Consider the following 916,433-nt stretch of genomic DNA (forward strand, 5'->3'; position numbering starts at 1 on the left):
GCAGAGCGGGACGGTGAATCGTGGCAGACCCTGCCCAGTGCTCCCCGCGTGTGCAGGGGTGATCTGAGCGATGTTCTACTGGGTGGTCAAGGCGATCCTGGGGCCGGTCCTGGCCGTACTGTGGCAGCCGCGCGCCGAGGGCGTGGAGAACGTGCCGCGCCGCGGTCCGGCGATCATGGTCAGCAACCACCTGTCCTTCTCCGACCACTTCTTCGGTCCGCTGCCGCTGCCGCGCAAGATCACCTTCCTGGCCAAGGCCGAGTACTTCACCGGCACGGGCGTCAAGGGGCTGCTGAGCCGGGCGTTCTTCACCGGCGTGGGGCAGATCCCCATCGACCGCTCGGGCGGCAAGGCCAGCGAGGCGGCGCTGCGCACGGGCCTGAGGGTGCTCAAGCGCGGCGACCTCCTGGGCATCTACCCCGAGGGCACCCGCTCCCCCGACGGCAAGCTCTACCGCGGCCGGACGGGTGTGGCGCGGCTGGCGCTGGAGGCCAAGGCCCCGGTGGTGCCGATGGCGATGATCAACCTGGAGAAGATCATGCCCCCCGGCCGCACGGTGCCCAAGCTGGGTGTGCGCCCCAAGGTCAAGTTCGGCAAGCCGCTGGACTTCTCGCGCTACCACGGCATGGAGAAGGACCCGCGCGTGCTGCGGGCCATCACCGACGAGATCATGTACGCGCTGATGGAGCTGTCCGGCCAGGAGTACGTGGACCGCTACGCGCAGTCGGTCAAGGCCGAACTGGAGGCGGAGGCCAAGGAGGCCAAGCGCGAGCAGCACGCCAGCGACAAGGACCGCAGACGGACCGAGCGCGAGCGGCGCAAGGGGGAGCGGCGGTCCCGCCGCGAGGAGAAGCGGGAGGCGCGCGGGAAGAGGAAGGGCGGGGACGCGGACTCCGCGGACCCGACCGCCGCCCAGGAGTAGCCCGCGCGGCGGCCCCACACGCGGACGGCCCCCGCGACCCCGCGGCGGGGGTCGCGGGGGCCGTCCGCTCTCCGGTGGCCGGGTCAGTGCCGGGCGAGGTCGCCGGCGCCGACGATGCCCGCCTCTCCGCCGAGTTCGGCCAGGCGCACATCGGCCATGCGGCGTCCGGGGCGGCCCGGGACGTTGCGCGCGAAGGCGGCGCGGACCGGGTCCAGCAGGATGGACCCGGCGTCGGAGACTCCGCCGCCCAGGACGAAGCACTCGGGGTCGAGGATGGCGGCCAGGTCGGCCAGGCCGTGCCCGGCCCACTCCCCCACCTTGGCGAAGCACTCCAGGGCGGCCCTGTCCCCCTCCAGCGCCGCCTGGGTGATGACGTGGCCCTCCACCTGGTCGATGACGCCGTCGGCGAGCTTGAGCATGCGCTCGGCGGCCACGGGGTCGGTCAGCGCCAGGTCCTGGGCCTCGGCGACCAGGGCGCGGCCGCTGGCGTACTGCTCCCAGCAGCCGTGGTTGCCGCAGGCGCAGCGGCGGCCGTGCGGGACCATCCGGTAGTGCCCGACCTCCGCGGCCACGCCGTAGCGGCCGCGGTGCAGCGCGCCGTCGATGACCAGGCCGCCGCCGATGCCGGTGCCCAGGGTGATGCACACGATGTGGTCGCTGCCGCGCCCGGCGCCGAACCTGGCCTCGGCCCAGGCCGCGGCGTTGGCGTCGTTCTCGATGACCACGGGCATCCCGACGCGCTCCTGGACGTGGTCGCGGAGGGGCTCGTCGCGCAGGCCGAGGTTGACGGCGACCTGGACGGTGGCGCGGTCCTCGTCCACGAACCCCGCCACACCCACCCCGACGGCCCGGACGGCGTCGGCCTCCTGGCGGCCGCACAGCTCCCCGACGGCCCTGGCCACGACGTCGGCCAGGGCCTGCGGGTCGTTGGAGGGGGTGGGGTACTTGACCTTGTCGAGGATCTGCCCTTCGGGGTCGACGACCCCGGCGGCGACCTTGGTCCCGCCGATGTCTACGCCGATGGTCAGCATGGGGGCAGCTCCTTCGTACTTACGCCCGAACTCTGACATAAGTCTCAAGGTTCATGGCAAAGTGTTTTCAGATGATGTATGCCATCTGATTAAACCAGGCATGAGGCGACCCCCGACACCCCCGGAGTCGAACCGTGATCTCCTCCCGTTCACCCCGCGGTGACCTGGCGTTCCTCGCCTTCCGTCCCGCCTTCGCCACCCTGCGTCCGGCCCTGCGGACCGCGCTCCGCGGCGCCGTCGGCGCGGGTCTGCTCCAGGGAGCGCTCGACCACGTCCCAGGTGCGGCCAAGGGCGCCGACGGCGGCCAGTCCGGCGCGGCCGAGGTGCCCGACGACCTCGGGGCCGGACGTGCGCACGATGTCGAGGAGCTCCTCCAGCGGGGGGCGCCGGTCGCCCGTCTCCAGGCGGATGGCCTCCTCCCACACGTCTCCCTTGCTCGGGGGCGGCGAGGTCACGGCGCCGACCCCGCGCTTGACCCCGGCCGTCAGCAGCCTGCGCTGGAGGGTGGTCACCAGCTTCAGCGCGTCGTCGATGAGGTCGGGGTCCTCGCCCCTGCCCGCACCCGGACCGCCGTTGCGACCGGTGTTCTCCGTCATGTCAGCTTCCTCCTTCGCGCCGCGTTCTGCTTCAAGGTAACCGGACGTCCGGGCGCCGGGGAGGTTTCTCAGGGCAGGTTCAGGGGCGAATCAGGGACGCGGGCGCCGCTACGGGGAGTGAGGCCGAGGGGAAAGCGCAATGACCGCGAAAAAGCACAAAGGACCCAAGATTCACATACAGCGCATAGTTCTCACGACGTGCGCAAACACTACGCCGGGCGTATAGTCTCGCGTGCGTACGAGGGAAAGATCCACATTCTTCCCCCGCCCGGGCACCACCGCGTCCGCCGCGCCGGGCACGACCCAGGGTCACCGTTGGATACCGAACGACAACGTGTTCTACTCATGAGTAGGGTGGTGTTGTTACGGTCATCACGTCCCGTACTACCCGAACCCGTACACGTCCAGGAGCACCACGTGCGCGAATACAGCTCTCCCGCGAAGGCTGAGATCTCCGACGACGCGCGACTGACCGACACGCTCTACGCGCGCGCGGCCAGCGAGCCCAACGCCGTCACCGCCCGTCGCCAGGAGTCCGGCCAGTGGCACGACGTCACCGTGGCGGAGCTGCACGCCGACATCGCCGCGTACGCCAAGGCCCTGATCGACGCGGGCATCGAGCACGGCGACCGCGTCGCCCTGATGTCGCGCACCCGCTACGAGTGGACGGTCGTCGACTACGCCATCTGGTCCGTCGGCGGCGTGACCGTCCCGATCTACGAGACCTCCTCCGCCGAGCAGATCGAGTGGATCCTCACCGACTCCGGCGCCAAGGCCGCCTTCGTGGAGAACGACGCCCACGCCGAGCGCGTCGAGTCGGTCCGCGCCCGCACCCCCGAGCTCGGCCCCGTCTGGCGGTTCGACGACCCCGGGTACGCCGAGCTGCGCTCCGCTGGCTCGGAGGTGAGCGACGAGGCGCTGGAGAAGCGCCGCACGGCGGTCAAGGCCGACGATCTCGCCACCCTCATCTACACCTCGGGCACCACCGGCCGCCCCAAGGGCTGCGAGCTCACCCACCGCAACTTCCTCTTCATCTCCCACAACGCGTTGGAGGGCCCGGCCCGCCAGGTCCTGCGCAGCAAGGAGAACCCCTCCACGCTGCTGTTCCTGCCGCTGGCCCACGTCTTCGCCCGCTTCGTGCAGGTCATGGTGATCGAGGCCAAAGCCACCCTGGGCCACTTCCCCTCCACCGGCCCCGAGCTGATCGAGCAGTTCTCGGCGTTCCGGCCCACCTTCCTGCTCGCGGTCCCCCGCGTGTTCGAGAAGGTCTACACCAAGGCCGAGCAGAAGGCCGCGGCCGAGGGCAAGGGCAAGATCTTCAACGCCGCCGCCGACACCGCCGTCGCCTACAGCAAGGCCCTGGCCACCGGCCGGATCCCCCTGAGCCTCAAGCTCAAGCACACGCTGTTCAGCAAGCTGGTCTACGGCAAGCTCCTGGCGGCCCTGGGCGGCAACGCCGAGTACGCCGTCTCCGGCGGATCCGCGCTGGGCGCGCGTCTGGGCCATTTCTTCCGCGGCATCGGCTTCACCATCATCGAGGGCTACGGCCTCACCGAGACCACCGCCCCCACCTCGGTGAACAGCCCCGAGTTCAACAAGATCGGCACCGTGGGCCAGCCGCTGCCCGGCACCACCATCAAAATCGCCGAGGACGGCGAGATCCTGCTCAAGGGCGACCACATCATGGTCGGCTACTGGAAGAACGAGAAGGCCACCAAGGAGGCCTTCACCGAGGACGGCTTCTACCGCACCGGCGACCTCGGCACGCTGGACGACGACGGCTTCCTGAGCGTCACCGGACGCAAGAAGGAGATCATCGTGACCGCGGGCGGCAAGAACGTCGCCCCGGCCGTCCTGGAGGACCGCATCCGCGCCAACGCCCTGGTCAGCCAGTGCATGGTGGTCGGCGACAACCGCAAGTTCATCGCCGCGCTGATCACGATCGACCCCGAGTCGTTCGTCCAGTGGCGCGAGGCCAACGGCAAGAGCGGCGAGATCGCCGACCTGACCGGGGACCCGGACCTGAACGCCGCCATCCAGGAGGCCGTGGACAACGCCAACGACGCGGTGTCCAAGGCCGAGGGGATCAAGAAGTTCAAGATCCTGCCCAGCGACTTCACCGAGGAGAGCGGCCAGATGACCGCCTCCCTGAAGGTCAAGCGCCACGTGGTCAGCAAGCAGTGGAGCAAGGAGATCGACGACATCTACGCCGGCTGAGCCCTCCGCGGCCCACACCGGACGCACGGGAGCCGGCCGCCCCCGGAAGAGGGGGCGGCCGGCTTCCGCCGTGTGCGGGACCCTGCTCCGCGAACACGACGGACCCGGCCGCGCCGCGGCCGGGTCCCTCACCCACACGCGGGTGCGCTAGTGGTGGGCCGCCTCCTTCTCCGCCTCGGTGGAGGAGTGGTGCGGGTGGTGGCCGTTGTGCGCCTCCACCCCCTCCAAGGAGACGTCGTCCTTGGTGTACCAACGCGCCAGGGCCTTGCGGAGCCTGCCGCTGCCCTTGCGGGCCTCGGGGTTCTCCACACCCCTGCCGTTCACGTCCGCACCGTCTGCCAGCGCCGTCGAGGTGATGACCGGCTTGCTCTCCAAAACATGCACCGTCTCCGGGGAGCTGTGCTTGTGCACCTCCACGAACTCACCGCTGGGCAGCTGCTGGATGGTGCCGCTCTCGTAGCCGTGCTCCAGGGTCTCCCGGTCACGGCGCTGCAGCCCCAGACAGATGCGCTTGGCGACGAAGAACCCCACCACCGGGCCGACGAGGACCAGCACACGGAAGATGTACGTGGTCGTGTACAGGCTGATCGAGAAGGTCTCCGAGATGATGTCGTTGGATCCGGACATCCACAGCACACCGTAGAAGATGATCCCGGCGACACCCATACCGGTGCGCACCGGCGCGTTGCGCGGACGGTCGGCGACGTTGTGCGCGCGCTTGTCGCCGGTGATCCACTGCTCGATGAACGGCCACACGCCCAGGGCGCCGAACAGCAGGCCCATGATCCCCAGACCGGGGACGAGGACGCCGATGATGAACGGGTAGCCCCCGATGGAGAAGTCGAACCAGTTCGGGAAGATGCGCAGCGCGCCCTCCATGAAGCCCAGGTACCAGTCCGGCTGGAGCCCGGAGGTGATGGACGTCGGGCTGAAGGGCCCGAACAGGTGGATCGGGTTGATCTGCACGAACGCGCCCAGGAGCGTGATCACGGCGAACGTGAAGAAGAAGAACCCGCCCGCCTTGATCGCGAAGGCCGGGAACATGGGCGTTCCGACCACGGTCTTGTCCGTGCGCCCGACCCCCGGGTACTGGGTGTGCTTCTGGTGCCACAGGATCATGAAGTGCGCGACGATCAGACCCAGCAGCACCGCCGGCAGCGCCAGCACGTGCAGCATGTACAGCCGGGAGATGATGTCCTCGCCGGGGAACTCCCCGCCGAAGAGGAACATCGACAGGTAGGAACCCACCAGGGGGATCGCCAGGATGACACCCTGGAGGACCCTCACGCCCATGCCCGAGGGCAGGTCGTCGGGCAGCGAGTAGCCGAAGAGGCCCTCGATGAGGGCGATGGCGAAGATGGCGACGCCGATCAGCCAGTTGATCTCGCGCGGCTTGCGGAACGCGCCGGTGAAGAACACCCGGAGCATGTGCGCGGTCAACGCCGCGACGAAGATCAGCGCGGCCCAGTGGTGGATCTGGCGGACCAGGAGCCCGCCGCGCACCTCGAAGGTGATGTGGAGCGTGGAGGCGTAGGCCTCCGACATCATGACGCCCTGGAGGCGCTCGTAGGAGCCGTCGTAGACGATCTCGGTCATGCTCGGCTTGAACCAGAGCGTGAGGAAGACGCCTGTGAGCAGCAGGATGATGAACGAGTACAGCGCGATCTCGCCCAGCATGAACGACCAGTGGTTCGGGAAGACCTTGCGCAGGTTCTTCTCGCCGGTCTTGGCCAGGTGGAAGCGGTCGTCGATGAAGTTGCCGACGCCGCGAAGCGCCTTGGGTGCTTGCGTGGTCTTACTCATCGGCTAGTCCCTCGCGTATTCCCAGAACGTGGGGCCCGTGGGTTCGTCGAAGTCGCCGGTCGCGATGAGGTAGCCCTCGTCGTCAACGCCGATCGGCAGCTGCGGCAGCGGCCGGTGCGCCGGACCGAACACGACCTCCGCGGCGTTGGACGCGTCGAACGTCGACTGGTGGCACGGGCACAGGATGCGGTGTGTCGTGCGTTCGTACAGGGCCGCGGGGCAGCCCACGTGGGTGCAGATCTTGGAGTAGGCGACGATGCCGTTGTGCGTCCAGTTCAGACGCGTCTGGCCGCCGGTTCCCTCGATCTCCTCGGTCATCCGCTCCTGCCAGTCCTCCTCGGGGATCTTGATCAGGATGATGACGGTCTTGGCCTGGTCGGTCAGTGAGAGGTGGTGGTGCTCGTCATCGGCGGCGGGCAGGGCCGAGACCATCGCGTTGGGGTCGTTCTCGAAGTCCTCGGGCCGGAGGGGGCGGCCGCTCCCTTCCACGACGATGCGGCGGCCGTGCTCCCACATCGTCTTCTTCATCAGGTCACCCGGAACCGGGCCGGTGTCGCGCAGCAGCACGATCGGTGCCAGCCCCAGCGGCAGCATCGCCAGGATGAGCGTGCGGCGCATCAGCGGACGCTTGGTGAAACCGCTCTCGTCGGCGCCCCGCATGAAGAAGGCGCTGAAGGAGCCCTTCTCCTTCTCGTCCGAGGGCAGCTCGTCGTAGGGAGAGGCCACCTCGTAGTGCGGCATCACCTGACGCGCCCACACCGTCATACCCGCACCGATGCCGAACATGGCCAGCGTCAGCGTGCCGCCCAGCAGCATGTTCGAGTACTGGGCGATCTGCGGGTCGGCGATCCGGCTCGGACCGAAGAGGAAGTAGGCGACCAGGAAGCCGATCCCGCCCAGGAAGGCGATCACGAACCACACCGAGGCGAGCTTCTCGCCCCGACGCTGCATCTCCTCCGGCCGCGCGTGCGTCTCGGAGGCCTTGTACGGACCGGTGTGCTCGTCCGCGGCGGCACCGGAGGCGTCGGAGACCAGCGGATTCCCGGCCTTGGGGGTGCCGACGACGCGCTCGGGCTCGGTCCCGCCGACCGTGGGGGCCGCGGCCGGGCGCTCGGAGTGCGTCCCGTTCGTCTTCGGGGTGACGACCACGCGTTCGGGCGTGATCTCTCCCCCGCTGCTGTCGTTGCTGTTGTTCTCAGTCATGAGCTCGCTGCTTCGCGGTGATCCAGATCGCGCAGGCAATGATCAGAGCGAGCCCGACGACCCAGGCGATGAGTCCTTCGGCGACCTGGCCGATGCGATTGAGGTGGAAGACGCCTCCGGCGTTGGGTTCGGCCTGGAGAGTCTTGATATAGGAGATCAACTCCTGCTTCTCCTCCGGCTCGATCACCGTGTCACTGAACATCGGCATCGCACCCGGACCACTGACCATCGCCTCATAGATCTGACGCGCGGACGCGTCATGAATCTCCGGAGCCCAACGACCATCCGTAAGAGCACCACCCCCACCAGACCAACCATGGCAATGCGCACAGTTGGTCAGGTACAGACGCATACCCATGTCAGTGTCGTCAGCGCCCTGGACGTAAGCCTCGTACTCGGCCTCGAACTCCTCAAGCGCGGCCTCATAAGAAGCCTCGTCCTCGAACTCCCCACGCTCGGGCGCCTCACCCGGAACGTCATAAGGAACATCAGGACCACCAGTCCTGATCTGCGCGTTGTAGTACGCGATCAGGTCCTGCAGATCCTCCTCCGACATCGCCATCGGCTTGCGCGGCATCTGCGCGTCGGGGTTCATCGACGGCATACGCCCCGTGCTGACCTGAAAATCGATGGCCGCCGCACCCGAGTCACGGATGTCAGGACCCCGGGTGTACTCCCCGTCCTCACCGTAGGTGCCACTGCCGTCGTAGTTGTGACAGGTCGCGCACGTCTGGTTGAAGATGTCCTCGCCGTTGGCCACATCGACCTCATCGGCCGAAGGAGGAGCCTCAGCGGCCAGAGTCTGCGCCTGGGCCTGGTCCGCGGTGGGCGCCAGAGCGGCGTACCCCACCCCGAACAGGGCTAGCGCGAGGATGACGACGACATACCCCGCCAGGGGATGCCGCCGCCGCGCGGTAATCCATTTCACGGTTTCCCCGTTTCGGGTTACTGGATGAAGTAGATGGTGAAGAACAAAGCGATCCAGACCACATCGACGAAGTGCCAGTAGTAGGACACGACGATCGCGCTGGTCGCCTGCTGGTGGGTGAAGCGCTTCGCGGCGTACGTACGTCCCAACATGATGAGGAACGCGATCAGCCCACCGATGACGTGGAGTCCGTGGAAGCCCGTGGTCAGGTAGAACATCGACCCGTAAGCGCTCGACTGAAGAGTCAGGCCCCCGTGGAAGATGAGCTCGTAGTACTCGTAGGCCTGCCCAAGGACGAAGAACAGGCCCATGAAGAACGTGATGAAGAACCACATACGCAGCTTCTTGACGTCACCGCGCTCGGCGGCCCAAACGCCGGCCTGCGCGGTGAAGCTCGAAGCCACCAGGACCACGGTGATCGCCGACGCCCACGGCACGTTCAGGTGGGTGTCGGGCCACTGCCCCAGGTCGGGGTTTCCGTTGGTCACCGATCGGATCGTGAAGTACATCGCGAACAGCGCAGCGAAGAACATGAGCTCGTTGGCCAACCAAACGATGGTGCCAACGCTCACCAGGTCAGGACGCTTTGCCGCACCATGTGCTGGTGTCGGTGCTGATTTTGGGTTCGCGGTTGCTGTCGCCACGCCAGCATTATTACGGCATCTCAGCAAGACCCGAATCCGCCCCCCTGTTATCGCCCCCTCCGAGACGCCGCAGGAGGGCTGGACCGCCTACGCACACGGGCTTCCAGGCTCCGCGAGCCATGGAGAGAAACGGAAATTCGACACCTTCTAGGCATGAACAGCACGCCCACTAAACACGCGTCACGGGCGTCCCAAAATTCACATAATTGTGCGTGCCAAAGGGACTCCGCACACGAGAAAAAGAACGTCGCGGCTGGTCATCCCGCTCATGCCCCGGGCCCGTCCGGTATCGGGGAGCAGGCCCGGCGGACCCCCGGCACACGGGCGGGAGGGCTTCATGTCACACGGGCCGCGAGGAGCCCCGCGACGGGTCCGGTGTCGCCCGCATGTCGCCCGACAACACGACGGACCCGGTCGCGGTGCGACCGGGTCCGTCGAGGAGGTGGGGTGAGGGGCCCTAGTGGTGGGCCGCCTCCTTCTCCGCCTCGGTGGAGGAGTGGTGCGGGTGGTGGCCGTTGTGCGCCTCCACCCCCTCCAGGGACACGTCGTCCTTGGTGTACCAACGCGCCAGGGCCTTGCGGAGCCTGCCGCTGCCCTTGCGGGCCTCGGGGTTCTCCACACCCCTGCCGTCCGCGTCGGAGTCGTCCTTCAGTGCCGTCGAGGTGATGACCGGCTTGCTCTCCAAAACATGCACCGTCTCCGGGGAGCTGTGCTTGTGCACCTCCACGAACTCACCGCTGGGCAGCTGCTGGATGGTGCCGCTCTCGTAGCCGTGCTCCAGGGTCTCCCGGTCGCGGCGCTGCAGCCCCAGGCAGATGCGCTTGGTGATGAAGAAGGCCGCGATCGGACCCACGATGACCAGCACACGGAAGATGTACGTGGTCATGTACAGGCTGATCGAGAAGGTCTCCGAGATGATGTCGTTGGACCCCGCCAGCCAGAGCAGGCCGTAGAAGGTGATGCCCATGACGCCCACGCCGGTGCGCACCGGTGCGTTGCGCGGACGGTCGGCGACGTTGCGCGCGCGCTTGTCGCCGGTGATCCACTGCTCGATGAACGGCCATGCGGCCAGTCCGCCGAAGATCAGGCCCGGGATGACCAGGCCCGGCACCAGCACACCGGTCGGGATCGCGTAACCGAAGGGCGCGATGTCGAACCAGTTCGGGAAGATGCGCAGCGACCCCTCCATGAAGCCCATGTACCAGTCGGGCTGGAGCCCGGAGGTGATGGACGTCGGGGTGAAGGGCCCGAACAGGTGGATCGGGTTGATCTGCACGAACGCGCTCAGCAGGGCGATCACCGCGAACGTGAAGAAGAAGAACCCGCCCGCCTTGACCGCGAAGGCCGGGAACATGGGTGTTCCGACCACGGTCTTGTCCGTGCGCCCGGTACCGGGGTACTGGGTGTGCTTCTGGTGCCACAGGATCATGAAGTGCGCGACGATCAGACCCAGAAGCAGGGCCGGGATCGCGAGCACGTGCAGCATGTACAGCCTCGTGATGATGTCCTCGCCGGGGAACTCCCCGCCGAAGAGGAACATCGACACGTACGGGCCGATGAGCGGCAGCGCCATCATCACGCCCTGGAGGATGCGCACGCCCATGCCCGAGGGCAGGTCGTCGGGCAGCGAGTAGCCGAAGAGGCCCTCCAGCATCGCCAGGACGAAGATCGCGACGCCGATCAGCCAGTTGATCTCGCGCGGCTTGCGGAACGCACCGGTGAAGAACACCCGGAGCATGTGCACGACGAGCGAGGCCACGAAGATCAGCGCGGCCCAGTGGTGGATCTGGCGGACCAGGAGCCCGCCGCGCACCTCGAAGGTGATGTGGAGCGTGGAGGCGTAGGCCTCCGACATGGGAACGCCCTGGAGGCGTTCGTAGGAGCCGTCGTAGATGACCTCCAGCATGCTCGGCTTGAACCAGAGCGTGAGGAAGACACCTGTGAGCAGCAGGATGATGAACGAGTAGAGCGCGATCTCGCCCAGCATGAACGACCAGTGGTTCGGGAAGACCTTGCGCAGGTTCTTCTCGCCGGTCTTGGCCAGGTGGAAGCGGTCGTCGATGAAGTTGCCGACGCCGCGAAGCGCCTTGGGTGCTTGCGTGGTCTTACTCATCGGCTAGTCCTTCGCGTAATCCCAGAACGTCGGACCGGGCGGCGCGACGAAGTCGCCGGTCGCGATGAGGTAGCCCTCGTCGTCGACACCGATCGGCAGCTGCGGCAGCGGCCGGTGCGCCGGACCGAACACGACCTCGGCCGCGTTCGACGCGTCGAACGTCGACTGGTGGCACGGGCACAGGATGCGGTGCGTCGTGCGTTCGTACAGGGCCGCGGGGCAGCCCACGTGGGTGCAGATCTTGGAGTAGGCGACGATGCCGTTGTGCGTCCAGTTCAGACGCGTCTGACCGTCGGCGCCCTCGACCTCCTCGGTCATCCGCTCCTGCCAGTCCTCCTCGGGGACCTTGATCAGGAGGATGACGGACTTGGCCTGGTCGTTGAGGCTGATCCCGTGCGGGTAGTGGTCGTCGTCGATCGCGGGCAGGGCCGAGATCATCCCGTTGGGGTCGTTCTCGAAGTCCTCCGCGCGAATGGCGCGGTGGGTGCCCTCGACGTACATCCGGCGGCCGTCGCGCCACGGCGTGGTCTTGAGCTTGTCGCCGGGCAGCGGGCCGGTGTCGCGCAGCAGCACGATCGGTGCCAGCCCCAGCGGCAGCATCGCCAGGATGAGCGTGCGGCGCATCAGCGGACGCTTGGTGAAACCGCTCTCGTCGGCGCCCCGCATGAAGAAGGCGCTGAAGGAGCCCTTCTCCTTCTCGTCCGAGGGCAGCTCGTCGTAGGGAGAGGCCACCTCGTAGTGCGGCATCACCTGACGCGCCCACACCGTCATACCCGCACCGATGCCGAACATGGCCAGCGTCAGCGTGCCGCCCAGCAGCATGTTCGAGTACTGGGCGATCTGCGGGTCGGCGATCCGGCTCGGACCGAAGAGGAAGTAGGCGACCAGGAAGCCGATCCCGCCCAGGAAGGCGATCACGAACCACACCGAGGCGAGCTTCTCGCCCCGACGCTGCATCTCCTCCGGCCGCGCGTGCGTCTCGGAGGCCTTGTACGGTCCTTCGTGGACCCCCTCCGAAGTCGTGGAAGTGCCGGAGACCACGGGGTCTCCGGCCTTGGGGGTGCCGACCACGCGTTCGGGCGTGGCCTCTCCCCCGCTGCTGTCGTTGCTGTTGTTCTCAGTCATGAGCTCGCTGCTTCGCGGTGATCCAGATCGCGCAGGCAATGATCAGAGCGAGGCCGACGACCCAGCTGATCAAACCCTCGGCGACCTGGCCGACACGGTCCAGATCGAAAATGCCACCGGCGTTGGGTTCGGCCTGGAGAGTCTTGATATAGGAGATCAACTCCTGCTTCTCCTCCGGCTCGATCACCGTGTCACTGAACATCGGCATCGCACCCGGACCACTGACCATCGCCTCATAGATCTGACGCGCGGACGCGTCATGAATCTCCGGAGCCCAACGACCATCCGTAAGAGCACCACCCCCACCAGACCAACCATGGCAATGCGCACAGTTGGTCAGGTACAGACGCATACCCATGTCAGTGTCGTCAGCGCCCTGGACGTAAGCCTCGTACTCGGCCTCGAACTCCTCAAGCGCGGCCTCATAAGAAGCCTCGTCCTCGAACTCCCCACGCTCGGGCGCCTCACCCGGAACGTCATAAGGAACATCAGGACCACCAGTCCTGATCTGCGCGTTGTAGTACGCGATCAGGTCCTGCAGATCCTCCTCCGACATCGCCATCGGCTTGCGCGGCATCTGCGCGTCGGGGTTCATCGACGGCATACGCCCCGTGCTGACCTGAAAATCGATGGCCGCCGCACCCGAGTCACGGATGTCAGGACCCCGGGTGTACTCCCCGTCCTCACCGTAGGTGCCACTGCCGTCGTAGTTGTGACAGGTCGCGCACGTCTGGTTGAAGATGTCCTCGCCGTTGGCCACATCGACCTCATCGGCCGAAGGAGGAGCCTCAGCGGCCAGAGTCTGCGCCTGGGCCTGGTCCGCGGTGGGCGCCAGAGCGGCGTACCCCACCCCGAACAGGGCTAGCGCGAGGATGACGACGACATACCCCGCCAGGGGATGCCGCCGCCGCGCGGTAATCCATTTCACGGTTTCCCCGTTTCGGGTTACTGGATGAAGTAGATGGTGAAGAACAAAGCGATCCAGACCACATCGACGAAGTGCCAGTAGTAGGACACGACGATCGCGCTGGTCGCCTGCTGGTGGGTGAAGCGCTTCGCGGCGTACGTACGTCCCAACATGATGAGGAACGCGATCAGCCCACCGATGACGTGGAGTCCGTGGAAGCCCGTGGTCAGGTAGAACATCGACCCGTAAGCGCTCGACTGAAGAGTCAGGCCCCCGTGGAAGATGAGCTCGTAGTACTCGTAGGCCTGCCCAAGGACGAAGAACAGGCCCATGAAGAACGTGATGAAGAACCACATACGCAGCTTCTTGACGTCACCGCGCTCGGCGGCCCAAACGCCGGCCTGCGCGGTGAAGCTCGAAGCCACCAGGACCACGGTGATCGCCGACGCCCACGGCACGTTCAGGTGGGTGTCGGGCCACTGCCCCAGGTCGGGGTTTCCGTTGGTCACCGATCGGATCGTGAAGTACATCGCGAACAGCGCAGCGAAGAACATGAGCTCGTTGGCCAACCAAACGATGGTGCCAACGCTCACCAGGTCAGGACGCTTTGCCGCACCATGTGCTGGTGTCGGTGCTGATTTTGGGTTCGCGGTTGCTGTCGCCACGCCAGCATTATTACGGCATCTCGGAGAGGGCCGTACCCGACTCTCCGTAACAGGGCGGGTCAGGCCCGGTACGGGGCACTCTGGGGCCCCGGACGGCCAGCTGGCACCGGTTGATCGTGACTCGGACGTTACTGTATCGGCTTTGCCCCTCCAGCCACACCAGTAACATACCCAGAGTGACCGAAATTCGGGATCCCCTGCGGCTAGGGCGATCCAGCACCCCTGAGGTGTCGGCCCGGCCTACGACAGGTTACGGCCAGACATCAAGAAAATCACCTTTTGATAACAGGGCTTGGGGGTGGGGTTAGCCCGTGCTCTGAATGTGGTGGCCCAGGTCTCAGTACCCGGCACGCCCCCGGCCCCTCTTCTGTGCAGCGGGGCCCCGAGGCAATACAGTCAGAGGGCATACAGCCAACGAACGCCCCGGCCGCACCCCCACGGCGACGGCCGCGGACAGAAGCGATGGGACGGTTGCGCGATGGTGGTCAGCGGTACGGACACGGGTGCCAGGATGCGCGTGCTGGTCTACAGCGACGACGCCGACACCCGCGAGCAGGTGCGGCTGGCGGTCGGCCGGCGCCCCTCTGCCGACGTTCCCCTCGTGGAGTTCGTCGAGTGCGCGACCGCGCCCATGGTCCTGCGCAAGCTGGAGGACACCGACCCCGCCGCACGCGTGGACGTGGCGATCTTCGACGGCGAGGCCTCCCCCGTCGGCGGGATGGGCCTGTGCCGCCAGGTCAAGGACGAGATCTACCGCTGCCCGCCGGTCCTGCTGCTGGTGGGACGGCGCGACGACGGCTGGCTGGCCACCTGGTCCCAGGCCGAGCAGGTCGTCAGCCACCCGATCGACCCCGTCGCGCTCGCCGAAGCCCTGGCCGAGCTCATGCGCCAGCGGGTCGCGGCGGCCCTGAACGGGTGACACGCGTGCGAGACGGTCTCGGAACGGGCCACCGCGGCGACGCGGAGCCGCGCCGCCGCCGCGCGGTGGGCGCGGCCCTGCACCACGGCGCCGACATCGGGCGATGGCGCGCCCACGCCGCGCCCCTTCCTCCCAGCGCCTGAGGGCGGCCCGCCCGCGCGCCGCGCCCCCGGCCCCTTCCGTGCCCGTTCCTTCACCGTGGAGCAACCCAGATGAACGTCCCCGCAGCCAACCCTCCCGCCGGATCCGGAGCCGCGAACTCCGACGAGCCGTCCGCCGTGACCGAGCGGACCTGGTCCAACCTCATCACCGCCCTGCTGGGCGGACGGACCCTGAGCGCCGACGACACCGCGTGGGCGATGAACGAGATCATGTCCGAGGCCGCGACCGACGCCCAGATCGCCGGGTTCGCCATCGCGCTGCGCGCCAAGGGCGAGAGCGTGTCGGAGGTGACCGGCCTGGCCCGGGGCATGCTCGACAACGCCGTGCGCATCCACGTCCCCGGGCCGACCCTGGACATCGTCGGCACCGGCGGCGACCGCGCGCACACCGTGAACGTGTCCACGATGGCGGCGATCGTGGCCTCGGCCGCGGGCGCCCGCGTGGTCAAGCACGGCAACCGGGCGGCGTCCTCCTCCTGCGGCACCGCCGACGTGCTGGAGCGCCTGGGCGTGGTCCTGGACCTGCCGCCGGAGCTGACCGTGCGGGTGGCCGAGGAGGCGGGCATCGCCTTCTGCTTCGCCCCGGTCTTCCACCCCTCGTTCCGCTTCACAGCCAAGCCCCGCCGCGAACTGGCGGTGCCGACGGTGTTCAACTTCCTGGGCCCGCTGACCAACCCGGCCCAGCCCACCACCTCGGCCATCGGGGTGTTCGACGAGCGCATGTGCGAGGTGATCGCCGGGGTGTTCGCTCGCCGCGGCTCCTCGGCGCTGGTGTTCCGGGGCGACGACGGGCTGGACGAGCTGACCACCACGACCACCTCCACCGTGTGGGTGGTGGGTGACGGCGCTGCCCGGCGCGAGACGCTCGACCCCGCCGACCTGGGCATCGCCCGCTCACGGCCCGAGGACCTGCGCGGCGGCGACGTCGGGTTCAACGCCCAGGCCGTGCGCGACCTCCTGGCCGGCCGCACCGGCCCGGTGCGCGACGCCGTGCTGCTCAACGCGGGCGCCGCCCTGGCCGCCGTGGACGGCATCCGGGGCCCCCTGCTGGAGTCGGTGCGCGCCGGGTACGAGCGGGCCGCCGCGGCGGTGGACAGCGGCGCCGCCGAGCGCGCGCTGGAGCGCTGGGTGGAGACCAGCCAGCAGTACGCCAAGTCGCTGTGAACACGCTCCGGGGGCGCGGCGGCGGGGCGACCCGTCGCCGCGCCCGCGGCGTTCCGCCCGCCCGCCGGGGCCGGTGGTCCGCCCGTGGCGGGGCTCAGGACTCGAAGCGGGCCACGAAACGGCGCTGCCAGGGGGTCTCCACCGCACGCGGCGAGTAGTGCGCGCGGACGTAGGCGACCGCCTCGCGCGCGGGGACCCCGTCCAGCACCGCCAGGCACGCCAGCGCCGTGCCGGTGCGCCCCCGGCCGCCACCGCAGGCGACCTCGACGCGTTCGGACCCGGCGCGCTCCCACGCCTCGCGCAGGGCCGCGCGCACGGCCCCGGGGTCGGAGGGCAGCCCGAAGTCCCGCCACCGCAGCCAGCGCCCCTCCCAGGGCACGGGCGCCGGTTCGCGGCCCAGCAGGTACAGCCCGAGGTCGGGCGCGGGCCCGGACGGCAGCGGGCTCCTCAGGCCCCGGCCGCGCACCAGCCTGCCCGAGGGCAGCGCGAGCACCCTCGGCTCCTCCGCATTCCAGGTAGCGGCCACGACCGGCTACCAGCCCAGGGCGAAGGCCGACTCCAGGTCGTGCCTGGAGTAGGCCTGGAAGGAGATGTGGGTGTCGGAGGAGAGCACGCCGGGCACCTTGTTCACCCGGCCGGGGATCACCTCGGCCAGGTCCTCGTGCCTGCGCACCCGCACCATGGCGATGAGGTCGACGCCGCCGGTGACCGAGTAGACCTCGCTCACCCCGTCGATCTCCGCGATCGCCCCGGCGACCTCGGGGATGCGGTGGACGTCGGCCTTGATCATGACGATCGCGGTGATCACTGTGCCTCCAGGGCGGTTCCTCGGAAAATGTCGGGACGGGCGCGACGACCGCGCCGGGGCGCACCGGGGCGTGCGCCTAGTAGACGTCGGACAGCCGCGTCCCGGAGCGCCATCGCAGCCGGTAGACCACCAGTCCCACGACCACCCCCGCGACGAACCCGTACACGTGCGCCGCGTAGGCGACGCCGCCTCCGGCGCCGGGGGCGCTCGATGTGGTGACGTAGAGAAGATACTGAAGAGCGAAGTAGCTGCCCACCACGGCCCACCCGGGCAGGCGCATCGGGATCACCCCGAACACCAGCGTGGTCACCCGGCTGCGGAACTGCACGACCAGGTAGGCGCCCAGTACGCCCGAGATGGCCCCGGACGCGCCCACCATGGGCATGGCGGCGTCGACGTCGGTCAGCGCGAAGCCGTAGGCGGCGGCGACCCCGGTGGCCAGGTACAGCCCCGTGAAGCGCAGCTTGCCGATCCGGTCCTCGACCACGGGCCCGAACACGAACAGGTACACCAGGTTGCCGATCAGGTGCCCGGGCCCGCTGTGCAGGAACATCGAGCTGAACACCGAGAACCACACCGGCTTGCCGTCGAGCTGCCCGCACTCGGGGACCGCGTGCGGGACCAGGTCGGTCCGGCCCGTGATCTCGGCGGGCACCGCCCCCCAGTACATGAAGTAGTCCTGGATCGCGCAGAAGCGCTCGAACATGTCCGCCGGGTACCACACCGCGGTCAGCGCCTGCGGTGAGACCAGGTAGACGAGGACGTTGACCGCGACCAGCGTGTACGAGACGACGGGGACGCGGCGGACGGGGTAGTCGTCATTGAGCGGAAGCGCGGCCATGGGCCCAGTGTGTCATCCCGGTGTGCGCCTCGGCGCTGCGCAACGGGCATGTCCACTCCCCGTCGATCTCGACCAGCCGGGTGGCGGGGTCGGCGAGCCAGTCCAGGACCAGCTCGGTCTCCCCCGGGAGCGCGCCGGGGCTGGGCCCGTGCCCGGCGGGCACGTACTCGGCGGTGGCCACGAGGGAGGCCAGGAACGCGGCGGGGTCGGTGCCCGGGCGCAGCACGGCGCTGGCGGCCAGGCGGCCGTGGCGGACCACGCAGGTCTCCCAGCCAGCGGCGGTGCGGCGGGAGGCGACCAGGTGCGCGACCGCGGCGATGGCCGACAGGCGCTGGGCCCGTCTGGCTCCGCGCAGGAACGCGGTGAGGCGGTCGCGCAGGTGCGCGGCCTCCTCGTAGCGCAGGTCGGCGGCGAGTTCGCCGATGCGCGCGGTGTGCGCGTCCACCACGGCGGCGGGGTCCCCGGTCATCGCCACGCGCGCCGCCTCGGCGTGCACCGCGTACTCGGCCACGCTCTCGCTGCCGTCGCAGGGCGCGCCGCAGCGGCCCAGCTGGGCCACCACGCACGGACCCGTCCACCGCGCTCCCGAGGTGACCACCTCCGGGGCGACGCGGGCCCCTCCACCGTCTCCCCCGACGGCCGCCTTCGGGGGCCGGAAGGTGTGCGCGCACTGGCGCAGCGGGAAGACGTGGAGCAGCGCCTCCCTGGCGCGCTCGGCCTCGCGGGGCGAGGAGTAGGGCCCGATGTGGGCCGCGCCCTCGCCGTCGGCCGTGCGCACCACGGACAGGCGCGGGAAGGCGTCGGCGGTGAGCCGGACCCAGGAGGCCCGCTCGGGGTTGCGCGAACGCCGGTTGTAGGGCGGTTTGCGTTCGGCGATGATGCGCAGCTCGCGGACGGAGGCCTCCAGCTCGCTGGAGCACACGATGGGGGTCACACCCGCCACCAGGCCCGCCATCTCGCGGATGCGCTGGCGGCTCTCGGCCGCGGTGAAGTAGGTGCGCACCCGGCGGCGCAGGTTCTTGCTCTTGCCGACGTAGAGGCTCTCCCCGCGGGCGTCGGTGAACACGTACACGCCCGGCTCCTCCGGCAGGCCCTCGGCCAGGTGGCGCCTGCTGCGCTGGGCCTTGGTGGGCGGCTTGGTGACCGCGCGCAGCTCCTCCACGCTGGACACCCCCATGGGGCGCAGGCGCTCCACGAGCCCGTGCAGGACACCGACGGTGGCGCGGGCGTCCTCCAGGGCGCGGTGGTTGGGCGCGACCGGGACCCCGAAGTAGACCGCCAGCGTGGCCAGCCGGTGGTTGCGCGTCTCGCCGCGCGCGAGCACGGCGCGGGCCAGGCGCAGCGTGTCCACGACCGGGTAGCCGGGCCAGTCCGTGCCGTGGCGTTCGCACGCGGCCTTGAGGAAGCCGGTGTCGAAGGGCGCGTTGTGGGCCACCAGCACGGTGTCGGGTTCGGCGTCCAGGAAGGCCAGCAGCCGGGGCAGGACCTCCTCCATCGGCGGGGCCGAGGCCACCATCGACTGGGTGATCCCCGTCAGGAGGGTGATGTTGGCCGGTATGGGGGTACCTGGATCCACCAGGGTGGCGAACTCGCCGACGACCTCGCCGCCGCGCACCCTGACCGCGCCGACCTCCGTGATCCGGGAGCCGCTGGCGCTGGTGCCGGTGGTCTCCAGGTCCAGCACCACGAAGGACGCCGCGGCCAACGGCGTACCGAGGTCGCTGATGCTGGTCTGCACGCCGGCGGGCGCCGAGGACTGTCGAACCACCCGGTCAGGGTAGTCGGCGGCGGGGACAACCCGTCGGAATACGGTCTGACCTGCCCGACATGCAAAGATGTGGGTCATCGGGGCGGCGGCCGGGCCGCCGCCCCGCCAGAGCACCAGACGAGGGAGGAACCGTGGGGATCGCGATGCCGGGTGACAGTGAGCGGTGGCGGTGCACCGGATGCGGCAATCTCACACGGTTCGACGTGACCCGGACCGTGCGCTCCCAGGACTACGTCCACCTGGACCTGGCCGGTGAGGGCGGGGTCGAGGAGCGCACCGTGCTCTCCGAGACCATCGAGCGGGTGCGGTGCCGCTGGTGCGGCGCCACCGACAGCGTCGAGATCATCGCCCGCCCCGACGCCGACCGGCCGGTCCCCGGCTCCTCGGCGGAGAGCCCGACGGGTCGGGCATGAGCGCCCGCCCCGGTGCGGGCGGCGACTCCGACGGCGGCGACCCGCTCGACGGTGGCGACCACCCGGCGCGGGACCGCGGCCACGGCGTCGGCGATGACGGCGGCGACAGCGGCGGTGACGGCAACGGCGGTGACGGCGGCGAACGGCTGGCCCGGCCGCTGCCCGAGCAGGTGCGCGCCCGGGTCGTCGAGTACGGCTCGGACGTGCTCGGCGGCATGCGCGCGAGCGACCTGCCCCCGCTGCTGCGCAGGGTCGCCAGGTTCGAGCCGCGCCGCCGGGCCCGGCTCGCCGGACCGCAGATCGCCGCCCAGCTGGAGAACGACGAGGCCTTCCGCGGCATGGTCGCGGCCCGCGTGGACCAGGTGTGGCCCGAGCTGGCCGAGGGCCTGCGCTCGGGCGTGGTGCCCCCCGCGGCCGACCCCGTGGCCGTGGCCGCCTCCGCCTACCTGCTGCGGCCCCCGGGATGGCCCGGCATCGTCGAGGACGTCCACCGGGAGCTGGAGCGCCAGACCAGCGCCAAGGAGGCGGACCAGGCCGCGGAGGCCCTGGACGCCGCCCGCCGCCAACTGGACGAGACCCGGCACGGCCACCAGGAGGAGCTGGAGCGGCTGCGGTCCCAGATCAAGTCCCAGCGCACCGAGATCGCCGAGCTGCGCCGCAAGGTGCACACCGAGCGCCAGCGGGCCAAGGAGGCCACCGAGCGGGCCTCGCGCGCGCTGACCGAGACGGCCGGACGCGAGTCGGAGTCGGCCGCGCGGGTCGGCGCGCTGGAGTCGCAGAACCGGCGGCTGAGATCGAGGCTGGCCGCCGCCGAGGCCCAGCTGGACAACGCCCGGCGGGCGGTGCGCGCCGGGCGCAACGCCGACGAGGCGCGGCTGCGCGTGCTGCTGGACGTGCTGGTGGAGGCCTCCCACGGCCTGCGCCGCGAACTGGCACTGCCCACCGCCCTGGACAGCCCCGCCGACCTGGTGGCCGAGACCGAGCAGCAGCGGCGGGTGTCGCTGGGCGGTCTGCCCGACGACGACCCCGGCCTGCTGGAGCACCTGCTCACCGCGCCCCGAGTGCACCTGCTGGTGGACGGCTACAACGTCACCAAGACCGGCTACGGGACCCTCCCCCTGGCCGACCAGCGCACCCGGCTGATGAACTCCCTGGAGGGGCTGGCCAGCCGGACCAAGGCCGAGATCACGTGCGTGTTCGACGGCGCGGACGTGGACACCCCGCCGGTGATGGCGGCGCCGCGCCGGGTGCGGCTGCTGTTCAGCGCGCCCGGGGAGACCGCGGACGAGCTGATCGTGCGGCTGGTGCGCGCCGAACCCCCCGGGCGGCCGATCGCGGTGGTCACCTCCGACCGCGAGATCGTGACGGCGGTGCGCCGCGCCGGGGCGCGCGCGGTGCCCTCGACGATCTTCCTTCGCCGCCTGGAGTCGCACGGCTGACGGGGCCGGGCGCCCGCCGCACGGGCGGGCGCGGCCCCGCCCCGGCGCCGCGGGGACACACCGACCCCAGGCGTTACCTCTTCGTTACCCCGCTCGGTCCGCGGCTCCCTCCCAGGAACGACGCGCGTGCCGCGGACCACGGCACGCGCTGTGAACACCGGCACGTACGGGGTCCCGTGGTTGAGCTGTGCAGAACGGTCCGCTAGGTTCTTCCCGGAACGTGAGTGCTCCACCGGACAGCAAGGCCGCGACTGAGCCCGCCGGTCGGGACCCGCACACTCACCCGCGCCCGCGCCCCGCGCGGGCCCCGTCACTGTTCTCCCCGCACCCCTATGCGGACTTGCCCGACCCCAAGGAGCGTGGACCGCCATGAAGAACCCCGGTGGACGACGTACGGCTCGCCGATTCGCCGCCACGACCGGAATCAGCGCGGTCGTCGCGGGCACCATGCTCGTCCCCGGCACCGCCTACGCGGAGCCGACCCAGGACGAGGTCGAAGACAAGATCGAGGAGCTGCGCGAGGAGGTCTCCACCGCGGTCGAGGAGTACAACCAGGCCAAGGAGGACCACGACGTCGCCGAGACCCTCTACGAGGACCTCGACGAGCAGGTCGGCGACGAGGAGGAGCGCTACGAGGAGCTGCGCGGCAAGGTGCAGGAGCTCGCCAGCGCCACCTACCAGTCCGGCGACCTGGACTCCATGACCAACATCCTCTCCTCCGACGGCCCCGAGAGCCTGCTGGAGCAGAACGCCGACCTCAACTACCTGTCGGAGGCCCAGAAGGCCCAGCTCGACGAGTTCGGCGCCTCCCACGAGCGGCTGTTCGCCCTCAAGGACGAGGCCGAGGAGGCCCTGGACGAGGCCGGGACCGCGCTGGAGGAGGCCGAGGAGGCCAAGACCGGCGTCGAGGAGAAGCTGGAGGAGCAGGAGACGCTCCTGGCCCAGTTCCCCGACTCCGACCCGGCCGCCGAGGGCGCCGACAGCAGCGGCGGACAGTCCTACACCGGCTCCGCCTCGGGCAGCGCGGGCGCGGCCCTGGACTTCGCCTACGCCCAGATCGGCAAGCCCTACGTGTGGGGCGGCACCGGCCCCAACGGCTACGACTGCTCCGGCCTGGTCCAGGCCGCCTGGCGCGCGGGCGGCGTCGACCTGCCCCGCACCACCTACGCCCAGGCCGAGGTGGGCAACCGCATCTACGACATGAACGCCCTCCAGCCCGGCGACATCATGTTCTTCTTCGGCGGCCTGAGCCACGACGGGCTCTACGCCGGAAACGGCCAGATGGTGCACGCGCCCAGCAGCGGCAGCAACATCGAGGTCGTCGGCCTGGCCGCCTACTGGGGCGGCCAGTTCCAGTTCGCCGTCCGCCCGTAGAGGGGACCGAAGCACGAAGGGCCGTCACCCGCCGGGTGGCGGCCCGCCGCCGTTTAACGGACAGCAACCCGGTTTTCGGACAGGCAGCACCAACCGGTGGAACATCACGAAAAGGTTGAGAGCGACCCGGCGGATGCACTAGTGTTCATCGCCGAGCGCGGTTGCCACCTCATTCACCGCCCCCTGGCGGTGACGGCCGCGCCCCGGTCGGGCCGACCCCACCCCGCGGGTCACGGCCCCGCACCCTCCCGGCCCCGCCCGGAAGGCCCCCAGCCCCCGCCCGGCGCATCCCTCGACCCTTCCCCACGGCATGGGACAAGGGGAGAAAGGTCTACCACGTGTTGGCATCCCGTCACGTCCGCAGGCGCCGCACCGCGGTCTTGTCCTCCCTGACCGCCGCGGCCCTTCTGCTACCCGCCGCGGTGGCCCACGCCGATCCGACCGCCGAGGAGGTCCGCGAGGAGATCGAGACCCTCGAAGAGGAGTACATCGAGCTCAACGCGGCCTACAACGAGGCCAAGGAGACGCACGAGGCCGCCCAGGAGGAGCTGGAGGGCATCCTGGAGGAGGTTGAGGCCGCCGAGGAGAAGGTCGCCGAACTCGGCTTGGGCGCCCGGCAGCTCGCCAGCTCCACCTACACCGGCGTCGACTTCACCTCCTTCCACCAACTGCTCAGCTCCACCGGCCCCGAGGACGCCCTGACCCACCAGGCCGACCTGGACTACCTGTCGGCCCAGAACGACGGCAACCTGGAGCAGTACGTCACCGAGCTGGAGAACCTGGAGGCCCTGGAGGCCGAGGCCAGCGCCACCGAGGAGGAGGCCGCCGAGGCCCTCAAGGAGGCCGAGGAGGCCACCGAGGCGGCCGAGGAGGCCATCGACGAGCAGGAGGGACTCCTCTCGGAGCTGACCGCGGAGGAGCAGGCCGCTGCCACCCAGAACGTCGGCCAGACCGGCGGCGGGGGCAGCGGCGGAAGCGGCGGCGGAGGAGGAGGCGGCGGCAGCTACACCGGCCCCGCCTCGGGCAACGCCAGGACCGCCCTGGACTTCGCCTACGCCCAGATCGGCAAGCCCTACGGCTGGGGCGCCACCGGCCCCGGCTCCTACGACTGCTCCGGCCTGACCCAGGCCGCCTGGGCCTCCGCCGGAGTCAGCCTGCCCCGCACCACCTACCAGCAGGTCAACGCGGGCCAGCGGGTCTCCTGGGAGAACAAGCAGCCCGGCGACCTGCTGTTCTTCTACCCCGGCGGCAGCGGCCCCGAGCACGTGGGCCTGTACGCGGGCGACAACGTCATGGTGCACGCCTCCACCTCGGCCCGCCCCATCGGCACGGTCACCCTGAACGACTACTACCGCGCCAACTTCGTCACCGCCGTCCGCCCCTGACCGGCGCCCGGCCCCGGTGCCCCGCGACGCACGCCGTCGCGGGGCACCGCCGTCTTCCGGACCCGCCCCGCGCCGCGGCCCGGCCCGCGTGGAACGCCCCCCGCCGACCCCGCCGCGCCTAGACTCGCCCCTGTGCCGCGAACTCTGATCATCACCAACGACTTCCCGCCCAAGCCCGGCGGCATCGAGGCCTTCGTCCACGAGATGGCCCTGCGCCGCCCCCGCGGATCGGTCGTGGTCTACTGCTCCTCCCCCGCCCGGGCCGACGCCGCCGCCGACCCGCACTTCGACCTGCGCCAGCCCTTCCCCGTCGTGCGCGACGCCGCCCGCGTCCTGCTGCCCACGCCGCGCGTGGCACGGCGGGCACGCGCCATCGCCGACCTGGAGGGCTGCGACACGGTGCTCTACGGCGCCGCCGCCCCGCTGGGACTGCTCGCCGCCGGGCTGGGCGAGGGCACCCCCGTCAAACGCCAGGTGGCCATCAGCCACGGCCACGAGACCTGGTGGGCCACGATGCCCGGATCCCGCGAGGCGCTGCGCCGCATCGGCGACACCACCGACACCGTCACCTACCTGGGCGAGTACACCCGCCGCCACCTGGCCCGCGCCCTGTCCCCCGACGCGGCCGCCCGCATGCGCCAACTGACGCCCGGCGTGGACACCGGGGTCTTCCGGCCCGGCGTCGGCGGCGAGGAGGTCCGCGCCCGCCTGGGCCTGGGCGACCGCCCCGTGGTGCTGTGCGTGTCCCGGCTCGTGCCACGCAAGGGCCAGGACACCCTGATCCGCGCCTGGCCCCGCGTCCTGGCCGAGGTGCCCGACGCGGTCCTGCTCGTCGTCGGCGACGGCCCCCACCGCCGGAGCCTGCTCTCGGCCGCGCGCGGAACGCCGTCAGTGGTCTTCACCGGCTCGGTCCCCCACCGCGACCTGCCGCCCTACTACGACGCCGCCGACGTGTTCGCCATGCCCTGCCGCAGCCGTAGGGGCGGCCTGGAGGCCGAGGGCCTGGGCATCGTCTACCTGGAGGCCTCGGCCTGCGGCCTGCCGGTGGTCGCGGGGAACTCCGGGGGCGCACCCGCCACGGTCCGGGACGGCGAGACCGGCCTGGTCGTGGACGGCTCACTGCCCGGCCCCTCCGCGCGCGCCCTCATCGCCCTGCTGAAGGACCCCGGGCGCGCCGCCCAGATGGGCGCACGCGGCCGCGCGTGGGTGAGCCGCTCCTGGACCTGGGAGCACACCGCCGGGCGCCTGGACGCCCTCCTGGAGGGCTCCCCGGACCTGCCCGCCTAGAGCCCCTCGCCGTGCACGGAGCCGGGGGTGCCCGAACCGTCGGTCACCTGAGGCTCGCCGGTCGCGCTCTGGTCCAGCCACTCGTCCCAGGACCGCTGCCAGAAACCCCAGCCGTTGTCCCACTCCAGCTCCCGGTCGGTCCCGGTGGTCTCCAGGACGTCGCCCATCAGGGAGTTCTCGTAGAACCAGCGGGCGTCCTCCACCGACATGTTCGTGCAGCCGTTGGAGGTGTCGGCCGACCCGATCCTGTCGTTCCAGGGGGCGGCGTGGGCGAACTCGCCGCTGTTGGAGGTGCGCACCGCCCAGTCCACGTCGAGCTTGTAGTAGTCGGGCGAGTCCTCGGGGATGCCCAGGGTGGCCGCGTCCATGACCAGGGACTCGTACTTCTCCATGGTCAGGTGCGTCCCCGAGGTGGTGGTGTTGAGGCGCTTGGAGGCCTCGCCGTTGCTCACGGGGATGGTGCGCGCGGGTTCGCCGTCGATCTCCACCAGCATCTCGTGGTCGGGCACGTGCATGGTCGAGACCATCTCGCGGCCGACCTCGAACTCCAGACGGTGGTTCTCGATCCCGTAGACGCCCTCGGAGGCCTCCACCCCCGCCAGGCGCAGGTCCACGCTCACCTGCTGGTAGGGCTCCCAGTACTCGCGGGGGCGGAACACCGCGGTCTTGTCGCCGACCCAGTTCCAGGCGCCCTCCACCCCCTGCTCGGAGGTCACCTCCATGGAGTTCTCCACCTGGGCCTTGTTGGTCACCGGCAGGTCGAAGTTGACGATGACCGGCATGCCCACGCCGACGGTGTCGCCGGAGGTGGGGAAGTTGGAGGCCAGTTCCAGGCGCCGCCCGGGCACGGCCTCCTCGGTGGAGAACTCCACGACCGCCTCGGAGGTCTCCCCGGCGTCGTCCTCGGCGGTGGCGCGGACGGTGACCGCGGAGCCCGGAGCCAGGTTCCAGTCGCTCACCCACCGGGTGCCGTCCTCGCTCAGGGCGCCGGTGAACTCCCACTGCTCGGCGTCCCCGGCCGCCCCGGCGTCCTCACCCTCCTCCGCGGCGGGGGACTGCTCGACGCGGACGTCGGTGAGCGAGCCCTCCTCCGCCGACACCCGTACCGGGGTGTCGGGGGCGACGGAGGAGGCCCCCTCCTCGGGGGTGACGCTGATCCGCGGCCCGGTCTCGGCCTCCTCGCTGGGAGCCGCAGCCGGCTCCTGCTGGGCGGGGCCGGTGCAGGCCGTCGCGGCGAGCGCGACCGCGGCGGCGGCCGCCGCCAGAGCGCGGGGTGCGCGAACTCGTCCCTTCACGACAAGGACCTCCAGCCTCCGTTGCGACGGGACCTCGGCGCGCGGGGCGCACCCGTGTCCGCGGTGCCCTGTCAGGTCAAGTGCAGGAAAACCTTACCCCGGTGGGAAGTCATGACACTGAGCACCCGGACGGGAGTGCGCGAGGCCATGACTCCGACACCGGGGTCGGAGTGTGAGAAGCCATGACACTGAGCACCCGGACGGGAGTGCGCGAGGCCATGACTCCGACACCGGGGTCGGAGTGTGAGAAGCCATGACACTGAGCACCCGGACGGGAGCACGCGAGGCCATGACACGAACACGCGGGGGGTTGCCGACGGCCACCCCACACGCGGTCAGGGCCGTGACAGGAAAGACGGCCGGACGCGTCCCGGGGACGCGTCCGGCCGTCGGGTGGGGGGCCGTCGCGCGGTGCGGCGGCCCGACCCCCTAGTGCTGGAACTCGTTGCGGTAGTACTCGAAGATCCAACCGATGGCGGTCAGGATGATGGCGAAGGCGCCGATGAACACCATCCACCAGCCGATCGCCACGCCCACCGCGGTGAACGCCACGGCCAGCGCCACCCACAGCGGCCAGGAGCTGTGCGGGCTGAAGAAGCCGTACTCGCCGGAGTTCTCGGAGATCTCCCCGTCCAGCCGCTCCTCCGCGGGGAGCCCGTGGAAGTGCTCGCTGCGGCGGGCCGCCTGCCAGAGCCAGAAGCCGATCATCCAACCGAAGCCGATGGAGACCACCAGGGCGGTGGTGCCCGTCCACTCGATCGTGCCGGTGTCCTGCCAGGACCAGTACACGTACAGGGCGGCGGCCAGACCGAAGAAGGTCGAGACGCCCATGAACAGATAGGCCTGCGTCTTCATTGCGCCCTACTCCTTCGTGGCGCCCACCGGGACGGCGCCCGGGGCCGCGGCGTGCGGGTGGTTCAGGTCGAACGCGGGACGCTCGGAGCGGATCCGCGGCAGCGACGTGAAGTTGTGCCGCGGCGGCGGGCAGGACGTGGCCCACTCCAGCGAGCAGCCGTAGCCCCACGGGTCGTCCACGGTGACCAGCGGCGCCTTCTTCGAGGTGATGTACATGTTCCAGAAGAAGATCAGCGTCGAGGCCGCCAGCACGAACGAGGACACCGAGGAGATCTGGTTCAGCTCGGTGAAGCCGTCACCGGGCAGGTAGTCGGCGTAGCGGCGCGGGAAACCCGCCGCGCCCAGCCAGTGCTGCACCAGGAACGTGCCGTGGAAGCCCAGGAACAGCAGCCAGAAGTGGAACTTGCCCAGCTTCTCGTTGAGCATCTTGCCGGTGAACTTGGGCCACCAGAAGTAGAAGCCCGCGAACATCGCGAACACCACGGTGCCGAACACCACGTAGTGGAAGTGGGCCACCACGAAGTAGGAGTCGGTGACGTGGAAGTCGATCGGCGGGGAGGCCAGCAGCACACCGGTCAGACCGCCGAACAGGAAGGTCACCAGGAAGCCGATGACGAAGAGCATCGGCGTCTCGAAGGTGATCTGGCCCCGCCACATCGTGCCGATCCAGTTGAAGAACTTCACGCCGGTCGGGACCGCGATGAGGAAGCTCATGAACGAGAAGAACGGCAGCAGGACCGCGCCGGTCGGGAACATGTGGTGCGCCCACACGGTGACCGACAGGCCGGTGATGGCGATGGTCGCCGCGACCAGGCTCTTGTAGCCGAAGATCGGCTTGCGGCTGAACACCGGGATGATCTCGGTCACGATGCCGAAGAACGGCAGCGCGATGATGTACACCTCGGGGTGGCCGAAGAACCAGAACAGGTGCTGCCACAGGATGGCGCCGCCGTGCTCGGCGTTGAACACCTGCGTGCCGACCATGCGGTCCGCGCCCAGCGCGATCAGGGCGGCGGTCAGGACCGGGAACGCGATGAGCACCAGCACGCTGGTGAGCAGGGTGTTCCAGGTGAAGATCGGCATGCGGAACATCGTCATACCGGGCGCGCGCATGCACAGGCCGGTGGTGATGAAGTTGACCGCGCCCAGGATGGTGCCCAGACCCGACACCACCAGGCCCAGGATCCACAGGTCACCGCCCAGACCCGGCGAGCGCACCGCGTCCGACAGCGGCGTGTAGGCGAACCAGCCGAAGCTGGCCGCGCCGCCCGGGGTTAGGAACCCGCTGATGGCGATGAGGCTGCCGAACAGGAACAGGTAGTAGCTGAACAGGTTCATCCTCGGGAACGCCACGTCGGGCGAACCGATCTGCAACGGCATGATCACGTTCGAGAACCCGACGAACAGCGGCGTCGCGAACATCAGCAGCATGATCGTGCCGTGCATGGTGAACAGCTGGTTGAACTGCTCGTTGGACATGGCCTGCATGCCCGGGAAGAACAGCTCGACGCGCATGAGCACCGCGAGCAGACCACCGAAGAGGAAGAACACGAAGGAGGTGATCAGGTACATGTACCCGATGACCTTGTGGTCGGTGGACGTCATCCATTTGACGATCATCGACCCCTTGCGCGACGGTGCCTGACCGCCCGCGAGAGTGGGGCTTGACGTGGTGGTGCTCATGACTGCTCATTCTCCTCGGCGTCGGACGCGCCGGAACCGGTGTCCTGCCCGTCGGCCTCGGAGCCGCCGCTGCCGGTGCCCTCCTCGTCGGTGCCGGAGCCCTCGGCGCCCGCGCCCTCGGCACCGGAGCCCTCACCGGAGGCCGGCTGGTCGCCGGTGTCGGCGGCCTCGAGCTCGGCCTCCTCGGCGGCCTGCTGCTGCTCGGCCGCCCAGGCGTCGTACTCGTCCTGGGGCAGGACCTGGACGTTGAAGAGCATGCGGGCGTGGTCCACACCGCACAGCTCGGCGCAGCGGCCCACGTACTCGCCCGCGGTGCCCTCGTTGATGTCGGCCTGGAAGGCGTTGTCCCGACCGGGGATGACGTCCATCTTGAAACCGAACTCGGGGATCCAGAACGAGTGGATGACGTCCGGCGAGTGCAGGTCGAAGTGGACGGTCGCGCCCTCGGGCAGCACCAGGGTCGTCTGGGTGGAGGGGTCGGCGGTGCCGTCCGGGTTGGGGATACCCGTCTCGGCGAAGAGCACCTCCCCGCCGTTCTCCTTCTTGTCGTCGAGGTAGTTGAACTGCCAGGCCCATTGGAAGGCCACGACCTCGATGTTGACGTCCGCCGGCTCGTCGGTGTCGAGCAGGATCGCCTGGTCCCGGGCGGTGAAGAAGAACAGCACCGAGATGATGACGATCGGCAGCACGGTGTAGAGCGCTTCGATGGGCATGTTGTACCGCACCTGCGGCGGCAACTGCTCAGAGCGCTTGCGGTGGAAGATGACCGACCAGACGATCAGCCCCCACACGAGAATGCCGACCGCGAAAGCCGCCACCCAGGAGCCCTGCCAGAGCGAGAGAACACGCTCGGCCTGGTTGGTGATCGGCTCCGGCATGCCCAAACGAGTGAGATCGTTCGACGCGCAGCCGGTCGCGGCCAGCCCCAGCACGGCGAGCGCGGCGCCGCGTGGTGCCCATCGGCGCAGGTTGCGGCGCCGATTCTCTTGGCGGGTCGGACTCACGGATTGCCTTCCCAGCGGTGTAGCCCGTGGAACCTCCACGGGCGGCCTAAGTATCCAAAGCTTTTCAGGGGGAAACATTATCGCGAACCGCCCAGCGGCCAGTTCAGGGGCTTACCTGGTCAGCGTGTTGCCGACCCCCCTGGGCGGAGCTGGCGGCGGTACGTGGAGCCGGGCCCGTTCGCCCGCGGAGGATACCCTCCCGGCTGGCTACGGAGCGCGGCCCGGCGTTCCCCCGGGCCCTCTTCCCGATCGCGCCCCTTCCGCCTCTCGGGGGCGGCGTGGACGTTTCACGAGGAGAGAACAAGGTGAGCGTATCGCTGGATTTACGACGCCCTTAACCGGGTTCGCCTTAGGAACGCGACCAGGTCAGGATGGTCACCACCAGACGACGACACACGGGGGTCTTCCGTGCCCGAGTACCCGCCCCGGCCTCCCCTGGTCACGGTGGAGGCGGTGGGCCGCAAGTGCCCGATCCCGATCATCATGCTCGCCGCCAGGCTGCACGAGGTGCCCATAGGCGCGGTCATCGCGGTCACCGCGGACGACCCCGCCGCCAGCGCGGACATCCCCGCCTGGTGCCGGATGAAGATGCACGAGTTCGTCGCCGAGCGGCCCCTGGCGCGGGGCAGCGCCTTCCACATCCGGCGCATGTACTGACCCGGCCCCGGCGGCCGTCCCGCACCCGGGGGCGGGGCGGGGACCACGGCTGGGCGGGGAGTTAAGAGGAGGACCGAAACCCCGTGCCACGCGGCTCGGGGTTTTCGGTTCCGGTGCGATAACGATTCGCGCCCCGCCGAATCCTGGGCGTGGCGCGTTCCACACCACCCCGGACACGGAGAGGCCGCGCGGACCGGGTCCGCGCGGCCTGACCTGCCCCGCATCGGCCGCCCCTCGGGGAGGAGGCGGCCGCGCACACGCCGAGGCGGGTGACTAGCGGGCGTAGAACTCCACGACCAGCTGCTCGTCGAAGGGCACCGGGATCTGCTCGCGCTTGGGGCGGTCGACGACCGCGACGCGCAGGTCCTTGTGGCTCACGGCGAGGAATCCGGCGATCTTGTCGTCGGCGTGGACGCCCTCGGCGGCCTCGACGAACGGCACCATGTTGCGGGACTTCTCCCGAACACTGATGATCTGACCGGGCTTGACCTGGTACGACGGGATGTCGACCTTCTTGCCGTCCACGGTGATGTGACCGTGGTTGACGAACTGACGCGCGGCGTAGATCGAGGCGGCCAGACCGGCGCGCAGCACGACCGTGGCCAGACGCAGCTCCAGCTCGGCGAGCATCTCCTCACCGGTGCGCCCCGTGCGCTTCTTCGCGCTCTCGTAGACGCGCAGCATCTGCTTCTCGGTCAGGTCGTAGTACCAGCGCACCTTCTGCTTCTCCGCCTGGCGGACCGCGTAGTCGCTGCTGTTGCGGCGGACGCGGCGGCCGTGCTCGCCGGGCGGGTAGGGACGCTTCTCGAAGTAGCTGACCGCCTTACGGGTCAGCGGGGTGCCGGCGCGCCGGGACAACCGCACCTTCGGTCCGGTGTAGCGCATGCAATGTCCTTTCCGGATGAATCCGGGGAATCCCAGGTAAGGCTGGCCTAGATCTGGGAGGCGCTCAACGCGCCCGAGCCCGCGCGGGCGCGCCGGAGCACGCACAGCGGGACAGGTTCCCCAACCGTCGCGGCGACCCGGCGCGGACGGCTTGGGCTGGGTAACCGGCACGCGTTTCAGCGCACCGGCGGGCACGGGGCTCCCCGTGCGGGACACCGGCTCCCAGGGAGCGGCGGCCGTGCGGGGCGCGGCCCGGTCCGACAGGCGGACACGGGTCGTGCGGGTCGCGACTACCCACTCTACGGGCTCGCGGACACCACCCCGACCCGTCGACTACACGAAGGGCGCGACCTCGGCCGAGGCCTCCGCGCCGTAGGACTCCTCCAGACGCGCCAGGAGCGAAGCCCCCGTCAGGGTGTACTCCTGCGGCCCGTCGGCCTCCAGGCAGTGCACCGCGGTCGCGTTGCCCACCTGGGCGGCCCGCTCCAGCGACAGCCCCCACGAGTGCGCGGCCAGGAAACCCGCGCGGAACGCGTCCCCCATGCCCGTGGGGTCGACCAGCTCCCCCACCGCCGCGGCCGGCACGTGCACGCTCGGCTCCCCCACACGGTCGATACGCGCACCCTTGGCGCCCAACGTGGTGATCCGGGTGCCCACCCGCTCCAGGACGTCGGCGTCGGACCAGCCCGTCTTCTGCTCGGCCAGCGCCTTCTCGTACTCGTTCGTGAACAGGAAGGCCGCACCCTCGATCAGACCCCGCACCTCGGGCCCCTCCATCCGCGCCAGCTGCTGGGAGGGGTCGGCGGCGAAGGCGATGCCGCGGGCACGGCACTCCTCGCTGTGACGCACCATCGCGGCCGGGTCGTCCGCCCCGATCAGCACCAGGTCCAGCCCTCCCAGACGGTCCGCGATCGGCTGGAGCTCGATGTTGCGCGCCTCGGCCATGGCCCCGGCGTAGAAGGACGCGATCTGGTTCTGGTCCCGGTCCGTGGTGCAGATGAACCGGGCGGTGTGACGCAGCTCGGAGATGTAGACCGCGGAGGTGTCCACGCCGTGGCGGTCCAGCCAGGCGCGGTAGTCCTCGAAGTCGGCCCCGGCCGCACCCACCAGCACCGGGTTGAGGCCGAACCCGCCCATCCCGAAGCAGATGTTGGCCGCGACACCGCCGCGCCGCACGTCCAGCTCGTCGATCAGGAAGGACAGCGACAACTGCTGGATCTGGTCGGGGATGATCTGTTCCGCGAAGCGACCCTCGAAGGACATCAGATGGTCGGTGGCGATGGATCCGGCAACCGCGATACGCACGGGACGAAGGCTCCTTGGTCGGGAGGTGTCGGTCTGCTGACCGGACGGGGCTGCGGGCATGGCAGAGGACGTGCCCGGTTCGGACTGCCCCAGGTTAGTGCAGCGCGCCCGCGGACCAACTGACAACCGCCCCCAACCGCCCCACCCCGCACACCGAAAACCCCGCACACGACGAAGGGGGAGGGCGGCACAAGCCGCCCTCCCCCCGAAGAACCGCGTCCCCGGCCGACCCGGACCCCGGGGTCCGGCCCGCCCGACGACCGCACCCGGGACGCCTCACGCCCCGGGACGCGTCCACCGCAGCACCCCGGACCCACCGGCCCGAAAGCCCCCGGCGGGACGGCACCCCCTAGTTGAAGGAGTCACCGCAGGCGCAGGAACCGGTGGCGTTGGGGTTGTCGATGGTGAAACCCTGCTTCTCGATGGTGTCGACGAAGTCGATCGTGGCACCGATCAGGTAGGGGGAGCTCATCCGGTCGGTGACCACCTCCACACCGCCGAAGTCGCTGACCACGTCGCCGTCGAGCTCGCGCTCGTCGAAGTAGAGCTGGTAACGCAGCCCCGAGCAACCACCGGGCTGAACGGCCACGCGAAGACGCAGGTCGTCCCGCCCCTCCTGCTCAAGGAGCGCCCTGACCTTGCTGGACGCCTCGTCGGTGAGGATGATGCCCTCGGTGGTCTCGCTCTGAACCGTCATGCTGGAAAGCTCCTCTGGAAAGGGGTAGCGGCTGGCCGGCGACCCCCTTGGTCGCGTCTGGACCGGCCCGCCGCGGCGGGTCCCGTCCTCTTCAACGGTTCTCAACGCCCGACACCGGTACCGCATTCCTCATTCCTCGCGCACCGGCGGACACGGGCGTCACAGCGCCGCTGTGTTCTCCCCGCCCCCGACCCGCACTGCGGACGGGGCCGCGGACGGGCACGGACGTGCCCGTCCTCCCAGGGTAATTTGTCCCGACCCGGGACGCCATCTCCCGCCCGGACCTGTGCACGAAGCCACCCGCCGCACCCCGCGCAGCGCAAAAGGGGCGGAGCCCGCCACAGGCCCCGCCCCTCCCCTCCGGCGACTCAGCCCTTGGCCAGCGTCCCCAGGTACAGCTCGATCACGTTCGGATCGTTCAACAGGTCCGCACCCGTACCGGTGTAGGCGTTGCGCCCCTGGTCCAGCACGTAACCGCGGTCACAGATCTGCAAGCAGCGACGCGCGTTCTGCTCCACCATGATCACCGACACACCAGTCCGGTTGACCTCCTTGACCCGCTGGAAGACCTCCTCCTGGTAGATCGGCGACAGACCCGCGGTCGGCTCGTCCAACAACAGCACCGACGGCTCCATCATCAGCGCACGCCCCATGGCCACCATCTGGCGCTCACCACCCGACAACGACCCCGCCTTGGCCTTGCGCCGGTCCCCCAGCAGCGGGAACAGCTCCGCCACCGCCGCGAACCGCTTCGTGAACGACCGCGGCCGCAGGAACGCCCCCATCTGGAGGTTCTCCTCGATGGTCAGCGACGGGAACACGTTCTGCGTCTGCGGAACGTAACCCACCCCCCGCTCCACCAGACCGTGCGCCGGCAGACCGGCGATGTCGGCCCCCCGCAGCGTCAGAGCGCCCTCACGCACCGGGATCAACCCGAACACCGTCTTGATCAGCGTGGACTTACCCGCCCCGTTCGGGCCGATGATCGCCACGACCTCGCCCTCGGACAACGTCAGAGTGCACCCGTTGAGGATGTTCACCCCCGGCACGTACCCCGCCACCAGCTCACTGGCCAACAGCAGGTAGTCCTCCGGACCGCCCACCGGCGCCGCCTCACCGGCCTGCTCCAACACCTCCTCACGGTGCTCCTGCACCGCGGCGGCCTCCTCGGCCTCCACCGGAACCCCGTCCGAAACCTTCGCCGCCTTCTCCGGACTCGGCTTCGCGCTCTCAGTCATCACCACTCCCCGGGGCCTCGGCCGTCTCCTCCTGGGCACCCAGGTAGGCGTCGATCACCTGCTGGTTGGACCGGATGTCCGAAGGACGGCCCTCCGCGATCACCTGCCCCTGCGCGAGCACCACGATCCAGTCGCTGATCCCCATGATCACGTCCATGTCGTGCTCCACGAAGAGCACCGTCTTGCCCTCGTCGCGCAACGACGTGATGTGCCCCAGCAACGACTGCACCAGCGCCGGGTTCACCCCCGCCATCGGCTCGTCCAGCATGATCATGGCCGGATCGGTCATCAGCGAACGCGCCATCTCCAACAGCTTGCGCTGACCGCCCGAGAGCGAACCCGCCATGTCCCCGCGCTTGTCGATGAGCTTGAAACGCTCCAACAGATCCAGCGCGCGACGCGTGTTCTCCTTCTCCTGCCCCTGCCACACCGGACGCAGGAACGCACCCGCCATCCGCTCACCGAACTGACCCGGCGCACCCAGCAGCATGTTGTCCAACACCGTCATCCGGGTCAGCGCCTTGGTCAACTGGAAGGTCCGCACCATCCCCGCACGCGCCACCTGATGGCCGCGCCTGCCGTTGATCGGCCTGCCCTGGAAGGTCCAACGCCCCCCGTCCACCCGGTCGAAACCGGTCAACAGGTTGAACAGCGTCGACTTACCCGCACCGTTCGGACCGATCAACGCCGTGATCGTCCCCCGCTGCACCTCCAGGTGACCCACGTCCACCGCGGTCAGACCGCCGAAGGAACGGCGCACACCATCCGCCACCAGGATCGGGTCCGACTTCGCCGAACCCGGCACCGGCTCCGCACCGGCCACGCGGTCGACCCCGACCCCGGACCCGACACCGCCGCCCACCTTGTCACTTGACATTGATCAGCATCTCCTTGCGGTCGCCGATGAGACCCTGCGGCCGGAAGACGATCAGCAACACCAGCAGCAGACCCACGAAGGCCAACTGGATCGCACCGTAGTCCGGACCGTCCAGGAACGGCAGCCACCCCATCGAGCCGAAACCCTGGAGCACACCGTCGGTGAAGTTCATCAGGAACCAGAACGCCATCGCGCCCAGCACCGGACCGAACACCCGACCGGCACCGCCCAACAGCAGGATCACCCACAGGAAGAACGTCACCTGCGGCTTGAACTGGTCCGGCTGGATCGACGCCTGGTACACGGCCAGCATGCACCCCGCCAGGGCACCCACCAGACCGCCCAGCACCAGCGCCTGCATCTTGTACGCGAACACGTTCTTGCCCAGGCTGCGGACCGCGTCCTCGTCCTCCCGGATGCCCTTGATGACACGCCCCCACGGACTGTGCATCAGCATCCACGTCAACCCGGCCGTCAACAGCACCAGGCCCCACGTCACCACCAGAACCCACAGGTGGTTGCCGTTGTAGGACAACGCCCCGAAACCGTAACGCTCACCCCCGTCGAACGGGTTGATCGCACGGAAGTCCGACGCCAGGTTCTGCAACCCGTACACACCACCGGTCAACGGCTCGGCGAAACCCGCCCGGTACACCAGACGGATCACCTCCGCCGCCGCGATCGTGGTGATCGACAGGTAGTCCGCCCGCAACCGCAGCGTCGGAATACCCAGCAACAGGGCCATCACGAACGCGCACAGCAGACCGACACCGAAACCCACCACCAACGGCAGGTCGAACACCGCCACACTGATACCCACGCCGTAGGCGCCCACCAGCATGAAACCCACCTGGCCGAAGTTCAACAGCCCGGTGTAACCGAAGTGGAGGTTGAGGCCGACCGCCGCGAGCGCGTAGATCGCCGCGATCGGACCGAGCGCCGACCGGGTGGACTCAGCGAGGATCGAAAGGATATCCATCGTCTTCTCTCCTAGCCGACCCGCTCACGCCGACCGAGCAGACCCTGGGGCCTGAACAGCAGCATGAGGATCATCAGCGCCAGAGCCCATGCCTGCATGAGCTGGGACGGGAACCACAGGGTGGACAACATCGCCACCAGGCCGACCGCCAGGCCGCCGACCATCGCACCGTAAGCCGTGCCGAGACCGCCCAGGATCACCGCGGCGAACATCATCAGCAGCAGACGGAAGCCCATCTCGTACTCGACCACCTGGTTGAGCCCGTAGAGCACACCGCCCAGAGCGGCCAGACCGCCACCGAGCCCCCACACGTACAGCGTGACCCGGTCCACGTCGATACCCGACGACTCCGCCAGGTCCCGGTTGTCCGACACCGCGCGCATCGCCTTGCCGATCCGGGTGAACTGCAACAGACAGGCCACCCCCACCAGCACCACGATCGCCACCGCCATGACCACCAGGTCGCGCGGCGGCATCGACACCGGCCCCAGACGCACCATCTCCTGGAGCTGGAAACCCGCGTAACGCTCCCGGCCCGCCCCGAAGAGCACCAGGATCACGTGCCGCACCACCAGCGCCAGACCGATCGAGACGATGAACATCTGGATCATCGCCACGTTGCGGTGCCGCAGCGGACGCCAGATGTAGCGCTCCATCGACCCGCCCAGCACCGCGCCCATCAGGACCGCGACCACCGCCGCCAACCACAGCGGCACACTCCAGCCGACCGCGTCCCCCATCACACCGAGAACCGTCGCCAACGCGATACCCGCGAAGATCGACAGCCACTGCGCGACGACCAGCGCCGTCCGCGACAACCTGGTCTCCAGGAAGGCGCCGATCAGCACCGCCGCGCCCAGACCCAGGAAGAGCGCCAACAGCGCGTTGCCCATACCCGCGGCACCCGTGCTGAAGAGCAGCGCGATCATCGCACCGAAGGTCACCAGGTCACCGTGGGCGAAGTTGATCAGCTTCGTCGTGCCGAAGATCAACGAGAGCCCGATCGCGGACACCGCGATCACCAGGCCGAACAGCAGACCCGCCGCGGTGAGCTGGAGCACCCGGTCCCCGAAGGAGCCACCGGTGTCGGTGTTGGGCGCCAACGACTCCTCGTCGGCCGCCTCCCCGCCGGAGGAGTCCTCCGTCTCCTCCTGCGAGGGCGAGGCCGACTCCTCCTCGGCCGCGCCCGCCGCCTCCAGGGCGACGATCAGCGGCCGCCGGTCGTCCGCCTCGACCTCCACCTCGGTCTCGCCGTCGACGAAGAGGGCCTCGATCACCGCGAACTCCCCGGGGACGGACTCCTGGTCCACCACCACGCGGTAGGTGCCCGGTTCGGGCAGGCCCACTTCCCACATTCCTTCAGAGTCGGTCTCCGCCGCCCCGACCTCGTCCTCGCCGTCGTAGACCGTGATCACGATGCCTTCGACACCCTGATCCCGGTTCTCCGGATGGAGGATCTGACCGTGCAGCGCTTCACCGCCCTGTTCGTCTGCCGTCGCCGCTGGCCCCGGGATCACCAGGATGGCGGTGATCAGGGCGAGCAACACGGTCACAAGACGTGTGCGCACGCGCGCTCCTTGCGCATCTGAGGGTGGCGGTGGCGAATGCGCGCACGCGCCACCGCTGTCCTTTGCTGTTCGGTGCGGTGAGTTTAGCCCGATTTAGGCAAGTTGTTCAGATGCGCTAATGCCACGTGACCCAACCGTCATCCCATCGTGTGCAAACGAGACCAAACCGGTACACCTGGCGCATTGACCCTGAACATCTGTCTCGTTTCCGCCGCGTTAAGCGCCTGAACTGCATAGTTTTTCCACACCCGGCGTACCGGAGTGATCACGAGGAGCCGGGAGGAGAAGGCGCGGGCGGAGACGACGAAGGGGGCCACACCCGGTTCGGGTGCGGCCCCCTTCGTTCAGACCAGTTCAGTCCGGCTGGCGCGGACGCGTAAGCGCCGCTTACCGGCGGCGGCTCACTGCTTGCCGCCGAGGGTCTCCACGACCGTCTCGGCGACCCTGCGCATGGTCAGCCGCCGGTCCATCGAGTTCTTCTGGATCCAGCGGAACGCCTCAGGCTCGCTCATCCCGTGGCGGCTCTGGAGCAGACCCTTGGCCTGTTCGACCAGCTTGCGGGTCTCCAACCGCTCCTGGAGGCTGGAGACCTCCGACTCCAGCGCGGACAGCTCCGCGTAGCGCGAGGTGGCCATCTCGATGGCGGGCACGAGGTCGGCCTTGTTGAACGGCTTGACCAGGTAGGCCATGGCCCCGGCCTCGCGCGCCCGCTCGACCAGCTCCCGCTGGGAGAAGGCGGTCAGGATCACCACCGGGGCGATGCGCTCGGCGGCGATGCGCTCGGCGGCCGAGAGGCCGTCGAGCACGGGCATCTTGATGTCGGTGATCACCAGGTCGGGCTTGAGCTCCTGGGCAAGGCGGATCACGGTCTCACCGTCACCGGCCTCGCCCACGACGGCGTAGCCGTCCTCCTCAAGCATCTCCTTGAGGTCCAGGCGGATCAGGGCCTCGTCTTCCGCGATCACCACACGGCTCTGCGTCCTCGTCACGTACACGAGGTTACCGAGATCAGCTAGGATGCTGGACGTCGGGACGGGCATGCGCGTCAATCGTGATACCACTGTTGACGGAGCACACCGGCCGGACAGGCAGACGCACACCAGCCAGGATGTCCATTTCGCCCCACAAAAAGCCCTGATATCCCAATGGCAGAGGAAATGGTCTCAAACACCATCAAGTGTGGGTTCGAATCCCACTCAGGGCACAACACTCCAGAGTCGCCCCATCCGGGCGGCTCTTTTCATTTCGGGCATATCAACCCACCGTAGTCAAGCAATCGACGGATTGTCACAGGCATGGGCAAGCATGTATGTCATGTACGCATCGCACGTCCGCCGTTCGGCGGTATCCCTACTGGACTCCGGGATCTCCTACAACGAGGTCAGCCGACGCCTGGGCATCAACCGGGCAACCCTCCGCGCCTGGTCGCGTGACCGTTCCCTGATCGACAAGTACCGGGACAACGGTGACTGCCCCCGCTGCGAACCGCTCCCCCGCCCGCCGAAGGCAGCCGACGCCTACAGCTACCTCCTGGGCCTGTACCTCGGTGATGGTGCCATCAGCCTGACGGGGGACGGCAGCCGGGGCGTGTGGCGACTGAGGATCTCCTGCGGCGACTCCTGGCCGGGTCTCATCCAGGAGTGTGAGAACACCATGGCGCAGGTGCTCCCCGGGCACGCGGTGGGCCGGATCGGCTGCGTCGGATGCACCGAGGTCTACAGCGACTGGAAGCACTGGCCCTGGCTGTTTCCGCAGCACGGGCCGGGAAAGAAGCACGAACGGCCCATCGTCCTGAAGGCCTGGCAGCAGGAGATCGTCGACGCTCATCCCGAACCGTTCGTCCGAGGCCTGATCCATTCCGACGGGTGCCGCATCACCAACAGGGTCCGCAGGCGGACCGGTGAGGAATGGAAGTACTACGAGTACCCCCGCTACCAGTTCATCAACGTCTCCGAGGACATCACCGGCCTGCTCACCGACGCACTCGACCGCCTCGGAATTCCGTGGAAGCGCCACACCAGTCCACGTCCGCCGAGGCGCGACAAGATCGTCGTCTCGGTGTCGCGGAAGGAGGCCGTGGCGCGCATGGACGCCTTCATCGGGCCCAAGTACTGAGGGACCGGACAGACGGGCCAGAACCTGCGTAACTACCCAGCCGGTACCGCCCTAAATAGGCCCTTTGTCACTTTATGCCGGGGCAACACGGCGGAACCGGTCACATCACGGCCACAACCTGAGTACAACCCGTGAGTTCGGTCGCCTCCGCGGGCGCGCGTCCTTGATCCTGGAGTTCCAGAAGCGATTTCTCAGGAGAGGAGCAGCGGGTGCTGACCGCGGTGGCCGGGATCGTCGGCGCACTGGTTATCGGCGCCTGGATGGTGGTGGCGTGGGGTTCCCAGCGCCGCCAGCCGTGGCTGCTGACCCCCGTCGCGCTGCTCATCGTCCTTCTCGTGGCCGTCGGCCAGCCGGGCTGGGCGTTCGTGCCCGTCGTGGCGCTGGTCGCCGGTTCCTTCGCGGAGCTGGTGGTGGGCTCGCGCGAGTCCCCCACCCTGCGCACCAAGGACCCCGACGCGCCGTTGAGCACCGAGCGCTGGGCGGCGGCCGTGGCCGCGCCGTTCCGGGTGGCGTTGGCCGAGCCCTGGGACGTGGTGGCCCGGCCGTCGCTGCGCCGTCCCTACCAGCGGATGCTGGAGCGCCAGTGGGGGGTGACCGACCGCGAGTCGCTGCTGGAGGCGGTGGACGCCCTGTTGGAGGAGCTGCGTACGGGTCCGAAGCTGGATCTGGTGGTGGATCTGAGCGCGGGGGTGGCCAGGTCGCGTCTGCCGCGTGAGCGGGGCGGGCAGGTGACGGGTGCGCACGTGCGGCTGAGTGAGGAGCAGGTGGCGCGGTTGCGCGCGGTCACGGGGGTGGCCGAGGCGGACGAGACGGTGCTCATCGGTGCCTACCAGTGGTGGAAGTCGGTGCACGTGATCCGGCTGGTGTGCGGGGGCGCGTCGTTGGACTGGTTGAGTCCGGTGGAGACGCAGACGCTGTTGCGGCGGGTGGCCTCGGATCTTCAGCGGCGGTACGCGTCGTGGCAGCAGTTGTCGATGGCCTTCCACGCGGGTTATCTGTTGTGGCCGGAGAAGGGTGTGGAGGGCGACCACGGCGGTACGGACCGGGTGTGGGCGGCGTTGGGTCTGCTGACGGAGGACGAGCGCAGCCCGTGGAACCTGTTGCCGTGGGACATGCCGTTGGAGCGTGTGCTGCCGGAGGGGGGCGCCGGGCCGGAGTCGCGGGGGGACGTGCGCGGGGAGTCGGCGGCCTGAGGTGGTGCGGCGGGGCCGCACCTGGTCCTGACCCGGTGGGCGGCGCGGCTCATACGCCGTGTCCTCCGGGCCGGACCTGATGCGGCACGTCGGGGGCGCCCGGTGCGGGGCGCCCGGGTACTCCTACTGCGCCGCGAGGGCGACGGCGTCGCCGAGGCGGTGGACGCGCAGGAAGTTGGTGGAACCGGTGGTTCCGGGCGGGCTGCCGGCGACGATGACGATCTTGTCGCCCTTGTGGTAGTCGCCGAGCTGGAGGAGTTCGGCCTCCACCTGGCGGACCATGTCGTCGGTGTTGTCGACCCAGGGCACGATGTGGCTCTCGACTCCCCAGGTGAGGGAGAGCACTCCGCGGGTGCTCTCCTCGGTGGTGAAGGCCATCAGCGGGATGGGTGAGCGGTAACGGGCCAGGCGTCGGGCGGTCTCGCCGGACATGGTGAAGGCGACCAGGGCTTTGGCTCCGACGGTGGCGCCGATCTCGGCGGCGGCGCGGGCGATGGCTCCGCCGGTGGTCTCGGGTACCCGGTTGAGGATGTGCGAGGCGCGCAGGGACTCCTGCTCGGCGGCGCTGACGATGCGGGCCATGGTCTCGACGGTCTCGACGGGGTACTTGCCGACGCTGGTCTCTCCGGAGAGCATGACGGCGTCGGCGCCGTCGAGGACGGCGTTGGCGACGTCGGAGGCCTCGGCGCGGGTGGGCCGGGGTGATCCGATCATGGATTCGAGCATCTGGGTGGCGACGATGACCGGTTTGGCCTTGTCGCGGCAGCGTTCGACGGCGCGTTTTTGCACCATGGGGACGTTTTCGAGGGGGAGTTCGACGCCGAGGTCGCCGCGGGCGACCATGACTCCGTCGAAGACCTCGATGATGTCCTGGAGCCGTTCGACGGCCTGGGGCTTCTCGACCTTGGCGATGAGGGGGACGGTGACGCCCTCCTCGTCCATGATGCGGTGGCACTCCTCGGCGTCTGCGGGGCTGCGGACGAAGGAGAGGGCGACCATGTCGACGCCCTGGCGCAGGGCCCAGCGCAGGTCGGCCTCGTCCTTTTCGGTGAGTGCGGGGACGCTGACGGCGACGCCGGGGAGGTTGAGTCCCTTGTGGTTGGAGACGGTGCCGGCGACGACGACGCGGGTGTGGACGTCGGTGCTGGTGGTCTTGGTGCACTCCAGCGCGATGCGGCCGTCGTCGATGAGGACGCGGTCGCCGGGGCGTACGTCGGCGGGGAGTCCCTTGTAGGTGGTGGAGACGCGGTGGGCGTCTCCGGGGACGTCGTCGGTGGTGATGGTGAATTCGTCGCCGACGTTGAGGTCGACGGGGCCGTCGGCGAAGGTGCCGACGCGGATCTTGGGCCCTTGGAGGTCGGCGAGGACGCCGACGGCTCGTTGTGCGGCCTCAGCGGCGCCTCGCAGGTTGGCGAGGTTGGCGCTGTGGTCGTCGTGGGTTCCGTGGCTGAGGTTGAGTCGGGCGACGTCCAGTCCGGCTTCGACGAGCTTGCGGAGGACTTCCGGGCTCGAGGTGGCGGGACCGAGGGTCGCGACGATTTTTGCTCGACGTGTCACGCATAACACTCTAGAGCGTCTGGAGGATGGAGTGGTCTAAACCAGGTTGCGAATGGACGTATGTGGGGCTGCGGGAAGTCGAACGGCGAGCACCCTGGGTGAGGTTTGGTGGCGTTGGGTGGTGGGGTGTCTTCGCTGGTGTGGGGGGCACGGCCTCGGCGGGGCCCGGTGTCTGCGGGGCTCGGTGTCTGCGGAGGTCTGGTCTTGGCCGGGGCTGGTGGGCGGGGTCGGGGGTGTCAGCTGTCGCGGCGGCGGGGTGGGATGTAGCACTGGAGGCGGCCGTAGGCGCACAGGATGCGCAGGCGTTGGACGGTGCGCATGCCTTCGCGTTCGAGGGTGGCGGCGGTGTCCCAGTGCTGCCAGGTGGCGTCCCAGCCGCCGTCGGGTCGTTGGGTCTGTTCGAAGAAGTCGAGGTTGCGTCGGATCTCGGTGTCGGTGAACAGGGGTCGGGCGATGTGGTCGGGGTGGGTGGCGATGTCGAGTGCGGTGTGGGCGTGTCGGTTCGGGTTGGGTTTGGGGTGGGTGTCGATGACGGCGCGGATCATGGGGTGGAGTCGGCTGGTGGTGCGCAGGGCGCGGTCGCGGTCGGGGACGTGCTGGAGGAAGGTGCAGATGCCGATGGCCTGGTGGGGGTCGGTCCAGTGCAGGGCGTTGATGTGTTTCCAGCAGTAGGCGGTGGCGTTGTCGCGCCAGGTGTGGCTGATGTTGTGTTTGTGGAGGTATCCGGCGAGGAGTGCGGTGAGTCCGAGGTCGCTGGTGGAGTCGTGGTGCTGTTGCCACCAGGGGGCGGCTTCGGTGTGGCGGACGTCGGGTCGTACGCAGGGCAGGCCGCCGTCGGGGTTGGTGACGGTGGTGAGGTAGCGGCAGATGCCGGTGCCGAGGCTGGTGGGGATGGGGCCGAGGTCGTCGAGGTAGCGCAGGGCGATCTCGGTGGCGGCGGGTTGGCTGGTGTGTCCGCGCAGGTCGGGGTCGAGTCCGTTGCCGTAGCCGCCGTCGAGGTTGCGGTAGGCGGAGAGTGCGGAGCGGACGGGTTCGGTGGGTCCGTTCTGGAAGAGGTGGGCGAAGCGGAGCCGGTCGATGAGCCGGGCGTTTCGCATGGTGAAGTGTTCTGCGGCGCGAAGGGAGTCCCAGGTCACAACGGTCATGTCTTCGACGGTACGTCCGTGTGCGGGGCGGGGAAATGGTTGGCGGGCCAATCCATTCGCGATCTTTACGCGCGGTTCGGGGTGGTGTTGCGTGTGCGTCTTCGGGTGCGGATGAGGAGTCCTGCCCAGGAGGCGAGGACGGTGAGGGCGACGGCGAGCCGTGCGGTGAGCAGGTGTTCGGCGGGGTAGACGATGCCGGTGAGGTAGTGGTCGATGAAGCCTTCGGGGGGCAGTCCCTGTTGTCCGGCGCTTAGGCGGGCCCAGTTCTCGACGTGGGTGAGGGGGCAGGGCCAGCCGATGAGGGTGATGGCGAGTCCGTAGAGGGTGCAGCCGAGGTGGATCCACAGGGTGCGGGGCCACTTCCAGGCGAGGAACCCGCCGAGGGCGAGGTAGGCGAGGAAGGCCAGGTGCGTGACCATGGCGGTGTCGGCGATGAGCCGGTAGGTCATCGTCTGGCCTCCCGGGCGCGTGGTGGGTGCTCCTGGTTTCCAGTATCGGCGCCGTCTCCCGGCGGGGCCAGGGGGTGTCGGGGGCTGTGGATGGTGCGGGTGGAAACCCGGATGGCTCTTCACCTGGCGGTGGACACGGCGACGCGCCGGGTGCGGAGGGTGTACTCCGCGCCCGGCGCGTGTGTGTGCCTGGTTGTGGCTAGACGAGCGGTCGCGCGGTCGGCGGGATGGTGACCGGCAGGGTGCTGTCGTCGGTGAGGTAGCGGTCCACTCCGGCGGCGGCGGAGCGGCCCTCGGCGATGGCCCAGACGATGAGTGACTGGCCGCGGCCCATGTCGCCGGCGCAGTAGACGCCGTCGACGGTGGTGCGGTAGTCGGTGTCGCGGACGACGTTGCCGCGTCCGTCGAGTTCGACGCCGAGCTGGTCGAGCAGGCCCTCCTTCTGGGGACCGACGAAGCCCATGGCGAGGGTGACGAGTTCGGCGGGGATCTCTCGTTCGGTACCCTCGACGGGTTCGAAGCCCTTGTCGGTGCGCTTGACCTCGACGAGCTTGAGGGCGCGGACGCGGCCGTTGTCGTCGCCGAGGAACTCGACGGTGTTGACGGCGTAGATCCGCTTGCCGCCCTCCTCGTGGGCGCTGGTGACCTTGTAGAGCATGGGCATGGTCGGCCAGGGCTGGTTGTCGGGCCGCGTGGTGGGCGGCTTGGGCATGATCTCCAGCTGGGTGACCGATGCGGCGCCCTGGCGGTGGGCGGTGCCGACGCAGTCGGCGCCGGTGTCGCCGCCGCCGATGACGACGACGTGCTTGCCTTGGGCGCTGATGGCGGGCGTGTCGTAGTCGCCCTCCTGGACCCGGTTGGCCAGGGGCAGGTACTCCATGGCCTGGTGGATGCCGTCGAGTTCGCGGCCCTTGGCGGGCAGGTCGCGCCAGGCGGTGGCGCCGCCGCTGATGACGACGGCGTCGTGGTCGGCGCGCAGTTGGTCGGCGGTGATGTCGGTGCCGACGTCGACTCCGGCGCGGAAGGTGGTGCCTTCGGCGCTCATCTGGGCGAGGCGGCGGTCGATGTGCCGCTTCTCCATCTTGAACTCGGGGATGCCGTAGCGCAGGAGGCCGCCGATGCGGTCGGCGCGTTCGTAGACGGTGACGTCGTGTCCGGCGCGGGTGAGCTGCTGGGCGGCGGCGAGTCCGGCGGGGCCGGAGCCGACGACGGCGACCTTCTTGCCGGTGCGGGTGGTGGGGGGCAGGGGCTTGACCCAGCCCTCCTCCCACGCGCGGTCGATGATGGAGACCTCGACGTTCTTGATGGTGACGGCGGGTTGGTTGATGCCGAGCACGCACGCGGATTCGCACGGTGCGGGGCAGAGTCTGCCGGTGAACTCGGGGAAGTTGTTGGTGGCGTGCAGGCGTTCGATCGCCTCGGCCCAGTCGTGGGTGTGGACGAGGTTGTTCCACTCGGGGATGAGGTTGCCGAGCGGGCAGCCGTTGTGGCAGAAGGGGATGCCGCAGTCCATGCAGCGCGAGGCCTGCTTGGTGACGGTTCCCCGGTCGAAGTCCTCGTAGACCTCGCGCCAGTCCTGGATGCGCACGTCGACGGGTCGGTGCTTGGGGAGCTCTCGCTCGGTGGTCTTCAGGAAGCCCTTGGGGTCGGCCATGTGCCTTCCTCCTCTCGTGTCAGGACTGTGCGGAGGCCATGACGGCCTCGTTGACGTCGCGGCCCTCGCGTTCGGCCTCGGCCTGGGCGAGCAGGACGCGCTTGTAGTCGCGCGGCATGATCTTGGCGATGCGGTCGATCTCGCCGTCGGTGAGGATGCGGTCGGCGACGGCCGATCCGGTCTCGGCGCGGTGGCGGGTGAGGACGTCGGTGAGGAACGCGCGGTCCTCGTCGGTGAGGGCCTCGATCTCGACCATCTCGGTGTTGACGCGTTCGTGGTCCAGGTCCAGGACGTAGGCGATGCCTCCGGACATGCCGGCGGCGAAGTTGCGTCCGGTGCGGCCCAGGACGACGGCGCGGCCGCCGGTCATGTACTCGCAGCCGTGGTCGCCGATGCCCTCGACGACGGCGAGTGCGCCGGAGTTGCGGACGCAGAAGCGTTCGCCGACGACGCCGCGCAGGAGGATCTCTCCGGAGGTGGCGCCGTAGCCGATGACGTTTCCGGCGATGATGTGGTCCTCGGCGACGAGCTGGGAGGCGTTGTCGGGGCGGACGATGACGCGTCCGCCGGACAGGCCCTTGCCGACGTAGTCGTTGGCGTCGCCGGACAGGCGCAGGGTGACGCCCCTGGGTACGAAGGCGCCGAAGGACTGGCCCGCGGATCCGGTGAAGGAGACGTCGATGGTGTCGTCGGGGAGGCCGTCGGCGCCGTGGCGCTTGGTGACCTCGTGTCCGAGCATGGTGCCGACGGTGCGGTTGACGTTGCGTACGGGCAGTTCGAGGCGTACGGGCTGGCCGAAGTCCAGGGCGCCCTCGCTGAGCTGGATGAGGGTGTTGTCCAGGGCCTTCTCCAGGCCGTGGTCCTGGAGGCGCTGTCGGACGCGGTGGTCGCCGGCGCGGGGTTCGACCTCGTGCAGGATGGGCGACAGGTCCAGGCCCTGGGCCTTCCAGTGGGTGACGGCGTCGGCGGTGTCGAGCAGGTCGATGGAGCCGATGGCCTCGTCCAGGCTGCGGAAGCCGAGCTGGGCGAGGTACTCGCGGACCTCCTGGGCGATGAACTCGAAGAAGTTGACGACGTACTCGGCCTTGCCGGAGAAGCGCTCGCGCAGGAGCGGGTTCTGGGTGGCGACGCCGACGGGGCAGGTGTCCAGGTGGCACACGCGCATCATGACGCAGCCGGAGACGACGAGGGGTGCGGTGGCGAAGCCGTACTCCTCGGCGCCGAGCAAGGCGGCGATGACGACGTCGCGGCCGGTCTTCATCTGGCCGTCGGCCTGGACGACGATGCGGTCGCGCAGGCCGTTGAGCAGCAGGGTCTGCTGGGTTTCGGCGAGGCCGAGTTCCCAGGGGGTGCCCGCGTGCTTGAGGGAGGTCAGCGGCGAGGCGCCGGTGCCTCCGTCGTGGCCGGAGATGAGGACGACGTCGGCGTGTGCCTTGGACACGCCGGCGGCGACGGTGCCCACGCCCGCTTCGGAGACCAGTTTGACGTGGACCCGGGCGGAGGGGTTGGCGTTCTTGAGGTCGTGGATGAGCTGGGCGAGGTCCTCGATGGAGTAGATGTCGTGGTGGGGCGGCGGGGAGATGAGTCCGACGCCGGGGGTGGAGTGGCGGGTCTGGGCGACCCACGGGTAGACCTTGTGGCCGGGCAGTTGGCCGCCTTCGCCGGGCTTGGCGCCCTGGGCCATCTTGATCTGGATGTCGTCAGCGTTGGTGAGGTAGTGCGAGGTGACGCCGAAGCGGCCGGAGGCGACCTGCTTGATGGAGCTGCGCCGCAGGTCCCCGTTGGCGTCGGGGGTGAAGCGGTCGGGGTCCTCGCCGCCCTCGCCGGTGTTGGACTTGCCGCCGAGGCGGTTCATCGCGATGGCGAGGGTCTGGTGGGCTTCTGCGGAGATGGAGCCGTAGGACATGGCTCCGGTGGAGAAGCGCTTGACGATCTCCGAGACGGGTTCGACCTCGTCGACGGGCACGGGTTCGCGCACGCCGTCCTTGAAGCGCAGGAGACCGCGCAGGGTCATGAGCTTCTGGGACTGGTCGTCGATCTGGGAGGTGTACTCCTTGAAGATCTCGTACCGGCGGGTGCGGGTGGAGTGCTGGAGCTTGAAGACGGTCTCGGGGCTGAACAGGTGCGGTTCGCCCTCGCGGCGCCACTGGTACTCGCCGCCGACCTCCAGGCGCCGGTGGGCGCTGGGGTTGGGGGTGTGGGCGCTGCGGTGGCGGATGGCGACCTCCTCGGCGAGGACGTCGAAGCCGACGCCGCCCAGGCGGGAGGTGGTGCCGGTGAAGCAGCGGTCGATGACCTCGGCGCCCAGGCCCAGGGCCTCGAAGATCTGGGCTCCGGTGTAGGAGCTGACCGTGGACACGCCGATCTTGGACATGATCTTCAGGACGCCCTTGCCGAACGCCTTGACGGTGTTGCGGACGGCCTGGTCGGCGTCGACGCCGCCGAGGCGTCCGCGTTCGACGAGGTCGCGGACGGTGGCCAGCGCCAGGTAGGGGCTGACCGCGGAGGCGCCGTAGCCGATGAGCAGGGCGACGTGGTGGCATTCGCGCACGTCGGCGGCCTCGATGAGGAGGCCGACCTCGGTGCGGGTCTTCTCGCGGACGAGGTGGTGGTGGACCGAGCCGGTGAGCAGCAGCGACGGGATGGGCGCGCGGTCGGTGTCGGCGCCGCGGTCGCTGAGTACGAGGATGTGGGCGCCGTCGGCGATGGCGGCGGAGACCTCGGTGTTGATCTGCTCCAGGCGTGCGGAGAGCGCGTCGCCGCCGCCTTCGACGGGGTAGGTGCCGTCGACGGTGAAGGTCCTCAGGGCCGGGTTGTCCTGTCCGGCGGCGACGATGGCGGCCAGTTCGGCCTGGTCGACGACCGGGGTGGGCAGGACGAGGCGCTGGGTCTGGCCGGGTGCGGCGTCGAGGATGTTGTGCTCGGCGCCCAGGAGGGTGGCCAGGCTGGTGACCATCTCCTCGCGGATGGCGTCCAGGGGCGGGTTGGTGACCTGGGCGAAGTTCTGCGAGAAGTAGTCGAAGAGCTGGCGGGAGCGTTCGGAGAGCGCGGCCACCGGGGTGTCGGTGCCCATGGAGCCGATGGGTTCGGCGCCGGTGCGGGCCATGGGGGTGAGGATGACGCGCAGTTCCTCCTCGGTGTAGCCGAAGACCTGCTGGGCGCGCTGGAGTTCGGTGACCGGGGCGGGCTGGGCGTCGGGCAGGTCGGCCAGGCGCAGGACGCCGGTGTCGATCCATTCCTGGTAGGGGTGCTGGGCGGCGAGTTCGGCCTTGATCTCCTCGTCCTCGACGATGCGCCCCTGGGCGGTGTCGACGACGAAGATGCGGCCGGGCTGGAGGCGTCCCTTGCGCACGACGGTGGCGGGGTCGATGTCCAGGACGCCGGCCTCGCTGGCGAGGACGACGAGGCCGTCCTCGGTGACCCAGTAGCGTCCGGGGCGCAGGCCGTTGCGGTCCAGGACGGCGCCGACGACGGTGCCGTCGGTGAAGGACACCGAGGCGGGGCCGTCCCAGGGCTCCATGAGGGTGGAGTGGTACTCGTAGAAGGCCCGGACTGCCGGGTCCATCTCGGTGTGGTTCTCCCAGGGCTCGGGGATCATCATGAGCACCGCGTGCGGCAGGGAGCGTCCGCCCAGGTGGAGCAGTTCCAGGGCGTCGTCGAAGGACGCGGTGTCGGAGTCGTCGGGGTCGACGATGGGGAAGATCCGGTCGAGTTCGCCGGGGATGAGGTCGCTGGCGAGCTTGGCCTCGCGCGCCCGCATCATGTTGCGGTTGCCCTTGACGGTGTTGATCTCGCCGTTGTGCGCGACGTAGCGGAACGGGTGGGCGAGCGGCCAGGACGGGAAGGTGTTGGTGGAGAAGCGGGAGTGGACCAGGGCCAGGCCGGAGGCGTAGCGCCGGTCGGACAGGTCGGGGAAGAACGGCTCCAGCTGCGGGGTGGTGAGCATGCCCTTGTAGGCGATGGTGCGCGGGGACAGGCTCGGGAAGTAGACGTCGCTCTCGTGCTCGGCGCGCTTGCGCACGCAGTAGGCGTGGCGCTCCAGCTCGATGCCGGTGAGGCCCTCGGTGGCGGTGCCGGGGGTGCCCGTGATGAAGAGCTGCCCGAAGTAGGGCATGGCCTGGCGGGCGGCGGGGCCGCTGTACTGGGGTTCGAAGGGCAGTTCGCGCCAGCCGAGCAGGGTCAGGCCCTCTTCTGCGACGATGGTGTTGATGCGTTCGACGGCGGCTGCGCGCTCGGCCGCGTCGGCGGGCAGGAACCCGATGCCGGTGGCGTAGGCGCCTGCGTCGGGCAGGGCGAAGTCGCAGACCTCGGTGTAGAGCTCGTGCGGGATCTGGGTGAGGATGCCCGCGCCGTCTCCGTCGTCGGGGTCGGCGCCGGAGGCTCCGCGGTGGTCGAGGTTGCGGAGTACGGTGAGCGCCTTCTCGACGATGTCGTGGCTACGACGTCCAGTGAGGTCGGCGACGAAGCCCACACCGCAGGCGTCGTGCTCGAAAGCGGGGTCGTACAGGCCCTGGGAAGTGGTCTCGGGGTTCGTTCGGACGGACGAACGCCGCACCTGGCCAGCAGGCATCTACCCTCCTGTCGTCTTGCGTCGGCTTCGTGAAAAGCGCATCCGGGACGACGTTGGCCCTGCTGCGTGCGGATGGAGTTGTGTCGCCGCGTGGTGCGGCGGTGACCGTCGTGTGGGCGCCGTGGCCGCCTCCGTGGTGCGGCCACGTCCTCGTGGTCGCCGGTGGCGGGTGGGGTCGCCCGTGACGGGCAGGTTCCCTTATACATGCTGGTCCAGCCGCGACGTTAATCGCAGGTCTAGACCATGTGGCGCCGCGGTGCGCCGGTGGCCCCTGGCCGCGCCCGGGTGTGTGCGGGCTCGGGCACGGTCCGGGAGAGGTTCCCGGTGCGGGCTGGCCTAGCGGGTTTTTCCACGAGGGAACCCCGCTAAACCTCCCAAAGAGGCCGAAACACCAACCTCGGAGGTCGGGAACGTCACTTCGGGCATGCGGGCGCAACACGCCGCACGCCCACATTACCCCGGTGTTAACCGCGTCCCCAAGGGGTCGGGGGGCGGGTCCGCGAGTGATATCCCCCTCACCGGTCGGCGCCGCTGACCTGGGTGGCGGCGGGCCGCGCGACGCCCCGGCGCGCGTGGGACGATCGGTGCATGCACGCGACTCCTCCGGGCCCGGACGGCCCCCCTTCCGCTGCCCCCGGGCGGATCACGGGTGCGGACGGCGACTCCGCCCGCGCCGACCGCTCCCTTGACGGCCCGCCGCCCCTCCCCGAGCCCGCCGCGGAGCTGCTGCGCGGCCACAGCGTGGACGCGCCCCGGCTGCGCCGCGTGCTGGCGCTGCTCTCGGACGGGCGCGAGTGGGAGGCGAACGCGCTGGTGCGCGCCAGCGGCGTCGCGTACGCGCTGGTGTCCTCGCTGGTGGCGGCCCTGACGGAGGCCGGTGAGCTGGCGCCCGGGGACGGGCGGGGCCGGGTGCGCCTGGTGCGGCCCGAGCGCTACGCGGGCGCGGCCGGGGAGGAGCCCGCCGACCCGGTGGCCCACCTGCTCCCCCGCTACTCCCGGGCGCTGGCGGAGCTGGCGCGGGCCGTGGAGGAGGGGCCCGCCTCGGACCTGGACCTGGACCACGTCGCCGCGACGGCCGAGACTGCGCTGCGCCGGGCGCTGCTGCTGTCCACCAGGTTCGACCTGCGCGACCGCACGCTCCTGTGCGTGGGCGACCACGACCTGACCTCGGTGGCGCTGACCCTGGTCTGCCCGGGCGCCCGCGCGCAGGTCGTGGACATCGACGAGCGCGTCCTGGCCCACATCGACGCCCTGGCGGCCGATCTGGGGCTGGCGGTGCGCACGCACGCCGCGGACCTGCGCCTGGGGCTGCCGCCCGCGGTGCGCGGCGGCGCGGACGTGGTGTTCACCGATCCCCCCTACACGCCCGACGGGGTGGAGCTGTTCGTGCGGCGCGGTGTGGAGGGGATGGCCGATCCCCGCCGGGGCCGGGTGCTGGTGGCCTACGGTGCCAGCGAGACCACGCCGCGGCTGGCCGCGGCCACGCAGGCGCGGCTGGTGCGGATGGACCTGCTGCTGGAGGCGGTGTGGCCGGACTTCAACCGCTACCACGGGGCCGAGTCGATCGGTGCGGCCTCCGACCTGTACGTGCTGCGGCCGCTGGCGCGCGCGCTGCCCGCTCCGTCGGGCGAGGTGGCGCGCGTGTACAGCCAGGGTGTGAACGCCAAGGAGGCCCGGGGCGGTCTGGACGCCGACCGGGCCCGCGCCGTGCTGGACCGGGTGGCCGGGGAGGCCGGTGGCGCCGGGGAGGCCGCCGCTGACCGCGCGCCGACTCTGGTGGGCGCGTGGCCGGGCGAGGTCGCCGGGTCGGGGCGGGTGCGCCTGTCCACGTGGCTGGAGGCGCCCGGGCAGGGCGGCGGCCGCGCGGTGGTCAATCTCACGGGCGGGTGGGACCGCTGGGCGGCGCGCGCGGCCCTGGCCGCCGCCGGGGACACCGTGTACGTGCTGGTGCCGTCCTCGGCGGCGTGCGTGCGCGACGAGGCGGGGCAGCGGGGGCTGCGCGCCCTGGTGGAGCCGCGTTTCGGGGTGCGGTTCCTGCGCGGGTTCGGCGCGGACGGCCTGACGGCGGTGCGGCTGACCCGGCGCCCGGACGCGGACTCGGCGGTGGAGCGGCTGCTGGTGTACGTGCAGGAGAGGGCGCACGGCACGCTCACCGCGACCCTGCGGGCGGGGCTGGTGGAGGTGTCGGCGCGGCTGGCGAAGCCGGTCAACAAGCGCACGGCGCGCCACGCGGTGGCCGCGGCGCCGGAGTGGGTGTCCGGGCACACCCTGCTGGACCTGCCCGAGCACCGGTTCGGTGAGCTGCGCGGGGTGGCGGCCGACCTCCTGGAACGGGTCCAGGCGCCCCCGTCCTGATCCGGTGTCCGGAAAGGCCCTCCCACCCGCCTTCTTCGCCGTGATCTCGTACCTGTAGCGAGTCTCGACCGTCCAGCCTCGTTATAGGTACAAGATCACCGCAGGTCAGGACCCTTGCCTCACACCAGTAACGGTTCCGGCCAGCCGACGGGCTGCTGCGTGCCCGTCCCGGAGACAGCGAAGGGGCCTGCGGCGGTGCCGCGGGCCCCTTCGTGTGTGCGGGGGGATCAGCCGGTGCCGGTGGTTCCGGGCAGCTCCGTGCCCGTGCCCTCGTTGCCGGTCACACCCTCACCTTCGACGCCGGTGCCGTCGGTGCCCGTTCCGTCGGTGCCCAGGCCCTCGGTGCCCGTGCCCTCCGTGCCGGTTCCCTCGGTCCCGGTGCCGTCGGTGCCCTCCGTCGTCCCCTCGGTCCCGCCGCCGGTGGTGCCCTCCTGCTGCACCATGCGCCGGTAGAGCGGGTCGCGGAAGTTGGCCAGCGCCACGAGCGGCCCGGACAGGCTGACCCTGTCCTCCACCGACTCCGAGTCGGTGGGCTGCACCCACACCAGGACCAGGTAGTGGCCGCTGACGACGGCGTCGCTGGCGCTGTAGCCGCTGCCCAGGCGGTCGAAGGGCTCGGCGCCGGACGGCGAGAGCACGAAGCCGGGGTCCTGGGCGCCCTCCCCCTCGGGTTCGGCGAGGGCCGCGGCGACCGCGCGGCTGCCCTCGACGTCGGCGAGGTTGAACACGGCCACGACGCCGAAGTAGGTGTCGGACACGTAGGTGGCGCGCCCGGCCTGGGTGCAGTCGGCCTCGGCCAGGGCGGTCTTGGCGGGTTCGCCCCACACGGCGGCGGCGCAGTCCTCGGCCAGGACCGATTCGCCCAGGGTGAAGTCGATGCTCTGGCTGGAGATCTCGGAGTTGCGGTCCCCGAACAGCTCGTTCTCGTTGAGGGGGCGGCTGTCGGCCTCGCGGGTGGCGAGCACCTCGTTCATGCTGCCGGCGTCGACGACCCGGTACGCGGCGGGGCGGGTCTGGGGGGCGGCCTGCCCCTCGCCGCCCTCCCCCGCGTTGAGGTACAGGAACACGCCGAGGGCGATCAGCGCCACGACCAGCACTCCGGCCACGATGGCGATGAGGGGGCCCAGGCGCCTGGACTCCTTCTTCCTGCGCCCCCCGGCCCGTCGGCGCCCGCCCTCCCGGGAGGAGCGCCCCTCGGGCTCGGTGTCGGGCTCGCTGGTCTTCCTCCGGCGCCCCGCGGGTCCGGACGCCGACGGTTCAGAAGGGGACACCCAATGGACCTTTCCTCGGATGCGGTCCGGCCCGCGCGTACGCGGGCCGGACCGGTGTGTTCGGGGGTGTGTGAGGCCGGGAGTCCTCTCCGCGCCTCGTGTGACCTCGGGTCGGTCTGTCGCAGATCCTATCGGGGCCTCCGACAGGCCGGGACAGACTACTCCTCGGCCTGCTCCGCCGCCTGGTCCACGGCCACGACCTCCTCGTAGACGTAGCGCGCCGCGTTCATGGAGGCCACGCTCAGCGTCGCCATGTCGGTGTTGTCCCCGGGCGGGGAGCCGTCGGTGTCGGCCACCCAGAACACGGCCAGGTAGTGGCCCATGACCTGGGTCGTGGCCTGGCTGTAACCGTCCCGGAGGCCGGGGACCTCGTCGCCGGTCTGCGTGAGCAGGAACCCGGCGCCGCTCTCGGCGTTGGTCGGGTCCAGCTCGCGCTCGACCTCGGCCGCGGCGTCGGCGTTGGCCAGGTCGAACAGGGTGAACTGGGCCACGTGCTGCTCGTCGCCGTCGGTGTACACGCCGGAGGCGGCCTGGACGCAGTTGGCGTCGATCAGGCTCTGGCCGAGTTCCTCGCCCCACACCAGGGAGGTGCAGGAGTCGGTGATCGAGCCTTGGCGCAGTTCCAGGTTCACGTCGTCCAGACCGATCTCGCGGACCGGGTCGAAGACGCTCTCCTCGGTCATCGGTTCGGTGCCCTCGGGGCGCTCGTTGATGGCGCCGAAGACGTCCTCGCGGTTGGGCTCGGACAGGTACAGCTCCGGGGTGAGGGTGCTGTGCCCCTCGGGCGGGGCCACGACCGTGTCGTCCCCGCCCGCGACGGCGCCGCCGTTCCCGGCGAAGAGCTGGTAGGACAGCAGGCCGAGGAGGGCGACCAGCGCGAGGCTGAACGCTCCGAGCAGGAGGCCGAGCACGGCGGTGCCGCGCTTGCGCTTGCTCTGCTCGGCGAGGGTGTACACGATCTGGTTGGGGCGGTCGCCCAGGACCGAGACCCTCTTGATGGCGGCGGCGGAGAAGGCCGAGACCTTGTTCACCCCCGTGGCTCCGGCCCGCCTGCCTCCGGCGGCCCGGTTGCCCGGGGCCCTGCGGCGGGAGGAGCCGCGGGCCCCGCGCCCCTTCCTGCGGCGCGAGGCGCGGCCGCCGGTCTCCTCGGCGCCGTCCGCCTCGGCGCCGTCGGCGCCCTCTTCCTCGTCGTAGGCGTCCTCGTCGTAGGACGCGTCGTCATAGGGTCCGTCGTCGTAGCCGTCGTCGGCGGGGCGGGTGTGGCCGTACTCCGCGGAGAAGTCCTCCTCGGGGTCGTACGCCTCCTCGTCCCGGTCCAGGATCTGGTCGTCGGCGCGGTCCTCGGTGCGGGCGCTTTGGGCGCGGCGGCCTCTGCGGCCGTACCCGGACTCAGCTCTGCTCACGGTCTTTCTCAATCGTCAACCCGTGGTCTGCTCGAAAGGTACAGGGGCCCAGATGCGTGTCCGGACACGGCCGGTCCACGTGGCTTCCCTGTGTCTACTCGGGCTTCGTCCCGGGTTCGGTTCCCGTGTCCCCGGCGTCCCTGTCGGTCGAGCCCTCGCTACTAGATCGTTCAGGGCTCGGGTGGTATTCCGTCCCCGCCTCCCGTGAGCTGGAGCTTTGCGAACCGACACGCGATTCCTCGCTGTCCAGGGCGCTGTAGACGGTGCTGTCGTCGCGCGTCTCACCGTCGGTTGTGGGCCCGAACACCTGGGTTCCGGCGTCGTGGCCGTGGGGGACGACGGCGCTGGAGAAGGAGTCGATGCGCCGTCCGGCCCACACGAAGTAGGCCAGGGCCGCGAGGAGGACCAGGAGGGAGGTCCAGTTGTTCAGGCGCAGGCCCAGGAAGTCGTTGGCCGGGTCCACGCGCAGGTTCTCGATCCAGAAGCGGCCCGCGCAGTAGCCCGCGACGTAGAGGGCGAACAGGCGCCCGCCCTGGAGGGAGCGCTCGTAGCGCCGTCCCGCCCAGGCCAGCAGGACGGCCAGGCCCAGGCACCACAGGGACTCGTAGAGGAAGGTGGGGTGGTAGGTGCTCACGCCCAGTTCCATGCCCGGGCGCAGGGCGCCGTTGGGGTAGGGGGTGATCTCCACGGCCCAGGGCAGGTCGGTGGGCCTGCCGAACAGCTCCTGGTTGAAGTAGTTGCCCCAGCGGCCCAGCGCCTGGGCCAGGGGGAGGGTGGGGGCGATGGCGAAGGAGAGCTTGGACATGGACAGGCCGCGCCTGCGGGCGACCAGCCACACGCCCAGGGCGCCCATGGGGATGGCTCCCCAGATGCCGAGTCCGCCCTCCCAGATGTACAGGGCGCGGATGGGCTCGCGGCCCTCGGCGAAGTACAGTTGCGCGTCGCTGATGACGTGGTAGAGGCGTCCGCCGATCAGGCCCAGGATCACGGCCCACACGGCCATGTCCATGATGGTGCCCTTCTCACCGCCCATGGCGGCCCAGCGCCGCTCGCTCCACAGCACCGCGACGATGACTCCGGCGAGGATGCACAGGGCGTAGAAGTGGATCTGCAGCGGCCCGATGGGGATGGAGTTGACCTGCGGGCTGGGGAAGGCCGCGAGGGCCCGGCCGAACTCGACCGCGCCCTCCGTGGCTGTCGACGACAATGTCACTGGTCTGCTCTCGGGTTCGCCCCGCGTGCGGGGGTGTCTTCGGGGATGGCTACTCCGCGCCACCCCCGTCGCCTGTGGGTTGGGTGTCGACCTCGCCGGGCTCCGCTGAGGCGATGGCCTCGTTGAGGCCCCGGGCGGTCATGGCGGTGTCGTTGTCGAGCAACTCACCGTTGATGTAGACGGAGGGCGTTCCGCGGAAGGCGTTGTCTCCGCTGTAGCGAGTGTAGGCGTTCCCGGTGGCTTCGATGATCTGGCCCGTGTACGTCCCCTCCAGGAAGGAGGGGTCGTGGCCGTGCTCGGCGCCCCAGGCGAGCAGGTCGGAGAGCACCATGGTGGCGAGGGTCTCCTCGCCGATCTGCGCCGCGGCGTCCTCGGTCAGGGCGGGCAGGAACTCCTCGGTGAACCGGGAGACCACGGCGGCCTCGTCGTCCACCCGCTGGTCGAACCGCTCCTGCTGCTCCGGGGTGGGGTCGGTCTCGGCGAACCACTCCTTGAGCTGGTCGACGGTGAAGCCCTCGGTGCGCTCGGTGGGCTGGTTCTCGAAGAGGATGTCGTTGTAGCGCACGAACCGGTCGTGTTCGGCGGCGGCGCGGGCGGCGGCCCCGGCGCGCAGCGAGTTGCTGCTCAGGGGCACCGGCTGCTGGGCGAAGATGCTGACCGGCCGGTAGTGGACGATGGCCTCGCCCTGTGCGGCGTTCTCCTTGAGGACGCCGCCGTTGAGGAGTTCGAACTGACGGCAGGCGGGGCACTGGTAGTCGGCGTAGACCTCGACGACGGGGGCCGAGGCGCCCTCCTGGGCCATGACGACGCTGCCGTCCTGCTGGAGGGTGGTCGGCGCCAGGGCCCCCTCGTACTCGCCGCTTTGGCGGTCGGCGTTGAGGGCGGCGTAGCCGATGCCGACGATGAGCAGCACCACCGCGGCGGCGGCGCCCACCACGATGAGGGTCCTGTTGCGCTTGGCTTTGCGCTTGTCCCTCTCCCTCTGCTCCTTGAGTTTCTCGCGGGAGCGCCTGCGCGCTTCACTGCCCATGTCTTCCCCTGTTCCTCACTGCTGGATACGGTCGGCCGTCCGGGGTCACCGGAAGAGGCCGAGGGCGCGGTCGACGGCGAAGGGCGAACGCGGCCAGACCGCGACGAAGGCGCCCATCGCCGCGAAGGCGATGTCGCGGGCGATGGAGAGCCCGTAGGTGGTCTCCTCCGGGTCGACCTGGCCGCCGCCGCCGAAGCAGCCGCAGTCGATGCTCAGGCCCCGGGCCATGGCGGAGAGGATCCCGGCTATGAAGACGACCATGAGCAGCGCGCTGACGGCGCCGACGTAGCGGGTGGCGAGCCCGACCAGGAGCAGGGCGGCCAGGGCGAGTTCGAACAGGGGGAGGGTGTAGCCGATGAACAGCGCGACCTCGGCGGGGAAGAGGTCGTAGGCCTCGACCGCCTGGACGGACAGGGCCGGGGGGAACTTGGAGACGGCGGCGAAGACCAGGACGGCGGCCAGTCCGACGCGGCAGGCGAGGCTGAGCCAGGGCTGGACGGCCTCCCAGCGCGATCCGGGCGCGGGTCGGGTGGCGGGTGTCTGGTCGGTGGTGTCCATCACTGCGGCCTCCGGGGAGTGAGCGGGCGGGTCATCGGATGTGCGGGGCGGGTGCCCCCGTCTGCGGGCGGGAGCGGGAGCCCCTGCCTCCTTCCGTTCGGTGCGGCCGTGGCCGTGGCGCCCGCCGGAGCGGACGCGGGTCCTTCCATGGAGTCGTCGCCGGGCCGTGCAAGGTTCCCGGGATGCGGGGATGTGGCCACCGCCACCGCGCGCCGCCGCCCGTCCCGTGCGCGTCCGGGGCGGACACGGCCCGAAGGGGCGGTCGCGCGTCGGAGGAGGGAGACCCCGCGACCACACTGCGTGGGCGAGCCGTCGCCCTTCGCATCGGGTCAGATCCTACTGCTTGTGTTGAGTGCGTGACGCTGTGTCCGGGATTTCGGGCGCAGCGAGCGGCCTCCCCCGGGGCGGAGGGCGCCCCTCTTCCTTCATGAGTACCTCGTCAGAGGGGTGGCGGGAGGCTCTCCGGGGACTCTCTCACCCGATTCTCACCGGCTTGACCGTCGCCTTACCCTGCGCGGCGGTGCGGGGCCCGCGGCACGACGAGGGCGGGGGCCGTCCCGTGGACGGCCCCCGCCGGTGTTCACGTGTCCCGCCGACCGCGGGCCCCCGGGCTCAGGCGCGGCCCGAGCGCACGCCCTCCGCCAGTTCCTGGGCGAAGGAGCGGACCGCGACGATCCCGGTCTCCAGGTCCGGCGCGTCCAGGACGCGCTGGCAGAACCCGGCGCCGACGATCACGCCGTCGGCGTAGGCGGCCACCTCGGCGGCCTGGGCGCCGGTGGAGATGCCCAGGCCCACGCAGACGGGCAGGCCGGAGTCGCGGGTCGCCTCGCGGGTGCGCCGCACCAGCGCGGCGGCGGTGTCGGCGACCTGGGTGCGGGTGCCGGTCACGCCCATGAGCGAGGCGGCGTACACGAAGCCGGTGCACTCGCGCGTGGTCAGGGCCAGGCGCCGGTCGGTGGAGGAGGGCGCGACCAGGAACACCCGGTCCAGGCCGCAGGAGTCGGAGGCGGCCACCCACTCCTCGGACTCCTCGGGGATGAGGTCGGGGGTGATCACCCCGGCCCCGCCCGCCTTGGCCAGGTTCGCGGCGAAGCGCTCGGCCCCGTAGCGCTCGATGGGGTTCCAGTAGGACATCACCACGGCGGCGGCGCCGGTGGCGGCGGTGGCCTCCACCACGCGGAACACGTCGTCGGTGGTGGTGCCCGCGGCCAGGGCGCGGTCGGCGGCCCGCTGGATGGTGGGGCCGTCCATCATGGGGTCGGAGTAGGGCAGGCCGACCTCGACGACGTCGCATCCCCCCTCGACCATGGCCTGGATGACCCGGACGGAGGACTCCACGTCGGGGAACCCGGCGGGCAGGTAGCCGATCAGGGCGGCGCGTCCGGCCTCACGGGCCTCGGCGAGCTTGGTCTGCAGTGCGGTGGCGCTCACGCCTGTCCCTCCTGGTCGACGAGGCCGAAGTAGGCGGCCGCGGTGTCAACGTCCTTGTCGCCGCGCCCGGAGAGGTTCACCAGGATGACGGCGTCCGGGCCGAGGCGCTCGCCGAGCTTGCGGGCGCCGGCCAGGGCGTGCGCGCTCTCGATGGCGGGGATGATGCCCTCTGTGCGGCACAGCAGCCGGAAGGCCTCCATGGCCTCGGCGTCGGTGACCGGCTCGTAGGTGGCGCGGCCGGTGTCGGCGAGGTAGGCGTGCTCGGGGCCCACCGCCGGGTAGTCGAGCCCGGCGGAGATGGAGTGGCTGGGCAGGGTCTGGCCGTACTCGTCCTGGAGCACGAAGGTGCGCGCCCCGTGGAAGACGCCGGGGCTGCCCGCGGTGATGGAGGCGGCGGTGCGGGACGTCTGCGCCCCCTCTCCCCCGGCCTCGAAGCCGTACAGGGCGACCTCCTCGTCGGGGATGAAGGCCGCGAAGACGGCCATGGCGTTGGAGCCGCCGCCCACGCACGCGGCGACCGCGTCGGGGAGCCTGCCGACGCGCTCCAGGACCTGTTCGCGGGCCTCTTGGCCGACGACGAAGTGCAGGTCGCGCACGAGCTTGGGGAAGGGGTGCGGTCCGGCGACGGTGCCGAACAGGTAGTGGGTGCGGTCGACGTTGGCCACCCAGTCGCGGAAGGCCTCGTTGATGGCGTCCTTGAGGGTGCGGCTGCCGATGGTGACGGGGACGACCTCGGCGCCGAGCATGCGCATGCGGGCGACGTTGAGCGCCTGGCGGCGGGTGTCCTCCTCACCCATGTAGATCACGCACTCCAGGCCGAGCAGGGCGCAGGCGGTGGCGGTGGCCACGCCGTGCTGTCCGGCCCCGGTCTCGGCGATGACGCGGGTCTTGCCCATGCGCCTGGTGAGCAGGGCCTGGCCGAGGACGTTGTTGATCTTGTGCGATCCGGTGTGGTTGAGGTCCTCGCGTTTGAGCAGGATCCGCGCGCCGCCGCAGTGCTCGGAGAAGTTGCGGGCCTCGCTCAGGGCGCTGGGGCGCCCGGTGTAGTCCTTGAGCAGTTCGGCGAGTTCGGCCTGGTACTGGGGGTCCTGCTTGGCCTTCTCCCACTCCGCGGCCACCTCGTCGAGGGCGGCGATGAGGGCTTCGGGCGCGAAGCGGCCGCCGAAGCGGCCGTAGTGCCCGAGCTGGTCGGGCAGGGGTTGGTCGTGGCTCATTGCACGCTCTCCTGGGAAGGGCCGAGCGCGGGGCTCCCCCGGCCTCGCGCCGCGGGGTCCGCGCGCCGACCGGCTGTGCGCCGCCCGGCTCCGGCGGCGCGTTCTGACTGTGGTCAACGCGGCGGCGGGAACCCGCGGCTCACTGGCGCGGGTTCCCTAGAGCCATCGCCATCCGCGGACGGGGCGCGTCGCCGCCGCGTCCGCCGATGCCTGCGTCAACCCTCTCACGGTCTGTGCCCCTAGTTCCGGTCCCGCAGGGCGGGGTGGGCCCCGGCGGTGACCAGGTCGGCGACGGCCTCGCGCGGGTTGCGGCCGCGGACGAGGCTCTCGCCGACGAGGACGGCTCCGGCTCCGACTCCGGCGTAGGCCAGCAGGTCGTGCGGGCCGCGGACACCGGACTCGGCGATCTTGACGACGTCGGAGGGGATGAGGGGGGCGAGCCGGGAGAAGGTGTCCCGGTCCACCTCCAGGGTCTTGAGGTTGCGGGCGTTGACGCCGACGACGGTGGCCCCGGCGTCGAGTGCGCGCGCGACCTCCTCCTCGTCGTGGACCTCCACCAGCGGCATCAGGCCCAGCGAGCGGGCCCGCTCCACCAGGGAGACCAGGGCCTCCTGGGGCAGGGCCGCGACGATGAGCAGCACGGCGGAGGCGCCGAAGACGCGGGCCTCCCACAGCTGGTAGGAGCTGACCACGAAGTCCTTGCGCAGCAGCGGGGTGTCGACCGCCTTGTGGACGGCCTGGAGGTCGGCGAGGCTGCCGCTGAAGCGGCGCTGCTCGGTGAGGACGCTGATCAGGGCGGCGCCGCCGGCCTCGTAGTCGCGGGCCAGGGCCGCGGGGTCGGTGATGGCCGCGAGGGGGCCCTTGGAGGGGCTGGCCCGCTTGACCTCGGCGATGACGTGCACGCCCGGGCGGCGCAGGGCGGCTTCGGCGTCCTTCGGGGTGGGCACCGACCCGGCCTGGGCCTTGAGGCGGTCAAGGGGCAGGTCCTCCTGCCGCTGCGCCAGGTCAGCGCGTACTCCGTCGAGGATCTCGTCGAGCACGCTCACCAGTTACTGCTCCCTCGTGAAAGTGGGCCGACACGGCGGTTGGCCCGGGGTTCGGGCTCCTCGCGCGGCGGGATCGGACACCGCCGCACCGTGTTGCTGGTCATCGTATCCACCCGTGGGCGCCACGGGGCCGCCGACCCCGACGTGACACTCCGTGGAGGGGCTCGTGGGGGCCGGGAACGCTCCGCCCGGGCGTACCGGGGCGGAGCGCCGGGGGCGCGCTAGGCGTTCGCGGCGACCATGCCGAACATGACCACGAAGAACAGGATGTACAGCACGAGGATGACGGCGCAGACGATGAAGCTGACCAGGCCGATGATGCCCAGGATCTTGGCGGTGTCGGAGGCGGACTGGGCTCCGGCGTAATCGCCCATCTCCCACTTGCTGTTGACCTGGAGGGCGAAGATCAGGCCGATGATGCCGATGACGGTGCAGCTGAGGATGCCGAGGATGTTGTACATCAGGTAGTTCTTGGGCGGTCCGCCGGGGGGCGGGCCGCCGTAACCGCCGGGAGGGCCGTAACCACCGGTGTGGGGAGGGCCGTAGCTCATGTGATGGCACCTTTTCAGAGCGTCGTTGTCGTGTGCGGCGGCGCGTAGCCGCGTTCGCCGGGTAGGACTGCGGCGGGGCCGTCCTGGTTCTGCTACCAGCCGGGGAAGAGCGGTGTCCCGGGGGCGAGGAAGGAGAACCAGGGGAGGTTGCGCAGGACCCAGTGCGCCGTGATGACGATGAGCATGCCCCACAGGAACCAGCCCGGTGTCAGTTTGGGGTACCTCTTGGGCGGCCGTATGGAGTGGAGGAGCCAACGCCCGTAGGTCCAGGCGACGTAGGGCAGCAGCAGCCACAGCAGGGGGTTCATGCTGATGGAGGCCAGGATCTCACCGTGGGTGAGCAGGGCGATAGCCCGCATGCTGCCGCAGCCCGGACAGAAAGTGCCCGTGATCAACAACCAGGGGCAGGTGGGGTAGTTACCGGGCTCGTTGGGATCCACGAAGTGCAGGAGGGTGGCTCCGGCCAGACCGAGCACGCCCAGTCCGGCGGGCCACACGACCGGGTGCAGCGACGCGGCCCACCGCCTGAGCCGCTCCCTCAGGGAACGCGGCTCGGCCGGAGCCCGGGGGAGCTGGCTCTGGGACGGCTCTTCGTGCTGTGGGTACACGTGACCAGCTTAGAGGTTCGGAGGCAGACAGAAAGGGCGCCCCCGAGCGCTGAGGCGCTCGGGGGCGAACGAAGCGTGGTGGGAGCCTGAGCCCCGCGCCCGCTAGTAGGTGGTGTACGTCGGAGCGGTGGCAGCGGCGCCCACGACGAAGAACAGAACGACGTAGAAGGCGATGAGGAGCGCCCACAGGATGCCACCGCAGATGAAGGCGATCTTGGTCCACTTCTTCGCCTGCTTCTGAGCCTCCATGGCCCCCGCGTGGTCACCGCGGTTCCACAGGTCGTTGACCTTGGTGGAATTGACGATGCCGGGGATGGCGAAGGGCCAGCAGCAGAAGATGGCGACGATGGCCCAGACCAGGCCGTTGTCCGGCGGAGGACCGCTGGGGGCGCCGTAGCCGCCGGAGGGCGGGCCGTAGCCGCCGCCGGGGGGCGGGCCGGGGTTGCCGGGGGGAGGGGGACCGTAACTCATGCTCGGTACAACTTTCCGGAAGAGGACAAGGGATTTGCGCGGCGCATGCGGGAACACTCCGGCCCAACACGGGGCAGGGTTGGGTCACCGGATCGCATACACCGCGGGCAGAAAGGAATGATGCCAGATCGGTGAGACACCCACCGAACCGAACCAACGCGGCAGTCGTGGCCGGTGGGCCGAATCTACCCGCCCCGTGGGACCTTCGTCCATATTTCCGTTATTCACTCGTTGTGAGCTGCGGCTTCCCCGGTGCTCCGTGCCCGTCAGGCCTTGGTCGCGTCGGGGTCCAGGGCGGGACCGGGCTGTGCGACGGCGGGCTCGGGCTGGGCGGCGGCGGACTTGCGGCCGGCCTCCCACTCCTCGCGCGTGGGCGGAACGGGGCGGGGCTCCTTGCGGCCGTAGCCGGCCTTCTTCATGACACCGGCGATCGCGGCGAGCACGACGCTGGCGACGAGGGCGACGGCGGTCCACAGCAGCAGGTCGCCGCCGAGGAAGACGATGACGAAGGCCGCCACGGACCACGCCACGATCCAGGACACGGTGAGGAACCAGGCGGACAGGGTGTTGCCGTGGTCGTCGTGGTGCTCGTCGGCCATCAGGTGTTCTCCTTAGGTTCGGCTGGGCGTGCTGCCCGCGGTGCGTGTGCGGCGCCGTCGGAGTCCGCGGGCGTGGCGCCCGGGGACTCGGCGTCGAGTGTGGGGTCGTCACCGGCGTCCAGCGACCTCCACAGGTCGGAGGGCGTCTCGGACCGGGTCGCGCGCGGTGCGGCGTCCCGATCGTACCGGGTTCCCATACCAGGCCAGGCAGGGGCTCGCAGTACCGCGACCAGCCCCGCCGCGACCAGGAGGACCGCCCCGGCCACGGCCATGGCGGGCCCCAGGGCCAGCAGGCGGGGGTCGGCGGCCACCTGCGCGGCCCCGGCGGTGTCGGTGGTGCTGTCGGCCATCGCGTCCAGGAGCGCGCCGGGTCGGGTGGCGCCCCAGACGGCGTTGAGGGCGGCCGCTCCGCCCAGGGCGATGAGGAGGCCGACCGCCCGGCGCCCCCAGCCCCGGGTGGCGTACAGGCCCGCGATCCCGGCCAGCCCGGCCCAGCCGAAGCCGCCGAGGGCGCCGGTGAGGTCGGTCCCGGTGAGCTCCACGGAGACGGGGGCGACCGGGCCCGGCGCGGTGAGTTCGCCGGTCGCCCACTGGCGTCCGGCGGCGGCGAGGAGGAGTCCGGCTCCGGCGGCCAGGGCGAGCATGGCCAGGCCGTACTCCCGGCGCGTGCGGGACGAGGAGGCCGAACTCACAGGAGTCTCCCGGCGTCGAAGCAGGTGTGGTCGCCGGTGTGGCAGGCGGCGCCCTCCTGGTCGACGCGGACCAGGAGGGTGTCCCCGTCACAGTCGAGTGCGACCGACACCACACGCTGGGTGTGTCCGGAGGTGGCGCCCTTGACCCAGTACTCGCCCCGGCTGCGCGACCAGTAGGTGGCGGAGCCGGTGGTGAGGGTGCGGTGCAGGGCCTCGTCGTCCATCCAGGCGAGCATGAGGACCTCCCCGGTGTCGTGCTGCTGCACGACGGCGGGGACGAGGCCGTCCGGGTTCCGCTTGAGTCGGGCGGCGATGTCCGGGGCGAGGCTGGTGACGCTCATGCACTCCAGGTTATGGCCGCCGCCGGAGCGTCCCGCACCGGGTGTCCCCTGGCGCCGGGGGCGCGGGTCGGGGCGGTGCGGGGCTGCTCAGGGCGGGTGGGCGGGGGGCACGGGGGCGGTGGGCGCCGGGAGGCGGGGGTCGCGGATGTCCTAGAGTTCGTGCGTCGTCCCTCGCCCTGCCTTCGTACCCTGGGGGTTTCGTGACCGCCGAGTCCCTGTCCCGCGACCTAGCGGGCAAACCCGAGGCGCTGATCCGGCTCGCCGAGCGCTTCCCGCGGTGGGATCCCTACGCCGCGCTGCCCGCACTGCTCGACGACGAGCCCGCCGCGGTGCGGTTCCTGGGCCTGGGGGCGGCGCGGCACGCGTGCGAGGTGGCGGCGGCGCGGCTGCGCCGGGCGGGGATCGCCGCGAGCGCGGACTTCTCCTCGTCGGCGGAGGAGCCGCCCGCGGGTCCCGAGACGCTCGTGGTCGCGGTGAGCCTGGGCGGTGGGCAGCGCGAGCTGTACACGGTTCTGGACCGCTACGTGGCGCGGTCGCCGGTGATCGTGCTGGCCCCGTCGGTGGACTCGGTGGTGGGGCGGCAGGCGGATCTGGTGGTGCCGCTGCACGCGGGCGAGGAGGCGAGCGGTGTGGGCTGTCGCGCCTACCAGCACGCGCTGGCCCTGCTCCTGCTGCTGGGGCACCGGCTGGGCGCGCCCGTGACGGGCGGCAGCCGGTCCCTGCCGGGGCTGCTGCGCCGCGCGGCGAACGCGACGGCGTCGCTGCTGGAGAGCGCGCCGGGGTGGGTGCCCGAGGTGGCCCGGATCCTGGAGTCGCCGCACGGTGTGCACATGGTGGCCCCGGCCGAGCGTATGGCGTCGGCCTGGCAGGGGGTGCGGGTGCTGCGCCAGGGGCCGGTGCGGGTGGCGCACGCGTGTGAGACCGGGGAGTGGTCGCACACCGACCGCCACCTGGCGGCGGTGACGGACTACCGGGCGCTGCTGTTCGCGGGTTCGGCCTACGACGAGCGCTTCGCCCAGCACCTGGGGCAGTTGAGGGGGGCGTTCGTGGCGGTGGGCCCCACCCCCGGCCAGGAGCGGATGCCGGAGGCGGAGCTGACCGTGCGCTACCCGGGTGACACCGACCAGGACGTGAGCCTGCTGGTGGAGCCGCTGGTGGCGGAACTGCTGGCGGCGCACTGGTGGCGCGGCCGGTAGCGCCCGCGGGCCGGCGGGCGGGCCGTGCCGACCGGTGACGCTCTCGGCGGTCGGCGGCGGGCGTCCACAGGCCCGGTCTGGGCGTTGCCCCGGTTCGGGCGGTCCGGGGAGAATGGATCCGGGGGGCTACCCCCCGCCGTCGGGGCGGACGCGGCGCCCCCGGTTCAACCGTAGCCCGGCGGCCGTGCGGGCGCACCCCCTCCCGCCGGCCTGTGGACGGCCGCGGTCAGGCCGAGGAGCGCACCCAGGAGGCGTACAGGTCGGCGTACACGCCGGGCCTGTCCACCAGCTCGGTGTGCGAGCCGCTCTGCACGATGCGCCCGTCGTCGAAGACCAGGACCCGGTCGGCGGCCTCTGCGGTGGAGAGCCGGTGCGCGATGGCCACGGAGGTGCGCCCGCGCGTGAGCCGGTCCAGGGCGCGCTGGATGCGCACCTCGGTGTGCGGGTCCACCGCCGAGGTGGCCTCGTCCAGCACCAGCAGGTCGGGGTCGGCGACGTAGGCGCGCACCAGGGCGACGAGCTGCCGCTCCCCCGCCGAGAGCGACTCCCCGCGCTGGCCCACGGGGGTGTCGAGTCCGTGGGCGAGGCTGTCGAGCCACTCGGCCAGCCCCAGTTCGGTGATGGCGGCCTCCAGTTCGGCGTCGGTGCTCTCGGGGCGGGCGAAGCGGATGTTGTCGCCCAGGGAGCTGTCGAAGAGGAAGCCCTCCTGCGGGACCATCACCACGCGGCTGCGCAGGGAGGAGAAGGCCACCTCCCGCAGGTCGACGCCGTCGAGCCGGACGGTGCCCCGGGCGGGGTCCATGAGGCGGGTGAGCAGTTTGACGAAGGTGGTCTTGCCCGAGCCGGTCTCGCCCACCACGGCCACGCGGGTGCCGGGGGTGATCTCGACGTCGACGTCGTCGAGGACGACGGGGCCCTCGGGGTAGGAGTAGGTCACCCCGTCGAAGGAGACCCGGACCGGTCCGCGCGGCAGCACCCGGCCCGCCTCGCCGGGGTCGGCGATGTCGGGGACGGTGTCGAGCACGCCCAGGACGCGGCGCCAGCCCGCGATGGCGTTCTGGGCCTCGTTGAAGATCTCGGTGGCCATCATCATCGGCTGGATGAACAGGGTCATCAGGAACAGGAAGGCGATGAGCTGCCCGGCGGTCAGGCCGCCGTCCAGGCCGAGCCAGACGCCGATGAGGACGACGGCGGTGTTGCCCAGGGCCGCGATGATCTCGGCGAAGGGCGAGACCGCCATGGACAGCCGCTGGGCGCGGACCTGGGAGCGGCGCGTGGTCAGGACGGTGGTGTCGATGCGTTCGGCGGTGCGCGCCTCGGTGCCGTGGGCGCGGATGACGGAGGCGCCCATGACGGTCTCGCCGATGACGCCGAGCATGTCGCCGGTGTTCTCGCGGACCTTGAGGTAGGCCTTGGAGAGCAGTTTCTGGAGCCAGCGCACGCCGAACAGCAGCGGCAGGAAGCAGATCCACACCACGAGGGTGAGCTGCCAGGAGTAGACCGCCATCAGGACGGTGGCGACCAGGAGCTGGCCGCTGCTGACCAGCAGGAGCAGGCCGCCCCACTGCATGAAGGTGCTGATCTGGTCGACGTCGCTGGTGACGCGTGAGACCAGCGCGCCCTTGCGCTCGCTGTTCTGGGTGAGCACGGACAGGTCGTGCACGTGCCGGAAGGCCTTGCGGCGCAGTGTGGCCAGGCCGGACTCGGTGGCCCGGTACAGGCGCACGTTCATCAGGTAGGAGCAGATCATGGTGACCACGAGCAGGGCGGCGCAGACGGCCACCATGCGGGTGACGAAGCCCAGGTCGGGCCCGTCCGCCCCGGTCAGCCCGTTGTCGATGATCTGCTGGACGGCGACGGGCACGATGACCTTGCCCGCGGTGGCCACGACAGCGAAGGCCAGGGTGAGCCACAGGCCGCGGGCGAACTCCGGGGAGAGTCGCAGGCCGCGCTTGAGCGTGTCCATCGCCCCCTCGGAGGAGCGGTGCAGTGACACGGCGGGGTCGTCGGGGGCGCGGCCGGGCAGCTCCTGCCCCTCCCGCTCTCGCTGTTCGTCGCGGGTGGGCGCGCTCATCGGGTGGCCTCCTCGGCGGCGTCGTCACGGGTGGGGCGGGCGGGTTCGAGGGGGCCGGGTTCCTCGGGCAGCGGGGCGCTCTCGGCCTGCCCCTCGGCGGAGGCGCGCTCGTAGGCGGTGACCAGCCTGGTGTAGCCGGGCGAGGTGTCGAGCAGTTCCTCGTGGGTGCCGCGGGCCAGCACGCGTCCGCGCTCCATGTAGACGACCTCGTCGGCGAGTTCGATGGTGGCGCGGCGGTAGGCGACCACGACCACGGTGGCGGCGTCGTCGCGTTCGCGCAGGCCCGCCAGGATCTGCGCCTCGATCTGGGGGTCCACGGCGGAGGTGGCGTCGTCCATGATGAGCAGCCTCGGGCGGCGCACGATCGCGCGGGCCAGGGCCAGGCGCTGGCGCTGACCTCCGGAGAGGGTGGTGCCCTTCTCGCCGAGCCGGGCGTCGAGTCCGCCCTCCAGTTCGCGGACGAAGCCGTCGGCGCGGGCCAGGCGCAGGGCGGCCCAGACCTGGTCGTCGTCGGCGTCGGTGCCCAGGGTGATGTTGTCGCGGACGCTGTCCTCGAACACGAAGGTGCCCTGGGGCACCAGGGCGGCGTGCCGGGGGATCTGGTCGCGGGCGAGGTCGCGCACGTCGACGCCGTCGAGGGTGACGGCGCCCGTGTCGGCGTCGACCAGGCGCATGAGGACGGTGGTGAGCGTGGACTTGCCCGACCCGGTGGGGCCGACCAGTGCGACGGTGCGCCCGGGGGCGATGTCCAGGTCCACGCCGTTGAGGACGGTGGTGCGCGGCGCGGTGTCGGCGCCGCCGTCCATCAGGTCGCGCGCGCCGCCCCGCGCGTCGTAGGAGTCGGCGTAGGAGAAGGTGACGCCGCGGGCGCTCAGGGCGATGCCGGTGGGGGTGTCCTCCAGGGTGCGGGTGCCGTACTCCATGGCGCCGCCGGAGTTGAGCACGGACTGGACGCGGTCCCAGCCCACGACGCTGCGGGGCAGGTCGCCCAGGATCCATCCGAAGGAGCGGATGGGCAGGGCCAGGAGGGTGAACAGGAAGGCGATCTGGACCAGGTCGCCGGCGTCGATGGCACCGGTGGACAGCCGCCACATGCCCAGGAGCAGGACGGCGAGCACGCCGAAGTTGGGCAGGGCCTCCATGACCGGGTCGAACATCGAGCGCATCCGGCCGACCTGGATGAGCGCGTCGCGCAGGCGGTGGGCGGCGGAGGTGAAGCGCTCGGTCTCGGTGTCCTCGCGGCCCAGGGTCTTGACGACGAGGGCGCCGTCGAAGGACTCGTGGGCGACGCCGCTGACCTCGGCGCGCAGTGCCTGGGCGCGCGAGGCCATGGGTGAGACGCGCCGTTGGAAGACGACGTTGGCCGCGGCCAGGACCGGGAAGACGACGAAGGCGACCAGGGCCAGGACCGGGTCGGTGGTGATCATGGCGATGGCCGCGATGACCAGCATGAACACGCTGCCGACGGCCATGGGCAGCGGGGCGAGCGGCTGCCAGGCGGCCTCGACGTCGGCGTTGGCGTTGGACAGCAGCTGTCCGGTGGGGTGGCGGTGGTGCCAGGACAGGGGCAGTTCGAGGTACTTGCGGGCGACGGCGCGGCGGTAGCGGGCCTGCATGCGGAACTGCATGAGCGCGGCGAGCATGCGGCGCATGGCGATGCCGGTGGCCTTGCCCAGTCCCACGCCCATGAGGAGCGCGGCGGCGCCGACGAGGGCGGCGGTCGTGGTGCTGCCCTGTTCGAAGGCGGGGAGGATGGTGGCGTCGGTGAGGTGGCCCAGGACCGAGGCGGAGCCGACGTTGACGGCGGCGTGCAGCATGGCGCCGATGACGGCGGCGAGGAAGACCCACGGTTCGGCGCGGGCGGCCACCCACAGCACCCGCATGCCGCGGGTGAAGACCCCGGTGTGCTCGGCGGCGTCGGTTCCCCGGCGTGTTCCCGGTCCGTCGGCGGCTCCGGGCGGTGCCGTTCCCTCCTCGTTCTCCGGTTCCCCGGTGCTCGTACCCCGCGCCATACGCCCCCCGTTCTCCTCCGTGGCCGGGCAGGCCCGGCACAGCCCGACACGCGCGCGGCGTCCCCCGGGCATGCCGGCGGGCGTGGACGTGCGCGTGTCGTGTCAACCTATCCAGCGGCACCGACAAGGTTCCACCGGATTGTTTCAGCGCGCGGCGCGACGGGGCTATTCCGTCCGGTTCGGGGCGTGGTGGGGATGTTCGGGGCGGGGGCTGGGTGCGGGGCGGCGCCCGGGCCCCGAGAGGGTGGGCCCGGGCGCCGCAGGGAGGGGCGCGTCCCGGTCACTGTCGCCGGGGCCGCGCGGGGCCGGTCAGCGGGCGTAGTCCTGGTAGCTGATCACGGCGTGGAAGGAGACGGGTCCGAAGATCCCGTCGACGCCGATGCCGAAGTGCTCCTGGGCGGCGCGGACGGCCCGCTCGGTGTTGGGTCCGTAGACGCCGTCGGCGGTCAGCTCGGCACCGAACTTGGTGTTGAGCTCACGCTGGATCATGGTGACGACCGGGCCGGTGTCGCCGCGGCGGAACTGGTGCTGGCCGAAGACCAGCTCCTGGAAGTGCTCCCAGGTGTCGGGGTTGAGGTCGCCGTCGTTGTGCAGGCCGAAGGCCTCCTGGTAGGTGACCAGGGTGTCCTGGAGGTCCTGGTCGAACTCCAGGTTCAGCTCGCCGGGGTTGATCTCTCCCGAGGAGAGCAGCATCTTGGCGGCGTAGACGTCGATGCTGGAGTCGCCGAGGGTGTACTCGGGCCAGACCTGGGACTCGATGGCGGCGAGGACCTCGGGGGAGGTCTGGTCGAGGTCGTCCGCCAGGGCGGCGGGCGCGGTGGCGAGGGCGGTCGTCGCGGCGAGGGCGGCGGCCGCGAGGAGGGAGGCGGCCCGCCCGGTGGTGGTGGACATGGAGAGGTTCCTTTCCCCTGTGGTCCCTGTGGTCGGTGCTGCGCGGTGGTTCGGTGTTGCACACTGTTCGATGTGTGAGACCCGCATCACGTTCACAAAATGCATGCCAATACCACCAAAAGGACACAGTTCTCTGTCCGTGTCCTGTTTTCTCAGCACATGCGACAACCGATTCGACGGTGTGCGCGTGTACCGGACCACGGGACGCGACCGGTGTTCCGGCCGGAGGCGGGGCCGAGGAACACGGGGGCCGGACGTGCAGGGGTCCGGACACGCGGAGGGCCTCCGCGCGCTCGTGCGCGCGGAGGCCCTGTGCCCGGAACCGGTCGGGGCGGGCCCGCCCCGCTCAGCGGACGGGGTGGCCCGCCTCGCGCAGGCTCTTCTTGACGTCGGCGATGGTGAACTGCCCGAAGTGGAAGACCGTCGCGGCCAGCACGGCGTCCGCGCCCGCCGCCACGGCCGGGGCGAAGTGCTCCACCGCGCCCGCGCCGCCGGAGGCGATCAGCGGCACCTCCACCCGGGAGCGCACCGCCCGGATCAGCTCCAGGTCGAAGCCCGACCGGGTGCCGTCGGCGTCCATCGAGTTGAGCAGGATCTCCCCCGCCCCCAGCTCGGCGGCGCGCTCGCACCACTCCAGGGCGTCGACCCCGGCACTGCGGCGTCCGCCGTGCGTGGTGACCTCGAACCCGCTCGGCGTCGGCCGCCCGTCCCCGCGCACCCGGCGCACGTCGGCGGAGAGCACCAGCACCTGGCGGCCGAAGCGCTCGGCGATCTCCCCGATGAGTTCGGGGCGGGCGATGGCGGCGGTGTTGACGCCCACCTTGTCCGCGCCCGCGCGCAGCAGCCGGTCCACGTCGTCTGGGGTGCGCACCCCGCCGCCCACGGTCAGCGGGATGAACACCTGGTCGGCGGTGCGGCGCACCACGTCGTAGGTGGTCTCGCGGTCACCGCTGGAGGCGGTGACGTCGAGGAAGGTGAGCTCGTCGGCGCCGTCCGCGTCGTAGGTGCCGGCCAGCTCGACCGGATCGCCCGCGTCGCGCAGGTTCTCGAAGTTGACGCCCTTGACCACCCGCCCGGCGTCCACGTCCAGGCAGGGGATGACGCGCACCGACACGCTCACGGGCGCACGCTCCCGGCCTCGCGCACCGTGGCCAGGGCGTCCTCCAAGGTGAAGGCGCCCTCGTACAGCGCGGTGCCCATGATGGCGCCCTCCACGCCCAGCGGCACCAGCGTGGCGATCGCCCGCAGGTCCTCCAGGCTGGAGACGCCGCCGCTGGCCACCACCGGCTTGTCGGTGCGCTCGCACACGGTGCGCAGCAGGTCCAGGTTGGGGCCCTTGAGGGTACCGTCCTTCTGGACGTCGGTGACGACGTAGCGGGCGCAGCCCTCCGACTCCAGGCGCTCCAGGGTCTGCATGAGGTCGCCGCCGTCGCGGGTCCAGCCGCGCGCGGCCAAGGTGGTGCCGCGCACGTCCAGGCCGATCGCGATCTGGTCGCCGTGCTCGGCGATGATCCTGGCGCACCACTCGGGGTTCTCCAGGGCGGCGGTGCCGATGTTGACCCGCCTGCACCCGGTGGACAGGGCGGCGGCCAGCGACTCGTCGTCGCGGATGCCGCCGGACATCTCGACCTTGACGTCGAGGCGGCCCACGATGTCGCGCAGCAGGTCGCGGTTGTGGCCGCGGCCGAACGCGGCGTCCAGGTCCACCAGGTGGATCCACTCGGCACCGGCGGACTGCCAGGCCATGGCCGCCTCGAAGGGGTCGCCGTACTGCCCGCCGGAGCCCGCCTTGCCCTGGACGAGCTGGACGGCCTGGCCGCCCGCCACGTCCACGGCGGGCAGCAGTTCGAGTACGGGGGTGGTGGTCTCGCCGGTCATGGACTCATCTCGTTCTCGTCGGTCGGAAGGTCTTGGGGAGCGGTGGCGGGCCGGGCGCGCGGCCCCGGCGGACACCGGTCAGAGGGTGTCCACCCAGTTGGCCAGGATGCGGGCGCCCGCGTCGCCGGACTTCTCCGGGTGGAACTGGGTGGCCCACAGGGGTCCGTTCTCGACGGCGGCCACGAACGGCTCGCCGTGCTCGGCCCAGGTCACCCCGGGCGCGGGGATGCGCTCGTTGGTGGGCGTGAACTCCCACTCGCGCACGGCGTAGGAGTGCACGAAGTAGAAGCGGTCCTCGGGCCCGATCCCGGCGAAGAGCCGGGTGTCCTCGGGCGGGCGGACGGTGTTCCAGCCCATGTGCGGAACGACGGGCGCGCGCAGGCGGTCCACCGTGCCGGGCCACTCGCCGCAGCCCTCGGTGACCTCCTCCCCCGCCCCGGTGTCGGAGCCGGCGCGCTCCACCCCCCGGTCGAAGAGGACCTGCATGCCCACGCAGATGCCCAGGACCGGGCGCCCCCCGGCCACGCGCCTGCCGATGATCCGGTCGCCGCCCGCGGCCCGCAGGCTGGACATGCACGCGCTGAACGCGCCCACGCCCGGGACGACGAGGCCGTCCGCGTCGAGGGCGGCGTGCGGGTCGGAGGTGACGGTGACGTCGGCTCCGGTGCGCTCCATCGCGCGCTGCGCCGAGCGCAGGTTGCCGGAGCCGTAGTCGAAGACGACCACTCGTGACGGCATGGTGCTGCCCTTCCCCTTCAGAAGTAGTCCAGGCGCAGTACGCCGGAGGCCAGCGCGAGCGCCGTGCATCCGGCCAGGACGACTGCGAGGGGCCGGTTGACCCTCCACAGGGCGTACGCGCCCCCGGCGAGGAAGCCCCCGAGCACGATGAGGGCGATCCCCCACAGGTATCCGTCCATCTACAGGGCGCCCTTGGTGGACGGGATGCCGCTGACGCGCGGGTCGTCCTCGGTGGCCGCGCGCAGGGCGCGGGCCAGCGCCTTGAACTGGCACTCGACGATGTGGTGGGCGTTGCGGCCGTAGGGCACGCGCACGTGCAGGGCGACGCGGGCCTGGGCCACGAACGACTCCAGGATGTGGCGGGTCATGGTGGTGTCGTAGTCGCGGCCGATCAGCGGGGCCATGCCCTCGGGCTCGCTGTGCACCAGGTAGGGGCGGCCGGAGACGTCGACGGTGACCTCGGCCAGGGCCTCGTCCAGGGGCACCTTGGCGTCGGCGAAGCGGCGGATGCCCCGCTTGTCGCCCAGGGCCTCGCGGAAGGCCGCGCCCAGGGCCAGGGCGGTGTCCTCCATGGTGTGGTGGGAGTCGATGTGCAGGTCGCCCTCGGTGCGCACGGTCAGGTCGAACAGGCCGTGCTTGGCGAGCTGGTCGAGCATGTGGTCGAAGAAGCCGACGCCGGTGGAGACGTCGGCGACGCCGGTGCCGTCCAGGTCGATCTCGACCAGGACCTTGGTTTCCTTGGTGGTGCGCTCGACGCGTCCGGTGCGGCTCATGGTGGTGGGACTTCCTCGCTCGGTGCGGTGGGTGCGTGGCCCGGCCGGGTCGGGCCGGGCGGCGGTCTCGGGGTCGGCGGGCAGGGCTCAGCGTCCGGTGGCGCGGAGCAGGGCCCGGCGGAAGGCGGCCATCTCCTGCGGGGTTCCGACGCTGACGCGCAGCCACCCGGGCGGGCCGGTCTCGCGGATGAGGACCTGCTGGTCGAGCATGTCCTGCCAGACGCGGGTGCGGTCCTCGAACTCGCCGAACAGGACGAAGTTGGCGTCGGACTCGGCGACGGAGAAGCCCTGCCCGCGCAGCCAGGCGACCAGGGAGTCGCGTTCGGCGCGCAGGTCGGCGACGGCGGCGAGGAGTTCGTCGGCGTGGTCGAGCGCGGTGAGCGCGACCGTCTGGGTGACGGCGGACAGGTGGTAGGGCAGGCGGACCAACTGGAGGGCGTCGACCACGGCCGGGTGGGCGGCCAGGTAGCCCACGCGCGCGCCGGCCAGGGCGAAGGCCTTGGACATGGTGCGCGAGACGATGAGCCTGGGGTGGTCGGGCAGCAGGCTCAGCGCGCTGGGCGTGCCCTCGCGGCGGAACTCGGCGTAGGCCTCGTCCACGACCACGACGCCGGGGGCCGCCGCCAGGACGCGCTCAGTGTCGGCCAAGTCCAGGGCGGTGCCGGTGGGGTTGTTGGGCGAGGTGAGGAAGACGACGCTGGGCTGGTGCTCGGCGATGGCGGCCAGGGCGGCGTCCACGTCGACGCGGAAGTCGGCTCCGCGCGGCACGGACACCCAGGCGGTGCCGGTGCCCCGGGAGATGATCGGGTGCATGGAGTAGGACGGCTCGAAGCCCATGGCGGCCCGGCCGGGGCCGCCGAAGGCCTGGAGGATCTGCTGGAGGACCTCGTTGGAGCCGTTGGCCGCCCACACCTGGTCGGCGGTCAGGCCGTGGCCGAGGTAGGCGGCCAGGCCCTCGCGCAGGCGGACCGCGTCCCGGTCGGGGTAGCGGTTGAGGCCCAGGGCGGTGTCGGCGACCGCCTCGGCCAGCGCCTTGGCCAGGCGCGCCGAGGGCGGGTGCGGGTTCTCGTTGGTGTTGAGCACCACGGGTACGTCCAGCTGCGGCGCGCCGTAGGGCGAGCGGCCGCGCAGGTCGTCGCGCAGGGGCAGGTCGTTCAGGGTGAAGCTCACGGTTGCACGCTCATGGTCGGTCGGAGGCGGACGGGGCGTGCGGGTCGCGGCCGGTGCGGCCGCGGGGCCCGCGCGCCCGGGTTCCCGCCGGGCGGGTGGCCTTCGGGTTCAGGCCTGTTCCGTGCGCGCGGCGACGGCCTCGCCGTGCGCGGGCAGGTCCTCGGCGTTGGCCAGGGCGATGACGTGGTGGGCGACGTCGGTCAGCGCCTCGCGGTCGTACTCGACCACGTGCACGCCGCGCAGGAAGGTCTGCACGCTCAGGCCGCCGCTGTGGCAGGCGCAGCCGCCGGTGGGCAGCACGTGGTTGGACCCGGCGGCGTAGTCGCCCAGGGAGACCGGCGAGAAGTCGCCGACGAAGATCGCGCCCGCGTTGCGCACGCGCGCGGCCCACGCGGCGGCGTCGGCGGTCATGACCTCCAGGTGCTCGGCGGCGTAGGCGTTGACGACGGCGAGGCCGTGGTCGAGGTCGTCGACCAGGACGATGCCGGACTGCGGGCCGGACAGGGCCTCGCGGACGCGGTCGCCGTGCTTGGTGGCGGCCACGCGTACGGCGAGGCGGTCGGTGACCGCCTCGGCGAGCGCCTCGTCCGGGGTGACCAGGACGGAGGCGGCGACGACGTCGTGCTCGGCCTGGCTGACCAGGTCGGCGGCGACGTAGTCGGGGTCGGCGGTGGCGTCGGCGAGGATCGCGATCTCGGTGGGACCGGCCTCGGCGTCGATGCCGATGACGCCCTTGAGCAGGCGCTTGGCCGCGGCCACCCAGATGTTGCCGGGGCCGGTGACCATGTCGGCGCGCTCGCAGGGGCCCGCGCCGTAGGCGAACATGGCCACGGCCTGGGCGCCGCCGACGGCGTAGACCTCGTCGACGCCGAGCAGGGCGCAGGCGGCGAGGATGGTCGGGTGGGGCAGTCCGCCGAAGGCGCTCTGGGGCGGTGAGGTGACCGCCAGGGAGCGGACCCCCGCCTCCTGGGCGGGGACGACGTTCATGACGACGCTGGAGGGGTAGACGGCACGGCCGCCCGGCACGTAGAGGCCGACGCGGTCGACGGGGATCCACTTCTCGGTGACGGTGCCCCCGGGCACGACGCGGGTGGTGTGGTCGGTGCGGCGCTGGTCGCGGTGGACCGCGCGGGCGCGGCGGATGGACTCCTCCAGCGCGGCGCGCACGGCGGGGTCGAGGCCGTCCAGGGCGGCCTCGATCGCGTCCTTGGGCACGCGGATGTCGGTCAGTCTGACGCCGTCGAAGCGCTCGGTGAGTTCGACCAGGGCCTCGACACCGCGATGGCGCACGTCCTCGCACAGGGGGCGTACGCGCTCGGCGGCGGCCGCCACGTCCAGTTCCGCGCGCGGAAGGGCCTGACGCGGGTCGCCTTGGGTGCCTCGGAGGTCGATTCGACTGATCACGGTCCCAGTCTAGGGGGAAGTGCCCATTCGGTGGGCGGCGCCGTCCGGATGATGGACGCCACACGCGCGCCACCGGCGGGTACGCGTCGGCGCGGGAGGGGCCGGCGGGGTGGAACGCGTTGCGCCCGAATAAGTGCGCCCTAAGTTTGGGACACCTAACCTTATTAAGCTTCAGAAAGGCTTGCCTAAGAAATTCGAGTCACATCGATAAATGTCGCGAAATGCTTTTCCATGCGTTATCGTGTGCTCATGACTTCGAACAAGAGCAGCGATATCGGCCTTTCCAAGTTCCACCGGCTCCTCGTCGACCAGGTTCGGCACGAGTTCACGGCCTCGCACCAGTACGTGGCCATCGCCGCCTGGTTCGACGACCACGACCTGCCCCAGCTGGCGCGGGTCTTCTACGAGCAGTCCCTGGAGGAGCGCGACCACGCGATGATGATCGTGCGGTTCCTCCTGGACACCGACGTCCCGTTCTCCCTTCCGGGCGTGGACGAGATCGAGACCGATTTCGCCGTGCCCCGGGACCTGGTCGCCCTGGCCCTTCGCCAGGAGCGCGAGGTGACCGACCAGTTCCAGCGCCTGGCCAAGGTCGCCCGGGACGAGGACGACTACACCGGCGAGCAGTTCCTCCAGTGGTTCATCCAGGAGCAGACCGAGGAGGTCGCCAAGATGTCGACCCTCCTCAACGTGGTGGACCGCGCCAACGGCAACCTGTTCCACGTGGAGGACTTCGTCGCCCGGGACATGCCCAGCGAGGACAGCGGCAGCCAGGACGCGCCCGGCACCGCTGGCCCGTCGGTCTCCTGACCCCGCGCCCCGGACCCCCGGACGCCCTCGGGCCGCGGGGGCCGGGACCGGCCGGGGACGCGCCGCCGGTTTCGGCGCCCGCGTTCCCGGCATGAGGGGCATACTGGAACCATGCCCTTGGCCCTGCCGATCTTCCCGTTGAACACCGTGCTGTTCCCCGGTATGACCGTTCCCCTGCACGTCTTCGAGCGGCGCTACCGCCGCCTGGTCGCGGAACTGCTCGGGCCCACCTTCGCCCAGGGGGACGAGATCGGGCGCGGCCGGGGCCCGCTCCGGTTCGGCGTGGTGTGGATCGAACTGGGCCAGGAGGTGGCCTCCGAGTCCGGCCAGGGCGCCGGCGGCGCCGACACCGGGACCCCCACCACCGGAGGGCCGGGCACCTCGCTGCCCCGGATCAGCGCGACCGGGTGCACCGCCCTGGTCCGCGACGTGCGCACCTACGAGGACGGCCGCTACGACCTGGTCGTCGAAGGCGGCGCGCGGTTCTCCATCACCGACCTGTCGCAGGTGGACGCCTCCTCCCCCGAGGAGTACTCGACCGCGTCGGTGGCCTTCCTGCCCGAGCCGACCGGCCCGGACGTGGAGGAGCACGCCGAGCGGGTGCGCGACCTGTTCGGGACCTACTCCCAACGCCTGGCCTCGATCGGGATGTCGCCGGACGCCTCCCCCGAACTGCCCAAGGACCCCATCGCACTGTCCTACGCGGTGGCCGCGGCCGCGGTCCTGGACCAGGCGGAGAAGCAGCGGATGCTGGAGGCCGAGGACGCCGCGACCCGGCTGGCCGTGACCGCCCGGTTCCTGCGCCGGGAGAACCGCATCGTGGCCGCTCCCACACTGCCCAACCTTCCCGCGGGCCCCTTCCTCAACAACGGCGTGTCCTTCAACTAGGGGACCGCGCGGCGCGTTCGCCGGTCCCTTTCCGGGCCGAAGGTCCCGATACCGGTGCCCAGTGGAGGAAACACCGGGTTTCCCCGCATGCCTGCGCGCGGCCCGCCCCGTGTTGGCCTAGCCTGCTGTGCGAACCGGTGCGGCGTGCCCGGGGCCCGACCCGGGCTGTTGCGACGCACGCGCCAGCGCGTTCGCGCGCGGAGAAGGAACCAGGTACTCAATGAGCGCAAAAGCCACACCAGCGACCGTGGCCGCCGGACGGACCAAGACCACGTACACGCTGCACCCCTACGAGGTGGACGGCTCCTCGGACGGGCACTCCTACGGCACCGACGCGGCCGACGCGCTCGGCGTCCCCCACGAGCACGTCTTCAAGACGCTGATCGCCGAGGTGGACGGACAGCTCACCGTCGGGGTGGTGCCCGTCAGCACCACGCTCGACCTCAAGGCGCTGGCCGCCGCGGTCGGCGGCAAGAGGGCCGCCATGGCCGACGCGGCACTGGCGGAGAAGGCCACCGGCTACGTGCGCGGCGGGATCAGCCCCCTGGGCCAGCGCAAGCGCCTGCGCACCGTGATCGACGCGTCGGTGACCGGACTGCCCACGGTCTACGTCTCGGCCGGGCGGCGGGGTCTGCAGATGGAGCTCAAGCCCCGTGACCTGATCACGCTCACCGAGGCGGTCACCGCGCCGATCGGCGCCTCCTGACCCCCGACGGGGACCGTTTCCGAGGACGTGCACGGGCTGTTGCCGGGTCACCTACCCAGGGGTAGTTTCGTGACATGAGTAACATTTCATCCCCCTTTTCCTCTGTTCCCGGTATGTTCCTCTCCCGCGTCGCCGAGTCCCCCGACTCCGAGGCGTTCAGCTACCCCCTTCACGGCGCTTCCGGCGCCTCCGAGAAGTGGGAGACCCTCACCTGGTCCCAGACCCGCGACCGGGTGCGCGACATCGCGCTGGGCCTGCACGACCTGGGCGTGACCCCCCAGGCCCGGTGCGCGATCGTCTCCAGCACGCGCGTGGAGTGGATCCTCGCCGACCTGGCCGTGCTGTGCGCGGGCGGCGCCTCCACCACCGTCTACCCCTCCTCCACCCCGCCCGACTGCGCCTACATCGTCTCGGACTCGGGCAGCATGGTGGCCTTCGCCGAGAACGACGAGCAGGTCGCCAAGCTGGTCGACCAGCGCGCGCGGATGCCGGGGCTGTCGCGGGTGATCGCCTTCGAGGGCGCGGCCGGGGGCGACGACGACTGGGTGATGTCCCTGGAGGAGCTGGCCGCACGGGGCTCCGGACTCCACGCACAGGACCCCGACCTGTTCGAGGCCCTGGTCGCGGCGGTCGCACCCGACCACCTGGCCACGCTGATCTACACCTCCGGCACCACGGGCAGACCCAAGGGCGTGCGCCTGGACCACGCGAACTGGCTCTACGAGTCCCAGGCCATGGCGGACCTGGACACCGAACTGCGCGCGCGGGGCTGGGACCTGATGGGCCCCGACGACGTCCAGTACCTGTGGTTGCCGCTGTCGCACGTGTTCGGCAAGCTCATGCAGGTCAGCCAGCTGCGGATCGGCTTCCGGACCGCCGTGGACGGCCGCCCCGAGCGGATCGTGGACAACCTGGCCGTCGTGCGGCCCACCTTCATGGCCGCCGCCCCGCGCATCTTCGAGAAGGTGTACAACCGCGTGGTCATGCAGGCCAAGGAGGGCGGCGCGGCCGGGTACCGGATCTTCCGGTGGGCCGCGGGGGTGGGCGACCGGGTCGCCCGGCTCAGGGAGGAGGGCCGCGAGCCCGCCGGCCTGCTCGCCGCGCAGTACCGGGTCGCCGACAGGCTCGTGTTCGCCGGGCTGCGGGCGCGCTTCGGGGAGCGGCTGAAGTTCTTCATCTCCGGCAGCGCTCCGCTGTCCCCCGAGATCGGCCGGTTCTTCTACGGCGCCGGGATCGTCATCCTGGAGGGTTACGGGCTCACCGAGACCAGCGCCGGGACGTTCGTCAACCGGCCCGGCGACGTGCGGTTCGGCACGGTCGGGCTGCCCATGCCCGGCACCGAGGTGCGCATCGCCGAGGACGGCGAGGTCCTCATCCGGGGCGGCGGTGTGATGCGCGGTTACCACAACCTCTCCGGCGCCACGGAGGAGGTGCTCACTCCGGAGGGCTGGTTCGCCACCGGAGACATCGGCGCCCTGGAGAACGGCCGCCTGCGCATCACCGACCGCAAGAAGGAGCTGATCAAGACCTCCGGCGGCAAGTACGTGGCGCCCCAGATCATCGAGAGCCGCTTCAAGGCGCTGTGTCCCTACGTCAGCAACCTGGTCGTGCACGGCGACCGGCGCCCCTACTGCGTGGCGCTGGTGGCCCTGGACCCCGAGTCGATCGACGCGTGGGCGCAGGAGCACGGGCTGGGCCACCTCGACTACACGGGCCTGACGCAGGAGCCCAGGGTCCGGGAGATGGTGCAGGAGGCCGTGGACGAGCTCAACCGGGGCCTGCCCCGGCACGAGACCGTGAAGAGGTTCGCGATCCTGCCGAGCGACCTGACGGTCGAGGAGGGCGAGATGACGCCCAGTCTGAAGATGCGGCGGCGGGTGGTGGAGGACAGGTACCGCGACCTGCTCGACGGCATGTACGAGGAGACCGTCCGCCGGTTCTGAGGACGGGAGCGGAGGCCGGGAGCGGGGGTCAGCCGCGGGGGTCCTCCGGCCCCGCCTGGTCGTGCTCGGCCGGGATCGGCTCGCCGGGGGTCGGGTGGGCCGCCGGGCCCGCGTCCGGGCCGGGGCCGACCTGAGCCCCGGAGTCGGCCTGCGCCCCGGGGCCGACCGGTGCCGCGGACTCAGCGTGCGTTTCCTCTTCCGGATCCCGCCGTACGAGCTCCTGCCGGGGCACGCCGGGCAGGTCGCGGCGCACGAAGCTGATCGCGTCGAGCAACCCGTACTGGAGGACGAACACCAGGGGCCAGATCAGCAGGAAGGCGGTCGCGTCGAGCTGGAGCCCGGTCTGCACGGCGGCGCCGGGCTCGGCCGCCTCGACGGCGGCGTGCGCCGGACCGTCTAGGGCCACACCGACGCGCCAGGTGAGCACGGCCCCGCCCAGCGAGCCGAGGAAGCCCGCGACCAGGCAGACCATGCGCAGGTCCTGGAAGCGGCGGCGCGACAGCGGGAACTGGGCCATGTAGGCGGTGTAGCCCGCGACCAGTCCGGTGAGGGCGGTGATGAGGGCGAACCAGCCCTCACCCGCGAACACGTCCTCGGTGGTCCCGGTGAAGACCTCGCCCCCGCCCAGCGCGGTGCCCTCCGCGCGCGGTGCCAGGCCCCACCACAGCGGCCCCAGGACCGCGCCCAGCAGGAGCAGGGCTCCCAGGACGCACGCCCCCACGACCAGTCGGCGTGTCGGCGCCGACGTCTCCCCCCGGTTGCGGTCCGCCATCTCCCCCACTCTCCCGCGCCCCGTCCCGGCCTGCGGAAAACCAGTGGATACGGGGCATAGCCGGAACGGAGAATACCGGCATGAGCGACAAGAACAGCCCTCTCGCCGTCCCCGGTCTCCAGCGTGTCGAGCCGCCCAAGGCCGCCGACGAGCGCACCATGCTCACCAGTTGGCTGGACTGGCACCGCGCCACGGTCCACGCCAAGTGCGCCGGGCTGTCCCCCGAACACGCCGCCGCCACTCCCCTGCCGACGTCCCCGCTGATGAGTGTGGGCGCCGTCGTCTCCCATCTGCGCTGGGTGGAGCACGCCTGGTTCGAGGTGATCCTGCTGGGACTGCCCGACGAGGGCTACGCCACACCGGAGGACCCCGACGCCGAGTGGCGCCGGGGCGGAGAGGTCCCCCTGGACCGGCTCCTGGAGGAGTACGAGGCCCAGTGCGCCCGCTCCCGGGAGATCACCGCCCGGCTGGAACTGGGTTCGGGCTCGCGGCGCGCGCACAGCGGTGAGGGGCACACCACGCTGCGGTGGGTGCTGGTGCACATGGTCGAGGAGACCGCCCGCCACAACGGCCACCTGGACGTCCTGCGCGAGCTCGCCGACGGGACGACGGGCGAGTAGTCCGCGTGTCGGGTGCGGGCCGCGCGTCCGGTAGGACGGCGGTGTCGGGCGACGGGGGTGCCGACCGGCAGGGGCACTGACCCCGAGGGGGCGCTGACGCAGCGGGGGCCCGGGGACGTGTTCGCGTCCCCTGGCCCCCTGTCCCGTCACCGGTCGGTGCCCGGTGCCTCAGTCCTCGTCATCCCCCGGGGCGGAGGCGCTGTCGACCGCCTCCTCCTCGGCGAGGATGAGGTAGAGGCCCCGCCGGGTCTCGGCCAGGAGCCGTTTGGCCCGCTCCAGCTGGTCGGCGCTGCCCGCCTGGGCGACCTGCGCCGCGGCCGCGGTGAGCTGGTGGGCCAGGGCCGCGACCTCCTCGTACCGGGACCGGCTGTCGGCGTAGGCGTCGGCGACCGCCTCCCAGGGCGGGGTGAGGTCGGCGCCGTGCTCCTCCAGGTGGGCGATGCCCTCCTCGGTGAGCCGGTAGGGGCGCCGCCGCCCCTCACCCTCCTGCTGGACGACCAGCCCCTCGTCCTCCAGCTGCTGGAGCATGGGGTAGACCGAGCCCGGACTGGGCCGCCACATGCCGCCGCTGCGCTCGCGGCCCTCGCGGATGATCTCGTAGCCGCTGCGCGGCTCCTCCGCGAGCAGCAGCAGGATGCCGGTGCGCACGTCGCCCCGCTTGGCGCGGTGTCCGCCCCGGCGTCGGCCGCCGGGGCCGCCTCCCGGGCCGAACCCCCCGCCCGGTCCGAAACCGCCGGGACCGAAGCCGCCGAAGGGGTGGTCGTGACCGAAGGGCCCTCCTGCCCAGGGCGGCCGTCCCGGCCCCGTCGGGGGCTCGGGGGGCGGAGGCGGGCCGGGCGGGCCGAACGCGAACCGTCCACCGCCGCGCCGGGGGCCGCCGTGGCCGGGGTGTTCGGGGTGTCCGTGTCGTTCCTCCTCGGGCTGACGGACCCAGGGAAGGCGCGAACGGCGCGGTCCGCGCGCCTCCCAGGACCAGGGGCCGGGCAGTGCCATGGCGCTCATGGTGTTCTCCTTGAGGTTGTGCGATACAGAGCGACTGTCATGCTCTGTTCTGATAGCTCAAAGATATATCGCTAACTTCGTCCTGGCAAGAGCGGGCACGAAAAAGGTCCCCGCACGCCCGGGGGCGTGCGGGGACCGTGGGGTCCGGGGACGGTGGTCAGTAGTCGACCGCGAAGGCCCCCAGCAGGCTCTTGACCTCACCGTTGAACTCCGGGGAGATCCGCACCGAGTAGCGGTCCACCGCGTAGACCCGCGACCGGACCGGGTTGTCCACCCGGATCCGCACGGGGGTGTCCCCCTTGTGCGTAGCCAGCACTTGGCGCAGGTCGCCGACCAGCTCGGGGGTCAGGCGGTCCTCCGCGACCGTCAGCAGCACCGGGGGCTCCCCCTCGGTGACGTGCGAGATGTCCAGGATCGACATCTCGGAGGCGAACATCGACCACGTGCCGTCGCGGTCGTTGAGCCTGCCCTTGACGGTGACCGCGGTGTCCTCCAGCAGGGCCTGCACGTACAGCGGATAGGTCTTGGGGAAGAACAGCACCTCCATCGAGGCGTCCAGGTCCTCGACCGTGGCGATCGCCCACTGGTTGCCCGCCTTGTTGGTGCGCTTGTCCACCTTGGAGATCAGGCCGGAGATGCGCACCTCACCGCGTTCGCGGGCCAGCTCGCCCGCAACGATCTGGGCGATGGAGGTGTCGCGCGAGCGGGCCAGCACCCGCTCGGCCCCGGCCAGCGGGTGGCTGGAGACGTACAGGCCCAGCATCTCCCGCTCGAAGGCCAGCTTGGTCTTGCGGTCCCACTCCTCCTCGCCCCAGTTGATGTTGAGGCCGATGGGGGTGGAGTCGCCGTCGTCGCCGCCGCCGAACAGGTCGAACTGGCCGTGCGCCTCCTGCTTCTTGGAGCTGATCATGCCGTCCACCGCCGTCTCGTGGTGGCGGTACAGCTCGCGGCGGGGCTGGCCGAGCGAGTCGAAGCCGCCCGCCTTGACCAGCGACTCGATGACGCGCTTGTTGCAGGCCGCCAGCTCGATCTTGGACAGGAAGTCGGTGAAGGAGCTGAACTTGCCCTTCTCCGTACGGGTCTTGACGACCGAGTGGACGACGTTGGCGCCGACGTTGCGGACCGCGCCCATGCCGAAGCGGATGTCCTTGCCCACCGGGGTGAAGCGCAGACCCGACTCGTTGACGTCGGGGGGCAGCACCTTGATGCCCTGGGTCCGGCACTCGGCCAGGTAGACCGCCATCTTGTCCTTGTCGTCGCTGACCGAGGTCAGCAGCGCGGCCATGTAGGCGGCGGGGTGGTTGGCCTTGAGGTAGGCGGTCCAGTAGGAGACCAGGGCGTACCCGGCGGCGTGCGACTTGTTGAACGCGTACCCGGCGAAGGGCAGCATGACGTCCCACAGGGCCTGCGTGGCCTCCTTGGAGAAGCCGCGGGCCTCGGCCCCGGGGAAGAACTTGGCCTCCTCCTCCTCCAGGGCCTCCTTCTTCTTCTTGCCCATCGCGCGGCGCATCAGGTCGGCGCCGCCGAGGGTGTACCCGGCCAGCTGCTGCGCGATGGCCATGATCTGCTCCTGGTAGACGAGCAGGTGGAAGGTCTCCCCCAGGATCGGCTCCAGAGCGTCCTTGAGCTCCGGGTGGATCGGGGTGACCTCCTGGCGGCCGTTCGAGCGGTCGGCGTAGTCGTTGTGCGCGTTCGCCGCCATCGGACCGGGCCGGTACAGCGACAGCACGGCCGCGATGTCGCCGAACTTCTTGGGCTCCATGCGCTTGAGCAGGTTGCGCATCGCGCCGCCGTCCAGCTGGAACACGCCCAGGGTGTCGCCGCGCGAGAGGAGCTGGTAGGTCTTCCTGTCGTCCAGGGGGAGCTTGCCGAGGTCGATGTCGATCCCCTCGGCCTCCTTGATGGACTTGACCGCATCGTCCATGATCGTGAGGTTGCGCAGGCCCAGGAAGTCCATCTTGAGCAGGCCCATGTCCTCGCACTGAGGGTAGGGAAAGCCCGTGATGATGGCGCCGTCGGTGTCGCGCTTGTGCAGCGGGATGACGTCGAGCAGGGGTTCCTTGGACAGGATGACGCCCGCGGCGTGCACGCCCGTGCCGCGGGTCAGGCCCTCGATACCGCGCGCGGTCTCCATCACCTTGGCGACCTGCGCGTCGTTGTCGACGAGGCTGCGCAGCTCGGTGGTCTCACCGTAGCGCTCGTGCTCGGTGTTGGTCACCGCCTCCAGCGGGATCTCCTTGCCGCCGACCGCGGCGGGGAAGGCCTTGGTGATCTGGTCGCCCACCGAGTAGGGCATGCCCAGGATGCGCGTGGAGTCCTTGACCGCGGCCTTGGCCTTGATGGTGCCGAAGGTCAGGATCTGCGCGACGCGCTCGGCGCCGTACAGGCGGGTGACGTACTCGATCATCTCCCCGCGCCGACGCTCGTCGAAGTCCAGGTCGACATCGGGCATGGTGACGCGCTCGGGGTTGAGGAACCGCTCGAACAGCAGCCCGTGCTCCAGCGGGTCCAGGTCGGTGATGCCCAGGACGTAGGCGATCATCGACCCCGCCGCCGAACCGCGCCCCGGGCCCAGCGCGATGCCGTTCTTGCGCGCGTACTGGCAGATGTCGGCGACCACGAGGAAGTAGGCGGGGAAGCCCATCTCGTTGATGATGCCGAGCTCGAAGTCGACCCGCTGCCGGATCTCGCCGTTGATCCCGTCCGGGTAGCGGGTGGGCAGGAGCCGATCGACCTCCTTGGCCAGCCAGGAGGCCTGGGTCTCCCCCTCGGGCACGGGGAAGACCGGCATCAGGTCACGGTGGGCGAACACAGCGTCGTAGGCGCCCGGGTCGACGCGTTCGGCCACCAGCAGGGTGTTCCTGCACCCCTGCTCCCACTCCTCGAAGTTGAGGATGCCGCGCATCTCCTCCGCGGTCTTGAGGTAGTAGCCCGACCCGTTGAACCGGAAGCGGGTGGGGTCGTCCAGGTTCTTGCCCACGCCCACCGCCAGCAGGGCGTCGTGCGCCGAGGCCTGGGACTCGTACACGTAGTGGGAGTCGTTGGTCACCAGCGGCGGGATGTCCAGCTCGCGGCCGACCCTGAGCAGGCCGTCGCGGACCTCCTTCTCGATGGGCACGCCGTGGTCCATCAGCTCCAGGAAGACGTTCTCCTTGCCGAAGATGTCCTGGAGCCCGGCCGCGTAGGCGACGGCCTCCTTCTCCTGGCCCAGCCGCAGCCGCGTCTGCACGCCGCCCGAGGGGCAGCCGGTGGAGACGATGATGCCCTCGCTGTACTCCGACATCAGCTCCAGGTCCATGCGGGGCTTCATGTAGTAGCCCTCCATGGACGCCAGCGAGGACATCCGGAACAGGTTGCGCAGGCCCTTCTCGTTCTGCGCCAGCATGGTCATGTGCAGGTATCGGCCGCCGCCGGAGATGTCCTTGCCGCCCTCTGCCGAGGCGTCGTCGGAGCCGCTGGACCGCCCCCAGAAGACCCGCTTCTTGTGGAAGCGCGACTCGGGTGCGACGTAGGCCTCGATGCCGATGATCGGCGTGACACCGGTGCCCTTGGACTGCTGGTAGAACTCGTAGGCCCCGAACATGTTGCCGTGGTCGGTCATCGCGACCGCGGGCATGCCCAGCCGCGCCGCCTCCTTGAAGAGGGGCTTGAGTTTGGCGGCCCCGTCGAGCATCGAGTACTCGGTGTGGACGTGCAGATGGGCGAAGGAGTCGGCCATGGCTCGGGTGCCCCCAGGAGGGTCGGTGGACAGGTGGTGACTCCTGAGCCTACGACTTTCCCGCGACACTCGCAGACCCCTGTGGACAACGTGTCCGATCCGCCGTCCTGACCCATCGACGCGGGATGGGCGTGGGCTGAGGAGCAGGTGCGGAACGGGTGTGGACAGGTCTGGAATCCACCGGTTGGTATATCTCTCGGCCCGTGGTCCCCGGTTTTCCACAGGCAGCGGTTGGGGGTGTCCCGGGGTTGGGGCGGAGTGGTTTGCTGGAAATAGGGGGGATCCCACCCAGTAGGTGTTTTGGCATGCCCTGGAACGCTCTTCGTTCAATAACGGTAATGGATCAAGGGGCAGGGAGGGGCCGCCATCAGGTCTCTCCCCTACGCTATTCCTGTCGGGGGTTTCTGGCGGCAACGAAAGCGCGCCAGCTGCCGCGAAAGGGTACGGGCAGCGGGAAACGGCGGGCGCCGGGTGGGAGCGTGGGCGACCGACGAAAAGCGGCACCAAAGGCGGGAGCGGCTACCGGAGGGCGACCAACGCCCGGGGTGTGGGGGTGGTCGGGCTCTGCTGCGTCAGCACCAACAGCCAGCAGGCCCTCCGGTCTCGGGCAACGATCCTGACCCCTGCGGTCGGGGGGCGACATCGCCGAGGTCAAGGCGGCATTCTGAGCGCACCTTTTCGGACACCTTTTAACCCGACCCCATTGCGACCCATGAGACAAAACATCCTCCATAAAGAAAGTCGGCAATTGATGCTGTGAATAGTGGAGAAAGGGCGATCGGCGGCCTATAATAAGAAGTATGGAGACGATGACCGCAGCGCCCGAGACGGCCCCCGGGGAATGTTCCCCGGCCGTGGCCGCGCTGGCCGGTGCGCGCGAGATCATCGACCACGCGTTGAACACCGACGTGCCGCCCGGAGCGGACGAGAGCGCCGCTGAGGAGATCGCGGCGCTGTGGGCCCAACTGGACCAGATCCGGTACCAGGCGTTGGCGCGGATGGCGCGCCTGTACGCGCGGGGTGCGGTGGCCCGCTACAGCGGCTACTCCACGTTGGACAAGTGGTTGGTGCACCACGGCAAACTGCCCACCTCCCAGGCCAAGGACTTGGCGCGGCTGGCCCAGCACGTGCACGAGGAGACTCTGCCCGCCACGGTGGAAGCGGTGGAGACGGGCGTGGTGGGGTTGGGTGAGGCGGTGGTGATCGCCAAAGTCACCGACAAAGCCGTCCAGACCCGCGACGCCGAGCATTTCCCCGATCAGGCGCAGTACCGGCAGGGCTTCGAAGCGGCTCTGGTGGCGGCCAAGCAGGAGCGGCCTGCGTTGTCGGTCAACCAGCTTCAGTCGGTGGCCCGCCAGGTCGCGCACCGTTTGGACCCCCACCGCCTGGACCGCGACCACGAGGCCGCTCACGCCTCGCGTGGCCTGGTCGTGCATGACACGTTCCAGGGCAGCTACCAGCTCCAGGCGTGGGGCGGCAGTGGGGATGCGTTGATCGTGCGCGCGGCCATCGACACCTTCACCACCCCACCCTCGGACGAGGACACCCGGTCGCGGTCGCAGCGGGAGCATGACGCGCTCATCGCGGCGCTGCGCTTTGCCACCACCCACACCGGATGCGCCAACGCCCCCGCTCCACTGGCGCAGATCCGCATCGTGGTGCCGGTGCAGACCTACCTGGACACCCAGGGCCAGGAAGTTCCGGCGCTGGACGAGCGCGGACGGGTGGTACCGGTCGGTCTGGTGCACGAGTTGGCCGCCGACTCTGAGGTGGTGCGGATGCTCACCGCCCCGCCCACCGGGCAGGTCCTGGATGTGGGCCACAGCCGCCGCCTGGCCTCAGCCCGCCAGCGCACCGCCGCCTTCCACGGGCACACCACCTGCGCCCACCCGCAAGGGTGCGAAGTTCCGGTGGCCCTCTGCCAGGCCGATCATGTGCAGTCGTTCTCTCGGGGCGGGCGCACGGTGGTGGCGAACCTGCAACCGCTGTGTGGGCCGCATAACCGGGCCAAGTACCAACGCGAACTGCGCACACACCAACAGCAGGGGCATGGATGGGGACGAGACCATCCGCCCGACAGAATTCTGGTGCCACCGCCCCGGGAGTGACCCCCGGTCGGGCCGGTCCCCGGCATGCCCGCGCCCGCCAGGCGGCCCGGGCCCTGCCGCCAGCCGTCGTCGCTGCCATCGTCGCCCACCCCCGCCACGGGGGCCGGTAGCGCTGCCCAAGCCGGAGGGCCCGCTCGCCTTTGGTGTCAACGCAGCAGAGGCCAACCCTCTCCCAACACCGGGCGTTGGTCGCCCTCCCGAGCCACTACGCGGCAGCTGGTGACGCTGCCCCGGCCACCATCAACGGGCGGGGCGTTGAGTGGCGCCCCCAGACACCCGCTGCCTTTGGTGCCGACGCAGCAGAGCTGAGCCACCCGGCTTCAGCCAGCGTTGGTCGCGGCCTGCGCCACTTCGCGGCAGCAGGCGCCGCCACCTCCGGCCACCATCAGCGGGTGGGGCGTTGAACGGAGCCCCCAACCGCCCGCCGCCTTCGCTGCCCACGCAGCAAAACCCCACCACCCACCAACATCAAGCGCTCGTCGCCCTCCCACACCACTACGCGGCAGCAGGCGCCGCCACCTCCGGCCACCGCCAGAGGGCTGAGCGTCGAAAAGCGACAGGAACATCCCACCCGCCCTTCCGCTCCGCCCCCTCAGAGGACGCCCGACTGCTCAGTCCTCGCCAAGCCACAGGTCGGGGCCGAACACCTCGTAGCGGATGCGACGGGCGGGCACCCCGGCGGCGAGCAGCCGGCCGCGCACATCGCGCATGAACGGCAGCGGCCCGCACAGGTAGACCTCAGCGCCCTCGGGCAGGTCCAACCCGTCCAGGTCCATCAGCCCCCGGACGGTGCCCCAGTCGCCCCCAGCGCCATCACCCTCCGCGCCGTCGCCCCCGTCCACACCGTTCTCATACCAGGTCCGAGCGCTCGCACCGGGCAGCGCCCCGACCAGGGCGGCGGTCTCCTCACGGTGGGCGTGCTCCCCCGGGCTGCGGTCGGCGTGCAGGACCAGGGCCCTGCGGTCGCTGCCCTGCCCGACGAGCCGGTTCAGCATGGCCACCATCGGCGTGCAGCCGATCCCGGCCGAGACCAGCACGAGTGGGCAGTCGCCCTCGGACAGGGTCACGTCGCCCGCGGGGGTGGAGACCATGAGGACGTCGCCCGGGGCGACGGTGTCGTGCAGCAGGGTGGAGACCTCCCCCGCCGGATCGGCCCCGACGGCGCGCAGGCGCTTGACGGTGATGCGGCGGCTCCCGCCGTCCCCGCCGGTCAGGGAGTACTGACGGGCCTGGCGGACGCCGTCGGGCATACGCGTGCGGACGCTGACGTACTGGCCCGGCAGGAAGGCGGGGAGCGGGTCGCCGTCCTCGGGTTCGAGGGTGAGGGAGGCGGCGTCGGGGGTCTCCTGGCGGCGCCGCGTGACCCGCCAGGGGCGCCACACACCGCGCCCGGTGTGCCCCCGCTCGGCGTACAGGCGGGCCTCCAGGGCGATGAGGGCTCCGGCCATGAGCCAGTAGACCTCGTCCCAGGCCCTGACTACGGCGGGGGTGGCCGCGTCCCCGAGGGTGGAGGCGATGGCGTCGAAGAGGTACTTGTGCACGATGACGTACTGGTCCTCGGTGACCCCGAGGGAGACGTGCTTGTGGGCGATGCGGGAGAGAAGGGCGTCGGGGCGCTCGTCCGGGTGCTCCAGGAGGAGGGTGGCGAAGGCGGCGATCGACCCGGCCAGGGCCCTGCGCTGTTCGCCCGAGGCCTGGTTGCCCCGGTTGAACAGGCCGTCGAGGAGTTCGGGGCGCTCGCCGAGCATCGTGTCGTAGAAGCGGGCGGTGATGGTGTCCAGGGCTCCGGCCACGGCGGGGACCGTGGCCCGGACGGTGGCGGCTGACTCGGTGGAGAGCATGCGACCTCACTTCGGAGAGGGTGTCTCGGAGCGAAAACTGGTATCTGAAATGCATATTAAATCCGCCCTCACGATCCCCTCCTCCGGGGTCGTTCCCGCGCGGAGAGGCCAGGTGGGGACGGCCACGGGCGGACCGCGGCCGGAGCACGACCGGAGCGCCGCCTCGGGCCCTACGGGCGCAGCAGGGTCAGCGCGTCGCGCGTGGGCGGGGACACCAGTGACTCCACGGTGACGCCGTCGAGCGAGGTGTAGAACGCCTCGTGCGCCTCGCGCAGGGCGCCGCGCAGGCGGCAGGCGGCACGCAGGGGGCAGGGCGGGTCGTCCTCGCATCCCGCGAGTTCCCCCGCCCCCTCCAGCTCGCGCACGATCGACCCGACCGAGGCCCGCCGCCCGCTCTCGGTCAGGAGCAGCCCGCCGTTGCGGCCGCGCCGCGCCTCCACCAGTCCCATGTCGGACAGCCGCGCCACGGCCTTGGCCATGTGCGTGTAGGGCACGGAGAGCATCGCGGCGACGGCCCTGGTGGTGAGGAGTTCGCCCTCGTCCGCGACCGCGAGCCGCATGACCAGGCGCAGGGAGACGTCGGTGAAGGCGGTCAGGCGCATGTGTTCAACGTAGGGGACCGGCCCCGGTCACCGCTCCCCCCGGCCGGGGACGGACCCGGTCCCCGCGGAGGAACCGCCTTCGTCCCCGGCCTCCACCGGCCGGTGGCGCCCGGTCTCGCGCGGCATCCAGATCAGGATCACGACCAGCCCGACCACCCCGAAGCACAGCGACACCGTCGCCGCCGTGTGCAGCCCCGTCATGAACGCCTCCTTGGCGGGCTCCACCAGGACCCTCCCCTGTTCCCCCAGGCTCCGGGCCAGCGCCAGGGTGCCCTCGATCGACTCCCCCGCCGACCGCAGCCGCTGGTCCGTCACACCCGTCGAGCCCTCGTCTGCGACCTCCTCCAGAGTGGGTGTGATCCCCGCCCGGTACCGGAAGGAGATGACCGCGCCCAGGATCGCGACGCCCATCGCCGTGGCCACCTGCCGGACCGTGTTCTGCACGGCGGAGGCGGCTCCGGCCCTGCCGGGCGGCACCGACGACATGATCGCGTCGGTGGCGGGGGTCAGGACCACGGCCATCGCACCGGCCTGGAGGAAGAAGAACCCGACGATCAGCGGCAGCGGCGTGTCCGGTTCGAGCCGGGTGAAGAAGAGGAAGCTGGAGCACACGCCCAGCACGCCGACCGCGGCGACCACGCGCGGCCCGGCCCAGCGCACGAGCGTCGGGCTGAGCGGCGCCATGATCATCTGCCCCAGCGCGGCGGGCAGCACCAGCAGGCCCGCGACGAACGGGGAGAACTCGCGGACGCTCTGCCAGTAGAAGCTCAGGAAGAAGATGATCCCGGACATGCTGAAGAACAGCACCATGATGGTGGCCACGGAGACGCTGAACCGCGGGTCGCGGAAGAAGCGCACGTCCAGGGAGGGGTTGGGCGCGCGCGACTCGTGCACCAGGAAGAGCACCAGCACCGCCACACCGCCGATGAGCGCGCCGTACACGTCCCAGTCCGTCAGGGAGGCCCGTTCGCCCGCGGTGATGATGCCGTAGATGAGCAGCACCAGGCCGGGGACGGACAGCAGCACCCCCAGCACGTCCAGCCTGCCGGGGTCGGCGTCGCGCGACTCGGGGATCAGGAAGAACACCAGTGCCAGGCCCAGCGCCACGAAGGGCACGTTGACGAGGAAGATCGACCCCCACCAGAAGTTCTCCAGCAGCAGCCCGCCCGCCGAGGGGCCGATGGCCATCGCCAGTCCGACCGCGCCCGCCCAGATCCCGATGGCGCGTGCGCGCTGTTCGGGCGGGAAGACGTTCGCGATGATCGACAGGGTCTGCGGCGTCACCATGGAGGCGCCGAACCCCATGACCGCGCGGGCCAGGATGAGCTGTTCGGGGGTCTGGGAGTAGGCCGACAGCGCCGAGGCCGCGCCGAACACCGTCAGCCCCACCACGATCATGCGGCGGCGCCCCCACCGGTCGCCGAGCACGCCGAAGGTGAACAGCAGGCCCGCGAAGACCAGGGTGTAGGAGTTGATCGCCCAGGCCAGCTGCGACTGGCTGGCGCCCAGCCCCTGCTCGGGGTCGGACAGCACACGCAGCGCCACGTTGAGGATCGTGTTGTCGGCCACGATCACCAGCAGGCAGATGATCAGGACCGCCAGCCCGCCCCACCTGCGCCGGTACGCCGTCTGCGCGTCCACCAACCCACCTCCACCGCCGGGTCCCGCCGAAACTCACGCCGATCGGACCGTACCCGCGAACCGCGCCGACCACCTGCTCCGGGGCGCCGCGAACGGTGTGTCGGCCGTGTTCGGGCCGGTTCCGGCGGAAAGGCGTCGGCCGCCTCCGGAGCGGTTCCGGCGGGGGCGCTGGCCGCTCCCCAATCAAGGGCACCAGCGCTCCCGTCGGGAAACATCCGACCGTCGGACCGGGTTGTATCCGGTGCGGAGAGGCGCGGAACGGGCATGCGATGATGCTTGCGTGCGGTGGCCGCGCCCGGTCGTCCGCGTACGCCGGTTCCCGCCTCCTCCCGCACCCGCCCGGTCCCCCGCGGACCGCCCGCGGCCCCCTCGGCCGCCCAGCGCACGAGCGCGACAACACCATTCGTCCACATGTCCGGAGACACCCGCGAGGTGCTTCGAGACAACGGAGGGATAACGCATGAGCACCACAGGAAAGCCCCTCGCCCCGACCGGGGCGCCGACAGGAAACGCCCTGTACGGCGGGGTCACCAGCCGACGCGTCACCATCCGCGACCTGGCCGCCGCCAAGGGGCGCGGCGAGCGCTGGCCGATGCTGACCGCATACGACGCGCTCACCGCGCGGGTCTTCGACGAGGCCGGGATCCCGGTCCTGCTGGTCGGCGACTCGGCGGCCAACGTCGTCTACGGCTACGACACCACCGTCCCGGTGACGGTGGACGAACTCCTCCCGCTGACCGCGGCGGTGTCCCGCTCCACCCGGCGGGCGCTCGTCGTGGCGGACCTGCCGTTCGGCTCCTACCAAGCCTCTCCCCAGCAGGCGCTGGAGGCGGCCTCGCGGTTCATGAAGGAGGGCGGGGCCCAGGCGGTGAAGCTGGAGGGCGGCCACGCGGTGGCGCCCCAGGTGGAGCTGCTGGTCTCGGCGGGTGTGCCGGTGATGGCGCACGTGGGCCTGACCCCCCAGTCGGTGAACACCCTGGGCGGCTACCGGGTGCAGGGCCGCGGGGAGGCCGCGGCCGGACTGCTCAAGGACGCCAAGGAGCTGGAGCGCGCGGGCGCGTTCGCGGTCGTGCTGGAGTGCGTGCCCGCCGAGCTGGCCGCGCAGGTGACCGAGCAGCTGTCCGTCCCGACCGTGGGCATCGGCGCCGGTCCGTCCACGGACGCCCAGGTGCTGGTGTGGCAGGACATGGCCGGGCTGAGCCCGAAGGTGGCCAAGTTCGTCAAGACCTACGCCAACCTGCACGAGACGCTGCGCGAGGCGGCCTCGGCCTACGCCGACGAGGTCGTCAACGGGGCGTTCCCCGAGGAGCGCCACTCCTACGCCGGCTGAGGGGCGGGGTGAGCCCTCCCCTCTCCGCACACCGGTGAGCACCGCCGGTCGGGTCCGCCCCGGCCGGCGGTGCGGCGCCGGGGGTGCCGCGGTCCGTGAGCCGGGCGACAGACCGAACCGGACTCGGGAGCGAACCGTACTCGGGAGTAGAGTCGCACCGTACCCAGCGCCGACGGGCCGGGGGTCCGGCCCTCCCGGGAGGACAGATGCGCGTCTCGATGCCGCTCCAGTACGCGGGCGACCCCAAGGCCTCCGTCGACCAGGTGGTCGAACTGGAGAAGGCCGGGCTCGACACCGTGTGGGTCGCCGAGGCCTACGGGTTCGACAGCCCCACCCTGATGGGCTACATCGCCGCCCGCACCGAGACCGTGGCGATCGGCTCGGCGATCCTGCCGCTGTACACGCGCACCCCCGCGCTCATCGCGATGACCGCCGCCGGGCTGGACGACCTGTCCGGCGGTCGGGCCGTCCTCGGCCTGGGCGCCAGCGGCCCGCAGGTCGTCGAGGGCTTCCACGGCGTCCCCTACGTCAAGCCGCTCGCCCGCACCCGCGAGACCATCGAGATCTGCCGCAAGGTCTGGGCGCGCGAGGACCGCCTCACCCACGACGGCACCGTCTTCCAGCTGCCGCTGCCCCCGGAGAGGGGGACCGGTCTCGGCAGGCCGCTCAAGATCATCAACCACCCCGTGCGCCCGCGGATCCCCGTCTACGTGGCCTCCCTGGGCGTGAAGAACGTGGCGCTGACCGCCGAGATCGCCGACGGCTGGCTCCCGCACCTGTTCATCCCCGAGAAGGCCGACAGGGTGTGGGGCGAGGCGCTGGCCGAGGGGAGGGCCAGGCGCGACCCGTCCCTGGGCGAACTGGAGGTCTCCGCGGGCGGCCTGCTCGCCATCGGCGAGGGCGAGGACACCAAAAGGCTGCTGGACCTCGTGCGGCCGATGATCGCCCTGTACGTCGGCGGCATGGGCGCCAAGGGGAAGAACTTCTACAACACGGTGGCCCGCCGCTACGGCTACGAAGAAGCCGCTGAAAAGGTCCAGGACCTGTACCTGGCGGGGAGGAGGGACGAGGCCGCGGCCGCCGTGCCCGAGGAGTTCGTGGAGCTGACCAACATGGTCGGCCCGGAGTCCTACGTGCGCGAGCGCGTGGAGGCCTTCCGCGCCGCCGGGGTGACCCAGCTCAACGTGACCCCCGTGGGCGAGGACCCGGCCGCCCTGGTCGGCAAGGTCAAGGAGTGGGTGTCCTGACCCCCGGCCGGGCGCCCGGCGGCTGATCGCGCCCGGCGGAGCGGCGCCGGACCCCGCGGCGGGGACCGGCGCCGTACGCGTGCGCGGGCGGGGCCCCGGGGCGGCCCGGACGCGGTCGCTGCGACGCGCCCGTCCGGGGCCGCGCTCCTTCGGGGCCACGGGCTCCGGGGCTACAGCCCGGTGATGCGGATGCCCGCGTGGGTCCTGTAACGGCGGTTCACCGCGATGAGGTTGGCGGTCAGGGCCTCGACCTGGTGGGCGTTGCGCAGGCGGCCGCCGAAGACGCCGCGCACCCCCGGGATCCGCTCGGCCAGGGCGCGCACCACGTCGGTGGCCTCGCGGTCCTCGCCCAGCACCAGCACGTCGAGGTCCACCTCCTCGACCTCGGGGTCCAGCAGCACCACGGCGGACACGTGGTGGAAGGCGGCCGTGACACGGCTGTCGGGCAGCACCTCGGCGGCCTGCTGGGCGGCGCTGCCCTCGGCGACGTCGAGGGCGAAGGGGCCCTTCTTGTCGAAGCCGAGGGGGTTGACGCAGTCCACGACGATCTTGCCCGCCAGCGGAGCGGCCAGCCGCTCCAGCAGCTCGCGGTGGCCGTCCCAGGGCACGGCGACGATGACGACGTCGCCCGCGGCGGCGGCCGCGGCGTTGTCCAGGCCGCGCACGTCGATCGGGGCGGCCTCGGCCTCCACCAGTTCCCGGGCGGCCTTCTCGGCACGCTCGGCGCTGCGCGAGCCGAGGTGGACGGTGTGCCCGGCCAGGGCGAGGCGGCGGGCCAGGCCCCGGCCCTGGTCCCCGGTCCCGCCCAGGACGGCGACGGACAGCCCGGCGATGTCCGCGCCCGCGGGTGTGCTCTGTTCAGTCATGCGCCGATCCTGTCAGAGGCGTCGACCGGAGGCGCCCCCGGCACGGCGCGGCGGCCCGGAGCGCGCGTGGGGGCGGATCACCGGTCCTCCTCGTCGGCCTCGTCCCAGGCCTCGTTGCGCCGGGCGGCGATGGCCAGCGCGCTGGCGGCTGTGGCCTCGTCCGGGTAGGGGCCCAGGCGCTCCTTGTTGGGGCATCCGGGGCCGTGCTCCACCCGGTTGTGCCTGAGGCAGTACCACCACTTGTCGTCCAGCTGAGTGTCCTCGCTCACCGTGACTCGCTTTCTACGGGACGCCGCCCCGACGGGAACGTGCTTCTGTGGGCACCTACCCAGGCCCGGGCTTCCCCTACACCCGCGGGGGGAGGGACGTCGTCCAGGACCGCGTGGCCGACCCACGAACTACAATCAGTGTCCATGACTACTCCGCTGGTTCCTGGGCGAATCTCGCCACAACGTTCGGTTCCCTCCCACATCGTCCGCCCGGAGTACGTCGGACGGAAGCACCCCGTGGAGGGGGTTCTGGGCGACGTGCAGACCCCCGAGACAATCGAGCGGATGCGCGTGGTGGGACGGCTGGCGGCCCAGGCCCTGGAGGAGGTCGGCCGCAACGTCCGGCCCGGGGTGACCACCGACGAGCTGGACCGGATCGGCCACGAGTTCCTGATGGACCACGGGGCCTACCCCAGTCCGCTGGGCTACAAGGGCTACCCCAAGTCGCTGTGCTCCTCGCTCAACGAGGTGATCTGCCACGGCATCCCCGACGACACCGTGGTCTCCGACGGCGACATCGTCAACATCGACATCACCGCCTACCGGGACGGCGTGCACGGCGACACCAACGCCACCTTCCTGGCCGGGAACGTCTCGGAGGAGCACCGGCTGCTGGTCGAGCGCACCCGCGAGGCCATGATGCGCGGGATCAAGGCGTGCCGACCGGGCCGCCAGATCAACGTGATCGGGCGGGTCATCGAGTCCTACGCCAAGCGCTTCGGCTACGGCGTGGTCCGCGACTTCACCGGGCACGGCGTGGGGCCGGAGTTCCACTCGGGTCTGGTGGTGCCGCACTACGACGACCCGCGCGCGGACACCGTCATGGAGCCGGGGATGACCTTCACGATCGAGCCGATGATCACGCTCGGCGGCGTGGAGTACGACATGTGGGACGACGGCTGGACGGCCGTGACGGCCGACCGCAGGTGGACGGCCCAGTTCGAGCACACCCTGGTCATCACCGAGTCCGGTGCGGAGATCCTCACCCTGCCCTGACCGCCGTCCCGGTCCCCGCCCGTGTGCCCCGGACGGGGACCGGGGCGTCCGAACGTGGCCACGGGAGGGGGCCGGGGCGTAGGGTCGTGCGGGTGAAGATCCTCATCTCCGCCGACATGGAGGGCGCCACGGGCGTCACCTGGCCCGCCGACGTCGAGCCCGGCACCGAGCAGTGGCAGCGCTGCCGCGCCATGTTCACCAGCGACGTCAACGCCGCCGTCGAGGGCCTGCTGGAGGGCGGCGCCACCGAGGTGCTGGTCAACGAGGCGCACGCGACCATGCGCAACCTCCTGCTGGAGGAGCTCAACACCGACGCCACGATGATCACCGGGCGGCACAAGGAGCTGTCCATGGTCGAGGGCGTGCAGTCCGGCGACTGCGACGGCGTGGTGTTCCTCGGCTACCACTGCGGCGCCGGTGACGAGGGCGTGCTCGCGCACACCTATCTGCCCAACGCGGTGACCGGCGTGTGGCTGGACGGCGAGCCCGCCAGCGAGGGCCGTCTCAACGCCGCGGTGGTCGCCGAGTACGGCACCCCGGTCATCCTGGTCACGGGGGACGACCGCGCCTGCGAGGACGCCGCGACCTACGCCCCGTTCGCGCGGACGGTCGCGGTCAAGGAGCACGTCAGCCGGTACGCCGCCCGCTGCCGTCCCCCGGCCGCGACCGCGCGGGACATCCGGGCCGGGGCGCGCGCCGCCATGACGCTGGCCGGGCGCCTGGACCCGGTCGCGCCCGGGCCCCGGACCGTGGAGGTGGAGGTGGACTCCGCGCAGCTGGCCCAGGCCGCCGCCGTCGTCCCCGGCGTCACGCGCACGGGGGTGCGGCGCGTCCGCTACGTCTCCCCGGACGCCTACGAGATGATCCGCTGCTTCAAGGCGGTCACCACGCTGATCTCCAACGCCATGGAGGAGCGCTACGGCTGAGGCCGGGGCGGGGGCCGCGGGGACCGCCGTCCGCGAATGCCGGAGCGGGGCGGACGGGGCTGGTAGAACTGTGCCGGGGAGCACCACTTCGTCACCACTGGCCACTAAGGTCCTCCCCCGTTACTGACACCTCAGCGAGAGCGAGGCGCGCTCGTGGGCCACATCGCCACTTCCTTCCCAGAGAGAACCGACGGCTTCCCGGAAGGGGCCGACGGCCTCGCGGCGGCCTGGGAGGACGCCGTCCACCTGGCCCGGGGACTCGTCCGCCGCGACTCCACCAACCACGGGGGAGGTCAGGGCGACGAGCGCGAGGCCGCCGAGTACGTCGCCGAGGCCCTGGGCGACGCCGGGCTGGACCCCCTGCTGCTGGAGTCGGCGCCCCGGCGGGCGAACGTGGTCGTGCGCGTTCCCGGCACCGACCCCTCGGCCCCGGCGCTGCTGGTGCACGGCCACCTGGACGTGGTGCCCGCCGACGCGGACGACTGGACGCTGCCCCCCTTCGCCGGTGAGGTGGCCGACTGCCCCGTCACCGGCGTGCCCGCGCTGTGGGGGCGCGGCGCGGTGGACATGAAGAACACCATCGCCACGGTCACCGCCGTGGTGCGCCACTGGGCGCGCCACGGGCTGCGGCCCCGGCGCGACATCGTGCTGGCCTTCGTCGCCGACGAGGAGGACAGCGCCGCCTACGGCGCCGACTACCTGGTCCGCGAGCACGCCGAGCTGTTCGAGGGCTGTACCGCCGCGATCGGTGAGGGCGGCGGGGAGACCATCCACGCCCGCACGGCCTCCGGGGAGCCGGTGCGCCTGTACCCGGTGGGCGCGGCCGAGCGCGGCAGCGCCTGGCTGAGCCTGCGCGCCCAGGGCACGGCCGGGCACGGTTCCCGGCCGCCGGGCGACAACGCGATCGGCGCCCTGGCCGCGGCCTTGGCCCGGATCGACGGTTACGAGTGGCCGCTGCACCTGACCCCCGTCACACGGGCGGCGATCGACGCGATCGCCGCGGCCCTGGAGGTGGAGCGCTTCCCCGGCGACACGGCGACCGCGGAGGCGGTGGACGCCCTGGTCGCCGGTCTGGGGACGGCAGCGCCGCTGATCGGCCCGACCACGCGCAACAGCGCGACGCCCACGATGTTCTCGGCCGGGTACAAGGTGAACGTGGTGCCCGGGGAGGCCACGGCGGGTGTGGACGGCCGGGTGCTGCCCGGCGCGGAGGAGCAGTTCGCCGCGGTCATGGAGGAGCTCACCGGCGACCGGGTGACCTGGGAGTACGCGCACGGTTCGCCGCCGGTGTCCGCGCCCGTGGACTCCCCCGCGTTCGCGGAGCTGCGCGAGGCCCTGCTGCTGCACGACCCCGGGGCCCACGTGGTGCCGGTGTGCCTGTCGGGGGGTACCGACGCCAAGGTGTTCTCCCGGCTGGGCATCGACTGCTACGGCTTCTCGCCCCTGGCCCAGCCCGAGGGCCTGGACTACTCGGGCCTGCTGCACGGCGTGGACGAGCGGGTGCCGCTGGAGGGGCTGCGCTTCGGGGTGCGCGCGCTGGACACGTTCCTGCGCGCCTGAACGGCGAAACCCCTGGTGGGCTGGGAGGCTGGGGCCGGGGAGGGCCGGACCCCGCAGGACGCGGCCTCGAAGGGCCCGGTCGCGGAGTGTCCGAGCAGCAGTGGTGGGGAGAGGCGTCGCGTCCGGTGGCGCGCGAGCGAGGGGGAGGGCCCGGGGTGGGAGAGGCGATGACCGAGGTGGCGGAGGCGGCGGTGCGGGTCGCGGACGCGCGGGGTGTGCGCGCGCTGGTCCGGCCGCCGCGCCTGCGGGAGGGCGACCGGGTGCGTCTGGTCGCCCCGTGCAGCCCGGTCCCCGCGGAGCGGCTGGAGGCCGCGGTGGGGACGCTGCGCGGCTGGGGGCTGGAGGTGGAGCTGGCCCCACACGTGCGCGAACGCCACCCGCGGCTGCCCTACCTGGCCGGGGCGGACGCCACGCGGGCCGCCGACCTCCAGGAGGCCTGGTGCGACCCGGACGTGGACGCGGTGCTGTGCGTGCGCGGCGGCGACGGGGCGCACCGGACGGTGGACCTGCTGGACTTCGACGCGATGCGCCGGGCCGAGCCCAAGGCGCTGGTCGGGTTCAGTGACATCACGGCGCTGCACGAGGCGTTCGCGGTGGAGCTGGGCGTGGCCACGGTGCACGGGCCCGTGGTCGGCACGGGGTACTTCGTGGGTGATCCGGTGGCCCAGGAGGAGTTGCGCGCCACCCTGTTCGAGCCCGAGCGGCGGACCGTGCTGACCTCGCCGGGCGCGCACGCGCTGGTGCCGGGGCGGGCCGAGGGGGTGACGTTCGGCGGGAACCTGAGCCTGCTCAACGACGGTCTGGCCACGCCGCACAGCCGCCTGTCGGCCTCGGGCGGCATCCTGCTGCTGGAGGACGTCGGCGAGGACGTGGCCCGGCTCGACCGGATGCTCACGCACCTGCTGCGCACGGGGTGGGCGGACGGGCTGGCCGGGGTGGCCCTGGGCTCGTGGACGGACTGCCCGCCGGGGCCGGAGGTGGTCGCCGAGCTGATGCGCGACCGGCTGGAGCCGCTGGGGGTGCCGGTGCTGTGGGGGCTGGAGTTCGGGCACTGCGCGGCCCAGCTCACGGTCCCGCTGGGGGTGCCCGCCCTGCTCGACGCGGACGGGGGCCGTCTGGAGCTGGCCGTCCCGGGACTGGTCTAGGCTCCCTTTCCCTGCCGCGGGGCGGGGGTCCTGCCCCGCCCCGTCCTGGCACCGACGACTTCCGGAGGCGGGGACGTCCGGCCTGGCCGTGCAGCACTCCGGGTCCGGTCAGACAACCATGACCCGGCAGTGTCCCTCGACCGCTTTCGCCAAGCGAACGTCAGCGGTCACCAGAGGGCAGTCGAACAGCTGCGCGGCAGCCGCGTAGGCGGAGTCGTAGCCGCTGACATGGCCGCGCATCTCCCACATGACGGGGAACAGCTGTCGTACACCGATCAGCTCGACCTCCAGACCCTCTCTCAGTTCGGAGAGGGCGCTGCGACCCCTGCTGTCGGTGATCTTTCCTCCCAGGCACAGGCCCCGCACCGCTGAGAACACCTCCATCGGCATGTGCTCGGGGGCAGCCCAGGAGTCCTTCTCCGTGAGTACCTCGCGGGCCCGAGCACCGGCGCTCCCGTCGGATACCAGAGCGTTGACGAGCACACTCGCGTCGATGATGACCACTAACCGCCGTCCAGTCCTTCGTAGATCCCGTAGCGCTCCATGCGCTCCTCACGCCCGGCCCGGATGATGTCTGCCACCGAGCCCTCCTCGCCCTCGCCGAGACCGTCGTCACGGCCCGCGAAACCCCTCAGGACCTCGGCGTTGCGCGACCGCCGCACCTCAGCTCTGAGCAGGTCGAGCAGGAAGCCCTGCAACGACTGCCCCCTCTCCTTGGCACGGCGCACGAGGACGTCTCTCTCCGCGTCGTCGATTCCCCTGATCTGCAAAGCAACCATGCATGCATTTTACATGCAGGCGGAGAGGGCAGCCAGCCCCCGGAGAGGAACACCGAGTTCTCCCGGGCGTGGGCAACGGCGTACTCGCGTCGGACCCCGGGCCCTCCGCGGCCGTCCGTGCACGGGACGGCATCGCCGGTATTGATATACCGATCGGGCGTCGTGGCGTTAGACTCCTCGTATGGTGCGTGAACCGCTGACCGCAGACCAGATCGAGCGCGGGCGTCTCCTGGGCGCCCTGCTCCGCCGGGCCCGCGCGGAGCGCACGATGGTCGACGTCGCGCGCGAGGCCCGGATCTCGGTCGAGACCCTGCGCAAGATCGAGGGCGGGCGCATCCCCACCCCCACGTTCTTCACGGTCGCGGCGATCGCCGCCGCGCTCGGCCTGTCCCTGGACGAACTCCTGCGCCGGGTGGACGCCGACGCGACCGCCGCCGGGGACCCCGCGACCGCCTCCCTGGCCGTCTGACTTCCCGCCCGCCCCTAACGTTGGTCGTGTACCCGCGGGTACGGTTCCGTGCGCGGTCCGCCCCTCCCGGCGGCGGGCACGGACCGGGCCGCGTCAGCCAGGACCACAGGGGGAGCACATGAACGAACAGGCGCTGAGAGTGGACGAGGCCGAACTGCGCGGCCTCCTCGACGGCCGCTGGGCCCACGTGCGCGAACACATGCGCGACGCCCTGCGGGGAGACCTGTACGCCCCCGTGCACGGACTGTCCGTGGAGGAGCACCGCGCCCGCACGCTCTCCCAGATCAAGGCCCTGGCCAAGACCGATCTGCCCGCCTACGGCTTCCCCGCCTCGGTGGGCGGCCGCGACGACGTCGGCGCGTCCGTGGTCGGCTTCGAGATGCTGGTCAACGACCTGTCGCTCATGGTGAAGATGGGCGTGCAGTGGGGGCTGTTCGGCGGGGCGATCAGCGCCTTGGGCAACGAGGCCCACCACGCCGAGTACCTGCCCGGCGCGATGTCGATGGAGCTGCCCGGCTGCTTCGCGATGACCGAGACCGGCCACGGCTCGGACGTGCAGGGCCTGCGCACCACGGCCGTCTACGACCCCGGCACCGAGGAGTTCGTGGTCCACACCCCCGACGAGGCGGCGCGCAAGGACTACATCGGCAACGCGGCCCGCGACGGCCGCCTGGCGGTGGTGTTCGCACAGCTGAGCACCGGCGGCGAGGAGCACGGCGTGCACGCCCTGGTGGTCCCGATCCGGGACGGGCGGGGCAGGCCGATGCCGGGCGTGCGCATCGGCGACTGCGGACCCAAGGCCGGGCTCAACGGCGTGGACAACGGACGGCTGGAGTTCGACCACGTCCGTGTGCCGCGCACCAACCTGCTCAACCGGTACGGGGACGTGGCCGCCGACGGCACCTACTCCAGCCCCATCGAGAGCAAGGGCCGACGCTTCTTCACCATGCTCGGAACGCTGGTCCGGGGCCGGATCAGCGTGGCGGGCGGCGCGGGGAGCGCGGCCAAGGCCGCGCTGACCATCGCGGTGCGCTACGGCGACACCCGCCGCCAGTTCACCCGGCCCGATGGCGAGGGGCGGCCCGAGCGGGAGGTGCGCGTCCTGGACTACCTGGCGCACCAGCGCAAGCTGCTGCCCGCCCTGGCGCGCACCTACGCGCTGCACTTCGCGCAGGAGGAGCTGGTCACCCGGCTGCACGAGCTGTCCCGCTCCCCCGAGCGCGACGAGCACGCCCAGCGCGAACTGGAGTCGCGGGCTGCCGGGCTCAAGGCGGTGGCCACCTGGCACGCCAGCCAGACCATCCAGACCTGCCGCGAGGCGTGCGGCGGCGCCGGATACCTGTCCGAGAACCGGATTCCGCAGCTCAAGGCCGACTCCGACATCTTCACCACGTTCGAGGGCGACAACACGGTCCTGCTCCAGCAGCTCACCAAGGGCCTGCTGACCAACTTCAAGGACTCCTTCGGCGACCTGGACCAGCTGGGGCTGGCCCGGTTCATGGCGGGCAAGGTCTTCGAGACGGTCATCGAGCGCACCGCAGCGATCCCGCTGATCGAACGGCTCGTCGCGGCCGCCCCGGGGCGCGGTGAGGAGGCCAGCCTGTACAACCGGGGCTGGCAGCTGGAGCTGCTGGAGGACCGCGAGAAGCACGTCATCGAGGGCCTGGCCGCGCGGCTGCGCAGGTCCGGCAGGAACGGCGAGGACGCCTTCGACGTGTTCAACCGCGCCCAGGACCACGTGCTCACCGCGGGCCGCGCGCACATGGACCGGGTGGTGCTGGAGGCGTTCGTGGCGGGCATCGACCGCTGCGGGGACACCGCGACCGCCAAGCTGCTCAACCGGCTGTGCGACCTGTACGTGATGTCGGTGGTCGAGGAGGAGCGCGCCTGGTTCCTGGAGCACGAGCGGCTCTCCACCTCGCGGGCCAAGGCGGTCACCCAGGCGGTCAACGACCTGTGCCGGGGCCTGCGCCCCTACGCCGTGCAGTTGGTGAACGCGTTCGGCCTGCGCGACGAGTGGCTGGCCGCGCCGATCGCGCTGGGCGGCGAGCACGCCCGCCAGGGCGACCCGGCTCCCGGGCGCGGCTGAGCCCCCGCCCCTTCCCCGTGCCGCCCCTCCACCGTGCCGAGGCCCGTCAGGGCACGGGGAAGGGGCGGCGCGGGGCGCGGGGATAGGCTGGTCGGAGTCGAAGGGCGCGGGCCGCCGAAGGGTGCGGACGCGCTGGTGGGATGAGGGGTGTGGATGTCGGCCATCCGGCTGCTGGTCCTGGGGGCGGTCCGCCTGCGCGGGCGGGCGCACGGCTACCAGGTGCGGGCCGACCTGGAGTCCTGGGGCGCGCACCAGTGGTCCAACGCCAAGCCGGGGTCGATCTACCACGCGCTCAAGCAGATGGCCCGGCAGGGTCTGCTGCACGCCCACGAGACCGCGCCCTCCACCGCCGGGGGACCGCCCCGGACCGAGTACGAGATCACCGGAGAGGGCGACCGGGAGTACTTCGCCCTGCTGCGCCGGGCCGTGTCCTCGTACGACGCGCACACGGACGTGCTCTCGGCCGGTCTGGGCTTCATCGTGGACCTGCCCCGGCGGGAGGCGGTCGACCTGCTCAGGCGGCGGGTAGAGGGCCTGGAGGAGTGGCGCGGGGGCGTGGTCGCCCACTACGCCCCGGAGGAGGGCCCCGGTCAGGCGGGCCACATCGGCGAGATCATGGACATGTGGGTGCACTCCGCGGAGTCGGACGCGGCGTGGACGCGCTCGCTGATCCGGCGCATCGAGGGCGGCGCCTACTCCTTCGCCGGTGAGGGGGGCGACCCCTACGAGGGCGTCCTCACCGGCGAGGAGGCGGAGGCGTTCCCCTCCGGCTGAGGGGCCCTCAGTCCCCGTCCGCCTCCGGGGTTCGCGCGCCGAGCCAGTGCCGCAGCGCGGAGGCGTTGCGCAGCTCCCCCTCGACCCCGCCCAGCTCGTCGCCGGTGAGGGGGATCGCGCCCAGCAGCTCCCGCCACTCCTCGATGCCCTCCTCCTCGCCGAGGGCGACCGCGAGTCCGACGAGCATGGCCAGCGCCAGCGCCCGCTCCACGGCGGGCGCCCGGTCCCCGTGCCGTTTCAGCCCGGAGCGGATCCGCCGGAAGGCGGCGAGGTCGTCGGCCTTGAAGTCGCGCAGGATCCGCGCGCCGTCCAGGACGCGGGCGAGCCCGTTGAGGTCCTTGGCGCCGCCGTACTCCAGCCTCTCGGGCTCCCCGCGCTGGATGAAGACGACCGAGTTCCCCGAGGGGTCCATGAGCGTGAAGCGGCTGGCGCCCGGCCGGTGGCGCGTGATGCGCGGCAGCCCCTTCGCCAGGACCCTGCCGTAGGCCCGGCGCATGGCCTGGGTGAGCGCGGCGTGGTAGGGCGCGACCGCGTCGACCATGACCAGGCAGCCGCCGCTGTTCTCCAGTGCGGGGTCCAGGCCCTTCGGGGCGCGGCCGTAGTGCAGGTCGAAACCGCTCCAGCGGAAGGCCAGGTAGAGGTAGGGCCTGGTCTGCTCGTAGGCGGCCTCGAAGCCGAGGGCCCGGTAGAACTCCAGGGTCTCCTCGGCCGAGACGCACGGCAGCAGCGGAACGGTCGTCTCGTTGGCCCGCACGGCGGTCGCCTCCGACCGGCGCCGCCCCGCGTCGCCCTCCGTACCGCCGTCCGCCCGCGCGGTGTCCGTTCCGGCCACGCGCACCTCCTATTAGTCAAGTTTGATTACTTTGCGAGGGCAGCCCTGCCGTAGCCCACTGGTCAAACTTGATTACGGGTTGAAGCGCCGGGCCCGACGCCGCGCGCGGCCGCCCCCGGGGCCCGCCGGCGGGCCGCGAACCGACCCCGCCGCGGGCCTTTCCTCGGCAGAGCGACCCACCTAACATGAGAGACATTCATGTTAGGCAGGTCACACGTGCGCCCACCCCCCGCGCAGTACTCCTCCCCCTCCCCCGACCCGCGAACGCCCGCCGCGCTCGCCGAGCCCACCAGGCCCGTGCGCCGCCTGTGGGTGGCCGGGATCAGCCTGGCCAACCTCGGCATGTGGATGGCCTTCTTCGGTCCGCTCCAGGTCCTGCTGCCCGAACAGGTCGGCCTGCTCGCGCCCGACGCCAAGGAGACCGCCCTGGCCTGGGTGACCGGGGCGGGTGCGGCCTGTTCCACCCTGGGCACCCCGCTGGCCGGGGCCCTGTCCGACCGGACCACCGGCCGGTTCGGACGCCGACGCCCCTGGATCCTGGCCGGTGCGCTCCTGGGCGGCCTGGGCCTGGTGGTGCTCGGTCGGCAGGACGGCGTCCTCGGTGTGCTGGTGGGTTGGTCCTTCGTCCAGGCCGCGCTGTCCTGCCTGAACGCGACCCTGCTCGCGGCCGTGCCCGACCACGTGCCGGTCCGCCAGCGCGGCGTGGTCTCGGGGTGGATCGGCGTACCGCAGTCGGCGGGCGTGGTGGTGGCTGTGCTGCTGGTGACCGTTGTGGTCACGGGGATCGCCCCCGGCTACGCCCTCCTCGGCGCGCTGACCGTCCTGTGCGTCCTGCCGTTCGCGCTGCTGGCCCCCGACCCGCCGCTGCCCCGGGAGGCGCGCCCCTCCTGGAGCGGGTTCGCGCGCGGGCTGTGGGTGTCCCCGCGCCGCCACCCCGACTTCGGCTGGGCGTGGCTGACCCGTTTCCTCATGCAGACGGGCAACGCCATGTTCACCCTCTACCTCCTCTACTTCCTCACCGACGCGGTGGGCTACGAGGAACTGTTCCCCGGCTCCTCGGCCGCGGACGGGCTGCTGGTGCTGATCGCCGTCTACACGGCGGCGGTCGTGGCCACGACCGTGCTGGCCGGTCTGGTCTCGGACCGCATCGGCCGCCGCCGGGGGATGGTGTGCCTGTCCGGGGTGGTCTCGGCCGTGCCCGCGTTCCTGGTCGCCGCGTTTCCGACGTGGCCGATGAGCCTGGTGTGCGCGGTGGTCCTGGGGGTCGGCTTCGGGATCTACCTGTCCGTGGACAACGCCCTGGTCACCGAGGTCCTGCCGAGCGCCGGCGGGCGGGCCAAGGACCTGGGGATCGTCAACATCGCCAGCGCCGGACCGCAGGTTATCGCCCCGGCCCTGGCCGGTCCGATCGTGGTCCACCTGGGCGGCTACCCGGTCCTGTACACCGTGTGCGGGCTGCTCAGCCTGCTCGGCGGGGTGCTGGTGTGGCGGATCAGGGGTGTGGCATGAGTCCCCGCCGGTTCGGCGCGTCCCGCCCGCCCCTGCGGTCTATGAGCACCCTCCGGTCTCACCTGTCCCGTCCATCCCTGTCCTCCCGGAACTTCCCGGCGCCCCGGCCGCGCGCCGAGACGCCGCGGCGGCGGGAGGCGTCCTCGCGCGTACTGCGTCGCTCATCCACTGCGCACGGCACACCAGCTCCTAGGCCGCCCACCAGTACCAACCGCCCCCGCACATAACGCACGGCGCACCGTGCTCAGGCGACACATCAACCCCGTCCCAACCACGACACACCGCGGCCGCACGTCCGTCCCGACCTCTCGTCAGAACCAGCGAAAGGCAGGTACCGTCCATGTCGTCACCGTTCCTGTGGGGAGTGGCCTCCTCCGCCTTCCAGATCGAGGGCGCCCTCGACGCGGACGGGCGCGGCCCGTCGGTGTGGGACGTCTTCGCCACGCGCCCGGGCGCGGTCCGCGACGGGCACAGCCCCGCCCTGGCCTGCGACCACTACCACCGGTGGGCCGAGGATGTGGACCTGCTCGACCGGCTCGGGGTGAACGCCTACCGGTTCTCGCTCGCCTGGCCCCGGGTCGTGCCGACCGGGCGCGGCGCGGTGAACGGGGCCGGTCTGGACTTCTACGACCGCCTGGTGGACGCCCTGCTGGCCCGGGGGATCACCCCCGTGCCGACGCTGTTCCACTGGGACCTGCCCCAGGCGCTGGAGGAGGCGGGCGGCTGGAGCGAACGCGACACGGCGCACGCGTTCGCCGAGTACGCAGCGGCGGCGGCCGATCGCCTCGGCGACCGGGTGGAGCGGTGGATCACCCTGAACGAGCCCCTGGTGCACACCACCTACGGGCACGCGCTCGGCGTCCACGCCCCGGGGCGGACCCTGGCGGTACCCGAGGTGATGCGGGTGGCCCACCACATGCTGCTCGCGCACGGGCTGGCCGCCGGGGAGCTGCGCTCGCGCGGACTGGAGGCGCTGCTCACCAACAACTACTCCCCCGTCCGCCCCGCCACCGGCTCCGAGGCGGACACCGCCGCCGCGCACGCCTACGACACCCTGCACAACCGGCTGTTCACCGACCCCGTGCTGACCGGCGCCTACCCGGACCTGTCGGCCTTCGGCGTCGCGGAGGTCCCCGGTGTGCGCGAGGGCGACCTGAAGGCCGTCGCGGGCAGCGCGGACGGCCTCGGGGTCAACTACTACAACCCCACCGTGGCCACCGCGCCCGACGAGGGGTCGGGGCTGCCGTTCGGGTTCGGCGAGGTCGCCGGGGCGCCGGTGACGGCGTTCGGGTGGCCGGTGGTGCCCGAAGGGCTGGGCCGGATGATCGACCTGCTGCGCGAGCGCCACGGCGAGGCGCTGCCGCCGCTGTACGTCACCGAGAACGGCTGCTCCTACGAGGACCGGGGCTCCCCCGGCGGGCGGATCGCCGACCCCGAGCGGATCGCCTACCTGGAGGGGCACGTGGCCGCCGTGGAGGCCGCGCGGGAGCGGGGCGCGGACGTGCGCGGGTACTTCGTGTGGACGCTCACCGACAACTTCGAGTGGGCCGAGGGCTACCACCAGCGCTTCGGGCTGGTGCACGTGGACCACGCCACCCAGGAGCGCACCCCCAAGGACTCCTTCGCCTGGTACCGGGACCTCGTCGCCGCCAGGACCGCGTCAGCCGGTGCGTGAGGCAGGGCCGCGGCGCGCCCGTCCCGCCGCACGGCGGCGCCCCGGCGAGCGCACGCGTGAGCCGGGGCGCGGCCGGGGTCAGTCCGCGACGGCGTCCAGGGTGCCGCTGTCGTGGCGTTCGGGGGCCTCCTCGCCGCGCTGGCGGGCGGGCTCCCACCACCACCAGTGCGACTCGGGCACCCAGGAGGGGACCTCCTCGTCGTTGACCGGCCGCGCCCGGCCCGCCACCGCGGTGAGGGCCTCGTCGATGCGCGGGAGGGCCTCCAGGTCGCCCGGGCGCAGGAAGGCCTCCCAGGGCACGAACTCCTCGCCGAGCAGCTCCAGCATGGACCGCCGCCAGCAGGCGGGGCGGTAGGCCTCGTGCTCGCCGTTCTCGGCCGCGGTCTGGGTGCGGACCACGTACAGGCCGAGCCGGTCGGGGTTGCTGCCGCCCACCAGCAGCTCGGCCAGGGTGGCGCTGAACTCCTGGCCGCCGGGGGACCTGCGCTGCGCGGGCGTGGTCGCCCGGTACAGGGCGAAGAGGGCGGCGAAGGCGTTGTCCATCAGGGCGTCGCGGTCCCTGCGGCGCGAGGCGCTCTCGGCGAAGGCGTCCAACGCCCGCCTGGCCAGGTCCGGAAGGTCCCTGCCCGCATCCGCGCTCACCTTCACACCGCCTTGTCCGGTCCGGGGATGACGTTCGTCGCGGGCCCGTGGTCCCGCCGCTTCGATGATAAGCACGCTCCGTGCCGCCGAGGTAGCCGCTTCACGGTGCCGGGGTCCGCAGTTGCCCCTCCAGGGTGCGCGCCCACTGGCGCACGATCCGGCGCCGCCGGGGCCCGTCGTCGGTGAGCAGGTTGGCCAGTCCCAGGCCGCGTGCCAGGTCGAGGGTGGCCTGGACGGTCTCGCGGACCCCGGGGACCGACTCGTCCACGCCCAGCAGCTCCACGGCGGCCCGGTGGATCTCCCGGCCCATCCGCTCCTCCATGGGGATGATCCGCTCGCGCAGGACGGGGTCGCTGGCGGCGGCCGACCACAGTTGGAGGGCGGCGCGGAAGTCCGTTCCGGTGAAGGCGTCCACGACCATCTGCACGACCGCCTCGGTGCGGCCGCCGCCCTCCGGGACGGCGGCCGCGCCGCGCCGCAGCTCCGCGCCGCGGCTGTCGAGCATGTGCCGGAGCACGGCCAGGAACAGGTCCTCGCGGGTGGGGAAGTGGTGCTGGGCGGCGCCGCGCGACACCCCGGCCCGCCGCGCGACCGCGCCCACGGTGGCACCGGACGCGCCCTCCTCGGCCAGGCAGGCCACGGCGGCCTCCAGCAGGCGGGCGCGGGTGGCCCGGCTGCGTTCCTGGCGCGGCTCGCGGTCGGCCCCGGTGTCCACGTCGCTGCCTCCCCCGTCCCCGCGTTCCCGCGGCGGCCCGTGTCCGCGCGCCGACCGCTCAGTACGACCTGGGCAGTCCGAGGGACTGCTGTGCCACGTAGTTGAGCACCATCTCCCGGCTCACCGGCGCGATGCGCGCCAGGCGGGCGGCGGCGATCGCCGACCCCAGCCCGTACTCGCTGGCCAGGCCGTTGCCGCCCAGGGTCTGCACGGCCTGGTCGACCGCGCGCACGCACGCCTCCGCGGCGGCGTACTTGGCCATGTTGGCCGCCTCCCCCGCCCCCGCGTCGTCGCCGGAATCGTAGCGGAGCGCCGCGTGCTGGGTCATCAGGCGGGCCTGCTCCAGCTCGATCTTGACCTGGGCCAGCGGGTGGGCCAGCCCCTGGTGGGCGCCGATGGGCGTGTCGCGCCAGACGGTGCGCTCCCTGGCGTAGGCCACCGCCTTGTCCAGGGCGTGGCGGGCGCTGCCCGCGGCCAGGGACGCGGCCATGATCCGCTCGGGGTTGAGTCCGGCGAAGAGCTGGAGGAGCCCGGCCCCGGGATCGCCGACCAGGGCGTCGGCGGGCAGGCGCACGTCGTCCAGGAACAGCTGGTACTGGTGGTCGGGACTGACCAGGTCCATCTCGATCCGGCGGGCCTCGAACCCCGGGGCGTCGGTGGGCACCGCGAACAGCGCGGCGGACAGGCGCCCGGTGTCCTCGTCCTGGACGCGTCCGACGACCATGACGGCGTCGGCCACGTCCACGCCCGAGATGAGGGTCTTGCGGCCGTTGAGCACCCAGCCCCCGCTGTCGCGCCGGGCGGTGGTGGTGATGCGGTGGGAGTTGGACCCGGCGTCGGGCTCGGTGATGGCGAAGGCCATGATGGTCTGGCCCGTGGCCAGGCCGGGCAGCCAGCGCCCGCGCTGCTCGGGTGTGCCGAAGCGGGACAGGACGGTGCCGCAGATGGCCGGGGAGACCACCATCATCAGGGTGGGGCACCCGGCCGCGCTGAGCTCCTCCAGGACGGCGGCCAGGTCGCCGATGCCGCCGCCCCCGCCGCCGTACTCCTCGGGGATGTTGACGCCGAGGTAGCCGAGTCCTCCCGCCTCGCGCCACAGTTCGGTGAGGTAGGCGCCCTCCTTGGCGCGGGCCCGGTAGTACTCGGACCCGTACCCCGCGGCGAACGCGGACACGGCGGCGCGCAGGTCGACGCGTTCGGCGGGTTCGTTGAAGGTCATGGCACCGGTCACGGCGTGGCCCCTTCGTAGTCGAGGACGGCGAGGGGCGCCCCGGCGGGCACCCTCTGCCCCGCCGCGACCGGGATCTCCCGGACGGCACCGGCGGCGGGGGCGGTGACGCGGTGCTCCGTCTTCATGGCTTCCATGCGCAGCAGGGTCTGTCCGGGCTCGACCCGTTCGCCCACGGCGACCTCCACGGCGGTGACCGTGCCGGGCATGGGCGCGGGCAGGGCGCCGGGGTCGACCGCGGCCTCGGGTTCGGGCAGGGGATCGACGGGGGTGAGGGTGACCGACCCCAGGGGTGAGTCGACGTGGACGTCGCGGCCCGCGGCGGGGCGGTGGACGTCGAAGGCGCGGCGCAGGCCGTCCGCTTCCAGGACCACCCGGTCGGGCGCGGCCGAGAGCACGCGGACCCCGGCCTGTTCGGGCAGGTAGGACCCTCTCAGGGTGCGGTAGGCGGTGGTGGTCCGCCTCGCCTCGTCGCCGTCGACGTCGTGCCGGCGGACGAAGGGCTGGGAGGGCAGGGCTCGCCAGTTGGCGGGCACCCCGGCGGGGGCGGGGGCGACGACGCGGGCGGCCTCGGCGGCGGACAGGGACGCGGCCAGCGCGGCGAGGCGTTCGGCGGCGGGGTCGGCCAGGGGCTGGACGAGGGCGCTGAGGCGGTCGCCGTCCAGGTAGCCGGTGTGCAGTCCCTCGGGGCGGGCCTCGGCCCCGGCGAACGCGGGGTGGCGCAGCGCCCGCACGAGCAGGTCGCGGTTGGTGCCCACCCCGTGCACGCGCGCGGCGGCCAGGGCCGCGGCCAGGCGGCGCAGCGCGTCGCGGCGGTCGCGCCCGTGGGCGACCACCTTGGCGAGCAGGGGGTCGAAGTCGGCGCCGACGGTGTCGCCGGGTTCGACCCCGCTGTCCAGGCGCACCCCGAAGGCGGGCGGCGCGGCGAAGCGGGTGTCGGCGGAGACCTCGAAGGCGTGCAGGACGCCGGTGCGGGGCCGCCAGCCCTCGCGGGGGTCCTCGGCGTACAGGCGGGCCTCGACGGCGTGGCCGCGCGGCGCGGGCGGGCCGTCTCCGGGCAGGGCCTCTCCCTCGGCGACGCGGATCTGCCACTCGACCAGGTCCAGGCCGGTGACGCACTCGGTGACGGGGTGTTCGACCTGGAGCCGGGTGTTCATCTCCAGGAAGACCGGTTCGCCGAAGCCCTCCTCCCCCACGGGGACGAGGAACTCGGCCGTCCCCGCGCCGGTGTAGCCGATGGCGCGGGCCAGACGGCGGGCGGCCCCGTGCAGGCGTTCGCGCAGGTCGTCGGGCAGGCCGGGGGCGGGCGTCTCCTCGATGACCTTCTGGTGGCGGCGCTGGACGGAGCAGTCGCGCTCGCCAAGGGCCCACACGGTGCCGTGGGTGTCGGCCAGGACCTGCACCTCGACGTGGCGGCCGTGGGGGACGTAGGGCTCGCAGAACACCGCCGGGTCGCCGAAGGCCGAGGCCGCCTCGGCGCGGGCGGCAGCGGCCTCGGCGGGCAGGTCGGCCAGGTCGCGGACCACGCGCATACCGCGTCCGCCGCCGCCGGAGACGGCCTTGACCAGCACGGGCAGGTGTTCGGGGCGCACCTGTCCGGGGTCCAGGGCGTCGGCGACGGGCACCCCGGCGTCCCGGGCGATGCGTTTGGCGCGGGTCTTGGCGCCCATGCTCTCGACGGCCTCGGCCGGGGGGCCGATCCAGGTCAGTCCGGCGCCGGTGACGGCGCGGGCCAGGGCGGGGTTCTCGGACAGGAAGCCGTAGCCGGGGTGGACGGCGTCGGCTCCGCAGGCGCGGGCGGCGGCCACCACGGCGTCGGGGTCGAGGTAGGCGTCCACGGGGCCGCACCCCTCGGTCAGGGGCAGGCGCACGGCGGTGTCGGCCTCGGCCACGTGCGCGGCGCCCTCCTCGCCGGGGGCGTGCACGGCGACGGTGGCGATGCCCAGCGAGCGGCAGGTGCGCAGGATCCGGCGGGCGATCTCGCCCCGGTTGGCGACCAGGAGGCGGGTGACGGGGCGCGGCGGCGCGGGCCGACCGGGGACCGTGGCGCCCGACTCGGCGGAACCACCGGGGGGCGCGGCGGAGGGCGTGTGGTTCACGGTCTCCTCACATTCGGAAAACGCCGAAGCGGTCGGTGCCCCGGACCGGGGCGTTGTGGGCGTAGGACAGGCACAGGCCCAGGACGGTGCGGGTGTCGCGGGGGTCGATGACGCCGTCGTCGTAGACCCGCCCGGACAGGAACAGGGGCAGCGACTCGGCCTCGATCTGTCGCTCCACCATCTCCCGCAGGGCGGCGTCCTGGTCCTCGTCGTAGGGCTGCCCCTTCCCGGCCGCGGACTGGCGGGCGACGATGGACAGCACCTCGGCGAGCTGGCGGGGGCCCATGACGGCGGAGCGGGCGCTGGGCCAGGCGAACAGGAAGCGCGGGTCGTAGGCCCGCCCGCACATCCCGTAGTGGCCCGCGCCGTAGGAGGCGCCCACGAGCACCGAGAAGTGGGGGACGGCGCTGTTGGAGACGGCGTTGATCATCATCGAGCCGTGCTTGATGATGCCGCCCTGCTCGTACTCGCGGCCGACCATGTAGCCGGTGGTGTTGTGCAGGAACACCAGCGGCGTGTGCGAGCGGTTGGCGAGCTGGATGAACTGGGCGGCCTTCTGGGCCTCGGCGCTGAAGAGCACGCCGTGGTCGTTGGCGAGCACGCCCACGGGGTAGCCGTGCAGGTCGGCCCAGCCGGTGACCAGGCCGCCGCCGTAGGAGGGCTTGAACTCGTCGAACACCGAGCCGTCCACGAGGCGGGCGATGATCTCGCGCGGGTCCACGGGCACGCGCAGGTCGGGCGGCATGATCCCGAGCAGGTCCTCGGCCGGGTACAGGGGTTCGGGCGCCGACGGGCGCGGGGCGGGCCCCGCCTTCCGGTGGCCCAGGCGGGCCACGATGCGCCGTCCGAGACGGATCGCGTCGCGCTCGTCCTCGGCCAGGTGGTCGGCCAGGCCGGAGACCTCGGCGTGCATGCGGGCCCCGCCCAGCGACTCGTCGTCGCTCTCCTCGCCCGTGGCCGCCCGCACCAGCGGCGGCCCGCCCAGGAACACCTTGGAGCGCTCGCGCACCATGACCACGTGGTCGCTCATGCCGGGGACGTAGGCGCCTCCGGCGGTGGAGTTGCCGAAGACCAGCGCGACGGTGGGGACTCCGGCGGCGGACAGGCGGGTCAGGTCGCGGAAGGCCCGGCCGCCCGGGATGAAGATCTCCTTCTGGGTGGGCAGGTCGGCCCCGCCGGACTCCACCAGGCTGATCAGCGGCATCCGGTTGCGTTCGGCGATCTCGGCGGCCCGGGCGGTCTTCCTCAGGGTCCACGGGTTGCTGGAGCCGCCGCGCACGGTGGGGTCGTTGGCCACCAGCACGCACTCCACGCCGGAGACCGCGCCCACGCCGGTGACGAGGCTGGCGCCGACGTGGAAGTCGCTGCCCCAGGCGGCGAGCGGCGACAGTTCCAGGAAGGGGCTGCCCTCGTCCAGCAGGAGTTCGATCCTCTCGCGGGCCAGCAGGCCGCCCCGGGCGCGGTGGCGCTCCACGTAGCGCTGCCCGCCCCCGGCCAGGGCCCTGGCGTGCTCGGCGTCGATCTCGGCGAGCTTGGCCAGCATCGCCTCGCGGGCCTCGGCGAAGGCGGGCGAGGCGGTGTCGAGCCCGGTCCTGAGCACGCTCACGGTCGGCCCACCTCCGTCGGCACGGCCTCGGGGGCGGGGCCGTTCCCGGTTTCGGGCACGCTCACGACCGCTCCACCTCCGCCAACACGACCTCGGGAACGGGGACGCGGCGGGCGCGCAACCACTCGCCCAGCCCCTTGGCCTGGGGGTCCACGCCCTCGCGGCGCGCGGTGCCGGGGGCGAGCAGGCCCTCGATCCAGAAGTTGGCGGCGCTCAGGTTGGGCAGCAGGTGCCGGGTGACGCGCAGTCCGGCGGTCTCGGGCAGGAGTTCGCGCAGCAGGTCGGCGGTCAGGGTGGTGGCCAGCCACCGCCACGCCGTCTCGCCGCGCACCCACACGCCCAGGTTGGCGTCGGCGCCCTTGTCGCCGCTGCGCGCGCCCAGTACCAGGCCGAGCGGGACCGGGCGCGCGGGGCCCCGGGGCAGGGGTTCGGGCAGCGGGGGCTCGGCGACCTCGGCCAGGGCCCGGGTGCGGGTCGCGGGCGCGACGGGCACCCGCGCGCCGTCGGGCAGGATCGCGGTGTGGGCGACCTCGGAGGCGGGCACGAGCACGTGTGTGGCGGCGACCCCGTCGGGGCGGGCGTCGCTCGGCGGCGCGGTGAGGTGGAACCCGGCGTAGCTGCCCAGGGCCAGTTCCACGGCGGCCGCGCCGAAGGAGCGGCCCACGACCGCGGGGTCGTGGTCGCGGGCCACCACGCGCAGGCGGGCGGTGGCCGCGTCCTGGGTGTCGCCGTGGGGGTCCTGGGCGGGCACGAGGGTGAAGCGCAGGTCGTCGGGCGCGCGGTCGGCGAGGGCGGCGCGCATCTGGCGTTCGGCCCGGGCGGCCTTGGCCTCGGCGTCCAGGCCGGTGACCAGGAACTCGAGCTCGTTGCGAAAGCCCGTGAGGCTGGTCAGGCCGACCTTCAGGTCGGGGGGCGGCTCCTCGCCGCGGGTTCCGCTGAGCAGGACGCGGTCGGGCCCCTGCCCGGTGAGGCGCACGGTGTCCAGGCGGGCGGTGACGTCGGGGCCGGGGTAGCGGGCGCCGGCGACCTCGTAGACGAGTTGGGCGGTGACGGTTCCGGTGGTGACGGCGCCGCCGCTGCCGGGGTGCTTGGTGATGACGGCGCTGCCGTCGGCGTGGATCTCGGCGAGGGGGAAGCCGGGCCGGTCCAGGTCGCGGCCCTCGCGCAGGAGTTCGGCGGCCAGGGCGTAGTTGCCGCCGGTGGCCTGGGTGCCGCACTCGATGACGTGCCCGGCGACGGTGGCCCCGGCCAGGGCGTCCAGGTCCCCGGGGGTCCAGCCGAAGTGGGCGGCAGCCGGGCCAACGGCCAGGGAGGCGTCGGTGACGCGGCCGGTGACGACGATGTCGGCACCCGCCTCCAGGCAGGCTGCGATGCCGAAGGCGCCCAGGTAGGCGTTGGCGGTCAGGGGGGAGCCCAGGTCGAGTTCCTCGGCGCGGTCGATGAGGTCGTCGCCGGTGACGCAGGCGATGCGGGGTTCGAGGCCGAGCCCGTCGGCGAGTTCGGTGAGCCGGTCGGCGAGGCCGCGCGGGTTGAGGCCGCCCGCGTTGGTGACCACCCTGGTGCCGCGTTCCATGACCAGCGCCAGGGTCTCGCGCATCTGGCCCAGGAAGGTCCGGGCGTAGCCGCGGCCGGGGTCGCCGAGCTGGTCGCGGCCGAGGATGGCCATGGTGAGCTCGGCCAGGTAGTCGCCGGTGAGGACGTCCACGCGCCCCTCGGTGAGCATCTCGTGGACGGCGGCGAAGCGGTCCCCGTAGAAACCGGAGGCGTTCGCGACCAGCAGCGGGGGCGCCGGGGTGGCAGCAGCGGTCATGGACACGAGGGTGACACCGGCCACACGGAAAAACAAGCAGGTGTGCTTGTTTTTCCGGACGGGCGGTCGGGCCCGAGCGGACACGGTGGGCGGGCGCGGTATGGCCGGAACCGGCCACGGGGGCGTGCGTTACTCCCCCTCGGAGCGGGGGGAGGCGCGCGGTAGTTTGGCGCCGTGAACACCTCGCGAGAAGACACCAACCCCGCCGACGACGCCGCGTCCCCCGAGACGACGGCGGAGGCAGCGGAGACGACGGAGGCGGCGCCGACAGCGCGGACGTCGGCGGAGGAGGCCCCGGAGGCCGGAACCGCCGGGAGCACCGGGGCCGCCGGTACCGCCGGGCCGCCCGAGGAGGCCGGGGCGCGGGGGACGCGTCAGGAGAGCGACGCCAGCGGCGCCTTCATCGCGGGCGCGCCGACCCGATCCCCCAGCGGCCTGTTCGCCGCCGAGACCTTCAGCGTCATCGCCCTGATGCTGTTCGTCCTCACCGCGTTGAACACCCGGCTCTTCGAGCTCTTCGGCTTCTTCTTCGTGGGCCGGGTCCCCACCGACACCAGCGCCGGGGAGGCGAGCGCGCTCGCGGCCGAGGTGATGGTCGCGGGCGGGCTGAGCGCGCTGACCGTGCTCGCCGGGGCCCTGTCGCTGCTGCGGGGAGGGGCGGCCACGCGGGCGTGGAGCCGCTGGGGCGCCGCCGCGGCCGTGATCGTGGGCACGCTGCTGGTCGTGGTCTCGGTGCTGACCTTCGCCACGCTGCCGTCCGGGTCCTGAACAGGGGTTTTGTAGAAACTCCCTTGGTACTTCGGCGGGTAGGTTGACCGCGTGAGTACATCAGCGGAAGGCAACGACCCGACCGATCCCACCCGGGGGCCCGCACGGGACCCCGGCCGCGAGCCGGAGCCCGGGGCAGACCCGGCCGCCGGGACCGGGGTTCCCGCGCATGAGCCCGCCATGGTGGAGGAGCCCCTGCTGGAGCCGGACTCCGGGGTGGCCGCCCCGGGGCGCACCGACCGGCCCAGCGGCCCTCTGGGCGCGGAGACCTTCGCCCTGACCGCGCTGTTCCTGCTCGCCGTGACGGTGCTTTCGAGCCAGCTGGTCCAGCTCTTCACCACGGTGGTGCTCATCGGCGACCAGCCGGTGCCCGTGGACCAGGTGTCGCAGTTCTCCGTGCAACTGCTCATCGGCGGCGGCCTGGCCGCGCTGACGGCGATTCTGGCGGGGCTCGCACTGGCCCTGGCGAGTTTCAGGACCCGGCCCTGGGCGCGGTGGCTGGCCACCGCCGTGCTGATCGTGAGCCTGCTGCTGGTGCTGCTGGCGGTCGTGGCCTACGTCATGATGCCCGCGGGCAGCGCGCCCCAGCCCATGCCGATGCCGAACTGACCCGCGCGGGGCCGGGGAGCCCCGCCCGGCTGTGGGGCGGTGACCGGAGGTCCGGTCGCCGCCCCACAGCCGTGGTCCAGGGTCAGGCGATCCGGTCGATCAGCAGCGGCCGGGCCTCGTACCCCGCCCCGCCCTCCGGTTCGACGTCGAAGGCCCCCTCCAGCGCCTCGGCCGCGCGCTCGAACCGCTCCGCCTCGTCGGCGTGCAGCGTGAACAGCGGCTCCCCCGCCACGACGCTCTCCCCCGGCTTGGCGTGCAGGGTCACCCCCGCCCCGAAGGACACCGAGTCCTCCTTGCGCGCCCGGCCCGCGCCCAGCCGCCACGCGGCCAGCCCCACCTGGTAGGCGTCCAGCCGGGTCACCGTCCCCGATGTCGGAGCGAGCACCACCCGGCGCTCGGCGGCCACCGGCAGCGGCGCGTCCGGGTCCCCGCCCTGCGCCCGGACCAACCTCTTCCACGACTCCAGCGCGCTGCCGTCCCGCAGCGCCTCGGCCGGGTCCTTGACCCCGCCCTCACCGGGGACGAGCCCGGCCGCGGCCAGCATCTCCCTGGCCAGCGCCACGGTCAGCTCCACCACGTCCGCCGGCCCGCCGCCGGACAGCACCTCCACGGACTCGGCCACCTCCAGGGCGTTGCCCACCTGCCTGCCCAGCGGAACCGCCATGTCGGTGAGCAGGGCGACCGTGCGCACCCCGTGGTCGTTGCCGATGCCGACCATCGTGCGGGCCAGCTCGCGCGCGGAGTCGGCGTCCTTCATGAACGCCCCCGACCCCACCTTGACGTCCAATACCAGCGCGCCGGTTCCCTCGGCGAGCTTCTTGCTCATGATGGACGCGGCGATCAGCGGGATCGACTCGACCGTGCCGGTCACGTCGCGCAGCGCGTAGAGCTTGCGGTCGGCCGGAGCCAGCCCGGACCCGGCCGCGCAGATCACCCCGCCCGTGGAGTCCAGCACCTCCCGCATCTCGCCGGTGGACAGCGAGGCCCGCCACCCGGGGATCGACTCCAGCTTGTCCAGGGTCCCGCCGGTGTGCCCGAGCCCGCGCCCCGACAGCTGCGGCACGGCCGCCCCGCAGGCCGCGACGGTGGGCGTGAGCGGCAGGGTGATCTTGTCGCCCACCCCGCCCGTGGAGTGCTTGTCGGTGGTGGGCCGCGCCAGGTCGGAGAAGTCCAGGCGCTCGCCCGAGGCCAGCATCGCCTCGGTCCAGCGGCTCACCTCGGCCCGGTTCATCCCGCGCAGGAAGATCGCCATGGCCAGCGCCGACATCTGCTCCTCGGCCACCTCGCCGCGGGTGTAGGCGTCGACCACCCAGTCGATCTGGCCGGGGGTCAGCTCTCCCCCGTCGCGCTTGGCCCGGATGATCTCGATGACGTCCATGTCGTCTCCTCTCGACTGGCGGAAGAAAAAGGGCCTCCCCGGACGCCGCCGAGCGGCGGCGTCCGGGGAGGCGGAACTAGCGCGAAAGCACGGTCACGCGAGGCTGTGCGGACCGAATGCCTGCGGCAGCACCCGGTCCATGGTCCAGACTCCCTCGGGGGTGTCCACGAGCAGCTGAGGCCCGCCGTGTTCGAACAGGAGCTGACGGCAGCGCCCGCACGGCATGAGCAGCTCGCCCCGCCCGTCCACGCAGCTGAAGGCCGTCAGACGGCCCCCGCCGGAGGCGTGCAGGGCGCTGACCAGGCCGCACTCGGCGCACAGGGCCAGCCCGTAGGAGGCGTTCTCCACGTTGCAGCCGCTGACGACGCGGCCGTCGTCGACCAGCGCCGCCGCGCCCACCGGGTAGCGGGAGTAGGGCGCGTAGGCGCGGCCCATGGCCTCGCGGGCGGCGGCCCGCAGGGCCTCCCAGTCCACGCTCGACGGGTCCAGTGGTGCGTCGGTCATGACCGGCTCGCCCTCCACTGCTTGCCGACACCGGCCGGTGGCCGGAGCCGTTGCGAGGCCAGCGAGAGCACCAGCAGGGTGGCGATGTGCGGGCTGTAGGTGGCCAGCTCGCGCGGCAGCGAGTCGGTGGAGAAGTACCACGCGAACAGCAGCACCGCCGTGAGCGCGCCGAAGGCGGCCAGGCCCTTGCGGTCCCGGCGCACCTGCCACACGGCCACGCCCACCAGCGCCACGGCCAGGAGCAGAAGCAGGGCGTGCACCGCCGCGCCGCCGCCGCGCACCTGGAGGGCGTCGGTGTAGCCGAACAGGCCCGCGCCCATGGCCAGGCCGCCCGGACGCCAGTTGCCGAAGATCATCGCGGCCAGGCCGATGTAGCCGCGCCCGCCGGTCTGGCCCTCCTGGTAGATCTGCGAGGCGACCACGGACAGGAACACGCCGCCCATGCCCGCCAGGCCGCCGGAGACGATCACCGCGACGTACTTGAGGCTGTACACCGGCACGCCCAGGGACTCGGCGGCGTCGGGGTTCTCGCCCACCGAGCGCAGCCGCAGGCCGAACGTGGTCCGCCACAGCACCAGGTAGGTCAGCGGGATCATCAGGATCGCGACGACCGTCAGCGCGGGCATGTTCGTGGTCGCGCCGAGCACCAGCGAGGCCAGGTCGCTGACCAGGAAGACCCCGCTGTCGGCGACCGGCCTGAGCACCTGCGCCACGAGGGGCAGGTCCCACACCGGGAACGAGGGCGTCGGGGGCGACTGGGCCGCGCCCGCGCCCTGCACGTCGGAGTAGACCAGGATCGACAGGTAGCGCATCGCGCCGAGCATGAGGATGTTGATCGCCACGCCGGAGACGATGTGGTCCACCGCGAAGGTCACCGTGGCCACGGCGTGCAGGAGCCCGCCCGCCATACCGGCGAGCACGCCCGCCAGCAGCCCGATCCACGGGTTGCCCGTGGACCAGGCGAAGTAGGCGCCGAACCAGGTGCCCAGGATCATCATGCCTTCGAGGCCGATGTTGATGATGCCCGCGCGTTCGGCCCACAGACCGCCCAGCGCGGCCAGCCCGATGGGCACCGCGAAGGTGATGGTGGTGCTGATGGTGCCCGCGTCGGTGAGCATGTCGTGCCCGGTGATGACCCGCAGGCCCGCCAGGGACACCAGCACCGCGCCGAACAGGGTGAAGAAGCGCCAGCGCGCCCACCCCCGGGGCCGGGCGGCGGGCTTGGCCACCGGCTCCATCACGTTGATCTCCTGGCTCACTTGGCCTCCCCTCCGCGCCTGTCCTCGGATCCGGGTGCGGTGCCCTCGGCGGTGGACCCGTCCGCGGGGGCCGGGGACGCCTCGTCCGCCGACACCTTCACCGTCTCCGGTGCGGGCGACTCGGCGGTGGTGCCGAGCTGCCTGCCGATCTGCTGCTGCTGGTAGCGGCGGCCCCAGCGGTGCACCACCTCGTAGACCACGACCACGGTGAGAACGATGGTGGCCTGGGAGATGACCGCGATCTCCTGCGGGATGCCGTCGAAGGGCAGGATGCCCGACGCCTGGTTCAGGAAGGCCCAGAACAGGGCGGCGAAGACGATGCCCACGGGGTGGTTGCGGCCCAGCAGGGCGATGGCGATGCCGATGAAGCCGATGCCGGTCGGGAAGTCCAGGGCGTAGTAGTGCGAGCTGCCCAGCAGCTGGGGCAGGCCCACCAGACCGGCGACCATGCCCGAGAAGAGCATGGACAGGAACACCATCTTCTTGACGTTGACGCCGCTGGCCTCGGCCGCCGTCTGCGACTGGCCGGTGGCCCGCAGCTCGAAGCCGAAACGGGTGCGGTTGAGCATCACCCAGTAGCCGATGCCGACGGCCACGGCCAGGAACACGAACCCGAAGATCCGCTCGTCCGAGCCGAGGAAGCCCGCCGGGATGCCGGGCACCCAGGAGGACTCGGGCATCGGCGGGGTGCCGATGTTGTTGGTGCTGATCTCCACCGCGAGGCGGTCGGTGCTGAGCAGGTAGGCGGTGACGCCGGTGGCGATGGAGTTGAGCATGATCGTGGAGATCACCTCGGACACGCCGCGGGTCACCTTGAGGTACCCGGCGATGCCCGCCCACACGCCGCCCACGGCCACGGCCGTGATGACGATGACGATCTGGCTGAGCACCGGCGGCAGCACGAGGTAGCCGCCCACGGCGGCCGACAGCAGCGCGGCGAGCCGGTACTGGCCGTCCACGCCGATGTTGAACAGCTTCATCTTGAAGCCGATCGCCACCGCGACCGCGGCCAGGTAGTACGTGGTGCCGTCGTTGATGACGCGCACTAGGCTGTCGGGCCGGGTGCCGTACTCCAGCATCCGCTCGAACGTGGCCAGCGGCGGGATGCCGCTGAAGAACAGCACGGCCGCGGTGACCGCGGTCGCGATGACCCCGGCGGCCAGGACCGCGGCGAAGGACAGCGCCAGCATGGCCGACAACCGGTGGAACAGCAGGAAGGCCGCGGCGGAGCCGACCAGCGCGCCCAGCGCTGCGGCCACCGGCTCGATCAGGGACAGGTCCAGGAACCACGCGGCCAGCAGACCGGCGGCCACCGACAGCACGAGGGCGGTGGGCACCACCAGCGTGTTGTGCAGGGCGGTGCCCTCCTCGCGGGCGCCGTCCGCGCCCGCACGGCGCTCGCGCGGCACCATGGGCCCGGACCAGGCCACGAAGGCGAAGGCCACGACCACGCCGATGATCAGCGCCGCCCACCACAGCAGCGCCGTGTCCAGGGCGACGGTCAGTGCCACGCCCAGGGCGATCGCGACACCCGCGGCCGCGGGTGCGGGCAGGGTCATCGCGGGACGGGGGATCCTACTCATGCGCCGCCCTCGCTTCCGTGTCGGTCGGCACCGCTGTCGCCTTCCGTGCTCTGGTCGGCCCGGTGCAGTCCGGCGCCGGTCATGGCCGAGCCCAGCTGTTCGGGTGTGACGGTGGTCGGGTCGGCCTGCGCGACCAGTCGGCCGCGCAGGATGACGTGGAGGGTGTCGGACATGCCGATCAGCTCGTCCAGGTCGGCGGAGACCAGCAGCACGGCCAGGCCCGCGGCCCGGGCGTCGCGCAGCTGTTCCCAGATGGCCGCCTGGGCGCCCACGTCCACGCCCCGGGTGGGGTGGGCGGCGACCAGGAAGCGCGGGGAGCCGCTCATCTCCCGGCCGATGATGAACTTCTGCTGGTTGCCGCCGGACAGGGCGTCGGCGATGACGTCGATGCCCGGGGTGCGCACGTCGTACTCGGCGACGATGCGCTCGGAGTCGGCGCGCGCGCCGGTCCTGTTGATCCAGGGGCCGCGGACGCTGGGCTCCTTGGTCTGGTGGCCCAGGATGCGGTTCTCCCACAGGGGGGACTCCAGCAGCACGCCGTGCCGGTGGCGGTCCTCGGGGATGTAGCCCACGCCCGCCTCGCGGATCCTGAGGGTGGACCAGCCGGTGATGTCCTGCTCCTCCAGGCGGATGCGCCCGGCGGCCAGCGGGCGCATGCCCATGATGGCCTCGATCAGCTCGGACTGGCCGTTGCCCTCGACACCGGCGATGCCGACGATCTCGCCCCGGCGGATGTCGGCGCTCACCCCGTCCACGACGGCGCGGCCGTCGGCGGAGTGCACGGTGACCCCGTCCAGGGACAGCACGACGTGGTCGGTGACGGTGGACTCGCGCAGTTCGGGCACGGGCAGCTCGCCGCCGACCATGAGCGTGGCCAGGTCCCGGGCGGTGGTGGTGCCCGGGTCCGCGGTGGCCACGGTGGTGCCGCGGCGGATCACGGTGATCTCGTCGGCGACGGAGAGCACCTCGTCCAGCTTGTGGGAGATGAAGATGACGGTCAGGCCCTCGCGCTTGAGCTCGCGCAGGTTGTCGAAGAGCTCGTCGACCTCCTGCGGGACCAGGACGGCGGTGGGCTCGTCGAGGATGATGGTCCGCGCGCCGCGGTAGAGGACCTTGAGGATCTCCACGCGCTGGCGGTCGCCCACGCCCAGTTCCTCCATGAGGCGGTCGGGGTCGACCCCCAGGCCGTACTGGGCGGACAGCTCGCGGATGCGCGCGCGGGCGCGGTTGCCGATGCCGTGGCGGCGCTCGGCGCCCAGGACCACGTTCTCCAGCACGGTGAGGTTGTCGGCGAGCATGAAGTGCTGGTGCACCATGCCGATGCCGTTGCGGATGGCGTCGGAGGGCGAGCCGAAGCGCACCTCGCGGCCCTGGACGTAGATGTGTCCCTCGTCCGGCCGGTGCATGCCGTACAGGGTCTTCATCAGCGTGGACTTGCCCGCACCGTTCTCGCCGACGATGGCGTGCACGGTACCGGGAGCCACGGTGATGTCGATGTCGTGGTTGGCCACGACGCCGGGAAAACGCTTGGTGATCCCGCGCAGCTCAACGGCGGGGGGCGCCAGTGCCCCCTCGCCCGATGGCGTGCTGCTCATCAGTCTCCTCGTGGAATGTGCGGTGTGGCGCCGCGGAACCGGCCGGGTCGCGGCCGCTGCCGGACGCCCCGCCGCCGAACGGCAACCGGGGCGGCACCGACCGGGGATCTACCCCGGTCGCTGCCGCCCGTGGATGCTGGCCGCCGCGGGCGACCCCGCGACGACGTGTGTTCCTGGACCGGGCTCTGGCGCCCGAACACGGACCGAAGCGAAGCGGAGGTCCAGGGGAACACGGTCTACGGCTCGGTCGGGACCTCGATCTCGCCGTCGATGATCTGCTGCTTGATCTCGTCCAGCTGCTCCTGGATCGGGCTGATCGCCTCCTCGTTGGAGGTGGTGTAGTCCACGCCGCCGTCGGCGAGTTCGAAGCGCTGGACGCCGCCCTCGACCTCTCCCTCGGTGGCGGCGGAGATCAGCTCGAACACGGCCACGTCCACCTGCTTGATGGCGGAGGTGAGCACGTGCGGCTTCTGGTCCTCTGCGGCGTTCTCGTACTGGTCGCTGTCGACGCCGATGAAGGTGAAGTCGTTGGCCACGGCCGACTCCAGGATGCCGTTGCCCGACGCGCCGGCGGCGTGGTAGATCACGTCCGCGCCGCGGTCGTACTGGGCCTGCGCGGTCTCACGGCCCTTGGCGGGGTCGCTGAAGCCGCTGAAGTCCGGCGGCTGGCTCAGGTAGTCGACCTCGACGGTGATGTCCTCGTTGACGTGCGCCACGCCCGCGGCGTAACCGGCCTCGAACTTGCGGATCAGCGGGGTCTCGACGCCGCCGACGAAGCCGACGTGGTCCTCCTCGGTGGTCAGCGCCGCGGCGGCGCCGGCCAGGAAGGAGGCCTGCTCCTCGGCGAAGACCAGGCTGGTGACGTTGTCGACGTCGGCGATCTCGGAGTCCACGATGGCGAAGTGGACGTCCGGGTACTCCGGCGCGACCGCGCGCACGGCGCCGTCGTAGGCGAACCCGACGGCGATGACGACGTCGTAGCCCTCCTCGGCCATGGTGGCCAGGCGGTCCTCCTTGGCGGACTCGGCCTCGCCGTCGCTGGGCTCGAAGTCGTTGGTCTCCACGCCGAGTTCCTCGGCGGCCCGCTCCAGTCCCCGGTAGGCCGAGTCGTTGAAGGAGCGGTCGCCGCGACCGCCGACGTCGTAGGCCAGGCCGACCTGGAGCTCGGAGGCGGACTCCTCGCCGCCGCCCTCGCCGCCGCCCTCTTCGGCCGCGCTGTCACACGCGGTGAGGGCGAGCACACCGGCTGCCGCGACCGCGGCGAACCTGACTGTGTTGCTGCGCTTCACTTCTCACTCCTCTTACGCCCTCTCGGCGGCCAGCATTCGCTCGCGACCGACCTGAGTTCTGCAGCCGGACGATATCCGGTGGCCGAAAGTACATCTAACCAACGGGCGGAGTTGTTATGAAGGCGAGAGCGTAGCGACACGGGTCCTTACCCGAAAGTCGACAAGCGCGCACCCGAAGCGGTCCGGTGTGTTTCGGGATTGTGTTGCGCGGGGGCTGTTCCCCGCCCCGACACGGCATTACCACGCATGGCTGCGCCTCCTTCACCGGTTGTCACACCGGCACGTCGGAGGGGGCCGGTCTAGACCGGACTAACCGCGTCGGACGGCGGGGGCGGCGGGGCCGCGCACGGCGTCAGTCGGCCAGGAAGTCCAGCACGGCCTGCCGGAAGCGGCGGGAGGAGACGGCGTTGACGTGGTCGCGCCCGGGGACCTCCACGTGCGTGCCGCCGCAGCGCTCGGCCAGGGCCGCGGCGCCCTCGGCGAGCGGATCCCCGGCGCCCGAGACCAGCAGCACCGGAAGTCCGCTGAGCGGGGGCTCGGCGTCGAAGGGGCGCGAGGCCTGGCCGCGCGCGCAGGCGGCCAGCGCGGCGGGGTCGTTGGAGGGCAGGGCGGCCACCGTGCGGTAGACGCGGTCGAAGGGCGTGTCCCCGGAACCGGGGTCGGACAGGTCCGTTCCGGCGAAGGCGTTTTTCGGTCCGAAACCACCGAGAACGACCCGCCTGACGCGTTCGGGGGCGGTCAGCACGAGTTCCCAGGCCAGGCGCGAACCCATGGAGTAACCGACCACGTCGACCTTGTCCACCGCCAACTCGTCGAGCACGGAGAGGAGGTCTGCGACGAAGTGTCCGGGCAGGTAGAAAGCGCTGTCGGTCGGTTTGTCGCTGTTTCCGTGACCGCGCAGATCCGGCCCGATCACCCGTAGCCCGGCCGACTCCAGGGCCTGCGTCCACCCGGCGGCCCGCCAATTCATGCCGAAGTCGGTGCCGAAACCGTGCAGGAGAAGTACGGGGACCCCGTCCTCCCGGCCCTGCGGACGCAAATCCGCATAACGCATTGTCACGCCGCCGGTGAGATTCGCGGACATGAAACCACCCACCATGTTTTCGAAAAGAAAAGGGAAAAACGCGGGTCCCGGTCGGATTTTCCTCCGAATGGGGTGCGCCGGGGGGGCGCCCCCGTTCGTGTCTTCCTCCGAACGGGACCCGCGGTCGGCCGCCGTCAGTCCGTCGGGGGCTTGAGCCGCACCCGGCGGGCGGGCCGGGCCTGTTCCTCGGGGACGCGGCCCACGATGCCCGCCCGGGGCGCGTCGCCGGAGGCCTGGACCGCGAAGGTCACCAGGGGCGCGCCGACCGGGACCACCTGGTCCTCCTCTGCGTGCAGCTCGACGATCCGGCCCGCCTGGGGCGAGGGGATGACCACCGCGGACTTGGTGGTCTCCACCTCCACCAGGGGGGCGTTGCGCTCGATCTCCTCGCCCACGGCGACCTGCCACTCCAGGACGGTCGCCTCGACCAGCCCCTCGCCCAGGTCGGGGAGGGAGAAGGTGATGTTGTCTTCTGCCATGGTCGCTCTAGTACTCCAGGGTCCGTTGCACCGCGAGCAGGACGCGGTCGATGGTCGGCAGGTACTGCGGCTCCAGGGGACCCGCGGGGTAGGGCACGTCGAACCCGGTGACGCGCTGGACGGGGGCGGACAGGTCGCGGAAGCAGTGCTCGGTGACCAGGGCGGCCACCTCCGCGCCGAGCCCGGCGGTCAGCGGCGCCTCGTGCACGACCACGGCCCGCTTGGTGCGCGCGACCGAGGCGGCCATCCCGGCGGCGTCCAGGGGCTTGAGCCAGCGCAGGTCCAGCACCTCCAGTTCCACGCCGTCCTCGGCGGCCAGCTCGGCCACCTGGACGCAGCGGTGCACCATGGCCCCCCAGGCGATGAGGGTGGCGTGCCTGCCCGGGCGCACGACGCGGCTGGCGCCGATGGGCTCGCTGGGCTCGCGCAGTCGCACGGGCCTGCGGTCCCAGTAGCGGGCCTTGGGCTCCATGTAGACGACGGGGTCGTCGGAGCGCACCGCCTGGAGCAGGAGGCTGTAGGCGTCGGCGGGGTCCGAGGGCGCGGCGACCTTGAGGCCGGGGGTGTGCGCGAAGAGCGCCTCCAGGCTCTCGCCGTGGTGCTCGGGCGCCTGGATGCCGCCGAAGGAGGGCAGGCGCAGGGTGATCGGCATGGGGGTCGCACCGCGGGTGCGGTAGTTCATGCGCGCCACCTGGTTGACGATCTGGTCGATCGCGGGATAGGCGAAACCGTCGAACTGGAGCTCGGGGACGGGCCGCCAGCCGTTCATGGCCAGGCCGACCGCCATGCCCATGATGGCGGACTCGGCCAGCGGGGTGTCGAAGACACGCGTGTCCCCGAACTCCCTCTGGAGCCCGTCGGTGACGCGGAAGACCCCGCCCAGGGCGCCCACGTCCTCGCCGAAGACCAGCACGTCGGGGTCCTCTGCGAGCAGGCCGCGCAGGGCGCGGTTGATGGCCTGCTGCATGGACAGCTCGACCTCGGGGGCCTCGGCGGCGGTGTCGGCGCGTTCGATCAGCTCGGTCACAGCTCGACCTCTTCCTGCCAGGTGCGGCGCTGCCGGGTCAGCTCCTCGGTGGTCTCCCGGAAGACGTGGGTGAACAGCTCCGATCCGTCCGGTTCGGGCGCGGTGGCCACCCCGTCGCGGATGCGCTCGGCCTCCCGGCGGGCCTCGGCGTCGACGCGGGCGAGTCCGCCCTCGTCGGCGTGCCCGGCGGCGAGCAGAGCCGCGCGCAGCAGGGTGAGGGGGTCGCGCTCGCGCCAGCGCCGGGCCTCGGCGTCGTCGCGGTAGCGGCCGGGGTCGTCGGAGGTGGAGTGGGGCTCCACGCGGTAGGTGAGCGCCTCGATGAGGGTGGGGCCCTCGCCGCGGCGGGCCCGGGCGACGGCCTCGGCGGTGGCCTCGTGGACCGCGCCCGCGTCGTTGCCGTCCACCAGCACGCCGGGCATGCCGTAGCCCTCGGCGCGCGCGCTGACCGAGCCGCCCGCGACCTGGCGGTGGTTGGGCACCGACAGCGCCCACTGGTTGTTCTGGCAGAAGAAGACGACGGGGGCGCCGAAGACCCCGGCGAAGTTCATGGCCTCGTGGACGTCGCCCTCGGAGCTGGCGCCGTCGCCGAAGTAGGCCAGGGCCACGCCGTCGTCGCCGCGCAGCCGCTCGCCCACGGCCCAGCCGACCGCGTGCGGGACGGGGCCGCCGACCACGGCGTTGACTGCGCCGAACCGCGAGGCCGCGACGTCGTAGAGGCCGCCGTGCCACAGGGCGCGGTGGGTGGCCATGTAGCCGACCATCTCCACCCCGTAGGCCAGGGCGGAGGCCATCTCCCGGTAGGTGGGGAAGACGAAGTCGCGCGCGGGGTCCAGGGCCGAGGCGCTGGCGACCTGGGCGGCCTCCTGGCCGCGCACGGACACGTAGGCGGGGAAGACGCCCTGGCGCTGGAGGGCGATGGCCTCGGTGTCCAGGTCGCGGGCGGTCCTCATGTGGCGGTAGAGGGCACGGGTGAGGTCGGGCGGCAGGTGGCCCACGGTGATGGCGCCCCGGTCCGCCGGCTCGCGGGGTGAGGGGTCCGGACGCACGGCGCCTGCGTCGGGAGCGGCGGCCCCGCGCGGGTCCTGGGGCGAGGGCGGGCGGCTGGCGGGCATGTCGAGCGGCTCCCAACGTGGCCCTGTCCCGCGCGGTGGCGCGGTCCGGGCTCCGGGCGGTGTCTGTCCTGTACGCAGATTCTCCGCAAGACTCGACACTTTCGCTAGATATCCGTCGCTAGTTGATACATACGGGAACGAAATTCGCCATATCGCCCCCTATCGTCCAGCGCGAACCCCGTTCCACCCGGGAAAACGACACACGGGCCTATACACCTCACGAACGCCGTCGGATCCCGGGAGGGCGCGAGCCGCGACCGAGAGCGCACGCGGGGTCGCGGTGAGGGGGTCCACGGTCACGGAACAGCCGCGATCGGCCGCGGCGGGCGCACTTCCCGGCGCCGAGCGCATACGTTCGAGGCACCGGTCATCCGGTCAACGAAACCCCCCGATTTCCCGACACTTGGACCCCACGGAACGCCGCGACAAGAAGTTCTGTCGTGTTCCGGGCCGCGCGGTGTAGGCGCCGCCGGTCCGGGAAACCACCCCATCCACCGACCGCGTCGACCACGAGTACAGTCGGACTCCCGACGCGCCTCCCCCCGCCCGTCGGACCCCGCGCCAGGGTCCCCGCTCCCGTCCTCCTCCGGCGCCGCCCCCGCGGCGGCCGGAGGGGGTGCCCGAACGCCGCGCATCTCGCCGACTGAGATTCCGATAGACGGAAACAACGTTTACCTGGTAACTCGTTAGCCCCGGTCAACGACGACAGTGAGGGGCTTCGTCCTGAAACAAGAGCACACGAGGAGCACGCACATGGCCATGGGCGACCAGCGGAGGAACGGCCGGCGGCCGGACACGACCGACCAGACGATCCTGAGCGCGCTCGCCAAGGACGCGCGGACCGGGATCACCGAGATCGCCGCACTGGCCAACGTGTCCCGCGCGACGGCCTACAACCGCATCAAGCGGCTCACCGACGAGGGCGTCATCCGCGGCTACTCCGTGGTGACCGACCACTCCAAGATGGGGCTCGGCGTCACCGCGCTCGTCCTCATCTCGGGCAGCCAGCCGGACTGGCGCGCCAACCGGGAGATCCTGTCCTCCTACCCGGAGATCGAGTACTGCTGGTACGTCGTGGGCTCGGCGGACATCGTCCTCCTCGTCCGCGTGGCCAACACCAACCAGTTGCGCGACCTGATCCTCACCCGGTTGCAGTCGCTTCCCGGTGTGACGTCCACCCAGACGCTCACCGTGATCGACGAGGTCGTGCACCGGCCGGTCGTGGAACCCGCCGACGGCGACTGAACGGCGCCCTCAACCCCCGACAGCCACGGTGACCGAGGCCATCAGCTCGGCGAGCAGGTCCGAGCCCAGTGCGCGGGTGGCCGCCACGTCACCGTCCACATCCAGCACCACCTCGACGTAGGCCTTCAGCTTGGGTTCGGTCCCCGAGGGCCTGAGCGTCACACGTCCCCTGCCCTCCAACCGGAAGCGCAGGGCGTCCGTCGGCGGCAGACCCGCGTGTCCGGCGGCGAAGTCGTCCACCCCCACCACCCGCAGGGGACCGAACGCGGCGGGCGGTTCGGCGCGCAACCGCCGCATCGCCGCGGAGATGACCGACAGGTCCTCCACCCGCACCGACAGCTGGTCGCCCAGGTGCAGGCCGTACCGGCGCGCCTGGTCGTCGAGCAGGTCGAGCAGGGTCGCCCCCCGCCGCTTGGCGCGTGCGGCGAGCGCCGCCGCCACCAGGGCCGCGCTGATCCCGTCCTTGTCCGCGACGGGGCGGCCGCCGTCGGCGCCCACGCAGTAGCCCAGCGCCTCCTCGAACGCGAAGACCCGCCGCTGCCCGGGACCGCCCGCGCGCGCCAGCCACTTGAAGCCGGTGAGGGTCTCCTCGTAGTGCACGCCCCGGTCGCGGGCGATCTTGCCGAGCAGGCTGGAGGAGACGATCGAGGCGGCCACCACCCGGTCGGACCCGCTGGTGTGGTCGAGCACGTACTCGGCCAGGAGCCCGCCCACCTCGTTGCCGGTGAGCAGACCGTGTCCGGGGACCGCGAGCGCGAGCCGGTCGGCGTCGGGGTCGTTGGCGATGACCAGGTCGGAGCGGTCGGCGGCGCCGGTGGCCAGCGCCATGTCCATGGCGCCGGGCTCCTCCGGGTTGGGGAAGTCCACGGTCGGGAAGTCGGGGTCGGGCTCGAACTGGGCGGCGACCACGGACGGACGGGGGAACCCGGCCCGCTCCATCGCCGCCAGCAGCACCCGGCCGCCCACCCCGTGCATGGCGGTGTAGGTGGTGGCCAGGTCGCGGTCCCCGCCCGGGACCAGCGCGGTGACCGCGTCCAGGTAGCGCTCCACCGCCTCCTCCCCCAGCACCGTCCACCCCTCGCCCAGGGGCAGTTCGTCGACCGGGCCCACCGCGTCGATGGCGGCGGAGATCTCGGCGTCGGCCGGGGAGACGATCTGGGTTCCCGCGTCGGCGGCGCCGCCCGCCTTGGCCGCCCCCGCGTAGACCTTGTAGCCGTTGTCCCGGGGCGGGTTGTGGCTGGCGGTGACCATGATCCCGGCGTCGGCGCCCAGGTCGCGGACGGCGAAGGCCAGGACGGGGGTGGGCAGCGGTCCGGGCATGAGGGACACGCGGTGCCCGGCGCCGGTGAGGACGGCGGCGCTGTCGCGGGCGAAGTCCGACGAGCGGTGCCGGGCGTCGTGGCCGATGACCACGTGCCCGGGGCTCTGGCCGAGCCAGGCGGCGATCCCCGCGGCGGCCCGCATGACCACCACCCGGTTCATCCGGTTGGGGCCCGCGCCGAGGGCGCCGCGCAGCCCGGCGGTGCCGAACTCCAGGCGGGCCCCGAAGCGGGAGTCCAGGTCGGCCAGCGCGTCGGCCTCGCCCCGGCCGGCGCGCTCCACCAGTCCCGCCAGCTCCGCGCGCGTGTAGGGGTCGGGGTCCTGGGCGATCCACTGCCTGGCCCGGGCGAGGTCGGTCATGGGGTTCCCCTCAGAGCTTGGCGGTGATGTCGGCGAGCAGGCGGCCGACCGTTCCGGCGGCGTCGCGGCCGGTGGCCAGCACGTCCTCGTGGTCGAGGTTGGCCCCCGTGAGCCCGGCCGCGACGTTGGTGACCAGGGACAGGCCCAGCACGCGGGCGCCCGCGGCGCGGGCGGCGATCGCCTCCAGCACGGTGGACATGCCGACCAGGTCGGCGCCCATGGCGCTGAGCATGCGGATCTCGGCGGGCGTCTCGAAGTGCGGGCCGGGCATGGCCGCGTACACGCCCTCGGGCAGGGAGGGGTCCACCGAGCGGGCAAGCTCGCGCAGGGCGGGGGTGTAGGTCTCGGTGAGGTCGACGAAGGTCGCACCGGTCAGCGGGGACCGCGCGGTCATGTTGAGGTGGTCGGCGATGAGCACCGGGGTCCCCACCGCGTAGGCGGGGTTGATGCCGCCCGCGGCGTTGGTCAGCACGACCGTGCTGGCCCCGGCCGCCACGGCGGTGCGCACGCCGTGCACGACGGCGTCGGTTCCGTGGCCCTCGTACAGGTGGGTGCGGCCCAGGAAGGCGAGCAGGGAGCGGTCGCCCGCCCTGATGCTGCGCACGGTGCCGCTGTGGCCCTCCACCGCCGGGGGCACGAAGCCGGGCAGGTCGGTGGTGGGCAGCTCCTGGCCGGAGTCGCCGAGCAGGTCGACCGCGGAGGCCCACCCCGATCCCATGACCAGGGCGACGTCGTAGGCGTCCACGCCGGTGCGCGAGCGCAGTTCGGCTGCGGCCTCCTCGGCGGCTGCCTGGGGTGTGCGAGTCACAGCGGGTCTCTCCGTTCGTTGGCGCCCGGCAAGGGTGCGCGGACGCGGTGCCGTACGCGTGATCCTGCTACCCGCGGCGCGTCCGGGCGGCCCGGACGCGCCGCGGGTACGGGATCGTCGCCGGCGGAACCCCTGTGTCGCACCGGCGGCGGCCTCGGTACCCCTAGATCCCCACGGGGTGCCAGACCGTCTTGGTCTCCAGGAAGGGCTTCAGGCGCGCGGTGCCGGGATCGGGGTCGAGCCAGGCGTCCTCGCCGCCGTCGGAGCCGGGTCCGGGGCGCAGCACCCGGGTGAGGGTGTCGGCGGCGGCCCTCTCGAACTCGGCGGCCAGGTCCCCGGCGCCGGTCAGGTCCAGGGCGTTGACGTCGGCGTGCGAGGCCAGGTGGGGCCCCAGTTCCGGCACGCGTCCGGTGAGCAGGTTGACCACGCCGCCCGGCAGGTCGGAGGTGGCCAGCACCTCGGCCAGGTCGATCGCGGCCAGCGGCGCGTCCCCGGAGGCAACCACGACGGCGGTGTTGCCGGTGGCGATCACGGGGGCGACCACGGAGGTCAGGCCGAGCAGCGGCGCGTTCTGGGGGGCGAACACCGCGACCACGCCGGTGGGCTCGGGCGCGGAGTGGTTGTAGTAGGGCCCCGAGACGGGGTTGGCGCCGCCCAGGACCTGGGCGACCTTGTCGGTCCAGCCCGCGTAGTACACCCACCGGTCCACGGCGGCGTCGACCACGCGTTCGGCGTCGGCGCGGGAGAGCCCCTGCGCGGCCGCGGCCCGGGCGGCGAACTGGTCGCGGCGTCCCTCCAGCATCTCCGCGACCCGGTACAGGATCTGGCCGCGGTTGTAGGCGGTGCGGCCCGACCAGCCGCCGAAGGCCTTGCGCGCGGCGGCCACGGCGTCGCGGGCGTCCTTGCGGGAGGCGAGCGGGGCGTTGGCCAGGTGCTGGCCGCTGGCGGAGGTCACGGGGTAGCTCCTGCCCGATTCGGAGCGGGGGAAGGCCCCGCCCAGGTAGAGCTTGTAGGTCTTGCGGACCGCCAGCCGGGCGGGCGCGGCGGCGTCGGCCGCGCCCCGTGCGGCCTCGGCGGCCCCGGCCGCGCTCTTGGCGGTCTTCCGGTTCTCGCGCCGCTCAGCCAAGGTAGGCCTCCAATCCGTGCCGCCCGCCCTCGCGGCCGTATCCCGACTCCTTGTAGCCGCCGAAGGGGCTGGTCGGGTCGAACTTGTTGAACGTGTTGGACCAGATCACCCCGGCGCGCAGGCGCTCGGCGGTCCAGAGCATGCGCGAGCCCTTCTCGGTCCACACCCCGGCGGAGAGGCCGTAGGGGGTGTTGTTGGCCTTGGCCACGGCCTCCTCGGGGGTGCGGAAGGTCAGCACCGAGAGCACGGGGCCGAAGATCTCCTCGCGGGCCACGCGGTGGGACTGGCTGACGCCGGTCAGGACGGTGGGCGCGAACCAGTAGCCGCTCGCGGGCAGCTCGCAGGCGGGCGACCAGCGCTCGACGCCCTCCTCCTCGCCGGTGCCGGTGAGTTCGCGGATGCGCTCCAGCTGCGCGGCGGAGTTGATCGCGCCGATGTCGGTGTTCTTGTCCAGCGGGTCGCCCAGGCGCAGCTTGGCGACGCGCTCCTTGAGCCGGGGCAGCAGTTCCCCGGCGATCGACTCCTGGACCAGCAGCCGTGAACCGGCGCAGCACACGTGGCCCTGGTTGAAGAAGATCCCCGAGACGACGCCCTCGACCGCCTGGTCCAGGGCCGCGTCGTCGTAGACGATGTTCGCGCCCTTGCCGCCCAGTTCCAGGGTGAGGCGCTTGCCGGTGCCCGCGACCGAGCGGGCGATCTGGCGGCCGACCGCGGTGGAGCCGGTGAAGGCCACCTTGTCGGCGCCCGGGTGCTCCACGAGGGCGCGGCCGGTCTCGCCCGCGCCGGTGAGGATGTTGACCACGCCCGGGGGCAGGTCGGCCTCCTGGCAGATCTCGGCGAAGGCCAGCGCGGTGAGCGGGGTGGTCTCGGCGGGCTTGAGCACCACGGTGTTGCCGGTGGCCAGCGCCGGGGCGACCTTCCACGCGAGCATGAGCAGCGGGAAGTTCCACGGGATGACCTGGGCGGCCACGCCCAGCGGGCGCGGGTCGGGGCCCAGCCCGGCGTGGGCGAGCTTGTCGGCCCACCCGGCGTGGTAGAAGAAGTGCGCGGCGACCAGGGGCAGGTCGACGTCGCGCGTCTCCTTGATGGGCTTGCCGTTGTCCATCGACTCCAGCACGGCCAGTTCGCGCGAGCGCTCCTGGATGATGCGGGCGATGCGGAACAGGTACTTGCCGCGCTCGGCGCCGGGCATCGGCCCCCAGACGGTGTCGAAGGCGCGGCGGGCGGCGGCGACGGCCCGGTCCACGTCGGCGGGTCCGGCGACGGCGACCCGGGCGAGCTCGGTCTCGTCGGCGGGGTTGAGGGTGGTGAGGTACTCGCCGCCCTCGGCCGGGGTGAAGGCGCCGTCGACGAACAGCTCGTAGTTCTCGCGCAGGGTGACGACGGAGCGGGACTCCGGTGCGGGCGCGTACTCGAAGATCACGGCTCTCAGTCCAGCGTGTAGTAGTCGGGGCCCGGGTAGGTGCCGGTGGACAGCCTGGTGCGCTGCATGAGCAGGTCGTTGAGGAGGCTGGAGGCGCCGATCCGGAACAGGTCGGGGGTCAGCCAGTCGGGACCGGCGACCTCGTTGACCAGGACCAGGTTGCGGATGGCGTCCTTGGTGGTGCGGATGCCGCCCGCGGGCTTGACGCCCACGCGCCTGCCGGTGGCGGCGTGGTGGTCGCGGACCGCCTCCAGCATGACGAGGGTGACCGGCAGGGTGGCGGCCGGGGACACCTTGCCGGTGGAGGTCTTGACGAAGTCGCCCCCGGCCCGGATGGCCAGGTGGGAGGCGCGGCGCACGTTGTCGTAGGTGGCCAGCTCGCCGGTCTCCAGGATGACCTTGAGGTGGGCGGCGCCGCAGGCCTCCTTGACCGCGGCGATCTCCTCGAAGACCTTGAGGTAGTCGCCGGACAGGAAGGCGCCGCGGTCGATGACCATGTCGATCTCGGCGGCGCCGTCGGCGACCGCGCGGCGGGTGTCGGCGAGCTTGACCTCCATGGGCGCCCGGCCGGAGGGGAAGGCGGTGGCCACCGAGGCCACGCCGACCCCGGTGCCGCGCAGCGCCTCGACGGCGGTGGCGACCATGTCGGGGTAGACGCACACGGCGCCCACGCGGGGCACGGTGGTGTCGGCGGGGTCGGGGTGGGCGGCCTTGGCGCACAGGGCCCGGACCTTGCCGGGGGTGTCGGCGCCCTCCAGGGTGGTCAGGTCCACCATGGAGATGGCCAGGTCGATGGCCCGGGCCTTGGCGGTGGTCTTGACCGACCGGGTGGACAGGTCCTGGGCGCGGGCTCGCGCGCCGACCTCGTCCACGCCCGGGAGGCCGTGCAGGAACGCGCGGAGTTCGCGGTTGGTCGCCGCCTCGGGCGCGAATGGGGTGTGGGGCACGGGCACCTACAGCTCGTCGGGTTGCTGGCCTGCCCGTCCGCTGTGGCCAGCGGAAACGGGGCTCGCGGCGCGGCGCGCGGGGAGGTCTTCCCGCGAGGCCGGGCCGTCAGGCAGTCACCCTAACGCCGGGTGGGGCCGCCGTCAGCACCCGTCCGGATCGAGCCGCCCAAGGTTGGAGGAGCCTCCAAGGCATGCCCTGGGTTTTCGTCGTCCTTTCCTCCAATACGGCATGGAGAACCCCCAGAAAAGGGCATCCGTACTGTTCTGTCACCTTTGGGAAGAACACGCGCGGTCTAGACCGGACCACTCCCTTTTCGCACCTGGGCGAGATGCGAGACTGGCCCGAATCCTCCCCCCGACCCGCACCGCCGGACCCGGGAGCCGGAGGAGCGGACCCCGAGGCGACGGGAGCGGTGATGTCGGCCGGAGAGCGGAACGGGCCACGCGCGGGCGGGGCGGAGCCGGTGCGCCTGGTGCGGCTGGACCGGGCCACACCGGAGACGGACCTGTTGCGGCGGGCCGTGCTGCGCCACCGCCTGCCGCCCGGCCAGCGCGGACACGTGCTGCTGCCGGTGACCACCCTGCCCGCCGCCGACGCCGACCCGGCGCGCACGCCCTTCGCCGTCGTCGGTCCGGGAGCCGTCACCGACGCCGCCGGGGCGCGGGCGGCCTGCGCGGGCTTCGGCGTGCTGGACCGGGCCGTGCACGCGCGCGACCTGGTACCCGACCCGGCGCGGGCGGTGCTGCTGCGCGCCTTCTACGTCACCACCGCCTGGCAGAACCGGGGCGTGGGGCGGGCCGTGTGCTCCCCGCCGCTGCTGGACCGGTTGGCCGCGCAGGTGGCGCCGCGGGCGGCCGAACTGGTGCTGTGCGTGGACGAGGCCAACCACGCGGCGGCCCGCGTCTACGCGCGCGCCGGGTTCGTCTTCACCGGCCGCCGCTTCGTGGACACGGCGGGGGGACCGCAGCTGGTGATGGTCCGCCCGGTGCAGCGGGACTGAGCGGAGCCGGGGGTCCGGCGCGTTCCGGTCCGGGGAAAGGGCTCGTCTAGGCTGGGCGCATGGCGGAGTTCCGGATCAGCAGCGACGACGAGCGGGTCGACCTGCGCAGGATGGCGGTGGCGCTGGCCGAGTCCCAGGGGTGGGCGCGCGAGGAGGTCAGCGTCTGGGACAACCGCCGCGGCGAGGTGATCGTGACGGTGGACGACTCCCTGCTGCGCAAACCGGAGGCCGACCCCCTGCACCGCACCCGGCACACCCCCCGCGACGTGCACGACGCCTGTGAGACGCTGCGCCGTGAGGAGGCGTCCCTGCGCCGTGTGGACTTTCGCGTGCTGCGCGACGAGACCGCGCGCTTCTTCTCCGCCGGGTGGACCGTCGCCGACGCGCTGCACGCGCTGGGGCACCGCCCCGACGGCGTGCCGTGGCCGAGCGGCCCCGACTACCAGGGCACCGACTGGCTGCACGCCCGCCTGAAGGCGTGGCGCACCCCCGACGGCGACATCCGGCCCTCCAAGTCGCAGGAGGACGCCCAACTGCGGGTGATCAGCCGGGCGGGCCTGCCCATGGACATCGGCCTGCCCGAGGACGCCGAGGTCGCGCAGCGCCCCGTGGCCAGTCAGGCGGTCGCGCGGTCGGCGGCCGACGACGCTCGCAGGCTCATGCGCCAGAACGCGCGGACCACCACCGACTCCCTGGCCCACCGCGACCGCACCTCGGCCAGGATCACGCGGGGGGACCGTCGCTAGGACGGTGGGGAGGGCCTCCGTCGGCGGCGGGTCTTCGCTCCTCCACCAGGGCGACCATGCCGTCTGCGGCCTCCCCGAGGAGGAGTTCGGCCGGTCCCCTGCCCGCCGTCAGCCGCCACAGGGTGGCGAAGACCAGTGCCCCCAGGACGAAGCCCTCCAGCAGCCACGGCCGGTGCCAGCCGATCCCGCCGGAGGCGGCGATGACCATCGCCAGGGCCAGGATGTGCCCGGTGTAGACGGTCAGCGGCATCCGGCCGACCGAGGTCAGCGGGTACATGAGGGCCCGGAAGCGGTCGCACAGGAACATGCACACCACCAGCAGCACGAGTCCCTGGCCGACCGCCTCGGCGATCTCGAAGGTGGTGCCGGTGTGGGGCGTGCCGACCGCCAGCCACCACCAGGAGTCGGTGGGCACCTGCCCCGAGAGCGACTGCGTCTCCTCGACCACCGCGGCGCGCACCAGGGCCGCCGTCGCCTCGTCGGTGACCTCGCCCGGGGGCAGGCCGGTCAGGGCGGGGCCGCTGGCCTCCACCAGGCGGTCCATGCCGCCCGTCGGGTTGAGCAGGACCCAGGAGCCGAGGTGTCCGAACAGCAGCAGGACGGCGCCGGAGGCCAGCAGGCGCAGCCGCACCGCGGTGGCGGCCAGGTCCAGCCGCCCCAGCGCCATCCCCGCGGTCACGAAGGCCATGAAGGTGATCGCCGGGTAGTAGCCGGTCAGGAAGAACTCGCTGAGCGAGGACAGCGACGACGTGCGCGGCGAGGGCGGGAAGATATTGTCGCGCAGCAGGAACGACAGCGGTGGGCCGAGCACGGCCAGGGCGCCCGCCACCGTCCACAGCGCGCCCGAGCGCAGTTTGAGCAGGGGCAGGGCCAGCACGAAGAAGCCCGCGTAGTAGGTCAGGATGATGGCGACCGGGACCCCCATGAGGTCCAGCACCAGGCCCAGCACGCCGATGAGCGCCGCGCGGGTGAGGATGCGCACGACGGCCCCGCGCAGGCGGTCGCCGCCGACCGGGTCGGTGCGCCCGGTCATCATGGCCAGGGAGGTCCCCGCCAGGAGGGCGAAGAGCGCCGAGGAGTTGCCGCGCACGACACCGTGCAGGTCCCAGGCGTAGCCCTCGGGCGACAGCAGCCCCATGGACTCCACGCCGAGGTGGACGACGAACATCCCGAACACCGCGAGGGCGCGTGCGGCGTCGATGCCGTCGATCCGGCCCCGGCCCGAGGACGGGCCCGCGGGGGCGGCGGAGGTCTCGCCGGACTGGTTCTGTGTCACGCCCGTCAGGCTATGCCGTCGCCCGCGCGGCGACAACGGGCCGGGGCACGTGGCCGGTGGCGGCCACGTGCCCCGGCGCGGCCGCCGTCAGCCCGCGCTCTCCCGCTCCCCGGCCAGGGTGCTGAAGAAGTCGAGCGCCTCGGGGTTGGCCAGCGAGTCGCGGCTGGCGACCCGCTCGGGCCGCTCCCCCATGAGGATGCGCTTGACCGGCACCTCCAGGACCTTGCCCGACAGGGTCCGGGGCACCGCGCCGATGACGCGGACGCGGTCGGGCACGTGGCGGGGCGAGCAGTCGGTGCGGATGCGGCGGGCGATCTCCCGGGGCAGGTCGCCCTCCAGGTCGGCGCCCTCCCGCAGCACGGTGAACAGCTCGATCCGGGAGGAGCCGTCGGCCTGGGGCACGTCCACGACCAGCGCGTCGACGACCTCGTCCAGGGCCAGGACCGCGCGGTAGATCTCGCTGGTGCCCATGCGCACGCCGCCGCGGTTGATGGTGGAGTCGGAGCGGCCGTAGATGACCGCGGTGCCGCGGTCGGTGATCGCGATCCAGTCGCCATGCCGCCAGACGCCCGGGTAGACGGAGAAGTAGCTGTCGCGCAGCCGCTCGCCGCTGTCGTCGCCCCACAGGAACAGCGGCATGGACGGGGCGGGCTCGGTGACGACCAGTTCGCCGACCTCGTTGACCAGCTCCCTGCCCTCGGGGTCCCAGGAGGCCACGGCCATGCCCAGGGCCCGGGACTGGATCTCGCCCTCGTGGACGGGCAGGGTCGGGGTGCCGCCGACCAGGCAGCTGCACACGTCGGTGCCGCCGGAGGTGGAGAACAGCCACAGGTCCTCGCCGAACTCCTCATAGACCCAGGAGAAGGCCTCGGGGCTGAGCGGCGATCCGGTGGAGCCGATGGCCCTGAGCGCGGACAGGTCTCGGCCCCGGCGGGGGTGGACGCCCTCCTTCATGCAGGAGGAGAGGAACCCTGCGCTGGTGCCGAAGACGGTGACCCCGGCCTCGGCGGCCAGGTCCCACAGGGCGTCCAGGTCGGGGGCCGCGGGGCTGCCGTCGTACAGGACGATGGAGGCCTTCGTCAGCAGCACGCTGACCAGGAAGTTCCACATCATCCAGCCGGTGGTGGTGAACCAGAAGACCCGGTCGTGCTCCCGGGCGTCCAGGTGCAGGTGGAGGTTCTTGAGCTGTTCGAGCAGGATGCCGCCGTGCCCGTGGACGATGGCCTTGGGCAGGCCGGTGGTGCCCGAGGAGTAGAGCACCCACAGGGGGTGGTCGAAGGGGACGGAGGCGAACTCCAGCTCGGCCCCGGCCCCGGACTCCTCCAGTCGGCCCCAGGGCAGGGTGCCGTCGAGGGACTCCCCGGGGTGGAGGTAGTCGAGCAGGACGGTGTGCTCGACGGTGGGCAGGGCCGCGCGCAGCTCCTCCACGACGGGGCGGCGGTCGAAGTCCCTGCCCCCGTAGCGGTAGCCGTCCACGGCGAGCAGGACCTTGGGCTCGATCTGGGCGAAGCGGTCGATGACGCTGCGCACGCCGAAGTCCGGGGAGCAGGAGGACCACACCGCGCCCAGGGAGGCCGCGGCGTAGAAGGCGGCGACGGTCTCGGGCAGGTTGGGCAGGTAGGCCACGACGCGGTCGCCGGGGCCCACCCCCAGTCCGCGCAGTCCGGCGGCGATGGCGGCGGTGCGGCGGCGCAGGTCGCCCCAGGTCCACTCGCCGAGGCCGCGCAGTTCGGTGGCGTGGCGGATGGCCACGCGGTCGTCGTCGCGGCCCTCGAAGAGGTGCCGGGCGTAGTTGAGGGTGGCACCGGGGAACCACTCGGCCCCGGGCATGGCGCGCTCGCCCAGGACCCGCTCGTAGGGGGTGTCGGAGCGCACGCCGTAGTACTCCCAGACCGACTCCCAGAAGCCGTCGACGTCGGTGACCGACCAGCGCCACAGGGAGTCGTAGTCGAAGGACGCGGCGGAGGCGTCGCCGAAGGCCCGGACCCCCTTCTCGCGCTCGGCCCATCGGGCGAACGCGACGATGTTGGAGGACGCGGCCCTCTCCCCGTCGGGCTTCCAGAGCACCCGGGGCACGCTGTTCTCCGTCATTGGCCCGCCTTCCCATTCGCACTGTGTTCCGCACGGCGTGTTGCCGGCCGTGTGTTGCTGTGAGACCCATCTAACAACACCACATGTCGGCGGCCACGGCCCGGCCCCCGGGGTGACGGGGGCCGGGGGGCGCGTCGAGTGCGCAGGTCACCGGTGGGAGGGGACCTGTGTGCGGGACCCGCCGCCGGGCGGGCGCGCGGGCGTGGGCGGTACCCGTTGACAGGGGCCGGAGGCGGGTGGGAGAGCCGGTGACCGGATCTTTGCCGCGCCTTCCGGGGCGCGGGCGGCGGCCCCGGACCGGGCGGTCGCCTCAGTCGCCGCGCAGCGCGGCCACCGCGGCCGCCGGGGAGTCGACCACCGGGGAGCCGGTGGCCTCCAGGCGGGCGCGGGACATCAGGCCGCTGGTGACGAGGATGGAGCGGGCCCCGGCCTCGCGGGCGGCGCGGGCGTCGTCGTCGATGTCGCCGATCAGCACGACCCGGGCCGGGTCGATGCCCTGGTGTTCGAGGTGGCGCACCAGGTGCTCGGCCTTGGAGTCGTCCTCGGTCTGGAACCGGCGGCCGTCCACCCGGGTGAAGTGCCCGGTCAGCCCGCGCTCCTCGATCAGGGGCACCAGGTGCTCGTGGGAGGCCATGGACAGCAGGGACTGGGTGCCGCCGCCGCGGGTCCACTCCCGCAGGACGTCGGGGACGCCCGCGGTGAGTTCACAGGAGGACAGCAGCTCCTGGTAGCTGCTGTCGTAGTGCCTCTCGGCCCGCTCCCACTCGCCCTCCTCGAAGGCCCGGCCGAGGAGCTCCTCGTAGCAGGGGATGAGGGGACGGCGGAAGACGGAGCGCCAGTGGTCCAGCTCCACGGGGTCGCGGCCGAACAGCTCGCACACGGCGTTCACCGCGGCGAGGTTGGCGTGGTTGTCGTTGAGGAGGGTGCCGTTCCAGTCCCAGACGATGTGGGTGCTGTCGTGTCGGTCGAAAGTCGTCTCAGCCATTGACCGCACTTTACGGGCACCGGCCCCGGTCGGGGAATGCGTCGTGCGCCACCCCGGCCCGGCTCCCACGCCCGACGGGGAGCCTCACCCGGGACGGGTCTCCCCCGCCGGGCCACCGCCCTCCGCGCCGGTGGGCTCGCCCGTGTCCGTCCCCTGCGGGCCGGCGCCCCGCGCCTCGCGGCGTTCCCGGCGCAGCCGCCGCCCGCGCCGGACCGCCCACACGCCCGCCGCCACCATGAGCGGGAACACGACGAGGACGAGGACGGGCACCAGGAGGGCCAGCAGCGAGGTGACGAAGCTGACGACGTCCTCCAGGAAGGAGGCCACCGGGGCCGCGCACCCCAGGGACACGGAGTTGGCCACCGGCCGGGCCAGGGACTTGACCGCGTGGAAGGCCAGGGAGACGACCACGCCCGCGACCACCGCCCACCAGGAGACCCCGTCCCCGCCCGCGGCGGCGCCGGAGGCGGCCCCGGTGATCTCGCCGAACTCCACCGCGGAGGCCCCCGCCCCGAAGGTGATGCCGCCGGAGGTGGGCCGCACCACGGTCTGGAGGGCGTCGTTGAAGCTGTCGACCGCGGGGATCTTGTCCGCCGCGAACTCCACGACCAGCAGCACGGTGAGGACCACGAGGGTGGCGGGGTGCTCGATCCACTGCCAGGACTCCCCCAGCGGGACCAGGTCGGTGAAGCGTGCGAGCAGTCCGACGAGGAGGAGGGGGATGTAGGCGTTGAGCCCGGCCGCGGAGGCCAGGCCCAACCCGGTCAGTGTGGTGAGCATGCGCTTCCTTCTGTGCTCCCGGGGTGGGGCGCCGTGCGGTCGTGCGGTCATCGCCCGGCGCCGCTGTACCCGTGTTGACGCTCGCGGAGCACGCGGGGTTCTCGGTCCGGCCCCCTACTGCCGGTAGTTCTCGACCTCGGAGACGGGGCGCGGCTCGGCCTCGTCGGGGTCCTGGTCGAACTCGCTGCGGGCCCTGCGCTGGCGGAGCAGGTCCCAGCACTGGTCGAGCGCCTCCTCGACCTGCTTGATGCGGGCGCGCTCCTGCGGGTCCAGCCCTCCGGCGGTGGAGCGGAGCGCGTGCTCCTCGTCGATCAGTCCGCGGATGGTGGCCATGATGTCGTTCTCGGCGCTGTCAGTCATACCGCCATGGTCGGTTCGGGGCGGGGCCGCGGGCAAGGCTCCCCACCCCCGCGTTGCCCAGAGCGGACCGGACGTTTACGCGCGGTGACGGCCCCCGCGCACGGCACGCGGGCGTCCGCGTGCGCGGCGACCGGTCCCCGTTCGTCTGGGAAACTCCTACTACGGCCGCGTTGGCGGTGAGACGCGCGTCCACGGGGGGCGCACCGGCGGAATGCGTTCCCGGCCCCCGCCGTTGGATACCACGAGGGGGTATGGTAATGGCATCTGAGCAGGAACGACACGGAAGCGGGAGCATGGCTGCGACCCACGGTTACAGTAACGACAAGCAGAGCCACATCAACCGGCTGCGCCGTATCGAGGGCCAGATCCGCGGGCTGCAGCGGATGGTCGAGGACGACCAGTACTGCATCGACATCCTGACCCAGACGTCGGCGGCCAACAAGGCGCTGCGGTCCTTCGCGCTGTCCATGCTCGACGAGCACCTCAAGCACTGCGTGTCCAACGCGGTGGCCAACGGCGGCGAGGAGGCGGACGCGAAGGTGCGCGAGGCCTCCGAGGCGATCGCCCGCCTGGTCCGTTCCTGACCCCGCCGCTCCCGCCCCCGCGCCCGGCCTGCCGCGGCGGGGCGTCGCGGCAGGCCGGCGGGGCACGGCGGTCCGGACCCGGCGGAGTCCGGACGGCCCCCGGTCAGTGCACGCCGTAGCGCGCGTGCAGGTTCTCCAGCAGGCGCGCGCCCTCCCGGCGGGAGGCCTCCGCGTCCAGGTAGTCGACCGACTCGTTGGCCACGAACGAGGACGGGCGCCCGCCGTCGGCGAACCCCAGGCGCGAGGTGTCGCCGCCGGTGGCCTTGCGGATCCCCCAGTTGGCCAGGATGCGCGCCCGCGCGGTCGCCGAGGGCACCGCCATCAGGTGGTACCCGCGGGTGACGCCCAGCGCGGGCAGTCCGCTCAGCTCCATCTGCATGACGCGCGCCAGCGCGTCGTTGCCGCTCAGGTCCACGACCAGCCCCATGTCCCGGTGCCGGAACTCCTTCATCGGGCGCCCCAGGACCGACGAGACCACGTTCTCGGCGACAGTGGCCGCCTGGCGCGTGGCGTACTGGGCGGTCGGCGGGCAGTAGTCGCTGTCCTCGTGCGAGAGGTTGGGCACCGCCGCGGCGTCGCCGACGGCGAAGACGTCGTCGAGTCCGGGGACCCGCAGGTCGGCGCCGACCTCCAGGCGCCCCTTCTGGGTGGGCTTGTCCAGGGTCGACATGAGCGGGCTGGGCGAGACGCCCGCCGTCCAGATGAGGGTGCGGCAGGGCAGGGCGCGGCCGTCGGTGAGCACCACCTTGTCGTCGGTCACCTCGCGCACGCTCACCTTGAGCTTGACCTCGACGCCGATGGAGCGCAGCAGGTCGAGCGCCTTGCGGCCGAGGCGGTCGCCGAGCTCGGGCAGCACCTTGGGCGCGATGTCCACCAGGTGCCAGCGGATCACCGAGCGCAGGTCCGGGTAGCGCTTGGCCGCCTCCTGGCACAGGCGCATGAGCGAGGCCGCGGTCTCGACGCCGGTGTAGCCGCCGCCGACGACGACGAAGCGGCAGCGCTCCTCGCGCTCGGCCGGGTCGCGGCTGTCGTTGGCCAGCTCCAGCTGGGCCAGGACGTGGTCGCGCAGGAGCACCGCCTCGGCCAGCGTCTTGGCGCCGTAGGCGTGCTCGGCCAGACCGGGGATGTCGAAGGCGCGGGTGACCCCGCCGGGCGCCAGGACCAGGCGGTCGTAGCGGACCGGGGCGAGTTCGCCGGTGGGGCGCCGTACGACGACCACGCGGTCCCCCGGGTCCACGCCGACGGCGTGTCCGGGGACGAACCGGGTCTGCCGGGTCAGCCGGTGCACCGACATGGCGACCGACTGCGGTGTGAGCAGCCCGGAGGCCACCTGCGGCAGCAGGGGGCTGTAGAGCATGTAGTCGTGCGGCGCGACGAGGGCGATGTCCGCCGCGCCCGCCGGGATGCGGCGTTCGAGGTGGCGCAGGGTGTGGAGACCACCGAAGCCCGCGCCGACCACCACGATACGAGGCCGAGACATAGACAGCGCTCCTTCTGACGTGTCGTGGGGCGGGACGGCTGAGTGCGTCCGTTGGGCCGTTGGACGCAGCACTACCCACAAGACCGCGGCCAATGTATGGCCGGGTCGGCGGATCCCGGAGCCGCCACCCGTGACCTGCCGGGGACTTTGCCCGCCGTTGGCGGCCCCTGTGGAGGACGGGGCGGCCCCCGGACCGGCCCGAAACACCCGTGCGGGGGAGTTCGTGATTTCCGTGACTTTCTGTAACAAGATAATCACGGCAGGCACTGACGCTCGACACGAAGGGAGTCGTGAACGCGTATGCGTACGTTCACCAGGATCACCGCCGCGGCGGTACTGGCCGCCGGACTGACCGTCGCCGGTACGGGGGCCGCCGTGGCCGCCACCGCGGACCAGGACGACTCGCGTCCCGGGGGAGTGCTCGGTTTCCTCTTCGACGGGGTCTTCGGGGAGAACACCGACCCGCCGGTCGTCGGGGAGGACGAGGACCCGGAGACCCCCGCCGAGGAGGCCCCTGAGGCTCCGGCCGAGGAGGCCCCCGCCCAGGAGGCCCCCACGGCTCCGGCGGAGCAGGGCACGGACACGGGCGGCGCCACGGGCGGCGTGTAGGACGCGGGCGTGGTGCCGGGGCGGGCCGCGGGCCCGCCCCGGCCCCCTGTCAGGGCCCGAGCCGGATCCGGACGACCCCGGTGCCGCCCAGGTCCAGCCACACGCTGTCGGGTGTGCGCACCAGCCGCAGGACCAGGGTCCGGCACCGCGGGCAGCTCGCCACCAGACCGGGTCCGTCCGTCGTCACGTACAGCTCGGCGAAGGTCCCGCACGCCCCGCACACCGAGCAGCGGCGCTCGGCCGAGGTCAGGTCCACCGACATGATCTCCGACAGCGGTCCGGCCAGCGCGTTGGCGTCCAGGTGCTCCGGTTCCCTCATCCGCCACCTCCACCCGAGCCGAAACGCTCGGTACGCACCCGCCGGGGGTCGTGCCCCAGCGCGACCAGGGCGTCGGCCACCGTCTCCACGAAGCCGGTGGGCCCGCACACGAAGCACACCGGCGCGAACTCGGCGGGGAGGCCGTGCGTGTCGAGTTCGGCCGCGCCCAACCGCCCCGGTCCCCGGAGCGCGCCCTCGGGCGCGCGGCGCGTGTAGGCCAGGAACACGTCGACCCCTCCGTCGCCCGGCCGGTGCGCGCCCAGCTCCCCCCGGTAGTACCGGTCCTCGGGGGTGCGCAGCGAGTACAGCACCCGGAACAGGGCCCGGCCGCCCGTCCGGCGCCGCTCGCGCACCATCGCCATCAGCGGGACCACGCCCGAGCCGCCGCCCACCAGGACCGCCGGGTCGGGCGACGCGGCGTCCCACACGAACCAGCCGCCCAGCGGGCCGCGGACCTCCACACGGTCGCCCGGCGCGAACACGTCCACCAGGTAGGGGGAGACCTCCCCGCCCGCCACCCGCTGCACGGTCAGCTCGACGCGCCCGCCGTCCGCGGCCGAGGCGATCGAGTAGCCGCGCTGGGCGGTGTAGCCGTCCTCGGCGGTCAGGCGCACGTCCACGTGCTGGCCCGGCCGGTGCCCGGGCCACCCCGGCACCTCCAGGACCAGGGTCCTGGCGCTCGCGGTCTCCCACCGGTCGGCCACCAGTTCGGCGGGCCGCCAGGCCGCCATCAGTCGCCCTGGTAGCGCTGTTCGCGCCACGGATCGCCGTAGTCGTGGTACCCGGCCTGCTCCCAGAACCCGGGCTCGTCCCCGTCGAGCAGCCGCAGCCCGCGCACCCACTTGGCCGACTTCCAGAAGTACAGGTGCGGGACCAGCAGCCGGGCGGGTCCGCCGTGTTCGGGGGCCAGCGGTTCCCCGCCGAAGCTGTGCACCACCCAGGCCCGGCCGTCGGTGAGGTCCTGGAGCGGCAGGTTGGCGGTGTAGCCGCCGTGGCTGACCGCCAGGGCGTACTCGGCCGCGGTCTCCACGTCCTCCAGGAGGATGTCCACGCTCACGCCCGCCCAGTCGGTGTCCAGCTTGGACCAGCGGGTGACGCAGTGGATGTCCACGCGGGGCCGCTCCTGGGGCAGGTCCAGGAACTCGTCCCACGTCCAGGAGTGCGTGCCGCCCGCCTCGTCGGCGATCGCGAAGGTCCATTCGGCCGTGTCCACGTGCGGTGTGGGACCGGCCGACAGGACGGGGAAGTCGTGGGTCTCGTACTGCCCCGGGGGCACACGCGAGGGGTCGCCTCCCCTACGCCCCTGGAAACCCCTGCTCACCACGTTCATGGCGCTCCTCCTCTCCGGTGCCTGGCGCCCTGTCTACCCGGCGGCGGGTCAGCGCAGGGCATGACCGGCGCCAAATCCCGGGATGGGCCGTCAGGGGCACGGCGGGCGGGGGCGCCCGGTACCGGAGGAGCACGCGGGTACGGGGGGACGGCGGCCGGAACCGGCTCGGGGCGAACGCTCAGTCGGGCTCGGCGGCGGGGACGGTCAGGGCGGCCCGGCCCATCTCCAGCAGCAGCCCCGCCATGTGCCGCCGCGACAGCTCGCCCCGGCTGTGCGGGGTGGAGTTGAGCAGCCCGAACACGGCGTGCACGGCGGCGCGCAGGACGGTGGCCGAGGCGTCGGGGCGCAGCTCGCCCAGCACCCCCACCCACTGCTCGACGTAGCCGCGCTGGAGGCGGCGCACCCGGCGCCGGTCGGCGTCGGTGAGGTTGCCCAGCTCCCGGTCGTGCACCGTGATCAGGTCGGGCTCGTCCAGGGCGAAGGCGATGTGCCCGCGCAGCAGGGCCTCCAGCGCCTCCTCGGCGCCCGACGCCCGCACCACCAGCTCGCCGCCCCGGAGCGCCAGGCGTTCGCTGACGTCCACCAGCACCGCGCCGAGCAGCTCCTGCTTGCCGCGGAAGTGGCGGTACAGGGCGGGCCCGGTCGTGCCGACGGCGCGGCCGAGGTCGTCGATGGACACCCCCCGGTAGCCGCGCTCGGCGAAGAGCCGCGCCGCCGCGCCCAGGAGCGCCGCGCGCCGCTCGCCCGCGGGTCTGGCCCCCATCCGGTCTCCTCCCCTCCCCCGGTGTCGCGCCGGGCCCTGGACACCCATGTTAGTAGTCACTAACATCCCAGATGTTAGTGAGCATTAACACCCCTCCACGAGAGGACACCATGAGCAGGGCACCTGTGCTCGGCACGGCGGTGGACACCGCCGGGCCCGCGTTCGCCGCCAACGACGCGGCGAACCGCGCCCTCGCCCTGGAGCTGCGCGAGCGGATCGCCACCGCGGCCCTGGGCGGCCCGGAGAGGACCCGGACACGGCACGTCGAGCGGGGCAAACTCCTGCCGCGCGACCGCGTGGACCTCCTCCTGGACCCCGGCTCCCCCTTCCTGGAGATCGCCCCCCTGGCCGCGTACGGGCTCTACGGCGCGGACGGACAGGACGCCCCCGGTGCCGGGATGATCGCGGGCGTGGGCCGGGTCATGGGCCGCCCGACGGTCGTGGTCGCCAACGACGCCACGGTCAAGGGCGGCAGCTACTACCCCATGACCGTCAAGAAGCACCTGCGCGCCCAGGAGGTGGCGCTGCACAACCGGCTTCCGTGCGTCTACCTCGCCGACTCCGGGGGCGCGTTCCTGCCCATGCAGGACGACGTCTTCCCCGACCGCGAGCACTTCGGCCGGATCTTCTACAACCAGGCCACCATGTCGCGGATGGGCATCCCGCAGATCGCCGCGGTGCTGGGCTCGTGCACGGCGGGCGGCGCCTACGTCCCGGCGATGAGCGACGAGGCGGTCATCGTGCGCGAGCAGGGCACGATCTTCCTGGGCGGCCCGCCGCTGGTCAAGGCGGCCACCGGCGAGGTCGTCACCGCCGAGGAGCTGGGCGGCGGCGACCTGCACTCGCGGGTGTCGGGGGTCACCGACCACCTGGCCGACGACGACGCGCACGCCCTCACCCTCGTCCGGCGCATCGCCGACACCCTCGGCCCGCCCGAACCGCCCGCGTGGGAGGTGCGCGAGCCCCGTCCCCCGGCGCTGGACCCCGGCGAGCTGTACGGGGTGGTGCCCGCCGACACGCGCACCCCCTACGACGTGCGCGAGGTCATCGGCCGGATCGTGGACGGCAGCGAGTTCACCGAGTTCAAGGCCGAGTACGGCACGACCCTGGTCACCGGGTTCGCGCACCTGCACGGCCACCCGGTCGGGATCGTCGCCAACAACGGCATCCTGTTCGCCGAGTCCGCCCTCAAGGGCGCCCACTTCATCGAGCTGTGCGACCGGCGCGGCGTGCCGCTGGTCTTCCTCCAGAACATCTCCGGGTTCATGGTCGGGCGGGACTACGAGGCGGGCGGCATCGCCAAGCACGGGGCGAAGATGGTCACCGCCGTGGCCTGCGCCCGCGTCCCCAAGTTCACCGTGGTCGTGGGCGGCTCCTTCGGCGCGGGCAACTACAGCATGTGCGGTCGGGCCTACTCGCCCCGGTTCCTGTGGATGTGGCCCAACGCGCGCATCTCGGTGATGGGCGGCGAGCAGGCCGCCTCGGTGCTCTCCACCGTCCGCCGCGACCAGATGGCCGCGCGCGGGCAGGAGTGGTCCGCCGAGGACGAGGAGGCCTTCAAGGCGCCCGTGCGCGACCAGTACGAGGAGCAGGGCGGTCCCTACTACTCCACCGCGCGGCTGTGGGACGACGGCGTCATCGACCCCGCCGACACCCGCGACGTGCTCGCCATGGCCCTGTCCGCCGCCCGCCACGCCCCGCTGGAGCCGGTGGGCTACGGCGTCTTCCGGATGTGAGGAACCCTTGACCACAACGCCACGCACGAAACCGGGCGTCCGCGGGCCCGCGCGCATCATGGTCGCCAACCGGGGCGAGATCGCGCTGCGCGTCATGCGCACCCTGCGCCGCATGGGCATCAGCCCGGCCACCGTGTACACCGACGCCGACGCGAACGCCCCGCACGCCCTCGCCGCCGACCTGGCGCTGCGGGTGGAGCACTACCTGGACGCCGAGGCGATCGTCGCCCTGGCCCTGGACTGCGGCGCCACCGGCGTGCACCCCGGCTACGGCTTCCTGTCCGAGAACGCCGGCTTCGCGCGCGCCTGCACCGACGCCGGGCTGGTCTTCATCGGCCCCCCGGCACCCGCGATCGAGGCCATGGGCGACAAGATCCGCGCGAAGGACACCGTGGCCGCCGCGGGCGTGCCCGTCCTGGGCGGGTTCACCGAGAGGCCCGGGCGGCCCCTGGGCGACGACGAACTCCTGCGCGCGGCCGAGGAGACCGGCTACCCGCTGCTCATCAAGCCCTCCGCCGGGGGCGGCGGCAAGGGCATGCGGTCCGTGCACTCCCCCGACGACCTGGTGGCCGGTGCGGCGGCCGCCCGGCGCGAGGCGCTGGCCTCCTTCGGCGACTCCACCCTGCTGGTGGAGCGGCTGGTGGAGCGGCCCCGCCACATCGAGGTGCAGGTCATGGCCGACTCCCACGGCAACGTCCTGCACCTGGGCGAGCGCGAGTGCAGTCTCCAGCGCCGCCACCAGAAGGTGGTGGAGGAGGCGCCCTCCCCCCTGCTCACCGACGCCCAGCGCGCCACCATGGGCGGGGCCGCCGTGGCCGCCGCCCGCTCGTGCGGGTACGTGGGCGCGGGCACGGTGGAGTTCATCGCCGAGGCGGGGCCGGGCGGCGACCTGTCGTTCTCGTTCCTGGAGATGAACACCCGCCTCCAGGTCGAGCACCCGGTCACCGAGGAGGTCGTCGCGGTGCGCGGCGAGCGCGGCGTGGACCTGGTCGAACTCCAGGTGCGGGTGGCCTACGGGGAGGCGCTGCCCTTCGCCCAGTCCGACGTGTCCTGGGTCGGGCACGCCGTGGAGTCGCGGATCTACGCCGAGGACGCCGACCGCGGGTTCCTGCCCACCGGCGGGCCGATCCTGTCCCTCGCTGAACCCCGGGGGCACGAGGTCCGGGTGGACTCGGGCATCGCCGAGGGCGGGCGGATCACCTCGGACTTCGACCCGATGCTCGCCAAGGTGATCACCTGGGGCGCGGACCGCGCCGAGGCCCTGAACCGGATGGACTCCGCGCTGGGCTCCTACCAGCTGCTGGGCTGCGTGACCAACACCGCCTACCTGCGCCGTCTGCTGCGCCACCCGCGTGTGGTCGCCGGGGACCTGAGCACCGACCTCATCGCCTCCGACCCGCCCGCACCGGCTCCCGAGCGGACCCTCGACGAGGTGTACGCGGCCGCGGCCCTGGACCACCAGCTCGACCTGGAGACGGAGCCGGACGCCGACCGCTTCGCCGTGCCGGACGGCTGGCGGATGGGCGGCCCCGCCTGGACCCCGTGGCGGCTGCGGCTCTCCGGGCGCGAGGCCGTCGCGGTCCGGGTGCGCCGTGACGGGGAGCCGGGGCGCTACCTGGTGAGCGTGGCGGAGGGGGAACCCGTCGCGTTCGGGGCCCGGCGCTCCGCCGACGGCACCCGGCTCACCGTCACCGACGGCCGCGCCACCCGCACCTACGCGCGCGCCGACGATCCCGGCACCGCGCACCGCTGGCTGGGCTCGGGCGGCGCCGCCTGGAGCCTGCACGAGGAGCCCGTCGCGGCCGCGCTGCGCGAGGACGACGCCGCCGCCGACGGGACCGTGCGCAGCCCCATGCCCGGCACGGTGCTCTCCGTCGCCGTGCGGGTGGGGCAGGCGGTGAGCGCGGGGACCCCGCTCGCCGTCGTGGAGGCCATGAAGATGGAGCACTCCGTCACCTCTCCCGTCGACGGGACCGTCGCGGCCGTGGCGGTGCGCCCCGGCGCGTCCGTGCCCATGGACGCCGTCCTGGTCACCGTCGAACCCGTCCCGAACGCGTCCGCCGACACCCCGTCGGACGCGCCCTCCCCCGCCACCAGCGAGGAGTCGCACGCATGAACCGTCACCAGCTCTCGACCGAGCACGCCGACCTGCGGGCCGCCGTGGAGGAGTTCGCCCGAGACGAGGTCGCCCCGGTCATCGGCGACTACTACGAGCGGGAGGCCTTCCCGTACGAGATCGTCGCCAAGATGGGCCGGATGGGCCTGTTCGGGCTGCCCTTCCCCGAGGAGCACGGGGGCATGGGCGGCGACTACTTCGCCCTGTGCCTGGCCCTGGAGGAGCTGGCCCGGGTGGACTCCTCGGTGGCGATCACCCTGGAGGCCGGGGTGTCGCTGGGCGCGATGCCGATCTTCCGGTTCGGCACCGAGGACCAGAGGAAGGCGTACCTGCCGCGGCTGACCTCGGGCAAGGCGCTGGGCGCGTTCGGGCTGACCGAGCCCGACGGCGGGTCCGACGCGGGCGCCACCAGGACCACGGCCCGCCTGGAGGACGGCCAGTGGGTGATCAACGGGACCAAGTCCTTCATCACCAACTCGGGCACCGACATCACCGCGCTGGTGACCGTCACGGCCGTGACCGGGCGCCGGGAGGACGGGCGGCCGGAGATCTCCTCGATCCTGGTGCCCGCGGGCACACCGGGCTTCTCCGTGGGCCAGAAGTACTCCAAGGTGGGGTGGAACGCCTCCGACACCAACGAGCTGGTCTTCGAGGACTGCCGGGTGCCCGAGGCGAACCTGGTCGGCGAGCGCGGGCGCGGGTACGCCCAGTTCCTGCGGATCCTGGACGAGGGCCGCATCGCCATCGCGGCGCTGTCGGTGGGCCTGGCGCAGGGCTGCGTGGACGAGAGCGTGCGCTACGCCCACGAGCGGCACGCCTTCGGCAACGCGATCGGCAGCTACCAGGCGATCCAGTTCAAGATCGCGGAGATGGAGGCGCGTGCGCACACCGCGCGGCTGGCCTACTACGACGCGGCCTCGCGCATGCTGGCGGGCGAGCCCTTCAAGAAGGAGGCGGCGGTCGCCAAGCTGGTGGCCTCCAACGCGGCCATGGACAACGCGCGGGACGCCACGCAGGTGTTCGGCGGGTACGGGTTCATGAACGACTACCCCGTGGGCCGCTTCTACCGGGACGCCAAGATCCTGGAGGTGGGCGAGGGCACCAGCGAGGTGCAGAAGATGCTCATCGCCCGCGAGCTGGGCCTGCCCGCCTAGGACCCCCGTCCGCGGACCCGGGCGTGTGCGCTCTCACGCCCGGGTCCGGTCGGCGGCGTACGGGCCTGGCTCGGCCCGGGCCGGGTGCTGGAACGCCGAGGACCCGGGCGGAGCGCCGCGTCGGCGGTTGACGTGCGAGGAGCGGTTGCGGCACGGGCGGAGCGAACGGTGGCCGGTTCCGGACAGCCCTCACCCTCCGTGTCCGCCGCATGACCGCGCACCGTCGGGGCCGCGGGGGCGGGAAGGGCCGTGTGGCAGGCGAAGGAGGGTCCCCGAGCCGCGCGGAGGAAGGCGTTCGCGCAGGTGGTGACCGGGCGGGGACGCGCGGTGACGGTGACGTCGCGCCCGTTCCGGGTAGACCGTGGGCGGACACCGCGAGGCCGCGGCCCCCCAGCGTCACCGCGGAACAACAACAAGGGGTGACAAGCACCCGAAATCAACACAGAATGGACCCGTACGGCCAGCGCGGGTCCCCGACTTTCCCGACCCGACCCGCTCAGGATGGGCTCTTCGCGGCCCACGGCCACCTCACATCCCCCAGCCGGAGGAGACATGGAAGGCGCCCTGTCTGTGATCGCGCTGGTCGCCGTCGTCATGTCGGCCGGCACGATCGCGGTCGCCGCGCACTTCCGCAAGGAACGCTCCACCGAGCTGCGCGGATGGGCGCGTGAACGCGGGTGGGCCTACACCGAACAGCTCCCCAGTCCGCTGGGGGACGCCGTGCTCCCCCGGGCCGCCCTCGGGCCGCACCCGCGCGCACAGCACGTGCTCACCGGCCGCCGGGGCCAGCACCTGGTCGTCGCCTTCGAGCAGACCCACACCGCGGGCAGGGGCGCGGAGCGGGTCCGCCGCGTCCACCGCGTGGTGGCCGTGCGCACCCCCGGACCCAACGCCGAACTACAGATACTGCGCAGGCGCGACCCGGACGCCTCCGACGACGACTTCGCCGGTGCCTTCCACGCGACGGGCAACGACCCCGCGTTCACCGGGACCGTGCTCGACAACGTGGTCACCAAGTGGCTGCTGACCGATCCCAGGTCCCGGTCCCTTCCCGTACGCTTCAGCGGGGACTACGTCCTCACGTGGGCGGCCATGCGGCTGGATCCCGACCGGGCCGTGACCGCCGCCGACTACCTGATCGCCCTCGTGGAGCGGGTCCCCGCCGAGGCCTGGAAACGGCGCGCCCCCGGCCGCTGAGCGGCCTTACGCGCAGGTCCGGGCATCCGGCCCCGCTCCGTGAGGCGGATAAAATTCGCCTTGCCCCCGTAGCAACAAGGAGTACCGCCCTCATGAGTGACCCCAACGCGACGCACCGCATCTCGCGCGCGGACCTGTTCCGCGACGACGAGGAGGAGACCAACGCCCCGGACCCCAACGCGACCGCACGCATCTCCCGTGCGGACCTGTTCCGCGACGAGGAGGAGTCCCAGGCGCCCGGCGAGCGGCGCTGACCCGAGACGGCGGAGCGCCCACCCGGTCACCCCGGATGGGCGCTCCTCTCGTGTGCGGTTCGGGCGCCCACGGGGTTCCCGTTCTTCGGACGCCCGAACCAGGAAGACACCGCGCCGCAGGCGGTCGTTGAGGGCGGTAGCCCGTCCCGACGCGCAGCGTCCCCGAAGAACGCTGTCTAGCGGCGCTCGCGGACGGCGGCGACGATCTCGGCCACCGCCTCGTCCAGCGGCACCCCGTTGTTCTGCGAACCGTCCCGGTAGCGGAAGGACACCGCGTTCTTGCTGACGTCCTCGTCACCGGCCAGCAGCATGAAGGGCACCTTCTGCTTCTGGGCGTTGCGGATCTTCTTCTGCATGCGGTCGTCGCTGGCGTCCACCTCGACGCGGATGCCCTCCGCGCGCAGTCTGGCGGCGAGCTCGCGCAGGTAGGGCACGTGCTCGTCGGCGATGGGGATGCCGACCGCCTGCACCGGCGCCAGCCAGGCCGGGAACGCGCCCGCGTAGTGCTCCAGCAGGACGGCGAAGAAGCGCTCGATGGAGCCGAACAGGGCGCGGTGGATCATCACCGGGCGCTGGCGCGAGCCGTCGGCCGCGGTGTACTCCAGGTCGAACAGCTCGGGCAGGTTGAAGTCCAGCTGGATGGTGGACATCTGCCAGGTGCGGCCGATGGCGTCCTTGGCCTGCACCGAGATCTTGGGGCCGTAGAAGGCGGCGCCGCCCGGGTCCATGACCAGTTCCAGGCCCTGCTTCTGCGCGGCCTCGCGCAGGGTCTCGGTGGCCTCCTCCCAGACCTCGTCGCCGCCGACGTACTTCTCCGGGTCCTTGGTGGACAGCTCCAGGTAGAAGTCGTCCAGGCCGTAGTCGCGCAGCAGTTCGAGCACGAAGGTCAGCAACGAGTCGAGCTCGTCCGCCATCTGCTCCTTGGTGCAGTAGATGTGCGCGTCGTCCTGGGTGAAGCCGCGGGCGCGGGTCAGGCCGTGCACCACGCCCGACTTCTCGTACCGGTACACGGTGCCGAACTCGAACAGGCGCAGCGGCAGCTCACGGTAGGAGCGCCCGCGCGCGTCGAAGATCAGATTGTGCATCGGGCAGTTCATCGGCTTGAGGTAGTAGTCCTGGCCGCCGTCGAGCTGCATGGGGGGGTACATCCCGTCCGCGTACCAGCTCAGGTGCTGGGACTTCTCGAACAGGGTGCTCTTGGTGGCGTGCGGGGTGTAGACGAACTCGTACCCGCTCTCCTCGTGCCGCCGCCGCGAGTAGTCCTCCATGACCCGGCGGACGGTGCCGCCCTTGGGGTGGAAGACCGCCAGACCCGAGCCGATCTCGTCCGGGATGGAGAACAGGTCCAGCTCGGAGCCGAGCTTGCGGTGGTCGCGCTTCTCGGCCTCCTCCAGGAAGGTCAGGTGGTCCTTGAGGGCCTCCTTGCTCTCCCAGGCGGTGCCGTAGACGCGCTGCAACTGCGGGTTGGTCTCCTTGCCGCGCCAGTAGGCGGCGGCGGTGCGCATGAGCTTGAATGCCGGGATGACGCGGGTGGTGGGCAGGTGCGGACCGCGGCACAGGTCCTTCCAGCACAGCTCGCCGGTGCGCGGGTGGACGTTGTCGTAGATGGTGAGCTCACCGGCTCCCACCTCCACACCGGCGCCCTCGGCGGCCTCGGTGGCGCCGCCCTTGAGCCCGATCAGCTCCAGCTTGTAGGGCTCGGTGGCCAGTTCGGCGCGGGCCTCCTCGTCCGAGACGACCCGGCGGTCGAAGCGCTGCCCCTGCTTGACGATCTGCTGCATCTTCTTCTCGATGCTCTTCAGGTCGGCGGGGGTGAAGGGCTCTGCGACGTCGAAGTCGTAGTAGAAGCCGTTCTCCACGGGCGGGCCGATGCCCAGCTTGGCCTCGGGGAAGAGCTCCTGGACGGCCTGGGCCAGCACGTGCGCGGTGGAGTGGCGCAGGATCGCCCGCCCCTCCTCGGAGTCGATGGCGATCGGCTCGACGGTGTCGCCCTCGCGCAGTTCCCGGGCGAGGTCGCGCGGCTCGCCGTTGACCAGCGCGGCGATGACGGTCCTGCCGTCGGCCTCCAGAGCCTGGCCCGCCGTAGTGTTCGCCGCCACCGCACGCGGGGTTCCGGCGAGGGTGATGTGCAGCTCAGGCGCGGCGGACACGGTGACTCCTAGGAAGACGTGGATGATGTCGAACGCGGACCGGCCGCTGTGCGCGGCCGGGCGTGTACTCCTTCCCGATGCTAGCGGCTTCGGGGCGGGGCCGCCCCGGTTGTCCACAGGCCGCGCGACCGCGCTGGCGACGCGGAGGACGTGGTGGGACGGTGGGATTCAGGCGCCGCGGACCCGGGGTCCGACCGGGGATTCGGTCAGGGATTCGGACTCTTCGGGGCGTACCCGCGTGAACCGCACACAGGAGGGGCAGGGAACCAGACAGGGACTGATCTGTCATGGAACGTCACCTTTCGTGGGACTGTCCACACCCTTACGAAAGGCCATTGATCCCGTTGTCAGGATCGGTGAGAATCAACAGATGCCCTGGCCATCGCCCCCAGTCGACCCGAATGCATCCACTCGCTTCGACCGAATACTGTGAGCGCATGTCACCGAGCCCCACCAATGACCCGCCGGCCCCGGAGACATCCCCCACCCGCCGCACCCGCGCGCGCAGGTGGCGGCGGATGCGCGCGCGGCTGCGTCTCTTCCGCAGGCGCATGCACACGCACCCCGCGCTGCGCCTGCCCTGGAGCGTGCTCGTGGGGACCGTCGGCGTGGTCGTGATCCTGGCCGGGCTGGTCATGATGGTCGTCCCGGGTCCGGGCCTGGCTTCGGTCATCCTGGGGCTGGTCATCCTCAGCACCGAGTTCCGGTGGGCGCAGAAGGTGGTGCGGCCCGCCCAGGTGTGGTTCCACCGCGCCGAGCGGTACGGGATGCGCCTGAAGGAGGAGTTCTTCCGGCGCCTGCGCGCGCGCAGGGCGGTGCGGCGCGGACGCCCCCTGCCGGACACCCCGTCCGACTAGCCCCCTGAAACCGGCCGGGCCCCTGTCGACGGCCCCGGTGGGCGGTGACGGCGCGCGGGCGCCGGACGCGGGGGGTTCGACCCCAGCCGACCGCGCCGGAGCACCCGCGTGGACGAGGCGGGCCCCGCGCGGGAGGGACGAGGCCCGGCGCGAACGGGACGGCGCCCCGCACAGACGAAAACGGTCCCACCGGGGGTAGCTACCCCCGAGTGGGACCGTCTCAGAGCCGTGTGGGCGATACTGGACTCGAACCAGTGACCTCGTCGGTGTGAACGACGCGCTCTAGCCAACTGAGCTAATCGCCCTGAGCTTCCTGCCTGCCCGCCCTGTCGGCCGGACAAGTAAGACTCTAGCGCACGTTCGGGGGTGCTCGACGCACACGGGAGCCCCCGGCGGACGCCGTTCCACGTGACGGAGGTCACATTAACCTTTCGAGGGACTCGCGGGAGTGTCCGCACCCACCCCCGATCCCCGCAGTGATAAGGAGTTCCCGCCCCCGTGGACCCGTCGAACACCACCCCTTCATTACCTCCGCGTGACGTGGGACACCCGACATTGGGAAATCTTTGGTTTGTCCTGGTCATTACAGTGACGAAGGATCGTGGCGCCGCACCGCGGCACGCCGGGCCCGCCGCACGGGCGGCGAGACCTCCGGTCCCACCCACCAAGAAAGCCTCCGTACTCACGTCATGTTCCGCGGGAAGCCGCGTTGGAGCCCGTGAGACGGCAACCGACCCGCGCCGCAACAGCAAGGCCGGACGAGAAAAGGTTTGGCGAACATGAACAGTAGCGACACCACTGCCACCGCCGAGCTGGGCCTGCGGCTCGTGGTCCCCGAACGCACGGCGGTCCCCCTGGTCGCGCGCCTGGACTACAGCGCGGACGACCCCTACGCCATACGGGTGGCCTTCCACACCGGCGAGGACAACCCCGTCGAGTGGATCTTCGCCCGCGAGCTCCTGACCGTCGGCATCGTGCGGCCGGTCGGCGAGGGCGACGTCCGCGTGTGGCCCTCCAAGGACGACAACGGCGACCGCAGTGTGAGCATCGCGCTCTCCTCCCCCTTCGGTCAGGCCGAGTTCGACACCCAGGTCTCTCCCCTGGCCGAGTTCCTCCACCGGACCTACGAGATCGTTCCGGCGGGCCAGGAGGGCCAGTTCGTGAACCTCGACGAGGAGATCCAGCAGCACCTGCACTCCTGATCCGCGGGCCCCGGGCCCTTCGCGGAGCACTCCCGACGGCTGAGGGGGCGGCGCACCACGCGCCGCCCCCTCAGCCGTGTCCGCCCCCGGCTACCGGGATCAGGGGTCGATGTCGGCCGCGGAGCGCTCCGCGAACACCGACGCGGCCTTGGCGGTGACCGGTCCGGGCTCGGCCGACACCGCGCGGCCGTCCACGTGCAGGATCGGCTGCACGTCGCGCCCGGTGGAGGTCAGGAAGGCCTCGGTGACCTCGGGGAGGCGCTCCATGGGCACGTCCTCCTCCTCGCCCCCGAACCACTCCAGGACGAGTTCGCGGGTGATCCCCGCCAGCGGGCCCGCCGACAGCGGCGGGGTGACCAGCCTGCCGTCGAGCACCACGAAGATGTTGCTGCCGGTGCCCTCGCACAGGTTGCCGCTCACGTTGCGGAAGAGCGCCTCACTGGCGCCGCGCTGCTTGGCGTAGGCCAGGGCGCGCACGTTGTCGGCGTAGGAGGTGGTCTTGAGCCCGGCCAGGGCCCCGAACTCGTTGCGCGGCCAGGGGACCGTCGCCACGTCGGCGTGCGGAGCGATCCCGGGGAAGGGCCCCAGTGCCACGATGGCGGTCTGCTCGCCCGGGGCGCGGTCCGACCCCAGCGGCCCGGCTCCGTCGGTGACCGTGATGCGCACACGGGCGTCGGACAGCTCCGGGTTGGCCGCCACCGCGCGGGCGACGCCGTCGGCGATCAGCTCCAGGTCGGGTCCGGCCATGCCCAGCCCCTCCGCGGAGCGGGCCAGCCGCCTGAGGTGGCGGGTGAGGGCGAAGGGGCGGCCGCCGCGGGCCCGCACCGTCTCGAAGACCCCGTCACCCACCGTGATCCCGTGGTCGACCACGGGAATGCGCGCCTCGCTCTCGTCGACGACGGTGCCGCGACCGTACCCGGCACCCGCGATCCACACCTTCATCTGCCACCCCCACGTTCTCAAGAGCCCAGGTAGGGCCGGTGTCTGCACGATCCTCCCACCTCGTCGGCGTGTCACGACCCGCTCCTTCCGTAACCTCCGTACGGCGGGTTGGCAAGTCCCCTGACCGGCACCGGCCGATGGTCTAGTACCCATGCCCGTTTTGCGGAGGTATCGCGACTGGTCACACGGCTCGACGGTCTGGGCGGCCCACCCGGAATCCACCGTGGCGGCCGGACAGATAAGTTACGAATGACTATCATCTGGGCAACGCTTATGCGGGACCGGTGGCAGCCGAGTTCGGAGCTTTCCCCCAAGGCACCCCGGCGGCGGCCCGCAGTGCGCGTGTCCCACGTCACGCACGACCACTGACAGAGCAAAGAGAGACATGACCCCACCGAGTACCGCCCGCGGAGAGCTCAGCTGGTTGCTGGACGATCTCCTCACGCGTGCCTCCGGTACGCAGCACGCCATCGTCCTGTCCACCGACGGGCTCCTCATGGCCACCTCCAGCGGACTGGACCGTCCCGCCGCCGAGCACCTGTCCGCGATCGCCTCGGGGCTGCACAGCCTCGCGGGCGGGGCGAGCAAGCAGTTCGCCGCGGGCGGCATCCGCCAGAGCATCATCGAGATGGACCGCGCCTTCCTCTTCGTCGCCGCGGCCGGAGAGGGCGCCTGCATGGCGCTGATGTCGGACTCCGACAGCGACGTGGGCCTGATCGCCTACGAGATGAACAAGGTGATCGAGAGGGTCGGCCAGTACCTCTCGGCGCCTCCCCGACCCGACATGCCCTCCTCCCCGGCCCACGTGGAGAAGTAGCTCCCGCCGCCTCGGCGGGTCGGCGGGACCTGCCACGGCGGGGCACGGGTGCGCCCGGTGCGCCCGGCCGATTTCGCGCTTGGCCGGGAATCCGCTAGAGTTCTTAACGCAGCGAGGGGCGCTGACGGGGACGAACCCCGGAAGCCGGACTCGCCGCGCGGACGTGGCTCAGCTGGTAGAGCATCACCTTGCCAAGGTGAGGGTCGCGGGTTCGAATCCCGTCGTCCGCTCGAACGGAAGCGTTCCGCGCCCCCAGGGTCGCGGAGCGGTTCCGGCTCCGGAGTCCGCTCCGGGGCGCACGCGGACGTGGCTCAGCTGGTAGAGCATCACCTTGCCAAGGTGAGGGTCGCGGGTTCGAATCCCGTCGTCCGCTCGGAGAGGCCCGCATGGGTGTCACTCGACAGCCCCCCATCGCGTTCCGGCGGAGTGGCCGAGTGGTTGAGGCAAGGGACTGCAAATCCCTGCACACGGGTTCGATTCCCGTCTCCGCCTCGCATCAAGCTTCACACCTCATCCCCCGATGAGGGCGGTTAGCTCAGTTGGTTAGAGCGCTACCTTGACACGGTAGAGGTCACAGGTTCGAATCCTGTATCGCCCACTTCACTCCGGAGCGGCCCCGCTCGCGCGTAACCGCGCTCGCCGGGCCGCTTCGTCGTTTCTCCTGGGGGACGACCCCCAGACCCCCGACCTCCCCTCGGGCCAGAGCGCGTGCTCTGGCCCGAGGCGTTTTCCGGGGGCGCGACCGGGACACCGGCTTGGTTACACGCGCGCACGGAGGGTAGACGAACACCACCCCGACCCCCAGGAGGCCACCGTGTTCGCCACCATCGCCGCCGTCCTGTTCGGACTCGCCCTGCTGCTGGAACTGCTCGGCGAGAACATCCAGGACCTGGTCACCACCACGACCCTCACCCTCGCCGGGCTGCTGTTCCTCGCACTGCACGCGGGGGGCTACGGCTCGGGCTGGAAGCGCGGGCGCCGCTAGGGCCGCGGACCCGCCGAGACCGCGCGACCGGCGGCCGACGTCCGCCCCGGCGCAGGGGCTACCTCAGCGAGGTCACGGTCCTGCGGACGGGACGGCGGGGCTGCCCGTCCGAGAAGAACTCCGGTGACGCGGCCCGGATCCGCCCGACGTCCTCGAACACCGCCCGCAGGTGGGAGCGCAGCGCCTCCACCGCGGTCCCGGTGTCCCCGGCCTCGATGGCGTCCACGACCAGCGTGTGCTGTTCCACCAGCTCCCCGATCGGGCGCGTGTCGATCAGGCTCAGCCGCCGGGCCCGGTCCAGGTGGGCCTTGGCCGCGTTCACCGTCCGCCAGGCGCTCTCGTTGCCCGCCAGCGCCAGCAGCGAGCGGTGGAACTCCTCGTCGAGCTCGAAGAAGCGGTCGTGGTCGGCGCCGCCGCCCGCCTCCCGCTGCGCGCCGAGCAGGACGCGCAGGTCGCCGACGTGGTCGGCAGAGAAGGGGGGCCGGGCCTGGGCGAGGGAGGTGCACTCCACCGCCTCCCGGATGAACTGCGCCTGCCGGACGCGCTCGGGGTCCACGAGTGAGACGAACGTGCCGACCTGGGGGTAGACCTCCACCAGCCCCTCCTCGCGCAGCAGGATGAGGCTCTCGCGCACGGGCGTCCGGCTCACGGCGAGCTCGGTGGCGAGTTCGTTCTCCGACAGCGGCGTGCCCGGCTTGAGCTCCAGGGTGATGATCGCGCGGCGGATGGTGTCCAGGGTGCGGTCCCGCGCGGACAGCAGGGGTCCCCCGGACCGGGTCTGGTCGGCCATGAGGCGAGTCTACCGGCATTGACGCCACTGGTATGGCAGTGCTTGTATGTCAGTTGCCATCATGTTCACGTACGGTTTCCCCGATACTTCTTCGCAGGTGGAAGCCCTTCACAAAGGACCGGCCGATGACCGAACAGGCACCCCCCGCGCCAGCCGGACAGGGGGAGCGCAGCACCCGGGACCTCACCAAGGCCTCCGTGTCCGGGTGGCTGGGGACCGCCATGGAGTTCATGGACTTCCAGCTCTACTCCCTGGCCGCCGCCCTGGTGTTCAACCAGATCTTCTTCCCCGACCTCAACCCCGCGGTCGGCCTGATCGCGGCGATGGGCACCTACGGCGTCGGATACGTCGCCCGGCTCGTCGGGGCGGTCTACTTCGGCCGCATGGGCGACCGCCTCGGTCCCAAGAAGGTCCTGTTCATCACCGTCGCCCTGATGGGCGTCTCCACCACCCTGATCGGCGCCCTGCCCACCTACCAGCAGGTGGGCCTGCTCGCCCCGATCCTGCTCGTGGGACTGCGGCTGATCCAGGGCTTCGGCGCGGGCGCCGAGATCGCGGGCGCCACCGTGATGCTGGCCGAGTACGCCCCGGCGAGACGACGCGGGTTCATCGCCTCCCTGGTGTGCCTGGGCACCAACTCCGGCACCCTGGGCGCCTCCGCGATCTGGGCAGTGCTGGTGTTCGCGCTCTCCGAGGATCAGCTCCTGACCTGGGGCTGGCGCCTCCCCTTCCTGGCGAGCTTCCTCCTGCTGCTCCTGGCGCTGTGGATTCGCTTCTCCGTCAAGGAGAGCCCGGTCTTCGAGCAGCGCGAGGACATCGTCGACGGCGTGGCGATGTCCCGGAGCGAACTGGCCGCGGCCGCGGTCGAGGAGGACAGGAGCGGTCTGGAGACCGCCCTGCGCCAGCGCAAGGGCCGCGCGTTCCTGCTCGCCCTCGGCCTGCGCTTCGGCCAGGCGGGCAACTCCGGCATCGTCCAGACCTTCCTGGTCGGCTACCTCAGCGCCAACCTGATGCTCAACGACGCGGTCGGCACGTCCGCGATCGTCTACGGCTCCCTGCTCGGCTTCGTCACCGTCCCCCTGGTCGGCGTGCTCGGCGACCGCTTCGGACGCCGCCCCGTCTACCTCTTCCTGACCGTGGCGAGCATGCTGTTCGCCGTGCCCATGATGCTGATGATCGAGACCGGCGACACCGTGCTCGTGACCGTCGCGATGGTCGTCGGGCTCAACCTGTCGGTCCTGGGCCTGTTCTCCGTGGAGAGCGTCACCATGGCCGAGCTGTTCGGGGCGCGCACCCGGTTCACCCAGCTGGCCCTGGCCAAGGAGATCGGCGGCGTCCTGGCCACCGCGATCGGCCCGGTGCTGGCCGCCACGCTCACCGCCGCGACCGGCTCCTGGTGGCCGCTGTCGGCGATGATCATCACCTACTCCCTGATCACCCTCGTCTCCGCCTACCTGTCCCCCGAGGTGCGCGGACGCGACCTGGTCCGACTGGAGGACGCCGTATGAGGGCCGTGACCGTCCACGGAGCCGGAGACCTGCGCGTCGACGAGCTCCCCGACCCCGTCCCCGGCGAGGGGGAGGTCGTCGTCGCCGTGGAGTGGGGCGGCGTCTGCGGGTCCGACCTGGCCTACTGGCGCCACGGCCGCTCGGGCACCGCCGTGCTGCGCGACCCCCTCGTGCTCGGCCACGAGATCGCCGGACGCGTCGCCCGGGTGGGCCCCGGCGTGACCGGCGTCGAGGAGGGGCTGCCCGTCACCGTGCACCCGGCCGAGCTGGTCGGCGACGGGCGCATGCCGGAGCGGCTGGCCGGGCGCACCAACCTCTACCCGAGGGTGCGCTACTTCGGGTCGGCCGCGTTCTCCCCGCACACCGACGGCGGTTTCTGCGACCTCAAGAAGGTCGCGGCCCGGCAGCTGCGGCCCCTGCCCGAGGGGGTCGACACCCGCAGCGGGGCGCTGGCCGAACCGCTCGCCGTGGCCTGCCACGCCGTCAACCGCGCGTCGGGCGCCGTGGGGGGCGTCGCGGGCCGGGACGTGTTCGTCAACGGCGCGGGGCCGATCGGCTCGCTCGTCGTCGCCGCGCTCCGGCACGCGGGGGCGGCCCGGATCACCGTCGCCGACCTCGGGCGGGCCCCGCTGGAGGTGGCCCGGGCCATGGGCGCAGACGACACGCGCGACCTCTCGCGCGGGGACGCGCTGCCCGAGGACGCCGAGCTGGTCTTCGAGGCCTCCGGCGCCCCGGCCGCCCTCGGCGGGGTCCTGCGCGCGACCGCGCGCGGCGGAACCCTCGTCCAGGTGGGCAACCTGCCCGGAACGCAGGCCCCGGCGGCGCTGGGCGAGCTCGTCACCAGGGAGGTCACCTGGATCGGCTCCTACCGCTTCGTCGAGGAGATCGACGACGCCCTGGCCGCGATGGCCGCGGGCCTGGACGTCACCCCGCTCATGACCCACTCCTTCCCCGTCGGGGAGGCGCACGAGGCGATGCGGACGGCGGCCGATCCCGCCTCCGGTAGCAGCAAGGTCATGCTGCGCTTCGCCTGAGCCGCGCCGCGGGCGCCCGCGCTCCCCACCCGGGAGCGGGCGCCTCCCCCTCCATCCCAGAAAGGGCATTCCGTGAAGATCACCGACGCGCGTGTCGTCGTGTCCTCACCCGGCCGCAACTACGTCACCCTGGTGGTCGAGACCGAGGACGGCGTCACCGGCATCGGCGACGCCACGCTCAACGGCCGCGAACTCGCGGTCGCCTCCTACCTGCGCGACCACGTGTGCCCGCTGCTCGTCGGACGCGACGCGCGGCGGATCGAGGACACCTGGCAGTACCTGTACAAGGGCGCCTACTGGCGCCGCGGCCCGGTGACGATGACCGCGATCGCCGCCGTGGACGTGGCGCTGTGGGACATCAAGGGCAAGGCCGCGGGCATGCCCCTCTACCAGCTCCTTGGCGGGGCCTCGCGCGAGGGCGTCCTGGTCTACGGGCACGCCAGCGGCACGTCACTGGACGGGCTCTCCGAGGACTTCCAGCGCCACCTGGACCTGGGCTACCGGGCGATCCGGGTCCAGGCCGCGGTCCCCGGACTGGACAAGACCTACGGGATCGCCCCGGCGGACGGCCGGGTGTACGAGCCCGCCAGCGGCAACCGGCCCCAGGAGGACACCTGGGACACCCCGGCCTACCTGGACTTCGCGCCGACCATGATCGCCCACGTCCGCGAGCAGTTCGGCTACGGCGTGCACCTGCTGCACGACGTGCACCACCGGCTCACCCCGATCGAGGCGGGCCGCCTGGGCGCGGCGCTCGAACCGTACCGGCTGTTCTGGATGGAGGACCCGACCCCGGCCGAGGACCAGTCCGCGTTCCGTATCCTGCGCCAGCACACCACCACCCCCGTGGCGGTGGGCGAGGTGTTCAACTCGATCTGGGACTGCCAGCAGCTCATCACCGAGCGGCTCATCGACTACGTCCGCGCCTCGGTGTCGCACACCGGCGGCATCACCCACCTGCGCCGCGTGTTCTCGCTCGCGGAGCTGTACGGGGTGCGCTCGGGCTCGCACGGCGCCGGCGACCTGTCGCCGGTCGCCATGGCCGCGGCGCTCCACCTCGACCTGGCCATCCCCAACTTCGGCATCCAGGAGCACATGGGCCACACCGGCCCCTACGCGGAGGTCTTCCGCACCTCCTACTCCTTCTCGGACGGGTACATGCACCCCGGCGACGCACCGGGCCTGGGCGTGGAGTTCGACGAGGAGGCCGCGGCCCGCCACCCCTACGAACCCAGGTACCTGCCGGTCAACCGGCGGCTCGACGGAACGGTGCACGACTGGTGAGCACGCACGGACTGACGGATGAGAGCGGGCCGCTGGACGTCGTCGTCCTGGGCGAGGTCCTGCTGGAGGTGGCCACCGACGTCCCCGTCGCGCACGGGGTCCCGGCCAGGCTCGGCGTCTCGGGCGACGCCCTGAACGTCGCCGCGGCGGCGTCCCGGGCCGGGGCCAGGGTCGGCCTGGCCGCCGTCCTGACCGACGACGAGCTCGGGCGGGCGGTCGCCGACCGCGTCGCCGAACTGGGCGTGTCCACCGGCATGCTGCGTTTCCGTCCCGGGCAGCAGGGCGTGTACCTGGTGCACAGCGACCCCGAGGGCGAGCGCGCCTTCTCCTACGCGCGCGCCGGGAGCGTGGGCTCGACCCTGTCCCCGGAGGACCTGGACGAGGAGGCGGTCGGCGCGGCGGGAGCGGTGGTGGCGGGCGGCATCGCCTGCGCGGTCTCCGACAGCGCGCGCCGGGCGGTCCTGGCCGCGGCGCGCCTGGCCCGCAGGTTCGTGTTCGACCCCAACCACCGGCCGCGGCTGGCCTCGCGGGAGGAGGGCGCCGCGACCCTCGCGGAGCTGGCCCGGCACGCCCACCTGGTGACCCCCTCCCACCCCGGCGAGACCTCCGCCCTGCTGGACAGCGCCACCCCGGCCGAGGCGGCCCGCCGCCTCCTGGAGGCGGGCGCCCGCAACGTCGCGGTGACCTGCGGGTCGCGCGGCGTCCACCTGGCCACGCCGCGGGAGGAGTCCTGGATCGACGCGGTCCCCGCCCCCCGGGTCCTGGACCAGACCGGCGCGGGGGACGTGTTCGTGGGTACCCTGACCGCGCGCCTGACCCTGGGCGATCCCCTCGCGGAGGCCGCGCGCCTGGCGGCCGCCGCGGCCAGTCTGAGCGTGGGCGGGCGCGGCGGAACCGGTTTCCTGCCGACCCTGGAACAGACCCGCGCGCACGCGCGGGGCGAGAAGGAGGCGACGCGATGACCCGGCTGGACCTGGCGGCGCTGCGGGCCGCGGGGCGCACCACCGCCCTGGACCGCGGCGACCTGCGCACCGGGGTGGTCCACCTCGGGATCGGCGCGTTCTACCGCGCCCACGGCGCGGTCCTGACCGAGGAGGCCATGCTCGCCGCGGGCGAGACCGGATGGGGCATCAGCGCGGTGACCGGGCGCTCGGCCCGGGTGTGGGAGCAGCTGGCCCCGCAGGACGGCCTGTTCACGGTCACCGAACGCGGTGAGGGCGCCCGCCCCGTGCGGGTGGTCTCCTCCGTCCGCGAGACCCTGTCCGGCCCGGCCGACCCGTGGGCGGTGGCGGAGCGCATCGCCCACCCCGACACCCGGGTCGTCACCCTCACGGTCACGGAGAAGGGGTACCTGGCGCACCCGGTCACGGGGCGCCTGGACACCGGCGACCCCCGGGTGCGCGCCGACCTGGACGGCGGCCCGCCGCTCACGCCGGTGGGGCAGATCGCGCGCGGCCTCCAGCTGCGCCAGCTCCGGGACTCCGGTCCGGTGACCGTGCTGTCCTGCGACAACCTGCCCGACAACGGTGAGCTGACGGCCGCGCTGGTCGCCGACTTCGCCGACGCCCTGCCGGGCGCGGAGGGCGAGCGGCTGCGGTCCTGGGTCCAGGAGCACGCGGCCTTCCCGAACACGATGGTGGACCGGATCGTCCCGGCCACCACGGCGGCGGACCTGGACGCGGTCGAGGCGGAGCTGGGCCTGCGCGACGAGGCGGCCGTGGTCGCCGAACCCTTCCACCAGTGGGTGATCCAGGACCGCTTCGCCGGTCCGCGCCCGCGGTGGGAGGCGGCCGGGGCCACGATCACCGACGACGTGCGGCCCTGGGAGGCGGCCAAGCTGCGCGTGCTCAACGCCAGCCACTCCCTGCTCGCCTATCTCGGCCTGTCCGTGGGGCACACGACGATCGCCGCGTGCGCCGCCGACGACGCGGTGGCGACGGCGGCCCGCCGCCTCGTCCACGAGGAGGTCCTGCCCTCGCTCACCCTGCCCGAGGGCTTGGACGGCGGGGCCTACGCCGCGTCGGTGCTGCGCCGGTTCGCCAACCCCGCGCTGGGCCACACCACCGCCAAGGTCGGGGCCGACGGCTCCCAGAAGCTCGGCCCCCGCGTCGTGCCCACGGTCCGGGACGTGCTGGCCGGGGGCGGTGAGCCGCGGTGGAGCGCCCTGGTGGTGGCGGCGTGGATGCACCACGTCGCCACGGCCGGTCCGGGACTGGAGGACCCGCTGGCCGACTCCCTGCGCGCGCTGCTGCCCGGGAGCGGCGGGGCGCGGGAGGTGGTCGCCGCGCTGCTGCGCTCGGAGGTCTTCCCCGGGGACCTGGCGTCCCATCCGGTGTTCACCGAGCTGCTGGTCCACTGGTACGGGGTCGTGTCCGCCGGGGGCGGCGCGCTGGCGGCCGAGGTCGCTTCGTGAGCGCGGGCGACAGGGGCGACGTACGCGGCACGGACGACGGGAGCGGTGTGAACGACGGGAGGAGCGGCCGGAGCGAGGGGGGCGGCGGAGGCGGCGGCATCGGGGCCGTACTGGCCCTGTCGCCGGTCGTGCCCGTGGTGACGGTGGACTCCCCCGGACGCGCGGTCCCCCTGGCGGAGGCGCTGCTGGCGGGCGGTGTGGGCGTCGTGGAGGTCACCCTGCGCACGCCCGGCGCCCTGGAGGCGGTCCGGGCGATCGCGGAGGACGTGCCGGACATGGTGGTGGGCGCGGGGACCGTGCTCACCCCCCGCCAGGCCGACGAGGCCGCGGAGGCCGGGGCGCGCTTCCTGGTCACGCCCGGCACCACGGCCCGGATGCTGCGCCATCTGGTCGCGATCGGGGTTCCGGCCCTGCCGGGGGTGGCCACCGTCAGCGAGGTGCTGGCCGCCCGCGAGGCGGGGATGCTCGCGCAGAAGCTCTTCCCCGCGTCGGTTCCGGGAACCCCGTTCCTGCGCTCGGTGGCGGGCCCGGTCCCCGACGTGGTGTTCTGCCCCACGGGCGGGATCACGGCCGCCACGGCCGCCGACTACCTGGCCCTGGACAACGTGGCGTGCGTCGGGGGGAGCTGGCTGACCCCCGGGGACGCGGTCCGGACGGGGGGCTGGGCGCGGATCACCGGGTTGGCCGCTGCGGCGGTGCGCCTGGGCGCGGGCGCTGGCGGGGACGGCCGCCCCGGCTCCGCGCCGCCGCGCGTCGGCCCGGGCCCTACGGGCGCGTGACCGGGGCCCGCTGAGGTCCCGGCTCGCCGGTGCGTGCGCCCTGGGGGCGCCTGCGGACGCGCCCCCAGGGCTTGAACACCGACAGGGCCATGGCCGCGGCGACCGCGGTGGTGGAGACCAGGGGCGGGAACAGGAGCTGGGCGCCGACCGCGAAGGGCGCCTCCTCGGCGAGGGCGGTGCGGGCCCGGGCCGCCAGCGCGGTGACCTCGGGTGAGAGCAGCAGGACCACGAGGGTCAGCAGCACGACGTTGGCCGCCAGTTTGAGCAGGACCCACCAGTACCGGACCAGTCCGTACCTGGTCCCCCAGCCCAGGACGATCCCGGACAGCAGGGTGAGGGCGCCGACCGCGACCAGCGGCCACGTCGCGAAGGCCGCGAGGGCGACCGCGGCGGAGGCGTCGTCGCCGCCGAGCAGCGCGGTGACGACGAGGAGGCCCAGGGCGAGGTCGAGCCCGAGCCAGCTTCCGGCCGCGGCGATGTGGGTCAGCAGGACGGTCTTGCGGGTGCGGGCGCCGAGGCGCCGCCGGCGGGTCGTCACGGTGTCCATGCGGCCAGTGTCCGAGCGCGGGCCGGAGACGGCGTACAGCCGAGGACGTATTCCGGTGTACGCGGATTCCGGTGTACCCGGACGCGCGGCCCGTGAGAAGGGTCGCAGTGGGCGCCGGCGCTTTGACCGCCACGGAGGCAACAGTGTTTACTCGACAGGGGTAAACGCCTGTTCACCCCCATGCGCCACCTGGAGGCACGATGCCGTCCGCCCCGCGCCTGCCCTCCTGGGCGACCACGGGAATCCTCACCCTCTGCGGCCTGATCGTCTCGTTGCAGCAGACCCTCGTCATCCCCCTGCTGCCGGACCTCCCCCAGATCCTCGGCGTGTCCGCCGACGACGCGTCCTGGCTGGTCACCGCCACGCTGCTCACCGGAGCCGTGGCCACGCCGATCGTCTCCCGCATGGCCGACATGTACGGCAAGCGCAGGATGCTGCTCGTCTCCCTCACGGTCATGACGGCGGGCTCGCTCATCGCGGCCCTGGGCGGCAGCTTCGTGCCGATGCTGGTCGGGCGTGCCATGCAGGGGTTCGGCGCAGCCCTGATCCCGGTGGGCATGAGCATCATGCGCGACGAGCTGCCCAGGGAGAAGCTCGCTGGGGGCATCGCCCTGATGAGCGCCACCCTGGGCATCGGCTCCGCTCTGGGGCTGCCGCTGTCCGGCGTGCTCTACAGCGCGTTCGGCTGGACCTCCCTGTTCTGGTCGACGGCGGCCGTGGGCGCCGTGCTCCTCGTGCTCATCCGCCTGCTGGTCGAGGAGTCCCCCCAGCGTTTCCCCGGCCGCTTCGACATCACGGGCGCGCTCGTGCTCTCGATCGTCCTCGTGGGCTTCCTGCTCGCGCTGTCCAAGGGCGCGTCGTGGGGCTGGACCAGCGGCCAGACCCTGGGCCTGACCGCGTTCTCCGCCGTCGCCCTCCTGGTGTGGGTCCCCCTCCAGCTGCGCACGCGCGAGCCCATGGTGAACCTGCGCACGGCCTTTCGCCGCCCGGTCCTGCTCACCAACGTGTCCTCGTACTTCGTCGGGTTCGCGATGTTCCTCAACAGCCTGGTCACCACGCAGGAGCTCCAGGTGCCCGTGGAGACCGGGTACGGGCTGGCCCTGCCCGTGGCCGTCGCCGGGCTGGCGATGGTGCCGAGCGGTCTGATGATGCTGGTGTTCTCACCCGTCGCCAGCCGCATGCTCAACCGGTGGGGCGGGAAGCCGACCCTGGTGACCGGCGGGGCGATCATGGGCCTGACCTACCTGTGGCGGGTGTTCAACGCCGACACCGTGCTGGAGGTGATGGCGGGGACGATGTTCGTCAGCATCGGCACCGCCATCGCGTTCGCCGCCATGCCCTCCCTGGTCATGGCCTCCGCGCCACGGAGCGAGACCGCGTCGGCGAACGGGCTCAACGCCCTGGTCCGGTCGCTGGGCACCTCCAGCGGCAGCGCGGTGGTCGCGCTGGTCTTCGCCTCGCTGACCGTGGACGTGGGCGGCGTGGTGTTCCCCTCCGCCCAGGCCATGGACCTGTCCCACTGGCTCGGCGCGGCGGCGTGCCTGGTCAGTGTGCTCGTGGGCGCCTTCGTCCCGGGACGCGCCCCCTCCGTCGCGGACACGGCCGAACCCCGTACGCTGCCCACCGGAGCGGGCGAGGGGCCCGCGCGCGACCAGCGGGAGGTGGAAGCGTGACCGGGACCGACAGCCGCGGCGCCGTCGTCGCCGCGGCGCGGCGGCTCTTCTTCGAGCACGGATACAAGGGGGTGACCGTCCGCGACATCGCCGCCGCCGCGGGGGTCTCCCCCGCCCTGGTGATCAAGCACCACGGCAGCAAGGCCGAACTCTTCAACGAGGTGGGGCCGCACGACCTCCCCCTGGCCGAGCTGGACCTGCCCCGCTCCGCCATCGGCCGCGCCCTGGTGCGCAAGGTCCTCGCCCGCCGCGAGCACGGTGCGCCGGAGGGCTGGCTGGCCACCACCGCCCACGTGCGCGAGTCCCCCGACCCCGACCGCTCCCGCGCGGAGGTGCGCGCGAAACTCCTGGACAGCGTGGGCGCCCTGCTCGGGGACACCACCCCCGGACGCCGCTACGCCAGCGCCGTCTCCTGCCAGATGCTCGGTCTCGCCGAGGGCGTCCGCGTCCTGGGCATGTTCCCGGAGGAGGAGACCTCCCGGGAGGAACTGCTGGACCTGTACGCGCCCCTGATCCAGCAGCAGGTCGACGCCTGCGCGCGGGCCCGCGCCGACCGGCCGGGCGAGCCGTGACCCCGCCGGAACCGCAGTCTGGTAAGCCGGACGGTGTGAATAGCGCGAGAGGGACCGAAAGACGGAGCGAGGACGGGCGGAGGCCCTCGGCGAGGGAGAGGATCGCCCAGTGGGTGTGGCCGCTGTCGGCCGTGGTGGTCGTGGTCGTGGGCATGGTCCTCGGCTACGCGTTCTTCAGCTGAGCCGGGCGCGGCGCCGTGGACCCGGGCGGCCTCAGGCTCCGCCCGGGGAGGTGGCCGGCAGGCGGGTTGCCACCCACTGGTCGTCGGAGTCGCGGCGCATCTCCAGGGGCCCGTGGTCCTCGCCGGGGTAGACGAGGGCGACCGTGGCGATGGGGACCTCCCCCTCCAGGTCGGTGTCCATGGTGACCTCGCCGACCTCGATGCCCTCACCGCCCCGGAGCGACTCGGCGTAGAGCGGGAAGGCCGCCGGGCAGCCCTCGGCCCCGTGCTCGTCGGCCACCACCGTGCGCGCGGCCTCGTCCATCAGCGCGCAGCCCGCCTCTCCGTCGGCGGCCATGAGGGAGGCGAGGAAGCCCTGCGCGGCGCGCCGCACGTGGGTCTCGGCGTCCGGGTCCACCGGCTCCACCGCGGCGGCGCTCTCCTCGGCCTGCTCCGCGGTCTCCTCCGGGGCCTCCTCGCCGGAGCAGGCGGTGGCGGCGAGGAGCAGGGCCAGTAGCGGAGCGGAGAGCGGAAGTCTTCTCATGGCGGGCGCCTTTCGAGGGGGCGGGGGCGTCGCACCATTGTTACCGTATCGGCCCGCCGCGTGACCAGCGGTGTCCGAGCGGCCGGGATTGGCCCGGGTCGTCCGGACGGAAGGGCTCCCACCCATCACCAGAAGCCCGACCCGCAGCGAACACAGGGGTTGTCCGCGGGGGCGGGGCTCCCACCCATCACCAGAAGCCCGACCCGCAGCGAACACAGGGGTTGTCGGCGGGGGCGGGCTCTGGTGATATGGGAACGCGGTCCCCTCCCGACGGAACCGCTCCGGACTTTCTGGCGCACAGAGCACGCGCGGGCGTGCCACGGGCGGCTCCGCCGTGCGTCCGCGCCGGAGGTGACATGACCTACCCCCTGCGGGAGAGCCGTCCGACGGACCCGTTCACCCGTATCCCCCCGAAGCTGGGCGCCCGGCTGCGCCCGCTGGTGCCGTCGCTGGCGGAGGAGGCCCTGGAGGGCATCCGGCGCCGGGCGGAGTTCCACGCCGCGCCCCTGGAGCCCGCCGACTCCGAGGGCCTGCGGCGAACGGTGGAAGCCGGTCTGCGCGCCTTCCTGGACCGGGTGGAGGGCGGCGGGCGCTCCCCCGGACACGTGGACGCGCTGGCCGCCGAGTTCCGGGCCTTCGGCGCGGACGAGGCCCGGCACGGGCGCACCCTGGAGTGCCTGCACACGGGGATGCGCACGGCGGCGGCCGTGGCGTGGCGGCGGCTGGCCGACGCGGACGCGCTCACCCGGGACCACATGGCGGTGCTGGGAGAGGCGATCTTCGCGTTCCAGGAGGAGGTCTCGACCGCCGCGGCCGAGGGCCACGCGCGGGTGCGCGGCGCCGGGGTGGAGGCGCTGCGCAGGCGCCGGGCGCGGTTGTTGGAGGTGCTGCTGGCCGGGACGGGAGCACGGCGGGAGGCGGAGGCGGTGCCCGCGCTGGCCCGGGCCGCCCGGTGGCGGCTACCCGAGCGGGTGGCGGTGGCGCTGCTGTACCGGGGCACGGACGGCGTGACGGCGGTCCCGAGCGGCACGAGCGGCCCGGCCCCGGCGGCCCGGGCGGCCGTGGTCGGCTCGTCGGCGGACGCGCTGTCAGCCTCAGCGGAGGCGTTCTCGCACCTCACCGCACTGCCGTCGGACGTGCTCGTGGGCCTGGACCGCGTGGAGCCGTGCGCGGTGGTGCCCGACCCCGAGGGGCCGGGGCGGCTGCGGTCGGTGGAACGCTCGCTGCGCGGGTCCTGCGCGGTGCTGGGCCCGAGCGTGCCCCTGGACCGGGCTCCGCTGTCGCTGGCCCGGGCACGGGACCTGGCGGAACTCGTGCGCACGGGCGTGGTGCCGGGCGAGGGCGTGGTGCGCTGGGACGACCACCTGCCCGCGCTGCTGCTCTCGCGCGACCCCGGTCTGATCGCGGAGATGACGCGGTCCCGGCTCGCCCCGCTGGCGCCGCTGCGTCCGCCGCAGCGGGAGCGGATGGCCGACACCCTGCTGGCCTGGCTGGAGTCGGGGCTCAACGCCAACGAGGCCGCCGAGCGGCTGCGCATCCACCCCCAGACCGTGCGCTACCGGCTGCGCCGGTTGGAGGAGCTGTTCGGCGAACGGTTGCGCGAGCCCGGAGAGCGCTTCGAACTGGAACTGGTCCTGCGGGCCCGCCGTCTGCTCGGCCCCCTGGAGGAGGGGCCGGTGTGGCCGGACGGCGGGTGACGGGCGTCTCCGCGCCGCGGGGTCACTGCCAGACAGCTGTGTCCGGGTCGATCCCGTGGGTGCGGGCGCACTCGTCGACACTCTGCCGGAACCAGGAGGCCAGCCCGAACCGGATCCCGTCGTAGTGGGCGGAGAAACCGGGGTCGGACTCGAACATCCTCCCCAGACACACCTGCATCTGCCGCGTGAGCGGGAAGAAGTCGGAGAACACCTCGCGGTGGCGTTCGACGAGCGCGTCCGCTTCCGGGCTGCCCGGGACGACACCCCGGTCGAGGGCGTCGCCCAGATCGCGCTGCAACGCGGACATCGCCGAGGAGAGCGACCGCCACTGCTCCCGCGTGCGGGAGGCGGACCGCTCGGCGAACTGCGCCCACTGCTCGGAATCCCCCCACACGGTGCGGGCCCTCCGGGACCGGTGAGCGTCCCAGTCCGCCCCGAAGACCTCCGACTGCGCTTCGTCGTCGAGGAGGATCCCCCGCTCGTGAGCCCCGGTCAGCCGTTCCAGGCGCTCGTCGAGCCGTCGCAGGTCCTCGATGCGCTCGGCGAGCCGGGCGCGCTGCTCACGCAGGGTGGCGCCGATCTCCGCCGTCCGGTCGTCGAGGACCCCACGCACCGCGTCCAGCCCGAGGCCGGCCTCCCTGTACGCGACGATTCGACGCAGCCGTTGCAGGTCCGCGTCGGTGTACTGGCGATAGCCGGCGGTGGTGCGCGCGGACGGCGACGCCAAGCCGATCTCGTCCCAGTGGTGAAGCGTGCGGACGGTCACCCCCACCAGTCCGGCGGCCGCGCCCACCGTGACACCGCCACGGATGTCACGCTCGTGTTCGACCATGGACACCATTGTGGCCCTCCTCCTCCGGTTCCGGGGCGACGATTCCGACCGCGGCGAGATCGCGCGCCTCCTGGCTGTCGGAATCGAACTCCTGCGCCGCGGTGAAGACGACCCGAACGCCCTCGGGAGTGGTCACCTCGACGTCGCGGGTACGCCACGGGGTGTCCCGCGGCCCGACCACACTGCCCGGCACGAGGTCCGAACACGCCTCGACGAGCGGATCGACCTCGCTCAGCACGCACAGGAAGCTCACGCTCATCGCCGGTGCTTCGGGCCGTTCGGCACCGGCCGCCGCAGGAACGAGCAGGACGTCCTGGAAGGCCCACCGGCGCAGGTGGACCACCTGCCCCGGGATGCCGAACAGTTCGACGAAGCCGAACCCCCGCACCCAGAAGTCCGTCGACACCGCCAGGTCAGGCGTCGGAACCGTCACGAACACCGGCATCGCGTAGATACCGCGGAACACCTCTGGCGCTACCGCCCCCGGTCCGCGCTCGGACACGGGTCCCGTCTCGAACGCGCTGAAGAAATCGCTCATGCGGTCCACCGTCCCGCCTCACGCGGCGTGAGGGTCAAGCCCGATCCGTGGACTCGACGGCATCGGGCCGCGCCGCCGTCGTCGGCCGAGCCGCTGACGTCCGCGACGCCGGCCCCGCCCGGACACAGCGGGTGACGGGCGCGCGGAACCCCGGGTACCGCCCGAGGGGGCGGCCCGGCGGTCGTCCACAGGCGGGAGATCGGCCTTCCTCGACCGTTCCGCCGAGGACTAGCGTGGTAAGCGGGGGTCCCCAGGGCCCTCCCGCTTCGCGCTGCCCGCGCCCCGCCCCTCAGTCCCGCGGCGCCAGCGCCCGCACCACCGCGGCCGGGTCCGCGTTCGGCGGGCCGATCGGCGCGACGACCGGGGTCGTCACCCCGTTGTCGGCGTAGGCCCGGATCCGCTCGCGGCAGTACTCGGCGGGGCCGTGCACGATGAGTTCGTCCACCACCGAGTCGGGGATCGCGGCCAGCGCGCCCCTGCGGTCCCCCTCGTCCCACGCCTTCCACATCGGGGTGAGCTCCTCGCGGCCCAGCCACTCGTGGAACGCCCGGTAGACGGGGACGTTGAGGTAAGCCGAGATCGCCCAGCGGCCGATCCCCCGGGCGGTGTCCGGGTCGGCGTCGGGGACGGCGAAGATCCGCGCGACCACCTCCTTGTCCTCGCCGTACCGGCGCACATAGGGCACCACCGTGCGCACGTCCTCCGGCGAGAGCCAGTTGACGACGGCTCCGTCGCCCTCGCGTCCGGCGAGGCGGAGCATGCCCGGCCGCAGCGCCGCCACCAGCAGCGGGGGCGCCTGCTCGGGTACCGCGCCGAGCGTGAAGCCGTTGACGCTGAAGGTGTCGTAGTCCTCCTTGACCTTCGCGCCGGTGAGCGCGGCGCGGAGGAAGCGCACGGTGTCGCGCACCTTCTTGTACGGCTCCTCGAAGGGGATGGAGTTCCACCGCTCCACGATCACGTTGGAGGAGGTGCCGACGCCCAGGGCGAAGCGGCCCGGCGCGGCGGCGGCCAGGGCGGCGGCGCTCATCGCCAGGGTGGCCGGGCCGCGCGTGTAGGCGGGCACGATCGCGGTGCCCAGGCGCAGCCGGGGCGCCCACACACTGGCCAGGGCGAGGGGGGTGAAGGCGTCGGTGCCGTTGGCCTCGGCCGACCAGACGTCGGTGTAGCCCAGGTCCGGCAGCCGCTCGACGAGGTTCCGCTGCTCGGAGAGCGGGACCCCCTCCAGCGGGATGGTGATGCCCCAGCGAGTGGTCATGGCGACTCCCTGTCGGTGTGGAACCGAATCCGGTTCTCGTTCCGTGCTGGCAGCACCGTACCGCCCGGTCGGTCTGTTGTCTCTGGGCGCCTCCCCCTTCGCCGTCGGCAGCCGCGCACCGCATCCCCGGGGCTCGGCGGACCACGCCCCTCCCACCCGGCGCACCGCACCGCTCCGGACCGGCGCACCGCCGCCGCCCTCCCGACACGGCGTGCCGCCCCCGGGACGCGCGTGCCCCCTGGGGCGTATGTTCGTAGGGCCCGGGCCGGAGCCCCGCCGACGGCGGGCGCCCCAGGCCGGGCCGTACGAGCGCATCCCAGACGAACGAAGGAGGCCCCTTCGTGGCCACGCCACCCTCCCCCTACGACTTCCTGCCCCAGGTCGCGTCGTTCACCGTCACCAGCAACGACGTCGCCGACGGACGGACCCTGCCCCAGGCCCAGGTCAGCGGGATCATGGGCGCCGGAGGCGGGGACGTCTCGCCGCACCTGTCCTGGAGCGGCTTCCCCGAGGGGACGCGCAGCTTCGCCGTCACCTGCTTCGACCCGGACGCCCCCACCGCCAGCGGCTTCTGGCACTGGTCGGTGGCCAACATCCCGGCCGACGTCACCGAGCTGACCGCGGGCGCGGGGGACGGCTCCGGCCTCCCCGAGGCGGCCGTCACCCTGCGCAACGACGCGGGCGGACACCGCTACGTCGGCGCGGCACCGCCCGCCGGGCACGGCCCGCACCGGTACTTCTTCGTGGTGCACGCGGTGGACGTGCCCCGCCTGGAGGTGGACGAGTCGGCCAGCCCGGCCTTCCTCGGCTTCAACCTGTTCTCGCACGCGCTGGGCCGCGGGATGATCACCCCCGTCTACGAGGTGGAGTAGCGCGGGCGGCGCGGGGCCCGGCCCGGGACCGGGTCCGGCAGTCGCGCGACGCGTCGGGGGCGGGCCGTGTGCGTCCGTGCCGCACCGCCCGCCCTCGGCCCTCCCCCGGGGCCGGGGGACACACGCGCAGTGGGTCCTTTCGGTTGTCCTGACAACCGGATTCGGCCACTTCCGGGCCATCGGGCATCCCGAGGTCTAGGCTCTGTAACCATCCCCCCAGTCCGCCGTCCACGTCGGAAAGGGTTCGACCGGTGCCACAGCAGCCTGCGAGCAAACCAACCGTCGTGGTCACGACAGCGGGGTCGGCGCCCACACCCGGGACCATCCTCCACCTGCGCGAACAGGGTTTCCGCGTGGTGGCGACCGACGTGGACCCCGCCGCGCCGGGCCTGTACCTGGCCGACCGCGGGTACCTGGTGCCGCCGGGCGACAGCGAGGCCTTCCTGCCCAGGATGCGGACACTGTGCGCGGACGAGGGCGCCGTCGCGGTCATCCCCCTGGTCGACGAGGAACTCGTCAGGGTGGGCGAGCTCGCCAAGGACGGCGTGGAGGTGCTGCTGCCCCGGCTGGACTTCGTCACCACCTGCCTGGACAAGTACGTGCTGATGCGCGAGCTGGAGGAGGCCGGGATCGGCGTGCCGCGCACCTGGTTGGCCTCGGAGTGGCCGAGCGGCGCCGCGGACTCCGCGCCCGGCGGCCTCATCGTCAAACCGCGCTGCGGACGCGGGAGCCGCGGGGTGGTGGTCATCGACTCGGTCCGCGACATGGCGCGGGTGGTGTCCGAGGGCGGCTACGCGGCGGACGAGCTGATCGTCCAGGAGTTGGTCGGCGGCCCCGAGTACACGGTGTCCGTGGTGGTGTGGCGGGACGGCGCGGTCCAGGCCGTGGTGCCCAAGGAGGTCGTCCTCAAGCAGGGCGTGACCAGGTACGCGGTGACCCGGCGCCACCGCGAGGTCGCCCGCGCCTGCCGGGCGGTCCAGTCCGCGCTGCGTGCCGACGGCCCCTTCAACGTGCAGCTGTGCCTGGACGCGGACGGCAGGCCGAGGATCTTCGAGATCAACCCGCGCTTCTCCTCCACGGCCTCGCTCACCGCGGCGGCCGGGGTGGACGAGATCACGGGGCTGCTGCGGCAGGCCGTCGCGGACGGGCCCCGCATGGAGGACCACTGGCGCGAGGGGGTGGCGATGGTGCGGCGGTGGACGGACGAGTTCGTCAGCGAGGCGGAGTTCACCTCCCACGGCATCTCCCCCGCCCCCGCGGTCGGCGCGGAGCTGCCCAGGCAGCTGTCCGCGGGCGGCACGGGGCCGGTCCCGGTCGTTCCGGTGCGTGTGCGTTGACCGGCCCTGAGACAGGGACCGCCGGGGCGCACCCTCTGGTCGAGGCGATGGCGTCGGCGGTCGTGGAGGTCGGCGGCCTGTTGCGGGCGTGGCGCTCCGACGCGGACGCGCGCAGCGGGGTGTGGGAGGGCAGCCAGTTCAAGGCCCGGGCCGACGCCATGGCGCACCGGGCCCTGTCCGAGCGGCTCACCGCGATCGACGGCCGGATCCCGGTGGTCAGCGAGGAGGACCCCGAGTCGCTGCGCGGCGAGCGGCCGCACCGGTACTGGCTGATCGACCCCGTCGACGGGACCGCCAGCTACGTCCACGGGTTCCCCGGGTACGTGACGCAGGTCGCGCTGGTGAAGGGGGGGCGGCCGGAGGCGGCCGCCGTGTTCGCCCCCGAGACCGCGACCCTCTACACGGCGGTGCGCGGCCGGGGCGCGTGCCGGGGCGGGCGCCTCCTGCCGTCCCCGCGGCCCGCGCCGCAGGGACGGGGCGTGCTCACCGACAACACCCCGCGGCCGGAGGGGATCGCCCGCCGGGTCGGCGACCGCTTCGGCTACGGCGGGTACCTGGAGAGCGGCAGCATCTCGCTGAAGCTGTGCCTGGTCGCCGAGGGTTCCGCGCACCTGTTCGTCAAGGACGTGCCGGTGCGCGACTGGGACGTGGCGGCGCCAGCCCTGGTCCTGGAGGAGGTGGGCGGCCTGGTCACCCGGCTGGACGGAAGCCCGTTCGACTACCGGGGGCCCTACGAGCACACCGGGCTGGTGGGCGCCGCCGACCCCGCGGTGTGCCGGGCCGTCTCGGGCTGGCTGGGCTCCTGAGAACGCGCCCCGGAAGCCGTCCCGGGGCCGCGGGCCGAGGGCGCCGACTCACTTTCCGTGTATCCCTTTTCCACACCGGGTGCGGCGCGTATCGTGTGGTCACCAACTCGCGTCTTGGGGGTGGGAAGTGGAGGACGAAGGCCTGCCGCTGCACCGGATGCGCGCCTCGGACACCGAACGCGACCTCACGGTGGACCGCCTCACCACCGCGTTCGTCGAGGGCCGTCTGGACCACGAGGAGTACGACCGCAGGGTCGGTCTGGCGCTGGGCGCGGTGCTGCTCGGCGAACTGCGCCCGCTGACCGAGGACCTGCCGGTGTCCACGTCCGCGGTGCGCGGGGTCCCGGGCGCGCGGCACGGCGCCGATCCGCTGTCGGCCCCCCTCTCCGGGGCGGCCCGCGCCGATCCGGGGTCCGGGCGCGACCCCCGGGACGGCCGCGAACCCCCCGGCGCGGACGACCTGCCACTCATAGGCGCCCCCTGGCGCGAGTGGGGCGACGAGTGGCGCTGGTGGACGGGTGTGGCGGTGATCCTGACGAGCGTGTGGGGCGTGGTCAGCCTGATGGGCGGCGAGCTCGTGCCCTACTGGCCGCTGGTGCCGCTGGGCATCTGGGCCGCGGTCCTGCTCGCCTCCGCCATCTGGCCCAGCGAGGGGGAGCCGCCCTGACGCGGCGCCCTCCCCCTCCCCTCGCGTGTGCGGCCGACGCCTCGGGCGCGGCGGGAGGGGGTCAGCCCGCGGCGTGCAGCCAGCGCACCGGGGCGCCGTCGCCCGCGTAGCGGAAGGGTTCCAGTTCCTCGTCCCAGGCGCGGCCGGTGAGGCGTTCGATCTCGGCGGCCAGTTCGGTGCCGTCGGCCGCGGCCCGCTCCACGGCCAGGCGCAGTCGGCCCTCGGGCACGAGGACCTCGCCCGCCGCGCTGGTGAGGGCGGTGAACATGCCGAGGGACGGCGTGTAGCTGTAGCGCACGCCGTCGCAGCCGGGCGACCCCTCCTCGGTCACCTCGAACCGCAGGCGCTGCCACGTGTTCAGCGCCGAGGCGACCGAGCCCGCGGTGCCCGGCTTCCCCTGCCAGTTGAGCTCGGCGCGGTGGTTGCCGGGTGCCGCCGGTTGGGCGACCCAGTCGAGTTTCACGGGTACTCCAACGACGCCCGCGACCGCCCACTCGACGTGTGGGCACAGCGCCGCTGGCGCGGAGTGGACGTACAAGACGCCACGTGCGGACACCGAACCTCCTGATACGAACGAGTGCGCTTCCCCGACGCCCTCGTACCACGAGAAGGTTGCATACCCGCCTGAATGCTTTTGCCCCATTGTGCCCCAAGGGCACCTTGAGAACCAGCGCTCACTTTGCTTTTTCCAGCGTTCTCCCCACCTCCGGAAGCCCCAAAAGCTAGCGTGAGCCCCGGCGAGCAGGAGTCCGATCATAGTGGGGGCGGGTGTGCCAGACCAGTCGCACGAGGACATCCATGACACCCAGGCACCTCCTCAAACCGTACTTTCGACCTTTTCCGGGGAGGAAGCACCCCCACTCTTGCCGGTTCCGGCCACAACCGGCGGTGATACAGCCGGGCCCAATCCGGACCGGGACCCCGGCGGAACCGACGCCGCCCCCAGCGACGCCGAGCTCGTACGCGGCGCCTGCCGGGGCGAGCACAGGGCGTGGGAGGCCATCGTGGACAGGCACCTGCCGGTCGTGAACGCGATCGCGCGCTCCTACCGGCTGTCCGCACCGGACCGGGAGGACGCGGTGCAGACGGTGTGGCTCACCCTCAACCAGCAGCTGCCCCGCCTGCACTCCCCCGAGCGGCTCCGCGGCTGGCTGCGCAGGGTCGCCCACGACGCCTGCGGCCGACAGCGCCGCCACAGCGCCCGGGACCATCCGGTCGACCCCCAGAGCCTCACCCGGCGGGACGCCCTCTCGCAGGACGCGGGGCCGGAGGCGCAGTACCTGCGCAAGGAGGAGCACGAGGAGCTGCACCGCGCGATCCGGCGGCTCACCGATCCCGGAGAGCGGCGGGCCGCCCTGCGCTACCTCGACGGGGCCGCGGGGCTGCCCGTGCCCCCGGCCCCGTGCGACCCGGGGACCCCCGACGGCCGGGTCCACCCCCGGACCGCCGCGAACCAGCGCCGCCGTATGCTCCGCAGACTCCGCCGCCTCCTGGAGGAACCCACTTGAGCGACCACGACGATCCGGCACTGGCCCTGGCGGGGCGCGCCGCCGCGCTGGCCGCCTTCGACCGCAGCGACGACGGCGCCGACGTGGCGGCCCTGACCGGGGAGAGGTCTCCGGCGGGCGAGGTGCTGCGCTCGGCGGAGGGGGAGGCGGAAGGCGCGCTGGTCACCTCCCTTCGCTTCGAGCACGGCGACCTCACCCTGGACGTGCGGGTCCACGCGCACGGTCGGCTGCGCTCGCTGTCGGGGCTGGCCAGCGGGGAGTACGACCACGCGCTCCTGCGCGTGCGCCGCCCGGGTTCCGGGTCGGAGCTGCGGATCGGCGAGGACGGCGGGTTCGCGCTGTCCGGCCTGGCCCGCGGACCGATCAGCCTGGCGCTGCTCAGAGCGGGACGCCCGGCGGTGGTGACCGGGTGGTTCACCGTCTGACCGCCCGGCCAGCGGGCCGCCGGGCCACCGGCCGGTGATCCCATCCGTCACAGAAACGGGGAAGGCCGAACCCTGGTTGCAGGCAGACACGAACCGGCTCCTGATGATGACCCTTCGACCGGCTTCGTCCGGGTTCGCGTGAGCCGAGTTGCGCACAGGCGGACTCGACCCCTCCCGTGCGCCCTCCCCGCGCTGCTATCACTGTGTGCGGCCCGCCCCCTCGGTGAAAGGCACCGGACGTGTCCCTGCGCGCCCAGCCCTCCCCCCTCTCCCCCGAGTCCCCCCTCTCCGCCGCCTGCCCGGACCACCACGCGCTGCGGTCCGGCAGATCCCTGCTCGCCCGCGTGAGCCACGGGATCCGGCTGGCGCAGGGCGGCATGTTCGAGCAGACCGCGGCCCTGCTGGACGAGGCCCACCGGCGCCTGCGCGGCCACCCGGTGGCCGAGTCCGCGACGGTGATGCCCGGCGTCCTGCTCAACCTGGGCCTGGCGCAGACGCTGTGCGGCCGCTTCCCGCAGGCCGAGGAACACCTGCGCGAGGCCCGGTCCCTGGCACAGGAGCGCCGACTGCCGCTGATGGGCCTGGTCATCGAGCAGAACCTGGGCTGCCTCAGCCTCTACCGGGGCGACGCCCCCGCGGCCATCGCCGCCTTCCACGGCCTGACCGACCGGCTGCCCTCCCAACGCCGTGAGGCGCTGCACGTGGACCTGGCCGAGGCACTGCTCGCCGAGGGCCTGGTGGAGGAGGCGGCGAGGGCGCTCGCGGACGGCCCCTGGGCCGGGAGTTCGTCGGCCAACGCCCTGCTGGTGGAGGCCAAGCTGCGGCTGCTGCGGGGCGACCACCGCCACACGGCCGAGCTCACCCGCCGGGTGCGGCACTCCTTCGGCACGGGCTCGCTGTGGTACCGGCTGGCCACCCGCCTGGAGCGGATGGCGCTGCGCGAGGGCCGGACGGCCTCCCCCGTGGCCCGGGCCAGGAACGCCCTGGCCGTCCGCGCTCCCCTGGCGGCGCCGCGGCCGTCGGGGAGGGGCGCCGCCCACCTGGCCCTGGACACCCTGGACGCGCACCCGCGCCTGGCGCCGGGCCCCTGGCTGGCGGGCGCGGTGAGCGATCCCCACGTCGTCCGCGCGGGCCTGGAGAGCGCCCTGCGCGCCGGGGAGGCGGCCACCGCCCTGGAGTGGGCGGAACTGGCCCGGACCCGGGCCGCGCCCCACGTCCCCGGCCCCGGCGTACGCACACCGGCGACGGCCTCGCTGGCCGACCGCTACCGTGCGGCGCTGGTTCGCGGTCGCGACCCGCACGCCCTGGTCCGGCGCCTGGAGTCGGCCCGCTGGCAGGCGCACCACGAGGCCGCGGGGGCGCGCAGCGCCCCCGTACCCTCGCCCGTGGCGGGTGCGCTGCTGGAGCGGCTGGGCGACCGGGCCTTCGTGCGGTACACGCGGGCGGACGGGGAGGCCGTCGCGCTCGTGGCCGCGGCCGGACGGGTCCACGCCCGCGTGCTGGGGCCGCTCCCGCGTGTGGCCCGCGCGATGGCCCGGTTCGTCCACCCGGTGGCGTTCGCGCAGGACGCGGGCGAGGCGCGGGAGGCGGCCGACGGCGCCGCCCGCGTCCTCCTCGAACCGCTGCTGGCTCTGGTCGGCGACCGCCCGCTGGTCGTCGCCGGAGACGCCTACCTCGGCGATCCCCCCTGGGGCATGCTCCCCGCGCTGCGGGGCCGTCCGCTGAACCTGGTGCCCGGCGCCGGGTTCTGGCTGGAGCGCACACGCCCCGGGGGCCCCGCGCCCCGCCCGCCGGAGCGGGTGCTGCTGGTGGCGGCGCCCGAACCGGACGGGGCGGCGCGCGAGGTCGCCGCGCTGGCCGGCGTGTACCCGGGGGCGCGCGTGCTCCATGCCGACCGGGCCCTGCACTCCGACGTCCTGGCCGCCCTCGGCCGGGCCGACCTGGTCCACCTGGCGGGGCACGGGCGCGTCCCCGGCCGCTCGCCCATGCTCGCCTCGGTCGGCCTGGGCGACGGGCCGCTGCTCGCCTGCGACCTGGCCGGGCTGCCCGAGGCCCCGGACACGGTGGTGCTGTCGACCTGTTGGAGCGGCCGGGGCTTCGCGGACCGCGCCGGGGCTCCGCTCGGGTTCACCGGCGCGCTGCTCGCGGCCGGGGTCCGCACGGTGGTGGCCAGCCCCGTCCCCGTCCGGGACGCGGGGACCGTCGGGGCCATGCGCCTGTTCCACCGCGCGCTCGCCGCGGGCGTCCCCGCGCCCGAGGCGGTGGCTGTCCACCTCGGGCGGGCGGGGTTCTGCTGCTTCGGCGCCTGAGTCCGCTACCAGCCGCGCTCGCGCCACTCCCCCAGGTGCGGACGCTCGGCGCCCAGGGTGGTGTCGCGTCCGTGCCCGGGGTAGACCCAGGTGTCGTCGGCCAGCACCCCGAACAGGCGCTCCTCCACGTCCGCGAACAGGACGCGGAAGTCGTCGTCGGACCAGGTGCGGCCGACGCCTCCCGGGAAGAGGGAGTCACCCGTGAACAGGTGGGTGTGGCCCTCGGGGTCGTCGTAGCGCAGGGCGATGGACCCGGGCGTGTGCCCGCGCAGGTGGATGACGGTGAGGTGGCACTCCCCGACCCGGACGCGCGACCCGTGCACGACGGACTCGTCCACGGAGACCGGGAGCTCGTCCCCGTCGTCGGGGTGGGCGACCGTGCGCGCCCCGGTCTGGCCCACGACCTCGGCCAGGGCCTGCCAGTGGTCCTGATGGCGGTGGGTGGTGACCACCCGGGCAAGGCCCTCCTCGCCGATCAGCTCCAGGATGCGGTCGGGCTCGGCCGCGGCGTCGATGAGGAGGGCCTCGCCGGTGCCCTGGCAGCGCAGCAGGTAGGCGTTGTTGTCCATCGGGCCGACGGCCAGTTTGGTGATGGTCAGGTGCGGTAGTCGTCGCAGGTCGGCGGGGCCGCCGACCCTGGTATCTCCGGAGTAGCTCACCCGACCATTGTGGCCCGCGTCCGGGAGCGGACGCACCAGGGTGGCACGGGCGCGCGGCCGCGGCGGCCCGGACGGGCCGCCGCGGCCGGGTTCACCTGGCCCAGCGGGGCGCGCGCTTGTCGAAGAAGGCGGCGCGGCCCTCGGCGGCGTCCTCCCCGGCGAAGAACTCGGCGGACAGCTCGCCCATCCGGGCGAAGGCCTCGGTGCGCCGGTCCGGGGCCGCCAGCGCGCCCGCTCCCAGTTCACCCAGGAGTTCCTTGGTGCGCGAGAGCGCGCGCGGCGCCGAGCCCCGCAGTCCCTGCAGGATCGCGTCCACGGCGTGCGGCATGTCGCGGTCGGGCACGGCCTGGGTGAGGAGTCCGGCCTTGGCGGCGGCGGAGGCGTCGAACAGCTCGCCGGTGAGGAAGTAGCGGCTGAGCTGGCGCGAGTGCATCCGCGCGGACACCGGGACGGAGATGATGGCGGGGACCACGCCGATGCGCACCTCGGTGAAGGCGAACGTGGCGCTCTTGGGCGCCAGGGCGATGTCGGCGGCGGCCACCAGTCCGATGCCCCCGGCGCGGGCGGCGCCGTTGAGCACGGCGACCACCGGTTTGGGGGCGCCCATGATCTGCTCGAAGATCTCGGGGAGTTCGGGCGCCGGTTCGACCGGGGCGCTCCGCAGGGCCGCGCCGACCTCCTTCAGGTCGGCTCCGGCGCAGAACACCGGGCCGGTGCCGGTGAGCACGATGGCGCGTACCTCGTCGTCGGCCACCGCCTCGGCCAGGGCCCCGGACAGCTGGGCGCGCAGCCGGGCGGACAGGGCGTTGCGGTTCCGGGGGGAGTCGAGGGTGACCGTGGCGATGGAGCGCTCGACGGCCAGGCGTACCAGGGGCGTGTCGTCCGAGGGGGTCGGGGACGGGTGCTGCGTCATCGCAGGCGGGCCTTTCTCAGGGTCCATACTCGCGGGTGCCGGAGAGGGGAACGCGCGCGTGTTGGTGTCGCGGCGCGCTTACGCGCCCGGCTCGTGGCCGACCGCGTCCGGCTCTGTGGCGTGGTGCACGAATCCGGTCCCACCCTAGACAACCGGGCCCCGAGGACACCATGTCCGTGTACACCCCGCTTGTTAAGTCCCCCTCACAGGTACCCGCGCGTGTGGCGTGACGGGACACCGCCCCGGTCCGTTCCCGCCTCGGGCCGACCTGCGTGCGGCACGGGTGCCGCGCGCCGGTCGGCCCGGCCGCTCCGGCGGTCGGGGCCTTGGCGCCCCGGTGGCCTCAGGGGCGGGTGGTCGCCTCGGACAGGGCGTCGGCGAAGTGCATCATGGCCGACACCGCACCGGCGCCGTCCGCGGCCTCGCTGACCCTCAGGGTGAGGGGCTCGGCGGTGATCGCGCCGGTGTACCCGTGGTCGAGTTCGCACTCCTCGTCGGCGCAGGCGGCCGGTTCGAGGTCGATGTGGGCGATCGCGCCCCAGTTCACGGACAGGTTGACGCTCAGCACCAGCTCGCTGGGCATGCTGCCCGGCGTGTACTGGGCGGGGTTGGGCACCACGCGGGTCAGGGCGACCGACTGGATGTTGCCCAACTGGATGCTGTCGGTGGTGGTGGAGGCGTGCGAGGTGCCGCCGGGCTCGGTGGGCGGGTGCTCGTCGGTGTGGCACACCACGAGGCGGGTCGCGGTCAGCAGCATCACGGTGATGTGCCGCCGCATCTCCATGGCCGGGTCGAAGGTCGCCTCGTGGTGCACGATGAACGCCTCGGCGCCCTCGCTCCCCAGGGCGGTGGCGACGGCGTCGATCACGAGCGCGGGGTAGTACCCGCTGCGTTCGATCTCCGTCCGCCAGTCCGTGGACACGGCGCGTGTTTTCCTCATACTCCTATCCTGCCCCTTTCCCGTGACACTTCGCGACCGGGACGTGAAACGGGATGCCCACCCCATGATCAGAACGTCACCCCGCGCAGTCGCCGGGGCCCTGCGTCGGGCCGCACGTCGGGGGCCTCGCGGAGCCAGACACGCGCGCCCAGGACGTGGGCGCCGGTGGCGTTGACCAGGACCGGGTCCAGGTCGATGTAGCCGATCTCGGGGAAGGCCTCCACCAGGCGCGAGACCCGGACGAGGAGTTCCTCCAGCGCCTCCACGTTGGGCTGCTCGGCGAGCGAGGTCGCACCGGCGGGCAGCCCGAACAGCAGCGGGGCGGCCCGCACGGCGTGGATGAGGTCGGCGGCGTCCATGTCGGTGAGCGGCGCCAGCCGGAACGCCCGGTCGTCGAGCAGTTCGGCGGTCACGTCCGCCAGCCCGAAGGAGACCACGGATCCGAAGGACTGGTTGTCGCCCGCCCGGACGACCGTGGGCACCCCTGGGGCCACCATGCGCTGGACGACCAGCGAGGCCTCGTCGCCGAAGCGGTCGTGCAGGGCCGCGAAGGCGCTGCGCACGTCGTCGGGGGTGCGCAGGTCGGCGCGGACGAACGTGCCGCCCGCGCGCAGGCGCAGGTCCGGTGAGTCGGCCTTGACCACCGCCGGGTAGCCCAGCTGGCCCGCGGCCACCACGGCCTCCTCCTCCGACGTCACCGGGATGTCGGGGTAGGCGGCGATGCCGTAGCAGGCCAGCAGGTCGCGGGCGTCCTCGCCGGAGATCGCCGTCTCCTCGTCGTAGCGGCGCTCGCCGCCGAACCAGGCGATCTCCTCCGCCGAGGGCGTGGCGTTCTTGAGCGCGCGGACGATGGTGGCGCGGGCCCTGGCCCCGTCGATGTCGGGCAGCTCGGGGTGGCGTCCGGGCTTGCGGTCGCGCCACTGGGCGTAGCGGGTGGCGTAGGCCAGGGCGCGCACGGCGTCCTCGGGCGAGGGGTAGGAGGGCACCGAGCCGCGCAGGGTCTGGCCCCGGTCGCCGACGCGGCGCAGCTCCTCGGGAATCCCCTGGCGGGCCAGGTAGGTGGTGACGACGGGCTTGGTCGAGTCCAGGGAGCGGGCCCGCAGCACGCGGGCGACGTCGTCGGAGATGGGGTGCAGGGCGGGGACGAACACCACCACGACCGAGTGCACGTCCTCGGCGGCCAGGGCCGTCTCCAAGGCGCGGTCGAAGTCCTCCGCGGTGGCCTGGGGACCGAGGTTGACCGGGTCGTGCGGCTTGAGCCCCTGACGGACGGCTGCGTCCTTGACCAGCAGTTCCAGGGAGTCGGAGTTGCCGATGATGCCCACGCGGGGCCCCTCGGGCAGGGGCTGGTAGGCGAACACCTGGGCGGCGTCGAACATCTGCGTGATGTCGTCCACGCGCACCACCCCGGCCTGCTGGAACAGCGAGGTGACCGCGTAGTCGGGCAGGGAGAGCCCGCCCGCGGCGTGGCCGGTGGGGGTGGTCCGCGCCGAGCCGCCGCTGCGCACCGCGACGACCGGCTTCTGCTTGGCCAGGCGCCGGGCCAGGCGGGTGAACTTGCGCGGGTTGCCCAGCGACTCCAGGTACTGGAGCACCACCTCCGTGGCCGGGTCCTCCTGCCAGTACTGCATGAGGTCGTTGCCGGACACGTCGGCGCGGTTGCCCGCCGAGACGAAGGTGGACAGGCCCATGCCGCGCTCGGCCACGCGCTGGAGGATGGCCCGGCCCAGGGCGCCGGACTGGGAGAAGAACCCGATCGTGCCCGAGGGCGGCAGGTCCGGGGACAGGGTGGCGTTGAGCGAGATCTCGGGGTCGGTGTTGGCGATGCCCAGGCAGTTGGGACCGACCACGCGCATCCCGGCCGCGCGGGCGGTGCGCACCAGTTCGTCCTGGCGGGCCCGGCCCTCGGGTCCGGTCTCGCCGAACCCGGAGCTGACCACGACCAGGCCGTGCACGCCCTTGTCGGCGCACTGTTCGACCACGTCGACGACCATGTCGGCGCGCACCGCGACGACGGCGAGGTCGACCTGGTCGGGGATGTCCAGGACCGAGGGGTAGGCGCGCACGCCCACGACCGCCTTGGCCTCGGGGTGGACCGGGTAGACCGGGCCCTGGAACTCCCCGCCCAGGAGGTTGCGCAGGGCGGTCTGGCCGATGGTGTGCGCGGTGCGGCTGGCGCCGATGACCGCGACCGAGTTCGGGAAGAGCAGGCGGGCGATGGAGCGCGACTCGGCGCGCTGCTCGCGGGCCCGCATGACCTCGGTGGAGTCGTCGGTGGGCTGGAGGTCCAGGGTGAGGCGGATGACGCCCTCGTCGAAGGTCTGCTGGGCGGTGTACCCGGCCTCGCGGAAGACGTTGATCATGCGCCGGTTCTCGGGAAGCACGTCGGCGATGAAGCGGCGCATGCCGCGTTCGCGCGCGGCCGCGCCGATGTGCTCCAGCATGACCGAGGCCAGGCCGCGGCCCTGGTGGGCGTCCTCCACCACGAAGGCGACCTCCGCCTCCTCCGGCGCCACCTTGTCGTAGCGCACCACGGAGACGAGGGAGTCGGAGATGGTGGCGACCAGGGCCACGCGGTCCTCGTAGTCGACGGTGGTGAAGCGTTTGACGTCGCGGTCGGAGAGCTTGGGGTAGGGCGCGAAGAACCGGTAGTAGATGGTCTCCGGGGAGAGGCGGGAGTGGAACTCGCGGAGCAGGTCGGCGTCTTCGGGGGTGATGGGGCGCAGGTGCGCGGTGCCTCCGTCGGTCAGGACGACGTCGGCTTCCCAGTGGTTCGGGTAGGACTGCACGACTGCGAGACTAGACGACAAACGGCCGAATCCGGGGAAAGTCCGTGCGGGCGGCGCGAAAACCCCGCTCGGGACCGCACACGGCGTCCCCCGCTCGCGGAGGCGCCGGTCGGGGCCCGGTGCCCCGTCCGCGGACCGGATCGGCCGCCCCGTGGGCGATGGCGGTTCCGCGGGGAATCGGAGGCGGTGTGGCCGGGGTGCTGTCACTTCGTTACACGCCGCTGACGGTTGACCTGTTAACGTCGTGCGAGCACGGATTCTGATAACCCTCGGTGGTGGCTGGCGAAATGACACGAGTGGTCGTGATCGGTGACCTGATGACCGACGCCGTCGCGCGCGCGTTCCACCCGTTGGCCCGCGGCAGCGACACTCCGGCGTCCGTGATCATGTACGGCGGCGGGTCGGGGGCGAACATCGCCTCGTGGCTGGCCGTGGAGGGCACCGACACCACGTTCGTCGGCCGCCGCGGCTCCGACATCACCGGGCGCACCCGTGAGATGGAACTCATGGGCTACGGCCTGGACTCGCGGATGGTGATGGACCCGGAGCGGCCCACCGGCACCTGCGTGGTGATGATCACGCACCGGGGCGACCGGACGATGCTGAGCGACCCGGGCGCCAACGCCCGCCTGCAGCCCGAGGACCTGCCCCGCGACGTGTTCGGCCCGGACGGGCACCTGCACGTGTCGGGCTACACCCTCATCAACGACGACTCCCGGCGCGCCGCCCGGGTGGCGCTGCGGATGGCCCGCGAGAGCGGGATGTCGATCTCGGTGGACGGCGGTTCGCACGCGCCGCTGGAGCGCGCGGGCGCGGAGAACTTCCTGGACTGGACGCAGGGCGCGCGCCTGCTGTTCGCCAACGTCGACCAGGCCCGGGTGCTGACCGGCCGGGACGAGCCCGAGGCCGCCGCCAAGGTGCTGACCGCGTGGTACCCCAACGTGGTGCTCAAGCTCGGCCAGCAGGGCGGCCTGTGGGCGTCCAAGACCCGCGACGACTGCGTGACGGCGCCGGCCGAGCCGGTGGAGCCGTCCCCGGGTTCGGTGGGCGCCGGTGACGCCTTCATCGCCGGGTTCCTGCCCGCGTGGCTGCTCGGCCGCCACCCCAAGGAGGCGCTGGGCCGGGCGCACCGCCTGGCGGCGCGCGCCCTGCACCAGCCGGGCGCCCGCCCGGACCTGGGCGAGGGCCAGCCGGTGCGCCGCGGCGCACCGCGCGGCCAGCGCATCCGCTGAGCACAGGCGGCCGGACCGAAGGGCCGAGCCCGGGCACCCGCCCCGCGCGGACCGGACCTCCCGCCGACAGCGGCCCGCCTCCTTGAGGGCCCCGCGGCGCGGGTGGTGGACGCACCCGCCCGCGGCGGGACGCCCCCGCGGGGCTTTCCGCCGGAGCCGCCGCTCACCCCCCTGCGGTGGCCAGGGTGAGGGGCAGCACCTGGGGCGCCCCGGCTCTGCGGAGCAGGGCGGCGCCCACGGTGAGGCTCCAGCCGGTGTCGGTGACGTCGTCGACCAGCAGCACCGGCCCGGGGGTGTGCTCCTGTAGCCGTGCCATCCGCTCGGTGAGCTCCTCTCCCGCCACGAGGGCGGAGTAGACCTGTTCCAGGCGCATGGCGCTGTTGTGCCTGCGCGGCCCGGTGCCCCGCTCGGTGCGGTACTCCAGCGCCCCCACGGGCGCCAGCCGTCCGAGCCGGGAGAGCCGCTCGGCCAGGTCGGTGATCATCCCGGGGCGGGTGAGCGAGGGCATCGCCACCACGCCGACGGGGCGCCGGTCCCAGTTCCAGTCGGCCAGGACGCGCACCACGCCCTGGAGCACGCGCTCGTCCACGGGCGCGTCGGGGGCGTCGGCGGCCAGGACGCGGCGCAGCTCGTTGCCCCAGCCGATGTCGGTGAGGCGGCCCAGGGCCCGGCCCTCCCCCGCCCGCAGCTCCTCGGCGATCTTTCCGGACAGGTCCACGCCCAGGGTGGCCATCCCGGTCGGCCACTGGCGCCGGGGCGCGATGGGCGTACCGGGCCGGTCCAGGTGCTCGGCCGCGGCCTCGCGCCGGGTGGAGTCGACGTCGGCGGGCCAGTACTCGCCCGTGCACACGTCGCAGCGTCCGCAGGGCGCGGCCTCGGGGTCGTCCAGCTGGCGGCGCAGGAACTCCATCCGGCAGGTGTCCAGGTCGAGGTAGTCGAGCATGGCGCGCTGCTCGCGCTCGCGGGCCCGGCTGACGGCGGCGTAGCGTTCGGCGTCGTAGTTCCACGGCTGGCCGGTGGTCTCCCAGCCTCCCCGCACCCGGCGCACGGCCCCGTCCACGTCCAGCACCTTGAGCATCTGCTCCAGGCGGGTGCGGCGCAGGTCCACGCGGGTCTCCAGGTGCGCGACGGACAGGGGTCCGCCCGCCTCGGCGAGCGCGTCCAGGGTCTGGCGCACGGTCTGCTCGGGCGGGAAGGACAGTCCGGCGAAGTACTCCCAGATGCGGGTGTCCTCGCGGCCGGGCAGCAGGACCGCCTCGGCCCGCCGCACGCCGCGTCCTGCGCGGCCGACCTGCTGGTAGTAGGAGATCGGGGACTGCGGGGCGCCCAGGTGGACGACGAAGCCCAGGTCGGGCTTGTCGAAGCCCATGCCCAGCGCGCTGGTGGCGACCAGCGCCTTGACCCGGTTGGCGAGCAGGTCGTCCTCGGCCTCGCGGCGCTCGTCGGGGTCGGTCTGGCCGGTGTAGGCGCGCACCTCCATGCCCTGTTGGGCGAGGAAGCGGGCGGTCTCCTGGGCGGCGCTGACGGTGAGCGCGTAGACGATGCCCGAGCCCTGGATCTTGGGCAGGTGCTCGGCCAGCCAGCTGAGCCGGGCGGTGGGGTCGGGCAGCCGGACGACGGCCAGGCGCAGGCTCTCGCGCTCCAGGGAGCCGCGCAGGACCAGGGTGTCCGCGCGCTCGCCGCCCGCCTGGAGCTGCTCGGCCACGTCGCGGGTGACGCGCTCGTTGGCGGTGGCGGTGGTGGCCAGCACCGGAACGCCCTCGGGCAGGTCGTGCAGCAGGGAGCGGATGCGCCGGTAGTCGGGGCGGAAGTCGTGCCCCCAGTCGGAGACGCAGTGGGCCTCGTCGATGACGACCAGGCCGGCGCCCGCGGCCAGCTCGGGCAGGACCCGGTCGCGGAACTCGGGGTTGTTGAGGCGTTCGGGGCTGACCAGCAGGACGTCGACCCGGCCCGCGGCCACGTCGGCGTAGGCGTTCTCCCAGTCGGTGGTGTTGGAGCTGTTGATGGTGCGCGCGTGGATGCCCGCGCGCTCGGCCGCGGCGATCTGGTTGCGCATCAGCGCCAGCAGCGGGGAAACGATGACGGTGGGGCCCGCCCCCTCGGCGCGCCGCAGGGCGGTGGCCACGAAGTACACCGCCGACTTGCCCCACCCGGTGCGCTGGACGACGAGGGCTCTGCGGTGCTCGGCGGCCAGGGCGTGGATGGCGGTCCACTGGTCCTCGCGCAGCCGGGCGGAGTCCCCGGCCAGGGCGCGCAGGTGGGCCTCGGCGCGCTCGCGCAGCGCGCCGTCGGACGCGGCGGTGGGAAGGGTGCTGTCAGGGGTGGGTGTGGCCATACGTCCCTTGGTACCAGAGCCGGGGGACGGTCGAGCGGTTGTCCACAGGCCCGGTTCCGCGTGACGGGGAACCGGACCGCGTTCCCGTCCCGCCCCGCTCGGGATCGGCCCGCCCCGGGGCGGGCGCGCGGCCGACCTGGGACGGGGTACCCCCCGTAACCCCCATGAGCACCGCCGGTAACAGAAAGGATACTTTCCACTTTCCTGGCATTGCGCTCTCCCGACCGGGACTGAACACTCATTTACCAAGGCTCAGGCCTGGGAGCGCTCCCGCCCGTAGAGGGCGGACGCTCTCCCGCGGAAGCGAGCGAAAGGCGCAGTATGCGGCACCCATGGAGTCGACCGTCCCCGCACCATCCCCCCAACGGACCGACGACAGCACGGCGCGCGCGGTCCCCGCGCATGGGCGTCCTGGCCGCGGCCACGGCCCTGGTCTGCGCCGCGGGCGTGGCCTCCGCCCCTCCGGCGGCCGTGGCCGCCGAGGTCCCCGTCGGATCCGGCGGCTACAGCGACACCCTCCCCGCCGGAGCCCCCGGGCCCTCCGACCTGAACGGCGCCCCGGTCGACCCCAAGGTGACCGACGACTTCGAGGGGCACGCCCCCACCAACGAGTGGTGGTCGTCGCTGATCTTCCAGCGCTACCCCGACAACCCCCACGGTGAGAACCTGTTCGCGCACCCCGCCAGCTTCCGCCCCCACGAGGGCGGGCTGGAAATGGGCTACCCGCGGGACCCCCGGCTCGTCGCCGACGGCCTCAAGTACGAGCACCCCCACACCGCCGACCTGTCCCTGGGGGTCCAGGGCCTGTCCTCCCCCGACACCCGGGTCGCCGACCACGGCGACTGGACCGTCACCGCGCACTGGGAGGGCTCCGGCCGGACCCTGCGCGTGACCATCGGCCAGGGCCTGCCCTTCGCCTACGCCGACACCGCCGGCGGCGACGCCCAGGTGGCCTTCTCCGGCACCCCCGAGGTCTGGCACCAGGAGGGCTCCGTGGTCGGCGCCAGCGTGGGCGGTCGGCACTACGCGCTGTTCGCCCCCTCCGACGCCCCCTGGACGCGCTCGGGCGACACCTTCACCGCCCCGACCGGCGCCGAGGGCCACTACTCCGTGGCGGTCCTGCCCTCGCCCGAGGACCTGGACACCTTCGCCCCCTACGCCCACTCCTTCGTCACCGGCTCCCGCGTGGAGTACGACTACGACGAGGCCGCCGCCACCCTGACCAGCACCTACCGGGTGGAGACCGAGGCGCGCGAGGGGAGCGGGGAGGGCACGCTCATGGCCCTCTACCCGCACCACTGGCGGGAGGCCTCCACCCCCGTCACCGACCTGTCCTACTCCTCCCCTCGGGGCGAGATGCGCGTGGCGGAGGGCGCGAGCTTCACCACCGAGCTGGCCGCGCAGGGCATCCTGCCGAGCCTGCCGACCGTGGACAGCGCCGACCACGACCGCATGCGCCAGCTCATCGACGAGGTCCTGGCCGAGCAGGAGCACTTCCCCGAGCCCGGCGACACCTACTGGGACGGCAAGGCGCTGGGCAGGCTGGCCCAGCTGGTGCCCATCGCCGACTCCATCGGCCACACCGAGGGCCGCGACGCGCTGCTGGACCTGGTCAGGAACCGCCTGGAGGACTGGTTCACGGCCGGAGGGACCCGCCAGTTCGCCTACGAGGCCGACTGGGGCACCATGCTCGGCTACCCGGACAGCTTCGGCGCCGCCACCGAGGTCAACGACCACGACTTCCACTACGGCTACTTCGTGTCCGCGGCGGCCGTCGTGGCCCGCTACGACAACGCCTGGGCCGCCGAGGACGCCTGGGGCGGCATGGTCCGCCTGCTGATCCGCGACGTGGCCGAGACCGACCCGAACAGCGACATGTTCCCGCGCCTGCGGTCCTTCTCGCCCTACGCGGGGCACGGATGGGCCTCCGGGCACGCGGGGTTCGCCGCCGGGAACAACCAGGAGTCCTCCTCCGAGGGCATGCACTTCGCCGCCGCCACCGCGCTGTTCGGCGCCCTGACCGGGGACGAGGAGCTGCGCGACCTGGGCGTGTACCTGCACACCACGCAGGCCTCGGCCATCACCCGCTACTGGCAGGACCACGGCGGCGACACCTTCCCCGAGGACTTCGAGCACGACGTCGTCGGCATGGTGTGGGGTGACGGCGGCGACTACCGCATCTGGTGGGACGGCGGCGACGAGGAGCACTACGGCATCAACTACCTGCCCATCACGGCGAGCTCGCTGTACCTGGGGCACGACCCCGAGCACGCCGGGGCGATGTACGAGTCGCTGGTGGACCGCCTGGGCCGCGAGCCGCAGATCTGGCGCGACATCCACTGGGAGCACCGCGCCCTCTCCGACGGCGACGACGCCCTGCGCATGTTCGAGGAGCAGTGGAACACCTACGAGCCCGAGGCGGGCGAGTCCAAGCCGCACACCTACCAGTGGGTCTCGACGCTCGCCGAGGTCGGCACCATGGACACCTCCGTCACCGCCGACACCGCGCACTACGCCGTCTTCACCGACGGCGGGGAGCGCACGCACGTCGCCTTCAACCCCTCCGGCTCCCCGCTGACGGTCACCTTCTCCGACGGCGTCGAACTGGAGGTGGAGCCCCGTTCGCTGGCCTCCACCACGGGCGAGGGCGGCGGCGGTGACCCGGGCGACCCCGGTGACCCGGGCGATCCGGGTGACCCGGGCGACCCCGGCGATCCGGGCGATCCCGGGGACCCGGGTGAGGGCAACGTCGGCGACGGCGGCCTGCACCTGACCCCCTCCGCTCTCTCCGGCGCCCCGCACGGCTCCGCCGGCGAGATCACCGTGGCCTCCGCCGGGGGACGCAACCAGGACGGCCTGCCGCCGGGCGACCGCGTGGTGCTGCGCGCCGACGACCTGACCGGCACCCACACCGGCGGCGCCACCGCGTTCTCGCTGCCCGTGGACTCGGGCAACGCGGTCGGCAACGCGGTCCAGGTCCGCGTGGTCTACGACCTGGACGGCGACGGCACCGACGACCGCACGGAGACCTACCGCTACTTCGCCACCAACGACCTGAACGGCTGGGAGGAGTACACGCAGGGCCAGGGCCCGGCGAGCGCCGACGGGTCCCTCGGCGACCTGGAGGGCGGCTCCGTCCGCGTCGAGCTGTGGAGCGCCCTGGGCGGCGCCTCCTCGCGGGTCCTGGTCGGTCCCGACGGCGGCGCCTCGCTCACGATCCCCTTCACCGACTGACGTCCGGTCCCCGGCGCCCGCGGGCGCCGGGGACGCCCTCCGCCCCGCCGCGGGACGCGCCAACCGAAACGGGCCGCGCCCGCGGCTCCGTTTCGGGCTTTCCGGGCACGATCGGGGCGTTGCGCGACCGTCCGGCACCCAAGCACAGAAACATCGCGGAACCCCCACCGCCACACAACCCGCACGTCGCAGCGGCACGCGCGACGCCGCGTCACGAGGCTCACACCCGTCCGGCGACGCGTCCTTGTACGTTTCAGTCTCTGGCACAGGCCAGAATTACGGACATGGCCCGTACTACTTCCCGTCCCCCCGAGGATCTCGCCGAGAAGATCATCGACATCGACGTCTCCGAGGAGATGCGCGGCAGCTTCCTGGAGTACGCCTACTCGGTGATCTACCAACGCGCGCTACCGGACGCGCGCGACGGTATGAAACCGGTGCAGCGGCGCATCCTCTACCAGATGAACGAGATGGGGCTGCGGCACGACCGCGGCCACGTCAAGTGCGCCCGCGTCGTCGGGGACGTGATGGGCCGCCTCCATCCCCACGGCGACAGCGCCATCTACGACGCGCTCGTGCGCCTGAGCCAGCCCTTCGCCATGCGCGTGCCCCTGGTGGACGGCCACGGCAACTTCGGCTCCCTGGGCGGCGACGACGCACCGGCCGCCATGCGCTACACCGAGGCGCGCCTGGACCGCGCCGCCGAGCAGCTGGTCGCCTCCATCGACGAGAACGTCGTCGACTTCCGGCCCAACTACGACGGCCAGGAGACCGAGCCCGAGGTCCTGCCCGCCGCCTTCCCGAACCTGCTCGTCAACGGCGCCTCCGGCATCGCGGTGGGCATGGCCACCAACATGGCCCCGCACAACCTGGGCGAGGTCGTCGCGGCCGCCCGCCACCTGATCGCCCACCCCGAGGCCACCCTGGAGGAGCTCACCGAGTTCGTCCCGGGCCCGGACCTGCCCACCGGCGGCACCATCGTCGGCCTGGACGGCATCCGCGACGCCTACCGCAGCGGCCGGGGCACGTTCAAGACCCGCGCCACCGTCTCCATCGAGAAGGTGTCCGCGCGCCGCACCGGCCTGGTGGTCACCGAGCTGCCCTACAGCGTGGGCCCGGAGAAGGTCATCAGCCGGATCAAGGAGCTGGTGCAGTCCAAGAAGCTCCAGGGCATCTCGGACCTGAAGGACCTGACCGACCGCACGCAGGGGCTGCGCCTGGTCATCGAGCTCAAGAACGGCTTCAACCCCGAGGCGGTCCTGGAGGAGCTGTACCGCCTCACGCCGATGGAGGAGTCCTTCGGCATCAACAACGTGGCCCTCGTGGACGGCCAGCCCCAGACGCTGGGGCTGCGCGAACTCCTCGAGGTCTACGTCAACCACCGCCTCGACGTGGTGCGCCGCCGCAGCGAGTTCCGCCGTGCCAAGCGCCAGGAGCGCCTGCACCTGGTGGACGGCCTGCTCGTGGCCCTGCTGGACATCGACCGGGTCATCTCCCTGATCCGCGAGGCCGAGGACACCGCCGCCGCCCGCGAGTCGCTCATGGGCGCCTACGACCTGTCGGAGGTCCAGGCCCGCTACATCCTGGAGACCCCGCTGCGGCGCCTGACCCGCTTCGACCGGATGGAGCTGGAGACCGAGCGGGACAAGCTCAACAAGGAGGTCGACGCCCTCACCGCGGTCCTGGAGTCGGACAAGAAGCTGCGCCGCCTGGTCTCCAAGGAGATGGGCGACGTCGCCAAGGAGTTCGCCACCCCGCGCCGCACGCAGCTGCGCGAGAGCGACGGTGTGGCCCGCAGCGCGGTGATCCCGTTGGAGATGGCCGACCAGCCCTGCCACGTGCTGATGGGCGTGGACGGCGCGATCGGCCGCAGCAAGGGACCCACGGTGCCGCGCGTGTACGAGGGCCTGCGCACCAGGCACGACGCGGTCCACGTGTCCGTCCCCACCACCTCGCGCTCCGCCGTCGGCCTGGTCACCGACCTGGGCCGGATGATCCGCGTGCCGGTGGTGGAGCTGCCGGAGCTGCCCGACGAGGGCGGGGATAGTCCGCCGCTGGCCTCGGGGCTGGACGTGTCCGAGTTCGTCCAGCTCGACGGGGACGAACGGGTGGTGTCGGTGGTGTCCATGGACGCCTCGGGCCCCGGCTTCGCCCTGGGCACGCGCGGCGGCGTGGTCAAGCGGGTCTCCCCTGACTACCCGCCCAACAAGGACGACTTCGAGGTCGTGGCGCTCAAGGACGACGACCGCGTCGTGGGCGTCACCCAGTTGTCCACGGGCGAGGAGGACCTGGCCTTCATCACCTCCGAGGCCCAGCTGCTGCGCTTCCCCGCGAGCACCGTGCGGCCCCAGGGGCGGCCCGCGGGCGGTGTGGCGGGCGTGCGCCTGTCGGAGGGGGCGCGGGTGCTGTGGTTCGGCGCCGTGCCCAGCCCGCAGGACTCGGTGGTGGTCACCGTCTCGGGCTCCTCCGGCGCTCTGGAGGGCAGCCAGGCCGGTTCGGCCAAGATCACGCCCTTCGAGGCCTACCCGGCCAAGGGCCGCGCAACCGGCGGCGTGCGCTGCCACCGTTACCTCAAGGGTGAGGACACCCTGCTCTTCGGATGGATCGGCCGCTCCCCCGCCCGCGCCGCGCGCGCGGACGGCAAGCCGGTCCGTCTGCCCGACCCGGTCGACCGTCGGGACGGGTCGGGTGACGCGCTGCCCCGAGCGATCGTTACTGTAGGTAGTGGACAGACCGACTCCGGGATCACCGTTCCCGGAGCGAAAGCCTGATTCGTCTCGGAAGAGCACCGCGCGCACCGGATCCGTCCGGTGCGCGCGGCGCGTCCGCGACCACGGGACAAGGGAGCGCCTCCACGTGAGCGACAACAGCGGTACCACCCCCTCCGGTGTCTTCGACGGCTTCCTAGCCGCCAACGAGGACTACGCCAAGTCCTTCTCCCTCGCTGGGCTCGAACCCCTCGCCGCACGCGGCCTGGGCCTGGTGACCTGCATGGACTCCAGGATCGAGCCTTTGGACATGCTCGGTTTGAAGCCCGGTGACGCCAAGATCCTGCGCAACGCCGGTGCTCGCGTGACCGACGACACCCTGCGCACCCTGGTGCTGGCGGTGTACCTGCTCGGTGTGGACAGGGTGCTGATCATGCCGCACACCCGCTGCAAGATGGCCTCCGTGGAGAGCGACGACGCCGTTCACGACTTCATCGAGGACCAGTACGGAGTGGACACGCGCAGCCTGGAGTTCCACACCGACAACGACCAGCTGGGCGCCCTGCGGCACGATCTGGAGCGCATCCGCCACCACCCGCTGCTGCCCGCGGACCTGCCGGTCGCGGGCGCGCTGTACGACGTGGACACCGGCCGGATCACCATGACGGACCTGTGACCGCTCCCGAGCGGAGGCGGTGACCGGGGTCGGCCACGTGTGCGCCGCACGTGCGCGGGGATCTCTTCAGTGGGACCGGAAGGCGCGGGAGGCCCCGGTGGGCTCCTGCCCGCTCCTCCGTCCCACACGCCCCACCAGGGAATGCGACCGGTACGCCGGCCGTTGTGATCCGGGACGGCCCCGCGCCGTCGGAAGGAGCACCGTGGAAGAGAACACCTACGACACCTTCAACCGCGCCCGCATGTTCATGGAACTGGGCGACCCCATCTACGCCGCCCGCACCCTCGAACCGATCGTCGACGACGAACCGGACAGCCGCTCCCTGCTGGAGCTGCTGGGCCGCGCCTACTTCCACTCCGCACAGCTCAACAAGGCCGAGCGGACCTTCCGCAGGATCATCGAGCTGGACCCGGTGGACAACTGGGCGCACATCGCCCTGGCGCGCACGCTGGAGCGCCAGAGCCGCCACGAGGAGGCGGCCACCTACCGGCGCATGCACGCGGTGATGTCCGGGGGCTCCCTGGACTGAGGGCCCCTCCCGGTCCGGCGCGCCCGCGTGCGCGCCGGGGCAGGGAACCCCCTCGGCTGGGCCGACCGGAGACACCCGCCTGAGCAGGAGCGGGGCCGGGCCCCTCGGGGCCGGCCCCTCCCGTGCCCGGGCTACGCTGCTGGGCATGGCATCCTCACCGACAGGTCCGCGGCCGGGCGACGACACCCCGTGGGTGGACCGGTGCGACGACAGCGCCCGCTCCTGGGCGGACGAGGCGGTGCGCAGGGTCGTCGCCGACGCCAACCGCTCGGCCGACACCCACCTGCACGTGTTCCCGCTCCCCCCGGAGTGGGGCATCGACCTGTACCTCAAGGACGAGTCCGTGCACCCCACGGGCAGCCTCAAGCACCGGCTGGCGCGCTCGCTGTTCCTGTACGGGCTGGCCAACGGGTGGATCCGGGAGGGCACCACCATCGTGGAGGCCAGTTCGGGCTCCACCGCGGTGTCGGAGGCCTACTTCGCCCAGCTGGTCGGCCTGGACTTCATCACGGTCATCCCGCGCAGGACCAGCCCGGAGAAGATCGCCCTGATCGAGCGCTACGGCGGCAGGTGCCACTTCGTGGACGCCCCGCCCGCGATGTACGCCGAGGCCGAGCGGCTGGCCGCCGAGACCGGCGGGCACTACATGGACCAGTTCACCTACGCCGAGCGGGCCACGGACTGGCGCGGCAACAACAACATCGCCGAGTCGATCTTCGAGCAGCTGGCCATGGAGCGCCACCCGTGCCCGGAGTGGATCGTGGTGGGCGCGGGCACCGGCGGCACCTCCGCCACCATCGGCCGCTACCTGCGCTACCGGCGCCTGGGCACCCGGCTGGCGGTGGTGGACCCGGAGAACTCGGCGTTCTTCCCCGGCTGGGTCACCGGCGCGTCCGACTACGCCACCGGGATGCCCTCCCGGATCGAGGGGATCGGCCGCCCCCGCATGGAGCCGAGCTTCGTGCCGTCGGTGATCGACCTGATGATGCCGGTGCCCGACGCCGCGAGCATCGCCGCGATGCGCCACCTGCACGACCGCACCGGGCTGTCCGCCGGAGGCTCCACGGGCACCAACCTGTGGGGGGTGTGGCACCTGGTGGCCAGGATGCTCCGGGAGGGGCGCAGGGGCAGCGTGGTCACGCTGATCTGCGACGGCGGCGAACGCTACCAGCACAGCTACTACAACGACGCCTGGGTGGCGGAGCGGGGCCTGGACCCGGCGCCCTACCGCGCGACCGTCGACCGGTTCCTCGCCGAGGGGGTCTGGGAACCTCCCCAGACCCCCTGAGGGGCCCGGTCAGGTGTCGATGCGGGCCACGTCCAGCTCCTGGGCGCCCTGCTGGATGAAGCGGCGGCGCGGGGCGACCTCATTGCCCATCAGCAGGTTGAACACGGAGGAGGCCTCCTCGGCCTGCTCCACCCGGATCCGGCGCAGGGTGCGGTAACGCGGGTCCATGGTGGTCTCGGCCAGCTGGTCGGCGTCCATCTCGCCCAAGCCCTTGTAGCGCTGCACCGGCTCCTTCCAGGAGATCTTGCGCTTCTCCAGGTCCAGCAGCGTGCGTGAGAGCTCGGCGTCGGAGTAGGTGTAGACGTAGCGGTCCTCGGGCTTGCTGCCGCGCTTGCGCCGGGTGTTGGTCAGCTCGATGCGGTGCAGCGGCGGCACGGCCGCGTACACCCGCCCGGCCTCCAACATGGGCCGCATGTAGCGGTAGATGAGCGTGAGCAGCAGGCAGCGGATGTGCGCGCCGTCCACGTCGGCGTCGGCCATGAGGATGATCCGGCCGTAGCGGGCCGCGTCGATGTCGAAGGTGCGTCCGGAACCGGCGCCGACCACCTGGAGGATGGCCGCGCACTCGGCGTTCTTGAGCATGTCGGTGACCGAGGACTTCTGCACGTTGAGGATCTTGCCCCGGATCGGCAGCAGCGCCTGGAACTCCGAGTCCCGGGCCAGCTTGGCGGTGCCCAGCGCCGAGTCCCCCTCGACGATGAACAGCTCGCTGTGCTCCAGGCCCTCGCTGCGGCAGTCCACCAGCTTGGCGGGCAGCGCCGAGTTCTCCAGGGCGGTCTTGCGCCGCTGGGTCTCGCGCTGCTGGCGCGCGGCCAGGCGGGCCTTGGCGGCGCCGACCACCTTCTCCAGGACGCTGCGCGCCCTGGCCTTCTCCACCTTCTTGGTGGAGGTCAGGAACTCGCGCAGCTCCTTGCCGACCACCTGGGAGACGATCCTGGTCGCCGCGGAGGTGCCGAGGATCTCCTTGGTCTGGCCCTCGAACTGGGGCTCGGGCAGGCGGACGGTGACGACCGCGGTGAGCCCCTCCTGGGTGTCGTCCTTGGTGACGGGGTCGTCGCTGTTCCTCAGCAGCTTGGTGGTGCGCAGCTGCTCGTTGATCACCCGTACCAGGGCCCGTTCGAAGCCGTTGATGTGGGTGCCGCCCTTGGGGGTGGCGATGACGTTGACGAAGGAGCGCACGGTGGTGTCGTAGCCCGTGCCCCAGCGCAGGGCGACGTCCACGTCCAGGCGGCGCTCGACGTCGGCGGGCACCATGTGCCCGGCGTCGTCCAGGACCGGGACGGTCTCGGTGAAGTTGCCGCTGCCCTGGATGCGCAGCACGTCGCTGACCGGCTCGTCGGGGGCCAGGAAGGTGCAGAACTCGCCGATGCCGCCGTCGAAGCGGAACTCCTCCTCGTGGGCGGGCTCACCCTCCACGCGCTCGTCGCGCACGGAGAGGGTCAGCCCCGGCACCAGGAAAGCGGTCTGGCGGGCCCGGTCCAGGAGCGCCTCGCGGGCGATGTCGGCGTCCTTGAGGAAGATCTGCATGTCCGGCCAGAACCGGATGCGGGTGCCGGTGATCTTCTGGGCCACCTTGCGGACCTGTTCCAGGCCCGAGACCGGCGTGAACTCGGCGTCGGGGCCGGAACCGGCGAAGCGGCCGGGGATGCCCCGGCGGAAGCTGATCGCGTGGGTGCGGCCCTGGCGGTCGACCTCGACGTCCACGCGCGACGACAGGGCGTTGACCACCGAGGCGCCGACGCCGTGCAGGCCGCCGGAGGCGGTGTAGGAGCCGGAGCCGAACTTGCCGCCCGCGTGGAGCTTGGTCATGACCAGTTCCACACCGGACAGGCCGGACTTGGGCTCGGCGTCCACGGGGATGCCGCGTCCGTCGTCGCTGACCGACACCGATCCGTCGGAGTGCAGCGTGACGTCGATCCGGGTGCAGAAGCCGCCCAGGGCCTCGTCCACGGAGTTGTCGATGATCTCCCACATGCAGTGGGTGAGGCCGCGGCTGTCGGTGGACCCGATGTACATGCCCGGCCGTTTGCGCACCGCCTCAAGACCTTCGAGGACCGACAGGTGTCGGGCGGAGTAATCCTCGGGGTCGTGGACGGCTGCGGTCAAGGCGGTCACTCGGACATCTCCTGCGTCTTCAGGGCCATCAGGGCGCTGTGCGGTGCGTGCCCTTTGTACCGCGCCGCACTGACGAATAGGGGGGCGGCGTGCCGGTCGCTTGCTACCGCCGGGACCCGGCGGGAGGACGGGGGCCTGCCCCGCGCGAGACTACCACCTCCGGTGGATGCGACCTGGATGCTCCCCTTTTCCTGGGATGCCGGGCCATGAGGCGGGTACAACAAGGACATGAGACGACATCCAGGCATCAACCAGGCAGATTCCGCTGTCGGCGTACACGGGACCGGGTTGGGAACGTCCTGGTCGGGTTAAATGTTGTCAGAGGTGACTAACGCCGAGTATTGAGGATGGCGAAGTGACTGGAACCCTTGCCCCCACCCAGCCGCTGACGGCTGCTGACCGTTGCGACCGCTGTGGTGCGCAGGCTTACGTCCGGGTGCTGCTGAACTCCGGCGGCGAGCTGCTGTTCTGCGCCCACCACATGCGCAAGCACGACGACTCTCTCCGCAAGATCGCCTCGGACATCCAGGACGAGACCGACAAGCTCAACGAGAGCAAGACGGACGAGCGTTAGCCACAGAGCACAACAGAACAGGCCTGAACACCGGCGGCGGCTCCTCTCAGGAGCCGCCGCCTTCGTGCGCGCCCTCCAGTACACGGCTGTGGTACCGCGACACCTCGGCGAAGCCCGCGCGCCCGTACAGCCCGAGCGCCGGGGCGTTGTCGGCGACCACGCACAGGTAGGCCCGCCGGGCGCCGCGGTCGTACCCCCAGCGCAGCAGGTCGGCCAGCAGCCCGGAGGCCACGCCGCGCCCGCGCGCCGCGGGGTCGGTGAACATGGCGCAGACCGCCACCGACCCCCCGTCCAGCACCGCCGCACCCCGGCCCAGGCCCCGCTCGGCCGTTCCGTAGGCGGCGTCGACCCGGCCGAGGATGCGCGCCGCCCCGGTGGTCGGCCACCCGGGCCCGGGCGAGGCCGCCACCGAGGACGTGCCCGGGGCGTCGGGGCGCGCGCCCAGGTCGCGGGCCAGGACCAGCGAGGGCTCCACCACCGCGTAGCCGTGGTCGGCCAACCGCCGGTCGACCTCCTCCTCGCCCGGCCACACCTGCACGCAGGGCCTCAGCCCGCGCCCGGTGTAGTAGGCGGTGACCTCGGCGACCCGCGCGTCCGGGTCCAGCACGAGCGCGCAGTTGGCCCGCTTGGTGATCCCCTCCGCGAAGCCGAACCGCCAGCCGCCGCGCTCCTCCACCTCGAACGGCGGCCAGTCCCGCGTCACCCGCCGCGCCCACTCGTGCACACCCGCTCCCCTCTCCCGGAGCCGACGATGCTATCCGGCGGGCCCGCGGGCGCCGCGGGCCCGCCCCAGGTACGGCTGCCCGGCGGGTGCGGGCCCCCGGTCGGCCGTCGTGGCAGCGTTCCCGACACGGCGCCCTCCCGGTGGCGAGGATGGCCGCATGGACTCCACCCCCCGACGAAGCCCTTTCACGTCCGCGTCCCTGAGGACGTCCCTGCTCCGCGACCTTCCGGGGCGGGCCGAAACCCCCGTGCCCGGCCCCTTTCCCGGCCGCTGGCCGACCGCCGTCTCGCTGGCGGCGGCTCCGCCGCTGCTCCTGGCCGGGGAGCTGCTCAAGGCGCCGCACCACTTCTTCTTCCCGGACCAGATCGCCGCGTACGCCGACGATCCCGTCCAGATAGCCTGGGGGTACGGGCTCTGGTTCGCCGGACTGCTGTTCCTGGTGCCCGCCTTCGCCGGGCTGGCGGCGTCGATCGCCGGGACCCGGCCCGCGCTGGGCACCGCCACGGGGACCGTGTGCCTGCTCGGCCTCATGGTGGCGGCCTTCTTCGAGGGAGCCAACTTCGCCTCCCTCCAGCTCGTCAGCTCCCACTCCCCGGAACTGGCCACCGCGTTCGTCGAGTTCCTCTACCCCCGGGTGCACGTGGTGTACGCACTGGTGTGGGCGCCCAACCTGGGCTGGGTGCTCCTGGCGGCGGGGCTGCTCGCCACCCGCTGCGTGGGCCCGGTCCGCTTCCTGTGCGTCCTGTCGATGGCGCTGCACGCCAACGGCGTCCTCAAGGGCTTCAGCGTCGCGGGCACCGTCCTGGACGTCCTGCTGTGCGTCGCCTTCGTCACCCTCGCCGTCCAGGTCCTCCGGCGCAGGGAACGGGCTCCGCACACGCCCTAGCATGGGCGGGGTATCCGACCACCGCCTCCACCCGGGAAGTTCCACCATGCTCATCCTGCTGCCGCCGTCCGAGGGCAAGGCCTCTTCCGGCGAGGGCCCCCGCCTGGACCTCGGGACGCTGACCCTTCCGGAACTGACCGGAGCCCGCGAGCGGGTCATGGCGGCGCTGGCGGACCTGTGCTCGGGGCCCGAGGAGACCGCGCTGGAGACCCTGGGGATCAGCGCCAGGCAGGCCGACGCGCTCAAGCGCAACCTGGACCTGACGACCGCGCCGACCCTGCGCGCGGCCGATCTGTACACGGGCGTGCTCTACGACCGGCTCGGCCTGCCCGACATCCCCGACGCCCGGGTCCTGATCTTCTCCGGACTGTGGGGCGCGGTCGGACCCGCCGACCGGCTGCCCCCGTACCGCCTGTCCATGGGCGTGAAACTGCCGCCCCTGGGCGGGCTGGGCGCCTACTGGCGCCGCGAGGCGGCCGCGCCCCTGGACGAGCTCACCGAAGGACGGCTCCTGGTCGACTGCCGCTCGTCCGCCTACGCCGCCGCCTACGCTCCGGGTAACGGCGTGGCCGTCAGGGTGCTGCGCGAGCGCACGGTGGACGGGGTCGCCAAGCGGACGGTGGTCAGCCACATGGCCAAGGCCACCCGGGGCGACATCGCCCGCTCCCTGCTGCTGGAGGGCGTGGACGCCGCCACCCCCGAGGAGCTGGTGTCGGCCCTGCGCGACCTCGGGCACACCGTGGAACTGCCCGAACGGCACGTGCTGAACGTCGTCGTCCGCGACTGAGGGGGACGCCGTGCACACGGAGAACGGGGAGCGGCCGCAGGCCACTCCCCGTCACATAACGACTCGATATCGCGGCTTTATGCCGCACCTACAGTACGTGCGGCACGATGGACACCGTCGGATCGGATGACACGGCACCTCGAACGACACGGTGCCTCGGATGACACAGTGCCCGGGAGACCCAAGGACGCTCCCGAGCACGACGGGCACCCCGGAGCACCAACGGGGGCTGCTCCGGCACACGCGGACGTCGCCACAACCGCGCGGAACTGGGGGTGCCGGTCCCGGGTCGGCACGCCCCGCCTTCGGGCAGGGGGCGCCGACCCGGGACCGGTCCGGTTCTCTTCAGCCGCCGGTCAGCGTGAAAGGGCCGCCGACCGGCCGACCACCCGGGTGAACCTAGTCCAGGTAGTCGCGGAGCACCTGCGAACGCGACGGGTGGCGGAGCTTCGACATCGTCTTGCTCTCGATCTGCCGGATGCGCTCACGGGTGACCCCGTAGACCTTGCCGATCTCGTCTAAAGTCTTCGGCTGGCCGTCGGTGAGACCGAAGCGCATGGACACCACGCCCGCCTCGCGCTCGGACAGCGTGTCCAGCACCGAGTGCAGCTGCTCCTGGAGCAGGGTGAAGCTGACCGCCTCGCCCGGCTGGATCGCCTCGGAGTCCTCGATGAGGTCGCCGAACTCGCTGTCGCCGTCCTCGCCCAGCGGGGTGTGCAGGGAGATCGGCTCGCGGCCGTACTTCTGCACCTCGACGACCTTCTCCGGGGTCATGTCGAGTTCCCTGGCCAGCTCCTCCGGGGTGGGCTCGCGGCCCAGGTCCTGGAGCATCTGGCGCTGGACGCGGGCCAGCTTGTTGATGACCTCGACCATGTGCACCGGGATGCGGATGGTGCGCGCCTGGTCGGCCATGGCCCGGGTGATCGCCTGGCGGATCCACCACGTGGCGTAGGTGGAGAACTTGAAGCCCTTGGTGTAGTCGAACTTCTCCACCGCGCGGATCAGACCGAGGTTGCCCTCCTGGATCAGGTCCAGGAAGAGCATGCCGCGGCCGGTGTAGCGCTTGGCGAGCGAGACCACGAGCCGGAGGTTGGCCTCCAGCAGGTGCTTCTTGGCGCGGCCGCCGTCCTCGGCGATCCACTCCAGCTCGTCGCGCAGCTCGACGGTGAGGAGCTCGGCCTCCTCCGCCAGCTTCTCCTCGGCGAACAGGCCGGCCTCGATCCGCTTGGCGAGTTCGACCTCCTGCTCGGCGTTGAGCAGCGGGACCTTGCCGATCTGCTTGAGGTAGTCCTTGACCGGGTCCGCCGTAGCGCCCGCGGCCACGACCTGCGCCGCGGGGGCGTCGTCATCGTCGTCGTAGAGGACGAAGGACTCGTCCTCGTTCGCGGGCTTGGTCGGGGCGCCCACGGCCTCGGGCTTGGCGGGCTTGAGGTCCTTGTCCGCCGGGTCCGGGGTGTCCTCGACCAGCTCCAGCTCGGCGCCGGTGTGCTCGAGGTCGTCCAGGCCGTCCTCGTCCTCGTCGAACTCGCCGTCCGCCGCGAGCCCGAGCTCCTTGGTCGCCGTCTTCTTGGCGGCGGCCTTGAGGCCGGTGGCCTTGGCGGCCGGGCCCTTGGCCGCGGTGGTCTTGGCGGCCTTGGTCGCGGGCTTCTTGGGCGCCGCCTTCTTGGCGGGCTTCTTGGCCGCGGGCTTCTTCTCCGCCTTGGCCTCGCCCCCGGCGTCCTCGGCGGAACCGACCACGGCGGTGACCGTCTCGTTCTGCTCCTGGGCCGCCGCCGCGCGCACGGGCTTGGCGGCCCTGCTCGTCGCGGTGGTCTTGGTGGACCTGGTCGAGGTGGACCGCGTGGCCGCCGTCTTGGTGGTCGCCGCCTTGCGCCGCGGCGCCTTGCGCCGGGAGGAGGCCGACTCGGGGACGAGTACGGTCACGCCCTCCTTGGCGAGGCTGCGGAGCACGGACTGCGCCTGCGACATCGGGATTTCGGCCTCTTCGAAGGCACGGCGCACGTCCTCGGGCTCAAGGAAGCCCTGGGACCGCCCACGCTCGATCAGCTGCTGAATGACGGGCTCTTGCAGTGACTCGGACTGCTTCGAGCGAGTCGAACTGGCAGATGACACAAACACCTCTCGAACGGACGTGTGGCGAGATTGTCGGACCCGGTGGTCCGCCTGGCCGGGACCGGGCACTGCGCCCTCTCCCACCTGCGGCCTGGGATCGTCCCCACTGGGGCGGGGAAGCCGTTGGTCTTTCAAGCGTATGCGCTCTCCAGGGTCGTCCCCGTCCAGCGTATGCGCTCCCGGAGGTCACCCCAGCAGAGGATCACCCCCGCATCGCGGGGCGGAACGGCTTCTTCACTGTAGGCAAGGCAATGGACTTGTTCGTACGGTCTGTCGTCGGTCTGCCGCCGGTTCACCGGCACGGCGCGGACCGGTGCGCACCGGTCCGCCACAGACCGGTGTCCACCGGTCCGCCTCGAACCGGCACTACCGCTCCGGCACGGAGTCGATCACCGGAAGCTGGACGGCGAGCAGCGTGACGTCGTCGTCCTGCTCATACCCATCGAGCATGCTCTCAACAAGGTACTCCAGCATCTGCTGTGGATCGCCCACCACCTCCGGAGGGGCCGAGGACGCCACGTGGACGAGCTCGTCGAGTCCGGAGTAGACGGACCGTTTGCGGTTCTCAACCAGTCCATCGGAGTACAGGGCGACGGTGTTACCGGGTTGGACGAAGAATTTGTGGTGGCCCCGCGGGGAGCTGACCCCGAGCGGCGTGTCGGGTTCGGTGTCGAGCAGTGACGGCCGCGCGCCGCCCGCCACGACCAGCGGCGGGAGGTGTCCCGCGTTGCTGAGGTCGAGCTGTCCGGTGACGGGGTCGAGCACGAAGTAGACCAGTGTGGTGACCTGGTCCATACCCTCCGTGGCCGAGAACATGCGGTCCAGGCCGGCCAGGACGTCGGCGGGCTCGGGCATGGAGAAGGCCAGGGCTCGCAGCGCGTTGCGGATGCGGCTCATCCCGGCCGCGGCCGGGATGCCCTTGCCCATGACGTCGCCGAGCACACCGGCGACGCGGCCGTCGGGCAGCGGGAAGGCGTCGTACCAGTCGCCGCCGACCTGCACGTTCTGCGACCCGGACCGGTAGTAGGCGGCCAGGCGCACGCCGCGCACCCCGGGCAGTTCCTCGGGCAGCAGGCTGCGCTGGAGCTCCTCGGCGGTGCTGTGCTCCTGCTCGTAGAGGGTCGCGCGGCCGATGGCCAGCGCGCACTGTCCGGCCAGGGCCTCCAGGAACACGCGCTCGTCGTCGGAGACCTCGCGCGGGGTGGAGAAGGCGAAGCGCAGCGCGCCGATGGGGCGCCCCGCGGTCATCATCGGCAGCGCGATCCAGGCCCGCTCGGGCGTGGACCCGACGAGCTCGTCGACCTCGGGCGCGCCGTCGAACAGCGCGCTCAGCTCGGCCGGGTTGGCGGCCAGGCGGGGCAGCCGGTCGGCCACCGCCAGGGCGGCGATGTCGGGGTGGTCGGCGGGGAAGGTGGAGCGGGGCAGCTGGTGGGCGTGCGCGGCGGCGATGGTGCGCAGCCGCAGGCGGTCGCGGTCCAGCAGGACGACGCAGGTGTGGTCGGCGCCCACCCCGGAGCGGCCGATCTCGGACATGGCGTTGACGACCTCGTCGGCGGTGAGCGCCTCGGCCAGGTCGGAGGTGGCCTTCTGGAGGCGGGCGGTGCGCATGGCCGCCTCGCTGAGCTGCTGGTTGAGGCGCTGGCGGAGTTCGTCGGCCTCGCGCTCGTTGGTGATGTCGGCGAGGGTTCCGATCCACTCGGCGGTCCGCGTCCCCTCCATGACCGGGTGGGCCCTGGCCCGGTAGTGGCCGTAGCCGCCCGAGCGGATGCGCACGCGGAACATGGCGTCGAAGGGGGTGACGTCCAGGACGGAGTCCTCCCACGCGCGCTCGACGCGGGGGCGGTCCTCGGGGTGGAGGGCGTCGAGCCAGCCCCGGCCCAGGTAGTGCTCCAGCTCCTGGCCGGTGACGGCCCGCCACTGGGGGCAGTCCTCGCGGATTTCGCCACCGGGCCCGGCGGCCCAGACGATCTGGTTGCCCGCCTGGAACAGGGCGCGCAGCCGCTGCTCGTCGCGGCGCAGGGCGGCGCCGTCGTCGGCGGGTTCGGCGCCCTCACCGGCGGGGACGGCGATGAGGGCGACGTACTCCTCGTCCGTGTCCGGTTCGGTGACGGGGAACCAGGTCAGGTCCCACCGCTCTCCGGCGGGGGCGCGGTGGCGTCCGCGGACGGCCTGCCCGCTCTCGCGCGCCCGGGCCAGGCCGGTCCGGTGGTCGGCGGCGGCGTCGCGGTCACCGCTCTCCTCCAGCAGGTCGCCGGGGTCGCGGCCCAGGCACTCGGCGGGTGCGCGCCCCAGGACGTCGGCGGCCAGGCGCTGGTTGATCGTGCCGAGGAGGTCGTCGGGGCCGAGCAGCGCGAACCCGATCGGGGAGTCGGTGAGGAGGGATCCGACCGCGTCGGGGAGTTCCGCCCCGCTGACCCGGGGTGGCGGAATGGACGTCTCGGCGCTCAACTGCTCGACACCTCCGGAACCGTCGATTCCCCAGCCGTGTTTCGTTGGGGGGTGCTGCCTGGGCCGCGCGGCCCCTGTCGACCGGCCGCCCCCGGCGTGAAAGCCGGAAGTCGCGCGGCGCCGAAGGTGATCGGGGGGCTCCGCGGCTCCCGGGAGTCACGCTCGATGACTCCTCTCGGCCGCTGTCACGGCTCAAGCATAAGACACAGCCGTCCACACGCAACGGCCGTCGTGGAGGGAGGCCGCCCGTGGACGTGGAAGGTAAACAATAGGCCACCCGAGGGTCGCGTCACAGCGGACGGAGACTTTCGGCGACGTGTTTTCCGCCTATTCCCGGCGATGGGAGTTCCCGGGAGGTTTGCGTTCTCCACTCGGGGCCAGGGGCGTTATCCGCCTGAAACACCCTTTTCGCCTTGCTGAACTGCGATGACGGTGGTGTTCGGGTAAACGATGCTTCCCGGAGGTTTTATCAACAGCGTGCCGGGAGAGGGGTTGACACTCCGTCCAGAACAAGTGAAATGGGTGGAGGTCACCGTCCAGGCCATCTCCAGCTAGGGGTGTGAGCGAGAATGCTCCAGACCTTCCCGGTCCAGGATCTCAGTCGGATCTCGGCACGGCTCCACGACGAGTTCAGTGCCCTGTCCCACCGATGTGTCGAACGCTGCGTCAGCGACACCTGGAACTGCGTCGAACACCTGGGCATCACGGTCACGCCGCACCTGGTCGAGCGGGTCGCCCGCGAGCACCTGGAGGCGATGGTGAACTCCGTGCCGCCCTCCCCGCCGGCCAGGAAGCAGGCGCGCAGATCAGCCGCGGGCCTGTTCGGCGGCCACAGGGGCATACCGAAACCGCGCTGAGCCCGACGGTCACCACCAGGGGCGCGGCCTCCCCCGACGGGAGCCGCGCCTTGGTCGCGCCCGGCGCCGCCGGTGTGCCGCCGTCGGTTCGCGGGAACGGAGGAGCGCACACCCGGGGCTGGCATACGCTCGGGTGGTGCCCTCCCCGATGCCTCCGTCCCCAGGTTCCGAACCGGTTCCCCGCGCCGTCTTCGACGAGATGCTGCGCGCCGCCAGAGCGCTGCTGGCCATGCGCCACCCGCTCGACGCCGAACTCGCCTTCAGCGAGCTGCTCGGCACGTGGTGGGGGGAGCGGGTCCCCGGAGTGGACGTGGAGAGGCTGCTCGGCGAGGGCCTGGTGGCGCACGCCACCGCCTCCGGCAAGCCCGCGGGGCTGGGCGTGCTCGCGGCGGTCACCGCCCTGGGCACCTCGTCCGAGCAGCGGGGCCTGGCCGAACAGGGGATGATCGCGCTCCGCGAGCGCGGCCTCCAGGTACCGGCGTGGGCCTCCCAGCTCGGCGCGGTCACACCGGTGGCCGTCTATGTCAGCACCGACCAGTTCGGTGACACCGAGGACTTCGTGTGCGTGTTCAGCCGCGACGGCGACCACCCCGGCCACCCGGGCTCGCTGCCGCCCGAGCACGCGCTGATCCTGGTCCTGGACCACAACGGCGGCGGCGTGCTGCGCGACGCCTGGGTGACCACCAAGGTCGAGCAGCTGCTGGAGAGCTGCCGGACCAGGGCCGAGACGGACGAGTTCGCGCGGTTCACGCAGGTGGAGCTGACCGAGGCGCGCGCCCTGCTGTCGCGGGCCCTGGAACGCACGGAGCAGGTGGTGGCGGGCGCGTCGGCCGACCGGGCCTCGGGGGCGCTCATGGAGCCGGTGGGGCTGAAGGTCTCCGACCTGACCGGGGGGTCGCTGGCCGCGCACTTCGCCCTGGCCAACGCGCGGGTGCGGTCCCTGCCCACGCCTCCCGAGGGGGTGGACCCCTTCCCGGCCCCGGTGTGGCGGCGCGACCGGCGCGCGGTGCTGGCCGCGCGCTTCCTGGCCTCGGACGAGGCCGCCGAACTCTCCGACTCCTACGCGGCGAGCCGCTGCGCCGACCACATCATCACGCACGGCTGCGACGTGGACGGCGGTCGGCCGATGCGCGTCAGCCCGCGCAAGGTGGAGTCCTTCCTGCTGCACTGGCTGCCCGGCCGGGTGGTGCTGCTGCCCGAGGAGCAGGAGGCCATGCCGCACGTGCTGGCGGCGTGGGTGCGCTGGGCGGGCGGACGCGGCGGGCTGCCGCGGGTGGCGGTGGGCGCGACGCTGGACGCGGTGTGGGAGTCCACCGCGGAGTTCACCCGCACCTACCGCGACCCGGCGCGCCCGCTGGGGCTGCGCCAGGAGGCGGTGCGGCGGCTGATGCCGGACGGCGACTTCTCGTCGCTGGCGCGTCGGATGTTCGCGTTCCCGCTGCTGGCCAGCGAGCTGGTGACGTGGGCGCCGGAGGAGTTCGACCCGGACACGGCCCGGGGCCGCAGGGCGTTGCTGCGCCTGGACCACTACGGCGAGTACGAGGCGGCCACGCCGCACAGCGGCCGCCACTCCAGCGGGCAGGACCGGTGGTACCGGCCGGTGACCGGCGACGACCCCGAGCGGGAGCGGGAGCTGGACCGGCACGAGCGCCTGGCCCGAAGGCTGTGGCACGGCAGGCCCGCGAACCTGTGGGCGGCGGCCCGCCGGATGCTGGACCGGGGTGTGGACCGGCCCGGCGTGCTGGCCGCCCTGGGCGAGGTGCTGGAGGCCGCCTCGGGCGAGAGCGACCTGCGCCGCCGCCTGGACGCGCTGTAGGCCGCGCGCCCCGGCACCGCGCCTACTCCAGCATGCGCTCGCGCAACTGTTCGACGGTGGCGTCGGAGAGCTTGAGGCCCTCGGTGACGTAGGCGTCGAAGGAGCCGTGGACCTCGTCCACGTGGGCGAAGGCGGTCTCCAGGTACTCGGCGCGCACCCGCGTCATGGGGACGACCTCCTCCCAGTCCAGGGCGCTGTGCCGGGCGAGCCTGCGCATCCACTCGTCGGTGTTGGCCTGGCGCTCGTTGCTGGCCAGGTAGTCGGCGACCACGGCCTCGCGGTCCACGCCCAGCAGGCCGAGCAGCAGGGCGGCGCCCCAGCCGGTGCGGTCCTTGCCCGCGCTGCAGTGGAAGACCAGGGACGCCGGGCCGCGGGCCACCCGCTCGACCAGCTCCCGGTACCCGGTGAGCGCCTCGGCGTCGGTCACGAGCTCGCGGTAGACGCCGTGCATGAAGCGCTCGGCGGCGCCGTCGGCGAACATGAGGCGGGCCTTCTCGGGGTCGGCCAGGGCCAGGGAGAAGTTGGCTCCGGCCGCCTCGGGGTCCTGCACGGCCACGACCGCGTACTCGGCGCCCTCGGGGACGACGTCGGGGAGGGTCTCGCGCTCGTGCGGGGTGCGCAGGTCGACGAGCTGGCGGATGCCCAGGCCGTTGTAGGCGGGCAGCTCGTCGGCGGCGATCGCGTGCAGGGCGTCGGAGCGGTACACGAGCCCGCGGCGGACCGTGCGGCCCGAGGCGGTGGGGTGCCCGCCGAGGTCGCGGAAGTTGGGGGCGCTGGAGAGGAGGAAACCGTCGTTCGTCACCTTGGTGACGATACCCATCCTCCCCGGCGCCCGGTCGGCCGACGTCCGCTCTTCCCCGGCCGGGGTCAGGCGCCCTCGCGCATGGCGGTGATCCGCTCCCCCGCCTCCTTGACGTCCTTGGCGGTGTCCACGCCGCGCCAGAAGCCGTTGATGCGGTAGGCGGTCAGACGCCCCTCCCCGGCCAGTTCGGGGAAGGTGGAGGACTCGTGGTCGCCCTTGGTCGGCAGCAGCGGGGTGACGCCCGGCTCGAACAGGTACACCCCGGCGTTGATCCACACCGGCAGCAGCGGGCTCTGGGTGAAGCCCTCGATCCGGTCCTGGTCGTCCACGTCCACGATGCCCCAGGTGGTGCGGAACTGGGCCAGGGCCAGGGTGGCCAGGCCGCCCCGCTCCCGGTGGCGGGCGGTCATCTCGTCCAGGGGGAACCAGGTGAGCACGTCGCCGTTGAGCGCGAAGTAGGGGGCCTCCGGGTCACGCAGGCCGGTGGAGGCGAAGCGCAGGGCTCCGCCGCGGCCGAGCGGCTCGTCCTCGACCAGGAGCGTGATCCGCGGACCGCCCTCGCGGGCCTCCAGGTGCTCGCGCAGGACCTCGGCCTTGTAGCCGCAGGAGACGACGACGTGTTCGACGCCGTGGCCGGTGAGCCACTCCAGCTGGTAGTCGATGATGGGCCGTCCGGCCACCTCCACCATCGCCTTGGGGCGGGTGTCGGTGTAGGGCCGCAGCCGGGTGGCCTGGCCCCCGGCGAGGATGAGCGCCTGGGTGACGGGGGACGCGGAGGGGGAAGTGGGTGCAGCGGTCATGGACCGGACACTAGCAGCACGCGTGTGCGCGGCCCCTCGGGTCTACTGCGTCGCCTCGGCGTAGGCCCTGCGGACGTCGGCGCTGGTCAGCACGGTGAGTTCGGCGGCGGTCGCGGCCTCGCCCAGCTCCTGGGACACGCGCAGGTCTCGGTGGGAGCACGCCTTCTCGAACAGGGAGCGGGCGAAGCGGCCGTTGCCGAGCTCGTCGATCCACCCGGCCTCGCACACGTGCGCGAAGATACTGCGCAGGTCCTCGCGCGCGGTGTCGTCGAAGGCGTCGCCGGTGCGGGCGGCCACGGCCTCGGCGATCTCGGTGAGCTCGTCGGCGCTGTAGGAGGGGAAGCGCACCCGCACGTTGAACCGCGAGGACAGCCCGGCGTTGGAGGCCAGGAACCGCTCCATCTCCGCCGGGTAGCCCGCGAGCACGACCACGAGCCGGGACCGGTCGTCCTCGGCCCGCTTGAGCAGGGTCTGGATGGCCTCGGAGCCGAAGGCGTCGCCGCCGCTGTAGCCGGGGTTGACCAGGGAGTAGGCCTCGTCCACGAACAGCACGCCGCCCAGCGCCCGGTCCACGAGCCGGTTGGTCTTGACCGCCGTGGCGCCCAGGTGCTCACCGACCAGGTCGGCGCGCTGGGCCTCGACCACGTCGGCGCGGCCGAGCAGGCCCAGCGCCGCGAAGACCCGGCCCAGCACCCGGGCGACGGTGGTCTTGCCGGTGCCGGGCGGACCGGAGAACACGAAGTGCCGCATGGGCGCCTGGTTGAGCAGCCCCTGCTCCTCGCGGAGCTTGGCCACCCGCAGCTGGGCCACGATGGAGCGGACCTGCTCCTTGACCGGCTCCAGGCCGATCATGGCGTCCAGTTCGGCCATCGCCTCGCCGATGCCGGGCGCCTCGCCGAAACCGGGCAGGCGCGAGGTCAGCTCCCGGTGGGCGGCCTCCACGTCCGAGGCGCGGACGGTGATGAGGTCCTCGGCCTCGGGTCGGGGCGCGGGCTCCGCGCCGTCCACCCCGGCGGTGACCACGCGCACGTCGCGGGCCTGGGCTGCCTTCTCAACCACCGAGCGGGCGAAGCGGCCGTTGCCGAGCTCGTCGACCACCTCGCGCTGGACGACCTGGTCGAACCTTCGCCGCAGCGCCTGGGCGGCTTCCCCGTCGAGGGTGTCACCGCGCTGGTGGACGAGGGACTCGGCGATGCGGAACAGCTCGTCGGCGGTGTAGCTGGGAAAGTTGATGCGGGTGGCGAAGCGCGAGGCCAGACCGGGGTTGGAGGCCAGGAAGGCGTCCATCTCCTTCTCGTACCCGGCCAGGACGACGACGAGCTGGTCGCGGTCGTCCTCGGCGCGCTTGAGCAGGGTCTGCACGGCCTCGTTGCCGAACCGGTCGGCCTGGCCGTCGCCCTCGTTGACCAGGGAGTAGGCCTCGTCCACGAACAGCACGCCGCCCAGCGCCCGGTCGATGAGCTCGTTGGTCCTGATGGCGGTCGCGCCCAGGTACTCCCCCACGAGGTCGGCGCGCTGGGCCTCGACCACGCGGGAGGTGGGCAGCAGCCCGAAGGAGTGGAAGATGGTGGCCAGGGTGCGGGCGACGCTGGTCTTGCCGGTGCCGGGCGGACCGGAGAAGACCAGGTGGCGCAGTGGCCGCTCGACGGGGAAGCCCGCGTCGGCGCGCAGGCGGGCCGCCTCGATGGAGGCGGCGATCCCGCGCACCTGCTGTTTGACCGGGTCGAGGCCGACCATGTCCTCCAGTTCGGCCAGGGCCTGGTCGACCGGGACGGGCTCGTCGTCGGCGTCGGCGGCAGGGACGCCTCGGGAGCCGCTGCCGGTGCGCGCGCGCAGTGTCCGGGTGCGGCCCTCGGCTCCGTCCCGGCCCCCGGGCGCGTTCGCGTGGCCCGTACCGCCGTTGCGGCGCGAGACGGGCATGGACTCGGCGGTCTGGCGCCGGTTGGCCTCGCTCTCCCGGTGGATCTGGCGCGAGGCCGACAGCCGCCACAGCAGACAGGCGCCCGCGGCGGCGTAGAGCAGGGCGATCCCCCAGGAGGCGGCGAAGGGCTCCACGACCAGTCCGACCAGGGCCAGGGAGAACCCGGCGATGAGCCCGGCGGTCAGCGAGAGCACGGTGGTGTGCCAGACGGGGAACTCGGGCGCCCGCCCGGCGGCCAGGACCACGAGCGGGGGCAGGGGCAGGACCAGCAGCGTGACGGGTTCGCCGGTGAGGGGGATCTGGAAGAGGGGGACGGCCACCGCGAGCCAGAGCACGCACACCATGACGGTGGCGAAGGCGTCCACGGAGCGCATGAGGGCGGCCAGGGCCATGAGCAGGACCAGGGCCCCGGTGACCGCGCCGAGGACGGAGGCTCCCGTGACGAACGCGACGACGGCGACCACGGTCAGCAGGACCAGCGCGGACACGAGCCGTCTGCCGAAGGGGATCCGGTGGTAGAGGGCGCGCACGCGGTCGAGTCCCGAGGCGCGTCCCGGCTCCGCGGCGGCGGTGGAGCGCATCTCACGCGTCATCCATGCACCTTCCTGCGTGGGGGTCCGTGGCGGTCGGCTCTCCTGACCGGCGGGGTCCGGGTCGGGGGCGGGGGGCGCCGGGGGGCCGACGTCCACAGCCACAGCCTTGCCCCAAGTGGGGCGGATGTCCAGTACGGGACCGCGTGTCGTGCCCCCCGGCGGGGGGCCGCCCGGGGGCCGCGGGTCCGGTGCTCACAGCAGGGGGAGCTGCCCGCCGGGAGCGGGGCGGACCCTGCGCAGGTGCTTCCACCGGGGCAGGTCGTCGAGGTAGGACCAGCTCATGCGGTGGTGCGGGGTGGGCCCGGACTCGGCCAGGGCGGCGCGGTGCACGGGCGAGGGGTATCCGGCGGCCCGCTCGAACCCGTAGCCGGGGTGGTCGGCGGCCAGCTCGGCCATGAGGGCGTCGCGGCAGACCTTGGCCAGGATCGCGGCGGCGGCGACGCTGACGCAGGCCAGGTCGCCCTTGACGCAGGTGCGCACCCTCCAGGGGCGGCCGATGAAGTCGTGCCTGCCGTCGAGGATGACGGCGTCGGGCCGCGGGGAGAGCGCGTCCAGGGCGCGGCGGGAGGCCCGGTGCAGCGCCTCGGTCATGCCGACCTCGTCGATCTCCTCGGGGGAGGACCAGCCGAAGGCGTGGTCGGCGACCCAGGGGCGCAGCTGGTCGGCGATCTCCCGGCGGCGTCTGGGGGTCAGGCGCTTGGAGTCGGTCAGGCCGGGGGGCGGGTCGCCCTCGCCGGGGACGGCGGCGCAGACAAGGAGCGGACCGGCCCAGGCGCCGCGGCCCACCTCGTCCACTCCGGCGACCACCCGCGCGCCGGAGGAGCGGAGTTCGTCCTCCAGCTCGTAGGTGGGTGCGGCGGGCGGCGGGGCGGGCGTGGATGTGGTCGGCACGGTCTCCACCCTAGGGCGTGCGGCGCGGACGCCGTGCGGGGCCCGGGTCGCGGACGGCCCCGCCGGATGGCCCCGATCCCGGACAGGACGGCCACGCAAGCGCCCTTTCGCGCGACTCGCCGGGCACCACGAGAGGTCAACAGCCGTGACTTTGTGTAGTTTCCGCTTGTCAGGACCGCCGTCCGCCCGGGAGGAATGGGCATGCAGCGCGCCAGGCCGTACCCGCGGCCACGGATCTCCCGGGGACGCCTCTACGACGTCGTCGCCGCCCTCGTCCGGGTGTGCGTCGGGTGGATGTTCACCGAGTACGGGCTCGCGCTGCGCGGCCGGGAGGCCGCGGTGGCCGAGCACCTCGACGCCGCCGGACTGGGCGTGCTGTCCCCGATCGCCGGGACGCTGCCCGCCCTGCTCGTCGCGCTCTCGATCGCCTTCGCCGTGGGCCTGCTCACATGGCTGACCGGCCCCCTGCTCGCCGTCGCGGCGGTGCTCGGCGCCCTCACGGCGGGCTCGCCCGACCTGGCGCCCATCTCCTCGTGGGGAACGACGTCGCTGGTCACGGCGGTGTGCGTACTGATGGCCGTGAGCGGCGGACGGTGGTCCTGGGACCACCTCGTCCTCTCACCGCGCGTCGGCGTGAGGCACCGGAAACACCGTCGTCAACCGCCCGCGACCCGAGGGAGGGACGGCGGCGTTTCCTCCCGCCTCCCCGAACACGCCCCGCCACTGCTCTATCCTGTGGAGCAGGCCGTGCTTCGGCGGCCGTATCGACTGTGACGCGGCCCCCTGCGGCGCCTTCTTCCCGTTCGCTCCGGGTCCGCGTCCCCATGACACGGATTCGGTGGAGGGAACGCCATGTCCGCCGCGGCTTCCGGCCCGACCCCCGACAGGTCCCTGGCCAAGCTGATCGAGATCGCTGAGAAGCCGACGCTCGGCCAGCGACTGATCAGCTGGGCCTCCCGTCCGCCCGGTCGGCTCTACATCCCCGCCTGCGGCGTGGTCGGCCTGGTCCTGCTCTTCGAGGACAGCGTCCCCGGCGGACACCTGCCCACGTTCGTCACCGCCCTGGTGGGCGGTCTGCTGCTCGCCGGGATGGGCGCGCTGCGCCTGGGCATCGCCCTGGCGGTGGCCCGCCCGATGATCCGCTACTACTGGCTGCGCTGGGTGTCCGCACCGGTGATCGCCGCCGCCGCGATCGGCCTGGCCGTGGCCGACGTCCCGCTCCAGAGCCGGATCAGCGCCTCCTCCGACCAGCTGCTCTCGCTGCGCGAGGACACCGACGGCCGCACCTCCATCCCGCTCAACGGCGAACGGGTGGGGCTGTACTCGCTGCGCAGCGTCTCGGCGTACGAGGGCGTCACCCACTACGCGGTGGAGGGTTCGGGGCTGTTCAGCCCCTCGGGCCTGGCGCACAGCGCCGAGCGCATCCCCGAGGGCGTCTTCGTCCCCGGGCAGGGCTCCAGGATCTACGAACACGTGTCGGGCGACTGGTACGTCTGGGTCAACCACTGACCGCGCCCGCGCACCCGTGACCCGCCCGCCGCGCCACCGCGCGGCGGGCGGCCGCGTTTTCACCCCGGCCTTGCCCGTCCTTGTCCCACTCCAACCCTGCTCTCACCCTCGCCGGGTACACAAGGAGACGCCCCCCGGGGGAGAGCCGCAGGCCCTCCCTCACCGGCAGCGCCGCCAAACCTGAGGAGAGGCCCCATGCGCGAGTTCGCGCTCACCCTTCACGTGCGCATCCACGACTCGATCACCGCGCTGCGCCGCGCCCACGCGCTCGGCGACGACGACCTGGCCAGCGCGCAGGCGGGCGAGGTCGAGGACCTGGTCGAGATCGCCGCACGGAACGGGATCGACATCGCCGGGGGCTACTCCTCCCTCTCCCCCGTCGCCTGATCCCGGACACGGAAGGGGCCCGCGACCACTCCCGGTCGCGGGCCCCCGTGCGCGACCCCGCGCCCCGCGGACCGGCCGCGGTGCTCGGGGCCGCCGGGTCAGCGGCGTCCCTGCCCGCCGTACCCCTCTCCGCGCTCGAACTGCTCGCGCATCGCGGCGCCCTGCTGGCGCTGGTACTCGTCGGCCATCTGCTGCTGGCGCTCGGCGGCCGCGGCGACCGCGCCCTGCGCGGAGTCCAGGACGTCCCTGGCCCCGCCCGAACCGCCCAGCGGCGCCCGCGCGCCCCGGCCGTCCATCACCTGGGGCAGCAGCTGCGCGGTCAGCAGCGTCGACAGCGCCGAACCGTCACCCGCGCCCGCCTCGGTCTGCACCACCACCGGGCGCGGGGCGCGCCCGGCCAGGGTGGCGCCCACGTCCAGGCGGCGGCGGGCCAGCTCGTACTCCAGCACCGCCCGGTTGTCCCGGTAGGCCGTGGCCAGGCGCTCCTGCGCCTTCGCCTCGTTCTCGGCGGCCACCAGGTCGGCGCGCCCGCGCGTCTCGATCTCGTAGCGCACCCGCTGCGCCTCGGTCTCCTGCTCCTCCAGCATCTGCGCCACGTCCTTGCGCGCCTTGTTGAGAGAGGCGTTGACCTCGACGATCTTGGCGTCACGGGTCTTCTTGGAACGTTCGATGTCCATCAGCAGGGTGTCGATCCGGCGCTTGCGCGTCAGCTCCCACTCCTGCTCGTAGGCCACCAGCTCCTTGGCCACCCGCTCCCGGGTGGACAGGTGCTGCTGGTACTGGCTGGGCAGCTGCACGTCGGGGATGTTGCAGCCGGTGATGCGCACACCGTACTTCTCCAGCTGCCCGTTGAGCAGGCGGCGCATGTCCTCGACGTTGGAACCGCGCAGGTCGTAGGCGGACTCGGTGTTGACCAGGCGGCTGCGCTGGCGGATGGCGTCCTGCACCGCGCTGGAGAGCACGAGGTCGAAGTTGCTCGCGCCGATGATCGTCACGAACCGGATCGGGTCGGTGATCTGGAACTTGAGGAAGAACTCGATCGACTTCAGCGGCACGTTCTCCCGCGTGGGGCAGGCCAGGACCGGCGCCGTGTAGGGGATCTCCGTGCGGGTGTCCACCACGAAGTCCACCCGCGACCACGGGTGCCACAGGTAGTGGCGGCCCGGACCGATCGGCTTCACGATCGCGCCGTACTTGGTGAGGATGCCGTGCGTGCCCTCCTCGATCTCGATGATCGAGCTGCGCCACCACCACAGACCCGCCACGACGATGCTGAGGACGCCGACGATCAGGGTCGGCACGGCCAGCACGACGTAGGCGATCCCGAGGACGAACCCGCCCGCCGAGGCGTTGATGGCCATCATCAGCGCGGAGCACAGGGCGAACAGGCCGAACCAGACCAGGACGGTCCACCGCAGGCCCCGGTTGTCGCGCGGTATGACCACGGGGACGATCGCGCCCTGGTCGCCGCCGCGCAGCAGACCGGCCAGGTCACCCCACGAGGCGAGGGACTCCTTGATGCTGGAGCCGCCGCCGGCGTTCACTGACACGCTCATCTACTGACCTCCCTCGTCGGGGCCGGAGCCCTGGGTGCCGCGCGACCACGGCGGCGGGGGCAGGTCCTCCGGGGACCGGCGGGGGGCTTCCGAGGGCGGCGGCGCGTCGACCGGCGGCCCTGCGGGGCCCTGCTCCCGCGGGGCCTCGTGCCGACTGTGCGGCTCCCGGGACCCCTGGGGCGCCTGGGGCGCCTCGGACATGCGCTCGTCGATGGCCTGCTCGGAGACGGACTGGCGGATCTCCTCCACCAGCTCCTCCCCCGGGTCCTCGCCCCGGCCCGGTTCGGGCCGGGGGCCGTCGGCGTCCCGCACCAGCGCGCTGATCTCCTGCTCGCGCTCGGCGATGCGGCCCCGGATGTCGCCGAGGCGGGAGCGGATGGCGTCCATGTCCTCCTGCGAGAACAGGGCGGTGTCGGCCTGGCCGATGATCTCCTGGGCGATGCGCAGGTAGTCGACGCTGGCGGCGTCGCCCGACCCGATCCGCAGGACCTGCGGCAGGCTGTCGGCGACCGCCTCCAGCTTGTCCAGGAGGGTCTCGCGGAAGCGGTAGTTGAGGATCTCGGGGGCGTCGGCGGCGCTCACCGCGCGAATGTCCAGGGCCTGGGCCTGCAACAGGGCCGCGTTGGCGTTGGCCTCGGACTGGGCCTCGACGAAGCGCTGGTGGGCCAGGGAGCGGGCCCGGTTGGTCTCGCGCTCCAGGGCCGTGTCCATCTGCGCCTGGTACTGGGCGATGTCGGCCTGGATCGCGGACAGGGTCTCGTTGAGGGTCGCCAGCTCCTTGTTCAGGTCACCCTCGTTCTGCTCCTTGCGCAGCTGGAGCTCGTACTCGAAGGTGTAGGCGTCCTTGGCGACGCGGACCATCTCCGGCGCCGCCAGGTCCATCCGGTACTCCTGGTTGGAGGGCTCGGCGTGGGTGATGTTGGCGCTGGTCAGCTCCACGATCCCGCTGAACTGGCGGTTGAGCTGCTCCACCAGGCTCTGGGTGTTGTCACCGACCATGTCGTAGATGGCCGAGGCCTGCTGCTCGTAGATGAGGCTGCGCGTGGTCTCGCTGATCGCGTTGTTGAGCTTCTCCTGGAAGCCGTTCACGCCGCCCAGCGTGTAGACGAAGTCGGTGGCGTTGACGATCCTGAACTGCACGAACAGGTCGATGGAGGCCTGCACGCCGCTCTTGGTGGGCGCGGAGCGGATCGGCGCGTTGAAGGGGTACTCGCGGGTGGTGTTGACGATGTAGGAGACGCGCTTCCAGGGGTTGAAGAGCGTGACCCGCCCGGCCTGGAAGACGTTCTCCATCTTGCCGAAGCGGGTGACGATCGCCTCGCAGCCCTCCGGCACCATCACCATGCCCTGGCGCCACCACATGAACGCGGCCACCGCGATGGTGATCAGCCAGTAGTGGACGCCGAAGACGGGGTTGGTCAGGGGGTTGCCACCGCTGAGCGCCTGCGGGACCAGGACGGTGACGGCGCCCAGCACGCCGAGGGCCACCAGCGCGATGGCCGGGAGCATCGTCACGAAGGTGCGTCCGCGGGGGATGACCATGGGGCAGATGACGTGGACCGGCCCGCCGTCGCCGCGCTCGTAGTAGCTGCGGTTGATCGCCTCGCCCGCGTTGTTGAGGGAGGTGCTCTTCTGTTCGATGCGGGTGCCGACGGAGTCACCCTGTTCACGGGCGGCGACGAAGTCCCGGGGGTCGAGGCCACCGCCCTCGGTGGCCTGTTGCAGCGCGTCGGACACCGCCTGGCGCGGATCGCCCCCCTGGGCGACGGCACCGGCCGCGCCGCGCACGGTCTGCGCGAACGACATAGGCATGGGCTCCTTGGTCGGAGGTCGGGAACTACCGGCTACGACGTCGCGTACCGCGGTCCGGTTCCAGGTGGGGACCTGTTCCGTGACCGGAGGGGCCGTAGCGGACAGCATCAACCCTGTCATGAGACGCGTCCGGAACCCAGGGCTGTAGACCGGAACGTGACGGGGGCACCCACCCGCGGGACCGGTCCGGGCGGGCCGGACCACACCGCCGCCGGACGGCCGATAACGTCGTCGGCACACGCAGCCACCGGCTCCGGCCGCCGCGAGAGGGGACACCGTCCATGCCCGCAGTACCCAGCTCCGTCCTGACCACCGCGGGCCTGATCGGCGGCTACACGGTGGCCCGCGCGACGGGCAACCGCCCGCTGGGCGGCGCCGTGCTGGCCGCGTTCGGCGCCGCGGCCTTCGAGATCTGGCGCCGCCGCTCGGGGGTGGGCACGGCGGTCGCGCTCACCGGCGTGTACGTCGGCGCGTTCGGGCTCTCCCACCCGCTGGCCAAGAAGGTCGGCGCCTGGCCCGCCGTGCTGGGGGTGACCGCCGTGACCGCCGCGGTCGCGGCCGCCTCCGGCGACCTCGACCGCGGCTGACACGGGACAGGGGATCCGGAGAGGGGTACGGCTCCGCCCCCTCCCCGGACCGCCCGTCCGACGCCGGTCAGCTGCAACCGCTGGTGGCGCCGCAGCCCTCGCAGGCGTAGCAGCTGCCCGACGGGCGCATCTTGGTGCCGCAGGTCACGCACAGCGGCGCGTCCGCCACGAAACCCTTGCCCTCCATCAGCTCCGCGGTCGAGTGCGCCCGGGTCGGCCGCTCCGCCGCCGTGTGCGGCTCCCGCGCGGGGGCGGCCGGGGCCTCCTCCGGAGCGTCCGCCCCGCGGGTGGCGGCGGACTGGGCGTAGGACTCCACCTGCGTGGCGACCTGCGCGGGGTCCTCACCCGCCACCTGCGCCTGGCGTTCGGCGGCCGACAGCACCCCCAGCGCGGCCCGCTCCTCGTAGGGCAGGTGGTCTAGGGCCAGGCGGCGGAAGATGTAGTCCACCACCGACTGGGCCATGCGAATGTCGGGATCGTCGGTCATGCCCGCCGGGTCGAACCGCATGTTCGTGAACTTCTCCACGTAGGTCTCCAGCGGGACCCCGTACTGCAGGGCGATGGAGATCGCGATGGAGAAGGCGTCCATCACCCCGGCCAGGGTGGACCCCTGCTTGCCGAGCTTCATGAACACCTCGCCCAGACCGTCGTCCGGGTAGGAGCCCGCGGTGATGTAGCCCTCGGCCCCGCCCACGGAGAACGACGTGGTCTCGCTCGGTCGCTTCTTGGGCAGGCGGCGGCGGACCGGACGGGGCGCCTCGGCGGCCTCCGCCTCCGGCTCGGCCTCCTCCTCCCGCGTCCCGCCGGTGGACAGCGGCTGGCCCACCTTGCAGTTGTCGCGGTAGACGGCGAGCGCCTTCAGGCCCATCCGCCAGCCCTCGAAGTAGATGTGCTCGAAGTCCTCGACCGAGGCCTCCTCCGGCACGTTCACCGTCTTGGAGATCGCGCCGGACAGGAACGGCTGCACCGCGGCCATCATCCGCACGTGGCCCATGGGCCGGATGTAGCGGCGCCCCATCGCGCAGTCGAACACCTCGTAGTGCTCGGTGCGCAGGCCGGGCGCGTCCACGACGTGTCCGTTCTCGGAGACGTACTCGATGACGGCCTCGACCTGCTCGTCCTGGTAGCCGAGGTTGCCCAGCGCGCGCGGGATGGCCTGGTTGACGATCTGCATGGAGCCGCCGCCGACCAGCTTCTTGAACTTGACCAGCGAGAAGTCCGGCTCGATGCCGGTGGTGTCGCAGTCGAGCATGAAACCTATGGTCCCAGTGGGCGCGAGAAGGCTCGCCTGGGCGTTGCGCCAGCCGTTGCGCTCGCCGATCCTGAGGCACTCGGCCCACTCGCGGGTGGCCGCGGCGTGGATCGGCTCCTCCAGGGTTCCGACGGTGCGCAGGTCGTCGTTGGCGGCGGCGTGCTTGCGCATGACCCGCTTGTGGGCCCGCTCGTTGCGCCGGTAGCCGTCGTAGGGGCCGACCACCCCGGCCAGCTCGGCGCTGCGCCGGTAGGCGGCGCCGGTCATCAGCGAGGTCACGGCGGCGGCGACGGCGCGCCCGCCCTCGGAGTCGTAGGCGTGGCCGGTCGCCATGAGCAGGGCGCCCAGGTTGGCGTAGCCGATGCCGAGCTGCCGGTAGGCGCGGGTGGTCTCGCCGATCTTCTCGGTGGGGAAGTCGGCGAAGGTGATGGAGACGTCCATCGCCGTGATGACCAGTTCGGTGAGCGCGGTGAAGCGCTCCACGTCGAAGGTGTCGTCCTCGCGCAGGAACTTCAGCAGGTTGATCGAGGCCAGGTTGCAGGACGAATCGTCCAAATGGAGGTATTCCGAGCACGGGTTACTTGCACTGATACGTCCGCTCTCGGGCGTGGTGTGCCAGTCCTGGATCGTGCCGTCGTACTGGATGCCCGGGTCCGCGCACTCCCAGGCGGCCCCGGCCATGCGCTGGAACAGCTCCTTGGCGTCCACCGTGGCGACGACCTCGCCGGTGGTGCGGGAGGTCAGGCCGAAGTCGGAGCCGCTCTCCACGGCGCGCATGAACGCGTCGGAGACCCGCACGGAGTTGTTGGCGTTCTGGTACTGGACGCTGAACATGTCGTCGCCGCCGAGGTCGACGTCGAACCCGGCGTCGCGCAGGGCACGGATCTTGTGCTCCTCGCGGGCCTTGGTCTCGACGAAGTCCTCGATGTCGGGGTGGTCCACGTCCAGTACGACCATCTTGGCGGCCCGGCGGGTGGCCCCGCCGGACTTGATGGTCCCGGCCGAGGCATCGGCGCCGCGCATGAAGGAGACGGGCCCGGAGGCGGTCCCGCCGGAGGAGAGCAGTTCCTTGCTGGAGCGGATTCGCGACAGGTTCACACCCGCGCCGGACCCGCCCTTGAAGATGATCCCCTCTTCCTTGTACCAGTCCAGGATCGACTCCATGGTGTCGTCCACGGACAGGATGAAGCAGTTGTGCACTCGGAGGCTGCCGGAGAGGTACTCACCGCTCTCCGTCTGGATGTCGTAGACGTCCATGGTGCCGAGGTTCTCGACGCGGGCGATTTCCAGGCACTTGGTCCGCCCGGCTGCGCGTCCGGGCCGCTCCAGGCTCCGCTCCAGCTTGAGATTCTTGCGCTCGTCCACGAAACCGATCTCGGTGTGGAACAGTTCTCGTTCACCCAGGGGCTGGATCCCGAGAGCCCAGATGTCGTGGCGGTCCTCCCTGGGCTCCGCCTTCCTGCGGACACGGGAGAAGATCCCGAAGCGGAGGAGCAGCCGCTGGACGCCCCGGATCAGCTTCTCGGAGATCATGTCCAGCCCGATGAGGGTCGAACGCTCCCTGTCGCTGACGTAACCCTCGCCCTGGAAGACACTGCGCAGGTAGCCGCGCACGACCGGCAGTGGAGCGGTGAACAGGAAGGCCGGAACCTCCATGTCCGTTCCCCTCGTACGCAGTCCCCAACGTTCCACGAAGTCGGCGAGGCCGTTCCCGTAGAGCCGGGTCCTGCGGCAGTCCAGGGTCTCGTCCTGGGTGCTGACGCGGGTCTCCTTGCGATGGATTCCGGGGAGCACGGTGTCCAGGGCGGAGGTGACCCATTCCAGCTCCGCCGGAGTGACCGTCATCGCCTCGATGGTCAGGGACCGGTTCGTCCCGTTGTACTGGCCCACGAACCCGTCGGACTGAAGCCATCCCGCGAGCGCTGCCTCCGCGATGTCCGCCGAACGGATCTCGGACTCGCCGAAGGCCTCCCGCCGGTGCCACTGCACTTTGTCACCGGGCTGGAGCTGCGCGGCGGGAAGGAAACGGCCCCGGTCGAGCTCCGTCCCCGTCGACCTCCACACCAGGTGGTCGGGGGTGACGTCGAGGGTGTAACCGGCCTTGGTGTGCAGGCGCAGGACATCCTTGATGCCGTTGGCCTTGGTCGCCACGACCCGGGTCAGACCATGGGCGTCGTAGACCTTGGTGCCGACCGCGTCCCTCTCGACGAGTTCACCGATGGGCACGAGCCCTGCCGGAGTACTGACCATCGCGTCGTAGGGCTGGCACGCGCTGACCTGCTGCGCGGAGGCGGTGCCGACGTTGAACCACACCGGGGAGTTGAAGCTGAACAGCTGGTGGGCGAGGGCGTGCTTGAGTTCGTGGTCGAAGACCTCGGCGTCCTCGGCTGAGGCGAAGTAGCCGTGTTCGCGGCCGGTCTCGGTGTAGACGCCGACGACGCGGTCGATGAGCTGCTTGAGGCTCCACTCGCGTTCGGGGGTGCCCACCGCGCCGCGGAAGTACTTGCTCGTGACGATCTGGGTGGCGTTCATCGACCAGGAGGAGGGGAACTCCACCCCGCGCTGCTCGAAGTTGACCGTACCGTCGCGCCAGTTGGTCATGACGACGTCGCGGCGCTCCCACTCCAGGGAGTCGTAGGGGTGCGTGCCCGGGGAGGTGAAGACGCGCCTCACCCTGATCCCCTTGCGGTTGCCCTTGCCCTTGCGTCCGGCCGGACCGTTGGCGGTTTCCGTCATCGCCGGGTCTCCCCTCACTCGTGGGCACGGTCACCGACCGTGCCCGGCGTCCTTGTCCCGGGAGTGGTGTGGTCCCGCGCGCGGTCGGCGTGCGGCCGCGAGGGGCGCTACCCCGTGGTGGCGCCGCTGCGGCCGCCGGTCTCGGCCTCGCGGTCCTGGCGCAGGCTGGCGATCTCGGCCTCGAAGTCGGAGAGGCTCTCGAAACCGCGGTAGACGCTGGCGAAGTGCAGGTAGGCGACCTCGTCCAGGTCGCGCATCGGTCCCAGGATGGCCAGGCCGATCTCGTGGGCCGGGACCTCGGCCAGGCCGCGGCCGCGGATCTCCTCCTCGACCTGCTGGCCGAGCTTGGCCAGGGCGTCCTCGGAGACGGGGCGCCCCTGGCAGGCCCGGCGCACCCCGGCGATGATCTTGGTCCTGCTGAAGGGCTCGGTGACCCCCGAGCGCTTGGCCACCATCAGCAGGACGGTCTCCTGGGTGGTGAACCTGCGCTCGCAGACGGGGCAGGACCGGCGGCGCCGGATGGCCGCGCCGTCGTCGGTGGACCTGCTGTCGATCACCCGGGTGTCCGGATGGCGGCAGAACGGACAGTGCACCCTGGTTCACCTGCTTCTCTCACCGAATGACAACGCCTAGGTACCACTAAACCACAACTTCTGGGCAACCACTCCTGTCGCAACACCAGATGTTGTGGTCGAACCTAGACTTCTTCCTGACCCCGCCGCAACCCCGGCACGGGCGTGTCACGAACACGGCCGAGGGACCGCGCGGCATCGCGGCCCGCGGCGGCGGGGTGGGGCGGGGAAGTCGGCGCGGGCGGACTGCTGCGGGGGCGGCCCGGCACCGCGCTCAAGGATAGCGCCGCCCACCGGAGCCGCCGCTCCCGGCGGCGGGCACCGGAATCCCGACGTCACGGGGATTTCGGTCGAGCCGACGCTCCGGGATAAGACCCCCGCGCCCGGCCGGAACCGCTGCCACGGACACGCGTTCGCGCATTCCGGGGACAACAGCGCGTGAACGCGTGTACACACGTAAGTGCAGGCCGGAAATTGACCGCGAATACGCGCGACGGCAATTGCCACCGGCCTCGAACGCTTGTTTGATATCACCGTGTGCAACGACTAAAGTTGACCTTGATTTCACACCGGTTTCGCCATCACGTGGACCCCCAGGTCGGCACGGTCGCGGACCGGGGGTGGCCAGTCACACAAGCAGGCCCTGACCGAACCGAATGCCGAGGAGGCCCGGCCGTGCCGGAGGAGAATCCCGGAACCGCAGATACCGCCACCGTTCTCGCACCAGCGGAGAACGCGGGCGGGTCCACGCCCGAAGCCCCCAAACTCACCGCGCGCCAGCAGAGCGTGCTGAACTGCATCCAGCGCTATGTCCGGGAGCGGGGTTTCCCCCCGTCGATAAGGGAAATCGGGGAAGCGGTCGGCCTGTCCAGCCCGTCCAGTGTGGCGCACCAGCTCAAGGTCCTCCAGCGCAAGGGTTACCTGCACCGAGACCAGAACCGGCCGCGCGCGGTGGAGCTGCGCACGCCCGGGCGCGCCTCGGGGCAGACCCTGGTGCCCGAGGACATCGACCTCTCGCGCGCCGCGGCCGTGCCGCTGGTCGGCCGGATCGCCGCCGGCGGTCCGATCCTGGCGGAGGAGTCGGTGGAGGACGTGCTCGCCCTGCCGCGCCAGCTGGTGGGTGAGGGACGCCTGTTCATGCTCACCGTGGTCGGCGACTCGATGACCGACGCCGCCATCACCGACGGCGACATGGTGGTGGTGCGCCAGCAGCAGGACGCCAACAACGGCGACATCGTGGCGGCGCTGCTCGACGAGGAGGCGACCGTCAAGGTGCTGCGCCGCGAGGAGGGCGGCCACGTGTGGCTGATGCCGCGCAACGAGGCCTACGAGCCGATCAACGGCGACGACGCCACCATCCTCGGCAAGGTGGTCGCGGTCATGCGCCGCGTCTGAGGTACCCGCGTACCCGCGTCTCCGGTCCCCCTCCCCTCGGAGGGACCGGGGACGCTTCCCCCTGTGGACGGCGCGGGGCCGACGGGCGCGGGCCGCTAGGCTGAGAGGGTGTTCACACGTGCCTCCTCCCCCGCCGTCCGCTGGCGCACCGCACTGGCCGGTGCGGCGAGCGCCGTCCTGTTGACCGCCGCCTGCGCCCCCGCCGACGACGGGGCCGCCGAGGCGCCGGGGGTCGGCGGCGTCGAGCGCGAGGTGGCCTTCGAGGGCGGCGGGTACGAGGTGTCCGGCGCGTTCCGGATGCCCCAGGACGTCTCCGGCACCGTTCCGGGCGCGCTCATCATCTCCGGCAGCGGTCCCACCGACCGCGACGGCAACAGCTCCGTGCGCCCCGACGCCGGCACCAACCAGAACCTGTCCCGGGTGCTCGCCGACGTCGGGGTGGCCTCGCTGCGCTACGACAAGTACGGCAGCGGTCCGGACTTCGAGACGCCGGGCCCCGGCGACGAGGTCGCGCCGGTGGACCCGGTGATCTTCGACGAGCAGGTCGCGGCGGCCTACGAGGAACTCGTCTCCCAGCCGGAGGTGGACCCCGAACGGGTGGTCGTCGTCGGGCACAGCGAGGGCGCCCTGTACGCGCTGCGCGCCCACGAGCTCATCGGGGCCGAGCACCCCTCCCCCGCGCTCGTGCTGGCCGCGCCTCCCGGTACGCGCTACCTCGACCTGATCGACCGCCAGCTCACCGAGCAGGCGCGCGCGGTCGAGGCCTCGGGCCAGGTGGATGAGGGGCAGGTGGTCCAGCTGCTCTCGGACTCCCGTGCCGGACGGGCCGCGATCAGGTCCGGGCGTGCACTCAGCGAGGTGGAGATGCCCAGCGGGGGCGTCATGGGCGTCTACACCCCAGTCAACGAGGACTTCCTGGCCTACATGGACGCCTTCGACCCCGTCGAGCTGGCGGAGGACCTGCCCGGGGGCACCCCGGTGCTGGTGCTGTGGGGGGAGCGGGACGCGCAGGTCTCCCGGCAGGACGTGGACCGGCTGATGACCGGTCTGGACGGAGCGCGACGGGTGGACGTCCCCGACACCGACCACATCTTCCGCCGCTACCGGGACGAGCCCGGGGCCACGGTCCTGGACGCCCAGCGCCCGTTCGCCGAGGAGGTCTCGCCAGCGCTGGAGGAGTTCCTGGGCGCGGCCTGGTAGCCGCGCCGGGGCCTCACTCGGGGATGGAGTCCGGCAGCGCCTCGGTCACGGACAGAGCGAACTCCTCGGCGCCCGCCACCATGCGCTCCCGGTCGCCCGGGTCCTGCGCGTCGTAGCTGGCCGCCACGGTGTAACAGGTCTCCAGGTACAGGTTGGACACCCGGGCGCCGACGCAGGCGACCGTGTACGGGTCCTCCTGGACCCAGGCGACCGCCTCCTCGCCGACGCCTTCCAGCTCCTGCGCGTCGTACTGGGAGGTGGTGGTGCGCAGGTTGTCGGCGGCCGTCGTTGCGCCGCCCGGGTCGGGGGCGGCCACGGCCACCAGCGTCGCGGTGGCCGGAACCTGTTCGCCGGGGCCGCCGGGGGTCGCCCACCGGCACTGCCAGCCGGAGCCGAACGCCTCCTGCGGGCCGCCGACAGGCTCCTCGACCTCCAGTTCGTGGGCGGGCACCAGCTCGTCCAGCGTCCCGGTCTCGGCGACGGAGCACTCGGGCGCCGCCCCGAAGGCGCTCGCCTCCGGGGTGTCGCGCGCCACGACGTACCAGATCGCCCCGGCGGCGAGCACGACCAGCACCAGTGCGGCGGCGACCACGGCGACGGTGGCGCAACCGCGGCTCTGCGGTTGGACGGAGGCCACCACCTCGGGTGCGGGCTGCTGGGGGTGGGGCTGTTGCCACGGGGTGCCGGGGGGCGGCGGGTACTGCCCCTGTGGGGGCTGGAGGGGGTGGTAGGTCTGCTGCTGCCCGTGGGGCTGCGATGCCTGGGACGGCGGAAGGGGCTGCTGTTGCCCGTCGTGCTGTGCCGGCTGAGGCGGCTGTGGTTCCCCGTGGGGCTGCGGTGCCTGGGGCGGCTGAGGCGGCTGCTGCTCTGCGCGCGACCGGGGAGGTTCCTGTGACCCCTGGGGCTGCGGCGCCTCATTCCCCTGCTGAGGCTGCTCCTCCTGCGGCTGGGGTGGCTCGTGTTCCCGCCGCTCCTGATGCTCCTGCGGTTGCTGCGGCTGAGGAGTTCGGGGGGACTGTTGGGCTTCCCGGGACTGCTCGGGCTCCCGCGGATCGGGCTGCTGGTCGTTCACAGGGCCTCTCCGAGCTGCACGGCGAACTCCACTGCCAGGTCCCGGGCCTCTCCGAAGTCGACCGGCTCGGTGCCGGAGGTCCCGGCGTAGGACACCCGCACCAGCAGGTTGTCGGTGGGGAAGGCCAGTTCGGCGGTACCAGGAGTCTGGCCGCGCCACACCCGGCCCTCCCCTGCGGGCAGTTCCACGGCCTCTCCGCGCACCGGCGTCAGGGCGGTGTAGGCCTCCCGCGCCCGCTGGGCGCCGGTGACCGCCTCCTCCCCCGTGGTGTCGGTGAAACGGGCGGACAGGTCCAGCCGGAGCACCCCCTGCGGCCCCTCGGTCAGACCGGCGGAGGACCACGAGCACGTGGTGCTGTCGCCGTCGGCCAGGGGCCCGTGCTCGGAGGACTCCAGTACCGCGCCGGGCACCAGGCCGGTGACGAGCGCGTCCGAGACCACCGCGCACCCGGGCGCCGCGGCGTGGACGTCGCCGCTCTCGGGAACGCCCGGGTCGTCCCCGGCCAGCCACAGCCCGCCGCCGATCGCCACCGCGGACAGCACCACCGTGCCCGCGCCGATCACGGCCACCCGCGCGAGAGGACCCACCCGGCCACCGCCTCCCTGTCGGTCACCGAGCCGACCGCACACGGGCGGCGGCCGCTGCGCGCGGCCGCCGCCCCTCGTGTGCCTGGTCAGCCGACGACGATGTTCACCAGCTTGGGCGCGCGCACGACCACCTTGCGGATCTGCTTGTCGCCGATGAAGCCCTGTGCCTTCTCGGAGGCCAGGGCCAGCCGCTCCAGCTCCGCCGGGTCGATGTCGGGCGCCACGGACAGCTTGTCACGGACCTTGCTCTGCACCTGCACCACGCAGGTCACGGACTCCTGCACCAGCAGGGCCGGGTCGACCTCGGGCCAGTTGCCGACGGCGACGCTGCCGCTGCGGCCGAGCTTCTCCCAGCCCTCCTCGGCCACGTAGGGCGCGAACAGGGACAGGCAGACGGCCACGGCCTCGGCGGCCTCGCGGACCGCCGGGTCGGCGGCGCCGGGACCGGAGTCGATGGCCTTGCGGGCGGCCGAGACCAGTTCCATGGTGCGGGCGATGGCCACGTTGAACCGGCGGGACTCGACCAGGGCGGTGATCTGGTCGACGGTGCGGTGCGTGGTCCGGCGCAGGTCGCTGTCGCCCTTGGCGGGGTCGGCTCCCGGCGCGCCGGCCGCGCCCGCCTCGCTCATCACCCGGTAGGCGCGGTTGAGGAACTTCTGCGCGGCGACGACGGAGACGTCGGCCCAGTCCACGTCCTCCTCGGGCGGGGAGGCGAAGAGCATGGTCAGCCGGACCGCGTCCACGCCGTAGGCGTCGATCTCCTTGCCCAGGTCCACGCCGTTGCCCAGGGACTTGGACATGGCACGGCCCTGGTTGATGACCTGGCCCTGGTTGGTCAGGCGGCGGAAGGGCTCGGTGAAGGACACCATGCCCATGTCGTGCAGGACCTTGGTGAAGAACCGGGCGTACATCAGGTGGAGCGTGGCGTGCTCCTTGCCGCCGATGTAGTGGTCCACCGGCCCCCACTTCTCCACCGCCTCGGTGTCGAAGGGGGCGGTGTCCAGGCGCGGCGAGCAGTAGCGCAGGAAGTACCAGGACGAGTCCACGAAGGTGTCCATGGTGTCGGTGTCGCGCTCGGCGGGGCCGCCGCAGGAGGGGCAGTCGACGTTGACCCACTCGGTGGCCGCGGCCAGGGGCGAGACGCCCTTGGGGGCCAGCTCGGCGCCCTTGAGTTCGGGCAGGGTGACGGGCAGCTGCTCGTCGGGGACGGGCACCTCGCCGCAGGAGGGGCAGTGGACGATCGGGATGGGGGTGCCCCAGTAGCGCTGGCGGGACAGCAGCCAGTCGCGCAGGCGGTAGTTGATCGTGCCCTGTCCGGTGCCGCGTTCGGCCAGGATCTCGATGATGCGCTCGATGGCCTCGGTCTTGGCCAGGCCGTCCAGCGGGCCGGAGTCGCGCAGGACGCCCTCCCCCGCGGTGGCCGTGCCCGTCTCGACGGGGTCGGGCTCGCCGGTCTCCACCACGACCCGGACCGGCAGGTCGAAGGCCAGGGCGAAGTCCAGGTCGCGCTGGTCGTGCGCGGGCACGGCCATGATGGCGCCGTGGCCGTAGTCGGCCAGGACGTAGTCGGCCGCCCACACGGGCATGCGCTCGCCGTTGACGGGGTTGATCGCGTAACGGCCCAGGAACACGCCGGTCTTGGGGCGCTCGGTGGCCTGGCGCTCGATGTCGGAGAGCTTGGCGACGTCGGAGCGGTAGGCGTCGAAGGCCTCGCGCTGTTCGGGCGCGCACAGCTCGTCGGCCAGGTCGGCGTCGGCGGCCACGACGAAGAAGGTCGCCCCGTAGAGGGTGTCGGGCCGGGTGGTGAAGACGGTGACCGGCTCGTCGCGGCCCTCGATGGCGAAGTGGACGTCGGCTCCGGTGGAGCGGCCGATCCAGTTGCGCTGCATGGCCAGGATCTCGTCCGGCCAGCGGCCTCCGTCGAGCTGGTCCATGTCGTCCAGCAGGCGCTGGGCGTAGTCGGTGATGCGGAAGTACCACTGGTTGAGGCTGCGCCGCACGACGTCGGCCCCGCAGCGCTCACACCTGCCCTGCACGACCTGCTCGTTGGCCAGCACGGTCTGGTCCTGGGGGCACCAGTTGACGTGGCCGTCCTTGCGGTAGGCCAGTCCGCGCTCGAAGAAGCGCGTGAACAGCCACTGGTTCCAGCGGTAGTACTCGGGGTCGCTGGTGTGCAGGCGGCGCGACCAGTCCACGCTGATGCCGTAGCGCCGGAACGAGGCCGCCTGGGTCTCGATGTTGGCGTAGGTCCACTCGGCGGGGTGGGAGTTGTTCTTGATGGCCGCGTTCTCGGCGGGCAGGCCGAAGGAGTCCCAGCCGACGGGGTGCAGGACGTTGTCGCCGCGCTGGAGGCGGTAGCGGCTGATGACGTCGCCGATGGCGTAGGCCTCCGCGTGGCCCATGTGCAGGTCGCCGGAGGGGTAGGCGAACATGTCGACGATGTAGGAGCGCGGGCGGGTGTCCCCGGGGTCCTCGTCGGCCTGGAACGGAAGCTCAGCGGCCCAGCGCGCCTGCCACTTGTCCTGGAGGGCCCGGGCGTCGTAGGTGTCGCCCGTCGTCTGGTCGCCGTCTACCGCTGTCATCGCCACGTGTTCCTTAGCCGGTTCGGGGTGTACAGCACTCAGGTTAGCGGTTGGCGGGTCGGGGCGCGGACGGGTTTCGCGCAGCCCCGCGCGGGTGCGCACGGGGGCGGCTGCCGGGGCGGCGGTCGGGGCACGGGGCCGGAGCGGTCCTCCTCCGCACCGTGCGGGCGGGCCCGGCGTCGCCGTGCTCCGCGCTCGCTCCCGGGGCCGCAGGGGACGGAGGGGAAGATCGGTGAGATTACGGACTCCGGCCCCCTCCACACCGACCAGCCGGTTTGTTACTCTTCCGTCAAAGTGGCGCAGAACACGCGACGCGGGTCACATCATCCCGAATCCTCGCGCGTTCACTGGACCCATCTGGCTGCGGGAGGCCCCCATGCTCAACCTGTCCGTGCTCCTGGAGGACGGCGCCCGATCGGCTCCGGAGAAGGAGTGCCTGGTCTTCGGCGACCTGCGCCTGAACTACGCGATCACCAACATGATCGCCAACCAGGTGGCCAACCTGCTGGTCGCGCGCGGGATCAGGCCGGGGGACCGGATCGCGCTGGCCAGCCCGAACGTGCCCTACTTCCCCTTCGTGTACTTCGGCGCCCTCAAGGCGGGCGCGGTGATCGTGCCGCTGAACGTGCTGCTGACCCCGCGCGAGATCGCCTACCACCTGGAGGACTCCGGGGCCAGGGCCCTCTTCGCCTTCACCGGCACGCCGGAACTCCCGCTGGGCGAGCGGGCCTTCGAGGCCTTCGGCCAGGTGGACTCCTGCGAGTTCTACGTGGACCTGCCCGCCTCCCCGGGCGCCACCGAGTCGACCATCGACGGAGCCGAGACCTTCTGGAAGGCGCTGGAGGGCCAGCCCGGCGAGTTCGAGACGGTGCAGGCCAGCTCCGACGACACCGCGGTCATCATCTACACCAGCGGCACCACCGGCAAGCCCAAGGGCGCGGAGCTGAGCCACCACAACCTGCTGCTGAACGCGGTCGGCTCCGCCCGGCTGGTCGAGGCCCACCCCGACGGCCGCGACGTCGCCCTCGTGGTCCTGCCGCTGTTCCACATCTTCGGCCAGACGGTCATGCTCAACGCGGCCCTGTACCGGCACGGCACGATGGTGCTCATGCCGCGCTTCGACGGCGCCGAGGCGCTCAGACTCATGGAGAAGGAGGGCGTCACGGCCTTCGCGGGCGTGCCCACCATGTACTGGGGGCTGCTGGGCGCCGTCCGGGCCGCCGATCCCGGCGCCTACGACCTGGAGAGGATCGCGGGCAACGTGGTGGACGCGGTCTCCGGCGGCGCCGCCCTGCCCGGTCAGCTGGCCGAGGACTTCACCAAGACCTTCGGCGTGGGCATCAAGGAGGGCTACGGCCTGTCCGAGACCTCCCCGGTGGTCTCGTTCAACGACCCCAAGGTCAAGGCCAAGACCGGCTCCATCGGGCTGCCGGTGTGGGGTGTGGAGATGAAGCTCATCGACCCCGAGTGGAACGAGGTGGAGGAGGAGGGCGAGATCGCGGTGCGCGGGCACTGCGTGATGAAGGGGTACCACAACCGCCCCGAGGTCAACGCGGAGGTGATCCGCGACGGCTGGTTCCGCACCGGGGACATCGCCCGCCGCGACGAGGAGGGCTTCTACTTCATCGTCGACCGCTCCAAGGACATGATCATCCGCGGCGGCTACAACGTCTACCCGCGCGAGGTCGAGGAGGTCCTGATGACCCACGAGGCGGTCAGCCTGGCCGCGGTCGTGGGTGTGCCCCACGACACCCACGGCGAGGAGGTCAAGGCGTTCGTGATCCCCAAGGAGGGCGCCGAGGTCACCGCCGAGGGGCTCGTCGCGTGGGCCAAGGAGAGCCTGGCCGGGTACAAGTACCCGCGCGAGGTGGAGTTCCGCACCGAGCTGCCGATGACCTCCACCGGCAAGATCCTCAAGCGCGAGCTGCGCGGCTGACATCCCGCGCGGTGGGGCCGGCCCTGTCTTCTCCGGGCCTCCGCTCCGCGTCGGCCCGCGGACCGGCCCCGCCCTCACCCCTTGACGGCTCCCTGGACGAGCCCGGAGACCAGGAAGCGCTGCACGAGGACGAAGAAGACCATGACCGGGATGGTGATGAGGGTGGAGGCGGCCATCACGTGCCCCCAGTCGTTGGCGTACTGGCCGAAGAACTGGCGCAGGCCGACCGCCACCGTGTAGTTCTCGCTCTGGGTCATGAAGGTCAGCGCCAGCACGAACTCGTTCCACGCCACGATGAACGAGAAGATGGCCGTGGCCACCAGGCCGGGCGCCACCAGCGGGAACAGCACCCGCCAGAACATCTGGCCCCAGGAGGCCCCGTCGATGTAGGCGGCCTCCTCCACCTCCACGGGCACGGCGGCCACGAAGCCGCGCATCATCCACACCGCCAGCGGCAGGGACAGCGCCACGTAGACCACGCCCAGGCCGAGCATGGTGTTGAGCAGCTGGAGGTCGCGCACCTGGAGGAAGAGCGGGATGACCAGCGCCTCCAGCGGCACCATCTGCACGATGAGGACCATCACCAGCACCGCGGTGCGGAACCGGAACCGGAAGCGGGCCACCGCCACGGCGGCCAGCAGCGACAGCACGCACGCTCCGACCACGGTGATGCAGGCGACCGTGAGCGAATTGAGCATGTACTGGCCGAACCTGGCCTCGGTGAGCACGTAGACGAAGTTGTCCAGGGACAGCCCCGTGGGCAGCAGCGCCCCGGCCCCCGAGGTGGCCCGGTCCGAGAACGCGCTGATGAGCATGAAGTAGACAGGGAAGAGCGTGAACAGCAGCAGGACGGCCACTCCGGCGGACTTGGCCAGGAACCGTCCGGTCCTGCGGACCTCGCCCCTGCGGCGGGCGTCGCGGACGCGGCCCTCCCAGTCGGTGTCGGCGGCGGATGCCTCTGTGCGCGTGACCACGGGCGTTCCTTCCTCAGCGGTGACCGGGCCGAATCCGGTTGTTCCGGGTTCGGACGGGGCCGTTAGACTCCTGCACTGTCCGGGGCGGGACGTCCTTCGCACCCCGGCGGAGGAGGAGTGATGGCCGTGTCGACAGGGTCGCCGGAGACGGTGGCGTAGCACCGTGCGCGATTTCCCCGGGCCCTCCCCCACCGAGGTCGTCATCAGCTGGATCCCCCACGACGCCCGCTTCCGCGACCGCGCGGTCCGGCACGCCCTGCGCGACCCCAGCGGACGGCTGCTGCACGCCTACGTCGAGAACCTGGTCAACCGCGACAACGACGACGGGCGCCCGCTGGGCGAGTACGACCTGCGGACCATGGGCGCGGTGCGCGAGGACCTGGACCGGCGCTCGCTGGCCTCGGTCGACTGGCGCCGGGTGCGCGACAAGCTCGTGGCGGGGGTCCACGACCCCGCCCGCTGAGCGGGCCGCGGGGGCCGCCGCGCTCATCGGAGCTCGTCCTCTCGGAAGAGCGCGCGCAGGTAGAACACGGTGATCACCAGCAGCAGCAGGGTGAGCAGCACGGCGATGGCCGAGCCCAGGCCGTAGTCGTTGTGGCCGAAGGAGCGCACGTAGGACCACACGCCCAGGTTGAGCACCTCCGAGCCGCCCACGTCGCCGCCGGGCATGAGGTAGATCTGCGCGAACACCTTGAAGTCCCAGATGGTGGAGAGCACGGTGACCACGGCGAACACCGGGCGCAGCACCGGGAAGGTGACGTGCCAGAAGCGCTTCCAGGCGCCCGCGCCGTCGATGCGGGCCGCCTCGTGCAGTTCGGCGGGGACCGTGAGCAGTCCGGCCAGGACCGTGACCGCCACGAACGGGAAGCCCCCGTGCACCACGTTGAGCGTGACGATGGCGTAGAAGAACAGCCGGTCGGCGAACCAGTTGTACCCGGAGGGCTCCACCAGGCCCAGGGAGGCCAGGGCCTGGGAGACGACGCCGCTGTCGACGTCGAAGATCCAGATCCACACGTAGGTTCCGCTGACCGCGGGCATGGCCCAGGCGACCATGATGCAGGAGACCACGATGATCCGGGGCACCGGGCGCAGCGTGGCCAGCAGCAGCGCCACCAGCGTGCCCACGACGATGGTGGTGACCACCGCGACCACGGCGAAGACCACCGTGTTGAGCAGGGCGACCCGCCACAGGTAGGGATCGGTGAGCAGGGCGGCGTAGTTGGCGAGCCCGATGAAGTCGGACTCGCCCGAGACGAGGTTGCGCAGCTGGTACTCGCGGAAGGACAGCCACACGATCCGGGCGAGCGGGAGCAACAGCAGCAGTCCGATGACCGTCAGCGCGGGGGCGAGCAGCACCCAGGGCAGGAGCGCCCTGCGGCCGCGGTGGCCCAGGAGCGGCGCCCGCCGCGGCCGGGGCCGTCGCGAGGACGGCTCGGCGGAGCGGGGGGCCTCGGGCCCCGGTTCGCTGCTGGCGGTGCCCAACCCGACCGGTGTTCGCACGTGTCTACCCCCCGTTGAGGATGCGCTCGATCTCGTCGGCCGCGCTCTCGGTGGCCTCCTCCACGGTGGCCTCGCCGTTGAGGATGTCCTGCTGCATGCCGACCAGGACCTTCTCGGCCTCGACCTGGGTCCAGGCGGGGGTGACGGGCACGCCCCGGCTGGCCTCGTTGAGCTGGACGGCGAAGGGCTCCAGGATGGGGTCGGCGGATTCGGAGAAGGTGTCGACCCGGTCGACCACGCCCGGGAAGAAGCCGGTCTCCTCCGACCAGCGCATGCCGAACTCCTCGCCGGTCAGGTGCTGGACGTACTGCCAGGCGGCCTCCTCCTGGCCGGTGCCCTCGAAGACCGACAGCAGCGAGCCGCCCGCGAAGGAGGGCATGTATCCGCCGTCCTGGCCGGGCAGGGTGAAGGAGCCCAGCCTGCCCTCCAGGTCGGGGTTGGCCTCCAGGATGGCCTTGGGGTTGGCGCTGCCGAGGATGGCCATGGCGGCCTCCTCCTCCGCGACGGCCTCCATGACGGCGATCTCGTTCCAGTTGACGGCGCCGGTGGTGGAGGTGCCGTCCTCCAGGGCCAGGTCGGTGAAGAACCCGATGCCGGCGCGGGCCTCCTCGCTGTCGATCTCCGAGACCCAGGTGCCGTCGGACTGCTCGACGGCGATCTCCCCGCCGCCGCCCCAGATCCACGGCATGACCGAGTACTGGGCGTCTCCGGGGACGGGGAAGGCGATCATGTCCTCCTCGGCCTCGGACAGGGCCAGGGCGGTCTCGCGCAGCTCCTCCCAGTTCTCGGGGACCTCCAGGCCGTGCTCCTCGAAGACGTCGGTGCGGTAGACGACGGAGCGGATGGAGGCGTACCAGGGGACGCCGTAGACACCCTCTTCCAACTGGCCCATCTCCATCAGGCCGGGGATGTACCGGGAGGTGTCCATGTCGTAGCCGGACAGGTCGTGCAGGGCTCCGGCGTCGGCGAAACCGGGGGTGAAGGTGTTGCCGAGCTCGGCGACGTCGGGCATGGTGCCGCCCGCGATGGCGGTGGAGATCTTGTTCTGGGCGTCCTGCCACGGCACGAACTCGACGTCCACCTCTATGCCGGTCTCCTCGGTGAACGCGGCGTTGGCCGCCTCGAAGAACCCCGTCTCGTCGGGGTTGGTGCCCTGCATGATCCAGACCAGGAGGCCGTCGGAGTCGGCGGCCCCGCCTCCTCCGCTCCCGCACGCCGTCGCGGCCAGGACCAGCGCCGCGACGGCGGCGGGGAGCGGAACGTACTTGTGGGTTCTTCTGCGGGCCATCGGCACGCCTCCCGTTCCTTTCGAGGGTCCCCTCAGGGTTGGTAGGAAACCTACGTAAAGAACCGCGTCGAGTGAAGTAAACCACTACCTTTTGTGTCTGAGCCGTTAGGAGGCTGGACATATCCGGAGTGTCGCGGCCGGTACGGCGTGTCGCACGAGTCCCTTTCGACCCGCTTGTCCCTCGGCTGTGCGTCCTTACTCGGACAGTCCGGTGACCTGGCGCAGGGTGGACAGGAGTTCGGCCCGCTTGTACACGGCCAGGCCGATGGCCGCGCCGAAGGCGGCGAGCATGTGCACGTAGACCATGGGGTCGCCCCGGGTGAAGCGCTCCGCGGCCTCCTCCTCGCCCACCGAGTGGGCCTCCCATGCGGTGGAGACGGCGAATTCCAGTTCGGGCGGGAGCATCTCGGCGACCATGCGGGCGACGGCCTCACGGGAGTCGGCGGGCTTCCAGACCACGCCGGTCTGCTGCACGCGGCGGCCGAGGAAGGCGGCGATGACCTTGAGCTCGGACGTGACGGCCTCGACGTCGTCGGCGGCGCGCGGGACGACCCCGTCGAGCTCCTGCCGGTTGCGGTCGGCGTAGGCCTCGATCAGGTCGATCGCGGTCCGCTTGACGTGGTCGGGCGCGTCGGGCGCGGGCGTGGTCCCGTCGGTGCTGCCGTCGGAGGATGAGGACACGTCGTGGTCCCTTCTGGTGGGTGTGCGGCCGGGGCGTGCCGGGCCGGGTCCCGCCGGTCGCGCGGCGGGGTGTGCGTCCGCCGGACACGCCCCGGGTCCATGATGCCGCGAAGCGGACCCGCACGGTCCCTGACAGGCCGAAGGTCCTCCCCCGGCGAACAAGGGGGAGGAGGGAGGGCCTTCGGCGCGCCCGTGCGGCGGTCCGCGGCGGCGGGTGGGGCGGCCGGTCAGAACCAGGGGCGCAGCGGCACGTGCGCCTCGGTGCCGTCCAGCTTGACGCCGAGGATCTGGTGCAGCTGCACTACGTCGCGTTCGAAGCCGAGCACGCACCCGGCCATGTAGAGACGCCAGACCCGGGCGGTGCCCGCACCGACCTCGGCGACGGCCTCGTCCCAGTTGCGGTCCAGGTTGGCGCCCCAGTGGCGCAGGGTCAGGGCGTAGTGCTCGCGCAGGTTCTCCTGGTGGCGGATCTCGAACCCGGCGTCGTTCATGGCGGTCTGAATCCGGCCGGGGCCCTCCAGCTCCCCGTCGGGGAAGACGTAGCGGTTGATGACGCCCCCGCGTTTCAGGGACGGCAGGTCGTTGCGCGGCCGGGTGATGCAGTGGTTGAGCAGACGCCCCCCGGGCACGAGCTTGTCGTTGAGCGAGGCGAAGTAGGAGGCCAGGTTGTCCGCCCCCACGTGCTCGGTCAGGCCGATGGAGCTGATCCGGTCGTAGCTGCCGTCGGGGACGTCGCGGTAGTCCATGTGGCGGACCTCGGCCAGCTCGGACAGCCCCTCCTGGGCGATCCTCTTGGCCGCCCAGTCGGCCTGTTCCTTGGACAGGGTGACACCGAGCGCGCGGACCCCGTGCTCGCGGGCGGCGTGCATGACCATGCCGCCCCAGCCGCAGCCCACGTCGAGCAGGCGCATGCCCGGCTCCAGGCCGAGCTTGCGCGAGACCAGTTCGTACTTGCGGAACTGGGCGCTCTCCAGGGCTCCGTCGAAGCGGCCGACCCGGTCCGGGGCCCCGTCCCCGTCGTCGAAGACGGCGCAGGTGTAGGTCATCGACGGCCCCAGGACCATCTCGTAGAAGGCGTTGGAGACGTCGTAGTGGTGGTGGATCACCTCGGCGTCGCGCTGCTTGGAGTGGCGCCAGCCCAGTCCGCTGAGGCGGCCCCGGCGCATCTCCTGCGGCGGCGGGGCGACCCGGTTGACGAACTTGACCCAGCCCACCGACCGCGCGATCGCGACCGCGTCGCGCACCGAGACCCCGAACCCGTCGGCGAAGACGAAGTCCGCCATGCGTCTGAGGGCGGTGTACATGTCCCCCTCCAGCTCCAGGTGACCGGAGACGTAGGCCCGGGCCAGGCCGACGGCGTTGGGGGACTGCGCCAGGTAGTTCACCGCGACCGGGGTCCGCACGTGCAGGGCCACGTCGCTGCCGGGGTCCCCCGCACCGCTGCCGTCGTAGGCGGTGAACCGGATGGGCGCGTCGGGTCCGACGACGCGTTCGAAGATCTCAGCGAGCCGCATTGCTCTGTCCTTCCCTCTAGCCGGACGCGGTGACGTCCCCTAGGGTCGCGTCCCGGTGGTCTCGTGCCGTCAGCGGTTGCGCACGCACTTGGCGTACAGGTCGAGCAGCCGCCCGTCGGGGTCGTAGGCCTCCTTGAGCCCGGCGTAGGCGGTGCCGTTGTACAGGCGCCAGAACTCCTCCTCGCCGTAGAAGGAGTCCGAGTACAGGGACTTGTGGCCGCCCAGTTCGGCGACCGTCTCCTCCACCAGGCGGTTGTGGTGGGCCCGGCGCTGTCCCGGCTTCATGTCGACCAGGCCCCAGAAGCCGAAGTTCACGTAGAGGCGGTCGTGGTCGAGCGGGTAGAGCGGCCACACGTGCTCGCCCTCGCCCTGCCCCGGGCGGCGGGGCTCGCGGAGCCGGAGGGGGCACATCCACACGGGGGTCATGCCGATCTCGGCGTGGTAGGTGTCGAGGAACTCGGCACCGCGTTCGACGCCCACCTCGATGTCCTGGATGAGGGGTTCCTTGGGCCGCCGCCCCCGGTAGTGGTTGAGGAGGCGGGAGAAGTCGGTGCGCCGGTCCCAGGCGACCAGTCTGCGGTAGACGTCGGAGCGCTTGAGGAAGCGCGGCCACAGGGGGCGCACCAGCGGGTGCTGGGTGCCGAAGGCCCGGGAGCACCAGAACCAGTCCGTGTCCCAGCGCCACAGGTAGTCGGCGATGGTGAGGTAGTCGCCGGGGCCGCTGCCCGCGTAGCGCTGGATGGACCGGTAGTAGACCTCCTGGCCGGTGTAGTCGCTGGTCCAGGGGGCCTCGTCGGTGAAGCGGGCCAGCGTCAGGTACAGCTCGTCGGGACCGAAGGCGACCCCGTCCACGAAGTCGACCGGCTGGCCCCCGTACTCGCGGTCGGCGCAGACCAGGGCGAGGGCGTCCATGGCCTCGGCGGCCTTGTAAAAGCGCACGTGGCGCAGGTGCACGTACGGCGAGACCGGTTCGAGTTCGACGCGCAGGCGCAGGCTGTAGCCCAGGGTCCCGTAGGAGTTGGGGAAGCCGTGGAAGAGGTCGCTGTACTCGTTGTCCCTGGTGGCGGTGACGACGTCGCCGCCTCCGGTGAGGATCTCCATCTCCCGGACGGCCTCGTGCGGCAGGCCGCTGCGGAAGGAGGAGGACTCGATGCCCATGCCGGTGACGGCACCGCCGATGGTGATGGTGCGCAGCTGGGGGACGACCGTCGGCATGAGGCCGTGCGGCAGGGTCGCCGCGACGAGGTCCTCGTAGGTGGTCATGCCGCCGACGTCGGCGACGCGCTCGACGGGGTCGACGGAGATGACTCCGGTGAAGGCGGACACGTCCAGGGCCGGGGCGCCGGTGGGCTCGCGGAACCGGAAGAGGTTGGAGGTGGGCTTGGCCAGGCGCACCGGCGCCCTCTGGGGCAGGGCCCGGTAGTCGCGGCGCAGCTTGTGGACCGCCGCTATGTGCTCGGCCAGCCCCGTCCGCACGGGGGTGGCGCTGCCCGTGACCTGCTGTTGAGAAGTCATCCCAGTTCCCGTTCCGGTGTCGGCGACACGCACTCGCGTGCCGGATCGGCCATGGCCGCCGGGCGGCTGGGACGGCCGATCCACTCAGTTCTACCTACCGGTAACGGCTTTGTGCCACCCCATTTGTTCCGTGTCTTCCCCCTACTCGTCCTGCCTGAGGTCACGCCCGGAACACGGCCGCCGCGGGCGGATCCGACGCCGCCGCGCGGTGTCCCGCCGGTGCGGTGCGGAGGTGGTCGTAGGATCGGGGTTCGTGCGTATCGCTCTCGTTGACTCCGGTATCGGCATGCTCTCGACCGCGGCGGCCCTGCGTGTGGCACGGCCGGACGCCGACCTGTTCCTGTCGATGGACCCGGACCACATGCCCTGGGGTCCGCGTACCCCGGACGAGATCGTCGCGCGCGCCCTGGCCGGGGCCCGGGCCGCGCAGGAGGCCGCCGGGGGCGCGGCGCTGGACGCGGTGGTGGTGCCGTGCAACACCGCGTCGGTGCACGGGCTGGCCGAGCTGCGCGCCGAGTTCGAGCCGGACGTCCCGGTGATCGGGACGGTGCCCGCGATCAAGCCCGCGGCGGCGGCCGGAGGGCCGATCGCGGTGTGGTCCACCGCCGCGACCACGCGCAGCGGCTACCAGCGCCAGCTCATCGAGACCTTCGCCCGCGGCGTGGAGGTGACCGCGGTGGCCTGCGCCGGGCTGGCCGAGGCGGTGGAGTCGGCCGACCCGAGGCTGATCGACGACGCGGTGGCCTACGCCGCCGGACTGACCCCCGGCGACGTGCACGGCGTGGTGCTCGGGTGCACGCACTACGACCTGGTGGGCGCGCGGATCTCCGCGGCCCTGGGCGGGCGGGCGGAGCTGTTCACCGCCGCCGGAGCGGTGGCCGCGCAGGCCCTGCGCCGGATCGGCGAGAGGCCCGTGGGCGCCGCCCCGGGCCGGGTGCGGGTGCTGGCCAGCGGTCGTCCCTCCCGGCTGCCCGCCGCCGCGCTGTCCTACCCCGCGGGGCGCTCACTGGCCTCCGGGGTGGGCGCGGCGACCGTGTGAGGATGCCCCTCCCGCTCCGGTCCGGCCCGCCCCTGGCGTCACACCGGCGACGGCCGCCCCCTGTGACCGCCCGTCAGGGGTGGGGCGCCAGGGTCCCCCGCCCGGGGGCGCCGGCCCGCACCGGACCGTCCAGCGCACCGGCGGCTAGGGTGCTCACGAGGGTGCGCACCCCGACGGTGTCGTTGTCGTGCAGGAGGGTCTCCAGCAGGGACAGCGCCGCGCGCTGGTCCCCCGGCTGCTCGCGCACGTGGCGCCACTGGGGCTCGGTCGCCGCGTCCGAGAGCATCAGGGTCCGGCCGACCTGGCCGAGCGCGGTCAGCAGCGGGGTGTCGTGCGGCATCCTCTCCAGGGCGGCGTTGACCTGTTCGGCCTGCTGCTCGGGGTCGACCTCCTCCGCGGGCTGCGCCCGCAGGAAGTCCAGCACCTCCTCGGCCGGGACCAGCGGCCGGACCGGGGGCATCGTCGCGATCATGGCGCGCACCTCGGCCAGGTCTCCCAGGACCTCCTCGGTGCTCCCCAGCTCCCCGATGAGCCGTTCCGCCCGCTGCGCGGAGCAGCTGGCCACCCAGCGGGCGCCGCGGACCGCGGCCAGGCGTGCGGCGGACAGGGCCAGCTCGGCGCCGCGGCGCGGCGCCCCCACCCGCTCGAAGTAGCGCGACCAGGTAGTCACCCGCACCCCCAGCCGCCAGTCGTTGCGCACAGCGCCCTGGCACACCAGGTTCTCCACCGCCTCCACCCACGCGGGCCGCAGACTCGGGTACGCCTCGGCCTCCTCAACGGTGGGCAGGGGGACGATGGCCTCCTGGGGCGGGCAGTGGCCCAGGCGGGCCAGCCAGGACAGCAGCCGGGCGCGCTCGAAGCGGATGCGCCGGTTCAGGGCCGCCCTGCGCGGATTGGTCTCGTCCAGGACCAGCTCCGCCTCCATGCGGTCCAGCACCTCCAGCGCCTGGGCGTGCTCGTCCTGGTGGCGCAGGGCCCTGACCAGGGTGAACACCCCCTCGGCGCCGAGCATGGCCGGGCCGGTGGCGGTGTGCTCGTAGCGCCGCAGCTCGTTCTCGGCCCGGTCGGCCAGGTCCTCGTCGATGAGCAGGTTGACCCGGGCGAGGGTGAAGGAGGGCCAGGCGGGGGTGCGCTCCCAACCGGCCAGGCGCCGGGTGGAGAGCAGTTCGCGGCGCTGTCCGGTGGTGCCGCGGGCGTCGATGTTGGCGTGGCAGCGCACCAGGGTCTCCAGCAGGGACACCGGCAGCGGCCCGTGGGCCAGGGGCTCGGGTTCGTCGTCGGCCGCCGCGCTCACCTGGGCGAGCGCGCGCCCGCCCTCGGCCAGGGCGCCCACGCGCACGGCCAGGGGCCAGTGCGCCAGGAAGAACAGGGTCGGCGGGCCGAAGACCCCCGGGACCGCGGCCTCGACCGCTCCCGCCTCGGCGACCAGTCGGCGCGCGGTGCGCAGCGCCGAACGGGCCACGGCCTCCACGCGCACCGGGTCCCCGGCCTCGCAGAGCACGGGCAGACCCGCGACCGCCTCGGCCAGCTCCGCCTGGCCGACCGCCCGGAGTCGTCGTGCGGTCTCCCCCGCCCACGTCCACATCGGCATGGTCTGCACCCCCTGTAAGCACCATGTGAGAACAGAACGTAGCAGCGCCGTGACAGGGCTGTCCGGAAAACGCGCAAAGCCGTGGAGCAGGGGGATACGCGTCCTGTCGGGGACGGCCCGGACCGCTAGACTCGGGGGCCGTGGTGCCCGGCGGGGGCCTTCGCGAGGTCCCGAGCATCCAGCCGCACCGGGCCGCACCGAGTTGCACCAAGGGGACATGAGCGCCGATGGGATGGCGAGACCGTTTCGGACTCCGCAAGGCCAACCGCAAGGGCAAGGCCCGTTTCGACCGGGATGCCGAGGATTCGGACATCAAGGCGCTGATCGAGTTCGCCAAGAGCAGGGTGGGCGTGGAGTTCTTCGTCGAACCGGAGACCTTCGCCACGCGGGCCACGGCGGTCGCGGTCGCGACGGACGGCGAGTGGATCCGCCGCCGGTGCGGTTCGCCGGACGTGATCCGCAAGGTGGCCCGGAACCTGGCGGCCCCGGCCTACGACGTGCAGATCGTCGGCTACCCGCAGCGGATGCGCGACTGGAGCGCACGCAACAAGCGCGGCCTGTCACTGGACGAGTGAGGGCGCGCGGGCGTACTGGGCGAGGGTAAGACTCGCCACACCGACACGCCGTTGGGGACGGTCCGAAACCCGCGACCGGGTCATTTTGGGCATTGATGACGAGTCCTTGCCGCGACTTCCTCGCAGAACGGGTTCCCTAACGGGCTTCATCCGTCGCATACTCGCCTCGGAGGGGGGACTCTGATGAAGCAGGATCTCACGGCCCTGTGCTGCGACTGCGGCACGATTCGCGAGGTGAGCGACTACCAGAGTGTGGGCGAGGCGCAGTCCGCCTACGGACTGGCCCGCTGCGTCGTCTGGCGCAAGTGCCGCACCTGCGGCTACCGCACCTACCACGCCTACATGCGCGCCGACGAGGACCGCGACGAGCTGGAGGACGCCCTGCGGCTGGACGGCGCCCTGGCGGCCGAGGCCCTCGACGAGGAGGTGGAGCAGCTGCGGCTGTGCGGGGTCGAGGTCGGGCACGCCCCCGTCCCGGCCATCTGGGACGGCCAGTCCGTGGGCATGGTGACCCAGCGGCTGACCGACCGCGCCTACTCGATCGTGCTGGACCCCGAGGCGTCCGTGGTCTCCCGGCTCAAGCTCATCGACATGATGTGGAACGAGCTCCTGGTGGGCGAGCACGACGACCGCTGGTTCATCCAGGAGGCGGAGGACGACGAGTCCCCCGCGTACGCGGTCCGGCTGTTCGGCTACCGCACGCGCGGCTGAGACCGGACCGCGCTCGCGCGACACGGCCCCGGAGCCCTACCCGGCGGCGGGTTCGGGCTGGCCCGCGAGGCGGCGCAGCGCCGACCTGGCCACCGCCGGATCGGTGGTCCCCCAGTAGGGCGGCAGGGAGGCGCGCAGGAAGCCGCCGTAACGGGCCTTGGCCAGGCGCGGGTCCAGGACGGCGATGACCCCCCGGTCCTCGGTGGAGCGCAGCAGGCGCCCGGTGCCCTGGGCGAGCAGCAGGGCGGCGTGGGTGGCGGCCACCGACAGGAAGCCGTTGCCCCCGTGCGCGGCGACCGCGCGCTGGCGCGCGGAGGCCAGCGGATCGTCGGGCCGCGGGAAGGGGATGCGGTCCACGATCACCAGGGACAGCGAGGGTCCGGGCACGTCCACGCCCTGCCACAGGGACAGGGTGCCGAACAGGCAGGACCGCTCCTCCTCGGCGAAGCGGCGCACCAGCTGCCCGGTGGAGTCCTCACCCTGGCACAGGATCGGCTGGTCCAGGCGTTCGCGGAGCTCCTCGGCGGCCTGCTGGGCGGCGCGCATGGAGGAGAACAGCCCCAGCGCGCGGCCGTCGGCGGCCTCGATGAGTCCGCTGATCTCGTCCAGGTAGGCGGGTGCGAGGCCGTCGCGGCCGGGCGGCGGCAGGTGGGTGGCCACGTAGAGGATGCCGCGGCGGGCGTGCTCGAAGGGGGAGCCGACGTCCAGCGCGCGCCAGCGGGGCTCCCCGGCCGCGCGGTGCGGCCCGTCCTCGTCGTCGGTGCCGTCCCCCTCCGGGGGTCCGTCCGGCTCGGGCCCGCGGCCCGCGGCGGCGCGTTCGGCGGCCTCCTGGACCACCTCGCGGCCCAGGCCCCACTGGTTGGCCAGCGAGGTGAAGGAGCCGCCCAGGGTGAGGGTGGCGGAGGTCAGCACCACGGTGCGGTCGCCGAAGAGCTTCTCGCGCAGCAGTCCGCCCACGCCGAGCGGGGCGACGTGGAGCGCGGGTTGGCGTCCGGGGGTCTTGGTCAGCCAGACGACCTCGGTGCGGTCGCGCAGGGCGGGTTCGAAGGACTCCAGGACGCGCACGGCGGTGTCGTGCACCTCGCCGAGCGCGGCCAGGGCCAGGCGGCGGTCGCTGGCGCCGTCCGGGTCCAGCTCCCCGGGTGAGGGGCCGATGGCGGTGACACAGGCCGAGGCGGCGTCGCGGGTGGCGGCGACCGCGTTGGCCAGGGCGTCGTCGATGTGGTCCAGGCGCCCGTCGGGCGACTCGGTGAACATCAGGGCGAGGCCGTCGGCGCACTCGGTGAGGCGTTCGCTGATCCCGGGTTCGACCAGGCGGGCGGCGCGCTTGGCCGCGGCGTTGACGGTGCGCTCGCCCAGGACGCCGGTGGCCACGGAGGTGGCGCGGTCGACGAGTTCGTGCGCCTCGTCGATCATGATCGTGTTGTGCTCGGGCAGGATGTGGTAGCCCTGCGACATGTCGATGGAGAGCATGGCGTGGTTGGTGACCACCACGTCCACGCCCTGGGTGGCCTCGCGGGCGAACTCGGCGAAGCACTCCTGGCCGAAGGGGCAGATCCGGGCGCCCATGCACTCGTTGGCGGCCACCGACACCTGGCGCCAGGCCAGGTCGCTGACGCCGGGGACGAGTTCGTCGCGGTCGCCGGTGACGGTGTCCTCGGCCCACTCGTGCAGGCGGGCCACCTGTCGGCCCAGCGAGGAGAGCTGGCGCGGGTCGAACAGCTCGGTGTCCTCGGCCTCCTCGCCGGCGGTCTGGAGCCGGTTGCGGCACAGGTAGTTGCGGCGGCCCTTGAGCACGGCGAACGTGGGCTCGCGGGACAGCATCGGCGCGAGGGCCCCGGCCAGGCGGGGCAGGTCGCGCTCGATGAGCTGGTTCTGCAGGGCGATGGTGGCGGTGGAGACCACCACGGTGCTCTCCTTGGCCATGGCGTGTCTGATCGCGGGCACCAGGTAGGCCAGGGACTTTCCGGTGCCGGTACCGGCCTGGACCACCAGGTGTTCGCGCTTGTCGACCGCCTCGGCCACGGCACCGGCCATGGTCGCCTGGCCCTCGCGGCGGCTGCCGCCCAGGGCGGCGACGGCCGCGTCGAGCAGGGTGGGGACGTCGGGGAGATCTGCCACGGATCGACAGTACCGGCCGCGGAGGACAGGGCGGGCGTTGTCCACAGGCGGGATCGGCCGGAGGCGCTCAGCCCATCGCGGCCAGCAGCTCGTCCAGTGCGTCCATGGACTGCTTCAGGCCGTACTCCATGCCGGACTCGACCATGCCGTCGCGGTCCTCGACGCTCTGGAACACGGTGGTCGACGTGTAGAGGGTGCGCCCGTCCCCCTCCTCCAGGGTGGTGGTCTCCAGGCACACGTGTCCGGGCATGCCCTCGAACTCGAAGGTCTGCACGAAGCGCTCGGGCGCGACGACGTCGTGGACCACGCCGTGGAAGGCGTACTCCCGGCCGTCGGGGGCGCGCTCGACGAACCTCCAGGAACCGCCCCGGCGCAGGTCCGCGCGGTCGATGACGGTCTCGTTCTCCTTGAGTCCCCACCAGCGGGCGAGGTGCTCGGCTTCGGTCATGGCCCTGAACACCACGTCGCGGGGCGCGTCGAAGCTGCGCGTGACGACGATGTCGTGCTGCCCGGGCTCGGCGATCACCGTGAGGTCGCTCATGACTGCTCTCCTGTGGTCTGTGTCTGCTGGATTCGGCGGATCTCCGCGTCGAGCCGGTCGAAGCGGTCCTCCCACTGGCGGTGGTAGCGCTCGATCCACCCGGTCGCCTCCTCCAGGGGGGCGGTCTCCAGTCGGCAGGGGCGCCACTGCGCGTCGCGGCCCCGGCTGACCAGGCCCGCCCGCTCCAGCACCTTCAGGTGCCGGGAGACCGCCTGGAGGCTGATGGGGAACGGTTCCGCCAGCTCGTTGACGGTGGCCTCACCCTCGGCGAGCCTCGCCAGCAGCGCCCGACGGGTCGGGTCGGCCAGTGCGGCGAACGTGAGACTCAACGGGTCGGTCGCCATCTGCGTATTCAACTTTCCTGTTAATCAACCGATGCGTTGATTATGACCCATGACACACCAACGAGCCAAGAGAGAAGAACCGCTTCGGCCCCGACCACAGGGGGCGCCCCAGGACTAAGCCCCGCGTCGGGGGAGAACGCCCCACCCACCCCGCCGAACACCACGACCCCGACCACAGGGGGCGTCTCGGGGCGAAGCCCCGCGTTATAAGGGGACTCCCGACCACCCCGCCGATCACAACGACCCCGACCACAGGGGGGTACCTCGGGGGGTTCGGGGGGTCTCCCCCCGGTAAACTCAAAGGGCGACCCGGCGAGCGCGTTCACGCGCGAGCAGGGTCGCCCTTCGTTCGTGGAGCTATGGGGATTCGAACCCCAGACCTCCTCCATGCCATGGAGGCGCGCTACCAACTGCGCCATAGCCCCGTGTGCTTTTCGGCAACGGTTCGAGTCTATCGGACGTGTGGGGGTGGGATGACCAGCCGCAGTGTCGGCCGGCCCACACACCCCCGCGCGCTCCGGGACGGCCGGGACGCCCGTCCAGGCCCCTCTTCAACCACCCCCGGGCGGGGCACATGAGAGGACATGAGCGACAGACCACGACAGAACCCGGTCGAAACCCTGGTCCGCTGGGAGGACCACGGCGCCGTGTGGCGGGTGGTGGGGCGGACCGCCTCCGAGGTGACGGTGGCCCTGTGCCGGTGCGACGGGGGCGAGGAGGTGGAGCGCCTGACCTCGGGCGATCCGGGCCTCCTCGCCTTCGTGGACGAACGGCTCAGTCCTCCTCCGCCAGCTTCCTGATCGCCTCCAGCCTGCGGTCCCAGACCCGCGCGACGCGCTGGAGATCGCGCCCCAGCTCGCTCAGGCGCGCCCCGACCGGGCGGTGCACCACCTCGCGGCCGCGCCGCTCGGACTCGACCAGGCCGACTCCGCGCAGGACCTCCAGGTGCTTGACGATGGCCTGGCGGCTGATCGGCAGTTCTTCGGCGAGTGCCGAGGCCGACGCGGGCGCGCGGCCCAGCCGGACCAGGATGCTCCAGCGCGTCTCGTCGCCCAGGGCCGCGAACGCGGTGGCCTCGCCGGTCACGGCTCCGCCGTCCGCGCCAGGTGTCCGACGAGGGCTGCGAGGCCTCCGGACCACCCCTCGGTCTCCGTGGCGACGTTGTCGGGGACGGTTCCCAGGCGCGCGGCGAGGGCGTCGAACCCGCTCTGGGTGACGGTGAGCAGCGAGCCCTTCCCGGACTCGCGGACGCGCCGTGTGACCAGGGTGCTGTCGTCCTCCCCCGGTTCGGTGTCGGGCTCGGCCGCGACGCGGTACGAGAAGAGGGTCGGTTCCTCGACGGCGACGACGCGTCCGCGGAAGGTGCCGTGCTCCTCCCAGCGCAGTTCCATCGCCGCTCCGGGCACGGCCTCGAAGTCGGCGCCGCCGAAGGCGTACCAGGCGGCGAAGTGCCGGGGTTCGGTGAGCACCGGCCAGAGCCCGGCGGGGGCGGCGTCCACGTGCACGGACCGCTCGACGGTCGCGGGGTCGAGGTAGGACCGCGCGGCCGCGAGCTCCAGTTCCCAGCCCGAGGTGGTCTCCTCCAGGAGTCTGCGCCGTTCGGCCTCGGAGTCGCTCAGCGTGGAGAAGCCGCTCTCCGCGACGCGCAGGGTCACCCCTCCCCCGTCGCGCTCCAGGATCCAGAACTCCACGAGCGTGGAACCCTCCCCCTCGCGGGCGAGCCAGCGGAAGGCGGCGTAGGAGTGGGGCCGGAGCTTCTCGGTGCGCACCCGGAAGGTTCCGTGGACGGGGTCGTGCACGACGTCCACGTCGCCGTCCCGTTCGGTCTCGTGGTCGATGATCGCGCCGTCGTTGATCATCCAGCCCGGTCGCGTCACCAGCTCCCAGACGCGTTCGGGCGGCGCCGCGATGTCCACCTGCCGTTCGACCCGGTCCAGCGTCTCGTCCATGGCTCTTCTCCGATCCCTTGATGTGCAACGCCATGGTTGCACCCAAGCCACCCGTGGTGCAACCTCATGGTTGCGCAAGGCCGCGCGCGGCCGGGTGCGGCGAGTTCACGCATGTGCGACGGTCACTGTCCCGAACGGGCCGAAACCCCAGCCCAGGGTGGTGGCCTCCACCCGCGACGCCCCGGCGGCGCGCAGGAGGCCATCGATGCGCTCCCGGGTCCGCAGCACGGAGCCGGTGACCGCGAGACTCGTCAGGGCGTGCTCGGCGGCATGGTCGTCGGCGGCGGCCTTGTCGGACGTGCGTTCGGCGAGCACCAGGGCGGGGCCCGCGGCGAACGCGGCGCGCAGCAGCGGGAGCGCCTCCTCGTCGGATCGGCCCTCCAGGGCGCCGACGAGGACGGCGCAGTCGTGTGCGGGCCAGGCGGGGTCGGCGTCGCCCGGCAGCTGCACGGTGCGCCCGCGCGCGAGGTGCGAGGCGACGAACGGGGCCGCGTCGCCGAAGACGGCGAGGGTGCGCGCGCCCGCGACCGGGGCGGTCCGCGCGAGCGGTTCGAGTACGTACTGGAGGTCGTCCGCGGCGCGGTCGTGGTGGACGCCGTCCAGCACTCCGTCGGCCGCCCGGCGCTCACGCCACGACGACGCGCCCAGGCGCGGCGAGGGACGGCCCGAGCGCAGCACGTCGAGGAGGTCGATCAACCCGAGCGCCTCGCGGTTGGCCGGGTTGTCGAGCGAGAGGCCCTCGACCGCCGACTCCTCCATGAGGACGCCGCCGCGGGCCGTGTTGCGGTAGCGGTCGCCGTCCCGCTCCACCAGTCCCAGCGCGGACATCGCGTCGAGCAGGGGCGCGAGCCGGGTCGGCTCCACGCCGGTCTCGCGGGCGATCCCGTCGCGGGTCGAGACGCCGTAGGCGATGAGCGGGCCGATGCCGAGCGTGACGGCGACGCGCGTGATGATCGGCGGCGCCAGCTCGGTCATCTCGTGCACCTCGTGGAGCAGCTCGGCGGGGGTCGTGCCGCCGGTGTCGGCGGGAACGAGGCGCTCGGCGTCGTCACGCGGCGCGCTGTCGTCCGTGCTCCTGGGCCTGCGCCAGTACCCGACGACCTCGACGTCCTCCTTCGGGAGCCCCAAGTCCCCGCGCAGGTAGCGGCGGATGGGGGCGATGGTCATCGCCTCGCCGCCGACCCAGGCGTAGACGCGCTGGTCCGGCACCGCCACGCGCCGCACCGCGTCGAACAGCCGCGTGCCCGTGCCCGCGGGGAGTCCGCCGCGCACGAGCCACTCGACGCTGACGTCCGCGGCGGTCGGGATGTCCTGGCGGTCGGCCTCGGTCGGGACCTCGACGATCACGTGCCCGCGCGTGCCCTCGGGGGCCTCCTCCAGCCAGCGGCCGATCGCCGGGAGCGCCGTCTCGTCTCCGGCCAGCAGGTGCCACTCGGCCTCGTCGTTGCGCAGGGCGCACGACTTGGGGCCCGCGAAGTGGATCCGGTCCCCCGGCCGCGCGCGGAACGCCCAGGCCGCGGCCAGGCCGTGGTCGTGGCGCACGACGTCGATGTCGAAGGTGTTCGCCTCCGGGTCGTACGAGCGCACCGTGTAGTCGCGGGTCAGGGCGAGCACCTCGGGGTTCCACGCGAACCGCTTCTCCTCCTGCGTGCCGACGTGCGGCAGCGGGCCGTCGGTCGGCGGGATGACCAGCTTCACGTGGTCGTCGAACCCGTCCGAGCGGAACGCGGGGCGTTCGAAGCCCCCGCCCATCCTCCCCGCGGTGAGATCGTCTCCCGTCAGAGTGATCCGGCGCATGTTCGGGGTGACGTCGACGACGCGGGCCACCTCCGCGCGGCGCAGCACGATGGGGTGGATCCGGAGGGGCCGTGAGGTGCGGGGCATGAGAACTCCTGAGGGAAGCCTTGGCACAAGCCAGGTGAGGCTAACCTAACCGCCGATGCCGCAGCGCAACCGCCCCCCGCAAGTGGATCGACGCCGGAACCGCAGACGGGACTCGGCCGCACCCAGCCGCAGGAGCCCGGAGGCGAAACCTCACGTCGCAAGGGAGTGCCCACCCACCCCACCGATCACCGCCACCCCGACCACAGGGGGGTACCTCGGGGGGTTCGGGGGGTCTCCCCCCGGTAAACGCAAAGGGCGACCCGGCGAGCGCGTTCACGCGCGAGCAGGGTCGCCCTTCGTTCGTGGAGCTATGGGGATTCGAACCCCAGACCTCCTCCATGCCATGGAGGCGCGCTACCAACTGCGCCATAGCCCCTTGTATGCCGGGCGGTTCCCCCGCTCGGCGATGGAATTACTGTACCGGAGGTTGGGAGTGGGTTGCGACCTCGGGGCTCTCGGGTGGACGTGCGGTGGCCGGTTTCCGCGCCGAATACCCTGGAGTGGTGCCCGAATCAAAGCTTGAGATCCAGATGCTCCACGACCGCCTGCTGGTGAAGTCGGTCCCGGACAGGACCGAGCGGCGCAGCAGCGCCGGCCTGGTCATCCCGGACACGGTGAAGCTGGCGACCAGGCTCGCGTGGGGAGAGGTCGTCGGCGCCGGGACCAGCGCCCGCCACGTCAAGACCGGGGACCGGGTGCTCTTCGATCCCGAGGAGCAGGGCGAGGTCGAGCTGAACGGCGAGCGTTACGTGATCCTGCGCGAGCGCGACGTGCACGCCGTGGCCAACGAGGCCCCCGAGCGCGGCACCGGCCTGTACCTGTAGCCCCCTCCCCCGGCGGGTTACCCGACTTCCTCGACGCGCCGCCCGGGGCGGACACCCGGCTTCGCGCGGCTCCGGGTCAGTCGGCCGCGCCGTCGCGGCCGGGGTTGGCGATGGCCTTGGTCAGCGAGTGCACGCACAGGTTGAGGGACTCGTAGGCGGGCGTGCGGCTGGCGCTCACGTAGGCCCAGGCCGCGTAGAGCCCTGCCCACAGGAGTTGCTGTGTCCACACCGGGGTGATCCTGGGGTCGATGCTGCCGTCGGCGTGGCCGCGCTCGACGAGGGCGAACAGGGCCCGGTCAGCCTCCCCGCACTCCTCCTCCAGCATCTCGTCCCAGGAGTCGTCGGCCCCGAAGGCCAGCATGACGACCTTCTGGAGCCCGAAGTACTCGGGCACCAGGCGCCGGAAGGCCTCCAGTCCGGTTCCCTCGGTGGTGCGCGCCCGCTCGGTGGCCTCGTTGATGAGCTCGTCGGCGTACTCGCCGAGGGCGCACACCAGGTCGGCGCGTTCGGCGAAGTAGCGCTGGAGCGTGCTGCGCGCCACGCCCGCGGTTCTGGCCACCTGGGACAGGGGCGCCGAGGAGTTCTCCCCGAGCACCTCCACCGCCGCTTCGAGGATCGCGCGCCGGGTCCGGGCGCGCGTCCTCGTCTCTTCGTCTGAGGGAGCGCTCTTCACCATGCCCTCATCCTAAGCTTGTCGGTAATTGGTTGACAATAATCGGTCGCCTATGACCTACTTTAAAACATGACTGATCCATCCAAAGTAGACACCGACTCGAAACCGGGTATGCCCGAACCCCGGTTCGCCCAGCTCCGGGTGCTGTGGTCGTTCGTGCGCCCGCACCGGAACAAGCTGGCGCTGGGCCTGGTGCTGGCCCTGTTCGGCTCGGCGCTCGAACTCGCCAACCCGATGGTGATCAAGCTGGTCCTGGACACCGTCTCCGGCGGGGGCGGCCTACTCGTGCCGATCGCCCTGCTGCTGGGCCTGTTCGTGCTGGGCACAGTGTCCGGCCTGTGGCACTGGATCCTCCTCGGCACCGTCGCCGAGAAGGTGGTGCTGGACGCGCGCACCTCGCTGGTGAGCCGCTACTTCCGCGCCGCGCTCATCCCGCTGTCGCGCCGCTCCTCCGGCGAGCTCGTCACCCGGGCGACCTCCGACACGGTCCTGCTGCGCGAGGCCGCCTCCAGCAGCGTCATCAGCCTCATCAACGGCGGTGTGCTGCTGGTGGGAACGCTGGTCATGATGGGCGTGCTGGACCTGTTCCTGCTCACGGTCACCTTCGTCGCGGTGCTCGTGGTCACCGTCCTGTTCCTGACGCTGATGCCCGCCCTGGCCAAGGCGCAGGAGAGGGCGCAGAACTCCCTGGGCCTGATGGGCGGCATGCTCGACGGCGCGCTGCGCGCGGTGCGCACGGTCAAGGTCAGCCGGGCCGAGGAGCGCCTGAGCGGCCAGATCCTCGAACACGCGCGGGAGTCCGCGCGGTACGGCGTGCGCTCGGTGCGGCGCGAGGCGGTCGCCTGGACGATCGCGTTCAGCGGGATCCAGCTCGCCATCATCTCCATCCTGGGCGTGGGCGCGCTGCGGGTGTCATCGGGCGCGATCGAGGTCTCCACCCTCATCGCCTTCCTGCTCTACGCGTTCACCCTTATGACCCCGGTCATGGAGCTGTCCCAGAGCGTCACCACCCTCCAGTCGGGCGTGGCCGCGGCCAGGCGCATCCGCGAGGTGGAGGCCATCCCGCTCGAACCCTCCTCCGAGGCGGCGGACGCGGACGCGCCGGTCCCCTCCCCGGACGGGGACCGCCCGGGCGCGCTGCTGGAACTGCGCGGGGTCACCGCCCGTTACGCGCCCGGCGCCGAGTCCGCGCTGGACGGCGTGGACCTGTCCGTCCCCCGGCGCGGGCACACCGCGATCGTGGGGCCCTCCGGCGCGGGCAAGACCACCGTGTTCTCGCTGCTGCTGCGCTTCCTCGAACCCGAGGAGGGGCAGCTGTTCCTGGACGGGACCCCCTACCGGGAGCTCACCCCCGGGCAGGTGCGCGGCCGCTTCGCCTACGTGGAGCAGGACACACCGGTCATCCCCGGCACCATCCGGGAGAACCTGCTGTTCAGCCGCCCCGACGCCACCGAGGACGAGGTGCGCCGGGTCCTGGGCCAGGTGCGGCTGGCCGACAAGATCGACGCCCTGGAGGAGGGGCTGGACACCCCGCTGGACGCCACGTCCTTCTCCGGCGGCCAGCGCCAGCGCATCGCCCTGGCCCGCGCCCTGCTGCGCTCGCCGGACATGCTGCTGCTGGACGAGGCCACCTCGCAGGTGGACGCGATCACCGAGGCCGCCATCACGGAGAGCGTGCGCGCCCACGCCGCGCGGGCGGCCGTGGTGACCATCGCGCACCGGCTGTCCACCGTGATCCACGCCGACACCATCGTGCTGATGGAGGACGGGCGGGTGCGGGCCAGGGGCACTCACCGGGAGCTGATGGACCGGGACGACCTGTACCGGGAGCTCGTCACGGCACTGCACATCGCCGAGACCGGGGCTGCCGAACCCGGCGGTGACCGGACCGAGGCGGACCAGGTGACGCCGGTCACGTGAGCGCACGGTAGCATCCGGCCAGAACCGGTGGCGCGAACGGTTCGACGGCCGCGGCCGCGGGGGCACACCTGCCCGCGGCCCGGTCCGTCCTCTTCTTCCGTCCCGTGCGCCGTGCCCCGCGGTGCCCGTACCCGGCGCCGCGGCGCCAGCGAGGGAACCATGACCGACTTCGCCCAGTACCAGGACGGCGTCTACGCCGATGCGACCAACGGCATCCTGCCCGGGCTGCCCTACCACCACGAGGACCTGCGCGACCTGGCCGAGAGGGCCATGGAGCCGGGTCCGTTCGGCTACGTGGAGGGCGGTGCGGGACGGGAGCGCACCGCCCGCGCCAACGTGGACGCGTTCGCCCGCTACGCGCTGCGCCCGCGCAGCCTGCGGCCGGGGGCCGAGGGGGCCGGGGGCCTGGGGGTCACCCTGTTCGGCAGGGAATACGCCACACCGCTGCTGACCGCGCCGATCGGTGTCCTGGAGCAGGTGCACGGGGAGGCGGAGCTCGCCGTGGCCGAGGGCGCCAACGCCGTGGGGGTGCCGATGGTGCTGTCCACGGCCGCCTCCACCCCGATGGAACGGGTCGCCGAGGCGGTCGACTCCTGGTGGTACCAGCTGTACTGGCCCGGCGACGACGCGCTGGCCGAGTCGTTCGTGCGGCGGGCGGAGGCCGCGGGGGCGGAGGCGGTCGTCGTCACCGCGGACACCAAGCGGTTGGGGTGGCGGCCCCGCGACCTGGCGCTGGGCCACCTGCCGTTCCTGCGCAGCCAGGGCACGGCGAACTACTTCAGCGACCCGGAGTTCCGTTCCCGGCTCAAGGCCGACCCGGAGCCGGGCGGGGTGTTCACCGAGGCGGTGTTCCACTTCCTGGGCGCGTTCGCCAGCAGGTCCCTGAGCACCGACAACATCGCCCGCATCCGCCGGTGGACGGACCTGCCGGTGCTGGTCAAGGGCGTCGTGCGCGGGGACGAGGCCGCCGACCTGGTGGCGGCGGGCGTGGACGGGATCGTGGTCAGCAACCACGGCGGCCGTCAGGTCGACAACGCCGTGGCGGCGCTGGACGCCCTGCCCGAGGTGGTGGACGCGGTCGGCGACCGCGCCACGGTGCTGTTCGACTCGGGTGTGCGCTCGGGCGCCGACGTGGCCGTGGCGATGGCGCTGGGGGCCGAGGCCGTGCTGCTGGGGCGGCCGTGGGTGTACGGGCTGGCCGTGGGCGGCGCCGCGGGCGTGGAGCACGTGCTGCGCGCGACGCTGGCGGAGCTGCAGATCACCGCCGAGCTGATGGGCAAGGACGCGGCGGACCTGGACGGGAGCGACGTCGTGCGCCGCTGACCCGTGTCCGGGCGGCCGCCCGGACACGGAGCCGGTCCCGGAGGCGCGGTGCGCTCCCGGGACCGGTCCGCTTCCTTCCGGTGGTGCTGTCAGCCCTTGACGGCTCCGGAGGTCAGGCCCGCCACGATCCTGCGTTGCAGGACCAGGGCGAAGATGATCAACGGGACCGACACCAGGACCGAAGCGGCCATGATCTGGCCGATCGGGTTCTCGTAGCCGACCCGCTGGAAGGTCGCCACGAAGACCGGGACCGTCTGCACGTTCAGGTCGTTCGGGGCGAAGGAGAAGGCCAGCAGGAACTCGTTGGTGGCGTACACGAAGGTCAGGATGGCCGCCGCTCCCACGCCCGGCGCCGCCAGCGGCGCCACCACGCGCAGGAAGGCCTGGAACGGGGTGGCCCCGTCCACCTTCGCCGACTCCTCGATCTCCTTGGGGATGCCCGCGAAGAACGTGGTGAGGATGAAGACGGCCAGCGGCAGGGTCAGCGCCACGTACGGGATGATCATGCCGGCGAAGGAGTTGAGCAGGTTGATCCCGGTCCACTCGTTGAGCTGCAGGTACATCTGGTAGAGCGGGTTGACCAGCGCCACCGGCGGGAACAGGGTCGCGACCAGGGTGGCGGCCAGGATCGCGAACTTGCCGGCCAGCGGCAGCCGGGCCAGGGCGTAGCCCGCCAGCGAGGCCACCGGGACGCAGATCAGCGTGGTCACCGTCGCCACGATCAGCGAGTTGCGCAGCGCGAACTGGAAGCCCTGGTCGAAGATCTCCCGGTAGTTGCTGAAGTCGAAGGGCCCCTGGAAGATGTTCGGGTCGGTGATCGCCGCCGATCCCGACCGCAGGCTGGTCATCCCCATCCACAGGAACGGGAACAGGCACCACAGCAGCACCACGGCCAGCCCGAGCAGCTTGAGGGTGTTGCCCACCGCCGGGTGGACGCGTCGGCGCGGCTTGTGCACCGACCCGCTCGGCCTCACCGTCTCGGCCGTCATCGCTTCTCCTTCCGCGGCGCCTCACCGATCATGTGGCGGCCCATCCGGCTGATGAAGGCCAGGCCGACGAGCATGACGATGACGAACGTGACCGTGGACAACGCGTTGGCGTAGCCCAGGTCCGGGTCCCGGACCAGGTAGCGCTGCGCGTAGACCGACAGGGTGGCCAGCGAGTTCGAGTAGCCGGTGAACACGTACGCGAAGTCGAACATGCGCAGGGCGTCCACGGTGCGGAACAGCAGGGCCACGACGATGGACGGGCGCAGCAGCGGCAGGGTGATGTTCCAGAAGCGCTGGAGCGCGTTGGCCCCGTCCACCCTGGCCGCCTCGTAGTAGTCCTTCGGGATGGTCTGGAGGCCCGCGAGCAGCAGCAGGGCCACGAACGGCGCGGTCTTCCACACGTCGGCGCTGATGATGCCGACCATCGACCAGAACGGGTCGCGCAGCCAGTTGATGTCCGTGCCGAGGACGGCGTTCACGAAGCCCGGGTTGGGGTCGAACATGAACCGCCACACCTGCGCGGCCACGGCGGTCGGGATGACCCACGGGATCAGGATGACCGCGCGGGTCAGGCCGCGGCCGAGGAAGGCCTGGTGCATGATCAGCGCGAAGGCCATGCCGACGAGGAACTCCAGCGACACCGACGCCACCGTGAACACCAGGGTGTTCCAGACGGCGTTGAAGAAGCCGGAGTCGGTCAGGACGCGGACGTAGTTGTCGACGCCGGTGAACTCCTGGCGGAACCCCCGGATCTCGTAGAGGCTCATCCCGATCGCGTAGAAGACAGGGAAGAGCGCGATCACGGCCATGAAGGCGAACGACGGGGCGAGGAAGATCCGCCCCATCGCACGCTCACCCAGGCCCCTGCTCACGCGGACTCTCTGGGTCGTCGCCATGCGGCCTACTCTTGTTCGAGCGCGTCGTTGGCCGCCTGGTCCACCGCCTCCAGGGCCGTGCCGGGCTCCTCCTGGCCCCGGAAGGCGGGGTGCAGGTTGTCCTGCACGGCCAGGGACAGCGAGTTGTAGCCGGGCACCGGCGGGCGGGCCTGGGCCTGGGCGAGGATGTCGCCGAGCATCTGGAAGTCGGGGTCGTCGGTGTTCTCGTAGGCGCTCGCCATGGTCGGCGGCAGGCTGTTCTGGAGCAGGATGTCCTGCGCCTCGGGGTCGGTGGCCGCCCACAGGACGAACTCGCGGGCCAGGTCCTTGCTGTCGCTCAGCGTGCTGACCGCGTTGTTGAGGCCGCCCAGCGCGCTGGTGGTGCCCTCACCGGTGAAGGTGGGCAGCGGGGCGACCGCGAAGTCGTCCGCGACCGCGCTCTCCTCGTCGCCCTCGCCCGCCAGGAGCGGGATGGCGTAGGGCCAGTTGCGCATGTAGACGGCCTCGCCCGCCTGGAACAGGGCGCGGGCGTCGTCCTCGACCATGGTGTCGAAGCCGTCGGCGTAGAACCCGCTCTCGTAGGCCTCGGTCATGAAGTCCAGGGCCGTGGTGGCGGCGTCGCCCTCCAGGAAGGTGCTCTGCTCCTGGGCGTCGTCGAACAGCTGGCCGCCCGCGGACCAGTACAGCTCCAGGAAGTTGACGACGAAGCCCTCGTACTGGTCGCCCTGGCCGACGTAGGCGGAGATGCCCTCCTCCTCGGCGGCGGCCGTGCCGGTCTCGTAGAGCTCCTCCCAGGTCGTGGGGGGTTCCTCGACGAGGTCGGTGCGGTAGTAGAGGAACGCGCCGTTGGAGGAGTAGGGCAGCGCGTACAGCTCCTGCTGCCACTGGGAGCTGTCGACGGCCCCCTCCAGGCTGACGCCCTCGACCTCGCCGCGCAGGTCCTCCAGGCTCTCGACGTAGCCGTACTCGGCGAACTCACCGGTCCAGATGACGTCCAGGCCCAGGACGTCGAACTCCCCCGCCTGGTTCTGGAGGTCCTGGAACATGGCCTGGCGCTGCTCGTCGGCGGTGGGGGCCAGGAAGAAGATGTCGACCTGCTGGTCGGGGTTGTTCTCGTTCCACAGGCGCGCGACCTCCTCGTGGATCGCGCGGTCGGCTCCGGTGACCGCCCAGACGAACGCCGGGTCCTCGGCCAGGCCCGCGGTCTCGCCGCCCTCCCCCGCGGTCTCCTCCCCGGGGGGTTCGCCGCACGCGGTGGCCAGGGTGAGGCTCAGTGCGGCGAGCCCGGCAGCGCACGCGCGCACCGTGTACCCCTTCTGGTGTGAATGCACTGGCATGGCTCTCTCCTTACCGCGCCGGAAGGGTGTCCGGGCGCGCGGCGTCGAGTGTGTGCTGGGTCATCCCCCCGTGTTCGTGCGCAAACGATGCCACCGACTGTGTGACCTAGTCAACAGTGGACGCGTTTCGATATACGTCATGCACGGAAAGGAAAGGCGTGCCGTCCGAATCTCCTCATGAAAACGTTGCCATCACTGGGGTCGCGCTCCTACCGTGGACGGTATGGCCAGCCAACCCGCGAGCATGCGGGACGTCGCCCAGCGAGCGGGTGTCTCCCTCTCGACGGTCTCCCGTGTGCTGCGCGGGGCCCCCGGGGTCGCCCCGGAGGTGCGCCGGCGCGTCCAGCGCGCCGCGGACGAGCTGGCCTACGTGGTCTCGCGCAACGCTTCGGGTCTGGTCACCGGCCGCACGGGGCGGGTCGCGGTGGTCGTGCCCTTCCTCCAGCCGTGGTTCTTCGGGACGGTCCTGGCGGGGGTCGGCGACGCGCTGCGCGAGGCGGACCTGGACATGCTCGTCTACCAGGTCGGCGAGACGCGGGCCCGGGAGGGCTGGACGCGGGCGCTGCCGCTGCGGCGCAACACCGACGCCGTGGTCACCGTGTCCATGGACCTGTCCGAGGAGGAGTGCCACCGGCTGGACGACGTGGGCGTGCCCGTGGTGCTGGTCGGGCAGAGGATGTCCGACCGGGCCGGCGTGTACATCGACGACCGGGCCGGTGCCGCGGGGGCCACCCGGCACCTGCTCAACCTGGGGCACACGCGCGTGGCCTACATCGCCTCGCGGTCCGAGACCTGGTCCAGCGCCAGCTCACGGCACCGGTTGCGGGGGTACGAGGCGGCCATGGCGGAGGCGGGGCTGCCGCCGCGGAGCGTGGCCAAGTCCACCGGGCACGCGGGCGGCGAGCTGGCCATGGGCGAACTGCTGTCGGACCACGACCCGCCCACGGCCGTGCTGGCCGAATTCGACGACCTCGCTCTGGGGGCGTACCGCACGCTGCGCCGCTCGGGCGTGCGCGTGCCGGAGTCGATCTCCCTCATGGGCTTCGACAACCACGACACCGCGGCGGTGATGGACCTGACCACCGTCGACCAGGCCCCCTACGACACCGGGCTGACCGCGGGTCGGCTCACCGTGGGCATCCTCAACGGGACGGCCGAGCGCCTCCAGGTGGAGATGCCCACCCAGCTCATCCTGAGGCAGTCCACCGCCGCGCCCCGGAGCACGCGCGGTCTGTTCTCCTGACCCGTTCGGAGGAACCAGCATGCAGCAGTGGTGGCGCGACGCGGTCCTGTACCAGGTCTACCCGCGCAGCTTCGCCGACGCCGACGGGGACGGGACCGGCGACATCGCGGGGATCACCGCGCGCCTGGGCCACCTCGCCGACCTGGGCGTGGACGGGATCTGGCTGTCGCCGTTCTACACCTCGCCCTGGGCGGACGGCGGGTACGACGTGGCCGACTTCCGGGACGTGGACCCGCGCCTGGGCACCCTGGAGGACTTCGACGCGATGGTGGCCGCCGCGCACGCACTGGGCCTGCGGGTGATGGTCGACATCGTGCCCAACCACACCTCCGAGGAGCACCCGTGGTTCCGGGAGGCGCTGGAGGCCGGTCCCGGGTCGCCCGAGCGGGAGCTGTACGTGTTCCGCGACGGGCGGGGCGCGGACGGCGGGCTGCCGCCGACCAACTGGCGGTCGACGTTCGGCGGCCCGGCGTGGACCCGCGCGGCGGACGGGCAGTGGTACCTGCACATGTTCGCGCCCGAGCAGCCGGACCTGAACTGGGACGACCCGCGGGTGCGCGAGGAGTTCCGCGCCGTCCTGCGGTTCTGGAGCGGGCGCGGGGTGGACGGGTTCCGGATCGACGTGGCGTACGCGCTGGTCAAGGACCTGCGGGAGCCGCTGCGCGACCTGGTGCTGGTGGAGGGCGGCCGGTTCGAGGACATCGCGGCCAACCCGGACCACCCGTTCCTGGACCGGCCCGAGGTGCACGAGGTGTACCGGGACTGGCGGCGGGTGCTGGCGGAGTTCGACCCGCCTCGGGCCACGGTGGGCGAGGTGTGGCTGCCCGGTGAACGGCGGGTGCTGTACACGCGCCCGGACGAGCTGGACCAGGCGTTCAACTTCGACTTCCTGAGGACCTCGTGGGACGCCGACGCCTACCGCGGCGTGATCGACTCCTCGATCGCCGACGCCGGGCAGGTCGGCACGGTGCCCACGTGGGTGATCGGCAACCACGACGTGGTGCGCCCGGTGTCGGTGCTGGGGCTGCCCCCGGGCACCGACCAGAAGGCGTGGCTGCTCTCCGACGGGCGCGACCCGGAGCCGGACCTGGAACTGGGCACGCGGCGGGCCCGGGCGCTGGCGCTCCTGGAGCTGTCGCTGCCGGGATCGGCGTACGTGTACCAGGGCGAGGAGCTGGGGCTGCCGGAGGTGGCGGACCTGCCCGCCCAGGCGTTGGAGGACCCGCGGTGGTCGCGCAGCGGGCACACCGACAAGGGGCGGGACGGGTGCCGGGTGCCGCTGCCGTGGACGCGCGAAGGAGCGTCGTACGGCTTCGGCGGGGACGCCCCGTGGCTGCCCCAGCCCGAAGGGTGGGGCCGCTGGTCGGTGGGGGCCCAGGCCGACGACCCCGGGTCCGTGCTCTCCCTGTACCGCCGGGCTCTGGCGCACCGCCGGGAGTTCTCCTCCGACGAGGCGCTGGCCTGGGACGACACGCTGAACCGGGGGCCGGTGCTGGCCTACTGGCGGGGTGAGGACGTGCTGGTGCTGGTCAACACGGGCGAGGAAGCGGTGGAGCTGCCGCCGGGCCGGGTGCTGGTGGCCAGCGCGGAGCTGGACGGACGGCTCCCGGGAAACGCGGCGGTGTGGCTGCGCCGCTGACCGGCACGGTCCCGGGGCGAGGCCCCACACCGCGGCCCCGACCGCAGGGCCCCGGAGGCACAGCCCCACGTCACAGGGAGACTCCCCACCCGCCCCACCGATCACCACAACCCCGACCACAGGGGGGGTACCCCGGGGGATTCGGGGGGGTCTCCCCCCGGAAAGCACGAAGGACGACCCGGCGAGGCGGCCGAAGGCCGCCGAGCAGGGTCGTCCCGAGTCCGTGGAGCTATGGGGATTCGAACCCCAGACCTCCTCCATGCCATGGAGGCGCGCTACCAACTGCGCCATAGCCCCTCAAGGGAGTCGATCGGACCTGTGGCGGTCCTGCCGACTCCCTGAACCATAGCGGAATCCGGCCCGAACGTCGAAACGGTTCAGGCGTCGTCGCTGAGCACGACCGGCTCGGGGAGGCTGGCCGCGTTGTGCTCCATCAGCCGCCACTGCCCCCGACGCTCCTGGAGCACCGACCAGCAGCAGTTGCTGATCGGTCCCAGGATCTCGCGCTGTTCGTCGGGGACCCCCAGCATCCGGGCGATCCCGACTCTGAGGGCGGCGCCGTGGCTGACCACGACGAGCAGCCCCCCGGTCGGGGTCTTGCCCAGTCCGCGTTCGACGGCGGCGCGCATCCGGTCGCCGACCTCGGCGATGAGCTCGCCGTCGGGGATGTCCATGCGCGCGTGTTCGACCGGCCAGCGCGCGGACAGCTCCGCCCCGGTCATCCCCTCCCACGAGCCGCCGAAGCGCTCGCGCAGCCCCTCGTCGAACTCCACGGGCACCCCGGAGGCCCGGGAGAGGTATCCGGCGGTGTCGGCGGCCCTGGTCAGGTCGGAGGCGACGATGACGTCGGGGTTCAACGAGGCGAGCAGTTCCCCCGCCCGCCTGGCCTGGGCGTGGCCGACCGGATCGAGTGCGATGTCGGTCTGCCCCTGGAAGCGGTTCTCCACGTTCCAGGACGTGCGTCCGTGCCGCCAGAACAGCACACGAGGGGTGTCGCTCACGTGGTGTGTCTCTCCGCTCGCAGTCGGGTGGGGGTCAGAACTCGTCCAGCGGCGTGCGCTGGGCGCCGCGCGCGCCCTCGGGCAGGTCGATCTCGGGGCAGTCCTTCCACAGCCGTTCGAGGCCGTAGTAGCCGCGCTCCTCCTCGTGCTGGATGTGCACGACGATGTCGGCGTAGTCCAGCAGGACCCAGCGGCCGTCGCGCTCGCCCTCGCGCCGGACCGGCTTGGCCCCGGACTGGAGGCGGAGCTGGTCCTCGACCTCGTCGACGATCGCGCGGACCTGCCGGTCGTTGGGGGCCGAACACAGGACGAAGGCCTCGGTGATGACCAGCTGCTCGCTGACGTCGTAGGCGATGATCTCCTGGGCGAGCTTGTCGGAGGCGGCTTCCGCCGCGACCCTGACCAGCTCCAGTGCCCTGTCGGTGGCTGTCACGTTGTGCTTGCTGCCTTTCAGCTCTCTAGGTAGAGCCCGGTCTTGTTGATGTAGCGGACGATGCCGTCGGGGACCAGGTACCAGATGGGTTCGCCCTTGCGGACGCGTTCCCGGCACTCGGTCGAGGAGATGGCCAGCGCGGGAACCTCCACCAGGGAGACCTTGCCCTCGGGCAGTCCGGTGTCACTGAGGTGGTGACCGGGCCGGTTACAGCCTACGAAATGCGCGAGCTCGAAGAGTTCGTCGACGTTGTGCCAGCTCAGGATGGCGCCCAGCGCGTCGGCCCCGGTGATGAAGTACAGCTCCACGTCGGGGCCGTACTTGGCGCGCATCTCGCGCAGCGTGTCGAGGGTGTAGGTGGGCCCCGAGCGGTCGATCTCGATGCGGTCCACCCGGAACTGGGGGTTCTCGGCGGTGGCGATGACCGTCATCAGGTAGCGGTCCTCGGAGGGCGTCACCTTGGCCAGGTCCTTCTGCCAGGGCTGGCCGGTGGGGACGAACACCACCTCGTCGAGCCCGAAGAGGTGGGCGACCTCACTGGCCGCCACGAGGTGGCCGTGGTGGATGGGGTCGAAGGTGCCGCCCATGATGCCGACCTTGGTCGGACCGGTTCCTCTCCGCGGCGCGGGGGAGTCCGCGTTGCGGGATGCGTCGGAAGCTGCGTGCGCCACTGTGCGCTCCGTTTCGCCGTGGACGTTGCCGTTGCCGGGATCGGCCAACCGAGATTAGCCGACGGAGGGCACCACCGCCGTCCCCTTCCTCCCTTTTGGTCCTGGCACTGGGACAACGAACGCCGCGCCGGGTTCCTTCCCCCGGGCGCGTCGGCGCCGCTCGGAAATCGCGTCATATCTCGAAGCTGGAAACCGTGGCCAAGCGCGATCACGGCGCATAGCATGCCGATATGGCCAACACACCAGACCGCGTCCGCGTCCGGCTCTCCGAGATCTCGCCCCGTGCCTACGAACACCCCGCCGACCGGGGCGCCCTGGTCGCGCTGCGCTCGCTGCGCGGGTTCGACGAGGTGTTCAAACGCCTGTCGGGGCTGTTCAACGAGCGCGCCCTGCGACTGATGTTCCTGTCCAGTGCCGTCCGGGTCGGGCCCACCCAGTTCCCCCACGTCTACGACTACGTGCGCGACGCCGCCTACGTCCTGGACATGGAAGAGGTCCCCGAGCTCTACATCCAGATGAACCCGAAGCCGAACGCCATGGCGATCGGCAGCAACCGCCCGTTCATCGTGATGACCACGGGCCTGTTCGACCTGCTGGACGCCGAGGAGCAGCGCTTCGTCATCGGCCACGAGGTCGGCCACATCCTCAGCGGCCACGCCGTCTACCGCACCATGCTGCTGGCCCTGATCCGACTGGCCACCCGCGTGGCGTGGGTGCCGCTGGGCTTCATCGGCATCCAGGCCATCGTGGCCGCGCTGGAGGAGTGGTACCGCAAGTCCGAGCTGTCCTGCGACCGCGCCGGGATCCTCGCCAGCCAGAACCCCGAGGCGGGCAAGCGGGCCCTGATGAAGCTGGCGGGCGGCTCCAAGCTCGTGGAGATGAACCCCGACGCCTTCCTCGAACAGGCCCGCGAGTACGAGTCCGGCGGCGACGCCCGCGACAGCCTCATCAAGCTGGTCAGCCTGGTCGGGCAGACGCACCCGTTCGCGGTGGTGCGCCTGGCCGAGCTGCACCGGTGGATCGAGGACGGTTCCTACCAGAGCATCGTCAACGGCGACTACCCGCGCCGCTCCACCGACCGCGACGCCCGGGTGGGCGAGGAGGCGCGCAAGGCCGCCGACTCCTACAAGCAGTCCTGGGAGCGCACGGGCGACCCGCTGCTGGGCACCCTGCGCGACGTCGCGGGCAGCGCGGCCAGCGCGGGCGGCAAGATCTTCGACACCGTCGCCGACCGGTGGCGCAACGGCTCCTCCCGTACCAACCAGGGCTCGGGGACCTCTTCCTGACCGGTCCTGTCCCGGGACGGCAGCGCCCGGGAACCAGGCACCGGTTCCCGACGCGCGCGGGAAACGGGTGCCCGGCCGCGAGGGGCGGCTCCCGGACGGGGGCCGCCCCTCGGGCGTGTCCGGCGGGTGCGCTCCGTCGGGTGCGGCTCCGCTGAGCCGGGGGCTCCTCCTCGCGGGACGCGGCCGCGCCCTCGGGCGCGGGCGGCTCAGCGCAGGTCGTCGAGGTAGGCCCGCGCCTCCCGCCAGGCGGGGTGGGCCGGGTCGATGACCGCGAAGTGGTCGGCGCCGACCGGCTCGCGGTGGTCCACCTCGTCCCCCGCGGCACGCGCGGCGGCCACGTAGGCGCGGCTGTGGTCGACCGGGACGCGCTGGTCGGCGTCCCCGTGCACGACGAGTTGGGGCACTCCCAGCGGCACGCGCAGCAGCGGCGAACTGGCGGCGTGGACCCCCGCGGAGGGGACGGGGCCCAGGAACGGCTCCACCGCTCCCTCGCCCAGCCCCTCCCGGGCGCAGCGCTCGGGGTCGGTGACGGGCGCGAGGGCGACCACGGCGCGCACGGGCGTGCGGGGGTGGAGTGCGTTGAGCAGCGCCAGGTGCCCGCCCGCCGAGTGGCCGACGGACACCGTGCGGGACAGGTCGTAGCGGTCGGGCTCGCGGGCCGCGGCCCCGGCGAGCACCGCCAGGGCGCGGTCGACGTCGTCGAGCGTCTGCGGCCAGCCGCCCCCGTCGTCGCCGGTGCGGCGGTACTCCACGTTCCACACCGCCCACCCGGCGGCGGCCAGGTCGCGGGCCAGCGGGTCCATGAGCCCGGCGTCGAGCCCGTCCCGCCACCAGCCGCCGTGCAGCAGGGCGGCGACGGGCGCGGGCGCGCCGCTCTCCGGTTCCCACAGGTGCGCGATCTGGCTGGGGCGTTCTCCGTAGGGAACGGTGGTGGGCACGCGTCGCTCCTCGTCCTCGGGCGGGCCTTTCGCGGACGGTAACAGCCCTCCCCCCGCCATCCCCACCGCGCGTCCCCACGGCGCGCCACGACGAGGCCGGGAACCCGGGCACACGGCAGCGCCGACGGCGGGGCCGTCGGCGCTGTCGGGCGTTCCGGGGTGACCGGGAGCGGGTCCTAGAAGGCGGGACCGGCGGCCATGGCCTCGTCGATGGTCGTGGAGCGGGCCTCCTCGACCTCCTCGGCCAGGTCGTCCTCGTGGGCCTCGAACTCCTCGACCACGGCGGCGGAGAAGCTGCGCAGGGCGATCTCCTCGGTGAGGATGTCGCCGCGGACGCGGTTGTTCTCACCGACCTGGGCGGTCGGGCTGTTGGCGGAGGTGGACAGGTCACCGCCGACGATGTTGTTGTCGACGTAGACGCCGCCGCTGACGCCGGTGACGCTCAGGTCGCCGTCGACGTAGTTGACGGAGGAGCAGAAGCCCTCCTGCTCGCCGGCGCCGACCGCGACCGGACCGGTGCCGCCGCTGTAGGTGGCCGCGCCGATCACCTCGCTGTCGCAGAGGATGCCGCCGCTGGCGGGGTTGTTGACGGTCAGGGCGCCGCGCACCACGGAGTCGTAGATGTCGGCGTACTCGACACCGTCGGCCTTGACGGCGCCGCTGATGCGCGAGCCGGAGACGTAGACGGCGCCGACCTCGGCGTTGATGCTGTGGACGGAGGAGTCCACCACGTAGGAGAAGCCGTCGGTGTTGCCGCCGTCGACCGGGACGGCGCGCAGGGCCGCACCCGTGGAGCTGTTCTCCAGGTAGGTGCCGTAGGAGCCGCGGTTGACCACGCGGTCGCCGACGGAGCTCTCCTGGGAGTCGAAGTAGGCGTCCTTCTGGACGGTCACCTTCCCCTCGATCTCGCCGCCGATGATGTGCAGGTTGGCACCCTGGCGGACGGTGACGTCGCCCTGGATGACCGTTCCGTCCAGGAAGCAGCTCTTGCCGGCGGGGACCGCGAGGTCCGTGGGCAGGGTGATGGCACCGCCGTGGCCCGAGCAGAGGGTGACCAGGTCAGCCTGGGCGGGGGAGGCCATCAGCGTGACACCACCGACGGCCAGGGCGGTCGTGGCGATGGCAGCGACCTTGCTCCGGAGCTTCATTCGGGGGATTCCTTTCGTTGTGACCGTGGGGAGGCGACGCTCCGAGCGATGCGGAAGCGCGCCGTGAGACACCACAGTGAAATTACCGACCAGCCGTCGCTTTGGGAATACGTGCTAGACGAAGATTCGCTTCTGTCCAGGTTTCCAGCGGGAAAACGCTCCAGATGCCAACGGCCCCTCGGGTCCCGAATGTCACTCTCGGTCGCACAACGAACACGCGCCTCCGACCGCACGTCACGGGCGGCCCCGTGGCGCGCGGTCCCTCGCGGTCCGGGGCCGCCCGCGCGAGGGCGGCCCCGGCGCGCGCGGCTACCTGAGGTGGCCGTCCCCGGTGACCACGTACTTGGTGGAGGTCATCTCGGTCAGCCCCATCGGGCCCCTGGCATGCAGCTTCTGGGTGGAGATACCGATCTCGGCGCCGAAGCCGAACTCGCCGCCGTCGGTGAACCTCGTGGAGGCGTTGACCATGACCGCGGCGGAGTCCACCCGCGAGACGAAGTACCGGGAGGCCTTCAGCGAGTCGGTGACGATGGCCTCGGTGTGCTGGGTGGAGTACCTGCGGATGTGGGCCAGAGCCTCGTCGATGGTGGGCACCACGCGCACGGCCAGGTCCATGGACAGGTACTCGGTGGCCCAGTCCTCCTCCGTGGCCTCGACCACCCGGGCCCCGGTCGGGCGGGCGGCGGCGGCCTCCAGCACCCGGGAGTCGCCGTGCACGGTCACGCCGCTCTCGCCGAGGGCCTCCAGCACGCGCGGCAGGAACTCCTCGGCCACGGCCTCGTGCACCAGCAGGGTCTCGGCGGAGTTGCACACCGAGCAGCGCTGCGCCTTGGCGTTGGTGGTGATGGCCACGGCCTTGTCGAGGTCGGCGTCGGCGTCCACGTAGACGTGGCACAGGCCCTCCCCGGTCTCGATGACCGGCACGGTGGAGTCGCGCACCACGGCCTGGATGAGGGAGCCCCCGCCGCGCGGGATGAGCACGTCCACCAGGCCGCGCGCCCGCATGAGCGCGGTGGAGGACTCGCGGGTGCGGCCGGGCACCATCTGGACGGCGTCCGCCGGGACCCCGGTGCCCTCCAGGGCGTCCCGCAGGACCCCGACGATGGCGGTGTTGGAGGAGTAGGCCGAGGAGGAGCCGCGCAGCAGGGCGGCGTTGCCGCTCTTGAGGCACAGGGCGGCGGCGTCCACGGTGACGTTGGGGCGGCCCTCGTAGATGATGCCGATGACACCGAGCGGCACCCGGATCTGGCGCAGGTCCAGGCCGTTGGGCAGCACGGACCCGCGCACGGACTCGCCCACCGGGTCGGGGAGCTCGACGATCTCGCGGACGGCCTCGGCGATGGCCTCGATCCGCTGCGGGGTGAGGGTGAGCCGGTCGACCATGGCCGGGCTGGTGCCGTCCTCGCGGGCCCGCGCCACGTCCTCGGCGTTGGCCGCGGTGATCTCGTCGGACCGCTTGACCAGGGCGTCGGCGATCGCCAGCAGTGCGGCGTCCTTGACCGCCCGGCTGAGCGGGGCGAGGTCGGCCGCCGCGTTCCTGGCCCGCCCGGCTACCGCGTGGACCTCGCGCTCGATGTCACTCATGGTGCTCTCTCTTGGTTGGGAGGCCATCCCGGCGTACCCGCCCTGCGGCGTCGAAGGGTCTCAGGGGCATGCGCCGGAGTGAATGCTTCCAGCGTATAGCGCCGCGCGGTCGGCGACGCGGTTGTCCACAAGCCGGATCCGGCACCGCGGGGGTCGGCGCGGACGCCGCACGCGGCACCGGGGAAACCGCACGCCCCCGCCGCTCAGTTCCACCCGTAACGGGCCCGCAGGACGTCGGCGACCATCCAGAACAGCTCCTCGTCCATGACGGCCGCCTCCCGGCGGATGTCGTCCTCGTCGAACTCGAAGAGCCGGTCCACCCGCACGTAGGAGTCGCGCTGCTCCCGGTCCCAGGGGCCCGAGCCCACGGGCAGCCAGTCCTGGCGCTCCCACGCCTCGGGGCGCTGGGAGGACAGCATCAGCCCGTGCAGCCGCCCGCCCCGGCGACCGACGACCAGCAGAGGGCGGTCCTTGCCCCGCCCCGGGTCCTCCTCGTAGGGGACCCACGTCCACACGATCTCGCCCGCGTCGGCGAGTCCGTCACGCTCGGGCGCGTAGACGAGCCTGGTGGCGCTGGCGGCGGTGGGGATCTCGCGGACCTCGCCCCGGTGGGGGTGGTCCTCGCTTCGGCGTGTCGTTCGTTCGCTCACGCCCGCATCCTAGGGCGTCCGCCCCGCCCGGGTGGCCTCACAGGTCCTGGACGGTGCCGATGATGCTCGCCCGCGCCCGGCTGCCCTCGGGCACCGGGACCAGCGGGTAGACGTGGAAGGCCCCCTCCTCCTCGTGCAGGTCCACCTCTCCCCCGGCCCGCGCGACGAGCGCGCGCAGGCGCCTGGTGTCGGGCAGGAACACGTCGCGGGTGCCGATGTAGAGGTCCATGGGCGGCAGGCCGGAGAGCACGCCGTTGACGGGGCTGAGCCGGGGCAGGGACAGGTCGTCGCCGCCCGCCCACACCTTGGCGGCCTCCTTGAGGCCGACCGGGCTGAGCCAGGGGTCCCGGCCCTCCACCTCGGCGATGTCGGGGTTGGACATGGTCAGGTCCGCCCACGGGGAGACCAGGATGAGCCGCGCGGGCTGGGGCAGGCCCTCCCCGGGCAGCGTCTGCGCGAGGGCCAGCGCCAGGCCCGCCCCGGCCGAGTCCCCGGCGAACACCGTGCGCTCCGGCACGACGTGCTCCAGCAGGTCGCGGTACACGGTGTGGAGGAAGCCGAACGCCTCGCGGTAGGTGTGCTGGGGCGCCAGCCCGTAGATGGGCACCTCCACCCGGCAGCCCACGTCCGCCATGCGCGAGATCAGCACCCAGTGCCAGGGGGAGATCTCGCTGATGTAGGAGCCCCCGTGCACGTACAGGACGGCCTTGTCGGGGTCCTCCTCCCGGTCCCGGGCGAGGACCGTGTAGCTCGCGAAGCCCCCGACCTCCCGCCGGGTGGTCTCGTGGCGCTTGGCGACCCAGTGCGGCGGCTCGGGGTCGTCCTTGGCCTCGTCGATGCGCTCGCGCGCGCCCTCGACGGTCTCCATGGGGCGCTTGCGCGCCACCCGGAACGCCACCGCGAGCATTCTCGCCACCAGGCTGGGCATGGGTGTCTTCACTCTCCTCGGGGGATGTCCCCGACATCGCCACACGGGTGTCGCGGCGGGACGGGACCGCGGCGGTCCGGGGGAACGCGTTCTAGAGCACGACCAGGTCGTCCCGGTGCACCAGCTCGCGCTCGTAGGAGGGGCCCATCTCGCGGGCCAGCCACCGTGTGGACCTGCCCATCAGGTCGGGCACCTCGGCGGCGTCGTAGTTGACCAGTCCGCGCGCGACGACGGCGCCGCCCTCGTCGCACAGGTCCACCGGGTCGCCCGCGTTGAAGTCGCCGGTCACCCTCACCACACCGGCCGGGAGCAGGGACGCCTTCTCCCGCACCACCGCCGTGACAGCGCCGGGGTCCAGGACCAGGCTGCCCCGACCCGCGGTGGCGTGCGCCAGCCACAGCTGGCGGGCCGAGGGGCGCCGTCCGCGCCCCGGGGCGAACAGGGTGCCCGCGGGCCCACCCTCCAGGGCCGTGCGGGCGTTCGCGGCGGAGGTCAGCAGGGTGTGCACGCCCGCCTCGGTGGCGATCCGCGCGGACGCCACCTTGGTGACCATCCCGCCGGTGCCCACGCCCCGCCCGCCCGCGCTGCCGATGTCGATGCCGTCCAGGTCCGCCGGACCGCGCACGAGGCTGACCACCGACGACCCCGGAGCGGAGGGGTTGCCGTCGTACAGGGCGTCCACGTCCGAGAGCAGCACCAGCGCGTCGGCGCGCATCAGGTGCGCCACCAGGGCCGCCAGGCGGTCGTTGTCGCCGAACCGCAGCTCGTGCGTGGCCACGGTGTCGTTCTCGTTGACGATGGGCAGGGCGCCGATGTCGAGCAGGCGGCGCAGCGTGCGCTGGGCGTTGCGGTGCTGCACCCGCCGCATCATGTCCTCGACCGTGAGCAGGACCTGCGCCGCGGTGAGGTCGTGCCCGGCCAGCTCGGCCGTGTACGCGGCCAGCAGGAGCCCCTGGCCCACGCTGGCGGCGGCCTGCTGGGAGGCCAGGTCGCGGGGCCTGCGGGCCATGCCGAGCGGGGTCATCCCGGCCGCGACCGCCCCGGAGGAGACCAGGATGACCTCCTGGCCCGCGGCCCGGCGGTCCGCCAGCACCCGGACCAGGTCGCGGATGCGGCAGGAGTCGATCCGGCCGTCGGGTGTGGTCAGGGAGGACGATCCCACCTTGACCACGACCCGGCGCGCGGCGGCCACCGCCGCGCGCCCGGAGGCCTCCAGGGAGTCGGTCTGTTCGAGTCCTGCGCTGTGCACCGTGTGGGGCTTTCCATCCAGTGGCGCGGCACCGGGCGCCGCGCTCGTGCCTGTCGGCCGGGCCGTCGGTCCCCGCGCGGGTCAGCCCAGCCGGGCGTCGGACCCGCGCGGGCCGGACGGGACGACCTCGGCGTCCGTGGAGGGGTCCCAGTCGAAGACCACGGAGTCCTCCTCGGTGCCGATGTGCACCTCGGCGCCCTCGGTGGCGCCCGCCTTGGCCAGCTGCTCCTCGATGCCGAGGCGGTTGAGCCGCTCGGCGAGGTAGCCGACGGCCTCGTCGTTGGAGAAGTCGGTCTGGCGCACCCAGCGGGCGGGCTTGTCTCCGCGCACCTGGAAGGCGTTGCCGCCCAGCGGCACCACCTGGAAGGGCGCGTCGCCGATGGCCTGGGGACGGATCACGACCCGGGTGGGCTCCGCGGGCGGCGCGGCCTCGCGGGCCGCGGCCACCTGCTCGCCCAGGGCGAAGGACAGTTCGCGCAGCCCCTCGCGGGAGGCCGCGGAGACCTCCAGGACGCGGTAGCCGCGCTCGACCAGCATCGGGGTGACCAGCTCGGCGAGTTCGCGGGCCTCGGGGACGTCCACCTTGTTCAGGGCGACCAGGCGCGGCCGGTCGGACAGGTCCACGCCGGTGCTGCGGCCGTAGGCGGACAGCTCCGCCTCCAGTGCCTCCAGGTCGCTGACCGGGTCGCGGCCCTGCTCGTAGGTGGCGCAGTCCAGCACGTGCAGGAGGGTGGAACAGCGCTCGATGTGGCGCAGGAACTCCAGGCCCAGCCCCTTGCCGTCGCTGGCCCCCGGGATGAGGCCGGGCACGTCGGCGATGACGTACTGGACGTTGCCCGCCTCCACCACGCCCAGGTTGGGCACCAGGGTGGTGAACGGGTAGTCGGCGATCTTGGGGCGGGCCGCGGACATGGCGGCGATCAGGGACGACTTGCCCGCGCTGGGGAAGCCCACCAGGCCGACGTCGGCGATGGTCTTCATCTCCAGGCGCACGTCGAAGCCCTGGCCCTCCTCGCCCTTGAGGGCGAAGCCGGGGGCCTTGCGCCGCTTGGTGGCCAGCGCGGCGTTGCCCAGGCCGCCGTGGCCGCCCTCGGCGAGCACCAGCCGGGTGCCGTGGCCGACCAGGTCGGCGACGACCTCGCCGTCCATACGGCTGACCACGGTGCCGTCGGGCACCTTGAGGACGAGGTCATCGCCCTTGGCCCCGGCGCGGTGGCCGCCCTGGCCGGGCGTGCCGTTACCGGCGGCGCGGTGCGGGCGGCGCTGGTAGTCCAGCAGGGTCGCGGTCTGGGTGTCGACCTCCAGGACGACGTCCCCGCCGTGGCCGCCGTTACCGCCGTCCGGACCGCCCAGCGGCTTGAACTTCTCACGGTGCACGGAGGCGCAGCCATGCCCGCCGTTCCCGGCCTTGACGTGCAAGACCGCCTCGTCGACGAAGTCAGGCATAGCTCTCCCCGTTACTCTCCGGCCCCCGAGCGGGGGCCTGGACACACACGCGTCATCCAGTGACAACGCGAGAGGCGGGCCAGTGTTCCCTGGCCCGCCCTGTACAACGTCCGCGCGTGTGCCTACTCGGCGACGGCGGGAACGATGTTGACGGCCTTGCGGCCGCGGAAGCTGGCGAACTTGACCTCGCCGGCGACCAGCGCGAACAGCGTGTCGTCGCCACCGCGGCCGACGTTGGCGCCGGGGTGGAACTTGGTGCCGCGCTGACGGATCAGGATCTCACCAGCCGAGACGCTCTGGCCGCCGAAGCGCTTGACGCCGAGGCGCTTGGCGTTCGAGTCGCGACCGTTACGGCTGGACGAAGCGCCCTTCTTGTGTGCCATTTCTTCCAGGCCTCCTACTTCGCCGCGATGCCGGTGACGCGCACCTGGGTGTGCTTCTGGCGGTGACCCTGGCGCTTCTTGTAACCGGTCTTGTTCTTGTACTTCAGGATGTTGATCTTGGGGCCCTTGGTCTCACCGAGGACCTCGGCGCTGACCGTGTAGCCGCTCAGCTTGTCGACGTCGCTGATGACGTTGTCACCGTCGACGACGAGGATGGGCTGCCATGTGATGGTGGCGCCGGTCTCGTCGGAGACCTTGTCGATGTTCAGGACGTCATCGACAGACACCTTCTCCTGTCGGCCGCCCGCTCGCACGATCGCGTACACCGGGTAACTCTCTTCCTGCTCGCTCAACGAATAATGCTCGGGACCATCCCCGAGACATGAGCCCGGGGTCCGGGTCCGACCGCACCTGTGCCCAGATCGGCCGGGAGGCCCATCCCCGTGTGGGCGGGGAGGTGCCTCGTTCCACGATCCACTGATCGCCTGTAGCGGGGCGCGGGGATCCGAGGGAAACAAACCCTGCGTGGAGAGCACTTCGGTGTCGGGGCGCGCGATTGTGGTGGCATAGCGCGCCGACGCACCGTCCCTCAGATTACCATCGGCCCGCCACGGGCCTGTACACGTGCCGTGGTCCGGACCGGGCTGGCGCCGGTCCGGACCACGGCGGGGCTACCGCCCCTGAATCAGCCCGCGTCCACGGCGGTCGGCGGGGTGGCCGCCGCCCTGGTGCGCCGGGTCCGGCGACGCTTGGGCCGCTCGGCGGCCTCGTCGTCACCGGTCTCGGCGGGCGTCTCGGCGGCGGTCGCGTCCGCCTCGGCGGGGACGCTCTCACCGCCCGCGGCCTCGGCCTCACCGGTGTCGGCCGCCGCGCGGGCGGTACGACGGGTGGTGCGCCGGGCGCGGGTCTTCTTGGCCGGGGCCTCCTCGGGTGCCTCCGCGGCCTGCTCGGGCTCAGCGGCCTCAGGGGCCTCCTCCGTGGCGGTGATCTCCTCCTGCTCCTCCGCCGCGGCCTCGGCCTTGCGGGAGCGGGAGGCCCGCTTACGGGTCTTCTTGGCGGTCTCCGGGGCCGGGGCCCCGGTCGCCTGCGGAGCCTCGGGGGCCTCCTCGGTCCGCGCCGCGTCCGCCCCGGCGGACCCGTCGGCGTCACCGCCCGCCTTCTCGGGCTTGTCGGAGGACGGCTTCTCGGCCTTCTCAGCGGCCTGGTCCGGCTCGCCCTTGCCCTTCTTCTTCTTGCGGCCGTTGCCGTTGCCGCCGCCCTTGCCCTCGACCGGGTCGCCAGCGACCACCAGGCCGCGGCCGTTGCAGTGCTCGCAGCTGTGCGAGAAGGCCTCCAGCAGGCCCTGGCCGACCCGCTTACGGGTCATCTGGACCAGGCCCAGCGAGGTCACCTCGGCCACCTGGTGCTTGGTGCGGTCGCGCGAGAGGCACTCCAGCATGCGCCGCAGCACCAGGTCGCGGTTGGACTCCAGGACCATATCGATGAAGTCGATGACGATGATGCCGCCGATGTCGCGCAACCGGAGCTGGCGGACGATCTCCTCGGCCGCCTCAAGGTTGTTCTTGGTGACCGTCTCCTCCAGGTTGCCGCCCTGCCCGGTGAACTTGCCGGTGTTGACGTCGACCACGGTCATGGCCTCGGTGCGGTCGATGACCAGCGAGCCGCCGCTGGGCAGCCAGACCTTGCGCTCCAGGGCCTTGTTGATCTGCTCGTCGACGCGGTAGGCGGCGAAGACGTCGCGGTCCTCGTTCCAGTGCGAGAGGCGCTCGGAGAGGTTGGGGGCCACGTAGTCCACGTACTCGTGGACGGTGGTCCAGGCCTCATCACCGGACACGACGAGGCTGGAGAAGTCCTCGTTGAACACGTCGCGCACGACCCGCACCGTCAGGTCGGGCTCGCTGTTGAGCAGTGAGGGGGCGTTGGCCGACTTGGACTTGCGCTTGATGGAGTCCCACTGCTTGGCGAGACGGGTGATGTCGCGCTCCAGCTCCTCCTCGCTGGCGCCCTCGGCGGCCGTGCGCACGATGACGCCCGCGCCGGAGGGCATGACCTTCTTGAGGATCTGCTTGAGGCGCGCGCGCTCCTTGTCGGGGAGCTTGCGGCTGATGCCGGTCATCGAGCCGCCGGGCACGTACACGAGGTAGCGGCCGGGCAGGCTGATCTGGCTGGTCAGGCGGGCGCCCTTGTGGCCGACGGGGTCCTTGGTGACCTGCACCAGGACCGACTGGCCGGACTTGAGCACCGACTCGATGCGCTTGGGCTGGCCGTCCAGGCCGAAGGAGTCCCAGTTGACCTCGCCCGCGTACAGGACGGCGTTGCGGCCCTTGCCGATGTCGACGAACGCGGCCTCCATCGAGGGCAGCACGTTCTGCACCCGGCCCAGGTACACGTTGCCCACGTAGGAGCGGTGCGTGGCCCGGTCGACGTAGTGCTCGACGAGGATGTCGTCCTCGAGGACGGCGATCTGGGTGCGGTCCTCGACGCGGCGCACCACCAGGTCCCGCTTGACCGACTCGCGCCGGGCCAGGAACTCCGACTCGGTGACAATGGGCGCGCGGCGGCGGCCCTGCTCACGGCCCTCGCGGCGGCGCTGCTTCTTGGCCTCCAGCCGGGTGGAGCCGCGGACCGCCTGGACCTCGTCCTCGATCGGCTTCTCCTGGCGGGGCTCGCGCACCCGGACCACGGTGTTGGGCGGGTCGTCCGAGATGGCCTCGGGGCCGTCCCCCCCGCCGGAGCGGCGGCGACGGCGGCGCCGGCGACGGCTGCTGCGGTCGTCGGACTCGGCGGCCTCGTCGGCCGCGCCGTCGTCCTCGCCCCGGTCCTTGTCGCCGCGCTGCTCCGCCTTGTCCTCTGCGGGCTCGGGGGCCTCGGCGGCCTCGTCCTCGTCCGCGCGGGAGCGGCCGCGCCCCCGGCCTCCGCGACGGCGGCGACGGCGGCTGGGGCGGTCGTCGTCCCCGTCGCCGGTCTCCTCCGCACCGGTGGCCTGGGCGGTCTCCTCCTCGGGCTCCTCGCGCGCGTCCTCGTCGGCCTCCGCCGGGGCGGTGCCGCGGGCGGGCACGGGGGCGGCGCTGGCCACCGGGGGCTGGAAGAGCATGGAGGGGGCCTGGAAGACGTTGCCGCCGCCCGCCTCCACGGTCTCCTCGTCCTTGTCCTTGTCCTTGTCCTTGGCGGGCTCGTCGGCTGCCCCGGAGGGCGCGGTCCCGGCGGTCTCCGAGGCCGCGGCGGAGCGGGCGCGCGAACGGCCGCGGCTCCTGGCCGCGGAGGGGGCGGTGTCCTCCGAGGCGGGGGCGGAGGCGCGCGAACGGCGCGGAGCCGCGTCCTCGTCGGCGGAGGCGCGGGCCCTGCGCGGGGCGGCGTCCTCGTCGGGACGGCCCGCGGCGCGCACGGTGCGCCTGCGCGAGGTGGTGGTCACCGAGGTCTTGACCGTGCCCCCCTCACCGGAACCGGCGAGGGAGGTGACGGGCGCGGAGGGGGGAGTGAAGACGTCGTCGGGTTCGGGGGGTGGTCCGGCGGCGCGGCGGACGCCCTTGGCGGGCGCGGGCGTGGTCACGCGCACCTCGCCGCCCCCCGCGGGGGGCGCCGCCGCCGTGTTGTCGGTTGTTTCAGTTGTACCCGCGGTGCCGTCGGCACCGTTGTTGGGCTCGTTGTCGAGCATCCGGGCGGTCTCCCGTCAGAGTCCTCGGGCGCGCCGCGACCTCTCGGTCGGCGGCGCGGCTCACGAGAACTGTCGTCGCTGTGTCAGCGCCGACGGCGCCGGGGCGCCGTCGGGGCAAAGTCCTGTGGTGTCGCCCATGTTCCCCGCTTCGGGGCCGCTCATCCGCGCGGTCCCGCCATGGGCGTTGACGGCCGTGGTGCGTCTTCGCGCCGCTCGTCCGCGTTGTCGTCCGCGGGTCCGGAGCTCGTGTGGGCTTCGGGCCGGTCCTGGGAGAGCGGGTCCGCGATCGCACCTGTCGTCTCGTCCAGCGGCCCCTGCGCCAGCCGGGTCATCATCGGAGATGACGGCGGCGCGAGGTCGGCCACGTGGCGAAGGCCGGTCAGCACGTCGTCCGGTCGAACAGCAGGTGTCGTGTGCCGTACGACCATCCGAAGTATGGCATATGTCGTGTGATGTTCCTCTGGGGCGCGCCCGAGGGAGTCAGCGCACACGTCGATGCGGACCACCGCCGGCCGCGTGTCGAAGCGGCGACGGCCCTTCTTCGTCATCCGCTCCACCTCGACGCTGTCGGCGGCCAGATAGGCGGCCACCGCCCTGGCGGCGTCGTCGGGGTCGACGCCCGCCATCTCCACGCGCCATTCGGAGGCCTGGAGCCGGTCGGCCAGCCCGGGATGTCGGGCCTCGACGACCTCGACGACGTCGATGCCCTGGGGCATGGCCGCGTCGATGTCGGCTCGGACCCTCTCGGGCGGACGGTGCTCGGCCAGAGTGAGTTCAAGGTACTCCGCCTCGCTGGCGACCCCTGTGGGGGCCGCGCCGGTGTAGGAGACCTTGGGGTGAGGCGAGAAGCCAGCGGAGAAAGCCACGGGTACGGAGGCCCTGCGCAGGGCGCGCTCCAGAGCCCGGGCGATGTCGCGGTGGCTGGCGAACCTCATGCGTCCGCGCTTGGCGTAGTGGACGCGAAGCCGTTGTCCGGGTTTGGCGGTGGAGGGTGAGGTGGTGCCCTCGGATGCGGGGGGCAGCTCAACTCCTTTCCTCATGCCCCCTGGTGCGGTCGGCGGGGCGACCTGAAGGGGCTGTTCCTCGTCCTGTTCAGCGTACGGTGCGCCGTGGTGCACATGCGCCAGCAGGACTACGCATACCGGTATCTCCCCCACTGACCTGCGGTCGAAAAGTCCCCGAGCGGTCGGAGCGGACACCGGAGCCGTGTTCACCACCAGAACGCGGGGTTCACCGAAAAAAATCCGAAGAAAATCTGGATCCGATGGCAACCCCCCGCGCAGCCCGCGAGTCCTATTACACGTACGGCCCGGCGCGAGCGGGGCGCCGGGCCGTACACCTTCCTCCCCCGGGCCGCTCCCCCTCAAGGGTCGAGAGAGCGCCCGGAGCGCGAAATCCTACTTCACGCCCTCCCGGGGCACATGAGCCGACCCCCGCCCCGGCACGGACGCCAGAACCCCTGACCCCACCGACGACCGGTGGGACCAGGGGTTCCTCCGTGTCCGGCGCCGCCCGGAAACCTCCCGGGCCAGCGCGGCACGCCGCCGTGGCCGCAGCCCTACGGCCGCGGGGCGGGGTCCGCCCCGCGACCGGCGCCCGGTCGGCTAGACCACGTTGAGCGGCAGCAGCGGGCGGCCCTCCGCCGGGGCGTTGATCTGGATCTCGGTGCCCATGCTCGGGCAGACACCGCAGTCGTAGCAGGGGTTCCAGCGGCAGTCGTCCACCTCCAGCGACTCCTCGCCGTACAGCGAGTCCTGCCAGTCCTGCCACAGCCACGACCGGTCCAGGCCCGCGTCCAGGTGGTCCCAGGGCAGGACCTCGTCCTCGTCGCGCTCGCGGGTGGTGAACCAGTCCACGTCCACCGGGAGGTCGGCCAGGGCGGCCTCGGCGGCCCCGGACCACCGGTCGTAGGAGAAGTGCTCGCTCCAGCCGTCGAACCGGCCCCCGGAGCGCCACACCTCCTCGACCACCCGGCCGACCCTGCGGTCCCCCCGGGAGAGCAGGCCCTCGATGATGGAGGGGCGGCCCTCGTGGTAGCGCAGACCGATCGACTTGCCGTACTTGCGGTCGCCCCGCAGCCTGTCGCGCAGCTTGCGCAGCCGGGCGTCGACGGCCTCGTGCGAGGTCTGCGCCGCCCACTGGAACGGGGTCTGCGGCTTGGGCACGAACCCGCCGATGGACACCGTGCAGCGGATGTCCTTGCGTCCGGTCACCTCACGACCGGTCCGGATCACCTCGGTGGCCAGGTCGGCGATGGCCAGGACGTCCTCGTCCTCCTCGGTGGGCAGGCCGCACATGAAGTACAGCTTCACCTGCCGCCACCCGGCCGCGTACGCGGCGGTGACGGTGCGGATGAGGTCCTCCTCGGTGACCATCTTGTTGATCACCCGGCGCATCCGCTCGCTGCCGCCCTCCGGCGCGAACGTCAGGCCGGAACGGCGCCCGTTGCGGGTCAGCTCGTTGGCCAGGTCGATGTTGAACGCGTCCACGCGGGTGGAGGGCAGGGACAGGCCGGTGTTGGTGCCCTCGTAGCGGTCGGCGAGCCCCTTGGCGATCTGCCCGATCTCGCTGTGGTCGGCGCTGGACAGCGACAGCAGCCCCACCTCCTGGAAGCCGGAGGCCTCGACGCCGTCCTGGACCATCTTCGTGACGGTCTCCTTGTTGCGCTCGCGCACCGGCCGGGTGATCATCCCCGCCTGGCAGAACCGGCAGCCGCGCGTGCAGCCGCGGAAGATCTCCACGCTGTAGCGCTCGTGCACGGACTCGGCGGTCGGCACGATCGGCTTCTTGGGGTAGGGCCACTGGTCCAGGTCCATCACGGTGTGCTTCTGCACCGTGCCGGGCACCCCGGGCCGGTTGGGCGTGTAGGAGGCGATCCGCCCGTCCTCGTGGTAGGCCACGTCGAAGAAGCGGGGCACGTACACGCCGCCGGTCGCGGCCAGGCGCAGCAGCAGGCCGTCGCGCCCGCCGGGCTCGCCCTCCTCCTTGAACTCGCGGATGATCTCGGTGATGGCGAGGGTGATCTCCTCGCCGTCGCCCAGGACCACCGCGTCCAGGAAGTCGGCGATCGGCTCGGGGTTGAAGGCCGAGTGCCCGCCCGCCAGCACGACCGGGTGGTCGGCGGTGCGGTCGGCCGCGCGCAGCGGGATGCCCGCCAGGTCCAGCGCGGTGAGCATGTTGGTGTAGCCCATCTCGCTGGCGAAGCTCAGCCCGAGCACGTCGAAGGCGGCCAGCGGCCGGTGCGAGTCCACGGTGAAGTGCGGCACGCCGTGCTCGCGCATGAGCTTCTCCAGGTCCGGCCACACCGCGTAGGCGCGCTCGGCCAGCACGCCCTCGCGCTCGTTGAGGACCTCGTACAGGATCTGGACGCCCTGGTTGGGCACTCCCACCTCGTAGGCGTCCGGGTACATCAGCGCCCAGCGCACCCGGGTCTCGTCCCATTCCTTGACCACGGAGTTGAGCTCGCCACCGACGTACTGGATGGGCTTGGCCACCTGCGTCAGCAGGGGTTCCAGCCGCGGGAAGAGGCTTTCGACGGACATGGTGTGGGCCTTCGTTCGGCGGACATCGTGTCGGGTGTGCGTGGACCCCCGCCGTCGCGGGGGCCGGCGCGGTGACGCGTGGAGCGCGCCCGCGCGGATGTTCCCAGGCTACCGGCGCCACGGGCTCCGGGCCGCTCCGTCCACAGGCCCGGTCGGGACCCGCCCCGGGCCTGTCCCCCGGCGCCGCGCCGCTCCCCCGCCGGGATCGGCCCTCCGCACGGCGGCAGGGCGGGCACCGGCGCCTGCGCCGTGCCCGCCCCGCCGGTGTCGTGCTCCGTGTCCCTAGGCGAAACCCCGGTCCCGGGAGTCGACGCCCAGCACCAGCCCCAGGGCGACCATGTTGGCCACGATCGCGGTGCCGCCGTAGGACATGAACGGCAGCGGCAGACCCGTCACCGGTACGACCCCCAGCCCCATCCCGATGTTGATGAAGGCCTGGAACCCGAACCAGGCGACCACGCCCACGCACAGCAGGCGCGGGTAGGGCTGCTCGCACCCCTGGGCGATGCGCAGGATCCGCCACAGGATCAGCGCGAACAGGCCGATGACCACCACCGACCCCACGAACCCCAGTTCCTCGCCCGCCACCGTGAAGATGAAGTCGGTGTGCTGCTCGGGCACGAACTGCCCGTGCGTCTGCTCGCCCTGGAACAGCCCGGTGCCGTTGAACCCGCCCGACCCCACCGCGATCAGCGCCTGGTTGGAGTTGTACCCCGCGCCCTGCGGGTCGGCGGTCGGGTCCATCAGGGTGGCGATGCGGTCCAGCTGGTAGGGCTCCAGCAGGTCGAACCACCACACGCACAGCGCGCCGACCACCCCGCACGCCAGCATGCCCGCCACCCACACGATCGGGGCGCCCGACAGCGTGAGCATGCCCAGGAAGATCGTGACGAGCACCAGAGTGGTGCCCAGGTCCGGCTGCGACATCACCAGTGCCAGCGGCACCGCCAGGACCACCAGGCAGAACACCACGTCCCGCGTCATCGGCCGGGCCTCGCCGTCGCGGGGCTCCCCCAGCAGCGTGGCCAGGACCAGGACCAGACCGACCTTGGACAGCTCACTGGGCTGGAACTGGAAGCCGCCGACCACGATCCAGCCGCGCGACCCGTTGATCACCTCGCCGAGCGGGGTGAGCACCAGGACCAGCGCGACCACCGTGACCAGGTAGACGATCGGAGCGTACGCGCGGATCGTGCGGTGGTCCACCGCGGCGACCAGAAGGCACAGCGCCCACGCCACCAGGAGGTGGAGCAGGTGGCGGACCAGGTGTTCGGTGGACTCCAGCGGGTCGCTGCCGTCGCCCGGGATGGTCGCCGACCACACCAGCAGCGTACCGATGGCGCACAGGACCGCCACCGACACGACCAGCGTCCAGTCCAGTCGGCGCGCCAGGCCCGCCGCGCTGCGTCCGATCTCGGCGCTCCGCGACCCGGGCGCCCCCATGTAGGTGCTCATGGCTACCGATCCAGCAGGTCGATGGAACCGTCGGGACGGACGTCGGGCAGCTGCTCGGGCGGCGCGCCGCCCGGGATCAGCGGCTCCGCGCCGCCGGACGCGTCTGCCTCGGTCTCGGCCCCCTGTGCCGGGGAGTCGAACCCGTAGATGCCGTCGTAGATGGCCCGCGCGATGGGCGCCGCCGTCGTACCGCCGGTACCGCCCTGGGAGACCAGGACGACGATGGCGAACTGCGGGTCGTCGGCGGGCGCGTAGGAGGCGAACCAGGAGGAGACCTGGCGCCCCTCCACGTCGGCGCTGCCGGTCTTGCCCGCGACGGACACCTGGTCCTGCGGGAACCCGGCGAAGGCGCCGCGGGCGGTGCCCTCCTTGGGGACCGCGGTGAGCGCGGTCTGGAGGTACTCCAGCGTCTCGTCGCTGACCGGGAGCTCGCCGCGCACGACCGGTTCGATCTCGCGCACCTCCGTCCCGTCTGCGGAGACCAGCGCCCTGCCGATGCGCGGCTCGTAGAGCTTGCCGCCGTTGGCGATGGCCGCGTAGGCGCTGGCGAGCTGGAGCGGGGTGACGAGGACGTCGCCCTGGCCGATGGCGAAGTTGACGGCCTCGTTGGCCCGCCACTGGAAGCCCTCCACACACTGCTCGTAGGCCAGCAGTTTGAGGTAGGCGGCGCGCGACGGGTCGGTCTCGGCGACGTCGGGGTAGCCGTGCTCGCCCCGGTGGCAGTTGTTCTCGCGGGTCTCCTGCCAGAAGGTGCGCTTCCACTCGCGGTCGGGGATGCGCCCGGAGGTCTCGTAGGGCAGGTCGATCCCGGTCGGTGAGCCGAAGCCGAAGCCCTTGGCCATCTCGGCCATCGCCTCGTCGGCCTCGCCGTCGGGGTAGAGCCCGCCGTCGTCCTTCCACATCTGGTAGCCGAAGTTGTAGAAGACGGTGTTGCAGGAGACCACGATGGCCTCGTGGAGGCTGATCGGCCCCTGGCCCTGGCCCTCGTAGTTCTCGTAGTTCTGCCCGGCCAGGTTCACCGAGCCCGGGCAGGCGTAGGTGCTGCGCAGCGAGTAGCCGTTCTCCGCCGCCGCCGCGAGCGAGGAGACCTTGAACGTGGAGCCCGGCGGGTAGGTGCCCTGCACGGCGCGGGAGAGCAGCGGCTCGCCCGCCTCCTCGCTGAGCATCTCGTCGAAGGTCTCCTGGTCGATGCCGCCGCGCCAGATCGCGGGGTCGTAGGTGGGCAGGCTCGCCATGGCCACCACGCCGCCGGTGCGCACGTCCAGGACGATGGCGGCGCCGGAGTCGGCCTTGTAGCGGGGCCGGGCGTTCTCCATCCCCTCGGCCAGCGCCTCCTCGGCGATCTTCTGCACGCCGAGGTCGACATGGGTGACCAGGTGCGTCCCCGGTTCGGGCGGCGTCTCGGAGATGACCTCCATGACCTCGCCGTGGTTGTTCACGCCCAGGACGCGCTTGCCCGCGGTGCCGCGCAGCTGGGCGTCGTAGACCGCCTCCACGCCGTCGCGGCCCACCATGTCGATGCCGGTGAACTGGGTACGCAGGTCCTCGCGGGCCTCCAGCTCCTCCTGGGTCACCGGTTGCAGGTAGCCCAGCATCTGGGAGCCGTGCTCGCCCTGCGGGTACTCGCGCACGGCGTGGGCCTGGGCGCTGATCCCGGGGAAGCGGTCGGCGCTCTCCATGATCTGGAGGGCGACGGACGGCTCCACGTCGTCGGCCAGGGTGACGGGCTGGTAGGGCGAGCCGGGCCAGCACGGGCGGCTCACCTCGGGCCCGCACAGGCGCATGCGCTTCTGGAGCTCCTCCAGCGGGACGTCGAGCACCTCGGACAGGTCGGTCAGGACCTTCTCCCCGCCGTCGTCCATGCCCGTGATCTCGTGGTAGTCGGCGGAGACCACCAGCTCGGTGCTGTTGTTGACCAGCGGGCGGCCGGTGGCGTCCAGGATCTGCCCCCGCGTGGCGGGGACGAGGAGCTGCTGGTGGTGGTTGGCCACCGCGAGCTCCCGGTAGTGGTCCCACATCGGGATCTGGAGGTACCACAGCCGTACGGCCAGGGCCGCGAAGAGCACCAGGACCAGGATCTGGGCGAGCAGCAGTCCGGCCCGGCCGAGCTTGCGGCCGGGCAGTTCGACGTCGTCGACGGGCGACATGTGCACGTTCACCACCCCCCCGTGGACACCGGGCCCCGGACTCCGGCGAGCTCGCTGTCGGAGAACGCCCCCCGCGCCCACAGCAGCGGAAGCGTGACCAGCGGCGAGACCAGGGTGGTCAGGGCGGCGCCGACGAGGGTGTTGACGGCCACGGCGGCCAGCGACATCCGCGGGTCGCCCATGAGCACGCCGACCAGCGCGTAGCCCAGGCCCACTCCCACTGCGGTGACGGCGGTGGCGGCCATCAGGGCCCACACCGAGGGCCTGCCGCCCAGGGCCCCGGCGGAGCCGGTGTTCCTGTGCAGCAGGGCCAGCAGGTAGGCGGCCACGCACAGCACCAGGGCGTAGCGGCCCAGCGCGTGCTCGGCGGGCGGCAGGACGTCCATGGCCAGTCCGGCGGCGAAACCGCACGCCGCGGCGGCGGCGGGGCTGGTGGTCAGGGCGACCGCGACGATCGCCGCGGCCACGAGGTCGGGCCCGGCCCCCCACTCGAACGGGAGCCGGTTGACCACGGTGGCCTGGGCGAGGACGGCGACGGCCACCAGGACCAGGGTCGCTGCGTTCCTCATGAGCGTTCCCCCTTGTCGGGTCGGGGCGGGAGCACGGAGTCGCGCGGGTCCTCCTCGGGACCCCCGACCACGACGCCCACCACGTCCAGGGACGAGAAGTCCACGGCCGGGGCGATACGGGCGAGGCGGCTGAGCGCGCCGGGCGCCACCTGCACCTCCTCGACGGTGCCGATCGGCACGCCGGGCACGAAGGGCGCGCCCTCGTGCGAGCCGAGCGTGACCAGCCGGTCCCCGGCCTCGACCGGCGCCTGGAGGTCGAACAGCTCCAGGGTCAGTTCGGCGTCGGGGCCGCCGGGGACCGTGCCGCCCCGGACCACGCCGATCTTGCGCGTGGCCTCCAGGCGTGCGCCGACGGCGGAGTTGACGTCGGTGGCGAGCATGACGGTGGCGGTGCTCGGACCGGCCTCGATCACCTTGCCCACCAGGCCGGAGCCGTTGACCACGGTCATGTCCGGGCGCACACCGGAGTCGGTTCCGGTGTCGATGGTGACCGTGTCGGCGTAGCCGCGCGCGGTGACGTGGGTGACGGACTGGGCGGGGACGATCTCGTAGCCGCCCAGACCGGCCAGCCCCAGCATCGCGTCGAGCTGCTCGGCGCGTGCCTTGTCGATGCGGGCGGCCCGCAGGTCGTCCTCCAGCTCGGCGTTGGCCTGCTCCAGCTCGGCGACGCGCTCGGATTCGGGGCCGCTGACCAGGCCCTCGTAGAGACCGGTCACGGGCCCGGTCGCCCAGGTGACGCCCGCGGCGGCGGGCGCGAAGACGAGTTCGCCGCCCGTGCGGGCCACGGAGGTGACGGGGTTGGCGCCGGGACGGGCGTCCAGGACGAGCAGGGCCACCGCCACGGCCACGAGCACGGCGAGGAGTACGCGGGATCTGCGTGAGTCGCGGAACATGGGTCACCTCCGCCGTTCGGGGACGAGTACCTGGTGGAGCCGTTCGTAGTTCTCTACGCAGGTGCCAGAGCCGACAGCGACGGAGTCCAGCGCGTTGTCGGCGACGTGGATGGGCATCCCGGTCTCGTGCAGGAGCCTCTCGTCGATCCCGCGGAGCAGCGCTCCGCCGCCGGTGACGGCGATGCCGCGGTCCATGATGTCGCCCGACAGCTCCGGGGGGCACTTGTCCAGGCTGGTGCGGACCGCGTCGACGATGGCGGTGACCGGCTCCTCGATCGCCTGGCGGACGTCGCTCTCGGACAGGACGATGGTCTTGGGCAGCCCGCTGACGAGGTCGCGCCCGCGCACCTCGGCGCGGATCTCCTCCGAGCCGGTCGGGTAGGCGGAGCCGATGGCCATCTTCAGCTCCTCGGCCGTGCGCTCCCCGATCATCAGCGAGAACTCCTTCTTGACGAAGGTCGCGATGGCCTGGTCGAGTTCGTCGCCGCCCACGCGGATGGACTGCGAGGTGACGATGCCGCCCATCGAGATCACGGCGACCTCGGTGGTGCCGCCGCCGATGTCCACGACCATGTTCCCGGTGGGCTCGTGGACGGGGAGCCCGGCGCCGATGGCGGCGGCCATGGGCTCCTCGATGATGTAGACCCTGCGCGCGCCGGCCTGGTAGCCCGCCTCCTTGACCGCGCGGTGCTCGACCGAGGTGATGCCGCTGGGCACCGCCACGATCAGGCGCGGCTTGGCGAAGTGGCGCCGACGGTGGATCTTCTGGATGAAGTAGCGCAGCATGCGCTCGGTGATCTCGAAGTCGGCGATGACACCGTCCTTGAGGGGACGGATGGCCGTGATGTTGGTCGGCGTGCGGCCGATCATCTGCTTGGCCTCGATGCCGACAGCGACGATCCGGCCCGTTGAGGTGTTGAGCGCGACCACCGACGGCTCGTTCAGAACGATGCCGCGTCCTCGCACGTACACGAGCGTGTTGGCGGTACCCAGGTCGACGGCCATGTCCCGGCCGAGAAAAGCAAGGTTGTTCGGCATGTAACGTCCTCAGAGGCGCCGTGTCGGACGTGGTTGCCCGGGGCGACCATACGTAGTCGTTCCGGCACGATAGGTGTTGAGTCCCCCGTATCGTAACGGTCAGCACTTAGTCCGTTACGCAAACACACCGAATTGTTGCCCCGTCGGCGGACGAACCGACCGAAGTCGCCCGTGGCCGCGGGTCCCACATGCCGAGGGACCCGCGGCCGTGCCGTCTTCCCTACAGGCCGGGGAAGAAGAGCTTGATCTCGCGCTCGGCGGAGTAGGTGGAGTCCGAGCCGTGCACGATGTTCTGCTGCACCTCCAGCGCGAAGTCGCCGCGGATGGTGCCGGGGGTGGCGGTCACCGGGTCGGTGGCGCCGGCCAGGGCGCGGAACGCCTCCACCGCGCGCTCGCCCTCGACCACCATGGCCACGAGGGGGCCGCCGGTGATGAACTCGACGAGCGAGCCGAAGAACGGGCGCTCGGCGTGCTCCTCGTAGTGCGTCTTGGCGGTCTCGGCGTCGAGCGTGCGCAGCTCCATGGCGACCAGCTTCAGGCCCTTGCGCTCGATGCGCGAGATGACCTCGCCGACGATGTTGCGGCGGACGCCGTCCGGCTTGATGAGAACGAGAGTGCGCTCCACGTGCGTGTCAACTCCTCACTGGGGCTCCGCGTGGCGCACGTGGGCACCCGCCCACGGCAGCGGCCGCACGCGGAGGAATCGGGTGATGGGTCACAGGTGCGGGGGCCGCAGGAGGAGGGTTCTCCCCGGGCCGCCCGCCCGGACCTGCGTCACACTATCGCGTTTGGCGCGTGGGCGCGGAGGCCTCGGCGTCCTCGCCCCGCCCGGCGGCCTCCGCCTCGGCGCGGGCCAGGTGGGCGGCCTTCATCTCGTCGGTGCGGCGGCCCATGATGACGCCGGTCACCCACAGGGAGACGAACACGACGGCGATCAGAACCGCCCCGGAGACCAGGAAGGAGGTGAACAGGAAGGCTGCCTGAAGCACCCAGGCCGCGTAGTGCGCCCAGCGGTGCTTCTGGAGTCCGGAGAGCACGAGGGCGGCGACGGCCATCCCTCCCCACAGGCTCCCGGCGAGGACCGGGTCCATCCCCTCCAGGGAGACGGCGACGGGGATGAAGAGGCCGATCACGATGACCTCGAACACCAGGATGACGGCGCAGACTACACGCACGGCGGGTTCCCTTCGTAGTAGACCTGGCCCGTCACTCCTGCGCACCGCGCAACAGGTGGACGGCGTCACCGGCGGTGACGACCGATCCGGTGACCAGTACACCGGTGCCGCCGAACTCCCCGCCTTCCTCGGCCAGGCCCACTGCCCGGTCGATGGCGTCGTCGAGTCGGGGCTCCACGTGCACGCGTTCCTCACCGAAGACGTGCTGGGCGACGTTGGACAGCCGCTCCGGTTCGAGGGAACGCGGGGAGGAGTTACGGGTGACGACGATCTCGTCGAGCAGTGGTTCGAGGGGTTCGAGGATCCCCTCGACGTCCTTGTCGGCCATGATCGCGACCACCCCGACCAGCCGGGAGAAGGTGAAGGCCTCCTCCACGGCCGCCGCGGTGGCGGTCATTCCGGCCGGGTTGTGCGCCGCGTCGGCGATGATGGTCGGGCTGGTGCGCACGACCTCCATGCGGCCCGGGGAGTCCACTCCCGCGAGGGCCTCGGCGACGATCGCGGGGTCCAGGCCCCCGGCGTCGTCGCCGGAGGAGGCGAACGCCTCGACCGCGGCCACGGCCACGGCGGCGTTCCCGGCCTGGTGCGCCCCGAACAGGGGCAGGAACAGGTTCTCGTAGCTGCCGGTGAGGCCCTTGAGGGCGATCTGCTGGCCGCCGACGGCGATCTCGCGGGAGGTGACGCCGAACTCCAGCCCCTCCCTGGCCACCCGGGCCCCGACCTCCGCGGCGTTGCGGACCAGGGCCTCGGCGGCGGGCAGCGGCTGCTGGGCCAGGACCGCCACGGAGTCGGGCTTGATGATGCCCGCCTTCTCCTCGGCGATGCCCTCCACCGTGTCGGGCAGGTACTCGGTGTGGTCGATCCCGATGGGGGTCACCACGGCGACGTCGCCGTCGATGACGTTGGTGGCGTCCCACCGGCCGCCCATGCCGACCTCGACGACGGCCACGTCCACGGGGGCGTCGGCGAAGACGGCGTAGGCCATCACCGTGAGGATCTCGAAGAACGACAGCGGTGCGTCGTTCATCGAGTCGGCCATCTCGATGTAGGGGCGGATGTCGTCGTAGGCCTCGACGAACCGCTCCTGGGATACGGGCTCCCCGTCGATGACGATGCGTTCGCGCACGGTGCGCAGGTGCGGGCTGGTGTAGCGGCCCACGCGAAGACCCCGCCCGCGCATGAGCGCGTCGATCATGCGGGCGGTGGAGGTCTTGCCGTTGGTACCGGTGACGTGGATGGCCCGGAAGTTGCGGTGCGGGTCGCCCAGGAGGTCCAGCAGAGTGCGGACCCGGTCCAGTCGAGGATCGATGTCGGACTCGGGCGCTCGGGAGAGGATCTCCGCGGTCACCTCGGCGTAGCGCTGCTCGGCGCTGGCTTCGCTCACGGTGTCTCGGTGTCTCGTGTGTTCGGGGTGTACACCCGCGCCAGTCTACGCGCCCCCACCTGGGCACGGTCCCCGGGTAAAGGAAGCGGCGGCCTGTGTCGCGCAGACCATACTGGTGCCATGCTCGAACTTGACCCCTTCTTCACCGAGTGGGCGCGGCGCCGCCCCGACCGCCCCCGCGACCGCACCGGAAGCCTGGAGCGTGCCACGGCGCTGATGCGCGTGCTCGGGCTGGACACGCGCCGCCCCCCGGTACTGGGGGTGGTGGGGTCCAAGGGCAAGGGGAGCACGGCGACGACGGCCGCGGCGGCGCTGTCCTCGGCCGGGCTGCGCACGGTCCTGGTCACCGGGCCGAGCTTCCGCTCCTACCGCGAGCGCGTACGGGTGGACGGGACCTCGGTGTCCGACGCCGAACTGGACGTGTTGGGCGCCCGGATCGACGCCGCCCGACGGGAACTGCCGACGGTGGAGGAGTTCGGCGGCCACCTGGCACCGAGCGGGCTGTTCCTCGTGGCGGGGCTGCTGCGCGCCGTCGAGGTGGGCGCCGACGTGTGCGTGCTGGAGGCCGGGATGGGCGGTCATCGCGACGAGCTGCGCCTGGTCGGCCCGGAGGTCGTCGCCCTGGGCAAGGTCTTCGCCGAGCACGTGGGCGTCCTCGGCGACACCGTGGCGCAGATCGCCCGGGAGAAGGCGCGGGTGGCCGGGGAGCGGACCCGCGCGCTGGTGCGCCTGCCGCAGACCGCGGAGGTGGCCGCTGCGGCCGACGCCGCCCTGGCCGAGGCCACCGGGGGCCGGGTGCGGGCCGAGGTGGTCGATCCGGACCTGCCGGGGGTGGAGCCGCCGCCCGGTCTGCGCCCGCCGGGGCTGTCCGCGGCCTCGGGGGTGCTGGGGACGGCTGCGGCGGCGCGGATGCTGGGCCACCTGGGCCGCCCGCCCCTGGACCCGGAGCGGCTGCACGCCGTGCTGGGCACCGTCCGGCTGCCGGGGAGGCTGTCCCGCCACGCCGTGCCCGCGGGGGCGGGAGGAGCGTCCGGCCGTGTCGGAGGGGCATCCGGCGGTGACCCGGTGGGGGGCGGCACCGCACCGGAGGCCGAGGTGGTCGTGGACTCGGCCATCGACCGCAACGGGGTCGCCGCCGCCCTGGCCCACGCCCGCGGGCTGTGGGGCGGGGTGGACCACGTGCTGCTGTGCCTGCCCGACCACAAGGACGTGTCGGGGGCGGTGGAGGTCCTGGGCGACCTGCCCGTGACCGCCGTGCGCCTGCCCGAGGCCCACCTGCGCTTCGAGCACGCCCTGCCGGAACACTGGGGCCGCATGGACGCCGCGGACCTGTCCCCCGCGGCCCTGCGCGCGCTCGGCGAACGCGTGCTGGCCCTGGGCACGGTTTACTTCACCGGCCGGGTCCTGGAGGCCGTGGACGCCCCCACCGACCGCCTCTTCGGCTGAGACCGCGAGGCCGCGTGGCCCCCGACCGCCCGACCCCGACCCCGACCCCGACCGCCCGCGTCGTCCACAGGTCGGAGGAGGTTCTGGCGGTGCCGGGCGCCGACGCGGAACACTCGGATACGGGGGGTCGGGGTTCCCCGGCGCCGGGGCGCGGCTCCCCCGGAATCGAGCCTACGCCGCCGGGTCCCGGCCCGGAAGCGCTCTCCCGCCGCTGTGGAGAACTCCCCGTGCTCCTGCCGCCGGTTCGTGTCCGGCGTCCGGGGGCCGACGCCCGACGCCCGGGGCCGGGGTCCGGGCACAAAGCGGGAGTCCATGGCACAGGAGCGGGCCATGCACAGGAGGCGGGGGCGGTGCCGCGGCACCGCCCCCGCCCGGGTCGCGGGCCCGGGAAGCCCGTCAGCCCCTACCCGCCGTCAGCGCCGTCCCGGCCGGTAGCTCTCCTGGCTCTGCGGGTTGAACTCCTCCATCCGCACCCGCTCGGCCGCGCGCACGCGCGGGTCGTCGATCCGCAGCACGTCCAGGCCGCGCTCGATGTCGGACGAGTACACGTAGCCGTTGTAGTAGTACGTCGACCAGGTGTCGTTGTCCTGTACGCCCTCCTCGACGCGGGAGTCCACGTCGAAGAAGCCGATCTCGCTCGGGGCGCCCGGGTCGTTGAAGTCGATCACCGAGACGCCGCCCTGGTACCAGGACTGCACGAAGTAGTCCTGGCCGGGCACCGGGATCAGCGAGCCGTTGTGCGCCACGCACACCTGGTCGCCCTGGTGGCGGTCGATCTTGAAGTAGCTGGCGAACTCCAGCTCCGGCGAGTCGCCGCCGCCCACCTCGTAGATCGCGTCGGCGCCGCGCCGGGGACCGACCTCCTCGGTGCAGGTCGGAGCGCCGCCACCGCCGAGCTCGTCGGTGAACAGCACGGTGCGGGCGTCGTTGGTGAAGGTCGCCGAGTGCCAGAACGCGAAGTTCTCGTCCTGGACCACCTCGGTGACGACCGGGTTCACCGGATCGGAGATGTCCATCAGCACGCCGTCGCCCATGCAGGCGCCCGCGGCGATGTCGCGCTCGGCGTAGACGGTGATGTCGTGGCAGCCCTGAGTGGGCAGCAGCAGCCCGTCCTGCTCGTGGTTGCCGCCCTCGGGGAACAGGACCGGCTCGTTGACGACCGCGGCCTCCTCGGGCGCGTCGTGCGGCACCTCGATGACGGAGATCTTGTCGTGCGGGGGCTGGCAGTTCGGGAAGGCCTCCGACGGCGAGTACGACGACACGTAGATCAGGTCGCTGTCGCCGGTCTTGCTCGGCACCAGGGTGTTGGTGTGCGAGCCGCAGTCGGTGCGCACCGCCGACACGTACTGCGGGTTGGCCTTGTCGGAGATGTCGAAGATCCGGATGCCCTCGAAACCGTCCGGATCGGTCACCGGGACGGAGGGGGCGCCGCACTCGGTGCCCGCCCTGGGGTAGTCCACCGAGAAGTAGAGCAGGTCGCCGCTGACCGACACGTCGCCCTGACCGCCCGGGCACAGGACCTCGGAGACGACCCGCGGCTCCTCCGGCTCGGAGATGTCGTAGACGACGAAGCCGTCGTAGTTGCCGCCGATGGCGTAGTCGCCGCTGAAGGCCAGGTCGGAGTTGACGTTGCGCACGGCCGAGGGCTTGGGCGTGTGGGCGACGTGGGTGATGTTGTCGCTGTGGATGTCTTCGGCGGGCGCCTCGTCCGCCTGGGCGGCGGCCGGGCCGAGGAGCCCGAGGAGCAGGGACGCGGCCGCGGCGGACGCGAGGGCCGCGGTGCGCCGCAGCGCCTTCCTGGCCCGTGGTGCTGCGGGAGGTGCGGGCATGGGTTCTCCTGTGTGCACTAGGGGGTGGGGGTGGACGCGCCGGGGCCGCGGCGTACACGGCCGCGGCCCCGGTCGTTCGTCACCCGGCCACGGGCCGGGCGGCGTTCGGGCGGGCGCCCCGGGTTCCCCTCGGGGCCCGGGGCGCCCGTGCGGTCAGCGGCCGTTGCCGCGGCCCGGCCGGTACTCGGGCTGGGACTGGGGGTTGAACTCGTCCATCCGCACCTGTTCGGCGACCCGGAACCGGGGGTCCTCCAGCTTCAGGACGTCGAGTCCGCGGGTGATGTCGGAGGAGTAGACGTAGCCGTTGTAGTAGTAGGCCGACCAGGAGCCGCCCAGGACGAGGTTGTCCTCGCTGATCGGGCCGCGGTCGAAGTGGCCGATCTCCCGGGGGTTGGCCGGGTCGTTGAAGTCGATCACCGAGACGCCGCCCTGGTACCAGGACTGCACGAAGTAGTCGCGTCCGGGGACGGGGATCAGCGAGCCGTTGTGCGCGACGCAGTTCTCGGTGTCGGCCTGGTGGCGGGGAAGTTTGTAGTAGCCCTCGAACTCCAGGTCGGGGGATTCCTGGCCGCCGCCGATGGCGTAGATGGCGTTGGCGCCGCGCTCGGAGCCGATCTCCTCGTTGCAGGTGGCGCCGCCGCCTCCGCCGAATTCGTCGGTGAACAGCACGGTCTGGCCGTTGTTGGTGAAGGTCGCCGAGTGCCAGAACGCGAAGTTGTCGTCCTGGACCACCTCGGTGACGACCGGCGCGGCCGGGTCGGAGATGTCCATCAGCACGCCGTCGCCCATGCAGGCGCCCGCGGCGATGTCGCGCTCGGCGTAGACGGTGATGTCGTGGCAGCCCGCGGTGCCGGTGTTGCCGCCGTCGGGGAAGAGCACCGGGGTGTCGATGACCTTGGCCTCGGACGGTTCGTCGACGGGGATCTCGATGACCGAGATCTTGTCGTGCGGCGGCTGGCAGTTCGGGAAGCGGTCCGAGGGCGAGTAGGAGGAGACGTACACGTACTCGTGCTCGCCGTCCTTGCCCGGCACCAGGGTGTTGGTGTGCGAGCCGCAGTCGGTGCGCACCGCCGACACGTACTGCGGGTTGGCCTTGTCGGAGATGTCGAAGATCCGGATGCCCTCGAAACCGTCCGGATCGGTGGTCGGCACCGAGGGGGCGCCGCACTCGGTGCCCGCCCTGGGGTAGTCCACCGAGAAGTAGAGCAGGTCGCCGCTGACCGACACGTCGCCCTGGCCGCCGGGGCACAGGACCTCGGAGACGACCTGCGGCTCCTCCGGCTCGGAGATGTCGTAGACGACGAAGCCGTTGTAGTTGCCGCCGATGGCGTAGTCGCCGCTGAAGGCCAGGTCGGAGTTGAAGTCACTCATGGCCTCGGTCTTCGGGACGTTGGTCACATGGGTGATGTTGGCACTGGTGTCGGCGTCACTGGCGAACTCGTCGTCCGCCGCTGCCGAGGCCGGGCCGAGGAGTCCGACCATGAGCACCGCCGCTCCGGCGAGGGAGACTCCGGTCAGTCCGCGTCTGGCGCGCCGGGAGGTGGGGGTCGGGGGGGATGACGCCATCCTGTGTACTCCTGATTCTGATTGGAGCGAAACAGGAAGAAGGTACACAGTTCAACATCTATATGTATAGGGGGAGACAAAAGAAACCTTGTTCTTAACACAGTGTCCAGCTGGCCCGATTCGACTACACAAGGCGCCTAACCCCGGGCGCCGCGGCCGACGGTTCAGCCGGAGGGGGTGGAGGGCTGCGACTGCGGGTTGAACTCCTCCATCCGCACCTCCTCGGCCCCCGCCAGGCGGGGGTCGGTGAGCCGGAGCACGTCGAGCCCGCGCCTGATGTCGGAGGAGTAGACGTACCCGTTGTAGTAGTAGGCCGACCACGAGCCCGCCGTCGTCAGGGCGTCGGGGTTCCAGGGGCCGCGGTCGAAGTGGCCGATCTCCTCGGGGGCGGTCGGGTCGTTGAGGTCGATGACCGAGACGCCGCCCTGGTACCAGGACTGCACGAAGTAGTCCTGGCCGGGCACCGGGATCAGCGAGCCATTGTGCGCCACACAGTTCTCAGTTTCGGTCTGATGACGAGGCAGTTTGTAGTAGCTCCGAAATTCGAGCTTCGGCTCCGCCCCGCTCTGGTCCAGCGAGTAGACCGCGTTGGCCCCCCGTTCGGGCCCCGTCCCGGCGTCACAGGTGGCCGCGTGTCCGCCGCCGAGTTCGTCGGTGAAGACCACGGTGCGGGCGTCGTTGGTGAAGGTCGCCGAGTGCCAGAACGCGAAGTTCTCGTCCTGGACCACCTCGGTGACGACCGGGTTCACCGGGTCGGAGATGTCGAGTAGCAGGCCGTCCCCCAGGCAGGCCGCGGCGGCCAGGTCCCGCTCGGGGTAGGCGGTGATGTCGTGGCAGCCGGTGGTGGTCCCGTGGCCGCCGTCCGGCAGCAGCACCGGCTCGCTGACCACCCGGGCCGAGGCCGGGTCCGCCAGCGGCACCTCGACGACGGAGATCCTGTCGTGCGGCGGCTGGCAGTTGGGGAAGTCCTCCGAGGGCGAGTAGGAGGAGACGTACACGTAGTCGCGCTCGCCGTCCTTGCCCGGCACCAGGGTGTTGGTGTGCGAGCCGCAGTCGGTGCGCACCGCCGACACGTACCGCGGGTTGGCCTTGTCGGAGATGTCGAAGATCCGGATGCCCTCGAAACCGTCCGGGTCTGTGGTCGGCACCGAGGCCGCGCCGCACTCGGTGCCCGCCCGGGGGTAGTCCACCGAGAGGTAGAGCAGGTCGCCGCTGACCGACACGTCGCCCTGGCTCCCGGGGCACACGACCGTGGACACCCGGCTCGGGTTCTCCGGGTCGGAGATGTCGTAGACGACGAAGCCGTCGTAGTTGCCGCCGATGGCGTAGTCGCCGCTGAAGGCCAGGTCGGAGTTGTAGGACGCGGCGCCGTCCAGCCCCTCCGGCCTGGGCAGGTTGGCCACGTGCACGACGCCCCCGCCGGTGCTCACCCCGTCGGCCCTCGCCCCGGGGACGGCCAAGAGGGCGGTGACCAGGAGGGGCGCCGTTCCGAGCGTCCCCCACCGCAGTCCGTTCGCGTGCCTTCGCGTCTCCGACACCACCGCACACCCCCCGGAAATACACAAAGCATCCAACTGGCTACTATGGGTTTTACTCCTCTACATTGGTAATAACCAGACGAAACGCCGAGAACGGACATAAAACACTTCAGAAGGCCAAAAGCATGCAGAAGTCCCCGGGTTGACAGGCGTCCCGGCTCCCCCGCCCGGCAGCGCGAAGTCGAACGGGATGGCACCGACCCGGGCCCGGGACTGGACAGAACACCCGTCGAGTGAGTAAGAAAGCCCGCAGGACGTTGCCCCAAGGCACAGTGCCCGCCGGTGCGGCGGCCCCGTCCGCACCCCACCCCATCGGAGGACACCTCGTGCGTCGCCTGGTACTCGCGGCCGGAACCGCTCTCGCCCTGCTCGGAGCCTCAGCCTGTACGGGTGGGGGGGAAGGGCAGGAGCAGGAGTCGGCCAACGTCATCGCCCCCGGCGCGCCCGGGGAGTCGTCCTCCCCCGCCACGGCCGACCAGATCGCCGCCCTCGCCGAGGAGCAGGGCCACAACGAGGCCGACGTCACCTACCTGGTGATGATGATCGAGCACCACTCGCAGGCCCTGGAGATGACCGACCTGGTGCCCGAGCGCCACGAGCGCGAGGACGTCGAGCTCATCGCGGACCGCATCGCCGACGCCCAGGGCCCGGAGATCACCGCCATGGAGAGCTGGCTGGAGGAGAACGTCTTCGGACCGGCCAGGGAGAACCCGGCGCACCAGAACTTCTGCGGGCTGGAGGGGGACGGCACCCATCACGACGAGAGCGGCGACGTGCCCACCTGCGAACTGGAGGTGGACCACGGCGACATGCCGGGCATGGCCACCGAGGAGGAGCTGGAGCAGCTGGCGGCGGCCGAGGGCGACGAGTTCGACCGCCTCTTCGTGGAGCTGATGACCGCCCACCACGAGGGCGCGGTCACCATGGCCGAGGAGGTGCTGGCCGAGGGCAGGGACCAGACGGTGATGCGCATGGCCAACGACGTGATCGCCGAGCAGAGGGCCGATATCGCGCGCATGGAGCAGGCGCTGGAGTAGGCCGGACGGTCCCCCGCGCGTCCGTCCCCGCGGGGGCGGATCGCGCCCCCGGACACACGCGAGGGGGCGCCCCGACCAGGGGCGCCCCCTCGCGTGTGTTGGACCCCGTCCCGCGGGCGGGCCGCCGGAGAGCGGGACGCGGGCCTCAGGAGGGTACCGCCGGACCCGTCGCGGACGCGGAGGACGCGGGCGCGGGGTCCGGGAGGACGCTGCTAGGCGGACTTCTCCTGGCGGGTCCGGCGCAGCTGGGCGCGCGGGACGATGGTGGGGTTGACGTTGTCGATCACGGTCTCCCGCGTAATGATCACCTGACCCACATCCTCACGACTGGGCACCTCATACATCACCGACAACAACACCTCCTCAATAATCGCCCGCAACCCACGCGCACCCGTACCCCGAATAATCCCCTGCTCAGCAATCGCGTTCAAAGCATCCGGCGTGAACTCCAACTCCACACCATCCAACTCGAACAACCGCTGATACTGCTTCACCAACGCATTCCGCGGCTCCGTCAAAATCCGGATCAACGCCTCACGATCCAGATCATGCACACTCGTGATCACCGGCAACCGACCCACGAACTCCGGAATCATCCCGAACTTCAACAGATCCTCCGGCATCACCTCACCGAACAACGCCGAACCACCCAGCTCACCCTTGGGACGCAACACCGCGTTGAACCCCATCCCCTGCTGACCCGTCCGCGACTCGATCAACTTCTCCAACCCCGCGAACGCACCACCACAGATGAACAACACATTCGTCGTATCGATCTGAATGAACTCCTGATGCGGATGCTTCCGCCCACCCTGCGGAGGCACACTCGCCGTCGTCCCCTCCAAGATCTTCAACAACGCCTGCTGCACCCCCTCACCCGACACATCCCGAGTGATCGAGGGATTCTCACTCTTACGCGCGACCTTGTCGACCTCGTCGATGTAGATGATCCCCGTCTCGGCCTTCTTCACGTCATAGTCAGCCGCCTGGATCAACTTGAGCAGGATGTTCTCCACATCCTCGCCCACATACCCCGCCTCCGTCAGCGCCGTCGCGTCCGCGATCGCGAACGGCACGTTCAGGATCCGCGCCAACGTCTGCGCCAACAACGTCTTGCCCGACCCCGTCGGCCCCAACAGCAAGATGTTGGACTTGGCGATCTCCACATCCTCCTCGCCCGGACGGTCCCCCTCCGAGCGCACCCGCTTGTAGTGGTTGTACACCGCCACCGACAACGCCTTCTTGGCCTGCTCCTGACCGATCACATACGAGTCCAGGAACTCGTAGATCTCCCGGGGCTTGGGCAGGGAGTCCCAGGTGAGCTCGGTGGCGTCGGCGAGTTCCTCTTCGATGATCTCGTTGCACAGATCAATGCACTCATCGCAGATGTACACGCCGGGGCCGGCGATGAGCTTCTTCACCTGCTTCTGGCTCTTGCCGCAGAACGAGCACTTCAACAGGTCCCCGCCGTCGCCGATGCGTGCCACCCAGCCACTCCTCAAAACTAAGGCCGCCCCGTCGGTGCCGCTCGCGCGGGAAACCGCCCGGAAGTCGAAAATCTTCCGTGACCGTCCACAGCGGTGGTCACGGACGAGGCGATCTGTGTGTCGCTCTCCGTCAGACTAAGCGAAAAACCGGACCGGCTTCACCACCGGGCTCCCCCAGGCGGGTCATGGGCCGGTCCGGCCTGCGCTTCACCTTCGCCCGGACGCCCTGCCCGGCGCCGCGTACGCGCGCCCGGTCAGGCCGTCCGGCTGTGCCGCGGCCCTGCGTTCAGGACTTCAGGGAGGCCTTGCGGTAGGGCAGCACGAAGTCGATGATGCCGTAGTCCTTGGCTTCCTCGGCGGTCAGGATCTTGTCCCGCTCGATGTCCTTGGAGACCTTCTCGACGGAGTGCCCGGTGTGGCGGGCCAGGGTGGTCTCCAGCTGCGTACGGATACGGGTGATCTCGTTCGCCTGGATCTCGATGTCGCTGGCCTGGCCGTGCATGCCCTCGGTCGCGGGCTGGTGGATCAGGATGCGGGCGTTGGGCAGCGCGCCGCGCTTGCCCGCCGTCCCGCCCGCGAGCAGGATCGCGGCGGCCGAGGCGGCCTGGCCGATGCACACCGTCTGGATGTCGGGGCGGACGAACTGCATCGTGTCGTAGATCGCCATGAGGGAGGTGAAGGAGCCGCCCGGCGAGTTGATGTACATCTGGATGTCCCGCTCGGAGTCGAGCTGCTCCAGGGTGATGAGCTGGGCCATCAGGTCGTTGGCCGACGTGTCGTCGATCTGGACGCCGACGAAGATGATCCGCTCCTCGAAGAGCTTGTTGTACGGATTCATCTCCTTGACGCCGTAGGACGTCCGCTCCACGTAGGACGGCAGGACGTAGCGACCCTGGGGGGCCATCGAGGCCGCGCCGCCGATGAGACTGGGGTTGAACTCGGTCATTTCACGCCTTCCACGCACTGCGCCGTTCCTGGGATGAGGTCCGACGGATCAACTCTGGGTTCGGCCCTGGGTCACGTCGAGGGTCCCTTCGAGGACCTCGTCGATGAAGCCGTACTCCTTGGACTCCTGGGCCGTGAACCAGCGGTCGCGGTCGGCGTCCTTCTCGATCTGCTCGACCGTCTGGCCCGTGTGCTCGGAGATCTTCTCGATGAACATCTTCTTCACGTAGAGCAGCTGGTCGGCCAGGATGCGGATGTCGGAGGCGGTGCCACCGATACCGCCCGACGGCTGGTGCATCATGACGCGGGTGTGCGGCAGCGCGTAGCGCTTGCCCGGCGCTCCGGCGCACAGGAGCATCTGGCCCATGGACGCGGCCATACCGATACCCACGGTGCGCACGTCGTTGGGGATGTACTGCATGACGTCGTAGATCGCCATGCCCGCGGTCACGGAACCGCCGGGCGAGTTGATGTACATGGTGATGTCGCGCTGGCGGTCCTCCGCGGACAGCAGCAGCAGCTCACCCACCAGGCGGTTGGCGATCTCGTCGTCGACCTGCTGGCCGAGGAAGACGATTCGCTGGCGCAACAGGCGCTGAGGCGTCTGCTCAAGCAAAGGGGAAATCTGGGTCTCCGACGTACGGGCGTCGAAACGCGGGGACTCTTCAAAGGTCGACGGCACTCTCGTCACCTGCTCCGGAATCGAAACGGTTGCGATACAGCGACACTAACGCCGCGCGGCACCGCGCTCGTCCGGTTCGCGCCCCTGTTCGCTTTGAGCGCAGGGTGGCACGGTCTCCGTACAGGGCGTTCTTCCACAGGCGAACACGACGCGGGCCCCGCCCGACCCGGAGGGTCGGACGGGGCCCGTACGCGCGGAGCCCGGGGCTACCGGGTGCCTACTTGGCCTCGTCAGCCTTGGCGTCGTCGGCCTTGGCCTCGTCGGCCGCGTCCGCGGCGTCGCTCTCGGCGTCGTCCTCGACGGCCTCCAGGGCCTCACCCGCGGCGACGGCGGCGGCCTTGGCGGCCTCCTCCTCGGCGTTCTCCTGCTCGACGACGTTGCCGTCCTCGTCGGTGATCCGGGCGCCGGCCAGGACCAGGTCCATGGCCTTGCCGCGGACGACCTCGGTGAAGGCGACGCGGATCTGGTTGGACTCGACCAGGTGCTGGGCCAGCTGGTCCGGGCTCACGCCCATGCGCTGGGCCTGCTCGAAGACGTACTGGCTGAGCTCGCCCTGGTCGGCGCTCAGGTCCTCCTGGATGGCCAGCTGGTCGAGGATGAACCCGGCCTTGACCGCGGAGCGGGCGCCGGTGGTCAGCTCCTCGTCGAACTCCTCCTCGGTCTTCTCCTGCGACTCGAGGTAGGCCTCCTTGGTGAGGCCGCTCTGCGCGAGCTGCTGCTCCAGGCTCTGGCGGCGGCGGGTGATCTCCTCCTCGACGACCGCCTCGGGCAGCGGGATGTCGACGGAGTCGATCAGCTGCTCCAGGGCCTTGTCGCGGGCGGCGGAGAGCTGCTGGAGGCGGCGGACCTCGCCCATGCGGTTGCGCACGTCCGCGCGCAGCTCGTCGATGGTGTCGAACTCCGAGGCCAGCTGGGCGAACTCGTCGTCCAGCTCGGGCAGCTCCTTGACCTTCACGCTGTGCACGGTGACGGTGACGTCCGCCTCCCGGCCCTCGTGCTCACCGCCGACGAGGGTGGTGGAGAAGGTGGCCTCGCCACCGGCCTCCATGCCGCGCAGGGTCTCGTCGAGGCCCTCCAGCATGGTGTTGGTGCCGACCTCGTAGGAGTAGCCGCTGACCGCGACGTCCTCGAGCTTCTCGCCGTCGACGGCGGCGGACAGGTCGATGGACAGGTGGTCGCCGTCCTCGACGGGGCGGTCCGCGCCCACCAGGGTGGAGAAGCGCTCGCGCAGGGTGCCGATCTGCTCGTCGACCTGCTCGTCGGTCACCTCGGCGCTGTCGACGGTGACCTCGATGCCCTTGTAGTTCTCGACCTCGAACTTGGGGCGGACGTCGACCTCGGCCGTGAAGGCGAGCTCGTCGTTGTCCTCCAGCTTGGTGACCTCCACGTCGGGCTGGCCGAGCGCGAAGAGCTCCTCCTTCTGGATGGCTTCGTTGTAGAGCTCCGGAACGGCGTGGTTGACCGCTTCGCTGATCACCGCGCCGCGGCCGACGTAACGGTCGATCAGCCGCGCCGGCGCCTTGCCGGGGCGGAAGCCCTTGATCCGGACCTGCTTGGCGAGCGACTTGTAGGTCACGTCGAAAGCGTGATCGAGCTCCTCGAAGGGCACCTCGATGGTCAGCTTGACCCGGGTGGGGCTCAGCTCCTCGACATCGGTCTTCACGGGGCGGTACTCCTAGGTTTGCCGGCTGGTGTCCGCGTCGGCCCGCAGGCGCACCACACACAACGGCGAAAGGCACGCGCGCACCCCCGGGGTCTTGACGACCGCATCCAGCTGGGGTGCCCTGCGACGGGCTGGGACTTACAGTTTCCTGCTGATCGCACCAAGTCTAGGGCAGATACACAGGGGGCCACGGCGCGCGGCCGGAGCCGCTGCCACGGTGGTTTCGTCGGGGTGGCGGGATTCGAACCCGCGGCCTCATGCTCCCAAAGCATGCGCGCTAACCAAGCTGCGCTACACCCCGTGTGCCGAACCAAGGATGGCACTCCTGAGAGGTGTGTGCGACCACGGCTCCGGAGACTGTAGTCTTGTCCCCGTCGGCTCCACGAGTCTAGAGGACGCTCGAAGTCTCCGGTGCCACGCGGGCGTAGTTCAATGGTAGAACACCAGCCTTCCAAGCTGGCCATGCGAGTTCGATTCTCGTCGCCCGCTCCGCTCGGGGCGAGCTGTGTGTCAAGGACACCGGCTCGCTTCGCCATTTCCCCCGGGGGACGACCTCTTACCCTCCCCACTCTCCCTCCTTCATGCGTGATTTCGGACGTTTTCGGCATTTCGACGGGCGACTTTTCCAGTGAGGTAGCTCACATTCGCGGACCGCTCCCCCGTTCCGAAACCGAACCGAGTTCGACCGTTGTGCCCCGGGAAGGAATACCCGTCCCGAACGGATACGTTGACCTTTCGGGTGAGCCCGCAGGCGCGATCGGATCCGGGCGCCCTCAGGCCTGCCGAACGGGTGGTTGAATGACGGACACGGAAGCGACGCGGGGACCCGGCACCGCGCTGAGCGCCCACTGGTTCGAGCGTCCCGACCCCCTGGTGCGACCGGCGGTCGTCACCGGGGCCTTCGACGTCCTGCACGTCGGGCACGTCCGCTTCCTCCGCTCCATCGCCGACCGGGGGCTGCCCCTGGTGGTGGGCGTGGAGTCCGACGCGCGCGTGCACGCCTGGAAGGGCCCGGGACGCCCTGTGAACCCCGCGGAGGAGCGCGCCGAGACCGTGGCCGCCCTGGCCTGCGTCACCGGCTCGTTCGTCATCGAGGGGCCGCCCGAGGTCGCCGACTGGGCCTCCTACGCCGAGGTGCTTCGCCCCCTGGCTCCCGCCGCCCTGGCCTACACTGCCGGGGACCGCTACACCCAGGCCAAGATCCGCGGCGCCGACGCCCTCGGCGCGCAGGCCTGGGAGCTGCCCTTCACCCCCGGCCGGTCCACCACCGCGGCCCTGGGACGCCTCGCCCACTCCCTCTAGCACCGGCGCGCACGCCCCCACCCGGCCCGCCGCGACGGTCGGCGGCCCCGCCCGCCCCGTCACGCGCGCGGGCCCTTCCCCGTCCACGCGCGACCTGGGAAGCGGCGCACGCGCACCGGTGTTGACGCTTGCGTGGCGAATAGGCAAGCAGAACGAGGCTGTTCATGACAATGATGTCCGGCAGGCCCTCCTACAGGGCCCTGGTCAACGACGGGAGCGCGAAGGGGCAGTCACTGCCCCCCGGAATCACCCGACGCATCATCTCCTACGCCCGCCCGCACTGGCGGGTGATCCTGTGCTTCCTGCTGGTGACGACGGTCGGCGCCGGGATCGTGGTCGCCAACCCGCTCCTGCTCAAGGCCATCATCGACCGCGGCATCCTGCCCGGGAACACCGCGCTGGTGGTGTGGCTGGCGCTCGCCGCGGCGGGTCTGGCGGTGCTGGAGAGCGGGCTGACCCTGCTCGGCAGGTGGCTGTCCTCCCGGATCGGCGAGGGGGTCATCTACCAGCTGCGCACGCAGGTGTTCACCCACGTGCAGCGGATGCCGGTCGCCTTCTTCACCCGTACGCAGACGGGATCGCTGATCAGCCGTCTGAACACGGACGTGGTGGGCGCGCAGCGGGCGATCACCTCCGTCCTGCAGTCGGTGGTGTCCAACCTGGTGAGCGCGACCGCGGTGATCGTGACGATGATCGCCCTGTCGTGGCAGGTGACACTGATCGCGCTGGCCCTGGTCCCGCTGTTCGTCGTCCCCGCCAAGGTGATCGGACGTCGGCTGGCGCACATCTCCCGCGACGCGATGGACACCAACGCGGACATGAGCTCGCTGATGACCGAGCGGTTCAACGTCGGCGGGGCGATGCTGGTCAAGCTGTACGGGCGCCCCGAGGAGGAGTCGGCGGGGTTCGCCCGGCGCGCGGGCCGGGTCCGCGACCTGGGCGTGCGCCAGGCGGTGTTCGGCTCGCTGCTGTTCAGCATGCTGGGCCTGATCACGGCGCTGGCCATGGCGATGGTCTACGGGGTCGGCGGCGTGCTGGCGATCGGCGGGGCCTTCGAGGTGGGCACGCTGGTGGCGCTGACCACCCTGCTCGCCCGCCTGTACGGGCCGGTGACGACGCTGTCCAACGTGCACGTGGAGATCATGACCGCGCTGGTCTCCTTCGACCGGGTCTTCGAGGTGCTGGACCTGGAGCCGGGCATCAAGGAGAGCCCCGACGCCCGGGACCTGCCCGGGGGGCGTCTGGGCGTGGAGTTCGACAACGTGTCGTTCCGCTACCCGGCGGCGAGGGAGTCGTCGGTGGCGTCGCTGGAGCTGGCTCCGCAGGCGTCGGTGGACGAGGACACGCAGGTGCTGAGCGGGGTGTCGTTCCGGGCGGAGCCGGGGACGATGGTGGCCCTGGTGGGGCCGTCCGGAGCGGGCAAGACGACGCTGACGCACCTGGTGTCGCGCCTGTACGACCCGACCGAGGGCCGGGTGCTCGTCGGCGGGCTGGACCTGCGCGGGGTGACCGGCGGCTCGCTGCGCGAGGCGGTCGGCGTGGTCACCCAGGACGCGCAGCTGTTCCACGACACCGTGGGGGCGAACCTGCGGTACGCGCGGCCGGAGGCGACCGACGCCGAGCTGGAGGAGGTGCTGCGGATGGCGCGGCTGGGCGCCCTCCTGGACCAGCTGCCCAACGGGTTGGACACGATGGTCGGCGACCGGGGGTACCGGCTCTCGGGCGGTGAGAAGCAGCGGCTGGCGATCGCGCGGCTGCTGCTGAAGGCGCCTTCCGTTGTGGTGCTGGACGAGGCGACGGCCCACCTGGACTCCGGGTCCGAGGCGGCCGTGCAGGAGGCTCTGTCCGTGGCGTTGGAGGGCAGGACCTCGCTCGTGATCGCGCACCGGCTGGCGACGGTGCGTGAGGCGGACCAGATCCTGGTGCTGGAGGACGGCCGGATCCTGGAGCGGGGCACGCACGACGAGCTGCTGGACCAGGGCGGGCTGTACACCGCGCTGTACCGGACCCAGTTCGCGCCGCAGGGCCGGTAAGCGCCCGTGCCGGGGACCGGCCCGGCGGGACGGTTTCCGGCGCGTCCGGTCGGCCGCCCGCCGGGAGCCTCTCCGGCGCCGGGGCGGGGCTACCGGGGCCCGGAGTCGGTCGCCGCCGGACTAGCCGCCCTTCTTGGACTTCCTGTCCTTGGCTTTCCCGGCCTTCTTCTCGTCCTTCTCGGACTTCTTGTCCTTCTTGTTCTTCTCGGACTTCTCGTCCTTCTTCTTCCCGCCGTCCTTGCCCGGGCGGGCGGCGCCCTCGCGCCTGTCCTTCCTGCGCTCCTTCTTGGCCGCCTTGGAGTGCTTGGGCTTCTTGCGCTTTTTCGGCTTCTTGGCGTCCTTCGAGGTCACGTGGTCGGCCAGGACGGCGGGCAGCGGGGCGATGCCGGGCCCGCCCTCGAAGATCCAGTCGTCGACGGCCTCGACCAGCTTGTCCTCGGTGACCTCCCCCAGCCACACCGGGCGGCCTCCGGCGGCCCGCCCCGCCGAGGACGGCTGGACGACCACCACGTTGGCCTGGAAGCAGATGCCCAGGCACTTGCTGGTGCGGACGGGAACGCTACGGCCGGAGTGGTCGTCGATGGCCCTGAGTCGGGCGAGCTGCGCCTTGTGGTCCACCCCGGGGACCTTCTTCTTGGTACCGCAGCAGCAGCCCCGGCACACCGTGAGCTGACAGGGACGTCCTTGGGCCGTGTCCACTCTTCTCCCTTCACGCTCCCGCCGAACCCCAGGAACCGTTAGGTTCGCCTTACCTCATCAGCCTAATCCTTGGCCGAAACCGCCTGACCAGCGGGTACGCCCCCGGGGCCGGTCGCTGTCGCACCCTGGTGTCCGGGCCCGGTGACCACCACGGGACGCCAGGTCTCGGGCAGCCCCGCGCCGCCGTCCCGGCCGTTCCACCCCGGCGCCCACACGAACGGCAGTCCGGCGGCGAACAGCGGGCCCGGGCGGTCCATGAGCTGCATCCGCACCTGGGGTTCGGTGCAGGCGCCGGAGTTCCCGCAGCGGGCCACCGTCTGACCCGCCCGGACGCGGTCGCCGCGGCGGACCGCCAACGATCCGCGCTCCAGGTGTCCCAGCAGTACGTAGGCGCCGCCCACGTCGATCACCAGGTGGTTGCCGAGCGGTCCGGCCGGACCGCGCAGCTCCCGCAGGGTGTTCTCCACGACCGAGCCGAACAGCCACGGCCAGGAGTTGCGGCTGCGGTGGTCGCGCCGACGCCCGTGGGCGGTCACCACCGTCCCGTCGGCGGGCGCGTGGACGGGCTGGCCGAAGGCCGGGAAGTCTCCCGGCGGGCGGCTGAGCGGCCGCCAGCCGATGTCGGGGCGGGCGCCCGCGCCGGGTTCGGCGACCAGGCCCAGCGCGTGGGTCTGCCCGTAGGCGTGGCTGCCCTGGCTCGGCACGCTGTCCACGGGGCTGGTGAGCGCCATCCACCTGCCCCGCACGGGCGGTTCCAGCACCCGGGGCTCGCACCGCACGGTGCCCAGCCGCAGGTAGACGGCCAGCGCGGCGGCGAGCAGGACGCCGCCCACCCACCAGGAGAGGCCGAGGTAACCGGCGAGGAGGGCGAGGGTGGCCGTCCACATCAGCGGCATGCGGACCCTGGCGAGCAGCAGCGGCCATCGGGGGACGGGACGGCCGGAGGGGGCCGGGGAACGGCGCGGGGCGGGTGAGGGCATCCCCCATTGTGGACGCCCCGCCCGCCCCGCGCGAAGACGGGCCGCGTTATCTCGGGTTCTCCCCGTCCCGGCGGATCTCCCCGTCCGGCCGGGTCCGCTCGTTCTCCCGAGCGCGTTTGCGCAGGTACTCCGTCGCGGCTCCGGCGCCCTTGTCGATCCTGTCGTCGTGGGCGCCGCCGGTGGCCTTCTTGGCGGCTCTGGCGGCCTTGCCGACCAGGCCCTGGGCGTGTTCGGCGTTGTCGTCGACGGCCTTCTTCAGCCGTTTGAACGCATCTCCGGTACCGGACATGTAATCCTCCCTCGATCCGTCCTGCCCTGTCGCGATACCCGGTTCCCGCCCCGTTCATGCCGGTGGGGCGTCCGGGGCGGGGTCGGATACCAGGTCACAGGCCCAGGACCACGGTTGCGATGGAGAAGTAGATGAGCAGTCCCGTGGCGTCCACGATGGTGGTCACCATCGGTGAGGACACCACCGCCGGGTCCACGCCCACCTTGCGGGCGAACAGCGGCATGGACGAGCCGATGACCGCCGCCCACGTGCACACCGCGATCACCGAGCACGCCACCACCACGGCGACGTCCACGCCCACCAGCAGGGAGCCGATGGCCAGGGCCAGCACGGCCAGGAGGAGTCCCAGCAGCAGGCCGACCCGGGCCTCCTTCCAGATCACCGAGGGCAGGTCGCGCACACGGACCTCGCCCACGGCCAGGGCGCGCACGATCGCGGTGGCCGACTGGGCTCCGACGTTGCCGCCCGTGCCGATGAGCATCGGCACGAACAGGGCCAGGGCGGTGACCGCCTCCAGTGCCGACTCGAAGGCCTGCATCACGTTGACCGTGAGCGTGGCCGCCACGATGAGCAGCATCAGCCACACCGAGCGCGCGCCGACCAGGCGCAGCACCCCGACGGAGACGTAGTGTTCGCCGACCGGGCTCGCGCCGGACTGGAGGGCCATGTCCTCGGAGTCGGCGGCCTCGATGACCTCCAGGGCGTCGTCGAAGGTCAGCAGACCCACGAAGCGCTCCTCGGAGTCCACCACCGCCAGGGCGACCAGGTTGGCCTCCTGCATCAGGCGGGCGGCGTCCTCGACCGGTTCCGCGGCGCGCACGCGCGGCGCGAACACGTCCACGATGTCCTTGATCAGCCGTTCGTCGTCGCTGACCACCAGGTCGCCCAGGGTCACCGTCCCGACCATGCGGCGGCCGTCGCTGACCACCGGCAGGGTGTAGATGGTCTCGGCGTCGGCCCCCCGCGCCCGCACGACCTCCAGGGCGCGGCCCACCGTGAGGTCGCGGTGCAGGATGACCGTCTCGGGGGTCATGTACCGGCCGACGGAGTCCTCGGGGTAGCCCAGCAGGGCGGCGGTCATCCTGCGTTCGGAGGGGCTGAGCCCGGCCAGGGCGCGGGTGGCGATCTTGGCGGGCGCCTCACCGATGAGACGGGCCCGGTCGTCCGGGTCCATCTCCTCGAGGATCTCGTGGAAGGCCGTGTCGCGCAGCCCGAGCAGGATGGACTGCTGCTGGCCGGGGTCGAGCTCCTCGAAGACCTCCAGCTCGCGGTCCTTGTCCAGGAGCCGGAAGGGGATGATCGCCTCGCTGCCGTCCATGCGGGAGAGTTCGTCGGCGATCTCGTAGGGCCTGTGTTCGGCCAACCAGAGCCGGATACCGGTCAGATCGTTGTTCTCGACCAGATCGATCAGTTCTTCAGCGCGCTCGCCTTCTGACATGCGAAGCACCCCCTCGCATTCTTCTGCGCCCGGTGGGAAGCACCACGGGCGGCACCGGATCCTGGGAAAAGCGGTGGGCCGGTGGTTCCACGGCCCCGCTCCGGTCCCGTTGTCACTGGTGTGGTGAACCGTGCGTCGGGTGGGTCTTCCGGGGGCGGAAAGGGCGGGCACGGTGATCCGGGGACGTGTACGGTCTGACCGCCGTACGCGGGACGGGGAGCACCCCGACCATACCCGTCGGGAGGGCCTGGGAGCACACTGGCCAACTCACCAGCACGCCAGGAACCGCCCGACGGGTGGGAGCGGGACGGCCCGGGAACACACCGGACACCCCACCAGCACGCCAGGAACCGCCCGACGGGTGGGAGCGGGACGGCCCGGGAACACACCGGACACCCCACCAGCGCGCCAGGAACCGCCCGACGGGTGGGAGCGGGACGGGCCGGGAGCACACTGGCCAACTCACCAGCACGCCAGGAACCGCCCGACGGGTGGGAGCGGGACGGGCCGGGAGCACACTGGCCAACTCACCAGCACGCCAGAAACCGCCCGACGGGTGGGAGCGGGACGGCCCGGGAACACACCGGACACCCCACCAGCACGCCAGAAACCGCCCGACGGCTCAGTCCCGCCAGAGGACGACCAGGGCGCAGTCGTCGTTCTTGTCCCTGCTGAGGGTGTCCACGATCTCGTCCGCCCCGGTGGCGAAACCGCGCGGGACGAGCTGCTCGGCCGCGCCGAGGAGGCGGTCGATCCCGGCGTCGAGGTCCTCGCCCGGGGTCTCGATGAGGCCGTCGGTGCAGAGCATGATGGCGTCGCCGGGCCGGAGCCTGCCCTCGACGGAGGCGTAGGTCATCTCGGGGATGACGCCGAGGACCACGCCCTTGGCCTCGGTGGTGCTCCACAGCCCGCCGCCGCTGTCGTAGTGCAGCGCGGGCGGGTGCCCGGCGGAGGCGATCTGGTACTCGCCGGTGTCCAGGTCCACGCTCAGGTGCACGGCGGTGACGAAGCCCTCGCCACCGCTGTTGCGCATGAGGTAGTCGTTGCAGTGGGCCAGGAAGTCGCGGGTGGGGACGGCCCCGATCAGTCCGCTGAAGGCGCCGGAGAGCAGCAGGGCACGGGTTCCGGCGTCCACGCCCTTGCCGGAGACGTCCACGACGGCCACGTCCAGCCGGTTCTCCCTGCGGATGGAGACGACGAAGTCGCCGCCGAAGGACGAGCCGCCCGCCTGGCGCAGGACGGCGGTGCGCCCCCAGCCCTCGGGCAGCCGGGGCAGCCTGCCCTGGCGGCGCAGGCGGTCGCGCAGGTCCAGCAGCATCATCTCGCCGCTGAGCCCCTGGACGCCGAGGCGCTCGCGCACCCCCGACAGCAGGTAGGACAGCACCGCCGTGACGCCGATGGTGACCAGCAGGCCGGGGCCCACCTGGCCGAAGTCGAGCATGAAGGCCACGAAGACCAGGACGGCGGCGACCACGGCCAGCAGGAAGGCCAGGCTCTTGCGCTTGAGGAGGAGGCCGCCCGCGAGGACGGTGAGGATGGTGGAACTGGGCGGGAACCAGCCGGTGGGACCCCACACGGCGCCGACGCCGATGCCGACGGCCAGGGCGACGAGGGTGATCAGGACGAGCCGGTAACGGAACAGCACCTTGCGCCGGAGCACCGCGACGAGCCGCTGCGCGGTGGAGCGCAGTAGCCGGGTGGTCTTGGCGGTCGGTGTGGGCTTCATGTGTCCCCTGCGTTGCACACCCGCTCACCAGCGGGGGTTCGGTTCTCGGACGGCACGGTCGGGATGGGCGCGGGGGCCGCGTCGCCGCCGGGGGCCGGCGTACGGGGCTGTGTGGGGCACGCCCTGGCCGTGGTGGTCGGAGGTGCCGACCGGAGGGCACCGCCGCGCCGCGGGCAGCGAGGCCCGCAACTGTGCACGAACTGTAGCGCGGGGGGTGTCGCCGTGGCACGTGCAACCAGCAGTGTTCTCCGCCCAAACCGAGGATTTGGGTTCAGCCGATAACCGAGCGTGTGGATTCGGGCATCGTTCCGGCGTCCGAAAACCGTTCCGTAAGCCGGGGTGTTCATCCCTCTCGGACGCTCCCCCGCGGTCGGGCTCCCGCCGCCGGTCGGGTCCGCGCCCCGTCGGCGCGGTCCGCTTCCAGGATCCCACGGCACAGCGGCGCGGACCAGGGGCTCTCGTCCCCGGCCCGCGCCGGAGGCCGCTCAGCGCGTACGGACGCCCCCGCGCGCGGCGAAGGGCACCCGAACAAGGGAAGTGCCGCGCGTGGCGTCCGTCGAGGGCGGTGTCCCGCCCCGTCGCGGAGCGCCCCCGGCGGGCGGTGGCGGGCGACGGGCGGGCCGGAGCGAAGCGGAGGTCCCGGGCGGGCACCGCTCAGGGGAGCTGGGGAAGCTCGCCGGTCTCCTCGTAGGCCGTCAGCATCGCGATGCGGCGGGTGTGCCGTTCCTCGCCGCTGTACGGGGTGGTGAGGAAGACCTCCACGAACCGGGTGGCCTCCTGCGCGGAGTGCATCCTGGCGCCGAGGCTGAGCACGTTCGCGTCGTTGTGCTCACGCGCCAGGCGGGCGGTGTCCTCGCTCCAGGCCAGGGCCGCGCGCACGCCCCTGACCTTGTTCGCGGCGATCTGCTCGCCGTTGCCGGAGCCGCCGATGACGACGCCCAAGGAACCCTTGTCGGAGGCGGCCCCCTCGGCCGCGCGCAGCACGAAGGGCGGGTAGTCGTCAGCGGCGTCGTAGGCGGCGGGCCCGGCGTCGACGACGTCGTGGCCCTGCTCCCTCAGCCAGGAGACGAGGTGTTCTTTGAGCTCGTAGCCCGCATGATCTGATCCAAGGTAAACACGCACGGGACCAGTCTGGCAGGTCACGGCGGTGACAAGCGCAGCGCCCCGCTCGCCGGGGCGAGGCGGGGCGCGGTGGTACTCGTGTCCCTCAGATGGAGCCGGAGGCCGCAGCGGCGACGCTCAGCCCGAGAACAGCGAAGAGGGCCATCGAGCCGATGGCGATCACGTTGTAGATGACGATCGCCTTGAGGTCCTTGCCGAGAGGACCTGCCTTGGAGACCGCGGGCTTCTTGCTCAACTTCCACCTCGTTAGGGTTCGACCAGGGATATCCCGTCGGAAATTTTTCCACACCGCACAACGTGGTTCTCACCGGGGCCGATTCCGCGCGAGGAGCCGCGGGGGCCGTGAGTCCGCGCACATCCGTCGGCGGGAGCGCGCCACCGGTCCGCGCGCCGGGCCCGCGGGGCCCGGCGCGCGTGCGGCGTCACAGCTGGACGGCCTTGACCTCGCAGAACTCCTCCAGGCCGTGGGCGCCCCACTCTCGCCCGTTGCCGGAGCGCTTGTAGCCGCCGAAGGGGGCCCGGGGGTTGAGGGCGCCGCCGTTGACCTCCACCTGTCCGGCCCGCAGGCGCCGGGCCACGGCCAGGCCGCGCTCGGGGTCGCCGGACCACACCGCCGCGTTGAGCCCGTACACGGTGTCGTTGGCGATGGCGACCGCCTCCTCCTCCGTGTCGTAGGGGATCAGGACCAGCACGGGGCCGAAGATCTCCTCTCGGGCGATGCGCATGTCGTTGCTGACGTCGGCGAAGACCGTGGGGCTGACGTAGTAGCCGTTCGGGCGGCCCTCGACCGGTTCGGGGCCGCCGGTGACCAGGCGGGCGCCCTCCTCCACTCCGAGCGCGAGGTAGGAGCGGACCCGCTCCAGCTGGTCGGCGGAGACCAGCGGGCCCATGCGGGTGGCCTCGTCCGCGGGGTCGCCGGGCGCGTACTTGGCCGCGGACTCGGCGGCCAGGGCGACGGCCTCCTCGTAGGAGTCGCGGTGCACCAGCATGCGGGTGAGCGCGTTGCAGCTCTGCCCGGTGTTGCGCATGACGTCGGCGACGCCGCGCTTGACCGCCTTGACCAGGTCGGCGTCGGGAAGGATGACGTTGGGCGATTTGCCGCCCAGCTCCAGGGCGACCTTCTTGACCGTCTCCGCGGCGACCTGGCTGACCCGGGTCCCGGCGCGCGTGGAGCCGGTGAAGGACACCATGTCCACGCGGGGGTGGGCGGCGATGGCCTCTCCGACGACCGGGCCGGTGCCCGACACCAGGTTGAACACGCCCGCGGGCAGGCCCGCCTCGTGGAACACCTCGGTGAGGGCGTAGGCGCTGAGCGGGGCGACCTCGCTGGGCTTGAGGACGACGGTGTTGCCCGCCAGGAGGGCGGGGACGACCTTGAGCACGATCTGGTGGAGCGGGTAGTTCCACGGGGTGATGGCGCCGACCACGCCGACGGGCTCGCGCACGATGAGCGAGTTGCCCACCCGCTCGCCGCCGAAGTAGCGCTCGCCGGTCTCCTCGACCAGGTCGATGTAGGTCCGGAACATGAGGGCGGGCAGGCCCGCCTGGACCCTGCGGGCGAACACCGCGGGAGCGCCCATGTCCCGGGTGAGCTCCGCGGCGATGTCGTCGACGCGGGCGTCGAACAGTTCCAGGGCCTTGGTCAGGTGGGTGACGCGCTGCCCGGGCGCGAGCGCGGACCAGGCGGGCAGGGCGGCCGCCGCCGCCGCGACCGCGGCGTCGACGTCCTCCGCGGCCCCGGCCGGAACGGTGTCGATGACCTGCTCGGTCGCCGGGTTGACCACGTCCAGTGCCTCGCTGGAGGCGGAGTCGCGCCAGGCGCCGTCGATGTAGAGGGATCGCATGGCCCCACTGTCGCAGAACGCGATTCGGGTTGGCCAGCCCGGGGCGCGGGGCCGGTGCTTTCCCCGATGCCGGGGGTTTCGCGCCGCCCCCGCGGAGGGCGGCGGACCGGTGTCCCGTCGGATCAGTCCCAGTGCGGGGGGCGCTCCGCGATGAGGCGCGCGGTGGAGTCGTCGTCGGAGTCGCCCCAGCCGGGGCCCCTCTCGTCTCCGGTGGTGTCGGGCAGGATGTCGAGGTCGTCGAGGAAGTCGACCCTGCGCTCATCGTCGGGTCCGGACACGGTCCCCCGCCCCCTTCGCGTTCGTGGCGGCGGGCCCCTGCCCGCCGCCGGTGTTCGCCTCCAGTGTGCACCCGTCCGGGCGCACCGCGGCCGTCCGCCCCGTCGGGCCGGGGGCGCGCGCCCCGGCCCGGCGGTCGCGGATCAGTCGAAGACGGGTTCCCGGGTGCGGGTCCGCTTGAGTTCGAAGAACCCGTCGGTCCCGGCGACCAGGAGCACGCCGTCCCAGAGCCTGCCGGCCGCCTCGCCGCGCGGGATCGGCGTGACGACCGGTCCGAAGAAGGCGGTGTCGGCGACCCGGACCACGGGGGTGCCCACGTCCTCGCCGACCAGCTTCATCGCCTCGGCGTGCGAGGCGCGCAGGGCCTCGTCGTGGTCGGTGGACGTGCCCGCCTCGGCCAGGTCCTCGGGCAGTCCGGCCTCGGCCAGCGCGGCGCGGATCGTGTCCGCGGTGCGCGGTTCGCCGCCGTTGTGGAAGCGGGTGCCCAGGGCCGTGTAGAGGCCGCCCAGGACCTCGGGGCCGAAGCGCTGTTCGGCGGCGACGCACACCCGCACCGCCTCCCAGGACCTGTCGATGCTCTCGCGGTAGTCCTCGGGCAGTTCGCGGCCCTCGTTGAGCACGCCCAGGCTCATCACGTGCCAGCGCACGCGGACCGGCCGGACCTTCTCCACCTCGACGAGCCAGCGCGAGGTGATCCAGGCCCACGGGCACGCGGGGTCGAACCACATGTCCGCCTGGACGGTCTCCTGCCCGTCGCCGGGGTCTGGGGTCTGCGTCATCGCTGCTCCTCGTATCGGGAAAAGGTGTGCACACTTCGGGTCGTAGGAGTGCAACCCCGGCTATCGGTTGCGCATTCCGTGCCCTCGCGTGGCAGGATCGGGGCGAGTGGAAGACGACCCCCGGCCCCGACGACGCTCCACCCCAGGCGGCGGACTCGCCGTGGTCGGCAACGATCCGGCCGGCGGGGACGGCGGCCGTGGAGGGAGCGTGGCGTGGCAGGGAACCTGACACGGGACGAGGCTCGTGAGCGGGCGCGGATTCTCAGCGTCGACTCCTACGCCGTGGAGCTGGACCTGACCACCGGTGCCGAGACCTTCAGGTCCACCACCGTGATCCGGTTCTCCAGCCCGGAGCCCGGGGCGCGGACGTTCGTCGAGCTGGCCGCCCCAGCGATCCGCACGGCGACGCTGAACGGGACCGAGCTGGACGCGGCCGAACTGTTCGACGGCGAGCGCCTCGCCCTTCCCGAGGTGGCCGCGGACAACGAGCTGACGGTCGTCGCCGACGCCGTGTACATGCGCACCGGAGAGGGCCTGCACCGGTTCGTGGACCCGGTCGACGACTCGGTGTACCTGTACACCCAGTTCGAGACGGCCGACGCACACCGCATGTTCGCGTGCTTCGACCAGCCCGACCTCAAGGCCACCTTCGAGCTGACGGTGTTCGCTCCCCCCTCGTGGGAGGTCGTGTCCAACAGCGCGCCCGACGTGGAGCGCGAGGCCGCGGGCGAGGAGCGGGTGCGCTGGCACTTCCCGGCCACGCCGGTGATGTCCACCTACATCACCGCGCTGATCGCGGGCCCGTACCACGTGGTGCGCGACGAGCACGACGGCATCCCGCTGGGCCTGTACTGCCGCGCCTCGCTGGCCGAGCACCTGGACTCCGACGCCCTGTTCGAGGTCACCAAGCAGGGCTTCGACTTCTTCCACGGCCTGTTCGACCTGCGCTACCCGTTCGGCAAGTACGACCAGCTGTTCGTGCCCGAGTTCAACGCGGGCGCCATGGAGAACGCGGGCGCGGTCACGTTCCTGGAGGACTACGTCTTCCGTTCGAGGGTCACCGACGCCCGCTACGAGCGCCGCGCCGAGACGATCCTGCACGAGATGGCGCACATGTGGTTCGGCGACCTGGTCACCATGCGCTGGTGGGACGACCTGTGGCTGAACGAGTCGTTCGCGACCTACGCCAGCGTGTACTGCCAGGCCAACGCCACCAAGTGGACCGACGCCTGGACGACGTTCGCGAACGTGGAGAAGAGCTGGGCGCTGCGCCAGGACCAGCTGCCCTCCACCCACCCGGTCGCCGCCGACATGGTCGACATCCAGGCGGTCGAGGTCAACTTCGACGGCATCACCTACGCCAAGGGCGCCTCGGTGCTCAAGCAGCTCGCGGCGTACGTGGGCGTGGACGCGTTCTTCGCGGGCGTGCGCGCCTACTTCAAGGAGAACGCGTTCGGCAACACCGAGCTGCGGGACCTGCTCAAGCACCTGGAGGCCGCCTCGGGCCGCGACCTGTCGGGCTGGTCGCGCGACTGGCTGGAGACCACGGGCGTCAACACGATGCGTCCGGAGTTCGAGGTGGACGCCGAGGGCCGCTTCACCTCGTTCACCGTGCTCCAGGAGGCACCGGCCGACCACCCCACGCTGCGCTCGCACCGGCTGGCGATCGGTCTGTACGACCGCACCGACGAGGGCGTCGTGCGCCGCGAGCGCGTGGAGCTGGACGTGCGCGGCGAGCGCACCGAGGTGCCGGAGCTGGTCGGCAGAGCCCGGCCGGACCTGGTGCTGATCAACGACGACGACCTGACCTTCACCAAGGTCCGCTTGGACGAGCGCTCCCTGCGCACCGTGGTGGAGGGCGTCGGCGAGATCCGCGAGTCCCTGCCCCGCGCGCTGGCCTTCGGCGCCGCCTGGGACATGACCCGCGACGGCGAGATGGCCGCCCGCGACTACGTCTCCCTGGTCATCTCCGGGATCAGCGGCGTGAACGACGTCATGGTCGCCCAGACCCTGCTGCGCCAGGCCAACTCGGCCCTGCACATGTACGCCGACCCGGCGTGGCGCCCGTTCGGCTTCGAGCAGCTCTCCGAGCGGCTGCGCGAGCTGCTGACCGCGGCCGAGCCGGGCGGCGACCTGCAGCTGGCCTACGCCAACGCGCTGGCCGCCTCGGCGGTGAGCGACGCCCACCTGTCCCTGGTCCGGGGCCTGCTGGACGGCGCGATCACCGTGGACGGGCTGGTCGTGGACACCGACCTGCGGTGGACGCTGCTGCGCCGCCTGGTCGCGACGGGCAAGGCCGGGGAGGCGGAGATCGCCGCCGAGCTGGAGCGCGACGCCACGGCGGCCGGGCAGCGCAACGCCGCCGGGGCCCGCGCCGCGATCCCCACCGCCGGGGCCAAGGCCGCGGCGTGGGAGCGGATCGTGGGCGAGGAGCTGGCCAACGCCGAGTTCCGCGCGGTCCTGCTGGGCTTCACCGAGCCGGGCCAGGCCGAGCTGTACCGGCCGTACGTGGAGAGGTACTTCGCGCAGCTGGGCCCGGCCTGGGAGAAGTGGACGGGCGAGTTCGCGCAGACCTTCGCCGAGGTGGTGTACCCGAGCGGCCTGGTGGAGGAGGCGACGCTGGAGCGCACGGACGCCTACATCGCCGGGTCCGACCCGGCCCCGGCGCTGCGCCGCCTGCTGGTCGAGGGCCGCGCGGGGGTGGAGCGGGCCCTGCGCGCCCGGGCCACCGACATCGCCGCGGGCGAGCGTCAGGAGTAGGACGCGGGGACCGCGTGCCCGCTCCGCCGTCGCAGGCGGGGCGGGCGCGCGTGCGCCGGGCCCCGCCGCGCGCCGTGGCCCCGGGCCGGCCCCGGGATTCGAGCACGGCACGGGGTCGGACGCGGGTCGGGCCCCTCGCGTCGCACCGGCGACGGTTCCGGCCGACTTGCTAGGGGGCGTGGTCCCGCCGGCCGACCGGCCCGAGGGTGCGGCGGATGCGCGCCACCATGCGCGGGTCGGCGAGCAGTTCGTCCACCAGGACCGGCTCGCCCTCGCCGCTGGTGAGCGGGATTCGCCAGTTCGGGTACTCGTCGCTGGTGCCGGGCTGGTTCTGCATGCGCCGCTCCCCCACCACGTCGGTGAGCGCGATTCCGATCATGCGGGCGGGGGTGGCCACCAGGTAGGCGTGCATGGCCGCCACCACGGCGGCCGGGTCGGCCACCGGGTCCACGTCGTCGTCGAGCAGGCCCAGGTCCACCAGGAGCTCGCGCCAGCGCTCCACGCGCGACTCGGCGTCGGCGCGCTCCTCCTCCACGGGGCGGCCGAGCAGGCCCAGCCGGTCGCGCAGCTCCACGTGCTCGGTGGACAGGAACGAAGCCACCGGCGGCAGGTCGTGGGTGGCCACCGTGGCCAGGCAGTCCGCGCGCCACTCCCCCGGCGGGCGCGGGCGGCCGTCGGCGTCCTGCTCGAACCACAGCACGGAGGTGCCCAGGACCCCGCGGTCGGCGAGGTGCTCGCGCACCCACGGCTCCACGGTGCCCAGGTCCTCCCCGACCACGACGGCGTCCGCCCGGTGGGCGGCCAGGGCGAGCGTGCCCACCATGCCCTCGTGGTCGAACCTGACGTAGGTGCCCTCGTCCGCGGAGGCGCCCTCGGGCACGCACCAGAGCCGGAACATGCCCATGACGTGGTCGATGCGGACCCCGCCCGCGTAGCGGAACGTCTGGGCCAGGATCTGGCGGAACGGTTCGTAGCCGCGCCCGGCCAGGCGCCGGGGGTGCCAGGGCGGCTGGCCCCAGTCCTGCCCCTGCCGGTTGAACTCGTCCGGGGGCGCCCCCACGTGCAGGCCGGGCACGAGCGCGTCCCCGTACATCCACGCGTCCGCGCCGCCCGCCTGCACCCCGATGGCCAGGTCGTGCACGATGCCGACGGCCATCCCGCCGGTCTCGGCGGTGGTCTGCGCCTGGGAGAGCTGCTCGTCGAGGATCCACTGGAGCCAGCGGTGGAACTCCACGGCGGGCCACCGGCGCAGGGCCTCCTCCCCGACGTCGCGGCCGTGGACCCCGCGCAGCCCCTGCGGCCAGGTCCGGTAGTCGGTGCCGTGCCGCTCGGCCAGGGCCGACCAGGTGGCGAACTCGACCAGCGGTCGGCCCTCGCGTTCGAGGTAGGCGCGCAGGGACGCCTCACGGCCGGGGGCGCGGGGAGCCTCGAAGAGCACCTCCAGGGCGGCGCGCTTGGCCCTCCACACGGAGTCGCGGTCGAGGAGGTCGGCGGTGCGGCCGCGTTCGCGCAGCGGCCGGGCCAGGCGCTGGATGCCCTCGCGCTGGGCGGGGTCGAGCCGGGCGTACTCGGGCACGTCCTCGATGCGGATGTAGAGGGGACTGGCGTAGCGGCGGCTGACCGGCAGGTAGGGCGAGGGCTCCACCGGGGGCAGCGGCTCGGTGGCGTGCACCGGGTTGATCAGGGCGAAGTCGGCGCCCAGGTCGCGCGCGCTCCAGTCAGCCAGCTCGGCGAGGTCGCGCAGGTCGCCGGTGCCCCAGGAGGCGCGGGAGCGCACGCTGTAGACCTGCGCCATGACGCCCCACAGGCGCGGGTGGTCCCTGAGCGCGCTGGGTTCGATGCGGTCGGGGGCCACGAGCAGGGGCGCGGTGTGCTCGGCGGCGCCGTCGGTGACGCGCAGGGTGTGCACGCCCAGCGGCAGTCCGGGGCCGAAGGGCAGCAGGGAGCCGCCGGAGGTCTCGACGACGCTGTGCGACCCCTCGGGGAGCACGAGGTCGGGCGCCTTGCCCTCGCGGACGACCACCGCGGGCGGCAGCGGGTCCGGCGCCGCCCCGGCGTCCGGGGCCGCCGGGTCCACGCCCAGGGCCGCCAGGACATGGCGGATGGTGTCGGGACTGACCGGGACCCTGCGCCCCCGCCAGTCCTCGTAGGTCGTCGCGACTCCGTGCTGCTCTGCCAACCGTGCCAGCTGAACGTCCCTCACAGAATCCGATCATGCCCTACCAGGGGCTCCGTACACCGGAGGCCGTTCCGGCGTGGGACCAGAACGTGTCCCGGGTGCGGGCCGATAACGGCTCCCCGCGCGGCGCTTCCGGACTGTCCAGCACGTACAAACGGATGCTCTGCACAGACCGTCAAATCGATCGCCCCGTGTCCTGGACATCTGCATAATCGGGATGTGCTCGCGAACTACCGACGGCTCTTCGCCGTCCCCCACGTCCTTCCCCTGCTGGCCTGGTCCCTGGCCGCGCGCTTCTACATGCCGGGGCTGATGATCGCGGTCACCTTCCTGGTGGAGGGGTGGACCGGCTCCTACACCCTGGCCGGGCTGGTCGCGGGCGCCTTCACCCTGGGCATCGCGCTGGTGGGACCGCTGCGCGGGCGGATGGCCGACCGGGGCGGGACCGACCGGCTGGTGCTGGTGTGCGGCGTGGTGTTCAGCGCGGGGCTGCTGGGCCTGGTCCTGCTGCCCGAGCGGCTGTGGTGGCTCTCACTACCGCTGGCGCTGGGCACCGGGCTGTTCGGCTCCCCGGCCAACCAGATCGTGCGGGCGCTGTGGCCGCGGCTGACGCGGGGCCCCGAACGGCAGGCGATCTACGCGGCCGAGGCGACCACGCAGGAGCTGCTCTTCGTCTTCTCCCCGATCATGACCGCGGGCGTGGTGGCCTTCGCCGGTGCCCGCTGGGCGCTGGTGCTGCTGTCGGTGGTGGCGCTGCTCGGCTCGGCCGGGTTCGCGCTCGGGCTGCGCCGGGCCGGGGTGACCGGTCCCGCGCCGACCGGGGAGGGAGCCGGTGAGGAGCCGCCCGGTCCGCGCCGGAGTCTGCTGCGCAGCCCGGCGCTGGTGGCGCTGTTCCTCATGTGCCTGCTGATGGTCAGCGGGATCATGGGCGTGGATCTGGTGATCGTGGCGTGGGCCAACGAGCTCGGCGCCCCGCAGTACGTGATGGTGCTGGCGTCGGTGTGGGCGCTGGGGTCGCTGGTGGGCGGGGCCATCGCGGGCGCGCTGCGCGGCCGTCCCCACCTGGTGCGCCGCTGCTTCGGCTCGGCTCTGGGCGTGGCGGTGCTGGTGCCGTTCGTGCCGCCGATCGCGCAGTTGCCGACTCCGCTGCTGGTCACACCGCTGCTGTTCCTGTCCGGTATGGCGCTGGCGCCGACCCTGGCCGCGGTCATGGGCCGTCTGGGCGACCTGGCCCCCGCGCGGCGGCGGGCCGAGGCCTTCGGGTGGATGTCCACAGCGCTGGGCGTGGGCGGGGCGGTGGCCGGTCCGCTGTCCGGCGGCCTGATCGACCTCATGGGTATCGCGGGCGGTGTGCTGGGCGCGGCGGTGCTGGTGCTGGTGTCGGCGCTGCTGAGCCTGTTCGTGCCCGAGCCGCCTCCCGAGGCCGCCGAGGAGGCGGACGGCCTCGACCCGGAGGAGGTCGGGGGGAGCGTGCTGGAGGCCCCGCCGGTGCACGGTGCCGCGGCGGGTGCCGAGGCCGCGTCCGACGATCCCCGCTGAGGCGCGGGCCGCCGGAAGCGCGTGCTCCGCGCTGGTCCCCCACCGGGGCCGCCGTCGGCGCCTGTGGCGGGGACCACCGGGTGGGCGGTCCCGGCCGTCGCAGCGGCGTCCGGTCAGCCGGTGCGCAGCGGCGGGACGCGGTGGGCCCAGGGGCGCGCGCGTTCGAGCTGCGCCGACAGCGACAACAGGGTTCCCTCGCCGCCCATGCGGCCGGTGAGCATGACGCCGATCGGCAGCCCCTCCGGCGACCAGTGCAGGGGGACGCTGACCGAGGGCTGTCCCGAGACGTTGTAGACCGAGGTGAACGGCGCGAACGCGGTCATCCGGCGGAACTCCTCCTCGGGTCCGTCGCCGGTGAAGTGCCCCAGCGGGACCGGAGGCGCGGCCAGCACGGGCGAGAGCACCGCGTCGAGGTGTCCGGTCGCGGCGACGAGGGAGCGGACGCCGCGCTGGAGGCGGGCGCAGGCGGCGATGTAGTCGGGCACGGGCGTGGCGCGGGCCCGCTCGCGCAGCCACTGGTTGAGGGGGCTCAGTTCGGCCTCGCGGGCGGGGTCGACCGGCGTGGCCGAGGCCATCGCCGCCCAGACCACCCCGAAGTCCGCCATGAAGGATCCGCCGAAGTGGGCGTCCCCGGGGGCGGGAACCTCCTCCACCTCGTGTCCCAGGTCGGTCAGGAGGCGGACGGCCTCCTCGTGGGCGGCCAGCACGTGGGGGTGCACGGGGATCCGGGCGGAGCCGGTGGTGGTGTGGCAGCCGATGCGCAGGCGCCCGGGTTCGCGGCCCGCGTGGTCGGCGAAGGTCTCGCCGGGCGGCAGGGGCGGGGCGGTGAAGTGGTCGCCCGGTCCGGAGAAGGCCATGGCGTCCAGCAGGAGGGCGGCGTCCCGGACGTCCCGGGTGAGGGGTCCGGCGGTGGACAGGCCGGCGAGGTCGGGCTTGAGGGGCGCGCCGGAGATCCGGCCGCGGGTGGGCTTGAGGCCGAAGAGCCCGCACGCGCTGGCGGGGATGCGGATCGAGCCGCCGCCGTCGCTGCCCTGGGCCACGGGGGCGAGTCCGGCGGCGACGGCCGCCGCGGCGCCTCCGCTGGAGCCGCCCGGGGACAGGTCGGTGTTCCAGGGGTTGCGGGAGGGCGGGGCGACGGCGTTCTCGGTGTAGCAGCTCGACCCGAACTCGGGGGTGTTGGTCTTTCCCGGCAGGACCGCGCCCGCGGCGCGCATCCGGGCGACCGTGCCGGAGTCGGTCGGGGCGACGGCGTCGCGGAAGACCGGTGACCCCTGGGTGAGGCGGACCCCGGCCACCGGGTCGAGGTCCTTGACGGGCACGGGGAGCCCGAGGAGCGGCGGCAGGGCCTCTGGCGTGTCGGCCATCACCCGGTTCTGCGCGTAACGGGCTTGTTCGAGCGCCTTTTCCGGGGTGACCGTAATGTACGCGCCGACGAGGTGGTCATACCTCTCGGTGCGGTCCAGGAAGTGCTCAGTGATCTCAGTAGGCGACAGCTCACGACTGCGGACCATCGCGAGGAGCCGATGGGCCGGAAGGTCATGGATCTGGGTCATGGCGAGTCAGGTTAGCGGGCACACCGCAGGGCACCACCGTGAGGAGGACTCGACTTCTCCAGAGAGACCGACCGAAGGGTAAGCATTCCCTGTCCCGAGGCGGCCGACACGCTTGGGCGCCGAGGAACGGGGTTAGAAAAGTGTGAGAAGTAATGCACTAGGACTCGGATATGGATCGAACTAACCTGTCCGACGTGAAATCGGCTACCAGAGTGAACGGCTCCACTCCATCGTCCGGGGGATCGGACCCCGAAAGGCCCGAATCCCTCTTTTTCCCCAACCAGAGAAAGAAGAAGGAGACCTCGGGCGGCAAGGCGGTCTACGGCGCCCTGCGCTCCAACCGCTCCGTCCGCAGGTGGATGGTACGCGGCGGCGGCGCCGCCGTGGTGGCCGTCCTGGTCGGCCTGCTCACCTCCGACTGGCGGACCGGCGTCACCTTCGGCGTCCTCACCCTGGCCGGGGTCATGGTGTACTCCTCCCGGCGCGAGTCGGAGATCCCGCGCTGGCGCAAGCCCTCGGCGGCCCAGCGCAAGACCGAAGCGCAGCTCAAGGTGATGAAGCAGGTCGGCTACCGCGTCCTGCACGCGCGCGCGGTGCCCGGCGGCAACGGCCAGATCGACCACTTCATCGTGGGTCGGCGGGGCGCGTTCGCCATCGACTCCGAGTCGTGGGACAAGCGGCTGCCGCTGCGCAACAAGCTGGAGAAGCTCTACCACGGGCGGTTCAGCAAGAACGAGCGCATCGACGAGGCCCTGGAGGAGGCCAAGCGGGCGCAGGACCTGATCAGCTCCGAACTGGGGCGCGAGATCAAGGTGCGCGCGTCGCTGGCCATCTACGGTCCCGGCATGCCCTGGGACAGCCACCGGCTGCGGGGCGTGGACATCATCACCGGCACCAAGGTCCGCAAGTGGCTGCGCAGCGGCCGGGACCGCCTGACCGAGAAGGAGATCGAGGAGATCTACCAGGCCGCGATGAAGGCCCTGCCGCCCAGGTACTGAGACGCCCCCACCCCCCTGACACCACCCCGGCCCGGGACGGACCACAGCGCCGTGGCACCCGGGCCCTTCCCGTGTCCAGGGGCTTTTCCGCGTCCCCACCACGGCCGCGGCCCGGCCCCCGACCGGCCGCCCCACCACCGGCGTCTCACGATCCGGATAGCCCGTCTTCCACTCCGAGACCAGAGCGGTGCGACGAAGGACTACCATCGAAGGGAAACACCCGTAACGATGGGAGCCCACCCCATGCCAGCCCTACGCTCACGCACCGTCACCCACGGCAGGAACATGGCCGGCGCGCGCGCCCTCATGCGCGCCACCGGTGTGGAGCGCGAGGACTTCGGCAAACCCATCGTGGCCGTGGCCAACAGCTTCACCGAGTTCGTCCCGGGCCACGTCCACCTGCGCGAGGTGGCCGAGGTCGTCGCGAACGCCGTCCGCGAGGCGGGCGGCGTCCCCCGCGAGTTCAACTCCATCGCCGTGGACGACGGCATCGCCATGGGCCACGGCGGCATGCTCTACTCCCTGCCCAGCCGCGAGCTGATCGCCGACTCGGTCGAGTACATGGTCAACGCGCACTGCGCCGACGCCCTGGTGTGCGTGTCCAACTGCGACAAGATCACCCCGGGCATGCTGCTGGCCGCGCTGCGCCTGAACATCCCCACGGTGTTCGTCTCCGGCGGCCCTATGGAGGCGGGCAAGGTCACGGTGGTCGACGGCACCGCCACCACCGTGCGCAAGCTGGACCTGATCAACCCCATGATCGCCGCCGCCGACGAGAGCGTCTCCCAGGCCGAGCTGGACGAGATGGAGGAGGCCGCCTGCCCGACCTGCGGCTCCTGCTCGGGCATGTTCACCGCCAACTCGATGAACTGCCTCACCGAGGCGATCGGCCTGGCCCTGCCCGGCAACGGCACCGTGCTGGCCACCCACACCGCCCGCCGCGCCCTGTACGAGGACGCCGGACGCCTGGTCGTGGAGGCAGCCAAGCGCTACTACGAGGACGACGACTCCTCCGTCCTGCCGCTGTCCATCGCCACCCCCGAGGCCTTCGGCAACGCCATGGCCCTGGACGTGGCCATGGGCGGCTCCACCAACACGATCCTGCACCTGCTGGCCGCGGCCACGGAGGCGGGCGTCGGCTTCGGCCTGCCGGAGATCGACGCGGTCTCGCGCCGGGTGCCGTGCCTGTGCAAGGTCGCGCCGAACACCGAGAAGTACCACATCGAGGACGTGCACCGGGCGGGCGGCATCCCCTCCATCCTGGGCGAGCTGGCCCGAGGCGGCCTGCTGGACACCTCCCTGCCCACGGTGCACGGCAAGACGGTCGGCGAGTTCATCGCCGAGTGGGACATCGTCTCCGACACCGTCTCGCCCGAGGCCGTGGAGCTGTTCCACGCCGCCCCCGGCGGCAAGCGCACCACGAAGGCCTACTCGCAGGACACCCGCTGGGACACCCTGGACACCGACCGGGAGAAGGGCTGCATCCGCTCCGTCGAGCACGCCTACACCAAGGACGGCGGCCTGGCGGTGCTGTTCGGCAACCTCGCCCCCGACGGCGCGATCGTCAAGACCGCGGGTGTGGAGGAGGAGCTGTGGACCTTCTCCGGACCGGCCAAGGTGTTCGAGTCCCAGGAGGACGCCGTGGACGGCATCCTCAACAAGCGGATCGAGCCCGGTGACGTGGTGGTCATCCGCTATGAGGGCCCCAAGGGCGGCCCGGGCATGCAGGAGATGCTGTACCCGACGAGCTTCCTCAAGGGCCGCGGCCTGGGCAAGGCCTGCGCCCTCATCACCGACGGCCGCTTCTCCGGCGGCACGTCGGGGCTGTCCATCGGCCACGCCTCCCCCGAGGCCGCCGCGGGCGGTGACATCGCGCTGGTGGAGGACGGCGACATCGTCAGCATCGACATCCCCAACCGGGGCATCGTGCTGGAGGTCTCCGCGGAGGAGCTCGACGCGCGCCGCGAGCGCCTGCTCAAGGAGCTGGGCCGCTTCAGGCCGCGCGACCGGCAGCGACCGGTGACCGCGGCGCTGCGCGCCTACGCGGCCATGGCGACCTCGGCCTCGACCGGCGCCGCGCGCGACGTGTCCCAGGTCGAGAGGTAGCGGACCCGGAGGTGGGGGCGGTGCGACCGCCCCCACCCTCAGGAGCAGCAGCCGCCCCCGCAGCACCCTCCACCGGAGGGCGCGGGGGCGGACGCGCGTCCGCCCACCGCCACGGTGGACAGCAGCCGGACCGTGTCGCCGTGCCCCTGGGGGCAGGTCGCCGGGTCGCCGGCCCGCGCCATCGGACGGGAGAGCTCGAAGGTGTCGCCGCACTCGCGGCAGCGGAAGTCGTATCTGGGCATGCGGTCAGGATACGGCTGGCCCCGGCTCACCCCGTGAAGGGGTTCAGGAGCCTCACTCCCCGGTCTGCGACGTCCTTGGTGTTACGGGTGACGAACGTCCACCCATGGTGCTTGGCGGTGGCCGCCATCAGACCGTCGACCACGGGAATCCGATCAGGAACGTTCATCGGAGCCCACTCGAGAACGACTCCCACGTCCACGGGAACGATCCTGTCGCCGTAGGCGCGGACGAGTAGGTGAAGCCAGTCGGACAACCGTTGCGCCTGGGCACGGTCGCCGCGGTGGTGCAGTGTGCGGACTCCCAGCCGGATCTCGCCCACCACGAGTGCACTGATGTACAGATCCGAGTCCTCGACCTCGTCCCACCACCTCAGAAACCCCGGGTCCGGCTCGCGTCGGCGCAACTCGGACAGGACGTTCGTGTCAAGGAGAAAGCTCAACGTTCGCCCCAGTCGATCTCGCGTCCGAGGTCCGGAACGCGGACCTCGTCGAGCACGTCCAGCGGAGGTACCGAGCCGAGAAGCTCCTTGAAACCTCCGGACTGCCCCTTCAGCCTGCGGTACTCCTCCATGTCCACCAGTACCGCGACCTCACGCCCGTGGCGCGTGATGATCTGGTCGCCCTCGCTCTCCACAGCACGAAGGACCTCGCTGGTGCGCTGCTTCAGTTCCTGTACCTGCCATCTCATGGCGATCACCTCCGGTCACAGTCTAGACTGTCTGGACAGAAAATGGAGAACGTTCGTCACCGTGGTGATGGGAAAGGCGCCGGGACACGCGACCGCCCCCCGGCGCGTGTGCCGGGGGGCGGTCGGGGTCGGGGGCGGCGCCGGGTGGGACGCGAGGTCCCGGCTCCGCCGGATCAGGCGGCCAGGTGGGCCATGTACGGCTCCCACTGGGGGTCGCCGTGGAGGTCACCGTTGATCAGGCGCCAGTGGGGCCCCTTGGGCACCTTGGGGGTCACGTGCAGCTCCCAGCCGAGTTCGTCCAGGAACTTGTCGGCCTTGCGGTGGTTGCACGGCTTGCACGCGGCGACCACGTTCTCCCACACGTGCGCGCCGCCGCGGCTGCGCGGGATGACGTGGTCGATGGTCTCGGCCTTCTTTCCGCAGTAGCCGCAGGTGTGCCTGTCGCGCCGCATGAGGGCGACCCTGGTGAGGGGCACTCTGCGGCTGTAGGGGACGCTGATGTAGCGTCGGAGCCGGATGACCGACGGCACGTCGTAGGAGCGTGTCGCCGAGTGCAGTATCGCGCCCGCGTCGTCCTGGTGGACGACCTCCGCCTTCTCCCTCAGGACGAGCAGGATCGCCCTGCGCAGAGGCAGTGTCGTCAGTGGTTCGAAGCTGGCGTTGAGCAGCAGCACGTGGCGGCGGGCGGTGCCTGTGCCACCCTCCCGGCTGCTTCGGGCGCTCATCGCGTCGCCCCAGCCGTCGTCTGTGACGGCCGTGTCTCCTCCCCGGCCAGCCGATCGGCCAGCCAGGAGACCTCCCTGTGCACCGATCCGAGGATCGATGGTTCCGTACGCCTTGCCACACGGACCTCCCGGTGGTCCCGCCGAGTTGCGTCCCGCATTCAGTTTGCGTGGTCGGACCGCTCCGGCGCCACCCCAATTTGCGCTGGGCCGCCCAGAAACCGCGTGTTCCCCCTTTTCCCGACTCCATTGTGCGCTGGCGGCGCTCCTTTTCACACTGGCGCCGCGCCGGGCACACCCGGGTGGATGGCGGTGGATAGGGTGCGAAGTATGCGTGAACTCCGCTACCCCCAGGCCGCACGGCTGGACATCATCGAGAACCTGCACGGCCACACGGTCGGTGACCCCTACCGGTGGTTGGAGGACGGCGATTCGGCGCAGACCAAGGAGTGGGCTGCCGCGGAGGACGCCCTGTACACCGAGGTCTCATCGCGGTTCACCACACGGGACTGGTTCGCCGACCGGGTGCGGTCCCTGCTGGGCGCCGGAAGCGTCGGTGCGCCCGTGTGGCGTGGCGACCGCCGCTTCTTCGTCCGTCGCGCCGCCGACCAGGAGCACGGCGTGCTCTACGTCCAGGACGGCGACGGCCCCGAGCGGGTGCTGGTGGACCCCGGAGCGCTCGACCCCCAGGGTCTGACCACGCTGGACGCCTGGAAACCCGACCACTCCGGCGCGCTCCTGGCCTACCAGCTCTCCGAGGGCGGCGACGAGGAGTCGGTGCTGCGCGTCGTGGACGTGGCCTCCGGCGACCTGGTGGACGGGCCCGTCGAGCGGGTCCGGTACAGCCCGATCGCCTGGCTGCCCGACTCCTCCGCCTACTACTACGTGCGCCGGCTCCCCCGGGACCAGGTGCCCGAGGGCGAGGAGAGCTACCACCGCCGCGTCTACCTGCACCGCCTGGGGACCCCCGCCGAACAGGACACCCTGGTCTTCGGTGAGGGCCGCGACAAGACCGAGTACTTCACCCCGGTCGTGAGCCGGGACGGGCGCTGGCTGGTGCTGCTCGCCAACCGCGGCACCTCGGCGGCCACCGACGCCTGGATCGCCGACCTGTCCGACGGGAACCTGGACGCGCCGCGTCTGGTCCCCTTCCAGGAGGGCGTGGACGCCTCCCTGTACCCGCACGTGGGCAGGGACGGGCGCCTGTACCTGTTCACCGACCGGGACGCCCCGCGCGGACGCCTGTGCGTGGCCGACCCCGCCGACCCCGGCTACGGGAACTGGACCACCCTGGTCCCGGAGGACCCCGAGGCGGTGCTGGAGGGGTACGCGGTCCTGGACGGCCCCGGGATGGAGCGGCACGAACTGCTGGTCCTGCGCAGCCGCCACGCCGTCAGCGAGATCACCCGGCACGACCTGGCCACCGGCGAGCCGCTGGGCGGGCTGGACATGCCCGGCCTGGGCACCGTGGCCGGGCTGGTCGAACGCCCCGAGGGCGGGCACGAGGCGTGGTTCGGCTACACCGACAACACCCACCCCTCGTCGGTGTACCGCTACGACGCGCTCTCGGGCGAGGTGTCGCCGTGGGCCGACGCCCCCGGTGACATCGACCTGCCCGACGTGCGGGTGGAGCAGGTCACCTACACCTCCCGCGACGGCACGGCCGTGCGCATGCTGGTGGTCTCGCCCCAGGCTCCCGCCGAAGGGCCGCGGCCGACCATCCTGTACGGCTACGGGGGCTTTCGCATCTCCCTCACGCCCGCCTACTCGGCGGTGGCGCTGGCCTGGGTGCGCGCGGGCGGCGTGTACGCCGTCGCCAACCTGCGCGGCGGTCTGGAGGAGGGCGAGGAGTGGCACCGGGCGGGGATGTTCGCGAACAAGCAGAACGTCTTCGACGACTGCGCGGCGGCGGCCGAGCACCTGGTCGCCACCGGGGTGACCGACCTCGGGCACCTGGCCGTCATGGGCGGCAGCAACGGCGGGCTGCTGGTGGGGGCCATGGTCACGCAGCGGCCGGACCTGTTCACCGCCGCGGTCTGCTCGGCCCCGCTGCTGGACATGGTCCGCTACGAGCGGTTCGGACTGGGCCAGCTGTGGAACGTGGAGTACGGCACCGCCGACGACCCCGAGCAGCTGGGGTGGCTGCTGGGCTACTCGCCCTACCACAACGTGCGCGAGGGCACCCGCTACCCGGCGACGCTGTTCACCGTGTTCGACAACGACACCCGCGTGGACCCGCTGCACGCGCGCAAGCTGTGCGCGATGATGCAGCACGCCACGGCGGCCGCGCCCGAGGAGCGGCCGATCCTGCTGCGCCGGGAGTCGGAGGTGGGCCACAGCTCGCGGTCGGTGAGCCGCAGCGTGGCGCTCAACTCCGAGCAGCTGGCCTTCCTCGCCCACCACCTGGGGCTCCGCGTGGGCTGAGACGCCCTCCCCGGTGTCCGCCCCGCGAGAGCAACAACACAGGGGCCGGGCACCGAGGGACGCCCGTTCCCCCGCCAGGCGTTGAGACAATCGGGAGGAACCGCTCCCCCGGGAGAACAGCGCGAGAGGATCCGGACGTGACACAGACCGAGAGCGGAGCCGCCGACACCCGGACGGCCGAGCCCCGCAGGCACGTGCACCTCGCGCAGGTCCGCTACGCCGACCTCGACCCGCAGCACCACGTCAACAACGTGCGGATGCTGACCTACCTGGAGGACGCCCGGGTGTCCTTCCTGCGCTACGGCGGCGCCGTCGAGGGCGACGAGGTCTTCGGCGCCATGGTGGTGGCCCGCCAGGAGGCGGACTACGTGGCCCCGCTGCTGCCCCGCTCCGAGCCGGTGCGCGTGGAGCTGTGGGTGACCGAGGTGCGCAACGCCAGCTTCACGCTGGCCTACGAGATCCGGGACGAGACCACGGTGTACCTGCGGGCCAGGACGGTGCTGGTCGGCTTCGACGTGCCCACGCAGCGCGCCCGGCGGCTCGACGAGGTCGAGCGCGCCTTCCTCGCCGACTACGCCTGAGCGCCGCGGGGACCGGGCGGCCCGGTCCCGGCGGCCGTGTCGCCCCGGGTCACTTGAGGGAGATGGTGACGGCCTCGCCGTCGTCCCCGTCGTCGCCCTTGGCCGACACCGAGACCCGGGTGGGGTTGGCGACCTCGGGGGCGGTGGTCTCCTCGGGCACGTTGACCATGCTGTGCGCGGCCATCACCATGTACTCCCAGAGCTGACGATCCAGGGCCTCGTGCAGCTCCAGGGAGTCCACCGCGGCACGCATGTGCGCGAGCCACAGGTCGCGCTCGGAGGTGCCGATGCGGAACGGCACGTGCCGCATGCGCAGCCGTGGGTGGCCCCGCTGCTCGTTGTAGGTGCGGGGGCCGCCCCAGTACTGGATGAGGAACAGGCGCAGGCGCTCCTCGGCTGGGCCGAGGTCCTCCTCGGGGTACATGGGCCGCAGCACGGGGTCGTCGGCCACCCCCTCGTAGAAGCGGCGGACCAGGCGGGTGAAGGTCTCCTCACCGCCCACGGCCTCGTAGAACGTCATCTGCACGGGCTTTTCGCCCGCGCTCTGCTGGGAATCGCGCGCGGAAGTCATCGCCACCAGGGTATGCGACCGCCCCGGCCCGGACGAGTCGTCCGGGCGGAGAGCACGGGGGCCCGCGGCCGGATCGGGGATCCGGCCGCGGGCCCTGGGAACCGCTCGGCGCGGGGCGCTCGGCCCCGGCCGGTCAGTCGCGGGTGAGCTTGCGGTGGGTGACCGCGTGTGGGCGCGCGGCGTCGGCGCCCAGGCGCTCCACCTTGTTCTTCTCGTAGGACTCGAAGTTGCCCTCGAACCAGTACCAGTTGGCGTCGCCCTCCCACGCCAGGATGTGCGTGGCGACACGGTCGAGGAACCAGCGGTCGTGGGAGGTGATCACGGCGCAGCCGGGGAAGTCCAGCAGCGCGTTCTCCAGCGAGCCGAGGGTCTCCACGTCCAGGTCGTTGGTGGGCTCGTCCAGGAGCAGGAGGTTGCCGCCCTGCTTGAGGGTGAGGGCCAGGTTCACGCGGTTGCGCTCACCGCCGGAGAGCACCCCGGACGGCTTCTGCTGGTCGGAGCCCTTGAAGCCGAACGCGGCGACGTAGGCGCGGCTGGGGATCTCGACCTTGCCGACCTCGATGAAGGTCTCGCCGTCGGAGATGGTCTCCCAGACGTTCTTGGTGTCGTCGATGCGGCCGCGGTACTGGTCGACGTAGGAGATCTCGACGGTCTCGCCGACGTTGATCCTGCCCTGGTCGGGGGTCTCCTCACCGACGATCATCTTGAACAGCGTCGTCTTGCCGACGCCGTTGGGGCCGATGACGCCGACGATGCCGTTGGGCGGCAGCGAGAAGCTCAGGTCCTCGATGAGCACGCGGTCGTCGAAGCCCTTGGTGAGGTTCTTGACCTCGACCACGGTGTTGCCCAGACGCGGGCCCGGCGGGATCTGGATCTCCTCGAAGTCCAGCTTGCGGGTCTTGTCGGCCTCGGCGGCCATCTCCTCGTAGCGCTGGAGGCGGGCCTTGCTCTTGGTCTGGCGGGCCTTGGCGTTGGAGCGGACCCACTCCAGCTCGTCCTTGAGCCGCTTGGCCTTCTTGGCGTCCTTTTGCCCCTCGACCTTCAGGCGGGCCTGCTTGGTCTCCAGGTAGACGCTGTAGTTGCCCTCGTAGGGGTAGAACTGGCCCCGGTCCAGCTCCAGGATCCACGTGGCGACGTGGTCCAGGAAGTACCTGTCGTGTGTGATCGCGATGATGGTGCCCGGATACTTGGCCAGGTGCTGCTCCAGCCAGTTCACGCTCTCGGCGTCCAGGTGGTTGGTGGGCTCGTCGAGCAGCAGCAGGTCGGGCTGCTCCAGGAGGAGCTTGCACAGGGCCACGCGGCGCTTCTCGCCACCGGAGAGCTGGGTGACGGAGGCGTCGCCGGGCGGGCAGCGCAGCGCGTCCATCGCCTGCTCCAGCTGGCTGTCCAGGTCCCAGGCGCCCCGGTGGTCGAGCTGCTCCTGGAGCTTGCCCATCTCCTCCAGCAGGTCGTCGGAGTAGTCCGTCGCCATCTGCTCGGCGATCTCGTTGAAGCGGGTCAGCATCGCCTTGGTCTCGGCGACGCCGTCCTCGACGTTCTCCAGGACGGTCTTGTCCGGGTCGAGGTGGGGTTCCTGCGCGAGCAGACCGACGGTGAAACCGGGCATGAGCCTCGCCTCGCCGTTGGACGGCTGCTCGATGCCGGCCATGATCTTCAGAAGCGTCGACTTACCCGCACCGTTGGGGCCCACGACGCCGATCTTGGCTCCGGGCAGGAACGACCCCGAAACGTTGTCCAGGACGACCTTGTCGCCGTGCGCCTTGCGCACGTTGTTCATGGTGTAGATGTACTCCGGCATGAGTCCAAGCCTAGGGTGTCGCGGCCAATGCCCCCGCCATGGTTCGGGCCCGCGGGAGCCGGTTCCGGGCGGCGGTCGCGGCCCGGACCCGCCCCGCGGAGGCCGCGCCCCTCACTCCCGCGGCCGCTTGCTCCTCGCCCGCAGCCAGCGGGGCGTGAACTCCCGCCAGCGCTCCACGGGCAGCCCCCAGGCCAGGGCCCGGCTCATCAGCACCGCCATGGAGTAGCCGGGGTCGGCGTCCAGGGCCACCTCCAGCGCCGCGGCGGCCAGGGGCTCGTCCCCGCGCTGCCAGGCCGCGACCGCCAGCAGGGAGGCGGGTGCCGCCCGCTGGTGCCGGGGCAGGTGGCGGGTGACCCGGGCCCACAGTTCCTGGTGGGCGGGGGCCGCCTCTGCGGTGATGCGCGCCCACGCCTCGTCGCGCACCCGGATCTCGCCGAGGTAGACCCCCAGCCAGGCCAGTTCCTCCTGGTCGGTGACGCCCCGGCCCTCCCGTTCGGCCCGCACCGCCGCGAGCACGGCGCTCAGGCCGCGGTCGGTGAGCGAGCCCCGCATCCCCTGCTCCAGGAGCCGCCGGGCGCGCGCCCGCACCTCTCCGGCGACCGCGTCCATCGCGGCGCGTTCGGGGCCGTGCACGGGCCGCAGCACCTCCCGCACCCGCTCGATCTCGGCCGTGACCTCCGAGAGCGGCTGGACCGGGACGATCCCGTGCAGGACCGCGCTGGCCGGGACGGTGGAGCTGTCCACGTTGACCACCGTCCCCTCCACCGGACAGCAGTCGGCCCTGGCACAGGTGTAGGACCAGTAGCGGCCGCCGGTGACCCGCAGGGCGTCGACGACGGCCAGGCCGCGGCTCCGGGCGGCGGACAGGATCCTGTCGACGTGGGGCGTGACCCGTTCGGGCGGCCCGTAGGCCACGACCACCAGGGAGGTGCAGCCCTCCGCGGCGGCCATGTCCACGGGGACGACCGCGCGCTCCAGCGGGTCGCCGGCGGCGGCCAGGCGGTCCAGGTCGCCGCAGAACGCCGAGTGCACGCCCTTGTCGCGCACGGCGAGGACCACGATCCCCGGATCGGGCGGCGTCCCCACCAGGTAGGGCAGGGTCGCGATGATGTCGGTCGGGTTGGTGAGGGTGAGGGCGGCGCCCGCCGCGGCGGCGGGGCCGGTCCGCCCCGGCCCGCCGGGGCTCCGGGGCGGGGGGACGGGAGCGCCGCCGCCCTGGGAGCGCCCGGGCGGGGTCGGACGGTCGGACTGGGCGGGACGGTCGGGGTCCGGTGCGGAGTCGAGGGGGCGCCTGGGGTCGGAGGGGCCGAGGGAGTGGTGCGGCTGGTCAGAGTGCATACCTTCACGGTGCGTGATCAGACGGTTCGGGCGCAACGTCCTTCTCGGCGTTGTGGACAACTCCGTCAGACCACGAAGCCGCAGGTCAGGGAAGTTCGGTGTGCTCGGTGGGGTCCGTGTGCTCCTTGTGACCGGAGATCTCCCCTCCCCGGGGCCCCGGGATCTTGCCGCCGCTCCCGGGGCGCCCGGCGGGCAGGCACACACGGTTGCGTCCGGTCTCCTTGGCCCGGTAGAGCGCGAGGTCGGCCGCGGTGAGCAGCTCCACCAGGTCGTTGCCGTGGTCGCCGATGACGGCCGCGCCGATCGAGATGGTGATGGACACCGGCACGTCGTCCACCGCGATCTCCATGCGCCCCACCTGCGAGCGCAGGCGCTCGGCGGCCCGCCAGGCCTCGGCGGTGTCGGAGCCCGGCAGCAGTACCACGAACTCCTCTCCGCCGAACCGGCCGAGCAGGTCGGACTGGCGCAGCTGCTGGGCGATGGTGGTGGCGACGCCCAGCAGCACCTGGTCTCCGAACAGGTGCCCGTGGTTGTCGTTGACCCTCTTGAAGTGGTCGATGTCGATGATCAGCACCGCCGCCCTGCCCCGCGCGGAGCGGGCCCTGGCGATCTCCACCGACGCCTCCTGCTCCCAGGTGGGGGCGTTGAGCAGGCCGGTCTTGGGATCGGTCCGCGCGGCCATCTGGAGTTGCTGGTACATCAGGCTGCGCTGGAGGAGCAGCACCGGGGGGACCGCGATGAACAGCAGGAACAGCGACAGGTGGGCGAGGATGGCGACGGTGACGCCGACACATAACTCGACGGCGTCCACGATGAGGGCCTCGCGGTCCCACATGGGCCGCAGGGTGTGCCCGGGGCCGCTGCTGATCCGCGCGGCAACCGCGACGAGCAGGTTGTTGAGGACGGTGAAACCCGTGCAGCACAGCACGGCGACGAGCACGCCGGGGCCCGTGGTCAGGTACTCGTGCGCGCCGGGGGTGCCGCCGAGCCCGTCGACGAGGCCGCCGCCCCAGATCGAGTGCCAGGTCACCGAGGCCAGGAACCCGGACAGGGCGATGGAGGCGGCGTTGAACACCCGCCGGTGGAGCAGCGCCCGGCGCGTGCGGTACTGGAGCATCAGGAAGACGGGCACCGGCAGGATCAGCGCGTACAGCGGCGGCAGCAGGAGGACCGCCGGGAACCACCAGGCCCCCAGGAAGTCCCGGTTGATCCCGGCCGGCGTGCCGAGGCGGCGGCCCGCCTCCACGCAGAGCACGGCGCCCGCCAGCAGCGCGACCAGGGTGACCGCGTCCATCACCGCGGGGGCGGTCAGCGCCACCGCGCCTCCGAACAGGAACAGCGTCGCGGACACGAGCAGCGCCATGTAGACGACCAGCCCGCGGGGCTGCTGGAGGATCGGCCAGCGCGGACGTTCGTCCTCGGGACGCCCGGCCGGCGCGATCGGCTTCTCAGAGATGCTCACCGTTGCGCCTCCCTCCTCACATCGCTCTCCACCGTCCGACTCCTACACCCGCCTCTGATGGGTCCACCGCCTCCCACGGTTCTCCCTTCGACGGGGTTGTTTCGCCGCGCGTTCCCTTACGGTGCCAGTCGGTTACGACAACGGGGCGTCGGGGCCCGACGACGGTGCGGCTCGCCAGTCCCGCGACACGCTCCACTTTACATTACGTTGGGTAATAACTTAATTGCTGATTGTGTGATCGCCGTGGGTAACGGGCTTGCGGCCGGGGCACCCGGTTTTCACGGGGTTGGGCTCAGCGGTGATCTAGGGCATCCTGCCGTAGGGACCCTCCACGGTAGCCACTGTGTGGCACGGCGTGTCGACCGCCTGACACCCCGAACACCCGGGCTCCCACGGCACTCACTACAAGGAGCACACATGTACAACGGCACTGTCTGGGTCTAGAACCCGTTACAGCTGAGTGAAGATCACCGGGGACGGGCGGCGCGGTGCCGCCCGTCCCCGGCCTCGGAAACGCGGTGGGGCTCCGGCCCGGGCGTCAGCGCCCGTCCGGCCCCGGGGTCAGTCCGCCGTACTGGCCACCTCGTAGGCCGCCCGGAACGCCCGGTACCTTGCCAGTTCGGCCTCCAGCGGCTCCACCACGCGCAGTCCGGTGATCTCCCGGACCCGGGCGGAGGCCGTGCGCTCCACGTCCTCGCGGCGCTGGACCGCGGCCACCTCGACCAGGTTGCCGCAGCCCACACCGGTCAGCCACCCCACCAGCAGGGCCGCGACCACCAGGACGCCGGAGTAGGCGGCGAACACCGGGTCGTCGAACACCGCCAGGCCGGTGATGCCGCCGCCCAGCCAGCTCGACAGGGTCACCACGGCCCAGGCCAGACCCAGGCCCGCGACCGCGAGCAGCGCGTACTGGGCCGCGCGGGCGACCTTCCACCACGACGGGCTCCGGTCGGGATCGCCGACCGCTCCGGCCACGGCCTGCCCCAGTTCGGCGGGCAGCTCGGGAACGGCGCCGCGGGCCACGGCGCGCATGCGGCGGCGCCACAGCGGGGGCATGCCCTCCGAGACGCTGTCGGCGGCCTCGCCCAGCGCGGTCTCCAGTTCGGCCTCGTGCGCGTCCACCGGGCCGCCCACACCGCTCCCGCTGTCACGGCGCAGGAAGTCCAACTGGACCGCGGCGAGCGGGTCCTTGCCCAGCCGCAGCGAGCGGCGGGCCACCGGCCAGCCGACCTGGCGTCTGCCGCGCCGGACGTCGTTGGTCTCGGTGACGTCGGCGACCGCCGCCACACCGGCCGCGTTGGCCAGCCCCTCCTGGACGCGGGCGCGCACCTGGTCCGGGACCGCCTCGGGCACCGCGCCCTCGCCGTGGAACTCGCCGAAGGGCTCGACCACCTGGTCCAGGTCGGCGGCCAGCCGGTCCACCAGCGCGCGCCGCTCGCCCACCGTCTCGGCGAGGAACTCGTGCAGGTCGCGGATGCCCTGGCCGGTGAGAGTGGACGTGGTGATCACGCGCGGGTGCACCCCCGACTCCGTCTCCAGCAGGCGGCGCAGGTCGGTGAGCAGTTCCTCCAGCTCGTCGGGCTCGACCTTGTCGACCTGGTTGAGGACGGCGACGGTGACCGCGCCGTGCCCGGCCATCTGGGCCAGGTAGCGGTGGTGCACCGCGGCGTCGGCGTACTTCTGGGGGTCGAGCACCCACACCAGCAGGTCGACCGAGCCGATGAGGCGGTCGGCCTCGGCGGTGTGCATGCTGCGGACCGAGTCGTGGTCGGGCAGGTCGAGCAGGACCAGGCCGGTCAGCTCGGAGCTGCCCGTGTCCAGGACGCTGGTGCGCGAGTGGCGGTAGCGGGTCGGGACGCCCAGCCAGCCCAGGAGGGCGTCGGCCCCCTCGTGGCCCCACACGCAGGCGTGCGCCTTGGAGGTAGTGGGCCTGGTGACGCCGGTCTGCGACAGCTGGAGCCCGCACAGGGCGTTGAACAGCGAGGACTTGCCGCTGCCGGTGCCGCCCGCCAGGGCGACCACGGTGTGGTCGCCCGACAGCCGCAGCCGTGCCCCGGCGTGGTCGAGCAGTTGGGTGGACCGGGCGACGAGTTCCTGCGGCAGGTCGTCGCGGCCCAGCTCGGTGAGGGTGGACAGCGCGTCCAGGCGCTCGATCAGCTCGGCCCGGGTGGTGGAGCGGGCGGAGTGCCAGGTGTCGTGGGTGGTGGGACGGTACTCCTCGTCCTCCTCCGCGTCGGCGGCGGTGTCGGCGCCCACGGCGCGGAAGGCCCCGGAGACCGCGGAGGGGCCGGGGACGCGGCGGGGCAGCGGTTCGGGCCCCTCCGCGGCGTCGGGTCCGGCCGGCGCGGGCTCCTCGGAGGCCTCGTGCCCGCCCTGGTCCGGGGAGGCCTCCCGGGCGCGGTGCGGCGCCCGGTCCTCGTCCCGGTCCCCCGGCTGCTGGCCCACGACCGGGAAGGCGCCGGTGGCGCGCCCGGCGATCCGGGTGTCGTCGGCCGCCTCGGCGAGGCTGCCGACCCATCCGGCGAGCCCGTCGGGGTCCTCGTGGCGGTCCTCGTCGGGGCGGCGGTCCCCCTCGCGCTCCGGGTCCGCGAGGGACCGCGCGTGGCGTCCAGAGCGCCGCTGCGCGGCGGGGGGCGGTGCCGGGTCCTCCGGCTCCGCGTCCGCGCCGCGGGGGGCGCCCTGGCCGCTCTGGACGCCCCGGTGCGGGGCTCCGGCGCCCGAGGGGTCGGGGTATGCCGCGATGCCGTCGTAGGCGGGGTCCTCGGAGCCCGCCTCGGACACGGCGTGGTCGGGGTGCTCGGGGACCGGCACGGTGTACCCGCGCCAGGGCCCGGACGCCGCGTCGCCACCGGGGCGCCCGTCGTCACCGGCGCCGGGCGCGCTCCGTCCGTTCTCGCGGTCCTCGCCCTCGGCGCGACCGTGCGCACCGGGCTCCCCGTACGCCTGCGCGGGGTTCCATTGAGTCGTCATCGTGCAATCTCAAGGTTGTACGTGGCCTGGTAGAGCTGGACGGCGGTGTCCTCGGACGGGATGGCGGCAGACGCCAGGGCGCTGTCGAAGGGCACGCGCTCGCTGTCGAGCAGTCCCTGGACGCGCTGGCGCAGGTCGTCCCGTGCCGCTGCGCCGATGCTGCGCAGTGACTGGGCGCCGAACAGCCCCTTGAGCAGGCGCTGCGGGGAAGGGCCGGAGGCCTCGGCCGCGTGGGCGCCGCCTCCGGAGCGGGACCGCTCGTAACCGAGCAGGTCGATGATCAGGACCAGGGCGACGACGTCGTGGTCGAAGGTGACGAACCGCGCCACGGAGCGCTTGGTGGCGCCGCTGGCGGTGGTCATCTCGACGACGCCGCGCTGCCACTCGGCGATCTCCTGGCGGATCTGCTGTGAGAGCAGGCCGGTGCCGGGCTGGTTGAGGGCCTTGGTGGCGAGGTCGCCGCCGCCGGGGACCTCGCGCCACCTGCGCTCGACCTCGTCGGAGGCGCGTTCACAGGAGGAGACCACCAGGGCCTCCAGGCCGTCGCGGACGGCGCGTTCCAGGGCGCCGACCCGCTGGCCGCGCTCGGCCTGTTCGGCGCGGCCGCCCCTGCGCGTGCGCCTGCCGCGCGGGCGCAGGCTCCTGGTGAGCTCTCCCCCGGCCGCGACCTCCTGCCAGCGGGCGAGCAGCGATCCGCGCAGCAGGGAGCCGTCGGCCAGGCTGGCGTCGACGCGGTCACGGGCGGCGGCGTAGGAGTCGTCGACGGCGGCGGTGAGGGTGCGCCCGGTCTCGATCTGCGTCTCCACCTGGCGGGCCAGTTCGGGCACCCGCGTCCGGAAGCTGTCGATGACGCCGATGAAGGTGCGCCGTGAGACGCGGTCGCGTTGCTCGGCCTCGCCCGCGACCTCCGCCAGGTAGTCGCGGATGTGGTCGGCGACGTTGGAGGTGAAGCGCTCGCCCCGGATCTGGTCGGTCTCGGGGATGGCGAACCGGGCGGCCGCGCCCAGCCCGTTGGCCTCCAGCATCGCGCCGAAGTGGTCCAGGAGCTGGCGCCTGCCCCTGCGCGGCACCCGGGAGAGCACGACGGCCAGGGAGGTGTCGCGGTCGCGGGCGACCTGGAGGAACTCCCACACGCGCGCGTCGGCGTAGCGGCTGCTGGTGGTGACGAACACCCACAGGTCGGCGGCGTCGAGGAACTTGGCCGCGAACTCGTGGTGCGCGGCGACGGCGGAGTCGACGTCGGGGGTGTCGAGCAGGGCCACGCCCGGGGGCATGGCCTCGGTGGCGGCGAGCACGAGCATGCCGTCCTTGCCCGGCATGGCCAGGCCCTGCTGGCGCACGCGCGGCAGGGAGGGGATGAAGGAGGCCTCGCTGAACCAGTCGACGTCGGCGGGGTTGCAGGCCAGGACGGGGCTGTTGGTGGTGGGGCGGCGCACGCCCGTGGTGGTGACCTGTTCGCCGACCAGGCTGTTGACCAGGGTGGACTTGCCCGCTCCGGTGGATCCGGCGACCGCGATCAGCAGCGGGATGTCGGGGCGGCGGACCCGGGGCAGGACGTAGTCGGAGAGCTGGGCGAGCACGTCCGCCTGGAGTGCGCGGCCCTCCTCGTCACTGGGCAGGCCCTCGGCGAACTCCAGGTCCCGGATGTGCTTGCGCAGTGCTTCCAGGACCTGTTCGAAGTGGTTCTCTTCGGGTTGGGGGGCGCGGTGCTTGGCCGGTCCGGCGGCGAGCGGCACGGTGGGCCCCCGTCGGGCGCCGACGGCCGCGCTGTCGGCCTCGCGCGCGGGTGCGGAGCCCTGGGCGGGCTGTTCGGAGGTGGCGGCCGGTCCGGTTCCGAACCGGTCCGGAGCGCCGGGACCGTTGGTCCCCGGTGCGGCCGACGGCCGGGTCATGATCGGTGTGCCCTCCTCATCGGTGCTGACGGTCCCCGCCGCGGAGCGACGTACGCCGCGGGCGGAGGTCTCACTGGAGATCGCGCCCGGTCGCCAGTCGACGGGTCTCGAACTGGTTTCCTGTGTGCAGTATGTCAAGATCCCGCGCTGTTTTGACCACTTCTCCGATGATCAGTACCGCGGGGGGCCGCACTCCGGCCGATCGGGCCGCGGCGGCGATGGTGGCCAGCGTACCCGTGACGGTCCGCTGACCCGGCAGCGTGGCCTCCTGTACCACCGCCGCGGGGGTGTCGGCGGATCTGCCGTGGGAGACGAGGGCCTCGGCGATCGCCTCGATCCGCTCCACCCCCATGAGGACGACGACGGTACCGCCCGCGCGGGCCAGTCCGGCCCAGTCGACCGTGGAGCGCTCGTCGCCGGGGGGAACGTGCGCGGAGACGATGTGCAGGTCCTGGGCCACGCCGCGGTGGGTGGCGGGGATGCCCGCGCTGGCCGGGGCGGCGAGCGCGCTGGTCACACCGGGCACGGCGATGACGGGGATCCCCGCTGCGGCGCAGGCGGCGGCCTCCTCGCCGCCGCGGCCGAAGAGGAAGGAGTCGCCGCCCTTGAGGCGCACCACGAACTTCCCGCGTCCGGCGCGGTCGACCAGGGTCGCGTTGATGTCCTCCTGCGTCATGGAGCGGCCGTAGGGGATCTTGGCGGCGTCGACGATCTCGACGTCGGCGGGCAGGCGGTCCAGGAGGGAGGTGGGGGCGAGCCGGTCGACCACCACCACGTCGGCCTGGGAGAGGAGCTGCTGTCCCCGCACCGTGATCAGGCCGGGGTCGCCGGGGCCGCCTCCCACGAGGGCGACGCCGCGCAGGCGCTCGCGTCCGCGGCGGGCGTCGAGGGTGCCGTCGGCGAGGCCGTCGACGACGGCGTCGCGCAGTCCGGCCGAGCGGCGGGGGTCCCCGGAGGCGACGACGCCCACGGTGACCCCGGCCGCGCTGCCGCTGGCGGGGGTCCAGGCGGAGGAGGCGTGGCGGTCGTCGGCGCGCACGCACCACACGCGGGCGTTCTCGGCCTCCTCGGCGACGGCGGCGTTGACCGCGGGGTCGTCGGTGGCGGCGTGCACGAGCCAGTGGGCGGGGGCGTCCGGACCCGCGACGTCGCCGGGGGCGTAGGGGCGCCGGTGCCAGGTGAGGCGTCCGGCCGAGGCGAGGTCCTCCAGGGCCGCCGAGGCCTCGGGGGAGACCAGGGTGACGCGGGCGCCCGCGTCGATGAGCACGGGGACGCGCCGCTGGGCGACCCTGCCCCCTCCGACGACGAGGACGTCGCGTCCCCGCATGCGCAAACCAAGGAGATAGGTCATGTGTCGCGCCCCTTCGGTCGTCCGTGCCGGTCCCCGGCGACGACGGCGGGGTGCTGGCGGAGGAGGACCGCCAGCCGCCGGCGATAGTTCGGCGATTGCTCCAAAAGTACCTTGTCAAAGAGGTATTACGCGGGTGTAAACGGGTGCCGCACCGGGGGTGTGAGCCCGCCCGCACCGGGGGTCGGTGCGAGCGGGGACGGTGGGCCGCTCCAGGTCAGGAGGCCGTGGAGACGCCCGCGTCGTCGAAGGTGGCGACGTCGCGCAGGACGCGCGCCGCGCTCTGGAGCAGCGGCAGCGCCAGCAGCGCTCCGGAGCCCTCGCCCAGGCGCATCTCCAGGTCGACCAGGGGGCGCAGGCCCAGGTGCTCCAGGGCCAGGCTGTGCCCGGGCTCGCTGGAGCGGTGCCCGGCGAAGCAGGCGCTGAGGGCGTCCGGGGAGATCGCGGCGGCGGCCAGGGCGGCCGATCCGGCGATGACCCCGTCCAGCAGCACCGGAACGCGCAGGGCGGCGCCGCCGAGCACGAACCCCGCCAGGGCGGCGTGCTCCAGGCCGCCCAGGGCGGCCAGGGTGCCGATGGGGTCGGCCGGGTCGACGGGGTTCGCGGCCAGGGCGCGGCGCACCACGTCGACCTTGTGGGCGTAGACGGCGTCGTCCACGCCGGTGCCCCTCCCGGTGGCGTGTGCGGGGTCGGCTCCGGTGAAGGCGCACACCAGGGCGGCGGCCGGGGTGGTGTTGGCGATGCCCATGTCGCCGGTGATCAGGCAGCGGTTGCCCGCGGAGACCAGGTCGCGGGCGACCTCGATGCCGCATTCCAGGGCCTGGAGGGCCTGCTCGCGGGTGAGCGCGGGCCCCTGGGTGAGATCGGCGGTGCCGTGCGCGACCTTGCGGGCCAGCAGGCCGGGGGCGCCGGGCAGGTCCGCGGCCACGCCGACGTCCACGACGGTGACCTCGGCACCGACCTGGGCGGCGAAGGCGTTGACGACGGCGCCGCCCTCCAGGAAGTTGTGCACCATCTGGGCAGTGACCTCCTGGGGCCAGTGGGTCACCCCCTGGGCGTGCACGCCGTGGTCGCCCGCGAACACGGCGACGGCGGCCGGGTCGGGGATCGGCGGCGGGCACTGTCCGAAGATCCCGGCCAGCTGGACCGAGACCTCCTCCAGGAAGCCGAGGGAGCCGAGCGGCTTGGTCATCCGGTCCTGACGGTCCCTGGCCTCCTCCATCGCGCGTGTGTCCAGGGCTCCGACGGCGGTGATGGTCTCCTCCAGCAGGCTCGTGGGGCTCTGGCCGGGCAGACCGCGGCGGCCGTAGCGGTCGTGGTGCACCGCCCAGGACAGGGGACGCTCCCCGGCCCAGCCGGAGAGGGTGAGCTCGGACTCGGCGGGGAACTCCTCCACGTAGCCGACGCACAGGTAGGCGGCCAGGTCCAGGTGGGCGGGGAGTTCGAGGGCGCGGGCGACGTCGCGCTCGTCGACGAAGGTGAGCCAGCCGACGCCCAGGCCCTCGGCGCGCGCGGCGATCCAGAGGTTCTCCACGGCGAGCGCCGCGGCGTGGTCGGCGCTCAGGGGGCGGGCGTGGCGGCCCCGGGCGTGGTGTCCTCCCCGTGCGGGGTCGACGGTGACGGCGATGTTCAGGGGCGCGTCGAGGACCGCCTCGGCCTTGAGCCCGGCGAAGGCGCGGGCGCGGACGCCCGGCGGCGCGTGGGCGTGGTCCTCGCGCTCGGCCGCGGCGAGGTCGCCCACACGGGCGCGCAGGCCGGGGTCCTGGATGACCAGGAAGTCCCATGGCTGGGAGTCGCCGACGCTGGGTGCCTGGTGGGCGGCCTCCAGGACGCGGGTGAGCACGTCGTGGGGCACGGGGTCGGGCCGAAAGCCCGTCCGGACGTCGCGGCGTTCGCGGATGGCCCGGTAGACGGCGGCGCGCTCGGCCTCGCCGTAGGCGTGGACGGAGCCGTCGCCGGCCCGCTCGGGGGCCGGGGCGGCGGGCGCGGCCACCGGCTCGGGAGCGAGCTGGACGGGAGGCCCGGTGGGCCTCGGCAGGGGCGCGGCTGGTTCGTGTGCGTGCATGCTCTGCTCCGGCTCGGTGGTCGCGGAGGGCTGGTCCGCGCGTCCGTGTTCTGTGGTCGGTGCTCCGGCCCCGCCGGACCCCGCCTCCTCCTGGTCGGCGGTGGTCCCGGTCGGGCGGACGGTCCGTGCGGGGTGCGCGGCCTGGTGTGCGGGTACCGCCGGTCCGATGGGAGCGGCCGGTCCGGGGGGCGCCCCGGTGTTCGGGGGCGCGGCGGGGTGCGCGGACGCCTGGGGGCGCGCGGACTCCTCGGTGGGCACGGGTTCGGCAGGGCGCGGGGGCACCGGCGGGTACGCGGGGGCGGCCGGGTGGGCGGACGCCGCGGGACGGGCGGGTACGCCCGGGCGGCCGGGCGTGGTCGGGCGGGCGGGTGCGGCGGTCCGCGCGGTGGTCGTGCCGTGCGCGGGTGCGGCCGGAGGCGCGGGCGCCTTTCCCAGCGGGCGCGCCGCCTTGGCGAGCACCGCCGACCTCGCGAGTTCCGCCGCGTCCGCGAGCGCCGTCGAGAGCTCCGGTTCGGCGGGGGGCCGCGGCTCGACGGGGGTCTCCTGCCCGGCCGGACCACCGGGTTCGGCCGGAGGTTCTGCCTCGGCGGAGGGCGCGGTCCGCTCGTGGCTCTCGGGGACCGGTCTCGGCCCGGATCCCGGGTCGGCCGCCTCGGTCGCGGTGGCGTGCTCGCCGGCGCGCGGGGGGATGACGTCGGGCCGGTGCGGCGATCCGGTCGGCGGCGCGTCCGCCGCGGGGGCGTCCGCCGAGCGCTCGGCCTCCGGGCGCGGGGCCGGGGGGATGTCCAGGGGAAGCGCGCCGTAGGGCGAGACCGGCGCGGAGGGGACCCGTGGCGCGGGGTCGGCCGGTGCGGGGGGCCGGGGCCGCTGCCGGAACGGGTTGGCCGGGCCCGAGGAACCGCGCGGGGGCCGGGCCCGGGCGCCGCGCCCGCTCTCGGGGAGCCCGTCGAACAGGCCGCCGAGGCGGGAACCGGCTCCCGAGGAGGACCCGCCGCCCTTCCAGCGGGGCGGCTCGGCTCCGCCGTCCTCGCCGCGCCGGGCGTCCTCGCGGTCGTCTCTGGTCATGATCGCTCCACGCAAGAGGTGTTGTGGCGGGCCCGTCTCCGCCTCGTCCGGCACAGACCGGTAAGCGTAGTCCGCCGCTTCCGCGCCGCCCGCACGGGTACCGCGGACTCGGGGCGGCCGGTACCGGTCCGGCCGCCGAAGGTCCCGAGTCATCACCAACTGTGCCAGAGACCGCGCGGGCGCGCGCTGGCTCCGCGAACAGGCCAGGCGCGAGAAACCCGGCCGGGGTCGGGAACCCCGCGGGCCCGGGTCGGTTCCGGGGGGCGGCCCCGGCCGCGGAGCCGCCTCACCGGGCGAGCAGTTCCCCCAGCGCCTGCGTCAGGACCCGGTGGACCGCGGGCTCACGGACAGCCACCCGGAACCACTCCGGTCCGAGGCCGGGAAAGGTGTCGCCGCGCCGCACGGCGACCCCCCGTTCCCGCAGGCGGGCCCGCAAGCGGTCCGCCTCCGGGTCCGCGACCAGCAGGAACGAGGCCCGCGCTCCCGGGACCACCCGCAGGCCCAGGTTCCGCAGGCCCTCGGCGAGGTCGTCGCGGTGCGCGGCCAGGGACGCCGCCCAGGCGTCGGCCTCGGCGAGGGCCTGCGGCCTGCAGCACGCCTCCACCGCGACCAGGGCGGGCGTGGACACCGACCACAGGGGCTGGGCCGCGGCGAGTTCGGCCACCAGACCGGGTTCGGCGAGCAGGTACCCGGCGCGCAGCCCGGCGAGGGACCAGGTCTTGGTGAGGCTGCGCACCACCACCAGGCCCGGCAGGTCTCCGCGCGAGGCCAGCGACTCCGGTTCGCCGGGAACGCAGTCGGCGAAGGCCTCGTCCACGACCAGCACGCGCCCGGGTCGGGCCAGCCCGGCCAGGACGGGCCCGGGGTGGAGCACGGAGGTCGGGTTGGTCGGGTTGCCCACCACGACCAGGTCGGCGTCCTCGGGGACCAGTCCGGGGTCGAGCGTGAAGTCCGGTTCCAGCAGCACCCGGTCCACGGCGTGCCCGGCGGCGCGCAGGGCGGCCTCGGGCTCGGTGAACTGGGGGTGCACGACGACCGCCCGCCGGGGGTTCAGGACCCGCGCCAGGAGGACGAAGGCCTCGGCCGCCCCGGCGGTGAGCAGGACCTCGCCCGTCCCCCGTCCGTGGCGCCGGGCGACCGCCTCCCGCGCCCGGGAGGGGTCGGGGTAGGCGCCCAGGCCGGTCAGCGAGTCGGCGAGGAGCCGCCCCAGCCAGGCGGGCGGTGTCCGGCCCCGCACGTTGACAGCCAGGTCGAGCAGTCCGCCGCCGACCTCGGCGTCACCGTGGTGGCGCAGGTCGTGTCCCGCGTCCATGTACTCCCCCACCCCGTGTGTTCCTTTCTTCACAGGAAAAACATCGCACCATACGCCATCACCAGCCCTTCCGGTGAACGGGGGGCGCCTTGGCCACACATTCGGACGTGCCGTTGGTGGCGCGGCTCACGGTCCTGTGCCAGGGTGTCCGGGTTCCCACCCCCGGGCCCTCCCCCGCCCGATCCGAGAGAACGGACACACGATGCGAAGGCGTACCCTCCTGGCCGGTGCCACCGCCGCCGCGGGACTGACCGCGCTGGGCACCGCGCTCCCCTCCGCCCGCCCCGCCCTGGCCGACACCGGCGGCGGCAGTGGCGGCGGCGACCGCACGGTCCCCCGCGTCCTGGCGGAGCCCTCCGCCTCACACGGACTCGTCCGCCCCGACCTGCGCTTCGACATGGTGGCCGTCACCGGCGACCCCGGGGAGACCGACGCGGCGGTCCGCTTCGAGACCGCCGACGGCCTGGGCTCGTGGAACCCGGTGCACCTGCACACCGGGGGCCGCGACGACCGGGACCCGGTCGCGGCCGCGCTGGTGCGCGCTCCCGAGGGCGCCACCGGTTACGAGGTGCGTTCGAGGGGGGAGAGCGCGGCCGTGAACCTGCACGACGGCGAGGTGCTGCGCTTCGGCGGCCCCGCACAGGCGTCGCTGTCCGCGGAGGCCTCCGGCGTGACGCGCGGCCGGACCAACGTCCCGTTCCGCACCCGCGCGGGCTGGGGCGCCGACGAGTCCTGGCGTTTCGACGACCTCGGCAACGACCTGTGGGCGGCGGAGTTCCACCCCGTGCAGGCGCTGACCGTGCACCACACCGCGATGCCGACCGGCGACGACCACGCGGCGGACGTGCGGGCGGTGTACTACCTGCACGCGGTGCAGCAGGCGTGGGGGGACATTGGCTACCACGTGCTCATCGACCCCGACGGGGTGGTCTACGAGGGCCGCCACTCGGGCGGGGACGGTGTGCCGGTCTTCTCCGGGGTCCCGCGGCCGGGGCGGGCCGAGTCGGTGACCGCCGGGCACGCCTACGGGTTCAACCAGGGCAACGTGGGCGTGTGCCTGCTCGGGGACTTCACCGACGAGCTGCCCACGCAGGCAGCGCAGGACTCCCTGGTCGACGTGCTGCGCGTGCTGTGCGCGGTGACCGGCGTGGACCCGGCCGGGCGGATCGAGTACGTCAACCCGGGCACGGGCGTGGTCACGCCGGGCGACGCGATCTCCCGGCACCGCGACTGGCTGGAGACCGAGTGCCCGGGCAACGCCTTCTCCGAGGTGTTCGACAGCGCGGTCCGCCAGCGCGTCATCGCGGGCCTGGCATAGGCGGACGGGGGCGCCCGCCGGAACCGCGGACCGCACGGGGTCCGCGGCCGCGCCGACGGGCGCCTCCTGGTCGGGGCGGTACCGCCCTGTCTCGGGCACCCGCGGAAGAATCCGGGTGCCGCGCTCGGGTCCGGCGCGTATCGTGAGCGCACTCCGACCCGAGGGGAGAGGCGTGACCACCACGCAAGACAGACCGATACTGCCGTCAGTGATCCTGGAGACCGAGCGCCTGCGGCTGCGCGCGTTCGTCGAGGGCGACGTCGACGACGTGCACGCGTCCTGCACCGACGCCGAACTCCAGCGCTGGCTCCCCCTCCCCCTGCCCGGGGTGCCCTACACCCGGGAGGAGGCCGAGCGGTGGTGCCGTGAGGTGGCCCCCGCCCTGCGCACCTGCGGCGAGGGACAGCAGTGGGCCATGGTCGAGAAGGAGACCAAACGGCTCGTGGGCTCGGTGGGCCTGGTGCGTGTCGTGTGGGCGGCCATGAACACCGAGGTCGGCTACTGGGTTTCACCGTGGGGACGCGGCCGCGGGTACGCGACGGAGGCCGCCGTGGCCGTCTCCCGCTGGGCGCTGGAACAGGGCTTCCGGCGGGTGGAGATCAAGGCCGCCACCGGCAACACCGGTTCGCGCCGGGTCGCGGAGCGGTCGGGGTTCAGCCTGGAGGGCGTCGAACGCAGCGCGATGCCGCTGCACGAGGGCCGCGCCGACCTGGCGGTGTACAGCCTGCTCCCCGGCGACCTGGACTGACGCGTGCGCCCCGTCCGCACCGGGCTTGCCGACCGCACCGGGCGGCGTCCCGCCCGCACGGGTCGTACCGGGCGGGCGGGGCCGTACGGACCGCGGTCGCGGAGCGGACGAGGACGCGCCGGGCGCGTCCTCACCCCCACACGCGGGAGAGCAGCCACCTTCCGGTGGCCGTGTCGTGGCGCAGTTCGTACACCCCCTGGGACTGGGCCGTGCCCGCCTCCACCCGCCAGTGCCTGCGCTCGGGCGCCTGGGACTCACGCGCCGGTGTCCAGTCCATGCGCAGCGTGACCCAGTGTTCGAGGATCCTGCGCACTCCGTACACCCTGCCGTTCCACACGAACCGGGCCGGGCGCCCCTCGTCCTCGACGACGGTCACCTCCGCCCCGTAGTAGCGTCCCACGACACTTCCCCTCAGCATCATCCGCCTCCTGTCAGTCCCGGCACACGCCACCGGGACACCCACCCGTGGGGAAGACGCGGCCAGGTGTTCGAACGTGTGTTCTAATCCTAGCGAAAACCGGTGCCTCCGGGGAACCGTTCGGGCGCGAGGGGCATCCCCACGACTGACACGGCGCGTCCGCGCCGCTCACGAACACCCCGCCCCGGGTCCGGGCCCGCGTCCGCGGGGACCGGGGGGCGAGTCAGTCCAGAGCGCGTCGGCGTGTCGGCATCTGTACGCTGTGAGCGCGAACTCCACGATTCATGAGGGACCCCCAACTGTGACGTCGAACGGGCAGCAGAGCGGCAAACCCCTGCGCGTGGGGGATCCGCGCGAACTCGACGGTTACCGCATCGTGAGCCGTCTCGGCCGGGGCGGCATGGGCACCGTCTACCTCGCCAGGGACGCCTCCGACCGGTCCGTCGCAGTCAAACTCATCCACCCCGACCTGGCCGACGACGAGTCCTTCCGGCTGCGCTTCGCGCGCGAGGTCGAGGCCGCGCGCCGCGTGGCCCGCTTCTCCACCGCGGGGGTGATCGACGCCCGGCTGGAGGGCGATCCCCTCTTCATCGTCTCGGAGTACGTCCCGGGCCCGAACCTGGACGAGGCGGTCCGCGCGGACGGCTCGATGGCGGGCGGCACCCTGGAGGGCCTGGCCATGGGCGTGGCCGCGGCGCTCACCGCCATCCACGGGTCCGGGGTCGTCCACCGCGACCTCAAACCGGCGAACGTGCTGCTCTCCACGGTCGGCCCGAAGGTCATCGACTTCGGCATCGCCCGCGCCCTGGACGAGGCCGCGGACGCGGTCACCCGCTCCAGCCAGCTCATGGGCACCCCCTCGTACATGGCCCCGGAGCTGATCCTGGGCGAGCGGGCCACCGCGGCCGCCGATATCTTCGCGTGGGGCTGCCTGGTGGCCTTCGCCGGAACCGGCACCGCCCCCTTCGACGCCGCCACGGTCCCCGCCGTCCTGCACAACATCTCCTCGGCGCCGCCGCGCCTGGACGGCCTGGACCCGGACATGTACGACCTGGTCAACGCCGCACTGGACAAGGACCCGGCCAACCGGCCCACCTCCAAGCAGCTCCTGGCCCGGCTCACCGGCCAGGAGGACCCGCAGGAGTCCGAGGTGGAGCGCACGATCAGCACCTCGTGGGCCCCGCCGAGCAGCTCCCCGGTCCCGGGGCGGCCGCCGCGGGACACCGGGGTCGGGGTGCGGGAGAGCGGGCCCGCGGCGCACCAGGCGCCGAGCGGACCCCAGCAGGCGGAGGGCCAGCCCCCGGACAGCGGACCGCAGCAGGGCGCCGCGCTCCCGGACGGCGGCCAGCCCCTCCAGGCGCAGGCCACGCAGTACAACCCGTACGCGCAGCCCACGCACGTCCAGCACCCGGTACAGCCGCCCCACCTGGAACAGCGGCACGGCAACCCGGGCCTCCAGCCCCCGGGCCCCCAGCAGGGCGCGGGGTACGGCGGCCACCCGCCCCAGGGCCAGCCTCAGGTCCACGGCCAGCAGGTTCCCGGCCACTACGCCCACTCCGGCGGCCAGGTCCCCCCGGCGCACCAGGCGCACGGCGGTCACCCGTCCCCGGCCCAGGGCCAACACGCCTTCAACGCCTACTCCGGTCCCGGCGGCCCCGGTGCTCCGGGCCCACCGGGCAGCCCCGCTGGACCGTCCGGCGGCGCACCGCGCAAGCGCAGGCGGCTGGTGGTGATCGGCGCGGCCGCGGGCGCGGTCGTCCTGGTGGCCGCCGTGGGCGCGGCGGTCCTGCTCAACGACGGCCCGGGGATCCCGGAGAACACCGTCTCCATCCACAATCCCGACTTCAGCTCCGACCCCGGCTGGGTCAGCAACACCTACGCGTACGAGGAGTCCGACGGCTACTGGGCCGAGCAGGAGGGCGTCGTGCTCACGGTGGAGCCCGACACCCAGCCCAGCCGCGGTGAGGTGGTGGAACTGGAGCAGGAGCAGGAACTGCCCGCCGACGTCCTGGTGAGCAGCGGCGTGTACGCGGTCACCGGCCCCGAGCAGTCCATGTTCGGCCTGCGCTGCTGGGACAACGACGGTGAGGACGGCCGCAGCCAGTACGAGGCCCTGCTGCGCCACGACGGCCAGGGCGCGTCGGTCCGCCGGATGAGCGAGACCGAGGGCGACAGCGTTCTCGCGGAGGCCACCGACGTGCCCGGCTACGTGCCCTACCCGGTCTACGACGAGTCGTCGCGCGAGGAGTACGGCATCGACGCCGGGAACCCCTTCGGCTTCGACCACGAGAACATCCCCACCAACACCGTCACGCTCTCCTGCCGCTTCGACGAGGCCGAGGACACCATGGAGCTGTCCATGTGGGTCAACGAGGAGCACGTCCTGACCACCGTGGACGACAACCCCCTCCCCCAGGACGCCGAGGAACCGCAGGACCGCCGCAGGGTCGGCATCGTGGCCCGGCAGGGGCCGAGCAACCAGCCGTTCTCGGCGTTCTTCACCGACTTCTCGCTGCACCGGATCCTGGAGGAGGGCCGGTCGGAGTGAGCGGGCCGCCGTGGCCGGTTCGGGCTCCGGGCTGACATGATGCCGGGAACCGACCCGGAAGGAGCAGTGGACCCATGCGTGCCATCGTGATCGAGGAGAACGGCGGACCCGAGGTACTGCGGCTGGCCGAGAGGGACGACCCGGCGCCCGGCCCCGGGGAGGTCCTGATCGACGTCGAGGCCCGCGGGGTCAACTTCATCGACATCTACCAGCGCAGCGGCCTGTACGACGTCCCGCTCCCCTACGTCCCGGGGATGGAGGGCGCGGGCGTGGTGGCCGCCGTCGGCGAGGGCGTCACCGACCTGTCCGCGGGGCAGCGGGTCGGCTGGGCGATGGCCCCCGGCGCGTACGCCGAACGGGCCGTGGTCAAGGCCTCGCTGGTCGTCCCCGTCCCGGACGCCGTCTCCGCCGAGCAGGCCGCCGCCCTGCTGCTCCAGGGCATGACCGCCCACTACCTGGTCCGCTCGGTGTACCCGGTGGCCGAGGGCGACACCGTGCTGGTGCACGCGGCCGCGGGCGGCACCGGTCTGCTGGTGACCCAGCTGGCCAAGGAGCGCGGCGCGCGCGTCATCGGCACCGTGTCCACCGAGGAGAAGGAGCGCATCGCGCGCGAGGCGGGCGCGGACGAGGTGGTGCGCTACGCCGAGACCCCCGTGGCCGAGGCGGTGCGCGACCTCACCGGCGGCGAGGGGGTGGCCGCGGTCTACGACGGCGTCGGCCGGGACACCTTCGACGCCAGCCTGGCCTCGCTGCGCCCGCGCGGTGTGCTGGCGCTGTTCGGTCAGTCCTCGGGAGAGGTGGCCCCGGTGGACCCGCAGCGGCTCAACTCCGCCGGTTCGGTGTACCTGACCAGGCCCTCGCTGGCCTACTTCGTGGCCGACCGCGAGGAGCTCCTGGGCCGGGCCGGCGACCTGTTCGCGCTGGTGGGCGACGGCCGCCTGGACGTGCGGATCGGCGGACGCTACCCGCTGGCCGACGCGGGGCGGGCCCAGAGCGACCTGGCCTCGCGCCGGACCACCGGCAAGCTCCTGCTGGTCTGAGCCGGACGGCCCCGGGCCGCACGCACGACGGGCGGGGGAAGGCGGCCCCTCTCCCCCGCCGCTCCGAACCGGCTCCGCGGCCGGTGGCCCCGCCGCCGGTGCGGCGCGACCGGCCGCGCGGACGGAACCTAGTCCTCCTCGCGCGGCCCGGGCGTCCGGGAGCCGCCGAGGGCCGACCCGGCCCGCCTCACGTCGTCGCGGGCGTCGGCCACCGCGCGTTCGGCGGCCTCGGCCGCGTCCACGGCCGCCTGCGCCGAGGAGGAACGGGTGGGGTCGGGCGCCGTGAGCTGCGCGGGTCCGCGGGGTTCGGTCTCCTCCTCGTCCTCCTGTTTCCGCGTGGAGGGCACCGTCGGGGCGTCGCCCGCGAAGGCGTGGCTGACGTTCTTGACGGCCTCGGTGAGCTCGCCGGGGATCACCCAGAAGGTGTTGCCGTCGCCCTCGGCCAGGGACGGCAGGGTCTCCAGGTACTTGTAGGCGAGCACCTTGGCGTCGGCGTTGTTGGCGTGCACCGCCTGGAACACGCGCTCGATCGCCTTGGCCTCGCCGTCGGCCCGCAGGATGGCCGCCTGCTGGTCGCCCTGGGCCTCCAGGATGGCCTGCTGGCGGGCGCCCTCCGCCTTGAGGATGCGCGACTGGCGCTCGCCCTCGGCGTGGAGGATGGCCGCGCGCTTGTCGCGGTCGGCCCGCATCTGCTTCTCCATCGCCTCCTTGATGGTGGGCGGCGGGTCGATGGCCTTGATCTCCACGCGGTTGACGCGGATGCCCCACTTGCCGGTGGTCTCGTCCAGGACCCCGCGCAGGCGGGTGTTGATCTCCTCGCGGGAGGTGAGCGTCTTCTCCAGGTCCATGGAGCCGATGACGTTGCGCAGCGTGGTGACGGTGAGCTGGTCGATGGCCTGGATGTAGTTGGCGACCTCGTAGGCCGCGGCCCTGGGGTCGGTGACCTGGTAGTACAGCACGGTGTCGATGTTGACGACCAGGTTGTCCTCGGTGATGACGGGCTGCGGGCGCGAGGTGAACACCTGCTCGCGCAGGTCGAACTTGGAGTTGACGCGGTCCACGCCCGGGATGAGGAAGTTCAGGCCCGGGTTCAGGGTGCGGATGTAGCGGCCGAAGCGCTCGATGTTGTACGCCCTGGCCTGCGGGACGATGCGGATCGCCGCCAGGGCGACAGCAACGACGACGACCGCGAGGATGATGAGGGCGATGGTGGGTTCCATGTGCTGGCACCTGGCCTAGGTCGGGAACGTGGCTGTGGCGGGGTTCAGGGCAGTGCCTCGCGCGGGTAGACAACGGCTGTGGCCCCGTCGATCTCCATGACGTCCACGCGCGTGCCCACCGGGATGACGAGGTCCTCGTCGATGCAGCGCGCGGACCACTCCTCCCCGGAGAGCTTGATCCTGCCCCGGTCGGCGCCGACCTCCTGCAGGACGACCGCGGAGCGTCCGACGAGCGCCTGGGCACCCGACCTGACGACGGGGCCGCCCCTGAGCTGGCGCCGCATGATCGGCCGCACGAGGTAGATTCCGGCGGCCGCGGTGGCGGTGAACCCGATGATCTGTGCGGCCACCGGAAGCCCGATGGCGCCGAGGAGGGCGGCGACCAGCGCCGCGACCGCCAGGAGGCCCAGTACGAACGTGAGTGTGAAGACCTCGACGACTCCCAGGCCCACGGCGAGGATGAGCCAGATCAACCAGGCGTCCATGTTCCTGCGGCCCTCCCGCTCATGTTCGGGTATTCCTTACGCTACCCACACGGACCCGGCGAAGCACGCGATCCGGCTCCAGTGTTCCCCTGCCGTGACACGCGGACGCGGCCCCCGCCGGCACCCGCTCGGGGCCACCGCGGGCCGCGTCCGCTCCGCCCGTCCTACCGTCCGCCGGAGAACTGGTAGACGAGCTGGTACGTGGGCCGGTTCTGCCACGCGATCGGCCACATGTTGATGCCGCCGACCGCCTGGTGGATCACCGTGTCCGCGCACAGCTGGTCGCCCGGGTCGCAGTGCTCGTCGCCGGGGTAGACCTCCGCCGCGGGGGTGTCCGCGGCCTGGGCCAGGGTGTCCAGCAGCACCGTACGGCAGGCGTCCGGGTCGCCGCCACCGCAGTGGGCCTCGCCCAGTCCGCCCTCCACCTCCTGTCCGAGCACCGTGCGCAGGTCCTTGTCCACGTAGGACCACCAGCCGTACTGGAACGCCGAGCCCCGGTGGGGCTGCGTCTGGTTGACGCTCCCGGGCTCGCCTCCCCCGATGGAGCCCGAGGGCGACTCGTCGGTCTGCACGGCCCTGGTGAGCTGGGTGTAGAGGTCCTCGCCCAGGCCAGGTTCGAACTGGGCCCGCACCAGCAGCGGCCACCAGGCGTCCAGCGTGCGAATGGCGTCGGCGTGGGAGTAGTGCCCGGCGTCGCGGAAGGGCTCACGGCGCAGGGATCCCGACTCGTGCCAGAGCCGCAGCTCCTCCACGACCGCGGCCAGTTCGGGGTCGTCCACGGCCTCGGTCCCGATCACCTCCAGCAGGAGCGGGAGGACCTCCTGGGCGCGCAGGTCGGCGACCCCGGCCTCCATCATCACCCGGGTCAGGCTGGCGGTGGTGAACTCGTGCCCGTCGGCGACCAGCGCGGAGACGCGGCCGTCGATGAGGTCGCCGCGGTGCACCGACCCGGTGGCCCAGCCGGAGGTGTAGCCCTGGGCGGGCTTGTTGTTCCAGTTGACGATGTAGTCGGGGTTGATCGCCTGCGGGTGGTCCTCCTGCGGGTGGTAGTCAACGCCGTTGGTGTCGGGGTCCCAGCCGGACCAGCCCGCGTCGGAGTAGGCGTCCACGGGCAGGTTGGGGTTGGTGCCCTCGGTCCGGACCGGGTTGGCCCCGGAGTTGACGAAGGCGATGTCCTCGTCGTCGACGTAGTGCCAGTTGAAGGCGTATCCGATGTCCTCGGCCGCGTCCGTGAAGGTCTGCGCCGAGGTGACCTCGCCGGGGTCGTTGAAGCGCTGGAAGCCGATGATGGAGTCGACCTCGCGCATGTAGGTGGAGCGCCGCGTCGTGAACGCGACGGGCTCGCCGTCCACGGTCGCGAAGGAGTGCACCAGGCCGAACTCCGAGCGCAGGGAGGTGAGCGTGTAGCCGCCCGACGGAGTGCCGTCGGCGATGGTGGGCGACCACTCGTTGGTGACGCTCAGCTCCTCGAAGGGCACGCAGTCCCCGGCGGTGTCCACGTAGGCGCGCGACCCGGTGGTGGGCGCGGACCCGTCGGTCTCGCACAGTTCGACGGCGAAGGTGTCGGTGACGTCCTGGCCCGCCGATGTGGCGCTCCAGGCGTAGTCGACGCCGCGCCCCATCTGGACGTAGAAGCTCACGCCCGCGAAGGACGCGCCGCGTGCGCTGATACCCGGCCCCTGGAGTTCCTGGAGCATGAGCAGTTGCGGGGAGAAGTAGCCGGTCTGGGGGCCCATCACGGCGACGGGGTTGCCGCTCGCGGTGTGCTCGCCCGAGACGAGCAGGGCGTTGGACATGCCGCGGGGGTCGGTGAAGCCCTCGGGCAGGACGCCGTCGTTGAACACGCCCTCCACCGCGGACAGGTCCCCGTCCTCGACCATCTGTTCCAGCTCGTCGCGCTGTTCCCGGGGCAGGTCCTCGACCGCGGGCGCCTCGGCGCCCTCCTCGGGCTCCTCCACCGTGCTCGCCGACGGGGCGGGCTGCTCGGCGGTCTCGCCGCTGAGCGCGGAACCGTGCTCGTCGTGGACGATGTCGTAGGGCTCCACGGAGCCGGGGTCGGGCACGGCCTCGCCGACCGGGTTCTCGGGGGTGCCGCTGTAGGGGAACTCGCCCTCGACGCTGACCACGGCCTCGGGGTCGTTCTCCGTCCGCCAGGCGCGGTAGAGCTCGGCGCCCTCCTCGGCCCCGTAGCGGTCCCGGAAGTTGGCGAGCACGACGGCCGCCTGGACCTCGCCGCCGCCACCGCCGCCGAAGATGCCGCCCACCATGGCGGCGATGCCGACGACGTCGGTGGGGGTGAAGGGCTCGATCTCCCCGGCGTTGGTGATGGCGTCCTTGTGCCCGGTCAGGACGTACTCGCCGGGGAAGTCGCGGTCGTCGTCGGCCTCCTCGATGTAGGCGTTGACGCCCTCCAGGTAGGCGTCGACGTCGGCGAGGGCCTGCGCACCGCGCTCTCCGCTGGCCGCGACCCGGTCGATCTGCGCCTGCTTGTCCTCCTCGGTGTAGGGGGCGCTGCGCCACAGGTCCTGTTCCAGCCCGCGATTGCCCTCGGCCCCTCCGGCGAAGGAGGTGAGTTCACCGCGTCCGACCCGGCGCAGCACGTCCATGAGGAAGAGGCGGTCCTCCGCCGCGGCGTACCCGGCGCCGAACATGGTGCCCTCACGGGTGGTGCCCTCGACGTGCGGGATGCCGTGGTCGGCGTCGCGGGTGATGGTGACGTCGTCGCGCGGCTGGTACCGGCGCCCCACGTCGTCGGCGTCGACCCCGAAACCGGCGTCGAGGAAGAAGTCGTCCAGGCCCTCCTCGGTGAGGCCGTCGTAGTGGTGGACGAGGTTGTCGTACATGTCCAGCTGGCTGGAGGAGTGCCGCGGCCGGGTGCCGAAGACCTGGTGGCCGAGGATCTCGACGAGCGTGGCGCTGCCGTTCTGGCCGGGGGGAAGGATGTCGTTGCATCCCCCGGGCGCGCAGTAGTCGGGTTCCGGTTCGGCGAGGGCCCTGGGGGCGGCGGGGAGGGCGGCGAGCGTGGCCGCGGCCACCATCAGGGCGGTACCCGAGGCGCCGGTGCGTAGCCGTCGTCTGAGCGAGGGGAACAAGAGCTGTCACCACCTGGGGGTGCGGGCGATGGGTGAGCGCATGCTACGCACGAGTAAGGAAATCGCGAAAGAGATTCATATTTGGGCGGGCCGGAGGAACCCCGTACCGGAAAACCGGCGGGTTTGGAGTGACCTGCGCCACAAGCAGCCCGAATTCCGGAGGGCGGTCGGGGCAGTGCCCGGCACGGGAGACGGGGCGTGGCCACATCCGGCCACGGTCCTCGGACGCACCCCCGCGGGGCCGCCGGTACGGCCGGACGGGTCGGCGCCGGTACCGGGGAAGTGGTTCTGTGCCTGCCCGCCTTTTGACACAATCGCGGCATGAGCGAGTACCCCAACTCCCGCCCGGGGGAACCGTGGTGGCACGAGCCCCACGGTGAGACCCCCGGCTGGGGCCTTCCCCCGCAGCAGCACGGCGGCGGGGCCCTGGAGCCCTACGGCTCCCCCACCGGGGGCTACCAGCCCGCCGTCCCCCCGCCCCAGCCCGAGGGGGACGTCCCCCTCGGCACCATCGGCGAGATCGCGTTCTCCCGGCACACCGTGATCACTCCCATCGGGCGCTTCCCGATCAGGGGAACGGTGTGGACGGTGAACGACATGAGCCGCACCGAACGGAACACACCCACCTGGGCGGTCATCGTGGCCGTCCTGGTCTTCTGGTGGACCTGTCTGCTCGGACTGCTCTTCCTCCTGGTCAAGGAGCAGAGGACCACCGGGCACGTGCAGGTCACCGTCCAGGGGCACGACAGGCACTACAGCACGACGATCATGGTGGCCCACCCTGGCATGGTGGGCCAGATCCACCAGCAGGTGAACTACGCGCGCAACCTGACCTGAGCCGGGCCCGCGCCCGGGGTGTTCACCGACGCCAGCCGGGCGCTACCGGGCCGCCGCCGCGGCCACGGCCAGGGCCCCGAGGTGGACGGCCCGGGCCAGGCGGACCGCACGGCGGATGTCGTCGACCCCGGCCCGGGGCCCGTCGCCCATCGCCGGGCGGCGCTCCTCGCGCCCCCCGTAGACGTTGGCGCCGCCCAGGGTCCGGCCGAGCGCGCCCGCGAACGCGGCCTCGCACTGCCCGGCGTTCGGGCTGGGGTGCCGGTCGCCGTCGCGCCGCCACACGCGCCACGCCCCGCGCACGTCACCGCCGACCACGGGCGCGGCCAGGACCGCCAGGACAGCGGTCAGCCGGGCCGGGCCCCACCCGGCGAGGTCGTCCAGCCGCGCCGAGGCGGACCCGAACCGTTCGTAGCGCTCATCGCGGTGGCCGACCATGGCGTCGAGGGTGTTGACGGCGCGGAAACCCGCCAGGCCCGCGACCCCGCCCAGGGCTCCCCAGACCAGGGGCCCGACCACGGCGTCGGAGGTGTTCTCGGCGACCGACTCGACCACGGCCCGGGCGACTCCCTCCTCGTCGAGCCGGGAGGGGTCCCTGCCGCACAGGTTCGGCAGGAGTTCCCGCGCCCGCGCGAGGTCGCCGTCCTCCAGGGCCCAAGCGATCTGCTCGGCCTCCCGGCACAGCATGCTGCCGCCGAGCACGGCCCACGTCGTCGCAGCAGTCGCCGCGCCGCCCCGCACCACGGAACCCGCGGCCACCACCGGAAGCACGGCCCCGGCCGCGAACAGGGCGCCGCGCGCCCGCGAGTCCCCGTAGACGCGCCGTTCCCACCATCCCGCGGCGCGCCCGTACAGGGCGACCGGATGCCCCCGACGCGGGTCGGGCACCGCCTTGTCGAGCAGGAAGCCCGCCACCAGTCCCAGAGATCGCACCCGACCACGTTAGCCGTGTCAAGGAAGTCCCTCGCAACTCCCAAACCACGGCAAACCATGTTTGTCTCTCTGGGTAATAACACATACACAAAGAGCAATAACTGACTGACCGTAAGGGGCCTCCGCATGCTGACCGCGCTGGCCGTGCTGATGGTCTCCGCAGGTCAGTGGTGGTGGTTCTGACTTCCCGTCCCACCTCGGGCATCGGGACTTCGCGAAACGCCCGGGGTACAGCACCGCACCGGGAGTTAATCACCGGTAACGTGGTGCGCGAGGCCCATAGCGACCGGTTTGGTGGAACGCGCGTGGTAACGAGAGGCAACTACGAATCACCGTAGTTGATGAGTCTTTGCCCGACTGTGGGCGACATCAGGCGAATACCCTAGAATGTCTGCCCGGGACGCCACCGGCACCACGGCACGGGTCCTCCCGACCGCAGGCCCGCCGACCGGCCCTCGCCCCGCCTTCGGCGCGCGACGCCTTCCCGCGACCACGTGTCACAGCGTGATCACGACCTGCCATGGCGGGCGACAATTGAATCGAGCACCCGTAGCTCAGTGGATAGAGCACCGGACTTCTAATCCGATGGTCGCAGGTTCGAATCCTGCCGGGTGCGCCACAAAACCCCAGTTCAGTCGGGGTGCGCAAGTCGAACAGGCGAGGCGCCGGGCCCGGATCGGGGCCTGAAATGCTCCTCGTGTGCTCCCCAGTGCAGGGTCCAGTACAGGTGGAGGCCCACCTCGCGGAGCACTTTGCCGTCCCGTGACCCTGGTGGCCCGCGCCGGGCACGCCCCCGTGCCAGCCCACCAGCGCCCCACAACCGTCCCGATGCCGCGGCGTGGTGTACCTCTCGGGCCTGGGGCACGCCCTGGTGCCCCAAGGCCGCATACGGCCGACCCAGCCGAAGCCCCTGCCCCCAGGTCCTCGCGCGCCGCGATCAGACGGCATGGACAAAACGCGAGGAGAACGAGAACGAGACAGCGTCGCCAACGCCGTGAACCGAGGTCTGAACCAGGTCCACCTGAACCTGGCACCACCGCGAACTCCAGTGCCTGCGCGCCAAGGTATTCAACGGTTCTCCGGAGAATCCTGCCCGGAAAACGGATCGGCCAATTCACAGATCGACCTGTTGCGTACCGTGAACGCATGAGCAATGGAATCCGATGGATCGGCGTACACAGCGATCAGAGGCCGAGCACCCGTATCCCCGGGATGCTCGGTGGTATTTCCCTCACCGCAGCCCGTGACATCGACACCGAGGACTTCCTCACCTGTCTCGGCGCAGAGCCCCTCCAGCTCGACGAAGGCTGTCTATACAAGGACTGGCGATCGGTGGCCCTTCCTGACGGGATGGATACCAGAAAAGTCAACTACGCCATGTACGGCACCTACGGTGACTGGGTGTACGTACTGGAGGATCGGGAAATGGCCACCTGGCACATGCACCGTCGCGGCGGCCCGCCGATGTCCGCGCTGGCCGGGGTGGAAACCGTCTGTGTGAGCTTGAACAGGCACGACCCGCCCCCCTACATCTCACACGTCACTCCCGAAGGCCACATCGTCAGTGTGGAGTACGGGGAGGACACGGGCTACGGATCAGCGTTCGATGCCGCGCTACAAGCGGCGGGTGCAGTCTTCCCATCCGTGTGGGACATGCCGGAGGACGAGCTGGAGCTGTACTGGGAGCAGAATATGGAAGGACTCCTGCCAGCGGTGTTCTCCGCAGTCGGAAACTACTGCGGACTGTCCATCGATCAGGTAGCAGTCGAAACCGGTGACCTTCCCGTCGCTGTTCTCTTCCCCCTGACTTGACCCACACAGACCAGGAGGGGCTCTCCTGATATTCGGCCTGTGGCGGTTAGGTGACGGTCATGGTGTAGATGCCGGGGTCAGCTGGTTTACCCCCGTCGACGGTGTAAGCGCAGTTGCCACTCATACGGGGGCCGTCTCGCGTACTCCTTGGCAGAGGCTGGATGCAAGCCCTGCGGTTAGGGCACACCCGTGGTGCTGTCGTCGGAACCTGCTTTCTACAGGCCGCCCAGCCGCCTGTTCATCGTGTCCAGTGTCGGCCAGGGAGGACCGCCGCGCAGCGCGCGCAGGAGCTCCTCCCCGAAACGCCTCCCGTTCGGGAACTCGTCGCCGCGGTCCCAGCGCCACGCCGCGACCATCGCGAGAACGAGCTGTCGGCACTCGTCCAGGAGCCCCTGGTCGATGTCCGGGTAGTGCTCGCAGACCTCCTCGGGCACATGGGCGAGGTCGAACTCGACGGGTCCGCGGCAGCACGTCTCCAGGTCGATGAACAACGGGCCGATCCGTGTGCTGAGCACGTTGCCCGGATGCGGTTCTCCGTGGAGCAGTTGCTCCGCGGCGCCGCGCTCCCCGATCGTCCGTCGCAGGCCCGCCAGCCTGCCGCCGAGGAAGGCGCGATCCGCGTCGGCCAAATCCGGTGAGCGGTCCGGGTCGGCCACGATGTCCTGCGCCTGCGTGATCCGGTCCGTGAACCGCGGGCTCGGCACGTCGACCCGGCGCATGCCGGCGTGCAGCAGTTCCAGCGCCTCGGCGCACTCGGCCGGTGGGACGCGGGGCGTTACGGGCTCGTAGTAGGTCCACAGCGTCACGGTGAAGCCGTCGCGCGTGTACACGCGCGGGTCCGCCCGGGGCTCCAGGGGGCACACCGGGGCCCCCGCCGCGACGAGCCGCTGAGCCAGCTCCACCTCGAACCGCGCGACCTCCTGGCCCACGGGGGCGACCCGGGCGAAGACGTCGCACGGGGTCAGCCGCAGCGCCAGCTTGTTCGAGTTGTGGAGCACGGTCGCGCCGCTGGCCGGCAGGCCGAGCGAGGCGGCGACCGAGGTCGCGGCCGCCGTCGCACGAGTAACGTCGGACATTTCCATGCTCAGATCCTGGCGTACCGGACGCCGGTGGTCTCCCCCTTTTCCTTTCCGGGCACGGGGGTGGCTCGGTCGCCCCGCGCGCCTGCGTACCTCCGCGTCACCCACGGTCACAGGCCATCACGCGCAGGGCCCGCGCGGCGGTTGGAGGGGTCGGGACCGGGTAGTGGCTGCCCCATGCTGCTGATGAGGCCACCGGGTGTTTACCCAGCTCAGGAGGACACCTCCTTGCTCCGTACCGTGCTGCGCCAGCACGGCCGGGTCGCCGGGCGCTCCGTCCTCGACGTCGGTTCGGGCACCGGGGCGCTGGGCATCGAGGCCTTCCGCGCCGGCGCGGCCAGCCTCACCTCGATCGACCTGTCGCGCCGCTCGGTGCTGGCGAGCTGGCTCAACAGCCGACTGCACGGGGTCCCGGCCAAGGTCCGGCGCGGCGACCTGTTCGCTCCCGTGGCCCCGCACCGCTTCGACCTCGTGCTCGCCAACCCGCCCTACATGCCCGCTCCCGGTCGGCGGCTGCCCCGCCACCGGATCGCCAGGTGCTGGGACGCGGGGCCGGACGGGCGGATCCTGTTGGACCGCATCTGCGCGGGGGCGTCCTCGGTGCTCAGCGAGGACGGCGCACTGCTGCTCGTGCAGTCCGAACTCGCCGACGAGCAGGCCACGTTGGAACAGCTCAGGAAGGCCGGGCTGGTGCCCGAGGTCCTCGCCAGGGCCCGCATCCCGTTCGGGCCGGTGCTGCGCGCGCGTGCCGCGGCGCTGCGCGCCCGAGGTCTGCTCGGCCCCGACCAGACGGAGGAGGAACTCGTGGTCATCGAGGCACGCCATGGCTGAGGACCGCCGCCGGATCGTCGTCACCGACGACGGCCCGGTCCTCGTCTACGGCCCGGTCGACGTGGAGACGCCCGACGGAACGCGCGTGCGCAGCGACCGGGCGGTCACCGCGCTGTGCGTGTGCGGCCGCAGCAGGCGCCGCCCGTTCTGCGACACCAGCCACCGCCGGCGTGTACGCGGCGACGGAGGGAAGGAGCACGGCCCATGACCATGACGACGCCGGAGGCGCCGACGCTGCCCGCCCCCCGCGGCCCGGTCTCCGAGGCGGTTCTGGAAGCGCTGCGCGGGAACCGGACCGGGCTCCCCCCGGTGGACGGCTCCCCGCCCTACGGTGAGGACCTCCAGCTCGCCCTCTACTGCTGCTACGAGCTCCACTACCGCGGGTTCGGGGGAGTCGACGCCGACCGCGAGTGGGACCCGGCGCTGCTGGCGTTGCGCGCCGGACTGGAGGGGGCCTTCCTCGGCGCGCTCAGGGACGAGGTGGCCCCCGGCACGGACGTCGAGAGCGAGATCGGCGCGCTCCTGGTCGAGCACGTCGACGCGTTCGGCGCCTCCCACCACCTGCGCCGCCACGGGCAGCTGTGGCAGCTGCGCGAGTACGTCGCCCTCCGCTCCCTCTACCACCTGAAGGAGGCCGACCCGCAGACCTTCGTCATCCCGCGCCTGCACGGCCCCGCCAAGGCGGCGCTCGTGACCGTGCAGCACGACGAGTACGGCGCGGGGGACCCCGAGCGGACGCACTCCACGCTCTTCGCCGACATGATGGCCGAACTGGGCCTGTGCGCGGACTACGGCGCCTACCTCGACTCCGCCCCCGCCGAGATGCTGGCCGAGGTCAACTTCATGTCGCTGTGCGGTCTGCACCGCGGGTTGCGCGGAGCGCTGATCGGACAGTTCGCCACCGTCGAGCTCACCTCCTCCCCCGGCTCGGACCGGCTGGTCAAGGCCATGCGGAGGCTGGACTGCGGTCCGGCCGCCATCCGGTTCTACGCCGAGCACGTCGAGGCCGACGCGGTGCACGAGCAGCTCCTGCGGCGCGAGGTGATCGCGCCGCTGCTGAGCACCGAACCCGAGCTGGCCTCCGACATCGTGTTCGGCGTCCGCGCCAGCACTCTCCTGGCCACCCGGCTGGAGGAGTACCTCCTGAGCCGGTGGAGCCGGGGCGAGTCGGGCTTGCGCGAAGCGACGGGACGGACGTGAGGAGACCATGAGAACACCTGGACCAGCGGTGCGGGCCCGTGTCCTTCCGCTCGCCGACAGGGGCGACGCGGTGCCGGACGACACCGTGGTGCGCGACTGCCTGCGGCAGTCACCGCCCCGGCTGCCGCCCTGGCTCGGCTACGACGCGGTCGGCTCCGCGCTGTTCGAGCGGATCACCGAGCTGCCCACCTACTATTTGACCCGCGTGGAACGCGACCTGTTGGAGCGCCACTCCGCGGAGATCGCCGAACTGCTCGCCTGCGGGCGCGTCGCCGAGCTGGGCAGCGGAAGCGCGAAGAAGACACGGCTGCTGCTGGAGAGCTGTCTGCGCCTGCGCGAGACCGCCTACCTGCCGATCGACGTCGACCGGGGCATGCTGGAGTCCAGCGGCGCCGAGTTGTGCGCGGAGCTGGACGGACTGGAGGTCACGGGCCTGTGGGGACGTTACGAAGCCGGTCTGGACTGGCTGCGCACCCACCCCGGTGAGCCGCTGGCGATCGTCTTCCTCGGCAGCAGCTTCGCCAACGCCACCCGCGGGGAACGCGACGCGCTGCTGGGCGAGATCGCCCGGACCCTGCGCCCGGGCGAGGCCTTCCTGGTCTCCGCCGACCTGGACAAGGGCCGCGAGGCCCTGGAGACCTGCTACAACGATCCCGCCGGGCACTCGGCCTTCGCCGACTTCCGGCTCAACTACCTCACCCGGTTGAACGACCTCTACGGCGCCGACTTCGTGCTCGAAGACTTCGTCCCGGAGGCGCGCTACGACGCGGACACCACCACCGTGGAGGGGCGTCTTCGCGCCCGGGCCGACCGGGCGGTGCCCGTACCGGGTCTGGGGCTGACCGTGCGGGTGCCGCGCGGGCGGTTCGTCAACGTCGGCTACTCGGTGAAGTTCGATGTTCAGGGGCTGACCGAGGAGGTGGGGGCGCACGGTTTCGGTCTGAGGGCCCGGTGGCTGGACCCCGACGCGCGGTACGGGCTGTTCCTCTTCCGCCGCGACGGGGGCTGAACGGGCGAGGCGAAGGGCCGCCACCCGTGCGGGGGGGGCGGCCCTCCTGTCGCGAAGGCGCGACTACCTCCGGCCGACGACCTCGAACTCGAGGACGTCGGTGAACTCGCGGCCGTAGGAGTCGGTCGCGGTCACCTCGGCGGTGTGCTCACCGGTGTGCAGGTTCCTGGGCAGGTCGAACCGCCACAGGTGCATCGTCCGGTTGGCCAGGCTGCCGCCGTGGACGAGCTGTTGCGCGACCGCGTACGGGTCGGAGTACTCGACGCCGACGTTGACGGCCTCGCCCTCCATCTGCTGGGTGCGGGTGGCCTCCCGGGCCGGTCCGCCGTCGATGCTGACCTCGACCGTCGAGCCGGTGGAGCCGAAGAAGAAGTTGGTCGTCAGCCAGCTTCCGTGGGCCAGGTCCCTGCGGTCGACCACCAGGGGCTCCTCCAGTTCGGGGGCCTCGCCCACCGGGTTGCCGTTCCACTCCTGGCGCTCCCCGACCCACTCGCGGTAGGTCGGGCTGTTGATGCCCAGCTGCGTCTGCACGTCGTCGGTCTCGCCGGTGACGGTGTAGCGCTCCTGGAACTCGCTGCCCTGGATGTCCAGCGTCACCACGCCGGGGCGTCCGCCGTCGCGGCCGATCGCGGTCGGGTAGCCCTCCTCGCCGATCGCGCCGGAGTACCAGTCGCCCGAGATCGCGCCCGCGGTGATGTGCGGGAAGGGCAGGCCCTCGACACCGAACAGGTCGTTCCAGCCCTTGGCGCCGTCACCGGTCTTGAGGTTCTCGATGCTGTGGCTGTGGCCGGACACCGCCACGGCGCTGCGGCCCTCCAGCAGCTCGTGCACGCGCCGGACCTGGTCGGTCTGGTGCACCGGGGAGGTGGAGTCGGCGTAGTTGAGCAGACCGATGTGGCTGGCGACGACGACGAGCTTGTCGGGGTCGACGTTGGCCAGGTCGCGTTCGAGCCAGGCGAGCTGGTCCTCGTCGAGGCGGCCGTTGTAGGACGGGTCGCCCTCCGGGTCGGCGCAGTGCGCCTCGATGCCCGCGGGGCTGTCCTCGGCCGCGACGCACGGGTACTCGACGGTGTTGAGCGCGATGATGTGCGTGTTGCCGACGTCGTAGGAGTAGTACTCCGGAGCCAGCTGCGCGCGGTAGGTGTCGAAGGAGTGCTCGGAGCCGGGGGCGTCGAAGTCGAGGTCGTGGTTGCCCGGCAGGAAGCGGGCCGGGCCGTTGGTCTCGGCGACCAGGTCCTTGATCTCGGGGTAGAGCGACAGGTCGTCGCCGACGACGTCGCCGACGAACAGCGTGCCGCAGCCGGCGTAGTCGTGGCGCGCGGCCAGGTCGGCGATGGCGCCGTCGCGCGCGTACTCGATCTCCTGCCGGTCGTAGGTCTGCAGGTCTCCGGCCATGATGCAGCTCTGCGCGTCGGTGGCGGTCAGCTCGCTCTCCACCAGCGGGAAGTTGACCTCGGACGGCAGGGGGCCGGTCGGCTCGATCCCGCCGTAGCGCAGTTCCGGCGACCCCTCGGGCAGGTGGTTGTAGTGGAACTGCGGGATGTTGTGCTCGTCCATCGGCACCTGATAGCCCGAGGGCTGCGTGATGGACACCGTCATGTTGTCGAACGCGGGCAGTTCGTAACGGCCCTCGCTGTCGGTCAGCACCACGTCGCGGCCGTTGGTGACCATGACGCCGGACAGGCCGGCCTCCTCGCCGTCGCTGGCGCTGTCCCGGTCGGCGTCGACGAACACCTGGCCGGTCAGCACCGCGTCGTCGGCGGCTCCGGCCGGGGTGCGGACCACCTCGATCTCACCGCGGTAGGCGGTGTCGTCGAAGTTCTCCGACGGCGCCGCCGCGGCCGGGGCGGACACCGCGGTCAGGGAACCGGCGATGACGGCGGCCATCGAGGCCGCCAGCGCCGCGCGAGAGTAACGGCGTGTCCGCGGAGCACTCGGCGTTTGCGCACGTCGTGAATGTGTCGTTGGCATGCAGTTGCCTCCGGTCTGCGGGGGAGGGGGAGCAAAACCGGCCAGGGGGACCGGCGGGAAGCAACCTTTCTAGATATGGCTGAACAAAGGCCCAGTTGTCGGCCAACAGTCGGCCACCAGGCGGTGACCACTGGCGCGGCGCACTGATTATTCTCAGCCAGTTCTATCCCCATACGTTGTGAATGGCTAGGGCCGTCCGGGCGTTCTCTCCGTTCCGTCCCGGACTGGCTCGGGTCCTGCTTTCGGGACGGCCGCGAGGTTCATCCGGCCTCCTGGCGCACTTGTCCCCGAGAAAGTTCCGGAGCCGGGAGCCAGGCGTCGCCGACAAATGTCCGCGCACGTCAGCTAATGTCTACGCACGTCGGCCCGGGAAGCAAGGCGCAACTCCGTACACGCCGAAAAACCTCCGCGGAGCGGTGTCGGACGGCGCCCCTCGGCCGCCCCGGACGACACGCCCCCTCCGGTGACGGGACCGGCGCAGTGCGGCGTACATCCAGGTGAACCGCGGGTATCCCGACGCGGGGTTCCGGCCCCGTCGACGGCTCCCCGCGCCTGCCCCGCCGCCCCTCGGCGGCCCCGTCGCCCGCGGCGACACCACGACCGGTGCCACCCTCGCGCGCCGCGACCCTTTCCTGTACCCTCTTCGTGGTCGCTTTTCGGATAAGCGGGAAGGTGCGAACGAAGATCAAGGCACTGGCTCCGATCAGTCTGGCTTCGTCTTTCCGGGGCCATTACCTCTGGCGGAGCGTGCCCGGGAACTCGCACTCCGACTCGGCCCGGCGACACTCCTGCAGTTCCTTCTCACCATCGCCGCGGGCCTGTTCACCTGCAAAGTCGCCTCGGGTACCGCTGATCTGCTCGTGAGAATCCTCAGGCACAAGGCCGTACAACGGTGGCCGGGCCTGGTGGCGGAAAAGCCGCGTCGCGGTTCGGCCGGAACAGGGGAATCCGTTCGGGGGCCGGCGGCGATCCGCAACGGGGTCCACGGTGACGTGTCGGGCGTCGTCGTCCAGGCCGGGCGCGTGGACCGGCTCCACATCCACCCCCGCGGCTGCGCGGCCCCGGACCGCCCCGGCCCGGCGGCCGCCGGGCCGCCGGAGAACGGCCCCGCCTGAGCAGGTTCCCGGAGGCGCGGACCGCGCCCGGGAACGGGACACATCACCTCTTCTCCGCCCGTCTATACACATTGTGTATAGTCGCCGCCATGTCTATCGGCAACACGCTGCTCGGCCTGCTCGAATCGGGCCCCCGCCACGGGTACGACCTCAAACGCCTCTTCGACGAGCGGTTCGGGCACGACCGGCCGTTGCACTACGGACAGGTCTACTCGACGATGTCGCGCCTGCTCAGGAACGGCCTGGTCGAGGTGGACGGTGTGGAGACCGGCGGCGGCCCCGAGCGCAAGCGCTACGCCGTCACCGACGCCGGTGTCACCGACGTCGGCCGCTGGCTCTCCACGCCGGAGAGCCCCGAGCCCTACCTCCAGAGCACCCTGTACGCCAAGGTCGTGCTGGCGCTGCTGACCGGCCGTGACGCCGCCGGACTGCTGGACGTGCAGCGGGCCGAGCACCTGCGCCTGATGCGTGAGCTCACCCGCCGCAAGACGGGCGGCGACCTCGCGGACCAGCTCGTCTGCGACCACGCCCTGTTCCACCTGGAGGCCGACATCCGGTGGCTGGAGCTGACCGCCAGCCGCCTGGACCGGCTCGCCGGGGAGGTCGGCGCGTGAGCGGCACCACCGCGGCGGAGGGCGCGGGGGCCCTGCTCACCGCCACCAGGCTCCGCAAGTACTTCGGTTCGACCGCCGCGCTGAACGGAACGGACTTCAGCATCGGCTCCGGCGAGGTCGTCGCCGTCATGGGCCCGTCCGGCTCCGGCAAGTCCACGCTGCTGCACTGCCTGGCGGGCATCCTCGACCTCGACGGCGGCACCGTGCACTACGACGGGCGTGAGCTGTCGGCCCTGTCCGACGCCGAGCGCAGCAGGCTCAGACGCAGCGACTTCGGCTTCGTCTTCCAGTTCGGCCAGCTCGTCCCCGAACTGACCTGTGTGGAGAACGTGGCGCTCTCCCTGCGTCTGACCGGCGTCGCCCGCAGGCGCGCGGAGGCCTCCGCGGCGGAGTGGATGGCCCGCCTGGAGGTGGACGACGTGCGCGACAAGCGCCCCGGCCAGGTGTCCGGCGGACAGAGGCAGCGGGTGGCCATCGCGCGGGCGCTGGTGTCCGGGCCCCGGCTGCTCTTCGCCGACGAGCCCACCGGCGCGCTGGACTCGCTCAACGGGGAGCGCGCCATGGAGCTGCTCACGGGCGCGGCCCGCGACACCGGGGCCGCGGTCGTCCTGGTCACCCACGACGTCCGGGTGGCCGCCTACTCCGACCGCGAGGTCGTCGTCCGCGACGGCCAGGCCCTCGGCCCCGCCATCGGCCCCGCCATCGGGCCCATGGGGGCGACGTGATCGGCCGGTGGTACCGCGACCTGGCCATGGGCGCGGAACTCACCCTGGGCGGCGGGCGGGTCGGCTGGACGGGGACGCTGCTCACCGCGCTGGGCGTGGGCCTGGGGGTGATGGTGCTCCTGCTGGCCGCCGCGGCGCCCTCGGCTCGCGCGGCGGGTCAGGAGCGGATGGACGCGCGGGCACCGGTGTACCTGGAGCGGGGCGCGCCGACCAGCGGTGCCGCGGTCCTCGCGGCCCCCCGGGTCGTCGAGTACCGGGGCGACATGTTCACGGGCATGCTGCTCGAAGCGCCCGCGGGGCCGGGGACGCACGTGCGCCCGCCGGGGATCGACCGGGTGCCGGAGGCGGGCGAACTCCACGTCTCCCCCGCCCTGCGCGACCTCCTGGACTCCCCCGGGGGCGCCCTGCTCGCCGAGCGGTTCGACGGCGCCGCGGTCACCGGCCTGATCGGCGCCGAAGGGCTGCGGGGACCGCACGAGCTCTACTTCTACCTGGGCACGGACTCCCTCTCCCGGTCCCCGGTCCCGCACGCCGCCTCCGGCTTCGGCGCGGACCTGAGGGACGGCGGCATGTCCGCGGCCCTCGTCCTGCTCGTCGTCGTCATCATCGTGGTGCTGCTGCTGCCGATCGCCGCGTTCGTCCTCACCGCGACGCGCTTCGGGGCCGAGCGGCGCGACCAGCGCCTGGCCGCGCTGCGGCTGGTGGGCGCGGACAGGGCGATGACGCGCAGGGTCGCCGCGGGCGAGTCCCTGGTCGGCGCGGTCCTGGGCCTGGCCCTGGGCGCCGGGTTCTTCCTGGTGGCGCGGACCTTCGCCGACGACGTGCGGCTCCCGGGCCCGGGCGTGCTGCCCGCGGACCTCACGCCGGCGCCGCCGCTCGCCGCCCTCGTCGTGGTGCTCGTCCCGGCCAGCGCCGTCCTGGCGACGCTCCTGGCGCTGCGCGGGGTCGAGGTCGGTCCGCTGGGCGTCTTCCGGGAGGGCGCCGACCGGGGTCGGCGGCTGTGGTGGCGCGTGGCGGTCCTGGCCGTCGGCTGCGCCGTCCTGGCCGCGCTCGGGCGGGGAGGAGGCTCCGAGGGCACGGAGTGGGCCGTCGCCGCCGGTGTGGCGGTGGCCCTGACGGGGTTCACCCTGCTGCTGCCGTGGGTCGTCGAGGCCGTGGTGGGCCGACTGCGCGGCGGTCCGCTGTCGTGGCAGATGGCCACGCGGCGCCTCCAGCTGAACGGCGGGATCGCGGCCCGCACCGTCAGCGGGGTCACCCTGGCCGTGGCCGGGGCGATCGCGCTCCAGATGCTGTTCTCCGCGATCGCCGCCCGGGTCCCCTCCGACGGCGGCCCGGAGCCCGGACGGGTGGGGATGATCGCCTCGGCCATGGTGGGGAGCAGCGCCGAGGCCGCGGAGTTCGCCCGCGACCTCGGCGGCGCCAGGGGTGTGGAGTCCTCCTCCCCCTTCCTCCTGGCCCACCTCCCCCCGGCGGACGCCCCGCCCGGCCCCGACGACCCCTCCCGGACGCGGGCGGTGGTCGTCGCCGACTGCGCGACCCTGGGCGGGCTGATCGCGTTCTCCTCGTGCGCCGACGGCGACGCCTTCGTCTCGGGTGAGGGGGCCTCCGCCGTGCGCGCGGGGGACCGCCTGGACCTCGACAACGCCCCTCGGGGCGGCTCCGCCTCCGGGCCCCGCACCTGGACCGTCCCGCCGGTGCGCGGGGCCGAGGCCGCGGACGGCCCGGTCGGGCAGGAGTACCGGGGGCTGTTCGTCACCCCGTCCGCCCTTCCGGTCGAGGAGCCGGAGTACCTCCAGTCCACGGTGCTCGTCACCCTGGACGGGAGCGACCCGGACGCGGTCGAGCACGTGCGCAACCACGTCGGGATCGACAGCCCGGGAATCCGTCTGCGAGTGCTGCACCAGGAGGGCGGCGGCACCCTGTTGACGTCCATCGGCGACGCGCTCCGGGCCGGTGCGGTCCTGATCATGCTGGTGATCGGGGCGAGCATGGTCGTCTCCACGGTGGAGCAGCTGCGGGAGCGCAGGCGGCAGCTCTCGGTGCTGGTCGCCTTCGGGACGAGCCGTGCCACGCTCGCCGCGTCGGTGCTGTGGCAGACCGCGATCCCGGTGGTGCTCGGCCTGGCGATCGCCGTCGGGGGCGGGACCGGGCTCGGGCTCCTCCTGCTGCGGCTGGCCGACCTCCCGGTCACCGACTGGCTGGGGTTCCTGCCGCTCGTGGGCGCCGGATTCGGCGTGATCGCGCTGGTGACGCTGGCGAGCCTGCCCTGCCTGTGGCGGATGACGGGCCCCGAGGGCCTGCGCACCGAGTGAGGCCGGGGAGCGCGGCGGGGTCGTGGAACCGGTGTCCGCGGCCCCGTCGGGCGTTCGGGGGCCGGTAGCGCCGGAGGCCCCCGCTTCGGGGGGACCGCGGGAAAACCCGGATCGCCCATATCACCTTTTGTCAGGAATAGAGACGAGTTCGTTTTCCGAGGCCCCGGACGCGAACCCCCTCCGGGATTCACCGAACCCCGGAAGCGCCCCCGGAACCCAGCGGGGATCACCCCGGGGCGAGCCGAATTCCGGCGTTCCGGACCGCCCTCCTTCGGCGTTCGACCCAGCCCCAACCCCGAAGCAACGCTGCGGCGACAACCTGCGAAAACACGGACAATCCGCACGACGACACCGGTTTTTATCCACCCGTGTCCGTTTGCTCCTTTTCCTTGTTTCCGCCGACTTTCACCAAACCAAACCAGATCACACCATTGCGTTGACAAAAACCGCGATGGCCGAAGATGATCACTCCACGAGGACCGCGGCGGACCTCCGGCCGCCGGACGGTGTTCTTCCTCGGGCGCCGCCGTTTCCGGCCGCCGTCCTTTCCGTGCCGATCGGGAACAGGGGGTGTACGCCGTGGCGCACACCGATGACGAAGCGGGCGCCGACCGCGCGCGGGAGCCGCTGCTGGTCGCCGCCGGGGTGGCCGACCTGGCATGGAGCGGGATCGGCGCGGCCCTGCGGGGAGCGCGGTCGCTGCTGAGCCGGTCGGACCTGGCCGAGCTGGTCCGGGACGGTCGGCGGGACCTGCGCGAGCGCGGCGAACTGGCGCTGCGGCGGTACGCTCCGACGGCCGAGTCCCACATGGAGCTGCTCGCCCGGCGGGCCGCCGCCTCCCGTCCCGGCCAGAGCGATGGCTGAGACCGGGGAGCAGGCCCTGCTCCGGACACGGGTGGACGCCGAACTCCGGGAGTTCGCGCGCCGGGAGACGGACCGCCTCCTCTCCATCGACGCCGACCTGCTGCCGGTGGCCGAGCAGTTGGACGTGGCGGTGACCGGGGGCAAGCGCCTGCGCGCGTCGTTCTGCTACTGGGGGTGGCGCGCGGCCGGGCAGCCGGACAGCGACGCGCTGGTCAGGGCAGCCGCCGCGATGGAGCTGGTGCACGCCGCGGCCGTCGTCCACGACGACCTCATCGACGAGAGCCCGATGCGGCACGGCGTGCCGAGCGCCCACGTCGCCCTGCGCGCGGCGTTCACCGGCAGGCCCAGACCCCACGCCGGGAGCCGCGCCCTGGCCCTGCTGACCGGCGACCTGCTCATGTCGTGGGCCGCGGAGCTGTTCCTGTGCTGCGGCCTCCCCTCGGCCTACCTGTCCCGCGCCCGTGAGCTGTGGCTGGTCATGGCCCGGGAGCTGATCGCCGGGGAGTGCCTGGAAATCCTGCGCACCGGCTCGCCGCCCGACACGGGCCGCTCGCTCCAGGTGATCCGGTACAAGACGGCCAAGTACACCGTCGAGCACCCCCTGCGCATCGGCGGCGCGCTGGCCGGCGCCCCGGGCGCGGTGATGGAGGCCTTCACCGCCTACGGGCTCCCCCTGGGCGAGGCCTTCCAACTGCGGGACGACCTGCTGGGGCTGTTCGGCGACCCGGAGCTCACCGGCAAGTCGAACCTGGACGACGTCCGGGGCAACCGGCCCACCGTCCTGCTCGCCGAGACCTGGTCGGCCGCCACCGCGGCCGAGCGCCGGGAGCTGCGCGGCCTGCTCGGCCGCCGCGGCCTGGACGGGGAGGGCCTGTCCAGGGTCCGGTCGATCATGCGGCGCACCGGGGCGCCCGAACGCGTCGAGGAGATGATCGGCGAGCGCGTCCGGGCCGCGACCGACGCCCTCGACCGCGCCGACCTGCCGGACGGGGCCTCCGCCGCCCTGTCGCAGATGGTGACCTCGGCCGCGGCCCGACACTCCTGACCCCAGGAAGGGATCCCATGTCCTACACACCGGAGTCCATGGACGCGCTGCGTCTGATGGGCGACGAACTCGCCGACGCGACGGTGGAGACGCTCTTCGAACGCGGGGAGGTCGGCAAGTTCAACACGCTCATGCGCTACTTCTCCAACGCCGGACAGGACCTGCCCGACGGGCTGCCCGACGTCGCCCGCGAGTACCTGCACGCCACGGCAGCGCCGCCCTCCTGGGTCGACTGGGACGAGATGGAGAGGGCCCGTCTGTTCTTCATCGACAACAACGTGCACATCTCCACCGCCCTGGCCTTCTCGTCGATGCCCGCCTGCTACGTCGTCCCGCACGTGGCCAGGCTGCTCAGCGCCACCCACGCCCTGGAGTACCCCTCGCGGCGCATGGCCGAGACCGGGCAGTTCACCGTGTACCTGATGCAGCCCGACGCGTTCGAGGCGGGGAGCCGGTTCGTCCCCTCGGCCCAGAAGGTGCGCCTGCTGCACGCCTCCATCCGCTACCACATGCGCCGCGAGGGCCGCTGGGACGTGGACGCGCTCGGCACGCCGATCTGCCAGGAGGACATGATCGGCGGCCAGATGATCTTCTCCATCCAGGTCCTGGACGCCCTGCACCGGCTGGGCGTGCACATGACGGCCGAGGGCGCGGAGTCCTACTACTACGCCTGGCGCATCGTCGGCGCCATGCTCGGTGTCAGCACCGAACACGCTCCGGCCGACGTGGCCGCCGGCCGCGAGTTCTCCGACCTGTACATGACCCGGTACATGGGCCCCTCCGAGGAGGGGGCGCACCTGACCCGCCAGCTCATCGACCTCTACGAGGAGGTCGTGCCCGGAACCCTCCTCGACCCGGTGGTCGCCGCCCTCGTCCGCTACCTCATCGGCGACACCTGCGCCGACTGGCTCCGGGTTCCGCGCAGCGCCTGGGACACGGCCGTCAGGGCCTCCCCCGCCCTGCTCGGGGTCCTCGAACGCGTCGAGGACGGCTCCCCGCTGGGCGCGTGGGCCCTGGACCGCCTCGGCCACGTCACCACCCACCTGGAGCTGAGCTCCCTCACCCGCGGCCGGGTCATGCAGTACGCCATCCCCGAACGGCTCAGGGACGAGTACGGCGTCCCCTCCCGCGCCTCCCGCGCCCAGCGCTGGACCCCGCCGCCCCCGGTTCCCCAGCTCTAGGGACGGACGGCCGGTCCCGCGCGCCGGTCCCGCGCGCCGGTGACCCCTGAGAACCCGGTGGCCCCTGCGACCCCTGTGGTCAGGGTGGCCCGGGAGACCTTCGCGAGGAGGGGCTCCCGAATGCGGCGGAGGCTGCCGGGGGACCGCCCTCCCCCGGCAGCGGCCCACCCGGTGGGTCCCCTCCGCGTTCGCCGCTGGGATGATCGCGGGGCCGACGCCACGGTCGGCGCAGTCGAGGGGAGCCCTGCCGTGACCGGACGCCTTGTGCACGTGGGACCGGTGATCATCGACGTCGTGATGGCGGTCGACGCCCTCCCCCGGGCCGGGGAGGGCGTGTTCGCCTCCTCCGCCCGGACCCTGGTCGGGGGCGGTTTCAACGTCGTCGCCGCCGCGGCGCGCGCGGGCATGGAGGTGGTCTACGCGGGGGCGCACGGAACCGGGCCCCACGGGGACCTGGCCCGGGCCGCGCTGCGCTCCGAAGGGGTGGCGGTGGCGCACGCCCCCTCCCCCGACGCGGACACCGGCTTCTGCGTGGCCCTGGTGGACGGGGACGCCGAACGCACCTTCGTCACCCGGCTGGGCGCCGAGATGGACCTGTCCCCGGACCGGCTGCGCACCCTGCGGCCCGAACCGGGGGACTTCGTCTACACGGTGGGGTACTCGCTGCTGCCCGGGCCGCGCGCCGACGACCTGCTCACCTGGATCGGGGGGCTCCCGGAGGGGGTGCGCCTGGTCCTGGACCCGGCTCCGGTCGTGGGCGACGTCCCCGGGCCGACCCTGGACCGGGTCCTGGCCCGCGTGGACCTGCTCAGCCTCAGCGCCGCCGAGGCCGCGACCGTGACCGGGCGCTCCGTCCCCGAGGAGGCCGCCGCTCTCCTGCTCCCCCGGATCCGTCCCGGCGGCACGGTGGTCGTGCGCGACTCCGCGCGGGGCTGCGTGGTGGCCGGTGGCGGGGACGGGACAGTGTCCGGGGGCGCCGCCGCCCGGCGCGTGCCCGGTTTCCCCGTGCGCGCCGTGGACACCAACGGCGCGGGCGACGCGCACGTGGGCGTGTTCACGGCCGCGGTGGCCGACGGTCTGGACCCGCTGGCGGCCGCCCGCCGGGCCAACGCGGCCGCCGCCATGGCCGTCACCCGCCGCGGCCCGGCCACCTGCCCCACCGCCAAGGAGACGGACGTCTTCCTGGAGGAGGCCGAGGGTGACGGGGACCCCGGCCGGGGCCGGTGAGCCGGACGGGAGCACTGCCGGTGATCCGGCCGGGAGCGCCGCCGTCCTGGAGCGTGGGGCCCGGCCCGTGTCCCGCCCGTTGTCGGCGCTCCGCCCCCGCCACAGGCACGAGGCCGCGGGGAGGGGACGGTCGGCGCCGCACCCGCCTTCACCCGCCTTCACCTGCCTTCACCTGCCTTCACCTGCCGGAAGCAACCACCGGACCCACCTGCGGTTTTCGGGACGCGTCCTGACCTCCGGCTTGCCGCCGGGCGATCCGCGGGTGAACGCCCGACCGGTTCGCGGGGAGAGGGTGAAGTCCCCATGAACCGAAAATAAAGTTGCAGGAAAAACAGCCTGTGCAAGAAAACTTGCTTGTATCGTGGGCGCTGTGAACCTCCAGGAACGCATGAGCGAGTACCGCGACCGGCTGACGAAGTCGGACCGGGTCCTCCTCGACGAACTGCTCTCCAACCCCGCCGAGGCCCCCATGTGGCGGGGCGGGGAGGTGGCCCAGCGCGCGGGGGTCCACCCCGCCGCCGCCACCCGGCTGGCCCAGCGGCTGGGCTACCAGGGCTACCTGGAGCTGCGCGAGGACCTGCGCGAGGCACACGAGGCACGCCTCAACGGCGCGGGCGACCGGTTCCGGGCCGAACTCCGGGGCCAGGGGCAGGCCAGCGTGCTGGACACCCTCCTGGCCACCGAGCTCGACTCCCTCGCCGCGGTCGGCAAGCACGTGAGCCAGGCCCAGATCGACGAGGTGGCCGACCTCCTCGTCGGCGCGCGTGTGGTCTACCTCTTCGCGCGCGGCAACTCCGGGGTCCTGGCCGAACTCCTCGACAGCCGGCTGCGGCGGTTCGGGATGCGCCCGGTCAACCTCGTCGGCCCCGGCCGCGAGGTCGCCGAACGCGTCCTGGCGATGTCGGACTCCGACGCCGTCGTGTCGTTCGCGTTCCGCCGCGCTCCGCGGGGCCTCACACAGCTGTACGCACACGCCTCCGAGGTCGGAGCCCGTTCCGTGCTGGTCACGGACACCCTGCACACCCTCGATCCGGCTCCGACCACCGTGCTCTCGGCCCCGCGCGGACACCAGGAGGGCTTCTCCTCCCTGAGCGTCCCGATGATGATCGCGAACGCCATCGTGCTCACCGTCGCCCAGCGCCACCCCGAGACCATCCTGCCCGCCCTCGACCGCCTGGACGACCTGCTCAACGCGTTCGACTGACGCCGGTCTCCCCATCCCCCGCGACGGCCGGACCACCCCGGCCCCGCTCCCGCCTGCGCGAAAACCGACGCAAAGGACCTGTCATGCGCACTTCGAGACTGCTCTCCGCCTCCGTCGCCCTCCCGCTCGCCGTGACGCTCGCCGCCTGCGGCGGCGGCACCCCCGAGGCCGCAGACACCGCCGACACCGGCGAGGCCGCCCAACCCCACGAACTCGACGACGCCACCCACGAGGAGCTCGTCGAACTGGCCCAGCAGGAGGGGGAGGTCACCGTCTACTCCTTCACCTCGCGCATCGCCTCCGTCGAGGAGGCCTTCGAGGCGCAGTACCCCGGCGTCGACCTCATCGGCCACGACATCGCCTCCTCCGAGCAGATCACCCGCCTCCAGTCCGAGGCCCAGGCCGGAACCCCGTCGGCGGACGTCGCCTACATCTCCGACGCCCCGGTGGTCATCACCGAACTCGTCGCGGGCGGCATCCTCCAGAACTACGTCCCCCAGCGCGTCGCCGAGACCGTGCCCGAGGAGTACCAGCAGCCGCTGCTGGCCAACCGGCTCTCGACCAAGATCCTCATGTACAACGAGGAGGCCCACCCCGACGGCAGCCCGATCCAGAACCTGTGGCAGCTGACCGAGGAGGAGTGGAACGGCAAGGTCGTCATGGTCGACCCGAGCGTGCGCGGCGACTACCTCGACCTCATGACGGAGATCGTCCAGCGCTCCGACGAGATGGCGCAGGCCCACCAGGAGCACTTCGGGTCCGAGGTCGAACTCGACGAGGGCGTGGAGAACGCCGGGCAGCAGTTCATCAAGGACCTCTACGCCAACGGCCTGGTCCTGGTCGACGACACCGACAACGTCAACGCGGCCGTGGGCGCGACCGGGCAGGAGGACCCGCCGGTCGGCATCACCTCCTACTCCGACCGCCGGGACAACGAGGAGGAGGGCTGGGCGCTCCAGGCCTCCCTGGGGACCGCGCCGTCGCTGGGCATCACCTTCCCGGCCTACATCGGCATGGTGCAGGGCTCCGACAGCCCGGCCGCCGCGCGTCTGGTCGCCGACTTCCTCATGGGCGACGACTCCGCGACCGGCGGTCCCGGATACGAGCCCTTCTACGTCCCCGGCGACTACCCGGTCCGCACGGACATGGAGATGCCCGAGGACGCCGCGCCCCTGGACGAACTGGGCGCCTGGGACATCGACCCCGAGGAGACCGCCCGGGTCCGCGACGACGTGGCCGACTTCCTCCTGACCCTGTAGAACCCCCGACTCCCCCGTCAGCGAAAGGAAGCCATGACGACGGCACCCGCCCCCCGCCGCACCGCGGTCGGCACCACGGTGGCCCGTGCGCGCACGGCACTGAGGCAGCCCTCCGTGGTGCTGGGAGCCGGCACCCTGCTCGTACTGTTCGTCCTCGTGGTGGCGCCGCTCAGCGGACTGGTCAACACGACCCTCCAGAGCGGCAACCGCGAGGCGTGGGCGGACGTGTTCGCCAGCCCGATGTCGGAGAACCTCCTGTGGAGGCCGATGGGCAACTCGATCCTCATGGGGACCGCCACCGCCGTCTGCTCGACGGTGGTGGGCGGGTTCCTCGCCTGGGTGGTCGTGATGACCCGCATCCCGGGGCGCAGGGCCCTGGGGCTGCTGGCGACGATCCCGTTCGCCCTGCCGAGCTTCGCCCTGGCGCTGGCGTGGGAGTCGGTCTTTCGCAACGACCTGATCGGCGGGTCCACCGGGATCCTGATGAACCTGGGCCTGGACGTCCCGGACTGGCTGGCCTGGGGACCCGTACCGATCGCCGCGACCCTGACGGCCCACTACTTCTCGCTGTCGTTCATGCTGGTCGCCGCGGCGCTGGCCAGCGTGAACGGCGACCTCATGGAGGCCGCCGAGATGACCGGGGCCTCCACGCTGCGGGTGGCCCGGGACATCGCCCTGCCGGTCGTGGCCCCGGCGATGATCTCCGGCGCGCTGCTCGCCTTCGCCGAGGGGGTCTCCAACTTCGTCACACCGGCCCTGCTCGGACTGCCGGTGCGGTTCCACACGCTCTCCACCCGTCTGTACGGGGCGATCTCCACCGGTGACGTCGCGCGCGGGTACGTGCTCTCGATCGTGCTCATCATCGTCGCCGCGATGATCATGTACGCCTCGACCCGCATCACCGGAGGCAGGCGCAGCTTCGCGACGATCACCGGCAAGGGCGGCCGCCGCCGGGGCGTGGACCTGGGCCCCTGGGGCTGGCCGGTGGCCGGGCTCGCCTGGCTGCTGGTCACGTGCACCACGATCGTGCCCGGACTCGTGCTCGTCCTGAGCTCGCTGACCCTGCGCACCAACGACTTCGCCTCCGGGCTGACCCTGCACTACTGGATCGGCGACTCGGACCCCGCGCTCGCCCAGGGGCAGCGGGGCGTCCTGAACAACCCGCAGATCCTGGAGGCCACCTGGAACACCGTCCTGCTCGGGGTGTGCGTGGCGGTCGGCGCCGGTGTGCTCGGACTGCTCATCTCCTACGTCATCACCCGCTCCAACGGCCCGAGGTGGCTGGTGGGAACCATGAGCGTCACCTCGTTCGTGCCCTTCCTCATCCCCGGCATCGCGCTGGGCGCGGCCTTCATCGCGCAGTTCGGGGCGCCCATCGGCCCGCTCCCGAGCCTGTACGGGACGTTCGCGATCCTCGTGCTGGCCGGGATCGCGGCGACGATCCCGTTCTCCGTCCGGTCGGGCACCTCGGCCCTGAGCCAGGTGTCCAGGGACGTCGAGGAGTCCGCGGTGATGGCGGGGGCCGGGCTGATGCGCAGGATCGGGGCGGTCATCGCGCCGCTGACCGCCCGCGGCCTGTTCACCGGCGGGGTGCTGGTGTTCGTCCAGATGGTGCGCGACCTGTCCCTGGTCGTGCTGCTGGCGACCCCGGCGATGCCCGTCCTGGCCGTGCTCACCTACCAGTACTCCTCGGAGAACTTCACCCAGTTGGCCAACGCGGTCACCGTGGTCATCGCGGTGATCTCGGTCGCGGCAACCGTCATCGCGCGGCGCTTCGAGGGCGCCGCCCAGCCCTGGAACTCCAACTCATGACCCCGACGCCGCGCGCCCGGCAGGCCGAAAGGACCGACATGCGCCCCGAGACCTCCTCGGCCGCCCTGACCATCACCGACCTGCGCAAGGACTTCGGCGGCACCGCCGCCGTGGACGGCGTCTCGATCGAGGTCCCGGCGGGCTCCTTCCTCGTGCTGCTCGGACCGTCCGGCTGCGGGAAGACGACGACCCTGCGGATGCTCGCCGGACTGGAGAACCCCACCGGGGGCGAGATCCGGTTCGGCGACCGCGTCATCGCCCGCGGCGACGGGACCGAGATCGTGCCGCCCGCCGAGCGCGAGGCCGGTCTGGTCTTCCAGTCCTACGCGCTGTGGCCGCACAAGACCGTGCGCCAGAACATCGCCTGGCCGCTGACCGTGGCCAAGTGGTCCAAGGCCGACCGGCGGGCCCGCAGCGAGCAGGTGCTGTCGATGCTGTCGATCGAGGACCTGGCCGATCGCTACCCGGGGGAGATCAGCGGCGGCCAGCAGCAGCGGGTGGCGATCGCCCGCATGATCGCCCCGCAGCCCAAGGTGCTGCTCTTCGACGAACCGCTGTCCAACCTCGACGCGAAACTGCGGGTGGACACCCGGGGCGAGCTGATGCGCGTGCACCGCTCGACCGGCGCCACGAGCGTCTACGTCACGCACGACCAGGTGGAGGCGATGACCATGGCCACGCACATCGCGCTCATGAAGGACGGCCGGATCGAGCAGTTCGGCACGCCGCGGGAGCTGCTGGAGTCGCCGCGCACCGCGTTCGCCGCGACGTTCGTCGGCACGCCCCCGGCCAACATCATCGAGTGCCGGGCCGAAGGCGGTCGGTTGTCGGCCCTGGGCGCCGACTGCGGCGCGGCTCCCGCGTCGGTCCCGGACGGGGTGGTGCGGGCGATGTACCGGGCGGGTTCGCTCGGGATCGACCGCGACGCGTCCGCGCCCGGCTGCCTGGAGGCGGTCTTCGCCGACCAGGTGCCGATGGCCGACAGGTGGGTCGTGGGCGTGGACCTCGCCGACGGCACCCGGGTGAACGTCTCCCGGGACACGCCGGTCGACCTGCTGCCCGGGGACGCGGCCGGTCTGCGGCTGCCCGAGGCGCCGGACGCCTACTTCGACGCCGCGGGCGACCGCCTGGACACCGGGGCGGTCCGATGATGCGGCTGTTCCTGGTCCGCCACGGCGAGACCGCGTGGAACGGTGAGCGCCGCCTCCAGGGGCAGCAGGACATCGGGCTGTCGGAGGCCGGGCGCCGCCAGGTCGCCGCGCTGGCGGAGACGGTCCGCTACCTGGACCCCGGCTACGTCGTCACCTCCGGGCTGTGCCGTACACAGGAGACCGCCGAGGTCCTCGGGGTCAGCCCTGACGCGCGCGACCCCCGGCTCAACGAGGCCTACCTGGCCGGCTGGGAGGGGCGGTACTCGGCGCAGATCAAGGAGGAGGACGGCGGTGTGTACGCCGCGTGGCGCGCGGGGCGGTTCCACCCCCCGGGCGCGGAGAGCTTCGGCGAACTCACCGACCGGGTGGTCGAGGGGATCGGCGCCGCCGTCCGCCGGGCGCACGCCGACGGCCACCGGACGCTGCTGGCGGTCACCCACGGAGGGCCGGTGCGGGCCTTCCTCGTGGCCGCCGTCGGGCTCGACCCGGCGCGGACGGTGCCCAGCCACCCGGCCAGTCTGAGCATCGTGGACGTCGACCCCGGGGCCGCCTCCCTCACCGAACCGGGTGCGGCCAGGCTCCGGCTGTTCAACTACTCCCCGGCGATGTCGCCGTTGGATCCGCCGGACTGACGGACGTCGCCGGGGCGGGAACGCTCGTGCGGCGTTCCCGCCCCGGCGACGGGCCGGTCCGGCGGGTTCCACGGCCGGCGCGCGGATCATCCCCGCACCAGAGCCCGGCCGGTCCCCGCGCGCTGGCGCGCGGACCGGGGCCGGGCCTCAGTCGTTGCCGGACTCCATGGCGGCGTGGTCGAGCAGGTCGTCGCTCTCGGGGGCCTGTCCGCGGGAGGCGATCGCCTCGGCGCCGCCCTCGGGCATCGCGCCGATCAGCCCGGTCGCGGCCGCCTGGGCGGCGCCGATCGACGTCGGGTGCGAGGTGCCGACCATGCCGACCCTGGAGTACTCCTCCAGCTTGGCGCGGGAGTCGGCGATGTCGAGGTTGCGCATGGTCAGCTGGCCGATGCGGTCCACCGGGCCGAACGCGGAGTCCTCGGTCCGCTCCATGGACAGCTTGTCCGGGTGGTAGCTGAACGCCGCCCCGGTGGTGTCCATGAGGGAGTAGTCCTCGCCTCGCCGCAGCCGCAGGGTCACCTCGCCGGTGACCGCCGTGCCCACCCAGCGCTGGAGGGCCTCGCGCAGCATCAGCGCCTGGGGCTCCAGCCAGCGGCCCTCGTAGAGCAGCCTGCCGAGCCGACGGCCGTCGTTGTGGTAGCTGGCGAGGGTGTCCTCGTTGTGGACCGCGTTGACCAACCGCTCGTAGGCCGCGTGCAGCAGCGCCATGCCCGGGGCCTCGTAGATGCCGCGGCTCTTGGCCTCGATGACGCGGTTCTCGATCTGGTCCGACATGCCCAGGCCGTGTCGGCCGCCGATGGCGTTGACCTCGTTGACCAGGTCCACGGCGGTGGCGAAGGTCTTGCCGTTGACGGACACCGGGCGGCCCTGCTCGAAGCCGATCGTGACGTCCTCGGGGGTGATCTCGACCTCGGGGTCCCAGAACCGCACACCCATGATGGGCTCGACGATCTCGATGCCGGTGTCGAGGTGTTCGAGCGCCTTGGCCTCGTGCGTGGCGCCCCAGATGTTGGCGTCGGTGGAGTAGGCCTTCTCGGTGCTGTCACGGTAGGGCAGGCCGTGGGCCAGCAGCCACTCCGACATCTCCTTGCGGCCGCCGAGCTCGTTGACGAAGTCGGCGTCCAGCCAAGGCTTGTAGATCCGCAGGGAGGGGTTGGCGAGCAGACCGTAGCGGTAGAAGCGCTCGATGTCGTTGCCCTTGAAGGTGGACCCGTCGCCCCAGATCTGCACGCCGTCCTCAAGCATCGCGCGCACCAGCAGGGTGCCCGTGACGGCCCGCCCGAGGGGGGTGGTGTTGAAGTAGGTGCGGCCGCCGGAGCGGATGTGGAAGGCTCCGCAGGCCAGCGCCGCGAAACCCTCCTCCACCAGCGCCTCCCGGCCGTCCACCAGGCGGGCGCCCTCGGCGCCGTAGGCGGTGGCGCGGCCGGGGACCGAGGCGATGTCGGGTTCGTCGTACTGGCCGATGTCGGCGGTGTAGGCGTACGGGACGGCGCCCTTGTCGCGCATCCACGCGACCGCCACCGAGGTGTCGAGGCCACCGGAGAAGGCGATACCGACGCGCTCGCCGACGGGGAGGGAAGTGAGTACCTTGGACATGGAAATAAGTATGCGCCCTTATGAATGAGCATGCAATCTGGGGGGCCGCATGTCGGTGTGGGATACATCCCTGACCTGCCGCGCTGGGCGCCGGGTCCGGGGTCGCGCGGGGCACCGCTGCGCGGGCCGCGTCGGGCGGCGGAGCCGGTGTCACCGGGCCCCCGGGGGCGCCCCGGCGGCACGGAGCGGGCCGGTCCCGAGGCCCGCTCCCCCCACCCTGCCCGGGAGCGGGGCCGCCCGACCCGCGACGCGCCGGACGCTCCCGGGCGGTCGCGCCCTGCGCCCGCGGGGCCGCGGGAAAACCGCGTGCGCCCCGCGGGGGCCGCGGGTTAGCGTTCCGGGATGAGCGCACAGGAGGACCACTTCGCGGAGAGCGTCGCGGCGACCTACGACGAGTCGTCGGCGGAGATGTTCGAGCCCGCCGTCCTGGATCCGGCCGTCGACCTCCTGGCGGAACTGGCCGGTGGCGGCCGGGCCCTGGAGCTGGGGATCGGGACGGGGCGCGTCGCGCTGCCGCTGGCCCGCCGCAGGGTTCCGGTACACGGCATCGACCTGTCCGAGGCGATGGTCGAACGGCTGCGGGCCAAACCCGGCGGCGACGCGGTCGGGGTGACGGTCGGCGACTTCGCGACGACCCGGGTGGAGGGGACGTTCTCCGTCGCCTACCTGGTCTTCAACACCATCATGAACCTGACCACGCAGGACGAACAGGTGGCCTGTTTCCGCAACGCCGCCGACCACCTCGAACCCGGCGGCCGCTTCGTCGTCGAGGTCGGCGTCCCCGACCTGCGCAGGCTGCCGGAGGGCCAGGACGCCGTGCCCTTCCACGTGGGTTCGAACCGACTCGGGTTCGACGTCTACGACGTCGCCACGCAGGCGATGAGCTCACACCACGTCACGGTCGCCGACGGGCGCGGCACGTACCGGGAGGTCCCCTTCCGGTACGTGTGGCCCGCCGAACTCGACCTCATGGCCCGGCTCGCCGGGATGCGCCTGAGCGACCGGTGGGACGGGTGGACCCGGGAGCCGTTCACCAGCGCCAGCCGCCAGCACGTCTCGGTCTGGGAGAAGCCCGCCGACTGAACCCGGGGAGCGGCCGGGCCGCCCGACGCGGGCGCACGCGGCGACGGCCCCGCGGGCGCGCCGGGAGTTCCCGGTGCGCCCGCGCGGTGGGCTCACTCGTACTCCGTGCCGCCCCCGCGGGTGAGGTAGGCGTCGGAGACGAACTTGACGATCGCGCGCCCGCCCAGGACCGGCGAGTAGCGCTCGCGCCGGGGCCGGACCACGACCCCCTCGCGCAGGTGCAGGCCGCCACCGCTCCAGGTCTCCTCCCCCTGCGCCAGCGCGAGCAGCGCCGCCTCGTCGTAGGGGCCGTCGTGGAGCAGCGGCACCGAGGGCAGCCCGACCGACTCCAGCACCTCGGGCAGGTCGGCGGCGTCGACCCAGCTCAGGGCACCGTCCACGTCCAGGGAGACGTCGAAGACCGCGTAACCGGGCTGCTCGCCGCGGCCGGTCTCGCCGTAGGCCAGGTCCTGCACCCCCGCGCCGAACACCTCGCCGAACACGCCCACCCGGGCGGCGCCGAACCGCTCCGCCAGCCCGCGCGCGGCCTCGGGCACCCCGTGGGCGGTCAGCGCCCGCCAGTACAGGTTCTTCTCCGCGAACGCCAGCGCCTGGTGCCGGGATCCGTGGCCCTTGGACGAGGCGAACTCCTCCCCCGTCGCGGCGACCAGGGTGAACAGGCAGGCCGTGCCGTGGATCTTCTCCGTGGCCACGACCGGCTCCCCCGGCTCGAAGGCGTCGGGGTAGCGCTTGGCGTTCTCCACCTCGATCCAGCGCAGCAGGCCGGGCGCGTCGACCAGGTCGCCGCCCATGTGCACCGGGACCGGAGGCACCCACTTGGTGATGCCGAGTTCCCCGGCGAAGTCGGTGCCGTCACGGTGTTCCGCCGCCAGGTCGCGGTCGACCAGCAGCTTCGGGCGGCAGACGATGCCCTGTGACAGCTCTCCGCGCAGCCGGACGGCCTTGACCCGGTTGCTCCGGGAGCCCGCGAGCCTGCCCGTCAGGCCGAGTTCACCGATGAGGTCCTCGGGCAGCAGCGCGCTCTCGGGGATGTAGACGGCCCAGTCGCCGGTGCGGTAGTCGTCCTTGGCCACGACCGCGCGGAACAATCCGACCTGCGCCAGCTCCAGCGCGTCCGCGTTGGGGTGCGGGTGGATCGTCAGCCGCTCGGCGGTGACCCGAAGGGTGGACATGGCGGTTCCTCCGTGTGGGGAGGCGCGTTCGGACCGCGCCCCGGGGGTCGGTCCACTATGTCCGAGCGCCCTGCGGACCGACAACGGCTTTACGGAGGGACCGGAGCGCCCGATGGCGGGCCGCGACGGGTTCGGGGCGACGTTAGAGTCGGGTGAACGAGAGGGGGTGCCGCGATGTCCGGGGCGCAGCACATGCAGATCGGCGAGGTCGCCGAGCGGACCGGCCTGTCCCTGCGCACGATCCGCTACTACGGCGAGGTCGGCCTGGTCGAGCCCTCCGCGCGCTCCCGCGGCGGCTTCCGGCTCTACACCGAGACGGACGTGGACCGCCTGAACCTCATCAAGCGGATGAAACCGCTGGAGTTCAGCCTTGAGGAGACCCGCGAGCTGCTGGAGGCCGTCGACCGGCTGGGTTCGGCCGAGACCGGACCCGACGAGCGGCGGGCCCTGAGCGAGAGGCTCGACGCCTTCGAGGCGGCCATCGTCGCCCGCTGCCAGGCCCTGCGCAACCAGTTGGCGATGGCCGAGGAGTTCGCCGAGCGGCTGCGTGAGCAGCGCGCCCGCGACAACGCCACCGCCTAGCGTCCGCCGGGGCCGAACGACCAGCGCCCCGAGACGGGAACCCGCCCCCCCCGGCCCGCATCGCGGGTCACCGCACGCCGACACACTCCAGGACGGAACCGCACCCGCTCCCGGGCCGGGGACCGGGGCGTGCCGCCGCGGCCGTGGCACACGGCCGCCCCCGCCCTCCGGATACGCGTCGTGGACCGCGCCCCGCCCCAACGCCCGCGGGCCGGGTCCGCCCCCAGAGGCGGGCCGCGGCCCCGTCCCCGCACGCCCCCGGCCTCCCCGCCACCGCACCGGCGGTCACCGCGCGTCACCGCCGGTGGAGTGCGCCCGCCGTACGGAGCGCCCGCCCGGGGAACACCCGAACCCTTCCGTACTGTGAGGGTCGTCTCAGTCGCCGAACGAGAATCAGACTCTCACGTAAGAGTAGAGTTTCTCCGGGTCGTCACCCGCGCACGAGCGGAGGACCACCGCACTCTCCTCCCGGCCCGACCCAGAGGCACGGCCGTGCCCGCGGCGACGAAGCCGCACCGGGGCCGACACCGCCCCGGATCCCCGTGCGCACCCGCGCACCCCGTCTCACCGGCGCGCGTCCGCGCCGTGCACGAACGCCTGACCCGAACACCGCGGTCCTCGTTGTGGGCTGCCCGAAACCCGATGGGTGCCATGAAACTGCCCGTGAAGACCCCCAGGTCCCTCAAGGCCCGGATCCCCGCCGCCGCGCAGCTGCGCGCCGACGTGCTGGCCGGACTGGTCGTCGCCCTGGCCCTGATCCCCGAGGCCATCGCCTTCTCCCTCATCGCCGGGGTCGACCCCCGCGTGGGCCTGTACGCCTCCTTCGTGATGGCCGTGTCCATCGCCTTCCTGGGCGGGCGGCCCGCGATGATCTCCGCCGCCACCGGCGCGATGGCCCTGGTCGCGGCGCCGCTGTCGATGGAGTACGGCGTCGACCACCTGATCGCCGCCACCATCCTGGCCGGGCTCATCCAGGTCGCCCTGGGGCTGCTCGGGGTGGCCAGGCTGATGCGGTTCGTGCCGCCCAGCGTCATGACCGGGTTCATCAACGCCCTGGCCGTCCTCATCTTCACGGCCCAGCTGCCCTACCTGGAGGGCGTGGGCGTGCCGATCTACGCCATGGTGGCCGTGGGCCTGGTCATCGTCTTCGGCCTGCCCCGCCTGACCAAGGCGATTCCCGCGCCGCTGGTGGCCATCGTCGTGCTCACCGTCGCCGCGCTGGCCCTGGGCATCCCGGCGCAGACGGTCGGGGACATGGGCGAACTGCCCGACACCCTGCCCGTGCCGCTGATCCCGGACGTGCCCTACACGCTGGACACGCTGGTCCTGATCGCCCCCTACTCGCTGACCCTGGCGCTGGTGGGGCTGATGGAGTCGCTGATGACCGCCAAGGTCGTCGACGACCAGACCGAGACCTCCTCCGACCACGGCCGCGAGGCCCGCGGCCAGGGAGTGGCCAACGTGCTGGTCGGCTTCTTCGGCGGCATGGCCGGGTGCGCGATGATCGGCCAGACCATGATCAACGTCAAGTCCGGGGCCCGTACCCGCGTCTCGACCTTCCTGGCCGGTGTGTTCCTGATCATCCTGTGCGTGGCCCTGGGCGACCTGGTGGGCATGATCCCGGTCGCTGCGCTGGTCGCGGTGATGTTCTTCGTGGCCATCGTGACCTTCGACTGGCACAGCGTCGCCCCGGCCACCCTGAGGCGGATGCCCTGGACCGAGACCCTGGTCATGGTCATCACCGTCGCCGTGGTCGTGGCCACCCACAACCTGGCCCTGGGCGTGATCGTCGGGGTCGTGGTGTCCATGGTGCTCTTCGCCCGCCGGGCCGCCATGCAGGCCGACGTCACCAGCGTGCTCGACCCCGAGGGCGGCACCCGCGTGTACTCGGTCAACGGCGAGGTGTTCTTCGCCTCCACCGGCGAGCTGGTCAACCGGTTCGACTACACCGAACAGGGTCTGGAGAGGGTGGTGGTGGACATGTCCAACGCGCACGTGTGGGACTCCTCGGCCGTGGCCGCCCTGGACCAGGTCACCGAGCACTTCCGCAGGCACGGGGTGCGGGTGGAGATCACCGGCCTCAACGGGCCCAGCGCGCACCTGCACCGGGAGCTGTCCGGAACCCTGACCGGCGGCCACTGACCCCGGGCGACGGGGGCGGTCCGCCGGAACCGCGACGGGCCGCCCCCGGGTTCCTCGGACGGCGCCCCTGCCGCGGCCGGGCCGGGCAGGACGAGTGCGGCCGGACCGCGGAAAACGGGTGCGGGCGCCCCCCGGCTGAGACGGACGCGCCTGACTGGTCACGACCGGCCGCGAGGCGCGCTCTCCAGCTCCCCGCGCGGTCAGGCCTCCTCGTCCACGTGGATCGCGCCGGTGGGGCACACCTGCCCCGCCTCGCGCACGGCCGGGTACAGGTTCTCCGGCGGCCGTTCGGTGAGCAGTTCGACGATGCCGTCCTCCTCACGCTGGTCGAACACCTCCGGGGCGAGCAGCACGCACTGACCGGCGCCGCAGCACCAGTCCTGGTCGACGGACACCCTCATGGTCGCTCCTCCTTCGTCTTCGCGGCGCGATCGCGCCCCTCGGCCGGGGTCACGGGGGCGAGCCAGATCCCCGTGAGCGCGTCCACCAGTCCGGTGGCCGTGTCCTCCCAGCTGCACCGGGGCGTGGCCGCCTCCTCGGCGAGCGCGCGCTCGCGTTCGGCGCACATGTGCACGATCAGGTGGCGGGTCATGTCCTCGCGCTCGGCGCGCACCGGCGGCGGCAGGTCGGGCAGACCGGCGCGCAGGCCGAGCAGGACCCGCCTGAGCGGGGGCGAGGTCAGCGTCTCCTCGGTCATGATCACGCGCAGGCCCGGGTCGGTCATGACCTGCGCGGAGAAGCGGGCGAACCAGCTCGGAACGCCCAGGTGCGCCAGGTGCCGGGTCACCGGCCGGACCAGGCAGGCGATCCAGTCGCCCGTCCCGGCCGGGTCTCCCGCCTCCTCGACCGCCCGCGCCCACAGCGGTTCGAGCCGGTCGGTGTGCGTGCGCACGATCGCGCGCACGAGGTCGGCCTTGGTGCCGAAGTGGTAGCCGACCGCGGTGTTGTTGCCCTGTCCCGCGGCCGTGCTGATGCCGCGGTTGGACACCGCGAACAGGCCGTGTTCGGCGAACAGGCGCTCGGCGGTGGACAGGATCAGCTCCCGCGTGGCACCGGCCCGATCGGTCCGCGCCCGTGACACGGTCACCACCGGACCGGAACCTCGCGCAGCCCGCCCACGACCAGGCCGTCCAGCCGCCGCAGTTCCGCCGCCGGGACGGCCAGCTCCAGTGTGGGGAGCCTGCGCAGCAGCACGTCGAGCACGGCCTGGAGTTCGGTGCGGGCCAGCGCCTGCCCCAGGCACGAGTGCGCCCCGGCGCCGAAGCCCAGGTGCGGGTTGGGCACGCGCCCCAGGTCCATCTCGTCCGCGTTCTCGAACGCGCTCTCGTCCCGGTTGGCCGCGCCCATGCTGCACATGACGGTGGTCCCGGCCGGGACGGTGGCGCCGCCGATCTCGGTCTCCTCGGTGATGTAGCGCGGCAGGCCGAGCCCGGAGTTGGCGTCGAAGCGCAGCGCCTCCTCCACTGCGGAGCGCACCAGCGTCCGGTCGGCCAGCAGCCTCTCCCAGCGGCTGCGGTCGTCCAGCAGCATCGCCACCATCTTGCCGATCATGTTGGCGGTGGTCTCGTGTCCGGCGACCAGCAGGCCCATGCTGGTGGCGACCAGCGCGGAGGTGGGCAGGTCGTACCCGGCCTCGGCGGTCTCGGTGATCAGGGAGCTGATCAGGTCCTCGCGCGGCTCCGCCCGCTTGGCCTCGACGTGGCCGCTCATGTAGGCGAGGAACTCGGCCTGGGCCCGGTCCATCTCCTCCTGGGTGTAGCGGGTGAGGTTGAGCAGCGCGTCCGACCAGTGCGAGAAGCGGTCGCGGTCGGAGTCGGGCACGCCGAGCATGTCGCAGATGACCCACACCGGCAGGGGGAAGCCCAGGTCTGCCCGGAGGTCCGCCGGGTGTCCGCGCTCCACCATGCCGTCGACGAGCCGGTCGGCCATGGCCTCGATTCCGGGCCGCAGCGCGTTCATGCGCCTGGCGGTGAACCACTTGCCGACCAGCCGCCGCCACTGCCGGTGCTCCTCCCCGCTGTCGGGGACCGCCGAGGCGAGGTCGCTGTTGAACACGCCGCCCGTCGCGTCGGCCGAGACCCGGGCCGCGTCCTCGGCGTCGAGCCGCCGGGTGAAGCGGGGGTCGGAGAGCACCCGCCTGACGTCCTCGTAGCGGGTGACCACCTCCGCCCGGTCGCCGCTGGGCAGCCGCACCCCGGCGACGGGGCACCGCTGCCTCAGCTCGGCCCACTCGGCGGGCGGCTCCAGCGCCTCGGGGCCGGGGATCGGGTAGTCCATCAGCCGTTCGGTTCCGTCGGCACCCACAGCCCTCACTCCTCTGCGTCATCGGTACGTACACGTACAGTGAACGCCCGTCGCGGCGTTGAGTCAAGCGACTGACTTAAGAAGTGGGGCGCACGCGCTCGGACGCACGCGGCGCCCGCCGCCGCGGACCCGGGGCCGGGTCCGCGCGCGGTCGCCTCCTCAGACGGCCGACCAGCCGTTGTCCACCGGCAGCACCGCGCCGCTGATGCTGCTCGCCGCGTCGGAGGCCAGGAAGACGACGGCGGCGGCCAGCTCCTCGGCCCGGGCCACGCGGCCCATGTTGGACATGAAGGTGCCGAGGGTGGTCGGGCCGTGGGGCGCGGAGGCGACGTCGACGGTGATCGAGGTGGCGGTGCCGCCCGGGGCGACGGCGTTGACCCTGATCCCCTTGTCGCGGTACATGACCGCGGTGGACTTGACCAGGCCGACCACGCCGTGCTTGGAGGCGGTGTAGGCGGCCCCGGCGGCGCTGCCGCGCAGGGAGGCCTCCGAGGCGGTGAAGACGACCGATCCGGCTCCCCGCTCGACCATGTGCGGCAGGACGGCGCGGGTGAGCAGGAAGGGCGCGGTCAGGTTCACGCGCAGGAGCCGCTCCCAGACCGCGTCGGTGACGTCGGCGGTGGCGGACATGTCGTCCATAATCCCGGCGTTGTTGACCAGGACGTCGACACCGCCGAGGCGTTCGACGGCCGTGGCGACGACCTCGTCCACGACCTCCTGACGGCTGAGGTCGCCGGTCACGGTCTCGGCGGTGCCCCCGGCCGCGCGGATCTCCTCGGCCGCCTCACGCGCCGTGTCGGCGTTGAGGTCGGCGATCAGGACCCCGGCGCCCTCCTCGGCGAAGCGCAGCGCGCTCGCGCGACCGATGCCGGAGCCGCCTCCGGTGACGATGACGTTCTTGTCCTTCAGGCCCAGGCCGGTCATGGGAAGCCCTCTCGTTGCCGCTGGTGGCGGCCACGGCGGCCGCTGCTGTCACTGTAGGACTTTTTGTCGCTCAGAGACAAATATTGTTCCGCCTGGTCCGGGCGTTAGTAAAGTGGACCCGCCCAGACGCCTCGGACACGGGAGGGGGACGGTCGTGCCGGGAACACCGTCCGCGAAGACGCCCCGCACACCCTCGGGTCGGGGCCGCCCGCCCATGACCGAGCGGCGCAGGGAGATCGTGCGCATGGAGATCGCGCACGCGGCCGTGCGGCTGTTCACCGAGAACGGGGTGTCGGGCACCACGGGCGACGACATCGCGCACGCGCTCGGCATCTCCACCAGGACGCTGTGGCGCTACTTCCCCAGCAAGGAGAGCTGCGTCCGGCCGCTGCTGACGACGAGCCTGGAGCACATGGCCGAACGCCTGCGCGCCTGCCCTCCCGGGGTCCCCCTCCTGGAGTACCTGGAGCGGGAGCGGTTCTTCGACGGCGAGCCGCAGGTCGTGGAGGGACCCGTCGCGGACCTCATCCGGATGACCCGCACCGAACCGGCGCTCATGGCGGTGTGGCTGGAGGTGCACCACGCCGCCGAGTCCGTCTTCGCCCAGATCATCGCCGACCGCACCGGCGAGTCCGCCGACAGCCTGCCCGTCCGCGTCCAGGCGGCCGCCCTCAACTCGGCGCTGCGCCTGGCCGCCGAGGAGCGGGCGCGCCTGGAGGACGACGGGCGCGGCGTTCGCTCGGAGGGCGTGGGGCCGCTGCTGCGCACCGCGCTGACCACCGCGGCCCGCGGCCTGCCCGCCTTCGGGCACGGCGGCGGGGACGAACGCGGGGACGAAGGCGGGGACGCGCCCTCGGACTGAGGGTCTGTGTGCCGATCCCGGCCGCCGCCGCTGTCGGCGCGGGGAGGCGCCCTCTGGCTGGTTCCGTCCCGGGCGCCGTGCGCGACGGCCCGCGACCGGGCCGGGCGGCACGGGGGCTCCGGCCCGGCGGCCGACGGGCCGGGCCGGAGCCGGGTTCAGGCCGGGAGTTCTCCGGCGCGGGTGGAACGGACGGTGAACGCCGTGACCAGACCGACCATCGCCACCCCCATCACCCAGTACGCCGGGGACACCGGGTCGCCCGTCGAGGCGACCAGCTGGGCCGCGATGTAGGGGGCCGTCCCACCGGCGACGATGGTACCGATGTTGAATCCCAGGGCGACTCCGGTGTAGCGCACGGCCCTCGGGAAGAGCTCGGTGAACAGCGGGAACGCCGGAACCTGGAGCGCCGCGTTGAGGACCATGAACACCAGGTACATCAGTCCGACGACCAGCAGCCCCGAGGCCTGCGACATCACGAGGAGGATGGGGTAGGCCAGGAGGACGTACCCGACGCACCCCGCGGTGAGCACCCTCAGGCGTCCGAAGCGGTCGGTGAGCAGGCCCAGGAACGGCATGCACGCGCAGGCCGCGGCGATCACGGCGGCCGAGAGCCAGTACACGTCCTGGGAGTCGTGGCCCAGGTCGTTGATCAGGTACACGTTCATGTACGTCAGCCCGACGTACCCCGTGCCGTTGGTGGCGACGGCCAGGCCGACGACCTTGAGGACGGCGCCCGGGTTGCGCCGCAGCACGTCGGTGAAGGGGCTGCGGGCCACCTCCGCCTTGGTCTCCATCTCCCTGAAGTCGGGGGTGTCCTCCAGCTTCAGCCGCGCCCACAGGCACAGCAGGGTCAGCGGGACGCAGAGCAGGAACGGGATGCGCCATCCCCAGGCCGTCATCTGCTCGGGGGCGAGGAGTCCGACGACCGCGCCGGTCACGGCGGCCGCGACCGCGAAGCCGAGCGTGGAGCCGGTCGGGGTGAACGCGCCGAAGAAGCCGCGCATGCCGGCCGGGGAGGACTCCGCGATGTAGGTGGCCGACCCGCCCACCTCGCCTCCGGCGGAGAAGCCCTCGGCCATGCGCACGACCACCAGCAGGATCGGGGCGATGATCCCGGCCTGCGGGTAGGTGGGCAGCATGCCCATCACGGCGCAGCACACGCCCATGCTGACGACGGTGGAGACCAGCGCGACCTTGCGTCCGGTCCGGTCCCCGAGGCGGCCGAAGAAGATCCCGCCGAGCGGACGCATGAGGTAGCCGGACCCGAACACGGCCAGGGTGGCCAGCACCGAGGTGGCGGGGTTGGAGCTGGGGAAGAACAGCGGGGCGATAACCACGGTCAGGAACCCGTAGACGCTGAACGCGTAGTACTCGATCAGGGTCCCCACCCCACCGGCGACCGCGGCTCGCAGCGCGGTGCGCCGGTCGCGCACTGGCGCGCCGACGGGGGTCGGTGCCGGGGAGCTCCCGGCGCTGTCTGGAGCGGACAAGGCGATGCCTCCTGGTGAGGACGGATCGTGGGCGCCGGTCGGGGCCCGCGGGGAAGGACGCCTCCCCGTGGGCGGGGCGGCGGGGCGGGGCGCCGGTCCGGCGCTCCCGTGTGGCGGTGGGGCGGTCCTGACCCGGCCGGTCAGTCCGCGGCGTGTGTCGAGCGGTGCTCGGACAGGAGCAGGTTCAGGCTTCCCCCCGCCTCGATGACCTTGACCACGCGCTCGGTGAGCGGGTTTCCGGTCAGCTCGGCGTCCCGGTCGGGAAGGCGTACGGACGGGCGCCGCCAGTCGACCTCGACGCGGTCCCACCGGTGAACGGCGCGGCTGATGCCGGGGACGGTCAGCAGCGGCATGCCGTTGTAGGTCTCCCCGCGCCAGAAGCCGGGTGAGAAGGACTCGGCGATCACGGCCGACACGCCCAGGTTGCGCAGCGCGACGAGCGGGGGGTAGTGCGGGTGCCCGTAGCCGAAGTTGCGGCCCCCGACGACGACGTCGCCGGGGCGCACCTCGTCCACGAACGCGGGGTCGTAGTGCCGCATGCACACGCTCCGCAGCACATCGGGGTCGTAGTACTTGATGTTCTCCACGCCGATGATGAGGTCGACGTCGAAGTCGTCCCCGAAGATCCAGGCGACGCGGCCGCTGATGACGTCGGGCGGCGGCAGCGGGCTCATGACCCGGTCACCTCCCGCACGTCGCAGATCCGCCCGGTCACGGCGCTGGCGGCGACGGTGTAGGCGGAGCCCATGTAGATGTTGGCGTCGGTGCTGCCCATGCGCCCGGAGATGTTGAGCACGCCCGTGGACACGCAGTTCTCCCCGGCCTCCAGGGGCTTCTGGTAACCGAAGCAGAAGTCGCAGCTGGACTCGGCCACGGCGGCTCCCGCGTCGCGCAGCACGTCCAGCAGCCCCTCCGCCTCGGCCTGGCGGTGGATCGCGGCCGAGGTCGGGACGACGTTGAGCTGCACGCCGTCGGCGACCCTGCGGCCCCGCAGCACCCCGGCGGCGGCCCGGATGTCCTCCAGCCTCCCGCTGGCGCAGGAGCCGATGAACGCCTTGGTGACGGGGGTGCCCTCCAGCTCCGAGATCCCGAGCGTGTTCTGGCCCCGGGCCGAACCGGGCAGCACGACCTGCGGCTCCAGCCGCGAGAGGTCGATCTCGTGCACACCGGCGTAGACCGCGTCGGGGTCGCTGTACAGCGGCTCGGGAACGGTGTCGGAGACCCTGCGGGCGTAGTCCAGGGAGAGTTCGTCCGGGTTGAAGATCGCCGACACCGCGCCGGTGAACATCGCCATCCCGCACAGGCCCTGCCTGCGGTCGATGCTCATCGAGCGCGCGCCGGGACCGGTGAACTCCATGACCTGGTGGGCGCAGCCGTCGGCGCCGAGCCGGGCGATGATGGTGTGGACGAGGTCGCGGTTGTCCACGCCCTCGGGGAAGGCCCCGGTGAGCTCGAAGCGCACCGACTCCGGCACGTCCAGGAAGATCCGGCCGGTGACCCACGCCTCCAGGAGGTCGCGCCGCACCCCCCATCCGAGCGCCCCGAAGGCCCCCAGGCCGCTGATGTGGCCGTCGAAGTGGATGAGGAACCGGCCGGGGAGGGCGTAACCGAGTTCGGCGGCGACCTGGTGGCCGATCCCCTCGGCCTCGTGCAGGGTGATCCCGTAGAAGTCGCACCAGTCGCGGGTGACCTTGTGGACCTCCGCCTCCTTGGCGCTGCCCCGCGTGAGCATGTGGTCGATGAAGACCAGGTAGCGCTCCGGGTCGGCCAGTTCCGTGATGCCGAAGTCGTCGTGCATCTGCCGGAACATCACGTCGGTGTAGCCGGGGAAGTCGTAGGCGATCATGTGGTCGGGCCGGAACGCGCGGTTGTCGCGGGCGCGGACCGGGGTCCCCCCGGCGGCCCGGCCGAGGATCTTCTCGGTGATGGTCAGGCCCATGCTCACTCGCCCCCCTGTGCGGCGGGCAGGTAGGCCCGCTGCGCGGCCTCGACCTCGGCGAAGCCGATCAGGTCGACGAACTCGTGGTGCTGGAGCGCGTCGGCGCTGACCTGGGCGGGGGGCTCTCCCCCGGCCAGCCTGCCCAGGGCCTGGCGCATGGCGCCCGTCGCCGCCATCAGCACCTGGGTGGGTAGGAGGGCGAGCGCGACACCGACCTCCTCCAGAACCCGGGGGGTGAACTCGCGCTCGGTCCAGGTCGAGGCGGTGAGCGTGGCGACGAGGGGGACCCCGGCCGCCTCCCGGCACTTCGCCCACTCGTCGACGGTGGAGAAGGTCCTGGTGACCGGCATGATCATGTCGGCTCCGGCCCCGACGTAGGCCTGCGCCCGGCGCAGCGCCTCGTCACCCCGGGCGTCGGTGCGCGCGATGACGAGGACGTCCTCGCCGACGGCGTCCTTGACGGCGCGCACCTTCCCGGCCCCCTCGTCGAGCGGGACCAGGGGCACCGGGTCGCCGACGCAGAGGGGGCAGCGCTTGGGCGACTCCTGGTCCTCCATGAAGACGGCGGCGGCACCGGCGTCGCGGAAACGGCGGCCCGCCCGCGCCGCGTTGACCGCGTTGCCGTACCCGGTGTCGATGTCGGCGATCAGCGGGAGGCCGCTCGCCTCGCGGATGCGGCGGGTCGCGTCGAGGTTCTCCGACATCGTGTACAGCTCGGCGTCCGGGTAGCCGAGGGAGGCGGAGACGGCGAAGCCCGAGGCGCACAGGGCCGGGAACCCGGCCTGTTCGGCCAGGCGCGCGGTGAGTCCGTCCCAGACCCCCGGCGCGTAGACCACTCCCGCGTCCATCAGCTCGCGTAGTCGCTGGGATTCCATACCGCCTGCCTTTCGTATAGCGGAACGCGTTTCAAAAGGAGGCTAAAGAGGCGTATGATCCTGTGTCAAGGATCACTTCGGTACGTAACTCAGCCGACACCCGACGGGTCTACGTGCTGGAACGCCAACATACCGACCGGGCGGTCCGTGCGCGAAGGGCCCCGCGTCCAGACCGCACGGAACACGTTTCGCACAGAACGGGAGAGTGAACCGCGATGATCTCCGTGATGCAGGCCGAACCGCTGGGGCTGCACCAGGTCTTCGACCGGGCCGAGACGACCTTCGCCGACCGGGAGGTCGCCGCCGGGGAGCAGGACGGCGTCCGCACGCTGGACTACGCCGAGCTGTTCGCCGGGGCCCGCGGACTCGCGCAGGTCCTGACCGGCCTCGGGCTCCGCCCCGGCGACCGGGTCGCGACCTACGCCTGGAACACCCTGGACCACATGCGCGCCTACGTCGCGATCCCCGGATCGGGCATGGTCATGCACACCGTGAACGTCCGCCTCAGCGCCGACGAGATCGCCTACACGATCGGGCACGCCGGCGACCGCGCGGTGCTCGTGGACGGGTCCCTGTGGGAGGCCTGGTCCGCCGTCGACCTCCCCGACACCGTCGAGCACGTCCTCGTCATGGGCGAGGCACCCGAACTCCCCGCCGCCCAGGGCGGAGCGCGGGTGCGCCGACTGGAACTCCCCGCGGCCCCCGAACCGCGCGGCTGGTGGCGTCCCCGGGACGAGAACGAGGCGGCGGGCGTGTGCTACACGTCGGGCACCACCGGCCGCCCCAAGGCGGTGGTCTACAGCCACCGGTCGGTCTACCTGCACGCGCTCACCCTGTGCACGACCGACGCGTTCGCCATCGGCCACCACGACGTGGTCCTGCCGGTCGTGCCGATGTTCCACGCCAACTCGTGGAACCTGCCCTACGCGGCCCTGGTGTCGGGCGCAGGCCTGGCCCTTCCCGGCCGCCACCTGGACCCGCTCAGCCTCGCCGGATTCGTGCGCGACACCCGGGCGACGTTCGCCGCCGGTGTGCCCACCGTGTGGTCCTCCCTGGTCCGGGCGGTGGAGGAGGGCCGGGTGCCCGCCGACGCGCTGGCGACCCTGGACCGGGTCGTCATCGGCGGCTCCTCCGCGTCCGAGAGCCTGCTCGACGCGCTCAACGGCCTCGGAATCCGCCCCGTCCACGCGTGGGGCATGACCGAGTGCTCACCGGTCGGGCTGGTCGCCGTGGAACCGTGCGCCGCCGACGAGGAGGCGCGTGCGGCGGCCCGCCGCACGCAGGGCCGCCCCCTGCCCGGCCTGGCGGTCCGGTCGAGGGCCGCCGGAGGGGATGTCCCCCGGGACGGCTCCTCCGTGGGGGAGCTGGAGATCAGCGGCCCCTTCGTCGTGGACCGCTACCACGCCCCCGAGCAGGACGACGGCGCCTCCTTCGACTCCTCCCCCGACGGGCGCCGCTGGCTGCGCACCGGGGACATGGTCACCGTCGACGCGCGGGGGTACGTGACCCTGGTCGACCGCGCCAAGGACATGGTCAAGTCCGGCGGGGAGTGGATCTCCTCGGTGGACCTGGAGAACAGGCTGTGCGCCCACCCGCGGGTGCGGGAGGCGGCCGTCATCGCGGTCCCCGATCCCACCTGGGGAGAGCGGCCCGTCGCGGTCCTGTCCAGCACGGACGGCGGGGAGATCCCCCCGGACGAGCTGCGGGGCTTCCTGGGGCAGGGGTTCGCACGCTGGCAGCTCCCCGACCGGTTCGTGACGGTGGAGGAGGTCCCCAAGACCAGCGTGGGCAAGTTCGACAAGAAGAGGATGCGCTCGGTGTACGGCCGTGAGAGCTGAGGCGGACGGCGGGGCCGCGCCCACCGGAGCCGGGTCCACGGCGTCGGTCGGGCCGCGGTCCGGCCGCTACCCTGACACCGACGGCCGAACGTGCGAGGAGGTCCCCTTCGGTGGCGACGATCGACGGTGAACCGGCCGTTGGACCCAAGGGCGTGGTCAACTCGGTGCTCCGCGCCTGTCGGCTCCTGGAGTGCTTCACCCACGAGCGGCACGCGCTCACCCTGGGTGAGCTGGCCGAGGAGACCGGGCTGAACAAGACCACGGTGCACCGGCTGCTGGCCACGCTGGTCCAGGTCGGCTGGGTCAGTCAGCGCGCGGACGGCGCCTACAAGGTCAACATGCGGCTGTTCGCCGTGGGGTCGACCGCGCTCGCCGAGCTCAACCTGCGCGACGAGGCCGCTCCCCTGCTGCGCGGCCTGGCCGCGCGCTCGGGCCACACGGCCTACCTGATGGTGCCCTCGGAGGACGGCGCGGTCTGCATCGACCTGGTCGAGGGCTCGGGGCCGCTGACGATCAAGAAGATCACCGTCGGCAGCGTGCTGCCCTTCCACGCCGCGGCGGGGCCGATGACGATGCTGGCCTTCTCCAGCGAGCTGCGGGAACGGTGGCTGTCCGGACCGTTGCGGAGCTTCACCGCGCACACCCTGACCGACGGGCACTCCCTGCGCACGCACCTGGAACGGATCGCGTCCGAGGGCTACACGGTCAGCGACGAGGACTTCCTGGACGACGTGGGCGCCGTGGCGGCCCCCGTCTTCGACTCCTCGGGAGGGCTCGCCGCCACGGTGAGTCTGGGCGGACCCGCGACGCACTTCCGGGGATCCGGCCTGGTCGGCCTCATCGCGGCCGTCCGGGAGGCGGCGGCCGAACTGTCGGTCCAGTTGGGCGCCCGGGCCCGGACCGGTCCGCCGGAGGCCGGACCCGCCGTCCGGTGAGCGCGGGGGCGGAACCGAACGCCGCCTCCCGCCGAGGAAGGTCCTCCCGCCGGGGCCGCCTCCGATCGGCGTCTCCTCCCGCGCCGGGACTTCCGCCCCCTACTCCGGGAAGACGGCGTCGGGGACCTCCACCCGCGCCCAGTCGATGTCCGCGCCCAGGTGGAAGGACGGGTACGCGGGCTGGTTGTAGCCGGTCTGCTGCCGGGCCACGTCCACCCGGTACTGCGGGTCGTGCATGAGGGTGTGCAACCGGTGTCCGGTCACCTCGGTGCTGGTGAGGATGCGCAGCGCTCCGCTGTCGCGCGTGCGCAGGACCAGCTCCTCGCGCCAGTCGCCGAGCACGTCCGTGACCAGGGCGGGGTTGCCCTTCGTCCCGTTGTTGGTGAGCGTGCCCTCGGCGGTGAGCAGGGTGCCGCGCCGCCAGTCCTCGATCCTCGGGTCCTCGGTACCCTCGACGATCTGCGTGGTCATGTCGGCGGACCAGCGGATGCTCATGTTCGTCCCGGGGGTGCGGTCGCCCAGGAACTCGCCGTCCGCGCTCCACAGGCCCGCCTCGCCCCCGCCTCCGGGCGGCATCGAGGACCACGCCTCCAGGCCGGGGACGTCCGGATCGACGTCGCCGACCATGCCCCGGCCGGTGTCGGTGCCCGTGTACCCGCCGAACAGCACCTCGCCGGTGGCGGCGTCGCGCATCGCGAACCCGTACGGCGCGCTCGCACCGCCCTCGTGCACGGTCCAGACCTCCAGGCCCTCGCGCTCCGGGTCGAGGTCGCCCACGTGCATCGCGTCGCCGTGCCCGAGCTTGGTCGTCCGGCCCTCGATGGCGCTCCCGGGCGGGCCCTCTGCGTGCGAGGAGTACAGCAGCGACCCGCCGTCGTCCAGGGTCGCGGAGCCGTAGACGACCTCCTGGCGCCCGTCGGCGTCCACGTCGGCCACACCGAAGGAGTGGAAGCCCTGACCGGCCAGCGTGCCCGTGTCGGGGTCGGTGCCCCGGCCGCCGTGCGGGGAGGCGTCGAACGGGTTGTCCATCGGCACGTGCCCGCTGTCCGCGATCCAGCGCGTGCTGATGTCCTCGCCGTCGAAGTCGTAGGCGGCCACGGCCGAACGCGTGTAGTAGCCCCGGGCGAACACCGCCGACGGGCGGGTGCCGTCCAGGTAGGCCACGCCGGACAGCAGCCGGTCCACCCGGTTGGCGGGTTCGATGCGCGCCATCGCGTAGTCGCCCCACATCAGGCCGTCGTCGCCCCGGCCCGGTTCGTAGCGGACGGTGTCCAGCTCCGCGCCGGTGTGGCCGTCGAACACCGTCAGGTACTCGGGGCCGTCCACGACGAAGCCCTCGAACTCGCGCAGCTCGTTGCGCGCGCTGCGCGAGGGCGCGTACTCGTCGAGGAAGAAGTCCGCGAGGGCCCCGGCGTCCTCCCCGCTCAGGGGGTAGTCGTAACGGGGTTCCCCGCCGAAGGCCTCCTCCAGGGTGGCGGGCCAGTTCCCGGCCACCACCTCGGGGTGCTCGTGCCAGCCCCGGAACATGGCCACGACGTGCTCGCGGTAGTCCTCGGCGCTCATCCGGTAGTCGTCGCCGTGACCGATCCCGGCCTCGACGTCCTCCTCCGGCAGGGTGATGTACTCCCCGGAAGCCTTTCCGGCCCCGTCGAAGGTCAGCGCCCGGGTGCCCGGGGCGGTCTTGAGCATGATCTCCGAACGGCCGTCGCCGTCGAGGTCGTAGACGACGAACTGCGTGTAGTGCGCGCCCGACCGGATGTTGACGCCCAGGTCGATGCGGTGCAGCAGCTCGCCGTCCAGCGTGTAGGTGTCCACGTACGTCGGGCCGGTGTAGCCCCGCTGCGAGACGTCCTTGGAGTTGGTGGGGTCCCACTTGACGACGAACTCGTACTGCCCGTCGCCGTCCACGTCGCCGACGCTGACGTCGTTGGCGGTGTAGCCGTACTCCTCCCCCGCCGGGGTGGTGCCGCCCTCGGGTTTGCGGAGCGGCAGGTCGTGGTGCCCCTCGGCCCACACGGCGGCCTCGCCCTCGGGGCCGACGCCGGGCCTTCCCCGGGGGACGGGGACCACCCGGTACTCGGAGTCGGCGCTCCCCTCCTCGTCCAGGAAGTTGGTGCTGTCGCGCACGATCGCGACGACCCGGCCGTCCCGGTACACCCGGAACTGCGGGCCCCGCAGCCCGGAGCCGGTGTGCCCGCCGACCTCGGAGGCCAGCAGGCGCCAACTCAGGAAAACGCCTTCCGGTGTGTCGACCGCGACCAGGCCGCGATCCAGCCGTTCGAGCTGGATGCCGGAGCCTCCTCCCGATTCGGCCAGCGCGGTGGAGCTTCCGGCCATCACCAGGGCGCATACGCCCGCGACCAGCGGACTCGTTCTTCGGACGGAACGCGGGGGGATCCCCATGGGCACGCCTCCTTGAACAGCGGGGGGTGACCCACGCTACAAGGCAAGCGCTTTCCGACCAAGGCCCCCACCGAACAGACCGCCGTACCAGGACACAACCCGCGCATGGCCGCATCCGCCTGCACCAGGCCACCACCTGCGACCGGGACGCAACGCCCGTACCGGGACGCCCCCGCCGCGCACCGGTGACACGTCCCGGCAGCACGCGAACGGGCGTGGCGGGCACGCCGGACCTCCCCTTCCGCCCTCCGGCGAAGACGGGTCCGTCCCCTCGACGCGGACCGCCCCCTCACCTCGGGCGGACCCGGCGTGCCGCCGCGGGCCCGGCCGGACCCGTGAGCCCGGCCGGGCGCTCCCTCCCGGCGTGGTCGAAAACCCCTCTACGGGACGAGGATCGCGCGGCCCCGGATACGCCCGGCGTCGAGGTCGTCCAGCGCGTCCTGGAAGCGGTCGAGCGGGTACTTGCTGGTGTGCAGCCGCACGTGTCCCCGCGCCGCCAGCACCATCAGCTCGCACAGGTCGTTGTAGGAGCCGACGAGGTTGCCGACGAAGTTGATCTCCGCCGAGATGACGTCGATCGTCGGCACGTCGATGTTCTCGCCGTACCCGACGACGTGGTAGTCCCCGGCGCGGCGCAGGAACCGCACCCCGTCCGAGGTCGCCCCGCCCTCGCCCACGAAGTCGATGACGACCTCGGCGCCGTGGCCGCCGGTGAGTTCGAGGACCTGATCGACCTGCGTGCCGTCCGCGACCACCCCGTGGTCGGCGCCGATCGAGGTGGCCAGGGCGACCGCGTCGGCGTTGCGGTCCACCGCGATGATCTCGGCCGCGGTGATCGCCTTGAGCACCTGGATGCCGATGTGCCCGAGGCCCCCGGCGCCGATCACCGCGCAGCGGTCGCCGGGGCGCAGGCGGCGCGCGGCCTTGGCCGCGGCGTGGTAGGCGGTCAGCCCGGCGTCGGCGAGCGCGGCCACGTCGGAGGGTTCGAGGGAGTCGTCGATGCGCACCACGCTGCGCGCGGAGGTCTTGAGGTACTCGGCGTAGCCCCCGGCCGTGTCGATGCCGGGGAAGAGGTTGTTCTCGCAGTGGACGTCGTCACCGGAGCGGCAGGCCCGGCACAGGCCGCAGGTGATCAGCGGGTGCACGATGACCTTGTCGCCCTCGGAGACGTTGGTGACGCCGCTGCCCACGGCGTGCACCCAGCCCGCGTTCTCGTGGCCGATCGTGTAGGGCAGGGTGACGCCGGACTTCTGCGCCCACTGCCCCTCCAGGATGTGGATGTCGGTGCGGCACACTCCGGCGCCGCCGATCCTGACGATGACGTCGAAGGGACCGGTGACCTCCGGGGCGGGCACCTCCTCCATACGCAGGTTCTGGCCGTAGCCGACGACCTGGACTGCCTTCATGACTGCCTCGCTTGAACGGTGAGCGGAAGTGTGTGGGCGGGCGGGGCCTGGTCGGCCTCCGACCCGGGGTAGCGGGTGCGCAGCAGCCCGCGGCAGAAGTGCGAGTTGCCCTCGATGGAGATCCGGGTGGAGCGGGCGAACCTCAGCCGCAGCGGAACCTCCTCACGGGGGAAGGGGTCGCCGTGGTCGTCCACGAGCACGCGCGCGGACGGGTCGTCGTCCAGCCCGAGCGCCGCGCGTCGCCGCAGCAGCGCCCGCCCGGCCCGGTCGTCGGGCAGGTCGGCGAGGGTGAGGTCGTGCAGGTTCTCCTCGGCGAGGCCGGGGTCAGCGCGCAGTAGCAGGGTCAGCGCCCGCTCCATCGCGGCGGCGTGGGCCTTGCGCCGGAAGACCAGGCGCAGCTCCTCCAGGTCCTCGCGGGCCTCGTCCCCGAACGTGCCGCGGTAGCCCGCGTCCGCGGCCAGGCCGCGGTTGATCCTGTCCGAGTCGTGGTGGTCGTCGAGGAGGACCGCGACCTCACGTACGCCGGGCAGGTCGGTGAGCACGTCCTTGGCGTCGGAGGCCATGAGGTAGGCGAAGTTGGGCGCACAGAACGAGGTGGGCAGCCGCAGGTGGACGGTGAGCGCGCCGCCGTCGGCCCTGACCGAGCGGACGAAGCCGAGGTCGGTGACGGGCTCGTCCAGCTCGGGGTCGTACACCGCGTCCAGCGCCCGCAGCGCCGCCCGCTCCAGCTCCGCGTCCTCCGGAGTCCCGGGTTCGGGGGCCGTGTGCGCGGTCTCCGTGCGTTCCGGGGCCGGGCGCTCCAGTCCGGCGTGTCCGGGCGGGCGCATGTCAGACCACCGCCTTGGCGTTGGCCCCGGCACCGGTGTCGGCGGCCAGGCCCAGCCCCTCGGGTACCTCGATGCCGTACATCGCGGCCGCGTTGAGACCGAGGATCTTCTTCTTCTGGTCCACGGTGACCGGCGCGTACTCGGTCATGTCCTCGGGGATCTGGAAGTCCACGAACTTCTCGACCAGCCAGCGCGGGGTCCACAGGGCGTAGTCGCTGGAGAACTGGATGCGGTCCTCGTCCAGCCAGTACAGCAGCTCGCCGAGGATCTGCGCGAAGTAGCGCGGCCGCGTGTGGATGAAGGGGATCGCCACGGCCAGGCCCGCGTGCACGTTGGGCTCCTGGGTCGCGATCCAGCAGAAGTCCTCCAGGCGGGGCAGCCCGCAGTGCTCCACCACGAAGTTGAGGTCGGGGAAGTCGGTCGCCGCGTGGTCCACGTCGGCCACGTCGAAGGCGTCGCGGTCCAGCGGCCGGATCGTGGGCCCCTTGTGGACGTGGATGTTGCGGATGCCGAGCTCCTGGCAGGTCTCCAGGTAGCGGTAGGTCCACGGGTCGTCCAGCTTGTACCCGCGCGAGCCCTCCTTCCACTCGGCGGTGTAGAGCTTGACCCCCTGGAGCCCGAACCGCTCGGCGTCGCGGCGCAGCCACTCCAGCCCCTCCTCCTCGAAGCGCGGGTCCCAGCAGTGGTTGTAGGTGAGCTTGTCGGGGTGGGCCTGGGTGAGCGCGAAGGCCTCCTCGGCCTGCCCGAACCCGTTGCGGTAGAAGGCCCCCAGGTGGGCGGGCTGGAAGATGGCGTGGTCGACGTAGCCGTCGGTGAACAGGTCGCGCATCAGGCGCTCGCCGCCGTAGTAGAGGAAGTCCTCGTACGGCCACAGCTCCGACTCCGGGCCGAGATTGCGGTGGTAGTCGTAGAAGCAGTCGATGAACTGCTTACCGTGGATGTTGAGCTGGTTCTCGGGACGCGCGTCCCACAGGGCGACGTGCGCGTCCACGACGAAGTAGTTCTCGCCGTCCTTGCTGTACATGCTTCCTCCCACGAGGCCGGGTCGAATCGGCCGTTTCGCTGGAAGACTAGGGAGACGTACGTAACTACGGCCTGTGTCGCGTGTCTCAGTTTGAGACAGCCGCTCCGAAGCCTCCGGGACACGGACGAGTAACCTGGCCGTCACGCGGCCCGGGTGGGCGTACCGACCGTCCGCCCAGGTCGCGGCCAGAGAACCCCTGGAGGCCGACGTGCACGACCGGACGTGTTCACCGCCCAGACACGCACCCGCCGACACCGCCGGACGGACACCGGCGAAAGCCCCCCGGCTGCGCGCCTCGTGGCGGCGCAGCGAGCACTACGGCGTCTCCGCCGAACGGGTGGAGCCCGCCTTCACCGGTTCCGTGGACACCGGGTCGCTGTTCTACGAGTGCGGCAACGAGGTCCTGCGGGGCATCCAGCGCACCATCGCCAACGAGCCGGTGAGCCTGATGATCACCGACAGCGAGGGGTTGGTGCTGAGCAGGCTCGCCAACGACACGGCGATCCTGCACTCGCTGGACCGGGTCCACCTCGCCCCCGGGTTCTCCTATGCCGAACGCGACGCGGGCACCAACGGCCTCGGGCTGGCCCTGGCCAACCGCGCGCCGTCGCTGGTCAGGGCGGAGGAGCACTACTGCACGGGGCTGCGCGGGTACACCTGCGCCGCCGCTCCGGTCCTGGACCCGTCCGATGGCACGCTGGTCGGCAGCGTCAACCTGACCACCTGGTCGGAGTCCTCCTCGGCCCTGCTGCTGGCGCTGGCCCTGGCCGACCGCGCGCCGTCGCTGGTCAGGGCGGAGGAGCACTACTGCACGGGGCTGCGCGGGTACACCTGCGCCGCCGCTCCGGTCCTGGACCCGTCCGATGGCACGCTGGTCGGCAGCGTCAACCTGACCACCTGGTCGGAGTCCTCCTCGGCCCTGCTGCTGGCGCTGGCCCAGTCCGCCGCGCAGAGCACGTCCGCGCTCATGCTCGCCCGGGGCACGGGGCGCCGGGTCCAGCCCGCGCCCAGGGGCGCGGTGTTCCGCTTCCGCGCCGCCGGCGGCGGACAGGCCGACGCCTGCGCGTCGCGGCTCTGGCGCGGCGCCGTCGCCGGGGCCCGCGAGGCGGTGGGCGGGCGGACGCTGGCGGTCGTGGGAGAGCCCGGTTCGGGCCGGACCTCCCTGGCCTCGCTCGCGCGACGGCAGATCAGCGCCCGGGAGAGGGTGCTCAACGCCCGTCCGCCCGCCCCCGAGGACGTGGACTCCTGGCTCACACTCTGGACCCCCGAGCTGGCCAAGGACGACACGTGCGTGATCGTGTCCGGGGTGGAGGCGCTTCCGGCGTGGGGAGCGAGCGAGCTGGCCCGGCTGCTGGCCGGGGCGCGGCGCGGGGGCGGACGCCCCCAGCCCTTCGTGGTCACGGGACGGAGCTTCGACGCGCTCCCCGAGGCGCTGCGGGAACTGGTCGACGCGGTGGTCGAGGCCCCCGCCCTGCGCCGCCGCCCGGAGGACGTGCTGCCGCTCGCGCGGCACTTCGCGCAGGGGGCCCGGGGGCGGGCGATCGGCTTCACCCCGGCGGCCTCACGTGCGCTCACCGACTACCACTGGCCGGGCAACGTCACCGAGCTGAAGCGGGCGGTGTGCGACGCGGCGCTGCGCGCGGACGTGGTCGACGTCCACCACCTGCCCGCCGAGGTCTTCCGCAGCAACGGCGGGCGCCGCCTCAGCCGTATCCAGGCGGTGGAACGCGACGAGATCGTCCGCTGCCTGACGGCCCCGGGCGCGACCGTCGTCGGGGCCGCCGCCGAGCTGGGGATGGGACGGGCGACCGTCTACCGCAAGATGCGCCAGTACAACATCCGGATGCCCCACCAGCAGGAGTAGGCGGCTGTCCGGCCGTGGTCGCTCCGGCGGGAACCACCGCTGAGTCACGGGTGGGCCGGAACCGCTGGCGGCGGTTCCGGCCCGTGGTGGGAGGGGCCGCCGGTCAGGCCGGTGCGGGGGTGAGGGTTTCGACGGCCAGGGCGGGCGGCATGAACGGGGCGTTGTGCGGCCACAGGGCCAGGAGGAGGGCGTCAGCGTTCGCGGCTTCGAGGAGTCCGGCGGGGGTGACGGCCCAGAAGGATTGCGTGGCCTCGCCGTAGTAGACGATCAGGTGGCGGTGGCGTTTCTGGATCGCGGCGGCTTGTGCGTGCTCGCGGGAGAACTCGGAGCGGTGGCCGCCCAGGCGGGGCAGGCGCTGGGCGCGGCGGATGCGGCAGGAGGGGTGCTCGCACACCGGGCAGACCGGGCCGACGAGCGGGGTGCGGCGCGGGAGCGGCGGGATGGGCCGGGGCATCGGTCGAACATCGTCCGAACGCCGGGGCGAGGGGATAGGGTTCTGCATCAGATCCTCTTTTCTTGCCTATGTCTGGGTTGGTTTCTGGGGGTTCAGGGCCCGGGAGAAGCGTTGGCGCGCTCTCCTGGGCCCGTCTCATGTCGGCGGCATGTCAGAGGTCGGTGTGGGTGTTCCAGCGGCTTCCGGTGAGGTCGTAGGCCAGCGAGAACCACACCGTGCGGTAGTGGGCGTTGCCGTTGTCGCCCCAGGCGGTGGCGAAGGCGTTGACCATGGCCAGGCCCCGGCCCGATTCGGCGTCCAGGTTCAGGCCGTTCTTCTTGGGCTCCAGGTGGGAGTCCCTGTCGCGCAGGCCGCCCCGGTCGCGGCAGGCCAGGTGCAGGCCGGTCCGGTGACGGTGGACGAGGAGGGTGTAGCTGCCGCCGGGTCGGCCGGAGAGGCTGTGGCGGATCGAGTTGTTGGCCAGCTCCGATCCCAGCAGCGTGAAGAGGTAGCGGTAGTCGGTGTCCCGCTCGGCGGCGCAGGTGTCCAGGAACGCCCGGACCAGCGGCATCACGGCCGGGGTTCCGGCGAAGTCGTAGCGGCGCATGCGGTAGTTGGGCCGCTCGGGCTGCCGGGTGAAGTAGTGACGGTGGACCGGTCGGATGAAGCTGGCCAGCGGGACCGTGGCTTCTCCCAGCGCGGGCACGGGCGTCGGGGCGTGGGCTTTCGCGGGCATGACGAACACACTCCTTGGCGTGAGCAGGGGTTTCGTGGTGCCCGTTGGAGGAGTCTCACGGATGCCGTGATGCGCGGAACGGGCAGGGCGTAGCCTGACCGATGTGAACTCTGTGTGATCCATCAGTCACTGGCTACAGTCACATCATGCAGCTCGATAATCGAGCTGTCAACGATAATCGAAAACTCTTGGTCTAGAATCCTGACATGCACAGCCCGATCAGCCCCACGGTGCGCCGCCGACGACTGGCGCGCGAGCTTCGACGGCTACGTGAGTCACAGGGATTGAAGCTGTCTGTGGCCGCGAAGACAGCCGACGTCCCCCAGTCCACCCTCAGCAACATCGAAGGCGCGGACGCACGCCGCATCAAAGCGCGTGACATCGACGCACTCGCCGACCTGTACAAGGCTCCTGACGAGGTCCGCGCAGCCCTTCACGAGCTCGCGAGAGAATCCAAGGAGCAAGGCTGGTGGTCCAGCTACAAGGATGTCTTCGGCGGTAACGCCATACCGGACTTCGAGGCCGAAGCGTCCATGATCCGGACCTACCAGTGCCAGGTCGTTCCCGGCCTGCTGCAAACACCCAGGTACAGCGAGGCTGTCTTCCGAGGCGGGCGCGCTTACTCGGACGATGAGGTCCGGCGCAACGTTGACGCACGGCTACAGCGCCAGCACGTCCTGGGGCGCTACCAGCCGCCACACTTTTGGGCCGTGATCGACGAAGCAGCCCTGAGAAGGCGGCTCGACGACCCACAGATCATGCGAGAGCAGCTACAGCACCTGCTGGACATGGCCACCAGGAAGAACGTGGACATCCAGGTGCTGCCCTTCGACGCGGGCATGCACGCTGGACTGTCCGGGTCCTTCGTCCTCCTGGACTTCCCCAACCCGGCCGATCCCTGCATCGCCTACACCGAGTCCGCGACAGCGAGCCTCTTTGCCCAGGATTCCGATGACGTGCAGCGCTATGTCACGATCTTCTCGCATCTGAACTCAGCAGCGCTACAAGCTTCGCGCACGACCCACTTCGTCCAGCAGATCATGGAGCAGGAGCAACTGACATGACCAGCAGAACCGAGCTGCGGTTCTTCAAGTCCAGTTACAGCAGTGACAGGGTCGAATGTGTCGAGGTCGCGCACATCCCCACGGGCTTCCGGAAGAGCACCCACAGCGGCCGGGCCCAGAACTGCGTCGAGGTAGCCGACCTCCCCTGCGGCGCTGCCGTCCGCGACTCCAAGCACCCCGGCGCCGGACATCTCCCCTTTCCCGCTGCCGAGTGGAGCGGCTTCCTGAGAACCGCCCTCTCTCGCTGATCCCTGGAACCACCCACGCCCGGCCGCCTCCCCCCGAGGACCACGGCCGGGCGTCGCTGTTCCCAGGGAGCAGGCGTCCCGGCCGCCTCGTCCGTCTCCCGCCTCACCCCAGCGAGTTGAGGATGAACAGAAGCAGGGCGGTCAGCGCCACCGAGACCACCAGCGACATGACACAGCCCAGACGGTTGCTGAAGAAGACGAACACGGCACTCCCTCCACTCTCAGCCACTCCCGAAGGGCCGAGCACGGTTACCGGTCCCCTACCCCGCCTGCCCCGACCCAGTACGGGCGTCTCCGGCCGCATCTTCAGGGCGAGCCAATCTCAAACCCGCAGCCAACGGAGAAGGACCGAGCGTGGCGTGCTCGTCCTCCTAGGGTATTAGATAAGCCACGAGGAAGGCAAAAAAGTAGAAAGCCGAGATATAAAGAAGAGCTTTCGCATTCCAGCAGGTTCTCTCAAACGCCCACTTTTCACTTCCCCCACCGCCCTCCCCAATCCTTTCATGCACCAGTTTTTTCACAGAAGCAGCAACGCCCCTGAAGTTTATGTATCCAATCAAGAGCGAGTACAGGGAATCAGGGAAAGCGGTGCATTTGATCCTCTTGCCGTTTTTCAGCCTGACCTGGACGCCTCCGACGTACTCTACTCCAGAAACACCCCCAAGTGAGATCTCAACCTCTCCCAAGAACTTCTTCACAACAAGCCTGTCCTCCCTGACTTCAATGCCGGAAAGCACACCAAGAATGAAAGTGAACCAAACAATCAGAGAGCTCAATAGATAAATAAGCAGGAGGGTGATCACATTCCAAAATGTGTACCCATCAACCCCCGGCCACACTGCGCCGATTGCAAAAATCCCGAGGCCAAAAAAGAGGAAAAGGAGCCAAGAGGCCACGAAAGACGACCATCTCTTGAACACCACTCTTCCATTCATCTCAATACCCAAAGAAACCTCTCAAGCCCACTCACCCGACGGGATTTTTCCAGGATAGCCCTAATACAGGAGACTCAGGAGATAAAAAAGGATTAGGGAAGCAAGTGATGCACAAGCAAGGAAAGACAGATTGAGGTGCAGTGAAGTTACGACGCCTGAACCCTCCATAGCCGCAGGTTCGGACTTACTCCTTTCCACGAAATTCTCGATCTCCCTGGCGCACCTTCGGTTTGTCGGGTAGCCAGCGAGCTGACCAACCAGAGATCCCCCCAGATTGAGGCACCACCACTTAGTCCCATCCTTAAGAATAATATCCACACCTCCTTCCCAAAGAACCCTAGAAACGAGCCGAGGAGGAATGGCGTGCTTCACCAGGAAGTTCTTAACAACAACAGCATCACCTCGCAGTTCAATATGAGTGAAGTATGAGACCTTCAGAAAAAACCAATAAGCAATGGGGTGGAACATCGAGTAGAAGAACCACTCCCATCGGTAAACTCCACTCTCAGAACCGAGGGCATGCGTTACACCGCCAAGCCAAAAAAGCCAGATAAGAAAGCAGGCGGAGATGCCAAAGGAAGCTGTCCACCGGTTCCGCAGAGTCCTGGACGGACTCCTCCTTCGACGTTTATGAAAGACAACCACTAGACCATCCTCACCAGGACACGCCGTGTTACCGGCTCCTACCATGCTCACGCCATTCCAGTACAAGCACCACAGACCCTATGAATCCGTTTCCCTTACCTGAGACGGATTCACAGCGGACCACTCCAGGCTGATCTGGTCCCCTACATCGACACCTTCGTGGTCCCTACAAACGTACTCGCGATACATCAGCCCCTGAACGGTGTACTCAACCTGCGCATGCTCCAAACAACCCCCGGCATTGAGGGATCGACATTCCAAAGCGACGATGACACCCTCCCCTGCCTGCGGGTTCTCCAGTTCCGGTTCTCCTCGAAGGAAGGAAACCCCCAGCATCACACCAATGAGGAGAAGGAAAGCCAGAACTGCGATTCCAAGTGTTTCCTTCGGGAAGAACCAAGGCTGCTTCACCGGCGCATCGCGAACCTTACGAAGATGAACCAGGTCGGCAGCCGTGACCACAGCCAGAGAACCACCGCAGACCAGAAGTACAAACCCTGCCGGAAGCCAGGGAACCAGTGCCCCGTTCTCGATGATGTCATGTGCGGTGAACCGGACGGCTGGGACCACCATGAGGGCCGACCCGAGGCCCACGGCCGAAAGCCCCAGCAAGGGCTTCCAAGCTCTGAGAATTTTTTCCTTCCCCACCGGTTTTCCATGACCTTCCCTCCGAGCCCTGTATATCTCCGCACGTGGGCCCGAGGGATGGAACATCACCAGGAAAATGGCCAAGAACAGGATCGGTATCCCGTACAGGACTCTCGGAAGCCAGAAGGAGCCGTTGAGGCGCGCATACGAAGGAAGACCCTCAACGTAGGACACCTCCACTGACCCCGGAGGATCAGCAGCGTCAAAACCGCCGGAGGCGACAGTCTCCACAGGGGAACTTTCCCCCTCCGGGGCAAACCTGACCACCAGCTCACCGGCCTCGACACCAACAACCTGGGCTTCTGCCGTTCCCGAATCGAACGCAATCGCCTTATAGAGAAAAGCCTCTTCTGCCGCAGGAACCACGAACCACATGGCAGCAATGACACCCACGAACGGCAGGAGAAAACCGAGCGCGACAGCGCTCCTACGCGACACATTCATTCACACATAGTTCTTCATTTTTCCGAAGGCCCGCGTAATCTTTCCACGTCAAACAGATCCAAATTCTTCACTCACCCCGCCTCAAAGCATTCACACTATAAAGAAGGCCCCCCAAGGACAAAGAAACCAGCACCACCGCCGCCACCAAGGAAAGAAACTTAGCAAAACCATCCGCAAATAAACCAATCAGCAAGCTTTCGAATATATCCTGGGAATATACAAAAGAGAAAAAGAAAAATACAAGCCAGATTGCTATGAATATTATCCTCATGCCCAACCAGATCCAGCCGTCGCCCCCCGCAGGGGCCGACGGCTACCGATTTGAATCTAAACCATCCTAACTTGCCACGCGCCCACCAAAACCCCAATGCTGAATAAGGTAGTCCCGACGATGGGCACCTGGCCTACGGAAAGGGAGTCTCACCAAATCGGCTACGGTCCTTCGAGGGGCCGCGTTGCTAAAAAGACGAGCAGCGATTCCCCTACCCACGCCTCCCCCGATCATCCCGTAAGCGGCCCCTTCTCCCGCCTCCCAGACATAGCTACCAAAGGAATGCTGTCCTTGAACCAAGGCATGTCTAGCTATATTTGTCCCGGCACCGATCGCACCAGCAATAAGCAACCCACCCAGGCCCGCACATACGCCAGCAGTTGCAGCAATGCACGCTGCTGCTGCAACTGTGCCGACAGCCCCGACTCCAAACCTTGCCCAGTCCCTCCACGTTAGCTCAGAAAAGTAGTCTTTTGTCGAATTCCAAGCATCACTTCCCCAGTTGGCAGTCGCGTCCCACGCTTCACTGAACCAGCTGGCTTCGTTGTTGGCCTGAGTCTGAGGATCAACGGTGTGGCTGACCAGTGCGGGCTTACTCACCGGAGCCCTAGGAACCGTCCGGAATCCCGTGGTGCGACGCCACTGTTCCGCGTAACCGCCACCCATTGAAGGGTGCCACCCAGTAGGAGTCTTAGGATTTTTGGGTCGGCGAGGAGGACCGTGCCAGTTCCCCTGCTTCTTCCATTTCTCCGTCAGAGCGCCGCCCATCGAAGGATGCCACCCGTTGGACAGAAGATCCTTCCAGTTCAGGCCGTTCGGGTCAGTGAACGAGGCAGGGCTGTTGTTCGAGTAGACGTACCCGTTCATCTTCTGAGCATCGGCCAGGTCCATCAACGGGTCCACCGAGACGAACCGGCCCAGTGCCGCGTCATACGCTCGCGCACCCAGTTGGGTCAGCCCCGTGGACTCATCCACCGTGCCGTCCACGAAACCGCGCTCACCTGGCCACTCCCCCGCAGCTTCACGGTTCTCACCGAACACGGTCATCCGCCGCTGAGAAACCTCTCCCCAGACCGCGTCCACCGCCATCTCGCCCGTGCCGTGGTGGTCGGAGAACACCCAGTGCAGATCCCCGTCGTTCTCGCGCACCGCGACCGTCTCACCCGCGTGCTCGAAGTAGCGCGTGGCCTCCTCGGTCCCCGCGGCCGGGTCCCAGGTCACCTCCATGCCCGGAAGGTACAGGGTGGTGGCCCCGTGCGCACGCCGCAGCAACCGCTCACCGGCGGCGTCGTAGACGTACTCGGTCCTGTCCACGCCCTCGGTGACACTGGCCAGTTCGCCCTCGGGCCCCCACTCCAGGACCTGGTCGCGCTCTCCGGTGGTGCGGCGGACCATGTTCCCAGATGCGTCGTAGTCGTAGGAGTGCTCGGTGACCCCACCAACACCCTGCTCCTCCACGCCGGTGATCGCGTGAGCAGGACCCTGCCCCTCCTCGGGGGACGAGTACGAGCGCGTCGTCTGTCCGCCGCCCGGCGCGTACTGGATCTCCTCGACGCGGTTGCCGGTCTCGTCGTAGGTGTAGGAGTGCCAGTACGGAGCGGCCCCGCCCAGGTCCTGGACGCCGGGCTCGGGGGCACATGCCTCCTCCCCGGTGGCGTTCGGAGTCCACACCTGGGTCAGTCGGCGCAGGTGGTCGTAGTCGAAGCACTGCACGTCGCTGGCGCGTACCGGGTCGGTGGGCTCGTCGCTGACCCGCAGCAGGTTGCCGATGTCGTCGTAGGCGTAGGTCTTCGTGGACAGCGATCCCTCGCCCACCTCCGGCACGACGCTGGCCATGTCCAGACGGTTCGTCTTCTCGTCGAAGTCGAGGGTCTGCCAGGTCTTGTCCGTGCCCAGGGGCCTGCGGCTGAACTCGCGTTGGACGAGGTTGCCGACCTTGGAGTAGACCGCCTCGGTGACGATGTGGTCGTTGCCTGTGACCGAAGTGACGTTGCCGAGGTCGTCGTAGTCGTACACGACGGGTTCGCCGGGCAGATCACCAGCCGCGGGGAACTCAGTGGAGCTGACACTGCCGTCCGGGTTGTACAGGGTGCGGAACAGGTAGCGGCCTGCCAGCCCTCCTTCGGCCCCGGGGATCAGCACCTGCTGGGCCAGCGGACGCCCCATGGAGTCGTAGCTGAGCACCTGGTCGGTGTAGGAGTTGCCGTCCTCGTGGCGTGTGGAGGAGGTCAGCTGTCCCGTCGCCACGGTGTCGTAGGCCCAGGACGCCCGGACGGTCCCGTCCGCGGATCCCTCCCTCAGATGGGTCTTGCGGCCCAGGGCGTCGTAGGTGGTGTGCAGTGTATGGTCGCGGGCGTCGGTCGCCGACACCAGCCTGTCGAGGCCGTCGTAGTCGAACGTCGACGTCCCCGTGTCGGGGTCGGTCTCGGTGACCTTCCGGCCCAGCAGGTCGTAGGCGTAGGACCAGCTGTTGCCGCCCGGGTCGGTGACGGTCTCCAGCTCACCGCGCGCGGTGTAGGTGTAGGCGGTCGCGTCGTAGTCCCCCGCGGGCTCCTCACCGTGGTGCTTGCGCAGCTCGACCACGTTGCCGCGGGCGTCGGTGATGGACGTGGTCCCCGTGCCGCCCTCGGGGGTGGTGGTCAGGGTGCGGTCGCCGTGGTGCTCGGTGGTGGTGCGCCACTGTTCCACGCCCCGGGACATCTGGACGACGTCGGTGGCCCGGTCGGCGCCGTCGTAGACGGTACGGGTCCAACGCGGAACCTCGTCGTGGTTGTTGACCACGAACAGCTCCCCGTCCGGGTCCTCCTCGTTGTGGTAGGGCTCGCGCTTGATCACGGTGTTGCCGCGCGAGTCCAGGAAGGTGTCGGTGATGACCCGCCCGCCCTCGGGCGAGGGGGCCTGGGTCTGCCGTTCGCGCAGGAAGCCGTCGAGGATCCGGTAGCTGGTGGTGTAGTCCCCGTCGGCGTTGAGGCTGTGGCTGACGACCGTGGTGGGCGCGTCCTTGCTCACGTGGTACTCGAACCGCATGGAGGGGGAGGCGTCACTGGAGCCCGTGCGGTCGGCGAGCCACACGTCGGTCAGACGGCCGAGCGGGTCGTAGGCCAGTTCGGTGCGGTTGCCGTCGGCGTCGATCTCGGCCACGGGCTGCGAGCGGGCGTCGAACTCCTCGACGGTGACGTGCCCGAGGGCGTTGGTGGTCTCCACCTTCACGTCGTGCCCGCCGGGGTTGGTGGAGGTGTAGGCGGTGGTGGTCGTGTTGCCCTCCGCGTCGGTGACCTCGACGGCGCGGCCGTACTCGTCGAACTCCGAGGTGGTGACCGTCTGGTAGACGGCGCCCTCGTCGTCGTAGTCGGTGGCCCGCTGAGTCTGGGTCGGGCGGCCCTGAGTGGGTGCCTCTCCGAAGCCCTTGCCGTCGTAGAGGGTGCGGGTGTCGCTGACGATCTGGTCCTCGGACGGGGTGCCCTCGCAGTCGGAGGCGACCGTGCGGGTGTGGGAGACCAGGTTCAGCAGGTGCTTGCCGGTGTTGCGGGCGTAGGCCGTGGAGGTGCACCGGTCGTCGTCGGGCTCGGCCACGTCGCCCCGGTCGTGCACGGTGGAGACCATGCCGTAGGAGTCGAAGGTGTTGACCGTGCTGGTCTGGCGGAACGAGTCGTCGGCCAGCGCGGTGTGGACGTCCGTGCTCTTGGTGTTGGTCATGTGCGCGCCGCGCTCGTCCCAGGAGTGGGAACTGGTGGCGGTCTGGCGCTTCCAGGGGGTGGTGACGGTCCGGGAGACCACGTCGCCGTCCACGCCGTCGCGGACGATGACCTCACGGGGCTGGCCGTTGAAGACCTCCTCGTCGGTCACACTGGCGCCGGTGGAGTCGGTAACCTCCGCCGACCGGGTTCCGTCGGGCAGGTGGTCGCCGTCCATGCCCTGGTAGAACAGGTGCTCGGTCTCAGTCCGCACCTCGTTCTCATGACCGGTGCGCACGATGACTCGGTCGTAGCCGCGCCACTGCGACCACGTGCGCCTGTCCTCCTCCACGAAGCCGTCGTCGTCCATGTACCGCCAGGCGCCGTCGCCCACGTAGTCGTAGCTGGTGATCTGGTCGGGCTGTCCGCCGACCAGGTCCTTCTCGACCAGCGCGACGACGGGGTACTTGGCGAACCAGTCGGTGATGTCATCCGCTCCGGGCTGGTGGGAGCGGATCACCGGGAAGCAGGCCTTCGTGTTCTCGTGCGGCTTGGGAGTGTCGCCTTCCACGCATTCGGACTCGGCGTAGCGCACGTCCACCTGGCCACCGGTCTCGGTGTAGATGGCGCTGACACGCCACTTGTTCATCGGGGCCAGGCCGTCGGTGGTGGAGTCGACGCGGTTGGGCATCGGTGTTCCACCGAAGGTGATGGACGGGTAGGCCTCGGTGCCGCCGACGTGCCCGGTGTGGGTGATGGAGTCCAGCCACAGGGCCGGGTCGGTGCCGTCCCCCGGTTCGGGGAACGTGTGCTTGAGCTTCCAGGTGTCGACGGTGGTGTACTCGTCCCCGTCGTGGACCTGGGTGGTGATGGTGTCGAGCTTCTTGGTGGTCCAGAAGGTGGGTGAGTGCTGGCCCGCGCAGTCGCTCTCGCACTCCTGGTCCAGCGGGGTGTCGGGCCAGTGCTCGGCGTTGTCCTCGGTGCGCTCGTCCTCGGCGCAGTCGAAGCCGTCCTCGGGCAGGCAGCGCTCGGAGACGGAGTAGGTCACCCGTGCCGGAGCTGTGGCGTGGGGGTCGTCGTCGCGCAGGCCGTACTCGGTGCGCTTGAGGTGGCCGCCGCGGTCGTAGGGGGTGGCCTCGGACTCGAAATGGCGGCCGTAGTTGTTGGTCTCCGCCTCGTAGTAGTGGGACAGGGCGTTGCCCTGCACGTCCACCACGTAGTCCAGGTTCCACCGCCAGGCCTGCTGGCACCAGGCGTCCTCATCGGAGGACTTGTGGCAGGGTTCGCCGGAGTCGTTGCCGTAGACCGGCACCGTCCAGGCCGAGTCGGTCTCATCGTCGCCGGAGGAGTGGCCGGGCAGGCGGTTGAGACCGAAGAAGTACTGGGCGCCGTCGGTGGTGGTGACCTTCCAGTACTCGCCGTCGTTGTCGCCGTTGGTGGTGCCGGTCAGCCGCTCGACCTTGGAGCCGTCGTCGTTGCGGGGGGTCCACTCGCCGTCGTCGTAGACCAGCTCGGTGGAGCGGCCGCCCAGGTTGAGGGTGGCGTTGTGGTGCGACCAGCACTGGTCGGGGATGTCGGTGTCGTCGTCCTGGCAGGTGATGTAGCGGCGCTCGATGTAGCCGGGGTGGTAGTCGAAGCCCTCGCCGATCCAGGAGGTCTGGTTGTTGGTGTCCGACACGCGCCCGTCCACGGACTGCGAGGAGTAGGACAGGCTGATGTCGGGCTGGAGACCACCGGCCGTGTTCGGGGCGGCCATGGGGTAGTTCCAGGAGAAGTCGCCGGTCTGGGGTCCGACGTTCCAGGTGGAGGAGGGGCTCAGCGAGGTGGCGGTGTAGTCACCGGTGCCCTCCTCGCCGGATCCGTCGGCGGCCGCTGCGACCAGGACACCCGACGAGGTGGCCGGGACCACGGCGGACAGGGTCCGGGACTCGGTGTCGTTGGCCGAGTCCAGGACGTGGGAGGACAGGCAGGCTTCCTCCGTACCCTCCTCGCACCCGGTCAGGGCGATCAGGGACAGGCGTGACCCGTAGTCGGCGCCGTAGGCGGTGGCGAAGTCCGCGTAGTCGACCTCCACCCGCACGGGCCCGACCGCGTCGGAGCCGTCGGTGCGCGTCACCCGCAGCGCCAGGCCGGAAACGCCCAGGGCTGAGGCCGCCTCACGGTCCAGGACCTCCACCTCGGCGGCGGTCACCGGCTCCGGTGCGGTCGGCTCGGTGTCCTCGGGCTCTTCGGTCAGCTCGGGCTCGGGTGCCTCCGCTGCGGGCTCGTCCTCTTCGGTTCCGGTCCCCCCGTCCCCCGGCAGCGGCTCCTCCGGCTGAGGACTGGGCCCGATCTCCTGAGGCTCTTCTGTCTCGGGACCGGACGGCTCTCCCGTGGCCGGCGTGTCGCTGTCCGTCTCGGTTTCGGCGGGGACACGCCGCTCGTTGCGGGTCCCATCGGCTTCCTCCGGTGCCGCGCTCTCGTCCTCCTCCGGAAGAGGTGAGGTCCACTCCTCGAAGTCGGCTCCCTCGACAGCGTCGAGTGCCACCACTCCGTTCTCTTCCTCAGCGGGAGCGCTGAAGGAGCGCGCCTCCGTTCCGCCGATATCGAAGGACGTAGTGCTCGCCTCCGGCCACTCGGCCGGTTCTAGCGAGGTGACGGCGGCGTCGGTGGCCGCGCTGTCGGCTTCGATGGCGGCCTGGACGGCGGTGTGGCCGTCCACCGACTCGGTCTCGGCCACCTCGGGGCGGGTGTTGTAGGCCAGCGCCGAGGCGGGCATGGCCGAAGCCAGCCCGGCGACCAGCACCAGGGCGACGAAGGAGACGAGGGGTTTGCGACCGCGCCGGAGGGCGGTGCTCTGGGGGATGTCAGACATGGGGCGACCTCCTACCCGGCGGAGGGGGCCGCCGGGCAGATCGTGCTTGTCAGGGGGAAGCAGGGGGTCCACAACGGGTTCAGGCCACGGGAAGATACCCCCGCATCACGCGGTCCAGATCGGTTTCGGCGAGCACGCCCTGGTACAGGTGCACGTCGCTGATGTCGCCCGCCCAGGCGTCGGAGAACTGCTGCTCGAAGAGCGCCCCTCCGATGACGACCGGGCCGCCGGTGTGCCAGGCGTCGGGTACTTCGGCGCTGCCGTTGTCGACTCCGTCGACGTAGAGGGTGACCCGGCGCGAGGTGTGGTCGTAGGTCGCGGCCAGATGCGTCCACCGCCCGAAGTCGGGGGCGTGGTCGGACAGTGCACGGTGCCAGCCGGAAGCGTCCATGGTGTCCTCCGGGGGCAGCTTCATCACCCAGTTGTCCCACTCGAAGGAATGCTGGTAGCTGAGGTAGAAGGCGCTGTGGAAGTCGCCGTCCTGTGAGACCGCGGTGGAGTTGTGTCCGACCTCGTCCAGGCGGACCCACGCGGCGACCGAGTAGCTGCGGTCCGTGCGAATAGCGGTGTCATCGGTGCGGATGTGTTCCTGCGCGGTCGGATCGAGACTGACACCGGGTGCCCAGGTCACTTCGTTGAGGGCCTGGTTCCAGGCGGTCAGCGGGTCGCCGTGCAGTGTCGCGGTCAGTCCGTGGTCGGAGGAGTCGGAGACCGAGGTGCCCTCGGTCTCGTCCAGTTGCCAGCGCCCTTCCAGTGCGGCGGGGCGGTTGGCCAGTTCCCAGACCTCGGAGTGGGCGTCCTCGTCCGCGGTCAGGGGCTGGTCCATGAGCACCCGGTCCCAGACGCGTACCTCGTCGATCGCTCCGATCCATGTACCGATGTGCTCGCCGCGGTAGCGGGCACCACTGACGACGAAGTCCCCGTCAGCGTTCCACGGGGTCTCCTGGACCGCGGTGGCCTGCTTGTCGCCGTTGACGTACAGCGCCAGTTCACCGGTTTCGGGATCGAAGGTGCCGAGCAAATGGGTCCACACACCGATCTCGGCCTGCTCCGTGGAGATCGCCCGGTGGGTGACCTGCGTGTCGTCGGCATCGTACGGGGCCTGCTTGAAAACCCAGCGGCCTCCCTCGGTGTGCTGGTAACCGAGGTAGAAGCCGCTGTTGCGGTCACCGTCCTGGCCGACGGCGGCGAGGTTCTCCGTGGCGCCCTCCTCCAGGAGGACCCAGGCCGCGACCGAGAACGCGCCGCTGGTGTCCACGACGGGACCGTCGGTACGCAGGTGGGAGTCTCCCGTCGGCTCGACGGCGGTCCCTTCCAGCCGATAGCTCTGTCCGGCGCTCTCACCCACACGCCCACGGGTCCAGCCGACGGTACCGTCGGCGGTCGCGACACGGCCGCTCTCCCTCAGGTCGGCCACCGTAGTGCCTGTTCCCTCGTCCATGGGGAAGTGGGAGACGGGGTTGGAGGGCGGTGCGACCGTGAACGTGTACACCAGGCCGCATTCGGAGGAATTGCCGTAGGCGTCGGTGATCCGGGCGTGGATGAGGTTGGGACCATCCCTGCGCGGGGTGATCGCAACGGTCGCCTGCGCCCCGGGCTCGTCCAGTTCCACCGTGGTGGAGCAGGAGGCGTCGTTGACGCTGTAGTGGTAGGCGGTGGCGGCCTCGACCCCGTTGTTGGTGAACGTGAAGTCTCCGCTGCGCCCCACCGAACCGTGGACGGTGTCCCCAGCCGGGTAGTCGGTGGAGGTCACCGTGGGTCCGGTCTCGGGCTTGGTGGTGTCGATCCTGATCCAGCACCAGTCCGACCACGGGTAGCCCCACTCGGTCTGGTCATGGGCGATCGCCCGGTAGCCCAGCAGCTCTCCTTCGGGAAGCCCGGTGGCGGTCACGCTGTACGAGGAGCCGCCCGGCCAGTACCCCACGTCGGAGTAGGCGGAGTCGGCGTACTCGCGCGGTTCGGTGCCGTTGACCCGCCACTCCACACGCAGCTTGAGCTTCTGACCGCCCCAGGCGGCGCGCGCGTCGTAGTCGCGGGCCTTGGCGCGGAAGGTGACGGTGGTGTCGTTGATCAGGCGCGGATTGTCCCGGTCGGTGGAGCAGACTCCGCCCAGGGAGTCGGACATGGTGGAGGTGGCCACCTGGGACGGCTTGTTGTTGTAGTCGATCACCACGACCGGTGGTTTGCGGTCGGTGTCGAAGCGCCGCCAGGCGGTGGTGCCGGACTCGTCGCGTTCCTTCAGGCGCAGGTAGACGTAGGACTCATCGTTGTCCGCGCCCCACTGGTAGGCGGCGGTGGCGTCGAACTCCACACCGCTGCTGGACGGGCAGGTGGCCCAACCGCCCCTGACATTCTGGGTGTCGAGCAGGGTGCGTGTGGTGGGTTGGTTGTTCCAGGTGGTCTTGCTGTTGAACCTGTCCGTGCGGTGCAGTTGCACGTGGGAGTTGCTGTTGCAGTCGTAGGCCCACTCGACCTCGGTGCGCAGGGTGGCCGCGTGGATCGTGGTGGTGTCCTGTTTGATGCGTCCGGGCACGGAGAACTGGAAGAAGGCGCGCCGGGTGTAGACGCGGTCCCACTCGATGCGCCCCACGCCCACGCTCTCCTCCTTGGAGTTGAAGTAGGCCTGGTTGGGATAGGCGCGGTCGACGTAGGCCCAGTTGGGGCGGCTGGCGCTGACCGAGGGGTCGATGTAGACGGGGTACTCGGTGGTCTCGTCGGTGAGCATGCCCTGGTCGGGGACCAGGCGGATGGAGTCCACCGTGACCTCGGTCTCGACCAGTGCGGTGCGGGCCCCGGTGGTCGGCGCCAGGAGCGGGTCCTCACCCGGGGCCTCGTCCTGGCCCGTGGAGTCCCACATCGCCGGAGCCTGGGCGGTGAACACGCTCTGGCCGCCCTCGTCTCCCACTGCCTCGATGTTGCCGTGTTCGTCGGCGACGACGCTCACCCCGGTGGCGTCCAGGGGAAGTTCGAGTCCGGCCAGCTCCGGCGAGGCCGCGGCCTCGGGGGTGTGCACGACCAGGACCTGGGTGAAGCCCTCGACACCGGCGGTCAGGACCAGGTCCACGTCGGGCAGCACGTCGGCGTAGGTGGCCTGGTCGCCGTCCAGGGTCGGCGTGGGCAGTTCTTCGGCCCAGTCGAGCGCGACGCTGTTGGAGCCGATACCGATCCGGGCCATCGGGGCGTCACCGCCGCCGGAGAAGGCGATGTCCATGCCCGCCGCCCTGGGACGGACCAGGCCGTCGTCACCGGCGACCAGGGTGGTGTCCACGTCCACCCAGCCGTCCGCGGAGCGCACCCGAACGGGGATCGCGGAGACCTCGGCGGTAAAGGTGCCGTCGGGGTTGGCGAAGTGGCGGGTCTTCTCGTCCGTCAGGGACGGGATCTCCACCGGTTCGCCGGTCTGCTCCGCCAATGCCAGTGCGTCGAACTCCTCGCTCGCGCCTTGCGCATCTTCGCCACCAGGCGGTGTGGAGTCGTCGTCATCGGCCGCGGCGGGCACCGTGGTCAGGAGCGACAGGGCCAGCGCGGCAGCGGTGGTCACCGCCGCCACCCGGGTCAAGGGGGAGAGCATGGGGGATGCCTGTCTTGTGTTGTTTTTTTGGAACGCCATCCCTGAAGGGATTCAGTCCAGCTACTTCAAACCGGACAGAAAGTTACTAGTTACACCTATGTCGACACAAGGCACACAGAGTCACTCTTGTCCACCGCAGCGAAGTCCAATCGGGGACCGAGGACGCTGACATGGGCGCAAACCCGTGTGACCGGATCCGGCCACACAGCGTTCAGCCGGACTAGGTGGTGGTGCCGCAGTCAAGCGCGGACAGAGCGGCAACCCCGGGCTCGCGCGACACATCGGTATCAACCTGACGTAGGAGCCTTGCATCTGCCCGACAAATCATGAAGGTTTTCTCCTAGGGCAGACCCGGACGTCGCGCGCGGTGACCGCACCGGAGCGCGTCCCTTCCGGCTGCTCGCTGTCCGCACGACAGAAGCCGGAAGGAGCCCACGTTGGCGAAACCGCACCGGAACCGTCCCGCTCACCCGCCCGCCCGGGGGGCGGGCCGGGTCTCCCGAGCCGTAGCCCTGGCCGCAGCGCTCACCGCGTCGCTGCTCCACGCGCCACACATGGCGGTTGCCGCCGCTCCGGCCGTCCCGGCGACGAACACCTCCGCCGAGCCGTGCGCGGTCGATCCGCAGGCGCCGCCCAAGCGGCAGATGCGCGCCGAGTGGATCTCCTCGGTGGTCAACATCGACTGGCCCAGCGAGCAGGGGCTCTCGCCCGAGGCTCAGCAGGCCGAGCTGATCGACCTGTACGGCCGGGCCAAGGCCGACGGGCTCAACGCCGTGTTCGTGCAGATCCGGCCGACCGCCGACGCGTTCTGGCCCTCCCCGCACGAGCCCTGGTCGGAGTGGCTCACCGGCACGCAGGGCACCGACCCCGGCTACGACCCGCTGGCGTTCGCGGTCGAGGAGGCGCACGCCCGCAACCTGGAGTTCCACGGCTGGTTCAACCCCTACCGGGTGGCCATGCACGACGACCCCTCGCGCCTGATGGCCGACCACCCGGCGCGGGTCAACCCGGACTGGGTGTTCGCCTACGGCGGCAAGCTCTACTACGACCCGGGCATCCCCGAGGTGCGCGCGTTCGTCGTCGAGGCGATGATGCACGCGGTCGAGAACTACGACTTGGACGGCGTCCACTTCGACGACTACTTCTACCCCTACCCGGTCGCGGGCGAGACGGTGCCCGACCAGGACACGTTCGCCGAGTACGGCGGAGAGTTCAGCGACATCGGGGACTGGCGGCGCGACAACGTCAACCGCATGGTCCAGGAGATGGACGAGGCGGTGCACGCCGCCAAGCCGCACGTGAAGTTCGGCATCAGCCCGTTCGGGATCTGGCGCAACGACACCAGCGACCCGAACGGCTCCGACACCGGCGGGTTCGAGTCCTACAGCCAGATCTACGCCGACAGCCGCAGGTGGGTGCGCGAGGGCTGGGTGGACTACATCAACCCGCAGGTCTACTGGGAGATCGGCCTGCCCGTGGCCGACTACGCGGTGCTCGTCCCCTGGTGGGAGCAGGTCACCGAGGGCACCGACGTACACCTCTACATCGGCCAGGCCGCCTACAAGGCGGGCAACGCGGGCGCCTGGTCCGACCCGGACGAACTCTCCCGGCACCTGGACCTCAACCGCGAGTACCCGGGCGTGGACGGGGACGTCTACTTCAGCGCGAACTCGCTGCGCACCAACGCCAGGGACGCCATGGATGTCGTGGTCGAACAGCACTACTCCCACCCCGCCCTGATCCCGGTCAAGGAGGACCTGGGCGGGGCCGCTCCCGCACCGCCGGTGGTCACCGCCGCCGCGCGGGCCGACGGCGGCACCGAGCTGACCATCCGCCCCGGTCGCGGCGGCAGGCCCGCCTACTACGCGGTCTACGCGCTGGACGGCGCACCCGGACGGCAGGAGGTCCCCTGCGACGTGCAGGACCCGCGCGCCATGGTCGGCACGGTGCGCGCGGCCGGGGACAGGGGCGAGACGGTCTTCACCGCGCCCGGCGGCGATGGTGTGACCTACTACGTGACCGCCCTGGACCGGCTGCACCACGAGAGCACGACGAGCAACCCGAGGCACGTGCCCCGGGGCTGACCGACGAACCGCGGGGCCCGGGACAGCGCGCACTCCGGGCCCTGCGGCCGTTCCCCTTCGGACCTCGAACCTCGACCATCACCCGCGCACGCCTCGCACCGCGACCCTTCCTCCGCCCGGCGCCCCGCGGCGCCCCCGCGGACCGGCGCCGCCTCCGGCCCCCTCCCCTCTTCCGTCTCCCGACACCGCCACCCGCGCGCCCCGGACCAGCGCCCAGCCCTACACCCCGGACCCGCGTCCCGGTCCGCACCGTGGTCGCTCCGTGACACCACGGCGACGGACCGGCGAAGAACACGCCAACTCCCCCGCCCGGACCTGGCCACGGCCCGCACCGCTGGGCCAGACTCGCCGGGACCGTTCGCTCCCCCGCTAAGGACCGCAGAGGATGACCCTCCCTCCACGCTCCCCCCGTCTCCTACCCCCGCTGCTCGCCCTCGCCGTCGGCGCCGCCCTGCTCTCCCCCGCCCCGGCGGCCTCCGCGGCGCCGCTCCCGGCCGACACGGCCCGGGCCGTCGCCTCTCCCGTCGACTACGTGGACCCGTTCATCGGCTCCACCAACGGCGGCAACACCTACCCCGGCGCGGTCCGGCCGTTCGGGATGATCTCCTGGAGCCCGACCACCACCCGCGGCGACCAGACCGACACCGGCGCGGCCAACGGCTACTCCTACGACGTCACGCGGGTGCGGGGCTTCGCCCTGACCCACGTCAACGGTGCCGGGTGCCACCCCGGGGCCGCCGGGGACGTGCCGATCATGCCGGTCACCGTGCCCGTGGAATCGTCGCCCAGCGCCGACACCCGCGACGAGGTGTACGCGAGCGACTTCGACCACGCCGACGAGTCCGCCTCCCCCGGCCGCTACACCGTGACCCTGGAGAACGGGGTGCGCACGGACCTGAGCGTCACCGACCGGGCCGGTGCCGGGGAGTTCGACTTCCCCTCGGACACCCCAGCCAGCCTGCTCTTCCGCACCTCCAACTCGCTCAACGGCAGCGAGGAGGCCGACGTCCGCATCGACGAGGAGGCCCGCACGGTGAGCGGTTCGGTGCTCACCGGCGCCTTCTGCGGACAGCGCGCCAACGGCGGCGAGAACAACCGCGAGTCCTACTACCGGCTGCACTTCACCGCGCGCTTCGACACCCCCTTCACCGGGGTGGGCACATGGGAGGACGGCGAGCTGAAGCCGGGGGCCACCACCGCCTCCGGGGGTGAGGGCTACGACCGCGACCAGCGGCGGGGCCGGGGCTCGGGCGGCTACGTCTCCTTCCCCGAGGGTTCCGACGTGGGCGTGCGCGTGGGCATCTCCTACGTCAGCGCGGAGAACGCCGAGGAGAACCTGGACGCCGAGATCGACCCCGGGCAGAGCGTGGACGCGGTGGCCGCGTCGGCGCGCGAGGCCTGGAACCGGCGCCTGCGCACGATCAGGGTCGGCGGCGGCACCGGGGACCAGCGCACCGCCTTCTACACGGCGCTGTACCACTCCCTGCTCCAGCCCAACCTGGTGAGCGACGTCGACGGCCGCTACCCGGGCATGGACGGCGAGGCGCACCGCGTGGCGGACGGGCAGGGCGCCCAGTACACCAACTTCTCCGGCTGGGACCAGTACCGCGCGCAGATCCAGCTCCTCGCGCTGCTGGAGCCCGGGGTGGCCGGGGACTTCGCGCAGTCCCTGCTCAACTTCTCCGAGCAGAACGGCGGCGTGTGGGACCGCTGGGTGCACATCAACGGGCCCACGCACGTGATGACGGGCGATCCCTCGGCCGCGACGCTGGCGACGTTCGCCGCGATGGGCGTGGACGGGTTCGACGCCGAGGCCGCCTACGAGTCCCTGCGGACCCAGGCCACCGAGCCGCACCCCGACGGGCTGTCCGACGCCGGGTGCCCGGGCCAGTGCGAGGGCCAGCGCCCGAACCTGGAGCGCTACCTCGAACTCCACTACGCGCCGCAGGACGACTGCCACTGCTGGGGCGGGGCCGCGGAGACGCTGGAGGCCTCCGTGGCCGACAACGCGCTCGCCCAGTGGGCGGAGCGCCTGGGGCGCGGGGACGACGCCGCGGTGTTCGCCGAGCGCGGCGGGTACTGGCGCAACGTCTACAACCCCGAGGCCACGCCGGAGGCGGGCTACGCGCAGGCGCGCGACGCCGACGGGTCCTGGGTGACGCCCTTCGACCCCGGGCGCGACACCGGGTTCGCGCAGGGCACGAGCGCGACCTACACGTGGATGGTGCCGCACGACGTCGGCGGCCTGGCCGAGGCGATGGGCGGCCGGGAGACCGCGGCCGAGCGCCTGGACGGGTTCTTCCGCACGCCCGACGGCGCGTGGTCGGTGGGCGGCGGCGATCCGCTGCGCTACGACCCCACCAACGAGCCGGGCATCCACGCGCCGTGGATGTACAACGCGCTCGGGCAGCCCTGGAAGACCCAGGAGACGGTGCGCGAGATCGTGGACACCCAGTACGGAACGGGGCCGGGCGGCCTGCCCGGCAACGACGACCTGGGCACGATGTCGGCCTGGTACGTGTTCTCGGCCCTGGGGCTGTTCCCGCAGGCGCCGGGGCGCGGCGAGCTGCTGCTGTCGGCCCCGGTGTTCTCCTACGCCAGGATCGCGCCGAGCGGGCGCGAGCCGATCACCGTGGTCGCCCCGAACGCCGGGCCGGACGCGACCTACATCGGTTCGGTGCGCCTGGACGGGCGGGAGCACACGCGTTCCTGGTTGCCGGAGTCCTTCCTCAGCGAGGGCGGGCGCGTCACGCACGTGCTGGTCAGCGAGCCGAACACGGAGTGGGCGACCGCTCCGCAGGACCTGCCGGTCGACCACTGAGGCCGTGGGCGGGCACCGCGCTCCCGGGCGCGGCGCCCGCCCATGACCGTCGCGGGGCCCGGTGAACGCCGAGCCCCGCTGCCGCTCACCCGGCGGCGTGCAGCGGGCGAGCGCGCAGGGCCGCGACGGCCGGGACCAGACTCGCGAGCAGCCCGATGGCCACCACGGCACCGGCCAGCGGCAGGTACTGGTCCAGGGGAACGGCGAGCACCACCGCCCCGCCGCCGACGAGGGCGTGCCCCACGGCGGCCACCCCGGTCAGCGCCGTGGCGGTGCCCAGCGCCACCCCCGCCAGCGACACCGCCAGGGCCTCCCCCGCGACCATCCCGGCGACCTGGGCCCGCGAGGCCCCCACCAGGCGCAGCAGGGCGAAGCTGCGCGCGCGGGCCGACACGGAGACGACGAGGGCGTTGACCGCGCTCACCCCGGCGAAGCCCGCCACCAGGGCCACCATGAGCTGGGTGATCCACGCGTCCTCCTGGCCGATCCGGGCTTGGTCCGCGATGTGCCCGGCGCGGTCGGCGACCCGGAGCTCGGGCCCGGCGTCGATCGCCCCCTCCAGCAGGGAGGCCGTCCTCCCGGCGTCGGCCGAGGGGTCGAGCGCCACGTACAGGCCGTTGTGCAGGGTGTCGAGCATGCGGGGCGCGACGGCCTCCTCGGGCAGCAGGACGTCGGGGAAGTCGAGCCCGGCCCGGTACAGGACCGACACCCGGGCCGTGAACGCGGTGCCGTCGGGGCCGAGCAGCTCCACGGTCCGCCCCGCGCGCCACCCCCGGCTCAGGGCGGTGTCGGCGCGCACGGCGACGCCGCCGGTGCCGAAGTCCTCCCACGCGCCGTCCTCCACCGCCAGGTCGTGGATTCGCGGCACCGTCCCGGGTTCGACCAGGTGGGTGGTCAGGTACGGCCCGCCCGCGGAAGTGACGGTCTGCCGGTAGCCCCCGGCCGCGGCGACCCCGGGCACGTCCTCGGCGGCCTCGGCCGCGGACGCGGGCAGTCCCACGCCCAGGGCCCCGGTCACCACCAGGTCGGCGGCCAGGCGCTCGCCGTAGGCGCGCAGGCGGGCCTCGGTGGTGGTCGTCTCCTGGAAGAGCAGCAGGCACGCGACCGCCGTCGTCACCAGCAGGGGCGTCATGACGCCCGCCACCCGGCGGACGTCGGCGCGCGCCTCCCGGTCGGCGACGAGGGAGGCGGCGCTCCTGCGGGTGAGCGGGCGCAGCAGGAGCAGCGCCGCGTGGACCAGCACCGGCGAGAGCAGGACCGCGGCGGCGACGAGGACCAGCGCGGCGGAGACGGCGGCGGTCACCGCCACCACGGTTCCGGCCAGGCCCCAGGCCGTCGCGAACAGGGCCGCCGCACCGCACAGGGCCACGGCCCCGAGCACCGGGCGGGCACGGGAGAAGGGGACGGGTTCGGCCTGCGCCGCGCGCATCGCCTCCACGGGCGCGATCCGGCCCGCGGTGAGCGCGGGGCGCAAGGAGGCCGCCAGCGGCACGGCCAGGGCCAGCGCCGCGCCCGCCGCGAGCGCGGGCCGGCCCAGAAGCAGTTCGAACCCGTCCGGCAGCGTCCCCAGCGTCGCGAAGATCCTGGCCAGGAGCAGCGCCAGCGCCGAACCCACGAAGCAGGAGAGCACTGCGGCCACGCACCCCAGGACCAGGGCCTCCCCGACGACGAGTCGGCGCACCAGCCCCGGCCGGGCCCCGGCCAGGCGCAGGAGGGCGAACTCCCGGGCGCGGTCGCGCACGCTCAGGGAGAGCAGGCCCGCGACCGTGACGGCGGCCACCGCCAGCGCCAGTGCGGCCATGGTGCCCAGGAACCGGCCCATGCCCGAGGCCAGGTCCCGGTTGTGCCCGTCCAGCGCGAGCGCCGTGGCGCGTTCGTCCCCGGTGAGGACCCGGACGCCGGGCGCGGCCTCCTCGACCGCCCCGGCCAGCCGTTCGGGGTCGGTTCCCTCCCCGGGCCAGAGCGCGGCCACGACCGGGTCGCCGCCCCGCCGCGCGGCCTCGGCGGGTGGGAAGAACAGGGCCCGGTCCGGGGCGCCGCCGCGCTCGACGGTTCCGGTGACCAGGACGTCGGCGATCCCGTCGGAGGTCAGGACCCGCGCGCGGTCGCCGGGGGCGAGCCCGGCGTCGGCGGCGGTGCGGGTGTCGAGGACCACCTCGTTCCCGTTCTCGGGGGCCCGTCCGGTGACGGGGGTGAGCCCCTCGGCCTCGGCGAGCGCCCAGGAGTGGCCGAAGGAGCGGTCGGAGTGGCCGCCGAGCGTGCGGTCGGAGGTGACCACGTAGGCGGAGAAGGGCGCCTCGACCGCCGTCCGGCGCACGCCGGGGAGGCGTTCCAGTTCCGCCACGGTCCGCGGGTCCAGCCGGGGCGGTTCCCCCAGCGGTGAGGCGGTGATCCCGGCCGCCGCCTCCTCGGGGACGGCCGTCACCACGACCGGTGCCCGCGACAGCGTCCAGGACGCCCCGGCCCCTTCGGCGGCCACCCGTTCGGCCGAGTCCTGGAGGGCGAGGACGGCCGTGGCCAGCCCGGCGCCCAGGGCCACGGTCAGGACCGACAGGGCCAGCTGGCGCGCGCGGTCGGCGGCGCCGCGCAGAACCATCCGCATCACGCGGCACCGCCTCCCCCGCCGCCAGGGTCCGCCCCGTGGTGGCGCGGGTCCTCTTCGAGACGGTCCGGGCAGGGCGTCCGACCGGTCGGCGCCCCGGGTGACATGGTGGGCGGCGTCGTGGGCGGGGCCACGGCTACCGCCCCGGGCGGCGCGCCGTGGTGCGTCGGGCGGTTCACCGCTCCTCCAGACGCCGGATCCAGGCCAGGACGGAGTCCGCGGTGGGGTCGGCCAGCTCCCCCTGGACGAGGCCGTCGCGCAGCATGAGCACGCGGTCGGCGCGGGCGGCGGCGACGGGGTCGTGGGTGACCATGACGACGGTCTGCCCGTGGTCGGAGGCGGCCCGGCGCAGCGCTTCCAGGACACCGGCCCCGGAGCGTGAGTCGAGGTTGCCGGTGGGTTCGTCGGCCAGGAGCACGCTCGGCCGGTGCACCAGGGCGCGGGCGACGGCGACGCGCTGCTGCTGGCCCCCGGAGAGTTCGGAGGGCCGGTGGTCGAGGCGGTCGGTCAGGCCGAGCGAGTCCACGAGGTGGTCGTGCCACGCCTGGTCCCGGGGCAGGCCGGACAGGCACTGGCCGATGGTGATGTTCTCCCCGGCGGTGAGCGACGGGAGGAGGTTGAACGACTGGAAGACGAACCCGAACGCCCGTGCGCGCAGCCGGGTCAGGGCCGGTTCGGTGAGTCCGGTGATCGGTCGGCCCTCCACCGTCACCGTGCCCGCGTCGGGGCGGTCCAGCCCCGCCAGGCAGTGCAGGAGCGTGCTCTTGCCCGAGCCGGAGGGGCCCATGACCGCCGTGAACCCTCCCCGGGGGAAGGCCGCGTCCACCCCGGCCAGCGCGTGGACGGGAACGCCGCCCCGCCTGTGGGTCCTGGTCAGTCCGGTCGCCCGCAGCGCGTGGGGTGCGGCGTCGGCTCCGGTCCGGTTCCGGACGTGCCCGTCCATGGCGAACTCCGCTCGTCTCGTCGTGTGGAGGGGGTTCGGCTCCCTGTCCGGGCCCCGAGGAAGAGCCAAACACGGGGGCCGGTCCGCGTCACTGGGCCTGGACGGAGGTCCGGTGGTGGGGCGGCCCCCACCTCCGGGGCCCGGGCGACGGGTCGCGTTGGGCGGCGGGCGCGGCGCGACGTAGCGTGACCCCATGGAAATCGATCTGCGTACACGCACGGCCCTGGTGACCGGTTCGACCCAGGGCATCGGCCTGGCCATCGCCACGGCGCTGGCGCGCGCCGGGGCGACGGTGGCGGTCAACGGGCGCGGCGAGGAGAAGGTGGCCCGCGCGGTGGAGGCGATCGCCGAGCGGGTGCCCGGGGCCGCACTGGTGGCCGCGACCGCCGACGTGACCACCGAGGAGGGCGTCGACCGGCTCCGCGAGCTGCTCCCCCGGCTCGACGTGCTGGTCAACAACCTCGGGATCTTCGGGGCGCAGGACGCGCTCGACATCTCCGACGAGGAGTGGCGGCGCTACTTCGAGGTCAACGTGCTCTCCGCCGTGCGCCTGACCCGGGAGTTCCTGCCCGGGATGACGGAACGCGGGTGGGGCCGGGTGCTCAACATCGCCAGCGACTCGGCGGTGGTGATCCCGGCCGAGATGATCCACTACGGCATGTCCAAGACGGCGCTGCTCGCGGTCTCGCGGGGGTTCGCCAAGGAGGCCGCGGGCACGGGGGTGACCGTCAACTCGGTGATCGCCGGTCCCACCCACACCGGCGGTGTGGAGGACTTCGTCTACCAGCTCGTCGACCGGAACCTGCCCTGGGAGGAGGCGCAGCGGGAGTTCATGCGCCTGCACCGGCCGCAGTCGCTCCTGCAGCGGCTGATCGAACCCGAGGAGATCGCCAACATGGTCGCCTACCTGAGTTCGCCGCTGGCCTCGGCCACTACGGGGGCCGCCGTGCGGGTGGACGGCGGATACGTCGACTCCATCGTCCCCTGAGCACGCCCCCGGACGCCGGGCCGGGCCCGGGAGGGCTTCGACGCCCGGCGTCCGGGCACGGCGCGGCTCTCAGCCGGTTCCGCCCACGGACCGGTGGAGGCGGTCGGCGAGCGCCGCGGTGTGGCGGGCGAACTCCGGCGGGCCCTCGACCGTGAAGGGCAGGCCGGTGAGCGCGAGGACGACCGCGAGCCACTCGTGGGAGTCCACGCGGGCGGTGTAGCGCGCCCGGTCGGGGCCGACCGCCTCCAGGTCGCCGTCGATCCGGAAGATCCGCGCCGCCACCTCCCCGGCCGACGCGTCGAACAGGACCGACACCGTGTGCCGGGCCTCCCCCGTCCCGAAGCCCCGCTCCAGGTGGTCGGCCAGCGGTTCCCCGGGCAGCTCCCGGCGGGTGAAGGGCGCCCTGGTGGGGGTGACCGCGGCGATCCGGTCGAGCCGGAAGGTCCGCCAGTCGTCGCGCTCGCGGTCCCAGGCGAACAGGTACCAGCGCCGTCCGGACAGGACCAGCCGGTACGGGTCCACCCTGCGGCGCAGCTCGCGGCCGTCGCCGCCGCGGTGGAGCATCCGGACCCAGTGCCCGTCCGCGACGGCCTCGCCCAGGTCGGTGAGGACCCGTGTCCGCACGCCCGGCCACACCCGCTGCTCCGGTTCGACCGCCGCGGCCAGCGCTTTCGCCCGGCGGGCCAGGCGTGAGGGCAGCACCCGGCCGAACCGGGCCGGGGCCCGTTCCGCGCTCTCCTCCACGCCCTCCACCCTGCCGAGCCCGGCGGCGACGATCCGCAGGCCCAGGGCGGCGGCCACGACCTCGTCGTCCTCCAGGAGCAGGGGCGGCACCGCGCGGCCCGCGACCAGCCGGTAGTGGCCGCCGGGGCCGCGGAGGCCCTCCACCGCGTAGCCCAGCTCGCGCAGCCGGTCGATGTCGCGGCGCAGCGATCGCGGGCTGGTCTCCAGGGCCGCGGCCAGGTCCGCGCCGGGCCAGGCCCTGCCGGTCTGGAGCAGGGAGAGCAGGCGCAGCATCCGCGCACTCGTGTCGGCCATGCGGCCCATTCTCCGCCGGATTGTGGCCGGATTCCGACCGCAATCCACCCGTGTGACGCGTTCGGGGATCTGGCCGGGCGTTCCGGCAGTCCGGAAAGCGGGTTTGCACACGATCACCCGGGTGACAGAAGGGCACCGGTGGTGTGATCGTGGACACCACCGGCGTTCTTGTGGAATCGCCCCCCGTCGCTTCGGACGGAGACCTCACGCGCTGACCAGCGGTTCCCGGGAAAGGGAACGGCGCACGAGTCGCTTTGTGACCCCGCCGGATCACTCTGCGCGTCCGCCCCTTACTGAGAGTTTACCCGGACCGGGTAGACATAGACGGATCGGCCCCCACGGACCTGAGATAAGGATGTGCGCGACGTGATGGACTGGTTGAGCAACCTCTTCGGCGGAGCAGCCGAGGAAGCAGCCCAGGGAGTGTCCGACGCCGTGGGCGGGGTCGGCGAGGCCGTGGGCGGGGTCGGTGAGACCCTGGGCGGCGCCGGAGAGGCCGCGCAGGCCTACGGCGAGGGGGCCGTCGGCGGCTTCGCCGAAGGCGCCCAGGCCTACGGTGAAGAGGCCGTCGGTGGTTTCACCGAGGGCGCCCAGGCCTACGGCGAGGAGGCCGTGGGCGGTTTCCAGGACAGCGCCGCCGAGGCGGTCGGCGGCTTCCAGGACCAGGCGGACACCGTGAGCGGTATCGCGGAGGACCCGGGCGGCGCCGCCGCCGACCACTTCTTCGGCAACAACTGACCTTCCGCCCTCCGGCCCCGGCCGGGAGGGCGTGGCCCGCCCGGAGCACCCGTGCCCCGGGCGGGCCTTCGTGCGCCGCGAGGCCTTCGCGTCGCGTCCCGTCAGCCGGGGAACAGCCGGTCCGGGCGGCCGTGCGGAGCCCGTTTCCGGCATCCGGCCGGGAACCGCCTCCGAGCCCTTCCACGAGGGCGGGGACCGCGGTCGCCCTCCCGGGCCCGGAACCCTCGGCTCACCCCCGGCGCGGCCGGGCCGCCGAGAGCACGGTGAGCGCGGCCGCCTCCCTCGCGGTACCGGCCAGGAGTTCGTCGTTGACGACGCCGAAGCGCTCACGCAGGACGGCCGGGTCGGCGGCCCGCAGCGCCTCCAGCGAGTCGTACTCCCGGAAGGTCGGTACCAGCTCCTCCCAGGCGTCCTGCGAGGCGGTGGCCCGGCGACGCGCACGGTGTCGCCCGAGGGCGCGGCGGATATCTGGCGCGCCGCGCGGCGGTGAGCGGTGTCCGCCGCGCGGCCGTCGGCCGCGGGTCCGCCGGGGGTGGAGGTCCCGGCGGACCCGGTCCGGAGGAGGGGTCCGGACGGCCGGTCTGTTGGTCGTGGGGATCAGGTGAAGTTCACGTCACTGCACAGGTAGTAGACCTGGTCCATGTGGGAGGCCTGCCAGATCGTGAACACGATGTGGTGGCCGGACCTGCCCGAGGTGCTGACGTCGATGTAGCTGTCCAGTGCCGGCGCGTAGGAACCGGTCTCCTCGACCAGTTCGAGGTCGTCCCAGCCCAGGGCCTGGGTGGTCGGGTCGAAGCCCTGCTCGGTGACGTAGACGCGGAAGTAGTCCGCGCCGTGCTGGGCCTGGTCGTACAGGTGGAGGGTGAAGTCGTCGCCGACGTCGGTGGTCTTCCACGCGCCGACCGCGTCCATCGAGTCGTAGCGGCCGCCCTCGGTGTTGCCGCCGCTGCACAGGGTCCCGTCGGGGATCTGGCCCTGGTGGTCGCCGCCCACGTTGTCGCGGTACAGGCCGTTCCAGTTCCACATGGCGTTGGGGTTGTCCTGCCACGCCTGCCAGCACATGGGGTCTTCCTGCGCCATGTCCGGGTTGAGGTGGTCGCTGCCCCAGCGCTCCCAGCAGCCGTAGTTGCGGCTGGCGGGGTCCACGATCGAGCCGTGCGCGGAGGCGGGGGCGGCCATCGTGGTCAGGGCGACCAGGGGCACGGAGGCCAGGACGAGCGCGCGTGCGGCCCAGGTCCGGCGGGTGGTCCCGGTGCTCTCGGTGGTCTCGACGGCTTGGGGGGTCGTGCTTTCCATTGCGTTCTCCATCGTTCTCGGCTTGGTCAGCCGATCGACGGGAGCGCTCCCATAGCGCATGTTACCCCTCGGAGCCGAACCGAAACAGAGCGCGCGGAAAATCCTTGGCGCACTCTTCGGAGCAGGGGCCGCCGCCTTCGGCGCCACCAGCTCGCCCGCCGGGCGGGACACCGGCGTCACCGCCGCCCGCCCGCACCGCTGCGGCGAGGCGCGGCGGCCGGGCCGCGGCCGCCGCGGTGGGGCTGCCCACCGTGTCCGTCCGGCGACCACCGGTTATTACTGACCGGTTGTGAATCAGGTCACCACCTGCGCATTTCCCTCATGTGAACCGCGTACCAGAAATACTCCGGTCATATGGTGTTTACATATCACCATTGTCGGGCTACCGTTCAGGAAAGCGTTCCGGACCCGTAACACTCCGTCGCGGAAACCGGCAACGCCCTCGCACACACTGTTCACACCCATCCCCCTACACCCCCGCTCACCCCGACTGGGAGCGCTCCCAACCCTTCCGGTCCTTTTCGCTCAGCTTTACCCCGGATCTAAGGCATGCGAATGCAGCGTTCACCTCCATAAACGCAGGGAATTGTCCGCGTCTCCCGTCTGCCGGGCCCGAAATCACCGGCCCGGCACTTCCCAAGGCTCCTTCTGGCAACCCGCTTCCACAAGGAAAGAAGAGATGAGCACACCCCCCCGTGCCACGAACCCGCGTTCGTGGACACGACGCGGCCTGGCCGCGACCTCCGCCCTGGTGCTCGGCAGCACCCTGGCGGTCGCCTCCTCCGTACCCGCCAGTGCCGCGGCCGGTTGCGAGGTCGACTACCAACTCAACGACTGGGGCTCCGGCTTCACCGCGAGCGTGGAGATCACCAACCTCGGCGACGCGGTCAACGGCTGGACCCTGGAATGGGACTTCGCCGGAAACCAGCGGGTCACCAACTCCTGGAACGGCACCGTCACCCAGAGCGGACAGAGCGTCTCGGCCACCAACGCCGGGCACAACGCCTCCCTCTCCACCGACGGCACGGCCACTTTCGGCTTCCAGGGAACCTACTCAGGAAGCAACGCCGCGCCCACGGCCTTCGAACTCAACGGCGTGCTGTGCAGCGGTGACGTCGGGGAACCGGAAGAGCCGGAGGAGCCCGAGGAGCCCGAGGAGCCCGAGGAGCCCGAGGAGCCCGAGGAGCCCGAGGAGCCCGGCAACGACGGTCGGGTGGACAACCCGTACGTGGGCGCTGACGTCTACGTCAACCCGATCTGGTCGGCCAACGCCGCCGCTGAGCCCGGCGGGGACGCCGTGGCCGATGAGCCCACCGGGGTGTGGCTGGACCGCATCAGCGCCATCGAGGGCAACGACAGCCCCACCACCGGCAGCATGGGTCTGCGCGATCACCTGGACGAGGCCCTGGTGCAGGCCGATGGTGAACCGTTGGTGTTCCAGGTGGTCATCTACAACCTGCCCGGCCGTGACTGCGCCGCGTTGGCCTCCAACGGCGAGCTGGGCCCGGACGAGATCGACCGGTACAAGAACGACTACATCGACCCGATCGCCGAGATCCTGGCCGACTACGAGGACACCGAACTGCGGGTGGTGACCACGGTCGAGATCGACTCGCTGCCCAACCTGGTCACCAACGTCTCCCCCCGCGAGACCGCGACCGAGAACTGCGACGAGATGCTGGCCAACGGCAACTACGTCGAGGGGGTGGGCTACGCCCTGGCGCAGTTGGGCGCGATCGACAACGTCTACAACTACGTCGACGCCGGTCACCACGGGTGGATCGGCTGGCAGGACAACTTCACCGCCTCGGCGGCGCTGTTCTACGAGGCGGCCAACGCCGCCGGGGCCAGCCCGGAGGATGTGCACGGGTTCATCGCCAACACCGCGAACTACTCGGCGCTGGTGGAGGACAACTTCGCCATCGGTGAGACCATCGCGGGCACGCCGGTGCGCCAGTCGGACTGGGTGGACTGGAACCAGTTCACCGACGAGTTGTCCTTCTCCCAGGCGCTGCGTGAGGAGCTGGTGGGCCAGGGCTTCGATTCCGGGATCGGGATGCTCATCGACACCTCCCGTAACGGGTGGGGCGGACCGGACCGCCCGGACGGGCCGGGGCCGAGCACGGATGTGAACGCCTACGTGGACGGGGGCCGCTACGACCGCCGTATCCAGTCCGGGAACTGGTGCAACCAGTCCGGAGCCGGTCTGGGCGAGCGCCCCCAGACCGCTCCGGAGGCGGGCATCGACGCCTACGTGTGGATGAAGCCTCCGGGTGAGTCCGACGGCTCCAGTGAGTTCATCGAGAACCCCGAGGGCAAGGGCTTCGACCGGATGTGCGACCCCACCTATGAGGGCAACCCGCGCAACGGCTACAACATGAGCGGCGCGCTGCCCGACGCGCCGATCTCGGGTCACTGGTTCTCCGCGCAGTTCCAGGAGCTGCTGGCCAACGCCTACCCGCCCATCCAGTAACACCCCCAGATCTCGGCTCCCTTCCGAGACCGGGCGCCCGTCCACCCCCGGGGGTGGACGGGCGTCCGCCATGTGCGGGCCCTGGGATCATGGGACGAAGCTCCGGGCGGCGCGGCCCCGGACACCGGACTTGGGGGAAACGCGTGGCGGCACCGCTGGAGACCGACACCGTCGTGGTCGGACTGGGAGCCATGGGGGCGCAGGCCCTGTGGCGTCTGGCCCGGCGTGGTGTGGACGTGATCGGGGTCGAGCAGTTCACGCCCGGGCACGACCGGGGCTCCAGCCACGGCGAGTCCCGCATCATCCGCACCGCCTACATGGAGGGCGCCGCCTACGTGCCGTTCGTGCGGTCGGCCTGGCGCGCGTGGTCGGAGCTGGAGGAGGCCTCCGGGACCCGGCTCGTGGTGCGCACCGGCGCCCTCATGCTCGGCGCGCCGGACAGCCCCGCCGTCACCGGGTCGGTCGCCGCCGCCGAACACCACGGCCTCCCCCACCAGGTGCTCTCCCGCGACCAGGTCGCCGAGCGCTTCCCCCAGCACGTGCTGCGCCCGGGTGAGGTGGGCGTCTTCGAGGAGGACGCCGGTGTGGTCCTGCCCGAGGCCGCGATCACGGCGGCCGTGCGGCTCGCGCGGCAGGCGGGCGCGCGGGTGCTCACCGGAGCCCGGGCGACCCGCGTCGTCCCCGACCCGGACCGCCCCCGTGTGGTGGTCGGGGACACCGTGGTCCGGGCCCGCCGGGTGGTCGTCACCGCAGGGTCCTGGCTGCCGCGGCTGGTGCCCGAGATGGCGGAGCTGGGCGGCGGCCTGCGGGTGGAGCGGCGGGTGCTGGGCTGGTTCCGCACCACGCGGGACCCGTCCCCGCACGCGCACGGGCCCGTGTTCGCCCGGGACGAGGACGACTGCACGTGGTACGGGTTCCCCAGCATGGACGGCGGGCGGACCGTCAAGATCGGGGTGCACGCCGAGGCCACGGGGAACAGGGGCGAGGGCGCCCAGTGGGGCGAGCCGGTCGACCCCGACGCGGGGCCGCGGGAGCCCGACGCCGCCGACGCGCGGCGGCTCGGACGGCTGGCCGCCGGACTGAGCGGTGTGGCCCCGCTCCCCGAGCGGATGGCGTCGTGCATGTACACGATGACGCCGGACGAGCACTTCGTCATCGGTCAGCGCCGCGAACTGCCCGGACTGGTGCTGGCGGGGGGCTTCTCGGGGCACGGCTACAAGTTCGCCTCCGCGGTCGGGGAGGCGCTGGCCGACCTCGCCCGGCACGGGCGCACGGATCTGGCCGTGGACCTGTTCGACCCGCACCGCTGGGACTGAACCGGGCGGTTCGCGGGCGGCCTGGGCCCCGGGGCGGGGTGCGCCCGGCGCGTACAGGCGTGCGATCATCGCTTCCACGCGCGGCGCGAGCGCGGCCTCACCGCCCCTCCCTCCGGAAGGACCGCCATGAACAGTCCCACCGTCCCGCGGACCGCGCTCGTCACGGGCGCGTCGTCGGGGATCGGCGCCGCCGTCGCCGCGGAGCTGGTCCGCCGCGGCTACCGCGTGTACGGGACCAGCCGCGACCCCGGGGCGGTGGCCGAGCCGGTCCCGGGCGTGGAGTACCTGGCCCTGGACTTGGCCGACGGGGCGTCGGTCGAGGCGTGCGCGGCCGCCGCGGGCGACGTGGACGTGCTGGTCAACAATGCCGGGGAGAGTCAGAGCGGGCCCTTCGAGGAGCTGCCGCCGGAGGCGGTGGAGCGGTTGTTCCGGATCAACGTGTTCGGCGCGGTGCGGCTCACCCAGCTGTTGCTGCCGGGGATGCGCGCCCGGGAGTACGGGCGCGTGGTGATGGTGGGTTCGATGCTGGCGAGCTTCCCGCTGGCCTACCGGTCCTCCTACGTGGCCTCCAAGGCGGCGCTCAAGGGGTTCGCGAACGCGCTGCGCCGCGAGGTGTCCCCGTACGGGGTGGGGGTGGCCACGGTCGAGCCGGGGTCGATCAACACCGGCATCAGCGAACGGCGGACCCAGTACCTGCGGGAGGGGTCGCCGTTCGCGGCCGAGTACCGCACCATGCTCAGGGCGCTCAACGCCAACGAGGCGTCGGGGATCGCTCCGGGGGCGGTGGCCCGGACGGTCGTGCGCGCCGTCGAGGCGGACCCGCCACGGCCGTTCTACGCGGTGGGCAGCAACGCCCCGGTGGTCTTCGCGCTGCGGCGGCTGTTCCCGCGCTCGCTCGTCCTGCGCATGGTCGCCCGCAGGCACGGGCTGTAGCCGCGGACGCGCCCGGGGCCCGAACGTCCTGGCCCCCCGGCTCCCTCGGGGCCCGGGCGGGCGGTCCCGCCGTGTCCGAGGGGTTGCGGGCGGCGTGTCCCCGGTCCCGGGTAGGTTGTCCCGACCGCAGGACACCGCCCGCCCCGGGTCCTTCCGGGGCGGGGTACAGCGACGGAGCCGCCGTGAAACAGCAGATCCACTTCATCACCCTGGCCACGGCCGACCTGGACGCCGCCCGCGCGTTCTACCGGGACGGGCTCGGCTGGGAACCGCTCATGGACGTCCCCGGGGAAATCGTCTTCTTCCAGGTCGCGCCGGGGCAGGTCCTGGGCCTGTTCGACGCGGAGAAGTTCGACCGCGACCTGGGGCGCACGCCCGGCACGACCGGGGTGTCGGGGATGACGCTGTCGCACAACGTCGACGGCCCCGAGGAGGTCGAACGGACCGTGGAGGCCATGGCACGGGCGGGCGCGCGGGTGCTCAAGACCCCGCAGCCGGGCGCGTTCGGCGGCATCTTCCACGCCCACGTGCAGGACCCCAACGGCGTGGTGTGGGAGATCGCGCACAACCCGGGCTGGCGTGTGGACGAGACCGGGCGGGTCGTGCTCGGCTGAGGCGCCGGCGCCCGCCCGCCGCAGGGGCGGGCGGGTCCCCGGCGGCGCCGGGCGGTCGCGAGGCCCCGGGGCCGGGCCGGTTCACGGTTCCAGGGGGCGCAGGCGGATGTCGTGGCCCTCGGAGTCGGCCGCCGCGAAGCGCAGCAGCCGTGCGCCCTCCTCGGTGACCGCCTCCTCCTCGGCCGGGGTGAGCGGGGCGAACAGCCGCACGTCCAGTACGGCGGGGCCGCCGCCCCGGGTCCGCTCGATCCGCCACAGCCCGCGCACGAACCCGTCCACGGTCAGCGGCGGCTCGACCACGATGTGGGGGCGCTGGTGGTCGGCGACGACGCGGGAGCGGTCGTCGTAGGAGACGAGCACGTTGTCGAGCAGCGCCAGGAAGCGGACCGGCGCGGGCGTGTCGGGGTCGGGGCGGGGCGCGTCGGGCAGGTCGAACAGCTCGCGGCCGTCCGGGTCGCGCAGGACCCGCAGCCGCGACCGCAGGCCCTCCACGACCGCGCGCATGCGGGTCATCCCGCTCCAGGCCTGGACGTCCTTGGCGGTGGCCGGGCCGAACGCGGCGAGGTAGCGCAGTACGAGGGTGTCCGGGGAGGGTTCGGCGGCCAGCGGCGCGCCGAGCCACTCCTCGGCGAGGGTGAAGGGTGTGGCGCCGCGCCGTCCCCACGTGCCGTCGGGCGGCGGGTGCAGGACGGGCAGGAGCCCCTGGGCCGAACGGGCCAGGGCGACGGGGGCGCGTCCGGGCCAGCGCTCGGCCAGGGCCCGGCCCAGGTCGGGGCGGGAGAGTCCGCCGTCGGCGAGGAGCGCGCGTGCCGCGGCGGCCAGCTCGGCGGGGTCGACACCGGGCAGGTCCCGGCCGAAGGCGCCCTTCTGCCAGCGGGCCAGCATGGGGTGCAGGGCCGGGCGCAGCCACAGGTAGTCGGCGGCGGTGACCAGGTGCTGGGTGCCCCGCAGGAGGGTGGCGCGCACGACGTCGCGGCTGTGCAGGAGCCCGGTGAGGTCCTCGATCCGGAAGTCCCGGACACGGGACCACAGGCCCACGTAGGGCGGTTCGGGGTCCTGCGCCTGGAGTCCGACGAGGTGGCGGACGACTTCTGCGGCGGTGTGGTCGGTGGTCCGGCCGAGGAGCAGTTGGCGGGACAGGGTCGCCCGGTTGAGGGCGCGGCGGTCGAGCGCGGTCATGGACGCGACTCTAGGAGGGGTGGAGGTCATCCGCTGTCCTCCACTCGTCCGCGGGGGAGGTCACCGCGTGCGGCCCTGCGGGCGGTCGGAAGCACCGGGTGTGCGGTCGGGGGCGCGGGATGGGCGGTCGGAGGCGCGGGATGGGCGGTCGGGAACGCGGGGGCGCGGGGGCGCGGGGTGGACGGGTCGGCCGGTGGAGGGGCGTGTTCGGGGCGGGGCGGCGCGGGCGTCGGCGGAGGTTGTCCTAGGTTGGGCGGGAGAACCGCAGCCAACCGAGAGAGGTGCCGCGTGAGCAGCGTCGTCAAGTTCAACGTCCTGACCGTCCCCGAAGGCGCGGGGGCGACCCTGGAGGAGCGTTTCGCCAAGCGCGCCGGGCTCGTGGAGGACCAGCCCGGGTTCGAGGAGTTCCAGCTGCTGCGCCCGGTCGAGGGCACCGACAAGTACCTCGTCTACACCCGGTGGCGGTCCGAGGAGGACTTCCAGAACTGGGTGAACGGCCAGGCCTTCCGGAAGGGGCACGCCCAGGCCGCCGCGGACGCCCAGAAGGAGGGCGCACCGGCCGGGCACGGCCAGGGCCACGGGCACGGGCACGGCGGCCCGGCCGCGACCAACAGCGAGATCTGGGGCTTCGAGGTCGTCCAGCGGGTCTCGGCCCGGTCCTGACCGCCGCGGCGGGCGCCCGCACCCCGCGGCCCGGACGGGTCAGCGGGGCTTGCGGGCCTCGATGAGGAAGCGGGTCGTGGTGGCTCTGAACGACCCCTCGCGCTCGATGTGCTCGTGCATGTCCCGGAGCCGGTCCCGGTAGGCCTCCACGGTGAACCCGGGCACCATCCAGACCACCTTGCGCAGGAAGTACACGACCGCGCCGACGTCGAAGAACTCCGTGCGCAGCCGCTCCATGCGCAGGTCGGTCACCTCCAGCCCGGCCGCCCGCGCCCCCTCGCGCGCCTGGTCCGGGTGGCGGGAGGCGCGCGCCTCCTCGGGCTGCGGCCCCAGGAAGAACTCCACCACCTCGAAGACGCTCGCCGGGCCCACCTGCTGGGACAGGTAGGTTCCGCCCGGAGCCAGGACCCGGGCGATCTCCCCCCACCACACGGTCACCGGATGGCGGGAGACCACCAGGTCGAAGGCGCCGTCCGCGAAGGGCAGCGGCGGCTCGTCCTCGTCGGCGACGACCACGACCCCCAGCGGGTGGAGCAGCCGGGTGGCCTCGGCGATGTTGGGCGGCCAGGACTCCGTCGCCGCGGTCAGGGGCGGGCGTTCGGGGACCCCCGCCAGCACCTCGCCGCCGCCGGTCTGGATGTCGAGCGCGGCGCTCGCGCGGGCCATGTACCCGGCCATGGTGCGCTGGTAGCCCCAGGAGGGGCGCTGTTCCGTGGCCCGGCCCTCAAACCAGGAGAAGTCCCAGCCGTGTGTCGGCTCCGCGTCGGCCTCGGCGACGAGCGCGTCGAAATCGCGTCCCATGGCGGCATCCTCCCCCGGGCGCCGCGGCCGGGTCCAGCGGTTTTCCCTCCCCCGGCCGAAGGAGCTGATCCGGCGGCGCGCGAGGATGGTGGACCATGAGAACCCTCGCCCGTCTTGTCGGCCTCGTGGCCCCCGCGCCCGCCGTCGCGGCCGGTCTGGTCGCCGTGCTGGTCGGGGTGACCAGTTCGGCCGCGATCGTGTTCACCGCGGCCGAGGCCGCCGGCGCCTCCTCCGAGCAGACCGCCTCGTGGATGCTGGCCCTGGGTGTGGGCATGGCGGTGACCTGTGTGGGACTGTCCCTGCGCCACCGGGCCCCGATCGTGACCGCCTGGTCCACGCCCGGTGCCGCGCTGCTGGCGGTGGGCCTGGACGGGGTGACGATGGCGCAGGCGGTGGGGGCGTTCCTGTTCTCGGCCGCGCTGATCACCCTGAGCGGTGTCACCGGGTGGTTCGAGAGGGTCATGGACCGCGTGCCGGTGCCGCTCGCGGCGGGACTGCTGGCCGGGGTGCTGCTCCAGTTCGGCATGGGGCTGTTCACGAGCATGGAGGACGACTTCGCGGTCGTGTTCGCCATGTTCGCGGCATACCTGCTGAGCCGCCGGTGGCTGCCGCGCTACGCGGTCATCGTGTCCCTGGTGGCGGGTGGTGCAGCCGCGGCGCTGCGCGGGACCCTGGACCTGAGCGGGGTGACCCCGTCGCTGGCCCGGCCGGTGTTCGTGGCTCCAGAGTTCTCCTGGCAGGTGCTGGTGAGCGTGGGGCTGCCGCTGTTCGTGGTGACCATGGCCTCGCAGAACCTGCCGGGGGTCGCGGTGCTGCGGGGCGACGGCTACCGGGTGCCGATCTCGCCGGTGATCGGGTGGACCGGGGCGACCAACCTGGTACTGGCGCCGTTCGGGTGCTTCGGGATGAACCTGGCCGCGATCACCGCGGCCATCTGCACGGGACCGCAGGCGCACCCCGACCGCGAGCGCCGCTACCTGGCCGGGGTGTGGGCGGGGGTCTTCTACCTGTGCGTGGGCGTCTTCGGCGCGACGGTGGCGTCGCTGCTGGCCGCGCTGCCGCCGCCGCTGATCCTGGGGATCGCCGGTCTGGGCCTGCTCGGAACGATCGGGGGTTCGCTGGCGTCGGCGCTGGGGGACGAGCGCTCACGGGAGGCCGCGGTGGTGACCTTCCTGGCGACGGCTTCGGGGTTCACCCTGTTCGGTGTGGGGTCGGCCTTCTGGGGTCTGCTGGCGGGTGTGCTGACGCTGGCGGTGACCCGTTCCTGGCAGCGGTCCCGGCGCACGGCTCCGGACGGCGGCGCCGAGCGGGGCACCGGGGACGTGCGGGAGCCCGAGGAGGCCGGGGAGGCCAGGGAAGCCGAAGAGGCGGTGAAGGCCGCAGGGGCCGCCCGGGGAAGGGACGGCGGAGCGCGGGAGGCCGCCGGAGCACCGGCGGACGAAACACGGATGGCCGACGGGACACACAGGGCAGAGGGGTCCGGGGAGTCCGGTGATCCCGGTGCGGACAGCCGGTCGGGACGCGGTTGAGGGGGCCGGGTACGCCACGCTCAGCGGGGTCGTCAACATGACCTGGTAGGGGCGGCGGAACGGGCTTTCCCCGGTCAGCACCGCGCCGTGGTCCGGGATCCGGGCCACGGCGCGGCGGTGTACGCGCCCGCCCCGAGCCTGGAACCCGCGATCGGTCCCAGCCCGGCCCATACCCGGGCACCCGGGGCCGGGTGCCCGGGCGCAGACGCTCCGGAACCCGGGACCGGACCGCGGCGGGAGGACTCAGACCGTGGCGAGGATCCGTCCGGCCTCGGCGACCGCCGAACCCAGGTCCTGGGGGTCGGCGGTCATTCCGGCGACCACGAAGTCGATCTCCTCCAGATCCGCCATGGACAGCAGTGCCTTGTCGTTGGTGACCCAGATCCCGCGCTCGGCCAGGACCGCGTGCGCGGCCTGCGAGGCGGCCTGGGCCAGGAGGCCCGCGGTCTGGGCGACCCTGCCGTAGGGGGCGTGGTCGTGCTGGGCGTAGGACAGGGTGGCCGCGGCCCTGCCCCGCCAGACGGGCGGCGCGCTCCTGCGCAGCGCCTCGGGGTAGTCGGGCCGGGGCAGGTCCCCGACGACGACCCGGCCGATGGCGAGTTCGGCGACGACCAGGTAGGTGGGGATACCCGCCAGGTGGAACATGAGCGGTTCCACCAGGAAGCGTCCCTGCCGCGCTTCGGCGATCTGGTGCTCGACCACGTCCAGGTCGCGGTAGTGCACGTCCACCGCCCGGCCGTCGATCCGCAGCCAGGCGCCGCCGTTGAAGACACCGCCTCCCCAGCCGCCGATCTCCGACACCTCCCCCTCCCAGCCGAGGTCCCGCAGCGTCTGCGGGTCGAAGTCCCCCCGGTAGTAGACCGCCAGGTCCCAGTCGCTGTCGGGGCGGTGGGTGCCCTGGGCCCGGGAACCGCCGAGGGTGACCGCCTCGACGGCTGGAAGGGCGGCGAGCCGGTCGGCGGTGGCGGACAGGAAGGTCGCGTCGTCATGTGCGGAGGTGGACATGGTGGCCATCATCGCGGATGGCGTGTGCCGTCCGCCATGAGGTTTGCGCCGAGCCGGTGACCAGCGCGGACGACGGCCTCGCCGGGCGTCGCCGGGTGCGCGGTCATCTCCGCGCCGGTTCGGCCTGCGGCTGCTCCGCCCGCACGGTTCTTTGGCATCCTCTTCCGCCTGAAGGCGGGAGAACCCAGCCAACGGAACCCGTTCGCCGCTGGTGGTCTACGCTTCACAGCCCGCCTGGCGGCGAGGGCTCCACGTCCTGGCACCCACAATGTCCTGGGGCGCTTGCTGCTTGGTCAGGTGCTCGATGTTGCGCGCGGCGTTGGTGTCGGCGTTGGCTGTGTATCCGCACCCCGGTGCCTGGCACACGAACCGGTCCCGCGACTCGCGGCCGCCCTCGGTGATGGCCTGGCGTGCCGAGCAGCGCCGCGAGGTGTAGGGGGCGGGCACCCGCACCAGGTACCCGCCCCGGTCGGCGAGCTTGTACTCCAACAACGTGACCGTACGTCCCCACGCCTGTCCGGCGATGGCCCGGTTCAACCCGGATTTTCGTGCCACGTTGGTGCCCGGGGCCTCCACCGTCCCCCGAGCTGAACGGACCATCCCGGCGATGTGCAGGTCCTCGACCCCCACCACACCGAACTCCTCAGCCAGGGCGTGCGTGACCTTGTGCTGCCAGCCCAGGGCGCGGCGCTTGGCTTTCGCGCGCACCCGGGCGATCTGGTCATAGGTGCGCCGCAACCGGTGCGAAGACGGCTGCCCGGGTGTGCGCTGCCGCCGTTGACGTGCGGCAGCGCACTCCAACCGGCGCAGACGCTCGGTTTCGCCTCCAGACAGCCACGGCCCGTGCTCACGGAACGTCCCATCGGACAGGGCGAGCGGCTTGGCCACACCCCGATCGATCCCCACCCCCGGGCCGACATGGGGTGCCGGTTCCTTGACCTCGGTACGCACCCTCAGCACCACGTGCCAGCCGTTAGCCTCCCGCACCAACCGCGCACCGGTAACCCTGTTCGCGGCGTCAGCGTGCTTGCCCACCGGTAGGTCCTTGGTCCACCGGAAGCGGACCACGCCGACCTTGGGGATCCTCACGGCCCCCCACGTGCGGGTGAGGCGCTCGATGTTCAGGTCCCGCCCCTGGGGAATGTCCACGCACATCCGTGAACGCAACCGGGACTTGAAGACGGGCGGCCCTGCCCGGCCCGCCCAGCAGTTCTGCCACGCCCGGAAGTAGGCCTTCAACACCTGCTGCGCGGCCTGCGCCGGAAGAACAGCGAGCCAGGGCAGGTCTTTGCGGGCCTGACGAATCGCGGCGTCGGCGTCTTTGAGGGACACCCGCCGGTTCTCCGAAGACATCGTCCACCACGCGTGCAGGAGGTTCCACAGGGCGCGGGGCGTGGCCCTGGGTTTCCAACCCCGAGAGTTGGTCCTTGGTGGGGTAGAGGCGGGTCTTGTGGCCGCGTTCGCGCTTGATGTGTCACCTCCTGCCTGGTCTGGGTCGACCCTAGCGCGGGGGTGTGACGTTTCGTGATGGTCGTTTCACCTACCGACTGAAGCCGGTGGCACTCTCGCGAAGGAGGGGTAGGTTCCCCAGCGCAGGAGGCGTTCGGCCGGGCCCCGGATCCCCGCGCGGCGCATGAGGTCGGCCAGGACCACGGTGGCCGACCAGACGGCGACGCCGACCAGGACGGCGGCGGTCCCGGACAGCTGTGGCGCCAGGTCCAGGGCGTAGGGCGCGAACAGCACCATCCAGCCCACGGACTGCAACAGGTAGCAGGTCATGGAGCGCTGGCCCGTGGCGACCAGGGCCCGCACGACGGGTCCTCTGCGGTCACCGAGGCGGACCGCGACCAGCGCGATGAGCGCGGCGTAGCCGAAGCCGCCCGCGTAGCCGGTCAGGACGTGCAGCCAGCCCACACCGGCCTTGAGCACGAACTCGGGCGCCCACAGCTCGGTGGCCACCAGGGCCTGCGGCAGTCCGCCGACCACGGCCACCGGGATACCGATGAGGGCGACACGACGAAGCAGCCCGAGGTGGAGCTCGGGCTGTTCCATGAGGCGGCGGCGGGCCGCCCAGACCCCGATGAGGAAGGGGAACACCGAACTCGCCACGAGCATCGGGGTCATGACCGGCCAGGTGAACAGGCGTGTGACCATGTCGGCCAGCGGGTCCTGGGTGAGGACCCCGCCCGCCTCGGGGTCGGAGAGCGGGAGGCTGTTCATGACCGCGTAGAACAGCGACCCCAGGGAGGCCCAGGTGAGGGCGTGGGCGAGCAGGCGCCGGTCACCGGCGTGCAGCAGCCCCGCGAACATCAGGGCGATGAGCCCGTAGACCGAGACGATGTCGCCGAAGAAGAGCAGGAGCGTGTGCAGGAGCCCGATCAGCACCATCCACCGGCCGCGGCGACGCACCAGTGAGCGCACCCACGGCTCCGGGCGCCCCTCGGCGGTGCGGCGCAGGTGGATCCAGGCGAGCCCGTAGCCGAACAGCGCCGCGAACATGGGGTACCCGCGAGCCTCGGCGAACAGCATCAGCAGGGCGGTGGAGGCGGTGTCGAGGAGGCCGCCCGTGGCGGAGCCCTGTCCCGCGGTGGCCATCACCCAGACGATGTGCGCGTGCACGACGGCGATGACCAGCAGCATCACCCCGCGTGCCAGGTCGGGCGCCAGGGAGCGCCGGTCGAGTGCCACACCCCCGGGCGAGGGCGGCGGAGAGGGGGGAAGAGACATACTGAACTCCGTTCACGCGGAAGGGGATAGCATTGGATACGGAGGCGTATCCAATTCCTCTTCTAAGATACGGCATCGTAGCTTAGTTGGGAAGAGCATGGTTGACGGGGAGCGGCCGCGGGCTGGCGACGAGGCGCGGGAGACGGCGCCCGAGGCGCGGGAGGAGGCGCCCCGGGCCACGCGCAGACGCGGGCGGGAACTGCTGGACGCCATCCACGAGGCGGTCATCCTGGAGGCCGCCGACGTCGGCGTCGCCCGCCTGTCCATGGAGGGGGTCGCCCGCCGGGCGGGCACGGCCAAGACCTCGCTGTACCGGCGCTGGCCCACGCCGGGGGACATCCTGCTGGACGCGATGTACCACACCTACCCGCAGGAGGTCCCCACGCCGGGCGCCGACGACCTGCGCGGGGACCTCGTCAGGGCCCTCATGCTCCTGCGCGACACCATGAGCCGGTCCCTGGGACAGGCGATGTTCTCCGTGGTCGCCGAGGCCAGGCACCACCCCGAGCTCTACGACCGGTTCGTGCGGGAGGTCTTCGACTCGCGCGGGGGGCGCTTCACCCGCACCGTCCTCGAACACTACGCCGACCACGGCAGGGTCGACCCCTCCCGCGTCACCTCCGTCACCGACGACATCGGTGAGGCCATGCTCATCAAGTACGCCATGGACCACCAGGGGCCGCCCGACGGGGAGTACGTGGAGCGGATCGTGGACGAGGTGATCCTGCCCGTCCTCGGCCTGGACCCGCGTGCCCCCTCCCCCGCCGCCCCGGAGGAGGGTTCCCCCGCGTCCTCCGGCGGTTAGCGCACGCGGCGGCCCGGAGCTCCGCAGAAGGGCGCGTCGCCGTCGGCGGGTGCGGACCGCACCGCCCGGCGCGCGGCGCCGCGGGCCGTTGGAACACGGGCGGGCCGCGGAGACGGGAAGCCCCCGTGGACACCGCCCGTCCCGCTGACCGCCGGGAACCGGGCGGCGGGTCCGGCGCGTACCCGGTGGAGGCCACCGGCGCCGCCGACCGCTGGGAACCGGGCGGGCGCCCGGACAGGGCGTGCCCGGTGGTGCCGCCGGTGCCGTGACCCGCTGGGAATCCGGCGGGCGCCGGGGCTAGGGTGCGGGGCATGCGCATCCCCGCGTCCGTGGACGCCGCCCGTGCCGAGGAACTCGACGTGGGGCTTTCCGGAGCCCGTGTGGCCCGGCTGTTCGACGCCCGGGACCGTCCCTTCGCAGTGCTCAAGTCGGTGGACGCCGACCGCCCCGACCTGGTGGCCGAACTCCTGGGCCAGGAGCGGCGCCTGCGCTGGTTGGCCGGGCGGGGGCTGCCGGTGCCGCGCGTGCTGGACTCGGGCTCCTGGGCGGGGCTGCGCTGGCTGACCATGAGCCACCTGGACGGGCGCGCCGCCCACGAGCCCTGGCCCGCCGGGGAGCGGTCGCGGGTGGTCGTCCTGCTCGCCCGGGCCGCCCGCGCGCTGCACCGCGTTCCGGCCGCGGAGTGCCCCTTCGACATGACGCTGCCCGCCCAGCTCGAACGGGCGCGGGAGCGGGTCGCCTCCGGGCTGGTGGAGCGTTCCTGGGCCGCCGCGGGCAGGCAGGGGCCGCCCGCCGCCGAGGTGCTCTCGGAGCTGGCCGCGCTGGCGCGCGCCCTGGGCCCCGGGCCAACCGCGCTGGTCCACGGCGACTACTGCCTGCCCAACGTGCTGCTCGACACCGGCTCCGTGCGCGGCGGTGCTGGGGGTGCTCGCCGGTCCGCGGGCGGGGACCCCGGTTCCGCGCGGCCGGACGGCTCCCCGGCCGCCGGGGAGGGCCGGGCGGACGGCTGGGCCCTGGTGGACCTGGGGCGGGCCGGACTGGGGGATCCCCACGCGGACCTGGCCGACATGGCGGGCAGCCTGCTCAGTCCGATGAACCCGCAGTTCGGGCCGCGGGACGTCGAACGGTTCCTGGACGCCTACGGGCGGGAGGACGTCGACCCCGAGCGGCTGCGGCTGTGCGCCGGGGTCAACTCCTTCTTCTGGCCCGTGTGAGGGCCCCGGCCGGAGCGGCCGGGGCCTGTGACGGCGCTGCGCCCTCCCCCTACCGGGGAGCGCCGTTGCCGTTGCCCCCGTTGCGCTCACCGGCGCGGGCCCCGGCCTCGCCCAGGCGCCGGTGCCGCCGCTGGATCCGGCGCGCCCTGGTGGCCAGCGGGGCCTTGCGTTCGCGCTGGAGGCCCGACCCCTCCGCGAACTCGCCGTGCAGCGAGCGCACCAGCCCCACCATCATGAAGAAGCCGATCACGAAGAAGGGCAGCCCGAACACGATGATCGTCTGTTGCAGGGCGTCCAGGCCGCCCACGCCGGTGGCGGTGAGCACGGTCGCGGCGACGACGCCCTGGGTGATGCCCCAGAACACCCGCTGCCGGGTGGGGTTGTCGCTCTTGCCGGAGCAGAGCATGTCCACCACCAGGGATGCCGAGTCGGCCGAGGTGGTGAAGAAGATGATGACGATGAGGATGGCCAGCACCGACACGACCGTGGTCAGCGGGAAGTGCTCCAGGAAGGCGAAGAGGGAACCGGGGATGTCCCCCTGCGTGACCACCTCGTCCACCAGGCCGCCGCCCTGGTTGCGCTCGATGTCGAAGGCCGACAGGCCGAACACGCTGAACCACACGACGCTGAACGCGGTGGGCGCGGCCAGCACGCCGAGGATGAACTCGCGGATGGTGCGGCCCTTGGAGATGCGCGCGACGAAGATGCCGACGAACGGCGACCAGGTGATGGTCCACGCCCAGTAGAAGACGGTCCAGGAGCCCTGCCAGCCGGTGTTGGCGAAGGTGTCGTTCCAGAACGACAGCGGGACCAGCATCTCCAGGTAGACGCCCGTGGTCTCGATGATCCCCTTGGCCAGGTAGAGCGTCGAGCCGGCGAGGAAGACGAAGACCAGCAGCCCCACGGCCATGTAGATGTTGATCGTGGACAGCCACTTGATGCCGACGTCGAGGCCGGTGGCCACGGAGATCACGGCGATGGTCGTGACGATCGCGATGAGGATGAGCTGGCTGACGCGGTTCTCCGGCATGCCGAACAGGATGTTGAGGCCGCTGTTCATCTGGAGCGTGCCCAGGCCCACGGTGACGGCGACGCCGAACAGCGTGCCCAGGACCGCGACGATGTCGATGGTCCGCCCGATGGGGCCGTTGATCCGGTCGCCGAGGAAGGGCTGGAAGACCGAGCTGACCCGGAAGGGCAGGCCCTTGCGGTACACGAAGTAGGCGAAGGCGAGCCCGGGCAGGCAGAAGATCGTCCAGGTGTGCAGGCCGAAGTGGTAGAGCGTGAAGCCCATCGCCTCCTCGGCCGCCTCGACGGTCAGCGGGTCGACCCCGGAACGCGGCGGTTCGGCGTAGTGGCTGATGGGCTCGGCAACGCCCCAGAACATCAGGATGCTGCCGATGCCGGCGGCGAACAGCATGGCGAACCAGGCGGAGTTGCTGTAGTCGGGCGTGCTCTCCGGCGATCCCAGCCGTACGCGCCCGAACCTGCTGAACGCGATCCAGATCAGGAAGATCAGGAAGGTGGTCACACCGAGGATGTAGAACCATCCCAGGTTGGTGAGGATCCAGCCGGAGGTGGTTCCGAAGACGGCGTCCACCGTGTCGGTGAAGAAGATCGCGGACACCACGAAAACGATGGTCAACGCGGCGGACACGAAGAAGATCGCCGGGTTCGTCTCGAGCCCCAGCTTTTGCGCCAGCTTTTGGAACATGCCGATTGCTTTCTGGTGATTCGGGGACGTTCGTCGAGGGACAAGGGCCCGTCAGCCCGCACCGACCTCGGGCAAGGATACGTCCTTGGGGGCGGGGTTCCCTGTTTATCCTTCCTTTCCGGGAGAGTCGGGAACGTCCTTACCCGCCACCATTAGCAACACACCGAAAAATCGCTGTTTAAATATGCCGAAAGCCACATTAGGCATGTTCTTGCGGGGTTGAATGCGCTACGCACCCTTTCGCGCGCATACGTACCACCCCGTCACCGCGCACGGGAGCAGCGGAGGAGACCGGGGACCTCAGCCCGGAGAAGGACGGCCCGGAACGGGCAGGAGCCGACCGGGCGACGCCCGCGAACCGCGCGCGGCGGCGCGCTCCGCCCCCACGCGGCGGGGCCGGGAGCGCCGGGGCGGGGAGGGCGGGCTCTCCGACGGGCTCCGCCCCCGCGCGGAGGCGGTCAGGCGTCGAGTTCGCCCAGCAGCTCGCGCACGCGCTCCGGCTGCTCGTACAGCGACAGGTGCCCCGCGCCCTCGATGGTGTGGACGTCGGCGTCCAGGAACCGGCGGGCCGGGCCGTGCAGGCGCGCGGGCGAGAAGAACGGGTCGTGCGACCCGGTCGCGACGGCGACCGGGGTCCGGGCCCAGGCGCGGAAGTGCTCCGCCGGCAGCGGGCTGGGGGTGGACCCCGCGCGGCAGTACCGGGCCACCAGGGTCAGCCACTCGGCCTCGGCCCGGTGCTTGTCGCACTCGGTGGAGGGGCCGCTGAGGAACTCCACCAGGCGCCCGCTGGTCTGCTCGTTGGGGTGGATCATCCACGGCAGGGTGGCGCGCATGGACTCGGAGCTGACCCCGGCCGCGGTCAGTCCGGCCGGGTTGAGCAGCAGGATCCCGGCGACCAGCGGGGACGGCGTGGAGGCGAGCGCGATGGCGGCGCCGCGCGAGTGCCCCAGCACGAGGACGGGTCCGTCGGTGATCTGGGGCAGGAGCTCGTCGAGCCACGCGCCGTAGGTCTCGATCCTGGCGCCGCCGACCCTCTGATTGCAGCTCAGGCCCGGCTGCCCGGGCAGGTCGACCAGCAGCACCGGCCGGTCCGCGGACAGCGCGCGGGCCGCGGGCACCGTGGAGGCCGCGTTGAAGTTGGTGCCCGAGAGCACCAGCACCGGGGTGCCGGGGCCGCCCGCGGAGCGGAAGGCCTGCGTGCTGCCCAGACGGGTCTCCACGGGCGGGAGGGGTCCGAGTTCGGGCCACTGGCTCAGGGCTTTGTGGCACCAGGCGTGCACGGAGCGCTCGGCGTTGTCGGAGCGGTACACGCGCGCGGTGCGTTGCGGGACGACGGTCATGATCTGCTTCGCCTAAGAGGAGACTGGCCGCCGTCCTTGCTTGTCGGCGCGCCAAGAGAGGACTGTACGCCTCCGTTCGGCACCACGCCACTCGGGGACGCTCGGAGTGTCCCAACAGACACGCGAAAGAGATCCGCACCCGGCACGGGGTGTCCCCTGTTGATCCGTTCGCCCTGCTCTGAGGGCTTTCGTCCGTCCCTTCTCGGCCGTGTCCGGCCCCGCTCCCCCGGCCCCGCGGGGGTGTTCCCGGACCGGGCGCCGGCCCGGGAACACGCCGGTCAGCCGACCGTGGCGGGGTCCGAGCCGATCCGGCCGCCCCGGTCGAGAGCCGAGACCCGGTCCATGTCCTCGGCGGACAGCTCGAAGCCGAACACGTCGAAGTTCTCGCGGATACGGGACGGGGTCACCGACTTGGGGATCACGACGTTGCCGAGCTGGAGGTGCCAGCGCAGCACGACCTGCGCCGCGGACCTGCCGTGCTTCTCGCCCAGGGCGGTCAGCTCCGGGTCCTCCAGCAGCCCCTTGCCCTGGCCCAGCGGGCTCCAGGCCTCGGTGAGGAGGCCGTGGCGGGCGTTGACGGCCCGCATGGCCTCCTGCGAGAAGTAGGGGTGCAGCTCGATCTGGTTGAGCACGGGGACGACGTCGGTCTCCGCGACCAGGCGGTCCAGGGTCTGCTCGGTGAAGTTGGACACGCCGACGGCCCTGGCGCGGCCCTCGGCGTGGATGCGCTCCATCGCCTTCCAGCTCTCGACGTAGGCGTCCTGCCGAGGGCAGGGCCAGTGGATCAGGTACAGGTCCACGTAGTCCAGGCCGAGGCGGTCCAGGCTGGCATCGAAGGCCTTGAGGGTGCTGTCGTAGCCCTGCTCGTCGTTCCACAGCTTGGTGGTGACGAACAGCTCCTCGCGGGCGATGCCCGACTCGGCCAGGGCGCGGCCCGTGCCCCGCTCGTTGTCGTAGATCCTGGCGGTGTCGATGCTGCGGTACCCGGTCTCCAGGGCGGTCGCGACCGCGGCCCGGGCCTCGTCGTCGGGAACCTGCCAGACGCCGAACCCGAGTTGGGGCATGGTGAGGCCGTTGTTCAGCGTGACGTACTGCATGAGCGCCCTTCCGTCGTGGCGGACTCGTTGTTGCTCGTGTTGTTGCTCGTGGGGTGCTCCCCCATGGTGGCCACCTGGAGTGCACTCCAGGCAAGCGGTTCAGGGTGTGAGGTGGACCAGCATCTTGCCCGTGTTGGCGCCCCGCATCATGCCGAGGAAGGCCCGCACGGCGTTGTCGATGCCGTCGACGACGGTCTGCTCGGTGCGCAGCCTGCCGTCGACGATCCACTCGGAGGCGCGCTCGGCGTACTCCTTCATCAGGTGGCTGTGGTCGCCGGCGATGAACCCGCGCAGGGTGAGGCGCTTGCCGACGGCCAGGAACAGGTTGTCGGGGCCGGGCTCGGGCTTGGTGGCGTTGTACTGCGAGATCGCGCCGCACAGGGCGATCCGGCCGTGGTTGCGCATCGCGGCGATGGCGGCCCTGAGGTGGTCGCCGCCGACGTTGTCGAAGTAGACGTCGATCCCCTCGGGCGCGGCCTCGGCGAGCTGCTCCTCCAGGCGGCCCTCGCGGTAGTCGATGGCGGCGTCGAAGCCGAAGTCCTCCAGGAGGCGGCGCCTCTTCTCCGGACCGCCCGCGGAACCGACCACCCGGGACGCGCCCAGCTGGCGGGCGATCTGGCCGGCGGCGGACCCGACCGCTCCCGCGGCGCCGGAGACGAACACCACGTCGCCCTCGCGCACCGGGGCGACCTCGGTCAGACCGGCGTAGGCGGTGAGGCCGACCATGCCCAGCACGCCGAGGTAGGCCTCGGCGGGCGCCAGGGAGGCGTCCACCGCGCGCACGGACTCCGCGGGCAGCAGCGCGTACTCGCGCCATCCGGCCCCGTGCAGGACGGTGGTGCCCACGGGGACGTCGTCGCTGCCTGAGGCGGTGACCACGCCCACCGCACCGCCGTCCATCGGCTCACCGAGCCGGAACGGGGGGACGTAGGACTTGGCGTCGTTCATGCGGCCGCGCATGTACGGGTCCACGGACATCCAGTCGTTGCGCACCAGGACCTGTCCGGGTCCGGGGTCGGCGACGGTGGTCTCCACGAGGGAGAAGTCGGTGGGCTCGGGCTCGCCGACGGGACGGGCCACCAGGTGGACCTCCCTGCTGGTGACGGACATGACGTGACCTCCGTGACTTCGCTGGGTGTTGGCGCGGTGACCCGCGGACCGAACAGACACTAGTCCGACTATCCATTCACCGACCAATAAAATCGGCGAGGTGAGCTATAGGAATGTCAATGGTTCGGGCACGGCGGCCGACCCGGGGCCCGGCGGGCCGCTCGATCTGCAGCAGTTGAGGACCTTCCTGGCGGTACACCGGTCGGGGTCCTTCACCGCCGCCGCGCAGCTGCTGCGGCTGTCGCAGCCCACGGTCACCACCCAGGTCCGTTCCCTGGAGCGGCGGCTCGGACACCCCCTCTTCGAGCGGCTGCCCCGGGGCGTGGCGCCGACCGCCGAGGCCAACGACTTGGCCGCGCGCGTGGCCGAACCCCTGGACGCGCTGGAGGTGGTGGCCGGGCGCGGCGGGGGCGGCACGTCCGCGTCGCCCCCGCCGCTGCGCGTGGCGGGTCCCGCCGAGGCGCTGCACGCGCTGGTGCTGCCCGCGCTCGCGCCCCTGGTGGAGGGCGGCCTGCGGCTGCGCGTGCGCACCGGTCCGGCCGAGGACCTGCTGGAGGAGCTGCGCCGGGACCGGCACGACCTGGTGGTGTCCGCGGTGCGGCCGCGCGGACGGACCCTGGTCGCCGAACCCCTCGCCGACGAGGAGTTCGTGCTGGTGGCGTCGCCGGGGTGGGCGGACCGGATCGGCCGCGACCGGCTCCTGCGCCAGGGCGCCTCCGCGCTGTGCGCGGTCCCGCTGGTGGCCCACGACGAGGAACTGTCGGTGCTGCGCCGCTACTGGCGGCAGGTGTTCGGGGTACGGCTGACGTGTGCGCCCGCGGTCACCGTGCCCGACCTGCGCGGGGTGGTGTCGGCCGTCACGGCGGGGGCGGGGGTGACGGTGCTGCCGCGCCACCTGTGCCGGGAGGCGCTGGCCGAGGGCCGCCTGGTGGCGCTCCTGGCCCCGGAGGAGCCTCCGGTCACCACGCTGTACCTGGTACGGCGCCCGGGGGTGGCGGACAACCCGTGCCTGGAGGGGGTGCACCGGCGCCTGGTGTCGGCCGCCCGCGCCTGCTGAGGGGGCCGCCCGGGGGTTCGGAGCCACCAGGGGCTCGGCGCCGCCGGGAGCGGATGCCGACAGGGATTCGGCGCCGCCGGGAACGGATGCCGACAGGGGGTTCAGTGCGGCCGGGGGCGACGCCCGGGGGTTCAGTGCCATCGGGCCCGGGTGCCGCGGCCGCCCCGAACCCGCGCCGCGGTGGTGTAGTCCTAACCCGGTGAAGGGCGGGCGACGGCGTCCGCTCCGGGGAGGACGGCGATGGAACGCGTACGGGTACCGGACAGTGGCACGGAAGCGGCGGACGACGGGGGCTCCGGGCCCCCGGGCCGCTCCCCCGCGGTGACCGTCCTGGTCGCGCTGGCCGCCGCGGGGCTCGCGGTGTTCGCCCTGCTGCGGGTCCTGGGCCTGGAACGGGGCTGGCCCCTGGTGCCCGCGCTGGCCTTCACGCCCTACGCGCTGGCCGCCGCTCCGCTGGCGGCGGTGGTGGCCGGACTGCTGCGGCGCTGGGGGTCCATGGCGGTCCTGACCGCGGTGACGTTGGCGCTGGCCGCCGTGGTCGTGCCCCGCGCGGTGCCGTTCGGCGTGACCTCGGCGGGCGGTCCGGTCGTGCGGATCATGACCCTGAACATGCTCGGCGGCGGCGCCGACGTGAACCGGGTGGTGTCGCTGGTGCGCGACCGGAAGGTGGACGTGCTCACCCTCCAGGAGGTCACCCCCGACCTGGTGCGCGAACTGTCCGCCGCCGGGCTGGACGGCCTGCTGCCGCACGCGGTCGACCGCTCCGACCCCCGGGGCGTGCACGGGAGCACCGTCCATTCGGCCTTCCCGCTCACCGACGCCGGCGGCGGGGAGGCGGGCCGGGACGCGTTCGCGATGCCGACCGCCGTCGTGCGGCTGCCCGAGGACGGCGACGGGGACGGGGAGGCCGACGTGCTGGAGGTGACGTCGGTGCACGTCCCGCCGCCGCTGTCCCCCGCGTACACCGACTCCTGGCGCGGGGAGCTGGAGGGCCTGGCCGAGGCGGACGACCCGGACACGATGCGGGTCCTGGCCGGGGACTTCAACGCCACGCTCGACCACGCGGCGCTGCGCGAGGTCCTGGACGCGGGGTACCTCAGTTCGGCCGCTGTCCTGGGCGAGGGGCTGGAGCCCACGTGGCCGGTGGGACGGGCGGTGCCGGGCCTGGCCATCGACCACGTGCTGGTGCACCCCCGGATGGGCGTCGACGGACTGGAGGTGGTGGAGGTGACCGGCACCGACCACAGGGCGGTGCTGGTCGAGGTGTCCCTGCCCTCGCCCCGCTAGGCTTCCCGGCTTCCCGGCTTCCCGGCTTCCCGGCTTCCCGGCTTCCCGGCTTCCCGGCTTCCCGGCTTCCCGACGGGGACGGTACGGGGACGTCCGGCCCGTCCTTGACCCTCGCACCGGTGGCACGGTCTACCGTCGCCCCGTGAGCGAGTTGACCGAACCGATCACGGGAACCGCCCTCCAGGTGGTCCTGCCCGACGAGTCCGCGCGGATGTCCCCGGGAACCCTCGTCGACCTGGGCGTTCGCGCCGAGGAACTGGGTGCGGACGCGGTGTGGCTGCCCGACCACCTGCTGCCGCCCGCGCCCTACGGCCGCACCTTCGACGGTGTGTACGAGCCGCTGGTGACCCTGGCCCACCTCGCGGCCCGGACCCGGCGGATCCGGCTGGGCACGTCGGTGCTGGTGGCGCCGATGCGCGACCCGTTCGTCCTGGCGAAGCAGGTGGCGACCCTGGACGCCCTGTCCGAGGGGCGCTTCGTCCTGGGCGTGGGGACCGGCTGGTCGCGCGAGGAGTTCGAGGCCGTGGGGTCGGACTTCGCCACGCGCGGCGCCCGGACCGACGAGACGCTGCGACTGCTGCGGCACCTGTTCGAGGGCGAGGGTCCGTTCGAGGGGCGTTTCCACTCCTACGAGCGCGGGGTGTTCGCCCCCCGTCCGGCGCGGCGCGTGCCCGTGATGGCGGGCGGCACGTCCGAGCGGGCGCTGCGGCGGGCCCCTGAGTGGGCCGACGTGTGGCAGGGCGTGGGACTGGACACGGCGGGGTTCGTGGAGGCCCGGAACCGGCTGCGGGAACTGACCCCGCGGCCGGTGCGCGCGGGAACGCGGATCGCCTGGTCCGGGGGCGAGGAGGAGTTCGAACGCGCCGTCGGGCTGTTCCGGGAGCTGACCGCCGCCGGGGCGGACGCGGTGGCGGTGTGGTTCGGCGACGCGGAGGGCTTCGGCGACCGGATGGAGCGGTTCGCGGCGGCACTGCGCTGACAGGGGACGCAGGGCCGAGCGACGGCGCCGCGCCGACCGGCGACGAAGTGCCGACCGGCGGCGGAGGGCCGGTGCGGCGTTCCTACTCCTGCGAGCCGAAGAGCCCCCGGCCCCCGTACTTCTTGTGGATGGCCTGCTTGGACACGCCGAGCACCCGGGCGATCTCGGCCCAGGTGGAGCCGCGGTTGCGGGCGCGGCGGACGAGGACCGCCTCGACCCGCTCCATCTCCCTGCGCATCCGGACGGTGGCGTCCAGACCCACCAGCGGGTCGTCGGCTCCGGTGGCGCGGGCGAGGGAGGTCAGCTGTTCGGCGTCCATGGGTCAACTGTAATTGACATACCCGTGGTGGCGCACCCGTGGCGTGTCCTCGTCGTGCGGGCGGAGGAGGGCCGGACCCCGTGCCGGATCGGGTCGGTCCCCCCTCCCGGCGGCCCGGCGGGGTGCCGCCGACGACGCCCCGGCGGTCGCGGGTGGCACCCTGGAGTCCCCGACGAGGACCGGACGAAGGAGTGACGTGGGCGGCTACGACGAGGCGACCGTGCTGTTCGACCTGGACGGCGTGCTGGTGGACTCCACCGCGAGCATCCGCGCGGGGCTGACCGCGTGGGCCGTGGAGCGCGGCGTGGACGTGGGCGCGGTGCTCGAACACCACCACGGGCGGACCGACGTGGACCTGGTCCGCCTCTTCGCCCCGCACCTGGACCCGCTGACCGAGGCGCCACGGATCGAGGACCACGAGGCCGCCGCCGGGGACGGTGTCCGGGGCGTGCCCGGCGCGCGCGAACTCCTCACCGAACTCGACGCGCGCGGACGCCCCTGGGCGATCGTCACGTCGGGGAGCGACCGGATCGCGCGTTCGCGGATCGCGACGGCGGGGCTGCCCCTCCCCCGCGTGCTGGTGACCGCCGACCAGGTGGCTGCGGGCAAACCCCACCCGGCCCCGTACCTGCTGGGCGCCGAGCGCATGGGGGCCGCCCCCGAGCGGTGCGTGGTGGTGGAGGACTCGGTGAGCGGGGTCCGCTCCGGGCTGGACGCGGGCATGCCCGTGGTGGCCATGGCATCCACGACCGGCGCGGAGGATCTCGCGCACGCGACGACCGTGGTGGCGGACCTCGAAGCCGTGGCGGCGCTGCTGCTCCCGTGACCGCCGCGCCGGGTCGGCCCGCCCGCGACGCGGGGAAGCGCTCCGAGCGGCCGGGCCCCTCTCATTCACGACCGCTCGGGGCGAGGCCCCGTCGACCGCGTCCGGCGGCGCCGGAACGCCTGACGACGTACGGAGCACCCTTGAACGAGGGCATCACCATCGACCGGGCCCGCGCAGAGGACGTGGCGGCGATCGTCGCCATGCTCGCCGATGACGAGCTGGGCTCCCGGCGCGAGGACCCCGGGGACCCGGCCCCCTACCTGGCGGCCTTCCGAGTGATCGACGCCGACCCGCACCAGTTCCTGGCGGTGGCCCGCCGCGGGGGTCAGGTGGTGGGAACCCTCCAGTTGACGTTCCTGCCGGGTCTGTCCCACCGGGGCGCCACCCGCGCCCAGGTGGAGGCGGTGCGGGTGCACTCGGACGAGCGCGGCGGCGGCCTGGGCACCGGCCTGCTGGTCTGGGCCGAGGAGGAGGCCCGCCGCCGGGGAGCCGCCATGCTCCAGCTGACCTCGGACGCCTCGCGCGGGGACGCGCACCGCTTCTACGAGCGGTTGGGGTACACCGCCTCCCACGTCGGTTTCAAGAAGCGGCTCGGCTGAGCGGACACGCAACGGCGAACGCGGAGCCGAGGACCCGCGACCGAACGGGCACCGGCGTGCGGCTACGGCGTCCGGCGGGCCAGGTGGAGCCGCGTGACGTAGGGGACGCGCACGTTCCCGTCGGGGAAGTGCGCGGTGACGAGCCCGGTGAGGGCGGCCCGCGTGCGCTCCTCGCCGATGTTGCGGACCACGGCGGCCATCCTGCTTGAGGACAGCGCGCTCCCGACGAAGCCCGCGGTGTCGAGTTCGCGCGTCCAGGCGGTGGTGGACTCGGTGGCGTCGGCGAGGCCGTCCTGAGCTTCCATCTCGGCGACCGTGTCGTAGGCGCGGTAGTCGCGCCGGTAGTCGTCGCCGTACTCCTCCATCAGGCTCTCGTGGGCGTCGACGAACGCACTGGCCGTCCGGTCGCGGTCGTTGTTGAGGACCGCGACGGTGCCGCCTGGCAGGAGCAGGCGCGCGGCCTCGGCGTAGAAGGCGGGCCGGTCGAACCAGTGGACGGCCTGCGCGGCCAGCACGAGGGAGGCCGACGCGTCGGGGAAGGGGACCTCCTCGGCGCGGCCGTCCACGTACTCGGCCCCGTCGAGTTCCCCGGCGGCGGTGGCCCGCATGGAACGCCCCGGCTCGACGCCGACCACACGGGGATCCGGACCGAAGACGCGGCGCAGGGCGCGGGTGGAGATGCCCGTCCCCGCGCCGACGTCGAGCAGGAGCCGGGGCTCGGACCGGGAACTCCGCTCACCGGCGAGGACGTGGGCGCGCAGCCGGTCCAGCAGGGGACGGGGGTATCCCGGCCGGAAGCGGCGGTAGCCCTCGCTGAGCTGGTCGAACTCCTGGGTCCTGTCGGTCATCGCGCCCCCTTCTGCCGTGCCCTGGTCCCCGGGTCCCGGGAACACCTACCCAACCACGTGGCCCGGGGCCGCGTCAGGCCTCCTGCGGCACGCGTTCGGCCCGGGCGGCCCGGTACGCGGACGGGCTCGCGCCCGTGTGGTTCTTGAACGCGGAACTGAACGCGAACGCGCTCCCGTAGCCCACCCGGGCGGCCACGGCCTCCAGGCCCAGCCCCGGGCTGGCGGTGAGCAGGTCGCAGGCCACCGTCAGCCGCCAGGTGCGCAGGTAGGTCATCGGAGGGGTGCCCACGGCCCGCTGGAAGCGCGCGGCCAGGGTGGCGCGGGAGACCGCGCACTCCCCCGCCAGGGACTCCAGCGTCCAGGGGTCGGCGACGCGCTCGTGGACCAGCTCCAGCGCCCGCGCGACGACGGGGTCGCTGCGGGCGGTGAGCCAGTTGGGCGCGCTGTCGGGGTTGTCCTCCAGCCAGGCGCGCACCGCCATCACCAGCAGGCAGTCCAGGAGCCGGTCGTTGAGGCTGGTCTGGGCGACGTGGCCGGTGGTGATCTCGCGGGCGAGCAGTTCCACCAGCGCGGGGTCGACCCGGCCCTCGGGGAGCACCGCCAGAGACGGCAGCGCGGCCAGGGCGAGGCGGCCGACCTCGCTGTCGTCCAGGTAGGCGCCCACGACCATGGTGTCGGTGCCGTCGGGGTCGTTCCCCCAGGTGCCGACGCCGTGGCTCATGGACACGTGGACCTCCGCGCCGTCGCGGGCCACGCACCGCGCACCCGGCAGGGCGGTGACGGTGGGCTCCCGTCCCGGGCTGTCGGCGATCACGTAGGGCTCCGGGCCGCGCACGAGCACCAGGTCGCCGGGACCGGCCTCGGCCTCCTCCCCGCGCGCCGCCACCCAGGCGCGCCCGGAGGTGACCACCACCAGGGTGAGCGCGGCCTCGTCGCGGATGTCGATGCCCCAGGGCGGGCTCATGACGGTGCGCAGGGTGAAGGCGCCGCGCGCGCGTGGCCCGTCCAGGAGGTGCACGAGGGGGTCCATGGCCTCACCCTAATGAAGCGGGCGGGGAGCTCAGGGCTCGGCCGCCGATCGTGCGGGCCCCTCCGAGAGGGCCGCGTCCGAGGACAGGGGAGACCGCGCCGGATCCAGACGAACGCTTATGCACACCAGCGTTCTGGCTATGTTCCGTCCGACACCCGACTGGTGGACTGGGGGACATGACCACACAACACGTCCTCGTCACCGGCGGCACCGGCATGACCGGCCGCCGCGTCACCCGCCTGCTGCGCGAGCGCGGCGCCGACGTCCGGGTCGGCTCCCGCTCCGGTCGGCCCCGCTTCGACTGGCACGAACCCGCCACCTGGGACGCCGTCCTGGAGGGGGTCGCCTCCGTCTACCTGTGCTACCACCCCGACCTGGCCTTTCCCGGGGCCGACGAGGCCGTCGCCGCGTTCGCCTCCCGTGCCGCCCGGAGCGGCGTCCGGCGCGCGGTGCTGCTGTCGGGCCGGGGCGAGGAGGGGGCCGAGCGCGCGGAGCACGCCGTGCGCGGCGTGTTCCCCGACCTGACCGTGCTGCGCTGCTCGGTCTTCGCGCAGGACTTCTCCGAGAGCTTCCTGCTCGGGCCGGTCCTGGAGGGCACCGTGGCCCTGCCGGTGCCGGACGTGCCCGAGCCGTTCGTGGACCTCGACGACGTCGCGGAGATCGCGGCCCGGGCGCTGACGGAGGACGGGCACGCCGGTGAGCTGTACGAGCTGACCGGGCCCCGGGCGCTGACTTTCACCGAGGCCGCCCGTCTGATCGGTGGGGCCGCCGGGCACCCCGTCGCCTGCCTCCGGGTCACGCCGGAGGAGTTCGTCGCCGGGGCGGTCGCCGCGGGGCTGCCCGGGGAGGTGGCCCGGGGGCTGACCGGGCTGTTCGGCGAGATCCTGGACGGCCGCAACGCCGAGCCCGCCGACGGGGTGGAGAAGGCGCTGGGCCGCCCGGCCTCGGACTTCGCCGAGTACGTCCGCCGGGCCGCGGCCGCCGGGGCGTGGAACCGCCCGGCGTGAGGGTCCCGGCACGGGGGCGCCCGGCACAGAAGGGAGCAGCGCACAGGGGTCCGGCACGAGGGCGCTGAGCGCGGGGGCGTCGGCGCGGGGGCGCCCTTCCAGGGCTTGTTCGCGTTGTGAGCCCGTTACCGGAACGGTTGCCCTCCGTTACCGCCAGCCGACCCGGAGGCCGACATCAACGCAGGTCAGAGCACCCCGGACACATGGACAGGCCGACCACCCCCGCCGCGCCCCTCACAGGGAGCCACCGGACCCGGCGCACACCCGGACGGACGAACACCCTCCGTGAATAGAAATACGCAGCTCTGCCACCGAAAGTGATCAAATGTCAGGTAAACCTTAAGTTTCCCCCTCGTGGGTTGGCCGTTACGCGCCTGCGGCGTGAAGGTTCCTGTGACCCGCTACACAGGACCTGGAGGAGAAGGCCATGCCGAGTCCCGGACGCGCCGCCGCCCCCGGGCAGAGTGCCGACGAGGCACCGCCCAGGCGCAAGAAGCCCATCTACCGTCACCTGTACTTCTGGGTGCTCGTCGGTATCGCGCTCGGCATCGCCGTCGGTCTGCTCTTCCCGACCTGGGCCGCGGACATGCGCTGGCTGGCCGACCTGTTCATCAAGCTCGTCAAGGTCGTCATCGCCCCGACCATCTTCTGCACCGTCGTCGTGGGCATCGCCGGTCTGGGCAACCTGGCCAAGGCGGGCGGGCTGGCCCTGCGCACCCTGGTGTACTTCACCGCGCTGACCGTGATCGCCCTGGCCATCGGCCTGATCACCGTCAACATCATGCGTCCGGGCGTGGGCCTGAACGTGTCCTTCGACGAGGCCGACGCCGCGGACACCATCGCCGAGGCCGAGGCGGGCGGAACCGGTTTCTCCGGCTTCATCCTCCACATGATCCCCGACTCGTTCTTCTCCGCGTTCGTGGACGGCGAGCTGATCCAGGTCCTGGTCCTGGCCATCCTGGTCGCCTGCGCGCTGACCATGCTCGGCAAGCGCGCCGAGCCCGCCGTCCGCGCCCTGGACACGATGTCGCACATCATGTTCGGCGTCATCAAGATCGTCATGTACGCGGCGCCCGTCGGCGCCTTCGGCGGCATGGCCTTCACCATCGGCGAGTACGGCGGCCAGGTGCTCAGCAGCCTCGCCTACTTCATGCTCAGCTTCTACGTCACCTGCGTCCTGTTCATCGTCGTCGTCCTGGGCGTCGTCAGCCGCCTGGCCGGGTTCAGCCTGTTCCGCCTGGTGCGCCTGATCCGCGACGAGCTCCTCATCGTGCTGGGCACCTCCTCCAGCGAGTCGGTGCTGCCGCGCATGATGACCAAGCTGGAGGCCGCCGGCGCCAAGAAGTCCGTGGTGGGCCTGACCATCCCGACCGGGTACTCCTTCAACCTGGACGGCACCGCGATCTACATGACCATGGGCGCCATCTTCATCGCCCAGGCCACCGGTTCGGACATCTCCGTCTGGACCCAGGTCGGACTGCTGCTGTTCATGCTGCTCTCCAGCAAGGGCGCGGCGGGCGTCAGCGGCGCCGGTCTGGTGACCCTGGCCGCCTCGCTGGCCGCGTTCGGCGACGTGATCCCGCTGGCGGGCATCGCGCTCATCGTCGGCATCGACCGCTTCATGTCCGAGGGCCGCGCGCTGACCAACCTCATCGGCAACGCCGTGGGCACCCTGGTCATCGCCCGCTGGACCGGCGGCCTGGACCGCGAGCGCCTCGCGCACACGCTGAGGAACCCGAACAGCATCGACATGGACGCCCTCATGAGCTACGACAGGCCCGCCGAGGGGGCCGACGGGGCCGCGGAGGCCTCCGGCACGGCCGGGGGCGACGGCTCGGACGCCGAGGCGACCGCAACGGCCGACTCCGACCCGGCCGACGGGGACGTGCGGACCGCCGACTCCTCCGGCGGGGAGGACGGGGACCGGCGCACCCCCGTGGGCGCGCCGCGCGGCTGACCCCGGGCCGCGGCGCCCGAGCGCGGTCGCGGCTCGCCGCGGTCGGCGGCCGGTCCGCCCCGCCGACCGCGGCTCCGGACCGCGGGCCGGACGCTCCCAGCCCGTCCCCCGGCCCGCGCCCGGTGCCCGTACGCCTCCCGTCCCCCGTACGGGCACCGGTTCCCACCGCCCCGGACGGACCGCCGGGTCCGTCCGGGGCGGCCCGCGTCCGGGGCGGTCACCCCCCGGCCGGTCCGCGCCTCAGGTAGCGCACCCAGTTCACCGCGACGCCGCCGACCGCGGCCGGACACGCCGCGAGGATGAGCGAGGACAGGATCCACTCCCGGGAGCCGTCGGGGCCGTAGACGCGGTTGGCGGCCCCCGCGTCCACGGAGGGGATCCGCGCACCCTCCCGGCAGGTGTCGCGTCCGGCCGCGTGCAGGTAGACCCCGCGCGGCTCTCCTCCCCCGGCGCTGGTGAAGGTGCCGTTGCAGACGCACGACTCGTGCCCGGGGTGCTGGACGCACGTGAGGCTCGACGCGGTGAACACACCCGGCACGCCCTCACCGCGCGCCGCGCGCAGCCCCTGTTCCAGTCCGGAGAACCCCACGTAGGCCACCACGGCGACGAGGACCATCAGGACGACGGAGAACTGCGGTGACGGGCGCCGGGCGCTCCGGGCGGCGCGGCCCCCGCCGAACCCGCCGCCGTCCGAACGGGCGTGGCCGGAACCGGCGGCGCCGTGGTCGTTGTCGGAGGTCTCGGCGCCACCGCAGATGTCAGCGTCCCCCATACCGGTGTTCCTCATGCCGGTCACGCCCTCTCCCGCTCGTCGTCACTCACCCCTGCGGACCCCTCGTCCGCGAGGTCGGCGCCCGTGCCGCGCGGCAGGTTGAAGGCCAGCAGCCCGGCGACGGCGCACAGGGCGGCGGCCATCAGCCACACCGGGCCGTAGCTTCCGCCCACGTCACGCGTGAAGCCGCCGAAGACCGCCATCACCCCCGCGCCGACCTGGTGGACGGCGTTGACCCATCCGAAGACGATGGCCCCGTCCGCGCCGAAGACCCGACGGCACAGCAGGATGGTCGGGGGCACCGTCGCGACGTCGAGCAGACCGAACACCACCACGAAGGCCACCATCGCCGCCCCTGTGTCCGGGCCCAGCAGCGCGGGCAGCGCCGCCAGGAGGGCGCCCCGCCCCGCGTAGTAGGCGACCAGGAGCGCACGCGGGTCCACCCGGTCGGTGAGCCACCCGGACAGGACCGTCCCCACCAGGGAGAACACACCGATCGTCGACACCAGCGCCGCGGCGACCGTGACGGCCATCCCGTGGTCCTGCGCGGCGGGCACGAAGTGGGTCCAGATGATGCCGTTGGTGGTCGCGCCGCACACCGCGAAGGTCCCCGCCAGGAGCCAGAACCGGCGGCTGCGCACCGAGGAGGACAGGACGTCCACGGTCCGGCGCGCCGCCCCCCGGTCCGCCCGGGGCCGCTCCACGAAGACCGGGGAGCCGTAGGGGCGCTGCCCCAGATCGGCCGGGTGGTCACGGAGCACAAGGGCGACGAGGACGATCATCACGCCCGCCGTCAGGGCCAGGGTCACGAGGGCCGGACGCCATCCCTGGTTCTCGACGATCCACGCCAGAGCGGGCAGGAACACCATCTGCCCGAAGGCACTGGCCCCGGTCAGGGCGCCGATGACCAGCCCCCGGCGTTCGACGAACCAGTTGTCGGTCACGGTGGCGGCGAACGTCATCGCCAGGGACCCGGTGCCCGCGCCGATGAGCATCCCCCAGTAGAGGGTGAGCTGCCAGGCGGTGGTCATGACGGTGGTGAGTCCGGCGCCCGCCACGACGGCCCCCAGAGCCACCAGGGCGACGCGGCGGATACCGAACCGGTCCATCAGCGCGGCGGCGAACGGAGCGATCAGACCGTAGACGACCATGTTGACCGAGGCCGCCGTGCCGATCGTTCCCCGGGACCACCCGTACTCGGCGTGCAGGGGATCGGTCAGGATCCCGGGCATCGCGGCGAAGGCCGCCGCGGCCACGATGGTCAGGCACGAGACCAGTGCGATCGGCCACGCGCGGTGGAACGGGGTACGTGCGGGCTTCCCCGCGGAAGCGGTGTTCTCGACCATGACCCCAGCCTCCTTCGCGGGCCCCTCCCCCGACAGTGTCCCGAAAGACAACATGCGCAAGAATCGGGCCATGAGGATCTTCTCGCGTCCCGACCGCCACCGCGTGGCCGTCCTCGTCCGCGACGGCCTGCTGCCCATCGAGTCGGGCAGCGTCCACCGCCTGTTCGGCCAGGCCCGGGGCGCCGACGGGAAGCCGCTCTACGAGGTCGTCACCTGCGCGCTGGAGCCGGGGGAGGTCAGCACCGACGCCGACTTCACGATCAACGTGGCCCACGGGCCGGAGGCCCTCGACGAGGCGGACACGGTGATCCTGCCCGCCGCCGACGAGGACTACGGCGAACGCCCGCACGCACCCCTCGCACCGGCTCTGGCCGCGGCCGTCGCGCGCATCCCGCCGACCGCGCGCGTGGCCTCGATCTGCACCGGTGCGTTCGTGCTCGCCGCGGCCGGGCTCCTGGACGGGTGCCGCGTGACCACCCACTGGAAGTCGGCGGGCTACTTCCGCGCCATGTACCCGGGCATCGACCTGGACCCGGACGTGCTGTACACCGACAACGGGCGCGTGCTGACCGCCGCCGGGGTCGCCTCGGGCATCGACCTGGGCCTGCACATGATCCGCGTCGACCACGGCGCCGCCGTGGCCAACGAGGTGGCGCGCAGTACCGTCGTCCCGCCCCACCGCGACGGCGGCCAGGCCCAGTACATCCGCCGTCCCGTGCCCGCGCCGGAGCGCGCCGCGACGGGCCGGGCGCGCGCCTGGGCCCTGGAACACCTGCACCTCCAGCCGGGCCTGCGGGAGATGGCCCTCCAGGAGTCCATGAGCGTGCGCACCTTCACCCGCCGTTTCCGCGACGAGGTGGGGCTCTCGCCCGGCCGGTGGATCGCCCAGCAGCGCCTGGACCGGGCCCGGCAGCTACTGGAGGAGTCGGACCTGCCGGTGGACGGGGTCGCGCACGAGGCGGGCTTCGGCACGGCGGCGTCGCTGCGCCAGCACATGCACGCCGAACTGGGGGTGTCCCCCAGCGCCTACCGGCGCACCTTCCGGGGCGCACCGGACGCGGTCTGAACCCGTCCGGGGCCCGGAACCCCTGACCGGGGACGCGGGCGGCGGACCTCCCCCAGCGGGGGCGCCACCGGGGATCATCGGTACGGCACGCGGAACCGGGCGCGGGACGGACCCGTGCAAGGGCGGGGCGCGGGCGCGGAAACGCCCGTGGCCGCGCGGTCCGCGGCGTGAGGGGGCCCGGAACGGGTAACGGGGAACCGTGGGTTCCGCGCCCACGCCCCGCCCCTCACCCCGGAAGGCCCCCCGTGAAGCTCTACGCCGAGTACCCCGTGCGCGCGTTCCTCCAGTTCGCCTCCGACCTGCTCGCCGCCGCCTGGGTGTACGCGTGGGTCGGCGCGGCGCTGGCGCTGCGCGAGACCCTCATGGCCCTCAGCCGTCCCGGCGAACTCATGGTGAGCACGGGCGAGGGCTTCAGCGAGCACATGAACGCCGCCGCCGAGCAGGCCCAGAAGGTGCCCCTGGCCGGGGAGGCCCTGTCCACCCCGTTCACCAGCATGAGCGAGACCGGCGAGTCCCTCACCTCCGCCGGGGTCTCCTTCCAGGAGACGGTGGCCTCGCTCGCGCTGGCCCTGCCGCTGCTGACCGCCGTGCTCCCGCTGCTGCTGCTCGCCGCCACCTGGTTGCCCCTGCGCGCCCGGTGGGTGCGCCACGCCAGCGCCGCCAAGCGGCTGCGCGGGCTCACGCCCGAGGCCCGGTCCCGGCTGCTGGCCCTGCGCGCCCTGACCTCGGCCTCCCCGTCCCGGCTGGCCGGCACCCACGAGGACCCGGCGGGCGCCTGGCGCTCCGGTGACCGCGGGGCCGTGGACGCGCTGGCCGCCCTGGAGCTGCGCCGTCTGGGCCTGCGCCGGATCTGAGGCCCGCCGCACCCCGCACCCCGCACCCCGCACCCCGCACCCCGCACCCCGCACCCCGCACCCCGCACCCCGCACCCCGCACCCCGCACCGACGAGGGTCGTCCCGGCCCCGCGTGGCGGCGGACCCCGTCCCGGTCCCGGCCGGGTGGCGGGCCCAGCCGGGTGGCGGGCCCGGCCGGGTGGCGGGCCCGGCCGGGTGGCCCGGAGATGGCCCCATCCGGCCACTCCGGACCGCGCGAACGTCGTCGCCGCTTCCTAGGCTGGATGGCCACACTCCCGACCCCCGGAGCACGCATGCACCTGACAGCGCTGTTGGACTTCGACGCCGTCCCCCGGGACACCGACGACACCGTGTCCGTCCTGGTCGACATCACCGCCCCCGAACGCGAGGAGGACACCGGGCGCCCGCCCGCGACCCTCCAGGTCGTGCTGGACCGGAGCGGGTCCATGGGCGGAGGACGCCTGGACGGCGCGGTGCGCGCGCTGCTGTCCCTGGTGGAGCGGCTCGCGCCCTCCGACAACTTCGGACTCGTGTCCTTCAACGACCAGGCCCGCGTCGAGGTGCCCTGCGGGCCGCTGGAGGACAAGGCGCGGGTGCGCCGCCTGATCTCCGGGCTGCACGCGTCGGGGGGCACCGACCTGTCCAGCGGGCTGATGCGCGGTGTGCAGGAGGCCCGCCGCGCCGGAGCCGACCGGGGCGCCACCCTGCTGCTGATCTCCGACGGGCACGCCAACCAGGGCGTCACCGACCACGACCTGCTCCGGCAGGTGGCGGCCGACGCCTACTCCCACGGGGTCACCACCACGACCCTGGGATACGGCCTGGGCTACGACGAGGAACTGCTCGGCGCGGTGGCCGACGGCGGCGCGGGCAGCGCCCTGTTCGCCGAGGACCCCGACACCGCGGGCGGCCTCATCGCCCAGGAGGCCGAGTACCTGCTGGCCAAGACCGCTCAGGCCGTGTCGCTGCGGGTTCCGTCCGGTCCGCTCCTGCGCGCCGTCTCCGTGGTGGGCGAGATGCCCTCCCACCGGCTCGCGGACGGATCGGTGGTGGTCGAACTGGGCGACTTCCACTCCGGGGAGCGGCGCCGCCTGCTGCTGCGCCTGGAGGTCTCCGGGTTGTCCGCGCCGGGCACCGTCGCCGCGCTGGAGGTCACCTACGCCGACCCGGTCACGCTGGCCAGCCGCACCGTGTCCCTGCCCGTCGAACTCGGCGTGGTCGCGCGGGACGCGGCCGACGAGCGGGTGCCCCGGCCCGAAGTGCGCGCCGAGGAGGTCCTCCAGCGGGCGCAGACCGCCAAGAGGAGGGCCAGCGAGGCCATGCGGCGGGGCGACCGCTTCGGCGCCGCGGGTCTGCTGGAGGAGGCGCGGACGGACCTGGCCGACCACATGCCGGAGGCGCCCGCCGGTGCCTCCGGTGCGCCTGCGGCGGCTCCGCCGCCGGAGGTGCTCGCGCAGATGGAGGAACTGCGGCGGATGGCGGGGATGACCCGGTCCGGCGACGCCTCCCGGGTCTCCAAGTCGCTGTACGCGAGCCAGGCGGGCTACTCGCGCAAGAGCGGCCGTCAGCGGCCGGGGGCCGCACGGGACGGCGGGCAGCGGACCGGAGGGGACGGGGACCGGGCGGAGCAGGACCCGACAGGCGGGGCCCGGGACGGCGCTTCCGGTCCCGGTCAGGGCCCCGGTCCGGAGGCCGGGGGCGGCGGCCCCGGCCGGCGCTCCGGTCGCGGTCGCCGCGGTCGCCTCATCCGGGGCCAGCAGACCGACGGCGGACGCCCCACCCCCGACGGGGGCGCCCCTCCCCCGAGGGAGCCCTGAGGCGGCACCGCCCGGGTTCCGGGCGCGGCCGGGAGAGCAGTCGGGAACGGCGCGCCGGGAGGGACGGCGCGGTATCCACCGGGTCGGGCGCGGCCGGGAAGCGTCCCGCCACGCGGACGCCCCGGGGAGGCGGTGCCTCTCCGGGGCGTCGGGTGCCGTCGCGCGGGCCCGGCCCGCGGCGCGGTCAGCGTTCGGCGTCGGCCAGCGCGGTGCGCACCGCGCCCGGGAGCTTCTGCTCCAGGAAGCGGGCCATGTCCTCCTCCTGGTGGAGGATGGCGGTCAGCTTGAGGGCGATCTGCTCCTCGCCGAGAGCGCGGGCGCCCTCGATCAGCGCCCGGTAGGAGGCGATCTCGAAGTGCTCGGCGGCGTAGTCGGAGAGGGCGTTCTTGACCATGGTGTCGCCCGCGGGCTTGTTGGCCATGCCCTGCACGGAACCCATCATCCCGGCCAGGGCGCTCTTGACCTTGGACACGCTGCCGCCCAGGGCCTCGATACACCCCTTGACCGTCTCGGCCTGCTGACGGGTCTCATCGATGTGCCGCGTGATGCGGGCGTGGACCTCGGGGTCCTTCTCCGCGTCCTTGGCGTGCCTCTCGAGCGTCTCCTCGAGGGACTTCTCCATCGAGTAGGCGTCGTTGAGCCAGGCGATCAACTGCTCGCGGCTGTTCACACCGTTCCCCTTCGTTCGTCGTGTCGCTCAGGCCTGGGCCCGCGACTACCCCCGGGGGTCCGGCGACAAACGTCAGGGCACCTGGTAGGAGGAGTCGCGCACGTCGGTGATCGCCATGTGCCCGGGGGCGTGGCCGATGGCGAACTCCGGGGCGGAGGCCGTCACGGCCGCCTGCGGGGTGACCCCGCACGCCCAGAAGACCGGGATCTCGCCGGGGCGCACCTCCACCGCGTCGCCGTAGTCGGGGCGGTCCAGGTCCTCGATGCCCAGCGCGGCCGGGTCGCCCACGTGCACGGGGGCGCCGTGGACCGCCGGGTAGCGCGAGGTGACGCGCACCGCGTCGGCCACCCGGTCGGCGGGGATCGGCCGCATGGAGACCACCAGCGAACCGCTGAACCGGCCCGCGGGGCGGCAGGGCCGGTTGGTGGCGTACATGGCCACGTTGGTGCCCGCCTCGATGTGGCGCACCGGCACACCGGCCTCCAGCAGGGGCGTCTCGAAGGTGAAGCTGCACCCGATGAGGAAGGCCACCAGGTCGTCGCGCCACAGGTCGGTGACGTCGGTGCGCTCCTCGACCATCTTCCCGTCGCGGTAGACCCGGTAGGCGGGCAGGTCCGTGCGCAGGTCGCCGTCGAAGACGGAGGCGTCCACCTGCCCCGGCTCGGTGACGTCCAGGACCGGGCAGGACTTGGGGTTGCGCTGGGCGAACAGCAGGAAGTCGAAGGCCGCCTCGCGGGGCAGCGCGATGAGGTTGGCCTGCGCGTAGCCCGCACTGTAGCCGGAGGTGGGGACGCGCATGCCGTCGCGGAACAGCGCGCGGGCCTGGGACGGGGAGAGGTCGGCCGGAGAGGTCATCGGTGCTGCCTTTCGTTCCGGGTGGGACGGACGGGCGGTGTTCCCGCGCGGCGCGGCGGCCCGCTTAGGTGCGCAAGCCCGGTCCGCGGTCGTTTCGGGGCCCCGCCGCTCCGGCGGGGCCCGGCCGATCAGAGGGTGAAGCGCAGGCGGGTGCCGGGGCGCGCCTGGGCCGCCCTGGGCAGGTCCGCCGAACACACGACGGCCACCACCGGGTAGCCCCCGGTCACGGGGTGGTCGGCCAGGAACAGCACGGGCTCCCCGCCCGGCGGGATCTGGAGCGACCCCGCGACCATGCCCTCGCTGGGCAGCTCGCCGGAGCGGGCGCGTTCCAGGACCGGGCCGGACAGCCGGGCGCCGACCCTGTCGCTGCGCGGGGTGACCTCGTAGGCGGACGACAGCAGCGTGCGGACGGCCTCCTCGGTGAACCAGTCCTCGCGCGGGCCGAGGACCACCCGCAGGACCTCCTCGGGTCCGCCGCCGGGCGGCACGGGGGCGTGGTCCGCATTCGGGAAGTCCGCGGGCGCGGGCCCGACCGGCAGCAGGGCGCCGGGCACGAGCAGGTCGGGTCCCAGCCCGGCCAGGACGTCGGTGCTGCGCGAACCCAGGACCGGCGGGACGTCCACCCCGCCGCGCACGCCCAGGTAGGAGCGGAGTCCGCGGTCGGGCAGGCCCATGGCCAGCTCAGCGCTGTCGGGCAGGTGCAGCACCGTGTTGGCGGCGGCGCCGCGCCCGTCCGCCCGCAGCGGGGCCTCGGCCCCGGTGACGGCGACGGTCACCGGCCCGCGGGCCCGCACGCGCAGCCCGCCCAGGGTGGCCTCCAGGGCGGCGGCCCCCGGGGGGTTGGCGAGCAGGCGGTTGGCCAGGGCGTAGGAGCGGGCGTCGGCGGCGCCGGAGCGGCCCACGCCCAGGTCGGCGTGGCCGAAGCGGCCCGTGTCCTGGACCGTGGTCATGGGCCCGGTGGCCACGACCTCCAGGGCCGACCGCCCCCCACCGGCGGTCGGGGCGTACGTCGCGGTCGCCTCGCGCGGTTGCGCCACCGATCCCCGACCCGACACCGCGTTCCTTCCCCGTCCCTGTCCCTGCCGCTGTTCCCGCCCCTGTTCGCGGGCGGGTTCCGTCCGTGCCGGTCCGACACGCGTACTCATGAGGCCTCCGCGTCGGTGAAGCGCACGCGCACCCCCGGCCGCAGCAGGCCGGGCGGGTCGCGGTCCAGGTCCCAGATCGGGGCCTCGGTGCGGCCCAGCAGCTGCCACCCCCCGGGGGAGCTGCGCGGGTACACCCCCGCGAACTCCCCCGCCAGGGCCACCGAACCGGCGGGCACGCGGGTGCGCGCCTCACCGCGCCGGGGCACGTTCAGGCGCGGGTCGTCGCCGACCATGTAGCCGAACCCGGGCGCGAAGCCGCAGAACGCGACCGTCCAGGTGGCGCTGGTGTGCGCCTCGACCACCCCGCGCGGGGTCAGGCCGGTCAGTTCGGCGACGTCGTCGAGGTCCTCGCCGTCGTAGAACACCGGGATGGTGACGGTGTCGCCGGAGTCCGGTCCGCTCCCGGGTGCCAGCGGCAGTCCGGTGACCGCGGCGGCGACCCCGTCGGGGTCGGTGCCGGTTTCGATCCGCAGCAGCAGCGTGCGGGCGGCCGGGACGACGTCGGTGACCCCGGGGATCGGCCTGGCCCGGAGCGCGGCGCGCAGCGCGATCACCTCGGCGAGGTCGGCGACCTCCACGAGCACACCGCTGTCGGCGCACGTCAGGACACGCACGGCGCCTCCTCGGCGGGGGCGGTGGGCCCCACCCTCCCGGCAGGGGTCACGCGGCCTCCCCGGTGAACGGCGCGAGGGTGACGCCCTCGGCGCGCAGCCGGTCGGCCACGGCCCGGGCGATGTCCACCGCGCCGGGGCTGTCGCCGTGCACGCACAGGGAGTCGGCCTCGATGACGATCCGGCTGCCGTCCACGGCCTCGACCGGCTCGCCGTGGGCGATGCGCAGGCAGCGCTCGGCGATGGCGGCCGGGTCGTGCAGGACGGCGCCGGGCTCGCGGCGCGAGACCAGCGTTCCCTCCGGGGTGTAGGCGCGGTCGGCGAAGGCCTCGCGGTGCGTGGGCAGCCCGGCCTCCTCGGCCAGGCGCAGGAACTGCGATCCGGGCAGGCCCAGCACGGGCATGGCCGGGTCGAACTCGCGCACCGCGGCGACCACGGCGGCGGCCTGCTTCTCGTGGTGCACGATCGTGTTGTAGAGGGCGCCGTGCGGCTTGACGTAGCGGATCCGGTCCCCGGCCAGGCGGGTGAACGCCGACAGCGCGCCCATCTGGTAGACCACCTCGTCGGTCAGCTCGGCGGGCGGCACGTCGAGGAAGCGGCGGCCGAACCCGGCGAGGTCGCGGTAGCCCACGTGCGCGCCGACGGCCACTCCCCCGGCCGCCGCGTCGAGCGTGGTGCGCCGCAGCACGGACGGGTCACCGGCGTGGAAGCCGCAGGCGACGTTGGCGCTGGTCACGATGGACAGCAGTGCCTTGTCGTCGCCGAGTTCCCAGCGGCCGAAGCTCTCGCCGAGGTCGGAGTTGAGGTCGATGCGCAACGTCGGTGCTCCTCGTTCTTTCGTGTTGCCCCTTGCGGGGTACCCCTACCCCGCCCGGGTGGCGGTCCGGGCGGGGCGGGGGCGGGGGACGGTGGCCGGGCGTGCCGTGCGGGCTACTGCCAGAGGTCGGCGATGCCGCCCAGGGAGCCGATGGCCATGTACACGGTGAGCGCCCAGGCGGCGACGCCGATGACGATCAGCCAGCGCGGGTAGCGGTACCCGCCCAGCAGGTCGCCGGAGCGGCGGGCCGCGACCCACAGCAGGATGCCGAGGCCCACCGGCAGGATCACGCCGTTGAGGGCTCCGGCCAGGATCAGCAGCGTGTTCGGGGCCTGCCCGGACAGCAGCAGGATCGCCAGCGAGACGCCGATGAAGACGGTGACCAGGAGGCCCCGGCGCTTCTCCAGCCACGGGTGGAAGCTCGTGACGAAGGAGATCGAGGTGTAGGAGGCGCCGATGACGGAGCTGACCGCCGCGGCCCACAGGATGACGCCGAACAGGCGCACGCCGACCTCGCCCGCCGCCTGGCGGAAGGCCTCAGCGGAGGGATTGGCGGACGCCAGGATGTCGGCGCCGCCCGTGACGACGCCGAGGATGGCCAGGAACAGCACTACGCGCATGACGCCGGTGACGATGATGCCGGTCACGGAGGTCTGCGTGATGGCGCGGACGTTCTCGCGCCCGCCCTGGCCCGCCTCGACGAGGCGGTGCACGCCCGCGTAGGTGATGTAGCCGCCGACGGTGCCGCCGATGATGGTGACGGTGGCCAGGAAGACGTCCGCGCCGAACCGCTCGGGCAGGACGGCCTGGCGCAGTGCCTCGCCGACCGGGGGCTGGGACACGACGGCCACGTAGACGGTCAGCGCGATCATGGCCACGCCCAGCACGATCAGGACGCGGTCCAGGGCCGCGCCCAGCCTCTTGACGGCCAGGATGACCACGGCCAGGACCGCGGACAGGGCCGCGCCGAGTTGGGTGTCGAACCCGATCATGGCGTTCAGGCCCAGGCCGGTGCCCGCGAGGTTGCCGACGTTGAAGATCAGGCCGCCGAAGACGATGAGCGCGGCCAGCAGGTAGCCCGCGCCGGGGACGACCTTGTTGGCCAGGTCCTGGGCTCGGGTGTTGGCGACGCCGATGACGCGCCAGATGTTCAGCTGGACCGCGATGTCGACCAGGATCGAGATGAGGATGGCGACCGCGAAGGTCGCGCCCAGTTCAGCGGTGAACGTGGTGGTCTGGGTGATGAAGCCGGGGCCGATGGCGCTGGTGGCCATGAGGAACATCGCACCGAGCAGGCTGCTGCTGATCGCGATCCGCCCGACGCGGGGGCGCACCTTCGGGGGTGCGGGGGGTGTGTCACCCATGGGTCACTCCAAGGGGTCCGGATGCGGGTCGGTGACGCGATAACCGACCGCGCCATCGTTGGATTGTTGAACGATACTTCAATCCAACGAGACAGGTAAAGATCCGGTATGTAAAAAACCCAGGTCACCTGTGTTGCAGGAGGGTCTCTTCGCCCCGCCTTGCCCAGGAGAACCGTTGGAGGAACCTCCGAAAGGGGCGTCCGCGAGCCCGTGGGCGGAGCCGCGCGGGGCCGCGCCGCGGTCCACCGGTCCGATGAACCGACTTCTGTGGGCTCCCCGCCCTCCCGGGAGTGCTCCGCGTCAGTGACAATGAAATAACAGACGCCAGTCCCCTTAAGGAGCACCTGTGACGGCCACGGACGCCCGCACCGACCGGACCAGCGGCCGCACGCGCCTCCTCCCCCCGCTGCCCACGCAGGCCGAACGGGTCGCGGAGCTGCTCCGCGAGTCCCTCATCGACGGCGTGTACCCGCCGGGACAGCGCCTGTCGGAGGAGCGGCTGTGCGAGGAGCTCGGGGTCTCCCGCAACACCCTGCGCGAGGCGTTCCGACTGCTGGTGCGCGAGCGGCTGCTGGTGCACCAGATGCACCGGGGGGTGTTCGTCGGCCTGCCGACCAGCGAGGACGTCCGCGACCTGTTCAAGGCGCGCCGCTCCCTGGAACTGCCCGCTCTGCGGGGGTCGGCGGCCCCGGACGAGGAGGCGGTACGGCTGGTCGGGGCGGCCGTGGACGAGGGCGAGGCCGCGCGCGGACGCGAGGACTGGTGGCGGATGGGAACGGCGAACATGCGCTTCCACCAGGCCGTGGCCGGGCTGGCCGGGAGCACGCGGGTGAACGAGTTCATGAGCCAGGTGCTGGCCGAGACCCGGCTGGTGTTCCACGTGATGGACGCGCCCCGGGAGTTCCACGCCCCGTACCTGGACTGGAACCGCAGGATCCACACCCTGCTTGCCTCCGGGGACGCGGCCGGGGCGGCGGACGAGCTGACGACCTACCTGGAGACCTCGGAGGACCAGCTGGTCACCGCGTTCACCGCCATGGAACGGCAGCGGGGCTGACCGCGGGGCGGGCGGCGGGCCGCGCCCCCGCCGGACGCGCGGCGCGGCGGCCCTCCCCCTCCCCGCAGCCGGACGGACCGCCCTTCCGAACAGCGGGAACACCCCCCGCAGCCCCTCCGACGGGGGGTGAAGGGCCCGCGCCGGAGAGCCGTCCTACCTTGAGGCCATGACGAAATACGCGTGGATGTACCGTCTCGGCCTCACCCCCTGGGAGCGCTACGGCGCCGCGGGCGGGACGGCGCAGCTCGGCGCCCTGCTCGACCGCGAGACGCGGGCGCGTGCGACCGGCCCCGGGCGGGCGCTGGACATCGGCTGCGGACGCGGGCAGTTCACCCCCGAGCTGGCCCGGCGCGGCTGGGAGGCGGTGGGCGTCGACATCGTGCCGGAGGCCGTGGAGGCCGCCCGCCGCAGGGGCCCGGCGGAGGTCTCCTACGTCGTCGGCGACGTGACCGGCCTCGAATCCTCCGGCCTGGGCGCCTTCGACCTCTTCCTCGACATCGGCTGCTTCCAGGGCCTGGACGCGGACCAGCGGGCCGCGGAGGGGCGGGGGGTGACGGCCCTGGCCGCGCCGGGGGCCGCCCTGCTGATGCTCGCCTTCGGCCCGTCCCGGTACCGGCGGCTCGTCGAGGGCGTCGCGCAGGCGGAGATCGAGGCCGCGTTCCCGGGGTGGGAGCTCCTCACGGCCGAGGACGCGGGGACCGACGGCCTGGGATGGCCGATGAACCGGACCTCACCGCGGTGGTACCGCTTCCGCCGCACGACCGGCTGACACGGGCCCCGGCGGCCGGGTCCCGACCCGACCGGCGCGGTGCGCCGCCCGACCCGGTTCCGGTGGGGGAAACCCCGATGGCGCGGATACCGGAATGCCATGATGGACACCTCATGGAACTGAACGGACGCCCCGTCAGCACCGGGGAACTCGCGGGCCTCGCCCTGTACGGCTACGGCCACTTCACCACCATGCTCGTCACCGACCTGCGCGTCCGCGGCCTCGACCTGCACATGGAACGCCTGAGCAACGACTGCCGCACCCTCTTCGGCGTCGAACTCGACATCCCCCGGGTCCGCGAGCTCGCCCGGCGCTCCGCGCGCGCCCACCCCTCCCCCTCGGTGGTCCGCGTGACCGTCTTCGACCCCCACATGGACCTGGGCCGGCCCTCCGCCCGCCAGCTCCCGCAGATCCTCGTCAGCACCCGTCCCGCGCCGGAGAACGCCTCCCCTCCCCCGGTCCGCCTGGGCACCCGCCTCTTCACCCGGGACACCCCGCAGGTCAAGAGCACCGGCCTGTTCGGAGCGCTCCGCCAGCGCCGCGCCGCCCAGTTGGACGGCTACGACGACGCGCTGTTCATGGGCGTGGACGGCCGCGTCTCGGAGGGCCCCACCTGGAACATCGGCTTCCTGGACGGCGGCGGCCTGGTCTGGCCGCAGGCCCCCTGCCTGCCGGGGGTGACCACGGCGCTGGTCAGCCGGGCCGCCGAGAACCTCGGCATCCCGGTCACCACCCGGCCGATCGCCTCGGCGGCGAGCACCCGTACGGCGGGCGCGTTCATCACCAACGCCACCGCGGGCGTGCGGCCGGTGGCCGCCATCGACGGCGTCCACCTGCCGCAGGCCGCGCTGGTGCGCAAGTTCGCCGCGGCCTACGCGGACCTGCCCGGAGACGCCCTGTAGCGGCCTCCGGAGCGCGCACACGCCCCGCCCCGCCGTGTGCGCCCGACGAGCGCGCACGACGGGGCCGGGTCCGGGGTTACGGGGCCGACCCGGCGTCAGCGCCCGGCGGGTTCGCCCTCCTCGGCGTTCTTCGGGGCGCGGCCCGCGCGCCCGGGCCACCACACGCGGGACCCGACGTCCAGGGACAGCGCGGGCACCAGCACCGTCCGCACGAGCAGAGCGTCCACCAGCACGCCGAACGCCACCAGGAAGGCCAGCTGGAGCAGGAACAGCAGCGGGATCACCGCCAGGGCCGCGAAGGTCACGGCCAGCACCACCCCGGCGGAGGTGATCACGCCGCCGGTGACGGTCAGCGCGCGCAGCACGCCCTCGCGGTGCCCGTGCAGCAGCGTCTCCTCACGCGCCCGGGACATGAGGAAGATGCTGTAGTCGATGCCCAGCGCCACCAGGAACACGAACGCGAACAGCGGCACCACCGGGTCCGCGCCGGGCAGGCCGAGCACGTGCTCGAACAGCAGCGTTCCCACGCCCAGCGCCGCGGCGAAGGACAGGACGTTCACGGCCATCAGCAGCAGCGGCGCCACCAGGGAGCGCAGCAGCGGGATGAGCACGAGGAAGACCACCACGAGCACCAGCGGCACCACGACCACGAAGTCGCGCTGGGCGGTGTCCAGGGTGTCCAGGTCGGTGGCGCTCACCCCGCCGACCAGGGCGTCGGTGCCCTCGACGGAGTCCAGTTCGGTCCGCAGGTCGCGCACCGCGTCCACCGCCTCGGCCGACTCGGGGCCGACGGTGAGGACCACCTCGACCAGCACCCGGCCGTCCTCCACCAGGGGCGGCAGGTCGGCGCCGGGCGGGCCGGGCTCGGTCACCGGCGCGGCCCCGTCCACGACGGGCAGGCGTTCGGCGGCCCGGACGACCTCGTCCAGGTGGTCGGCGTCGGCGACCACCAGGGCGGGGGCGGCGCTGGCGTCGGAGCCGAAGCCCCGGTCGAGCGCCTCCTGGGCGTCGACCGCCTCCACCTCGGTGCGGAAGACCTCGGCCTGGCCGGTGCCCCCGGCGTCGAACTGGGGCGCGAACACGGCCGCGGCGGCCAGGACGGCGGTGGTGACGATCCAGTACAGGCGCGGCCTGCGCGAGACGGTGGTCGCCAGGCGGCCCCAGAACCGGTGGCTGGCCACGACCTCGTCCAGGGTTCCGTCCGTCCGGCCGCCGCTGTGCGGGGCCACGGGCCAGAAGGCGGCGCGTCCGCACAGGGCGAGCACGGCGGGCAGGAAGGTCATCGCCGAGAGCAGGGCCGCGACGACGCCGATGGCCACCACGGGGCCGAGGCTGCGGGTGGAGGCCAGGTCGGCGGCGAGCAGGCAGAGCAGGCCGAGGATGACGGTCCCGCCGGAGGCCAGGACCGGACCGGTCACGCCGCGCACGGCAGCCGCGACGGCCTCGGGTACGCGGTCGCGGACGGCCAGTTCCTCGCGGTAGCGGGCCACGAGCAGCAGCGCGTAGTCGGTGCAGGCGCCCACGACCAGGATGAACAGGATGCCCTGGCTCTGACCGTTGAGGCTGACCAGGCCGGTGTCGGCGGCCAGGTAGACCAGTGCGCCGGACAGGCCGAGCGCGAGGAGGCAGGCGAGGATGACCAGCACCGGCAGCAGCGGCGAGCGGTAGACGGCCACGAGGATGATCAGCACGGCGGTGATGGCCACGATCAGCAGCGTGGAGTCGATGCCGCCGAAGGCCGCGGCGAGGTCGGCCGCGAAACCGGCGGGGCCGGTGACCTGGACCTGGAGCCCCGGCACGGGGTCGTCGGCCAGCACCGCGCGCAGGTCCTCGACCGCGTCTCCGGTGTCGGCGGCCGGGTCGAGCAGCGCCACGAACTGGGCGACCGAGGGGTCCTCGGTGCCGGGGATCGGGCCGACGACGGAGCCGGAGACCCAGGGCTCCCCGCCCACGCGCTCGGCGACCGCGGCGATGTCGGCGAGTTCGCCCTCTCCGAGCGCCTCGCCCCCGTCCTCCCCGGCGTCCTCGCGCGAGTAGACGACGACGGCCGGGACCGCCTCCTCCCGGTCGAACTCCTCGGCGATCCCACTGACCTCGGTGGACTCGGCGCCCACCGGCAGGAACGCGCCCGGGTCGTTGGTCTGCACCTCGCCGAGCCTGCCCAGGAACATGCCCAGGGGCCCGGCGCCCGCCAGCCACACCAGGGCGACCAGCAGGGCCGCTCCGATCCACCAGCGCGACCGCCTGGCAGGTGGTCTGCCGTTGTCCTTGTCCACGTTCGGGATCCCTCTCACACCGTCAGCTTGCTCGAAATTTGAGCATCTCGCTTTTCGAGTTACTTTCGGCATGACCCTACCCCAGTCCGCTCCCGCCATGCGCCCGCCCCCGCCCGGCGCGGATGTGTCCCCCGTCACCGCCCGTCGGCGGTGCGGTCGGGCGCGAACGCCGTCGGCCCCGGTCCGCGCGGACCGGGGCCGGGGAGGCGGGTGTCAGCGGCGCGCGTGCGCCCCCCGAGGGGCCGCGCGCTTCGAGGACGCCCGTTCCCGGGAGGCCTGTTCCGCGGCCGCGACGATGTTGTCGGCCATCGCGCCGAACACGACCCCGTGGAAGGGCGTGACGGCCTTCCAGTACAGGTGCCCCAGCAGGCCGCGCGGGTGGAAGAGCGCGCGCTGGCGGTAGACCGTGCGTCCGCGCACGCGGGCCACGCCCAGTTCGAGCCAGGCCGGTCCGGGCAGGCGCATCTCCGCCCGCAGCCGCAGCAGCTCGCCGGGGACGACCTCCTCCACCCGCCAGAAGTCCAGGGAGTCGCCCACCCGCAGCCGCTCCGGGTCGCGCCGCCCCCTGCGCAGGCCCACCCCGCCCACGGCCAGGTCGATCCAGCCGCGCGCGGCCCAGGCCAGCGGCCAGGAGTACCAGCCGTGTTCGCCGCCGATGCCCTCGACGACCCGCCACACCGCCTCCGTTCCGGCGTCGACGTACCGCGCGCGCACGTCGGTGTAGAGGCTGCCGCCCGCCCAGGCGGGGTCGCTCGGCAGGGGGTCGGACGGGGCGCTCGGCCAGGCGGCCGAGGACCAGCGGGTGTCCACCCGCGACTCGTCCACGCGGCGCAGGGCCAGCTCCACGGCCCGGTCGAAGCCGATCCGGTCGTGGTCGTCCAGCAGTTCGGACAGGTCGTCCTCGCCGACGACCGCGTCGTGGCGCAGCGACTCCACCAGCGGCCGGGCGATCGCGGGCGGCACCGGCGTGACCAGGCCGACCCACAGGCTGGACAGGCCCGGCGAGAGCACGGGGACGGGGACGATCAGCCTCCTGGCGATCCCCGCCGCCCCGGCGAAGCGCTGGATCATCCGGGCGTAGGAGAGCACCTCCGGGCCGCCGATGTCGAAGGTCCGGTTGGTCCCCTCCGGGAGTTCGGCGCAACCGACCAGCAGCCGCAGCACGTCGCGCACGGCGATCGGCTGGACGCGGCTGCGCACCCACCGGGGCGTGGTCATCACCGGCAGGCGCTCGGTGAGGTGGCGCAGCATCTCGAAGGAGGCCGAGCCGGAGCCGAGGATCACCGCGGCGCGCAGCACGGCGGTGGGCACGCCCGACTCCAGCAGGATCCGGCCGACCTCCTCGCGCGAGGCCATGTGCGCCGACAGGCCCTCCCCGTGCGGCGCCAGTCCGCCGAGGTAGACCAGGCGGGTCGTGCCCGCCTCCCGCGCCGCGCGGGCGGCGTTGCGGGCGGCCCGGGCGTCGGTGCCCGCGAAGTCGCGCCCGCCCGACATCGAGTGGACCAGGTAGTAGGCGGTGTCGATGCCCGCGAACGCCTCGGCCAGGCCCTCGCCGCTCACCGCGTCGCCCCGGACCACCTCCACGCGGTCGCGCCAGGGCTGGTCGCGCAGCTTGTCCGGGGTGCGCGCCAGACAGCGGACGCGGTGCCCGGCCGCGAGCAGCTCGGGCACCAGGCGCCCGCCGATGTAGCCGGTGGCCCCGGTGACCAGGACGGACTGACTCATCCGGTCGCACCGACCACGCCGTGGCGGCGCTCGCGTCGCCGCGCGCGCCTGCGGCGGTACGGGTTGTCCTCGGGCAGGCCGCCGCTGACCCGGCCGTACATGCCGAAGGTCATCACCATGATCCCGACGACGAAGCTGAAGATGACGTTGGGCATGGAGAAGGCCAGGATGTTGGGCCCCGCGCTCATCAGGTAGAGGTTCACGAGTCCGCTGGCCACGAACCCCACGCCCACCACAGTGCAGACGGTGGAGGCGAACGAGCCGCCCAGCACGGAGGCGCCCAGCAGCAGTGAGCCGATCGCGACGGACACGAAGCTCAGCGCGCCGTTGGTGGACAGGCCCGCGATGACCTCCCCCTGGGTGTCGAAGAGCGGGAGCCTGACCACCAGCCCCGCGATGCCGAAGCCCATGAGTACGAGTCCGGTGAGTCCGGCGCCGACACGGTAGACCACGCTGAGACGGCGGTCGGCCGGGCGCCTGGTGTCCAGATCCATGGTGCTGCCCCTTCCGGTGTTCTCCCAGCTAGAGTTCTACGCGTGTGGTGCGCGACACAAGACGCACCGCTTTCGCAACGCTTGGGGCGCCATGGCCGACGCACTGACCCCCGGGGCGACCGCGCGTCTGCTCGGGGTCTCGCCCTCCACGCTGCGCAGTTGGGACCGGCGCTACGGTGTGGGGCCGCGCGAGCGCAGCCCGGGCGGGCACCGCCGCTACTCCCCCGCCGACGTGGCGCGCCTGCGCGAGCTGTGCCGCCTGGTCGGCGAGGGCCTGTCGCCCGCCTCGGCGGCGGAGTGCGTGCTGGACCCGGCCCGCGGGGGTTCGGCGTCCGCCGCCGCGCCGCGCGTTCCCCGGCAGCGGGGCGCGGGGGTCGGCCGGGAGGAGACGGAGTCCTCCGGGGAGGGAGCGGAGGCCCCCGGGAGGCGCGCACGGTCCCGCTCGCGCCCGGGCGGGGACACCCTGCCGCTCGGTCCGGCCGGGCCCACCCTCCAGGGGATCGCCCGCGCCGCCATGCGCATGGACGCCGAACTCGTGGAAGCACTGCTGGAGGAGGCGCTGGACGAGCGCGGCGTGGTGGCGGCATGGGAGGACCTGGCGATGCCGCTGCTGTACGGGATGGGCCGCAAGTGGGAGGACACCCGGCGCTACGTGGAGGTGGAGCACCTCCTGTCGTGGTGCGTGTCCTCGGCGCTGCGCCGCGTGGCCGCCCCGGCGGACACGGACGCGGCGGGCCGTGCCACGGTCCTGGCCTGCGGCCCCGGCCAGATGCACAGCCTTCCGATGGAGGCGCTGGCCGCCGCGCTGCGCGAACGGGGCGTGCCTCGCCGGGTGCTGGGGCCGTGCACGCCCGTGGCGGCGACGGTGCGGGCGGTGCGCCGCACGGGTCCGCGCGCGGTGGTCCTGTGGTCCCACGCCGGGAACGCCGACGACGTCGCGGCGCTGCGGGCCGCGGTGCGCGCGGCGGCGGAGTCGGCCCAGGCCACCGCCGTGTACACGGCCGGACCGGGCTGGCGGTCGCTGGGCGCGGCGCCGGGCCTGTCCGCCGGGCACCTGGGCTCGCTCACCGACGCCGTGCGGACCCTGGCCCCCGGCTGAGGCTGTTCGCGTCGGCCCCGGCACCGGCCCCGCGCAGCGCGTACCACGCCTGGTCCAGGCTGGTCAGCGACATGGCCGCGACCGGTGTGCTCAGGCCCATCGCCAGTTCCCGGGACAGGCGCGAACCGCCGTCCAGGAAGGCCAGCACGTCCCCGAGGCGGTTGGCCGCGAACAGCCCGGCGAAGAACTCCGCTCCCCGCACCCGCCCCGTGTCCAGGGCCCGCAGCATGACCGCGTCCATCGCCAGGTGGCGGCGCCGGTGGGGCACCGGCGGCACCGGGACCCGCCCCCGGGCCAGCGCCCGCGCCACCGCGGCCGTCTGTCGCCGCACACCGCTGAACGTGTACCCGGTGGAGGGCCGGGTGGCGCCGCCCGCCGTCCCCACCCGGAACACGCGCCGCCCCGCGCGGGGCCGGAACCGCGCGTCGGTCATCGGGATGACGCCCTGCTCGGCCGCGGTCACCTCCACGTCCCCCAGCCCGAGCAGACCGCAGTAGTCCTTGAGCGCGCGCTCGTACTCGGGGGTCGTGAGCGCCTCGCGGCCGAACTCGGTGTACTCCACCAGCGCCTCGCGCGACGACAGCGGCAGCACGTAGCCGAAGGCCACGCCGTTGGCGGGCTGGGGAGGGCGCAGGTCCATGAGCACCGCCGAGGCGGGGTCGAACGCGTCGTCGGGCGTGCGCACGAACCAGCCGCGGAAGTGCTGGAGCAGGTGCGTGCGCCCGCGCGGGGCGGGCCGGGGCAAACGCGAGTCGAACACCCACGAGGCGGTCAGCGCACGCTCCCCTCCCCCGGGTCCGGTGCCCCGCACCACGGCGTGCTCGGCGCCGTCGGCGACCCCGGTGACCAGCACCGGGAGCTGGTCCACGTGTTCACCGGCCGAGGCGCGCACGTGCGCGTCCACGTCGGCCGACCGCAGCATCTTGTACACGTAGGGCGCCGCCGAGGAGTCGTGGGAGGCCCCGTCAGGCCCCACCACGGACAGGTCCTCCCAGCGGGCGGCCAGCAGGTGGTCCCACGGCCCGCCGTCGGGCTCCCAGAAGCACCAGGTGCGGGGCGGAGGGGTGTGCGGTCCGGGGGGCGGTTCGACCAGGGCGACCCGCAGCGGTCGGCCACGTCGGTCATTGACCCCGCGGAGCTGGTGGGCCAGGGTGAGCCCAGCGGCTCCCCCGCCGATGATCGCCACGTCGTAGTCGGCCATGCCCCCAGCATGCACGGGAAGGGCCGCGCCCGCACGCGAACACCCCCCGGGAGGAGAACGTGGACACCACGACGCACGCCATGAAGGACGGCGCGGTCACCGACGAGTTCGACCACGCCGCCGGAGCCTACGACCGGCTCGTGGGCGCCAACCCCGGCTACCACGCGCACCTGCGGGTCTCCGCCAGGCGGCTGGGCCTGCCCTGGGACGGCACGGGGCTGCGCCTGCTCGACCTCGGGTGCGGCACGGGCGCCTCCACCGCCGCCCTGCTGCGCGCCCTGCCCCGGGCCCGGATCGCGGCCGTGGACGCCTCGCCCGGAATGCTGGAGGCGGCCCGCGCCAAGCGGTGGCCGGAGTCCGTCTCCTTCCACCGGGCCAGGGCCGAGGAGCTGACCCCCGAGTGGGCCCGGGAGCACGTGGGCGGTCCGGTGGACGCGGTGTTCGGCGCCTACCTCATCCGCAACTGCCCCGACCCCGACGCCCTGCTCGCCTCCGTGCGCGCGCTGCTCAAACCCGGCGGCCGCGTCGTCCTGCACGAGTACTCCGTGGCCGACTCGGTGTCGGCGCGGGCGGTGTGGTCGGCGGTGTGCTGGGGGGTGGTGATCCCGGCGGGCAAGGCGCTGACCGGCCGGGCGGACCTGTTCCGCTACCTGTGGCGCAGCGTTCTGGAGTTCGACGGCCGCGGCGCGCTGCTGGACCGGATGCGCCGCGCGGGCCTGGAGTCGGTGGCCAGCGCGCCGCTGCCCGGCTGGCAGTACGGGGTCACGCACACGTTCGTGGGACGGCGCCCGAACGGCGATTCGAGCGGCGCCCTGGAGAGCGCTCTGAACAGCGTTCGCAAAGGCGCTCCGAACAGCGCTCCGGGAGGCCGCGTTGACGAGCTCTGACGGCGGGGGGCGCCCCGGGGCGCGCCCCGCCTCCGACCGGTCCGGCCGTCCCCCCGGCGTCCGCGACCCCCTGGCCGAGGCCGTCCCGCCCGCCCCGCCGACCGGCCCCGCGACCGCCGGGAGGCCCCGCGCCGTCGTGGTCGGCGGCGGCATCGCCGGGCTGGCGGCGGCCTGCGCACTGGCCGAGCGGGACGTGGACGTGACGGTGCTGGAGCGCGAACCCTCGTTCGGGGGGCGGCTGCGCGGTTGGGCCACGACGCTCTCCGACGGTTCGCCCGCGACCATGACCCGCGGGTTCCACGCGTTCTTCCGGCAGTACTACAACCTGCGCGCCCTGCTGCGCCGCGGCGACCCCGGGCTCGACGCGCTGGTGCCGCTCACCGACTACCCGCTGGTGCACCGGGACGGGCCGCGCGACCGCTTCTCCGGGCTGCCCGCGACCCCACCGTGGAACGCGGCCGTCCTGGCGGCGACCAGCCCCAGCTTCCCGGCGCGCGACATGGCGCGGGTCAACCTGCCCGCGGCCCTGCAACTGTTCGACGTGGACGTGCCCGGCGTGTACGAGCGGCTCGACCACCTCAGCGCCCGCGACCTGCTGGACGCGGTGCGCTTCCCGCCCACGGCACGGCACCTGGCCTTCGAGGTGTTCACCCGCAGCTTCTTCTCCGACCCCGGCGTGCTGTCGGCCGCCGAACTCGCGCTGATGTTCCACGTGTACTTCCTCGGCTCGTCCGAGGGTCTGGTGTTCGACGTGCCGGGCTCGCCGTTCCCGCAGGCGCTGTGGGACCCCCTGGAGCGCTACCTGGCCAAGCGCGGGGTCCGGCTGCGGACCGGCGTGCTGGTCGAGGCGGCGGACCGGGCACGCGAGGGCGGGGAACCGGAGCGCCGGGAACCGCGGAGCCGGTTCACGCTGCGCGGGCGCACGGCCGGGGGCGAGGCCTTCGAGGAGGGCGCGGACGCCGTGGTGCTGGCCGCCGACCCCGCCGGAACCCGCGACCTGGTGGCGGCCTCGCCGGGACTGGGCGGGCCGGACTGGCGCGGCCGGGTGGCCCGGGTGCGCACGGCTCCCCCGTTCCTGGTGTCGCGCTACTGGCTGGACCGGCCCGTGCGCCCGCACCGGCCCGCCTTCCTGGGCACGGCGGGCTACCCCACCCTGGACAACATCAGCGTGCTGGAACGGTACGAGGACGAGGCCCGCGAGTGGTCCCGGCGCACCGGCGGGTCGGTGGTGGAGCTGCACGCCTACGCGCTGGAGGAGGGGTGCAGCCCCGAGTACGAACGGGACCGGCTCCGGGAACAGGCCGAGTCCGTCTACCCGGAGCTGCGCGGGGCCCGCGCGGTGGACGCCCGGCACGAACTGCGCGCGGACTGCCCGCTGTTCGCGCCCGGCAGCCACCGGGACCGGTGCGGGGTCACCACACCCGACCCGTTCGTGGCGGTGGCGGGCGACCACGTGCGCACCGACCTGCCCGTGGCCCTCATGGAACGCGCCGCCACCAGCGGTCTGCTCGCGGCCAACGCCCTGCTGGCGCGGTGGGGGCGGCCGGGGCACACGGTGTGGACCGTGCCCCGGCGGGGCCGGTCGGCGCCGCTGCGGGCGCTCGCCCGGTGGTCCAGGACGTCCTAGGGAGTGTTCCGCGGAGGCTTTCGGATCCGCGAGCGGCCGTCCGGGCAATCTCTCGCAAGACGGTTCGCGCGGGTCAGCCTGGTTGGCTTTTCAAGTGAAATCGGCGCAGCGAGAGGCAGCCCGGTGGTCGCGAGCCCGAAATGATCCGAGGAACACGACCTAGCGGCCCCGGCGGGTCAGCCGGGCCAGCGGCCGGTGCTCCTGAGCAGGTACCGGCGCTCCGCGTAGTCCAGGTCGTCCCTCCACAGGCGCCGGGCGGCCATCCGCATCACGGGGCGCACGACCGGACCCGCCAGCTTACGGGCCAGCAGGAAGCCGATCCGCTCCGAGCTGGCCACGGTCGCCTCGATGACCGCCGTGCGCGCCACGCCCTTGTCGTCCACGCCCAGCGGGGTGGCGTGCGTCTCCACCACGCTGCCCAGGCCCTCGCCCTCGATGATGCGCATGACCACCGTGCGGGGGTCCGGGCAGCGGAACTCCGCGCGCACCGGCACGCCCCACCGGCCCGCCACCCGGAACCCCACGTCCACCACCATGCGGTCCGGGTCGGGGTCGGCCCCCTTGGGCACCTCGGTCACCTTCAGCCCCACGAACGAGTAGGGGTGGAACCACGAGCCGTGCCAGGGGTCGAGCCGGTTGGCCACCACGTCCTCGGGTTCGCACCGCCCCGCCAGACTCTCCACCGCCACCAGGCTCCCCGGCAGCGCGGGGCGCTCGGGGACCACCGGCTCGTCCAGGGGCTCCTCACCGCCCTCCCGGTCCAGGCGCACCCACACCAGGACGCCGTCGTCGTGCACCGGGTAGGGGTCCCACCCGGGGAAGCCGCCGCCGTCCAGCGACAACCCGTGCCACCGGCACACCAGGCGCCCGGAGTCCACCGCGCCCCGGCACAGCGGCGCGCCCAGGTGCGGGCAGGCGCCCGGCCCCGCGTGCGCGGTCCCCTCCGGGGTGCGCCAGGCCACCAGCTCGGTTCCGGCCACGACGCGTCCGAACGGCCGGTCCGCGCGGACCTCGGTGCTCGCGGCCAGCACGAACCAGTTCCCCGAGGGCCGGGCGAGCGCGCGTTTGAGCGCCGACCCGATGACGGAGGGCGAGCCCTCCCGCCAGGTCGGTTCCTGCTTCCTCCACGTGGTGGCGGGCATGCGGCGCAGGGGAAGCCGCCGCGGTCGCGGGTCGGGCAGTGTCACGGGGTCCTCCAGGTACGTCGTTCGAGGGGGCGGGGGCGGACCGCGCGTCCTCAGCCGGTCCGCGGGCGCGGCACCCGGCCGCGCAGGGAGCGCGCGATCAGCGACCGCGCGAGGGCGGGTACGGCGGCGGCCGCCTTGCGGGTGTCCGAGACGCGGTGCCGGACGCTCCACACGTCGTAGTCGGCCGCACGCACCTCGTCCAGAATCGCGCGGTAGAGCCGGAAGGCGGTGGCGACACACGGGCGCGCCACGGGGGAGAGCATCGCGATGCCCGGTTCGGCCCGCCGGTAGAAACCCTGGTTGACCTCCACCAGGTCGGCGAGGGCCTCCCGCACGCGCGGGTGCTGCTCCCGGGCCCGCGCGCACTGCTCCAGCAGCTCGCGGTCCACACCGTGCGCGGCCAGCGCCTCCTCCGGCAGGTAGACGCGGCCGCGCCGCAGGTCCTCGGCCGCGTCCCGCAGGAAGTTGGTCAGCTGGAAGGCCTCGCCCAGCGCGGCGGCGTGCGGGGCCGCCTCCTCGCGCGGCGCCACCGTCCCCAGGACCGGCAGCACCTGGAGGCCGATCACCGCGGCCGAGCCGTACATGTACTCGCGCAGGTGCTCCAGGTCGCGGTAGCCGGCCACCGTCAGGTCCATGCGCATGGAGGCCATGAACGCGGTGAAGTAGGCGTGCGGCAGCTCGTACCGGTGGACCGTGTGCGCCAGGGCCGAGAGCACCGGCGCCGCCTCGGGGTCCCGGGCGGGTTCGCCGTCCAGGACCCGGGCCAGGTCGGCGTCGATGACGTCCAAGCGGGCGCTCTGGTCCGCGACCGTGGCGCCCGGCGAGGGCTCGTCGACGATGTCGTCCACCCACCGCGCGAAGCCGTACAGGGCGTGCACCCCGGGCCGGTGCTCGGGCGGCAGCACCCGCGTGGCCGTGTAGTAGGTGCGCCCGTGGTGGGCGTGCAGGGCCCGGCACCTGAGGTAGGCCTCCCGCAGCGGCCCGCCGGTGATCCCGGCCGCGTCGAGTTCGGCGGCTCCCGTGTTCATCGGCCGCCTCCGGTTCTGCGGACCACCTCGGCCGCGGCGAGCTTCCCCGAGATCAGCACGGTCGGCACGCCGACCCCCGGTGTGGTCCCGCACCCGGCCAGGACGGCGTTGGAGGTGCCGGGGACCGTGTTGCGCGGACGGAACGGCCCCGTCTGGGCGAAGGTGTGCGACAGCGAGAACGGCGTGCCGTGCGCGAGCCCCTGTCGCGCCCAGTCCGCCGGGGTGACCAGGTGCTCGGCCCGCACGGAGGCGTCCAGCCCCTCCAGCCCGCGCTCCTCCAGGACCCCGACCAGGCGGTCCCGGTAGCGCGGTCCCTCGCGGTCCCAGTCGATGCGGCCCGCCGCCAGGTTGGGCGCCGGGGCGAGCACGTACAGCAGGTGGCGCCCCTCCGGGGCCAGTGACGGGTCGGTGAGGGTGGGCTGGGTGACCAGCAGGGAGGGGTCGCTCATGGTGCGGCCCTCGCGGATGATCTCGGTGAAGGTGCGCTTCCACGCGGCGCCGAAGGAGATGGTGTGGTGGCCCAGCCGCTCCCAGGTGCGGTCGGTGCCCAGGTGCAGCACGACCGCCGAGGGCGAGTAGCGCGCGGCCACGGGGCGCCGGGGCTTGTGGCCGAGCAGCCGGTGGGCGGCGGGCAGGTCCGCGGTGAGCACCACCTGGTCGCAGGCCAGGCGCTCGCCGTCCGCGGTGACGACGGCGCTGACGCGGTCGCCCGCGCGTTCCAGGCGCGCGACCTCCTGGCCGTAGCGGACGGCTCCCCCGGCCTTGGCGACCGCGCCCGCGAGGGCGTCGCCCAGGGCGCGCATCCCTCCCCGGGGGAAGTACACTCCGGCGACGGTGTCCATGTAGGCGATGACGGCGTAGGCGGCCAGGGCGCTCTCCGGCGCCACCCCCGCGTACAGCGACTGGAAGGAGAAGATCCGGCGCAGCCGCTCGTCGCGCACGTGGCGGCCCACGGCCGGGGCCAGCCTGCCGAAGCCGCCCATCGCGAGGAGCCGGAACAGGTCGGGTCGGACCAGGTCCAGCGGGGACCGGAACCGGGCGTCGATGAACGAGCGCATCTCCACCCGGTACAGCCGGGTGAGCCAGTCGCGCAGCCGCAGGTAGCCGTCGGCCTCGCGCTGCCCGGCCACCCGGGCGACCTCGGCGGCCATCGCCTCGCGCTCGGTGTGCACATCGATCACCGAGCCGTCGGCGAAGGAGGCGCGGTAGGCGGGGCTGAGGGGCACCAGGTCCAGCCGGTCGGCCACGGTCTCGCCGACCGCGCCCAGCGCCTCGTCCAGGAGTTCGGGCATGGTGAGCACCGTGGGGCCGGTGTCGATCTGGAAGCCGTCCAGGTCGAGCCGCCCCGCGCGCCCGCCCGGGTGCGCCTCGCGCTCGACCACGACGACCTCGCGCCCCGCGCCCAGCAGGTGCAGGGCGCAGGCCAGGCCGGACAGGCCCGCGCCCACGACGACCACGGGACCGCGTCCGCGCGGCCCGGGCCCGGACCGGGGCGGAGGCGGCGGCTCGGGGGTCTCCTCAGGCACGGTGGTGCTCCTCTCCGGTGTTGCGGATACCTTCCCCGCCTGGCGGGTCACACACGGTCACGGGCGATCCGGGAGGCCAGGCCGCCCAACCCCTCCAGCACGTGGGCGGGCGCGTCGAGCCCCTCCAGGCGCGCCCGGCCCTGTTCGACGAGTTCACGGCACCTGGCCCCGACCAGGTCGCGCGCGCCGAGGCGGTCCAGCGCGTCGGCCACCTCCGCGGGGTCCACGTCCTCGTCGGGCAGGCCGATCCGGTCGAGCAGCCGCAGCGCGGCGTCGTCCCCGCGCTCGCGGGCCAGGCGGGTGCCGGTCACGAGCAGCAGCGTGCACTTGCCCTCGCGGATGTCCTCGCCCACGGGCTTGCCGGTCCGGGAGCTGTCCCCGTAGACGCCGAGCAGGTCGTCCCTGAGCTGGAAGGCGATGCCCACGTCCCTGCCGTAGCCGCGCAGGGCCCCCACCACCGCCGGGTCGGCCCCGGCCATGGCCGCGCCCAGGTGCAGGGGGCGTTCGACGCTGTAGGAGGCCGTCTTGAGCAGGTCCACGCGCAGGGCGGCCTCCTCCGAGCGCTCCCGGCGCGCCTGGGCGCGCACGTCGAGGAACTGCCCGGCCATGATCTCGGTGCGCAGGTCACGCCACACGGCCCGGGCCCGGACTGGCTCGGGCACGCCCGGCAGGGCCTCGTTGAGCATGTCGTCGGCCCAGACCAGGGCCAGGTCGCCCACGAGGACGGCCAGCGCCTCCCCGTAGCGGCGGGAGTCGCCGACATGGCCGTCCCGCTCGTGTTCGAGGGCGTGCGCGGCGTGTACCGAGGGGCGGCCCCGGCGGGTCGGCGAGCCGTCCATGACGTCGTCGTGGACGAGCGCGCAGGTCTGGACGAGTTCGACCGCGGCGCAGGCCTGGCGGGCGGCGCGGGCCGTCTCCCCCGAGGGGGCGCCTCCGCCCGCGAGCCACCCCCACCAGGCGAGCAGGGGCCGCATCCGCTTGCCGCCGTCCAGGGTGAAGCGGACGGTCGTACCGGCCAGGCCCCGGCCGAAATCTCCGTCGAGGTCCTCCGAGTCGCGGAGCCTGCGCTCCAGGTAGTCCTTGAGCGACTCCTCCAGGGCGGAACGCTCGTCGGCGACTCCGGCGTCCGGCGGGCGCGGGTGCCTGTGGGTGTTCAGGATGGGATTGACGGTGTCCTCCCCGGGTAGCATCCGGACAATGCAACTCGGTTTCCATGAATCTTGGCAACCGAACTACTTCCCCCTCTGCGAGGGTCAAACCCTTCGCTGGTGGAGGGGTGCGCCTCCCGGAGAGGGTTTGTGCGTCCCGGTGGCGCTTAGAATTCCAGGAACGGCCGGAGCCACCGGCCACGAACGCGAGAGAGGAACCATGGACACCGCGTCGGCCGCATCCTCTCCGACCGGCTTCGAAGGGTCCGGAACCGCGGATCCCGAGGTCGGGTCGCGGGCCGAACTCTACGACGCGTTGCAGACCGACGGGCAGCGACTCGCCGTACGGCTCATCCGCATGCTGCACCGGATGGCGGAGCGCTCGGGGATGAACCCGACCGACTTCCAGTGCTACACGCTGCTGCGCGTGGGCGGTTCCATGACGCCGGGCGAGATCGCCGACAGCCTGTGCCTGTCCACCGGTTCGGTGACCGGGGTGATCGACCGGCTGGAGGCGCACGGCCTGGCCGAGCGCACCCGCCACCCCGAGGACCGGCGCAAGGTCGCCGTCCGGCTGACCGGCGACGCCGCGCGCCTGGGCCCCGCCACCGCGCCCGGCATGCGCGAGGCGATGACGGCCGCGCACGCGGACTACTCGCTGGAGGAGCTGGCCACGATCACGGACTGGCTGGACCGGATCGGCACGGCTCTGGACCGGCTGTCCGCGAAGACGGAGCCGTGAGTCCGAAGGGGCGGAGGTGGCGGCCGTGAGCATGGCACCCGCAGGGGACGAGCGGAACGGGGGTGACCTCTCCTACCCCGATACGTGCGGACATATGCAGTCATGTGTCCAATCAGGGCCCATGGCACCGCAAGGGATATTTCTCCGCTCGTAGGACAACACTCCACGATTGTGCGGTTGCTTCACGAAAAGGCTTCTGGCATCTACCATCCCACGGGACATGTCCGTGGGCCGGTGTCCGCACCGGTCCGTCATCCCCCGACCAGGGACAGCGATCCTCCGGGGCTGGGAAGGAGCCAGCATCTCATCCCTACGCGAGTACATCCGAGAACACACCAACCCCACCGTCTTCGGGGTTTCCGGGGTCGTGATCCTCGCCTTCGTCATCGTCGGCATCGTGGCCACCGAGCCGATGCTCGACGCGGCCACCGCCACGCGCGACTGGATAGGTGAGAAGCTGGGCTGGGTCTACGTCCTGTCCACCACCTTCTTCCTGGTGATGGCGATCTTCCTCATGCTGAGCCGGTTCGGGAAGATCCGGCTGGGCCCGGCCGACTCCAGGCCCGAGTTCGGGACGCTGGCCTGGTTCGCCATGCTGTTCACCACCGGCATGGGCATCGGCCTGGTGTTCTGGGGGGTGTCGGAGCCCATCCACCACCTGACCTCGCCGCGCTCGGCCGAGTTCGTCACCCCCGAGGGCGAACCGCCCCCGCCCGAGGCGGCGAGCGAGGCGCTGGCCCTGAGCTACTTCCACTGGAGCTTCCACCCCTGGGCCATCTACATCGCGCTCGGCCTGTCGCTGGGCTACTTCGCCTTCCGCAAGGGCCTGCCCCTGCGCCCCGCCTCAGCGCTCTACCCCCTCCTGGGCGACCGGGCCTTCGGCTGGCCCGGGAACGTCGTGGACATCCTCGCCATCTTCGGCACGATCTTCGGCCTGGCCACCTCGCTGGGCCTGGGCACCCTGCAGATCAACGGCGGGCTCAACCACGTCTTCGGCATCCCCACGAACGCCACCGTGCAGTCGGTCATCATCATCCTCATCACCGCGATCGCGCTGGCCAGCGTGCTCTCGGGCATCGACAAGGGCATCCGCCGCCTGTCGATGATCAACCTGTGGCTGGCCTTCCTGCTGCTGGTGGTCGTCTTCGCCCTGGGACCCAAGCTGTGGATCGCCAGCATCATGACCACCGGCACGGGCGAGTACCTGAGCAACATCGTCGAGTGGAGCCTGGCCTTCCCGAGCCCGCTCATCGACGAGACGGCGGCGGCCTGGACCACCGCGTGGCCCATCTTCTACTGGGGCTGGTGGATCTCCTGGGCCCCGTTCGTGGGCATCTTCCTGGCCCGCATCTCCTACGGCCGCACCATCCGCGAGTTCGTCATCGGGGCGCTGTTCGCCCCCGTCGCCGTGTCCATCCTCTGGTTCGGGGTGTTCGGCGGCTCCGGCCTGTACTACGAGCTGTTCGGGGACGCCGGACTGAGCGCGCTGAGCGAGGAGGACCGGTCCTTCCGCCTGGTGGAGCTGCTGCCCGGGGGGCCGCTCATCGGCGGCATCATCTCCGTGCTGCTGATCATCGTGGTGGCGGTCTTCTTCATCACCTCCTCCGACTCCGGTTCCCTGGTGGTGGACACGCTCGCCAGCGGCGGGAGCCTCAAGCCGGTCAAGGCCCATCGCGCCTTCTGGGCGATCAGCGAGGGCGCGGTCACCCTGATCCTGCTGGTACTGGGCGGGGAGAACGCGCTGTCGGCGCTCCAGGCCGCGTCGGTGGTCACCGGACTGCCCTTCGCGATCATCCTGCTGCTCATGGTCTGGGGCCTGATCAAGGCGCTGTCGGATGAACCCAGGCCCGGCAGCCCCAGGGAGCAGCGCGCCGAGGACCGGCCCCGGTCCGACCGCTCCCCGGAGAACCAGGCGCGCGACTAGATTCCCGTCAGCATGAGGAAAGGAGGCCGCCGTGGCGCCGAAGAAGTTCCACAACCCCTTCCACGGTGTGGTGGACATGATCACCGAGATGAACCGCATCTCCGACAGCATGTCCTCGATGGAGACCGGCAACGCCGGTGAACGCGAGCGCGGGCACGCCGACGCGTGGAGCCCGCCCACCGACATCCTCGCCCGGGGCAACGACCTGATCGTCCGCTGCGAGGTCCCCGGGGTCCAGGAGCAGGACGTGGCCGTGAGCCTGAACAACGGCATCCTCACCATCAGCGGCGAGCGCCGCCGGGACGGGGACGACGTCGTCTACTACTCCTCCGAGCGGTTCATGGGCACGTTCCGCCGGGAGATCAGCCTCCCGGAGGCCGTGGACGAGGAGGACATCGAGGCCAGCTACGGCGAGGGGCTGCTGGAGGTGGTGGTGCACGGCGCCGCCAACGCCCGCGGGCCCAAGCGCATCGCCGTCCGCAAGCGGACGCCGAAGAGGTCCTAGCCACGCCCGACGGGGCGGGTCCGGCACGGCCGGGCCCGCCCCGTCGGCGTGCGCGGACCGGTTGTGGCGCGGTGCACCCGGACGCCGGGAACCGGACGGCCCCGCGATCCGACCCGTAGGGGGAACGGCCGCGAGAACGCGGCTCGTACCCCCGGAGGGAACATGGACCGCATCCGCACCAGCCGTACCGCATGGGCCGCCCCACTGCTCTGCCTCGGCCTCACCCTCACCGCCTGCGGCGGGGCGCAGGAACAGGGCGCCGCCCCCGCGGAGGAGGCCGCCGACAGCGCGGCGACCGCCGCCGACGCCTTCTCCGTGACCGACCCCTGGATCAAGGCCGTCACCGCCGAGGAGGGCATGACCGGCGTCTTCGGTGTGCTGGCCAACGGCTCCGACGAGGAGATCACCGTCGTCTCGGCCGACTACGACGCGGCCGGGCTGGTCGAGCTGCACGAGGTCCTCTCCGAGGGGACCGACGCCACCATGCGCGAGAAGGAGGGCGGGTTCCCGATCCCCGCCGGGGGCAGCGCCACCCTGGAGCCCGGCGGCGACCACATCATGCTCATGGAGCTGACCGAGGACCTGCGGCCGGGGGCCGAGGCGACCGTCACCGTGGAGTTCTCCGACGGCTCCACCACCGAGTTCACCGCCGCGGTCAAGGACTACGCCGGGGCCAATGAGGAGTACGAGGGCGGTCACGGCGAGGGGCACGGCGACGGGGAGCACGGCTCCGGGGCGGAGGGCGAGGGCGGCGAGGCGCACGGGGACGAAGGGCACGGGGACCACTGATGGGCGGCGAGTCCCGACTCAGCCGCAGAGGGCTGCTCCTGGGCGGCGCGGCGGCCGGTGCCGGCGCGGCCGGGGGCGCGCTCGCCCACCGGTGGGCCGCGGAACCCGCCCCGGCCCCCCAGGCGCCCCCGCTCAACGGCACGCTGACCGTGCCGTTCCACGGCGTGCGGCAGGCGGGCGTGGAGACCCCGCCGCAGACGCACGGCACCTTCGTGGCGCTGGACCTGGAACCGGGGGCGGACGCGGACGCGGTCGGCCGGCTCCTGCGGCTGCTCAGCGACGACGCGGCCCGCCTGTCCCGGGGCGAGCCCGCCCTGGCCGACACCGAGCCCGAACTCGCCCTGGTCCCGGCCCGGCTCACCACCACGTTCGGGTTCGGGCGGGGTCTGGTGGAGCGGGTGGACCCCGACGCGGTGCCGGACTGGCTCGGGCCCCTGCCCGAGTTCGGGCACGACCGGCTCGACCCGGCCTGGGGCGAGGCGGACCTGCTGCTCCAGGTGTGCGCGGACGACCCCGTGACCGTCTCCCACGCGGTGCGGATGATGCTCAAGGACGCGCGGGCCTTCGCGCGGGTGCAGTGGACGCAGAGCGGGTTCCGCCGGGCCCACGGCTCCCAGCCCGAGGGCACCAGCATGCGCAACCTGATGGGACAGGTGGACGGGACGGTCAACCCGGCGCCGGGAACCGGGGACTTCGACCGGTTGGTCTGGGGCGGGGACCCGCCCCGGTGGCTCAAGGGGGGCACGAGCCTGGTGCTGCGCCGCATCGCCACCCACCTGGACACCTGGGACGAGCTGGACCGGCCCGCCAGGGAGGCGGTCATCGGCCGCCGCCTGGACAACGGGGCGCCGCTGACCGGTGCCGAGGAGCACGACGAGGCGGACCTGGAGGCCACGGACGCCTCCGGGCTGACCGTCATCGCGGACTTCGCGCACATCAGGCGGGCCCGCACCGACGACCCGGACCAGCGGATCTTCCGACGCGCCTACAACTACGACGAGCGCGGCTCGGGCGGCGAGGAGGCGGGGCTGCTGTTCGCCTCCTTCCAGGCCGACCCGCTGCGCCAGTTCGTGCCCATCCAGCGGAGCCTGGACGAACTGGACCTGCTCAACGAGTGGGTGACCGCCGTGGGCTCGGCGGTGTTCGCCGTCCCGCCGGGCTGCGCGGAGGGAGGGTACGTGGGGCAGACCCTGCTGGAGGGGTGAGGCGCCCCGGGTCCCCGGGAGCGGAACCCGCCGGAGGGGCCGCCGAGCAGGCGGAGGGGCGGGACGCCCCGGTCCCGGAAACCGCGTCCGGCCCCCGGGGCCGCGTGAGGGGGCTCTTCCGCGCGGGCGACCGCTCGGCCCACCCCCCTGGGCGGGGACCCGGAACGGATGCGACGATGAACCCATGACGGAGCGGCCACCCCTGCGCGCGGCCCGCGCCGGGGTGTTCGCCTCGGTGTGCTCCGCCGTGTCCGTCGGCGGCCACGCGCTGTCCTCCGAGCACGCCGTCCCGCTGGGCGGGCTGCTCGTCGGCGCCGCTCTGGTCTACGCCTCCGCGTGGGCCGCGACCGGCCGCGAGCGCGGGCTCGGCGCGATCGCCGGATGGATGGCGTGGGGCCAGCTGGCCCTGCACCTGGTGTTCTCCACGGCCCAGGCGGCGGGCGCCCACGGCGCCCACGCTGCCGATCCCGCCGCCGTGGAGGCCGCCTCGGGCGGCGCCGAGATGCTCCTCGCCCACCTCGTCGCGGGCGCCGTGTGCGCCTGGTGGCTGCGCCAGGGCGAGGCGGCGCTCTTCGCCTACCTGCGCCTGGCCGCCGCCGCGCTGCTGCCCGTACTGGTGCTCACGGTCCCGCGACCGGTGCCCGAGCGGGTGCCCTCGGCCCCGCTCCCCGAGCGCGAGACACCAGCCCCGGCCGCGCCCTACCTCCGGCACAGCCTGGTCCTGCGGGGACCGCCCGCGGCGTAGGCCGTGTTCGACCGCGCCACCGGCCGCCGCGCGGCGGCCGGCGCCCGCGAACACGCGCCGGGCAGCTGACCCGGCCCCGCCCGCGCCCGCGCCGCCGGTGCGCCCTGCGCCCCGACGACCGCGTTCCGCGGGGACCGGCTCCGAGCCGTCCCCGCGCCGCACCGTGTCCCCGGAGGGCACGACCGCGCGGTCCCGGCTCCGCCCGGGCGGACACGGGCGTCCGGGTCAGCGTCTTCACGCCGCGTCCTCCGCACCGCCGCGCCCACGCGCGTGCGTCCGGAGGCGTGTCCGGCCCCCGCGTGCCCGGGTCCGGTCCCCCGTCGGGGACCGGCCGCGCACGCTCCCGTCACCGCGCGCACCACCGCCCGAGGCCACCGGCCGCCGGGCCGCTGGTGCACGCCGGAACCCGGAGCACCGATGCCCACCGACACCGTCTTCCAGGAGCAGCGCCCGGCACGGGCGCGCCGTTCCCACCCCGACCGCCCGGCGCGCCGTCCGCGGCGCGACCACCGCACCGACCCGCCGCCCCCCGCGGCGGTCGAAGCGGACGAGCCCGCTCGCGAGGGCGGGCCCGCCTCCGCGAAGGGCCCCGCTCTCCCGCGGGGGCACGCCCGCCCGGAGGAACCCGGCCTTCCGGAGGAACCGATCCGTCCGGAAGGACCCGCCCTCGCGGAGGGACCGGCCCGTTCGGAGGAGTCCCCGTACGCGGGGGAACGCGCGCATGAGCGGGACGGCGAACTCGACCGGCTGGCGCTCGCCGCCCGTGAGGGCTCGGCCGCCGCGCTCGACGCGTTCGTCCGGCGCACCCGCCCCGACGTCGCCCGCTACATCGCCCGCAGAGTCCACCCCGACCGCGTCGAGGAGCTGAGCCAGGAGACCTACCTGCGGGCCCTGCGCGGCCTGCCGCGGTTCGCCGGGCGCGCCCCGGCGCGGACCTGGCTGCTGGCCATCGCCCGCAACACCGTCGCCGACCGCTACCGCCACGACGCGGCCCGCCCCGACTGCGTGCACCACGCCGACTGGGACCTGCTGCCCGCCCGGGCCGTCCGGTTCGACGAGCACGTGGCCCTGCTGTGCCTGCTGGACGGCCTCGCGGCCGAACGGCGGCAGGCGTTCGTCCTCACCCAGGTGGAGGGCCTTTCCTACGCCGAGGCCGCCCGGCTGGCCGACGTGCCCGTGGGCACGATCCGCTCGCGGGTGGCCCGGGCCCGCGGCGACCTGGTGCGCGGGCTCACCGCCTGAGGGCGGAACACGACGGCCCCGGGCCGCTCCGCCTGCGCGGAGCGGCCCGGGGCCGCCTACGTCACATCAGAAGACCCGGTCGGCCGCGTAGGGGCCGATCACGGCCAGCGCGCGCGGCCGCGACAGCAGGTCGGCGGCCACCTCGGCCACCTCCGCGCCGGTGACCGCGTCGAACAGCGCCAGGCTCTCGTCGATCGAGTAGTGTCCGGGCCGGTTCAGCTCGTGCGAGAGCAGCCGCCCCATCCGCGCGTTGGTGCCCTCGCTGCCCAGCACCAGCGAGCCCTGGATCTGACCCTTGGCGCGGGTCAGCTCCTCCTCGGTGATGCCCGAGGCGGCCACCTTCGCCAGCTCCTCGCGGCACACCCCGATGACCTCGTCGGCCTTCTCCGGCAGGCAGCCCGCGTAGATCTGGAAGCTGCCGGTGTCGGCGTAGTCGGCGTTGTAGGCGTGCACCGCATAGGCCAGACCGCGCTTCTCGCGCACCTCCTGGAACAGGCGCGAGGACATCCCGCCGCCCAGGGCGGCGCTGAGCAGCCGCAGCGCGTGCCACCGCGGGTCGGTGCGGCAGAGCCCCTCCGACCCCAGGATGATGTGCGCCTGCTCGGTCTCGCGCGACTGCACGACCGTGCCGCCGTAGGTGGCGACCGGCGAGCCGCCGATGCGGGGGCGCGCGGGGCGGGCGTCCCCGGCGGCGGCCGAGTGCCCGGCGAACAGCGTGCGGACCTGCTCCACCACCAGGTCGTGGTCCAGGCTGCCCGCGGCGGTCACGATCAGCTCGCCGGGCACGTAGGCGTCGCGGTACTGCTCGGCGATGCGGTCGCGGGAGAGCGCCTCGATGGTGTCGGTGGTGCCCAGGATCGGTCGGCCCAGCGGCGAGTCGCCGAAGAAGTGCGCCGCGAAGACGTCGTCCACCAGGTCGGCGGGCTCGTCCTCGTACATGGCGATCTCCTCCAGGATCACGCCCCGCTCGGTCTCCACCTCGCCCTCGTCGAGCACCGAGTTGGCCACCATGTCACCGATGACGTCGACGGCCAGCGGCAGGTCGCGGTCGAGCACCTTCGCGTAGTAGCAGGTGTGCTCCTTGGTGGTGTAGGCGTTGTGGTCGGCGCCCACACCGTCCAGCAGCGCGGAGATCTCCAGTGCGGAGCGCTCCTTGGTCCCCTTGAACAGCAGGTGCTCCAGGAAGTGCGCCGAGCCCGCGTGCACGGAGTCCTCGTCGCGGGAACCCGTGGTCGCCGAGATACCGAACGCGGCGGAGCGCACGCCCGGCACGGCCTCGGTGACCACGCGCAGGCCGCCCGGCAGCACCGTGCGGCGCACCAGTCCGGTACCGCCGTCCGGCTCCAGCAGCGTCACGGTCGTGTCCGGGTCCTGCTCGGCGGCGATGGGGACAGAGCTCATGGGTCCTTCTTCTTCGTCGGGACGTCGGTGGCCGGTCCACCCGGCGGTTCCGGCCGAGGATACGCGCCGGGGCGGCCGCACCCAAGGTGCGACCGCCCCGGCGTCGGTCAGGATCAGGTGTTCTCCGAACGCCCGCCCGAGCTGCGGCGGCGGCGACGGCGCGGGGCCTCCCCGCCGTTCTTGTCGCCGTCCTCCTCCTCGGCCGGGGAGCCCTCGTCCTCGGCGGCGGGGGCGGTCTGGGCCGACTCGGCCTCCACGACCTCGACCGGGACCAGCGACAGCTTGCCGCGGTCGTCGATCTCGCGGATCTCGACCTGGATCTTCTCGCCGATGCTGATCACGTCGTCGAGGTTCTCGATCCGCTTGCCGCCGTGCAGCTTGCGGATCTGCGAGATGTGCAGCAGGCCGTCCTTGCCGGGCAGCAGCGACACGAACGCGCCGAACGTGGTCGTCTTGACGACGGTGCCCAGGTAGCGGTCGCCGACCTCGGGCATCGTCGGGTTCGCGATCTGGTTGATCGTGTCCCGCGCGGCCTCGGCCGAGGGGCCGTCGGTGGCGCCGATGTAGATCGTGCCGTCGTCCTCGATGGTGATCTCGGCGCCGGTGTCGTCCTGGATCGAGTTGATCATCTTGCCCTTGGGGCCGATGACCTCGCCGATCTTCTCCACCGGAACCTTGACGGTGAGGATGCGCGGAGCGTTCGGGCTCATCTCGGCCGGACGCTCGATGGCCTCCTGCATGACGTCGAGGATGGCCAGGCGCGCGCCGCGGGCCTGCTGGAGCGCGAGCGCCAGCTGCTCGGCGGGGATGCCGTCGAGCTTGGTGTCCAGCTGCAGGGCCGTGATGAGCTCACGGGTACCGGCGACCTTGAAGTCCATGTCGCCGAACGCGTCCTCGGCGCCCAGGATGTCGGTGAGGGTGACGAACTCGTCGCCCTCGCTGATCAGACCCATGGCGATGCCCGACACCATCTCCTTGAGGGGCACGCCGGCCGCCATCAGGGACATGGTGGAGGCGCAGACCGAGCCCATCGAGGTGGAGCCGTTGGAGCCCAGGGCCTCCGACACCTGACGGATGGCGTAGGGGAACTCCTCGCGGGCGGGCAGGACCGGGAGCAGGGCGCGCTCGGCGAGGGCGCCGTGCCCGATCTCGCGCCGCTTGGGCGAGCCCACCCGACCGGTCTCACCGGTGGAGTAGGGCGGGAAGTTGTAGTTGTGCATGTAGCGCTTGGTCTTGTCCGGGTTGAGCGTGTCAACCGTCTGCTCCATGCGCAGCATGTTGAGCGTGGTGACACCCATGATCTGGGTCTCGCCGCGCTCGAAGAGGGCCGAGCCGTGCACCCGCGGCAGGATGCCGACCTCGGCGCTCAGCTGGCGGATGTCCTTGGGGCCGCGGCCGTCGATGCGGATCCCGTCGCGCAGCACGCGCTCGCGCATGAGCTGCTTGCTCAGGGAGCGGAAGGCGGCGCCGATCTCCTTCTCGCGGCCCTCGAAGTCCTCGGCGAGCTTCTCGGCGGCCGAGGCCTTGACGCGGTCCAGCTCGGTCTCGCGGTCCTGCTTGTCCGCGATGGTCAGCGCCTTGGACAGCTCCTCGCGGACGGCGCCCTCGACGGCGGTGTAGGCGTCGTCCTCGTAGTCGAGGAAGATCGGGAACTCGCCCTGCTCGCGGCTGGCCTGCTCGGCGACGGCCTGCTGGGCCTTGCACAGGACCTTGATGAAGGGCTTGGCGGCCTCCAGGCCCTCGGCGACGGTCTGCTCGTTGGGGCCGACGGCCCCCTCGGCGACCAGTTTGAGGGTGCGGACCGTGGACTCGGCCTCCACCATCATGATGGCGACGTCGCCGTCCTCCAGGACGCGACCGGCGACCACCATGTCGAAGGTGGCGTTCTCCAGCTCGGCGTGGGTCGGGAAGCCCACCCACTGGCCGTCGATGAGGGCGACGCGCACGCCGCCGATCGGGCCGGAGAAGGGCAGCCCGGCGATCTGGGTGGACATCGAGGCCGCGTTGATGGCGACGACGTCGTACAGGTGCTCGGGGTGCAGGGCCAGGACCGTCTCGACGATCTGGATCTCGTTGCGCAGGCCCTTCCTGAACGACGGGCGCAGCGGCCGGTCGATCAGGCGGCAGGTGAGGATGGCGTCCTCGGAGGGACGGCCCTCACGCCGGAAGAAGGAGCCGGGGATGCGGCCCGCGGCGTACATGCGCTCCTCGACGTCCACCGTCAGGGGGAAGAAGTCGAGGTTGTCCTTGGGGCGCTTCGAGGCGGTGGTGGCGGACAGGACGACGGTCTCGTCGTCCAGGTACACCGTGGCCGACCCGGCGGCCTGGCGGGCCAGGCGACCGGTCTCGAAGCGGATGGTGCGGGTGCCGAAGGAGCCGTTGTCGATGACGGCTTCGGCCGAGTACACGCCCTCCATGGGCGACCTCCTACTACACGTGTTCGCGTTCGTGGCGCCGGACACGGAAGGCGTGCCGGCGCTGGTGATTCGTCTCCCGCGTCCGTGCCCCGGAGTTGATGACGGCCGGTCATCGATCGAAGCCCACGGCATGCCCTGAGGGAATGTCCGGGGACCACTACCGAGGACCGGCCCCGACTCTGCGCCGGGGTGGGGAGCGGGTGGTTCTCACTGTGGAATTGGGGTGGACGGCGGTGTTCGACCACCGTCGCGTCACACCTTACTAACAAAGCGGGAGCGGCCGAAGCCACTCCCGCCGACAACCTAGCGGCGCAGACCCAGGCGCTCGATGAGCGAGCGGTAGCGGGTGATGTCCTGCTTGGCGATGTACTTGAGCAGACGGCGGCGGCGACCGACCATCAGCAGCAGACCGCGGCGGCTGTGGTGGTCGTGCTTGTGGCCCTTGAGGTGCTCGGTCAGCTCGGTGATGCGGTGCGTGAGCAGCGCGACCTGGACCTCGGGGGAACCGGTGTCACCCTCGCCGGTGGCGTACTCGGCGATGATCTTCTCTTTGGTGGCGGTGTCGATCGACACGTCGCTCCTTCACTGGAAAGTCGGTACGCGGTGTGGAACCCGGCATGCGACCGGGAACAGACGCGGTGACCGCGCGTACGAACAGTCACCGTCGCGTGTGGTGCGCGGCCCGCCGCCGACGGCGTGGGTGCGCCGCGCTCCCCCGGCGACGGTACGCGCGGAGGCGACCGGCCGTGGGCACACGTGGACAACGACCACCCTACCGCAGACCACGAGGTGGCGGGCCGTGGCCGGGCACGGGTCGGGTCTCCCCCGCTCCGCGCCCTACCCGGCGCGCAGGACCTCGCGGCAGCGGTCGACGTCCCGGCGCATGGCGACGATCAGCTCGTCGATGCTGTCGAAGCGTTCCTGACCGCGGATGTGCACCGTGAAGTCCACCGTCATGCGCAGCCCGTACAGGTCCAGGTCGTCGCGGTCCAGGGCGTAGGCCTCCACGGTGCGCTCGGCGCCGTCGAACGTGGGGTTGCTGCCCACGGAGATGGCGGCCGGCCAGTGCGACTCCTGTCCGGGGGCGGGCTCGGAGCGGTGGAGCCAGCCCGCGTAGACGCCGTCGCCGGGGACGGCGGTGTCGGGGAGCAGGTCCATGTTGGCGGTGGGGAAGCCCAGCAGTTCGCGGCCGCGCGCGGCGCCGTGCACGACCTCGCCCCCGACCCGGTGCGGGCGGCCCAGCAGCTCGGCGGCCCCGGCCACGTCGCCCTCGGCGAGCAGCCCCCGCACGCGCGTGGAGGTGATGGTGTCGCCGTCCGCGACCAGGGCGACCCCGTCGGCGGTGAAGCCGTACTCGGCGCCCAGCGCGGCCAGCGCGGCGACGTCGCCCGCGGCGCGGTGGCCGAAGCGGAAGTCCTCGCCCACGACCACGGCCGCGGCGTGCAGGCGGTCGACCAGGACGCGCTGGACGAACTCCTCCGGGGTCAGGGAGGACAGGTCCTTGGTGAAGGGCAGGACGCACACGGCGTCGGCGCCGTACTCGGCCAGCAGCTCCAACCGCCGCTCCAGGGGGGTGAGCACCGGCGGGGTGGTGCCGCGCAGCACCCCCTGCGGGTGGGGGTCGAAGGTCACCACGGTGACCGGAAGGCCGAGTTCGCGCCCGTGCCCGACCGCGGTCTCCAGGATGGCCTGGTGGCCACGGTGCACTCCGTCGAACACGCCGACCGCCACCACGGAGCGCCCCCACCCGGAGGGAACGCCCTCCAGCCCGTCCCATCGCCGCACGTCCGGCTCCCCTGCTCGTCGCTGCTCGTGGTCCGCGCGGAGCCCGTGGCGCCCAGCGCGCCCGGAACCCGCACGAACCAAGGGTGCCACGTCCGCGGGTCCCCCACTGACACAAGGGGTGTGTGGCCCAGCACACGCCGGGCCACCGCTCCAGCGCATCACGAAGGTTAGCGCCTGCCCGAGTAGTGGTAGGCGTCGGCCCGCCCTCGAATGTCGTAGACGACGATGACGTTCTTGTCGCCGTCTATGCCGAATCGGATTCTGTAAGTGGCACGGCGGGCCACCCAGTCCTGACCGTAGGGAGGATTGAGTCGTTTCCCCACTCTGCGAGGGTTCTCCCTGAGATCTCCCCGGATCAGCTCCCATGCCGCCGTCGCCACCTTGTCAGGCAACGTCTCGGACAGGGCACGGCGCGCGGTACGGGTCAGGACGATTTCGTACTGATCGCTCACGTTCCCGTCTCCCGGCGCGCCCGTTCTCGCATGAGCTCGGCCATCTCGTCACCGGTGACCACGTCTCCGCGTTCGTACTCCTCCTTCGCCTGGACCAGACCCGCCTGTTCCTCCGGACTGTCCAGAAGAGCGAAGGTCTCCATCATCGACTCGTAGTCGTCCACAGAGATCACCACGGCACTGGGCCTGCCGTTGCGGGTGATGGTGACGGCGTCATGCGTTCTTTCCACCTCGTCGACGATCTTGGACAGGTTGTTTCTGGCCTCGGCCAGCGGAAGCGTCGTCATGGCGTGAATTCTAGCCAATCGCGTCGCCAGTTGTACATCATTCGCGACAGCCCGTTCCCTTCGTGCTCCGGTTCCGGGAAGCCGCGTCGTCCGGGAGGAGCTGGAGGACGCCGGGCTCCGCCGCGGCTGAGGCCCGGCGCGCGCCCGGCCGCCGCGTCCCCGGCGGAGCCGGGTTGGCACACGTGCGCGGGGCGGTTACCGTGCACCGATGGCGATGATCGACACGGGTACGACCCGACTGGCGTACGACGAGGCCGGTTCCGGTCCCGCGATCGTTTTCGTGCACGCCGGTGTGGCCGACCGGCGCATGTGGGACCACCAGTTCACCGGGTTCGCCAGGACCCACCGGGCGGTCCGCTACGACTGGCGCGGCCGCGGCGGCTCCGCCGACCACGAGGGCCCCGTCTCCCACTATGAGGACCTGCTGGCCCTCATGGACGCCCTGGACATCGACCGGGCGACCCTGGTCGGCGCCTCCTTCGGGGGCGCCTACTGCGTGGACGCGGCGCTGGCCGCCCCGGAGCGGGTGGAGGCCCTGGCCCTGGTCTGTCCGGGGATGTCGGGGCACGAGTGGCCGGAGGTCTTCGTGCGCGAGGCGCGCAAGATGGTGCTGGGCGCCGTCCCCCACGAACGCCTGGAGGTGTACCGGGCGGGACGCGCCGACCCCGATCCCGGGGACGTGGCGGCGATGGCCGAGGCCCAGGCCCGGTTCATGGTGCTGGGCCCCGGGCGGGTGCCCGAGGACCTGCCGACGGAGGCCTGGGACCTGGTGCTGCTCATGCTGCGCGAGATGTTCGCCCGCGAGTGGTCCGGGCCGATCGCCACCACCCGCTGGCCGGAGCGGCCCGCTTACGACCGCCTGGGCGAGATCGCCGTGCCGACGCTGGTGGTGAAGGGTCTGTCGGAGATCGCCCAGGTACGGGAGGTCGCGGACCTGTACGCCGGGGGCGTGCCCGGGGCGCGGCTGCTGGAGATGCCCGACACCGGCCACCTGCCGTCCGTGGAGCGCCCCGGCGAGCTGACCGCGGCCCTCGCCCGGTTCCTGGGGACCGACTGACCGGACGGGACCGCGCGGGGTCAGGCGGGTTCGAAGACCACCACGGGCTTCATGTGGTCGCGGCGGTTCTCCCCCAAGGCGACGACGCGGCCGTCCGGGGCGAAGAGGCCGACCGGGCCGCTTCCGGAGCCGTCCGGGTCGATCCGGTTGCCGTGCCGGATCCGCTGCTCCTCGTCCTCGCTCAGGGCGCGCGCCGGAAAGGCCGCGGCCACGGCCTCGGCCAGCGGGACCTGCGTGAACTCCTCGGCCAGTTCGTCCAGCGTGCGCGCCCGGGACAGGTCGTAGGGGCCCACCCTGGTGCGACGCAGCGCCGTCAGGTGCCCGCCCACGCCCAGGTCGGCGCCCATGTCCCGGGCCAGTGAACGGATGTAGGTGCCGCTGGAGCAGGTGACGGCGGCGTCCACGTCCACGAACCCCCCGTCTGCGTCGGAGACCCGGCGCACGTCGGTGACCGTGAACTCCGCGACGGTGACCGTGCGGGCCTTGAGGGCGACCTCCTTGCCCTCACGCGCCGACTTGTAGGCACGCTTGCCGTCCACCTTGATCGCGCTGACCTGCGGCGGAACCTGCTCAATCCGCCCCGTGAGCCTGCCGACGGCGGCGCGCACGGCCTCCTCGCCGACCCCGGAGGCGTCCGTGCGCACGAGGGGCTCGCCCTCGGCGTCGTCGGTGTTGGTCGTCAGGCCGAGCCGGATCGTCGCCTCGTAGACCTTCTCCGTCAGGGTCAGGTGACCCAGGAGCTTGGTGCCCTTCTCGATGCCCAGCACCAGGACCCCGGTGGCCATCGGGTCCAGGGTGCCCGCGTGGCCGACCCTGCGGGTGCGCGCGAGCCCGCGCGCTTTGGCGACCACGTCGTGCGAGGTCCAGTCGGCGGGCTTGTCGACGACCACGACGCCGCTCTCGGCCATGGTGCTCCCTCGGAGTGCAAGGGCGGCGGCGCGGTCCGCGCCGCCGCCGGGGGTGTTACTCGTCCTCGTCGCGCTCGTCCTCGCGGGGCGCCCGGTAGGGGTCGGCCTCGCCCGCGGGCTCGGCGCCGCTGGCCCTCTCGGCCAGCTCCGCGTCCGACTGGCGGGCCTTGAGCAGCAGTTCCTCGATGTGCTGGGCGTTCTCCTGCACCTCGTCGACGACGAAGGCCAGGCTCGGCGTGTGCCGGATGCCGGTCTGGCGTCCCACCTCGCTGCGGATCACGCCCTTTGCGCTCTCCAGGGCGGCGGCGGAGGCGGCCTTCTCGTCCGGGGTGCCGAACACCGTGTAGTACACCGTGGCGTCCCGCAGGTCGGCGGTGATGCGCGCGTCGGTCACGGTGACGAATCCCAGGCGCGGGTCCTTGATGCGCCGGTCCAGCATCTCGGCGACGATGCGCTGGATGCGGTCGGCGATCTTGCGCGCGCGTGCGGCGTCAACCATCGTCAGTCTTCCTCTTCGTTGAAGAGCCGCTGCCTGGCGGAGAGCAGCTCCAGTTCGGGACGGCCCGCCACGAAGCTCTCGCAGGAGTCCATCAGCTCCCGGGCGTGCGCCGCCGTCGGCGCGACCACCGCGACGCCGATCTTGGCCCGGCGGTACAGGTCCTGGTCGCCCGCCTCGGAGACCGAGACGGAGAACTTGCGGCGCAGCTCGGCGACGACGGGTCGGACCAGCGAACGCTTCTGTTTGAGCGAGTGGACGTCACCGAGAAGGACGTCCAGGGTCAGCGCCCCAACGTACAAGTGATCACCTGTGGTGTGTGGAGTTGTCCGCCGCTGTCGGCGGCGTGAAACACGGGGCCCCGGCCGCACGGCCGGGGCCCCGTCTGGTCATGCTCCGCGAGGATCAGTCGCGGGGCTTCTCCTGCATCTCGTACGTCTCGATGACGTCCTCGACACGCAGGTCGTTGTAGCCGACGCCGATACCGCACTCGAAGCCCTCGCGGACCTCGGTCGCGTCGTCCTTGAACCGGCGCAGGGATTCCACGTTGAGGTTCTCGGAGATGACGACCCCGTCGCGGATGAGCCGCGCCTTGGAGTTGCGGCGGATCAGGCCGCTGCGGACGATCGAACCGGCGATGTTGCCGATCCGCGGCACCTTGAAGACCTCGCGGATCTCCGCGCTGCCGAGCTGGACCTCTTCGTAGATCGGCTTGAGCAGACCCTTGACCGCGGCCTCGACCTCGTCGATGGCCTGGTAGATCACCGAGTAGTACCGGATGTCCACGCCCATGCGGTCGGCCAGCTCGCTGTTCTTGCCCTCGGGCCGAACGTTGAAGCCGACGATGATCGCCTCGGCGGAGGCCGCCAGGTTGATGTCGTTCTGCGTGATCGCACCGACACCGCGCCCGATGACCCGGATGCTCACCTCGTCGCCGCCGGCGTCGATCTTGAGCAGGGACTCCTCCAGCGCCTCGACGGAACCGGACATGTCACCCTTGATGAGGAGGAGCAGCTCGGAGCGCTCGCCCTCCTTCAGGGCGTTCTGCCAGTTGTCGAGGGTGACCCGGCGGGCCGAACGCGCCTGCTGGGCGAAGCGCTCGCGCGCCTCGCGCTGCTGGGCGATCTGCCGCGCCACCCGGTCGTCCTTGACGACCAGGAAGCTGTCACCGGCGCTGGGAACGTTGGTCAGACCCAGCACCTGCACCGGACGGGACGGCTCGGCGCTCTGCACGTTCTGGCCGTGCTCGTCGAGCATGGCGCGGACGCGGCCGAAGGCGTCACCGCAGACGATCGAGTCACCGACGTTGAGCGTGCCGCGCTGGACCAGCACCGTGGCCATGGAACCGCGACCGCGGTCCAGGTAGGCCTCGATGGCCAGACCCTGCGCGTCCATCTCCGGGTTGGCCTGGAGATCGAGCGCGGCGTCGGAGGTCAGCACGATCGACTCGAGCAGGGTCTCGATGTTGTCGCCCTTGAGCGCGGAGATGTCCACGAACTGGACGTCGCCGCCGTACTCCTCGGCCACCAGGCCGTACTCGGTGAGCTGCGCGCGGACCCGCTGCGGGTCGGCGCCCTCGACGTCGATCTTGTTGACCGCGACCACGATCGGCACCTCGGCCGCCTTGGCGTGGTCGATGGCCTCCGCCGTCTGCGGCTTGACGCCGTCGTCGGCCGCCACGACCAGCACCGCGATGTCGGTGACCTTCGCGCCGCGGGCACGCATGGCGGTGAACGCCTCGTGACCCGGGGTGTCGATGAAGGTGATCTTGCGCTCTTCGCCGTCCACCTCGGTGGCGACCTGGTAGGCACCGATGTGCTGGGTGATACCGCCGGCCTCGCCGCTGACGACGTTGGTCTTGCGGATGGTGTCCAGCAGTCGGGTCTTACCGTGGTCGACGTGACCCATGACGGTGACCACCGGCGGACGCGGACGCAGGTCCTCCGCGGTGCCCTCGTCCTCACCGAACTCGATGGAGAAGGACTCCAGCAGCTCGCGGTCCTCGTCCTCCGGGCTGACGACCTCGATCCTGTACTTGAGCTCCTCGCCCAGCAGCATCAGGGTCTCGTCCGGAAGGGACTGGGTCGCGGTGACCATCTCACCCAGGTGCATCATCACCTGGACGAGCGACGCCGGGTTGACGTCGATCTTGTCGCCGAAGTCCGACAGCGAGGCGCCGCGGGACAGGCGGATGGTCTGGTCGTTGCCGCTCGGGATCTTGACGCCGCCGAACGACGGGGCCTGGAAGTCGTGGAACTCCTGGCGCCGCTGCTTCTTGGACTTGCGGGCGCGTCCGGGACGGCCGCCGGGGCGTCCGAACGCACCGGCCGTACCGCCGCCGCGACCGCGGCCACCGCCACCGGGACGGCCGCCGAAGCCGCCGGGACGACCGCCGCCGCCGCCGACACCGCCGGGACGCGGACCGGAACCCGCGGGGGCTCCCCCGCGGCCACGGCCACCGCCGCCGCCGGGACGACCGCCGCCACCGCCGCGACCGCCACCCGCGGGTGCGGCCGGACGGGACGAGGGCATGTTCATCGGGCTGGGGCGCGGACCGCCGGGTCGGGGACCGGGACGCGGGGGACCCGCGGCACCGCCCGGACGCGGAGCGCCGGCCGCACCGCCGGGACGCGGGGCGCGCTGTTCGCCGCCGCCCTGCGGGCCGGGACGCGGACCCGGACGCGGACCGCCCGGACGCGGAGCGCCGGCCGCACCGCCGGGACGCGGGGCGCGCTGCTCGCCGCCGCCCTGCGGGCCGGGACGCGGACCCGGACGCGGGCCACCCGGACGCGGAGCGCCGCCGCCGGGCCGCGGAGCGGCCGGCTTGGAGCCCATGCCGGAGGCGTTGGACGCGAACGGATTGTTGCCCGGACGGGGACCGGACGGGCGCGGGCCGGGACGGGGCCCGCCGCGCTCGGCACGGTCGCCGCGCTCGGGGCGGTCACCGCCGCGCTCGGGGCGGTCACCGCCGCGCTCGGGGCGGTCACCGCCGCGCTGGGCGCGGTCGGGACGGCCGCCCTCAGGACGACCACCCTCCGGACGGCCGCCCTCGGGGCGACCGCCGGGGCCAGCCGGGGCACCGGGCTTGGGGGCGCCGCCGGGGCGGGCGCCGGCCTCGCCGCGGGGAGCCTTGGGGCCGGGCTTGGGCGCGTTCGCGCGCGGAGCGGCCTCGCCCTGCGGGGCGGGCTTGGGCGCGGGAGCCGGCCTGGGGCCGGGCTTGGGAGCCGGACCCGGCTTCGGGGCGGCACCGTTGTCCGCGGCGGGACGCGGGCCGGGCTTTGGAGCCGAACCCTTGCGACCGCCGTCGGAACCGTTGTTGAAGGCTTCCTGGAGGCGTCGTACGACGGGGGCCTCTATGGTCGAGGACGCCGAACGGACGAATTCGCCCATCTCGTTGAGCTTGGCCAGAACGGCCTTGCTCTCTACACCGAACTCCTTGGCGAGTTCATATACCCGGACCTTCGCCACTACTCTCCTTCAGCTTCGGTCCGGGACATGGGCTTGTGCCGGACCGTCGTTAGCTCGAGTTACTCATCGCTGCGTACTCATCAGGCGCTCATCGCAATCTCGACCTGCTTCCTCATCGCTACACAACAATGGGCCAGCTTCTGCGTGCCGACACAGCACTGGACGCCGACCTCGGTCGTTACAACCCAGAAGTCGGTCCAGACATTCCAACCCTATCGGGAACAGTGACCCGATCCGCCACGCGGGGCGGCGTCGATCAGGGCCGCCACGGGTGAGACGTCCCACCCGTCGGCGCCCGCTCCCCTCCGGTAGGCGCGTGACCAGGCCCTGCGCCGTTCGGCGAGCTCGAAACACCGCCGATCGCGGTGCAGGTAGGCGCCGCGCCCCGGAAGACGACCCCGGGTGTCGGGCGTGATGACCGTGCCCTCGGCCACCAGCCGCACGAGGTCGGACTGGACTGCCCGCGACCGACACCCCACACAGGTACGCACGGGGCGGTCGGGACCGTCATGGGCCACCCTATCGCGTCGAGGCATGCGCGCGACCCGATCAGCCCGTCGCGGCGGTGTCGTCGCCCTCGGCGGCGCCCTCCCGCTCCGGCTCCCCGGCGGGCTCGGCGTCGGAGCGGATGTCGATGCGCCAGCCGGTCAGGCGCGCGGCCAGACGGGCGTTCTGGCCCTCCTTGCCGATCGCGAGGGACTGCTGGTAGTCGGGCACGACCACGCGGGCGACGCGGGAGGCCATGTCGAGGATCTCCACAGAGTTGACCCGCGCAGGGGACAGGGCGTTGGCGACGAACACGGCCGGGTCCTCGGAGTAGTCGACGATGTCGATCTTCTCCCCGTGGAGTTCGGCCATGACGTTGCGGACGCGGCTGCCGAGCGGGCCGATGCAGGCGCCCTTGGCGTTGACCCCGCCGCGGTTGGAGTGGACGGCCATCTTGGTGCGGTGGCCCGCCTCCCGCGCGATCGCCGCGATCTCGACGGTGCCGTCGGCGATCTCGGGGACCTCCAGCTCGAAGAGCTTGCGCACCAGGTTGGGGTGCGTGCGCGAGAGGGTGACCGAGGGGCCGCGGTGGCCCTTGCGGACCTGCACCACGTAGGCGCGCAGGCGCTCGCCGTGGGTGTAGGTCTCGGTGGGCACCTGCTCCTGCGGGGGCAGGACCGCCTCGATCTTGCCGAGGTCCACCAGCACGTTGCGGGGGTCCTTGCCCTGCTGGATGATGCCGGAGACGATGTCGTGCTCGCGTCCGGCGAACTCGCCCAGGGTCAGCTCGTCCTCGGCGTCGCGCAGACGCTGGAGGATGACCTGCTTGGCGGTGGAGGTCGCGATGCGGCCGAACCCGGTGGGGGTGCCGTCGAACTCGCCGACGGACTCGCCGTCCTCGCCGGTCTCGGCCACCCACACGGTCACGTGGCCGGTGGAGCGGTTGAGCTCGACGCGGGCCCGCTTCTCGGGGCCCTCCTCGCGGTGGTAGGCGATCAGAAGCGCGTCCTCGATGGCCTTGGCCACGAGTTCGACGGAGATGTCCTTCTCGCGTTCCAGGCTGCGCAGAACGCTCATGTCAATGTCCACGGGGCTCCCCCTCTAGTCCGCCGCGTCGGTGTCGGCATCGTGGCGGAATTCCACCTGGACCCTGCCCTTGCCGAGTTCGGCGTGGGTGAAGGTGCGGGGCTGGCCCTCGACGTCCAGGGTGACCCCGTCGTCGTCGGCGCCGGTGACGCGCCCGGTGACCTTGCCGCCCTCGGCGAGGGTGGCGATCACCAGGCGGCCTCGGGAGCGGCGCCAGTGCCTCGGCTCGGTCAGCGGACGGTCCACCCCGGGTGAGGTGACCTCCAGGACGTAGGGCTGCGCGCCCATGACGTCGGAGGAGTCCAGCAGGGTGTTCACCTCCTGGCTGACCTCGCCGACCGTGTCCAGGTCGACCCCGTTGTCGGAGTCCACGACCACGCGCAGCACCCGTCGCTTGCCGGCCGGTGTGAGTTCGACGGCCTCCAGGTCCAGTCCGGCCTCGGCCAGTACCGGCTCCAGCAGCTCGGCGATGCGCTCCTCGCGCGCCTGCGCTCCCATGTGGTCCTGCTCCTCCAACGGCGAAGATCCCGCCCGCGCGGCCGTCGGGCCGGTGTACGGGGCGGTCCAGCTCTGTACGTAGTCTTCGACTTCAGCGGCCCGCCCCCTGGTGCGGGGACGCGGGCCGACCGCGCGTCGCGTGCGACGGCGGTTATGCCGCAAGAGTATCCACACCCGGAACCGTTCCTGAACAGTGATCAGGAGTGACCCCCGGGGGTCACGCTGGCACTGCACCCATCCCGAACGGTGCTGGATGGGCTGGGTCACCGCGTTCCTGCCCCGTCCGGCCACGCGCATAGCGTGCACGCTCCGTGACGGGAGGGCGGTTTCCCTCACGCCCACAACTCCCCGGTGCGGCCTGGACGGTCCGATGCCCCACACCATCACCCCGGTGGTGTGGTGGCCCAGCGCAGCAGTCGGGACAGGGCATGACGTACCTGCGCGTCCCGGTGGGAGGCGCTGCCGGACAGGTCGAAGGTGAACCGTCGCGGGTCCCCGATCGGGTTGCCGTGGGTGTCCAACTGCCAGGCGGCCAGGTGGTCGGCGTTGGCGTCCACCCCCACCACCCCGCGGGCCAGCGCCGCCTCCCACGGCACCTGCGGGACAGGGGCGGGGGTCCAGGACGCGGTCACATACCACCGTTCCCGATCCGTGTCCAGGTGGATGCGGTAGGCCACCGCCCCGTCGGCCTCGACCCGATCAGCCCACTCGGTGCCCCGGTGGGCGAAGGCCACCCGGCCCGAGAGCACGTACCGACCGTGCGGGGCGTTGGCGTACTCGGTCAGTGGAGCGGGCAACCGGATCGAGATCTGCCCCTCGGGGGTGATGCGGATGGTCTCGTTGCCGTAGCGTTTGCCGGACTCACCATCAGCGGACAGGAAGAAGCGTGCGGCCTCCCACCGAGCCCGCCACCCGGCCTCGGTCAGCTACGCCTGCTCCAGGTGGTGGCGGCTGTTCAGCAACCGCTTGCCGCCACGCACCACCCGTACACGCCCCGCCTCCCAGTCCGCCACCGCCACCGCATGGCGATGCTCCAGGGCGGCCAGGCGTCGTGACTTGGCGTGCCACTCCCGGCGCCAGGAGTACCCGCCCGGGGCGCCCTTGGTGCCCTTTTCTCCGAGTGGTTGGGAGAGCCGGTGGCGCAGGGTGTCGATCCCGGCCTGGAGGCGGTGCAGGTGGGCGAGCTGGCTGCGGCGGGCCAGCGCCCACTGCTCATGGGAGGCCTTGGTCAGGGCTCCGGCCCACCGCGACGAGGACTCAGCGGTCAGCTCCCGTTTGCGGGCCGCCCAGGAGTCCTTGCCGTGGCCGGTGCCATCCGCACACCGGGCGGCCAGGTCCGTGGAGGCCAAGGACCCCAGGTGCGCGCCCACCGCCCGCAGGACCGTCTCATCCCGTGGTGTGAGGCCCTTGAGCCGATCACGCACACTCACCCCGGACGGCACGGGGACCAGGAACGGGTCAGCGATCGACCGCAACCGCCGCGCCCCGGTACCTGACATCCCTTCCCACCTCCCGATCCTGCCGGTTTCGTCACTGTGTTCGACACGACCGTAGCCAGGACCGGGGGCGCCTGTCCGAAGAATCAGCGAACTTCTCAGACGGTTTTCTTCGTCGCACCATGCGCAGGGGTGGGGCGCACAGCCACACACCGCCTTCCGACAGCAGCACATAATGACTCCTGTGCCCTCGTGTGTGCTTGAGTGGCTTCCCGATCCAACAGCTGACACCCCCCAGGTCGCCGTCGGTGGCCGGGGCGCGTCGGCGCGTGGCCTCCGGGGCGCGTCCGGGCGGCGGCGTCCCTTGCGCGGTACGGGACGTGGAAGGATGGGGGCCGGGGGGCCGCCGCGGGCGGCCCGCACCGCACGAGAGGAAGAGCGCGTGGGGATCGGCCGTGTCAGCCGTCGCACGGTGCTGGGCGCGACGGCCGCTGTGGGCGCCGTGGGCCTGGCCGGGTGCGGCGGTACCGAGTGGTACCCCTCCGACGTGACGCCCGACGTGTACGTGCTGCGCGCGGTGGTCCGGGAGAAGGAGCGGATGGTCGCGCGCTACGAGGCCGCGGTCGCCGGGGGGACGGGACCGGCGGAACTGCTGGAGCGGTTCCTGGAACACCACCTGTCCCACCTGGACGCGCTGCTGGACTCCCTGCCCGAGGACGCCCCCTCCCCCTCCGCCGGGCCGTCCGGCGAACCCTCCTCCCCCGAGGAGGCCCCCGTTCCGGAGACCGCGCCGGACACCGCGGCGCTGCACGTGCTGGAGGCCGTGGCGACCGGCGCCCGGCTGGACCAGGCGGGCGCCGTCGCCGACTCCGCGCTGGCGCAGCTGATCAGCGCGATCGGCGCGTGCGAGGCGGGGCACGCCCACCTGCTGGCCCAGGAGCGGTGACGGCGCACACCCCCAGACGGAAGGCAGGTAGCAAGGTGAGCGAGAGCCCCGCGTCCACCGGCGAGGAGACGGACGCCGGCCCCCGGGCGCTGGCCGAGGCGCTGCGCGCCGAACACGCGGCCGTGTACGGGTACGAGTTCATCGGCGGGGCCGCCGAGGACGAGGACCGGCGCGACCGCGCGGGGAGCACCGCCCACGAGCACAAGGCGCTGCGGGACGCGCTGCACGCGGCGGCCGTGGAGCGGGGCGTGGACCCCCCGCCCGCGCTGGCCTCCTACCCGGTCGCCGACGAGTACGGCGACGAGGCCGTCGACGCCTACGCCGCGGGGCTGGAGCAGGCCGCCGCGCGCGCCCACCTGTGGCTGACCGCCTCGCGGGACACCGACCTGCGGGTGACCGGCGCCCGGGCGCTCCAGGAAACGACCGTGCGCCTGCTGGAGTGGGGCGGGGCTCTGGACGCCCTGCCCGGTTTCGACGAGGCCGGTTGACCCGCACGTAGCCCGCACGGCCGGGCACGGCGGCGGTCCGGGAAGCACCCGCGTCAGTCCGTGTACGGGCGGAGGGGGGAGGGCCCGCGGTCTCCCCGCGGGCCCTCCCCCCTCCCGTTCACCCGCTACGCGCGGCAGGCGGCGACGGCGCGGTCCACGATCTCGGCCAGGGCGACCTCCTCGCGGTCGCCGGTGGCACGGTCGCGCAGCTCCACCAGGCCGTCCTTGAGGCCGCGGCCGACGATGACGCCGGTGGGGATGCCCAGCAGTTCGGCGTCGGTGAACTTGACGCCGGGAGAGACGCCCTTGCGGTCGTCCACGAGGACGCGCAGGCCCCTGTCCTCCAGTTCACGGGCGATCCGCAGCGCCTCCTCGACCTGCTCGCCCTTGCCCGTGCCGACCACGTGCACGTCGGCGGGCGCCACCTCGCGCGGCCAGACGACGCCCTTGTCGTCGTGGGACTGCTCGACGACCGCGGCGACGGCGCGCGAGACGCCGATGCCGTAGGAGCCCATGGTGATCCGCCGGGGCTTGCCGTCGGGGCCCAGGGCGTCCACCTGGAAGGCGTCGGTGTACTTGCGGCCCAGCTGGAAGATGTGGCCGATCTCGATGCCGCGCGCGGTGTACAGGGTTCCCCTGCCGTCGGGCGAGGGGTCGCCGTCGCGCACCTCGGCGACGTCGATGGTGCCGTCCGGGACGAAGTCGCGGCCCGCGACCAGGTCGACGACGTGGTGGTCGGCCTCGTCCGCGCCGGTCACCCAGGCGGTGCCGGTGACCACACGGGGGTCGACCAGGTAGCGGACCTTGTTGTCCAGCAGGGCGCGGGGGCCGATGTAGCCCTTGACCAGGAAGGGGTTGGCCGCGAAGTCGGCCTCCTCCAGCAGGGCGACCTCGGCGGGCTCCAGCGCCGCCTCCAGGCGCTTGAAGTCCACCTCGCGGTCGCCGGGCAGGCCGACGGCCAGCAGTTCCCACTCCTTCGCGCCGGGCGCGCGGGTCTTGACCAGGACGTTCTTGAGGGTGTCGGCCTCGGTGAAGTCGCGGCCCAGCCCGGCGCCGTTGAGGAAGTCCACCAGGGTCTGGATGGTGGCGGTGTCCGGGGTGTGGTGGACCGCGGCCTCGGGCAGGCCCTCGACCGGGAGCGTTTCGGGGGCGGGGACGGCCACGGCCTCGACGTTGGCGGCGTAGTCGGACTCCGTGCTGCGCACGAAGGTGTCCTCGCCGGTCGGGGCGACGGCCAGGAACTCCTCCGAGGCCGATCCGCCCATGGCGCCCGAGGTGGCCGACACGATCACGTACTCCAGGCCCAGCCGGTCGAAGACGCGGATGTAGGCGGCGCGGTGGTCGGCGTAGGACGCGCGCAGGCCCTCGTCGTCGATGTCGAAGGAGTAGGAGTCCTTCATGTGGAACTCGCGTCCGCGCAGCACGCCCGCGCGGGGACGCGCCTCGTCGCGGAACTTCTCCTGGATCTGGTACAGGGTGACCGGGAAGTCCTTGTAGGAGGAGTACTCGCCCTTGACCAGGAGCGTGAACAGCTCCTCGTGGGTGGGGCCGAGCAGGTAGTCGGCGCCCTTGCGGTCCTTGAGGCGGAACAGGGTGTCGCCGTACTCCTCCCAGCGCCCGGTGGCCTCGTAGTACTCGCGGGGCAGCAGCGCGGGCAGGAGCACCTCCTGGGCGCCGATGGCGTCCATCTCCTCGCGCACGATCCGGGAGACGTTCTCCAGGACGATCCTGCCCAGGGGCAGCCAGCTGTAGACCCCGGGTGCGGCCCGGCGCACGAACCCGCCGCGCACGAGCAGCTTGTGGCTCGGCACCTCGGCGTCCGCCGGGTCCTCACGCAGGGTGCGCAGGAACAGGGTCGACATCCGCAGTAGCACGGCCACTCCTCGTGGGACTTGTGAAAGATGCAAACGAACTTGCAAGACCTAAAAAGACCTTGGTGACTTAAAAAACTTGGGTTCTCCAGGCTAGCGCGACCACGGACACGCTCGCTCGGGCCTGTGCGTAGTCTTGGGGCCGACGAACGGAGGCGGACGTGGGCAGACGCGGCGCGCGGGGGGAAGCGGCGCTCGACGGGAACGGCGGGGACGCCGTGGACGGCGGGAACCCGGGCACGGAGCTGCTCGCAGACGCCGACCGCTCAGACTCGTGGTTCCTGGTCGTGGACGGTACGCCCCAGTCCCACGTGGACCTGGCCGACCCCTCCTACCTGGACTTCTCCTATGTGCGCCGCATGGCGCACGCGGCCGACCTCGTGGCGCCGCCGGAGGAGGCCGTGGACGCCCTGCACCTGGGCGCGGGCGCGCTGACGCTGGCACGCTACGTGGCGCACACCCGTCCCGGTTCCCGGCAGCGCGCGGTGGACGTGGACGCGCCCCTGGTGGAGATGGTGCGCAGGCGGCTGCCCTGGGACCGCAGGGCGCAGCTGCGCGTGGGCATCGGCGACGCCCGGGAGTGGATCGCCGCCCGGCACACCGACAGCGCGGACCTGCTGGTCAGCGACGTGTTCGCGGGCGCGCGCACCCCGGCCCGGCTGACGTCGGCGGAGTTCTACGCCGAACTGGCGCGCGTCCTGCGGCCGACCGGGATGCTGGTGGTCAACATCGGCGACGGCGGGGGGCTGGCCCACACCCGGAGCCAGGTGGCGACCGCGCGCACGGCGCTGCCGCACACGGCGCTGTCGGCCGCGCCGGGCGTGCTGCGCGGGCGGCGGTTCGGCAACCTGGTCCTGACGGCCTCGCACAGCCCCCTGCCCGTGGAGGAGCTGGGCCGCCGCGCGCACCGGGACCCGGAGATGGCCCGCCTCCTGGAGGGCGAGGAGCTGGACCGCTTCGTCTCGGGCCGCTCCCCCGTGAGCGACGCCGACGCCGTCGACTCCCCGGCTCCGCCGGACGACGTCTTCTAGTCGGCCACGGTCTACTCCCCGGGGAGTAGTCCGACACCGGAAAACCCTCCTCCGGGGTGACGGCTTCCCCGAGGGGTCCCCCGTACTGTCGGGGTTGTGGCAGCACTACTCCTCCGGCCCGCGCGCACCGACGTCTGGCTCGCGTCCGGCCTGCTCGCCGTCTCCATGGGCAGCACGACGCTGGTCAGCGCGCTCCAGCGGGCGGCGGGGGCGGTCGACCCCTGGCCGTGGGGCCACGCGCTGATCCTGGTCGCCTGCCTGGCCGTCCTGTGGCGCACCGCCTGTCCGCGCACGGTCGGGCTGGTGTCGGTCGTCGCCTCCACCGTGTACTACCCCCTGGGCTTTCCCGACGGCATGGTCATGCTGTGCACCGCCGTCATGCTCTACACCCTGGTGCGCCGGGGTTACCGCGTGTTCGGCTGGACGCTGGGCGTGGGCCAGTTCGTGGCGGTCAACGGCTACGAGTTCCTCATGACGGGGACCTTCCGGCCCGAGGCGGTCGGCATCGTCGGCTGGGTGCTCGTCCTGCTGTGCACGGGCGAGGTCGTGCGCTGGCGGCAGGAGTACCTGCGGGCCGATCGCGAGCGCGAGGCCGAGTCCCTGCGCACCCGTGAGGAGGAGCTGCTGCGCCGGGCCTCCGAGGAGCGGGTCCGGCTGGCCCGGGACGTGCACGACACGGTGGCGCACAACATCTCCCTCATCAACGTGCAGGCGGGCACGGCCCTGTACCTGATGGAGACCGAGCCGCAGCGGGCTGCGGAGGCCCTGGCCACCATCAAGCGGACCAGCAAGGACACCCTGACCGAGCTGCGCGGCATGCTCAGCGTGCTGCGCGCCGTGGACGAGGCCGCGCCGAGGTCGCCGGTCCCCGGGCTGGACCGCCTGGAGGAGCTGGCCGAAGGCACCCGCAGCGCGGGCGTCGACGTGGCCGTGGAGGTCGGCGGTGTGCCCGGGCACCTGCCCGTGAGCACCGAGTCGGCCGCCTACCGCACGGTCCAGGAGGCGCTGACGAACGTGGTCCGCCACTCCGGGGCCTCCTCGGCGCGGGTGCGCATCGAGCACCGCGCGTCCTCGCTGGTCGTGGAGGTCACCGACGACGGCGCGGGGACCGTCGGGCCGCCGGTCCCGGGAAACGGCATCACCGGGATGCGCGAACGCGCCGCCCTCGTGGGCGGCACGGTGGACGCGGGCCCCCTCCGGGAGGGAGGATTCCGGGTGCGCGCCCGGCTCCCGCTCGACGGCGCCGGACCGGACCGCCGGACACCGGCCGTCCCCTCCCCCGACACCGAGGAAACGAGGCCCCGTTGATCCGGGTACTGCTCGCCGACGACCAGGCGCTGGTACGCGCCGGGTTCCGCGCGCTGCTGGACAGCGCCCCCGACATCGGGGTGGTCGCCGAGGCCGCCGACGGCGAGGAGGCCGTCCGGCTGGCCCGCGCCGAACGCCCGGACGTGGTCCTCATGGACATCCGCATGCCCGGTGTGGACGGCCTGGCCGCCGCCGGGCGCATCCTGGCCGACCCCGCCCTGGAGGCGACGCGGGTCGTCATCCTCACCACGTTCGACCTGGACGAGTACATCTTCGAGGCGCTGCGCGCGGGCGCCAGCGGGTTCCTGGTCAAGGACACCGAACCCGGGGACCTGCTGCGGGCGGTGCGGGTGGTGCACGGCGGCGAGGCGCTGCTGTCTCCGGGGATCACCCGGCGGCTGATCGCCGACTACGCGCGCAGGCCGCCGAGCGCGCCCGACCCCTCGGTCCGGCTGAACGGGCTCACCGAGCGCGAACGCGAGGTGGTCGCCCTGGTCGGCGGCGGCCTGTCCAACGAGGAGATCGCCGCCCACCTCGTGCTCAGTCCGGCCACCGCCAAGACCCACGTGAGCCGGGCCATGGTCAAGCTGGGGGTGCGCGACCGCGCCCAGCTGGTCGTCATCGCCTACGAGACCGCCCTGGTCACCCCGAAGTGGAGCCGGTGAGGAGGGACTCGTGCGCCCGGGAGCGTTCCCGGGGTCCCCCCGGGGCCGTCCCGGGGTCGTCCCCTACGCCCCCGGGAGTACCCGCGCCGCCGCTCCTACCCTCGGAGGGGGCGGCGAGGAGCCCCCGCCGGGACGATGCGCCCGCCCCTGCCGCAGTCGGATGCTTGACCGCGTTCCCACCGCCGAACGCGAGGCCCGACGATGTTCGAAGACCCCCTTCTGCTGGCGCGGCTCCAGTTCGCGCTGACCGCCGCCACCCACTACGTGTTCGTGGCCCTGACCCTCGGGCTGGCCCCCTACCTCCTCACGATCCAGCTGGTCGCCACCCTGCGCGGCGACCGCTCCCGGATGACCGCCGTGCGGTTCTGGGGCGGCCTGTACCTGGTCAACTACGGGATGGGCGTCCTGTCCGGGCTGGTGATGGAACTCCAGCTCGCGCTGAACTGGAGCGGCCTGCACGGGATGTTCGGCTACACCTTCGCCGCTCCCCTGGCGCTGGAGACGATGACCGCGTTCTTCGTCGAGTCCACGTTCCTGGGGCTGTGGATCTTCGGGTGGGACCGCATGGGCCGGTGGGCGCACCTGGCCTGCTTCGCCGTGGTCACCGCGACGGCGTACGCCTCGGCGTGGTGGGTGCTGGTCTCCAACGGCTTCCTGCGCAACCCCGTGGGCTTCGAGATGGTCGACGGGGTGGCGCACCTGACCGACCCCGTCGCGCTGATGACCAACCCGGCGGCCGTGCTGGCCTTCGGCCACGTCGTCACCGGGGCCCTGCTGGTCGGCGCCCTGGTCGTGGCCGCGACCAGCGCCCACCACCTCGTCCGGGGCGACGACGCGCACGGCGTCTTCCGGCGCGGAATCCGCTACGCGACGCTGGTCCTGTGCGTCGTGCCGGTACCCGTGGCGGCCTTCGGCGGGGTGCAGTTCGAGCTGTTCGGCCAGGGCCCGCCCACGAGCGGGCTGACCCACACCGCCGAGGAGATCGCGGCGATCGAGGCGGCGAACCCGGGCGGTCCCCTCCTGGAGGCGGCCAACACGACCGGCGACCTGGTGATGATGACGTCGTGGGCGCTGATGTTCCTCCTGGGCCCGCTGATGCTGCTGGCCTGGCCCTTCGGCGGACTCGACCGCTGGAGGTGGTTCCTCGCCCCGCTGGTGGTGACGCCGTTCCTGCCCTACCTGGCCAGCGTCGGCGGCTGGGTGTTCCGGGAGACCAACCGCCAGCCGTGGACGGTCGTGCACCACCTGACCACGGCCGACGCGGTGACCCCCCTGTCCCCGGTCGCGGCTGTGCTCTCCTTCGGTTTCTTCACCGTCGCCTTCGCGGTCCTGGCCGCCGTCACCTACTGGCTCCTGGTGCGCTACGCGCGGCGCGGCCCCGAGGGCGGACCGCTGGCCGAGCCGCGCACACGACCGCCCGAGGACCCCGCGGAGCCCGGTGGGCGCGCCGCACCCGTCCACACGTACTGAGCCCGGAAGGCCGCAAGCCATGGACCTCCTCTCCTCCGCACTCCTCGCCCTCCTCGTCGTGGGCTACCTCGTCCTGGCCGGTGCCGACATCGGCCTGGGCATGCTGATGCCGCGCCTGGCGCGCGGCCCCGGGCAGCGCCGCCGCGTGGTCGCCGCCGTCGCCCCCTACTTCCTGGCCTCGGAGGTGTGGCTGGTCGCCGCGTTCGGGGTCCTGGCGGGCCTGTTCCCCGTCCTGGAGCACCACGTGGTCGCCGAACTGTGGCCCGTGCTCGCCGTCCTGCTGGCCGGGTGGCTGGTCCGCGACGCGGGGCTGTGGCTGCGCGCCCGCGTGGACGGCGACCGCTGGCGGCTGGTCTGCGACTGCGCGCTCGTCGGGGGCAGTTGGGCCCTGGCCGCCGCGTGGGGCCTGGTGGTGGCGGGTCTGCTCGCGGGCGGCCTCACCGCGAGCGCGTTCACGCCGCTGTGCGCGGTCGCCGTCACGGCGCTGTTCGCGCTGCGCGGCGCGGCCTTCGGGGCCGAGCGGCTGGTCGGTCCGGCCGACTCCGAGAGCGCGGACGTGGCCGCCCGGGACACGCGCCCGCTGGCGCGCCTGGCCCTGGGGGCGGTGGCGCTGGCGGCGGTCGCGGCGGCGCTGCCCGGCGGCCCGGAGCTGTCCCCCGGGCCCGCGGGCGCGCTGGCCGCGGTGCTGCTGGCGGCCCTGGCGGCGACGAGCGACCTGGCGGGTCCGATGCTGTCGCGGCACACGTCGGCGGTAGCGATCGCCGTCCCCGGTCTGCTCGTGGCACTGGCCGTACCGGAGCTGCCCTGGGAGCCGATCCCCTCCACGACCGCGGTGTTCGTGTGGGTGACCCTCGTTCCCGTAATTCCGGTCATGTTCGTCGGTCAGGTTTGGCTCTACCGAATGACACGCCGCCCGGCGGTCGCGCCGACCCTCTTCGCCTGATCCCCGTCGGCCCTCCGCACAGGTCAGTGCGCCCCGCGAAAGCCGCGGGGCGCGCCCGGGCCCGGCGGCGTCGGCACCCGCGCCGGTTGGCGGCGGCGGCGAACGGGCACGGTCTCCTGCGGGAAACGCGCCCGTGACGCCCCCTCCCACCGGGGAGGCTCCGGCGTGATCGCGCACGGGTGCTGTCGATCCCCTTGGAGGGACTGTGACCCACCGGACGACCACGACCCCCGACCTGCGCGGGTGCAGCTGCGGTTCGGGCTGCGGCTGCGGCTGTCAGAGCGGCGGCTCCTGCAACTGCGGCGGAGGCTGCGGCTGACCCCTCGTCCAACCAGAACCCGTCTCCCCTTCCGGCGGGCCGTCCCTCCCCCGGGCGGCCCGCCGCCCCTTCTCTGCCCGCCCCGCCTCCGCGTGTCGCGACAAGGAGCAATGCTGGGTATACGCTGTGTTACCACGTGAGGCTGCGTATCCACGTGGTGGGGGAGATCAGCGATGTCGCCGTTCACCAGACAAGCGTCGGGGAGGGGACACCCCTCCGAGCACGCGCGAGTGCTCCAGTGCGTCCTGGGCATCCGGGAGCGCTCTGCGCGCGCGGTCCCCTGGGAGCCGGACACGGTCGGCATCCCGTCCTCGGGCCGCTCCAGCGCCCTGTCCCGGATCAACGACGTCGCCTTCTACGCGAACGCGCGCGAGGAGGTGTCCGCCCTGGCCGGGATCTGCGTGGACCTGCTGCACCTGCACGCCCCCGACGACGAGGACGGGGACCGCTGCCGGGGGTGCCGCCTGGCCTGGCCGTGCCCCACCTTCGGCGAACTGTGCCGCCTGCTCTCCTAGCGGCCGGGCGCGGGCGGCCACGGGGAACGGACGCCGTCCGCCGGAGTCGGGGCGCGATCCGACTTCGACGGACGACCGTCCTCGCCTGCCGTCCGCTGACGCCCCGCGGTCGGGCCGCCGGGCGCCCTCACCGGGGCAGGCACCTCCAGAGACTAATACTGAAACGCGTTCTACCGCAAGACCCGGTTTCACGGACCCCACCATGAGAACCGGGGCGCGCAGCCCTCAGCACCGGATGGAACAGGATCTAATCTCCGCCCGGCGCAGAGGCCGGTAGGCGCCGGGACGGCGCGCGGCGAAGGACGCGCGCACGCGCGGGAGAACCGGGCCCCGCGCGCGACGCGGGGGGACGGAGAGGACCTCCCCGCCTACGCGGGGCGGCCAGGCCCAGGGGCGGGGGACAGCCCCTGGGACCGGCCTTGGGGCGGCAGGGCGCAGCGGCCCGTGGACTCTCCGAGAGCGGGGGGACCCTCCCTGTGGCCGCTGCCGGGGCGCGCCTTGCTCCACAGACGTTAACGAGGAACCGGTAACGCGAACACCCTCCATCAGATAACCGGAACGTCTCGATTCGCGCTGTTGGGCGCGCCGCCCTCTTCCTTGACCTGCACCGATGCCCGTTCTTCACCGGCACTTCGCCTCTGGAACCCCCGGTGCCCCACAGGCCACACAAACCACAAAACCTCGCCAGCCGGCTCCCGAAAAGACGGGCGGCGGCGAAACCGGGGTATCCGGCAGCCCCCTCCGGTAAAAGGTTGCACGGGGTTGCGGCCCCCCGCCGGAAGAAGGAAAACGAAGACCCCGGGCACTCGCCCGGGGCCTGGAGTCAACTTATTCGCGTGGCCAGCAGATATGCGGAGGGAGTATCCGCGTCGACAATGTCGGTCACCCTCCACGCCTGTCCGCCGACGCTGAACACGTCGCCCACCCGGACGTCGATCATGGGCGTGGGCCGCCACTCCTTCGGCCCACCGATCTTGGCGACCGGGTGGCCGTCCTCATCCACCCAGAAACTGCCCCCGCCCACCGGACCGCCCTCGAATCGGTCGTTCCGTCCATAACTGATCTTCTCCTGCGCACCGACCTCGTGGACCACGGTGAATTTCGTCCCAACCGTCTCGGGTTCCGTTGAAAACGCAGCCATGTTAACCCGGACGGGGCAATTGGTGATGCCGTTTTCGGGCTTGTGGGGCGTTTCGAGCAGAGTAGCTGACAAAAGTAATGCGCGGGCCGGGACTTTGGTCCCGACCCGCGCATCAGTTTGCGGGGGAATGGTCAGCTCCCGCTCCCCCGGCCTCCCTTGAGCCTGCCCACCAGGGTCTCGAACGCGGAGCTGAACGGGTGGTCGTGCACCATGTACGTCCACGTCATCGACGGGCGCTTGACGCCCACCGAGCTCACGTCCAGCTCGCCGTCCACGGCCTCCAGCTCCTCGAAGCTCTCGGCCGCCCGGGCGCGCGCGTCGTCCAGGAAGCCCTTGAAGACCGGCACCGCGTCGCGGTTGAACTCGTCCAGCGGGTCCCGGCGGCCCAGGAAGCGCAGGTGGATGCCCTCGCGCAGCTCCGACAGGAAGGCGTTGTGGTCGGTCCAGCCCCGGTCCAGGTGGTAGAGGGTGATGAGGCGGGCCGCCCGGGCTACCTTCCCGTTCGCCTCCTCCTCGGCGTCGGCGCCGCCTCCGGCGTCCTCCTCCGCCTCGGCTCCCTTCCCGGCGAGCTCCTCAAGCAGCTCCTCGTGCCGCTTCTGGCGGTCGGCCCTGATCTGCCGGTCGCCCTGGTCCCCGGTCAGGACCATCTCCCGGTGCTCCAGGACCACGTCGCGCTGCACGTCGATCAGCTGGTTGTACCGCCAGGTGTTGCGGTGCACCTCCAGCAGCTGGCCCTCGGACACGCGCTGCGCGTGGTCGACCATGCCCAGCCAGCCCTGGTCGGTGATCTCACCGTCGGAGGCGGTCTGGTAGCCCGTGGTCTCGGGGGCGTGGTTGACCACCAGGTCGTCGTCCATGCTGACGAAGAAGATGGAGTCGCCCGGGTCGCCCTGGCGCCCGGCGCGGCCGCGCAGCTGCCCGTCCAGACGGCTGCTGGGGTAGCGGCCGAAGCCCATCACGTACAGGCCGCCCGTCTCCACCACCCGCTCGCGGTCGGCCATGTCGCTGCCGCCCAGGCGGATGTCGGTGCCGCGCCCGGCCATCTGGGTGGAGACGGTGACGGCGCCGTGGGTGCCCGCCTCCGCGATGATGGCCGCCTCGTCGGCGTCGTTCTTGGCGTTGAGGACCACGCACTCCAGCCCGGCCTCTCGCAGGCGCCCGGCCAACAGCTCGGACTCGGCCACGTCCTGGGTGCCGATGAGGATCGGCCGTCCGGACTTGTGGACCTCCTCCACCTTGGCGATGAGGGCGTCCTCCTTCTCCTCGCGCGTGGCGTACAGGCGCGAGCCGTGGTCCTCGCGGACGTTGGGCTTGTTGGAGGGGATGACCGCGACCTCCAGCTCGTAGAACTCGCGGAGCTGTTCGGCGACGGCCATCGCGGTACCGGTCATACCGGCGCGCGTGGGGTAGCGCAGGACCAGCGACTGCACGGTGATGGAGTCCAGCACCTCGCCGGTCTCGCTGAGCGCCACCTTCTCCTTGGCCTCGACCGCGGCCTGGAGGCCGTCCGGCCAGCGCTGGAGGAGGGCGATGCGCCCGCGCGACTCGTTGATGAGGCGGACCTCGCCGTCGCGCACCACGTAGTGGACGTCGCGCTGGAGCAGCACGTGCGCGTGCAGGGCCAGGTTGACCTGCGGCAGGACGGAGGTGTCGTCCTCGGAGTACAGGTCGACCCCGTCCAGCGCCTTCTCCACCGCGTCGATCCCGGCGTCGGTGAGCTGGACGTTGCGCCCCTCGCCGTCGATCTCGTAGTGCAGGCGCGGCTTGAGCCCGCGCACGACGTCGGCCATCTCCACGTCGGCGTCCACGCTCTCCGCGGCCCCGGCCAGGACCAGTGGGACGCGGGCCTCGTCGACGAGCACCGAGTCGGCCTCGTCGATGATCGCCACGTGCGGCGGCGGCACGACCCGGTCGGCGATGTCGGTGACCATGCGGTCGCGCAGGACGTCGAAGCCCAGTTCGCTGACGGCCGCGTAGGTCACCTCGCAGGAGTAGGCGGCGCGCCGCTCCTGGGGGGTGGAGTCCTCGGTGATCCAGCCCACGGTGACGCCGAGCATGTCATAGAGGGGGCGCATCCACTCGGCGTCGCGCCGGGCCAGGTAGTCGTTGACGCTGAGCAGGTGCACGCGCCGGCCGCGCAGGGCGAACCCGGCGGCGGCGAGGGCGCCCGCCAGCGTCTTGCCCTCACCCGTGGCCATCTCCGCGACGTGGCCGTCGAGCAGGGCCATGACGCCGAGGAGCTGCACGTCGAAGGGCCGCTCGTCGAGTGAGCGCCGGGCGGCCTCGCGGCCGACCGCGCACAGCGACACGAGGTCGTCGCGCTCGTAGGGGAGTTCGGCGTTGCCGAGTTCGATGGCCTTCTCCGTCAGCTCGGTGTCGCTGAGCTCACGCAGACCATCCTCCTCGGCCTCGATCGCCGACAGGAGCTTGGTATAGGGCCGCAGATCCACCGCACCGGGCTTGCCCAGGAAGCGGCGAACGCCTTCCGCCATTCGTCCGAACACCACCACAGGGTAACGCCGGACACAACCGTTGAGAGAACCCCGGGCGCCCACATGTGCGGACGGTTGCGTCGAAACCGCCCCCGGTCCGCCACGGGGCGCCCGTCGGCTCAGGCGAGCTGGCGCTGGCGGCGCTGGCGGGCCTCCACCGCCATGGCGTGCTTGACCAGGGTCACCAGGACCCGGACGACGGAGTTGCGGTCGCGGGCGTCGCAGTACACGACGGGCACGTCCGGGGTCAGGTCCAGGGCGTCGCGCAGTTCCTCGGCGCTGTGGAGGTTCTCGGGGTCGAACTCGTTGACGGCGACGACGAAGGGCAGCCGGTACTGGCGCTCGAAGTAGTCCAGCGCCTGGAAGGTGTCCTCCAGGCGGCGGGTGTCGGCCAGGATCACGGCACCCAGCGCGCCCCGGACCAGGTCGTCCCACATGAACCAGAAGCGCTGCTGGCCCGGGGTCCCGAACAGGAAGAGGGTCAGGTCGGTGTCCAGCGAGATGCGGCCGAAGTCCATCGCGACCGTGGTGCTCGTCTTGTCCGGGGTGTGGGAGAGGTCGTCCACGCCCGCGCTGGCGGCGGTGACCGCGGCCTCGGTGCGCACGGGCGGGATCTCCGAGACGGCGCCGACGAACGTGGTCTTGCCGACCCCGAACCCCCCGGCGACGATGATCTTGGTGGACAAGGCGGTTGAGGCGTGGGCGTTGTTCGTGCTGTTGACTGGATCGATCACAGTTAGTCCTAGCGGGAGTGCCGGGCCAGCGGGACGGACGGCGCGCACGGTCCGGTCCTCGGGGTACGCGACCCATCGGGGTCGGTACCGACGCGGGAGGCACCGTTCCTGGAACCTAACACCGGATGGCCGGTGGGGAAGGCGTTTTGGCTCAGTGGTGCGGCACGCCACACCGGTCGGCTCGTGGGGTCCGCGGCTCCCGGGCAGAGGAGGAGTCGCGGGAGTAGTGGTGGCCGTCGCGTGGCGGTGCGTCCTCCGCCCGAAACCGACCGTGAACAGGTAAGCACACACCTGTACCCCGGAAGGTCGACTTTACGACATTGTGAGCGGTCATTTTCGGCCGCTTTCGGCCGCGCCGATCCCTGTCCGGCGGGGTCCCCGGAGTCTACGGTGGAGGCAGGGCCCCCGCACCGGCAAGTGCGGTCGCGGAGAAGACTCCTGGCACGAGGACGCGACCATCCGCGGGAGCCCAGGCGGCGCCCCGGTCCCAGGGCCACCCACCGACGTCCCGCTCTTCGACGTCGGTCCGGTCGACACTCCGGTCCGGCGCGCCAGCGCCCCACCGGCCCACAACCGTCCACGTGGGCCGGTGGTGGCCGAACCGCGGCGAGCGGTCGCGGCGGCGGGCAGTCCGTCTCGCCGCCCTCCCGACCGGGTTCCCCGTAGACTGGACCGGCCCTCCCCCCGCCCGACGAGCGAACCCGCGCGTGCGTACGCGCGGCGCGGCGCGGACGGGGCCAGCAAGCCGAGACGAAACTGTGAGCCGAGAACCCCACATGTCCGATCAGCGCGTCGTCCGCCCCACTCCCATCAGCGGTTTCCCCGAGTGGTCCCCTCAGGTCCGGGCCGTGGAGCAGCGCTGGCTGGACCATATCCGCGCCGGGTTCGAGTCCTTCGGCTTCGCGTCGGTGGAGACGCCGTCCGTGGAGAACCTCGACGTGCTGATGGCCAAGGGCGAGACCTCCCAGGAGGTCTACACCCTGCACCGCCTCCAGGCCGACGCCAAGGACGACTCCGACGCCAGGCTCGGGCTGCACTTCGACCTCACCGTGCCCTTCGCCCGGTACGTCGCCCAGCACTTCAACGAGCTGTCCTTCCCCTTCAAGCGCTACCAGATGCAGCGCGTGTGGCGGGGCGAGCGCCCCCAGGAGGGGCGCTTCCGCGAGTTCACCCAGTGCGACATCGACGTCATCAACGTCGACTCCGTCCCGCTGCACTTCGACGCCGAGCTGCCGCGCATCGTGCACCGGGTGCTCAGCGGGCTGGACCTGCCCGCCTGGACGCTCAACGTCAACAACCGCAAGGTCCTCCAGGGCTTCTACGAGGGCCTGGGCATCAAGGACCCGATCGCGGTCATCCGCGCGGTGGACAAGCTGCACAAGATCGGCGACGAGGGCGTGCGCGGGATCCTGCTGGCCGACGGCCTGACCGGCGAGCAGGCCGACGCCTGCCTCGCGCTGGCCCGCGTCCGCGGCGCCGGATCCGGCGTCGCCGAGCGGGTCCGCGGGCTCGGGGTCTCCTCCGCGCTGCTCGACGAGGGGCTGGAGGAGCTCTCCTTCGTGCTGGAGGACCTGGCCGACCTGCCCGAGGGCAGCGTCGTGGCCGACCTGTCCATCGCCCGCGGCCTGGACTACTACACGGGCACCGTCTACGAGGCCTCCTTCGACGACGACCCCGGCTACGGGAGCATCTGCGCGGGCGGGCGCTACGACGACCTGGCCGGGCAGTTCATCCGCAGGCGGCTGCCGGGCGTGGGCATCTCGATCGGCCTCACCCGCATCTTCGCCAAGCTCGTCGCCGAGGGCCGGATCGAGGAGGGGCGCGCCTGCCCCACCGACGTGATGGTCGTGGTGCCCGGCGCCGAGCGCCGCAGGGAGGCCCTGCGCACCGGGGAGCTGCTGCGCGGGCGCGGGTTCAACACCGAGGTGTTCCACTCCACCGCCAAGGTCGGCAAGCAGATCCAGTACGCCGCCAAGAAGGGCATCCCCTTCGTGTGGTTCCCGCCGTTCGGCGAGGACGGCGGCCACGAGGTCAAGGACATGGGGTCGGGGGAGCAGGGTCCGGCCGACCCCGCCACCTGGGCTCCGAAGGGCCCGGAAAGCGCGGAGTAACCGCTCCATAGCACCTTCCGGTCCGGCGTGGGCGGTTTCTGTCCGCTCATGCCGGAACCGGCCATTCGGAGGACAACCGGGGGTGGCGGGTGCGACACTGGGGACGGCGTTCCCCGCGCCGCCCCCGCAGCGGCGGCGCGGGCCGATTTCGGTGTCCTAGTAATCGAGGCCATGTCTCCTCCCCGCCACAACCTGCCCCTGTCCGCCGGCGAGTTCATCAGCTTCGTCGGACGCGAGCGCGACATCGTCGACCTGGGCCGCCTCCTGGGCACTGCCCGGATGGTCACGCTGACCGGTACCGGCGGTATCGGCAAGACGCGCCTGGCCCTGCACCTGGCCGAGCGCGTCATGCGCCGGTTCCCCGACGGCGTGCGCTTCGTCGACCTGAGCGAGGCCTCCACCCACGACCAGGCGCTGCGCGCGGTCGCGGGCAGCCTCCAGGCGGTGCAGGACGACTCGCGCACCATGACGGACGCCGTCATCACCTCGCTGCGCACCCGCAACCTGCTGCTGCTCCTGGACACCTGCGAGCACGCCGTGGGGCCGATGGCGCAGCTGTGCCAGGCCGTGCTGCGCGACTGCCCCCGGGTGCGCATCCTGGTGACCAGCCGCCAGCCCCTGCACGTTCCCGAGGAGAACATCTGGCGGGTGCCGCCGCTGTCCCTGCCCGCGCGGCCCACACCCACCGACCCCTACGCGGCCGACCCCGCGCCCATCCCCCGGCGCGACACCCAGCGCTACGAGTCGGTGCGCCTGTTCGTCACCCGCGCGCACGCCGCGCGCGCCGGGTTCGAGATGACCAGGGAGAACTCCGGTTACATCGCGGAGATCTGCCGGATGCTGGACGGCATGCCGCTGGCGATCGAGCTGGCCGCCGCACGGGTGCGGGTGCTGTCGGTGCAGCAGATCCTGCGCCGCCTGGACGACCGGTTCCAGCTGCTGACCAGCGACGGGTCCGAGGACCTGCCGCCGCGCCAGCGGACGCTGCGCGCGGTCCTGGAGTGGAGCCACGACCTTCTCACCGAGCCGGAGCGGCTCCTGCTGCACCGGTTGTCGGTGTTCTCCACCTGGTACCTGGAGGCCGCTGAGGACGTCTGCTCGGGTGAGGGGGTCGACCCCGCCGACATACTGCCGCTGCACTTCTCCCTGCTGGACAAGTCGCTGGTGGTGATGGACGCCGAGGTGGACGGCACCACCCACTACCGGCTGACCGAGACGGTGCGCGCCTACGCCGCCGAGCACCTGGCCGACAGCGGCGGCGAGGACGACCGCTGGGAACGCTACCTGCGCTTCTGCGTCGCCCGTCTGGAGGAGTGGGCCAAGAGCTGCTGCGCGCCGATGCCGTGGGGCGAGCGCCTGGGGCACCTGCGGCTGCTCGACCACCACCGGGAGAACCACGCCCGCGTGGTGGACTGGGCGCTCTCGCGCGGGCGCGTGGACGAGGCCCTGCGGGTGTGCGTGGCGCTGCGCCCCTACTGGATCGTGCGCGACCTGGCCGCCGAGGGCAGCCGCCTCCTGGAGCGGGCGCTGGCCACCGACCCCGACGCGCAGTCCCCGCACCTGAGGGCGCGCGCCCTGGCCCTGCACGCCGAGCTGCGGCTGGACCTGGACGCGGCGCCGCGCGTGTCCACCCTGGCCCTGTGCGCCCTGGAGGCGGCGCGGGCCTGCCGCGAGGCGGGAGCGGCCGCCTCCGCGCTGGCCGCCCTGGCGGCGCTGTGCCTGCGCACCGGGACGCTGGACGAGGGCCAGGAGCACGCCGAGCGGGCCGGGGTGTGGGCCTCCCAGGTCAGCGACCCCATCACCGAGGCGGCCACGCTGGACGTGCTGGCCCAGCTGGCCCGCCGCCGCGGCGAGGCCGAACGGGCCACGGCCCTCCTGGAGCACAGCGTCGCGGTGGCCGACAACCTCGGCGACCGCTGGAGCGCGGCCCGCGCCCTGCACGGACTGGGCTCGATCGCCGCCGAGCGCGGCGACTTCGCGCGGGCGCGGGAGCTGTTCTCCGACGCCCTGTCGGTCTTCGGCGAGCTGGAGGCCGCCCCGGCCACCGCGCACTGCGCCCGGGAACTGGGCCGCCTGTACCTGGCCGAGGGCGAGACGCTGCTCGCCCGGGAGCCCCTGGCGACGTGCCTGCGGGTGAGCTTCACCTCCGGACGCAGGCTCGCGGTGGCCCGTGCCCTGGAAGCGCTGGCGGAACTGGCCCTGGCCGAGGAGGAGGCCGAGCGGGCCGCCGCCCTGGTGGGGGTGGCCGCCGACCTGAGGGCGGCGCTGGACCGCCCCTCGGCCGAGACCCTGCGGCTGCGGTCGGCGGCGGAGCGGCGCGTGGGCGCCACGCGCACCGCCGAGGCGTGGAACGCGTGGCGCCCCCTGCCGCTGGAGCAGGTGCTCGACCGCGCGCTGGCCTTCCCCCGGCCCCAGACCTCGGGGCCCTCGGGCCCGGATTCGCTGACCCCCCGGGAGAGGGAGGTGGCCGAACTGGCCGAACAGGGCCTGTCCAACCGCGAGATCGCCGAGCGGCTGACCATCAGCCACGCGACGGCGGCCCGTCACATCGCGAACATCTTCAGAAAACTCTCGATTTCCTCGAGGACGCAGTTGACCGGCTGGACCGTCCCGGGTGACGGTGGCTGACACGGCCCCGGTCGAGGGGACGCACTTGCACAGTGCGCGTGCACCCGCTAAGACAGGAACTCCGGGTACCAGAGCCCACACCTACGACGTCCGCCCTTGCCGACCTTCCCCCCGACCCTGGTGAGAACCTCCCCCGACAGCCCCTACATGTGAAGGCCATGGCACCTTTGACCGCGCCCGCGCGGCACAACCTCCCCCGTCCGGGCACCGGATTCGTGGGCCGTGAGCGGGACCTGAGCGACCTGCTCCGTCTGCTCGGCTCCAGCCGCTCCGTCACGCTGAGCGGAACCGACGGGCTGGGCAAGACGCGTCTGGCGATACGCGTGGCCGAGCAGTCCACCGCGTGGTTCCCCGACGGCGTGTGGATGGTCGGCATGGCGGACGCGCGCACGACCCTGGAGGTGTACGCGCGGGTGGCCGCCGCCGTGGGCGTGGTGGAGGAGCCGGGGCAGCCGCTGTCGGTCACGGTGACCGAGGCGCTGTGCGAACGCCACCTGCTGCTGGTGCTGGACGCGTGCGAGCACGCCGTCGAGGAGGTGGCCGAGGTCGGCGAGGCCCTGCTGGCCTCGTGCCCGTCCGTGTCGATCCTGCTCACCAGCGAGACCCCCGTCCGCCTGTCGGGCGGCACCGTGTGGCGGATGACGCCGATGGCGCTGCCGCTGCCCGCGCGCAAGGGGCCCCAGCCCGACCCCGCCGGCGCGGAGGCGGTGCGGCTGTTCATGGACCGCGCCCGCGCCCGGGACCCGCGCTTCTCGCTCTCGCGCGAGGAGATGGAGACCGTGACGGAGCTGTGCGACCTGGCGGGCGGCATCCCGCTGGGGATCGAGGCGCTGGGCGCGAGCGCGCCCGGGGTGGGGCCGGCCGTGCTGGTCGACGGTCTGCGCGAGCACCTGTCCTCCCCCGAGGTCCAGCCCGGCCCGGGGCAGGCGGTCCCGCGCAGCGAGATGCTGCCGGTGGTGCTGGACTTCGTGTACCGCGGGCTGCCCGAGGCCGAACGGGTGCTGCTGCGCCGCCTGTCGGTGTTCCGGGGCTGGAACCTGGAGCTGGCCGAGCAGGTGTGCGCCGACGAGGCGCTGCCCGAACCGGCCGTCCTCGACCTCGTGACGTCCCTGCTGGACCGCTCCCTGATCACTGTGACCGGCGAGTTCGAGGGCCGGGTGCGCTACCGGCTGCCCGAGGCCGTGCAGCGGTTCGCGCACTCCCGGCTGGTCGCGGCGGGTGAGGCGGAGCTGTTCCAGGAGAGGCTCCTGGACCGGATGCTGCGCCTGGCCGAGGACCTGGGCCAGAAGCTGGAGTCGAGCCGGGTCATGCCCTGGAGCGAGCGCGACTCCGGGCGCCAGCGCGTGATCGCCGAGTACGACACGCTGCGCTCCCTGCTGCGCTGGGCGCTGGAGCACGGCGCCGCCGAACCGGGCCTGCGGCTGTGCGTGAGCCTGACCGCGCACTGGGTGAGCCACCAGAGCTACTCCGAGGGGGCGCACTGGATGGACCGCCTGCTGGATCTGGAGGACGCGGCCAAGGCGCCCTCGCGCGCGCGGGCGCTGGTGGGCCGGGCCCAGCTGGCGCGGGTGCGGCGCGACCACGAACTGGCGGTCTCGCTGGGCGAGGAGGGCCTGCGGCTGTGCCGGGAGGCCGGGGACGACGTGTTCGTCCGCGTCGCGCTCAACCTGCTCGCCCTGGTCGAGGTGCGCGAGCGCGTGTCGGACCAGGCCGCGGTGCGGGTGGAGGAGGCGCTGCGGCTGTGCCGCGAGTCGGGTGACCTGTGGGGCGAGGCGATCGCCCTGGGCACCCGGGCGGCCCTGGTCGCCCAGCAGGGCGACCACCCCACGGCCGACCACCACTACAACGCCGCGCTGACGCTGCTGCGCGGGATCGACCACCGGTGGGGCGTGGGGGTCACCCTCATGGGCCAGGCGTGCGCGGCGGAGGCCAGCGGCGACCTGTTGACGGCGGACCGCTGCTACCGGGAGGCGCTGGACACCCAGCGGCTGATCGGGGCGGCGGCCGAGGAGGCGCGCTGCCTGGCCGGGATCGGCCGGGTGGCGCACGCCCAGGGGTCCACGGGACAGGCCTACGACTACCTGAGCGAGGGGCTGCTGCTGAGCCACTCGACGGGCCAGCGAGCGGACGCGGCGCGCGCGCTGACCGCGATCGCCCGGGTGTCCTTCGGGGCGGGGCTGCGCGAGGGCGCCTGCCGCCTGGCGGGCGCGGCGATGAGCGTGCGCGAGCGGCTGGGGCTGTCCACGTACGAGGCGCCGTGGCCGTTCACCGACGTGGAGAAGGTCCGGCGGCGCCGCCGCCAGCTGGTGGGCTGGTGGGAGCAGGGCCGGACGCTGGCCCTGTCGAACGCGGTACGCGAGGGAGAGCAGCTGGCGGAGGAGGCGCGGCGCCCGCCGTCGCGCCGTTCCGCGCCGCCCAGCCCTCCCGCGCGCGGGCGCCGGGAGCGGGGCGGGCCCGTCCCTGACCCGGAGTCGGTGACCCCCGAGGAGCGGCTCACCCCGCGTGAGCTGGAGGTGGCCCTCCTGGTGAGCCGGGGCAGGAGCAACCCGGAGATCGCCCGGGAACTGTTCATCACCCCGTCCACTGCGGCGCGGCACGTGGCCAACATCAACCGCAAGATGGGCTTCCACTCGCGTACGCAGATCACGTCGTGGGTACGCCACCACCGGACCTCGGACTAAGCTGCCCGATCTGCCCTGTTAAGCCCGGCTCGCCACCGGGAGAACCGCCTTCCGCAATGAATCTACATATGCATGTGCATAGCAATATGCATGTGCATCTGGCTGTGAACGCGCTAGGCTTCAAGCCATGGGACACCACGTTCGTGGCACTGCGGTGGCACGGTCGCCGGGGTCCCGGAAACGGCCGTCGAACACCGGTGTGACACTGGTTTCCGGCGGACGTCAGCCCCGGGGAGGTCTCCGGGGCCGGTGGGAGGCCGCGTCGGCACGGGTTGCGTCCTGGGGAGGGACGCCGCATCCGCCGACCGGTGCGTCGCCGCCGGGTTCGCCACGTGGAGGGGGCGTGACGAGCCCGGACGGCGGTACCGCCGCCTGATGGGCGAACTGGGGGTACGTATGGGGGTAGGGCTGTCTTCAGGAACCGGACGACCGGGGCGCCACCTGCCGCGCCGGGACGACCCGATCGGATCCCTGACCGGGGGCCTGTGCGAACGGCTCCGGTTGCGGCCCGCGCGGGGGGGATCGATCCGCGGGGTCGGGCACCGCGTGGACGCCCTGTCGTTCGCCGCCAAGGTGGAGCAGGCCGCGGCGGGGCTCAGCCGCCGGGGCATGTGCTTCGGTGACGTCGTGGGGGTGCTCGCGCCGGTCTCACCGGACCGGTTCCTGGCCACCTACACCGTGATGGCCGTGGGCGGGCGCGCGCTGCCCCTGTCGACCGCCTCCGACCTGGACACCCAGTGCGCGGTGCTCACCGAGACCGACACCCGCCTGCTGCTGGTCAGCGCGGACATGGCGCAGACGGCGCTGGAGCTGGCGGAGCGCTCGCGGGTGCGGCAGGTGATCGCTTTCGGGCAGGCGCTGGGGACCACGCCCTTCGAGGAGCTGTTGCAGCCCAGCCCCGACGGCAACGGGTACAGCCCGGCGCGCGGTCTGTTCGACAACGGCATCCTGGGCTACGAGGACACCAGCGGGGGGCTCCTGACCACGCTGCACCCGCACAACGACCTCATGGGGCGCTTCTCGGAGCTGCGGGACCTGCTGGAGCTGACCGCCGACGACGTGGTGGCGGTGGACGAGCGCGGCGACGAGGCCACGCGGGTGACCCTGGTGGCGCTGGCGCTGTGGACCGGGGCCTGCGTGCTGACGGGGGCGGACTGCCCGCCGCCGGAGGGGCGTCAGGTGACGGTGCGCTGCACGCCCGAGCCGGAGCGGATCGGCTACCCGCCGGCCGGCGGAGCCTACTGACCCGGGACGCGTTCGGGGGGACGCGGGGCCGCTGGTGCGGCGGGGGCCGACGGTGAGGCCGTGAATCCGGGCGTCGGCTGAGGCTGACGGTGGGGACAGGGGCCTCGGGGTGCCTTGCGGCGGACGGGGAGACCGCGCCGCGGGCGTCCGCCGGGAGGCCGCGTGCTGCGCGGTGACGGCGGACAGGGGCGGTCCGCAACCCCTTCCGGTTCACGGCCTCAGTCGTCGACCGCCATTTCCGCCTCCGGACGCCCGCCCTCTGCGGTCTCCCCCGCGTGGTCATCGATCTCGAACCAGGCCACGTGCGTGGCGTCGCTCCAGTACTCGCCGCTGCGGGTGGCGCAGCTGTCCACGATGAGCTTGCCGCGGCCGAAGTCGTCGCCGTCCTCCCGCGTGTGCTCGCTCTCGCCGTCGCGCGCGCCCTGGTCGGCGATCGCGACGCGCAGGCGCCCGTCGTCGGAGCGGATGAACAGCGTCATGACGCCGCCGCTCTGCCCGGAGCGCGAGTGGAGCAGGGCGTTGGTGGCCAGCTCGCTGACGGCCAGCTCGGCGTCGTCCAGGGAGCCCTCGGAGTGGCTCATGCGGGTGAGGAACTCGCGCACGCGGGAGCGGATGGAGCGCACGGCGGTCAGGTTCCCGGCGCAGCTCCACACCGTATGGTCGGTGACCCCTCCGGTGAGTTCGCCCGTCTCGATGGTCGGTGCGGTCGGAGCCGTGCCCTCCGGCGCCTCCGCGGGCACGTATTCCCGGAGTTGCCTCGCCTCAGCCATCCGGTCACTCCAATCACCCGCGACGGACGCGCGGGTTGCGCCGCCTGCACTCACCTTAGACAAGGGTGTGCTGGCTCCAGAACAGCACACCCGTGTTCTCCCTGTCGGGGATTGGCCACAAAACCCTGTCACGTGTCATCCCCGATATGGACAAAGGAAACAGTCCCGACTCCAGCGACACTCATGTGAGGTGTAACACGTTGGCAATACGCGGCGCGACGGGGCCGTTCGGCTGACAGCGCGAACAACAGGAACGATAATCGTTCCCACATCCGGGCCCCGGTCGGCCCGCCCCGTCGCGGGCGGGCAGCCGCCGCGCGCCCGGCGCACACCCACGTTCCGAAGGGTTCACATGAAGATCGCGTTCGCCGGCAAGGGCGGCAGCGGCAAGACCACCCTGTCCGCGCTGTTCACCCGCCACCTGGCCGCCCAGCACGTGCCCGTGGTGGCCGTCGACGCCGACATCAACCAGAACCTGGGCGCCGCGCTGGGGGCGTCCGAGGAGGACCTGGCCGCCCTTGCGCCCCTGGGCGCGCACCTGGACGAGATCAAGGAGCTGCTGCGCGGGGACAACCCGCGCATCGCCTCGGCACGGGAGATGATCAAGACCACGCCGCCGGGCCGCGGGTCGCGCCTGCTGACGGTGACCGGGGACAACCCGCTGCACGCCCGCTTCGGAGCGCTGGTCCGGGGCGCCACGCTCATGGTCACCGGCCCGTTCGCCGAGTCGGACCTGGGCGTGTCCTGCTACCACTCCAAGGTGGGCGCGGCCGAGATGTACCTCAACCACCTGGTGGACGGGCCCGGGGAGTACGTGGTCGTGGACATGACCGCGGGCGCCGACTCCTTCGCCTCGGGGATGTTCACCCGCTTCGACGTGACCTTCCTGGTCGCCGAGCCCACCGTGCGCGGCGTGGGCGTGTACCGGCAGTACGCCGAGTACGCCCGCGACCACGAGGTCGCCATCCGCGTGATCGGCAACAAGGTGCGGGACGAGTCGGACGTGGAGTTCCTGCGCGAGCACGTGGGCGACGCGCTGGCGGGGTGGATGACGCACTCGGGGTTCGTGCGCTCGATGGAGAAGGGCCGCCACCCGGAACTGGCGGAGCTGGAGGAGGACAACGTCAAGACCCTGGCCCTGATGCGGGACATGGCCGACGCCGCGCCCAAGGACTGGGAGCGCTTCACCCGCCAGTCGGCCGAGTTCCACCTGCGCAACGCGCGGGCCTGGGGCAACGGGGCCAAGGGCGCGGACCTGGCCGCCCAGGTGGACCCCGGCTTCCTCATGGGTCCGGCGGCGCTCACCGGCTGAACGCGCGGAGCGGGTCACGGGGCCGGGTCGGCCACGCGCCCGCGCACGCGCGGCGAGGTCAGTGCCAGCAGGACGCCCAGACCCAGGAGGGAGGTGGTGAACAGGACGGCGCCCATCGGCACGGCGGTGCTCTCGTCCAGGCCCACCAGCGGCGCCACCGCCGCGCCGAGCAGCGGGGGCAGCGCGCCCAGCACGGCGCTGGCGCTGCCCGCCCGCCGCTCCTGGCCGCGCATGGCCAGGGCGAAGGAGCTGGTGAGGATCATCCCCATGCACGTCATGTAGACGAAGATCGGCGCCACGAGGGCCACCAGCGGACCGTCCAGCAGCGTCGCCGCGAGCAGCACCCCGGTCGCCGCCACCGCGGCGGAGACCGCGCACACCAGGAGGACGCGTTCACCGAAGCGGGCGCTGAAGCGGCCCACCGCCCAGCTCCCGGCGATGATGGCCGCACCGTTGATCCCGAACAGCACGCCGAAGACCTGCGGCGACACCCCGTACAGGTCCTGGTAGACGAACGGCGTCCCGGCGACGTAGGCGAAGCTGCCGCCGTGCACGAGGCCGACCACCAGCGCGTAGCCGAGGAAGGCGCGGTCCCGCAGCAGCTCCCCCACCGTCCGCAGGGTGCCGCCCACCGTGCCGGGGATGCGCCGCTCCACCGGCAGGGTCTCCTCCAGCCGCAGCGCCACGATCACGACGATCACCGCGCCCAGCAGCGCCAGGGCCAGGAAGACGGCCTCCCAGCCCGTGAAGGACGGCCACAGGATGGCGCCGCCCGCGATCGGCGCCATCAGGGGCGCGACCGCGTTGATCACCATCAGCAGGGCGAAGAACCGGGTCAGCTCGGTGCCGTCGAACACGTCGCGCACGACCGCGCGCGAGAGCACGACCCCGGCCGAGGCGGTGAACCCCTGGAGGAAGCGGGCCAGCACCAGCACGACGATGTTCGGGGCCAGGGCGCACAGCAGCGACGCCAGGACGAACAGGACCAGGCAGGTGAGGAGCGGGCCGCGGCGCCCCCGGGCGTCGCTGATCGGGCCGACCACCACCTGGCCCGCGGCGAGGCCGACCAGGCAGGTGGTCAGGCTCAGCTGCACGTGGGAGGCGCTGGCCCCCAGGTCCGCGGCGATGTCGGGGAAGGCCGGCAGGTACATGTCGATGTTGAGGGGGCCCAGGACGGCGAGCAGGCCGAGGAGGAGGGCCAGGCCCAGGCGTGCGCGGCCGGTCAGGTTGTGCTGCATGGCGCTCTCTCGTGGGTGGCAGAGGGCGCGGGGCGCCACGGACCTGGAACCAGGCTAACCGGCCGCCGCTCCCCCGGCCCCGGCGCGGGGGCGGATCTGACACAGGTCCGTCAGAACGCCGTCGGCCGCTCCGGTCGCGGTGCGCTCAGAACAGCACCGACATGACCTCGCCGACCTGGCGGAAGCCCACCCTCTCGTAGGCGGCGCGGGCCGGGGTGTTGAAGTCGTTGACGTAGAGGGTGACGCGGGGCGCGATCTCGGCGAGCGCGTACTCGACCACGGCGGCCATCCCCGCCGTGGAGTGTCCCTGTCCGCGCAGGTCCGGGTGCACCCACACGCCCTGGACCTGGCAGGCGTGCCGGGTGACCGCGCCGATCTCGGCCTTGAACACCACGCGCCCGTCCTCGATGCGGGCGAAGGCCCGGCCGGTGCGCACCAGTTCGGCCACCCGGGCACGGTAGAGCGCGCCGCCGTCGCCGGAGTCCGGCGGGACGCCGACCTCCTCGGTGAACATGGCCACACAGGCGGGCACGATGGTGTTGAGCTCGGACAGCTGGACCCGGCGCACCAGGGGGTCGGCGGGCACCGAGGGCGGGCCGCTGATCTCCAGGACGGGCTGGCTGGCCCGGATGACGCGGGCGGGCCCCCACGCCGGGGTGACCTGCTGCCAGAAGTCGCTGACCGCGTCGACGGGACCGACGATCGAGGAGCAGCGGCGGCCCCTCCACCGGGCGTGGTCGGCGAAGCTGCGGATCGCGGCCGGTCCGGCGTTGACGGGGACGAGGTTGGCCCCCGAGTAGCACAGGGCGGTCAGGCGCCCCCTCTCCGTGTGCCCCCACACCTCGGCGCCGCCGGGGCCGCCGGAGAGGCCGGTGGCCATCAGGCGGGAGGTGACGAAGACGTTGCCCACGGGGTCGGCGTCCAGGAGCGCGCGAACGGCCTCCCGGTCGCGTTCGCCGAGGATCCGTACCGGCGAGGTCCGCAGCATCGCATCTCCCCCATCTTCCCAGTGCCCTCGTTCGGGCGCCGGGGGACGACCAACCAAGCCTTTTCGCGCCGGTTCCAGCCTATTCGACCGGTTACTCCCGCGTCTCGGACTCCACGATCGCGCCGACGTGGTGCCCGGGTACCGGAGCGGTGCGCTCCACCATCGTCCCAGGCGCGTTCTGGGCGGTACGCGGCTGGGGTTCGGGGCGTCCCTCACAGGTGGCGTCGGGCCCCTCGCCCTCGGCGCGCGCGGGCAGCTCCCCGTCCCGGAGGTAAGCGGTGACGATCTCGTCCACGCAGCCGTTGCCGGTGAGCGAGACACCGTGGGTGTGGCCGCCCTCCTCGGTCACCAGGACGGAACCGGGCAGGCGCTCGCGCAGGGAGAAGGCGCCCTCGACCGGGGTCGCGCCGTCCTCGGTGGCGTGGACCAGGAGCGCGTCACCCGCGTAGGCGGGGTGCTCCCCGGGGCCGTCGCCGACCTGGAACCAGTCGCCGGATCCGGCGCTCCAGGACGCGCACGGAGCGTTGTACCAGGTGTTGTTCCAGCTCATGAAGGGCGCCTCGGCGTGGGACTCCTCGGTGTCGGCACTCCACGTGGACCAGTCCCGGGGCCAGTGGGAGTCGGTGCACTGGACGGCGAGGTAGCCGCCGTAGCCGCGGTCCGATCCGGCGTTCTCGCCGTAGGCCTCGTACAGGGCGAGCAGGGGTGCGCCGTCGGACTCGGTGATCCGGGCCGAGAGCGCGTCGGCGACCGGGGTCCAGTAGGCGCTGCTGTAGGCGACCACCATGGCCGTGCCCTCCAGCTCGGTGGGGCCGACGGTGCCCTCGGCGGGCTCGTCCTCCAGTTCCGAGCGCAGCGCGTAGTAGGCCTCGGCGACCTCCGCCCCGGTCGTGCCGAGTCCGTAGACGTCGTCGTGGCGGGCGGTCCAGGCGAAGAAGGCGTTCGCCGCGCGGTCCAGCGCGCGGTTCTGGGCGAGGTTGCTCTCGTACCAGGGCTTGTCGGGGTCGACCACGCTGTCCAGGACCAGGGAGCGGACGCGGTCGGGGTAGAGCGCGGAGTAGACGGTGCCCAGGTAGCTGCCGTAGGAGTAGCCGAGGTAGTCGATCCGCTCCCGCCCCAGCGCGACCCGGATGGCGTCCATGTCGTGGGCGGTGTCCACGGTGCGGGTGTGCCCGAGCAGGGGGCCGGTGTTGTCCGCGCAGGCCTCGGCGTAGGCCCGGGCGTCGGCGCGCAGCGCCTCCTCCGCGGCGTCGTCGGCGGGCACGGCGGCGGGTCGCACGGGGGTGAAGTGGTCGGGGTCGCAGGTGATGGACGGGGTGGAGGCGCCCACCCCGCGCGGGTCGAAGGAGACGACGTCGTAGGTCTCGCGCAGTTCGGCCGGCATGCGCCAGTGGGTGTAGGAGGCCCACTGGCGTCCGGCGCTGCCCGGCCCTCCGGGGTTGACCAGCAGGGTCTGGCCGGCCTCGCCGCTGGCGGGGACCCGCGAGAGCGCGAGTTCGACGGTGTCGTCCCGGCCGCTGAGCCGTTCGCCGTCGGCGGTGCGGGCGAGGGGGACGGTGAGGGTGGCGCACTCCAGGTTCTCGTCCGCGACGGGCTGGATGTCCTCGCAGGGCGCCCAGTCGAGGCCGCCCTGGTCGATGCGGGTGGTCTGGTGGGCCTGCGCTGGGACCGCCGCGACCAGGGAGGCCAGGACCGCCACGGCCGAGACTCCGGCCCGGGTTCGTGCTCGCACTCGTCCACTCCCTCACAGAGATAGTTACTCCATGAATTGTTATCACTCCGGAGAGTGACCAACGGATGCGACACGAGCCCCAGGGAGACACACCCCGGTAACATGTGCCCTGCCTCAATCAGACGTGGACAGACGGGGACGAAGCGCAATGCGGCTGGATCGTGTCGATGAGCGGATCATCGCGACACTCGGCGCGGACGCGCGGATGAGCTTCGCCGAGATCGGCCAGCGGGTCGGGCTGAGCCCCTCCGCGGTCAAGCGCCGCGTGGACCGGCTGGTGGAGTCCGGCGCGGTGCGCGGGTTCACCGTGGTGGTGGAGCCCCAGGCCGTGGGGTGGACCACCGAGGCCTTCATCGAGCTGTACTGCCGGGCCCGTACGTCGCCGGGCGAGATCCGGACGGGGCTCGCGGGCTACGCCGAGATCACCTCCGCGTACACGGTCACCGGTGAGGCGGACGCCATCGTGCAGGTCCGCGCCCGCGACACCCACCATCTGGAGGAGGTCATCGAGCGCCTGGGCGCCGAGCCGTTCGTGGTGCGGACCAAGAGCACGCTCGTGCTCTCGCGCCTGGTGGACCAGCCCATCCTCGCCGGGACGGCCGACCTGCCCTGAGGCGCCTCCCCGCGGCGGGACCGCGGGAAGGCGCACGGAGGGGCACTACCTCAGTCCTCGGGGAGAGCGACCGGCGCGAGCTCGTCGAACAGGTCGCCGGGGCCCGGGTTGGACGGGTCGGTCCCGCCGCCGAAGTGGTGGACCACGCCCCACACCGCGTTGAGCGCGGTCTGCACGGCGCCCTCGGCCCAGCCCGCCGTCCAGGACACGTCGTCCCCGGCCAGGAACAGGCCGCGGTGGCGCTCCTCCAGGCCGTCCTGGCGGAAGTGGGTGAACAGGCGGCGCTGGTAGCGGTAGTGGCCCGGCAGGTTGGCCTTGAACGCGCCCATGAAGTAGGGCTCGTCCTCCCACGACACCGTCACCGGGTCCCCGGTGATGTGGGAGCGGATGTCCACGCCCGGGTAGATCTTGGACAGCGACGAGAGCATGACCTCCAGGCGCTCGTTGGCCGACAGCGGCAGCCACTTGAGCGAGTCGTCGCACCAGGTGTAGGACATGCAGATGGCCGCCGGGCCGTCCGGGTCGGACCCCTCCAGCAGGTAGGTGCCCCGGGTCATGCGGTCGGTGAGCGTCATGCTCATGACGTCGCGGCCGGTCTCGGGGTCCCCGTCCCGCCAGAACGCGCGGTCCACCGGCACGAACAGCTTCGAGGACTCCATGTAGTGGGTGCGCTCGATCGCCGTCCAGTGGTCGATGGGCAGCAGGTCCTCGTCGCAGTCGATCTTGGACAGCATCATCCAGCTCTGCGCGGTGAACACGGCCGCCGCGTAGGTGCGGGTGGAGCCCGAGGCGTCGGTGACCGTGATGTTGCCCGCCGGGGAGCCCTTGGCCGCGGTGCGGCGCAGGGCGGTGACGGCCGGACGCGGGCCGCCCTCGTGCAGCGAGGCCAGGGTGGTGCCCTGCGCCCAGTGCACGAGCTTGTCCGGGGCGTCCTCCCACAGGCGCAGCGGCAGCTGCTCCACACCGCCCACGATGCCCATGTGGTCGTCATCGGCACCGGTGTAGGTGACGCGCAGGATCTCCAGGATGGAGTTGGGGAAGTCGGTGTCCCAACCGCCGGTCCCGAAGCCCACCTGGCCGAAGATCTCGCGGTGGCGGAAGGAGGCGAAGGCCGGGGAGTCGCACAGGAAGCCGTAGAAGGTCTGGTTGTCGAGCCGGGCGACCAGCTCGTTCCAGATCTCCTTCTGGGTGGCCACGTCGCGCTCGCGGATGGCCTTCTGCATGCGGGTGTGCTGGACGCTGTCCAGGGTCGCGTCCCAGGCGCGGGCCACCTCGCGGTAGACCTCGGGCAGGTCGTCGAGGGAGGTGGCGTAGTGGGACCGCCCCTTGAGGTCGACCACGGTGCTGGGGGTGGCCGGGGAGAGCGGGTTGGGGAACGGCGTCGTCTCCAGGCCCGCCCGGTCCACGTAGTGCCAGAAGGCGGTGGAGGAGGGCGGGAAGCGCATGGCGCCCATCTCGGCGACCACGTCTTCGGGACAGCCCGCGAGCTTCTCCGTGCGCAGCCGCCCGCCGATGCGGTCGGCCTCGTACACGACCGGCCTGAGCCCCATCTTCATCAGCTCGTAGGCGGTGACGATCCCCGACAGCCCGCCGCCGATGACGGCGACCTCGGTGCCGTGGCGCTCCGCCGGGACCTGACCGAGTCCGGCGGGGTGGTCCAGGTAGGCGTCGTAGGCGAACGGGAAGTCCGGCCCGCACATGTTCAGCGGCGTGTCCTGCGCGGGTGCGGCACCGGCGGCCGTGGGCACGGCAGACGTCATTCTCCAACCCCTCCTTCGTGGGTGCGGTCCGGCGGGGAAGCCGGTGGTCGTCCGTGCGCGGCGGCACGGGTCGTGATGGCGGATCAACGGCTCGGGGAAGCGCGGGGGCGCGGGCGGGCCCGCCCCGGTACGGGAGTGCGGGGGCCGGGCGGCGCGGCGCCGCCCGCCTCAGGCGGGGGTCAGGCGGTGAGCGTCCGGTACAGGGCCGGACGGCGGTCGTCCAGGTAGGACTGCTCGCCGCGGGCGCGGGCGAGGGCGTCCGGGTCGACGTCGCCGACCAGGAACTCCTCGCCGGGACCGGCCCGCAGCGTCTCGGAGCCGTCGGGCGCGAGCAGGGTGCTCAGCCCCGCGTAGCGCAGGTCGCCCTCGGCGTCGCAGCGGTTCACGTACGCCAGGTGGATCTGGTTCTCCAGGGCGCGCACCGGCACGATCCGCTCGGCCACCTCGGTGAAGGGCAGCATGAGCGCGGTGGGGACCAGGAGGAGTTCGGTACCGGCGAGGGCGTGGGCGCGCACGGTCTCGGGGAACTCGACGTCGTAGCAGACCAGCAGGCCGACGCGGATCCCGTCGAGGTCGGCCTGGACCACCGGCTCCGCGCCCGGGGAGAACGCCCCGCGGTCCAGGTCGCCGAACAGGTGGGTCTTGCGGTAGGTCCGGCGGTCGCCGTCGGAGTCCACGAGCTGGACGGCGTTGTACACGGCGCCGTCGGCGCGCTCGGGGAAGCCGTGCACGATGGCGACGCCGGTGTCGGCGGCGATCGCGGCGACCGCGTCGCTGAGGGGGCCGTCGCTGGGTTCGGCGAGCCGGGCCAGGACGTCCGGGTCCAGGTTGTAGCCGGTCAGGGACATCTCGGGTCCCACGAGCAGGCGGGCTCCGGCGTCGGCGGCGGCTCTGGCGCGGTCGGCGAGCCGGTCGAGGGCGGCGGCGGGGTCCGCGCCGGGTCCGGTGCCCTGGTCGAGGGCCACGCGCAGGGGTCCGCGTGTCACTGCCTCTCACCTCGCCTTTCTCCGTCGTCTCGGGGCCGCGTCCACTCTAGGTGGGCGAACGCGCCGAAACAGTGCGCCCATCCGGAGGATTCCCGCGTCTTTCCCGCGAGATGCCGCTGTTCCTTGCGTCTGGGGGCGGATCGGTGCGGCATGTGGTGCGCCGCACGCTCCCCGGGAACACGTGCGGGGGCCGGGGGATTCCCCCAGCCCCCGCACGCGCGGTCCGCGACCGGTCCGGTCAGGAGCGGACCCCGCTGGTCTCGGGGTCGGTCTCCAGGGCGGAGCGGCGCATGCTGTAGGCGAAGTAGACCGCCACGCCGACGGCGAGCCAGACCAGGAAGGCCACCCACACGCTCATCGACATGCTGAACATGAGGTAGGCGCAGGCCAGCACGCCCAGGACCGGCGTGACCGGCGCCCCCGGCACGCGGAAGGCGCGCGGCAGGTCGGGCCTGCTGCGGCGCAGCACCAGGACGGCCACGTTGACCAGGGCGAAGGCGAAGAGGGTGCCGATGGCGGTGGCGTCGGCGAGCGGCCCGAGCGGGACCAGTGCGGCGAGCAGCGCGATGAGCACGGAGGTGATGAGGGTGTTCGTGCGCGGGGTGCCCTTGGCGTCGAGGGTGGAGAAGGCCTTGGGGATGAGCCCGTCGCGCGACATCGCGTAGAGGATGCGGGTCTGGCTGTAGAGCACGACCAGGACCACGCTGGCCAGGGCCAGGACCGCGCCGGCGGCGAAGATGACCGCCCACACGGGGGTGCCGGTGACCGCGGTCAGGATGCCCGCCAGGGAGGTCTCGCCGTCGACGAAGCCGGTCCAGTCGAGCGCGCCGACCGCCGCGAAGGCGACCAGGCAGTACAGCGCGGTGACCAGGATCATCGCGAACATGATCGCCCGGGGCAGGTCGCGCTGCGGGTTCCTGGCCTCCTCGCTCGCGGTGGAGACCGAGTCGAAGCCGATGTAGGAGAAGAACAGGGTGGCGCCCGCGGCGCTGACACCGGCCATGCCCATCGGCATGAACGGGGCGAAGTTGCCGTCCTGGACGGCGGTGATCGCGATGGCCACGAACATCACCAGGATGGCGACCTTGACGGCGACCATGACGGCGTTGACGCGGCTGCTCTCGCGGACCCCGGCGAGCAGGGCGAACATGGACAGCAGGACCACGACGGCGGCGGGCAGGTTGATCACACCGCCCTCCAGGGGACCGGCGAGAACCGCGCCCGGCAGGGACAGGCCGGTGGTGAGCTGGAGGAGTTCGTTGATGTACTCGCCCCAGCCGACGCCGACCGCGGCGACCGACACACCGTAGGTGAGCATGAGGCACCAGCCGCACACCCAGGCCATGAACTCGCCGATGGTGGCGTAGCTGTAGGAGTAGGCGGAGCCGGAGGCGGGGATCATCCCGGCCATCTCGGCGTAGGCGAGCGCGGAGAACAGCGCGGTGATCCCGGCGAGCACGAACGAGAGGATGACGGCCGGTCCGGCGACGGGGACGGCCTCGCCCAGCACGACGAAGATGCCGGTGCCCAGGGTGGCGCCGATGCCGATCATGGACAGCTGCCAGAAGCCCATGTGCCGCTGGAGGCCGCTGCCCTCGGAGTCCTGGGTCTCGGCGACGAGCCTCTCGATCGGCTTGCGCCTGGTGAGGCGCTGCCCCAGCGCGGGCGCACCGCCCGGGCCTGCGGCCCCGCGGGTGTCCGCCGGGCTCTTCTGGTCCACCACGTGTTCACTCCTCGTTCATGTACGTGGGCACACCGCTCCCCGGGGAGGTACGGCGGGGGTGGGGGATCCGGCCGCCGCGTGTCCGGGCGGCCCGAAGCCCTCAGCAACGGTAGCCGCGTTATCTACGTAACATGACCCACATTCGTTGCGTCTGTCCGTTCGAAGCGGCGGGATCGTGCGTGACCGCGCAAGGAAACGCAGGTTCCTGTGATCGACGCCATACGAAATCACCCTGGGTGACCACTGACACGTCGGACAGCGAACAGGCTGGTCAGGGGCGCGCGACGAAGCCCGGGGCACGGCGAAGGATCGGAACCCGCCCGTGCGCGGACGCGTTCCGACCCTCCCGACAGCCTCCCGGTTCGGCGCGGCACCACGCGTGGCCGCGGCGGGCGCACGGGCCGCGCGACCGGTCGGGCTACTCCGCCGTCGCGGGCACGACCACGGCGTCCGGCCCGGGGTAGATCAGGGTCTCGCGGCCGTCGGGGAAGCGCACCAGGTACGGCGGTTCCCCGTCGGAGCCGCGGACCTCGATGACCTCCCCCGCCCAGTCCTCTGTACCCGTCCCTCTACCCCTGACATGGATCCGGTCCCCCACACTCGCATGCACCGGCAGGCCCTCCCGTTTCTCGCGTGCTCGTCCTCGCGTCACCGCAGACCGGCGGAACGGGGTGTTCCTTTCCCGCCCCCACCTGCACAAACAACGGCCCTTTACCGCAGGAAGCGGGACAGGGAGGGCATCGGGTGAGGTTCCCGACGCCCCCGGTCAGGAAGCGCCGCCGTCCGGGGTCCGGGGCCCCCGGGGCCGGGCCGTCTCCGGCAGGGCGGCCTCCAATGCGCGCCAGTCGGTCCTGTTCGCCATCCACCGCCGCACCGGGACGGGGGTACGGGTCCCGTCCGCGGCCACGTGCACGAGCCGGCCCTGCTCGAGCGCGAAGCGCTCACCCCGTTCGGCTTTAACTCCCTTGGCGAGCGGGCCGAACCTTCCGGGACCGGAGACGGACGACCATCCGGCCCCGATCTCGGGATCGAACCAGAAGTAGGCCCTGGTCAGCTGCACGGCCCCCACGACGGTGATGACCACGCCGATGGGCAGGCTCATGGTGAACTCGCCCAGTCCCAGCAGCCACACACCCAGGACGAGGTTGAGCAGGCCGAGCCCGAGGAGGAGGACTCCGACGACCGGGGTGAGACGCACCTTGATCCGTGAGGGGGACACGAGGGCTCCTGAGGGGGGTCGTTCCAGCTGCTGACGGTCCCATCATGGCCGCCGGGCGCGCGGAGCACAACGGAGAGCGACGGCCCCGTGGCGCTGTCGCGGGGTGCGCACCGCACACGCGAACGGCCGCGCCGGCCCTCGAAAGGGTCGGCGCGGCCGTCGGAGGCGGCGGGGGCTCAGCCCGCCACGGAGACCGTGGGCGCGCCCGACTCGGCGCCGGACTCGCCCATCTCCTCGGCGATGCGCATGGCCTCCTCGATGAGGGTCTCCACGATCTTGGACTCGGGCACGGTCTTGATGACCTCGCCCTTGACGAAGATCTGGCCCTTGCCGTTGCCGGAGGCCACGCCCAGGTCGGCGTCGCGGGCCTCGCCGGGGCCGTTGACGACGCAGCCCATGACGGCCACTCGCAGCGGAACCTCCATGCCCTCCAGGCCCGCGGTGACCTCCTCGGCGAGCGTGTACACGTCCACCTGGGCCCGGCCGCAGCTGGGGCAGGAGACGATCTCCAGGCCGCGCTCGCGCAGTCCGAGCGACTCCAGGATCTGGTTGCCGACCTTGACCTCCTCCGCGGGGGGCGCGGACAGGGACACGCGGATGGTGTCGCCGATGCCCTCCGAGAGCAGCGCGCCGAAGGCCACGGCGGACTTGATGGTGCCCTGGAAGGCGGGACCGGCCTCGGTCACGCCCAGGTGCAGCGGGTAGTCGCAGGCCGCGGAGAGCTGGCGGTAGGCGTTGACCATGACCACGGGGTCGTTGTGCTTGACCGAGATCTTGATGTCGCGGAAGCCGTGCTCCTCGAACAGCGAGCACTCCCACAGCGCCGACTCGACCAGGGCCTCCGGCGTGGCCTTGCCGTACTTCTGGAGCAGCCGCTTGTCCAGCGAACCGGCGTTGACGCCGATGCGGATCGGCGTCCCGGCCTCACCGGCCGCCTTGGCGATCTCGGCGACCTTGTCGTCGAACTTCTTGATGTTGCCCGGGTTGACGCGTACGGCCGCGCATCCGGCGTCGATCGCCTGGAACACGTACTTGGGCTGGAAGTGGATGTCGGCGATCACCGGGATCTGCGACTTCTTGGCGATGATCGCCAGGGCGTCGGCGTCGTCGTTGGTGGGCACGGCCACGCGGACGATCTGGCAGCCCGCGGCGGTCAGCTCCGCGATCTGCTGGAGGGTCGCGTTGATGTCGGAGGTACGGGTGGTCGTCATCGACTGCACGGACACCGGGGCGTCCCCACCGACGGGAACGTTCCCGACCATGATCTGCCGCGTCTTGCGCCGGGTCGCGAGCGGGCGCGGCGGTGCGGCGGGAATACCGAGATCGACGGTCACGCTTGATTCACCTCGTCTGCCGCCGAGGAGGGGGCGGCACTTGATTCGTCCGTTTCGGGAATTGGGTGTCCGGCGCAGCGCGCGGGTCCGCGTCCGGGGATCACCGTGTCCGGCGGCCTTGGCTACGCCGTCGTTCCCGGATCGCGCCCCCAGGTTACCCGCACCCGGGGGCGTGCCCGGCACGGAACGCGGACCGGGGACACCAGGGTGAACGCCCGGCGCCGCGGGGGTGTCCGCCACCCCTCGGGCGGTCACCGCGGCGGTGGACGGGAAGGGCCCCGGCGCACGGCCCGGCTCGCCGGACCGACCAGGCGGACGGGCGGGCGGGCGGAACCCCGTCCCGGCGGCCGGAGGGCCGCCGGGACGAGGGGTCAGCCGAAGAGTCTGACCGGGTTGAACAGGTCGGCCACGAGCAGGACCACGCTGAACACCAGGAAGCAGGCCACGACCACGTAGGCCACCGGTGTCAGCATCGCCACGTCCACCGGGGCGGGCTCGGGTCTGCGGAAGAGCCTGGCCCAGCCGCGCTTGATCCACTCCCAGATGGCGCCGGCCATGTGACCGCCGTCCAGCGGCAGGATGGGCACCAGGTTGAAGGCGAACAGGAAGAGGTTCACCCCGGCAAGGATCTGGATCATGATCGCGGCGGTGTCGGCCACGGGCAGGCCCTGGGCCATGATCTCGCCGCCGATGCGGGAGATGCCGACGATGCCCACCGGGGAGTCCTGGGTGCGCTGCTCGCCCAGGAACGCGGCGGCGAACACGTCGGGCACCTTGCTGGGCAGGGCGATGAGGGCCTCGCCGACGCCGACCATCATGCTGCCCATCTCGGCGGCGGACTCGGCGAGGGTGAGCGGGCCGCGCTCGGTGGCGAAGACGATGCCGAGGAAGCCCACGACCTCGGTCTCGTAGACGCGGTAGCCCTGCTCGTCGTAGACCGGCTCGCCGTCGGCGTCGGTCTCGTAGACGAACTCGCCCTCGGCGTCGCGGGCCGGGAGCTCGTTCTCGACGATGTCGACGTTCAGCGGCAGCCGTTCGCCGTCGCGCTCGACCACGATCTCCGTGTCGCCCATGGCCTCGCGGATCTGCCGGTTGGCGGTGCTCCAGTCCGGGGTGGCCTCGCCGCCGACGGAGACGATGACGTCGCCGGGCAGCATCCCGGCCTCGGCCGCGGGCGTGGGCGGGGCGTCCTCGCAGTCGGTGGCGGAGCTGCCCGCGGGGACCACGCACTCGCTGACCGTGGCGATCTGGGTGGTGCTCTGCGGCACCCCGATGCCCATGAACAGCACGGCGAGCAGGATCGCGGCCAGGATGACGTTCATGCCCGGACCGGCGAACATCACGATGAGGCGCTTCCAGGGCGCCCGCTGGTAGAACTGCCGGTCCTGGTCCTCGGGGGACAGCTCGACGTAGGACGCCTCACGGGCGTCCTCGGCCATGGCCCGCCAGCGCGAGAGCTTGCGGGGGCTGTCGTCGGCCCTCTGGCGCGAGGGCGGGAGCATGCCGACCATGCGCACGAACCCGCCCAGCGGGACCGCCTTGACGCCGTACTCGGTCTCGCCCCTGCGGACGGACCACAGGGTCTTGCCGAAGCCCACCATGAACTCGGTGCACTTGATCCCGAACATCTTGGCCGTGGCCATGTGACCCAGCTCGTGCCAGGCGATCGAGAACAGCAGGCCGAAGACGAACAGGACGATCCCGACCACGGTCAACAGGGCGACCATGCATCTCTCCTCAGGGCGGTGTCAGGCCTGGCGCGCGAGCAGCTCGCGCGCACGCGTGCGGGCCCAGGTGTCAGCGGCGTACACGTCGTCCAGGCTCAGGTGTCCTCTGTGGGAGGACGCTCCCCCGGCACGTTCTGTTCGCTGGTGCTCAGAGACTACCCGGGAGACGGTGTCCATGATGGCCGTGAACGCGAGGTTTCCCCCGAGAAAGGCGTCGACCGCCTCCTCGTTGGCCGCGTTGTAGACCGCGGGCGCGGTCCCGCCCGCGGCGCCGACCTCGCACGCCAGGCGGACGGCGGGGAAGGCCTCGTGGTCCAGCGGCTCGAAGGTCCAGGTGTGGGCGCGGGTCCAGTCCATGCCGGGCGCGGCGTCGGGCACGCGGTCGGGCGCGCCGAGTCCGTAGGCGATGGGGATCATCATGCTGGGCGGGCTGGCCTTGGCGATCGTGGAGCCGTCCACGTACTCGACCATGGAGTGGACGACCGACTGCGGGTGGACGACCACGTCGATCCGGTCGAAGGGCACGTCGAACAGCAGGTTGGCCTCGATGACCTCCAGCCCCTTGTTGACGAGGGTGGCGGAGTTGACGGTGATGACCGGGCCCATGCTCCACGTGGGGTGGTCGAGGGCGTCGGCGGGGGTGACCGAGGCCAGTTCGTCGCGGCCCCGGCCGCGGAAGGGGCCCCCGCTGGCGGTGACGACCAGGCGGCGCACCTCGTCGCGGCGGGCGTGGACGTGGCCCTGCGCGAGGCTGGCGAGTTCGCCCTCGGGCAGGTGGGGGAAGCACTGGGCGATGGCGAAGTGCTCGGAGTCGACCGGGATGATCTGGCCGGGCCGGGCGAGTTCGCGCACGAGCGGCCCGCCGATGATGAGGGACTCCTTGTTGGCCAGCGCGAGGGTGCGTCCGGCGCGCAGCGCGGCGAGGGTGGACTCCAGGCCCAGGGCGCCGGTGACGCCGTTGAGGACGACGTCGCACTCGCTACCGGCCAGCTCCGCGACCCCCTCGGGCCCGGCCAGGACGGTGGCGCGGCTGCCGTGCTCGGCGAGGGCGCGCGCGAGTTCGCCCGCGCGGTCGGGGTCGGCGACGGCGACCAGCGGGACGTCGAGTTCGGCCGCCTGCTTGGCGAGCAGGTCCACGCGCCCGCCGCCCGCGGCCAGGCCCACCACGCGGAATCGTCGGGGGTTGCGCTGGACGATGTCGATGGCCTGGGTCCCGATCGAGCCGGTGGAACCGAGGATCACTGCTGTTCGCTGTTCTTCTCGCACGCTCCCCATTGTTCCGCAATCCGCCGGGCGGAGTGCGGGGCCTGTGGACAAGCCCGGGGCCGGGGCGGAACGCGGGACCGGGCCCGTGGTGGAACGCGGGCCCGTGGCGCCGACCGGAGGAGGCGGCGGGATCGTGCGTCACCGGGTCTTTGCAACCGGTGCCCGGTGGGACCACCGGGCAGGACGGTCCCCGCGCGGCCGGGCCGCCGCGGACCGGCTCCGGGCTCCGCGCCGCCGCCCGCCTCCTCCCCCTCCTGCTGTCCGCCGCCGAGGACGAGCGGATCCGCGCCGTGGCCTCGCTGAGCGGCTGGGCCGACCTGGCCGTCTCCCGGCCGAGAGCGGCACCGTGATGGTCTCCGGCGCGCTCCAGCAGTTCTTCGACATCCCGACCGGGGTGCTGCTGCCGACGGTGGACCGCCACCGGGCCGCCGTGTGGACCAGCCCCGCCTACCCCGAGGGGGCGCGGGTGGCGGGGACGCCGGAGGTCTCCCTCACGTTCACGCCCGCCTCCCCGGAGGAGGCCCCCGCCCGGGTCACGGTTCCGCTCGCCTGACGGGCGCCGGGGGTCCGCCCCGGCGAGGGACCGGGCGCCCTCCGGCCGCCTCCGGCGCGCCCCCGTGCCGGAGGCGGCCCCTTCTTCCCCCGCCGCGCACGACACAAACACAAAGTAGCCACTCGACTACCGAAAGTGTGCGAGGATGCTCGTCATGACCTCGTCCACCGCACACAGGATTCTCGCCCCCCTCGCCGCCGCGGCGGTCGCCGCCGGGGGCCTCTTCCTCGCCGAGCAGCTCCCGGCGCCCGCGTCCGCCGTCACCCAGGCCATCCACTCCCCCGCGCTTCCCGCGCAGGAGGACCGCGAGGCCCTGTCGCACGTGACGGGGCTCTCCCACCAGGGCGCCGCCGTGACCGGCGACCAGCACCGGGCCGTGCTGGACTACTGGACCGAGGAGCGCATGGCCGCCGCCAAGCCCATCACCGGCATGCTGGAGGACGTCCTCACGTCCGCCGAGGGCGGGACTGCGCCGGACGAGGCAGTGGAGCACCAGGCCGCGCCGCGCTCCGACAGCGAGGGCGAGCGCTGGACCTCGGGCGGGCTGGTCACCAGGACCACCGGCAAGGTCTACCTGACCATGGACGGGCGCGACTTCACGTGCTCGGCGTCGGTGGTGGACGCGGCGAACCGGAGCACCGTGGTCACCGCCGGGCACTGCGCCAAGGACGGCCGGGGCTCGTGGGCGCGCAACTGGACCTTCGTGCCCGGCCACGCGGACGGGGAGAGCCCCTACGGCCGGTTCACCGCCAGCGACCTGCTGGTGGCGCCCGAGTGGTCGCGCCAGGCGGACGACAGCTACGACTTCGCCATGGTGGTGCTCAACCCCGACGGGGACACCACCGTCCAGGAGCGGGTGGGCTCCCAGCGGATCGCGTTCGACGCCTGGACCGAGGACAAGGTGCGCGAGGGGGTGCAGGTCTACACGTTCGGGTACCCGTCGGCGTCCCCGTACGAGGGCAGGCACCTGCACTACTGCTCGGGCCGCACCGAGCCCGACACCGGCGGCACCACGGCCAACGGGGTGCGCTGCTCCATGACGCAGGGCTCCAGCGGCGGCCCCTGGTTCGCCGGTTTCGACACCGGCACCGGCCGGGGCACGATCACCTCGGTGGTCAGCTTCAAGTACGCCGACGACCGCAGCATCCAGTACGGCCCCCGGCTCGGCCGGGAGGCGCGGGAGCTGTACGAGCAGGCGGCCCAGCTGTAGAACCCGCGGAACGAGCGGTGTCCCCCGGCCCCCGTGGCGCGGGGGACACCGCTCGTTCCGGGTCCGGGGCGGCCCCCGGCGCCGCTACAGGTCGATTCCGGTCAGGACTAGGACCCGCTCGTAGGACAGGTCGGTCATGGCGGCGCGCACGCCCTCCTTGCCCACACCCGACCCCTTGACGCCGCCGTAGGGCATCTGGTCGGCGCGGAACGTGGGCACGTCGCCGATGACCACACCGCCGACCTCCAGCTCGCGGTGGGCGCGGAAAGCGGTGGGCAGGTCGCGGGTGAACACGCCCGCCTGGAGCCCGAAGTCGCTGTCGTTGACCGCGGCGAAGGCGGCGTCGGTGTCGGCCGCGCGCTGGAGGACCAGCACCGGACCGAAGACCTCCTGGCGCACCACCCGGGAGTCGTCCGGGGCCTCGGCGAGGACGGTCGGCGCCACGGTCACGCCGTCGCGCGTGCCGCCGGTGAGGAGCTTGGCCCCGGCGGTGACGGCCTCGTCGATCCAGGAGGCCACGCGCTCGGCCGCGGCCTCTTCCACCAGCGGGCCCACGTCGGTGGCGGGGTCGGCGGGGTCGCCCACGCCGAGGGCCTCCACCCGCTCCACCAGGCGCGGGACGAACTCGTCGTACACGGAGTCCTCGACGATGACGCGCTGCACGCCGATGCACACCTGTCCGGCCTGGTTGTTGCCGAACAGGGCCACCCGCTGGGCCGCCCAGTCCAGGTCGGCGTCGGCGAGCACCACGGCGGCGGCGTTGCCGCCCAGTTCCAGGGTGACGTGCTTGTGCGGGGCCAGGCGGGGCAGCTGCCAGCCGAAGGCGCCGCCGGTGAAGGAGATGACGGGCAGGCGCTCGTCGGTGATGAGGGAGGCGGCGCGGTCGTTGGGCATCGGCAGCACCGACACCATGCCGCCGGGCAGGTCCGTCTCGGCGATGATCTCGCCCAGGATCAGGGCGGTCATCGGGGTGGCCGGTGCGGGCTTGAGGATGATGGGCGCGCCGACGGCGATGGCCGGGGCGACCTTGTGGGCGACGAGGTTGAGCGGGAAGTTGAACGGCGAGATGCCCAGGACCGGCCCCTTGGGGACGCGGCGCACCAGGGCCATGCGGCCGGTGCCGCCCGGGTCGGTGTCCAGGCGCTGGAGCTCACCGCTGTCGCGGCGGGCCTCCTCGGCCGCCCAGCGGAACACGGACACGGCGCGTCCGGCCTCGGCGCGGGCCCACTTGATCGGCTTGCCGCTCTCGGCGGTGATGGTGCGGGCGATCTCCTCGGCGCGCTCGCCGATGCGCCGGGAGACGTGGGCGAGGGCGTCGGCCCGCACGTGGGCGGGCAGGGCGGCGGCCTCGGCGGCGACCGCGTGCGCGGCGGCCACCGCCTCCTCGATCTGTTCGGCGGTGGGCACGGAGACGGTGCCCGCTTCCTCGCCGGTGTAGGGGTTGACGAGGGTGATCTCGGTGTCGCCGGTCGCGGCGGTGCCGGCCAGCCAGAACGGACGCGTAGACATGCCCGTGACGCTAGTGCCCCCTTCTCCCGGCATGCCTTGTCCACCGTTGCCAACACGAACGCGGGAGTTGGCCACAGTGGCGCAAGAACGACGCGCGCAGGGCTCCGCGCTCCGAACAGGGGCGACAGCGGGGGGTGTACACCGGGGTGACGGGCGGTATCGTCTGAGGATCAGACAGCCTGACCGGGGATCTTTGGTCGGCCGACTGGCGCCGGCGACCTCCTTCGTCCACAGTGGTGAGGAGGGCTCTGCCAGCGCGTTCGGCCGGACCCTCGGGTCCGCCACCGCCGACGGGATCCCGGGAGTGCCCATTGCCGCTTGTCTACCGCACGCTCGTCGCGGTCCCGGAGCACGACGGCGACCTGGTCGCCGTCACCTCGACGGTCCTGTCGCGGTGGTTGAGCAAGCGCGGCAACTCGGGCGCGCGCGTGGACTTCTCCGCGTCGGGGCGCCATGAGCTGAGCAACCGCTCCCGCGCCCTGGTCGTGCGGCACGACAACCCCGACGAGGGCCTGTCCTTCCTGCGGCTGACCACCGAGTCCGACAAGACGGACGGCGTGTGGCGGACGGTCGCCACCGCTGTCGTGGACCCGGCGCTGTCCCCGTGGCGGTACGTGTGGATCGACATGACCGTCACCCCCTCCCCGGCGGATGAGGGCTCCGAGCAGCCCCGGCTGGACGTCATGCCGCCCGAGGCCGCGCGCATGCTCCTGGAGGCGGTGCACGGCCACGACGGCGGCCACCCGCTGCCGCCCGCGCCCCGGATCGTGCGCGGGCGCGACGACGACCTCGTGGACACGCTCGTGGCCACGATCCGCGACCCCCTGCGGCGCATGGCGGTGGTGGCCACCGGTTCGCCCCGCGACGTGACCGTCGCCGACTGGCGCGGGGCCATGGCCGGAGCCCTGTCGCGCTGCACCGGCATGTGCTCGGGGTACGTGCTCGACGACGCCGCCCTGGAGCGCGTCGGCGCGCTCCTGCCGCCGGGCCTGGACGTCCCGCCCGGCGGGGTGCGCACCTTCTTACCCGGGGTGGACCCGCACGACGAGGCGGACGCCGCACGCCACCCCAGGATGAGCCCGGCCACGCTGGACACCGCGCGCGACGGCGAGCGCATCCGCAACTGGGTGGGCGCCGCCCTCTCGCGGCGGGTGCGCGACAACGCGCTGGAGGTGGGCCTGCCCGGTCCGCTCCAGGCCGTGGACGCGCTGCTGGAGGAGGAGACCGACGACCTGCGGCGGTCCGGACCCGGCACGGCGCGGCCGCGGGTGAGCGTGCCCGCGGCCCGGGGCGCGGCCGTCGTGCACCAGGCGGCGCAGGGCGGGGCAGGTACGGCCGGGGCCGCCTCGGCGCTGGAGCGCGAGGCCCTGGAACAGCAGGCCCAGCGGCTGCGGGAGGAGGTCACCCGGCTCGGCGCGCGGGTCAGCGAGTTGTCCGAGGAGCGCCACGGGCTCCTGGCCGAGACCGCCGACCTGAGCGAGGAGCTCGACACCGCCCGCGAACAGGCGCGCGCCGCCCGCTACGAGGCCCGCTGGCTGCGCGAGCAGGCGCGCGAGGCCGGGCTGTTCCGGCTGGCCGCGGCGCCCGCGCCGAGCGACCCGCAGCGGCGGCCCCCGGTCAGCGTGCGCGAACTGCTGGAGCGGATCACCGACGACTCGGTCCTGCCGCACCTGTACTTCACCATCGAGGACGCCACGGTCTACGAGCTGTCCGACAGCCGCAAGGAGTCCCTGTGGGTCACCCGCGCGTGGGAGGCGCTGCTGGCCCTGAACGACTACGCGCGCTACCAGTTCGACAACCCCGGCACCGGGCTGGGCTTCCACTCCTACCTGCGCGAGACCCCCGACGGGTACCAGGTGATCCCGATCAAGCGGTTGGCCTCGCAGGAGTCGGACCACGTGCGCAACCGGGGCAAGCTCAACGATAAGCGCCTGTTCCGGGTGCCCGAGGAGGTGGAGCCGAGCGGGCGGCTGCCCATGTACGCCCACATCAAGCTCGACATCGAGTACGGGATCTGTCCGCGGCTGTACTTCTACCCCGACCTGGGACCGGGCACCACGAACCGGGTCTACATCGGCTACCTGGGCCGCCACCTGCCCGTGCAGCAGTCCAACTGAGGCCGCCCGGGTACGCGGACCGGGGCCGGGCCGCGTCAGGGGCCTACCCCCCGGCGAGGCGCAGGATCTCGTCGACGACGCTCGCGAGCGGTCTCGTGGCGTCGACGACCGTGCCGTTTCGGGGAACGTCCTCCTTCGTCCGGTGCAGGTGCGCGATGAGGTCCCGTTCGGCCCGGCTGCCGCCCCACTCCCCCTTCGGCCGCCCGTCGAGCCGCCGGCGCAGCGTCCGCGGGTCGACCTCCAGGACGAACACCCCGTCGAACAGCCCGATGAAGTCGGGGAAGTTCCTGGAGCCGCCGCAGAAGAACGTCACCGCGCTGCCCCGGTCGGCGACCAGGGACCTGACCCGGTCCACGTGCCAGAGGTGGTGCTCGTGCCGCAGGCCCTCCGTCGGCTCACCGGTTCGCGGGTCGCCCTGGTAGGCCAGTTCCCGGTCGCCGTCGACGGCGTGGTGCCCGCGCCGCCGCAGTTCCGCGCAGACCGAGGACTTGCCGGTGCCGGAGACGCCCTCGACCAGATAGTTGCGCACGCCCATCACCGGAGCGTACAAGAACGCGTGCGACGTGACGCGGGGGCGGGGGATCCCGCGGCGCGCGTACCCTGGGGGCCGTGACGGAAGCGAGTACGCGGGCCCCGGCAGCCCTGCCCGAGGAGCTGTGGCGCGAGCGCGCCGAGCGGCACCGCGACCGCGTGGACGCGCTGGTCGGGGACCACCTGCGGCGGCGCCGGGAGGGCGTGCGCCACCCGGTGGAGGACTTCCTGTTCACCTACTACAACCTCAAGCCCGCGCAGCTGAGGCGCTGGCACCCGGGCGCGGGGACAGTGCTGCTGGGCGAGGGCGCCCGCGCCCGCCTGGACGAGCGGTTCTACGCCGAGCTGCCCGGGGGCGCGGTGGGCCTGGACACCGCGGCGTTCCTGGCGGCGCGGCCGGTGCTGGACTTCGTGGAGCGGCTGCTGTCGTCGGTCGCCGGGCGCCCCGCCCACCTGGGCTGCTTCGGGCTGCACGAGTGGGCGATGGTGTACCGGGCCGGGGAGGTGCGGCACGGACAGGTGCCGCTGCGGCTGGGCCGGGAGGGCACCGACCGGGTCGTGGAGACGCACCGGATCCAGTGCTCGCACTTCGACGCGTTCCGGTTCTTCACCGACGCCGCGCGCCCGCTCAACACGCTCCGGCCCAGCCGGGAGCGGCAGGACGAGCTGGACCAGCCGGGGTGCCTGCACGCCAACATGGACCTGTACAAGTGGGCGTACAAGCTGGCCCCGGCGGTGCCCTCGGAGCTGGTGGTGGACTGCTTCGAACTCTCGCGGGAGATCCGGACGCTGGACATGCGCGCCTCCCCCTACGACCTGGCGGAGTGGGGGTACGCGCCGGTGCGGATCGAGACCGCCGAGGGCAAGGCGGAGTACATGGAGGCGCAGCGGGGGTTCGCCGAGCGCGGCGCGGTGCTGCGCGAACGGCTGCTGGAGGTGTGCCAGGCCCTGCGCGCGGCCTGAGTCCGCGGGCGGCCGGGGCGGCCGGACGCGCGGTCGGCGCGGCGGCGGCCGCTGACCGGCCGCCGGCCACGGGGGCGCCGGGTCACCCGCCCTGCTGAGGGGGGCCGAGACCGCACGAAGGGGCTCCCCCGGGGAGGGGGATGCGGTGGCGGTTGGCGGCCACCCAGCGGTAGGCGGACCGGTTGAGCGAGCGCAGCAGCGGCAGGCGCGCCAGGCGGCCCAGCGGCCGGGTGAGCGGGCGCCCGTGCAGCAGGAGTTCGGCGACGGCGTCGCCGCCCGAGAAGCGGCGCCCGTCCGCGTACACGAACCAGGCGCTGGCGTCGGTCTGCTCCGGTGTCAGCCCCGCCGATTCCAGGTCGAAGTCCTGCCAGGCCACGAAGCTGCTGCGGGCGCGCAGCCGATCGCGGGCGAAGACCACCGAGCGCTTGCAGAACCCGCAGTCGCGGTCGTACAGGAACGTCCCGGTGCCGGGGACGGTGTCCAGCGAAGGCCTCATGTCGTCATCGTGCCCGCCCGGGGGCGTCCTCTCCCGGTTCCGGCGGGTGTTCTTCGCCGCCCGCCGCGCGCGGGGACCGTCCACCTGGGGCTCCGCGCCCTGGGTGAGCGATCGCACAGCCCGCCCCACTGCCTTCAGGGGGCGTCGGTGTCGCGGGCGGCCCGGGCCCGCGCGATCCGTTCCGCGCGCCACACGCCCAGGAAGAGCAGAATCAGGCCCGTGCCCACCGGCGCCAGCATGGCGGCCGCCTGGAGACGGATGTCGTCCGTGAAGAAGGGGGTCAGGGCGACGGACAGCGCCATGACCGCCCCGGAGGCGATCGTCCAGTTCCCGGCCAGGGCGTGCACGGTGTACCAGGCGTCGTCGTCGGAGAGGGTGTACGTGGTGCGGATGCCGAACACCAGGTTGGGGCGGATCAGTCCCCGAGCGCCCAGCCAGCCCGAAGCGATCAGGATTGCCGGGGCGACCGCCAGAATCGCCATGATCAGGACCATGGTCCAGCCGGTCAGGGGTTCGGTGCCGTCGGACACGGCCTCTGCGAGGAACGGTGGCAAGGGGCTCCTTCCGTCAGAACGCCGGGAGCGCGGGTCCTCCGTCCCGGCGGATGGCGGGTGTCCCACGATAACCGTGCCGTCTCCGGGAATCGCCGGGGCGGCCGGGCCCCGCGCCGCCAGGGGGCCGAGGACCGGGCAGAGGACCGCCGCTTCCGGGGAAGGTGCCCGCGCCGCACGGTGGCCCGGCACGGAGGGCGGCCGTCCGGGTCCCGGACGGCCGCCCCCGCCGGTCGGCTCAACCGGTGCCGTGCACGATGCGCTCGGCCATCTCCTCCCTGGGACGGATCTCACCCGAGAGGATCTGCTCGGCGTAGTGGCAGGCCACCCTGTGGGTGCCGCCCTCGGCGCCTCCGACCGGGCGCAGTTCGGGCCGCTCGGTGTCGCACCGCTCCTCCTGCCGCCACGGGCAGCGGGTGTGGAAGCGACAGCCCTTGGGCGGGTCGGCGGGCGAGGGCAGGTCGCCCGCCAGCAGGATGCGCTCGCGGCTGTCCTCCACCTGCGGGTCGGGGACCGGCACCGCCGACATGAGCGAGCGCGTGTACGGGTGCATCGGCGTCTCGTACAGGTCGTCGCTGGAGGCCTCCTCCACCAGGCCGCCCAGGTACATCACCCCGACCACGTCGCTGACGTGGCGGACCACGGCCAGGTCGTGCGCGATGACCAGGTAGGTCAGCCCCAGTTCCTCCTGGAGGCTCTCCAGCAGGTTGAGCACCTGGGCCTGGATCGACACGTCCAGCGCCGAGACCGGCTCGTCGCAGATGATGAGGTCGGGCTCCAGCACCAGCGCGCGGGCGATGCCGATGCGCTGGCGCTGGCCGCCGGAGAACTCGTGCGGGTAGCGGGTGAGCGCCTTGGCCGACAGGCCCACCCTCTCCAGGGCGTCGACCACGCGCCTGCGCTGGTCCTCCAGGACCAGGGCGCGGCGCTCCCTGCCGCCGGAGGGGCCCTCCCCCGGCGGCGGGCCGCCGATCCCGTGGGTCTGCAGGCCCTCCAGCAGGATGGAACCGATGTTCTGCCGGGGGTTGAGGCTGCCCAGCGGGTCCTGGAACACCATCTGGAGGTTCTTGCGCTGGCGGCGCATCGACTCCTCGTCCAGGCCGGCCAGGTCCTGTCCGCCGAAGAGCACCTCACCCTCGGTCACGTCCACCAGCCGCAGCACCGCGCGGCCCAGGGTGGTCTTGCCGCAGCCGGACTCGCCCACAAGGCCGTAGGTCTGGCCGCTCTCGATCTCCAGGCTGACTCCGTCGACCGCGCGCACGTGGCCGACGGTGCGGTCGAAGAGCACCCCCCTCCTGATGGGGAAGTGCACCTTGAGGTCGTTGATCCGCAGCAGGCTCATACCCGCTCCTCCTCGTCGTCGCCGTCCGGACCGCCCGGGCCGTCCAGCGTGGGCCGGTCGGCCGCGTCCGCGTCCCGGATCGGGTTCACGCACCGGTGCACGTGTGCGGCCGCCGGGCCCCGCCCGGAGCGGCCGCCCTCCTCCACGCCCGCCGCGGCGCCCACCGCCACGAGCTCCGGCGGCCCCTGGAGGCACTCCATCGTGTAGTGGTCGCAGCGGGGCGCGAACGCGCACCCCTGCGCCCAGGCGATGTTGTCGTTGACCGACCCCCGGATGGGGGTGAGCCGCTCACCGCGCGGGGCGTCCAACCGGGGGATGGAGCCCAGCAGGCCCACCGTGTAGGGGTGGGTGGGGTCGGCGAACAGCGGCGCGCGCGGCGCGGTCTCCACCGCCCGCCCCGCGTACAGGACGTTGATGTCGTCGCACAGCCCGGCGACCACGCCCAGGTCGTGCGTGATCATCAGCAGGGCGGTGCCCTCCTCGGTGACCAGGTCCCGGAGCAGCTCCAGGATCTGCGCCTGGATGGTGACGTCCAGGGCGGTGGTGGGCTCGTCGGCGATCATCACGCGGGGGCGGCAGGCCACCGCCATGGCGATGAGCGCGCGCTGGCGCATGCCGCCCGACAGCTGGTGCGGGTACTCGCGCAGCCGCCGGGTGGGGTCGGGGATGCCCACCCGGTCCAGCAGGTCGGCGGCCTCCTTCTCGGCCGCCGAACCGCGCATCCCCCGGTGGCGGCGCAGGATCTCGGTGACCTGGCGGCCGATGGGCACCACGGGGTTGAGGGAGCTGAGCGGGTCCTGGAAGATCATCGCCAGCTGGGAGCCGCGCAGGTCGCGCATCCGCTTCTGCGACAGCTCCAACAGGTCGACCGGGCCGTCGGGCAACCGCATGACGGCGCTGCCGCCGACCCGCACCCCCCGGTCGGGGAGCAGGCCCATGAGGGCGAGCGAGGTGACGCTCTTGCCGCAGCCGGACTCGCCGACCAGGCCGGTCACCCGTCCCTCCTCCAGGGTGAAGGACACCCCGTCCACGGCCCGCACCTCGTCGGAGCCGCGTCCGCCGAACACCACGGACAGCTCGTCCACCGCCAGCAGCGGCGTGCTGGAACTCATGTCACTTCCTCAGCTTGGGGTCGAGCGCCTCCCGCATCGCCTCACCCAGCAGGGTGAAGCCCAGGGCGGTGACGATGATGGCCAGCGCCGGGTACACGGCCAGCTGCGGCGCGCTGGACAGGAACCGCTGGGCGTCGGCGAGCATGGTCCCCCATTCGGGGAAGGCCGGGTCCGGGTTGCCCAGACCCAGGTAGGACAGGGCCGCCGCGTCGATGATGGCGGTGGCCAGGGTGAGCGTGGACTGCACGATCACCGGGCCGAGCGAGTTCGGCAGGATGTGCACGAGGGCGATCTTGTGCTTGCGCACGCCCAGCGCGCGGGCGGCCAGCACGTACTCGCGGTTGCCCTGGGAGAGCATCGCGCCGCGCAGGAGGCGGGCGAAGATGGGGATCTGCGCCACGCCGACCGCGAACATGACCGTGGTCAGGCTGGGGCCGACCAGGGCGGCGATGGTGACCGCGAGCAGCAGGGTGGGCAGCGCCAGCATCATGTCGATGACGCGCATGACGGCGTTGTCCACCTGGCGGCCCCAACGGCCGCCCAGGACCGCGGCGGCCCCGGCCGCGCCGCCGAGCAGCGCGCCGACGCCGAAGCCGACCAGGGTGGCGACCACGCCGACCAGGAGGGTCTGGCGGGCGCCGATCACCATGCGGGAGAACTGGTCGCGGCCGAGGTTGTCCAGGCCCAGCCAGTTCTCGGCGCGCGGGCCGACGAACACGTTGCGGTTGGGGAAGACCTCGTCGCCCCAGCTCTGGGAGACGGGGTCGTAGGGCGCGATGAGCGGTGAGAACAGCGCCACGACGAGGAACACCACGACGATCACGGCGCCGGTGATGGCCATGGGGCTGCGGCGCATGCGCTCGAAGGCGGTGCGCCAGATGCCCGCGCCGTGTTCGCCCTCCTCGCGCTGGCCCATGAGTTCGGCCAGCCGGTCCACCCTGGCCGCCTTGCGTCCCAGGAGGGGCGTGCGCTGGGCCGCGGTGCCCTCGGGCTCCGGTGCGCCCGCGGGTTCGGACCGGTGGTGGGGGCTCGGTGTCGTCGGCATCACTGGGCCCGCACTCTCGGGTCGAGGAGGCTGTAGGAGATGTCCACCAACAGGTTGATGAACACGTACATGGTCGCGATGAGCAGGATGAACCCGGTGAGGACCGGGTAGTCGCGCCCCTGCGTGGCGGCGTAGACGAACGAGCCGATACCGGGGAAGGCGAAGACGCTCTCGGTGAGCACGGCTCCTGCGAACAGGCTTCCGGTGAGCAGTCCGACCGAGGTGACCACGGGGAGCATGGCGTTGCGCATCACGTGGCGGGTGCGCACGGTGTTGCGGTGCAGCCCCTTGGCGTTGGCGGTGCGCACGTAGTCCTCGCCGACCACCTCCAGCACGCTGGCGCGGGTCATCCGGACGATCACGGCGAGCGGGATCGAGGCCAGCGCGACCCCGGGCAGCACGAGGTGGAGCAGGGCGTCCCACACCACGTCGAGTTCCCCGGTCCGCAGGCCGTCGAGGACGACGAACCCGCTGAGGTCGGTGCGGATCAGGCCCGGCGAGAGCCGGAAGGCGGAGGGGAACATCCCGAGCCGCTCGGCGAAGACCACCTTCAGGATGAAGGCGAGGAAGAACACCGGCGTGCAGATGCCCAGGAGGGAACCGCCCACGGCCGCGAAGTCCAGCACGGAGCCGCGTCTGCGCGCGGCGAGGTAGCCGAGGGGGACTCCGACGACGACCGCGATCAGCATCGCGGTGACCGACAGTTCGAACGTGGCCGGGAAACGGGTGAGGAACTCCTCGGTGACCGGCCGTCCGGTGGAGAGCGAGGTTCCGAGGTCGCCCTGGAGGATACGGCGCAGGAAGGCCAGGTACTGAACCGTGACCGGTTCGTCCAGGCCGAGGGAGCGACGCAGCGCGGCGCGCTGTTCGGCCGTCGCGTCGTCGGGTAGGAGGGCGTACTCCGGTCCGCCCGGCAGCCGTTGCAGCCAGACGAACAGCAGGATCGACAGGCCGCCCAGTGTCGGGATCAGCTGGAGGAGACGCCTGACGATGAATCGCAGCACTTTCGCCGCCTTTCGCCAGTGGTGGGAACTGTGGACGCGAAGCGTCCCCGCCGGATCGCGGCGGGAGTTCGAGCGGGTGGTTCGGACGAGGGGCCCGGGCGGCGCGCGGGCGGCGCGCCCCCGCCGGGCGGTGTCGCGGCACGGGGCGCGCGGCCCCGGACGGACCGTGGACCGCGGCCCCGGGCAGCGGGCGGGCCCGACCGGTGGCCGGTCGGGCCCTTCCCCTCTCCCTCGGGAGGGGGGACTACTTCCAGGAGGCCTCGGAGAAGTTCTCCTGGGTCAGCGGGCTGACGTTGGGCGGGTTGACGTTCGCGGAGAAGGCGATGGACGGCGGGGAGCTGGAGATGGGCAGCCCCGGCAGGATGTCCATGATCTGGTTGTTCAGGTCCTGGTAGGCGGCGACGCGCTCCTCCTCGTTCGGGTTGGTGCTCGCCTCCTCCATGGCGTCGAACAGGTCCTCGTCACGGAAGCCGAACTCGCTGTTGTACTGGGAGAACCAGGTGCCGATGAAGTTGTAGGCGTCGTTGTAGTCGCCGGTCCAGCCGAGCAGGTACAGCGGGCACTCACCGGAGTTGGTGCGCGGGACGTACTCGGTCCACTCGTAGGTGACCGGCTCCACGGTGACGCCGACCGCCTCCAGGTCCGCGGCGATGACGTCGAAGATGTCGCGCGGCGCGGGCATGTAGGGGCGGGTGACGTCGGTCGGGTAGCAGAACTCCAGGGTCAGGTCCTCCTGCCCGGCGTCCGCCAGCATCTCCCGGGCCAGTTCGGGGTCGTACTCGTAGGTCTGCACGTCCGGGGACCAGCCGTCGAGGGTGTCGGGGTGGAACTGGGTCGCGACCTCGCCGCCCTCGGGCAGGATCGTGTCGACGATGCGCTGGCGGTCCACCGCGTGGGCGAGGGCCTGGCGCACCTCCAGGTCGGCGAGTGCCTCGCTGGCCTCCTGCTGGTAGGCCATGTACAGGACGTTGAACACGCCGCGGGTGGGCACCTGGAAGTCGGCCTCGGTCAGGGGGGCGACGTCGGCGGGGGCGACCAGGTCGTAGCCGTGGATGTCACCCGCCTCCAGGGCCTGGCGGCGGGCGGTCTCGTCGGGGATCGCACGCAGGATCATCGTCTCGAAGCCCGCGGTCTCACCCCAGTAGTCGTCGAAGCGCTGGAGCGTCACCTCGGCCTGGTCGTGGTCCCACTCCTGGACGGTGAAGGGTCCGGTGCCCGCGACGGTTCCGGCCGTCTGGGTGTACTCGGGGAGGGTGAAGTTGCCCTCCTCGCCGGTGATCTCGGCGTCGGCGATGGCCTCCAGCGTGGTGGGGCTCATGATGCCGAACGAGGCGAGGCTGAAGCCGCCGGGGAAGATGGAGGAGTACTCGTCGATCGTGATGACCGTGGTCAGCTCGTCGGTGGCCTCGCAGGAGACGTACCGGGACTCGGCGAGGTCCTCGCTCTCGTTCTCCGCGAAGCCGCCGAAGATCGACTGCCAGTAATAGGAGTTGTTCGAGCTCTGGAAACCGCCGGTGAGGTTGTACCAGCGGTCGAAGTTGGCGCAGACCGCCTCGGCGTTGAACTCGTCGCCGTCGTGGAACACGACGCCGTCGCGCAGGTGGAAGGTCCAGACGGTGCCGTCCTCGGACTGCTCCCAGTCCTCGGCGAGTCCGCCGACGATTTCGGTCCCGCCCGATTCGTGTTCGAGAAGGGTTTCGAAGACCTGCCTGCTGTAACGGAAGGTCTCACCGTCACTGGTGAGGAAGGGGTCGAGGGTTTTGATGTCGCCCGCGGAGGCGAAGACGAAGGGCTCCGACGCGTCGGTCCCCCCGCCCTCGCGGTTACTCTCGGCACACGCTGTGGCCACCAGCGTGAGCGCGGCCGCGGAGGCCAGGAGGGCCAACGGCTTTCGGAAAGGCTTCCTGAACATGGTCCACCTCAGTGCGGGGCCCGGCAGGCCCTGGAACGATTGAGTGGACCCTAGACCGCACCGAGAGCGACTGTGAAGATAGACAGCTGGGTATTAATACAACCGTTTCCCATCTGTGCCGTGATCCATGGGCGCATTTTCGGATACGAGTTGTCGAACAGATGAACGCACTATCACGTGAAACTTCACGGCAACACCCCCGTAACACGGGAAAGAGAATTTTCCCCGCCGTCTGATATCCGATGATGGGATGAAAGGGTGTGTTTTCCGGCCTCGCGGACCCGCCCCGGAGCCCGGGCTCCGGTGTCGGCGGAGGCGCCGGGCGGGCCTATGATCTGCCAATGACCACACCGCTTGACGACGCGGCGCTGACCGCGTTCCTCGAGGGCCAGGAGGCCTCCTGGCTGGCCGAACAGCTGATGCTGGTGGCCGACGAGGATCCCATCACCAGGATCCGGCTGACCGCCGCGGCCGGATCCGAGAGCGCAGTGGACGAGGCGCGCGCCGCCGTCCTCGCCAGGGTCGTGGCCCACCTCCCCCAGGAGGCCGCCCAGTCCCCCGACGACGGCGACGCCCTGCACCGGGCGCTGGACCTGCTGGACGACTTGGCCGACTACGGTTTCGAGGACGAGTCGGCCGACATCGCGGACGAGGCCAGGGAGATCTACCTGGGCCGCCACGGGGAGGACGACAGCGACCACCTGGCGCGGCTGCACGCGGCCGCCGACGGCGAGGACGACGAGGAGTAGCGCGGGAGGGGGACGACGGCGCGCCGTCGTCCCCCTCCCCCTTCGGTCACGCGCGCGGCGGGGACCCCGGCTCCGGCCGCCCCGCCCGCGAGGGACGGGGCGTAGCGGCGGACCGGTCCGCGGGCGCCGGACCTCCTACCGGCCGCACCAGCGGTGGACCTCGGTGCTCCACAGCGCGATGTTGACGACGATGGCGGCGACCGCCACCACGACCGCGGCCAGCAGCAGCTGCGTGTCCACCAGCCGCGCGGCCGCGTACAGACCGGCCACGGCGACCCCCATTCCGGCCACGGCGCCGACCTGGGCGGTGCGCCACAGGGCGTTGCCGCCGCGGCGCACCGGGACGGCCAGGGCCCCCAGGGCCACGCCCGCGAGCGCGGCGGTGACCATCAGGGCGCGCAGGCCGTCGGCGGCGTCCTCGTGCGCGCCCGAGAGCATCCGGTCGCCCGCCAGGTAGGCCAGCAGGCCGTACAAGGGGACGGCGACCAGCATCAGGACGAAGGTCTGGCGCACGTCGCGCGGGGGACGCGCACCGGGGCGGCGCTCCGCGAGGAGGCCCGCCGCGGAGGACCGTGCGGTGCCGAGGATCCGGGAGGCGGGGGACACGGGGGACGAGACGGAGTTCGACATGCCGAACAGCGTCGCGTTCCGGGAGGAACCACGCAAGACGCCCGCGCAACCGTGCACGGAATTCGAGACCGGACGGTGACGTGACCGTGGCCCGCCGCCGCTCCCCTTCAGTCCCCGACGACCGGCGCCCCCGCCGGGCGCAGCAGCGGCCCCACGTACTCCAGGGCCTGCCCGACGAGGGCCTCCACGTCGTCCCTGACGTCGAGTTCGAGGCCGGGCTCGTCCGCCTTCAGCCGTTCGAGGGTGTCGAGCTGCGACTCCAGGAGCGCGGGCGGCATGAAGTGGTCCTGACGGGCCTCGATCCGCCGCCAGATCACCTCGGCGGAGCCGTGCATGTGCAGGAAGCGCACGCCCGGGGCGGCCTGGCGCAGGACGTCGCGGTAGCTGTGCCTGAGCGCCGAGCAGGCCATGACCGTGGACTGGCCGGCGGCCTCGTGTTCGGCGATCCACCGTGCCAGCTCGTGCAGCCACGGCCAGCGGTCCTCGTCGGTCAGCGGCACGCCCGCCGCCATCTTGTCGATGTTGGCCCGGGGGTGGAAGTCGTCGGCCTCGGCGAAGGGCAGGCCCAGCTGCTTGGCCACACGTTCAGCGACAGTGGTCTTGCCGCTGCCCGAGACCCCCATGAAGACAAAGTGCATGGTTTCTCCGTGTCGTGGTGCCCCTGCGTGGCCGCAAGCGTCACCATTAATAGTGATATCAATCAATCGGGCTAGGCTTCAGCGTGACCCCACGGCCGCATGCGGCCAACCGGACGGCCCCGGAGCACGAGGAGAACGATGGCCACGGACCACCGCACACTGCACAACCGCGTGCTGGCGGTGCTCGGACCCGCCATCGCCGCAGGCGAGTACCGGACCGGCCACACCTTCACCCTCCAGGGCCTGGAACAGGACTTCGGCGTCTCCCGGACGGTCGCGCGCGAGGCCGTGCGCGTCCTGGAGTCCATGCGGTTGGTGGTCAGCCGCCCCCGCACCGGCATCCGCGTGCGCCCGCGCCGGGACTGGAGCGTCTTCGACCCCCAGCTCATCCGCTGGCGCCTGGCCGGGCCCGGCCGGATGGAGCAGCTGCGCTCGCTCAACGAGCTGCGCGCCGCGCTGGAACCGGGCGCCGCGGCCCTGGCCGCCGAGCGCGGCGACGCCGAGGAGCGGGCCCAGCTGGTGGTGGTCGCCGACCAGATGGTCCGCACCGGGCGCGCCGGGGACCTGGAGACCTTCCTGGAGTTGGACGTCACGTTCCACCGCCGCATCCTGGAGCTGTCCGGCAACGAGATGTTCGTCGGCCTGTCCCAGGTGGTGGCGGAGGTCCTGGTCGGACGCACCTCCTACCACCTGATGCCGCGCAACCCGCGCCCGGAGGCGCTGCGGCTGCACAAGGCCGTGGCCCAGGCGATCCGGGACGGCCTCCCCGACGTGGCGGAGGCCGCGATGCGCTCCATCGTCACCGAAGTGTCCGTCGCGCTGGAGGGCGACCGGAGGGCGGAAACCCGCGTCCTGAGCGGACGGCCGGGTTCCGCCCGCGCGGTCACAGCACCAGGCTGAGTCCGAAGGCGAGCCCGAAGCCGATGAAGCCGATCAGGGTCTCCATGACCGTCCAGGTCTTGAGCGTCGTCTTGACGTCCATACCCAGGAAACGGCCGACCAGCCAGAACCCGGAGTCGTTGACGTGCGACAGGGCGGTGGCGCCGGAGGCGATCGCGATGACGATCAGGGCCAGGTCGATCGAGGAGAGTCCCGAGGTGGCCGCCACGGCCGGGGCGATCAGACCCGCCGCGGTGGTGATGGCGACGGTGGCCGAGCCCTGGGCGACGCGCAGCGCGAGCGCGATGACGAAGGCGGCGACGATCACCGGCAGGCCGGTGGACTCCAGGCTGTCGGCGAGGGCGTCGCCGATGCCGCTGGTGCGCAGCACGCCGCCGAACATGCCGCCCGCGCCGGTGATGAGGATGATGGCGCAGACCGGGCCGAGCGCGCCGCCGACGATCTCCTCCACCCGCTGACGGGTGAAGCGGCCCGGGCTGAGCACGACCATCGCGAAGAGCACGGTGATGAGCAGCGCGATCGGGGTCTGTCCGAGCAGCTGGAGGATCTGCGCCCACGTGGCCTCGGCGGACACCGCGCCCGTGGAGACGAGCGTGGTCACACCCGTGTTGGCGAAGATCAGCAGCATCGGCAGCAGGAGGACGGCCAGCACGGTCACCAGGCGCGGCGGGTTCTCGTGCTTGACGGTGCCGTCGGACATGATGTCCTCGGGGACCGCCAGCTCCCACTTCCTCCCGGCCCACAGGCCGAACAGGTAGCTGGCCAGGTACCAGGTGGGGATGGCCAGGATGGTGCCGATCAGGAGCACCAGGCCCATGTCCGCCTCGATCTCCACGGCTGCGGTGACCGGGCCGGGGTGCGGGGGCACGAAGGCGTGCATGACCGCGAAGGCTCCCGCGGTGGGCAGCGCGTACATGAGCACGGAACCGCCGACGCGGCGGGCCACGCTGAAGACGATCGGCAGCATGACGATGAGGCCGACGTCGAAGAAGATCGGGAAGCCGAAGAGCAGGGAGGCGACGCCGAGCGCGAGCGGCGCGCGCTTCTCGCCGAAGAGCTTGATCAGCGCCCCGGCCAGGACGGCCGCGCCCCCGGTGATCTCCAGCAGGCGGCCGATCATCACGCCGAGCCCGACGAGCAGGGCGACGCTGGCGAGGGTGCTCCCGAAGCCGTCCAGGAGGGTGGGCACCACCCCGGTGACGGGGATGCCGGTGGCCAGGGCGGTCAGGACGCTGACCAGGATGAGCGCCACGAACGCGTGCAGCTTGAGGCGGATGATCAGGAACAGCAGGAGGGCGATGGCTCCCGCAGCGATCCCGAGAAGGGGTCCCGTCCCGTAGACGGGTTCGAAGTTCTCCACGACGGAGCCTTCCGTGGGTGTGCGGTGGTGCTGAGCTGTACGGGAGTACGGCTCCGACCTGCTCTGGGGGCAGGCTCCGAGAATGGTAATACCATTTGTGAGGTTATGTGAACACCAGCGTTCCGTTCTGTTACAACCGCGAGACCTGCGTCACCGGAAACCCGATCCACCAGCAGCTTTCGGGGCGAGGGTGACATGCGACACATGGAGGCGTTCGGTCGTCACCCCGCGAGCCCCGCGGCCACCGCCCGCCCCACTTCCCGGGACGTGAGGTAGGGCGAGGCGTCGTGCGCCTTCGGCCCGTTGTCCACCGGCAGGTCCGCCACGCCGCCGAACAGCGGGTCCAGCTCCTTGACCAGGGCGACCACGTCGCGCCGGTCGGCCACGTTGGTCCACGTACGCACCGCCGGCGGACGGGTGCCGCGGCCCTTCTCCGGGGAGGGCAGGAGGCGGTCGAAGATCAGCCCCGCGATACCGAGGGGAGACCCGAGCGTCACGAGGTCGAGGACCGGAGCAGATCCGGAGGCGGAGACGGGATCGTCGGAGGGGGCGAGGGAGGCGGCGCACAGGGCCTCGTAGGCGACCACGCTGCCGAGCGAGTGCGCGACGACGAGGCGGGTGTCGGGGCCGATCCCGGCGAGGACCCGCCGCTGGGCCGCCGCCCTCACGGCGGGGTCGGTGAGGTAGGCGCGGACCTGCTTGAGGTCGGCGATCATGGCGCGGTCCGCCAGCCCGGCGAAGACGGAGTGGCGGGACAGCGACACCAGGGCGCGCTGTACCCAGGAGGGGGCGCCGAACCGGACCGGCGCCTGAGGTCCGGGCACCGAGGGGTCGGTCCGGGCGGCCTCCTCCCACAGGGCGCGCAGCAGGTCCTGTTCCAGGCCCTCCTCGACGTCGGAGGCGTCGTAGGGCGGGAGTCCGACCGAGCGGTGCCCGGCGGGCCGGAACAGGTCGCCGTAGAAGGCCATGGCGACGTCGTCCTGACCGAGGCGGGCCCCGGCCAGGGCCGCGCCGTCGGTGAGCGCGGGGCGCCACTGGGCAAGCAGGGTCTCGGCGCCCTTGAACTGCTGGGCGATGCCGTGGACGCAGAGGATCCTGGCCACGCGGCCTCCTTGGAGCGGTGTGGGGGTTCAGGGGCGGGTGAGTGAGTCCGGGTTGAGGCGGAGGGCGACCAGGCCGGATTCGGTGGCGGCGTAGAGGTTCCCGTCCGGGGTGACCGAGAGGTCGTGGATCTGGTTTCCGACCCCGATCTCACTGACCATGGTCGCGGTGGCGTGGTTCCAGACGCGGATGACGCCCTCCAGGTCGACGGAGATGATCAGGGGGACGCCCGTGACGCGGACGATGTGGACAGACTGGATCCCGTCCTCGAGCCTGGACACCGGCAGCGCGGTACGCGACCAGTCCCGCGGATCCCAGGAGTATAGGAAGCCCTTACGGCTCCCCCCGAGCAGCATCCCGTGCTCACCGATATCGGCGATGTCCACCGCGTACAGTCGCGTCTCGTCATCACCGAACGGACCGGCGACGGGTTCGCGAGTCCGCAGGTCCCACACCCGGATCGTGCCGTCGGCGGAGGCGCTGGCAAGCAGGTCCCGGTCACCGATCCGCGCGATCCTGAGGTCGTAGACTCTTGCTGTGTGCCCGCTCAGCGGTTCCCCGACACGGGTACGGCGTTCCAGGTCCCACACGTGCAGTCGGGCGTCTTTCCCCACGGTGACCACGACGGTCCGCCCGTCCAGGTCGTGCACGGCGAACTCGGTTTTGACCTCCAGGTCCTGCTCATGGAAGGAGCCTGCGGTCTTACCGGCCACCGTGTCGAACGCCTCCATCCATTGCCAGCGCTGAACGAGATGGGTCGTGTCGGAGACCCTGCGCAGTCCGAAACCGCGTTCTCCGCTGGTGAGCAGGGGCCGGGACAGCCTCCCGGTGTCCGTGTCGTGGACGCGCAGCGTTCCGTCCAGGTCGAGGGTCCGCACGACCCCGCCGGGCTCGTCCACACACACACCGGACAGGCTGTGCCCGAGTCCGGAGAAGGCCTCACCCACGGCACTCGTCGTGCGCACGTCCCACAGGCGTGCCTGTTCATAGCGGACGGCAAGGTACCTGAGCCCCTCGGCGGTCGCCGCGAAGACGCCCCTACCAGGGGCGTTCTCGCTGGAGAGCAGGGGGGAACCGGTCCGGCTCGCCGAACCCACACGCCAGAGGTGGGTCGTTCCCTGGGTGTCGACCACCGCCGCGTGGTCGTCGTTGGCGAAAGGGGACAGGATCGCGGCCGTAAGCCGTGTACCCCATCCCTCGATGGTGCTGCCCACCGGCTCCCACCGGTCGACGGAGTAGCAGCGCAGGTCGTTCGCACCGCTCGTGATCATCGCCACGGGAGCGCCCCGGAAGAAGCCGATGCCGACCGTGCTTTTGCCCAGGTCCTCGTCCCAGGGATCCCGCACGACCACGCGTTCGGGCGCCCCGTCCCTGCCCTCCCAGGACCACAGGTACAGGTAGTCCAGCGTCGTCCGGGCGACGAGCCGCAGGACACCGGAGTCCACCCGGGCCCGCATTTCATGGATGCCGCCGATCTGTCCGGTCAGCGGGCTGACTGCCTCCGCCCTGGTACCCAGATCCCACAGGCGGATGGTGCCGTCATCGCTCCCGCTGATCACCAGCGGTCGGCCGTGCAGTTCCACCAGTTGGAGACAGGTGACGGCGTTGGTGTGCCCGGTGAGGTGCTGGACGGACTCGCGTGCCCTCAGCGGGTGCCAGACGCGCAGACTCGTGTCGTCGCCCCCGGTGACCGCGACCAGATCACCGTCCACGGACGCCAGTGCGACGGCCCGGATGGCGCCGTGGTTGCCTTCCAGCGGTCGAGTGACTCCTCGCAGTTCGTCCAGGTCCCAGACGCACAGCATCCCCTCGGCACCGCCCGTCACGGCGTAGGACCGCCCCTCGTGCGTCGCGGCCGCGACGTCGTTGATCACATCGACGTGCCCGGTATCGGGTCGCTCAGCGGCCAGGTCCCACACCCGCGCGGTACGGTCACCGCTGACGGTGACCGCGTAGGTCTCCTCCTCCTGACAGATCAGCACCGCCCCCTCCAGAGCGAGGTTGTGACCCCTCAGCGGATGCCCCTGCTGGCGCATGGTCTCCAGATCGCACACACGCGCGTCCTCCCAGGCGCTCGTCAACACCACTCTGCGTCCCTGGGATACCCCCACGTCGATGGATCGGATACTCGAGCGGTCCGACATGAAATGGGGGTGCACAAGGGTGGGCTCTCCGATCTGCTGACGGTTGAGCGGGTTCCAGCGGTTGAGCATCCCCTCCTGGTCGCCGCTCAGCGCCACGGGACCGTCAGAGGTGTCCAGGAGGAAGAGCGCGGTCACCTCCGCCGTGTGAGCGACGAAAGGGTCACCGGACACCTCCGCACACGGGCGGTCGGGCAGTGCAGTCAGGTCCCAGACATAGGCCCTGCGGTCCGCTCCACCCGTCACCCCGATCAGCTGCTCACCGACAGAGGCGAGGGCAGCGGCCATCACGGAGCTGCGATGTGCCTCCAATGGTCTACCCAAGGGCCGCCGGTTCTCCAGGTCCCAGAGGCGGGCGGTCCCGTCCTGACTCGACGTCAGCGCAAAGGTCCTGCCCCGGAAGTTCGCCATGGCCACATCCGTGACGAAGTTCGTGTGGGCCTGCCACGGCTCGCCGAGGACACGGTTGGTGGACAGGTCCACGATCCGCAGATGGCCGTCGATGCCTCCGAGCAGGGCGACCGAGTACTCCCCCAGATCCCCCAGGGCGAGACATGTGGGCTGGACCGGCAGTTCCAGGGCATCGCCCAGTTGGCTCTGGGTGCTCAAGTCCCACAACCGCACCGTTTTGTCCGCGCTGCCGGTCACCGCGACTCGGTGTCCGTCCAGCGCCGTCGTGGCCACGCACGTGACGGGCTTCGTGTGCCCCACCAGCTGCCGGTGCGCACCGCTGGTGGACCACCACGCCCACCGCGTGGTCCACGTGGAAGGCAACCCCGACTTGTCGATCCGCTCCGCGAGCGCGTCGGCGCCGCAGCGCCGGGCCGAGAGCTGGAGGTCGGAGGTCCGGTCCTTGAGCGGGTACCTCTCCGACAGCCGGTGGGCGACCTGTTCGTAGGCCGTGCGGGCCGCCTGCGCCTCCTCGCCGGAGACCCTGCCCAGCACCCGCATCAGGGGGAGCTGACCAGCCGCCAGCAGGAACACCGGATCGGCCACCAGCGCGTCGAGGTGCCCGGTGTCGGAGGCGTGCGTGGCCAGGTGCACGCGGACGTAGGCGGAGGCCGAGAACCAGTCCGGCCCCTGACCGTCCAGGCGGCCCGGCACCGTGCCCAGCAGCGCGGCCACGATCCGCTCCTGCGCGCGGGCGGCGTCCCCGCTGCCGTTGTAGGAGGCGCGCAGGTGATCGGCGAGCGCTTGGTGGTAGAGGCGGTACACCGACCGTTCCCCCTCCACCACCTCCGCGACGTAGTCGCTGGCGAAGCGCAGGACCTCGCTGATGTCGGCGTCGGAGCACTCCGCGTCCGACAGCCCGGTGGCCATCGCCGCCCACGTGCTCCCCCGGGGGAGCCCCTGCCCCTCGGCGAAGGCCAGCGGGGTGAGCAGGCGCCGCACCCGGTCCTCCTCCTCACCGAAGCGCGCCAGGTAGTCGTCGAAGGCCTCGCCGACCCCGCTGGGCAGGGTCCTCTGCCAGCCGGACACCGAGGTGTCGATGGGTGTCGGCTCCTTGCGCAGGCTGCGGGCGGTGAGCCGGGCGACCAGGAAGACCCCCGCCGCGCGGCCCGCCACTCCCCTGGCCACCAGGTCGGCCAGCTCGGGCCGGTCCCGGTAGGGGGTGCGCGTGCTGGCCTCGTCGGAGGCGAGCAGCACCTGGCGCACGTAGCCGCGGATGTCGGCCTCGGTGTCGGTGGCGCGGGTGTCCAGGTCGATGACGGCCATCACCGACTCCAGCGCCCTGACCAGCTCACGCCGGGTGCCCACCAGCAGCCGCACCCCGGGGATCTCGGCCATGGGGCGCAGCAGCTCGCGGGCGATCCGGCGCGGCTCACCGCGGCCCACGAAGTCGGCCGTGCTGCCCGAACCCGCCTCGTCGAGGGCGTCGACGACGATGACGAGGGGCCGCTCGCTGGCCCGTGCGCGCTGGGCCAGCTCTTGGAGGAGTCCGGCCGCCGAGGGGGTCCGCGCCCGGGAGCCGAGCGCGGCGGAGACCCGCTCGACGATCTCCTCCAGTCGCTTGTGCCGGGCGTGGACCGCGGCGGTCACCGTGCCCACGGGGACGAGGGTGTCGTCGGAGGCCTCCGCCAGCCCCAGCCGCTCGCGGTACTCGCGGTCGGACACGGTGACGATCCGGCCCAGCACCGCCGACTTGCCGCAGCCGGGCTTGCCGGTCACGATGCGGCCCCGCCCGTCGCCCTCCGGCGACGTCATCCAGGAGACCAGTTCGCGCAGGACCCACTCCCGGCCGCTGAAGTAGCGGCCCTGCTCGGACTCGAACTCCACTCCGCGCGAGCGCGGGCCGTAGTGCTCGGCCAGTTCGGCCGCCTGGCGCTGGAAGTCGAGGTCGGTACCCTCCGAGGGCAGGTCGGAGCGGTAGGAGTCGTTGGGCAGGAAGGGGTCCAGGCCGGTGCCCGCGCCCTTGGCCAGCTCGGCGCGCTGGGGGACGCCGTTCTCGGCGAAGTGGTCGTTGACGTGCTGGACGACCGAGGCCAGGTCGAGGTAGGGCTGGCGCTGGCCCGCCCTCTCGGTGGCCGTCTCCACGGCCTCGCGCAGCGCGGGCGCGAAGGCCCCGTCCTGGGCCAGGTCCTTGGCGCGCGCGGAGGACAGGAAGCACACCGAGGTGGACACGTCGCCGCCGGTGAGGCGGTAGGCGAGGGTGTTGAGGGCGATCCCGGCCGCGTCGGAGGCGCCCGCCCCGGCCGAGCAGGTGTCCAGGATCAGCAGCAGCCTGCGCAGCCGCCCCTCGCACAGGATCCGTACCAGGTCCTCGGTGGCCAGAGCGGTCGAGGCGGGGGTGTCCTCGCGCGTGTCCCAGCAGCACAGGTAGTGCCGGTCCCGGTCGGGCGCGTATCCGTGGCCCGCGAAATACAGGACGACGACGTCCTCCTCGCCCAGTTCGACATCGGCGACCCAGCGGCGGATCTTCTCGCGGATGTCGTTGGCGCTCCCGTAGTCGCCGATTCCCTCCAGAACGGATTCGTAGCCGAAGCCCGTGAACAGGTTCCGGACGGCGAGAACATCTTCTCCGACCCCGGTCAGCTGCTCCTCTCTGGACAGGTACTGGTACCTGGAAACACCGACGGCAAGGAAGAAGCGACGGCCGGTTCCACTCGGCAAGGGGGCAACCTCTCGGTTTTCTTCAGGGGTTTTTATGCACTTGTCGAAGGCCCGAAAAAGCGCGGCAGGCGCTGTCTGATCCATTATGCCCGTGGGGGCTCCGGGGCCCCACCCCCGTGGAAAAGCACAAACACCCACATAGGACTCACCGGTCGCGTGCGAGCCCACGGAAAGCCCTCTGCCTCCGATCATCCTCCGAGCATTGACAGCATGTTGTCCATTTGACAGCATGTTGTCATGATCGAAGACACCAGGCAGACCGTCCACCTCGCCGTGTACGACCAGCTGGCGGACTGGGAGATCGGGCACACCACCGCGACCATCCGGGGCGGCGACTGGCAGCGCGACCCCGGGCGCTACGACGTGGTGACCGTCGGCCTCACCGGCGCGCCCGTCACGACCGCGGGCGGGCTGACCATCCTGCCGGACATCACCCTGCCCCAGCTCAAGCCCTCCTCCAGCGCGATGCTGATCCTGCCGGGGGCCGACGGCTGGGACCTGGACCCCGAGGCCTTCTCCCCGTTCGCCTCGGCGGCCGGGATCTGGCTCGACGCCGGTGTGCCGGTGGCGGCCATCTGCGGCGCCACGGCCGGGCTCGCCCGGGAGGGGCTCCTGGACTACCGCGACCACACCAGCGCCGCGCCCGAGTACCTGCTGGCCACCGGCTACGCCGGGATGCGCCGCTACCGCTCCGCGCTCGCGGTCTCCGACGGCGGCCTCATCACGGCCGGGCCCACCGCGCCCTTGGAGTTCGCCCGGGAGGTCTTCGCGGCCCTGGACCTGTACACGCCCCGCGTCCTCGACGCGTGGTACCGGCTGCACGCCGAGCACGACCCCCGCGCCTACCACGTGCTGCTGGAGGGGGCCTGAGCATGGCCCCTGCCGAGAACAGACACTCCGACCTGCTCACCGGGACCGCGCTCACCGTCTTCCGCCTCAACGGGCAGTTCCTGTCGGTGGCCGAGGAACTGGCCCGCACCGCCGGACTGACCGCCGCGCGCTGGCAGGTGCTCGGCGCGGTGACCCGGGAACCCCTGCCGGTGTCGGCGGTCGCGCGCCGCTTCGGCACCACGCGGCAGAGCGTGCAGCGCATCGCAGACCTGCTGGTGGAGCAGGGGCTGGCCGAGTACCGGCCGAACCCGGCGCACAGCCGCGCCAAGCTGCTCGCCGCCACCGGGGAGGGCCTGGACGCCCTGCGCCGGATCAGCCCCGACCACGAACGGGTGGCCAAGGCCCTGGTCGCCGAGCTGGGCGAGGAGGACAGCGCTCGCGTGCTGGAGGCGCTGGCCAGGCTCTCGCGTGCCCTGGACCGGATCGGGAGCGACTGAGCGGCGGGCAGTATCGTCGGGCGCACACCCCGTCCACCCCGGGCCCGCCCCCGCCCGGGGGCACGCGTCCCACCAGGAGGAAGACGCCATGATCGACCTGCGTTCCGACACCGTCACCCGCCCCACCCCGGCCATGCGCAGGGCCATGGCCGAGGCCGAGGTGGGCGACGACGTGTGGGGCGAGGACCCGACCGTGCGGAAGCTGGAGGAGGAGACCGCCGGGCTGCTGGGCAGGGAGGCCGCGCTGTACGTGCCGTCCGGGCACATGGCCAACCAGCTGGGGCTGTACGTGTCCACCCGCAGCGGCGAGGAGGTGTGGGCGCACGAGAACCACCACCTCATCGGCGACGAACAGGGCGCGACCGCGGTGCTGGCCCGGGCCCTGCCGCGCCTGTACTCGGACGGGCTCTGCCCCACCGACGCGGTGCTGGAGTCGTGGATCGCCGGCCGGGGCGACGTCCACCGGGCCGAACCCGCCCTGGTGTGGCTGGAGAACACCTTCACCGGCCGCGTCGTGCCGCTGGCCGAACAGCGCCGGGTCACCGGGTTCGCGCACCGGCACGGACTGCGCGCGCACCTGGACGGGGCGCGGCTGTGGAACGCGGCCGCCGCACTGGACGCCGCCCCCGCCGAGGTCGCGGACGGGTTCGACACGGTGTCGGTGTGCTTCTCCAAGGGCCTGGGCGCCCCGGTGGGCTCGGCGCTGGTCGGGGACGCCGACACGGTGCGCAGGGCCCGGCGCGGGCGCAAGCTGCTGGGCGCGGGGATGCGCCAGGCCGGGATCATCGCCGCCGGCGCCCTGTACGCGCTGCGCCACCACCGGGAGCGGGTGGTCGAGGACCACGAGCGCGCCGCGGAGCTGGCCCGGCTGATCTCCGAGCGCTCCGGGCTGGCCGTACAGGCGCGGACCAACATGGTGCTGGTGCCCGCCCCCGCCGGTCAGGGGGCGCGCTACGCCGAGGCCTTCGCCCGCCACGGGGTCGCGGGGCTGGGCATCGGCGACGCCGTGCGCCTGGTGGTGCACCTGGAGACCACCGACCGCGACGTCGAGGAGGCCGCCCGGGGCGTGGCCGAGGCCTTCGCCGAGCTGTGACCCCGGCGGCCGGGCGCGGCGGTCGGCCGACCTAGACTGTGCCGATCGCCTGACCGCCCGGCTGCCGCGGGCGTGCCACGCGTCACAACGCGTAGTAGCATTTCGCGTATGACATTGTCGTACTAGAGAGTGGTAGCACCGCAATGCCGGGAAGAATCCAGTCGATCGAACGCGCGGCAGCCATTCTCCGGATCCTGGCCACCGGTGCCCGCGGGCTCAGCCTGGCGGAGATCTCCCGGTCCCTGGAGCTGCCCAAGGGCACCGCGCTCGGCATCCTGCGCACCCTCCAGCACGTGGGCTTCGTCGAGCAGGACCCCGAGTCGGGCCGCTACCGCCTGGGCGGGGGCATGCTCAGCCTGGGCACCCGTTACCTGGACGGCAACGAACTGCGCACCCGTGCCCTGAACTGGGCGGACAGCCTGGCCTCGCGCAGCGGCGAGAGCGTGCGGATCGGCACGCTGCACAAGCACCAGGTGCTCGTGGTCCACCACGTGTTCCGCCCCGACGCCTCCCAGCAGACCCTGGACGTGGGCACCCTGCTGCCGCTGCACGCCACCGCCATCGGCAAGGTCCTCATGGCCTTCGACCCCCTGGCGGCACCCGAGGAGGACCCGGCCGTGGTCGAGAGCGGAGGGGCCCCGGCCCTGACCTCCTTCACCCGGCACACCGTCACCTCCCCCGCCGCGCTGGAGCGCCAGCTCGACCAGGTGCGCGACGACGGCTGGGCCTGGGAGGCCGAGGAGCTCGTGGACGGCGAGGTCTCCATCGCCGCCCCCATCCGCGACCGGCGCGGCACGACCGTCGGCGCCATCGGGGTGCGCGGCGCCGTCGAGCGCCTGCGCGGCGAGGGGGGCAGGCCCGACATGGAGCAGGTCTCCTACGTGCGCGACGCGGCGCGGGCCATCTCCCGGGAACTCGGCGTCACCCCCTACTGAGGGATCACGGCACGGTTCCGACACCGCCCGCGGAAGGCCTTCCGCGCGGCGGCTTCCGGCGTCCGCCCGAGCCTGGCAGCGTTGCCGTCGAGAGGGCGTGACGCACGCGACACGATTGCGTCACGCGGCCTTGACATGGGAAGGAAAGACGGATGAAACTAACGGCTACTCATACGTCAATGTCGTACAACGTGCGGGTTTAATCCGAAACCGTGTGCGTCCGGCCCCGTCCCGAGCCCCACCCTGAAGGCGAGCACCCGATGAGTCAGCAGTACGTCGCCGCGATCGACCAGGGCACCACGTCGAGCCGCTGCATCCTCTTCGACCGCGACGGACGTATCGTCTCGGTCGACCAACGCGAGCACAGGCAGATCTTCCCCAAGCCCGGCTGGGTCGAACACGACGCCGTGGAGATCTGGGCCAACGTCGAGGCGGTCATCAGGGGAGCCCTGGACAAGAACGACATCACCCCCGACCAGATCGCGGCCGTCGGCATCACCAACCAGCGCGAGACCACCCTGGTCTGGGACCGCGAGACGGGCGAGCCGGTCCACAACGCCATCGTCTGGCAGGACACCCGCACCGACGACCTGGTCCGCGAACTGGGCGGCGAGGAGGGCCAGGACCGCTTCCGCGACCGGTGCGGTCTGCCGCTGGCCACCTACTTCTCCGGTCCCAAGCTGCGCTGGCTGCTGGACCACGTCGACGGCCTGCGCGAACGCGCCGAGCGCGACGAGGTCCTGTTCGGCACCATGGACACCTGGATCATCTGGAAGCTGACCGGCCGCCACGTCACCGACGTGACCAACGCCAGCCGCACCATGCTGATGAACCTGTCCACCCTCCAGTGGGACCCCGAGATCCTGGAGGCCATCGGCATCCCCGAGGGCGTCCTGCCCGAGATCCGCTCGTCGTCGGAGGTCTACGGCGAGGCCACGGGCTACCTGGCCGGAACCCCCGTCGCCTCCTCCCTCGGCGACCAGCACGCCGCCCTGTTCGGCCAGACCTGCTTCGACCCGGGCGACGTCAAGGGCACCTACGGCACCGGCACCTTCCTGGTGATGAACACCGGCACGGAGCCGGTGACCTCCGAGAACGGCCTGCTCACCACGCTGGGCTACAAGCTCGGCGACGAACCGGCCGTGTACGCCCTGGAGGGCTCCATCGCGGTGACCGGCTCCCTGGTGCAGTGGCTGCGCGACAACCTGGGCCTGATCTCCACCGCGCCCGAGATCGAGACGCTGGCACGCACCGTGGAGGACAACGGCGGCTGCTACATCGTGCCCGCCTTCTCCGGCCTGTTCGCCCCGCACTGGCGCAGCGACGCGCGCGGCGTCATGGCGGGCCTGACCGGCTACGTCAACAAGGGCCACATCGCGCGCGCCGTCCTGGAGGCCACCGCGTGGCAGACCCGCGAGGTCGTCGACGCGATGAACGCCGACGCGCCCACGGAGCTGACCACGCTCAAGGTGGACGGCGGTATGACCGCCGACAACCTGCTCATGCAGATCCTGTCCGACGTGCTCGACACCGAGGTCGTGCGCCCGATGGTCGCCGAGACCACCTGTCTGGGCGCCGCCTACGCCGCGGGGCTGGCGGTGGGCTACTGGCCCGACGTCGAGACGCTGCGCGCCAACTGGCACAAGGCCGCCGAGTGGACCCCGAAGATGGAGCCCGCCGTGCGCGAGCGCGAGTACCGCAACTGGAACAAGGCCGTGCGCCGCACCCTGGACTGGGTCGAGCACGAGGACGCCCAGTAGCGCGGGGGCGGCGTCACCCCACCGAACGACCGGTTCCCAGGAGCCCCGGCTGCCACCTTCGGCTCCCGGGAACCGGCCCGCGGGGCGCCGTGCGCGCTCCGCTCCATCCCATTCCTGTGACGGGTGCGTCCTATTAAACCCCCGCCTCCGGCCAGGCGCCGGTCGGCGGGGACGAGGCCCCCGTGACCCGGTTCCCCCTGACGGGGCGGAGGTCTCCATGGTCTATCTGGCAGAGTTCGTCGGTACGGCGATCCTGATCCTGCTCGGCGGCGGTGTCGTCGCCGGTGTCTCGCTCGCACGCTCCAAGGCCCTCAACGGCGGCTGGATCGTCGTCACCTTCGGCTGGGGCATGGCGGTCGCGATGGCCGTCTACGTCGTCGGCGCCACCAGCGGCGCCCACATCAACCCGGCGGTCACGCTCGGCCTGGCCAGCATCGGCGAGTTCGGCTGGGCCCAGGTCCCGGGCTACATCCTGGCCCAGATGGGCGGCGCGTTCACCGGCGCCGTCCTGGTCTACCTGGTCTACCTGCCGCACTGGAAGGTCACCGACGACCCGGACGCGAAGCTGGGCGTGTTCAGCACCGCCCCGGCCGTGCGCAACCCGGTGGCCAACCTCATCACCGAGGTCGTCGGCACCGCCATGCTGCTCCTGGGCGTGCTGGGCATCGGCGCGAACTCCGGCTACGTCTCCATCGAGGGCGGCGTGGACCTGAGCGGCCTGTTCACCAACGGCCTGGCGCCGCTGCTGACCGGCCTGCTGGTGCTGGCGATCGGCCTGTCCCTGGGCGGTCCGACGGGATACGCCATCAACCCGGCCCGCGACCTGGGGCCGCGCATCGCGCACGCGGTGCTGCCGATCCCCGGCAAGGGCCCCTCCGACTGGGGATACGCCTGGATTCCGGTGGTCGGCCCCCTGCTGGGCGGCGTGATCGGAGCGTGGATCTGGAAGCTCACCGGGTTCGGCGCCTGAGCGCCGCCGACCCGGGGACGGTGTGACCGCCGTCCCCGGCCGGCACGCCCACGAACCCCGGGCCTCCCGGGGCTCCCGGGGCTCCGCCTTCCGGACCCGCGGGGCGGACCCGGACCCCGCCGAGCCCCGGGGCGTCGCACGGCGACGCCCCGGGGCTTCGCCGTGCGCGCCCTCCCCGCGGACCGACCGCGCGGTCGTCCGGCGAAGTGCGACAATGCCGCATCTCAGAAGCCCCACGTGTTGACCCGACTCCCCTGGGCAACTCCCGTCAAGCTCATCTGTGCTTCGGGCCGCAACTGGACCCGTTTTCTCGGCGGGAAGGCCCCCTCTTCTTCATCAGCGTTCGGCATTGTCGTATTATGAAGGCGATACATCGCCTGAAACGTGGAGACTGTTCAGGTGCACGCGAGGCCCCCTCCATCCCTCCGAGGAGCACAGCCATGACCGTCAGCGCCAGCCAGAACCGCATCGCCTCGTCGCGCTCGCGCACACGCGACGAACTCACCCGGGGGACCTTCGACCTCCTGGTCGTCGGCGGCGGGATCCTCGGGACCTCCGTAGCCTGGACCGCCACCCAGGCGGGACTGCGCGTGGCCATGGTCGACTCCGGGGACTTCGCCGGAGCCACCTCCAGCGCCTCCTCCAAGCTGGTGCACGGCGGACTGCGCTACCTCCAGAGCGGGCAGGTGCGCCTGGTCGCCGAGAACCACCGCGAGCGCCGGTCTCTGGCCTCGGATGTGGCACCGCACCTGGTCAACCACATGCCGTTCCTGGTCCCGATCTACTCCGGCGGCCCGCACGGGGCCGCGAAGATGGGCGCCGGGGTGTTCCTGTACTCGGCCCTGTCGGCCTTCGGCGACGGCATGGGCCGTCTGCTCTCCCCCGCCCAGGCGCGGCGGCTCGCCCCGGGCCTGCGCACCGACGGCCTGCGGTCGGTGGCCGCCTACAGCGACCACCAGATGAACGACAGCCGGATGGCCGTCATGAGCGTGCGCGCCGCCGTGGACGCGGGCGCGGTGGTGCTCAACCACGCCGAGGTCGTGGGGCTGCGCACCACCCGGGGCCGGGTCACCGGTGCCGACCTGCGCGACCGCGTCGACGGCGGGGAGTTCGGCATCGACGCGCGGCTGGTCCTCAACGCGACCGGCCCGTGGGTGGACCGGCTGCGGAGCATGGAGGACCCCTCCGCGGCGCCCAGCGTCCGCCTGTCCAAGGGCGCGCACCTGGTGCTGCGCACCCCCGAGCCCTGGCGCGCCGCGCTGACCATCCCCGTGGACAAGTACCGGGTGTCGTTCGCGATCCCGTGGGAGGGCAGGCTGCTGCTGGGCACCACCGACGAGGAGTACACCGGGGACCCGGCCGACGTGTCGGTCGTGCCCGCCGACGTGGAGCAGATCCTGGGCGAGGCCGCGCTGGGCATCGACGCGCCCTACCTGGACGCCTCCCACGTCGACTACTCCTTCGCGGGGCTGCGGGTGCTGCCCGGCGGACCCGGCGGCACCAGCGCGGCCAAGCGCGAGACCGTGGTCACCCAGGGGCGGGGCGGGATGCTCTCGGTGGCGGGCGGCAAGTGGACGACCTACCGCCACATCGGCCGCGCCGTCCTCAAGGAGCTGCGCAAGGTCAGCGCCGTGCCGCTGTCGGAGGACATGGTCGACCCGCTGCGCACGGTGCCGCTGCCCGGACTGGCCAGCCCGGACGCGGTGGCCCAGCGGCTGATCACCGACCGCGCGCCCGGCGCCCCGCTGGACCCGCTGGTCGCCCGCCACCTGGCGTCGCACTACGGGAGCCTGGCCATGGACATCGCGGCGATGGTGCGCGAGGAGCCGCGTCTGGGCGAGCGCATCCACCCCGACGGCCCCGACATCTGGGCGCAGGTGGTCTTCGCCCGCGACCGCGAGTGGGCGGTGAACGCGGACGACGTGCTGCGCCGCCGCACGACGGTGACCGTGCGGGGACTGGACACCCCCGAGGTGCGTCGGCGCACCGAGGCCCTGCTGGAGGGGTGAGCCCCCGCCGCCCCCTCGGGGGCGGCACACGCGAACGCCCCGGAAGGCGGTGCCTTCCGGGGCGTTGCGCGAAGTTATCGCGTGCTAGATCGCGACGACGTTCTCGGCCTGCGGGCCACGGGTGCCCTGGACGACCTCGAACTCCACGCGCTGGTTCTCCTCCAGGTTACGGAAGCCCGTACCCTGGATCGCGCTGTAGTGAACGAAGGCGTCGGGGCCGCCGCCGTCGGGGGAGATGAAGCCGAAGCCCTTCTCGCCGTTGAACCACTTCACAGTTCCCTGAGCCATGTTCTCTCCTTCAGCTCGGTGTACACGGACGCAGACTCACGTCCGCGAATTGCCGCGAGCCGGACTTCCTTGAAGAAACCGCCCGCCGGTCACAAACTCCGCGGGCAAGACACCAACTGCGAAATTCAACGACTAACAATCACTTCGAACGTACCACAGACGGGTCGGCCGGCGAAGGATTCCGATGTGGCAACCCGCACGGCCCGCCGGGGAATACCGGCGGACCCTCCAGGGTACACGTGTGCCGCGTGGGAACGCACGCCGGGATGTCACACCCCGTTCAGGCGGACGTCGCCGCCACGTCGTCGGCGCACCTCAGGACGGGTGCGCACGCGAGCGCGCCCGGCTCCGGGGCGGCGCAGCCCGAGGCCGCCCCGGCGTGCGGCCCGCCGGGCGGCGGAGCGGCCCGGCGGCGTCCGCCAGCGCCCTCCGCGACGGGCCCGTCGGCGCCCGGAACCGGCCCCCGCGACGGGATCCGGGACCGCGCGGGCACCCGGAAACCACCGCCGGCCGCCCGGGTCCGCGCGTCGAATCGCGGCTTTCGCAAGCCGGTGTCGGGAGCGCGCGGGAAGGGCCGGAAAACACCGAGGCGCCCGCGGGGGGTGGACGGGCGCCGGGATGCGGGGAAGGGGGCGGCTCAGCCCTGGTCGATCCCCACGAAGTGGCCCTCCTCGGCCTCGATCAGCGGAGCGGAGTCCTCGTCGGGCGCCGTCGGCAGGACGACGTCCTCGGGGGGGTTGGCCGCCAGTTCGGCGTCCACCTCGGCCCAGGTGCGGTGCAGCTGCGGCACGCAGGACAGCAGGTGGCGGCTGTAGGGGTGCAGCGGGTTGTCGAAGACCCTGGCCGTCGGGCCCATCTCGGCGATCGCGCCCTTGCGCAGGATCACCGACTTGTCGCTGACGTAGTTGCCCAGCGACAGGTCGTGGGTGACGAACAGGATGCCCAGGCCGCGCTCCTTGAGGTCGGCGAGCAAATTGAGCACGTCGATGCGCGTGGAGGCGTCGAGCATGCTGATGATCTCGTCGGCGACCAGCAGCTTGATGTCCAGCAGCAGCGCCCGCGCGATCAGCAGGCGCTGCAACTGGCCGCCGCTGAGCTGGTGCGGGTACTTGTTGAGGACGTTGCCCGGGTCCAGGCGCACCGTCGCGATCGCGTCCAGCACCTTGTCCCGCCACTCCGTCTCCGGGGTGTTCGGGAAGTAGGAGGTGCGGACCATCTCGAAGACGCGGTCGGCCTTGAAGATGGGGTTGAAGCAGCTGAACGGGTCCTGGAAGACCCCCTGCACGCGGCGGTAGTACTCCTTGCGCGCGGTGTGGCCCCTGATGGTGGTGATGTCGGTGCCCTCGAAGGTGATGCTCCCCGAGGTCGGCTTGAACAGGCCCAGCACCATCTTGCCGAGGGTGCTCTTGCCGCTGCCGCTCTCACCGATCAGCGAGACGACCTCGCCCGCCCCCACCGTGAGGCTCACGTCGCGGACGGCGCGCAGGCGGCCACCGCCGAACGCGCCGACCTTGTACACCTTGTGCACGTGGCTGAGTTCCAGCACGGTCTACCTCACCCCGTCTTCCAGCAGGCGGCCCAGTGGCCGGGTTCGATCTCCACCAGCGGCGGCTGTTCGGAGCACTTGGAGAACGCCATCGGGCAGCGGTCCTTGAACCGGCAGCCGGTGGGCGGGTTGAGCAGCCCCGGCGGGGTGCCGGGAATGCCCTCCAGGCGGCCCCCCTGCACGGTGGAGGTGGACCCGACCTCGGGCAGCGCCCCGATGAGCATCTGGGTGTAGGGGTGCTTGGGCTCGTTGATGATGGTGCCCGCGGCGGCCTTCTCCACGATGTGGCCCGCGTACATCACCATGATCGTGTCCGCCATCTGGTACACGAGCGAGATGTCGTGGGTCACGAAGACCATGCTCTTGATGTAGCCCCGGTCGCGGAACTCCACCATCGACTCCGCGACGGAGCGCTGGGTGGACACGTCCAGGGCCGAGGTGACCTCGTCGGCGATCAGCAGCGACGGGTTGAGCAGGGTCGAGATGACCATGACGACGCGCTGCTTCATGCCGCCGGACAGCTCGATCGGGAACCGGTTGAGCACGTCGGTGTCCAGGCCGACCAGTTCCAGGCGGCGGTGGAGCTCCTCGGTGATGTCGGCGGGCCGCACGCCGCGAGCGCGCAGCAGCTCGTTGATCATCCTCCCGATCTTGCGGGTCGGGTTGAGGGCGCTCATCGCGTACTGCGGGATGAGCGAGATCTCGTGGTACCGCAGGGGCACCATCGCCTGGTCGTCGGCGATGGGCACGTCCTTGCCGTCCAGCTCGATCGTGCCGCCGACGTGGCGCATCCGCGAGTCCAGGCGGATCAGGCTCTTGCCCAGGGTGGTCTTGCCGCAGCCGGACTCCCCGGCCAGGCCCATGATCTCCCCGTCGGCGAGGTCGAACGTGACGCCGTCGAGGGCGTGGACGTCCCCGCGCAGGGTCTGGTAGTAGACCTTCAGGTCCTTGACGCGCAGGGTCATCACAGCTCCCGCAGCTTGGGGTTGAAGACCTCGTCCAACCCGACGTTGAGGATGTACAGCGAGCCCACGATCACGGTGATGCCGAGACCCGGCGGGATGAACCACCACCACATGCCGAGGGTGAGCGCGCTCCAGGCGACGGCGCTCTCCAGCATCAGTCCGAGGGACACGCCGTTGGAGGGGCCGAGGCCGATGAAGTCCAGGCCGGCCGCGGTGAGGACCGCGCCGCCGAACTGGAGGATGAAGGCCATCACCAGGTACGAGCTCATGTTGGGCGCGATCTCGGCGGTGATGATCTTCCAGGTGCGCCGACCGCTCAGCCGGGCCAGGTCCACGTAGTCGCGGGTGGCCAGGGACAGCGCCTGCGAACGGACCGCGCGGGCCGCCCACGGCCAGGCGGTCAGGCCGATGAACAGGCCCTGCACGAACAGGCCGCGCGCGTCCAGGTAGGCGATCGCGACGATGAGCACGACCATCGCGGGCAGAACCAGGACCACGTTCGTGATCATGTTGAGGATCTCGTCGACGATCCCGCCCTTGTACCCGGCGACGAAGCCGACCGCCGTGCCGATGACGAAGGCGATGCCGCCGCCGAACAGGCCGATGATGAACGTGGCGCGCACGCCGTGCACGAACTGGGCCCAGATGTCCTGGCCGAACGTGGTGGTACCGAACCAGTACTCGCCGTTGGGCGGCTGGGTCTGGGGGCCGACGTACTCGTTGGGGCTGTCGCTGACGAAGAAGGGGCCGATGATCCCGAGCAGCAGGAAGGCCAGGACGATACCCGAGCCGATGAGCAGCTTGGGGTTGCGCCGGGCGAAGTACAGGGCCTCGGAGCCCTTGCGCTCGGCCGGTTCGGGGGCGTCCGCCTTCTCGGCGGTGCCCGGAGCTCCGGCGACGTTCGTCATGAGGAGCCTCCCGTCATCTGGACCCGGGTGCGCGGGTCGATCAGCACGTAGACGATGTCGATGATGAAGTTGGCGATCAGCACGCCGATGACCACGAACAGGAACACGCCCTGGAGCAGGAAGAAGTCGCGGTTCTGCAGGGAGTCCAGGATGAGGCTGCCGAGGCCGGGGTAGTTGAACACGATCTCGGTGAGCAGGGAGCCCGCGATGATCGTGCCCAGCTGGACGGCCAGGCCGGTGATCTGCGGCAGCATGGCGTTGCGGAACGCGTAGCGCCGGACCAGCTTGCGCGGGGCGCCGAGGGCCTGGAGGTAGTTGGAGTAGTCCGCGTCCAGTTCGTAGATGATCATGTTGCGCATGCCGATCGCCCAGCCGCCGAGCGCCACCAGGAACATGGACAGGAACGGCAGGAACCAGTGGGTGATCAGGTTGGAGATGAACAGCCAGCTGAACTCGGGGCGCAGGGAGAAGCTGTAGCCGCCCGAGGTCGGGAAGATCCCGGCGACGATGCCCAGGCTCCAGGCCAGCAGCAGGGCCAGCCACATGTACGGCGTGGCGGTGAGGATGTAGCCGACCGGCAGGACCGTGTTGTCCAGGGCCTTGCTGCGGGCGGCGAAGGCGCCGAAGCGGTTGCCGATGATCCAGCTGAGCAGGATCGCGGGGAGCAGCAGTCCCAGGGTGTAGGGGACCGCCCTCATGATGACGTCGGTGACCGGCTCGGGGTAGAGCATCACGCTGATGCCCAGGTCCCCCTGGAACAGGCCCGCCCAGAAGCTCAGGTACTGCTCGTGCAGCGGCTTGTCGAGGCCGAAGACCTCCTCGTAGTACGAGGTCATGGCGGCCAGGGCCTCGGGGTCGCCCACCGAGGCCCGGGAGAGCATGTTGCGGATGGGGTCGCCGGGCATGAAGCGCGGAATCATCCAGTTGATGGTGACCGCGACGATGAACGTAAGCAGGTAGACGAAGAGCTTACGACCGATATAGCGCCACACACGTTCCTCCAGGTGATGGCGGCGGACAGTCGAGTGGCCCCGGAGGGGGCGCGGCGCGGACCCTGTGGGGGGTGTTCCGTGCCGCGCCCGCTCTCCCGGGGCGTCCCCCGGCCGGGCTCTTTCGCGCCGTGCCGCGGCCGGGGTCGGGGAGTGGTCAGCGGGGTGGACGGGGGGAGGTCGCTCCCCCTCCCCTACTCGACCGGTTCGATCGAGGCGAGGGTCTCGACCCCGCCGAGCTCGTACCAGCCCTCCCACATCACCGCGGGGCTGTTGGGCGTGCCCTCGGCCTCACTGGGCCAGTTGGTCCAGGCGCTGTTGTTGGCCTGCGACCACTGGCCGTTGTACCAGAGCGGGATGGTCGGCAGCTCGGCCAGGAAGTGCTCCTGGAGCTGCGAGGTGACCTCGGCCGCGGCCTCGACGTCGTCAGCGGGGACCCGGGCGAGCTCCTCGGTGAGGGCCCACGCCTCGTCGCTCTCGTAGCGGTGGAAGTTCACCGTGGTCTGCTGCTCCTGGATGGGCAGCTGGTAGAGGTAGTCGTAGTAGGTCCACGGCGAGTTGCTCAGCTGCCGGGCGTTGTTGATGACCAGGTCGAACTCACCGGAGTTGCGGTTGTCGTCGAGCAGGCCCGCGTCGGGGAACTCGGCCGTGATGTTGATGCCGACGTCCTGGGCGTTCTGCTCGATGATGCGGGCGGCCTCCATCCAGTCGGTCCAGCCGGAGGGGACCGCGAGGGTCAGCGCGATGGGCTCGCCGTCGGGGGTCTCGACGAAGCCGTCGCCGTCCTCGTCCATGTAGCCGGCCTCTTCGAGGATGGCCACGGACTCGTCCGCGTCGTAGGTGAAGCCCTCCCGCTCGACCAGCTCGTGGTCGATGTAGGCGTCCCACTCGGGCAGCAGTCCCGTGGGGTTGGCCGCCTGGACCAGGTTGGCGTACGGGCCCTCGACGATCTGGGTGATGTTGATCGAGTGGGCCAGGGCCTGGCGGAACGCCGTGTCGTTGAGCGGCTCACGGGTGTGGTTCGGGATGAGCCACGCCGTGTTGGCGCTCTTCATGTACGGCGGGCCGTCGTAGAAGCTGGTGATGGTCTCGTTGCTGTTGAGGACCTGGTCGATGCCGGGCAGGAAGTTGTTGGAGAGGTCGACCTCGCCCTGGTTCAGCATGCCCATCGTCACCTCGTTGGAGGCGTTGACGATGTCGACGATGTAGCGGGCGTCCATCGTCATGTCGAGGGCGTCGACGGCCCACCACTCGTCGTTGCGCTCCCAGACCATGCGGTCGTCGGTGTGCGACTCGTAGACGTAGGGGCCGGTGCCGACCGGGTTCTCGTTGGGGCTGTCGGTGATCTGGGTCTCCTCCATGTCGGCCCAGATGTGGTCCGGGACGATGGGGTTGGAGTAGGCCCAGTTCATCCACTCCTGCGGACGGCTCTCCGAGAAGGTGACGGTGACCGTGCGCTCGTCGGTGGCCTCGACGCTCTCGATGTAGTCCCAGACGTTGCTGTAGGGGACTCCGGAGACCTGGCCGAGCTCCAGCGTGGTGACCACGTCCTGGGCGACGAAGGGTTCGCCGTCGTTCCACGTGACGCCCTCGCGCAGGGTGATCACGTGCTCGGTCTCCGAGGTCCACTCGTCGCTCTCGGCGAGCCAGTGGACGTACTCTCCCGCGTCCGCGTCGTAGTGGAAGAGCGACTCGTAGACCAGGCCGTTGGTGCCGACCGCGAACTGGCCCCGCATCATCGGGTTCCAGCTGGTCGGCGCCTCCCAGGCGGTACCCGTGGTGTACAGGGTCTCGTTCCTGGGGTACTGGCCCGAACCGCCGTCGCTGTTCCCGCCGCCACCCGAGCAGGCGCTGACCGCGAGGGCCAGGGCCGCGAGTGCCGCCGGAAGCCGCAGCATTCTCATCTCGACTCCTCCTTGTCACCCGGCCGGCCTATGGGGGGAGTCCCCTCCGTGAGACCGGAAGGGTGGGAGCGCTCCCAGTGGTGAGCGCACGAGACCGTTGCTGAACCGGGTAAGTGACGTTAACAACAACACGTCCACAGGAAGGGCGTCAATGCCCGACACTTCGCTGTTATTCGCTTGTAACAGCACAGATGCGGGTATGTCAGTAAGTTCGGCAGCGCTGAACCGGTTCCGCACGGGCGTTCTCGCTCCCTCGGTGGCCTGTCGGCGTGGGGCGTTACGCGCCGCAGCCTTCCACAGCTCGGGAGGGGGTGGTAGCACCCTCACGGTCACCTTTTGGACACCAAAGCCGCAGAGACCACCGAGGCAACCCGCGCCCCTGTTTTCACATCGTTAACAACTGCCGCGGCGCACGCCGAGAACCCCGGCGTCCGCGCCACACCGGGCTCTGGGGCTCTCACCCGGTGTACACGCCGGACCGGGCGCGCGCCCGGCGGCCGCGGTCCGTCCCCCGACCGCGGGCGGCCGGTCGGGGAAGCCGGGTCACGCGCCCAGGGGGCCGGTGCTGGCGCGCGGGAGCAGCTCTCCGCGCGAGGTCTCGCTGTTGGCCACCGGCTTGCCCTCGATCGTTTTGGCCAGCATCAGCGCGGCCTGGCGGCCGTAGGACACGATGTCGCGCACTATGGCGGTCAGCGAGGGGCGGACCAGGCGGCACAGCACCGAGTCGTCCCAGGCCACGATGGACAGCTGCGAGGGCACGTCCACGCCCATCTCGTGGGCCACGCCCAGTCCGGCCACGGCCATGAGGTCGTTGTCGTAGATCAGGGCGGTCGGCCGGTCGGTGGCGGCCAGCAGCTTGCGCGTGGTCCTCGTACCCCCCTCGCCCGTGTAGTCGGCGTGCACCCAGCGGGCCTCGCTGAGTCCGGCCTGGGCCGCCGCGTCCAGGAAGGCCTGGGTGCGTACGCGGGTGTGCACGAACTTCTCCGGGCCCGCCACCTGGACGATGCGCCGGTGGCCGAGGGCGGCCAGGTAGTGGACGACCTCGCGCATGGCGGTGGCGTCGTCGGTGTGCAGGTACGGCAGGGAGCCCACGCCCTCGGGTCCGCCGAGGACGACGGCGGGCAGCGGGAGCTCCTCGACGACCTGGACGCGCGGGTCGCCCACGCGCAGGTCGACCATGATCACGCCGTCCACCCGGCGTTCGGACGACCAGCGGCGGTAGGACGCGATCTCGGCGCCCATGTCCTCGGTGACCTGTAACAACAGGTCGACCCCGGAGGAGGCCAGCTCGGCCTCGATCCCCGAGACCAGCTGCATGAAGAAGGGTTCCAGCCCCAGGGAGTGGGCGGGCCGGTCGACCACGAGGCCGACCGCCCCGATCCGGCCGCCGGGGGCGAGTGCGCGCGCCGGGCTGCTGGGCGCCCAGCCGAGGTCGCTGGCGATCGCCAGGATGCGTCTTCGGGTCTCCTCCGAGACCCCCGGACGCCCGTTGAGCGCGTAGGACACGGCCCCCTTGGACACCCCCGCGGCCTTGGCGATGTCCATGATGGTCGGACGCCGCATCAAACCCCCCATTCGTCCCCCTGATCACACAATGCTGAACCGGTTAAGCAGACGGTTCGGGATTGTACTGCATGACCTTGGCATCTAACCCGACAAATGGGTACTTAACTCACGAAAGCTATCAAACTCCCTGACACCGGGGGCACCAGTAGAGGGTGCGTCCGGCCAGTTCGGCGGAGGCGACCGGCGAGGAGCACACCCGGCAGGGTTCGCCGGTCCGGTAGCACACGTAGAGGCTGTCGGGCCGGGGCACGGGGCGCGCGTCCGGGTCGGGTCGGTGCTCGGGCAGGGTGGTGATGATGTAGCCGTCCCGCACGCCGTCGCGGAGCAGGCCCGACAGGTCGTCCCACAGCCGCGACCACTGCCCGGCCGTGAGGTCGCGGCCCGGGGTCATCGGGTCCAGGCCCGCCCGGAACAGCGACTCCGCGCGGTAGATGTTGCCGATGCCCGCCACCACGTCCTGGCGCATGAGGAGCGCGGCGATGCTGGTCCGGGAGCGGCTGACCACGCGCCAGGCGCGCTCGGGGTCGGCGTCGTCGCGCAGGGGGTCGGGTCCCAGCCTGTCCTGGACGGCGCGCTTGTCGTCCTCGGTGACGACCTCGCAGGCCGAGGGGCCGCGCAGGTCGGCCCAGCCGGAGGAGTTGACCAGACGGGCGCGCACCGCCCCGACGGGTTCGGGCGGCACGGCGAAGCCCTCGGCGTCGCGGAGCAGCTCCCGGCGGGCGCCGCCGGCGGCCCGCGGCGCGCCCAGGTGGCGTTCGCCGTCGGCGTCGCCGAAGGACCAGGCGCCGTACAGGCCCAGGTGGACCCGCAGCCACTCCCCCGAGTCGAACCCCAGGAAGAGGTGCTTGCCGTGGGCCTCGCTCTCGGTGAGGACCCGGCCGTCGATCCGGGCGGCGCCGTCGGCGAAGCGCCCCTGCGGGCTGCTGGCGCGTACCGCGCCGCCGCCGAAGGTCTTGTCGAAGTGCGCTGCCAGGCGGTGCAGCGTGTGGCCCTCGGGCACCGGTCCTCTCCTCCCCCGTCCGCCCGGGGCGGCGTGAACACCGCTTTTCCGGACATCGGGCTCCAGGGTAGTGCGCCCGCCCCGTCCGCCGGTCCGGTCGGCGTCCGGCCCCGGCGGGGGCCGCCCGGCGGGTCAGTGGGCGGTGAGGATCTCCTCCACCAGGGCGCGCGGGTCGGCCAGGCAGCGCCAGGCGGGCACCACGACCACGGGGTCCCCCGTGGTGCGGTTGAGCGTCTCCCCGCGGGCGAGCAGCCAGCGCAGGGAGCGGCCGTCTGGCTCCCGGTCGAGCAGGAGCAGCAGTCGGCGGGAGCCGAACCGGACCACCATGTCGGCGGTCCAGCCCTCGACCGTCTGCTGGAGGGTCACCTCCGCCCCCACCCCGCGCAGCTCCCTGACCAGCGCGGAGGCGGCCGCGTCGGTCCGCCCCGCGCGACCGCCCGGCACCGACGCCTCCAGCTCGCCCAGCGGGCCGTCGTCGCCCGACCAGTACCCGCGGTCGCCCACGACCACGAGCCGCTGGCGCGTGCGGGTGAGCACCGACGACCACAGGTGGCCCATCCGGCGGACGCGCCGCTCGGCGACGGCGGGCGCCCCGGAGGCCAGCGTCGGCGTCAGGACGGTGACGTCCGCCGGATCGTGGTCGTCCGCCAACAGGTCCGGTCCGCCCACCCGCACCTCGTGGCGCAGGACGCGCCTGCGCAGCAGGCGGCGCACCAGGGCCGCCTGGGGCTGGGTCGGCGCGACCACCGCGACCACCCGGCCCCGGGGCAGGTGGTCGTCGAGCTCGCCCACCACCACCGCCACCCGGTAGGCCTCGTCCCGGTTGACGAAGGACGCGCCGGGCGCGGCCTCGCAGACCCCGGTGACGTCGCGCCACTCGAACGCGGGACCGGCCGAGGGGTCGGGGAGGGTGCGCACCGCGAGCCTTCCCCCGTAGCAGTGCCGCGAGGCGGCCCCGGCGAGCTGGGGCGGCGCACCCTCGTGCTCCTCCAGCCACCGCATGGGCGGCGCGGCCCGGTACAGGGCGCGCATCGCCGAACCGCCGCCGTAGCGCAGGCCCCGGTCGTCCAGCTGGCCCGCGACCAGACCGGCGGCGGACAGCGCGCGGCGCTCCTCGTCCGGTTCCAGCACGCTCACCGGTCCCGGGTGCGCGGGGTCCCCGAACACCACGGCGCGGTTGGCGCGGTAGAGCACCGGCAGCAGCTCGGCGAGCCGGGTGCGCTCGGCCCCGACCACGACGGCCAGGTCGAACAGGCCCGCCCGGGGTTGCAGCGCCCGGACCTGGTCGGTGCGGCACACCCACGCGGGCAGGGTGTCGAGCAGCCCGCCCAGGCCCGGCCAGCCGTGGCCGCGGTGCCAGTTGAGGCTCTCCAGGCGGTGCTCGATGGCGGCGCGGCCCCGCCACAGCCGGGGGTCGCCGACCGCGCGCAGGCAGGCGGAGCTGGACCTGCGGTGCCGGGCGAGGGCGTCGGCCAGGTCGGCGGTGAGCGTGTTCAGCGGCGCGCAGCGGGTGCGCCGGTCCACGGCCGCGCGCCACTCGCCCTCCAGGCGGGCGACCGCGCGCAGGCGGGCGAGGCTGTCGGGGTCGGTGTCCACCCCCAGTTCGCGGCGGACGGCGCCGCGGTGCGCCAGCCCGGCCAGGCCCCCGGCGCCCGCGCGCTCGGCCCGGTGCAGCCAGTACTCGGGCCCGCCCCGCTCCGGCGTGAAGAGGGAGTCGGGGTCCCACCCCTGGGAGACGACCCGGCCGCGCTCCTCCGCCAGACGGGCGAGCGCGTGGCCGCCGGAGGCCATGGTGTCCATGGCACGCCACGCCTCGCGGACCGCCGCCCAGTCCGCGGCCAGGTCCGTCCAGTGGACGGTGGGGTCCTCCCCGCCGGAACCGGCGGGGGCCGCGGGCAGGCTCCGGGAGTGCTCGGTGAGGAGCCGGGTGAGCAGCACGGCCTCGGCCGTGCTCCGTCCGTCCCCGCCCACGCGCACGACGGGGTGCCCGGGGGAGGTGTCCGCGCGCAGGCGCACCGCGTCGACGTCGGCCTCGGTGCGTCCGCACACCAGGACGCGCTGGCCGTTGCTGACGGCGGTGCGCACGAGGGCGTCGACCAGGTCGTGCACACCGCTTCCGGGCGGGGCGGCGGCCACGGTGAGCTGCTCGCGCATGGCCGCGCACAGGACCGCGTACTGGGACTGGTCGAGGGCGGTCGCCGAGATCGGGACGGGGGGCTCGGCGGCGTTTCCGGCGGGGTCGGCGCAGCCGCGGCGGGTCGCGGCGCGGTGGCCGCGGAAGAGCCGTCCGGACGCCGCCGGGCCGGGGGCCCCGGCCGTCCGGGAGGGCTGTCCGAGCAGGGTCTCCAGGGCGGTCCCGCTGACGTCCTCGGGGTCGAGGCCGTCGCGGCCGGAGGGGTCGAGGTCGGCCAGGACCCCCTCGACGCCGACGGGTTCGCGCTCGTCGGCGTCGGGGCGTCCCCCGCCGGGCCCGGCCCGGAAGAGCACGGCGACGTTGTGGGCTCCGTCCGTCCCGGTGCGCGGGGCGCCCCGGGTGCCCAGGGGTGCGATGTCGTCCACCCGCTCGATCTCCAGGCCGGAGAGCAGGGCGCGGATCCTGGCGGCGAGGTCGGCGACGGCCGCGGGGCGCCGCAGGGGGTCGGGCGCGCCGGAGCGCAGCCGGGTCCGCAGCTCGAACAGGTCCTCGGGGTCGGTGAGGCCGAGGCGTTCCAGGAGCGCGGGGTTGACGTCGGGCGGGCCGACCGCGCGGACCAGCGTGTCCCCGGCCCCGGCGGGGGCGTCCGCGGTCTCGTCCGCGATCCGCACGTCGACGGTGAGCAGGGGCAGGGCCGCCCGGTCCCCGCCCTCCCCCAGGATCACGAGCGGGTAGCCGTAGCGCACGGACTGGCCGAGGTCGTGGGCCGCGCGCAGGACGCGGACGGACTCCGGGTGCAGCGGAAGCGTCTCCCTGACCCCGCTGAAGAGCACCTCGGGGCCCGGGGGCAGGCACGCGCAGCTGTCGGAGCCCAGGTCGCCGACCGGGACGACGTGGGTGTGCACCGCCTCGCGGCGCAGGCAGGCGCGCAGGTAGGCCAGCAGGGAGCGCACCTCGGAACGGTCGATCGGGGGCTTCCAGCGCAGCGAGGCCGTGCCGACGCCCGACGGGCCGCCGAGCGCCCCGGGGAGGGGGCCGGCGGCTCCCGGCGGCGCCCCCGGCACGCCCGCGCGCACGATCTCGTCCTCGTCGTCCCGCAGTGACCTCAACGTCTCCCCCACACGTCTGTGTCATCGGCCGACTACCCACCGACAGCAAGCCATTGTGGTGTACGGACCGCTCGCGGACCCCGCGAACACCGGAACCCGTCACCACTTTCACTCCGGGTGACGACGCCTGGATGAGGGGGACCGGGGGGCGGGAGGGCGGTCAGTCCGCGGCTCCGCGGACGCGCAGGGCGATCCACAGCTCGGTGCGGTAGTCGGGGTCGTCCAGGTCGCCGGGCAGCAGGTCGCGGATGCGCCGCATGCGGTAGCGCAGCGTGTGCCGGTGGACCCCCAGCGCCTCCGACGCCGCGTCCCACCGGCCCGAGGCCGCGAGGTAGGCGCGCAGCGAGGCGAGCAGTTCGGCCGAGGTGCGCTGACGCAGCAGCGGGGCGAGCAGGTCCCCGGCCATGCGGGCGCCGGCGGGGGTGTCGGCCAGCCCGAGCAGCCCGCCGGGCAGGTCGCCGACGCGGAGCAGCCCCTCCCCCGCGTCGCGCGCGGCGGCCAGCGCGCGCTCGGCCTGGGACAGCGCCGCGGACAGTTCCGCGTAGGGGGACGGGTCGCTCACCCCGACCGGCCCCTCCAGGACCTCGCAGAGCACCCCCGTCGCGGTGTCGGCGGGGGCCAGCAGCAGGGCGCGGCCGTCGTGCTCGGTGACCAGGACGCCCTCGGGCGGGTGCGCGGGCCCGGCCCCGTCGGCGGCCGCCACGATGACGGGTTCGGCGGGAAGGACCCCGCGCAGCCGCTCCGCCCCCGGGTGGAGGGGGTCCAGCGCCCCGGCGAGCAGCGCCGCGAGCACCCCCTCGCGCACCCGGGACGCGGCATCGTGCGCGGTGCGCTCCAGTTCGAGGGAGAGCAGCGACACCGCGGCGTTGACCAGCGTGCGCTCGTCCGAGCCGAGGCGCCCGCCGGTGCCCACGGCCAGGAACCCGCGGACCCGTCGGCTGGTGGCCAGGGGCTGCACGGAGACGTGTTCACCGCCCGAGGTGAGGGAGACGCTGGCGCGCACGCCCGCCTCGCGCAGCCGGTCCAGCTCCTCGGCGAGTCCGGCGGCGCGGGGGGAGGCCCCGGCGGGGGCGGCGTGCCGGGCGGCGCCGTCGGCGGACAGCAGCAGCACCCAGGCGCCGAGTTCGCGGGCCAACCGGTCCACGATCGCCGACTCCCCGGTGAGCGCGGCGCGGGTGAGGTCGCGCTGGGCGGCGAAGGCCCTGCTCAGCCCCTCGTACTCCTCCTTGGCCAGGAGCCGGGACACCTCCTTGCCGATCGCGATGAAGGGGGTCTCCCGGGCCACCTCCAGCAGCGTGAGGCCGAACTCGGCGGCGGCCTCGCGGAGCGGCTCGGGGGTGCGCTCCAGGACCACGCCGACCGCGAAGCCCAGCGCGGTGACGCGGCACTCGGCCAGGCGGCGCGTGTAGTCGCGCAGGTCGGGGACGCCGGTGGCCCAGCGCACGCCTGTGGTGAGCAGGAGTTCGCCGCCCGCCAGGTAGGGCGTGGGGTCCTCCAGCTCGCTGACCGCGACCCACTCCACCCGCCGGTCCAGGTTCTCCTGACCGGTGAGCAGGTTCAGGCGCAGGCGGGGCGTGCGCATCAGTGCCCCCAGGGTCGGTGGCATCGGCTCCCCCTCCACTTCGGCCGCCGGCCGAGGCGGTTCGGCGCGGTCGGCGGGACCGGACGCGGGCCGTCCTCCCGCCGCTCCGGCGGACCCGCTTCGTGCGAACCCTGACGCGCTGGCGCAAGGCTCTGCCCTGATTATCCACCTTGTCCATGTGGGGGCGGTTCCGCGCGCCCTAGTGTCGTCCCAGGTCGGGGAGCCCACCCCCGGCCCCTCTCCGCTCCCGTCCACCGCAGAAGGAGGCAGCCGCATGGCAGCGACCGAGGTCGCCCAGTCCCGCCGGATCGTCACCGAGATCCCCGGCCCCAAGTCCCGCGCGATCCAGGAGCGCCGCCGTTCGGCCGTCGCCCAGGGCGTGGGCAGCGTCCTGCCGGTCTACGTCGAGCGCGCGGGCGGCGGCATCGTCGAGGACGTCGACGGCAACGCCCTGATCGACTTCGGCTCCGGCATCGCCGTGACCAACGTCGGCAACGCCGACCCCCGCGTGGTGGAGCGCGCCGCCGAGCAGCTCGGCCGGTTCACGCACACCTGCTTCATGGTCAACCCGTACGAGGCGTACGTGGACGTGTGCGAGGCGCTCAACCGGATCACGCCGGGCGACCACGAGAAGCGCTCGATCCTGCTCAACTCGGGCGCCGAGGCGGTCGAGAACGCGGTGAAGATCGCCCGCAGCGCGACCGGCCGCCAGGCGGTCGTGGTGTTCGACCACGCCTACCACGGCCGCACCAACCTCACCATGGGGCTGACCGCCAAGAACATGCCCTACAAGCAGGGCTTCGGGCCGTTCGCCGGTGAGATCCACCGGATGCCGATGGCCTACCCGTACCGCTGGCCCACGGGCCCGGACAACTGCGGCCCCGAGGCGGCGGCCATGGTGATCGACCAGATCACCAAGCAGATCGGCGCCCAGAACGTGGCGGCCGTGGTGATCGAGCCGATCCAGGGCGAGGGCGGCTTCATCGAGCCCGCCCCCGGCTTCCTGCCCGCGGTGGTGGAGTTCTGCCGCGCCAACGGCATCGTGTTCGTCGCCGACGAGGTGCAGACCGGCTTCGCCCGCACCGGCCGCATGTTCGCCAGCGAGCACGAGGGCGTGGTCCCGGACCTGATCACGACCGCCAAGGGCATCGCGGGCGGCCTGCCGCTGGCCGCGGTGACCGGCCGCGCCGAGCTGATGGACGCCGTGCACGGCGGCGGCCTGGGCGGCACCTACGGCGGCAACCCGGCCGCGTGCGCCGCCGCGCTGGCCGCCCTGTCGGCGATCGAGTCCGACGGCCTGGTGGAGCGCGCCCGTGAGATCGGCGAGCTGATGCTGGGCCGCCTGCGCGAGCTGGCCGCCAAGTACGAGGTCATCGGCGACGTGCGCGGACGCGGCGCGATGATCGCGATCGAGCTGGTCCGGGACGCCGACCGCACGCCCGCCCCCGAGGCGCTGGCCGAGGTCCTGTCCTACTGCCACTCCCGCGGCCTGGTCCTGCTGAGCGCGGGCACCTACGGCAACGTGATCCGCATGCTGCCGCCGCTGGTGATCGGCGACGAGCTGTTGCACGAGGGCCTGGACATCCTGGAGGAGGCCTTCGCCCAGCTGTAGCACCCGTGCGGCGGAGGCGGCGGACGGTGCGGGGAGCGCCGCCCGCCGCCTCCGCCGTCACCGGTCCCCGCTCCGCGGTCCCGCCCGTGGCGGCGCGCCATCGCGCCGGTGCGTCCGCCGCCATCGCGCACGCGACACCGTCGGCACACCCCCCGCTCCGGCGCCGTCAGTGCGTCCAGGCCACGTCCCGCGGCAGCGGGTGGTCCTCGGCGCGCATCTCCTCCAGCAGTGAGAGGAACCCCGCCGCGACCGGCCCCGGCCTGCGGTCCCGGCGCGTGAGCACACTCAGCCCGCGGTCGACGACCGGGTCGGTCAGGGGCACGCGCACGTGGTCGGCGAAGCTCATCAGCACCCCGACCAGGGCCGGGAGCGCGGTGACGCCGATCCCCGCGGACACCAGGCCGCCGATGGTCGAGACGCTGCCCGCCCGCACGATCCGCTCGGGCACCACGCCCGCGCGTTCGAACGCGGCGTCCGCCCCCGCGCGCACGCTGGAGTCGCCTCCGGTGGTCAGGAAGGCCTCCCCCGCCAGGTCGGCCCAGGTCAGCGCGGTCCGCTCCGCGAACGGGTGCCCCACCGGCACGACCGCGAAGTAGCGGTCCCGCAGGAGCGGCCGCGACACCAGCTCGCCGGGCACCCGGCCCGCGGCCACCAGGGCCAGGTCGCACTCCCCCGCCTGAAGCCGTTCCACGGCCGCCTCCGACATCCCGTCCAGGACGTGGACGTCGGCCTCGGGCGTGCGCGACCTGAGCCGGGAGATCACCGAGGGCAGCAGGGCGGCCGCCACCGAGGGCAGCGTCGCCACCGCGACGGTGCCGCGCTCCCCGCGCAGGAAGCGCTCCAGCCCGTTCATCTCCGAGCGGTGCGCCTCCAGCAGGCGTTCGGCCACGGCCAGCAGCTCGGCCCCCTCCGGGGTGCACTCCACCCTGCGCGTGGTCCGCTCCAGGAGGCGTACCCCCAGGGTGCGCTCCAGCCCGAGCACCGTCCTGCTCAGCGAGGGCTGCGCGACGCGCAGTTCACGGGAGGCGCGCGTGAAACTCCCGTACCTGGCCACCGCGGCGTAGGCGGACAACTGCCTCAGGCTCAGATCCATGCCTCCAGAGCATAGATCCAGAGGAAACTGATGTTGGACACGGGGAGAACCCCGCGAAACCATGTCGGCATGTGTCCCCCGTCACTTCCCCCCGTGAGGGTGTCCGAGGAGCGTGCCAGATGCTGACCGCCATGGGTTTCGCCACGATCGCCGTGGTGCTCCTGCTGCTGTTGTCCAACCGGGTGGGCGCGGTGGTCGCGCTCGTCGGCGTCCCGGTGGCGGCCGCCTTCGCGCTGGGCTTCGGCCCCGGCGAGGTGGCCTCCTTCGTCGGCGAGGGCATCGGTGGCGTGGCCTCCACCACCGCGATGTTCGTGTTCGCCATCCTCTACTTCGGGGTGATGCGCGACGCGGGGCTGTTCGCGCCGATCATCCGCCGCGTGCTCGGGTTCGCCGGGAACACGCCGGTGACCGTGGCGGTCGCGACGGTGGTGCTCGCGATGGTCGCCCACCTGGACGGCGCGGGCGCGACCACCTTCCTCATCACCATCCCGGCGATGCTCCCGCTCTACGACGCCCTGGGCATGCGCAGGCTGGTCCTGGCCGCGCTGGTCGGGCTGGGCGCGGGGATCATGAACATGGTCCCGTGGGGCGGGCCCACCGCCCGGGCCGCCACCGTCCTCGGCGTTCCGGCCAACGAACTGTGGGCCCCGCTGATCCCGGCCCAACTGGCGGGCATGGCCGCCTGCGTCGCCGTCGCCTGCTACCTGGGCCACCGCGAGCGCGTGCGGCTGGCGGCGGCCGGTCCCGTGCCCTCCCCGGTGCCAACCGCGACCGGCCGCCCGGGCGGGAGAGCCGGGGAAGGCGGGACCGCGGGGACGGGCGGGAGAGCCGGGGAAGGCGGGACCGCGGGGACGGGCGGGACCGACCCGCTCGCCGCGGGCGGGCAGGAGCCCGACGCCGACCTGCTGCGCCCGCGCCTGTACTGGGTGAACGCCGCGCTGACCGTCGCCGCCGTCCTCGCCCTGGTCTTCGGGCTGCTCTCCCCCGAACTCGTCTTCATGCTGGCCCTGGTCGTGGCGCTCGTCGTCAACTACCCGGGGATGAAGGCCCAGACCGACCGCGTCAACGCCCACGCCTCCGGGGCGATCCTCATGGCCAGCACCCTGCTCGCCGCGGGCGTGTTCCTGGGCGTCATGGAGAACAGCGGCATGATCGAGGCGATGGGGCAGGCCATGACCGGCGCCATGCCCGGGTTCCTCGGCCCCGGGATGGCGGCGGTCGTCGGCGTCCTGGGCGTGCCCATGAGCCTGCTCTTCGGCCCCGACGCCTACTACTTCGCCGTCATGCCGGTACTGACCGCCGTGGGCGAGGGCTTCGGCGTCGCCGCAGTCGACATCGCCCAGGCATCGATCATCGGCCAGGAGACCGTCGGCTTCCCGATCAGCCCGCTGACCGGCTCCTTCTACCTGCTGGTCGGCCTGGCCGGGGTGCCCATCGGCTCCCACATCCGCTTCCTGCTGCCGTGGGCCTGGCTGGTCAGCCTCGTCGTCCTCGCGGTCGCCCTCGTCAGCGGGGCCGTCCCGCTCTGGGTCGGCTGACCGCCCCGTCCACACCGTTCGAAGGAGTCAGTGTGCCCAGCAGAGCCCGGATCGGGTGCGGCGCCGGTTTCGCCGGCGACCGCCTCCAACCCGCCGTCGACCTCGTGGAGGGAGGTGACCTCGACACCCTGGTGCTGGAGTGCCTGGGAGAGCGCACCGTGTCCCTGGCCTCGCTCCGGGAGGCCAGCGGGTCGGGCCCCGGCTACGACCCGACCCTGCGGCGCCGCCTGGAACTCCTGCTCGAACCGCTGCACCGCCGCGGCACCCGGCTGGTCACCAACGCCGGGGCGGCCGCCCCCGTGGCGGCGGCGCGCATGGCCCGCGCCACGGCCCGGGAGCTGGGGCTGCCGACCGTGGTCGCCGCGGTCTCCGGCGACGACGTGCTGCACCTGCTGGACCCGTCCGCGCCCTGCTGGGAGGACGGGCTGCCGCTGGAGGCGCACGGCGAGATCGTCTCCGCCAACGCCTACGTCGGCGCCGACGCCCTGACGCCCGCGATGGAGGGCGGGGCTGACGTGGTGATCGCGGGCCGGGCGGCCGACCCCTCGCTGTTCCTCGCGCCCCTGGCCCACCGCCTGGGCTGGGACCCCGGCGACGCGGACGCGATGGCCGCCGGGACCCTGGTGGGCCACCTGCTGGAGTGCGCGGGCCAGGTCAGCGGCGGCTACTTCGCCGACCCGGGCCGCAAGGAGGTCCCCGGCCTGGCCCGCCTCGGCTACCCCCTGGCCGAGGTGGAGCGGGACGGCTCGGCCGTGGTCACCAAGCTGCCGGGGACAGGCGGCCGGGTGGACCGGCTCACGGTCACCGAACAGCTCACCTACGAGGTCACCGACCCCCGGGCCTACGTCACGCCGGACGCGGTGCTCGACATGACCGGGGTGCGGCTGGCCGAGACCGGACCGGACCGGGTGCTGGTCACCGGGGCCCGGGGGCTGCCCCGGCCCGGGGAGCTGAAGGTCAGCGTCGGGTACCGGGCGGGTTTCCGGGGCGAGGGCGAGATCTCCTACGCGGGCCCCGGCGCGCTGGCGCGGGCCCGGCTGGCGGGCGAGGTGGTGCGCGAGCGCCTGCGTGGCAAGGTCTCCCGGCTGCGCGCCGACGTCGTGGGTGTGGACGCGCTGCACGGCTGGAGCGAAGACGGCCGGGGCGGGGACGGCCGGGGCGGGGACGGCCGGGACGAGCCCTTCGAGTGCCGGCTGCGGGTGGCCGCCCTCGGTTCCGCCCGCGCGGACGCCGAGGCGGTCGTCGAGGAGGTGGGCGCCCTCTACACGTCGGGGCCCGCCGGAGGGGGCGGGCTCAGGACCTCCGTCCACGAGGTCGTGGGCGTGCTGTCGACCACCGTCGACCGGGAGGCCGTGCGCACCCGGGTCGACTTCTTCGGAGAGGGGGAGCGGTGAGCACCGTGCTCCGCGACGTCGCCCACGCCCGGGCCGGGGACAAGGGCAACCTCAACACGATCGCCGTCATCGCCTACGAACCCGAGTGGTACCCGGTGCTGTGCGACGAGCTGACCCCCGACCGGGTCGCCCGCGCGCTGGGCGGGCGCGTACGCGGGCCGGTCACCGTCCACCGGATGGACAACGTGTGCGCGCTGGTCCTGGTGTGCCCGCGCGCGGGCGAGGACACCGTGACCACGTCGCTGTACCTGGACGCCCACGGCAAGAGCCTGGCCTCGGTCCTGCTGGGGATGGAGCTGGAGGGAGCGCCCGGGGCGCGCTGACAAGGCGCCGGATCAGCGCTCGTCGCGGACCGAGTCCAGCGACAGCAGCGCCACGTGCAGGGACAGACAGGTCTCCACCGAGTCCAGGTCCGCGTCCAGGACGTGGGCGATGCGCCGCAGCCGGTCGTAGAACGCCGGGCGGGACAGGTGCGCCCGCCCGGCGGCGAGCGCCTTGTTGCGGCCCGCGCCCAGGTAGTGGCGGAGCATGTCGGTCAGGTCGCCGCCGTGCCGCGCGTCGTGGTCCAGCAGCGGCCCCAGCTCGCGCTCGACGTAGGTCTGGAGCCGCTCGTCGTCGCGGAACAGGTGGAGCAGGCCGCGCAGGTGCAGGTCGGGCAGCCGGTAGAAGGGGCGCTGGTCGCTCTCGCGGATGGCCACGTCGCCGACCTGGCGCGCCTCCAGGAAGGAGCGCCGCACCTCGCGGACGCCGTCCGCGGAGGAGCCCACGGCCAGCACCGCGGCGCCGCCCACGGCGGTGCGGATGCGCTCGGCGAGCATGTGCAGGGTCGGGTCCAGGCGCTGGCGGCCCGGCAGCGCCAGCAGGATGCCCACGCGCAGGTCGTCGAGCGAGCCCACCAGGGCGGGCAGGCGCAGCTCGCGGCAGGCGCGCGCGGCTCCCTCGGCGGTGTCGGACAGGCGCGCCTGGGCGGCCAGTCCGGTCCCGGTCTCACGCAGGCGCAGCACGAGCCCCACCAGTTCGCGGCCGTTGAGCGGCACGCCCACGGCGCGGGCCCGCACCAGCGCCTCCTCCGGGTCGGAGTAGGCCCGGTCGATGATGCCCGCGATGATCGTGCGGTGCGTCTGCCGCTCCAGGCTCTCCTGATGGCGCTCCAGCAGCCTGCCCAGCGCCAGGGTGGTGGCGGCGCGTTCGATGAGCATGCTCTGGCGCGGGGTGGGGTTGGCACCGACCACGAGGATCAACCGCCCCCAGTCCTGGCCGCGCGCCCCGACCGTGGTGACCAGCCAGCCGTTGGCGGGCGTGTGGACGGTGCGCGTTCCCGAGCGCGCCGCGCGCGAGCGGCTCTCCCAGGAGGTGAGCAGGGTTCCGGGCTCCTCGCCGTTGAGGTCGCAGGCCAGCACCTGGTGGGTGAGGTTCTCCAGGACCACGGGGCAGCCGGAGAGCTGGGCGACCTCGTGCAGGATGCGCCCGGTGTCGGCGCCCTCCACCGAGAGCTGGGTGAAGACCGAGTGCAGCTTCTCGGACTCGCGCAGCTCCTCCAGCTGTTCGTTGACCACCCGGATGTGCACGGCCTCGGTGATCTCCACGAAACGGGCCTCGCGGTCGAGCAGGACCACCGGCACGCCCGCGTCGCGCGCGGCGTCCAGGAAGGCGGGCGGGAGCTCGGCGTGGTACTTGCGGCCCAGCTCGACCGCGATGCCGCTGACCCCGGCGGCGGCCAAGTCGTCTATGTAGCGGCGCAGCGCCTCGGGGTCGTCGGGCATGGCGATGCCGGTGCTGAGCACCAGTTCGCCGCCGCGCAGCAGGTGGGCGAGGTCGGTGACCTCGGCGATGTGCACCCAGCGCACGGCCACGTCCAGCCGGTCCGGGCACGCCACGACCCGGGGGCGGGCGCGCTGGAGGGCGGGAAGCCGGAGGACCTCGGCGAGGGTGGGAAGCACGGCACCCATCCTAGAAGGCGGGCGCGGAACGCAGTGTCAGGCTCCCGGCCTCCGGGTTTACACGGTGTACCGCGCCGACCGGGCCTGACCTGAGGGGAGGGCACACGCGGGAGGTTACACGTCGTAAAACCGGCCGCCATGTTGTCAACATGCTGATCCTGGCCAAGGCCGGGGGTCGGGGCGAGACTGGGGGCATGTCGGAACTTCTCTCGCGCCACCGCGCGGTCATGCCCTCCTGGCTTCCCCTGTACTACGAGTCCCCGCTGGAGATCACCGGCGGCAAGGGCGCCCGTGTCACGGACGCCGACGGCAACACCTACCTGGACTTCTTCACCGGCATCGTGACCAACATGCTCGGCTACGACGTGGACGAGGTGCGCGAGGCCGTCGAGCGCCAGATCGCCAGGGGGGTCGTGCACACCTCCACCCTCTACCTCATCCGGAGCCAGGTCGAGCTGGCGGAGAGGATCGCCCGCCTGTCGGGCATCCCGGACGCGAAGGTGTTCTTCACCAACTCCGGCACCGAGGCCAACGAGACCGCCCTGCTGCTGGCCACGTACGCGCGCGGCAGCGACGAGGTGCTGGCGATGCGCGGCAGCTACCACGGGCGCTCGTTCGGCACGGTGGCCGTGACCGGCAACCGGGCGTGGAAGAACTCCTCCCTGTCACCGCTGAACGTGCACTACCTGCACGGCACCGACCACGCGGCCCCGGCCTTCCGGGGGATGACCGACCGGGAGTACGTCGAGGCGTGCGTGGCCGACCTGCGCGACGTGCTGGACACCGCGGCGCCGAATGTGGCGTGCCTGATCGCCGAGCCCGTGCAGGGCGTGGGCGGGTTCGCGATGCCGCCGGACGGCCTGTACGCCGCCTACAAGGAGGTGCTGGACGAGCACGGCATCCTGTTCGTGTCCGACGAGGTGCAGACCGGCTGGGGGCGCACCGGCACGAGCTTCTTCGGCATCGGCAACCACGGGGTGGTACCCGACGCCATGACCTTCGCCAAGGGCCTGGGCAACGGGTTCGCCGTGGGCGGTGTGGTGGCGCGCGGCGACCTGATGGACCGGCTGGGCGCGCTGGGCGTGGCCACGTTCGGCGGCAACCCGGTGTCGATGGCGGCGGCGGGGGCGACCCTGGACTACGTGCTGGAGCACGACCTCCAGGGCAACGCGCGTCGCCAGGGCGCGCTGATCCTGGAGGGGCTCAGAGCGCTGACCTCGCTGCCGAGCGTGCGCGACGTGCGCGGCAAGGGGCTGATGTTCGCCGTGGAGATGGCGGACCCCGCCACCGGCGCGCCGTCCTCCCCCCTGGCTGCGAAGGTGCTGGAGGCCACCCGCGAGCGCGGACTGCTGGTGGGCAAGGGCGGCGTGCACGGCAACGTGCTGCGGATGGCGCCGCCGATGACGCTGTCGCAGGAGGAGGCCGTGGAGGGCCGCGACGTGCTGCTGGACGCGGTGCGCGCGGTGGACGCCGAGGCCTGAGGAAGGGTCGGCCGGGTCTGAGGAGGGGCCAGCCGGGCCCGAGGGGGTCGCCGCGCACGGTCGCGGAGGCGGGCAGCACGACGTCGGCGGCCCCCGGGGACCCCCCGTATCAAGCAAACCGCGCCGGGGCGCGGCGCACCAGCCCCCACCGCGCCCCTGTGGACGAGGAGGAGAACGGCATGAGCAAGCACGTCACCCACTGGATCGGCGGGACCGCCCAGGAGGGGCCGGCCCGGCGCACGGGGGACATCTACGATCCGGCGTCCGGGCGGGTCACCGGCGCGGTCGACCTCGCCGGACGACAGGAGGTCGACGCGGCGGTGACGGCTGCGCGGGAGGCCTTCCCGGGGTGGCGCGACACCCCGCTGTCCCGGCGGGTGCAGGTCCTGTTCCGCTTCCGCGAGCTGCTCAGCGCCGACGCCGACCGGCTGGCGGAGCTGATCAGCGCCGAGCACGGCAAGGTCTTCTCCGACGCCCGGGGCGAGGTGGCCCGCGGCCTGGAGGTCGTCGACTTCGCCTGCGGCATCCCGCACCTGCTCAAGGGCGGCTACTCCGAGAACGTGTCCACGGGCGTGGACGCCTACTCGATCCTCCAGCCCCTCGGCGTGGTCGCCGGGATCACGCCCTTCAACTTCCCGGCGATGGTGCCGATGTGGATGTTCCCGGTGGCCCTGGCCTGCGGCAACACGTTCGTGCTCAAGCCCAGCGAGAAGGACCCCTCCGCGTCGGTGCTGCTGGCCGGGCTGTGGGCCGAGGCGGGCCTGCCCGAGGGCGTGTTCAACGTGGTGCACGGCGACAAGGAGGCGGTGGACGCCCTCCTGGAGCACCCGGACGTGGCGGCGGTCAGCTTCGTGGGCTCCACCCCGATCGCACGATACGTGTACCGGACCGCCGCCGAGCACGGCAAGCGCGTGCAGGCCCTGGGCGGGGCCAAGAACCACATGGTGGTGCTGCCCGACGCCGACCTGGACCTGGCCGCGGACGCGGCGGTCTCGGCCGGGTTCGGATCGGCGGGCGAGCGGTGCATGGCCATCTCCGCGGTGGCCGTGGTGGACTCGGTGGCCGACGAGCTGGTGGAGCGGATCCGCGAGCGGGTGGCGCGTCTGCGCGTGGGCCCCGGCGACGACGAGCGCAGCGAGATGGGGCCGCTGGTCACCAGGGAGCACCGCGACCGGGTGGCCTCCTACCTGGAGTCGGGGGTGCGCGAGGGCGCGACCCTGGCGGTCGACGGCCGCGTGCACCCGGTGTCGGGCGGGAGCCCGGACGGGTTCTGGCTGGGACCGTCGCTGCTGGACCACGTCGGCCCCGAGATGTCGTGCTACCGGGACGAGATCTTCGGCCCGGTGCTGAGCATGGTGCGCGTGGGCGGCTATGACGAGGCGGTCAAGCTCGTCAACGCCAGCCCCTACGGCAACGGCACGGCGGTCTTCACCAACGACGGGGGCGCCGCCCGACGGTTCCAGAACGAGGTCGAGGTCGGCATGGTGGGCATCAACGTCCCCATCCCGGTGCCGATGGCCTACTACTCCTTCGGCGGCTGGAAGCAGTCCCTGTTCGGCGACTCACACGCGCACGGCACGGAGGGTGTCCACTTCTACACCCGCACCAAGGCGGTCACGGCCCGTTGGAGCGACCCGGGCCAACGGCCCGAGGGAGGCGTCGACCTGGGGTTCCCCACCAACGGTTGACTCGGATTCCGCGAAAATAACGGACGGATCTGCCTCACTGTCGGTCGGCGGTGAACGACACGGAGTATCGTTGTCACAGGACGCCCCTCACGGGGCGTGGTCGGCGCCGGCAGCCGACGCACGAACCATCCGGGAAGGGCGCGCTCATTTCCCCTCCTCCCCAATGGAAGCGGGCGCGCCAACGGGAGCGCTCCGGGTCCGCCTCTCCCCCTGGACCCGGAGCGCGACCGTCTGCGCACCGCTAGCGCACCGCGAACAGCCGCTCCTCGGCGGCCACCCGGGGCTCCGCGCCGACGAGGTCGGCGCACTCCTCACAACCGAACACCGCGCTCCCGTCCGGGAGCTCACCGAGCACCCGGCGGGGCCGGGGCCACTTGGTGTGGCAGACGACGCAGGCATCCCCCATGCACTGCGCCCAGCTCAGCGAGTCCGGATCGTAGACCTCGACGTCGATCGCGGGCCGCGTGTCTGGTTCGCACATCATGCTCGTTCCGCGCAATGTCCTTGCTCCCCCCGTGGTTTAGGACAGTCTGGCGGGCCGATAGTTACCGGCTCTTTATTGAATCAGAAGCTTTGGGCACCTGGAATGGTTCGGACCGATCTACATCACACCATGCACGGGAATCATAACCCTAAGTGATGATGCCTGGGAAGACCCTGTCTCGCAGGATGGGATTCATCAGTTTTGTCCGGCTAGCTGCGGGGCGGTAGTGATCCGGGACCTCAGTCCTCGGCCCGCACAGAGACCGAAAAACGGCGCAGGGAGAGCGCCGGATTGAGCTCCCGCACCTCCTCGACCCGAGAGGCCGAAACCCCGGCCGAGGCGACCGCGAAGGTCTGCTCACCCAGGGCCGCGAGCGGTGTCCCCATGGGATCGACCACCATGCTGTTGCCCGCGCCCGCGGGCGCCGCCTGCCCGGAGGCGGCCACGTACACGGTGTTCTCGATGGCGCGCGCCCGGGCCAGGGTCCGCCAGTGCTCCTCCTTCAGCGGGCCGGGCACCCACTGCGCGGCCAGCAGCACCACGTGCGCCCCGGCCTCGGCGATGCGCCGCGTCACCTCGGGAAAGCGCAGGTCGTAGCAGGTCTGCAGACCGAACACCACGCCGTCGACGGTGAAGGTCTCGGGCTCCTCGATCGGGCCGGGGCGCAGCACGTCCGACTCCCGGGCCCCGAAGGCGTCGTACAGGTGGATCTTGCGGTAGTGCGCGACCCGCTCGCCCTCCGGCGACAGCGCCACCAGCGTGTTGGTGAAGCGGGTGGCGTCGGCGCCGCCCTCGGCCTCGCCGACCCCCAGCACCAGGTGCACGCCCTCCCGCCGGGCGGTGTCGGCGGCCTCGGAGACGAAGGGTCCGTCCAGGGGCTCGGCCGCCGCCACGTAGCGCTGGTCGACGCGGCCCGCGGTGAACATCGTGTACTCGGGGAACAGGACCACATGGGCCCCGTCCGCCGCGGCGCGTGCGGTCAGCTCCGCCACCGAGCGCTGGTTGCGCGCCTTGTCCTGACCTGGGGCGAACTGGGCGACCGCGACCTGCACCATCGAACCTCTCCTCGTCGGCGTGGGGCGCCCGGGGCGCCGTGCACCGAGTGTACGGCCAGTTCCGGGGCTGCCCCTTGCCAGGAGGCTGAACATGCGTTTAATGTATTGAACATGAGTTCAACCGACCGTCCGGACCGGCCCGAGAGGGAGTCCGACCTCACAGCCCGCGCCAGGATCCGCGACGCGGCGATCGCGTGCTTCGGCCAGCGCGGGTTCGGCGTGAGCGTGCGGGCGATCGCCGAACAGGCCGGGGTCTCCCCCGGGCTGGTGATCCACCACTTCGGCTCCAAGGACAGGCTCCGGCGGGCCTGCGACGACCACGTCACCGCGGCCGTGAACGAGGTCAAGACGGACACGGTCAGCAGTCACGACGGGCAGACCTTCCTCCACCAGCTCGCGACGATGGAGCAGTACGCCCCGCTCCTGGCCTACGTCGTCCGCTCCATGCAGGCCGGCGGCCCGCTCGCGACCGGGCTCTTCGAGCGCATGGTGGCCGACATCGAGGTCTACCTCGCCACGGGCGAGGCCGAGGGCACCATCCGCCCGAGCCGGGACCCTGCCCGGCGCGCCCGCTACCTGGCCGCCAACTCCCTCGGGTCGCTGCTGCTGTTCCTCACGTTGGAGCGCTTCGAGGGGGAGGTCGACTTCGCCCGGGTCGCGCGCGAGTGGTCCCAGGAGTACATGCTCCCGACCCTGGAGCTGTACACCGAGGGCCTGCTCACCGAGCGCACGATCCTCGACGCCTACCTCGCGTACGTCGGCGATCCCCCGGAGGAACCCCGCTGACCGCCCCGAACCCCCGTCCCCGACCCCCACCACGCACGGAGGGAACGACGACCATGACACCAACCGCCATCGAGGTCCGCGGCGTCGACAAGCGCTTCGGCCGCTTCCAGGCCCTGGACAAGCTGGACCTGACCGTCCGCACGGGCCAGGTCGCGGGCTTCCTCGGTCCCAACGGCTCCGGGAAGTCCACCACCATCCGCGTCCTGCTCGGCCTGCTCAGGGCCGACGCCGGGACGGTCGGCCTGCTCGGCGGCGACCCCTGGCGGGACGCCGTCTCCCTGCACCGGCGCCTGGCCTACGTGCCCGGCGACGTCACCCTGTGGCCCAACCTGACCGGAGGGCAGGCGATCGACCTGCTCGGACGGCTGCGCGGCGGGCTCGACCCCGCACGCCGCCGGGAGCTGCTGGCCCGCTTCGAGCTGGACCCGACCAAGAAGGCGCGCGCCTACTCCAAGGGCAACCGGCAGAAGGTCGCCCTGGTCGCGGCCCTGGCCTCCGACGCCGAACTGCTCATCCTCGACGAACCCACCTCCGGCCTGGACCCGCTCATGGAGGCCGTGTTCACCGAGTGCGTCCTGGAGGCCAAGGCCCGGGGCCGCACCGTGCTGCTCTCCAGCCACATCCTCTCCGAGGTGGAGAAGCTGTGCGACACCGTCACCATCATCCGCAGGGGGCGCGCGGTGGAGTCGGGCACCCTGGACGACCTGCGCCACCTGACCCGCTCCGCCGTGCGCGCCACCGTCACGGGGGACGCCCGGGTCCTGGAGGGCGCCGACGGGGTGCACAACCTGCGGCTCGACGGCGACACCGTCGCCTTCGACGTGGACAACACCCGCATGGGCGCCGTCATGGGCACGCTCACCGGCCTCGGCATCCGCTCCCTGGTGAGCAACCCGCCCTCCCTGGAGGAGCTGTTCCTGCGCCACTACGGCGACGAGCTCGCGGCGTACGGGGCCGACGGCGACGGGGGGACCGGGGCATGAACGCGTTCACCGGCACCGGCACCCTCGTCCGGTTCGTCCTGCGCCGCGACCGCATCCGGCTGACCGTCTGGACCCTGGCCCTGGTCGGCACCGTCGTCGCGACCGTTCCGACACTCGACGACATGTTCTCCACCGACGCCCAGCGCCAGGCCCGGGCGGCGCTCATGGACACCCCGACCGGCGTCGTCTTCGGCGGCCCCGGGTACGGGCTGGACGACTACCAGCTCGGCCCGATGGTGGTCAACGAGCTGACCATGAGCGTGCTCATCGCCCTGGCGGTCATGAGCGTCCTGCACGTGGTCCGGCACACCCGCGCCGAGGAGGAGAGCGGCCGCGCCGAACTGCTGCGCGCCAGCGTCCTGGGCACGAGCGCCCAGATGACCGCCGCGCTGGCGACCGTCTCGGTCGTCAACCTGCTCATCGGCGGACTGACCGCACTGGCCATGTCGGGCAACGGCCTGGCGGTCGCCGACTCCGCGGCCTACGGGCTGGGACTGGCCCTGGCCGGGATCTCCTTCGGCGCCGTCGCCGCCGTGTGCGCGCAGGTCACCGAGCACGGGCGCGCCGCCGCGGGCCTGGCCTTCCTGGTCACCGGCGTGCTGTTCCCGTCCCGGGTCGTCGGCGACATGGCAGGGGAAGGCGGCAACGCGCTGTCCTGGCTGTCGCCGTTCGCCTGGGTCCAGCAGACACGCGTGTTCGACGACCTGCGCTGGTGGCCGCTGGCGCTGTACGCGGTCCTGGTGGCGGTGCTCTTCGCACTGGCCTACGCCCTGGCGGACCGGCGCGACCTCGGCGCGGGCCTGGTTCCCTCCCGGCCCGGTCCGGCCGGTGCGGGCGGGCTGCTCAACGGCGTGTTCGCGCTGCACCTGCACCAGCAGCGCGGGGCGGTCCTCGCCTGGACGGTCGCGGTCTTCCTCTTCGCCCTCGCGTTCGGCTCGCTGGCCACGGAGGTGGAGGGGATGCTGGAGGAGAACCCCGACCTGCTGGCCGTCCTCGGCAGCTCCGCCGACGACGTCACCGGGGGCTTCCTCGGCACCATGAGCGGTTACGTGCTGATGGCCGCGTCGGCCTACGCCGTCATGTCCGTGCTGCGGGCGCGGGGCGAGGAGACCTCCGGGCGCGCCGAGCTGACCCTGTCCGCGGCCGTCGGCAGGGTGCGCTGGTTCGGCGGCGCCCTGCTGGTCAGCGTGCTGTCCTCGGCGGTGATCGTGGTGGCGGGCGGCGTCGGCATGGGCCTGAGCGCGTCCGCGGCCCTGGAGGACCCCTCCTGGACCTGGACGATGACCGGGGCCGCCCTGGCCGGACTGCCGGTGGCCCTGCTGTTCGCCGCGCTGACCGCGCTGCTGGTGGGAACGGCCCCGCGCCTGACCCCGCTGGTGTGGGCGTGGCTGGGGTACAGCCTCCTGGTCTCGCTGCTCGGACCGATGCTGGGCCTGGACGACCGGCTGCTGGACCTGAGCGCGTTCGGGCTGCTGCCGCAACTGCCGGCCGACGAGTTCGACGCCGTCCCGGTGGCCGTCGCGCTGGGGGCGGCGCTCGCGGCCAACGCGGTCGCCCTGGCGGGCTTTCGCCGCCGGGACCTGGTCGGCGTCTGACGGGGACGCGGTCCGGGGCGCCGCCGAGCCGGGGACCGGTTCGGCAGCGCCAGACCCGCGTCAGGGGCGGGCCGCGCTCAGGGCAGGTGGGACAGTCCCCAGGCGGGCGCGAACACCACGACCAGGAAGCGCGCGGTGCGGGTGACGAAGGTGATCAGGGCGAACAGCACGACGTTCATCCGCACCACCCCGGCCAGCACCGACACCACCATGAACGGCGGAACGCTGGCGAGGGAGCTCACCGCCACCAGGCCCGCGCCCCAGGCGGGCCGCTCCTCGGCCCTGCGCCGCCAGCCCTCGGCGCGTGCGGCCCACTTGCCGGGCGTGGCGCTCCTGCGGCGGATCCACGGCGCGGAGAGCGACCCGCGCCCGGCGTAGTAGTAGGGCAGCTTTCCCAGGGTCTGTCCGACCCCGGCCGCCACCGCCATGGCGACCAGGGCGCCGTCCTCCATCGCGATGACGGCGCCCACCAGGTAGACCTCGATGTTGATGACCGGGACGAGCCCGGAGACGAGGGCGACCACGAAGGCCAGCGCCGTCTCGATCACCCCGTGCTCCCGGGCCCCGCGGGCGGGCCGGTCAGTTCTCGGCCGCCGCGAGCTGCCCGCACGCGCCGTCGATCTCCTGTCCGCGGGTGTCGCGGACGGTGACCGACACCCCGTGCGACTCCAGCCGCCGCACGAACTCGCGCTCGTCCTCGGGGCGCGAGGCCGTCCACTTGGACCCCGGGGTGGGGTTGAGCGGGATGAGGTTGACGTGCACCAGGTGGCCCTTGAGGAGCTTGCCCAGCAGGTCGGCCCGCCAGGCCTGGTCGTTGATGTCCTTGATGAGCGCGTACTCGATGGAGACCCTGCGGCCGGTGGTGCCCGCGTAGCGCCAGGCGGCGTCCAGGACCTCGGCGACCTTCCAGCGGGTGTTGATGGGCACCAGCTCGTCGCGCAGCTCGTCGTCGGGGGCGTGCAGGGAGATCGCGAGGCGGACCTGCATCCTCTCGTCGATGAGCTTGTTGATCGCGGGCACCAGGCCGACCGTGGACACGGTGACCCCCCGTTGGGAGATGCCCAGGCCGTGGGGGACGGGGTCGGTGATGCGGCGCACCGTCTGGAGCACACGCTTGTAGTTGGCCATGGGCTCGCCCATGCCCATGAACACGATGTTGCTGATGCGGCCCGGGCCGCCGGCGACCTCGCCGTTGGCCAGGTCGCGGGCGCTGGCGACCACCTGGTCGACGATCTCCCCGGTGGAGAGGTTGCGGGTCAGGCCCGCCTGGCCGGTGGCGCAGAACGGGCAGTTCATGCCGCACCCGGCCTGGGAGGAGATGCACAGGGTGACGCGATCCGGATAGCGCATGAGCACCGACTCGAACAGCACCCCGTCGAACGCCTTCCACAGGGTCTTGCGAGTCATGCCGTTGTCGCAGGTGATGTGGCGCACGGGCGTGAGCAGGGTGGGCAGCAGCGCCTCGCCGAGCCGCTCCCGGGAGGAGGCGGGCAGATCGGTCATGGCCGAGGTGTCCGACACCAGGGAGCCGAAGTAGTGCTGGGCGAGCTGCTTGGCCCGGAAGGGCTTCTCGCCCAGCTCACGGACGACCTCGGCCCGCTCGTCGGGGCTGAGGTCGGCCAGGTGCCGGGGAGGTTTGGCACGACGGGGTGCGACAAAGGTGAGCTCGGCGGGCATAGACAGTCCGTAGGAAGTGGAGTCGGTGGTCTGGCGCCCGGGCGCGGACGGCGGCGGAACGTGTCGTTATACGACTTATACGCCGCCGCGGTGCAGCTCCGCCTGTCAGGGCACTACCGTCGATTCTACGCACTGCGCGGACGGTCCTGACGGGTCCGTCCGGCTACGACGACCGGGGATCGGTGTGTGGGAGGGCCGGTGACAGGGATCGACGTCCTGCTCGACGAGATCAGCCCGTACCAGAGCCGACGCGTCGTCGTCGAGTGTGACTCCCACACCACGGCCGCCTACCTGCTGGACGCGCGCGGGCGCATCCGCGTCCCGGTGTGGCTGGCCAACCACGAGATCGCGCCGCGCACGAGCGAGTCCGGCGGGCTCTACGAGGGCCGGGCCCCGCTCATGCCCGAGGCCTACACCAAGCACCCGCAGGGCCGTCCCCGCTTCGACCCCGACCGCCTGCGCGCCGTGTGGTTCGAGGAGGGCGACGGGGTCGCCCTGGTGGACGAGGAGGGGCTGCTGGCCGTCATCCCGGGCTGGGCGGAGGCCGACAGCGGGCTGCCGGGGTACGCGCGCGAGGCGATCGGCCGCAGCGCCTACGCCTGGGAGCTGGACTCGGTGCGCGGGCAGCTGTGGCCGCGCGTGGTGCACGCCGAGGCCTACTGGGACTGGCGGCGCGCCTCGGGGGCCTGGCGCAGCGTGCAGCGCACGGTGCTCAGCCACCTCAACCGCAACGTGGGCGAGCCCGGGCACTACTGGGACGTCTCCGACGGCCACCCGCCGCTGCTGCGCGTGTCGGAGCGCCCGCCCACCGCGGACCGCCCGTACACGGTGCTGTCCACGGTCGGGATGTGCGGCCAGCGCATGCCCACCCTGGACCGCTACATGGCCAACACCTCCCAGCACGCCCGGGTGGAGCTGGCCCTGGCCACGACGCTGCCCGCGCACCACGCCGCCCGCGTCTTCCGGTGGATCGGGGCCTTCCCCTGGCGGGCGGTGACCTGGTTCGGCACCGGGCACACCGTCAAGTGGCTGGACAACCCCGAGGACCGGGCCATGCGCGGCGGCGCGGGAGCGGTGCTGCTCCTGGAGGACCCCACCGCCCTGGTCACCCGCCCCGAGCACCGGCCGCCGGACACCGCAGGGCTGTCCTTCCAGGGCGACCCCGTGCGGTGGCTGTGGATCGTGCCCATCACCCGCCCCGAGCACCTGTTCGCCAAGGAGCACGACAGCGCCACCCTGGTGGAGAAGCTGGCCGCCGAGGGCCGCAGCTGGGTGCTGGGTTAGCCGGGCGCCCGGGCTCCGCGCGAAAACCCGTTGACACCCCGCGGCCGGGGCGGGATCGTCGCCGCGTCCGGACGAGCGGGGGCGGGGGACCATGGCGCGCAGCGGAGGCGGAGGCGCGGGGCTGACGGCCCCGCTGGGGCACCCGGCCTTTCGCGGGCTGGCCCTGGGCCGGACCCTCATGGCCCTGGGCAACGGCATGGCGTCGGTGGCGCTGGCCTTCGCCGTGCTGGACGTGACCGGCTCGCTGACGGGTGTGGGGCTGGTGGTGGGCGCGCGCTCGGTGGCGAACGTGGCGCTGCTCCTGCTCGGCGGCGTCGTCGCCGACCGGCTGCCGCGCGCACTGGTGCTCCAGGGCGGGTGCGCCCTGGCCGCGCTCTCCCAGGCGGCCCTGGGCGCGCTCCTGCTGACGGGCACCGCCTCGCTGCCGCTGATGATCGCGCTGAGCCTGCTCAACGGCGCCGCCGCGGCGGTGAACCTGCCCGCCTCCGCGGCGCTGACGCCGCAGACCGTGCCCCGGGAGCTGCTGCGCCAGGCCAACGCGGCGATGGGCGTGGGAGTCCAGGGCGGGATGTTCCTGGGGATGTCGGCGGGCGGCGTCGTGGTGGGCCTGCTGGGCGCGGGCTGGGCGATCACCGCGGACGCGGCGCTGTTCGCCTGCGCCGGGGCGGCCTTCCTGTCCGTGCGGGCCGCCCGGGCGGACGGGCCCGTGGACACCGGGGACGCGAACGTGCTGCGCGACCTGCGGGAGGGGTGGAGCGAGTTCGTGTCGCGGCCCTGGGTCTGGATCGTCGTGCTCCAGTTCATGGTGGTCAACGCGGGCTGGTCGGCGGCCACGGCCGTGCTGGGCCCGGGCATCGCCGACGAGACCTTCGGCCGGACGGCGTGGGGCCTGCTCATGGCGGCCAACAGCGTCGGACTGCTGGCGGGCGGTGTGTTGGCGGCCCGCTGGCAGCCGCGGCGGGCGCTGGTCTACGGCGCGGCGCTGATGACGGCGCACGCCGTGCCCTTCCTGGCCCTGACCGGGCCGTCGCCGCTGCCGGTGCTGTTCGCCGCGATGTTCCTGGCGGGCGTGGCGGTGCAGCAGTTCGACGTGGCCTGGGAGGTCGCCGTCCAGGAGAACGTGCCGAGGGAGCGGCTGTCGCGGGTGTACTCCTACGACGCGCTGGGCTCGTTCGTGGCGATGCCCCTCGGGCAGGTCGCGATCGGCCCGTTCGCCGAGCGGTTCGGCCCGGCCCGGGCCCTGGTGCTGGTGGCCTCGCTGACGCTGCTGGCCACCCTGGCCGCGGTCTCCTCGCGCAGCGTGCGCACCCTGACGCGCTCCTAGGGCGCGTCCGGCGGGCGGGCCGCTAGCTGGCGACGCCGCGCCGGTCCCGGGCCTGGGCCAGCACGCGGTGCAGGCGCGCCACCTCCTCGTCGCTGAAGCGCTCCACGAAGCGCAGCAGGGTGGCGCCGGGGTCGGGCCCGGTGTTGAGGACCTCGTCCATCATCCGCGCGGTGTACTCGGCGTGCGACTCGCGCGGCCAGTACGTCCAGGCGCGGCCGGTCTTCTCCCGGTCCAGCAGACCCTTGGTGAAGAGGATGTTGGCCACCGTCATGACGGTCGTGTAGGCCACGTCGCGGTCGTAGACCATGCTCTCGCGGACCTGGCGCACGGACATCGGCTCCTCGGACCGCCACAGCGCGTCCATGATGGCCGCCTCCAGTTCACCCAGACCCCTCATGGCCTCCCCGCCCGTCAAGTCCTCGGTTCCGAGGATCGTAGACACGAGGGGGCCTCCCGCGTGGGAGAACTCCGGAGAGCACACAGATCCGCACACGCCCGGCACCGGTCACCGGCGTTTCAGCAGCGAACACGCGTTCTCGCACGAGGGAAAGGGCGTTCGCGGCCGGGCCCGGGCCCCGTCCCGCCCGCTGGGAAGACCGGCGGAGGGGGCCCGGCCGTCCTGCCCGGCCGCTCGCACCCCCTCCGACGGGGGCCCGCCCCGGCCGGTTCCCCGGGGGGCACCGTGTTACACGCCACATCCGTCATGGCCGGACGCGGCCAGCAAGTTCACATCGCGAAACCCCTGCAAAACCCCGCAAACCTGGCACCCTCGCCACTCTGGGCTTTGTTACTCACACGTAGTGGCAGTGTCGATGTGAAAGATTGTTACCTATCTCCTAGTTTCCACAAGGTCAGCGTTCCCCGCGCGGAGGCCGGTACAAGTAGCCTTGTACCCGACGAGTGCTGGCCAGGCCAGATGCTTCTCCGTATGCGCGGAACAGCTCCCGCGTTCGTTTCTTGAGCCCGCCTTGCCAGCAGCCACCCGTCTTCCTACACATTCACAAGCGAGCTGCGGAAGTGGGCGATCTCCGCCGTGTCGTCTGAGGCGTCTCAACCCCTGACAGATTTCGGTCCCAACGAGTGGTTGGTCGAGGAGCTTTATCAGAAGTACTTGAACGACCCGAACTCCGTTGACAAGGCCTGGTGGAACTTCTTCGCGGACTACAAGCCCGCGGAGACTGCTGGCGCGAAGGGCGGGAGCGGCGCGAAGGCGCAGGGCGAGAAGGCCCCCGCGGCCTCCGCCCCCAAGAAGAAGCCGGCCGCCCCCGCGGCCCCGGCCGCGTCCGCCAAGCCCAAGAGCAAGGACGACAAGGAGGGCAAGGACGAGGCCCTCCAGGTCAAGCAGGAGCGCCTGCGCGGCGCGCCCGCGCGGACCGCGACCAACATGGAGTCGAGCCTGGGCCTGCCCACCGCCACAAGCGTGCGCGCGGTGCCGGTCAAGCTGCTCTTCGACAACCGCATCGTCATCAACAACCACCTCCGGCGCGGCCGTGGCGGGAAGGTCTCCTTCACCCACCTCATCGGCTACGCCATGGTCAAGGCCCTCAAGGCCCTGCCGGAGATGAACCACTCCTACGCGGAGGTGGACGGCAAGCCCGGCGTCGCCAAGCCCGAACACGTGAACTTCGGCCTGGCGATCGACCTCCAGAAGCCCGACGGCACCCGGCAGCTGGTCGTGCCCTCCATCAAGAAGTCCGACGAGATGGACTTCACGGAGTTCTGGAGCGGCTACGAGGACCTGGTCCGCAAGGCCCGCGGCAACAAGCTGGGCGTGCCGGACTTCCAGGGCACCACCATCAGCCTCACCAACCCCGGCGGCATCGGAACCGTGCACTCGGTCCCGCGCCTGATGCCGGGCCAGGGCACCATCCTGGGCGTGGGCGCGATGGAGTACCCGGCCGAGTTCCAGGGCGCCTCCTCCGACACCCTGGCCGAGCTGGGCATCAGCAAGGTCATGACGCTGACCTCCACCTACGACCACCGCATCATCCAGGGTGCGCAGTCCGGCGAGTTCCTGCGCCGGATCCACCAGCTGCTGCTGGGCGAGGACGGTTTCTACGACGAGATCTTCAACTCGCTGCGCATCCCCTACGAGCCGGTGCGCTGGGTGCAGGACATCCACGTCAACAAGGCCACCCAGCTCGACAAGACCACCCGGGTCCAGGAGCTGATCCACGCCTACCGCGTGCGCGGCCACCTGATGGCCGACACCAACCCGCTCGACCACGAGCAGCGCAAGCACCCCGACCTGGACGTGCTCGAACACGGTCTCACCCTGTGGGACCTGGACCGCGAGTTCCCCACCGGGGGCTTCGGCGGCAAGCAGGTCATGAAGCTGCGCGACGTTCTGGGCGTGCTGCGCGACACCTACTGCCGCACGGTGGGTATCGAGTACATGCACATCCAGAGCCCGGAGGAGCGGGAGTGGATCCAGGCGCACGTCGAGCGCGAGCACGAGAAGCTCGACCGCGACGAGCAGCTGCACATCCTGCACCGGCTCAACAGCGCCGAGGCCTTCGAGACCTTCCTGCAGACCAAGTACGTGGGCCAGAAGCGCTTCTCCCTTGAGGGCGGCGAGTCGCTGATCCCGCTGCTGGACGGCGTGATCTCCAAGGCTGCCAAGGCCGAGCTGGACGAGGCCGTCATCGGCATGGCCCACCGCGGCCGCCTGAACGTGCTGGCCAACATCTGCGGCAAGTCCTACGGGCAGATCTTCGGTGAGTTCGAGGGCAACCTCGACCCGCGCAGCGCGCACGGCTCGGGCGACGTCAAGTACCACCTGGGCACCGAGGGCACCTTCGAGACCCAGGACGGCCAGAGGATCCGCATCTCGCTGGCCGCCAACCCGTCCCACCTGGAGACCGTCGACCCGGTCGCCGAGGGCATCGTCCGCGCCAAGCAGGACGTGCTCAACAAGGGCCCGCAGGGCTTCACCGTCCTGCCGATCCTCATCCACGGCGACGCCGCGTTCGCCGGGCAGGGCGTGGTCGCCGAGACGCTGAACCTGTCGCAGCTCCGCGGTTACCGGACCGGCGGCACGGTGCACGTCATCGTGAACAACCAGGTGGGCTTCACCACCTCGCCGTCCGACAGCCGCTCCAGCGTCTACGCCACGGACGTGGCGCGGATGGTGCAGGCGCCGATCTTCCACGTCAACGGGGACGACCCCGAGGCCGTGGTCCGGGTCGCGCACCTGGCCTTCGCCTACCGCCAGGCGTTCAACAAGGACGTCGTCATCGACCTCGTCTGCTACCGGCGCCGCGGCCACAACGAGGGCGACAACCCCGCCTTCACCCAGCCGCTGATGTACGACGTCATCGACGCCAAGCGCTCCACCCGCAAGCTGTTCACCGAGGCCCTCATCGGCCGCGGCGACATCACGGTGGAGGAGGCGGAGTCAGCGCTGCGCGACTACCAGTCGGAGCTGGAGCGGGCCTTCACCGAGACCCGCGAGGTCGAGAAGAAGCCGATCGAGCCCGGCGCCGTGGTCAAGCCCGAGGTGTTCACCGAGGGCCGCCTGGAGCACTCCGCCGTCGAGACGGCGATCAGCACCGAGACGGTCAAGCGGGTCATCGACACCCAGGTGTCGCTGCCCGAGGGCTTCACGCCGCACCCGCGGCTGGCCCCCCAGCTCTCGCGCCGCGCGACGATGGTCGAGACCGACGCGGTCGACTGGGCCACCGGTGAGCTGCTGGCCTTCGGGTCGCTGCTGCTGGACGGCCACCCCGTCCGGCTCATCGGCCAGGACAGCCGCCGCGGCACCTTCGGCCAGCGCCACGCCACGCTGATGGACCGCGAGACCGGCGAGACCCACACGCCGCTCAAGCAGTTCGACGACGGCATCACCCGGTTCCACGTGCACGACTCCCTGCTGAGCGAGTACGCGGCCCTGGGCTTCGAGTACGGGTACTCGCTGACCCGTCCCGACGCCCTGGTGATGTGGGAGGCGCAGTTCGGCGACTTCGTCAACGGCGCGCAGACCATCATCGACGAGTACATCAGCGCGGGCGAGCAGAAGTGGGGACAGCGCTCCAGCGTGACCCTGCTGCTGCCGCACGGCTACGAGGGCCAGGGGCCGGACCACTCCTCCGCCCGCATCGAGCGGTTCCTGCAGCAGTGCGCGCAGGAGAACATGACGGTGGCCCACCCCAGCACCCCGGCGAGCTACTTCCACCTGCTGCGCTGGCAGGCCAAGTCGCCGCTGGAGCGCCCGCTGGTGGTGTTCACGCCCAAGTCGCTGCTGCGCCTCAAGGCCGCCACCTCGGCCGCCGCGGACTTCACCTCGGGCCACTTCGAGCCGCTGATCAAGGACGACTCGATCGCGCCGGACAAGGTGCGGCGCGTGGTGCTGTGCTCGGGCAAGATCTACTACGACCTGGACGCGGCGCGCCGCAAGAGCGGTGACAAGCACACCGCGATCATCCGGGCGGAGCGGCTCTACCCGCTGCCGATCGAGGAGATCCGCGAGCAGCTCAAGGCCTACCCCAACGCGGGAGAGGTCCTGTGGGTGCAGGAGGAGCCGGCGAACATGGGCCCGTGGCCCTTCGTCGCGCTGGTCTTCTCCGAGCAGCTCGACCGCCCGTTCACCCGGATCTCGCGTCCGGCCTCCTCCGCGCCCGCGGCCGGTTCGGCCAAGCGCCACGAGGCCGAGCAGCGGGCACTGGTGGACACGGTCTTCCCGCCCGCCGACTAGCTCTCGGAGGGGCCGGGGCCCGGGGCGCGGTTCCGCGCACCCCGGGCCCCGGTGCGGGCCTGCGAGCACGGAGAAGGAAGAACGTGTACTACACCGATCGCGGAATCGAGGAGTTGGAGAACCGCCGCGGCGGCGAGGAGGTCAGCTTCGCCTGGCTCGCCGAGCAGCTGCGGGCGTTCACCGACATGAACCCCGAGTTCGAGACCCCGGTCGACCGGCTGGCCACGTGGCTGGCGCGGCTGGACGACGAGGACGACGAGTAGGGACCGCCTGAGGGGCCCGGGTCAGCACGACCCGGGCCCCTTCGCGTGCCCGGGGTCCTCCCCCGGCGGTCTCGGGGTTCGCCCGGAGGTCTCCCTGAAACAACCCGCCGATCCGCGACATATCTTGAGTTCGCCGCAGACGCGACATATCGTGAGACCACAGAGCGAGCGAAAGGGGCCGAGCACGATGGCACGTTGGACCATCGACAGGCCGATGACCCAGACCCTGGACGGCATCGTCGCGTTGCGGGTCCGGATCATCGGGGGCCACGTCAACATCCTTCCCACCGACGACCCGGTCACCTTCGAGGTCACCGACATCGTCGGTGAACCCCTCCTGGTCACGCAGGAGGCGGGCATCCTCACCATCCAGTACGAGGACCTCACCGGCCAGGGGCTCCTGGACCGGCTGCGGCCGGTCCAGCTCAACAGCTACAAGAGCGTGCAGCACCGCAGGGCCACCGTGAACCTGCGGCTGCCCAAGGACTGCCCGGTCGAGGTCAGCACGGCCAGCGCGCCGATCGTCGCCGCCGGGCTCAGCGCCCGCAGCCAGCTGCGGACCGCGACCGGGGAGATCACCCTGGACGACGTCTCGGGAGAGACCGAGATCAACACCGTCTCGGGCAGCACCGCCGTGCGCGAGCCCCACGGCAACCTCAAGTTCAACAGCGTGAGCGGCCAGCTGGCGGTGGCGGGCGGACGGCTGTCCGCGCTGAGCGCCAAGACCGTCTCGGGTCAGCTGCTGGTCGACACCGGCGTCGCCCCGGCGGGGCGGGTCCGGCTCACCTCGGTCTCGGGCGAGATCGCCCTGCGGGTGCCCTCCGAGACCTCGGCGACCGTGGAGCTGCGCACCGCGGCGGCGCCCGCCAAGTCCGACTTCGGGCTGGACCGGCGCAGCGCCCCGGCCAGGACGGTCCTGAGCGGGAGGATCGGCAGCGGCGTCGACCCCGCCTCCATCACCACCAACTCCGCGTCCGGTCGGACCGCGCTGCTGCGGCGCGCGCCCGAGGCACCGGCCGCGATCCCCGAGGGGGCCTGAATGAGCACCATCTTCGGCCACGGCAGACTGCGGCTGTACCTGCTCAAGCTGCTGGACGAGAACCCGCGGCACGGCTACGAGATCATCAGCCTGCTCCGCGACCGCTTCCTCGGCGTGTACTCGCCCTCTCCCGGCACGATCTACCCCCGGCTGGCCCGGTTGGAGGAGGAGGGGCTGGTCACCCACACCGAGGAGGGCGGACGCAAGGTCTACAGCCTCACCGACAAGGGCCGCGAGGAGCTGCGCGAGCGCGAGAACGACCTGAACGACCTGGAGCGGGAGATCACCGACTCGGTGCGCGACATCGCCCGCGCGGTCAAGCAGGACGTGCGCGCGACGATCAGCTCGCTGCGCGACGAGCTCAAGTTCGCCTCCGGGAGCGCGCGCCGCTCCGGACCCGAGACCCCGGGCGAACCCGCCGGGGCCGCCGGCTCCACCGGGCCCGACGACTCCACGGCCTCGGAGGAGAGCGGTCGGGGCGAGGAGACGGCGGACGCCTCCGGGAAGGAGTCCGGCGAGAGCCGCGAACAGTCCGGTCAGGGCTGCGAGGACGGCTCGCGGTGGTCCCGCGAGTGGGAGCGCTTCACGCAGGGCTTCGGCGCGTTCGGCGCCGCCTGGGGCGGCAGGCGCGGTTCCGAGCGCCCGTCGCAGGGCCCGGAGTTCGAGCGCGCGCTGCACGACTTCGGCGACCGCGTGCGCGACGTGGTCCGCGAGGCCGGACACGTCGGGGAGGCCGCCGCCACCGACCTGCGGCGCATCCTGGACGACACGGTCGAGGTGATCCGCCGGGACATGCGGCACTGGGGCCCGCCCGCCGACCGCGCGGAGGGGTCCGGGGACGGGGCCGACGGGGCCGCTCCCGCCGGGGAGGGGGCTGCCACCGCCCCCGAGACGGGGAAGCAGGAGCCCACCGCCCCGGAGCGGTCCGGAACTTCCGAGGACGAGCCCGCCCCGGAGAAGCCCGGGACTCCCGGGGACGAGCCCGCCCCCGAGGGCGGGACGCGTCCGAGGCCGTCCGCCGACCCCTGGAGCGAGGCGGTCGACGACCCCGGCGACGGCAGGTAGGCAGTGCAAGGAGGGGCCCGGAGGGCGGCGCGGGGGCGCGCCCTCCGGGCCCCGTCGTGTCCGGTGCGTCTAGCCGCGGACGACGCCGTCCTCGCGGGCCTGGGCGGCGACCGCGGCGGCGACCGCCAGGGCCACCCTCTCGTCGAAGGGGCTGGGGATGATGTAGTCGGCGGACAGCTTGTCGCCCACCAGGTCGGCCAGCGCGGTGGCGGCGGCCAGCTTCATGTTCTCGGTGATGTCCGTGGCCCCCGCGTCGAAGGCGCCCCGGAACACGCCCGGGAAGGCCAGGACGTTGTTGATCTGGTTGGGGAAGTCGCTGCGCCCGGTGGCGACCACGCTCGCGTGCCTGCGGGCGACGTCCGGGTGCACCTCCGGGTTGGGGTTGGCCATCGCGAAGATGATCGCGTCGTCGGCCATGGTGGCGACCACGGACTCGGGGACCTCGCCCGCGGACAGGCCGATGAACACGTCGGCCCCCTCCAGCGCGCTCTCGATGGACCCGCGCAGCCCGGCACGGTTGCTGATGGAGGCCAGCTCCCGCTTGACGGGGGTCAGGCCCTCGCGGCCGTCGTAGATCATGCCCTTGGAGTCGGCCACGGCGATGTCGCCGATCCCGCCGTCGACGAGCATCTTGGTGACGGCCACGCCCGCGGCGCCCGCGCCCGAGACCACGGCGCGCAGGTCGGCCAGGGTGCGCCCGGTCAGCCGGGCGGCGTTGCGCAGCGCGGCCACGGTGACGATGGCGGTGCCGTGCTGGTCGTCGTGGAAGACCGGGATGTCGAGGCGCTCGCGCAGTTGGCGCTCGATCTCGAAGCAGCGGGGCGCGGAGATGTCCTCCAGGTTGATCCCGCCGAAGGAGGGCGCCATGCGCACGACGGTCTCGACGATCTCGTCGACCCCGGTGCAGCCCAGCGCGATCGGCACGGAGTCGACGCCGGCGAACTGCTTGAACAGCAGCGACTTGCCCTCCATGACCGGCAGGGAGGCCTCGGCGCCGATGTCGCCCAGGCCCAGCACCGCGGTGCCGTCGGTGACGACGGCGACCAGGTTGCTCTTCCAGGTGTAGGTGTCGACGAGCTCGGGGGACTCGGCGATGGCGTCGCAGACGCGGGCGACGCCGGGGGTGTAGGCGAGGGAGAGTCCCTCCTGGTCGCGGACGTCCACGGACGAGGTCACGTGGAGCTTGCCGCCGCGGTGCATCGCGAAGGCGGGATCGTCGTCACGACGCGGGTTCTGGGAACGCGAAACAGTGGTCACGGCTGAAAACCCCTCAGGTCTTGCGTGTTCCACCCGCCGTCGGCCATGACGGGGGCGGACCTGGCGGTGGTGCGGACCGCGCGCGAAGACGTGACGATTGCTAGGGGGCCCTCCTCGGCGCCGGTCGGCCATGACCGGTGGTGTCGCCGGGGAGAGTCGTTCTTCGCCGGACTCCTATACGAGTTGCTGCGCGGCCGCCTCTCACGGGGATGACCCGTTACGCAATCCTCTCACAACGGTGACCACAGGAACATCGCGGGTGTGCACGATGGGACGGCACCGGCTTCTGAGTGTTAAAAGAAGATTGTCCTGAATGTCGTTCCGGCTCGGGCGGTCGGGTCACGAACCCGCCCCCGCCAGGCGTTACGCGCCCCTGAAGGAGACCCCGCGATGGCTCTGCACAAGTCCCTGCCCACGCCGTTCGCCCTCGGCGCCCTGTCCCTCGCCGGCGTCCTGGCGCTGACCGCCTGTGGCGGCGGGGAAGGCGGCGGCGGAGGCGCGGAGGAGTCGGCCGCCCCCGAGGCGCCCTCCGTCGAGGTCGATGAGGAGCTCGCGGCGCTCGTGCCCGCCGACATCGCCGAGGCCGGGACCGTCACGGTCGGCGTCGAGGCCTCCTACCCGCCCGGCGAGTACCTGGACCCCGACGGCGAGACCGTCCTCGGCTTCAACGTGGACCTCGTCAACGCCGCCATGGCCAAGCTCGGCCTGGAGGCGACGTGGGAGCCCACCGCCTTCGACTCCATCATCATCGGCGTGGACACGGGCACCTACGACCTGGGCTCCTCCTCCTTCACGGTCACCGAGGAGCGCATGGAGCAGGTCAACATGGTCAGCTACTTCTCCTCGGGCACCCAGTGGTTCGCCCAGGCGGGCAACCCCCAGGGCGTGGACCCCGACAACGCCTGCGGCATGCGGATCGCGGTGCAGTCCAACACCACGCACGACACCGACATCGAGGAGCGCAGCGCGGCCTGCGTCGACGCCGGTGAGGAGGCCATCACCATCCAGAAGTTCGAGAGCCAGCCGCTGGCCACCGAGACGGTCGTCTCCGGCGTCAACGACGCCTCGCTCGCCGACCTGCCCACCGCCGTCTACGCGCTGGACCAGACCGGCGAGGGTGTCCTGGAGCTCATCGGTGAGCAGTACTCCACCGCTCCCTACGGCATCCTCACCAACAAGGAGGACACCGAGCTGGCCGAGGCCGTGGCCGCCGCCTTCAACGCGCTCATCGAGGACGGCACCTACGCCGAGGTCCTGGGCGAGTGGGGCGTGGACGCCGGCGTCATGGAGTCCGCCGAGGTGAACCCCGAACTCGCCGAGTGAGCAGGCCGAACCACACCCACTGAGCGAAAGACCGACCCTTGTCCTCACCGACCGAACCGACGGACGGCCCGGTGTCGAAGACCTCGACACCGGGCCGTCCGGCCGACCACGTCACCGCCGTCCCCGTGCGCTACCCCGAGCGGTGGGTCGCCGCCGGGGTCATCCTCGTCCTCGCGGCCATGTTCGTGCACATGCTGTTCACGAACGACGCCTTCAACTGGCCGTTCATGTTCGACCACATGTTCTCCGAGCCGGTCGTGCGCGGCGTGTGGATCACCCTCAGCGCCACCGTGCTGTCGATGGTCATCGGCGTCGTCCTGGGCATCGTCCTGGCCGTGATGCGGCTGTCGGGCAACCCCGTCCTGGTGTCCGTCTCCTGGCTCTACACCTGGTTCTTCCGGGGCGTGCCCCGCCTGGTGCTGGCGGTGCTCTTCGGCAACATCGCCATCCTGTACCAGACCATCGAGTTCGGCCTGCCCTTCGACAACTACTGGATGCCGTGGCTGGGCCTGGAGGGCGACGCCCGCTTCTTCGAGATCGACACCCGCACCGTGCTGAGCGGCTACACCGCCGGCCTGCTGGCGCTGTCGCTGTCCGAGGGCGCCTACATGGCCGAGATCATCCGCGCGGGCCTGCAGTCGGTCAACAAGGGCCAGACAGAGGCCGCGCAGGCGCTGGGCATGGGCAAGGGCAAGGTCCTGCGCCGCATCACCCTGCCGCAGGCGATGCGGGTGGTCGTGCCGCCCACGGGCAACGAGACCATCGCCATGCTCAAGGACACGGCGCTGCTGGCCTACGTGCCGGTGACCATCGAGCTGTTCTACCAGCTCCAGGCCATCGGCTCCCGGACCTACCAGATCTTCCCGATGCTGGTCGCCGCGTGCCTGTGGTACCTGGCCATCACCAGCGTCCTGATGGTGGGCCAGTACTTCCTCGAACGCAGGTTCAACCCCGGCCAGTACGGCAGTATCCGCGACCGCATCGTCGGAGGGGCGCACAGGTGAGCGACAAGACGAAGGACCCGGGCGTCGTGGAGACCGCCGAGGGCGCCACCCTGCCCGCCGACGCGCTCGTCGTGGCGGAGAACGTGCGCAAGAGCTTCGGCCGCCTGGAGGTGCTCAAGGGCATCGACCTCCAGGTCGGTCGCGGCGAGGTCATGTGCGTGATCGGCCCGTCCGGGTCGGGCAAGTCCACGTTCCTGCGCTGCGTCAACCACCTGGAGAAGCTCACCGCCGGACGGCTGTGGGTCAACGGCGAGCTGATGGGCTACCGGCAGAAGCGCGGAAAGCTCTACGAGCTGCGCGACAACGAGATCGCCGCCCAGCGCAGCGACATCGGCATGGTCTTCCAGCGCTTCAACCTGTTCCCGCATCTGAGCGTCCTGGGCAACATCACCGAGGCGCCCGTGCAGGTCAAGCGGATCCCCCGGAGCCAGGCCAACGCCAAGGCCGTGGAGCTGCTGGAGCGGGTGGGCCTGCCCGACAAGGCCGACGCCTACCCCGACCAGCTCTCCGGCGGCCAGCAGCAGCGCGTGGCCATCGCCCGAGCGCTGGCCATGGAACCGTCGCTGATGCTGTTCGACGAGCCCACCAGCGCCCTGGACCCGGAGCTGGTCGGCGAGGTCTTGGACGTCATGCGCGACCTGGCCCGGGGCGGGATGACCATGGTGGTCGTCACCCACGAGATGGGGTTCGCCCGCGAGGTCGGCGACTCCCTGGTCTTCATGGACGACGGTCTGGTCGTGGAGTCGGGCACGCCCGCCGAGGTGCTCTCCAACCCGCGCCACGAGCGCACCCGGGCGTTCCTGTCCAAGGTGCTCTGAGCGCTCCGCGGAGGCCGCCGCGACCCCGACCCGGGCGCGGCGGCCGGTACCGGCCGGGGAAACACCCCCGGATCCCTTGACCGCGCGGCGGCGCGTCGCCAGAGTCGTGGTGTACGCGCCCCGCTCGGGAGAGGCACATGGACGCTCGCACGGAACACACACGCAGGCGCTGGGACCGGATGGCCGCCTACTGCGAGCACAGCGAGCGCTTCCAGAGCCCCGCCATGCGCCGCACCCGCGAGATCCTGTGCGCCGGTGCGCGCGGCGAGACGCTGGAGGTCGCGGTCGGGTCGGGCCGCAACCTCGCCCACTACCCGCCGCAGGTGCGCCTCACCGCCGTCGACGTCAGCCCGCGGATGCTCGACCGCGCCCGCGAGAGGGCCGAGGAGCTGGGCAGGGCCGTGCGCTTCGTGGAGGGCGACGCCCAGGAGCTGGACTTCCCCGACCGGGCCTTCGACACCGTCCTGTGCACGCTGGCGATGTGCGCCGTCCCCGACCAGGGGCGCGCCCTGGCGGAGATGTACCGCGTGCTGACGCCGGGCGGCAGGCTCCTGATGGTCGACCACATCGAGTACGCCCGCATGCCCGGGCGGCTGGTGGAGCGGCGCCGGGAGAACCCGCGCCGCCTGCCCCGGGACGTCGCCGTCGAGGCCGGGTTCGAGGTCGTCCACCACGACCGGCTGTTCCTCGGACTGGTGGAGCGGGTGGTCGCCCACCGGCCCTGAGCGGCCCCGGAGCGCGGGGGCGCCCCGCCGCAGCGCATACCCTGGATGCGACCGTGTCCCCGCCGCGCGCCAGAGGTGGTCCGATGATCCGTCCCGCACGTCCCGACGACGTTCCCGTCATCCACGCCCTGGTCCGCGAACTCGCCGAGTACGAGAAGGAGCCGGACGCGGTCGTCGCCACCGAACAGGACCTGCGCACCGCACTGTTCGGACCGGACGCGGCGGTGTTCGCGCACGTCGCCCAGGAGGACGGGGACGGCCCGGTCGTCGGGTTCGCGCTGTGGTTTCGCAACTACTCCACCTGGACCGGTAAACACGGCGTGTACCTGGAGGACCTGTACGTGCGCCCCCAGGCGCGCGGGCGGGGGCACGGACTGGCCCTGCTGCGGACCCTGGCGCGGATCTGCGTCGAACGCGGCTACACCCGGTTGGAGTGGTCGGTGCTGGACTGGAACGAGCCCTCGATACGGTTCTACGAGTCCCTGGGCTCGCGTCCCATGGACGGGTGGACGGTCCGCCGCCTGGACGGCGGCGCGCTGGACGCACTGGGCTCGGAGGGCCCCTGAGACCGGCCGTCCGTCCCGCCTTTCGCCCCGGATCGTGTGGACACGATCCGTTCGCCCTGCGTCAGTGGCAGGGTAAACCAGATACATTGCTCTCAAGCGGCAACCCCGCCCCCCGAAGGAGGGACGTGACCGAAGAAACCGCTGTGCCCACGGCCGACGCCATCGGCGTCCGGGACGCTGTCACCGTCAACATGCCCGCGGACAGCGCCTACTTGTCCGTTCTGCGGACGGCGACGGCGGGTCTGGCCGCGCGACTGGACTTCACCCTCGACGAGATCGAGGACCTGAGGATCGGTGTCGACGAGGCCTGCGCCATGCTCCTCTCCCAGGCGCTGCCGGGCACGGAACTGACCACGGAATTCGAACTCACCCCCGACGGGATGCGCATCTCCGTCTCGGTGCTCACCGCGGACGGGCGCCTGCCCGCCCGCGACACCTTCGCCTGGACCGTCCTGTCCGCCCTCGCGGGAGAGGTCGACGCGGGGGTCGGACCGGACGACCGTGTCCACATCGTCCTGTACAAACGCCGCGGCACGCTGGAGTCGGCGTGAGCGAGAGGGGGCCCGCTCTGACAGCGAAGACCGAGCACGCGGTGCCCGACAGGGCCCGCGCGAGAGAGTTGTTCGAGCGCCTCGGCGAACTCGAGGCGGACTCCGAGGAGCGCCGGCGGATCCGCGACGAGCTGGTGGAGCTCCACCTGCCCTTGGTGGAGTACCTGGCCCGCCGCTTCCGCAACCGCGGCGAGTGGCTGGACGACCTCACCCAGGTGGCCACGATCGGGCTGATCAAGTCCATCGACCGGTTCGACCTGGAGCGCGGGGTGGAGTTCTCCACCTACGCCACCCCCACCATCGTCGGTGAGATCAAGCGGCACTTCCGCGACAAGGGCTGGGCGGTGCGGGTTCCCCGTCGCCTCCAGGAGCTGAAGCTCTCGCTCACCAAGGCGGTCAGCGACCTGTCGCAGCGGGAGGGGCGCTCCCCGACCGTCGCCGAGCTCGCGGCGCACCTGCAGATGACCGAGGAGGAGGTGCTGGAGGGCCTGGAGTCCGCCAACGCCTACTCGACGGTGTCGCTGGACGCGCCCGACAGCGGGGACGAGGACGCGCCCGCGGTGGCCGACTCACTGGGCATCGTGGACGAGTCCCTGGAGGGCGTGGAGTACCGGGAGTCGCTCAAGCCGCTCCTGGAACAGCTTCCGCCGCGGGAGAAGCGCATCCTGCTGCTGCGCTTCTTCGGCAACATGACGCAGTCGCAGATCGCCCAGGAGCTGGGGATCTCGCAGATGCACGTGTCCCGTCTGCTGGCCCGCACCCTGGCGCAGCTGCGCCAGGCGCTGACCACGGACGACTGACGCGCGAGCGGTCGCCGGGGGCGGCCGCGGCGCTACTTCCCGCGCTCCTCGGGGAAGAGCGCCGCGGTCGTCGGCGGTGAGAGCACGGCCGCGGAGGCGCACACCGCCACGACCGCGAGCACCGCGGCGAGCGCGTACTGCTCGCTGGTGAACATGTAGTAGGCCACCACGGCCAGGAAGAGCTGGGTGACGAACACCGGCGTGCGCGCCCAGTCCCGCAGCTGCCAGAGCCCGCGCGCGACGAAGACCAGCAGCACGCCCGCGCCCAGTCCCAGGGCGGTCAGGGGAATCGCGCTGGTCAGGTCGCTGGCCTGGCCGGTGATCGCGGTGAAGAGGCTGTAGACCCCGCTGACCGCGGCGGCCAGCCCGATCAGGGCTTCCAGGGCGGCGGCGATGACGATGGTGACGGGACGCGAAGACACCTGACGAGCCTATACGCGCTCCGGGGGTCCCTCCCCTCGGCCCCGGCTTCGCGCACGCGGCCCCGCCCGGACAGTCGGGAGCGGCGCGCGGCGTCCGTCGAGGGCGGCCCGCCCCGGCGCAGACCCCCCCCGGCGGGCGGCGAACGCGCGGAAACCGAGCGGAGGCCCCGACCAGCCCCGACAGGGGTCCGGGCGCCCGCGGGGTTCTGGAGGCGGCGGAGGTGGGTCTGCGAGGAACGAGCCGACCCACCGCAGACGACGAAGGTTCCCGCTCCCTGGGCGCCCGGACACGGGCCGAAGCGGAGCGGAGGCCCCGACCAGCCCCGACAGGGGTCCGGGCGCCCGCGGGGTTCTGGAGGCGGCGGAGGTGGGTCTGCGAGGAACGAGCCGACCCACCGCAGACGACGAAGGTTCCCGCTCCCTGGGCGCCCGGACACGGGCCGAAGCGGAGCGGAGGCCCCGACCAGCCCCGACAGGGGTCCGGGCGCCCGCGGGGTTCTGGAGGCGGCGGAGGTGGGTCTGCGAGGAACGAGCCGACCCACCTCAGACGACGAAGGTTCCCGCTCCCTGGGCGCCCGGACACGGGCCGAAGCGGAGCGGAGGCCCCGGGAGATACGCCCTAGACTGGCGTGGTGCGCGCCCTTCTCATCATGAACCCCCAGGCCACCACGACCACGTCACGCACGCGTGAGGTGATCATGGGTGCCCTGGCGTCGGAGCTGGACGTCACCGTGTCCGAGACCGAGTACCGCGACCACGCGGGCGAGCTGGCCCGCGAGGCGGCCGGGAACGGGTACGAGCTGGTGCTGAGCCTGGGCGGCGACGGCACCGTCAACGAGGTGGTCAACGGCCTGCTCACCACCCCCGAGGGGCTCAGGCGCCCCCGCTACGCGGTGATCCCCGGCGGCAGCGCCAACGTCTTCATCCGGTCCCTGGGCGTGCCCGGCGACCCCGTGGAGGCCACCGGCCTCGTGCTGGAGGCGGTCCGCGAGGGCCGCGAGCGCGAGATCAACCTCGGCCGGATCACCAGCGACCAGGACGACCGCTACTTCACTTTCTGTGCTGGTTTCGGCTGGGACGCCGACGTGGTCCAGCAGGTGGAGAACGAGCGCGCCAACGGGCGCAGGGCCACTCCCGCGCTGTACGCGGAAGTGGCGGTAAAGCTGTTCTTCCAGGGGGATATCCGCGATCCGTCACTAAGCGTGGTCAGTCACGGAAGGTCCCTTGTGGGGGCGTATTTCGCGCTCGTCACCAACACCACGCCCTGGACCTACGCGGGGGCGCTGCCGCTTCAGCCGACCCCGTCCTCCCGTTTCGATCTGGGCCTGGACGCTTTCGCGCTGACCCACTCCTCGCACGCGCTCACGGGGTGGATCCTTTCCCAAATGTTCTTCCCCAAAGGCCTTCCCGCACGTGGGGACGGCTACGTGACGTGGCATGACCAGGACTCTCTCCAGATCACGTCATCCCACCCCAGGGCCTTCCAAATCGACGGCGAATACCTGGGAGACCGCGAACAGGTCAACTTCCACTCTGTACCGAAGGCATTACGAATCGTCTGTTAATTGCGCCGAAAGACGCCATTCCGAGCCACTGTGACGCACCCGACACGCCGAACAGGACCTTCGGCCTCGGCAGCTCTTGCATGGGCCGATCGATGCTGTCACGCTCAAGATATCGCCGCGAGTTACAGGCGAGTTAATTGGGGCGCTTCCCACATGGCCGTGGGATGAAACCTGGACGGACCTCGGCCCGAACACCCCTTCCGATGGAACCCATCCATCGGGCGCCCTTCGCCCGTTACGGACGCGCACAAGATCGTGAAAAGCTTCACAAGCCCCCGATCGCCTCACCGTGAGGAGTGGACCGCATGGACTGGCGCCATGACGCAGCCTGCCGTGACGAAGACCCCGAACTCTTCTTCCCCATCGGGAACTTCGGCCCCGCACTGATCCAGATCGAAGAGGCCAAAGCGGTCTGCAACCGCTGCCCGGTCAGCTCGGCCTGTCTGCGCTGGGCCCTGGAGAGCGGCCAGGACGGCGGCGTCTGGGGCGGCACCAGCGAGGACGAGCGCCGCGCGCTCAAGAAGCGCCGCGGCAGCGCCTACCGCACCATGGTGAGCAGCTGAGGCCCCGCGCACGGTAGGGCCCCGGGGGTCCCCGGGAGACCCCGGGGAGTCCAAGGTCCCGAGGAGTCCCCGCGCGGCGCGGCGGGGACCGCTCCCGGGGCCGTCGCGGGCCGGTGCGCCCGGCGGCCCCTCGGACCGGCCCCGCGCGCGGTCCGCGCGAGCCCCCGTGTCAGGGCAGCTCACCCTCCTCGTGCTCCAGCGGCAGGCTGATCGCCACCTCGGTCCCTCCGCTCTCCTTGGGCTTGATCGCCAGGGTTCCCCCCAGCTCACCCACGATGAGGGTCCGCACGATCTGCAGGCCCAGGCTCGTGGTGCCCTCCAGGTCGAAGTCCTCGGGCAGCCCCCCGCCGTCGTCGGAGACGGCCAGCTCCAGGCTGCTCGGCCCCGGGTAGCCCGGCTGCGCGTCGAACCTGCGCACCCGCACCTCGATCCGCCCCGGCCCCTGTCCCAGGCCGTGCTCCACGGCGTTCTGCACCAGCTCGGCCAGGACCATCGACAGCGGTGTCGCCACCAGCGCGTTCAACAGGCCGAAACCGCCGATCCGGCGCGGCACCACCGCGGTGCCCGTGGAGGAGACCTCCGCCGCCATCTGGATCACCCGGTCGGCGATGTCGTCGAAGTCCACCACCTCGTCGGGGGTGTGCGAGAGCATCTCGTGCACGATCGCGATGGACCCGACCCGGCCCACCGCCTCGTCCAGCGCCGCCCGCGCCTCGGGCACGTCCAGGCGCCGCGCCTGGAGGCGCAGCAGGGCGGCGACCGTCTGGAGGTTGTTCTTCACCCGGTGGTGGATCTCCCGGATGGTGGCGTCCTTGGTCATCAGCTCGCGCTCGCGGCGGCGCAGCTCGGTGACGTCGCGCACCATCACCAGGGCGCCGATGCGCACCCCGTCGATGACCAGGGGGATGGCGCGCAGCTGCACGGTGACCCCGCGCGCGTCCACCTCGGCCTCCTGCGGCGCCCGACCGCTGGCCGTGTAGGTCAGCGCCTCGTCGCGCGCCTCGCCCGGGGCCGCCAGCTCCAGCGTGGTGCGGTCCAGGCGCGCCCCCACCAGGTCGGCGGTCAGGCCCAGCCTGCGGTAGGCCGACAGGGCGTTGGGGCTGGCGTAGACCACCTCGCCGTTCTGGTCCAGGCGCAGCAGCCCGTCTCCGACCCGGGGCGAGCGCACCATCAGGGGGCCCTGGTCACTGAACGGGAACGCGCCCTCGGCGATCATCTGGGCCAGGTCACCCGCGCTCTGCAGGTAGGTCAGCTCCAGGCGGCTGGGCGTGCGCGCCGAGCTGAGGTTGGTGCTGCGCTGGATGACCCCGATGAGGTTGCCCTGGCGGCGCACCGGAATGGTCTCCTCGCGCACCGGGACGCCACCCGACCAGTCCGGGTCGCCGTCGCGGCAGATGCGCCCCTCCTCCCAGGCGCGGTCGATCAGGGCCCTGCGCCCGATGACGCGCGGCGCCGAGCGGGACGTGACATCGGTCATGTCGTCGCGCAGGACGGTCTCGACCAGGTCGTCCTGGAAGGCGGTGGGCCCGGTGGTGGGACGCATCTGGGCGATGGCCACCCAGCCGTCGTCCTCGCGCAGACGCACCCACAGCACGAGATCGGCGAAGGACAGGTCCGCCAGGAGCTGCCAGTCCGAGACCAGGGAGTGGAACCACTCCAGGTCGGCCTGTTTGAGTGACGTGTGTCGCCAGATGAGATCACTGAGGTGAGGCACTCACAAATCATCCCATGAAGGCGTGCATACTCAAGAGGTACGCACTCGACCAGTGGTCCACACCAATCGGCGGCCGCCACCCCCGCCGTGCCGACCACACCGGGAGGGTTGTGGGGCAAGCGCGGGACTCGGCGAAGGAGACTGATGACTGGTCAGCGCACACTGGACGGCAACCCCCGGGTGCCGAAGTACTACCAGGTGAAGAAGCAGCTCCTGGAACTGATCGAGGCGATGCCCGCGGGCAACCCGGTCCCCCCGGAGCGCGCCCTGGCGACCCAGTTCGGCACCTCGCGGACCACCGTGCGCCAGGCGCTCACCGAGATGGTGGTCGAGGGCCGTCTGCTGCGCATCCAGGGCAAGGGCACCTTCGTGGCCAAGCCGAAGGTGGCACAGGTCCTGCAGCTGACCAGCTACACCCAGGAGATGCGCGCGCACGGCCTGCACCCCGCCACGCGCATCCTGGACGTGAGCTACATCAACGCCGACGACCAGCTCGCCGAGCTGCTGGCCATCCGCTCCGGCGGACGCGTGCTGCGCATCGAGCGGCTGCGGCTGGCCAACGGCGAGCCGATGGCCGTGGAGACGGCGCACCTGGCCGCGCGGCGCTTCCCGGGCCTTCGTCGGCAGCTGGACCGCTACGCGTCGCTCTACGAGGCTCTGGCGAGCGCCTACGACGTCTCCCTGGCCGAGGCGGAGGCCTCGATCGAGACCGTCCTGGCCACGCCCAACGAGGCGCGGCTGCTGGGCGTGGACGTGGGCCTGCCGCTGGTGCTGCACTGCCAGCACAGCTTCGACGGCGACGGGCACCCGGTGGAGTGGGTGCGCTCGCTCTACCGGGGCGACCGGTACAAGTTCGTCACACGCCTGCGCCCGCCCCGGGACTGACCCCCGTGCGTGCGGGCGCCGGAGCAGGGCGCTCCCGCGCCCGCCCGGCCCCCGCGGGGCCGTGACAGGGGCCGCCCCCGTACTCGGGGCCGGCTGGGCCCCGCCGGACGGGCCCCGGGGGTCAGAGGCGGGAGAGCACCGTGGCCAGCGCGTCCACCACGCGGGGGTCGTACTCGCTGTCGGTGTCCATGCGCAGGCGCTCCAGGACCGCCGTGCGGCGCTCGGCGTCGCCGCTGTCGCCCACGAGGTCGTCGAAGGCGTTGGCCACCTTGATGATCCGGCTGCCCAGCGGCGGGACACCCTCGTCGCCGTCCCCGGCGAGGGGCTCGCACTGGCGGCGGACCGTCTCGGCCACGTTGTCCAGGACGCCGGTCTCCCGGATGATCGCCGAACCCAGTTCGGCGATGCGCCGCTGCTCCCTGGGCGAGGCGAGCACGGTGGCGCCGCCCGCGATGGGCTCGCGCAGGGACAGCTGGCCGATGTCGTGCATCAGGGCGGCGTACTCCAGCTCCAGCAGTTCGGCCTCGGCCAGGCCCAGTTCGCAGGCGATCCCGTGCGCCAGGTGGCTGACCCGGCGCGAGTGCCCGTTCTCCACGTAGCCGCCCACCTCGGTGACCCGTGACAGCGCCCGGACCGTCTCCAGGTAGGTCCGGCGCACCTCCGCGTGGCGGCGGAAGGCCACCTGCGAGACCAGCAGCGGGGCGATGAACACCAGCAGACCGCCCAGGCCGGTCACCGTGCAGGCCAGCGCGATCAGCACACCGCTGGAGCCGATCGCGGCGCCGGTGGCGAACTGGGCGCGCAGTTCGTCGCGGACCGCGACGGAGGCGCTGGTGCGCAGGCGCTCGGCCCGCAGCACGGCCGCCAGCAGGGAGTCCGCCGCCCAGACGAGCATGACCAGCGCCGCCATCAGCAGCGTGGCCGTGACCGAGGGGCCCGACAGGTGGAGCTGGTCGGCCAGCGGCCGGAAGGCGGTCGCCAGCGCAGCCGCGACGAGCACCCTGCGGGCCACGTCCTCCACCCGGGGGCTGCGGCCCACCGCGATGTGCGGCAGCTCGCCCAGCGCCACGCCCAGGGCGACCACCGCCACCACCTGCCAGGCGGAGTGGTGCAGCGGCCCCGAGCCCAGCGACAGCAGGAACGCGTAGCTGATCGCGCCGGCCGAGGCGATGGGGGCCACCTCCCGGTGACCCGGCAGGGTGATCCGCGCCAGCTCACCGGCCGCGACGACCAGGCAGAACGCCAGCGCCACGTGCGGTTCCACGACCCCGGTCGAGGCCGTCCACACCAGCGCGGCCAGGGCGCCCGAGCCCACCGAGCCGACCAGTGCCGCGCGCACCGGCCGCGAGGTCCGCCAGATCGGCCCGCGCGGGCGCTGGTGGTTGAGGGCGCCGCCCTCGGGGCCGCTCAGCACGGGTCCGGCCGACCGGGCCCCGTCCGACTGTCTCTGCGTCATCATCGTTCACGCCCGCCCGTCACTGCCTCGGCGGAGGCCGCGGCGTCCGCGGGGGCGGCCTCGTCGGCCGCCGCCCCTGCGGAGGACGGCTCACCGGCGGCGCGCTCCTGGGCGGAGGCGTCGGCGGGCACCTCCTCCGGTCCCCCGGTCCGGCCGGACTCCTCCACGGAGCGCTCGGCCGCCTCCGACCCGTAGCAGCCGCCCGGAGGCTCGGCGATGTCGGGGGTCTCCCAGCCCTCGCGTTCGACGGCGCGCACGAGCGCCTCGACCATCCTGGGGTCGAACTGGGTTCCGGCGCAGGCCCGCAGCTCGGCGACGGCGTCCTCCACCGACCACGCCCTTCGGTAGGAGCGCGTGGAGGTCAGGCAGTCGAAGACGTCGGCGACGCTGATGATGCGCGCCGACTCGGGTATCTCCATCCCCACCAGGCCCATGGGGTACCCGCGCCCGTCCAGGCGCTCGTGGTGGTGCCGGATCCCGGCCAGCGCCTCGTCGAGGAAGCTGATCTCGCGCACGATCTCGTAGCCGCGCGTGGGGTGCAGCTTGATGGTCGCGTACTCGTCGTCGGTGAGCTTGCCGGTCTTCTGCAGCACCTTGGTCGGCACTCCGAGCTTGCCGATGTCGTGCAGCATCCCGGCGTAGCGGATCTTCTGCACCCGGTCGGCGGACATGCCCAGCTCCCGGGCGATCATGGCGGCGCCCTCGGCCACGCGCATGCAGTGGCCCCGGGTGTAGTAGTCCTTGGTCTCCACCGCCTGGCACAGGGTGGCCAGGGTGGCCTCGTGCGCGCGCGCCTCGTCCAGCTGCTGGGCGAAGGTCCAGCGCGCGATGAACAGCGGGAGCAGCACCAGCAGCGGTGCGATCAGGCCGACCCCGCCCCAGACCGCGGCGATGGCCAGGCCGAGCATCTGGTAGCCCATGGAGGAGAGCTCGACCCCCACCAGCGGGCGCCAGTCGAACCGGCCCCGGGAGCCCCCGGGGCGCACGACGCCCAGGGTCCACATCAGGACGGCAACGAGCGCCGAGTTGACCAGGGAGTGGGTCAGGACGGCGGCGACGTAGGGGAGGACGATGGCCGGGAAGTCCTCCCGGCCGGGTTCTCCCACCGTTCCGCCGAGTAGAAGGTAGACGTGTCCGGCCGCGTAGGCCGCCAGTGCGAACTGTGCTCCGTTGAACGCCCTCTTGACGAGGTTCTGCTTGCGGATGACGAAGCAGGAGGCGAAACCGACCACCGCCGCCCCGACCGGTCCGACCAGGACGACGGCGGCCAGGGCGACCGCCGAACTCGGCGAGATCCCCGCCTTGACGCCCGTCAGGACCGCCGTACTGATCGACTCCGCGACCACGAAGAGAATCGCGATCAGGACCAGTGTGTGCAGATCCAGTCCCGTGTAGGGACCGATGAGCATGATGGTGACAGCACTGACAACGATGATTCCGACGTAGACACGCGCGCCCCCAGGAAGAGCCCGCACCCCCGTTCACCCCCCGCCGACGACGACCGGACTGTCATGGTTTCACCGGTTCTGTTCTACCACCAGGACCATCCACTGAAGGCGGTTACCACCCAAAGAACTCCCGTCACCGCGTGGAGCATGCCGAAGAACACCGTTGTCCCCTCTCCCCCGACGCGTGCGCACCGTCTTTTTCCCCGGGCACGCCGCGTAAATTACCCCATTCGTTGGATATGGCGTCCAGTTTAACGGGCAACGACAGCGCCCCGATTACCCCCAACCCGAACTACCGTCACCGCACCCCCTCCCACTGGCACCAAGTTCCGGAATATGGAATTACGAATTCAATTAGTGATGCTCTTCGATCACCCTGAGTAACCACACCCCCGGGCGCGAAGGCGCACGAAGATCCACCGCCTGGGCGCTTGCCCTGCCGCCCAACGACCGGAACCACCAGGCATGACTACCCCAGGTAACCGAACGACACGGTGTCCGGATCCGGACAGAAAAAACATTCCGAGTGGGTCACGACGGGGAACGGCCCGGGCGTGCCGGGCGTGTCGGGGGAGGAGCCGGGAACACGGCCCGGAAGTGCCTGACCAAAAACCCGACAGGCGCGGGGAATACGGCACGACATTCCCGCAAAAGTACATAAAAGCCACACATCACTTCAGGGCGCGCTAACAACGAAACCGGGTACAAAAACCAACAAAAAGGTGGCGGAAGCTGGAATTCCAGCTTCCGCCACCAGGTGTGCCAGGTTTCGTCGGATACCGGGCTCGCTCCTGCCCGGCCCCTCAGGAGGGCGCGGTGCCCGGGCTTTCCACGCGCGCCTCCCGCGCCAACTGCTCCGTGCGCGCCCGGGCCAGGCGGCTGAGCACCTTGTCCCTCAGGTCCATCGGAACCGGATCACAGCCGCAGTGCTTGGCCACGAGCTTCTTCACCGCCTCCTCCAGCCCGTACTCGTCGAGGCAGGGCCCGCACCCGTCCAGGTGCTCGCGCACCTGTTCGTAGTTGCCCTCCTCCAGCTCCCCGTCGATGTAGGTGTAGAGCTTGGCGAGCACCTCGCTGCACGGGGTGTCGCTGTGTTCGCCGTGGCCGCCGCTCATTGCCGGTCTCCTCGATCCGAGACGTCCTGTCCCCGTCCGCGCGGGGACGTCCCCGAGGCGACCGCGCCGGCCTCGGCCGCCGCCCTCGCCGGCAGGAACCCCCGCTCCACCGCGTACTCCTCCAGCATCGACCTGAGCTGGCGGCGCCCGCGGTGCAGCCGGGACATGACCGTCCCGATGGGCGTCCCCATGATCTCGGCGACCTCCTTGTACGCGAAGCCCTCGACGTCGGCGAGGTACACCGCGATCCGGAAGTCCTCGGGCAGCTCCTGGAGCGCCCGCTTGACGTCGGTGTCGGGGAGGTGTTCGAGCGCCTCGGCCTCAGCCGACTTCAGGCCCGCCGCGGTGTGCGACGCGGCCTGCGCCAGCTGCCAGTCCTCGACGTCCTCGGTCCCCGCCTGCTTCGGTTCGCGCTGCTTCTTGCGGTAGGAGTTGATGAAGGTGTTGGTGAGGATGCGGTAGAGCCACGCCTTGAGGTTCGTTCCCTGTTTGAACTGGTGGAACGAACCGAACGCCTTGGCGAAGGTCTCCTGTACGAGATCCTCCGCGTCGGCGGGGTTACGGGTCATCCGCAGCGCCGCGGAGTAGAGCTGGTCGAGGAAGGGAAGCACGTCCCTCTCGAAGCGCTCTTCCCGTTCCTCGGCTGTCTCCTGCTCCTGGCCCTGTTCCAAGCCCGTCGGCCTCCTCGCGCTGGTCCCGGTTGGGGCGTCCATACCCCAACGATACGGTCCCATGGCACGGACCCGCGCATCGGCGCCGCGTGGCGCCGACACCGTCTCCTCGCGCTCCAGGCACGTCCCGGCTGTCGGCATGGTCTGTCGGCCCTCCCCGCATACTCGCGTGTGGCGCGCCCGGACGCTGCTGCTCCGGGCGCGGTGTAGGGGAGAACAACGCTTCGCCCGAGCTGATTCCGCGCCGCTGGGGGACGAAGGTCCCCTCCTTGGGCGAACTTTGTCGTTTACCTCCGTCAGCGGAGGTGAGGCATGGCAGAGTGCGGGTAGGACACCTGGAGGATGGGAGAGGAGTGCACGTGCGACCGTCCCCGACCCCGGCCTCCGACCGCCCCCGTTCCACGGCTGCCCAGTTCGCCACCCCCGACCGCCTGTCGGACTACTGGCGATTCTACTGGGCGGTCGCCGAGGCGCAGGTCGCCCGGTGGCTCCCCGACACCCCCTCCCTGCTGCTCGACCTCTCCGGCGCGGACTACCAGGGCGCCCCGCGCGCCGTGGCCGCCGGACACGACGTGGTGACCCTGCTGCCGTCGGTGGACGTGGCCGTGCGCCGCCCGCTGACCCTGGTGAACGGGCGCGCGGTGGTGCCCCGGCCCGCCCGGCGCGGACGGCTGCGCCACGTGGTGGGCGACTCCGCCTTCCTGCGCAGCTTCGCCCCGGACTCCTTCGACGGGGTCATCGCCGACAACCGGGTGCTGTCCCGGCACCTGGCCACCGAGGAGGCGCTGGCCCGGGTCAGCCGGGTGCTGCGCCCGGGGGGCCGCGCCCTGCTGTGCGTGGACTCGGTGGTGCTGGGCATGGCGATGCTGGCCGAGCAGGACCGCTGGCCCGAGCTCAGCCACGCGCCCAACGCGGACGTGCTCCTGGTGCCCTGGCCGGACGGCTCCATCACGCGGTGCTTCACGGCCGAGCAGCTCACCGAGGCGCTCACCGACGCCGGTCTGGAACTGGAGTGGATCAAGCCCCGCACGGTGCTGTCCGCCTCCACGGTGGAGATGATGCTGGCGCGCGACCCGAGGTCGATGGGACGCCTGGTGGAGATGGAGCTGCGCGCCACGGAGTCCGACGACTACGTGGGCGTGCACCTGGTGGCGAGCGCGCGCAAGCCCGGCTAGGGCCGTCCTCCGCCGACCGGGCGCACCGGAGGGGCTGGGCCGCGCGGCCCAGCCCCTGTTCGCGGCCGCTACTCCGCCAGGGGCAGGTAGACCCGCTTACCCTGCTCGGCGAACTCCGCCGACTTGTCGGCCATGCCCTTCTCGATGGCGGCCACCGTCTCCAACCCGTTCTCCTCGGCGTACCTGCGCACGTCCTGCGTGATCTTCATGGAGCAGAACTTCGGCCCGCACATGGAGCAGAAGTGCGCGGTCTTGGCCGGTTCGGCGGGCAGGGTCTGGTCGTGGAAGGACTGCGCGGTCTCGGGGTCCAGGGCCAGGTGGAACTGGTCCTGCCAGCGGAACTCGAACCGCGCCTTGGACAGCTCGTCGTCCCACTCCTGCGCCTTGGAGTGGCCCTTGGCCAGGTCGGCGGCGTGCGCGGCGAGCTTGTAGGTGATCACACCGGTCTTGACGTCGTCCCGGTCGGGCAGCCCCAGGTGCTCCTTGGGGGTGACGTAGCACAGCATCGCCGTACCGAGCCAGCCGATCTGGGCGGCGCCGATCGCGGAGGTGATGTGGTCGTAGCCGGGCGCGACGTCGGTGGCCAGGGGGCCGAGCGTGTAGAACGGCGCCTCGCCGCACAGCTCCTCCTCCAGGCGCACGTTCTCCGCGATCTTGTGCATCGGCACGTGTCCGGGTCCCTCGATCATCACCTGCACGTCGTGCGCGCGGGCGATGTGGGTGAGTTCGCCCAGGGTGCGCAGCTCGGCGAACTGGGCCTCGTCGTTGGCGTCGGCGATCGACCCCGGCCGCAGCCCGTCACCGAGGGAGAAGGTGACGTCGTACTCCCGGAGGATCTCGCACAGCTCCTCGTAGTGGGTGTACAGGAAGCTCTCCCGGTGGTGGGCCAGACACCAGGCCGCCATGATCGAGCCGCCGCGCGAGACGATGCCGGTGACCCGGCGGGCGGTGAGCGGCACGTAGCGCAGCAGCACGCCCGCGTGGACGGTCATGTAGTCCACGCCCTGCTCGCACTGCTCGATGACGGTGTCGCGGTAGACCTCCCAGCTCAGCGCGGCCGGGTCGCCGTTGACCTTCTCCAGGGCCTGGTAGATGGGCACGGTCCCGATCGGGACGGGCGAGTTGCGCAGGATGCGCTCGCGGGTCTCGTGGATGCGCTTGCCGGTGGACAGGTCCATGACGGTGTCGGCCCCCCAGCGGGTGGCCCACACCATCTTCTCCACCTCCTCCGGGACGGAGGAGGTGACGGCGGAGTTGCCGATGTTGGCGTTGATCTTGACCAGGAAGTTCTTGCCGATGATCATCGGCTCTGACTCGGGGTGGCACCGGTTGGCGGGGATGACCGCCCGGCCCACGGCCACCTCCCGGCGGACGAACTCGGGGTCCACGCCCTCCCGGGCGGCCACGAACCGCATCTCGGGGGTGATGGTCCCGGCCTTGGCGTGGGCCAGCTGGGTGGTCGCGCCGCCGGAGGGGGCGGGCTCGTGGGCCCACTCCCCGCGGGTGGGGGCCAGGCCCCGGTGGACGTCGATGTACGCGGTGTCGTCGGTGTACGGGCCTGAGGTGTCGTACAGGTCGAAGTGGCTGCCGTTGCTGAGTTCCACCCGGCGCTGCGGGACGCGGAGGGTGTGCCCCTCGGGGGTGGCGACCTCCCGGTAGACCTTGCGTGATCCCATGATGGGACCGGTGGTCACCCGGTGGTCGGCGGTGGAACTGACGTCGCGGCCGTCGAGAGCCGTCATGGCATGCCTCCCTACGTCGGAATTACCCGAACAGGTTCTGCGGTCGGCGACACCGTTGAGTCGCCCTCTCAGCCCGCCATGGCGCGAGCTCCCGCGTTGCGTATGAAGATGTGGGGGCGTCTGGGGCGCCCCGGGCACGCGGGACCGGGGCGGTCCCCGGCCCGTGCGGCCCCCGACACTGTATCCGGCCGCGGAGCGGGGCTGTCCACCCTCCCCGGGATACAAAACTGTCCCCCGCACGCCACTCCCGGCGGAGCGGACGGCACGGGTCCGTGCCGCTCTCCCCCCGGGTCAGAAGAGCGTCTGCGGCTCGTCTCCCCCGGTGTCGGAGAGCGGTTCGAGCAGGTCGGGGCGGTTGTTCTTGATGCTGTTGACGTCGGTGGAGACCTCGTCCACGTCGAAGCGGTCGGCCGGGGTGGTCTGGAGCAGGTGGGCCAGCTCGTCGGCCCCGGTCGCCGGGTCCAGCCAGGCCGCCCAGTCCTCGGGGGGCACGACGACGGGCATGCGCTCGTGGATGTGGGCGAGCTCGGGGGCCGCCTCGGTGGTGACGACGGCGCAGCTCCACACCCACGCGGCGGGGTCGTCCTCGGCCGCCTCCGGGTCGCGCCAGCGCTCGAAGATCCCCGCCATGGCCAGGGGCCGGTCGTCGGGGTAGTGGATGGAGTAGGGCTTCTTGTCCGCCTTGGCCTTGCGCTTCTTGTGGTGGGGGTCGGTGACCGGCGAGGTGCTGGCCTGCACGGTCCCGTCCCGGCCGATCAGCTGCCACTCGTAGTAGGCGTCGGCGGGCAGCAGGCAGCGGCGGCGCCGGAAGGCCGTGCGGAAGGCGGGCTTGTCGGCGATGGTCTCGCTACGGGCGTTGATCATCCGGTAGCCGATGTTGCGGTCCTTGGCCCAGGAGGGCACCAGGCCCCAGCGCATGGTGTGCAGGGAGCGGGGCCCCGGCTCCCCCCGGTCCCCGGCCTGCGGGGGCGGGCCGAGCACGGCGTACACCGGCCTGCCCGGTGAGATGTTGTAGTCCGGGTCCAGCTCCTCCAGCGGCGGCCACGCCCGGGGATCGGTCTCCTCGGGAAGGGCCTGCTCGGGCAGGCCGAAGGCGAGCTGCAACTGGTGCACGTTCCTGGACTGGGCATAACGACCGCACATGGGTGTGATCCTACGGTCGAAACAGCTCCTTCTCTCCCGGAACACCCGTATCCGCCGGTGTTTCCCACCCCTGGGGCACCGGGCACGGCCCGCCGGTCCCGCCGGGTCTCAGCCGGGCGCCGGTGCGGCGGGCTCCTCTGCACGGTCGGGGCCCCGCTCCGCGCCCCCGTCCGCGTTTCGGTCCCGCCGTGCCCGGACCAGGCCGACCAGCACGGCCAAGCCGCCGAGCGGGGCCAGCGTCCACGGAGCCCACGAGGAGAGGGCGCGCAGCAGCACCGAGCGCACGCGGGCCTGCTCGGCCTGGGCCGCGACCTGCTGCTCGGCCAGGACCAGCTGCGCGTGCAGCAGGGGCGCCTCACCGCTGTCGTTCTGCGGGCGCAGGGTCTCCGCGCGGGTCTCGTGGGCGTTGACCACGATCCCGCTGACCGGCTCCACCCAGAACGTCCGGCTGACCTCCAGCCAGCGGGTGGCGGTGACCGTGCCCGCGGCCCCGGAACGGAACAGGGAGGCGGGAACCGGGCGGGCCGAGTCGGGCACCTGGGTGGACTCGATCCACTGGCTGTACCGGCGCACCCGCACCCCCGCCACCTCCTCCCACGCCTGGAACTCCAGCATCGGCGCCGACCGCACCTCTGCGTCGTAGAAGGGGTACTCGCCCTGCTCGTCGCCGGGCGGCCAGAAGTGCACCAGCCCCGCCTGCCGGACCGCCCGGTCGCCGTCGACGTGCTCACCGCAGCAGTTGACCGCCCGGCCGGTCTCCCGGTCGACGATGACGCGGCGGCTCCAGTGGTCGATCATCCGGTCGGGCACGGAGGTGTCCACCGACATCTCCCACGCCGACCAGTCGCCGCCGTGCGCGGAGGCGTCCACCCGGGTGACCCGGCTGAGCTCGGCCGACTCCACCCACGACCACGTGGAGGTGTCCAGGTAACCGGCGTCCTCGTCCAGCATGCGGATGTCGAACTCGGCACCGGCGGGCAGCAGGGCCATCCGCTCGTACACGTAGAGCGGGAGCAGGGCGGCCAGGGTGAGCAGGAAGGCGCCCGCGGCCACCAGCAGGGTGCCGCGGGGCAGGGAGCGCCCCGGTCGGCGCTCGGGGCCGACCTGGCTGGGGGCGGCCCCACCGAAGCCGAGCGCGCTCATGTCCGGGCCTCCTCGGGGTCGTTCTCCCACCGGTCGTCGTCCGGGGAACCCCCGCCGCGGGGAGCGCCGTCGACCTCATCGTTCGCAGGGGGCGCCGAACCCTCGGCGGCGCCGTCGGCCCCACCGGCTTCGGCAGCACCAGTCCCGTATCTCTCACCGGCAGCCTCCGCAGCCGCAGTCCCCTGCCCCTCAGGAGCCGTGTGGGCCCCCGAGGCCCTGTTGGCCTCGCGGTCTCCCCCGGTGTCAGCAGCTTCGGGTCCACGTTCCCCACGAACCCCACCAGCACCGCTGGCCCCCGCGACCGCAGTCCCCTGCCCCTCAGAAGCAGCATGGGCCCCGGAGGCCCTGCCCGCCCCGACAAGGACAGCACCGTTAGCCCCACCGGCCGCATCGGTCGCACCGTCGGATGGAGCGGACCCGTCCGCCCCGCCGCCGGCGGCGTTCGCGGCGGCGGCCCGGGCGCGGACCGACGGCGGATCGGCGTCGGCGTCCTCACCGTCGCCCGGCTGGCCCAGGGCCAGTACGAGCCGGGCCAGCGCGGGCAGGCACAGCAGCTGGGAGACCCAGCCGCGCAGCGCTCCCCCGAGCACCTCGGTCACGTCGTGGAAGGGCATGTACAGCGCCAGGTAGGTGCCCGCGCCCATGGCGAGTCCCGCCAGCGCCAACGACGCCGCCACCGGCCAGGGCCCCGCCAGGAGCGGCAGCGTCCGCCCGCCCATGGAGGGCCTTCCCGGTTTGGCGTGCCGCAGCCTCCGGGGCGCCCGGCGCCCCAGCCACCACATGCACACCAGGATCACCGCGACCAGGGCGGCTCCGACCGCACCGGCCACCCACACCCCGTAGGCCAGGCCCAGCGGCAGCACGACCCGCCTTCCCAGCCACCCGGGTCCGGCGCCGGGCAGGGCGCGGGCGCCCCGAGGGGCCGCGGCCCCGGCCGGCGCTCCCCCGGGCAGCAGGCGCCCGGGCCACAGGGCGGCGACCACCAGCACCGCGGCCAGCGCGGCGCCCACGGCCAGGGCCCGGTGGTAGGCGGTGTCGGGCGCGTAGGTCAGGGTGACGGTGCCCGCGCTGCCCGCGGGCAGCACCCAGGCCTGTTTCCAGCCCTCCAGCCGGACCGGCTCCAGGGCCGCGTCCGCCCCCTCCAGGCGGGCCTGCCAGCCCTCGTTGAAGTTCTCGTTCACCACCAGGAGGCTGTCCTCGGCCGCGTCCGCGTCGAAGCGGCGCTCGCCCGGACCCCAGGCGTGCACCTCCTCCACCTCGGCCATGGTGACCTCGGGCCGGTCCGAGACGGGGTCGGCGGACTCCACCAGGGCCGAGCGCACCTCGTAGCGGTTGCCCGGATCGACCACGATCCGGTTCTCGCCCCCGACCAGGTCCAGGTCGGTGCAGCTCTCGTAGCGCAGCGGGCGGCCGGCGAGTTGGTCGGCGAGGGTGCCCCGGCTGATCCGCGTCTCCACCCGCTGGTCGTTGACCCGCAGCGTGGGGCCCAGGCCGCACGCGGTGGAGGCGTCGCCCTCCGGCAACGGCTCCACCGGGTCCACCCCGGGCAGGGTGACGGTGCCGACCTCCAGGGCCTGCCCCTCGGGCCGTTCGAAGGTCACCCGCAGCGACTCCGCGGTGAACTCGGCGAAGTCCACCCGGCCGCTGCCGTCCAGCCACCCCTCGCGCACGGTGCCGCCGCCCTCGACGGTCACCCGGATCGGCCTCAGCACGCTGTCGGCGCGGGGGAACTCCACCTCCAGGTGCCCGATCTCGGTGGGCGCGCCCAGCTCGATGTCGAGCCAGGGGTTCTTCTCCTCCGGGTCCGGGTACCAGACGGTGCTCTCGTCGTCGTCGAGCGCGCCCCGGCCCATCGCGGCGGGGTGCTGCACGGCCGTGGAGGAGGCAGTCACGCGCGGGTGCGGGCTGGCCCGGTTGGCGGCGTTCTCCGCCTCCCGGGGGTCGGTGAGCACGACCTCGCCCGAGACCGTGTGCGGGGCCGAGGCCGACTCCGCCGACAGCTCGAACGTGCGGTCCAGGCGGCGCGCGTCCTCGCCCTGCACCTGGAGGTCGGGGTTGCACACCCACACGTGCGAGCCCTCCATGCAGCCGGGCGCGGTGCCGGTGGAGCCGGTGAACAGCAGCGTTCCGGCGTCGGCGGGACCGGGGACCCGCAGCGTGCGGGCCGGTTCCAGGCCGGGCACGGAGATCGAGGCGACGCCCACCCGGGTGCCGAACCGGTACTCCGGTTCCCAGGCCAGTTCGTCCACGCGCACGCGCAGCGTGGTGGTCGTGCCGGGCGGGGCCGTCAGCTCCTGGGGCTCCTCGGTCTCGGCGACGGGCACCTGCGCCTCGCCGCCGTCGGTGACGAGCGTGACCCGAGAGGGCGGCGGTTCGCCGGGCAGGTGCTCGAAGGCGACGCTGAGCCCGGTGAGGTCCTGGGGCTCCTCGAACTCGACCTCGATCCACTCCCCCAGGGCTCCGGTGAAGGCGCTGGACCGCCAGGAGGTGGTGAGGTCGTCGTCGAGCACGGCGTGCGGGGCGTGCCCCGGGTCGCGGTCGGCGGCGCGCGCGCCCGCACCGCTCTCGGCGGAGGAGGCGCTCACCGAGGCGATCCCGATGTCCTCGGCGTGGGCGACGTGGTCCTCCCAGGCCGGGTCGAGGACGTCGGGGGCGGGGACGTCGCGTTCGAGCTCCTGGTCCTCGGTGAGGGTGGCCGACACGTTGCGGCGCACGTCGGAGTAGACCACCTCGCGGCGGCGGGCGGTGTCGGTGACGATCGTGTCCCGGGCGGCGACCTCCCCGGCCCCGGGGTCGTCCCCGAGCAGGATCGGGCGGTCGTCGTCGACCACCCCCTGTTCTGCCAGGTGGAGCACGGACTCGGGGCCGCCGGTGACCCGCAGCACCTCGTCGGCGGGCACGGTGCCGACGGTGGGCGCGGCGTCCTCCACCTCGTAGACGCTCAGCGCCCGGTAGGGCTGGTCGAACCACTGGGAGGCGGACTGGTGGTCCAGCGAGCCGATGACCGGGCCGAACTCGGCGGCCAGGGCGATGCCCGGCGAGTCGGCCAGGGCCTGGTGGACGCGGGCGGGCCAGCCGCCGTTGTTGCCGGTGCGCTGGAGGTCGTTGCGCACGAGGAGGTGGGTGACGCCCATGCGCGCGAAGGTGTCGGCGAGCCCGGCGGAGCCGCGGCCCGAGGAGACGCGCTGGTCGATCTCGTGGGTGATGCGGGAGACTCCCGCCGAGCCCCACGGGATGATCTGGTGGTTGGTCCAGGCCCCCTCGAAGAGCGGTTGCAGGGGTTCGTCCATGGGACGGCCCCACTCGTACTCGCCGCGCGCCGAACCGGGCAGGGCCATGGTCATGCCGCGCTCGTCGGCGCGTGCCTCCAGCCAGTCGGAGGCCTCGTACCAGTAGTCGGGGATCTGCGCGAAGCCGCCCGCGGGGGCGATCCCGACGGTGCCCACGGGCACGAGGGTGACCGCGAAGACGGCGGCGGTGGCGCCCGCGACGGCGCGGCGCACGCGTCCGGGCACGGGCGTGCCCCTGCGGTCGGCCAGGTCCCGGGCCACGACCACGGGCAGGTGGGCCAGGCCGAGCACCAGGGGCAGGCGCACGAGCGCGTCGAACTTGTGCACGTTGCGGAACGGGGAGAGGAGGCCGTCGAACAGTTCGCGCACGGCCCCCGCCAAGGGGCCCGTGAGGTCGCCGGTGAAGCCCGCGACGATGACGGCGGTGCCGCTGAGGAGGCTGGCGATGAGGAAGAGCCGTTCGGGGGTGCGCCGGTTGACCAGCCCGGCCAGGCCCAGGCCCGCCACCAGCGCGGTGACCGCGATCAACCACGGGGTGGTGGACAGCTCCGCCCCCGAGGGCAGCGCGGTGTTGCCCTGGTCGGGCAGGAAGCCCATCCAGTTGGAGGTGCCGCGCAGCGCGTTGAGCAGCGAGGTGACGCCGGTGGTGACGGCGGCGTCCTCGGTGTAGGGCATGAACGAGAACACGTACCGCGCCATGAGGAGCAGCGGCGCGACGTACCAGAACGAGGCGAGGACCAGCGCGACCGCCCACCAGGCGATCAGGCGCCACTTGCGCGGACCGTTCGCCCGGGTGAGCAGGTAGAGCCCCGGGACGACCAGGACGGCCAGTTCGGAGGCGGCGTTGGTGCCGCCGCACAGCAGGAAGGCCAGACCCGAGAGCAGGGCCGCGCGGGCGGGTGAACGCCCGTGCCGGGCCCCGAGCACGAGCGGCAGCAGGATCCACGGCATGAGCAGCATGGGCTGCAACTCGGCGGAGTTGTACGACAGCAGCGTCAGCACGCGGGGGGCCAGCGCGTAGGCGACCCCGGCCAGGATGCGGGTGTTGACGGTGCCGATGCCCAGCGCCCCGGCGACCTTGTACACGCCGGTGAACGCGGCGACGAGCAGGACGGCCATCCACAGGCGCTGGATGAGCCAGTCGGGCACGCCGAGCAGGTCGAACAGCAGGTGGAAGGGGCCGTTGGGGAAGAAGTACCCGTAGGCCTGGTTCTGGATCTGGCCGAAGTAGGAGGCGTCCCACAGGTGCAGGGCGCGCTCCATGAACCCCAGGGGGTCGGCCGTCAGGTCGAGCTTGGTGTCGCTGACGATCCTGCCGGGGTCGATGCTGGCGGCCAGCGCTCCCAGGAGCAGGCACACCGTGAGGACCTTGAGCCGGGCCAGGAGGCGGGGATCGGCGCCGCCGGGGCCGGTGGAAGGTGGTGTGCGGGAATCCTCCGGTTCGCGCCTGGCGGTGGATTCCGTCGGTGTCACGTCTTCGCTTTCCTGCCTGCTGCCGTGTTCCGGGCGGCGGGGGCGCCCGGGTCGTCGGAGGTGAGGGGGTCGGGGGCGGGGGCGCCCGGTGCGGGGGTGGTGCCGGGAGCGGGAGCGGGGACGGGGGCGTCGTTGGCGGGGGCGTCCGGTTCCGCGGCGCCGGACAGGCCCAGCTCCCCGGCGACGAGCCGGGTCATCCGCGCGCCGCTGGCCTCCCACGTGAACCGGGACGCCCACGCGCGGCAGGCGCGGCGGACGGCTTCGGCCCGGCGGGGGTCGGACAGCTCCTCCAGGGCGCGCGCGACCACGTCGGCGAGTTCCTCGCCCTCGCGCACGAGCCAACCGGTCTCGCCGTCGCGGACCGAGTCGCGCAGTCCGTCCACATCGTAGGCCACGGTGGGCACGCCGAGGCGGGCCGCCTCGATGACGGTCAGGCCCCAGCCCTCGAACTCGGAGGCGGTGACGTGGAGGTGGCACGAGGCCAGGACGCTGTTCTTGTCCTCCTCGGGCAGGAAGCCGTGCAGGCGCACGCGGTCGCCCGTGCCGTCGCGCGCGACCTGCTCCGCCAGGGGTTCGCCCTCGGGGCCGCGGCCGATGATGTGCACCTTCAGGTCGGGGTGCTCCTCGCGCAGGGCGCGGGCGAGGTCGACCACCCGCGAGACGCGTTTCTGGACGACCAGGCGGCCCAGGCTGACCACGGCCGGGCGGCCCATGTCGGCGGGGGCGGGCGCGTCGTCGAGGGGCTTCTGGGGGCCGGGGAGTCCGCCGTTGTGGATGATCTCGATCGGCGCGCGCCAGCCCAGCTTCTCGCGCATGGCCCGGCGGGAGGACTCCGAGACGGTGACGGTGGTGCAGCGGCGGTAGACGCGCGAGGCCACGGCCGACTCCAGCGTGCGGCCCAGCCAGGCGACGGGCGCCGGGAAGTAGGCGTTGAACTGGAGGTCGTGGACGTGGTGGACGACGCTGACCACCCGCGTGCTGCGGCGCAGGACGAGGCGGCACAGGAAGGGGACGCCGTTCATGCAGTCGAAGGCGAGCTGGTACTCGCGGCGCCACAGGGCCAACCACGCCATGACGCGGGGGTAGACGGTGAACCTGCCGCCCATGCGGCGGATGACGACCCCGTCCCTGGTCTCCACGCGCGCCTGGTGGGGCTCGCGGCTGGTGAGGAAGGTGACGATGGCGCCGCGTTCGGCCAGGTGGCGGCTGATCCGCCAGGAGTACTCCTCGGCGCCCCCCGCGGTGGACTGCCAGGGGTCGCGCCAGTTGACCATGACCAGGCGGACCCCGTCCAGGCGCGGCCCGAGGTCGGCGGGGGCCTCCGGGACGGCGGGGGCGCCCGTGCTGCCCGGGGCACCTGGGACAGCGGGGGCGTCCGGGGCGACGGGGGCGTCTGGGGCGGTCGGGACCTGGACGGGGACGACGGCGGCCGGGGCCCCGGTGACCGCCGGCAGGCCCGGCTCCGCCTCCTGGCGGATCCGGTGGACCTTCTGGAAGACCACACGCTCTCCTTCCGCGCGGAATCCGGCCGCACGTGCGTGCCGCCACCGCGCGCGTGCGGATGAACACGCACGGCGATCCCCTGAGGGAAGGGTGGAGCGCACGCCGAACGGGCCCGTGGGCCGGACGTCGGTGGTGGTGGGCGGCCGGGGGAGGGTACCCGGGGCCGCGGGAGTCGGGGGAGTGGGGCGCCCCGCCGGGGCGGAGCGCCCGCGAACCTCCGCCGTACGGCCGCCCTAGCGGTCGCCGTAGTTGTAGAGGGTTTCGTTCACCGGTTCCGCGGTGGCGGTCGAGTCCGTGGCGAGGCTGGTGGCCACGAAGGTGGCACCTCCCGCCAGGGCCGCGCCGATGACGCAGGCGGCGATTACCTTGATCACTTGGGGATCTCCTTCCGCGCGCCCGATCCCGCGCTGGGTCCGGAGCGCTGGAAAACGAGACTAGAACCTGATCTAGCCATAGACCAGATGATTGCCCCAACTGTAACTAACCCGCCGGTAACTTCCAACCCCGGAATGCCAGCTTTATCGGCCTTTACATGCTGGTCCTGCACTCGCAGAAGCACCATGCCGGAGCCCTCCACCACCACGGACAGGCCCTCCACACCTGACCAGAACTGGTTATCGACCGGCGCGGACACCGCCACGTACCGCACCCCCAGCCCGCCCAGCGCAGCGGCGTCCAACCGCTCGGGCAGGCCCGTCGCCGGGTCCGGCCCGAGCACCCCGGCGACCCGCCGCGCCCGAGCGTCCTCGCCGGTCACGACCACCTCTCCCCCGTCCGGGGTGCCCACCACCAGGTCGTCGTTCCACAGGGCGCGCCGGTCGAAGAGCTTGGTCGCCGGATCCAGGACGACCGTGGCCCGACCCGACCAGTCGGGGCCGCGGTAGGCGCTCCAGGGCAGCACCAGCACCGCCCCGGGCCGGTCGTCGGCGGCCACCGCCTCCCGGGCCGCCAACCACTCCCCGGGGTAGTGCACCGGGGCCAGCCGACCGCTCGCGCCCCACAACAATCCCGGCAGCACCACCACCGGCAGCAGCGCCGCGAACACCGCGAGCCCCGTCCGCAGCGCGGCGCCCCGCCGCCCGGCCAGCCACCACACGCACACGCCGAGGCCGAGCGCCTGGACCAGGGACAGCGGGGCCACGTAGAGCTGGCCGTCGCGCAGCGGCCCGAACCCCGGCCAGGAGGAGACCAGCCAGACCAGCAGCGCGCGCCCCGGCCCGGTGGCGCCCAGCAGGGCGATCAGCAGCCCCAGGACGGCGGCCGCCGACAGGCCGGGGCCGAACCCCGGCCGCTCCCGGCGCAGCAACCACACCCAGCCCGCCAACGCCAGCAGGCACAGCAGCAGGCGGGCCGCGGCCGTCACCGGCTCGCCGTAGCCCGCCGGAACCGCACCGGAGTTCCACACCCCGCCCAGGAGCAGCAGGGAGCCGAGGACCCCGAACGGGGTGTCCGAACGGGCCGCGAACGCCGCCACCCCGGCCGGGTCCGTGCCCGCCCCGCTGGCCAGGGACGGAAGCAGCCAGGGCAGGGAGACCACCACCAGCGCCAGCGCGAAGAGCGCCGCCCGCACCCACCAGCGCGACGCGCCCGAGCGGGCGGTGAGGGCGACGGGGCCGGCGGTGAGGGCGGTCAGCACCACCGACGAGAACCCCCCGATCGCCGCGGGCACCAGAGCGCGCACCAGCCCGGCGAACCCCGCGCCCGGCCGCACCCGCGCCATGCGCACGGCGGCCCCCACCACCCACGGCAGCCCCGCGTAACCCAGCAGCATCGCCCACTGGCCCAACAGCAGCCGCTCGGCCACGAACGGGTTCCACACGTAGGACGTCCCGGCGGCGGCCGACGCCACCAGGGCCCCGGCGCCGCCGCGGGGCAGCACCCGCAGCGCCAGGCGCGCGGCACCGGCACCGCCCACGGCGAACACCGCCAGCAGCGCCAGCGACTGCACCGCGTCCCCGGGCAGGACCGCGGACAGCACCGCCACCACGGCGTCGCTGGGGATCGCGCGGGGGAACCCGTCCGCGCCCCGCAGCACCGTGGCCGGCGACAGGTCGGGCACGAACACCATGTCGTAGCGCAACACGTACCCGGGCCCCAGCGCGGGACCGAGCGCCAGCACACCGGCGAGCAGCCCCACGGCCCACGGCAGCAGCCGGACGCCCCACCCTCCCCGGGCCTCCCCTCCTCCCCGTCCTCCCCGCGCTCGCCGGGCCCTCAGCCCCGTGACCGACACCATCGACCTCCGCCCCTGGAAAGCAGTCCCCCGACCCTCCGTCAGCCCCGCGCGAGCAGAACGCTGTCGGAGTAGCCGCCCTCCACGTAGTCGCGGTAGGAGCGGACCACGAGTTCGTAGGGACCCGACACCGTCACCGACCAGCGCGGCTCCTCCCCCGCCGGGCCCAGCGTGCGCCACTCCCGCCCGTCGCCGGGGCCGAGCCCGTCACGGCGCTCGCAGTCCGGACCTGGCGCGACGGGCTCGGGTTCGGGCACGGACGGCATGGGAGCGGGGGTCGGCGTGGGGGTGGGCCGCGGACCGGGGTCCGCGTCGGGAGCGGGGTCGGACGGCCCGGCGCTGGGCACGGGCGACTCGACGGGGACCTCCGAGGCGCGGTCGCCGTCCGGGGACGCGGGCGCGCGCCGGTCGTCGGCGGCCCCGCACTCCAGCGCGCGCACCCACACCTCGTAGTGGGAGGCCTCCCCGACGTCCTCCCACTCCACGGTCGCCCCGCCGTCGACCACCCGCAGCCAGGACGGCCCCGGAGGCGGATCGTCGTCCCACACCCACTGGAGGGGCTCGGACTCCGCCCCCTCGTCCCGGCCCTTGAACGAGCGCACCACGAACTCGTAGCGGGCTCCGCTGAAGAGCGCCTCCACCAGCACGGAACGGCTGTCACCGTCGGCGCGCACGTCCACCGGGAGCACGGCGGCCTCGTCCGGGTCCGGCCCCACGCGCCGCTGCACCACCCGGTAGCCGGTCGCGCCGGGCACGGTGTCCCAACTGAGCACGAGGCCGTCCTCGGACTCCTCCGCCACGGGTTCGGGTGCGGTCGCGGGCCCCACCGCCGCCTCCGGCAGCGGCCGCCGGTAGGCCGTGCCGACCCCCAGCGGTTCGGCGAGCGCGTCGGCGAAGGCCGCCGCGATCTTCAGCTCGCCGCGCGCGTTGGGGTGCGCCTCGTCCCAGTTGTCGCTGGCCGGGGCGTACCCGTCGGCGACCCGCGCGACCACCACGGGCGAGCCGCTGGAGGTGAGCTGCTCGGCGAGGTCGACCAGTCCCATGTTGAACCGGTCGATCTCGGCGTTGGCCCGGGGGTCCTCCACCGGCGGCAGCTCCCCGAGGACGAACCGGGTCTGCCCCCGCACGACGCGCACCGTGGACACCGTCTCGCCCACCCCCTCCAGCGCGCTGTCGGCGTCCCCGCCCGCCAGGATGTCCTCGGTACCGGCCAGGAGGAGCAGGTAGTGCGGCCGGTACTCGGCGGCCACCAGCGCGGCACCGGTGGACAGCTCCTGCGCGGTGGTGCCCCAGCGGGCGGCGTGGTCGGTGTCGAAGTCGGGGTCGGCGTAGTCCTGGTTGCCGAACTCCCGGTCCGCCAGCCCGTACATGCCGTCGTAGGGGCCGACGAAGTCCACCTCCACCCCGGCCCCGCGCAAGTGGGACCACAGGCGGTAGCGCCAGGTGTAGTCGCCGCTGCTGCCCTGGGAGAGGGAGTCGCCGACGACCATGACGCGCAGTTCGCCGTCCGGCGGCCCCGGCACGGTGACGGGCTCCTCGGCGCGCCCCTCCTGCGCGGCCCCTCCCCCGGAGCCGCTCTGGACCAGCAGCAGGGTGACCGCCATCGCCGAGAGCATGACGCCGAGCAGCCCCAGGGGCCCGGGTTCGAAACGGGAGTGGCTGTCCCAGCGGGGCCGGAGCAGCCGGAGGCGGAGCCGTCGGGGCCACCGGTCCAGGAGCCACGCCCAACGCGGCGGTCGCGGGCGCTCCCGCCCCGGTTCGCCGGACCGGGCCCCGCGCGGACGGGGCCAGCGGAACCGGAGCCTGCCGAAGCGGTCGGCCACGCGCGACCACCACACGGAGCGTTCGTCGGATCCGCGCACCGCGCCCCCTGCGTTCCCAGAACGGGTTCTACCCCCCACAGGGGGTTCGTCAGACAAGACTAGAACTGGTTATATATAATTCGTCAACTCGTTGCGGCCGAGCGGAACCGCCTACACCGACGTTAGCGGCCGTCCCCGCCCTCTCGACTCCGCGCCCCGACGGAAAGCAGGACCCCCGTGACCGGACTCCTGGTAGCCCTGCTGTCCGCGGTGGTCTACACCGTCGGCCTGACCGTGGAACAGCGCGCCCTGCACGGCGCGGAGTCGATCTCGATCAACCGCCCCCTCCACCTGGCCCGGGTCCTGCTCACCAACCCCCGCTGGGTGCTCGGCTGCCTCTTCGCCGCCCTGGGCAGCGTCGGCCTGATCGTCTCCCTCGGCCTCGCGCCCGTGTCCGTGGCCCAGCCCGCCTTCGCCGCCGGGGTCGCGTGCGGCATCCTCGTCATCACCCTCGTCCTGGGCGAGCGCGTCACGCGGGGCGAGTACGTGGCCCTCGGCGTCATGCCGGTCGCGCTGGGCCTGCTCAGCCTGTCCACCGCCGAGGGCGCCGAGACCGGGACCACCGCCGACACGCCGCTGCTCATCACCGTCAGCCTGCTCACCGTGGCGGCGTGCCTGGCCGTCGTGGGCCTGGTCGGCGGCCGCGGCCGCTACATGTCCGCCGCCGCCCTGGGCGCGGCCGCGGGCTTCGCCCAGGGCAGCGCGGGCCTCCAGGGCAAGGGGCTGGGCGGCCTGCTGGCCGACCACGGCCTGTGGAACGCGGTCGTCCCCGCGCTGCTCTCGCCCTACCCCTACCTGTACGCGGTGGGCTGGGCGGTGGGCATCGTCCTCTTCCAGACCTCGCTCCAGCGCTCGCGGGCCTCCATCACCGCCCCGGTGTCCAACGTCGTGGGCAACGTGTTCATGGTCGTCATGGGCACGATCCTGTTCGGCGAGCGCCTGCCCGACGACCCGGTCATGCTGGCCCTGCGCGTGGGCGGGTTCGCGCTCACCCTCGTCGTGGTCGTCCTGGTCCGCGGCAACGTGGCCGCCGCCGAGGCGGACACCGGCCGCAGACGCGCCCACGCGTAGGGCGCACGCGGCGGGACCGCCCCGGCGGACCCGCTCAGACGGCCACCGACACGGCCTCGCGCAGGCCCGGGGCGGCGACGTCGGCCCACGCACGCACCACGCTGTCGGGCTGGCCGGTCTCCCCCTCGGCCAGGATCAGGCCGGGCTCGGCCACCCAGGCGCCCAGGTCGGCCAGCAGGATACGCAGGTCCTCCTCGATGCCCCGGCTGTTGCGCAGGTCCTCCACGACCGCCAGCGGAACCGCGACCGTGTGGCCCAGCCCCAGCTCGGGCAGGCGGTCGAGGAAGACCTTCAACAGCCCGGTGTAGGTGCCGTGCGCCTGCGGGGAGGCCACGAGCAGCACGTCGCTCTCGCGCACCTTCGCCAGCGCCGCGTCGACGGCGGCGGAGGACTCCGAGAGCAGCTCGGCGCCCAGTTCGGCGATGTCGATGACGTCGGGACGGGAGTCGACACCCGCGCGGGTGGCGACCTCGGACGCCGCGCGCAGGGCGGCGTCGCGGACGGAGGAACGGATCTGGGGGGCGGCGACGAGCACGGTGAAGCGGGTCATGCGAGAACTCCTGGGTTCGAACAGAGCGAGCCGGGATCGGAGGAGACACCAGCCGAAGAGGACGGCGGGGTGGTTGACACCGGAAGGAGGGGTGACGAACGTCCTGGGACTCTCGCGATTCCTCGCATCCGACACGGGGGCGGACCACGCTGTCCGAGAACCGCCTGTGTCGGGCCTGGCAGGTCTGCTTCGGCGACCGCGGGGCGGTCCCCACAGAACCCAGGGGAAGAGATGAGCGTCCGGTGTCTGCGACAGGGCACGTGCGACGGGGCACGAGGGGCGCGGGGCGAAACCCCGCAGGGCGCTAGCTACGACAGAGCGCGCTCGCCTGCTGTCTCAGATCGACATGCAGGCGCTGGACAAGCAGCTCACCGGCGGACATGTCTCCATCATGAAGCGCCCCGGCCGTTATCGTCAATGCGTGCGCGCGCCACGGTGGGCGGTCCACCCCTCGGACAGCCGTCCCAGGAAGCGGGATCACCCAGCTCCGCAGGCAATACGGAAGCCCGCGGTGACGACCCCGAAGGCCTGTGTAATGTGCGACACACACCGACGAGACGACACGAGGAACCCCTCACATGGCCCACACCCCCGTCACACTCACCAACGCGCGCGTCGTGACCCCCGACGGGGTCCACGAAGGATGGCTGAGGATCGAGAACGGCCGCGTGGCCGCGCTCGGATCGGACGGACCCGTCCCCGAAGGCCGCGACCTCGGCGGCGCCTGGGTCGTCCCCGGCATGGTGGACACCCACATCCACGGCGGCGCGGGGCACGCGTTCACCGAGACCGACCCCGAGGGCGTCCGCAGGACTATCGCGTTCAACCGCTCCCGGGGCGTGACCGCGCTGGTGGGCGGCCTCGTGGCGGCCGCCCCGGAGGACACCCTGCGCCAGGTGGCGGCGCTGGCCGAACTGTGCGACGCGGGCGAACTGGCGGGCATCTACCTGGAGGGCCCCTTCATCTCCCGGGCCAGGTGCGGGGCGCACGACCCCGGACTCCTCCGCGACCCCGACACCGCCGAGTTCGACCGCTGGCTCAAGGCCGGGCGGGGGCACGTGCGCATGGTCACGGTGGCCCCGGAGCTGCCCGGGGCACTGGACCTGATCGGCGCGGCGGCCTCCTCCGGCGTGGTGGCGGCGGTGGGGCACACCGAGGCCACCTACGAGCAGACGCTGGCGGCCTTCGACGCGGGGGCGTCGGTGGCCACGCACCTGTACAACGCGATGCGCCCGCTGGGCCACCGCGACCCGGGGCCGATCGCCGCCGCGCTGGGCGACGAGCGCGTGACGGTCGAGCTGATCGTGGACAACGTGCACGTCCACCCGGGCGCGGCCGGGCTGGTCTTCGACGCCGCGGGCGCGGACAGGGTGTCGCTGGTGACGGACGCGATGTCGGCGACGGGCCTGGGCGACGGCGAGTACACGCTGGGCGACCTGCGGGTACGGGTGAGCGGCGGCGAGGCGCGCCTGGCGGAGAGCGGCACGATCGCCTCCAGCACGATCGTCCTGCCCCAGGCGGTGCGCAACGCCGTGCGGGGTCTGGGCGTCGGCGTGCCCGAGGCCGTGCGGTCGGCGTCGTCGGTTCCGGCCGCGGCGCTGGGGCTGGACGGGGTGGGCCGGATCGAGGTCGGAGGGCGCGCCGACCTCGTCGTGCTCGACGAGGACCTCGGGGTCCGCGAGGTGGTGTACGAGGGTGCCTGGGTGGAGTAACGGCGTGTCGTAACCGCGTTACGGACTAGTAATATAACCCTGGGTGACAATGGCGGCAGGGCATCGAGGAGAGCCACCACGCTCGACACGAAAGGATCTGCGCCATGGCCAAGTCGAGACAGACGAGGGACGAGCAGCCGACCCGTGTGCCCTCCGAGGAGCACGAGCACCTCGGCAAACTAGCCGCGGAACTGTCCCGGTACGACGTACGGGCGGACGTGGTCGACGAACAGTCGTCGCCGTGCCTGCGCGTGCGCAACCCGTCATCCGCGTGCGCGGTCGAGGACGTGATCTGTGAGCGCCGTGAGCACGACTACGCGTTCATCGCCTCGTTCGGGGTCTACCTCGGCAGCAGTGGGAGCCTCGGCGTCACGGCCCACAAGGTCGCCTGGCTCGTGGGAGCCACCGAGGCGTGACGGCCGCGCGGGACGGGTGCGGTGCCACCGGCGCCGCACCCGTCCGCGTATCGCCCCGGCGTTTCCATGGAGCTTTACGGCGTGGATTCCCGGAGGCCGTGCGGGGAGCCCGCGACCCGGCACCCTAGAGTCGTGCCGTCCCCATCCATCGACGGAAGGCGAGCCCGTGGACTACGTCAAGCTGGGCCGGACCGGACTGGACGTCTCCCGCGTCACCCTCGGCTGCATGAGTTACGGAGACCCCGCCAGGGGCACCCACGACTGGACCCTGGACGAGGAGGCCAGCAGGCCCTTCATCCGCCAGGCGGTCGAGGCGGGCGTCAACTTCTTCGACACCGCCAACACCTACTCGGACGGCAGCAGCGAGGAGATCGTGGGCCGCGCCCTGGCCGAGTACGCCGACCGCGACGAGATCGTGCTGGCCACCAAGGTGTTCGGCCGCGCCCGGCCGGGCCCCAACGGCGGCGGGCTCTCGCGCAAGGCGATCCTCACCGAGATCGACCACAGCCTGCGGCGCCTGGGCACCGACTACGTGGACCTGTACCAGATCCACCGCTGGGACCCCACCACGCCGATCGAGGAGACCGTGGAGGCCCTGCACGACGTGGTCAGGGCGGGCAAGGCGCGCTACGTGGGCGCCTCCTCGATGCACGCCTGGCAGTTCGCCAAGGCGCTGCGGGTCGCCGACGTCCACGGCTGGACCAGGTTCGCCACCATGCAGAACCACTACAACCTGCTCTACCGCGAGGAGGAGCGGGAGATGCTGCCCCTGTGCGCGGACGAGGGCATCGGGGTCATCCCGTGGAGCCCCCTGGCCCGCGGTCGGCTCACCCGCGCGTGGGAGGAGGAGACGGCGCGCAGCCGCGGTGACGCGTTCGGCGCGCGGCTGTACGCGGAGGCGGACCGGTCGATCGCGGACGCCGTCGGCGCGATCGCCCGGAGGCGCGGGGTCTCCCGCGCGCAGATCGCCCTGGCCTGGGTGTCGCGCAACCCCGCGGTGACCTCGCCGATCATCGGCGCCACCAGACCGCACCACCTGGACGACGCGATCGCGTCGCTGTCGCTGGAGCTGACCGACGACGAGGTGGAGGAGCTGGAGCGCCACTACACGCCGCGCCCGGTCTCCGGCTTCTGACACCGCCCGGCGCGGGGCCGTCCGCGGCCCCGCGACCGCGCGGGCAACCGGTCAGCCGCGCGCGGTGACGCGGATCTTGGACTGTCCGTGCGGGCGCTCCTCCCAGTCCCGCATGAACCGGGCCGACAGCCCGTGCTTCTCCGCGAGGGTGATCAGCGTTTCGGTCCGGTAGTAGAAGTCCTCCCGCAGCACCTGGTGCTCGACCCCCTCGGTCCGGTCGTAGGTGAAGTCGAAGAACCCGCCCGGTGCCAGGACCCGCTCGACGTTGGCCAGGCACTCGTCGATCACCTCGATGGGCGAGTGCGAGAACACGCTGTGCGCGTGGACGACGTCGAAGTAGCCCTCCGGCAGGAAGGAGAAGGTCAGGTCCCGCGTGATGGTCAGGTGCGGCAGCTTCTCCTGCAACCCGCGCTCGGCCAGCACGCCCTTGGCGGCGATGAGGATGTCCGGGGAGATGTCGATCCCGTAGTAGCCGCCCGGGTCGAGGTAGTCGATCAGCCGCCACCCGGCGCGCAGGTTCCCGCAGCCGATGTCGAGCATCCGGTGCTCCGGTCTGAGACCGTGTTCGACCAGGTAGTCGAACTGCATCTGCCCCAGCGCCAGCCAGCGCTCCTGGCTCTGGCTGCCCACCGCCGACCTGGGGTCGCGGGCGGCGTCGGAGGCCATCACCGCCCGGTAGTAGTCCACGTGGTCGCGGTGGGTCAGGCGCAGCCGCAGGTCGCGGGCGGAGCGGCGCACGTACGGCACCACCCTGCCGGGATTGCGCAGCGCGTAGCGCACCTTGTGGACGAGGGAGGATCGGTTGGCGTTGAGGGAGGCGGCTGTCTTCTTCGGCATCGGAAGGCTTTCGGTCGAAGGCTCTCGCTCACCCGCGGACACGGGGTCGGGGGGGCAAAGAGGATAACGCTTTCGTCGCGGCCCCGGTTCACCGCCTCGGGTCCGACCGTACCCGGAAAGTCACCGGGCGTGCGGTGCCCCCGCCCTTCCGAAGCGACCGGTTGCCGCGACCGGCCCCGCTCCACACGACCAAGCCCCGCGTCATCAGGAACCGCCACACCGGCCCCACCGACCGGCACGACCCAAACCACAGGGGGTACCTCGGGGGTCTCCCGCGACCAGCCCCGACCCCATGGCCAAACCCCGCGTCATCAGGAACCGCCGCGCCGACCCCACCGACCGGCACGACCCAAACCACAGGGGGGTACCTCGGGGGGTTCGGGGGGTCTCCCCCCGGAAAGCATCGCGGGCTGCGGCGAGCCGGTCGAAGACCGGCGAGCAGCAGCCCGCGCAACACGTGGAGGTGGCGGGAATCGAACCCGCGTCCTTCAGCACCGAGCCAGGGCTTCTCCGGGTGCAGTCCGCGCTGTCGTTCTACTCGGCCTCAGCGCTTGCACGGACACATCGCTGACAGGCCCAGCCACGAAGATGTCCCGCTCAGGCCCCGTGGCCTGATCTGAGCGGTGAGTCATCTAGCTGATGCCGGGATCTGGGCCGATGACGAGCCCAGGCCGACAGAGACGCTATCGCTTAGGCAGCGAGAGCGAACTCAGTGCGCTTGGAATTGGCACTTGTGTTTACGCGAATGCAGGATTAACGAGGTCACAAACGCAACCCTCGACCCGCTTCCCCTGGAACGACTACCGAAGTCGAAACCGATCACCCCCTGTGGAATTGTCACGGCCTCCCCGCTGGGCGGGGCGGCCGACATGCGAGCGGCGAACGCTCGCGCGTCCGTCACTCTACCTGTTGAACAGTGCGGGGGCCAAGCTGATTCCCGGTCGCGGAGGGGAATCCGCGGTCACCGGGCTCGGACAGGGAGAAACCCCCGCGGGCGCGGACGCAAGAGGTGGTCGACGCGGCCCGCGGGGGCGGTCGGCAGGGTCGGGCCGACCTTGGGAAACGACAGGATCTCCCCCGAGATGAGGTCCTGCCCCTCACTGGTCCGCTACCCCCTGTCGCGGCCCAGTCATAGGGGAAGACGCGGGCGGACCCCCGGGGGGTTGCCCGGGGGTCCGCTCTTTGCCTGGTTCTGCCCTGTCCGGAGCGAACGGTGACCGTAGCCGCCGTCCGGTCGGCCCTACCAGCCGGTCTCCTCCGTGCCCGTCAGGTCGGCCTGGTTGGTCGGCCCCGTCGGTTCGGTCGGCGTCTGCCCCGTCTGCTCCGAGGGCAGGCCCACGCCCTCGGTGGTCGTGGGGCCGCCGGGCACCTGCTCGCCGGTGACCGTCCCGGCGGGGGCCTCCTCGGGCACCCCGTTGGCCATCCCGTTGAGGAAGGAGCCCGCGGCGTTCACGGCGTGCTGCGACACCAGCGTCGTCGCCGGGTCGGCCTCGGCCAGGACGGCGAAGGCCACGTCGTCCTTGTAGCCGACGAACCAGTGCAGCGAGGTGTCGCCCTGCTCCACGCGGGCCGCCTGCCCGAGGACCTCTCCCCCGGTGGCCAGCAGCTCGGGCATGCGGTTGACCACCGCGTCGCGCAGCCCGGTGCGGACCACCTCCAGGTGGGCGTCGTCCAGGGTGGTGGCGCCGATCGGGTTGGGGCCCTCCTCGGGCACCAGGGTCGGCGCGTTCCACGTGCCGTCCGCGACCGCGGCGGCGACCAGGGCCATGGACAGCGGGCTGACCCGCACTCCGTGCTCGCCGATCATGGCCGCGGCCACGTTCTCCTCGCCGTCCTCCACGGCGACCGAACCCGAGGAGGCCGGGACGGGCAGCTGCCAGTCGGCGCCGACGCCCATCCGCCCGGCGGTCTCGGCGATGGCCTCCGACCCCACCTGCTCGCCCAGGCCCGCGAAGCCGACGTTGCAGCTGAAGGTGATGTTGCGGGCCAGGGTGGCCTGGTCGAGCAGTGCACCGCCGCCCGGGTTGACGAAGGTGCGTCCGCCGATCTCCGCGGAGTAGCCGCAGGGCACCTCGCTCTCGGGGGTGGCCGCGCCCGACTCCAGGGCGGCCAGGGCGGTGACCATGCCGAAGGTGCTGCCCGGCAGGTAGGAGCCGGTGAAGGCGTTGTCGTCCGCGGTGCCGCCCGAGGCGCTGGCCGCGGCCAGGACCTCGCCGCTGCCGGTGTCGACCGCCACCAGGTAGCCGTTGCCCGGCACCATCGTCAGCGCGTTCTGGGCGGCCCGCTGCACGTCCAGGTCCAGGGTGGTGTCGATGGCCCCGCTGAGCGAGCCCTCCCACGCCTCCAGGACGTCGGTGACCTGTCCGTCCTGGTCCAGGGAGACCACCTGGGTGGTCCCCGAACCGGCCAGCTCGTGCTGGAAGATGTTCTGGAGCCCGTTCAGGCCGACGGTGTCGCCCGCCTGGTAGGAGCCGGGCACGCGGGAGGAGACCCGGTGCTCGGCGGTCCCGGCGACCTCGCCGAGCAGGAACGGCGACACCGAGGGCGTCAGGTTGACCTGGACCTCCTGGGTGTCCACCCCGGAGATCTGCGAGGCCTCGCTCAGCAGCGTCTCGTCCACGCTGGAGCCGCGCATGAGCACCAGCGGCTGGAACTGCTCGGGCGGCGCGGAGCGCACCCGGTTCAGGAGCGGGTCGGGGTCCTCGTCGAGGAGTTCGGCGAGCTGGGTGACCCCGGCCTCCTTGTCCTCCATGTCCGCGGGGTAGACGCCGAAGGCGGTCACGCTGTCCGCGGTGACCAGCGGCTGTCCCTCGCGGTCGAGGATCTGGCCGCGCTCCTGGCTCTCGTAGCTGACCGCGAGGCGCTCCTCCTCGCTCAGGTCGGGGTGCAGCACGCTCGTGGACCAGGAGATGCGCCAGCCGTCGGGGCCCCACTCCAGGGGCATGCGGCCGGTGTAGTTCCAGGTCGGGTCGCCGATGCCGAGGTCGGCGTTGACGCCGAACTCGGCCTCGGCCGAATCGCCCTCGCGGGAGATGGGTCCGAGCTGGAACCGCAGGGAGGCCAGGTCGAGCTGCTCGCGCATGTCCGTGAGGGCCGCGGACACCTGTGCGGGGTCGCCGTCGGTGTAGGCGGCGGCGGTCTCGTGGTCACCGTCCTGCCAGGCGAGCAGGAAGGACCTGACCGCCACCTCGGGACTGGGGTGCGGTGTGCACGCGACCAGGGCTGCGGCGAGGAGCAGGCCGCTGCCGGCGGCCGTGAACCGGCCGAGGGGACGGGGGGACACCGTGTGTGTTCCTTTCGGCTGCCTCATCGACGGCGGCGCAGGGCGCGTTCCATGTCGCGCTTCGCCTCACGCTCGGCGATGTCGTGGCGCTTGTCGTACTCACGCTTACCGCGGGCCAGAGCGATCTCCACCTTGGCGCGCCCGTCACTGAAGTACAGGGACAGCGGGACGAGCGTGAAGCCGGGCTCCCGGGTCTTGCCGATCAGCCGGGAGATCTGCTCGCGGTGCAGGAGTAGCTTACGCGATCGTCGGGCGGCGTGGTTTGTCCACGTTCCCTGGGAGTACTCGGGGATGTGGACGTTCTCCAGCCACACCTCGCCGTCGTTGATGTGCGCGAAGCCGTCCACGAGGGAGGCGCGGCCCTGCCGCAGCGACTTGACCTCGGTACCGGTGAGGACGAGGCCCGCCTCGTAGGTCTCGTCGATGTGGTAGTCGTGCCGGGCCCGGCGGTTCTGCGCGATGAGCTTGCGCCCGGTCTCCCGTGCCACAGGTGTGTCCCTTCATACGTCCGGGGGGCACGAGGCCCCCCGGTGTCGAATCCTCCCCGCCCCAGGCGGCCGCGTCAGATCTTGAGGTAGCGGCGCAGGGTGAGGAACGAGGTGATGGTGCACAGCAGGATGCCGAGGATCATCGAGACGCCGATGACGTACATCAGCGAACCCGCGCCCAGGGCCACGTCGAACTGGAACCAGGCCTCGATCTGCGTGAGCAGGGTGTAACGGGTCGCCACGATGAAGCCGGAGGCGATCAGACCGCCGATGAGGCCTGCGACCGCGCCCTCCAGCAGGAACGGCAGCTGGATGTAGAAGTTCGACGCGCCGACCAGCCGCATGATGCCGGTCTCCCGGCGGCGGCTGTAGGCCGACAGCCGGATGGTGTTGCCGATCAGCAGCGCGGCGGCGGCCAGCTGGACGCCCGCGAGCACCAGGGCGGCCGCGCGCAGGCCGTCCAGCAGTCCGAAGAACTGCTCCAGCACGATCTCGTCGTCGGAGACGCTGTCGATGCCCGGGGCGCCCTCCACCGCGGAGCGCACGGTCTGGTAGTGGGAGGGGTCGGTGAGCTGCACCCGGTAGTTGTCCGGGATGTCGCCCTCCTGCGCGGCGTTGGCCAGCGCCTCGTTGGCGGGGCCCAGCCGGTCCTGGAAGTCCTGCCAGGCCTCGGCCGAGGTGAGGTAGGTGTACTCCTGCACCTGGGCCAGGCCGTCGAGGGTCTGCTCCAGTGCCTGGCGGTCCTCGTCGGTGGCTGGACCGTTCTCCTGACAGGTCGTGGTGGGCGAGATCTCGGTGCACATGTAGATGGTGAGCGTGATCCGCTCGTCCCAGTAGTTGCGCATCTCGGAGACCTGCTGGTTGACCAGTAGACCGGCGCCGAAAAGTGTCAGTGAGATGGCCACCGTCGTGATGACCGCGATGGTCATCGTCAGGTTTCGGCGAAGGCCGATCCACGTCTCGGAGAGAACGAATTGTGCTCGCATGATCTGTTAAAGGTCCATCCTTCGGGGCTTCGCCGCGCCGGTCCTCGCAGCGGGAGGTCAGTACGCCTGGCCGTAGACGCCGCGCGTCTGGTCGCGCACTACCAAGCCCTCTTCAAGCTCGATCACGCGCTTGCGCATCGAGTCGACGATGGCGGCGTCGTGGGTCGCCATGACGACGGTGGTGCCCGTGCGGTTGATTCGGTCCAGCACCTTCATGATGCCGATGGAGGTCGCGGGGTCGATGTTGCCCGTGGGCTCGTCGGCCAGCAGGATCTGGGGGCGGTTGACGAACGCGCGTGCGATGGCCACGCGCTGCTGCTCACCGCCGGAGAGTTCGTTGGGCATCCGCCCGGCCTTGCCTTCCAGGCCGACGAGTTCGACGACCTCGGGGACGACCTTGCGGATGAAGCGGCGGGGCTTGCCGATGACCTCCAGGGCGAAGGCGACGTTCTCGAAGACGTTCTTGTTCGGCAGCAGGCGGAAGTCCTGGAAGACGCAGCCGATACGGCGGCGCAGGTGGGGGACCTTCCAGTTGGACAGGCGCGCCAGGTCCTTGCCGGCGACGTGCACACGTCCCTTGTCGGGCTTCTCCTCCTTGAGGACCAAGCGGAGGAAGGTCGACTTGCCGGAGCCGGACGGGCCGACCAGGAAGACGAACTCGCCCTTGTCTACGTCAATGGAAACGCCGTCGAGCGCGGGGCGCTTCTGGGTCGGGTAGACCTTGGTGACGTTATCGAAGTGGATCACAGGCGCATCACAAGGTTCTCGAAGGTATGGGCACCCGCAGTGGAGGGCACTCCGCGCGGGATCGTACCGGCCACATGGCCAACCGACAGTGTAGAGGGGGGAGCGGCCCGGATTGTCCCGGTCGCCTCACACCCGATAGATCAGTGCACCATCGGACAACAGCCTCGAGCATATCGGAGGCGTCAACCGATGATAACGTTCACATATAGCAGTTTCGGTAAAACTGCGGAGACGTGATCATCACCATTGGGACACAACAACCACATCTGTCCCACCTGCTGCCCCGGGGTGCCGCAGCTGCGACCGGGCGTGTCCGCGCCCCCGCCGGAACGGGTCCGGCCGCGGAAGGCCCCGGCGCCCGAGGGCTCCGGGGCTCGCGTTCCACTCGCCGGGTTGGGCGCCCCCGGGGCTGCGCGGTGGCCGTCCCGCAGCGCGCGCGGGCGGACGGAGGCACTGCCCCAGGGGGCCGCCGGGGAGGGCGCCGCTAGGGAGTGTTCCGCAGAGGCTTTCGGATCAGCGAGCGGCCGTCCGGGCAATCTCTCGCAAGACGGTTCGCGCAGATCAGCCTGGTTGGCTTTCCAAGCGAAACCGGCGCAGCGAGAGGCAGCCCGGTGGTCGCGAGCCCGGAATGATCCGAGGAACACGACCTAGGCGTCCTCGGACCGCTCCCGGCTGCGCATCCAGCGGATCTCGGCGTCGATGAACTCGTCGATGTCCCCGTCCAGCACACCCGAGGTGTTGCCGGTCTCGGCACCGGTCCGCACGTCCTTGACGCTCTGGTACGGGTGCAGGACGTAGTTGCGCATCTGGGTGCCCCAGCTGCTCACCGAGTCGCCGCGGATCTCGTCCAGCGCCGCCTGCTCCTCCTCGCGCTTGCGCACCAGCAGCTTGGCCTGGAGCATCGACATGGCCGTGGCCTTGTTCTGCAGCTGCGACCGCTCGTTCTGGCAGGACACCACGATGCCGGTCGGCAGGTGCGTGATGCGCACCGCCGAGTCGGTGGTGTTGACGCCCTGGCCGCCGGGGCCGCTGGAGCGGTACACGTCCACCCGCAGGTCGCCGTCGTCGATCTCGATGTGGTCGCTCTGCTCCACCACCGGGACGACGTCCACGCCCGCGAACGAGGTCTGGCGCCGGTTCTGGTTGTCGAACGGCGAGATGCGCACCAGGCGGTGCGTGCCGTGCTCGCCGCGCAGGGTGCCGTAGGCGAACGCGGTCTTGACCGCGAAGGAGGTGGACTTGATGCCGGCCTCCTCGGCGTAGGAGGTCTCGTAGATGTCGGTGGGGTAGCCGTGCCGCTCGGCCCAGCGCAGGTACATGCGCTGGAGCATCTGCGCCCAGTCCGCGGCGTCCACGCCGCCCGCCTGGGAGTTGATCGTGACGATGGCCTCGCGCTCGTCGTGCGGCCCGTTGAGGAGGGTGCGCACCTCCAGCTCGCCGATCTCCTTGCGCAGCTGGTCGAGCTCGCGGTCGGCCTCGGCCCTGGTGTCGGCGTCGTCCTCGGCCTCGGCCAGCTCGTAGAGCACGCCGAGGTCGTCGAGCCGCTGGCCGATGCCGTTGACCTTGTTGACCATGGACTCCAGGCTGGAGAGCTGGCGCGTCACCTTCTGCGCGTTGTCCTGGTCGGCCCACAGCTCGGGGTCCGCGGACTGCTCGCGCAGCTCGGCGATCTGCGTGTGCATGGCCTCCAGGTCCAACACGGCGCTGACGCTCGCCAGGGTCGCCGCGAGGTCCTTGATCTTCTCTGCTGGGTCCAGTTCTGCCACGGACCCCAGTGTAGGCCCCAAACAGGGGACGGGCTCCCCGCGCGCACCGGCGCGGGGAGCCCGTCGGGGTCGGAGGGCGGGGCCGGGCCCGTTTTCTGGACGGGCCTCAGCTTGCGGGGGTTCGGTTCGGGCGCCCACGGGGTTCTGGAGGGGCCGGAGGCGGGTTCGTGAGGAACGAGCGAACCCGCCGTAGGCACCGAAGGTTCCCGTTCTCCGGGCGCCCGAACACGGACCGAAGCGGAGCGGAGGTCCAGAACGACACTGGCTAGTCGACCAGGCCGCGGAAGGACCGCAGCGCCACGGACAGCGTGGCCAGGTCGAAGCGCTCGTTCTCCTGGATCTCCGACAGCGTGATCCCGGCGCGCTGCACCCGGTCGCTGTTCTGTTCGATCCACGCCGCGATCAGCTCGGAGGGCTCCTGCGCCGGACCGCTCTCCAGCACCCGCGCGGTCAGGTCGGCGTGCGCCGCGTACAGGTCGTCGCGCAGCGAGGAGCGCGCCGTCGTCACCCACCGGTCGTCGCGCGGCAGGTCGATGACGCGCTCGCGCCACCAGCTGATGTTGAGCCGGTCGGCCAGCTCGAAGTAGAGCTCGGCGACCTTCTCCACCGGGCGGCCGGTGCGCTGGGCGATCTCCACCAGGTCCAGGGTGGAGTAGGCGGGCACCATCACGGCCACCCGCTCGGCCAGCTCGGTCGGCACGCCCATCGACGTGTAACGGTCGCGGCGCTCGACGAAGGCCTCGCGGTCGCGGCCCCGCAGCAGCTCGACCAGCTGCGGCAGCAGCTCGCCCACGCCGTCGGCGAAGTAGCCGATCTCGCTGCTGATGTCGAAGGGGAAGGTGCGGTTGCGCAGCAGCCAGCGGGCGGAGCGCTCGGCGAGCTTGCGCGCCTCAAGCAGCAGGACGAGCTGGCTGCCCATCGAGATCTCGTGGTCCAGCTCCTCCAGCCCGCTCCAGAACCGGCGCAGCCCCAGCACGTCCTGCACCACCAGGTAGGCGCGGGCGATGTCGGCGGAGCTGGAGCCCAGCTCCTCGTTGAGCCGGAACGCGAAGGTCAGACCGGAGCGGTTGACCATCTGGTTGACGACCTGGTTGACGATGATCTCCCGGCGCAGCGGGTGGGAGTGCACGCCCTCGGCGAAGCGCTCCGACCGCAGGGGCGTCGGGAAGTACGCCGTCAGGGTGTCGTTCAGGTAGGGGTCCTCGGCCAGGTCGGACAGGTCGAGCTGGTCCTTGAGGCTGATCTTGGTGTACGACAGCAGCGTGGCGAACTCCGGGCTGGTCAGGCCCCTGCCCGCCGCGCGCCGCTCCGCGATCGTCTTGTCGGAGGGCAGGTCCTCCTGCTTGCGCTTGAGCACCCTGGTGCGCTCCAGGTGGCGCATGTACCGGCCGTGGACGTGCAGCATCTGGCCGTCCTGCTTGCGCGCGGCGGCCAGCACGGTGTTCTGCGCGTCGTTGTTGTCCAGGACCAGCTCTGCGACCTCGTCGGTCATGTCGATGAACAGCTGGTCGCGGTCGGCCTTGTCCAGCTTGCCCGACCGCACCTCGCGGTCCAGCATGATCTTGATGTTGACCTCGTGGTCGGAGGTGTCCACACCGGCGGAGTTGTCGATGAAGTCGGTGTTGATCCGGCCTCCCGCGCGGGCGAACTCGATCCGCGCGTCCTGGGTCAGGCCCAGGTTGCCGCCCTCGCCGACCACCTTGACGCGCAGATCGGCGGCGTCCACGCGCAGCTGGTCGTTGGCCTTGTCGCCCGCGTCGGCGTGCGTCTCGGTACCGGCCTTGACGTAGGTGCCGATGCCGCCGTTCCACAGCAGGTCGACGGGCGAGGTGAGCACGCACCGGATCAGCTCGTCCGGTGTGAGGCTGTGCACCCCCTCGTCGATGCCCAGGGCCTCGCGCACCTGCGGCGTGACCGGCACGGACTTGGCCGTGCGCGGGTGCACGCCGCCGCCCTCGGAGATGAGCTTGGGGTCGTAGTCCTCCCACGTACTGCGGGGCAGGTCGAAGACGCGCTTGCGCTCCACCCAGGAGGTGTGCGGGTCGGGGTCGGGGTCCAGGAAGACGTGGCGGTGGTCGAAGGCCGCGACCAGCCGGATCTGCCGGGAGAGCAGCATGCCGTTGCCGAACACGTCGCCGGACATGTCGCCGATGCCGACGACGGTGAACGGCTCCTCCTGCACGTTCACGCCCATCTCGCGGAAGTGGAACCGGACCGACTCCCAGGCGCCGCGCGCGGTGATGCCCATGGCCTTGTGGTCGTAGCCGACCGAGCCGCCGGAGGCGAAGGCGTCGCCGAGCCAGAAGCCGCGCTCGGTGGAGATGGCGTTGGCGGTGTCGGAGAAGGTGGCGGTGCCCTTGTCGGCGGCGACCACGAGGTAGGAGTCGTCGCCGTCGTGCAGGACGGTGCGCTCGGGGTGCACGGTCTCGCCGTCCACGAGGTTGTCGGTGACGTCGAGCAGGCCGCTGATGAACTGCTTGTAGCAGGCCACGACCTCGGCCATCACCTCGTCGCGGGTGCCGTTCTGGGGCAGCCGCTTGCACACGAAGCCGCCCTTGGCGCCGCTGGGCACGATGACGGAGTTCTTGACCATCTGGGCCTTGACCAGGCCCAGGATCTCGGTGCGGAAGTCCTCGAAGCGGTCCGACCAGCGCAGTCCGCCGCGGGCGACCGCGCCGAAGCGCAGGTGCACGCCCTCCACCCGCGGGGAGTAGACGTACATCTCGAACCGGGGCCGCGGGTGCGGCAGGTCCGGGATCTCCTGCGGGTCGAGCTTGAGCACCAGGTAGGGGTGGCCCTGGTAGTGGTTGGTGCGCAGGGTGGCGCGGATGGCCGCCAGGAACGAGCGCAGGATGCGGTCGTGGTCCAGGCTGGCCACGGCCTCCAGTTCGCCCTCGACCTTGCCGACGAGGACGTCGGCGCGCTCGTCGCGGCCCTCGCCGGGCTGGTCGGGGTCGAAGCGGGCCTCGAACAGCTCGACCAGCAGGTTGGCGATCCCGACGTTGGCCACCAGCACGTCGGCCAGGTACTCGGGTGTGAACGTGGACCCGGTCTGGCGCAGGTACTTGGCGTAGGCGCGCAGCACGGTGAGCTGGCGCCAGTCGAGGCCGGCCCGCACCACCAGGGCATTGAAGCGGTCGCTCTCGCCCAGGTCGCGCCAGGAGGCGTCGAAGGCCTCCTCGAACAGGCACTTGAGCCGTTCGGGGGCCAGGTCGGACTCGGGGATGGGACCGAGGCCGAAGTCGTAGATCCACACCCGGCCCACGTCCCGGACGGTGACGTCGTAGGGCCACTCGTCGACGACCTCCACGCCCAGGTTCTCCAGGACGGGCAGGACGCGCGAGAGCGAGATGGGCTCGCCGATCCGGTAGAGGCGGAACCGCCAGCAGCCGGGGTCGGCGTCCTCGCGCTGGTACAGGACCGCGGAGAACTCGCCGTGGCGCCGCCCGGGGTCGGTGCGGGCCAGGAGCTTCTCCAGCTCGCGGATGTCGCCCGCCGCGGTGGCGGGGCTGTTGTCGACCTTGTAGGCCTCGGTGAGGCCGCCCGAGTAGCGCTCCTTGAACTCGGTGGCGCGCACGGGGCCGAAGGCCGCGGCGAGGGCGTCGTCCAGGTCCAGGTCCCAGGAGCGGGCCGCCTCGCGGACCTTCTCCTCCAGGGCGACCTGGTCGATGTCGGCGAGGGTGCGCCCGTGCCGGGCCCGGGCCACCAGGTACAGGCGGGCCAGCGGGGCGGAGCCGATGAGCACGTTGTGGTCCATCGTGGCGCCGTGGAAGGCCTCGGCGAGGACGTTCTGGATGTCCAGGCGCACCCGGGTGCTGTACTGGTCGCGCGGCATGTACACGAAGCAGGACATGTACCGGCCGCCGTAGGGGTCGCGGCGCATGAACAGCTTGGTGCCGCGCCGGTCGCGCAGGCGCAGGACGCCGCGGACGATGTTGTACAGCTCGCCCACGGGGATCTGGAGGAGTTCCTCGCGGGGGAAGGTCTCCAGCAGTTCGATGAGGTCCTTGCCGTCGTAGCTGTCGGCCTCGAACCCGGCCAGGGCCAGCACCTCGGCCTGCTTGCGGCGCATGATGGGGATCTGGGCGATGCTGGTGGTGCTGGCCTGGGAGGTGAACAGGCCGAGGAACCGGCGCTCGCCGACGATGTTGCCCTGGGCGTCGAACTTCTTGACGCCGATGTAGTCCAGGTACTTGGGGCGGTGGACCGTGGCGCGCGAGTTGGCCTTGGTCAGGACCAGGACGTAGGGCTCGCGGGCCTTGCCGCGGATCTCGGGGGGCAGGGCGGCGAAGCTGGTGGAGGCGGGCGAGTCCATGCGCAGGATGCCCAGGCCCGAGCCGGGCTCGGGGCGCAGGGAGTCGTCGCCGTTCTCGTCGGTGACCAGGGTGTACTCGCGGTAGCCCATGAAGGTGAAGTGCCGCCCCGCGATCCAGCGCAGGAAGTCGACGCTCTCGCCGATCTCGCGCGGGTCCACTCCCCCGGCCACGAGCCGGTCCGGGTAGGCCGCCAGCTCGTCGGCGATCCGGATGGCCCGGTCGCTCATCTTGCCGGCGTCCTCGTCCACGTAGCGCACGTCGGCCAGCACGGACTCGACGCGGGCGGTGATCTCGCGCAGGCGCTCGGGGTCGGGCTGCGGGTCGATCTCGATGTGCATCCAGGACTCGTCGATCGGCAGCAGGCCCTCGCCGCCGGTCTCCGGCTCCACCCGGACCAGGCGGCCCTCCAGGTCGCGGACGACGGTCGTCTGGGGGTGGATGATCAGCCGGACCCCCGCGCCGAGGTCGCTGAGGGCCATGGTGACGGAGGAGACGAGGAAGGGGGCGTTGTCGGTGACGATCTCCACGACGCCGGTCTGCTGGTCCCAGCCGTCGCGCTCGGCGTCGGGGGTGTAGACGCGGACCTTGGCCCGTCCGGCGGCGCGCCGGGCGCCGAAGGAGCGGTGGGCCTCGGCCGCGCCGCAGATCTGCTCGGCGGAACGGCCGCTGATCTCCTCGGGGTCCGTGTGGCGGTAGTACACGGGGAGGAAGCGGCGGACGGCGTCGGCCTCCTCGGGGCTGATGCGCGCCCCGGGGGACCACTTGGCGGCCGCCTCACTGAGCAGCTTCTGGAGCTGGACGTCGGATTGCCCGGACATAGGGATCTCTCACTCCTTTGTGAGCAACGTCGCACGAGTGCTGGCAGAACGACCGGTCATACGACCTGTGAACTTCTGGGCGACTGCGTGATTCGGTGTGAACTCCCTGGGCCGCAAGGAGCCCACGACCGTGGTGGTTCGGATTGGGGTCGCGGGGCGCCGGACCTCGTTGTCCCCGCCCCGCCCGGTGCCAAGGCTACTGGCTTTCGGGCCCGGGGACAGGTCCAACACCGTTACAGGGCGGTTGCGGAGTGTTAGAAACAGATTGCGGTGATCGGTTACTGCGTACACGGACCACCACCTACCCCCCGCACAGGGGGACATGTCGTTACCGATCCGTTGCCTGGAGGACCGCGGTCATCACGGCCCGGGGGTCGGTCAGGTCGGGCAGGACGACGACCGCTCCGGCCTCGCGCAGCTGGCTCTCCGTGGTCGAGCCGTTGAGCACCGCGACCGGGGTCGCGCCGCCGATCACGGCGGCGCGCACGTCCGGGGCGGAGTCGGTGATGAAGACCGTCTCCTCCTCGGGGTAGACCCGGCCGCCCTCGCCCGCGGCGTGCAGGCGGATGGACTGGATGAGGCTGGACTTGGGGTAGTTGACCGAGCCGTAGCCGCCGATCGCCAGGTTGAGGTAGGTGTCGAGTCCGAAGGCGACCAGTTTGGCCGTGGCGTTGGCGCGGGTGCTGCCGCTGACCACGGTCTGGACGGTGTCGGGCATGGAGGCCACCGCCGCCAGCGAGGCCGCGGCGCCGGGCATGACGCGGCCCTTGGAGAGCAGCTCGTCCGAGCGGTTGCCGAAGGACTCCTCCAGGGCGTCGAGGAACTCGCCCAGGGAGCCGGTGTCGGGTTCGACGTCGACGTAGTTGCGGGCGCAGAACTCGAAGAACATCTCCGAGTCGGTCCGGCCCGCCGACGAGGTCAGGTAGACGAGGGGCTCACCGGTGACCTTCTCGAAGGCCTCGGCGTAGGCCGCCCTCGTCACCCGTCCCACGTCGAGGAGGGTGAGGTCGATGTTCCATAGCACCAGGCGGCTGATGGCGAACTCCTCGGGACGCGACGGGGGTGGGGCCCCTCCATCTTGCCGTATGGGCGCATGAGGGCGGAAACCTCCGTCCGGGTGCGGCAGCGAGGCGGGAGCCGGGATGTGTGCGTTCGCGCTCACCTCCCGGCAGCGAGCCGTCGGCCCTCGCCCTACGGCTGCGTGGTCGTGGCCTCGTCGACCAGGTAGCGCAGCTCCTGGACCGCGAACCACATCAGTTCGTGGTCCTCCACCGCGCCCGAATCCGGGTCCTGCACCGACGCCGCCACGTCCGCGGCGGCGTCGGCGTCGTCCACGTGGGCCGACGCCAGCTTCTTGAACGGAACGGCCCCGGTGACCCTCACCCGGGCCACGCCCCGCCCCGCGCTGCCAGCGCGCTCGACGACCTGGTCGGGCATGTTCGCCGCCAGCACCACCCGTCGCCGGGGAGCGCCGGGGTCGGCCGCCAGCAGCGCCAGCGACTCCCCCGCGGCGGCGTACATCGCCTCGTACTCCGCCTCCTCCACGTCCTCGTCCGGGCCGGGGTCGGCCGCGAACGCGGTCAGCGGCACGCCCTCCAGCCGCCCCTCCTCCAGCAGGCGAGCCAGGGCGGGGATGGTGCTGGGCAGGAAGACGTACATGCGAGCGGCTCTCCAGGATGTGGGCTGAACACACCAAGTGTGCCAAACCCCGGGCTCAGGCGGCCCGCTCCCCCGGCACCGGGGGCGCGCCGTCGCCGTCCGGCGCCAGGAAGCGCTCCAGCTCCAGCCGCGTGGTGTCCACGTCGCTGTGCAGGATGCCGGTCATCCCGAGCTCCTCGGCCGTGCGGACGTTGTGCTCCAGGTCGTCGATGAACACGCAGTCCTCGGGACGCAGGCCGATCCGCTCGCAGGTGTGCAGGTAGATGCGGTGCTCCGGCTTGCGCATCCCCACCTCGCCCGAGATGACCACCGCGTCGAAGGTGGTGTCGAAGTGCTCACGGGGATAGCAGTTGCCCCAGGAGTTCGACAGCAGGGCGGTCGCGGCCCCGGCGGTCCTGGCCTCGCGCAGGGCCTCGTACATGTCGTGCACGGGGTCGAACTCGCAGAACATGCGGTCGATCAGCCCCTCGGCGACCACCGGACCGCCGTGGGTGCAGCGCAGCAGGGCCGCCAGCTCGCGCTCGAACGCGCAGGTGTCGATCTCGCCCCGCTCCAGGGCGTGCACGAGGTTCTCCCCCTCGACGCTGCCGTCGAAGTAGGGGCGCATGACCTCGTGGTAGTGCTCGACGTCGATGCGGTCGGCGTGCAGCCAGGCCCGGATGCCCACGGGCAGCGGCGGTGTGAGGACACCACCCCAGTCGCAGATGACCCCTCGCCGGGTGCCGTCCATCCGATCCCCTCCTCCGGTCGTCGGTGACCTCTCCCCCAGACGCCCGCGGGTCGGGCGGGGAAGCGTTCTTCCCGTTCCCCGCCCGTTTCAACCCCCGGCGAAACCCGGCCGGTCAGGTGGTCAGCCCGGTACCGATCTCCACGTCGGCCGCGGGGATGTCCACCGGCAGCTTCCCGGAGGGCTTCACCTGTCCGGCGATGACCCGCGCGGCGGCGGCCCGCGAGACGTCCACGGACGAGTACACCGCCACGAACGCCTCCGCCTCCGGGAAGGCCGCCAGGTCGTAGGGCGTGCCCTGGGATACCACGACCACCGGCAGCCCCTCGGCGCGCGCGGCCTGGACCAGGCCGCTCTGCTCCGAGGCCCCGCTGCCGCCCCCGGTGCCCACGACCACGGCGTCGGCCCCGCTCTCCACCACGTCGACACCGGCCTCGGTGAGCGCGGCCGAGATCTGCTCCGCGCCCACGCCCTGGACGCGGACACCGCTGCCCTCGGCCAGGGGCAGCAGGTCGCCCTCGTTGCGCAGCAGCGTCGCGGAGGCGTCCGCCACGCGCTGGGCGGCCTCGGCGTGCCCGGGGTCCTCCAGGACCGCCGCGGCGCCCTGCGGGTCCACCGGTTCGGCCTCCAGGACCCCGCGCTTCTCCTTGAGCGCCAGGACGCGCAGCGCGGACTCGTCGATGCGCTCCTCGCTCAGGCGGCCCTGCTCGACCGCCTCGCGGATCGCGGACACCGCGGCGGCGGGGTCCGGCGGCATGAGCAGCTGGTCCACGCCCGCCTCCAGCACGCGCACGGCGATCTCGCCGTCGGAGTGGCGCTGGCGCACGCCCTCCATGTTGAGGGCGTCGGTGGTCACCACGCCGTCGTAGCCCAGTTCGCCGCGGAGGATGCCGTCGATCAGCTCCGGGGAGATGGTGGCGGGCTCGGGGTCCTCGCTCCCGTCCAGCTGCGGCATGAGCACGTGGGCGGTCATGACGGCGTCCACGTCCGCGTCGATGGCCGCCCGGAACGGCGGCAGGTGCTCGGCCTCCCACTGCTCGCGCGGCATGTCGATGACGGGCAGGCCGCTGTGGCTGTCCACGTCGGTGTCGCCGTGCCCGGGGAAGTGCTTGACCGCCGACACCACACCGGCGCCGGAGTAGGCGCCCGACTCGGCGACGGCCATCTGCGCGACCAGGTCGGGGTCGGAGCCGAAGGAGCGGATGCCGATGACCGGGTTGTCGGGATCGGTGTTGACGTCGGCGTCGGGCGCGTAGTTGAGGTTGATGCCCAGGGCGGTGAGCTCCTCGGCGGTGGTGGAGGCGCGCAGCTCGGCCAGTTCGGTGTCGCGGGTGGCGCCGACGGCCATGGCGTCGGGGAAGCGGGTGCCCACGGGCAGCCGGGCCACCAGGCCCTGCTCCTGGTCGATGCCGACGAACAGCGGAACGCCCTGCCCCTGTTCGGCGGCCAGGTCCTGCACGCCCGCCGACATGGTGGCGATCTGCTGGGCGTCGGTGAGGTTGGCGTCGAAGTAGATGAGGCCGCCGGGCCGGTAGGCCTCGATCTGGGCGGCGTTCTCGGCGGCCGAGGTGCCCTGGGCGGTCAGGACGAGGAGCTGGCCGATCTTGTCGTCCAGGTCCATCTCGGAGAGCAGCCGGGGTGCGAGCACGGGCTCGAAGGGTTCGGCCTCGGCCGACGGCTGGGTTTCGCGGTCCTCGTGCGAGGAACCCACCTCCTCTGTGGTGCATGCGGTGGCGATCAGTGCGAGTCCCACGCAGGCCGGGGCCAGGGCGTGCGGAACGGACAGTTTCATGGCGGACTTCATCTCCGGCGAAATCGTGGGTTCGCCGCCGAAAATACCCGTTGCGGCAGGCCCGGAGGCGGAACCGCCGCCACGCGGGCGCGCGTGGCGGCGGTTCGGGGCTCCGTCGAGCGGTGTGCGCGGGTCCGGGTCCGCGCGCAGGAGATCGTTCAGGACCAGGTGAAGAGGGCGTCCCCCCGGGCGACCGAGCCGCTGACCACCTCGCCCAGCGCGTCGGGCGAGGCGTCCAGGGCGACCACCGGGACCACCGACGGCCTCCCCTGCGCGGCCACCGAACCCGGCGACCAGCGCACCACAGGGGTGCCCGGCTCGACCTCGTCGCCCTCGGCGGCCAGGAGGGTGAACCCCTCCCCCGCCATCTGGACGGTGTCGATGCCCAGGTGGACGAGCACGCCCCGGCGGTGGTCGGGCGCCATCACCACGAACGCGTGGGGATGGAGCTTGACCAGGGTCCCCGCGATGGGGGACACGGCGTCCTGGACGCCCTCCTGGCCGCCCTCCTGTCCGGGCTCGGGGTGGACGGCGACCCCGGGGCCGACCATCGACTGGGAGAAGACGGGGTCGGGCACAGTGTCGAGGGACAGCGCCGTTCCGGGCACGGGGGAGAGTACGCGCAGCGTACCGATCACATCTGACATGGGGGGTGTCTTCCCTCCCTTGGGCGTTTGATCCTTCCTGGCGGGGCCTGTTAGAGCAGGTCCCGGATGTCGTCGGTGAGGGCGTCGGCCTCGGGACCGACCACCACCTGGACGACGTTGCCCGAGACCAGCACGCCGTGGGCTCCGGAGGCCTGGAGGGCCTTCTCGTCCACGAGACCGGGGTCGGCCACCTCGGTGCGCAGCCGGGTGATGCAGGCCTCGATGTCCTCGATGTTGTCCGCGCCGCCCAGACCGGCGACGATCGCCGCTGCCTTGTCCGCCATGTGTCCTCCGTGTTCTGCCGTGGAACGGGGTGTACCCGAAACCTGAGGGCGAGCTTAGGGGCGGCGCACCGCGCGCACCAGGGTCGGGGGCCGGACGGGGTGTTGTCCTCGGCTCAGGAGGTCTGCGTGACCTTGTTCAGGCCGCGCGGGACGTCGGGGTTGTAGCCCAGGCGGCGGGCCAGGCGCTCGGTGAGCAGCTGGGCGGGGACGATGAGGTTCATCGGGGACACCCACTCGGGCACGTCGGGGACCGGCACGGACACGTCGCTGGCGGCGGCCAGGGCGTCGCCGCCGCCGAAGCCGAAGACCGGCGCCCCGGCCGAGCGGACGCGCTCGGCGAGGGAGACCGTGCCCTGGAGGGTCGGGCCGGTGGGCGCGGCCACCAGCAGGGCGGGGGTGCGCGGGTCCACCACGGCGATGGGTCCGTGCAGCAGGTCGGCGTAGGACAGGCCCATGGCGTGGAGGTAGCAGGCCTCCTTGAGCTTGAGGGCGGCCTCCAGCGCGGTGGAGAAGGCCAGGCCGCGGCCGGAGATGACCGCTCCCTGCACGGCGACCATCCGCTCGACGATCTCCTCCAGGGCGTCCGAGGGCGCCGTGAGGGTCTCCTCGATGCCCTCGCAGACGCGGGTGAGGTCGCCGGGGTCCAGGTCGGCGCCCAGGCCCAGGGCCAGGACGGCGAGGGCGGCGAGCTGGGTGCTGTAGGTCTTGGTGGCGGGCACCGCGACCTCGCTCCCGGCGCGGGTGACCAGGGCGACGTCGGCCTCGCGGGCCAGCGGGGACTCCGCGCCGTTGGTGACGCCCACGGTGCGCGCGCCGCAGTCGGCGGCCCAGCGCATGGTCTCCACGATCTCCTCGGTCTTGCCCGACTGGGAGATCGCGACGGCCAGGACGTCGGACAGGTCGATCCGCGCCCCGTAGGTGGTGGCGATGGACGGCGAGCCCAGGGTGGCCAGGCGGCCGGTGTGCGCCTGGAGGAGGTAGCTGCCGTAGACCGCTGCGTTGTCGGAGGAACCGCGGGCGATGAACAGCACGTGCCTGGTGCGGCGGCCCAGGGCCTCGATCTGGGGGCGCAGCGGCAGGAGTTCGGCGAAGGTGCGGCGCAGCGCCTCCGGCTGCTCGGCGATCTCGGAACGCATCACGCTCGTGGTGGTCATGGAGGGCCTTTCCTGTGGGTGGCGCGGGCGGTGGACGCGGCGGAGCGCGTGTCGGGGCCGACGGACGGCGGGCGGGGGTGTGGCGCAGGTGGAGCGGACTCCCGGACGGGCCCCCGGTCCGCCCAGGTAACAGGTGCGAACCGCCTGCCCTTGGGTGGATTGACACGCGGTCGGAGCTGTGGTCTAGTCCGGACTATACCAGTCATGCCCGAATCGTCCCGGAGGTGCCCGGACCTGGTGCGCCGGACACGCAGGGTCCGTCCGCGCTAAGGTCTGACGCCAACCCACCCGCCGACCGAGAAGGCCGCCCGCTCCATGTCGATCGACCCCAGCAACCCGCTGCCCAAGTACAGCCAACTGCGCGACCTGCTCCTGGACTGGATCACCGCGGCGGGGCTGGGCGTGGACGACATGATCCCCTCCGAGCGCGAGCTCAGCGCCACCTACGGGCTCTCGCGGATGACCGTCCGCCAGACCATCGACCTGCTGGTGGCCGAGGGGCGGCTGTACCGGGTCCCCGGCAAGGGGACCTTCATCGCCCGTCCCAAGATCGAGATGTCCCTGGTGCTGGCCTCCTTCAGCGAGGACATGCGCGCACGCGGCTTCGAACCGGGAGCCCGCGAGCTGATCCGCCAGGTCATCCCGGCGAGCGGACACACCGCGCGCATGCTCGACATCGCACCGGGCACGCTGGTGCACCACATCGAGCGCATGCGCACCGCCGACGACGAGCCGATGGCCGTGGAGCGCTCCAACATCCCCGCCGCCATGGTCCCGGGCCTGGAGGACTACGACCTCGCCGAACGGTCCCTCTACGAGGTGCTGGAAAACGAGTTCGACATCCTGTTGGATTCCGGGGAACAGACCATCGAGGCCGGGATCTGCGACTCGGCCGACTCCCGACTCCTCGGCCTGCCAGCTGGGAGCCCGGTGCTGGTGATGCAGCGCCGGAGCTTCGCCAACGGACAGTGCGTGGAACTGGCGCTGTCCACCTACCGAGCCGACCGCTACCAGCTGCACTCCCGGCTGGACCCCCGGCGGCACGGCGACTGAAGTCCCGCGCCCACGAGGCGCGTGTCCGAGGAAGGACCCCCCATGAGTTCGGACCAGACCCCGACACCGACCGCGTCGCAGCCCCCGGGCGGCGGCGCGAGCCGGTCCAAGCGCGGCTCGTCCACGCTCGCCGTCCTGCAAAGGCTCGGCCGCAGCCTGATGATGCCCATCGCGGTCCTGCCCGCAGCCGCGATCCTGCTCCGCCTGGGCCAGCCCGACCTGCTCGGCGCGGACGGCCTGGCCGGGCTTTCCGGGATGGGGTGGATGGAGCCGGTCGCGGGCGCCGTCGGCATGGCGGGCGACGCGGTCTTCCAGGCCCTGCCGCTGCTGTTCGCGATCGGTGTGGCGATCGGGTTCGCCAAGCGCGCCGACGGTTCGACGGCCTTGGCCGCGGTCGTGGGCTACCTGGTGTTCGACCGGGTGGCCACGTGGACGATGGTGACCTTCGACGGTGCCACGGGCGACCTGGGGTCGCGGCTGACCACGTACCCGCTGGCGGTGGACCCGGTGACCCGCCAGCCCGTCACCGATCCCGAGGCCGTCAACGCGGTCATGCCGGTGATCAACCACGCGGTGAAGAACCCGACCGACGTGCTCGGCGGCATCGCGGTGGGCCTGGTGGCGGCCGTGCTGTGGCAGCGCTACCACCGGATCAAGCTGCCGACCTGGCTGGGCTTCTTCGGCGGCCGCAGGTTCGTGCCGATCGTGACGGCGCTGGCCGGTCTGTTGATGGGCGTGGCGCTCGGCCTCATCTGGCCGGTCGTGGGCGGATGGATCCAGGACCTGGGCGAGGGCATCATCGGCGCGGGCGCGGTGGGAGCCGGAGCCTACGGGGTGATCAACCGCCTGCTGCTGCCGCTGGGCCTGCACCACGTGGTGAACTCGTTCATCTGGTTCGTGTCGGGCACCTACACCGCTCCCGACGGCACCGTGACGCACGGCGAGATCACCCGCTACTTCGCCGGAGACCCGGACGCGGGCGGTCTGCTGTCCGGGTTCTTCCCGGTGCTGATGTTCGGCCTGCCCGGCGCGGCGCTGGCGATGTGGCTGGCCACGCCCAAGGCCCGGCGGACGCAGATCGGGTCGATCATGATCCCCGCGGCGCTGACGGCGTTCGCGACGGGCATCACCGAGCCGGTGGAGTTCGCGTTCATCTTCGTGGCCCCGGCGCTGTTCGCGGTGCACGTGGTGCTGACCGGCGTCTCGATGGCGGTGCTCAACGCGGTGGACGCCCAGTTGGGCTTCGGGTTCTCGGCGGGCCTGATCGACATGCTGTTGAACGCCACGAAGGACAACACCCAGGGGCTGGGGTTGACCCTGTTGCTGGGCCTGGTGTACTTCGCGGCCTACTTCGGGATCTTCTACCTGCTCATCACCCGCTTGAACCTGCCCACGCCGGGCCGCGAGCGCGACCCGGACGACCCGGGCGAGACCGTGCGGGCGCACACCGAGACCAACACCGGCGAGGACCCGCCGGAGTCCGGAGGTTCGTCGAAGGGCGGGACGGGTTCCTCAGGCTGATCCGCCGGGACGTCCGCGGGCCCGCGGCCCGAAACCCGTGCGCGGGTTTCGGGCCGCTCGTGTCAGGGCAGTCCGACGCACCAGACCGGATTCATCGACCTCCCGGGAGGTGGGCGGTGTTCAGGAAGGACGTGGCGGAGGGCATCCACTGCGTGCGGGACGGGTACGTCAACTGGTTCATCGTCGAGGACGAAGGGCTGCTGACGATCGTCGACGCCGGGGTGGGGGGCTCCTGGGACTCCCTGCGGCGGGCCCTGATGCTGCTCGGGCGGCAGCCCCGGGACATCCGCGCCCTGGTGCTGACGCACGGGCACTTCGACCACCTCGGGTTCGCGGAGCGGATCCGGTCCCGGATGGGCGTTCCCGTCCACATACACGAGAACGACGTTCCGCTCACGCGGCATCCCCGCCAGTACGGGCACGCGCGTGCCCGCACTCCCTACTTCCTGACGCAGGTGAAGGCCTTTCCGATGGTCGCCTCGTTCGTGGGGCGGCGGGCGTGGTGGCCGAAGCCGGTCAGGGAGGTGCACCGCTTCCGGGACGGCGAACTGCCGGTGCCCGGGGGGCCGCGGGTCGTTCCCACCCCGGGTCACACTCTCGGCCACTGCGCCCTGCACTTCCCGGACCGCGGAGCGGTCATCGCCGGCGACGCCGTGGTGACCCTCAACCCGTACCGGGGCACGTACGGACCGCAGATCGTGTCGGGAGCGGCGACCGCGGACGAGGAGCGCGCGCTGGCGTCGTTGGGCGCGATCGCGGACACGGGAGCGCGGACCGTGCTCGTGGGACACGGCGAGGAGTGGCGGGACGGCGCGGAGAGGATGGCCGAGTTCGCCCTTCGGCGCGGCCCCTCCTGACACCGCTGCGGCGTCGCGGGGACGGTCGCGGCCCGCGCCCTAGAGGAGGCGTTCGGCCATCAGGCCCGCGCCGATGAGGATCATGGCCGCCCCGGAGAAGCGGCTGACGGCGCGCGCGGCGGCGGGGCGGGTTCCCAGCACCGTGCGGGCGAGCACGCCCACGCACAGGTAGACCGCCCCGCAGCTGGCCGTGTGCACCAGGCCCAGGGTGCCGATCTGCGCGGCCATCGGCCATCCGCCCGCGGGGTCGGTGAACTGCGGCAGCAGGGCCAGGAACAGCAGCAGTGCCTTGGGGTTGAGACCGCTGACGCCGGTACCGGTCAGCACGCGCGAGCCCCAGGAGGAGGGCACCGCGGCTCCGCCCGCGCCGGGCACCGCCGGGCGGGCCAGAGTGGCCGCTCCGAGCCACACCAGGTAGGCGGCGCCCGCCAGGGTCAGGCCGGTGAGCACGGCCGGTGTGCTGGCCACCAGCGCCGCGACCCCGCCCGCGACGACCCCGGTGAGGGCGACGTAGCCCAGCAGCAGCCCGGACACCGCCGGGAGCACCGAGCGGTCCCTCAGCCCGGCGGAGATGGTGTAGGCCCAGTCCGCCCCCGGCACCAGGATCAGCAGGACCGACACCGTCCAGAACGCCGCGACCGAAGCCGGTTCCACGGCCACTCCTCTCCTCGAAACTCCTGTTCAGAGGGGAAGAGTAGCCATAAAACGCCCGAAAATGGTTCCACTTCTTGCGGGCGAAACCGCCGTTGGTGGAAGAATCTCCTCCATGGACAACGTCGACCGGAAGATTCTTGCCGAGCTCCAGGAGGACGGCCGTCTGAGCGTCACCGAACTGGCCCACCGCGTCGGGCTCAGCGTCTCCCCGTGCCACCGCAGACTGCGCGAACTCGAACGCGCCGGGGTGGTCAGCGGGTACCGCGCGGTCGTGGACGCCGAGGCGGTGGGGCTGGGCTTCCAGGCGCTGGTCTTCGTCACCATGCGCCAGGAGGACCGGGACACCGTCGCGGCCTTCGAGCGGGCGGTCGAGGACATCCCCCAGGTCGTCCAGGCCGAGCGCCTGTTCGGCGACCCCGACTACCTGCTGCGCGTGGTCAGCGCCGACCTGGCCGCCTTCCGCGTGCTCTACGACGAGTCCCTGGCCACCCTGCCCGGCGTCCAGCACCTGAGTTCGACGCTGGTGATGAAGCACGTCGTGCGGGAGCGGCCCCTGCCCGCCTGAAGTCCGGACGCCCGTGTCCGGGCGGCGGTCCGCGGCCGCCCGGGCGCGCCCGCGGAGCGGACGGCGAACGCGCTCGGGCGCGGCCCCCGTGGGAGCCGCGCCCGAGCGCGTCGTGTTCCGGCTGCCGCCGGGGCCTACCGCCCGCCTACTTGGCGGCCGGGTCGCCGTGGCACTTCTTGTACTTCTTGCCGGAGCCGCACGGGCAGGGTGCGTTGCGCGCCGTGCCGGAGTACTCGTCGGCCGTCTCGCTGTGGCGCTCGACGGTGCCGTCCTCACTCGGCGCGGAGTACTGGAGCTGGTTGGGCTGGCCCTCGCCGAAGCCGGGGACGACCACGTCCTCGGCGGGCTCGGCCTCCTCCACAGGGGAGGCGGCGTCCTGGACCTCCTCGTCCTCCTCCACCGCGGTCGCGACGGCGGTCGCGCTGGCGGAGCCGCCGACGGCAGCGGCGGTCCTGGCCGCGGCGGCCGTGGTGAGGGCGGGCTCCTCCTTCTTGCGGACCTGCACCTCGACGTTGAAGAGGTAGCCGACGGACTCCTCCTTGATGGCCTCCAGCATCTGCTGGAACATGTCGAATCCCTCGCGCTGGAACTCGATCAGCGGGTTGCGCTGCGCCATGGCGCGCAGCCCGATGCCCTCCTGGAGGTAGTCCATCTCGTAGAGGTGCTCACGCCACTTGCGGTCCATGACCTGGAGGATGACCCGGCGCTCGACCTCGCGCATGGCCTCCTCGCCCAGCTCGGCCTCGCGGGCCTCGTAGGCGGTGTTGGCGTCCTCCACCACGCGCTCCGAGATCACCTCGGTGGTCAGCGTGTGCAGGTCGCCGTTCTCCTCGATGAACTCGTCGACGGTGAAGCTGATCGGGTAGACCTGCTTGAACGCCCGCCAGAGCTTGTCGAGGTCCCAGTCGCTGGGGTCGCCGTTGGCGGTCTCCTCCACGACGTAGCCGCGCAGGACCTCCTCCAGCATGCTCATGACCTGGTCGCGCAGGTCCTGGCCCTCCAGGACCTTGCGCCGCTCGGCGTAGATGACCTTGCGCTGGCGGTTGAGGACCTCGTCGTACTTGAGGACGTTCTTGCGGATCTCGAAGTTCTGCGTCTCGACCTGGCCCTGCGCGGAGGCGATCGCCTTGCTGACCATGCCGGACTCGATGGGCTGGTCGTCCGGGATGTTCAGCTGGTTCATGAACGCCTCCAGACGGCTGCTGTTGAACAGGCGCAGCAGGTCGTCCTGGAGGGAGAGGTAGAAGCGGGAGATGCCGGGGTCGCCCTGGCGGCCGGAGCGGCCGCGGAGCTGGTTGTCGATGCGCCGCGACTCGTGGCGCTCGGTGCCGAGCACGTACAGGCCGCCGGCCTCGACGATCTTCTCGTGCTCCTCCTCGTAGTCGGCCTTGGCCTTCTCCAGCGCCTCGGGCCAGGCGGCCTCGTACTCCTCGGGGGTCTCCAGCGGGCTCAGTCCGCGGCCCTGGAGCTCCTCGTCGGCGAGGAAGTCGGGGTTGCCGCCCAGCATGATGTCGGTACCGCGACCGGCCATGTTGGTGGCGACGGTGACCGCGCCGAGCTTGCCCGCGCGGGCGATGATCGCGGCCTCACGGGCGTGGTTCTTGGCGTTGAGGACCTCGTGGGGCACGCCCTCGCGCTTGAGCATCCGGGACAGCAGCTCGGACTTCTCGACGCTGGTGGTACCGACCAGGACGGGCTGCCCGGCCTCGTGGCGCTCGGCGATGTCCTCGGCGAGCGCCTGGAACTTGGCGTCCTCATGCTTGTAGACGACGTCCTTGACGTCCTGACGGACCATCGGCTTGTTGGTGGGGATGGGCACCACGCCGACGTTGTAGGTCTGGGTGAACTCCGCCGCCTCGGTCTGGGCGGTACCGGTCATGCCGGCGAGCTTCTCGTAGAGGCGGAAGTAGTTCTGGAGGGTGACCTTGGCGAGAGTCTGGTTCTCGTCCTTGATCTTGACGCGCTCCTTGGCCTCGATGGCCTGGTGCATGCCCTCGTTGTAGCGGCGGCCCGCCAGGACGCGGCCGGTGAACTCGTCGACGATGAGGACCTCACCGTCCTTGACGATGTACTCCTTGTCCCGCTTGTACAGCTCCTTGGCCTTGAGGGAGTTGTTGAGGAAGCTGATGAGCGGGGTGTTGACGGCCTCGTAGAGGTTGTCGATGCCCAGCCAGTCCTCGACCTTGGCCACGCCGGACTCGGTGATGCCGACGGTGCGCTTCTTCTCGTCGACCTCGTAGTCCTCCTCGCGCTTGAGGCGCGGGGCGATCTTGGCGAACTCGGCGTACCACCGGGAGTTCTGCTCCGAGGGGCCGCTGATGATCAGCGGGGTGCGGGCCTCGTCGATGAGGATGGAGTCGACCTCGTCGACCAGGGCGAAGTAGTGCTCGCGCTGGACGGTGTCCTTGAGCGAGAGCGCCATGTTGTCGCGCAGGTAGTCGAAGCCGAACTCGTTGTTCGTGCCGTAGGTGATGTCGGCCTGGTAGGCGCCGCGGCGGTCGGCCGCGGTCATCTGCGGTCCGACGACACCGACCTCGAGGCCGAGGAAGTGGTAGATGCGGCCCATGTTCTGGGCGTCGCGCTTGGCCAGGTAGTCGTTGGTCGTGATGACGTGGACGCCCTTGCCCGCGAGCGCGTTGAGGTAGACCGCGAGGGTGCCGGTCAGGGTCTTGCCCTCACCGGTCTTCATCTCGGCGATGTTGCCGAGGTGCAGCGCGGCGCCGCCCATGATCTGGACGTCGAAGTGGCGCTGGCCCAGGGTGCGCTTGGCCGCCTCCCGGACGGTGGCGAAGGCCTCGGGGAGCAGGTCGTCCAGGGACTCCCCGTCCTCGTAGCGCTCCTTGTACTCCCCGGTGAGGTCGCGCAGCTCCTCGTCGGTGAGGTCGACGTAGTCTTCCTCCAGCGAGTTGACCTGGTCCTTCAGTTTGTTGAGTCGGCGCAGGATCTTTCCCTCACCCGCGCGCAGGAGCTTGTCGAGTATCCCTGGCACTTCCTATGCGCTCCTCGCAGATCGCGGTTGGCTCCACCCACGTGGAGTTCAGATCTAGGCCCGCTGACCGCTTTCCCGTGGCCGCGGAGGACGGCGGGGGTTCCTGGGCCCTCGGCCCTACATCCTAGAGGACACGAACCCTACGCCCACCCTCTCAGGTGGAGCGGCCCGACCGCACGTTTCCCTGTGCGCAACGAAGAGAACCGACCGATATGTTCCCGCATGTCACAGACCTGGCAGCGGGCTCGGAAGGTTTTTCGCGTCGCCCCGGTACCAGGGGGGATCGGATACCGGCGCGGACGGGGCGCCGGTCGCGTACGCCGACCGACTCCCCGCGCTTTCGGAGCGCCTCCCCGCGCTTTCGGAGCGGGCACCGGTGGGTCCCGGCTTTCGTGGGTAGGCACGTGGTAGGAGGTCGTACCGCGGCCGAACGGCCGCGGACGGACCGGACGCGAACGTGTTCCCAGGGGGGATCACCATGCGAACGAACCGAGACAAGAAGGACCGCGGGACACGGGACGGCGGGGGCCGCGAGGCGAGGGACCTGTCGGCGCCCTCCCCGCGTTCTCCCGACGACGTGGCCAAGGAGTTCGTCGGGGAGTCGCCCGTCCTTCGGCGCGACCCGGTGGCCGACGACCCCGCGCTGGCCTGGGAGAAGGAGCATCCCGACGGCGACAGCCGTTTCGGGCGCATCCGGGGGTTCCAGCACCAGGGCGGCAGCCTCGCGCCGAGCAGCAGCCATCGCGGGCGCGTGTCGTCGTGGGCGGCGGTCCTGCTGGCGTGCGCCGGGTTCGTCGTGGGCGGGGTCGGCGTCGCCATGGGGATGTCCGTGGTCCTGCTGGTGGTCGCCGCGGTCCTGCTGGTGGCGGCGGCCGTGGTGGCCCTGGTCTTCGACCTGATGAGCGACGTCGTCCTCGACACGCCCCGGGCCGAGTCCGAGGAGCCGCACGACACCCCGCTGCACCGGATCAAGCAGGAGGACGCCGAGCACCGGCCCGGGTAGGCGCGGGCCGACGGCCGGACCGGCGGAGACGAGCGCCGGGCACGGGGTGAGTGCACACCGCCGCGGCGGGTCCGGATGGACCCGCCGCGGCTTCGTGCGGGGGGATCCGTCGAGGGCGGTCGCGGACGTCTAGGGTCTGTTCTTTGAACCCGTCTCCGGCACCGCTGTGCCTGCTTCAACCCGATTCCCGTTCTCCGGGCGCCCGAACACGGACCGAAGCGGAGCGGAGGTCCAAAAAAACACTGCCTAGTCGACCAGTCGGAGGACGCCGTAGTTGAAGCCCTTGCGCCGGTAGACGACGCTCGGGGCGTCCTTGACCTCGTCGTGGAAGAGGTAGAAGTCGTGGCCCACGAGTTCCATCTCCATGAGCGCCTGGTCGATGCTCATGGGCTTGGCCCGGTGGAACTTCTCCCGGACGACGACGGGGGCGTCTCCCTGGGTGTCGAGTTCGACGAACTCGTCGGAGAACCTCCCGTCCAGCTCGGTGCCGTTGACGTCCTCCTCGCCGCTGCGCCGCTGCGCGGGGGGAGCCTGCGTCGCGGTGGCGGTGGCGGACGAGGGCAGGTCTCCGGGGAGGTCGGCGGTGGCCGACGCGACGGAGACGGGGGCGTGGTTGCCCCGGTGGACCTTGCGCCGGTCCGCGGACTTGCGCAGGCGGGCCTCGATCTTGTCGAGGGCGAGGTCGAGGGCGCCGTACCGGTCCGAGGCGGCGGCCTCGCTGCGAATGACCGGACCGTTGGTCCGGATGGTCAGCTCAACCCGCTCGCAGACGTCGGCGAGCTTGGGGTTGCGCTCTTTGGACACCTCCACGTCGACGGTCATGCCCTTCTTCTCCCACTTGGAGAGCCTGTCGAGCTTGTTGTCGACGTGCTGACGGAACTTCTCACTCACACCGGTGCGTCGACCCTTGACGATGATGTCCATAGGACCCCCTTCATCGCGTGGCCGCCGGAAGACGACGGCCAGGCTGGCTCTGCGTCCCTTCCGCCGTCAGGGGGGCGGGAGGGGTGTCGCGCTAGCCCCCTTCCGCTGGTGCCCCCGTCCTGTAGGGGGCACGGCTCGGTTGGAGATGCGTATACCCACCAGCGGGGGTGTCATCACGCGTACCAGGGGCGTGATTGGCGAAGGCCGCCGCGGTGGAGGAAAGGACTGCCGGGACTGTCGGGACGGGTCGCCCCTCGATGAACCGCAGGTCGCCCGGGGCCGCGGCGGGACGCGCGCGGCGGGGACGCGGGGGGATCGTCTCCGGGGGTTCGCCGTTGGCGAACCCCCGGACGATGGGATGCCACCCGTCCGGCCGACCTGGTCTTCGTCCCCACATCCGCCTGCTGAGAGTGTCGCCGCTCTTGTACGCGACTACTGCTCTTCTCCCTGTCATGAGGGACATCTGGACCCTCCGCGGGGCAGGGCTTACCTCTAAGGCGCACCGTGATCGGTCGACGAAAAGTCGCCTTACGTGGGCCGTTTCGCCTGCGCCTGGCATCGGCTTGCCGGAGTGGCCCCCCGGTGTTCCCGGGAGCTCACAGACTCCGACGCAACCACGGACCCGGACGGGTGCCATACCGTGACCGTAACCTGTCCTGGCGAGGATGTCAGGTAGCAGCCACCCTCCCAACTCATCGGTAACTGCCTCAAACCCCTTTGTACATGGACTTTTCACCTGTTCACGAGGGTTCGTAAAACCTTCTTGCACCACCCGCCTCCTTCTCCCGGGAAGGACCTCCGCCAGAGCCTGGCAGGCGTTCGAGGAGGACCACCGCGCCCGCCACGGGAATCCCGCGGGCCCGCAGGGCGCGGGTCGCCTCGGCCACCGTGGCGCCCGTGGTGAGGACGTCGTCCACCACGACCGCGGCTCCCCCGGTCTCCGGGCCGGGCCGCGCGCCGGGGGCCGCGTCGAGGGCCCGGGGAAGCGGACGGTCCGCGACGAGGGTGCCCGCCCGGTTGGCCAGGCGCTCGTCCCGCCCCAGACCGGCCTGGCGCCGGGGACGGCCCCGATAGCGCAGCAGGGGCGCCAGCCGCCCGGCGCCCGCTCCGCCCGCCTGCGCCAGGCAGGCGCGCGCCAGCCGGGTGACCGGCGCCCGGGGGTCGCCCGGCGGGCCCCGCCCGGGCACGGGGACGAGCAGGGTGTCCGGGCGGGCCAGGCCGGACGCGGTGTGGGCGGCGGCCAGCCATCCGCCCAGGGGCGCGGCCAGGGCGTCCGCAGCGCCCTCCTTGTAGGTGAGCAGCACCCCGCGGTGGCGCCCGGCGTAGGGCCCGGCCGCCCAGACGGGCGGGCAGCCGGGCCTGGGCGCGCAGCGGTGGGGGCGGCGCCGCAGCGCGGTGAGGCAGTGCGCGCACAGCGGCCCCGAGGGGCCCGCGCACGCCGCGCAGGGCTGGGGCAGGAGCAGGTCGAGCAGCGCGCCGAGTATCCACCGCAGCACGCCCGTGGGATGTGTCCGTTCGTCCATACCTCAAGGTTGGGCGTTCGGAACAGCCTCCGCCAGCCCCTTCCCGGACCTGTGGACAACGCCCCCGAAGGCCTCCTCCGCGCCCCTCACCGGCTCCCGCTCCGGTCCCGGCACCGCGGTTCCGGCACCGGGCACGGCCCGGACCGACCGGTCGCCGCAGGCCGCCGCCGGCCGCCGCACGGGCCGCGGCCGGTCCGCGCGCTCAGCGGATGATCGACACGATGCGGCAGCAGGCCCGGGCCAGGCCGGAGTCTCCCGAGAGGGCTCCCCCGGCCTCGGCCTCCTCGGGTTCGATCCCCCGCACGCACAGCCGCCAGGCGGTCTCGAAGTCCCAGCGCACGGCCGCCGCGGGCGGGCCGGAGTCCCCCGCGGCGTCGGGGGCCAGCGACCACCCGGTCCCGGTGCGGGTGACGGTCCACTCGCCGCCGTCCGGGCCGTCCACGGCCACGCTCACGCGCGTTCCGGTCCGCGCCGGGACGTCGCGCAGGGTGTGCGGCAGCGCGCGCATGAAGGTGTCCAGCACCAGGGAGCCCGCGGGCCCGGGGTCGGTGGCCCGCCCGGCGGCGTGCCGGATCTGCTGCCGGTGCGCCCAGTTCTCGGTGAGTTCGCGGGCGCAGTCCAGCCAGACCGGCGCCGGGTCGGCGCCCGCCCAGGAGACGGCGACACCCGGGGCGTGCGGGTCCGCGGAGCGCCAGAGCCGCGCGAGCTCGCGTCCGGTCATCTCCAGCGTCTGGACCAGCGCCTGCGGGCTGATCCTGGCGGTGGCCCGCACCCACTCCTGGTTGTTGCGGTGGATGAACGCCGCCAGCGGCTCCCCAGGCGCCGGGGCCGGTGCCGCCCGGTAGCGGTCGCGCATCCCCGCGATGCGCCAGTAGTCGTCGCCGAGCAGGTGGGCGGCCACGTCGCGCGCGCTCCACCCGGTCACGGCCCCGGCCTGCCACTCGTCGGGGGTGAGGCCGCGCAGGAGCGCGAGGAGGTCCTCCCGCTCCCCGGAGAAGTGGGGGCGTGCGTCGATCGGCGTACCCAGCCGGGTCAGGTCGTCCATGGCGCCACCCTTCCAGGCCTCCGCGCCGGGCGCACCCCTGTTTCGTCGCGGGCGCGGCCGGGGTCCGGCCGCGCCCGCGACGCCTCAGCCCGGGAAGGACGGTGAGCCGCCCTCCACGACGCTCTGCCAGTTCAGCGGGTCGCTGGACACCCAGATGTTGCCGTCGTCCGAACCGGCCACCAGGGGCTGGCCAGGGGCTCCGGAGACGGTCACCATGCTGGCGACCGGGGTCCCGGCACTGGCGGGCGGCGTGCCGCCGTCCAGCGACACCAGGAGGGCCTGGCTGGTACCGCCCTCGCGGGTGCCGAGCACGACCAGCTGGTCGCCCGAGCGCCAGGAGATGTCGGTGACGTCCTCCAGCTCGCGGGCCAGGGTCACGAACGACTCGACGGAGACCTGGCCGTCGGCGTCCTCCACCACGCGTCCCACCTGGAGCGAGCGGCGCCCGTCCACTTCGGTCACCACCGCGGCGCGGGTGCCGTCCCGGGAGATCTGGAACTGCACCAGCGGCCTGTCGCGCAGGTCGGACACGTCCACGCGGACCACCTCGTGGCCGTCGCGCAGCAGCCACAGGTGCGTCGGGCCCGGGGAGGGCGGCGGCCCGTTGAGGTTGGGGCTCTCGGCGTCGGAGTCCTCGCGCGCCTCCTCGCCTTCCTCACCGTCCTCCTCGTCGACCTCCTCGACCACCCACAGGTCGCCGTTGACGTCCCAGGACAGCTCGGTGAAGACCCCGTCGGCCAGGACCTCCCGGACGGCGGCGCCCGGGGTGGCCTCGCTCGTGACGACCCTGCGGCCGCCCGTGGTGACCCCGGCGATGGTCTGCTCGTCCAGCGACACCGCGAACCTGCCCAGGGGGACCTCGCCCGAGCCCAGGGGGCCGGGTACCGGCTCGCCGCTGCCGAAGGTGTCGGTGTCCCAGTCCGAGGCCGCCCACAGCTGGCCCTCGTGGGAGTAGTAGACGTGGACGCCGGGCGAGGTCGCGCCGGGGCTGACCTCCGACCAGTAGGTGCTGCCCGGGCGCGGCCGGTCGGCGCTCTCGCCCTCGGCCCCGGGGAAGTCCACCTCGTTGCCGTTCACCCGCAGCGTGAACTCCTGGATCTCCGGCAGCTGGCGCAGGGTCCAGGCGATCTGGGCGCCCATGCCGAACTCGTCGGCCTGGCCGGGGGCGGTCACGCTGACGGTCACCCGGTCCTCGTCCACCTCCACCTCGGGATCGGCGTCCTCGGAGAACGAGGAGTGCACGGAGGGCTCCAGCCAGGCGCTGGGGCCGCGGACGAGCCGGTGCAGCAGGCGCTGGGTGAGTTCGTCGTTGCTGACGGGCAGGTAGACCGGGTCCGGGACCAGGGCGTTCTCGTCGGGGTTGAAGTAGTACAGGTTGAACGGGCGGTGGGTGCGCTCCAGGTCGAGCTGGCTGAGGACGAGCTCGTCCGGCAGGCTCTGGATGCGCCACTCGCCCTCGGGGTCCTCGTCCTCCCGGGCCAGGACGAAGGTCTCGTCGAGCAGGCGGCCGGAGTCGCCGGAGACGTACCTGCCGTCCTCGTCGATCGTGGCCACCAGTGAGCTGCGCATCCGCACGGTGGCGGTGAGCCCGTCTCCGCTGATCGTGGTGTCGAGGTCGACGGTGTCGTGGCCGGGGAAGACCTTGACCGTCCCGTCCGGGTTCCACGACTCGTCCGTGCTCGTCAGCATGTAGCTGCGGGCGGCCTCGTAGTCCTGCTCGAAGCTGCCCATGTCCTTGAGGAAGTCGCTGACCAGGCCCTCCGGCGCCACGCCCTCCTGGGGTCCGGCGGGCAGCAGGCGCACGTAGCCGCCGTAGGGGTCGCCCTCGGACTCGTTGCCGTCGCTGGCCACGACCGGGCCGGTGGTGGGGACGGTCGCGCAGGCCGCCATGGACACGGCCGCCACGGCCGCGGCCAGGCAGGCGCGCGTGGCGCGGCCGAACCGGTGCGGTGTCCTCACAGCTTCTCCTCGCCCTCGCGCTGCTCGGCGCGGACGGCGGCCGCGCCCTCCTCCGTGGTGTCCGCGCCGTTCCTGGCCGGCACCTTCTCGGCGCGGACGGCGCCGTTGCCGTTCTCGCCCTTGTCGCCCTTGTCGGCCTTGTCGGCGAAGGCGGTGTAGGTGCGGCCCAGCGCGAACTCCGGCGGCACCAGCGGCAGGGGGGAGCCGCGCAGCTCGCTGCCGGAGCGGCGCGGCAGGGACAGGCGGAACTGGGAGCCCTGGCCGGGCTGCCCCCACGCCTGGAGCCAGCCGCCGTGCAGGGTGGCGTCCTCCTTGGCGATGGAGAGTCCGAGGCCGGTGCCGCCGGTGGTGCGCACCCGGGCCGGGTCGGCGCGCCAGAAGCGGTCGAAGCACAGGTGCTCCTCCCCCTCCTTGAGGCCCACCCCGTAGTCGCGCACGGCCACGGCGACCGCGTCGCGGTCGCAGGCGGCGGTGACCACCACGTCGCGGCCCTCGCTGTGCTCGATGGCGTTGACCACGAGGTTGCGCAGGATGCGGTTGATGCGGCGGCCGTCGTACTCGGCGGTGCAGGGCTCGGTGGGCAGGCGCAGCACGACCTTGATGCCGCGCCGCTCGGCGATCTGCTCGGCGTCGCCGACGGCCTTCATGACGGCGTCGCGGATGTCGAGCGACTCGGTGCCCAGGGTGGCGGCCCCGGCGTCGTGGCGGCTGATCTCCAGCAGGTCGGAGAGGAGTTCCTCGAACCGCTCCACCTGGCTCTGCAGCAGCTCCACCGAGCGGCGCATGGTGGGGTCGAGCTCCTCGCGCTCGTCGAAGAGCACGTCCCCGGCCATCTTGATGGTGGTCAGCGGGGTGCGCAGCTCGTGGGAGACGTCGGAGACGAACTGGCGCTGGAGCTTGGACAGCTCCTCCAGCTCCTGGATCTTCTCCTGGAGGTTGCCAGCCATGTCGTTGAAGGACAGGGCCAGCCGGGCGAGGTCGTCCTCGCCGTGTACGGCCATGCGCTCGGTGAGGTCGCCCGAGGAGAGGCGTTCGGCGGACTGGGCGGCCGAGCGGACCGGGCTGACCACCTGCCGGGTGATGACGAAGGCGATCAGGCCCAGGAGGATGACCAGCAGCACGCCCACCAGGCCGACCGTGCCCTGGACCAGGTCGAGGATCTGCTGCTCGTGCTGGAGCGGGAAGATGTAGTACAGCTCGTAGGCGCGCGTGAGCTGCGCGCCGACCACCAGCGCGGGTTCCTCGCCCTGGTCGGTGGTGATGCGCGTGTACGTGTGGTACTGCTGCTCGTCCACCTCGGACTCGTGGACCTGGTTGATGAGCCGCTGCGGAACGCTGCCCTCGCCGGTGGCCCAGCCGACCTCGCCGCCCACCGAGGGCAGGATGACCACGCTGTACAGCCCGGTGTCGCCGCTGCGGCTGGTGAGCTCGTTGGCGAGGTTGTACATGAGCCGGTTGCGGTCGCCCGACTCGTTCTCCTGGAGTTCGGCCGACGCGTAGTTGAGCCCGGCGCGGTGGTCGGTGACGGCCGTGGAGATCTTGGCGTCGAGCAGGCCGCCGCGCACCTGGGAGATGAGCACGTATCCCAGGCCCACCATGACCACCAGGGACAGCACCAGGGTGGTGGAGATGACCCGCAGGTGCAGCGAGCGGCGCCAGTTGCTGTGGACGCCGCGCACCAGGGCGCGGGCGGCGCGCTGGGCGAGCGCGTAGGAGCGGGTGAGCCCGGTGCCGCCGTCACGCCAGCGACCTCGGGCCGTGGACGGCCCGGAGGGCGGGATCTGCGTGTCGGAGGCGGTCCCCCGCTCCTCCTCTGGTGTGGCTGCGGTCATGTGCGGCTCGGGAGGATCAGGCGGTTCCGGCCTTGTAGCCGACGCCGCGGACGGTCACGACGACCTCGGGGTGCTCCGGGTCCTTCTCGATCTTGGCGCGCAGGCGCTGGACGTGGACGTTGACCAGGCGGGTGTCGGCGGCGTGCCGGTAGCCCCAGACCTGTTCCAGGAGCACCTCGCGGGTGAAGACCTGGCGCGGCTTGCGGGCCAGGGCGACCAGGAGGTCGAACTCCAGCGGGGTGAGGCTGATCTGCTCGCCGTCGCGGCGCACGGCGTGCCCGGCGACGTCGATGGTGATGTCCCCGATCTGGAGCACCTCGGGCGCGGGCTCCTCGGTGCGGCGCAGGCGCACGCGGACGCGGGCGACCAACTCCTTGGGCTTGAAGGGCTTGACGATGTAGTCGTCGGCGCCCGACTCCAGCCCGAGGACGATGTCGATGGTGTCGCTCTTGGCGGTGAGCATCACGATGGGCACGCCGGACTCGGCGCGGATCTGACGGCAGACGTCGATCCCGTCGGCGCCGGGGAGCATCAGGTCGAGGAGGACCAGGTCCGGCTTGGTCTCGCGGAAGGCCTCCAGGGCCTTGTCCCCGTCGTGCACGAACGAGGGCTCGAACCCCTCTCCACGCAGAACGATGCCCAGCATCTCAGCGAGGGCGAGGTCGTCGTCGACAACCAGTACACGTCCCTTCATCGGTGCGTCCGGCGCCGGGCGTCGGACCCGCGGGCGGGCGGGTACGGCGGCGCCTACTCCTCTCTCTGAAAACACTCAAGCGGCATGAACGTTCGGTGCGCCCCGAGACGCGGGGAACTGCTTCGTCCTCCCCCCACCTTGCCACCTTCGGGCGGGATCGGGAGAGTGGTCGGTGTTTTTCGGTCCGTGGGAACCGTTTCGGCCTGCGGCGCGTCGACCCTGGTGACCTGGCACGCGAACCTTCGCGACTCGGCCGGTTGGTAACAGAAAGCATACAAAAGGAATGAAGTGGGTCGGTTGCACCTGCATACGCCCGAACATCGCGGGCACCGGTGGAACCGGCGGGTAGGTTGGTTGACCAGAGGCCGAAAACCGCGGAAGCGCGCTCGCGCAGCGTAACCGAACCCCATGGAGGGCGGGGCAGATGACCCAGGAGGACGACCACCGGGACACGTCGGGGAACCCCCCGGACGGACCGGACGGCGGCGGGGCCCCCGAGGCCGCTCCCCCGCCCGCGTCCGGCGGATGGGCCGCCCCCGGCCGGGAGGGCCCGTCCTCCGCCTCCTCCGCTCCCTCCGGTGGGCGGCCGGACCCCGCGTCCGCCGGTCAGGCGCCCCAGGGGCAGCCGGGCTTCGCCCCTCCCGAACAGGCTCCCGGGTACGGGCAGGCTCCCGGGTACGGCCAACAGCACTACGGGCAGGCGCCCTCCGGACAGCAGCCCGGATACGGACAGTACGGGCAGCACGCCTCCGGCCAGCAGCCGTCCCAGGGCGGCGGTTACGGACAGCAGCCCGCGTACGGGCAGCCTCCGGGTCACGGCCAGTACGGCCACGGCCAGCAGGCGCAGTGGCAGCAGTCCGGATACGGTCAGCAGCCGGGCTACGGACAGTACGGGCAGCACCCCGGTTACGGACAGCCCGGATACGGAGCACCGGCCGGATACGGCCAACAGCCCCCGTACGGGCAGCCGCGAGCGCTCAAGCCGGGCGTGGTCGCGCTCAGGCCGATGACGCTGGGGGACATCCTCAACGGCGCGTTCAGCCTCATCCGCAACAACCCCAAGACCACCGTCGGACTCGCGCTGATCGTCATGGCGGTCGCGAGCATCATCAGCTCGGTCGGCTTCAGCGGATACATGTCCGACTACGGGGCCTTCATGGACCAGATGATGGCCGACCCCGCGTCGCTCGACCCCAACGCCCCGTTCCCGTTCAGCGGCTGGTCCCTCGTGGCCCTGTACGGCGGCGGCCTGCTGACCCAGGCCGGGATCATCCTGGTCACCGGCCTGCTCACCGCCGTGGTCGGCATGGCGGTCCTCGGCCGCAAGCTCAGCCCGGCGCAGGCCTGGGCCGCCGTGCGCGACCGGATCTGGTCCGTCGTGGGCCTGGCCCTGCTGCAGCTGCTGATCTTCTTCGGCCTCTCCATGGTCGTCATCACCGTGGGGCTCCTCGGGCTGTTCCTGGGCATCTTCCTGGCCGTCTCGGGCAGTCAGGGCGTCGGCGTCACCATCATCGTCGTGTCGCTGGTGCTGGGGTTCGGCGGCGGCATCGCGCTGGCGGCCTGGATCTACATCCGCATCTACTTCGCCATGCCGGTCGTGGTGCTCGAACGCCTCAGCGCGGGCGCCGCCCTCGCCCGCTCCTGGCGCCTGACGCAGGGCAGATGGTGGCGGACCTTCGGCATCGCACTTCTGGCCATGGTCCTCATGGGCTTGGTGAGCAGCCTGCTGAGCATGCCCTTCAGCATCGTGTCGGTGATCCCCGCCTTCGTGGGGCCCGGTGAGACCTGGGCCGCGGTCGTGGCGGGCGCCGTCGTCTACGTGGGCAACGTCGTGGTGTACGCGCTCACCACTCCCTTCACCGTGGGCGTGACCACCCTGCTCTACGTGGACGCCCGGATGCGCAGCGAGGGCCTGGACCTGAAGCTGCACCAGGTGGCCCAGGCGGGCTACGAGGCGGGCCCGGAGATCTACCTGCCGGAGCCGCGGACGTGAGTGCGCCCGCCGTCGGGGAGGTGACCCGCGAGGAGGGGCAGCGGCGTGCCGTCGAGGAGCTGAGCGACCCCCTGTACGGGGAACAGGAGCCCTCGCTGTGGGACCGCTTCCTCTCCTGGCTCGACGAGCTCCTTGCGGACCTGGTCTCCCGGGCGCCGGACGCCCTCGGCGGCTGGACGGTCCTCGGGCCGCTGCTGGTGGTCGTCGCGGTCCTGCTGGTCTGGCTGGTGTTCTGGCTGCGCCCGACCCGCGGCCGTCGCGCGGGCGCGCCCGTGCACGAGGGCGCGCCGCTGGACGCGGCCGACCACCGGGCCGCCGCCGACCGGCACGAGAGCGCCGGTGAGTTCGCCGCCGCCGTCACGGAGAGGCTGAGGGCCATCAGCGTGGACCTGGAGGAGCGGGCGATCATCACACCGCGCGCGGGGCGCACCGCGACCGAGCTGGCCGCAGAGGCCTCCGCCGTGCTGACCGCCGAGGCCGAGGGGCTGGGCGAGGGCGCGCGGATCTTCAACGACGTGGCCTACGGCGACCGTCCGGCCACCGCCGACTCCGCGCGCCTCCTGCGCGAGCTGGACACGCGGCTCAGGGCCGCCCGGCCCGCCGGGGAGGTGGGCCGATGACGGCCACCGCTCCCCCGGCCGCGCCCCCGCGCTCCCCCGGCCGCGCTCCGGCCCGGGAGGACTCGCGCGTCCTGCGGGTGTGGCGCTCGGTCCGGGTTCCGGCAGCCGTGGTGGCCGCGCTCGTCACGGTCTCGGTGCTGCTGTCGCTGGGCAGCGAGCAGTTCCCCACCGGCCACCTGGAGCCCGGTTCCATCGACCCGGACGGCACCCGGGCGCTGGTGAACGTGCTGGAGCAGGACCGCGACGTGCACGTGGTGCGCTCCTCCGCCGCCGCCGAGGAGGCCGTGGCCGACGCCGGGGACGACGCCGTGCTCGCCGTCTTCCTGGACCACCGCCTGCTCCCCGAGGAGCTTGGGTCCCTGGCCGCGCTCGACGTGGACACCGTACTGGTGCAGCCGTCCACGCAGTCCCTGGAGGCGTTCGCCCCCGGGGTGACGATGACCGGCCGGGAGGAACCGGAGGGGTTCCCGAACCCGGAGACCCCCTACGCCCCCGAGTGCGGGCTGTCGGCCGCCGAGGCCGCGGGTGAGGCCTACGTCGCCGGTGAGCTGTACACGGCCGGATCCGGGGTCCGGGCCGTCGGCTGCTACCCCGGCGGCAGCGGCGACGCCCTGGTCCGGGTGGAGCGGGACGGCTCCGCCACGACCGTGCTGGGCACCGGCAGGCCGCTGACCAACACCGCGCTCTCCGCCGGGGGCAACGCCGCGCTGGCGATGAACCTCCTGGCCGCCGAGGACGTGGTGTGGCTGCGCCCCGACCCGCCCCAGCAGGAGGGCGGCTCCGGGCTGTGGCAGCTGCTGCCGCTGGGTCTGCGCTGGTCGCTGGCGCCGCTGGTGGCCGCGCTGGCGCTGCTCGCCCTGTGGCGGGGCCGCCGGATGGGCGCCCTGGTGCCCGAGTCGCTGCCCGTGGTGGTGCGCGCCTCGGAGACCACCGAGGGGCGCGCGGGGCTGTACCGGTCGCGCAGGGCCCGGGACCGGGCCGCGGCCGCGCTGCGGTCGGGGTTCCTGGACCGGGTCGCGCCCAAGCTCGGGCTGGGCGCGGACGCCGCGCCCGACGCGGTCGTGGCGGCGGTCGCCTCTCGGACCGGTGACGACCCCGCCCACCTGCGGGCCCTGCTCCACCCCGGGCACCCCGACCCGTACGCGGGCGACGACGACATGCTGATCAGGCTCGCCGACGAACTCGACGAGCGCGCCCGGAGGCTCCGGTGACCCTGAGCCGAGGGGACCAGCGACCGACCACTGAGGTATCGAGAGAGGTAGACGGCACGTGAGCGCCTTCACACCCGAGGCACTGCCATCAGCCGACGAGGCGCGCGCGGCCCTGGTCGCCCTGCGCCGCGAGGTGGCCAAGGCGGTCGTGGGCCAGGACGAGACGGTGACCGCGATGGTCGTGGCGCTGCTGTGCCGCGGCCACGTGCTGATGGAGGGCGTGCCCGGCGTCGCCAAGACGCTGCTGGTGCGCACCCTCGCGGCGGCGCTGTCCCTGGACCACAAGCGGGTGCAGTTCACCCCGGACCTGATGCCGGGCGACGTGACGGGCTCGCTGGTCTACGACCAGCACACCGCGAAGTTCGAGTTCATGGAGGGGCCGGTCTTCACCAACCTGCTGCTCGCGGACGAGATCAACCGGACCCCGCCCAAGACCCAGGCTTCGCTGCTGGAGGCGATGGAGGAGCGCCAGGTGACCGTGGAGGGCAGGCCGTCCGCGCTGCCCGACCCGTTCATGGTGGCCGCCACCCAGAACCCGGTGGAGTACGAGGGCACCTACCCGCTGCCCGAGGCCCAGCTGGACCGGTTCCTGCTCAAGGTGACCGTCCCGCTGCCCGAGCGGGCGGCCGAGGTGGAGATGCTGGGCCGCCACGCGGCCGGTTTCGACCCGGGCGACCTGGCCGCGGCCGGGGTCACCGCGGTGGCGGGCGCGGCGGAGCTGCGCGCGGCCCGGCTGGCCGTGGAGCGCGTGCGGGTGGCGCCCGAGGTCCTGGGCTACATCGTGGACCTGTGCCGGGCGACCAGGCAGTCGCCGTCCCTCCAGCTGGGCGCGTCCCCGCGCGGCGCCACCGCGCTGCTGCGCACCAGCCGGGCGTGGTCGTGGCTGTCGGGCCGCGACTACGTCACCCCCGACGACGTGAAGGCGCTGGCCAAGGGCACGCTGCGGCACCGGATCTCGCTGCGCCCCGAGGCCGAGCTGGAGGGGGCGACCACCGACGGAATCCTGGACGGTGTGCTCGCCTCCGTCCCGGTGCCGCGCTGATGGTGGTCACCGGCCGGGCGGTGCTGCTGGCGCTAGCGGCCACGGTCGCGGTGGCGCTGTCCGGTCTGATCGGCGCCGGGGCCGCGGCCGTGGCCCTGGGCGTGCTGGCGGCGCTGCTCGCCCTGGACTTCGTGCTGGCGGCGAGCCCCAAGGCGGTGCTGTTGTCCCGTGAGGGCGACACGTCGCTGCGCCTGGGCGACTCGGCGACGGTGTACGTGACCGTCGCCAACCCCACGCGGCGGGGACTGCGGGGGTCGGTGCGCGACGCCTGGCCGCCGAGCTCGCACGCCGCGCCGCGCAGCCAGCCGCTGCGGGTACCGGCCGGGGAGCGGCGCCGGGTGAGGACCGTCCTGACCCCGACGCGGCGCGGCGACGCCCGGGCCGCGGGCGTGACCGTGCGCAGTCTGGGGCCGCTGGGGCTGGCGGGCAGGCAGCGGACGCTGCCCGCGCCGTGGACCGTGCGCACGCTGCCGCCCTTCCACAGCAGGCGCCACCTGCCGGGCAAGCTGTCCCGGCTGCGTGAACTGGAGGGGCAGCACACGGCGATGGTGCGCGGGCAGGGCAGCGAGTTCGACTCCCTGCGCGACTACGTGCCCGGCGACGACGTGCGCTCGATCGACTGGCGGGCCACGGCCCGCGGCGACGGGGTGGTGGTGCGCACGTGGCGGCCCGAGAGGGACCGGCGCATCCTCATCGTGCTGGACACCGGGCGCACGTCGGCCGGTCGGGTGGGCGACACCCCGCGCCTGGACCACGCCATGGACGCCGCGCTGCTGCTGGCCGCGCTGGCGGGCAGGGCGGGCGACCGGGTGGACTTCCTCGCCTACGACCGGCGCACGCGCGCGCAGGTGCGTTCGTCGGGCAAGGGCGGCCAGCAGGTGGGCCGGATCGTGGAGGCCATGGCGCCGCTGGAGGCGGAGCTGGTGGAGTCCGACCCTGCGGGCCTGGTGGGGACCGTCCTGGGCACGCAGGGGCGGGCCCGGCGGCTGGTGGTGCTGCTGACCGACCTGAACGCGGCGTCGCTGGAGGAGGGGCTGCTGCCGAGGCTGCCCGTGCTCACCTCCCGGCACCTGCTGCTGGTCGCCGCGGTCAACGATCCGGCGGTGGAGCTGATGGCCGCCGAGCGGGGCAGCGCGGACGCGCTGTACCGGGCGGCCGCCGCGGAGCGGACGCTGGGCGAGCGGCGGCGGGTGACCGCCGAGCTTCGCCGGATGGGCGTGGAGGTGGTCGACGCCGACCCCGAGCACATCGCGCCCGCGTTGGCGGACGCCTACATCAACCTCAAGGCGCAGGGCAGGCTGTAGGCCCGGGCCTCCCGCCCTCACCATCCGGGTGCCGCCCCGTCGGGGCGGCACCCGGACGTGCAGTATGGAGGACATGGTTCCTCCCCCCGACGGCCATGACAACGCCTCCACCGGAGCCGTCCACGGCCAACTGCTCCAGGTGCGCGACATCCACGGCGGCGTGACCCTCCACGCGCCCGCTCCCGCGCCGCCGCCGCTCGCCGACGTGTCCCTGGACCCGCCGCGCCCGGCGACGGCCGTACGGGGGCGCGAGGAGCTCCTGGAGGCCCTCGGCGGGGCGGTGGAGGCCGGTGCGCCGGTCCCGCACGTGCTGACCGGGCCGGGCGGGTTCGGCAAGACCACGGTGGCGGCGGCGCTGGCCGAGCGGGCGCGGCGCGACGGGTGGACGGTGTTCTGGGTCCGGCCCGGGAGCGTGGCGTCGAGCATGGTCGAGGCCGCCGTGGAGGTGGGCGGCTCCCGGCAGGAGGCCGAGCGGGTGAAAGGGGTTCGGCGCCAGGCGGCCCGGTGGGTGTGGCGGCACCTGGACGCGGCGGCGCGGCCGTGGCTGCTGGTGATCGACAACGCCGACCGGCCCGAGGAGCTGGACCCGGAGAACAGACCCGGTGACCAGCTGGGGTGGATGCGGGCGAGTCCGGGCGGGTTCGTGCTGGTGACCAGCCGGGTGGACGACCCCGCGCAGTGGGCGCCCGCGCGGGTGCACCGGATCGGGGAGCTGGAGGGGTCGGCGGCGTCCGAGGCGCTGGCCGACCACGCGGGGGCGGGCGGTGCGGCCGGGCTCGCGGGCGCGGAGGAGCTGGCCCGGAGGTTGGGCGGGGTGCCGCTGGCGCTGTCGCTGGCCGGGCGGATCCTGGTCACGCACCGGGTGCTGTTCCCGGACGCGCACGCGCTGCTGATGCGGATCGACGAGGGCGTCGGGGCCCTGGACGAGCTGGCGGCGCCCTTCGTCACCGGTGGCGACGTCGAGCGCGGGCTGCTGTCGGGGGTGTGGGAGCTGTCCCTGCGACTGGTGGAGGAGCGCGAGCCCAGGGCGGTGCCGCTGTTGAAGCTGTTGGCGGTGCTGGGTCCTGATGCCGGTGAGATCCCGCTGCGCAGGCTGCCGCTGTCGGAGCTGGACAGCGGTGTGCTGGGCTCCCCGACCGACGCGGACCTGGCCAGGGCGGTCAACGCGCTGGTAGTGCACGGGCTGGTCTCGGTCGTCTCACCGCGGGGGGAGGCCGCGCTGCGGCTGCACCCGCTGGTGTCGGAGACCGTGCGCGCGGGGTTCACAGAGGCGGACCTGGGGCTGGTGGACGAGGCGGAGCGGCTGCTGGCCTGGAACCGCGACCGGGACCTCCGGTTCGAACTCAGGGTCCTCTACGAGATCGTCCGGCTGCGTAAACGTCTGCACTCCCACGACGAGGGCGCGGCCACGGTGACCGTGGGGAAACTGGCGGTGGCCACAACAGCCGTTCATCGAAAGGCATTCGTTTCTCTTGTGGCGGCTGCCCGAGCGCTGCTCCGCCTCGGTGCCTTTGAGGAGGCCGAAGAAACCCTCTCCGCCCTGATGGCGTTCGCCGAGAAGCAGTTCGGCCGGTACGACCGCGCTGTGTTCTCGGCCAAGCACTACCTCGCCGAGTCCCGGCTGTACCAGGGCCGGGTGGAGGAGGCGGACGAAGCTTTCCGCGCTCTGCACGAGGACAGGAGCAGGGCTCTGGGACACGAGCACGTCGAAACCCTGGATTCCCTCTACCAACTGGGCCTGATCGCACTCAGGCAGGAGCGTTGGAGCGAGGCAGCGGCCACTTTGGAGGAAGTCGGGGAGACACGGGTACGCGTTGCAGGGGAGGAGGACCCCCTGGCTCTGCTCGCCTTGCAGAACAGGGCCTACGCGACCATGCGCCAGGGTGACCCCGCCACGGCTGAGGTCGGGTTCCGGCGTGTTCACACAGTACGGCGACGTGTCCTGGGCGCCGACCACCACATGACGGCTGACGCCGCTTTCTATGTGGCCAGAGCCGCCCAGGAAAAGGGTGACGCCACCGCAGCTCTCAGAGGATTCACCGAGGTCCTACGGGTCTGGATCATGCAACTGGGACAGGAACACCCGCAGGTGGCCATGATCGAGCAACGCATCACAGAGGCCAAGGAAATGATCGAACGAGGGGAAGCATCCTCGTGACGGGCATTCTCAACTGCGGGTCGTCGTAACCAAGAAAGCCATCCATTCCGGCGCCGCGAACTCGATAAGGCCCTCCGGGCGTCGCGAGTCACGAACTCGAACTTCGGCGGTGCTGACGGTGACCTCTAAACAGCACGTCTCAGCAGCGCTGTGACTGCTCTTGAACCAACGCGGGGATTCGATCTCCATATCCCGGATGATGGCACCGCACCGCCCACCGGAACAGCCGGTGACCTCAAGCGGCCAGAGACCGGACGACTCGGCGCGCGCAGCGGACCGTCCCCGTGGCCTCAGGCCACCGGGACGGCGGCGGGGGCGTTCTCCAGGTCTCCGGTCTCGCCCTCCTGGTAGGCCTTCTTCCCCACCGTGAACACGTAGACCAGGAACAGCGCCTCCGCCAGCACGCCGATGCCCAGCGCCACCGGGATCGGGATGACCCCGGCCGCGGCGTTGCCGGTCACCACGCCCTCGATGATCCCGGAGACGAACAGCACCGCCACCAGCCCCAGGGCCACCGCGATGGCGGCGCGCCCCTCCTCGCCCAGGGCGCGCATGCGGGTGCGGTCGCCGGGCGCGATGATCGTCCACCCCAGCTTGAGGCCCACCCCGCCCGCGACGAAGACGGCGGTCAGCTCCAGCAGCCCGTGCGGCAGCAGCAGACCGAAGAACACGTCGCCCTGGCCGTGGGCGAGCATGATTCCCGCGGCGACGCCCACGTTCACCGCGTTCATCAGCAGCACCGCCAGGGTCGGCAGCCCCAGGGCCACGCCGTAGATGATGGCCTGCGCCGACACCCACGCGTTGTTGGTCCACACCTGGGCGGCGAACGAGCCCCGGGGGTTCTCCATGTAGTAGTTCGCGAAGTCGTGGTCGACGTACTGGGCCATGAAGTCCGGCGTGCCCAGGGCGTGCAGCACGTCGGGCTCGGACACGATCCACAGGGCGGTGACCGCCGCGATCGCGACCATGCCCGCGCTGGTGCCGATCCACCACCACCGCAGCCGGTACAGCACCGCCGGGAAGACGCGGGTGAAGAACCCGCCGACGTCGCGCCACGCGGAGGCGTGCGCGCCGGTCACCGCGGAGCGGGCCCGGGCCACCAGCGCGGACAGCCTGCCCACCAGCGCCGGGTCCTGCCCGGAGGAGCGCACCACCGACAGGTGGGTGGACACCCGCTGGTAGAGCTCGACGAGTTCGTCGATCTCCTCACCGTCCAGCGAGCGGCGCCCGCGCACCAGTCGGTCCAGCCGTTCCCACTCCGGGGCGTGCGCCGCGGCGAACACGTCGATATCCACGCAAGGAACCCTATCCCTTCCGCGCGCGGCCCGGTTCTGGCACCGGCTCGCGGGCCTCCCGGACCCGCCCGTCCGGTGCGCGCTCCCGACTCCGCTGCGAACAGCCGTCCCGTGTGCCGGGTAATGTCGGGACGACGGTTTCAGACAGCCCCGAGGGAGCGAGTGCTGGTGTCCTATCCCGGCAACGGCGACGCCCGCGCCGACGTGTACGGCGTGACACCTCTGGTCACGGGTGACGCCGTGGTCCTGGACCTGCGTCCGGCCGGTTTCGCCACCAGGGCAGCGGCTCTGGCCATCGACGCCCTGGTCCAGGTCATCGCCCTGATCGCGCTGAGCGTCCTGGTCACCTGGATCGGCAGGGACCTGGACCCCGCGATCACCGCGGCCGTGTCGCTGTCGAGCGTGATCCTGATCCTGGTCGGCTACCCGGCCGTCTTCGAGACCGTCTCCCGGGGGCGCTCCCTGGGCAAGATGGCCCTGGGCCTGCGCGTGGTCGGCACCGACGGCTCCCCCGAGCGGTTCCGCCAGGCGCTGGGCCGGGCGCTGGCCGCGTTCGTGGAGATCTGGCTGACGAGCGGCGTGGTCGCGCTGATCACGTCCATGATCAACCGCGACGGCCGCCGCGTGGGCGACTTCGTGGCCGGGACGATGGTGGTGGAGGAGCGCGGCGGCAGGCCGCGCGAGGAGGTCGTCCCGATGCCCCCGCACCTGGCGGCCTGGGCGTCCGGCACCGAGCTGTCGCGGCTGTCCCCGGAGACCGCGGCGGCGGCGCGCCAGTACGTGCTCCGGTACGGGGAGCTGGCCGAGCACACCCGCCACGAGATGGGCGTCCGGCTGGCCGACACGGTGGCCGCGCAGATCAGTCCGCCCCCGCCGCCGGGGACCACACCGCCCTACTTCCTGGCCGCGGTGCTCGCCGAGCGCCGGCGCCGCCACGAGGCGGCCGCCCAGCGCGCCCGGCCCGGGCACCCGCAGGGCGGCCCCCAGCAGCAGTGGTACGGGCCGCACTCCTCCCGGTGAACCTGGGCACGGAAAGACCCGATCCGGTCGCTTTATGTTGTGCTCATGCCCCTCGAAGTTCGCGAGGCCATCGAACTGATCGAAGCGGACGGCTGGTACCTGCACCGCACACGCGGCAGTCACCGCCACTTCGTCCATGACCGGAAACCCGGCGTGGTGACGATCGCTGGTAAGCCCGGTAACGACTTGCCGATCGGAACCGAGGGAAGCAGGCGGCCATCACATGGAGGCAGGGATGAGCACGTTCGCGGTCATCATCGAGCGAGCCGAGGACGGTGGGTACGGAGCCTGGTCCCCCGACCTGCCCGGTTGCGTGGCTCTGGGGCAGACCGAAGCCGAGGCCTCGGCCGAGATGCATGGGGCTGTTCGCGGTCACCTGGAGGTATTCCGTGAGCGCGGCGAGCCGGTTCCCGTTCCGGCGACGGTCGCCGCGACCACGCTGAGCGCAAGGCGACCGGTCGGGCGCGGGACCGCCCGTCAGGCGTGCCAGGAGCGCAGGTAGGCCTCCTGTCCGGGGGTGAGCGCGTCGATGCGCACCCCCAGCGCGGCCAGTTCGAGCCGGGCCACCTCGGTGTCGGTCTCGGCGGGCACCTCCACCACGCCGGGCTCCAGGCCGGAGGCGTTGCGGGCCAGCCAGGCGGTGGTCAGGGCCTGCACGGCGAAGGACAGGTCCATCACGGCGGCCGGGTGCCCCTCGGCGGCGCCGAGGTTGACCAGGCGCCCCTCCGACAGCAGGAGCAGGCGGCGCCCGTCGGCCAGCACGTACTCGTCGGCCTGCTCGCGCACGCCCCGGTTGACCTCCACGGCCCGGCCCTCCAGGGCGTTCAGGTCGATCTCCAGGTCGAAGTGGCCGGAGTTGGCCAGGATCGCGCCGTCCTTCATCAGGTCCAGGTGCTCGGCGCGGACCACGTCGCGGTTGCCGGTGACGGTGACGAACACGTCCCCGGCGGGGGCCGCCTCCTCCATGGTGGTGACGGTGTAGCCCTGCATGACCGCGTCCAGGGCCTTGACCGGGTCGACCTCGGTGACGACCACGCGGGCGCCCATGCCGCGGGCGCGCTCGGCCAGGCCGCGCCCGCAGTAGCCGAACCCGGCGACCACGACCGTGCGCCCGGCGAGCAGGGCGTTGGTGGCCCGCAGGATGCCGTCGATGGTGGACTGGCCGGTGCCGTACCGGTTGTCGAACATGCGCTTGGTGGCGGTGTCGTTGACCGCGACCATGGGCAGCCGCAGTTCGCCCTCGGCGCTCATCCGGCGCAGCCGGATCACGCCGGTGGTGGTCTGCTCGCAGCCGCCCAGCACGCCGTCGAGGAGGTCGGGGCGGGCCAGGTGGGCCGTGTTGACCAGGTCGCACCCGTCGTCGAGCAGCAGGTGCGGCCGCGACTCCAGGACCGTGACCAGGTTCCGGTCATAGGCCGCCGGGTCCATTCCGGCCCAGGCGTGGACCGAAACCCCGTACTCGGTGACCAGGGCGGCGGCGGTGTCGTCCTGTGTGGACAGCGGGTTGGACGCCGCCAGCCACACGCTCGCGCCGCCCGCGCGCAGGGCCCGCAGCAGGTTGGCGGTCTCGGCGGTCACGTGCAGGCACGCCGCCACGCGCAGGCCGTCCAGGGGGCGTTCGGCGGCGAAGCGCTCGCGCACGCTGCGCAGCACCGGCATGGAGCGCTCGGCCCAGTCCACGCGGCGGACCCCGGCCCCGGAGAGGCCGAGGTCCGCCACCTGGTGGGAGGGGAGTGTCATGTGCTGCCCGGCTCCTGCTCTCTTGGTCGGCTCGACCCCTGGGGGTTGCGTTCGGGCGCCCACGGGGTTCTGGAGGATTCGTAGGTGGGACTGCGAGGAACGAGCCGTCACACCGGAGAATCCGAAGATTCCCGTGTTCGAGGCGCCCGAACACTGGGCGAGGCGGAGCGGAGCCCCGGGGAAACGCCGCCTAGTAGCGGTAGTGGTCGGGCTTGAAGGGGCCCGTGACGTCCACGCCGATGTAGGCGGCCTGCTCCTTGGTGAGCTGGGTCAGCTTGACGCCGAGCGCGTCCAGGTGCAGCCGGGCGACCTTCTCGTCGAGGATCTTGGGCAGCGTGTAGACGTCGGTCGGGTACTCGTCGGGCTTGGTGAACAGCTCGATCTGCGCGATGACCTGGTTGGTGAAGCTGTTGGACATCACGAAGCTGGGGTGGCCGGTGGCGTTGCCCAGGTTGAGCAGGCGGCCCTCGGAGAGCACCAGGACGGACTTGCCGCCGGGGAAGGTCCACTCGTGGACCTGCGGCTTGATCTCCTTCTTGACGACGCCGGGGACCCTGGCCAGGCCCGCCATGTCGATCTCGTTGTCGAAGTGGCCGACGTTGCCGACGATCGCCTGGTGCTTCATGCGGGTGATCTGGTCTGCCATGATCACGTTGAAGTTGCCGGTGGTGGTGATGAAGATGTCACCGGTCTCCAGGACGTCCTCCAGGAGCGTGACCTGGTAGCCGTCCATGGCCGCCTGGAGGGCGTTGATGGGGTCGATCTCGGTGACGATCACGCGGGCGCCCTGGCCGCGCAGGGCCTCGGCCGCGCCCTTGCCGACGTCGCCGTAACCGCACACCACGGCGACCTTGCCGCCGATGAGCACGTCGGTGGCGCGCATGATGCCGTCCGGCAGCGAGTGGCGGATGCCGTACTTGTTGTCGAACTTGCTCTTGGTGACCGAGTCGTTGACGTTGATCGCGGGGAAGGCCAGGGTGCCCTCGCGGCGCATCTCGTACAGGCGCAGGACACCGGTGGTGGTCTCCTCGGTGACGCCCTGGATCCGCTCGGCGATCTGGGTCCACTTGGCGGCGTCGCGCTCCAGGCTGGCGCTGAGCAGGCGCAGCACGACGCCCATCTCCTCGCTGTCGGCGCTGTCGGGGTCGGGGACCGCGCCCGCCTTCTCGTACTCGGCGCCCTTGTGGACGAGCATGGTGGCGTCGCCGCCGTCGTCCAGGATCATGTTGGGGCCCTCGGCGCCCGGCCAGGTCAGCGCCTGCTCGGTGCACCACCAGTACTCCTCCAGGGTCTCGCCCTTCCAGGCGAAGACCGGGACGCCCCTGGGGTCCTCGGCGGTGCCGTCGGGGCCGACGACGACCGCGGCGGCGGCGTGGTCCTGGGTGGAGAAGATGTTGCAGCTGACCCAGCGCACCTCGGCGCCCAGGGCGACCAGGGTCTCGATGAGGACCGCGGTCTGGACGGTCATGTGCAGCGAGCCCATGATGCGCGCGCCGCGGAGGGGCTTGCTCTCCCCGTACTCGGCGCGGGTGGCCATGAGGCCGGGCATCTCGTGCTCGGCGAGCCGGATCTCGTCGCGTCCGAAGGCGGCCAGGGAGAGATCGGCGACCTTGAAGTCGAAAGCCATGCGTTCCTCACTCGTGATGGTCGTGGCGCACTCGATTCTAGGGCCGCGACCGGGACTACCGTGCGAAATTGACATTTCACCGTCAGGTTCACGCTCCTTGGTGGGGAGGTTCGGTTAGGGTCGCGTGCATGGCCGCCCTCGACGACGACCCGATCCCCGCCGACCTCCGGCCGCGCGGCCCCGTGCCCATCTCCGCGGCCGCCGAGCGCGTGGGCACCACCGCGCGGATGCTGCGCTACCGCGAGGGCCTGGGCCTGCTGCCCCGCACCCAGGAGCAGCCCACCGGGCGCGGGCACCGGCACCGCCGGTTCACGGAGGAGGACCTGCGCACGATCGCGGTGGGCCTGGAGCTGGAGCGCGAGTTCGACATCCCGCCCGCAGCGCTGGCCTTCGCCCTGCGGGTGCTGGCCGAGCCCGAGGTGCTGGCGCGGGTGCGCTCGCACGGGGAGCGGCTGGGCAGGCTCGCCGCGGCGCCCGCCCGCGCGCTGGACTTCGAGAAGCAGAAGGCGATGCGGCTGCTGCACGGCCGCCGCCCCTGAACACCCCCGGTTTACGCTCCGACGCGTCCGGTAGCGGCCACAGGTCAGTGCCCGTGACAGGTTTTGGCCAACTGTCCGCTGGCTACGGAAGACACGTGGATACCCTACGTTGCGGTGCGGACCCGGACCGGGTGCCGGCCCTGGTGCGCGAGGAACTCATGGACGTCGACCGGCTGCGGGCCATCTGGGCCCAGCACCGGCAGAGCCAGCCCCGGCGGGCCCGGGACGCGGCCCGGCGCGAGCTGACCGGCCGCCGGGTGCGGGCGCTGGGCGGCGGGCCCGACCTGGAGGAGCTGGTGGTCTCCGCCGCGGCGGACGGGGCCTCCGGGCGCCAGTTCACCGCCGCGTTCGTCCTGGAGCTGGCCGAGCGCGCCAGGGACCTGCCCGAGGACTGCCCCGCCCGCTCCCCCCGGCGCCCCGTGGACTCCGAGCAGGCGCTGCGGCTGGCGCGGGCCGCCTCGGTGCCCGCCCATCCGGTGGTGCGCGCCGCCCAGACCTACGCCGAGGGCGTGGCGGTGCTGGCCGAGCTGGACCCCGAGCGCCCCGAGGGCACGCACGCGTGGGCGCTGCCGTGGCTGCTGGCGTCCCTGGTGCTGCGGCGGGCGGACTTCCCGCCGCTGCTGCCCGACCCCCTGGCGCCGCCGTGGAGCGGACACGACGCCGACGAGCGCCTGGCCGGGATGGTCCGCCACTTCGCGCGCCTGGTGACCGGCACGCTGCTCGACGAGCTGAGCTGGACCCCCGAGCACGTCCCCGAACCCCGCTCCCCCTTGTCGCCGCTGGCGGCGGTGACGCGCCGCCGCGTCCTGGACTACGTGCGCTCGCGCCGCAGCTCGCTGGCCATGATCCTGCGGGCGCTGGACCCCGCGGCGCGCACGTCGGTGTACTCGGGCGGTTCGGACGACTCCGAGCCCGGGACCGCCTCGGAGGCGGTGGTGCGCAACCTGCTCACGCCGGGGGCCGCGCACTGGTGGACGGCGCTGGAGCTGACGGTGGGCGGGGCGTCCCTGTCGCTGTTCGTGGTGGTCCAGGAGGTGGGCCGCCCCCGGACGGGGGTGCTCGCGGTCACCGCGGACGCGCGCCTGACCGTCCCGGAGGGGGAGCGCGACGCGCTGGGCATGTCCGGCACCGACAGTGTGATCGTGATGCCCACGGACTGCGTGGACGACCGCTGGCCCCAAGTGCGCGACCTCGTGGACGAGGCGGTGTCCCGGGCCATGAACGAGCTCACCCGCGTCTGAGCGGTCGGCGGCGTCGGCGCGGCCGGGCGGTCAGCCGCTGATGGCGAGCAGAAGCAGGATCAGCAGCAGGATGACGATGGTGATGAGCACCGCCGGGATCACCCAGCTCTGCTGGAGCACCGAGTTCTGCTCGACGGGGCGCGGCATGGGCTGCTGCGCCCCGGGGCGGGCGTAGGTCTGGTTGGGGTTCATGCCCGTGAGCATGGGGTTGCCGCCCGCGTGCGGGCCGTGGGGCATTCCGGACGGCGGGGGCGGGTAGGCGGGGGCGCCCGGGCGGGGGTTGGACGTGCCCGGGTGGCCGGGGACCCCGGGCCTGGGGTTGGAGGTGCCGGGGTGGGCGAAGCCGTGGCGGGGGTCGGAGCCCATGGGGTGCCCCGGCATGCCCGGACGGGGGTTGGAGGCGCCGGGCTGCGCGTACCCGGCGGCGCCCGCCTGCGGGCCGCTGTGCGGCTGCTGGGGGCCCGTGTGCGGCTGCTGCGGCCCGGTGTGCGGCCGGTAGGGCGTCTGGCCGCCGGTGAACAGGCCGGTCTGGGCGATCTGCTCGCCCTGCTTGACGGCGTCGTCGGTGGAGGGGCCGGAGGCCTCGGGGCCCTCGTGGCCCAGCAGGCGCATGAGGAGCGTCTGGGCGTTGGGCCGGTTGTCCGGGTTCTTGTCCAGGCAGGACTCGACGATGGGGCGCAGGGCCTCGTCCATGTCGGTCAGGTCCGGGGGCGCGCTGACCACGCGGTGGACGACCGCCGGGACGGTGTCGGAGCCGAACGGCGCCCGCCCGGTGGAGGCGAAGGCGATGACGCAGCCCCAGGCGAAGATGTCGCACTTGTCGGTGATGCCGCGGCCCTCGATCTGCTCGGGCGCCATGTAGGAGGGCGTGCCGACGATCGAGTTGGTCATGGTGGCGGTGCCGTCGTCGATCCGGGCGATGCCGAAGTCGATGACGCGGGGACCGTCCGGGCCGATCAGCACGTTGCCGGGCTTGAAGTCGCGGTGGACGATGCCCGCCTTGTGGATGGCGACCAGGGCGGTGGCGGTGGTGATGGCGAGCCGCTGGAGGGTGGAGCCCTTCTGGGTGGTGCCCTTGGCGATGGTCTCCTGGAGGTCCTTGCCCGGCACGAACTCGCTGACCACGTAGGGCGGGTCGCCGTCGAGCCGGGCCTCGATGATCGCGGCGGTGCAGAAGGAGGCGACCTTCTGGGCCGCCCGGACCTCTTTCTCGAACCGCCTGCGCAGGTCGCTGTCGCGCGACCACTGGTCGTTGAGGACCTTGACCGCGTACTGCTCGCCGCCGGAGTCCTCGGCGAGGTAGACGATTCCCTGGCCGCCCTTGCCCAGCCGCCCTGTCACGCTGTACTCGCCGAACGAGGAGGGGTCGCTCGGCAGTAGCGGTTCGGGACCGGGCATCGGTGTCCTCCGGGAGATAGGGGTGAGGGGGCGCGCAGCACCAGGGTACGGGTTGCGGGGAACGCGGTGGTGCGTCCCGTCGTGCCCCGTTACCCCGGCGCAACCGTTATGACTGCTGGAACGCCCGGGGCGTTCCCGGCCTCACCCGATTTTTCGCGCCTCGTCGACCAGCAGGACCGGGATGCCGTCCCGGATGGGGTAGGCCAGGCCGCTCTCGTCGCAGACCAGCTCGTCGGTCTCGGGGTCGTGGCGCAGCGGGGCCTGGCTCTGCGGGCAGGCCAGGATCTCCAGCAGCCAGCCGTCGATCTTCGTGCTCATGTCCTCGTTCCTCTGCAATGGGGTGTCCCTCTGCCCCCATGATGCCTGGTCAGGCGCGGACGATGGCCAGGACCTCGTCGCGCAGACCGGCCATGGACGCCTCGTCGGGGGCCTCGACGTTGAGCCGCAGCAGCGGTTCGGTGTTGGAGGCGCGCACGTTGAACCACGACCCGTCGGGGAGGGAGACGGTCAGGCCGTCGAGTTCGTCGACGGTGACGCCGTCCCGCCCGGCGAAGGCCTCGCGTACCGCGGCCATCCGACCGGGGGCGTCGGCGACCTCGGAGTTGACCTCGCCGGACCCGGCGTAGCGCGAGTAGGCCTCGGCGATCCGGGAGAGGGGGCGGTCGTCGTTGCCCAGCACCCGCAGGACGTGCATCGCGGCGAGCATACCGGTGTCGGCGCGCCAGAAGTCGCGGAAGTAGTAGTGGGCGGAGTGCTCCCCGCCGAAGATCGCGCCCGTCTCGGCCATGGTGGCCTTGATGAAGGAGTGCCCGACCCGGGTGCGGACGGGCTCGCCGCCGTTCTCGCGGACGATCTCGGGGACGGCCTGGGAGGTGATGAGGTTGTGGATGACCGTGGCGCCCGGCTCGCGCTCCAGCTCCTGGGCGGCCACCAGGGCGGTGACGGCCGAGGGCGGGACGGCGTCGCCGTTCTCGTCCACGACGAAGCAGCGGTCGGCGTCGCCGTCGAAGGCCAGGCCGATGTCGGCTCCGGTCTCGCGGACCTTGGCCTGGAGGTCCACCAGGTTGTCGGGGTCCAGGGGGTTGGCCGGGTGGTTGGGGAAGGTGCCGTCCAGTTCGAAGTAGAGGGGGACGACCTCCAGCGGCAGGCCCTCCAGGACGGCGGGGACCGTGTGGCCGCCCATGCCGTTGCCCGCGTCCACCGCGACCCTGAGCGGGCGGATGCCCGAGAGGTCGACCAGTTCGCGCAGGTAGTCCGCGTATCCGGCCAGCAGGTCGCGGTGGGTGACCGTCCCCGCGGGGCCGTCGTGGGCGGGCGCTCCCCCCTCCAGGATCTCCTCGGCCAGGCGGCGGATGTCGTCCAGGCCGGTCTCGCCGCTGATGGGCGCGGCCCCGGCCCGGCACATCTTGATGCCGTTGTACTCGGCGGGGTTGTGGCTGGCGGTGAACATGGCGCCGGGCAGGTCCAGGTGGCCCGAACCGTAGTAGAGCAGGTCGGTGGAGCCGAGCCCGGCGAAGACCACGTCCAGGCCCTGGCCGGTGACGCCCTCGGCGAAGGCGGTGGCCAGCTCGGGCGAGGAGGGGCGCATGTCGTGGGCGACCACCACGGCCTCCCCGCCGACCACGCGGGCGAAGGCGGCTCCGATCGCCCGGGCGGTGTCGGCGTCGAAGGTGTCGGGGATCACGCCCCGCACGTCGTATGCCTTGAAGATGCTTGCGAGGTCAGCCACGTCTTCTCCGGCCAGGTCGGTCCTGCTTGGGTTCGGTCCCGCGCGGCCGGGCCGCGCGCGGTACAAAACTAGCAAGGCGTCCCCGCGAACCCCCGCACCACCGCCGGTTCGGGCCCGGGCCGGCTCCCCGCCGCGGCGGGGGCTGCGCCGTCTACCCGCCGGAGTGCCGGGGGGGCTGCTGTTCGCCGCGCCCCGGATCGGATCTGACCACGCGCAGGTGCCCCCGGCGCAGCGTCTCGGTCCCCTCGCCGATCTCGTCGGAGGGGTCCTTGCGGGCAGGCGGGCGGGCCGCCTCACGTACGGCGTCGGCGAGGGCCTCCAGGTCGTCGCTGCCCGGGCCGCCGCCGGACGTCTCGACCGGGAGTCGGACGACCTCCCAGCCGCGCGGTGCCGTCAGCCGGTCGGCGTGCACGGCGCAGAGGTCGTAGCAGTGCGGTTCCACGTAGGCGGCGAGCGGGCCGAGGACGGCCGTCGAGTCCGCGTAGACGTACGTGAGCGTGAAGACGGCAGGCTGTCTGCAGGCGGTACGGGAGCAGCGTCGAACAGGGCTCACAGCGTTCGACTGTATGCCTTTACTGAGGGACACGCCAGCATCGTTCCATGAGCTGGCCCGTTCGCGCTCGTCGGCGGCCTCCGCGCGCCGCCCGCCGACGCCCTCCCGGGGGTCGGCGCACCTCCTCCGGACCGTCCCCCGCCGCCGCCCGGCGGCCCGCTCCCCGGGCGCGTGAGCGCTTTCGCCTCGGGAGGGACTACGCGCGGGGCCCGTGATGGCTTAGTCTCGAAGTGTGCGACGAGTGCGCCTTTCCAGTGGCCAACCAGACCGAGTGCGGCGCCGGGACCGCCGCGGCCGAGGCATCCGCGGTCCTCTCGTGCCCTCTGACCTGCCGGTTTTCCGTAGCCGGGCGCAGGCCTTCGACGACCTTGTCCTGGACGCCGTCGAACGCCTCGAACGCCTGTGGGCGCGGGAGCTGGCCAATGTCGACTTCCTCGTGGAGGACGTCCCCCCGGTGGAGCCCCGCGGCCCCCTGACCGAGGCGATCCCCTTCTCCCGCCTGGAGACCGATCCCTCCGGCCGGGCCAGGATCGTGGTGTACCGGCGTCCGGTGGAGATCCGGACGAAGGATCCGGAGGAGATGGCCCTCCTCGTCCACGAGACGGTCGTCGAGGAGGTCGCCAACCTGCTCGGCGTGGAACCGGAGTCGGTGGACCCCGAGGGCTGACCCGCCCGGGGTGCGCCGGGGCGGCACGGACGCGTCGGCCCCCCGTCGGCGCGGCTAGGGGACGACCCCCACCATGCTGTCGCGTACCACCGGCAGCTCGGTCCGCACCGGCGCGGGCGTCACCGGCAGCACGCCCAGGCCGTCTCCGCCTCCGCGCAGCACGCGGGCGACGTGGACGGGCCCGGAGCCGTCCAGGACCTCCAGGCGGACCGCGTAACCGTCCCCGGGCCCGGTGCCCGCGGGCGCCTGCCAGCCGTCGTCCCCGCCGAACACGGCGGTGGTCCCGGCGGCGACCCGCACGCGCACGGCGTCCCCCTGGGTCGCGTCGGCGCCGATGGGGGTGGCCATGAGCGCGGCGTCGCCGCCGACCGCGGTCAGGAGCAGCTCGGTTTCGGCGCCTTCGGGGACGTCGGGCAGGACCGCGGTGGTGTCCAGCGGGAAGCGGAGCGGCGGCACCGCGGAGGTGTGGGCCGCCTCGACCACCTCGACATCGTCCCCCTCTCCGGTGACCGCCTCGGCGGCGACACCGGCGACCACGGGCGCGTCCGCCTCCACCACGACAGCGCCGGGCTCCCCTGCCAGGACGGTCTCCAGGCTGAGCCAGGCGGAGGCGGCCGGGGGCACGCTGAAGGTCAGCGGGTCCTCGGCGGTCCCGCTGCCCTGTCCCTCCCCGCCCCGCCCGTCCTCCTGCGGCGCCTCCTCCGTCCCCTCCCGCGGGGCCGGGGTGACGGTGTGCACGCGCACCTGGACGGGCTCGTCGCCCGGCGCGGCCACGTGCAGGCGGCGACGGCCGTCGCCGCCGGGGACGCCGGGGACCACGTGCTCGCGCGCGGGCGCGGCCGTGGGCGGGACCCAGTCGGCGGTGCCGGAGGAGTGCTCCGCGAGCAGGGAGGCCGCGACCCGCCCCGTGCTGGTGCGCACGTGGACCCCGACGGCGCTGGTTCCGCCGACCAGGTCGGTCAGGTCCAGTTCGGTCGCCGCCCCCGCGGGCAGGGCGATGCCCCTGCTCTCCTCGGAGTAGGAGGGGCCGCCCTCGGTGTAGACGTCCACGCTGACCGTGGCCCGGGAGTCCTCGGGGTTGGCCAGGTGCACGGTGAGCGCGTCGAGCCGCATGCCCTCGATGCCGTCGCCGCCGGGGAGGGCGAACCAGGTTCCGACGGAGGGTCCGAGGCAGCGGACCTCGGTGGCCGAGCCGTCGGAGACGGTGGTCTGTGCGGCGTCGAGTCCGGAGGCCAGGGAGCCCTGCGCGTGGACGGCGGTGGGGGCGCCGGTTCCGGCGGTGTCGGTGTTCCACACGCGGCCGGGCTCGGTCAGCTCCTCGCCGACGGTGCGGCCCCGGGTGCCGCCCGCGCTGCCCGCGTCACCGCCGTCCCCGCCGGTTCCACCGGCCTCACCGTCCCCGGTGTCCTCGGAATCCCCACCGTCCTCGCCGCTCCCCGCGCCGTCCCCCTCGTCACCGGGGGCCGCCGGGACCGTCTCGGCCCACAGCTCGCCCTCGTCGTCGCGGCTCACCCTCGGCGCGAACGCGGCCACGGAGCTGTCCCCCGACCCGTGCGGGGCGGGGCACACCCGCACCGCGTGGTCGGGCCGCACGGTCCCGGACTCGGTGACGCCCAGCTCCGCGGTGATCGGCCCGGTCGCGAACGCGACGCCGAACAGCGCGACCAGGGCCAGCGAGACCAGCCCGAACAGCGCGAACCGGTTCTCCACGATCAGTCTCACCGCCTGCTCCTCCCGTTCGGTACCGCACGCCCGGCGGGCCCGGTCGGCCCGGTGTCCTCGTCCGCCGCCGCCCGGCGCGTTCTCCTCCCCCGGTCACCGGCCACGGCGCCGTTCCCCCCTGCGCACGCCCCGGGTGCCCCGGCGGCGGCCCCCGCCCCGCAGTGCGGACAGCGTGCCGGTGTCCTCCCCGGGCGCGGAGCCGGGCGGGACGCCGTCCTCCGGCGCGTCCGCCGCGGCGTCCCCGTCCGCGCGCCCGCCGGGGTCCTCGCCGCCGGGCCGCGACCGGCCGGGCCGGGCGCGTGCGCCCCGGCGCGAGGACGCCCGGGACCCCCCCGAGCGCCGCAGCCGCTCCGGCCGCCGCGGGCGGGGGGTGGGCGTGGCCTCGATCAGCCGCGCCTCCTCCTCGGTCCGCACACCCGGCGCGGCCAGGACGGCGACCACCGCGAGCAGGACCCCCTGCGTGAGCAGCCAGGCCGCGTGGACGTAGTCGGTGTGCCAGACGCGCAGTTCGCCGCCCTCCACGGGCAGCGCCCAGGCCTGGGTCCCGCTCCGGGTGGGGACGGGGTCCAGTTCGACGCCGTCCAGGCTGGCGCGCCAGCCGCTGTCGGCGGCCTCGGCCAGGGCGAGCCGCCGTCCGGTGCCGCCGTCGGGGACCGGGGCGCTCAGCTCGTCCGCGTCCCCGCGCACCGCGAGGGCCTCGGCGCCGACACCGTCCTCGGAGACCACCCGCAGCGCGCCGGTGGGGGCGGCCAGCCGCCAGAGCGCGTAGTGCCGCGACAGGGACTGCCGCTCCAGCCCCGGTGTGCCGTCAAGGGTGTCGACCATGGTGACGTCGGCGGGCCCGCTGATCTCCGGGCGCGGGTAGAGCACGTACTGGATGCCGAGGTCGGCCAGGGTGTACATCTGGTCGCCGCCCTGGCCCACGGTGAGTTCGGCCACGGCCCGGTCCATCACCTCGCGGACCCCGCGTTCGGGCACGAGCTGCTCCTCGCCCAGGCGGGGTTCGCGTCCGCGCACGACCAGGTAGTCCACGCCGCCCTCCCCGTCGGCGGTGACCACGAGGGTGCGCGGCCGGGTCTGCGCGCCGTCGGACCCGCCGCCCTCGACGATCCCGGCCCCGACCAGCGCGCCGGGGACGACGGGTTCGGCGTGCGCGGTGACCGGTCCCCGCACGCCCTCCCACATCCACACGCCCGCGGCGCAGACGGGGGTGGCCAGGGCGAGCAGTCCCACGGCGAGGGCGAAGACCCGCCTCGGTCCGCCCAGGCGCACCATGTCGCCGAAGGAGCGGGCGGCGGTCGCCGCCGACAGCAGCACCGCCGTGGCGGCGAAGGCCAGGGCCGCCCCGGGCCAGACCGGCGCCGGGGGGCCGCCGTAGTAGGGCTCGACGACCACCCGGCTGGTCAGGACGGCCAGGAGGATTCCGAACAGGGCGAGCGACCACCCCGCCGCGGCCAGCATCCGGTTGCGGAGCAGCAGCAGGGAGCACAGCGCGGCCACGGCGAACCCGGCCGTGACCCAGAACGGCGGCGTCCCGGGGCCGCCCGGCGAGAGCATGAGCAGTTCCTGCGGGGTGGCGCCCGGCGCCGACAGCTCGGGGCGGTGCAGTCCCGCCTCCAGCAGCCACAGGCCGGGGTGCAGGAGCAGTTCGAGCGTCCACGGCATCAGCAGCACGAGCGGGACGGCCAGGCCCAGCGCGACGCTGACGTAGATCCGGCGGCCCAGGTGGCCGAAGGCGACGGCCACCAGCACGCCGGTGACCAGCGACAGGAGCCACACCATCGGCACGAACGCGGTGGCGGCCGTCAGGACCAGGCCCACCCCCCAGGCCGCGCGGCGCGAGGGCTTGGGCGGCATCGACACCAGCCGCACCAGCAGCAGCCCCAGCACCGGCAGCAGGACGTGGACCAGGGCGGTGCCCAGTCGGCCCTGGGCGACCGCGCCGGTGGCCACCGGCAGCAGCGCGTAGGACGCGGCCATCCACAGGCGTGCGGGACGAAAGCCCAGCACCTCGCGGGCGAGCAGGTAGGCGGTCAGCCCGGACAGGGGCACGCAGCCCAGCAGGACGACCGTGACGGCCAGCCAGGGCTTGCCCAGGGTGAGCGTGGACAGCAGGGCGAGCAGTCCGACGTAGGGCGGGACGGGGTCGGCCGCGCCGAGTCCGCTGTCGGGGCTGCCGGACAGGTACAGGTTCCACAGGTCGCCCGCGCCGCCCGCGACCGGGGGCAGGGCGCCGCCCGCCAGGAGGTCGCCCAGGAGCAGGGAGCGCTCGGCGACCAGTGCCACCGCGGCCAGGGCCAGGACCATCAGCACCCCGGGCCGCAGGAGCACGCTGCGCACGAAGCCGGCCCTGTCCGTGGGGATCTCGTCCTCGTCCTCGGCGGCGGGCGGCGCGGTGACGGCCTGGTGGCGGCCGGGGGTGTTGCGCACGGGCTCCCCGGACAGGATTCCGGTGAGGACGTCGTGGACCTGGCGCATGGCCACGCCGCGCGCCAGGAAGGGCCGGATGGCGCTGTAGGTGCGGCGGCGGTCGCGGCGGCGCCGGAAGCGGGCGCGCATCAGCCGGAGCGGCCGCAGGTAGACCAGGGTGATCGCGGCGGCCTCGTCCAGGGCGTTGGCGGGCTGCTTGATGAGCAGGTACCCCGCCACGCGCAGCAGCGAGGCCACGGAGTTGCGCAGCAGCGCGGCCGCCATGCCGCCCGCGGGCAGGTTGGCCAGCAGCACGAAGACGGCGTGGCGGCGGTCCACGCGGCGCGGGTGGTTGCGGGTGGCGGAGATGGGTCGGCGGCGCCGGGCGGAGGCCTCGGCGTGGTAGGCGACCGCGTCGGTGACGAGTACGGCGCGCAGTCCGGCGCCGCCCACCCGCCAGCAGAAGTCGATGTCGTCGCGGAACAGCGGCAGGGAGGGGTCGAAGCCGCCGAGGCGGTCCCACACGTCGCGGCGCACGAGCATGCCCGCGCTGGAGACCGCCAGGACCTGGCGTGTGCCGTCGTGCTGGCCGTGGTCGAACTCGCGCTGTTCCAGGCCGGTCTCGCGGCGGCCCGCGCCGTCGATGGTCACGCCCGCCTCCACCAGGAGGCGGCGGTCGAACCAGTCGCGCAGCTTGGGGCCCAGGACGGCGGCGCGGGGGTCCTGGTCTGCGGCGTCCAGCAGGTGCGCGAGGGCGTCGCGGTCCGGGGTGAGGTCGTCGTGGATCAGCCAGATCCACTCGGTGGCGTCCTCGTCGAAGCCGCGTACGGCGCTGGTGGAGCGCCGCAGTTCCAGGGCGGCGCGGACGGCGTCGCCGTACCCGGTGTCGGCGGGCAGCTCCACGACGGCGTCGGCGGGCAGGAACCGGGCCAGGACCTGGGCGCTGTCGTCGGTGCTGCCGGTGTCGGCGGCGACGGCCCGCTGCACGGGCCAGGACTGGCCGCGCAGCGCCTGCATCGTCTCGGGCAGCCAGCGGGCGCCGTCGTGGGAGACGATGACCGCGGTGACGACGTGTCGGGCGAAATCCTGGTCAGGCACGGCTGTGGTGGGTTCTCTCCGGGAGGGGGCGCGGCCCGATCGGGTCCGCGGGTCCGGCCGGGCGGGGCCGACGGGCGCGACCGCGCTCCGGACGCGGTCCGCGCGCGGGACGCCACGGCAGGCCGCGGCCCTCGTGACCTCGTCGGGGCCGGACACGGCCCGCGCGGGACATCACCCTACGCCACTCGGCACCATTACGGGCCTATTCGTCACACGTTGCTGCGGTCGGCCATATCGGAGCATTCCCACCACGACGGGGAGGGCCTATTCGAACACACATCCGAATAGGGCCCGGCATATCCGGGCATTGCCGCCCCCGACCGCGCCGCGGACACAATCGCCGCACGCCCGGGAAGGGGCCGAACATGAAAAACGCGCGCCCGGGCTCGCGGCCCGGACGCGCGTCTCACACGCGGCCCTAGAGCATCTCCGCCAGGAAATCGAAATCTCCCCCGGCGGCTTTCTTCAGCCTGCGGCGCTCGCGTTCGGAGAGTCCCCCCCAGATGCCGAAGCGCTCATCGTGCTCCAGCGCGTATTCCAGGCACTCCGCACGTACCTCGCACGACTGGCAGACCTTCTTGGCTTCCCGGGTCGAGCCGCCCTTCTCGGGGAAGAACGCCTCCGGGTCGGTCTGCGCGCACAGGGCACGCTCCTGCCAGCCCAGATCCTCATCCGAGCCGTGCGCCAGCGGGATGACCTCGCTCATGCGCACCTCCTGTTGCCCCCCATAGATGTCCCCGGCCCTTTTCGTCCCCCGGGCCGGGTGGAATCCCACCTTGAAATTACACGTGGGTCGCTTGCTGAGAGTCAAGCGCCCTGCGTGGTAATCCACTGAATATCATGTAACGAACCGCCAACGGCAGCCCGGTGATGTCCGTTCTGCGGATTACCACGCAATTCACGACCTTCCGAGGCGGTGGGGAGCGCGGGCCGACGGAGCCGGGTCAGCGCTTGTCCTCGCCGCCGTACCACCCCTGCTGGTCACCGGTTCCGCCCTGTCCCTGCTGGTCAGAGCCGTATCCGGTGCCCGCTCCGTACTGACCCCCGTACGATCCCCCGCCCTGGCCGGGCGTCTGGTTGCCGTTGTTCTCACCGGAGTTAAAGAAAGCATCAAGTTTGCCGTCGGCCGGGGTGTCCTGGGCCTGCTGCCCCTGGTCAGCGCCCTGGTACCAGCCGTACTGGATCGCGTCCTGGGCGGCCTGCTCACCGGAGGCGGGCTGCTGCTCGGTGCCCTGCGGGGCGTACTGGGAGGGGTCGTAGGCGTACTCGCCGGGCTGGCCGTAGGCGGCCTGCTGCCCGGAGGCGTCGGTGCCGTACTGCTGCCCGTAGGACTGCTGCGCGCCCGTGCCGTACTGCTGCTGCACAGCCGGGTCAGCGGCGTACTGCTGGGCCGGGTCGGCCGCGTACTGCTGGCCGTAGGCCTGCTGCGCGGGGTCCGCGCCGTACGGCTGGCCGTACTGCTGCGAGGCGTCGTAGCCCTGCTGCACGGGGTCGGTGCCGTACTGCTGACCGTAGGACTGCTGCGCGCCCGTGCCGTACTGCTGCCCGGAGGCGTCGGTCCCGTACTGCTGCCCGTAGGACTGCTGCGCGCCGGTCCCGTACTGCTGCTGCACAGCCGGGTCAGCGGCGTACTGCTGGGCCGGGTCGGCCGCGTACTGCTGGCCGTAGGCCTGCTGCGCGGGGTCCGCGCCGTACGGCTGGGCGGCGCTCTGGGTCGGGTCGGCGGACTGGCCCGGGTAGGCCGGCTGGGCGAAGGACTGCTGCGCGCCGGTGGCGGGCGGGAACTGCTGCGGGTAGGCGTTCTGCGGCTGCACCACCCTGGGGACCAGGGTCGGGTCGTTGAAGGCCTTGAGCGCCGCGAAGCCGAAGACGCCGAGCACCGCGCCCTGGGCGACGGTCCCCAGCATCCGGGCGAAGCCGTGGCCGATGTTGATCGCGTCGATGAAGCCGCAGATCACCGTGATCAGGCAGAAGAGCAGGCCCACACCGGTGACGATCATCGCGGTCAGCACGACCGGGGAGGCGCCCGCCCTGGTCCTGTCGCTGGTCAGCACGAGGGCCACGGCGACGGCGACCAGGATCGTGATGGTCACACCGAAGAAGTTGGCGGAGCCCGCGTCGTACATGGCCGTGGCGAAGGACGTCTCCGAGCGCCAGCCGCTGGACCGGACGATCACCTGGATGAGCCCGGAGAGCATGAGCACGCCCGCGGCTGCAAGCAGGACCCAGGCCGCCGGAAGGCGCAGTCGTTCTAGCGTTTCGTTCTTCAAGAGAGGTTCCCCATCTACTGCTGCTTCGCCGTCGGGTCGTTGGGAACGGCGTCGGGCTGTCACGTGTGGATCGGCCGCGTCCGGGCATGGATGAGGGGACACCGGGCGGGGCCGAGGAATGGGATGGCGACCGCAGCCACGGAGTTCACGGACCTCCGATACCGGAACGGTCACGCACGGATCGTGCCCACGGCGGGGCAGACGACCCATACACGCCCCCAGACTGCCAGACTTGGACGCATGCGGATAGTCGTACCGGCTGGCGGTATCGGCGGCGCGCGGTTCCTCCGCGGCCTCAGGGCGGCGCTCGGAACCGTGGCGTCGGCCACCGAAGAGCACACCACAGACAGCAGCGTCACCGTCATCGGCAACACCGGTGACGACATCACCCTGTTCGGGCTGAGAATCTGTCCGGACCTGGACACGGTGATGTACACCCTCGGCGGGGGGATCAACGAGGAGCAGGGCTGGGGCCGGACCGACGAGTCCTTCACCGTCAAGGAGGAGCTCGCCGCCTACGGGATGAAGCCCACCTGGTTCGGCTTGGGCGACCGCGACACCGCCACGCACATCGTGCGGACGCAGATGCTCGCCGCCGGGTTCCCCCTCTCGGCGGTCACCGAGGCGCTGTGCGACCGCTGGCGGCCGGGCGTGCGGCTGCTGCCGATGACCGACGACCAGGTCGAGACGCACGTGGTCGTCGACGACGGCGAGGGGCGCCGGGCCATCCACTTCCAGGAGTGGTGGATCCGGCACCGCGCGGCGCTGCCCGCCGAACAGATCGTCAGCGTCGGCGCCGAGACGGCCAAGCCCGCGCCCGGTGTGCTGGAGGCGATCGCCGAGGCCGACGCCGTGATCCTGCCCCCGTCCAACCCGGTGGTCAGCGTGGGCTCCGTCCTGGGCGTCCCGGGGATCCGCGAGGCCATGGCGGCCAAGACCGTGGTGGGCGTCTCCCCCATCATCGGCGGCGCGCCGGTGCGCGGCATGGCCGACGCCTGCCTGGCCGCGATCGGGGTGGAGACCAGCGCGGGCGCGGTCGCCGCGCACCTGGGCGCCGACCTGCTGGACGGCTGGCTGGTGGACGAGGCCGACGCGGGCACCGAGGTGGAGGGGATCGAGGTCCGCTCGCGTCCCCTGTACATGAGCGACCCCGCCGCCACCGAGGCGCTCGCGCGTGCGGCCGTGGACCTGGCCGTGGAGCTGGCGCAGAAGCGGGGAGGCGGCCAGTGAGCACCGAACTGAGCGTGCGCGGGCTCGGCGGCATCCCCGAGGTGCGGTCGGGCGACGACCTGTCGGCCCTGGTAGCCGGGGCGGTGGCCGCCTCCGGGACCGCGCTGGCCGACGGGGACATCCTCGTGGTCACCTCCAAGGTCGTGAGCAAGGCCGAGGGCCGCGCCCGCCGCATGGACCGGGAGGAGGCCGTCGCCTCCGAGACCGTCCGGGTGGTGGCCCGTACGGGCAGGACCGGGATCATGCAGACCCGGCAGGGGCTGGTCATGGCCGCCGCGGGGGTGGACGCCTCCAACGTCGAGCCCGGCACCGTGCTGCTGCTGCCCGAGGACTCCGACGCCTCCGCCCGCGCGCTGCGCGCCGGGCTGCGCGAGCGCCTGGGCGTGAACGTCGGCGTGATCGTGTCCGACACCTTCGGGCGGCCGTGGCGGGTCGGGCAGACCGACGTGGCCATCGGCGCCGCAGGGCTGTCGGTCGTACAGGACCTGCGCGGTACCGCCGACACCCACGGCAACCTCATGGAGGCGACCGTCAACGCGGTGGCCGACGAGATCGCCGGGGCGGGCGAGCTGGTCAAGGGCAAGACGAACCGGGTCCCGGTCGCGGTGGTCAGCGGCCTGGGCGGCCTGGTCACCGAGGAGGACGGGCCGGGGGCGGCGGCACTGGTCCGCTCGCCCGACGCCGACCTGTTCCGGTACGGGTCGCGGGACGTGGTCCGCGCCCGGCGGACGGTGCGCTCGTTCACCGACGCGCCGGTGGACCCGGCACTGGTGCGGCGTGCGGTGGCCGCGGCGGTGACGGCCCCCGCGCCGCACCACACCACGCCGTGGCGCTTCGTGCTGGTGGAGTCGGCGCACACGCGCAAGCGGCTGCTGGACGCGATGCTCGCGGCGTGGGTGGCGGACCTGCGCGGCGACGGGTTCAGCGAGGAGCAGATCGCCCGGCGCACGCGGCGCGGCGACGTGCTGCGCGGCGCGCCGTACCTGGTGGTGCCCTTCCTGGTGGCCGACGGGGCCCACCCCTACCCGGACGCGCGCCGGGCCGGTGCCGAGCGGTCGATGTTCCTGGTGGCGATGGGCGCCGGGGTGCAGAACCTGCTGGTGGGGCTGGCCGTGGAGGGGCTGGGTTCGGCCTGGGTCTCCTCGACCATGTTCTGCGCGGACGTGGTGCGCGAGATGCTGGAGGTACCCGAGGAGTGGCAGCCGATGGGCGCGGTGGCCGTGGGGTACGCGGCCGAGGCGCCCGGGGAGAGGGCGCCGCGCGACCCGGAGGACTTCGTCTCCGTGCGCTGACCCGCTGACCCGCTGACCCGCTGACGCGCTGACGCGGTGGTCGCCGGGGGCCCGTCTCCCGGCGACCGGCGCGTCAGGGCGACCGGCGGGCCCGGCAGCGCCATGCTGGTGCGTGCGGGGGTCGGCGGGGAGGTGCGGGGTGTCCGTCGAGGGGTACGTGGTCGCCACGCTGGTGATCGTGGTCGCGGTGATCTGCGGCCGACTGGTCGCGGGGCGGCTGCGGGTGCCGGGGGCGGTCGTGCTGGTGCTGCTGGGCATGGCCCTGGGGCTGGTGCCCTGGCTGCACTCGCTGTCGATCTCCCCCCAGGTCATCCTGCTGGTGTTCCTGCCCCCGCTGATCTACAACGCCGCCTTCTTCTCCTCGCCCAAGGACATGCGCGAGCTGGCGCGCCCCATCGTGGTGATGGCGGTGGGGGTGACGCTGCTGACGGCGTTCGGACTGGCGGGGATCGTCCATCTGCTGATGCCGTCGGTGGGGTGGCCCGCGGCGATCGCCCTGGGCGCCGCCGTCGCGCCGACCGACGCGGTGGCGGCGTCGGCGATCCTCAAGCGGGTGGGCACCCCGCGCAGGGTGCTGACCCTCCTGGAGGGCGAGTCCCTCATCAACGACGGGGTCGCGCTGACCCTGTTCAGCCTGGCCGTGACCGCCATGGCGCACCCGCTCACGCCCCAGGAGGGCCTGGTCGAGCTGGTGAAGGTCGTGGCGGGCGGCCTGGTCTGCGGCGCCGCGGTGGCCCTGGCGGTGTCGTGGTCGCGGACCCGCATGCGGGATCCGTCCCTCCAGCTGATGGTCGTGCTGGTCACGCCGTTCGCGGCCTACATCCCGGCGGAGATGGCGGGGTTCTCCGGGGTGCTGGCGGCGGTGGTGGCCGGGTTCTACCTGGGCACGCGCGGCGAGGGGCTGCTGCCGCCGCGGGTGCGGGTGAACGGGCAGACGATCTGGGGCGCCCTCGTGGGGCTGCTGGAGTCGATGCTGTTCGTGGTGCTGGGGTTGCAGCTGGACTCGGTGGTCACGGCGGTGCGGGACCAGTTCGCCTTCCTGGACCTGGTGTGGGTGGCGCTGGCGACGACGGCCACGGCGGTCGCCCTGCGCATGGGGCTGATGCTGGTGGTGATCCCGCTGCACCGGATCCCGCCGTTCTCCAAGCTGGAGGGCGCCGACCTGCGGGAGCGGCTGGTCATCGGGTGGAGCGGGATGCGCGGGGCGGTGTCGCTGGCGATCGCCCTGTCCCTGCCCGCGACGCTGGGCGGTGAGCCGTTCACCGAGCGGGGCGCGCTGGTGTTCGTGGCGGGGGTCGTGGTGCTCGGGACGCTGGTGGGGCAGGGGATGACGCTGCCGCTGCTGCTGCGCAAGCTGGGCATGGCGCGTGAGGGCGCGCGGCGGATGGAGTTCCTGCGGGCGGACGAGCAGATGAGCTGCGCGGCGCTGAGCAAGGTGGACGAGCTGCTGCGGGAGGGCGAGGTGGACGACCGCACCGCCGACTCGCTGCGCGCGGTGTACACGCGGCGCGTCTCGCAGGTGCGGGGGCTGATGGACGTCGAGGACGGGCGGGCGCGTGAACGGGTGGACAGCGGCAGGGCCGTGCACGCGCAGATCACGCAGGCGCGCAGGGACGCTCTGATGTCGATGTACCGGGACGGCGACATCGACCACGCCGTGTTCCAGGAGATGAGCCGGGACCTGGACATCCGGGACACGGGGGCGGGTCCGTACGGCTCGTGAGTCGCGGGGCTGCCGGACCCTCGGGGCCCGGAACGGCCGGGGCCGGGTCCGCCTTCTCCGTGGGGGCCGGGGCCTGCCGGGACCGTTCCGCACGCCGTGTGTGAATGTGTGGGAACCGGAGCCAGCGGGACGCGAGCGTCCGCGCGGGCGCGCACGGAACGTGACGAGAGGTGCGCGCGGCGGTCGTCCCTCCTGGTGCTGGAGGGGCTCCTGAGACCTGGGAAAGGCACTGAGGCCACCAAAAAACTACAAACTTTCCTTACCGTTTTCGTTGACGCGGCCGCGTGACAACTTTAAAGTTTCCTAACAATTAGCGGCTCACAGAGCCCCTTCGTCTCCCCCGCTCGACGACAGGAGCAACCCCCGATGCCCGAACACCGCCTCAGGAAAGCCCCCCGAGCCGCGAAGGCCGCGCTGACCGGCGCCCTCGCCCTCCTGACCGCCGGACTCCTCGCCGGTTTCAGCCAGCTCTCCCCCGCTCCCGCCGAGGTCGAGACCGTGTCCGACAGCGACTCCGCCCAGGTCCAGCAGACCGGCCAGTGGCTCACCGGGTACTGGCACAACTTCGACAACGGCTCCACCGTGATGCCGCTGTCGGAGGTCCCCTCCGAGTACAACCTGGTGGCCGTCGCCTTCGCCGACAACCACCCCGCCCTCGACGGCGGGGTCACGTTCAACCTGGCCAGCCAGGAGCTGAACGGCTACACCGACCAGCAGTTCCGCGACGACATCGCGGCCGTCCAGGCCCAGGGCCGCAAGGTCGTCATCTCCGTGGGCGGCGAGCTCGGCCACGTGAGCGTCACCAACGCCACCCAGGCGGACAACTTCGCCGACACCGTGTACCAGCTGATGCAGGACTACGGCTTCGACGGGGTCGACATCGACCTGGAGCACGGCATCAACGCGCAGTACATGTCCCAGGCCCTGCGCGACCTTAGCGGCCGGGCAGGAGCGGACCTGATCATCACGATGGCGCCGCAGACCATCGACTTCCAGAGCCCCGACCGGGAGTACTACAAGCTCGCCTCGAACATCTCCGACATCCTCACCATCGTCAACATGCAGTACTACAACTCCGGCTCGATGCTGGGGTGTGACGACCAGGTGTACCACCAGGGCACCCCGGACTTCGTCGCCGCGCTGGCCTGCATCCAGCTGGAGATGGGGCTGAGCCCGGACCAGGTGGGCCTCGGGCTGCCCGCCGTGCAGTCCGCCGCCGGAGGCGGGTACATGGCGCCCAGCCAGATCGTGCGCGCCCTGGACTGCCTGGAGGCCGGGACCAACTGCGGATCCTTCTCCCCCGCCACCCCGTACGGCCCCATCGGCGGTGTGATGACCTGGTCCGTCAACTGGGACGCCACCAGCGGTTACGCCTTCGCCGAGACCATCTCGGCGCGCCTGGCCACCGGCCCCGGCGACGGCGGCGGGCCCACCGAGGAGCCGACCGAGCAGCCCACCGAGCAGCCCGGCGACTGCACCGCCGCCGCCTGGACGGCCGACAGCGTCTACACCGGCGGCGACGTGGTCTCCCACGGGGGCTCGGAGTACCGCGCCCAGTGGTGGACCCGCGGCGAGGAGCCGGGCACCACCGGCGAGTGGGGCGTCTGGAGGCTCGTCGGCACCTGCTGATCCGAGGCCGCGTGGGAGGGCCCCGCCCCCTCCGCCGCGCGCGGCTCCCCGGCGGCCCGTCACACACTCCCCACGGCTGACGGGCCGCCGCCCCCCTGGAGGAGGGGGCGGAGCGCCGTCCCCCGGCGCTTCGCCCCCTCCTTCGGCGTCTAGACCAGCGGCAGCGAGGGACGCCGGACGCTGGGGGCCACGCCGTCGCTGGCCTCGGCCGCGCGCTGGCGCTCCCCCGGCACCGGACCGTAGGTCGTGGTGCGCTGGCGGACGGGGCGGCCGGTCGGCTCGACCAGGGCGCGGATGTCGCTGATGGTCTTGAACGACCCCTGCCCCGAACCGGCCATCCGGCTGATGGTCTCCTCCATCAGGGTGCCGCCGACGTCGTTCACCCCGCCCGAGAGCAGCTGGCGGCAGGTGTCCTCGGCGAGCTTGACCCACGAGCACTGGATGTTGTCGATGTGCCCGTGCAGCAGCAGGCGGGCCAGGGCGTGCACGGCGCGGTTCTCCCGGACGGTCGGCCCGGTGCGGGCCAGCCCGGCCAGGTAGATGGGCGCGTTGGTGTGCACGAACGGCAGCAGGACGAACTCGGTGAACCCCCGGCGGCCGTTGCGCTCCACCGACCGTTCCTGGAGGGAGCGCAGCAGCTTGATGTGCGCCACCCAGTGCCTGGGCGAGTCCACGTGCCCGTACATCATCGTGGACGTGGTGGGGATGCCCAGGTCGTGGGCGGACGTGATGACGTCGATCCACTCGGCCGCGGGCAGCTTGCCCTTGGTGAGGATCCAGCGGACCTCGTCGTCGAGGATCTCGGCGGCGGTGCCCGGCACGGAGCCGAGCCCGGCCTCGCGGGCGCGCAGCAGCCACTCGCGGACCGGCAGGTTCGTGCGCGCCGCCCCGTTGACCACCTCCATCGGGCTGAACGCGTGGACGTGCATGTCCGGGACGCGCTCGCGCACGGCGGCGGCGATGTCGAAGTAGGCGGTGCCCGGCAGGTCCGGGTGGATGCCGCCCTGCATGCACACCTCGGTCGCTCCGGCCTTCCAGGCCTCCTCGGCGCGGTCGGCCACCTGCTCCAGGGAGAGCGTGTAGGCGTCGGCGTCGGTGCGGCGCTGGGCGAACGCGCAGAAGCGGCAGCCGGTGTAGCAGACGTTGGTGAAGTTGATGTTCCTGGTCACGACGTAGGTGACGTCGTCGCCGACCGCGTCGCGGCGCACCCGGTCGGCCAGGTCGGTCAGCGCCTCCAGTTCGGCCCCGTCGGCGTGCAGCAGGGCGAGCGCCTCGTCGTCGGACAGCCCCGCCGGATCGGACTCGGCGCTGCGCAGGGCCGCCGCGACGTCGGGGTCGAACCTGCGCGGCACGGCCCCCTCGCGGTCCACGCCCGAGCGCAGCTCGTCCCAGTCCCCGTAGACGGCGTCGAAGTCGCCGCGGCGGTCGTCCGTGCGCCCCTGCGTGTCGATCCCCGTGTGCAGGTCGGTGCGGCCGGAGGAGACCAGCACCGCCTCGGGCTCCTGCCAGGGGCGGCCCACCACGGGCGCGTCCTCGCGGGCCAGGCCGGTCCCGGGGTCGGCGAGGGCGGCCACGTGCCCGGCCACGCGCGGGTCCAGCCAGGGCTCCCCGGCCAGGACGTACTCGGGGTAGACGGTGAGCCGCTCGCGCAGGGCGAAGCCGTGGGCGGCGGTGCGCGCGGCCAGGTCGTCGATCTGCGGCCAGGGCCGCTCCGGGTTGACGTGGTCGGGGGTGAGCGGGGAGACGCCGCCCCAGTCGTCGATGCCCGCGCGCAGCATCAGACCGTACTCGTCCACGCCCCCGTGCTCGGCGCCGATGAGGTTGGGCGGCGCCTGAACGTGCGCCCTGGGCCCCATGACCAGGCGGGTGACGGCGATGGCGGCGGCCATCTCCTCGCGTTCGGCGTCGGGCCGGTGCATCATCGCGGTCGCGGGCTTGGCCCGGAAGTTCTGCACGATGACCTCCTGGACGCCGCCGTAGCGCCGGGAGGCGCCGCGCATCGCGAAGATCGACTCGGCGCGCTCGGCGGTGTTCTCACCGATGCCCAGGAGGATGCCGGTGGTGAAGGGGACGCTGGAGCGCCCGGCGTCCTCCAGCACGCGCAGCCGAACCGCCGGGTCCTTGTCCGGGCTGCCGTAGTGGGCCCGGCCCTTCTCGGTGAACAGCCGGGTGGAGGTGGTCTCCAGCATCATCCCCATGGACGGGGCGACGGGCTTGAGGCGCTGGAGGTCGGCCCAGGTGAGCACGCCCGGGTTCAGGTGCGGAAGCAGGCCGGTCTCCTCCAGCACCATGATGGCCATGGCCCGCACGTAGGACAGGGTGTCGTCGTAGCCGTGGGCGTTGAGCCACTCGGCGGCCTGCTTCCAGCGGTCCTCGGGCCGGTCGCCGAGGGTGAACAGGGCCTCCTTGCAGCCCATCTCGGCGCCCCGCCGGGCGATGTCCAGGACCTCGTCGGGCGACAGGAACGGGGCGTCGAGGCGGCCCGGCACCGTGGCGAACGTGCAGTAGTGGCAGCGGTCGCGGCACAGGCGGGTCAGGGGGACGAACACCTTGCGGCTGTAGGTGACGACCCCGGGGCGGCCCGCGGCCTCCAGCCCGGCGTCGCGCACCCTTCCGGCGTGTTCGAGGAGGACGTCCAGGTCCTCGCCCCTGGCGTGCAGGAGCACCTCTGCCTCGGTGACGTCGAGGGTCTTGCCGTCCCGGGCGCGGGCCAGGGCCCTGCGCATGGCGGACGGGGTCGGAAAGGGGACGGGGGCCGGGTCGTTCGCACCACTCATAGGGCGCAACCCTACGCCCCGCTCCTTTCGCGCGTGCGGACGCACCACCGGTGCCGCCGCATGTGTGCGGTGCGTCACCGACGCGTTCCTCCGCTGGTTGGAGGTTCGGGAGGGGCCTCGGTGACGTGGTGGGTCCTGTGGAGCAGTTGTGCACGCTGTGACCCGATGGTCCGGGGCGTCCGCGGGGGTCGGCGGGTGCGCGGGCGGCGTAGGGTCGGCACGTACGGGAGGGAGGCCACGTGCTGAGTCGGCTGCGCAGTAGCCCGTGGGTGCGGTTGGCGCTGTTGCTGGTGGTGTGCGTGTGCGTGGGGCTGGCACTGCGCGCGAACTGGGAACAGGCCCGGGACGCCGCGGCGGCGCTGCCCCTGTGGGTGCTGCCCGCGGCGGTGCTGACGGGCATGGCGGGGCTCACCGCGCAGATGCTCGCCTGGCGCGCGCTGCTGGCCGGGATGGGCTCCCCCCTGCCCCGCCGCACGGCGGCCCGCGTCATGTTCGTGGGACAGCTCGGCAAGTACCTGCCGGGTTCGGTGTGGGCCTTCGTCGCCCAGGTAGAGCTGGCCCGGGACTGGAACGTGCCGCGCACGCGCGGTGCGGCGGCGACCCTGCTCGCGGTGGGTGTGACGGTCGCGGCCGGGCTGGCGGTCGCGGCGGTGGCCCTGCCGCTGTCGTCGGCGGAGGCGGCCCGCCGCTGGTGGTGGGCGCTGGCGCTGGCACCCGTGCTGCTCGCCGCGCTGCACCCGCGCGTGGTCGGCTGGGGGATCCGGCTGGCGGCCCGCCCCTTCTCCCGGTTCCGCGAGGTCGCCGAGGCCGGGCCCCTGGACGTGCGCGGACGGTCCATGGCCGCGGCCGTGGGGTGGACCCTGGTGGCCTGGGTGCCCCTGGGCCTGCACGTGTGGCTGCTGACCTGGGCGGTGGGCGGCGAGGCGCTGCGGTCGCTAGGACCGGCGGTGGGCGCCTACGCGCTGGCGTGGACGCTGGGGCTGCTGGTGGTGTTCGCCCCGGCGGGCCTGGGGGTGCGCGAGGCGGTGCTGGTGGTGGCGCTGGCGCCGGTGGTGGACGCCGGGGCCGCGCTGGTGGTGGCGGTGCTGTCGCGGCTGGTGATGACCGTGGCGGACGTGGCCTGGGCGGGGCTGTCGGTGCTGCTGTCCCGGCGGGCCGTGCCGGGGCCGGAGGCCGTGCCCGGACCGCGTCCCTGAGGAGGGCCCCGCCCCGCCACCCGCGCCGGAAGCCCGCCAACCGGGTCCTGAGGCCGCCCCGTGTCCTCCCCCGCGTGGCGGCCTTACGCCTCCAGCAGCCGTTCGGTGTAGGCCCGCCAGTACGGCTCGGCCTCCACCGGGCGGACCCCGGCGCGCAGCCGCTCGGGCTCCCCCGGCGCGTAGAACTCCCCCAGCGCGCGGGCCAGGTCGGCGGCGTCGCCCGGCGCGCACAGCAGGCCGTCGACCCCCTCGCGCACGTGGTCGGGGAGGGTTCCGGCGCGGGTGGCCACCACCGGGATCCCGTGCTCGTGCGCCAGCCACACGTTCTGGGTGGCGGTGGCGGTGCGGTAGGGCAGCACCACCGCGTCGGCCGAGGCGAACAGCTCCGGCAGCTCACCGGCGGGGACGTACCCGTCCCGCAGCCGCACCCGGTCGGCGATCCCCAGCCCGGCGGCCAGTTCCTCCAGCTCCGCCGTACCGCCCCAGAACTCCCCGGCCACGGTGAGCGCCACGTCCTCGGGCGCACCGTCGGCCAGGGCGCGCAGCAGCAGGTCCACCCCCTTGTAGGGGCGGACGATGCCCAGGAACAGCAGGTGCCGCCGCTCCCCCGGCGCCGGGGCCGCACCGGCGCCGGTCTCGGGCAGGTGCGGGGGCATCTGGGCGACCACGGGCCGCCGCGCCCCGGGTCCCCTGAGCCCCTCGGCCAGGCGCGCCTGCTCGGGCGAGTGGGCGACCACGCCGTCCACCCGCCGCAGGAGCGTCCGCACGAGGGACACGTCCACGGCGCGGCGCTCGTGGGGCAGCACGTTGTGGCACAGCGCCACCACCCGCGCGCCCCCGGAACGCCGTACGGAGCGCACCCCGGCGAGGACGCCGAGGTAGGCGGGCACCTGCACCGGGGAGAACAGGGTGAGCACCACCAGGTCGGCCTCGCGGGCCAGGCGCCGCCCGGTCCGCCACCAGCCGTCCGGCCGGTACCAGGCCAGCTCGTGGCGGGTGCCGGGGTGGGGTTCGCCCTCGGGGTCCTCGATGGTCTGCCGACCGGGGTAGAGGGCGGCCGGGTACTGCGCCCGCCAGGACTCCACGGCCGTGGGGTGGCCCAGCGCGCTCAGCCGGTGCGCCAGCTCGGTGGTGTGCCGGGCGCCGCCGCCCTTGTAGGGGTGGGCGGGCCCGACCAGGGCCACCCGCGCCGCCGGGTTCACGCGCTGTCCCTGGAGCGCACGATGAGGTCGGCCAGCAGGGCGATCGCCGCGATGATCAGCCCCGTCATGAGGATCATGACGGTGTTGTTGGGGATGTAGAGCGGGTTGCGCACCTGGTCGAAGACGAACTTGGCGGCGCCGACCCCCAGCAGCACCAGGGCGGGCGGCATGAGCACCTTGAGCGGGTTGAAGTACATCACCATGCGCAGCACCTGGAGGATGTAGCGGTAGGCGTCGCCCACGAAGTGGAACTTGGACTTGCCGGCGCGCTTGGCGTACTCGATCGGCACGTACCTGACCGGGTGCTGGTTGGACAGGAAGGCCAGCGTGATGGTGGTGACGCAGGAGAACCCGGGCGGCAGCAGGCGCAGGTAGGGGCGGGCGACCTCGCGGCGGAACACGCGCAGCCCCGAGTTGAGGTCGGGGATGCGGGTGTTGGTGAGGCGCTCGGCGATCTTGCGGATGACCCACTTGGCGGGCACCCTGAGGGCCTTGTGGCTGCCCATCTCCTGGGTGCGCGCGCCCACGACCTGGTCGGTCTCGGGGTCCTCCTCCAGCATGCGGACCAGCTCGGGGATGCGCTCGTTGGGGTAGCTCATGTCGGCGTCGGTCCACGCGACGAACTCGCCGCGGGCCCGCTGGCTGCCGATCCGGCGGACGGTGCCCGCCCCGCCGTTGTGCCCGAACGCGATGACGCGCATGTGCGGGTACACGGGCTCCACGTCGCGCAACCGGGCAAGGGTGGCGTCGGTGGAGGCGTCGTCCACGGCCAGCAGCTCGTAGGAGTACCCGGAGGCGTCCATGGCGCCGCAGATCCGTTTGACCTCGTCGACGACGTGGTCCTCCTCGTTGTAGCAGGGGAGCACGATGGTGACGCGGACCGGCTGGTCCTCGCCGTGCTGCCTGGGTGCGTCGTCGCTTCTGTGGCTCATGGGTTCTTCTTCGGCGGGATGGGGTGGGTTCGGGAGGGGCCGGGCCGGGCGCTCATCCCCCGTCGGGGAACACGGACACCCACACGTTTCCCCTGAAGGCCCAGGAACCGGTCGGCGGTTCCATGAGGGTACTCGGGTCCATCCGGGCGTTCACGTGGAAGGGCCGCTCGGGCTCGGCCTCGCCGCCCGTGAGGTCCTCCAGGACCTGCCAGTCGGAGGCGGCGAGCACGGCGTCGCGGTCGCGCTTGTGGATCTCGGAGACCACGCGGTCCACGTCGCCGGGGGTCGGCTCGTCCATGGACGCGGTGGGGACCCCGCAGACGTTGCGCAGCAGCGGCATGTAGTTCCCGGCCATGTCGGAGTCGACCACGACCACCGAGGCGTCCTCCGACAGCGCCGCGCAGAGCCGGTGCGTGGCGGCGACGCTGCCGACGTCCTGTCTGTACCCCATGATCCCGGCGGCCGCCGTGGCCGCGGTGGGCAGGAGCAGCGCCACCGAGGCGCTGGCGGCGACCACGACGGGGAGGGCGCGGGCCGCCGGAGTGCTCCGGCCGGAGTGGGCGGCGACGGCGCAGTAGCGGGTGAGCCAGGCCAGGAACCAGACGGCGAACAGGATGAACGCCGGGATGACCAGGGCGATCAGCCGCCTGCTGGCCCAGGGGTGGTCGGGGGTGATGGCGGGGCGCAGCAGGGTGGTGCCGACCGTCCACACCAGCAGCATGGCGGGCAGCAGCCACTGGAGGTCGCGGCGCTGGAAGAGGCGGCGCAGCACGTGGGCGACGCCGAGCGAGGCGAACAGGACCGTGGCCAGGCCCACGTACCAGCCCACCCAGTACAGGCTCATGTCGTAGTAGGTGCGGCTGCCCTCCACGGGCAGGCCCTCGCGCTGCTGGACGTAGGCGACCCAGCCGTCGGTGAAGTCGCTGCCGTGCCCGTAGTCCGGCCACAGCAGGGGGCGGACGGCGAACAGCGCCATGGCCAGCAGGGCGAGCGCGGCCACCGCGTCGGGCAGCCGGCGCACGCGTTCCACCCGCGGAACGCCGTGGCGCCACAGGGCGGCGGTGGCCGCGACGGTGACGGCGATGACGACGGCGCTGATGAGGAGCAGGGGGTTGAGGGAGTCGGAGAGGTACTCCAGGTAGGGCAGGGACAGCCCGTACCCGGCGTACAGGCCCAGCCCCGCGCCCGCGGCCAGCCCGCCCAGCAGCGGCAGGGCCTGACCCCGGCGGGCGAGCAGCAGCAGACCGACGAACCCGACCACGGGCAGCAGGTCGCGGATCGCGTCGATGCGCACCACCAGCCCCAGACCGAACGCCAGTCCCGCCACGGCGGCCAGCGTGTGCGCGGACGACCACCGGTCGGTGATCCGGGTCCGCCGCGCGAGCGCGTCGTAGGCCAGGACCAGGCCGCCCAGCAGCAGGATCTGGGTGACCGGCTCGCTGTAGGTGAAGCGGCTGACCCACTGCTGGGGCAGGCACACGGCCAGGACCAGGGCGGCCAGGGGCGCCCACCGGATCCCGACCAGGCGCGCGGTGAGCCCGGCGAAGGTGAGCACGCCCAGCGCGCCCAGGACCGGCGTCGTGACGAGCATCCCGTCGAGCCCGCCCAGCCAGTAGCCGATGGAGGTCACCAGGGGCGCACCGGCCATGAACTGCGGCCAGATGACGTCGCCGCGCTGGTAGTGGGCCAGGCTCTGGTAGCTGAGCGAGGGGTCGTCGCCCGCGATGAGCTCGCGCTGCTGCGGGATGGGCAGGAACCCGTTCTCGGCGATCCACGCCGTGTACATGGCGTAGGAGGCCGGGTCGCGGCGGATGACCAGGGCCTCGGCGTGGTAGGCGATCTGCACGGCGGCGAAGGCGACCGTGATCAGCACGACGAGGACGACCGGCCACCAGGGCGCGTCCTCCTGGTCGGGCGGGTCGGGGATGAGCCGGGGCACCAGGAGGCAGGCCGCGAGCACGGCGGGCGTTCCGAGGACGGCTGCCGTCAGCGGGGTGAGGGAGCCCAGGGCCAGGAGGGGGAAGGCCACCAGGAGCCAGGCCGAGACGGCGATCGCGGGGAGCGCGGTGGCACGGGCGAGGAACCGTCCGGGGAGCAAGCGCATGGGGCAACTCTGACAGCTCCCCGGCACCAACGCACACCCGTGGCGGCCCGCGCGGGGGCCCGCGCGGAGCCCCCGCGACGCCCTAGAGTGGCGGTCATGTCCGAAACTCCCGCGCAGCTGTGGCGCGCCCTGGTCTCCGACGACCCGTCCCGACCGTTCGTGACCTCCTACGACGCCTCGGGCGGCCGGGTGGAGCTGTCGCGCGCCACCTTCGACAACTGGGTTTCCAAGACCGCGAACATGCTGGTGGACGGCCTGGGGGCCCAACCGGACGACCGGGTGGTGCTCGCCCTGCCGGTGCACTGGCAGTCGCTGGTGTGGCTGGTCTCGTGCTGGTCGGTGGGGGCCGTGGCGGAGTTCGCGCGGCCCGGCGCGGACCTGCCCGAGGGCGCCCAGGTCGCCGTGGCCGACGCCGACCGTCTGGAGGCCGCCCTGGACAGCGGCGCCGAGGAGGTGGTGGGCACGTCCCTGCACCCGCTGGGGCTGCCGCTGGCCGAGGTGCCGCCCATGGTGCTCGACTACTCGGTGGAGGTGCGCGGGCACGGCGACCACTTCTCGCCCTACCCCGTGGACCCGGGGGCGCCCGCGCTGCGCGGTTCCGGCGTCCGGACCGGCGCGGAGCTGACCGCCGGGGCCCGCGACCGGGCGCGCCGGTGGGAGCTGGACGCCGAGGACCGGGTCGCGCTGTTCGCCGAACCCGACGCCCCGCTGACCCTGCTAGGGGAGGGCGCGGAGCTGCTGCTGGCCCCGGTCGCGGCGGGGGCGCCGCTCGTCCTGACGCCGCTGGCCTCATCGGGCCCGGACGAGGTGCTGCGCAGGACCGGCATGGAGAAGGTCACCGTGGCGGTCCGCGGGGCGGAGGGGGCCGGTGGCGCCGCGCTGCCGGACGGGGCGCCCTTCCGGACGGTGGGGCTCTCCTAGGGAGAGTGCCCCGGGGGCTCCCGGCCCGCTCCCCTCTCCGTGACGCCGCCATGTCGGCTGCGGGCCGACACGCCCGGTCAGCCCGCAGCCCGACCGCCGTCCGGCGGCGGCGGAGCGTCCGGGAACCCCGTGGACCGGGGACCCGGATCCGCCGTTCAGCCCTCCCGGTAGTAGGCGTCGAGCACGGTGCGCTCGCGCGTGGCCTCGTCGTAGGTGTAGACCTCGCGGCCCTCGACGAACACGCGCAGGGCGCGGCTCATCACGTCCAGCGGGTCGCCCGACCACACGACCACGTCGGCGTCCAGGCCCGGCTTGAGGGAGCCGACCCGGTCGGAGATGCCCATGATCTCGGCGGGGTTGACCGTGAGGGCGCGGATCGCCGAGCGCGGGTCCATGCCCTCCTTGACGCACAGGGTGGCCTGGTGGACCAGGAACTCGATCGGGACGACCGGGTGGTCGGTGGTCAGGGCGACCTTGACGCCCGCCCGGTCGAGGATGCCGGGGTTGGCCAAAGTCTTGTTGTTGACCTCCACCTTGGAGCGGCTGGTCATGAGCGGTCCGGTGATGACGGGGATGCCGCGCTCGGCGATCTCGTCGGCCAGCAGGTGGCCCTCGGTGCAGTGGTTGATGATCAGCCGGTAGCCGAACTCGTCGGACAGGCGCATCGCGGTGTGGATGTCGTCGGCGCGGTGCGTGTGCTGGCACCACGGGAGTTCGCCGTCCAGGACCCGGACCAGCACCTCCAGGGTGGTGTCCCGCTCGAACGGGGTGCCCTCCGAGGCCGCGTGCTCGCGCCTGGCCCGGTAGTCCTGGGCCCTGGTGAAGGCGTCGCGGATGACGGCGGCCACGCCCTGGCGTGTGGAGGGCAGCTTGTCCTTGTTGCCGTAGACCCGCTTGGGGTTCTCGCCCAGGGCGCTCTTGACGCTGGCCGGGTGCCGGATCAGGCGGTCCTCCATGCTGCGGCCCCAGCACTTGATCGCCACGGTCTGGCCGCCGATGGGGTTGCCCGAACCGGGCTTGACGACCGAGCTGGTGACGCCTCCGGACAGGGCGTCGGCGAAGCCGCGGTCGGCGGGGTTGATGGCGTCCAGCGCGCGCATGCGGGCGCCGTTGGGGTCGGTCATCTCGTTGGTGTCGTCACCGGCCCAGCCGATGCCCTCCTCGTCGATGCCGATGTGGCCGTGGGCCTCCACGAAGCCGGGGAGTACCCACTTGCCGGAGGCGTCGATGACGGTGGCCCCCTCGGGGACCGTGACGTCGGCGCCGACGGCGGCGATCCGGCCGTCGGAGATGAGGACGGTGCCCCCGTCGATGGGGTCTCCGTCGACGGGGACGACGTATCCGGATGTGATCGCGATATCCATGGCGGGCAACCTAGCCCATCACGGGGCGTATCCCCAAGCCCCGCGCGGGCTCGGGCCGGCGGCCCCCTACCCCGCCGGCCAGCGGGCGGTGAGCAGCGCCGACCCCGGCGTGAGTTCCTCGGTCGCGGCCTCGATGGCGTCGCGCACCGTGGTGCAGCGGCCCACCTGCTCGGGTTCGGCGGTCAGGTCCCCGCCCTGGGCCGCGAACGCGTAGACCATGCTGGGGCGGTCGGCGAACTCCATCAGGCGGAAGGCGCCGCCCAGGCCGGGGTGGTTCGGGGTCTGCTCGGGGATGACTCCCATGGCGACGATGCCCGCCTCGATCAGGTCGGCGAGGAAGTCGCGCTGGGCGTTGAGGACGGCGGCCCCGCCCTGCGGGCGCTGGAGGGCCGACTCGTTGAGGACCACCCTCAGCACGGGCCCCTCCGTGCCGGTCATCGAGGCCCGGTGGGCCATCTCCTCCTCCACCATCTCCTCGACCTCGTCCGGGGACAGGTCCGGGTGGCGCGGGCGAAGCACGGCGCGCGAGTACTCGCGGGTGCGCAGGAACGCCGGGACCGCCATGGGCTGGTACTCCCACAGGTGGGTGGCGTGGACGCCCAGCTCGCGCTGGTCGCCGAACTCGTTGGGGAAGGCCTCGGCCTGGAGGGTGATCGCCCAGGCGTCCACGAGCTGGTGTTCGGCGCCCAGGGCGGTGTCCACCCGTTCGACCAGCGAGCGGGCCGGCCTGCAGTGCGCGCTCTCCACCTCGCGGAGCTTGTCGTCGGTCACCCCCACCGTCGCGGCGAGTTCGGCGCGTGAGAGCCCCCTGTCGGAGCGCGCGCGCAGTACCCTCGCGGCGAAGGGGAGCCACATCGCGGACGGCAGTGCGGTGTTCAATCCACTTCCCTCCCTCCAGCGCCGGGCGGAGCCTCGCCCCCGGCACACCGCCGGCGCCCCGCCCCGTCCTCTTCCGACCTTCTCCCGTGCCGGGGTCGCCGGTCAAGCGACCGGACGGGTACGGCGATCCGTGACAAGTCATCGGGGCGTCGCGGCGGGGCGGCCGGAGCGGCCGCGGGGGCGGACCGTGGTCGCGCCATGACGGAAAGCCAACCCGCTGACGAGGGCACTTCCCCCGGCCGAGTAGCCTTTGTGCCGCCCAGCCGCGATCCTCATTCCCGGAAGTGAACCGATGAAGCTTCTGCCCCTCCCGGCGACAGCCCTCCTGGCCTGCACCGCCCTTCTCGCCGCCTCCGCCTGCGCCAACGGCGCCGCGGCCCCGTCCGACCAGGGCGGATCGGAGGGCGGCGGCACCCCGGAGGAGACCGCCTCCGAGCAGACCGGCAGCCCCGCCGAGGTGGACGTCACCGGAGTCGAGGGCGCCACCCTGCACACCAGCGAGGGCGACATCGAACTGGAGCTCTTCCCCGAGGAGGCGCCCGTCACGGTGGCCAACTTCGTGGGCCTGGCCGAGGGCGAGGGCGTGCCCAACCCGGCGACGGGCGAGGCCGCGTTCTACGACGGCACCGTGTTCCACCGGGTGATCGACGACTTCATGATCCAGGGCGGCGACCCGCAGGGCACCGGCCAGGGCGGCCCGGGCTACACCTTCGAGGACGAGTTCGACTCCGGCCGCGAGTTCTCCGAGCCGGGCGTGCTGGCCATGGCCAACCGCGGCCCGGACACCAACGGCTCGCAGTTCTTCATCACCGTCGCGCCCACCCCGCACCTGAACGGCATGCACACGATCTTCGGGCACGTCGCGGACGAGGCGTCCATGGAGGTGGTGAACGGCATCGCCAACGCCGAGACCGACATGAACGACCGTCCCGCCCAGGACGTGACCATCGAGTCCGTCACCGTGCACCGCGCGGAGTAGACGGCCCGTGTCCGGGGCCGCCGCGCCCTCCTAGCGGCGTCTGGCGCGGGCGGCCCTGGCCCGCTCCACGGCCGGACCGATGGCACGCCCCAGCGCCGCCACGTCCTCCCGGGTGGAGGTGCGGCCCAGCGACAGGCGCAGGCTGCTGAGCGCGGTCCCGGCGTCGGCGCCCATCTCCAGCAGCACGTGGCTGGGCTGGGCCACCCCCGCCGAGCAGGCCGAGCCGGTCGAGCAGGAGATGCCCTTGGCGTCCAGGAGCATGAGCAGCGCGTCCCCCTCGCAGCCGGGGAAGGAGATGTGCGAGATCCCCGGCAGCCTGCGCGCGGGGTCGCCGTTGACGACCGCGTCGGGGACCGCGTCGCGGACCCGCTCCTCCAGCTCGTCGCGCAGGTCCGACAGGTGCTTGGCGTGCTCCTCGCGTTCGGCGACCGCCAGGTGGACGGCCGTGGCCAGCCCGCGCAGCAGCGGCGGGGACAGGGTGCCCGAGCGGATGTCGCGCTCCTGGCCGCCGCCGTGCAGGACCGGCACCGGGGCCAGGCCGCGCGCGACCAGCAGCGCGCCCGCGCCCACCGGGCCGCCGAGCTTGTGGCCGCTGACCGTCAGCGCGCTCACCCCGCTCCCGGCGAAGTCGACCGGTTCCACGCCCACGGCCTGGACGGCGTCGGTGTGGAAGGGGATGCCGTACTCGGCGGCGACGGCGGCCAGCTCCCGGACCGGCTGCACCGTGCCCACCTCGTTGTTGGCCCACATGACCGACACGAGCGCGACAGCCCCGGGGCCGGAGCCGCCCTCGATCGTCTCCCGCAGGACCCCGGGGTCCACCCGGCCCAGCGCGTCCACGGGGACCTTCTCGTGCACGGCCCCCTGGTGCTCGGCCATCCAGTGCGCGGGGTCGAGGGCGGCGTGGTGCTCGACGGCACTGGTGAGAATCCTGGGCCTGCGGGCGTCCGGCGTGTTGCGCGCCCAGTACAGGCCCTTGACGGCGATGTTGTCCGACTCGGTGCCGCCCCCGGTGAAGACCACCTCGTGCGGGGTCGAGCCGAGCGCCCCGGCCAGGCGCTCGCGCGCCTCCTCCACCGTGCGGCGCGCGGCGCGCCCGTGGCCGTGCAGGGACGACGGGTTCCCGAGGGCGCCGAGCTCGGCCGCGACCTCGGCGGCGACCTCGGGGCGCACGTCGGTCGTGGCAGCGTGATCCAGATACACCATGGCCTGACAAGGATACGTCCGTCCCGGGTCGTCCTGCCTCTCCGGGCCCGTGGCCGCACGCGGCGCCCGTCCGACCGCCGGAGCGGCCCGCGTACGCGCGGGTCGGCCGGGTCGGCCGCCGCTGCCCTCCGACGCGTCTCCAACGCGTCGTCCACAGGCGGGAAGGCGTTCCCCTGCGGCCGCGCCGCGCCCGATAACCTTGTGTCATGCCTGAGTCCGCGTCCTCGCAGCCCGTCCAGTCCGGCCAGAACCCCGGCACCGCACCGTCCCCGAGCACGGCCGGGGCCGCCGACGGGCACTGGCCCGCGCCCACGGCCGAGCGGCCGGTGCGCGCCCGGCTGTCGCTGCCGGGGTCCAAGTCCATGACCAACCGCGCGCTGGTCCTGGCCGCCCTGTCGGAGACGCCGTGCCTGGTGCGCCGCCCGCTGGTCAGCCGGGACAGCGAGCTGATGGCGGGCTCCCTGCGCGCCCTGGGTGTGGGGATCACCACCGAGGGGGAGGACATGGCGGTCACCCCCGCCCCGCTGCGCGGTCCGGCCTCCGTCGACGTCGGCAACGCGGGCACGGTGATGCGGTTCGTGCCGCCGGTGGCGGCCCTGGCCTCGGGCACGGTGGAGTTCGACGGCGACCCGCGCGCCCGCGAGCGGCCCGTGGGCGAGCTGCTGGCCGCCCTGCGCGCCCTGGGCGCCGACATCGACGACGGCGGCCGCGGCGCGCTGCCGATGGCCGTGCACGGCACCGGCGCCGTGCGCGGCGGCGAGGTGACCCTCGACGCGTCCGGCTCCTCCCAGTTCGTGTCGGCGCTGCTCCTGAGCGGCGCGCGCTTCACCGAGGGCGTGCACGTGCGCCACTCCGGTCCCCCCGTGCCCTCCCAGCCGCACCTGGACATGACCGTGGAGATGCTTCGCGCGGCCGGGGTCGCCGTGTCCACCGCCGACGACTCCTGGAGGGTCGAGCCCGGACCGGTCAAGGTCTCCGACATCACCGTGGAGCCCGACCTGTCCAACGCCGCGCCCTTCCTGGCCGCCGCCCTGGTCACCGGGGGCGAGGTGACGATCGAGGGGTGGCCGGAGCACACCACCCAGCCCGGCGACGAGCTGCGTTCGCTGTTCACCCGGATGGGCGGCGAGGTCTCCCGCTCGCCCGAGGGGCTGCTCACCCTGCACGGCACCGGCCGGATCCTGGGCATCGACGCCGACCTGCGCGACGTGGGCGAGCTCACGCCCACCGTGGCCGCCGTGGCCGCGCTCGCCACGACCCCCTCCCGGCTGACCGGCATCGCGCACCTGCGCCGCCACGAGACCGACCGCATCGCCGCGCTGGCCGCCGAGATCAACCGGCTGGGCGGCGACGCCGAGGAGCTGCCCGACGGGCTGGTCATCAACCCGCGCCCGATGCGCGCCGGGGTGTTCCACTCCTACGACGACCACCGGATGGCCACCTCGGGAGCGGTGATCGGGCTCGCGGTGCCCGGGGTGGAGGTGGAGAACATCGCCACCACGCGCAAGACCCTGCCCGACTTCCCTGGCCTGTGGGCGGAGGCCCTGGCATGAGCCGCACGCGGGGCGGGGGACGCCACCTGGACGAGGACGACATCCGCGTGCGCGCCCGGGGCGGTTCGCGCCCCCGCACCCGCAACCGGCCCAAGCACGAGAACGCCGTGGAGGGCCTGGTCACCGCCGTGGACCGGGGCCGGTACCGCTGCCTGGTCAACGGCGTTCCCGTCGTGGCGATGAAGGCACGCGAGCTGGGCCGCGGCTCGATCGTGGTCGGCGACCGCGTCGACGTGGTCGGCGACCTGTCCGGCAGACCCGACACCCTGGCCCGCGTCGTGCGGGTCAGGGAGCGGGCGTCCGTGCTCAGACGCACGGCCGACGACACCGACCCGGTCGAGCGGGTGATCGTGGCCAACGCCGACCAGCTGGCGATCGTCTGCGCCCTGGCCGACCCCGCGCCGCAGCCGCGCTTCGTGGACCGCTGTCTGGTCGCCGCCTACGACGCCGGGCTCTCCCCGCTGCTGTGCCTGACCAAGGCCGACCTGGCCTCCCCGGACGAGCTGGTGCGGGTGTACGCGCCCCTGGGCGTGCCCTACGAGGTGCTCGACCCCGAGAGCGGCCTGGACGGCCTGCGCGCCCGTCTGGCCGACCGCACCACCGTGCTCGTGGGCTCCTCCGGGGTGGGCAAGTCCACCCTGGTCAACCGGCTCGTCCCCGGCACCGACCGGGCCGTGGGCCACGTCAACGCCGTCACCGGACGGGGCCGCCACACCTCCACGTCCGCCGCCGCGCTGCCCTTCGAGGGCGGCTGGCTGATCGACACCCCGGGCGTGCGCAGCTTCGGCCTGGCCCACATCGACCCCGAGGACATCGTCGAGGGCTTCGCCGACCTGGCCGAGGCCGCCGAGGACTGCCCCGCCGGGTGCTCGCACCAGCCCGACGCCCCCGACTGCGCGATCCGGGCCGCACTGGAGCGGGGAGAACTCGACCCGGACCGCGTGGCCTCCCTGCGCCGCCTGCTCACCAGCCGCGAGGGGGACACCGGGGAGGTCGCGAACACCGACGAGAACGAGTCCTGACCGGCACCACCCCCTGTTTTTCCGGAGGACCCCCCTGTGAAGGACGACGACAGACGTGTGGGCGCGGTGACCGTCGCGGGAGCCGCCAGCGCCCTCCTCGTGACAGCGGCGGTGCTCCTGGACATATGGATGGGGAACGGCGGGCCGGACCTGACGGTCCTCGCCTACGTGCTCCTCGGGCTCGCCGTCGTCGCGCTCGCCTGGCAGACGGTCCTCCTCGTACGGCCCCTCCGGCGCCGGGGCGCCCCGGGAGAGCACTCCGCCGAACGGGGAGAGTAGTCCGGGTCGTCAGCGCCGGTGCGCGTCCACCGGCCCGGCGGCATCGATGACGTGCGCGCGGCCCCAGGCGCCGAGCGGGGCCAGGGCCCCGTTCAGGGACTCCCCCACCGAGGTGAGCGAGTACTCCGACCCGGGGCGGCACCTCGCCGAAGTCCTCCCGGTGCACGATCCCGTCCTCCTCCAGCTCGCGCAGGTGCGAGGCCAGGACCTTCTCGGTGACGCCGTCGAGCATCCGGCGCAGCTCGCCGAAGCGGCGCGGCTCCTCGTCCAGCGCCCACAGGATCAGCACCTTCCACCTGCCGCCGATGACGTCCATCACCGCGTCGATGCCGCAGTGGTACGCACCGGGCCTCCGTACGCCGACCATCGCCCCGTCCTCCCACCAGCACGCTTACCCCGGAGTGCGCACGCACTTCGAAGTGCGTACTTGTCGGGGCCCCGACGGGCCCCGAGCCTAGGTCGTGTTCCTCGGATCATTTCGGGCTCGCGACCACCGGGCTGCCTCTCGCTGCGCCGGTTTCGCTTGAAAAGCCAACCAGGCTGACCTGCGCGAACCGTCTTGCGAGAGATTGCCCGGACGGCCGCTCGCTGATCCGAAAGCCTCCGCGGAACACTCCCTAGTCCACATGAACGCACACGACACCGAGAAGCCCCGCGTCGCCCTGCTCGGGCTCGGGGACATGGGCACCGCACTCGCCCGGGCCTGGCTCGCCGCCGGGTACCCGCTGACCGTCTGGAACCGGACCCCGTCCCGAGCCGAGCCGCTGGCCCGGGAGGGCGCCGACGTCGCCGCGACGGCGGCCGGGGCGGTGGCCTCCGCCCGCCTGGTGGTGGCCTGCCTGCTCGACGACGACTCCGTGGGCGCGGTGCTGGCCGACGCCGACCTGGCGGACCGGGACCTGTTCAACCTCACCACCGGGACGCCGGACCAGGCGCGGGCCCGCGCGGAGTGGGCGCGCGGGCGCGGCGCCCGCTTCGTCAGCGGCGGCGTCATGGCCGTTCCGCCGATGATCGGCGCCCCCGGCTCGGGCGGGTACGTGTTCTACAGCGGTTCAGAGGAGGCCTTCGCCGAGCACGAGGCGGCCCTGTCCGCCGTGGCCGGGACCGTGTTCGTCGGCGGGGACGCCGGGCTGGCCGACCTGCACGACGTGGCACTGCTCAGCGCGATGAACGGCATGTTCGCCGGGGTCGCGCACGCCTTCGCCCTGGTCCGCGGCGAGGACGTGCCGCTGAAGGGGTTCGCGTCCCTGCTGGCGGACTGGCTGGGCGCGATGACCGTCGGCGTCCACACCACCGCGGAGCGGTTGGAGAGCGGCGACTACACCAGGGGCGTCGTGTCCAACCTCGCCATGCAGGTGAGGGGCAACCGGACCCTGCTGCGCACCGCCGAGGAGCAGGGGGTGAGCGCCGAACTCCTCGCACCGTACGCGGAGCTGATGGAGCGCCGCCTCGCCGGGGGCCACCCGGACGAGGACGGCACGGGGGTGGTGGACCTGCTCGCCGCGCCCCGCCGCTGAACGCGGTCGGGCCGCGCCCACCGGGCGGCCGCACCGGCTTCCACCGGCTGCGGCCGCCCGGATCAGACCTCCACGGTCCCGCCGCAGCGCCAGTACCGGGTGCGGTCGCGCTCCATGAACCCCTCGTCGACCAGACCGCGGCGCAGCACCGCCACGTTCGCGCTGAACCCGCTCAGGACCGCGTTGACCTCGGCCTCGCTGTAGCGCACCCCCGGTTCGAAGGCGCGGGCGACCTGGTCGAGCAGGACCAGCCGGGCGGTGCGGCGGACCGGGATCGCGGTGATCCGCCCGTCGGCCATGCAGGCGCGCAGCACCTCACGGCGCTCGCTCTCCGTCAGCGGACCCTCCACCACGGCGCCACCCCCTCAGCGGCCGACCGTCAGCATCCCGTGCACGACCGTCTCGACCCTGCGCGCGGCCTCGTCGGGGTCGATGGGCTGCAACGAGTAGGACACCGTCAGGCGCAGGGCGACGTCGGCCGCGACCTCGGCGGCGGAGTCGGCCAACTCCGGGTAGCGCTCCCCCAGCAGGGCGGTGATGCGCTCGCCCAGGACGTCCAGCAGCGGTTCGGCGCGCGTGGTGAGCACCGGCAGGAGCCCGTGGTCCCCGGTCACCACCGCGCGCAGCAGCGGGTTGTCGCGGGCGGACAGCAGCACCAGGCGCGTGGCCCGGCTCACCGCGTGCGGCGGGTCCTCGCCCTCCTCGTCCAGGAGGCGCACCACCCGGTCCAGCAGCGCGTTCACCTCGCGCACCACGACGGCCTGGAGCAGGCCCTCCTTGCTGCCGAACACGTTGTACAGGGTCTGGCGCGACACCCGGGCGACCGCCGCGATGTCGGCCATGCGCCGGTCGGACCAGCCTCCCGAGACGACCTCGGCGTAGGCGGCGTCCAGCAACCGCTCCCGCGCCGAGGTGCCCTCGGCGCGCCCCTGTCGGTTCGCGGTGTCCATGCTCCCCATCCTCGCATCCGCCGCCGCGGGCGACGCCCCTGACGCTCCCCTCCGCCGGGCCGCCGTTCCCGCGGACCCGGGCGGCCGGGAACCAGCACTCCGGTCAGGAGGTGGGGCGAGACGGCGGGTACCGGCACGCGGCGGTTGCGGTCGATCGCCGACCCGTTCCCGGCCCCCGCGCCGACCGGGGTGAGCATGCGTGACCGGCTCACGGGCATCACCCCTGAGGACGAGGCTGTGGCCCAGCCCATCCGGCACCGTTCGGGACGGGTGCGGTGCCAGCGTGGCCCCTGGGAGCCACTGGCCACTTCTGATCACCGTTCAGGAACGGTAGCGTTACCGGTCATGATGTCCTTTGACGATGATCTGCGGCTGGCCCACGTGCTCGCCGACGCTGCCGACGACATCGCGCTCAAGCGCTTCCGGGCGCTTGACCTCGTCGTCGACACCAAACCCGACTTCACCCACGTCACCGAGGCCGACCGGATGGTGGAGGAGACGCTGCGCGGCGTGCTCTCCCGCGCCCGGCCCCGCGACGCCGTGGTGGGCGAGGAGTACGGCAAGACGGGCAACAGCAACCGGGTGTGGGTCATCGACCCCATCGACGGCACCGCGAACTACGTCCGCGGCGTCCCGGTGTGGGCGACCCTGATCGCCCTGCTGGAGGGGGACCGCCCCGTGGTGGGCGTGGTCTCGGCCCCGGCGCTGTACCGCCGCTGGTGGGCCTCCAAGGGCGGCGGCGCCTGGCAGGGCCGCAGTCTGTCCAAGGCCTCGCGCTGCCACGTGTCCAAGGTGTCGGAGCTGTCGGAGGCCTCGCTGAGCTTCTCCTCGCTGACCGGCTGGGAGAAGCAGGACCGCCTCGACTCCTTCCTCGGCCTGACCCGCTCGGTCTGGCGCACCCGCGCCTACGGCGACTTCTGGTCGCACGTGATGGTCGCCGAGGGCGTCGTGGACATCTCCGCCGAGCCCGAGCTGTCGCTGTGGGACGCCGCGCCGCTGCCCGTCATCCTGGAGGAGGCGGGCGGACGGGCCACCAACCTGCGCGGCGAGGGCTTCGAGGACGGCGGCCCCCTGGTGTGCACCAACGGGGAGATCCACGACCAGGTGCTGACCTGGCTCAACGGCGGCCCCACCCCGCTGCGCCGCGCCTGACCCCCACCCCTGCCACGACAACGGGTACACGCTCCACCACCGTACGTAGTAACGTGCGGTGGTGTGCTGACCACGACACCCCTGTGGGCCGTCCTGTGCGCGGCCGCGGTCCTGCTGGCCACCGCCTGCGGCGGCCACGGGCACACCCCCGAACAGCTGCGCGAGATGATCGCCGACACCGTGCGCTCCTCCGTGCGGGGCGAGGGCCCCGGCCTGGGCGTCCCCGGCGCCGCGTTCGACCCCGCCAGGTACCTGTGCGCGCCCGCCGTGGACGACCGGACCGCCCGCCTCTGGCGCACCGAGGCGCCGCGCACGGCCGCGGACGGCACCGTCGGCCTGGGCGTCCTGGCGCCGGAGGGCGCGGACACCGACTCGGTGACCGTCTCCGTCATCGGGCCCCGCGGCGGCACCGCCGCCACCGAGGCGCCGGTCTCCCCCGGCGAGTGGACCCGCGTGCGCTACCCCGACGACTTCGAGGGCGCCGGGGACCGCCCCTCCGCCGGGGCGCACACGGTGGTCTGGTCGGACACCGGCTCCGGGACGCCGCTCACCTGCGACGGCTTCGAGGCGGTCTGAGGCTCCTGCCGCGCGGCGTCCCCGCCCGCCCCTCCCCCCTGTGCACAGCCCGAAACGGCAGTCCGGAATCCGCGCTGTCGGGCTGAACCGAAACCGTCCCCTTCCACGATGAGTCAGGTGAAACCCCGCCACCCCCGCGGGTATCCCGCCGCCGCCGTCGCGGCGTCCGGATCTCACAGACATCACGGGAAGGGGCCGAATGCTGCGTTCCCTCACAGCCGGGATCGTGCTGGCCTTCGCCGGTTCACGGGCCAACGTGGCCCGGACCATCCTGTCCTGCGCGGGCATCGTCGTCGGTGTCGGCGCGCTGATCCTCGTGGTCAGCGCCAGCGACTTCGGCCAGCGCTTCGCCACCGCCTACAGCGAGGCCAACGCGGGCCGCCCGGCGACCATGGAGGTCACCGTGCAGGGCCGGGTCACCGACCGCGCCGCCTTCGAACAGGACCTGGTCCGGGCGGGCGGCCGGGACATCTCGATCTACCACAGGCCCTCCCACGCCCCATCGATCCGCTCCGGCGGCTCCCCCCTGCCCGACGTGGAGTTCCTCGGCGTGGACCCCACGCTGGGCGACATCCGGCGGATGAACCTGGCCGAGGGCCGCTGGTTCACCGAGGCCGACACCGAGTCGCTGGCCCCGGTCATGGTCGTCAACGAGGAACTCGCCGGCGCGCTGGGCGACCTCACCCGCGTCCAGGTCGGCACCGACCGGTGGACGGACGTGCGCGTCATCGGCGTCCTGGAGGGCTCCGCGCTGGACATGGGCTGGTACAGCGCCTACCTGCTGCGCGCCCCCGCCTCCGAGGAACTGCTCTTCGGGACCTCCACCGGCGCACAGGAGCAGGAGGGGTCGGCCGACCCGTTCCTCATGGGCGACATGACCACCTACCAGGTGCGGATCGACCCGGACGACCCCGCGGCGCAGGACCCGTGGGGCGAGGTCTTCTCCGAGCGCCTGGCGTCGGTGTCCTGGCGCTGGGGCGTGGAGGAGCAGGACGCCGTCATGGCCTACCGCACGGACTACGCCGAGGAGATCGGCGAGGTCATCACCTACATGTCCTGGGGCCTGACCGGCATCGCCGCCGTCACCCTCACCACCGGCCTGCTGGGCGTGCTCAACGTGGGACTGGTCACGGTGCGCGAGCGGCGCCGCGAGCTGGCCACCTACCGCGCCCTGGGCGCGAGCCGGTTCACCCTGTTCGTGGCGGTGGTCATGGAGTCGGTCGTGGTGTCCCTGGTGGCCGGGCTCATCGCGCTGGCCGCCTGCTGGGCCCTGCTGGCCGCCGTCGGCGCGGTGCTGGGCGGCCTCGTGTCGCTGCCCGCCGACGTCCCCCTCGTCATCCCCGCGTCCGGAGTACTCGTCGGCCTGGGCAGCGCCGCCCTCGTCGGGATGCTGGCCGGGATCATCCCCGCGATGCGGGCGCTGCGCGCGTCCGTGGTCGCCGGACTCCGGGAATAGGAGACATCACGTGAAGAAGTGGATCATCATCGGCGCGGTCCTGGTCCTCGTGGGAGGACTGACCGGCGCCGGCTACCTCCTGGTGTCACGCCTGGGCGGCCCGGGCGCCGGAGAGGACGCCGGCCTGCAGGAGGCCGCCATGGACGTGGGCGGGGCCCCGGTCGAGGTGGTGCTGGGCGAGGTCAGCTCCGTGCTGGTGCTGGACGCCGTCGTCCGGGCCGAGCCCGGCGAGCCGGTCGAGGCCCGAAACGGGGGCACGGTCTCCCACCTGTGGGTGGGCGAGGGTGCCGAGCTCGGCCAGGGCGCCCCGGTGGTCAACGTGAAGGTGCCCGCCCAGGGGGAGCCCGTCGTCGGGGAGGACGGCCGGGTCCCCGACGCCCTCACGACTGAGGAGGTCACCCTGTACGCGCCCGCCGCCGGAACGGTGTCGGGGCTGGAGGACGTCATGGTCGGCGACGTGCTGGAGCCCGGCGCGGTGGTGGCCACGGTCGCCCCCGAGGAGTTCCGCGCCGTCGCGTCGATCCCGCCCAACGACCTCTACCGGTTCTACGAGGACCCCCGGGACATCCTGCTCCAGATCGACCAGGGGCCGCCCGCCACCGCGTGCGAGTTCCTGTCCCTGGGCACGGCCGAGGGCGGCGCCCCCGTCCCCGATGACGGGGGCGGCGAGGGCGCCGAGGACGTCGGCGGCGGTGGCGGCGGGGCCGAACTGGCCTGCCGCGTGCCCGCCGACCTGGAGGTCTTCGAGGGCGTCCAGGGGCAGCTGTCGGTCAGCACCGGCACGGCCGCGAACGCGCTCGTCATCCCCGTGACCGCGGTGCGCGGCACCGCCGGGGCGGGCGAGGTCGTGGTGGTGGGCGAGGACGGCACCGAGGAGACCCGCGAGGTGGTGCTGGGCGTCTCCGACGGGTCGTCCGTGGAGGTCACCGAGGGGCTGAGCATCGGTGAGGCGGTCCTGGACCCGATCCCGCTCGACCCCCGGTTCGACGTGCCCGGCGCGCACGACCCCGAGGACGGGTTCGCCGAGGAGGGTGAGGGCTAGATGTCCGTCGACGCACCGGCCCCCGGGGCCGCGCCGCGCCACGCCCGCCCGGCGCCCCTGCTGGACGTGGCGGGGATGACCCGGCACTTCACGGTGTCGGGGGCCCGGATCGACGTGCTGCGCGACTGCACGTTCCGGGTGGGGCGGGGCGAGGTGGTGGCGATCGTCGGCCAGTCCGGCTCGGGCAAGTCCACCCTGCTCAACGTGCTGGGCCTGCTCGACCGGCCCAGCGGCGGCACGTACACGTTCGACGGCGTGGACACCACCCGCCTGGGCGAGGGCCCGAGGTCGCGACTGCGCGGCGAGGGGATCGGCTTCGTGTTCCAGCAGTTCCACCTGCTGGAGCGGCGGACCGCCCTGGCCAACGTCGGCGTGCCGATGGTGCTCGGCGGCGTGCCGCTGCTGCGCCGCCGGGCTCGGGCCCGCGAGCTGCTGGAGGCCGTGGGGCTGGGACACCGGCTGCACTCGCAGCCGCACCAGCTCTCCGGCGGTGAGCAGCAGCGTGTGGCCCTGGCGCGGGCACTGAGCCGTGAACCCGCCCTGATCCTCGCCGACGAGCCCACGGGCGCCCTGGACGCCGCCAGCAGCACCGTGATCATGGACCAGCTGCTGGAGCAGGCCCGGCTCCGCGACGCGGCGGTGGTCGTGGTGACCCACGACCCCAAGGTGGCCGAGCGGGCCGACCGGGTGGTCGAACTCGTGGAGGGCCGCACCCGCTGAGCGCGCGCCGCCCGGGAGACCGGGCGGCACACGGGCACACGGGCACACGGGCACACGAAAAACGCCGGGCGCGAAATGCGCCCGGCGTTTTGCTGGTAGCGGGGACAGGATTTGAACCTGCGACCTCTGGGTTATGAGCCCAGCGAGCTACCGAACTGCTCCACCCCGCGTCGTGATCTCTATTTTAGGGGGTCAACCCCCGGGTGGCAAATCGGTTTTCTTTGCGTTTCCGCGTGGAAAACCGGTGGAGATCCCACCCTGCGGCAGTCGGTTTCCCGACCGCCTTCGGCAATCCTACCAGCGCTTGCGCCCTGGTCCGACCACCCGGACTTCCCCGGGGAAGCCCGTCCTCCGTTCTCCTCCGCAAAAGGAGGAACCGGAAAACCGACGGACCCGGGATTTCTCCCGGGTCCGGGTCTGGTAGCGGGGACAGGATTTGAACCTGCGACCTCTGGGTTATGAGCCCAGCGAGCTACCGAACTGCTCCACCCCGCGTCGTTGTGTCTACACAGTAGCGCGCCCTGAACCAAAACCCAAATCGGCGGACCGGGACGCGTCAGCGGGCCCCGGGCCCCCTTCGCGGGAGCCGCTCCCCCTGTTCCCGGGGACACACGCACGGGGAGCGCGCAGACCCTCGGACACGGCCCCTGGCGAACGCCGAGGGGGCGGGGGTCCGAGGACCCCCGCCCCCTCACGGAGCGGTCACCGCCGGAAGGCGGGGCTCAGTTCTCGTCCAGCTGCTGCTGGATGTCCTCCAGCGCCTCACGCAGGCGGTCGTTGGCCTCCTCGTTGGACTGCTGGGCCTCCTCCCAGGCCTCGACGGCCTCGTTGAGGGACTCGGTGAGGTCCTGGTCGCCCCCGCCGCCGTCTCCTCCGCCGCCGCCGGCCCCGGCCTCGGACTCCTCCTCGGGAGTCTGCTCGGCGCCCTCCTCGGGTGCCGCGCCCTCTCCGTCGAAGAGGTTGCTGAGCGCGTCCGGCAGGCTGTTGCCGATGGCCACCTCGTCACCGAAGCCGACCATGACCTGCTGGAGCAGCGGGAAGGAGGCGGCTCCGCCGCCGCCCGCCTGCACGTACAGCGGCTCGACGTAGAGCAGGCCCCCGGCGAACGGCAGCGTGAGCAGGTTGCCCCGCGTCACCTCCGCGTTGGACTGCTCCAGCGGCAGCAGCACCTCGCGGACGTCGGCGTCGGCGTCGAAGGCGTTCTGCACCTGCCCCGGGCCGAGGATCACCGTGCTCCGCGGCAGCTCCAACAGCTTGAGCTGGCCGTAGTTCTCGGAGCGCGGATCGCTGTCCACCGCCATGAAGGCCGCCAGGTTCTCACGGCCGCGCGGCACGAACGTGCTGGTCAGCGAGAAGGTGGACTCCTCGTCCGGGTACTGGATGGTCTGGCGGTAGGGCGGCTCGGGAGCGTCGGTCTCGCTGGTCGGGTCGCTGGGGACCGACCAGAAGTCCTGACCGCCGTAGTAGGCGGCGGCGTCCGTCACGTGGTACTCGCGCATGATCTGGCGCTGCACCTTGAACAGGTCGTCCGGGTAGCGCAGGTGGTCGATGAGCTCCTCGCTCATCTGGTCCCTGTTGACCACGGTCCCGGGGAAGGCGTCCATCCAGGTCTGGAGGACCGGGTCCGCCTCGTCCCACGCGTACAGGGTGACGGTGCCGTCGTAGGCGTCGACGGTGGCCTTCACCGAGTTGCGGATGTAGTTGACCTCGTTGCCCGGCAGCGCGCCCACCTGCTGGGCCGAGCCGTCGGTGAAGGTGTCGGTCACCGCCTGGGTGAAGTCGATCCGGTTGGCGTACGGGTAGCCGTCGGACGTGGTGTAGGCGTCCACGACCCACACGACCCGGCCGTCGACGACCGCCGGGTAGGGGCGGCTGTCCGTGGTCAGGTACGGGGCCACCTTCTCCACGCGCTCCACCGGGTCGCGCTCGTAGATGATGCGCGAGTCGTTGGTGACGGCGCTGTTGAGCAGGATGTTGGGTTCCTGGTACTTGATCGCGTACAGGATCCGGTCGAAGAAGCTGGCCAGCTGGACGCCGCCGTCACCGTCGTAGCGGTTGTAGGCCTGCGAGTCGCTGCCCTCCTCACCGCCGCCGGCGCCCTCGGCGCCCTCACCGCCGCCCTGGCCCCCGCCCTCGGCGGGCGCCTCCTCGGCGGTCTGCTCCACGGCCTCCTGGTCGGCGTCGGCCGGGGCGCGGGCCTCGTCCGGGCTGGGAGAGACCTCCGGCTCGACCGCGTCCTCCGGGGTCGGGACGTCGCCGGTGTCCTCCTCGGAGTCGAGGGGGTAGTCGTACTCCTCCTCGGCCTGCACGATCGCGTACTCGGCGCCCTCGCGGCCGTAGTAGATGCGCGGCTCGTACTCGCCGACGACGTCGCTCAGCTCACCGCGCGGAGGGATGTTGTACTCGGTGAAGACCGGGCGCCCCTCGGCGTCGATCTGGGTGCCCGCGGCGGCGACCATGCCGTAGCCGTGGGTGTAGATCAGGTGCCGGTTGAGCCAGTTGTCCTGGTCGGCGGGCGGCCCGTCCAGCTCGCGGACGGCCACGATCGTGTCGATCAGGTTGCCCTCGGAGTCCGGGTAGCGGTCGACCTCCAGCACCTCGGGGAACTGGTAGAAGCCGCGGACCTGCTGCATCTGCTGGAAGGTCTGCGAGACGACGGAGGGGTCGACCAGGCGCACGGTGGTGTCCTGGGACTCCTCCACCAGGTCCTGGGCGCTGAGCTCGGTGGTGGCGTCGTAGGCCTGGACCTCGGCGTCGTCGATGCCGTAGGCCTGGCGCGTGTACTCGATGTTGCGCTCGATGTAGGGGCTCTCCAGGCGCTGCTCGTTGGGCTCGACCTGGAAGCGCTGGACGATCTCGGGGTAGGCCGCGCCGACCAGCACCGCGGACAGCACCAGCAGTCCGAGGCTGGCCATGGGCACCATGATGTTCTTGAAGTAGATGTTGGCGAAGAACAGCACGGCGCAGATGACCGAGATGACCGTGAGGATGAGCAGCGCGGTCTTGACGGCGTTCACGTCGGTGTACGAGGCGCCGAAGGTGTAGCCGCGCTCGGAGAAGACCAGGCCGTAGCGGTCCAGCCAGTACGAGCCGCCGCGCAGCAGCACGAACAGGCCCAGCAGCACCGACAGGTGCACGCGGGCCGAGGGGGTGGCGCGCTGGCCGGAGTCGTTCTGGAGGCGGACCCCGCCGTACAGGTAGTGCACGATCACCGCGGCGATGAACGCCAGGATGACCGCCGCGTACAGGTAGCCGAGCAGGATGCGCAGGAACGGGTAGGTGAACGCGAAGAAGGCCACGTCCATGCCGAACTCGGGGTCGTTCACCCCGAAGTCGGTGCTGTTCACGAACTGGAGGTAGGACCGCCAGTCGCCGCTGGCCGCGGCTCCGGCCAGCAGCGCGAGGGCGCCCACGGCGATCCAGAAGAACAGCTTGCGGTGCGGGTCGATGGACTGCCGGTAGCGGTCCAGGCCCTGCTGCTCCAGGCTCATCGGTCGGATGCCGGGCCGGGAGCGGTAGGCGAAGAAGATGCTGGCGCCGACGATGACGGCCATCACCAGTCCGGCGACGGCGAACAGCAGCACGCGGGTCCACAGTTCGGTCAGGAAGACCGAGGTGTAGCCGACGGACTCGAACCACTTGAAGTCGGTCCAGAAGTTCGCGGCGAGCATCAGCCCCGCGATGATGACGACCACGGTCGCCGCGACTGGCGCGAGCAACCTTGATCGGCGAGGCATACGCGCAGGTGGTGCGCCGGGCGATCGGAAGCTCACGCCTCCCCCTCGTTCTGGCTTGGTAGGTGCGTACGGGTGCGCGTGTGGCGCTCTGTTACTGAAAACTTAATCGGTGGCCCCCGGGTTCCCGAAACGGCCCTCGTCCGGGTGACAAGGCTGCATCGTTGCTGTATCGGAGTCGCATCTGGAAGGCCACGTGGCGACCCTACTGTCCGAAAACAGGGGCGTCGCGCTTCCCGCATCGGTCACTATGGAAACGTGTCGAACATTCGCGAAGCCGTCATGGACCTCGAACACCACGCAGCCGAGCAGGGCTGGGACCGGCCGCTGGGCCTGTACGCCCTGGTGCCGACCGCGGAGCTGCTGCGGGCGGAGCCCGCGCTGGCCGGCCTGCTGGGCATCGACTCCCCCGCCGACCCCGACGAGCTGACCCCCGTCGAGCAGGAGCAGCTGCCCGCCGACGTCCCGCTGGAGGAGGCGCTGGGCCGCATCCTGTGGCCGGAGGGCGTGGCCGGGTGCGCGCTGGTGATGGAGCGCCTGGTGGTCAAGGGCACGGACGAGACCCTGGCCCCGGACGAGCGGCCGGGCTCCTCCGGCCGCGAGACCGAGGAGATCCGCATGGTCGCCGGCGTGCTGCGCGACGGCTCGCGGCACTGCGCGATGCGCATGCGCAGCCACGACAGCGAGTCCGAGGTGCTCAACGGGGCGGACCTCATCCCGGCGCTGACCTCCGCGCTGGCGCTGACCCTGGACCTGGACGAGGAGTCCGGACAGGACTGATCCGGGCCCGCGGGCCCCGGGCGCGCCCGCGCGAGGCGGGGTGCGCCCGGGGCCCCCTCCGTCGCGGATGGCCGGGCACGGGCCGGAGCCCGGGAGGGGCGCCGCGCCCCTACTCGCAGCGCGGCAGCTCGCCCTCGCCGGTGCGGATGGTCTCCAGGGCCCCGACCGCGTCGTCGAGGGTCTCCACCCGGACCACCTCCAGCTCGCCGTAGGCGGCCGACTGGGCGACCTGGGAGCAGCTCTCGGCGGCCACGAGGAAGTACTCGGCGCCGTCGCGCTGGGCGCTGACCATCTTCTGCGGGATGCCGCTGATCCCGCCCACCCGGCCGTCGGCGGTGATGGTGCCCGAACCGGCCACGTCCGCGCCGCCGGTGAGGCCCTCCTCGCTGAGCCGGTCCATGATCCCGAGCGCGAACATCATGCCCGCGCTGGGCCCGCCGATGTCGCCGATCGTGATCTCCACGTCCACGGGGAAGTCGATCTCGTCGGCGATGAGCACGCCGATCGCCGCGCCGCCGGAGTCGCCCTCCTCGCTGGCGACCTCCACCTCCACGGTCTCGCCGTCGCGCTCCAGGGTGAGCCCGACCGGGTCGCCGGGCTCGCGGTCGCCGACCATCTCCACGACCGCGCCGCTGCCGGCGGGGACGTCGGGGTCGCCGCCCCGGGTGGGCACCGGCTCGCCGTCCACGGCCACGACGGCGTCGCCCGCCTCCACCACGCCGTGCGCGGGCATGCCCTCGACGGTGCCGCTGACCACGGGGACCGCCTCGTACTCCATGCCGAGCTGGGTGAGCGCGGCGGCGGTGGCGTCGGTCTGCGAGTCGTTCATCTGCACCGTCTGGCGCTCGGTGACCTCCTCGGGCGTGCGCCCGGCGGGGAAGAGCAGCTCCTCGGGCAGGACCGCCTGGGTGGGCGAGAGCCAGGCGGTGACGACGGTGAGGAAGTCGAGCCGGTGCTGGGGTCCGCCCGCGTACTGCACGGTCACCATGGACAGGGTGCCGTCGTGCTCGTAGCTCTCGGCGCCCTCGACCTCGATGACCGGCCCCCGGTCGGTCTGCCCGACGGTGTTCACGGTCAGGCCCGGCGCGGCGACCAGGTAGGGCACGGGCAGGTAGAGGCTGCCGATCCCGAGCCCCACGAGGAGGACGAGCGCGACGACGAGGGTCATGGCACGACGGAGCATGCCCCCCAGCCTATTGCCGCGTCCGGACCGGCGGGGGTCCGCCCTCCCTCCGGCCCGCCCGGCCGCCGTGGGCGGTCAGGGGGCGCCCACCCACTCGCTGCGACCGTCCTCGAAGTCCTGCTGCTTCCAGATGGGCACCTGGGCCTTGAGGTCGTCGATGAGGCGGCGGCAGGCCTCGAAGGCCTCCTGGCGGTGCGCGGCCGCCGCGGCCACGACCACCGCGACGTCGCCGATCTCCAACTGGCCGACCCGGTGCGTCGCGGCCATCCGCACCACGGGGCGGCCCGGGACGGAGGTGTCGCTGAGGACCTTCTCCATGACGACCCGCAGCTGGGCCTCCACCGTCGGGTGGGCGGAGTAGGCCAGGCGGGCGACGTCGCGGCCGTGGTCGTGGTCGCGGACGGTGCCGACGAAGACCGCGGTGCCGCCCGCGCGCGGGTCGGAGACCGCGGCGAGGACCTCGTCCACCGACAGGGGGGTGTCGCGTACTGACGCGAGAGTGATCTCTTCCACGTCATGACCGTATCAACCGGATGTTCCCCCATGTGGGGACACGGGTGCGCGTTCCGACGCACGCGCAGGTGCTCCGGAGACGGCGGGGTTCGGGCGGATCCGTGCCTCACGTCCCCTTGCGCCTGCGCAGGTGGCGGATGGCGGCGGCGGTGCCGATGGCCGCAGCGGCGGCTCCGGCGGCGCCCGCCGCGGTGATGGTGACCTCCTTGCGGCCCAGGCTGCGGCCGACCAGGGCGGGCCTGCCGCTGCGCGACTCCAGGAGGGCGGACAGGGCGGACTCGTTGTCGTGGGCGGGCTTCCACCCGGCCTCGCGCAGCACCGCGCAGTCCACCACGCACGGGTAGACGAGGAACTTCAGCTCGCCCTCGGCCGCCGGGGTGATCCGGGCCTGGTGGAGGCGGCGGACGGCACCGAAGGCCAGGTTGGCGGGCACCTCGAAGTGCTTCATCCCGGCGACGGACTCCACCTCGTCCTGGGTGAGGGAGCCCTCGCTGGCCACGGCGACCACGCCCTCGGGCCCGTCCACCCCGTGCAGGGCGCAGAAGGCCAGGGCGCTGGCCAGGTCGTCCTCGTGGCAGAACTGCCAGTGCTGTTCGTGCCCCTTGACGGTGAGCAGGCGCGGGGCGGAGAAGTGGCGGCTGAGGAGGGTGTCGAGCCCGGGCCCCACGAGCGGGGCGGGTCGCACGACGGTGACGGTGAGGCTGGGATGGGCCCGGCGGGCGCGTTCGGCGAGGTCCTCGATCTCGGCGAAGTCGCCCATGAGCCCCTCGCTGTTGTCGGACACGCGCGGCGCGTTCTCCGCCAGGGGCACGGGGCTGTCGGGGGCGGCGCCGTAGACCACGGTGCTGGTGACCAGGATGACGCGGGGGACCCCCGAGGCCGCGGCAGCGGTCAGGACCGTCTGGGCCGCGCGGATGTTGTGCGCGCGGCGCCGGGCGGGCCGGGTCTCCAGGGAGCGGTCGTCGGCGGTGTGCACGAGCACGTCGACCCCGCCGAGCCGGGAGACCAGCCCGGGGTCGCACACGTCGGCGACGCGCCAGGTGACGCCGCGCAGGTCGGCGAGTTCGGCGTCGATGGCGACGACCTCGCGCAGGCGGGCGGAACTCTCCGGCGCGGCCAGGCGTTGCACGAGGAGCCGGCCCACCCCGGAGGCGGCACCGGTGACAGCGACCACCGTGCCCGCTCCCTCGGAGGGGCTGTGCTCTGGGCGAACCTGGCTGCTTTCGGTATTCACTCCGGGCGACTCCCAGCTAACGTGACAGTGGAGACCAAACCTAATCCTGCCTGAGGTCTGATTGTGAGCGACCTGCCATTCGGTTTCAGCATGCCGAACGATCCCGATGACGAGTCCGGACGCCGTTCTGGCGACTCCGGCTCGGGTGCCGGCAGCGGCGGCCCGGGCGGAGGAGGATCCGGAACGCCGGACGGCTTCCCGTTCGGCGACCCGCAGCAGATGGCCAACATGCTGCGTCAGTTCGCCGACATGATGTCGGCCCAACCCGGTCCCGGACCCGGAGGCGACCAGAAGTCGTCGTCCGGGGTGAACTGGGACATGGCCAAGGACGTCGCGCGCCAGACGGTCGCCCAGGAGGGCGACCCGAGCGTTCCGGCGTCCGACTACGCCAGGGTCGAGGAGGCCCTGCGCCTGGCCGACCTGTGGCTCGACCAGGCTACCGACCTGCCGTCGGGCGTCCACACCACCCAGGCCTGGAGCCGGTCGGAGTGGATCGAGCGGACGATGGACTCGTGGGTGCAGCTGTGCGACCCGCTGACCAGCAAGACCGTCCGTTCGATGGGGCAGAACCTGCCCGAGGAGATGCAGTCCGTGGCCGGTCCGCTGCTGGGCATGATCCAGCAGATGGGCAGCATGATGGTCGGCCGCCAGGCCGGCCAGGCCGTGGGCGAGCTGTCCCGCGAGGTGGTCGGCACCGCCGACATCGGGCTGCCCCTGGCCGGTGAGGGCCGTGCGGCGCTGCTGCCCTCCGGCGTGGCGCGCTTCAGTGAGGGCCTGGAGGTCCCCGAGGAGGAGGTGCGCCTGTACCTGGCCGCCCGCGAGGCCGCCGTGCACCGGCTGTACTCGCACGTGCCGTGGCTGCGCTCGCACGTGTCCCGGCTGGTCAACGAGTACGCGGACGGGATGTCCTTCGACATCAGCGGCCTGGAGGACCGGCTCGGTGGGATCGACCTCACCAACCCCGAGGCGCTCCAGGAGGCCCTGGGCGGTGTCGGGGGCGAGGGGCTGTTCCAGCCCGAGGACACACCGCAGCAGAAGGCGGCGCTGGCCCGGCTGGAGACCACCCTGGCGCTGATCGAGGGCTGGGTGGCCACCGTGGTCTCGTCCGCGGTGTCCGGCCGTCTGCCGCAGGCGGACGCCCTGGCCGAGGCGACCCGGCGCCGCCGGGCGACCGGCGGGCCCGCCGAGCACACGTTCGCCGCCCTGGTCGGCCTGGAGCTGCGCCCGCGCCGTCTGCGCGAGGCGTCCGCCCTGTGGTCGGCCCTGGAGGAGGCGCGCGGCGTGGAGGGCCGGGACGCGGTCTGGGAGCACCCGGACCTGATGCCCACCGGCGACGACCTGGACGATCCCGAGGGCTTCGTGCGCGGGGGCGGTGACGGGTTCGGCGACGCCGACTTCGACATCTCCTCCCTGACCGGGGACGCCCCCGGCCGGAAGGCGGGGACCGACGGGGACGCGTCCGCGGAGGGTTCCTCCGGCGAGGGCTCCTCCGGCGCCGACCGGGACGGCGACGGGGACGACGACCGGGGAGAGGGCGCGTAGGTGTCGCTGCACGCGGACGCCCGGGCGGTGCTGGGCGCGTGGACCGCGCCCGACGCCCGGCAGGAGGAGCTGCGCCGCTCCTACCTGGACCACCTGGAGGCACACGGGGACGGGATGTGGCGCTCCTGCCTGCCCGGCCACGTGACGGCCAGCACGGCGATCATCTCCGCCGACGGCTCGCGGGCGGTGCTCACCCTGCACCGGATCCACCGGATCTGGTTGCAGACCGGCGGGCACTGCGAGCCGGAGGACGCCACCCTGGGCGCGGCGGCACTGCGCGAGGCCACCGAGGAGTCGGGCATCCGGGGGCTCACCCTGCTGCCCGAGCCAGTCGGGCTGGACCGCCACTCGGTGCCCTGCGGGGGCGGCAGCTTCCACCTGGACGTGCAGTACGCGGCCCTCGCTCCCGAGGACGCGGTGCTGGTGCGCGACCCCGACGAGTCGGCCGACCTCGGCTGGTTCCCGGTGGACGACCTGCCCGAGCCCTCCGACGAGGTGTGCCGTTCGCTGGTGCGCGCCGCCGCCGAGGCGGTGGGCCGCCACCTGCGTTCGTCCGCCCCGCATCCGGGCACGGACCCGGGCACGCGCTGACGCGCGTCTCGGGCACCCGTCGACGTCGGCCGCGGCGGCGCCGGCTGGCGCCCGCCGACCCGGGCCGCGGGCACGCGCTGACGCGCGTCTCCGCCGTCCCGCGGCACGCGAACGGCCCCGCCGGTCGGCGGGGCCGTCGGCTTCGGGTCAGCCGCAGTTGGTGGCGTAGCGCTCGGTGGCCTGGTTGCCGATGAGCCCCCGCCAGTCGACGCAGGAGCCGCTGGCGTACACGTACACCGGACCGGCGTAGTAGCTGTACTCGCCCGTGTCCGACACGAAGGAGCCGTCGTCCCCCGCCCGGCGCAGGCCCGCGCTCATCGGCATGGCGAAGCCGTCGCTGTCGGCGCTGCGGACGGTGACCACGCAGTTGTAGCCGTTGGAGCTGTTGTAGGTCAGGAACACGGTTCCCAGGTCGAAGCGGACCGGGGCCGAGTTGACCACCGAGTAGCCCGAGCCGCAGGCCCCGTTGTAGGCGGCGGCGCTGGCCGGGGAGGCGGTGACGACGCCGGCGGCCAGGAGCGTCAGGGTCGCGGCGGCGGTGGCCAGGGTCTTCTTGAGTGTCCTCATGGGGGTGGGTGTCCGTTCCGGTTCGGTGGGGCCCGCGGCCCGCGTGACCGCAGAAAAATACCCCGGAACGCACGGAAAGAGGAGAGCACCAAGGGCGAAAAAGGCCTTTTGTCCCTGTCCGCATCGGTGACGGCGCCCACCCCTCCGGCGCGCGGCCGGACTCACTCGTCGAAGGCGACCTCTGCGGCGTCGAGCTCCTCCTCGTCCTCCCCTGCTCCGCAGGGGTCGTCGGACTCGGCTCGGGAGGCGGCGCTGAAGCCCTCCAGGTAGCCCCGGGCCCGCTCGGCCTTGGGGTAGCGGCGCACCAGGTCCCAGAACTCCCGGCCGTGGTGCGGGATGAACAGGTGCGCGAGTTCGTGGATGAGCACGTAGTCCACGACCCACGAGGGCATTCCGGCGACGCGGCGGGAGATGCGGATCGTGCGGGTCTCGGGGGTGCACGACCCCCAGCGCGAGTTCTGGTTGTCCACCCAGCGCACGCTCTCGGGGAGTTCGGTGCCGCCCAGGTAGCGGCGGGCCAGTTCGAGCGCGCGCTCGTGGAGTTCGGCGTCGCCGGGGTTGCGGCGCCCCTCGCGGGCCTCCAGTCGTTGCAGCATGCGGCCCACCCAGCGCTTTTCCTCTGCGCGGGAGAACGTCGCGGGCACGAGGACGACCGTGGTGTCCCCGTCCCTGTAGGCCGACACCGTGCGTCGGCGACGAGGACTGCGTCGTACCTCGACTTTGGTGTTCGAGGGCACGAAGTTTACGGTAGCCCAGCGAGGCGCTCCAGGACAGGTGTGTCCTGTCCTGTTATGTCACCGATCTCGTGTCTGTCCCGACTCCCGGAGCGTAACCGGAAAACACGGTACGGTAGCACATTCCGCCCTGACCAGGGTCGTTTTTCGGCTGTGCGGCGGACCACGACGGGGCCCGCCGAGGTGTTCCGGCGCCCTTTCGGATACACAAAAGAGACCGGACGGTGACCCCCGGAGGAGTCCCGCCCGGCCCGTGGTCAGATCAGGGCGCCGCGCGTCCCGTCACGTCAACACAGACGTGACCACGCGATTTCCGTGAGCGCCTGTTCGGCACGGCGCTCCTCGCGCTGGCGGGCGCGCAGCTGGCGGGCGGTGAGCCTTCTGCCCTGCTGTTCACGCGTCTCGACGTCGGTCCGCTCGACCACGCGCATGAGTTCCATCATCATCTGTCTTCGTCCTTCGTGTCCGCGGAGGTGGGGTGGGGCTGTGGCTGGAACGGTCAGGCCGCGACCGGAGCGGGGTTCTTCCGGGGGCGGCCCCTGGGGCGCTTGCGCGCCACGACCTGTCCGGAGACGAGCAGCTGCCCGCCCCAGACGCCCCAGGGCTCACCGCGCTCCAGGGCGTCGGCCAGGCACTGCTCCCGCACGGGGCACGCGCCGCAGACGGCCTTGGCCGCCTCGACGTCGGCGGGCGCCTCGGCGAAGAACAGGTCGGGCTCCAGGCGGCAGGGAACTTCGGTGTCGCCCATCCAGGGCGTTTCCAGGACCGACGCAAGCATCGGTGCCCTCCAAGATCTTTGATCGTTTCGTACAACGCGGTCGGTGACTGGTCACCGGAACCGGTCCGGTGGGGGACCTGGACTTGCGATGCCGCCGCCCTCTCCCTCGTCCCTGGGGGACGGGGAGCTGGCGAAGATACAAAGAAAGCCGCGGCCCCTGTCGGGGTCCGCGGCCACGGTCGAAACTCTCGGCCTGTCCTGCTCTAGGCCGGAATCCTCCGTGGACACTCCCCCGATGCGCCGTACGGGCGCTGGGTAGCTTCTGCTGCGTGCTGCGTCTGGCGCTTGCCGCGATCAAGGGCGAGCCCGGACTCGACGGACACACCACTGCCGTCGCCGAGGACGGTCCGCTCGACCTGGGACACCATCAGCGGGGAACGGGATCCGTGGATCCCGGTGCCGACGTTGCCGACGGTGGTCCCGCCGTAGACGGCGAGGACATCCGTGTGACCGCCCAGGAGGTTGCCCTGAACAGCGGTCGGGGACAGCTGACGCGACGGCATGGCGAAGCCGGTGACGAAGCCTGTGGTCTCCGTGATGCTGGTCATTGGATCGGGCACCTCCTTCACTGTCGGGCGACGGGATCTTGCACCCGCGCCGGGAGCGGTCATTGCGACGGGGTACACACTATGGGCTGGCGCAGAAAGAGAGCAACCCATTTTTGACCTGCGGAAACGTCCGCATCCGGTCAGGGGTTCGCGGGAATGCCGCGGCGTCCGGAGGCGTTGCCTTTGGGCATCCCCCGAGCGCCCTGCCGACACCCCGCACGCCGAGACGGCGAGGCCCCGGTCACGGTGCGCACCGTGACCGGGGCCTGTCCGCGTCCGCGGGCCCGGACCGGGCCGTTGGCGCGCCCGCGCGCCGGCCGGGCTCCGGGCTCCGGCCCGCAGGACCCGGCGGGCGCGCGGGCGCGGACCCGGAGGGGCACCGCCTAGAACGGCTCCGGAAGGGTGTCGGACCAGCCCTCGGCGTCCACCACCCGGATCAGGCCCTCCTGCACCACCGAGCACACGAGTTCGCCCTCGCGGGTGTAGACCAGCCCGCGCGCCAGACCGCGGGCGCCCTGGGCGGTCGGCGCCTCCTGTGCGTACAGCAGCCACTCGTCGGCGCGGAACGGCCGGTGGAACCACATCGCGTGGTCCAGGCTGGCCATGGAGATCCCCGCGAAGGAGCGGCCGTGGCGCAGCAGCACGGTGTCCAGCAGGGTCATGTCCGAGGCGTAGGTCATCAGGCACACGTGGGTGAGGCGGTCGTCGGGCAGCTGGCCGTCCACCTTGAGCCACACCGGGTTGTTGGCGGTGCGCAGCCGCGGGTCGCGCTCGGCCTCGTAGGACAGCGGTCCCACCGGGCGCAGCTCGATGGGGTGCCAGCGCACGAACCCCGGCACGCGCCCGAAGGCCTCCCGCAGGCGCTCGCGCGTGCTCGGCAGCTCCTCAGGCGGCGGGACGTCGGGCATCGGGATCCGGTGGTCCAGGCCCGGCTCCTCCTTGTGGAAGGAGGCCGACAGGGTGAAGATCGGCTTGCCGTGCTGGATGGCCACCACCCGCCGGGTGGTGAAGGAGCGGCCGTCCCGGACGCGGTCCACCTCGTAGACGATGGGCACCGAGGGGTCGCCGGGGCGTATGAAGTACGCGTGCAGGGAGTGCACGTGGCGTTCGGCGGGGACGGTGCGCCCCGCCGCGACCAGCGCCTGGCCCGCGACCTGGCCGCCGAACACCCTCTGGGGGCCCTCCTCGGGGCTGCTGCCCCGGAAGATGTCGTCCTCGATCCGCTCCAGGTCCAGCACGGTCAGCAGGTCGGCGAGGGACTGGCCCCGCGCCTGCGCGTCGGCGCTCTCACTCATCCGCCGCTTCCTCCCCGTCGTCCTCGGTCCGGCCGTCGGCGACGTCCGCCGGGTCCGCTCCGGCCACCAGCGCCAGTACCGCCTCACCGTAGCGATCGAGCTTGACCGCGCCGACACCGGACACGGCCGCGAGCTGGGTGAGGCTGCCGGGCTCCTGCTCGGCGACGGCCTGGAGGGTGGCGTCGGTGAAGATCACGTAGGCGGGCACCTTCTGCTCCTGCGCGCACGCGCGGCGCCAGTCGCGCAGCCGCTCCAGCAGGGCCTCGTCGTAGCTGGAGGGGCAGTCCAGGCAGCGGCCCAGCTTGCGCTCGGCCGCGTCGGTGAGGGTGGCCGAGCACACCCGGCAGCGGGTCACGCCGCCCTTGCGGCGCTCGGCGCGCCGGGAGGCGGTGGACGGGGAGGCGGGGCGCAGGCCGTCGAGGAAGCGGGAGGGCTTGCGGGTCTTCCTGCCGCCGGGCGAGCGGGCCAGGGACCACGACATCGCCAGGTGTTCGCGGGCCCGCGTGACCCCCACGTAGAACAGGCGGCGCTCCTCCTCCACCTGCTCGTCGGTCTCGGCGTAGATGATCGGCATCATGCCCTCGGTGAGGCCGACCAGGAAGACGGCGTCCCACTCCAGGCCCTTGGCCGCGTGCAGGGAGGCGATGGTGACGCCCTCGAAGCCGGGCGCGTGCTCGGTGGCCATGCGCACGTCGAGCTCGTCCACGAGGTCGGCCATGGTCACCGGCGCGCCGTCGGGGCGCGGCGCGGCGGCCATGTCCTCGGCCAGCTGGGCCAGCGCGGACAGCGACTCCCAGCGTTCACGGGCCTGGCGCCCCTCGGGCGCGCTCTCGGTCAGGCCGAGCTGTCCGAGGAGCTGGCGGACGGTGCGCACCAGGGGCTCGGCCTCCTCCCCCGCCGCCCCGTGCCGGGCGCCGCGCAGGGTGTGCACGGCCTGCTTGATCTCTGGGCGCTCGAAGAACCGGGTGGTCCCGCGCATCGTGAACGGCACGCCCTCGTCGGTCAGCGCCTGCTCGTAGGAGGCCGACTGGCCGTTGGTGCGCACGAGCACCGCGATCTCGCTGGCCGGGGTGCCTCCCTCCAGCAGGACGCTGATCTTGCGGGCGACCCCGGTGGCCTCGGCGGGCTCGTCGTCGTACTCCTGGTACATGGGGTCGGGGCCGTCGGGGCGCTGGGCCTGGAGGGTCAGGTGCTGGGCGGAGGTCGTGCCGCGCGCGTGGGCGATGACGTGGTTGGCCACCCGCACGACCTGGGGGGTGGAGCGGTAGTCGCGGACCAGCTGGACCACGGTGGCGTGGGGGTAGCGGGCGCCGAACCCGGTCAGGTAGCCGGGGGTGGCCCCGGCGAAGGAGTAGATGGTCTGGCTGGGGTCGCCGACCACGCACAGGTCGTCGCGGTCGCCCAGCCAGGCGTCCAGGAGCAGGCGCTGGAGCGGGTTGACGTCCTGGAACTCGTCGACGACGAAGTACCGGTACTGCTCGCGCACGCGCTGGGCGATGGCCGGGTACTCGGTGATCATGCCGGCGGTGAGTTCGAGCATGGACTCGAAGTCGAGGAGGTTGTGCTCGCGGCGCAGGTCCTCGTAGGCCTCGAAGACCCGGGCCACCTCGCCCGCGGGCATCGGGGGCTGGCGGCCCGCCTTGACCACGGCCTTGTCGTAGTCGGTGGGGCGCACCTGGGTGACCTTGGACCACTCGATCTCCCCGGCCAGGTCGCGCAGGCCGTTGCGGTCGGGCTGCAGGCCCACCGAGTGGGCGGCGCGGGAGACCACCGGGAGCTTGCTCTCGATGAGGGTGGGCTTCTCCCCGCCCACGACCTGGGGCCAGAAGAAGGAGAGCTGGCGCAGGGCGGCGGCGTGGAAGGTGCGGGCCTGCACGCGGGGGGCGCCCAGGGCGCGCAGCCTGCCGCGCATCTCCCCGGCGGCGCGCGCGGTGAAGGTGACCGCGAGGACCTGCTGCTCGGCGACCACACCGCTGGAGACCGCGTACGCGATGCGGTGGGTGATGGCCCGGGTCTTGCCCGTTCCGGCACCGGCCAGGATGCACACGGGGCCGCGCAGCGCGCGTGCGGCCTGGGTCTGCTCCGGGTCCAGTCCCTCCAGGACGCGGTCGGGATCCATGGTGCTCCTGCGTAGGGTCGGGGTGGATGGGGTCCCAGTCTCTCAAGTATCGGCCGTGACGGGGAGCGGATCGGACCCCGTGCCCGCCGCCGGGGCCGCGGGAGGCACATCAGACATTCCAGAACCAGTTGGTCCTGTGAGGCGTCCCACGTTGTGTCGCGCGGTCCCGGGAAGCGGTCCGGACCCCTCGGTGTTGAGATGACCGGACCGACCCATCGACCGTAGACGAAAGAAGGACGTGAGCGACATGACGAGCGCGGCGACCGAACAGTTCACGATGTACACCACCCCCTGGTGCGGGTACTGCAAGCGGCTCAAGAGCCAGCTCGCCCGCGAGGGGATCACCGGTCGTGAGGTGAACATCGAGGAGCACCCGGAGGCCGCCGAACTGGTCATGAAGGCCAACAACGGCAACCAGACGGTTCCGACGCTGGTCTTCAGTGACGGCGCGGCGATGACCAACCCGTCGCTCGCTCAGGTGAAGCAGAAACTGGCCGAGCTGTCGTAGGACGGTACGCGGGCCGCGGGGCCCGCCCCCCGGGGCGGGCCCCGCGGCCCGCACCGCGGGGCCCGCCGTCGGCGGTGCACCTCCGACGGCGCTCGGGTCGCGAAGGGCTCGGACGATGACGACGGGGAGTGTGGAGTTGGGGGAGGACATGAGGCCTCATGACATTGCGGTCGCCGACACGATGGACACCGGTGTGGTCCGCCGCACCCCGGCCGGGTGGCGGGTGGGCGGCGGCGAGGAGGTGCCCGACCTGGTGAGCGCGATGGTCCTGGCGGACCTGCTGACCGGCGAGTCGGGGGACCGGACCCCGCGTTCCCAGGCGCCCGGCCGGGCCCCGGAGGGCGCTTCGGAAGTGGAGCGGCTGCGGCACACCATCGCGCAGCTGGAGCACGCGCTGCAGTCGCGCGTGGTGGTGGAGCAGGCGATCGGGGTCCTGGCGGAGCGGCACACGATGGCGCCCCGCGAGGCCTTCGAGCGGCTGCGCTCCTCGGCGCGCTCGCGCGGGCGCAAGGTGGCCGACCTGGCGCGGGACGTGGTGGAGAGCAGCACGAGCCCCCTCACCGTGCTGCCCGACGAACTGGGCGCCTCGCCCGGTTCGCGCTAGCGCGGCGACGGGCCGGGCGGGGCCCCGCGCGAAACCCCGAGGCCCCGGCCCCGCCCCGGGCGCGGCGTCCCCGCGCCCGGCACCGACCCCGCGGGCGGCGGCTCCCGGCCGCCGCGGGACCGGTCGGGTCGACCGGTCCGGGGTCACCAGCCGCCGGGGAGCTCCGCGCCGTACCAGTGCTCGATGAGGGTGCGGGCGATCGAGACCCGCCCCGGCAGCAGGATCTCCTGCGCGTGCACGGCCTCGGCCAGTTCGGGGCGGGTGAACCACCGGGTGACGCCGATCTCGTCGTCGGTGCGCTCGGTCTCGCCCACGGCCCGCGCGGTGTAGCCCACCATCAGGCTGCGCGGGAAGGGCCAGGGCTGCGAGGACAGGTAGCGCGGGCGCTCGACCACGATCCCCGCCTCCTCGGCGACCTCGCGGACCACGGCCTGCTCCAGCGACTCCCCCGCGTCCACGAACCCGGCCAGCACCGAGAAGCGGCGGGAGTCCCAGTTCGGGTTGTTGCCGAGCAGCATCTCCTCGCGGCCGTCGCGCTCGCGGTGCACCAGCATGATCACCGCCGGGTCCATCCGGGGGTACTGCTCGGTGCCCTCCCGCTCGCACACGCGCACGTGCCCGGCCGCGGCCGCGGTGGTGCGGGAGCCGCAGCGGGGGCAGAAGCCGTGGGTGGCGTTCCAGTTCGCGAGGGCGACGGCGCGGGTCATCAGCCCGGTGTCGCGGTCGCCCAGCAGCGCGCCGATCTCGCGCAGGGAGGCCGGGGCGGTCCGTTCGGTGGCGGCGAGGTCCCGGCCGGAGCGGACCGCGAAGTAGGCGTCCCGGCCGTCGGTGCCCAGCAGATAGCGCTCGCCCTCGGGCGCCTCGTCCGGGGGTACCAGGACGAGTTCGGGGTCGTCCCCGGTGGTGATCAGGGCCCGGGACTGCTTGGCCATGACCGCCCGCCAGCCGTGGGCGACGGGGTCCCCGCCCTCCAGGACGAGCACCCGGGTGCCGGGGGCGGCCCACGCCTCGGCCAGCCACTCCCCGTCCAGGCGCCGGTGCGCGGAGGGGTCGACGGAGAAGCGTGAGAGGGAGGGAGTCGCGTCGGCGTCCATGGGTCCTTCCGGGTCGGCGGGCCGCCTGGCGGGGCCCGTGTCCACAACGTGCATAACACCGGTCGGGGCCGCGCGCATCCTGGCGCGGTCCCCCCGTGCGCGGCGGGCCCCCGCGGGCGGGGGCGGGCCCGTGTGCGGGTCGGGCCCCGGCGCCGCGCGGTCGCGGCTCAGACGACGCCGCCGAGTTCCTCCCACAGGTACGCGGCGCTCTCGGCGCCCTTGAGCAGCAGGGGGACCTCCACCTTCTCGTTGGGGGCGTGGATGCGGTCCTCGTCCAGGCCGACGGCGAGGAAGACCAGCGGCGCCCCGAGGATGTCGGCGATGTCGGCCTCGGGTCCGCTGCCTCCCTCGCGGGTGAACAGGACCTGGGTGCCGAAGGCGCGCTCCATGGCCGAGCGGGCCGCCTTCAGCGCGGTGGAGGACAGGTCGGAGGCGCAGGCGCGCACGCCCGGCCCGCCGAACTCCGTCTCGGCGCGCAGGCCCTCGGGGACGGCGGCCTCGACGTGGGCGCGGACGCGGTCCTGCACGTGCAGCGGGTCCTGGCCGGGAACCAGGCGGAAGCTGACCTTGGCGTGCGCGGAGCGCGGGACGATGGTCTTGCCGCCCGAGCCGGTGTGGCCGCCCCACATGCCGTTGATCTCGGCGGTCGGGCGCAGCCAGATCCGCTCCAGCGTGCTGTAGCCCTTCTCGCCCCAGGCGGCGGTGGAGGCGGCGGTGGCCAGCCACTCGCGCTCGTCGAAGGGCAGCCGGGCGATGAGTTCGCGCTCCTCCCGGCTGGCCTCGACCACCCCGTCGTAGAAGCCGGGGACCGCCACCCGGCCGTCCTCGTCGTGCAGGCCGGACAGCAGGTCGCTCATGGCCTTGAGCGGGTTGGGCACGGCGCCGCCGAAGGAGCCGCTGTGCAGGTCGCGCTCGGGGCCGTACAGGCTGATCTCCACGTCGGTGAGGCCGCGCATGCCCACGCACATGGACGGGGTGTCGGCCGCCCACATGGTGGTGTCGGAGATGACGACGACGTCGCAGGCCAGGCGGTCGCGGTTGGCGCGCATCAGGTCGGCGAAGTGAACCGAGCCCGACTCCTCCTCGCCCTCCACGAGCAGCTTGATCGTGACGGGCGGGGCGTCGGCGCCGGAGGCGGCCAGGGCGGCGCGCACGCCGAGGGCGTGGAAGAGCACCTGCCCCTTGTCGTCGGAGGCCCCGCGCGCGAACAGGGAGGTGCCGCGCTCGGTGGGCGTGAACGGGTCGGTCTCCCACTCCTGGACCGGGTCGACGGGCTGGACGTCGTGGTGTCCGTAGACGAGCACCGTGGGGGCGTCGGGGTCGGCGGCGGGCCACTCGGCGAACACGGCGGGCAGGCCGGGGGTCTGCCACACCTCGACGGTGGGGAAGCCGGTCGCGGTGAGGTGGTCGGCGAGCCACCGGGCGGAGCGGACCACGTCGGGGTGGTGCGCGGGGTCGGCGGAGATGGAGGGGATCGCCAGCCACTCCTTGAGGGAGGAGACGAACTCGTCCCGGTGTGCCTCGATGTGGGCGCGTACGTCCATGGGACCGTCCTTGCTCGACGTCGTTGTCGGGAACGAGCCTAGGACCTGCGCGAACCGTCCCGGAACGCGGGCCGGGAGCCCGTCCGCCCGGGCGGCGGGGCCACGGGGGTCGGGGAACCCCGCGGCGCGCGGGACACTCGAAGGTGCACGGGCGGGACGCGCCGCCCGCCGACGAGAGGAATGCACGTGGACACCGTTCCCGCCACCGCGGTCGCCGAGAGGTTCGGCCGCCTCTTCGACACGCTGGACACCGACCGCGACGGGGCCATCACCTGGGACGACTACCAGCGCCTGGTCGACCGCTACACGAAGGGTTACGCGCTGGACCTGAGCGACCGCCGGGCCCAGGCCGTCCACGCCTCCTACCAGATGCTCTGGCTGGAGCTGCTCCGCCACGGCTCGCCCGCGCAGGCGCGCCTGGACCGGGAGGCGTTCGTCGCGGCGATGCACGCGGCCTCCGAGGACCGGAGCCGGTTCAACATGACCGAGGGCGTGGCCGAGGCGGTCTTCGACCTCCTCGACACCGACGACGGCGGGTCGATCAGCGAGGCGGAGTACGTCAGGTACGCCGAGGTCCTGGGGGCCTCCCCCTCCGACGCCCTGGACCGGTTCAGGACCCTGGACACCGACGGTGACGGGTTCATCGGCCGCGCGGAGTTCGTCCTGTCGGCCCGGGAGTACCTCTTCGGCGAGGACTCCGCCGCCCCGGGCGGGTTCGTCTTCGGCGTGATCTGAGCCCTCCCGCCGGCCCCGCGCGCGGTTCCTCCGGCGCGCGGGACCGGCGGCCGCGACCGGGCCAGTAGTGGCCCCGGGCGCCCAACACCGTGATCTCCTCGTCCGTCACCACGTAGACCAGGCCGTGTTCGCCGGTGATGCGGCGTGACCAGCGGTTCGGCCCCAGGTGTTTGAGCGGCTCGGGTTCGCCCGTTCCCCCGAAGGGATCCCGGAGGGCCTCCCCGATGAGCTTGCGGGCCTTCTTCGCCGTGCGGCGGTCGTTCTCCACCCACCGCATGAGGTCGTCCCAGCCTTCGGCGTGGAAGGCCGGTTTCCTCACCCGCCCTCCTCCAACATCCGGTCGATGTCGTCGAGGCTGGCGCTCATGACGTTGCGCCCGGCGTCAGCTGCCGGTGGCCTCGCGCCAGGCGTCGAGGTACTCGGGCAGGTTGGCGTCGATGTCGTCCCAGTCGGGCTCGAAGACCTCCACGCCCTCCATGAGCGCCTCCAGCTCCTCGGCGCCCTCGCCCTCCACCGGGACGTCGGTGCGGGCGGGGAAGCCCCCGGCGACCGGGACGACCTGCTCCTGGGCGGCCTCGGAGAGCAGGAAGTCCAGCAGGGCGCGGCCGTGGTCGGCCTGGGGCGCGCCCTCGACCAGCCCGGCGGTGTAGGGCAGGGCGAAGGTGGTCGGCTGGCCTCCCTCGGTGGCGGGGAACCAGATGCCGAGGTTGGGCATGGTGCGGGCCTGGGCGAAGTTCATCTGGACGTCGCCGTTGGCGACCAGCAGCTCGCCCTTGTCCACCTTGGGGCCGAGCGCGCCGGTGGAGGAGGACGGGCCGACGTTGTTGGCCTGGAGCTCACCGAGGTAGTCCATGGCGGGCTCCAGCCCGCCGAGGTCGTGCATGGTCTGGATGAGCACGGCCGTGCCGTCGCCCGCCACGCCCGGCGTGGAGTACTGGAGGCGGCCCTCGAAGCGGGGGTCGAGCAGGTCCTCCCAGGTGGCGGGCGGTTCCTCCAGTTCCTCGGTGTTGTAGGTGAGGCAGAAGTAGTTGTCGACGATCGTGGTCCACCTCCCGTCGGGGTCCTTGGTCTCGACGTGCTCGGAGCCCTGCGGCTCGTACTCCTGGAGCAGGCCCATGCCGTCGGCCTGCTGGATGAAGGGCGGCAGGGTGACGATAACGTCGGCCTGCGGGTTCGCGGTCTCGCGCCCGGCGCGCTGGACGATCTCGCCCGAGCCCCCCTCGACGTACTGGACGGTGACCCCGGTCTCGGCCTCGAAGTCGGCGAAGACCCGGTCGAGCCAGCCGGTGCCCTCCTCGTTGCGCAGGCCGTCGGCGGTGTAGACGGTGACGGTGTCGGCGGGGTCGGAGGCGGCGCAGGAGGTCAGGGCTCCGGCGAGGGCGAACGCGGCGGTGGCGGCGGACACGCGTGCGGCGGTCTTGCGGACGGCGGACATGGCGGGCCTTCCTGGGAGAAGAGGTCAGCGGTAGGCGGCGCGGGTGCGCACGCGGGACAGCAGCAGCAGGACGGCCAGGGTGGTGGCCATCAGGACGATGGCCGAGGCCGCCCCGGAGAAGAGGGCGCCCCGGTCGGTGGCGGCGTAGATCTGGACCGGCAGCGGCATCCAGCTGGGCGGGTAGAGCATCATCGTGGCGCTCAGCTCACCCATGGACAGGGCGAAGCAGAGCCCGGCGGCGGCGCTGAGAGAAGGCAGCAGCAGGGGCAGCCGCACCTGGAACAGCACCCGCGCCGGGCGGGCGCCGAGGGAGGCGGCCACCTGCGCGTAGGCCGGGTCGAGCCGGTCCAGGGCGGCGGAGACCGACTGGTGGGCGAAGGCCGTCACCAGCACGGTGTGCGCGATGATCACGATGGTCTGGGTGCCGTTGAGCAGCACGGGCGGTTGGCTGAAGGCCACCAGCAGGGCCAGGCCGACGACCACCGTGGGGACCGCGACGGGCAGCATGAAGAGGGCGTCGAGGACGGCCCTGCCGCGTCGGCGCAGCGCGTGCGCGGTCAGCGCGGACCAGGTCCCGGCGACCAGGGCCAGGACGCTGGCGGTGGCGGCGGTGACCACGCTGACGCGCAGCGCCTCCAGGGTGGAGCCCCGCGACAGCCCGGCGAAGTTGTTCAGGGTGGGCCCCGAGGGCAGGACGCCGCTCCAGTTGGTGGACACCGACGCGGTGACGATGACGCCGAGCGGGAGCAGGAACAGGGGCAGGACGAGCGCGGCGAACAGCGCCCACACGACCCGGCGGGCTGGTCGGCTATGCACGAGCACGGCGGCCTCCGGAGGGTGCGCGCAGCCGTGCGGTGGCCGCGCGGTAGACGAGGTAGAGGGAGACCGACAGTGCCGCGTTGACCGTGGCCACGACGCAGGCGGTGGTGTAGTCGGCCTCCAGGATCGCCGCGCTGTAGACGAGCATCGGCAGGGTCACCACGTCCTTGGCCCCGGTGAACAGGACGATCGCGAACTCGTTGAGGCACAGCACCAGCACGAGAGCGCCTCCGGCGGCGAGCGCGGGCAGGGCCTCGGGCAGGATGACGGCCCGCACGATCCTGAGGGGGCGGGCCCCCAGGGAGGAGGCGACCTCGATCTGCGCGGTGTCGAGCTGGGCGAACGCGGCGAGCAGCGGCCGCATGACGAACGGCGTGAAGTAGGTGATCTCCGCCAGGATCACGCCCCAGGGCGTGGCGAGGAAGCTGATCGGCCCGGTCTCGGCGCCGGTGACCTCCGTCCACGCGCCGTTGGCCACGCCCACGGTGCCGTAGAGGAACAGCAGCGCGAGGGTGATGAGGAAGGACGGGAAGGACAGGTAGGTGTCGATGAACCGGGCTGTGGCCCCGCTGCCGGGGAAGGGCACGAACGCCACGACCAGGGCGAGGAGGAAGCCCAGGACCAGGCAGCCCAGGGTGGCGGTGACCGCGATGAACACGGTGGTGACCAGCGCGGACCGGAAGGACTCCGAGCCCAGGACGTCGGCGTGGTGGGCGAGGGTGAGCCCGCCCCCGGGCGCGGTGACCGACTCCAGCGCGACGAGCAGGAGCGGGTACAGGAACACCAGGGCGAGCAGCACGACGGGCGGCACGGCCCACACCCACACGGGGAGGGCGCGGGGCGCCCGGGCCGGGGCGTCCCGGCCCGCGGGGGGCGCGGACTCAGTTCCCGCCGGGGTCGGCGCGGTCCGGACGTTCACGGGGCCTCCTCCTCCGGCAGCAGGACGGCGTCCCGGCGGGCGAAGCCGAGCGTGACCGCCGCACCGGTCTCGGGCGGGGTGCGCATCTCCCGGAGTTCGGCGGTGACGAGGACGCCGTCCACCAGGGCGGTGACCCGGTGGACGGAGCCGCGCCACTGGACGTCGGTGACCCGGCCCTCCAGGGTGTGCTCGCCCTCGCCGAGGGTGAGCCGGTGCGGGCGCAGGCACACGCGGAGCCCGTCGCCGTCGCCGGTGCCGGGAGGCAGGTCGGCGGGGTCGGCCTCCAGGGTGGTCCCGCAGCAGTGCACGCGCCCGTCGGCCAGGCGCGCGGGCAGCAGGTTGGCGCCGCCGACGAAGCGCGCGGTGAACGGCGTCCGGGGGCGCTGGTAGAGGCGCTGGGGCGTTTCGCAGTCGCGCAGCCGGGCCCGGTCCAGGACCGCCACCCGGTCGGCCAGGGTGAGCGCCTCGCTCTGGTCGTGGGTGACGTACAGGATCGTGACGTCGGGCAGTTCGCGGTGCAGGCGGGCCAGCTCGGCGAGCATGTCCGAGCGCAGCTGGGCGTCGAGCGCGGACAGCGGCTCGTCCAGCAGCAGGACGCCGGGGCGGATGGCCAGGGCGCGGGCGATGGCCACCCGCTGCTGCTGTCCGCCGGACAGCTCGCGCGGGTGGCGGCGCGCGTAGTCCCCCATCCCGGTCATGGCCAGCGCCTCGGCGACCCGTCCGGCGATCTCGCGGCGGGGCACGCCCTGCGCCCTCAGCCCGAAGGCGACGTTCTGGTCCACCCGCATGTGGGGGAAGAGGGCGTAGCTCTGCACGACCATGCCCACGCCCCGCAGGTGCGGCGGCAGGCCGGTGACGTCGCGTCCGCCGAGCAGGACGCGCCCGGAGGCGGGGCGGACGAACCCGGCGACGGCGCGCAGCGCGGTGGTCTTGCCCGAGCCGGAGGGGCCCAGCAGCGCCATGAACTCGCCGGGTTCGACGGTGAGGTCGAGGTCGTCCAGGACCACGGTCTCCCCGTAGGCGACGCTGACGTGTTCGAAGCGGATGCCCACGCCTCAGCCCTCCCGTGCGGCGAGCAGACCGGGCAGGTCCGCCACGCCGTCCAGGACGTGGGTGGCCCCGGCCGCGCGCAGGGCCTCGTCGTCGTGGGCGCCGGTGCGGACCCCGGCGGCCACCGAGGCCCCCGCGCTCCGTCCGCTGCGGATGTCGGAGGCGGTGTCGCCGACGACGGCGACGGCGGCCACGGAGGAGACCCCCGCGCGCAGGGCGGCGGTGAGCACCATGTCGGGGTGGGGGCGTCCGCGCCCGCCCGCGTCGGCGGGGCACAGGACGAGGTCGGCGGTCTCCCGCCAGCCCAGGGCGCGCAGGATACGTTCCTGGGTGTCGCGGGAGAAGCCGGTGGTCAGGGCGGTCGTGCGGCCCTGGGCGCGTAGCTCGCGCAGGGCGTCCTCGGCTCCCGGCAGGGGCGCGCAGCGGCCCTCGTCCACCAGGCGGGCGTAGGCCCGCTCGAAGGCGCGGTTGGCCTCCTGGGCGCGGTCCTCGTCGCCGCACAGGTGGCGGAAGACGGTGATCTTGGACTCGCCCATGGTGGCGCGCACGTACGCGGCGGCCTCGGGGGTGTGGTCGGGCAGGGCCGCCTCGAAGGCCGCCTCGACGAGGCCGTCGTCGGCGACGGTGGTGCCCGCCATGTCCAGGACGACGAGTTCGACGGGCGGGGCGGGGACGGTGGTGGGGTGCATGGTTACCAGCCCAGTTCGTTGGCGGTGGTCTCGGCGATGGCCGGGGAGCAGGTCATCCCGCGCCCGCCCGGTCCGGTGACCAGCCAGGCGTCGGGGCCCACGGGGGCGCGGTGGACGACCCGGGAGGGGTCGGCGCACTGGGCGTAGACGCCCGCCCAGCGCTGGCGGATCGGGGGCAGCGGTCGGCCCAGGAGGCGGCCGGCGACCCCGGCGAGGTGCTCGTAGGGGTCCTCGGCGGTGTCGAAGGAGAAGGGCGCGTCGTACTCGTGGGTGTCGCCGATGGTCAGGGAGCCGTCGGCGCGCTGGACCATGAGCAGCTGCATGCGGTGGTCGCGCGCGGTGGGCGGCTGGGGCTGGGCCTCGTTGAGGGCGTCCAGCTCGGGGCCCCGGTAGGCGGGGTAGTAGCGGAAGCTGTCGCCGTCGGCGACGGAGGTGGTGAGGGTCTCGCCCAGGGGCCCGGTCTGGGCCATCTGGAGGCGGACGCGGCGCACGGGCAGGTCGGGGACGAGCTCGCGGACCAGGCCGCCGAGCCAGGCGCCGGTGCACAGGACGACGGCGTCGCCCCGGTGGACCTGCCCGTGGTCGTCGCGGACGGCGCCCGGTCCGGCCAGGTCGCGGACCTCGCGCCCGGTCAGGAGGGTGTAGCGGCCGCTGCGGCCGAGTTCGGCCTGGAGGGCGGCCTGGGCGGTGCGGGGTTCGACCTGGGCGTCGCTGCGGCACCACAGGGCGCCGAGGTGGTCGCCGCGCAGGGCCGGGTTGACCTCGCGGGTCCGCTCGGGGCTGAGGAGTTCGTAGCCGCGCTCGGCGGCGTCGCCGCCCCGGGCCGCCGCCTCGGCCACGGCCAGCTCGTGGTCGGTGGTGGCGACGGTGAGGGAGCCCGAGGCCCGGAAGCCCAGGGCGGGGACGCGCTCGGCGATCTCCTGCCACAGGACGCGGGACCGGCGGGCGGCCTCCAGTTCGGGGCCGGGGGCGCGTCCGCCGACCCAGACGAGGCCGAAGTTGCGGACGGAGGCGCCGCGGGCGGCCGCCTCCCGTTCGAGGTGGACGACCTCGTGGCCTCGGGAGACGGCGTGCCAGGCGTGCATGGTGCCGAGGACTCCGGCACCGACGATGATCACTCGCATGGTCCGAGGTTCGCCGGTGCGGATGGAGGCGACCGAGCGCGGCGGGGACGCCCCGGTGAACCGGGGTCAAACTTTGGACCAGACCCGTTATCATTCCGATACAAAAGTGCCCGGCGGGCGGGGCCGCGCTCCGGCGTCCGCCGGCGGACGCCCCTACTCGCGCCCGTCCCCGGCCAGGTGGACGCTGAAGCTGAACCGGTCGCCCCGGTAGAGCGAGCGCACCCGCTCGAAGGGGCCGCCCTTCTCGTCCCGGGAGACGCGGTGGATGAGCAGCATCGGCAGCGCCGGAGGGGTGCCGATGAGCAGGGCCTCGCGCGGGGCGGCCAGCACGGTCTCCAGGCGCTCGTCGGCGTCGCCGAACGTGATGCCGACCCTGTCGGCGAGGTAGCCGTAGAAGGTGGAGTCCGGGTCGAAGTCCACGTCCAGGCGGGGCACGCGCGCCACCGCGATGTAGGTGGACTCCAGCCCCACCCGCTCGTCGTCGGCCAGCAGCACCCGCTCCAGGTGCCAGACCGGCTCGCCCGGGCTCAGGTGCAGCTCCTCGGCCAGCCGGGGCGGGCAGGGCCAGCTGCGCAGGTCGATGAGGGAGCGGCCCGGCCGCAGCCCCTGGCGGCGCACGCCCTCGGTGTAGCTGGCCAGGGACAGGGGCTGCTCCAGCTTGGGTCCGGCCACCACCGTGCCACGTCCCCGGCGGCTGAGCCTGCCCTCCAGCAGGAGGTCGCGCAGCGCCTGGCGGACCGTCTCGCGGGCCGCGCCGAAGCGCTCGGCCAGCTCTCGCTCGGTGGGCAGCGGCTGGCCCACCGTCAGCCCGGACACCAGCTCGGTGAGCTGTATCCGGACCGCGTAGTACTTGGGGACGCGCCCGTGCTCGGGGACGCCCGCGCGCACGGGGGCGCCGCTGTCCTGGGGGATTCCTGGGATCGACACGCGGGTCATTGTCCACCACACCGGTGAACGGACGGCGACCCGCGGTGGTGGCGGAGCTCTCACCCGGGTTCGGGGACGGAGTCGATGAGCGCGGCCAGCCCCTCGGCGTCGAGCAGGTCCGCGGGGCGCACGGTCAGCCCGGCCCGCACGTAGTGGAAGGCGGCGCTCACCTCCTCCAGGGCGACCCCGGCCAGGTCGGCCCAGGCCAGCCGGTAGGCGGCCAGCTGCACGCCCACGGCGCGGCGCTCGGGGCCGTTGCCGGGCGGGCTCCCGGTCTTCCAGTCCACCACGTCGTAGCGGCCGGAGGCGGGGTCGTGGAAGACCGCGTCCATGCGCCCCCGCACGAGCCGGTCGCCGATGACCGTCTCGAAGGGCACCTCCACCTCGACGGGCACGCGCGGGCCCCACTCGCTCTCCTCGAAGCGGCTCTGGAGGTCGGCGAGGTCCTCGTCCCGGCCCGCCGTCTCGTCGGCGGCGCCGGGCAGCTCGTCCAACAGGGCGGCGCGCTGGCCGAACCGCTGCTCCAGCCATGCGTGGAACGCGGTGCCCCGGCGCGTGTGCGGCGCGGGCGGCCGCGGCAGCGGCCTGCGGATCTGCCGGGCCAGGGCGGAGGGGTCGCGGGCCAGCCACACCATGGACGACACCGACAGGTGCGCGGGCAGCTCGACCTGGACCGTGCCGTCCCCGGACCCCGGCCCCTCGGCGCGGCGGTGGGCGAGCAGCAGCTCGGTGTCGCGCTCCCAGCCCCCGATGCGGCGGCGCAGCCCGGGCGGCGGCGCGGCCTCCTCGGCGGGGTCGGCCTCCCCCGCGAGCAGGCGGGCTCGGGCGCGCTCGACCAGGGCCGCCCCCTCGGCGATCTGGGCGCGGCGGTCGCGCGGCCGGTCCGGTTCGGCGCCCTCCTCCGGCGGGACGGAGGCGTCGTCCTCAGGCGGCGGCCACTCGGCCGTGCCGTCGTCCTCCTCCTCGTAGGGGTTGTCGTCGGGGTCGGGCCTGGGCTCCCAGTGCGCTACGTCCTCATCACGACAGACCTCACGGACCTCCTCCAGGAACGGGGAGGGGCCGCGCTCGCTCGCGGCGTCGGTCCCCCACCAGTGGCCGGTGCACAGCAGGGCGAAGGAGGCGCGGGTGACGGCGACGTAGGCCAGCCGCCGCTCCTCCAGCAGGTGGCGCTCCCGTTCGGCCTCCTTGAACGCGTCGATGCCCTTCTTGTCCACCGCCAGGAGCTCGGGCAGGTTCTGGCGGTCGCCGCGCAGCCGGTAGGGCAGCAGGTGCTCGCCCTTGATCCACATGTCGCCCTCGGACAGGCTCGTGGGGAACAGCGGGGCGTACTTGCCGCCGCTGACGCCGGGCACGACCACCACGGGCCACTGGAGCCCCTTGGAGGCGTGCACGGTCATGAGCTTGACGGTGTCGCTCCCGCCGACGCGCTCGCCGGGGGCCAGGCCGCTCTCCCGTTCGGACGCGGCACGCAGGTAGCTGAGGAAGCTGCCGAGCGTGGGGTCCTCGCTGCTCCCGGCGAAACGGACGGCGTGGTCGACGAAGGCGTCCAGGTCGGCGCGGGCGGACAAGGGGTCGCGGCCGCTGCGGGCGCCCACCTCGATGTCCAGGCCGAGCATCCGCTCGGTCTCGGTGACCAGGTCGGGCAGCGGCTGGCCCACGAGCTTGCGCAGGGAGCGCAGCTCCTCGGCGAGGCGGCCCAGGCGCTCGTAGGCGGTCGCGGAGTACTTCGCGGCGGGGCCGGGGTCGTCCACCGCGTCCACCAGGCTGCCGCTCTCGGCGGTCAGGTCCAGGACCGTGCGGCGCAGGACGTCGTCCTCGGCGCCCCCGTCGGGCTCGGGCCCGGTGAGGTCGCGCCGGGTCTGGCGGGCCAGCTCGGCCGCGCGGGCCCCGAGGGCGGCCAGGTCGCGCGGGCCGATCCGCCAGCGCGGCCCGGTGAGGATGCGGGCCAGCTCGTTGCCCGCGGAGGCGTCGTGGACCACGCGCAGGGTGGCGATGATGTCGCGGACCTCGGGCACCATCATGAGCCCGCCCAGGCCCACCACCTCCACCGGGATGTCCAGCGCCTCCAGGGCCTCCCGGATCGCCGGGAACTGCGAGCGCTTGCGGCACAGCACGGCGACGTCGCCGGGGCTGACGCCGCCGTCCGCGGCGCCGCCCGACTCCCCGGGCGGCCAGGGCAGCCCGTCGGGGGCGGTCGCGGCGCTGCCCGCACCGCCGGGGGCGGCGCGCAGGTAGCCGGCGACCTGCTCCGCGATCCACCGCGCCTCCTCCCGCTGCCCGATGAACAGACCGGTCCGGACGGCGCCGCGGCCGCGCCGGGCAGGACCGGGGTAGAGCACGGGCACCTCGGCGCTCTCGGCGCGCAGCGGCTCGGAGATGTGCTTGGCCACCTCCAGGACCCTCTCGCCGTTGCGGAAGCTGGTGGCCAGGCGGCGCACGGACGCGGCCCGGCCCGGGGCGGCCGGGAAGTCGTTGGGGAAGTTGGCGAGGTTGGCGGCGATGGCCCCGCGCCAGCCGTAGATGGACTGGCAGGGGTCCCCGACCGCGGTCACCGCGTGGCCCTCGCCGAAGAGGGCGCGCAGCAGCACGAGCTGGGCGTGGCTGGTGTCCTGGTACTCGTCCAGCAGCACCACGCGGAACCGGCCCCGCTCGATGAGGCCGACCTCCGGGTGGTTCTGGGCGATGCGCGCGGCCAGGGACACCTGGTCGCCGAAGTCCATGGCCTCGCGCACGTGCTTGGCGTGCTCGTAGCCCTCCACGAGCGGCAGGAGCTGTTCGCGGCGCAGCTGGGCGTTGAGCAGGTTGCGGGTGGGCACCGCGGGTTTGCGCGGCAGGGCCTCGACGGCCGCGCGCAGCCACCGGCCGATGCCGCGCACCTGCTCGGTGGTGGTGAGGTGGTCCGCGATCTGGCCGGACAGCTCCAGGACCCGGCGGGTGACGGTGTCGGCCCCGACCGTGATCAGGTCCATGGGTCCGTCGTACTCGCCGACCACGCGGGCGGCGATCTGCCAGGCCTGCCCCTCGCTGAGCAGCCGTGATGTGGGCTCGACGGCCTCGCGCAGGGCGTGGTCGGCGACGATGCGACCGGCGTAGGCGTTGTAGGTGGACACGGTGGGCTCGCCGTCGAGCAGCTCCTCGGGCAGCTGTTCGGTGGCGCGCAACTGCTCCAGGCGTTTGCGCACGCGCTCGGCCAGCTCGGCGGTGGCCTTGCGGGTGAAGGTCAGGCCGAGGATCTGCTCGGGGCGCACGTGGCCGTTGGCGACCAGCCACACCACGCGCGAGGCCATGGTCTCGCTCTTGCCCGACCCGGCGCCCGCGATGACCACGCCCGGCTCCAGCGGGGCGCTGATGACCTCGGACTGCTCGGCGGTGGGCTCGGGCTGGCCGAGGAGGCGGGCGAGTTCCGGGGGCGAGAAGCGGGGACGGGGGCCGGGTTCGGGTTCGGGGTGGGGGCGGGAGGGGGAGCTGCGGGGGTGGGGGTGGGTTTCAGACATGTCTGCCCTCGTCCTGAACCGGGCAGCAGGCGCGCACTGCGCACGACCTGCATCCCTTGTTGCGTGTCGCGGTGAAGCGGGACCCGCCCATGCCGGTGGCGACCTCGCGCACCAGCGTCCCGGCCCATCCGGGGTCGGGGTCCTCGCTCAGGGGCGGCTGGGGTTGTTCCCGGGCCTTCTGGATCTTCTCGCCGACCTGCACGAGCGCGGCGCCGCCGGGCTCGGTGAGGCCGAGCTTGGCGAAGGCGCCCTTGAGCACGGCCATCTGGTAGACGCCGAGCTGGGGGTGGCGGGCCAGGTCGTCGGCCTTGTTCTTGCCGGTCTTGATGTCCACGACCACGGCCCTGCCCCGGTCGTCGCGTTCGAGGCGGTCCACGCGGCCGGTGATCTCGATGCCGCCCACGTCCACCCGGAAGCCCTCCTCGGTGACGACGAGTTCGCGGTCGTTGGCCGCCTCCCAGTCCACGAGCTTGCGGACCATCGTGTCGGCCCGGTCGCGCTGCGCCCTGGCCTGCCAGGGGCCGCCGAAGTCCAGGTCGGCCCAGATCTCGTCCATGCGCCCGCTGATCTCGTCGGGGGTGCTGCCCTGGGCGACCAGGACGGCGACCGCGTGCACGACGGTGCCCAGGGCCGAGGCGGAGTCGCCGGAGGAGGCCCCGGCGGCGCGTTCGAGGAGCCAGCGCAGCTGGCAGTTGGTGAAGCTCTCCACCTGGGAGGGCGAGACGCGGATGGTGTCCTCCGGCTCCGCGAGGGGCCGGTCGTCGGTGAAGGGGGTGAGCGCGTACCACTCCGCGGGGTCGGCGCCGCGCACGCCCTCCTCGGCCAGGCGGGCCAGGTGGGTGGCGGCGGCCTCGCGCAGCGGAACGGGCGCGCCTGGGTCGGTGACCACCGAGCGCAGGTCGGCGACGAGCGAGGGCAGGGACAGCCAGCGCAGGCCGGTGCTGACGGGTTCGGGCTCGCCCACGCCCATCTCGGTCAGGAAGCGCGAGGGCCGCTCGTCGGTGTCCTCCCCGCCCACGGCGGTCACCACCAGGGTGCGGCGGGCGCGGGTGAGTGCCACATAGAACAGGCGGCGCTCCTCGTCCAGGAGCTTGGAGGCCAGGGCCGCCCCGGAGGAGTCGGCGGAGTGCACGTCGGTGTCGACGAGTTCCTCCACGCCGAGCAGGGAGCCGCGCAGGCGCAGGTCGGGCCAGTCCCCTTCCTGGGCTCCGGCGACCACGACCAGGCCCCACTCCAGCCCCTTGGAGCGGTGGGCGGTGAGGATGCGCACCGCCTCGCCCTCAGGCGCGCGCTCGGCGAGGCTGTCGCCGGGGATCTCCTGGGCGGCGAGGTCCTCCAGGAACCCCGCGGGGCTGCCCGGCGGAAGCCGGTCGCAGTAGCGGGCGGCGCTCTCGAAGAGGGCGACCACGGCGTCCAGGTCGCGGTCGGCGGCGGCGCCCCGGCGGCCCCCGGCCAGGCTGGCGCGCAGCAGGCGGTCGGCCAGCCCGCTGTCGCGCCACAGCTCCCACAGGACCTGTTCGGCGTCGGCCCCCCTGGCGTCCAGGTCGCGGACGGTGCGCAGTGCCTGGGCGACACGGGTGGCGGGCGCGGCGATCTCGGGGTCGACGAGGGTGAGTTCGGCCGGGTCGCGCAGGGCGTCCACGAGCAGCTGCGAGGAGGGACGGTAGGCGCCGCCCCTCTCCGGGCCCGCCTCTTCCCGGCCACCTTCCTCCGGGGCGTCCCCCGCCGGGGCGCCGCCGTCGTGGGCGCGGTCCAGGTCCAGGCGGCGCAGCGCGCGCACGAGCCTGCGCAGCCGTACCGTGTCGGCCTCGCCGAAGGGACTGGTGAGCAGTTCGCGCGCGGCGTCCTCGTCCAGCTCGGCCGGGGCCAGCCCGTAGCGGATCAGCGCGAGCATGGGGCGCACGATCGGCTCGGCCGCCACGGGCAGGTCGTCGGAGCCGACCGCGACCGGGACCGAGGCGGCGGTCAGGGCGCGGCGCAGCACCGGCAGCTGCCGGGTGGAGGAGCGCACCAGCACGGCCATGTCCGACCACGGGACGCCGTCCACCAGGTGGGCGCGGCGCAGGGTGTCGGCGACGACCGCGGCCTCCTGGGCGGCGCTGTCGGCCAGCAGCACGCGGACCTCGCCGTCGGGCACGCCCTCGGTGGGGGTCAGGTCGCGGTGCTCGTTGACGTGGCCGCGGGCGGAGGCCACCGCGGGCAGGCGCCGGGTCAGTCCGCGCGAGGCCGACAGCAGGGCGCGGCCGCTGCGGCGGCAGGTGCGCAGCGCGACCACGGGCGCCTCGGTGCGCCGCGCGGTGGGGAAGCGGCGCGGGAAGTCGAGGATGCCCCGCACCTCGGCGCCGCGGAAGGCGTAGATGGACTGGTCCGGGTCGCCGACCGCGACCAGGTCGCGGCCGTCCCCGGCCAGGGCGCGCAGGAGTTCCTCCTGGGCGGGGTCGGTGTCCTGGTACTCGTCGACGAACACCGCCTCGTGGGCGGCGCGCTCGCGCTCGCGGACCCCGGGGTCGGAGAGCAGGTTGGCGGCGACGCGCACGAGTTCGGCGTAGTTGAGCGTGGGCACGGGGGCGATGTCGAACCGGCCGGTGTAGCGGTCCAGGAACCCGGCCGCGGCCACCCAGTCGTCGCGGTCGCGCTCGCGGCCGAGCGCGGCCAGCTCGTCCGGGCCCATGCCGCGTTCCTGGGCGCGCATGAGGAAGTCGCGCAGCTCCTCGGCGAACCCGCGGGTCTCCAGGGCTGGGCGCAGGCGCTCGGGCCAGTCCGGTGCGCCGTCCAGGGCCTCGCCCCGCAGGAGTTCGCGGACCTCCATGAGCTGCTCGGGCCCCGAGAGCAGGCGCGGCGGCAGGTCGCCCATGCGCTGGAACTCGCGCCGGATCAGGGCGTAGGCGTAGCTGTGGAAGGTCAGGGCGAGCGGTTCGCGGGTGGTGCGGCGCAGCCGGGCGGTGATGCGCTCTCGCAGCTCCTGGGCGGCCTTGCGGCTGAAGGTGAGCACCAGCACGCGTGAGGGGTCCGCGCCCCGGTGGTCGATGCGGTCCACGACCGACTCGACGATCGTGGTGGTCTTGCCTGTTCCGGGACCGGCGAGCACCAGCAGGGGCCCGCCCTCGTGCTCGACCACGCGCCGCTGGTTCTCGTCCAGCACCGGCGGCGGCTGCACCCGGTGGGCGCGCCGCACGAGACGGTACGGAGATGTGTTCACCCGTCCAGTTCACCAGAGGGTGGCGACCATCCCGCACGTCATCCCCGCCACAACGGACCGCTCAGCCCCCGCCCTCCCCGTCCCAGCGGGCCCTGCGCATGTCCACGCGATCGCTTCCCGGGCGCATGGGCGTGCCCTCCGCCGCGTAGTGGGACAGGGCGCGGACCTCGTTGCATGAGGGCGGTCTGCCGTCCGCGCGCACCACGCGCCACCAGGCCACCGCACCGCCCCAGGAGGACATGACCGAGCCGACCTGGCGGGGTCCTCCCCTGCCGACGTACTCGGCGATGTCGCCGTAGGCCATCACCCGTCCCGACGGGATCCGCTCGACCACCGCCAGGACCTCCTCGGCGTAGTCGTCCGGCCCGCCCTCCGCGTCCTCGAACACAGGCGGCAGCCTACCGGGGACCGCCGACACGGCGGGGCCCGCCGCGGAGGCGGACCCGGCGTGCGCGCGGTGCCGCGGTCAGGCGGTGACCTGGTCGCCGTGCGCGCCCCAGGCCAGTTCGGGGTCGCGCCTGCGGGCCTGGCGCGCCTTGACGAGGCCGAACGCCCCCAGCAGCGCCACGACGGCGCCGAGGACCCACGCCGTCCAGGCGGCGGCGGTCAGGTCGGTGAAGCCCAGCAGCCACGGCATCACGAAGACCAGGACGCCGATCGCGAGGACGCCCGCCTCGCTCGACAGCGCCCCCGGCCGGGTGATGGACATGACCGAGGCCACGATGACGCCCAGCCCGAGGACGAACATCGCGCCCCCGCCGAAGCCGTACATCCCGTGCCAGATCCAGCTCAGTCCCAGGGCCAGGCCGGCGAGGATCGCCACCCAGTCCGCCCAGCGTCCCCTGCGTCCCATGGAGCCACCTCCCGAGGAGCGGGCCGCCGTCGGCCGACGGCCCCTGACCGACCCCTACCCACCCGGCGCGCTGAGCAGGCACGACGGCGGAACGGGGGCCGGGTCCCGGGCCGGGGCGCGAACGCGGCGGGGCGGTGCCGGAAGTCGCCTCCCGGCACCGCCCCGCCCCCGTCGGGCCCGTCCGTCTAGTACTCGGGCAGGCTCGGGTCGACCTGGTTGATCCAGGCCAGGACGCCGCCGCCCACGTGGACGGCGTCGGAGAACCCGGCCGCGTGCACCGCGGCCAGCGCCTCGGCGGAGCGGACGCCCGACTTGCAGTGCAGGACGATGCGCCGGTCCTGCGGCAGCTGCTCCAGGGCCCTGCCGTTGAGGAACTCGCCCTTGGGGATGAGCGTGGCACCCGGGATGCTGACGATCTCGTACTCGTTCTTCTCCCGGACGTCCACGAGGAAGATCTCCTCGGGCTTGTTGTCCAGCAGGTCCTTGAGCTCGCCCGCGGTGATCGTGGAACCGGCGGCGGCCTCGGTGGCCTCCTCCGACACGGCGCCGCAGAACGCCTCGTAGTCGATGAGCTCGGTAACCGGCTCGGTGTCGGGGTCCTTGCGGACCTTGACCTCGCGCCAGGACATCTCCAGGGCGTCGAAGATGAGCAGGCGGCCCACCAGCGGCTCACCGATGCCGGTGATCAGCTTGATGGCCTCGTTCACCATGACCGAGCCGATGGAGGCGCACAGCACACCCAGGACGCCGCCCTCGGCGCAGGAGGGCACCATGCCGGGCGGCGGGGGCTCGGGGTACAGGTCGCGGTACTGGGGCCCGTACTCGTTCCAGAAGACGCTGACCTGGCCGTCGAAGCGGTAGATCGAACCCCACACGTACGGCTTGTCGAGGATGACGCAGGCGTCGTTGACCAGGTACCGGGTGGCGAAGTTGTCGGTGCCGTCCAGGACCAGGTCGTAGTCGGCGAAGATCTCCAGCGCGTTGTCCGACTCCAGGCGGTCCTGGTGCAGGATGACGCGGACGCCCGGGTTGACCTCCTTGATGCTGTCCCGGGCGGACTCGGCCTTGGGGCGGCCGACGTCGCTCTGTCCGTGGATGACCTGGCGCTGGAGGTTGGACTCGTCGACGACGTCGAAGTCGATGATGCCGAGCGTGCCCACGCCCGCGGCGGCCAGGTAGAGCAGCGCCGGGGAGCCCAGGCCGCCCGCGCCGACGACCAGGACCTTGGCGTTCTTCAGGCGCTTCTGCCCGTCCATACCCACGTCGGGGATGATCAGGTGACGCGAGTAACGGCGCACCTCGTCCACGGTCAGCTCGTCAGCTGGTTCCACCAGCGGCGGCAGCGACACGGTGACTCCTCATGTCTGTTCGGGTTGCTTCGCACCGCCCGTAGCGCGGGGGCCACCGGGCGAGGGGGCGGGGAGGCGAAGCGTGCTTGCACTTATACCCAACCTAACGGGTGGGGTATTGCATTCCCGTCACCGGGAGGCGTGGAGCACACCCTTCGCGGGCCCGTCCCCGCCAGTCACAACCAACGCGGCGTGCGAGTTCATCCCCGGGGCCGCGCGTACCGGCCGGGGCGGCGGGTAGTGGTCGGGCGTACGCACGGCGACGATGTTGGGGAGGACCCCGTGGCACAGGAGAACCGTTCCGTGGGACGACGCCCGGCCGCCGGAGGGGACCCCGGGGCCGAGGTGCCCGAGGCCGACGCGGTCGAGCAGCGCGCGTCCGCCGGGGCCGACGGGGGCGGGGACGGGTGGGAGGAGCCGTCCGAGGAGAGCTTCGAGCACGCCGCCGAGGCCGACGTCGTCGAACAGGCCCGCGAGGCGGGCGCGGACGACGAGGAGCGGCGCTGACGGGGGCTCCCCCGCCCGGGACCGCGTCCTTTTTCCTCCGCTTCCTCCCGGCCGCCGATCGCGGCCCTGACCACGTGTTCGGCCGGTGCCGCACCGTGCCCGCCAGGGGCCCCGACAGGCTTCCCGCTGCTCACGGGGAACTTACGCCGGAGTAGGATGAGGGGGACCGCTGTGGAGCGCGCCACTGGCCGCGGTCCGCAAGCACTAGCCACGCAGATGTCCGGTTATGGCGTGCATCTGCCATGCCGAGTTCGGAGGGTCGGTGTGACAGCTCCTTCAGACTCCCGCGCCCGGGGAACCCGTCTGCCCCGGGTCAGGCGCCGTCGCCAGCTCCTGGCGGCGGCCCAGGAGGTCTTCGTCGCGCGCGGGTACCACGCGGCGGCGATGGACGAGATCGCCGACCGCGCCGGAGTCAGCAAACCGGTCCTGTACCAGCACTTCCCGGGGAAGCTGGAGCTGTACCTGGCCCTGCTGGAGGAACACTCCGAGGTCCTGGTCGACAAGCAGCGCGAGGCCCTGGAGAGCACGGACGACAACCGTCAGCGCGTCATCGCGAGCTTTCGCGCCTACTTCGACTTCGTCGCGGGCGACGGCGAGGCCTTCCGCCTGGTCTTCGAGTCCGACCTGCGCAACCTCCCGGCCGTGCGGGCCAAGACCGAGGAGACCTTCCAGCGCTGCGCCGAGGCCATCGGCGAGGTGATCCGCCAGGACACCAGCATCTCCGACGAGGAGGCGCACCTGCTGAGCATCGGGCTGGTCGGCATGGCCGAGACCAGCGCCCGGTACTGGCTCAACAGTCGCGGCTCCGTGCCCAAGGACGCCGCCGAGCAGCTGGTGGCCCGCCTGGCCTGGCGCGGGATCAGCGGCTGGGACCTCCACCGCGGCTCCGGCGAACAGGCCTAGCGGGCGCGACCGCCCCGAAGGCCCCGTGCGCGCACGGGGCCTTCGCCTTTCCCTGCGCTTCCCGGAAAGCGCCCCGGAACACGGAAAAGGGATTTCTTCCCACCTTCGGGCAAGGAATGCCCCAAAAAAAGGTAATCACCTCCGCTTGCGTGGGACAAGCGATTCAATTGCCGCCCTCCGGGTATCGCCGGAATGAGAAGTAACGCACTTCTCTTCGCCGTATCCGCCCGGTCCTTCGCCTCGAAGCCCCGGCGGAGCAAGCGATTTGGGGGTGAAGACGTTATGGACATGGGTCAGGGCCTGTCGACGGCCTGGCAGGCGGTGGCGAGTTTCGTGCCGCTGCTGATCGGCTTCCTGGTGATCCTGGTCCTGGGATGGATCATCGCCTGGCTGGTGGGCAAGGCGGTCGCCAAGGGTCTGCACGGAGTCGGACTGGACCGCGCCCTGCACCGCGGAGGTGTGGGCGAGTACTTCGAGCGCAGCCGGTGGAGCGCCAGCGAGCTGTGCGGAAAGATCATCTACTACGTCGGGCTGCTGTTCGTGTTCACGCTCGCGTTCAGCGTCTTCGGACCGAACCCGATCAGCACGCTGCTCAACGACGTCATCTCCTGGATCCCGCGCGGCATCGTCGCGCTGGTGATCGTGGTGGTGGCAGCGATGATCGCCAAGGCGGTCCGCGACATCGTCTCCGGCGCGCTGGGCGGCCTCTCCTACGGCCGCTTCCTGGCCAACGCCGCGGGCGTGTTCATCCTGGCCCTCGGCGTCATCGCGGCGCTGAACCAGATGGGCGTGGCGGTGACCGTCACCGTGCCGGTGCTGATCGCGGTCCTGGCCACGATCGGCGGCATCCTCGTCGTCGGCGTGGGCGGCGGCATGATCGAGCCGATGCGCTCGCGCTGGTCCCGCTGGCTGGACGTGGCCGAGCGCGAGACCGGCCGCATGAGCGAGGAGAGCAGCTACCGGGCCGGACGCGAGGCGGCCCTGGGCCGTCCGGCAGCCGCCGAGCGCACGGAGCCGCGCGAGGGCGCGACCTCCCAGAGCGCACGGCGCGGCACGGGCGGCGAGCCGCCCGCTCCCTAGCCGGGGGCGCGGACACGGAACGAGGGCGGGGCCGTGCGGCCCCGCCCTCGCCGTGTGCCGTCGGGGGCGCTCCGCGGACCGGTGCGAACGGCCCGCGGGCCCCTACAGGAACTCGGAGTCGCGCAGTTCCAGGCGGGAGAGGTGCTCGATCCGCCGGAAGGTCAGTACGACGGAGGCGATGATCGGGAGGAAGGCCAGCCAGAAAGCGGCGTTCCCGGGCCCGGTGAAGACCATCGACACCAGCGCGACGACGAAGATCAGTGCGAAAAGCGCGAAGTCGACGCGGTCCTGTTGGATCAGGACGCCGACCGGTGGGCGCGCCGCCCCATGCCGACCGCTCCTCATTCGCCTTCCTTTCTCGCGGCTCTGCGGGCCGCTCCGCCAGTTACGGCGCCTGTGGGTCCGTTTTCCGGACCGACATAACGCCGTCAGTCCCAGGTTGCATTCCGCAGGGCCCTGGTTCCGCCGCGGTGCGCCGGGCCGTCGTCGGCCGCTGTGGAGTCACCGGTACTTTTCAGCGTACGCCCGATGACGGGTTTCCACCGGAGAACGGGCAGGGGCGGGGGCCACGAGGAGCTCGGGTTGTGGACCACACCGTTCTGCGGACGCCACCAAACCTAGCGGACGAAACCGCGCTCCTTGGCCAGTCGGCAGATCGCGAGGATGCGCAGCGTCTCCCAGTCGTACTCGACCGCCTCGGAGTCCCAGCCCCGTTCGAGGCAGCCGTCGAGGAACCCGTGCAGGTAGGTGCCCAGGGTGCGGGCGTTGAGCTCGCCGCCGGAGGAGGTGATGCCTTCGCACACCTGTGCGGCGTGCTGGTCCAGCTCAGCGCACATCCAGGGTTCGATCGGGGCGCCGAGGGGGCCGATCCGGTGGAAGTCACGGGTGAGTCCGGCCAGCGGATGGCGCACGGAGGTCCCACTGGGCATGGAAGTACCTACTCGCGTGGTCAGGAGACGGAAACTTCATCGATTTTACGGCCAGTGCCCAACGAATCGTCACGAAAGTGTTGGATATTACCCGCGCTTGACCAAGGTCGCACAGGTCCCGGTCAAGGACGGGCAAGGAATCGGGCCGCCGCGACGGCGGGTCAGGCGGTCAGCCCCATGGCCTTGAGGCGGTCGGAGTGGCGGTCGGTGAGCGAGGCGAACATCCGGCTGACCGCGGCGAGGTCGCCGAGCCCCGTGCCGTCCGCGTCGTGTCCGCCGCCCCCCGCCAGGAGCGCGGCAAGCCGGGGGCGCGAGACCGCCACCGCCTGCGCCTGACTGAGCGCCTCGCCGACCAGGCGGCGCGCCCACAGGGACAGGCGTCCGACCAGTCTGGGGTCCTTTTCCACGGCGGCGCGCACCGTCGCGGAGACGAACTCGGCCCGGCCGGTCTCGGCCAGCACGCCCTCGACCAGGGTGCGCGTCTCCTCGTCGGCCAGCTCGGCGACCTTGCGGTAGAAGTCCCCCGCGATGCCCTCGCCGACGTAGGTCTTGACCAGGCTCTCCAGCCAGCTCTGCGGCTCGGTCCTGGCGTGCCAGGCGTCCAGCGGCTCCACGAAGGGCGCCATGGCCTCCTCGGGCACGGTGCCCAGCTCCTCCAGCCGGTCGCGGAGCGACTGGTAGTGCGCCTGCTCCGTGGCGGCGAGGGCGGCGAGCTGACCCTTGGAGCGCAGCGACGGGGCCAGGCCCGCGTCGTCGGCGAGGCGGAAGAAGGAGCCGAGCTCCGCGTAGGCGAGCAGGCCGAGCAGGTCGATCACGCCGGGCTCGGCGGAGGGGCCGTGGGTCATGCCCGCCAGGGTATCGCCAGGCCGTCCGGGCGCCGAACCGGGGACTAAACGGACCGAAGGCACGGTTGTACACGCCGGGAGCGGGTACGGTCCAAGCCGTCCACAGCCCGGTGAACTGGTATGTCCACCTGGCGAGTCACCAGCTAGACTCTGCGTGATGACCGGTGTGTGCGCCCGACGCGGACATCTCCCTCACACACGCGGGATCTCCCACGTACCGGCGCCGCGGAGGCGGCGCCCGCACAGGCGCGGACCCCACCGACGGTGGCCCGGACCGCGCGAGGAACAACGACGAACCACGGATGCACCCCGTTCCGAGCGGGGACGGTCCCGATCCGCGGCCGGACAACCCCTGCGCCGCACGGGACATCACGGCAGCGCCACCGCACCGTTCCGCGAGAGGAACGACCGGTGAGCCGCGCCCCCGCGGCGGCCAGGAGCCGTCCGCGACCGCATCCCGCCGCGGCCACGCCAACGTTGCGGCCCGCCAAGATGGAGGCTTGAGCCCTGAGCAGCACAGCAGAGACGACCAAACCCAAGACGACCTTCCGCGACCTCGGTGTGAACACCGAGCTCGCGGACGCCCTGGAGGCGGAGGGGATCGTCGAGCCCTTCCTCATCCAGGAACTCGCCCTGCCGATCGCGCTGGGCGGCAGCGACATCATCGGCCAGGCCCGTACCGGCACCGGTAAGACCCTGGCCTTCGGCCTGCCCCTGCTCCAGCGGTCCCAGAAGGACCCCGGCACGCCCAAGCGGCCGCGCGCCCTGGTCGTGGTCCCCACCCGCGAGCTGGCCATCCAGGTCGCCGCGGACCTGACCACCGCCAGCAAGCGCAGCGGGACCCGCATCCTGACCGTCTACGGCGGCCGCTCCTACGAGCCGCAGGTCAACGGGCTCAAGGAGGGCACCGACGTCGTCGTCGGGACCCCGGGCCGCCTGCTGGACCTGGAGAAGCAGAAGCACCTGCGCCTGGACGGGGTGTCCGCGGTGGTGCTGGACGAGGCCGACAAGATGCTCGACCTGGGCTTCCTGCCCGACATCGAGCGCATCCTCACCAAGACCCCGGACGAGCGCCAGACCATGCTCTTCTCGGCCACCATGCCGAGCGAGATCGTCTCCCTGTCGCGCAAGTACCTGCACCGCCCCACGCACGTGCGGGCGAGCGACGACGACGAGATCGACGGCTCGGCCATCACGGGGCAGATCACGCAGCACGCGTTCCGCACCCACCAGATGGACAAGATCGAGATGCTCGCCCGCCTGCTCCAGGCCAGCGACCACGGCCAGAGCATGGTGTTCTGCCAGACCAAGCGGGCCTGCGACCGGGTGGCGGGCGACCTGGAGGCGCGCGGGTTCGCCGTCGCGGCCGTCCACGGCGACCTGGGGCAGAGCCAGCGCGAGCGGGCCCTGCGGGCCTTCCGCAACGGCAAGATCAACATCCTGGTCGCCACCGACGTGGCCGCCCGGGGACTGGACGTGGACGACGTCACGCACGTGGTCAACTACGAGACCCCCGAGGACGAGAAGACCTACACGCACCGCATCGGCCGCACCGGCCGGGCCGGGCGCAGCGGCACCGCCGTCACCTTCGTGGACTGGCAGGAGATGCCGCGCTGGAAGCTGATCAACGGCGCCTTGGGCCTGCCCTTCCACGAGCCGGAGGAGACCTACTCCACCTCGCCGCACTTCTTCGAGGCGCTGCGGATCCCGGCCGGGACCAAGGGCAAGCTGGCCGAGGACCGGCGCGACGAGCACGCGGGCCTGGAGGCCGAGGAGATCGAGGACATCGGCGACACCGGGGTGGCCCGCGGTGAGCGCGGCGGCCGGCGTGGCCGGAGCCGCGGCGAGGGCGCCCGCTCGGGCGGCGGACGCGGTGAGAGCGTCCGTGACGAGGGCGGGCGCGGCCGCGGCCGCAACCGTTCGCGCCGGCGCACCCGCGGCGGCCAGAGCGCGGCCGGGGCCGAGACCGCCCCGGGCGCGAAGCCCGAGAGCGCGCCCGCGGTCCAGGAGGCGCCGCGCGAGGGCGCGGCCCCCTCCGACGAGGGCGCGCGCAGGGTACGCCGCCGCCGCCGCACCCGCGGCGCGGTCCGCAGGGACCCCGAGAACACCTGACCCCTCCCGGCGCCCGCCCGTGGCGGGCGTCGCGGCCGTGCGCCCCGCGGCCCGGTCGCGGGGCACTGGGACCGACGTCCGCGCCGGTCCCGGTCCTCGGCCACGGCCCGGGTTGTCTCTGCCCGGGCCGGCGATCGTCTAGGGTGACCCGACGTGAGTACACCTCAGTTCATCGACCTGCCACCGGGCGTGCGACGCGCCGATCTGAACCTGTCGTACGGTCCGGTGGCCGCCCTGCGGGCGCTGCCCACCTCCGGCGGCCCCGAACTGGCCCCCGCTGTCCTGGTGCACGGGTTCACCGGCAGCAAGGAGGACTTCATCGCCCTCCTCCAGAGCCTGGCCCAGGCCGGGCGGGAGGTGGTCGCGATCGACCTTCCCGGCACCTACGAGTCGCCGGGCCCCGAATCCCTCTCCCCTCCCCCGGGCGTGCGCAGACCGGACTACGGCCTGCCCTCCCTGGGCGCGGTGGTCGCCGAGGTCATGGACCAGGTCGGTGACGGCGGCCCCGTCCACCTGCTGGGCCACTCCTTCGGCGGGCTGGTCTCCCGGGAGGCCGCGCTGGTGGAGATGGCTCCGCTGGCCTCGCTCACCCTCCTGTGCTCGGGCCCCGGCGCCCTGAGCGGCCCGGGCGCGCGCACGGCGAGCGCCCTCGTCGCCGCCGTGTCCATCAACCCCACCGCCGAGCGGCTCCGCGAGCTGTGGGAGGAGCAGTTCGACTCCATGGCGCGGACCCGCAGCCCCCGGGCCGAGATCCGCGAGTTCCTGCGCGAGCGGCTGCTGAGCAGCAGCGCCGTGGGCCTGATGCACACGGCCGAGGAGCTGATGTCCGCGCCGGACCGCGTGGACGAGGTGGCCCGGCTGGAGGCCCCCAAGCTGGTCCTGTACGGCGAGAACGACGACGCCTGGCCGCTGGAGGAGCAGGACCGGATGGCCGAGCGGCTGGGCGCCAAGCGCATCGTGGTGCCCGGTGCCGGGCACTCCCCCAACGTGGAGGCGCCCGAGACCGTCGCGAGCGCGCTGACCGCGTTCTGGAACGAGGCGGAGTCGGTGGGCCGCCGCTGACCCCGGCCCGCACGGCGACGGCCGCCGTCCCGTCCGGGCGACGGGGCGGCGGCCGGACGGGGGCGGGGCCCCGGGAGGTCCTTGCTCAGACCCAGGAGTCGAAGTTCTTGCCCTCGGCCGCCGCGGTGGTGGCCGGACCGCGGTCGGGCAGGATGCGCGTGTCCGGGGGCAGGGACAGCAGCGCCTCGCCGATGGAGGCGAGCTGCGTGGTGTAGTCGATGTAGGTGTTGCCGACCATGCCGGGCTCGCCCTTGCGCAGGGTGTCGCCGCCGAAGACGACGCCGCGCTCGCCCAGGTAGTAGCCGACGGTGCCCGGGGAGGTTCCGGGCAGGGCCAGGACGTCGATGTGCAGCTTGCCGATGTCGAGGGCGCCCTGGCCCTCCACCTCGATCTCGGGGCGGTGCTCGGCGCCGTGGTGGCGGCGCCAGGCGCGCATCTCGCGGGGGTGCAGCGCGATGGGGGCCTCGGACTCCTCGGCGACCTTGATGGCCGACTCGATGTGCGGGCTGTAGGCGTTGGTGCAGGCCACCAGGTAGACCTCGCGCTCACCGACGGCCGCCAGGACCGCCTCGGCGTCGTGGCCGGGGTCGATGACGACGACGCCCTCGTCGTCGGCGTCGATGATCCAGGTGTTGCTGACGACCGGGTACTCCTCGCCGTCGAACTCGAAGGTCCCGGCGGTGCGCACGCGCGTGATGCCGTCGGCGTCGGGGCCGGTCACTCCGGCCTCCTCGCCCTCGTCCGCGAAGACGTCGGCCTTCACCGGCACCTCGTCCTCGGCGTCCTCAGCGTCCTCTGCTTCCTTGGCGGACTCGTCGTCCTCGGCGGAGTCCTCGGAGCCGTCCGCCTCACCGGCCTCGTCCGTCTTCTCGTCGTCGGCGGGGTCCCCGGCGTCCTCGTCCTTCTCCGCCTCGGCGGGCTCCCCGGCGTCGGCGGCGGGCTCCGCGGCGCCGTCGTCAGCGGCCTCCGCAGCGGCCTCGGCGGTCCCGGCCGGGTCCTTCGCCGCGTCCTCCGTGTCCCCGTCCCCGCCTGCGGCGGCGGTCTCCTCGCGCTCCGCCGCGGCCTCCGCAGCGGAATCGGTGGCCTCCTGGCCCTCCTGCTTCTTCGACTTCCGATTCCAGAACACGGCTCAGACCTCTCGACTTCGTCCGGGTATGGGTGGTTGCGCTGCGACCATTGTCGCGCTCCCGCACAGTGGTCGGTACCGTACCGGACCCCGGGGCGGCGACACGCGGTTCACCCCCGCAGAAGGGGGACCCCCGTCGCGGGCGCCACCAGCCGTTCGAACGCCTCCGGGTCGGTGGTCCTGCACCCCAGGCGGCGGCCGGTGAGGCTTCCGTGGTCGTCGCTGGAACCGGTGACCAGCACGCCCAGCTCCTCGGCCACGCCCCGCCAGTGGCGGGCCTGGTGCCGGTTGTGCGAGGGGTGGTCGGCCTCGATGGCCCCCAGTCCCGCCCCGGCCATGCGCTCCACGAGTTCGAGGGGGACCGCGCCGTTGAGGGCGCCCTCCGCCCGCCCCGGGTGCGCCAGCGAGCAGACCCCGCCCGCCGCCCGGACCAGCTCCACCGCGCGGACCGGGTCGATCGCGTACCGCGAGACGTGGGCCGGACCGCCGGAGCCGATCCAGAGGTCGAAGGCGTCCTGCACGTCCTTGGCCGCGCCCGCCTCCACGATCGCGCGGGCCAGGTGCGGGCGGCCGATCGTGTTGGCGTCGGCGTACTCGTCGCGGCCGGCGCCCGCGATCTCCAGCACCCGCTCCCAGGTGACGCCGACCCCGTGCTCGTGGAGCTTGCGGACCATCTCCTCGGCGCGGGAGGCGCGGTCGGAGCGGACCCGGCGCAGTTCGCCGTCGAGCGCGGGGTCCTCGGGGTCGAACAGGTAGCACACCAGGTGGACGCTGGATCCGGCGTGGGCGCAGGAGAGCTCCATCCCGGGGACCAGGGTGAACCCGGGGGGCAGGTGCTCGGCCGCCTCCCGGATACCGCCGACCGTGTCGTGGTCGGTGAGGGCGAGCACGTCGAGGCCCGCGGCGACCGCGTGCTCGACGACTTCGGCGGGTGTGTCGGTTCCGTCGGAGACCGAGCTGTGGGCGTGCAGGTCGATACGTGTCACCGGGCGATTGTACGTAGGGCGCGGTCGGGCGCGCTCGGCCGGGGCGGAACCCCCCGCCGGTTCAGTCCGCGTCCCGCCGGGGGGCCAGGGCCCGGGTGAGGAACGGGCTGGGGGCGCCGAAGGGCGGTTCCAGGGAGAGACCGCCGTCGCGGATGTCGCGCAGGTCCCGCAGGGAGCCGATCTCACACATGAGCACGCCGGTGTCGGCGGAGGCGAAGACCAGCCACAGCCACTGGGCGAGCGCCTCGCCGGTGTAGACGGCGCGGTCGGGGCCCACGTCCAGGCTCCACAGGGCGATCTCGTGGCCGTCGAAGCGGACCTTGGCGTCGGCGGCGGAGGCGTCGAAGCCGTGGCCGGGGTCGGGGCCCTCCAGCCCGGCGAGGCGGGCGCCGAGCCCGACCCCCGGGTCCTCGGCGACGATGACCACCTCGCCGACACCGCCGACCAGGTCGGGCCCGGAGAGGGCCACGGCCGTGGCGAGGGCGCCGCTGCGGTCGTCACCGGCCTCGGCGAAGCCGGTGACCACCCAGTTGGCGGGCAGCGGCCAGGGGATCCAGACCGGGACGTGCGCCTGGGGCAGGAGCGCCTCCAGAGCGGCCGCCCCGGGGGCGCGCACCTCCTGGAGGGGCGCCACCGGGCCGTGGGCGTCACACTGCCAGGCGCTGGTCCACAGCCCCGGAGGCTGGACCGCGCGCCCGCAGCGGGGACACGTGGGCTCGGACTTCATGCTGCTCAGGGGTCTACCCGAGGGGACCGGCCGGAAAACGCGCCGTGGGCGGGCCGCCGGAGCGGCCCGCCCACGGGCGGCGGCAGCGATCCTACTGCTGCTGGCGCTTCTTGTTGGCCGTCATGCGGCCGCGCTCCTTCTGGTCCAGGACGACCTTGCGGATGCGCACGTGCTCGGGGGTGACCTCCACGCACTCGTCCTCGCGGCAGAACTCCAGGGCCTGCTCCAGGGACAGCTTGCGCGGCGGCACCAGGCGCACCAGCTCGTCGCCGGTGGCCGAGCGCATGTTGGTGAGCTTCTTCTCCTTGGTGATGTTGACGTCCATGTCGTCGGCGCGCGAGTTCTCGCCCACGATCATGCCCTCGTAGACCTCGGTGCCCGGCTCGACGAAGAGCGTGCCGCGCTCCTGGAGGTTGAACATCGCGAACGCGACGGCGGCGCCGGCGCGGTCGGCCACCAGCGACCCGTTGGGGCGGGTGCGCAGCTCGCCGAACCACGGCTCGAACTTCTCGAAGACGTGGTGGGCGATGCCGGTGCCGCGGGTCTCGGTGAGGAACTCGGTGCGGAAGCCGATGAGGCCGCGGGAGGGCACCAGCCAGTCCATGCGCACCCAGCCGGTGCCGTGGTTGACCATGTTCTCCATGCGGCCCTTGCGGATGCTGAGCAGCTGCGTGATGGCGCCCATGTACTCCTCGGGGGCGTCCACGGTGAGGCGCTCGACGGGCTCGTGCACCTTGCCGTCCACGACCCGGGTGACCACCTGCGGCTTGCCGACGGTCAGCTCGTAGCCCTCGCGGCGCATCTGCTCGACCAGGATGGCCAGCGCCAGCTCGCCGCGGCCCTGCACCTCCCAGGCGTCGGGGCGCTCGGTGGGCAGGACCCGCAGGGAGACGTTGCCGACGAGCTCCTTGTCGAGGCGGTCCTTGACCAGGCGCGCGGTGACCTTGGCGCCCTTGACCTTGCCGACCAGCGGCGAGGTGTTGGTGCCGATGGTCATGGAGATGGCGGGCTCGTCCACCTGGATGAGCGGCAGCGGGACCGGGTTCTCCAGGTCGGCGAGGGTCTCGCCGATCATGATGTCCTCGATACCGGCGATGGCGACGATGTCGCCGGGCCCGGCCTTCTCGGCGGGCTTGCGCTCCAGGCCCTCGGTCATGAGCAGCTCGGTGATCTTGACCTGCTGGGTGCTGCCGTCGGTGCGGATCCACGCGACCTGCTGGCCCTTGCGCAGCTCGCCCTGCTGGATGCGGCACAGCGCCAGGCGGCCCAGGAACGGGGAGGCGTCCAGGTTGGTCACGTGCGCCTGGAGCGGGGCCTCGGGGATGTACTCGGGGGCCGGGATGGTGTCCAGGATGGTGCTGAACAGCGGCACGAGGTTGTCGTTGTCGGGCACCGTGCCGTTGGCGGGGCGCTCCAGGGAGGCCTTGCCGTCGCGGGCGCAGGCGTAGACGATCGGGAACTCGATCTGCGACTCGTCGGCGTCCAGGTCCATGAACAGCTCGTAGGTGTCGTCCACGACCTCGGCGATCCGGCTGTCGGGCCGGTCGACCTTGTTGATCACGAGGATGACGGGGAGCTTGGCCTGGAGGGCCTTGCGCAGCACGAAGCGGGTCTGCGGGAGGGGGCCCTCGCTGGCGTCCACGAGCAGGACCACGCCGTCGACCATCGACAGCCCGCGCTCGACCTCGCCGCCGAAGTCGGCGTGGCCGGGGGTGTCGATGATGTTGATGACCACGTCCTCGCCCTCGGGCGTGGTGTAGTGGACGGCCGTGTTCTTGGCGAGAATGGTGATGCCCTTCTCGCGCTCCAGGTCGTTGGAGTCCATCACCCGGTCGTCGACGTCCTGGTTCTCCCGGAACACACCGGACTGCCAGAGCATGGCGTCAACGAGGGTCGTCTTGCCGTGGTCCACATGGGCCACGATCGCGACGTTGCGGAGGTCGCTGCGGCGTGCGGAGCCCTCGACGGGCGTAGCGCTGGACATGGGAAAGCTCGATCTCCTGGTACTGGGAAGAACCGCGGAGTGCCACGGCCCACCGCCAGTTTATGCGGTCATGGTGGACTGCTGGGGAAACGTGCAGGCCGCCGCCGTCACGGCCCGGTGGAAGCACGCCCCCGTGAAGGTGAGCGCCGTGGATGATGGCCCGGTGAAGGCGGAACCCGGTGGAGTGCGCGGCGGCACCGGAGTGCGTTCGTTCGCCCGCGGGGGTCAGGAACGGGGAACGGCGCCCGGGGCGAGCAGGGGTTCGACGAGGTCGAGGAAGGGCACGTCGGCGGGCAGCCAGTCCGGGCCGCGCAGCTCGTCGGCGGCGAGCCAGCGCAGGGACAGGTGCTCCAGGGGCCGGGGCTCCCCCGCGACCAGTTCCACGCGCCAGAGCCGCAGCACGGCGGGGCGCGTGTGCCTCCTGGCGGGCGCGGGGAAGGGCGCGTCCGCGCCGAGCTGGTGCAGGGGGCGGACGGTGGCGCCGAGTTCCTCGCGGCACTCGCGGACCAGGGCCTGCTCCGGGGTCTCCCCCGGGTCGACCTTGCCGCCGGGGAACTCCCACCGGCCGCGCAGGGCCTCGGGTTCGGCGCGCTGGGCGGCCAGGACGCGGCCGTCACGGACGAGGACGGCGCCCACCACGATCAGGGTCTGCTGTTCCACGGTTGCGAGCCTAGCCAGGACCGGTGACGTTCGGGGCGGCGGGTGTGGACCCGGGCGCCGACGCGGAGAGGCCGGCGCCCGGGGGTGCCGCCGCTCTCCGGGGGGAGTGGAGAGAGCGTCGGCCTCCGATGTGGCTGGCGGTCCGGCCGGGACGGGACGCGCGCGCCCGGAACCGGAAGGTCGGGGCAGAGCCTATGCCGCCGGGCGGACGCGCGTGAGGGGTATCGGCGAACGTTCACCTCCTCTTCCCGTGGCGTGCGGTCAGGGGGCGTCCGGGACAGGGGGCTCCTGCGGCGGCCGACCGGCCGTCCGCAGCCGGTGCGCCAGGGCCGTGTGCCTGCGCCCGGAGGAGGCGTTGCGCACCGCCTGGGCCAGGGCGCGGCGGGAGCCGACGAGGACGACCAGCTTCTTGGCCCTGGTGACGGCCGTGTAGAGCAGGTTGCGCTGGAGCATCATCCAGGCGCTGGTGGTGACCGGAACGACCACCGCGGGGTACTCGCTGCCCTGGGAGCGGTGCACGGTGATGGCGTAGGCGTGGGCGAGCTCGTCGAGTTCGGCGAAGTCGTAGGAGATCTCCTCGTCCTCGTCGGTGCGGACCAGGACCTCCTGGGCGACCGGGTCGAGCCCCGTGACCACGCCGAGCGTTCCGTTGAACACCCCGTTCCCGCCCTTGTCGTAGTTGTTGCGGACCTGGGTGACCTTGTCGCCGACGCGGAAGACGCGCCCGCCGAACCGGCGTTCGGGGACGTGCTCGCCGGAGGGGGTCACGGCTGCCTGGAGGGCCGTGTTGAGGTTGGCGGCCCCGGCCGGGCCGCCCTTCATGGGGGTGAGGACCTGCACGTCCCGGCGCGGATCGAGGCCGAACCGGCGCGGGATGCGGCGGGCGACCACGTCCACGGTCATCTCGGCCGCGTCCTCGGTCTCCTCGCACGGGAAGAGGAAGAAGTCGGACATGCCGTGGAACTCCGGCTGCTCACCGCCGTTGATCCGGTGGGCGTTGGTGATCACCCCGGAGTTCTGGGCCTGGCGGAAGACGTGGGTCAGGCGCACGCTCGGCACGGGCGAGTCCCCGTCCAGCAGGTCGCGCAGCACCTGGCCCGCGCCCACCGAGGGCAGCTGGTCCACGTCGCCGACGAACAGCAGGTGCGCCCCGGGCGGGACCGCCTTGACCAGCTTGTTGGCCAGGATCACGTCCAGCATGGAGGCCTCGTCCACCACCAGCAGGTCGCAGTCGAGGGGGTTGTCGCGGTCGTAGGCGGCGTCGCCGCCCGGGCGGAGTTCGAGGAGCCGGTGCACCGTGCGGGCCTCGATGCCGGTCATCTCGGTGAGGCGCTTGGCGGCGCGCCCGGTGGGCGCGGCCAGGACGATCGTGGCGTGCTTGGCCATGGCCATGGTGACGATGGAGGCCACCGTGAAGGACTTGCCGCAGCCGGGCCCGCCGGTGAGAACGCACACCTTCTCCGACAGGGCCAGCCGCACGGCCTCCCTCTGTGCCTCGGCGAGGTCGGCGCGCGTGCGCGAACGCAGCCAGTCCAGGGCCACGTCCCAGTCCACCCCGGCGAACGCGGGCATGCGGTCCGCCGGGGCGTGGAGCAGGCCGCGCAGGCCGGAGGCGAGGCCGATCTCGGCGCGGTGCATGGGCAGCAGGTAGACGGCGCGCACCGGCTCGCCCTCGGGCCCGGGCACGGTCTCGCGGACCACGCCCTCGGTGGCCACGAGTTCGGCCACGCACTCGATCACCAGCCCGGCCTCCACCTGGAGGATCTTCACAGCCGCCGAGATGAGCTTCTCCTCGGGCAGGTAGACGTGCCCGTCGCCGGTGGACTCCGAGAGGGTGAACTGGATGCCCGCCATGACCCGCTGCGGGCTGTCGTGCGGGATGCCGACCGCGCGGGCGATGGTGTCGGCGGTCTTGAAGCCGATCCCCCACACGTCGGTGGCCAGGCGGTAGGGCTCCTTCTGCACGATCTGGATGGAGGCGTCGCCGTACTTCTTGTAGATGCGCACGGCCAGGGAGGTGGTGACCTCCACGCCCTGGAGGAAGACCATCACCTCCTTGATGGCCTTCTGCTCCTCCCAGGCGTCGGCGATGAGCCGGGTGCGCTTGGGCCCCAGGCCCGGGACCTCGATGAGCCGTTCGGGGTGCTCCTCGATGACCTCCAGGGCGTCGGTGCCGAAGTGGTCGACGATCCGCTCGGCCATCTTGGGGCCGATCCCCTTGATCAGGCCGGAGCCGAGGTAGCGGCGGATGCCCTGGACCGTGGCGGGCAGGACGGTCGTGTAGTCGTCCACGTGGAACTGGCGGCCGTACTGCGGGTGGGAGCCCCAGCGGCCGTGCATGCGCAGCGCCTCTCCGGGCTGGACGCCCATGAGGGAGCCCACGACGGTGAGGAGGTCGTGCGCGCCCCGGCCCGTGTCGACCTTGGCGACGGTGTAGCCGTTCTCCTCGTTGGCGTAGGTGACCCGCTCCAGGACGCCCTGGACGACGGCTGGTCGGAAGGTCGCGTCGGGCACGTGGCCGTCCTCTCCTCGTTCACACCCTCTCCGGGGCCCGCGGGGCCGGTCCGCCGGGCTCCGGCGCGCCGTCGCCCAGCGCCGCGAGCACGCGGTCTCGGTCGGCCCGGCGCAGGCTCCCCGCCACCAGGACGTAGGAGTGTTTGAGCATCTCCAGGATCTCGTCCTCGGGCACCGTGCCGTCCAGGAGCACGGAGTTCCAGTGCTTCTTGTTCATGTGGTACCCGGGCGTGACGGCGGGGAACTGGTCGCGCAGTTCCAGGGCCAGCTCCGGTTCGCACTTGAGGTTGACCGTGGCGGGGCCGTTGCCGTCGTCTCCCCCCATGAGCAGGGCGAACATCTTCTGCCCGGCCACCTTGTAGACCAGGTAGCCGGGGCCGAAGGGTTCGGTCTCCCCGGCCTCGGGGAACCACAGGGCGGCGTCGATGAACTGTCCGGGGGTCATGCGGAGCTCCCTTCCTCCCCTACGACAGTGCCAGAGACCGCCGACGTTCGGCGGACCCGGCTCCGGCCTGTGGACAACCCGCGCGGGAGCGGCTCAGTCCTGGTCGTCGGCCAGCGCGGCCACCCGCAGGGCCACCTCCTGGGCCCGCACGAGGGAGTCGAGCGTCTCGGCGCTCTGCTCGTGCACGGCGCCCGCCTCGGCCGCCTCGGCGGCGATCGCGTCGAGCTCCCGGGCCGAACGGCGGTCCTGGTCGTCCAGCTCGGCGGCGCGCACGCGGTCCGCGTAGTCCTCCAGGACGGCGATCCGCGCCGTCACCTCGGCCGTCTCGGCGGCCAGGACGGCACCGGCGCGGGCGGCGGCCTCGCGGCTGCGCTCCCCGGGCGTGGGGGTGCGGGCGATCCGCTCCCTGACCCGGGTCTGGTGGAGGAGGCTGCGCGCGAGGGACCACTCCACGTCGGCCAGCACCACGCGGTTGCGGACGGTGTCCAGCAGGAGCCCGCGCTCGTGCAGCGGTGAGCCCAGGACCGCGTCCGCGGCCCTCTGCGCGCGCTCCAGGAGGGCGCGGGACTCCTCGTCGAGCGCTCCGGGGGACACGAACTCCCCCTCCGAGGCCGTCACGATCCGTACGGGGTCGCGCTCCCTCTCCGCGCGCTGGTGGCGTGTGCGGACCGCGACCGCGCCCGCCACCGCCAGGGAGGAGGCCGTGACGAGGGCGAGTTCGGCACCCAACGGCAGGTCCAGGACCAACCAGCACGTGACGAGGGCCCACAGGAGTGCGTAGACCACCCGGGCGAACGCCTTGTCGCGTCCGCTGACGCCGGTGCCGCGCCGGGGGCGTCCGCCGCGCACCGCTTCCAGGGCCAGACCCAGTCTCCGGGCCCGCTCCTCGGGGAGGGAGGGGTTGAGCGTGGGCCTGCCCTCGTGTCCGAGTTCGCCGACCAGGCCGGCCAGCGGCAGGAGCAGGGACCGCACCTCGACCCCGCGGCCGGTGAGGACGAGCACCCCGTGGGCGTCGCGTTCGGCCAGGCCCTGGGCGATGAGGGGTGCGCTCTCCCCCGGTTCGCGGACGTCGGGGCACCACACGTCCCGCCGGTCGCCCAGGGGCACGGCGAGGCGGATCGACCGGCGCATGGCGGAGGTGAGGATGACGTTGTACCCGCCGGAGAGGGTGAGCTCCATCGCGTCCTTCCCGGTTCGGGCGCGTGACCACGCATGGGCTTTACGACATCTTTATACCGAAACCTCCTGTCGTGTAGGGGTTTTCGACCACGCCGACCCGCGTCGCCGCGCCCGCGGCGGGTAGGATCGCGTCTCCTGCGTCCCCGGTGGGACGTGTCCCCGGTGGAGAGGGAGTCCCCATGAAGGCGCGAGGCGTGCGCAGACTCGACCCCCTGGAGCCGGACGACCCCCGCGAGATCGGCGGGCACCGGGTGCGGGGGCGGATCGGCTCCGGGGGGATGGGCACGGTCTACGCCGCCGACTCCCCCGGCGTGCACGGCTACCTGGCGGTCAAGGTCGTGCACGCCGAGCAGGCGGCGGACCGGCGCTTCCGGGAGCGCTTCGCGCACGAGGCCCGCCTCCTGGCCAGGGTGAACAGCCCCTCGGTGGCGCGGTTCGTGCGCGCCGACGTGGAGGCGCCGCGGCCGTGGATGATCACCGAGTACGTGCCGGGGCCCACCCTGCGCCACCACGTGGAGCGGTACGGCCGTCTGCGCGGGGGGATGCTCCTGGGTCTGGCCGTGGGCACCGCCGAGGCGCTGCGGGCCGTCCACGCGGCCGGGGTGGTCCACCGCGACCTCAAGCCCAGCAACGTGGTGCTCTCGGGCCGGGGGCCCAAACTGCTGGACTTCGGGATCGCGCATCCGGTGGAGGACCCCGACCCCACCAAGTGGATACGTCTGCGGCGGATGCGCCGCGCCTACCGGGACCTGGGGCTGCCCTCGCCGGAGGGGCTGGCCGACGGGCGGGTCAGCGAGCGGGTCGACCGGCTGGGCACCCCGGGGTGGATCAGCCCCGAGCAGTACCGGCGCCAGCCCACCGCGCAGAGCGCGGACGTGTTCCTGTGGGGCGCGACGGTGGCCTTCGCGGCGGCCGGGCACGACCCGTTCGGGCGGGCGGGGGCCAAGGAGATGGCCCGGCGCGTGATGTTCGAGGAGCCGGACCTGGAGTACCTGCCGCCCGGCCTGGAGCGGCTGGTGCTGGCCGCGATGTCCAAGGACCCCGAGGAGCGGCCCGACTCCGCCGGGCTGCTGAGCGCCGCCTTGGGCCTGGAGAACGCCGGGGGCGGGGTGCGCGCGTCCGGGGAGGGCGGGGACGCGGCCGTCGCGGGGGCGGCGGCCGTACGGGGGCTGCTGGAGCGGCGGTGGACCGAGGCGGCGGTGCGCCCGCCGAGGCCCCCGCGGGCCGGGCTGTTCGGCCGCGGGGAGGGCTGAGGGGGCTGTGGACAGCCCCCGGTCAGAGGAGCCCGTAGTGGGCGCGGCCCTCGCGGGAGAGCATGTACGCCACCATCATGACCGCGAAGCCCAGCGGGACGAGCGCCAGGATGTCCCCGGACAGCACGGTCCACAGCAGGAGCGCGCCCGCCGCGCCCTGGAAGAGCACCACGCCCCAGAACACGCCGACCGTGCGGCGCCGGATCCTGCCCGCCAGGAGCGTGGACAGCAGCCCGTACACGCCCGTGACCGCCGCCATGACGACCATCATGGCGCGCATGGCCTCGGCGCTGACGGCGAGCTCCAGCCCCTCCTGGGCGGCGAGCTCGGCCTGCTGGCTCAGCGCCTCGTCCATCGCGTCGGCCGGGACGCTGAGCCCCATGAGGAAGAGCCCGGACAGGGCGAGGCCGCAGGCGCCGCCCACGAACATCAGGGCGCGGACGACGGCCACCTTCCGGGGAAGGGGGGCGTCGGGGTGGAGCGCGCCGAAACCGGCCCCGGAGCCGGGCGCACCGTACGGCGGGACGCCGCCCGCGCCCTGTGTCCCGTTGGGGTCGTACGGGTCCTGGCCAGAGGAAAACACGGACGTCCTCCGAGGGATGTCGAGACGGCTTGTCCCAACCAATGGTAGGGGTCCGGGGCGCGCGAGGCGCGGCTCCGGGCGGACCACGGGAGCCGTCCGGTAACGGAGCGCGATACGGGCAGGCCGAAAGCCGGTATCGGAACCGCGGATTCTGCAAATCGTAACCGTGGGAACCATGTGCCCCGGCCCCGGCGGCTCTAGTGTGAACCTCTCCGGGCCTGTCCGCCCTCCCCCGTCCGCCCCGGCGGATCCCCCGTCCCCGCCCGCGAAGGAGCCCCGCAACGATGTCCAGACTCGTGCGCGCCTCGGCCGCGCTGGTGCTGACCGGCGCCCTGGTGGTGCCGTCCGCCCCCGCGGCCGGAGCGCCCGTCCCCATGAACCCGGGGGACGGCGCCGACTTCACCCTGACGATCCTGCACGCCAACGACCCCGAGTCCCAGCTCCTGTCCGCCTCCGGGCAGGAGGACTTCGGCGGTGCCGCCCGCTTCACGACGCTGCTCGACCGGCTGCGCGAGGCCGAGGGCGGCGGCGCCGCGGCCGGGGAGGACGAGGCCGACGAGCGCGGCGTCGTCACGGTCAACGCGGGGGACATGTACCTGCCGGGGCCGGAGTTCGCCGCCTCCCGGGAGGAGGGCGCCCCCTTCTACGACGCCCTCGCCGCCGACCACGCGGACTACGACGCGGTCTCCATGGGCAACCACGAGTTCGACTTCGGCCCGGACGTGTACGCCGACTTCCTCGGACAGCTGGGCGGGGACGCAGCGGTGGTGGCCGCCAACGTGGACGTGTCCGCCGAGCCGCGCCTGGCCGCCCTTGCGGACGCGGGCCGGATCGCGCCCAGCACCGTGGTGGAGGCCTCCGGCCACGAGGTCGGCGTCGTGGGCGCGCTGTACCCGCCGCTGGACACCGTCACCAGTCCCCGTGACGTGGTGGTGGAGGACCTCGTCGCCCCCGTGCAGGCCGAGGTCGACCGGCTGACCGCCGAGGGCGTGGACAAGGTCGTCCTCCTCTCGCACCTCCAGGGGATCGCCTACGAGGAGCGCGTGGCCCGCGAGCTGACCGGCGTCGACGTCATCGTCGCTGGCGGCGGCCACGAGGTGATGGCGGGCCCCGAGGACGCCCTGGTGCCCGGCGACGAGGTCACGGCGCACCCGGAGAGCGGCGAGCCGCTGACCTACCCGCTCATGGCCACCAACCCCGAGGGCGTCGAGGTGCCCATCGTCACCGCCGGGTCGAACTACAAGTACGTGGGCCGCCTGGTCGTGAACTTCGACGGAGGCGACCTGGTGTCGGTCTCCGAGCGCTCGGGTCCGGTCCGGGTCTCCGGCGTCGGCGAGGACGCGGTGGAGCCCCACCCCGAGGTGGAGTCGCGGGTCACCGCGCCCGTGTCGGAGTACGTGGCGGGCCTGGCTGAGACGGAGGTGGCCGCCAGCGAGGTCGACCTGAACGGCGTCCAGAACCCCGGCGTGCGCACCCAGGAGACCAACCTGGGCAACCTGGTGGCCGACGCGCTGCTGGACACCGGCGTGCGCAACGCCGGCGAGTACGGCGTGCCCGCTCCGCAGATCGGCATCCAGAACGGCGGCGGCATCCGCAACGCCTCCGTGCTCCCGGCCGGTCCGCTGACCGCGCTGGACACCTACTCGATCGCCCCGTTCGCCAACCAGGTCGCGGTGGTCCCCGACATCCCGCGCCCGCAGGTCAAGGAGCTGCTGGAGCAGGGCGTGTCCGCGGCTCCCGCGGCCAGCGGCGCGTTCATGCAGGTCGCCGGGGTCAACTTCGCCTACGACCCCGGGCGCACTGCGCAGGTGGTGGACGAGGAGGGCACCGTGACCACGCCCGGCGAGCGGGTCCGCGGCGCGATCCTGCACGACGGAACGGTGCTCGTGGAGGACGGCGAGGTCGTGGACGGCGACCCGATCACGGTCGTGACCAACGACTTCTCCGCCCGGGGCGGCGACATGTACCCGTTCCGCGGGGCGGACTTCACCGTGGTGGGCGCGACCTACCAGGCCGCGCTGGAGGGCCTGCTCACCGGAACGCTGGAGGGCCGGGTGACCGGGGCCGCCTACCCCGAGGGCGGTTCCGGCCGCATCGTGGTGGGCGAGCGGGCCACCGTTCCCGACGGTGACGGCGGCGGAACTCCCACCGACCCGCCGACCGGCGGACCCACCGACCCGGACGGCGGTCCGGGCCCGGACCCGACGGACCCGCCCGCCACGGACGGACCGGACGACGGCTCCGGCAAACCCGGCGGCGGCGCCGACGGCTCACTGCCGCGCACGGGCGGCGCGCTGCTCGGCCTGGTGGCGGCGGCCGTGGTCGCCGTGGCGGCGGGCGGGGCCGCGCTCTACCTGGGCCGCCGACGCGGTGGAACGGCGGGCGCGGACTCCCCCGGCTCGGACTCCTGACACCGGGGCCGACCTCGCAGGGCTGACACCGAAGGCGGCCGGACGGCCTCCCGACTCCGCGCACGCGGTGTCGGGAGGCCGTCCGGCCGTCGCGCTTCGCGGGCCCCGGCGCCGTACCGGCCGCCCCCACGGGGTCCGGCACCCCGACCCGGGCCGGTCAGGGGCAGCCCACGATCTCGCGTGTGGCCTCGGCCATGTCGTCGCGCTCCTGCTGGTCCAGACCGTTCTCCTCGAACCACACCAGCACGAAGTGGCAGGCGTCCTGGATGTCGGCCGCGGTGTTCTCCTCGCTCTCCAGCATGGCCATCGCGGCGATCATCGCGATCCCGGAGTTCTCGAAGGCGGCCACCCGCACCAGGTTGGTGTCCATCGACGAGGTGCACTGGAAGAGGGTCGTCTCCTCGGCTCCGGGGTCCGAGCCGCAGACCTCGTCGGTGATGTCCAGGCGGGCGTCGATCTCGAAGTCGCGGCGCAGCTCGTCGATCAGCTCCTCCGAGCTGATGAGGTTCTCCGCCTCCGGGGTCGGCTCGTCCGTCGGCTCCGCGGAGGGCTCGCCGGTGGGCAGGGGCTCCCCGGTGGGCTCGGGGGCGGCGGTGGGGGCGGGGTCCCCGGTCGGCGCCTCCCGCGTCGGCCCGCCACCGGGCCGCGCCGAGGGCCCGGAGTCCCTGTCCGCGGCGACGAGGCCGGTCAGCCTGCCGCCGACGGCGAGGCCTCCGCCGAGGAAGGACGCACCCGCCAGCACCGCGATCACGGCGAGCACGGCCACCAGACCGGTGCCGTAGCGGCCCGGGCGGGGCGGCTGGGGAGGCTGCCCGTAGGGCCCCTGCGGGCCCTGGGGAACTTGCGGACCCTGAGGCCCCTGTGCGCCCTGGGGGTGACCGGCTCCGTGGGGAGGCGGTCCTCCCCGGGGCGGGTGCGCACCCGGCGGTCTCCAGGGCGGTGGCGAACTATCGGGGTTCACGTACGTTCTCCTCGCTCTCGGGGCCGGTGGCGGGCGCCTCGGCTCCACGCCTCGCCGTCCTGACACCGACTTACCAAACGTTTTGCAATGAATCGTCCCATTTTCTCCACCACACTGTTCACCGGGGGGCACGATCCGGACGACACGGAACCCGCAGCAAGCTTCCCACTATCACCATGTAAGTGTAAAGAAAAGTACCAAGATGGCGAATTGAACCTTTTGCCCGTTATGTGATTAGCGTATTTTCGACCAACCTTGGGACATCCGGCGCGCATAATAGGGAAATGCGCGTCCCCGGACCTACGATCGACAACATGACCTGCGTTTTGCTGGCCGAAGACGATGTCTCGATCTCCGAGCCTCTCGCGCGCGCGCTCCGGCGCGAGGGCTACACGGTGGACGTGACCGTCAACGGCGTTGAGACACTCGACCGTGCCCGTGCGGGAGACATAGACCTCATGGTCCTGGATCTCGGGCTGCCCGAAATGGACGGGCTAGAGGTGGCGCGTCGGCTCCGGGCCGAGGGTCACGGAACGCCGATCCTCATCCTGACCGCCCGCGCCGACGAGGTCGACACCGTCGTCGGCCTCGACGCGGGCGCCGACGACTACGTCACCAAGCCCTTCCGGCTCGCCGAACTCCTGGCGCGCGTGCGCGCCCTGCTGCGCCGGGGCGGTGCCGAGGTGCCCGTCGTGCACGGCGTGCGCATCGACAACGACTCCCGCCGGGCCTGGCTGGGCGAACGCGAGCTCCAGCTCACCACCAAGGAGTTCGACCTGCTGCGCGTGCTCGTCCGCGACGCGGGCAAGGTGGTCACCCGCGAGCAGATCATGCGCGAGGTGTGGGACACCAACTGGTGGGGTTCGACCAAGACCCTGGACATGCACATCTCCTGGCTGCGCCGCAAGCTGGGGGACGACGCCAACCAGCCGTCCTACATCACGACCGTCCGGGGTGTGGGCTTCCGGTTCGAGCGGGACTGACGCGACCTCTCGGGGCGCCCCGCGCCGGTCGGTCGCCTCCGGGTCGCACGGACATGAGGTGACATGCGCAGGCGGATGGTTTTCTCCACCCTGGTGGTGACCGTCATCGCCGTCATGCTGCTCGGGCTGCCCCTGGGCGCGCTCACGTACAAGCTGGTGTACGACGAGAGCACCCGCCAGCTCCAGGGCGAGGCGGAGCTGATCGGCGCCGAGAGCGACACCATGCTGGAGCTGCACGGCCAGCTCGACCTGGGCGAGTTCGACCGCGACCATCCCCATCGCTTCATCCGGATCACCCCGGCGGAGGAGCCCACCTCGGTGACCGCGGGCGATCCCGCGCTCAACCCCGAGGCGCCCGACTCCCCGAGCATGCTCAAGGCCACCGCGACCACCGGCCGGGGCACGCGCGTCGAGGTGTGGATGAGCGCCGAGAGCGTGCAGCAGAGCGTGGTCCGCGCCTGGATGGGGATCGCGTCGCTGTCCCTGCTGGCCATCGGCGTCGCCGTGGGCCTGTCGATGTTCCAGGCCCGCAGGCTGACCCTGCCCCTGCTCGACCTGGCGGCCACCGCCGAGCGCCTGGGCTCGGGCGTGACCACGCCGTGGGGCCACCGGTACGGGATACCGGAGGCCGACCGGGTGGCGGAGGTACTGGACCGCAGCGCCGAACGCATCGCCGGGCTGATCGCCACCGAGCGCCACTTCGCGACCGACGCCTCGCACCAGCTGCGTACGCCGCTGACCGCGCTGACGATGCGCCTGGAGGAGATCCTGGCCGAGGCGGACAACCCCCAGGCGGTCCGTGAGGAGGGCGAGGCCGCCCTGGCCCAGACCGAGCGCCTGGTGGAGACCGTGGAGAGCCTGCTGGGACGGGCCCGTAAGAGCCAGAACCCCGAGGTGGAGGCGGTGGAGATCGACCCCGTCCTGCACCACCTCCAGGAGGAGTGGCAGCCGGTCTTCCAGTCCGCGCAGCGCAGGCTGCTGGTCACCGGGGACCCGGGGCTGACCGCGATGACCGTCTCCGCCGACCTGGCGCAGATCATCGCGACCCTGGTGGAGAACGCCTACAAGCACGGCGCGGGAACGGTCACCATCCGGCGGCTGGACACCGGGCAGTCGGTGCGCATCGAGGTGAGCGACGAGGGCGAGGGCGTGCCCGAGCACCTGTCCGGCCGGATCTTCGAGCGCGAGGTGAGCGGCGGGGGCGGGACCGGGCTGGGCCTGGCCCTGGCCCGCCACATCGCCGAGTCCGAGGGGGCCCGGATCGAGCTGGTGCAGACCAAGCCGACCACCTTCGCGCTGTTCCTGCCGGCGGGGGCGGGGGGCCTGTCCAAGATGACGGGCCCGGTGTAGGCGGTGTTTTTCACGGACGCCTACGGCGCAGTCCTGCTTGCAGCCTCACCTCCAGCCCCTCCAGAACCCCCTGGGCACCCGAACCAACCCCCAATAAGCTGAGACCGGTTCAAATAACAGACCCTGGGCACCGGGGCTCCGCGAGGGGCGCGGGCCCGGGCCGACTCCTCGGCCCGGGCCCGCGCCGTGCCTCAGGCGCCCGCGGCCGCGGTGGAGTGCTCCGCCCGGGGCGCCCTGCCGCGGACCACCAGGTCGCTCCACAGTGACCGCACCCGGGACAGGCCGTAGGCGGTGGTGACCTCCTCGCGGGCGCGCGCGGCCTCGGCGGAGAAACGCCCCTCGCTGACGGTCGCGTGGATGGCCTCGGCCATCGCCACGGCGTCGTCGTGGATCCAGTGCGGGTCGTAGATGGTGTCCGCGCCCGGCCACGGCAGCAGGGCGGGCACGCCGCCCGAGGCGGCGCACTCGGCGGGCGCCAGGTGGAAGGACTCGTCGTCGCTGGTGGAGAGCATGAAGCCCACCCGCCGCAGCCAGGTGGCCACGTCCGGCCCGAAGGGGTCGAACACCACCCCGGCGGCGAGGCGCTCGTCGCGCTGGATCCGCCGGTAGACGCGCTCGAAGTAGGCGCGCTCCTCCGGCCGGTTCCAGATCCACCAGTACTCCCACGGCTGCTTGGTCTTGACCGAGAGCGTGTACCGCGGGTCCATGCGCCGCAGCTCGGCGATGACGTCCAGGCCCCGGTCCAGCCGCTTGCGCGAGGGCGCGATGCCGACCATGCCCAGGGAGTACTCGGCCCCGGGGAGCTTGGGGCGGCCGAGCTGCTCGTCGTCCACCCAGTTGGGGACCACGACCACCTTCCCGGCGGGCCACCCGGTGATCTCGCGGGTCAGGTCGGCGTAGTGGGGGCTCACGCACACCACCGCGTCGACCTTGTCGATGTCGAGCTTGCGGGGCCACTCCGCGTAGAGCTCGAAGCGGTGCAGCCGCACGATGAGCCGCTGGTCGGGGCGCTTCCACTTGGAGTAGAACAGGGCGTTGGGCCCGCACCACTCGCAGATCACCACGTCGGCCCAGGCGGCCAGCTCACGGGAGCGGTACTGGTCGTGGGTGCTCAGCCCCTCCCACTCGTCCATGCGCACGTCGAGGCCGGGCAGCGAGTCCAGGTACTCGGCCAGACGGGTGAAGAACTTCATGTCGTGCCCGGCGATGACCACCTTGAGCGGCCGCTCGGGGTCGGCGCCCTCGGGGGTGGGCGGCAGGGCGTCGGCGAGGTAGCCGCGCAGCCGCTCGGCGGCCCGCTCCAGCGTGTGGTCGGCCGCGGCGGCGCGGCAGCGCGCGGCGGCGTCCGCGTAGACCGCGCGGTCGCCGTGGGCACGGGCCACCACGTCGGCGACCGAGGCGACGTCGGTCCCGGCGAAGAGCGGGTAGTCGGCGCCCAGCATGGCCTCGTGCATGGGCGTGCGGTTGAGCACCACCGGCAGGCCGAGCGCGCCCAGCTCCAGCACCTTGGTGGACAGCTCCAGGCTGGCGTCCATGGACGGGTCGCGCCAGGACAGCCCGAAGCCGCACTCGGCGGCCTGGCGCAGCGCCTCGGCGCGCGACATCCCGCCGCGCCAGTCCACGTTCGGGGTGCTCTCCAGGGCCCTGCGCATGTTCTTGGCCCAGTCGGCGGGTTCGGCGTGGATCTTGTCGCCGATCATCACCAGTTCGGCGTCCACCCCGCGCCGCGCCAGCTCGGCGGGCAGCCCGGTCATCTCCAGGGTGTTCCAGCGCGGCGCGAACTTGCCGGTGTAGGCCAGGCGGGCGGGGCCGACGGCCGCGCCGTCGGCCCGCACGTCCTCGGGGACGACCACCACGGGCGGGAAGAGGACCGACCGGCCGCAGGCGGCGGGCACCGTCGACTCCAGGAAGGCGCGCAGCTCCTCGGTCTGGCAGAGCAGGAACCGCGAGGCCAGCGCGATCTCGGTGAGCTCGGCGGTGGCGGTCGCGGTCAGCTCCCCCACGCTGTGCGGGAAGTCGGTCAGGTAGGTCCACAGGCGGCCCGCCAGCGCCTCCTCCTGGGCGGCCAGCCCCGCCAGGCGGCGCCCGCGCACGACGACGAGGTCGAAGGGCTTGCGCTCGTGGTGCCTGGTCATGAGGGTGACGGCCTGCTCCGGGGTGAGCCCCCTCGGCCCCAGGTCGGGCAGCGCCTTGTCCTCGTAGGGCCGCAGCAGACGGACCCCGGGCACCCTGGTGAGCGGCTCGGTGAGCCGGTCGGTGCGCACGGGCGCCTTCAGCAGCAGGGTCACCTCGCATCCGGCGGCGGCCAGGGCCTGCGCCATCGACTGCGCCCAGATCGCGGAACCGTCGATGATGTTGAGGTCCACGTCCCCGTACAGGAGTGCGCGCGGAGGCGGTGTGCTCACGTTCTTCCCTTCGGATGCTTTCTCGTTGCCCGTACGGCTCATCCGACGGCGCCGGTCGAGGCGTCGGCCGCGTCGGACACGGGGTCCTCCGCGTCGTCGCCCGTGGCGTGGTCGGGGCCCAGGGCCAGGAGCCGGGTGCCGCGGCGGTTCCACTCCGCCGGGTCCCAGGCACGCCTCAGCAGCGTGGTGCGGACCAGTTCCGGCACGACCGCGCTGACGAAGACGTACTGACGGTCCGCGGTGTCCGGACGGTCGAAGAAGCCGTGCTCGCCCGGCTCGGCGGCCGACGCGTCGACGGTACCGACCGCGTCGGCGTCCGTGCACTCCACCGCGCACACCAGGTCGGCCAGGCGCCTGCGGCCGACCGGGGCGGTCCACAGGTGCGACCACGGCGCGGTGGCGCGCTCGGCCAGGGCGGCCCAGGGCTCCCCGGCGCGGGCTCCGGGCTCGTCGCGGGTGAGTTCCTCGGGGGTGTCCGGGGCGTTGAAGCGCACCGAGCGCACGGTGACGCCCTCGGCCCGCAGCCGCTGGATCCCGGGCAGGCGGGAGGCCGTGCCGGGCACGACCACCTCGGCGGGCCTGAGCGCGGCGGCCAGCAGGTCGTCGGCGAGCCGGTCGGCGTCGGCCTCCCCCGCCGGGTCGGCCAGGACGGCCACGGACCGGCCGCGCAGCGGCAGTTCACGGCCGGGCGTGCCGGGCGGGAAGTCCAGGCCGTCCAGGACCTCGGCGAGGCGGACCGGGGTGGCCTCGCGCAGGAAGACCTGACGGAGCATGCCCCGCTGCTCGGCCGCGGTGGGCTCCTCGGCGCGCATGCGCGGCACCGTGACGGCCAGGCCCTCCCCCGCGGTCACCGCGCGGGTGCCGCAGGCCCAGGCCCGGCTGTGCAGCCGGGGCTCCTCGGCGGTCAGGGGCGCCACGACGGCGACGTTGGCGGCGCGCAGGGCGTCGGCCAGGCCGCGCGAGTCGGCCTCCACCACGCCCGCGCCCAGCTCGGCGAGGACGTCGGGGACGGGCTCCTCGCGGTGGACCCGCACGAAGACCGTCTCGGGTCCGGGCGTCAGGTCGGCGGCCACGGGGTTGAACAGGTGCAGGGGGACCCCGGCGTCGCCCCGGTGGACCCTGTCGAAGCCCAGCTCGCGCAGGGCGGGCGGCGAGGGGACGTCGTCGAGCAGGACCGTGGGGATGCCCCGGGAGGCGGCGGACTCCAGCACCCAGTGCAGGGCGCGGGTGCGGTCGGCGGCCGCGGGGTCGCCCACGTGGGCCCACGGCGAACCGGGGGCGGCGGCCGAGGCCGAGACCAGGACCAGGTCCACGTCGACGCCGTCCATGACGATCTGGGCGTCGTGCGGGCGCAGCGGCACCGCGCGCACGTAGGGGTCGATCGCCTCCGCGATGGAGGGGCCGACGACCGTGGCGACGACCAGCAGGTCCTCGCTGCCGCCGCTCAGGCCGGTGAGCAGGCGCGACTCCTGGCGCTCGGCGTCGAAGGAGCGGACCGGCTCGGCGCCGCCGCGGCGGCGGCGCTCGGTGTGCCGGGTGCTGCCGCTACTGCGCCAGAGGCGGTAGAGGTCACGGGGAAGTTTGACCAGGGACCGGCCGGGGCGCTTGGCGGCGGCCGTGAGCGCCTTGCCCACCTGGAGCGAGGTGGAACCCTCCAGGGCGGCGAGCCGGCTGCGCGCCTCCTGGAGCTGGGCCTCGCGCTCGGCCAGCGCCTGCCGGAGCTGTTCGGTCTGGCTCTGTTCACGCCGTTTCACGGTCTGCCACCTTGTGTTCGGTTCGGTTCGGCGAAACCACCGCGCCGTGCGTCGGGTCCGACTGCCACGTGCGGTGCACCCTACGAGCTCCCGGCCGGGTGCGGATGCCCTTGGCCAGGCGTGTCGCGGGCCCGGCGGGGCCCCTGGGGTGCGGGACGGTTGGAGGGACGTGTGCCATGGTGGATCACCTGGACCGCTGCGGGGGAATCGGGGCCGCTCTTCGGCGCGCCCCGCGTGCCTGGACCGGGACCGCGCCCCGTACGGCGCGTTCCCGCGCGCTGGCGTTCCTGGGTGCGGGAACGGGTGCGCGGTGTTCGTGTGTCATCGGGTTCACCTCGACCACTGGGTGAGCACGGAGGCGATGCGCTCCCCGGCGCGGCCGTCCCACAGGGGCGGGGTGTCGCCGATCCGCTCCGGGCTGTGCCCGTGCAGGACCTTGGTGACGGCCTGGAGGAGGTCGGCCTCCGTGACGAGCTGGTTGGTGCCGTGGGTGATGGTGACGGGGCGCTCGGTGTTGGGGCGCAGGGTCAGGCAGGGGACGCCGAGGATCGTGGTCTCCTCCTGGACGCCGCCGGAGTCGGTGACCACGGCGGCGGCACCGCGGGTGAGCGCGACGAAGTCGAGGTAGCCCAGGGGTTCGAGGAGCCGCACGCGCGGGTGGTCGCCGAGCCCGGCCCGGTCGAAGGCGGCCTTGCCGCGCGGGTGCACGGGCATGACCACGTCGGCGAGGTCGGCGATCTCGTGCAGGCGCGCGGCGAGGCGGGCGACGGTGTCGGGGTCGTCCACGTTCGCGGGCCGGTGCAGGGTGGCGGCGACGTAGCGCTCGGGCAGGTCCAGGCGCTCGCGCAGGGCGTCGGCGTCGAAGCGGTCGAGGTTGCCCAGGAGGGTGTCGATCATGGGGTTGCCGACCAGGTGGACGCGGGAGGGCGGGACGCCCTCGGCGGCCAGGTGGCCGACGGCCTCCGGGCTGGTGGCGAAGCACACGTCGCTGAGCTGGTCGGTGACGCGGCGGTTGATCTCCTCGGGCATGGTGTTGTCGAAGGAGCGCAGCCCCGCCTCCACGTGGGCGACGGGGACGTGCAGCTTGGCGGCGACCAGGGCCGCGGCCACGGTGGAGTTGACGTCTCCGTAGACGACCACCATGCCGGGCCTGCGCTCGGTGAACTCCTTCTCCAGGCCCACCATGAGCGCGGCGGTCTGGGCGGCGTGGGAGCCCGAGCCGACGCCGAGGTCGACGTCGGGGGTGGGCAGGCCCAGGTCGCGGAAGAACACCGCGGACATGCGGTCGTCGTAGTGCTGGCCGGTGTGCACGACCGCCTGGTGCGCGCCGCGTCCGCGCAGGGCGGAGACCACGGGCGCTGCCTTGACGAAGTTGGGGCGCGCGCCGACGACGTGCACGATCCCGGTGTCCTGGCTCCCCAGGGGGGCACTCGTTGCCACGGCTCTCACGTTTCCTTCTGTTGGGGTGGTGTTCCCACCGTGACCGGCGGGACTGGTGTGGTCCGGCGGCGTTCCTTGCCCGAGCCGTCCCGTCCGTGTCGCCGTGGTGTCACCGTACGGTCACGTCCGCGTGGTTGTGTGACTGACCGTGCATGACACCCAAGCTTCCGAATCCCAGGTTCCGCGTTCGCGCACCCGCTGGCCGCGGGCGGCGACGTTCACCCTCTCGTTGGCCTGGCGACACCTGCGGGCCGAACCGGCCCGGCTGCCGCTGCTGGCGCTGCGGCTGACGCCCGGTCCGCCCCGGCGCGCGGTGCGCGCCCTGGCCTCCCGGGCGGGCGGCCGGGCCCGCGCCTACGCCCTGTGGGACCAGGGCCGGCGCGCGGACGCCCGCGAGGCGGTGCTCGCCGCGGCGAGCGGTGCCTCCCCCCGCCGGGTGGGCCGCCTGGTGGCGTCCTGCCTGGCGGCGGGAGACGCGGCCACCGCCCGGGAGCTGGTCGAACAGCTTCCGGAGGGCGCTCTTCGAGAGGCCGCGGAGCATCGGACGGCCCTGGCCACGGGACGCGCTGTCGCCGCGCCCCCGTCCACGTCGCCCGACCGTCACGCCATCACGTTAACCCGCGATCCACGAACGCCGCCCGACGCCACGGTGAACGCTCGGCGACCGGAGGCGTCGGAGGGTGAACGGTGGCGTGTGGCCGGGGACCCGGCGTCACCCGGAGCGGGTCTGCGGGTGCTGCACCTGGTGACCAACGCGCTGCCGCACACCAACGCGGGCTACACCCAGCGCACCCACAAGATCGCGGTCGCCCAGCGCGAGGCCGGGATGGACGTGCACGTGGTCACCAGGGCGGGGTACCCCCTGGTCAAGGGCGTTCCCGACCCGCGCACGCTGGTGCGGGTGGACGGCATCCCCTACCACCGGCTCCTGCCCTGGACGGCGCCCGCCGACGCCGCGGAGGCGCTGGCCGCGGGGGTGCGGCTGGGGTCGGAGCTGGTGGAGGCGCTGCGGCCCGACGTGCTGCACGCCGCGAGCAACCACCACAACGCCCGACTGGCCCTGGAGCTGGGCCGCAGGTTCGGCCTGCCGGTGGTCTACGAGGTGCGGGGCTTCCTGGAGGAGTCCTGGCTCTCGCGCGATCCCTCGCGCAGCGTGGACGACGCCTTCTACCGGGCCGAGCGCGCGAGCGAGACCGAGTGCATGCTGGCCGCCGACCTGGTGGTCACCCTGGGCGAGGCGATGCGCGCCGACATCGAGGCGCGCGGCGTGCCGCGCGAGCGCCTGCTGGTGGTGCCCAACGCGGTGGACGCCTCCTTCCTGACCCCGCTGCCCCCGGGCGCCGGGGTGCGCGCCGAACTGGGGATCGGCGGCGAGGACTTCGTGGTGGGCACCACCACCAGCTGCTTCGGCTACGAGGGCCTGGACACGCTGCTGGAGGCGGTGGCCCTGATGCGCGAACGCGGGGAGGCGGCGCACGCCCTGATCGTGGGGGACGGCCCCGAGCTGCCCGTACTGCGCTCCCTGGCCGACTCGCTGGGTCTGGAGGGGGCCGCGCACTTCACCGGCCGCGTCCCGGCAGTGCGGGTGCGCGACCACCACGCCGCACTGGACGTGTTCGCGGTGCCCAGACGCGACGAGCGGGTGTGCCGTCTGGTCACCCCGCTCAAGCCCGTGGAGGCCATGGCGGGCGGGCTTCCGGTGGTGGCCAGTGATCTCCCGGCGTTGCGAGAGATCGTGGAACCGGGAGTGACAGGAGAGTTAATTCCGGCAGGCGAATCGGCGACCCTAGCCGATGTGCTGACAAAACTCGCTTACAGTCGTGAAAAGCGGATCTCCTACGGCAGTGCGGGTCGCGATCTCGTCAGCGACCGCACCTGGGCCGAGGCCGCATACCGCTACAACCAGGCGTATCGGGTTCAGATTCGCGAAATGACCGAACCAGGCCAGAACCCGTAAGCGTGGACAACACGTGCCTACACTCAGACGTCTAACGCACTGAGCAATGGCAGTTCCCGCTATTTACGCCCGTTCACGAGATGAATGCGAGTGTGACCACGAGTGGATGCCGCAGCCTCCAACCCAGCCCTTGTCTCCGAGCAGTCCGCCGGTGCGGTCAGCGACCTCGTCGTTCTCGGCCTCGGCTACGTCGGCCTGCCGCTTGCGGCCGAGGCCGTGTCCGCCGGCCTGAAGGTCACCGGTCTGGACGTGAGCAGCCGCGTCGTCGACGGGCTCAACAGCGCCGTCTCGCACGTGGACGACCTCTCCGCGGAGGACGTGCGCGGGATGCTGGACCGCGGTTTCACCGCGACCACCGACCCGGCCTGCCTGGCCACCGCGCGCACCATCGTGATCTGCGTGCCCACGCCCCTGTCGGCGGAGGGCGGCCCGGACCTGGGCGCGGTGACGTCCGCGGCCGAGTCAATCGCCGCCCAGCTGCGGCCGGGCACCCTGGTCATCCTGGAGTCGACCACCTACCCCGGCACCACCGAGGAGGTGGTCCGCCCGCTGCTGGAGAAGTCCGGCCTTGTCGCGGGCGCCGACTTCCACCTGGCCTTCTCGCCCGAGCGCATCGACCCCGGCAACCCGACCTTCGGCGTGGCCAACACGCCCAAGGTCGTCGGCGGCCTGACGCAGGAGTGCGGGGAGGCCGCGGCGGAGTTCTACAGCGCCTTCGTGAACACGGTGGTGCGGGCGCGCGGCACCCGCGAGGCCGAGATGGCCAAGCTGCTGGAGAACACCTACCGCCACGTCAACATCGCCCTGGTCAACGAGATGGCCATCTTCTGCCAGGAGCTGGGCGTGGACCTGTGGGACTCCATCGCCGCGGCGGCCACCAAGCCGTTCGGCTTCCAGGCCTTCTACCCGGGCCCGGGCGTGGGCGGACACTGCATCCCCATCGACCCGAACTACCTGTCGTACAAGGTCAAGACCCTCGGCTACCCGTTCCGGTTCGTGGAGCTGGCCCAGGAGATCAACGGCCGCATGCCCTCCTACGTCATCCAGCGGGCGCAGGAGCTGCTCAACGACTCCGGCCTGGCGCTGTCGCGCTCCAAGGTGCTGCTGCTGGGCGTCACCTACAAGGCCGACATCGCCGACCAGCGCGAGTCCCCGGCCCGGCCGGTCGCGCGCAAGCTGGCCGCCAAGGGCGCCACGCTGACCTACCACGACCCGCACGTGGAGTCCTGGCAGGTCGACGGTGTGGACGTGCCCAGGTCCACCGACCTTGACCGCGCCCTGGCCGAGGCCGACCTGACCATCCTGCTCACCGACCACGCCGAGTACCGGCCCAAGCGGCTGGAGGAGTACGCGCGGCTGCTCCTGGACACCCGGGGCGTACTGCGCCGTCCCGACCCCGAGACGGACTCCGCGGTCCCCTCGCAGGTGCGGCGCCACGTCACGCGGGAGGGCATCGAGGTCCTGTGAGCTGAGGGACCCGTCCCGACGGGCACGCCGATCCGCGAGCACACCGCGTTCATCGGCGTGCCTTTCGGCGTTCACCTTCCCCCGGCCGAAGGTTCACCCGCTGCACTCCGTGCGGCCACCGGGCTTTCCTCGGCGCGTCTTTCCCGCTGAATACCGTGACGAAGAGCTGATACCGCTCCGACAGGAGCGGCCAGGCCGATCCGCCCGAGAGGGCCTCAGACGGCGACACAGGTAGGTGAACTCGATGCACGCGCTCGTGGCCACGGTGGTGCACCACCCGGAGGACGCACGGATCCTGCACCGGCAGATCCGCGCCCTGTTGGACGCCGGACACAGCGTGACCTATGTGGCGCCGTTCCGCGAGTGCGGGGTGACCCCGTGGTCGGAGCTGCGTTCGGTAGACGTGCCGCGCGCCTCGGGGCGCGAGCGGCTCGCCTCCCTGCGCGCCGCCCGCGCGGTCCTCGCCGAGCAGGCGCCCCTGGCCGACCTGCTCCTCTTCCACGACCCCGAACTCCTGCTGGCCCTGCCGTCCAGACGCCCGGTGACGGTGTGGGACGTGCACGAGGACACGGCGGCGGCACTGCTCACCAAGGCGTGGGTGCCCCGGTCGCTGCGGCGCCCGCTGGGCACGGTGGTGCGCTCCTTCGAGCGGCACGCGGAGCGGCGGATGCGGCTGGTGCTGGCCGAGGAGGGGTACCGCTCCCGGTTCCGCATGGAGCACCCGGTGGTGCCCAACACCACCGAGGTGCCGGAGTTCCCGGCGCGCGAGCCGGGCGACGACCGGATCGTGTACCTGGGCCAGGTGTCCGAGGCGCGCGGCGCGCGCGAACTGGTGGAGCTGGGGCGCATGCTGCGCCCGCACGGCGTGCGCCTGGAGGTCATCGGCGGCGCCGACGCCGGGGTGCGGCCGCTGCTGCGCGAGGCCCAGCAGGAGGACGTCCTGCACTGGTACGGGTTCGTGCCCAACGACCGGGCGCTGCGGATCTGCGCGGGCGCCATGGCGGGGCTGAGCCTGCTGCACGACACGCCCAACTACCGGCACTCGATGCCGACCAAGGTCGTGGAGTACATGGCGCACGGCCTGCCGGTGGTGACCACGCCCAACCCGATGGCGCAGGAGCTGGTGACCGGCCGCCCGGAGGGCCCGTCGGGCCTGGTGGTGCCGTTCGGCGACGTGTCGGCCGCGGCGGAGGCGGTGCTGCGGCTGCGCCGGGACGCGGAGCTGCGCCGCGATCTGGCCCGCACCGGGCACCGGATCGCGCGGACCTCCTTCCACTGGCCGGTCCAGGCGCGCCTGTTCGTCAAGCGCCTGGAGGCGTGGGCGGACGAGGCCTCGGGCGAACCGCTGCCCGTGGTGCCGCCCCCGCGGAGTCGCCAGCGCACTCCCGTGCGTGATTGACCCCACTTCCAGCTCTCCGGGAAATATCTTCCTCGTCAACAAGTGTTGTGGTCCGTGTCGGAGCCGACTCCGCACGGCCCCCCGCCACACCACGAGCACGACCGAGGAAACACATGACTGACGCGCTGGTACTCGACAAGGCGGCCCAGGACCTGCTCTTCCGGGACGCCCGTACCGCGAACAGCTTCACCGACGAGCCGGTGACCGAGGAGCAGGTCCGGGCGATCCACGACCTGGTCAAGTACGGGCCGACCGCCATGAACAACCAGCCCCTGCGGGTCACCGTGGTGCGCTCGGCCGCGGCCCGCGAGCGACTCGTGCCGCACATGGCGGGCAACAACGCGCCCAAGACCTCGACGGCGCCGCTCACCCTGATCCTGTCCGCGGACTCCGACTTCCACGAGCACTTCCCGAAGACCTTCCCCGTCGCGCCCGACGCCCGGGACAACTTCTCCGGGATGCCCGTCGAGGCCCGCGAGAGCATGGCCCTGCAGAACGCGTTCCTCCAGGTCGGCTACCTGCTCCTGGGCGTGCGCGCCGCCGGCCTGGCGGCCGGGCCGATGACCGGATTCGACGCCGAGGGCGTGCGCCGCGAGTTCTTCGGCGAGGACTCCACGCTGCGGCCCCTGGTGGTCATGAACGTGGGCAGGCCGGGCCCGGACGCGTGGTTCGACCGCCTGCCGCGCCTGGAGTACGACGAGGCCGTCACCGAGGTCTGATCGGCGTCCCCGTCGTCCGCCGGACCTGAGGGGGCGGACGAACGCGGGACGGGACACCGTGTCGGGGGGCCGGGCGCCGAGGGGGCGCCCGGCCCTCCGCGTGCGGGCCCGGAGCGCCGCTACCCGTCCCGTTCGGCGGCGAGGAAGACCAGCAGGCACACGTCGTCGTCGCAGTCCTGGTACTTGACCATGGCGTCCAGCAGGTCGTCGGCCGCCTTGTCCGGGCCGCCCCGCCAGTACGGCGGTCCCCCGAAGCCCTCCACCAGGCGCGCGATCCCGTCGTCGATGGACTCCCCGCGCCGCTCGATCAGGCCGTCGCTGTACAGCAGCAGCGCGGCGCCCGGAGGCAGTTCGACGGTGTGGTCGGTGTAGGACAGCTCCACCGGCAGGCCGAGCATGCCGCCGGACGGCAGCGGCACCGCCTCCGCCCTGCCCTCGCCGTCGCGCCACAGCGGCGGCGGGTGCCCGGCCCCGGCCATCACCACCTCGGGGTCACCCGGCCGGAAGCGCACGATGACCGCGGTCGCGAACAGGTCCGGTTCGAGGTGGCCCAGCAGCCGGTGCAGGCGCTCCAAGAGCACGGCCGGGCTGCGCTCCTCCAGCGCGTAGGCGCGCAGGGCCGTGCGCAGCTGGCCCATCATCACCGCGGCGTGGATGCCGTGCCCGGTGACATCGCCGACCACGCCGATGAACTCGCCGTCGCCCCGGGAGAAGACGTCGTACCAGTCGCCGCCCACGTTCATCCCGCGCGTGGCGGGCAGGTAGCGGGCCGTCATCTCCATCCCCGGGGTCTGGGGCAGCTCGGTGAGCATGGCCCGTTGGAGGGTGGCCGCCGTGTCGCGCTCGCGCTCGAAGCGGCGCGCGTTGTCCAGCGACGCCGCCGCCCGCCGCGCGAGTTCGTCCAGCACGACCTCGTCGTCGGCGTCCAGGGGTTCGGCGCGGCGCAGCAGCAGCACCCCGAGCAGCCCCGAACCCGTGAGCAGGGGGAGCGCCAGCTCCCCCTCTCCGGCCGGGGCGTCCGCCGGGCGGCGCCGGGCCGCGGCCAGGAGCACCGTGTCCGGCACGGCGGCCTCACGCGCGCCGGAGGCGCACAGGCCGCCGTCCTCGCCGGTGAGCCACACCTCGACGGCGTCGGCGCGCTCGGGCACGAGCAGGTCCCGCAGGCGGGCGAAGATCTCCGACTGGTTCAGGGAGGTCATGAGCCTCGCGCTGGCCGTGGAGAGGAACGTGAGCCTGTTGCGGGCGGCCTCGGCCTGGTCGCGGGCCGCGCGCTCGGCCGCCAGGAGCCTGCGCTGCTCGTCGCTGGCCTCGGCGAGCTCGGCGTGCAGGGCCAGCACGCCCTGGTTGGTCTCCTCCAGCTCGCGCTGGTGCCACTCCAGTTCGCGTGCGCGCTCGGCCGCGACGGCGGCCACCCTCCCCGCGCGCTCGGAGGTGCGCAGCAGCTCCGCCGCCAGGAGTTCGGCCTCGGCCTCCCCGGGGGCCCCGTCCGCCGCGGCCCCCGCGTCGAGGGGCTCGGAGAGGGGCAGGTCGGACTCCCACCGGCTCTCCCCCGCGCCGTCGCGGACGGTGGCGCGCAGCACGAGCCCGTCCTCGGACAGGTCCACCGCCAGCGCGGCCGGACCGCCCGGCCCCGACGCGCGCAGCGCCCACGAGGAGGCGCCGTTCAGGAACTCCAGTTCGGCCTCGTCCCCGGCGCACGCGGCGTCGAGCACGCGCGCCACGGCCGCGCGGGCCCGCGCCGCGTCGACGGCACCGCGGACCCGCAGGTCGAGCAGCGGTTGCGTCATCGTCCTCCCCCGTCAGGGCGTGCGGTGTGCGTGACCACGGCGACGCTCGTGTCGTCGCGCAGCGGACGGGCGGCGCTTCCCGAGTCCCGGAACACCGCTCCGGCCACGACCGCGGCGTCGTGGCCGCGCAGGGCCTCGATGCCCTCGGGCTTCCACCGTCCCGGCACCCCGTCGCTGTGCAGGATGAGCATGTCCCCTGGGGACCACTCCCGCCGGGCCGGGGCCGGTGTGCGCAGGGAGAAGGCCCCCACGATCCCGGGTCGGGAGAGCAGCGTCTCCCAGCGCCCGTCCCGGTACAGGCGAGCACCGATGTTGCCGACCCCGCAGAAGGTGAGGCGGCCCCGGGACTCGTCGATCTCGACGATCGCCACGGCCGCCCCGCGCGTGCGCCGCAGCGCCTCGTGCAGTCCGCGCAACAGCGTGTCGGGGGTCCCTCCCCTGCTCCCGGTCACGAAGCGCGAGGCCACGTCGGCGGCGTCCGAGGCGGCCTCACCGTGCCCGAGCCCGTCCGCGAGCATGACCGTGCGCAGGGCACCGCCGCTGCGGAAGGCCAAGGCGTCCCCGGAGAGCTTGTAGCCGCCCAGGGGGACGTGTATCCCGCCCGTGGCCGCGCGCGCGCCGAACAGGGCGCGGTCGGCGGAGCGGGCGAAGCGGGCCACCGCGACCGTCCCCCTTCCGGGAGCGCTGTGGACCTCGAAGAAGTCGGCGGCGCGCGCGCAGGCGCCGAGCCCCGAACCCAGGGAGTCCTCCGAGGTGGAGAAGCCGTCCTTCATGGCGCGCGGGACGTCGGGGATGCCGGGGCCGTGGTCCAGCGCGAGGACCTGCAGGGCCCGGGCCGTTCCCCACGGCTCCCTGGCCTCCTCCGCCACGAAGCGCCCACCGCCGGCGTACCTGCACATGTTGGTCGCCAGTTCGGACGCGGCGAGGGCCGCGGCGTCCGCCGCGGCCCTGTCCAGACCGATGCCGAGCGCGGCCTCGCGGGCGGTCCGGGCCGCGTAGGACACGTGCGTGGCGTCGGTGACCGCCAGGTCCCAGACCCTGGTCATCGGGCTCCGCGCCCGTAGGGATCGGCCCAGGAGGTGATGGTCACCCTGGTCCCTCCCTCGGGGAGGTTCTCGATCTCGAACTCCTGCACGAGGCGTTTGGAGCCGCTCAGACCCATCCCCAGGCCGCCCGCGGTGGAGTAGCCGTCGGTCAGGGCCGTGTCCACGTCGGGGATACCCGGCCCGGAGTCGACGAAGGACACGCGCACGCCCTGTCCGGCCTGGCCGTGGACGACGCGGATCTCGGTGGCCCCGCCCCCGCCGTGCAGGAGCGTGTTGCGGGCCAGCTCGCTGGCCGCGGTCACGAGCTTGGTCTGCTGGACCAGGCCGAACCCGGTCTGCTGCGCCAGGGCGCGCACCTGCTGGCGGACCACCGTCAGGTCGGTGTCCCTGCGGATGGGCACGTGGATCGGCTCCGCGGAGGCCTGGCTCACGTCGCGCCCCGTTCCGGCCGTTCCTTCCGTTCGATGGTGACCCCGAAGCTGGCCGCCGCCTCGGTGACCGTCCGGGCGGTGTCCATGCCCGGCAGGGTCAGGCCCAGTTCGACCAGGGTGATGGCCACCGCCGGGCGCATGCCGACCAGCACGGTCCGGGCGGCGAGGAGCCGGGAGGAGGCCGCCACCTCGGCGAGGACCCGCGCGAGGAAGGAGTCGACCATGTCGAGCGAGCTGATGTCGATGATGAGTCCGCGCGAACCGGTGTCGGCCACCGCGGCGGTCACGTCGTTCTGGAGGTCCACCGCGGCCTCGTCGGGGAGTTCGCCCTGGATGCTCACCAGTAGCAGCCCGCCGAGGTCGAGGACCGGGATGGTGGGAGGACTAGTCACGTACCTGTCCAATCAGCTCTCGGGGCCCTTGACGGACGGCGCCCTGTTCTGGCGCCGCTCCAGCGCCCACTCCAGCGCGTCGGCCAGGCTGGCGCGGGTGGTGACCGGGCCCAGGTCGAGGCCGAGTTGGACGATGGTCTGGGCGATGGCGGGGCGGATGCCCGAGATCACGCACTCCGCGCCCATGAGCCGCGCCGAGGCGACGGTCTTCATGAGGTGCTGGGCCACGAGCGAGTCCACCGTCGACACGCCCGTGATGTCCAGGATGGCGATGGTGGCCTTGTGCTCGACGATGGCCTCCAGGAGGTTCTCCATCACCACCTGGCTGCGCGCGCTGTCGAGCATGCCGATGAGCGGCACGGCGACGAGGCGGTCCCAGAGCTTGACGACCGGGGTCGCCATCTCCAGGAGCTGCTGGCGCTGGCGCTGGATGATCTCCTGGTTCTCCTGGAGCATGCTCTCGACGACCATGACCCGCAGGGTGGCGAACAGCGTGACGAGCTGGACGCGGATGTCGGACAGCTCGTCGGGCCCGGTCCCGGGGGAGTCCGCTCCCAGCAGTTCCATCGCGGCCTCGCCCAGGAGGCCGACCTCGCGGTCGACCTGGCCGGTGGACAGGCCCGACCTCGCGCGCGAGGCGGTCATGGCGACGAGCTGTTCGCGGACGGGGTGGAAGCCCGGGGCCTCCAGGTCGTCCACGCGCCCGCTCTCGGCGACCACCGCGAGGGAGTCGACGACGGCGTGGCAGGCCTCGACGGCCTCGTCCCGGGTGACGGTGAACACCGTCTGGAAGAGGGGCAGATCGGCCCACCGCTGGGCGATCTGCTCCCTGCGGCGCCGGAGGAAGGCGGACACGATCCGCGCGCCCGACCCTGAGTGGTCGGATGCTCCGTCAGTCATACATCTCCTCGTGGTCCTGCGTGTCGCTGGAAGGGGGGTCCCGCGTTGTTGCCGCGTGGCAATTGTCTACCAGACCTGAGGCGGGCGGGCACGGGGCGCGGCGCCTACCCCGGCTCGCCCCGGCCCCGCCAGTCCAGGCACACCACCAGCGCGTCGTCGAGGGACTCGCGGTCGCCCCGGTACTCGGCCAGGTGGCGCAGGACCTCCTGGGGCGCGGAGGAGCTGGGCACCAGCCTGGTGGCCAGGATGGCCAGGGGCAGGGCCCGGGTGCCGAAGGTCTCGCCCTCGGACGGCCCCTTGGCGTCGAACACGCCGTCGCTGACGAACACCAGCCGGTCGCCCGGCTCGACCCGGAAGCCCTCCGCGGTGTAGACGGTGTCCTCGGCCATGCCCATGGGCAGCTGGGCCTCGAAGGGCATCTGCTCGACCCGGTCGCCGCGCAGGCGGTAGAGCAGGGGCGAGCCCGCGTCGACCACCTGCACCTCGCCGGTGGCCAGGTCGAAGCCGAGCAGGAGGACGTCCAGGTAGCGCTCTCCCCGGTAGTGGGAGTAGACGGCCTTGTCGGCGAGGGCGACCTGGTCGGCGAGCGGGATCCCGCTGCGGCGGGCGTTGCGTAGGGCGTTGACCGCCAGGCTGGTCAGCAGCGAGGCGTCGATGCCCTCGCCCATGCCGTTGGTGATGCCCAGGGTGAGCCGGTCCGGCGCGGCCGACCAGTCGAAGTTGTCGCCGCGTATGGAGTAGGCCGGTTCGAGCTGGGCGCCGATGCTGTACTCGGGGCACTCGAAGCCCCGGCCCGGCAGCAGGTCCCACTGGACCTCGGCGGCCAGGGTGAGCCGGTCCCTGCGGCGCAGCGTCCGGTAGACGTCGGTGTCGCGCTCGGCGACGAGGATCTCGTGGCCGAGCACGCAGGCGACCTGCTCCAGTTCGGCGAGCACCCCGGCGGAGTAGTCGCCCGCCTTCAGCTCGACGGTGAGCACGCCCAGCCGGTCGCCGCGGGCGCTCACCGGGAGGTGGACGGTCACGGCCTCGGATCCGAAGCTGTCCTCGACGAAGGTCTCCTGCGCGCCGAAGACCCTGCCCACGACACTGTTGAAGACGGAGTACTCCCCCGCGCACTCCCCGGGCGGATCGGGGACGTGGCAGAGTACCTTGAGTCCGTAGTCAGCGAGGAAGAGTTCGGCGGACACCGCCGCGTAGTCCTCGGAGAGAGCCCCGCGGAGGACCGCCATGAGCCCGTGCGGCTGGGCCTCGCGAAGGGACCGCGCTACGGTCTCGTATCTGTTCACTGGATCGACCTGTGTTTTCTGTGCCGATTGGAGAAGTATCCCGCACACCGGCACGGGTACGGTCGGCGGGCGCGGAACTGGGCGTTCCGTTATGGTCGTAGAGGTACCCCATTTCCGATGCCGGATGGGTACAACTCACAGACGCGACGTGTGAGAGTGGAAAGTGAGTCCTGAATCGCAGGAACCGACAGCCGAAGCAGCCCGTGCGGCCTCCACCGTCACCGAACTCATGGAAGTGCTCTGGGGGCGCGGCCGTGAGGTCGCCTCCTCACCGGTCTCTCCTCCGCAGCTCAAGGTCCTCTTCATCCTCGAGGAGGAGGACGGCGTGAACCTGCGTACGGTGACCGAGCGCCTGGGTTCCACCCCTCCGTCCGTCAGCAGGCTGTGCGACCGCCTCCAGGCGGTCGGCTTCGTGACCCGGACGCCGAGTCCGAGCAGCCGTCGTGAGCTGAGGCTCTGGCTGAGCGAGAGCGGCCGGACCTTCCTGCGCGACCTGAGAGCTCGCAGGGAGGCCGAGCTCCACGAGGTCATCGCCCGCATGCCCCCGCGCAAGCGGGTGATGCTCATGGAAGGGCTCGTGTCCTTCCGCGAGGCGGCGAGCCGCTCCGAGGAACACTCCGACAGCTCCGAGCAGCCGAACTTCCGTACGGCCTGAGCCACTGGTGCGGACCGGGCGGTCGGTCCGGCGCCACGTGTGGGTGGAACCCCGGCGTTCCCGCCCTGCCCTGGGCAGCCGCCACCTCGGGGCGGGCTTCCCAACCGTAAACAATGCCGCCAGAGTCAACTATTGTCAAGCGGCAACAGTTTTCCGACGCCGCGCCGAGTTCCCGCCTGCCGCCCTGTCCCCACTGCGTCCCGTTCCGAGGAATCCGTGCCGAAAACACCGAACCGCCGATCCGTCGGAGCCCACTCCCCTAGGCTTCACCTACGCTTGGGCCACACCCGCTCGGGCGCTGCCCCTTCTTCCCCCTGAGTGACCGGCTGGGACTGCGCATGGTTCGTCCACGACACCCGAACAAGGATCTGGAATCCGCGCTCCGGGCGGCCGAGGCCAGACAGTGGAGGGTCGAGCGCAGGAAGAAGTACTACAAGATGTACTGCCCGTGCCCGGAGAAACACTTCAAGACCGTTAAGCTCACGCTCTCCGGGGCAAATCACCTCAAAGACCTGCTGGGGCAGCTGCGTCGGGCCACATGCTGGGAGGAGCGGGGCCTGTGACCACACACCACCTCGTAGCCGACCTTTCCTTCGAAGCACGGAACGGCGCCAACAGTGACGGGGACTTCGACGACTTCGTCGACCGCTTCGTCGACGAGTTGGACAACCTCCAGGAGCGCGATCCCGGCATCGTCGATCCCGACGTGGTGGGAAGTCTGGCCAACCGCACGCTCTCGGTGACGATGGGCGTGGAGGCCGCGACCCTGGAGGACGCCTCCCGCCTGTTCTCCGCCAACGTGCGCGCGGCACTGCACGCGGCCGAATGCGGAACGCCGACCTGGCCCCACTTCGCACCGAAGGAGCGCACCCCCAGGGTGCGCCACCGCGACGCGGCCACCAGCTGAGCGAAGAGCCCCCTCGACCACTGGGTCCGAGGAGTTCTGGAACTCCGGGACCCGTCGGTCGAGGGGGCTCTTCGCTGTCGTGACCGGGCCGTCCACCGGCGCCCGGAGGCGGCGGGCACCGCCCGCCGCCGGGGTCGAACGGGGGCTCAGATGATCGGCGGGCGTCCGGCGCGGGTCATCCTCCACGCGGTCGACCAGCTGATCGGGGTGCGCTGACCGGCCTCCTCGCGCCAGCCCTCCCGGAAGCCCCCGAACCACGAGCGCAGCGCGTCGCGGTCGCGCTCGCGCAGCACGGTCAGCCCGACCCAGGTGCCGAGGTAGGCCGCGGCCAGGGGCCAGGGCAGGTTGCGGCGGGCCAGCCACACCCGGTTGCGGGCGTTGAGCCGGTAGAAGTTCTCGTGCCGGGTCGGCGCCACCGCCGGGTGGTACATCACCGCGTCGGCGTCGTACTCGATCCCGTAGCCCGCGTCCATGATCCGCCAGGCGAGGTCGGTCTCCTCGTGCGCGTAGAAGAAGTCGCCCGGCAGGCCGCCCCCGGCCTCGAAGGCGGTGCGCCGGATCGCGCACGCCCCGCCCAGGAACGTGGTCACCACGCTCGACTTGCGGGAGTCGCCCACGCGCAGGCGGGGCACGTGGCGGCGCTGGTCGGGGCCGCCGTCGGGGTCGGCGATGCGGAAGGACAGCGCGCCCAGCGACGGGTCGGCGGCGAAGCGCTCGCGCACGTGGCGGGCCAGGTCCCCGGAGCGGTACCAGCCGTCGTCGTCCAGGAAGAGGATGATGTCGCCGCTGGTCGCGCGCACCCCGTGGTTGCGCCCCTCGGGGATGCCCACGTTCTCCGGCAGGCGCACCCGCGTGACGCCCTCGGGCAGTTCCGGCAGGTCCGCGCCGTTGCCGACGACCACGACCTCGACGTCCGCGTCCTCCTGCTCGAACACGCTGGTGATGGCCCGGCGCAGCTCGGCGGGACGGTTGCCCATCGTCAGCAGGACGCAGGACAGGGTGGGCGCGGACACCTGGGGGCGGCTCCGTTCGGCTCTGGGCGCTGGGGAGACCGTCACCTCCGGCTTCTCCGGGCTCGGTGAGGACGGAATCACGGGTGTGGCCATGGTTGCGACCGTTCAGTGGACGAGGTGTTACTGGAAGGTTGACACACGGCCAACGATCGCAGGAACAGACTAACGAAAGAATAAAGGGAAGGTGGACGGGACCGTGGACAGGGTAACCTGCACGGCCCCGTTCGTGACGTCAACGTCATCGGCGCGTCGTTCGTGACGTTCCGACCCGGTTCGGGCCGGGGGCGCCCGAACTGTCCGCGCTATTCGAGGCGGCGCGAGGCGAGCACGCTCACGAAGTGCGCGAAGCTCATCAGCACGCCCACCGCGGCGCACGCCGCGACCAGGATCCGGGTGGCCGTCAGGTCGCCGAGGAAGGCGTCCACCACGGCCGCCACCACGACGATCAGGGACAGTTCCACGGCCTGGATGAGGCGGTGCACCATCAGCGCCGAGGCCAGGCGGCGGGCCAGGCTCAGACCCGACGAGCGCGGACGCATCGCCTCGTCCGAGACCTTCTCGGGCAGGCCCGCCTTGGCGCGCGCCACCACCACGTTGTCGGTCTCGGCCTTGATGAGCGCCACGCCGATCGCCGCGGCCATGCCCAGGATCACCCAGCCGCCCGCCTCCCACTCGCCCTGGGCGCGCACGCCCAGGCCGATGAGGAGCGCGATCTCGGACACGTAGTGGCCGATGCGGTCCAGGTAGATCCCGGCCACGCTGGTGCGTCCGGTGTAGCGGGCCACCTCGCCGTCGGAGCAGTCCAGCAGCAGGTACACCTGCACGAACAGCGCCGCCACGATCGCCGACCACAGGCCGCCGAAGGCGACCACGACCCCGGCGAGCACGCCGAAGGCCATCATCAGGTAGGTGATCGGGTTGGGGGGGACGCCGAGCCGGACGAAGAACGTGGTCAGGTACGGGGACAGGTCGCGCATGTAGAGGCGGCCCGCCCAGTGCTCCTCGTTCGTCCTCTCCTTGATGCCGGCGGGCTGGCCGCCCGCGCGGACCTCAGCGACCGACGGCTTCGACATAGTCCTTGACGCTCCGTCCGATCTCGTCCTCGGAGAGGTTCAGGTGTTCCAGGATGGTGAACCGGCCCGGACGGGTGTCCGGGGCGTGGACCACCGCCCGTGCGAACTCCGCCTCGTCGAGTCCGACGTCGGAGGGCACGACGGGCAGCTCGTGACGGATCAGGCAGTCGCGGATCTCGTTCATCCGCGCCTCCGACCAGTCCAGGTGCCGCACCCGCAGGAAGGACGCGTACAGCGCGCCCAGCCCGGCGAGCTCGCCGTGGTTGCTGGTGCCCGGGTGGAGCTGGGTCACCGCGTGCAGGATCTCGTGGCACGCGCCGCTGGCGGGACGGCTGGACCCGGCCACCGACATGGCCATACCCGAGAGCACCAGGCCCTCGGCCAGCACCGTGAGGAAGGCCTCGGACTCCACCGAGTCCGGGCGGTGCAGGACCGCCTCGGCCGCGACCCTGGCGAAGGTGACGGACATGCCGTCCACCGGCTCGCCGTTGACCCGGCCCGCCAGCTCCCAGTCCTCGATGGCGGAGATGTTGCTGACCACGTCTCCGATGCCCGAGCGCACCAGGTGCGAGGGGGCCGCCCGGACGTAGTCGACGTCGATGACCACGGCGATGGGCATGGTCACGCCGATGGAGGGCTTGCCGCCCTCGTGCTCCAGCGAGCTGACCGGCGAGGCGATGCCGTCGTGCGCCAGGTTGGTGGCCACGGCCACCATGGGGATCCCCGCCATGGTGGCGGCGAACTTGGTCACGTCGATGGTCTTGCCGCCGCCGATCCCGGCGACCGCCTCGTAGGCGCCCGAGCGGAGCTTCTTGCCCAGCTCGGTCGCGGCGTCGACGGTGCCCTCCTCGACGTGGAAGACCTCGCAGTTGGGCAGGTCCAGCTCGGAGGCGATCTGCGCCCCCTGGCCCGGGCCGACGGCCACGGCGATGCGGCCCTCGGTGGCGATCCTGCGGTCGGCGAGCAGCGTCCCGAGGGACGCGACGGCTCCCCGGCGCACGTCGATCGCCAGCGGGGAGGGGAGCATGCGGGCTAGTAGCGGCATGCGATCTCCCTCGCCTTGGCCAGGTCGTCGTGGTTGTCGACCTCGACCCAGTCCACCTCGCCGATCGGCGCCACGGCGACCTTCTCGCCGCGGTTGACCAGTTCCTGGTAGCCGTCCTCGTAGTACAGCTGCGGGTCGCGCTCCCAGGTGGTCTTGAGGGCGTCGGCCAGACGGGCGTCCAGGGAGCCCTCGATGAGGGTGGCGCCGATGTACTCGCCCGCGGCGGTGGCCGGGTCCATGAGCTTGGTGATCGTGCGCAGGTGGCCCTCCTCGTCGAGGGTCACCTTCATCTCCTCGTCAGCGAGGCTTTTCGCGCTGTCCACCGCGAGGAGCAGTTCCGGTCCCCGCGCGGCGAGTAGCGTTTCCTCGACGCTCACGGGGTGAACCGTGTCGCCGTTGACCAGGAGGACGCCCTCGGAGAAGAACTCGCGCGCGGTCCACAGGGAGTAGGCGTTGTTCCACTCCTCGGCCTTGTCGTTGTGGCTGAGGGTGAGCTTGACGCCGTGGCGCTCCTCCAGGGCCTCCTTGCGCGCCTCGACCGCCTCCGCGCGGTAGCCGACCACGACGACGACGTCGGTCAGCCCGGCCGCGGCCAGGTTGCGCAGCGAGATGTCCATGATGGTCGTCTCACCGTCGACGGGCACCAGCGCCTTGGGCAGGGTGTCGGTGTAGGGGCGTAGACGGCGCCCCGCGCCTGCGGCGAGAACCATTCCGAGCATGAGGGCGTGTTCCTCCTTAGTCGGGGAGGGCTCTCACGCCTCCCCGTTCGTTCCGGCGGCCGGTTGGCCCCCGTCTGCGTGGCCTGGTCGGGGGATCCGCTGATCCCCCGGGTCCGTGTCGCCCTCGCCGGGGGCGGCGCTGGCGCGTACGTCGGCCACCGGTGTCGCGCTCCAGGTGCGCACGGCCTCGCGGACGAGCAGCACCGCCAGGTATCCGGCGAGTATGCCGTAGGCGGGGGCGAGCGCGTGCAGCGCTCCTCCGACCGCGATGACGAGCATGCGGCCGTCCCAGCCGAGGGCCGCGGCGCGCACCCCTGCGGGGCGGGCCGCGCCGACCGCGGGACGGGCCACGTCGTCGCCGTGGTGACAGGCGACCGCCATCAAGAGTACGAACACCAGTGGACCCGGTACACCGGACGCCAGCCCCAGGACCGCCAGGTATCCGTACTCGGTGACGCGCAGGACGGGTGGCACGAGCCAGTCGAACCGTCCGTCGTGGGGATGGCCCGAGGCCAGTCCGGACAGTAGCAGGGCAGCGACCGGTGCGAACAGGGTAATGCCTGCCAGCCGTCCCTGGCCTGCCGCCAGGAGCGTTCCGACGACCAGGAGTCCGGTGAGCGCCGTGAGCAGGGGCGGCGCTCCCCCCGGGGCGATCCGGCCGAGCAGCAGCGCCATGTGACTGTCATCACGAAGAAACCGCAGGTCGGGACGGACCGGGACGGACCACTCCCGGTCCGAGCCCCCGTGCGCGGCGCTCGCGTTCACCGTCGGCTCCGCGCGGGATCGGCGAGTCGGGCGGTGGCGGCGACGACGCAGCCGACGACGAGGGTGACGAAGGCGACGCGCGCGTCCCAGAGCGTGGCGGTCACCGCGATGGCCAGGAAGCGCACGGGTTGGGGGAAGTCCGCGATCCGGCGCAGCGGCGAGGGGGCGGGTCGGGCCCCCTCCTCGGGGCTTCCGCACAAGGGCGTCCCGTGCCCGGTGGCCGCGTTCACCGGGGCGGCGCTGGCGGGGACGGCGTTGACCGCGTGCCCGTTCACGGCCGTCGCCTCGGCGCGGGCCCCGGCGGGGGCGCGGACCGGGCGCGAACCGCCCGTTGTGCCGTCCACCACAGTGGCGCCGAACAGCCGCGCGGTCAGTCCGGGGTCGCTGACGCGCGGCCCCTGCGGCGGGCGGGGCGCCAGACCCCCCAGGAGGCCGCCAGCGGGCCCCTGGGCGGACGAGGGGGATCTTCTTCGGCCGGGACCCGCCTCGGGGTCGGCCGGAGCGGACCCGGCCGCCAGGAGCGAGTCGCGCAGGGCCAGGGCGACGAGCGCGCCCGCGGCCCACCCCCAGGCCCCGTCGATCCCGGCTGCCACGGCGCCCGCCGCCAGGCCGAGGTAGACCGCGTACTCGCGCAGCTGCGACAGCATCGCCGCGAGCCACAGGGTGAGGGCGTCGTGCCGGTCGGCCCGCATGCGCTCGCGGACCGCGTCGCAGAACAGGACCGCGCCGAGGAAGGCCGAGCCCGCCAGGCCGCCGACCGCGTCGGCGCGGGAGAACCAGACCGCCGCGCCGACGGCGCCCAGGACGCCGATCCGGGCCACCCCGGCGCGGGTGACGTGTCGGCGTTCGAGCATCCGCGCGGCCAGCCGCGCCACGGTGCCGCTGTGGGCCATGGACGTGTCCTCTCCCAGCTCTGATGGGAGACACCGTTTCTCACTCTGTGTAACGGTTCAATCACTGACACACGCGAGGATCATCGCGACGGGAGGGGACGGCACGGACCCCTGTCCGGACATGTGGCGAAACGCCGGACGCGCACCGCCGGACGGTCTCCGGTGGTGCGCGTCGGTGCGTCAGCGCGTTCGGCGGGGGCCGGACGGGCCCGGGCGGCTCAGACCGCCTGGCCGCCGTCGCCGCCGTTGTCGGCCTCGGCGGCCTTCCTGGCCTTCTCCTCCGCGCGCTTCTTCTTCTCGGCGTCGCGCTTCTTGCGCTCCTCGATCTCCGCCTGGGTGTCGTCGTTGTAGGCGGCGAGCGCTGCGTCGATGTCGGTGTCCAGGGCGAGCCCGCCGTCCTTGACGTAGAGCCCGCGGTTGCAGAACCGGCGCAGGTCCCTCTCGCTGTGCGACACCAGGACCATCGTGCGCTGGTTGGCCAGCATGCGGTCGATGGCCTCGTAGCACTTGCGCTTGAAGGCCTTGTCGCCGACCGCGAGCACCTCGTCGACCAGCATGATCGGGTGCTCCAGCTGGGAGATCAGCGCGAAGCCGAGCCGGACCTTCATGCCGCTGGAGTAGTGGCGCACCGGGGTGTCCACGAACTTGGGCTTGATCTCGGCGAAGTCGACGATCTCGTCGAAGCGCTCGTCGATCTGCTTCTCGGTCATCCCGTGCAGGGAGCCGACCAGGTACACGTTCTCGCGGCCGGTCAGGTTGTCGTTGAACCCGGCGCGCAGCTCCAGCAGCGGGGCGACCTTGCCGTGGACGTGCACCTCGCCCTCGTCGGGGATGAGCACCCCGGCGATCAGCTTGAGCAGGGTCGACTTGCCGGTGCCGTTCTTGCCCACGATGCCCACGCACTCGCCGCGTCCGATCTCGAACGTGACGTCGCGCAGCGGCCAGAACTCGTCGCCCTCGGCGTTGGGGTCGCGCTTGGTGCCGTGGATGAACATCTCGCGCAGGCTGCGCTTGCGTCGGCGGTTCACGGCGAACTTGACGCCGAGGCCCTTGGCCTCGATGACCGGACCGGTGGTCCCGGCGCCGTAGGTCGTCTGCGCCATCACAGCTCCTTCAGGACGGACATCTCCAGACGGCGGAACGTCCAGTATCCGATGATCAGCATGAGGACCGAACCGACCACCGACGAGGTCAGCGCGAGCGTGCTCGGGGTGAGTTCGTCGAACCCGGCGAACCACACGGCACGGTGCATCTCGAAGATACCCAGCAGCGGGTTCAACTGGAAAAGTGTCTTCGCCCACTCCGGGACGCTGGGCTCGGTGAGCACCAGCGAGGCGGGGAAGAGGACCGCCGAGCCGTAGAACAGGATGCGCGAGGCGATGCGCACCAGGCGCTCGACGTCGCGCAGCAGCACGTTGACCGCGGACAGGAACAGGGTGAGGCCCAGCCCGAAGACGAACTGGAGCACGATGGCCAGCGGCAGCCACAGCAGCACGCCCTCCCACGAGGGCCTGCCGCCGAGGAAGATCACGAAGAGGATCAGCACGGGCCAGGTGAGCAGGTACTCGACGAACTTCGTGCCGACCGTGGCGATGGGGAAGATCTCCCGCGGCACCTTCATGGTGGTGATCAGCTTGGCGTGCGTGATCATCGCGCGGGGGGCCTCGGACAGGATCGCCCCGAAGGTGTTCCAGGGCAGGATCCCCGCCACCAGGAACAGCAGGAAACCGCCCTGTGCCAAGGCCTCCGGCGGCATACCCCGTTCAGCGTTGAGGATGACGCCGAAGACGACGAAGTAGACCATCGTCAGAGCCAGCGGCTCCAACATCGTCCACGCGTACCCCAGTACGGACTGCTGGTACTTGACCTTCAGGTCGCGCCGGACCAGGAGGCCGACGACCTTCCGGTGCTCCCAGACGGCCAGCGCCCTTGACGCCACCGCCACCTCCAAGGGTTGATGTCTCGTCCGGTCCACGCTGAGGCCGGACGGGCGTGCTCGTACTCGCCTGTGCGCACCGGCCGGGATACGCGGTCCACCCCGTACGGCGTACCGAAACGGGGGAGCGTGTCCGGGCGACCGGGGGATGTCACGGACCGCGCCCGGTTCAACGACCGCTTCTGGGAGGAGGTCGGCACCGGGCACGCCATACAGGCGTCCATAGGTTACCGCTGCGAACGACGGGCTGTGCCACCCCACCTGTCACCAATGCGCGTTTTGTACCTTCGCCCAGAGAGGCCGGAAGAAGCGTGCGGAGGCCGCGCGGGGCTCGGAGTGCCGTGTGGAACGGGGCGCCGTGCCGGTCGGATACGCCGTCGGGCGGGGGCACCGGCCCTGCAGAAGTGGTACCGGAAGGCGGGATGGTCCCCGCACGGGGCGGGGCGGCGCGGTGCCGACGCACACCGTCCGCACACGGGTGGTCGCCCGCGCACGAGGAAGCGGGCGGGGCGGGAGGCGTCGGGCGGGACGGAGCAGGGCCTCGGGTGGGTGGGGCAGGGAATGCGCCAGGCGAGGCAGACCCGGAGCGCCGGGCGGAGGCGCCGCGCGGCGGACCGTCGGCTAGCCTCGGCCGGGAGCGCATCGGGCCCGCGGGCAGCACGGTGCGCGGGCAGCACGGTGTCGGCGAGTCCGGAGGAAACTGCGCGCGGAGCGCGTCCGTTGAGGGTGGTGGAGGGCGACGGGTGGGCCCCCTGTACATCCAGGAAACCCGAACGCGACCGGGCGCACCAGGGGTATCCGGCCGCTGTGGACGGCGGCCGTGGACGACGGAAGAGGTGGAGCCATGCGTCCGCGCGTGATCGCGGCGGTTCTGGCCGGAGGGGTGGGCGCGCGGATGGGTGCGCCCGCGCCCAAGCAGTTGCTGCCCCTGGAGGGCCGACCCATCCTGGAGCACGCGATCGCCGCCTTCGAGGCGTGCCCGGACGTCGACGAGATCGTCGTGCTCATGGTGGAGGAGTACCTCGACCGGGTCCGGGGGATCGTCGACGCGGCCGGGTTCACCAAGGTCACCGCGGTGCTCCCCGGCGGAGCGACCCGCACCGGCACCTCCCTCGCCGCCCTGGCCGCGATGGGCGGCGCCGCCGACACCGACCTGGCTCTGCTGCACGACGCCGCGCGCCCGCTCGTGAGCCCGGCCGTCATCAGCGCGTGCGTGGCGGCGCTGGCGGAGGCGGGCGCGGTCGGGGTGGCGGTGCCCAGCGCCGACACCGTGGTGCGGGTGGCGCCCGGCGGCTCCGGCGGCGAGGTCATCGCGCAGGTCCCCCCGCGTGCGGAGCTGCGCAGGATGCAGACCCCGCAGGGCTTCCGGCTCGGCGTGGCCCGCCGCGCCTACGAACTGGCCGCGGCCGACCCGGACCTGGTAGCCACCGACGACTGCGGCGTGGTGCTGCGGTACCTGCCGGAGGAGGAGGTGCGGATCGTGCCGGGAGAGGAGACGAACATCAAGGTGACGAACCCGGGCGACGTGGAGGTCGCCGAGACGCTGCTGCGCCGCGCGCGCGAGCGCGCCGCCCTGTCGGGGGCGGACGCGTGAGCCGGGTCTTCGAGGCGACCGAGGTGGTCGGGCACCGCGGCGCGGGGCGCGGCGTGGTGGACGGCGCCCGGGAGAACACGCCGGAGTCCTACGCCGCGGCGGCGCGGGCCGGGGCGCACTGGGTCGAGATCGACGTGCGCCGCACCGCCGACGACGCGCTGGTCCTCTACCACAACGCCGCCCTGGACGACGGCCGCGCGGTCGTGGAGCTGACCGCGCGCGAGTGCGCCGAGGCAGGGCTGGTCGGCCTGGAGGAGGGACTGGCCGCGATCCCGGCCGGGGTGGGTCTGGACGTGGACGTCAAGTCGGTGATGGAGGACGCGGTCGACGCCCCCTCGCGCCGGACGGTCTCGCTGCTCCTGCCGTACCTGCGCAGGGAGGCCGGGCGCCGCCGGGTGTTCGTCTGCTCCTTCGACCCGGGCGTCCTGCTCGCCGTCCGCGAGGAGGTCCCGGCGGTGCCCACGGCGTGGATGCCGTTCGTGCGCAACCCGCTGGACCAGGCCGTGGCGGGCGCCGCCGGGATGGGGTGCCCGGTGGTGGCGATCGACGCGCGCTCGTTCGGGCTGTCCGGTGACGCTCCCCGCCCGGACCGCCGGTCGGTGGAGTACACCGTGGACCTGGCGCACCGGGCGGGGATCGAGGTCGTCTCCTGGTGCCCGGACCCGGTGGACGCGGCGCGGTTCGCCGAGGCGGGGATGGACGCGGTCGTGGTGGACGACGTCCCCGGGGCGGTGTCCGCGCTCAAGGGCGGCGCCTCCGCGGGGTCCTGAACCGGGTCCCCGTCCCGCCGCGCCGGCCCCTCCGGCCGGGTTCCGCCGCCGGTCCCGGGCCAACGGGTCCCGGGACCGGGCGTGGCCTCAGATGCGGCCGAGCAGCTCGGCCTTCTTGGCGGAGAACTCCTCGTCGGTGAGCAGCCCCCTGGCGTGCAGCTCGCCCAGGCTCTCGATCTGCCGGAAGATCCACTCGGTGTCGGGTCGGCCGTTCGCCTCCTCCTCGGCTTCCCCGGCCCGCAGCGCCGGGGCCGTTCCGCCCTCCGCCACCGCCGCCGGTCCCGCGCCGGGTCCGGCGCCCTCCCCCGCCGTGTCCGCGCCCGCGCCCGCGTCCGCGTTCGGGGCCGCGGGCCCCGCGGACAGGCTCCGCAGCTGGTCGGTGGAGCGCACCGCCGCGTCCAGCCACCACCGCGGGTCCCTGAGCCTGGCCGCGACGCCGCGCCCGTCCCGGCCGCCGGGCCCCGACTCCTGCGCGGCCCACACGTGGGCGGTGACGGCCGCGGCCATGAGCAGGGTGTCGTAGCCCTCCGCCCCCTCCTCGGCGACGAGGGCGTGCAGGTCCTGCTTGGGCTTGCCGGTGTCCTTGCCGCCGGTGTCGGCGGTGACCAGGCGCATGTAGCCCCACTCCCAGCCGTCGGAGGGCGCCCAGTCCACCCCGGTGATCTCGGAGAGGTCGTACTCACGGCGCTGCGCCCGGCGCTTGCGCCCGCCCGCCTCGCCGCCGGACCAGACCAGGCGCACGGTGGAGCCGTCCAGGGTCGCGGTCCCCTCGGAGGTCTGGATGTGGAAGGGCAGCCGGGGCACCAGGCGCACGGCCGTGTCGGGGGCGGGCGGCCCGCTCTGCTCGGCGGCGAAACGGATCTGGTCGGCCAGGTACTCGGCGACCAGTTCTCCGCTGGCCTGGCCGGTGAGCCGGAAGGGCTGGGACTTCTCCTTGAGCATCGCGCCGACCGCCGCGTAGGGGTCGGTCCGCTCGTGCAGGCGCAGTTGCAGCAGCCACCCCTTCCTGGGGCCCGCTCCGGGCTGGAAGTCGACCTCGGCGATCGCGGCCACGGGGAGTTCGAGCTGGCCGATCCGTTTGAGCAGGGGGTCCTTGAACCAGCCCTGGGCCTCGTACCTGATCGCGACCGTCTCACCGTCGAACCGCCACACGGCCTGGTTGCCGCGCAAGTCGTCCATGACACCCACTTTCCCTCGCCCGTCCCTCACCCCTGCTTAGCAGAAGGCCCTCTCCCGCACGAGAGAGGGCCGAGGCCGGAAGCGGCCGGGGAGGGAGGGCGGCTCAGGTCCGGGCGGCCTGCGCCGTGCGCGAGTCCGAGCCGAGTCCGGGCGGGCTGGTGATGAACCCGGCGCCCCAGGACATGTGCATGGTGGCCAGCGCGAGCGGGATCATCGGCAGGCTGGCGGCGGGCAGGCCGCGGCCGAGCGGCACCGAAGCGGCGGTGACCAGGGCCAGGTAGGCGGCCGGGACCAGGAACAGCGGCCAGAGGAAGAAGCCGCCGACCAGCCCGGCGACAACACCGGCCAGGGCGACGGGCGGGGCCAGGTAGCGCAGGTTGATGGTGCCCTTGTGCTGGCGGGAGACCACCCTGCGCCAGCGGCCGTAGTGGAAGTACTGCTTGGCGAGCAGGCGCACGTTGCGCCGGGGGCGGTAGGAGACCCGCATGCGCGGCTGGAACCACACCGTGCCGCCGGTGGTGCGGATGCGGTGGTTCATCTCCCAGTCCTGGGCCCGCAGGAACGCCTCGTCGTAGCCGCCGACCCGCTCCAGCGCCGAGCGCCGGAAGACGCCCAGGTACACGGTGTCGGCCGGGCCGCCCTCGCCGCCGGTGTGGAAGCGCGCGTTGCCCACGCCCACCTTGGAGGTCATGGCGGCGGCGACAGCCTTCTCCCACGGGGTCGTGCCCTCGGCGGCCATGATCCCGCCGACGTTGTCTGCGCCGGTCTCGCGGAGCGTCTCCACGGCCACCCGCAGGTAGTCCGAGGGCATCATGGCGTGCCCGTCGATGCGGGCGACGATGTCGTGCGAGGAGGCCCCGATGGCGGCGTTGAGCCCGGAGGGGGTCCTTCCCGTGGGGTTGTCCACCACCTTCACGCGCGGGTCGGCGGCGGCGATCCCGTCGGCGACCTCGCGGGTGCGGTCCGAGGAGGGTCCGACCCCGAGCACGACCTCCAGTTCGCCCGGGTATTCCTGGGCGAGGACGTGCTCCACCGCGGCGGCGAGGTGGCGCTCTTCGTTGAGTACGGGCATGACGACGGAGACAGGCGGCCAGGACACGGGCACTTCCCAGGGTCAAGACGTGTCGGGACTGCGTAGGAGGGTGTCGTACGCGCGTCAACGGTACTGCACCACCGCCGCGGCCCCGGCCCGGCGAGTCAGCCGGGCCGGGGCCGCCGTGGTTCAGGCCTGGTTCTTGACGGGCCTGCCCTCGGCGTCCTTGAACGAGCCGACGATGATCATGATCAGGTCGATGAGCGTCCACACGCCGGCGCCGCCGCAGGTGAGGATCATCAGGACGCCGGTGCCGATCTTGCCCGTGTAGAAGCGGTGGACGCCGATCGTGCCCACGAACAGGCAGAGTAGGAGGGCCACGAGCCAACTCCTGCTGGAGACGGCCTCGGGGTAGGGGTGGGTCACTGGAACTCCGTGCTGCGAGAGGGATGTGTGAGGGGAACCGCGCGGCTGGTGCGCCCGCGCGGACCCTGCCGGACGCGACAGGGGCCCCGTTCGGCCGTGGGCCGGGCCCGGCGTGGCCGGGCCAGGACATTGTCACCGCATCGGAGCGCGATTTCGGTCACGTGGAGGTACCGGATACGGCTCAGGATGACACCGCCCACGCGGAACCCCCGCGCAGTTCACGGCGTCACAACAAGGAGAGGGACAGGCAAAGAGGAGGACAACACGCCGGGGGTTGACATCCCGCGCGCTTCGGCGAATCGGGTGACAACCTAGAGATAAGGACACCGTTGACCGGTTGGGACGGGGACGCCGATGAGCGATGACAGGGCGGGACGGCAGGGACCCGCGAAGGAGTTCCGCCGCCGGCGCTCGCAGCCCCTCCCGCCCGAACGCTCCCCCAGGTCCGGCCGGGTGACCGTGCCCAGCGCCGCCACCCGTCGGCGCCGTACCGGCCTGCTGGTGATGAGCGCGCTGTCGGTTCTGGTCCTGCTCGCCTCGGGCACCTCGTGGGCGCTCACCGGGTGGATGTCGGGGGCCCTGAACCGGTTCGACGTGTTCGGCGGCCTGTCCGAGGAGGGCCGCCCCGAGCAGACCGGCGGCCTGACCTTCCTGGTGATCGGCTCCGACAACCGCGACGAGATGAGCGCGGAGGCCCAGGAGGACCTGAGCGTGGGCTCCACACCGGGCCAGCGCTCCGACAGCATGATGCTGGTGCGGCTCAACCACGACCGCGACCAGCTCACCGTCATCGGCATCCCCCGGGACCTGTGGGTGGACATCCCCGGCCAGGGCCCGGACAAGATCAACGCCGCCTACGCCCACGGCGGCCCCCAGCTGGCCGTGCGGACCGTGGAGTCGGTGACCGACGTGCGCGTCGACCACTACGTCGAGGTGGACTTCAACGGCTTCGTGGACGTGGTGGACGCCCTGGGCGGCATCGAGGTGTGCCTGCCCGAGGCGATCCACGACCCCAAGGCCCAGCTGGACATGGAGGCGGGCACGCACCGGGTGGACGGGGCCGAGGCCCTGGCCTTCTCCCGCACCCGCGCCACCACGCGCGGCGACCTGGACCGGATCGAGCGCCAGCAGCAGGTCCTGTCCGCGATGCTCGACCAGGCGATGAGCACCGAGACCCTCTCCGACCCGGCCAAGCTGACCGCCTTCCTGGACAGCGCCCTGTCGTCGGTGACCGTGGACCAGGGGCTGGACACCAGCACCATCAACGAGCTCGCCTACCAGATGCGCGACATCGACCTGGGCGAGGTCACCTTCACCCAGGTGCCCATCGCCGACATGGAGTACTGGACGCCGCGCGGCGACGTCGCCGTGCTGTGGGACGAGCCCGCCGCCCGCGAGCTGTTCGCCGCGGTCCGGGCCGACCGGCCCGTCGACGGGTCCGGGGAGGAGGACCGGTCCGGGTCCGAGCCGCGGCCCGAGGACATCCGGGTCCAGGTGTTCAACGGGATCGGCACCGCGGGCCTGGGAGCGCAGCTGGACGCCGAGCTGGCCGCGGCCGGGTTCCAGGTGGCCTCCCCGGCGCAGAACTGGAGCAGCCTCGACGTCGCCACCACCCAGGTGCGCCACGGCCCCGACGACGCGGCCGCGGCCGAGTACGTGGCCGGGATGATGCCGGGCTCGCAGACGGTCGAGGACAACGCCCTGGACGGTGGGCTCCAGATCGTGATCGGGTTCGACTACACGGCGTTCGAGGCCCCGCAGACCGCGGACGCCACTCCGCGGGAGGAGCCCTCGGCCGCGGAGGAGGCCGGTTCGGTCTCGACCGCGCGGGAGAACGTCTGCGGGTGACGCGAGGGAAGGAATCACCGTGCTGCACCATCTGGTAGGCCTGCTCGGCGGCGTCGCCCTGGCCCCCGTGCTGTGGGTCGCCGCGGCCTGGTCGTCCGGCCTGCTCCCCCGGTTCGCCGAGGGGGAGGTGACCGTGGCGACGGTGTCGTCGGCGGTGGTGCTGGGCCTGCTGGGGGCGGTGTGCGCCTACCTGGTGGCGTCCCGGCTGTCGCCGCTGGTGGCCGGGGCCAGCGGCGCCCTGCTCACGGCGCTGAGCCTGTGGCCGGTCGCGCACCCGGCGTCCATGGGGGCGGCGCTGTCCTGGCTGAACGAGGACAGCTTCCTCTACCCCTCGGGCGCGGGTCTGGCCGTGGCGCTCCCGTTGGGGACGCTGCTGCTCTTCTCCGCCGCGATGCCCCTGCGCTGGCGTGCCGCGAACGACGGAATCATGCCCTCCGAGCGCCGGGTCGTGGCGCGCGCCAGCCGGGAGGAGTACCGGCGCGGGCCGGTCGGTGACACGGTCCCCGACGCGGTCCCCGGCGTCCCGGACCCGGCGTGGCCCGCCGACGACCCCGCAGCCGGCCCCGGTGCCGGGATCGGCGGCGATCCCGGCGGCTTCGAGGACGACCCGGACAAGACGACCACGCCCTTCCGCCGCGGGGAGGACGGCTCCGGGTGGACGCCCCTGGGCGGGGGCGGGCCGAGATTCGGTCGGAGGCGCTGAACACGCCCCCGTGGCCGATACGCCGCGCCCACCGGTAGCCTGAGCGCCTGACTGTTCACGCGGCGTTCGGTCGTGCGCCACGCCCCGGCGCGTAAGGTGATGCATCGCGCCCCGGGCACACCCGTAGGCTGAACAATGTCCGTTTTCTGCCCTCAAGCAGGGTGTTGACCGCCTTCAGCGGGCACAACCAGCGAAACGGGAGCGGACGAAAGCGAGGAAGGACACCACCAGTGGTCGAAGCGGACCGTATGCGCGTCTCCGTCATCGGTACCGGGTACCTGGGTGCCACCACCGCGGCCTGCCTGGCCGAGATGGGGTTCGAGGTCCTGGGACTCGACGTCGACGACGCCAAGATCGACATGCTCCGCTCCGGCAGGGTCCCCTTCTTCGAGCCCGGGCTCGAAGAGCTGCTCACCGCCAACCTGGGGACCGGCCGCCTGCACTTCACGACCTCCTTCGCCGAGGCCGCGGAGTTCGCCGACCTGCACCTGATCTGCGTGGGCACCCCTCAGCGCGACGACTCCGGTGCGGCCGACCTGCGCTACGTCAACGCGGCGGTGGACCAGCTGGCCCCGCACCTGACCCGCCCCACCGTGGTCGTGGGCCGCTCCACCGTCCCGGTGGGCACCGCGGCCACCCTCGCCGCCCGGCTGTCCGCGCTGGCCCCCGTCGGCGAGGAGGCCGAGCTGGGGTGGAGCCCGGAGTTCCTGCGCGAGGGCTTCGGGGTGGAGGACACCCTGCACCCGAACCGGATCGTGATCGGCACCGACTCCCCCCGGGTCGAGAAGGCCGTGCGCGCCCTGTGGCAGCGCCAGATCGACGACGGCGTCCCCTTCCTGCTGACCGACCTCCAGACCGCCGAGCTGGTCAAGGTGTCGGCCAACGCCTTCCTGGCCACGAAGATCTCCTTCATCAACGCCATGGCGGAGGTGTCGGAGGTGGCCGGGGCCGACGTCATCCAGCTGGCCGAGGCGCTGTCCTACGACGACCGCATCGGCGGCAAGTTCCTCGGCCCGGGCCTGGGCTTCGGCGGCGGCTGCCTGCCCAAGGACATCCGCGCGTTCATGGCGCGCGCCGACGAGCTGGGCGTGGAGCCCGCGCTGTCCTTCCTGCGCGAGGTGGACGCGATCAACCAGCGCCGCCGCGCGCGCACCATCGACATCGCCCGCCAGCTGATCGGCGGGAGCTTCGCCGGGCGCACGGTGACCGTGCTGGGCGCGGCGTTCAAGCCCAACTCCGACGACATCCGCGACTCGCCCGCCCTGGACGTGGCCTCCACCATCGCCTCCCTGGGCGCCCAGGTGACGGTGTACGACCCGCGGGCGCTGGAGCGGGCGCGCGAGGCGCACCCGGAGCTGAACTACGCCGACTCCATGCTGGCGGCGGCGCGCGGCGCCGACGTGGTGCTGCTGCTCACCGAGTGGGCGGAGTTCCGCGAGGCCAACCCGGAGGAGCTGGCCGGGGTGGTGGCCCGCAAGCGCATCGTGGACGGGCGCAACGCGCTCGACCCCACGTACTGGCGCGCCTCGGGCTGGACCTACCGGGCGCTGGGCCGCCAGTAGCCCCTCCCCCGCATCGCGCACGACGGCCGGGCCCGCGCGGGCCCGGCCGTCCGCTTTTCGGGCCGGAACCCCCGTCGTGACACGGTGATCATGGTTGACTTCACTCCGTAACTGCCTGTGTGCGCCCGGCACCGTGCCGGGCGTCCGAGGACGGACGGAGTCCCACCCGTGAAGTTTTCCGTGACGGTCGGCACCGCGCTGGCCCTGCTCATCGCGGCCCAGCCCGCCCACGCGGTGCCCGCGCCCCCCGCGCCGTCGGCGCCGTTCGCCCCGCAGGAGGTGCGGTGCCCGGTGCTCGACCCGCCGCCGAGCGAGGAGGACCTGAAGCGGTACCTGTGCGGCGACCCCCGCCTGGGCCCCGCCGACCTGCCCGAGGACGGGCCGGTCGGCGCGCTGCTGGAGGGGTACGAGCGGCTCGGCGGCCTCTCCCCCGAAGCGTTCCTGGACCGCTGGGCCACACCCGAGGGCTGGGACTACCCCGACCACATGGGCTTCGTGGTGGAGGACGGCGAGCCGGTGACCGAGCTGCGGGTCCTGCCCGAGGGGTGGATGCTGGACCGCTTCGGCTCCCCGCGCGGCACGTTCCTGGCCCCGGCGGGGGCTCCGTACGAACGGCGCGCCCTGCCGCCGGACTCGCTGAACACGTGGCCGGACGGGCCCGAGCACAACTACAACTGCTACGAGGTGACCGAGGAGTTCACCGCGCTGGTGGGGCCGATCGCCCCGCACTTCGAGCAGTCCGGCGGCGGCGAACAGGTGCTCGTCCCCGCCGAGGGGGTCGTGGAGGCGCCCGAGGCGGAGTACGCCTCGGTCGACCAGCTCATGGAGGGCGGCCACCTGGAGCAGCGCCCGGCCGGGGAGTGCGTCCCGGCCGGGGGCTCCGCCGGCCGCCTCGACACCGCACCGAGGTGAACGGGCGCCGGTGCGCCCGTCCCCGTGGGGCCCGGGCGCACCGGCCCGGCGGCGGGAACGGCGGTCGGCACGCGGGGCGCTCCGGTCACGGACGGGCCGGTGCTCCGCCTGCCGGGGCCGGTGCGCCGGACTCCTCGCCGGTGCCGGGCGGCAGCCTCCGCAGGGCGACGGCGACCAGAAGCGCTACCGCGGCCAGCACGCCCGCGCCGATGAGGGCGGCGGTGTTGACCCCGGCCGTGTAGGCGGCGAAGGCCGCGTCGAGCAGGGCTCCGGGGTCCTGCGCCCGCGGGGCGGCGGCCAGGGCTCCGGTGACGGTCTCGGCCGCGGTCCCTTCCACCGAGGGCAGCGCGTCCGCCACGGAGGTGCGGTAGACGGCGCCTGCGGCGGTGCCCAGGACCGCGATGCCCAGGGCGGTGCCGAACTCGGTGCTGGTCTCGGAGATCCCCGCGGCGGCTCCGGCGCGCTCCCGGGGGGCCGTGGCCAGGACCAGGGTGTTGGCCAGGGTTCCGATGACACCGGCCCCGAAGGTCAGCAGGGTGTAGCCGCCGAGGAACACCGCCAGGCGGGTGTCGGTGTCCACCAGGCCCACGACCGCGAACCCCGCCGCGCTGAGGGCCAGCCCCGCCGCCATGAGCGCGCCGGGTCTGGCCCGGGGCGCGAGCGAGCCGGCCAGGACCGCGCCCAGGACGGTGCCCAGGATCGTGGGCAGCGCCCACAGGGCGGCGTGGAGCGGGCTCAGGCCGTGCACGGTCTGGAGGAAGGTGAAGGTCAGGAGCCCCATCCCCCCGACGGCGAAGGACAGGGCCAGGTTGCCGATGATCGCGGCGGTGAAGGCGGGGCGGGCGAGGAGCAAGAGGTCCATCAGCGGGTGCGCGGCGCGGCGCTGCCGGAGCACGAACAGCGCCAGGAGCGCCGATCCGGCCGCCAGGGCGGTGAGGGCGTGGGGGTCGGCCCCGTGCTCGGCCAGGCGCTTGGCACTGTAGACCAGGCCCAGGACTGCCGCGAGCGAGAGGCCCGCGCCCGGCAGGTCGAAGCCGGAGGCCTCCGGGTCGCGCGACTCGGGCACGAGCAGGGGTGCGGCGGCCACCAGTACGACCATGAACGGCAGGTTGACGAGGAAGGCCGAGCCCCACCAGAAGAACTCCAGGAGCAGTCCGCCGAGGATCGGCCCGGCGACGGCGCCGCCGGTGAAGGCGACGGTCCAGGCCCCGACCGCGGCGCCGCGCTGGCGGGGGTCGGTGAACATGTCCCGGACCAGGGAGAGCGTGGAGGGCGCCAGGGTCGCCCCGGCCGCGCCCAGCAGGGCCCGCCCGGCGATGAACAGCTCCGGCGAGGGCGCCAGCGCCAGCAGCACGGACGCGGTGCCGAAGAGCACCCCGCCGGTGAGCAGCAGGCGCCTGCGGCCGACCCGGTCGCCCAGGCTTCCCATGGTGACGAGCAGTCCGGCGAGCACGAAGCCGTAGACGTCCATCATCCACAGCCACTGCGCGGACGTGGGTCGCAGCGCCTCGGCGATGGCGGGCGCGGCGACGAAGAGCACCGAGATGTCCATGGACACCAGCAGTGCCGGGATCAGTAGAAGGGCCAGTCCGGCCCAGGTACGGGCGGTGGCGCGTTGGGGGTTCATGGCCGTGATCGTACGTACGTCAAAATCAGGTGTCAATATGTACGTACGTTCAGATGCTAGGATCGCGGTCATGAGCCAACGCGACGACCTGCTGGCGGGCGCCAGGAAGTGCCTGGTGGAGAAGGGCTACAGCAAGACCACGGCGCGCGACATCGCCGCCGCCTCCGGAGCGCACCTGGCCTCCATCGGGTACCACTTCGGGTCCAAGGACAACCTGATGAACACGGCCGTGATCGAGGCGACCGGGGAGTGGGGCGACACCTTCGAGGCCGCTGTCGCCGCCTCACGTACCGAGGCCCCGGCCGACAGGCTGCGCGTCCTGCTCGACTCGCTCTTCCGGACCCTGCCCGAGGAGCGCGACCTGCTCGTCGCCAGTGTCCAGGCCTACGCGCAGGCCCAGTTCGACGACGGTGTCCGCGCCGTGCTGGCCGAGGGCCTCAGGGGCGCCCGCCGGGGGCTGGCCGCGCTCCTGCTCGACCTGGAGCCCGGGGAGGTCGACCCGGCCGTCGAGGCCGGTCTGGGTTCCATGGCCTACAACTTCGTCACCGGCTACCTCATCCAGTACCTCATCGACCCGGAAATGCTGCCGACCGTGGAGCAGGCCCTCGAGGGCCTGCGCGTCCTCCTGCCCTCCGAGGGCTGAGCGGGCACACGAGGGCCCCGGCACCCGTGTGACGGGTACCGGGGCCGTTCGGGCGTCGGCGGCCTGGGGTCCGTTTTTGAACCGGCCTCAGCTTGTGGGGGGGTTGGTTCGGGCGCCCACGGGGTTCTGGAGGGGCCGGAGACGGGTTCGTGGGGAACGAGCGAACCCGTCGTAGGCGCCGAAGGTTCCCGTGCTCCGGGCGCCCGAACAGGGACCGAAGCGGAGCGGAGGTCCAAAAAACACTGCCTAGCGGCCGAAGCCGGTGGGCCTGCCCCCGCTCTCCACCTCGCGGCGCAGCCGCTCGCCCTTGGCGTGGGCCTGCTCCCTCAGCTCCTCCTGGAAGCGGGCCATGCGCTCGGTGAGCGCGGGGTCGCCCGCGGCCAGCATCCGCACCGCCAGCAGACCGGCGTTGCGGGCCGCGCCCACGGCCACGGTCGCCACCGGCACCCCGGCGGGCATCTGCACGATGGACAGCAGCGAGTCCATGCCGTCGAGGTACTTGAGCGGCACCGGGACGCCCACCACCGGCAGGGTCGTCACCGAGGCCAGCATGCCCGGCAGGTGCGCCGCCCCTCCCGCGCCGGCGATGATCACCTTCAGGCCGCGACCGGCGGCCTCGGCTCCGTAGGAGACCATCTCGTGCGGCATGCGGTGCGCCGAGACCACGTCGGCCTCGAAGGGGACGTCGAACTCGCGCAGGGCCTCGGCCGCCTCGCGCATCACCGGCCAGTCGGAGTCCGAGCCCATCACGATGCCCACCACGGGGCCCCTCGCGTCCCGCCCGTTGGCGCTGTCGGTCACTGTTCGTCTCCTCGCAGGTAGGCGGCGGCGCCTCGCGCGCGCGCCAGCAGGTCACGGTAGTCCTCACCCATCACGGTGACGTGCCCGATCTTGCGGCCCGGACGCACGTCCTTGCCGTAGAAGTGCACCTTCACCTCGGGGTCCTTCGCCATCACGTGCAGGTAGCGGCGGTAGACCTCGGGGTCCTCGCCGCCCAGCAGGTTGGCCATGACGGTGTAGGGGGCGTTGGTGCGCGGCGAGCCCAGCGGCAGGTTCAGCACGGCCCTCAGGTGCTGCTCGAACTGGGAGGTGCGCGCGCCCTCGATGCTCCAGTGGCCGGAGTTGTGCGGGCGCATGGCCAGCTCGTTGACGACCACGCCCTCGGCGGTCTCGAACAGCTCCACGGCCAGGACCCCGGTCACGTCCAGCGCCTGGGCGATCTCGATGGCCAGCTGCTGGGCGCGGACGGCCTTGTCCTCGGACAGGTCCGGGGCGGGGGCGATCACCTCGTGGCAGATGCCGCCGCGCTGCACGGTCTCCACGACCGGGTAGACCGCGACCTGCCCGTGCGGGGAGCGGGCGACCTGCACGGCCAGCTCGCGCGAGAAGTCCACCTTCTCCTCGACCAGGAGCGGCACCTCCTCGGCGGCGGCGCGGTCCACGACCCCGCGCGCCTCGTCGGCGCCGCCGACGACCCACACGCCCTTGCCGTCGTAGCCGCCGCGGGCCGCCTTGAGCACGACCGGCCACCCGGTCTCCCCGGCGAAGGCGGTGACGTGCTCCAGGGTGGTGACGGCCCGCCAGCGGGGCGAGGGCGCGTCCAGCTCGGCCATGCGGGTGCGCATGCGCAGTTTGTCCTGGGCGAAGCGCAGCGCGTCGCGGCCGGGGCGCAGCAGGCCCCCGGCCTCCTCGACCGCGCGCAGGACCGGTTCGGGCACGTGCTCGTGGTCGAAGGTGACCACGTCGTGGGCCTTGGCGAAGGCCAGGACGTCGTCGAGGCCGCGGTCGTCGCCCAGGGAGACGTCACCGCACACCAGCGCGGCGCTGTCGGTGGGGCTGGTCGCCAGGACCGAGAAGTCGACCCCCAGGGCGATGCCCGCCTGGTGGGTCATCCGGGAGAGTTGGCCCCCTCCCACCATTCCCACGCGCGGGACGGTGCGGTTACGCTCGCTCACAGTTCCTCAACTCACATGCTGCTCGTCAACCGCGGTGACGGGACGGCCCCGCGCGGCGGGACCTGGCCGGATCGGCTCGGAACCCGCGGCCGGGGTCCTGGTGCGACCCCCGGCTAGAGTCTAGGGCGTGCGGACGCGGCGGTCCCGGGCCCCTCCGCCACTGGTCGGCGTCCCGGCCGGGACGGGTCCGCGCGGAGGCGGACCCGACCACCCAGACCACAGGACCGGAGGCGCAGAACGTGCGCGACTTCCTCTCCCGCCATCCCGGGATCGCCAAGCTCGTCCGGGAGGTGGGCAAGTTCGGCTCCGTGGGCGCCGTGGCCTACGCGGTGCAGCTGGGGACGACCAACCTGCTGTGGAGCGCGGCCGGGGCGGGCCCGCTCACGGGGCAGGTGATCGGGACGCTGTGCTCGATCGCGGTGGCCTTCGTGGGCAACCGGTTCTGGACCTTCGGCGACCGGGCCCGGACCGGCTACGGCCGCGAGACCGCGCTGTTCCTGCTGATGAACGGCGTCGGGATGCTGCTCCAGCTGGCCTGCCTGGGCTTCTCGGTGTACGTGCTGGGGTTCGACGGCCCGCTCGCGAGCAACATCGCGGGCAACGTGGTCGGGGTGGGCCTGGGCACGCTCTTCCGGTTCTTCTCCTACCGCACGTGGGTCTTCCCCGAACAGGGCGGCGACGCGGTCCACGAGCCCGGGGAGGCCCCACTGGGCGAGCCGGTCGCCCGGCCCGGAGCCGACGGATCCTAGCGGACGGCGGACGCGCTCCTGCGCCGCACCCCGCGGCGGCCCGCCAGCCACACCACCGCCAGCGCGTACAGCCCCACCTGGATCAGGGTCAGCACCAGCACCAGCGGCGTGCCCGCGCCCAGGGGCAGGCCGGAACCGACCATGACCCCGGTGCCGATCTGCTCCATGCGGCCCTCGAACACGCACAGCGTGAACTGCACGAGGCTGTTGACCACGTGCAGGCTGATCGCCGCCTCCAGGCCGCCGGTGCGCCAGGTCAGCCAGGACATCCCCAGCCCCATCACCGCCAGCGCCGCGGTCGTCCACGGGTCGCCCGGGTGCGTGGCCAGGTACAGCGCCGCGAACAGGGTTCCGCTGGCCAGGATGGCCGGGCCCGGGGAGCGCAGAACCCGCGAGACCGCCGACCGGCCGCGCCGCTCGTCGGGACGGGCGCCGAGCGCGCCCACCAGCTGCATGAGCATGCCGCGCAGGGTCAGCTCCTCGGCCGCCGACTGCAACGGCACCAGCAGCACGATGGCGGTCATCGCCGCGGCGAACACCTCGGTTCCGCCGGAGGCCTCCCGGGGCACCAGGTCGGGCTGGAGGAATTCGGCCAGCGGCAGGAAGGCCACGACGCACAGGGCGACCGGGACGACCGCCACCGCCGTGCAGCGGACCAGCCACCCCCGGCGCAGCCGTCCCTCGACGGAGAACAGGGAGCCGATCCGGCGCCACTGCACGACGCGGACCAGGAAGATGACGATGGGGATGAACAGCGCCGACGCCAGGAGCCCGAAGGCCATCTCCGCGATCACGCTCAGGGTGACCGAGTCCGGGGCCAGCCCGCTGCCGTTGATGATCGCCACGATCGTCACCGACAGGATGATGGCCATCCACAGGAAGAAGACCAGCACCGCGAGGACGGCCAGGGTGAGCGGCGTGAACCACCAGCGGAAGCGGGACGTGCGGCCCAGCCTGTGGTAGGACTCGTCCGCGGGGAGTTCGGCGCGGGCGAAGTGGTTCCTGCGCACCGGCCGCGGCGGCGGCCAGGCCCACACGTCCGGGTCGGCGGCGGCCACGGCGTAGCCCCCGGGCGGCGTCAGCCTCCCCCCTCCGGGAGGATCCGCCCAGGTCTGCTCCTGCGTGTAGGACCCGGCAGTCCGCCCCTCCGGCCCCTCGGGCGCGGCGGGCCAGGACGAACCAGGCGGTGGCGGCACATTTCCCATCGTGGGCCGAGACTACTATCCGGGCATGTATTGCCAGCGTTAAGGCCACGCCGTTATCGCCTGGTCACGGCACGCACAGAGTGGTGCGCACGGTGCCGGACGAGCCCCTCCCCGCACCCTTCTCCTGCGCGACATCCCTCACACCTTTCTCCCCTGCCCCTTGCGCGACGCCCTCGGCGCGCCGTCCCGGCGGCGGCGTGCGTCACGGGCCCGCGGGGCGCGGAATGCGCGGCGCGGCGCCCTCGTTGAACCAGGTGGCCCGCGGGAGCGATCCGGCAGGCCGCCGTCCCGTCCCGCTGACCTACGATTGAGCACATGTCCTCCACACCATCCACCGAGCAGGTGCACAAAGCCCTGGCCACGGTGCAAGACCCGGAGATCCACCGCCCCATCACCGATCTCGGCATGGTCAAGAGCGTCGACGTCGCCGACGACGGTGCCGTGAGCGTCGGCGTCTACCTCACGGTGGCCGGATGCCCGATGAAGGGCCGTATCGAGAAGGACGTGACCGCCGCGGTGACCAAGGTCGCCGGGGTCACCTCCGTGCGCGTCGAGCTCGACGTGATGAGCGACGAGCAGCGCAAGGAACTCCAGACCAAGCTGCGCGGCGGCCAGGCGGAGAAGGAGATCCCCTTCGCCAAGCCGAACTCGCTCACCCGCGTCTTCGCCGTCGCCTCCGGCAAGGGCGGTGTCGGCAAGTCCTCCGTCACCGTGAACCTGGCCGCGGCCATGGCCGCCCAGGGCCACAAGGTCGGCGTCGTGGACGCCGACATCTACGGCCACTCCGTGCCCCGCATGCTCGGCGCGTCGGACTTCCCGACCAAGGTCGAGGACATGATCCTGCCGCCCACCGCGCATGACATCAAGGTCATCTCGGTCGGCATGTTCACGCAGGGCAACCAGCCGGTGGTGTGGCGGGGCCCGATGCTGCACCGCGCCCTCCAGCAGTTCCTGTCGGACGTGTTCTGGGGCGACCTGGACGTGCTGCTGATGGACCTGCCCCCGGGCACCGGCGACATCGCCATCTCCACCGCGCAGCTGCTGCCCAACGCCGAACTGCTCGTGGTGACCACCCCGCAGCAGGCCGCCGCCGAGGTGGCCGAGCGCGCGGGCGCCATCACCGCCCAGACCCACCAGCGGATCGCCGGCGTGATCGAGAACATGTCGTACTACCTGCCGCCGGACGGCGGGGAGCCGGTCCACCTGTTCGGCGAGGGCGGCGGCCGCACGGTCGCCGACGCCCTCACCCGGACGCTGGGCACCGACATCCCGCTGCTGGGCCAGGTGCCGCTGGACACCCGCCTGCGCGAGGGCGGCGACGAGGGCAAGCCCCTGGTGCTGACCGAGCCCGAGGCCGAGGCCAGCAAGGTGATCGCCTCGATCGCCGACACCCTGGTCGGCAAGCCCCGCGGACTGGCCGGTATGCAGCTGGGCATCTCCCCGGCGGGCCGCTAGGCAGTGTTTTCAGGCACCTGCGCTCCGCTCCGGCCCACCCGTCGCCCGCCACCGCCCGTCGGGGACGCTGCGCGTCGGGACGGGCCACCGCCCTCAACGGACGCCTGCGGCGCGGTCCTTCCCGTGTCCGGCACGCCCGGACGGCGCCCCGTGCGGGGCCCGCGGCCCTGAACGGCGACGAGGCCCCCGAGCTCCGTGCTCGGGGGCCTCGCGTGTGTCCGGAGCCGGTCCGTCCGGTCGGGTGGTCCCGATCGGTCCGGGTCGGTCAGTCCGACGAGCCCAGCGTGACCGTGGCGGTCTCGCGCTGGCCGTCGCGGTCGTACTCGACCTCGACCTCGTCGCCCGGGCTGCGGCTGCGCAGCATGGCGAGCAGTTCCTGGCCCGAGTTCACCGGACGCCCGTCCAGGGACAGGATGACGTCGCCCGGCTCCAGCCCCGCCGCGTCGGCCGGGCCGCCGCTCTCCACCGCGCCCCCTCCGTCGGCGATGACCGCGCCCGCGACCGGGCTGTCCAGGTCGATCTCGGCCCCGATGTCGGCGTAGCTGGTCTCGCCGTACTCGATGAGGCGGTTCACGACGCGTTCCGCCTCCGCCGACGGGATCGCGAAGCCCAGACCGATGTTGCCCGTGGGCTCCCCCATGGAGCTCATGGTGACGATCATCGAGTTGACCCCGATGACCCGGCCCTCCAGGTCCACCAGCGGGCCGCCGGAGTTGCCGGGGTTGATGGCGGCGTCGGTCTGGAGCGCGTAGAAGCGGCTGGCGTTCTCGCCCTCGCCGGAGCTGACCGGGCGGTTGACGGCGCTGATGATGCCCTGCGTGACGGTTCCGGACAGGCCCAGGGGCGCGCCGATGGCGATCACCTCGTCGCCGACGATGACCTGCTCGGAGTCGCCGAACTGGAGCGGCTCGACGTCGATCGGGTCGTCCAGCGACAGCACCGCGAGGTCGGAGCTGGGGTCGGAGCCGACCACGGAGGCGTCGGAGAGGCTGCCGTCGCTGTACTCCACGACGATGCCGTCCGCCTCCAGCCCGGCGGAGACGTGGTCGTTGGTCACCACGTAGTTTCCCTCGATCACGAACCCGGAGCCGCTGCTCGGGACGGTGGGATCGGCACTGTGGATGAACACCACGCTCGGGCTGACCCGCTGGGACACACCGGCGATGGTGTCGGGGTCGCGCTGGGGGGCCTCGGGCGGCGGCTCGTTCATGACCGGGCCCTCCTCCTGCGCGGTCTCGCCGCCGGAGGAGCCGTTGAGGAGGTTGCCCGCGACACCGCCCGCGCCTCCGGCGATGAGCGCGACGACGAGCATGCCCGACAGGACCATCCACACCGGGACGCCGCGCCTGGGCCGCTTGGGCGCGGGGGGCTGCGGGGCGGCGTGGTGGCCGCTCGCGTGGGGTCCGGCGAGGCCGGGGGGCGGAACGCCCGGGCCGGGGGCGCCGGGCTGTCCCGAGGGGGCGGCGTGCCCCGCCTGGAAGGCCGCGGCGTAGCCGCCGTGGGCGGCCGACTGGCCGGTGGGGCCGGTGTGCTGCACGAGAGCCGGGGGAACGCCGGGGTTCATGGGGTTGCCGGTGCCGGAGGGGGCTCCAGGGTTCATGGGACTGGCAGGACCGGAAGGGCCGCCGGGACCCGAGGGGGCACCGGGGCCAGAGAGGGCACCGGGACCGGGGTAGGCGGGACCGGAGGGATGGGCGGAGCTGGTGTGAGCGGCGGGGCCCGAGGGGGCACCGGAACCGGGGTGGGCGGCGGAGCCGCCGTAGACGGTGGGGCCCGAGTGGTCACCGGAGCCAGCGGGGTTGCCGGGGTTGGTGTAGTCGGCGGGACCGGAGGGGCTGCCGGGGTTGGTGTGTTCGACGGGGCCGGAGGGGCTACCGAGACCGGGGAAGCCTCCGGTCACACGGTCCGTACGGGGGGTGCCGGGCTGCTCGCCCGGTGCGGGGTCAAGGTTCATGGGGTCTCCACTGCCGGGAGGCGGGGTGGGGGCGGCCTGCGCGCCGGGGACTCCCTGTCCGGGCCGCGGGGCCGACCCGGAGTGAAGCGGGGACGCGGGGTCGCCCCCCTCTTCCTCGGAGGTGTTCCGGGAGGGCGTCGACGGCGTTCCGGCGGCCCGGGCGGGCCAACGGGGGCGCTCCGCGAACGCCCGGTCCGGCGCGTTCGCCGGATCGGGAGCGGCGCGCTCGGGGGGTGTTCCACCGCCCGGCGGGGTCGCCCGGCCGGGCTCTCCCCCGTGTTCCGGGCGGCCGTTTTCCTCGCTCAAGACCTGCTCCGTAAGTCGCTCGGCTGTGGGACGGCACGGGACCGGCCGGGGCCCTAGAGGAACCCCAGCCGGGACAGACCGCGGTGCACCCGGGCCCAGAAACCCGAACCCGGCCCGGGCAGCGCGGTCACGGCGGACGAGGCCAGCGCCGCGGGGGCGTCGGCGAGCACCGTGTAGACGAAGCCGTTCGCCTGCCACATGCTCTGGTACTGGCCCGCGTCACCGCCGAAGATCGTGCCGTGTTGTGGTGTGACGCCGCTTCCCCCCGTCCCGGTTCCGGCGTATCCGTTCGGTTCTGTGGGGGAATGCTTGCTGTCCAGCTTCCCACGTTGGGTGAAAACCGACACCTGGGACAGACCGTCCGAGTAGACGGCGTGCACGACGCGGTGGCCGCCGTGCTCGGTGGACCGGGCGTCGACCAGCCGCAGGTTCCAGGCCAGGTACTCCGGGAGGGGCCACTCCTCGGCGCGCAGGTCCTCGCGTTCGGTCCGGGTGAGGGCGTCGCTCCAGGGGGAGTCGCCGAGCGCCTCCTCCGGCCAGTCCTCCTCCCCCAGTTCGAGCCCGGTGAGGCGGAAGCCGATCGCGTGCTCGCCGCCGGCGCCGTAGACGGTCCGGCCCAGGAGCAGGCCGGTGGCGGTGTCCACCCAGAAGCGCCCGGCGACGGTGCCGTCGGCGTGCCTGGCCTCCACCAGGCGGGCCTCCCGGCCGTCCAGGCGGGTGGGGCCCGCGTCCGAGACGGCGTAGGTGTCGCCGAGCATGCTGAGCAGGCGGTCGTCCAGCGACTCCAGGGCCGAGGAGGCGTCCACCACGAGGGCGGACCCCTCGTCTCCGACGGGGGCCAGGGCGATGCCGTCGCCGGGCCTGCTCACCACGCGCACGCGCAGCGCGCCGCCCTCGGCGGACTGTCCGTCCTCCGCGTCCTCCGGTCCGGTGATCTCGCGCACGGCCGAGTAGGCGACCTCGTCCTCCGCGGCGGCGGCGCGGTGCAGCACCGACATCCCGTCGTCGTCCCCCTCGGCCGGGACGGCGGTGGGGTGGGGGTGCGCGGCGGCCGTGAGCAGCAGCGCGCACAGCAGTACCACGACGAGGATCGTGACCGGGGCGGAGTGCGCGGAGGAGGGTTCCTCCGCGCTCACCGGGTGGTTTCGGTGGGGCCGTCGGGGGCTTCGGCGGCGGTGGGCCGAGCGTCGAGCACCGGGATGTTGCGGCTGGTCAGCGCGTGCTCAACCGCGTAGTCGGCCAGACGGGGCTCGACCACGGGCGTCTCCTCGGCCTCACCCCCGGCCACGAACGCGCTGCCGAGCAGGGCCGTGGCCACGGCGAAGCCCGCGACGGCGTAGCGGCCGCCGGGGAAGACCGGGAACAGGTGCGCGAGGCGGTCGCCGCGGCGGCGGCGCTCGGGCGACGCGGCGCGCTCCGGCCGTGAGGGGGCCGGGCCGCCCGCGGCGGGCGGCGTGCCCCCCGCGGCCGGGGGCGCGGCGGCCAGGGCTCCGCCGGGGAAGCCCCCCAGGGGGCGCGAGGAGCCCAGGGGCGGGCTGCTGCCGAAGCCGGTTCCGCCGATGGAGGGGCCGGAGGGGCCCCGGTCCGAGGGCCCGTGGTCGCGGGACAGGCTGGTGAGCCGTCCCATGAAGTCCATGTCGGGCTCGGGCTCGCACAGGCCGTTGAGGCGGCGCTTGAGGCGGCGCATCATGTCGGCCTCGAAGCGGCACGACTCGCACTTGGCCAGGTGGATGAGGGCGCTCTCGTGGTCGACCGGGCCGAGCTCGCCGTCGATGAGCGCGGAGAGCCGCTCTCCGAGGTGGTCCATACTCACTCCGCCTCCCCGTTGATGACGTTTCCGCCGCTGCGCGCCTCGTTGTCGGCGACCAGGGACCGCCGGTGCTCCAGGGCCCGGCGCAGCTGGGCGCGGCCCCGGTGGATCCGGCTGCGGACGGTGCCGAGCTTGACATCGAGCGTCGCCGCGATCTCCTCGTAGGAGAGCCCCTCGATGTCGCACAGGACGACCGGGGCGCGGAACTCGGCGGGCAGCGCGTCCAGGGCGGACTGGATGTCGGCGTCGAAGTGCCGGTCGTCGTAACGCTGCGCGGGGGAGGGCTCGCGGCCCTCCAGGCGCTCGTCGGCGTTCTCGGCCAGGCCCTCGAAGCGGATGCGGGCCCGGCGGCGGGCCATGTCGAGGAAGAGGTTGGTGGTGATGCGGTGCAGCCACCCCTCGAAGGTGCCGGGGGTGTAGTTGGCCAGCGAGCGGAAGACCCGGATGAAGACCTCCTGCGTGAGGTCCTCGGCGTCGTGCTTGTTGCCGGTCAGCCGGTAGGCGAGCCGGTACACGCGCGGAGAGTGGGTCCGCACGACCTCGTCCCAGCTCGGGGGTTCCCATGCCTCGAATTCCACGGCAGGGCCGGACTCTGGCACCGCTGCTCCCTTCATCCCGTCGATTCGCCGCCAGGTTGGTCGGGGGGAGTTTGCTTCGTGGCGATCAACGTACGTTCATCCCGTTTCAACGCCCGGGGACGTGGATTAAGTTCCCGCCGCAACGCTCGGAGTTCGGTCCGGTTCAGGCTAGTCTTTTGCCAGGGACATGACCTGGCCGCGACCGACATTCTACGGTGGGTGACCACCCCCTGGTCAGAGCCCCACCAGACACGTGAACGCTGTGGGAGGCCGTTATCGCCAGCCCGGAGGAGACCGCGGCCCGGATCACCTGGGTCCGCGCCGAGCAGTCCCGGTTCGAGCAGGACGCCATGGAGGACGAGCCCCTGGCGGACGCCTACGAGGCGGGGAGCCGGTCGTCGGCCCCGCCGGTGGACGCGGCGACGGGCACGGCCCTGCGCTTCCTGGCCGCCTCCATCGGCGCCCGCTCCGTGGTGGAGATCGGCACCGGGTGCGGGGTGTCGGGGATCTGGCTGCTGCGGGGGATGACCCCGGACGGGATCCTGACCACGGTGGACACCAACGCCGCCTACCAGGACTACGCGCGCTCGGCGTACTCCCGCGCCGGTTTCGGCCCCGGGCGGGCCCGGCTGATCCGCGGGACGGCCCTGGAGGTGCTGCCGAGGCTGACCGACGGCGGGTACGACCTGGTGTTCGTGGACGCCGACACGGTGTCCTACCCCCTGTACATGGACGAGGCGCTGCGCCTGCTGCGCCCGGGCGGGATGGCGGTGTTCAACGGCGCCATGGTGGCCTCCAGCGAGCCGGACGGGCCGCTGCGCGTGCCCGACCCCCGCGAGACGGCCGTGCGCGAGGTGATCCGCCGCGTGCGGGAGGGCGAGGAGTTCATCCCCATGCTGATGCCGGTGGGCGAGGGCCTGCTGGCCGCCATCCACCAGGGGACCCGCCAGCGGTGATCAGCCGCATCGACAGCGCGGACCCCGTCGCCTTCGACGCCTGGTACGCGGCCGTGCGGGCGGCCTCGCTCGCCGACCGCGACCCCGGCGTGGTCCCGCTCCCCCACCCGGACTCCCTGCGCGCGGTGCTGCGCGGGCGCGGCGGCGAACGGCGGGCCCTGGCCTACGCGGCCCACGGGGAGGACGGCGGGGTGGCGGGCGCGCTCCTGCTGGAGCTCGGGGACCGGGACAACCTGCACCTGGCCGAGGTCGACGTCAACGTGCCCGTCCGGACGCGGCGCCGCGGCCACGGGACCCGCCTGTGGGAGCACGCGGAGCGCGTGATGGCCGAGGAGGGGCGCACGACCGCGCTGGCCGAGGTCCAGCTGCCCTCGGGCCGCTCCTTCGGGAACTGGCCCGGCGCCCGCTTCGCGCTCGCGCTCGGATTCGGCGTGGTCCACGAGGAGGACTACTACGTCCTGGGGCTTCCGCTGGCCGCGCGGACGCGCGAGGACGTCGGTGCCGACGTGCTCGCCCTCGGGTCCCGCTACGAGCTGCTGACCTGGACGGACGCGTGCCCGGAGGAGCTGCTGGAGGACTACGCGCGGCTGCGCACGCGGATGGAGGCCGACGTCCCGCTCGGGGAGACGGCCTTCGAACGTGGGCTCTGGGACCCCGCGCGCGTGCGTGCCCAGGAGGAGCGCCGCCGCGCCCAGCGGTACCGCACACTGGTCTGCGCGGCCCGGGCCGCCACAGGCGGCCTGGCCGGGTACAGCGAGATCGCCCTGCCCGAGGGGGAGGGCGCCGCCTACCAGGAGGACACCCTGGTGGCGCCCGAGCACCGGGGCAACCGCCTGGGCTCGGCGATGAAGCTGCGCAACCTGGAGGTGCTGGCCGCGGAGTTCCCCGAGCGGGTCCAGGTCCGCACCTGGAACGCGCCGGGGAACGCCCCCATGCGCCGGGTCAACCTGCGCCTGGGCTTTCGCCCGGTGGAGCGCATGCACGAGTTCCAGCGCGTCCTGCCGGGCGCGGGCGGCTAGCGCCCGGCGAGCCAGCGCAGCAGCGTGCGCGTGGCGAAGGCGGTGCCGCCCTTGCTGAGCAGGCCGCTCTCCTTGGTCGACCGGCCGGGACCGGCGATGTCCAGGTGGGCCCAGGGCACGCCGCCGGTGAACTCGCGCAGGAACAGGGCTGCGTCGGTGGCCCCGGCCGGGCCGAACTCGCGGCGGGTGCCGATGTTGGCCAGGTCCGCCACGCGGGACTTGGTGGTCTCGACGTACTCCTCGGTCAGCGGCATCCGCCACAGCGGCTCGCCGGAGGCCCGGCCCGCGGTCTCGATCTCGGCGGCCAGCGCGTCGTCGGTGCTGTAGAGGGCGCCCGTGCCCGTGCCGAGCGCGACCTTGGCCGCGCCGGTGAGCGTGGCCACGTCCACGAGCACGTCGGGGGCCAGCTCGGCGACCGCGTAGCCCATGGCGTCGGCCAGGACCAGGCGGCCCTCGGCGTCGGAGTTGAGCACCTCGACGGTCGTGCCGCCGTAGGTGGTGAGCACGTCGCCGATGCGGGTGGCGTCGCCGCCGAAGGCGTTCTCGGCCAGGGCCAGCAGACCGGTCACCCGCACCGAGGCGCCCACGGCCGACAGCGCGGACAGCACGGCGAGCACGACCGCCGAGCCGCTCATGTCGGTCTTCATCAGCGACATGTTGTCGTTGGGCTTGAGCGAGAGGCCGCCGGTGTCGAAGGTGATGCCCTTGCCGACCAGCACCACGTGCGCGGTGGGGTTCTCGGGGGTGTAGGAGAGCTGGACCAGCCGGGAGGGGCGCGAGGACCCCCGGCCGACGGCGAGGATCGCGCCGAAGCCGTCGCGCTCCAGCTCCGCCTCGTCCCAGACCCGCACTTGCAGGCCCGCGTCCGCGGCGACCTCTGCGGCGCGCGCGGCCATCCACGCGGGGTCCTTGGTCAGGGACGGGGTGTTGATGAGGTCGCGGGCCAGGGCGGTGGCCGCGGCCAGCCGGGTGCCGCGCTCCAGCGCGTCGGCGAGGTCACCGGCGCCCGGGTCCACCACCTCGACCACCGGGGCGGGGCGCTTGTCCGCCGGGGGTTCGGCGGTCTTGAGGCTGAAGGTGTAGGAGGCCAGGAGGGCGCCCTCGGCGAAGGCGGTGGCGGCGTCGGCGCCGACCCCCGGCCAGGCCAGGGCGACCCGCCCTCTTCCCCGGGCGGCCCGGGACAGGGCTGCGCCAGCCTTCCGGAGGTCGTCGGGGGAACCCGAACCGACCCCCAGAAGGGCCAGCCGTACCAGCCCCTGGTCCCGGGGCACCGGGAACTGGGCCAGCTCACCGGGTTTCCCGGTGAGCGAGTAGTGCGCGAACAGGTCGGTGAGCGGAGCCGGAAGCACCTGTGTCAGGCCGCCCTCGGCGACCCCTTCGACCTCCGCGGGTCCGCCGTCTCCCGAGAGGACGGGAAGGACCAGCAGGTCCGCGGTGGATTCGGCGAGGCTCCCCGAACGGGGCTGGATCTCCGTGGCGAATGGCACAGGCCGCTCACAATCGTTCGCTGTCATGGGGGTCTACGACCTCGGGGGGCCGTCGGGCGTTCCGGCCCGGACGGGGGAGGGAAGAACGTGGTGCCGGACCTAGCCGACGACACCCTTGAGCGCGTCCCGGAGTTCGGTCGCCTCGGCCGGCGTCAGCTCGACGACCAGGCGTCCGCCCCCCTCCAGCGGGACCCGCATGATGATGCCGCGACCCTCCTTGGTGACCTCCATCGGCCCGTCGCTGGTCCTCGGCTTCATCGCCGCCATGCCATTCCCCTTTCTAGGTGTTCCTCGCGGGTGACCGGGGCCGACCCACAGCACCGGCGCCGATCCGCTTGGCCCGTCTCGGCTCCGGAGCCGTAGGCCGGTTCCGCGTGACTCGCGCCCGTGTGGCTTAAGGGACGTGAATCACTCTTCGACCATTATCTCGGAGGTTGGCCCCCGTGTGTGCGCCAGTCGGCGGCCGGGCCGCCTCCGGCGGTTTTCACCAACGAGGAAACGTCGGTGAGTAAGGTTATATCGGTACTGGCCGAAACCCGGTGAGCGCACGGAGGTCCGCGCAAGCCCCACCCGGAGGCGGCGGACCGGACCCGACAGTCCGGCTGCACCTGAACGACATCCCCGAACTGGGCTTTCGTCCCCATGGGAAATTCTTCGCCCCGGGGACCGCGGTCGGACGGCTCCGGGACGGTACCGCCTCCCGGCGGCCGGACCAGCGCCCGGGGCGGGCGGCGATCCGGACGACCGGATCAGCTCAGGGGACCCGTCGACGTCATCCGGGTGCCCTCGTCGGTGACCGAGGACCACTCCGCCCTCAGTCCGCCGCCCGCGACGGGCGACACAGTCAGCTCGGCCTCGTCGACACAGCGGTCCTCGGGGTCGGCGGTCTCGGTGTAGGCGTAGACGCGCCGGTCGTTGTCGCCCGCGGACAGCACGAGCGTCCCCGAGCAGGCGAAGGTCGTCCAGGCGGTGCTGCCGCGCTCGGCGCCCTCCTCGATCCGCACCTCGGCGTGCCAGTCGGCGACGTGCTGGCCCTCGGTGTTCACCTGGACCATCTCGCCCGCCCAGGATCCGACGAAGTCCTCCGCCGGGGCGACGGCCTCCTGCGCGGCCTCTTCGCCGTCGGCCAGCAGGGCCCACGCGGTGGCCCCTCCGCCGATCAGGAGGACGGCCAGCGCGACCGCGCCCAGAACGGTGAACTGGCGGCGGCGCCTGCCGCTGTGCCGGGTCGACCTGGGCGGCGGCCACAGGGACAGCTGCACGGGGGAGGCGGCTGTCACGGAGGAAGCGGGCTCTTCGCGCCGGTCGTCGGCTCCCGACTCCAGTTCGGCTGCTGTGTCCATCCTCGCCATCCTCAACGGTGATGCACCCGCTCCGGCGGAGCGGGGGGAACGCGGATACAGCGACCGAGGATAGAGCACCCGAACCCGCAGGTTTCGCCCTACAACCACACGGGGGCTGTGATGCACGGCATAGAAAAAGGCGAAGGCCAGGTCAGAGCGGCACAGCCAAACGTGACCCGCGCCACAGGTTTGGGTGCGGGGTCAGCGCTCGTCGCCGCGCGACGGGGAGGCGTCGGAGGCGTCGGAGGCGTCGGAGGCTCCGGATCCCCCCGCCACGCCGGGGTGCTCCCCGGTCCCGGCGGAGCCCTCCGCGCCCCCGGAGCCCGGCGCGGACTCGGAACTCCCGGCTGACTCGGAACCCCCCGCAGATCCGGGGTACCGGTCGAACCCGGAACCCCCGGCGGGCTCGGGGCTCCGTGAGGCCCCGGGGTCCCTGGGGCCCTCCGAGCGCGCGGCGCTCTCCACGTCCTCCCCGGCCTCCCGCTCGTCCGCGGCCTCCGGGGTGTCCTCGCCCCCGATGACCTCGGTGGGCGCGGTGGCCCCCGTGGCACCCATGGGCGCGGTGGTCCCCGCGTCCCCGGCGGGCGCGAAGCCCCGGCCGGCGGGGCCCGCCGGTCCGGTCGCGTACCCGGGCCGGAAGGCACCGCTCCCGAAGCCCGCGACCGCAGTGCTCCCGGCCCCGGCGGGGCCGGGAGCGCCCTGCCCGGGGGCGTAGGCATCGCCGGGAAGGTGCGCCCCGGGGACCGGGCCGGTGCCCTCCGGAACGTAGGAGGGGTCCAGGCGCGACAGGCGCCACTCCAGGTCCTCGATGTGCTCCTCGCGCTCGCGCAGCGTGGCGGTGAGGCGCAGCAGCAGCTCGTCCACGGCGCGCACGTGGTAGCCCCACATGGCCAGGGGCAGCATCAGGCGGCCCAGGTCGAACGCCTTGACGGGCCGGTCTTCGGGCAGGGCGAGCGGGGGGTGGTCGGCCTCGAAGCGGGCGAGCTGGCCGCCCTTGCCCAGCACGATGTAGACGACGCCCACGAGGACGGCGAGCGCGGCGGCGGCGACGAGGACCATGATGAGAACAGGCACGGACACGATCGTGCCACACGCCGCCCGGGCCGGGTACGGCCGTCGCGGTCGGCCGCGGCCGCACCCCGCCGAGGCCACCGCGCCGGAGCGGCGCGCGGCCGGGGCCGTGCGCCGCCGTCCGCCCGGCGCCCCTACTGCCCGGCGCCCCTACTGTTCGGGGCCGGGGTGGACCTCCGACTGCTCGTGCTGGCGGTGGATGTCCAGGTGGGACTTGCGGATGATGTCGACCACCTCGTCGAGGTCGTCGGTCACCTGGACCAGTTCCATGTCGTGCGACTTGATGAGCTGGTTCTCCAGCAGGCTGGAGCGGATCCAGTCCCGCATCCCGCCCCAGAACTCAGTGCCGATCAGCACGATCGGGAAGCGGGTGACCTTGTTGGTCTGCACGAGGGTGGCCGCCTCGAACAGCTCGTCCAGGGTGCCGAAGCCCCCGGGCAGGACCACGAACGCCTGGGAGTACTTCACGAACATCGTCTTGCGGACGAAGAAGTACCGGAAGGTCACCCCGATGTCGACGTAGTCGTTGAGCGTCTGCTCGAACGGCAGCTCGATGCCGAGCCCGACCGACAGCCCGCCCGCCTGCTGGGCGCCCTTGTTCGCCGCCTCCATCATCCCCGGCCCGCCGCCGGTGATGGTGGCGTACCCGGCCTCCGCCAGCTTGGCGCCCATCTGGACACCGATGTCGTAGTAGCGGTTGCCCGGGCGCAGGCGGGCCGAGCCGAACACGCTCACCGCCGAGGGCAGCTCCGAGAGCAGGCCGAAGCCCTCCACGAACTCCGACTGGATGCGCAGCACCCGCCAGGGGTCGGTGTGCACCCAGTCCGTGGGGCCCCGCTGGTCGAGGAGGCGCTGGTCGGTGGTGGTGTTGGGGATGGAGTCGCCCCGGTAGGTGAGGGGCCCGGCGCGTCGTACGGTCTCTTCTTCTTCCGTCATGACGTAAAGCTATCCGCGTGGAACCTGCTCACACCTGAACCACACGTTTCACACGGGTGGCCGCAAGCGGCCTTTTCGCCGCCCCGGCCGGTGTCGGGACTGGCCACGGACCCGCCGACCGGGGCGCGGCGGGGCTCAGCGGGCGCCCGACAGCCAGGCGACCATGCGCTCCTCGGCCTCGCGGATGCGGGGGATCTCGGCGTACTCGTCCTTGGTGTGGGCGAGCGTCGGGTCGCCGGGGCCGTAGTTGACGGCGGGCACGCCCAACTCGGAGAAGCGGGAGACGTCGGTCCAGCCGAGCTTGGCGCGGGCACTGCCCTCCCCCACCGCGGTGACGAACGCCGCGGCCGAGGGCTCGTCCAGCCCGGGGCGGGCGGGGGCGGCGGCGTCGACCACGGCGACCTCGAACCCGGCGAAGACCTCGCGCAGGTGCGCCTCGGCCTCGGCGACGGACAGGTCGGGGGCGAAGCGGTAGTTGACCCGGACCACGCACTCGTCGGGGATGACGTTGCCCGCGACCCCGCCCTCGATGGCCACGGCGTTGAGGCCCTCGTGGAAGCGCAGCCCCTCCACCTCGGGTTCGCGCGGGGTGTAGGCGCGCAGGACGTCCAGGACGGCTCCGGCGCCGTGGATGGCGTTCACGCCCATCCAGGAGCGGGCGCTGTGGGCGCGCTTGCCCCGGGTGGTGACCTCCACGCGCATGGTGCCCTGGCAGCCGCCCTCGATGACGCCGTCGGTGGGCTCCATGAGGACCGCGAAGTCCCCCGCCAGCCACTCCGGGTGGTTGCGGGCCAGGCGGAGCAGGCCGTTGCGGGAGGCGTCGACCTCCTCGTTGTCGTAGAAGACGTAGGTGACGTCGTGCACCGGCTCGGCGACCAGGGCGGCCATCCTGAGCTGGACGGCGACACCGGCCTTCATGTCCGAGGTGCCGCATCCGTAGAGGCGGTCGCCGACGACGCGGGAGGGCACGTTGTCCACGATGGGGACGGTGTCGATGTGCCCGGCGACGACGACGCGGCGGGGGCGGCCCAGGTCGGTGCGGGCGACGACGGCGTCGCCGTCGCGGCTGACGCGCAGGTGGGGCAGGGCCGACAGGGCGCTCTCGACCGCGTCGGCGAGGACCTTCTCGTCGCCGCTCTCGGATCGGGTGTCCACGAGTGCGGCGGTCAGGGCCGCGGCGTCCGAGGTCAGGTCCAGCATGTGTCGCCCCGTTTCGGTGAGGTTGGAAGCCGTCGGACCGGGGGTGCCCCCCCGCTCCGGATCACTGTCCCCCAGTCTGGGGCAACCGGGTGTGCGACCGGAACTCACCGTGGGACAAGACGGGGCGCCCTCCCGTGCGGAAAGGGCGCCCCGGTCGGGTGCGGACGGGTCAGGCGTTGACGCCGTGCTCGCGGAGCAGGTCGTTGAGCGCGAGCTTGTCGTGCTCCTCGCCCTCCTTCAGGCGCCTGAGCACGAGCAGCACCGGCATGCCGAAGTCGCCGCCGGGGAAGCTCTTGGCGCGGTTGGCGGTGACGCACACCGACCAGGCCGGGGCCTCGCCGCGCGGGAGCTCCTCGCCGGTCTCGGCGTCGAACACGCGGGTGGAGGAGGTGAGGATGGTGCCCGCGCCGAGCTTGGCGCCCCTGCGCACGCGGGCGCCCTCGACGACCATGCTGCGGGAGCCGAGGAAGGCGTCGTCCTCGATGACCACCGGGGAGGCCTGCGGCGGTTCGAGGACGCCGCCGACGCCGACGCCGCCGGACAGGTGGACGTTCTCGCCGACCTGGGCGCAGGAGCCGACCGTGGCCCAGGTGTCGACCATCGTGCCGGAGCCGACGTGGGCGCCGATGTTGGTGAAGGACGGCATCAGGACGACGCCGGGGGCGAGGTAGGAGCCCCAGCGGGCGATCGCGCCGGCGACGACGCGGACGCCGTCGAAGCGGGTCTTGAGCGGCATGCGGTCGTGGTGGTAGAAGTCGCCGACGTGCGACTCCTTCATCTCCAGGACCTTGAAGCCGAGGAGGATGGAGCGCTTGGCGCGCTCGTCGACCACGACCTCGTCGGTGGAGGGGTCGACGAAGGCCACGCGGGCCTTGCCCTCGTCGATCTGGTCGATCGCGCCGATGATGGTCTCACGGGCCTCGGTGTGGCCGGGCGTGAGCTCGGCGCGGCTCTCCCAGAGTTCGTCGATGCGGTCGGGCAGCGGGCTGGAGTACGAGCTGGTCATGTGCACACACGTTAGCCGCTCGCTCCGGGTGCGGGGGCACGCCCTCCCCGAGGCGGCCGTCACCTCCGCGCACGGCCCGCCACCGCGGCGGGCGGCGGCTACAATGCGGCCGTGGCGCCGCGTGCGCCCCCGCGCGACGCCCCCTGCCGGTGCGGAGCGTTCACCTGTCGCCGACCCTTGGTTCACCCGTGCCCAGTAAGCGCCGGAGGCTCTCCGCCTTCGTCAAGATCCTGCTCTCCCTGGTCCTCGTCTGCGGTTCGCTCGTCGCGGGGGCCTACTACGTGCTGACCACGTTCGAGCCGATCGACACCACTCCCCCGCCCGAGCCCGGCTGCCGCCTGACGATGTCCGACGGCCGGTACCCGATGGAGAACGCGCAGGCCGCGAGCGCGGCCACGGTGGGAGGCGTGGCGTTCGGCCGGGACCTGCCCCCCGAGGCCGTGACGATCGCCTTCGCGACGGTGTGGCAGGAGTCGGCGTTCTACAACGTGGAGTACGGCGACCGGGACTCCCTGGGGCTGTTCCAGCAGCGGCCCTCGCAGGAGTGGGGCGACCCGGAGCAGATCCTGGACCCGGTGTACGCCAGCAGCTCGTTCTACGAGGAGCTGGTGGAGGTGGATGGCTGGAGGTCCATCCCGGTCTACGAGGCGGCTCAGGCGGTGCAGCGCAGCGCCGACGGCTACGCCTACGACCAGCACGAGCGCCTGTCCACGCGGATGGCCGAGGTCTTCACCGGCACGCAGGGGGCCGCGCTGACGTGCTGGTACGGCACCGAGGGGCTGGCGGACCTGCGGTCCGGCGAGGCGGACACCGAAGCCGCCCTGGAGGAGATGGAGCGGGTGTTCGGCGCCGCCCCGGCGGACCTGCCGCCGGACGGGGACGAGGAGCCGCGGACCGGCGACCTGGGCTGGGCGATGGCCCTGTGGGCGGTGGCCCACGCCGAGGAGTACGGGCTGACGTCGGTGTCCTACGACGGGCAGCGGTGGCGGGCCTCGGACGGCACGGACGACGCCGAGGACTGGGCGGTGGCCGACGGGGGCGACACCGGGGGCGGCCTGGTCCTGGAGTGATCCGGTGGTCCGGGACGGTTCGCGGACCGGCTCGGGTGGCGGGCCGCTTCGAGTGGCGGACCGGCTCGGGTAGTGGGCCGGTCCGGGTGGCGGACCGGTTCAGATGGTGGGCCGCGGAACGGTCCCGGGCGCCGGTTGCCGGACGCCCGGCAGCCCGGGCGGACAGGCGGGCACGCCGCATGGCACCGGGGCGGGTGGGCCCCCGATACGACAAGGGGACCACACCCCGGCACGCGGCGGCCACCGCCTCCGTCCGCCTGTGGACGACCGGCGGGGCCGCCCGGACGGCGGCCCGGCCTCAGGCCAGGCGCTCGACCGCGGCCTCGACCCGCTCGTCGGTGGCGGTGAACGCCACGCGCACGTGTCCGGCGCCCGCCGGGCCGTAGAAGTCCCCGGGGGCGACCAGCACACCGCGTTCGGCGAGGTGGGCCACCGCGCCCCAGGCGTCGTGGTCGGGGTGGGCCGCCCACAGGTACAGCCCGGCGTCGGAGTGCCCGATGCGCCAGCCCGCGCCCTCCAGGGCCTCACGCAGCCTGGCGCGGCGGGAGCGGTAGCGCTCCTTCTGCTCGGCGGCGTGCGCGTCGTCGTCCAGGGCGGCGCTCATGGCCGCCTGGACGGGCGCGGGGACGATCATCCCGGCGTGCTTGCGCACCGCCAGCAGCTCCTCGACCAGCGCGGGGTCCCCGGTGACGAAGGCCGCACGGTACCCGGCCAGGTTGGAGCGCTTGGACAGCGAGTGCACGGCCAGCAGGTTGTCGTGGGTGCCGCCGCACACGTCCGGGTGCAGGATGGACACCGGTTCGGCGCCGTCCCAGCCCAGGTCGAGGTAGCACTCGTCGGAGGCCACGATCGCGCCGCGCTCGCGGGCCCACTCCACGACCTTGCGCAGGTGCGCGGTGCCCAGCACCCGGCCGGTCGGGTTGCTCGGCGAGTTCACCCACAACAGGCCGACGGGGGCGGGGCCGAGCGAGGTCAGGCCGTCGGAGGCCACCGGGGTGGCCCCGGCCACGCGCGCGCCGATGTCGTAGGTGGGGTAGGCCAGTTCGGGGTGGACGACCGTGTCGCCCGCGCCGAGGCCCAGGAGCGTGGGCAGCCAGGCCACGAGTTCCTTGGAGCCCACGGTGGGCAGGACGGCGCCCTCCTCGACGCGCACGCCGTGGCGGCGCTCCAGCCAGCCCGCGACGGAGGCGCGCAGCGCGGGCGTGCCCCAGGTCTGGGGGTAGCCGGGCGCGTCGGCGGCGTCGGCGAGGGCCTTGCGCAGCAGGGCGGGCACCGGGTCCACGGGGGTGCCCACGGACAGGTCGACGATGCCGTCGGGGTGCTCGGCGGCCCTGCGCTTGTAGGGCGCCAGCCGGTCCCACGGGAAGGTCGGGAGCCGCTTCGCCACGGGTCGCCGCTCGGCCATCGCACTTACTCCATCCAGGTCAGGTCTGTTGCCACAGGTCACACAGGACCGCACGTCACACAGGAATCGCGCCGACCCCCGCCACGGGGGTCGGCGCGAGACGTCGTCCAAGCCGGGCCGGTGGGCCCGCGCACCCTCTGCGCCATAGGGGTGCCGCGGGCGTTCCCGGCCCCGGAGCGCCGGAACCCGCCCGGCGCGCCGCCGGGCTACTCGGCCTGCGGCGGCAGCTTGGCCACGAGCGGGTGGTCGCGGTCGATCTTGCCGACCTTGGAGGCGCCGCCCGGGGAGCCCAGGTCGTCGAAGAAGTCGACGTTGGCCTTGTAGAAGTCGGACCACTGCTCGGGGAGGTCGTCCTCGTAGTAGATGGCCTCCACCGGGCAGACAGGCTCACACGCACCGCAGTCAACGCACTCGTCCGGGTGGATATAGAGCATGCGGTCGCCCTCGTAGATGCAGTCCACGGGGCACTCGTCAATGCACGCCTTGTCCAGTACATCAACACAGGGCTGCGCGATGACGTAGGTCACGTCGTACTCCTTGTCTCACCCCCGCGTCCCACGGGGGAGGCGGGGATCTTCGCAGACTCCGGGCCGGGACCGGCGTGCGGGCGCCCTGGCCCCCTGTTCCCGGGCTCTGCAAGCAATTGGCACAGATGTCGTAGTCCTAGTATGACGGCGGAGAACACCCAGCGCACAATCGGGGGGCATTTCCTTGCACATGGGAGGACGTCTGGTCCACAGGATCTCTCCCGCCGACATCGGTCGGCGCGTCTCCGTACGAATACGCCTCCCCGAGGGCGGGTTCACCGATATCGTCGGTGTCGTGGAGTCCTGGGACGACGGCGTCCTCACCGTGCGCCGCCGTGACGGCTCCGCGGTGGAGGTCGCCGAGTCGACGATCGCCGCGAGCCGGGTCGTTCCCCCCGTGCCCCCTCGCCGCCGCGGCGGGAATCCGCCGCGAACGCCCTGAGCCCCGTGCGTTCCGGGTTCCACGGAGTGAGACGGCGTCCGCCCGGCGGGCGTCGCGAGGCGCGCAGGTCGCGCCTGGACAGTGGCATTCTTCGGGCCCTGCGGGGTAGAAAACGCACAGTTCCGCGGCGGGTCCAGCCGGTCCGCCGGGGAACCGACAACGAAGCATCGCGCCCCCCGGCGGCACATCCACGCGGAACGGGCGCCGGTACGCGGGGAGGTGGTGAGCGCCCGTCATGCGCGAAGCAGTAGCGTCCGCCCTCGCCGAGCTGGCACGCCGGGACGAGCGGGCGGCCGACATGGCCCGGTCGGCCCTGGACACGCTGGCTCCGGAGCAGGAGATCGAGAGGCTCAACCAGCACGCCGTCCAGCGGTTCTGCTGGTTCGAGCTGCCGGTCCGCTTCCACGACCGCGCCGAGGACCGGCTGTTCGCGGTCAGAGCCCTGAGCAGCCTCTTCGCCCTCCTCCAGCTGCACCGGTACGCGCAGATCTGCTCGGCGCCGGAGACCTCGGCCCTGCTCACCGTCTACGACGGCGACCACGCCGCGGGCCTGGCGATGTACGAGCGGCTCATGTGGGAGTCGGGCGTGGAGCCGCCGGACCTGCCCGAGCTGACCTGGGGGACGGCGGTCGGCGACGCCGAGATCGTGGCCCGCGACGAGACCGCGTCGGCGCTGGAGCTGGCGATCACCCTGGGCGACGTGCGCCCCGGCAAGCGCGGGTGGCGGCCCGCCCAGGAGCGGTTCGCCCGTTCCTTCCTCACGCAGCCGGACAACCGGGGGCTGAGCCACCTGGACCGCATCCGCGAGGAGCGGGTGCGCGCCTGGTTGAGCTCGTCCGCGCACCCGCACCGACAGCGCCTGTGGCCGCTGGTGGGCCAGATCATCGCGGGCGCCGACGTGCCGCGCGGCGCCGAGGCCGCGATGGCGCCGCTCCAGCGGCTGCTGGACCTGGCCGCGGAGGGGATCGCGCTCACCCAGATCGGCTACATCTCGCCGGGCGTGGTGCGCCAGATGTGCGAGGACTTCGGGTGGCGGACCACCCCCGAGCCGCCGCGCAGCGAGACCGACGCCACCCAGCTCATCGCCCTGCACCAGGCGCTGCGGGGGATGCGCGCGGTGCGCAGGTCGGGCCGCCGCCTGGTCCTGACGCGGCGCGGGCGCCAGTTGCGGGAGGACCCCGAGGCGCTGTGGCGGGCGGCCACCGAGACCCTGTGCCGCACCGGGGGCCTGGACCAGGCCGCGGCGGAGACACTGCTGGGCATGCTGCTGGCGCGCACCCCGCAGGGCAGCGGTTCGCACGCGCGCCGCGGCGAGTCGGACGTGGAGGCGGCCGAGAGGGCGCTGACCGAGTCGGGGTGGGTCCCGGCGGAGCCCCCGGCGCCCTCGGGCAGGCACGCCGCGTCGCACCGGCGCACCGCGGAGGCCGCCTCGGACCAGGTGCGCGCCCTGGTGATGGCGGTGAGCTGGCTGCTGGAGACCCTCGGCCTGCTCACCGACGACGACGGCGCGGGGCGCCGGGAGCTGACCGCGCCGGGGCGGGCGTTCGCGATCGCGTGCCTGCACCAGTCGGCGGTGGCGCCGCGGGCCGTGGTCTGACCGGCGGGCCGTCCCCTCCCGCGCCCCGGGCCGCCTCCTACCGCGCCCCTCATCGGCCACCCGCTGCGAACGGGTGCCGACCAGGGCCTAACCTGGAGCGCGAACCATCCGAGACCAGCAGGAGCACCATGCCCGCGCCCGAGCCGCCGCGCAAGGCGGAGACGACCGACGTGCCCGAGGCCGGCGGGGCAGTCGCCGACCCGTGGGAGCAGATGCCCGAGGACGCCCTCAACCGGCCCGACCTGGGACGGGACACCGAGGGCCCCGGCGCAGGGGGCTCCGGAACCGGCGCCCGTCCCCGGGACGCCGCGGGGGCGGAGGACGCGAAGGCCCCGTCCGCGCCCCCGGAGGCCGCCGGGGACGCCGCCCCGGACGCCTCGGAGGACGACGCCTCAACGAGCGGCCCCGACGCCGCGCGCCCCGGGAGCTGGGCGGACTTCCTGCCCAGTCCGGTGTTCGTGCTGCTGCTGGGCCTGGCGGGGTTCGCGGGCTGGCTGTCGTGGACCGCCGCGGAGCTGGAGTGGGCCGCCGAGGGCACCAGCGTCACCCCGCTGGTCCCGCCGCTGTTCATCCTGCTCTGCTGGATCGCCTCCCTGGCCGTGCACGAGTTCGCGCACGCGCTCGCCGCCTACCTGGCCGGTGACCGCTCCCTGCGCGGCAGCGCCTACCTGAGGCTGAACCCGTTCGCCTACCGGCAGGCCTTCGCCGGACTGGTCCTGCCCTCGGCCTACCTGGGCCTGGGCGCCTTCGGCATGACCGGTCCGCCCACCTACGTGGACTGGGACCGCATCCCCTCCCGGGGCCGCCGCGTCCTGGTGGCGCTCGCCGGACCGCTTGCCAGTCTCCTGGTGGCCGCAGCGTTCGCGGTCACCGTGTCCGTCCTGGTGCCCCCGGGCAACGACACGACCAACTGGGCGATCTCGGCGATGGCCTTCCTGTGCTTCGCGAACCTGACGGCCGCCCTGGTCAACCTGCTGCCCGTGCCCGGTCTGGACGGCTTCGAGGTGCTGGCAGCCTGGACGCGCGGCACGTGGGTCGCCACGGCCCGGGCCAACGCCCTGTTCGGCTCGGTGGCCGTGTTCGCGGTCCTGTGGTTCCCGGGCCTGAACGACCTGCTGGTGGACGCGGTGTACGGCCTGTTCGACCTGGTGCTGCCCAACCCGGTGTTCCGCGGCATCGCCTTCTACGGCGAACTGCTCCTCCAGTTCTGGGCCTGACCGGAACCGGGGCCGCGGGAGGCCCGTGAGGCGCTCGCCTCACGGGCCTCCCGCTTTTGAGGGTTGGTTCGGGCACCCACGGGGTTCTGGAGGTGGCGGAGGCGGGTTTCCGTGGGAGAACCGCGCCGCAGGCGTCCGCTGAGGTTGGTGGCGGGCGACGGGTGGGACGAAGCGAAGCGGAGGCCCGAGAAAGCACTGCCTAGCCCTCGCGCCAGGGCCGCGCCCTGTCGGAGGGCCGCGCCCGCCGGTAGCCCCCGGCGGCGGGCGGCGCGTCGGCTCCGGGCGCCGCGGCACTCGGGGAACCGGGCGGCGGGGCGAACGACCAGCTGCGGATCACGGCGAACACCAGCACGAGCATCACCCCGAAGAGGTACGCGTTGTGCATGATGTGGTTCGTGAGCACGATGTCGCCGCCGGGCATGTAGCCGATCATCCCGATCAGCGCGGCCAGGTAGCCGAGCGCGAAGGCCGCCGCCCCGGAGGCGCGGCGGCTGCCCCACGCGCACAGGCGGCACGCGCCGTACAGCAGCACCAGGAAGGCCAGCAGCCCGAACGCGCCCGCGGCTTGGACCGCCGTACCCGCGCCCCAGTAGAGGGTCAGCCAGCCCGCGCCGGTGGTGGCGAGCATGCTCGCCGCGGCGCCGAGCAGCAGCAGGACCACGAGGGTCGTCCCTGTCAGTACCGGTGACAGGAAACGGGCGGAGGTCTTGCCCTCGGCGGGCGGGGCGGTCTCAGGTGTGGTGGTCACAGCGACGAGGTTAGACGCTCGCTCCCACCGGTCGCGGTCACAGCCCCGCGAACAGGTCGGTCTCGTACTCCCCGTGCTGGATGCGCTGCGTGGGCCCCACCAGCAGGGTGAAGTACTCCACGGCGTCGATCTCCTGGGCGATGTCGTTGGACAGGGCGAAGCGCTCGCCCTCCACCGTGATCTGCGTGGCGTGGGCGCGCATCGCGAGCGCCTTGGCCGCCCAGTGGTCGGTGGCGTCCACGCGGGTGGTCACCGCCGTATCGGGGGTGCCCCGGGCGATGTCGGACACCCGGGCGGGCGGGGTGAAGGAGCCGGACTCCTCGCTCAGCCGCGCGATGGACTCCTCGATGCGCGAGACCGGCTGGGCGATCGCGTAGAGCTTGCGGACCTGCCAGGGCGTGCCGGGCATGGACCGCTCCCCCGCCCGGAGGAAGGCCCGGCGCGCGACCCTGTGCGCCTGGACGTGGTCGGGGTGCCCGTAGCCGCCGTGCTCGTCGTAGCTGACCAGCACGTGCGGGCGGACCTCGCGGATGACCTGCGCCAGGAGTGTGGCGGCCTCCTCCACGTCCGCGCCCCAGAACGCGCGGGGGTGCTCGTTGGTGGGCGCGCCCGTCATCCCCGAGTCCCGGTAGCGGCCGGGGCCGCCCAGGAAGCGGTGGTCGCGCACGCCGAGCGCCAGACAGGCCTTGTCCAGCTCGCCGATCCGGTGCTCGCCGAGGGTGTCCTCGCGGTCGGAGGCCAAGTGCGCGAGGTCGTCCGGGATGACCTCGCCCTCCTCCCCCAGCGTGCAGGTCACCAGGGTCACACCGGCCCCCTCGGCCGCGTACTTGGCCAGGGTGGCTCCGGTGACGATGCTCTCGTCGTCGGGGTGCGCGTGCACCATCATCAGTCGCCTGTCAGTCACGTAGCGAACGATACCGGTCGCATCCGCCCGCCACCTCCCGCACCGCACTCTCCACCGGGGGGCATCGGGCCGCCGTCCGGCTCCCCGCGCGGGTGCGGCATGGGACACAATCGGCCTATGAGCTTTCCTCGCCAACAGGCCCGCACGCAGCGCTTCTCGATCGGTGTCCCCCGCGCGTTCCAGATCTCGCCGGACGGACGGCGCGTCGCCTTCCTCCGGGGACGCGACGGGGTGGACAAGGCCACCTGCCTGTGGGTGCACGACACGGAAGGGGCGGGCACGGACACGGTGGTCGCCGACCCCCGCTCCCTGGGCGCCGACGACGAGAACCTCCCGCCGGAGGAGCGGGCCCGCCGCGAGCGGCTGCGCGAGAGCGGCGGCGGGATCGTGTCGTACTCGGTGGACGAGGCGTTCACCCGCGCGGTGTTCACCCTGTCCGGGCGGCTGTTCTACGTCGACCTGGTCGGCGACGACGCCGCTCCGCGCGAGCTGCCCGCCGCCACCCCCGTCGTGGACCCGCGCATCAGTCCGGCGGGCGACAGGGTCGCCTACGTCAGCGGCGGCGCGGTGCGCGTCCTGGACATCGCCGCCGCAGAACCGGACCACGGCGACCGCCCGGTGGCCGAACCGGACGGCCCCGACGTCACGTGGGGCCTGGCCGAACTGGTGGCCGCCGAGGAGATGGGGCGCTACCGGGGCTTCTGGTGGGCGCCGGACGGCTCCGCGCTCGCCGTCGCGCGCGTGGACGAGTCCGGGGTGAACACCTGGTACGTCTCCGACCCCGGCAGCCCCGCCCAGGAGCCGACGGCCCTGCGCTACCCGCCCGCGGGCGGCGCCAACGCCGACGTGCGCCTGGCAGTGTTCCGGGTCGGCCCGAGCGGGGGCGGGCGGCCGGAACCGGCCTGGATCGAGTGGGACCGCGGGGCCCTGCCCTACCTGGCCACGGTCGGCTGGACGACCGGGCCGGACGGCACGCCCACCGTGGTGTTCACCGCGCAGAGCCGCGACCAGCGCACGCTGACCCTGTTCAGCGCCGACCCCGCGACCGGCCTGGTGGTGGAGTCGCGCACCGAGTCCGACGGCGTGTGGGTCGAGCTGATGCCGGGCGTTCCCGCGTTCACCGGTGCGGGCGACCTGGTGTGGATCGGCCGCGAGGCCGGGGGCGAGCGCCGGGTCTACGTCGGCGACGCCCCGGTCAGCCCCCCGGACGTGTACGTGCGCGGTGTGGTGGACGTGGACGGCGACCGGGTCCTGTACTCGGGCTCGCCCGCCGGGAGCCCCGCGGACGTGTCGCTGTGGCTGGTCGAGCTGGGCACGGGCCTGGCCGCGCCGGTGGAGGTGCCCGGGCACGGGTGCAGCAGGTCCGCGGACTCGGGCGCGCACAGCGGCGTGCGCTCGGGGCGGCTGCGCGGCGACACGCTGGTGGTGCAGCACCGGTCGATGGACTTCCCCGGCGCGCACACGGTGGTGCTGCGCGGCGCGGGCACCGAGACGCGCCGGTCCTGCTCCGAGATCGAGAGCCTGGCCGAGGCCCCGGACCTGCCGGAGCCGCGCGTGGAGTTCTGGCGCGCCGGTGAGCGGCGGATCCCGAGCGCCCTGGTGCTGCCCTCCTGGTACCGGGAGGGGCTGCGCCCGCTGCCGGTGCTGATGGCGCCCTACGGCGGCCCGCACGCCCAGCGGGTGCTCAACGCGCGCGGGGCGTACCTGACCGCCCAGTGGTACGCCGAACAGGGGTTCGCGGTGCTCATCGCGGACGGCCGGGGCACCCCGGGCCTCGGGGTGGAGTGGGAGCAGAGCGTCCACCTCGACCTGGCCGCACCGGTCCTGGAGGACCAGGTGGCGGCGCTGGAGGACGCGTCGGAGCGGTTCGACTTCCTGGACGTGTCGCGGGTGGGCATCCACGGCTGGTCGTTCGGCGGGTACCTGGCGGCGCTGGCGGTGCTGCGCCGCCCGGACGTGTTCCACGCGGCGGTGGCGGGCGCGCCGGTCATCGACTGGGAGCTGTACGACACCCACTACACCGAGCGCTACCTGGGCACCCCCGGGGGCGAGCCGGAGGCCTACGGGCGCAGCTCGCTCCTGGCGGAGGCGGCCAAGCTGGAGCGCCCGCTGATGATGATCCACGGCCTGGCGGACGACAACGTGGCCTTCGCGCACACGCAGCGGATGTCGTCGGCGCTGATGGCGGCGGGGCGCCCGCACACGGTGCTGCCGCTGTCGGGGGTGACGCACTCGCCCTCGGACCCGACGGTCGCGGAGAACCTGATGCTGCTCCAGGTGGAGTTCCTCAAGGAGAACCTGCGCGGCGAGGGGTAGCCCCCGCCCCGGTGCCGCGCGCAGGACGGCGCGGCACCGGGGCGGGTCCGGCGGCGCTGCCGTCCCGGGAGCCCCTCCCGGGTTCCTCACGGGCGCCCGCGTGCGGCGCTCAGCCGGTCCCGGTCTGCGGGGCCGCCTCCTCCTGGCTGGCGGCGATCTCCGACTCCTCGGGGACCTCGACCTGCACGGGTCCGTTGAACTGGAGGAAGCCGACGGTCGTGGAGTGCCCGGTCATGAAGGCGCCGTTGACGCCCTCCTCCTCCGCGGACTCGTAGGTCTGGAAGTGCTGCGGGTAGCCGTCCTCACCGATCCACAGGTCGAAGGTGAGCTCCGCCTCCTGGCCCGGGGCCGCGGCCGACTCCCCGGCGTAGGTTCCGGTGTAGTGGTGCCCCGTGCGCCCGCTCAGGTCGATGCCCTCGGTCATGTCCTCGGGGTAGTCGGTGACGGGGGGCGCCGACTCACCCTGGTAGCTGGTCCGGCTCCCCTCGCCGAGGACGGCCCGGAGGGACTCCACGTCGGACGTCCAGCCCGCCCGGGGCCCCTCCTCCGGATCCCCCGGCGCGGGGCGGTAGTACGCGCCCTCGACCAACCCGACCAGGTTGGAGTCCGTGCGGGCCAGGACGTCGTCGGGCCCCTCGCCGATCTCCAGGGTGATGAAGGTGGCCGGTCCCGCGTAGACGCTCTGGAAGTACCTGGGTTCGGGGTCCTCGGTGTAGGAGTAGCTGGTCGTGCTCCCCGTGCCCATCTCGGCGTCCCTCGTCGCGGAGTAGGCCGTGAAGCTCGACGCGCCGAGGGCCAGCTCGACGGCCTCGGCCACCACCGCCTGCGCGTTCTCGGGATCGGCCAGCACGGCGGGTTCCCCGGTGTCCGCCGCGCCCTCGCCGCCGCCCGCCTCGTCCCCGGTCGCGGAACCCCCGTCGGCGGCTCCCCCGCCCGCGGTCTCCCGGCCGTCCTCGGGGCGCACGACCAGCCAGGTCCCGACCAGCGCGGCGGCCAGGACGGCCGCGGTGGCCGCGAGCAGCGGCGTCCGGCCGGACCGGCGGACCCGGCGGGGCGCGGGCGCTTCCACCCCCCGCCACTCGGTGGCGAGCAGGCCGGGGACGACCTCGGTGACCGGGTCGCCCTGGAACGGCTGGACCCGGGTGGCGTTCCAGCCGGAGGTGAGCTCGGTGACCACCTCGGCCGCCGTGGGCCTGCGGCCGGGGTCCTTGTCGAACGCCCGCCGCACCGGCTCCAGGAGTTCGGGCGGCACCCCGTCCAGGTCCGGCTCGCCGTTGCGGACCCGGTGGGACACCACCTCGGCGGACTCCCTGCCGAAGGGATCGCGGCCGGTGGCGGCGAAGGCGACCAGGCCCGCCCAGGCGAACATGTCGGAGCGGTCGCTGGCGGCCCGCCCCTCGTACTGCTCCGGCGCCACCCACCCCGGGGTGCCGAACAGGCCGCCGGTGCGGGTGAGCGCGGTGCCCTCCACCGCGCGGGCGATCCCGAAGTCGAGCACCTTCGGGCCGGTCGGGGACAGGATGACGTTGCCGGGCTTGAGGTCGCGGTGCACCACGCCCGCGCCGTGGATCGCGGTGAGCGCCTCGGCGAGGCCGACCGCCAGGGCGAGCAGGACGCCCCCGGAGAGCGGCCCGTGCCGCCGCACGTGCTGGCGCAGGGTCAGGCCGGGCACGTACTCGGTGGCCAGCCACGGCGTGTCCGCCTGCGTGTCGGCGTCCAGGAACGCGGGCGCGCAGGCCGCGCGCACCCGCCTGACCATCTCCACCTCGCGGGCGAAGCGGGCCCGGAAGTCGGGGTCGGCGGCGAAGTGGGCGTGGACGACCTTGACCGCGGCGCAGCCGTCGGCCGGGTCCAGGCCGGCGTAGACGGCTCCCATGCCGCCCGCTCCGACGCGGCCGACCACGTGGTAGCCGCCGATGCGTTCGGGGTCGGCCCCGGTGCGCGGTTCCACGCCGGGGGGAAGCCGCTTCCGGTCGAAGGCGGGAGTGGTCGCTGTGGTCAACGTGGGCCCTTCCTGGGGGTCGGGGGGTCGGAGGCGGTGGGCGCGGCTCAGGAGAACGGGTCGGACTCCTGGTACACGCAGCTGTTGACGGGGACTCCGTCGACAGGGGTGGCGTCGTGCGGGGCGAGTCCCGGCGAGTCGGTGAAGCCGGGGTAGGTCTGCTCGCGGCCCGGGTTCGGTGCCACGTGGCAGAAGCCGCCGGGGTAGCCGGGGGTGATCCGCTGCTCCTCGTCAAGGGCCTCGGCGGGCAGGTAGTAGAAGACGCCGAAGGTGACGGCGCCGACGATCGTCACGGTGAACTCGGCCACGGGGTCGTCCGGGTCGAGTTCGGCGAGCACGCCCCGGCTGCCGGGCCGGGAGAAGTCGAGGTGGCCCTGGTCGGGGGTGATCTGGCTCACCCAGGCGAAGTCGTCGCTGTGGACGTTCAGGCCGCCGAAGTCGGGGAGGTACTCGGCGGTGGCCGTGACGGTGACCGAGTTCGTGAAGCGCTCCCCGCGGGTGAGGGTCAGCCGCAGCTGTTCCAGCGCCTCGCCGCTCCCCTCCGCGGGTTCGAGCGTGCGGACCAGCTGGGCGCTGTCGCCGGGGACGGGCTCCACGGCCACGGTCCCGGTGGTGTACAGGTCCCGGTACTCGGCGGGGACGTCCTCCCCCGGGCCGCCCTGCCCCGCGCCGTCGGCGGCGCCCGAGGTGGCGGTCCCCCCGTCGGCGGTGGCACCGCCCGGTGCCACGGATCCCTCCTCCCCTGCCCCGGAGAGGGCGGTCAGCCCCGTCCCGACCAGCACGGCGAGCGCGAGTCCGGCCGCGCCGACCGCCAGGGGCCGCTGGTTGCGGCGCGCCCAGGAGCGCCGGGGCGGGGCGTGGAAGCGCCAGAGGTCGGTCCGGCCGTCGTCGGGGGCGACGGCGCCGGCCCAGACCCGGGCAACGAGCCCGGGGAGGTCCGCGCCGGGGTCCGTACCGGGGCCGGTGGCGCCGTTCCCGGGAGCGCCCGCCGGGGGAACGCCGCTTCCGGGAGCAGCCGCGGTGAAGGCACCCGCCGGAGCGGCACCGGCCGTGGGACCGCCCGCCTGGGCGCCCGTCGCACCGGAGGCACCCGCCCCGCCCGGAGCGGCGCGCAGCAGCGCGGCCGTCTCCCGCAGCGCCGCGGCCGCGTCAGGACGCCGCGCGGGGTCCTTGTCCAGGGCCCGCTCCACCAGCGCGCGCAGGGCCCCGGGAAGGCCCTCCAGGTCCGGCGGCTCCGCCAGTACGCGCGGCACCAGGGTGTCGGTGCCGCCCGCGCCGAACGGGTTGCGTCCGGTGGCGGCGAAGGCCGTCAGCCCGCCCCAGGCGAACATGTCGGAGCGGTCGGTGGCCTCACCGCCCGCGTACTGCTCCGGGGAGGTCCAGCCCGGCGTGCCGACCAGCCCGCCGGTCCGGGTGAGCGCGGTGCCGTCAACCGTCCGGGCGATACCGAAGTCCAGCACCCTCGGACCCCGCGGGGACAGGATCACGTTGCCGGGTTTGAGGTCGCGGTGCACCACGCCCGCGCCGTGGATCGCGGTCAGGGCCTCGGCCACGCCCAGCGCGAACGCGGTGAGGGCCGCGCCGGTGAGCGGCCCGCGGGCCCGCACGCGGGCGTCCAGGGTCGGTCCGGGGACGTACTCGGTGGCCAGCCAGGGGACCTCGGCACGGGTGTCGGCGCCCAGGAAGCCGGGCACGCAGTCCGCGCGCACCCTGCGCAGCAGGGCGACCTCCCGGGCGAAGCGCTCCCGGAACCCACCGTCGGCCGCGTAGACCCGGTGCACGCACTTGACCGCCGCCCGCCGGTCGGAGTCGTCCAGCGCCGCGTAGACCACGCCCATACCGCCAGAGCCGATCCGGCCCACCACCCGGAAGGGGCCGACGCGCCGGGGCTCGTCGGAGGCGAGCGGCCGCACGCCGGGCGGCAGGGGAGGCTGCGCGGAGCCGGGGTGCATGGGCGAGGGGGCTGCGCTCATGTGGCGTGGACGACCTTCTGTTGTCGGGGGTTCGGGTGGGGCCGGGGGCACGAACGGCGCCGGAGAGCGGAGCCGTCGGCGGACACCAACCTAGGACACGGCCGCGACGGTCGTGGTTCGCGCGCACTCCACCCGGTCCACTGTCTTCCCGTCCCCACCGTCCGCCTCGCTGGTTCCCGCCCGCACCACCGCCCCGGCCGGGACCGGAGTCCGCGGTCCATCGACACGGCACACCACCCGCACCACCGCTCCCCCGCCGTACCGGCCGGGACCGGAGTCCGCCGACACGTCGCGGCGCTCCACCCGCCCCGCCCGGACGTTCCCCCGACCCGGGCATAGCCTGGCCGTATGCGTTCCTCCACCGCGCCGCGCGCCCTGGCCGCGCTGCTGGCCGACCTGGTCTGCGTGCTGGCCTTCGTCGTGATCGGCAGGACCGACCACGGGACCGGCACGGCCCTGGCCGAGATCGCCTGGACCGCGTGGCCCTTCGCCGCCGGGACGGTCCTGGGCTGGGCGGTCACCCGTGCCTGGACCGCCCCTGTCCGGATCTGGCCGACGGGGTTGTTCGTGTGGGCCGTGACCGTGGTCGGGGGGATGGCGGTACGCGTGTTCCTCGGGGAGGGCGCCCCGACCAGCTTCGTCATCGTCACCGCCCTGTTCCTCGCCGCGACCATGCTCGGCTGGCGCTGGGTGGCGCTCGTCGTCGCGAAGAGGAGACAGCGCCGCGTCTGAGGGGGAACACTGGGTGGCGGAACACAACCACCCTCGCGAAGGAGCCCCCCGTGGCCGATCCCGTCACCCTCGCCATCACCGCCGCCGTCGTCACCGGCGCGGTCGGCAAGATCACCGAAGCGGCGACCGAAGGCACCGTCGCCGCCTTCAAGTCCCTGCGCAAGGCGGTCTTCGCGCGCTTTCGCTCCGACCCCGAATCCCAGCAGGTCCTGGACGACGCCCTCCTGGAGCCGGAGGACCCCGGGGCGCTGGCCGCCGTCGCCGAGCGCCTGGAGCGGGCCGAGGCCGAGGAGCCCGCGATCCGCTCGCTGATGGCGGAGCTGCGCGGCGAGTTCGTCCAGGAGGGCGACGGGGCCGTGCACAACAGCATCCAGGGGGACGTCAGCGGCAGGGCTCGCGTCTTCCAGGGCCGTGACTTCCACGGGGACATCCACCTGTAGGAGGTCCCACCGCGGAGCGTTCGTAAGCTGGAACAGATGAACGAGCACCCCGCACCCCAGTCGCCTCCCTCCGGCTCCGTCCGCGGTCCCGCCTCCCGCGCGCCCTCGGACGGAGCCGGTGAGGACGAGGCGCGCGAGGTGGGCGTGGGCCCGTGGGAGGGCCCCTGGCCCGAGGGCGACCACTACGATCCCGAACTGCTGGCGGGCGGCGACCGCCGCAACGTCGTGGACCGCTACCGGTACTGGCGGCGCGAGGCGATCGTGGCCGACCTCGACACCGTGCGCCACCCCTTCCACGTCGCCGTGGAGAACTGGACGCACGACTTCAACATCGGCTCGGTCGTGCGCACCGCCAACGCGTTCGGGTGCGCGGCCGTGCACATCGTGGGCCGCCGCCGCTGGAACAAGCGCGGCGCGATGGTGACCGACCGCTACCAGCACGTCCACCACCACCCCGACACCGAGGCGCTGGTGGCCTGGGCCGAGGAGCACCGGCTGGCGCTGCTCGGCGTGGACAACCTGCCGGGTTCGGTGCCGCTGGAGACCTACCCGCTGCCCAGGAACGCCGTGCTGGTGTTCGGCCAGGAGGGCCCGGGGCTCTCCGAGGAGGTGCGGAGGGTGTGCCGGGCGGTGCTGTCGATCTCCCAGTTCGGTTCGACCCGGTCGATCAACGCCGGGGCCGCGGCCGCGATCGCCATGCACGCCTGGGTGCGGGCCCACGTGTTCGACCAGCCGGTCCCGGCCGCCTTCTCCGCGGACGCCCCGGCCCCCACCACGGCACTGTCGTGATGATTCCGTGATCTACCATGGCCGAAAGGCCCCTATCAGAGAGATTCCGGGATGAGTCCAACCGTCACAGCAGCCTCCCGTACCGCCACGATCGACGACGTCGCCGGTGTCGCGCGCGTTCTGGCCAGGTCAGCGCAGGAGGATCCGCTCTTCCGGTGGCTGTTCCCCGACGACGAACTGCGGATGGCCCGGACGCGCCGCTTCTTCGCCCTGACCGCGGGCTTCGGCTACGTCCCCTCGGGTGACACCCGGGTCGCCGAGACCAGGGACGGCAGCGAGGACGCGCCGGTGGTGCGCGGCGCGGCGCTGTGGGCTCCGCCCACCGCCAACCCGGAGGGCCAGCTGGTGTCACTGCGCACCTGGCCGCACTGGGGTCCCCTGATCGGCCGCACCCGCCTGGCCGCGTTCGTGCGCGTGTTCGCCGAGTGGAAGCTGGCCGCGCCCCAGGAACCCCACCTGTACCTGGCGGCGCTGGGCGTGGACCCGGCCGCCGTCGGCACGGGCGTCGGCGGCGGGCTGCTCACCTCGGGTCTGGACCGCGCCGACTCCCAGGGCCTGCCGGTGTTCACCCAGACGCTCAACCCCAAGACCGTCGGCTTCTACGAGCGGTTCGGGTTCCGGCTGGTCCGGGAGGCGGAGGGCCCCGAGGCGGGAACCAACTACTTCCTGCTGCGCGACCCCTCCTGAGGGCCCGCGGGCCCGCTGCCCCTCCCCGGGGAGCCGCCCCTCACCGGAGGGCCTCCCCTTCCCGGGGAAACGCCCCACCCGCGACGGTCTCCCGCCCTACCATGAGCGGTGATCGGAGCCCCGGGTACAGGGGTACCCCGGCCCCAGGGAAGAGGCAGCCCCCGTGACCCCCACAGCGGTACAGGCGGTCCGCACCGCGACCATGAACGACGTGCCCGCCGTGGCCGGGGTGCTGAGCCGCGCCCTCTACCACGACCCGCTCTTCCGGTGGCTCTTCCCGGACGACGGCCTGCGCATGGCGCAGAACTTCCGCGCGTGCGCGCTGCTGGCCGGGTTCGGGCACGTCCCCGGCGGCCACGCCACCGTGGCGGAGTCCCCGGAGGGCCCCGGGCGTGTCCCGGTGGTGCGCGGCGCGGCCCTGTGGACCCCGCCCGACGCGGGACGGGAGGGAGCGGCGGTCCCGCTGAGGTCGCTGCCGCACTGGTTCAGGCTGGTGGGCCTGTCCCGGCTGCCGGAGCTGACCTGGTACAACGGCGAGGTCAGGGCGTCGGTGCCGGAGGGCCCGCACTGGTACCTGTGCGTGCTGGGTGCCGACCCCGCCGCTGCGGACGGGACCGACGCGGGGGCGCGGCTGCTGCGCCAGGGCCTGGCGCGGGCCGACGCGGACGGCGTGCCGGTCTACCTGGAGACGGCGGACCCGGCGGACATCGGCCGCTACGAGGACTACGACTTTCGGGTGGTGCGGGCGGTCCACCCCCCTGCGGCCCCCTCGACCTACTGCATGCTGCGCCCCGCCGCCCCCTGAGGCCCGCCCGTCGGACGGCCCCGCCTCCTCTGGGGTTCCGGCGCCTCTGGGGTTCCGGCGCCTCCCGAAGCCCGGCGGTCCGCCGCCGCGTCGGCTCCGGAGACCTGTGTCTCCGGAGCCCCGGCGCACGCGGAGACCGGCCGGGAGCGGACCGCGAGCGGGCCCTGAAGGCGACGCGGACCGATCGGGGCCTTCTGATCCACCGGACCCCCTGACAGGATGGCCGCGTGGACATCCGAGGAATCTCCCACCACACCGACGGCGTGTCCGAGGACGCGGCGGCGCGCGACATGCGCGTCATCCGCGAGGACCTGCACTGCACCGCTGTGATGCTGATCGGCGCCGACACCGGACGGCAGCGGGCCGCCGCGCGCGCCGCCCTGGAGGCGGGTCTGGACGTGTGGGTGCGCCCGCAGCCGGAGAACCCGCCGGTCGCCGAGCGGCTGGAGCACCTGGCCGCCACCGCCCGCATGGCCGAGGAGCTGCGCCTGGGGCACCCCGGCCGCGTGACCCTCATGGTCGGCACCGAGTTCTCGCTGACCTCCCCGGGCCTGCTCCCCGGCGGGAGCGAACCCGTCCGCCTCCAGTTCGTCACCCGCCCGTGGCTGCGCCGCCCCTTCGAGCACAGGATGCGGCGCAGGCTCGCCGCGCTGCTCGCCTCGGCCCTGGACGTGGCCCGCGAGCACTTCGGGGGGCCGGTGACCTACGGGGCCGGGGGCTGGGAGGAGGTGGACTGGTCGGGCTTCGACCTGGCCGGGGCGAACCTGTACCGGTCCGGGACCGACGCCGACGCCTACGAACGGCGGCTGGACGCGCTCCGGGACGGTTGCGGCAGGCCCCTGGTGATCACCGAGTTCGGCTGCGGCGCCCACGACGGGGCCGAACTGCGCGGGGCCGCGTCCTTCCTCGCGGTGAACTGGTTCGCCGACCCGCCGCGCCTGCGCCGGGGCACCGCGCGCAACGAGGCCGTGCAGGCCGGGTACCTGGACGCGCTGCTGGGGCTGTACCGGGAGCGGGGGGTGCACGGCGCGTTCGTGTTCACGTTCGCCATGCCGGGCTTCCCGCACAGCGAGGACCCCGTGTACGACCTGGACGCGGCCGGGTTCGGCGTGGTGCGCACGGCCGGGGACGACCCGTCGTCCTGGGAGCCCAAGGAGGCCTTCCACACGGTCGCGCGGCGCTATCGGGCCTGAGGGAGGCCCACCGCCCCCGAGGCGAGGACCGCCGTCCCGAGGCACGGCACGGCCGCCGGGCGGCACACCGCGAACGCCCAGGTGACACGCCGCGGATGGGCGCGGCCGCCGGGCCCGCCCGCGGTTAGGGTCCTGAGCCATGACGGGTAGCGAACGGCCGCGGCCGGGGCGCCCCCGCGGGACCCTGGACGTCCTCGCGCGGTGCGCGCCCGCCGCCCTGGCGGCGGCCCTCGCGCTGGCGTCCGCGGGCTGCACCGCCCCGGCGCTGACCGAGGACGCCTACCGCGACGACGCCCGGCAGACCACCGGGGACCTGCTGTCGGGCGTCCGCACGGGGACGCTGGTCGCGGAACTGGCCGAGGACGACCGGGCGTTCCAGTCCTACCTGGAGGTCAGCGCCAAGGACGCGGAGGACTCGGCCCGCTCCCTCACCGACACCTTCGGCTCCCTCCAGCCGCCCTCTCCGAACTGCGACGGCCTGCGGGACGAGGTGACGGACCTGTCCGACGCCGCCGTCCACGGCCTGTCCGACCTGCGCGTCGCGCTGGGGAGGGAGGACCGCGACGGGGTGGCCGGGGCCGCCGAGGCGCTCCGCGGGACCGCCGACGCGCTGGCGGGACTCCAGGAGGAGCTGCGGTGAGAATCCTCCTGTCCTTCACCCTGGGCATGCTCACCGCCGTCGGCGGGTTCCTGGACATCGGCGACCTGGTCTCCGCCTCCGTGGTCGGCTCCCGCTTCGGGATGTCCCTGGCCTGGGTGATCCCCGTCGGCGTCATCGGGATCATGCTCTTCACCGAGATGGCGGCGCGCGTCACGGCCGTCAGCGGCCGGGCCGTCTTCGACCTGGTCCGCGAGCGGCTCGGCGCCCGCGCGGGCCTGGCCAACCTGCTGGCGTCCTACGTCATCACCCTGCTGACCATGTCGGCGCAGATCGGCGGTATCGCGCTCGCCCTCGAACTGGCCAGCAGCGTCCACTACCTGCTGTGGGTCCCGGTGGCCGGGTTCCTGGTCTGGGTGGTCGTGTGGCGGATGCCGTTCGGGTGGATGGAGAAGACCTACGGGCTGCTCGGCCTGGCCCTGGTCGTGTTCGCCGTCGCCCTGTGGCGGCTGAGCCCCGACTGGGGCGGTCTCCTGGCCGACGCCGCGAGCTTCTCCCCTCCCCCGGAGGAGGAGTGGCCGGTGTGGTCCTACTACGCGATCGCGCTGTTCGGCGCGACGATGACCCCCTACTCGGTCCTGTTCTTCTCCTCCAGCGGGGTGGAGGAGAAGTGGACCCCCCGCGACCTGGCCACGGCCCGGATCAACATCTTCCTCGGCTTCCCGGTGGGCGGCCTGCTCGCCCTGGCCATCATGGGCTGCGCGGCGGCCTGGCTCATGCCCGCCGACGTCCACGTGGAGGACCTGGGCCAGGTCGCGCTACCCGTGGTCGCGGCGCTGGGCAAGGTCGGGCTGGTCGTGGTCCTCGTGGGCTTCTTCGCGGCCACGTTCGGCGCCGCGCTGGAGTCGTCCCTGGCGTCGGGCTACAGCGTGGCCCAGTACTTCGGCTGGCCGTGGGGCAAGACCCGGCCGCCCGTGCGGGCGGCGCTCTTCCACTCGGTCATCCTGCTGGGCCTGGTGGCGGGCACCCTCTTCGTCCTCACCGGGATCGACCCGGTCAAGGTGGTCGAGTACAGCATCGTGCTGTCGGCGGTGGCGCTCCCGCTCACCTACCTGCCGATCTTCGTGGTCGCCAACGACCGCCGCTACCTGGGCGACCGGGTGAACTCGCGGTTCACCAACATCGTGGGCTCGGTCTACCTGGTCCTGCTGCTCGCGGTGTCGGTCGTGGCCGTCCCCCTGATGCTCTACACGAAAGCGGGGCAGTGAGATGCCGGAGGACCGGGAGCGCGAGTCCGTGTTCCGGATCGGCTTCACCGTGCTGGACCGCCAGATCGTCGACCGCGACGGGCAGCCGGTGGGCAAGGCGGACGACGTCGAGTTCTCCTGGGAGGAGGGCTCCCCTCCGGTCATGACGGCGCTGCTCACCGGCTCCGCCGCCCTGGGCCCCAGGCTCTCGGGGCGCCTGGGGAGGCTGTGGCGCACGGTGTTGAGCAGGCTGCGGCCCTCCGAGCACGAGCCCGTGCGCATCCCGGTGGGCGACGTCGAGGACTTCGCCCCCACAACCCGTCTGTCCACTCCTGTGCCCGAGGGGAGCCGCGCGGCGGAGAGGTGGCTGAGCCGCAACGTCATCGGCCGCATCCCGGGGGCGGGGCGATGAGCGGATTCCTGTTCAGCGAACTGCTCGGCCGCCGGGTCACGGACAGCTCCGGCCGGACGGTCAGCGAGGTCCAGGACGTGGTCGTGCGCCGCGACGGGGAGGTCTACACCGTCCTGGGCCTGGTGCTGGGACGGGGCGCGCTCGCGGGCCGCCTCGGCTACGGGGGCTCGCTGGAGCCGCCCTCCCCGTGGCACCGGGTGCTGGGCTGGATGCGCCGCCACGAGCGCTACGTGGCCTGGGATGACGTCCGGAGCCTGGACGGGGACTCCGTGGAGATCGGCGTCGGATACGGGGACCTGCCCCGGCACTGGCGCGAGCACGAGGGCTGAGCCGCCCCGGAGGGGGCCGCGTTCCCGCCCTCCACCGTGTACCAGAGAGTGATACCACTTCCAGGTATCATTGCGGCATGAACATGCATCTACGCCTGCCCGACGACGTACACGCGGAGATCAGGGAGGTGGCCGAAGAGGACGGCAACAGCGTCAACACCGAGGTCGTCATCGCGCTGAAGGAGTTCCTCGCGGCCCGTCAGACCGAGAGGATCCGCCGGTACGCGCTGGAGATCGCCGAGGAGGACGCGGAACTGCTGGCGAGGCTCGCCGAGTGACGCGCTACCTCACCAAGGCCGATGTCCGCGTGATCATCGAGGTGACCCTTCCGTCCTATGTGACGGTGCGGGACATCGGCCAGCTCCACGCGGCACTGCTGCGCCCGCAGACCACGGCCTTCGGTGACGACGCCTATCCGGACGTGTGGCAGAAGGCCGCCGCCCTCATGCAGTCGGTCCTTATCGGCCATCCCCTGTCGGACGGCAACAAGAGGCTGGCCTGGATCAGCGCCAAGCTGTTCCTCCGCCTCAACGGCCAGAAGGTGGGCAGACCCGACCAGAACACCGCCTACGACCTGGTCATCGCGGTCACCACCGGCGACCTGGCGGACGTCCCCGAGATCGCCGACCGGCTGAGAGGACTCATGCCTCCCGCTGAGTGACCCCGAAAGCGGCGACGGCCCGCGGCCGGGCCCGGAGGCGCCGGTCTCCGCGTTTTCCCCTCGCCCGGGCCCGGCAGCCGCTACCTTCGAGCCATGGACATGCACCTGCACATGCACGACGGCCTCCACGCCCTGCTCAGGGAGGTCGCGGAGCGGGACGGCGTCAGTGTCGAGGCCGCGGTCGTCACCGCCGTCGAGGACTTCGTCGCGAGCCGCCAGACGCGCAGGGTCCCGGAGCAGTCCCAGGAGCCGGTGGAGCGGGACGCCGGACGGCTCCGGCCCCGGGCGGAGTGACCCCCGGAAGCGGCGACGGGCCGCGCCCCCGAAGGAGCGCGGCCCGTGCGGTGCGACAGGGGCGGCGGTCAGCCGACGCCCTTGCTGAGCGAGCCCAGCAGGTCGCGGTTGAGCTGCGAGATCGTGTCCAGCGGGATGCCCTTCGGGCAGACCGCGGCGCACTCACCGATGTTGGTGCAGCCGCCGAAGTCCTCCTCGTCCTGCTGGTTGATCATCTTCACCACGCGCGAGGACCGCTCGGGCTGCCCCTGCGGGAGCATGCCCAGGTGCGTGACCTTCGCGGCGGTGAACAGCATGCTGGAGGCGTTCGGGCAGGCCGCCACGCACGCGCCGCAGCCGATGCAGGTCGCGGCGTCGAACGCGCGGTCCGCGTCCGGCTTCGGGATCGGGTTGGCGTGGGCGTCGGGCGCGGTACCCGTCGGGGCGCTGATGTAGCCGCCCGCCTGGATGATGCGGTCGAACGCGCCGCGGTCCACGACCAGGTCCCTGACGACCGGGAACGCCTTGGCCCGCCACGGCTCCACCGTGATGGTGTCGCCGTCGTTGAAGCTGCGCATGTGCAGCTGGCAGGTCGTGGTGCGCTCGGGGCCGTGCGCCTCACCGTCGATCACGACACCACAGGCGCCGCAGATGCCCTCGCGGCAGTCGTGGTCGAAGGCGACCGGGTCCTCGTTCTCCAGCGTGAGCTTCTCGTTGAGGACGTCGAGCATCTCCAGGAACGACATGTCCGGGGAGACGTCGGTGAGCTTGTACGTGGCCAGCCGACCCTCGTCGTCCGGCCCCTTCTGACGCCATACGCGCAGGGTGATGTTCACTTGTAGCTCCGCTGCTTCATCTCGACGTACTCGTACTCCAGGTTCTCCTTGTGGAGCACGGGCTTGCTGTCATCGCCGCCGAACGCCCAGGCAGCCACGTAGGCGAACTCGTCGTCGTGGCGCAGCGCCTCGCCGTCCTCGGTCTGGCTCTCGGCGCGGAAGTGGCCGCCGCAGGACTCGCGGCGGTGCAGGGCGTCGATGCACATGAGCTCGCCCAGCTCCAGGAAGTCGGCCACGCGGTTGGCCTTCTCCAGCGCCTGGTTGAACTCCTCGTTGGCACCGAGCACCTTGACGTCGCGCCAGAACTCGGCCCGCAGCGCCCGGATGAGCTCGATGGCCTTGGTCAGGCCCTCCTCGCTGCGCTCCATGCCGCAGTACTCCCACATGATGTGGCCGAGCTCCTTGTGGAAGGAGTCGACGGTGCGGGAGCCCTGGACGGACAGCAGCTTGTCGATGCGGGAGGTCACCTGGTCCTTGGCCGCCACGGCCTCGGGGTGCGACTCGTCGAGGGCCTCGAAGGGACCCGACGACAGGTAGTCGTTGATGGTGTTGGGCAGGACGAAGTAGCCGTCCGCCAGCCCCTGCATCAGCGCGCTCGCGCCCAGGCGGTTGGCGCCGTGGTCGGAGAAGTTGGCCTCACCGGTCACGAACAGGCCCGGGATGGAGCTCTGGAGGTCGTAGTCGACCCACAGACCGCCCATGGTGTAGTGCACGGCCGGGTAGATGCGCATCGGAACCTCGTACGGGTTCTCACCGGTGATGCGCTGGTACATGTCGAACAGGTTGCCGTACTTGGCCTCGACGGCGTCCTGCCCCATGCGCGCGATGGCGTCGGCGAAGTCCAGGTAGACGCCCAGACCGCCGGGGCCCACGCCGCGGCCCTCGTCGCAGACGTTCTTGGCGGCGCGGGAGGCGATGTCGCGCGGCACCAGGTTGCCGAAGGCCGGGTAGATGCGCTCCAGGTAGTAGTCGCGCTCCTCCTCCGGGATCTGGCGCGGGTCGCGGGTGTCCCCGTGCGCCTTGGGCACCCAGATGCGGCCGTCGTTGCGCAGCGACTCGCTCATCAGGGTCAGCTTGGACTGGTAGTCGCCGCTGACCGGGATGCAGGTCGGGTGGATCTGCGTGTAGCACGGGTTGGCGAAGAGCGCGCCCTTGCGGTGCGCGCGCCAGGTCGCGGTGACGTTCGAGCCCATCGCGTTGGTCGACAGGAAGAACACGTTGCCGTAGCCGCCGGTGGCCAGCACCACGGCGTCGGCGAAGTGGGTCTCGATCTCACCGGTGACCATGTCGCGGACGATGACGCCGCGCGCGCGGCCGTCCACGACGATGACTTCCAGCATCTCGTGGCGGGTGTGCATCTTGACGCTGCCCGCCGCGATCTGGCGCTCCAGGGCCTGGTAGGCGCCGATGAGCAGCTGCTGGCCCGTCTGGCCGCGCGCGTAGAAGGTACGCGAGACCTGCACGCCGCCGAAGGAGCGGTTGTCGAGCAGACCGCCGTACTCGCGGGCGAAGGGCACGCCCTGGGCGACGCACTGGTCGATGATCTCGACGCTGGTCTGGGCCAGGCGGTAGACGTTCGACTCGCGGGAGCGGAAGTCGCCGCCCTTGACGGTGTCGTAGAACAGCCGGTAGATGCTGTCGCCGTCGTTGCGGTAGTTCTTGGCGGCGTTGATGCCGCCCTGGGCCGCGATGGAGTGCGCACGCCGCGGGCTGTCCTGGTAGCAGAACGAGGTGACCTTGTAGCCCGCCTCGCCCAGGGTCGCGGCCGCGGAGGCGCCGGCCAGGCCGGTGCCCACCATGATCACGGAGAGCTTGCGCCGGTTCGCGGGGTTGACCAGCTTCGCCGAGAAGCGCCGCTTGTCCCAGCGCTCGTTGATCGGGCCCTCCGGGGCCTTCTCGTCCCGGATCGGGTCGCCGACGCGGTAGAAATCGTTGTCAGACAATTAACTCACCAGTCCAAAGGTGACCGCCAGAGGCGGGAGCAGGAAGCCGACCGTCACGATCAGCGACAGGCCCACGGCGACCGCGTTGAGCATGCCCTGACGGCTGGTCTGGTTGACGCCGAGGGTGGCCAGGGCGCTCCAGATGCCGTGCCGCAGGTGCAGGCCCACAGCGATCACGGACAGGATGTAGAACAGGGTCACGTACCAGAACTCGGGCTGGAACCCGTTCACGAGCCGCTCGTAGGGGCTGTCGGACGCACCGCCGGGGGCGATGGTGTTCGTGGTCAGGTGCAGGATGTGGAAGACCACGAACAGCGCGACCAGGACGCCGCCGTAGCGCATGGTGTAGGAGGCGTAGCTGCGGGCCACCCTCTTCTTCACCTGGTAGCGCTGGGCAGCCGGACGCGCTCTGCGGGCGCGGGCCCACAGCGTCACCGCCGCGTAGATGTGGATCAGGACGCTCGCCAGCAGGACGATGCGGAAGATCCACAGGAATCCGCTCTCGGGCAGCAGCGGGTAGCCCAGCTCCCGGAGGCTGTGGGCGTAGCCGTCGAAGGCCTCCTGGCCCGAGAACACTTTCAGGTTGCCGTACATGTGCGCGATCAAATACAGCACGAGGATCGCCCCGGTGATCGCCATCGCTGCCTTGAGCGCCACCGTGGACCCGTAGGCCGTAGACCGCTTCTTGGTCAAGGTACTGTTCGCCACAGCCTGTCACTGTAAGTTCTGGGTAAGCCAGGAGTCCAAGTCATCGGGATGCTTGAGTCGATAGACGTAGGCTATGGAACATGCAGTTCCAGCAGCTCGCCTACTTCGTCGCGGTGGCCCGCACACGCCATTTCACCCGCGCAGCAGAGCTTTCGCGCGTCGCACAGCCCAGTCTGAGCAAGCAGATCCGCAGTCTCGAACAGGAGCTGGGCGCGCCGTTATTCAGTCGTGCCCGGGGAAACATCACACTCACACCGGCCGGCGAGGCGCTGCTTCCGCTCGCCCAGCGCATGCTCGCCGACCTGGAGACGGCCCGGCGCGAGGTGGCCGAGCTGGCCGGGGTGCGCCGTGGCCGCGTGCGGCTCGGCGCGACCCCGTCGCTGTGCGCGGGGCTGCTGGCCGACGTGCTCGCCGACTTCCATACCCGCTTCCCCGGCATCGAACTCCAGGTTGAGGAGAGCGGCTCGCGCGACCTCATCCGCGACCTGGGGCGGGGCGAGCTGGACCTGGCGCTGATCATCCTGCCGCTGCACAGCAGCGACCCCGACTTCTCCACGACGCCGATCCTGCGGGAGAACCTGGTGGTGGCGAGCCCGATGTCGGGCCCCTCCCCCAACGGACGGGCCTCGATCCGCATCACCGAGCTGCGGGGGCGCCCGCTGGTGATGTTCCGGCGCGGCTACGACGTGCGCGAGGCGACGCTGCGCGCGTGCCGGGCGTCGGGTTTCGAGCCCGAGCTGGCCGTGGAGGGCGGGGAGATGGACGCCGTGCTGCGGTTCGTGGAGGCGGGCCTGGGGCTGGCGGTGGTGCCGAGCATGGTGCTGCGCAACCGCCAGAGCTTGCGCGGGACCCCGCTGGCCCGGCCGCGCCTGCTGCGGACGGTGGCGCTGGCGCGGCGCCGGGACGTGGAGCCCTCGCACTCGGCGGAGGCGTTCCGCCGCCACCTCAACGGCTACCTGCTGGGCATGTCGCCGCAGGACCTGGGCCCGGACCTGGAGGTCCTGCTCTCCCCCGAGGACGAGGCGGACTGACCCCGCCGCCGACCGCGCGCACACCTGCCGGAGCGCTCCGGCCCGGCCGCCTTCCCCACCGGTTTCCGGCGGCCACTCCCCTTACCACACGCCACCGGCGCCCCTGAAGCACCCCGGTTGCCATAAGGGATTTCTGGCCACTTGAGACGACAAAACACCCCAAATAAGCGCTCAGAAGTGGCGCATTTCACATAGCTTTCCCCGACGCCTCCCACCCTCCGGGACGTGACCGTGATCACAACGCCCTAACGTTGCGTTGCGGGACGGTTCGCCACGGCTCCTCCACGCAGCCGTCCTGCGCGGCGGTCGCGGCCGAAGCAGGCGGGTACCGCGCCCCGCCCGACCGGGACCTTCCCACAGGAGGTGCAAGACAACGGTGACAGCGACCGAGAACGCAGGCCCCGGGGGCGGCCGGGCACGCATCCCCCAACGGACCCTGCGCACCGACAACTGGTGGCTGGGCCCCCTCCTCACCGCGCTGGGGCTGGCCACCTTCGTCGTCTACGCGACCCTGCGTGTGTTCCAGCAGGACCACTACTGGGTCCGGGAACACCACTACCTGACCCCGTTCTACTCGCCGTGCATCGCGCAGCAGTGCGCGCCCGACGCGGCCCTGTTCGGGCGCCTGCCGGTGGAGTTCCCGCCACTCATCCCCTACGCCCTGGTCAGCCTGCCGATCCTGCTGCTGTTCCGGCTGACCTGCTACTACTACCGCAAGGCCTACTACCGCTCGTTCTGGTTCTCGCCCCCGGCGTGCGCCGTGCGCGAGCCCCACGGCGCCTACACCGGCGAGACCCGCCCCCTGATGCTGGTCCAGAACGGCCACCGCTACTTCTTCTACGCGGCCTTCGCCATCACGCTCATCAACACGTGGGACATGCTGATCGCCTTCTTCCACGGCACCGGGGGCGGCTTCGGCATCGGGCTGGGCAACCTCATCATGCTCCTCAACGTGCTCATGCTGTGGGGCTACACGCTCAGCTGCCACTCGTGCCGCCACATCTTCGGCGGACGGCTGCGCAGCTTCGGCAGGCACCCCGTCCGCTACTGGATGTGGGGCCGCCTGTCCGTGCTCAACCACCGGCACATGTACTTCGGCTGGCTGAGCATCGCGACCCTGATCCTCACGGACGCCTACATCGCCCTGATCGCCAGCGGCACCATCGACGACCTGCGCATCCTCAACTGAGCCAAGGGGAAGGAAGGCACGACCAGATGCCCCCCACAGCAGAACCCGGGATCACCCGGTACGCCTACGACGTCGTGGTGATCGGGGCGGGCGGAGCCGGGCTGCGGGCCGCGATCGCCGCCCGCGAGCAGGGCAAGCGCACCGCGGTCATCTCCAAGTCGCTGTTCGGCAAGGCCCACACCGTGATGGCCGAGGGCGGTGCCGCCGCCGCTCTCGGCAACGCCAACCCGGAAGACGAGTGGCGCGTGCACTTCCGCGACACCGTCCGCGGCGGCAAGTTCCTCAACGACCCG

General features: G+C 72.6%; 773 protein-coding genes, 14 tRNA genes, 1 other RNA gene and 5 pseudogenes (1 of these 793 only partly in view). 323 read left to right on the top strand and 470 right to left on the bottom strand.

From position 1 onward, the window contains the following. Window positions 1-70: 70 nt before the first annotated feature. Window positions 71-922: a lysophospholipid acyltransferase family protein gene (locus AC0VX6_RS19660; protein ID WP_475465538.1), complete on the top strand. Its 852-nt coding sequence runs from the start codon at window positions 71-73 to the stop codon at window positions 920-922. An 83-nt stretch (window positions 923-1,005) separates the two neighbouring features. Here AC0VX6_RS19660 and AC0VX6_RS19665 read toward each other — a convergent pair whose 3' ends face one another. Together AC0VX6_RS19665 and AC0VX6_RS19670 are read right to left on the bottom strand one after the other, a co-directional pair. After that, a complete protein-coding gene (locus AC0VX6_RS19665; RefSeq protein ID WP_248771341.1) occupies window positions 1,006-1,953 on the bottom strand; it encodes an ROK family glucokinase in 948 nt (315 codons plus the stop codon). A 149-nt stretch (window positions 1,954-2,102) separates the two neighbouring features. Next, complete coding sequence (locus AC0VX6_RS19670; RefSeq protein ID WP_274974096.1) at window positions 2,103-2,549, bottom strand: hypothetical protein; 447 nt, start codon at window positions 2,547-2,549, stop codon at window positions 2,103-2,105. Window positions 2,550-2,966: 417 nt separating this feature from the next. Between AC0VX6_RS19670 and AC0VX6_RS19675 the strand changes: the two genes are divergently transcribed. Next, window positions 2,967-4,766: an AMP-dependent synthetase/ligase gene (locus AC0VX6_RS19675; protein ID WP_274974097.1), complete on the top strand. Its 1,800-nt coding sequence runs from the start codon at window positions 2,967-2,969 to the stop codon at window positions 4,764-4,766. Window positions 4,767-4,913: 147 nt separating this feature from the next. On the opposite strand, the gene qcrB (AC0VX6_RS19680) is transcribed toward AC0VX6_RS19675, so the two are convergent. The 8 genes from qcrB (AC0VX6_RS19680) to ctaE (AC0VX6_RS19715) all read right to left on the bottom strand — a co-directional run bounded on the left by qcrB (AC0VX6_RS19680) (window position 4,914) and on the right by ctaE (AC0VX6_RS19715) (window position 14,154). Further along, window positions 4,914-6,569: a cytochrome bc1 complex cytochrome b subunit gene (gene qcrB / locus AC0VX6_RS19680; RefSeq protein ID WP_475465540.1), complete on the bottom strand. Its 1,656-nt coding sequence runs from the start codon at window positions 6,567-6,569 to the stop codon at window positions 4,914-4,916. A 3-nt stretch (window positions 6,570-6,572) separates the two neighbouring features. Continuing rightward, a complete protein-coding gene (gene qcrA, locus AC0VX6_RS19685; RefSeq protein WP_475465542.1) occupies window positions 6,573-7,772 on the bottom strand; it encodes a cytochrome bc1 complex Rieske iron-sulfur subunit in 1,200 nt (399 codons plus the stop codon). After that, window positions 7,765-8,700 (bottom strand): cytochrome bc1 complex diheme cytochrome c subunit, encoded by a 936-nt coding sequence (qcrC, locus tag AC0VX6_RS19690; RefSeq protein WP_274974100.1) that lies wholly within the window; start codon window positions 8,698-8,700, stop codon window positions 7,765-7,767. Before qcrC (AC0VX6_RS19690) ends, qcrA (AC0VX6_RS19685) begins: the two co-directional genes overlap by 8 nt. 17 nt (window positions 8,701-8,717) lie before the next feature. Further along, window positions 8,718-9,344: an aa3-type cytochrome oxidase subunit III gene (gene ctaE / locus AC0VX6_RS19695; protein ID WP_013154151.1), complete on the bottom strand. Its 627-nt coding sequence runs from the start codon at window positions 9,342-9,344 to the stop codon at window positions 8,718-8,720. A 457-nt stretch (window positions 9,345-9,801) separates the two neighbouring features. Continuing rightward, window positions 9,802-11,457, bottom strand: coding sequence for a cytochrome bc1 complex cytochrome b subunit (gene qcrB / locus AC0VX6_RS19700; RefSeq protein WP_274974101.1), 1,656 nt, complete (start codon window positions 11,455-11,457; stop codon window positions 9,802-9,804). A 3-nt stretch (window positions 11,458-11,460) separates the two neighbouring features. Further along, entirely contained in the window at window positions 11,461-12,582 is a 1,122-nt protein-coding gene (qcrA, locus tag AC0VX6_RS19705; protein ID WP_274974102.1) for a cytochrome bc1 complex Rieske iron-sulfur subunit, read from the bottom strand. Continuing rightward, window positions 12,575-13,510, bottom strand: a complete 936-nt coding sequence (gene qcrC, locus AC0VX6_RS19710) for a cytochrome bc1 complex diheme cytochrome c subunit (protein WP_274974103.1) — start codon at window positions 13,508-13,510, stop codon at window positions 12,575-12,577. Before qcrC (AC0VX6_RS19710) ends, qcrA (AC0VX6_RS19705) begins: the two co-directional genes overlap by 8 nt. Window positions 13,511-13,527: 17 nt before the next feature. After that, window positions 13,528-14,154 (bottom strand): aa3-type cytochrome oxidase subunit III, encoded by a 627-nt coding sequence (gene ctaE / locus AC0VX6_RS19715; protein ID WP_013154151.1) that lies wholly within the window; start codon window positions 14,152-14,154, stop codon window positions 13,528-13,530. A gap of 478 nt (window positions 14,155-14,632) precedes the next feature. Between ctaE (AC0VX6_RS19715) and AC0VX6_RS19720 the strand changes: the two genes are divergently transcribed. From AC0VX6_RS19720 to trpD, 3 genes are all read left to right on the top strand, one after another. Beyond that, entirely contained in the window at window positions 14,633-15,073 is a 441-nt protein-coding gene (locus tag AC0VX6_RS19720; protein ID WP_274974104.1) for a response regulator, read from the top strand. Window positions 15,074-15,078: 5 nt separating this feature from the next. Next, window positions 15,079-15,216 carry a hypothetical protein gene (locus AC0VX6_RS19725; protein WP_274974105.1) on the top strand — a complete coding sequence of 46 codons (138 nt, stop codon included), beginning with the start codon at window positions 15,079-15,081 and terminating at the stop codon, window positions 15,214-15,216. A gap of 69 nt (window positions 15,217-15,285) precedes the next feature. Then, window positions 15,286-16,398 (top strand): anthranilate phosphoribosyltransferase, encoded by a 1,113-nt coding sequence (trpD, locus tag AC0VX6_RS19730; RefSeq protein WP_475465545.1) that lies wholly within the window; start codon window positions 15,286-15,288, stop codon window positions 16,396-16,398. A 94-nt stretch (window positions 16,399-16,492) separates the two neighbouring features. Here trpD and AC0VX6_RS19735 read toward each other — a convergent pair whose 3' ends face one another. From AC0VX6_RS19735 to AC0VX6_RS19750, 4 genes are all read right to left on the bottom strand, one after another. Then, window positions 16,493-16,924: a protein-tyrosine phosphatase family protein gene (locus AC0VX6_RS19735; protein ID WP_475465547.1), complete on the bottom strand. Its 432-nt coding sequence runs from the start codon at window positions 16,922-16,924 to the stop codon at window positions 16,493-16,495. Window positions 16,925-16,930: 6 nt separating this feature from the next. Next, window positions 16,931-17,206, bottom strand: a complete 276-nt coding sequence (locus tag AC0VX6_RS19740; protein WP_274974108.1) for an Lrp/AsnC family transcriptional regulator — start codon at window positions 17,204-17,206, stop codon at window positions 16,931-16,933. Between the two features lie 76 nt (window positions 17,207-17,282). After that, window positions 17,283-18,047, bottom strand: coding sequence for a rhomboid family intramembrane serine protease (locus tag AC0VX6_RS19745; RefSeq protein ID WP_274974109.1), 765 nt, complete (start codon window positions 18,045-18,047; stop codon window positions 17,283-17,285). Then, window positions 18,025-19,815: a DEDD exonuclease domain-containing protein gene (locus AC0VX6_RS19750; RefSeq protein WP_274974110.1), complete on the bottom strand. Its 1,791-nt coding sequence runs from the start codon at window positions 19,813-19,815 to the stop codon at window positions 18,025-18,027. Before AC0VX6_RS19750 ends, AC0VX6_RS19745 begins: the two co-directional genes overlap by 23 nt. 131 nt (window positions 19,816-19,946) lie before the next feature. Here AC0VX6_RS19750 and AC0VX6_RS19755 point away from each other — a divergent pair, with 131 nt between their 5' ends. The 5 genes from AC0VX6_RS19755 to AC0VX6_RS19775 all read left to right on the top strand — a co-directional run bounded on the left by AC0VX6_RS19755 (window position 19,947) and on the right by AC0VX6_RS19775 (window position 25,713). Further along, window positions 19,947-20,228: a hypothetical protein gene (locus AC0VX6_RS19755; RefSeq protein ID WP_274974111.1), complete on the top strand. Its 282-nt coding sequence runs from the start codon at window positions 19,947-19,949 to the stop codon at window positions 20,226-20,228. Then, window positions 20,225-21,667, top strand: coding sequence for an NYN domain-containing protein (locus AC0VX6_RS19760; RefSeq protein WP_274974112.1), 1,443 nt, complete (start codon window positions 20,225-20,227; stop codon window positions 21,665-21,667). The genes AC0VX6_RS19755 and AC0VX6_RS19760 overlap by 4 nt, the downstream gene beginning before the upstream one ends. Window positions 21,668-22,036: 369 nt before the next feature. Further along, window positions 22,037-23,041 carry a C40 family peptidase gene (locus AC0VX6_RS19765; protein WP_274974113.1) on the top strand — a complete coding sequence of 335 codons (1,005 nt, stop codon included), beginning with the start codon at window positions 22,037-22,039 and terminating at the stop codon, window positions 23,039-23,041. A gap of 338 nt (window positions 23,042-23,379) precedes the next feature. Next, window positions 23,380-24,426 carry a C40 family peptidase gene (locus AC0VX6_RS19770; protein WP_475465549.1) on the top strand — a complete coding sequence of 349 codons (1,047 nt, stop codon included), beginning with the start codon at window positions 23,380-23,382 and terminating at the stop codon, window positions 24,424-24,426. A 132-nt stretch (window positions 24,427-24,558) separates the two neighbouring features. Beyond that, entirely contained in the window at window positions 24,559-25,713 is a 1,155-nt protein-coding gene (locus AC0VX6_RS19775; RefSeq protein WP_274974115.1) for a glycosyltransferase family 4 protein, read from the top strand. On the opposite strand, the gene AC0VX6_RS19780 is transcribed toward AC0VX6_RS19775, so the two are convergent. The 4 genes from AC0VX6_RS19780 to ctaC all read right to left on the bottom strand — a co-directional run bounded on the left by AC0VX6_RS19780 (window position 25,710) and on the right by ctaC (window position 30,550). Next, window positions 25,710-27,008, bottom strand: a complete 1,299-nt coding sequence (locus AC0VX6_RS19780; protein ID WP_475465551.1) for a L,D-transpeptidase — start codon at window positions 27,006-27,008, stop codon at window positions 25,710-25,712. The two genes, AC0VX6_RS19775 and AC0VX6_RS19780, sit on opposite strands and share 4 nt — an antisense overlap. A 429-nt stretch (window positions 27,009-27,437) precedes the next feature. Further along, window positions 27,438-27,863, bottom strand: a complete 426-nt coding sequence (locus AC0VX6_RS19785; RefSeq protein ID WP_475465553.1) for a cytochrome c oxidase subunit 4 — start codon at window positions 27,861-27,863, stop codon at window positions 27,438-27,440. 6 nt (window positions 27,864-27,869) lie between these two features. Then, entirely contained in the window at window positions 27,870-29,546 is a 1,677-nt protein-coding gene (ctaD, locus tag AC0VX6_RS19790) for an aa3-type cytochrome oxidase subunit I (protein WP_475465554.1), read from the bottom strand. Beyond that, complete coding sequence (gene ctaC, locus AC0VX6_RS19795) at window positions 29,543-30,550, bottom strand: aa3-type cytochrome oxidase subunit II (RefSeq protein ID WP_475465556.1); 1,008 nt, start codon at window positions 30,548-30,550, stop codon at window positions 29,543-29,545. The genes ctaD and ctaC overlap by 4 nt, the downstream gene beginning before the upstream one ends. A gap of 408 nt (window positions 30,551-30,958) precedes the next feature. Between ctaC and AC0VX6_RS19800 the strand changes: the two genes are divergently transcribed. Continuing rightward, window positions 30,959-31,207: a sulfurtransferase TusA family protein gene (locus AC0VX6_RS19800; protein WP_212643501.1), complete on the top strand. Its 249-nt coding sequence runs from the start codon at window positions 30,959-30,961 to the stop codon at window positions 31,205-31,207. A 273-nt stretch (window positions 31,208-31,480) separates the two neighbouring features. On the opposite strand, the gene rpsD is transcribed toward AC0VX6_RS19800, so the two are convergent. The 8 genes from rpsD to AC0VX6_RS19840 form a co-directional block, all read right to left on the bottom strand. Further along, window positions 31,481-32,092 carry a 30S ribosomal protein S4 gene (gene rpsD / locus AC0VX6_RS19805; protein WP_013154168.1) on the bottom strand — a complete coding sequence of 204 codons (612 nt, stop codon included), beginning with the start codon at window positions 32,090-32,092 and terminating at the stop codon, window positions 31,481-31,483. 333 nt (window positions 32,093-32,425) lie between these two features. Next, window positions 32,426-33,397 (bottom strand): carbohydrate kinase family protein, encoded by a 972-nt coding sequence (locus AC0VX6_RS19810; protein WP_274974117.1) that lies wholly within the window; start codon window positions 33,395-33,397, stop codon window positions 32,426-32,428. 349 nt (window positions 33,398-33,746) lie between these two features. Next, the gene (locus tag AC0VX6_RS19815) at window positions 33,747-34,094 is read right to left on the bottom strand and encodes a HesB/IscA family protein (protein ID WP_013154170.1); all 348 of its coding nucleotides are present in this window, start codon (window positions 34,092-34,094) and stop codon (window positions 33,747-33,749) included. Between the two features lie 368 nt (window positions 34,095-34,462). Next, a complete protein-coding gene (locus AC0VX6_RS19820) occupies window positions 34,463-35,332 on the bottom strand; it encodes an ABC transporter ATP-binding protein (RefSeq protein ID WP_475465558.1) in 870 nt (289 codons plus the stop codon). Further along, window positions 35,325-36,209, bottom strand: coding sequence for an ABC transporter ATP-binding protein (locus AC0VX6_RS19825; RefSeq protein WP_274974119.1), 885 nt, complete (start codon window positions 36,207-36,209; stop codon window positions 35,325-35,327). The genes AC0VX6_RS19820 and AC0VX6_RS19825 overlap by 8 nt, the downstream gene beginning before the upstream one ends. Beyond that, window positions 36,199-37,188, bottom strand: coding sequence for a branched-chain amino acid ABC transporter permease (locus AC0VX6_RS19830; RefSeq protein WP_475465560.1), 990 nt, complete (start codon window positions 37,186-37,188; stop codon window positions 36,199-36,201). The genes AC0VX6_RS19825 and AC0VX6_RS19830 overlap by 11 nt, the downstream gene beginning before the upstream one ends. Window positions 37,189-37,199: 11 nt before the next feature. Further along, window positions 37,200-38,756 carry a branched-chain amino acid ABC transporter permease gene (locus AC0VX6_RS19835; protein ID WP_475465562.1) on the bottom strand — a complete coding sequence of 519 codons (1,557 nt, stop codon included), beginning with the start codon at window positions 38,754-38,756 and terminating at the stop codon, window positions 37,200-37,202. Between the two features lie 401 nt (window positions 38,757-39,157). Beyond that, a complete protein-coding gene (locus tag AC0VX6_RS19840) occupies window positions 39,158-39,724 on the bottom strand; it encodes an ANTAR domain-containing response regulator (RefSeq protein WP_019610955.1) in 567 nt (188 codons plus the stop codon). A 163-nt stretch (window positions 39,725-39,887) separates the two neighbouring features. Between AC0VX6_RS19840 and AC0VX6_RS19845 the strand changes: the two genes are divergently transcribed. From AC0VX6_RS19845 to AC0VX6_RS19855, 3 genes are all read left to right on the top strand, one after another. Then, window positions 39,888-39,960, top strand: a tRNA-Leu gene (locus tag AC0VX6_RS19845). A 110-nt stretch (window positions 39,961-40,070) separates the two neighbouring features. Beyond that, a complete protein-coding gene (locus AC0VX6_RS19850) occupies window positions 40,071-40,871 on the top strand; it encodes a transposase (RefSeq protein ID WP_475465563.1) in 801 nt (266 codons plus the stop codon). A 209-nt stretch (window positions 40,872-41,080) separates the two neighbouring features. Then, on the top strand, window positions 41,081-42,064 hold the full coding sequence (locus AC0VX6_RS19855) for a DUF1266 domain-containing protein (RefSeq protein WP_475465564.1): 984 nt from the start codon (window positions 41,081-41,083) through the stop codon (window positions 42,062-42,064). A 123-nt stretch (window positions 42,065-42,187) separates the two neighbouring features. On the opposite strand, the gene pyk is transcribed toward AC0VX6_RS19855, so the two are convergent. From pyk to gltB, 5 genes are all read right to left on the bottom strand, one after another. After that, window positions 42,188-43,621 (bottom strand): pyruvate kinase, encoded by a 1,434-nt coding sequence (pyk, locus tag AC0VX6_RS19860; protein WP_475465565.1) that lies wholly within the window; start codon window positions 43,619-43,621, stop codon window positions 42,188-42,190. A 236-nt stretch (window positions 43,622-43,857) separates the two neighbouring features. After that, complete coding sequence (locus tag AC0VX6_RS19865) at window positions 43,858-44,757, bottom strand: prenyltransferase (RefSeq protein ID WP_274978197.1); 900 nt, start codon at window positions 44,755-44,757, stop codon at window positions 43,858-43,860. 74 nt (window positions 44,758-44,831) lie between these two features. Continuing rightward, on the bottom strand, window positions 44,832-45,215 hold the full coding sequence (locus AC0VX6_RS19870; protein WP_274974126.1) for a DUF2784 domain-containing protein: 384 nt from the start codon (window positions 45,213-45,215) through the stop codon (window positions 44,832-44,834). A gap of 199 nt (window positions 45,216-45,414) precedes the next feature. Beyond that, window positions 45,415-46,869, bottom strand: coding sequence for a glutamate synthase subunit beta (locus AC0VX6_RS19875; protein WP_274974127.1), 1,455 nt, complete (start codon window positions 46,867-46,869; stop codon window positions 45,415-45,417). Window positions 46,870-46,888: 19 nt separating this feature from the next. Then, window positions 46,889-51,439 (bottom strand): glutamate synthase large subunit, encoded by a 4,551-nt coding sequence (gene gltB, locus AC0VX6_RS19880; RefSeq protein WP_475465566.1) that lies wholly within the window; start codon window positions 51,437-51,439, stop codon window positions 46,889-46,891. A gap of 588 nt (window positions 51,440-52,027) precedes the next feature. On the opposite strand from gltB, the gene AC0VX6_RS19885 reads away from it, so the two are divergent. Then, the gene (locus tag AC0VX6_RS19885) at window positions 52,028-53,794 is read left to right on the top strand and encodes a bis-aminopropyl spermidine synthase family protein (RefSeq protein ID WP_475465568.1); all 1,767 of its coding nucleotides are present in this window, start codon (window positions 52,028-52,030) and stop codon (window positions 53,792-53,794) included. A gap of 227 nt (window positions 53,795-54,021) precedes the next feature. Here the strand turns inward: AC0VX6_RS19885 and AC0VX6_RS19890 are convergent, their stop codons facing one another. The 14 genes from AC0VX6_RS19890 to hisI form a co-directional block, all read right to left on the bottom strand. After that, window positions 54,022-55,065 (bottom strand): hypothetical protein, encoded by a 1,044-nt coding sequence (locus AC0VX6_RS19890; protein ID WP_274974130.1) that lies wholly within the window; start codon window positions 55,063-55,065, stop codon window positions 54,022-54,024. A 158-nt stretch (window positions 55,066-55,223) separates the two neighbouring features. Continuing rightward, window positions 55,224-56,468, bottom strand: coding sequence for a hypothetical protein (locus tag AC0VX6_RS19895; RefSeq protein WP_274974131.1), 1,245 nt, complete (start codon window positions 56,466-56,468; stop codon window positions 55,224-55,226). A 94-nt stretch (window positions 56,469-56,562) separates the two neighbouring features. Next, entirely contained in the window at window positions 56,563-57,675 is a 1,113-nt protein-coding gene (gene lgt, locus AC0VX6_RS19900; protein ID WP_475465570.1) for a prolipoprotein diacylglyceryl transferase, read from the bottom strand. 55 nt (window positions 57,676-57,730) lie between these two features. Next, window positions 57,731-58,711, bottom strand: coding sequence for a DsbA family protein (locus AC0VX6_RS19905; protein ID WP_475465572.1), 981 nt, complete (start codon window positions 58,709-58,711; stop codon window positions 57,731-57,733). A 45-nt stretch (window positions 58,712-58,756) separates the two neighbouring features. Beyond that, entirely contained in the window at window positions 58,757-59,269 is a 513-nt protein-coding gene (locus AC0VX6_RS19910; protein ID WP_061083013.1) for a MauE/DoxX family redox-associated membrane protein, read from the bottom strand. 612 nt (window positions 59,270-59,881) lie between these two features. Continuing rightward, window positions 59,882-60,700 (bottom strand): tryptophan synthase subunit alpha, encoded by an 819-nt coding sequence (trpA, locus tag AC0VX6_RS19915; RefSeq protein ID WP_475465575.1) that lies wholly within the window; start codon window positions 60,698-60,700, stop codon window positions 59,882-59,884. Then, window positions 60,697-61,914, bottom strand: coding sequence for a tryptophan synthase subunit beta (gene trpB, locus AC0VX6_RS19920; protein WP_475465576.1), 1,218 nt, complete (start codon window positions 61,912-61,914; stop codon window positions 60,697-60,699). Before trpB ends, trpA begins: the two co-directional genes overlap by 4 nt. 239 nt (window positions 61,915-62,153) lie before the next feature. Then, a complete protein-coding gene (gene trpC, locus AC0VX6_RS19925) occupies window positions 62,154-62,960 on the bottom strand; it encodes an indole-3-glycerol phosphate synthase TrpC (RefSeq protein ID WP_274974135.1) in 807 nt (268 codons plus the stop codon). Window positions 62,961-63,181: 221 nt separating this feature from the next. Then, window positions 63,182-63,511: a CD225/dispanin family protein gene (locus tag AC0VX6_RS19930; protein ID WP_274974136.1), complete on the bottom strand. Its 330-nt coding sequence runs from the start codon at window positions 63,509-63,511 to the stop codon at window positions 63,182-63,184. A gap of 92 nt (window positions 63,512-63,603) precedes the next feature. Beyond that, window positions 63,604-64,119 carry a DUF2752 domain-containing protein gene (locus tag AC0VX6_RS19935; RefSeq protein WP_475465578.1) on the bottom strand — a complete coding sequence of 172 codons (516 nt, stop codon included), beginning with the start codon at window positions 64,117-64,119 and terminating at the stop codon, window positions 63,604-63,606. Window positions 64,120-64,221: 102 nt separating this feature from the next. Next, a complete protein-coding gene (locus AC0VX6_RS19940; RefSeq protein WP_274974138.1) occupies window positions 64,222-64,590 on the bottom strand; it encodes a CD225/dispanin family protein in 369 nt (122 codons plus the stop codon). A 266-nt stretch (window positions 64,591-64,856) separates the two neighbouring features. Beyond that, window positions 64,857-65,189 (bottom strand): HGxxPAAW family protein, encoded by a 333-nt coding sequence (locus AC0VX6_RS19945; protein WP_274974139.1) that lies wholly within the window; start codon window positions 65,187-65,189, stop codon window positions 64,857-64,859. Continuing rightward, window positions 65,189-65,881: a Trp biosynthesis-associated membrane protein gene (locus AC0VX6_RS19950; protein ID WP_475465580.1), complete on the bottom strand. Its 693-nt coding sequence runs from the start codon at window positions 65,879-65,881 to the stop codon at window positions 65,189-65,191. Before AC0VX6_RS19950 ends, AC0VX6_RS19945 begins: the two co-directional genes overlap by 1 nt. Then, window positions 65,878-66,222, bottom strand: coding sequence for a phosphoribosyl-AMP cyclohydrolase (gene hisI, locus AC0VX6_RS19955; protein ID WP_248771373.1), 345 nt, complete (start codon window positions 66,220-66,222; stop codon window positions 65,878-65,880). Before hisI ends, AC0VX6_RS19950 begins: the two co-directional genes overlap by 4 nt. Before the next feature lie 200 nt (window positions 66,223-66,422). Here hisI and AC0VX6_RS19960 point away from each other — a divergent pair, with 200 nt between their 5' ends. Next, complete coding sequence (locus AC0VX6_RS19960; protein ID WP_274974141.1) at window positions 66,423-67,418, top strand: SIS domain-containing protein; 996 nt, start codon at window positions 66,423-66,425, stop codon at window positions 67,416-67,418. Window positions 67,419-67,644: 226 nt separating this feature from the next. On the opposite strand, the gene AC0VX6_RS19965 is transcribed toward AC0VX6_RS19960, so the two are convergent. From AC0VX6_RS19965 to hisD, 10 genes are all read right to left on the bottom strand, one after another. After that, a complete protein-coding gene (locus tag AC0VX6_RS19965; protein ID WP_274974142.1) occupies window positions 67,645-69,492 on the bottom strand; it encodes an ABC transporter ATP-binding protein in 1,848 nt (615 codons plus the stop codon). Continuing rightward, the gene (locus tag AC0VX6_RS19970; RefSeq protein ID WP_475465582.1) at window positions 69,489-71,504 is read right to left on the bottom strand and encodes an ABC transporter ATP-binding protein; all 2,016 of its coding nucleotides are present in this window, start codon (window positions 71,502-71,504) and stop codon (window positions 69,489-69,491) included. The genes AC0VX6_RS19965 and AC0VX6_RS19970 overlap by 4 nt, the downstream gene beginning before the upstream one ends. Window positions 71,505-71,813: 309 nt before the next feature. Further along, window positions 71,814-72,395, bottom strand: coding sequence for a peptidoglycan-binding domain-containing protein (locus AC0VX6_RS19975; RefSeq protein WP_475465584.1), 582 nt, complete (start codon window positions 72,393-72,395; stop codon window positions 71,814-71,816). 346 nt (window positions 72,396-72,741) lie between these two features. Continuing rightward, window positions 72,742-73,515, bottom strand: a complete 774-nt coding sequence (gene hisF / locus AC0VX6_RS19980; RefSeq protein WP_475465586.1) for an imidazole glycerol phosphate synthase subunit HisF — start codon at window positions 73,513-73,515, stop codon at window positions 72,742-72,744. Next, entirely contained in the window at window positions 73,512-74,273 is a 762-nt protein-coding gene (gene priA / locus AC0VX6_RS19985) for a bifunctional 1-(5-phosphoribosyl)-5-((5-phosphoribosylamino)methylideneamino)imidazole-4-carboxamide isomerase/phosphoribosylanthranilate isomerase PriA (protein ID WP_274974146.1), read from the bottom strand. Before priA ends, hisF begins: the two co-directional genes overlap by 4 nt. 78 nt (window positions 74,274-74,351) lie before the next feature. After that, window positions 74,352-75,011: an imidazole glycerol phosphate synthase subunit HisH gene (gene hisH / locus AC0VX6_RS19990; protein WP_274974147.1), complete on the bottom strand. Its 660-nt coding sequence runs from the start codon at window positions 75,009-75,011 to the stop codon at window positions 74,352-74,354. A 17-nt stretch (window positions 75,012-75,028) separates the two neighbouring features. Then, a complete protein-coding gene (locus tag AC0VX6_RS19995; RefSeq protein WP_013154204.1) occupies window positions 75,029-75,190 on the bottom strand; it encodes a hypothetical protein in 162 nt (53 codons plus the stop codon). Further along, window positions 75,191-75,784 (bottom strand): imidazoleglycerol-phosphate dehydratase HisB, encoded by a 594-nt coding sequence (hisB, locus tag AC0VX6_RS20000; protein ID WP_026338663.1) that lies wholly within the window; start codon window positions 75,782-75,784, stop codon window positions 75,191-75,193. It abuts the gene before it with no gap. Between the two features lie 87 nt (window positions 75,785-75,871). Continuing rightward, window positions 75,872-76,954, bottom strand: coding sequence for a histidinol-phosphate transaminase (locus AC0VX6_RS20005; protein ID WP_274974148.1), 1,083 nt, complete (start codon window positions 76,952-76,954; stop codon window positions 75,872-75,874). Between the two features lie 108 nt (window positions 76,955-77,062). Then, on the bottom strand, window positions 77,063-78,358 hold the full coding sequence (gene hisD, locus AC0VX6_RS20010; RefSeq protein ID WP_475465588.1) for a histidinol dehydrogenase: 1,296 nt from the start codon (window positions 78,356-78,358) through the stop codon (window positions 77,063-77,065). Between the two features lie 249 nt (window positions 78,359-78,607). Between hisD and AC0VX6_RS20015 the strand changes: the two genes are divergently transcribed. The 4 genes from AC0VX6_RS20015 (at window position 78,608) to AC0VX6_RS20030 (ending at window position 82,705) form a co-directional block, all read left to right on the top strand. Then, window positions 78,608-79,168 (top strand): ferritin, encoded by a 561-nt coding sequence (locus tag AC0VX6_RS20015; RefSeq protein WP_274974150.1) that lies wholly within the window; start codon window positions 78,608-78,610, stop codon window positions 79,166-79,168. Window positions 79,169-79,279: 111 nt separating this feature from the next. Next, window positions 79,280-80,056 (top strand): LON peptidase substrate-binding domain-containing protein, encoded by a 777-nt coding sequence (locus AC0VX6_RS20020; RefSeq protein ID WP_274974151.1) that lies wholly within the window; start codon window positions 79,280-79,282, stop codon window positions 80,054-80,056. Between the two features lie 220 nt (window positions 80,057-80,276). Beyond that, window positions 80,277-80,762 (top strand): Cys-tRNA(Pro) deacylase, encoded by a 486-nt coding sequence (gene ybaK / locus AC0VX6_RS20025; RefSeq protein ID WP_274974152.1) that lies wholly within the window; start codon window positions 80,277-80,279, stop codon window positions 80,760-80,762. A gap of 74 nt (window positions 80,763-80,836) precedes the next feature. After that, window positions 80,837-82,705, top strand: coding sequence for an AMP-dependent synthetase/ligase (locus tag AC0VX6_RS20030; protein ID WP_274974153.1), 1,869 nt, complete (start codon window positions 80,837-80,839; stop codon window positions 82,703-82,705). A 28-nt stretch (window positions 82,706-82,733) separates the two neighbouring features. Here AC0VX6_RS20030 and AC0VX6_RS20035 read toward each other — a convergent pair whose 3' ends face one another. Then, on the bottom strand, window positions 82,734-83,477 hold the full coding sequence (locus tag AC0VX6_RS20035) for a hypothetical protein (protein WP_274974154.1): 744 nt from the start codon (window positions 83,475-83,477) through the stop codon (window positions 82,734-82,736). 80 nt (window positions 83,478-83,557) lie between these two features. On the opposite strand from AC0VX6_RS20035, the gene AC0VX6_RS20040 reads away from it, so the two are divergent. Then, window positions 83,558-84,097, top strand: a complete 540-nt coding sequence (locus AC0VX6_RS20040) for a DinB family protein (RefSeq protein WP_274974155.1) — start codon at window positions 83,558-83,560, stop codon at window positions 84,095-84,097. A gap of 168 nt (window positions 84,098-84,265) precedes the next feature. Here AC0VX6_RS20040 and AC0VX6_RS20045 read toward each other — a convergent pair whose 3' ends face one another. Continuing rightward, entirely contained in the window at window positions 84,266-85,099 is an 834-nt protein-coding gene (locus tag AC0VX6_RS20045; RefSeq protein ID WP_274974156.1) for a PadR family transcriptional regulator, read from the bottom strand. A gap of 157 nt (window positions 85,100-85,256) precedes the next feature. After that, complete coding sequence (gene dnaE, locus AC0VX6_RS20050; protein WP_475465592.1) at window positions 85,257-88,817, bottom strand: DNA polymerase III subunit alpha; 3,561 nt, start codon at window positions 88,815-88,817, stop codon at window positions 85,257-85,259. Window positions 88,818-89,626: 809 nt separating this feature from the next. Here dnaE and AC0VX6_RS20055 point away from each other — a divergent pair. After that, window positions 89,627-90,925 carry an HNH endonuclease signature motif containing protein gene (locus AC0VX6_RS20055; RefSeq protein WP_475469403.1) on the top strand — a complete coding sequence of 433 codons (1,299 nt, stop codon included), beginning with the start codon at window positions 89,627-89,629 and terminating at the stop codon, window positions 90,923-90,925. Between the two features lie 611 nt (window positions 90,926-91,536). Here AC0VX6_RS20055 and AC0VX6_RS20060 read toward each other — a convergent pair. The 3 genes from AC0VX6_RS20060 to AC0VX6_RS20070 all read right to left on the bottom strand — a co-directional run bounded on the left by AC0VX6_RS20060 (window position 91,537) and on the right by AC0VX6_RS20070 (window position 95,009). Then, window positions 91,537-92,766, bottom strand: a complete 1,230-nt coding sequence (locus AC0VX6_RS20060) for a globin domain-containing protein (protein ID WP_475465594.1) — start codon at window positions 92,764-92,766, stop codon at window positions 91,537-91,539. Window positions 92,767-92,936: 170 nt separating this feature from the next. Next, the gene (locus AC0VX6_RS20065; RefSeq protein WP_248771395.1) at window positions 92,937-93,368 is read right to left on the bottom strand and encodes an RrF2 family transcriptional regulator; all 432 of its coding nucleotides are present in this window, start codon (window positions 93,366-93,368) and stop codon (window positions 92,937-92,939) included. Window positions 93,369-93,395: 27 nt separating this feature from the next. Then, a complete protein-coding gene (locus AC0VX6_RS20070; RefSeq protein WP_475465596.1) occupies window positions 93,396-95,009 on the bottom strand; it encodes an MFS transporter in 1,614 nt (537 codons plus the stop codon). Between the two features lie 460 nt (window positions 95,010-95,469). Here AC0VX6_RS20070 and panB point away from each other — a divergent pair, with 460 nt between their 5' ends. Together panB and AC0VX6_RS20080 are read left to right on the top strand one after the other, a co-directional pair. Next, window positions 95,470-96,339: a 3-methyl-2-oxobutanoate hydroxymethyltransferase gene (gene panB / locus AC0VX6_RS20075; protein ID WP_444960725.1), complete on the top strand. Its 870-nt coding sequence runs from the start codon at window positions 95,470-95,472 to the stop codon at window positions 96,337-96,339. A gap of 206 nt (window positions 96,340-96,545) precedes the next feature. Then, the gene (locus tag AC0VX6_RS20080) at window positions 96,546-97,586 is read left to right on the top strand and encodes an LLM class F420-dependent oxidoreductase (protein WP_274974162.1); all 1,041 of its coding nucleotides are present in this window, start codon (window positions 96,546-96,548) and stop codon (window positions 97,584-97,586) included. Between the two features lie 170 nt (window positions 97,587-97,756). Here AC0VX6_RS20080 and npdG read toward each other — a convergent pair whose 3' ends face one another. Together npdG and AC0VX6_RS20090 are read right to left on the bottom strand one after the other, a co-directional pair. Further along, complete coding sequence (gene npdG / locus AC0VX6_RS20085; protein WP_475465598.1) at window positions 97,757-98,452, bottom strand: NADPH-dependent F420 reductase; 696 nt, start codon at window positions 98,450-98,452, stop codon at window positions 97,757-97,759. A 77-nt stretch (window positions 98,453-98,529) separates the two neighbouring features. Beyond that, on the bottom strand, window positions 98,530-98,721 hold the full coding sequence (locus tag AC0VX6_RS20090) for a hypothetical protein (RefSeq protein ID WP_212643452.1): 192 nt from the start codon (window positions 98,719-98,721) through the stop codon (window positions 98,530-98,532). Window positions 98,722-98,865: 144 nt separating this feature from the next. Here AC0VX6_RS20090 and map point away from each other — a divergent pair, with 144 nt between their 5' ends. The 4 genes from map (at window position 98,866) to AC0VX6_RS20110 (ending at window position 103,348) form a co-directional block, all read left to right on the top strand. Further along, a complete protein-coding gene (gene map, locus AC0VX6_RS20095) occupies window positions 98,866-99,717 on the top strand; it encodes a type I methionyl aminopeptidase (protein WP_212643451.1) in 852 nt (283 codons plus the stop codon). Between the two features lie 92 nt (window positions 99,718-99,809). Continuing rightward, window positions 99,810-100,643, top strand: coding sequence for a M55 family metallopeptidase (locus tag AC0VX6_RS20100; protein ID WP_274974164.1), 834 nt, complete (start codon window positions 99,810-99,812; stop codon window positions 100,641-100,643). Between the two features lie 153 nt (window positions 100,644-100,796). Continuing rightward, window positions 100,797-102,203 carry a M20/M25/M40 family metallo-hydrolase gene (locus AC0VX6_RS20105; RefSeq protein ID WP_274974165.1) on the top strand — a complete coding sequence of 469 codons (1,407 nt, stop codon included), beginning with the start codon at window positions 100,797-100,799 and terminating at the stop codon, window positions 102,201-102,203. Window positions 102,204-102,370: 167 nt separating this feature from the next. Continuing rightward, complete coding sequence (locus tag AC0VX6_RS20110) at window positions 102,371-103,348, top strand: S66 peptidase family protein (RefSeq protein ID WP_274974166.1); 978 nt, start codon at window positions 102,371-102,373, stop codon at window positions 103,346-103,348. A gap of 108 nt (window positions 103,349-103,456) precedes the next feature. Here the strand turns inward: AC0VX6_RS20110 and AC0VX6_RS20115 are convergent, their stop codons facing one another. Both AC0VX6_RS20115 and AC0VX6_RS20120 read right to left on the bottom strand, forming a co-directional pair. Beyond that, entirely contained in the window at window positions 103,457-103,852 is a 396-nt protein-coding gene (locus tag AC0VX6_RS20115; protein WP_475465601.1) for a type II toxin-antitoxin system VapC family toxin, read from the bottom strand. After that, complete coding sequence (locus tag AC0VX6_RS20120) at window positions 103,852-104,127, bottom strand: hypothetical protein (protein WP_274974168.1); 276 nt, start codon at window positions 104,125-104,127, stop codon at window positions 103,852-103,854. Before AC0VX6_RS20120 ends, AC0VX6_RS20115 begins: the two co-directional genes overlap by 1 nt. Before the next feature lie 181 nt (window positions 104,128-104,308). On the opposite strand from AC0VX6_RS20120, the gene AC0VX6_RS20125 reads away from it, so the two are divergent. The 3 genes from AC0VX6_RS20125 to AC0VX6_RS20135 all read left to right on the top strand — a co-directional run bounded on the left by AC0VX6_RS20125 (window position 104,309) and on the right by AC0VX6_RS20135 (window position 107,459). Continuing rightward, a complete protein-coding gene (locus tag AC0VX6_RS20125; RefSeq protein ID WP_274974169.1) occupies window positions 104,309-104,596 on the top strand; it encodes a helix-turn-helix domain-containing protein in 288 nt (95 codons plus the stop codon). Between the two features lie 118 nt (window positions 104,597-104,714). Beyond that, the gene (locus AC0VX6_RS20130; RefSeq protein ID WP_274974170.1) at window positions 104,715-106,685 is read left to right on the top strand and encodes an acyl-CoA dehydrogenase family protein; all 1,971 of its coding nucleotides are present in this window, start codon (window positions 104,715-104,717) and stop codon (window positions 106,683-106,685) included. Between the two features lie 153 nt (window positions 106,686-106,838). Next, complete coding sequence (locus AC0VX6_RS20135) at window positions 106,839-107,459, top strand: PadR family transcriptional regulator (RefSeq protein ID WP_475465603.1); 621 nt, start codon at window positions 106,839-106,841, stop codon at window positions 107,457-107,459. 7 nt (window positions 107,460-107,466) lie between these two features. On the opposite strand, the gene AC0VX6_RS20140 is transcribed toward AC0VX6_RS20135, so the two are convergent. Continuing rightward, complete coding sequence (locus tag AC0VX6_RS20140) at window positions 107,467-108,291, bottom strand: VOC family protein (protein ID WP_475465605.1); 825 nt, start codon at window positions 108,289-108,291, stop codon at window positions 107,467-107,469. Between the two features lie 216 nt (window positions 108,292-108,507). On the opposite strand from AC0VX6_RS20140, the gene AC0VX6_RS20145 reads away from it, so the two are divergent. Continuing rightward, window positions 108,508-109,800, top strand: coding sequence for an MFS transporter (locus AC0VX6_RS20145; RefSeq protein ID WP_274974173.1), 1,293 nt, complete (start codon window positions 108,508-108,510; stop codon window positions 109,798-109,800). A gap of 340 nt (window positions 109,801-110,140) precedes the next feature. Next, window positions 110,141-111,475, top strand: a complete 1,335-nt coding sequence (locus AC0VX6_RS20150) for a GH1 family beta-glucosidase (protein WP_274974174.1) — start codon at window positions 110,141-110,143, stop codon at window positions 111,473-111,475. A gap of 78 nt (window positions 111,476-111,553) precedes the next feature. On the opposite strand, the gene AC0VX6_RS20155 is transcribed toward AC0VX6_RS20150, so the two are convergent. The 6 genes from AC0VX6_RS20155 to AC0VX6_RS20180 form a co-directional block, all read right to left on the bottom strand. Next, the gene (locus tag AC0VX6_RS20155; RefSeq protein ID WP_274974175.1) at window positions 111,554-112,123 is read right to left on the bottom strand and encodes a hypothetical protein; all 570 of its coding nucleotides are present in this window, start codon (window positions 112,121-112,123) and stop codon (window positions 111,554-111,556) included. A gap of 94 nt (window positions 112,124-112,217) precedes the next feature. Next, complete coding sequence (locus tag AC0VX6_RS20160) at window positions 112,218-112,832, bottom strand: TetR/AcrR family transcriptional regulator (protein ID WP_274974176.1); 615 nt, start codon at window positions 112,830-112,832, stop codon at window positions 112,218-112,220. A 58-nt stretch (window positions 112,833-112,890) separates the two neighbouring features. After that, window positions 112,891-114,063: an acyl-CoA dehydrogenase family protein gene (locus AC0VX6_RS20165; protein ID WP_274974177.1), complete on the bottom strand. Its 1,173-nt coding sequence runs from the start codon at window positions 114,061-114,063 to the stop codon at window positions 112,891-112,893. Next, a complete protein-coding gene (locus AC0VX6_RS20170) occupies window positions 114,060-116,159 on the bottom strand; it encodes an ATP-binding protein (protein ID WP_475465608.1) in 2,100 nt (699 codons plus the stop codon). The genes AC0VX6_RS20165 and AC0VX6_RS20170 overlap by 4 nt, the downstream gene beginning before the upstream one ends. A gap of 7 nt (window positions 116,160-116,166) precedes the next feature. After that, entirely contained in the window at window positions 116,167-117,765 is a 1,599-nt protein-coding gene (locus AC0VX6_RS20175) for an acyl-CoA carboxylase subunit beta (RefSeq protein WP_274974179.1), read from the bottom strand. 61 nt (window positions 117,766-117,826) lie between these two features. Continuing rightward, window positions 117,827-119,599, bottom strand: a complete 1,773-nt coding sequence (locus tag AC0VX6_RS20180; protein ID WP_274974180.1) for an acyclic terpene utilization AtuA family protein — start codon at window positions 119,597-119,599, stop codon at window positions 117,827-117,829. 150 nt (window positions 119,600-119,749) lie between these two features. Between AC0VX6_RS20180 and AC0VX6_RS20185 the strand changes: the two genes are divergently transcribed. Beyond that, window positions 119,750-120,343 (top strand): hypothetical protein, encoded by a 594-nt coding sequence (locus tag AC0VX6_RS20185; protein ID WP_475465609.1) that lies wholly within the window; start codon window positions 119,750-119,752, stop codon window positions 120,341-120,343. A gap of 51 nt (window positions 120,344-120,394) precedes the next feature. Next, a complete protein-coding gene (locus AC0VX6_RS20190) occupies window positions 120,395-120,952 on the top strand; it encodes a hypothetical protein (RefSeq protein WP_475465611.1) in 558 nt (185 codons plus the stop codon). A gap of 82 nt (window positions 120,953-121,034) precedes the next feature. On the opposite strand, the gene AC0VX6_RS20195 is transcribed toward AC0VX6_RS20190, so the two are convergent. The 10 genes from AC0VX6_RS20195 to AC0VX6_RS20240 all read right to left on the bottom strand — a co-directional run bounded on the left by AC0VX6_RS20195 (window position 121,035) and on the right by AC0VX6_RS20240 (window position 132,145). Then, the gene (locus AC0VX6_RS20195; protein ID WP_475465612.1) at window positions 121,035-122,330 is read right to left on the bottom strand and encodes a thymidine phosphorylase; all 1,296 of its coding nucleotides are present in this window, start codon (window positions 122,328-122,330) and stop codon (window positions 121,035-121,037) included. Window positions 122,331-122,423: 93 nt separating this feature from the next. After that, a complete protein-coding gene (locus AC0VX6_RS20200; RefSeq protein WP_475465613.1) occupies window positions 122,424-122,852 on the bottom strand; it encodes a cytidine deaminase in 429 nt (142 codons plus the stop codon). Beyond that, window positions 122,831-124,093, bottom strand: coding sequence for an ABC transporter permease (locus tag AC0VX6_RS20205; RefSeq protein WP_274974185.1), 1,263 nt, complete (start codon window positions 124,091-124,093; stop codon window positions 122,831-122,833). The genes AC0VX6_RS20200 and AC0VX6_RS20205 overlap by 22 nt, the downstream gene beginning before the upstream one ends. Further along, window positions 124,090-125,676 (bottom strand): ABC transporter permease, encoded by a 1,587-nt coding sequence (locus tag AC0VX6_RS20210; protein WP_274974186.1) that lies wholly within the window; start codon window positions 125,674-125,676, stop codon window positions 124,090-124,092. Before AC0VX6_RS20210 ends, AC0VX6_RS20205 begins: the two co-directional genes overlap by 4 nt. Further along, complete coding sequence (locus AC0VX6_RS20215) at window positions 125,673-127,271, bottom strand: ABC transporter ATP-binding protein (RefSeq protein ID WP_274974187.1); 1,599 nt, start codon at window positions 127,269-127,271, stop codon at window positions 125,673-125,675. Before AC0VX6_RS20215 ends, AC0VX6_RS20210 begins: the two co-directional genes overlap by 4 nt. Window positions 127,272-127,507: 236 nt before the next feature. After that, window positions 127,508-128,560, bottom strand: coding sequence for a BMP family lipoprotein (locus AC0VX6_RS20220; protein ID WP_274974188.1), 1,053 nt, complete (start codon window positions 128,558-128,560; stop codon window positions 127,508-127,510). A gap of 352 nt (window positions 128,561-128,912) precedes the next feature. Continuing rightward, a complete protein-coding gene (locus AC0VX6_RS20225) occupies window positions 128,913-129,644 on the bottom strand; it encodes an alpha/beta fold hydrolase (protein WP_475465615.1) in 732 nt (243 codons plus the stop codon). Window positions 129,645-129,778: 134 nt separating this feature from the next. Further along, window positions 129,779-130,123, bottom strand: coding sequence for a biotin/lipoyl-containing protein (locus tag AC0VX6_RS20230; RefSeq protein ID WP_274974189.1), 345 nt, complete (start codon window positions 130,121-130,123; stop codon window positions 129,779-129,781). Between the two features lie 7 nt (window positions 130,124-130,130). After that, window positions 130,131-131,150, bottom strand: coding sequence for an alpha-ketoacid dehydrogenase subunit beta (locus AC0VX6_RS20235; protein ID WP_475465617.1), 1,020 nt, complete (start codon window positions 131,148-131,150; stop codon window positions 130,131-130,133). After that, window positions 131,147-132,145 carry a thiamine pyrophosphate-dependent dehydrogenase E1 component subunit alpha gene (locus tag AC0VX6_RS20240; RefSeq protein WP_274978200.1) on the bottom strand — a complete coding sequence of 333 codons (999 nt, stop codon included), beginning with the start codon at window positions 132,143-132,145 and terminating at the stop codon, window positions 131,147-131,149. The genes AC0VX6_RS20235 and AC0VX6_RS20240 overlap by 4 nt, the downstream gene beginning before the upstream one ends. Before the next feature lie 870 nt (window positions 132,146-133,015). Here AC0VX6_RS20240 and AC0VX6_RS20245 point away from each other — a divergent pair. Continuing rightward, the gene (locus AC0VX6_RS20245) at window positions 133,016-133,507 is read left to right on the top strand and encodes an Lrp/AsnC family transcriptional regulator (RefSeq protein WP_047869398.1); all 492 of its coding nucleotides are present in this window, start codon (window positions 133,016-133,018) and stop codon (window positions 133,505-133,507) included. Between the two features lie 9 nt (window positions 133,508-133,516). Here AC0VX6_RS20245 and AC0VX6_RS20250 read toward each other — a convergent pair whose 3' ends face one another. From AC0VX6_RS20250 to deoC, 5 genes are all read right to left on the bottom strand, one after another. Next, complete coding sequence (locus AC0VX6_RS20250; RefSeq protein ID WP_475465618.1) at window positions 133,517-135,187, bottom strand: phospho-sugar mutase; 1,671 nt, start codon at window positions 135,185-135,187, stop codon at window positions 133,517-133,519. 10 nt (window positions 135,188-135,197) lie between these two features. Next, window positions 135,198-135,995: a purine-nucleoside phosphorylase gene (locus tag AC0VX6_RS20255; protein ID WP_475465620.1), complete on the bottom strand. Its 798-nt coding sequence runs from the start codon at window positions 135,993-135,995 to the stop codon at window positions 135,198-135,200. A gap of 163 nt (window positions 135,996-136,158) precedes the next feature. Further along, entirely contained in the window at window positions 136,159-137,121 is a 963-nt protein-coding gene (locus AC0VX6_RS20260) for an aldehyde dehydrogenase family protein (RefSeq protein WP_475465621.1), read from the bottom strand. Beyond that, on the bottom strand, window positions 137,114-138,544 hold the full coding sequence (locus AC0VX6_RS20265) for an aldehyde dehydrogenase family protein (RefSeq protein ID WP_274974194.1): 1,431 nt from the start codon (window positions 138,542-138,544) through the stop codon (window positions 137,114-137,116). Before AC0VX6_RS20265 ends, AC0VX6_RS20260 begins: the two co-directional genes overlap by 8 nt. 5 nt (window positions 138,545-138,549) lie before the next feature. Beyond that, window positions 138,550-139,497, bottom strand: a complete 948-nt coding sequence (gene deoC, locus AC0VX6_RS20270) for a deoxyribose-phosphate aldolase (protein WP_274974195.1) — start codon at window positions 139,495-139,497, stop codon at window positions 138,550-138,552. Between the two features lie 410 nt (window positions 139,498-139,907). Here deoC and AC0VX6_RS20275 point away from each other — a divergent pair, with 410 nt between their 5' ends. After that, on the top strand, window positions 139,908-140,492 hold the full coding sequence (locus AC0VX6_RS20275; RefSeq protein WP_475465623.1) for a GNAT family N-acetyltransferase: 585 nt from the start codon (window positions 139,908-139,910) through the stop codon (window positions 140,490-140,492). Window positions 140,493-140,551: 59 nt separating this feature from the next. Then, on the top strand, window positions 140,552-141,238 hold the full coding sequence (locus AC0VX6_RS20280) for a hypothetical protein (RefSeq protein ID WP_274974197.1): 687 nt from the start codon (window positions 140,552-140,554) through the stop codon (window positions 141,236-141,238). Here AC0VX6_RS20280 and AC0VX6_RS20285 read toward each other — a convergent pair. From AC0VX6_RS20285 to AC0VX6_RS20305, 5 genes are all read right to left on the bottom strand, one after another. Beyond that, entirely contained in the window at window positions 141,216-142,514 is a 1,299-nt protein-coding gene (locus tag AC0VX6_RS20285; RefSeq protein WP_274974198.1) for a heparan-alpha-glucosaminide N-acetyltransferase domain-containing protein, read from the bottom strand. The two genes, AC0VX6_RS20280 and AC0VX6_RS20285, sit on opposite strands and share 23 nt — an antisense overlap. Before the next feature lie 87 nt (window positions 142,515-142,601). Continuing rightward, the gene (locus tag AC0VX6_RS20290) at window positions 142,602-144,605 is read right to left on the bottom strand and encodes an acetoacetate--CoA ligase (RefSeq protein WP_274974199.1); all 2,004 of its coding nucleotides are present in this window, start codon (window positions 144,603-144,605) and stop codon (window positions 142,602-142,604) included. Window positions 144,606-144,915: 310 nt separating this feature from the next. After that, complete coding sequence (locus AC0VX6_RS20295; RefSeq protein WP_274974200.1) at window positions 144,916-145,590, bottom strand: HAD family hydrolase; 675 nt, start codon at window positions 145,588-145,590, stop codon at window positions 144,916-144,918. An 84-nt stretch (window positions 145,591-145,674) separates the two neighbouring features. Next, window positions 145,675-146,370, bottom strand: coding sequence for a DUF4126 domain-containing protein (locus AC0VX6_RS20300; protein ID WP_274974201.1), 696 nt, complete (start codon window positions 146,368-146,370; stop codon window positions 145,675-145,677). Between the two features lie 114 nt (window positions 146,371-146,484). Next, complete coding sequence (locus AC0VX6_RS20305; protein ID WP_274974202.1) at window positions 146,485-146,730, bottom strand: DUF2630 family protein; 246 nt, start codon at window positions 146,728-146,730, stop codon at window positions 146,485-146,487. Window positions 146,731-147,023: 293 nt separating this feature from the next. Between AC0VX6_RS20305 and AC0VX6_RS20310 the strand changes: the two genes are divergently transcribed. Then, entirely contained in the window at window positions 147,024-147,314 is a 291-nt protein-coding gene (locus AC0VX6_RS20310; RefSeq protein ID WP_047869300.1) for a metal-sensitive transcriptional regulator, read from the top strand. A gap of 103 nt (window positions 147,315-147,417) precedes the next feature. Here the strand turns inward: AC0VX6_RS20310 and AC0VX6_RS20315 are convergent, their stop codons facing one another. Beyond that, window positions 147,418-148,794, bottom strand: coding sequence for an NAD(P)/FAD-dependent oxidoreductase (locus AC0VX6_RS20315; protein ID WP_274974203.1), 1,377 nt, complete (start codon window positions 148,792-148,794; stop codon window positions 147,418-147,420). 300 nt (window positions 148,795-149,094) lie between these two features. Here AC0VX6_RS20315 and AC0VX6_RS20320 point away from each other — a divergent pair, with 300 nt between their 5' ends. Continuing rightward, window positions 149,095-149,403 (top strand): hypothetical protein, encoded by a 309-nt coding sequence (locus AC0VX6_RS20320; RefSeq protein ID WP_475465626.1) that lies wholly within the window; start codon window positions 149,095-149,097, stop codon window positions 149,401-149,403. 49 nt (window positions 149,404-149,452) lie between these two features. On the opposite strand, the gene AC0VX6_RS20325 is transcribed toward AC0VX6_RS20320, so the two are convergent. The 4 genes from AC0VX6_RS20325 to AC0VX6_RS20340 form a co-directional block, all read right to left on the bottom strand. Further along, on the bottom strand, window positions 149,453-149,722 hold the full coding sequence (locus AC0VX6_RS20325; RefSeq protein WP_274974205.1) for a DUF6510 family protein: 270 nt from the start codon (window positions 149,720-149,722) through the stop codon (window positions 149,453-149,455). Beyond that, window positions 149,719-150,453, bottom strand: a complete 735-nt coding sequence (locus tag AC0VX6_RS20330) for a ferredoxin reductase (protein WP_475465629.1) — start codon at window positions 150,451-150,453, stop codon at window positions 149,719-149,721. Before AC0VX6_RS20330 ends, AC0VX6_RS20325 begins: the two co-directional genes overlap by 4 nt. Continuing rightward, window positions 150,453-151,052: a sulfite oxidase-like oxidoreductase gene (locus AC0VX6_RS20335; RefSeq protein ID WP_274974207.1), complete on the bottom strand. Its 600-nt coding sequence runs from the start codon at window positions 151,050-151,052 to the stop codon at window positions 150,453-150,455. The genes AC0VX6_RS20330 and AC0VX6_RS20335 overlap by 1 nt, the downstream gene beginning before the upstream one ends. Before the next feature lie 178 nt (window positions 151,053-151,230). Next, window positions 151,231-151,815: an SACE_7040 family transcriptional regulator gene (locus AC0VX6_RS20340; protein ID WP_274974208.1), complete on the bottom strand. Its 585-nt coding sequence runs from the start codon at window positions 151,813-151,815 to the stop codon at window positions 151,231-151,233. Between the two features lie 125 nt (window positions 151,816-151,940). On the opposite strand from AC0VX6_RS20340, the gene AC0VX6_RS20345 reads away from it, so the two are divergent. The 5 genes from AC0VX6_RS20345 (at window position 151,941) to AC0VX6_RS20365 (ending at window position 158,272) form a co-directional block, all read left to right on the top strand. After that, window positions 151,941-153,551: a carboxyl transferase domain-containing protein gene (locus AC0VX6_RS20345; protein ID WP_475469405.1), complete on the top strand. Its 1,611-nt coding sequence runs from the start codon at window positions 151,941-151,943 to the stop codon at window positions 153,549-153,551. Between the two features lie 7 nt (window positions 153,552-153,558). Further along, on the top strand, window positions 153,559-155,667 hold the full coding sequence (locus tag AC0VX6_RS20350; protein ID WP_475465631.1) for an acetyl/propionyl/methylcrotonyl-CoA carboxylase subunit alpha: 2,109 nt from the start codon (window positions 153,559-153,561) through the stop codon (window positions 155,665-155,667). Beyond that, complete coding sequence (locus AC0VX6_RS20355) at window positions 155,664-156,821, top strand: acyl-CoA dehydrogenase family protein (protein ID WP_475465633.1); 1,158 nt, start codon at window positions 155,664-155,666, stop codon at window positions 156,819-156,821. Before AC0VX6_RS20350 ends, AC0VX6_RS20355 begins: the two co-directional genes overlap by 4 nt. A 552-nt stretch (window positions 156,822-157,373) precedes the next feature. Then, complete coding sequence (locus AC0VX6_RS20360) at window positions 157,374-158,018, top strand: hypothetical protein (RefSeq protein ID WP_475465635.1); 645 nt, start codon at window positions 157,374-157,376, stop codon at window positions 158,016-158,018. A 92-nt stretch (window positions 158,019-158,110) separates the two neighbouring features. Then, window positions 158,111-158,272: a hypothetical protein gene (locus AC0VX6_RS20365; protein ID WP_274974210.1), complete on the top strand. Its 162-nt coding sequence runs from the start codon at window positions 158,111-158,113 to the stop codon at window positions 158,270-158,272. 176 nt (window positions 158,273-158,448) lie between these two features. Here AC0VX6_RS20365 and thrS read toward each other — a convergent pair whose 3' ends face one another. After that, entirely contained in the window at window positions 158,449-160,422 is a 1,974-nt protein-coding gene (gene thrS / locus AC0VX6_RS20370) for a threonine--tRNA ligase (RefSeq protein ID WP_274974211.1), read from the bottom strand. Between the two features lie 518 nt (window positions 160,423-160,940). Here thrS and AC0VX6_RS20375 point away from each other — a divergent pair. Continuing rightward, window positions 160,941-161,279, top strand: coding sequence for a PGPGW domain-containing protein (locus tag AC0VX6_RS20375; RefSeq protein WP_248774641.1), 339 nt, complete (start codon window positions 160,941-160,943; stop codon window positions 161,277-161,279). A gap of 231 nt (window positions 161,280-161,510) precedes the next feature. Here the strand turns inward: AC0VX6_RS20375 and AC0VX6_RS20380 are convergent. Further along, window positions 161,511-161,584 (bottom strand) — tRNA-Val (locus AC0VX6_RS20380). A gap of 474 nt (window positions 161,585-162,058) precedes the next feature. Between AC0VX6_RS20380 and AC0VX6_RS20385 the strand changes: the two genes are divergently transcribed. Continuing rightward, window positions 162,059-162,481, top strand: a complete 423-nt coding sequence (locus AC0VX6_RS20385) for an SsgA family sporulation/cell division regulator (RefSeq protein ID WP_013154284.1) — start codon at window positions 162,059-162,061, stop codon at window positions 162,479-162,481. A 99-nt stretch (window positions 162,482-162,580) separates the two neighbouring features. On the opposite strand, the gene AC0VX6_RS20390 is transcribed toward AC0VX6_RS20385, so the two are convergent. Then, on the bottom strand, window positions 162,581-163,423 hold the full coding sequence (locus tag AC0VX6_RS20390; protein WP_274974212.1) for an aminotransferase class IV: 843 nt from the start codon (window positions 163,421-163,423) through the stop codon (window positions 162,581-162,583). A gap of 385 nt (window positions 163,424-163,808) precedes the next feature. Here AC0VX6_RS20390 and AC0VX6_RS20395 point away from each other — a divergent pair, with 385 nt between their 5' ends. The 6 genes from AC0VX6_RS20395 (at window position 163,809) to AC0VX6_RS20420 (ending at window position 165,225) form a co-directional block, all read left to right on the top strand. Then, on the top strand, window positions 163,809-164,240 hold the full coding sequence (locus AC0VX6_RS20395) for a roadblock/LC7 domain-containing protein (protein ID WP_013154286.1): 432 nt from the start codon (window positions 163,809-163,811) through the stop codon (window positions 164,238-164,240). 157 nt (window positions 164,241-164,397) lie between these two features. Then, window positions 164,398-164,470 (top strand) — tRNA-Gly (locus AC0VX6_RS20400). A 70-nt stretch (window positions 164,471-164,540) separates the two neighbouring features. Beyond that, window positions 164,541-164,613 (top strand) — tRNA-Gly (locus AC0VX6_RS20405). Window positions 164,614-164,660: 47 nt separating this feature from the next. Next, window positions 164,661-164,732 (top strand) — tRNA-Cys (locus AC0VX6_RS20410). A 32-nt stretch (window positions 164,733-164,764) separates the two neighbouring features. After that, a tRNA-Val gene (locus AC0VX6_RS20415) sits at window positions 164,765-164,838 on the top strand. A 216-nt stretch (window positions 164,839-165,054) separates the two neighbouring features. Beyond that, entirely contained in the window at window positions 165,055-165,225 is a 171-nt protein-coding gene (locus AC0VX6_RS20420; protein WP_200904087.1) for a hypothetical protein, read from the top strand. A 58-nt stretch (window positions 165,226-165,283) separates the two neighbouring features. Here AC0VX6_RS20420 and AC0VX6_RS20425 read toward each other — a convergent pair whose 3' ends face one another. Then, complete coding sequence (locus tag AC0VX6_RS20425) at window positions 165,284-166,015, bottom strand: GntR family transcriptional regulator (protein WP_248771458.1); 732 nt, start codon at window positions 166,013-166,015, stop codon at window positions 165,284-165,286. Between the two features lie 125 nt (window positions 166,016-166,140). Between AC0VX6_RS20425 and AC0VX6_RS20430 the strand changes: the two genes are divergently transcribed. The 6 genes from AC0VX6_RS20430 (at window position 166,141) to AC0VX6_RS20455 (ending at window position 173,033) form a co-directional block, all read left to right on the top strand. Further along, window positions 166,141-167,523, top strand: a complete 1,383-nt coding sequence (locus AC0VX6_RS20430; protein ID WP_475465638.1) for an MFS transporter — start codon at window positions 166,141-166,143, stop codon at window positions 167,521-167,523. Continuing rightward, a complete protein-coding gene (locus AC0VX6_RS20435) occupies window positions 167,520-168,557 on the top strand; it encodes an L-idonate 5-dehydrogenase (protein WP_248771460.1) in 1,038 nt (345 codons plus the stop codon). Before AC0VX6_RS20430 ends, AC0VX6_RS20435 begins: the two co-directional genes overlap by 4 nt. Before the next feature lie 72 nt (window positions 168,558-168,629). Then, a complete protein-coding gene (manD, locus tag AC0VX6_RS20440) occupies window positions 168,630-169,841 on the top strand; it encodes a D-mannonate dehydratase ManD (RefSeq protein ID WP_274974214.1) in 1,212 nt (403 codons plus the stop codon). Then, window positions 169,838-170,803, top strand: a complete 966-nt coding sequence (locus AC0VX6_RS20445; protein ID WP_274974215.1) for a PfkB family carbohydrate kinase — start codon at window positions 169,838-169,840, stop codon at window positions 170,801-170,803. Before manD ends, AC0VX6_RS20445 begins: the two co-directional genes overlap by 4 nt. Continuing rightward, window positions 170,800-172,254, top strand: a complete 1,455-nt coding sequence (locus AC0VX6_RS20450; protein WP_475465642.1) for a mannitol dehydrogenase family protein — start codon at window positions 170,800-170,802, stop codon at window positions 172,252-172,254. Before AC0VX6_RS20445 ends, AC0VX6_RS20450 begins: the two co-directional genes overlap by 4 nt. Next, window positions 172,251-173,033, top strand: coding sequence for a bifunctional 4-hydroxy-2-oxoglutarate aldolase/2-dehydro-3-deoxy-phosphogluconate aldolase (locus AC0VX6_RS20455; RefSeq protein ID WP_475465644.1), 783 nt, complete (start codon window positions 172,251-172,253; stop codon window positions 173,031-173,033). The genes AC0VX6_RS20450 and AC0VX6_RS20455 overlap by 4 nt, the downstream gene beginning before the upstream one ends. On the opposite strand, the gene AC0VX6_RS20460 is transcribed toward AC0VX6_RS20455, so the two are convergent. Then, window positions 173,020-173,580: a hypothetical protein gene (locus AC0VX6_RS20460; protein WP_274974217.1), complete on the bottom strand. Its 561-nt coding sequence runs from the start codon at window positions 173,578-173,580 to the stop codon at window positions 173,020-173,022. The two genes, AC0VX6_RS20455 and AC0VX6_RS20460, sit on opposite strands and share 14 nt — an antisense overlap. Before the next feature lie 200 nt (window positions 173,581-173,780). On the opposite strand from AC0VX6_RS20460, the gene AC0VX6_RS20465 reads away from it, so the two are divergent. From AC0VX6_RS20465 to AC0VX6_RS20475, 3 genes are read left to right on the top strand one after another with little or no spacing between them, the layout of a single operon-like run. Then, entirely contained in the window at window positions 173,781-175,253 is a 1,473-nt protein-coding gene (locus tag AC0VX6_RS20465; protein ID WP_274974218.1) for an MFS transporter, read from the top strand. Continuing rightward, window positions 175,250-175,825: a TetR/AcrR family transcriptional regulator gene (locus AC0VX6_RS20470; protein ID WP_274974219.1), complete on the top strand. Its 576-nt coding sequence runs from the start codon at window positions 175,250-175,252 to the stop codon at window positions 175,823-175,825. Before AC0VX6_RS20465 ends, AC0VX6_RS20470 begins: the two co-directional genes overlap by 4 nt. A gap of 35 nt (window positions 175,826-175,860) precedes the next feature. Further along, complete coding sequence (locus AC0VX6_RS20475; RefSeq protein WP_274974220.1) at window positions 175,861-176,007, top strand: hypothetical protein; 147 nt, start codon at window positions 175,861-175,863, stop codon at window positions 176,005-176,007. A gap of 31 nt (window positions 176,008-176,038) precedes the next feature. Here AC0VX6_RS20475 and AC0VX6_RS20480 read toward each other — a convergent pair whose 3' ends face one another. Beyond that, the gene (locus tag AC0VX6_RS20480) at window positions 176,039-176,530 is read right to left on the bottom strand and encodes a hypothetical protein (RefSeq protein WP_274974221.1); all 492 of its coding nucleotides are present in this window, start codon (window positions 176,528-176,530) and stop codon (window positions 176,039-176,041) included. A gap of 356 nt (window positions 176,531-176,886) precedes the next feature. On the opposite strand from AC0VX6_RS20480, the gene AC0VX6_RS20485 reads away from it, so the two are divergent. Continuing rightward, window positions 176,887-178,227 (top strand): PucR family transcriptional regulator, encoded by a 1,341-nt coding sequence (locus tag AC0VX6_RS20485; protein ID WP_475465647.1) that lies wholly within the window; start codon window positions 176,887-176,889, stop codon window positions 178,225-178,227. 22 nt (window positions 178,228-178,249) lie between these two features. On the opposite strand, the gene AC0VX6_RS20490 is transcribed toward AC0VX6_RS20485, so the two are convergent. The 3 genes from AC0VX6_RS20490 to AC0VX6_RS20500 form a co-directional block, all read right to left on the bottom strand. Then, a complete protein-coding gene (locus AC0VX6_RS20490; RefSeq protein ID WP_274974223.1) occupies window positions 178,250-179,059 on the bottom strand; it encodes a MerR family transcriptional regulator in 810 nt (269 codons plus the stop codon). Next, complete coding sequence (locus tag AC0VX6_RS20495; protein WP_274978202.1) at window positions 179,040-179,597, bottom strand: VOC family protein; 558 nt, start codon at window positions 179,595-179,597, stop codon at window positions 179,040-179,042. Before AC0VX6_RS20495 ends, AC0VX6_RS20490 begins: the two co-directional genes overlap by 20 nt. A gap of 289 nt (window positions 179,598-179,886) precedes the next feature. Next, on the bottom strand, window positions 179,887-180,852 hold the full coding sequence (locus AC0VX6_RS20500; RefSeq protein ID WP_475465649.1) for an LLM class F420-dependent oxidoreductase: 966 nt from the start codon (window positions 180,850-180,852) through the stop codon (window positions 179,887-179,889). 341 nt (window positions 180,853-181,193) lie between these two features. Between AC0VX6_RS20500 and AC0VX6_RS20505 the strand changes: the two genes are divergently transcribed. From AC0VX6_RS20505 to AC0VX6_RS20520, 4 genes are all read left to right on the top strand, one after another. After that, window positions 181,194-181,724, top strand: coding sequence for a YbhB/YbcL family Raf kinase inhibitor-like protein (locus tag AC0VX6_RS20505; protein WP_274974225.1), 531 nt, complete (start codon window positions 181,194-181,196; stop codon window positions 181,722-181,724). A 284-nt stretch (window positions 181,725-182,008) separates the two neighbouring features. Continuing rightward, window positions 182,009-183,061: an ATP-grasp domain-containing protein gene (locus tag AC0VX6_RS20510; protein WP_274974226.1), complete on the top strand. Its 1,053-nt coding sequence runs from the start codon at window positions 182,009-182,011 to the stop codon at window positions 183,059-183,061. A 47-nt stretch (window positions 183,062-183,108) separates the two neighbouring features. Further along, the gene (locus AC0VX6_RS20515) at window positions 183,109-183,867 is read left to right on the top strand and encodes a 3'(2'),5'-bisphosphate nucleotidase CysQ family protein (protein ID WP_274974227.1); all 759 of its coding nucleotides are present in this window, start codon (window positions 183,109-183,111) and stop codon (window positions 183,865-183,867) included. 127 nt (window positions 183,868-183,994) lie between these two features. Beyond that, entirely contained in the window at window positions 183,995-184,534 is a 540-nt protein-coding gene (locus AC0VX6_RS20520) for a DUF1707 SHOCT-like domain-containing protein (protein WP_475465652.1), read from the top strand. 61 nt (window positions 184,535-184,595) lie between these two features. Here the strand turns inward: AC0VX6_RS20520 and AC0VX6_RS20525 are convergent, their stop codons facing one another. Further along, on the bottom strand, window positions 184,596-185,090 hold the full coding sequence (locus AC0VX6_RS20525; protein WP_026114848.1) for a DUF3145 domain-containing protein: 495 nt from the start codon (window positions 185,088-185,090) through the stop codon (window positions 184,596-184,598). A gap of 307 nt (window positions 185,091-185,397) precedes the next feature. Here AC0VX6_RS20525 and AC0VX6_RS20530 point away from each other — a divergent pair, with 307 nt between their 5' ends. The 3 genes from AC0VX6_RS20530 (at window position 185,398) to AC0VX6_RS20540 (ending at window position 188,776) form a co-directional block, all read left to right on the top strand. Then, window positions 185,398-186,042 (top strand): RNA polymerase sigma factor, encoded by a 645-nt coding sequence (locus AC0VX6_RS20530; protein WP_475465654.1) that lies wholly within the window; start codon window positions 185,398-185,400, stop codon window positions 186,040-186,042. Further along, window positions 186,039-186,467, top strand: coding sequence for a hypothetical protein (locus tag AC0VX6_RS20535; protein ID WP_274974230.1), 429 nt, complete (start codon window positions 186,039-186,041; stop codon window positions 186,465-186,467). The genes AC0VX6_RS20530 and AC0VX6_RS20535 overlap by 4 nt, the downstream gene beginning before the upstream one ends. Window positions 186,468-186,706: 239 nt before the next feature. Further along, a complete protein-coding gene (locus tag AC0VX6_RS20540) occupies window positions 186,707-188,776 on the top strand; it encodes a CHAT domain-containing protein (protein ID WP_274974231.1) in 2,070 nt (689 codons plus the stop codon). A gap of 5 nt (window positions 188,777-188,781) precedes the next feature. On the opposite strand, the gene AC0VX6_RS20545 is transcribed toward AC0VX6_RS20540, so the two are convergent. The 4 genes from AC0VX6_RS20545 to AC0VX6_RS20560 all read right to left on the bottom strand — a co-directional run bounded on the left by AC0VX6_RS20545 (window position 188,782) and on the right by AC0VX6_RS20560 (window position 194,077). Beyond that, a complete protein-coding gene (locus AC0VX6_RS20545) occupies window positions 188,782-189,435 on the bottom strand; it encodes an MBL fold metallo-hydrolase (RefSeq protein WP_274974232.1) in 654 nt (217 codons plus the stop codon). Between the two features lie 91 nt (window positions 189,436-189,526). Next, window positions 189,527-190,348, bottom strand: coding sequence for an enoyl-CoA hydratase-related protein (locus tag AC0VX6_RS20550; protein WP_274974233.1), 822 nt, complete (start codon window positions 190,346-190,348; stop codon window positions 189,527-189,529). Window positions 190,349-190,691: 343 nt separating this feature from the next. After that, on the bottom strand, window positions 190,692-191,270 hold the full coding sequence (locus tag AC0VX6_RS20555) for a DUF5998 family protein (RefSeq protein WP_019609669.1): 579 nt from the start codon (window positions 191,268-191,270) through the stop codon (window positions 190,692-190,694). An 86-nt stretch (window positions 191,271-191,356) separates the two neighbouring features. Then, the gene (locus tag AC0VX6_RS20560) at window positions 191,357-194,077 is read right to left on the bottom strand and encodes a bifunctional acetate--CoA ligase family protein/GNAT family N-acetyltransferase (protein ID WP_475465656.1); all 2,721 of its coding nucleotides are present in this window, start codon (window positions 194,075-194,077) and stop codon (window positions 191,357-191,359) included. Window positions 194,078-194,373: 296 nt separating this feature from the next. Between AC0VX6_RS20560 and AC0VX6_RS20565 the strand changes: the two genes are divergently transcribed. Next, the gene (locus tag AC0VX6_RS20565; RefSeq protein WP_212644328.1) at window positions 194,374-195,309 is read left to right on the top strand and encodes a carbohydrate kinase family protein; all 936 of its coding nucleotides are present in this window, start codon (window positions 194,374-194,376) and stop codon (window positions 195,307-195,309) included. A 163-nt stretch (window positions 195,310-195,472) separates the two neighbouring features. Here AC0VX6_RS20565 and AC0VX6_RS20570 read toward each other — a convergent pair whose 3' ends face one another. After that, window positions 195,473-197,644 (bottom strand): RecQ family ATP-dependent DNA helicase, encoded by a 2,172-nt coding sequence (locus tag AC0VX6_RS20570; protein ID WP_475465657.1) that lies wholly within the window; start codon window positions 197,642-197,644, stop codon window positions 195,473-195,475. A gap of 402 nt (window positions 197,645-198,046) precedes the next feature. On the opposite strand from AC0VX6_RS20570, the gene AC0VX6_RS20575 reads away from it, so the two are divergent. The 5 genes from AC0VX6_RS20575 to cds1 all read left to right on the top strand — a co-directional run bounded on the left by AC0VX6_RS20575 (window position 198,047) and on the right by cds1 (window position 206,079). Further along, window positions 198,047-200,878 (top strand): glycosyl hydrolase, encoded by a 2,832-nt coding sequence (locus AC0VX6_RS20575; protein ID WP_475465659.1) that lies wholly within the window; start codon window positions 198,047-198,049, stop codon window positions 200,876-200,878. A gap of 284 nt (window positions 200,879-201,162) precedes the next feature. Next, the gene (locus tag AC0VX6_RS20580) at window positions 201,163-203,649 is read left to right on the top strand and encodes a DNA gyrase/topoisomerase IV subunit A (protein WP_274974237.1); all 2,487 of its coding nucleotides are present in this window, start codon (window positions 201,163-201,165) and stop codon (window positions 203,647-203,649) included. 85 nt (window positions 203,650-203,734) lie between these two features. Further along, entirely contained in the window at window positions 203,735-204,262 is a 528-nt protein-coding gene (locus AC0VX6_RS20585) for a beta-class carbonic anhydrase (RefSeq protein ID WP_274974238.1), read from the top strand. 202 nt (window positions 204,263-204,464) lie between these two features. After that, a complete protein-coding gene (locus tag AC0VX6_RS20590; RefSeq protein WP_013154318.1) occupies window positions 204,465-204,791 on the top strand; it encodes a tetratricopeptide repeat protein in 327 nt (108 codons plus the stop codon). Window positions 204,792-204,936: 145 nt separating this feature from the next. Further along, window positions 204,937-206,079 carry an L-cysteine desulfhydrase Cds1 gene (gene cds1, locus AC0VX6_RS20595; protein ID WP_274974239.1) on the top strand — a complete coding sequence of 381 codons (1,143 nt, stop codon included), beginning with the start codon at window positions 204,937-204,939 and terminating at the stop codon, window positions 206,077-206,079. Between the two features lie 9 nt (window positions 206,080-206,088). Here the strand turns inward: cds1 and AC0VX6_RS20600 are convergent, their stop codons facing one another. Continuing rightward, window positions 206,089-208,194 (bottom strand): DNA gyrase/topoisomerase IV subunit B, encoded by a 2,106-nt coding sequence (locus AC0VX6_RS20600; RefSeq protein WP_274974240.1) that lies wholly within the window; start codon window positions 208,192-208,194, stop codon window positions 206,089-206,091. A 355-nt stretch (window positions 208,195-208,549) separates the two neighbouring features. On the opposite strand from AC0VX6_RS20600, the gene AC0VX6_RS20605 reads away from it, so the two are divergent. Continuing rightward, window positions 208,550-208,768 (top strand): DUF7455 domain-containing protein, encoded by a 219-nt coding sequence (locus AC0VX6_RS20605; protein WP_047869571.1) that lies wholly within the window; start codon window positions 208,550-208,552, stop codon window positions 208,766-208,768. Window positions 208,769-208,814: 46 nt separating this feature from the next. On the opposite strand, the gene AC0VX6_RS20610 is transcribed toward AC0VX6_RS20605, so the two are convergent. After that, window positions 208,815-209,492, bottom strand: coding sequence for a GNAT family N-acetyltransferase (locus AC0VX6_RS20610; protein ID WP_475465662.1), 678 nt, complete (start codon window positions 209,490-209,492; stop codon window positions 208,815-208,817). Window positions 209,493-209,649: 157 nt separating this feature from the next. Between AC0VX6_RS20610 and AC0VX6_RS20615 the strand changes: the two genes are divergently transcribed. Together AC0VX6_RS20615 and yaaA are read left to right on the top strand one after the other, a co-directional pair. After that, window positions 209,650-210,378, top strand: a complete 729-nt coding sequence (locus AC0VX6_RS20615) for a hypothetical protein (RefSeq protein WP_274974242.1) — start codon at window positions 209,650-209,652, stop codon at window positions 210,376-210,378. 46 nt (window positions 210,379-210,424) lie between these two features. Then, on the top strand, window positions 210,425-211,165 hold the full coding sequence (gene yaaA / locus AC0VX6_RS20620; protein ID WP_274978203.1) for a peroxide stress protein YaaA: 741 nt from the start codon (window positions 210,425-210,427) through the stop codon (window positions 211,163-211,165). A gap of 399 nt (window positions 211,166-211,564) precedes the next feature. On the opposite strand, the gene AC0VX6_RS20625 is transcribed toward yaaA, so the two are convergent. Both AC0VX6_RS20625 and AC0VX6_RS20630 read right to left on the bottom strand, forming a co-directional pair. Beyond that, window positions 211,565-213,277, bottom strand: coding sequence for an RNA polymerase sigma factor (locus AC0VX6_RS20625; RefSeq protein ID WP_274974243.1), 1,713 nt, complete (start codon window positions 213,275-213,277; stop codon window positions 211,565-211,567). Between the two features lie 366 nt (window positions 213,278-213,643). Further along, entirely contained in the window at window positions 213,644-215,725 is a 2,082-nt protein-coding gene (locus tag AC0VX6_RS20630) for a SpoIIE family protein phosphatase (protein ID WP_475465664.1), read from the bottom strand. A gap of 569 nt (window positions 215,726-216,294) precedes the next feature. On the opposite strand from AC0VX6_RS20630, the gene AC0VX6_RS20635 reads away from it, so the two are divergent. Next, window positions 216,295-216,582 (top strand): hypothetical protein, encoded by a 288-nt coding sequence (locus AC0VX6_RS20635; protein WP_274974245.1) that lies wholly within the window; start codon window positions 216,295-216,297, stop codon window positions 216,580-216,582. Window positions 216,583-216,781: 199 nt separating this feature from the next. Next, complete coding sequence (locus tag AC0VX6_RS20640) at window positions 216,782-218,398, top strand: hypothetical protein (protein WP_274978204.1); 1,617 nt, start codon at window positions 216,782-216,784, stop codon at window positions 218,396-218,398. A 22-nt stretch (window positions 218,399-218,420) separates the two neighbouring features. Here the strand turns inward: AC0VX6_RS20640 and AC0VX6_RS20645 are convergent, their stop codons facing one another. The 4 genes from AC0VX6_RS20645 to AC0VX6_RS20660 form a co-directional block, all read right to left on the bottom strand. After that, entirely contained in the window at window positions 218,421-219,218 is a 798-nt protein-coding gene (locus AC0VX6_RS20645) for a tyrosine-protein phosphatase (RefSeq protein ID WP_475465666.1), read from the bottom strand. Window positions 219,219-219,265: 47 nt separating this feature from the next. Beyond that, window positions 219,266-220,000, bottom strand: a complete 735-nt coding sequence (locus AC0VX6_RS20650; protein WP_475465667.1) for a nucleotidyltransferase family protein — start codon at window positions 219,998-220,000, stop codon at window positions 219,266-219,268. Window positions 220,001-220,042: 42 nt separating this feature from the next. Next, the gene (locus AC0VX6_RS20655; protein WP_475465668.1) at window positions 220,043-222,514 is read right to left on the bottom strand and encodes an AAA family ATPase; all 2,472 of its coding nucleotides are present in this window, start codon (window positions 222,512-222,514) and stop codon (window positions 220,043-220,045) included. A 192-nt stretch (window positions 222,515-222,706) separates the two neighbouring features. After that, a complete protein-coding gene (locus tag AC0VX6_RS20660) occupies window positions 222,707-223,405 on the bottom strand; it encodes a ribonuclease HII (protein WP_475465670.1) in 699 nt (232 codons plus the stop codon). Between the two features lie 201 nt (window positions 223,406-223,606). Here AC0VX6_RS20660 and AC0VX6_RS20665 point away from each other — a divergent pair, with 201 nt between their 5' ends. The 3 genes from AC0VX6_RS20665 to AC0VX6_RS20675 all read left to right on the top strand — a co-directional run bounded on the left by AC0VX6_RS20665 (window position 223,607) and on the right by AC0VX6_RS20675 (window position 225,301). Beyond that, window positions 223,607-224,179 (top strand): DoxX family protein, encoded by a 573-nt coding sequence (locus tag AC0VX6_RS20665; RefSeq protein ID WP_475465672.1) that lies wholly within the window; start codon window positions 223,607-223,609, stop codon window positions 224,177-224,179. Between the two features lie 78 nt (window positions 224,180-224,257). Continuing rightward, window positions 224,258-224,914 carry a hypothetical protein gene (locus tag AC0VX6_RS20670; RefSeq protein WP_274974251.1) on the top strand — a complete coding sequence of 219 codons (657 nt, stop codon included), beginning with the start codon at window positions 224,258-224,260 and terminating at the stop codon, window positions 224,912-224,914. A gap of 195 nt (window positions 224,915-225,109) precedes the next feature. Then, window positions 225,110-225,301: a hypothetical protein gene (locus AC0VX6_RS20675; protein WP_013154335.1), complete on the top strand. Its 192-nt coding sequence runs from the start codon at window positions 225,110-225,112 to the stop codon at window positions 225,299-225,301. Between the two features lie 98 nt (window positions 225,302-225,399). On the opposite strand, the gene AC0VX6_RS20680 is transcribed toward AC0VX6_RS20675, so the two are convergent. Together AC0VX6_RS20680 and AC0VX6_RS20685 are read right to left on the bottom strand one after the other, a co-directional pair. Next, window positions 225,400-226,857 (bottom strand): SPFH domain-containing protein, encoded by a 1,458-nt coding sequence (locus AC0VX6_RS20680; protein WP_475465674.1) that lies wholly within the window; start codon window positions 226,855-226,857, stop codon window positions 225,400-225,402. Beyond that, window positions 226,858-228,663, bottom strand: coding sequence for an SPFH domain-containing protein (locus AC0VX6_RS20685; protein WP_475465675.1), 1,806 nt, complete (start codon window positions 228,661-228,663; stop codon window positions 226,858-226,860). Window positions 228,664-228,950: 287 nt separating this feature from the next. Here AC0VX6_RS20685 and AC0VX6_RS20690 point away from each other — a divergent pair, with 287 nt between their 5' ends. Then, complete coding sequence (locus AC0VX6_RS20690; RefSeq protein WP_475465677.1) at window positions 228,951-229,256, top strand: hypothetical protein; 306 nt, start codon at window positions 228,951-228,953, stop codon at window positions 229,254-229,256. 67 nt (window positions 229,257-229,323) lie between these two features. Here the strand turns inward: AC0VX6_RS20690 and AC0VX6_RS20695 are convergent, their stop codons facing one another. Together AC0VX6_RS20695 and nrdR are read right to left on the bottom strand one after the other, a co-directional pair. After that, entirely contained in the window at window positions 229,324-233,244 is a 3,921-nt protein-coding gene (locus AC0VX6_RS20695; protein WP_475465678.1) for a vitamin B12-dependent ribonucleotide reductase, read from the bottom strand. Window positions 233,245-233,351: 107 nt separating this feature from the next. After that, a complete protein-coding gene (gene nrdR, locus AC0VX6_RS20700; RefSeq protein ID WP_248771484.1) occupies window positions 233,352-233,837 on the bottom strand; it encodes a transcriptional regulator NrdR in 486 nt (161 codons plus the stop codon). Window positions 233,838-234,491: 654 nt separating this feature from the next. Between nrdR and lexA the strand changes: the two genes are divergently transcribed. Continuing rightward, window positions 234,492-235,211: a transcriptional repressor LexA gene (lexA, locus tag AC0VX6_RS20705; RefSeq protein WP_274974256.1), complete on the top strand. Its 720-nt coding sequence runs from the start codon at window positions 234,492-234,494 to the stop codon at window positions 235,209-235,211. A 108-nt stretch (window positions 235,212-235,319) separates the two neighbouring features. Continuing rightward, complete coding sequence (locus AC0VX6_RS20710; protein ID WP_475465679.1) at window positions 235,320-236,411, top strand: alpha/beta hydrolase family protein; 1,092 nt, start codon at window positions 235,320-235,322, stop codon at window positions 236,409-236,411. 13 nt (window positions 236,412-236,424) lie between these two features. Here the strand turns inward: AC0VX6_RS20710 and AC0VX6_RS20715 are convergent, their stop codons facing one another. The 3 genes from AC0VX6_RS20715 to leuS form a co-directional block, all read right to left on the bottom strand. Further along, window positions 236,425-237,051, bottom strand: coding sequence for a hypothetical protein (locus AC0VX6_RS20715; protein ID WP_475465680.1), 627 nt, complete (start codon window positions 237,049-237,051; stop codon window positions 236,425-236,427). Window positions 237,052-237,479: 428 nt separating this feature from the next. After that, entirely contained in the window at window positions 237,480-238,070 is a 591-nt protein-coding gene (locus AC0VX6_RS20720) for a hypothetical protein (RefSeq protein WP_475465681.1), read from the bottom strand. 86 nt (window positions 238,071-238,156) lie between these two features. Continuing rightward, window positions 238,157-240,652, bottom strand: coding sequence for a leucine--tRNA ligase (gene leuS / locus AC0VX6_RS20725; RefSeq protein WP_475465682.1), 2,496 nt, complete (start codon window positions 240,650-240,652; stop codon window positions 238,157-238,159). Window positions 240,653-241,028: 376 nt separating this feature from the next. Between leuS and AC0VX6_RS20730 the strand changes: the two genes are divergently transcribed. Continuing rightward, window positions 241,029-242,588: a long-chain-fatty-acid--CoA ligase gene (locus AC0VX6_RS20730; RefSeq protein WP_274974261.1), complete on the top strand. Its 1,560-nt coding sequence runs from the start codon at window positions 241,029-241,031 to the stop codon at window positions 242,586-242,588. Window positions 242,589-242,662: 74 nt separating this feature from the next. Here the strand turns inward: AC0VX6_RS20730 and AC0VX6_RS20735 are convergent, their stop codons facing one another. Then, on the bottom strand, window positions 242,663-243,562 hold the full coding sequence (locus AC0VX6_RS20735) for a carbohydrate ABC transporter permease (protein WP_274974262.1): 900 nt from the start codon (window positions 243,560-243,562) through the stop codon (window positions 242,663-242,665). 163 nt (window positions 243,563-243,725) lie between these two features. Here AC0VX6_RS20735 and AC0VX6_RS20740 point away from each other — a divergent pair, with 163 nt between their 5' ends. Next, entirely contained in the window at window positions 243,726-244,025 is a 300-nt protein-coding gene (locus AC0VX6_RS20740; protein ID WP_274974263.1) for a hypothetical protein, read from the top strand. 23 nt (window positions 244,026-244,048) lie between these two features. Here AC0VX6_RS20740 and AC0VX6_RS20745 read toward each other — a convergent pair whose 3' ends face one another. The 5 genes from AC0VX6_RS20745 to AC0VX6_RS20765 all read right to left on the bottom strand — a co-directional run bounded on the left by AC0VX6_RS20745 (window position 244,049) and on the right by AC0VX6_RS20765 (window position 250,060). Further along, window positions 244,049-244,954 carry a carbohydrate ABC transporter permease gene (locus tag AC0VX6_RS20745; protein ID WP_212644324.1) on the bottom strand — a complete coding sequence of 302 codons (906 nt, stop codon included), beginning with the start codon at window positions 244,952-244,954 and terminating at the stop codon, window positions 244,049-244,051. 112 nt (window positions 244,955-245,066) lie between these two features. Next, window positions 245,067-246,350: a sugar ABC transporter substrate-binding protein gene (locus tag AC0VX6_RS20750; protein WP_475465685.1), complete on the bottom strand. Its 1,284-nt coding sequence runs from the start codon at window positions 246,348-246,350 to the stop codon at window positions 245,067-245,069. Window positions 246,351-246,545: 195 nt separating this feature from the next. Next, window positions 246,546-247,031 (bottom strand): hypothetical protein, encoded by a 486-nt coding sequence (locus AC0VX6_RS20755; protein WP_047870734.1) that lies wholly within the window; start codon window positions 247,029-247,031, stop codon window positions 246,546-246,548. A 227-nt stretch (window positions 247,032-247,258) separates the two neighbouring features. Continuing rightward, the gene (locus AC0VX6_RS20760) at window positions 247,259-248,545 is read right to left on the bottom strand and encodes an SAM-dependent methyltransferase (RefSeq protein WP_274974265.1); all 1,287 of its coding nucleotides are present in this window, start codon (window positions 248,543-248,545) and stop codon (window positions 247,259-247,261) included. 69 nt (window positions 248,546-248,614) lie between these two features. Next, window positions 248,615-250,060: an FAD-binding oxidoreductase gene (locus tag AC0VX6_RS20765; protein WP_274974266.1), complete on the bottom strand. Its 1,446-nt coding sequence runs from the start codon at window positions 250,058-250,060 to the stop codon at window positions 248,615-248,617. Window positions 250,061-250,313: 253 nt separating this feature from the next. Here AC0VX6_RS20765 and AC0VX6_RS20770 point away from each other — a divergent pair, with 253 nt between their 5' ends. Next, on the top strand, window positions 250,314-251,099 hold the full coding sequence (locus AC0VX6_RS20770; RefSeq protein WP_274974267.1) for a glutamate racemase: 786 nt from the start codon (window positions 250,314-250,316) through the stop codon (window positions 251,097-251,099). Window positions 251,100-251,172: 73 nt separating this feature from the next. Here the strand turns inward: AC0VX6_RS20770 and AC0VX6_RS20775 are convergent, their stop codons facing one another. Next, window positions 251,173-252,690: a hypothetical protein gene (locus AC0VX6_RS20775; RefSeq protein WP_475465688.1), complete on the bottom strand. Its 1,518-nt coding sequence runs from the start codon at window positions 252,688-252,690 to the stop codon at window positions 251,173-251,175. 227 nt (window positions 252,691-252,917) lie between these two features. On the opposite strand from AC0VX6_RS20775, the gene AC0VX6_RS20780 reads away from it, so the two are divergent. Together AC0VX6_RS20780 and AC0VX6_RS20785 are read left to right on the top strand one after the other, a co-directional pair. Then, entirely contained in the window at window positions 252,918-253,265 is a 348-nt protein-coding gene (locus AC0VX6_RS20780) for a hypothetical protein (RefSeq protein ID WP_047870738.1), read from the top strand. A 183-nt stretch (window positions 253,266-253,448) separates the two neighbouring features. Next, a complete protein-coding gene (locus tag AC0VX6_RS20785; RefSeq protein WP_047870739.1) occupies window positions 253,449-253,976 on the top strand; it encodes a DUF6315 family protein in 528 nt (175 codons plus the stop codon). A 36-nt stretch (window positions 253,977-254,012) separates the two neighbouring features. Here AC0VX6_RS20785 and AC0VX6_RS20790 read toward each other — a convergent pair whose 3' ends face one another. The 4 genes from AC0VX6_RS20790 to AC0VX6_RS20805 form a co-directional block, all read right to left on the bottom strand. After that, window positions 254,013-256,097, bottom strand: coding sequence for an ATP-dependent DNA helicase (locus AC0VX6_RS20790; protein WP_475465691.1), 2,085 nt, complete (start codon window positions 256,095-256,097; stop codon window positions 254,013-254,015). Window positions 256,098-256,164: 67 nt separating this feature from the next. Further along, a complete protein-coding gene (locus tag AC0VX6_RS20795; protein ID WP_475465693.1) occupies window positions 256,165-256,638 on the bottom strand; it encodes an SRPBCC family protein in 474 nt (157 codons plus the stop codon). After that, the gene (locus tag AC0VX6_RS20800) at window positions 256,635-256,982 is read right to left on the bottom strand and encodes an ArsR/SmtB family transcription factor (protein ID WP_212643269.1); all 348 of its coding nucleotides are present in this window, start codon (window positions 256,980-256,982) and stop codon (window positions 256,635-256,637) included. The genes AC0VX6_RS20795 and AC0VX6_RS20800 overlap by 4 nt, the downstream gene beginning before the upstream one ends. 352 nt (window positions 256,983-257,334) lie before the next feature. Continuing rightward, window positions 257,335-257,407, bottom strand: a tRNA-Ala gene (locus AC0VX6_RS20805). A 159-nt stretch (window positions 257,408-257,566) separates the two neighbouring features. Here AC0VX6_RS20805 and AC0VX6_RS20810 point away from each other — a divergent pair. After that, complete coding sequence (locus AC0VX6_RS20810) at window positions 257,567-257,782, top strand: hypothetical protein (protein ID WP_274974271.1); 216 nt, start codon at window positions 257,567-257,569, stop codon at window positions 257,780-257,782. Here AC0VX6_RS20810 and AC0VX6_RS20815 read toward each other — a convergent pair. From AC0VX6_RS20815 to AC0VX6_RS20830, 4 genes are all read right to left on the bottom strand, one after another. Then, a complete protein-coding gene (locus tag AC0VX6_RS20815) occupies window positions 257,757-258,068 on the bottom strand; it encodes an ArsR/SmtB family transcription factor (protein WP_274974272.1) in 312 nt (103 codons plus the stop codon). The genes AC0VX6_RS20810 and AC0VX6_RS20815 overlap by 26 nt on opposite strands. Then, window positions 258,065-258,931: an SRPBCC domain-containing protein gene (locus tag AC0VX6_RS20820; RefSeq protein ID WP_475465696.1), complete on the bottom strand. Its 867-nt coding sequence runs from the start codon at window positions 258,929-258,931 to the stop codon at window positions 258,065-258,067. The genes AC0VX6_RS20815 and AC0VX6_RS20820 overlap by 4 nt, the downstream gene beginning before the upstream one ends. Window positions 258,932-259,036: 105 nt before the next feature. After that, window positions 259,037-260,815, bottom strand: coding sequence for a siderophore-interacting protein (locus AC0VX6_RS20825; RefSeq protein ID WP_475465698.1), 1,779 nt, complete (start codon window positions 260,813-260,815; stop codon window positions 259,037-259,039). 303 nt (window positions 260,816-261,118) lie between these two features. Continuing rightward, window positions 261,119-261,191: transfer RNA gene (locus AC0VX6_RS20830), tRNA-Ala, on the bottom strand. A 154-nt stretch (window positions 261,192-261,345) separates the two neighbouring features. On the opposite strand from AC0VX6_RS20830, the gene AC0VX6_RS20835 reads away from it, so the two are divergent. After that, complete coding sequence (locus AC0VX6_RS20835; protein WP_017568462.1) at window positions 261,346-261,639, top strand: GroES family chaperonin; 294 nt, start codon at window positions 261,346-261,348, stop codon at window positions 261,637-261,639. Window positions 261,640-261,715: 76 nt separating this feature from the next. Here the strand turns inward: AC0VX6_RS20835 and AC0VX6_RS20840 are convergent, their stop codons facing one another. Continuing rightward, window positions 261,716-262,315: a TetR/AcrR family transcriptional regulator gene (locus tag AC0VX6_RS20840; RefSeq protein ID WP_274974275.1), complete on the bottom strand. Its 600-nt coding sequence runs from the start codon at window positions 262,313-262,315 to the stop codon at window positions 261,716-261,718. A gap of 138 nt (window positions 262,316-262,453) precedes the next feature. Between AC0VX6_RS20840 and AC0VX6_RS20845 the strand changes: the two genes are divergently transcribed. Both AC0VX6_RS20845 and AC0VX6_RS20850 read left to right on the top strand, forming a co-directional pair. Beyond that, a complete protein-coding gene (locus AC0VX6_RS20845; protein ID WP_475469407.1) occupies window positions 262,454-264,232 on the top strand; it encodes an ABC transporter ATP-binding protein in 1,779 nt (592 codons plus the stop codon). Window positions 264,233-264,391: 159 nt separating this feature from the next. Continuing rightward, window positions 264,392-265,555 carry an alpha-hydroxy-acid oxidizing protein gene (locus AC0VX6_RS20850; protein ID WP_475465699.1) on the top strand — a complete coding sequence of 388 codons (1,164 nt, stop codon included), beginning with the start codon at window positions 264,392-264,394 and terminating at the stop codon, window positions 265,553-265,555. An 89-nt stretch (window positions 265,556-265,644) separates the two neighbouring features. Here the strand turns inward: AC0VX6_RS20850 and AC0VX6_RS20855 are convergent, their stop codons facing one another. From AC0VX6_RS20855 to AC0VX6_RS20865, 3 genes are read right to left on the bottom strand one after another with little or no spacing between them, the layout of a single operon-like run. Beyond that, window positions 265,645-266,544 carry a carbohydrate ABC transporter permease gene (locus AC0VX6_RS20855; RefSeq protein WP_274974277.1) on the bottom strand — a complete coding sequence of 300 codons (900 nt, stop codon included), beginning with the start codon at window positions 266,542-266,544 and terminating at the stop codon, window positions 265,645-265,647. Then, a complete protein-coding gene (locus tag AC0VX6_RS20860; RefSeq protein ID WP_019609619.1) occupies window positions 266,541-267,389 on the bottom strand; it encodes a carbohydrate ABC transporter permease in 849 nt (282 codons plus the stop codon). The genes AC0VX6_RS20855 and AC0VX6_RS20860 overlap by 4 nt, the downstream gene beginning before the upstream one ends. Before the next feature lie 56 nt (window positions 267,390-267,445). Then, entirely contained in the window at window positions 267,446-268,756 is a 1,311-nt protein-coding gene (locus AC0VX6_RS20865) for an ABC transporter substrate-binding protein (protein WP_274974278.1), read from the bottom strand. A gap of 223 nt (window positions 268,757-268,979) precedes the next feature. Between AC0VX6_RS20865 and AC0VX6_RS20870 the strand changes: the two genes are divergently transcribed. Both AC0VX6_RS20870 and AC0VX6_RS20875 read left to right on the top strand, forming a co-directional pair. Then, the gene (locus AC0VX6_RS20870) at window positions 268,980-269,999 is read left to right on the top strand and encodes a LacI family DNA-binding transcriptional regulator (protein ID WP_274974279.1); all 1,020 of its coding nucleotides are present in this window, start codon (window positions 268,980-268,982) and stop codon (window positions 269,997-269,999) included. A gap of 19 nt (window positions 270,000-270,018) precedes the next feature. After that, window positions 270,019-271,638: a glycoside hydrolase family 13 protein gene (locus tag AC0VX6_RS20875; protein WP_475465702.1), complete on the top strand. Its 1,620-nt coding sequence runs from the start codon at window positions 270,019-270,021 to the stop codon at window positions 271,636-271,638. A 224-nt stretch (window positions 271,639-271,862) separates the two neighbouring features. Here AC0VX6_RS20875 and AC0VX6_RS20880 read toward each other — a convergent pair. The 4 genes from AC0VX6_RS20880 to nadD all read right to left on the bottom strand — a co-directional run bounded on the left by AC0VX6_RS20880 (window position 271,863) and on the right by nadD (window position 273,743). Then, window positions 271,863-271,935: transfer RNA gene (locus tag AC0VX6_RS20880), tRNA-Ala, on the bottom strand. A gap of 80 nt (window positions 271,936-272,015) precedes the next feature. Beyond that, complete coding sequence (locus AC0VX6_RS20885) at window positions 272,016-272,639, bottom strand: histidine phosphatase family protein (RefSeq protein WP_274974281.1); 624 nt, start codon at window positions 272,637-272,639, stop codon at window positions 272,016-272,018. Window positions 272,640-272,673: 34 nt separating this feature from the next. Next, on the bottom strand, window positions 272,674-273,072 hold the full coding sequence (gene rsfS, locus AC0VX6_RS20890) for a ribosome silencing factor (RefSeq protein ID WP_047870575.1): 399 nt from the start codon (window positions 273,070-273,072) through the stop codon (window positions 272,674-272,676). 17 nt (window positions 273,073-273,089) lie between these two features. Then, window positions 273,090-273,743: a nicotinate-nucleotide adenylyltransferase gene (gene nadD / locus AC0VX6_RS20895; protein ID WP_302475362.1), complete on the bottom strand. Its 654-nt coding sequence runs from the start codon at window positions 273,741-273,743 to the stop codon at window positions 273,090-273,092. Window positions 273,744-273,973: 230 nt separating this feature from the next. On the opposite strand from nadD, the gene AC0VX6_RS20900 reads away from it, so the two are divergent. Beyond that, complete coding sequence (locus AC0VX6_RS20900; protein ID WP_274974282.1) at window positions 273,974-275,029, top strand: M48 family metallopeptidase; 1,056 nt, start codon at window positions 273,974-273,976, stop codon at window positions 275,027-275,029. Between the two features lie 206 nt (window positions 275,030-275,235). Here the strand turns inward: AC0VX6_RS20900 and AC0VX6_RS20905 are convergent, their stop codons facing one another. From AC0VX6_RS20905 to AC0VX6_RS21000, 20 genes are all read right to left on the bottom strand, one after another. Then, a complete protein-coding gene (locus AC0VX6_RS20905) occupies window positions 275,236-275,967 on the bottom strand; it encodes an alpha/beta hydrolase family protein (protein ID WP_475465704.1) in 732 nt (243 codons plus the stop codon). A 176-nt stretch (window positions 275,968-276,143) separates the two neighbouring features. Then, window positions 276,144-277,115 (bottom strand): hypothetical protein, encoded by a 972-nt coding sequence (locus AC0VX6_RS20910; RefSeq protein WP_274974284.1) that lies wholly within the window; start codon window positions 277,113-277,115, stop codon window positions 276,144-276,146. A gap of 309 nt (window positions 277,116-277,424) precedes the next feature. Continuing rightward, window positions 277,425-278,699: a glutamate-5-semialdehyde dehydrogenase gene (locus AC0VX6_RS20915; protein ID WP_274974285.1), complete on the bottom strand. Its 1,275-nt coding sequence runs from the start codon at window positions 278,697-278,699 to the stop codon at window positions 277,425-277,427. Window positions 278,700-278,902: 203 nt separating this feature from the next. Further along, the gene (locus AC0VX6_RS20920; RefSeq protein ID WP_475465706.1) at window positions 278,903-279,349 is read right to left on the bottom strand and encodes a type II toxin-antitoxin system PemK/MazF family toxin; all 447 of its coding nucleotides are present in this window, start codon (window positions 279,347-279,349) and stop codon (window positions 278,903-278,905) included. A 37-nt stretch (window positions 279,350-279,386) separates the two neighbouring features. Beyond that, a complete protein-coding gene (locus AC0VX6_RS20925) occupies window positions 279,387-280,277 on the bottom strand; it encodes an alpha/beta hydrolase fold domain-containing protein (RefSeq protein WP_274974287.1) in 891 nt (296 codons plus the stop codon). Window positions 280,278-280,368: 91 nt separating this feature from the next. Then, window positions 280,369-281,526, bottom strand: coding sequence for a glutamate 5-kinase (gene proB, locus AC0VX6_RS20930; RefSeq protein ID WP_274974288.1), 1,158 nt, complete (start codon window positions 281,524-281,526; stop codon window positions 280,369-280,371). 81 nt (window positions 281,527-281,607) lie between these two features. After that, window positions 281,608-282,972, bottom strand: coding sequence for a GTPase ObgE (gene obgE / locus AC0VX6_RS20935; RefSeq protein WP_274974289.1), 1,365 nt, complete (start codon window positions 282,970-282,972; stop codon window positions 281,608-281,610). Window positions 282,973-283,094: 122 nt separating this feature from the next. Then, window positions 283,095-283,355 carry a 50S ribosomal protein L27 gene (gene rpmA / locus AC0VX6_RS20940; protein WP_274974290.1) on the bottom strand — a complete coding sequence of 87 codons (261 nt, stop codon included), beginning with the start codon at window positions 283,353-283,355 and terminating at the stop codon, window positions 283,095-283,097. Window positions 283,356-283,369: 14 nt separating this feature from the next. Next, window positions 283,370-283,681: a 50S ribosomal protein L21 gene (rplU, locus tag AC0VX6_RS20945; protein WP_019609597.1), complete on the bottom strand. Its 312-nt coding sequence runs from the start codon at window positions 283,679-283,681 to the stop codon at window positions 283,370-283,372. Between the two features lie 359 nt (window positions 283,682-284,040). After that, entirely contained in the window at window positions 284,041-287,010 is a 2,970-nt protein-coding gene (locus AC0VX6_RS20950) for an Rne/Rng family ribonuclease (RefSeq protein ID WP_475465708.1), read from the bottom strand. A gap of 158 nt (window positions 287,011-287,168) precedes the next feature. Continuing rightward, the gene (locus AC0VX6_RS20955; protein WP_274978207.1) at window positions 287,169-287,945 is read right to left on the bottom strand and encodes a TIGR03936 family radical SAM-associated protein; all 777 of its coding nucleotides are present in this window, start codon (window positions 287,943-287,945) and stop codon (window positions 287,169-287,171) included. Between the two features lie 669 nt (window positions 287,946-288,614). Next, a complete protein-coding gene (locus AC0VX6_RS20960) occupies window positions 288,615-290,552 on the bottom strand; it encodes a TIGR03960 family B12-binding radical SAM protein (RefSeq protein ID WP_274974292.1) in 1,938 nt (645 codons plus the stop codon). A gap of 282 nt (window positions 290,553-290,834) precedes the next feature. Beyond that, the gene (gene rodA / locus AC0VX6_RS20965) at window positions 290,835-292,007 is read right to left on the bottom strand and encodes a rod shape-determining protein RodA (RefSeq protein WP_274974293.1); all 1,173 of its coding nucleotides are present in this window, start codon (window positions 292,005-292,007) and stop codon (window positions 290,835-290,837) included. A 2-nt stretch (window positions 292,008-292,009) separates the two neighbouring features. Continuing rightward, window positions 292,010-294,154 carry a penicillin-binding protein 2 gene (gene mrdA / locus AC0VX6_RS20970; RefSeq protein WP_274974294.1) on the bottom strand — a complete coding sequence of 715 codons (2,145 nt, stop codon included), beginning with the start codon at window positions 294,152-294,154 and terminating at the stop codon, window positions 292,010-292,012. A gap of 8 nt (window positions 294,155-294,162) precedes the next feature. Next, window positions 294,163-294,723 carry a rod shape-determining protein MreD gene (gene mreD, locus AC0VX6_RS20975; protein ID WP_274974295.1) on the bottom strand — a complete coding sequence of 187 codons (561 nt, stop codon included), beginning with the start codon at window positions 294,721-294,723 and terminating at the stop codon, window positions 294,163-294,165. Continuing rightward, the gene (gene mreC, locus AC0VX6_RS20980) at window positions 294,720-295,616 is read right to left on the bottom strand and encodes a rod shape-determining protein MreC (RefSeq protein WP_475465712.1); all 897 of its coding nucleotides are present in this window, start codon (window positions 295,614-295,616) and stop codon (window positions 294,720-294,722) included. Before mreC ends, mreD begins: the two co-directional genes overlap by 4 nt. A gap of 3 nt (window positions 295,617-295,619) precedes the next feature. Continuing rightward, the gene (locus AC0VX6_RS20985; RefSeq protein WP_013154400.1) at window positions 295,620-296,654 is read right to left on the bottom strand and encodes a rod shape-determining protein; all 1,035 of its coding nucleotides are present in this window, start codon (window positions 296,652-296,654) and stop codon (window positions 295,620-295,622) included. Window positions 296,655-296,874: 220 nt separating this feature from the next. Next, a complete protein-coding gene (gene ndk, locus AC0VX6_RS20990) occupies window positions 296,875-297,279 on the bottom strand; it encodes a nucleoside-diphosphate kinase (RefSeq protein ID WP_130394764.1) in 405 nt (134 codons plus the stop codon). Between the two features lie 154 nt (window positions 297,280-297,433). Next, a complete protein-coding gene (locus AC0VX6_RS20995; RefSeq protein WP_274974296.1) occupies window positions 297,434-297,829 on the bottom strand; it encodes a DUF4233 domain-containing protein in 396 nt (131 codons plus the stop codon). 31 nt (window positions 297,830-297,860) lie between these two features. Next, window positions 297,861-299,213, bottom strand: a complete 1,353-nt coding sequence (locus AC0VX6_RS21000; RefSeq protein WP_274974297.1) for a bifunctional folylpolyglutamate synthase/dihydrofolate synthase — start codon at window positions 299,211-299,213, stop codon at window positions 297,861-297,863. A 120-nt stretch (window positions 299,214-299,333) separates the two neighbouring features. On the opposite strand from AC0VX6_RS21000, the gene AC0VX6_RS21005 reads away from it, so the two are divergent. Continuing rightward, a complete protein-coding gene (locus tag AC0VX6_RS21005) occupies window positions 299,334-300,659 on the top strand; it encodes a hypothetical protein (RefSeq protein WP_475465715.1) in 1,326 nt (441 codons plus the stop codon). Between the two features lie 413 nt (window positions 300,660-301,072). Here the strand turns inward: AC0VX6_RS21005 and AC0VX6_RS21010 are convergent, their stop codons facing one another. From AC0VX6_RS21010 to AC0VX6_RS21020, 3 genes are all read right to left on the bottom strand, one after another. After that, window positions 301,073-302,488 carry an LVIVD repeat-containing protein gene (locus AC0VX6_RS21010; protein WP_475465717.1) on the bottom strand — a complete coding sequence of 472 codons (1,416 nt, stop codon included), beginning with the start codon at window positions 302,486-302,488 and terminating at the stop codon, window positions 301,073-301,075. Window positions 302,489-302,641: 153 nt separating this feature from the next. Beyond that, on the bottom strand, window positions 302,642-304,054 hold the full coding sequence (locus AC0VX6_RS21015) for a hypothetical protein (RefSeq protein WP_475465719.1): 1,413 nt from the start codon (window positions 304,052-304,054) through the stop codon (window positions 302,642-302,644). A gap of 164 nt (window positions 304,055-304,218) precedes the next feature. Beyond that, the gene (locus AC0VX6_RS21020) at window positions 304,219-305,595 is read right to left on the bottom strand and encodes an LVIVD repeat-containing protein (protein WP_475465721.1); all 1,377 of its coding nucleotides are present in this window, start codon (window positions 305,593-305,595) and stop codon (window positions 304,219-304,221) included. Window positions 305,596-305,918: 323 nt separating this feature from the next. On the opposite strand from AC0VX6_RS21020, the gene AC0VX6_RS21025 reads away from it, so the two are divergent. After that, entirely contained in the window at window positions 305,919-306,629 is a 711-nt protein-coding gene (locus tag AC0VX6_RS21025; RefSeq protein ID WP_274974302.1) for a DUF305 domain-containing protein, read from the top strand. A gap of 212 nt (window positions 306,630-306,841) precedes the next feature. Here AC0VX6_RS21025 and clpX read toward each other — a convergent pair whose 3' ends face one another. The 5 genes from clpX to AC0VX6_RS21050 all read right to left on the bottom strand — a co-directional run bounded on the left by clpX (window position 306,842) and on the right by AC0VX6_RS21050 (window position 311,707). After that, window positions 306,842-308,116, bottom strand: coding sequence for an ATP-dependent Clp protease ATP-binding subunit ClpX (gene clpX, locus AC0VX6_RS21030; RefSeq protein ID WP_274974303.1), 1,275 nt, complete (start codon window positions 308,114-308,116; stop codon window positions 306,842-306,844). Between the two features lie 286 nt (window positions 308,117-308,402). After that, entirely contained in the window at window positions 308,403-309,062 is a 660-nt protein-coding gene (locus AC0VX6_RS21035; protein WP_047872141.1) for an ATP-dependent Clp protease proteolytic subunit, read from the bottom strand. A 48-nt stretch (window positions 309,063-309,110) separates the two neighbouring features. Next, the gene (locus tag AC0VX6_RS21040) at window positions 309,111-309,743 is read right to left on the bottom strand and encodes a ClpP family protease (protein ID WP_082768643.1); all 633 of its coding nucleotides are present in this window, start codon (window positions 309,741-309,743) and stop codon (window positions 309,111-309,113) included. A 217-nt stretch (window positions 309,744-309,960) separates the two neighbouring features. Continuing rightward, on the bottom strand, window positions 309,961-311,406 hold the full coding sequence (gene tig / locus AC0VX6_RS21045; RefSeq protein ID WP_475465724.1) for a trigger factor: 1,446 nt from the start codon (window positions 311,404-311,406) through the stop codon (window positions 309,961-309,963). A gap of 226 nt (window positions 311,407-311,632) precedes the next feature. Further along, a tRNA-Pro gene (locus tag AC0VX6_RS21050) sits at window positions 311,633-311,707 on the bottom strand. 117 nt (window positions 311,708-311,824) lie between these two features. Here AC0VX6_RS21050 and AC0VX6_RS21055 point away from each other — a divergent pair. From AC0VX6_RS21055 to AC0VX6_RS21065, 3 genes are all read left to right on the top strand, one after another. Continuing rightward, window positions 311,825-311,895, top strand: a tRNA-Gly gene (locus tag AC0VX6_RS21055). Window positions 311,896-312,204: 309 nt separating this feature from the next. Next, window positions 312,205-312,708: an adenylyltransferase/cytidyltransferase family protein gene (locus AC0VX6_RS21060; RefSeq protein WP_212643229.1), complete on the top strand. Its 504-nt coding sequence runs from the start codon at window positions 312,205-312,207 to the stop codon at window positions 312,706-312,708. Between the two features lie 170 nt (window positions 312,709-312,878). After that, on the top strand, window positions 312,879-314,741 hold the full coding sequence (locus AC0VX6_RS21065; RefSeq protein ID WP_475469409.1) for an ABC transporter ATP-binding protein: 1,863 nt from the start codon (window positions 312,879-312,881) through the stop codon (window positions 314,739-314,741). A gap of 120 nt (window positions 314,742-314,861) precedes the next feature. Here AC0VX6_RS21065 and AC0VX6_RS21070 read toward each other — a convergent pair whose 3' ends face one another. The 10 genes from AC0VX6_RS21070 to AC0VX6_RS21115 all read right to left on the bottom strand — a co-directional run bounded on the left by AC0VX6_RS21070 (window position 314,862) and on the right by AC0VX6_RS21115 (window position 323,894). Then, window positions 314,862-315,359 (bottom strand): (2Fe-2S) ferredoxin domain-containing protein, encoded by a 498-nt coding sequence (locus AC0VX6_RS21070; RefSeq protein ID WP_475465727.1) that lies wholly within the window; start codon window positions 315,357-315,359, stop codon window positions 314,862-314,864. Window positions 315,360-315,502: 143 nt separating this feature from the next. Further along, the gene (locus AC0VX6_RS21075; RefSeq protein ID WP_475465728.1) at window positions 315,503-316,420 is read right to left on the bottom strand and encodes a M23 family metallopeptidase; all 918 of its coding nucleotides are present in this window, start codon (window positions 316,418-316,420) and stop codon (window positions 315,503-315,505) included. Window positions 316,421-316,466: 46 nt separating this feature from the next. Beyond that, window positions 316,467-316,709, bottom strand: coding sequence for an Rv0909 family putative TA system antitoxin (locus tag AC0VX6_RS21080; RefSeq protein ID WP_274974307.1), 243 nt, complete (start codon window positions 316,707-316,709; stop codon window positions 316,467-316,469). A gap of 94 nt (window positions 316,710-316,803) precedes the next feature. Next, the gene (mgtE, locus tag AC0VX6_RS21085; protein ID WP_274974308.1) at window positions 316,804-318,147 is read right to left on the bottom strand and encodes a magnesium transporter; all 1,344 of its coding nucleotides are present in this window, start codon (window positions 318,145-318,147) and stop codon (window positions 316,804-316,806) included. Window positions 318,148-318,769: 622 nt separating this feature from the next. Then, a complete protein-coding gene (locus tag AC0VX6_RS21090) occupies window positions 318,770-319,873 on the bottom strand; it encodes a PP2C family protein-serine/threonine phosphatase (RefSeq protein ID WP_274974309.1) in 1,104 nt (367 codons plus the stop codon). Between the two features lie 654 nt (window positions 319,874-320,527). Further along, window positions 320,528-320,995, bottom strand: a complete 468-nt coding sequence (locus AC0VX6_RS21095) for a ribose-5-phosphate isomerase (protein ID WP_274974310.1) — start codon at window positions 320,993-320,995, stop codon at window positions 320,528-320,530. Window positions 320,996-321,080: 85 nt separating this feature from the next. Continuing rightward, window positions 321,081-321,230, bottom strand: a complete 150-nt coding sequence (locus AC0VX6_RS21100) for a hypothetical protein (RefSeq protein WP_165435955.1) — start codon at window positions 321,228-321,230, stop codon at window positions 321,081-321,083. Between the two features lie 187 nt (window positions 321,231-321,417). Further along, window positions 321,418-322,839: an aldehyde dehydrogenase family protein gene (locus AC0VX6_RS21105; RefSeq protein WP_475465732.1), complete on the bottom strand. Its 1,422-nt coding sequence runs from the start codon at window positions 322,837-322,839 to the stop codon at window positions 321,418-321,420. Between the two features lie 122 nt (window positions 322,840-322,961). Then, entirely contained in the window at window positions 322,962-323,117 is a 156-nt protein-coding gene (locus AC0VX6_RS21110) for a hypothetical protein (protein WP_274974312.1), read from the bottom strand. Between the two features lie 141 nt (window positions 323,118-323,258). Further along, the gene (locus AC0VX6_RS21115; protein WP_475465734.1) at window positions 323,259-323,894 is read right to left on the bottom strand and encodes a mycothiol-dependent nitroreductase Rv2466c family protein; all 636 of its coding nucleotides are present in this window, start codon (window positions 323,892-323,894) and stop codon (window positions 323,259-323,261) included. A gap of 213 nt (window positions 323,895-324,107) precedes the next feature. Here AC0VX6_RS21115 and pepN point away from each other — a divergent pair, with 213 nt between their 5' ends. Next, complete coding sequence (pepN, locus tag AC0VX6_RS21120; protein WP_274974314.1) at window positions 324,108-326,654, top strand: aminopeptidase N; 2,547 nt, start codon at window positions 324,108-324,110, stop codon at window positions 326,652-326,654. Window positions 326,655-326,823: 169 nt separating this feature from the next. Here pepN and malQ read toward each other — a convergent pair whose 3' ends face one another. Then, window positions 326,824-328,857, bottom strand: a complete 2,034-nt coding sequence (gene malQ, locus AC0VX6_RS21125) for a 4-alpha-glucanotransferase (RefSeq protein WP_274974315.1) — start codon at window positions 328,855-328,857, stop codon at window positions 326,824-326,826. A 195-nt stretch (window positions 328,858-329,052) separates the two neighbouring features. On the opposite strand from malQ, the gene AC0VX6_RS21130 reads away from it, so the two are divergent. Next, entirely contained in the window at window positions 329,053-330,372 is a 1,320-nt protein-coding gene (locus AC0VX6_RS21130) for an MFS transporter (RefSeq protein ID WP_475465737.1), read from the top strand. Window positions 330,373-330,485: 113 nt separating this feature from the next. On the opposite strand, the gene AC0VX6_RS21135 is transcribed toward AC0VX6_RS21130, so the two are convergent. Further along, entirely contained in the window at window positions 330,486-331,925 is a 1,440-nt protein-coding gene (locus AC0VX6_RS21135) for an amidase (protein WP_274974317.1), read from the bottom strand. 212 nt (window positions 331,926-332,137) lie between these two features. Between AC0VX6_RS21135 and AC0VX6_RS21140 the strand changes: the two genes are divergently transcribed. Further along, window positions 332,138-332,923 carry a nuclease-related domain-containing protein gene (locus AC0VX6_RS21140; protein WP_274978209.1) on the top strand — a complete coding sequence of 262 codons (786 nt, stop codon included), beginning with the start codon at window positions 332,138-332,140 and terminating at the stop codon, window positions 332,921-332,923. A 243-nt stretch (window positions 332,924-333,166) separates the two neighbouring features. Next, window positions 333,167-335,029, top strand: coding sequence for a dihydroxy-acid dehydratase (gene ilvD / locus AC0VX6_RS21145; RefSeq protein WP_274974318.1), 1,863 nt, complete (start codon window positions 333,167-333,169; stop codon window positions 335,027-335,029). Window positions 335,030-335,067: 38 nt separating this feature from the next. On the opposite strand, the gene AC0VX6_RS21150 is transcribed toward ilvD, so the two are convergent. The 4 genes from AC0VX6_RS21150 to AC0VX6_RS21165 form a co-directional block, all read right to left on the bottom strand. Next, window positions 335,068-335,271, bottom strand: a complete 204-nt coding sequence (locus AC0VX6_RS21150; protein WP_017566030.1) for an FmdB family zinc ribbon protein — start codon at window positions 335,269-335,271, stop codon at window positions 335,068-335,070. Between the two features lie 26 nt (window positions 335,272-335,297). Further along, window positions 335,298-335,711 carry a PIN domain-containing protein gene (locus AC0VX6_RS21155; protein ID WP_475465739.1) on the bottom strand — a complete coding sequence of 138 codons (414 nt, stop codon included), beginning with the start codon at window positions 335,709-335,711 and terminating at the stop codon, window positions 335,298-335,300. Beyond that, window positions 335,708-335,959 carry a type II toxin-antitoxin system Phd/YefM family antitoxin gene (locus AC0VX6_RS21160; protein WP_475465741.1) on the bottom strand — a complete coding sequence of 84 codons (252 nt, stop codon included), beginning with the start codon at window positions 335,957-335,959 and terminating at the stop codon, window positions 335,708-335,710. The genes AC0VX6_RS21155 and AC0VX6_RS21160 overlap by 4 nt, the downstream gene beginning before the upstream one ends. Before the next feature lie 173 nt (window positions 335,960-336,132). Further along, the gene (locus AC0VX6_RS21165; RefSeq protein WP_019611059.1) at window positions 336,133-336,633 is read right to left on the bottom strand and encodes an HNH endonuclease; all 501 of its coding nucleotides are present in this window, start codon (window positions 336,631-336,633) and stop codon (window positions 336,133-336,135) included. A gap of 378 nt (window positions 336,634-337,011) precedes the next feature. Here AC0VX6_RS21165 and AC0VX6_RS21170 point away from each other — a divergent pair, with 378 nt between their 5' ends. Together AC0VX6_RS21170 and AC0VX6_RS21175 are read left to right on the top strand one after the other, a co-directional pair. Next, window positions 337,012-339,105 (top strand): prolyl oligopeptidase family serine peptidase, encoded by a 2,094-nt coding sequence (locus AC0VX6_RS21170; protein WP_274974321.1) that lies wholly within the window; start codon window positions 337,012-337,014, stop codon window positions 339,103-339,105. A 137-nt stretch (window positions 339,106-339,242) separates the two neighbouring features. After that, window positions 339,243-339,686, top strand: coding sequence for an acyl-CoA thioesterase (locus tag AC0VX6_RS21175; protein ID WP_274974322.1), 444 nt, complete (start codon window positions 339,243-339,245; stop codon window positions 339,684-339,686). A gap of 49 nt (window positions 339,687-339,735) precedes the next feature. Here AC0VX6_RS21175 and AC0VX6_RS21180 read toward each other — a convergent pair whose 3' ends face one another. The 9 genes from AC0VX6_RS21180 to cobC all read right to left on the bottom strand — a co-directional run bounded on the left by AC0VX6_RS21180 (window position 339,736) and on the right by cobC (window position 355,507). Next, window positions 339,736-340,257, bottom strand: coding sequence for a globin (locus tag AC0VX6_RS21180; RefSeq protein WP_475465743.1), 522 nt, complete (start codon window positions 340,255-340,257; stop codon window positions 339,736-339,738). A gap of 133 nt (window positions 340,258-340,390) precedes the next feature. Further along, window positions 340,391-342,055 carry an energy-dependent translational throttle protein EttA gene (gene ettA, locus AC0VX6_RS21185; RefSeq protein WP_274974324.1) on the bottom strand — a complete coding sequence of 555 codons (1,665 nt, stop codon included), beginning with the start codon at window positions 342,053-342,055 and terminating at the stop codon, window positions 340,391-340,393. A gap of 111 nt (window positions 342,056-342,166) precedes the next feature. Beyond that, the gene (locus AC0VX6_RS21190; protein WP_475465746.1) at window positions 342,167-343,393 is read right to left on the bottom strand and encodes a DUF4192 domain-containing protein; all 1,227 of its coding nucleotides are present in this window, start codon (window positions 343,391-343,393) and stop codon (window positions 342,167-342,169) included. 85 nt (window positions 343,394-343,478) lie between these two features. Continuing rightward, window positions 343,479-344,855 carry a GGDEF domain-containing protein gene (locus AC0VX6_RS21195; RefSeq protein ID WP_274974326.1) on the bottom strand — a complete coding sequence of 459 codons (1,377 nt, stop codon included), beginning with the start codon at window positions 344,853-344,855 and terminating at the stop codon, window positions 343,479-343,481. A 561-nt stretch (window positions 344,856-345,416) separates the two neighbouring features. Continuing rightward, window positions 345,417-347,825: a GTPase gene (locus tag AC0VX6_RS21200; protein WP_475465748.1), complete on the bottom strand. Its 2,409-nt coding sequence runs from the start codon at window positions 347,823-347,825 to the stop codon at window positions 345,417-345,419. Then, a complete protein-coding gene (locus tag AC0VX6_RS21205; protein WP_475465750.1) occupies window positions 347,822-349,717 on the bottom strand; it encodes a dynamin family protein in 1,896 nt (631 codons plus the stop codon). The genes AC0VX6_RS21200 and AC0VX6_RS21205 overlap by 4 nt, the downstream gene beginning before the upstream one ends. 70 nt (window positions 349,718-349,787) lie before the next feature. Then, window positions 349,788-351,068 (bottom strand): uroporphyrinogen-III C-methyltransferase, encoded by a 1,281-nt coding sequence (cobA, locus tag AC0VX6_RS21210; protein ID WP_475465752.1) that lies wholly within the window; start codon window positions 351,066-351,068, stop codon window positions 349,788-349,790. Between the two features lie 214 nt (window positions 351,069-351,282). After that, window positions 351,283-354,195 (bottom strand): nicotinate-nucleotide--dimethylbenzimidazole phosphoribosyltransferase, encoded by a 2,913-nt coding sequence (gene cobT, locus AC0VX6_RS21215; RefSeq protein ID WP_475465754.1) that lies wholly within the window; start codon window positions 354,193-354,195, stop codon window positions 351,283-351,285. Between the two features lie 286 nt (window positions 354,196-354,481). Next, window positions 354,482-355,507 carry an Rv2231c family pyridoxal phosphate-dependent protein CobC gene (cobC, locus tag AC0VX6_RS21220; RefSeq protein WP_475465756.1) on the bottom strand — a complete coding sequence of 342 codons (1,026 nt, stop codon included), beginning with the start codon at window positions 355,505-355,507 and terminating at the stop codon, window positions 354,482-354,484. Between the two features lie 202 nt (window positions 355,508-355,709). Between cobC and AC0VX6_RS21225 the strand changes: the two genes are divergently transcribed. Continuing rightward, on the top strand, window positions 355,710-356,825 hold the full coding sequence (locus tag AC0VX6_RS21225; RefSeq protein WP_475465758.1) for a peptidoglycan recognition protein family protein: 1,116 nt from the start codon (window positions 355,710-355,712) through the stop codon (window positions 356,823-356,825). A 172-nt stretch (window positions 356,826-356,997) separates the two neighbouring features. Then, window positions 356,998-357,573: a GNAT family N-acetyltransferase gene (locus AC0VX6_RS21230; protein ID WP_274974333.1), complete on the top strand. Its 576-nt coding sequence runs from the start codon at window positions 356,998-357,000 to the stop codon at window positions 357,571-357,573. Between the two features lie 130 nt (window positions 357,574-357,703). Here the strand turns inward: AC0VX6_RS21230 and AC0VX6_RS21235 are convergent, their stop codons facing one another. Then, entirely contained in the window at window positions 357,704-357,994 is a 291-nt protein-coding gene (locus AC0VX6_RS21235) for a DUF6504 family protein (protein WP_013154448.1), read from the bottom strand. 298 nt (window positions 357,995-358,292) lie between these two features. Here AC0VX6_RS21235 and AC0VX6_RS21240 point away from each other — a divergent pair, with 298 nt between their 5' ends. Together AC0VX6_RS21240 and AC0VX6_RS21245 are read left to right on the top strand one after the other, a co-directional pair. After that, complete coding sequence (locus AC0VX6_RS21240; RefSeq protein WP_274974334.1) at window positions 358,293-360,539, top strand: serine/threonine-protein kinase; 2,247 nt, start codon at window positions 358,293-358,295, stop codon at window positions 360,537-360,539. A 74-nt stretch (window positions 360,540-360,613) separates the two neighbouring features. Further along, a complete protein-coding gene (locus tag AC0VX6_RS21245) occupies window positions 360,614-361,579 on the top strand; it encodes a quinone oxidoreductase family protein (RefSeq protein WP_274974335.1) in 966 nt (321 codons plus the stop codon). A gap of 128 nt (window positions 361,580-361,707) precedes the next feature. Here AC0VX6_RS21245 and AC0VX6_RS21250 read toward each other — a convergent pair whose 3' ends face one another. The 3 genes from AC0VX6_RS21250 to AC0VX6_RS21260 all read right to left on the bottom strand — a co-directional run bounded on the left by AC0VX6_RS21250 (window position 361,708) and on the right by AC0VX6_RS21260 (window position 366,376). Then, a complete protein-coding gene (locus tag AC0VX6_RS21250; protein WP_274974336.1) occupies window positions 361,708-362,799 on the bottom strand; it encodes an SPFH domain-containing protein in 1,092 nt (363 codons plus the stop codon). A gap of 44 nt (window positions 362,800-362,843) precedes the next feature. Beyond that, window positions 362,844-363,284 (bottom strand): NfeD family protein, encoded by a 441-nt coding sequence (locus tag AC0VX6_RS21255; protein ID WP_013154452.1) that lies wholly within the window; start codon window positions 363,282-363,284, stop codon window positions 362,844-362,846. A gap of 164 nt (window positions 363,285-363,448) precedes the next feature. Beyond that, window positions 363,449-366,376, bottom strand: coding sequence for a penicillin acylase family protein (locus tag AC0VX6_RS21260; protein WP_475465762.1), 2,928 nt, complete (start codon window positions 366,374-366,376; stop codon window positions 363,449-363,451). Window positions 366,377-366,697: 321 nt separating this feature from the next. Here AC0VX6_RS21260 and AC0VX6_RS21265 point away from each other — a divergent pair, with 321 nt between their 5' ends. Further along, the gene (locus AC0VX6_RS21265) at window positions 366,698-367,213 is read left to right on the top strand and encodes a hypothetical protein (RefSeq protein ID WP_475465764.1); all 516 of its coding nucleotides are present in this window, start codon (window positions 366,698-366,700) and stop codon (window positions 367,211-367,213) included. A gap of 42 nt (window positions 367,214-367,255) precedes the next feature. On the opposite strand, the gene AC0VX6_RS21270 is transcribed toward AC0VX6_RS21265, so the two are convergent. Next, window positions 367,256-368,143 carry a cobalamin biosynthesis protein gene (locus AC0VX6_RS21270; protein WP_274974339.1) on the bottom strand — a complete coding sequence of 296 codons (888 nt, stop codon included), beginning with the start codon at window positions 368,141-368,143 and terminating at the stop codon, window positions 367,256-367,258. A 543-nt stretch (window positions 368,144-368,686) separates the two neighbouring features. Here AC0VX6_RS21270 and AC0VX6_RS21275 point away from each other — a divergent pair. Together AC0VX6_RS21275 and AC0VX6_RS21280 are read left to right on the top strand one after the other, a co-directional pair. Next, window positions 368,687-368,762, top strand: a tRNA-Arg gene (locus tag AC0VX6_RS21275). A 527-nt stretch (window positions 368,763-369,289) separates the two neighbouring features. Next, entirely contained in the window at window positions 369,290-369,955 is a 666-nt protein-coding gene (locus tag AC0VX6_RS21280) for a hypothetical protein (protein ID WP_274974340.1), read from the top strand. Between the two features lie 215 nt (window positions 369,956-370,170). On the opposite strand, the gene AC0VX6_RS21285 is transcribed toward AC0VX6_RS21280, so the two are convergent. Further along, the gene (locus AC0VX6_RS21285) at window positions 370,171-371,037 is read right to left on the bottom strand and encodes a phosphotransferase (RefSeq protein ID WP_274974341.1); all 867 of its coding nucleotides are present in this window, start codon (window positions 371,035-371,037) and stop codon (window positions 370,171-370,173) included. A 183-nt stretch (window positions 371,038-371,220) separates the two neighbouring features. Between AC0VX6_RS21285 and AC0VX6_RS21290 the strand changes: the two genes are divergently transcribed. The 4 genes from AC0VX6_RS21290 to AC0VX6_RS21305 are packed head-to-tail and all read left to right on the top strand — an operon-like array spanning window position 371,221 to window position 374,074. Continuing rightward, window positions 371,221-371,865, top strand: a complete 645-nt coding sequence (locus tag AC0VX6_RS21290; protein WP_274978210.1) for a HemK2/MTQ2 family protein methyltransferase — start codon at window positions 371,221-371,223, stop codon at window positions 371,863-371,865. Next, the gene (locus AC0VX6_RS21295; protein WP_212643192.1) at window positions 371,858-372,073 is read left to right on the top strand and encodes a CDGSH iron-sulfur domain-containing protein; all 216 of its coding nucleotides are present in this window, start codon (window positions 371,858-371,860) and stop codon (window positions 372,071-372,073) included. Before AC0VX6_RS21290 ends, AC0VX6_RS21295 begins: the two co-directional genes overlap by 8 nt. Continuing rightward, a complete protein-coding gene (locus AC0VX6_RS21300) occupies window positions 372,070-373,065 on the top strand; it encodes an iron-containing redox enzyme family protein (RefSeq protein ID WP_274974342.1) in 996 nt (331 codons plus the stop codon). The genes AC0VX6_RS21295 and AC0VX6_RS21300 overlap by 4 nt, the downstream gene beginning before the upstream one ends. 7 nt (window positions 373,066-373,072) lie before the next feature. After that, on the top strand, window positions 373,073-374,074 hold the full coding sequence (locus AC0VX6_RS21305) for an L-histidine N(alpha)-methyltransferase (protein WP_274974343.1): 1,002 nt from the start codon (window positions 373,073-373,075) through the stop codon (window positions 374,072-374,074). Window positions 374,075-374,137: 63 nt separating this feature from the next. Here AC0VX6_RS21305 and AC0VX6_RS21310 read toward each other — a convergent pair whose 3' ends face one another. After that, the gene (locus AC0VX6_RS21310; RefSeq protein WP_274974344.1) at window positions 374,138-375,961 is read right to left on the bottom strand and encodes a calcineurin-like phosphoesterase family protein; all 1,824 of its coding nucleotides are present in this window, start codon (window positions 375,959-375,961) and stop codon (window positions 374,138-374,140) included. Between the two features lie 1,288 nt (window positions 375,962-377,249). Here AC0VX6_RS21310 and AC0VX6_RS21315 point away from each other — a divergent pair. The 12 genes from AC0VX6_RS21315 to AC0VX6_RS21370 all read left to right on the top strand — a co-directional run bounded on the left by AC0VX6_RS21315 (window position 377,250) and on the right by AC0VX6_RS21370 (window position 391,186). Further along, window positions 377,250-377,774 carry a PadR family transcriptional regulator gene (locus AC0VX6_RS21315; RefSeq protein ID WP_274974345.1) on the top strand — a complete coding sequence of 175 codons (525 nt, stop codon included), beginning with the start codon at window positions 377,250-377,252 and terminating at the stop codon, window positions 377,772-377,774. Beyond that, window positions 377,771-378,499 carry an ABC transporter ATP-binding protein gene (locus AC0VX6_RS21320; RefSeq protein WP_475465768.1) on the top strand — a complete coding sequence of 243 codons (729 nt, stop codon included), beginning with the start codon at window positions 377,771-377,773 and terminating at the stop codon, window positions 378,497-378,499. Before AC0VX6_RS21315 ends, AC0VX6_RS21320 begins: the two co-directional genes overlap by 4 nt. After that, on the top strand, window positions 378,496-380,811 hold the full coding sequence (locus AC0VX6_RS21325; protein WP_475465770.1) for an ABC transporter permease: 2,316 nt from the start codon (window positions 378,496-378,498) through the stop codon (window positions 380,809-380,811). Before AC0VX6_RS21320 ends, AC0VX6_RS21325 begins: the two co-directional genes overlap by 4 nt. A gap of 579 nt (window positions 380,812-381,390) precedes the next feature. Continuing rightward, a complete protein-coding gene (locus AC0VX6_RS21330; RefSeq protein ID WP_274974348.1) occupies window positions 381,391-381,675 on the top strand; it encodes a hypothetical protein in 285 nt (94 codons plus the stop codon). Further along, window positions 381,668-382,720: a polyprenyl synthetase family protein gene (locus AC0VX6_RS21335; protein ID WP_274974349.1), complete on the top strand. Its 1,053-nt coding sequence runs from the start codon at window positions 381,668-381,670 to the stop codon at window positions 382,718-382,720. The genes AC0VX6_RS21330 and AC0VX6_RS21335 overlap by 8 nt, the downstream gene beginning before the upstream one ends. Window positions 382,721-382,737: 17 nt before the next feature. After that, window positions 382,738-383,901 (top strand): oxygenase MpaB family protein, encoded by a 1,164-nt coding sequence (locus AC0VX6_RS21340; RefSeq protein ID WP_274974350.1) that lies wholly within the window; start codon window positions 382,738-382,740, stop codon window positions 383,899-383,901. A 249-nt stretch (window positions 383,902-384,150) separates the two neighbouring features. Next, window positions 384,151-385,128 carry a PfkB family carbohydrate kinase gene (locus AC0VX6_RS21345; RefSeq protein WP_274974351.1) on the top strand — a complete coding sequence of 326 codons (978 nt, stop codon included), beginning with the start codon at window positions 384,151-384,153 and terminating at the stop codon, window positions 385,126-385,128. A gap of 370 nt (window positions 385,129-385,498) precedes the next feature. Further along, on the top strand, window positions 385,499-386,332 hold the full coding sequence (locus AC0VX6_RS21350) for a MurR/RpiR family transcriptional regulator (RefSeq protein WP_475465773.1): 834 nt from the start codon (window positions 385,499-385,501) through the stop codon (window positions 386,330-386,332). 83 nt (window positions 386,333-386,415) lie between these two features. Then, window positions 386,416-387,591 (top strand): extracellular solute-binding protein, encoded by a 1,176-nt coding sequence (locus tag AC0VX6_RS21355; RefSeq protein WP_274974353.1) that lies wholly within the window; start codon window positions 386,416-386,418, stop codon window positions 387,589-387,591. A 33-nt stretch (window positions 387,592-387,624) separates the two neighbouring features. Then, complete coding sequence (locus AC0VX6_RS21360; protein WP_274974354.1) at window positions 387,625-389,403, top strand: ABC transporter permease; 1,779 nt, start codon at window positions 387,625-387,627, stop codon at window positions 389,401-389,403. Then, a complete protein-coding gene (locus AC0VX6_RS21365; protein WP_274974355.1) occupies window positions 389,400-390,554 on the top strand; it encodes an ABC transporter ATP-binding protein in 1,155 nt (384 codons plus the stop codon). The genes AC0VX6_RS21360 and AC0VX6_RS21365 overlap by 4 nt, the downstream gene beginning before the upstream one ends. Then, entirely contained in the window at window positions 390,551-391,186 is a 636-nt protein-coding gene (locus tag AC0VX6_RS21370; protein WP_475465775.1) for a histidine phosphatase family protein, read from the top strand. Before AC0VX6_RS21365 ends, AC0VX6_RS21370 begins: the two co-directional genes overlap by 4 nt. A gap of 147 nt (window positions 391,187-391,333) precedes the next feature. Here AC0VX6_RS21370 and argG read toward each other — a convergent pair whose 3' ends face one another. Then, window positions 391,334-392,782: an argininosuccinate synthase gene (gene argG, locus AC0VX6_RS21375; protein WP_274974357.1), complete on the bottom strand. Its 1,449-nt coding sequence runs from the start codon at window positions 392,780-392,782 to the stop codon at window positions 391,334-391,336. Window positions 392,783-393,124: 342 nt separating this feature from the next. Here argG and AC0VX6_RS21380 point away from each other — a divergent pair, with 342 nt between their 5' ends. After that, the gene (locus AC0VX6_RS21380) at window positions 393,125-393,865 is read left to right on the top strand and encodes a class I SAM-dependent DNA methyltransferase (protein ID WP_475465778.1); all 741 of its coding nucleotides are present in this window, start codon (window positions 393,125-393,127) and stop codon (window positions 393,863-393,865) included. Window positions 393,866-393,957: 92 nt separating this feature from the next. Here AC0VX6_RS21380 and AC0VX6_RS21385 read toward each other — a convergent pair whose 3' ends face one another. Then, on the bottom strand, window positions 393,958-395,037 hold the full coding sequence (locus AC0VX6_RS21385; RefSeq protein ID WP_274974359.1) for an RNA ligase (ATP): 1,080 nt from the start codon (window positions 395,035-395,037) through the stop codon (window positions 393,958-393,960). 174 nt (window positions 395,038-395,211) lie between these two features. Here AC0VX6_RS21385 and AC0VX6_RS21390 point away from each other — a divergent pair, with 174 nt between their 5' ends. Both AC0VX6_RS21390 and AC0VX6_RS21395 read left to right on the top strand, forming a co-directional pair. Then, window positions 395,212-395,619 (top strand): MerR family transcriptional regulator, encoded by a 408-nt coding sequence (locus AC0VX6_RS21390; protein WP_274974360.1) that lies wholly within the window; start codon window positions 395,212-395,214, stop codon window positions 395,617-395,619. A gap of 642 nt (window positions 395,620-396,261) precedes the next feature. Beyond that, entirely contained in the window at window positions 396,262-397,761 is a 1,500-nt protein-coding gene (locus AC0VX6_RS21395; RefSeq protein WP_274974361.1) for a SulP family inorganic anion transporter, read from the top strand. A gap of 200 nt (window positions 397,762-397,961) precedes the next feature. On the opposite strand, the gene AC0VX6_RS21400 is transcribed toward AC0VX6_RS21395, so the two are convergent. The 4 genes from AC0VX6_RS21400 to AC0VX6_RS21415 all read right to left on the bottom strand — a co-directional run bounded on the left by AC0VX6_RS21400 (window position 397,962) and on the right by AC0VX6_RS21415 (window position 400,989). Continuing rightward, window positions 397,962-398,162, bottom strand: a complete 201-nt coding sequence (locus AC0VX6_RS21400) for a ferredoxin (protein WP_274974362.1) — start codon at window positions 398,160-398,162, stop codon at window positions 397,962-397,964. After that, entirely contained in the window at window positions 398,159-398,851 is a 693-nt protein-coding gene (locus AC0VX6_RS21405; protein ID WP_475465781.1) for a TetR/AcrR family transcriptional regulator, read from the bottom strand. Before AC0VX6_RS21405 ends, AC0VX6_RS21400 begins: the two co-directional genes overlap by 4 nt. Further along, window positions 398,845-400,065 carry a cytochrome P450 gene (locus AC0VX6_RS21410; protein WP_274974364.1) on the bottom strand — a complete coding sequence of 407 codons (1,221 nt, stop codon included), beginning with the start codon at window positions 400,063-400,065 and terminating at the stop codon, window positions 398,845-398,847. The genes AC0VX6_RS21405 and AC0VX6_RS21410 overlap by 7 nt, the downstream gene beginning before the upstream one ends. Before the next feature lie 159 nt (window positions 400,066-400,224). Then, window positions 400,225-400,989: an SDR family NAD(P)-dependent oxidoreductase gene (locus tag AC0VX6_RS21415; RefSeq protein ID WP_274974365.1), complete on the bottom strand. Its 765-nt coding sequence runs from the start codon at window positions 400,987-400,989 to the stop codon at window positions 400,225-400,227. A 214-nt stretch (window positions 400,990-401,203) separates the two neighbouring features. Here AC0VX6_RS21415 and AC0VX6_RS21420 point away from each other — a divergent pair, with 214 nt between their 5' ends. Then, window positions 401,204-401,851: a TetR/AcrR family transcriptional regulator gene (locus AC0VX6_RS21420; protein WP_475465784.1), complete on the top strand. Its 648-nt coding sequence runs from the start codon at window positions 401,204-401,206 to the stop codon at window positions 401,849-401,851. A gap of 155 nt (window positions 401,852-402,006) precedes the next feature. Here the strand turns inward: AC0VX6_RS21420 and AC0VX6_RS21425 are convergent, their stop codons facing one another. The 4 genes from AC0VX6_RS21425 to AC0VX6_RS21440 form a co-directional block, all read right to left on the bottom strand. Next, a complete protein-coding gene (locus AC0VX6_RS21425; protein ID WP_274974367.1) occupies window positions 402,007-403,341 on the bottom strand; it encodes an MFS transporter in 1,335 nt (444 codons plus the stop codon). Window positions 403,342-403,481: 140 nt separating this feature from the next. Then, on the bottom strand, window positions 403,482-404,015 hold the full coding sequence (locus AC0VX6_RS21430; RefSeq protein WP_274974368.1) for a LeuD/DmdB family oxidoreductase small subunit: 534 nt from the start codon (window positions 404,013-404,015) through the stop codon (window positions 403,482-403,484). After that, window positions 404,012-405,280: a 3-isopropylmalate dehydratase large subunit gene (locus tag AC0VX6_RS21435; RefSeq protein ID WP_274978211.1), complete on the bottom strand. Its 1,269-nt coding sequence runs from the start codon at window positions 405,278-405,280 to the stop codon at window positions 404,012-404,014. The genes AC0VX6_RS21430 and AC0VX6_RS21435 overlap by 4 nt, the downstream gene beginning before the upstream one ends. A 2-nt stretch (window positions 405,281-405,282) precedes the next feature. Continuing rightward, entirely contained in the window at window positions 405,283-406,155 is an 873-nt protein-coding gene (locus AC0VX6_RS21440) for an isocitrate lyase/PEP mutase family protein (RefSeq protein ID WP_274974369.1), read from the bottom strand. A gap of 215 nt (window positions 406,156-406,370) precedes the next feature. On the opposite strand from AC0VX6_RS21440, the gene AC0VX6_RS21445 reads away from it, so the two are divergent. Both AC0VX6_RS21445 and AC0VX6_RS21450 read left to right on the top strand, forming a co-directional pair. Next, complete coding sequence (locus AC0VX6_RS21445) at window positions 406,371-407,993, top strand: long-chain-fatty-acid--CoA ligase (RefSeq protein WP_475465786.1); 1,623 nt, start codon at window positions 406,371-406,373, stop codon at window positions 407,991-407,993. A gap of 110 nt (window positions 407,994-408,103) precedes the next feature. Further along, window positions 408,104-408,928, top strand: coding sequence for an IclR family transcriptional regulator (locus tag AC0VX6_RS21450; protein WP_475465788.1), 825 nt, complete (start codon window positions 408,104-408,106; stop codon window positions 408,926-408,928). A gap of 99 nt (window positions 408,929-409,027) precedes the next feature. On the opposite strand, the gene AC0VX6_RS21455 is transcribed toward AC0VX6_RS21450, so the two are convergent. From AC0VX6_RS21455 to AC0VX6_RS21470, 4 genes are all read right to left on the bottom strand, one after another. Beyond that, window positions 409,028-411,331 (bottom strand): rhamnogalacturonan lyase, encoded by a 2,304-nt coding sequence (locus tag AC0VX6_RS21455; RefSeq protein ID WP_475465790.1) that lies wholly within the window; start codon window positions 411,329-411,331, stop codon window positions 409,028-409,030. A gap of 380 nt (window positions 411,332-411,711) precedes the next feature. Beyond that, a complete protein-coding gene (locus AC0VX6_RS21460; protein ID WP_475465791.1) occupies window positions 411,712-412,737 on the bottom strand; it encodes an NAD(P)-dependent alcohol dehydrogenase in 1,026 nt (341 codons plus the stop codon). After that, window positions 412,734-413,564 carry an iron-sulfur cluster assembly protein gene (locus tag AC0VX6_RS21465; RefSeq protein WP_475465793.1) on the bottom strand — a complete coding sequence of 277 codons (831 nt, stop codon included), beginning with the start codon at window positions 413,562-413,564 and terminating at the stop codon, window positions 412,734-412,736. Before AC0VX6_RS21465 ends, AC0VX6_RS21460 begins: the two co-directional genes overlap by 4 nt. A gap of 1 nt (window position 413,565) precedes the next feature. Next, window positions 413,566-414,588, bottom strand: coding sequence for an amidohydrolase family protein (locus tag AC0VX6_RS21470; RefSeq protein WP_475465795.1), 1,023 nt, complete (start codon window positions 414,586-414,588; stop codon window positions 413,566-413,568). A gap of 208 nt (window positions 414,589-414,796) precedes the next feature. On the opposite strand from AC0VX6_RS21470, the gene AC0VX6_RS21475 reads away from it, so the two are divergent. Beyond that, window positions 414,797-416,452, top strand: a complete 1,656-nt coding sequence (locus tag AC0VX6_RS21475; protein WP_475465797.1) for an AAA-type ATPase lid domain-containing protein — start codon at window positions 414,797-414,799, stop codon at window positions 416,450-416,452. A gap of 103 nt (window positions 416,453-416,555) precedes the next feature. Here AC0VX6_RS21475 and AC0VX6_RS21480 read toward each other — a convergent pair whose 3' ends face one another. Together AC0VX6_RS21480 and AC0VX6_RS21485 are read right to left on the bottom strand one after the other, a co-directional pair. Beyond that, a complete protein-coding gene (locus tag AC0VX6_RS21480) occupies window positions 416,556-416,954 on the bottom strand; it encodes a hypothetical protein (protein ID WP_358456759.1) in 399 nt (132 codons plus the stop codon). A 103-nt stretch (window positions 416,955-417,057) separates the two neighbouring features. Continuing rightward, window positions 417,058-417,621 carry an ATP-binding protein gene (locus tag AC0VX6_RS21485; RefSeq protein ID WP_475465799.1) on the bottom strand — a complete coding sequence of 188 codons (564 nt, stop codon included), beginning with the start codon at window positions 417,619-417,621 and terminating at the stop codon, window positions 417,058-417,060. A gap of 206 nt (window positions 417,622-417,827) precedes the next feature. Here AC0VX6_RS21485 and AC0VX6_RS21490 point away from each other — a divergent pair, with 206 nt between their 5' ends. Both AC0VX6_RS21490 and AC0VX6_RS21495 read left to right on the top strand, forming a co-directional pair. Then, window positions 417,828-418,685, top strand: a complete 858-nt coding sequence (locus tag AC0VX6_RS21490; protein WP_475465801.1) for a helix-turn-helix domain-containing protein — start codon at window positions 417,828-417,830, stop codon at window positions 418,683-418,685. Then, window positions 418,682-418,933 carry a DUF397 domain-containing protein gene (locus AC0VX6_RS21495; protein ID WP_117198701.1) on the top strand — a complete coding sequence of 84 codons (252 nt, stop codon included), beginning with the start codon at window positions 418,682-418,684 and terminating at the stop codon, window positions 418,931-418,933. The genes AC0VX6_RS21490 and AC0VX6_RS21495 overlap by 4 nt, the downstream gene beginning before the upstream one ends. Before the next feature lie 371 nt (window positions 418,934-419,304). Here the strand turns inward: AC0VX6_RS21495 and AC0VX6_RS21500 are convergent, their stop codons facing one another. The 4 genes from AC0VX6_RS21500 to AC0VX6_RS21515 form a co-directional block, all read right to left on the bottom strand. Beyond that, complete coding sequence (locus AC0VX6_RS21500; protein ID WP_475465803.1) at window positions 419,305-419,880, bottom strand: hypothetical protein; 576 nt, start codon at window positions 419,878-419,880, stop codon at window positions 419,305-419,307. A gap of 711 nt (window positions 419,881-420,591) precedes the next feature. After that, window positions 420,592-421,605 (bottom strand): hypothetical protein, encoded by a 1,014-nt coding sequence (locus AC0VX6_RS21505; protein ID WP_475465804.1) that lies wholly within the window; start codon window positions 421,603-421,605, stop codon window positions 420,592-420,594. A 337-nt stretch (window positions 421,606-421,942) separates the two neighbouring features. Continuing rightward, entirely contained in the window at window positions 421,943-428,404 is a 6,462-nt protein-coding gene (locus AC0VX6_RS21510; protein ID WP_475465806.1) for an RHS repeat domain-containing protein, read from the bottom strand. 79 nt (window positions 428,405-428,483) lie between these two features. Next, complete coding sequence (locus tag AC0VX6_RS21515) at window positions 428,484-431,975, bottom strand: LamG-like jellyroll fold domain-containing protein (protein WP_475465808.1); 3,492 nt, start codon at window positions 431,973-431,975, stop codon at window positions 428,484-428,486. 437 nt (window positions 431,976-432,412) lie between these two features. On the opposite strand from AC0VX6_RS21515, the gene AC0VX6_RS21520 reads away from it, so the two are divergent. Then, a complete protein-coding gene (locus AC0VX6_RS21520) occupies window positions 432,413-434,059 on the top strand; it encodes a glycoside hydrolase family 10-like protein (protein ID WP_475465810.1) in 1,647 nt (548 codons plus the stop codon). Window positions 434,060-434,444: 385 nt separating this feature from the next. Next, window positions 434,445-436,880 carry a GH92 family glycosyl hydrolase gene (locus AC0VX6_RS21525; RefSeq protein WP_475465812.1) on the top strand — a complete coding sequence of 812 codons (2,436 nt, stop codon included), beginning with the start codon at window positions 434,445-434,447 and terminating at the stop codon, window positions 436,878-436,880. Between the two features lie 85 nt (window positions 436,881-436,965). Here the strand turns inward: AC0VX6_RS21525 and AC0VX6_RS21530 are convergent, their stop codons facing one another. Both AC0VX6_RS21530 and AC0VX6_RS21535 read right to left on the bottom strand, forming a co-directional pair. Further along, window positions 436,966-439,482, bottom strand: coding sequence for an ABC transporter permease (locus AC0VX6_RS21530; RefSeq protein ID WP_475469411.1), 2,517 nt, complete (start codon window positions 439,480-439,482; stop codon window positions 436,966-436,968). 175 nt (window positions 439,483-439,657) lie between these two features. After that, a complete protein-coding gene (locus AC0VX6_RS21535; RefSeq protein ID WP_274974384.1) occupies window positions 439,658-440,425 on the bottom strand; it encodes an ABC transporter ATP-binding protein in 768 nt (255 codons plus the stop codon). Between the two features lie 193 nt (window positions 440,426-440,618). Between AC0VX6_RS21535 and AC0VX6_RS21540 the strand changes: the two genes are divergently transcribed. Beyond that, the gene (locus tag AC0VX6_RS21540) at window positions 440,619-441,413 is read left to right on the top strand and encodes an SDR family NAD(P)-dependent oxidoreductase (RefSeq protein WP_475465814.1); all 795 of its coding nucleotides are present in this window, start codon (window positions 440,619-440,621) and stop codon (window positions 441,411-441,413) included. Window positions 441,414-441,482: 69 nt separating this feature from the next. Here the strand turns inward: AC0VX6_RS21540 and AC0VX6_RS21545 are convergent, their stop codons facing one another. Next, window positions 441,483-442,451, bottom strand: coding sequence for a helix-turn-helix transcriptional regulator (locus AC0VX6_RS21545; protein WP_475465816.1), 969 nt, complete (start codon window positions 442,449-442,451; stop codon window positions 441,483-441,485). 357 nt (window positions 442,452-442,808) lie between these two features. Here AC0VX6_RS21545 and AC0VX6_RS21550 point away from each other — a divergent pair, with 357 nt between their 5' ends. Next, a complete protein-coding gene (locus tag AC0VX6_RS21550) occupies window positions 442,809-443,189 on the top strand; it encodes a hypothetical protein (RefSeq protein ID WP_475465818.1) in 381 nt (126 codons plus the stop codon). A gap of 597 nt (window positions 443,190-443,786) precedes the next feature. On the opposite strand, the gene AC0VX6_RS21555 is transcribed toward AC0VX6_RS21550, so the two are convergent. Then, the gene (locus AC0VX6_RS21555; protein WP_274974391.1) at window positions 443,787-444,485 is read right to left on the bottom strand and encodes a lytic polysaccharide monooxygenase auxiliary activity family 9 protein; all 699 of its coding nucleotides are present in this window, start codon (window positions 444,483-444,485) and stop codon (window positions 443,787-443,789) included. A gap of 679 nt (window positions 444,486-445,164) precedes the next feature. Here AC0VX6_RS21555 and AC0VX6_RS21560 point away from each other — a divergent pair. The 4 genes from AC0VX6_RS21560 (at window position 445,165) to AC0VX6_RS21575 (ending at window position 449,821) form a co-directional block, all read left to right on the top strand. Beyond that, window positions 445,165-446,958, top strand: a complete 1,794-nt coding sequence (locus AC0VX6_RS21560) for a glycoside hydrolase family 6 protein (RefSeq protein WP_475465820.1) — start codon at window positions 445,165-445,167, stop codon at window positions 446,956-446,958. A gap of 143 nt (window positions 446,959-447,101) precedes the next feature. Further along, window positions 447,102-448,274 carry an N-methyl-L-tryptophan oxidase gene (gene solA / locus AC0VX6_RS21565; RefSeq protein ID WP_475465822.1) on the top strand — a complete coding sequence of 391 codons (1,173 nt, stop codon included), beginning with the start codon at window positions 447,102-447,104 and terminating at the stop codon, window positions 448,272-448,274. Between the two features lie 126 nt (window positions 448,275-448,400). Further along, on the top strand, window positions 448,401-449,207 hold the full coding sequence (locus AC0VX6_RS21570) for an SDR family oxidoreductase (RefSeq protein WP_475465824.1): 807 nt from the start codon (window positions 448,401-448,403) through the stop codon (window positions 449,205-449,207). Window positions 449,208-449,389: 182 nt separating this feature from the next. Next, window positions 449,390-449,821: a VOC family protein gene (locus AC0VX6_RS21575; protein WP_274974395.1), complete on the top strand. Its 432-nt coding sequence runs from the start codon at window positions 449,390-449,392 to the stop codon at window positions 449,819-449,821. An 81-nt stretch (window positions 449,822-449,902) separates the two neighbouring features. Here the strand turns inward: AC0VX6_RS21575 and AC0VX6_RS21580 are convergent, their stop codons facing one another. Beyond that, window positions 449,903-451,000 carry a winged helix DNA-binding domain-containing protein gene (locus tag AC0VX6_RS21580; protein ID WP_475465826.1) on the bottom strand — a complete coding sequence of 366 codons (1,098 nt, stop codon included), beginning with the start codon at window positions 450,998-451,000 and terminating at the stop codon, window positions 449,903-449,905. Window positions 451,001-451,288: 288 nt separating this feature from the next. On the opposite strand from AC0VX6_RS21580, the gene AC0VX6_RS21585 reads away from it, so the two are divergent. Continuing rightward, entirely contained in the window at window positions 451,289-451,663 is a 375-nt protein-coding gene (locus AC0VX6_RS21585) for an antibiotic biosynthesis monooxygenase family protein (protein ID WP_274974397.1), read from the top strand. Window positions 451,664-451,702: 39 nt separating this feature from the next. On the opposite strand, the gene AC0VX6_RS21590 is transcribed toward AC0VX6_RS21585, so the two are convergent. Next, window positions 451,703-452,464, bottom strand: coding sequence for a class I SAM-dependent methyltransferase (locus AC0VX6_RS21590; RefSeq protein ID WP_274974398.1), 762 nt, complete (start codon window positions 452,462-452,464; stop codon window positions 451,703-451,705). 95 nt (window positions 452,465-452,559) lie between these two features. On the opposite strand from AC0VX6_RS21590, the gene AC0VX6_RS21595 reads away from it, so the two are divergent. Then, a complete protein-coding gene (locus AC0VX6_RS21595) occupies window positions 452,560-453,993 on the top strand; it encodes a benzoate/H(+) symporter BenE family transporter (protein WP_475465828.1) in 1,434 nt (477 codons plus the stop codon). A gap of 243 nt (window positions 453,994-454,236) precedes the next feature. Here the strand turns inward: AC0VX6_RS21595 and AC0VX6_RS21600 are convergent, their stop codons facing one another. The 3 genes from AC0VX6_RS21600 to AC0VX6_RS21610 all read right to left on the bottom strand — a co-directional run bounded on the left by AC0VX6_RS21600 (window position 454,237) and on the right by AC0VX6_RS21610 (window position 457,725). After that, entirely contained in the window at window positions 454,237-455,010 is a 774-nt protein-coding gene (locus AC0VX6_RS21600; protein WP_475465830.1) for a nucleotidyltransferase domain-containing protein, read from the bottom strand. Between the two features lie 204 nt (window positions 455,011-455,214). Further along, window positions 455,215-456,330, bottom strand: a complete 1,116-nt coding sequence (locus tag AC0VX6_RS21605) for an RNA-guided endonuclease InsQ/TnpB family protein (RefSeq protein WP_475465832.1) — start codon at window positions 456,328-456,330, stop codon at window positions 455,215-455,217. A 204-nt stretch (window positions 456,331-456,534) separates the two neighbouring features. Next, entirely contained in the window at window positions 456,535-457,725 is a 1,191-nt protein-coding gene (locus AC0VX6_RS21610) for a DUF418 domain-containing protein (RefSeq protein ID WP_475465834.1), read from the bottom strand. A gap of 97 nt (window positions 457,726-457,822) precedes the next feature. Between AC0VX6_RS21610 and AC0VX6_RS21615 the strand changes: the two genes are divergently transcribed. After that, window positions 457,823-458,530 (top strand): TetR/AcrR family transcriptional regulator, encoded by a 708-nt coding sequence (locus AC0VX6_RS21615; protein ID WP_274974403.1) that lies wholly within the window; start codon window positions 457,823-457,825, stop codon window positions 458,528-458,530. A 311-nt stretch (window positions 458,531-458,841) separates the two neighbouring features. After that, a complete protein-coding gene (locus AC0VX6_RS21620; protein WP_475465835.1) occupies window positions 458,842-459,744 on the top strand; it encodes an aminoglycoside 3'-phosphotransferase in 903 nt (300 codons plus the stop codon). 49 nt (window positions 459,745-459,793) lie between these two features. Here the strand turns inward: AC0VX6_RS21620 and AC0VX6_RS21625 are convergent, their stop codons facing one another. From AC0VX6_RS21625 to AC0VX6_RS21640, 4 genes are all read right to left on the bottom strand, one after another. After that, complete coding sequence (locus tag AC0VX6_RS21625; RefSeq protein ID WP_274974405.1) at window positions 459,794-461,458, bottom strand: BCCT family transporter; 1,665 nt, start codon at window positions 461,456-461,458, stop codon at window positions 459,794-459,796. 458 nt (window positions 461,459-461,916) lie between these two features. After that, entirely contained in the window at window positions 461,917-462,798 is an 882-nt protein-coding gene (locus tag AC0VX6_RS21630) for an alpha/beta fold hydrolase (RefSeq protein WP_274974406.1), read from the bottom strand. A gap of 278 nt (window positions 462,799-463,076) precedes the next feature. Continuing rightward, complete coding sequence (locus tag AC0VX6_RS21635) at window positions 463,077-463,895, bottom strand: aldo/keto reductase (protein ID WP_274974407.1); 819 nt, start codon at window positions 463,893-463,895, stop codon at window positions 463,077-463,079. Window positions 463,896-463,994: 99 nt separating this feature from the next. Further along, window positions 463,995-465,005, bottom strand: coding sequence for an NADP-dependent oxidoreductase (locus AC0VX6_RS21640; RefSeq protein ID WP_475465837.1), 1,011 nt, complete (start codon window positions 465,003-465,005; stop codon window positions 463,995-463,997). A gap of 100 nt (window positions 465,006-465,105) precedes the next feature. Here AC0VX6_RS21640 and AC0VX6_RS21645 point away from each other — a divergent pair, with 100 nt between their 5' ends. From AC0VX6_RS21645 to AC0VX6_RS21655, 3 genes are all read left to right on the top strand, one after another. Further along, window positions 465,106-466,062 carry a LysR family transcriptional regulator gene (locus AC0VX6_RS21645; protein ID WP_475465839.1) on the top strand — a complete coding sequence of 319 codons (957 nt, stop codon included), beginning with the start codon at window positions 465,106-465,108 and terminating at the stop codon, window positions 466,060-466,062. A 240-nt stretch (window positions 466,063-466,302) separates the two neighbouring features. Continuing rightward, window positions 466,303-467,349: an endonuclease/exonuclease/phosphatase family protein gene (locus AC0VX6_RS21650; RefSeq protein WP_475465841.1), complete on the top strand. Its 1,047-nt coding sequence runs from the start codon at window positions 466,303-466,305 to the stop codon at window positions 467,347-467,349. Between the two features lie 142 nt (window positions 467,350-467,491). Then, window positions 467,492-468,328 (top strand): TIGR03619 family F420-dependent LLM class oxidoreductase, encoded by an 837-nt coding sequence (locus AC0VX6_RS21655; protein WP_475465843.1) that lies wholly within the window; start codon window positions 467,492-467,494, stop codon window positions 468,326-468,328. 82 nt (window positions 468,329-468,410) lie between these two features. Here the strand turns inward: AC0VX6_RS21655 and AC0VX6_RS21660 are convergent, their stop codons facing one another. After that, a complete protein-coding gene (locus AC0VX6_RS21660) occupies window positions 468,411-468,647 on the bottom strand; it encodes a hypothetical protein (protein WP_274974411.1) in 237 nt (78 codons plus the stop codon). 196 nt (window positions 468,648-468,843) lie between these two features. On the opposite strand from AC0VX6_RS21660, the gene AC0VX6_RS21665 reads away from it, so the two are divergent. Both AC0VX6_RS21665 and AC0VX6_RS21670 read left to right on the top strand, forming a co-directional pair. Next, complete coding sequence (locus AC0VX6_RS21665) at window positions 468,844-469,473, top strand: HAD-IA family hydrolase (protein WP_274974412.1); 630 nt, start codon at window positions 468,844-468,846, stop codon at window positions 469,471-469,473. A 140-nt stretch (window positions 469,474-469,613) separates the two neighbouring features. Continuing rightward, complete coding sequence (locus AC0VX6_RS21670; protein WP_274974413.1) at window positions 469,614-470,072, top strand: GNAT family N-acetyltransferase; 459 nt, start codon at window positions 469,614-469,616, stop codon at window positions 470,070-470,072. A 62-nt stretch (window positions 470,073-470,134) separates the two neighbouring features. Here the strand turns inward: AC0VX6_RS21670 and AC0VX6_RS21675 are convergent, their stop codons facing one another. Both AC0VX6_RS21675 and AC0VX6_RS21680 read right to left on the bottom strand, forming a co-directional pair. Next, complete coding sequence (locus tag AC0VX6_RS21675) at window positions 470,135-470,920, bottom strand: class I SAM-dependent methyltransferase (protein WP_475465846.1); 786 nt, start codon at window positions 470,918-470,920, stop codon at window positions 470,135-470,137. Between the two features lie 73 nt (window positions 470,921-470,993). Continuing rightward, window positions 470,994-471,950 (bottom strand): AraC family transcriptional regulator, encoded by a 957-nt coding sequence (locus AC0VX6_RS21680; protein WP_274974415.1) that lies wholly within the window; start codon window positions 471,948-471,950, stop codon window positions 470,994-470,996. 176 nt (window positions 471,951-472,126) lie between these two features. Between AC0VX6_RS21680 and AC0VX6_RS21685 the strand changes: the two genes are divergently transcribed. Further along, on the top strand, window positions 472,127-472,957 hold the full coding sequence (locus AC0VX6_RS21685) for an NAD-dependent epimerase/dehydratase family protein (protein WP_274974416.1): 831 nt from the start codon (window positions 472,127-472,129) through the stop codon (window positions 472,955-472,957). 427 nt (window positions 472,958-473,384) lie between these two features. Then, window positions 473,385-474,914: a C4-dicarboxylate transporter DctA gene (dctA, locus tag AC0VX6_RS21690; protein ID WP_274974417.1), complete on the top strand. Its 1,530-nt coding sequence runs from the start codon at window positions 473,385-473,387 to the stop codon at window positions 474,912-474,914. A 217-nt stretch (window positions 474,915-475,131) separates the two neighbouring features. Here dctA and AC0VX6_RS21695 read toward each other — a convergent pair whose 3' ends face one another. Together AC0VX6_RS21695 and AC0VX6_RS21700 are read right to left on the bottom strand one after the other, a co-directional pair. Next, entirely contained in the window at window positions 475,132-475,686 is a 555-nt protein-coding gene (locus AC0VX6_RS21695; protein ID WP_475465848.1) for a hypothetical protein, read from the bottom strand. 20 nt (window positions 475,687-475,706) lie between these two features. Next, a complete protein-coding gene (locus AC0VX6_RS21700) occupies window positions 475,707-477,032 on the bottom strand; it encodes an MFS transporter (RefSeq protein ID WP_274974418.1) in 1,326 nt (441 codons plus the stop codon). Between the two features lie 70 nt (window positions 477,033-477,102). Between AC0VX6_RS21700 and AC0VX6_RS21705 the strand changes: the two genes are divergently transcribed. The 3 genes from AC0VX6_RS21705 (at window position 477,103) to AC0VX6_RS21715 (ending at window position 480,770) form a co-directional block, all read left to right on the top strand. Further along, window positions 477,103-478,098, top strand: coding sequence for a GlxA family transcriptional regulator (locus tag AC0VX6_RS21705; protein WP_475465849.1), 996 nt, complete (start codon window positions 477,103-477,105; stop codon window positions 478,096-478,098). 245 nt (window positions 478,099-478,343) lie between these two features. Further along, window positions 478,344-478,952, top strand: a complete 609-nt coding sequence (locus AC0VX6_RS21710) for a hypothetical protein (RefSeq protein ID WP_475465851.1) — start codon at window positions 478,344-478,346, stop codon at window positions 478,950-478,952. Window positions 478,953-479,246: 294 nt separating this feature from the next. After that, the gene (locus AC0VX6_RS21715; protein ID WP_475465852.1) at window positions 479,247-480,770 is read left to right on the top strand and encodes a vWA domain-containing protein; all 1,524 of its coding nucleotides are present in this window, start codon (window positions 479,247-479,249) and stop codon (window positions 480,768-480,770) included. A 184-nt stretch (window positions 480,771-480,954) separates the two neighbouring features. Here AC0VX6_RS21715 and AC0VX6_RS21720 read toward each other — a convergent pair whose 3' ends face one another. The 6 genes from AC0VX6_RS21720 to AC0VX6_RS21745 all read right to left on the bottom strand — a co-directional run bounded on the left by AC0VX6_RS21720 (window position 480,955) and on the right by AC0VX6_RS21745 (window position 486,232). After that, a complete protein-coding gene (locus AC0VX6_RS21720) occupies window positions 480,955-481,440 on the bottom strand; it encodes a YciE/YciF ferroxidase family protein (RefSeq protein WP_274974422.1) in 486 nt (161 codons plus the stop codon). Window positions 481,441-481,512: 72 nt separating this feature from the next. Next, the gene (locus AC0VX6_RS21725; protein WP_475465854.1) at window positions 481,513-482,295 is read right to left on the bottom strand and encodes a putative hydro-lyase; all 783 of its coding nucleotides are present in this window, start codon (window positions 482,293-482,295) and stop codon (window positions 481,513-481,515) included. Between the two features lie 128 nt (window positions 482,296-482,423). Continuing rightward, window positions 482,424-483,350 (bottom strand): 5-oxoprolinase subunit C family protein, encoded by a 927-nt coding sequence (locus tag AC0VX6_RS21730; RefSeq protein ID WP_475465856.1) that lies wholly within the window; start codon window positions 483,348-483,350, stop codon window positions 482,424-482,426. 86 nt (window positions 483,351-483,436) lie between these two features. Beyond that, window positions 483,437-484,054: a 5-oxoprolinase subunit B family protein gene (locus AC0VX6_RS21735; RefSeq protein ID WP_475465858.1), complete on the bottom strand. Its 618-nt coding sequence runs from the start codon at window positions 484,052-484,054 to the stop codon at window positions 483,437-483,439. Between the two features lie 46 nt (window positions 484,055-484,100). Continuing rightward, a complete protein-coding gene (locus AC0VX6_RS21740) occupies window positions 484,101-484,868 on the bottom strand; it encodes a LamB/YcsF family protein (protein ID WP_274974426.1) in 768 nt (255 codons plus the stop codon). Window positions 484,869-484,981: 113 nt separating this feature from the next. Beyond that, a complete protein-coding gene (locus AC0VX6_RS21745) occupies window positions 484,982-486,232 on the bottom strand; it encodes an NRAMP family divalent metal transporter (protein ID WP_274974427.1) in 1,251 nt (416 codons plus the stop codon). Between the two features lie 346 nt (window positions 486,233-486,578). Between AC0VX6_RS21745 and AC0VX6_RS21750 the strand changes: the two genes are divergently transcribed. The 3 genes from AC0VX6_RS21750 to AC0VX6_RS21760 all read left to right on the top strand — a co-directional run bounded on the left by AC0VX6_RS21750 (window position 486,579) and on the right by AC0VX6_RS21760 (window position 488,960). Next, on the top strand, window positions 486,579-487,289 hold the full coding sequence (locus AC0VX6_RS21750) for a GntR family transcriptional regulator (RefSeq protein ID WP_274974428.1): 711 nt from the start codon (window positions 486,579-486,581) through the stop codon (window positions 487,287-487,289). 184 nt (window positions 487,290-487,473) lie between these two features. Next, window positions 487,474-488,058, top strand: a complete 585-nt coding sequence (locus AC0VX6_RS21755; RefSeq protein ID WP_274978214.1) for a class I SAM-dependent methyltransferase — start codon at window positions 487,474-487,476, stop codon at window positions 488,056-488,058. A gap of 113 nt (window positions 488,059-488,171) precedes the next feature. After that, a complete protein-coding gene (locus tag AC0VX6_RS21760; RefSeq protein WP_274974429.1) occupies window positions 488,172-488,960 on the top strand; it encodes an aminotransferase class IV family protein in 789 nt (262 codons plus the stop codon). A gap of 95 nt (window positions 488,961-489,055) precedes the next feature. On the opposite strand, the gene AC0VX6_RS21765 is transcribed toward AC0VX6_RS21760, so the two are convergent. The 3 genes from AC0VX6_RS21765 to AC0VX6_RS21775 all read right to left on the bottom strand — a co-directional run bounded on the left by AC0VX6_RS21765 (window position 489,056) and on the right by AC0VX6_RS21775 (window position 493,455). Then, window positions 489,056-491,236: an MMPL family transporter gene (locus AC0VX6_RS21765; RefSeq protein ID WP_475469413.1), complete on the bottom strand. Its 2,181-nt coding sequence runs from the start codon at window positions 491,234-491,236 to the stop codon at window positions 489,056-489,058. Window positions 491,237-491,449: 213 nt separating this feature from the next. Next, window positions 491,450-492,961, bottom strand: a complete 1,512-nt coding sequence (locus AC0VX6_RS21770; RefSeq protein WP_274974430.1) for an SDR family oxidoreductase — start codon at window positions 492,959-492,961, stop codon at window positions 491,450-491,452. Further along, window positions 492,958-493,455, bottom strand: coding sequence for a DUF4383 domain-containing protein (locus tag AC0VX6_RS21775; protein WP_212643113.1), 498 nt, complete (start codon window positions 493,453-493,455; stop codon window positions 492,958-492,960). Before AC0VX6_RS21775 ends, AC0VX6_RS21770 begins: the two co-directional genes overlap by 4 nt. A 91-nt stretch (window positions 493,456-493,546) precedes the next feature. On the opposite strand from AC0VX6_RS21775, the gene AC0VX6_RS21780 reads away from it, so the two are divergent. Further along, window positions 493,547-494,554, top strand: a complete 1,008-nt coding sequence (locus AC0VX6_RS21780; protein ID WP_475465862.1) for a MerR family transcriptional regulator — start codon at window positions 493,547-493,549, stop codon at window positions 494,552-494,554. On the opposite strand, the gene AC0VX6_RS21785 is transcribed toward AC0VX6_RS21780, so the two are convergent. Then, entirely contained in the window at window positions 494,520-495,755 is a 1,236-nt protein-coding gene (locus AC0VX6_RS21785) for a lycopene cyclase family protein (protein ID WP_475465864.1), read from the bottom strand. The two genes, AC0VX6_RS21780 and AC0VX6_RS21785, sit on opposite strands and share 35 nt — an antisense overlap. Window positions 495,756-495,814: 59 nt before the next feature. Between AC0VX6_RS21785 and AC0VX6_RS21790 the strand changes: the two genes are divergently transcribed. Next, entirely contained in the window at window positions 495,815-496,642 is an 828-nt protein-coding gene (locus AC0VX6_RS21790; RefSeq protein WP_274974433.1) for a class I SAM-dependent methyltransferase, read from the top strand. Continuing rightward, window positions 496,629-498,269 (top strand): FAD-dependent oxidoreductase, encoded by a 1,641-nt coding sequence (locus AC0VX6_RS21795; RefSeq protein WP_475465866.1) that lies wholly within the window; start codon window positions 496,629-496,631, stop codon window positions 498,267-498,269. Before AC0VX6_RS21790 ends, AC0VX6_RS21795 begins: the two co-directional genes overlap by 14 nt. A gap of 176 nt (window positions 498,270-498,445) precedes the next feature. Here AC0VX6_RS21795 and AC0VX6_RS21800 read toward each other — a convergent pair whose 3' ends face one another. From AC0VX6_RS21800 to AC0VX6_RS21815, 4 genes are all read right to left on the bottom strand, one after another. Continuing rightward, on the bottom strand, window positions 498,446-499,456 hold the full coding sequence (locus tag AC0VX6_RS21800; RefSeq protein ID WP_274974435.1) for a DUF5914 domain-containing protein: 1,011 nt from the start codon (window positions 499,454-499,456) through the stop codon (window positions 498,446-498,448). Window positions 499,457-499,506: 50 nt separating this feature from the next. Then, the gene (locus tag AC0VX6_RS21805) at window positions 499,507-500,484 is read right to left on the bottom strand and encodes a phytoene/squalene synthase family protein (RefSeq protein ID WP_475465867.1); all 978 of its coding nucleotides are present in this window, start codon (window positions 500,482-500,484) and stop codon (window positions 499,507-499,509) included. Beyond that, window positions 500,481-501,941: a phytoene desaturase family protein gene (gene crtI, locus AC0VX6_RS21810; protein WP_274978216.1), complete on the bottom strand. Its 1,461-nt coding sequence runs from the start codon at window positions 501,939-501,941 to the stop codon at window positions 500,481-500,483. The genes AC0VX6_RS21805 and crtI overlap by 4 nt, the downstream gene beginning before the upstream one ends. A gap of 116 nt (window positions 501,942-502,057) precedes the next feature. Beyond that, on the bottom strand, window positions 502,058-503,200 hold the full coding sequence (locus AC0VX6_RS21815) for a polyprenyl synthetase family protein (protein WP_274974436.1): 1,143 nt from the start codon (window positions 503,198-503,200) through the stop codon (window positions 502,058-502,060). Window positions 503,201-503,378: 178 nt separating this feature from the next. On the opposite strand from AC0VX6_RS21815, the gene AC0VX6_RS21820 reads away from it, so the two are divergent. From AC0VX6_RS21820 to AC0VX6_RS21850, 7 genes are all read left to right on the top strand, one after another. Next, the gene (locus AC0VX6_RS21820) at window positions 503,379-503,900 is read left to right on the top strand and encodes a MarR family winged helix-turn-helix transcriptional regulator (RefSeq protein WP_274974437.1); all 522 of its coding nucleotides are present in this window, start codon (window positions 503,379-503,381) and stop codon (window positions 503,898-503,900) included. 367 nt (window positions 503,901-504,267) lie between these two features. After that, window positions 504,268-505,824, top strand: a complete 1,557-nt coding sequence (locus AC0VX6_RS21825; RefSeq protein WP_475465870.1) for a BCCT family transporter — start codon at window positions 504,268-504,270, stop codon at window positions 505,822-505,824. Between the two features lie 31 nt (window positions 505,825-505,855). Continuing rightward, complete coding sequence (locus AC0VX6_RS21830) at window positions 505,856-506,329, top strand: Hsp20/alpha crystallin family protein (protein ID WP_274974439.1); 474 nt, start codon at window positions 505,856-505,858, stop codon at window positions 506,327-506,329. Between the two features lie 162 nt (window positions 506,330-506,491). After that, complete coding sequence (locus AC0VX6_RS21835) at window positions 506,492-507,118, top strand: copper chaperone PCu(A)C (protein ID WP_475465872.1); 627 nt, start codon at window positions 506,492-506,494, stop codon at window positions 507,116-507,118. After that, on the top strand, window positions 507,118-508,323 hold the full coding sequence (locus AC0VX6_RS21840) for a Dyp-type peroxidase (RefSeq protein WP_475465873.1): 1,206 nt from the start codon (window positions 507,118-507,120) through the stop codon (window positions 508,321-508,323). The genes AC0VX6_RS21835 and AC0VX6_RS21840 overlap by 1 nt, the downstream gene beginning before the upstream one ends. 184 nt (window positions 508,324-508,507) lie before the next feature. Continuing rightward, window positions 508,508-509,068 carry a hypothetical protein gene (locus tag AC0VX6_RS21845; RefSeq protein ID WP_475465875.1) on the top strand — a complete coding sequence of 187 codons (561 nt, stop codon included), beginning with the start codon at window positions 508,508-508,510 and terminating at the stop codon, window positions 509,066-509,068. A 417-nt stretch (window positions 509,069-509,485) separates the two neighbouring features. Beyond that, on the top strand, window positions 509,486-510,310 hold the full coding sequence (locus AC0VX6_RS21850; RefSeq protein ID WP_475465876.1) for a sigma-70 family RNA polymerase sigma factor: 825 nt from the start codon (window positions 509,486-509,488) through the stop codon (window positions 510,308-510,310). A gap of 66 nt (window positions 510,311-510,376) precedes the next feature. Here the strand turns inward: AC0VX6_RS21850 and AC0VX6_RS21855 are convergent, their stop codons facing one another. The 6 genes from AC0VX6_RS21855 to AC0VX6_RS21880 all read right to left on the bottom strand — a co-directional run bounded on the left by AC0VX6_RS21855 (window position 510,377) and on the right by AC0VX6_RS21880 (window position 516,652). After that, window positions 510,377-511,711, bottom strand: coding sequence for a M16 family metallopeptidase (locus tag AC0VX6_RS21855; RefSeq protein WP_274974444.1), 1,335 nt, complete (start codon window positions 511,709-511,711; stop codon window positions 510,377-510,379). A 113-nt stretch (window positions 511,712-511,824) separates the two neighbouring features. Beyond that, the gene (locus AC0VX6_RS21860; protein ID WP_274974445.1) at window positions 511,825-514,128 is read right to left on the bottom strand and encodes a polyribonucleotide nucleotidyltransferase; all 2,304 of its coding nucleotides are present in this window, start codon (window positions 514,126-514,128) and stop codon (window positions 511,825-511,827) included. A 303-nt stretch (window positions 514,129-514,431) separates the two neighbouring features. Then, the gene (gene rpsO / locus AC0VX6_RS21865) at window positions 514,432-514,701 is read right to left on the bottom strand and encodes a 30S ribosomal protein S15 (protein ID WP_013154592.1); all 270 of its coding nucleotides are present in this window, start codon (window positions 514,699-514,701) and stop codon (window positions 514,432-514,434) included. A gap of 264 nt (window positions 514,702-514,965) precedes the next feature. Continuing rightward, entirely contained in the window at window positions 514,966-515,913 is a 948-nt protein-coding gene (locus tag AC0VX6_RS21870) for a bifunctional riboflavin kinase/FAD synthetase (protein WP_274974446.1), read from the bottom strand. 167 nt (window positions 515,914-516,080) lie between these two features. Then, complete coding sequence (locus AC0VX6_RS21875; RefSeq protein WP_274974447.1) at window positions 516,081-516,365, bottom strand: type II toxin-antitoxin system RelE family toxin; 285 nt, start codon at window positions 516,363-516,365, stop codon at window positions 516,081-516,083. Continuing rightward, entirely contained in the window at window positions 516,362-516,652 is a 291-nt protein-coding gene (locus AC0VX6_RS21880) for a type II toxin-antitoxin system Phd/YefM family antitoxin (RefSeq protein ID WP_274974448.1), read from the bottom strand. Before AC0VX6_RS21880 ends, AC0VX6_RS21875 begins: the two co-directional genes overlap by 4 nt. Window positions 516,653-516,860: 208 nt before the next feature. Between AC0VX6_RS21880 and AC0VX6_RS21885 the strand changes: the two genes are divergently transcribed. After that, a complete protein-coding gene (locus AC0VX6_RS21885) occupies window positions 516,861-517,709 on the top strand; it encodes an alpha/beta fold hydrolase (RefSeq protein WP_274974449.1) in 849 nt (282 codons plus the stop codon). Window positions 517,710-517,729: 20 nt separating this feature from the next. Here AC0VX6_RS21885 and truB read toward each other — a convergent pair whose 3' ends face one another. From truB to AC0VX6_RS21930, 9 genes are all read right to left on the bottom strand, one after another. Next, window positions 517,730-518,617, bottom strand: coding sequence for a tRNA pseudouridine(55) synthase TruB (truB, locus tag AC0VX6_RS21890; protein ID WP_274974450.1), 888 nt, complete (start codon window positions 518,615-518,617; stop codon window positions 517,730-517,732). A gap of 55 nt (window positions 518,618-518,672) precedes the next feature. Continuing rightward, window positions 518,673-519,116, bottom strand: coding sequence for a 30S ribosome-binding factor RbfA (gene rbfA, locus AC0VX6_RS21895; protein ID WP_130394938.1), 444 nt, complete (start codon window positions 519,114-519,116; stop codon window positions 518,673-518,675). Window positions 519,117-519,118: 2 nt separating this feature from the next. Next, window positions 519,119-519,415 (bottom strand): DUF503 domain-containing protein, encoded by a 297-nt coding sequence (locus tag AC0VX6_RS21900; protein WP_274974451.1) that lies wholly within the window; start codon window positions 519,413-519,415, stop codon window positions 519,119-519,121. A 103-nt stretch (window positions 519,416-519,518) separates the two neighbouring features. Continuing rightward, on the bottom strand, window positions 519,519-522,581 hold the full coding sequence (gene infB, locus AC0VX6_RS21905) for a translation initiation factor IF-2 (protein WP_475465881.1): 3,063 nt from the start codon (window positions 522,579-522,581) through the stop codon (window positions 519,519-519,521). 212 nt (window positions 522,582-522,793) lie between these two features. Then, window positions 522,794-523,117, bottom strand: a complete 324-nt coding sequence (locus AC0VX6_RS21910) for a YlxR family protein (protein WP_274974453.1) — start codon at window positions 523,115-523,117, stop codon at window positions 522,794-522,796. 13 nt (window positions 523,118-523,130) lie between these two features. Beyond that, window positions 523,131-524,144, bottom strand: coding sequence for a transcription termination factor NusA (gene nusA, locus AC0VX6_RS21915; RefSeq protein WP_475465883.1), 1,014 nt, complete (start codon window positions 524,142-524,144; stop codon window positions 523,131-523,133). A gap of 24 nt (window positions 524,145-524,168) precedes the next feature. Next, the gene (gene rimP / locus AC0VX6_RS21920; protein ID WP_248771755.1) at window positions 524,169-524,651 is read right to left on the bottom strand and encodes a ribosome maturation factor RimP; all 483 of its coding nucleotides are present in this window, start codon (window positions 524,649-524,651) and stop codon (window positions 524,169-524,171) included. Window positions 524,652-525,034: 383 nt separating this feature from the next. Further along, window positions 525,035-525,448, bottom strand: a complete 414-nt coding sequence (locus AC0VX6_RS21925) for a hypothetical protein (RefSeq protein WP_475465885.1) — start codon at window positions 525,446-525,448, stop codon at window positions 525,035-525,037. 129 nt (window positions 525,449-525,577) lie between these two features. Further along, entirely contained in the window at window positions 525,578-526,150 is a 573-nt protein-coding gene (locus AC0VX6_RS21930) for a hypothetical protein (RefSeq protein WP_475465887.1), read from the bottom strand. 379 nt (window positions 526,151-526,529) lie between these two features. Between AC0VX6_RS21930 and AC0VX6_RS21935 the strand changes: the two genes are divergently transcribed. Both AC0VX6_RS21935 and AC0VX6_RS21940 read left to right on the top strand, forming a co-directional pair. Further along, entirely contained in the window at window positions 526,530-527,033 is a 504-nt protein-coding gene (locus AC0VX6_RS21935) for a hypothetical protein (protein ID WP_274974456.1), read from the top strand. 35 nt (window positions 527,034-527,068) lie between these two features. Then, window positions 527,069-527,521, top strand: a complete 453-nt coding sequence (locus tag AC0VX6_RS21940) for a ferritin-like domain-containing protein (RefSeq protein ID WP_475465889.1) — start codon at window positions 527,069-527,071, stop codon at window positions 527,519-527,521. 125 nt (window positions 527,522-527,646) lie between these two features. On the opposite strand, the gene AC0VX6_RS21945 is transcribed toward AC0VX6_RS21940, so the two are convergent. Next, the gene (locus AC0VX6_RS21945) at window positions 527,647-529,383 is read right to left on the bottom strand and encodes a proline--tRNA ligase (protein ID WP_274978217.1); all 1,737 of its coding nucleotides are present in this window, start codon (window positions 529,381-529,383) and stop codon (window positions 527,647-527,649) included. 170 nt (window positions 529,384-529,553) lie between these two features. Between AC0VX6_RS21945 and AC0VX6_RS21950 the strand changes: the two genes are divergently transcribed. The 6 genes from AC0VX6_RS21950 to AC0VX6_RS21975 all read left to right on the top strand — a co-directional run bounded on the left by AC0VX6_RS21950 (window position 529,554) and on the right by AC0VX6_RS21975 (window position 535,643). Then, the gene (locus AC0VX6_RS21950) at window positions 529,554-530,423 is read left to right on the top strand and encodes a spermidine synthase (protein ID WP_475465890.1); all 870 of its coding nucleotides are present in this window, start codon (window positions 529,554-529,556) and stop codon (window positions 530,421-530,423) included. A gap of 96 nt (window positions 530,424-530,519) precedes the next feature. Further along, window positions 530,520-531,731, top strand: a complete 1,212-nt coding sequence (locus AC0VX6_RS21955; protein ID WP_475465891.1) for a sensor histidine kinase — start codon at window positions 530,520-530,522, stop codon at window positions 531,729-531,731. Next, window positions 531,728-532,396, top strand: a complete 669-nt coding sequence (locus tag AC0VX6_RS21960; protein ID WP_274974459.1) for a response regulator — start codon at window positions 531,728-531,730, stop codon at window positions 532,394-532,396. The genes AC0VX6_RS21955 and AC0VX6_RS21960 overlap by 4 nt, the downstream gene beginning before the upstream one ends. Window positions 532,397-532,597: 201 nt before the next feature. Then, a complete protein-coding gene (locus AC0VX6_RS21965) occupies window positions 532,598-533,866 on the top strand; it encodes a cytochrome ubiquinol oxidase subunit I (protein ID WP_475465893.1) in 1,269 nt (422 codons plus the stop codon). 19 nt (window positions 533,867-533,885) lie between these two features. Beyond that, entirely contained in the window at window positions 533,886-534,809 is a 924-nt protein-coding gene (locus AC0VX6_RS21970) for a cytochrome d ubiquinol oxidase subunit II (RefSeq protein ID WP_475465894.1), read from the top strand. 492 nt (window positions 534,810-535,301) lie between these two features. After that, entirely contained in the window at window positions 535,302-535,643 is a 342-nt protein-coding gene (locus AC0VX6_RS21975) for a hypothetical protein (protein ID WP_475465896.1), read from the top strand. 823 nt (window positions 535,644-536,466) lie between these two features. On the opposite strand, the gene AC0VX6_RS21980 is transcribed toward AC0VX6_RS21975, so the two are convergent. The 3 genes from AC0VX6_RS21980 to AC0VX6_RS21990 all read right to left on the bottom strand — a co-directional run bounded on the left by AC0VX6_RS21980 (window position 536,467) and on the right by AC0VX6_RS21990 (window position 540,010). Continuing rightward, the gene (locus AC0VX6_RS21980) at window positions 536,467-536,736 is read right to left on the bottom strand and encodes a DUF6406 domain-containing protein (RefSeq protein ID WP_274974463.1); all 270 of its coding nucleotides are present in this window, start codon (window positions 536,734-536,736) and stop codon (window positions 536,467-536,469) included. 179 nt (window positions 536,737-536,915) lie between these two features. Beyond that, window positions 536,916-539,276, bottom strand: coding sequence for an accessory Sec system translocase SecA2 (gene secA2 / locus AC0VX6_RS21985; RefSeq protein ID WP_475465898.1), 2,361 nt, complete (start codon window positions 539,274-539,276; stop codon window positions 536,916-536,918). A gap of 119 nt (window positions 539,277-539,395) precedes the next feature. Beyond that, window positions 539,396-540,010: a GTP-binding protein gene (locus AC0VX6_RS21990; RefSeq protein ID WP_274974465.1), complete on the bottom strand. Its 615-nt coding sequence runs from the start codon at window positions 540,008-540,010 to the stop codon at window positions 539,396-539,398. A gap of 776 nt (window positions 540,011-540,786) precedes the next feature. On the opposite strand from AC0VX6_RS21990, the gene hisS reads away from it, so the two are divergent. The 4 genes from hisS (at window position 540,787) to AC0VX6_RS22010 (ending at window position 548,675) form a co-directional block, all read left to right on the top strand. Then, the gene (gene hisS, locus AC0VX6_RS21995; RefSeq protein ID WP_475465900.1) at window positions 540,787-542,121 is read left to right on the top strand and encodes a histidine--tRNA ligase; all 1,335 of its coding nucleotides are present in this window, start codon (window positions 540,787-540,789) and stop codon (window positions 542,119-542,121) included. A gap of 171 nt (window positions 542,122-542,292) precedes the next feature. Next, window positions 542,293-544,749 carry an ATP-binding protein gene (locus tag AC0VX6_RS22000; protein WP_274974467.1) on the top strand — a complete coding sequence of 819 codons (2,457 nt, stop codon included), beginning with the start codon at window positions 542,293-542,295 and terminating at the stop codon, window positions 544,747-544,749. 167 nt (window positions 544,750-544,916) lie between these two features. Continuing rightward, entirely contained in the window at window positions 544,917-547,430 is a 2,514-nt protein-coding gene (locus AC0VX6_RS22005) for a LuxR C-terminal-related transcriptional regulator (RefSeq protein ID WP_475469414.1), read from the top strand. A gap of 249 nt (window positions 547,431-547,679) precedes the next feature. Continuing rightward, the gene (locus AC0VX6_RS22010) at window positions 547,680-548,675 is read left to right on the top strand and encodes an AMP-binding protein (protein ID WP_274974468.1); all 996 of its coding nucleotides are present in this window, start codon (window positions 547,680-547,682) and stop codon (window positions 548,673-548,675) included. A 218-nt stretch (window positions 548,676-548,893) separates the two neighbouring features. Here the strand turns inward: AC0VX6_RS22010 and AC0VX6_RS22015 are convergent, their stop codons facing one another. Further along, complete coding sequence (locus AC0VX6_RS22015; protein WP_274974469.1) at window positions 548,894-549,445, bottom strand: ATP-binding protein; 552 nt, start codon at window positions 549,443-549,445, stop codon at window positions 548,894-548,896. A gap of 352 nt (window positions 549,446-549,797) precedes the next feature. Here AC0VX6_RS22015 and AC0VX6_RS22020 point away from each other — a divergent pair, with 352 nt between their 5' ends. Continuing rightward, a complete protein-coding gene (locus AC0VX6_RS22020) occupies window positions 549,798-550,757 on the top strand; it encodes an ATP-binding protein (RefSeq protein ID WP_274974470.1) in 960 nt (319 codons plus the stop codon). Window positions 550,758-550,771: 14 nt separating this feature from the next. On the opposite strand, the gene AC0VX6_RS22025 is transcribed toward AC0VX6_RS22020, so the two are convergent. The 3 genes from AC0VX6_RS22025 to AC0VX6_RS22035 all read right to left on the bottom strand — a co-directional run bounded on the left by AC0VX6_RS22025 (window position 550,772) and on the right by AC0VX6_RS22035 (window position 554,715). Continuing rightward, window positions 550,772-551,995, bottom strand: a complete 1,224-nt coding sequence (locus AC0VX6_RS22025) for a multidrug effflux MFS transporter (RefSeq protein WP_475465903.1) — start codon at window positions 551,993-551,995, stop codon at window positions 550,772-550,774. Window positions 551,996-552,140: 145 nt separating this feature from the next. Then, window positions 552,141-552,983, bottom strand: a complete 843-nt coding sequence (locus tag AC0VX6_RS22030; protein ID WP_274974472.1) for a GNAT family N-acetyltransferase — start codon at window positions 552,981-552,983, stop codon at window positions 552,141-552,143. Between the two features lie 91 nt (window positions 552,984-553,074). Next, entirely contained in the window at window positions 553,075-554,715 is a 1,641-nt protein-coding gene (locus tag AC0VX6_RS22035; RefSeq protein WP_475465905.1) for an alpha/beta hydrolase, read from the bottom strand. A 148-nt stretch (window positions 554,716-554,863) separates the two neighbouring features. Between AC0VX6_RS22035 and AC0VX6_RS22040 the strand changes: the two genes are divergently transcribed. After that, window positions 554,864-555,328, top strand: coding sequence for an Lrp/AsnC family transcriptional regulator (locus AC0VX6_RS22040; protein WP_475465906.1), 465 nt, complete (start codon window positions 554,864-554,866; stop codon window positions 555,326-555,328). 50 nt (window positions 555,329-555,378) lie between these two features. Here the strand turns inward: AC0VX6_RS22040 and AC0VX6_RS22045 are convergent, their stop codons facing one another. From AC0VX6_RS22045 to dxr, 8 genes are all read right to left on the bottom strand, one after another. Continuing rightward, complete coding sequence (locus tag AC0VX6_RS22045; RefSeq protein ID WP_274974475.1) at window positions 555,379-557,088, bottom strand: flavin monoamine oxidase family protein; 1,710 nt, start codon at window positions 557,086-557,088, stop codon at window positions 555,379-555,381. A gap of 179 nt (window positions 557,089-557,267) precedes the next feature. Next, a complete protein-coding gene (locus AC0VX6_RS22050) occupies window positions 557,268-558,074 on the bottom strand; it encodes a carbon-nitrogen hydrolase family protein (RefSeq protein ID WP_274974476.1) in 807 nt (268 codons plus the stop codon). A 238-nt stretch (window positions 558,075-558,312) separates the two neighbouring features. After that, on the bottom strand, window positions 558,313-559,797 hold the full coding sequence (locus tag AC0VX6_RS22055) for an amino acid permease (RefSeq protein ID WP_274974477.1): 1,485 nt from the start codon (window positions 559,795-559,797) through the stop codon (window positions 558,313-558,315). 418 nt (window positions 559,798-560,215) lie between these two features. After that, window positions 560,216-560,407: a DUF1918 domain-containing protein gene (locus AC0VX6_RS22060; RefSeq protein WP_274974478.1), complete on the bottom strand. Its 192-nt coding sequence runs from the start codon at window positions 560,405-560,407 to the stop codon at window positions 560,216-560,218. A gap of 156 nt (window positions 560,408-560,563) precedes the next feature. Beyond that, window positions 560,564-561,016 (bottom strand): hypothetical protein, encoded by a 453-nt coding sequence (locus tag AC0VX6_RS22065; protein ID WP_274974479.1) that lies wholly within the window; start codon window positions 561,014-561,016, stop codon window positions 560,564-560,566. A gap of 176 nt (window positions 561,017-561,192) precedes the next feature. After that, window positions 561,193-562,350: a flavodoxin-dependent (E)-4-hydroxy-3-methylbut-2-enyl-diphosphate synthase gene (gene ispG, locus AC0VX6_RS22070; protein ID WP_274974480.1), complete on the bottom strand. Its 1,158-nt coding sequence runs from the start codon at window positions 562,348-562,350 to the stop codon at window positions 561,193-561,195. 371 nt (window positions 562,351-562,721) lie between these two features. Continuing rightward, a complete protein-coding gene (locus AC0VX6_RS22075) occupies window positions 562,722-564,077 on the bottom strand; it encodes a M50 family metallopeptidase (protein ID WP_274974481.1) in 1,356 nt (451 codons plus the stop codon). Window positions 564,078-564,098: 21 nt separating this feature from the next. Beyond that, complete coding sequence (gene dxr, locus AC0VX6_RS22080) at window positions 564,099-565,319, bottom strand: 1-deoxy-D-xylulose-5-phosphate reductoisomerase (RefSeq protein ID WP_475469416.1); 1,221 nt, start codon at window positions 565,317-565,319, stop codon at window positions 564,099-564,101. A 182-nt stretch (window positions 565,320-565,501) separates the two neighbouring features. Here dxr and AC0VX6_RS22085 point away from each other — a divergent pair, with 182 nt between their 5' ends. From AC0VX6_RS22085 to AC0VX6_RS22095, 3 genes and pseudogenes are all read left to right on the top strand, one after another. Continuing rightward, window positions 565,502-565,693 carry a hypothetical protein gene (locus AC0VX6_RS22085; RefSeq protein ID WP_274978296.1) on the top strand — a complete coding sequence of 64 codons (192 nt, stop codon included), beginning with the start codon at window positions 565,502-565,504 and terminating at the stop codon, window positions 565,691-565,693. Next, window positions 565,672-565,866 (top strand): annotated as a pseudogene (locus tag AC0VX6_RS22090) (X-Pro dipeptidyl-peptidase); the annotation flags it as partial. The gene AC0VX6_RS22085 and the pseudogene AC0VX6_RS22090, both read left to right, overlap by 22 nt. A gap of 184 nt (window positions 565,867-566,050) precedes the next feature. Beyond that, window positions 566,051-567,106 (top strand): trypsin-like serine peptidase, encoded by a 1,056-nt coding sequence (locus AC0VX6_RS22095; protein ID WP_475465909.1) that lies wholly within the window; start codon window positions 566,051-566,053, stop codon window positions 567,104-567,106. 84 nt (window positions 567,107-567,190) lie between these two features. On the opposite strand, the gene AC0VX6_RS22100 is transcribed toward AC0VX6_RS22095, so the two are convergent. Beyond that, window positions 567,191-568,615: an aldehyde dehydrogenase family protein gene (locus tag AC0VX6_RS22100; protein WP_475465910.1), complete on the bottom strand. Its 1,425-nt coding sequence runs from the start codon at window positions 568,613-568,615 to the stop codon at window positions 567,191-567,193. Between the two features lie 311 nt (window positions 568,616-568,926). Here AC0VX6_RS22100 and AC0VX6_RS22105 point away from each other — a divergent pair, with 311 nt between their 5' ends. Continuing rightward, on the top strand, window positions 568,927-570,732 hold the full coding sequence (locus tag AC0VX6_RS22105) for a hypothetical protein (RefSeq protein WP_274974484.1): 1,806 nt from the start codon (window positions 568,927-568,929) through the stop codon (window positions 570,730-570,732). Between the two features lie 43 nt (window positions 570,733-570,775). Here the strand turns inward: AC0VX6_RS22105 and AC0VX6_RS22110 are convergent, their stop codons facing one another. Next, a complete protein-coding gene (locus AC0VX6_RS22110) occupies window positions 570,776-571,267 on the bottom strand; it encodes an AAA family ATPase (protein ID WP_274974485.1) in 492 nt (163 codons plus the stop codon). 74 nt (window positions 571,268-571,341) lie between these two features. Between AC0VX6_RS22110 and AC0VX6_RS22115 the strand changes: the two genes are divergently transcribed. After that, window positions 571,342-572,226: a 3-methyladenine DNA glycosylase gene (locus AC0VX6_RS22115; RefSeq protein WP_274974486.1), complete on the top strand. Its 885-nt coding sequence runs from the start codon at window positions 571,342-571,344 to the stop codon at window positions 572,224-572,226. A gap of 82 nt (window positions 572,227-572,308) precedes the next feature. Here the strand turns inward: AC0VX6_RS22115 and AC0VX6_RS22120 are convergent, their stop codons facing one another. The 7 genes from AC0VX6_RS22120 to AC0VX6_RS22150 all read right to left on the bottom strand — a co-directional run bounded on the left by AC0VX6_RS22120 (window position 572,309) and on the right by AC0VX6_RS22150 (window position 579,688). Continuing rightward, window positions 572,309-572,722, bottom strand: coding sequence for a thiol-disulfide oxidoreductase DCC family protein (locus AC0VX6_RS22120; protein WP_274974487.1), 414 nt, complete (start codon window positions 572,720-572,722; stop codon window positions 572,309-572,311). A 134-nt stretch (window positions 572,723-572,856) separates the two neighbouring features. After that, the gene (locus tag AC0VX6_RS22125) at window positions 572,857-573,276 is read right to left on the bottom strand and encodes an SdpI family protein (RefSeq protein WP_475465913.1); all 420 of its coding nucleotides are present in this window, start codon (window positions 573,274-573,276) and stop codon (window positions 572,857-572,859) included. 235 nt (window positions 573,277-573,511) lie between these two features. After that, complete coding sequence (locus tag AC0VX6_RS22130; protein ID WP_274974489.1) at window positions 573,512-574,615, bottom strand: ABC transporter ATP-binding protein; 1,104 nt, start codon at window positions 574,613-574,615, stop codon at window positions 573,512-573,514. Beyond that, window positions 574,612-575,727 carry an ABC transporter ATP-binding protein gene (locus AC0VX6_RS22135; protein ID WP_274974490.1) on the bottom strand — a complete coding sequence of 372 codons (1,116 nt, stop codon included), beginning with the start codon at window positions 575,725-575,727 and terminating at the stop codon, window positions 574,612-574,614. Before AC0VX6_RS22135 ends, AC0VX6_RS22130 begins: the two co-directional genes overlap by 4 nt. Before the next feature lies 1 nt (window position 575,728). Further along, window positions 575,729-576,772: an ABC transporter permease gene (locus AC0VX6_RS22140; protein ID WP_274974491.1), complete on the bottom strand. Its 1,044-nt coding sequence runs from the start codon at window positions 576,770-576,772 to the stop codon at window positions 575,729-575,731. After that, window positions 576,772-577,776, bottom strand: a complete 1,005-nt coding sequence (locus AC0VX6_RS22145) for an ABC transporter permease (protein WP_274974492.1) — start codon at window positions 577,774-577,776, stop codon at window positions 576,772-576,774. Before AC0VX6_RS22145 ends, AC0VX6_RS22140 begins: the two co-directional genes overlap by 1 nt. Window positions 577,777-578,020: 244 nt before the next feature. After that, window positions 578,021-579,688: an ABC transporter substrate-binding protein gene (locus AC0VX6_RS22150; protein WP_274974493.1), complete on the bottom strand. Its 1,668-nt coding sequence runs from the start codon at window positions 579,686-579,688 to the stop codon at window positions 578,021-578,023. 341 nt (window positions 579,689-580,029) lie between these two features. Here AC0VX6_RS22150 and AC0VX6_RS22155 point away from each other — a divergent pair, with 341 nt between their 5' ends. Beyond that, the gene (locus tag AC0VX6_RS22155; RefSeq protein WP_047868227.1) at window positions 580,030-580,437 is read left to right on the top strand and encodes a hypothetical protein; all 408 of its coding nucleotides are present in this window, start codon (window positions 580,030-580,032) and stop codon (window positions 580,435-580,437) included. Between the two features lie 135 nt (window positions 580,438-580,572). On the opposite strand, the gene AC0VX6_RS22160 is transcribed toward AC0VX6_RS22155, so the two are convergent. Next, entirely contained in the window at window positions 580,573-581,067 is a 495-nt protein-coding gene (locus AC0VX6_RS22160; protein WP_274974494.1) for a hypothetical protein, read from the bottom strand. 107 nt (window positions 581,068-581,174) lie between these two features. Beyond that, entirely contained in the window at window positions 581,175-581,705 is a 531-nt protein-coding gene (locus AC0VX6_RS22165; protein WP_475465916.1) for a gluconokinase, read from the bottom strand. 138 nt (window positions 581,706-581,843) lie between these two features. On the opposite strand from AC0VX6_RS22165, the gene AC0VX6_RS22170 reads away from it, so the two are divergent. Beyond that, on the top strand, window positions 581,844-582,605 hold the full coding sequence (locus AC0VX6_RS22170; RefSeq protein ID WP_475483698.1) for a FadR/GntR family transcriptional regulator: 762 nt from the start codon (window positions 581,844-581,846) through the stop codon (window positions 582,603-582,605). Here the strand turns inward: AC0VX6_RS22170 and AC0VX6_RS22175 are convergent. From AC0VX6_RS22175 to AC0VX6_RS22185, 3 genes are all read right to left on the bottom strand, one after another. Beyond that, window positions 582,589-583,965: a GntP family permease gene (locus AC0VX6_RS22175; RefSeq protein ID WP_274974496.1), complete on the bottom strand. Its 1,377-nt coding sequence runs from the start codon at window positions 583,963-583,965 to the stop codon at window positions 582,589-582,591. The genes AC0VX6_RS22170 and AC0VX6_RS22175 overlap by 17 nt on opposite strands. A gap of 221 nt (window positions 583,966-584,186) precedes the next feature. Next, window positions 584,187-585,068, bottom strand: coding sequence for a hypothetical protein (locus AC0VX6_RS22180; RefSeq protein WP_475465918.1), 882 nt, complete (start codon window positions 585,066-585,068; stop codon window positions 584,187-584,189). 27 nt (window positions 585,069-585,095) lie between these two features. Next, window positions 585,096-590,318, bottom strand: a complete 5,223-nt coding sequence (locus AC0VX6_RS22185) for a caspase family protein (protein ID WP_475465920.1) — start codon at window positions 590,316-590,318, stop codon at window positions 585,096-585,098. A gap of 237 nt (window positions 590,319-590,555) precedes the next feature. Here AC0VX6_RS22185 and AC0VX6_RS22190 point away from each other — a divergent pair, with 237 nt between their 5' ends. From AC0VX6_RS22190 to AC0VX6_RS22220, 7 genes are all read left to right on the top strand, one after another. Continuing rightward, a complete protein-coding gene (locus tag AC0VX6_RS22190; protein WP_475465922.1) occupies window positions 590,556-591,188 on the top strand; it encodes a DJ-1/PfpI family protein in 633 nt (210 codons plus the stop codon). 2 nt (window positions 591,189-591,190) lie between these two features. Further along, window positions 591,191-591,646 (top strand): MarR family winged helix-turn-helix transcriptional regulator, encoded by a 456-nt coding sequence (locus tag AC0VX6_RS22195; protein ID WP_274974497.1) that lies wholly within the window; start codon window positions 591,191-591,193, stop codon window positions 591,644-591,646. 88 nt (window positions 591,647-591,734) lie between these two features. Beyond that, a complete protein-coding gene (locus AC0VX6_RS22200) occupies window positions 591,735-592,739 on the top strand; it encodes a threonine aldolase family protein (RefSeq protein ID WP_274974498.1) in 1,005 nt (334 codons plus the stop codon). A gap of 143 nt (window positions 592,740-592,882) precedes the next feature. Then, on the top strand, window positions 592,883-593,674 hold the full coding sequence (locus AC0VX6_RS22205; RefSeq protein WP_274974499.1) for an IclR family transcriptional regulator: 792 nt from the start codon (window positions 592,883-592,885) through the stop codon (window positions 593,672-593,674). A 260-nt stretch (window positions 593,675-593,934) separates the two neighbouring features. Next, entirely contained in the window at window positions 593,935-595,434 is a 1,500-nt protein-coding gene (gene glpK / locus AC0VX6_RS22210) for a glycerol kinase GlpK (protein ID WP_274974500.1), read from the top strand. A 217-nt stretch (window positions 595,435-595,651) separates the two neighbouring features. Then, the gene (locus AC0VX6_RS22215) at window positions 595,652-596,404 is read left to right on the top strand and encodes an MIP/aquaporin family protein (protein WP_274974501.1); all 753 of its coding nucleotides are present in this window, start codon (window positions 595,652-595,654) and stop codon (window positions 596,402-596,404) included. Between the two features lie 440 nt (window positions 596,405-596,844). Next, a complete protein-coding gene (locus AC0VX6_RS22220) occupies window positions 596,845-598,413 on the top strand; it encodes a glycerol-3-phosphate dehydrogenase/oxidase (RefSeq protein WP_274974502.1) in 1,569 nt (522 codons plus the stop codon). 84 nt (window positions 598,414-598,497) lie between these two features. On the opposite strand, the gene AC0VX6_RS22225 is transcribed toward AC0VX6_RS22220, so the two are convergent. The 10 genes from AC0VX6_RS22225 to AC0VX6_RS22270 all read right to left on the bottom strand — a co-directional run bounded on the left by AC0VX6_RS22225 (window position 598,498) and on the right by AC0VX6_RS22270 (window position 612,428). Continuing rightward, window positions 598,498-598,701: a cold-shock protein gene (locus AC0VX6_RS22225; RefSeq protein ID WP_047868215.1), complete on the bottom strand. Its 204-nt coding sequence runs from the start codon at window positions 598,699-598,701 to the stop codon at window positions 598,498-598,500. A 637-nt stretch (window positions 598,702-599,338) separates the two neighbouring features. After that, window positions 599,339-600,247 carry an ABC transporter ATP-binding protein gene (locus tag AC0VX6_RS22230; protein WP_274974503.1) on the bottom strand — a complete coding sequence of 303 codons (909 nt, stop codon included), beginning with the start codon at window positions 600,245-600,247 and terminating at the stop codon, window positions 599,339-599,341. Between the two features lie 8 nt (window positions 600,248-600,255). Further along, window positions 600,256-601,212: an ABC transporter ATP-binding protein gene (locus AC0VX6_RS22235; protein ID WP_475465925.1), complete on the bottom strand. Its 957-nt coding sequence runs from the start codon at window positions 601,210-601,212 to the stop codon at window positions 600,256-600,258. Continuing rightward, window positions 601,212-602,120 carry an ABC transporter permease gene (locus AC0VX6_RS22240; RefSeq protein WP_274974505.1) on the bottom strand — a complete coding sequence of 303 codons (909 nt, stop codon included), beginning with the start codon at window positions 602,118-602,120 and terminating at the stop codon, window positions 601,212-601,214. The genes AC0VX6_RS22235 and AC0VX6_RS22240 overlap by 1 nt, the downstream gene beginning before the upstream one ends. Next, a complete protein-coding gene (locus tag AC0VX6_RS22245; RefSeq protein ID WP_274974506.1) occupies window positions 602,117-603,112 on the bottom strand; it encodes an ABC transporter permease in 996 nt (331 codons plus the stop codon). Before AC0VX6_RS22245 ends, AC0VX6_RS22240 begins: the two co-directional genes overlap by 4 nt. A 191-nt stretch (window positions 603,113-603,303) precedes the next feature. Continuing rightward, on the bottom strand, window positions 603,304-605,007 hold the full coding sequence (locus AC0VX6_RS22250) for an ABC transporter substrate-binding protein (RefSeq protein WP_274978221.1): 1,704 nt from the start codon (window positions 605,005-605,007) through the stop codon (window positions 603,304-603,306). 549 nt (window positions 605,008-605,556) lie between these two features. Continuing rightward, a complete protein-coding gene (locus AC0VX6_RS22255) occupies window positions 605,557-606,576 on the bottom strand; it encodes a LacI family DNA-binding transcriptional regulator (protein ID WP_274974507.1) in 1,020 nt (339 codons plus the stop codon). A 121-nt stretch (window positions 606,577-606,697) separates the two neighbouring features. Beyond that, entirely contained in the window at window positions 606,698-607,579 is an 882-nt protein-coding gene (locus AC0VX6_RS22260) for an Fpg/Nei family DNA glycosylase (RefSeq protein WP_274974508.1), read from the bottom strand. Between the two features lie 132 nt (window positions 607,580-607,711). Beyond that, window positions 607,712-610,822, bottom strand: coding sequence for a DNA helicase (locus tag AC0VX6_RS22265; RefSeq protein WP_475465928.1), 3,111 nt, complete (start codon window positions 610,820-610,822; stop codon window positions 607,712-607,714). Window positions 610,823-610,982: 160 nt separating this feature from the next. After that, window positions 610,983-612,428, bottom strand: coding sequence for a PucR family transcriptional regulator (locus tag AC0VX6_RS22270; protein ID WP_274974510.1), 1,446 nt, complete (start codon window positions 612,426-612,428; stop codon window positions 610,983-610,985). A gap of 250 nt (window positions 612,429-612,678) precedes the next feature. On the opposite strand from AC0VX6_RS22270, the gene gabT reads away from it, so the two are divergent. Continuing rightward, window positions 612,679-614,016: a 4-aminobutyrate--2-oxoglutarate transaminase gene (gabT, locus tag AC0VX6_RS22275; RefSeq protein ID WP_274974511.1), complete on the top strand. Its 1,338-nt coding sequence runs from the start codon at window positions 612,679-612,681 to the stop codon at window positions 614,014-614,016. Window positions 614,017-614,182: 166 nt separating this feature from the next. On the opposite strand, the gene AC0VX6_RS22280 is transcribed toward gabT, so the two are convergent. Then, the gene (locus AC0VX6_RS22280) at window positions 614,183-615,109 is read right to left on the bottom strand and encodes a LysR family transcriptional regulator (RefSeq protein WP_475465929.1); all 927 of its coding nucleotides are present in this window, start codon (window positions 615,107-615,109) and stop codon (window positions 614,183-614,185) included. 119 nt (window positions 615,110-615,228) lie between these two features. Between AC0VX6_RS22280 and AC0VX6_RS22285 the strand changes: the two genes are divergently transcribed. From AC0VX6_RS22285 to AC0VX6_RS22295, 3 genes are read left to right on the top strand one after another with little or no spacing between them, the layout of a single operon-like run. Then, window positions 615,229-616,647: a CitMHS family transporter gene (locus AC0VX6_RS22285; protein ID WP_475465931.1), complete on the top strand. Its 1,419-nt coding sequence runs from the start codon at window positions 615,229-615,231 to the stop codon at window positions 616,645-616,647. Between the two features lie 32 nt (window positions 616,648-616,679). Continuing rightward, the gene (locus AC0VX6_RS22290; protein ID WP_475465933.1) at window positions 616,680-618,041 is read left to right on the top strand and encodes an acyclic terpene utilization AtuA family protein; all 1,362 of its coding nucleotides are present in this window, start codon (window positions 616,680-616,682) and stop codon (window positions 618,039-618,041) included. After that, window positions 618,038-618,364 carry an AtuA-related protein gene (locus tag AC0VX6_RS22295; protein ID WP_274974515.1) on the top strand — a complete coding sequence of 109 codons (327 nt, stop codon included), beginning with the start codon at window positions 618,038-618,040 and terminating at the stop codon, window positions 618,362-618,364. The genes AC0VX6_RS22290 and AC0VX6_RS22295 overlap by 4 nt, the downstream gene beginning before the upstream one ends. Before the next feature lie 12 nt (window positions 618,365-618,376). Here the strand turns inward: AC0VX6_RS22295 and AC0VX6_RS22300 are convergent, their stop codons facing one another. Continuing rightward, on the bottom strand, window positions 618,377-619,981 hold the full coding sequence (locus tag AC0VX6_RS22300) for a PucR family transcriptional regulator (RefSeq protein WP_274974516.1): 1,605 nt from the start codon (window positions 619,979-619,981) through the stop codon (window positions 618,377-618,379). Between the two features lie 194 nt (window positions 619,982-620,175). On the opposite strand from AC0VX6_RS22300, the gene AC0VX6_RS22305 reads away from it, so the two are divergent. Then, window positions 620,176-621,462, top strand: a complete 1,287-nt coding sequence (locus AC0VX6_RS22305) for an aspartate aminotransferase family protein (RefSeq protein WP_274974517.1) — start codon at window positions 620,176-620,178, stop codon at window positions 621,460-621,462. Between the two features lie 179 nt (window positions 621,463-621,641). Then, a complete protein-coding gene (locus AC0VX6_RS22310; RefSeq protein ID WP_475465936.1) occupies window positions 621,642-623,150 on the top strand; it encodes a CoA-acylating methylmalonate-semialdehyde dehydrogenase in 1,509 nt (502 codons plus the stop codon). A gap of 241 nt (window positions 623,151-623,391) precedes the next feature. On the opposite strand, the gene AC0VX6_RS22315 is transcribed toward AC0VX6_RS22310, so the two are convergent. Both AC0VX6_RS22315 and AC0VX6_RS22320 read right to left on the bottom strand, forming a co-directional pair. After that, on the bottom strand, window positions 623,392-623,634 hold the full coding sequence (locus AC0VX6_RS22315; RefSeq protein ID WP_212643030.1) for a hypothetical protein: 243 nt from the start codon (window positions 623,632-623,634) through the stop codon (window positions 623,392-623,394). Between the two features lie 239 nt (window positions 623,635-623,873). Continuing rightward, window positions 623,874-624,689, bottom strand: a complete 816-nt coding sequence (locus AC0VX6_RS22320; protein WP_475465938.1) for a carbon-nitrogen hydrolase family protein — start codon at window positions 624,687-624,689, stop codon at window positions 623,874-623,876. A 111-nt stretch (window positions 624,690-624,800) separates the two neighbouring features. Here AC0VX6_RS22320 and AC0VX6_RS22325 point away from each other — a divergent pair, with 111 nt between their 5' ends. Genes AC0VX6_RS22325 through AC0VX6_RS22335 form a run of 3 tightly spaced genes read left to right on the top strand, consistent with a single transcriptional unit; the run spans window position 624,801 to window position 628,053 of the window. Beyond that, window positions 624,801-625,475 carry a TetR/AcrR family transcriptional regulator gene (locus tag AC0VX6_RS22325; RefSeq protein WP_475465940.1) on the top strand — a complete coding sequence of 225 codons (675 nt, stop codon included), beginning with the start codon at window positions 624,801-624,803 and terminating at the stop codon, window positions 625,473-625,475. A gap of 53 nt (window positions 625,476-625,528) precedes the next feature. After that, entirely contained in the window at window positions 625,529-626,458 is a 930-nt protein-coding gene (locus tag AC0VX6_RS22330) for an ABC transporter ATP-binding protein (RefSeq protein WP_274974520.1), read from the top strand. Further along, window positions 626,455-628,053, top strand: a complete 1,599-nt coding sequence (locus tag AC0VX6_RS22335; RefSeq protein WP_475465942.1) for an ABC transporter permease — start codon at window positions 626,455-626,457, stop codon at window positions 628,051-628,053. Before AC0VX6_RS22330 ends, AC0VX6_RS22335 begins: the two co-directional genes overlap by 4 nt. 77 nt (window positions 628,054-628,130) lie before the next feature. On the opposite strand, the gene AC0VX6_RS22340 is transcribed toward AC0VX6_RS22335, so the two are convergent. After that, the gene (locus AC0VX6_RS22340) at window positions 628,131-628,601 is read right to left on the bottom strand and encodes a YqaA family protein (RefSeq protein ID WP_274974522.1); all 471 of its coding nucleotides are present in this window, start codon (window positions 628,599-628,601) and stop codon (window positions 628,131-628,133) included. Window positions 628,602-628,632: 31 nt separating this feature from the next. Then, entirely contained in the window at window positions 628,633-629,730 is a 1,098-nt protein-coding gene (gene rlmN, locus AC0VX6_RS22345; protein ID WP_274974523.1) for a dual-specificity RNA methyltransferase RlmN, read from the bottom strand. A gap of 198 nt (window positions 629,731-629,928) precedes the next feature. Between rlmN and AC0VX6_RS22350 the strand changes: the two genes are divergently transcribed. Both AC0VX6_RS22350 and AC0VX6_RS22355 read left to right on the top strand, forming a co-directional pair. Next, entirely contained in the window at window positions 629,929-631,014 is a 1,086-nt protein-coding gene (locus AC0VX6_RS22350; RefSeq protein WP_274974524.1) for a suppressor of fused domain protein, read from the top strand. A 91-nt stretch (window positions 631,015-631,105) separates the two neighbouring features. Continuing rightward, complete coding sequence (locus tag AC0VX6_RS22355) at window positions 631,106-632,338, top strand: MFS transporter (protein ID WP_475465945.1); 1,233 nt, start codon at window positions 631,106-631,108, stop codon at window positions 632,336-632,338. Between the two features lie 22 nt (window positions 632,339-632,360). Here AC0VX6_RS22355 and AC0VX6_RS22360 read toward each other — a convergent pair whose 3' ends face one another. Then, window positions 632,361-632,735 carry a BlaI/MecI/CopY family transcriptional regulator gene (locus AC0VX6_RS22360; RefSeq protein WP_274978222.1) on the bottom strand — a complete coding sequence of 125 codons (375 nt, stop codon included), beginning with the start codon at window positions 632,733-632,735 and terminating at the stop codon, window positions 632,361-632,363. A 636-nt stretch (window positions 632,736-633,371) separates the two neighbouring features. On the opposite strand from AC0VX6_RS22360, the gene AC0VX6_RS22365 reads away from it, so the two are divergent. The 4 genes from AC0VX6_RS22365 (at window position 633,372) to AC0VX6_RS22380 (ending at window position 639,398) form a co-directional block, all read left to right on the top strand. Then, on the top strand, window positions 633,372-637,031 hold the full coding sequence (locus AC0VX6_RS22365) for a multifunctional oxoglutarate decarboxylase/oxoglutarate dehydrogenase thiamine pyrophosphate-binding subunit/dihydrolipoyllysine-residue succinyltransferase subunit (RefSeq protein ID WP_475483699.1): 3,660 nt from the start codon (window positions 633,372-633,374) through the stop codon (window positions 637,029-637,031). 83 nt (window positions 637,032-637,114) lie between these two features. After that, window positions 637,115-637,294 (top strand): DUF6104 family protein, encoded by a 180-nt coding sequence (locus tag AC0VX6_RS22370; protein WP_013154687.1) that lies wholly within the window; start codon window positions 637,115-637,117, stop codon window positions 637,292-637,294. Window positions 637,295-637,481: 187 nt separating this feature from the next. Further along, on the top strand, window positions 637,482-638,333 hold the full coding sequence (locus AC0VX6_RS22375; RefSeq protein ID WP_274974527.1) for a DUF4097 family beta strand repeat-containing protein: 852 nt from the start codon (window positions 637,482-637,484) through the stop codon (window positions 638,331-638,333). Continuing rightward, entirely contained in the window at window positions 638,334-639,398 is a 1,065-nt protein-coding gene (locus AC0VX6_RS22380) for a PadR family transcriptional regulator (protein ID WP_274974528.1), read from the top strand. It begins immediately after the preceding gene. A gap of 69 nt (window positions 639,399-639,467) precedes the next feature. Here the strand turns inward: AC0VX6_RS22380 and AC0VX6_RS22385 are convergent, their stop codons facing one another. Beyond that, the gene (locus AC0VX6_RS22385) at window positions 639,468-640,598 is read right to left on the bottom strand and encodes an NAD(P)-dependent malic enzyme (protein WP_475469418.1); all 1,131 of its coding nucleotides are present in this window, start codon (window positions 640,596-640,598) and stop codon (window positions 639,468-639,470) included. Between the two features lie 447 nt (window positions 640,599-641,045). Here AC0VX6_RS22385 and AC0VX6_RS22390 point away from each other — a divergent pair, with 447 nt between their 5' ends. From AC0VX6_RS22390 to AC0VX6_RS22420, 7 genes are all read left to right on the top strand, one after another. Further along, window positions 641,046-641,978: an ABC transporter substrate-binding protein gene (locus AC0VX6_RS22390; RefSeq protein WP_274974530.1), complete on the top strand. Its 933-nt coding sequence runs from the start codon at window positions 641,046-641,048 to the stop codon at window positions 641,976-641,978. A gap of 38 nt (window positions 641,979-642,016) precedes the next feature. Beyond that, entirely contained in the window at window positions 642,017-642,982 is a 966-nt protein-coding gene (locus tag AC0VX6_RS22395; protein ID WP_041552849.1) for an amino acid ABC transporter permease, read from the top strand. Continuing rightward, entirely contained in the window at window positions 642,979-643,800 is an 822-nt protein-coding gene (locus AC0VX6_RS22400; protein WP_274974531.1) for an amino acid ABC transporter ATP-binding protein, read from the top strand. The genes AC0VX6_RS22395 and AC0VX6_RS22400 overlap by 4 nt, the downstream gene beginning before the upstream one ends. A gap of 137 nt (window positions 643,801-643,937) precedes the next feature. Next, the gene (locus AC0VX6_RS22405; protein ID WP_212643016.1) at window positions 643,938-644,525 is read left to right on the top strand and encodes a class I SAM-dependent methyltransferase; all 588 of its coding nucleotides are present in this window, start codon (window positions 643,938-643,940) and stop codon (window positions 644,523-644,525) included. Window positions 644,526-644,608: 83 nt separating this feature from the next. Further along, the gene (locus AC0VX6_RS22410) at window positions 644,609-645,091 is read left to right on the top strand and encodes a GNAT family N-acetyltransferase (protein WP_248771829.1); all 483 of its coding nucleotides are present in this window, start codon (window positions 644,609-644,611) and stop codon (window positions 645,089-645,091) included. 125 nt (window positions 645,092-645,216) lie between these two features. Next, window positions 645,217-645,642, top strand: a complete 426-nt coding sequence (locus AC0VX6_RS22415) for an ATP-binding protein (protein WP_013154696.1) — start codon at window positions 645,217-645,219, stop codon at window positions 645,640-645,642. Between the two features lie 41 nt (window positions 645,643-645,683). Continuing rightward, the gene (locus AC0VX6_RS22420; RefSeq protein WP_061080583.1) at window positions 645,684-646,442 is read left to right on the top strand and encodes an RNA polymerase sigma factor SigF; all 759 of its coding nucleotides are present in this window, start codon (window positions 645,684-645,686) and stop codon (window positions 646,440-646,442) included. Window positions 646,443-646,474: 32 nt separating this feature from the next. Here AC0VX6_RS22420 and AC0VX6_RS22425 read toward each other — a convergent pair whose 3' ends face one another. After that, window positions 646,475-646,864: a hypothetical protein gene (locus AC0VX6_RS22425; RefSeq protein ID WP_475465948.1), complete on the bottom strand. Its 390-nt coding sequence runs from the start codon at window positions 646,862-646,864 to the stop codon at window positions 646,475-646,477. A 632-nt stretch (window positions 646,865-647,496) separates the two neighbouring features. On the opposite strand from AC0VX6_RS22425, the gene AC0VX6_RS22430 reads away from it, so the two are divergent. Continuing rightward, the gene (locus AC0VX6_RS22430; protein ID WP_274974534.1) at window positions 647,497-648,429 is read left to right on the top strand and encodes a diacylglycerol/lipid kinase family protein; all 933 of its coding nucleotides are present in this window, start codon (window positions 647,497-647,499) and stop codon (window positions 648,427-648,429) included. Between the two features lie 305 nt (window positions 648,430-648,734). Next, window positions 648,735-648,992, top strand: a complete 258-nt coding sequence (locus AC0VX6_RS22435; protein ID WP_047869445.1) for a WhiB family transcriptional regulator — start codon at window positions 648,735-648,737, stop codon at window positions 648,990-648,992. A 169-nt stretch (window positions 648,993-649,161) separates the two neighbouring features. Here AC0VX6_RS22435 and AC0VX6_RS22440 read toward each other — a convergent pair whose 3' ends face one another. Next, on the bottom strand, window positions 649,162-650,706 hold the full coding sequence (locus AC0VX6_RS22440) for a sensor histidine kinase (protein WP_019608063.1): 1,545 nt from the start codon (window positions 650,704-650,706) through the stop codon (window positions 649,162-649,164). Between the two features lie 144 nt (window positions 650,707-650,850). Here AC0VX6_RS22440 and AC0VX6_RS22445 point away from each other — a divergent pair, with 144 nt between their 5' ends. Continuing rightward, entirely contained in the window at window positions 650,851-651,591 is a 741-nt protein-coding gene (locus tag AC0VX6_RS22445; protein ID WP_013154702.1) for a GntR family transcriptional regulator, read from the top strand. A 121-nt stretch (window positions 651,592-651,712) separates the two neighbouring features. Here AC0VX6_RS22445 and AC0VX6_RS22450 read toward each other — a convergent pair whose 3' ends face one another. The 4 genes from AC0VX6_RS22450 to AC0VX6_RS22465 form a co-directional block, all read right to left on the bottom strand. Next, complete coding sequence (locus AC0VX6_RS22450; RefSeq protein WP_274974535.1) at window positions 651,713-653,047, bottom strand: HD-GYP domain-containing protein; 1,335 nt, start codon at window positions 653,045-653,047, stop codon at window positions 651,713-651,715. Next, window positions 653,047-654,456, bottom strand: coding sequence for an HD-GYP domain-containing protein (locus AC0VX6_RS22455; RefSeq protein WP_475465950.1), 1,410 nt, complete (start codon window positions 654,454-654,456; stop codon window positions 653,047-653,049). The genes AC0VX6_RS22450 and AC0VX6_RS22455 overlap by 1 nt, the downstream gene beginning before the upstream one ends. Window positions 654,457-655,298: 842 nt before the next feature. Beyond that, the gene (rsrA, locus tag AC0VX6_RS22460; RefSeq protein WP_248771833.1) at window positions 655,299-655,610 is read right to left on the bottom strand and encodes a mycothiol system anti-sigma-R factor; all 312 of its coding nucleotides are present in this window, start codon (window positions 655,608-655,610) and stop codon (window positions 655,299-655,301) included. After that, window positions 655,607-656,323, bottom strand: coding sequence for a sigma-70 family RNA polymerase sigma factor (locus tag AC0VX6_RS22465; RefSeq protein ID WP_047869444.1), 717 nt, complete (start codon window positions 656,321-656,323; stop codon window positions 655,607-655,609). The genes rsrA and AC0VX6_RS22465 overlap by 4 nt, the downstream gene beginning before the upstream one ends. 311 nt (window positions 656,324-656,634) lie before the next feature. On the opposite strand from AC0VX6_RS22465, the gene AC0VX6_RS22470 reads away from it, so the two are divergent. Then, window positions 656,635-657,456: a methyltransferase domain-containing protein gene (locus AC0VX6_RS22470; protein WP_475465951.1), complete on the top strand. Its 822-nt coding sequence runs from the start codon at window positions 656,635-656,637 to the stop codon at window positions 657,454-657,456. Between the two features lie 68 nt (window positions 657,457-657,524). On the opposite strand, the gene thiC is transcribed toward AC0VX6_RS22470, so the two are convergent. The 8 genes from thiC to AC0VX6_RS22510 all read right to left on the bottom strand — a co-directional run bounded on the left by thiC (window position 657,525) and on the right by AC0VX6_RS22510 (window position 671,845). Then, the gene (thiC, locus tag AC0VX6_RS22475; RefSeq protein ID WP_274974538.1) at window positions 657,525-659,198 is read right to left on the bottom strand and encodes a phosphomethylpyrimidine synthase ThiC; all 1,674 of its coding nucleotides are present in this window, start codon (window positions 659,196-659,198) and stop codon (window positions 657,525-657,527) included. 291 nt (window positions 659,199-659,489) lie between these two features. Further along, window positions 659,490-660,341, bottom strand: coding sequence for an SOS response-associated peptidase (locus tag AC0VX6_RS22480; RefSeq protein ID WP_475465952.1), 852 nt, complete (start codon window positions 660,339-660,341; stop codon window positions 659,490-659,492). A 108-nt stretch (window positions 660,342-660,449) separates the two neighbouring features. Next, window positions 660,450-661,484, bottom strand: a complete 1,035-nt coding sequence (gene pgfA / locus AC0VX6_RS22485; protein WP_475465953.1) for a cell envelope lipid trafficking protein PgfA — start codon at window positions 661,482-661,484, stop codon at window positions 660,450-660,452. Beyond that, window positions 661,481-666,247, bottom strand: a complete 4,767-nt coding sequence (locus AC0VX6_RS22490; RefSeq protein ID WP_475465955.1) for an alpha-(1->3)-arabinofuranosyltransferase domain-containing protein — start codon at window positions 666,245-666,247, stop codon at window positions 661,481-661,483. Before AC0VX6_RS22490 ends, pgfA begins: the two co-directional genes overlap by 4 nt. Next, window positions 666,244-667,749, bottom strand: a complete 1,506-nt coding sequence (locus AC0VX6_RS22495; protein WP_475465957.1) for a glycosyltransferase — start codon at window positions 667,747-667,749, stop codon at window positions 666,244-666,246. The genes AC0VX6_RS22490 and AC0VX6_RS22495 overlap by 4 nt, the downstream gene beginning before the upstream one ends. A 234-nt stretch (window positions 667,750-667,983) precedes the next feature. Continuing rightward, window positions 667,984-668,124, bottom strand: coding sequence for a hypothetical protein (locus AC0VX6_RS22500; protein WP_013154713.1), 141 nt, complete (start codon window positions 668,122-668,124; stop codon window positions 667,984-667,986). Continuing rightward, window positions 668,121-669,986: an MmpA family trehalose lipid delivery protein gene (locus AC0VX6_RS22505; RefSeq protein ID WP_274974543.1), complete on the bottom strand. Its 1,866-nt coding sequence runs from the start codon at window positions 669,984-669,986 to the stop codon at window positions 668,121-668,123. Before AC0VX6_RS22505 ends, AC0VX6_RS22500 begins: the two co-directional genes overlap by 4 nt. Before the next feature lie 38 nt (window positions 669,987-670,024). Beyond that, complete coding sequence (locus tag AC0VX6_RS22510) at window positions 670,025-671,845, bottom strand: SGNH/GDSL hydrolase family protein (RefSeq protein WP_475465958.1); 1,821 nt, start codon at window positions 671,843-671,845, stop codon at window positions 670,025-670,027. 177 nt (window positions 671,846-672,022) lie between these two features. On the opposite strand from AC0VX6_RS22510, the gene AC0VX6_RS22515 reads away from it, so the two are divergent. Beyond that, window positions 672,023-672,916, top strand: a complete 894-nt coding sequence (locus AC0VX6_RS22515; RefSeq protein WP_475465959.1) for a hypothetical protein — start codon at window positions 672,023-672,025, stop codon at window positions 672,914-672,916. Window positions 672,917-672,950: 34 nt separating this feature from the next. Here AC0VX6_RS22515 and AC0VX6_RS22520 read toward each other — a convergent pair whose 3' ends face one another. Next, the gene (locus tag AC0VX6_RS22520; protein WP_274974546.1) at window positions 672,951-673,466 is read right to left on the bottom strand and encodes an NADPH-dependent FMN reductase; all 516 of its coding nucleotides are present in this window, start codon (window positions 673,464-673,466) and stop codon (window positions 672,951-672,953) included. Window positions 673,467-674,044: 578 nt separating this feature from the next. Here AC0VX6_RS22520 and nagA point away from each other — a divergent pair. The 3 genes from nagA (at window position 674,045) to AC0VX6_RS22535 (ending at window position 676,729) form a co-directional block, all read left to right on the top strand. Beyond that, window positions 674,045-675,178 (top strand): N-acetylglucosamine-6-phosphate deacetylase, encoded by a 1,134-nt coding sequence (nagA, locus tag AC0VX6_RS22525; protein WP_274974547.1) that lies wholly within the window; start codon window positions 674,045-674,047, stop codon window positions 675,176-675,178. A 104-nt stretch (window positions 675,179-675,282) separates the two neighbouring features. Beyond that, on the top strand, window positions 675,283-675,594 hold the full coding sequence (locus tag AC0VX6_RS22530; RefSeq protein WP_013154720.1) for a hypothetical protein: 312 nt from the start codon (window positions 675,283-675,285) through the stop codon (window positions 675,592-675,594). A 166-nt stretch (window positions 675,595-675,760) separates the two neighbouring features. After that, on the top strand, window positions 675,761-676,729 hold the full coding sequence (locus AC0VX6_RS22535; RefSeq protein WP_274974548.1) for an aldo/keto reductase: 969 nt from the start codon (window positions 675,761-675,763) through the stop codon (window positions 676,727-676,729). A gap of 51 nt (window positions 676,730-676,780) precedes the next feature. Here the strand turns inward: AC0VX6_RS22535 and AC0VX6_RS22540 are convergent, their stop codons facing one another. From AC0VX6_RS22540 to AC0VX6_RS22610, 15 genes and pseudogenes are all read right to left on the bottom strand, one after another. After that, a complete protein-coding gene (locus AC0VX6_RS22540) occupies window positions 676,781-677,566 on the bottom strand; it encodes a class I SAM-dependent methyltransferase (protein ID WP_274974549.1) in 786 nt (261 codons plus the stop codon). Window positions 677,567-678,021: 455 nt separating this feature from the next. After that, window positions 678,022-678,393, bottom strand: a transfer-messenger RNA (tmRNA) gene (gene ssrA / locus AC0VX6_RS22545). A 413-nt stretch (window positions 678,394-678,806) separates the two neighbouring features. Then, a complete protein-coding gene (locus AC0VX6_RS22550; protein WP_475465961.1) occupies window positions 678,807-680,849 on the bottom strand; it encodes a penicillin-binding transpeptidase domain-containing protein in 2,043 nt (680 codons plus the stop codon). Between the two features lie 23 nt (window positions 680,850-680,872). After that, window positions 680,873-681,337 (bottom strand): SsrA-binding protein SmpB, encoded by a 465-nt coding sequence (smpB, locus tag AC0VX6_RS22555; protein WP_013154726.1) that lies wholly within the window; start codon window positions 681,335-681,337, stop codon window positions 680,873-680,875. Window positions 681,338-681,411: 74 nt separating this feature from the next. Continuing rightward, entirely contained in the window at window positions 681,412-682,323 is a 912-nt protein-coding gene (gene ftsX, locus AC0VX6_RS22560; RefSeq protein ID WP_274974551.1) for a permease-like cell division protein FtsX, read from the bottom strand. Between the two features lie 57 nt (window positions 682,324-682,380). Beyond that, on the bottom strand, window positions 682,381-683,070 hold the full coding sequence (gene ftsE, locus AC0VX6_RS22565; protein ID WP_013154728.1) for a cell division ATP-binding protein FtsE: 690 nt from the start codon (window positions 683,068-683,070) through the stop codon (window positions 682,381-682,383). 647 nt (window positions 683,071-683,717) lie between these two features. Next, a complete protein-coding gene (gene prfB, locus AC0VX6_RS22570; RefSeq protein ID WP_274974552.1) occupies window positions 683,718-684,836 on the bottom strand; it encodes a peptide chain release factor 2 in 1,119 nt (372 codons plus the stop codon). 265 nt (window positions 684,837-685,101) lie between these two features. Next, a complete protein-coding gene (locus tag AC0VX6_RS22575; protein WP_475465964.1) occupies window positions 685,102-689,970 on the bottom strand; it encodes an NAD-glutamate dehydrogenase in 4,869 nt (1,622 codons plus the stop codon). Window positions 689,971-690,298: 328 nt separating this feature from the next. After that, window positions 690,299-690,994, bottom strand: coding sequence for an HAD family hydrolase (locus AC0VX6_RS22580; RefSeq protein WP_274974554.1), 696 nt, complete (start codon window positions 690,992-690,994; stop codon window positions 690,299-690,301). A 167-nt stretch (window positions 690,995-691,161) separates the two neighbouring features. Continuing rightward, on the bottom strand, window positions 691,162-691,629 hold the full coding sequence (locus AC0VX6_RS22585) for a DUF6912 family protein (RefSeq protein WP_274974558.1): 468 nt from the start codon (window positions 691,627-691,629) through the stop codon (window positions 691,162-691,164). Window positions 691,630-691,684: 55 nt separating this feature from the next. After that, the gene (locus AC0VX6_RS22590; protein WP_274974559.1) at window positions 691,685-692,359 is read right to left on the bottom strand and encodes an HAD family hydrolase; all 675 of its coding nucleotides are present in this window, start codon (window positions 692,357-692,359) and stop codon (window positions 691,685-691,687) included. 112 nt (window positions 692,360-692,471) lie between these two features. Then, complete coding sequence (locus AC0VX6_RS22595) at window positions 692,472-694,148, bottom strand: glycoside hydrolase family 3 protein (protein WP_274974560.1); 1,677 nt, start codon at window positions 694,146-694,148, stop codon at window positions 692,472-692,474. 158 nt (window positions 694,149-694,306) lie between these two features. Further along, window positions 694,307-694,795 carry a PTS sugar transporter subunit IIA gene (locus tag AC0VX6_RS22600; RefSeq protein WP_475465966.1) on the bottom strand — a complete coding sequence of 163 codons (489 nt, stop codon included), beginning with the start codon at window positions 694,793-694,795 and terminating at the stop codon, window positions 694,307-694,309. A 50-nt stretch (window positions 694,796-694,845) separates the two neighbouring features. Continuing rightward, window positions 694,846-695,091, bottom strand: a pseudogene (locus tag AC0VX6_RS22605) (PTS sugar transporter subunit IIB); the annotation flags it as partial. A gap of 101 nt (window positions 695,092-695,192) precedes the next feature. After that, on the bottom strand, window positions 695,193-696,233 hold the full coding sequence (locus AC0VX6_RS22610; protein WP_475465968.1) for an SIS domain-containing protein: 1,041 nt from the start codon (window positions 696,231-696,233) through the stop codon (window positions 695,193-695,195). Window positions 696,234-696,548: 315 nt separating this feature from the next. On the opposite strand from AC0VX6_RS22610, the gene AC0VX6_RS22615 reads away from it, so the two are divergent. The 3 genes from AC0VX6_RS22615 (at window position 696,549) to AC0VX6_RS22625 (ending at window position 699,664) form a co-directional block, all read left to right on the top strand. Next, window positions 696,549-697,286 (top strand): GntR family transcriptional regulator, encoded by a 738-nt coding sequence (locus AC0VX6_RS22615; RefSeq protein WP_013154738.1) that lies wholly within the window; start codon window positions 696,549-696,551, stop codon window positions 697,284-697,286. 42 nt (window positions 697,287-697,328) lie between these two features. Beyond that, window positions 697,329-698,807, top strand: coding sequence for a PTS transporter subunit EIIC (locus AC0VX6_RS22620; RefSeq protein ID WP_475465970.1), 1,479 nt, complete (start codon window positions 697,329-697,331; stop codon window positions 698,805-698,807). A 116-nt stretch (window positions 698,808-698,923) separates the two neighbouring features. Then, entirely contained in the window at window positions 698,924-699,664 is a 741-nt protein-coding gene (locus AC0VX6_RS22625; RefSeq protein WP_274974564.1) for an MBL fold metallo-hydrolase, read from the top strand. A 39-nt stretch (window positions 699,665-699,703) separates the two neighbouring features. On the opposite strand, the gene AC0VX6_RS22630 is transcribed toward AC0VX6_RS22625, so the two are convergent. Beyond that, window positions 699,704-700,318: a LysE family translocator gene (locus AC0VX6_RS22630; protein WP_274974565.1), complete on the bottom strand. Its 615-nt coding sequence runs from the start codon at window positions 700,316-700,318 to the stop codon at window positions 699,704-699,706. A gap of 112 nt (window positions 700,319-700,430) precedes the next feature. On the opposite strand from AC0VX6_RS22630, the gene AC0VX6_RS22635 reads away from it, so the two are divergent. Next, window positions 700,431-700,883: an Lrp/AsnC family transcriptional regulator gene (locus AC0VX6_RS22635; protein WP_013154742.1), complete on the top strand. Its 453-nt coding sequence runs from the start codon at window positions 700,431-700,433 to the stop codon at window positions 700,881-700,883. Window positions 700,884-701,028: 145 nt separating this feature from the next. Here the strand turns inward: AC0VX6_RS22635 and secA are convergent, their stop codons facing one another. Further along, window positions 701,029-703,872 carry a preprotein translocase subunit SecA gene (gene secA, locus AC0VX6_RS22640; protein ID WP_475465973.1) on the bottom strand — a complete coding sequence of 948 codons (2,844 nt, stop codon included), beginning with the start codon at window positions 703,870-703,872 and terminating at the stop codon, window positions 701,029-701,031. Between the two features lie 478 nt (window positions 703,873-704,350). On the opposite strand from secA, the gene AC0VX6_RS22645 reads away from it, so the two are divergent. Then, window positions 704,351-704,875, top strand: coding sequence for a hypothetical protein (locus AC0VX6_RS22645; RefSeq protein WP_475465974.1), 525 nt, complete (start codon window positions 704,351-704,353; stop codon window positions 704,873-704,875). 246 nt (window positions 704,876-705,121) lie between these two features. Here AC0VX6_RS22645 and hpf read toward each other — a convergent pair whose 3' ends face one another. The 6 genes from hpf to mtrA all read right to left on the bottom strand — a co-directional run bounded on the left by hpf (window position 705,122) and on the right by mtrA (window position 712,852). Next, window positions 705,122-705,799 carry a ribosome hibernation-promoting factor, HPF/YfiA family gene (gene hpf, locus AC0VX6_RS22650; RefSeq protein ID WP_475465976.1) on the bottom strand — a complete coding sequence of 226 codons (678 nt, stop codon included), beginning with the start codon at window positions 705,797-705,799 and terminating at the stop codon, window positions 705,122-705,124. 740 nt (window positions 705,800-706,539) lie between these two features. Continuing rightward, window positions 706,540-707,322: a ComF family protein gene (locus AC0VX6_RS22655; RefSeq protein ID WP_274974569.1), complete on the bottom strand. Its 783-nt coding sequence runs from the start codon at window positions 707,320-707,322 to the stop codon at window positions 706,540-706,542. Window positions 707,323-707,524: 202 nt separating this feature from the next. Beyond that, on the bottom strand, window positions 707,525-708,367 hold the full coding sequence (locus tag AC0VX6_RS22660; RefSeq protein WP_475465977.1) for a maleylpyruvate isomerase family mycothiol-dependent enzyme: 843 nt from the start codon (window positions 708,365-708,367) through the stop codon (window positions 707,525-707,527). A gap of 84 nt (window positions 708,368-708,451) precedes the next feature. Further along, the gene (locus tag AC0VX6_RS22665; RefSeq protein ID WP_475465978.1) at window positions 708,452-710,326 is read right to left on the bottom strand and encodes an LpqB family beta-propeller domain-containing protein; all 1,875 of its coding nucleotides are present in this window, start codon (window positions 710,324-710,326) and stop codon (window positions 708,452-708,454) included. Continuing rightward, window positions 710,323-712,158 carry an MtrAB system histidine kinase MtrB gene (gene mtrB, locus AC0VX6_RS22670; RefSeq protein ID WP_274974572.1) on the bottom strand — a complete coding sequence of 612 codons (1,836 nt, stop codon included), beginning with the start codon at window positions 712,156-712,158 and terminating at the stop codon, window positions 710,323-710,325. Before mtrB ends, AC0VX6_RS22665 begins: the two co-directional genes overlap by 4 nt. Before the next feature lie 16 nt (window positions 712,159-712,174). Continuing rightward, complete coding sequence (gene mtrA, locus AC0VX6_RS22675) at window positions 712,175-712,852, bottom strand: MtrAB system response regulator MtrA (RefSeq protein ID WP_013154750.1); 678 nt, start codon at window positions 712,850-712,852, stop codon at window positions 712,175-712,177. A 424-nt stretch (window positions 712,853-713,276) separates the two neighbouring features. Here mtrA and AC0VX6_RS22680 point away from each other — a divergent pair, with 424 nt between their 5' ends. From AC0VX6_RS22680 to AC0VX6_RS22705, 6 genes are all read left to right on the top strand, one after another. Then, the gene (locus AC0VX6_RS22680) at window positions 713,277-714,845 is read left to right on the top strand and encodes a glycerophosphoryl diester phosphodiesterase membrane domain-containing protein (RefSeq protein ID WP_274974573.1); all 1,569 of its coding nucleotides are present in this window, start codon (window positions 713,277-713,279) and stop codon (window positions 714,843-714,845) included. Continuing rightward, entirely contained in the window at window positions 714,842-715,465 is a 624-nt protein-coding gene (locus AC0VX6_RS22685) for a DUF4129 domain-containing protein (RefSeq protein WP_274974574.1), read from the top strand. The genes AC0VX6_RS22680 and AC0VX6_RS22685 overlap by 4 nt, the downstream gene beginning before the upstream one ends. Next, window positions 715,462-716,676: a DUF4350 domain-containing protein gene (locus AC0VX6_RS22690; protein WP_475465980.1), complete on the top strand. Its 1,215-nt coding sequence runs from the start codon at window positions 715,462-715,464 to the stop codon at window positions 716,674-716,676. The genes AC0VX6_RS22685 and AC0VX6_RS22690 overlap by 4 nt, the downstream gene beginning before the upstream one ends. A 58-nt stretch (window positions 716,677-716,734) precedes the next feature. After that, a complete protein-coding gene (locus AC0VX6_RS22695) occupies window positions 716,735-717,718 on the top strand; it encodes an AAA family ATPase (protein WP_013154754.1) in 984 nt (327 codons plus the stop codon). Continuing rightward, complete coding sequence (locus tag AC0VX6_RS22700; protein ID WP_274974576.1) at window positions 717,718-719,022, top strand: DUF58 domain-containing protein; 1,305 nt, start codon at window positions 717,718-717,720, stop codon at window positions 719,020-719,022. Before AC0VX6_RS22695 ends, AC0VX6_RS22700 begins: the two co-directional genes overlap by 1 nt. Before the next feature lie 64 nt (window positions 719,023-719,086). Next, window positions 719,087-721,180, top strand: coding sequence for a tetratricopeptide repeat protein (locus AC0VX6_RS22705; protein WP_475465982.1), 2,094 nt, complete (start codon window positions 719,087-719,089; stop codon window positions 721,178-721,180). A 9-nt stretch (window positions 721,181-721,189) separates the two neighbouring features. Here the strand turns inward: AC0VX6_RS22705 and AC0VX6_RS22710 are convergent, their stop codons facing one another. Further along, on the bottom strand, window positions 721,190-721,369 hold the full coding sequence (locus AC0VX6_RS22710) for a DUF397 domain-containing protein (protein ID WP_274974578.1): 180 nt from the start codon (window positions 721,367-721,369) through the stop codon (window positions 721,190-721,192). Between the two features lie 101 nt (window positions 721,370-721,470). Beyond that, entirely contained in the window at window positions 721,471-722,475 is a 1,005-nt protein-coding gene (locus AC0VX6_RS22715) for a stage II sporulation protein M (RefSeq protein ID WP_212642972.1), read from the bottom strand. Between the two features lie 162 nt (window positions 722,476-722,637). Between AC0VX6_RS22715 and AC0VX6_RS22720 the strand changes: the two genes are divergently transcribed. The 3 genes and pseudogenes from AC0VX6_RS22720 to AC0VX6_RS22730 all read left to right on the top strand — a co-directional run bounded on the left by AC0VX6_RS22720 (window position 722,638) and on the right by AC0VX6_RS22730 (window position 723,997). Continuing rightward, window positions 722,638-723,495 (top strand): RDD family protein, encoded by an 858-nt coding sequence (locus AC0VX6_RS22720; RefSeq protein ID WP_274974579.1) that lies wholly within the window; start codon window positions 722,638-722,640, stop codon window positions 723,493-723,495. 45 nt (window positions 723,496-723,540) lie between these two features. Then, window positions 723,541-723,636 (top strand): annotated as a pseudogene (locus AC0VX6_RS22725) (type II toxin-antitoxin system HicA family toxin); the annotation flags it as partial. Window positions 723,637-723,730: 94 nt separating this feature from the next. After that, on the top strand, window positions 723,731-723,997 hold the full coding sequence (locus tag AC0VX6_RS22730; RefSeq protein WP_274974580.1) for a type II toxin-antitoxin system HicB family antitoxin: 267 nt from the start codon (window positions 723,731-723,733) through the stop codon (window positions 723,995-723,997). On the opposite strand, the gene ahcY (AC0VX6_RS22735) is transcribed toward AC0VX6_RS22730, so the two are convergent. Both ahcY (AC0VX6_RS22735) and ahcY (AC0VX6_RS22740) read right to left on the bottom strand, forming a co-directional pair. Then, window positions 723,973-725,235, bottom strand: coding sequence for an adenosylhomocysteinase (ahcY, locus tag AC0VX6_RS22735; RefSeq protein ID WP_248771880.1), 1,263 nt, complete (start codon window positions 725,233-725,235; stop codon window positions 723,973-723,975). The two genes, AC0VX6_RS22730 and ahcY (AC0VX6_RS22735), sit on opposite strands and share 25 nt — an antisense overlap. A 190-nt stretch (window positions 725,236-725,425) precedes the next feature. Beyond that, complete coding sequence (gene ahcY, locus AC0VX6_RS22740) at window positions 725,426-726,862, bottom strand: adenosylhomocysteinase (RefSeq protein WP_475465985.1); 1,437 nt, start codon at window positions 726,860-726,862, stop codon at window positions 725,426-725,428. 128 nt (window positions 726,863-726,990) lie between these two features. On the opposite strand from ahcY (AC0VX6_RS22740), the gene AC0VX6_RS22745 reads away from it, so the two are divergent. Both AC0VX6_RS22745 and AC0VX6_RS22750 read left to right on the top strand, forming a co-directional pair. Beyond that, window positions 726,991-727,401 carry a MerR family transcriptional regulator gene (locus AC0VX6_RS22745; RefSeq protein ID WP_248771882.1) on the top strand — a complete coding sequence of 137 codons (411 nt, stop codon included), beginning with the start codon at window positions 726,991-726,993 and terminating at the stop codon, window positions 727,399-727,401. A gap of 95 nt (window positions 727,402-727,496) precedes the next feature. After that, window positions 727,497-728,642: a hypothetical protein gene (locus tag AC0VX6_RS22750; protein WP_274974582.1), complete on the top strand. Its 1,146-nt coding sequence runs from the start codon at window positions 727,497-727,499 to the stop codon at window positions 728,640-728,642. A gap of 30 nt (window positions 728,643-728,672) precedes the next feature. Here AC0VX6_RS22750 and AC0VX6_RS22755 read toward each other — a convergent pair whose 3' ends face one another. From AC0VX6_RS22755 to AC0VX6_RS22770, 4 genes are all read right to left on the bottom strand, one after another. Then, a complete protein-coding gene (locus tag AC0VX6_RS22755; RefSeq protein ID WP_475465988.1) occupies window positions 728,673-730,040 on the bottom strand; it encodes a serine/threonine-protein kinase in 1,368 nt (455 codons plus the stop codon). Between the two features lie 141 nt (window positions 730,041-730,181). Then, window positions 730,182-730,358, bottom strand: coding sequence for a Trm112 family protein (locus tag AC0VX6_RS22760; RefSeq protein WP_013154764.1), 177 nt, complete (start codon window positions 730,356-730,358; stop codon window positions 730,182-730,184). A gap of 49 nt (window positions 730,359-730,407) precedes the next feature. Next, complete coding sequence (locus tag AC0VX6_RS22765; protein WP_274974584.1) at window positions 730,408-731,769, bottom strand: phosphomannomutase/phosphoglucomutase; 1,362 nt, start codon at window positions 731,767-731,769, stop codon at window positions 730,408-730,410. A gap of 151 nt (window positions 731,770-731,920) precedes the next feature. Then, a complete protein-coding gene (locus AC0VX6_RS22770) occupies window positions 731,921-732,322 on the bottom strand; it encodes a DUF3499 domain-containing protein (protein ID WP_150252010.1) in 402 nt (133 codons plus the stop codon). 271 nt (window positions 732,323-732,593) lie between these two features. On the opposite strand from AC0VX6_RS22770, the gene AC0VX6_RS22775 reads away from it, so the two are divergent. Further along, on the top strand, window positions 732,594-732,989 hold the full coding sequence (locus tag AC0VX6_RS22775; RefSeq protein ID WP_013154767.1) for a metallopeptidase family protein: 396 nt from the start codon (window positions 732,594-732,596) through the stop codon (window positions 732,987-732,989). Window positions 732,990-733,043: 54 nt separating this feature from the next. Here AC0VX6_RS22775 and AC0VX6_RS22780 read toward each other — a convergent pair whose 3' ends face one another. The 4 genes from AC0VX6_RS22780 to AC0VX6_RS22795 form a co-directional block, all read right to left on the bottom strand. After that, window positions 733,044-734,711 (bottom strand): DUF5719 family protein, encoded by a 1,668-nt coding sequence (locus AC0VX6_RS22780; protein WP_475465990.1) that lies wholly within the window; start codon window positions 734,709-734,711, stop codon window positions 733,044-733,046. 93 nt (window positions 734,712-734,804) lie between these two features. Next, the gene (locus AC0VX6_RS22785; RefSeq protein WP_475465991.1) at window positions 734,805-738,218 is read right to left on the bottom strand and encodes a glycosyltransferase; all 3,414 of its coding nucleotides are present in this window, start codon (window positions 738,216-738,218) and stop codon (window positions 734,805-734,807) included. 418 nt (window positions 738,219-738,636) lie between these two features. Next, window positions 738,637-738,924 carry a WhiB family transcriptional regulator gene (locus AC0VX6_RS22790; RefSeq protein WP_013154770.1) on the bottom strand — a complete coding sequence of 96 codons (288 nt, stop codon included), beginning with the start codon at window positions 738,922-738,924 and terminating at the stop codon, window positions 738,637-738,639. 238 nt (window positions 738,925-739,162) lie between these two features. Further along, on the bottom strand, window positions 739,163-740,488 hold the full coding sequence (locus AC0VX6_RS22795) for a hypothetical protein (protein WP_475465992.1): 1,326 nt from the start codon (window positions 740,486-740,488) through the stop codon (window positions 739,163-739,165). Between the two features lie 240 nt (window positions 740,489-740,728). Here AC0VX6_RS22795 and cofD point away from each other — a divergent pair, with 240 nt between their 5' ends. The 4 genes from cofD (at window position 740,729) to AC0VX6_RS22815 (ending at window position 746,362) form a co-directional block, all read left to right on the top strand. After that, window positions 740,729-741,718: a 2-phospho-L-lactate transferase gene (cofD, locus tag AC0VX6_RS22800; RefSeq protein ID WP_274974588.1), complete on the top strand. Its 990-nt coding sequence runs from the start codon at window positions 740,729-740,731 to the stop codon at window positions 741,716-741,718. Further along, window positions 741,715-743,010 carry a coenzyme F420-0:L-glutamate ligase gene (locus AC0VX6_RS22805; RefSeq protein WP_475465993.1) on the top strand — a complete coding sequence of 432 codons (1,296 nt, stop codon included), beginning with the start codon at window positions 741,715-741,717 and terminating at the stop codon, window positions 743,008-743,010. Before cofD ends, AC0VX6_RS22805 begins: the two co-directional genes overlap by 4 nt. Before the next feature lie 139 nt (window positions 743,011-743,149). After that, a complete protein-coding gene (locus AC0VX6_RS22810; RefSeq protein ID WP_274974590.1) occupies window positions 743,150-744,733 on the top strand; it encodes a Na+/H+ antiporter in 1,584 nt (527 codons plus the stop codon). A gap of 366 nt (window positions 744,734-745,099) precedes the next feature. After that, window positions 745,100-746,362, top strand: a complete 1,263-nt coding sequence (locus AC0VX6_RS22815; protein ID WP_274974591.1) for a glycosyl hydrolase family 18 protein — start codon at window positions 745,100-745,102, stop codon at window positions 746,360-746,362. A 149-nt stretch (window positions 746,363-746,511) separates the two neighbouring features. On the opposite strand, the gene AC0VX6_RS22820 is transcribed toward AC0VX6_RS22815, so the two are convergent. Then, the gene (locus tag AC0VX6_RS22820; RefSeq protein WP_475465995.1) at window positions 746,512-749,139 is read right to left on the bottom strand and encodes a bifunctional FO biosynthesis protein CofGH; all 2,628 of its coding nucleotides are present in this window, start codon (window positions 749,137-749,139) and stop codon (window positions 746,512-746,514) included. A 239-nt stretch (window positions 749,140-749,378) separates the two neighbouring features. Between AC0VX6_RS22820 and AC0VX6_RS22825 the strand changes: the two genes are divergently transcribed. Then, entirely contained in the window at window positions 749,379-750,335 is a 957-nt protein-coding gene (locus AC0VX6_RS22825; protein ID WP_274974592.1) for a lysylphosphatidylglycerol synthase domain-containing protein, read from the top strand. 83 nt (window positions 750,336-750,418) lie between these two features. Here the strand turns inward: AC0VX6_RS22825 and AC0VX6_RS22830 are convergent, their stop codons facing one another. From AC0VX6_RS22830 to AC0VX6_RS22840, 3 genes are read right to left on the bottom strand one after another with little or no spacing between them, the layout of a single operon-like run. After that, window positions 750,419-751,537 (bottom strand): glycosyltransferase family 4 protein, encoded by a 1,119-nt coding sequence (locus AC0VX6_RS22830; RefSeq protein WP_475465997.1) that lies wholly within the window; start codon window positions 751,535-751,537, stop codon window positions 750,419-750,421. Beyond that, a complete protein-coding gene (locus AC0VX6_RS22835; protein WP_274974594.1) occupies window positions 751,534-752,469 on the bottom strand; it encodes a glycosyltransferase family 2 protein in 936 nt (311 codons plus the stop codon). Before AC0VX6_RS22835 ends, AC0VX6_RS22830 begins: the two co-directional genes overlap by 4 nt. Window positions 752,470-752,521: 52 nt before the next feature. Then, window positions 752,522-754,573 (bottom strand): hypothetical protein, encoded by a 2,052-nt coding sequence (locus tag AC0VX6_RS22840; RefSeq protein ID WP_475465998.1) that lies wholly within the window; start codon window positions 754,571-754,573, stop codon window positions 752,522-752,524. A gap of 96 nt (window positions 754,574-754,669) precedes the next feature. On the opposite strand from AC0VX6_RS22840, the gene AC0VX6_RS22845 reads away from it, so the two are divergent. Then, window positions 754,670-755,494, top strand: a complete 825-nt coding sequence (locus AC0VX6_RS22845; RefSeq protein WP_475465999.1) for a TIGR03089 family protein — start codon at window positions 754,670-754,672, stop codon at window positions 755,492-755,494. 155 nt (window positions 755,495-755,649) lie between these two features. Here AC0VX6_RS22845 and AC0VX6_RS22850 read toward each other — a convergent pair whose 3' ends face one another. Together AC0VX6_RS22850 and AC0VX6_RS22855 are read right to left on the bottom strand one after the other, a co-directional pair. Beyond that, window positions 755,650-756,858 carry an amidohydrolase gene (locus AC0VX6_RS22850; protein ID WP_475466001.1) on the bottom strand — a complete coding sequence of 403 codons (1,209 nt, stop codon included), beginning with the start codon at window positions 756,856-756,858 and terminating at the stop codon, window positions 755,650-755,652. Window positions 756,859-756,924: 66 nt separating this feature from the next. Beyond that, window positions 756,925-757,737 carry a helix-turn-helix domain-containing protein gene (locus AC0VX6_RS22855; RefSeq protein WP_274974598.1) on the bottom strand — a complete coding sequence of 271 codons (813 nt, stop codon included), beginning with the start codon at window positions 757,735-757,737 and terminating at the stop codon, window positions 756,925-756,927. A 292-nt stretch (window positions 757,738-758,029) separates the two neighbouring features. Between AC0VX6_RS22855 and AC0VX6_RS22860 the strand changes: the two genes are divergently transcribed. After that, window positions 758,030-758,716 carry a peptidylprolyl isomerase gene (locus AC0VX6_RS22860; RefSeq protein WP_274974599.1) on the top strand — a complete coding sequence of 229 codons (687 nt, stop codon included), beginning with the start codon at window positions 758,030-758,032 and terminating at the stop codon, window positions 758,714-758,716. A 30-nt stretch (window positions 758,717-758,746) separates the two neighbouring features. Here the strand turns inward: AC0VX6_RS22860 and AC0VX6_RS22865 are convergent, their stop codons facing one another. Then, a complete protein-coding gene (locus tag AC0VX6_RS22865; protein ID WP_475466002.1) occupies window positions 758,747-759,922 on the bottom strand; it encodes a cysteine desulfurase family protein in 1,176 nt (391 codons plus the stop codon). A 206-nt stretch (window positions 759,923-760,128) separates the two neighbouring features. Here AC0VX6_RS22865 and aroA point away from each other — a divergent pair, with 206 nt between their 5' ends. Genes aroA through AC0VX6_RS22880 form a run of 3 tightly spaced genes read left to right on the top strand, consistent with a single transcriptional unit; the run spans window position 760,129 to window position 762,776 of the window. Then, the gene (aroA, locus tag AC0VX6_RS22870) at window positions 760,129-761,475 is read left to right on the top strand and encodes a 3-phosphoshikimate 1-carboxyvinyltransferase (protein WP_475466003.1); all 1,347 of its coding nucleotides are present in this window, start codon (window positions 760,129-760,131) and stop codon (window positions 761,473-761,475) included. Further along, complete coding sequence (rsgA, locus tag AC0VX6_RS22875) at window positions 761,472-762,497, top strand: ribosome small subunit-dependent GTPase A (RefSeq protein WP_475466005.1); 1,026 nt, start codon at window positions 761,472-761,474, stop codon at window positions 762,495-762,497. Before aroA ends, rsgA begins: the two co-directional genes overlap by 4 nt. Before the next feature lie 36 nt (window positions 762,498-762,533). After that, window positions 762,534-762,776 (top strand): hypothetical protein, encoded by a 243-nt coding sequence (locus tag AC0VX6_RS22880; RefSeq protein ID WP_475466006.1) that lies wholly within the window; start codon window positions 762,534-762,536, stop codon window positions 762,774-762,776. Window positions 762,777-762,785: 9 nt separating this feature from the next. Here the strand turns inward: AC0VX6_RS22880 and AC0VX6_RS22885 are convergent. Then, a pseudogene (locus AC0VX6_RS22885) lies at window positions 762,786-763,143 on the bottom strand (winged helix-turn-helix transcriptional regulator). Between the two features lie 259 nt (window positions 763,144-763,402). Here AC0VX6_RS22885 and AC0VX6_RS22890 point away from each other — a divergent pair. Continuing rightward, on the top strand, window positions 763,403-764,293 hold the full coding sequence (locus AC0VX6_RS22890; protein ID WP_475466008.1) for an NAD(P)-dependent oxidoreductase: 891 nt from the start codon (window positions 763,403-763,405) through the stop codon (window positions 764,291-764,293). A gap of 62 nt (window positions 764,294-764,355) precedes the next feature. Here the strand turns inward: AC0VX6_RS22890 and AC0VX6_RS22895 are convergent, their stop codons facing one another. Both AC0VX6_RS22895 and AC0VX6_RS22900 read right to left on the bottom strand, forming a co-directional pair. After that, window positions 764,356-764,646, bottom strand: coding sequence for a DUF2087 domain-containing protein (locus tag AC0VX6_RS22895; protein WP_019608133.1), 291 nt, complete (start codon window positions 764,644-764,646; stop codon window positions 764,356-764,358). 12 nt (window positions 764,647-764,658) lie between these two features. After that, a complete protein-coding gene (locus AC0VX6_RS22900; protein ID WP_047867405.1) occupies window positions 764,659-765,243 on the bottom strand; it encodes a TetR/AcrR family transcriptional regulator in 585 nt (194 codons plus the stop codon). Window positions 765,244-765,588: 345 nt separating this feature from the next. Here AC0VX6_RS22900 and hisN point away from each other — a divergent pair, with 345 nt between their 5' ends. The 5 genes from hisN to AC0VX6_RS22925 all read left to right on the top strand — a co-directional run bounded on the left by hisN (window position 765,589) and on the right by AC0VX6_RS22925 (window position 770,189). Beyond that, entirely contained in the window at window positions 765,589-766,395 is an 807-nt protein-coding gene (gene hisN / locus AC0VX6_RS22905; protein WP_274974607.1) for a histidinol-phosphatase, read from the top strand. 63 nt (window positions 766,396-766,458) lie between these two features. Continuing rightward, on the top strand, window positions 766,459-766,971 hold the full coding sequence (locus AC0VX6_RS22910; protein ID WP_475466011.1) for a hypothetical protein: 513 nt from the start codon (window positions 766,459-766,461) through the stop codon (window positions 766,969-766,971). A 199-nt stretch (window positions 766,972-767,170) separates the two neighbouring features. Further along, entirely contained in the window at window positions 767,171-768,427 is a 1,257-nt protein-coding gene (locus AC0VX6_RS22915; RefSeq protein ID WP_475466012.1) for an ABC transporter permease, read from the top strand. A 10-nt stretch (window positions 768,428-768,437) separates the two neighbouring features. Beyond that, window positions 768,438-769,469, top strand: coding sequence for a permuted SH3 domain-containing protein (locus AC0VX6_RS22920; protein WP_274974610.1), 1,032 nt, complete (start codon window positions 768,438-768,440; stop codon window positions 769,467-769,469). Beyond that, entirely contained in the window at window positions 769,470-770,189 is a 720-nt protein-coding gene (locus AC0VX6_RS22925; protein ID WP_475466014.1) for an ABC transporter ATP-binding protein, read from the top strand. A 93-nt stretch (window positions 770,190-770,282) separates the two neighbouring features. Here the strand turns inward: AC0VX6_RS22925 and AC0VX6_RS22930 are convergent. From AC0VX6_RS22930 to AC0VX6_RS22940, 3 genes are all read right to left on the bottom strand, one after another. Beyond that, a tRNA-Met gene (locus AC0VX6_RS22930) sits at window positions 770,283-770,359 on the bottom strand. Window positions 770,360-770,607: 248 nt separating this feature from the next. Further along, window positions 770,608-770,684 (bottom strand) — tRNA-Met (locus AC0VX6_RS22935). A 227-nt stretch (window positions 770,685-770,911) separates the two neighbouring features. After that, entirely contained in the window at window positions 770,912-773,884 is a 2,973-nt protein-coding gene (locus tag AC0VX6_RS22940) for a UPF0182 family membrane protein (RefSeq protein ID WP_475469420.1), read from the bottom strand. A 297-nt stretch (window positions 773,885-774,181) separates the two neighbouring features. On the opposite strand from AC0VX6_RS22940, the gene AC0VX6_RS22945 reads away from it, so the two are divergent. Beyond that, a complete protein-coding gene (locus AC0VX6_RS22945) occupies window positions 774,182-774,703 on the top strand; it encodes a PPA1309 family protein (RefSeq protein ID WP_475466016.1) in 522 nt (173 codons plus the stop codon). Window positions 774,704-774,812: 109 nt separating this feature from the next. Here AC0VX6_RS22945 and AC0VX6_RS22950 read toward each other — a convergent pair whose 3' ends face one another. The 3 genes from AC0VX6_RS22950 to AC0VX6_RS22960 form a co-directional block, all read right to left on the bottom strand. After that, window positions 774,813-775,871: a YlbL family protein gene (locus AC0VX6_RS22950; protein ID WP_475469421.1), complete on the bottom strand. Its 1,059-nt coding sequence runs from the start codon at window positions 775,869-775,871 to the stop codon at window positions 774,813-774,815. A gap of 90 nt (window positions 775,872-775,961) precedes the next feature. After that, window positions 775,962-776,399, bottom strand: a complete 438-nt coding sequence (locus AC0VX6_RS22955) for a molybdenum cofactor biosynthesis protein MoaE (RefSeq protein WP_212642936.1) — start codon at window positions 776,397-776,399, stop codon at window positions 775,962-775,964. A 106-nt stretch (window positions 776,400-776,505) separates the two neighbouring features. Further along, window positions 776,506-777,573: an NAD-dependent epimerase/dehydratase family protein gene (locus AC0VX6_RS22960; protein WP_475466018.1), complete on the bottom strand. Its 1,068-nt coding sequence runs from the start codon at window positions 777,571-777,573 to the stop codon at window positions 776,506-776,508. Window positions 777,574-777,696: 123 nt separating this feature from the next. Between AC0VX6_RS22960 and AC0VX6_RS22965 the strand changes: the two genes are divergently transcribed. Continuing rightward, window positions 777,697-779,175, top strand: coding sequence for a zinc-dependent metalloprotease (locus AC0VX6_RS22965; protein ID WP_274974613.1), 1,479 nt, complete (start codon window positions 777,697-777,699; stop codon window positions 779,173-779,175). Continuing rightward, window positions 779,176-779,766 (top strand): NUDIX hydrolase, encoded by a 591-nt coding sequence (locus AC0VX6_RS22970; protein ID WP_475466020.1) that lies wholly within the window; start codon window positions 779,176-779,178, stop codon window positions 779,764-779,766. It abuts the gene before it with no gap. A 147-nt stretch (window positions 779,767-779,913) separates the two neighbouring features. Here AC0VX6_RS22970 and AC0VX6_RS22975 read toward each other — a convergent pair whose 3' ends face one another. From AC0VX6_RS22975 to AC0VX6_RS23005, 7 genes are all read right to left on the bottom strand, one after another. Beyond that, window positions 779,914-780,333, bottom strand: coding sequence for a spore-associated protein A (locus tag AC0VX6_RS22975; protein ID WP_475466021.1), 420 nt, complete (start codon window positions 780,331-780,333; stop codon window positions 779,914-779,916). Window positions 780,334-780,494: 161 nt separating this feature from the next. Next, entirely contained in the window at window positions 780,495-781,070 is a 576-nt protein-coding gene (locus tag AC0VX6_RS22980) for a M48 metallopeptidase family protein (RefSeq protein ID WP_475466023.1), read from the bottom strand. Window positions 781,071-781,354: 284 nt separating this feature from the next. Then, window positions 781,355-781,513, bottom strand: coding sequence for a hypothetical protein (locus tag AC0VX6_RS22985; protein ID WP_200904007.1), 159 nt, complete (start codon window positions 781,511-781,513; stop codon window positions 781,355-781,357). Between the two features lie 53 nt (window positions 781,514-781,566). After that, complete coding sequence (locus AC0VX6_RS22990) at window positions 781,567-781,845, bottom strand: WhiB family transcriptional regulator (protein WP_274974617.1); 279 nt, start codon at window positions 781,843-781,845, stop codon at window positions 781,567-781,569. Between the two features lie 203 nt (window positions 781,846-782,048). Beyond that, a complete protein-coding gene (locus tag AC0VX6_RS22995; RefSeq protein ID WP_274974618.1) occupies window positions 782,049-782,393 on the bottom strand; it encodes a hypothetical protein in 345 nt (114 codons plus the stop codon). A 383-nt stretch (window positions 782,394-782,776) separates the two neighbouring features. After that, on the bottom strand, window positions 782,777-783,688 hold the full coding sequence (tesB, locus tag AC0VX6_RS23000) for an acyl-CoA thioesterase II (RefSeq protein ID WP_274974619.1): 912 nt from the start codon (window positions 783,686-783,688) through the stop codon (window positions 782,777-782,779). After that, on the bottom strand, window positions 783,681-785,807 hold the full coding sequence (locus tag AC0VX6_RS23005) for an ATP-dependent DNA helicase UvrD2 (RefSeq protein ID WP_248771912.1): 2,127 nt from the start codon (window positions 785,805-785,807) through the stop codon (window positions 783,681-783,683). The genes tesB and AC0VX6_RS23005 overlap by 8 nt, the downstream gene beginning before the upstream one ends. Window positions 785,808-786,054: 247 nt before the next feature. Between AC0VX6_RS23005 and AC0VX6_RS23010 the strand changes: the two genes are divergently transcribed. Then, window positions 786,055-786,315, top strand: coding sequence for a mycoredoxin (locus tag AC0VX6_RS23010; protein WP_019608149.1), 261 nt, complete (start codon window positions 786,055-786,057; stop codon window positions 786,313-786,315). A 181-nt stretch (window positions 786,316-786,496) separates the two neighbouring features. Next, window positions 786,497-786,919 (top strand): ANTAR domain-containing protein, encoded by a 423-nt coding sequence (locus tag AC0VX6_RS23015; RefSeq protein WP_274978227.1) that lies wholly within the window; start codon window positions 786,497-786,499, stop codon window positions 786,917-786,919. A 143-nt stretch (window positions 786,920-787,062) separates the two neighbouring features. Here the strand turns inward: AC0VX6_RS23015 and nudC are convergent, their stop codons facing one another. Both nudC and AC0VX6_RS23025 read right to left on the bottom strand, forming a co-directional pair. Further along, complete coding sequence (nudC, locus tag AC0VX6_RS23020) at window positions 787,063-788,013, bottom strand: NAD(+) diphosphatase (protein ID WP_475466025.1); 951 nt, start codon at window positions 788,011-788,013, stop codon at window positions 787,063-787,065. A gap of 167 nt (window positions 788,014-788,180) precedes the next feature. Continuing rightward, on the bottom strand, window positions 788,181-789,557 hold the full coding sequence (locus tag AC0VX6_RS23025; RefSeq protein ID WP_274974621.1) for a dipeptidase: 1,377 nt from the start codon (window positions 789,555-789,557) through the stop codon (window positions 788,181-788,183). Between the two features lie 180 nt (window positions 789,558-789,737). Here AC0VX6_RS23025 and AC0VX6_RS23030 point away from each other — a divergent pair, with 180 nt between their 5' ends. Beyond that, window positions 789,738-790,292: an EF-hand domain-containing protein gene (locus tag AC0VX6_RS23030; protein ID WP_248771914.1), complete on the top strand. Its 555-nt coding sequence runs from the start codon at window positions 789,738-789,740 to the stop codon at window positions 790,290-790,292. Here the strand turns inward: AC0VX6_RS23030 and AC0VX6_RS23035 are convergent. From AC0VX6_RS23035 to moeZ, 13 genes are all read right to left on the bottom strand, one after another. After that, window positions 790,198-790,611: a Txe/YoeB family addiction module toxin gene (locus AC0VX6_RS23035; protein ID WP_302475365.1), complete on the bottom strand. Its 414-nt coding sequence runs from the start codon at window positions 790,609-790,611 to the stop codon at window positions 790,198-790,200. The two genes, AC0VX6_RS23030 and AC0VX6_RS23035, sit on opposite strands and share 95 nt — an antisense overlap. A 63-nt stretch (window positions 790,612-790,674) precedes the next feature. Continuing rightward, window positions 790,675-791,727 carry a 2-aminoethylphosphonate ABC transporter substrate-binding protein gene (locus AC0VX6_RS23040; RefSeq protein ID WP_274974622.1) on the bottom strand — a complete coding sequence of 351 codons (1,053 nt, stop codon included), beginning with the start codon at window positions 791,725-791,727 and terminating at the stop codon, window positions 790,675-790,677. A gap of 24 nt (window positions 791,728-791,751) precedes the next feature. Beyond that, window positions 791,752-792,549, bottom strand: coding sequence for an ABC transporter permease (locus AC0VX6_RS23045; RefSeq protein ID WP_475466027.1), 798 nt, complete (start codon window positions 792,547-792,549; stop codon window positions 791,752-791,754). Beyond that, on the bottom strand, window positions 792,536-793,465 hold the full coding sequence (locus AC0VX6_RS23050) for a 2-aminoethylphosphonate ABC transporter permease subunit (protein WP_274974624.1): 930 nt from the start codon (window positions 793,463-793,465) through the stop codon (window positions 792,536-792,538). Before AC0VX6_RS23050 ends, AC0VX6_RS23045 begins: the two co-directional genes overlap by 14 nt. Next, window positions 793,462-794,517 carry an ABC transporter ATP-binding protein gene (locus AC0VX6_RS23055; RefSeq protein WP_475466029.1) on the bottom strand — a complete coding sequence of 352 codons (1,056 nt, stop codon included), beginning with the start codon at window positions 794,515-794,517 and terminating at the stop codon, window positions 793,462-793,464. The genes AC0VX6_RS23050 and AC0VX6_RS23055 overlap by 4 nt, the downstream gene beginning before the upstream one ends. 3 nt (window positions 794,518-794,520) lie before the next feature. Continuing rightward, the gene (locus tag AC0VX6_RS23060) at window positions 794,521-795,204 is read right to left on the bottom strand and encodes a phosphonatase-like hydrolase (protein WP_475466030.1); all 684 of its coding nucleotides are present in this window, start codon (window positions 795,202-795,204) and stop codon (window positions 794,521-794,523) included. A gap of 2 nt (window positions 795,205-795,206) precedes the next feature. Further along, complete coding sequence (locus tag AC0VX6_RS23065) at window positions 795,207-796,322, bottom strand: TIGR03364 family FAD-dependent oxidoreductase (protein ID WP_274978229.1); 1,116 nt, start codon at window positions 796,320-796,322, stop codon at window positions 795,207-795,209. A gap of 159 nt (window positions 796,323-796,481) precedes the next feature. Then, window positions 796,482-797,264: a GntR family transcriptional regulator gene (locus tag AC0VX6_RS23070; protein WP_248771920.1), complete on the bottom strand. Its 783-nt coding sequence runs from the start codon at window positions 797,262-797,264 to the stop codon at window positions 796,482-796,484. A gap of 50 nt (window positions 797,265-797,314) precedes the next feature. After that, entirely contained in the window at window positions 797,315-800,749 is a 3,435-nt protein-coding gene (locus tag AC0VX6_RS23075; protein ID WP_475466033.1) for an ATP-dependent helicase, read from the bottom strand. Further along, on the bottom strand, window positions 800,742-803,924 hold the full coding sequence (locus AC0VX6_RS23080; RefSeq protein ID WP_475469422.1) for an ATP-dependent helicase: 3,183 nt from the start codon (window positions 803,922-803,924) through the stop codon (window positions 800,742-800,744). Before AC0VX6_RS23080 ends, AC0VX6_RS23075 begins: the two co-directional genes overlap by 8 nt. 85 nt (window positions 803,925-804,009) lie before the next feature. Next, window positions 804,010-804,336 carry an MGMT family protein gene (locus tag AC0VX6_RS23085; RefSeq protein WP_212642914.1) on the bottom strand — a complete coding sequence of 109 codons (327 nt, stop codon included), beginning with the start codon at window positions 804,334-804,336 and terminating at the stop codon, window positions 804,010-804,012. Window positions 804,337-804,414: 78 nt separating this feature from the next. Beyond that, the gene (locus AC0VX6_RS23090; protein WP_212642913.1) at window positions 804,415-804,801 is read right to left on the bottom strand and encodes an SPW repeat protein; all 387 of its coding nucleotides are present in this window, start codon (window positions 804,799-804,801) and stop codon (window positions 804,415-804,417) included. Between the two features lie 185 nt (window positions 804,802-804,986). Continuing rightward, window positions 804,987-806,150 (bottom strand): adenylyltransferase/sulfurtransferase MoeZ, encoded by a 1,164-nt coding sequence (gene moeZ / locus AC0VX6_RS23095; RefSeq protein WP_274974629.1) that lies wholly within the window; start codon window positions 806,148-806,150, stop codon window positions 804,987-804,989. Between the two features lie 282 nt (window positions 806,151-806,432). On the opposite strand from moeZ, the gene AC0VX6_RS23100 reads away from it, so the two are divergent. From AC0VX6_RS23100 to AC0VX6_RS23110, 3 genes are all read left to right on the top strand, one after another. Continuing rightward, window positions 806,433-806,657, top strand: a complete 225-nt coding sequence (locus tag AC0VX6_RS23100) for a hypothetical protein (RefSeq protein WP_475466035.1) — start codon at window positions 806,433-806,435, stop codon at window positions 806,655-806,657. Between the two features lie 264 nt (window positions 806,658-806,921). Then, window positions 806,922-807,560 (top strand): TetR/AcrR family transcriptional regulator, encoded by a 639-nt coding sequence (locus tag AC0VX6_RS23105; RefSeq protein ID WP_274974631.1) that lies wholly within the window; start codon window positions 806,922-806,924, stop codon window positions 807,558-807,560. A gap of 282 nt (window positions 807,561-807,842) precedes the next feature. After that, a complete protein-coding gene (locus AC0VX6_RS23110; protein ID WP_274974632.1) occupies window positions 807,843-808,640 on the top strand; it encodes a mechanosensitive ion channel family protein in 798 nt (265 codons plus the stop codon). Window positions 808,641-808,742: 102 nt separating this feature from the next. Here AC0VX6_RS23110 and AC0VX6_RS23115 read toward each other — a convergent pair whose 3' ends face one another. The 3 genes from AC0VX6_RS23115 to AC0VX6_RS23125 all read right to left on the bottom strand — a co-directional run bounded on the left by AC0VX6_RS23115 (window position 808,743) and on the right by AC0VX6_RS23125 (window position 810,414). Next, entirely contained in the window at window positions 808,743-808,985 is a 243-nt protein-coding gene (locus tag AC0VX6_RS23115) for a hypothetical protein (RefSeq protein ID WP_013154833.1), read from the bottom strand. A 272-nt stretch (window positions 808,986-809,257) separates the two neighbouring features. Next, window positions 809,258-809,569 carry a DUF6401 family natural product biosynthesis protein gene (locus AC0VX6_RS23120; RefSeq protein WP_047870279.1) on the bottom strand — a complete coding sequence of 104 codons (312 nt, stop codon included), beginning with the start codon at window positions 809,567-809,569 and terminating at the stop codon, window positions 809,258-809,260. 161 nt (window positions 809,570-809,730) lie between these two features. Then, window positions 809,731-810,414, bottom strand: a complete 684-nt coding sequence (locus AC0VX6_RS23125) for a ferritin-like fold-containing protein (protein ID WP_274974633.1) — start codon at window positions 810,412-810,414, stop codon at window positions 809,731-809,733. Between the two features lie 561 nt (window positions 810,415-810,975). Here AC0VX6_RS23125 and AC0VX6_RS23130 point away from each other — a divergent pair. After that, on the top strand, window positions 810,976-812,526 hold the full coding sequence (locus tag AC0VX6_RS23130) for a DEAD/DEAH box helicase (protein WP_274974634.1): 1,551 nt from the start codon (window positions 810,976-810,978) through the stop codon (window positions 812,524-812,526). Between the two features lie 189 nt (window positions 812,527-812,715). Continuing rightward, the gene (locus tag AC0VX6_RS23135; protein WP_475469423.1) at window positions 812,716-813,588 is read left to right on the top strand and encodes an alpha/beta fold hydrolase; all 873 of its coding nucleotides are present in this window, start codon (window positions 812,716-812,718) and stop codon (window positions 813,586-813,588) included. Window positions 813,589-813,673: 85 nt separating this feature from the next. On the opposite strand, the gene AC0VX6_RS23140 is transcribed toward AC0VX6_RS23135, so the two are convergent. The 8 genes from AC0VX6_RS23140 to AC0VX6_RS23175 form a co-directional block, all read right to left on the bottom strand. Then, window positions 813,674-814,714 carry an MBL fold metallo-hydrolase gene (locus AC0VX6_RS23140; RefSeq protein ID WP_274974635.1) on the bottom strand — a complete coding sequence of 347 codons (1,041 nt, stop codon included), beginning with the start codon at window positions 814,712-814,714 and terminating at the stop codon, window positions 813,674-813,676. A gap of 110 nt (window positions 814,715-814,824) precedes the next feature. Beyond that, window positions 814,825-815,700 (bottom strand): PHP domain-containing protein, encoded by an 876-nt coding sequence (locus tag AC0VX6_RS23145; RefSeq protein ID WP_274974636.1) that lies wholly within the window; start codon window positions 815,698-815,700, stop codon window positions 814,825-814,827. Between the two features lie 61 nt (window positions 815,701-815,761). Next, window positions 815,762-816,427: a DUF6758 family protein gene (locus AC0VX6_RS23150; RefSeq protein ID WP_274974637.1), complete on the bottom strand. Its 666-nt coding sequence runs from the start codon at window positions 816,425-816,427 to the stop codon at window positions 815,762-815,764. A gap of 91 nt (window positions 816,428-816,518) precedes the next feature. Next, the gene (gene typA / locus AC0VX6_RS23155; RefSeq protein ID WP_019608173.1) at window positions 816,519-818,411 is read right to left on the bottom strand and encodes a translational GTPase TypA; all 1,893 of its coding nucleotides are present in this window, start codon (window positions 818,409-818,411) and stop codon (window positions 816,519-816,521) included. Between the two features lie 225 nt (window positions 818,412-818,636). Then, window positions 818,637-819,071 (bottom strand): (deoxy)nucleoside triphosphate pyrophosphohydrolase, encoded by a 435-nt coding sequence (locus tag AC0VX6_RS23160; RefSeq protein ID WP_248771932.1) that lies wholly within the window; start codon window positions 819,069-819,071, stop codon window positions 818,637-818,639. 261 nt (window positions 819,072-819,332) lie between these two features. Next, window positions 819,333-821,585: an SF1B family DNA helicase RecD2 gene (gene recD2 / locus AC0VX6_RS23165; RefSeq protein WP_274974639.1), complete on the bottom strand. Its 2,253-nt coding sequence runs from the start codon at window positions 821,583-821,585 to the stop codon at window positions 819,333-819,335. 19 nt (window positions 821,586-821,604) lie between these two features. Beyond that, window positions 821,605-822,030: an MmcQ/YjbR family DNA-binding protein gene (locus AC0VX6_RS23170; protein ID WP_274974640.1), complete on the bottom strand. Its 426-nt coding sequence runs from the start codon at window positions 822,028-822,030 to the stop codon at window positions 821,605-821,607. 93 nt (window positions 822,031-822,123) lie between these two features. Further along, window positions 822,124-823,209 carry a hypothetical protein gene (locus AC0VX6_RS23175; RefSeq protein WP_274974641.1) on the bottom strand — a complete coding sequence of 362 codons (1,086 nt, stop codon included), beginning with the start codon at window positions 823,207-823,209 and terminating at the stop codon, window positions 822,124-822,126. 179 nt (window positions 823,210-823,388) lie between these two features. Between AC0VX6_RS23175 and AC0VX6_RS23180 the strand changes: the two genes are divergently transcribed. Next, window positions 823,389-824,462, top strand: a complete 1,074-nt coding sequence (locus tag AC0VX6_RS23180) for a serine/threonine-protein kinase (protein ID WP_274974642.1) — start codon at window positions 823,389-823,391, stop codon at window positions 824,460-824,462. A gap of 22 nt (window positions 824,463-824,484) precedes the next feature. On the opposite strand, the gene AC0VX6_RS23185 is transcribed toward AC0VX6_RS23180, so the two are convergent. Further along, window positions 824,485-825,045 carry a hypothetical protein gene (locus AC0VX6_RS23185; RefSeq protein WP_274974643.1) on the bottom strand — a complete coding sequence of 187 codons (561 nt, stop codon included), beginning with the start codon at window positions 825,043-825,045 and terminating at the stop codon, window positions 824,485-824,487. A gap of 284 nt (window positions 825,046-825,329) precedes the next feature. Here AC0VX6_RS23185 and AC0VX6_RS23190 point away from each other — a divergent pair, with 284 nt between their 5' ends. Further along, window positions 825,330-827,456, top strand: coding sequence for a bifunctional metallophosphatase/5'-nucleotidase (locus AC0VX6_RS23190; RefSeq protein WP_475466040.1), 2,127 nt, complete (start codon window positions 825,330-825,332; stop codon window positions 827,454-827,456). 157 nt (window positions 827,457-827,613) lie between these two features. Here the strand turns inward: AC0VX6_RS23190 and AC0VX6_RS23195 are convergent, their stop codons facing one another. Then, on the bottom strand, window positions 827,614-828,222 hold the full coding sequence (locus AC0VX6_RS23195; RefSeq protein WP_475466042.1) for a PT domain-containing protein: 609 nt from the start codon (window positions 828,220-828,222) through the stop codon (window positions 827,614-827,616). A gap of 509 nt (window positions 828,223-828,731) precedes the next feature. On the opposite strand from AC0VX6_RS23195, the gene AC0VX6_RS23200 reads away from it, so the two are divergent. Both AC0VX6_RS23200 and AC0VX6_RS23205 read left to right on the top strand, forming a co-directional pair. Then, window positions 828,732-829,400, top strand: a complete 669-nt coding sequence (locus AC0VX6_RS23200) for a response regulator transcription factor (protein WP_013154850.1) — start codon at window positions 828,732-828,734, stop codon at window positions 829,398-829,400. A gap of 63 nt (window positions 829,401-829,463) precedes the next feature. Then, window positions 829,464-830,750, top strand: a complete 1,287-nt coding sequence (locus AC0VX6_RS23205) for a sensor histidine kinase (RefSeq protein ID WP_274974646.1) — start codon at window positions 829,464-829,466, stop codon at window positions 830,748-830,750. A gap of 191 nt (window positions 830,751-830,941) precedes the next feature. Here AC0VX6_RS23205 and AC0VX6_RS23210 read toward each other — a convergent pair whose 3' ends face one another. The 3 genes from AC0VX6_RS23210 to wecB all read right to left on the bottom strand — a co-directional run bounded on the left by AC0VX6_RS23210 (window position 830,942) and on the right by wecB (window position 836,349). Further along, entirely contained in the window at window positions 830,942-833,155 is a 2,214-nt protein-coding gene (locus AC0VX6_RS23210) for a glycosyltransferase (RefSeq protein ID WP_274974647.1), read from the bottom strand. Window positions 833,156-833,193: 38 nt separating this feature from the next. Beyond that, window positions 833,194-834,909: a hypothetical protein gene (locus AC0VX6_RS23215; protein WP_274974648.1), complete on the bottom strand. Its 1,716-nt coding sequence runs from the start codon at window positions 834,907-834,909 to the stop codon at window positions 833,194-833,196. Window positions 834,910-835,239: 330 nt separating this feature from the next. Continuing rightward, the gene (gene wecB / locus AC0VX6_RS23220; RefSeq protein WP_444961159.1) at window positions 835,240-836,349 is read right to left on the bottom strand and encodes a non-hydrolyzing UDP-N-acetylglucosamine 2-epimerase; all 1,110 of its coding nucleotides are present in this window, start codon (window positions 836,347-836,349) and stop codon (window positions 835,240-835,242) included. Window positions 836,350-836,578: 229 nt separating this feature from the next. Here wecB and AC0VX6_RS23225 point away from each other — a divergent pair, with 229 nt between their 5' ends. The 4 genes from AC0VX6_RS23225 to AC0VX6_RS23240 all read left to right on the top strand — a co-directional run bounded on the left by AC0VX6_RS23225 (window position 836,579) and on the right by AC0VX6_RS23240 (window position 841,891). Continuing rightward, entirely contained in the window at window positions 836,579-838,306 is a 1,728-nt protein-coding gene (locus tag AC0VX6_RS23225; RefSeq protein ID WP_274974650.1) for a glycosyltransferase family 4 protein, read from the top strand. A 102-nt stretch (window positions 838,307-838,408) separates the two neighbouring features. Further along, entirely contained in the window at window positions 838,409-839,773 is a 1,365-nt protein-coding gene (locus AC0VX6_RS23230) for a nucleotide sugar dehydrogenase (protein ID WP_274974651.1), read from the top strand. A gap of 244 nt (window positions 839,774-840,017) precedes the next feature. Beyond that, window positions 840,018-841,172 (top strand): glycosyltransferase, encoded by a 1,155-nt coding sequence (locus tag AC0VX6_RS23235; protein ID WP_274974652.1) that lies wholly within the window; start codon window positions 840,018-840,020, stop codon window positions 841,170-841,172. Between the two features lie 113 nt (window positions 841,173-841,285). Next, a complete protein-coding gene (locus AC0VX6_RS23240; protein ID WP_475466046.1) occupies window positions 841,286-841,891 on the top strand; it encodes a malonic semialdehyde reductase in 606 nt (201 codons plus the stop codon). A 119-nt stretch (window positions 841,892-842,010) separates the two neighbouring features. Here AC0VX6_RS23240 and AC0VX6_RS23245 read toward each other — a convergent pair whose 3' ends face one another. The 6 genes from AC0VX6_RS23245 to AC0VX6_RS23270 all read right to left on the bottom strand — a co-directional run bounded on the left by AC0VX6_RS23245 (window position 842,011) and on the right by AC0VX6_RS23270 (window position 847,676). After that, window positions 842,011-843,678, bottom strand: coding sequence for a PP2C family protein-serine/threonine phosphatase (locus AC0VX6_RS23245; RefSeq protein WP_475466048.1), 1,668 nt, complete (start codon window positions 843,676-843,678; stop codon window positions 842,011-842,013). Then, a complete protein-coding gene (locus AC0VX6_RS23250; protein WP_475466050.1) occupies window positions 843,675-844,724 on the bottom strand; it encodes a SpoIIE family protein phosphatase in 1,050 nt (349 codons plus the stop codon). The genes AC0VX6_RS23245 and AC0VX6_RS23250 overlap by 4 nt, the downstream gene beginning before the upstream one ends. Next, entirely contained in the window at window positions 844,721-845,155 is a 435-nt protein-coding gene (locus AC0VX6_RS23255; protein ID WP_444961165.1) for an anti-sigma regulatory factor, read from the bottom strand. The genes AC0VX6_RS23250 and AC0VX6_RS23255 overlap by 4 nt, the downstream gene beginning before the upstream one ends. Continuing rightward, window positions 845,152-845,547 carry an STAS domain-containing protein gene (locus AC0VX6_RS23260; RefSeq protein WP_248771947.1) on the bottom strand — a complete coding sequence of 132 codons (396 nt, stop codon included), beginning with the start codon at window positions 845,545-845,547 and terminating at the stop codon, window positions 845,152-845,154. The genes AC0VX6_RS23255 and AC0VX6_RS23260 overlap by 4 nt, the downstream gene beginning before the upstream one ends. Before the next feature lie 12 nt (window positions 845,548-845,559). Beyond that, window positions 845,560-846,447 carry an STAS domain-containing protein gene (locus AC0VX6_RS23265; protein ID WP_475466052.1) on the bottom strand — a complete coding sequence of 296 codons (888 nt, stop codon included), beginning with the start codon at window positions 846,445-846,447 and terminating at the stop codon, window positions 845,560-845,562. A gap of 104 nt (window positions 846,448-846,551) precedes the next feature. Beyond that, window positions 846,552-847,676 carry a PP2C family protein-serine/threonine phosphatase gene (locus AC0VX6_RS23270; RefSeq protein ID WP_475469425.1) on the bottom strand — a complete coding sequence of 375 codons (1,125 nt, stop codon included), beginning with the start codon at window positions 847,674-847,676 and terminating at the stop codon, window positions 846,552-846,554. Between the two features lie 220 nt (window positions 847,677-847,896). On the opposite strand from AC0VX6_RS23270, the gene AC0VX6_RS23275 reads away from it, so the two are divergent. The 3 genes from AC0VX6_RS23275 to AC0VX6_RS23285 all read left to right on the top strand — a co-directional run bounded on the left by AC0VX6_RS23275 (window position 847,897) and on the right by AC0VX6_RS23285 (window position 849,295). Beyond that, on the top strand, window positions 847,897-848,388 hold the full coding sequence (locus tag AC0VX6_RS23275) for a MarR family winged helix-turn-helix transcriptional regulator (protein WP_444961167.1): 492 nt from the start codon (window positions 847,897-847,899) through the stop codon (window positions 848,386-848,388). A gap of 338 nt (window positions 848,389-848,726) precedes the next feature. After that, window positions 848,727-848,951 carry a hypothetical protein gene (locus AC0VX6_RS23280; RefSeq protein ID WP_475466054.1) on the top strand — a complete coding sequence of 75 codons (225 nt, stop codon included), beginning with the start codon at window positions 848,727-848,729 and terminating at the stop codon, window positions 848,949-848,951. After that, on the top strand, window positions 848,948-849,295 hold the full coding sequence (locus AC0VX6_RS23285) for a hypothetical protein (protein ID WP_475466055.1): 348 nt from the start codon (window positions 848,948-848,950) through the stop codon (window positions 849,293-849,295). Before AC0VX6_RS23280 ends, AC0VX6_RS23285 begins: the two co-directional genes overlap by 4 nt. A 146-nt stretch (window positions 849,296-849,441) precedes the next feature. Here AC0VX6_RS23285 and AC0VX6_RS23290 read toward each other — a convergent pair whose 3' ends face one another. From AC0VX6_RS23290 to AC0VX6_RS23325, 8 genes are all read right to left on the bottom strand, one after another. Next, window positions 849,442-850,308, bottom strand: coding sequence for a glycosyltransferase family 2 protein (locus AC0VX6_RS23290; protein ID WP_274978233.1), 867 nt, complete (start codon window positions 850,306-850,308; stop codon window positions 849,442-849,444). Between the two features lie 302 nt (window positions 850,309-850,610). Then, window positions 850,611-851,381, bottom strand: a complete 771-nt coding sequence (locus tag AC0VX6_RS23295) for a CDP-alcohol phosphatidyltransferase family protein (RefSeq protein ID WP_248771951.1) — start codon at window positions 851,379-851,381, stop codon at window positions 850,611-850,613. Further along, window positions 851,359-852,408, bottom strand: coding sequence for an iron-containing alcohol dehydrogenase family protein (locus AC0VX6_RS23300; RefSeq protein ID WP_047867984.1), 1,050 nt, complete (start codon window positions 852,406-852,408; stop codon window positions 851,359-851,361). The genes AC0VX6_RS23295 and AC0VX6_RS23300 overlap by 23 nt, the downstream gene beginning before the upstream one ends. A gap of 5 nt (window positions 852,409-852,413) precedes the next feature. Further along, window positions 852,414-853,145: a phosphocholine cytidylyltransferase family protein gene (locus AC0VX6_RS23305; RefSeq protein WP_475466057.1), complete on the bottom strand. Its 732-nt coding sequence runs from the start codon at window positions 853,143-853,145 to the stop codon at window positions 852,414-852,416. Window positions 853,146-853,178: 33 nt separating this feature from the next. After that, window positions 853,179-853,910: a DUF5941 domain-containing protein gene (locus tag AC0VX6_RS23310; RefSeq protein ID WP_475466058.1), complete on the bottom strand. Its 732-nt coding sequence runs from the start codon at window positions 853,908-853,910 to the stop codon at window positions 853,179-853,181. Continuing rightward, window positions 853,907-854,803: a hypothetical protein gene (locus AC0VX6_RS23315; RefSeq protein WP_475466060.1), complete on the bottom strand. Its 897-nt coding sequence runs from the start codon at window positions 854,801-854,803 to the stop codon at window positions 853,907-853,909. The genes AC0VX6_RS23310 and AC0VX6_RS23315 overlap by 4 nt, the downstream gene beginning before the upstream one ends. Before the next feature lie 218 nt (window positions 854,804-855,021). After that, window positions 855,022-855,906 (bottom strand): ABC transporter ATP-binding protein, encoded by an 885-nt coding sequence (locus AC0VX6_RS23320; protein ID WP_274974664.1) that lies wholly within the window; start codon window positions 855,904-855,906, stop codon window positions 855,022-855,024. Then, window positions 855,906-856,754, bottom strand: coding sequence for an ABC transporter permease (locus AC0VX6_RS23325; RefSeq protein ID WP_274974665.1), 849 nt, complete (start codon window positions 856,752-856,754; stop codon window positions 855,906-855,908). The genes AC0VX6_RS23320 and AC0VX6_RS23325 overlap by 1 nt, the downstream gene beginning before the upstream one ends. 829 nt (window positions 856,755-857,583) lie before the next feature. Between AC0VX6_RS23325 and AC0VX6_RS23330 the strand changes: the two genes are divergently transcribed. Together AC0VX6_RS23330 and AC0VX6_RS23335 are read left to right on the top strand one after the other, a co-directional pair. Beyond that, window positions 857,584-858,333 carry an IspD/TarI family cytidylyltransferase gene (locus AC0VX6_RS23330; protein ID WP_274974666.1) on the top strand — a complete coding sequence of 250 codons (750 nt, stop codon included), beginning with the start codon at window positions 857,584-857,586 and terminating at the stop codon, window positions 858,331-858,333. Continuing rightward, a complete protein-coding gene (locus AC0VX6_RS23335; RefSeq protein ID WP_274974667.1) occupies window positions 858,330-859,103 on the top strand; it encodes a glycerophosphodiester phosphodiesterase in 774 nt (257 codons plus the stop codon). The genes AC0VX6_RS23330 and AC0VX6_RS23335 overlap by 4 nt, the downstream gene beginning before the upstream one ends. 87 nt (window positions 859,104-859,190) lie before the next feature. On the opposite strand, the gene AC0VX6_RS23340 is transcribed toward AC0VX6_RS23335, so the two are convergent. The 3 genes from AC0VX6_RS23340 to AC0VX6_RS23350 all read right to left on the bottom strand — a co-directional run bounded on the left by AC0VX6_RS23340 (window position 859,191) and on the right by AC0VX6_RS23350 (window position 861,741). Beyond that, the gene (locus AC0VX6_RS23340) at window positions 859,191-860,282 is read right to left on the bottom strand and encodes a DUF4429 domain-containing protein (protein ID WP_274974668.1); all 1,092 of its coding nucleotides are present in this window, start codon (window positions 860,280-860,282) and stop codon (window positions 859,191-859,193) included. A gap of 103 nt (window positions 860,283-860,385) precedes the next feature. Next, window positions 860,386-861,381: a glycosyltransferase family 2 protein gene (locus tag AC0VX6_RS23345; RefSeq protein WP_212642875.1), complete on the bottom strand. Its 996-nt coding sequence runs from the start codon at window positions 861,379-861,381 to the stop codon at window positions 860,386-860,388. A 123-nt stretch (window positions 861,382-861,504) separates the two neighbouring features. Next, window positions 861,505-861,741, bottom strand: a complete 237-nt coding sequence (locus AC0VX6_RS23350) for a TM2 domain-containing protein (RefSeq protein ID WP_274974669.1) — start codon at window positions 861,739-861,741, stop codon at window positions 861,505-861,507. A 354-nt stretch (window positions 861,742-862,095) separates the two neighbouring features. On the opposite strand from AC0VX6_RS23350, the gene AC0VX6_RS23355 reads away from it, so the two are divergent. From AC0VX6_RS23355 to AC0VX6_RS23370, 4 genes are all read left to right on the top strand, one after another. After that, window positions 862,096-863,589, top strand: coding sequence for an LCP family protein (locus AC0VX6_RS23355; protein ID WP_475466064.1), 1,494 nt, complete (start codon window positions 862,096-862,098; stop codon window positions 863,587-863,589). 19 nt (window positions 863,590-863,608) lie between these two features. After that, a complete protein-coding gene (locus AC0VX6_RS23360; RefSeq protein WP_475466066.1) occupies window positions 863,609-864,292 on the top strand; it encodes a YIP1 family protein in 684 nt (227 codons plus the stop codon). 230 nt (window positions 864,293-864,522) lie between these two features. Then, window positions 864,523-865,854 (top strand): UDP-glucose dehydrogenase family protein, encoded by a 1,332-nt coding sequence (locus AC0VX6_RS23365; protein WP_212642871.1) that lies wholly within the window; start codon window positions 864,523-864,525, stop codon window positions 865,852-865,854. 168 nt (window positions 865,855-866,022) lie between these two features. Next, window positions 866,023-866,766, top strand: a complete 744-nt coding sequence (locus AC0VX6_RS23370) for a TNT domain-containing protein (protein WP_475466068.1) — start codon at window positions 866,023-866,025, stop codon at window positions 866,764-866,766. A gap of 85 nt (window positions 866,767-866,851) precedes the next feature. Here AC0VX6_RS23370 and AC0VX6_RS23375 read toward each other — a convergent pair whose 3' ends face one another. After that, a complete protein-coding gene (locus AC0VX6_RS23375) occupies window positions 866,852-868,393 on the bottom strand; it encodes an MFS transporter (RefSeq protein ID WP_475466070.1) in 1,542 nt (513 codons plus the stop codon). Window positions 868,394-868,463: 70 nt separating this feature from the next. Here AC0VX6_RS23375 and AC0VX6_RS23380 point away from each other — a divergent pair, with 70 nt between their 5' ends. Beyond that, complete coding sequence (locus AC0VX6_RS23380; protein ID WP_274974674.1) at window positions 868,464-869,036, top strand: TetR/AcrR family transcriptional regulator; 573 nt, start codon at window positions 868,464-868,466, stop codon at window positions 869,034-869,036. Between the two features lie 246 nt (window positions 869,037-869,282). Here the strand turns inward: AC0VX6_RS23380 and purE are convergent, their stop codons facing one another. Further along, window positions 869,283-869,837: a 5-(carboxyamino)imidazole ribonucleotide mutase gene (purE, locus tag AC0VX6_RS23385; protein ID WP_475466072.1), complete on the bottom strand. Its 555-nt coding sequence runs from the start codon at window positions 869,835-869,837 to the stop codon at window positions 869,283-869,285. Continuing rightward, window positions 869,834-870,991 (bottom strand): 5-(carboxyamino)imidazole ribonucleotide synthase, encoded by a 1,158-nt coding sequence (locus AC0VX6_RS23390; RefSeq protein ID WP_475466074.1) that lies wholly within the window; start codon window positions 870,989-870,991, stop codon window positions 869,834-869,836. Before AC0VX6_RS23390 ends, purE begins: the two co-directional genes overlap by 4 nt. A gap of 239 nt (window positions 870,992-871,230) precedes the next feature. Here AC0VX6_RS23390 and AC0VX6_RS23395 point away from each other — a divergent pair, with 239 nt between their 5' ends. Next, complete coding sequence (locus AC0VX6_RS23395; RefSeq protein ID WP_475466076.1) at window positions 871,231-871,740, top strand: GtrA family protein; 510 nt, start codon at window positions 871,231-871,233, stop codon at window positions 871,738-871,740. On the opposite strand, the gene AC0VX6_RS23400 is transcribed toward AC0VX6_RS23395, so the two are convergent. Next, window positions 871,737-872,798 carry a CPBP family intramembrane glutamic endopeptidase gene (locus AC0VX6_RS23400; protein ID WP_274978237.1) on the bottom strand — a complete coding sequence of 354 codons (1,062 nt, stop codon included), beginning with the start codon at window positions 872,796-872,798 and terminating at the stop codon, window positions 871,737-871,739. The genes AC0VX6_RS23395 and AC0VX6_RS23400 overlap by 4 nt on opposite strands. Before the next feature lie 462 nt (window positions 872,799-873,260). Between AC0VX6_RS23400 and AC0VX6_RS23405 the strand changes: the two genes are divergently transcribed. Continuing rightward, window positions 873,261-874,400: an Mrp/NBP35 family ATP-binding protein gene (locus AC0VX6_RS23405; RefSeq protein WP_212642866.1), complete on the top strand. Its 1,140-nt coding sequence runs from the start codon at window positions 873,261-873,263 to the stop codon at window positions 874,398-874,400. 265 nt (window positions 874,401-874,665) lie between these two features. On the opposite strand, the gene AC0VX6_RS23410 is transcribed toward AC0VX6_RS23405, so the two are convergent. The 4 genes from AC0VX6_RS23410 to sigE all read right to left on the bottom strand — a co-directional run bounded on the left by AC0VX6_RS23410 (window position 874,666) and on the right by sigE (window position 879,084). Beyond that, the gene (locus AC0VX6_RS23410; protein ID WP_475469426.1) at window positions 874,666-875,964 is read right to left on the bottom strand and encodes a S1C family serine protease; all 1,299 of its coding nucleotides are present in this window, start codon (window positions 875,962-875,964) and stop codon (window positions 874,666-874,668) included. A gap of 749 nt (window positions 875,965-876,713) precedes the next feature. After that, window positions 876,714-877,796 carry a LolA-like protein gene (locus AC0VX6_RS23415; protein ID WP_274974677.1) on the bottom strand — a complete coding sequence of 361 codons (1,083 nt, stop codon included), beginning with the start codon at window positions 877,794-877,796 and terminating at the stop codon, window positions 876,714-876,716. Continuing rightward, window positions 877,793-878,467, bottom strand: a complete 675-nt coding sequence (locus AC0VX6_RS23420; protein WP_274974678.1) for an anti-sigma factor family protein — start codon at window positions 878,465-878,467, stop codon at window positions 877,793-877,795. Before AC0VX6_RS23420 ends, AC0VX6_RS23415 begins: the two co-directional genes overlap by 4 nt. A 2-nt stretch (window positions 878,468-878,469) precedes the next feature. Next, a complete protein-coding gene (gene sigE, locus AC0VX6_RS23425) occupies window positions 878,470-879,084 on the bottom strand; it encodes an RNA polymerase sigma factor SigE (protein WP_274974679.1) in 615 nt (204 codons plus the stop codon). A gap of 314 nt (window positions 879,085-879,398) precedes the next feature. Here sigE and AC0VX6_RS23430 point away from each other — a divergent pair, with 314 nt between their 5' ends. Beyond that, a complete protein-coding gene (locus AC0VX6_RS23430; RefSeq protein ID WP_248771968.1) occupies window positions 879,399-880,004 on the top strand; it encodes an O-methyltransferase in 606 nt (201 codons plus the stop codon). After that, the gene (locus AC0VX6_RS23435) at window positions 880,001-881,023 is read left to right on the top strand and encodes an N-acetyltransferase family protein (RefSeq protein ID WP_475466079.1); all 1,023 of its coding nucleotides are present in this window, start codon (window positions 880,001-880,003) and stop codon (window positions 881,021-881,023) included. The genes AC0VX6_RS23430 and AC0VX6_RS23435 overlap by 4 nt, the downstream gene beginning before the upstream one ends. On the opposite strand, the gene AC0VX6_RS23440 is transcribed toward AC0VX6_RS23435, so the two are convergent. From AC0VX6_RS23440 to AC0VX6_RS23470, 7 genes and pseudogenes are all read right to left on the bottom strand, one after another. Then, on the bottom strand, window positions 881,020-882,510 hold the full coding sequence (locus AC0VX6_RS23440) for a leucyl aminopeptidase (protein ID WP_274974682.1): 1,491 nt from the start codon (window positions 882,508-882,510) through the stop codon (window positions 881,020-881,022). The two genes, AC0VX6_RS23435 and AC0VX6_RS23440, sit on opposite strands and share 4 nt — an antisense overlap. Before the next feature lie 99 nt (window positions 882,511-882,609). Further along, window positions 882,610-882,777, bottom strand: a complete 168-nt coding sequence (locus AC0VX6_RS23445; RefSeq protein WP_013154899.1) for a DUF3117 domain-containing protein — start codon at window positions 882,775-882,777, stop codon at window positions 882,610-882,612. A gap of 482 nt (window positions 882,778-883,259) precedes the next feature. Continuing rightward, window positions 883,260-883,853, bottom strand: a complete 594-nt coding sequence (locus AC0VX6_RS23450) for a hypothetical protein (RefSeq protein ID WP_274974683.1) — start codon at window positions 883,851-883,853, stop codon at window positions 883,260-883,262. A 710-nt stretch (window positions 883,854-884,563) separates the two neighbouring features. Beyond that, window positions 884,564-884,927, bottom strand: a pseudogene (locus tag AC0VX6_RS23455) (hypothetical protein); the annotation flags it as partial. A 147-nt stretch (window positions 884,928-885,074) separates the two neighbouring features. Beyond that, a complete protein-coding gene (locus tag AC0VX6_RS23460) occupies window positions 885,075-885,860 on the bottom strand; it encodes an LOG family protein (protein WP_274974684.1) in 786 nt (261 codons plus the stop codon). Window positions 885,861-885,995: 135 nt separating this feature from the next. After that, window positions 885,996-887,060 carry a succinyl-diaminopimelate desuccinylase gene (gene dapE, locus AC0VX6_RS23465; protein WP_274974685.1) on the bottom strand — a complete coding sequence of 355 codons (1,065 nt, stop codon included), beginning with the start codon at window positions 887,058-887,060 and terminating at the stop codon, window positions 885,996-885,998. A 169-nt stretch (window positions 887,061-887,229) separates the two neighbouring features. Then, window positions 887,230-888,066 carry a 2,3,4,5-tetrahydropyridine-2,6-dicarboxylate N-succinyltransferase gene (locus AC0VX6_RS23470; protein ID WP_047870545.1) on the bottom strand — a complete coding sequence of 279 codons (837 nt, stop codon included), beginning with the start codon at window positions 888,064-888,066 and terminating at the stop codon, window positions 887,230-887,232. Window positions 888,067-888,254: 188 nt separating this feature from the next. On the opposite strand from AC0VX6_RS23470, the gene AC0VX6_RS23475 reads away from it, so the two are divergent. Then, window positions 888,255-889,136 (top strand): hypothetical protein, encoded by an 882-nt coding sequence (locus AC0VX6_RS23475; protein ID WP_274974686.1) that lies wholly within the window; start codon window positions 888,255-888,257, stop codon window positions 889,134-889,136. Between the two features lie 298 nt (window positions 889,137-889,434). Here the strand turns inward: AC0VX6_RS23475 and dapC are convergent, their stop codons facing one another. Together dapC and fdxA are read right to left on the bottom strand one after the other, a co-directional pair. Beyond that, a complete protein-coding gene (gene dapC, locus AC0VX6_RS23480; protein WP_475466081.1) occupies window positions 889,435-890,541 on the bottom strand; it encodes a succinyldiaminopimelate transaminase in 1,107 nt (368 codons plus the stop codon). A 206-nt stretch (window positions 890,542-890,747) separates the two neighbouring features. Then, on the bottom strand, window positions 890,748-891,068 hold the full coding sequence (gene fdxA / locus AC0VX6_RS23485) for a ferredoxin (RefSeq protein WP_013154907.1): 321 nt from the start codon (window positions 891,066-891,068) through the stop codon (window positions 890,748-890,750). A 184-nt stretch (window positions 891,069-891,252) separates the two neighbouring features. Here fdxA and AC0VX6_RS23490 point away from each other — a divergent pair, with 184 nt between their 5' ends. From AC0VX6_RS23490 to AC0VX6_RS23500, 3 genes are all read left to right on the top strand, one after another. Further along, complete coding sequence (locus AC0VX6_RS23490; RefSeq protein ID WP_248771979.1) at window positions 891,253-891,510, top strand: putative acetyltransferase; 258 nt, start codon at window positions 891,253-891,255, stop codon at window positions 891,508-891,510. Between the two features lie 235 nt (window positions 891,511-891,745). Then, on the top strand, window positions 891,746-893,107 hold the full coding sequence (locus AC0VX6_RS23495) for a hypothetical protein (RefSeq protein WP_274974688.1): 1,362 nt from the start codon (window positions 891,746-891,748) through the stop codon (window positions 893,105-893,107). 128 nt (window positions 893,108-893,235) lie between these two features. Continuing rightward, window positions 893,236-894,324 (top strand): site-2 protease family protein, encoded by a 1,089-nt coding sequence (locus AC0VX6_RS23500; protein WP_475466083.1) that lies wholly within the window; start codon window positions 893,236-893,238, stop codon window positions 894,322-894,324. A 199-nt stretch (window positions 894,325-894,523) separates the two neighbouring features. Here AC0VX6_RS23500 and AC0VX6_RS23505 read toward each other — a convergent pair whose 3' ends face one another. Together AC0VX6_RS23505 and mshB are read right to left on the bottom strand one after the other, a co-directional pair. After that, window positions 894,524-895,072 carry a hypothetical protein gene (locus tag AC0VX6_RS23505; RefSeq protein WP_274974690.1) on the bottom strand — a complete coding sequence of 183 codons (549 nt, stop codon included), beginning with the start codon at window positions 895,070-895,072 and terminating at the stop codon, window positions 894,524-894,526. 37 nt (window positions 895,073-895,109) lie between these two features. Further along, window positions 895,110-895,976, bottom strand: a complete 867-nt coding sequence (mshB, locus tag AC0VX6_RS23510; RefSeq protein WP_274974691.1) for an N-acetyl-1-D-myo-inositol-2-amino-2-deoxy-alpha-D-glucopyranoside deacetylase — start codon at window positions 895,974-895,976, stop codon at window positions 895,110-895,112. Between the two features lie 117 nt (window positions 895,977-896,093). On the opposite strand from mshB, the gene AC0VX6_RS23515 reads away from it, so the two are divergent. Beyond that, a complete protein-coding gene (locus AC0VX6_RS23515) occupies window positions 896,094-898,292 on the top strand; it encodes a S9 family peptidase (RefSeq protein WP_475466085.1) in 2,199 nt (732 codons plus the stop codon). Window positions 898,293-898,401: 109 nt separating this feature from the next. Here AC0VX6_RS23515 and AC0VX6_RS23520 read toward each other — a convergent pair whose 3' ends face one another. Together AC0VX6_RS23520 and AC0VX6_RS23525 are read right to left on the bottom strand one after the other, a co-directional pair. Continuing rightward, window positions 898,402-900,294 (bottom strand): serine/threonine-protein kinase, encoded by a 1,893-nt coding sequence (locus tag AC0VX6_RS23520; protein ID WP_475466087.1) that lies wholly within the window; start codon window positions 900,292-900,294, stop codon window positions 898,402-898,404. 47 nt (window positions 900,295-900,341) lie between these two features. Further along, complete coding sequence (locus tag AC0VX6_RS23525) at window positions 900,342-902,267, bottom strand: serine/threonine-protein kinase (protein ID WP_475466089.1); 1,926 nt, start codon at window positions 902,265-902,267, stop codon at window positions 900,342-900,344. Window positions 902,268-902,615: 348 nt separating this feature from the next. Here AC0VX6_RS23525 and AC0VX6_RS23530 point away from each other — a divergent pair, with 348 nt between their 5' ends. The 13 genes from AC0VX6_RS23530 to AC0VX6_RS23590 all read left to right on the top strand — a co-directional run bounded on the left by AC0VX6_RS23530 (window position 902,616) and on the right by AC0VX6_RS23590 (window position 910,454). After that, window positions 902,616-902,999, top strand: coding sequence for a DUF3054 domain-containing protein (locus AC0VX6_RS23530; RefSeq protein ID WP_274974695.1), 384 nt, complete (start codon window positions 902,616-902,618; stop codon window positions 902,997-902,999). A gap of 50 nt (window positions 903,000-903,049) precedes the next feature. After that, complete coding sequence (locus AC0VX6_RS23535; protein ID WP_274974696.1) at window positions 903,050-903,439, top strand: hypothetical protein; 390 nt, start codon at window positions 903,050-903,052, stop codon at window positions 903,437-903,439. A gap of 36 nt (window positions 903,440-903,475) precedes the next feature. Next, window positions 903,476-904,228 carry a TrmH family RNA methyltransferase gene (locus AC0VX6_RS23540; protein ID WP_475466091.1) on the top strand — a complete coding sequence of 251 codons (753 nt, stop codon included), beginning with the start codon at window positions 903,476-903,478 and terminating at the stop codon, window positions 904,226-904,228. 51 nt (window positions 904,229-904,279) lie between these two features. Continuing rightward, window positions 904,280-904,915 (top strand): GNAT family N-acetyltransferase, encoded by a 636-nt coding sequence (locus AC0VX6_RS23545; RefSeq protein ID WP_274974698.1) that lies wholly within the window; start codon window positions 904,280-904,282, stop codon window positions 904,913-904,915. Between the two features lie 163 nt (window positions 904,916-905,078). After that, the gene (locus AC0VX6_RS23550; RefSeq protein ID WP_274974699.1) at window positions 905,079-905,720 is read left to right on the top strand and encodes a GNAT family N-acetyltransferase; all 642 of its coding nucleotides are present in this window, start codon (window positions 905,079-905,081) and stop codon (window positions 905,718-905,720) included. Window positions 905,721-905,947: 227 nt separating this feature from the next. After that, window positions 905,948-906,913 (top strand): hypothetical protein, encoded by a 966-nt coding sequence (locus AC0VX6_RS23555; protein ID WP_475466093.1) that lies wholly within the window; start codon window positions 905,948-905,950, stop codon window positions 906,911-906,913. A 139-nt stretch (window positions 906,914-907,052) separates the two neighbouring features. Then, on the top strand, window positions 907,053-907,553 hold the full coding sequence (locus AC0VX6_RS23560) for a hypothetical protein (RefSeq protein ID WP_475466094.1): 501 nt from the start codon (window positions 907,053-907,055) through the stop codon (window positions 907,551-907,553). Next, the gene (locus AC0VX6_RS23565) at window positions 907,550-908,779 is read left to right on the top strand and encodes an NRAMP family divalent metal transporter (RefSeq protein ID WP_475466096.1); all 1,230 of its coding nucleotides are present in this window, start codon (window positions 907,550-907,552) and stop codon (window positions 908,777-908,779) included. The genes AC0VX6_RS23560 and AC0VX6_RS23565 overlap by 4 nt, the downstream gene beginning before the upstream one ends. Window position 908,780: 1 nt before the next feature. Further along, window positions 908,781-909,170 carry a hypothetical protein gene (locus tag AC0VX6_RS23570; protein WP_212642841.1) on the top strand — a complete coding sequence of 130 codons (390 nt, stop codon included), beginning with the start codon at window positions 908,781-908,783 and terminating at the stop codon, window positions 909,168-909,170. Further along, the gene (locus AC0VX6_RS23575) at window positions 909,167-909,499 is read left to right on the top strand and encodes a PRC-barrel domain-containing protein (protein WP_212642840.1); all 333 of its coding nucleotides are present in this window, start codon (window positions 909,167-909,169) and stop codon (window positions 909,497-909,499) included. The genes AC0VX6_RS23570 and AC0VX6_RS23575 overlap by 4 nt, the downstream gene beginning before the upstream one ends. Before the next feature lie 77 nt (window positions 909,500-909,576). Continuing rightward, window positions 909,577-909,777, top strand: coding sequence for an Arc family DNA-binding protein (locus AC0VX6_RS23580; RefSeq protein WP_212642839.1), 201 nt, complete (start codon window positions 909,577-909,579; stop codon window positions 909,775-909,777). Next, a complete protein-coding gene (locus tag AC0VX6_RS23585) occupies window positions 909,774-910,160 on the top strand; it encodes a type II toxin-antitoxin system death-on-curing family toxin (protein ID WP_475466099.1) in 387 nt (128 codons plus the stop codon). The genes AC0VX6_RS23580 and AC0VX6_RS23585 overlap by 4 nt, the downstream gene beginning before the upstream one ends. Window positions 910,161-910,253: 93 nt before the next feature. Next, the gene (locus AC0VX6_RS23590; RefSeq protein ID WP_274974703.1) at window positions 910,254-910,454 is read left to right on the top strand and encodes a CopG family transcriptional regulator; all 201 of its coding nucleotides are present in this window, start codon (window positions 910,254-910,256) and stop codon (window positions 910,452-910,454) included. Window positions 910,455-910,522: 68 nt separating this feature from the next. Here the strand turns inward: AC0VX6_RS23590 and AC0VX6_RS23595 are convergent, their stop codons facing one another. From AC0VX6_RS23595 to AC0VX6_RS23605, 3 genes are read right to left on the bottom strand one after another with little or no spacing between them, the layout of a single operon-like run. Continuing rightward, a complete protein-coding gene (locus tag AC0VX6_RS23595) occupies window positions 910,523-911,269 on the bottom strand; it encodes a succinate dehydrogenase/fumarate reductase iron-sulfur subunit (protein ID WP_017564106.1) in 747 nt (248 codons plus the stop codon). Next, window positions 911,266-913,212: a fumarate reductase/succinate dehydrogenase flavoprotein subunit gene (locus AC0VX6_RS23600; protein WP_274974704.1), complete on the bottom strand. Its 1,947-nt coding sequence runs from the start codon at window positions 913,210-913,212 to the stop codon at window positions 911,266-911,268. The genes AC0VX6_RS23595 and AC0VX6_RS23600 overlap by 4 nt, the downstream gene beginning before the upstream one ends. Then, the gene (locus AC0VX6_RS23605) at window positions 913,213-913,869 is read right to left on the bottom strand and encodes a succinate dehydrogenase cytochrome b subunit (protein WP_302475405.1); all 657 of its coding nucleotides are present in this window, start codon (window positions 913,867-913,869) and stop codon (window positions 913,213-913,215) included. A gap of 131 nt (window positions 913,870-914,000) precedes the next feature. Here AC0VX6_RS23605 and AC0VX6_RS23610 point away from each other — a divergent pair, with 131 nt between their 5' ends. The 3 genes from AC0VX6_RS23610 to AC0VX6_RS23620 form a co-directional block, all read left to right on the top strand. Further along, the gene (locus AC0VX6_RS23610) at window positions 914,001-914,951 is read left to right on the top strand and encodes a LysR family transcriptional regulator (RefSeq protein ID WP_475466101.1); all 951 of its coding nucleotides are present in this window, start codon (window positions 914,001-914,003) and stop codon (window positions 914,949-914,951) included. A 376-nt stretch (window positions 914,952-915,327) separates the two neighbouring features. Beyond that, complete coding sequence (locus AC0VX6_RS23615; RefSeq protein WP_274974706.1) at window positions 915,328-916,140, top strand: hypothetical protein; 813 nt, start codon at window positions 915,328-915,330, stop codon at window positions 916,138-916,140. Window positions 916,141-916,166: 26 nt separating this feature from the next. Then, on the top strand, window positions 916,167-916,433 hold the beginning of the coding sequence (locus tag AC0VX6_RS23620; RefSeq protein ID WP_475466103.1) for a fumarate reductase/succinate dehydrogenase flavoprotein subunit. It continues 1,842 nt past the right edge of the window; 267 of the gene's 2,109 nt are visible here — the first part of the coding sequence; its start codon is at window positions 916,167-916,169; its stop codon lies beyond the right edge, outside the window.

This window comes from Nocardiopsis sp. iso_25 (assembly GCF_056173305.1).

Excerpts from the sequence above, each read along its gene's own strand:
- AC0VX6_RS21160 (WP_475465741.1), bottom strand. The coding sequence starts at position 335,959 with ATGAGATGGCAGGTACAGGAACTGAAGCAGCGCACCAGCGAGGTCCTT.
- AC0VX6_RS22385 (WP_475469418.1), bottom strand. The coding sequence starts at position 640,598 with ATGCACCGCGGCGGCAAGCTCCACGTGACCTCGTCCGTGGACGTCCGC.
- AC0VX6_RS22585 (WP_274974558.1), bottom strand. The coding sequence starts at position 691,629 with ATGTACGTCTTCCTGCCCAGCACCATCCCCGCCCTGGCTCGCCTGCTG.
- AC0VX6_RS19945 (WP_274974139.1), bottom strand. The coding sequence starts at position 65,189 with ATGGCCGACGAGCACCACGACGACCACGGCAACACCCTGTCCGCCTGG.
- AC0VX6_RS20985 (WP_013154400.1), bottom strand. The coding sequence starts at position 296,654 with ATGCCGAACAACCTTGCTTTTCTCGGCCGGGACATGGCCGTCGACCTG.
- AC0VX6_RS23330 (WP_274974666.1), top strand. The coding sequence starts at position 857,584 with ATGCGTCCGCGCGTGATCGCGGCGGTTCTGGCCGGAGGGGTGGGCGCG.
- AC0VX6_RS23460 (WP_274974684.1), bottom strand. The coding sequence starts at position 885,860 with ATGACGGAAGAAGAAGAGACCGTACGACGCGCCGGGCCCCTCACCTAC.
- AC0VX6_RS21615 (WP_274974403.1), top strand. The coding sequence starts at position 457,823 with ATGGTTGACGGGGAGCGGCCGCGGGCTGGCGACGAGGCGCGGGAGACG.
- AC0VX6_RS22450 (WP_274974535.1), bottom strand. The coding sequence starts at position 653,047 with ATGACGCAGAGACAGTCGGACGGGGCCCGGTCGGCCGGACCCGTGCTG.
- AC0VX6_RS19850 (WP_475465563.1), top strand. The coding sequence starts at position 40,071 with ATGTACGCATCGCACGTCCGCCGTTCGGCGGTATCCCTACTGGACTCC.
- AC0VX6_RS21065 (WP_475469409.1), top strand. The coding sequence starts at position 312,879 with ATGATGTCCGGCAGGCCCTCCTACAGGGCCCTGGTCAACGACGGGAGC.
- AC0VX6_RS23030 (WP_248771914.1), top strand. The coding sequence starts at position 789,738 with ATGCACGTGGACACCGTTCCCGCCACCGCGGTCGCCGAGAGGTTCGGC.
- AC0VX6_RS21635 (WP_274974407.1), bottom strand. The coding sequence starts at position 463,895 with ATGCAGTACGTCACGCTGAACAACGGCCTCACCATGCCCCAACTCGGG.
- AC0VX6_RS20835 (WP_017568462.1), top strand. The coding sequence starts at position 261,346 with ATGCTCCACGACCGCCTGCTGGTGAAGTCGGTCCCGGACAGGACCGAG.
- AC0VX6_RS21305 (WP_274974343.1), top strand. The coding sequence starts at position 373,073 with ATGAGAACACCTGGACCAGCGGTGCGGGCCCGTGTCCTTCCGCTCGCC.
- dnaE (WP_475465592.1), bottom strand. The coding sequence starts at position 88,817 with ATGGCCGACTCCTTCGCCCATCTGCACGTCCACACCGAGTACTCGATG.
- rsgA (WP_475466005.1), top strand. The coding sequence starts at position 761,472 with ATGAGCCGCACGCGGGGCGGGGGACGCCACCTGGACGAGGACGACATC.
- AC0VX6_RS20515 (WP_274974227.1), top strand. The coding sequence starts at position 183,109 with ATGGCGTCGGCGGTCGTGGAGGTCGGCGGCCTGTTGCGGGCGTGGCGC.
- AC0VX6_RS20695 (WP_475465678.1), bottom strand. The coding sequence starts at position 233,244 with ATGACGGAAACCGCCAACGGTCCGGCCGGACGCAAGGGCAAGGGCAAC.
- AC0VX6_RS20665 (WP_475465672.1), top strand. The coding sequence starts at position 223,607 with ATGCAGCGCGCCAGGCCGTACCCGCGGCCACGGATCTCCCGGGGACGC.
- AC0VX6_RS23205 (WP_274974646.1), top strand. The coding sequence starts at position 829,464 with ATGCGCAGGCGGATGGTTTTCTCCACCCTGGTGGTGACCGTCATCGCC.
- AC0VX6_RS21435 (WP_274978211.1), bottom strand. The coding sequence starts at position 405,280 with ATGGGCCTGACCATCACCGAGAAGATCCTCGGCCGGGCCGCCGGGGGG.
- AC0VX6_RS21555 (WP_274974391.1), bottom strand. The coding sequence starts at position 444,485 with ATGGAAAGCACGACCCCCCAAGCCGTCGAGACCACCGAGAGCACCGGG.
- mtrB (WP_274974572.1), bottom strand. The coding sequence starts at position 712,158 with ATGACCGCAGCCACACCAGAGGAGGAGCGGGGGACCGCCTCCGACACG.
- AC0VX6_RS20045 (WP_274974156.1), bottom strand. The coding sequence starts at position 85,099 with ATGAGCGCCATGGCACTGCCCGGCCCCTGGTCCTGGGAGGCGCGCGGA.
- AC0VX6_RS23175 (WP_274974641.1), bottom strand. The coding sequence starts at position 823,209 with ATGGAGCTCACCCTCTCCGGCGGGTACAACGTCATCCTCACCTCCGCC.
- AC0VX6_RS20430 (WP_475465638.1), top strand. The coding sequence starts at position 166,141 with ATGACCGAACAGGCACCCCCCGCGCCAGCCGGACAGGGGGAGCGCAGC.
- AC0VX6_RS21420 (WP_475465784.1), top strand. The coding sequence starts at position 401,204 with ATGACCGAGCGGCGCAGGGAGATCGTGCGCATGGAGATCGCGCACGCG.
- AC0VX6_RS19870 (WP_274974126.1), bottom strand. The coding sequence starts at position 45,215 with ATGACCTACCGGCTCATCGCCGACACCGCCATGGTCACGCACCTGGCC.
- AC0VX6_RS21840 (WP_475465873.1), top strand. The coding sequence starts at position 507,118 with ATGGGCGGCGAGTCCCGACTCAGCCGCAGAGGGCTGCTCCTGGGCGGC.
- AC0VX6_RS23295 (WP_248771951.1), bottom strand. The coding sequence starts at position 851,381 with ATGTCGAAGCCGTCGGTCGCTGAGGTCCGCGCGGGCGGCCAGCCCGCC.
- AC0VX6_RS21660 (WP_274974411.1), bottom strand. The coding sequence starts at position 468,647 with ATGGACGCCGAACAGCTGACCTCCCTCGCCCGCGCCACCGGAGCCGAC.
- AC0VX6_RS22705 (WP_475465982.1), top strand. The coding sequence starts at position 719,087 with ATGGAGGACATGGTTCCTCCCCCCGACGGCCATGACAACGCCTCCACC.
- AC0VX6_RS22220 (WP_274974502.1), top strand. The coding sequence starts at position 596,845 with ATGACCGTCAGCGCCAGCCAGAACCGCATCGCCTCGTCGCGCTCGCGC.
- AC0VX6_RS21415 (WP_274974365.1), bottom strand. The coding sequence starts at position 400,989 with ATGACCGGCCTGGGCCTGAAGGACAAGAACGTCATCGTCACCGGAGGC.
- AC0VX6_RS22390 (WP_274974530.1), top strand. The coding sequence starts at position 641,046 with ATGGCTCTGCACAAGTCCCTGCCCACGCCGTTCGCCCTCGGCGCCCTG.
- AC0VX6_RS20825 (WP_475465698.1), bottom strand. The coding sequence starts at position 260,815 with ATGCCCCGCACCTCACGGCCCCTCCGGATCCACCCCATCGTGCTGCGC.
- argG (WP_274974357.1), bottom strand. The coding sequence starts at position 392,782 with ATGTCCAAGGTACTCACTTCCCTCCCCGTCGGCGAGCGCGTCGGTATC.
- AC0VX6_RS22815 (WP_274974591.1), top strand. The coding sequence starts at position 745,100 with ATGCCCGAACACCGCCTCAGGAAAGCCCCCCGAGCCGCGAAGGCCGCG.
- AC0VX6_RS20675 (WP_013154335.1), top strand. The coding sequence starts at position 225,110 with ATGCGCGAGTTCGCGCTCACCCTTCACGTGCGCATCCACGACTCGATC.
- AC0VX6_RS21860 (WP_274974445.1), bottom strand. The coding sequence starts at position 514,128 with ATGGAGGGCGTGTACTCGGCCGAAGCCGTCATCGACAACGGCTCCTTC.
- AC0VX6_RS19875 (WP_274974127.1), bottom strand. The coding sequence starts at position 46,869 with ATGGCCGACCCCAAGGGCTTCCTGAAGACCACCGAGCGAGAGCTCCCC.
- AC0VX6_RS21335 (WP_274974349.1), top strand. The coding sequence starts at position 381,668 with ATGGCTGAGACCGGGGAGCAGGCCCTGCTCCGGACACGGGTGGACGCC.
- AC0VX6_RS22285 (WP_475465931.1), top strand. The coding sequence starts at position 615,229 with ATGCTGACCGCCATGGGTTTCGCCACGATCGCCGTGGTGCTCCTGCTG.
- trpD (WP_475465545.1), top strand. The coding sequence starts at position 15,286 with ATGAACGTCCCCGCAGCCAACCCTCCCGCCGGATCCGGAGCCGCGAAC.
- AC0VX6_RS21245 (WP_274974335.1), top strand. The coding sequence starts at position 360,614 with ATGCGTGCCATCGTGATCGAGGAGAACGGCGGACCCGAGGTACTGCGG.
- AC0VX6_RS23150 (WP_274974637.1), bottom strand. The coding sequence starts at position 816,427 with ATGAAGTCCGAGCCCACGTGTCCCCGCTGCGGGCGCGCGGTCCAGCCT.
- AC0VX6_RS21355 (WP_274974353.1), top strand. The coding sequence starts at position 386,416 with ATGCGCACTTCGAGACTGCTCTCCGCCTCCGTCGCCCTCCCGCTCGCC.
- typA (WP_019608173.1), bottom strand. The coding sequence starts at position 818,411 with ATGTCCAGCGCTACGCCCGTCGAGGGCTCCGCACGCCGCAGCGACCTC.
- AC0VX6_RS22860 (WP_274974599.1), top strand. The coding sequence starts at position 758,030 with ATGAAGCTTCTGCCCCTCCCGGCGACAGCCCTCCTGGCCTGCACCGCC.
- AC0VX6_RS20290 (WP_274974199.1), bottom strand. The coding sequence starts at position 144,605 with ATGACGGAGAACAGCGTGCCCCGGGTGCTCTGGAAGCCCGACGGGGAG.
- AC0VX6_RS22040 (WP_475465906.1), top strand. The coding sequence starts at position 554,864 with ATGCGGCTGGATCGTGTCGATGAGCGGATCATCGCGACACTCGGCGCG.
- AC0VX6_RS23170 (WP_274974640.1), bottom strand. The coding sequence starts at position 822,030 with ATGACCCCCGGACAGTTCATCGACGCCGCCCTGTGGTTCCCCGAGGCC.
- AC0VX6_RS21725 (WP_475465854.1), bottom strand. The coding sequence starts at position 482,295 with ATGACCTCTCCGGCCGACCTCTCCCCGTCCCAGGCCCGCGCGCTGTTC.
- AC0VX6_RS23250 (WP_475466050.1), bottom strand. The coding sequence starts at position 844,724 with ATGACCAGGGTCTGGGACCTGGCGGTCACCGACGCCACGCACGTGTCC.
- AC0VX6_RS21610 (WP_475465834.1), bottom strand. The coding sequence starts at position 457,725 with ATGTCTCTTCCCCCCTCTCCGCCGCCCTCGCCCGGGGGTGTGGCACTC.
- AC0VX6_RS22760 (WP_013154764.1), bottom strand. The coding sequence starts at position 730,358 with ATGAGCACGAAGATCGACGGCTGGCTGCTGGAGATCCTGGCCTGCCCG.
- AC0VX6_RS21835 (WP_475465872.1), top strand. The coding sequence starts at position 506,492 with ATGGACCGCATCCGCACCAGCCGTACCGCATGGGCCGCCCCACTGCTC.
- AC0VX6_RS22660 (WP_475465977.1), bottom strand. The coding sequence starts at position 708,367 with ATGGACGACCTGACCCGGCTGGGTACGCCGATCGACGCACGCCCCCAC.
- AC0VX6_RS22975 (WP_475466021.1), bottom strand. The coding sequence starts at position 780,333 with ATGAGGACACTCAAGAAGACCCTGGCCACCGCCGCCGCGACCCTGACG.
- AC0VX6_RS23125 (WP_274974633.1), bottom strand. The coding sequence starts at position 810,414 with ATGACCCACGGCCCCTCCGCCGAGCCCGGCGTGATCGACCTGCTCGGC.
- AC0VX6_RS22645 (WP_475465974.1), top strand. The coding sequence starts at position 704,351 with ATGCGAACGAACCGAGACAAGAAGGACCGCGGGACACGGGACGGCGGG.
- AC0VX6_RS19820 (WP_475465558.1), bottom strand. The coding sequence starts at position 35,332 with ATGACTGAGAGCGCGAAGCCGAGTCCGGAGAAGGCGGCGAAGGTTTCG.
- AC0VX6_RS20875 (WP_475465702.1), top strand. The coding sequence starts at position 270,019 with ATGCAGCAGTGGTGGCGCGACGCGGTCCTGTACCAGGTCTACCCGCGC.
- AC0VX6_RS20030 (WP_274974153.1), top strand. The coding sequence starts at position 80,837 with ATGAGTAACATTTCATCCCCCTTTTCCTCTGTTCCCGGTATGTTCCTC.
- AC0VX6_RS23610 (WP_475466101.1), top strand. The coding sequence starts at position 914,001 with ATGCAGTTCCAGCAGCTCGCCTACTTCGTCGCGGTGGCCCGCACACGC.
- AC0VX6_RS21625 (WP_274974405.1), bottom strand. The coding sequence starts at position 461,458 with ATGTTCCAAAAGCTGGCGCAAAAGCTGGGGCTCGAGACGAACCCGGCG.
- AC0VX6_RS20550 (WP_274974233.1), bottom strand. The coding sequence starts at position 190,348 with ATGACGCAGCACCCGTCCCCGACCCCCTCGGACGACACGCCCCTGGTA.
- AC0VX6_RS20645 (WP_475465666.1), bottom strand. The coding sequence starts at position 219,218 with ATGGGTATCGTCACCAAGGTGACGAACGACGGTTTCCTCCTCTCCAGC.
- AC0VX6_RS22615 (WP_013154738.1), top strand. The coding sequence starts at position 696,549 with ATGTCGATCGACCCCAGCAACCCGCTGCCCAAGTACAGCCAACTGCGC.
- AC0VX6_RS21455 (WP_475465790.1), bottom strand. The coding sequence starts at position 411,331 with ATGGGGATCCCCCCGCGTTCCGTCCGAAGAACGAGTCCGCTGGTCGCG.
- AC0VX6_RS21430 (WP_274974368.1), bottom strand. The coding sequence starts at position 404,015 with ATGAGCCCGCTGCCGCCGCCCGACGTCATCAGCGGCCGCGTCGCCTGG.
- AC0VX6_RS21190 (WP_475465746.1), bottom strand. The coding sequence starts at position 343,393 with ATGCACTCTGACCAGCCGCACCACTCCCTCGGCCCCTCCGACCCCAGG.
- AC0VX6_RS22590 (WP_274974559.1), bottom strand. The coding sequence starts at position 692,359 with ATGGACGGCACCCGGCGAGGGGTCATCTGCGACTGGGGTGGTGTCCTC.
- thiC (WP_274974538.1), bottom strand. The coding sequence starts at position 659,198 with ATGACGGCTCTCGACGGCCGCGACGTCAGTTCCACCGCCGACCACCGG.
- AC0VX6_RS22140 (WP_274974491.1), bottom strand. The coding sequence starts at position 576,772 with ATGCCGACGACACCGAGCCCCCACCACCGGTCCGAACCCGCGGGCGCA.
- ctaD (WP_475465554.1), bottom strand. The coding sequence starts at position 29,546 with ATGAGCACCACCACGTCAAGCCCCACTCTCGCGGGCGGTCAGGCACCG.
- nusA (WP_475465883.1), bottom strand. The coding sequence starts at position 524,144 with ATGAGCGTTCTGCGCAGCCTGGAACGCGAGAAGGACATCTCCGTCGAA.
- AC0VX6_RS21060 (WP_212643229.1), top strand. The coding sequence starts at position 312,205 with ATGACGGACACGGAAGCGACGCGGGGACCCGGCACCGCGCTGAGCGCC.
- AC0VX6_RS21525 (WP_475465812.1), top strand. The coding sequence starts at position 434,445 with ATGACCCTCCCTCCACGCTCCCCCCGTCTCCTACCCCCGCTGCTCGCC.
- AC0VX6_RS21075 (WP_475465728.1), bottom strand. The coding sequence starts at position 316,420 with ATGCCCTCACCCGCCCCGCGCCGTTCCCCGGCCCCCTCCGGCCGTCCC.
- AC0VX6_RS19760 (WP_274974112.1), top strand. The coding sequence starts at position 20,225 with ATGAGCGCCCGCCCCGGTGCGGGCGGCGACTCCGACGGCGGCGACCCG.
- AC0VX6_RS22355 (WP_475465945.1), top strand. The coding sequence starts at position 631,106 with ATGGCGCGCAGCGGAGGCGGAGGCGCGGGGCTGACGGCCCCGCTGGGG.
- mrdA (WP_274974294.1), bottom strand. The coding sequence starts at position 294,154 with ATGTCGCCCGTCGACGACGTCGAACTGCCCGGCCGCAAGCTCGGCCGG.
- panB (WP_444960725.1), top strand. The coding sequence starts at position 95,470 with ATGAGCACCACAGGAAAGCCCCTCGCCCCGACCGGGGCGCCGACAGGA.
- AC0VX6_RS20295 (WP_274974200.1), bottom strand. The coding sequence starts at position 145,590 with ATGGCTGAGACGACTTTCGACCGACACGACAGCACCCACATCGTCTGG.
- AC0VX6_RS21390 (WP_274974360.1), top strand. The coding sequence starts at position 395,212 with ATGTCCGGGGCGCAGCACATGCAGATCGGCGAGGTCGCCGAGCGGACC.
- AC0VX6_RS20685 (WP_475465675.1), bottom strand. The coding sequence starts at position 228,663 with ATGTCGTTCGCGCAGACCGTGCGCGGCGCGGCCGGTGCCGTCGCCCAG.
- AC0VX6_RS22575 (WP_475465964.1), bottom strand. The coding sequence starts at position 689,970 with ATGTCCGGGCAATCCGACGTCCAGCTCCAGAAGCTGCTCAGTGAGGCG.
- tesB (WP_274974619.1), bottom strand. The coding sequence starts at position 783,688 with ATGAGTGAGAGCGCCGACGCGCAGGCGCGGGGCCAGTCCCTCGCCGAC.
- AC0VX6_RS22235 (WP_475465925.1), bottom strand. The coding sequence starts at position 601,212 with ATGACCCTGCGCGTCAAGGACCTGAAGGTCTACTACCAGACCCTGCGC.
- AC0VX6_RS21290 (WP_274978210.1), top strand. The coding sequence starts at position 371,221 with ATGAGGCCACCGGGTGTTTACCCAGCTCAGGAGGACACCTCCTTGCTC.
- AC0VX6_RS20040 (WP_274974155.1), top strand. The coding sequence starts at position 83,558 with ATGAGCGACAAGAACAGCCCTCTCGCCGTCCCCGGTCTCCAGCGTGTC.
- aroA (WP_475466003.1), top strand. The coding sequence starts at position 760,129 with ATGCCTGAGTCCGCGTCCTCGCAGCCCGTCCAGTCCGGCCAGAACCCC.
- AC0VX6_RS22435 (WP_047869445.1), top strand. The coding sequence starts at position 648,735 with ATGGACTGGCGCCATGACGCAGCCTGCCGTGACGAAGACCCCGAACTC.
- AC0VX6_RS20135 (WP_475465603.1), top strand. The coding sequence starts at position 106,839 with ATGTCGGCCATCCGGCTGCTGGTCCTGGGGGCGGTCCGCCTGCGCGGG.
- rodA (WP_274974293.1), bottom strand. The coding sequence starts at position 292,007 with ATGAGCACCTACATGGGGGCGCCCGGGTCGCGGAGCGCCGAGATCGGA.
- ybaK (WP_274974152.1), top strand. The coding sequence starts at position 80,277 with ATGAGCGCAAAAGCCACACCAGCGACCGTGGCCGCCGGACGGACCAAG.
- AC0VX6_RS22200 (WP_274974498.1), top strand. The coding sequence starts at position 591,735 with ATGATCGACCTGCGTTCCGACACCGTCACCCGCCCCACCCCGGCCATG.
- AC0VX6_RS21535 (WP_274974384.1), bottom strand. The coding sequence starts at position 440,425 with ATGGACGGGCACGTCCGGAACCGGACCGGAGCCGACGCCGCACCCCAC.
- AC0VX6_RS20850 (WP_475465699.1), top strand. The coding sequence starts at position 264,392 with ATGACCGACTTCGCCCAGTACCAGGACGGCGTCTACGCCGATGCGACC.
- AC0VX6_RS21480 (WP_358456759.1), bottom strand. The coding sequence starts at position 416,954 with ATGCAGAACCCTATCCCCTCGCCCCGGCGTTCGGACGATGTTCGACCG.
- AC0VX6_RS20865 (WP_274974278.1), bottom strand. The coding sequence starts at position 268,756 with ATGCCAGTGCATTCACACCAGAAGGGGTACACGGTGCGCGCGTGCGCT.
- AC0VX6_RS20125 (WP_274974169.1), top strand. The coding sequence starts at position 104,309 with ATGGTGCGTGAACCGCTGACCGCAGACCAGATCGAGCGCGGGCGTCTC.
- AC0VX6_RS23005 (WP_248771912.1), bottom strand. The coding sequence starts at position 785,807 with ATGGATCCCGACCGCGTCCTGGAGGGACTGGACCCGGAGCAGACCCAG.
- AC0VX6_RS20325 (WP_274974205.1), bottom strand. The coding sequence starts at position 149,722 with ATGAGGGAACCGGAGCACCTGGACGCCAACGCGCTGGCCGGACCGCTG.
- AC0VX6_RS22190 (WP_475465922.1), top strand. The coding sequence starts at position 590,556 with ATGATCGAAGACACCAGGCAGACCGTCCACCTCGCCGTGTACGACCAG.
- AC0VX6_RS20465 (WP_274974218.1), top strand. The coding sequence starts at position 173,781 with ATGCCGTCCGCCCCGCGCCTGCCCTCCTGGGCGACCACGGGAATCCTC.
- AC0VX6_RS22250 (WP_274978221.1), bottom strand. The coding sequence starts at position 605,007 with ATGCTGCGGCTTCCGGCGGCACTCGCGGCCCTGGCCCTCGCGGTCAGC.
- AC0VX6_RS20495 (WP_274978202.1), bottom strand. The coding sequence starts at position 179,597 with ATGAGCGATTTCTTCAGCGCGTTCGAGACGGGACCCGTGTCCGAGCGC.
- AC0VX6_RS23265 (WP_475466052.1), bottom strand. The coding sequence starts at position 846,447 with ATGACTGACGGAGCATCCGACCACTCAGGGTCGGGCGCGCGGATCGTG.
- AC0VX6_RS20315 (WP_274974203.1), bottom strand. The coding sequence starts at position 148,794 with ATGTCTCGGCCTCGTATCGTGGTGGTCGGCGCGGGCTTCGGTGGTCTC.
- AC0VX6_RS23410 (WP_475469426.1), bottom strand. The coding sequence starts at position 875,964 with ATGAACCCCGGCGTTCCCCCGGCTCTCGTGCAGCACACCGGCCCCACC.
- AC0VX6_RS21255 (WP_013154452.1), bottom strand. The coding sequence starts at position 363,284 with ATGGACGCCTGGTTGATCTGGCTCATCCTCGCCGTGGGCCTGGGAGTC.
- AC0VX6_RS22915 (WP_475466012.1), top strand. The coding sequence starts at position 767,171 with ATGCTGCGTTCCCTCACAGCCGGGATCGTGCTGGCCTTCGCCGGTTCA.
- ftsX (WP_274974551.1), bottom strand. The coding sequence starts at position 682,323 with ATGCGAGCACAATTCGTTCTCTCCGAGACGTGGATCGGCCTTCGCCGA.
- AC0VX6_RS20320 (WP_475465626.1), top strand. The coding sequence starts at position 149,095 with ATGCGTACGTTCACCAGGATCACCGCCGCGGCGGTACTGGCCGCCGGA.
- AC0VX6_RS21280 (WP_274974340.1), top strand. The coding sequence starts at position 369,290 with ATGAGCAATGGAATCCGATGGATCGGCGTACACAGCGATCAGAGGCCG.
- AC0VX6_RS21770 (WP_274974430.1), bottom strand. The coding sequence starts at position 492,961 with ATGAGTCAGTCCGTCCTGGTCACCGGGGCCACCGGCTACATCGGCGGG.
- AC0VX6_RS20375 (WP_248774641.1), top strand. The coding sequence starts at position 160,941 with ATGCGCGCGCGGCTGCGTCTCTTCCGCAGGCGCATGCACACGCACCCC.
- AC0VX6_RS23180 (WP_274974642.1), top strand. The coding sequence starts at position 823,389 with ATGAAGGCGCGAGGCGTGCGCAGACTCGACCCCCTGGAGCCGGACGAC.
- AC0VX6_RS21930 (WP_475465887.1), bottom strand. The coding sequence starts at position 526,150 with ATGTCAGGTACCGGGGCGCGGCGGTTGCGGTCGATCGCTGACCCGTTC.
- obgE (WP_274974289.1), bottom strand. The coding sequence starts at position 282,972 with ATGCCTGACTTCGTCGACGAGGCGGTCTTGCACGTCAAGGCCGGGAAC.
- AC0VX6_RS22985 (WP_200904007.1), bottom strand. The coding sequence starts at position 781,513 with ATGATGATGGAACTCATGCGCGTGGTCGAGCGGACCGACGTCGAGACG.
- AC0VX6_RS20485 (WP_475465647.1), top strand. The coding sequence starts at position 176,887 with ATGACCTACCCCCTGCGGGAGAGCCGTCCGACGGACCCGTTCACCCGT.
- AC0VX6_RS22165 (WP_475465916.1), bottom strand. The coding sequence starts at position 581,705 with ATGCACTTTGTCTTCATGGGGGTCTCGGGCAGCGGCAAGACCACTGTC.
- AC0VX6_RS22840 (WP_475465998.1), bottom strand. The coding sequence starts at position 754,573 with ATGCGCTTGCTCCCCGGACGGTTCCTCGCCCGTGCCACCGCGCTCCCC.
- AC0VX6_RS22215 (WP_274974501.1), top strand. The coding sequence starts at position 595,652 with ATGGTCTATCTGGCAGAGTTCGTCGGTACGGCGATCCTGATCCTGCTC.
- AC0VX6_RS21630 (WP_274974406.1), bottom strand. The coding sequence starts at position 462,798 with ATGACCGTCGTCCCGCAACGCACCGCGCGCGTGTACCGCTCCGACAAC.
- AC0VX6_RS23040 (WP_274974622.1), bottom strand. The coding sequence starts at position 791,727 with ATGTCCGCCGTCCGCAAGACCGCCGCACGCGTGTCCGCCGCCACCGCC.
- AC0VX6_RS20020 (WP_274974151.1), top strand. The coding sequence starts at position 79,280 with ATGCCCTTGGCCCTGCCGATCTTCCCGTTGAACACCGTGCTGTTCCCC.
- AC0VX6_RS23190 (WP_475466040.1), top strand. The coding sequence starts at position 825,330 with ATGTCCAGACTCGTGCGCGCCTCGGCCGCGCTGGTGCTGACCGGCGCC.
- AC0VX6_RS21385 (WP_274974359.1), bottom strand. The coding sequence starts at position 395,037 with ATGTCCACCCTTCGGGTCACCGCCGAGCGGCTGACGATCCACCCGCAC.
- AC0VX6_RS19825 (WP_274974119.1), bottom strand. The coding sequence starts at position 36,209 with ATGTCAAGTGACAAGGTGGGCGGCGGTGTCGGGTCCGGGGTCGGGGTC.
- AC0VX6_RS20225 (WP_475465615.1), bottom strand. The coding sequence starts at position 129,644 with ATGTCCGCGAATCTCACCGGCGGCGTGACAATGCGTTATGCGGATTTG.
- AC0VX6_RS21775 (WP_212643113.1), bottom strand. The coding sequence starts at position 493,455 with ATGGATCTGGACACCAGGCGCCCGGCCGACCGCCGTCTCAGCGTGGTC.
- rimP (WP_248771755.1), bottom strand. The coding sequence starts at position 524,651 with ATGGGAGCGCAGGCGCGCGAGGAGCGCATCGCCGAGCTGCTGGAGCCG.
- AC0VX6_RS23235 (WP_274974652.1), top strand. The coding sequence starts at position 840,018 with ATGCACGCGCTCGTGGCCACGGTGGTGCACCACCCGGAGGACGCACGG.
- AC0VX6_RS21910 (WP_274974453.1), bottom strand. The coding sequence starts at position 523,117 with ATGCCTCGACGCGATAGGGTGGCCCATGACGGTCCCGACCGCCCCGTG.
- AC0VX6_RS21505 (WP_475465804.1), bottom strand. The coding sequence starts at position 421,605 with ATGAATGTGTCGCGTAGGAGCGCTGTCGCGCTCGGTTTTCTCCTGCCG.
- AC0VX6_RS21250 (WP_274974336.1), bottom strand. The coding sequence starts at position 362,799 with ATGGAACCCACCATCGCCCTCATCATCCTCGCGGTCGTCGTCGTTGCT.
- AC0VX6_RS21945 (WP_274978217.1), bottom strand. The coding sequence starts at position 529,383 with ATGTCGACCCTGTTCCTGCGCACCCTGCGTGAGGACCCGGCGGACGCC.
- AC0VX6_RS20795 (WP_475465693.1), bottom strand. The coding sequence starts at position 256,638 with ATGAGCGACCTCACGGTGATCGCCGAGCCCGGGCAGCACGACATCGTC.
- AC0VX6_RS21080 (WP_274974307.1), bottom strand. The coding sequence starts at position 316,709 with ATGTCCGGTACCGGAGATGCGTTCAAACGGCTGAAGAAGGCCGTCGAC.
- AC0VX6_RS22240 (WP_274974505.1), bottom strand. The coding sequence starts at position 602,120 with ATGACGAACGTCGCCGGAGCTCCGGGCACCGCCGAGAAGGCGGACGCC.
- AC0VX6_RS20750 (WP_475465685.1), bottom strand. The coding sequence starts at position 246,350 with ATGGCCCGCAGAAGAACCCACAAGTACGTTCCGCTCCCCGCCGCCGTC.
- AC0VX6_RS20230 (WP_274974189.1), bottom strand. The coding sequence starts at position 130,123 with ATGGCAGAAGACAACATCACCTTCTCCCTCCCCGACCTGGGCGAGGGG.
- AC0VX6_RS21400 (WP_274974362.1), bottom strand. The coding sequence starts at position 398,162 with ATGAGGGTGTCCGTCGACCAGGACTGGTGCTGCGGCGCCGGTCAGTGC.
- AC0VX6_RS21225 (WP_475465758.1), top strand. The coding sequence starts at position 355,710 with ATGCGAAGGCGTACCCTCCTGGCCGGTGCCACCGCCGCCGCGGGACTG.
- AC0VX6_RS22540 (WP_274974549.1), bottom strand. The coding sequence starts at position 677,566 with ATGCCGAAGAAGACAGCCGCCTCCCTCAACGCCAACCGATCCTCCCTC.
- AC0VX6_RS21815 (WP_274974436.1), bottom strand. The coding sequence starts at position 503,200 with ATGCTACCCGGGGAGGACACCGTCAATCCCATCCTGAACACCCACAGG.
- AC0VX6_RS21970 (WP_475465894.1), top strand. The coding sequence starts at position 533,886 with ATGGACCTCCTCTCCTCCGCACTCCTCGCCCTCCTCGTCGTGGGCTAC.
- AC0VX6_RS22255 (WP_274974507.1), bottom strand. The coding sequence starts at position 606,576 with ATGCGGCGTCCGACCATCATGGACATCGCCAAGGCCGCGGGGGTGTCC.
- pgfA (WP_475465953.1), bottom strand. The coding sequence starts at position 661,484 with ATGAGCGCGCTCGGCTTCGGTGGGGCCGCCCCCAGCCAGGTCGGCCCC.
- rpmA (WP_274974290.1), bottom strand. The coding sequence starts at position 283,355 with ATGGCACACAAGAAGGGCGCTTCGTCCAGCCGTAACGGTCGCGACTCG.
- AC0VX6_RS20650 (WP_475465667.1), bottom strand. The coding sequence starts at position 220,000 with ATGACCGCTGCACCCACTTCCCCCTCCGCGTCCCCCGTCACCCAGGCG.
- AC0VX6_RS21445 (WP_475465786.1), top strand. The coding sequence starts at position 406,371 with ATGATCTCCGTGATGCAGGCCGAACCGCTGGGGCTGCACCAGGTCTTC.
- AC0VX6_RS20580 (WP_274974237.1), top strand. The coding sequence starts at position 201,163 with ATGGCCCGTACTACTTCCCGTCCCCCCGAGGATCTCGCCGAGAAGATC.
- AC0VX6_RS22455 (WP_475465950.1), bottom strand. The coding sequence starts at position 654,456 with ATGCTCATCGGTCCCTACACGGGACTGGATCTGCACACACTGGTCCTG.
- AC0VX6_RS21265 (WP_475465764.1), top strand. The coding sequence starts at position 366,698 with ATGAGCGAGTACCCCAACTCCCGCCCGGGGGAACCGTGGTGGCACGAG.
- AC0VX6_RS21440 (WP_274974369.1), bottom strand. The coding sequence starts at position 406,155 with ATGGAATCCCAGCGACTACGCGAGCTGATGGACGCGGGAGTGGTCTAC.
- AC0VX6_RS20570 (WP_475465657.1), bottom strand. The coding sequence starts at position 197,644 with ATGGCCACACCCACCCCTGACAGCACCCTTCCCACCGCCGCGTCCGAC.
- AC0VX6_RS20130 (WP_274974170.1), top strand. The coding sequence starts at position 104,715 with ATGAACGAACAGGCGCTGAGAGTGGACGAGGCCGAACTGCGCGGCCTC.
- AC0VX6_RS20955 (WP_274978207.1), bottom strand. The coding sequence starts at position 287,945 with ATGAGGTTCGCCAGCCACCGCGACATCGCCCGGGCTCTGGAGCGCGCC.
- AC0VX6_RS20330 (WP_475465629.1), bottom strand. The coding sequence starts at position 150,453 with ATGGCGGCCTGGCGGCCCGCCGAACTGGTGGCCGACCGGTGGGAGACC.
- AC0VX6_RS20065 (WP_248771395.1), bottom strand. The coding sequence starts at position 93,368 with ATGCGCCTGACCGCCTTCACCGACGTCTCCCTGCGCCTGGTCATGCGG.
- AC0VX6_RS19930 (WP_274974136.1), bottom strand. The coding sequence starts at position 63,511 with ATGAGCTACGGCCCTCCCCACACCGGTGGTTACGGCCCTCCCGGCGGT.
- hisN (WP_274974607.1), top strand. The coding sequence starts at position 765,589 with ATGATGTCCTTTGACGATGATCTGCGGCTGGCCCACGTGCTCGCCGAC.
- AC0VX6_RS22360 (WP_274978222.1), bottom strand. The coding sequence starts at position 632,735 with ATGAGGGGTCTGGGTGAACTGGAGGCGGCCATCATGGACGCGCTGTGG.
- AC0VX6_RS21845 (WP_475465875.1), top strand. The coding sequence starts at position 508,508 with ATGACGGAGCGGCCACCCCTGCGCGCGGCCCGCGCCGGGGTGTTCGCC.
- gltB (WP_475465566.1), bottom strand. The coding sequence starts at position 51,439 with ATGCCTGCTGGCCAGGTGCGGCGTTCGTCCGTCCGAACGAACCCCGAG.
- AC0VX6_RS21695 (WP_475465848.1), bottom strand. The coding sequence starts at position 475,686 with ATGGGGGACGCTGACATCTGCGGTGGCGCCGAGACCTCCGACAACGAC.
- AC0VX6_RS21090 (WP_274974309.1), bottom strand. The coding sequence starts at position 319,873 with ATGAAGCCCACACCGACCGCCAAGACCACCCGGCTACTGCGCTCCACC.
- map (WP_212643451.1), top strand. The coding sequence starts at position 98,866 with ATGACTACTCCGCTGGTTCCTGGGCGAATCTCGCCACAACGTTCGGTT.
- hpf (WP_475465976.1), bottom strand. The coding sequence starts at position 705,799 with ATGGACATCATCGTCAAGGGTCGACGCACCGGTGTGAGTGAGAAGTTC.
- AC0VX6_RS22445 (WP_013154702.1), top strand. The coding sequence starts at position 650,851 with ATGACTGGTCAGCGCACACTGGACGGCAACCCCCGGGTGCCGAAGTAC.
- AC0VX6_RS21180 (WP_475465743.1), bottom strand. The coding sequence starts at position 340,257 with ATGACTTCCGCGCGCGATTCCCAGCAGAGCGCGGGCGAAAAGCCCGTG.
- AC0VX6_RS20055 (WP_475469403.1), top strand. The coding sequence starts at position 89,627 with ATGACCGCAGCGCCCGAGACGGCCCCCGGGGAATGTTCCCCGGCCGTG.
- AC0VX6_RS22095 (WP_475465909.1), top strand. The coding sequence starts at position 566,051 with ATGACCTCGTCCACCGCACACAGGATTCTCGCCCCCCTCGCCGCCGCG.
- AC0VX6_RS21880 (WP_274974448.1), bottom strand. The coding sequence starts at position 516,652 with ATGACGACGCTTCCGCTGGCCGAGGCCAGAAACAACCTGTCCAAGATC.
- AC0VX6_RS23540 (WP_475466091.1), top strand. The coding sequence starts at position 903,476 with ATGAACGAGCACCCCGCACCCCAGTCGCCTCCCTCCGGCTCCGTCCGC.
- AC0VX6_RS23010 (WP_019608149.1), top strand. The coding sequence starts at position 786,055 with ATGACGAGCGCGGCGACCGAACAGTTCACGATGTACACCACCCCCTGG.
- AC0VX6_RS21640 (WP_475465837.1), bottom strand. The coding sequence starts at position 465,005 with ATGTCCGTCACCAGCAGGGAGGTCCACCTGGTGGCCCGTCCCGTCGGC.
- ilvD (WP_274974318.1), top strand. The coding sequence starts at position 333,167 with ATGCCAGCCCTACGCTCACGCACCGTCACCCACGGCAGGAACATGGCC.
- AC0VX6_RS22025 (WP_475465903.1), bottom strand. The coding sequence starts at position 551,995 with ATGCAGCACAACCTGACCGGCCGCGCACGCCTGGGCCTGGCCCTCCTC.
- AC0VX6_RS21600 (WP_475465830.1), bottom strand. The coding sequence starts at position 455,010 with ATGATGGCCACCATGTCCACCTCCGCACATGACGACGCGACCTTCCTG.
- AC0VX6_RS19975 (WP_475465584.1), bottom strand. The coding sequence starts at position 72,395 with ATGTCCACCACCACCGGGCGGGCCGCCTCCCTCCTCGCGGCCGCCGCC.
- AC0VX6_RS23015 (WP_274978227.1), top strand. The coding sequence starts at position 786,497 with ATGGACACCGGTGTGGTCCGCCGCACCCCGGCCGGGTGGCGGGTGGGC.
- AC0VX6_RS21150 (WP_017566030.1), bottom strand. The coding sequence starts at position 335,271 with ATGCCCAGATACGACTTCCGCTGCCGCGAGTGCGGCGACACCTTCGAG.
- AC0VX6_RS22530 (WP_013154720.1), top strand. The coding sequence starts at position 675,283 with ATGGCCAAGTCGAGACAGACGAGGGACGAGCAGCCGACCCGTGTGCCC.
- AC0VX6_RS22635 (WP_013154742.1), top strand. The coding sequence starts at position 700,431 with ATGGACAACGTCGACCGGAAGATTCTTGCCGAGCTCCAGGAGGACGGC.
- AC0VX6_RS20840 (WP_274974275.1), bottom strand. The coding sequence starts at position 262,315 with ATGGTGAAGAGCGCTCCCTCAGACGAAGAGACGAGGACGCGCGCCCGG.
- AC0VX6_RS23445 (WP_013154899.1), bottom strand. The coding sequence starts at position 882,777 with ATGGCGGCGATGAAGCCGAGGACCAGCGACGGGCCGATGGAGGTCACC.
- AC0VX6_RS21650 (WP_475465841.1), top strand. The coding sequence starts at position 466,303 with ATGGAACGCGTACGGGTACCGGACAGTGGCACGGAAGCGGCGGACGAC.
- AC0VX6_RS22030 (WP_274974472.1), bottom strand. The coding sequence starts at position 552,983 with ATGCTGCGGACCTCGCCGGTACGGATCCTCGGCGAACGCGACCGGGAG.
- AC0VX6_RS19885 (WP_475465568.1), top strand. The coding sequence starts at position 52,028 with ATGCACGCGACTCCTCCGGGCCCGGACGGCCCCCCTTCCGCTGCCCCC.
- qcrB (WP_274974101.1), bottom strand. The coding sequence starts at position 11,457 with ATGAGTAAGACCACGCAAGCACCCAAGGCGCTTCGCGGCGTCGGCAAC.
- AC0VX6_RS21460 (WP_475465791.1), bottom strand. The coding sequence starts at position 412,737 with ATGAAGGCAGTCCAGGTCGTCGGCTACGGCCAGAACCTGCGTATGGAG.
- AC0VX6_RS22320 (WP_475465938.1), bottom strand. The coding sequence starts at position 624,689 with ATGGTGCAGGTCGCGGTCGCCCAGTTCGCCCCAGGTCAGGACAAGGCG.
- AC0VX6_RS23515 (WP_475466085.1), top strand. The coding sequence starts at position 896,094 with ATGAGCTTTCCTCGCCAACAGGCCCGCACGCAGCGCTTCTCGATCGGT.
- AC0VX6_RS23380 (WP_274974674.1), top strand. The coding sequence starts at position 868,464 with ATGAGCCAACGCGACGACCTGCTGGCGGGCGCCAGGAAGTGCCTGGTG.
- AC0VX6_RS20910 (WP_274974284.1), bottom strand. The coding sequence starts at position 277,115 with ATGAAGCTCCGGAGCAAGGTCGCTGCCATCGCCACGACCGCCCTGGCC.
- AC0VX6_RS20775 (WP_475465688.1), bottom strand. The coding sequence starts at position 252,690 with ATGCCGATGTGGACGTGGGCGGGGGAGACCGCACGACGACTCCGGGCG.
- rlmN (WP_274974523.1), bottom strand. The coding sequence starts at position 629,730 with ATGCCCGCCGAGCTCACCTTTGTCGCACCCCGTCGTGCCAAACCTCCC.
- cobA (WP_475465752.1), bottom strand. The coding sequence starts at position 351,068 with ATGACCTATCTCCTTGGTTTGCGCATGCGGGGACGCGACGTCCTCGTC.
- AC0VX6_RS19970 (WP_475465582.1), bottom strand. The coding sequence starts at position 71,504 with ATGGCGCGGGGTACGAGCACCGGGGAACCGGAGAACGAGGAGGGAACG.
- AC0VX6_RS23110 (WP_274974632.1), top strand. The coding sequence starts at position 807,843 with ATGGACATGGGTCAGGGCCTGTCGACGGCCTGGCAGGCGGTGGCGAGT.
- AC0VX6_RS20035 (WP_274974154.1), bottom strand. The coding sequence starts at position 83,477 with ATGGCGGACCGCAACCGGGGGGAGACGTCGGCGCCGACACGCCGACTG.
- AC0VX6_RS22150 (WP_274974493.1), bottom strand. The coding sequence starts at position 579,688 with ATGTTCAGGAAGCCTTTCCGAAAGCCGTTGGCCCTCCTGGCCTCCGCG.
- AC0VX6_RS21805 (WP_475465867.1), bottom strand. The coding sequence starts at position 500,484 with ATGAACACGGGAGCCGCCGAACTCGACGCGGCCGGGATCACCGGCGGG.
- AC0VX6_RS23300 (WP_047867984.1), bottom strand. The coding sequence starts at position 852,408 with ATGCTCCCCTCCCCGCTGGCGATCGACGTGCGCCGGGGAGCCGTCGCG.
- AC0VX6_RS22130 (WP_274974489.1), bottom strand. The coding sequence starts at position 574,615 with ATGAGCCTGCTGCGGATCAACGACCTCAAGGTGCACTTCCCCATCAGG.
- npdG (WP_475465598.1), bottom strand. The coding sequence starts at position 98,452 with ATGACTGAACAGAGCACACCCGCGGGCGCGGACATCGCCGGGCTGTCC.
- AC0VX6_RS20215 (WP_274974187.1), bottom strand. The coding sequence starts at position 127,271 with ATGAGCAGCACGCCATCGGGCGAGGGGGCACTGGCGCCCCCCGCCGTT.
- AC0VX6_RS20110 (WP_274974166.1), top strand. The coding sequence starts at position 102,371 with ATGACCGAGGTGGCGGAGGCGGCGGTGCGGGTCGCGGACGCGCGGGGT.
- AC0VX6_RS23115 (WP_013154833.1), bottom strand. The coding sequence starts at position 808,985 with ATGAGGAGCGGTCGGCATGGGGCGGCGCGCCCACCGGTCGGCGTCCTG.
- hisH (WP_274974147.1), bottom strand. The coding sequence starts at position 75,011 with ATGCCGTCACGAGTGGTCGTCTTCGACTACGGCTCCGGCAACCTGCGC.
- AC0VX6_RS23560 (WP_475466094.1), top strand. The coding sequence starts at position 907,053 with ATGACGGGTAGCGAACGGCCGCGGCCGGGGCGCCCCCGCGGGACCCTG.
- AC0VX6_RS21105 (WP_475465732.1), bottom strand. The coding sequence starts at position 322,839 with ATGCGATCCCTCTACATCGACGGCGCCTGGCGCGACTCCGCCTCCAGC.
- qcrA (WP_274974102.1), bottom strand. The coding sequence starts at position 12,582 with ATGACTGAGAACAACAGCAACGACAGCAGCGGGGGAGAGGCCACGCCC.
- AC0VX6_RS21590 (WP_274974398.1), bottom strand. The coding sequence starts at position 452,464 with ATGGGACGCGATTTCGACGCGCTCGTCGCCGAGGCCGACGCGGAGCCG.
- AC0VX6_RS22610 (WP_475465968.1), bottom strand. The coding sequence starts at position 696,233 with ATGACCACCACGAGCGTGATGCGTTCCGAGATCGCCGAGCAGCCGGAG.
- AC0VX6_RS20575 (WP_475465659.1), top strand. The coding sequence starts at position 198,047 with ATGGGCGTCCTGGCCGCGGCCACGGCCCTGGTCTGCGCCGCGGGCGTG.
- AC0VX6_RS22315 (WP_212643030.1), bottom strand. The coding sequence starts at position 623,634 with ATGATGTGCGAACCAGACACGCGGCCCGCGATCGACGTCGAGGTCTAC.
- AC0VX6_RS22655 (WP_274974569.1), bottom strand. The coding sequence starts at position 707,322 with ATGGACGAACGGACACATCCCACGGGCGTGCTGCGGTGGATACTCGGC.
- AC0VX6_RS21700 (WP_274974418.1), bottom strand. The coding sequence starts at position 477,032 with ATGGTCGAGAACACCGCTTCCGCGGGGAAGCCCGCACGTACCCCGTTC.
- AC0VX6_RS22000 (WP_274974467.1), top strand. The coding sequence starts at position 542,293 with ATGTCTCCTCCCCGCCACAACCTGCCCCTGTCCGCCGGCGAGTTCATC.
- AC0VX6_RS19745 (WP_274974109.1), bottom strand. The coding sequence starts at position 18,047 with ATGGCCGCGCTTCCGCTCAATGACGACTACCCCGTCCGCCGCGTCCCC.
- AC0VX6_RS21560 (WP_475465820.1), top strand. The coding sequence starts at position 445,165 with ATGAGCACACCCCCCCGTGCCACGAACCCGCGTTCGTGGACACGACGC.
- AC0VX6_RS23375 (WP_475466070.1), bottom strand. The coding sequence starts at position 868,393 with ATGAACCCCCAACGCGCCACCGCCCGTACCTGGGCCGGACTGGCCCTT.
- AC0VX6_RS22325 (WP_475465940.1), top strand. The coding sequence starts at position 624,801 with ATGAGTTCAACCGACCGTCCGGACCGGCCCGAGAGGGAGTCCGACCTC.
- AC0VX6_RS21705 (WP_475465849.1), top strand. The coding sequence starts at position 477,103 with ATGAGGATCTTCTCGCGTCCCGACCGCCACCGCGTGGCCGTCCTCGTC.
- AC0VX6_RS20340 (WP_274974208.1), bottom strand. The coding sequence starts at position 151,815 with ATGGGGGCCAGACCCGCGGGCGAGCGGCGCGCGGCGCTCCTGGGCGCG.
- AC0VX6_RS21885 (WP_274974449.1), top strand. The coding sequence starts at position 516,861 with ATGGCGATGATCGACACGGGTACGACCCGACTGGCGTACGACGAGGCC.
- nagA (WP_274974547.1), top strand. The coding sequence starts at position 674,045 with ATGGCCCACACCCCCGTCACACTCACCAACGCGCGCGTCGTGACCCCC.
- AC0VX6_RS20080 (WP_274974162.1), top strand. The coding sequence starts at position 96,546 with ATGCGCGTCTCGATGCCGCTCCAGTACGCGGGCGACCCCAAGGCCTCC.
- AC0VX6_RS22620 (WP_475465970.1), top strand. The coding sequence starts at position 697,329 with ATGAGTTCGGACCAGACCCCGACACCGACCGCGTCGCAGCCCCCGGGC.
- AC0VX6_RS21855 (WP_274974444.1), bottom strand. The coding sequence starts at position 511,711 with ATGAGCTCTGTCCCCATCGCCGCCGAGCAGGACCCGGACACGACCGTG.
- AC0VX6_RS21135 (WP_274974317.1), bottom strand. The coding sequence starts at position 331,925 with ATGACCCAGATCCATGACCTTCCGGCCCATCGGCTCCTCGCGATGGTC.
- rbfA (WP_130394938.1), bottom strand. The coding sequence starts at position 519,116 with ATGGTTGACGCCGCACGCGCGCGCAAGATCGCCGACCGCATCCAGCGC.
- mreD (WP_274974295.1), bottom strand. The coding sequence starts at position 294,723 with ATGAGGAACGCAGCGACCCTGGTCCTGGTGGCCGTCGCCGTCCTCGCC.
- hisI (WP_248771373.1), bottom strand. The coding sequence starts at position 66,222 with ATGAGCGTCACCAGCCTCGCCCCGGACATCGCCGCCCGACTCAAGCGG.
- AC0VX6_RS21675 (WP_475465846.1), bottom strand. The coding sequence starts at position 470,920 with ATGACCGACAGGACCCAGGAGTTCGACCAGCTCAGCGAGGGCTACCGC.
- AC0VX6_RS23090 (WP_212642913.1), bottom strand. The coding sequence starts at position 804,801 with ATGGGACGCAGGGGACGCTGGGCGGACTGGGTGGCGATCCTCGCCGGC.
- AC0VX6_RS21115 (WP_475465734.1), bottom strand. The coding sequence starts at position 323,894 with ATGACGCAGACCCCAGACCCCGGCGACGGGCAGGAGACCGTCCAGGCG.
- glpK (WP_274974500.1), top strand. The coding sequence starts at position 593,935 with ATGAGTCAGCAGTACGTCGCCGCGATCGACCAGGGCACCACGTCGAGC.
- AC0VX6_RS20435 (WP_248771460.1), top strand. The coding sequence starts at position 167,520 with ATGAGGGCCGTGACCGTCCACGGAGCCGGAGACCTGCGCGTCGACGAG.
- AC0VX6_RS21235 (WP_013154448.1), bottom strand. The coding sequence starts at position 357,994 with ATGATGCTGAGGGGAAGTGTCGTGGGACGCTACTACGGGGCGGAGGTG.
- AC0VX6_RS23240 (WP_475466046.1), top strand. The coding sequence starts at position 841,286 with ATGACTGACGCGCTGGTACTCGACAAGGCGGCCCAGGACCTGCTCTTC.
- AC0VX6_RS23545 (WP_274974698.1), top strand. The coding sequence starts at position 904,280 with ATGAGTCCAACCGTCACAGCAGCCTCCCGTACCGCCACGATCGACGAC.
- AC0VX6_RS20500 (WP_475465649.1), bottom strand. The coding sequence starts at position 180,852 with ATGACCACTCGCTGGGGCATCACCATCCCGCTGGAGGGGGTCCCGCTC.
- AC0VX6_RS22995 (WP_274974618.1), bottom strand. The coding sequence starts at position 782,393 with ATGACCAGCATCACGGAGACCACAGGCTTCGTCACCGGCTTCGCCATG.
- AC0VX6_RS22405 (WP_212643016.1), top strand. The coding sequence starts at position 643,938 with ATGGACGCTCGCACGGAACACACACGCAGGCGCTGGGACCGGATGGCC.
- AC0VX6_RS21485 (WP_475465799.1), bottom strand. The coding sequence starts at position 417,621 with ATGCCCGCGAAAGCCCACGCCCCGACGCCCGTGCCCGCGCTGGGAGAA.
- AC0VX6_RS22075 (WP_274974481.1), bottom strand. The coding sequence starts at position 564,077 with ATGGTCGCCCTGTTGACCGTGGTCGGGATCGTCCTGTTCGTCTTCGGC.
- AC0VX6_RS21580 (WP_475465826.1), bottom strand. The coding sequence starts at position 451,000 with ATGACCGCGCTCGACCGCCGCGCCCTCAACCGGGCGACCCTGTCCCGC.
- AC0VX6_RS20960 (WP_274974292.1), bottom strand. The coding sequence starts at position 290,552 with ATGTCCGTCGAAAGCCTCTTCCCGCGGCTGGAACCCCTGCTGACGCAG.
- AC0VX6_RS20655 (WP_475465668.1), bottom strand. The coding sequence starts at position 222,514 with ATGACGCGTGAGATGCGCTCCACCGCCGCCGCGGAGCCGGGACGCGCC.
- AC0VX6_RS23120 (WP_047870279.1), bottom strand. The coding sequence starts at position 809,569 with ATGCCCAGTGGGACCTCCGTGCGCCATCCGCTGGCCGGACTCACCCGT.
- AC0VX6_RS21340 (WP_274974350.1), top strand. The coding sequence starts at position 382,738 with ATGTCCTACACACCGGAGTCCATGGACGCGCTGCGTCTGATGGGCGAC.
- AC0VX6_RS23075 (WP_475466033.1), bottom strand. The coding sequence starts at position 800,749 with ATGTCTGAAACCCACCCCCACCCCCGCAGCTCCCCCTCCCGCCCCCAC.
- AC0VX6_RS20925 (WP_274974287.1), bottom strand. The coding sequence starts at position 280,277 with ATGCCCAGCCTGGTGGCGAGAATGCTCGCGGTGGCGTTCCGGGTGGCG.
- AC0VX6_RS19765 (WP_274974113.1), top strand. The coding sequence starts at position 22,037 with ATGAAGAACCCCGGTGGACGACGTACGGCTCGCCGATTCGCCGCCACG.
- sigE (WP_274974679.1), bottom strand. The coding sequence starts at position 879,084 with ATGAAGGGAGCAGCGGTGCCAGAGTCCGGCCCTGCCGTGGAATTCGAG.
- AC0VX6_RS23305 (WP_475466057.1), bottom strand. The coding sequence starts at position 853,145 with ATGCTCGGAATGGTTCTCGCCGCAGGCGCGGGGCGCCGTCTACGCCCC.
- AC0VX6_RS20250 (WP_475465618.1), bottom strand. The coding sequence starts at position 135,187 with ATGACCGACCTCGCCCGGGCCAGGCAGTGGATCGCCCAGGACCCCGAC.
- AC0VX6_RS21820 (WP_274974437.1), top strand. The coding sequence starts at position 503,379 with ATGGACACCGCGTCGGCCGCATCCTCTCCGACCGGCTTCGAAGGGTCC.
- AC0VX6_RS19965 (WP_274974142.1), bottom strand. The coding sequence starts at position 69,492 with ATGAGCGCGCCCACCCGCGACGAACAGCGAGAGCGGGAGGGGCAGGAG.
- AC0VX6_RS22745 (WP_248771882.1), top strand. The coding sequence starts at position 726,991 with ATGGCCGCCCTCGACGACGACCCGATCCCCGCCGACCTCCGGCCGCGC.
- qcrB (WP_475465540.1), bottom strand. The coding sequence starts at position 6,569 with ATGAGTAAGACCACGCAAGCACCCAAGGCGCTTCGCGGCGTCGGCAAC.
- AC0VX6_RS22310 (WP_475465936.1), top strand. The coding sequence starts at position 621,642 with ATGAGCAAGCACGTCACCCACTGGATCGGCGGGACCGCCCAGGAGGGG.
- dapC (WP_475466081.1), bottom strand. The coding sequence starts at position 890,541 with ATGGCCGAGCGGCGACCCGTGGCGAAGCGGCTCCCGACCTTCCCGTGG.
- leuS (WP_475465682.1), bottom strand. The coding sequence starts at position 240,652 with ATGACAGCGGTAGACGGCGACCAGACGACGGGCGACACCTACGACGCC.
- AC0VX6_RS21715 (WP_475465852.1), top strand. The coding sequence starts at position 479,247 with ATGCACCTGACAGCGCTGTTGGACTTCGACGCCGTCCCCCGGGACACC.
- yaaA (WP_274978203.1), top strand. The coding sequence starts at position 210,425 with ATGCTCATCCTGCTGCCGCCGTCCGAGGGCAAGGCCTCTTCCGGCGAG.
- AC0VX6_RS23570 (WP_212642841.1), top strand. The coding sequence starts at position 908,781 with ATGCCGGAGGACCGGGAGCGCGAGTCCGTGTTCCGGATCGGCTTCACC.
- AC0VX6_RS23320 (WP_274974664.1), bottom strand. The coding sequence starts at position 855,906 with ATGGCGCAGACGACCTACGGCGCCGGGACCACCGGTCCGGTCATCGAG.
- AC0VX6_RS21760 (WP_274974429.1), top strand. The coding sequence starts at position 488,172 with ATGGAACTGAACGGACGCCCCGTCAGCACCGGGGAACTCGCGGGCCTC.
- cofD (WP_274974588.1), top strand. The coding sequence starts at position 740,729 with ATGCGGATAGTCGTACCGGCTGGCGGTATCGGCGGCGCGCGGTTCCTC.
- dapE (WP_274974685.1), bottom strand. The coding sequence starts at position 887,060 with ATGCTGGACCTGACCTCGGACGCCGCGGCCCTGACCGCCGCACTCGTG.
- AC0VX6_RS22480 (WP_475465952.1), bottom strand. The coding sequence starts at position 660,341 with ATGTGCGGTCGTTATGCCCAGTCCAGGAACGTGCACCAGTTGCAGCTC.
- AC0VX6_RS19995 (WP_013154204.1), bottom strand. The coding sequence starts at position 75,190 with ATGGACGGATACCTGTGGGGGATCGCCCTCATCGTGCTCGGGGGCTTC.
- AC0VX6_RS20640 (WP_274978204.1), top strand. The coding sequence starts at position 216,782 with ATGCTGCGCGCCGCCAGAGCGCTGCTGGCCATGCGCCACCCGCTCGAC.
- AC0VX6_RS22330 (WP_274974520.1), top strand. The coding sequence starts at position 625,529 with ATGACACCAACCGCCATCGAGGTCCGCGGCGTCGACAAGCGCTTCGGC.
- AC0VX6_RS21850 (WP_475465876.1), top strand. The coding sequence starts at position 509,486 with ATGCCCACCGACACCGTCTTCCAGGAGCAGCGCCCGGCACGGGCGCGC.
- AC0VX6_RS20210 (WP_274974186.1), bottom strand. The coding sequence starts at position 125,676 with ATGAGTAGGATCCCCCGTCCCGCGATGACCCTGCCCGCACCCGCGGCC.
- AC0VX6_RS19830 (WP_475465560.1), bottom strand. The coding sequence starts at position 37,188 with ATGGATATCCTTTCGATCCTCGCTGAGTCCACCCGGTCGGCGCTCGGT.
- AC0VX6_RS20780 (WP_047870738.1), top strand. The coding sequence starts at position 252,918 with ATGGGATGGCGAGACCGTTTCGGACTCCGCAAGGCCAACCGCAAGGGC.
- AC0VX6_RS20855 (WP_274974277.1), bottom strand. The coding sequence starts at position 266,544 with ATGACGGCCGAGACGGTGAGGCCGAGCGGGTCGGTGCACAAGCCGCGC.
- AC0VX6_RS22950 (WP_475469421.1), bottom strand. The coding sequence starts at position 775,871 with ATGACCCTCGTCGTCGCGCTCGTCCTCCTCGTGGGGCTCGGGATCGGC.
- secA2 (WP_475465898.1), bottom strand. The coding sequence starts at position 539,276 with ATGGCGGAAGGCGTTCGCCGCTTCCTGGGCAAGCCCGGTGCGGTGGAT.
- AC0VX6_RS21620 (WP_475465835.1), top strand. The coding sequence starts at position 458,842 with ATGCGCATCCCCGCGTCCGTGGACGCCGCCCGTGCCGAGGAACTCGAC.
- priA (WP_274974146.1), bottom strand. The coding sequence starts at position 74,273 with ATGACCGGCGAGACCACCACCCCCGTACTCGAACTGCTGCCCGCCGTG.
- AC0VX6_RS20275 (WP_475465623.1), top strand. The coding sequence starts at position 139,908 with ATGTCGGCCGGAGAGCGGAACGGGCCACGCGCGGGCGGGGCGGAGCCG.
- AC0VX6_RS23530 (WP_274974695.1), top strand. The coding sequence starts at position 902,616 with ATGCGTTCCTCCACCGCGCCGCGCGCCCTGGCCGCGCTGCTGGCCGAC.
- AC0VX6_RS23500 (WP_475466083.1), top strand. The coding sequence starts at position 893,236 with ATGCCCGCGCCCGAGCCGCCGCGCAAGGCGGAGACGACCGACGTGCCC.
- AC0VX6_RS19940 (WP_274974138.1), bottom strand. The coding sequence starts at position 64,590 with ATGAGTTACGGTCCCCCTCCCCCCGGCAACCCCGGCCCGCCCCCCGGC.
- AC0VX6_RS22015 (WP_274974469.1), bottom strand. The coding sequence starts at position 549,445 with ATGGCTGAGGCGAGGCAACTCCGGGAATACGTGCCCGCGGAGGCGCCG.
- AC0VX6_RS22465 (WP_047869444.1), bottom strand. The coding sequence starts at position 656,323 with ATGGACGCCCCAACCGGGACCAGCGCGAGGAGGCCGACGGGCTTGGAA.
- AC0VX6_RS21745 (WP_274974427.1), bottom strand. The coding sequence starts at position 486,232 with ATGGGTGACACACCCCCCGCACCCCCGAAGGTGCGCCCCCGCGTCGGG.
- cobT (WP_475465754.1), bottom strand. The coding sequence starts at position 354,195 with ATGACCAGAGACGACCGCGAGGACGCCCGGCGCGGCGAGGACGGCGGA.
- AC0VX6_RS20300 (WP_274974201.1), bottom strand. The coding sequence starts at position 146,370 with ATGCTCACCACACTGACCGGGTTGGGCCTGGCCTCCGCGGCCGGGCTC.
- AC0VX6_RS21010 (WP_475465717.1), bottom strand. The coding sequence starts at position 302,488 with ATGCCCGCACCTCCCGCAGCACCACGGGCCAGGAAGGCGCTGCGGCGC.
- AC0VX6_RS23355 (WP_475466064.1), top strand. The coding sequence starts at position 862,096 with ATGAGCGATGACAGGGCGGGACGGCAGGGACCCGCGAAGGAGTTCCGC.
- AC0VX6_RS19905 (WP_475465572.1), bottom strand. The coding sequence starts at position 58,711 with ATGGGCAGTGAAGCGCGCAGGCGCTCCCGCGAGAAACTCAAGGAGCAG.
- AC0VX6_RS21470 (WP_475465795.1), bottom strand. The coding sequence starts at position 414,588 with ATGTACAGCAAGGACGGCGAGAACTACTTCGTCGTGGACGCGCACGTC.
- AC0VX6_RS22120 (WP_274974487.1), bottom strand. The coding sequence starts at position 572,722 with ATGAGGCCTTCGCTGGACACCGTCCCCGGCACCGGGACGTTCCTGTAC.
- AC0VX6_RS22520 (WP_274974546.1), bottom strand. The coding sequence starts at position 673,466 with ATGACCCGCTTCACCGTGCTCGTCGCCGCCCCCCAGATCCGTTCCTCC.
- AC0VX6_RS20355 (WP_475465633.1), top strand. The coding sequence starts at position 155,664 with ATGAACCGTCACCAGCTCTCGACCGAGCACGCCGACCTGCGGGCCGCC.
- AC0VX6_RS20615 (WP_274974242.1), top strand. The coding sequence starts at position 209,650 with ATGGACTCCACCCCCCGACGAAGCCCTTTCACGTCCGCGTCCCTGAGG.
- AC0VX6_RS20365 (WP_274974210.1), top strand. The coding sequence starts at position 158,111 with ATGAGTGACCCCAACGCGACGCACCGCATCTCGCGCGCGGACCTGTTC.
- AC0VX6_RS22100 (WP_475465910.1), bottom strand. The coding sequence starts at position 568,615 with ATGTCTACGCGTCCGTTCTGGCTGGCCGGCACCGCCGCGACCGGCGAC.
- AC0VX6_RS20820 (WP_475465696.1), bottom strand. The coding sequence starts at position 258,931 with ATGGACGAGACGCTGGACCGGGTCGAACGGCAGGTGGACATCGCGGCG.
- hisB (WP_026338663.1), bottom strand. The coding sequence starts at position 75,784 with ATGAGCCGCACCGGACGCGTCGAGCGCACCACCAAGGAAACCAAGGTC.
- AC0VX6_RS22280 (WP_475465929.1), bottom strand. The coding sequence starts at position 615,109 with ATGGATCTGAGCCTGAGGCAGTTGTCCGCCTACGCCGCGGTGGCCAGG.
- AC0VX6_RS22820 (WP_475465995.1), bottom strand. The coding sequence starts at position 749,139 with ATGAGTGGTGCGAACGACCCGGCCCCCGTCCCCTTTCCGACCCCGTCC.
- AC0VX6_RS21570 (WP_475465824.1), top strand. The coding sequence starts at position 448,401 with ATGAACAGTCCCACCGTCCCGCGGACCGCGCTCGTCACGGGCGCGTCG.
- nudC (WP_475466025.1), bottom strand. The coding sequence starts at position 788,013 with ATGGACGCCGACGCGACTCCCTCCCTCTCACGCTTCTCCGTCGACCCC.
- AC0VX6_RS21170 (WP_274974321.1), top strand. The coding sequence starts at position 337,012 with ATGCGTGAACTCCGCTACCCCCAGGCCGCACGGCTGGACATCATCGAG.
- AC0VX6_RS20385 (WP_013154284.1), top strand. The coding sequence starts at position 162,059 with ATGAACAGTAGCGACACCACTGCCACCGCCGAGCTGGGCCTGCGGCTC.
- AC0VX6_RS21315 (WP_274974345.1), top strand. The coding sequence starts at position 377,250 with ATGTCTATCGGCAACACGCTGCTCGGCCTGCTCGAATCGGGCCCCCGC.
- AC0VX6_RS22045 (WP_274974475.1), bottom strand. The coding sequence starts at position 557,088 with ATGACGTCTGCCGTGCCCACGGCCGCCGGTGCCGCACCCGCGCAGGAC.
- AC0VX6_RS22305 (WP_274974517.1), top strand. The coding sequence starts at position 620,176 with ATGTCGGAACTTCTCTCGCGCCACCGCGCGGTCATGCCCTCCTGGCTT.
- truB (WP_274974450.1), bottom strand. The coding sequence starts at position 518,617 with ATGGCCGAGAGCGGCGTCGTGGTCGTCGACAAGCCCGCCGACTGGACC.
- AC0VX6_RS19815 (WP_013154170.1), bottom strand. The coding sequence starts at position 34,094 with ATGACGGTTCAGAGCGAGACCACCGAGGGCATCATCCTCACCGACGAG.
- AC0VX6_RS20690 (WP_475465677.1), top strand. The coding sequence starts at position 228,951 with ATGCCCGCAGTACCCAGCTCCGTCCTGACCACCGCGGGCCTGATCGGC.
- AC0VX6_RS22160 (WP_274974494.1), bottom strand. The coding sequence starts at position 581,067 with ATGTCGAACTCCGTCTCGTCCCCCGTGTCCCCCGCCTCCCGGATCCTC.
- AC0VX6_RS20860 (WP_019609619.1), bottom strand. The coding sequence starts at position 267,389 with ATGGGGCGGATCTTCCTCGCCCCGTCGTTCGCCTTCATGGCCGTGATC.
- AC0VX6_RS22375 (WP_274974527.1), top strand. The coding sequence starts at position 637,482 with ATGGCACGTTGGACCATCGACAGGCCGATGACCCAGACCCTGGACGGC.
- AC0VX6_RS23245 (WP_475466048.1), bottom strand. The coding sequence starts at position 843,678 with ATGACGCAACCGCTGCTCGACCTGCGGGTCCGCGGTGCCGTCGACGCG.
- AC0VX6_RS22865 (WP_475466002.1), bottom strand. The coding sequence starts at position 759,922 with ATGGTGTATCTGGATCACGCTGCCACGACCGACGTGCGCCCCGAGGTC.
- AC0VX6_RS19785 (WP_475465553.1), bottom strand. The coding sequence starts at position 27,863 with ATGAAGACGCAGGCCTATCTGTTCATGGGCGTCTCGACCTTCTTCGGT.
- AC0VX6_RS22595 (WP_274974560.1), bottom strand. The coding sequence starts at position 694,148 with ATGAAACTGTCCGTTCCGCACGCCCTGGCCCCGGCCTGCGTGGGACTC.
- AC0VX6_RS23420 (WP_274974678.1), bottom strand. The coding sequence starts at position 878,467 with ATGGACCACCTCGGAGAGCGGCTCTCCGCGCTCATCGACGGCGAGCTC.
- AC0VX6_RS19720 (WP_274974104.1), top strand. The coding sequence starts at position 14,633 with ATGGTGGTCAGCGGTACGGACACGGGTGCCAGGATGCGCGTGCTGGTC.
- AC0VX6_RS20195 (WP_475465612.1), bottom strand. The coding sequence starts at position 122,330 with ATGGACGTCATCGAGATCATCCGGGCCAAGCGCGACGGGGGAGAGCTG.
- AC0VX6_RS23270 (WP_475469425.1), bottom strand. The coding sequence starts at position 847,676 with ATGGCGGTCCTCCGCGGGGCTCTCTCCGAGGACTACGCGGCGGTGTCC.
- AC0VX6_RS21515 (WP_475465808.1), bottom strand. The coding sequence starts at position 431,975 with ATGCTCTCCCCCTTGACCCGGGTGGCGGCGGTGACCACCGCTGCCGCG.
- AC0VX6_RS21300 (WP_274974342.1), top strand. The coding sequence starts at position 372,070 with ATGACCATGACGACGCCGGAGGCGCCGACGCTGCCCGCCCCCCGCGGC.
- AC0VX6_RS20360 (WP_475465635.1), top strand. The coding sequence starts at position 157,374 with ATGGAAGGCGCCCTGTCTGTGATCGCGCTGGTCGCCGTCGTCATGTCG.
- AC0VX6_RS23450 (WP_274974683.1), bottom strand. The coding sequence starts at position 883,853 with ATGGACACAGCAGCCGAACTGGAGTCGGGAGCCGACGACCGGCGCGAA.
- AC0VX6_RS23060 (WP_475466030.1), bottom strand. The coding sequence starts at position 795,204 with ATGCACCCCACCACCGTCCCCGCCCCGCCCGTCGAACTCGTCGTCCTG.
- ahcY (WP_475465985.1), bottom strand. The coding sequence starts at position 726,862 with ATGGCTTTCGACTTCAAGGTCGCCGATCTCTCCCTGGCCGCCTTCGGA.
- mreC (WP_475465712.1), bottom strand. The coding sequence starts at position 295,616 with ATGTTCCGCGACTCACGCAGATCCCGCGTACTCCTCGCCGTGCTCGTG.
- AC0VX6_RS23025 (WP_274974621.1), bottom strand. The coding sequence starts at position 789,557 with ATGGACGTACGCGCCCACATCGAGGCACACCGGGACGAGTTCGTCTCC.
- AC0VX6_RS20450 (WP_475465642.1), top strand. The coding sequence starts at position 170,800 with ATGACCCGGCTGGACCTGGCGGCGCTGCGGGCCGCGGGGCGCACCACC.
- AC0VX6_RS22890 (WP_475466008.1), top strand. The coding sequence starts at position 763,403 with ATGAACGCACACGACACCGAGAAGCCCCGCGTCGCCCTGCTCGGGCTC.
- trpB (WP_475465576.1), bottom strand. The coding sequence starts at position 61,914 with ATGAGCCACGACCAACCCCTGCCCGACCAGCTCGGGCACTACGGCCGC.
- AC0VX6_RS20680 (WP_475465674.1), bottom strand. The coding sequence starts at position 226,857 with ATGAGCGTGTCAGTGAACGCCGGCGGCGGCTCCAGCATCAAGGAGTCC.
- AC0VX6_RS22900 (WP_047867405.1), bottom strand. The coding sequence starts at position 765,243 with ATGGACACCGCGAACCGACAGGGGCGCGCCGAGGGCACCTCGGCGCGG.
- AC0VX6_RS20950 (WP_475465708.1), bottom strand. The coding sequence starts at position 287,010 with ATGCTCGACAACGAGCCCAACAACGGTGCCGACGGCACCGCGGGTACA.
- AC0VX6_RS23525 (WP_475466089.1), bottom strand. The coding sequence starts at position 902,267 with ATGAGCGCAGCCCCCTCGCCCATGCACCCCGGCTCCGCGCAGCCTCCC.
- AC0VX6_RS19670 (WP_274974096.1), bottom strand. The coding sequence starts at position 2,549 with ATGACGGAGAACACCGGTCGCAACGGCGGTCCGGGTGCGGGCAGGGGC.
- cds1 (WP_274974239.1), top strand. The coding sequence starts at position 204,937 with ATGGCATCCTCACCGACAGGTCCGCGGCCGGGCGACGACACCCCGTGG.
- AC0VX6_RS21975 (WP_475465896.1), top strand. The coding sequence starts at position 535,302 with ATGTCGCCGTTCACCAGACAAGCGTCGGGGAGGGGACACCCCTCCGAG.
- AC0VX6_RS20670 (WP_274974251.1), top strand. The coding sequence starts at position 224,258 with ATGTCCGCCGCGGCTTCCGGCCCGACCCCCGACAGGTCCCTGGCCAAG.
- AC0VX6_RS20310 (WP_047869300.1), top strand. The coding sequence starts at position 147,024 with ATGGCTGCGACCCACGGTTACAGTAACGACAAGCAGAGCCACATCAAC.
- AC0VX6_RS20480 (WP_274974221.1), bottom strand. The coding sequence starts at position 176,530 with ATGAGAAGACTTCCGCTCTCCGCTCCGCTACTGGCCCTGCTCCTCGCC.
- AC0VX6_RS22710 (WP_274974578.1), bottom strand. The coding sequence starts at position 721,369 with ATGGAGATCGAATCCCCGCGTTGGTTCAAGAGCAGTCACAGCGCTGCT.
- hisS (WP_475465900.1), top strand. The coding sequence starts at position 540,787 with ATGTCCGATCAGCGCGTCGTCCGCCCCACTCCCATCAGCGGTTTCCCC.
- AC0VX6_RS22850 (WP_475466001.1), bottom strand. The coding sequence starts at position 756,858 with ATGGATATCGCGATCACATCCGGATACGTCGTCCCCGTCGACGGAGAC.
- AC0VX6_RS23470 (WP_047870545.1), bottom strand. The coding sequence starts at position 888,066 with ATGACCAGCTCGTACTCCAGCCCGCTGCCCGACCGCATCGACGAACTC.
- AC0VX6_RS22690 (WP_475465980.1), top strand. The coding sequence starts at position 715,462 with ATGACGGCCACCGCTCCCCCGGCCGCGCCCCCGCGCTCCCCCGGCCGC.
- AC0VX6_RS23575 (WP_212642840.1), top strand. The coding sequence starts at position 909,167 with ATGAGCGGATTCCTGTTCAGCGAACTGCTCGGCCGCCGGGTCACGGAC.
- AC0VX6_RS20635 (WP_274974245.1), top strand. The coding sequence starts at position 216,295 with ATGCTCCAGACCTTCCCGGTCCAGGATCTCAGTCGGATCTCGGCACGG.
- AC0VX6_RS20395 (WP_013154286.1), top strand. The coding sequence starts at position 163,809 with ATGACCCCACCGAGTACCGCCCGCGGAGAGCTCAGCTGGTTGCTGGAC.
- AC0VX6_RS20335 (WP_274974207.1), bottom strand. The coding sequence starts at position 151,052 with ATGAACGTGGTGAGCAGGGGTTTCCAGGGGCGTAGGGGAGGCGACCCC.
- AC0VX6_RS22195 (WP_274974497.1), top strand. The coding sequence starts at position 591,191 with ATGGCCCCTGCCGAGAACAGACACTCCGACCTGCTCACCGGGACCGCG.
- AC0VX6_RS19665 (WP_248771341.1), bottom strand. The coding sequence starts at position 1,953 with ATGCTGACCATCGGCGTAGACATCGGCGGGACCAAGGTCGCCGCCGGG.
- AC0VX6_RS20305 (WP_274974202.1), bottom strand. The coding sequence starts at position 146,730 with ATGACTGACAGCGCCGAGAACGACATCATGGCCACCATCCGCGGACTG.
- AC0VX6_RS21005 (WP_475465715.1), top strand. The coding sequence starts at position 299,334 with ATGCTCGAACTTGACCCCTTCTTCACCGAGTGGGCGCGGCGCCGCCCC.
- AC0VX6_RS22205 (WP_274974499.1), top strand. The coding sequence starts at position 592,883 with ATGCCGGGAAGAATCCAGTCGATCGAACGCGCGGCAGCCATTCTCCGG.
- AC0VX6_RS22730 (WP_274974580.1), top strand. The coding sequence starts at position 723,731 with ATGAGCACGTTCGCGGTCATCATCGAGCGAGCCGAGGACGGTGGGTAC.
- AC0VX6_RS22110 (WP_274974485.1), bottom strand. The coding sequence starts at position 571,267 with ATGGGCGTGCGCAACTATCTGGTCGAGGGCGTCTCCGGCACCGGCAAG.
- AC0VX6_RS22755 (WP_475465988.1), bottom strand. The coding sequence starts at position 730,040 with ATGCCCGGTCCCGAACCGCTACTGCCGAGCGACCCCTCCTCGTTCGGC.
- AC0VX6_RS20490 (WP_274974223.1), bottom strand. The coding sequence starts at position 179,059 with ATGGTCGAACACGAGCGTGACATCCGTGGCGGTGTCACGGTGGGCGCG.
- AC0VX6_RS22335 (WP_475465942.1), top strand. The coding sequence starts at position 626,455 with ATGAACGCGTTCACCGGCACCGGCACCCTCGTCCGGTTCGTCCTGCGC.
- ettA (WP_274974324.1), bottom strand. The coding sequence starts at position 342,055 with ATGCCGGAGTACATCTACACCATGAACAACGTGCGCAAGGCGCACGGC.
- mgtE (WP_274974308.1), bottom strand. The coding sequence starts at position 318,147 with ATGTCAGAAGGCGAGCGCGCTGAAGAACTGATCGATCTGGTCGAGAAC.
- ahcY (WP_248771880.1), bottom strand. The coding sequence starts at position 725,235 with ATGACACTCCCCTCCCACCAGGTGGCGGACCTCGGCCTCTCCGGGGCC.
- AC0VX6_RS22135 (WP_274974490.1), bottom strand. The coding sequence starts at position 575,727 with ATGAGTTCCAGCACGCCGCTGCTGGCGGTGGACGAGCTGTCCGTGGTG.
- AC0VX6_RS22835 (WP_274974594.1), bottom strand. The coding sequence starts at position 752,469 with ATGAGCCACAGAAGCGACGACGCACCCAGGCAGCACGGCGAGGACCAG.
- cobC (WP_475465756.1), bottom strand. The coding sequence starts at position 355,507 with ATGGACGCGGGACACGACCTGCGCCACCACGGTGACGCCGAGGTCGGC.
- AC0VX6_RS21200 (WP_475465748.1), bottom strand. The coding sequence starts at position 347,825 with ATGACGACTCAATGGAACCCCGCGCAGGCGTACGGGGAGCCCGGTGCG.
- AC0VX6_RS21490 (WP_475465801.1), top strand. The coding sequence starts at position 417,828 with ATGCACAGCCCGATCAGCCCCACGGTGCGCCGCCGACGACTGGCGCGC.
- AC0VX6_RS21205 (WP_475465750.1), bottom strand. The coding sequence starts at position 349,717 with ATGACCCGGCCGTCGGCCGCACCGGGGACCAACGGTCCCGGCGCTCCG.
- AC0VX6_RS21395 (WP_274974361.1), top strand. The coding sequence starts at position 396,262 with ATGGGTGCCATGAAACTGCCCGTGAAGACCCCCAGGTCCCTCAAGGCC.
- AC0VX6_RS22925 (WP_475466014.1), top strand. The coding sequence starts at position 769,470 with ATGTCCGTCGACGCACCGGCCCCCGGGGCCGCGCCGCGCCACGCCCGC.
- AC0VX6_RS20280 (WP_274974197.1), top strand. The coding sequence starts at position 140,552 with ATGGCGGAGTTCCGGATCAGCAGCGACGACGAGCGGGTCGACCTGCGC.
- AC0VX6_RS23315 (WP_475466060.1), bottom strand. The coding sequence starts at position 854,803 with ATGGCCCACAGCGGCACCGTGGCGCGGCTGGCCGCGCGGATGCTCGAA.
- AC0VX6_RS21295 (WP_212643192.1), top strand. The coding sequence starts at position 371,858 with ATGGCTGAGGACCGCCGCCGGATCGTCGTCACCGACGACGGCCCGGTC.
- AC0VX6_RS20150 (WP_274974174.1), top strand. The coding sequence starts at position 110,141 with ATGTCGTCACCGTTCCTGTGGGGAGTGGCCTCCTCCGCCTTCCAGATC.
- AC0VX6_RS21540 (WP_475465814.1), top strand. The coding sequence starts at position 440,619 with ATGGAAATCGATCTGCGTACACGCACGGCCCTGGTGACCGGTTCGACC.
- AC0VX6_RS21380 (WP_475465778.1), top strand. The coding sequence starts at position 393,125 with ATGAGCGCACAGGAGGACCACTTCGCGGAGAGCGTCGCGGCGACCTAC.
- AC0VX6_RS20245 (WP_047869398.1), top strand. The coding sequence starts at position 133,016 with ATGGCCATGGGCGACCAGCGGAGGAACGGCCGGCGGCCGGACACGACC.
- AC0VX6_RS20120 (WP_274974168.1), bottom strand. The coding sequence starts at position 104,127 with ATGGTTGCTTTGCAGATCAGGGGAATCGACGACGCGGAGAGAGACGTC.
- AC0VX6_RS21965 (WP_475465893.1), top strand. The coding sequence starts at position 532,598 with ATGTTCGAAGACCCCCTTCTGCTGGCGCGGCTCCAGTTCGCGCTGACC.
- AC0VX6_RS21595 (WP_475465828.1), top strand. The coding sequence starts at position 452,560 with ATGAGAACCCTCGCCCGTCTTGTCGGCCTCGTGGCCCCCGCGCCCGCC.
- mtrA (WP_013154750.1), bottom strand. The coding sequence starts at position 712,852 with ATGAAGGGACGTGTACTGGTTGTCGACGACGACCTCGCCCTCGCTGAG.
- AC0VX6_RS20060 (WP_475465594.1), bottom strand. The coding sequence starts at position 92,766 with ATGCTCTCCACCGAGTCAGCCGCCACCGTCCGGGCCACGGTCCCCGCC.
- AC0VX6_RS23405 (WP_212642866.1), top strand. The coding sequence starts at position 873,261 with ATGTCCTCCACACCATCCACCGAGCAGGTGCACAAAGCCCTGGCCACG.
- AC0VX6_RS21285 (WP_274974341.1), bottom strand. The coding sequence starts at position 371,037 with ATGGAAATGTCCGACGTTACTCGTGCGACGGCGGCCGCGACCTCGGTC.
- AC0VX6_RS20785 (WP_047870739.1), top strand. The coding sequence starts at position 253,449 with ATGAAGCAGGATCTCACGGCCCTGTGCTGCGACTGCGGCACGATTCGC.
- AC0VX6_RS22845 (WP_475465999.1), top strand. The coding sequence starts at position 754,670 with ATGTCCGAAACTCCCGCGCAGCTGTGGCGCGCCCTGGTCTCCGACGAC.
- AC0VX6_RS21685 (WP_274974416.1), top strand. The coding sequence starts at position 472,127 with ATGACCACACAACACGTCCTCGTCACCGGCGGCACCGGCATGACCGGC.
- AC0VX6_RS20765 (WP_274974266.1), bottom strand. The coding sequence starts at position 250,060 with ATGACTTCTCAACAGCAGGTCACGGGCAGCGCCACCCCCGTGCGGACG.
- dctA (WP_274974417.1), top strand. The coding sequence starts at position 473,385 with ATGCCGAGTCCCGGACGCGCCGCCGCCCCCGGGCAGAGTGCCGACGAG.
- AC0VX6_RS23580 (WP_212642839.1), top strand. The coding sequence starts at position 909,577 with ATGAACATGCATCTACGCCTGCCCGACGACGTACACGCGGAGATCAGG.
- AC0VX6_RS23200 (WP_013154850.1), top strand. The coding sequence starts at position 828,732 with ATGACCTGCGTTTTGCTGGCCGAAGACGATGTCTCGATCTCCGAGCCT.
- AC0VX6_RS22380 (WP_274974528.1), top strand. The coding sequence starts at position 638,334 with ATGAGCACCATCTTCGGCCACGGCAGACTGCGGCTGTACCTGCTCAAG.
- AC0VX6_RS22990 (WP_274974617.1), bottom strand. The coding sequence starts at position 781,845 with ATGCTTGCGTCGGTCCTGGAAACGCCCTGGATGGGCGACACCGAAGTT.
- AC0VX6_RS22410 (WP_248771829.1), top strand. The coding sequence starts at position 644,609 with ATGATCCGTCCCGCACGTCCCGACGACGTTCCCGTCATCCACGCCCTG.
- AC0VX6_RS20870 (WP_274974279.1), top strand. The coding sequence starts at position 268,980 with ATGGCCAGCCAACCCGCGAGCATGCGGGACGTCGCCCAGCGAGCGGGT.
- AC0VX6_RS21785 (WP_475465864.1), bottom strand. The coding sequence starts at position 495,755 with ATGGCCGACTACGACGTGGCGATCATCGGCGGGGGAGCCGCTGGGCTC.
- AC0VX6_RS23430 (WP_248771968.1), top strand. The coding sequence starts at position 879,399 with ATGGAGGACGAGCCCCTGGCGGACGCCTACGAGGCGGGGAGCCGGTCG.
- AC0VX6_RS21015 (WP_475465719.1), bottom strand. The coding sequence starts at position 304,054 with ATGGCGTCATCCCCCCCGACCCCCACCTCCCGGCGCGCCAGACGCGGA.
- rpsD (WP_013154168.1), bottom strand. The coding sequence starts at position 32,092 with ATGCGCTACACCGGACCGAAGGTGCGGTTGTCCCGGCGCGCCGGCACC.
- AC0VX6_RS22600 (WP_475465966.1), bottom strand. The coding sequence starts at position 694,795 with ATGTCAGATGTGATCGGTACGCTGCGCGTACTCTCCCCCGTGCCCGGA.
- AC0VX6_RS21510 (WP_475465806.1), bottom strand. The coding sequence starts at position 428,404 with ATGTCTGACATCCCCCAGAGCACCGCCCTCCGGCGCGGTCGCAAACCC.
- AC0VX6_RS21370 (WP_475465775.1), top strand. The coding sequence starts at position 390,551 with ATGATGCGGCTGTTCCTGGTCCGCCACGGCGAGACCGCGTGGAACGGT.
- AC0VX6_RS23590 (WP_274974703.1), top strand. The coding sequence starts at position 910,254 with ATGGACATGCACCTGCACATGCACGACGGCCTCCACGCCCTGCTCAGG.
- AC0VX6_RS20460 (WP_274974217.1), bottom strand. The coding sequence starts at position 173,580 with ATGGACACCGTGACGACCCGCCGGCGGCGCCTCGGCGCCCGCACCCGC.
- AC0VX6_RS20915 (WP_274974285.1), bottom strand. The coding sequence starts at position 278,699 with ATGAGTGACATCGAGCGCGAGGTCCACGCGGTAGCCGGGCGGGCCAGG.
- AC0VX6_RS21365 (WP_274974355.1), top strand. The coding sequence starts at position 389,400 with ATGACCCCGACGCCGCGCGCCCGGCAGGCCGAAAGGACCGACATGCGC.
- AC0VX6_RS19660 (WP_475465538.1), top strand. The coding sequence starts at position 71 with ATGTTCTACTGGGTGGTCAAGGCGATCCTGGGGCCGGTCCTGGCCGTA.
- rsrA (WP_248771833.1), bottom strand. The coding sequence starts at position 655,610 with ATGAGCGGCGGCCACGGCGAACACAGCGACACCCCGTGCAGCGAGGTG.
- AC0VX6_RS20760 (WP_274974265.1), bottom strand. The coding sequence starts at position 248,545 with ATGCGGCTCGCTGAGATCTTCGAACGCGTCGTCGGACCCGACGCGCCC.
- AC0VX6_RS21495 (WP_117198701.1), top strand. The coding sequence starts at position 418,682 with ATGACCAGCAGAACCGAGCTGCGGTTCTTCAAGTCCAGTTACAGCAGT.
- AC0VX6_RS21360 (WP_274974354.1), top strand. The coding sequence starts at position 387,625 with ATGACGACGGCACCCGCCCCCCGCCGCACCGCGGTCGGCACCACGGTG.
- AC0VX6_RS21780 (WP_475465862.1), top strand. The coding sequence starts at position 493,547 with ATGGCCGACGCACTGACCCCCGGGGCGACCGCGCGTCTGCTCGGGGTC.
- AC0VX6_RS20800 (WP_212643269.1), bottom strand. The coding sequence starts at position 256,982 with ATGGCGACCGACCCGTTGAGTCTCACGTTCGCCGCACTGGCCGACCCG.
- AC0VX6_RS20810 (WP_274974271.1), top strand. The coding sequence starts at position 257,567 with ATGAGCGACAGACCACGACAGAACCCGGTCGAAACCCTGGTCCGCTGG.
- AC0VX6_RS20390 (WP_274974212.1), bottom strand. The coding sequence starts at position 163,423 with ATGAAGGTGTGGATCGCGGGTGCCGGGTACGGTCGCGGCACCGTCGTC.
- AC0VX6_RS22680 (WP_274974573.1), top strand. The coding sequence starts at position 713,277 with ATGACCCAGGAGGACGACCACCGGGACACGTCGGGGAACCCCCCGGAC.
- AC0VX6_RS21530 (WP_475469411.1), bottom strand. The coding sequence starts at position 439,482 with ATGCGGATGGTTCTGCGCGGCGCCGCCGACCGCGCGCGCCAGCTGGCC.
- AC0VX6_RS22790 (WP_013154770.1), bottom strand. The coding sequence starts at position 738,924 with ATGAGCGAGGTCATCCCGCTGGCGCACGGCTCGGATGAGGATCTGGGC.
- AC0VX6_RS22020 (WP_274974470.1), top strand. The coding sequence starts at position 549,798 with ATGAAGATCGCGTTCGCCGGCAAGGGCGGCAGCGGCAAGACCACCCTG.
- AC0VX6_RS21545 (WP_475465816.1), bottom strand. The coding sequence starts at position 442,451 with ATGGCCGACACGAGTGCGCGGATGCTGCGCCTGCTCTCCCTGCTCCAG.
- AC0VX6_RS22170 (WP_475483698.1), top strand. The coding sequence starts at position 581,844 with ATGGCCACGGACCACCGCACACTGCACAACCGCGTGCTGGCGGTGCTC.
- AC0VX6_RS22155 (WP_047868227.1), top strand. The coding sequence starts at position 580,030 with ATGACCACACCGCTTGACGACGCGGCGCTGACCGCGTTCCTCGAGGGC.
- AC0VX6_RS23280 (WP_475466054.1), top strand. The coding sequence starts at position 848,727 with ATGGTTCGTCCACGACACCCGAACAAGGATCTGGAATCCGCGCTCCGG.
- AC0VX6_RS20730 (WP_274974261.1), top strand. The coding sequence starts at position 241,029 with ATGCTCAACCTGTCCGTGCTCCTGGAGGACGGCGCCCGATCGGCTCCG.
- AC0VX6_RS22270 (WP_274974510.1), bottom strand. The coding sequence starts at position 612,428 with ATGCCACCGACCCTGGGGGCACTGATGCGCACGCCCCGCCTGCGCCTG.
- AC0VX6_RS23070 (WP_248771920.1), bottom strand. The coding sequence starts at position 797,264 with ATGACCCGCGTGTCGATCCCAGGAATCCCCCAGGACAGCGGCGCCCCC.
- qcrA (WP_475465542.1), bottom strand. The coding sequence starts at position 7,772 with ATGACTGAGAACAACAGCAACGACAGCAGCGGGGGAGAGATCACGCCC.
- AC0VX6_RS23340 (WP_274974668.1), bottom strand. The coding sequence starts at position 860,282 with ATGGACGACTTGCGCGGCAACCAGGCCGTGTGGCGGTTCGACGGTGAG.
- gabT (WP_274974511.1), top strand. The coding sequence starts at position 612,679 with ATGGCAGCGACCGAGGTCGCCCAGTCCCGCCGGATCGTCACCGAGATC.
- AC0VX6_RS22700 (WP_274974576.1), top strand. The coding sequence starts at position 717,718 with ATGGTGGTCACCGGCCGGGCGGTGCTGCTGGCGCTAGCGGCCACGGTC.
- AC0VX6_RS21035 (WP_047872141.1), bottom strand. The coding sequence starts at position 309,062 with ATGACCGAGTTCAACCCCAGTCTCATCGGCGGCGCGGCCTCGATGGCC.
- AC0VX6_RS19910 (WP_061083013.1), bottom strand. The coding sequence starts at position 59,269 with ATGGACACCACCGACCAGACACCCGCCACCCGACCCGCGCCCGGATCG.
- AC0VX6_RS20425 (WP_248771458.1), bottom strand. The coding sequence starts at position 166,015 with ATGGCCGACCAGACCCGGTCCGGGGGACCCCTGCTGTCCGCGCGGGAC.
- AC0VX6_RS23495 (WP_274974688.1), top strand. The coding sequence starts at position 891,746 with ATGCGCGAAGCAGTAGCGTCCGCCCTCGCCGAGCTGGCACGCCGGGAC.
- AC0VX6_RS20015 (WP_274974150.1), top strand. The coding sequence starts at position 78,608 with ATGACTTCGAACAAGAGCAGCGATATCGGCCTTTCCAAGTTCCACCGG.
- AC0VX6_RS22225 (WP_047868215.1), bottom strand. The coding sequence starts at position 598,701 with ATGGCTCAGGGAACTGTGAAGTGGTTCAACGGCGAGAAGGGCTTCGGC.
- AC0VX6_RS21310 (WP_274974344.1), bottom strand. The coding sequence starts at position 375,961 with ATGGCCGCCGTCATCGCCGGTTCCCTGACCGCGGTGTCCGCCCCGGCC.
- AC0VX6_RS21680 (WP_274974415.1), bottom strand. The coding sequence starts at position 471,950 with ATGGACCCCCTCGTGCACCTCCTGGACGGGCCACGCGCGCGCGGCGCC.
- AC0VX6_RS21465 (WP_475465793.1), bottom strand. The coding sequence starts at position 413,564 with ATGCGCCCGCCCGGACACGCCGGACTGGAGCGCCCGGCCCCGGAACGC.
- AC0VX6_RS21755 (WP_274978214.1), top strand. The coding sequence starts at position 487,474 with ATGTACCGTCTCGGCCTCACCCCCTGGGAGCGCTACGGCGCCGCGGGC.
- AC0VX6_RS22505 (WP_274974543.1), bottom strand. The coding sequence starts at position 669,986 with ATGGTGTCGGTCACGGGGCTGAGGGCCCGGCGAGCGCGGGGAGGACGG.
- AC0VX6_RS20900 (WP_274974282.1), top strand. The coding sequence starts at position 273,974 with ATGGCCAACACACCAGACCGCGTCCGCGTCCGGCTCTCCGAGATCTCG.